The 922,746-nt window shown below is 68.2% G+C and carries 760 protein-coding genes, 4 tRNA genes, 1 other RNA gene, 27 pseudogenes, 1 CRISPR repeat array and 3 riboswitches (2 of these 796 cut by a window edge); of the genes and pseudogenes, 322 read left to right on the forward strand and 470 right to left on the reverse strand.

Going from position 1 to position 922,746, the window contains the following annotated elements; genetic code table 11:
* The 15 genes from mrdA to infB form a co-directional block, all read right to left on the reverse strand.
* Positions 1 to 1,568, reverse strand: partial view of a penicillin-binding protein 2 gene (mrdA, locus tag ACOOGH_RS06740; protein ID WP_420448189.1) — the 5' portion only. The gene continues 271 nt to the left of window position 1, outside the view; only the first 1,568 of its 1,839 coding nucleotides appear in the window; the start codon lies at positions 1,566 to 1,568; its stop codon lies beyond the left edge, outside the window.
* 10 nt (positions 1,569 to 1,578) lie between these two features.
* Positions 1,579 to 2,040: a hypothetical protein gene (locus ACOOGH_RS06745; protein WP_420448190.1), complete on the reverse strand. Its 462-nt coding sequence runs from the start codon at positions 2,038 to 2,040 to the stop codon at positions 1,579 to 1,581.
* On the reverse strand, positions 2,037 to 2,930 hold the full coding sequence (locus ACOOGH_RS06750; RefSeq protein ID WP_420448191.1) for a rod shape-determining protein MreC: 894 nt from the start codon (positions 2,928 to 2,930) through the stop codon (positions 2,037 to 2,039). The genes ACOOGH_RS06745 and ACOOGH_RS06750 overlap by 4 nt, the downstream gene beginning before the upstream one ends.
* 27 nt (positions 2,931 to 2,957) lie before the next feature.
* A complete protein-coding gene (locus ACOOGH_RS06755; RefSeq protein ID WP_420448192.1) occupies positions 2,958 to 3,992 on the reverse strand; it encodes a rod shape-determining protein in 1,035 nt (344 codons plus the stop codon).
* A gap of 182 nt (positions 3,993 to 4,174) precedes the next feature.
* Positions 4,175 to 5,290 carry an alanine dehydrogenase gene (gene ald / locus ACOOGH_RS06760; protein WP_420448193.1) on the reverse strand — a complete coding sequence of 372 codons (1,116 nt, stop codon included), beginning with the start codon at positions 5,288 to 5,290 and terminating at the stop codon, positions 4,175 to 4,177.
* Positions 5,291 to 5,312: 22 nt separating this feature from the next.
* On the reverse strand, positions 5,313 to 6,653 hold the full coding sequence (locus tag ACOOGH_RS06765; protein WP_420448194.1) for a M16 family metallopeptidase: 1,341 nt from the start codon (positions 6,651 to 6,653) through the stop codon (positions 5,313 to 5,315).
* A 23-nt stretch (positions 6,654 to 6,676) separates the two neighbouring features.
* Positions 6,677 to 8,773, reverse strand: coding sequence for a polyribonucleotide nucleotidyltransferase (locus ACOOGH_RS06770; protein ID WP_420448195.1), 2,097 nt, complete (start codon positions 8,771 to 8,773; stop codon positions 6,677 to 6,679).
* Between the two features lie 286 nt (positions 8,774 to 9,059).
* The gene (gene rpsO, locus ACOOGH_RS06775) at positions 9,060 to 9,323 is read right to left on the reverse strand and encodes a 30S ribosomal protein S15 (RefSeq protein ID WP_420440798.1); all 264 of its coding nucleotides are present in this window, start codon (positions 9,321 to 9,323) and stop codon (positions 9,060 to 9,062) included.
* 81 nt (positions 9,324 to 9,404) lie between these two features.
* Positions 9,405 to 9,593, reverse strand: coding sequence for a hypothetical protein (locus tag ACOOGH_RS06780; protein ID WP_420448196.1), 189 nt, complete (start codon positions 9,591 to 9,593; stop codon positions 9,405 to 9,407).
* A complete protein-coding gene (locus ACOOGH_RS06785) occupies positions 9,590 to 10,711 on the reverse strand; it encodes a hypothetical protein (RefSeq protein WP_420448197.1) in 1,122 nt (373 codons plus the stop codon). The genes ACOOGH_RS06780 and ACOOGH_RS06785 overlap by 4 nt, the downstream gene beginning before the upstream one ends.
* The gene (locus tag ACOOGH_RS06790) at positions 10,708 to 11,628 is read right to left on the reverse strand and encodes a bifunctional riboflavin kinase/FAD synthetase (RefSeq protein ID WP_420448198.1); all 921 of its coding nucleotides are present in this window, start codon (positions 11,626 to 11,628) and stop codon (positions 10,708 to 10,710) included. The genes ACOOGH_RS06785 and ACOOGH_RS06790 overlap by 4 nt, the downstream gene beginning before the upstream one ends.
* On the reverse strand, positions 11,625 to 12,539 hold the full coding sequence (gene truB, locus ACOOGH_RS06795; RefSeq protein WP_420448199.1) for a tRNA pseudouridine(55) synthase TruB: 915 nt from the start codon (positions 12,537 to 12,539) through the stop codon (positions 11,625 to 11,627). Before truB ends, ACOOGH_RS06790 begins: the two co-directional genes overlap by 4 nt.
* Positions 12,529 to 12,885 (reverse strand): 30S ribosome-binding factor RbfA, encoded by a 357-nt coding sequence (gene rbfA / locus ACOOGH_RS06800; RefSeq protein WP_420448200.1) that lies wholly within the window; start codon positions 12,883 to 12,885, stop codon positions 12,529 to 12,531. Before rbfA ends, truB begins: the two co-directional genes overlap by 11 nt.
* Positions 12,886 to 12,913: 28 nt before the next feature.
* The gene (locus ACOOGH_RS06805) at positions 12,914 to 13,198 is read right to left on the reverse strand and encodes a DUF503 domain-containing protein (RefSeq protein ID WP_420448201.1); all 285 of its coding nucleotides are present in this window, start codon (positions 13,196 to 13,198) and stop codon (positions 12,914 to 12,916) included.
* A 19-nt stretch (positions 13,199 to 13,217) separates the two neighbouring features.
* Positions 13,218 to 15,947, reverse strand: coding sequence for a translation initiation factor IF-2 (gene infB, locus ACOOGH_RS06810; RefSeq protein ID WP_420448202.1), 2,730 nt, complete (start codon positions 15,945 to 15,947; stop codon positions 13,218 to 13,220).
* Between infB and ACOOGH_RS06815 the strand changes: the two genes are divergently transcribed.
* Positions 15,947 to 16,147, forward strand: a complete 201-nt coding sequence (locus tag ACOOGH_RS06815) for a hypothetical protein (protein WP_420448203.1) — start codon at positions 15,947 to 15,949, stop codon at positions 16,145 to 16,147. The two genes, infB and ACOOGH_RS06815, sit on opposite strands and share 1 nt — an antisense overlap.
* Positions 16,148 to 16,347: 200 nt before the next feature.
* On the opposite strand, the gene nusA is transcribed toward ACOOGH_RS06815, so the two are convergent.
* The 4 genes from nusA to murA all read right to left on the reverse strand — a co-directional run bounded on the left by nusA (position 16,348) and on the right by murA (position 20,619).
* Positions 16,348 to 17,805 (reverse strand): transcription termination factor NusA, encoded by a 1,458-nt coding sequence (nusA, locus tag ACOOGH_RS06820; RefSeq protein WP_420448204.1) that lies wholly within the window; start codon positions 17,803 to 17,805, stop codon positions 16,348 to 16,350.
* A 9-nt stretch (positions 17,806 to 17,814) separates the two neighbouring features.
* A complete protein-coding gene (rimP, locus tag ACOOGH_RS06825) occupies positions 17,815 to 18,306 on the reverse strand; it encodes a ribosome maturation factor RimP (RefSeq protein ID WP_420448205.1) in 492 nt (163 codons plus the stop codon).
* Between the two features lie 190 nt (positions 18,307 to 18,496).
* On the reverse strand, positions 18,497 to 19,333 hold the full coding sequence (locus ACOOGH_RS06830) for a polyphenol oxidase family protein (RefSeq protein WP_420448206.1): 837 nt from the start codon (positions 19,331 to 19,333) through the stop codon (positions 18,497 to 18,499).
* Positions 19,330 to 20,619: a UDP-N-acetylglucosamine 1-carboxyvinyltransferase gene (gene murA, locus ACOOGH_RS06835; protein WP_420448207.1), complete on the reverse strand. Its 1,290-nt coding sequence runs from the start codon at positions 20,617 to 20,619 to the stop codon at positions 19,330 to 19,332. Before murA ends, ACOOGH_RS06830 begins: the two co-directional genes overlap by 4 nt.
* A gap of 168 nt (positions 20,620 to 20,787) precedes the next feature.
* Between murA and ACOOGH_RS06840 the strand changes: the two genes are divergently transcribed.
* The gene (locus ACOOGH_RS06840; protein WP_420448208.1) at positions 20,788 to 21,255 is read left to right on the forward strand and encodes a hypothetical protein; all 468 of its coding nucleotides are present in this window, start codon (positions 20,788 to 20,790) and stop codon (positions 21,253 to 21,255) included.
* A gap of 25 nt (positions 21,256 to 21,280) precedes the next feature.
* On the opposite strand, the gene ACOOGH_RS06845 is transcribed toward ACOOGH_RS06840, so the two are convergent.
* The 4 genes from ACOOGH_RS06845 to ACOOGH_RS06860 are packed head-to-tail and all read right to left on the reverse strand — an operon-like array spanning position 21,281 to position 26,774.
* Positions 21,281 to 23,623 carry an ATP-dependent helicase gene (locus ACOOGH_RS06845; protein WP_420448209.1) on the reverse strand — a complete coding sequence of 781 codons (2,343 nt, stop codon included), beginning with the start codon at positions 23,621 to 23,623 and terminating at the stop codon, positions 21,281 to 21,283.
* Positions 23,620 to 24,849, reverse strand: a complete 1,230-nt coding sequence (locus ACOOGH_RS06850) for a sensor histidine kinase (RefSeq protein WP_420448210.1) — start codon at positions 24,847 to 24,849, stop codon at positions 23,620 to 23,622. The genes ACOOGH_RS06845 and ACOOGH_RS06850 overlap by 4 nt, the downstream gene beginning before the upstream one ends.
* Entirely contained in the window at positions 24,846 to 26,168 is a 1,323-nt protein-coding gene (gene serS / locus ACOOGH_RS06855; protein ID WP_420448211.1) for a serine--tRNA ligase, read from the reverse strand. Before serS ends, ACOOGH_RS06850 begins: the two co-directional genes overlap by 4 nt.
* A gap of 33 nt (positions 26,169 to 26,201) precedes the next feature.
* Positions 26,202 to 26,774 (reverse strand): hypothetical protein, encoded by a 573-nt coding sequence (locus ACOOGH_RS06860; protein WP_420448212.1) that lies wholly within the window; start codon positions 26,772 to 26,774, stop codon positions 26,202 to 26,204.
* A 195-nt stretch (positions 26,775 to 26,969) separates the two neighbouring features.
* Between ACOOGH_RS06860 and ACOOGH_RS06865 the strand changes: the two genes are divergently transcribed.
* From ACOOGH_RS06865 to ACOOGH_RS06875, 3 genes are read left to right on the forward strand one after another with little or no spacing between them, the layout of a single operon-like run.
* Positions 26,970 to 28,016 carry a mannose-1-phosphate guanylyltransferase gene (locus ACOOGH_RS06865; RefSeq protein ID WP_420448213.1) on the forward strand — a complete coding sequence of 349 codons (1,047 nt, stop codon included), beginning with the start codon at positions 26,970 to 26,972 and terminating at the stop codon, positions 28,014 to 28,016.
* On the forward strand, positions 28,013 to 29,209 hold the full coding sequence (locus tag ACOOGH_RS06870) for a putative sugar nucleotidyl transferase (protein ID WP_420448214.1): 1,197 nt from the start codon (positions 28,013 to 28,015) through the stop codon (positions 29,207 to 29,209). The genes ACOOGH_RS06865 and ACOOGH_RS06870 overlap by 4 nt, the downstream gene beginning before the upstream one ends.
* On the forward strand, positions 29,206 to 30,036 hold the full coding sequence (locus tag ACOOGH_RS06875; RefSeq protein ID WP_420448215.1) for an MBL fold metallo-hydrolase: 831 nt from the start codon (positions 29,206 to 29,208) through the stop codon (positions 30,034 to 30,036). Before ACOOGH_RS06870 ends, ACOOGH_RS06875 begins: the two co-directional genes overlap by 4 nt.
* Positions 30,037 to 30,046: 10 nt before the next feature.
* Here ACOOGH_RS06875 and rseP read toward each other — a convergent pair whose 3' ends face one another.
* From rseP to ACOOGH_RS07030, 31 genes are all read right to left on the reverse strand, one after another.
* Positions 30,047 to 31,150, reverse strand: coding sequence for an RIP metalloprotease RseP (gene rseP / locus ACOOGH_RS06880; protein WP_420448216.1), 1,104 nt, complete (start codon positions 31,148 to 31,150; stop codon positions 30,047 to 30,049).
* Positions 31,147 to 32,313, reverse strand: a complete 1,167-nt coding sequence (gene dxr, locus ACOOGH_RS06885) for a 1-deoxy-D-xylulose-5-phosphate reductoisomerase (protein WP_420448217.1) — start codon at positions 32,311 to 32,313, stop codon at positions 31,147 to 31,149. The genes rseP and dxr overlap by 4 nt, the downstream gene beginning before the upstream one ends.
* Before the next feature lie 37 nt (positions 32,314 to 32,350).
* Positions 32,351 to 33,205 (reverse strand): phosphatidate cytidylyltransferase, encoded by an 855-nt coding sequence (locus tag ACOOGH_RS06890; protein WP_420448218.1) that lies wholly within the window; start codon positions 33,203 to 33,205, stop codon positions 32,351 to 32,353.
* A 16-nt stretch (positions 33,206 to 33,221) separates the two neighbouring features.
* Positions 33,222 to 33,977, reverse strand: coding sequence for a polyprenyl diphosphate synthase (gene uppS / locus ACOOGH_RS06895; protein WP_420448219.1), 756 nt, complete (start codon positions 33,975 to 33,977; stop codon positions 33,222 to 33,224).
* Between the two features lie 49 nt (positions 33,978 to 34,026).
* Complete coding sequence (gene thiI, locus ACOOGH_RS06900; protein WP_420448220.1) at positions 34,027 to 35,568, reverse strand: tRNA uracil 4-sulfurtransferase ThiI; 1,542 nt, start codon at positions 35,566 to 35,568, stop codon at positions 34,027 to 34,029.
* Positions 35,569 to 35,692: 124 nt separating this feature from the next.
* Positions 35,693 to 35,766 (reverse strand) — tRNA-Met (locus ACOOGH_RS06905).
* A gap of 98 nt (positions 35,767 to 35,864) precedes the next feature.
* Positions 35,865 to 36,209 carry an FtsB family cell division protein gene (locus tag ACOOGH_RS06910; RefSeq protein ID WP_420448221.1) on the reverse strand — a complete coding sequence of 115 codons (345 nt, stop codon included), beginning with the start codon at positions 36,207 to 36,209 and terminating at the stop codon, positions 35,865 to 35,867.
* Positions 36,206 to 37,498, reverse strand: coding sequence for a phosphopyruvate hydratase (gene eno / locus ACOOGH_RS06915; RefSeq protein ID WP_420448222.1), 1,293 nt, complete (start codon positions 37,496 to 37,498; stop codon positions 36,206 to 36,208). Before eno ends, ACOOGH_RS06910 begins: the two co-directional genes overlap by 4 nt.
* Before the next feature lie 147 nt (positions 37,499 to 37,645).
* Positions 37,646 to 38,377, reverse strand: a complete 732-nt coding sequence (locus ACOOGH_RS06920; protein WP_420448223.1) for a lysophospholipid acyltransferase family protein — start codon at positions 38,375 to 38,377, stop codon at positions 37,646 to 37,648.
* Positions 38,374 to 39,387 carry a thiamine-phosphate kinase gene (thiL, locus tag ACOOGH_RS06925; RefSeq protein WP_420448224.1) on the reverse strand — a complete coding sequence of 338 codons (1,014 nt, stop codon included), beginning with the start codon at positions 39,385 to 39,387 and terminating at the stop codon, positions 38,374 to 38,376. The genes ACOOGH_RS06920 and thiL overlap by 4 nt, the downstream gene beginning before the upstream one ends.
* On the reverse strand, positions 39,384 to 40,910 hold the full coding sequence (locus tag ACOOGH_RS06930) for an NAD(P)H-hydrate dehydratase (protein ID WP_420448225.1): 1,527 nt from the start codon (positions 40,908 to 40,910) through the stop codon (positions 39,384 to 39,386). The genes thiL and ACOOGH_RS06930 overlap by 4 nt, the downstream gene beginning before the upstream one ends.
* A 121-nt stretch (positions 40,911 to 41,031) precedes the next feature.
* A complete protein-coding gene (locus ACOOGH_RS06935) occupies positions 41,032 to 41,199 on the reverse strand; it encodes a hypothetical protein (protein ID WP_420448226.1) in 168 nt (55 codons plus the stop codon).
* A 138-nt stretch (positions 41,200 to 41,337) separates the two neighbouring features.
* Positions 41,338 to 41,700: a Minf_1886 family protein gene (locus tag ACOOGH_RS06940; protein WP_420448227.1), complete on the reverse strand. Its 363-nt coding sequence runs from the start codon at positions 41,698 to 41,700 to the stop codon at positions 41,338 to 41,340.
* Between the two features lie 95 nt (positions 41,701 to 41,795).
* On the reverse strand, positions 41,796 to 43,106 hold the full coding sequence (gene glyA / locus ACOOGH_RS06945; RefSeq protein ID WP_420448228.1) for a serine hydroxymethyltransferase: 1,311 nt from the start codon (positions 43,104 to 43,106) through the stop codon (positions 41,796 to 41,798).
* The gene (locus ACOOGH_RS06950) at positions 43,103 to 44,296 is read right to left on the reverse strand and encodes an acyl-CoA dehydrogenase family protein (RefSeq protein ID WP_420448229.1); all 1,194 of its coding nucleotides are present in this window, start codon (positions 44,294 to 44,296) and stop codon (positions 43,103 to 43,105) included. Before ACOOGH_RS06950 ends, glyA begins: the two co-directional genes overlap by 4 nt.
* Complete coding sequence (locus tag ACOOGH_RS06955; RefSeq protein WP_420450084.1) at positions 44,293 to 45,162, reverse strand: 3-hydroxybutyryl-CoA dehydrogenase; 870 nt, start codon at positions 45,160 to 45,162, stop codon at positions 44,293 to 44,295. The genes ACOOGH_RS06950 and ACOOGH_RS06955 overlap by 4 nt, the downstream gene beginning before the upstream one ends.
* Positions 45,146 to 46,042 carry a CPBP family intramembrane glutamic endopeptidase gene (locus tag ACOOGH_RS06960; RefSeq protein ID WP_420448230.1) on the reverse strand — a complete coding sequence of 299 codons (897 nt, stop codon included), beginning with the start codon at positions 46,040 to 46,042 and terminating at the stop codon, positions 45,146 to 45,148. The genes ACOOGH_RS06955 and ACOOGH_RS06960 overlap by 17 nt, the downstream gene beginning before the upstream one ends.
* Positions 46,039 to 47,250, reverse strand: a complete 1,212-nt coding sequence (locus tag ACOOGH_RS06965; protein WP_420448231.1) for an acetyl-CoA C-acyltransferase — start codon at positions 47,248 to 47,250, stop codon at positions 46,039 to 46,041. The genes ACOOGH_RS06960 and ACOOGH_RS06965 overlap by 4 nt, the downstream gene beginning before the upstream one ends.
* 3 nt (positions 47,251 to 47,253) lie before the next feature.
* Complete coding sequence (locus ACOOGH_RS06970) at positions 47,254 to 48,144, reverse strand: PolC-type DNA polymerase III (RefSeq protein ID WP_420448232.1); 891 nt, start codon at positions 48,142 to 48,144, stop codon at positions 47,254 to 47,256.
* Positions 48,141 to 48,788, reverse strand: a complete 648-nt coding sequence (locus ACOOGH_RS06975) for a redox-sensing transcriptional repressor Rex (protein ID WP_420448233.1) — start codon at positions 48,786 to 48,788, stop codon at positions 48,141 to 48,143. Before ACOOGH_RS06975 ends, ACOOGH_RS06970 begins: the two co-directional genes overlap by 4 nt.
* Positions 48,789 to 48,842: 54 nt before the next feature.
* Complete coding sequence (gene rsmA / locus ACOOGH_RS06980) at positions 48,843 to 49,679, reverse strand: 16S rRNA (adenine(1518)-N(6)/adenine(1519)-N(6))-dimethyltransferase RsmA (protein ID WP_420448234.1); 837 nt, start codon at positions 49,677 to 49,679, stop codon at positions 48,843 to 48,845.
* Positions 49,676 to 51,481 (reverse strand): PP2C family protein-serine/threonine phosphatase, encoded by a 1,806-nt coding sequence (locus tag ACOOGH_RS06985; RefSeq protein WP_420448235.1) that lies wholly within the window; start codon positions 51,479 to 51,481, stop codon positions 49,676 to 49,678. Before ACOOGH_RS06985 ends, rsmA begins: the two co-directional genes overlap by 4 nt.
* A 19-nt stretch (positions 51,482 to 51,500) precedes the next feature.
* Positions 51,501 to 51,833 carry an STAS domain-containing protein gene (locus ACOOGH_RS06990; RefSeq protein WP_420448236.1) on the reverse strand — a complete coding sequence of 111 codons (333 nt, stop codon included), beginning with the start codon at positions 51,831 to 51,833 and terminating at the stop codon, positions 51,501 to 51,503.
* Positions 51,830 to 52,684, reverse strand: a complete 855-nt coding sequence (locus ACOOGH_RS06995) for a phosphate acyltransferase (protein ID WP_420448237.1) — start codon at positions 52,682 to 52,684, stop codon at positions 51,830 to 51,832. The genes ACOOGH_RS06990 and ACOOGH_RS06995 overlap by 4 nt, the downstream gene beginning before the upstream one ends.
* Positions 52,685 to 52,689: 5 nt before the next feature.
* A complete protein-coding gene (gene coaD, locus ACOOGH_RS07000) occupies positions 52,690 to 53,187 on the reverse strand; it encodes a pantetheine-phosphate adenylyltransferase (RefSeq protein WP_420448238.1) in 498 nt (165 codons plus the stop codon).
* Between the two features lie 19 nt (positions 53,188 to 53,206).
* Positions 53,207 to 53,782, reverse strand: coding sequence for an RsmD family RNA methyltransferase (locus tag ACOOGH_RS07005; RefSeq protein ID WP_420448239.1), 576 nt, complete (start codon positions 53,780 to 53,782; stop codon positions 53,207 to 53,209).
* A 13-nt stretch (positions 53,783 to 53,795) separates the two neighbouring features.
* Complete coding sequence (locus ACOOGH_RS07010) at positions 53,796 to 54,515, reverse strand: zinc ribbon domain-containing protein (protein ID WP_420448240.1); 720 nt, start codon at positions 54,513 to 54,515, stop codon at positions 53,796 to 53,798.
* 40 nt (positions 54,516 to 54,555) lie between these two features.
* Positions 54,556 to 56,397, reverse strand: coding sequence for a DNA primase (gene dnaG, locus ACOOGH_RS07015; protein WP_420448241.1), 1,842 nt, complete (start codon positions 56,395 to 56,397; stop codon positions 54,556 to 54,558).
* A 66-nt stretch (positions 56,398 to 56,463) separates the two neighbouring features.
* The gene (locus tag ACOOGH_RS07020; RefSeq protein WP_420448242.1) at positions 56,464 to 58,848 is read right to left on the reverse strand and encodes an endonuclease MutS2; all 2,385 of its coding nucleotides are present in this window, start codon (positions 58,846 to 58,848) and stop codon (positions 56,464 to 56,466) included.
* 5 nt (positions 58,849 to 58,853) lie between these two features.
* Entirely contained in the window at positions 58,854 to 59,189 is a 336-nt protein-coding gene (locus ACOOGH_RS07025; protein WP_420448243.1) for a histidine triad nucleotide-binding protein, read from the reverse strand.
* Positions 59,186 to 59,953 (reverse strand): RsmE family RNA methyltransferase, encoded by a 768-nt coding sequence (locus ACOOGH_RS07030; protein ID WP_420448244.1) that lies wholly within the window; start codon positions 59,951 to 59,953, stop codon positions 59,186 to 59,188. The genes ACOOGH_RS07025 and ACOOGH_RS07030 overlap by 4 nt, the downstream gene beginning before the upstream one ends.
* Before the next feature lie 251 nt (positions 59,954 to 60,204).
* On the opposite strand from ACOOGH_RS07030, the gene tkt reads away from it, so the two are divergent.
* From tkt to tal, 3 genes are read left to right on the forward strand one after another with little or no spacing between them, the layout of a single operon-like run.
* A complete protein-coding gene (gene tkt / locus ACOOGH_RS07035) occupies positions 60,205 to 62,265 on the forward strand; it encodes a transketolase (RefSeq protein WP_420448245.1) in 2,061 nt (686 codons plus the stop codon).
* A complete protein-coding gene (gene rpiB / locus ACOOGH_RS07040) occupies positions 62,262 to 62,723 on the forward strand; it encodes a ribose 5-phosphate isomerase B (protein ID WP_420448246.1) in 462 nt (153 codons plus the stop codon). The genes tkt and rpiB overlap by 4 nt, the downstream gene beginning before the upstream one ends.
* Positions 62,724 to 62,758: 35 nt before the next feature.
* Positions 62,759 to 63,910, forward strand: coding sequence for a transaldolase (gene tal / locus ACOOGH_RS07045; RefSeq protein ID WP_420448247.1), 1,152 nt, complete (start codon positions 62,759 to 62,761; stop codon positions 63,908 to 63,910).
* On the opposite strand, the gene dnaJ (ACOOGH_RS07050) is transcribed toward tal, so the two are convergent.
* The 17 genes from dnaJ (ACOOGH_RS07050) to rpmE form a co-directional block, all read right to left on the reverse strand.
* The gene (gene dnaJ, locus ACOOGH_RS07050) at positions 63,900 to 65,069 is read right to left on the reverse strand and encodes a molecular chaperone DnaJ (protein ID WP_420448248.1); all 1,170 of its coding nucleotides are present in this window, start codon (positions 65,067 to 65,069) and stop codon (positions 63,900 to 63,902) included. The genes tal and dnaJ (ACOOGH_RS07050) overlap by 11 nt on opposite strands.
* The gene (hrcA, locus tag ACOOGH_RS07055; protein ID WP_420448249.1) at positions 65,066 to 66,109 is read right to left on the reverse strand and encodes a heat-inducible transcriptional repressor HrcA; all 1,044 of its coding nucleotides are present in this window, start codon (positions 66,107 to 66,109) and stop codon (positions 65,066 to 65,068) included. Before hrcA ends, dnaJ (ACOOGH_RS07050) begins: the two co-directional genes overlap by 4 nt.
* Positions 66,106 to 67,260: a radical SAM family heme chaperone HemW gene (gene hemW, locus ACOOGH_RS07060; protein ID WP_420448250.1), complete on the reverse strand. Its 1,155-nt coding sequence runs from the start codon at positions 67,258 to 67,260 to the stop codon at positions 66,106 to 66,108. Before hemW ends, hrcA begins: the two co-directional genes overlap by 4 nt.
* Entirely contained in the window at positions 67,260 to 68,441 is a 1,182-nt protein-coding gene (gene dprA, locus ACOOGH_RS07065) for a DNA-processing protein DprA (protein WP_420448251.1), read from the reverse strand. The genes hemW and dprA overlap by 1 nt, the downstream gene beginning before the upstream one ends.
* Positions 68,438 to 69,484, reverse strand: coding sequence for a GTPase ObgE (gene obgE / locus ACOOGH_RS07070; RefSeq protein WP_420448252.1), 1,047 nt, complete (start codon positions 69,482 to 69,484; stop codon positions 68,438 to 68,440). The genes dprA and obgE overlap by 4 nt, the downstream gene beginning before the upstream one ends.
* Entirely contained in the window at positions 69,469 to 70,167 is a 699-nt protein-coding gene (locus tag ACOOGH_RS07075; protein WP_420448253.1) for a carboxymuconolactone decarboxylase family protein, read from the reverse strand. Before ACOOGH_RS07075 ends, obgE begins: the two co-directional genes overlap by 16 nt.
* Complete coding sequence (locus ACOOGH_RS07080) at positions 70,157 to 71,158, reverse strand: asparaginase (protein ID WP_420448254.1); 1,002 nt, start codon at positions 71,156 to 71,158, stop codon at positions 70,157 to 70,159. Before ACOOGH_RS07080 ends, ACOOGH_RS07075 begins: the two co-directional genes overlap by 11 nt.
* Entirely contained in the window at positions 71,155 to 71,850 is a 696-nt protein-coding gene (locus tag ACOOGH_RS07085; protein ID WP_420448255.1) for a TIGR04282 family arsenosugar biosynthesis glycosyltransferase, read from the reverse strand. Before ACOOGH_RS07085 ends, ACOOGH_RS07080 begins: the two co-directional genes overlap by 4 nt.
* A 33-nt stretch (positions 71,851 to 71,883) precedes the next feature.
* Complete coding sequence (locus ACOOGH_RS07090) at positions 71,884 to 72,318, reverse strand: hypothetical protein (RefSeq protein ID WP_420448256.1); 435 nt, start codon at positions 72,316 to 72,318, stop codon at positions 71,884 to 71,886.
* A 54-nt stretch (positions 72,319 to 72,372) separates the two neighbouring features.
* Entirely contained in the window at positions 72,373 to 74,031 is a 1,659-nt protein-coding gene (locus tag ACOOGH_RS07095; RefSeq protein ID WP_420448257.1) for a S41 family peptidase, read from the reverse strand.
* Positions 74,032 to 74,116: 85 nt separating this feature from the next.
* Positions 74,117 to 74,767, reverse strand: a complete 651-nt coding sequence (gene tmk, locus ACOOGH_RS07100) for a dTMP kinase (RefSeq protein ID WP_420448258.1) — start codon at positions 74,765 to 74,767, stop codon at positions 74,117 to 74,119.
* Complete coding sequence (locus tag ACOOGH_RS07105) at positions 74,768 to 76,093, reverse strand: inositol-3-phosphate synthase (protein WP_420450085.1); 1,326 nt, start codon at positions 76,091 to 76,093, stop codon at positions 74,768 to 74,770.
* 39 nt (positions 76,094 to 76,132) lie between these two features.
* A complete protein-coding gene (locus ACOOGH_RS07110) occupies positions 76,133 to 76,789 on the reverse strand; it encodes a CDP-alcohol phosphatidyltransferase family protein (protein WP_420448259.1) in 657 nt (218 codons plus the stop codon).
* On the reverse strand, positions 76,786 to 77,154 hold the full coding sequence (locus tag ACOOGH_RS07115) for a YlbF family regulator (protein WP_420448260.1): 369 nt from the start codon (positions 77,152 to 77,154) through the stop codon (positions 76,786 to 76,788). The genes ACOOGH_RS07110 and ACOOGH_RS07115 overlap by 4 nt, the downstream gene beginning before the upstream one ends.
* A 174-nt stretch (positions 77,155 to 77,328) precedes the next feature.
* Positions 77,329 to 78,237 (reverse strand): peptide chain release factor N(5)-glutamine methyltransferase, encoded by a 909-nt coding sequence (gene prmC / locus ACOOGH_RS07120; RefSeq protein ID WP_420448261.1) that lies wholly within the window; start codon positions 78,235 to 78,237, stop codon positions 77,329 to 77,331.
* On the reverse strand, positions 78,237 to 79,325 hold the full coding sequence (prfA, locus tag ACOOGH_RS07125; protein WP_420448262.1) for a peptide chain release factor 1: 1,089 nt from the start codon (positions 79,323 to 79,325) through the stop codon (positions 78,237 to 78,239). Before prfA ends, prmC begins: the two co-directional genes overlap by 1 nt.
* A gap of 93 nt (positions 79,326 to 79,418) precedes the next feature.
* Positions 79,419 to 79,682 (reverse strand): 50S ribosomal protein L31, encoded by a 264-nt coding sequence (rpmE, locus tag ACOOGH_RS07130; RefSeq protein WP_420448263.1) that lies wholly within the window; start codon positions 79,680 to 79,682, stop codon positions 79,419 to 79,421.
* A 154-nt stretch (positions 79,683 to 79,836) separates the two neighbouring features.
* Between rpmE and ACOOGH_RS07135 the strand changes: the two genes are divergently transcribed.
* Positions 79,837 to 80,334: a DinB family protein gene (locus ACOOGH_RS07135; RefSeq protein WP_420448264.1), complete on the forward strand. Its 498-nt coding sequence runs from the start codon at positions 79,837 to 79,839 to the stop codon at positions 80,332 to 80,334.
* A 48-nt stretch (positions 80,335 to 80,382) separates the two neighbouring features.
* Here the strand turns inward: ACOOGH_RS07135 and ACOOGH_RS07140 are convergent, their stop codons facing one another.
* Both ACOOGH_RS07140 and ACOOGH_RS07145 read right to left on the reverse strand, forming a co-directional pair.
* Positions 80,383 to 82,908 carry a penicillin acylase family protein gene (locus ACOOGH_RS07140; protein ID WP_420448265.1) on the reverse strand — a complete coding sequence of 842 codons (2,526 nt, stop codon included), beginning with the start codon at positions 82,906 to 82,908 and terminating at the stop codon, positions 80,383 to 80,385.
* Positions 82,909 to 82,944: 36 nt separating this feature from the next.
* A complete protein-coding gene (locus ACOOGH_RS07145) occupies positions 82,945 to 83,784 on the reverse strand; it encodes a Ku protein (protein WP_420448266.1) in 840 nt (279 codons plus the stop codon).
* A 164-nt stretch (positions 83,785 to 83,948) separates the two neighbouring features.
* Between ACOOGH_RS07145 and ligD the strand changes: the two genes are divergently transcribed.
* Positions 83,949 to 86,579, forward strand: a complete 2,631-nt coding sequence (ligD, locus tag ACOOGH_RS07150) for a DNA ligase D (protein WP_420448267.1) — start codon at positions 83,949 to 83,951, stop codon at positions 86,577 to 86,579.
* Complete coding sequence (locus tag ACOOGH_RS07155; protein WP_420448268.1) at positions 86,576 to 87,760, forward strand: pyridoxal phosphate-dependent aminotransferase; 1,185 nt, start codon at positions 86,576 to 86,578, stop codon at positions 87,758 to 87,760. Before ligD ends, ACOOGH_RS07155 begins: the two co-directional genes overlap by 4 nt.
* Before the next feature lie 14 nt (positions 87,761 to 87,774).
* Here ACOOGH_RS07155 and ACOOGH_RS07160 read toward each other — a convergent pair whose 3' ends face one another.
* From ACOOGH_RS07160 to ACOOGH_RS07170, 3 genes are read right to left on the reverse strand one after another with little or no spacing between them, the layout of a single operon-like run.
* Entirely contained in the window at positions 87,775 to 88,542 is a 768-nt protein-coding gene (locus tag ACOOGH_RS07160; RefSeq protein WP_420448269.1) for a glutaminyl-peptide cyclotransferase, read from the reverse strand.
* 22 nt (positions 88,543 to 88,564) lie between these two features.
* Positions 88,565 to 90,511, reverse strand: coding sequence for an FAD-binding protein (locus ACOOGH_RS07165; RefSeq protein ID WP_420448270.1), 1,947 nt, complete (start codon positions 90,509 to 90,511; stop codon positions 88,565 to 88,567).
* 32 nt (positions 90,512 to 90,543) lie between these two features.
* A complete protein-coding gene (locus ACOOGH_RS07170; RefSeq protein WP_420448271.1) occupies positions 90,544 to 92,646 on the reverse strand; it encodes a prolyl oligopeptidase family serine peptidase in 2,103 nt (700 codons plus the stop codon).
* A gap of 89 nt (positions 92,647 to 92,735) precedes the next feature.
* Between ACOOGH_RS07170 and mtnA the strand changes: the two genes are divergently transcribed.
* Positions 92,736 to 93,824 carry an S-methyl-5-thioribose-1-phosphate isomerase gene (gene mtnA / locus ACOOGH_RS07175; RefSeq protein WP_420448272.1) on the forward strand — a complete coding sequence of 363 codons (1,089 nt, stop codon included), beginning with the start codon at positions 92,736 to 92,738 and terminating at the stop codon, positions 93,822 to 93,824.
* A gap of 21 nt (positions 93,825 to 93,845) precedes the next feature.
* On the opposite strand, the gene ACOOGH_RS07180 is transcribed toward mtnA, so the two are convergent.
* Complete coding sequence (locus ACOOGH_RS07180) at positions 93,846 to 94,400, reverse strand: DinB family protein (RefSeq protein WP_420448273.1); 555 nt, start codon at positions 94,398 to 94,400, stop codon at positions 93,846 to 93,848.
* 189 nt (positions 94,401 to 94,589) lie between these two features.
* Here ACOOGH_RS07180 and ACOOGH_RS07185 point away from each other — a divergent pair, with 189 nt between their 5' ends.
* Positions 94,590 to 95,492, forward strand: a complete 903-nt coding sequence (locus ACOOGH_RS07185) for a hypothetical protein (RefSeq protein ID WP_420448274.1) — start codon at positions 94,590 to 94,592, stop codon at positions 95,490 to 95,492.
* Positions 95,493 to 95,549: 57 nt separating this feature from the next.
* Here the strand turns inward: ACOOGH_RS07185 and ACOOGH_RS07190 are convergent, their stop codons facing one another.
* Together ACOOGH_RS07190 and ACOOGH_RS07195 are read right to left on the reverse strand one after the other, a co-directional pair.
* Entirely contained in the window at positions 95,550 to 95,948 is a 399-nt protein-coding gene (locus ACOOGH_RS07190; protein WP_420448275.1) for a type II toxin-antitoxin system VapC family toxin, read from the reverse strand.
* A complete protein-coding gene (locus ACOOGH_RS07195) occupies positions 95,945 to 96,229 on the reverse strand; it encodes a type II toxin-antitoxin system Phd/YefM family antitoxin (protein ID WP_420448276.1) in 285 nt (94 codons plus the stop codon). Before ACOOGH_RS07195 ends, ACOOGH_RS07190 begins: the two co-directional genes overlap by 4 nt.
* A 194-nt stretch (positions 96,230 to 96,423) precedes the next feature.
* On the opposite strand from ACOOGH_RS07195, the gene ACOOGH_RS07200 reads away from it, so the two are divergent.
* A complete protein-coding gene (locus tag ACOOGH_RS07200; protein ID WP_420448277.1) occupies positions 96,424 to 97,377 on the forward strand; it encodes an aldo/keto reductase in 954 nt (317 codons plus the stop codon).
* 77 nt (positions 97,378 to 97,454) lie between these two features.
* Here the strand turns inward: ACOOGH_RS07200 and ACOOGH_RS07205 are convergent, their stop codons facing one another.
* The 4 genes from ACOOGH_RS07205 to ACOOGH_RS07220 form a co-directional block, all read right to left on the reverse strand.
* Positions 97,455 to 100,697 (reverse strand): WD40/YVTN/BNR-like repeat-containing protein, encoded by a 3,243-nt coding sequence (locus ACOOGH_RS07205; protein ID WP_420448278.1) that lies wholly within the window; start codon positions 100,695 to 100,697, stop codon positions 97,455 to 97,457.
* 130 nt (positions 100,698 to 100,827) lie between these two features.
* Positions 100,828 to 101,250: a hypothetical protein gene (locus ACOOGH_RS07210; protein WP_420448279.1), complete on the reverse strand. Its 423-nt coding sequence runs from the start codon at positions 101,248 to 101,250 to the stop codon at positions 100,828 to 100,830.
* A 28-nt stretch (positions 101,251 to 101,278) separates the two neighbouring features.
* Entirely contained in the window at positions 101,279 to 102,046 is a 768-nt protein-coding gene (locus ACOOGH_RS07215) for a hypothetical protein (RefSeq protein ID WP_420448280.1), read from the reverse strand.
* Between the two features lie 134 nt (positions 102,047 to 102,180).
* On the reverse strand, positions 102,181 to 102,411 hold the full coding sequence (locus tag ACOOGH_RS07220) for a Bor/Iss family lipoprotein (protein WP_420448281.1): 231 nt from the start codon (positions 102,409 to 102,411) through the stop codon (positions 102,181 to 102,183).
* Positions 102,412 to 102,552: 141 nt separating this feature from the next.
* Between ACOOGH_RS07220 and pheA the strand changes: the two genes are divergently transcribed.
* Positions 102,553 to 103,449, forward strand: a complete 897-nt coding sequence (gene pheA, locus ACOOGH_RS07225) for a prephenate dehydratase (protein ID WP_420448282.1) — start codon at positions 102,553 to 102,555, stop codon at positions 103,447 to 103,449.
* Positions 103,450 to 103,461: 12 nt separating this feature from the next.
* Here the strand turns inward: pheA and ACOOGH_RS07230 are convergent, their stop codons facing one another.
* From ACOOGH_RS07230 to metH, 4 genes are all read right to left on the reverse strand, one after another.
* The gene (locus tag ACOOGH_RS07230; RefSeq protein ID WP_420448283.1) at positions 103,462 to 104,853 is read right to left on the reverse strand and encodes an amidase; all 1,392 of its coding nucleotides are present in this window, start codon (positions 104,851 to 104,853) and stop codon (positions 103,462 to 103,464) included.
* 34 nt (positions 104,854 to 104,887) lie between these two features.
* Complete coding sequence (locus tag ACOOGH_RS07235; RefSeq protein WP_420448284.1) at positions 104,888 to 105,856, reverse strand: outer membrane protein; 969 nt, start codon at positions 105,854 to 105,856, stop codon at positions 104,888 to 104,890.
* Between the two features lie 110 nt (positions 105,857 to 105,966).
* Complete coding sequence (locus ACOOGH_RS07240) at positions 105,967 to 107,808, reverse strand: bifunctional homocysteine S-methyltransferase/methylenetetrahydrofolate reductase (protein WP_420448285.1); 1,842 nt, start codon at positions 107,806 to 107,808, stop codon at positions 105,967 to 105,969.
* On the reverse strand, positions 107,805 to 111,569 hold the full coding sequence (gene metH / locus ACOOGH_RS07245) for a methionine synthase (RefSeq protein WP_420448286.1): 3,765 nt from the start codon (positions 111,567 to 111,569) through the stop codon (positions 107,805 to 107,807). Before metH ends, ACOOGH_RS07240 begins: the two co-directional genes overlap by 4 nt.
* Before the next feature lie 40 nt (positions 111,570 to 111,609).
* A riboswitch (SAM riboswitch) is annotated at positions 111,610 to 111,683 on the reverse strand.
* A 95-nt stretch (positions 111,684 to 111,778) separates the two neighbouring features.
* On the opposite strand from metH, the gene ACOOGH_RS07250 reads away from it, so the two are divergent.
* From ACOOGH_RS07250 to ACOOGH_RS07280, 7 genes are all read left to right on the forward strand, one after another.
* On the forward strand, positions 111,779 to 114,577 hold the full coding sequence (locus ACOOGH_RS07250) for a DUF5916 domain-containing protein (protein WP_420448287.1): 2,799 nt from the start codon (positions 111,779 to 111,781) through the stop codon (positions 114,575 to 114,577).
* Between the two features lie 121 nt (positions 114,578 to 114,698).
* A complete protein-coding gene (gene menC, locus ACOOGH_RS07255) occupies positions 114,699 to 115,856 on the forward strand; it encodes an o-succinylbenzoate synthase (RefSeq protein WP_420448288.1) in 1,158 nt (385 codons plus the stop codon).
* On the forward strand, positions 115,853 to 116,665 hold the full coding sequence (locus ACOOGH_RS07260; protein WP_420448289.1) for a GNAT family N-acetyltransferase: 813 nt from the start codon (positions 115,853 to 115,855) through the stop codon (positions 116,663 to 116,665). The genes menC and ACOOGH_RS07260 overlap by 4 nt, the downstream gene beginning before the upstream one ends.
* Before the next feature lie 4 nt (positions 116,666 to 116,669).
* On the forward strand, positions 116,670 to 118,796 hold the full coding sequence (locus ACOOGH_RS07265; protein WP_420448290.1) for a S9 family peptidase: 2,127 nt from the start codon (positions 116,670 to 116,672) through the stop codon (positions 118,794 to 118,796).
* Positions 118,793 to 119,572 carry an SDR family NAD(P)-dependent oxidoreductase gene (locus tag ACOOGH_RS07270; RefSeq protein ID WP_420448291.1) on the forward strand — a complete coding sequence of 260 codons (780 nt, stop codon included), beginning with the start codon at positions 118,793 to 118,795 and terminating at the stop codon, positions 119,570 to 119,572. Before ACOOGH_RS07265 ends, ACOOGH_RS07270 begins: the two co-directional genes overlap by 4 nt.
* 90 nt (positions 119,573 to 119,662) lie before the next feature.
* Positions 119,663 to 120,241, forward strand: a complete 579-nt coding sequence (locus ACOOGH_RS07275; RefSeq protein ID WP_420448292.1) for a PadR family transcriptional regulator — start codon at positions 119,663 to 119,665, stop codon at positions 120,239 to 120,241.
* A 3-nt stretch (positions 120,242 to 120,244) separates the two neighbouring features.
* A complete protein-coding gene (locus ACOOGH_RS07280) occupies positions 120,245 to 120,736 on the forward strand; it encodes a hypothetical protein (RefSeq protein WP_420448293.1) in 492 nt (163 codons plus the stop codon).
* Positions 120,737 to 120,754: 18 nt separating this feature from the next.
* Here ACOOGH_RS07280 and ACOOGH_RS07285 read toward each other — a convergent pair whose 3' ends face one another.
* Complete coding sequence (locus ACOOGH_RS07285; protein ID WP_420448294.1) at positions 120,755 to 122,452, reverse strand: alanine/glycine:cation symporter family protein; 1,698 nt, start codon at positions 122,450 to 122,452, stop codon at positions 120,755 to 120,757.
* Between the two features lie 248 nt (positions 122,453 to 122,700).
* On the opposite strand from ACOOGH_RS07285, the gene glgP reads away from it, so the two are divergent.
* A complete protein-coding gene (gene glgP / locus ACOOGH_RS07290) occupies positions 122,701 to 124,893 on the forward strand; it encodes an alpha-glucan family phosphorylase (protein WP_420448295.1) in 2,193 nt (730 codons plus the stop codon).
* Between the two features lie 7 nt (positions 124,894 to 124,900).
* Here glgP and ACOOGH_RS07295 read toward each other — a convergent pair whose 3' ends face one another.
* The 5 genes from ACOOGH_RS07295 to ACOOGH_RS07315 are packed head-to-tail and all read right to left on the reverse strand — an operon-like array spanning position 124,901 to position 130,351.
* Positions 124,901 to 125,653 carry an alpha/beta hydrolase-fold protein gene (locus ACOOGH_RS07295; protein ID WP_420448296.1) on the reverse strand — a complete coding sequence of 251 codons (753 nt, stop codon included), beginning with the start codon at positions 125,651 to 125,653 and terminating at the stop codon, positions 124,901 to 124,903.
* Entirely contained in the window at positions 125,650 to 126,933 is a 1,284-nt protein-coding gene (locus tag ACOOGH_RS07300) for an ATP-grasp domain-containing protein (protein WP_420448297.1), read from the reverse strand. The genes ACOOGH_RS07295 and ACOOGH_RS07300 overlap by 4 nt, the downstream gene beginning before the upstream one ends.
* A complete protein-coding gene (locus tag ACOOGH_RS07305; protein ID WP_420448298.1) occupies positions 126,930 to 128,081 on the reverse strand; it encodes an alpha/beta hydrolase in 1,152 nt (383 codons plus the stop codon). Before ACOOGH_RS07305 ends, ACOOGH_RS07300 begins: the two co-directional genes overlap by 4 nt.
* A 54-nt stretch (positions 128,082 to 128,135) precedes the next feature.
* Positions 128,136 to 129,131 carry a hypothetical protein gene (locus ACOOGH_RS07310; protein WP_420448299.1) on the reverse strand — a complete coding sequence of 332 codons (996 nt, stop codon included), beginning with the start codon at positions 129,129 to 129,131 and terminating at the stop codon, positions 128,136 to 128,138.
* The gene (locus ACOOGH_RS07315; RefSeq protein WP_420448300.1) at positions 129,128 to 130,351 is read right to left on the reverse strand and encodes an ATP-grasp domain-containing protein; all 1,224 of its coding nucleotides are present in this window, start codon (positions 130,349 to 130,351) and stop codon (positions 129,128 to 129,130) included. The genes ACOOGH_RS07310 and ACOOGH_RS07315 overlap by 4 nt, the downstream gene beginning before the upstream one ends.
* A 123-nt stretch (positions 130,352 to 130,474) precedes the next feature.
* On the opposite strand from ACOOGH_RS07315, the gene ACOOGH_RS07320 reads away from it, so the two are divergent.
* The 5 genes from ACOOGH_RS07320 (at position 130,475) to ACOOGH_RS07340 (ending at position 138,499) form a co-directional block, all read left to right on the forward strand.
* Positions 130,475 to 131,698, forward strand: coding sequence for an ATP-grasp domain-containing protein (locus ACOOGH_RS07320; RefSeq protein ID WP_420448301.1), 1,224 nt, complete (start codon positions 130,475 to 130,477; stop codon positions 131,696 to 131,698).
* Positions 131,695 to 132,912: an ATP-grasp domain-containing protein gene (locus ACOOGH_RS07325; protein ID WP_420448302.1), complete on the forward strand. Its 1,218-nt coding sequence runs from the start codon at positions 131,695 to 131,697 to the stop codon at positions 132,910 to 132,912. Before ACOOGH_RS07320 ends, ACOOGH_RS07325 begins: the two co-directional genes overlap by 4 nt.
* Before the next feature lie 158 nt (positions 132,913 to 133,070).
* On the forward strand, positions 133,071 to 135,794 hold the full coding sequence (locus tag ACOOGH_RS07330; RefSeq protein ID WP_420448303.1) for a leucine-rich repeat domain-containing protein: 2,724 nt from the start codon (positions 133,071 to 133,073) through the stop codon (positions 135,792 to 135,794).
* A 112-nt stretch (positions 135,795 to 135,906) separates the two neighbouring features.
* Entirely contained in the window at positions 135,907 to 137,211 is a 1,305-nt protein-coding gene (locus ACOOGH_RS07335) for an aminotransferase class V-fold PLP-dependent enzyme (protein WP_420448304.1), read from the forward strand.
* Positions 137,212 to 137,350: 139 nt separating this feature from the next.
* Positions 137,351 to 138,499 carry a glycine cleavage T C-terminal barrel domain-containing protein gene (locus tag ACOOGH_RS07340; RefSeq protein ID WP_420448305.1) on the forward strand — a complete coding sequence of 383 codons (1,149 nt, stop codon included), beginning with the start codon at positions 137,351 to 137,353 and terminating at the stop codon, positions 138,497 to 138,499.
* A gap of 37 nt (positions 138,500 to 138,536) precedes the next feature.
* On the opposite strand, the gene ACOOGH_RS07345 is transcribed toward ACOOGH_RS07340, so the two are convergent.
* Both ACOOGH_RS07345 and ACOOGH_RS07350 read right to left on the reverse strand, forming a co-directional pair.
* Entirely contained in the window at positions 138,537 to 139,184 is a 648-nt protein-coding gene (locus tag ACOOGH_RS07345) for a hypothetical protein (RefSeq protein WP_420448306.1), read from the reverse strand.
* A gap of 51 nt (positions 139,185 to 139,235) precedes the next feature.
* Positions 139,236 to 139,697: an SRPBCC domain-containing protein gene (locus ACOOGH_RS07350; RefSeq protein WP_420448307.1), complete on the reverse strand. Its 462-nt coding sequence runs from the start codon at positions 139,695 to 139,697 to the stop codon at positions 139,236 to 139,238.
* Between the two features lie 700 nt (positions 139,698 to 140,397).
* Between ACOOGH_RS07350 and ACOOGH_RS07355 the strand changes: the two genes are divergently transcribed.
* Positions 140,398 to 142,221 carry a TolB family protein gene (locus ACOOGH_RS07355; RefSeq protein WP_420448308.1) on the forward strand — a complete coding sequence of 608 codons (1,824 nt, stop codon included), beginning with the start codon at positions 140,398 to 140,400 and terminating at the stop codon, positions 142,219 to 142,221.
* A gap of 6 nt (positions 142,222 to 142,227) precedes the next feature.
* On the opposite strand, the gene nudC is transcribed toward ACOOGH_RS07355, so the two are convergent.
* Positions 142,228 to 143,235, reverse strand: coding sequence for an NAD(+) diphosphatase (nudC, locus tag ACOOGH_RS07360; RefSeq protein WP_420448309.1), 1,008 nt, complete (start codon positions 143,233 to 143,235; stop codon positions 142,228 to 142,230).
* Positions 143,236 to 143,265: 30 nt separating this feature from the next.
* Between nudC and ACOOGH_RS07365 the strand changes: the two genes are divergently transcribed.
* The 3 genes from ACOOGH_RS07365 to ACOOGH_RS07375 all read left to right on the forward strand — a co-directional run bounded on the left by ACOOGH_RS07365 (position 143,266) and on the right by ACOOGH_RS07375 (position 144,698).
* Positions 143,266 to 143,958, forward strand: coding sequence for an HAD family hydrolase (locus ACOOGH_RS07365; protein WP_420450086.1), 693 nt, complete (start codon positions 143,266 to 143,268; stop codon positions 143,956 to 143,958).
* 87 nt (positions 143,959 to 144,045) lie between these two features.
* Positions 144,046 to 144,294 (forward strand): type II toxin-antitoxin system Phd/YefM family antitoxin, encoded by a 249-nt coding sequence (locus tag ACOOGH_RS07370; RefSeq protein ID WP_420448310.1) that lies wholly within the window; start codon positions 144,046 to 144,048, stop codon positions 144,292 to 144,294.
* Positions 144,294 to 144,698: a type II toxin-antitoxin system VapC family toxin gene (locus ACOOGH_RS07375; RefSeq protein WP_420448311.1), complete on the forward strand. Its 405-nt coding sequence runs from the start codon at positions 144,294 to 144,296 to the stop codon at positions 144,696 to 144,698. The genes ACOOGH_RS07370 and ACOOGH_RS07375 overlap by 1 nt, the downstream gene beginning before the upstream one ends.
* A 75-nt stretch (positions 144,699 to 144,773) precedes the next feature.
* Here ACOOGH_RS07375 and ACOOGH_RS07380 read toward each other — a convergent pair whose 3' ends face one another.
* From ACOOGH_RS07380 to ACOOGH_RS07395, 4 genes and pseudogenes are all read right to left on the reverse strand, one after another.
* Entirely contained in the window at positions 144,774 to 145,637 is an 864-nt protein-coding gene (locus ACOOGH_RS07380) for an alpha/beta hydrolase (protein WP_420448312.1), read from the reverse strand.
* Positions 145,638 to 145,669: 32 nt separating this feature from the next.
* On the reverse strand, positions 145,670 to 146,524 hold the full coding sequence (locus ACOOGH_RS07385) for a carbon-nitrogen hydrolase family protein (RefSeq protein ID WP_420448313.1): 855 nt from the start codon (positions 146,522 to 146,524) through the stop codon (positions 145,670 to 145,672).
* Positions 146,525 to 146,832: 308 nt separating this feature from the next.
* Entirely contained in the window at positions 146,833 to 147,414 is a 582-nt protein-coding gene (locus ACOOGH_RS07390; protein WP_420450160.1) for a hypothetical protein, read from the reverse strand.
* Between the two features lie 48 nt (positions 147,415 to 147,462).
* Positions 147,463 to 147,666, reverse strand: a pseudogene (locus ACOOGH_RS07395) (M66 family metalloprotease); the annotation flags it as partial.
* A gap of 62 nt (positions 147,667 to 147,728) precedes the next feature.
* On the opposite strand from ACOOGH_RS07395, the pseudogene ACOOGH_RS07400 reads away from it, so the two are divergent.
* Positions 147,729 to 148,908: pseudogene (locus ACOOGH_RS07400) on the forward strand (IS3 family transposase).
* Between the two features lie 88 nt (positions 148,909 to 148,996).
* On the opposite strand, the gene ACOOGH_RS07405 reads toward ACOOGH_RS07400, so the two are convergent.
* Complete coding sequence (locus ACOOGH_RS07405; protein ID WP_420448314.1) at positions 148,997 to 149,491, reverse strand: hypothetical protein; 495 nt, start codon at positions 149,489 to 149,491, stop codon at positions 148,997 to 148,999.
* Between the two features lie 84 nt (positions 149,492 to 149,575).
* Here ACOOGH_RS07405 and ACOOGH_RS07410 point away from each other — a divergent pair, with 84 nt between their 5' ends.
* The 5 genes and pseudogenes from ACOOGH_RS07410 to ACOOGH_RS07430 form a co-directional block, all read left to right on the forward strand.
* The gene (locus ACOOGH_RS07410; protein WP_420448315.1) at positions 149,576 to 150,730 is read left to right on the forward strand and encodes a tyrosine-type recombinase/integrase; all 1,155 of its coding nucleotides are present in this window, start codon (positions 149,576 to 149,578) and stop codon (positions 150,728 to 150,730) included.
* Between the two features lie 370 nt (positions 150,731 to 151,100).
* A complete protein-coding gene (locus ACOOGH_RS07415; RefSeq protein ID WP_420448316.1) occupies positions 151,101 to 151,259 on the forward strand; it encodes a hypothetical protein in 159 nt (52 codons plus the stop codon).
* A 63-nt stretch (positions 151,260 to 151,322) separates the two neighbouring features.
* Positions 151,323 to 151,606 (forward strand): annotated as a pseudogene (locus ACOOGH_RS07420) (helix-turn-helix transcriptional regulator).
* 195 nt (positions 151,607 to 151,801) lie between these two features.
* On the forward strand, positions 151,802 to 152,140 hold the full coding sequence (locus ACOOGH_RS07425) for a MobC family plasmid mobilization relaxosome protein (RefSeq protein ID WP_420448317.1): 339 nt from the start codon (positions 151,802 to 151,804) through the stop codon (positions 152,138 to 152,140).
* A 115-nt stretch (positions 152,141 to 152,255) separates the two neighbouring features.
* Positions 152,256 to 152,519: pseudogene (locus tag ACOOGH_RS07430) on the forward strand (relaxase/mobilization nuclease domain-containing protein); the annotation flags it as partial.
* Positions 152,520 to 152,546: 27 nt separating this feature from the next.
* Here ACOOGH_RS07430 and ACOOGH_RS07435 read toward each other — a convergent pair.
* Positions 152,547 to 152,795, reverse strand: coding sequence for a hypothetical protein (locus ACOOGH_RS07435; RefSeq protein WP_420450161.1), 249 nt, complete (start codon positions 152,793 to 152,795; stop codon positions 152,547 to 152,549).
* A gap of 67 nt (positions 152,796 to 152,862) precedes the next feature.
* On the opposite strand from ACOOGH_RS07435, the gene ACOOGH_RS07440 reads away from it, so the two are divergent.
* The 4 genes from ACOOGH_RS07440 to ACOOGH_RS07455 all read left to right on the forward strand — a co-directional run bounded on the left by ACOOGH_RS07440 (position 152,863) and on the right by ACOOGH_RS07455 (position 155,515).
* Positions 152,863 to 153,363, forward strand: a complete 501-nt coding sequence (locus tag ACOOGH_RS07440; RefSeq protein WP_420450162.1) for a hypothetical protein — start codon at positions 152,863 to 152,865, stop codon at positions 153,361 to 153,363.
* 12 nt (positions 153,364 to 153,375) lie between these two features.
* Positions 153,376 to 153,633: a hypothetical protein gene (locus ACOOGH_RS07445; RefSeq protein ID WP_420450163.1), complete on the forward strand. Its 258-nt coding sequence runs from the start codon at positions 153,376 to 153,378 to the stop codon at positions 153,631 to 153,633.
* Between the two features lie 284 nt (positions 153,634 to 153,917).
* A complete protein-coding gene (locus ACOOGH_RS07450; protein WP_420448318.1) occupies positions 153,918 to 154,736 on the forward strand; it encodes an oxidoreductase in 819 nt (272 codons plus the stop codon).
* 32 nt (positions 154,737 to 154,768) lie between these two features.
* Positions 154,769 to 155,515, forward strand: coding sequence for an ion transporter (locus ACOOGH_RS07455; RefSeq protein ID WP_420448319.1), 747 nt, complete (start codon positions 154,769 to 154,771; stop codon positions 155,513 to 155,515).
* Positions 155,516 to 155,531: 16 nt separating this feature from the next.
* Here ACOOGH_RS07455 and ACOOGH_RS07460 read toward each other — a convergent pair whose 3' ends face one another.
* Together ACOOGH_RS07460 and ACOOGH_RS07465 are read right to left on the reverse strand one after the other, a co-directional pair.
* The gene (locus ACOOGH_RS07460; protein ID WP_420448320.1) at positions 155,532 to 156,569 is read right to left on the reverse strand and encodes a hypothetical protein; all 1,038 of its coding nucleotides are present in this window, start codon (positions 156,567 to 156,569) and stop codon (positions 155,532 to 155,534) included.
* 112 nt (positions 156,570 to 156,681) lie between these two features.
* Positions 156,682 to 157,653: an MBL fold metallo-hydrolase gene (locus ACOOGH_RS07465; protein WP_420448321.1), complete on the reverse strand. Its 972-nt coding sequence runs from the start codon at positions 157,651 to 157,653 to the stop codon at positions 156,682 to 156,684.
* Positions 157,654 to 158,227: 574 nt separating this feature from the next.
* On the opposite strand from ACOOGH_RS07465, the pseudogene ACOOGH_RS07470 reads away from it, so the two are divergent.
* Positions 158,228 to 158,812: pseudogene (locus tag ACOOGH_RS07470) on the forward strand (MSMEG_1061 family FMN-dependent PPOX-type flavoprotein); the annotation flags it as partial.
* Between the two features lie 485 nt (positions 158,813 to 159,297).
* Here ACOOGH_RS07470 and ACOOGH_RS07475 read toward each other — a convergent pair.
* Positions 159,298 to 162,294, reverse strand: coding sequence for a TonB-dependent receptor (locus tag ACOOGH_RS07475; RefSeq protein ID WP_420448322.1), 2,997 nt, complete (start codon positions 162,292 to 162,294; stop codon positions 159,298 to 159,300).
* Positions 162,295 to 162,978: 684 nt separating this feature from the next.
* Here ACOOGH_RS07475 and ACOOGH_RS07480 point away from each other — a divergent pair.
* The 5 genes and pseudogenes from ACOOGH_RS07480 to ACOOGH_RS07500 all read left to right on the forward strand — a co-directional run bounded on the left by ACOOGH_RS07480 (position 162,979) and on the right by ACOOGH_RS07500 (position 166,825).
* Positions 162,979 to 164,133, forward strand: a complete 1,155-nt coding sequence (locus ACOOGH_RS07480) for a tyrosine-type recombinase/integrase (protein WP_420448323.1) — start codon at positions 162,979 to 162,981, stop codon at positions 164,131 to 164,133.
* A 273-nt stretch (positions 164,134 to 164,406) separates the two neighbouring features.
* On the forward strand, positions 164,407 to 164,634 hold the full coding sequence (locus ACOOGH_RS07485; protein WP_420448324.1) for a hypothetical protein: 228 nt from the start codon (positions 164,407 to 164,409) through the stop codon (positions 164,632 to 164,634).
* 63 nt (positions 164,635 to 164,697) lie between these two features.
* Positions 164,698 to 164,898: pseudogene (locus ACOOGH_RS07490) on the forward strand (helix-turn-helix transcriptional regulator); the annotation flags it as partial.
* A 288-nt stretch (positions 164,899 to 165,186) separates the two neighbouring features.
* Positions 165,187 to 165,525, forward strand: a complete 339-nt coding sequence (locus ACOOGH_RS07495) for a MobC family plasmid mobilization relaxosome protein (protein ID WP_420448325.1) — start codon at positions 165,187 to 165,189, stop codon at positions 165,523 to 165,525.
* A complete protein-coding gene (locus tag ACOOGH_RS07500; protein ID WP_420448326.1) occupies positions 165,515 to 166,825 on the forward strand; it encodes a relaxase/mobilization nuclease domain-containing protein in 1,311 nt (436 codons plus the stop codon). The genes ACOOGH_RS07495 and ACOOGH_RS07500 overlap by 11 nt, the downstream gene beginning before the upstream one ends.
* A gap of 454 nt (positions 166,826 to 167,279) precedes the next feature.
* Here the strand turns inward: ACOOGH_RS07500 and ACOOGH_RS07505 are convergent, their stop codons facing one another.
* The 13 genes from ACOOGH_RS07505 to ACOOGH_RS07565 form a co-directional block, all read right to left on the reverse strand.
* Positions 167,280 to 168,386 (reverse strand): hypothetical protein, encoded by a 1,107-nt coding sequence (locus ACOOGH_RS07505; RefSeq protein WP_420448327.1) that lies wholly within the window; start codon positions 168,384 to 168,386, stop codon positions 167,280 to 167,282.
* A 565-nt stretch (positions 168,387 to 168,951) separates the two neighbouring features.
* Positions 168,952 to 169,737, reverse strand: coding sequence for a hypothetical protein (locus tag ACOOGH_RS07510; protein WP_420448328.1), 786 nt, complete (start codon positions 169,735 to 169,737; stop codon positions 168,952 to 168,954).
* A 277-nt stretch (positions 169,738 to 170,014) separates the two neighbouring features.
* On the reverse strand, positions 170,015 to 172,099 hold the full coding sequence (gene brxL / locus ACOOGH_RS07515) for a BREX system Lon protease-like protein BrxL (protein WP_420448329.1): 2,085 nt from the start codon (positions 172,097 to 172,099) through the stop codon (positions 170,015 to 170,017).
* Positions 172,096 to 174,519, reverse strand: a complete 2,424-nt coding sequence (gene pglZ, locus ACOOGH_RS07520) for a BREX-1 system phosphatase PglZ type B (protein ID WP_420448330.1) — start codon at positions 174,517 to 174,519, stop codon at positions 172,096 to 172,098. The genes brxL and pglZ overlap by 4 nt, the downstream gene beginning before the upstream one ends.
* A 205-nt stretch (positions 174,520 to 174,724) precedes the next feature.
* A complete protein-coding gene (locus ACOOGH_RS07525) occupies positions 174,725 to 176,401 on the reverse strand; it encodes an ATP-binding protein (RefSeq protein ID WP_420448331.1) in 1,677 nt (558 codons plus the stop codon).
* Positions 176,398 to 176,871: a hypothetical protein gene (locus ACOOGH_RS07530; RefSeq protein WP_420448332.1), complete on the reverse strand. Its 474-nt coding sequence runs from the start codon at positions 176,869 to 176,871 to the stop codon at positions 176,398 to 176,400. The genes ACOOGH_RS07525 and ACOOGH_RS07530 overlap by 4 nt, the downstream gene beginning before the upstream one ends.
* Before the next feature lie 172 nt (positions 176,872 to 177,043).
* Entirely contained in the window at positions 177,044 to 180,055 is a 3,012-nt protein-coding gene (locus ACOOGH_RS07535; protein ID WP_420448333.1) for an Eco57I restriction-modification methylase domain-containing protein, read from the reverse strand.
* A 10-nt stretch (positions 180,056 to 180,065) separates the two neighbouring features.
* Positions 180,066 to 183,563 (reverse strand): BREX system P-loop protein BrxC, encoded by a 3,498-nt coding sequence (brxC, locus tag ACOOGH_RS07540; RefSeq protein WP_420448334.1) that lies wholly within the window; start codon positions 183,561 to 183,563, stop codon positions 180,066 to 180,068.
* A gap of 37 nt (positions 183,564 to 183,600) precedes the next feature.
* Entirely contained in the window at positions 183,601 to 184,155 is a 555-nt protein-coding gene (locus tag ACOOGH_RS07545; RefSeq protein ID WP_420448335.1) for a DUF1788 domain-containing protein, read from the reverse strand.
* A complete protein-coding gene (locus ACOOGH_RS07550; RefSeq protein WP_420448336.1) occupies positions 184,152 to 185,006 on the reverse strand; it encodes a hypothetical protein in 855 nt (284 codons plus the stop codon). The genes ACOOGH_RS07545 and ACOOGH_RS07550 overlap by 4 nt, the downstream gene beginning before the upstream one ends.
* Positions 185,007 to 185,168: 162 nt before the next feature.
* Positions 185,169 to 185,381, reverse strand: a complete 213-nt coding sequence (locus ACOOGH_RS07555) for a type II toxin-antitoxin system HicB family antitoxin (RefSeq protein ID WP_420448337.1) — start codon at positions 185,379 to 185,381, stop codon at positions 185,169 to 185,171.
* 53 nt (positions 185,382 to 185,434) lie between these two features.
* The gene (locus tag ACOOGH_RS07560) at positions 185,435 to 185,614 is read right to left on the reverse strand and encodes a hypothetical protein (RefSeq protein ID WP_420448338.1); all 180 of its coding nucleotides are present in this window, start codon (positions 185,612 to 185,614) and stop codon (positions 185,435 to 185,437) included.
* 274 nt (positions 185,615 to 185,888) lie between these two features.
* A complete protein-coding gene (locus tag ACOOGH_RS07565) occupies positions 185,889 to 186,614 on the reverse strand; it encodes a S24 family peptidase (protein ID WP_420448339.1) in 726 nt (241 codons plus the stop codon).
* A gap of 381 nt (positions 186,615 to 186,995) precedes the next feature.
* Here ACOOGH_RS07565 and ACOOGH_RS07570 point away from each other — a divergent pair, with 381 nt between their 5' ends.
* From ACOOGH_RS07570 to ACOOGH_RS07660, 19 genes are all read left to right on the forward strand, one after another.
* A complete protein-coding gene (locus tag ACOOGH_RS07570) occupies positions 186,996 to 187,538 on the forward strand; it encodes a helix-turn-helix transcriptional regulator (protein WP_420448340.1) in 543 nt (180 codons plus the stop codon).
* Entirely contained in the window at positions 187,535 to 187,822 is a 288-nt protein-coding gene (locus ACOOGH_RS07575; protein WP_420448341.1) for a TrbC/VirB2 family protein, read from the forward strand. Before ACOOGH_RS07570 ends, ACOOGH_RS07575 begins: the two co-directional genes overlap by 4 nt.
* A complete protein-coding gene (locus ACOOGH_RS07580) occupies positions 187,822 to 188,127 on the forward strand; it encodes a VirB3 family type IV secretion system protein (protein WP_420448342.1) in 306 nt (101 codons plus the stop codon). The genes ACOOGH_RS07575 and ACOOGH_RS07580 overlap by 1 nt, the downstream gene beginning before the upstream one ends.
* On the forward strand, positions 188,124 to 190,580 hold the full coding sequence (locus ACOOGH_RS07585) for a VirB4 family type IV secretion system protein (RefSeq protein ID WP_420448343.1): 2,457 nt from the start codon (positions 188,124 to 188,126) through the stop codon (positions 190,578 to 190,580). Before ACOOGH_RS07580 ends, ACOOGH_RS07585 begins: the two co-directional genes overlap by 4 nt.
* Positions 190,577 to 191,452, forward strand: a complete 876-nt coding sequence (locus ACOOGH_RS07590) for a TrbG/VirB9 family P-type conjugative transfer protein (RefSeq protein ID WP_420448344.1) — start codon at positions 190,577 to 190,579, stop codon at positions 191,450 to 191,452. Before ACOOGH_RS07585 ends, ACOOGH_RS07590 begins: the two co-directional genes overlap by 4 nt.
* Positions 191,449 to 192,696, forward strand: coding sequence for a TrbI/VirB10 family protein (locus tag ACOOGH_RS07595; protein WP_420448345.1), 1,248 nt, complete (start codon positions 191,449 to 191,451; stop codon positions 192,694 to 192,696). Before ACOOGH_RS07590 ends, ACOOGH_RS07595 begins: the two co-directional genes overlap by 4 nt.
* A 17-nt stretch (positions 192,697 to 192,713) precedes the next feature.
* On the forward strand, positions 192,714 to 193,610 hold the full coding sequence (locus ACOOGH_RS07600) for a hypothetical protein (RefSeq protein ID WP_420448346.1): 897 nt from the start codon (positions 192,714 to 192,716) through the stop codon (positions 193,608 to 193,610).
* Between the two features lie 13 nt (positions 193,611 to 193,623).
* Positions 193,624 to 194,613: a type IV secretion system protein gene (locus tag ACOOGH_RS07605; RefSeq protein WP_420448347.1), complete on the forward strand. Its 990-nt coding sequence runs from the start codon at positions 193,624 to 193,626 to the stop codon at positions 194,611 to 194,613.
* 16 nt (positions 194,614 to 194,629) lie between these two features.
* Complete coding sequence (locus tag ACOOGH_RS07610; protein WP_420448348.1) at positions 194,630 to 195,301, forward strand: VirB8/TrbF family protein; 672 nt, start codon at positions 194,630 to 194,632, stop codon at positions 195,299 to 195,301.
* On the forward strand, positions 195,298 to 196,230 hold the full coding sequence (locus ACOOGH_RS07615) for a hypothetical protein (protein WP_420448349.1): 933 nt from the start codon (positions 195,298 to 195,300) through the stop codon (positions 196,228 to 196,230). Before ACOOGH_RS07610 ends, ACOOGH_RS07615 begins: the two co-directional genes overlap by 4 nt.
* A gap of 296 nt (positions 196,231 to 196,526) precedes the next feature.
* Positions 196,527 to 198,566: a type IV secretory system conjugative DNA transfer family protein gene (locus ACOOGH_RS07620; RefSeq protein WP_420448350.1), complete on the forward strand. Its 2,040-nt coding sequence runs from the start codon at positions 196,527 to 196,529 to the stop codon at positions 198,564 to 198,566.
* Positions 198,563 to 199,600 (forward strand): CpaF family protein, encoded by a 1,038-nt coding sequence (locus tag ACOOGH_RS07625; RefSeq protein ID WP_420448351.1) that lies wholly within the window; start codon positions 198,563 to 198,565, stop codon positions 199,598 to 199,600. The genes ACOOGH_RS07620 and ACOOGH_RS07625 overlap by 4 nt, the downstream gene beginning before the upstream one ends.
* Positions 199,597 to 199,821 carry a hypothetical protein gene (locus ACOOGH_RS07630; protein ID WP_420448352.1) on the forward strand — a complete coding sequence of 75 codons (225 nt, stop codon included), beginning with the start codon at positions 199,597 to 199,599 and terminating at the stop codon, positions 199,819 to 199,821. The genes ACOOGH_RS07625 and ACOOGH_RS07630 overlap by 4 nt, the downstream gene beginning before the upstream one ends.
* A complete protein-coding gene (locus tag ACOOGH_RS07635) occupies positions 199,818 to 200,852 on the forward strand; it encodes an ArdC family protein (RefSeq protein WP_420448353.1) in 1,035 nt (344 codons plus the stop codon). The genes ACOOGH_RS07630 and ACOOGH_RS07635 overlap by 4 nt, the downstream gene beginning before the upstream one ends.
* Positions 200,853 to 200,859: 7 nt before the next feature.
* Complete coding sequence (locus tag ACOOGH_RS07640; RefSeq protein ID WP_420448354.1) at positions 200,860 to 201,765, forward strand: hypothetical protein; 906 nt, start codon at positions 200,860 to 200,862, stop codon at positions 201,763 to 201,765.
* A gap of 21 nt (positions 201,766 to 201,786) precedes the next feature.
* Positions 201,787 to 202,101: a hypothetical protein gene (locus ACOOGH_RS07645; RefSeq protein WP_420448355.1), complete on the forward strand. Its 315-nt coding sequence runs from the start codon at positions 201,787 to 201,789 to the stop codon at positions 202,099 to 202,101.
* Positions 202,098 to 202,493: a hypothetical protein gene (locus ACOOGH_RS07650; protein WP_420448356.1), complete on the forward strand. Its 396-nt coding sequence runs from the start codon at positions 202,098 to 202,100 to the stop codon at positions 202,491 to 202,493. The genes ACOOGH_RS07645 and ACOOGH_RS07650 overlap by 4 nt, the downstream gene beginning before the upstream one ends.
* A complete protein-coding gene (locus tag ACOOGH_RS07655; protein ID WP_420448357.1) occupies positions 202,490 to 203,653 on the forward strand; it encodes a tyrosine-type recombinase/integrase in 1,164 nt (387 codons plus the stop codon). Before ACOOGH_RS07650 ends, ACOOGH_RS07655 begins: the two co-directional genes overlap by 4 nt.
* Before the next feature lie 401 nt (positions 203,654 to 204,054).
* The gene (locus tag ACOOGH_RS07660) at positions 204,055 to 205,287 is read left to right on the forward strand and encodes an IS256 family transposase (RefSeq protein ID WP_420438216.1); all 1,233 of its coding nucleotides are present in this window, start codon (positions 204,055 to 204,057) and stop codon (positions 205,285 to 205,287) included.
* A 176-nt stretch (positions 205,288 to 205,463) separates the two neighbouring features.
* Here ACOOGH_RS07660 and ACOOGH_RS07665 read toward each other — a convergent pair.
* Positions 205,464 to 206,643: pseudogene (locus ACOOGH_RS07665) on the reverse strand (IS3 family transposase).
* Between the two features lie 569 nt (positions 206,644 to 207,212).
* On the opposite strand from ACOOGH_RS07665, the pseudogene ACOOGH_RS07670 reads away from it, so the two are divergent.
* Both ACOOGH_RS07670 and ACOOGH_RS07675 read left to right on the forward strand, forming a co-directional pair.
* Positions 207,213 to 207,548: pseudogene (locus ACOOGH_RS07670) on the forward strand (hypothetical protein); the annotation flags it as partial.
* Between the two features lie 264 nt (positions 207,549 to 207,812).
* Positions 207,813 to 209,447, forward strand: a complete 1,635-nt coding sequence (locus ACOOGH_RS07675) for a choice-of-anchor B family protein (RefSeq protein WP_420450087.1) — start codon at positions 207,813 to 207,815, stop codon at positions 209,445 to 209,447.
* Positions 209,448 to 209,736: 289 nt separating this feature from the next.
* On the opposite strand, the gene ACOOGH_RS07680 is transcribed toward ACOOGH_RS07675, so the two are convergent.
* The 3 genes from ACOOGH_RS07680 to ACOOGH_RS07690 form a co-directional block, all read right to left on the reverse strand.
* Entirely contained in the window at positions 209,737 to 209,976 is a 240-nt protein-coding gene (locus ACOOGH_RS07680; RefSeq protein ID WP_420448358.1) for a leucine-rich repeat domain-containing protein, read from the reverse strand.
* A gap of 88 nt (positions 209,977 to 210,064) precedes the next feature.
* Positions 210,065 to 211,297, reverse strand: coding sequence for an IS256 family transposase (locus tag ACOOGH_RS07685; protein WP_420438216.1), 1,233 nt, complete (start codon positions 211,295 to 211,297; stop codon positions 210,065 to 210,067).
* Between the two features lie 37 nt (positions 211,298 to 211,334).
* Entirely contained in the window at positions 211,335 to 212,588 is a 1,254-nt protein-coding gene (locus tag ACOOGH_RS07690; protein WP_420448359.1) for an Ig-like domain-containing protein, read from the reverse strand.
* Between the two features lie 277 nt (positions 212,589 to 212,865).
* Between ACOOGH_RS07690 and ACOOGH_RS07695 the strand changes: the two genes are divergently transcribed.
* Positions 212,866 to 213,606, forward strand: a complete 741-nt coding sequence (locus tag ACOOGH_RS07695) for an SOS response-associated peptidase (protein WP_420448360.1) — start codon at positions 212,866 to 212,868, stop codon at positions 213,604 to 213,606.
* Between the two features lie 43 nt (positions 213,607 to 213,649).
* Positions 213,650 to 214,708, forward strand: coding sequence for a Kelch repeat-containing protein (locus ACOOGH_RS07700; RefSeq protein ID WP_420448361.1), 1,059 nt, complete (start codon positions 213,650 to 213,652; stop codon positions 214,706 to 214,708).
* Between the two features lie 10 nt (positions 214,709 to 214,718).
* Here ACOOGH_RS07700 and ACOOGH_RS07705 read toward each other — a convergent pair whose 3' ends face one another.
* Positions 214,719 to 215,582 carry a DUF481 domain-containing protein gene (locus tag ACOOGH_RS07705; protein ID WP_420448362.1) on the reverse strand — a complete coding sequence of 288 codons (864 nt, stop codon included), beginning with the start codon at positions 215,580 to 215,582 and terminating at the stop codon, positions 214,719 to 214,721.
* A 121-nt stretch (positions 215,583 to 215,703) separates the two neighbouring features.
* On the opposite strand from ACOOGH_RS07705, the gene ACOOGH_RS07710 reads away from it, so the two are divergent.
* From ACOOGH_RS07710 to ACOOGH_RS07725, 4 genes are all read left to right on the forward strand, one after another.
* Complete coding sequence (locus ACOOGH_RS07710; RefSeq protein ID WP_420450088.1) at positions 215,704 to 217,167, forward strand: amidohydrolase; 1,464 nt, start codon at positions 215,704 to 215,706, stop codon at positions 217,165 to 217,167.
* 217 nt (positions 217,168 to 217,384) lie between these two features.
* On the forward strand, positions 217,385 to 218,536 hold the full coding sequence (locus tag ACOOGH_RS07715; RefSeq protein ID WP_420448363.1) for a helix-turn-helix transcriptional regulator: 1,152 nt from the start codon (positions 217,385 to 217,387) through the stop codon (positions 218,534 to 218,536).
* Between the two features lie 189 nt (positions 218,537 to 218,725).
* On the forward strand, positions 218,726 to 219,295 hold the full coding sequence (locus ACOOGH_RS07720) for a hypothetical protein (protein WP_420448364.1): 570 nt from the start codon (positions 218,726 to 218,728) through the stop codon (positions 219,293 to 219,295).
* 182 nt (positions 219,296 to 219,477) lie between these two features.
* A complete protein-coding gene (locus tag ACOOGH_RS07725; RefSeq protein WP_420448365.1) occupies positions 219,478 to 219,771 on the forward strand; it encodes an Ig-like domain-containing protein in 294 nt (97 codons plus the stop codon).
* 13 nt (positions 219,772 to 219,784) lie between these two features.
* Here ACOOGH_RS07725 and ACOOGH_RS07730 read toward each other — a convergent pair.
* The 4 genes and pseudogenes from ACOOGH_RS07730 to ACOOGH_RS07745 form a co-directional block, all read right to left on the reverse strand.
* Positions 219,785 to 220,180, reverse strand: a pseudogene (locus tag ACOOGH_RS07730) (integrase core domain-containing protein); the annotation flags it as partial.
* An 85-nt stretch (positions 220,181 to 220,265) separates the two neighbouring features.
* On the reverse strand, positions 220,266 to 221,498 hold the full coding sequence (locus ACOOGH_RS07735) for an IS256 family transposase (protein WP_420448366.1): 1,233 nt from the start codon (positions 221,496 to 221,498) through the stop codon (positions 220,266 to 220,268).
* A 48-nt stretch (positions 221,499 to 221,546) separates the two neighbouring features.
* Positions 221,547 to 222,107, reverse strand: a complete 561-nt coding sequence (locus ACOOGH_RS07740) for a DDE-type integrase/transposase/recombinase (RefSeq protein WP_420447246.1) — start codon at positions 222,105 to 222,107, stop codon at positions 221,547 to 221,549.
* Positions 222,104 to 222,439, reverse strand: a pseudogene (locus ACOOGH_RS07745) (transposase); the annotation flags it as partial. The pseudogene ACOOGH_RS07745 and the gene ACOOGH_RS07740, both read right to left, overlap by 4 nt.
* 231 nt (positions 222,440 to 222,670) lie before the next feature.
* Between ACOOGH_RS07745 and ACOOGH_RS07750 the strand changes: the two are divergent.
* The 4 genes and pseudogenes from ACOOGH_RS07750 to ACOOGH_RS07765 all read left to right on the forward strand — a co-directional run bounded on the left by ACOOGH_RS07750 (position 222,671) and on the right by ACOOGH_RS07765 (position 230,994).
* Positions 222,671 to 227,047 (forward strand): Ig-like domain-containing protein, encoded by a 4,377-nt coding sequence (locus tag ACOOGH_RS07750; protein ID WP_420448367.1) that lies wholly within the window; start codon positions 222,671 to 222,673, stop codon positions 227,045 to 227,047.
* A 920-nt stretch (positions 227,048 to 227,967) separates the two neighbouring features.
* Positions 227,968 to 229,311, forward strand: coding sequence for a cytochrome-c peroxidase (locus tag ACOOGH_RS07755; protein WP_420448368.1), 1,344 nt, complete (start codon positions 227,968 to 227,970; stop codon positions 229,309 to 229,311).
* A gap of 680 nt (positions 229,312 to 229,991) precedes the next feature.
* Positions 229,992 to 230,372: pseudogene (locus ACOOGH_RS07760) on the forward strand (IS110 family transposase); the annotation flags it as partial.
* A gap of 178 nt (positions 230,373 to 230,550) precedes the next feature.
* Positions 230,551 to 230,994 (forward strand): transposase, encoded by a 444-nt coding sequence (locus ACOOGH_RS07765; protein ID WP_420448369.1) that lies wholly within the window; start codon positions 230,551 to 230,553, stop codon positions 230,992 to 230,994.
* A 182-nt stretch (positions 230,995 to 231,176) separates the two neighbouring features.
* Here the strand turns inward: ACOOGH_RS07765 and ACOOGH_RS07770 are convergent, their stop codons facing one another.
* On the reverse strand, positions 231,177 to 232,400 hold the full coding sequence (locus tag ACOOGH_RS07770; protein WP_420448370.1) for a tyrosine-type recombinase/integrase: 1,224 nt from the start codon (positions 232,398 to 232,400) through the stop codon (positions 231,177 to 231,179).
* Positions 232,401 to 232,555: 155 nt separating this feature from the next.
* Between ACOOGH_RS07770 and ACOOGH_RS07775 the strand changes: the two genes are divergently transcribed.
* From ACOOGH_RS07775 to ACOOGH_RS07785, 3 genes are all read left to right on the forward strand, one after another.
* Positions 232,556 to 233,827 carry an Ig-like domain-containing protein gene (locus ACOOGH_RS07775; RefSeq protein ID WP_420448371.1) on the forward strand — a complete coding sequence of 424 codons (1,272 nt, stop codon included), beginning with the start codon at positions 232,556 to 232,558 and terminating at the stop codon, positions 233,825 to 233,827.
* A 97-nt stretch (positions 233,828 to 233,924) separates the two neighbouring features.
* Positions 233,925 to 234,266 carry a hypothetical protein gene (locus tag ACOOGH_RS07780; RefSeq protein ID WP_420448372.1) on the forward strand — a complete coding sequence of 114 codons (342 nt, stop codon included), beginning with the start codon at positions 233,925 to 233,927 and terminating at the stop codon, positions 234,264 to 234,266.
* Positions 234,267 to 234,321: 55 nt separating this feature from the next.
* Entirely contained in the window at positions 234,322 to 234,738 is a 417-nt protein-coding gene (locus tag ACOOGH_RS07785) for an Ig-like domain-containing protein (RefSeq protein ID WP_420450089.1), read from the forward strand.
* Between the two features lie 126 nt (positions 234,739 to 234,864).
* Here the strand turns inward: ACOOGH_RS07785 and ACOOGH_RS07790 are convergent, their stop codons facing one another.
* The gene (locus tag ACOOGH_RS07790; protein WP_420448373.1) at positions 234,865 to 235,377 is read right to left on the reverse strand and encodes an outer membrane beta-barrel protein; all 513 of its coding nucleotides are present in this window, start codon (positions 235,375 to 235,377) and stop codon (positions 234,865 to 234,867) included.
* A gap of 112 nt (positions 235,378 to 235,489) precedes the next feature.
* The gene (locus ACOOGH_RS07795) at positions 235,490 to 235,696 is read right to left on the reverse strand and encodes a hypothetical protein (protein ID WP_420448374.1); all 207 of its coding nucleotides are present in this window, start codon (positions 235,694 to 235,696) and stop codon (positions 235,490 to 235,492) included.
* A 4-nt stretch (positions 235,697 to 235,700) separates the two neighbouring features.
* Here ACOOGH_RS07795 and ACOOGH_RS07800 point away from each other — a divergent pair, with 4 nt between their 5' ends.
* Together ACOOGH_RS07800 and ACOOGH_RS07805 are read left to right on the forward strand one after the other, a co-directional pair.
* Positions 235,701 to 235,889, forward strand: coding sequence for a hypothetical protein (locus ACOOGH_RS07800; RefSeq protein ID WP_420448375.1), 189 nt, complete (start codon positions 235,701 to 235,703; stop codon positions 235,887 to 235,889).
* 52 nt (positions 235,890 to 235,941) lie between these two features.
* Positions 235,942 to 236,118 carry a PIN domain-containing protein gene (locus ACOOGH_RS07805; RefSeq protein WP_420448376.1) on the forward strand — a complete coding sequence of 59 codons (177 nt, stop codon included), beginning with the start codon at positions 235,942 to 235,944 and terminating at the stop codon, positions 236,116 to 236,118.
* A gap of 46 nt (positions 236,119 to 236,164) precedes the next feature.
* Here ACOOGH_RS07805 and ACOOGH_RS07810 read toward each other — a convergent pair whose 3' ends face one another.
* The 4 genes from ACOOGH_RS07810 to ACOOGH_RS07825 all read right to left on the reverse strand — a co-directional run bounded on the left by ACOOGH_RS07810 (position 236,165) and on the right by ACOOGH_RS07825 (position 241,243).
* Positions 236,165 to 238,792 carry an autotransporter domain-containing protein gene (locus tag ACOOGH_RS07810; RefSeq protein ID WP_420448377.1) on the reverse strand — a complete coding sequence of 876 codons (2,628 nt, stop codon included), beginning with the start codon at positions 238,790 to 238,792 and terminating at the stop codon, positions 236,165 to 236,167.
* A gap of 74 nt (positions 238,793 to 238,866) precedes the next feature.
* Complete coding sequence (locus ACOOGH_RS07815) at positions 238,867 to 239,379, reverse strand: outer membrane beta-barrel protein (protein ID WP_420448378.1); 513 nt, start codon at positions 239,377 to 239,379, stop codon at positions 238,867 to 238,869.
* 110 nt (positions 239,380 to 239,489) lie between these two features.
* Positions 239,490 to 239,951: an aconitase X swivel domain-containing protein gene (locus ACOOGH_RS07820; RefSeq protein ID WP_420448379.1), complete on the reverse strand. Its 462-nt coding sequence runs from the start codon at positions 239,949 to 239,951 to the stop codon at positions 239,490 to 239,492.
* Positions 239,948 to 241,243 carry an aconitase X gene (locus ACOOGH_RS07825; RefSeq protein WP_420448380.1) on the reverse strand — a complete coding sequence of 432 codons (1,296 nt, stop codon included), beginning with the start codon at positions 241,241 to 241,243 and terminating at the stop codon, positions 239,948 to 239,950. Before ACOOGH_RS07825 ends, ACOOGH_RS07820 begins: the two co-directional genes overlap by 4 nt.
* 80 nt (positions 241,244 to 241,323) lie before the next feature.
* Here ACOOGH_RS07825 and ACOOGH_RS07830 point away from each other — a divergent pair, with 80 nt between their 5' ends.
* Positions 241,324 to 242,058, forward strand: coding sequence for an aspartate/glutamate racemase family protein (locus ACOOGH_RS07830; protein WP_420448381.1), 735 nt, complete (start codon positions 241,324 to 241,326; stop codon positions 242,056 to 242,058).
* A gap of 14 nt (positions 242,059 to 242,072) precedes the next feature.
* Here ACOOGH_RS07830 and ACOOGH_RS07835 read toward each other — a convergent pair whose 3' ends face one another.
* Positions 242,073 to 243,470, reverse strand: coding sequence for a CapA family protein (locus ACOOGH_RS07835; RefSeq protein ID WP_420448382.1), 1,398 nt, complete (start codon positions 243,468 to 243,470; stop codon positions 242,073 to 242,075).
* A gap of 74 nt (positions 243,471 to 243,544) precedes the next feature.
* On the opposite strand from ACOOGH_RS07835, the gene ACOOGH_RS07840 reads away from it, so the two are divergent.
* From ACOOGH_RS07840 to ACOOGH_RS07860, 5 genes are all read left to right on the forward strand, one after another.
* Positions 243,545 to 245,176: an N-acyl-D-amino-acid deacylase family protein gene (locus tag ACOOGH_RS07840; protein ID WP_420448383.1), complete on the forward strand. Its 1,632-nt coding sequence runs from the start codon at positions 243,545 to 243,547 to the stop codon at positions 245,174 to 245,176.
* Between the two features lie 75 nt (positions 245,177 to 245,251).
* On the forward strand, positions 245,252 to 248,431 hold the full coding sequence (locus tag ACOOGH_RS07845; protein ID WP_420448384.1) for a WD40/YVTN/BNR-like repeat-containing protein: 3,180 nt from the start codon (positions 245,252 to 245,254) through the stop codon (positions 248,429 to 248,431).
* 47 nt (positions 248,432 to 248,478) lie between these two features.
* A complete protein-coding gene (locus ACOOGH_RS07850) occupies positions 248,479 to 249,309 on the forward strand; it encodes a DUF1295 domain-containing protein (RefSeq protein WP_420448385.1) in 831 nt (276 codons plus the stop codon).
* A 107-nt stretch (positions 249,310 to 249,416) separates the two neighbouring features.
* A complete protein-coding gene (locus ACOOGH_RS07855; protein ID WP_420448386.1) occupies positions 249,417 to 250,700 on the forward strand; it encodes a 6-bladed beta-propeller in 1,284 nt (427 codons plus the stop codon).
* Positions 250,701 to 250,804: 104 nt separating this feature from the next.
* Entirely contained in the window at positions 250,805 to 252,130 is a 1,326-nt protein-coding gene (locus ACOOGH_RS07860) for a hypothetical protein (protein WP_420448387.1), read from the forward strand.
* Positions 252,131 to 252,143: 13 nt separating this feature from the next.
* Here the strand turns inward: ACOOGH_RS07860 and ACOOGH_RS07865 are convergent, their stop codons facing one another.
* The 10 genes from ACOOGH_RS07865 to ACOOGH_RS07910 all read right to left on the reverse strand — a co-directional run bounded on the left by ACOOGH_RS07865 (position 252,144) and on the right by ACOOGH_RS07910 (position 260,710).
* Positions 252,144 to 252,485 (reverse strand): DoxX family protein, encoded by a 342-nt coding sequence (locus ACOOGH_RS07865; protein ID WP_420448388.1) that lies wholly within the window; start codon positions 252,483 to 252,485, stop codon positions 252,144 to 252,146.
* A gap of 115 nt (positions 252,486 to 252,600) precedes the next feature.
* Entirely contained in the window at positions 252,601 to 253,530 is a 930-nt protein-coding gene (locus ACOOGH_RS07870; RefSeq protein WP_420448389.1) for a hypothetical protein, read from the reverse strand.
* A gap of 20 nt (positions 253,531 to 253,550) precedes the next feature.
* Positions 253,551 to 254,330, reverse strand: a complete 780-nt coding sequence (locus ACOOGH_RS07875) for a cyclase family protein (RefSeq protein WP_420448390.1) — start codon at positions 254,328 to 254,330, stop codon at positions 253,551 to 253,553.
* Between the two features lie 50 nt (positions 254,331 to 254,380).
* Positions 254,381 to 255,829, reverse strand: a complete 1,449-nt coding sequence (locus tag ACOOGH_RS07880) for a sodium:solute symporter family protein (RefSeq protein ID WP_420448391.1) — start codon at positions 255,827 to 255,829, stop codon at positions 254,381 to 254,383.
* Positions 255,826 to 256,032, reverse strand: a complete 207-nt coding sequence (locus tag ACOOGH_RS07885) for a hypothetical protein (protein ID WP_420448392.1) — start codon at positions 256,030 to 256,032, stop codon at positions 255,826 to 255,828. Before ACOOGH_RS07885 ends, ACOOGH_RS07880 begins: the two co-directional genes overlap by 4 nt.
* Entirely contained in the window at positions 256,029 to 256,745 is a 717-nt protein-coding gene (locus tag ACOOGH_RS07890) for a hypothetical protein (protein WP_420448393.1), read from the reverse strand. The genes ACOOGH_RS07885 and ACOOGH_RS07890 overlap by 4 nt, the downstream gene beginning before the upstream one ends.
* 5 nt (positions 256,746 to 256,750) lie before the next feature.
* On the reverse strand, positions 256,751 to 258,544 hold the full coding sequence (locus ACOOGH_RS07895) for a M28 family peptidase (protein ID WP_420448394.1): 1,794 nt from the start codon (positions 258,542 to 258,544) through the stop codon (positions 256,751 to 256,753).
* A gap of 6 nt (positions 258,545 to 258,550) precedes the next feature.
* Positions 258,551 to 259,036: a BsuPI-related putative proteinase inhibitor gene (locus ACOOGH_RS07900; protein ID WP_420448395.1), complete on the reverse strand. Its 486-nt coding sequence runs from the start codon at positions 259,034 to 259,036 to the stop codon at positions 258,551 to 258,553.
* The gene (locus ACOOGH_RS07905) at positions 259,033 to 259,473 is read right to left on the reverse strand and encodes a GNAT family N-acetyltransferase (protein ID WP_420448396.1); all 441 of its coding nucleotides are present in this window, start codon (positions 259,471 to 259,473) and stop codon (positions 259,033 to 259,035) included. The genes ACOOGH_RS07900 and ACOOGH_RS07905 overlap by 4 nt, the downstream gene beginning before the upstream one ends.
* A gap of 46 nt (positions 259,474 to 259,519) precedes the next feature.
* Positions 259,520 to 260,710 carry a N(4)-(beta-N-acetylglucosaminyl)-L-asparaginase gene (locus ACOOGH_RS07910; protein WP_420448397.1) on the reverse strand — a complete coding sequence of 397 codons (1,191 nt, stop codon included), beginning with the start codon at positions 260,708 to 260,710 and terminating at the stop codon, positions 259,520 to 259,522.
* Positions 260,711 to 260,884: 174 nt separating this feature from the next.
* On the opposite strand from ACOOGH_RS07910, the gene ACOOGH_RS07915 reads away from it, so the two are divergent.
* Complete coding sequence (locus ACOOGH_RS07915) at positions 260,885 to 262,108, forward strand: hypothetical protein (protein WP_420448398.1); 1,224 nt, start codon at positions 260,885 to 260,887, stop codon at positions 262,106 to 262,108.
* A gap of 16 nt (positions 262,109 to 262,124) precedes the next feature.
* Here ACOOGH_RS07915 and ACOOGH_RS07920 read toward each other — a convergent pair whose 3' ends face one another.
* Positions 262,125 to 263,045: an alkaline phosphatase family protein gene (locus tag ACOOGH_RS07920; protein ID WP_420448399.1), complete on the reverse strand. Its 921-nt coding sequence runs from the start codon at positions 263,043 to 263,045 to the stop codon at positions 262,125 to 262,127.
* Between the two features lie 144 nt (positions 263,046 to 263,189).
* On the opposite strand from ACOOGH_RS07920, the gene ACOOGH_RS07925 reads away from it, so the two are divergent.
* Positions 263,190 to 263,666 carry a hypothetical protein gene (locus ACOOGH_RS07925; RefSeq protein WP_420448400.1) on the forward strand — a complete coding sequence of 159 codons (477 nt, stop codon included), beginning with the start codon at positions 263,190 to 263,192 and terminating at the stop codon, positions 263,664 to 263,666.
* Complete coding sequence (locus ACOOGH_RS07930; RefSeq protein ID WP_420448401.1) at positions 263,663 to 264,370, forward strand: hypothetical protein; 708 nt, start codon at positions 263,663 to 263,665, stop codon at positions 264,368 to 264,370. The genes ACOOGH_RS07925 and ACOOGH_RS07930 overlap by 4 nt, the downstream gene beginning before the upstream one ends.
* Before the next feature lie 4 nt (positions 264,371 to 264,374).
* Here the strand turns inward: ACOOGH_RS07930 and ACOOGH_RS07935 are convergent, their stop codons facing one another.
* Together ACOOGH_RS07935 and ACOOGH_RS07940 are read right to left on the reverse strand one after the other, a co-directional pair.
* On the reverse strand, positions 264,375 to 265,697 hold the full coding sequence (locus ACOOGH_RS07935) for a hypothetical protein (protein WP_420448402.1): 1,323 nt from the start codon (positions 265,695 to 265,697) through the stop codon (positions 264,375 to 264,377).
* 43 nt (positions 265,698 to 265,740) lie between these two features.
* On the reverse strand, positions 265,741 to 267,372 hold the full coding sequence (locus ACOOGH_RS07940; RefSeq protein ID WP_420448403.1) for a SulP family inorganic anion transporter: 1,632 nt from the start codon (positions 267,370 to 267,372) through the stop codon (positions 265,741 to 265,743).
* 74 nt (positions 267,373 to 267,446) lie between these two features.
* Between ACOOGH_RS07940 and ACOOGH_RS07945 the strand changes: the two genes are divergently transcribed.
* Positions 267,447 to 268,796, forward strand: a complete 1,350-nt coding sequence (locus ACOOGH_RS07945) for a sodium-dependent transporter (protein ID WP_420448404.1) — start codon at positions 267,447 to 267,449, stop codon at positions 268,794 to 268,796.
* A 31-nt stretch (positions 268,797 to 268,827) separates the two neighbouring features.
* Here ACOOGH_RS07945 and pdxH read toward each other — a convergent pair whose 3' ends face one another.
* From pdxH to ACOOGH_RS07970, 5 genes are all read right to left on the reverse strand, one after another.
* A complete protein-coding gene (pdxH, locus tag ACOOGH_RS07950) occupies positions 268,828 to 269,487 on the reverse strand; it encodes a pyridoxamine 5'-phosphate oxidase (RefSeq protein WP_420450090.1) in 660 nt (219 codons plus the stop codon).
* Between the two features lie 131 nt (positions 269,488 to 269,618).
* Complete coding sequence (locus ACOOGH_RS07955) at positions 269,619 to 270,887, reverse strand: NAD(P)/FAD-dependent oxidoreductase (RefSeq protein WP_420448405.1); 1,269 nt, start codon at positions 270,885 to 270,887, stop codon at positions 269,619 to 269,621.
* Positions 270,884 to 271,474 carry a sigma-70 family RNA polymerase sigma factor gene (locus ACOOGH_RS07960; protein ID WP_420448406.1) on the reverse strand — a complete coding sequence of 197 codons (591 nt, stop codon included), beginning with the start codon at positions 271,472 to 271,474 and terminating at the stop codon, positions 270,884 to 270,886. The genes ACOOGH_RS07955 and ACOOGH_RS07960 overlap by 4 nt, the downstream gene beginning before the upstream one ends.
* A 19-nt stretch (positions 271,475 to 271,493) precedes the next feature.
* Positions 271,494 to 271,925: an ArsI/CadI family heavy metal resistance metalloenzyme gene (locus ACOOGH_RS07965; protein ID WP_420448407.1), complete on the reverse strand. Its 432-nt coding sequence runs from the start codon at positions 271,923 to 271,925 to the stop codon at positions 271,494 to 271,496.
* 133 nt (positions 271,926 to 272,058) lie between these two features.
* On the reverse strand, positions 272,059 to 272,541 hold the full coding sequence (locus tag ACOOGH_RS07970) for a hypothetical protein (protein ID WP_420448408.1): 483 nt from the start codon (positions 272,539 to 272,541) through the stop codon (positions 272,059 to 272,061).
* Between the two features lie 172 nt (positions 272,542 to 272,713).
* Between ACOOGH_RS07970 and ACOOGH_RS07975 the strand changes: the two genes are divergently transcribed.
* Positions 272,714 to 274,018 (forward strand): M20 metallopeptidase family protein, encoded by a 1,305-nt coding sequence (locus tag ACOOGH_RS07975; protein WP_420448409.1) that lies wholly within the window; start codon positions 272,714 to 272,716, stop codon positions 274,016 to 274,018.
* On the opposite strand, the gene ACOOGH_RS07980 is transcribed toward ACOOGH_RS07975, so the two are convergent.
* The 5 genes from ACOOGH_RS07980 to ACOOGH_RS08000 form a co-directional block, all read right to left on the reverse strand.
* Positions 273,985 to 275,775: a carboxypeptidase-like regulatory domain-containing protein gene (locus tag ACOOGH_RS07980; RefSeq protein WP_420448410.1), complete on the reverse strand. Its 1,791-nt coding sequence runs from the start codon at positions 275,773 to 275,775 to the stop codon at positions 273,985 to 273,987. The two genes, ACOOGH_RS07975 and ACOOGH_RS07980, sit on opposite strands and share 34 nt — an antisense overlap.
* 73 nt (positions 275,776 to 275,848) lie before the next feature.
* On the reverse strand, positions 275,849 to 277,864 hold the full coding sequence (locus ACOOGH_RS07985; protein ID WP_420448411.1) for a hypothetical protein: 2,016 nt from the start codon (positions 277,862 to 277,864) through the stop codon (positions 275,849 to 275,851).
* Positions 277,865 to 278,064: 200 nt separating this feature from the next.
* Positions 278,065 to 278,556, reverse strand: a complete 492-nt coding sequence (locus ACOOGH_RS07990; RefSeq protein ID WP_420448412.1) for a hypothetical protein — start codon at positions 278,554 to 278,556, stop codon at positions 278,065 to 278,067.
* A 21-nt stretch (positions 278,557 to 278,577) separates the two neighbouring features.
* The gene (locus ACOOGH_RS07995; RefSeq protein WP_420448413.1) at positions 278,578 to 280,794 is read right to left on the reverse strand and encodes a TonB-dependent receptor; all 2,217 of its coding nucleotides are present in this window, start codon (positions 280,792 to 280,794) and stop codon (positions 278,578 to 278,580) included.
* A 158-nt stretch (positions 280,795 to 280,952) separates the two neighbouring features.
* Positions 280,953 to 281,309 (reverse strand): hypothetical protein, encoded by a 357-nt coding sequence (locus ACOOGH_RS08000; RefSeq protein ID WP_420448414.1) that lies wholly within the window; start codon positions 281,307 to 281,309, stop codon positions 280,953 to 280,955.
* 233 nt (positions 281,310 to 281,542) lie between these two features.
* Here ACOOGH_RS08000 and ACOOGH_RS08005 point away from each other — a divergent pair, with 233 nt between their 5' ends.
* The gene (locus ACOOGH_RS08005; protein ID WP_420448415.1) at positions 281,543 to 281,881 is read left to right on the forward strand and encodes a copper resistance CopC family protein; all 339 of its coding nucleotides are present in this window, start codon (positions 281,543 to 281,545) and stop codon (positions 281,879 to 281,881) included.
* Between the two features lie 175 nt (positions 281,882 to 282,056).
* Here the strand turns inward: ACOOGH_RS08005 and ACOOGH_RS08010 are convergent, their stop codons facing one another.
* Together ACOOGH_RS08010 and ACOOGH_RS08015 are read right to left on the reverse strand one after the other, a co-directional pair.
* Positions 282,057 to 282,245, reverse strand: coding sequence for a hypothetical protein (locus ACOOGH_RS08010; RefSeq protein ID WP_420448416.1), 189 nt, complete (start codon positions 282,243 to 282,245; stop codon positions 282,057 to 282,059).
* Positions 282,246 to 282,390: 145 nt separating this feature from the next.
* Entirely contained in the window at positions 282,391 to 282,921 is a 531-nt protein-coding gene (locus ACOOGH_RS08015; protein WP_420448417.1) for a DinB family protein, read from the reverse strand.
* Between the two features lie 206 nt (positions 282,922 to 283,127).
* On the opposite strand from ACOOGH_RS08015, the gene ACOOGH_RS08020 reads away from it, so the two are divergent.
* The 3 genes from ACOOGH_RS08020 to ACOOGH_RS08030 are packed head-to-tail and all read left to right on the forward strand — an operon-like array spanning position 283,128 to position 285,099.
* Positions 283,128 to 283,910, forward strand: a complete 783-nt coding sequence (locus ACOOGH_RS08020; protein WP_420448418.1) for a VOC family protein — start codon at positions 283,128 to 283,130, stop codon at positions 283,908 to 283,910.
* Positions 283,907 to 284,845, forward strand: coding sequence for an MBL fold metallo-hydrolase (locus tag ACOOGH_RS08025; RefSeq protein WP_420448419.1), 939 nt, complete (start codon positions 283,907 to 283,909; stop codon positions 284,843 to 284,845). The genes ACOOGH_RS08020 and ACOOGH_RS08025 overlap by 4 nt, the downstream gene beginning before the upstream one ends.
* Positions 284,842 to 285,099 (forward strand): hypothetical protein, encoded by a 258-nt coding sequence (locus tag ACOOGH_RS08030; protein ID WP_420448420.1) that lies wholly within the window; start codon positions 284,842 to 284,844, stop codon positions 285,097 to 285,099. Before ACOOGH_RS08025 ends, ACOOGH_RS08030 begins: the two co-directional genes overlap by 4 nt.
* Here ACOOGH_RS08030 and ACOOGH_RS08035 read toward each other — a convergent pair.
* From ACOOGH_RS08035 to ACOOGH_RS08045, 3 genes are all read right to left on the reverse strand, one after another.
* Positions 285,096 to 286,106, reverse strand: coding sequence for a hypothetical protein (locus ACOOGH_RS08035; protein ID WP_420448421.1), 1,011 nt, complete (start codon positions 286,104 to 286,106; stop codon positions 285,096 to 285,098). The genes ACOOGH_RS08030 and ACOOGH_RS08035 overlap by 4 nt on opposite strands.
* 2 nt (positions 286,107 to 286,108) lie before the next feature.
* Positions 286,109 to 287,713, reverse strand: a complete 1,605-nt coding sequence (locus ACOOGH_RS08040) for a hypothetical protein (RefSeq protein ID WP_420448422.1) — start codon at positions 287,711 to 287,713, stop codon at positions 286,109 to 286,111.
* Positions 287,714 to 287,785: 72 nt separating this feature from the next.
* Positions 287,786 to 289,177, reverse strand: a complete 1,392-nt coding sequence (locus ACOOGH_RS08045; protein ID WP_420448423.1) for a hypothetical protein — start codon at positions 289,175 to 289,177, stop codon at positions 287,786 to 287,788.
* Between the two features lie 186 nt (positions 289,178 to 289,363).
* On the opposite strand from ACOOGH_RS08045, the gene ACOOGH_RS08050 reads away from it, so the two are divergent.
* On the forward strand, positions 289,364 to 290,683 hold the full coding sequence (locus ACOOGH_RS08050) for an NAD(P)/FAD-dependent oxidoreductase (RefSeq protein ID WP_420448424.1): 1,320 nt from the start codon (positions 289,364 to 289,366) through the stop codon (positions 290,681 to 290,683).
* 30 nt (positions 290,684 to 290,713) lie between these two features.
* Here the strand turns inward: ACOOGH_RS08050 and ACOOGH_RS08055 are convergent, their stop codons facing one another.
* Both ACOOGH_RS08055 and ACOOGH_RS08060 read right to left on the reverse strand, forming a co-directional pair.
* Positions 290,714 to 292,057 carry a 3-keto-disaccharide hydrolase gene (locus tag ACOOGH_RS08055; RefSeq protein WP_420448425.1) on the reverse strand — a complete coding sequence of 448 codons (1,344 nt, stop codon included), beginning with the start codon at positions 292,055 to 292,057 and terminating at the stop codon, positions 290,714 to 290,716.
* The gene (locus tag ACOOGH_RS08060; protein WP_420448426.1) at positions 292,057 to 293,451 is read right to left on the reverse strand and encodes a Gfo/Idh/MocA family protein; all 1,395 of its coding nucleotides are present in this window, start codon (positions 293,449 to 293,451) and stop codon (positions 292,057 to 292,059) included. Before ACOOGH_RS08060 ends, ACOOGH_RS08055 begins: the two co-directional genes overlap by 1 nt.
* Positions 293,452 to 293,565: 114 nt before the next feature.
* Between ACOOGH_RS08060 and ACOOGH_RS08065 the strand changes: the two genes are divergently transcribed.
* Positions 293,566 to 294,171, forward strand: coding sequence for a peptidylprolyl isomerase (locus ACOOGH_RS08065; RefSeq protein WP_420448427.1), 606 nt, complete (start codon positions 293,566 to 293,568; stop codon positions 294,169 to 294,171).
* 23 nt (positions 294,172 to 294,194) lie between these two features.
* On the opposite strand, the gene ACOOGH_RS08070 is transcribed toward ACOOGH_RS08065, so the two are convergent.
* A complete protein-coding gene (locus ACOOGH_RS08070) occupies positions 294,195 to 295,472 on the reverse strand; it encodes a M28 family metallopeptidase (protein WP_420448428.1) in 1,278 nt (425 codons plus the stop codon).
* 92 nt (positions 295,473 to 295,564) lie between these two features.
* Between ACOOGH_RS08070 and ACOOGH_RS08075 the strand changes: the two genes are divergently transcribed.
* Genes ACOOGH_RS08075 through ACOOGH_RS08090 form a run of 4 tightly spaced genes read left to right on the forward strand, consistent with a single transcriptional unit; the run spans position 295,565 to position 298,247 of the window.
* Positions 295,565 to 296,665 carry an alpha/beta fold hydrolase gene (locus ACOOGH_RS08075; RefSeq protein ID WP_420448429.1) on the forward strand — a complete coding sequence of 367 codons (1,101 nt, stop codon included), beginning with the start codon at positions 295,565 to 295,567 and terminating at the stop codon, positions 296,663 to 296,665.
* A 35-nt stretch (positions 296,666 to 296,700) separates the two neighbouring features.
* Complete coding sequence (locus ACOOGH_RS08080; RefSeq protein ID WP_420448430.1) at positions 296,701 to 297,180, forward strand: hypothetical protein; 480 nt, start codon at positions 296,701 to 296,703, stop codon at positions 297,178 to 297,180.
* A gap of 12 nt (positions 297,181 to 297,192) precedes the next feature.
* On the forward strand, positions 297,193 to 297,747 hold the full coding sequence (locus ACOOGH_RS08085) for a DUF6644 family protein (RefSeq protein ID WP_420448431.1): 555 nt from the start codon (positions 297,193 to 297,195) through the stop codon (positions 297,745 to 297,747).
* Positions 297,747 to 298,247 (forward strand): DUF6644 family protein, encoded by a 501-nt coding sequence (locus ACOOGH_RS08090; protein WP_420448432.1) that lies wholly within the window; start codon positions 297,747 to 297,749, stop codon positions 298,245 to 298,247. Before ACOOGH_RS08085 ends, ACOOGH_RS08090 begins: the two co-directional genes overlap by 1 nt.
* 9 nt (positions 298,248 to 298,256) lie before the next feature.
* On the opposite strand, the gene ACOOGH_RS08095 is transcribed toward ACOOGH_RS08090, so the two are convergent.
* From ACOOGH_RS08095 to ACOOGH_RS08110, 4 genes are all read right to left on the reverse strand, one after another.
* Entirely contained in the window at positions 298,257 to 299,753 is a 1,497-nt protein-coding gene (locus ACOOGH_RS08095) for a hypothetical protein (protein ID WP_420448433.1), read from the reverse strand.
* 290 nt (positions 299,754 to 300,043) lie between these two features.
* Complete coding sequence (locus ACOOGH_RS08100) at positions 300,044 to 300,562, reverse strand: DUF6152 family protein (RefSeq protein ID WP_420448434.1); 519 nt, start codon at positions 300,560 to 300,562, stop codon at positions 300,044 to 300,046.
* 115 nt (positions 300,563 to 300,677) lie between these two features.
* On the reverse strand, positions 300,678 to 301,781 hold the full coding sequence (locus ACOOGH_RS08105) for a hypothetical protein (protein WP_420448435.1): 1,104 nt from the start codon (positions 301,779 to 301,781) through the stop codon (positions 300,678 to 300,680).
* Positions 301,782 to 301,800: 19 nt separating this feature from the next.
* Positions 301,801 to 302,658, reverse strand: coding sequence for a hypothetical protein (locus ACOOGH_RS08110; RefSeq protein ID WP_420448436.1), 858 nt, complete (start codon positions 302,656 to 302,658; stop codon positions 301,801 to 301,803).
* Between the two features lie 199 nt (positions 302,659 to 302,857).
* Between ACOOGH_RS08110 and ACOOGH_RS08115 the strand changes: the two genes are divergently transcribed.
* Both ACOOGH_RS08115 and ACOOGH_RS08120 read left to right on the forward strand, forming a co-directional pair.
* Positions 302,858 to 303,967 carry a peptidyl-alpha-hydroxyglycine alpha-amidating lyase family protein gene (locus ACOOGH_RS08115; RefSeq protein WP_420448437.1) on the forward strand — a complete coding sequence of 370 codons (1,110 nt, stop codon included), beginning with the start codon at positions 302,858 to 302,860 and terminating at the stop codon, positions 303,965 to 303,967.
* 38 nt (positions 303,968 to 304,005) lie between these two features.
* Positions 304,006 to 304,755 (forward strand): hypothetical protein, encoded by a 750-nt coding sequence (locus ACOOGH_RS08120; RefSeq protein WP_420448438.1) that lies wholly within the window; start codon positions 304,006 to 304,008, stop codon positions 304,753 to 304,755.
* Between the two features lie 72 nt (positions 304,756 to 304,827).
* Here the strand turns inward: ACOOGH_RS08120 and ACOOGH_RS08125 are convergent, their stop codons facing one another.
* Positions 304,828 to 308,148 (reverse strand): S41 family peptidase, encoded by a 3,321-nt coding sequence (locus ACOOGH_RS08125; protein ID WP_420448439.1) that lies wholly within the window; start codon positions 308,146 to 308,148, stop codon positions 304,828 to 304,830.
* 150 nt (positions 308,149 to 308,298) lie between these two features.
* Here ACOOGH_RS08125 and ACOOGH_RS08130 point away from each other — a divergent pair, with 150 nt between their 5' ends.
* Together ACOOGH_RS08130 and ACOOGH_RS08135 are read left to right on the forward strand one after the other, a co-directional pair.
* Entirely contained in the window at positions 308,299 to 310,347 is a 2,049-nt protein-coding gene (locus ACOOGH_RS08130) for a serine hydrolase (protein ID WP_420448440.1), read from the forward strand.
* Positions 310,348 to 310,466: 119 nt separating this feature from the next.
* Entirely contained in the window at positions 310,467 to 313,379 is a 2,913-nt protein-coding gene (locus tag ACOOGH_RS08135; RefSeq protein WP_420448441.1) for a TonB-dependent receptor, read from the forward strand.
* Between the two features lie 107 nt (positions 313,380 to 313,486).
* Here the strand turns inward: ACOOGH_RS08135 and ACOOGH_RS08140 are convergent.
* Positions 313,487 to 313,571: transfer RNA gene (locus ACOOGH_RS08140), tRNA-Leu, on the reverse strand.
* Positions 313,572 to 313,708: 137 nt separating this feature from the next.
* On the opposite strand from ACOOGH_RS08140, the gene ACOOGH_RS08145 reads away from it, so the two are divergent.
* On the forward strand, positions 313,709 to 314,371 hold the full coding sequence (locus ACOOGH_RS08145) for a hypothetical protein (RefSeq protein WP_420448442.1): 663 nt from the start codon (positions 313,709 to 313,711) through the stop codon (positions 314,369 to 314,371).
* Between the two features lie 135 nt (positions 314,372 to 314,506).
* On the opposite strand, the gene dut is transcribed toward ACOOGH_RS08145, so the two are convergent.
* Together dut and ACOOGH_RS08155 are read right to left on the reverse strand one after the other, a co-directional pair.
* Positions 314,507 to 315,037 carry a dUTP diphosphatase gene (gene dut, locus ACOOGH_RS08150; RefSeq protein WP_420448443.1) on the reverse strand — a complete coding sequence of 177 codons (531 nt, stop codon included), beginning with the start codon at positions 315,035 to 315,037 and terminating at the stop codon, positions 314,507 to 314,509.
* A 29-nt stretch (positions 315,038 to 315,066) separates the two neighbouring features.
* A complete protein-coding gene (locus ACOOGH_RS08155; RefSeq protein ID WP_420448444.1) occupies positions 315,067 to 315,636 on the reverse strand; it encodes an NADPH-dependent FMN reductase in 570 nt (189 codons plus the stop codon).
* A 173-nt stretch (positions 315,637 to 315,809) separates the two neighbouring features.
* Here ACOOGH_RS08155 and ACOOGH_RS08160 point away from each other — a divergent pair, with 173 nt between their 5' ends.
* A complete protein-coding gene (locus ACOOGH_RS08160; RefSeq protein ID WP_420448445.1) occupies positions 315,810 to 319,178 on the forward strand; it encodes an amidohydrolase family protein in 3,369 nt (1,122 codons plus the stop codon).
* Here ACOOGH_RS08160 and ACOOGH_RS08165 read toward each other — a convergent pair.
* The 4 genes from ACOOGH_RS08165 to ACOOGH_RS08180 all read right to left on the reverse strand — a co-directional run bounded on the left by ACOOGH_RS08165 (position 319,175) and on the right by ACOOGH_RS08180 (position 322,291).
* Positions 319,175 to 320,368: a M56 family metallopeptidase gene (locus ACOOGH_RS08165; protein WP_420448446.1), complete on the reverse strand. Its 1,194-nt coding sequence runs from the start codon at positions 320,366 to 320,368 to the stop codon at positions 319,175 to 319,177. The genes ACOOGH_RS08160 and ACOOGH_RS08165 overlap by 4 nt on opposite strands.
* Positions 320,365 to 320,751 carry a BlaI/MecI/CopY family transcriptional regulator gene (locus ACOOGH_RS08170; protein ID WP_420448447.1) on the reverse strand — a complete coding sequence of 129 codons (387 nt, stop codon included), beginning with the start codon at positions 320,749 to 320,751 and terminating at the stop codon, positions 320,365 to 320,367. Before ACOOGH_RS08170 ends, ACOOGH_RS08165 begins: the two co-directional genes overlap by 4 nt.
* A gap of 191 nt (positions 320,752 to 320,942) precedes the next feature.
* Positions 320,943 to 321,326, reverse strand: coding sequence for a hypothetical protein (locus ACOOGH_RS08175; RefSeq protein WP_420448448.1), 384 nt, complete (start codon positions 321,324 to 321,326; stop codon positions 320,943 to 320,945).
* 113 nt (positions 321,327 to 321,439) lie between these two features.
* The gene (locus tag ACOOGH_RS08180; protein WP_420448449.1) at positions 321,440 to 322,291 is read right to left on the reverse strand and encodes a hypothetical protein; all 852 of its coding nucleotides are present in this window, start codon (positions 322,289 to 322,291) and stop codon (positions 321,440 to 321,442) included.
* A gap of 323 nt (positions 322,292 to 322,614) precedes the next feature.
* On the opposite strand from ACOOGH_RS08180, the gene ACOOGH_RS08185 reads away from it, so the two are divergent.
* A complete protein-coding gene (locus ACOOGH_RS08185; protein ID WP_420448450.1) occupies positions 322,615 to 323,985 on the forward strand; it encodes a 6-bladed beta-propeller in 1,371 nt (456 codons plus the stop codon).
* 54 nt (positions 323,986 to 324,039) lie between these two features.
* Here the strand turns inward: ACOOGH_RS08185 and ACOOGH_RS08190 are convergent, their stop codons facing one another.
* The 3 genes from ACOOGH_RS08190 to ACOOGH_RS08200 are packed head-to-tail and all read right to left on the reverse strand — an operon-like array spanning position 324,040 to position 328,323.
* Positions 324,040 to 326,052, reverse strand: a complete 2,013-nt coding sequence (locus ACOOGH_RS08190) for an amidase (protein ID WP_420448451.1) — start codon at positions 326,050 to 326,052, stop codon at positions 324,040 to 324,042.
* Positions 326,039 to 326,575 carry a PaaI family thioesterase gene (locus ACOOGH_RS08195; RefSeq protein ID WP_420448452.1) on the reverse strand — a complete coding sequence of 179 codons (537 nt, stop codon included), beginning with the start codon at positions 326,573 to 326,575 and terminating at the stop codon, positions 326,039 to 326,041. The genes ACOOGH_RS08190 and ACOOGH_RS08195 overlap by 14 nt, the downstream gene beginning before the upstream one ends.
* Positions 326,572 to 328,323 carry an AMP-binding protein gene (locus ACOOGH_RS08200; protein WP_420448453.1) on the reverse strand — a complete coding sequence of 584 codons (1,752 nt, stop codon included), beginning with the start codon at positions 328,321 to 328,323 and terminating at the stop codon, positions 326,572 to 326,574. The genes ACOOGH_RS08195 and ACOOGH_RS08200 overlap by 4 nt, the downstream gene beginning before the upstream one ends.
* Between ACOOGH_RS08200 and ACOOGH_RS08205 the strand changes: the two genes are divergently transcribed.
* The 4 genes from ACOOGH_RS08205 (at position 328,322) to ACOOGH_RS08220 (ending at position 331,927) form a co-directional block, all read left to right on the forward strand.
* Positions 328,322 to 329,095, forward strand: coding sequence for an SURF1 family protein (locus tag ACOOGH_RS08205; protein ID WP_420448454.1), 774 nt, complete (start codon positions 328,322 to 328,324; stop codon positions 329,093 to 329,095). The genes ACOOGH_RS08200 and ACOOGH_RS08205 overlap by 2 nt on opposite strands.
* A gap of 106 nt (positions 329,096 to 329,201) precedes the next feature.
* On the forward strand, positions 329,202 to 330,779 hold the full coding sequence (locus ACOOGH_RS08210) for a peptide MFS transporter (RefSeq protein ID WP_420448455.1): 1,578 nt from the start codon (positions 329,202 to 329,204) through the stop codon (positions 330,777 to 330,779).
* Complete coding sequence (locus ACOOGH_RS08215) at positions 330,776 to 331,090, forward strand: hypothetical protein (protein ID WP_420448456.1); 315 nt, start codon at positions 330,776 to 330,778, stop codon at positions 331,088 to 331,090. Before ACOOGH_RS08210 ends, ACOOGH_RS08215 begins: the two co-directional genes overlap by 4 nt.
* A 69-nt stretch (positions 331,091 to 331,159) precedes the next feature.
* Positions 331,160 to 331,927 (forward strand): VOC family protein, encoded by a 768-nt coding sequence (locus tag ACOOGH_RS08220; protein ID WP_420448457.1) that lies wholly within the window; start codon positions 331,160 to 331,162, stop codon positions 331,925 to 331,927.
* 30 nt (positions 331,928 to 331,957) lie between these two features.
* Here ACOOGH_RS08220 and ACOOGH_RS08225 read toward each other — a convergent pair whose 3' ends face one another.
* From ACOOGH_RS08225 to ACOOGH_RS08240, 4 genes are all read right to left on the reverse strand, one after another.
* Positions 331,958 to 332,575 carry a hypothetical protein gene (locus ACOOGH_RS08225; RefSeq protein WP_420448458.1) on the reverse strand — a complete coding sequence of 206 codons (618 nt, stop codon included), beginning with the start codon at positions 332,573 to 332,575 and terminating at the stop codon, positions 331,958 to 331,960.
* Positions 332,575 to 333,567 carry a flotillin-like protein FloA gene (gene floA, locus ACOOGH_RS08230; RefSeq protein WP_420448459.1) on the reverse strand — a complete coding sequence of 331 codons (993 nt, stop codon included), beginning with the start codon at positions 333,565 to 333,567 and terminating at the stop codon, positions 332,575 to 332,577. The genes ACOOGH_RS08225 and floA overlap by 1 nt, the downstream gene beginning before the upstream one ends.
* Before the next feature lies 1 nt (position 333,568).
* On the reverse strand, positions 333,569 to 334,999 hold the full coding sequence (locus tag ACOOGH_RS08235) for an NfeD family protein (RefSeq protein WP_420448460.1): 1,431 nt from the start codon (positions 334,997 to 334,999) through the stop codon (positions 333,569 to 333,571).
* Positions 335,000 to 335,060: 61 nt separating this feature from the next.
* Positions 335,061 to 338,333 carry a WD40/YVTN/BNR-like repeat-containing protein gene (locus ACOOGH_RS08240; RefSeq protein ID WP_420448461.1) on the reverse strand — a complete coding sequence of 1,091 codons (3,273 nt, stop codon included), beginning with the start codon at positions 338,331 to 338,333 and terminating at the stop codon, positions 335,061 to 335,063.
* Between the two features lie 276 nt (positions 338,334 to 338,609).
* Between ACOOGH_RS08240 and ACOOGH_RS08245 the strand changes: the two genes are divergently transcribed.
* Positions 338,610 to 339,950, forward strand: coding sequence for an ATP-binding protein (locus tag ACOOGH_RS08245; protein WP_420448462.1), 1,341 nt, complete (start codon positions 338,610 to 338,612; stop codon positions 339,948 to 339,950).
* Positions 339,951 to 339,980: 30 nt separating this feature from the next.
* Positions 339,981 to 341,228, forward strand: coding sequence for a serine hydrolase domain-containing protein (locus ACOOGH_RS08250; RefSeq protein WP_420448463.1), 1,248 nt, complete (start codon positions 339,981 to 339,983; stop codon positions 341,226 to 341,228).
* Here ACOOGH_RS08250 and ACOOGH_RS08255 read toward each other — a convergent pair.
* The 12 genes from ACOOGH_RS08255 to ACOOGH_RS08310 form a co-directional block, all read right to left on the reverse strand.
* On the reverse strand, positions 341,225 to 342,619 hold the full coding sequence (locus tag ACOOGH_RS08255; RefSeq protein WP_420448464.1) for a DUF3526 domain-containing protein: 1,395 nt from the start codon (positions 342,617 to 342,619) through the stop codon (positions 341,225 to 341,227). The genes ACOOGH_RS08250 and ACOOGH_RS08255 overlap by 4 nt on opposite strands.
* Positions 342,616 to 344,064 carry a DUF3526 domain-containing protein gene (locus ACOOGH_RS08260; RefSeq protein ID WP_420448465.1) on the reverse strand — a complete coding sequence of 483 codons (1,449 nt, stop codon included), beginning with the start codon at positions 344,062 to 344,064 and terminating at the stop codon, positions 342,616 to 342,618. Before ACOOGH_RS08260 ends, ACOOGH_RS08255 begins: the two co-directional genes overlap by 4 nt.
* Positions 344,065 to 345,495, reverse strand: a complete 1,431-nt coding sequence (locus ACOOGH_RS08265; protein ID WP_420448466.1) for a DUF3526 domain-containing protein — start codon at positions 345,493 to 345,495, stop codon at positions 344,065 to 344,067.
* Between the two features lies 1 nt (position 345,496).
* Positions 345,497 to 346,921 (reverse strand): ABC transporter permease subunit, encoded by a 1,425-nt coding sequence (locus ACOOGH_RS08270; protein WP_420448467.1) that lies wholly within the window; start codon positions 346,919 to 346,921, stop codon positions 345,497 to 345,499.
* A 9-nt stretch (positions 346,922 to 346,930) separates the two neighbouring features.
* Positions 346,931 to 347,671, reverse strand: a complete 741-nt coding sequence (locus ACOOGH_RS08275; RefSeq protein WP_420448468.1) for an ABC transporter ATP-binding protein — start codon at positions 347,669 to 347,671, stop codon at positions 346,931 to 346,933.
* 91 nt (positions 347,672 to 347,762) lie between these two features.
* Positions 347,763 to 348,080, reverse strand: a complete 318-nt coding sequence (locus tag ACOOGH_RS08280; protein ID WP_420448469.1) for a DUF2946 family protein — start codon at positions 348,078 to 348,080, stop codon at positions 347,763 to 347,765.
* Positions 348,081 to 348,147: 67 nt separating this feature from the next.
* Positions 348,148 to 349,239 carry an aspartate-semialdehyde dehydrogenase gene (asd, locus tag ACOOGH_RS08285; protein ID WP_420448470.1) on the reverse strand — a complete coding sequence of 364 codons (1,092 nt, stop codon included), beginning with the start codon at positions 349,237 to 349,239 and terminating at the stop codon, positions 348,148 to 348,150.
* On the reverse strand, positions 349,236 to 350,075 hold the full coding sequence (locus tag ACOOGH_RS08290; protein WP_420448471.1) for a hypothetical protein: 840 nt from the start codon (positions 350,073 to 350,075) through the stop codon (positions 349,236 to 349,238). The genes asd and ACOOGH_RS08290 overlap by 4 nt, the downstream gene beginning before the upstream one ends.
* Positions 350,075 to 351,319 (reverse strand): cystathionine gamma-synthase, encoded by a 1,245-nt coding sequence (gene metB, locus ACOOGH_RS08295; protein ID WP_420448472.1) that lies wholly within the window; start codon positions 351,317 to 351,319, stop codon positions 350,075 to 350,077. Before metB ends, ACOOGH_RS08290 begins: the two co-directional genes overlap by 1 nt.
* Positions 351,316 to 352,371, reverse strand: coding sequence for a homoserine O-succinyltransferase MetX (gene metX / locus ACOOGH_RS08300; RefSeq protein WP_420448473.1), 1,056 nt, complete (start codon positions 352,369 to 352,371; stop codon positions 351,316 to 351,318). The genes metB and metX overlap by 4 nt, the downstream gene beginning before the upstream one ends.
* A 91-nt stretch (positions 352,372 to 352,462) precedes the next feature.
* A riboswitch (SAM riboswitch) is annotated at positions 352,463 to 352,581 on the reverse strand.
* A 78-nt stretch (positions 352,582 to 352,659) separates the two neighbouring features.
* Positions 352,660 to 353,127 carry a nucleoside deaminase gene (locus ACOOGH_RS08305; RefSeq protein WP_420448474.1) on the reverse strand — a complete coding sequence of 156 codons (468 nt, stop codon included), beginning with the start codon at positions 353,125 to 353,127 and terminating at the stop codon, positions 352,660 to 352,662.
* Positions 353,128 to 353,468: 341 nt separating this feature from the next.
* The gene (locus tag ACOOGH_RS08310) at positions 353,469 to 354,188 is read right to left on the reverse strand and encodes a hypothetical protein (protein WP_420448475.1); all 720 of its coding nucleotides are present in this window, start codon (positions 354,186 to 354,188) and stop codon (positions 353,469 to 353,471) included.
* Between the two features lie 19 nt (positions 354,189 to 354,207).
* On the opposite strand from ACOOGH_RS08310, the gene ACOOGH_RS08315 reads away from it, so the two are divergent.
* Positions 354,208 to 355,413, forward strand: a complete 1,206-nt coding sequence (locus ACOOGH_RS08315) for a DMT family transporter (RefSeq protein WP_420448476.1) — start codon at positions 354,208 to 354,210, stop codon at positions 355,411 to 355,413.
* A 467-nt stretch (positions 355,414 to 355,880) separates the two neighbouring features.
* Here ACOOGH_RS08315 and ACOOGH_RS08320 read toward each other — a convergent pair.
* The 9 genes and pseudogenes from ACOOGH_RS08320 to ACOOGH_RS08360 all read right to left on the reverse strand — a co-directional run bounded on the left by ACOOGH_RS08320 (position 355,881) and on the right by ACOOGH_RS08360 (position 371,698).
* A pseudogene (locus ACOOGH_RS08320) lies at positions 355,881 to 356,993 on the reverse strand (IS3 family transposase).
* 205 nt (positions 356,994 to 357,198) lie between these two features.
* Complete coding sequence (locus tag ACOOGH_RS08325) at positions 357,199 to 359,976, reverse strand: DUF499 domain-containing protein (protein WP_420448477.1); 2,778 nt, start codon at positions 359,974 to 359,976, stop codon at positions 357,199 to 357,201.
* A 78-nt stretch (positions 359,977 to 360,054) separates the two neighbouring features.
* Positions 360,055 to 362,199, reverse strand: a complete 2,145-nt coding sequence (locus ACOOGH_RS08330; protein WP_420448478.1) for a GmrSD restriction endonuclease domain-containing protein — start codon at positions 362,197 to 362,199, stop codon at positions 360,055 to 360,057.
* Positions 362,200 to 362,217: 18 nt separating this feature from the next.
* Positions 362,218 to 362,835, reverse strand: coding sequence for a hypothetical protein (locus tag ACOOGH_RS08335; protein WP_420448479.1), 618 nt, complete (start codon positions 362,833 to 362,835; stop codon positions 362,218 to 362,220).
* Positions 362,828 to 363,967, reverse strand: coding sequence for an AAA family ATPase (locus ACOOGH_RS08340; protein WP_420448480.1), 1,140 nt, complete (start codon positions 363,965 to 363,967; stop codon positions 362,828 to 362,830). The genes ACOOGH_RS08335 and ACOOGH_RS08340 overlap by 8 nt, the downstream gene beginning before the upstream one ends.
* Positions 363,968 to 364,011: 44 nt before the next feature.
* Entirely contained in the window at positions 364,012 to 366,972 is a 2,961-nt protein-coding gene (locus tag ACOOGH_RS08345; RefSeq protein WP_420448481.1) for a DUF1156 domain-containing protein, read from the reverse strand.
* A 9-nt stretch (positions 366,973 to 366,981) separates the two neighbouring features.
* Positions 366,982 to 370,401 carry a helicase-related protein gene (locus ACOOGH_RS08350; RefSeq protein WP_420448482.1) on the reverse strand — a complete coding sequence of 1,140 codons (3,420 nt, stop codon included), beginning with the start codon at positions 370,399 to 370,401 and terminating at the stop codon, positions 366,982 to 366,984.
* A gap of 93 nt (positions 370,402 to 370,494) precedes the next feature.
* Positions 370,495 to 371,022 (reverse strand): hypothetical protein, encoded by a 528-nt coding sequence (locus ACOOGH_RS08355; protein ID WP_420448483.1) that lies wholly within the window; start codon positions 371,020 to 371,022, stop codon positions 370,495 to 370,497.
* Entirely contained in the window at positions 371,009 to 371,698 is a 690-nt protein-coding gene (locus ACOOGH_RS08360; RefSeq protein ID WP_420448484.1) for a DUF5343 domain-containing protein, read from the reverse strand. Before ACOOGH_RS08360 ends, ACOOGH_RS08355 begins: the two co-directional genes overlap by 14 nt.
* A gap of 305 nt (positions 371,699 to 372,003) precedes the next feature.
* On the opposite strand from ACOOGH_RS08360, the gene ACOOGH_RS08365 reads away from it, so the two are divergent.
* From ACOOGH_RS08365 to ACOOGH_RS08375, 3 genes are read left to right on the forward strand one after another with little or no spacing between them, the layout of a single operon-like run.
* Complete coding sequence (locus ACOOGH_RS08365) at positions 372,004 to 372,375, forward strand: Uma2 family endonuclease (protein ID WP_420448485.1); 372 nt, start codon at positions 372,004 to 372,006, stop codon at positions 372,373 to 372,375.
* A gap of 32 nt (positions 372,376 to 372,407) precedes the next feature.
* Positions 372,408 to 372,659 (forward strand): type II toxin-antitoxin system Phd/YefM family antitoxin, encoded by a 252-nt coding sequence (locus tag ACOOGH_RS08370; RefSeq protein ID WP_420450091.1) that lies wholly within the window; start codon positions 372,408 to 372,410, stop codon positions 372,657 to 372,659.
* Positions 372,649 to 373,113: a putative toxin-antitoxin system toxin component, PIN family gene (locus tag ACOOGH_RS08375; protein WP_420448486.1), complete on the forward strand. Its 465-nt coding sequence runs from the start codon at positions 372,649 to 372,651 to the stop codon at positions 373,111 to 373,113. Before ACOOGH_RS08370 ends, ACOOGH_RS08375 begins: the two co-directional genes overlap by 11 nt.
* A 107-nt stretch (positions 373,114 to 373,220) precedes the next feature.
* Here ACOOGH_RS08375 and ACOOGH_RS08380 read toward each other — a convergent pair whose 3' ends face one another.
* The gene (locus tag ACOOGH_RS08380) at positions 373,221 to 373,370 is read right to left on the reverse strand and encodes a hypothetical protein (RefSeq protein WP_420448487.1); all 150 of its coding nucleotides are present in this window, start codon (positions 373,368 to 373,370) and stop codon (positions 373,221 to 373,223) included.
* Positions 373,371 to 373,795: 425 nt separating this feature from the next.
* Between ACOOGH_RS08380 and ACOOGH_RS08385 the strand changes: the two genes are divergently transcribed.
* The 21 genes and pseudogenes from ACOOGH_RS08385 (at position 373,796) to ACOOGH_RS08485 (ending at position 396,627) form a co-directional block, all read left to right on the forward strand.
* A complete protein-coding gene (locus ACOOGH_RS08385) occupies positions 373,796 to 374,779 on the forward strand; it encodes a hypothetical protein (RefSeq protein WP_420448488.1) in 984 nt (327 codons plus the stop codon).
* 537 nt (positions 374,780 to 375,316) lie between these two features.
* Positions 375,317 to 375,964 carry a hypothetical protein gene (locus ACOOGH_RS08390; protein WP_420448489.1) on the forward strand — a complete coding sequence of 216 codons (648 nt, stop codon included), beginning with the start codon at positions 375,317 to 375,319 and terminating at the stop codon, positions 375,962 to 375,964.
* Positions 375,965 to 377,428: 1,464 nt separating this feature from the next.
* Positions 377,429 to 380,071, forward strand: a complete 2,643-nt coding sequence (locus ACOOGH_RS08395) for a site-specific DNA-methyltransferase (RefSeq protein WP_420448490.1) — start codon at positions 377,429 to 377,431, stop codon at positions 380,069 to 380,071.
* Positions 380,071 to 380,433, forward strand: coding sequence for a nucleotidyltransferase family protein (locus ACOOGH_RS08400; RefSeq protein ID WP_420448491.1), 363 nt, complete (start codon positions 380,071 to 380,073; stop codon positions 380,431 to 380,433). Before ACOOGH_RS08395 ends, ACOOGH_RS08400 begins: the two co-directional genes overlap by 1 nt.
* On the forward strand, positions 380,423 to 380,767 hold the full coding sequence (locus ACOOGH_RS08405; protein ID WP_420448492.1) for a DUF86 domain-containing protein: 345 nt from the start codon (positions 380,423 to 380,425) through the stop codon (positions 380,765 to 380,767). Before ACOOGH_RS08400 ends, ACOOGH_RS08405 begins: the two co-directional genes overlap by 11 nt.
* On the forward strand, positions 380,768 to 383,575 hold the full coding sequence (locus ACOOGH_RS08410; RefSeq protein WP_420448493.1) for a BPTD_3080 family restriction endonuclease: 2,808 nt from the start codon (positions 380,768 to 380,770) through the stop codon (positions 383,573 to 383,575). It abuts the gene before it with no gap.
* Positions 383,576 to 384,558: 983 nt separating this feature from the next.
* A complete protein-coding gene (locus ACOOGH_RS08415; RefSeq protein ID WP_420448494.1) occupies positions 384,559 to 384,897 on the forward strand; it encodes a MobC family plasmid mobilization relaxosome protein in 339 nt (112 codons plus the stop codon).
* Positions 384,898 to 385,012: 115 nt separating this feature from the next.
* A pseudogene (locus tag ACOOGH_RS08420) lies at positions 385,013 to 385,324 on the forward strand (relaxase/mobilization nuclease domain-containing protein); the annotation flags it as partial.
* 301 nt (positions 385,325 to 385,625) lie between these two features.
* On the forward strand, positions 385,626 to 386,120 hold the full coding sequence (locus ACOOGH_RS08425) for a hypothetical protein (RefSeq protein WP_420450164.1): 495 nt from the start codon (positions 385,626 to 385,628) through the stop codon (positions 386,118 to 386,120).
* Between the two features lie 9 nt (positions 386,121 to 386,129).
* Positions 386,130 to 386,387 (forward strand): hypothetical protein, encoded by a 258-nt coding sequence (locus ACOOGH_RS08430; protein ID WP_420450165.1) that lies wholly within the window; start codon positions 386,130 to 386,132, stop codon positions 386,385 to 386,387.
* A gap of 136 nt (positions 386,388 to 386,523) precedes the next feature.
* Entirely contained in the window at positions 386,524 to 387,687 is a 1,164-nt protein-coding gene (locus tag ACOOGH_RS08435; protein ID WP_420448495.1) for a tyrosine-type recombinase/integrase, read from the forward strand.
* 93 nt (positions 387,688 to 387,780) lie between these two features.
* Positions 387,781 to 388,857 (forward strand): tyrosine-type recombinase/integrase, encoded by a 1,077-nt coding sequence (locus tag ACOOGH_RS08440; RefSeq protein ID WP_420448496.1) that lies wholly within the window; start codon positions 387,781 to 387,783, stop codon positions 388,855 to 388,857.
* A 75-nt stretch (positions 388,858 to 388,932) separates the two neighbouring features.
* Positions 388,933 to 389,619 carry a class I SAM-dependent methyltransferase gene (locus ACOOGH_RS08445; RefSeq protein WP_420448497.1) on the forward strand — a complete coding sequence of 229 codons (687 nt, stop codon included), beginning with the start codon at positions 388,933 to 388,935 and terminating at the stop codon, positions 389,617 to 389,619.
* Between the two features lie 69 nt (positions 389,620 to 389,688).
* Positions 389,689 to 390,318: a nucleotidyltransferase family protein gene (locus ACOOGH_RS08450; protein WP_420448498.1), complete on the forward strand. Its 630-nt coding sequence runs from the start codon at positions 389,689 to 389,691 to the stop codon at positions 390,316 to 390,318.
* Positions 390,315 to 391,316 carry an XdhC family protein gene (locus ACOOGH_RS08455; RefSeq protein WP_420448499.1) on the forward strand — a complete coding sequence of 334 codons (1,002 nt, stop codon included), beginning with the start codon at positions 390,315 to 390,317 and terminating at the stop codon, positions 391,314 to 391,316. Before ACOOGH_RS08450 ends, ACOOGH_RS08455 begins: the two co-directional genes overlap by 4 nt.
* The gene (locus tag ACOOGH_RS08460) at positions 391,313 to 391,780 is read left to right on the forward strand and encodes a CoxG family protein (RefSeq protein ID WP_420448500.1); all 468 of its coding nucleotides are present in this window, start codon (positions 391,313 to 391,315) and stop codon (positions 391,778 to 391,780) included. The genes ACOOGH_RS08455 and ACOOGH_RS08460 overlap by 4 nt, the downstream gene beginning before the upstream one ends.
* Positions 391,777 to 392,709, forward strand: a complete 933-nt coding sequence (locus ACOOGH_RS08465; protein WP_420448501.1) for an FAD binding domain-containing protein — start codon at positions 391,777 to 391,779, stop codon at positions 392,707 to 392,709. Before ACOOGH_RS08460 ends, ACOOGH_RS08465 begins: the two co-directional genes overlap by 4 nt.
* A 4-nt stretch (positions 392,710 to 392,713) precedes the next feature.
* Positions 392,714 to 393,232: a (2Fe-2S)-binding protein gene (locus tag ACOOGH_RS08470; protein WP_420448502.1), complete on the forward strand. Its 519-nt coding sequence runs from the start codon at positions 392,714 to 392,716 to the stop codon at positions 393,230 to 393,232.
* Entirely contained in the window at positions 393,232 to 395,598 is a 2,367-nt protein-coding gene (locus tag ACOOGH_RS08475; RefSeq protein ID WP_420448503.1) for an aerobic carbon-monoxide dehydrogenase large subunit, read from the forward strand. Before ACOOGH_RS08470 ends, ACOOGH_RS08475 begins: the two co-directional genes overlap by 1 nt.
* 235 nt (positions 395,599 to 395,833) lie before the next feature.
* Complete coding sequence (locus tag ACOOGH_RS08480; RefSeq protein WP_420448504.1) at positions 395,834 to 396,049, forward strand: DUF2283 domain-containing protein; 216 nt, start codon at positions 395,834 to 395,836, stop codon at positions 396,047 to 396,049.
* 224 nt (positions 396,050 to 396,273) lie between these two features.
* Positions 396,274 to 396,627 carry a tRNA-binding protein gene (locus ACOOGH_RS08485; protein ID WP_420450092.1) on the forward strand — a complete coding sequence of 118 codons (354 nt, stop codon included), beginning with the start codon at positions 396,274 to 396,276 and terminating at the stop codon, positions 396,625 to 396,627.
* Between the two features lie 9 nt (positions 396,628 to 396,636).
* On the opposite strand, the gene ACOOGH_RS08490 is transcribed toward ACOOGH_RS08485, so the two are convergent.
* Positions 396,637 to 396,771, reverse strand: coding sequence for a hypothetical protein (locus ACOOGH_RS08490; protein ID WP_420450166.1), 135 nt, complete (start codon positions 396,769 to 396,771; stop codon positions 396,637 to 396,639).
* A gap of 163 nt (positions 396,772 to 396,934) precedes the next feature.
* Positions 396,935 to 397,456, reverse strand: a pseudogene (locus tag ACOOGH_RS08495) (SDR family NAD(P)-dependent oxidoreductase); the annotation flags it as partial.
* 242 nt (positions 397,457 to 397,698) lie between these two features.
* Between ACOOGH_RS08495 and ACOOGH_RS08500 the strand changes: the two are divergent.
* Positions 397,699 to 399,225: a BCCT family transporter gene (locus tag ACOOGH_RS08500; protein WP_420450093.1), complete on the forward strand. Its 1,527-nt coding sequence runs from the start codon at positions 397,699 to 397,701 to the stop codon at positions 399,223 to 399,225.
* Between the two features lie 23 nt (positions 399,226 to 399,248).
* Here the strand turns inward: ACOOGH_RS08500 and ACOOGH_RS08505 are convergent, their stop codons facing one another.
* Both ACOOGH_RS08505 and ACOOGH_RS08510 read right to left on the reverse strand, forming a co-directional pair.
* Positions 399,249 to 399,644, reverse strand: a complete 396-nt coding sequence (locus ACOOGH_RS08505; RefSeq protein ID WP_420448505.1) for a type II toxin-antitoxin system VapC family toxin — start codon at positions 399,642 to 399,644, stop codon at positions 399,249 to 399,251.
* Entirely contained in the window at positions 399,641 to 400,090 is a 450-nt protein-coding gene (locus ACOOGH_RS08510) for a FitA-like ribbon-helix-helix domain-containing protein (RefSeq protein ID WP_420448506.1), read from the reverse strand. Before ACOOGH_RS08510 ends, ACOOGH_RS08505 begins: the two co-directional genes overlap by 4 nt.
* A 165-nt stretch (positions 400,091 to 400,255) precedes the next feature.
* Between ACOOGH_RS08510 and ACOOGH_RS08515 the strand changes: the two genes are divergently transcribed.
* Both ACOOGH_RS08515 and ACOOGH_RS08520 read left to right on the forward strand, forming a co-directional pair.
* Positions 400,256 to 400,516 (forward strand): type II toxin-antitoxin system RelE/ParE family toxin, encoded by a 261-nt coding sequence (locus tag ACOOGH_RS08515; RefSeq protein ID WP_420448507.1) that lies wholly within the window; start codon positions 400,256 to 400,258, stop codon positions 400,514 to 400,516.
* On the forward strand, positions 400,516 to 400,827 hold the full coding sequence (locus ACOOGH_RS08520) for a HigA family addiction module antitoxin (RefSeq protein WP_420448508.1): 312 nt from the start codon (positions 400,516 to 400,518) through the stop codon (positions 400,825 to 400,827). The genes ACOOGH_RS08515 and ACOOGH_RS08520 overlap by 1 nt, the downstream gene beginning before the upstream one ends.
* 15 nt (positions 400,828 to 400,842) lie before the next feature.
* Here the strand turns inward: ACOOGH_RS08520 and ACOOGH_RS08525 are convergent, their stop codons facing one another.
* The 7 genes from ACOOGH_RS08525 to ACOOGH_RS08555 all read right to left on the reverse strand — a co-directional run bounded on the left by ACOOGH_RS08525 (position 400,843) and on the right by ACOOGH_RS08555 (position 406,503).
* A complete protein-coding gene (locus ACOOGH_RS08525) occupies positions 400,843 to 401,205 on the reverse strand; it encodes a VOC family protein (protein ID WP_420448509.1) in 363 nt (120 codons plus the stop codon).
* Between the two features lie 61 nt (positions 401,206 to 401,266).
* On the reverse strand, positions 401,267 to 402,844 hold the full coding sequence (locus ACOOGH_RS08530; protein ID WP_420448510.1) for a M14 family metallopeptidase: 1,578 nt from the start codon (positions 402,842 to 402,844) through the stop codon (positions 401,267 to 401,269).
* Complete coding sequence (locus ACOOGH_RS08535) at positions 402,841 to 403,659, reverse strand: oxidoreductase (protein ID WP_420448511.1); 819 nt, start codon at positions 403,657 to 403,659, stop codon at positions 402,841 to 402,843. Before ACOOGH_RS08535 ends, ACOOGH_RS08530 begins: the two co-directional genes overlap by 4 nt.
* A 122-nt stretch (positions 403,660 to 403,781) precedes the next feature.
* Positions 403,782 to 404,186, reverse strand: coding sequence for a type II toxin-antitoxin system VapC family toxin (locus ACOOGH_RS08540; RefSeq protein ID WP_420448512.1), 405 nt, complete (start codon positions 404,184 to 404,186; stop codon positions 403,782 to 403,784).
* The gene (locus tag ACOOGH_RS08545) at positions 404,186 to 404,407 is read right to left on the reverse strand and encodes a DUF6364 family protein (RefSeq protein ID WP_420448513.1); all 222 of its coding nucleotides are present in this window, start codon (positions 404,405 to 404,407) and stop codon (positions 404,186 to 404,188) included. Before ACOOGH_RS08545 ends, ACOOGH_RS08540 begins: the two co-directional genes overlap by 1 nt.
* A gap of 84 nt (positions 404,408 to 404,491) precedes the next feature.
* Complete coding sequence (locus ACOOGH_RS08550) at positions 404,492 to 405,241, reverse strand: alpha/beta family hydrolase (RefSeq protein ID WP_420448514.1); 750 nt, start codon at positions 405,239 to 405,241, stop codon at positions 404,492 to 404,494.
* On the reverse strand, positions 405,238 to 406,503 hold the full coding sequence (locus tag ACOOGH_RS08555) for an MFS transporter (protein ID WP_420448515.1): 1,266 nt from the start codon (positions 406,501 to 406,503) through the stop codon (positions 405,238 to 405,240). The genes ACOOGH_RS08550 and ACOOGH_RS08555 overlap by 4 nt, the downstream gene beginning before the upstream one ends.
* Positions 406,504 to 406,766: 263 nt before the next feature.
* Between ACOOGH_RS08555 and ACOOGH_RS08560 the strand changes: the two genes are divergently transcribed.
* The 9 genes from ACOOGH_RS08560 to ACOOGH_RS08600 all read left to right on the forward strand — a co-directional run bounded on the left by ACOOGH_RS08560 (position 406,767) and on the right by ACOOGH_RS08600 (position 414,704).
* A complete protein-coding gene (locus tag ACOOGH_RS08560; RefSeq protein WP_420448516.1) occupies positions 406,767 to 407,561 on the forward strand; it encodes an enoyl-CoA hydratase/isomerase family protein in 795 nt (264 codons plus the stop codon).
* 46 nt (positions 407,562 to 407,607) lie between these two features.
* On the forward strand, positions 407,608 to 408,828 hold the full coding sequence (locus ACOOGH_RS08565; protein WP_420448517.1) for a thiolase family protein: 1,221 nt from the start codon (positions 407,608 to 407,610) through the stop codon (positions 408,826 to 408,828).
* The gene (locus ACOOGH_RS08570; RefSeq protein ID WP_420448518.1) at positions 408,825 to 409,661 is read left to right on the forward strand and encodes an enoyl-CoA hydratase/isomerase family protein; all 837 of its coding nucleotides are present in this window, start codon (positions 408,825 to 408,827) and stop codon (positions 409,659 to 409,661) included. Before ACOOGH_RS08565 ends, ACOOGH_RS08570 begins: the two co-directional genes overlap by 4 nt.
* On the forward strand, positions 409,654 to 410,172 hold the full coding sequence (locus ACOOGH_RS08575) for a GNAT family N-acetyltransferase (protein WP_420448519.1): 519 nt from the start codon (positions 409,654 to 409,656) through the stop codon (positions 410,170 to 410,172). The genes ACOOGH_RS08570 and ACOOGH_RS08575 overlap by 8 nt, the downstream gene beginning before the upstream one ends.
* Positions 410,169 to 411,041, forward strand: a complete 873-nt coding sequence (locus ACOOGH_RS08580) for a 3-hydroxyacyl-CoA dehydrogenase family protein (RefSeq protein WP_420448520.1) — start codon at positions 410,169 to 410,171, stop codon at positions 411,039 to 411,041. The genes ACOOGH_RS08575 and ACOOGH_RS08580 overlap by 4 nt, the downstream gene beginning before the upstream one ends.
* Before the next feature lie 29 nt (positions 411,042 to 411,070).
* Positions 411,071 to 412,417: an aspartate aminotransferase family protein gene (locus ACOOGH_RS08585; protein WP_420450094.1), complete on the forward strand. Its 1,347-nt coding sequence runs from the start codon at positions 411,071 to 411,073 to the stop codon at positions 412,415 to 412,417.
* A gap of 10 nt (positions 412,418 to 412,427) precedes the next feature.
* Entirely contained in the window at positions 412,428 to 413,336 is a 909-nt protein-coding gene (locus tag ACOOGH_RS08590) for an SDR family NAD(P)-dependent oxidoreductase (protein ID WP_420448521.1), read from the forward strand.
* Between the two features lie 172 nt (positions 413,337 to 413,508).
* Positions 413,509 to 413,727 carry an acyl carrier protein gene (locus ACOOGH_RS08595; protein WP_420448522.1) on the forward strand — a complete coding sequence of 73 codons (219 nt, stop codon included), beginning with the start codon at positions 413,509 to 413,511 and terminating at the stop codon, positions 413,725 to 413,727.
* 182 nt (positions 413,728 to 413,909) lie between these two features.
* The gene (locus tag ACOOGH_RS08600; RefSeq protein WP_420448523.1) at positions 413,910 to 414,704 is read left to right on the forward strand and encodes an alpha/beta fold hydrolase; all 795 of its coding nucleotides are present in this window, start codon (positions 413,910 to 413,912) and stop codon (positions 414,702 to 414,704) included.
* A 30-nt stretch (positions 414,705 to 414,734) separates the two neighbouring features.
* Here the strand turns inward: ACOOGH_RS08600 and ACOOGH_RS08605 are convergent, their stop codons facing one another.
* Positions 414,735 to 416,501, reverse strand: coding sequence for a uracil-xanthine permease family protein (locus ACOOGH_RS08605; RefSeq protein ID WP_420448524.1), 1,767 nt, complete (start codon positions 416,499 to 416,501; stop codon positions 414,735 to 414,737).
* Positions 416,498 to 426,847 (reverse strand): SDR family NAD(P)-dependent oxidoreductase, encoded by a 10,350-nt coding sequence (locus tag ACOOGH_RS08610; protein WP_420448525.1) that lies wholly within the window; start codon positions 426,845 to 426,847, stop codon positions 416,498 to 416,500. Before ACOOGH_RS08610 ends, ACOOGH_RS08605 begins: the two co-directional genes overlap by 4 nt.
* 118 nt (positions 426,848 to 426,965) lie before the next feature.
* Between ACOOGH_RS08610 and ACOOGH_RS08615 the strand changes: the two genes are divergently transcribed.
* The 8 genes from ACOOGH_RS08615 to ACOOGH_RS08650 all read left to right on the forward strand — a co-directional run bounded on the left by ACOOGH_RS08615 (position 426,966) and on the right by ACOOGH_RS08650 (position 439,192).
* The gene (locus tag ACOOGH_RS08615; protein WP_420448526.1) at positions 426,966 to 427,877 is read left to right on the forward strand and encodes a creatininase family protein; all 912 of its coding nucleotides are present in this window, start codon (positions 426,966 to 426,968) and stop codon (positions 427,875 to 427,877) included.
* A 164-nt stretch (positions 427,878 to 428,041) separates the two neighbouring features.
* Positions 428,042 to 429,130 carry a lysylphosphatidylglycerol synthase transmembrane domain-containing protein gene (locus tag ACOOGH_RS08620; protein WP_420448527.1) on the forward strand — a complete coding sequence of 363 codons (1,089 nt, stop codon included), beginning with the start codon at positions 428,042 to 428,044 and terminating at the stop codon, positions 429,128 to 429,130.
* Positions 429,127 to 430,284 (forward strand): phospholipase D-like domain-containing protein, encoded by a 1,158-nt coding sequence (locus ACOOGH_RS08625; protein ID WP_420448528.1) that lies wholly within the window; start codon positions 429,127 to 429,129, stop codon positions 430,282 to 430,284. The genes ACOOGH_RS08620 and ACOOGH_RS08625 overlap by 4 nt, the downstream gene beginning before the upstream one ends.
* Entirely contained in the window at positions 430,281 to 431,387 is a 1,107-nt protein-coding gene (locus ACOOGH_RS08630) for a hypothetical protein (RefSeq protein ID WP_420448529.1), read from the forward strand. The genes ACOOGH_RS08625 and ACOOGH_RS08630 overlap by 4 nt, the downstream gene beginning before the upstream one ends.
* A gap of 95 nt (positions 431,388 to 431,482) precedes the next feature.
* Positions 431,483 to 433,984, forward strand: coding sequence for a DUF1592 domain-containing protein (locus ACOOGH_RS08635; protein ID WP_420448530.1), 2,502 nt, complete (start codon positions 431,483 to 431,485; stop codon positions 433,982 to 433,984).
* On the forward strand, positions 433,985 to 435,394 hold the full coding sequence (locus tag ACOOGH_RS08640) for a DUF1552 domain-containing protein (RefSeq protein WP_420448531.1): 1,410 nt from the start codon (positions 433,985 to 433,987) through the stop codon (positions 435,392 to 435,394). It begins immediately after the preceding gene.
* Positions 435,391 to 437,181 carry an ankyrin repeat domain-containing protein gene (locus ACOOGH_RS08645; protein WP_420448532.1) on the forward strand — a complete coding sequence of 597 codons (1,791 nt, stop codon included), beginning with the start codon at positions 435,391 to 435,393 and terminating at the stop codon, positions 437,179 to 437,181. The genes ACOOGH_RS08640 and ACOOGH_RS08645 overlap by 4 nt, the downstream gene beginning before the upstream one ends.
* 28 nt (positions 437,182 to 437,209) lie before the next feature.
* Positions 437,210 to 439,192 (forward strand): ABC-F family ATP-binding cassette domain-containing protein, encoded by a 1,983-nt coding sequence (locus ACOOGH_RS08650; protein WP_420448533.1) that lies wholly within the window; start codon positions 437,210 to 437,212, stop codon positions 439,190 to 439,192.
* Positions 439,193 to 439,286: 94 nt separating this feature from the next.
* On the opposite strand, the gene ACOOGH_RS08655 is transcribed toward ACOOGH_RS08650, so the two are convergent.
* Together ACOOGH_RS08655 and ACOOGH_RS08660 are read right to left on the reverse strand one after the other, a co-directional pair.
* Positions 439,287 to 441,644, reverse strand: a complete 2,358-nt coding sequence (locus ACOOGH_RS08655; protein WP_420448534.1) for an SLC13 family permease — start codon at positions 441,642 to 441,644, stop codon at positions 439,287 to 439,289.
* Positions 441,641 to 443,902 carry an APC family permease gene (locus tag ACOOGH_RS08660; RefSeq protein WP_420448535.1) on the reverse strand — a complete coding sequence of 754 codons (2,262 nt, stop codon included), beginning with the start codon at positions 443,900 to 443,902 and terminating at the stop codon, positions 441,641 to 441,643. Before ACOOGH_RS08660 ends, ACOOGH_RS08655 begins: the two co-directional genes overlap by 4 nt.
* Before the next feature lie 211 nt (positions 443,903 to 444,113).
* Between ACOOGH_RS08660 and ACOOGH_RS08665 the strand changes: the two genes are divergently transcribed.
* On the forward strand, positions 444,114 to 445,310 hold the full coding sequence (locus ACOOGH_RS08665; RefSeq protein WP_420450095.1) for an acyl-CoA dehydrogenase family protein: 1,197 nt from the start codon (positions 444,114 to 444,116) through the stop codon (positions 445,308 to 445,310).
* Between the two features lie 40 nt (positions 445,311 to 445,350).
* On the opposite strand, the gene ACOOGH_RS08670 is transcribed toward ACOOGH_RS08665, so the two are convergent.
* The 3 genes from ACOOGH_RS08670 to ACOOGH_RS08680 form a co-directional block, all read right to left on the reverse strand.
* The gene (locus ACOOGH_RS08670) at positions 445,351 to 446,409 is read right to left on the reverse strand and encodes a phosphotransferase (protein WP_420448536.1); all 1,059 of its coding nucleotides are present in this window, start codon (positions 446,407 to 446,409) and stop codon (positions 445,351 to 445,353) included.
* 150 nt (positions 446,410 to 446,559) lie between these two features.
* A complete protein-coding gene (locus ACOOGH_RS08675; RefSeq protein WP_420448537.1) occupies positions 446,560 to 447,723 on the reverse strand; it encodes a tyrosine-type recombinase/integrase in 1,164 nt (387 codons plus the stop codon).
* A gap of 98 nt (positions 447,724 to 447,821) precedes the next feature.
* Positions 447,822 to 449,843: a type IV secretory system conjugative DNA transfer family protein gene (locus ACOOGH_RS08680; protein ID WP_420448538.1), complete on the reverse strand. Its 2,022-nt coding sequence runs from the start codon at positions 449,841 to 449,843 to the stop codon at positions 447,822 to 447,824.
* On the opposite strand from ACOOGH_RS08680, the gene ACOOGH_RS08685 reads away from it, so the two are divergent.
* Complete coding sequence (locus ACOOGH_RS08685) at positions 449,818 to 450,051, forward strand: hypothetical protein (RefSeq protein ID WP_420447566.1); 234 nt, start codon at positions 449,818 to 449,820, stop codon at positions 450,049 to 450,051. The genes ACOOGH_RS08680 and ACOOGH_RS08685 overlap by 26 nt on opposite strands.
* Positions 450,052 to 450,147: 96 nt before the next feature.
* Here ACOOGH_RS08685 and ACOOGH_RS08690 read toward each other — a convergent pair whose 3' ends face one another.
* Both ACOOGH_RS08690 and ACOOGH_RS08695 read right to left on the reverse strand, forming a co-directional pair.
* The gene (locus ACOOGH_RS08690; protein ID WP_420447565.1) at positions 450,148 to 450,474 is read right to left on the reverse strand and encodes a hypothetical protein; all 327 of its coding nucleotides are present in this window, start codon (positions 450,472 to 450,474) and stop codon (positions 450,148 to 450,150) included.
* Positions 450,428 to 450,703 carry a hypothetical protein gene (locus tag ACOOGH_RS08695; RefSeq protein ID WP_420447564.1) on the reverse strand — a complete coding sequence of 92 codons (276 nt, stop codon included), beginning with the start codon at positions 450,701 to 450,703 and terminating at the stop codon, positions 450,428 to 450,430. The genes ACOOGH_RS08690 and ACOOGH_RS08695 overlap by 47 nt, the downstream gene beginning before the upstream one ends.
* A 1,479-nt stretch (positions 450,704 to 452,182) precedes the next feature.
* Between ACOOGH_RS08695 and cas6 the strand changes: the two genes are divergently transcribed.
* The 7 genes from cas6 to cas2 all read left to right on the forward strand — a co-directional run bounded on the left by cas6 (position 452,183) and on the right by cas2 (position 460,061).
* Entirely contained in the window at positions 452,183 to 452,785 is a 603-nt protein-coding gene (gene cas6, locus ACOOGH_RS08700) for a type I-MYXAN CRISPR-associated protein Cas6/Cmx6 (protein ID WP_420448539.1), read from the forward strand.
* Positions 452,778 to 455,012 (forward strand): CRISPR-associated helicase Cas3', encoded by a 2,235-nt coding sequence (cas3, locus tag ACOOGH_RS08705; protein ID WP_420448540.1) that lies wholly within the window; start codon positions 452,778 to 452,780, stop codon positions 455,010 to 455,012. Before cas6 ends, cas3 begins: the two co-directional genes overlap by 8 nt.
* A complete protein-coding gene (gene cas8a1, locus ACOOGH_RS08710) occupies positions 455,000 to 456,574 on the forward strand; it encodes a type I-MYXAN CRISPR-associated Cas8a1/Cmx1 (RefSeq protein WP_420448541.1) in 1,575 nt (524 codons plus the stop codon). Before cas3 ends, cas8a1 begins: the two co-directional genes overlap by 13 nt.
* Before the next feature lie 41 nt (positions 456,575 to 456,615).
* Positions 456,616 to 457,464 carry a type I-B CRISPR-associated protein Cas7/Cst2/DevR gene (gene cas7i / locus ACOOGH_RS08715; RefSeq protein WP_420448542.1) on the forward strand — a complete coding sequence of 283 codons (849 nt, stop codon included), beginning with the start codon at positions 456,616 to 456,618 and terminating at the stop codon, positions 457,462 to 457,464.
* Between the two features lie 2 nt (positions 457,465 to 457,466).
* The gene (cas5, locus tag ACOOGH_RS08720) at positions 457,467 to 458,090 is read left to right on the forward strand and encodes a type I-MYXAN CRISPR-associated protein Cas5/Cmx5/DevS (RefSeq protein WP_420448543.1); all 624 of its coding nucleotides are present in this window, start codon (positions 457,467 to 457,469) and stop codon (positions 458,088 to 458,090) included.
* A gap of 70 nt (positions 458,091 to 458,160) precedes the next feature.
* On the forward strand, positions 458,161 to 459,738 hold the full coding sequence (gene cas1 / locus ACOOGH_RS08725) for a type I-MYXAN CRISPR-associated endonuclease Cas1 (protein WP_420450096.1): 1,578 nt from the start codon (positions 458,161 to 458,163) through the stop codon (positions 459,736 to 459,738).
* On the forward strand, positions 459,735 to 460,061 hold the full coding sequence (gene cas2 / locus ACOOGH_RS08730) for a CRISPR-associated endonuclease Cas2 (RefSeq protein ID WP_420448544.1): 327 nt from the start codon (positions 459,735 to 459,737) through the stop codon (positions 460,059 to 460,061). Before cas1 ends, cas2 begins: the two co-directional genes overlap by 4 nt.
* A 121-nt stretch (positions 460,062 to 460,182) precedes the next feature.
* A CRISPR array of direct repeats spans positions 460,183 to 461,590; the repeat unit is 36 nt; unit sequence GTGAGAACCGCTTTGATGCCGGAAGGCGTTGAGCAC.
* A 339-nt stretch (positions 461,591 to 461,929) separates the two neighbouring features.
* On the opposite strand, the pseudogene ACOOGH_RS08735 reads toward cas2, so the two are convergent.
* Positions 461,930 to 462,246, reverse strand: a pseudogene (locus ACOOGH_RS08735) (ATP-binding protein); the annotation flags it as partial.
* Between the two features lie 603 nt (positions 462,247 to 462,849).
* Here ACOOGH_RS08735 and ACOOGH_RS08740 point away from each other — a divergent pair.
* On the forward strand, positions 462,850 to 463,284 hold the full coding sequence (locus ACOOGH_RS08740) for a S1C family serine protease (RefSeq protein ID WP_420448545.1): 435 nt from the start codon (positions 462,850 to 462,852) through the stop codon (positions 463,282 to 463,284).
* 75 nt (positions 463,285 to 463,359) lie between these two features.
* Here ACOOGH_RS08740 and ACOOGH_RS08745 read toward each other — a convergent pair.
* Positions 463,360 to 464,539, reverse strand: a pseudogene (locus ACOOGH_RS08745) (IS3 family transposase).
* 771 nt (positions 464,540 to 465,310) lie between these two features.
* On the opposite strand from ACOOGH_RS08745, the gene ACOOGH_RS08750 reads away from it, so the two are divergent.
* From ACOOGH_RS08750 to ACOOGH_RS08760, 3 genes and pseudogenes are all read left to right on the forward strand, one after another.
* Positions 465,311 to 466,477: a tyrosine-type recombinase/integrase gene (locus tag ACOOGH_RS08750; protein ID WP_420448546.1), complete on the forward strand. Its 1,167-nt coding sequence runs from the start codon at positions 465,311 to 465,313 to the stop codon at positions 466,475 to 466,477.
* 697 nt (positions 466,478 to 467,174) lie between these two features.
* Positions 467,175 to 467,375, forward strand: a pseudogene (locus ACOOGH_RS08755) (helix-turn-helix transcriptional regulator); the annotation flags it as partial.
* A 288-nt stretch (positions 467,376 to 467,663) separates the two neighbouring features.
* Positions 467,664 to 467,915, forward strand: a complete 252-nt coding sequence (locus ACOOGH_RS08760) for a MobC family plasmid mobilization relaxosome protein (RefSeq protein ID WP_420448547.1) — start codon at positions 467,664 to 467,666, stop codon at positions 467,913 to 467,915.
* Positions 467,916 to 467,980: 65 nt separating this feature from the next.
* Here the strand turns inward: ACOOGH_RS08760 and ACOOGH_RS08765 are convergent, their stop codons facing one another.
* From ACOOGH_RS08765 to ACOOGH_RS08775, 3 genes and pseudogenes are all read right to left on the reverse strand, one after another.
* The gene (locus tag ACOOGH_RS08765) at positions 467,981 to 469,144 is read right to left on the reverse strand and encodes a tyrosine-type recombinase/integrase (protein ID WP_420448548.1); all 1,164 of its coding nucleotides are present in this window, start codon (positions 469,142 to 469,144) and stop codon (positions 467,981 to 467,983) included.
* A gap of 396 nt (positions 469,145 to 469,540) precedes the next feature.
* Complete coding sequence (locus ACOOGH_RS08770) at positions 469,541 to 470,131, reverse strand: hypothetical protein (protein WP_420448549.1); 591 nt, start codon at positions 470,129 to 470,131, stop codon at positions 469,541 to 469,543.
* Between the two features lie 160 nt (positions 470,132 to 470,291).
* A pseudogene (locus tag ACOOGH_RS08775) lies at positions 470,292 to 471,471 on the reverse strand (IS3 family transposase).
* 573 nt (positions 471,472 to 472,044) lie between these two features.
* On the opposite strand from ACOOGH_RS08775, the gene ACOOGH_RS08780 reads away from it, so the two are divergent.
* The 3 genes and pseudogenes from ACOOGH_RS08780 (at position 472,045) to ACOOGH_RS08790 (ending at position 475,480) form a co-directional block, all read left to right on the forward strand.
* Positions 472,045 to 472,317, forward strand: a complete 273-nt coding sequence (locus ACOOGH_RS08780; protein WP_420448550.1) for a type II toxin-antitoxin system RelE/ParE family toxin — start codon at positions 472,045 to 472,047, stop codon at positions 472,315 to 472,317.
* A gap of 16 nt (positions 472,318 to 472,333) precedes the next feature.
* The gene (locus tag ACOOGH_RS08785; RefSeq protein ID WP_420448551.1) at positions 472,334 to 472,651 is read left to right on the forward strand and encodes a HigA family addiction module antitoxin; all 318 of its coding nucleotides are present in this window, start codon (positions 472,334 to 472,336) and stop codon (positions 472,649 to 472,651) included.
* Between the two features lie 47 nt (positions 472,652 to 472,698).
* Positions 472,699 to 475,480 (forward strand): annotated as a pseudogene (locus tag ACOOGH_RS08790) (DNA methyltransferase).
* Between the two features lie 372 nt (positions 475,481 to 475,852).
* Here the strand turns inward: ACOOGH_RS08790 and ACOOGH_RS08795 are convergent.
* The 9 genes from ACOOGH_RS08795 to ACOOGH_RS08835 all read right to left on the reverse strand — a co-directional run bounded on the left by ACOOGH_RS08795 (position 475,853) and on the right by ACOOGH_RS08835 (position 487,352).
* The gene (locus ACOOGH_RS08795; protein WP_420448552.1) at positions 475,853 to 476,623 is read right to left on the reverse strand and encodes a DUF6850 family outer membrane beta-barrel protein; all 771 of its coding nucleotides are present in this window, start codon (positions 476,621 to 476,623) and stop codon (positions 475,853 to 475,855) included.
* A complete protein-coding gene (locus ACOOGH_RS08800; protein ID WP_420450097.1) occupies positions 476,620 to 479,445 on the reverse strand; it encodes a TonB-dependent receptor in 2,826 nt (941 codons plus the stop codon). The genes ACOOGH_RS08795 and ACOOGH_RS08800 overlap by 4 nt, the downstream gene beginning before the upstream one ends.
* A gap of 53 nt (positions 479,446 to 479,498) precedes the next feature.
* Entirely contained in the window at positions 479,499 to 480,776 is a 1,278-nt protein-coding gene (locus ACOOGH_RS08805) for a DUF4876 domain-containing protein (RefSeq protein ID WP_420448553.1), read from the reverse strand.
* A complete protein-coding gene (locus tag ACOOGH_RS08810) occupies positions 480,773 to 481,990 on the reverse strand; it encodes a hypothetical protein (RefSeq protein ID WP_420448554.1) in 1,218 nt (405 codons plus the stop codon). Before ACOOGH_RS08810 ends, ACOOGH_RS08805 begins: the two co-directional genes overlap by 4 nt.
* A 258-nt stretch (positions 481,991 to 482,248) precedes the next feature.
* Positions 482,249 to 483,247 carry a carboxypeptidase-like regulatory domain-containing protein gene (locus tag ACOOGH_RS08815; protein ID WP_420448555.1) on the reverse strand — a complete coding sequence of 333 codons (999 nt, stop codon included), beginning with the start codon at positions 483,245 to 483,247 and terminating at the stop codon, positions 482,249 to 482,251.
* A 131-nt stretch (positions 483,248 to 483,378) separates the two neighbouring features.
* Positions 483,379 to 484,662, reverse strand: coding sequence for a TRAP transporter large permease (locus tag ACOOGH_RS08820; protein ID WP_420448556.1), 1,284 nt, complete (start codon positions 484,660 to 484,662; stop codon positions 483,379 to 483,381).
* Positions 484,659 to 485,126: a TRAP transporter small permease gene (locus tag ACOOGH_RS08825; protein WP_420448557.1), complete on the reverse strand. Its 468-nt coding sequence runs from the start codon at positions 485,124 to 485,126 to the stop codon at positions 484,659 to 484,661. The genes ACOOGH_RS08820 and ACOOGH_RS08825 overlap by 4 nt, the downstream gene beginning before the upstream one ends.
* A 43-nt stretch (positions 485,127 to 485,169) precedes the next feature.
* Entirely contained in the window at positions 485,170 to 486,174 is a 1,005-nt protein-coding gene (locus ACOOGH_RS08830; protein WP_420448558.1) for a TRAP transporter substrate-binding protein, read from the reverse strand.
* Between the two features lie 8 nt (positions 486,175 to 486,182).
* On the reverse strand, positions 486,183 to 487,352 hold the full coding sequence (locus tag ACOOGH_RS08835) for a pyridoxal-phosphate-dependent aminotransferase family protein (RefSeq protein ID WP_420448559.1): 1,170 nt from the start codon (positions 487,350 to 487,352) through the stop codon (positions 486,183 to 486,185).
* A gap of 50 nt (positions 487,353 to 487,402) precedes the next feature.
* On the opposite strand from ACOOGH_RS08835, the gene ACOOGH_RS08840 reads away from it, so the two are divergent.
* Positions 487,403 to 490,471 (forward strand): FAD-binding and (Fe-S)-binding domain-containing protein, encoded by a 3,069-nt coding sequence (locus tag ACOOGH_RS08840; protein ID WP_420448560.1) that lies wholly within the window; start codon positions 487,403 to 487,405, stop codon positions 490,469 to 490,471.
* On the opposite strand, the gene ACOOGH_RS08845 is transcribed toward ACOOGH_RS08840, so the two are convergent.
* A complete protein-coding gene (locus tag ACOOGH_RS08845; RefSeq protein ID WP_420448561.1) occupies positions 490,468 to 490,911 on the reverse strand; it encodes an acyl-CoA thioesterase in 444 nt (147 codons plus the stop codon). The genes ACOOGH_RS08840 and ACOOGH_RS08845 overlap by 4 nt on opposite strands.
* Before the next feature lie 38 nt (positions 490,912 to 490,949).
* Here ACOOGH_RS08845 and ACOOGH_RS08850 point away from each other — a divergent pair, with 38 nt between their 5' ends.
* Positions 490,950 to 491,639 (forward strand): alpha/beta hydrolase, encoded by a 690-nt coding sequence (locus ACOOGH_RS08850; protein ID WP_420448562.1) that lies wholly within the window; start codon positions 490,950 to 490,952, stop codon positions 491,637 to 491,639.
* Between the two features lie 5 nt (positions 491,640 to 491,644).
* Here the strand turns inward: ACOOGH_RS08850 and ACOOGH_RS08855 are convergent, their stop codons facing one another.
* The 26 genes from ACOOGH_RS08855 to ACOOGH_RS08980 form a co-directional block, all read right to left on the reverse strand.
* Entirely contained in the window at positions 491,645 to 492,796 is a 1,152-nt protein-coding gene (locus tag ACOOGH_RS08855) for a 6-bladed beta-propeller (RefSeq protein ID WP_420448563.1), read from the reverse strand.
* An 82-nt stretch (positions 492,797 to 492,878) separates the two neighbouring features.
* Entirely contained in the window at positions 492,879 to 494,030 is a 1,152-nt protein-coding gene (locus ACOOGH_RS08860; RefSeq protein WP_420448564.1) for a 6-bladed beta-propeller, read from the reverse strand.
* A 94-nt stretch (positions 494,031 to 494,124) separates the two neighbouring features.
* The gene (locus ACOOGH_RS08865; protein ID WP_420448565.1) at positions 494,125 to 494,352 is read right to left on the reverse strand and encodes a hypothetical protein; all 228 of its coding nucleotides are present in this window, start codon (positions 494,350 to 494,352) and stop codon (positions 494,125 to 494,127) included.
* 19 nt (positions 494,353 to 494,371) lie between these two features.
* Entirely contained in the window at positions 494,372 to 494,890 is a 519-nt protein-coding gene (locus tag ACOOGH_RS08870) for a RidA family protein (RefSeq protein ID WP_420448566.1), read from the reverse strand.
* 50 nt (positions 494,891 to 494,940) lie between these two features.
* On the reverse strand, positions 494,941 to 496,242 hold the full coding sequence (gene asnS, locus ACOOGH_RS08875; RefSeq protein WP_420448567.1) for an asparagine--tRNA ligase: 1,302 nt from the start codon (positions 496,240 to 496,242) through the stop codon (positions 494,941 to 494,943).
* 84 nt (positions 496,243 to 496,326) lie between these two features.
* A complete protein-coding gene (gene recG / locus ACOOGH_RS08880) occupies positions 496,327 to 498,441 on the reverse strand; it encodes an ATP-dependent DNA helicase RecG (protein WP_420448568.1) in 2,115 nt (704 codons plus the stop codon).
* A 4-nt stretch (positions 498,442 to 498,445) separates the two neighbouring features.
* The gene (ftsY, locus tag ACOOGH_RS08885) at positions 498,446 to 499,387 is read right to left on the reverse strand and encodes a signal recognition particle-docking protein FtsY (protein ID WP_420448569.1); all 942 of its coding nucleotides are present in this window, start codon (positions 499,385 to 499,387) and stop codon (positions 498,446 to 498,448) included.
* Entirely contained in the window at positions 499,384 to 501,342 is a 1,959-nt protein-coding gene (locus tag ACOOGH_RS08890) for a vWA domain-containing protein (protein WP_420448570.1), read from the reverse strand. The genes ftsY and ACOOGH_RS08890 overlap by 4 nt, the downstream gene beginning before the upstream one ends.
* Complete coding sequence (locus ACOOGH_RS08895; RefSeq protein WP_420448571.1) at positions 501,339 to 502,634, reverse strand: M23 family metallopeptidase; 1,296 nt, start codon at positions 502,632 to 502,634, stop codon at positions 501,339 to 501,341. Before ACOOGH_RS08895 ends, ACOOGH_RS08890 begins: the two co-directional genes overlap by 4 nt.
* Positions 502,635 to 502,638: 4 nt before the next feature.
* Positions 502,639 to 504,102, reverse strand: coding sequence for a cell division protein FtsZ (gene ftsZ / locus ACOOGH_RS08900; protein ID WP_420448572.1), 1,464 nt, complete (start codon positions 504,100 to 504,102; stop codon positions 502,639 to 502,641).
* A 17-nt stretch (positions 504,103 to 504,119) separates the two neighbouring features.
* The gene (gene ftsA / locus ACOOGH_RS08905) at positions 504,120 to 505,346 is read right to left on the reverse strand and encodes a cell division protein FtsA (RefSeq protein ID WP_420448573.1); all 1,227 of its coding nucleotides are present in this window, start codon (positions 505,344 to 505,346) and stop codon (positions 504,120 to 504,122) included.
* Positions 505,343 to 506,164 (reverse strand): cell division protein FtsQ/DivIB, encoded by an 822-nt coding sequence (locus tag ACOOGH_RS08910; RefSeq protein WP_420448574.1) that lies wholly within the window; start codon positions 506,162 to 506,164, stop codon positions 505,343 to 505,345. Before ACOOGH_RS08910 ends, ftsA begins: the two co-directional genes overlap by 4 nt.
* Positions 506,161 to 507,054 (reverse strand): FAD-binding protein, encoded by an 894-nt coding sequence (locus ACOOGH_RS08915; RefSeq protein WP_420448575.1) that lies wholly within the window; start codon positions 507,052 to 507,054, stop codon positions 506,161 to 506,163. Before ACOOGH_RS08915 ends, ACOOGH_RS08910 begins: the two co-directional genes overlap by 4 nt.
* Entirely contained in the window at positions 507,038 to 508,465 is a 1,428-nt protein-coding gene (gene murC, locus ACOOGH_RS08920) for a UDP-N-acetylmuramate--L-alanine ligase (protein WP_420448576.1), read from the reverse strand. Before murC ends, ACOOGH_RS08915 begins: the two co-directional genes overlap by 17 nt.
* Positions 508,462 to 509,610, reverse strand: a complete 1,149-nt coding sequence (locus ACOOGH_RS08925; protein ID WP_420448577.1) for a UDP-N-acetylglucosamine--N-acetylmuramyl-(pentapeptide) pyrophosphoryl-undecaprenol N-acetylglucosamine transferase — start codon at positions 509,608 to 509,610, stop codon at positions 508,462 to 508,464. The genes murC and ACOOGH_RS08925 overlap by 4 nt, the downstream gene beginning before the upstream one ends.
* Before the next feature lie 3 nt (positions 509,611 to 509,613).
* Complete coding sequence (locus ACOOGH_RS08930) at positions 509,614 to 510,768, reverse strand: FtsW/RodA/SpoVE family cell cycle protein (RefSeq protein ID WP_420448578.1); 1,155 nt, start codon at positions 510,766 to 510,768, stop codon at positions 509,614 to 509,616.
* On the reverse strand, positions 510,765 to 512,174 hold the full coding sequence (gene murD / locus ACOOGH_RS08935) for a UDP-N-acetylmuramoyl-L-alanine--D-glutamate ligase (protein WP_420448579.1): 1,410 nt from the start codon (positions 512,172 to 512,174) through the stop codon (positions 510,765 to 510,767). The genes ACOOGH_RS08930 and murD overlap by 4 nt, the downstream gene beginning before the upstream one ends.
* On the reverse strand, positions 512,174 to 513,280 hold the full coding sequence (gene mraY, locus ACOOGH_RS08940; protein WP_420448580.1) for a phospho-N-acetylmuramoyl-pentapeptide-transferase: 1,107 nt from the start codon (positions 513,278 to 513,280) through the stop codon (positions 512,174 to 512,176). Before mraY ends, murD begins: the two co-directional genes overlap by 1 nt.
* A complete protein-coding gene (locus ACOOGH_RS08945) occupies positions 513,280 to 514,677 on the reverse strand; it encodes a UDP-N-acetylmuramoyl-tripeptide--D-alanyl-D-alanine ligase (protein ID WP_420448581.1) in 1,398 nt (465 codons plus the stop codon). Before ACOOGH_RS08945 ends, mraY begins: the two co-directional genes overlap by 1 nt.
* Positions 514,674 to 516,182 carry a UDP-N-acetylmuramoyl-L-alanyl-D-glutamate--2,6-diaminopimelate ligase gene (locus ACOOGH_RS08950; protein ID WP_420448582.1) on the reverse strand — a complete coding sequence of 503 codons (1,509 nt, stop codon included), beginning with the start codon at positions 516,180 to 516,182 and terminating at the stop codon, positions 514,674 to 514,676. Before ACOOGH_RS08950 ends, ACOOGH_RS08945 begins: the two co-directional genes overlap by 4 nt.
* A 192-nt stretch (positions 516,183 to 516,374) precedes the next feature.
* A complete protein-coding gene (locus tag ACOOGH_RS08955; RefSeq protein WP_420448583.1) occupies positions 516,375 to 518,396 on the reverse strand; it encodes a penicillin-binding transpeptidase domain-containing protein in 2,022 nt (673 codons plus the stop codon).
* Positions 518,393 to 518,755 carry a hypothetical protein gene (locus ACOOGH_RS08960; protein WP_420448584.1) on the reverse strand — a complete coding sequence of 121 codons (363 nt, stop codon included), beginning with the start codon at positions 518,753 to 518,755 and terminating at the stop codon, positions 518,393 to 518,395. Before ACOOGH_RS08960 ends, ACOOGH_RS08955 begins: the two co-directional genes overlap by 4 nt.
* A complete protein-coding gene (gene rsmH / locus ACOOGH_RS08965; RefSeq protein WP_420448585.1) occupies positions 518,752 to 519,711 on the reverse strand; it encodes a 16S rRNA (cytosine(1402)-N(4))-methyltransferase RsmH in 960 nt (319 codons plus the stop codon). Before rsmH ends, ACOOGH_RS08960 begins: the two co-directional genes overlap by 4 nt.
* Positions 519,712 to 519,760: 49 nt before the next feature.
* On the reverse strand, positions 519,761 to 520,246 hold the full coding sequence (locus ACOOGH_RS08970) for a division/cell wall cluster transcriptional repressor MraZ (protein WP_420448586.1): 486 nt from the start codon (positions 520,244 to 520,246) through the stop codon (positions 519,761 to 519,763).
* Between the two features lie 184 nt (positions 520,247 to 520,430).
* On the reverse strand, positions 520,431 to 522,218 hold the full coding sequence (locus tag ACOOGH_RS08975) for a tetratricopeptide repeat protein (RefSeq protein WP_420448587.1): 1,788 nt from the start codon (positions 522,216 to 522,218) through the stop codon (positions 520,431 to 520,433).
* 142 nt (positions 522,219 to 522,360) lie between these two features.
* The gene (locus tag ACOOGH_RS08980; RefSeq protein WP_420448588.1) at positions 522,361 to 522,828 is read right to left on the reverse strand and encodes an SRPBCC family protein; all 468 of its coding nucleotides are present in this window, start codon (positions 522,826 to 522,828) and stop codon (positions 522,361 to 522,363) included.
* 175 nt (positions 522,829 to 523,003) lie between these two features.
* Here ACOOGH_RS08980 and ACOOGH_RS08985 point away from each other — a divergent pair, with 175 nt between their 5' ends.
* Together ACOOGH_RS08985 and ACOOGH_RS08990 are read left to right on the forward strand one after the other, a co-directional pair.
* On the forward strand, positions 523,004 to 523,888 hold the full coding sequence (locus ACOOGH_RS08985) for an AAA family ATPase (RefSeq protein WP_420448589.1): 885 nt from the start codon (positions 523,004 to 523,006) through the stop codon (positions 523,886 to 523,888).
* On the forward strand, positions 523,885 to 525,024 hold the full coding sequence (locus ACOOGH_RS08990) for a vWA domain-containing protein (protein ID WP_420448590.1): 1,140 nt from the start codon (positions 523,885 to 523,887) through the stop codon (positions 525,022 to 525,024). The genes ACOOGH_RS08985 and ACOOGH_RS08990 overlap by 4 nt, the downstream gene beginning before the upstream one ends.
* 80 nt (positions 525,025 to 525,104) lie before the next feature.
* On the opposite strand, the gene ACOOGH_RS08995 is transcribed toward ACOOGH_RS08990, so the two are convergent.
* Positions 525,105 to 525,398: an HU family DNA-binding protein gene (locus tag ACOOGH_RS08995; RefSeq protein ID WP_420448591.1), complete on the reverse strand. Its 294-nt coding sequence runs from the start codon at positions 525,396 to 525,398 to the stop codon at positions 525,105 to 525,107.
* 111 nt (positions 525,399 to 525,509) lie between these two features.
* Positions 525,510 to 525,830 (reverse strand): hypothetical protein, encoded by a 321-nt coding sequence (locus ACOOGH_RS09000; protein ID WP_420448592.1) that lies wholly within the window; start codon positions 525,828 to 525,830, stop codon positions 525,510 to 525,512.
* 135 nt (positions 525,831 to 525,965) lie between these two features.
* Here ACOOGH_RS09000 and ACOOGH_RS09005 point away from each other — a divergent pair, with 135 nt between their 5' ends.
* The gene (locus tag ACOOGH_RS09005; protein WP_420448593.1) at positions 525,966 to 527,069 is read left to right on the forward strand and encodes a carboxylate-amine ligase; all 1,104 of its coding nucleotides are present in this window, start codon (positions 525,966 to 525,968) and stop codon (positions 527,067 to 527,069) included.
* Between the two features lie 30 nt (positions 527,070 to 527,099).
* Here ACOOGH_RS09005 and ACOOGH_RS09010 read toward each other — a convergent pair whose 3' ends face one another.
* From ACOOGH_RS09010 to istA, 8 genes and pseudogenes are all read right to left on the reverse strand, one after another.
* The gene (locus ACOOGH_RS09010; protein ID WP_420448594.1) at positions 527,100 to 527,657 is read right to left on the reverse strand and encodes a lysophospholipid acyltransferase family protein; all 558 of its coding nucleotides are present in this window, start codon (positions 527,655 to 527,657) and stop codon (positions 527,100 to 527,102) included.
* Complete coding sequence (locus ACOOGH_RS09015) at positions 527,654 to 528,091, reverse strand: hypothetical protein (RefSeq protein WP_420448595.1); 438 nt, start codon at positions 528,089 to 528,091, stop codon at positions 527,654 to 527,656. Before ACOOGH_RS09015 ends, ACOOGH_RS09010 begins: the two co-directional genes overlap by 4 nt.
* Complete coding sequence (locus ACOOGH_RS09020; RefSeq protein ID WP_420448596.1) at positions 528,091 to 529,461, reverse strand: aspartate aminotransferase family protein; 1,371 nt, start codon at positions 529,459 to 529,461, stop codon at positions 528,091 to 528,093. Before ACOOGH_RS09020 ends, ACOOGH_RS09015 begins: the two co-directional genes overlap by 1 nt.
* Positions 529,458 to 530,575: pseudogene (locus ACOOGH_RS09025) on the reverse strand (M20 family metallo-hydrolase). Before ACOOGH_RS09025 ends, ACOOGH_RS09020 begins: the two are co-directional and overlap by 4 nt.
* 44 nt (positions 530,576 to 530,619) lie before the next feature.
* A complete protein-coding gene (locus ACOOGH_RS09030) occupies positions 530,620 to 531,549 on the reverse strand; it encodes a copper resistance D family protein (protein WP_420448597.1) in 930 nt (309 codons plus the stop codon).
* 291 nt (positions 531,550 to 531,840) lie between these two features.
* Positions 531,841 to 532,020, reverse strand: a complete 180-nt coding sequence (locus ACOOGH_RS09035; RefSeq protein WP_420448598.1) for a hypothetical protein — start codon at positions 532,018 to 532,020, stop codon at positions 531,841 to 531,843.
* 16 nt (positions 532,021 to 532,036) lie between these two features.
* Positions 532,037 to 532,411, reverse strand: coding sequence for a hypothetical protein (locus tag ACOOGH_RS09040; protein WP_420448599.1), 375 nt, complete (start codon positions 532,409 to 532,411; stop codon positions 532,037 to 532,039).
* Between the two features lie 281 nt (positions 532,412 to 532,692).
* The gene (istA, locus tag ACOOGH_RS09045; protein WP_420448600.1) at positions 532,693 to 533,730 is read right to left on the reverse strand and encodes an IS21 family transposase; all 1,038 of its coding nucleotides are present in this window, start codon (positions 533,728 to 533,730) and stop codon (positions 532,693 to 532,695) included.
* 106 nt (positions 533,731 to 533,836) lie between these two features.
* Here istA and ACOOGH_RS09050 point away from each other — a divergent pair, with 106 nt between their 5' ends.
* The 3 genes from ACOOGH_RS09050 to ACOOGH_RS09060 are packed head-to-tail and all read left to right on the forward strand — an operon-like array spanning position 533,837 to position 534,445.
* Positions 533,837 to 533,989 carry a hypothetical protein gene (locus ACOOGH_RS09050; RefSeq protein ID WP_420448601.1) on the forward strand — a complete coding sequence of 51 codons (153 nt, stop codon included), beginning with the start codon at positions 533,837 to 533,839 and terminating at the stop codon, positions 533,987 to 533,989.
* A gap of 12 nt (positions 533,990 to 534,001) precedes the next feature.
* Positions 534,002 to 534,145: a hypothetical protein gene (locus ACOOGH_RS09055; RefSeq protein ID WP_420450098.1), complete on the forward strand. Its 144-nt coding sequence runs from the start codon at positions 534,002 to 534,004 to the stop codon at positions 534,143 to 534,145.
* 48 nt (positions 534,146 to 534,193) lie between these two features.
* The gene (locus ACOOGH_RS09060; RefSeq protein ID WP_420450099.1) at positions 534,194 to 534,445 is read left to right on the forward strand and encodes an ATP-binding protein; all 252 of its coding nucleotides are present in this window, start codon (positions 534,194 to 534,196) and stop codon (positions 534,443 to 534,445) included.
* A 117-nt stretch (positions 534,446 to 534,562) separates the two neighbouring features.
* Here ACOOGH_RS09060 and ACOOGH_RS09065 read toward each other — a convergent pair whose 3' ends face one another.
* Both ACOOGH_RS09065 and ACOOGH_RS09070 read right to left on the reverse strand, forming a co-directional pair.
* Entirely contained in the window at positions 534,563 to 537,829 is a 3,267-nt protein-coding gene (locus ACOOGH_RS09065) for a leucine-rich repeat domain-containing protein (RefSeq protein ID WP_420448602.1), read from the reverse strand.
* Between the two features lie 256 nt (positions 537,830 to 538,085).
* Positions 538,086 to 539,265 (reverse strand): annotated as a pseudogene (locus ACOOGH_RS09070) (IS3 family transposase).
* Between the two features lie 59 nt (positions 539,266 to 539,324).
* Between ACOOGH_RS09070 and ACOOGH_RS09075 the strand changes: the two are divergent.
* From ACOOGH_RS09075 to ACOOGH_RS09085, 3 genes and pseudogenes are all read left to right on the forward strand, one after another.
* Positions 539,325 to 539,525, forward strand: a pseudogene (locus ACOOGH_RS09075) (transposase); the annotation flags it as partial.
* A gap of 11 nt (positions 539,526 to 539,536) precedes the next feature.
* A complete protein-coding gene (locus ACOOGH_RS09080) occupies positions 539,537 to 540,001 on the forward strand; it encodes a transposase (protein ID WP_420448603.1) in 465 nt (154 codons plus the stop codon).
* 38 nt (positions 540,002 to 540,039) lie between these two features.
* Positions 540,040 to 540,379 (forward strand): annotated as a pseudogene (locus ACOOGH_RS09085) (transposase); the annotation flags it as partial.
* Between the two features lie 6 nt (positions 540,380 to 540,385).
* On the opposite strand, the gene ACOOGH_RS09090 reads toward ACOOGH_RS09085, so the two are convergent.
* The 10 genes from ACOOGH_RS09090 to ACOOGH_RS09135 form a co-directional block, all read right to left on the reverse strand.
* Positions 540,386 to 544,105, reverse strand: a complete 3,720-nt coding sequence (locus ACOOGH_RS09090; protein WP_420448604.1) for an Ig-like domain-containing protein — start codon at positions 544,103 to 544,105, stop codon at positions 540,386 to 540,388.
* Between the two features lie 1,428 nt (positions 544,106 to 545,533).
* Positions 545,534 to 546,085: a helix-turn-helix transcriptional regulator gene (locus tag ACOOGH_RS09095; RefSeq protein WP_420448605.1), complete on the reverse strand. Its 552-nt coding sequence runs from the start codon at positions 546,083 to 546,085 to the stop codon at positions 545,534 to 545,536.
* A 406-nt stretch (positions 546,086 to 546,491) separates the two neighbouring features.
* Positions 546,492 to 548,600: an Ig-like domain-containing protein gene (locus tag ACOOGH_RS09100; protein ID WP_420448606.1), complete on the reverse strand. Its 2,109-nt coding sequence runs from the start codon at positions 548,598 to 548,600 to the stop codon at positions 546,492 to 546,494.
* Complete coding sequence (locus tag ACOOGH_RS09105) at positions 548,597 to 550,564, reverse strand: Ig-like domain-containing protein (RefSeq protein WP_420448607.1); 1,968 nt, start codon at positions 550,562 to 550,564, stop codon at positions 548,597 to 548,599. The genes ACOOGH_RS09100 and ACOOGH_RS09105 overlap by 4 nt, the downstream gene beginning before the upstream one ends.
* 36 nt (positions 550,565 to 550,600) lie before the next feature.
* Positions 550,601 to 552,511, reverse strand: coding sequence for a hypothetical protein (locus tag ACOOGH_RS09110; protein ID WP_420448608.1), 1,911 nt, complete (start codon positions 552,509 to 552,511; stop codon positions 550,601 to 550,603).
* 250 nt (positions 552,512 to 552,761) lie between these two features.
* Positions 552,762 to 555,236 (reverse strand): hypothetical protein, encoded by a 2,475-nt coding sequence (locus tag ACOOGH_RS09115; protein ID WP_420448609.1) that lies wholly within the window; start codon positions 555,234 to 555,236, stop codon positions 552,762 to 552,764.
* Between the two features lie 512 nt (positions 555,237 to 555,748).
* Positions 555,749 to 555,922 (reverse strand): hypothetical protein, encoded by a 174-nt coding sequence (locus tag ACOOGH_RS09120; RefSeq protein WP_420448610.1) that lies wholly within the window; start codon positions 555,920 to 555,922, stop codon positions 555,749 to 555,751.
* A gap of 328 nt (positions 555,923 to 556,250) precedes the next feature.
* Positions 556,251 to 556,520: a nucleotidyl transferase AbiEii/AbiGii toxin family protein gene (locus ACOOGH_RS09125; RefSeq protein WP_420448611.1), complete on the reverse strand. Its 270-nt coding sequence runs from the start codon at positions 556,518 to 556,520 to the stop codon at positions 556,251 to 556,253.
* A 47-nt stretch (positions 556,521 to 556,567) separates the two neighbouring features.
* Positions 556,568 to 557,290, reverse strand: coding sequence for a DUF6088 family protein (locus tag ACOOGH_RS09130; protein ID WP_420448612.1), 723 nt, complete (start codon positions 557,288 to 557,290; stop codon positions 556,568 to 556,570).
* A 115-nt stretch (positions 557,291 to 557,405) separates the two neighbouring features.
* Positions 557,406 to 558,131, reverse strand: coding sequence for a S24 family peptidase (locus ACOOGH_RS09135; protein ID WP_420448613.1), 726 nt, complete (start codon positions 558,129 to 558,131; stop codon positions 557,406 to 557,408).
* A gap of 358 nt (positions 558,132 to 558,489) precedes the next feature.
* Here ACOOGH_RS09135 and ACOOGH_RS09140 point away from each other — a divergent pair, with 358 nt between their 5' ends.
* The 17 genes from ACOOGH_RS09140 to ACOOGH_RS09220 all read left to right on the forward strand — a co-directional run bounded on the left by ACOOGH_RS09140 (position 558,490) and on the right by ACOOGH_RS09220 (position 572,640).
* Positions 558,490 to 559,044 (forward strand): helix-turn-helix transcriptional regulator, encoded by a 555-nt coding sequence (locus tag ACOOGH_RS09140; protein WP_420448614.1) that lies wholly within the window; start codon positions 558,490 to 558,492, stop codon positions 559,042 to 559,044.
* Positions 559,041 to 559,328 carry a TrbC/VirB2 family protein gene (locus tag ACOOGH_RS09145; RefSeq protein ID WP_420448615.1) on the forward strand — a complete coding sequence of 96 codons (288 nt, stop codon included), beginning with the start codon at positions 559,041 to 559,043 and terminating at the stop codon, positions 559,326 to 559,328. Before ACOOGH_RS09140 ends, ACOOGH_RS09145 begins: the two co-directional genes overlap by 4 nt.
* A complete protein-coding gene (locus ACOOGH_RS09150) occupies positions 559,328 to 559,633 on the forward strand; it encodes a VirB3 family type IV secretion system protein (RefSeq protein ID WP_420448616.1) in 306 nt (101 codons plus the stop codon). The genes ACOOGH_RS09145 and ACOOGH_RS09150 overlap by 1 nt, the downstream gene beginning before the upstream one ends.
* Entirely contained in the window at positions 559,630 to 561,333 is a 1,704-nt protein-coding gene (locus ACOOGH_RS09155; RefSeq protein ID WP_420448617.1) for a VirB4 family type IV secretion system protein, read from the forward strand. Before ACOOGH_RS09150 ends, ACOOGH_RS09155 begins: the two co-directional genes overlap by 4 nt.
* A 5-nt stretch (positions 561,334 to 561,338) precedes the next feature.
* On the forward strand, positions 561,339 to 561,533 hold the full coding sequence (locus ACOOGH_RS09160; RefSeq protein ID WP_420448618.1) for a hypothetical protein: 195 nt from the start codon (positions 561,339 to 561,341) through the stop codon (positions 561,531 to 561,533).
* Positions 561,515 to 562,123 carry a TrbG/VirB9 family P-type conjugative transfer protein gene (locus ACOOGH_RS09165; protein ID WP_420448619.1) on the forward strand — a complete coding sequence of 203 codons (609 nt, stop codon included), beginning with the start codon at positions 561,515 to 561,517 and terminating at the stop codon, positions 562,121 to 562,123. The genes ACOOGH_RS09160 and ACOOGH_RS09165 overlap by 19 nt, the downstream gene beginning before the upstream one ends.
* The gene (locus ACOOGH_RS09170; protein WP_420448620.1) at positions 562,120 to 563,694 is read left to right on the forward strand and encodes a type IV secretion system protein; all 1,575 of its coding nucleotides are present in this window, start codon (positions 562,120 to 562,122) and stop codon (positions 563,692 to 563,694) included. The genes ACOOGH_RS09165 and ACOOGH_RS09170 overlap by 4 nt, the downstream gene beginning before the upstream one ends.
* Positions 563,675 to 564,346, forward strand: a complete 672-nt coding sequence (locus ACOOGH_RS09175) for a VirB8/TrbF family protein (RefSeq protein WP_420448621.1) — start codon at positions 563,675 to 563,677, stop codon at positions 564,344 to 564,346. The genes ACOOGH_RS09170 and ACOOGH_RS09175 overlap by 20 nt, the downstream gene beginning before the upstream one ends.
* Positions 564,343 to 565,254: a hypothetical protein gene (locus ACOOGH_RS09180; protein WP_420448622.1), complete on the forward strand. Its 912-nt coding sequence runs from the start codon at positions 564,343 to 564,345 to the stop codon at positions 565,252 to 565,254. The genes ACOOGH_RS09175 and ACOOGH_RS09180 overlap by 4 nt, the downstream gene beginning before the upstream one ends.
* Before the next feature lie 303 nt (positions 565,255 to 565,557).
* Entirely contained in the window at positions 565,558 to 567,588 is a 2,031-nt protein-coding gene (locus tag ACOOGH_RS09185) for a type IV secretory system conjugative DNA transfer family protein (RefSeq protein ID WP_420448623.1), read from the forward strand.
* The gene (locus tag ACOOGH_RS09190) at positions 567,585 to 568,592 is read left to right on the forward strand and encodes a CpaF family protein (RefSeq protein WP_420448624.1); all 1,008 of its coding nucleotides are present in this window, start codon (positions 567,585 to 567,587) and stop codon (positions 568,590 to 568,592) included. The genes ACOOGH_RS09185 and ACOOGH_RS09190 overlap by 4 nt, the downstream gene beginning before the upstream one ends.
* A 4-nt stretch (positions 568,593 to 568,596) precedes the next feature.
* Positions 568,597 to 568,812 carry a hypothetical protein gene (locus ACOOGH_RS09195; protein WP_420448625.1) on the forward strand — a complete coding sequence of 72 codons (216 nt, stop codon included), beginning with the start codon at positions 568,597 to 568,599 and terminating at the stop codon, positions 568,810 to 568,812.
* Entirely contained in the window at positions 568,809 to 569,843 is a 1,035-nt protein-coding gene (locus ACOOGH_RS09200; RefSeq protein WP_420448626.1) for an ArdC family protein, read from the forward strand. The genes ACOOGH_RS09195 and ACOOGH_RS09200 overlap by 4 nt, the downstream gene beginning before the upstream one ends.
* Positions 569,844 to 569,846: 3 nt before the next feature.
* Positions 569,847 to 570,746 (forward strand): hypothetical protein, encoded by a 900-nt coding sequence (locus ACOOGH_RS09205; protein WP_420448627.1) that lies wholly within the window; start codon positions 569,847 to 569,849, stop codon positions 570,744 to 570,746.
* Between the two features lie 18 nt (positions 570,747 to 570,764).
* Positions 570,765 to 571,079 (forward strand): hypothetical protein, encoded by a 315-nt coding sequence (locus ACOOGH_RS09210; RefSeq protein WP_420448628.1) that lies wholly within the window; start codon positions 570,765 to 570,767, stop codon positions 571,077 to 571,079.
* Positions 571,076 to 571,480, forward strand: coding sequence for a hypothetical protein (locus ACOOGH_RS09215; protein WP_420448629.1), 405 nt, complete (start codon positions 571,076 to 571,078; stop codon positions 571,478 to 571,480). The genes ACOOGH_RS09210 and ACOOGH_RS09215 overlap by 4 nt, the downstream gene beginning before the upstream one ends.
* Positions 571,477 to 572,640, forward strand: a complete 1,164-nt coding sequence (locus ACOOGH_RS09220) for a tyrosine-type recombinase/integrase (RefSeq protein ID WP_420448630.1) — start codon at positions 571,477 to 571,479, stop codon at positions 572,638 to 572,640. Before ACOOGH_RS09215 ends, ACOOGH_RS09220 begins: the two co-directional genes overlap by 4 nt.
* Positions 572,641 to 572,696: 56 nt before the next feature.
* On the opposite strand, the gene ACOOGH_RS09225 is transcribed toward ACOOGH_RS09220, so the two are convergent.
* The 29 genes from ACOOGH_RS09225 to thpR form a co-directional block, all read right to left on the reverse strand.
* Positions 572,697 to 572,771, reverse strand: a tRNA-Val gene (locus ACOOGH_RS09225).
* Positions 572,772 to 572,856: 85 nt separating this feature from the next.
* Positions 572,857 to 573,081, reverse strand: coding sequence for a hypothetical protein (locus ACOOGH_RS09230; protein WP_420448631.1), 225 nt, complete (start codon positions 573,079 to 573,081; stop codon positions 572,857 to 572,859).
* Between the two features lie 95 nt (positions 573,082 to 573,176).
* Complete coding sequence (locus ACOOGH_RS09235; RefSeq protein ID WP_420448632.1) at positions 573,177 to 574,169, reverse strand: RluA family pseudouridine synthase; 993 nt, start codon at positions 574,167 to 574,169, stop codon at positions 573,177 to 573,179.
* A 1-nt stretch (position 574,170) separates the two neighbouring features.
* Positions 574,171 to 574,761: a signal peptidase II gene (gene lspA / locus ACOOGH_RS09240; RefSeq protein WP_420448633.1), complete on the reverse strand. Its 591-nt coding sequence runs from the start codon at positions 574,759 to 574,761 to the stop codon at positions 574,171 to 574,173.
* Positions 574,754 to 575,131 (reverse strand): TraR/DksA family transcriptional regulator, encoded by a 378-nt coding sequence (locus tag ACOOGH_RS09245; protein WP_420448634.1) that lies wholly within the window; start codon positions 575,129 to 575,131, stop codon positions 574,754 to 574,756. The genes lspA and ACOOGH_RS09245 overlap by 8 nt, the downstream gene beginning before the upstream one ends.
* Positions 575,128 to 578,364: an isoleucine--tRNA ligase gene (gene ileS / locus ACOOGH_RS09250; RefSeq protein WP_420448635.1), complete on the reverse strand. Its 3,237-nt coding sequence runs from the start codon at positions 578,362 to 578,364 to the stop codon at positions 575,128 to 575,130. Before ileS ends, ACOOGH_RS09245 begins: the two co-directional genes overlap by 4 nt.
* 66 nt (positions 578,365 to 578,430) lie before the next feature.
* The gene (locus ACOOGH_RS09255; RefSeq protein WP_420448636.1) at positions 578,431 to 579,111 is read right to left on the reverse strand and encodes a DivIVA domain-containing protein; all 681 of its coding nucleotides are present in this window, start codon (positions 579,109 to 579,111) and stop codon (positions 578,431 to 578,433) included.
* Positions 579,108 to 579,806, reverse strand: coding sequence for a YggS family pyridoxal phosphate-dependent enzyme (locus ACOOGH_RS09260; RefSeq protein ID WP_420448637.1), 699 nt, complete (start codon positions 579,804 to 579,806; stop codon positions 579,108 to 579,110). The genes ACOOGH_RS09255 and ACOOGH_RS09260 overlap by 4 nt, the downstream gene beginning before the upstream one ends.
* A 168-nt stretch (positions 579,807 to 579,974) precedes the next feature.
* Positions 579,975 to 580,634, reverse strand: a complete 660-nt coding sequence (locus ACOOGH_RS09265; RefSeq protein ID WP_420448638.1) for an energy transducer TonB — start codon at positions 580,632 to 580,634, stop codon at positions 579,975 to 579,977.
* Between the two features lie 45 nt (positions 580,635 to 580,679).
* Entirely contained in the window at positions 580,680 to 581,126 is a 447-nt protein-coding gene (locus ACOOGH_RS09270) for an ExbD/TolR family protein (RefSeq protein WP_420448639.1), read from the reverse strand.
* Positions 581,127 to 581,549 (reverse strand): ExbD/TolR family protein, encoded by a 423-nt coding sequence (locus tag ACOOGH_RS09275; protein ID WP_420448640.1) that lies wholly within the window; start codon positions 581,547 to 581,549, stop codon positions 581,127 to 581,129.
* 61 nt (positions 581,550 to 581,610) lie between these two features.
* Positions 581,611 to 582,267 carry a MotA/TolQ/ExbB proton channel family protein gene (locus tag ACOOGH_RS09280; protein WP_420448641.1) on the reverse strand — a complete coding sequence of 219 codons (657 nt, stop codon included), beginning with the start codon at positions 582,265 to 582,267 and terminating at the stop codon, positions 581,611 to 581,613.
* 79 nt (positions 582,268 to 582,346) lie between these two features.
* Positions 582,347 to 583,231 carry a diadenylate cyclase CdaA gene (gene cdaA, locus ACOOGH_RS09285; protein WP_420448642.1) on the reverse strand — a complete coding sequence of 295 codons (885 nt, stop codon included), beginning with the start codon at positions 583,229 to 583,231 and terminating at the stop codon, positions 582,347 to 582,349.
* Positions 583,231 to 584,085 (reverse strand): dihydropteroate synthase, encoded by an 855-nt coding sequence (folP, locus tag ACOOGH_RS09290; protein ID WP_420448643.1) that lies wholly within the window; start codon positions 584,083 to 584,085, stop codon positions 583,231 to 583,233. The genes cdaA and folP overlap by 1 nt, the downstream gene beginning before the upstream one ends.
* 89 nt (positions 584,086 to 584,174) lie before the next feature.
* Positions 584,175 to 586,124, reverse strand: coding sequence for an ATP-dependent zinc metalloprotease FtsH (gene ftsH, locus ACOOGH_RS09295; protein ID WP_420448644.1), 1,950 nt, complete (start codon positions 586,122 to 586,124; stop codon positions 584,175 to 584,177).
* 112 nt (positions 586,125 to 586,236) lie between these two features.
* Positions 586,237 to 586,800 carry a hypoxanthine phosphoribosyltransferase gene (gene hpt / locus ACOOGH_RS09300; protein ID WP_420448645.1) on the reverse strand — a complete coding sequence of 188 codons (564 nt, stop codon included), beginning with the start codon at positions 586,798 to 586,800 and terminating at the stop codon, positions 586,237 to 586,239.
* 17 nt (positions 586,801 to 586,817) lie between these two features.
* Entirely contained in the window at positions 586,818 to 588,119 is a 1,302-nt protein-coding gene (gene tilS / locus ACOOGH_RS09305) for a tRNA lysidine(34) synthetase TilS (RefSeq protein ID WP_420448646.1), read from the reverse strand.
* 83 nt (positions 588,120 to 588,202) lie between these two features.
* Entirely contained in the window at positions 588,203 to 588,454 is a 252-nt protein-coding gene (locus tag ACOOGH_RS09310; protein WP_420448647.1) for a hypothetical protein, read from the reverse strand.
* Positions 588,451 to 589,008 (reverse strand): ribosome recycling factor, encoded by a 558-nt coding sequence (gene frr, locus ACOOGH_RS09315; RefSeq protein WP_420448648.1) that lies wholly within the window; start codon positions 589,006 to 589,008, stop codon positions 588,451 to 588,453. Before frr ends, ACOOGH_RS09310 begins: the two co-directional genes overlap by 4 nt.
* A gap of 26 nt (positions 589,009 to 589,034) precedes the next feature.
* Entirely contained in the window at positions 589,035 to 589,757 is a 723-nt protein-coding gene (pyrH, locus tag ACOOGH_RS09320; protein ID WP_420450100.1) for a UMP kinase, read from the reverse strand.
* A 32-nt stretch (positions 589,758 to 589,789) separates the two neighbouring features.
* A complete protein-coding gene (gene tsf, locus ACOOGH_RS09325) occupies positions 589,790 to 590,647 on the reverse strand; it encodes a translation elongation factor Ts (RefSeq protein WP_420448649.1) in 858 nt (285 codons plus the stop codon).
* A 45-nt stretch (positions 590,648 to 590,692) separates the two neighbouring features.
* The gene (gene rpsB, locus ACOOGH_RS09330) at positions 590,693 to 591,700 is read right to left on the reverse strand and encodes a 30S ribosomal protein S2 (RefSeq protein ID WP_420448650.1); all 1,008 of its coding nucleotides are present in this window, start codon (positions 591,698 to 591,700) and stop codon (positions 590,693 to 590,695) included.
* A gap of 23 nt (positions 591,701 to 591,723) precedes the next feature.
* Complete coding sequence (gene rpsI / locus ACOOGH_RS09335) at positions 591,724 to 592,119, reverse strand: 30S ribosomal protein S9 (RefSeq protein WP_420448651.1); 396 nt, start codon at positions 592,117 to 592,119, stop codon at positions 591,724 to 591,726.
* 33 nt (positions 592,120 to 592,152) lie between these two features.
* Positions 592,153 to 592,590 (reverse strand): 50S ribosomal protein L13, encoded by a 438-nt coding sequence (gene rplM / locus ACOOGH_RS09340; RefSeq protein ID WP_420448652.1) that lies wholly within the window; start codon positions 592,588 to 592,590, stop codon positions 592,153 to 592,155.
* A 72-nt stretch (positions 592,591 to 592,662) separates the two neighbouring features.
* Complete coding sequence (locus ACOOGH_RS09345) at positions 592,663 to 593,463, reverse strand: sigma-70 family RNA polymerase sigma factor (RefSeq protein ID WP_420448653.1); 801 nt, start codon at positions 593,461 to 593,463, stop codon at positions 592,663 to 592,665.
* Positions 593,464 to 593,475: 12 nt separating this feature from the next.
* Positions 593,476 to 594,156, reverse strand: a complete 681-nt coding sequence (lepB, locus tag ACOOGH_RS09350; RefSeq protein WP_420448654.1) for a signal peptidase I — start codon at positions 594,154 to 594,156, stop codon at positions 593,476 to 593,478.
* A gap of 255 nt (positions 594,157 to 594,411) precedes the next feature.
* Positions 594,412 to 595,902 (reverse strand): aldehyde dehydrogenase family protein, encoded by a 1,491-nt coding sequence (locus ACOOGH_RS09355; protein ID WP_420448655.1) that lies wholly within the window; start codon positions 595,900 to 595,902, stop codon positions 594,412 to 594,414.
* A 59-nt stretch (positions 595,903 to 595,961) separates the two neighbouring features.
* Positions 595,962 to 596,609, reverse strand: coding sequence for a hypothetical protein (locus ACOOGH_RS09360; RefSeq protein WP_420448656.1), 648 nt, complete (start codon positions 596,607 to 596,609; stop codon positions 595,962 to 595,964).
* Positions 596,610 to 596,657: 48 nt separating this feature from the next.
* On the reverse strand, positions 596,658 to 597,275 hold the full coding sequence (thpR, locus tag ACOOGH_RS09365; protein ID WP_420448657.1) for an RNA 2',3'-cyclic phosphodiesterase: 618 nt from the start codon (positions 597,273 to 597,275) through the stop codon (positions 596,658 to 596,660).
* Between thpR and ACOOGH_RS09370 the strand changes: the two genes are divergently transcribed.
* The gene (locus ACOOGH_RS09370) at positions 597,274 to 597,912 is read left to right on the forward strand and encodes an anthranilate synthase component II (RefSeq protein ID WP_420448658.1); all 639 of its coding nucleotides are present in this window, start codon (positions 597,274 to 597,276) and stop codon (positions 597,910 to 597,912) included. The two genes, thpR and ACOOGH_RS09370, sit on opposite strands and share 2 nt — an antisense overlap.
* Positions 597,913 to 597,936: 24 nt before the next feature.
* Here the strand turns inward: ACOOGH_RS09370 and ACOOGH_RS09375 are convergent, their stop codons facing one another.
* Entirely contained in the window at positions 597,937 to 599,469 is a 1,533-nt protein-coding gene (locus ACOOGH_RS09375; RefSeq protein ID WP_420448659.1) for a YifB family Mg chelatase-like AAA ATPase, read from the reverse strand.
* Between the two features lie 114 nt (positions 599,470 to 599,583).
* Here ACOOGH_RS09375 and ACOOGH_RS09380 point away from each other — a divergent pair, with 114 nt between their 5' ends.
* From ACOOGH_RS09380 to bshB1, 10 genes are all read left to right on the forward strand, one after another.
* Positions 599,584 to 600,270, forward strand: a complete 687-nt coding sequence (locus ACOOGH_RS09380) for a hypothetical protein (protein ID WP_420448660.1) — start codon at positions 599,584 to 599,586, stop codon at positions 600,268 to 600,270.
* A 36-nt stretch (positions 600,271 to 600,306) separates the two neighbouring features.
* Positions 600,307 to 601,050, forward strand: a complete 744-nt coding sequence (locus tag ACOOGH_RS09385; protein WP_420448661.1) for a YIP1 family protein — start codon at positions 600,307 to 600,309, stop codon at positions 601,048 to 601,050.
* Between the two features lie 174 nt (positions 601,051 to 601,224).
* Complete coding sequence (locus ACOOGH_RS09390; protein ID WP_420448662.1) at positions 601,225 to 602,535, forward strand: efflux RND transporter periplasmic adaptor subunit; 1,311 nt, start codon at positions 601,225 to 601,227, stop codon at positions 602,533 to 602,535.
* A complete protein-coding gene (locus tag ACOOGH_RS09395) occupies positions 602,532 to 603,527 on the forward strand; it encodes an ABC transporter ATP-binding protein (RefSeq protein WP_420448663.1) in 996 nt (331 codons plus the stop codon). The genes ACOOGH_RS09390 and ACOOGH_RS09395 overlap by 4 nt, the downstream gene beginning before the upstream one ends.
* An 18-nt stretch (positions 603,528 to 603,545) precedes the next feature.
* The gene (locus ACOOGH_RS09400; protein ID WP_420448664.1) at positions 603,546 to 604,790 is read left to right on the forward strand and encodes an ABC transporter permease; all 1,245 of its coding nucleotides are present in this window, start codon (positions 603,546 to 603,548) and stop codon (positions 604,788 to 604,790) included.
* Positions 604,791 to 604,797: 7 nt separating this feature from the next.
* The gene (locus ACOOGH_RS09405; protein WP_420448665.1) at positions 604,798 to 606,084 is read left to right on the forward strand and encodes an ABC transporter permease; all 1,287 of its coding nucleotides are present in this window, start codon (positions 604,798 to 604,800) and stop codon (positions 606,082 to 606,084) included.
* 100 nt (positions 606,085 to 606,184) lie between these two features.
* Positions 606,185 to 607,447: an ABC transporter permease gene (locus ACOOGH_RS09410; protein ID WP_420448666.1), complete on the forward strand. Its 1,263-nt coding sequence runs from the start codon at positions 606,185 to 606,187 to the stop codon at positions 607,445 to 607,447.
* Positions 607,448 to 607,522: 75 nt separating this feature from the next.
* Positions 607,523 to 608,809 carry an ABC transporter permease gene (locus tag ACOOGH_RS09415; protein WP_420448667.1) on the forward strand — a complete coding sequence of 429 codons (1,287 nt, stop codon included), beginning with the start codon at positions 607,523 to 607,525 and terminating at the stop codon, positions 608,807 to 608,809.
* A 158-nt stretch (positions 608,810 to 608,967) separates the two neighbouring features.
* Entirely contained in the window at positions 608,968 to 610,248 is a 1,281-nt protein-coding gene (locus ACOOGH_RS09420) for an ABC transporter permease (RefSeq protein ID WP_420448668.1), read from the forward strand.
* Positions 610,249 to 610,277: 29 nt separating this feature from the next.
* On the forward strand, positions 610,278 to 611,003 hold the full coding sequence (gene bshB1, locus ACOOGH_RS09425) for a bacillithiol biosynthesis deacetylase BshB1 (RefSeq protein WP_420448669.1): 726 nt from the start codon (positions 610,278 to 610,280) through the stop codon (positions 611,001 to 611,003).
* A gap of 17 nt (positions 611,004 to 611,020) precedes the next feature.
* Here the strand turns inward: bshB1 and ACOOGH_RS09430 are convergent, their stop codons facing one another.
* Positions 611,021 to 611,314, reverse strand: coding sequence for a hypothetical protein (locus tag ACOOGH_RS09430; RefSeq protein WP_420448670.1), 294 nt, complete (start codon positions 611,312 to 611,314; stop codon positions 611,021 to 611,023).
* Between the two features lie 186 nt (positions 611,315 to 611,500).
* Here ACOOGH_RS09430 and ACOOGH_RS09435 point away from each other — a divergent pair, with 186 nt between their 5' ends.
* Positions 611,501 to 612,673 carry a cysteine desulfurase family protein gene (locus tag ACOOGH_RS09435; protein WP_420448671.1) on the forward strand — a complete coding sequence of 391 codons (1,173 nt, stop codon included), beginning with the start codon at positions 611,501 to 611,503 and terminating at the stop codon, positions 612,671 to 612,673.
* Between the two features lie 12 nt (positions 612,674 to 612,685).
* Positions 612,686 to 613,783 carry a tRNA 2-thiouridine(34) synthase MnmA gene (mnmA, locus tag ACOOGH_RS09440; RefSeq protein ID WP_420448672.1) on the forward strand — a complete coding sequence of 366 codons (1,098 nt, stop codon included), beginning with the start codon at positions 612,686 to 612,688 and terminating at the stop codon, positions 613,781 to 613,783.
* Between the two features lie 18 nt (positions 613,784 to 613,801).
* Here the strand turns inward: mnmA and dnaJ (ACOOGH_RS09445) are convergent, their stop codons facing one another.
* From dnaJ (ACOOGH_RS09445) to ACOOGH_RS09650, 42 genes and pseudogenes are all read right to left on the reverse strand, one after another.
* On the reverse strand, positions 613,802 to 614,902 hold the full coding sequence (dnaJ, locus tag ACOOGH_RS09445) for a molecular chaperone DnaJ (protein WP_420448673.1): 1,101 nt from the start codon (positions 614,900 to 614,902) through the stop codon (positions 613,802 to 613,804).
* Between the two features lie 4 nt (positions 614,903 to 614,906).
* A complete protein-coding gene (locus ACOOGH_RS09450; RefSeq protein WP_420448674.1) occupies positions 614,907 to 615,551 on the reverse strand; it encodes a nucleotide exchange factor GrpE in 645 nt (214 codons plus the stop codon).
* A gap of 21 nt (positions 615,552 to 615,572) precedes the next feature.
* Positions 615,573 to 616,094 (reverse strand): CinA family protein, encoded by a 522-nt coding sequence (locus tag ACOOGH_RS09455; RefSeq protein ID WP_420450101.1) that lies wholly within the window; start codon positions 616,092 to 616,094, stop codon positions 615,573 to 615,575.
* Positions 616,051 to 616,680 (reverse strand): CDP-diacylglycerol--glycerol-3-phosphate 3-phosphatidyltransferase, encoded by a 630-nt coding sequence (gene pgsA, locus ACOOGH_RS09460; protein WP_420450102.1) that lies wholly within the window; start codon positions 616,678 to 616,680, stop codon positions 616,051 to 616,053. The genes ACOOGH_RS09455 and pgsA overlap by 44 nt, the downstream gene beginning before the upstream one ends.
* The gene (locus tag ACOOGH_RS09465) at positions 616,677 to 617,027 is read right to left on the reverse strand and encodes a hypothetical protein (RefSeq protein WP_420448675.1); all 351 of its coding nucleotides are present in this window, start codon (positions 617,025 to 617,027) and stop codon (positions 616,677 to 616,679) included. The genes pgsA and ACOOGH_RS09465 overlap by 4 nt, the downstream gene beginning before the upstream one ends.
* A 7-nt stretch (positions 617,028 to 617,034) precedes the next feature.
* The gene (gene recR, locus ACOOGH_RS09470) at positions 617,035 to 617,622 is read right to left on the reverse strand and encodes a recombination mediator RecR (RefSeq protein WP_420448676.1); all 588 of its coding nucleotides are present in this window, start codon (positions 617,620 to 617,622) and stop codon (positions 617,035 to 617,037) included.
* Positions 617,619 to 617,954 carry a YbaB/EbfC family nucleoid-associated protein gene (locus ACOOGH_RS09475; RefSeq protein ID WP_420448677.1) on the reverse strand — a complete coding sequence of 112 codons (336 nt, stop codon included), beginning with the start codon at positions 617,952 to 617,954 and terminating at the stop codon, positions 617,619 to 617,621. Before ACOOGH_RS09475 ends, recR begins: the two co-directional genes overlap by 4 nt.
* A 5-nt stretch (positions 617,955 to 617,959) precedes the next feature.
* Positions 617,960 to 619,708 carry a DNA polymerase III subunit gamma/tau gene (gene dnaX, locus ACOOGH_RS09480; RefSeq protein ID WP_420448678.1) on the reverse strand — a complete coding sequence of 583 codons (1,749 nt, stop codon included), beginning with the start codon at positions 619,706 to 619,708 and terminating at the stop codon, positions 617,960 to 617,962.
* Between the two features lie 99 nt (positions 619,709 to 619,807).
* Positions 619,808 to 619,903, reverse strand: an RNA gene (gene ffs, locus ACOOGH_RS09485) — signal recognition particle sRNA small type.
* A 46-nt stretch (positions 619,904 to 619,949) separates the two neighbouring features.
* Positions 619,950 to 620,354: a YraN family protein gene (locus ACOOGH_RS09490; RefSeq protein WP_420448679.1), complete on the reverse strand. Its 405-nt coding sequence runs from the start codon at positions 620,352 to 620,354 to the stop codon at positions 619,950 to 619,952.
* A complete protein-coding gene (aroF, locus tag ACOOGH_RS09495; protein ID WP_420448680.1) occupies positions 620,338 to 621,381 on the reverse strand; it encodes a 3-deoxy-7-phosphoheptulonate synthase in 1,044 nt (347 codons plus the stop codon). Before aroF ends, ACOOGH_RS09490 begins: the two co-directional genes overlap by 17 nt.
* A 112-nt stretch (positions 621,382 to 621,493) precedes the next feature.
* On the reverse strand, positions 621,494 to 622,330 hold the full coding sequence (locus ACOOGH_RS09500) for an MBL fold metallo-hydrolase (RefSeq protein ID WP_420448681.1): 837 nt from the start codon (positions 622,328 to 622,330) through the stop codon (positions 621,494 to 621,496).
* Positions 622,327 to 625,836 carry a chromosome segregation protein SMC gene (gene smc, locus ACOOGH_RS09505; protein WP_420448682.1) on the reverse strand — a complete coding sequence of 1,170 codons (3,510 nt, stop codon included), beginning with the start codon at positions 625,834 to 625,836 and terminating at the stop codon, positions 622,327 to 622,329. Before smc ends, ACOOGH_RS09500 begins: the two co-directional genes overlap by 4 nt.
* A gap of 6 nt (positions 625,837 to 625,842) precedes the next feature.
* A complete protein-coding gene (locus ACOOGH_RS09510; RefSeq protein ID WP_420448683.1) occupies positions 625,843 to 627,303 on the reverse strand; it encodes an SPOR domain-containing protein in 1,461 nt (486 codons plus the stop codon).
* Complete coding sequence (locus tag ACOOGH_RS09515) at positions 627,300 to 628,952, reverse strand: SPOR domain-containing protein (RefSeq protein ID WP_420448684.1); 1,653 nt, start codon at positions 628,950 to 628,952, stop codon at positions 627,300 to 627,302. Before ACOOGH_RS09515 ends, ACOOGH_RS09510 begins: the two co-directional genes overlap by 4 nt.
* 86 nt (positions 628,953 to 629,038) lie before the next feature.
* Positions 629,039 to 629,434, reverse strand: a complete 396-nt coding sequence (gene rsfS, locus ACOOGH_RS09520; RefSeq protein WP_420448685.1) for a ribosome silencing factor — start codon at positions 629,432 to 629,434, stop codon at positions 629,039 to 629,041.
* A gap of 22 nt (positions 629,435 to 629,456) precedes the next feature.
* Positions 629,457 to 629,906 carry a 50S ribosomal protein L9 gene (rplI, locus tag ACOOGH_RS09525; RefSeq protein WP_420448686.1) on the reverse strand — a complete coding sequence of 150 codons (450 nt, stop codon included), beginning with the start codon at positions 629,904 to 629,906 and terminating at the stop codon, positions 629,457 to 629,459.
* Positions 629,907 to 629,976: 70 nt separating this feature from the next.
* Complete coding sequence (locus tag ACOOGH_RS09530; protein ID WP_420448687.1) at positions 629,977 to 630,912, reverse strand: DUF2232 domain-containing protein; 936 nt, start codon at positions 630,910 to 630,912, stop codon at positions 629,977 to 629,979.
* Positions 630,913 to 630,924: 12 nt separating this feature from the next.
* A complete protein-coding gene (rpsR, locus tag ACOOGH_RS09535) occupies positions 630,925 to 631,143 on the reverse strand; it encodes a 30S ribosomal protein S18 (protein ID WP_420448688.1) in 219 nt (72 codons plus the stop codon).
* Complete coding sequence (gene rpsF, locus ACOOGH_RS09540; RefSeq protein ID WP_420448689.1) at positions 631,144 to 631,818, reverse strand: 30S ribosomal protein S6; 675 nt, start codon at positions 631,816 to 631,818, stop codon at positions 631,144 to 631,146. It lies immediately after the preceding gene.
* A gap of 164 nt (positions 631,819 to 631,982) precedes the next feature.
* Entirely contained in the window at positions 631,983 to 634,118 is a 2,136-nt protein-coding gene (locus ACOOGH_RS09545) for a sodium-translocating pyrophosphatase (RefSeq protein WP_420448690.1), read from the reverse strand.
* A gap of 52 nt (positions 634,119 to 634,170) precedes the next feature.
* Complete coding sequence (gene pth / locus ACOOGH_RS09550; protein WP_420448691.1) at positions 634,171 to 634,740, reverse strand: aminoacyl-tRNA hydrolase; 570 nt, start codon at positions 634,738 to 634,740, stop codon at positions 634,171 to 634,173.
* A 30-nt stretch (positions 634,741 to 634,770) separates the two neighbouring features.
* Positions 634,771 to 635,424: a 50S ribosomal protein L25/general stress protein Ctc gene (locus ACOOGH_RS09555; RefSeq protein ID WP_420448692.1), complete on the reverse strand. Its 654-nt coding sequence runs from the start codon at positions 635,422 to 635,424 to the stop codon at positions 634,771 to 634,773.
* Between the two features lie 48 nt (positions 635,425 to 635,472).
* A complete protein-coding gene (locus ACOOGH_RS09560; protein WP_420448693.1) occupies positions 635,473 to 636,438 on the reverse strand; it encodes a ribose-phosphate diphosphokinase in 966 nt (321 codons plus the stop codon).
* 196 nt (positions 636,439 to 636,634) lie between these two features.
* Positions 636,635 to 637,696 carry a mechanosensitive ion channel family protein gene (locus ACOOGH_RS09565; protein WP_420448694.1) on the reverse strand — a complete coding sequence of 354 codons (1,062 nt, stop codon included), beginning with the start codon at positions 637,694 to 637,696 and terminating at the stop codon, positions 636,635 to 636,637.
* A 31-nt stretch (positions 637,697 to 637,727) separates the two neighbouring features.
* Positions 637,728 to 639,878 carry a thioredoxin domain-containing protein gene (locus tag ACOOGH_RS09570; RefSeq protein ID WP_420448695.1) on the reverse strand — a complete coding sequence of 717 codons (2,151 nt, stop codon included), beginning with the start codon at positions 639,876 to 639,878 and terminating at the stop codon, positions 637,728 to 637,730.
* A 4-nt stretch (positions 639,879 to 639,882) separates the two neighbouring features.
* Positions 639,883 to 639,953: transfer RNA gene (locus ACOOGH_RS09575), tRNA-Gln, on the reverse strand.
* A gap of 39 nt (positions 639,954 to 639,992) precedes the next feature.
* Positions 639,993 to 640,901, reverse strand: coding sequence for a 4-(cytidine 5'-diphospho)-2-C-methyl-D-erythritol kinase (locus tag ACOOGH_RS09580; RefSeq protein WP_420448696.1), 909 nt, complete (start codon positions 640,899 to 640,901; stop codon positions 639,993 to 639,995).
* Positions 640,898 to 641,917, reverse strand: a complete 1,020-nt coding sequence (locus ACOOGH_RS09585; RefSeq protein ID WP_420448697.1) for a lysylphosphatidylglycerol synthase transmembrane domain-containing protein — start codon at positions 641,915 to 641,917, stop codon at positions 640,898 to 640,900. Before ACOOGH_RS09585 ends, ACOOGH_RS09580 begins: the two co-directional genes overlap by 4 nt.
* Positions 641,914 to 642,669 carry a pyridoxine 5'-phosphate synthase gene (locus ACOOGH_RS09590; RefSeq protein ID WP_420448698.1) on the reverse strand — a complete coding sequence of 252 codons (756 nt, stop codon included), beginning with the start codon at positions 642,667 to 642,669 and terminating at the stop codon, positions 641,914 to 641,916. The genes ACOOGH_RS09585 and ACOOGH_RS09590 overlap by 4 nt, the downstream gene beginning before the upstream one ends.
* Before the next feature lie 37 nt (positions 642,670 to 642,706).
* A complete protein-coding gene (gene hflX, locus ACOOGH_RS09595; RefSeq protein ID WP_420448699.1) occupies positions 642,707 to 643,993 on the reverse strand; it encodes a GTPase HflX in 1,287 nt (428 codons plus the stop codon).
* A pseudogene (locus ACOOGH_RS09600) lies at positions 643,990 to 645,307 on the reverse strand (replication-associated recombination protein A). Before ACOOGH_RS09600 ends, hflX begins: the two are co-directional and overlap by 4 nt.
* Before the next feature lie 131 nt (positions 645,308 to 645,438).
* Positions 645,439 to 646,809 (reverse strand): CCA tRNA nucleotidyltransferase, encoded by a 1,371-nt coding sequence (locus tag ACOOGH_RS09605; RefSeq protein WP_420448700.1) that lies wholly within the window; start codon positions 646,807 to 646,809, stop codon positions 645,439 to 645,441.
* A 7-nt stretch (positions 646,810 to 646,816) separates the two neighbouring features.
* Complete coding sequence (locus ACOOGH_RS09610) at positions 646,817 to 647,590, reverse strand: SDR family NAD(P)-dependent oxidoreductase (RefSeq protein WP_420448701.1); 774 nt, start codon at positions 647,588 to 647,590, stop codon at positions 646,817 to 646,819.
* Positions 647,587 to 647,943, reverse strand: a complete 357-nt coding sequence (locus ACOOGH_RS09615) for a hypothetical protein (RefSeq protein WP_420448702.1) — start codon at positions 647,941 to 647,943, stop codon at positions 647,587 to 647,589. The genes ACOOGH_RS09610 and ACOOGH_RS09615 overlap by 4 nt, the downstream gene beginning before the upstream one ends.
* Before the next feature lies 1 nt (position 647,944).
* Positions 647,945 to 650,617 carry an alanine--tRNA ligase gene (alaS, locus tag ACOOGH_RS09620; RefSeq protein ID WP_420448703.1) on the reverse strand — a complete coding sequence of 891 codons (2,673 nt, stop codon included), beginning with the start codon at positions 650,615 to 650,617 and terminating at the stop codon, positions 647,945 to 647,947.
* Positions 650,618 to 650,665: 48 nt separating this feature from the next.
* On the reverse strand, positions 650,666 to 651,319 hold the full coding sequence (locus tag ACOOGH_RS09625; RefSeq protein WP_420448704.1) for a regulatory protein RecX: 654 nt from the start codon (positions 651,317 to 651,319) through the stop codon (positions 650,666 to 650,668).
* A gap of 80 nt (positions 651,320 to 651,399) precedes the next feature.
* Positions 651,400 to 652,494: a recombinase RecA gene (gene recA / locus ACOOGH_RS09630; protein WP_420448705.1), complete on the reverse strand. Its 1,095-nt coding sequence runs from the start codon at positions 652,492 to 652,494 to the stop codon at positions 651,400 to 651,402.
* A gap of 188 nt (positions 652,495 to 652,682) precedes the next feature.
* Positions 652,683 to 653,078 carry a hypothetical protein gene (locus ACOOGH_RS09635; RefSeq protein WP_420448706.1) on the reverse strand — a complete coding sequence of 132 codons (396 nt, stop codon included), beginning with the start codon at positions 653,076 to 653,078 and terminating at the stop codon, positions 652,683 to 652,685.
* Positions 653,075 to 653,572, reverse strand: coding sequence for a TIGR00725 family protein (locus ACOOGH_RS09640; protein ID WP_420448707.1), 498 nt, complete (start codon positions 653,570 to 653,572; stop codon positions 653,075 to 653,077). Before ACOOGH_RS09640 ends, ACOOGH_RS09635 begins: the two co-directional genes overlap by 4 nt.
* Positions 653,573 to 653,574: 2 nt before the next feature.
* Positions 653,575 to 654,009 carry a D-aminoacyl-tRNA deacylase gene (dtd, locus tag ACOOGH_RS09645; protein ID WP_420448708.1) on the reverse strand — a complete coding sequence of 145 codons (435 nt, stop codon included), beginning with the start codon at positions 654,007 to 654,009 and terminating at the stop codon, positions 653,575 to 653,577.
* Between the two features lie 813 nt (positions 654,010 to 654,822).
* The gene (locus ACOOGH_RS09650) at positions 654,823 to 656,796 is read right to left on the reverse strand and encodes a DEAD/DEAH box helicase (protein ID WP_420448709.1); all 1,974 of its coding nucleotides are present in this window, start codon (positions 656,794 to 656,796) and stop codon (positions 654,823 to 654,825) included.
* On the opposite strand from ACOOGH_RS09650, the gene ACOOGH_RS09655 reads away from it, so the two are divergent.
* Positions 656,795 to 658,270 carry a pyridoxal phosphate-dependent decarboxylase family protein gene (locus ACOOGH_RS09655; RefSeq protein WP_420448710.1) on the forward strand — a complete coding sequence of 492 codons (1,476 nt, stop codon included), beginning with the start codon at positions 656,795 to 656,797 and terminating at the stop codon, positions 658,268 to 658,270. The genes ACOOGH_RS09650 and ACOOGH_RS09655 overlap by 2 nt on opposite strands.
* Positions 658,267 to 658,962, forward strand: a complete 696-nt coding sequence (locus ACOOGH_RS09660; RefSeq protein WP_420448711.1) for a DsbA family protein — start codon at positions 658,267 to 658,269, stop codon at positions 658,960 to 658,962. Before ACOOGH_RS09655 ends, ACOOGH_RS09660 begins: the two co-directional genes overlap by 4 nt.
* A gap of 8 nt (positions 658,963 to 658,970) precedes the next feature.
* Here ACOOGH_RS09660 and ACOOGH_RS09665 read toward each other — a convergent pair whose 3' ends face one another.
* The 7 genes from ACOOGH_RS09665 to ACOOGH_RS09695 all read right to left on the reverse strand — a co-directional run bounded on the left by ACOOGH_RS09665 (position 658,971) and on the right by ACOOGH_RS09695 (position 670,201).
* Positions 658,971 to 660,122, reverse strand: a complete 1,152-nt coding sequence (locus tag ACOOGH_RS09665; RefSeq protein WP_420448712.1) for a helix-turn-helix transcriptional regulator — start codon at positions 660,120 to 660,122, stop codon at positions 658,971 to 658,973.
* Between the two features lie 184 nt (positions 660,123 to 660,306).
* Positions 660,307 to 661,455, reverse strand: coding sequence for a helix-turn-helix transcriptional regulator (locus tag ACOOGH_RS09670; protein WP_420448713.1), 1,149 nt, complete (start codon positions 661,453 to 661,455; stop codon positions 660,307 to 660,309).
* A gap of 178 nt (positions 661,456 to 661,633) precedes the next feature.
* On the reverse strand, positions 661,634 to 662,800 hold the full coding sequence (locus tag ACOOGH_RS09675; protein WP_420448714.1) for a helix-turn-helix transcriptional regulator: 1,167 nt from the start codon (positions 662,798 to 662,800) through the stop codon (positions 661,634 to 661,636).
* 161 nt (positions 662,801 to 662,961) lie between these two features.
* Positions 662,962 to 665,169 carry a CRTAC1 family protein gene (locus ACOOGH_RS09680; RefSeq protein ID WP_420448715.1) on the reverse strand — a complete coding sequence of 736 codons (2,208 nt, stop codon included), beginning with the start codon at positions 665,167 to 665,169 and terminating at the stop codon, positions 662,962 to 662,964.
* A gap of 53 nt (positions 665,170 to 665,222) precedes the next feature.
* Entirely contained in the window at positions 665,223 to 668,660 is a 3,438-nt protein-coding gene (locus ACOOGH_RS09685) for an FG-GAP-like repeat-containing protein (RefSeq protein WP_420448716.1), read from the reverse strand.
* A gap of 263 nt (positions 668,661 to 668,923) precedes the next feature.
* Positions 668,924 to 669,607: a hypothetical protein gene (locus tag ACOOGH_RS09690; RefSeq protein WP_420448717.1), complete on the reverse strand. Its 684-nt coding sequence runs from the start codon at positions 669,605 to 669,607 to the stop codon at positions 668,924 to 668,926.
* 30 nt (positions 669,608 to 669,637) lie between these two features.
* A complete protein-coding gene (locus ACOOGH_RS09695) occupies positions 669,638 to 670,201 on the reverse strand; it encodes a hypothetical protein (protein ID WP_420448718.1) in 564 nt (187 codons plus the stop codon).
* Positions 670,202 to 670,487: 286 nt separating this feature from the next.
* Here ACOOGH_RS09695 and ACOOGH_RS09700 point away from each other — a divergent pair, with 286 nt between their 5' ends.
* The 8 genes from ACOOGH_RS09700 to ACOOGH_RS09735 all read left to right on the forward strand — a co-directional run bounded on the left by ACOOGH_RS09700 (position 670,488) and on the right by ACOOGH_RS09735 (position 685,123).
* On the forward strand, positions 670,488 to 671,609 hold the full coding sequence (locus ACOOGH_RS09700; RefSeq protein WP_420448719.1) for a Re/Si-specific NAD(P)(+) transhydrogenase subunit alpha: 1,122 nt from the start codon (positions 670,488 to 670,490) through the stop codon (positions 671,607 to 671,609).
* 52 nt (positions 671,610 to 671,661) lie between these two features.
* Complete coding sequence (locus ACOOGH_RS09705) at positions 671,662 to 671,955, forward strand: NAD(P) transhydrogenase subunit alpha (RefSeq protein WP_420448720.1); 294 nt, start codon at positions 671,662 to 671,664, stop codon at positions 671,953 to 671,955.
* Between the two features lie 8 nt (positions 671,956 to 671,963).
* Positions 671,964 to 673,358 (forward strand): NAD(P)(+) transhydrogenase (Re/Si-specific) subunit beta, encoded by a 1,395-nt coding sequence (locus ACOOGH_RS09710; protein ID WP_420450103.1) that lies wholly within the window; start codon positions 671,964 to 671,966, stop codon positions 673,356 to 673,358.
* A gap of 34 nt (positions 673,359 to 673,392) precedes the next feature.
* Positions 673,393 to 674,382, forward strand: a complete 990-nt coding sequence (locus ACOOGH_RS09715) for a hypothetical protein (RefSeq protein WP_420448721.1) — start codon at positions 673,393 to 673,395, stop codon at positions 674,380 to 674,382.
* Positions 674,318 to 674,686 (forward strand): hypothetical protein, encoded by a 369-nt coding sequence (locus ACOOGH_RS09720; RefSeq protein ID WP_420448722.1) that lies wholly within the window; start codon positions 674,318 to 674,320, stop codon positions 674,684 to 674,686. The genes ACOOGH_RS09715 and ACOOGH_RS09720 overlap by 65 nt, the downstream gene beginning before the upstream one ends.
* 365 nt (positions 674,687 to 675,051) lie before the next feature.
* Positions 675,052 to 678,669, forward strand: coding sequence for a Calx-beta domain-containing protein (locus ACOOGH_RS09725; RefSeq protein WP_420448723.1), 3,618 nt, complete (start codon positions 675,052 to 675,054; stop codon positions 678,667 to 678,669).
* A 186-nt stretch (positions 678,670 to 678,855) separates the two neighbouring features.
* The gene (locus ACOOGH_RS09730; protein WP_420448724.1) at positions 678,856 to 682,014 is read left to right on the forward strand and encodes a VPS10 domain-containing protein; all 3,159 of its coding nucleotides are present in this window, start codon (positions 678,856 to 678,858) and stop codon (positions 682,012 to 682,014) included.
* A 514-nt stretch (positions 682,015 to 682,528) separates the two neighbouring features.
* Positions 682,529 to 685,123 (forward strand): M66 family metalloprotease, encoded by a 2,595-nt coding sequence (locus ACOOGH_RS09735; RefSeq protein WP_420448725.1) that lies wholly within the window; start codon positions 682,529 to 682,531, stop codon positions 685,121 to 685,123.
* 12 nt (positions 685,124 to 685,135) lie between these two features.
* Here the strand turns inward: ACOOGH_RS09735 and ACOOGH_RS09740 are convergent, their stop codons facing one another.
* Positions 685,136 to 685,864: a hypothetical protein gene (locus ACOOGH_RS09740; protein WP_420448726.1), complete on the reverse strand. Its 729-nt coding sequence runs from the start codon at positions 685,862 to 685,864 to the stop codon at positions 685,136 to 685,138.
* 167 nt (positions 685,865 to 686,031) lie between these two features.
* On the opposite strand from ACOOGH_RS09740, the gene ACOOGH_RS09745 reads away from it, so the two are divergent.
* From ACOOGH_RS09745 to ACOOGH_RS09800, 12 genes are all read left to right on the forward strand, one after another.
* Entirely contained in the window at positions 686,032 to 688,317 is a 2,286-nt protein-coding gene (locus tag ACOOGH_RS09745) for an MGH1-like glycoside hydrolase domain-containing protein (RefSeq protein WP_420448727.1), read from the forward strand.
* Complete coding sequence (locus ACOOGH_RS09750) at positions 688,305 to 689,429, forward strand: ABC transporter ATP-binding protein (protein ID WP_420448728.1); 1,125 nt, start codon at positions 688,305 to 688,307, stop codon at positions 689,427 to 689,429. The genes ACOOGH_RS09745 and ACOOGH_RS09750 overlap by 13 nt, the downstream gene beginning before the upstream one ends.
* Entirely contained in the window at positions 689,426 to 690,754 is a 1,329-nt protein-coding gene (locus ACOOGH_RS09755) for an ABC transporter substrate-binding protein (protein WP_420448729.1), read from the forward strand. The genes ACOOGH_RS09750 and ACOOGH_RS09755 overlap by 4 nt, the downstream gene beginning before the upstream one ends.
* Positions 690,751 to 692,538 carry a carbohydrate ABC transporter permease gene (locus ACOOGH_RS09760; RefSeq protein WP_420448730.1) on the forward strand — a complete coding sequence of 596 codons (1,788 nt, stop codon included), beginning with the start codon at positions 690,751 to 690,753 and terminating at the stop codon, positions 692,536 to 692,538. The genes ACOOGH_RS09755 and ACOOGH_RS09760 overlap by 4 nt, the downstream gene beginning before the upstream one ends.
* A complete protein-coding gene (locus tag ACOOGH_RS09765; protein WP_420448731.1) occupies positions 692,531 to 693,352 on the forward strand; it encodes a carbohydrate ABC transporter permease in 822 nt (273 codons plus the stop codon). Before ACOOGH_RS09760 ends, ACOOGH_RS09765 begins: the two co-directional genes overlap by 8 nt.
* A 33-nt stretch (positions 693,353 to 693,385) precedes the next feature.
* The gene (locus ACOOGH_RS09770) at positions 693,386 to 695,410 is read left to right on the forward strand and encodes an amylo-alpha-1,6-glucosidase (RefSeq protein ID WP_420448732.1); all 2,025 of its coding nucleotides are present in this window, start codon (positions 693,386 to 693,388) and stop codon (positions 695,408 to 695,410) included.
* On the forward strand, positions 695,410 to 697,641 hold the full coding sequence (gene galK, locus ACOOGH_RS09775; protein WP_420448733.1) for a galactokinase: 2,232 nt from the start codon (positions 695,410 to 695,412) through the stop codon (positions 697,639 to 697,641). The genes ACOOGH_RS09770 and galK overlap by 1 nt, the downstream gene beginning before the upstream one ends.
* The gene (locus ACOOGH_RS09780) at positions 697,629 to 700,703 is read left to right on the forward strand and encodes a DUF5107 domain-containing protein (RefSeq protein ID WP_420448734.1); all 3,075 of its coding nucleotides are present in this window, start codon (positions 697,629 to 697,631) and stop codon (positions 700,701 to 700,703) included. Before galK ends, ACOOGH_RS09780 begins: the two co-directional genes overlap by 13 nt.
* A 951-nt stretch (positions 700,704 to 701,654) precedes the next feature.
* Positions 701,655 to 701,933, forward strand: a complete 279-nt coding sequence (locus ACOOGH_RS09785) for a hypothetical protein (RefSeq protein ID WP_420450104.1) — start codon at positions 701,655 to 701,657, stop codon at positions 701,931 to 701,933.
* A 519-nt stretch (positions 701,934 to 702,452) separates the two neighbouring features.
* A complete protein-coding gene (locus tag ACOOGH_RS09790) occupies positions 702,453 to 706,580 on the forward strand; it encodes an Ig-like domain-containing protein (RefSeq protein WP_420448735.1) in 4,128 nt (1,375 codons plus the stop codon).
* 48 nt (positions 706,581 to 706,628) lie between these two features.
* Positions 706,629 to 707,861 carry an IS256 family transposase gene (locus ACOOGH_RS09795; RefSeq protein ID WP_420438216.1) on the forward strand — a complete coding sequence of 411 codons (1,233 nt, stop codon included), beginning with the start codon at positions 706,629 to 706,631 and terminating at the stop codon, positions 707,859 to 707,861.
* Positions 707,862 to 707,937: 76 nt separating this feature from the next.
* Positions 707,938 to 708,288 (forward strand): hypothetical protein, encoded by a 351-nt coding sequence (locus ACOOGH_RS09800; RefSeq protein ID WP_420448736.1) that lies wholly within the window; start codon positions 707,938 to 707,940, stop codon positions 708,286 to 708,288.
* A 15-nt stretch (positions 708,289 to 708,303) separates the two neighbouring features.
* Here the strand turns inward: ACOOGH_RS09800 and ACOOGH_RS09805 are convergent, their stop codons facing one another.
* The gene (locus ACOOGH_RS09805) at positions 708,304 to 709,599 is read right to left on the reverse strand and encodes an MFS transporter (RefSeq protein WP_420448737.1); all 1,296 of its coding nucleotides are present in this window, start codon (positions 709,597 to 709,599) and stop codon (positions 708,304 to 708,306) included.
* Positions 709,600 to 709,778: 179 nt separating this feature from the next.
* Here ACOOGH_RS09805 and ACOOGH_RS09810 point away from each other — a divergent pair, with 179 nt between their 5' ends.
* Positions 709,779 to 711,767, forward strand: a complete 1,989-nt coding sequence (locus ACOOGH_RS09810) for an acyl-CoA dehydrogenase family protein (RefSeq protein ID WP_420448738.1) — start codon at positions 709,779 to 709,781, stop codon at positions 711,765 to 711,767.
* Positions 711,768 to 711,794: 27 nt separating this feature from the next.
* Here ACOOGH_RS09810 and ACOOGH_RS09815 read toward each other — a convergent pair whose 3' ends face one another.
* From ACOOGH_RS09815 to ACOOGH_RS09910, 20 genes are all read right to left on the reverse strand, one after another.
* A complete protein-coding gene (locus ACOOGH_RS09815) occupies positions 711,795 to 712,223 on the reverse strand; it encodes a putative toxin-antitoxin system toxin component, PIN family (protein WP_420448739.1) in 429 nt (142 codons plus the stop codon).
* 45 nt (positions 712,224 to 712,268) lie between these two features.
* Entirely contained in the window at positions 712,269 to 712,508 is a 240-nt protein-coding gene (locus ACOOGH_RS09820; protein WP_420450105.1) for a CopG family transcriptional regulator, read from the reverse strand.
* 86 nt (positions 712,509 to 712,594) lie between these two features.
* Positions 712,595 to 713,122 carry a hypothetical protein gene (locus ACOOGH_RS09825; protein ID WP_420448740.1) on the reverse strand — a complete coding sequence of 176 codons (528 nt, stop codon included), beginning with the start codon at positions 713,120 to 713,122 and terminating at the stop codon, positions 712,595 to 712,597.
* A gap of 200 nt (positions 713,123 to 713,322) precedes the next feature.
* Positions 713,323 to 714,360, reverse strand: coding sequence for a ketol-acid reductoisomerase (ilvC, locus tag ACOOGH_RS09830; protein ID WP_420448741.1), 1,038 nt, complete (start codon positions 714,358 to 714,360; stop codon positions 713,323 to 713,325).
* A gap of 321 nt (positions 714,361 to 714,681) precedes the next feature.
* Complete coding sequence (gene ilvB / locus ACOOGH_RS09835) at positions 714,682 to 716,451, reverse strand: biosynthetic-type acetolactate synthase large subunit (protein ID WP_420448742.1); 1,770 nt, start codon at positions 716,449 to 716,451, stop codon at positions 714,682 to 714,684.
* Positions 716,448 to 718,130, reverse strand: a complete 1,683-nt coding sequence (ilvD, locus tag ACOOGH_RS09840; RefSeq protein WP_420448743.1) for a dihydroxy-acid dehydratase — start codon at positions 718,128 to 718,130, stop codon at positions 716,448 to 716,450. Before ilvD ends, ilvB begins: the two co-directional genes overlap by 4 nt.
* On the reverse strand, positions 718,124 to 719,242 hold the full coding sequence (gene leuB / locus ACOOGH_RS09845) for a 3-isopropylmalate dehydrogenase (protein ID WP_420448744.1): 1,119 nt from the start codon (positions 719,240 to 719,242) through the stop codon (positions 718,124 to 718,126). The genes ilvD and leuB overlap by 7 nt, the downstream gene beginning before the upstream one ends.
* Positions 719,243 to 719,404: 162 nt before the next feature.
* The gene (locus ACOOGH_RS09850; RefSeq protein WP_420448745.1) at positions 719,405 to 720,193 is read right to left on the reverse strand and encodes a rhomboid family intramembrane serine protease; all 789 of its coding nucleotides are present in this window, start codon (positions 720,191 to 720,193) and stop codon (positions 719,405 to 719,407) included.
* Positions 720,190 to 720,912 carry a DUF72 domain-containing protein gene (locus ACOOGH_RS09855; RefSeq protein WP_420448746.1) on the reverse strand — a complete coding sequence of 241 codons (723 nt, stop codon included), beginning with the start codon at positions 720,910 to 720,912 and terminating at the stop codon, positions 720,190 to 720,192. The genes ACOOGH_RS09850 and ACOOGH_RS09855 overlap by 4 nt, the downstream gene beginning before the upstream one ends.
* Before the next feature lie 135 nt (positions 720,913 to 721,047).
* Positions 721,048 to 721,434 carry a type II toxin-antitoxin system VapC family toxin gene (locus ACOOGH_RS09860; RefSeq protein WP_420448747.1) on the reverse strand — a complete coding sequence of 129 codons (387 nt, stop codon included), beginning with the start codon at positions 721,432 to 721,434 and terminating at the stop codon, positions 721,048 to 721,050.
* Positions 721,431 to 721,685 (reverse strand): type II toxin-antitoxin system Phd/YefM family antitoxin, encoded by a 255-nt coding sequence (locus tag ACOOGH_RS09865; RefSeq protein WP_420450106.1) that lies wholly within the window; start codon positions 721,683 to 721,685, stop codon positions 721,431 to 721,433. Before ACOOGH_RS09865 ends, ACOOGH_RS09860 begins: the two co-directional genes overlap by 4 nt.
* Before the next feature lie 67 nt (positions 721,686 to 721,752).
* A complete protein-coding gene (locus ACOOGH_RS09870; RefSeq protein WP_420448748.1) occupies positions 721,753 to 722,760 on the reverse strand; it encodes an NAD(P)H-quinone oxidoreductase in 1,008 nt (335 codons plus the stop codon).
* A complete protein-coding gene (locus tag ACOOGH_RS09875; protein WP_420450107.1) occupies positions 722,757 to 723,557 on the reverse strand; it encodes a nucleotidyltransferase family protein in 801 nt (266 codons plus the stop codon). The genes ACOOGH_RS09870 and ACOOGH_RS09875 overlap by 4 nt, the downstream gene beginning before the upstream one ends.
* Positions 723,558 to 723,588: 31 nt before the next feature.
* Positions 723,589 to 725,070, reverse strand: coding sequence for a RapZ C-terminal domain-containing protein (locus tag ACOOGH_RS09880; protein WP_420448749.1), 1,482 nt, complete (start codon positions 725,068 to 725,070; stop codon positions 723,589 to 723,591).
* Entirely contained in the window at positions 725,070 to 726,086 is a 1,017-nt protein-coding gene (locus tag ACOOGH_RS09885) for a dihydroorotate dehydrogenase (RefSeq protein WP_420448750.1), read from the reverse strand. Before ACOOGH_RS09885 ends, ACOOGH_RS09880 begins: the two co-directional genes overlap by 1 nt.
* On the reverse strand, positions 726,032 to 726,841 hold the full coding sequence (locus ACOOGH_RS09890) for a dihydroorotate dehydrogenase electron transfer subunit (protein WP_420448751.1): 810 nt from the start codon (positions 726,839 to 726,841) through the stop codon (positions 726,032 to 726,034). The genes ACOOGH_RS09885 and ACOOGH_RS09890 overlap by 55 nt, the downstream gene beginning before the upstream one ends.
* Complete coding sequence (locus ACOOGH_RS09895; RefSeq protein ID WP_420448752.1) at positions 726,835 to 728,019, reverse strand: N-acetylmuramoyl-L-alanine amidase family protein; 1,185 nt, start codon at positions 728,017 to 728,019, stop codon at positions 726,835 to 726,837. Before ACOOGH_RS09895 ends, ACOOGH_RS09890 begins: the two co-directional genes overlap by 7 nt.
* A 52-nt stretch (positions 728,020 to 728,071) precedes the next feature.
* Positions 728,072 to 728,545 (reverse strand): SsrA-binding protein SmpB, encoded by a 474-nt coding sequence (gene smpB / locus ACOOGH_RS09900; RefSeq protein WP_420448753.1) that lies wholly within the window; start codon positions 728,543 to 728,545, stop codon positions 728,072 to 728,074.
* 3 nt (positions 728,546 to 728,548) lie between these two features.
* Positions 728,549 to 729,061: a YtxH domain-containing protein gene (locus tag ACOOGH_RS09905; RefSeq protein WP_420448754.1), complete on the reverse strand. Its 513-nt coding sequence runs from the start codon at positions 729,059 to 729,061 to the stop codon at positions 728,549 to 728,551.
* A gap of 73 nt (positions 729,062 to 729,134) precedes the next feature.
* A complete protein-coding gene (locus ACOOGH_RS09910) occupies positions 729,135 to 730,631 on the reverse strand; it encodes a M28 family peptidase (protein ID WP_420448755.1) in 1,497 nt (498 codons plus the stop codon).
* 248 nt (positions 730,632 to 730,879) lie between these two features.
* Here ACOOGH_RS09910 and ACOOGH_RS09915 point away from each other — a divergent pair, with 248 nt between their 5' ends.
* The 11 genes from ACOOGH_RS09915 to ACOOGH_RS09965 are packed head-to-tail and all read left to right on the forward strand — an operon-like array spanning position 730,880 to position 745,530.
* Positions 730,880 to 731,821: a DUF58 domain-containing protein gene (locus ACOOGH_RS09915; RefSeq protein WP_420448756.1), complete on the forward strand. Its 942-nt coding sequence runs from the start codon at positions 730,880 to 730,882 to the stop codon at positions 731,819 to 731,821.
* A gap of 16 nt (positions 731,822 to 731,837) precedes the next feature.
* Positions 731,838 to 733,841 carry a BatA domain-containing protein gene (locus ACOOGH_RS09920; protein WP_420448757.1) on the forward strand — a complete coding sequence of 668 codons (2,004 nt, stop codon included), beginning with the start codon at positions 731,838 to 731,840 and terminating at the stop codon, positions 733,839 to 733,841.
* A 23-nt stretch (positions 733,842 to 733,864) separates the two neighbouring features.
* Positions 733,865 to 737,191 (forward strand): transcription-repair coupling factor, encoded by a 3,327-nt coding sequence (mfd, locus tag ACOOGH_RS09925; RefSeq protein WP_420448758.1) that lies wholly within the window; start codon positions 733,865 to 733,867, stop codon positions 737,189 to 737,191.
* Between the two features lies 1 nt (position 737,192).
* Positions 737,193 to 738,593: a peptidylprolyl isomerase gene (locus ACOOGH_RS09930; RefSeq protein WP_420448759.1), complete on the forward strand. Its 1,401-nt coding sequence runs from the start codon at positions 737,193 to 737,195 to the stop codon at positions 738,591 to 738,593.
* 14 nt (positions 738,594 to 738,607) lie between these two features.
* Positions 738,608 to 739,555: a PdxA family dehydrogenase gene (locus tag ACOOGH_RS09935; protein WP_420448760.1), complete on the forward strand. Its 948-nt coding sequence runs from the start codon at positions 738,608 to 738,610 to the stop codon at positions 739,553 to 739,555.
* On the forward strand, positions 739,552 to 740,220 hold the full coding sequence (locus ACOOGH_RS09940) for a cell division ATP-binding protein FtsE (RefSeq protein WP_420448761.1): 669 nt from the start codon (positions 739,552 to 739,554) through the stop codon (positions 740,218 to 740,220). Before ACOOGH_RS09935 ends, ACOOGH_RS09940 begins: the two co-directional genes overlap by 4 nt.
* Before the next feature lie 5 nt (positions 740,221 to 740,225).
* Positions 740,226 to 741,101, forward strand: a complete 876-nt coding sequence (locus ACOOGH_RS09945) for a cell division protein FtsX (RefSeq protein WP_420450108.1) — start codon at positions 740,226 to 740,228, stop codon at positions 741,099 to 741,101.
* A 41-nt stretch (positions 741,102 to 741,142) separates the two neighbouring features.
* Entirely contained in the window at positions 741,143 to 742,321 is a 1,179-nt protein-coding gene (locus tag ACOOGH_RS09950) for a murein hydrolase activator EnvC family protein (protein WP_420448762.1), read from the forward strand.
* Positions 742,300 to 743,556: an ATP-binding protein gene (locus ACOOGH_RS09955; RefSeq protein WP_420448763.1), complete on the forward strand. Its 1,257-nt coding sequence runs from the start codon at positions 742,300 to 742,302 to the stop codon at positions 743,554 to 743,556. The genes ACOOGH_RS09950 and ACOOGH_RS09955 overlap by 22 nt, the downstream gene beginning before the upstream one ends.
* Positions 743,557 to 743,570: 14 nt before the next feature.
* Positions 743,571 to 744,053: a cyclic pyranopterin monophosphate synthase MoaC gene (gene moaC / locus ACOOGH_RS09960; RefSeq protein WP_420450109.1), complete on the forward strand. Its 483-nt coding sequence runs from the start codon at positions 743,571 to 743,573 to the stop codon at positions 744,051 to 744,053.
* A gap of 19 nt (positions 744,054 to 744,072) precedes the next feature.
* Complete coding sequence (locus tag ACOOGH_RS09965) at positions 744,073 to 745,530, forward strand: nucleotide sugar dehydrogenase (RefSeq protein WP_420448764.1); 1,458 nt, start codon at positions 744,073 to 744,075, stop codon at positions 745,528 to 745,530.
* On the opposite strand, the gene ACOOGH_RS09970 is transcribed toward ACOOGH_RS09965, so the two are convergent.
* From ACOOGH_RS09970 to ACOOGH_RS09980, 3 genes are all read right to left on the reverse strand, one after another.
* On the reverse strand, positions 745,420 to 747,114 hold the full coding sequence (locus ACOOGH_RS09970) for a LysM peptidoglycan-binding domain-containing protein (RefSeq protein ID WP_420448765.1): 1,695 nt from the start codon (positions 747,112 to 747,114) through the stop codon (positions 745,420 to 745,422). The two genes, ACOOGH_RS09965 and ACOOGH_RS09970, sit on opposite strands and share 111 nt — an antisense overlap.
* A 200-nt stretch (positions 747,115 to 747,314) precedes the next feature.
* On the reverse strand, positions 747,315 to 748,781 hold the full coding sequence (guaB, locus tag ACOOGH_RS09975; protein ID WP_420448766.1) for an IMP dehydrogenase: 1,467 nt from the start codon (positions 748,779 to 748,781) through the stop codon (positions 747,315 to 747,317).
* 65 nt (positions 748,782 to 748,846) lie between these two features.
* A complete protein-coding gene (locus tag ACOOGH_RS09980) occupies positions 748,847 to 749,224 on the reverse strand; it encodes a DUF2281 domain-containing protein (RefSeq protein ID WP_420448767.1) in 378 nt (125 codons plus the stop codon).
* A gap of 160 nt (positions 749,225 to 749,384) precedes the next feature.
* Here ACOOGH_RS09980 and ACOOGH_RS09985 point away from each other — a divergent pair, with 160 nt between their 5' ends.
* The 3 genes from ACOOGH_RS09985 (at position 749,385) to glnA (ending at position 752,679) form a co-directional block, all read left to right on the forward strand.
* The gene (locus ACOOGH_RS09985; RefSeq protein ID WP_420448768.1) at positions 749,385 to 750,413 is read left to right on the forward strand and encodes an SDR family oxidoreductase; all 1,029 of its coding nucleotides are present in this window, start codon (positions 749,385 to 749,387) and stop codon (positions 750,411 to 750,413) included.
* Positions 750,414 to 750,472: 59 nt separating this feature from the next.
* On the forward strand, positions 750,473 to 751,123 hold the full coding sequence (locus ACOOGH_RS09990; protein ID WP_420448769.1) for a 4'-phosphopantetheinyl transferase family protein: 651 nt from the start codon (positions 750,473 to 750,475) through the stop codon (positions 751,121 to 751,123).
* A 227-nt stretch (positions 751,124 to 751,350) separates the two neighbouring features.
* Complete coding sequence (glnA, locus tag ACOOGH_RS09995; protein ID WP_420450110.1) at positions 751,351 to 752,679, forward strand: type I glutamate--ammonia ligase; 1,329 nt, start codon at positions 751,351 to 751,353, stop codon at positions 752,677 to 752,679.
* 34 nt (positions 752,680 to 752,713) lie between these two features.
* Here glnA and ACOOGH_RS10000 read toward each other — a convergent pair whose 3' ends face one another.
* On the reverse strand, positions 752,714 to 757,555 hold the full coding sequence (locus ACOOGH_RS10000; protein ID WP_420448770.1) for an NAD-glutamate dehydrogenase: 4,842 nt from the start codon (positions 757,553 to 757,555) through the stop codon (positions 752,714 to 752,716).
* Between the two features lie 173 nt (positions 757,556 to 757,728).
* On the opposite strand from ACOOGH_RS10000, the pseudogene ACOOGH_RS10005 reads away from it, so the two are divergent.
* A pseudogene (locus ACOOGH_RS10005) lies at positions 757,729 to 757,902 on the forward strand (SelT/SelW/SelH family protein); the annotation flags it as partial.
* A gap of 52 nt (positions 757,903 to 757,954) precedes the next feature.
* Here the strand turns inward: ACOOGH_RS10005 and ACOOGH_RS10010 are convergent.
* A complete protein-coding gene (locus ACOOGH_RS10010) occupies positions 757,955 to 758,302 on the reverse strand; it encodes a cupin domain-containing protein (RefSeq protein ID WP_420450111.1) in 348 nt (115 codons plus the stop codon).
* A 223-nt stretch (positions 758,303 to 758,525) separates the two neighbouring features.
* On the opposite strand from ACOOGH_RS10010, the gene ACOOGH_RS10015 reads away from it, so the two are divergent.
* On the forward strand, positions 758,526 to 759,320 hold the full coding sequence (locus ACOOGH_RS10015; protein ID WP_420448771.1) for a DUF4377 domain-containing protein: 795 nt from the start codon (positions 758,526 to 758,528) through the stop codon (positions 759,318 to 759,320).
* A gap of 195 nt (positions 759,321 to 759,515) precedes the next feature.
* On the opposite strand, the gene ACOOGH_RS10020 is transcribed toward ACOOGH_RS10015, so the two are convergent.
* The 3 genes from ACOOGH_RS10020 to ACOOGH_RS10030 are packed head-to-tail and all read right to left on the reverse strand — an operon-like array spanning position 759,516 to position 765,686.
* Positions 759,516 to 760,748, reverse strand: coding sequence for an IS256 family transposase (locus ACOOGH_RS10020; protein ID WP_420438216.1), 1,233 nt, complete (start codon positions 760,746 to 760,748; stop codon positions 759,516 to 759,518).
* Positions 760,749 to 760,785: 37 nt separating this feature from the next.
* A complete protein-coding gene (locus ACOOGH_RS10025; protein ID WP_420448772.1) occupies positions 760,786 to 762,084 on the reverse strand; it encodes a formylglycine-generating enzyme family protein in 1,299 nt (432 codons plus the stop codon).
* 38 nt (positions 762,085 to 762,122) lie between these two features.
* Positions 762,123 to 765,686 carry a DNA polymerase III subunit alpha gene (locus ACOOGH_RS10030; protein ID WP_420448773.1) on the reverse strand — a complete coding sequence of 1,188 codons (3,564 nt, stop codon included), beginning with the start codon at positions 765,684 to 765,686 and terminating at the stop codon, positions 762,123 to 762,125.
* A 190-nt stretch (positions 765,687 to 765,876) separates the two neighbouring features.
* Between ACOOGH_RS10030 and ACOOGH_RS10035 the strand changes: the two genes are divergently transcribed.
* The gene (locus tag ACOOGH_RS10035; RefSeq protein WP_420448774.1) at positions 765,877 to 767,067 is read left to right on the forward strand and encodes a tyrosine-type recombinase/integrase; all 1,191 of its coding nucleotides are present in this window, start codon (positions 765,877 to 765,879) and stop codon (positions 767,065 to 767,067) included.
* 631 nt (positions 767,068 to 767,698) lie between these two features.
* Here ACOOGH_RS10035 and ACOOGH_RS10040 read toward each other — a convergent pair.
* The 4 genes and pseudogenes from ACOOGH_RS10040 to ACOOGH_RS10055 form a co-directional block, all read right to left on the reverse strand.
* Positions 767,699 to 768,289, reverse strand: coding sequence for a hypothetical protein (locus tag ACOOGH_RS10040; protein WP_420448775.1), 591 nt, complete (start codon positions 768,287 to 768,289; stop codon positions 767,699 to 767,701).
* A 673-nt stretch (positions 768,290 to 768,962) separates the two neighbouring features.
* A pseudogene (locus ACOOGH_RS10045) lies at positions 768,963 to 769,352 on the reverse strand (transposase); the annotation flags it as partial.
* A 139-nt stretch (positions 769,353 to 769,491) separates the two neighbouring features.
* Positions 769,492 to 769,932: pseudogene (locus tag ACOOGH_RS10050) on the reverse strand (choice-of-anchor V domain-containing protein); the annotation flags it as partial.
* Complete coding sequence (locus tag ACOOGH_RS10055; RefSeq protein WP_420448776.1) at positions 769,932 to 770,159, reverse strand: hypothetical protein; 228 nt, start codon at positions 770,157 to 770,159, stop codon at positions 769,932 to 769,934. The pseudogene ACOOGH_RS10050 and the gene ACOOGH_RS10055, both read right to left, overlap by 1 nt.
* 1,477 nt (positions 770,160 to 771,636) lie before the next feature.
* On the opposite strand from ACOOGH_RS10055, the gene ACOOGH_RS10060 reads away from it, so the two are divergent.
* Positions 771,637 to 772,680 (forward strand): substrate-binding domain-containing protein, encoded by a 1,044-nt coding sequence (locus tag ACOOGH_RS10060; protein ID WP_420448777.1) that lies wholly within the window; start codon positions 771,637 to 771,639, stop codon positions 772,678 to 772,680.
* Between the two features lie 604 nt (positions 772,681 to 773,284).
* Here ACOOGH_RS10060 and ACOOGH_RS10065 read toward each other — a convergent pair.
* Complete coding sequence (locus ACOOGH_RS10065; protein WP_420448778.1) at positions 773,285 to 774,778, reverse strand: hypothetical protein; 1,494 nt, start codon at positions 774,776 to 774,778, stop codon at positions 773,285 to 773,287.
* Complete coding sequence (locus ACOOGH_RS10070) at positions 774,778 to 777,714, reverse strand: TonB-dependent receptor domain-containing protein (RefSeq protein WP_420448779.1); 2,937 nt, start codon at positions 777,712 to 777,714, stop codon at positions 774,778 to 774,780. Before ACOOGH_RS10070 ends, ACOOGH_RS10065 begins: the two co-directional genes overlap by 1 nt.
* A gap of 287 nt (positions 777,715 to 778,001) precedes the next feature.
* Between ACOOGH_RS10070 and ACOOGH_RS10075 the strand changes: the two genes are divergently transcribed.
* The 7 genes from ACOOGH_RS10075 to ACOOGH_RS10105 all read left to right on the forward strand — a co-directional run bounded on the left by ACOOGH_RS10075 (position 778,002) and on the right by ACOOGH_RS10105 (position 783,120).
* A complete protein-coding gene (locus ACOOGH_RS10075; protein ID WP_420448780.1) occupies positions 778,002 to 779,462 on the forward strand; it encodes a M66 family metalloprotease in 1,461 nt (486 codons plus the stop codon).
* Between the two features lie 472 nt (positions 779,463 to 779,934).
* Entirely contained in the window at positions 779,935 to 780,336 is a 402-nt protein-coding gene (locus ACOOGH_RS10080; RefSeq protein WP_420448781.1) for a helix-turn-helix transcriptional regulator, read from the forward strand.
* A gap of 2 nt (positions 780,337 to 780,338) precedes the next feature.
* Positions 780,339 to 780,464 (forward strand): hypothetical protein, encoded by a 126-nt coding sequence (locus tag ACOOGH_RS10085; RefSeq protein WP_420448782.1) that lies wholly within the window; start codon positions 780,339 to 780,341, stop codon positions 780,462 to 780,464.
* Positions 780,464 to 780,652, forward strand: coding sequence for a transglutaminase-like domain-containing protein (locus ACOOGH_RS10090; RefSeq protein ID WP_420448783.1), 189 nt, complete (start codon positions 780,464 to 780,466; stop codon positions 780,650 to 780,652). Before ACOOGH_RS10085 ends, ACOOGH_RS10090 begins: the two co-directional genes overlap by 1 nt.
* A 112-nt stretch (positions 780,653 to 780,764) precedes the next feature.
* Positions 780,765 to 781,475: a TorF family putative porin gene (locus tag ACOOGH_RS10095; protein ID WP_420448784.1), complete on the forward strand. Its 711-nt coding sequence runs from the start codon at positions 780,765 to 780,767 to the stop codon at positions 781,473 to 781,475.
* 485 nt (positions 781,476 to 781,960) lie between these two features.
* Positions 781,961 to 782,308, forward strand: coding sequence for a hypothetical protein (locus ACOOGH_RS10100; RefSeq protein WP_420448785.1), 348 nt, complete (start codon positions 781,961 to 781,963; stop codon positions 782,306 to 782,308).
* A gap of 449 nt (positions 782,309 to 782,757) precedes the next feature.
* The gene (locus tag ACOOGH_RS10105; RefSeq protein ID WP_420448786.1) at positions 782,758 to 783,120 is read left to right on the forward strand and encodes a tetratricopeptide repeat protein; all 363 of its coding nucleotides are present in this window, start codon (positions 782,758 to 782,760) and stop codon (positions 783,118 to 783,120) included.
* 788 nt (positions 783,121 to 783,908) lie between these two features.
* On the opposite strand, the gene ACOOGH_RS10110 is transcribed toward ACOOGH_RS10105, so the two are convergent.
* Genes ACOOGH_RS10110 through ACOOGH_RS10120 form a run of 3 tightly spaced genes read right to left on the reverse strand, consistent with a single transcriptional unit; the run spans position 783,909 to position 785,840 of the window.
* Positions 783,909 to 784,181: a PHP domain-containing protein gene (locus ACOOGH_RS10110; RefSeq protein ID WP_420448787.1), complete on the reverse strand. Its 273-nt coding sequence runs from the start codon at positions 784,179 to 784,181 to the stop codon at positions 783,909 to 783,911.
* 41 nt (positions 784,182 to 784,222) lie between these two features.
* Positions 784,223 to 784,525: a hypothetical protein gene (locus tag ACOOGH_RS10115; protein ID WP_420448788.1), complete on the reverse strand. Its 303-nt coding sequence runs from the start codon at positions 784,523 to 784,525 to the stop codon at positions 784,223 to 784,225.
* 7 nt (positions 784,526 to 784,532) lie between these two features.
* A complete protein-coding gene (locus tag ACOOGH_RS10120) occupies positions 784,533 to 785,840 on the reverse strand; it encodes a DNA polymerase Y family protein (RefSeq protein WP_420448789.1) in 1,308 nt (435 codons plus the stop codon).
* Between the two features lie 121 nt (positions 785,841 to 785,961).
* On the opposite strand from ACOOGH_RS10120, the gene ACOOGH_RS10125 reads away from it, so the two are divergent.
* The 3 genes from ACOOGH_RS10125 (at position 785,962) to ACOOGH_RS10135 (ending at position 788,642) form a co-directional block, all read left to right on the forward strand.
* Complete coding sequence (locus tag ACOOGH_RS10125; RefSeq protein ID WP_420448790.1) at positions 785,962 to 786,417, forward strand: DoxX family protein; 456 nt, start codon at positions 785,962 to 785,964, stop codon at positions 786,415 to 786,417.
* A gap of 299 nt (positions 786,418 to 786,716) precedes the next feature.
* Positions 786,717 to 787,265 carry a helix-turn-helix transcriptional regulator gene (locus ACOOGH_RS10130; protein WP_420448791.1) on the forward strand — a complete coding sequence of 183 codons (549 nt, stop codon included), beginning with the start codon at positions 786,717 to 786,719 and terminating at the stop codon, positions 787,263 to 787,265.
* Between the two features lie 105 nt (positions 787,266 to 787,370).
* A complete protein-coding gene (locus ACOOGH_RS10135) occupies positions 787,371 to 788,642 on the forward strand; it encodes a hypothetical protein (RefSeq protein ID WP_420448792.1) in 1,272 nt (423 codons plus the stop codon).
* A gap of 403 nt (positions 788,643 to 789,045) precedes the next feature.
* Here ACOOGH_RS10135 and ACOOGH_RS10140 read toward each other — a convergent pair whose 3' ends face one another.
* Positions 789,046 to 791,631 (reverse strand): alpha/beta hydrolase family protein, encoded by a 2,586-nt coding sequence (locus ACOOGH_RS10140; RefSeq protein ID WP_420448793.1) that lies wholly within the window; start codon positions 791,629 to 791,631, stop codon positions 789,046 to 789,048.
* A 163-nt stretch (positions 791,632 to 791,794) separates the two neighbouring features.
* On the opposite strand from ACOOGH_RS10140, the gene ACOOGH_RS10145 reads away from it, so the two are divergent.
* From ACOOGH_RS10145 to ACOOGH_RS10165, 5 genes are all read left to right on the forward strand, one after another.
* On the forward strand, positions 791,795 to 792,316 hold the full coding sequence (locus tag ACOOGH_RS10145; protein WP_420448794.1) for a YybH family protein: 522 nt from the start codon (positions 791,795 to 791,797) through the stop codon (positions 792,314 to 792,316).
* A gap of 24 nt (positions 792,317 to 792,340) precedes the next feature.
* Positions 792,341 to 792,901, forward strand: coding sequence for a tetratricopeptide repeat protein (locus tag ACOOGH_RS10150; protein ID WP_420448795.1), 561 nt, complete (start codon positions 792,341 to 792,343; stop codon positions 792,899 to 792,901).
* Positions 792,902 to 793,064: 163 nt separating this feature from the next.
* The gene (locus tag ACOOGH_RS10155) at positions 793,065 to 794,429 is read left to right on the forward strand and encodes an aminotransferase class I/II-fold pyridoxal phosphate-dependent enzyme (RefSeq protein ID WP_420448796.1); all 1,365 of its coding nucleotides are present in this window, start codon (positions 793,065 to 793,067) and stop codon (positions 794,427 to 794,429) included.
* Positions 794,430 to 794,471: 42 nt separating this feature from the next.
* A complete protein-coding gene (locus tag ACOOGH_RS10160) occupies positions 794,472 to 794,891 on the forward strand; it encodes a DUF3224 domain-containing protein (RefSeq protein ID WP_420448797.1) in 420 nt (139 codons plus the stop codon).
* A gap of 121 nt (positions 794,892 to 795,012) precedes the next feature.
* Entirely contained in the window at positions 795,013 to 796,620 is a 1,608-nt protein-coding gene (locus ACOOGH_RS10165; RefSeq protein ID WP_420448798.1) for a tetratricopeptide repeat protein, read from the forward strand.
* A gap of 49 nt (positions 796,621 to 796,669) precedes the next feature.
* Here ACOOGH_RS10165 and ACOOGH_RS10170 read toward each other — a convergent pair whose 3' ends face one another.
* On the reverse strand, positions 796,670 to 797,431 hold the full coding sequence (locus ACOOGH_RS10170; RefSeq protein ID WP_420448799.1) for a hypothetical protein: 762 nt from the start codon (positions 797,429 to 797,431) through the stop codon (positions 796,670 to 796,672).
* A 145-nt stretch (positions 797,432 to 797,576) separates the two neighbouring features.
* Here ACOOGH_RS10170 and ACOOGH_RS10175 point away from each other — a divergent pair, with 145 nt between their 5' ends.
* Together ACOOGH_RS10175 and glp are read left to right on the forward strand one after the other, a co-directional pair.
* Positions 797,577 to 798,299 (forward strand): hypothetical protein, encoded by a 723-nt coding sequence (locus ACOOGH_RS10175; protein WP_420448800.1) that lies wholly within the window; start codon positions 797,577 to 797,579, stop codon positions 798,297 to 798,299.
* Positions 798,300 to 798,331: 32 nt separating this feature from the next.
* A complete protein-coding gene (glp, locus tag ACOOGH_RS10180; RefSeq protein ID WP_420448801.1) occupies positions 798,332 to 799,582 on the forward strand; it encodes a gephyrin-like molybdotransferase Glp in 1,251 nt (416 codons plus the stop codon).
* Positions 799,583 to 799,616: 34 nt separating this feature from the next.
* On the opposite strand, the gene ACOOGH_RS10185 is transcribed toward glp, so the two are convergent.
* The 4 genes from ACOOGH_RS10185 to ACOOGH_RS10200 all read right to left on the reverse strand — a co-directional run bounded on the left by ACOOGH_RS10185 (position 799,617) and on the right by ACOOGH_RS10200 (position 802,652).
* Positions 799,617 to 800,684, reverse strand: coding sequence for a 3-oxoacyl-ACP synthase III family protein (locus ACOOGH_RS10185; protein WP_420448802.1), 1,068 nt, complete (start codon positions 800,682 to 800,684; stop codon positions 799,617 to 799,619).
* Positions 800,685 to 800,759: 75 nt separating this feature from the next.
* Positions 800,760 to 801,488, reverse strand: a complete 729-nt coding sequence (locus ACOOGH_RS10190; RefSeq protein ID WP_420448803.1) for a hypothetical protein — start codon at positions 801,486 to 801,488, stop codon at positions 800,760 to 800,762.
* A gap of 10 nt (positions 801,489 to 801,498) precedes the next feature.
* On the reverse strand, positions 801,499 to 802,140 hold the full coding sequence (locus tag ACOOGH_RS10195; protein WP_420448804.1) for a hypothetical protein: 642 nt from the start codon (positions 802,138 to 802,140) through the stop codon (positions 801,499 to 801,501).
* Entirely contained in the window at positions 802,137 to 802,652 is a 516-nt protein-coding gene (locus ACOOGH_RS10200) for an RNA polymerase sigma factor (RefSeq protein WP_420448805.1), read from the reverse strand. Before ACOOGH_RS10200 ends, ACOOGH_RS10195 begins: the two co-directional genes overlap by 4 nt.
* 197 nt (positions 802,653 to 802,849) lie before the next feature.
* On the opposite strand from ACOOGH_RS10200, the gene ACOOGH_RS10205 reads away from it, so the two are divergent.
* Positions 802,850 to 803,965 (forward strand): alanine racemase, encoded by a 1,116-nt coding sequence (locus tag ACOOGH_RS10205; RefSeq protein WP_420448806.1) that lies wholly within the window; start codon positions 802,850 to 802,852, stop codon positions 803,963 to 803,965.
* An 8-nt stretch (positions 803,966 to 803,973) separates the two neighbouring features.
* Here ACOOGH_RS10205 and ACOOGH_RS10210 read toward each other — a convergent pair whose 3' ends face one another.
* The 4 genes from ACOOGH_RS10210 to ACOOGH_RS10225 are packed head-to-tail and all read right to left on the reverse strand — an operon-like array spanning position 803,974 to position 807,334.
* Positions 803,974 to 805,014 carry an XdhC family protein gene (locus tag ACOOGH_RS10210; protein WP_420448807.1) on the reverse strand — a complete coding sequence of 347 codons (1,041 nt, stop codon included), beginning with the start codon at positions 805,012 to 805,014 and terminating at the stop codon, positions 803,974 to 803,976.
* A 16-nt stretch (positions 805,015 to 805,030) separates the two neighbouring features.
* Positions 805,031 to 806,014: an electron transfer flavoprotein subunit alpha/FixB family protein gene (locus ACOOGH_RS10215; protein WP_420448808.1), complete on the reverse strand. Its 984-nt coding sequence runs from the start codon at positions 806,012 to 806,014 to the stop codon at positions 805,031 to 805,033.
* On the reverse strand, positions 806,014 to 806,763 hold the full coding sequence (locus ACOOGH_RS10220; RefSeq protein WP_420448809.1) for an electron transfer flavoprotein subunit beta/FixA family protein: 750 nt from the start codon (positions 806,761 to 806,763) through the stop codon (positions 806,014 to 806,016). Before ACOOGH_RS10220 ends, ACOOGH_RS10215 begins: the two co-directional genes overlap by 1 nt.
* Before the next feature lie 22 nt (positions 806,764 to 806,785).
* On the reverse strand, positions 806,786 to 807,334 hold the full coding sequence (locus tag ACOOGH_RS10225) for a hypothetical protein (protein ID WP_420448810.1): 549 nt from the start codon (positions 807,332 to 807,334) through the stop codon (positions 806,786 to 806,788).
* Positions 807,335 to 807,552: 218 nt separating this feature from the next.
* On the opposite strand from ACOOGH_RS10225, the gene ACOOGH_RS10230 reads away from it, so the two are divergent.
* The 10 genes from ACOOGH_RS10230 (at position 807,553) to ACOOGH_RS10275 (ending at position 818,957) form a co-directional block, all read left to right on the forward strand.
* Positions 807,553 to 808,095, forward strand: coding sequence for an RNA polymerase sigma factor (locus tag ACOOGH_RS10230; protein ID WP_420448811.1), 543 nt, complete (start codon positions 807,553 to 807,555; stop codon positions 808,093 to 808,095).
* Positions 808,088 to 808,492, forward strand: coding sequence for a hypothetical protein (locus ACOOGH_RS10235; protein WP_420448812.1), 405 nt, complete (start codon positions 808,088 to 808,090; stop codon positions 808,490 to 808,492). The genes ACOOGH_RS10230 and ACOOGH_RS10235 overlap by 8 nt, the downstream gene beginning before the upstream one ends.
* A gap of 31 nt (positions 808,493 to 808,523) precedes the next feature.
* Complete coding sequence (locus ACOOGH_RS10240; RefSeq protein WP_420448813.1) at positions 808,524 to 808,973, forward strand: hypothetical protein; 450 nt, start codon at positions 808,524 to 808,526, stop codon at positions 808,971 to 808,973.
* A 107-nt stretch (positions 808,974 to 809,080) separates the two neighbouring features.
* Positions 809,081 to 810,376, forward strand: coding sequence for a TolC family protein (locus tag ACOOGH_RS10245; RefSeq protein WP_420448814.1), 1,296 nt, complete (start codon positions 809,081 to 809,083; stop codon positions 810,374 to 810,376).
* A gap of 129 nt (positions 810,377 to 810,505) precedes the next feature.
* The gene (locus ACOOGH_RS10250; RefSeq protein WP_420448815.1) at positions 810,506 to 811,975 is read left to right on the forward strand and encodes an efflux RND transporter periplasmic adaptor subunit; all 1,470 of its coding nucleotides are present in this window, start codon (positions 810,506 to 810,508) and stop codon (positions 811,973 to 811,975) included.
* Positions 811,976 to 811,985: 10 nt separating this feature from the next.
* Positions 811,986 to 813,197, forward strand: coding sequence for an ABC transporter permease (locus tag ACOOGH_RS10255; protein ID WP_420448816.1), 1,212 nt, complete (start codon positions 811,986 to 811,988; stop codon positions 813,195 to 813,197).
* Positions 813,198 to 813,249: 52 nt separating this feature from the next.
* Positions 813,250 to 813,759, forward strand: a complete 510-nt coding sequence (locus ACOOGH_RS10260) for an ABC transporter ATPase (RefSeq protein ID WP_420448817.1) — start codon at positions 813,250 to 813,252, stop codon at positions 813,757 to 813,759.
* 13 nt (positions 813,760 to 813,772) lie between these two features.
* Complete coding sequence (locus tag ACOOGH_RS10265; protein WP_420448818.1) at positions 813,773 to 814,933, forward strand: patatin-like phospholipase family protein; 1,161 nt, start codon at positions 813,773 to 813,775, stop codon at positions 814,931 to 814,933.
* A gap of 2 nt (positions 814,934 to 814,935) precedes the next feature.
* Positions 814,936 to 816,051: a metallophosphoesterase family protein gene (locus ACOOGH_RS10270; protein ID WP_420448819.1), complete on the forward strand. Its 1,116-nt coding sequence runs from the start codon at positions 814,936 to 814,938 to the stop codon at positions 816,049 to 816,051.
* Positions 816,051 to 818,957: an AAA family ATPase gene (locus ACOOGH_RS10275; RefSeq protein ID WP_420448820.1), complete on the forward strand. Its 2,907-nt coding sequence runs from the start codon at positions 816,051 to 816,053 to the stop codon at positions 818,955 to 818,957. The genes ACOOGH_RS10270 and ACOOGH_RS10275 overlap by 1 nt, the downstream gene beginning before the upstream one ends.
* On the opposite strand, the gene ACOOGH_RS10280 is transcribed toward ACOOGH_RS10275, so the two are convergent.
* From ACOOGH_RS10280 to ACOOGH_RS10290, 3 genes are read right to left on the reverse strand one after another with little or no spacing between them, the layout of a single operon-like run.
* A complete protein-coding gene (locus ACOOGH_RS10280) occupies positions 818,950 to 819,951 on the reverse strand; it encodes an NAD(P)/FAD-dependent oxidoreductase (protein ID WP_420448821.1) in 1,002 nt (333 codons plus the stop codon). The genes ACOOGH_RS10275 and ACOOGH_RS10280 overlap by 8 nt on opposite strands.
* Positions 819,952 to 819,981: 30 nt before the next feature.
* Positions 819,982 to 820,641, reverse strand: a complete 660-nt coding sequence (locus ACOOGH_RS10285) for a CDP-alcohol phosphatidyltransferase family protein (protein ID WP_420448822.1) — start codon at positions 820,639 to 820,641, stop codon at positions 819,982 to 819,984.
* A gap of 4 nt (positions 820,642 to 820,645) precedes the next feature.
* Entirely contained in the window at positions 820,646 to 821,020 is a 375-nt protein-coding gene (locus ACOOGH_RS10290; protein ID WP_420448823.1) for a single-stranded DNA-binding protein, read from the reverse strand.
* A 156-nt stretch (positions 821,021 to 821,176) separates the two neighbouring features.
* On the opposite strand from ACOOGH_RS10290, the gene ACOOGH_RS10295 reads away from it, so the two are divergent.
* On the forward strand, positions 821,177 to 822,166 hold the full coding sequence (locus ACOOGH_RS10295) for an MlaD family protein (RefSeq protein ID WP_420448824.1): 990 nt from the start codon (positions 821,177 to 821,179) through the stop codon (positions 822,164 to 822,166).
* A 30-nt stretch (positions 822,167 to 822,196) separates the two neighbouring features.
* On the opposite strand, the gene ACOOGH_RS10300 is transcribed toward ACOOGH_RS10295, so the two are convergent.
* Positions 822,197 to 822,550 carry a hypothetical protein gene (locus ACOOGH_RS10300; RefSeq protein WP_420448825.1) on the reverse strand — a complete coding sequence of 118 codons (354 nt, stop codon included), beginning with the start codon at positions 822,548 to 822,550 and terminating at the stop codon, positions 822,197 to 822,199.
* Positions 822,551 to 822,733: 183 nt separating this feature from the next.
* Here ACOOGH_RS10300 and rho point away from each other — a divergent pair, with 183 nt between their 5' ends.
* Positions 822,734 to 823,984 carry a transcription termination factor Rho gene (rho, locus tag ACOOGH_RS10305; protein WP_420448826.1) on the forward strand — a complete coding sequence of 417 codons (1,251 nt, stop codon included), beginning with the start codon at positions 822,734 to 822,736 and terminating at the stop codon, positions 823,982 to 823,984.
* Between the two features lie 44 nt (positions 823,985 to 824,028).
* Here the strand turns inward: rho and ACOOGH_RS10310 are convergent, their stop codons facing one another.
* Positions 824,029 to 826,851: a VPS10 domain-containing protein gene (locus ACOOGH_RS10310; protein ID WP_420448827.1), complete on the reverse strand. Its 2,823-nt coding sequence runs from the start codon at positions 826,849 to 826,851 to the stop codon at positions 824,029 to 824,031.
* A gap of 177 nt (positions 826,852 to 827,028) precedes the next feature.
* Here ACOOGH_RS10310 and ACOOGH_RS10315 point away from each other — a divergent pair, with 177 nt between their 5' ends.
* The 5 genes from ACOOGH_RS10315 to ACOOGH_RS10335 all read left to right on the forward strand — a co-directional run bounded on the left by ACOOGH_RS10315 (position 827,029) and on the right by ACOOGH_RS10335 (position 832,980).
* Positions 827,029 to 827,274 carry an FmdB family zinc ribbon protein gene (locus ACOOGH_RS10315; protein WP_420448828.1) on the forward strand — a complete coding sequence of 82 codons (246 nt, stop codon included), beginning with the start codon at positions 827,029 to 827,031 and terminating at the stop codon, positions 827,272 to 827,274.
* 47 nt (positions 827,275 to 827,321) lie between these two features.
* Positions 827,322 to 827,717, forward strand: coding sequence for a hypothetical protein (locus ACOOGH_RS10320; RefSeq protein WP_420448829.1), 396 nt, complete (start codon positions 827,322 to 827,324; stop codon positions 827,715 to 827,717).
* 87 nt (positions 827,718 to 827,804) lie between these two features.
* Positions 827,805 to 830,333, forward strand: coding sequence for a DNA gyrase subunit A (gyrA, locus tag ACOOGH_RS10325; RefSeq protein ID WP_420448830.1), 2,529 nt, complete (start codon positions 827,805 to 827,807; stop codon positions 830,331 to 830,333).
* A 101-nt stretch (positions 830,334 to 830,434) separates the two neighbouring features.
* Positions 830,435 to 831,250, forward strand: a complete 816-nt coding sequence (locus tag ACOOGH_RS10330; protein WP_420448831.1) for a hypothetical protein — start codon at positions 830,435 to 830,437, stop codon at positions 831,248 to 831,250.
* The gene (locus ACOOGH_RS10335; protein WP_420448832.1) at positions 831,247 to 832,980 is read left to right on the forward strand and encodes an Nramp family divalent metal transporter; all 1,734 of its coding nucleotides are present in this window, start codon (positions 831,247 to 831,249) and stop codon (positions 832,978 to 832,980) included. Before ACOOGH_RS10330 ends, ACOOGH_RS10335 begins: the two co-directional genes overlap by 4 nt.
* A 28-nt stretch (positions 832,981 to 833,008) precedes the next feature.
* Here the strand turns inward: ACOOGH_RS10335 and thyX are convergent, their stop codons facing one another.
* The 7 genes from thyX to recF form a co-directional block, all read right to left on the reverse strand.
* Complete coding sequence (gene thyX, locus ACOOGH_RS10340; protein ID WP_420448833.1) at positions 833,009 to 833,992, reverse strand: FAD-dependent thymidylate synthase; 984 nt, start codon at positions 833,990 to 833,992, stop codon at positions 833,009 to 833,011.
* 14 nt (positions 833,993 to 834,006) lie between these two features.
* Positions 834,007 to 835,479: a glycerol kinase GlpK gene (glpK, locus tag ACOOGH_RS10345; RefSeq protein WP_420450112.1), complete on the reverse strand. Its 1,473-nt coding sequence runs from the start codon at positions 835,477 to 835,479 to the stop codon at positions 834,007 to 834,009.
* A 20-nt stretch (positions 835,480 to 835,499) separates the two neighbouring features.
* Positions 835,500 to 836,477 carry a hypothetical protein gene (locus ACOOGH_RS10350; RefSeq protein ID WP_420448834.1) on the reverse strand — a complete coding sequence of 326 codons (978 nt, stop codon included), beginning with the start codon at positions 836,475 to 836,477 and terminating at the stop codon, positions 835,500 to 835,502.
* Positions 836,478 to 836,656: 179 nt separating this feature from the next.
* Positions 836,657 to 837,007, reverse strand: coding sequence for a hypothetical protein (locus ACOOGH_RS10355; protein WP_420448835.1), 351 nt, complete (start codon positions 837,005 to 837,007; stop codon positions 836,657 to 836,659).
* Positions 837,008 to 837,135: 128 nt separating this feature from the next.
* Positions 837,136 to 839,097: a DNA topoisomerase (ATP-hydrolyzing) subunit B gene (gyrB, locus tag ACOOGH_RS10360; protein WP_420448836.1), complete on the reverse strand. Its 1,962-nt coding sequence runs from the start codon at positions 839,095 to 839,097 to the stop codon at positions 837,136 to 837,138.
* Positions 839,097 to 839,507, reverse strand: a complete 411-nt coding sequence (locus tag ACOOGH_RS10365) for a DUF721 domain-containing protein (protein ID WP_420448837.1) — start codon at positions 839,505 to 839,507, stop codon at positions 839,097 to 839,099. Before ACOOGH_RS10365 ends, gyrB begins: the two co-directional genes overlap by 1 nt.
* Positions 839,504 to 840,676, reverse strand: coding sequence for a DNA replication/repair protein RecF (gene recF / locus ACOOGH_RS10370; protein ID WP_420448838.1), 1,173 nt, complete (start codon positions 840,674 to 840,676; stop codon positions 839,504 to 839,506). Before recF ends, ACOOGH_RS10365 begins: the two co-directional genes overlap by 4 nt.
* Positions 840,677 to 840,800: 124 nt before the next feature.
* Here recF and ACOOGH_RS10375 point away from each other — a divergent pair, with 124 nt between their 5' ends.
* Together ACOOGH_RS10375 and ACOOGH_RS10380 are read left to right on the forward strand one after the other, a co-directional pair.
* Positions 840,801 to 841,643, forward strand: coding sequence for a phosphatase PAP2 family protein (locus ACOOGH_RS10375; protein ID WP_420448839.1), 843 nt, complete (start codon positions 840,801 to 840,803; stop codon positions 841,641 to 841,643).
* Between the two features lie 48 nt (positions 841,644 to 841,691).
* Positions 841,692 to 841,832 (forward strand): hypothetical protein, encoded by a 141-nt coding sequence (locus ACOOGH_RS10380; protein ID WP_420448840.1) that lies wholly within the window; start codon positions 841,692 to 841,694, stop codon positions 841,830 to 841,832.
* Positions 841,833 to 841,836: 4 nt separating this feature from the next.
* On the opposite strand, the gene ACOOGH_RS10385 is transcribed toward ACOOGH_RS10380, so the two are convergent.
* The 15 genes from ACOOGH_RS10385 to ACOOGH_RS10455 form a co-directional block, all read right to left on the reverse strand.
* A complete protein-coding gene (locus ACOOGH_RS10385) occupies positions 841,837 to 843,300 on the reverse strand; it encodes a carboxypeptidase regulatory-like domain-containing protein (protein WP_420448841.1) in 1,464 nt (487 codons plus the stop codon).
* Positions 843,301 to 843,405: 105 nt separating this feature from the next.
* Complete coding sequence (locus ACOOGH_RS10390) at positions 843,406 to 844,293, reverse strand: 3-hydroxyacyl-CoA dehydrogenase family protein (RefSeq protein ID WP_420448842.1); 888 nt, start codon at positions 844,291 to 844,293, stop codon at positions 843,406 to 843,408.
* 70 nt (positions 844,294 to 844,363) lie between these two features.
* A complete protein-coding gene (locus ACOOGH_RS10395) occupies positions 844,364 to 845,233 on the reverse strand; it encodes a hypothetical protein (protein WP_420448843.1) in 870 nt (289 codons plus the stop codon).
* Positions 845,220 to 846,155 carry a slipin family protein gene (locus tag ACOOGH_RS10400; RefSeq protein ID WP_420448844.1) on the reverse strand — a complete coding sequence of 312 codons (936 nt, stop codon included), beginning with the start codon at positions 846,153 to 846,155 and terminating at the stop codon, positions 845,220 to 845,222. Before ACOOGH_RS10400 ends, ACOOGH_RS10395 begins: the two co-directional genes overlap by 14 nt.
* 44 nt (positions 846,156 to 846,199) lie before the next feature.
* Positions 846,200 to 847,399, reverse strand: coding sequence for an acetyl-CoA C-acetyltransferase (locus tag ACOOGH_RS10405; RefSeq protein ID WP_420448845.1), 1,200 nt, complete (start codon positions 847,397 to 847,399; stop codon positions 846,200 to 846,202).
* 134 nt (positions 847,400 to 847,533) lie between these two features.
* On the reverse strand, positions 847,534 to 848,595 hold the full coding sequence (locus tag ACOOGH_RS10410) for an isocitrate/isopropylmalate dehydrogenase family protein (RefSeq protein WP_420448846.1): 1,062 nt from the start codon (positions 848,593 to 848,595) through the stop codon (positions 847,534 to 847,536).
* A 10-nt stretch (positions 848,596 to 848,605) separates the two neighbouring features.
* Complete coding sequence (locus tag ACOOGH_RS10415) at positions 848,606 to 849,703, reverse strand: tetratricopeptide repeat protein (RefSeq protein WP_420448847.1); 1,098 nt, start codon at positions 849,701 to 849,703, stop codon at positions 848,606 to 848,608.
* Between the two features lie 133 nt (positions 849,704 to 849,836).
* Positions 849,837 to 851,195, reverse strand: coding sequence for a hemolysin family protein (locus ACOOGH_RS10420; RefSeq protein WP_420448848.1), 1,359 nt, complete (start codon positions 851,193 to 851,195; stop codon positions 849,837 to 849,839).
* A gap of 85 nt (positions 851,196 to 851,280) precedes the next feature.
* The gene (locus ACOOGH_RS10425) at positions 851,281 to 851,547 is read right to left on the reverse strand and encodes a hypothetical protein (protein ID WP_420448849.1); all 267 of its coding nucleotides are present in this window, start codon (positions 851,545 to 851,547) and stop codon (positions 851,281 to 851,283) included.
* Between the two features lie 119 nt (positions 851,548 to 851,666).
* Positions 851,667 to 852,506 carry a DUF3108 domain-containing protein gene (locus ACOOGH_RS10430; protein ID WP_420448850.1) on the reverse strand — a complete coding sequence of 280 codons (840 nt, stop codon included), beginning with the start codon at positions 852,504 to 852,506 and terminating at the stop codon, positions 851,667 to 851,669.
* A 1-nt stretch (position 852,507) separates the two neighbouring features.
* Positions 852,508 to 853,257 (reverse strand): glycosyltransferase family 2 protein, encoded by a 750-nt coding sequence (locus tag ACOOGH_RS10435; RefSeq protein ID WP_420448851.1) that lies wholly within the window; start codon positions 853,255 to 853,257, stop codon positions 852,508 to 852,510.
* Positions 853,254 to 854,192: a lysophospholipid acyltransferase family protein gene (locus ACOOGH_RS10440; protein WP_420448852.1), complete on the reverse strand. Its 939-nt coding sequence runs from the start codon at positions 854,190 to 854,192 to the stop codon at positions 853,254 to 853,256. The genes ACOOGH_RS10435 and ACOOGH_RS10440 overlap by 4 nt, the downstream gene beginning before the upstream one ends.
* Positions 854,189 to 856,027 carry an ABC transporter ATP-binding protein gene (locus ACOOGH_RS10445; protein ID WP_420448853.1) on the reverse strand — a complete coding sequence of 613 codons (1,839 nt, stop codon included), beginning with the start codon at positions 856,025 to 856,027 and terminating at the stop codon, positions 854,189 to 854,191. Before ACOOGH_RS10445 ends, ACOOGH_RS10440 begins: the two co-directional genes overlap by 4 nt.
* A 4-nt stretch (positions 856,028 to 856,031) precedes the next feature.
* Complete coding sequence (locus ACOOGH_RS10450) at positions 856,032 to 857,606, reverse strand: response regulator (RefSeq protein WP_420448854.1); 1,575 nt, start codon at positions 857,604 to 857,606, stop codon at positions 856,032 to 856,034.
* A 10-nt stretch (positions 857,607 to 857,616) separates the two neighbouring features.
* A complete protein-coding gene (locus tag ACOOGH_RS10455) occupies positions 857,617 to 858,615 on the reverse strand; it encodes a glycosyltransferase family 9 protein (RefSeq protein WP_420448855.1) in 999 nt (332 codons plus the stop codon).
* Between the two features lie 169 nt (positions 858,616 to 858,784).
* On the opposite strand from ACOOGH_RS10455, the gene ACOOGH_RS10460 reads away from it, so the two are divergent.
* Together ACOOGH_RS10460 and ACOOGH_RS10465 are read left to right on the forward strand one after the other, a co-directional pair.
* Positions 858,785 to 860,326, forward strand: a complete 1,542-nt coding sequence (locus ACOOGH_RS10460; RefSeq protein WP_420448856.1) for an LptF/LptG family permease — start codon at positions 858,785 to 858,787, stop codon at positions 860,324 to 860,326.
* Between the two features lie 4 nt (positions 860,327 to 860,330).
* Positions 860,331 to 861,407: an LptF/LptG family permease gene (locus tag ACOOGH_RS10465; RefSeq protein ID WP_420448857.1), complete on the forward strand. Its 1,077-nt coding sequence runs from the start codon at positions 860,331 to 860,333 to the stop codon at positions 861,405 to 861,407.
* A gap of 16 nt (positions 861,408 to 861,423) precedes the next feature.
* Here the strand turns inward: ACOOGH_RS10465 and gmd are convergent, their stop codons facing one another.
* Positions 861,424 to 862,398: a GDP-mannose 4,6-dehydratase gene (gene gmd / locus ACOOGH_RS10470; protein WP_420450113.1), complete on the reverse strand. Its 975-nt coding sequence runs from the start codon at positions 862,396 to 862,398 to the stop codon at positions 861,424 to 861,426.
* Between the two features lie 199 nt (positions 862,399 to 862,597).
* Between gmd and ACOOGH_RS10475 the strand changes: the two genes are divergently transcribed.
* The 3 genes from ACOOGH_RS10475 (at position 862,598) to ACOOGH_RS10485 (ending at position 867,272) form a co-directional block, all read left to right on the forward strand.
* Positions 862,598 to 863,650 carry a hypothetical protein gene (locus ACOOGH_RS10475; protein ID WP_420448858.1) on the forward strand — a complete coding sequence of 351 codons (1,053 nt, stop codon included), beginning with the start codon at positions 862,598 to 862,600 and terminating at the stop codon, positions 863,648 to 863,650.
* Between the two features lie 39 nt (positions 863,651 to 863,689).
* Complete coding sequence (gene ilvA, locus ACOOGH_RS10480) at positions 863,690 to 864,907, forward strand: threonine ammonia-lyase (RefSeq protein ID WP_420448859.1); 1,218 nt, start codon at positions 863,690 to 863,692, stop codon at positions 864,905 to 864,907.
* A gap of 131 nt (positions 864,908 to 865,038) precedes the next feature.
* A riboswitch (cobalamin riboswitch) is annotated at positions 865,039 to 865,178 on the forward strand.
* A 108-nt stretch (positions 865,179 to 865,286) separates the two neighbouring features.
* The gene (locus ACOOGH_RS10485) at positions 865,287 to 867,272 is read left to right on the forward strand and encodes a TonB-dependent receptor plug domain-containing protein (RefSeq protein WP_420448860.1); all 1,986 of its coding nucleotides are present in this window, start codon (positions 865,287 to 865,289) and stop codon (positions 867,270 to 867,272) included.
* Between the two features lie 75 nt (positions 867,273 to 867,347).
* Here ACOOGH_RS10485 and ACOOGH_RS10490 read toward each other — a convergent pair whose 3' ends face one another.
* From ACOOGH_RS10490 to ACOOGH_RS10500, 3 genes are read right to left on the reverse strand one after another with little or no spacing between them, the layout of a single operon-like run.
* The gene (locus ACOOGH_RS10490) at positions 867,348 to 868,922 is read right to left on the reverse strand and encodes a VTT domain-containing protein (protein ID WP_420448861.1); all 1,575 of its coding nucleotides are present in this window, start codon (positions 868,920 to 868,922) and stop codon (positions 867,348 to 867,350) included.
* Positions 868,919 to 870,154: a P1 family peptidase gene (locus ACOOGH_RS10495; protein ID WP_420448862.1), complete on the reverse strand. Its 1,236-nt coding sequence runs from the start codon at positions 870,152 to 870,154 to the stop codon at positions 868,919 to 868,921. Before ACOOGH_RS10495 ends, ACOOGH_RS10490 begins: the two co-directional genes overlap by 4 nt.
* A 46-nt stretch (positions 870,155 to 870,200) precedes the next feature.
* On the reverse strand, positions 870,201 to 871,550 hold the full coding sequence (locus tag ACOOGH_RS10500) for a hypothetical protein (RefSeq protein WP_420448863.1): 1,350 nt from the start codon (positions 871,548 to 871,550) through the stop codon (positions 870,201 to 870,203).
* Positions 871,551 to 871,771: 221 nt separating this feature from the next.
* Here ACOOGH_RS10500 and ACOOGH_RS10505 point away from each other — a divergent pair, with 221 nt between their 5' ends.
* From ACOOGH_RS10505 to ACOOGH_RS10520, 4 genes are all read left to right on the forward strand, one after another.
* Complete coding sequence (locus tag ACOOGH_RS10505) at positions 871,772 to 873,490, forward strand: GMC oxidoreductase (protein ID WP_420448864.1); 1,719 nt, start codon at positions 871,772 to 871,774, stop codon at positions 873,488 to 873,490.
* A complete protein-coding gene (locus ACOOGH_RS10510) occupies positions 873,490 to 874,242 on the forward strand; it encodes a gluconate 2-dehydrogenase subunit 3 family protein (RefSeq protein ID WP_420448865.1) in 753 nt (250 codons plus the stop codon). The genes ACOOGH_RS10505 and ACOOGH_RS10510 overlap by 1 nt, the downstream gene beginning before the upstream one ends.
* A gap of 66 nt (positions 874,243 to 874,308) precedes the next feature.
* Entirely contained in the window at positions 874,309 to 875,667 is a 1,359-nt protein-coding gene (locus tag ACOOGH_RS10515) for a Gfo/Idh/MocA family protein (protein WP_420448866.1), read from the forward strand.
* Positions 875,668 to 875,718: 51 nt separating this feature from the next.
* Positions 875,719 to 877,482 carry a sodium:solute symporter family protein gene (locus ACOOGH_RS10520; protein WP_420448867.1) on the forward strand — a complete coding sequence of 588 codons (1,764 nt, stop codon included), beginning with the start codon at positions 875,719 to 875,721 and terminating at the stop codon, positions 877,480 to 877,482.
* 37 nt (positions 877,483 to 877,519) lie between these two features.
* Here ACOOGH_RS10520 and ACOOGH_RS10525 read toward each other — a convergent pair whose 3' ends face one another.
* The gene (locus ACOOGH_RS10525) at positions 877,520 to 878,386 is read right to left on the reverse strand and encodes a hypothetical protein (protein WP_420448868.1); all 867 of its coding nucleotides are present in this window, start codon (positions 878,384 to 878,386) and stop codon (positions 877,520 to 877,522) included.
* Entirely contained in the window at positions 878,356 to 879,765 is a 1,410-nt protein-coding gene (locus ACOOGH_RS10530; RefSeq protein WP_420448869.1) for a Gfo/Idh/MocA family protein, read from the reverse strand. Before ACOOGH_RS10530 ends, ACOOGH_RS10525 begins: the two co-directional genes overlap by 31 nt.
* A 111-nt stretch (positions 879,766 to 879,876) precedes the next feature.
* Here ACOOGH_RS10530 and ACOOGH_RS10535 point away from each other — a divergent pair, with 111 nt between their 5' ends.
* Positions 879,877 to 881,103 (forward strand): TlpA family protein disulfide reductase, encoded by a 1,227-nt coding sequence (locus tag ACOOGH_RS10535; protein WP_420448870.1) that lies wholly within the window; start codon positions 879,877 to 879,879, stop codon positions 881,101 to 881,103.
* Positions 881,104 to 881,112: 9 nt separating this feature from the next.
* Here the strand turns inward: ACOOGH_RS10535 and ACOOGH_RS10540 are convergent, their stop codons facing one another.
* Together ACOOGH_RS10540 and ACOOGH_RS10545 are read right to left on the reverse strand one after the other, a co-directional pair.
* Positions 881,113 to 882,534, reverse strand: a complete 1,422-nt coding sequence (locus ACOOGH_RS10540) for a cytochrome-c peroxidase (RefSeq protein WP_420448871.1) — start codon at positions 882,532 to 882,534, stop codon at positions 881,113 to 881,115.
* Positions 882,535 to 882,572: 38 nt separating this feature from the next.
* Positions 882,573 to 883,058, reverse strand: a complete 486-nt coding sequence (locus ACOOGH_RS10545; protein ID WP_420448872.1) for a cupredoxin domain-containing protein — start codon at positions 883,056 to 883,058, stop codon at positions 882,573 to 882,575.
* 136 nt (positions 883,059 to 883,194) lie between these two features.
* On the opposite strand from ACOOGH_RS10545, the gene ACOOGH_RS10550 reads away from it, so the two are divergent.
* Both ACOOGH_RS10550 and ACOOGH_RS10555 read left to right on the forward strand, forming a co-directional pair.
* Positions 883,195 to 884,016: a TauD/TfdA dioxygenase family protein gene (locus ACOOGH_RS10550; protein ID WP_420448873.1), complete on the forward strand. Its 822-nt coding sequence runs from the start codon at positions 883,195 to 883,197 to the stop codon at positions 884,014 to 884,016.
* Positions 884,017 to 884,177: 161 nt separating this feature from the next.
* Positions 884,178 to 885,509, forward strand: coding sequence for an amidohydrolase family protein (locus tag ACOOGH_RS10555; protein WP_420448874.1), 1,332 nt, complete (start codon positions 884,178 to 884,180; stop codon positions 885,507 to 885,509).
* Positions 885,510 to 885,514: 5 nt separating this feature from the next.
* On the opposite strand, the gene ACOOGH_RS10560 is transcribed toward ACOOGH_RS10555, so the two are convergent.
* The 7 genes from ACOOGH_RS10560 to ACOOGH_RS10590 are packed head-to-tail and all read right to left on the reverse strand — an operon-like array spanning position 885,515 to position 893,454.
* A complete protein-coding gene (locus tag ACOOGH_RS10560; RefSeq protein WP_420448875.1) occupies positions 885,515 to 886,759 on the reverse strand; it encodes a phenylacetate--CoA ligase family protein in 1,245 nt (414 codons plus the stop codon).
* The gene (locus ACOOGH_RS10565; protein WP_420450114.1) at positions 886,756 to 887,547 is read right to left on the reverse strand and encodes an ABC transporter ATP-binding protein; all 792 of its coding nucleotides are present in this window, start codon (positions 887,545 to 887,547) and stop codon (positions 886,756 to 886,758) included. Before ACOOGH_RS10565 ends, ACOOGH_RS10560 begins: the two co-directional genes overlap by 4 nt.
* A gap of 5 nt (positions 887,548 to 887,552) precedes the next feature.
* Entirely contained in the window at positions 887,553 to 888,740 is a 1,188-nt protein-coding gene (locus ACOOGH_RS10570; RefSeq protein ID WP_420448876.1) for an ABC transporter substrate-binding protein, read from the reverse strand.
* A gap of 38 nt (positions 888,741 to 888,778) precedes the next feature.
* Positions 888,779 to 889,840 carry a branched-chain amino acid ABC transporter permease gene (locus ACOOGH_RS10575; RefSeq protein WP_420448877.1) on the reverse strand — a complete coding sequence of 354 codons (1,062 nt, stop codon included), beginning with the start codon at positions 889,838 to 889,840 and terminating at the stop codon, positions 888,779 to 888,781.
* Between the two features lie 10 nt (positions 889,841 to 889,850).
* Entirely contained in the window at positions 889,851 to 890,723 is an 873-nt protein-coding gene (locus ACOOGH_RS10580) for a branched-chain amino acid ABC transporter permease (RefSeq protein WP_420450115.1), read from the reverse strand.
* 2 nt (positions 890,724 to 890,725) lie between these two features.
* Positions 890,726 to 892,639, reverse strand: a complete 1,914-nt coding sequence (locus tag ACOOGH_RS10585) for an AMP-binding protein (RefSeq protein WP_420448878.1) — start codon at positions 892,637 to 892,639, stop codon at positions 890,726 to 890,728.
* A complete protein-coding gene (locus ACOOGH_RS10590) occupies positions 892,636 to 893,454 on the reverse strand; it encodes an ABC transporter ATP-binding protein (RefSeq protein WP_420448879.1) in 819 nt (272 codons plus the stop codon). The genes ACOOGH_RS10585 and ACOOGH_RS10590 overlap by 4 nt, the downstream gene beginning before the upstream one ends.
* A 138-nt stretch (positions 893,455 to 893,592) precedes the next feature.
* Here ACOOGH_RS10590 and ACOOGH_RS10595 point away from each other — a divergent pair, with 138 nt between their 5' ends.
* Positions 893,593 to 894,477, forward strand: coding sequence for a DUF4159 domain-containing protein (locus tag ACOOGH_RS10595; protein ID WP_420448880.1), 885 nt, complete (start codon positions 893,593 to 893,595; stop codon positions 894,475 to 894,477).
* Complete coding sequence (locus ACOOGH_RS10600) at positions 894,477 to 895,796, forward strand: Zn-dependent hydrolase (RefSeq protein WP_420448881.1); 1,320 nt, start codon at positions 894,477 to 894,479, stop codon at positions 895,794 to 895,796. The genes ACOOGH_RS10595 and ACOOGH_RS10600 overlap by 1 nt, the downstream gene beginning before the upstream one ends.
* Before the next feature lie 42 nt (positions 895,797 to 895,838).
* Here the strand turns inward: ACOOGH_RS10600 and ACOOGH_RS10605 are convergent, their stop codons facing one another.
* Positions 895,839 to 896,882, reverse strand: a complete 1,044-nt coding sequence (locus ACOOGH_RS10605; protein WP_420448882.1) for an acetamidase/formamidase family protein — start codon at positions 896,880 to 896,882, stop codon at positions 895,839 to 895,841.
* Complete coding sequence (locus ACOOGH_RS10610; protein WP_420448883.1) at positions 896,882 to 897,379, reverse strand: DUF4399 domain-containing protein; 498 nt, start codon at positions 897,377 to 897,379, stop codon at positions 896,882 to 896,884. Before ACOOGH_RS10610 ends, ACOOGH_RS10605 begins: the two co-directional genes overlap by 1 nt.
* Before the next feature lie 204 nt (positions 897,380 to 897,583).
* On the opposite strand from ACOOGH_RS10610, the gene ACOOGH_RS10615 reads away from it, so the two are divergent.
* Entirely contained in the window at positions 897,584 to 898,687 is a 1,104-nt protein-coding gene (locus ACOOGH_RS10615; protein ID WP_420448884.1) for a serine hydrolase, read from the forward strand.
* Between the two features lie 4 nt (positions 898,688 to 898,691).
* Here the strand turns inward: ACOOGH_RS10615 and ACOOGH_RS10620 are convergent, their stop codons facing one another.
* Positions 898,692 to 898,883 carry a DUF378 domain-containing protein gene (locus ACOOGH_RS10620; RefSeq protein ID WP_420448885.1) on the reverse strand — a complete coding sequence of 64 codons (192 nt, stop codon included), beginning with the start codon at positions 898,881 to 898,883 and terminating at the stop codon, positions 898,692 to 898,694.
* 130 nt (positions 898,884 to 899,013) lie between these two features.
* Between ACOOGH_RS10620 and ACOOGH_RS10625 the strand changes: the two genes are divergently transcribed.
* Complete coding sequence (locus ACOOGH_RS10625) at positions 899,014 to 899,442, forward strand: cupredoxin domain-containing protein (RefSeq protein WP_420448886.1); 429 nt, start codon at positions 899,014 to 899,016, stop codon at positions 899,440 to 899,442.
* A 130-nt stretch (positions 899,443 to 899,572) separates the two neighbouring features.
* Positions 899,573 to 901,927 carry a DUF5916 domain-containing protein gene (locus ACOOGH_RS10630; RefSeq protein WP_420448887.1) on the forward strand — a complete coding sequence of 785 codons (2,355 nt, stop codon included), beginning with the start codon at positions 899,573 to 899,575 and terminating at the stop codon, positions 901,925 to 901,927.
* Between the two features lie 39 nt (positions 901,928 to 901,966).
* On the opposite strand, the gene ACOOGH_RS10635 is transcribed toward ACOOGH_RS10630, so the two are convergent.
* Complete coding sequence (locus ACOOGH_RS10635) at positions 901,967 to 902,596, reverse strand: TenA family protein (protein ID WP_420448888.1); 630 nt, start codon at positions 902,594 to 902,596, stop codon at positions 901,967 to 901,969.
* A 17-nt stretch (positions 902,597 to 902,613) separates the two neighbouring features.
* A complete protein-coding gene (apaG, locus tag ACOOGH_RS10640; protein ID WP_420448889.1) occupies positions 902,614 to 903,045 on the reverse strand; it encodes a Co2+/Mg2+ efflux protein ApaG in 432 nt (143 codons plus the stop codon).
* A 141-nt stretch (positions 903,046 to 903,186) separates the two neighbouring features.
* Between apaG and ACOOGH_RS10645 the strand changes: the two genes are divergently transcribed.
* From ACOOGH_RS10645 to ACOOGH_RS10675, 7 genes are all read left to right on the forward strand, one after another.
* Entirely contained in the window at positions 903,187 to 904,368 is a 1,182-nt protein-coding gene (locus ACOOGH_RS10645; protein WP_420448890.1) for a pyridoxal phosphate-dependent aminotransferase, read from the forward strand.
* Positions 904,369 to 904,470: 102 nt separating this feature from the next.
* Complete coding sequence (locus tag ACOOGH_RS10650) at positions 904,471 to 905,352, forward strand: methyltransferase domain-containing protein (protein WP_420448891.1); 882 nt, start codon at positions 904,471 to 904,473, stop codon at positions 905,350 to 905,352.
* A 163-nt stretch (positions 905,353 to 905,515) separates the two neighbouring features.
* Complete coding sequence (locus ACOOGH_RS10655; protein WP_420448892.1) at positions 905,516 to 906,772, forward strand: FAD-binding protein; 1,257 nt, start codon at positions 905,516 to 905,518, stop codon at positions 906,770 to 906,772.
* 23 nt (positions 906,773 to 906,795) lie between these two features.
* Entirely contained in the window at positions 906,796 to 907,515 is a 720-nt protein-coding gene (locus ACOOGH_RS10660) for a TOMM precursor leader peptide-binding protein (protein ID WP_420448893.1), read from the forward strand.
* A 131-nt stretch (positions 907,516 to 907,646) separates the two neighbouring features.
* Positions 907,647 to 908,531: an HlyD family efflux transporter periplasmic adaptor subunit gene (locus ACOOGH_RS10665; RefSeq protein WP_420448894.1), complete on the forward strand. Its 885-nt coding sequence runs from the start codon at positions 907,647 to 907,649 to the stop codon at positions 908,529 to 908,531.
* On the forward strand, positions 908,532 to 910,760 hold the full coding sequence (locus tag ACOOGH_RS10670) for a cysteine peptidase family C39 domain-containing protein (protein WP_420448895.1): 2,229 nt from the start codon (positions 908,532 to 908,534) through the stop codon (positions 910,758 to 910,760). It begins immediately after the preceding gene.
* A 159-nt stretch (positions 910,761 to 910,919) separates the two neighbouring features.
* Positions 910,920 to 913,691, forward strand: coding sequence for an ATP-binding cassette domain-containing protein (locus ACOOGH_RS10675; RefSeq protein ID WP_420448896.1), 2,772 nt, complete (start codon positions 910,920 to 910,922; stop codon positions 913,689 to 913,691).
* A gap of 12 nt (positions 913,692 to 913,703) precedes the next feature.
* Here ACOOGH_RS10675 and ACOOGH_RS10680 read toward each other — a convergent pair whose 3' ends face one another.
* The 4 genes from ACOOGH_RS10680 to ACOOGH_RS10695 all read right to left on the reverse strand — a co-directional run.
* Complete coding sequence (locus tag ACOOGH_RS10680) at positions 913,704 to 916,901, reverse strand: efflux RND transporter permease subunit (protein ID WP_420448897.1); 3,198 nt, start codon at positions 916,899 to 916,901, stop codon at positions 913,704 to 913,706.
* A 60-nt stretch (positions 916,902 to 916,961) separates the two neighbouring features.
* Positions 916,962 to 919,361, reverse strand: coding sequence for a fatty acid desaturase (locus ACOOGH_RS10685; RefSeq protein WP_420447516.1), 2,400 nt, complete (start codon positions 919,359 to 919,361; stop codon positions 916,962 to 916,964).
* Between the two features lie 109 nt (positions 919,362 to 919,470).
* Positions 919,471 to 921,897: a choice-of-anchor B family protein gene (locus ACOOGH_RS10690; RefSeq protein ID WP_420448898.1), complete on the reverse strand. Its 2,427-nt coding sequence runs from the start codon at positions 921,895 to 921,897 to the stop codon at positions 919,471 to 919,473.
* A 110-nt stretch (positions 921,898 to 922,007) separates the two neighbouring features.
* Positions 922,008 to 922,746: the 3' portion of an acyltransferase family protein gene (locus ACOOGH_RS10695; RefSeq protein ID WP_420448899.1), read on the reverse strand. 578 nt of this gene lie beyond the right edge of the window; the window shows 739 of its 1,317 coding nt (coding positions 579-1,317); the start codon falls outside the window, past its right edge; the stop codon is at positions 922,008 to 922,010.

The raw sequence follows: 922,746 nt of genomic DNA on the forward strand, positions 1-922,746 counted from the left end.
AGGCGGCTGCCGTACGCGGTGCCCCCGGGTTCATTCACGACACGCGCCAGCGCGTCCACGAGTTGGTCTCGCTGGAGCTCGGGGAGATCGAGCGTCCAGTCCGCCCGCTGCTGCGCGAGCGTCTCATCCCGTACCAGGTGGGGTTTGACGGGTGCCCCCCCCGTAGCCAGCGCCGCGTAGAACTGGGCCATCGAGAGCAACGTCTGCGCGTTTTCTCCCTGCCCGATCGAGAGGTTCCACACGACGGCCTCCGTCCAGCCTCCAGGCCCCAGCCGGTCGTCGTACCACTCCCTGGAGTCGGGGAAGAGACCTTGCGTCTCGGACGGAAGGTCGATGCCCGTCCTGCGTCCGAACCCCAATGCTCCCACTCCCGCGAGGATGGGATCGAGGCCGATCCGCTGTCCCGCCTGGTAGAACCAGACGTTACACGAATGCTTGATCGCTTCGGAAAGATTCAGGCGGCCGTGTCCCCTCGCCAGCCAACAGCGGAAGTAGCGGGTCTGGTACATGAGCCCGCCCCCACAGGTATGCGTGTGGTACGTATCGAGCGCGAGGTCGCCCCTCTTCATGCCTATGGTGGACATGACGAGCTTCCACGTGGATCCCGGCGGATAGGAGGCCATGGAGACGCGGTCGAGCATAGGCTTGTCCGGGTGATCGCGGAGAGCGTTCCACACATCCAGCGGAATGCCGCCGATGAACGCGTTGGGGTCGAACGTGGGGTAACTGTAGTGAAGGAGCACCTCGCCGTTGGTGGGATCGAGCGCCACGACGGCGCCGCGCATGCCCTCCGGAAACGCCGAGTCGGCATAGACCTGCAGGTCGAGATCGATACCCAGATGCAGGTCCTCGCCAGGCACCGACGCCTGAGCCTGGGCGATACCCAGATCCCGCACGATCGTACCGAGAGCGTTCACTTCCGCGTAACGGATCCCGTTCCGCCCGGCCAGCCTGTGCTCGTACTGCTCCTCCAGCCCCCCTTCCCCGATCGACTGGCCGGACACGTAGCCCGTGTACTCGGGCCGAGCCAGTTCCTCCTGGCTTATCTCCCCCACGTATCCGATCAGGTGTGCGGCCGAGGGCCCCGCCGGATAGCGCCGGCGCGGCCTCTGATCCACGACGACGCGGCGAAACCGGGGCCGACGCTCCTCGATGAAGGCGACCTGCTCAAAGGTCGCGTTCTCGCGCACAACCAGGGCCTCGTTGGGCCGATCCCGATTGCGGGCGAGCAGCTCGGCGCGCCGCTCGGGCGACAGCTCCAGCCGCTCGGCGAGACGATCGAGTTCCGCGGCGATGGAGTCGCGGGGACCGGGCAGCATCGACACGTCGTATCCGGGCACGTTGTCCGCGATGGCCCGCCCATACCGGTCGTAGATGGTCCCGCGTGGTGCCGGAACCGTGATGGTACGCAGCCGATTCTCGCTCGAACGGAGGGTGTACAGCTCTGCCCTGAAGATCTGGAGATTGACGAACCCCGCCGCGACGACCGAGAGGCAGAAGAAGATCGCGCCGGCCGCCCAGCGGCCTCGCGTTCTCCGGATCAGGCGGTGTCCGTTGTCGCCCTTCACATCCTCCCCCTCACCTCGTAACCGCCGATACCAGCCCTCCGGTGGCCCAGCACACAGCCATCGTCAGCGCTGCCGATCCGATGGCGTAGACGAGCAGCGCGCCCGCCGACAAATCTCCGGCGACGAAGAGCGTGACCGCGATGCGCAGGAACCACGTTCCGAAAAAGACGAAAGCGGGCGTAACCCGGTCCGAGTCCGAGTAGATGAGGTGCCGCACCCAGCCCACGAACGCTCCCGTCAAGGAGAAGAGTAACATCGTGAGGCCCATCGCTCCCAATGAGATCGACGCTTCCAGGAGGCCGATCACGCACCCGAAGACCGCGGCCCGCCCCCATCGCAGCTGCATCGAGCCCAGAATCAGCCCTCCGGCGACAAGGTCCGGTCCGACCGGCCAGCGGCTCCAGAGCGGATGCAGTGCGAAGTGCAGGACGAGCAACAGCACGGCAACGAGCCATTTCCCGGCCGGGCTCATCGACCGACCGAAGCCGAGTCCACCGGCGCGGGGGCGGGTTCCGCCGGCGCGGACGCTGTGTCCGTTTCGATCTCGGCCGGCAAGGCCGGACGATTCCATACGAACACATCTCTGACCTCTTCCGGACGGACGGCGGGCTCGACGACAAAGCGCTTCATCCAGCCGGCCTCCGGCTCGTCGGGTTCACGGACGTGCCCCACCGCCACTCCCGGCGGATAGACGCCTGCAATTCCCGTCGTGACCAGCAGAGTCCCCACGGGGATGTCCGCCTGGAAGGGCGCGCCCTCGAGGAGGAGCACCGGTTGCCCTCCGTCCGCGCGCAGCGGCCGCACGAGGCCCGACACGCCGCCGTCCTCGGTCAGGACGCTGACCCGGAAGTCGGGATGGCTCCAGAACTCGCCCCGCCCCCCGCGCCCGTGGGGAACTCTGACCACACCGACCAGCCCGATCCCGGTGAAGACGCCGACGGGAAACTCGCGACCGCGAAAATCAGGTCCCGACAACACGAACAGATCCGGGTTACCCACATAGGGACGCCCGGGGTATACGACTGCCGGCGCGACCGAGCCCGCGGGGAGCGCCGGCAAATCCTCCGCCGAAGGTCCATCCTCGACCGGCGCCGCGCGGTCCCGGTAGCGCAGGAGGAGTTCCGTGAGGGAATCACGCTCCGCCAACAGGCCGTCGACCCGGCTCTCGACCTGTCCCCGCTCCGCGGCGAGGCGATGGAGGAGCAGGAAGGGGTAGAGTGCTGTTGCGCGGACGGCGGACTCCACCTGGCTCTGATGAGCTCGCGACAGGCCGGCGGCGATCCCGCTGAGAATGAGGGCGAGGGCAAAGAAGACGACATCGAGGAGCCTGCGACGCGGCGGCCGGACGCCCTGATAACTCACGGCCGGCGATTCAGGAGGGTCTCGGCGTCAACTTGTGAGGACTCCACGATACCGTCCGAATTCCTCGAGGATCTTGCCACAACCCCGAACGACGCATGTAAGCGGCTCCGCGTCGACGTGGATCGGGAGCCCCGTCTCCTCGCCGAGCAGCGTATCCAGACCTCGCACGAGCGCGCCTCCGCCCGTCATGACCACCCCCCGATCCACGATATCGGAGGCGAGTTCGGGCGGCGTGATCTCGAGCGCGCGCCGTACCGCGGCCACGACCTGCTGAATCGGCTCCTGGAGGCACTCGCGGATCTCGGCCGAGTGGACCCGCACCGTCTTCGGAATGCCCGAGACAAGGTCCCTGCCCTTCACGAGCATCTCCTTGTCGTCGTCCGTGGGATAGGCCGATCCGATCTGGATCTTGACGGCTTCCGCAGTCGGCTCGCCGATGAGGAGGTTGTAGTTCTTGCGAAGGAAGGAGACGATCATCGAATCCAGTTCGTCGCCTCCGACCCGGATCGACGTGTCCGCGACCGACCCGGAAAGCGCGATCACCGCGATCTCGCTCGTCCCTCCCCCGACATCGATGATCATGTTGCCCGTGGGGGTCTCGACCGGCAGTCCAACGCCGACGGCGGCAGCCATCGGCTCAGCCACCATGTAGACTTCCTTGGCGCCGGCCGCATGGGCGCTGGACCGGACGGCCCGGCGCTCGAGTTCGGTGATTCCGGACGGTACGCCCACCACGACAAGAGGCCGGATCTTGAAGAACCGCGTGGTCATCACTTCCTTGAGGAAGTAGCGGATCATCATCTCGGTGATGTCCACATCGGCGATCACGCCGTCCTTCAGCGGCCGGACGGCTTCGATCCCGCTTGGCGTACGGCCGAGCATGCGCTTGGCTGCGAGGCCAATCCCTTCGATACGTCCGGTATCCTTCCGCACCGCGACGACCGACGGTTCGTTGAGGACGATGCCCTCGCCTTCCACGTGTACGAGCGTGTTCGCGGTCCCCAGATCCACACCGATCTTGCTGATCGGCAGGAAATTGCCCCGCAGCGACCACTTTCCCATCTACGAGGCCGCCCTTCCGGGCTGGCTCGACATCAGTGGGCTGAAGGACACGGGCGGGACACCTCCAGGGCGGCGAATCGTACCGGATCCGGGCCGGTCAGGGTGAAGGACGCAGCAATGTAAAGGCAGTATCGGACACACGAAAGTCGCTCCGGGACTCCTCCGGGATCGGCTTGCCGGGCTTACGCCGACAAGTCCCCGAGAGGCGTGTACTCGAGGTTGAACGCCTCCGCGACGGCCGCGTAAGTAACCCGTCCGCCAGCGATGTTCACGCCCAGCGCGAGGTCCCGATCTTCCTCGCACGCTGCCGCCCACCCGCGATTCGACACCTTCAGGACGTAGGGGAAGGTCGCGTTCGTCAGGGCAAGCGTGGACGTCCTGGGTACGGCCCCCGGCATGTTCGCCACGCAGTAGTGGATCACGCCGTGGACCGTGTAGGTGGGATCGTTGTGCGTGGTCGGTCGCGCGGACTCGACACAGCCTCCCTGGTCCACCGCCACGTCGACGATCACCGAACCGTCCTTCATCCGTCGCAGGTCGTCGTGCCGCACGAGTTTCGGCGCCTTGCCGCCGGGGACGAGCACAGCACCGATGACGACGTCCGCGCGTTCGATCTGCTCGAGAATCGAGTGGCGGTTCGAGTAGAGCGTGTCCACATTGGCGGGCATGACCTCGGCCAGATACCGGAGTCGCGGAAGACTCACGTCGAGGACCGTCACGTGGGCCCCGAAGCCCGCCGCGATCGTCGCGGCGTTCGCACCGACGACGCCCCCTCCGAGGATCACGACTTCGGCCGGGAGCACCCCCGGCACGCCGCCGAGGAGAATCCCGTACCCGCCGGCGATCCGCTCGAGGTTCTTGGCTGCCTGCTGGATCGCCATGCGCCCCGCCACCTCGGACATCGGCGTGAGGAGCGGGAGTTCGCCGGTCGGGAGCTGGACCGTTTCGTAGGCGATCGCGACGCAACCGCTCTCCAGCGTCCGACGCGTGAGCTGCTCGTCCGCCGCGAAGTGGAAGTACGTGAAGATGACCTGGTCGGCCCGCATCCGGTCGTACTCGGGTTCGATCGGTTCCTTGACCTTCACAATGAGCTCAGCCTGGTCCCAGACCTCGTCCGCCGTCTCCAGCACCTCCGCGCCCGCGGAAACGTACCTGTCGTTCGGAAAGCCGCTGCCGAGTCCCGCGTCGCGTTCCACGTACACCTTGTGTCCGGCCGCGACAAGGGCAGTCGCGCCGGCTGGAATGAGGGCCACGCGATTCTCGTCCGTCTTTATCTCCTTCGGTACGCCAACGATCATTTCGTTCGCTCCAGGGGGATGCTCAGGTTGCGTCGGTTGCGGCTCGGGCCCGCGCGGGGACGGGCGCCAACTCGAGGGTCGCGAGACGGTCCGGCAAGAAGTACGCGGCGGCTTCGAGACACTGTGCATGGCCGACCGCGTCGATCTTCGCGGCCACCTCGTCCAGGCTGCGGTACTCATGGCCGTACAGGGCGACTCCGGCAAGCCGGTTCATTCGGCTTGCGGGCGATTCGAGCGAGATCAGGAACTGTCCCTTGAGCTGACTGCGGGTATCGTCCAGTTCCTGATCCGTCAATCCGTCCCGTGCCAGGCAGGCCAGTTCCTCCTCCAGCGCCTCTCGCGCATCGCCCGCCGTCTCGGGCCGGGTCCCGACGTAAGCGCCGACGTGTCCCGCCTGCGCGTAGAATCCGTGAAAGCTGTACACCGCGTAGGCGAGACCGCGCTCTTCACGGATGCGCTGGAAGAGCCGCGAACTCATTCCGCCGCCGAGAGCGGTCGCCGTGACATGGATCGCGTATCGAAGGGGATCGCGGTACGGAACGGAAAGCCCTCCGGTCACGATGTGTGTCTGGCGGCCGCCCTCGCGCCGCATCCGCCGGAAGCCGCCTTCCCCGACTGGAGCGGGCGGGTCAGCCGGGGCGGAGGCGCGGACCCGCTCGGGAAGCCAGCGCGCCAGCCCGTCCACGAGAGCCTCGTGGTCCACGGCTCCCGCAGCCGCCACGACCACGTTCCCCGGCCGGTACGCGCGGTCGTGCACCTCCGCGAGAGCCGACGCGGAGAGCGCCCGCACCGACTCCCGGGTGCCGAGGATCGGCTCGCCATACGGATGCCCACCGTACAAGGCGCGTGCGTGCTCCTCGAACGCGATGTCTTCCGGCACTTCCGCGGCGGCAGCGATTTCTTCGAGCACGACCTCGCGTTCCACCTCGAGGTCCTGCTTGAAGAGCCGCGGGAAGAAGGTGAGATCGCACAGCACATCGAGCGCCGTGGCGAGAGCACCCGCCGGCACGCGCGCCTGGAAGGCTGTGAACTCGTGAGTCGTATACGCGTCGAGCGCGCCCCCGAGCCGTTCCAGTTCCCATGCGAGATCGCGCGCGGAGCGCCGGTGCGTCCCCTTGAAGACCATATGCTCGAGGAGGTGGGACACGCCGCCCTGCTCGGCGTCTTCGTGTACGCGGCCCTGCCGCACCCAGAAACCGACGGCGACGGAGCGCACGGAATCCATGCACTCGGTGAGCACGGTGGGCCCGCGCGGCAGGCAGGTGCGGTACACGTCCCGGTCGAGGCGGTCGGAACTCCCCGTCGGTACGGACCGTTCACCTACGGCGGTGAGCGGCCGCAGGTCCCAAGCCGGCCCGCGCACGCGCGGGCCGGGACGCGACGTGGTCAGGCCTGTTCGACGGGGGTGAGCGCCGCGCGACGCGACAGCTTGAGGCGCCCGCGGTCATCCACGGCGAGCAGCTTCACCTTCACCTCATCGCCGGGGCTCACCACGTCCTCCGTCTTCGCGGTGCGCCCTTCCTCGAGTTCCGAGATGTGGCACAGGCCCTCGACCCCCGGAATGATCTCGACGAAGGCGCCGAAGTCCGTCGTGTTCTTTACGACACCGCGGTAGACGCGTCCGACCTCCGGCTCCTGGACGATGCCCTCCACCATTTCCCGCGCATGCTGCGCCTGCTCGCCGGAAGGCGCCGCGATCGTGACGGTGCCCGAGTCGTCGATGTTGACCTCGGTGCCGGTCTCCTCCTGGATCATGCGGATCGTCTTCCCCTTCGGGCCGATGACCTCGCCGATCTTCTGGGGGTTGATCTGCACAGTGACAATCCGCGGAGCGTGCGGAGACATCTCCTCGCGGGCCGCGTCCAGCGTCTCGTTCATCGCCCGCAGGATCTGCAGCCGGGCGTCGCGCGCCCGGGCCAGCGCCTCTTGCAGCGTGTCGACGGAGAGCCCGTCTGCCTTGATGTCCATCTGGACCGCGGTGATCCCGCGCTCGGTCCCGGCGATCTTGAAGTCCATGTCGCCGAGCGCGTCCTCCACGCCGAGAATGTCGGTGAGGATCTCGACCTGGTCGCCCTCCTTGATGAGCCCCATCGCGATCCCCGCGCACGGAGCGCGCATCGGAACTCCGGCATCCATGAGGGAGAGCGATCCGCCACAGACGGACGCCATCGAACTCGACCCGTTCGACTCCAGAATGTCCGACACGACGCGGATCGTGTACGGAAAGTCCTCATAGGCCGGGAGGAGGGGCTGAAGCGCGCGCTCCGCGAGCATGCCATGCCCCGTCTCGCGACGGCTCGTCCCCCGGAACATCCTCACCTCGCCCGTCGCAAAGCCGGGGAAGTTGTAGTGGAGCATGAACGACTTGGAGGTCTCTTCGCGGACATCCACGGAGTCGATGCGCTGCTCGTCCCTCACGGTGCCCAGCGTCGCCACCGCCAGCGCCTGCGTCTGCCCGCGCGTGAAGAGCGCCGAGCCGTGCGTACGCGGCAGCAGGCCGACATCGCATGTGATGTCGCGAACGTCGTTCATGCCGCGGCCGTCGATCCGTTCGCCGTCCTCCAGGATGCGGCGGCGCATGGTCTCTTTCTCGAGTTTGCGGAGCGCCGCGCGGACATCGCCGGAACAATCCGGGTGGTCCGCCTCGAGCCGAGCCGCGACCTCTTCGCGCAGAGCAGACAGGCCGCGTCCGCGCTCCTCCTTGTCGGCGAGCCTGAGGAGGTCTCCCACCCGTCCGGCCGCCAGATCCGTGACCTTCTCCACCACTTCGGGGTCGGGTCCGACGGGTTCGTACTCGAACGTGTCCGGGCTTCCGGCCATCCGGACCAGCTCGCGCTGGATCCCGATCAACTCGACGATTGCCTTCTGCCCCACCTGCATCGCTTCGAGGAATTCGTCCTCGTCGGCCTCCAGACACGCGCCCTCGACCATCACGATCGAATCCTCGGAGCCGGCGACGACGATCTCCAGGTCGCACATCTCGAGCTCGTCGAAGGTCGGGTTGACGAGCCACTCGCCGTCGCGCCGGGCGACCCGGACGCCGGCGATGGGTCCGTCCCACGGGATCGGGGAGAGGAGGAGAGACGTCGAGGCCCCCAGCATGCCGATGACGTCCGCGTCGTTCTCCTGGTCCGCGGAGATGATGAAGCAGACGACCTGGGTGTCGTTGCGGTAGTCCGCGGGGAAGAGCGGCCGGAGGGGCCGATCGATCTGCCGCGCCGAGACTGTCTCCTTGTCGCCGGGCCGGGTTTCCCGCTTGATGAACCCGCCGGGGAACTTGCCGGCGGCGTAAGTCTTCTCCCGGTATTCGACCGTGAGAGGGAAGAATGGGAGGTGCGTCGGCTTCCGGTCCGCCGTGGCGGTGACCAGCACGGCGGTCTCCCCGTACTGCACATAGACGGCGCCATCGGCCTGGCGGGCCATCCGGCCCGTCTCGAGGATCAGAGGCCGTCCGTAAAACTCGGTTTCAATTCGGTGTGTCATTCTTTTTCTTCTCTTCTTCTTTCGAGTGTGGCGTCGCGGGGTTCCGCGCGCCGCGTCCGCCTTTGACGAGGCCGGACGCTCATGGTGTGTCTTCTCAACCTTGCATCAGCTTCTTCGATTCAGTGCCCCGAGCTGGCAGCCCGCGGCAAGAGCCCCGCTGCATTCAAGCGGCGATCCATCCCGCCGCTGGCGGCGACCCGGATCGATACGAGGGAAGGAAGGCGGGGGGCCCGACAGAGCGGGCCAGGAGCGGCGGAGGCTGAACGATGGAGAGCAGGACGGCGCCTCAATGGCGTAGCCCAAGCTCCTCGATGACCGTTCGGTAGCGGTCGAGATCCGTCCTGCGAAGGTAGTTCAGCAGGCGACGACGACGGCCGACCATCTTCAGCAGTCCGCGGCGGCTGTGGTGATCCTTGGGATGATCCCGGAAGTGCCCGGTCAACTCTTCGATGCGGGCCGTGAGCAGTGCGATCTGCACCGGAGCCGACCCCTGGTCGTTCTCGCGCCGCGAGAACTTTTCTATGATTCCCTGCTTTGTTGTCTTTTCCACGTCTCTCTATTGTCTCTCGATCCGTCGCCCCGCTTCAACCATCCGGACGACCGGGAGAGCGGCGAATCCCGCTCCACCGCTTCATATACAGTCCAGAAAAGTAGAATCGGCAGGCGTCTCTGTAAAGGTACGTCGCCACTCGGTCTTCGGATTGACCGCTAGCTCACAGGGCGGCGAGAAGCGCGGCGGCACTTCCGCATTACCGAATCGCTTGGCGAAGCCCTCCGCCGCGAAGATCGGCTCGACCATGTGCGAGAAGGCCGTGCTCACATCCCCGGCTCGACCGAGGAGGGACAGCCGCGGCCGGAGAGCACGGGCTCGAAGATGACGGCGCGGGCGATGCCCCCCTCTTCGCGCACGCCGAACAGTAGCGCGTCGTCTCCCGTACCCCTCAGCGCCCCATCGCGACGTGAGCGCGCGATGAGCCGTCCGCTCTCCGGATCGATGACGTCAAGCATGGTGTCGAGGAGGCGATCGAGTTCGAGCGGCGAAGGCGCCGCACCGGCGCCCGCCTCCCAGTCTTCGTCGGCGACCCAGGTGCCGGCCCACAACAGGCCCCGGTCAAAACGCAGACTGATGACGATGGAGGGAGCGGGCGCGGTGACGGGCGCCCCCGGTTGCGGCGGCCCCGGGTCGAACCAGGCGGGCTCTCCGACCAGGCGCGTGAGCGGCCCGCCATCCTGCGCCGGATCCCAGGCCTCGAACCCGTATTCCCCGGCCCGGGTCGTCCATACTCTGCGCTGCCCGTCCAGGGCGACGGGCGCGCGGAAGAAATTCACGACCCACGAAGCGACAGGCACGGTACCGAGGCTCGCGAGCCGGACCCCGTCGCTGCCGACGATCTCCGTCGTCGCACTGAGTGCATCGTCGAACTGGCCGAACCCCGAGACGGCATGGCGTTGCCCGGCGGCGAGCGTCACGAAATCGAGTCCGTGCAGGCTTCGAATATCCGTCGTTTCAGGGAGTCCCTCATTCGGTGGCAGGTGCGTGATGCGGCGGTTGACCAGGTCCAGGATTCGCAGGCTGCCATCGGACCCGGGACGAATGCGCCCCGGGACACGATACTCGCCGGGCCCGTCTCCGTTCCCTCCAAGGACCTCCAGGAACGCGCCAGCCGAGTCGAAGAGGAGCAGTTCCCCGCGGTTCTCCACGCTCGCCACGATGTAGTCGCCCTCCGCCGTTCTCGTGATTTCCGGACGACTCCCGATCGTCCCCGGGTCTCCGGGCGCACCGAGACGAAGGATCTCGCGGAGCTGGACCGTGCACTCTCCCGCTTCCTCGGTAATGGGCAGGAACGATTGGGCAAGCGACGATGACGGGATGCCTGCGCTGACAACCAGTGCGATGAGCCACGGATACCTCGTCTCTGTCATCGGCCGGCCGCTCATGTCCGCATCTCCCTGAAGTAGTCGCGGCCGTCCGCCAGGTCCCGCTGCATCTGGGCGACGAGATCGTCCCCGGACGCGAACGACCGCACCTCGCGCAACCTGTGGAGAACGTCGACGACCACGCGCTCGCCGTAGATCTCGCGATCGAAATCGAGGAGGAAGAGTTCGATGGCCGGCGGAGAGCCGGCGAACGTCGGCCTCGGGCCGAGGTGCAGCAGCCCCTCCAACCGTTCGGAACCCAGCGTCGCGCACACGGCGTAGATGCCCTCGGCCGGCACGAGCTTCTCGGGAGGCGGAGAGGTGAGGTTGGCGGTCGGGAAGCCGAGCGTCCTGCCCCGTCCCAACCCCCGGATCACGGTCCCGCCGAACGAATACGGGCGCCCGAGGCCCGCCGCTGCCCCTTCCATGTCGCCCGAGGCCACAGCCCGCCGGACGCGGGTGGAGGATACGGCGGACCCGTCCGCCTCGACGCCCCCGACGACCGAGACCTCGAACCCGTGGATCCCGCCCAGCCGCTCGAGCACGGAGACGTCTCCGCTGCGCCCGCGCCCGAACCCGTGGTCATACCCGATCACGACCTCCGCCGGGCGGAAGCGCGGGACGATGATGTCCTCGACGAACTTCTCGGGAGAGTAGCGGGACAGCTCCAGCGTGAAGGAGATGAACGCGACGTAGTCCAGGCCGAGTTGGGCGAGGATTTCCTTCTTCTCGTCGGGCAGCGTGAGGAGCGGGGGAGCAGCTTCGGGGCGAACGACGCGGAGGGGATGGGGGTCGAAGGTGATGAGCGCCGTGCAGCCGTTTCGCGCTCGTGCGCGATCCCGAACGTCTCGCAGGATAGCCTGGTGGCCGAGGTGGACGCCATCGAACGTCCCCATGGTGACGATGGTACCCCGGACCTGCGGCGGGAGACCGCTCACGCGGCGAACACCTTCTTCGGATAGAGGCGACCGTCGCGTCCTTCGGCGATGGCGACGAGCCTGTCGGAGGCGCACAGCGCGACCGACTCGACGGGGGAAGCCCCGGGGTCGCCCGCGCTCCCCGGGGGACGCAGCACGTTCCCCTGCTCGACCGATCTTCCGTACCGGATCTCGTCCCGTTCCGCGTCGGTCACTTCGCGCCGGGGCACCCAGGGGAGGGCGGCCATCCCGGGGCGCCAGGCAGAGGACGCCGAGGTCACCGCTTCGGCCACCGCTTCCGGCGATGCCGCTTCCTCTGCCTCGAAGGGGCCGATCGCCGTGCGCCGCAGCGCCGTCAGGTGTGCTCCGGGTCCCAGATCCCGCCCGATATCGCGAGCCAGCGCGCGCACATAGGTGCCGGTGGAGACCCGTGTACGGAAACGGATGCACGGCAGGTCGACCTCCAGCACGATGATCTCGTGGATGGTCACCTCGCGCGCCTCGAGCTCGGGGCGCACGCCGCGCCGGGCCAGCGCGTAGGCGCGCTCGCCGCCGGCCCGGCGCGCCGAGTAGGTGGAGGGCACCTGTAGACCGGGGCCCCGGCGAGCCGCGAGCGACGCCTCGATCGTCTCGGCGTCGAGGTCCCGCCAACCGGCATCCTCCGACACGGTCGTTCCGGTGAGATCGTCCGTGTCCGTCTCCCGTCCCAGCATCATCGTCGCCTCGTACGCCTTCGCCAGGCCATGGTACAGGTCCGCGAGACGCGTGAACGGCCCGACAAGTGCCAACAGAAGCCCGGTGGCGAAGGGGTCCAGCGTCCCGGTGTGGCCGACCCGCCGCACGCCCAGCGCCCGTCGGAGTCGAAGGACGATGTCGTGCGAGGTGGCTCCGGCGGGCTTGTCGACCAGGAGCAGACCTGCTTCAGTCGCCACGCGGCCCCTCTTCCTCTCGAACCTGGCGCAACAGCTGTTCAATGCGGCTCGCGTGCTCCGGCGTCTCGTCGGAGAGAAAGCGGAATTCCGGGATCTTCCGCAGCCGGAGCGATCGGCCAAGTTCCCGTCGTATGAACCCCACCGCGTGTTCGAGGCCCTCGATTCCCTCCTCCACGTCGGCGTCCGAGCGAATGTAGACGGTGGCGAACGAGAGATCCTTCGTCGCACGCACTTCGGTCACGGTCACGCCGTCGAGGCGCGGATCCTTGAGCGATCCGAGCAGCAGGCGCGTGAGTTCGCGCCTGAAGAGTTCGCCCAGCCGTTCACTCCGGTGACGGTGGGTCATGCCCTCCCCCGCGCCTGGCGGTCGGCCCTCACAGGAATTCCGTCTCCGACTCGACGATGTGCGCCCTCGGATCGGATCTGAGGAAGAGGTCCACGCGTCCGATCACGGACTCGGCGTGGCGTCGATCCGCCGAGATGACGCAGGCCGTGATCTCGGCCATCGAGGCCCGGTCGCGGAGGCCGGTCTCGGCGGCGGATACCCGGAACTTCAGGATGGCGCGCTCGCGCAGGCTGCGAATCACCGAGCGCTTCATCTTGAGCGACCGGCACCCCGGGAGGTGAAACACCCAGCGGCCCACGCCGATGACGGCCATGCGCTTGCCCCGCCGAGGATCAGCCCGCCGGCGCTCCGGAGAGCGTGCGCGCAACCTCCACCACCTCGTAGCACTCGATCACATCGCCGACCTTGATGTCGTTGTAGTTCTCGACGGAGATGCCGCACTCGTACCCGTCTCTCACCTCGCGCACATCCTCCTTGAACCGACGCAGACTGTCGATCCGACCCTGGTAGATCTGGATCTGGTCGCGCAGGAGACGTATCGGGAGGTTGCGCCGCATGGTGCCGGTCTGCACGTAGCACCCGGCAATGGTCCCTGCCTTCGGGACACGGAAGAGCTCGCGAATCTCGGCCATTCCCACCGTGATCTCGCGCTCCTCGGGCGCGAGCAGACCCTCGAGTGCGAGGCGAATCTCCTCGACCGCCTCGTAGATCACGTTGTAGATGCGGATCTCGATCGACTCGCGTTCCGCCGCCGTCGCGGCCCCGGCGTCGGGCCGGACATGGAAGCCGACGACGATGGCCGCCGACGTCGAAGCCAGCAGGATGTCGGACTCGTTGATGCCGCCTACCGCCCGGTGGATGACCTCTACGGAGACCTCGTCGGTCGACAACCGCTCGAGACTGTCGGAGAGCGCCTGGACGGAGCCGTCCGTATCGCCCTTGATGACGACGTTCAGACGCGCGCGCTCGCCCGCCTTGACCGCTTCGAAGACATCCTCGAGCCGCGTTCCCGTCGCCTTGCGGCGGATATCCTTCTCGCGCTCCAGTTGCTGGCGCCTGGAGACGATCTCACGGACGCGTGAAGCGGAGAGGACGACGAGCGAGTCGCCGGCCTGCGGAACACCCTCGACCCCGAGCACGCGCACGGGGATCCCCGGTCCGGCGCTCGTGACCTTGCGCCCCCGCTCGTCGAGGAGCGCGCGGACCCGTCCGCCATGCAGCCCGCAGACGAAGTCGGCGCCGACCTCCAACGTCCCGCGCTCCACGAGCACGGTCGCGACCGGACCCATGCCCCGGTCCAGCTGCGCCTCGACCACGGTGCCCCGGGCTTCCCGGTCCGGATTCGCTTTCAACTCGAGTATCTCCGCCTGGAGGAGCACCTTCTCGAGCAGGTCCTCCAACCCCTCGCCCGTCTTGGCCGAGACGTCCGCCCCCAGGATCTCGCCGCCGAAGTCCTCGAGGACCACCTCGCGTGCGAGGAGTTCCCTCTTGACTTTGTTCACATCCGCAGTTGGCAGGTCGACCTTGTTCACCGCGACGACGATGGGCACGCTCGCGTTCCGCGCGTGGCTGATTGCTTCGATCGTCTGCGGCATCACCGAATCGTCGGCCGCCACGACGAGAATCACGATGTCCGTGACCTCCGCGCCGCGCGCCCGCATCGCCGTAAACGCCTCGTGGCCGGGCGTGTCCAGGAAAGTGATCGTGCGCCCCTCGGAGAGAACCACGTGATAGGCGCCGATGTGCTGCGTGATCCCGCCGGCCTCGCCCGCGATCACGTTGGTGCTCCTGATGCGGTCGAGCAGTGATGTCTTCCCATGGTCGACGTGGCCCATCACGGTCACGATCGGCGGCCTCGACACGAGTTGACTCTCGTCCTCGGGAAGATCCTCGTCTTCGCTCGCGACGTCCGCCTCGAACCCCTCTTCACGGATCGCCGTGAAGCCGGCCTCCTCGCAGATGAGTTCGATCTGGCCAAAGTCGAGCCGCTGATTGATCGTCACCATGAGGCCGAGGTTCTTGAACGCCGAGGTGATGATGGCCTGCGGCGGGACCTCGATCAGATCGGCGAGTTCGGACACAGTGAGGAATTCGTTGACCCGGACCGTCGCCTTCTCCGTGCGTTGCTCGAGTTCGCGCTGCTCGCGCTCCGCCTCGCGCTGCTGGGTCTGCGTTTCGCGGCGACGCTTGCGCGGCGAGGACTGGCCCATCGCGGCCAAGGTCTTGCGGAAATTCTGCTGGACGGCGTTCCGGTCGACACGCCGCCGCTTCTTCCCATCTCCGCCGCGGATCTTCTTTCGCCCGTCGACCGTGTAACCCTCGGCCGAGATTCGCACCTTGCCGCCGGGGCCCGCCGAGGCTGTTGGACCCGACGCGGTGGGCGCCGCCGGCGAGGGCATATCCCGGCGGACCGGCTTGGGCCGACGCGCGGGGCGCGGGGGAGCGGCCGGGGCCTCTGCCGCCGGTTCCACTTCGGTTTCGGGCTCGGGTTCGGCGGTTTCCGGCTCGGCCGGCTCGGCGACCTCGACGCTCGCCTCCGGCTCCACCGGCTCTGCTTCCTCGGGCGTCTCGGCTGCTTCCGGGGGCTCCGGGTCGGCTTCGACTTCGGCTTCGACTTCGGCGTCGGCGTCGGCGTCGGGCTCGGCCGGGATTTCGTCCCGGGCGTCCTCGATGGCAACTTCGGGCTCAGCCTCGACTTCGGCCTCGATCTCGACCTCCGCCTCGATCGGAGGTTCGACTTCCGGCGCGGCGGTGGCCGCCGCAGCGTCCTCCTCCGGCTCGGGGGACGCCTCCATCCCGTCTTCGGGCTCTACTTCCGGCGTCGCGGTGAGCGTCGGGGGAGCGGCCCTCCGCCGGCGACGCCGGCGCCGCATCGGAGCTGCCGTACCGGTGACCGCCTCACCCCGCCGTTCGCGCTCGAGCCGCGCGTGCAGGCGCGCTACGCTCGCCGAGTCCACGCCCGACATGTGGCTCCGCACGGGCACATCCATCTCGCGCAGCAACTGGATGAGGTGACTCGTGTCGAGACTGAGTTCCTCTGCGACCTCAAAGACACGCTTCATTGTCCAGGCACCTGCCCTTCCAGGTCTCCTCGCGACCCGGAGCTGTCATCACCCTGTGGGGGCGCATGCTCCCCACCCTGTGGGGGCGCATGCTCCCCTTCGAGAATCCGCTTAGCCAGCGCCACATCCGTGACACCGACCACGGCAACATCGTTCCGTCCGAGCGCCCGTCCGAGCGCGCTGCGGCTCGCCACCGTTAGGCGCGACGCCCGCCGCGCCTTTGGCGTCAGGCGGCCCAGCGCATGCCGCGATGCGTCGCCCGCGACCACGAGCAGGGCGAGCCGCCCCCTGCGTGCCGCGATATCCACGGCCCGGGTTCCGAGAGCGACCCGGCCCGCGCGCGTCGCGATCCCGAGCAGGCTCAGCGTACCTCCCGCCCGCCCCGGGGCTTCGCCGCGCTTCAGGCGGTCCCCTCGCTCGCGGCCGCAGTGCTCATCGCATCCGCCGGTTCCGCACGCGGCTCTTCCGGAGCGTCCGGGGCCGGTGTGTCCACCGCGACGTCCGCCTTCGCAGGCGCCTCCGTATCCGCCTCCGTATCCGCCTTCGCAGGCCCGCCGCTCGCCGTCTGCGTCTCGTCCACCACCGTCAGCTCATCGATGAGCGCTTCCAGCGTATCGGCCTCATCGGGCCCGATACCCGGAACCTGGAGAAAATCGCTCCGGTCCATGTCGAGCAGGCCGTAGAAGCTGCCGATCCCGGCCGCCTCGAGCGCCGCCAGCGTAGCCGGCGCGATGCCCTCGAGTTCGGAGAGTGGAAAATCCGACATCTCATACTCGTCACCGCCGCCGAACAGGCCGCTCTCTCCGCCGCGCTCCATCCAGTCGCGGCTGGAGTACAGATCGATCTGCCACCCGATCAACTGTGAGGCCAACCGCACGTTCTGCCCGTTACGCCCGATCGCCAGCGACAGCTGGTCTTCGTCCACGATCGCCGTAATGACATGCCCCTCCTGGTTCGAGATCACTTTTGCCACGCGGGCCGGAGCCAGGGCGCGGCGAGCAAAGATCTCGGGATCGGGGTGCCACGGAACGATGTCGATGCGCTCTCCGCTCAACTCCGATACGACGGCCTGCACGCGCGAGCCCTTCAGGCCGACACAGGCGCCGACCGGGTCGACGGACTCGTCGCGGGAGGCGACCGCTACCTTGGTGCGGCCACCCGCTTCCCGGACGATCTCCTTGATCTCGACGATGTCCTGGTAGATCTCCGGCACCTCGAGCGCGAACAGCGATGCGACGAACTGGGGATCCGCGCGCGAGAGGATGAGTCGCGGGCCTCGCGGCGTCTCTTCCAGGAGCTTCAGCACCGCCCGGATCGGCTCTCCCTGGCGGAAGCGTTCCCGCGGATTCTGCTCGCGCCACGGGATGATCGCTTCGGCATCACGCGACCGGTTCAGCATGACGACGAGTTTGCCGCGCTCGCTCGCCTGCACCTCGCCGGAGACGAGGTCTCCGACCCGGTCATTGAACTCCATGCGGATCCGGTCGCGCTCTCCCTCCCGGATGCGCTGAATGATCCTCTGCTTGGCGGCCATGACCGCGCTGCGCCCGAAGTCCCGGAAATCGACCGGGATTTCCATGAGGTCGCCGACCTGGAAGTCGGGATCGTCCCACCGAGCCTGCTCGAGGGTCACTTCCCGAGCCGGGTCCTCGACCTCCTCGACGACCTCCTTGAGGACGACGATCGAAATGTCACCTCCATCGGTAATGTCGATCTCGGCCTCGACCGGACCGCCGAAACGACGGGCGAGAGCTGCCTGGATCCCGTCGCGGATGAGATCATGCAACTCCAATTCCGTCAGCGACTTGTTCGCCGCCATCATACGGAATGCTTCAACGATCGGAATCTGATCGTTCATCGCTTCTCTCTATCTCCCATCCACGCCGCCGGCCTGGTCCCAGTCATAGGCCAGGCGGGCGGAAGCCACATCCTCCAGCGGGATCTCCACGCGATCCCCCTCGATCTCCAGCGCGAACGTCTCGGGGGTTTCCTCCACCATCCCGAGCAGCGTCCCTTCCAGTTTTCGGCCTCGATCGGCCAGCGGACCGTACCCCCGCACCCGAATCCGCGACCCGGCGAACCGGGCGTAGTCCGCGGCCTTGACGAGCGGACGATCCACCCCCGGCGACGACACTTCGAGGACCCAGTCCTCCGCCGCCCCATCTTCGAGCGCGCCGCGCAATTGCCTCGTCACCGCGACGCAGTCGTCCACCGTGATGCCCGACTGCGCCGACGACAGACCCGGTCGATCGATCCGGAGCCTGAGCAACGGCCGCCGACGGCCCCCGCCCCGCTCCATCTGCACGACCTCGAAACCGAGGGCTTTGACCGCGCGTTCGATGTCCCCCGAGTCCAGCATTGACCGACCCTTTCGGACAAACCGGTTCGCCTCTACTGCAAAAAAAAGTGGGGCCCGTACAGCTTCCCCACTTCGAGTAACGCCATCGCCCGCCGGCCCGCGCGGACGTATGTGGACATGCGAATCGGAACATACGGCGGGGTCCGACCCGCTGCAACAGCCTGCCGACCGTCCCGCCCGAGCGTACGGTTCAGTCGCTCCGGAGCCCCAGGAAAGCGGCCATTCGTGCCATCGAGCCGCCGCTCGCACGGTGTGAATGAAGGTCGCCGGGGCCGCATGACGTGCAGAAGCGCGAACTGGAAAGAGCGTCGCGTTCAACGCCGGCGGCCACTGCCTGCGCGGCGAGGATGCCCCTCAGATCGAGGCGCGCGCGCGCGCCGCCGAAACCGAACGCGGAGAGCACGGGCGTGTCGACCTCATAACAGCGGCCGCAGATCGCGGGCCCCAGATGGACACGGAGGTCCTGGACGGCGCCACGGGATCCGCCGCCGGGATCGCGTCCGAACCGGGCGAGCGCGCGCGACAGGATGCCGGCCGCCGCACCGCGCCATCCCGCGTGGAGCAGTCCGATGCGCCCGAATTCCCGGGACCACAGGAAGACGGGCACACAATCGGCGGCCGTCGCCGCAAGCAGCCAACCGACCCCGTCCGCCAACTGGCCGTCCACGCGACCCGCCCGCGTGACGGTGCACGTCCCCGAGGCCCGCCCGGGCGCGACACGGATCTCCCGGATATCCGTGCCGTGCACCTGGTCCGGCACGGATACGCGGCGAAAGCCGAGCTCCCGAGCCAGGCCGCCGTAGACCGCGGCTACGCGTTCTGCGGGGGCCTGCGCGACCGCCAGGTCTCCGCGCGCTGCCGTCGTGATGCCGCACACGATTCCCGGATGGAGGGACTCCCACCGCGACAACCTCAGCAACCCGTCACGAGGGACCTCCGCGACCTGGAGTCCCTCGAGTGACCGGGCCCCGAGGACCTCCGCTACCCCCTCTGCCTGCACCGCGGCAGTCGGCTCCCGTGCTCTCATGCGCCCTCGGGCGCGATGCGTTCGATACGGGCCCCCAGCGACGCGAGGCGTTCGTGCATGCGCTCGTAGCCACGCTCGATCTGTCCGATGTTGTGCACGCGACTCGTACCTTCCGCCGCGAGCGCCGCTATGAGAAGCGCCATGCCGGCCCGGATGTCCGGGCTCTCGAGGGTGGCCCCGCGCAACGGCGAAGGTCCCACGACGACGGCCCTGTGCGGATCGCAGAGGACGATGCGGGCGCCCATGGCGATCACCTTGTCGACGAAGAACATCCGCGACTCGAACATCTTCTCGTGGATGAGGACGGTGCCGCGGCACTGGGTAGCGGTCACGAGCGCGATGCTGATCAGATCGGCGGGGAACGCCGGCCAGGGTCCGTCATCGATCTTCGGTATCTGCCCTCCGAGATCAGGCTGGATCTCGAGTTCTCCCGCACCGCGCACGAGGAGCTGGTCATCCCGCCACGCGAAGTCGAGGCCGAGGCGCCGGAACCCGACACGCAGGGGGTCGAAGTGGGTGCGGTCCACATCGGCGATCGCGAGCGTCGAGCCTGTCGCCGCCGCCAGGCCGATCACGCTTCCGATCTCGATGTGATCCGGCCCGATGCGGAACGTACCGCCTCCCAGAGCTTCCACGCCTTCGATGACGAGTCTGGATGTCCCGATACCGTCGATGCGGGCGCCGAGCGCGACGAGAAAGCGGCAGAGATCCTGCACGTGGGGCTCCGTGGCGACGTTGCGGAGCTCCGTCGTGCCCGTGGCCGTCGCGGCCGCGAGCACGGCGTTCTCCGTCCCGGTCACGGAGGGTTCATCGAGGAAGACGGAAGCGCCGCGCAGACCGGGGGTGCGCAGGACGTAGCGATCTCCGACCTCGACGGTCGCCCCGAGCGCCTGCAGCGCGAGCATGTGTGTATCCAGGCGGCGGCGCCCGATGAAATCCCCCCCGGGCTGCGGCAGCTGGACCGCCCCCACCCGGGCCAGCATGGGGCCCGCGAGCAGTACCGATCCGCGGATCCGGCCGGCCAGATCCGCGTCGGGAATCGCCCTCGCGTCCACGCCGGCGGCGTCGAGCTCGAGGACGCCGGGGCCCGTCCAGCCACCCTCGACGCCAAGGCTGCGGAGGAGGCCGAGCAGCGTCTCCACATCCCTGATGCGCGGGACGTTCTCAATGCGCACCGGGTCGCGCGTGAGCAGCACGGCGGCGAGGATCGGGAGGGCGGCGTTCTTGTTGCCGGCCGGCTTGAACACGCCGCTCAGCTCGTTTCCGCCCTCGATCCGATAGTGCATCGCGCTTCCTCCCGCCCGTTCCCGCATCCGGCCTTACCGGCCCCGCGCGCCAAAGTAGCCGGCGCGCGGAGGGGGGCAAACGTCGGGACAAACACGGTTGAGCCCTCCGGGAACCAGACCTATACTCCCCTCCCGTAGTCCCTCCGACCGTCCTCCGAAGGAGCCGCAGTGACCACATACGAGATCGCGGTCGTCGCCGGGATGGCGGTATGGATCGTCGTCGCGGTGGCGATTCTCGTCGCCCTTCTGCACGCGATCCGCCTGTTGCGTGAGACCCGGGCACCCCTGGGACAGATCTCGGGTACCCTTACGAACCTCAGCGATCGCCTCAAGCCGGTGCTGCACAACGTCGAACAGGCGAGCGACCAGGCTCGACGCATCGCGTCCCGACTCCGGGACGACGCGGACGGCGTGGGACAGGCGCTGACGAGCGCGAGCGAATCCACCGGCCGTATGGTGGATCTGGTCGAGGAGCGGGTGGTGGAGATCGCGGCGCTCCTCGCGGTCGTCCAGGAGGAGGCCGAGGAGACCTTCGTCACGACGGCCTCGCTGCTGCGCGGACTCCGGCGCGGCAAGCGGAAGGTGTCGACCGCGCAGCGCGTGGCCCGAGCGCTCGGCGACCGCGAGGGAGAGTGAGCCGGGGCAGCTCGCGTAGTCGTGCTCAGGCCGGGCGCAGCCCCGCGTACGCGACTACGACTTTCTTCCGGCCGACCTCCTCGAACTCGATGTCGGCCTTGGCCTCCCTCCCGAAGCCGTAGACCTGCAGCACCTCTCCGGCCCCGAAACGAGGATGTACGACGCGTGCACCGGGGGTGAGCGCGAGCGGCAGCTGTGAGTCATCGTAGTCGTACTCGAGTTCGCCCGGGCGGGGTGCGGGTCCCCCACCGCCCGAGCCGGCGGCGCGTCCCGATCCGCGGTCTGCGCTCCTCCGCCAGGCAAATGAGCGGTCGGGCTCCACCCCGCCCGTCCAGCCGGCCGCCTCACCCGGCGCGGACCAGCCGCCTCGTGCCCCTTCCCCGGCCGGGCGTCGACCGCCAGCGCGCGCGTCGCGGGCGGATCGGCGGCTCCAACCCGGCGCCGCAAGCCGCGGGAGCACGTGTTCCTCCGGGAGTTCGTCGATGAAGCTGGAGGGGGCGGAGCGACTCGCCATCCCCGCCCGCCAGCGGCGGTCCGCGTACGTCAGGCTCAGCCGGTCCATCGCGCGCGTGACGCCGACGTAGAACAGCCGGCGCTCCTCTTCCAGTCCACCCGGGGCCTCCATCGCCCTCGAGAGCGGAAACAGACCCTCCTCCAGCCCGGCGAGGAACACGACCGGGAATTCCAGCCCCTTGGCGTTGTGCAGCGTGATCATCGTCACCGCCTCACCGTCGAAGTCCGCCTCATCGAGGTCGGAACGCAGCGAAACGGACTGCAGGAACAACTCGAGGTCGGTGGCTTCGTCGACGGGGTCCTCCACATCATCGCGCTCGAACACCTCCGCCACCGCAAACAGTTCGCTCACGTTCTCCAGGCGGTCCGCGCCGTCCTCCTCTTCGGCGAGCGCCGTGGCAAGGCCGAACGTCGCCACGCAGGTCTCGAGCGCCTCTCTCGCGCTGCACGCCGGCAGCGCGGACCGCACTTCCCGAAGCCCGTCCGCGAACGCCTCGAGTCCGCGCACCGCCGCCGCCGGTATGCCGTCTCCCCGCTGTACCCGCGCCGCGGCTTCCGCAAGCGACATGTCGCCATCGTGCGCGAACTCCTCCAGCCGCTCGAGGCTCTTCGCCCCGACGCCGCGTCGCGGCCACCCCACGGCCCGCTGGAAGGCCACATCGTCCGCCGGGTTCACGAGAAGGCGCAGATAGGCGACGACATCCTTCACCTCGCGACGCTCGTAGAACGGGACCCCGCCCACGATCCGGTACGGGGTGCCGGAGCGCCGGAAAGCCTCCTCGAACGCGCGCGACTGGGCATTCGTACGATACAGAACCGCGAACTCGTTCAGTCCCCGCGTGCTCCGGCCCGGCTCGATCTGTGACGACACCCACGCGGCCTCGGCCCGCTCGTCGTCGCAGCGTACGACCTCGATCGGGTCACCGGCCTCGCGCTGCGTCCGGAGCCGCTTCGGCTTTCTCGCGAGATTCAGGGCGATGACCGAGTTCGCCACCTCGAGGATCGAGCCCGTCGAGCGGTAGTTGCGCTCCAGCCGTACGACATGCGCCCCGGGAAAATCGGCCTCGAAATCGAGAATGTTCCGGATGTCCGCGCCCCGCCATCCGTAGACGGCCTGATCGTCGTCCCCCACGACGCACAGGTTTCTGTGCCGCGAGGCCAGCGCCTTCACCATCCGGTACTGGGCGTGGTTCGTGTCCTGGTATTCGTCCACGAGCACGTGGGCGAAGCGGGCGGCGTACCGATCCTGCACGCCGTCCGCCGTCTCCAGCAGGCGCACGGACTCGAAGAGAAGGTCGTCGAAATCGTAGGCGTTGCGGCGCTCCAGTTCCCGCTGGTATGCGGGATAGACCTTCGCCACGAGTTCGGCGAGGAGATCGAACGCCTCCGATTCGTACTCGGCGGGCCCCATGAGCGCGTTCTTCGCGGTGGAGATCCGGTTGCGCACCGCGCGGGGCGACCAGCGTTTGGGATCGAAGCCCGCCGACACCATCACATCCTTGAGCGTCCGGATGGCATCGTCCTCATCGTAGATCGTAAAGGAGCGCGTGCGGGACGTGAGCGGGGCATCCATCCGCAGCATCCTGGCGGCGATGGAGTGGAAGGTGCCGATCCACAGGCCCCGCGTGGATCGACCGATGAGCTCCTCGATCCGCTCCCGCATCTCGCCGGCGGCCTTGTTGGTGAACGTGACGGCGAGCAGGCGTGTGGCTTCCAGCCCCTCATCGATGAGGCGGGCGGCCCGGGCCGTGAGCACCCGGGTCTTCCCGGATCCCGCGCCGGCAAGGACCAGGAGCGGTCCCTCGCCGTGCTCGACCGCGTCCTGCTGCTCGGGGTTGAGGCTGAGACCCTTCACGTCCCCCGTTTCCCGGGACGGTGACGCGGGAGTTCGATCCGGAAGCTCGCGCCACGAGGCGTGTCCTCAAGTCGAATGGACCCGTCGTGCATGTCCTCGATGATGCGGCGGACGAGCGAGAGACCGACGCCCCACCCCCGCTTCTTCGTGCTGACGCCGATGTTATAGATCTTGTCCCGAAGGGCCGGAGGGATCCCGGGTCCGGTGTCGCGCACCCGGAAGACGGAGCGCTTGCCGTTGGGGCCGAGGTGGGAGATCACGATCCGGCCCCCGTCGGGCGCCAGCGCGTCCACGGCGTTCTTGATGAGGTTCTCGAACGCCCACTCCAGGAGCGTCTCGTTGCCCAGCACCTCCGGCGTATCCGGCTCCATCTCCACCTCGATCTCGATCTTCCCGGTGCGGGAGAGCGTCGGCAGCCGGGCCTCGAAGTACTGCCGGAGATGGGCCGCGGTCGCGCGCACGGACATCGGTTCGAGCTTCGGCTTGTGGCCGATGAGCTCGAAGCGGCGCGAGACCTTCTGCAGGCGGGTCACGTCCTCCGCCATCTCGTCGATGAGGTCGGGCTGCCCGACCTCGGATACCCGAGGGCGCGACCGGCCCTCGAGCACTTCCAGCCAGCCGACGAGCGAACTGAGCGGGGTCCCCATCTGATGCGCCGATTCCCTGGCCATGGCCGACCAGATACGCTCGCGCTCGCTTCTGAAGGAGAGGAAGAGGAGCCAGCCGCCGCTGCCGAGGATGACGATGAGCGACGCCGTCTGCAGCCACGGGATCAGCCGGAGACGGCTCGTGAACTCGGGATCGCCGAAGTGGACCTGCAGCTCGGGCGCCTCGAAGGGCGGCCTCAGGGCGTCGAGTTCGGCCACGAATTCGCGCAGCGCCTGGTCGTCCGGGGCGCCGGTCGGGCCGAGCGGGAAGTCGTCGGGCAGGTGCGCCCAGCTGCTCGGGTTGCCCAGCGTGTCGGTGAGCACCATGGGGATCTGGAGCCGCTGGACCTGGGCGATCACCTGCTGCGAGGCCTGATTCCAGAGTCGGTTCTGCTCCTCGATCGTGAGGTTGCCCGCCGCGGCCGCCGTGGTGACGGCCATCAACTCCCCGAGGACCGCCGCGTCGAGCCGGCGTTCTTCCGCCTGCTGACGCGAGAAGATGGCCGACGACACGAGGACGCCCGTGGAGAGGACCGCGAGCAGGAGGGCCCCGCCGCGCCGGTTCCAGAGCCGGATCACGGGCAGGGCTCGAGCCGCTCGAACCCGAGATAGGGGTGGAGAATCTCCGGCAGCACGATCCCCTCACCCTCGCGGAACCCCATCTCGAGCAGCACCACGATGAGCCGGGCGAGGGCGACCGCCGAACCATTCAGCGTATGCACGTACGCAGGGCGTCCACCGCGCTCGGGCCGGAAGCGGATATCGGAGCGCCTGGCCTGAAAGTCCCCGTACGATGAACAACTGGACACCTCGAGCCACGCCTCGACGCCGGGAGCCCAGATCTCCAGGTCGTAGGTGATCGCGTTCGCAAAACCCAGATCCCCGAGCGGGAGGAGGACGCGACGGTACGGGACCTCCAGCAGTTCCAGCACGCGCTCCGCATGGCGGGTGAGACGTTCCAGTTGCGCCTCCGACTCCTCGGGCCGGCAGATGCGGACGATCTCCACCTTGTCGAACTGATGCACACGCAGGAGCCCGCGCGTATCGCGGCCCGCGGCGCCGGCCTCCCGCCGGAAGCAGGGGGTGTGCGCCACGTACTCGAGCGGCAGGTCGTCCGCGGCCAGGAGCTCTCCGCGGTGCAGGTTCGTGAGCGGCACTTCCGCCGTGGGCACGAGGAAGAGATCGTCCGGATCCGTCCGGTAGGCGTCGTCTTCGAACTTGGGGATGTGTCCGGTCCCCATCATCGAGTCCCGCGAGACGAGGAGGGGTGGCAGGACCTCCAGATAGCCGTGCTCGCGCACGTGCAGGTCGAGCATGAACTGGACGAGCGCGCGGCTCAGGCGGGCGCCACCCCCGACGAGGAGCGGAAAACCCGAGCCTGCGATCTTCGCCCCGCGCTCGATATCCAGGGACGGGGTCCGCCCCCCCGGCAGCGCGGATCCGCCGGGGTCCGTATAGCCGTGCGTTGCGCCCAGGACCCAGTGCGGCGGGACGGGATCGCTGCGCGGAGCGCCCCACTCCGCGATCGTCGGTCCCTCCCCTTCCTCGCCGGGCGGGACGCGCGGGTCGGGGATGTTCGGGATCTGCAGGAGGTGGTCGCGAAGCTCCGACTCCGTTTGTGCCAGCTCCGCGTCGAGCGCCTTGATCCTGGCGGCCACCCGGCGCATGGCCTCGATCTCCGCGGATGCATCGTCGCCCCTGCCCTTCGCGGCGCCGATCGCCTTCGAGGCCGTGTTCCGTTCGGCCTTGAGCACCTCGACTTTCCGGATCAGGCGCCGGCGGACTCCATCCGCCCGGAGGATCTCCTCCACGAGTTCGGCGGCGCGCTCGTCGCCGCGTCTCTGCATTGCGTCGCGCGCGAGTTCGGGATCGTCGCGCAGGGCTTTGAGGTCAAGCATGGCGCTGCGGGGCGGGATCGGCCGGACCGGGCGTCACAGCGAGCCGTGCGTTCCCGGTTCGAGCACGAGATCTCCGCAGTTCGGGTTCGCCAGATGTTGGAAGGTGATGGTTCCCTCTTCGGCGTCGATGTCGAGAACCTGCAGCTTCATGTATCGGCTGCAGGCGAGAAAGTTGTTCGGATCGACGCGACTGCGGCCGATGAGGACATCTCCCGGCTGGACCGGCAGACCTGCGTTCAGCGTGTACCCGTCCTCGGGGGCCTCGAGCACGGTGTTGAAGCGTTCGCTAGTAGCCTGCAGGCCCGCGTCCGTGACGCTGTCCGCGACCGCGGAGAAGGGGACGAGTTCCGGCACGCCGGCCCGGATCCGGAAGAGGAAGTCCCAGTTGAGCGTCTGGTCCACCCGGGCGGGAATCGCGAACACGATATCGAAGGCCGGAGGATCCTCGAGGCGCCCGGTCACGTAGTCGTATAGCGTGACCTCCGTCGGCGTGAGCGGTACGTCGTCGAGGAAGGCAGCGAATGGATCGTCACAGGCCGTCGCCGCCAGCACGAGGATCAGCGCTGCGCGCCGTGACGGGATGCGAGTTGGGTATCGGGGAGGCATGGCGCGGAAACTGTCGCCCGGGGGGGACTCCGGCAAGAAAAAACGCGCGGCGGGGCGGGATCGGCGGGCCCGGTCGGTGACGTGGCGTGGCAGCCGCGGCGTCCATAGCTTGGCCGCGTCGTGGCCGGCCCGCGGCGGGAGAGAATTCGGGCGCACGCGAAGAGCGGTTCGGAGGACGGGAGGGAGGCTCTGCAGGTGCATCTCGAGGCGTACTGCGCGATCCTCGCGGGCGGGATCGGCCGCCGGTTCTGGCCCGCCTCGACCCCGGCCCGCCCCAAGCAACTCCTCCCCCTCGCCGGCCCCGAGCCGCTCATCGACGACACGCTCGCGCGCGCCGTAGCGCTGGTGGGCTCCCCTCGCGTCCGGGTCGTGGCCTCCGAGCGGCTCGTCGAGCTCATGCGCCCGAACCTCGAGGCCGCGGGTGTAGCCGCCCTCATGGAACCGGAAGCGCGCGGCACGGGGCCGGCTCTCGTGTGGACGGCTTCCGAGATCGAGCGGGCTCACCCGGGAGCCCTGATGATCTGCATGCACACCGACCACCGCATCGAACCCGCGGGGGCGCTCAGGGAGACGCTTGAGCCGGCCCTCGAGGCGGCTCGGGCCGGATACCTGTGCTGCATCGGCGTGCGGCCGGACCGCCCCGAGACCGGGTTCGGATACCTGGAGACCGGGGGGGAAATCGCCTCCGGCGCGCTCGAAGTGCGGCGCTTCGTGGAGAAGCCGGACCTGGCCGCCGCACGGGCCTATCTGGAGTCCGGACGCTTCCTGTGGAACTCGGGCATCTTCGTGTGGCGGGCGGCCGACCTGCTCGAAACGGCCCGCCGCTGCGCGCGTGAACTCGAGGCGGGGTGGCCGGCCCTCGAACGTGGGGACGCGGAGGGCTTCTTTGCGCGGGCCGAGCCGGTCCCGATCGATGTCTGCGTGATGGAACGCGCCGAGCGCGTGGCTGCCGTCGAGGCACGATTCTCGTGGGACGATCTCGGGGTGTGGAGCGCCCTCATGCGCTCGAGGGAGGTGGACGGGGCCGGGAACGCCGCAGTGGGCTCCACCCGTCTCCTGGACGCGGCGGACAACGTCGTATGGACGGAGTCCTGCCGGGCCACGGTCATCGGGGTGTCGGGTCTCGTCATCGTGGAGGCGAACGGCGAACTCCTCGTGATGACGCGGGAAGAGGCCGCGCGACTCGACGCCCGGCTGGGACAGCTCGACGCGGAGTCCTCCTCCTCCGAAGCGACGCGTTGACGACGCTCGTCATGTTCGATGACGAGCGGGCGGACGGATGGGCCCCGTTTGCCCTCACCCGGCCGTGCGGCGAACTCGTCTTCGGCCGCTGGACGCTGCGGGAGCGGCTGGAACGGGTCGCGGGGACGCGGGTCGCCGGTCATGTGACGCGTCCGTGGCTGCGCCGGTACACCGAGCCCGGGGCGCCGCGCTGCCTGGACCCCGGCCGCCTGTCCGCGCCGTGTACGGTGTGGAACGCGCGGGCGGTTCCGGCCCTCGACGCGGCGTGGGACGACGCGCCCGCCAACCTCTGGGTGGCCGACGAGCTGGCCGGCGTCCGACTGGGCGCCGTCGCCGGGCCGCCGCGGGCGGACTGGTTCGTGGCTCCCCGCCCCCGACCCGGGCTGCCCGACCGCGCAGTGCCCGGCGACTGGCTCCGCCATCCGTGGGACCTCGTGTCCGCCGGACCCGACCGACTGGCCGCGGACCTCGCGGCGACCGCGGGCACGGAGGTGCCGGAGCTGCCGAGCGGCTGCTGGCGCCTCGGTGACGCCCCGATCCGCCTCGGCGAGGGGACGCGGGTGGAACCCGGTGTGCTCTTCGATACGCGCGAGGGTCCGATCGAACTCGGCCCCGGCGTCGAGGTCCGCGCCGGCACCCGGCTCGGTGGGCCGCTCTACGCGGGTGCCGGCTCGCGGCTCCTGGGCGGCGACATCTCGCGCTTCTCCGGGGGACCCTGCTCGCATGTGCGGGGCGAGGTCGACCACGTCACGGCACTGGGCTACTCGAACAAGGCGCACGAAGGGTTCCTCGGCCACGCGTACCTCGGCCGCTGGGTCAACCTCGGTGCGATGACGGCGAACAGCGATCTCAAGCTCACTTACGGACCGGTCCGTGTCGGGCCGCCCGACGCACGCCGGGAGACCGGGCTCCTGAAGTTCGGTTGTCTGGTCGGCGACCACGTAAAGACGGGCGTCGGCACGAGGATCGAGACCGGGTGCGTCGTGGGGGCCGGCTCGAGCCTGTTTGGAGCGGATCGGCCACCCCGGTGGGTGGAGCCGTTCTCATGGGGCGGAGTCCCGGGCACCGAGCGCCACCGGCGCGATGACTTCGTTTCCACTGGCGTCCGGGTCGTCGAGCGCAGGGGACTCGAGGGGACGCCGGAGTTCCGGCACTGGCTCGGCGACGTCTGGGACGAGGCCTGCCGCGCGTGAGCCTGTGCGTCGCCTCGCTGGGCTCGGGGAGCCGCGGCAATGCTTTCCTCGTGGAGGGCGACCGCGCTCGAGTGCTCGTCGACGCGGGCTTCTCCGGAGTCCAGATCGCCCGCCGGCTCGCCGAACTCGACGTGGAGCCCGAAGCGATCGACCTCGTCGTCGTCACGCACGAGCACCGGGATCATGCCGCGGGCATCGGCATCGGGGCGCGACGCTGGGGCTGGCGACTCGCGATGAACCCACCCACCCACCGCGCCTGCGCCTCCCTCTTGCGCGGGCAGGAGCGATGCGAGGACCTGCCGCCTACGGGACTCGAGATCGGCGATCTCGCGATCGAGGCGGCCCCCACCGCGCACGACGCGGCCAAACCGGTCGCCATCACGGTCCTGCACCGACCCACCGGCCTCCGCGTGGGGATCGCGACGGACCTCGGGAGGCCGACGACGCCGGTCCGGGTGGCGCTGCGGGAGTGCGCCTTTCTCGTGCTGGAGGCGAACCACGACGAGCACCGTCTCCGGGCGGCTTCCTATCCCTGGCGGGTCAAACAGCGGATCGGGGGCAGCCGCGGACATCTCTCCAACCGTCATGCCGCCGAGTTCGCGCGCGAACTCGCGCACCCCGGCCTGGGCGGGATCCTGCTCGCCCACCTCAGTCACGAGTGCAACGACCCACACCTCGCTCTGGAGAGGGTCGCCGAAGGGCTCGCGTCGGCGAAATTCGATGGACTGATCGAGGCCGCCGGACAGGATGGAGCCAGCCCGCGGTACAACGTGGCAGCGCTCGCGAAGGCGCGCGCCGCCGGGGAGCAACTCTCGCTCCCGATCTGACTTCGGGCTGCTAGCGGAGAATCACCCTCAGCACGTCGTTCCCCACGGCCCACACCATGAGGGCCAGGACGAAGACCATTCCCACCGTCGTGAACCGCACGCGCGCCTCGACGCTGAGCGCCCGGCCGCGGACCGCCTCGATCCCCAGGAAGAGCAGGTGTCCGCCGTCGAGGACCGGAATCGGCAGCAGATTGAAGATGGCGAGATTGACGCTGATGATCGCCATGAAACTCAGGAGTTCCCAGAATCCCGCGCGCGCGGCGCGGCCCGAAATCTCCCCGATCAGAATGGGGCCGCCGACCTCTCGCGCCGAACTTCGTCCGGTGACCAGGTCTCCCAGGAACTGAAGGACGGCGCCGCCCCAGTAGGTCGTGTTCGACCACCCGCGCCCGAGCGCCGCGACAGGGCCCGCTCGACCGCTCTCGGCGCCGACGATGATCCCGACTCGCCCGACCGTCCTCGATTCTCCCGTGAGATCCGAATATTGCTCGACCGCCTCGGGCGTCGCCACGAAGGTGAGCTGCTCCCCGGCCCGCTCCACGACGATGTCGGTGGATTCGCCGGCCCGGCGCTCGATCCGCATCGTCACCTGGCCGGGGTCGTGCACCGCGGCGCCATCCACGCGCCGGATCAGATCGTCGGCCCGGAGTCCCGCCTCCGCGGCGGGCGACCCGGGCGCGACCTCGGCGATCCGCGGCTCGAGCACGCCCCGCCCCATCGCGATCGCCGCGAAGGCGACGACCGCGAACAGCCAGTTCATAATGACGCCCGCCGAGATGGTGAAAACGCGTGCCCATAGCGGCTTGCCGTCGAAATCTCCGGGCCCGGGCCTCGCTTCGGTGCGCGCCGCCTTCTCCGAGTCGCCCCCGCCCTCGAGCGTCGACGTCACTTCCTCGTCCGCCATCCCCGCCATCTTGACGTAGCCGCCGAGCGGGATCCATGAGAGGACATACTCCGTTTCACCGCGCCGGAACCCCACCATCTTGGGGCCCAGGCCGATCGAGAACCGCGGCACGTCGATCCCGACGCTCTTCGCCGCGGCGAAATGCCCCAGTTCGTGCACGAAGATGAGTATGCCCAGGACAAGGATCGTTACCAGAATCGTTAGGATCACTCAGCGTCTCCCGACTTGGGCTCCCCATGTGGGTCGCGGGCGATGGCGCGCGCCCTCGTGTCTACGCGCCGCGCATCCTCCACCGATTCGATGGTGCGCGACGAAAACCGCTCCAGTGTACGAAGCACAATGTCCGCGAGTTCCGTGAAGCCGACATCTCCGGAGAGGAACCTCTCGACCGCAACTTCGTTGGCCGCGTTGTAGGCCACCGGAAACTCGCCTCCCGCCCTTCCCGCCGCGACCCCCGCGCCGAAGAGTGGAAAATCCTCTTCCCGCACCGGTTCGAACTCGAGCGGACCATCTCGTACCGGATCGAACCCAGCCTCCCGTCGGCCGTCGTCCACCCGGTCGGGGTAGCCGAGGGCCCACAGGATCGGAATCTCCATCGAGGGCCTGCCCAATTGCGCGAGCGAGGAGCCGTCGCGGAATTCGACGAGGGAATGGATGATCGAGGTAGGGTGCACGACGACTTCGATGCGGTCATATGGGAGGCCGAACAACACGTGTGCCTCGATGACCTCGAGCGCCTTGTTCGCCAGCGTGGCGGAATCGATTGTGATCTTGGCCCCCATCGACCACGTCGGGTGTCGCAGGGCATCGGCCGGCGTCACGGTGGCGAGGCGCCGTGTCGGCCACTGGCGGAACGGGCCGCCTGAAGCCGTGAGCGTGACGCGGGCGACCTCCGACACCGGACGTCCGGCCAGGCACTGGTGGACCGCGGAGTGTTCGCTGTCCACCGGCAGGAGTTCTCCCCCGCCGGCTCGCAAGGCAGCCAGCACGAGGTCCCCTCCCGCCACGAGCGATTCCTTGTTGGCGAGCGCCAGGCGTTTCCCCGCCCCGAGCGCCGCCAGCGTCGCCCCGAGTCCGGCGAATCCCACCACCGCATTCAGAACGATGTCGACCCCGGACGACCCGGCGGCCTCTTCGAGCGCATCGGCGCCGAAGCGCCATTCCCCGGCCCAGCGCGGCGCGAAGTCGTCCGGGGGCGGCGTCCCGAGCACGACGAAATCGGGGCCCCGGTCGAGCGCGAGCGCGTCGAGCGCCTCCCACCGGCAATTCGCCGTGAGGACGGCGGCGCGAAACCGGTCCGGGTGACGGCGGATGACTTCGAGCGTGCCCGCGCCGACGGATCCCGTGGCGCCGAGGACCGCGACGTTCTTCAAGCGCGAGTTCACCGAGAACCCGTTTCGCCTGCGGTGCTCACGCGAAGAGCAGGAGGAAGAGGAACGCGGCCGGGAGCGCCCAGAGAACGGAGTCGAGCCGGTCCAGCATGCCCCCGTGCCCCGGCAGCAGACCCGAAGAGTCCTTCACGCCGCATTCCCGCTTGAGGGCTGATTCCGCAAGATCTCCGACGATCGCCAGCCCCGCGACAACCAGCCCGAAGGCCAGCGTGCGAACCGGGTCCAGGGACCAGACCTCCGCAAGGAGGAATCGCGGATAGAGGACGGCCACGGCGAGGCCCGTCAGCAGCGCGCAGACACCCCCCGCAACCGTCTTGTTGGGGCTCACGCGCGGCGCGAGCGGCCGCTTGCCGAAGGCCCGGCCGCCGAGGTACGCCGCGGTATCGGCAAGCCAGGTGATGACGACGGGGAAGAAGAAAAGCAGCGTCCCCGCCATCCGGACGGTGTTCGCATCGCCGCCGGCCGGGGACATGAGCCCGCCCTCGCGCAGCGGAACGCCCAGGGAGAGCAGCCCGCCGACGTAGAAGACTCCGAACGCCGTGCAGGCGGCGGCTCGGATCGGCCGCTCCGGGAGGTCCACCGCCGCAATCGCGAGCGCGGGCAGCCCGAGCATGAGGCCCGCCGCATAGAAGCCGCCGCCTTCGAGGCCGCCCGAGAAGACGATGAGCGGGAACAGGAACGCAGCCACGACGCCCGGCAGCGTGAGCACCCGCGTCCCGGTCCCGCGCATCATCCCCGCGAATTCTCGGTAACCGAGCGCGGCCGCCGCGCCCAGCCCGGCGACGAAGACGAACCCGCCCGCGTATGTGATCAGCGCGCAGACGGGGACCCCGACTCCCGCCACGGCGAGTCGCTTGCGGAGGTTGGGGCTCATGGCGGGCCCGGCCGCCTCACGCCTTCACCAGCCCGAACCTCCGCTCGCGGCGTCGATAGTCGACGAGGGCGCCGTAAAGGTGTTCGCGCGTGAAGTCGGGCCACAGCACATCCGTCACAAAGAGTTCCGCGTAGGCGAGCTGCCAGAGGAGAAAGTTGGAGATGCGCTGCTCCCCCGAGGTCCGGATCAGAAGGTCCGGGTCGGGCCAGTCACTCGTGAGGAGTTCGGCCTCGAAGAGTTCGGCGTTGATCTCCTCCGGTGCCAGCTCCCCCTCCAGGCAGCGTTGGGCGAGCGCCTGCGCGACGCCCGCCAGTTCCGCCCGCGCGCCGTAGCTGATCGCAAGGTGCACCTCCAGGGCCGTCCCGCCCTCCGTCGAGGCTTCGAGCTCCCGGATCGCCTGACGGGCCTCCTCGGGAAGGCGCAGCCGGTCACCGAAAACCGTGACCCGGATCCCGTGCCTCACCAGAGCCTCGCGCTGGCTCCTCACATACTCCTCGAGGAGCAACATCAGCGCTTCCACCTCCACCGGGGGACGGAACCAGTTCTCGTCCGAGAATGCGTACATGGTGAGGTGGGCCACGCCGGCCTCCGCCGCCCCCTCGATGGTCTCGCGCACCGCGGCCATGCCCGCGCGGTGCCCCTCCCATCTCGGCAGGCCACGCTGCCTCGCCCAGCGACCATTCCCATCCATGATGACGGCGACATGGGTCGGCACTTCGCCCTGTCGTACGGTCTCCAGCGTGGCCGTCACGCCGCTCTTCTCCCCGCTCATGCGGCCCAAGCTCGCGCCGCGTGGGCAGGGGTGTCAAAACGGGCCGCGATCAGGCGATCTCCGTCCGGCCTCGCGCGAGGCGTCGCATGCGGGGGGCCCCGCCGAGAAAGGAGTAGGCCTCGTATCCCGCCCGCTGCATGATCTCCGCGAGGTAGGCCGTCCGCACGCCTTCCGTGCAGCAGAGCACGTAGGTCGCGTCTCGTTCGAGTCCGCCGAAGTCGCGTTCGAGTTGCGGGAGGTCGCTGAGCGTCGCGCCCGGCCAGTGCCATGTCTCGAACGCGGCCCGGGGGCGGGTGTCGAAAATGACCGCGCCGTCCGGCACTTCGGCCACATACAGGGAGGCTCCGACCATGGATTCCGGTCGCAGCGCGCGCACATTGTGCACATTCGCGCCTGCGACGGCCTCGCCCAGTTCGTCGAAGCCTACGGCCGACTCCTGGGCCTCGGCAGCCGCCGGAGACGACGCGGTGACCGGCCGTTGCGGCACGAGGTCGCAATACTCGCGCACCCGGGCGGACAGGTCATGGGTGCCGATCTCCCGCGCCCGGTCGAGGATCTCCTCCTTGTGGAATCCGAGCAGGGGCCGGAGCACCGGGAGCGAGGAGGCGTTCTCGATCGCGCGGAGATTGCTGAGCGTCTGGGACGAAACCTGCCCCACCGACTCGCCCGTGACGATCGCCTCCGCCCCGATACGCTCTCCGATCTCCGCCGCCGCCCGGTACATCATCCGCTTGAGGACGACCTGCAGGTATGCGGGTTTCGCGCGGGCCCGCATCGCCTCGACAACCGGACCGAACTCGAGGACGTGCAGCCGGGGCCGGGTCCCGTAGCTCCACCGATCCGCGAGCACCTTCGTCACCTCCACCACCATCCGCTCGTACGCGCTCCCGCCCAGATTGCAGAAGACGTAGTCGAGGCGGACCCCCCTGCGGAGGGCCATCCAGGCGGACACGGCCGAGTCGAAGCCGCCGGAGATGAGCGCGAGGGCGTGCCCCTGCACTCCGAGCGGCAGGCCGGACGGTCCCCGGATCCTGTCCTCGTGGAAGAAGGCGCGCTCGTCGCGGACCTCGACGAACACGGTGACATCCGGATTTCCCAGGTCGACGGTGGCTCCGGGGTTCAGGGCCGCGCCGAGCCGCTGTTGGATGTCGGAGGACGAAAAGCCGTGTGAACCGGAGCGGCGCGCGCGCACCGCGTAGCTCCGGCCGCGGACGGACTCGGCGAAGAGGGCCGTGCCCGTCGTGACGATCGTGTCGAGGTCCGCCTCGCATTCACCCGCGAGTACGGAACAGCTGGACACGCCGAAGGTCCGCAGGAGCGGCTCGAGAAAAGCGGGGTCCGAGGCCTCGATGTGGAAACGGCTCCAGCCCGGTTCGAGGCTTGCGTCGACCCCTTCGGCCTCGAACGCATCGCGGAGGTTGCGCGCGAGCCGGTTCTGGAAGCGGGACCGCGTCCGGCGCGCCTTGGTCGAGAGCTCGCCGGAGAACCGCACGAGCGCCCGAACGGGCCGGTCTCCCCTGACGTCGGGGTCGACCGCGCCGGCGTCGTCTGTCGGATCGCCGCTCGCTCGAGACTCGTCGTGCGCTCTCATGGCGATAGTGTACACCGGTCGCCAAGAGTCGGGAAACTCGCGCGGCAGGCCTCGTCCGCCGAGCGAAACTCCGGAGCGGGAGTCAAGGCTCTGCAGGAACACAGGGCCGGGGGAAGGCAACGAATGGCAGGGGGGGGATTTGAACCCCCGACCCAGGGCTTATGAGTCCCTTGCTCTACCAGGCTGAGCTACCCTGCCATGCTTGTGGGTCCGCAATCCTACACTTCGTGGCGTGCGGGGCAAGCCGCCATCCCCGGAGAGTCGTCGAGAGTTGCGACTCGGCGAGGCGGGGGACATCAGGGCACGTTGGCTCGCGGGGGCGGCGACGGGGGCGCCTCTCCGTCGTCCAACTCCACGAACCGCACCAGGATCTCGCCGGGACGGACGAATCCGTACCGCTCCCGCGCGACCCGTTCGATCGCCCAGGGACTCGACCCGAGGCTGTCCGCCCAGGCCTGGATCGACGCGAGTTCAACCTCGCGGGCCGTGATCTCCGCTCTCTGCGACTCGATCTGCTGCTCGAGTCGGGCCAGCCCGGCCCTCGTATATTCTCCGCCCACCATCCAGTAGTACCCCGCCCCGACCAGGGCGACGAACGCGATCGCCCGCGTGATCCGACGGTTCGCCGCCTCCGCCATCATTGGCCTCCGTACACGGCGGACCCCGGGTAGGCCGCCTTCGATCCGAGGCGCTCTTCGATCCGAAGCAGCTGGTTGTATTTCGCGACGCGTTCCGACCGACAGGCGCTTCCCGTCTTGATCTGCCCGGCGTGCGTCGCCACGGCGAGATCCGCGATGAAGGTGTCTGCGGTCTCTCCGGAGCGGTGCGAGATGACGACGCCGAAGTTCGCCTTCGCGGCCATCCGGATCGCGTCCAGCGTCTCGCTCACCGTCCCGATCTGGTTCAGTTTGATGAGGATCGCGTTCCCGATCCCGCCTTCGATGCCGCGCGCGAGCCGGTCGACGTTGGTCACGAAGAGGTCGTCGCCGACCAGTTGCACGCGGTTTCCGAGTCGGGATGTGAGGGTCGCCCAACCTTCCCAGTCGTCTTCGTCGAGCCCGTCCTCGATCGAGACGATGGGATACGCTTCCAGCCAGTCCTCGTAGAGCGACACGAGCGCCTCCGCGTCGAGCGCCCCCGCTTCACCGGCGCTCTCGAGACGGTACACTCCGGCCTCCGCTTCGTAGAACTCCGACGCGGCGCAATCGAGAGAAAGCGCGACCTCCGAGCCCGGCTCGTATCCCGCGTCGGCGATCGCGGCCATGATGAGATCCAGCGCCTCGCGGTTCGAGGCCAGATCCGGCGCCACACCGCCCTCGTCCCCGACGGCCGTCGGGTACCCCGCGGCCGACAGTCGGTCCCGCAGCGCATGGAACACCTCCACGCCCACCCGCAGGCCCTCGGAGAAACTCTGCGCGCCGAGCGGCAGGATCATGAACTCCTGGATGTCGACGGTGTTGTTCGCGTGCGCACCCCCATTGAGGATGTTCAGCATGGGGACCGGGAGCAGGTGCGGATCTCCGGCACCGAGGTGTCGGAAAAGAGGTGTCCCCGCCGACGCCGCGGCCGCTCGCGCCGCCGCCATCGAAACGGCGAGGATCGCGTTCGCTCCGAGCCGGCCCTTGTTCGGGGTTCCGTCGAGCGCGATGAGCTCAGCATCGAGCCCGGGCTGGTCAGAGGCATCCCGTCCCCGCACCGCCTGCGCGATCTCCCCGTTGACATGCGCGACGGCACGCCGCACGCCTCGGCCGCCATACCGCGCCGGATCGCCGTCGCGCAACTCGACCGCTTCGTGCTCTCCCGTCGATGCGCCACTCGGTACGGCGGCGCGACCCATCGCCCCGGTCTCGAGGTGGACGTCGGCCTCGACCGTCGGGTTGCCGCGGGAATCCACGATTTCTCGGGCCGCGACCTGGACGATGGCCGTCACGGGACGCTTCCACTTCTGTGATGTGCAGGGCGATTCATCAAGGCGGGTCCCCTCCCCCCGGCGATCCGGACGATCGCTTCTTCCTCCACCCGCTCCCGAAGATAGGGCCCCGTACGCCGGGAACAAGTCGGACGCGGACTCCGCACGCTACCCGGACGCGCCGCCGCCCCGTCCGTCCTCCGCCAACATCGCCTCAATGGCGGCGCGGGTTCTGCGCATCGCCGTCCCCCGGTCCGCCGGCTCGGCTCCATCGCACCGGATCGCCGGCCCGAGTCGCACAGTGATCGGACCCGGTCTGACCCGCTTTGCCCCGGGCGGATAAACGCGCCGGCCGCCATCGATCGCCGCGGGCACGAGAGGCGCCCCCGTCTCCAGTGCGAGTGCGAAGGAGCCTCGCAGGAAACGCCCCAGTTGGCCGTCACGCGACCGGGTCCCCTCCGGAAACACGACCAGAGTCAATTGCTCCGCCCTCATGCGGACGCCTGCCTCCCTGAGCGTTTCCCTCGCGCTGCGGGCCCGGTCGCGGTCGATCAGCACATGCCCCGCGGAACGCATCCCCACCGAGAGCATGGGAATGTTCGCCAACTCCCGCTTGGCGATGAAACGCACGGACGCGGGGAGACCGGCGATGAGCACCCAGATATCGAAGTACGACTGATGGTTCGCGGCGATGATCTGGATCCCGGAGGGGTGGAGGTGCTCGAGGCCGCGCACCGCCACGCGCACACCGGCGGCCGCAAGCACGGAGCGGGCCCAGCCGCGGTTTGCCCGGTCCATCCAGACCCGGCCGCCCCCGAGGAGCGCGGCGAGGGCCGCCAGAGCTCCGCAGAAGATCGTCGAGAACACGAGTGTGAGGTAGAAGACCGCCGTTCTGATCAACGGCCCACCTCAAAATGATCGAATCCCGCCGGGAGCGCCGAATCCACCCGCCCGCGTACGGTCAGCCCCTTCCCTTCGCGCGCGCTCCCGACGCGGGTGAGCGGGAGATCGAACGCGTCGGCAAAGGCCCGCTTCGTCTCCCGCATGGCTCGGGCCGGAACCGCGAGGAGCAGTTCGTAGTCCTCACCGCCGCCGAGAAGGAGGCGTTCCCCGGCCGGCGACCGACGGAAGCCGTCGAGTGCGGGGGCAGCCGGGAGCAGCTCCGCTTCGACTTCCAGGGCGACCTCCGAAGCCGTCGCGAGATGCTGTGCATCCCGCATCACTCCGTCCGAAAGGTCGATCGCCGCGTGGATCTCGACTCGCTCCCCGAGCCACAGCGCTTCATCGATTCTGGGGCGCGGCCGGTCGAACGAGCGGCGGGCGCGGGGGTCCGGCTCCAGTCCCCGCTCCAGGTCCCGCAGAGCGGCCGCGGCCCCGCCGAGTTCACCGGTCACCCACAGTTCGTCGCCCGGACGCGCCCCGCACCGCGTCGTCGGGTTCGCCGCGTAACCGAGGACGGTGACGTCCAGGAAAGCGGGGCCCGGTGACGCGACGAGATCGCCGCCGAGCACCTCCGCGCCGACCCGGCTGGCGGTCTCGCCCACACCCCGTCCGAGCGCCGCAGCGATCTCGACATCCAGTTCGGGGGGCAGGGCCGCCGCCACGACGAGGCCGACCGGGGTGGCGATCATGGCCGCGAGATCGCTCAGCGCCGAGGCCGCCGCCCGGTAGCCGATCGTCTCCCACGTCATCCATTCGCGGCGGAAGTGGATCCCCTCTACGCTCGCGTCGCAGCTCACTACGACCTGCGTGCCCCGGGGGGGACGAAAGGCTGCGGCGTCATCGCCGACCGGTAGCGTGACCGTGCCGCCCGCCCCCCCCCGGCCGCCGTCGACGCCGGCCCCGTCCAGGAACGCCCGGATGCGCGCCGTCTCGGGCCCCTCGGCGAGCGCCAGGCCGGTGAAGTTCATCCGGCCGCGCCCGCGGTCGAATCGGCCGGCACCGCGGGGAGGGCAAGGTTGACCCCCGACCACGCTCCGGGTTGAAGTTCTCCCAGCGCCCGGCGCGCTTCAGGCAGCGCGTCCGGCAGGTCCCCCGCGGATCCGCCGATATCGTCGACGGCGCGCAGGACGGCGAGAGCCGTGAGGGTCAGGGCGGCGGATGCCGCGTCGGCTGGGCCGAGGCCGGACGCGAGGCAGGCGCCGCATACGCCAGTCAGCACGTCGCCCATGCCGCCGCTCGCGAACGCCGGGCTCACAAGCGTGGTCGCGCGCAGTTCACCCCCCGGGCTCGCCACCCAGGTGGGCGCGCCCTTGAGCAGCACCGTCGCCCGCGCCTGGTCGGCCAGCCGCCGGGCCGCTGACGCGGGATCCTCGCCTACTTCGGCAACGGACGAGCCGAGCAACCGTGCCATCTCACCCGGATGGGGCGTCAGAAGAACCGGGCGACCCGGTGCCGGGGGACCGAGCGCAGCCCGCTCCTGTGCCGCATCCGCCGCGAGCACATTCAGGGCATCCGCGTCGAGTACCAGCGGCACGGTCGCGATCTCCCGCACACGCAGCACGAGCGCCGCGCGCTCCGGCCCCACTCCCAGGCCGGGTCCGACTGAAACGGCTCCCGCCCAGCGCAGCGCCGACTCCAGCGCTTCGGGTTCGGACCAATCGACGAATACGGCCTCGGGCACGGCGGTCTGCATGGTTTCGCGGTTCTCCGGAGCGCTCACGACGCGGACGATGCCGACCCCGGCCCGGATCGCGGCACGAGCCGCCAGCACCACGGCGCCGGCCATGCCACGCTCGCCCCCGATGATCGCGAGATAGCCGGCGTCGCCCTTGTGACCATCGGCGGGGCGGCCCCCGAGCAGGCCCGCCACCCACGACGCGGTCACCGCCCGGGCCCGCGGCGGCGGATCCGCTGGCGGGAAGCCGATCTCGACGGAGACCAGGTCCCCGATGCGTTCGCGAGCCGGGAAACGCAGCAGCCCCAACTTCGGCCACCCGAAGGTGACGGTGAGGTCGGCCCGAATCGCTGCGCCCGGCACGCGGCCCGTGGTGAAGTCCACTCCGCTGGGACCATCGGCGGAGACGACGGCGGCCCGGGCGGCGTTCACGCGGTCGATGATCCCTGCCTGGGGAGGACGCGGCGCCCTCGTCAGTCCCGTCCCCAGAATTCCGTCGATGACCGTCCCGGCCGCGGCGAGTTCCCGATCCAGCGCTTCCACCGGCTGGAGAGTCAGTCCCCAGCCCGCGAGGACATCCGGTTCGGGGGCTCGACTCCCACACCGCACGAACCCGACGGATCGTCCCCAGGCGGCAAGCGTCCGACCCGCCACGAGTGAATCGGCCCCGTTGTGCCCGCTTCCCGCCAGCACGGTGACATGGCCCGCCGGGAACCTGTCCTGCACATGGCGCGCCAGGGCCCGACCCGCGTTTTCTATCAGCGCGCGTTCGGGTATCGCCCCCGATTCGACCGCGACGCGATCGATCGCCGCCATCTCGGCCGCGGTGGGGAGCCACACCTCGCGCGCGGCGCAGCGCCACCAGTCCGATGACGCGAAGGCGGAAGACCGGATGGCAGGGCTCCGGACGGTAGCGGCGGAATCTCCGCCGGGAAGGCTACTTGTAGGACTGTTGGACGTTGCGTCCGAAGCTGATCTCACCGTTGTCGATCCGGATATTGAACCCGCAGTCGGGCTTCGAGCAGACCCATGCCTTGTACCGGATCGGCGCCCCGTCGCGTCCATAGTCCGAAAGCGGGAGCAGGACCCCCTTGTTGCAACTCAAGCACTCCGTAAACGACCCCGAATCGGCCACGCGCTCACCCCTCCCCAAGTTTGGGCGGCGCTCCCGGTCCTGGCCCGGCCACCGCCGCCTGCCGCCCCCGCCGCCCACTGGCTGCGCGGTCGACTTCCTGTTCCTCCCCTACGCGCTCCAGGGGTAACTGTCCTCAAAAGCTTCGTCGAAGCTGAAGAGACCCTCGAAGTCCTCTCGCGAATCGTCGGGTTGCTTGATCAGAACTCCACATTCAACCAGCGCGAAGACGATCTCGCCGATGTCCGTCGTGCCGTGCACACCCCAGTGCTCGAGTACGGTCCGCGCCAGGGGACCGAACCGCTCCAGCGCGAGTTCCCGGACCGCGTCGGCGACTTCAGCGCCGCTGATGTGACGAGGCAGTTCGAGGCTGGACAACCGGCGTTGGAGGGCGGAGAGCAAGAACAGGTATGCGGCCTCCGTATACCTGGGGTTGCCCTTCCTGATGCCCGTCGGAACGCCCGCTGTGTCCACCGCTTCTCACCTCGTCCCAGGCCCCTTTCCCTGCCACGATGCGCACTGCCCGCAAGGACATGAGCGGCAAAGTTAGGCGGGGGAAAAACTTGCCGTCAAGCTACGCCCTCCTCATGAACGCCATCTCCCCGGGGATAGAGGGGGAAATCGGCGCACAGGGCCTGGACCTCCCTCTCCACCGCCGAGAGCGTCGCTTCATCGCCTTCCGAGCGCAGCGCGCGGTCCATGAGATCGGCGATGATTCCCATTTCTTTCTCGCCCATGGAGCGGGTTGCAACGGCCGCCGTCCCGATCCGTATGCCGGACGCCACAAAGGGCGAACGGGTCTCGAACGGCACGGTGTTCTTGTTCACCGTGATGCCTGCCCGACCCAGGAGCGCCTCCGCGTCCTTCCCCGTGAGATCCGTCGTCCGGAGATCGACGAGGAGGAGGTGCGTGTCCGTCCCTCCGGCCACGAGATCGTAGCCATGTTCGGCGAGCCGCCGTCCCAGGGCGCGGGCGTTGCGCACCACGAGATCCGAGTATTGTCCGAACTCGGGCTGGAGGGCCTCGCCGAGCGCGACAGCCTTTGCGGCGATCACATGCATGAGCGGACCGCCCTGTAATCCGGGAAAGACGGCCTTGTCGACCGCCTTCGCGTGCTCCTCCCGGCAAAGCACGAGCCCTCCCCGCGGCCCGCGCAACGTCTTGTGCGTCGTCGTCGTCACCACATCGGCGTGCGGTACCGGTGAGGGGTGGTGCCCCGTAGCCACGAGGCCGGCGATATGCGCCATGTCCACGAGGACGCGGGCGCCACATTCCTCGGCGATCTCCGCGAAACGCTCAAAGTCGATCCGGCGGGGATAGGCGCTGGCCCCCGCGATGATCACGGTGGGGCGAACTTCCAGCGCGGTCGTCCGGAGGGCGTCGTAATCGATCGTCCGATCCGAGGCGCGCACGCCGTACGGGACGACGCGGTACCAGAGGCCCGAGAAGTTCACGCGCGACCCGTGGGTCAGGTGACCTCCGTGCGAGAGGTCCATCCCGAGGAGCGTCGCGCCGGGTTCGGTGAGCGCCTGGAGCGCGGTCATGTTCGCGCCGGAGCCGCTGTGCGTCTGGACGTTGCTGTGGTCCGCCCCGAACAGCCGGCGCGCGCGATCACGGGCGAGGTCCTCGACCTCGTCCACAAACTCGCAGCCTCCGTAGTAGCGACGCCCCGGATAACCCTCGGCGTACTTGTTCGTCATGACGCAGCCGGTCGCCTCCAGCACCCCGCGAGACACGAAGTTCTCGCTCGCGATCAGTTCCAGGCCCGTACGCTGTCTCTCGAGTTCGCGGCCGATCGAAGCCGCCACCGCCGGATCCGTCTCATTCAGCGGGCGCGGGTCCAGCGCGCCGATGGCTCTGCGTTCCGCCGTCGCACTCACACGTATCCCCTCTCCCTGTAGAGTTGCCGCGCGATCAGGCTGCGATGCATTTCGTTGGCTCCCTCGTAGATCTCGGTGACCTTCGCGTCCCGGAACAGGCGTTCCACGGGATACTCCCGCGAATACCCGTAACCTCCGAACACCTGGACCGCTTCGCGCGCATTCTGCATCGCGATCTCGCTCGCGAACAGCTTCGCCACGCTGGACAGCCGGCGTGCCCGGGGGTCTCCCAACGTGTGCGCCGCCGCCGCACGCTCGAGGAGTCCGCGCGCGGCCTCGAGCCGGGTCACCATATCGCCGAGCTTGAATTCCATCCCCTGGAACTCCCGCAGGGGGCGGCCGAACTGGCGGCGCGTATGCGCATATTCGAACGCCGCGTCGACAGCCGCCGAAGCGATGCCGAGGGCCTGGGCCGCGATCCCGAGCCTGCCGCCCGCCAAACCCTCGAGAGCGTAGCTGAAGCCACGGTTCACTTCTCCAATCATAAGTTCATGTGGAATAAAGACATCCTTCAGTGACAACGCGACGGTCTCCGATCCGCGCTGGCCCAGCTTTCGCTCTTTCCTCCCGACGGAGCAACCCTCCGTCCCGGCGGGCAGGAGGAAGGCGCTGATGCCGCGCGATCCCAACCGATCCTCCGGCGTATCCGTCCGCGCGAACATGAGGACGACGCCCGCGGACGCGCCGTTCGTCACCCACATCTTCTCGCCGTTGAGGATCCATCCGCCTGCCGTGGGCACCGCCTGGGTCCGCAGTGCCGCGGCATCCGTGCCGGCGCCGGCTTCAGAGAGAGAGAACGCGCCGAGCACCTCTCCGCTGGCCATCCTGGGGAGCCAGCGTTCGCGCTGCGCCTCGCTTCCCCTACGCAGCAGGATCTGCACCGGGAGCGAGTTGTGAATGCTGACCGATACGGCCACGCCCGCATCACCCCAAGCCAGTTCCTCCAGCACGTAGAGGTACGTCACGAGGTCGAGGCCGAGACCCTCGTAGCGCTCCGGCACTCTCATGGCCAGGAAGCCGAGATCTCCCAATTCGCGATGGATTTCGGCATCGAACCGATCCTCGTTCGCGTCCCGGGATTCCGCCGTGGGCTGCAAGCGCTCTTCGGCGAACTGGCGGGCGAGGGAGAGGATCTGTTCCGCCTCGGAGGAGAGTTCGAGCGCAGACCAGGAGCGGCGACCGGTCGTCATGTCGCGGCGTAGTCGTAGAAGCCGCGACCGGTTTTCCGCCCCAGCCGCCCGGCGGCGACGTATTTCGCGAGCAGCGGGCACGGCCGGTACTTGGAGTCGCCGAGTTCGGCGTGCAGGACGCGCATGATCGCCAGACAGGTGTCGAGGCCGATCAGGTCGGCGAGGGCGAGCGGCCCCATGGGATGGTTCATGCCCAGCTTCATGACGGTGTCCACGGCCTCGGCCTCCGCCACGCCTTCCATCAGACAATACACGGCCTCGTTGATCATCGGCATCAGGATCCGGTTGGCCACGAAGCCCGGGTAGTCGTTCGCCGGCACGGCCGTTTTCGAGAGACGCTCGCAGAGGTCGAGGGTGAGCTCTGCCGCCGCATCCGAAGTCTCGAGCCCCCGAATGACCTCGACGAGCCGCATGACCGGCACGGGATTCATGAAGTGCATCCCGATGACACGGGCCGGATCATCGACGTGTGATGCGATACGCGTGATCGAGATCGAACTCGTGTTCGACGCGAGAAGAGTTTCTGGGCTCACGATCTCGGACAACTCCTTGAAGAGCCGGAACTTGAGGGCCGGATTCTCGCTCGCCGCCTCCACCACGACTTCCGCGTCGGCCAGGACCGCGAGTTCTCCGCCCCCGGCGATACGTGCCAGGGCCGCCTCCGCGTCCTGCGCGGAGATGGTTTGCCGGCGGACCTGCCGAGCGAGGTTGCGGCCGATCGAGTCGAGCGCGCGGTCGAGAGCCTCCGGCTCGACGTCGACGAGACGGACGTCGACACCGGTCAGGGCGAATACGTGGGCGATGCCACTGCCCATCGTGCCGGCGCCGACGACGCCGACCCGCGACACGTCAGACGCTTGCATCATCATCCCCGGGGGTCTCCGAAATCGACCACCGGGCCCCGACCGGACGATCTGCCGATCCGCTGATCCGCCAAAGCCAAACCGTACCCAGAGCGGTCATGACCGTGGCGACCAGCCCGGCCTCGGGCCCAAACCCGCCTCCCGTCCACAGCGCCGGGCCCGAGAGAACGGCCTCGAGGCCGGATATTCGCACGTCGAGTCCGCTCACGGACAGACCGCTCGCGGCCATGATCCAGTTCCAGCCGAAGTGTACACCCGTGACGAACCAGAGGCTCCCGGAACGCCAGTAGGCCACACCAAGCAGGACGCCGGCGAGGGCCAGGTTGACCAGCGCCAACGGCGTGATTCCCGGGTTGGCGCCGTGCATGAGACCGAACGCGACCGAGGTCCCCGCGAGGGCCGGAACCGGACCGAACCGGAGGTGGAGGACGCGGAAGGCATAGCCTCGAAAGAGAAGTTCCTCCGTGAAGGCGGCCCCGAGAAGGAGGATCGAAATCTCCGCCCCCGAGAGGACGGCGGCGCCGCCCGGAGCCGTCCACGAAACCCAGCCCGGCAGGGCCAGGGCGAGAATGACGACGCCAATGATCGCAAACCCGGCCAGTGTCCCGTAACCCAGTTCCGACAGCCCCGCGCGCCCGCCCCTCAATCCCAGCGCGGAGAGCGGACGCCCATCGATGCGGACAGTCAGTACCCAGGTGGCCGCACAGGCGGCGAGCAGCGCGGGCGCGACGGTCCACCAGCCGACGGTCGCGGGCACTTCGATGCCTGCAAGTCGCGCGATGCCGGCGGCCGCGACCGCGAGCACGAGCGCGAACGCGATGAACAGGCCGGCGAACCCCGACAGCCTCCCGACCCAGGCCCAGCCTTCGGCCTTCAACTTCATCGGCGCTCCACGCTCATCGCGACCGCGTTTCCTCCGCCCAGGCACAGCGTGGCCATGCCCTGTTCGACATCCCTGTCCCGCATCGCATGGAGCAGCGAGGTCAGGATCTTCGCGCCCGAGGCTCCGATCGGGTGGCCGAGCGCGATCGCTCCACCGCGGACGTTCACCCGATCGAGATCCAGTCCCAGCTCGCGGGCATCGGCCAGGCACTGCACGGCAAACGCCTCGTTCATCTCCACCAGCCCGTAGTCGGCGACGACGGTCCCAGCGAGCGTCATGAGCTTCCGCACCGCGGCGACGGGCGCGAAGAAGAGGTCGCGAGGCGCCATGGACCCCACTGAATAGGCCCGGATCCGCCCCAGGATGGGGAGGCCGTGCGCCGCTGCGTACGCTTCCGACGTGACGAGCGTGGCCGCGCCGCCGTCGTTGAGGCCAGGCGCGTTCCCCGCCGTGACGCTGGGCTCGGTCACCTCCGGGGGAGCATCTCCCGTGAAGGCCGGGCGCAGCTTCGCGAGCGCTTCGAGCGACGTGCCGCGCCGCGGCGGCTCATCCGTCTCGATCGTCACGGTGCCCCGGCGCGTCTCGATGTGGACGGGGACGACTTCCCCGGCGAACTCCCCTCCGTCGATCGCGCGGATCGCCTTCTCGTGGCTCCCGAGCGCGTAGGCGTCCTGGTCCTCGCGGCTTACACCCGCCTTGTGGGCCGTGTACTCGGCGTGGCCGCCCATGTGGCAGGTACCGAAGGCGCACCAAAGCCCATCGTGGATGAGGCCGTCCACGAGCGACCGGTCTCCGAACTTCACACCCTCCCGGTGTCCCCGGAGGAGATAGGGAGCATTCGACATCGACTCCATCCCGCCGGCCATCACGACCCGGGCATCCCCGGCCTTGATGGCCTGCGCCGCCAGCATGACGGCTTTCAGCCCGGAGCCGCAGACCTTGTTCACGGTCACCGCCGGGACCGTCACGGGCACTCCGCCCCCAATCGCCGCCTGGCGGGCCGGCGCCTGTCCGACGCCCGCCTGCACGACGTTCCCCATGATCACGTCATCGATTTCCTCCGGGTCGACTCCGGCCCTCTCAACCGCCGCCGAGATCGCGAGACCGCCGAGGTCCGGGGCCGCGAGGGTAGAAAGCCCGCCCATGAAGCGGCCCGTGGGGAGCCGCGCGGCGGAGACGATGACCGGAATTCTGTCTCGATCGCTCATGTCCTATCGCTCATGCCGTTTCTCGCGCTGTTCATGTTGTGCGGAGTGCCGTTCCTTCCGCTTGCCGCGCCCGCGTCGCGGAACCGGGCCGAGAGCTTTGCGGAGGGCAGGCCACGTCGTCCAGCCCCGCCGCTCCGCGTCCGCGAGCATGTGGACGAGGATGCGGGCCGTCGCGACCGCGTCACCGCGCGCACGGTGACGCTCGCTGATCTCGATCCCGTAATAGTCGGCGACCGCATCCAGGCCTCGGCGCTCGAGTCCCGGGAGCAGGCGGCGCGCCATGTGGACCGTGCACAGGCGAGGTCCGCGCGGGACGCTGGCCCCGGTCCGCCGCATCTCGGCACGCAGGAAGCCCCAATCGTACGCCGCGTTATGGGCAACGAAAACCCGGCCACGGAGGCGCTCGCGCACCGGATCACAGATCTGCGCGAAACTCGGCGCCCCGCGCGTCATCTCCGTGCGGATGCCGGTAAGCCGTGTGATCCACGGCGGGATCGCCACGCCCGCATCCACGAGGGTGGAGTAGCATCCCCCGATGGCGCCGCGATCCACATCCACGATCGCGATCTCCACCACCCGGCCGCTTCCCCCGGCGGTGCCGCCGTTCGTCTCGACATCCACGACAGCGTATCGGAGGTCACGCAGCCCCTTCCCCGTCCGCTTCCGGGTGCGCGTGCTCCCTTCGGCCAGCTTCCAGTCGTCGCCGCCCACGCGGGCCACCCCGGGGATCCCCTCGAGCAACTGTGCAACGAGCCGCCGGGCCATGGTCGGCGGGCACCCGTGCATGCCGAGGACCTCGGCCGCCAGATCCACGGAAGAGCGGGGACCGTCCTCGAGACGGCGCAGCGCCTTGCGCACCAGTACCCCGTCCGGCGCGAAGTGCACACCTGTCACGCGTCACTCCCGGTACGCCGACGCGCCTCCGCCATCAGATAGCTCAGCCCTTCGAGTTCGAGCACGATATCCACTGTGCGGATCGGCACCCCGTTCACCTCGGAGAGTTCGACCGGCGCAAAGTTGAGGATGGCTCCGACACCCGCCCGCTCGAGTTCCGCCGCAATCTCCGGAGCTACTTCCGTCGTGGTCGCGACGACCCCGATCTCGACACCGCACTCCGCGATGACCGTCCGGAGATCCGTCATGGGGCGGATCGAAAGCCCGAAGGCCCGCGTCCCGATCTTGGCCTCATCGATGTCGAACGCCGCGACGACGTCGAATCCGCGCGCCGCCAGCCCGCCGTAGCCGAGCAGCGCGGATCCGATCTTGCCCACGCCGACCAGGGCGAGCCTCCAGCTGCGCGAGAGTCCGAGGATCTCCTCCAGCGCCCGCACGAGCCCCTCGACCGAGTATCCGCGTCCACGCTTACCGAAGGACCCGAAGTGGCTCAGATCCTTCCGGACCTGGGCGGACGTGGCTCCCGAGGGTTCAGCGAGTTGCGAGCTGGATACGAACTCCGCCCCGGCTCGCTCGAGGTCGCGCAACATGCGGAGATACAGGGAGAGGCGCCGGACCGTCGAATCGGAAATTCTGCCGCTCATGCCCACCCTTGTGAAAGGTTTCACAAACCAAGATAGGGCGGGTTCGTGCTCAACTCAACGCGACCCGGCCTCTCCAGGCCCCTCCAGTAGTGCTGCGGCCAGCCGCACGAATGTGAGGGGATCCAGCGTTTCCGGCCGCGCCGCGGGATCGATCGAGAGACGCCCGAGCTCGGCGTCCACGTCTCCCGCGAACCGCAGCTCCGGCGCCGTGCGCAGTGTCTTCTGCAGCTGCTTGCGGCGACGGCTGAAACACGCGCGCGTCAGCGTCCTGAGCGCCACGGGGTCCACGCCGGCGGCATCCGGACGCGGCTCCAGGCGAACGACCGCCGAATCCACTGCGGGAACGGGACGGAACGCCTGCCGGCCCACCGGAAAGGCAAGCGAGGCGTCCGCGACCGCCTGCACGCCGACGGATAGCGCGCCGTACGCCTTGATGCCCGGGGGCGCCGTGATCCGATCCGCCACTTCCCTCTGGACGGTGAGCACGATGCGGTCGGCCGCAGGCTCGAGTTCAAGAAAGGCGAAGATGAGGGGCGACGTGATGTTGTAGGGGACGTTCGACACCACGCGGGCGGCAGGAGAGTCCCGTATGAACTCCGAGAGCTCGAGGCGAAGCGCGTCGCCTTCCACGACGTCCACGTCCGGCCGATCCCCCCAGCGCTCGCGCAGCCCGCCGGCGAGGTCCCGGTCCTTCTCGATGAGGACGAGGCGGCGGCAACACCCGACGAGGTACTGGCTCAGCTCGCCGTGCCCCGGCCCGACTTCGAGCACGACATCCTCGGGCCGCGCGTCGAGTTCCCGCACGATCTTGCGCTGGATGTTCGGGTCGACCAGGAAGTTCTGGCCAAGCGAGCGTTTCGCCCGCCGGGGTCCGGCCCCCCTTCCGGTCACAGCGAGGCCGCGACCGCCGTCCGGTCGTCCAGTCTCATCTCGTCGTCGCTGTCGGCGAAGAGGGCCGCCACAAGGGTCTCGGGGTCGAGATCCCCGCGGTCGATCCGTCTCCGAACGCGGGCATCCGGAGTTTCGAGGGGATCGCTGAGTTCGGCGAGGCCGTCGGTGAACGCCAGGAGCGTTTCGCCCGCGCACGGAAGACGAGCCTGCCGGTAGGGCTGGAGCGGGGCCACGCCGACCGGGGGTTCGAGGGCGGCGAGACGGCGGATCCCGTCCGATCCGAGCAGATACGCGTACGGGTGGCCCGCGTTCGCATAGCGCAGTTCGCCACGACCGGGATCGATGACCCCGTAGAAGAGGGTCATGTACATCTCGGTCGATGCGAGCGCCGCCCGCAGCTGCCCGTGCATCGCGTCCAGGGCGGCCGCGGGCTCGGCCTCTGTGCCGGTGGCCACGGCCACCGCACTCAGGGTGCGGGCCATGATGAGCGCGGCGGAGGGGCCGTGCGAACTCACATCGCCGAGCATGACGCCCAGGCAGCCGTCGGCGAGTCGGACGAGATAGTAGAAGTCCCCGCCCAGAGAGAGCGCCGGATCGCAGCGCGCCGCGACCCGTCCCAGATCGCGGAAATCTTCCGGCGGCGGCAGGAGTCGCAGTTGCAGGTCACGCGCGATCTCCAGTTCGGCGAGCACCCGCTCCCGGCGCAACCGTCGGGCGAGGAGCCGTTCCCGTGACTGTTCACCCTCGGCCACGGCGCCGAGCCAGCCCGAAAGGAGTGACGCGGCGGCATCGGCACGGCCGGCCGGCTCGTGGACCAGGCGCAGCGGTCCCGCATCGCCCAGCGGCCACGTCTCCCGGACCTCCGGCGGACTGCTCGAGCTCTCGTCATTCTCCCAGCTGTCGAACAGCACCTGCGAGCCGTCCTCGAACAGCCGGTCGAGCCGGAATTGCAGACCGGTGACATCGGCGAAGCGCCGCAGGAGCGGTTCGATCCTCACGAGAGGATCCGGTGCGCCCCGGAACGAGAGCGTGACCATGTTACCTGTATCGTTGAATGCGACGCCGTCCGCCAGTTGCTTCAGGAGAAACAGGCCGCGACCCCGGGGCCGCGCGATGCCGTCCCGCGAGATCGGCTCCGGCACCGCATCGGGGTCGAATCCGCCCCCTTCGTCCGAGACCTTCACGCGCAGGCCATTTATCCCCGCTTTAGCCGAGACGCGCACCACGGCGCCGGGACGGTCCCCGCTCCCGTACAGGATCGCGTTGGCCACGGCCTCGCCGAGCGTGACCCGGAGTCTGAATGCCGTTTCGCCATCCAGATCCGCGAGGTGTCTGCATGCCACGACGACTCTCTCCACCACGGCACGCTGGTAGCGCACGTTCGACGGAAAAACGACCCGGATCCGCCCCGATTCATCGACGTCGACATTCAGGTCGGGCGTTTCCGCGGGCGAGGTGTGCTTCCGCCACACGAGCCCGAGTTCGTCCGCGTTGAGAGGATAGAAGAGGTAGTCGGTCCAGTCCTCGGCCAGCGCGGAGCCCAGGCGATCGATCCAGGCCCCCTCGATGAGCGCCACGAGCGCCGGCGCAGGGCCGAAGCGCCGCCGCAGGTATGGCATCGTGGCGCGCGGCTCGGCGACATCCACCAGCACGAGATCCGTCGGGAGCACCGACAGAGGGCGCCCGAAGAGCCCGCGCACTTCGGGAGACGGGTCGATCTCCGCGGCGGCGGCGGCGACCGCCTGAAGCATGTCCGGCCGGCTGGAGAGGACCAGAATACGGGCCGCGTCGCCGTCCTTCATGCCGGAGCCGCGGCCCCGGTCAGGAGTCGCCGAGCGCGGCCGCCCGGGACTCGGCGATCTCGAACAGCGAGTCCAGTCTGGTGAGGGCAAAGAGTCGCCGGAGATCCTCGTTCAGCCCCGCGAGCTTGAGGCGTCCCCTCGCGTCGCGGATGTGCTTGGAGAGACTGACGAGGACGCCGAGGCCGGACGAATCGATGTAGTCGGCAGCGTCGAAGTCGATCACGAAGTCGGTGTTTCCCTCCGCCAGAAGCGCGAGCACGCGCTCCTTGAATTCGCCGCGGTTGTTGATCGTGAGCTGGCCACCCACCGCGACGACGGTGCGGGTTCCCAACGCTTCTATCGAAAACGTCATCCTTCGCTCCTCGGTGACATGAGGGCCGTGATGCAGGCGACATCCACGATATCGGAGACGGACGCGCCGCGGGAGAGGTCGTTCAGCGGTCGCCGCAGCCCCTGAAGAATGGGCCCCAGGGCGCGCGCTCCGGCGAGTCGCTCAAGCAGTTTGTATGCGATGTTCGCTGCGTCAAGGCCCGGGAACACGAGCAGGTTCGCACGGCCGGCCACGGGAGACCCGGGTGCCTTGAGCGCCGCGACGTCCGGTACGAGCGCCGCGTCGGCCTGCAGTTCCCCATCCGAAGCAATGTCCGGTCGACGGCGGCGAAACAGTTCGAGCGCCTCCCGCACATGATCCACCGCCGGCCCCACTGCCGAACCGAGGGTGGAATACGAGAGGAAGGCGACGACGGGCTCGTCTCCCGCAATCGCCCGGCGCGCGTCACAGGCGGCCGAAGCGCTGTCCGCCATCTGGGCCGGGGTCGGCGCCGGAACCACCGCGGTATCCGTAAGCGTGAGCACTCGCTCGCCGGGACCGGGAAGGACCATGTGGAAGGCGGCGGAGACCGTCTCCACGCCTTCGGCCAGGCCAACGACCCGGAGGCCGGCCCGGATGACGTCCGCCGAAGAGTGCACGGCGCCCGCCACGACTCCGTCCAGCTCCCCCGCCGCGAGGCGTTGCGCTGCCCCTGCGAGGCCACCCGCGGCGGGACCGATCTCGACGGGGCGGACCCATCCCTCGTCGCGCAACCGGCGAACCGCCCGCGCGGTGCGGGACTCATCCGCCTCCGGAAAGCCGATGCGCCGCTCCAGGACCGCGGCCCGCGCCCTCAGCCGGTCGATGAAGTCCGGCCGGGTCGGCGGCGACATCACTGCTACCCGTCGCGCCCGAACGCGCGGTCCATGCGGGCCTTCACGGCGGGGCTCACGAAGTCCGTCACATCTCCACCGAGCCGTCCTACTTCCCGCACGAGCGAGGAGCTGAGGAACGTGTGACGTGTGGAGGGCGCCATGAAGAGCACCTCGACTTCGGGCCAGAGCGAGCGGTTCATGAGCGCCATCTGGAACTCGTACTCGAAGTCGCTGACGGCACGCAGCCCGCGGATGATGATCCGGGCCTCGCGGGCGCGGGCAAAATCCACGAGCAGTCCGGAGAAGGAGGTCGCCTCGACCCTGCGCTCGTCCGCGAACACTTCGCGGATGAGCTCGACTCGCTCCTCGATCTCGAAGAGCCCGGACTTGGCCTGCGTCGCGGTCTCCGCCACGGCGACGATTAACCGGTCCACGACCGCCAGGCTCCTCCGAACGATGTCCTCGTGTCCGACCGTCAGCGGGTCGAACGACCCGGGGTACACGGCGACGGCGTTGTTCATCGAGTTCCTCGGTTCCCGGTCAGGGTGTTCGGGTTGACGCGCTCGCCGGAGCCCGGAACCGGCTGACGCAGATGTCACCGTATTCCCTCGTCCAGTCGGCCACCGCCGCCCATGTGGCTTCCGGGCCGTGTTCCACCCACAACTGCGCGGCAAACGGACGGGTCCGGAAGTGCTCGACCAGCCGCGCGCCATCTGCGGAGGCGTACGGTGGATCGGCCAGGACCAGGTCCAGAGGCGCCCGCGGACCATCCGGGCCGCGCACCCTGTCGAGACCGTCGACCCAGGCGATGGCATCGCCCCGCACCACCTGCGATCTGTCCGCCACATCGAGTGCCGCGACATTGCGCTGCAGCAGCGCCGCCACCCGACGATCCGCCTCGACAAAATGGACGTGCGCCGCGCCTCTCGACAACGCTTCGATTCCCAGGGCCCCGGTGCCGGCGTAGAGATCGGCGACGAGCGCACCCTCGACCTCGCCCCCGAGCGCGGAGAACCACGCCTCCCGGACGCGCTCCGCCGTGGGACGGGTGCGCCGTCCCCGGGGGGCGTCGATGAAGCGGCCGCCCAGATCTCCTGCGATGATGCGAAGTCTCAAGTCGCGGGGCGCGTCAGGCTGTGGACCCCGGATAGAGGATGATCCCGCAACCCTCGCACACGGCGAGATGTCGACGCGCCCGAATCTCGGCTTGACGCTGCTTCGGGACCGCCGTGTAGCACCTCCCGCAGGCCCCGTCGACGGTGAGTTCCGCGAGCGCCGCGTGGCGCCCCCCGCCACCGGCGGTGCGGTAGAGTTGCAGCGCCCGTCGGTCCAGCCGGCTCTCGTGCGTTCTCCGGCTGACGCCGCAGTGCTGGAGGTCCCCCTCCAGACTCGCCCGCAGCTCCTTGACCGCAGTGCTCCTCTCCGCCAGCTGCCCGGTCGCCTCTCGCAGCTCCGCCTCCGCCGAACGCAGAGAGCCGCGTGCATTCTCCACATCCTGCATCGCGTCGAGCTGGTCGTCTTCCGCCGCCCGCAGGTTGCGCCGGGCCGTGTCCGTTTCGCTCCGAACCGCGAGATGCTGCTGCATGTTCGCCACCGCGACAGACCGAGCCTCGAGACGCTTGAGCGTTGCCCTTCCAGCTTCCACGGCCCGGTGAAATTGCCGCACGCGCCCTTCCGCCTCGTCCGCCTCGGCCCGGATCCGCGCGACCTCCGACTCCAGCGTCTCGACGGTTTCCCGGAGTCCGGTCACCTCCCGGCCGAGACTCCCCAGTTCATCTTCTATCTTCAGGATCCTGTGATCGATTTCCTGAAGAGTGAGTAACTCCTCGACGATATCGGTCGCTTGCATACTCTCCCCGATTGTGATCACCGCGTGGTTGAACTCCGCTTCACGCGGGCGGCATTCCGCCGCCGGCCGCGCCGGCGCCCGACCGGTCTCCCGACCGCGGGCGTCTCGCTTCGAGCACCGGCATGAACGTCCCCGACTCGCCCGCGTCACGAAGTTCGCGCACGAGTTCCTGCTTCTCACTCAACAATCGACGTTGCTGCTCCGGCTCCGCAAGCGCGATCGCGCGCCCGATCTCCTCGATCCGTTCACGATGCCGGCGATAGCGAAGGCGTCGCACCACAGCCTCGAACACTCGCGCGGCGTCGGGCAACTCCCGGTCGGACTCTCTCAGTCTCGTCGCCAGCGCCCTGGCGGCGTCGGTAGCGGACGTCCAGTCCGGAGAATCGATGCCCTCATCAGACGCCGTCGACAGGATCTCGAACAGCTCGCGGCCCCGCGAGTCGGACATGTGGTCGGGCGAGAGCCCGACGCGCACGGCCTGCCGCGTGAGTCCCGGGTCCCGAACGAGCAGGAGAAGAAAGTCGTGCTCGGTCCGCGATGCCAGACGCTGACCGGGCCCCGGGCGCTCCGGGCCGGCTGCCGGAGGACGGCGCTGAAGACGGGACCTCTCCAGGCGTGCGATCTCGTCCACCAGCGTCTCGCGCCGTATACCGAGTCCCTCCACCGCGCGGTCGACGTAGATGTCGCGGAGCGCCGCGTCGGCCACCGCCCTCAGGGTGCTGAGCAGGCCATCTACCGCGCGGCGCCGTCCATCCACCCGGTCCAGGTATCCCTCGCGACGGAGGATCTGGAGTTTTCGCTCGAGGAGGTCCACCGCGTCGTCCATGAGGTGCCTCATCGCGGCCGGACCGTCACGCCGGATGAGGGAATCGGGATCCTCGCCCGAAGGGAGCGACACGACCATCGGGTGGATTCCGGCGGCGAGCAGGATGTCGCCGGTCCGGAAGGTCGCGCGCAGCCCGGCGAGGTCGCTGTCGTAGAGCAGGTAGGCCCGTTTCGTGTATCGGCCGATGCGGCGGGCCTGGTCCGCCGTGAAGGATGTCCCCAGCCCGGCCACCGCGAAGCCGAGGCCGGCCCGGTGGAGCGCGATGACGTCGGTGAACCCTTCCGCGATCGCCGCGTGGCCCTCGCGGCGCATGGCGTGGCGGGCCCGGTTGAGTCCGTACAACTCTTCGCCCTTGTGGAAGACCGGCGACTCGGGCGAGTTGATGTACTTGGGCGCGTCGGAGGCCGGGTCGAGGATCCGGCCTCCGAAACCGATCGGCCGCTCGCGCAGATCGTCGATCGTGAACATGAGACGCCCGCGAAAGCGGTCGTACGGCTCCTCGGCCCTCTCGCTCGTAGCAAGCAACCCCAGTTCGAGCAGCGTCCGCTCCTCGATCCCGTGCCGGATCGCTGCCGTGCGCAGCGCCCGCCACTCATCGTCCGCGTAGCCCAGCCCGAAGTCCAGCGCCTCCTCCAGCGACAGGCCGCGTCCCTCGAGGTAGTCGCGGGCACCGGCGCCGGCGGGTTCACGCAGCCGACCCTGGAACCATTCGGCCGCGAAGGCGAGCACTCCGCGCAGCGCCGCATGCGGGTCCTCGCGCTGCTCCTCCCGGTCGGGAACCTCGATCCCGACTCGCGCTCCCACGTGGCGCACCGCCTCCGGGAACTCGAAGCCGAGGTGCTTCATCATGAAGCCGAAGACATCCCCGCCTTCCCCGCAGACGAAGCACTTGAAGATCTGGCGCTGCGGGTCGACGGCGAAGTTCGGGCCGTCGCCGCCGTGCAGGGGGCAGGGTCCGCGGTAGCTCTTTCCCGATCGTCGAAGCTGGACGTGCTCTCCGACGATCTCGAGGATGTCCGCCCGCGCCCGGATGTCCTCGACGAGGCCGTCGCTCACCACGATCGCACCCCCGCCCCTGGACCCGCGCGGCCCGTCAACTCACGTGCACCATTCAACTCGCGCCTACTCGAATTCCACAACTGTGACGCCTGTGCCCCCTTCGTTCGATTCACCGGCCCTGAAGCGCCGGATCCGTGGATCCCCGACGAGTAACTGCCCGACTCGCTTCCTGAGCGCCCCCGTCCCCTTGCCGTGAATGATCCTGAGCCACGGGAGATCGCCGACCACGGCCGCATCGACGGCCGGGTTGAGCGCTCCGTCCACCTCTTCGACGCGCAAACCCCTGAGATCGACCTCTGTGGCGACCCTCAGTTCCGGTCGGCGTGCCGTTGACCCGCCCGACTCGCGGGCACCGCTCGGCCCGGACGAACGGGCTGCCCGCGCAGAATGGGGCGTCAGGTCCCGCAGCGGTACCGTGAGCCGCAGTGCCCCCACCTCGATGACGCCGCGATCCTCTCGAACCTCGACGAGGCGCGCGGGTCGGTCGGACGCGTTCCAGCGCACGGCATCGCCGGCTCGCACCGTCGCCTCTTCCGACGGAGATGCGGGCTGGCCCAGCGAGCGAAGGGCTCGAGATGACGCCCGCAGCGCCCGCTCCACTTCCCCTCGTGCGGCTCGCTTCGCCTCCCGCCGGCCCGCCTCATCCCCCGCGGCGAATTCGGACTCGAGGCGCGAGATGGCAGCCTCCACACGCTCTCGCGCCTCGCGCAGAGCGGCCTGCCGCTCCGCCTCCCGCTGCCGAGCGGCCGCACGCTCGGAATCGACCAGCGCGGTCTCCCTGACCGCGAGTTCGCGCTCGCGCTCGACCGTCTCTCCGGCACGGCGCTCGAGCTCGGCGCGAAGGTCTTCGACCTCGTCCCGTTCCGCCTCAAGGCGCGCGACGAGCGTGTCCAGCGAGACGTGCTCCGGTCCCAGTCGGTCGCGAGCGGCGGCGAGGACATCTTCCGGGACCCCGAGCCGCGCCGCGATGACGAGCGCGTAGCTGCGACCGGGCCGGTCCCTGACGAGACGGTACGTCGGTTCGAGTCGCGTACCATCGAATTCCAGCGACGCGTTCACGGCGGCCGCCTTCTCGTCCCCGAGGCGCTTGAGGTCGCCGAGGTGCGTCGTGGCCACCGTGAGACGAGCCTGCCCCGCCAGCCGTCCGAGCGACGCCGACGCGAGGGCACCCCCCTCCGCCGGGTCCGTGGCGCTTCCGATCTCGTCGAAGAGGATGATGTCCCGGTCCCCGGCCTCGTGCAGGATTTCGGCCAGGTTGCGCGCCTGCGCACCAAAGGTGGAGAGCGACGCATCGATCGACTGTTCGTCGCCAATGACCGCGAAGAAGCGGCGGAAGAAGGGGATCCGGCTCCCGGCACCGAGCGGCGGCACGACCCCGCTCTGCGAGAGCGCGGACAAGAGGCCCAGCGTCTTGAGCAACACCGTCTTCCCCCCCGCGTTCGGGCCCGAGACGAGGAGGACGCGCTCGCCCGCCGAGAGATCGAGGTCGAACGGGACCGCCCCGCCCGCATCGAGGGCGAGCAGGGGATGACGCGCCCCTCGAATGTGGATCCCTTCGGAAACCGCCTCGACGAAGGCTGGGGGCGTGGCGTCCATCTCACTCGCGAACAGCGCGCGGGCGCGCAGCGCATCCAGCTCCACGAGGGCGGCGTACGAGGCGGCGAGTTCGGGCGCGCGGGCGCGGAGGGCCGAGGAAAGGTCCCGCAGAATCCGCTCCACTTCGCGGGCCTCGCGAAGTTCCAGTTCTCGGATCTCGTTCATCGCCTCGATGGCGCGGGAAGGTTCGACGAACAGGGTCTGACGGCTCGCGGAGGCGTCATGTACGAGGCCGCCCGCGACCCCCTTCCCCTCGCGGCGGACCGGGATGCAGTAGCGGCCGTTCCGGACCGTGACCGAGGCGTCGGGCACGCGAACGCGTTCCGGTAGCGAGCGGGCGTAGCGCGTGAGTTCGTCGACGAGGCGGCCGCGCCGCGTCCCGAGTGCCCGCCGGATGCGCCGAAGCTCCGGGGAGGCCGCATCCGCGACCGCGCCCGTGGCATCAAAGGTGCGCGAGATCAGCTTCTCGAAGGCCACCTCTCCCCACAGCCGCCGTACCTGCTCTGCCGGGAGGCCATCGGGATCGAGGCGCGGCTCCAGTCTGCGCGCGGCGCGCGCCACGGCCATGACCTGCCCGCAGGCACGCAGTTGGGGAGCCTCGAGCGGCGCATCCTCGATCGCGAGCCGCCGGAGAGCCCCGTCCAGCGGCGCGATCGGGTCCAGCACCCAGCCGTCTCCGCTCTCGAGGAGCTCCCGCAGTTCGTCCACCGCCGCGAGTGCGCGTCCGGCGAGTGTCGCATCCGGCAGGGGGCGGAGCGCGCGCACGGCCGCGCGGCCCGGTTCGGAGACGGCGCGTTCGCCGATCGCCGCCAGCACGCGGTCGAACTCGATCACTCTGAGCGCGTGATCCACGGTCGCTACCCCGGCGGCCAGCCCATGCGGCGACCACCGAGCACGTGGAAGTGCAGATGGGGTACGGCCTGGCCACCATCATCGCCGACATTCGTTACGATCCGATACCCGCCTTCCAGTCCCTCGGAGCGGGCCACGGCCGCGCACGCGAGGAGGAGTTGCCCTCCGAGCGCCTCCTCCGGCAGGGTTGCGAGACTCGACACGTGCGCCCGCGGGACGACGAGCACATGTACGGGCGCCTGCGGTTCGAGATCCCGGAACGCCACCCATCCGTCCGTTTCGGTGACCATTTTCGCCCCGATCGCCCCGGAGGCGATGGCGCAGAACACGCAATCCGTCATGTCGTCCCGTCCTCGTCTGCCTCGTTCTCTTCGTCTGCCAGGATGGCTGCCGCCGCCGCGGCGGCCACCACTGCCGCCGTCTCGAACCTCAATGTCGCCGGGCTCAGGGAAAACAGTTCGAAGCCCGCCTCCGAGAAGCACCGACGCTCCGCACTCGTCAGGCCGCCCTCCGGCCCCACGGCGACGGTCAGCGGGGGGCCGGCCGGTCCCGCCCGCGAGTCCCGGGGGATCCCGCCGCCGAGCAGCGGCCGCCCCTCCTGGTCCGCGAGCCACCCGGTTCCCTCATGGCGGCCGAACGCCTCCTCCGGCTTCACGAACCCCTCCAGCCGAGGGAGCCACCCGCGGCCCGATTGCTTCAGGGCCGCCCTGGCGCGGCCCTCGGCCCGCCTAAGGAAGCCTCCGGAGCGACTGCCGTCGGCCACCGAGCGCGACCGCTCCCACTCGATCCACGTGATCGTGGCGACGCCCAACTCAACGACCTTCTCCACGAGCCACAGGGAACGATCGCGATTCGCCACGGGGGCCCACAGATGCAGCGGGAGGGGGGGGCCCGACGGGAGGGGAGCGAGCAGCCGGCAACTCGCCCGGCGCCGGTCCAGTCCGACGAGTTCCGCCTCCCACGGACTGCCGGCTCCGTCGATGAGCAGGAGCCGATCCCCGGGACGGATCCGGGCGGCACGGACATGGCCGACCTCGTCACTCGCGAGTTCGGCGCGCGCGCCGGCTTCAAGCCCCTCGATACCGTCGGCGAAAAACGTCCGCAACGACGTCCGCGACGCTGGTGATTCCCTGCCCCGGCCGTCATCTCGAGCACTCACAACGGGCAACGTATCCGCCGTCGGCGGGCCATCGCCACCAACGTCGCGGGCTTCGGCGTGGAGGCTTTTGCGGGGGCGCCCCGATCCCTCTATGTTCGCTGCGCCGAAGCGGCCCGCCCATCACGAGTTGTCTCGCGCGGCCTCCGGCTTCCCGGCAGTGGGCCAGCCAAGGGCGACCAACCCGCGCGAGGGGGCTATTGAACGAGACAAAGACCGCCGAAGCCGTTTCCAGGTCCGCCGCTCCGAGCGCGGATCCTTCCGTAGAATCCCAGTCCGTCGACACCATCCGCACGCTCGCCATGGACGCCGTCCAACGGGCCGGCTCCGGGCATCCCGGAACCGCGATGGCGCTTGCCCCGGTGGCGTACACCCTGTGGATGCGCCACATGCGGTACAGTCCGCGGGACCCCGCATGGTTCGGGCGGGATCGCTTCGTGCTTTCCGCGGGCCACGCGGCGATCCTCCAGTACGCCGTGCTCCACCTCACCGGATTCAACCTCTCCCTCGAGGAAATCCGCAACTTCCGTCGAGCCGGCAGCTGCACGGCGGGCCACCCCGAGTACGGCCATGTCGATGGCGTCGAGACGACGACCGGCCCGCTGGGCCAGGGCGTCGCGAACTCCGTGGGGATGGCGATCGCCGAAACGCACCTGGCGGCGGTGTTCAATCGCCCGGACCACGCGATCATCGATCACCGGACGTACGTCATCTGCAGCGACGGCGATCTCATGGAGGGCGTCTCGTACGAAGCCGCCTCGCTGGCCGGGCATCTCGGGCTCGGCAAGCTCCTCTGGCTCTACGACGACAACAGGATCACGATCGATGGGGATGTAGATCTCGCCTTCTCCGAGGATGTCAGGGGACGCTTCGAGGCGCTGGGGTGGCACGTTCAGTCCGTCGGGGACGCGAACGACGTGGCGGCGCTCGATGCGGCCATCGAAGCCGCCGGCAGCGTCGAGGATCGGCCCTCCCTGATCGTCGTCCGCTCGCACATCGGCTACGGCTCGCCCAACAAGCAGGACACGGCCGCCGCGCACGGCGCTCCGCTGGGCGAGGAAGAGATCCGGCTCACCAAGGAGGCGTACGGCTGGCCGGTGGAGCCTCCGTTCCTCGTGCCGGATGCCGTCCGGGACCACATGGGGCGGCAGGTCGCGCGCGGCGAAGCGCGCGCCGCGGAGTGGTCGGAGCGCTTCGAGCGATACCGCGCGGCGTACCCGGAGCTCGCCACGGAGCTCGAACGCCGCATTCGGTCGGATCTGCCCCCGGCGTGGGATGAGGATCTGCCCCGGTTCGCGGCGGGAGACGACCCGATCGCGACGCGGGCGGCCTCAGGCCGGATCCTGACCGCGCTCGCTCCCCGGCTCCCCGAACTCATCGGCGGGAGCGCCGACCTGTCGGGCTCCAACAACACCCTCATCGAGTCACCGAACTTCTCGAGAGATGAACCCGAGGGCCGCAACCTGCGCTGGGGCATCCGCGAGCACGCGATGGGTTCCATCGCGAACGGACTCGTCCTCCACGGCGGGGTCCGGCCGTACATCGCCACCTTCTTCACGTTCACGGACTACGCCCGCCCGTCGATGCGGCTCGCCGCCCTGATGGGACTGCCCAATATCTACGTGATGACGCACGACTCGATCGGGCTCGGAGCCGACGGCCCGACGCACCATCCGATCGAACACCTCGCCTCCTTCCGGGCCATGCCCGGCGTCGTCGTGCTGCGGCCCGCCGATCCGGAGGAGACCGTGCACGCGTGGCGCGTCGCCATCGAGCGGGGCACGGGGCCCACGATTCTCGTGCTCACGCGGCAGAAGGTCCCTCATCTCGCCCGCGGGGCGGACGCCGCCCGTCACGGCGTGCCGCGCGGGGGCTACGTCCTCAGACCGGAATCCGGCCCCGTTCAGGTCGTGCTGGTCGGGACCGGTTCGGAACTGCAGGTGGCCGTTGAAGCGGCGGAAGCCCTGGAGGCCCGGGGAGTATCGGCGCGTGTGGTCTCGTTCCCGAGTTGGGAACTCTTCCGCGCACAACCGCGGGCGTACCGGGACGAGGTCCTTCCTCCCGGCGTGCCGAGGGTCGCGATCGAAGCCGGCGCCACGCTCGGGTGGACGGAATGGATCGGATCGGACGGCGCCGTCATCGGCATCGACCGCTTCGGACAGTCCGCATCGGCGGCGGACAACTTCGCCCGCTTCGGATTCACCGCGGAAGCCCTCGTCGCGCGAGCCCTGGAGGTTCTGGCGGCGGCGCAGCCGGCGTGAAGCTCGCCCTCGGCGCGGACCACGCGGGGGTCGGCTACAAGGACACCCTCGCCGCGGAGCTTCGCGAGGCGGGTCACGAAATCATCGATGTCGGCACGCACGGGACCGATTCCGTCGACTACCCCGACTACGCGTTCGCCGTCGCCGAGCAGGTGGCTCGCGGCGAGGTGGAACGGGGCATCGTCATCTGCGGATCCGCCGTGGGCGTCTGTATCGCCGCGAACAAGGTGCCGGGCGTACGGGCGGGCGTCTGCCACGATACGTACTCGGCGGCGCAGGGGGTCGATCACGACGACATGAACGTCCTCTGCATGGGAGAGCGCGTGATCGGGATCGCTCTCGCACGCGCGATCGCCGACGCGTTTCTGGCTGCGGATTTCTCGGCCGAACCGAGGCATCAGCGTCGGCTCGGCAAGGTTCTGGACATCGAAGCCCGACATCTGAAATCGGACAGCTGACACACATCGCGACACAGGACGGGAGGCGGAGAGAGATGAGCGCGCTGCTTCAACTGCAGGAACACGGCCAGAGTTACTGGCTCGACAATCTGACGCGCGGGATGCTGGTCGACGGAGAGTTGGCGCGTCGGGTCGAGACCGAGGGGTTGAGAGGAGTCACCTCGAATCCCGCGATCTTCCATAACGCGATCACCGGCAGCGCGCAGTACGACGACGACATCGCCCGCTTCACCGCCCACGGATTCGGCGTCGAGGAGGTCTACGACCGGCTCACTATCGCCGATGTCCAGAGCGCGTGCGACGTCCTGCGGGGCGTGTGGGAGACTTCGGACGGGGTCGACGGGTACGTCTCGCTCGAGGTGTCCCCCCATCTGGCGAACGACACCGACGGCACCGTGCGGGAGGCCCGGCGGCTTCATGAGACGGTGGCCCGCGAGAACGTCCTCATCAAGATCCCCGGGACCCCCGCCGGCGTTCCCGCCATCCGGCAAGCGCTGTTCGAGGGCGTGAACGTGAACGTGACGCTCCTCTTCTCCATCGCAGCGTACGAGGCGGTTGCGGAGGCGCACATGGAGGCGCTGGAGCAGCGGATCGAAGCCGGACGGCCCGTCGACAATGTGGCCTCGGTGGCCAGCTTCTTCGTGAGCCGGATCGACGCGCTGACCGACCGCCAGCTCGGCGCGCTGGCCGGCGCCGGGGACATCGACCGCTCCCGCTGCGAGGCCCTGCTCGGGCGGGCGGCGATCGCCAACGCCAAACTCGCCTACGTCGGCTTCCGGCGTCGGCTGGCCACGGACCGCTGGGCCCGGCTCGCGGCGCTCGGCGCCCGTCCGCAACGCATGCTGTGGGCGAGCACGAGCACCAAGAACCCTGCGTATTCGGACGTAATGTACGTCGAGCCTCTCATCGGCGACCTGACGGTCAACACGTTGCCGGAGAACACGATCGACGCCTTCCGGGACCACGGGCGCGCGGCCTGCACCCTGAATGAAGGCGTGGAGGAGGCCCGCCGCACGATGACGGAGTTGGCTGCCGTGGGAATCGACTTCGACGGAGTCACGGATCAACTCCTGGCGGAGGGGGTCGAGAAGTTCGCCGATCCGTTCGACCGGCTCCTCGCGAGCCTGGAGGAGCGGATGGCGCGTGAGCCGGCGGCTGCCGTCGCGGCTGGATCCGCTACGCCGTAAACGCCGCCTTCACCCGATCCCAGAAGCTCGGATCCTCGCCCCGGCGGGGCTCCGGAGGCGCATCCTCGATCTCGCGCAGCGACTCCAGAATCTCGCGCTGACGCCGGGTAAGTTCGCTCGGGGTCCATGTGTGCACCCGCACCAGCTGGTCCCCGCAGCCCGAGGCCCGCAGGCGCGGCATTCCCTGCCCTCGAAGCCTCAGGATCTGCCCCGCCTGGATGCCAGCCGGCACCTTGAGCCGCGCCTGCCCGAGGATCGTCGGCACGTCCAGTTCGTCGCCGAGAGCCGCCTGAGAGAATGTGACCGGCAGGTCCAGGACGAGGTCGTCGCCCCTGCGCTCGAAGCGGTCGTGGGGCTCGACCTCCACCTGCACGATGAGGTCCCCCGGCGGCCCGCCGCGCGGACCCGCATTGCCGCGTCCGCGCAGCTTCAGGTAGTCGTCGGATGAAATGCCGGCGGGAATCTCGATCTCGACGGATCGGTCGACCCGCACGCGACCGGTTCGCCGGCAGTCGCGGCACTCGTCCGCGATCCAGGTGCCTTCCCCGCCGCAGGCGGAGCAGGGCCGCACGGAGACGAACTGTCCCAGCATGGAGCGCTGAACCATGCGCACTTCGCCAGCTCCCTGACACGTCCCGCACGTCGAGGCCGTGCTCCCCGGTTCGGCCCCCGTCGTGTCGCAGCGCTCGCAGTCGTCCAGAGCGGAGACGCGAAGGGAGCGCCGGGCCCCCTTCGCCGCTTCCTCAAGGGTGATCGCGACGGAGACCTTGAGCGTCGAGCCGCGGCGCGGCTGGTTCGGGGATCGCGCCTCCGCGAAGAGGTCGCCGAAACCGGCGCCCCCGAAGCCGCCCCCCCCGAACTCCCGCATGAACACGTCGAAGGCGTCGGAGACGTTGCTCAATCCCGAGAACGGCGCCTCGCCTCCTCCGCCCCGCCGTACGCCGGCCTCGCCATACCGGTCGTACAATTCCCGCTTCCCCGGGTCGCGCAGCACCTCCCACGCCTCCGTCACCTCCTTGAACCGCTCCTCCGCGTCGGGCGCGGCATTACGGTCCGGATGGTATTCCATGGCGAGGCGCCGGTACGCTTTCTTCAGCTCGTCCGCACCCGCGTCGCGGGACACGCCGAGCAGCTCGTAGTAGTCGCCGTTCCCGCTCACGGGGTCAGTCGCGTGAGAAGATCGGAGGTCCAGTCGACGATGGAGACGACCTTGTCGTACGGCATCCGCGTGGGCCCAATGACGCCGACGGTGCCTTGGAGACTGCCGACGGCATAGTTCGCCGTGACGATCGTCAGATCCTCGAGTTCGGGCTGGCCGTGCTCGCCGCCGATCGTGACGTGGGGACCGTCCGAGCCACCGCGATCGCCGAGCACGGAAGCGAGCAGCTCCCGGCGCTCGGTGAGAAGCAGGAGCTCCCGCAGACGCTGGCTCGTCGTGAACTCCGGCTGCTCTGTCAGCGCCGCGGCGCTCCCGAGGTGGATCTCCCGCTCACGGCGGGCCCACTCGAAGATGTCGGGACCGCTGTGCACGAAGATGTTCATCAGTTCCTGGGCGCCGCGGTTTTCGAAGCTCAGGTCGCCCAGCCGTTCGCGGAGGGTCGCCTGGATCTCGGAGATCGTGCTGCCCGCCAACCGTTCGTTCAGCGCCTGAGACACCGCCTGGAGCGTCGCCCGCGGTACGCGCGTGGCCACGTCCACGTATACGGTGCGCACCACGACGGACTCGATCGTGAACACCAGGAGCACCTTGTCGCTCGAGAGCGGCACGAGTTCCAGACGTTCGAGCGTCGCAGTTGCGAGCGTGGGGCCCACCGCGAGGCCCAGTTCCCCCGTGAGGAGGCTGAGGACGCGCGCCGCTTTGCCCATGAGGTCCTCGACCCCTCCGGCATCGATGTCCCCCAGCTCGCGTTCGATCTTCGCCCGGTCACGCTCCCCGATGCTGCCCCAACGCATGAGCGCATCGACGTAGTACCGGTACGCGAGGTCCGTCGGAAGTCGCCCGGCGGAGGTGTAGGGGTGGGAGAGGAGCCCCTTGCTCTCGAGGTCCGCCATCGTGTTGCGGATCGTCGCGGGCGACACTCCGAGCGCGTAGTCCTTCCCGATCCTTCGCGAGCCGGCCGGCGCGGCCGTGCGGACGAAGGAGTCGATGACCGCCGCGAGGACGGCCTGTTCGCGCTCTGTCAGTGTTGGCAGGGTCATGCTCTTTCGGCCCCGGCGAGTTCGGCGGCGATCTCATCCAGGCGGAGCCAGCCTTCGATCGTCGCTGCCCAACGTTCTCCATGCTCCTCCAGCCACCCGGCCTCGGCCCAATCGTCGAGGCGGGGTCCATCCGACGAGAACTTCCGCGTGAAACCGGGCGTCAACCCGCGATTCGTACGAAGACCCAGCCAGATGCGTTCCAACTCTTCCTCCTCCGGCCCGATGGTTTCCCATCCGTCGAGCGGACCGCGGCCCGCCTTCAGCGCGCGTTCATACCGGTCCCAGCGGAAGACGTTCCAACTGCGGATCGGTGGGATGAATCCATGAGCGGACGGGCCGAGGGCAAGATAAGGCGTTCGGTTCCAGTACGACCAGTTGTGGCGGCACTGATCTCCCGGCCGGGCGAAGTTCGACACCTCGTAGTGTTCATACCCGGCCGCCCGCAGATCGCGCGACAGGAGTCGGTACTCATCCGCGTAGCGCCCTTCATCCGGCGCCCCCACCCGCCCCAGGCGGATCCACTCGGCGAGCGGTGTGCGAGGTTCGACCGTCAGGCCGTACAGACTCAGGTGAGACACGGCAAGCGTAGCGACGGCTTCCACTTCCGCTTCGAGGTCGCGCGTGACTTCCGAGGGGAGACCGAAGATGAGGTCCACGCTCACGCGTTCGAATCCGGCGTCCCTCGCCTCCGCGACGGCGTCCGTGGCCCGGCGCCGGTCGTGCAGCCGCCCCAGCCAGGTCAGAACCGCGTCGTCCAGGGCCTGCACGCCGAGGCTCAGCCGGTTCACGCCTGCCGCCCGCCAGCTTGAACCGAGGCGTGCGTTGAAAGACGCGGGGTTCGCCTCGGCCGTCCATTCCGTATGGGCGGGGTCGATTCGGAACCAGGCGGAGATCCGCGAGGCCAGTTCCTCCATCCCGGCGGCCCCCATGAGTGAAGGCGTTCCGCCCCCCACAAAGATCGTGTCGAGCGTGTCCCCCGGATCCCATCCGTTGCGCTCGAACCACCAGGCGAGTTCAGTGTCGATCGCAGTGAGCCAGCGGGACACCGGCGGGGTCGACGCGCGGTGGACCGAGAAGTCGCAGTAGTGACAGCGATGTGCGCAGAACGGAAAGTGCACGTACAGGGAGCGTGGCGGACTCTCGCCTGACATCAGCATCCGCCCCGCCGCCCGACGGCGGCGAAGTTCCCTCCCGGCCGGCGTTCGACCCACCCCTCCAGTTCCAGCCTCCCCAGTCCGCCAAGCACCTTCGCGACGGGCATCTCGAGACCGACGGCCAGTTCGTCCGGCGAACACGGCCCCCGCGACAGCGCTCCGAGCAGGCGCATGTCGCGAGAGGGTCCCTCGCTCACCGGCGCGGACCCTTCTTCCGGCTGTGGCCCCTGCGGCTCGAGCCGCAGCCAGCCCAGGGCGTCGAACACATCCTGCACGCCGGCCACGAGCCCGGCGCCCTGCCGCAGGAGGCGAAGGCACCCGGCCGCGCCGGGATCGTCGATCCGGCCGGGCACCGCGAGGACTTCGCGGCCCAGGTCGAGCCCGTGGTCCGCCGTGTTGAGCGCCCCGCTCTTTCCACCCGCCTCCACGACGATGACGCCGCGGGCGAGCGCGGCGATCACGCGGTTGCGGCGCGGAAACGCCGACCGCGTGGGTGGCGCCCCGGGCTCGAACTCGCTCAGCAGGATCCCGTGCAAGCGCATCCTCCGGTACAGGTCGCGGTTCTCGGCCGGATATTCGTGATCGTGTCCGGTGCCCAGCACCCCGATGGTCCGTCCGCCGGCGTCGAGGGCGCCCGCGTGGGCCGCCGCGTCGACGCCGCGGGCCATGCCGCTCACCACGGTCCAGCCCCAGCGCCCGAGTTCCCGGCCCAGGGTGTAGGCCGTGCGCAACCCGTAGGACGACGCGGCCCGCGTGCCCACGACCGCGATCGTCCGCTCAGGATCCAGCTCGCCGCCCCCGCACTGGAAGAGCACGGGGGGCGGATCGAGGAGATCGCGCAGCCCGACGGGATACGCGACCTCTCCGCAGCCCGTGTATCCCGTGACGCCGAGCTCTTTCTCCGTCACCTCGCGCAGCAGCGCTTGCGCCGCCGTCTCGGCGACAGGCCCCAGTGCCCGGACCGTCCTCGCCAGCGGAACCCGCCCGCCGCGGCGTAGCCCGCGCAACTCATCCGGCGCCGCCCGGCGCAGGGCCGCAAGCGCCTTCGACGCTCCGCCGTGCCGGTCGACCAGGCGCCGAACGGTACGCAGCCCGAGGCCGGGCGCGCGGGCCAGGACCACGAGCGCCGCCAACTCCCGGTCCCTTGCTCGCTCCTCCGCGGAACGGGTCCCCGTCACGGGCGCCACGCCTCGGCGCTCCCGAACGGGTCCGCCTCCGCTTCCTGCGCCGCCGACTCCTTCTCTTCTCGCACGCGCGCCCAGAGACCCTCGAGCGCGCGATCGAGGCCGGCCCCTGTCACGGCCGAGATCGTGAACTGGCCCCAGCTCCCGGGAGCCTCGACCGACACCGGCCGCCCCGGCTCGGCGGAACTCAGGTCGGCTTTCGTGAGGAGGACGCAGTGCGATATGCCGGCCAGCGCCGCGTCGTGCGCCCGCAGCTCCTCGCGTAGCAGGTCGTACGTCGCCTGTGGATCCGCGTCGTCCACCGGCACGAGGAGCGCAAGCGTGCGTGTACGTTCGATGTGGCGGAGGAACTGCGTTCCCAGGCCGCGCCCCGCGTGGGCTCCTTCGATGATCCCCGGGATGTCCGCCATCACGAACGAGCGACTCCCGCTCAGGCCCACCACCCCCAGGTTGGGTGTCAGCGTGGAGAAGGGGTACTCCGCGATCCGGGGCTTCGCCGCCGTGACGCGTGCCAGGAGCGTCGATTTTCCTGCGTTGGGCTCGCCTACCAGACCCACGTCGGCAATGAGCTTGAGTTCCAGTTCGACATGCCTCTCCTCCCCCCACTCCCCGGGTTCCCATTCGCGCGGCGTCTGTCGGGTGGGCGAGGCGAAGCTCGCGTTACCCCGTCCCCCGCGGCCGCCCCGCGCCACGACGAGTTCATCGTCCTCATCGAGCAGTTCTCCGACCCGTTCTCCGGTCTCGACATCGCGCACGAGCGTCCCGAGCGGTACGGGCAGCCGCAGGTCTTCGCCCGAGGCTCCGTCCCGGTTCTTCCCTTCCCCGTGGCCGGCGCGCCCGGCTTTGTAGTGCTCGCGGTACGAGTAGTCGAGCAGCGTGTCGAGCCGGCGATCCGCAACGAGAATGACGTCCCCGCCGTCGCCGCCGCGACCACCGGCAGGCCCTCCGCGCGGTACCCCCCTCTCGCGCCGGAAGGCGACGGCGCCCGCGCCGCCCGCTCCTCCGGCTACGTGTATTCTCGCTACATCGACGAACAAGATTCCCCCTCCACCTTCCGCCCCGGGTTCCTCCCCGAGTCCTGTTCCGCACGATCCGCAACTTCCTCCCAGATCGCGAGCATCCTCGCGGCATCCGCTCCGACGGAAGCCGCAGGCCCGGCGCCCCCCCGGCTGGCCGCCCGCACGCCGACGTTGAGCGCCGCCTTCACCCGCCACGCCGGAGCCCCGACGTTCAGTGCGCCGTGAAGGTGCGCGCGGAGTTGCCGTTCGTGCCCGGCCGCGGCCAGCAGCCCCACGATGCACAGTTCCCGCGTCTCGACCGAAAGCCGCGGACGCGACAGCGTGCGCCCATACCCATGCTCGACCATCCAGACATCCAGATCCGGGTGCAGGCGGCGGACATGCTCGCGAAGCCGTTCGTACACGTCCCCGTATACGGCCCTGCAGAGTGCCTCGCCGTCTCCAGCCCGATCCGCCGGCACCTGTTCCATCCCGGCCTCGCTCCCGGTCATCCTTCTCCACTCCATGAACGCGTCCAGCACCGCGGGGAATCCGACGAAGAGGTGCGCCTGCAGAAGCGCCTCCTCCACCTCCGAGCGGTTCGCGTGCGCGGCTGCCGCCTCGAGCGCCATCCGCCGGCGCTCGACGCTCCGGCATGCGAGGGCCGCGGAGACCTGTACCAGCGCCCCGGTGCGCGCGTCGAGTCCCGTCTCAGTTTTCATGAGCTGCCACCGACAGCACACCGACATCGTCCCCGCGCGTGTTCCGGACCACCGGACGCGCAAGGCTCGTCAGACGTCCGATCTCCTCCGGCTCCAGCAGCGACAACGTCGCGAGCGCGTGCACAACCGCCGGCCCCAGAGGCCGCGTTGCTCCATCCAGCACCTTGAAGGCCGCACCCCATGTCCCGTTGGTGCCCCACGTGCCGTCCGTGCCCGCAAGGCAGAAGACCCCCTCCGCCCCCTCCTTGGCGAGAATCCGACCCTCACTCGCCCGCATCAGGTTCGCCGAGAGCGCCGTGGGTCCTGACACCAAGGTCGGGCGCGTTGTCATCGCCGTAACAACTGATCGTACGGCCGCCTCCGTCGAGGCCCCGAACTCCGCGAACACCCGTGCCATGTCCCGCAGGGGGAGGGCCGGGGTCGGCAGGCCGCAGCCGTCCGTCCCCCACGGCAGCCGCCCGCAGTCTGCGCGCAGCCACGTCGAAAGCTCGCGCCGGATCGTCCGCTGCAGCGGGTGCTCCGGTTCCTGGTATCCCGTCACAGACCAACCGCGCGCGACGCACAACGCCAGCAGCGCCGCGTGCTGGCCCGAGCAATTGTTGTGGATCCGCCCAGGCAGCCGCCCCGCCCGATCCATCCTCCGGGCCGCCCCCTCGTCGAACGGCCGATGAGGCCCGCATGCGAACATCTCCGGAGTCAACGCCGCGGCGTCGATGACCGACCGCACGACGTCCAGATGCCGTGGCGTGCCGTGATGGGAAGCACACGCCAGCGCGAGCGCCTCCGCCCCGAGCCCGAGGCGCCCGAGCACACCGTCTCGGACCACCGGCAGGACCTGCAGCGGCTTCATCGAAGAACGCCAGAAAGCCGTCAGTTCCGGATCGCCGAAGGCGTGACGCCGGCTGGAGCCGGCTTCGTGGACGATCCCGTACACCAGATGCGTCGATTCCCGTTGGCCGGCCCGCTCCAGCGTGACCTGGATCGCGTTCACCGCCCACTCGCTCCGGTCGCGGGGGCCCGGGCGAGCCGCGCCCATGCCCGGGCGGTCGCGCTCCCGTCCGTCAGATCCCGGACCATGTGGTCCAGGTCCTCGGGACGATCCACGTCGTACCACTCCGGCAGTTCCGTGCAATCGAGCCGCAGCGACGCGATGCGCGCGCGCGTCCAGGCGAGCAGTCCCGGCGTCGACCAGGGGGCGTCGGCGAAGAGCCTTCGAGCCATCGGCCAGACGGATCGCTGCGCTCCGATGGTGTAGTAGCCCCCGTCGCGGGTCGGCCCGAGGACGAGAGGGGTCGCCCCGAGCGCGTCGAACGCGGCTTCGACATGACCCGCCGGGAGCGTCGGATGGTCGCTTCCCACGGCAACCGCACGCTCCGTCCCCTCACTGAGCGCACAGGCGAACGCCATCGCGAGCCGGTCGCCCAGCGAACCCTCGGGCTGAAGACGGATGCGGGCCCCGGGATACCGGGCCCCGAGCTGCTCCAGCGCTCCCGGCCGTGCCGGCACCCACAACTCCACGCCCACTCCGTCCGGGGGAAGCCGCATGGCATCATCGAGGAACGCCTGGTAGAGCGCGGCGGACCCTTCCCCGGTCAGCCGGGGCTGCAGGCGCGTCTTGACATGGCCCGGCTCAGGCAGGCGGCCGAAAACGAGAAGTCTTCGACACGAACTCTCGCGGTTCAAAGCAGGGGGTTCAGGTGCGTACCGACCCGCAGTCTAGCGGGTGTTGACCTCGATCACTCCGCCCTCCGCGCCCGGCCGGCGATAGCGGGGCGGAACCATGCTCTGGTGGTACAGCCGGATCGACACGATTTCCTCCGCGTCAATCCGGCGCAGCGTGGTGACCGCGTCATTCAGGTTGAAATCGCCATCCACGACCAGCAGCGGCACGTAGTAGTCCTGCGCCTGTCGCCCGAACAGCCCTGAGCTGTCGTTACCACCCCGGAAGCCGATCCGATCTTCAAAGATGAGCAGTTCCCGGTGGTGGGTGAGCGCTTCGTAGGCCGACCGATATCCGGCGTCGCGGATCTCGCTGCCGGTGATGATGAGCCGGGTGTACGTCCCGGGCCGAGGGTTGCTGGCGCACGCGGTTGCCGCCATCAGAGCCATCGTGGTTGCGATCACCGCCGATCGTCGCGTGCGCTGTTTCATAACTCGTCTCCTGACCTCTTCAACGGCCCCTGCGGCATGCTGCCCCTGCTCGTCCTAGTGACCTCCGTCGGTCTCCCCGCTCTGCGTGCCTTCCGCACCCCGCTCCTCGGCGACACGCGCCGCGACCGTGAGCAGCGTCGCCGGCGAATCGGCCTCCCTCAGGAGGTCGATCGCGACCTGCACCTGTGCGTCGCGCACGGCCCGGCTCCGGAGCTGGGGCACTTCCCCGAACTCCGCACCCGCCAACTCATCCGCGATGAGCCAGTCGACATAGGTCTGAGAGCGGTCGAAGAGTTCCCGCTCGATCTCGGCTCCCGCGTCCACCAGCGCCGTCCAGACCTCATCCCTCATCCCCTGCGTGACGGAGAAGCCTTCGCTGAAGTCGTGGTCGTTCGCATACTCGACGGCCCACCGGAAGACGACATTGCGCGGGATCGCCCCCGACCGCGTCGCGAGGCGCCGCAGCTCCTGCTCGTCGGTCGAGAGTGTGTCGCGGTAGACGGTCAGGTCCGGCGTGATCCCGCCGCCCCCGTATACCGTCCGTCCGCCCGTCGTCTTGAACTCCTCCCGCTCTTCCGGCTCCGATGCCGACGCGACCGGCTCACCGGAAATCGCGACGGCGCTTGCCGCCAGATTCTGAAGGACGCTCTCGCGGTCGAAGTCCTTCGTGATCGAGCGCCCGGCCGGCGTGTACCAGCGGGCGGTCGTCACCTTCATGCTGTTGTTCCCGGAGAGCCCGTAAAGCGTCTGCACGGACCCCTTGCCGAAGGTCGTCGTGCCCACGACGACGGCGCGATCATGGTCCTGGAGCGCGCCCGCCACGATCTCGGAGGCGCTGGCGCTAAGACCATCCACGACGACGACGACGGGGATGTCGGCATAGCGGTCGCCGCTCGAGGCCCGGAACAGATAGTTCTGCTCATCGAGACGTGAACGCGTCTCCACTACGGCGGCGCCGCGCTCCAGGAACAGGTCCGTGACGTCGATTCCCTCGGGCAGCAGGCCACCCGGGTTCCGCCGCAGGTCGAGGATCAGTCCGGTCGCGCCTTCCTCGACGATACGGTCCAGCGTCGCGACGAGTTCCTCCTGCGCCTGGCGGCTGAATCCCCGCAGCGTGACATAGCCGATCTCGTCGTCCAGGACGAACCCCTGCGCCTGGGCGACCTGGATGACGTCGCGCACGATGCGAATCGCGAGCGGCCTGTCCACGCCCACACGCGCGATCGTAATGTTGACCGGTGCCCCCCGCTCGCCCCGCAGGGTGTCCACGGCCTTGTCCACCGACCAGCCTTCCGCGGACTCATCCTCGACCTCGATGATGCGGTCGCCGACTTCGAGTCCCTCGCGCAGCGCGGGCGAGTTCGGGAGCACCTGGACGACGGTGATCCAGTCGTCCTTCACGTCGATGCGGACGCCGAGTCCGCCGTAGTTCCCCGTGGTGGTGAAACGAAGGTCCTCGGAATCACGCGGTTCGAGGAAGGTGGTATACGGGTCGCCCAGATTCTCGAGCATCCCGTCGATCGCCATGCGATACAACTCGTCCGGCGCGATCTCGTCGACGAAGCGCGTGGAGATCAGACGGTGAATGTCGTCGAGGAGACGACGGCTCTCCCCGCCGCTCGCAGCCGCACCCTGGTTGATCAGCCAACCGCCCGTCGTGAGGGCGATGGCGCCGACCAGCACCCCCGTCGTCCAGGATCGATCCACTTTCATGCGTCCTCCGTTGTAGCAGTCCCGCGTCGTATCGGGCTGCGCTCACGCGGCGCTCGGCCGCCTCCGTCAATGTCACACCGCACCGCTACAGAGGAAAGTTCGCCCCTCGGAAGCGGCCCGGAAATCTCTCCTCCAGAAGCGCCAGAATCCGGGCTTCCACCTCGTCCGGAGTCCCCGAGCCGTCGAGGATCGCGATTCCGTCCTCCCCCGCCGCCAACTCGCGGTATCCCTCCCGCACCCGCTCCATGAACACTTCAGCTTCGCGTTCGATGCGGTCCGGGCGGCCGCCGTGGGCTTCGCGCCGGTCCGTGCCCACCATCACAGGTACGTCGAGGACGATATACAGATCCGGGACGAGGCCCCCCGTCGCCGCGCGGGTCACCTGTTCGATCGTCTCCGGAGGGACTCCCCGCGCCCACCCCTGGTAGACCCGGGTGGAGAGCTCGAATCGGTCACTGAGGACGACCTCTCCCCGCCCCAGCACCGGCCGGATCACCTCATCGACATGCACGCGACGGGACGCCGAGAAGAGCAGCACTTCGGCGACCCCATCGAGATGCAGTTCCGGCCGGTCGAGGAGTACGCTCCGAATGGCTTCAGCCGCCGCCGTCCCCCCCGGTTCCCGCGTCACCGTGTGCGGCACGCCCGACGCGGACAGCCGTGCGGCCAGCCGCGCGATCTGGAGCGATTTTCCCGCCCCTTCCGGTCCCTCGAATACGAGGAAGCAGCCCTTCATTCAGTCGTAGTACTCCCAGCCAAGGTGGGTAATCTGTTCCTCCCCCATCAGCCAGCGCAGCGTGTTCTTGAGCTTCCAGTGCTGGATGAAAATATCGTGCTCCGGATACAGGTCCGGGGCCGTCTGCGGCGCCTTGAAGTAGAACGACAGCCATTCCTGGATTCCCGACAGTCCGGAGCGCGCCGCGAGGTCGAGAAACAGCGCGAGGTCGAGGACAATGGGCGCGGCAAGAATGGAATCGCGACACAGAAAATCGATCTTGATCTGCATGCCGTACCCCATCCAGCCGAATATGTCGAGGTTGTCCCAACCCTCCTTGTTATCACCCCGCGGCGGGTAGTAGTTGATGCGCACCTTGTGATACATGTCCCCATAGAGGTCCGGGTACATGTCCGGCTGCAGGATATACTCGAGGGCACCGAGCTTCGATTCTTCCTTCGTCTTGAAGCTCTCCGGGTCGTCGAGCACCTCGCCGTCCCGGTTGCCGAGGATATTCGTCGAGAACCAGCCGTTGAGGCCGAGCATGCGCGCCTTGAGACCGGGGGCCAGAATCGTCTTCATCAGCGTCTGGCCGGTCTTGAAGTCCTTCCCCGCGATCGCGACACCCTGGTCGGCGGCGAGCGCGAGCAGCGCGGGGATGTCACAGGTCAGATTCGGCGCCCCGTTCGCGAACGGCACGCCCTCCATGAGCGCGGCCCACGCATAGAGCATCGAGGGCGCGATGTCCGCGTGGTTCTCCTCCATGCCGCGCTCGAAGGCGGCCACGCTGTCGTGCACCGGACTCGCCTTCATGAAGATCTCGGTCGACGCAGCCCACACCATCACGAGGCGGTCGCATCCGTTCTCGGCCTTGAACCGGCGGATGTCCTCGCGGAGCTGCTCGGCGAGGTCCCGCTTGTTCGCGCCCGTCTTCACGTTCGAGCCGTCGAGCTTCTTCACGTAGGCGCGGTCGAAGGCGGCCGGCATCGGCTCGATCTTCCGCATGAAGTCCGCGAGCGGATCGATGTCCTCGGGCCGGAGGACACCGCACACCTTGGCGGACTCGTAGGCGTTGTCGGCAATCGGGTCCCACGCGCCGAAGACGAGATCGTCCAGTTCGGCGAGCGGCACGAAGTCGCGGATGAGCGGAGTGCGGTTCTCGGTCCGCCGCCCGAGCCGGATCGTATTCATCTGCGTGAGCGATCCGATGGGCCGGTTTCGCCCCCGGCGCGCCGCCTCCACGCCCGCGATGAAGGTCGTCGAGACCGCTCCGAGGCCGACGAGGAGAACGCCAAGCGTCCCTTCGGCGGACGCAATCGTTTCGGATGATCTATCCAAGTCCACGATGCTGGTTCACTCCGTGTCTGGTTTTGGTCCGTATCCGGTTCAGTCGGATTTCCGGGGCGGCTCGCCATCGGGCCGCGTGTTCCGGTACACCCACCAGATCCGCTGGAATGCGGTCAGGTTGGTGAGAATCGCGAGGCCGATGATCACGACCCTGAGAACGAGCCCCTGGTGTCCGAACATCGGGGTCTCGCCGAAGATGAGCGCCGCAAAGCCGATCAGGATGACCCGTTCCGGGCGCTGCATGAGGCCGACGTAGCAGTCGATCCCCAGCGCCTCGGCGCGGGCGCGCGTGTAGCTGATCATGAGGGAGCCGGCCATCGCGAGGACGATCCAGTAGATCATCCCGACATCGCCCAGCTCGAGACGGTAGTCGTTGTACAGGGAGAGCAGCCCCAGGTACACGACGATCTCGGACAGTCGGTCCAGCGTCGAGTCGTAGAAGGCCCCGAAGGACGAGGCAAGTCCGGTACGGCGCGCCACGGTGCCGTCGAACAGGTCGAACACGCCGCCCAGCAGGACGAGGAAGCCGGCTGTGCTCACATGGTGTTGATGAAAGAAATAGCCGGAACTGCAGGTGATGATGAAACCGAGCGTGCTGATGAGATTGGGGTGGACGCGGCGTTTCGTGAGCCACGCCATGGCCGGCTCGAAGATCGCGCGCAGCGCGCGTTCCCCCAGATCGCGAGCCGCCTTCATGTCGGGAGGATGATCCTGCTTTCTTCGCCCTTCCGGACCCCCTCTCCGATCGCTTGATCCACCCGCTCCATGAGCTTCTCGAAATTCGCCTGAGAGGAGATGAGGGCCTGGTAGCGGGTGTTCGTCTGGATCTGCTCCTGCAGTTCGGCGAACTCCCGTTCCTGCTCCTCGCTCGGCTGTTCTCCTCGGCCGACCGCTTCCATCAGCGTGCTTTGGAGGTCGCGCATCCGGTTGAGCAGTTCCGTCGCGTCGCGGTCCTCGTCGATCTCGCGACGGGCCGCCCGCAGGTAGGCGTATTCGGGCAACTGGGAGATGATGCGCCCTACCTCCTGCGCCCTCTCCAGCATGCGGTCTCGCTCGTCCATGTCTTCGGCTCGAAACGGAATCAGAAAGCACTCAGGGCCGACAAGTCGGGTCGGCGGCGGTCGGAGGTTCGGATCGTCCGCGCGCTCGCCATGCGCGGGCGCGGGCAGACGATTCGACGCCCGAGTATAACCCGGCCTCGACCCCCACGCGACTTGAAAGACCGGGGAACACGGCTATGGGGAAGCCCCTTTTTGCGCGGACGCGAAGCGGGGCCGGCCGGCGAGGTCGACGCCCACGCGGCCGTCCGTGAGACTCGGCTCTGCCTGAAGCAGCGCAAGCACTGCCGCGCCCTGCGACATCCCGATCTCGAGGAAGAGCGCGCCGCCGTCCCGCAGGCGGGCCGCCGCGCCGGACACCACGGTTCGAATCACATCCAGCCCGTCCTGCCCACCGTCCAGGGCAACCCTCGGCTCGTGCTCGCGTAGGGCCGGATCGAGATCGGCCAACTCGTCCGTCGTCACATACGGAGGATTCGAGATGATGAGGTCGAAAGCTTCACCGGGCGCGAGTGCGGACCACATGTCGGGAGCGCAGGCGCGCAGTTCGAGGCCATCGACGCCCGCGCGGCGGGCGTTCGCGCGGGCCAGGTCGAGCGCCTCCTCCGAGACGTCCAGTCCGACTACGCGCGACGCGATCTCCTCGTCGAGGAGCGCGATCGAAATGGCGCCCGACCCCACCCCGATGTCGAGCGCATCGACGGGCGCGCCACGGTCGCGGTGCCACGCGGCGACAAGGTCGATCAGCTGTTCGGTCTCCGGCCGCGGGATGAGCGCGCGGCCATCCGATACGAGCCGGACGCGCCGGAAGTCGACCGTGCCCTCGATGTGCTGCAGCGGCTGCCCCTCGAGACGCCGGGAAACGGCGCGCGCCACCGACGCCGCGCCGGCCGGATCGACCCGCTCCCCGCCGGAGACGCCGAGCTCGCTCCGCGACAGGCCGAGCGCCGCCGCCACGAGCCGCTCGGCCTCGACGCGCGGAGCCTCCAGCCCGGCCAGCTCGAGTTCGCGCCGCACACCCCGCACGATCTCCCGGCGCGTCGGACCCGCCGGGCGGCGCCCCGCCCCACGCGGCGGCGGTTCCATCACCCGCCCTCCGCCGCCATCCGCTCCTCTGTTCCGGCCAGCCGCAGCGCCTCCACGACCTCGCCCAGATCCCCGGCAAGGATCGCCTCGAGCCGGTGGCTCGTGAGGTGGATCCGGTGGTCCGTCACCCGATTCTGCGGGAAGTTGTACGTCCGGATCTTCATGGATCGGTCGCCTGTGCCCACCTGCGTGCGCCGCTCGCGGGCCCGCTCCGCCTCCTGCTCGGCGACCAGCCGGTCGAGCAGCCGGCTGCGCAGCACCTTGAGCGCTCGCGCCTTGTTCTTGTGCTGCGACTTTTCGTCCTGGCACGAGACGACGAGCCCCGTCGGCCGGTGCGTGACCCGAACCGCTGAGTCGGTCGTGTTCACGGACTGGCCGCCCGGTCCCGAAGAGCGAAAGACATCGATCTTGAGATCGGCCGGGTCGAGCTCGATATCCACTTCCTCGGCTTCCGGGAGGACGGCGACGGTGGCGGCGGAGGTATGCAACCGGCCCTGGCTCTCCGTCGCCGGCACACGTTGCACGCGGTGGACGCCGGACTCGTAGCGCAGACGACCGTAGGCCTCGCTCCCGCGTACGACGAAGACGACCTCCTTGAGCCCGCCGAGCGTCCCCTCGCTCGTACTGATGATTTCCACTTCCCAGCCCGACTCCGCGGCGAAACGCGCGTACATCCGGTACAGATCCGCCGCGAAGAGCGCGGCTTCGTCTCCGCCGGTCCCGGCCCGGATCTCCACCACGGCGGGACGGTCGTCCAGCGGATCCTTCGGAACGAGGAGGTGACGAAGCTCGTCTCGGGCGGCCTCGCGCTCGACCTCCAGCTCGGCGGCCTCGGCCTCGGCCATCTCCGCCAACTCACCCTCGGATTCCGCCGCGACCTCCCGCGCCTGGCGGAGGTCGTCGAGGAGCTTGAAGTGGCGCGCAGCCGCCCGCGCCACGGGTTCCAGCGCCGAGTGTTCACGCGCCAGATCCCGCAACAGAGACACATTCGACAGCACCTCGGGTTCCGCCATCCGGCGCGCCAGCTCCTCGTACCGTTCAGCGGCCGCCCGCAGACGATCCTCGAGGGTGTCCCGATCCGACATCATTTCTCCGGCTGCCTTGTATGCCCTACATGAAAACGGGGTCCCCTGGGAACCCCGTGATCTGGAAGACGGTTTGGAGCGCGAGGCGCCTCCGGCTCAGGCATCGACTGCCGCTGCCTCCTGCTCCTTCTCCGCCTCTTCCTTCTCCGCGCCGCGGGAGCTCCGATCGCCGTACTTGGCGATGAACCGCTCCACCCGGCCCGCCGTGTCGACGAGCTTCTGCCGCCCCGTGAAGAAGGGGTGACAATGCGAACAGATCTCGACGTGGATCTCGCCCACCGCCGAGGAGGTTTCCGTCTCCCGGCCGCACGCACAGGTGATCTTGGCGGGTGCGTACTCCGGATGTATGCCTGCCTTCATGTCTTCCCCACGCGCTGGATTTCTGCCTCCCGGTGGAGGCGTCTGCGGAACAGCCATGTAATCTAGCCGGAACGCCTCAGCCGCTGCAAACGCGGGATCCTGTCCTGCCGCCAGAATCGTGCGTCCCGCGCTCGCGGCAGGTAGACTCATCGCCATGATCCGCGATGCGTTGATAACCCTTCTCGACTTCCACTACCGGGCCCGCGACGGGACGCTGGACGCCGTCGCGCAAATCACGCCCGAAGAGTTCCTCCGCGACCTGGGCAGCAGCTTCGGCTCGATTCGCGACACGCTCGCGCACGTGGTGTCCGCCGAATGGGTCTGGTGTTCCCGCTGGGAGGGCTTTTCGCCGCCCCGCCATCTGCCCGCCTCGGATTTCGAGACCGTGGACGACATCCGCGCCCGGTGGGCCGAGGAAGAGACGCGCGTGCGGCGCTTCGTGGAGAAACTGGCGCCGGACGACGTGGACCGCGTCATCGAGTACACCTTCTTCGGCGGCGAACCGATGCGCGCGGTCTTCCGGCACATGCTGCAGCACCTCGTCAACCACGCGACGTACCACCGCGGCCAGGTCACGACGATGCTGCGTCAACTCGGCGCGGCGCCACCCCGGGACCAGGGCCTCATCGGCTTCTACCTCGAGCGCCCGTAAGCGGTTGACGAGCCCCGGCGTGCCCGCCTCAGACCAGGAAGCGGCCGCTCAGCCGCCGGGCGTCAGCATCACGCGATCGGCCACGACCGCCTCCACCCTCTCCCGCGAATAGTAGAGCGGGAAGAAGCGGTCCTTCGCCCAGCCCTCGAACAGGTTCCGGTACATGGGATCGTCCGGGTCTCCCCCCTGTCCGGGCGTGTTCGTGAACACTGCCGCGTCCCAGTCTCCCGCCTCCACGATGATCCGGAAGGAGGGGCCCGAGGTCTGATTGTCCCCACCCCCCGTCTGGTTCACGGTGAAGCCGTTGCCTCCGCGCGGGAGCGGTCCGACTTCGAGGCGTGCCCGCATCTCGGCGTTCACGACGCCCGAGAGGGGGTGCCGCAACCGCGCGTGCTTGAAGCGCACGTCGCCGTAGCGCCAGGGATCGCCGCCGAAGCGGTCCTCAAGGCCGTCCAGGGCGTCGCCGAGGGTGCGGGCGAGGAAGGCGTCGCGCCCCGCCACGGGATCCCCGTTTCCGAGCGGCGCGAACCACGCGGGGGGAGAGGCGAGCCAGTCGATGATCTTCTTCATCGACAGGCGCCCCAGCGACGCGCGGACTTCGGGGGGCACGACAAGCGGCACCATCTGCCGCTGGAGTTCGCGCTCCCAGGAGACGTAGATCGCCGCCTCGCGTGACTCCGGGGCCAGCGCGAGGTCCCAGTCCAGGAGTTCGCCCCTCGCCGCGTCCGCCGCCGCGGGCAGGTCGACGCCGCGCAGCATCGGCACCAGCGAGCGGGCGGGGAGCGACACGTAGTCGGTCGCCAGTTGCATCATCTCCGACATCGTGAAGCGCCGGCCGGTCGCCAGGACCTCGTCGATGCGGGCGCTCCGGAACGGGTCGCTCCAGCTCCAGCCCACGGCATCGCGGTGCTCGTAGCCCGGCGGGACGAGATTCTGGTTCGCCGTGGACCAGAACCCCTTCTCCGGGTTGAATACGTGCGGCTTGTGCCGGATCTCGAGGTAGCCGTCCCACTCGTAGCGCCCGTCCCCCGGCACCGGGACGAGGCCCGACCAGCTGCGGCGGATGGGCGCGATCCCCACCGACTGCCAGCCGATGTTCCCGTCCACATCGGCCCACACCATGTTCTCGCCGGGGATGTTGGAGTAGTTGCAGGCCTCGACGAACTCCTCCCACGTCTTCGCCTGGTCCATGCGCAGGCTCGCGAGGTAGGGGGCGCCGCCGATCTCCATCCACCCCGCGCGCACCCCGTAGGCGAGGCCGTTGTCGCGGTCCTCGTACACGACGGGTCCGTGCCGCGTGTACTTGTGCTGCACCCGCTCCGGCCCCCGTCCCTCGACCGGGATCTCGTCGTCGATGACCCGCATCGCCTCCCAGCCGCCCTCGTAGCGGTAGCGGTTCGGGTCGTCCGGGTGAGTCTCGTAGACGTAGAGATCCTCGGCATCGGTCTGGAAGACGGTGAGGCCCCACGCCCCGTACCCGTTATGGCCGATCGAAATGCCCGGCAGCACGGGCTCGCCGCCGCCGATCACGTTCCACCCCGGCCCGACGAGGTGTACGAGGTAGCGCAGCGAGGGGGCCGCCTGGACCCGGTGCGGGTCGTTCGCCATCAGCGCACGACCGCTCAGCGTGCGGCTCCCCGCCACGACCCAGTTGTTGCTCCCGGTGCCCATCCGCTCCGCCTCGAGGCGTCCCGCCCCGTAGGCGTCCGCCTGATCGGCTTCCTCCTGGAGCGTCTGCAGGGCGAAGGCCTCCGCGTCCGAGGCCGTGGCCCTGAAGCGCGGATCGACATCCTCGGGCCGGAACTGTACGGATCCACGGAAGGCGCGGTACACGTCGAGGATCTCCCGGCTGAGGAGCGAGCCGTCGATCGCCGGGTCGAGATCGATGTCGGGTTCCCCCGGATGGAAGTAGGAGACCTCTTTCACCTTCTCCGCCCCCACCGCCGCGACGGCGATCCCGAGATCGAGTTCCTGCCCGATGTTCATGAGCAGACCCTGGTGGCGCGAGATCACGACATCCGGCGTCCACGGATGCGGGCGAATCCCGAGCATCTCGAACTCGACCGGAAGCAAATCCGGGTCGCGCTCCGTCTCGGCGATGTAAGCGTTGATCCCGTCCGTGAAGGCTCGGATGATCTCCGCACCGCGCGGGTGGTAATGGTTCAGCTCGGCTTCCAAATCGCCGCGGTACCGGAACAGCCGCGCGCCGCGGTCCCGCTCCAGCTCGCGGGGACCGAGGATCTCGGACACGGTGCCCGTGGCCTGCCGGCGCCACATTTCAAACTGGAAGAGTCGGTCGCGCGCCGCGCTGTAGCCCTGCGCGAAGAAGAGATCGTGCTCCGTCTCCGCGTAGATGTGGGAGACGCCCCATAGATCCTTGAGGATCTCGACACCCGCCTCGAGCCCCGCGACCCGCAGCGTCTCCGCCTCGCCCGACCGAAGGACCTCGACCCGGTCCGGAAGGCCGGCCGCCAGGTCGTCGACCGTCGGTGCGCCGGGCAGATCTCCGCCGGAGCCCCGCCAGACCGGCAGGAGGAGGATGAGCGTGAACAGCGTGACGGATCGAACCCGCATCGGATTCTCCTTGGGAGTCTTTGGTAAGTCCGGCTACTACCCGGTGGCTTTCTTCTTCTCCGGCTCGCCCTCTGCCTGGTCTCCGGCCCCCGTCTCCGCCTCGGCGTCCCCGGAGACGCTCGCCTTGAGCGCGGCCATGAGGTCGATGACCTGGGCCGTCGTCTCCTCCGCGACGGGCGCCGTGATCTCGATCCCGTCCTCGACCTTGCGCTCGATCGCCTCCAGCATGCGCCGTCCGACCTCATCCTCGTACTTCGACGGATCGAAGCTGTCCGAGGCGATCTGCTCGATCAGCTGCACGGCGAGGCCGAGTTCGGCATCGGCGACCTCGCCCTCTCCCGACGGCACGGCGGCGATGTCCCGCACCTCGTGGGCGTAGTGCAACTGCTCGAGCACGAGGTGATCCCCGACCGGCCGTACGAGGACGAGATACTGCTTGCCGCGCGCCGCGTACTGGGCGAGCGCGGCCCAGCCCGTCTTCTTCATCGCGGCCCCGAGGAGGCGGTACGCCTTGTCCCCTCCCCTCGCCGGGCCGAGGTAGTACGTCTTCCCGATATACGCCCGCTCGACCTCGTCCAGCGGCACGAATTCAACGATCTCGATCGCCTGCGTCGCCTCCGCCTCCAGCGCCTTCAGCTCCTCGGGCTTGAAGGTCACGTACTGATCCTTCGCGAACTGGTAGCCCTTGATGAGGTCGCTGCGTGCGACCGGCTCCCCGCTCTTCGCGTCCACGTACTGCTGTTTCACGCGGGTCCCGTCGGGGGAGAGGAAGTTGAAGCGGACCTTCTGTGAATTCTCGGAGGACGAATAGAGCTGGCACGGGATCGAAACGAGCCCGAACGAGATGGTCGCTCTTGCAATGGGTCGAGGTGACATCCTGCGCCTCTCCTTGTGCGCGCCGAACTGTCGGCGCATTGCCAGGCCCCCGTCTGATGCCGAACCGGGGGGCCGAATTATAGGTTGCGGCCCGGATTGTCGCACCGAGCGAGACAACCCGAAGCCGGCAGACCGGAATCAGCATGGGAGGCGGTGCCGCAAGCATGCCCCGCAACAAACTCGAGGAATATCGGGACAAGCGCGCGTCCGAGCGCACGCCGGAGCCCTTCGGCGGGGCGCCCGGGACGGGTGTCGGCGTGTTCGTCGTCCAGCTGCACGCGGCGACCCGCCGGCACTACGACCTCCGCCTGGAGATCGGGGGCGTCCTCGTCTCGTGGGCCGTGCCGAAGGGCATCTCCGCGGACCCCGCCGACAAGAAACTTGCGGTCCACGTCGAGGACCACCCCGTCGAGTACATCGAATTCGAGGGCGTGATTCCGGCCGGCGAGTACGGCGGCGGCGAGATGATCGTGTGGGACATCGGCCGCTGCCTCATGCTCGAAGATCCGCAGGAGGGACTCAAGAAGGGGAAACTCCTCTTCGAACTCCGGGGTCACAAGCTCAAGGGCGTGTGGACGCTCGTGCGGCTGGAGAAGGGCGAGACCGGCAACGAGTGGCTGCTGATCCGAGAGCGGCGCGGCGGGCACCCGATCCTGAAGGACGGATCCCTCCCCGAGTCGTCGATCCTTTCGGGGCTCACCGTCGAACAGATGGCCGATCGCGAGCGGGGCTGGTACCCGGGAGGGGAGCTGGCCGCAGCCCTCGAGCAGGCCGGCGCGCCGGAACAGCCGGTCGACCCCGCCGAGGTCCGATTCATGCTCGCCACGCCTCGCGAAGACGCGTTCGATGACCCCGCATGGCACTTCGAGCTCAAACTGGACGGCTACCGCATGCTGGCCGCGGCCGTCGAGGGTGAAGCGAGTCTGCTGACCCGGAACGGACACGACGCGCTCCCCACCTTCCCGGATATCGCGCGCGCCCTGCGCAAGCTCCCCTTCCGGCGCGTCGTCCTGGACGGTGAAGTCGTCGTCCACGACGCGGCGGGCTACCCCAGTTTCCGGCACCTGCAGAAACGGGCCCGGCTCTCGCGCCCGCTCGACATCCGGCGCGCCTCCTTCGAGATGCCGGCGAGCTTCTACGCCTTCGATCTGCTCGCGTTCGACGGGCACGATCTGCGCGACCTGCCGCTCTCCGAGCGCCGCCGCTTCCTGCGCGACGCGGTGCCGGAGGCGGGGCCGATCCGCTTCAGCGAGCACTTCGAGGGGTGCGGGGAAGCCCTCTTCGGGCAGGTACAGGGGATGGGACTCGAGGGGATCATGGCCAAGCGCGCCGACTCCCGGTACATCGGGGGCCGCTCCTCCGACTGGCGAAAGATCCACGCGGCGCGCGAGGCCCGCTTCGTCATCGTCGGCTTCACGACGCCCGCCGGCTCGCGGACGGGCTTCGGCGCGCTCCACCTCGGCGCCTACGGTCCCGCCGACTCCCCGGCGGGGGCGGCAAACGGGGAGGACGGCCTCGCTCTCCACTACATCGGCCGCGTGGGTACGGGCTTCGACGACAAGACTCTCACGTACCTCCGGGCGCGGCTCGACGAGCTGAAGTCCGACGACCCCGCCTTCGCCACTCCGGCGCCCGCAGGCGACGACCACACCTGGGTCGAGCCCGAACTCGTGGCCGAAATCCGCTACAAGGAATTCACCGAGGGCGGCCTGCTCCGTCATCCGGTGTTCCTCGGCGTCCTTCCGACGCCGGAGGGGACCCGGGACGGGGAGAGGGACGACGACCAGGAGTACGTTCTCCCTACCGATTGCCGACTGCCCCGCGATCCGCGCGCCGCGCTGACCGATCCCGTGCGGGTAGACACGTCGCCCCCGCCCGTCGAGGAACTGCCGCTATCGAACCTCGACAAGGTCTTCTGGCCCGAGGAGGGGTACACGAAGGGCGACCTGATCGCGTACTACCGGGACATCGCCCCCTGGCTGCTGGCGTTCCTCGAGGACCGTCCTCTCGTGCTGACGCGCTATCCGGACGGGATCGACGGAAAGTCCTTCTTCCAGAAGAACGCGCCCGGTTTCCAGCCCGAATGGGTGCGCACGGAGGCGATCCGGAGCGAGGGGTCCGGGCGGGACATCCACTACTTCATCGCCGACGATCCCGCCGTCCTCGTCTTCGTGGCGAACCTCGGGGCGATCCCGCTTCACGTGTGGGCGAGCCGCACCGGGAGCCTGGACCGCCCCGACTGGTGTCTCCTCGACCTCGACCCGAAGCACAAGCGGGACGACGCGGAGGTATACGCACCGTTCGAGGACGTGGTGGAAGTCGCGCGCACGATCGGCGAGTTGTGTGAGGAAATCGGACTGCCGAGCTATCCCAAGACGAGCGGATCCTCGGGCATTCATGTGATGATCCCGCTCGGTGGACAGCTCGACTACGAGCAGTCGCGGACGCTCGCGCTGCTGCTCGCGAAGACCGTGGCGGCGGAGATTCCCGACCGGGCCACGATCGTCCGGAACCCCTCCGGGCGTGACGGCAAGATCTACATCGACTACGTCCAGAACGGCCGCGGGCGGCTGGTCGTAGCGCCGTATTCCGTGCGACCTCGTGTCGGGGCCACGGTGTCGGCACCGCTGCGCTGGGCCGAGGTGAAGGAGGGACTGTCGATGGAGGACTTCACGATCCGGACGATGCTCGAGCGCGCCCGCGCGCTGGAGCCGGATCCGCTGCTCGGCGTGCTTTCGGACGAGCCCGACCTCATGGCGGCGCTCGACGCGCTGCAACGGAGGCTTGCCGGGTGAGCGGGCCGGAGGGCGGCGCGCGCACACGACCCGGGCGGCTGTCGGGGATTCCGGGCTTCGATATCGACGGGGTGGCGCGGGCGGCGGAGGGCGATCCCGACATCCTCCGCCTCGAGAACCTGGATACCGACCTGCGTCCCCCGGCGGCCGCTGTGGCCGCCACCCGCGCGGCGCTCGAATCGCCGGCCGCCAACAGCTACCTGCCCTTCACGGGCCGGGCGGACCTGCGCGCGGCGGCCGCCCGGCACGTCGGCCGACTCGCCGGTCAGCCCTACAACCCGGACCGGGAGTGCGTGATCACGGCGGGCGGCACGGAGGGCCTGTTGAACGCACTGCTGGCAACCGTGGACCCGGGGGACGAGGTGATCCTGACCGACCCCACGTACGCCGGCATGCTCCAGCGCGTGCGTCTCGCCGGTGCGGTTCCCCGGCTTGCGCCCTGGGTCTTCGATTCGGCGGGCGGCTGGCGTCTCGACCTGGACGCGCTCACCGATTGCGTCGCCCCCCGGACCCGGGCGCTCTTCATCATGAACCCGTCCATGCCGTCCGGCGGCGTGCTCGACGCGGACGACTGGGCCGCCGTGGCGGAACTCTGCCACCACCACGACCTATGGCTGATCTACAACGCCGCCATGGAACGCATCCTCTACGACGGCCGTCCCCATCTGCATCCAGCCAGCCTTCCCGGCATGCGGGAGCGGACGCTCACGGTCGGCTCGGTCTCGAAGGAGTACCGGATGATCGGATGGCGCACGGGCTGGGTGGTCGGACCCGCTGCCGCCCTCGCGGACGTCGCCAAGGTCGGCATCTACAACGTCGTCACCGGGGTCGGCATCGGTCAGCCCGGGGCGCTGGCGGCGCTGACCGCCGCGGACGAAGCGGACGACGTGGCGGCGAGCGTTGGGCGCTGGGAGCTGCGGCGCGACGCCGTGCTGGAGGCGCTCAGCGACTACCCCGTCCAGCCAGCCGGTGGCGGCTGGTCACTCCTTGTCGACACTCGGCCCCTCGGACTGCCGGCCCGTGAGCTGTCAAAACGGCTGCTGGCCAGCGCGCGCGTCGCGGCGACGCCGATGGACGCCTGGGGCGGCCCCGACGCCGAGTACCAACTCCGCCTCGTGTTCAGCAACGAACCCGTCGCGCGCCTGCGAACGCTCGGCGACCGCTTTGCCCGCGCCCTCTAGAGCCCGGCTGGTTCCTACTCCTGCAGGCGGAGAGCCAGGAGCTTGGGCCACAGCTTGCCGGTCACGAGGAAGACGCCGGTCTCGGGGACGTAGGCGATGCCGTTGAGCACCGCCTCGATGTCGCCCGGCCGACGGGCATCCAGGGGGACACTCGAGAGGTCGATCTCGCCGAGGACTTCGCCGGTGACCTTGTCGATGCGGACGATGATGTCCGTCTGGTAGACGTTCGCGTAGACCCAGTCGTCCACGCACTCCAGTTCGTTCAGCCGGCGCTGCGGCGACCCGCCGCGCATGACCTCGACAGTCTCCAGCACCGTGAACGTCCGCGGGTCCCGGCGCTCGAGCGCGCTCGACCCGTCTGACATCCACAGCGCCTCGCCGTCGTAGCAGAGTCCCCACCCGTCGCCCTCGTACGTGAATTCTCGAACCGCGTCGAAGGTCTCGATGTCATAGACGAGAGCCCGGCCCGCCTTCCACGTGAGTTGCACGAGTTCGGAGCCCACCCGCGCCAGCCCCTCGCCGAAGAGCGCCGAATCCACCGCCACGCGGGCCTCGACCTCTCCCGTCGGTACGTCGACCCGGCGCACGCTCGACTCCCCGTAGCGGCCCGTGCTCTCGAAGAGTTGTCCCTCGTGGAAGAGGAGGCCCTGCGTGTACGCTGCGGGGTCGTGCGGGAAGGTCCCCAGGATCTCGTACTCGATGGAGGGCACAGCGGAGGACGCGCAGCCGGCGAGCGCGCAGAGCGCAAGCGTCCACAGTCCGCGGCAACGCGTTCGCGGCATCGGCCGTCGAGTCACGCCCGCATCAAATCAGGTCGAGTACGGTCTCGACGGCGCGACGACCTTCGGCGGACGCGCCGGTCCAGTTCTGGTGCCCCCGCAGTTCGGAATGCCCGATCGCCACGCGGCCGAACGGCTCGCGGACCACGTCCGGTGGCGCCGGTTGGCCGTCGCGTCCAAAGAAGAAGCCCGGTCCCGGCGCCACGTAGGCATGCCCCCAGCGGTTGAGGACGAGGCCGCCGATGTCCTCCGCCGGATCGAAGCCGCCCTCCGCGAAGAGTTCGACCATCTGCGCGCGCAGCCGTCGTTCGTACCCGGTGAAGGAGGTGCTCAACATCTCGGTGCGGCCCGTCATCCCCTGATCCGTCGCCGACACTCCCGGCGACTCGAACGGGATGTAGAAGGTCAGCATCGTCGGGTGGTCCGGGTCGTGGACCGGCCGGTAGTCTCCCGCGTACATGGGCCGGCGGATGTTGCAAGAGAAGCCGAGGTCGCCCTCGTAGAAGCAGCCCGCGATCCCCAGGCGGTCGAGGAAGCGCCAGTTCCGGAGCGCCACGTTCGCGACCAGGATCGGTCCGTGTCGGAAGTGGTCGTACGCGGCCCTGTGCCCGTCCGGCAGATCGGCCGCAACGTAGCGGTTCATCCAGCCCCCGCTCGCGAGCACGACCCCGTCCGCCTCGACGGAGTACGCCCGGCCTTCGTGCACATACGTGACCCGTACGCGCCCGTCGCCGTTCCCGCTGTGGCGCACGTCGATGGCGGTGCACCCCAAGCGCAGCCTGACGGGCTGATCCGGACGGTCGAGGGCCCCGAAGTCGATCGCCCCGTTGAGGACATCTCCCAACTCGAGTTCGCCGGCGATCCCGTCCGGCACGACATCCTTCACGAAATAGCGGGCGATCCCCGCGTTCCCCCCGGGGAACGAGTGGAAGGTCATGCCGTCGTAGCGGGACGGGAGCCCGAAGCCGGGGAGGTCGAAGTGCATCCCCCACCAAGCGGAGACCGCGTCGCAGCCGAGGCCGATGATGCTGGCGAGGATCGGATCCACGTACGCGGTCACCTCGGGCGGAAGCCCGAGCACGTCCTCGTAGTACGCCTTGAGCGTCATGCCGTCGAGCCAGGGCCCGGGGTTGTCTGGACCGCCGGGCGCGCCTGGCGGCACGTGGTCCGTGACCCGGGCGTTCCGCCAGCGCTCGAAGCCCTCCCGCACGTCCGGTGTCCATGGCGCGCGGGAGGTATCACCGAAGAGGCCGTTGACCCAGCCTCCCGAACCGCCGGACCAGCCCGGGCGTCCGCCACGTCGCGTGCCGCCGAAGTAGTGTCCGATCGAGAACTGGTCCTGAACCCAGTGCATGAAGCCGTAGTTCTCCAGCGGCGCCTTCACCTGGCCGGCATCCGGCGCGTACTCGAACTCGCGCGGGATGCCCAGCGTCGTGAAGTAGTCGTCCGGCTCACCCGTGGGCGGACGCACGCCGAAATCGTTCGATCCCTGCGGCCCGGCCAGGCGCACGCCGTCCACCATGATGTCGTTGCGCTTGGCTTCGCCGCCGAACACGGGATGGTTCTCGACGACGAGACAGCGGCCGTTCGGACGGTGTCGCTTGAAGTGGTGCGCGGCGGAGAGTCCCGCGAGCCCTCCGCCCACGATCACGACGTCGAAGCGCTCCCCGGTGTCCGTCACCTCCCCGCCCGGGACCCGCCCGTCACGAACCCAGTGCGCCGAGCGCACGACCTCCGGCGTGTTCCCGTGCGAGGACGCGTAGTCCCCCACCCCGCCGGGTCCATACCAGTCGGGCCCCAGCGCGTCGGACCACGGCTCGGAAGCCATCCCGGGGACCGCCGCACCAGCGCCGTCCCCGGGCGCCCCGGTCCCGCAGCCAATGAGCGCGGACCCCGCGATCCCGGCCCCCGCCAACTGGACGAAGTCCCGCCGCGTGATCTCACGGTCGAGGCCCAGCTCCCGGTCCGTCAAGCCGTCGCTTCCGCGGCCACGCCCGGCTCCTGTCACTGCGTGGTCGTCCCGTCGGTCCGGTAGCGCTCGAACCAGGCGAGGATGTGCTGCACCTTGCTTATGAGGCCGCTCGGACGCGCCCCGATGCTGTGGTTCGCCTCCGGAATCCGCACGAGCATCGACGGTACCTTCTGAATCCGGAGCGCCTGGTAGAACTGCTCGGACTCCGACATCGGCGTCCGCCAGTCGACCTCGCCCGTGATCAGCATCGTCGGCGTCGTCACGTTCGCGATGTGGTGGACCGGAGACCTCTCCATGTAGTGCTCGAGGTTGTCCCACGGCGCGCCCGGGAACCAGTAATTCATGCCGCTCGAACCGCCCATGTCCGCCGTCAGGACCCAGCTGTACCAGTTGATGACGGGCTTCTGCGAGGCGGCCGCCGCGAAGCGGTCCGTATGCGTCACGATCCAGGCGGTCAGCACGCCGCCCCCGGACCCCCCGGTGACGAACAGCTGGTCTTCGTCGATGTATCCGCGCGAAATCACCTCATCGACCCCGGAGATCAGATCGTCGAAGTCGTGGCTCGGATAGGCGTGGTGGATCTCGTTGCCGAAGTCCTCGCCGTAACTCGTGCTCCCGCGCGGGTTCGTGTAGAGGACGACGTACCCCGCCGAGGCGAACAACTGGACTTCGGCGCTGAAGCGGTCGCCGTAGTTGGCGAACGGACCGCCGTGGATCTCGAGCACGAGCGGATACTTGCGGCTCGGGTCGAAGCCGGGCGGCTTCACGATCCAACCCTGAATATCGAGCCCATCGTGCGAGGACTTGTACCAGACTTCCTCCGTCTCGCCGATCGCCTTCTGCGCGAAGAGATCCTCGTTGAGATGCGTGAGCCGCTGCCAGTCGCCGCTGCGGTCCGTCACGGCGAGATCCGCAGGATGGTCCGGCGTCCCGTAGGTGAAGGCGAAGTGGTCGTTCGAGGAGGCGGTGAAGGTCCCGCCGCCGTAGGGACGCCCGATCGACAGGCCCTGCACGCTGGAAACGATGTCCGTCACGGTGCCGTCGAGGTCGACGTGTGCCAGCCGCGTGTTCCCCTCGGTGTCGTACTGGAAGAAGAGGCCGTCCCCGTCACTCGCCCAGTGCAGGTTGCCGATGGAGCGGTCGAGGTCGTCGGCGATGAGGCGCGAGCCCGACCCGTCCCGGTTCATCACGTAGAGCTTCGAGACCTGATGTCCCAGGAAACGGTCATCGTAGCCGGTGTAAGCGATCATGCTCCCGTCGGGTGACACGGTCGGACTCGAGTCTGGACCTCGCCGGTCGGTCAGTTGTCGTACGGCGCCATCGGCCACGGCAAACTCGAAGATCTCGGAGTCCCGCACGTACTCCCAGTCGTCGCGGCGCGTGGCCGAGATCAGGAGGTGCTGCGAGTCCGGCGTCCACTCGGGGGTTCCGCCGTGGTTGTAGGAGCCGTGGGTGACCTGACGCGGCGTCCCGCCCTCGACCGGCAGGACGAAGACGTGGGAGTAGCCGACGGGCAGGAAACCCTGGCTGTCCGAGCGGTAGTAGAGCCGCTCGTACGTCGTCGCGGGTGGCGCCCAGGTGGCTCCCTCCGGCTTGGCCGGCATCTGCGCGAAGGGCGGCGGCGTGTCCGGAACGAACATGCTGAAGGCGATCATGCTCCCGTCGGGCGACCAGGAGAGCCCGCCCGGACCTCGCTCCAACTGCGTGAGCAGGGCCGTCTGCCCGGTGTCCATCCAGCGCAGGTAGAGCTGCGACTTCCCATGTTCGTCGCTCGCGACGTAGAGGAGCCGCGTGCCGTCCGGCGACCAGCGCGGAGAGGAGTAGTTGCTCTGCCCGGTGAGGAGCGGCCGGTGGTTCGAACCGTCGTAGTCGACGATCCAGAGGTTGCTCCGCTGGCGGTCCGTCATGATGTCCATCGAGGAGCGCGCGTAGACGACCTGGGAACCGTCCGGCGAAATCCGTGGATCGCCGGCGACTTCGAGTTCGAACACGTCGGCGGGGCCGAAGTGATCCGGATCCCGCTCCTGCGCGGCAAGCGGCGCGGCGGGGGCGAGGATGGTGAGCGCGAGCGTCGCGGTCGCTACCCGAGAAGCGACGGCGGAGCTGACGACCCTGTGTTCTCGTGACGACGTCATGATCCCTCCTGGACAGCATCGATCCCTGCGCGACTTCCCCGTAACTGCCCAAGGTAGCGCCTTTCCCGCCGCCGGATAGGTTGCGCGGCATGAACCATCGCGAGTTGTCGATCCCGGAGACGATCCGCTGGGCCCCGGGGGGCCTGAGCGCGCTCATCCTCGACCAGACGCTGCTCCCGGGCGTCCGCGAGGAGAAGGAGCTATCGAGCCTCGAAGACTTCATCGAGGCGATCCGGAGCCTTCGGGTGCGGGGCGCGCCTCTGATCGGGATCACCGCCGCCATCGGGCTCGCGGCGCTGGGGCGGCAGGCCGCCGCCGAGAAGATCTCGAGCGCTGAGTTCCGAACCCGGTTCGCCGACTGGGCCGACCGGTTGGAGAAGGCACGCCCCACAGCCGTGAATCTGGTGTGGGCGACTCGCCGCCTGAGCGCCCGGCTTGAGGGTGCAACCGGGACCGCCGGGGAGTTGGCCGAGGTGCTTGCGGCCGAGGCCGACACCATCCACGCGGAGGACCGCCGCATGTGCCGGGCGATCGGCGAGCACGCGGCGACGCTGCTGACCGGCGGCGAAGCCATCATCACGCACTGCAACGCGGGCTCGCTCGCCACAGGCGGGATCGGGACGGCCCTCGCCCCGGTCTACGTCGCGGCCGAGACCGGTCGCCGGGTCCGCGTCTTCGCCGACGAGACACGGCCCCTGCTACAGGGAAGCCGCCTCACCGCGTGGGAGCTCTCCCGCGCCGGCATCGAGGTCACCGTGCTCGCGGACAACATGGCCGGATCGCTCTTCGCCACCACGCCGCCGGACATCGCGTTCGTCGGCTCCGACCGGATCGCCGCCAACGGAGACGTGGCGAACAAGATCGGCACCTACCCGCTGGCCGTGCTGGCCCACCGCCACGGCGTCCCCTTCTACGTACTCGCGCCGACCTCGACCGTCGACCTCGGCACGCCGACGGGCGCGGACATCCCGATCGAGCACCGGGATCCCGACGAAGTCCGCCGCGGCTTCGGTCCGCTGCTGGCCCCCGAGGAAGCCGGCGTCTACAGCCCCGCCTTCGACATCACCCCTCACGACCTTGTGACCGGCATCATTACGGAGCGAGGAATCCACGCCCCGCCTTACACTGATTCCCTTGCCGCAGCCGTCGCCGAAGCGGAGGCAGAGCGCCGGCGCTGACCTCCGCCGCCCGCGTGCGCCCTACGGCTCGTGGTGCAGGATCGGGAGATACTCCTTCCAGGGACCGACGTCGTCCTCGAACTGGTGGGCGACGACGCGCGTGATCTGGGCGATGTGGTTCAGGTCGTGGACCGCCCAGGTGGCCAGCAACTGCCGCAGCGTGACCTCGCCCAGTTCCGGGTGCAGTCCTCCCGCATCGAGGTCCGCCCCCTCCGCAATGACTTCCCGGAGTGCCGCGAGGCCGACCTCGCGCAGGGTTTCGAATTCCGTGAGCAGGTCACCCAGCGAGTGGTCGCGTGTCCGCTCCACGTGCGCGAAACGGTCGAAGGGAGGGAACGCTCGCTCGCGTCCGTGTTCGAGGATCCAGCGCGCCCGCGGGATCCAGTCGTCGATCTCGCCCTGGATGAGATGTCCCAGCACGCTGAAGGGACTGAACGTCCCCTCCCCCTCGTCCGCGTGCAGGAGATCGGACGGCAGATCCTCCAGCAACACACGTACCGTCCCCGGCGTTCGGTCGAGCAGGGTGAGGATGTCCTCCGCCAACTGCTCATCGCTCACGAGAATGTCGTCGGTCACCTGGTGTCTCCGCCGATGTCGCCCCAGTACGACACGGGAGGCCAGCCCACTTCGCTACCGCCTGTCGCACGCGGCCCGAAACGGAACGCGACCTTCGCGGCTTTGCAACGGGGCTCCGGATGCGCATCCTCTCCCGGTCCGTGAACCAACCCGAGACGCCACCCTGCGCGCGAGACGAGACCCTCTGAAGTGAGCGAAACACCAGGACATCCGGAAACGTCGGCCGAGAGCCGCTTCGTCCAGCGACTGCGGGGCGACGAGCCGACGATGACGGTCGAACTGCGTCCGCCTCGAAGCGGGCTCACCCGCGGCGGCGCGATGGACATGTGGATAGACCTCTCCCACGCCATCCGGGGACTGGCGGCGCGCGACGCGTTTCTCATGCTCACCGACAGTGCCGTGGGCGAGGAGGAGGAGGAGAACCTTCAGCACCTTACGGCGAACCTGGCCAACGAGGTCGAGCCGTGGCGGGTCGTCCCCTTCCTGACCTGTCTCCACCCGCTCGACTACTGCCTGCGCTACGTGGACCGCGCGCGGGCCCGGGGCGTCGAGAGCGTGACCGTGACCGGCGGGGACAAGGTGCGAGGGACCGAACGCTGCGTCCCCCACGGATATCAACTCAGGCAGAAATTCCGGGAGCGAACACGGAGCCTGTCACTCGGGGGCTGGGTCAACCTGCACCGTCCCATCGCCGAGCAGGTCGGCTTCGCTGCGGACCCGGAGTACGAGGCGGACTACTACCTCACTCAGGTCGTCTCCCACCACGACCTGGCGCTGGCGGAGGGGTGGCTGGAGAGCGCGGAGCGAGAGGGCCTCGGGATCCCCGGCTCGTTCGGCGTCTTCTACTATCGGAACGGCCGCCGGAGTGTGCTCGAGCGCCTGTCTCGGTTCTTCCCGGTGCCGGTCGAGTCGGTGGCCTCGGCATTCGAGGCGGGGGTCACACCGGACGGTCACTGCGCCGAGACGATCGTCGCGCTTCGGCGCCTCGGCGCTGTGCACGTCTATCTGTGCAATCTGGCCCCGCACCACGCCGCCACCCAGTTCAACCGCGTCATGGCCGAGGTCGCCCGGCTGGAAGCGCACGGTGGCTGAGCCGGAGTCCGCCTGAGCCGGAGTCCGCCTGACCCGGAGAGCGCCCCCGGATCCGCCTCATTCTGTCGCGTCGATTCGGCTCAGTTTGCCGGGCCAGTCGAGGATGCGCCGATCGGCCGTTAGCAACCGATGTCCTTCGAGGGCCGTGGCAACGATGAGCCTGTCCGCCGGATCGGAATGGAAGCCGGCCAGCCGCGTAGCGCGAATGCCTATCGCACCATCCACCGGGACTTCGACGAGGCCGTCGCGGAGGAGAGTCCGCCTCCAGGCGGCAACGTCCTGCCGTATTTCGAGCCGCCCCTTCTCCTGCAACATGGCGATTTCCCAGAACGAGATTCCGGACACGGCCAGATGGCCCTGCTGGAGCCCTCGGTCGATACGTCGGCGTGCTCGCCGCCCAAGCCGTCCATCTGCGGTGCGCATCCAGATGAGGATCTGGGTATCGAGCAGGATCACGGATCGAGGTCCAGGCCCCTGTCGGTCGTAGCCTCCCACTCGACATCGATCGGAGCCCCGATGTCACCGTGTATGCGGATCACGTCGCGGTCGCGTCCGAACCAACTCGCCGGTCTCTGGCGGTGTGGGACGAGCTTCGACACGGGGCGACCGTTCTTGGTGATGACGATTTCCTCGCCGGTCTCGGCGACTTCATCCATGAGCTTGAGACACTTCGCCTTGAACTCCGACGCCTTGATGGTGCGGGGACCACCCGCGGCGCCCTCGTGGTCTGCTTCCATCGGTCCGCTCCGGGTCTGTCCGACATCTTCAACGCACCATCAATAGAACCATGGTCATGACCATGGTCAAATACGCCGCGGAGACCGCGCCGGAGGGGGGGCAGCGGTTGGGGCCCGCAAGGTGTTACCCGAGCGTCGGACCTGTCCGGCATGCCTGATGCCTCAGTACAACCCCAGCACGAGGAAACTTGAAGATGGTCACTCGACGCGACTGGCTCCGCACTACCGCTGCCGCGGGCGCGGCCCTCTCCCTGAACCCCCGCGTCCTGCGCGCCTTTCAGGGGCAGGAGATGATCACGCGGCCCATCCCCTCAACCGGGGAGGAACTGCCGATCGTCGGCCTCGGAAGTTCGGCGACGTTCCAGCGTGTGGCGCGCGGCGACGACGTCACGCAGCTCGAGGGGGTGATGCAGGCGCTCGTCGACGGCGGCGGCTCGGTGTTCGACACCGCCCCCGGCTACGGCTCCTCCGAGGAAGTGGCGGGGGACATCTGCCAGAGGCTCGGCATCTCCGACCGCGTCTTCTGGGCGACCAAGGTGAACGTAGCCGGGCGTGGCGGCGGGTCTGCCGACCCGGATGCGGCGCGCGCCCAGATCGAGCGCTCATTCGAATACTTCGGCGTCCCCGTCATCGACTGCATCCAGGTCCACAACCTGGGAGATCCGCCGGTACAGCTGGGGATTCTCGAGGAGCTGAAGGCAGCCGGGCGAGTCCGCTACATCGGGATCACGAGTACGAGCGATCGACGGTATCCGGCGCTTGCGCAGGTGATGCGGGACTACCCCCTCGACTTCATCGGTGTCGACTACGCGGTCGATAACGTGAGCGCAGCCGAGGAGATCCTGCCGCTCGCGGCGGAGCGGAATATCGGCGTGCTCGTCTACGTGCCCTTCGGGCGCACCCGGCTCTGGTCACGCGTGGGCGACCGTGAGGTGCCGGAATGGGCGAGCGAGTTCGACGCCCATTCCTGGGCTCAGTTCTTCATCAAGTTCGCCGCTGCGCACCCCGCCGTGACGGTGGTTACGCCGGCCACGAGCCGGGCGGAACACATGATCGACAACCTCGGCGGCGGCATGGGGCGTCTCCCCGACGAGGACCAGCAGCAGCGCATGGTCGAGTACGTGAGCCAGCTGCCCGAGGCCGGCTGACCGATCCGCCTCGGACAGCTTGAGCGGAGGCCCGGGCAGGCGTTCCCGCGGGAACGTCGCCCCGGGCCTTCCGCCGTTCAGGAGACAAGTTCGACCGATTCGTCGGCCGGATCGACCGGGGCGAGTCCGAGACGCTCCAATTCGCGGTTCACCGCGGCCAGTTCGACCCGCCAGACATCCTCGAGGCGGGTCGTGTAGCCTTCGAGTTCGGCGACCATGATCTCGAACACCTCGTACATCCCGCTCCCGGGCCGGCCGTCGCCGCGCTCGGACATCGAGAGCAGGTTCGCGAGCCGGTTGTTCACCCGGATCGGGAAGTTGAGCGGGTCCTGGTTGCTCCGGTTCCGCACCTGATAGATGTCCCCCTCGACGTCTGAGGCGGCGCTCCGCAGAGCGTCCGCGGCCCCCGCCAGTACCGCGTCATCCGACGCCTCCAGCCGGTCGTCGAGTTGCGACTTCACGCGCCGGATGGCGATCACGGCCGAGTTCGCCTCGTTCACGCGCTCCCGGATCCGCATCCCGAACTCGAACTGTTCCTGGAGGTCCTCGTCGGTCACGCCCTCGATCCAGGGGTGACGGGCAACCTCGATCTCCGTCGTTCGCACCTCGCCGTCGGCGGTGAGGCGAACCGTGTAACGACCCGGCGGCACGACCGGCGCCATCGTCCGTACCCCCCACAGGATCATGCCCGGGAAGGTTGCGGCGGGCGCGACCCGCAGATCCCACTGCAGCATGTTGAGGCCGGCATCGGCGGACATCGCCGGACCTGCCCAGCGGTCCCGAGCCGGGGTCGCCGCCGCTTCCTCACCCTCCGCGGCCGCCGAATCCCCCTCGGCGGCCGGGTCCGGACGCGCGGCCGGCTCGTAGGCGCGCAGCAACGTCCCCGACCCGTCGAGGATCTCGAGCCGGGCCTCCTCGGGCGCCTCCCGGAACCACCACGACAGTGTCGCGCCGTTGGCGGAGCGGTACGCGGTCGCCGGATCGAACAGCGCGACCGCCTCCTCCGTCAGACCGGCACGCGCCTGCCGCAGGGGCGCCAGGTTGTCGAGCACCCAGAAGCCGCGGCCGTGGCTCGCGATCGCGAGTTCGTTGTGCTCCACGATCACGTCCGACACCGGCACGTCGGGGAACCCCGGGTTCAGCTCCTGCCAGTGCGCCCCGTCGTCGTAGGAGATGTACATGCCGTGCTGCGTCCCGGCGTACAGCAGCCCTTCCCGGTTCGGATCCTCGCGCACCGCGTGCACGTAGGCGTCTTCCCGGATCCCGTCCACGATCTTCGTCCACGTCGCCCCGTAGTCGTCCGTCTTCCAGATGTAGGGCGACAGGTCGTTCAGAAGCGGCTTCCGGACCGACACGTACGCGCGGCCCGCGTCGAAGGCCGAGGCGTCGATCTGGCTCACGCGCCCGAAGTCCGGCATGTCGGGCGGCGTCACGTCCGTCCACGTCGCGCCGCCGTCGCGCGTCACGTGTACGAGGCCGTCGTCGGAGCCCGCCCAGATCACGTCGATGTCGACCTTCCCCGGCCCGACCGAAAAGATCGTGGCGTAGACCTCCGGCCCGTTCATGTCCCCGGTGATCGGCCCGCCGGAATGGCCCAGCGTCATCGGGTCGGCGCGCGTGAGGTCGCCGCTGATCGCCTCCCAGTCGTCCCCCCCGTTCGTCGTCTTCCACAGCCGGTTCGAGGACGTGTAGAGGACGTTCGGATCGAGGGGGGAAAAGATGATGGGGAAGGTCCACTGCCAGCGCTCCACCATCTCGCTCGCCGGCTCCCCGGAATAGAACCACGGATAGGGGTTCACCTCGCGCGAGGTGCCGAGCCGCCGGTTGAAGCGGTCGAGGTAGCGCCCGTTGTTCGTGCCGGAGAAGAAGACGTCGAGATCCTGCGGGTCCGGCGCGATGTAGCCCGGTTCCCCGCCCCCGGCGCGGTACGCAACCTCCATCGAACCCTCCGTGACGCTCGCCGGCTGACCGCCGAACGGAGGCGCCTGCCCGAAACCGAAGCGGTTCGCGTTCCAGGCTGAAGGCAGACACAGCGTGCTGTTGTCCTGCTGCGAGCCACAGACATGGAACGGGACGTGGGCGGTGGTCACGCCGTGGTAGAACTGCGCGGTCGAAAACTCCTGGTCCGTCCAGTGCTGCCCCGTATCGAAGCTGACCGCGCCGCCTCCGTCGTTGGCCACGATGAGGTGGGCGGGGTCCTCCGGGCTGATCCAGAAGTCGTGGAAGTCGCCGTGCGTCCCGTTGTTGATGACCTCGTACGTGACGCCTCCGTCCGTCGAGTGGAAGAGCGAGGTGTTCTGCACGTACACGACATCGGGGTCGTGGTGGTCGGCGAACACGTGCGTGTAGTAGAAGGCGCGCTGCCGGATGCGGCGCTCGTCGTTGACCAGTTCCCAGGTCTCGCCGCCATCGTCGCTGCGGAAGAGCCCCCCGTCGGCGTGCTCGAACAGCGCGAAGACGCGGCCGGAGTTGGCGCTGGACACGGCGAGTCCGATCCGCCCCACCACGCCCTCGGCCGGCATGCCGGGGTTCCGCGTGATCTCCGTCCACGTGTCTCCACCGTCGGTACTCTTGAACATCCCGCTCCCGGGGCCGCCGGAGGACATGGTGTATTCCTTGCGGAAGGCCTCCCACAGAGCGGCGTAGATCACCTTCGGATTGTTGCGGTCGAGGGCGATGTCCACCGCGCCGGTGCGCTCATCGCGGAACAGGATCCGCTCCCAGGTGTCGCCCCCGTCCGTGCTCCGGAAGAGGCCCCGCTCCTCGCTCGCCGCGCCGTATTTCCCGAACGACGCGACGTAGACGATGTTCGGGTCGGTGGGATGGATGCGGATCTTCGCGATCCCGTCGGATTCCGAGAACCCGACGTGCTCCCACGTCTCGCCCGCGTCCCGGCTCCGGTAGACGCCGTCCCCCGGCATGATGTTGCCGCGGATGCAGGTCTCGCCCGTGCCGATGAAGACGAGGTCCGGGTCCGTCTCGGAGACGGCGACCGCGCCCACCGACGCCGACGTGATCTTGAAGTCGGTGACCGGGAACCAGTTCTCTCCCCCGTCCGTCGTCTTCCACAGGCCGCCCCCCGTGGCGCCGAAGTAGCCCTCCAGCGGCCGCCCCACGACGCCGCTCGCGGCGATGGAACGCCCGCCACGGTCGGGGCCGAGGTTGCGCCAGCGGTATCCCGCCAGAAACGCGGAATCGAGGGTCACCGCCCCGGGGGCGACTTCCTGCGCGTCCAGCGGTGCCGGCTCGCCGGGGCCCGCGAATGTTGTGAAGAGGGAAAGCGCCAGAAGTGAAGAGATGAGGCGCGGGATGCGGTTCATGGCGTGGCTCCGGGAACGGGACTGTCGACAGCCGCGAGAGATCGACCGCCAAGATAGGCGCCGATTCCGCGCCGATGGAAGGTGGCCGGTATGCCTCAGCGGTCCCCCGGCGCGATCCCCCGGGGGGACGTCAGTTCCCTTCGGAGGCCCCGGGCGCCGGTAGCTGCAGCGGCAACATCACGACGGATTCCACCCCGAGCGCGTCTTCGCGGGCGCCGAGAACGTAGTCGGCGCCAACCTCCCAGGTATCCAGGCCGGGCACAGGCTCCGCGTGACACAGAAAATCGCCGTCCGCCTCAAACACGAGCCAGTCCCACGACTCCCGCGGTTTCGGGTAGCGGGCGACCCAGACGCGCCCGTCCCGACCTGCCACGAGTCTGCTCACGGCGGGGAAGCGGTCGGCGACCGGACGGTCGTCGCTCACGTTGAGGTCGGTGATGGGGCTCCTCTCCCCATCCCCGCGACGCCGCGCCAAGTAGTCCTCTCGCCACGCACGCACGTCGGCAGAGGTGACATCCCGGTCGCCGTCGAGCCAGCGAATGATCCGACGCAACCGGAACTCTTGGTCCAGCAACTGCACCTCAGGGTCCCGACCGTTCGTCACCGCGATCGTCGCGCCAACCGCATCGACGGAGGGGGCGGCCTCGAAGAGGGGGTCGAGAACCAGGTTGATGGGGCCGCTCGGAGGACCGTACCGGCGCCCCCTCCAGGGTCATCAGAGTGCCGATCAGGTCCCCGTCCGGTGTATGCGCATCGACAAAGACATCCCGAGGCGTGCGGTAATCTCCACCTCCTCCTTCTATGCGCACGTTCACGGAGTACCCGTTCGACAGCACTCCTCCTTCCCGGCTCGGATTCGCGTACGCGGGGCTGGGCCGGACAAGCCGGACGAACTCGCCGTCGGCGGCGAAGACGTTGAAGTGCCAGGGCCGGAGGTTGCCCACCCAGAGGGTGTCGCCGGGCAGCACCCACATCAGATACGGACTGCGGAACTCGCCGGGCCCCGCGCCTTCCCGCCCCATCGACCGGAGGTACTCCCCCGTCGGACTGAAGATACGGACGCTCGCGGTCCCCCTGTCGGCGACGGCGACGGAGCCGTCCGAGAGGAGTGTCACGCCGCGCACGAGGTCGAACTCGTAGCGCTCGTCGCCGGCCACATCCCCCACCTCGAAGGTCGGCTCACCTACCGTACAGCGCTCGTCGCGACTTAGGGGATCGCTCGTCACGATGGCGACCCCGGCGCTATCGATGACCATCGCGCGGGTGGGTCCTGCGTCGTCTTGATCACAGGCCGCCACGAGCCCCGCGAGTGCCGTCGCCAGCAGTCGATATCCTCGTAGCATGGTCACGTCCCTCTTCCGCAGCAGTTGGGTCCGGTGGCCGTTAAAGGGCCTTCCCGGAACTACGCATCCCCAAGGCCGATGTTTCGTGGCCCACGAAGACCGATGTGGATGTTGTGGACTGCCCAAGACTAACCTCGGCTTCAGCCGGAACTATCGGAGCGCCCCTTAGGCACGCCCGGCGTCGATCCCCGCGACTCAGGGACTTCAGGCTGCGGTTGCGTTCCATCCGTCTCCTCGGCGCTCCCGCATGTCACGACAATTTCCATCGGTGAGTAGATGCCCAACGTGAGCGCCGAAACGAGCTGGTTCAGGACGGAGATTCGTGTTTCGACCCACGCCACGCCGCCCTCGCCACAGCCCCGTGCCGGCACAATCGAGGGTCAAGGTGATCGCGGCGGAGCGGGTACGGTGAATTCTCACATGACGACCGAATCCACGTCGAGAACGGCGCGGCCCGTTCCTCGCCCACGAAGACTCGCTTCGCGATCTGGACCAAGGGCGTATCTTCCGGGATGGGCGACACGAGCGACGTAGCGGCGAAGCCCGAGGGGTCTGAGCGGGCGAGGACGCGCGGACAGGCCAGGGTCGGCTACCTGGGGCCACCCGGGACGTTCAGCCAGCAGGCCGCCCGGGAGTACGCTCCGGCGGCACATCACGTCGCGTTGGGGGACATCGCCGGTGTCGTGGCGGCGGCCGAGACCGGTGCGGTGGAGGAGGCCATCGTCCCGCTCGAGAACAGCACCGAGGGCGCCGTTACGGTGACGACCGATCTGCTCGTTCACCGCACGGAGCTGAAGATCCGGCGGGAAGTCGTGGTCCCGATCCACCACTGCCTGCTCACGGAGCCGGATGTCGCGCTGGAGGACGTGGAGGTCGTCTACTCCCACCCCCAGGCGATCGCCCAGTGTCGCGGCTATCTCGAGCATCATCTCCCGGGGGCCGAGGCGGTGGCTTCGCTGAGCACGGTGAGCGCGGTCCACGACATGCAGGCTGCGGGACGCGCGAGCGCCGCCATATCAAGCCGCCGCGCGGCCGAGGTTCTCGGGGCCTCCGTCCGCGCGTCCGGCATCGAGGACATCCCCGGCAACCGCACCCGGTTCGTCGTCCTGGGGCGGGAGGATCACCAGCCGACGGAGAGGGACAAGACGTCCATCTGCTTCGATTTCTCCGCCGACGGGCCCGGCACGCTCCACGGGGTGCTCAGCGAGTTGGCGGACCGCCGGATCAACATGCACAAGATCGAGTCGCGGCCTGCGAAGAGCAGTCTCGGGCAATACGTGTTCCTGATCGACATGGAGGGTCACCGGGAAGATCCCGTCGTGGCGGAGGCCCTCGAGAGCATCCGCGCGCGGGCGTCGTCATTCAAGATTCTGGGGTCCTACCCGCAAGCGTCCGACCCGGCCCCGTAACGGCCGCGTCGACTAGCCGGCAACCCGCGGCGGCGGCCCCAATCGCGTCAGGTTGGTCCCGAGCACGCCCTCTACCGCGGCCGCCTGAGCCAGGAGCGTCAGGTCCCCGCCGGAGGGTCCCATCAGCTGCAGGCCGACAGGCATTCCCTCGTAATCGATCCCGGCCGGAAGCGAGATGGCGCACATGTCGAGCATGCTGGCGGGGCACGTGCCGGAAAGCATGGCGCGGTTGGCCTTCCTGTAGGCCTTGAGCCGGGTGAGAGACGCGAGCGGCGGCGGCGAGATCGGGAGCGTGGGCGTCGCAAGCAGATCGATCCGCTCGGCGGCCAGTCGGGCGTGAACGCTGGCCGAGAGTCCGCGGCGGTGCTCATGAGCGGCGATATACTCGAGCGCCGGCACGCGGCCCGCGGCTTGCAATCGAGTGCCGATGATCGGATCGAGAAGCGGAATCCAGTCGGGCAGCTCGCGCTCGAGGAACTCCACGAACTCGGGCTGGACGATGGGTCCGGAGAGGTAACGTTCCGCCGCTTCATCCAACTCGGGAGCTTCGAGTTCGAGCAGGTCCGCGCCAGCGGCACGAAGCTCATCCAGCGCCGCCTCGACCACGGCCGCGATCCCGGCGTCCGCGTCCGTCCACAGACGGGACGCGGGGACCCCTATCCTCAGCCCCGAAACACCCTCCGGGACTGCGTCGTCCGACTCATCCCCGCCTCGCCCGGGCGGGTCGATGGCGCGGAAGGCGTAGCGCAGATCCTCCACGGTGTGGGCCAGCATGCCCACCGTGTCGAGCGACGTGCTCAAGGGGACAACGCCCGTGGTCGGCCAGCGGCCGGTAGTGGGACGGAGGCCCACGACCCCGGTCGCAGAGGCGGGGATGCGGATCGAGCCCCCCGTGTCCGAGCCCAGGGCAATCCTCGCCGACCCTTCCCACAGGCTCACCCCGGCGCCAGCCGATGATCCGCCGGGGGCCCGATGCTCGACGGGATCCCATGGGTTCACGGGCGTCCCCGTGTTCGGGTTCAACCCGACCCCGCCGAAGGCGAACTCGACGGTGTGCGTCTTGCCGGTGAACACGGCGCCCAGCCGGCGGAGAGACGTGACAAGGAAGCCTTCCGGCCAGGCGGGGAGCGCCCGCCTGGTTCCGGCCCGCAGCGGATATCCGTCGAGTGCGTACAGATCCTTGACCGAGACCGTGACGCCGGCGAGAGGGCCCGGATCCTCGCCGCGGCCGGCTGTGGTGTCGATTGCGTCGGCTTGCCGCCGCAGGGCGTCCGCTTCGAACGCGATGTACGCGTTGAGGTCGCTGGCCTCGTGGCGACGGATCGCGGCTTCAGCCTCGCGCTGCGCTCCGCCGCCACCCGCCCGCACATCCGCCGCGACGCGCCGGATCGTCGTTCGGTTCACTTGCCCTGCGTGCGAGTTGCCCGCGACGCGACCGCTACAGGCGATACTTCATGGTGGCGCTCACGGCCCAGTATCCCAGGCGCGTGAAATCCATCGTCGAGATGAAGGGCGTGCTTCCGTCCGCATGCACCGGCGCGTGGCTTCGAATGGTCGTCCACTGCGCGTCCACGCTGACGTCTGGCGTCTCGACCCAGCGACCCTTCAAACCGATGGAGACCTCGTCGGAGAGGGCGTAGTCCACGCCGGCCAGGACCTGGTATCCCAGCCCCGTCTCGGAGACATCGGTCGTCAGCTCGCTGACGGTTCCCGCCGCGGCGCGCTGCCAGTCGGGTGAGGCGCCGGGGTCCGTTCGAGAGCCCCCGAAGGCCTCGAGGTAGCCCTCCGAGATCGACTTGCGCGCGAATCCGATGTAATAGCGATAGGAGACGTGGGAGAGTCCCCCGCCGACGCCGAAGTACGGCGTCAGAGGGCTCCCCGTCGGCAGCGAGTAGGTGAGATTGGCGAAGAACTGCCGCCCCCGGAACTCGGAGATGTCTCCCCACGGCGGCCGCTCCGGGCTCCATTCCGTCTCCTTCCCCGTGATCGCGGCTCCCGACTGCGTACCGAGGGTCAAGAGCGTGTTGTGGATGATCTGGTGCCGCTGCAGCCCTTCCACCTCGACGCTGAGTTGGCCGAGGGAATAACCGACGGCGAGGCCGCCGGAGAGTCCCAAGTCCGGGTCGTAGGAGTACAGGCCGCCCAACTCGGAGCCCGCGAGGCAGCCCACTTCCCCGCGCGGTGCGTCGCTCAGGTTCGGGTACAGCAGCCGGTCGCAGCGCGTGGGACTGTTCGGTCCCGAGAGCGTCGTCTCGGTAGCGGCACCCTGGGCAAAGCCCACGCCCATCGAAAGATAGAGTCCGCGCGTCCCCTGGGCGGACGCGGTCGAAGCTCCAATCAGCACGGAGGTGGCGAGGAAAGCCACGATCCTGAAGATTCGCCAAGGGGTCGATCCTGAGTTTCGCATGATTCCTCGCTCGTGTGGATTCCTGGACTGCCACATGGAAGCTACGGAGGTCGCTCCCGTCAACCGCGCGACCGCAGCCCGCCGAAGCAGGTGCGACAGGCTCCCTTCGGTCAGCCTGACAGCACGGCGGCGGCGCGGTCGACCTCGTTGCCGGGAGTGCTGACCAGGGCACCCGCGACATGAGGCCGCACCGCCTCCAACACCTCGCGGGCTACGGCGACGCCTTCACGCGCCGCCGCATCGGCGCCGCGCTCCTGCGCCCGCGCCATTCGCTCCAGCACCTGCGGAGGCACGTCGACCCCCGGCACCTCGTGCGCGAGGAATTCGGCATTCTCCATCGACAGCGGGGGCCATAGACCCACGATGAGCGGCACGCCGAAGTCCTCGATCTGGCTGGCGAAGGCGAGGAACTGCCCGGGGTCGAAAGTGGGCTGTGTGACGGCGAAATCGGCGCCGGCCTCGGCCTTCCAGGCGAAGCGCCGGATCTCTTCTTCAGGGTCGACCGCTCCGGGATTGACCGCGACTCCCTTCACGAAGGAGGTCGGAGCGCCGATCGAGCTTCCGCCCGGGTCGAGGCCGAGGTTCAACTGCCGGACGATGTTGGTGAGGCCGATGCTGTCGATGTCGTACACGCCGCCCGTGTCGTAGGGACCCCCGCGCGGGGGGTCTCCGGTGATGAGGAAGACGTTGCGGAGGCCGGCCGCGGCCGCGCCCAGGAGGTCGCTCAGCATGCCGAGCATGTTGCGGTCGCGGCAGCTGTAGTGCGGGACCGTCTCCAGGCCGAGTTCGCGTTCGATGACGATGGCGGCGGGGAGCGAGGCGATGCGGCTCCTGTGCGCCGGGCCGTCGACGATATGGACCGCGTGCACGCCGGCGTCGCGGAGCCGGCCGGCGCCCGCCAGCAGCTCGCTCGGGTCCCAGCCGTGTGGCGGCGTCAACTCCACCGCCCGGACAAACTCGCGATGCGCGAGCCGGCGGCCGAGAGCCGAGCGTTCCGCGAGCGGAGGCGGCTCCGCGGCCGCCTGGCCATCCGCGTCGCTCGGAGGGGAGACGGACACGCGAGCCGGTCCGGGGCCGTTGGTCCCCAGCAGCGTCGCGGTCAGGCGCGTGTGCTCCGGCGACGTGCCGCAGCACCCCCCCACGAAGCGGGCGCCAGCCTCCGCCATGCGGCGGGCGTAGCGGGCCATGTATTCGGGACTCGCGAGGTAGATCTTCCGGTCCCCGATGTCCCGCGGGAGGCCGGCGTTGGGCAGCGCGGACACCGGCCTCGAGGTCGCGGCGACCATGCGCTCGACGCCGAACAGCATGGAGGACGGCCCGACCGAGCAGTTGAGCCCGATGACGTCCGCCCCGGCGTTCTCCAGCGCGGCCGCCGCGGCTTCGATCGTCGCACCGTATTCCGTGTGGCCCGCGTCGCCGAACGTCATCTGCGCGAAGATCGGCGCAGCCCCCGCGACGGTGCGCACCGCCCGTACCGCCTGCAGCAGTTCGTCGAGGTCGGAGAAGGTCTCGAGGATGAAGCCGTCCACACCGCCTTCGGCGAGCCCGGCGATCTGCCGCCCGAAGAGATCGGCCGCCTCGTCCACCGAGGTGGGGCCCCAGGGCTCGATGCGGATGCCGAGCGGGCCGATCGCTCCCAGCACTTCGGCGCGCCCGCCGGCCGCCTGCCGGGCCAGCCGCGCCGCCGACGCGTTGATCTCGTGCGCGGCCGGCTCGAGGCCGAACGGTTCGAGTTTGACCGGGTTGGCTCCGAACGTGTTCGTTTCGATGAGCTGCGCCCCGGCGCGGACGTAGTCGGCGTGGACACCCAGCACCAGGTCGGGCTCCGAGAGGTTCAGTTCGTCGTAGCACTGGTTCACGAACACGCCGCCCTCGTACAGCACCGTCCCCATCGCGCCATCGATCACATGGACCTGGTCCCCGTCGATCCACTCGCGAAGCCGCTCGCTCATGACGTCGCCACCGGCACCGGATCCCGGTCGTACCCCAGGTTCGGCGAGAGACGGCGCTCCGCTTCGGCCAGCGAGATTCCGCTGCGCGCGGCGTAGTCCTCGACCTGGTCCAGTCCGATGCGGCCGAGGCCGAAGTACCGGGCTTCCGGCCGCGCGAAGTACCAGCCGGAGACCGATGCGGTCGGGTACATGGCCCAGTTTTCGGTGAGGGTGATCCCGACACGACGCTCGACGTCGAGCAGGTCGAAGAGGAGCGCCTTCTGCGAGTGGTCGGGACACGCCGGGTAGCCCGGAGCCGGACGGATCCCGACGTAGCGCTCGGCGATGCGTGCGTCATTGTCGATGACCTCGTCCGGCGCGTAGCCCCAGAGATCCGTGCGCACGATCTCGTGCAGGCGCTCGGCCAGCGCCTCGGCCAGCCGGTCGGCGAGCGACTTCGCGAGCAGGCTCCGGTAGTCGTCGACGGCGGCCTCGAAGCGGGCGCAGAGCGCCTCCAGGCCGATCCCCGCCGTCACGGCGAAGGCACCGCTCCAGTCGGAGACTCCGGCCGACTCGGGCAGGACGAAGTCGGCCAGGCTCACGTTCGCACCCGAGGAGCGGTCCATCTGCTGGCGTAGGTGGGGCACGCGCATCAACTCGCGCCGCCCGTCCCCCGACGCGAACAGGACGATGTCGTCTCCTCGCGCATTCGCCGGATACAGACCCGCGACCGCGCGCGCCGTCAGGGATCCGTCGCGCAGGATCTCGTCGAGCAACCGGCGGGCATCGTCATACAGCGACCGCGCCGCCGCTCCGCGCGCGGGGTGATCGAGCAACTGCGGGAAGCGCCCCTTCATCTCCCAGGCCTGGAAGAAGGGCGTCCAGTCGATGTAGTCGACCAGTTCCTCCAACGGGAACGGATCGTACACCTGTACTCCGGGTCGGCGCGGGGCCGGCACGGGTCGCGTCGCGTCGATCGGGAGCCGGTTGCCTCGCGCCCGGCCGAGCGTCGCGAGCGGTCGCCGTCCTCCCCGGTACTCGTCGCGCACACGCCGGTATTCGGCGCGCGTCCGCTCCACGAAGTCCGCCCCGCCGTCCTCGCCCAGGAGCTTCCCCACGACCCCGACCGCCCGCGAGGCGTCGAGCACATGCACGGTCGCCCCCGAGTACCGCTCCTCGATCTTGACCGCCGTGTGCTTGCGCGACGTCGTCGCGCCGCCGATGAGGAGCGGCAGGTCGAACTCCTGTCGTTCCATCTCGCTCGCCACCCGAACCATCTCATCCAGCGAGGGCGTGATGAGGCCGCTCAGGCCGATCACATCCACTTCGTGTGCCCGCGCCTCCGCCAGGATGCGGTCGGGAGGCACCATGACGCCGAGATCCACGGTGTCGTAGCCGTTACACTGCAGGACGACGCCGACGATGTTCTTCCCGATGTCGTGGACGTCTCCCTTCACCGTCGCAAGTAGGATCGTTCCCTTCCCCTTCCGGACCGGCCCGCCGGAACCGGCGTTCGTGCCCGCCGCGGAGGCCGCCTGTGCCGCCTTCTCGGCCTCCAGGTGGGGCACGAGGAAGGCGACGGCCCGCTTCATGACGCGCGCCGACTTCACGACCTGCGGCAGGAACATGCGCCCGCTTCCGAACAGGTCTCCGACCCGGTTCATCCCGGTCATGAGCGGTCCCTCGATGACCTCGAGCGCCTTGCCGTACAGGAGGCGGGCCTCCTCGGCATCCTCCTCGATATGCTCGACGATCCCCTCCACGAGGGCATGCTCGAGCCGCGTCTCGACGCCCTGCGAGCGCCACGCGTCATCCACCCGCGTCTCGATCCCTTCGTCCCGGATCCGGCCCGCGAGATCCGTCAGCCGTTCCGTCGCGTCCGGGTGGCGGGCGAACAGCACGTCCTCCACCGCCTCGAGCAGTTCCGGATCGATGTCGTCGTAGAGCGGCAGCCGCCCCGCGTTCACGATCCCCATGTCGAGTCCGGCGGCGATCGCGTGGTACAGGAAGGCGGTGTGCATCGCCTCGCGCACCGCGTCGTTCCCCCGGTAGGAGAAGGAGATGTTGCTGAGTCCGCCGCTCGTCATCGCGCCCGGGAGTTCGCTCTTGATGCGGCGAACGGCCTCGATGAAGGCGACCCCGTACTCGTTGTGTTCGGCGATCCCCGTTCCGACGGCGAAGACGTTGGGATCGAAGATGATCTCCCCGGGGCGGAAGCCGGCCCCGAGCAGGAGCCGGTAGGCGCGGGCGCAGATCTCCAGTTTGCGGTCCACGGTGTCCGCCTGGCCCTGCTCGTCGAAGGCCATGACGATGACGCCCGCCCCGTAGCGCCGGATGCGGGCCGCCTGCTCAAGGAACGCCTCCTCTCCCTCCTTGAGCGAGATCGAGTTGACGATCGCCTTCCCCTGCGTGCACTTGAGCCCCGCCTCGATGACCTCCCAGCGCGAGGAGTCGATGACGGTAGGGACGCGGGCGATGTCCGGTTCCGCCGCGATGAGGTTCAGGAAGCGGGTCATGGCGGCTTCGGAGTCGAGCAGCCCCTCGTCCATGTTCACGTCGATGAGCTGCGCCCCGTTGACGACCTGGTCGCGCGCGACCTCGACCGCCTCGTCGAAGTCGTCCTCCCGGATCAGGCGCGCGAAGCGGGCCGAACCCGTGACGTTCGTGCGCTCGCCGATGTTCACGAACAGGGTGTCGGGGCGGATCGCGAGCGGCTCGAGACCCGAGAACCGGGGCAGCGGCTCGATCGCGGGAACCGGTCGCGGGGGCAGGCCCTCGATGCGCTCGGCGATGGCCCGGATGTGTTCCGGCGCCGTCCCGCAGCAGCCGCCGACGACATTGAGCAGCCCGCGGTCCGCGAAGTTGCCCAACAGGTCGGACATGTGGGCGGGCGTGTCGTCGTAGCCCCCGAACTCGTTCGGCAGCCCCGCGTTGGGGTGGCAGCTCACGGGGACATCGGCCACGGCGGAGAGTTCCGCGACGTAGGGCTCGAGTTCCTCGGCCCCGAGCGCGCAGTTCAAGCCGACGAAGAGCGGGTTCGCATGCTGAATGGAGAGCCAGAACGCCTCCACGGTCTGGCCCGACAGGGTCCGCCCGGAGAGGTCGGTGATCGTACCGGACACCACGATCGGCAGCGGCTCGCCGAGATCCGCCTCGAGTTCCAGGATGGCGAAGATGGCCGCCTTCGCATTCAGGGTGTCGAAGACCGTTTCGACGAGCAGCACGTCGGCGCCGCCCTCGACGAGGCCCTCCGCCTGCTGCCGGTAGGCGCGGGCGAGTTCGTCGAAGGTGACCGCGCGGAACGCCGGGTTCTCGACATCCGGAGAAAGCGAAGCGGTCCGGTTGGTCGGCCCCATGCTCCCGAGCACAAAGCGGGGCCGCGAGGGATCCGCCCGCGTCGCCTCGTCGGCTTCGCGCCGGGCGATCCTCGCCGCCGCGAAATTGATGTCGTCGATGAGGTGGGCGTTGCCGGCCTCGGCGGAGATGCCGTAGTCGGCCTGGGAGATGGCCTGCGCGTTGAAGGTGTTCGTCGTAACGAAATCGGCCCCCGCTTCCAGGTAGCTGCGGTGAAGGGCGGCGAGCTCGTCGGGACGGGTGAGGCACAGTACATCGTGGTTCCCGAACAGAGGCTGAGGATGATCCGCGAGCGGACCCGCGCGATAGGCCGCCTCATCGAAGTCCAGCCGCTGGATCATCGTTCCCGTGCCGCCGTCCATCAGGAGGATGCGCCGCTGCAGCGCCTCCCGAATCCGTGCGACACGCTCTCCTTGCCCTTCGGACACGATGCTCACCCCACAAAAAAAAGCCCGGCCGCTAAAGAATCGCGCCCGGGGCGTGGCTCTTTAGCGATTGTTTTACGTGGTTGCAATCCGCCTCAAATCACCACGTCCGGTACGCTCCGGCGGGACAAAACTAGCGCGCGCGCCGTGAAATGGGAAACTTGCGGCGCGCACGGTTAAACAACGTGACGGCGGGATGTGTTTGGGGTGATATGGGATGCAGACATGGAGCGGGCCGCGCGGCGTTCCTCCTCGCGGCTCTTGCGATAAACGGGGCGGGGTGGGGGCTTTTCGGGCAGCAGGAGGGGCTTTCGCCCCCTGAAGGGCCCGAAGCGACCGTTTTCAGGGGTGGCGTGGCACCAGCCGCGGTGGAGGCGGTGCGCCGGGAGGGCGCGCTCTCGATCGATGGTCGGCTCGACGACCCCGCCTGGCAGCTGGCCCCCATCATCACCGACTTCGTACAGGGTGTCCCCGTGGAGGGCGCGGAGCCATCCGAGCCGACCGAGGTGCGGGTGGTGTTCGACGACGGCGCGCTCTACGTCGCCGCCCGCATGTACGAGAGCGACCCCCGCGTGATCCGGGCGCGCCTCACCCGTCGGGATGAACGGGGCTCGTTCGATTCCTTCAAGCTCTCGCTCGATCCCAACCGGGACGGACTCACGGGCTACGAGTTCGAGGTCAGTGCCGCCGGCGCGGAGACCGACCGGTACCTGTTCGGCGATACCCAGGAAGACACGAACTGGGACGCGATCTGGGACTCCGGCGTGCAGGTCGACGACCAGGGGTGGACCGTTGAGATGCGGATCCCGCTGTCCCAGATCCGCTACGAAGCCCGCCCCGGGCTGCAGACGTGGGGGATCAACTTCGAACGTCGGCGCCTCGAGACGAACGAGACCGACTATTTTGCCCTGCAGTCGCGCACGGCCCGGGGCCGGGTGAGCCAGTTCGGCACGATCGACGGACTGCACCTCCCCCAGTCGAGCCGCAGGTTCGAGGTCCGTCCGTTCGCCGTGTCCCAGTACCACACCGCCCCCGCGACGCCGGGGAACCCGCTCTTCGATGGCACCGAGATGGACCCGCGTGGCGGTCTGGACATGAGCATGGGTATCGGCTCCGCCTTCAGCCTCGACGCAACCATCTACCCCGACTTCGGCCAGGTCGAGGTGGACCCGGAGGTCATCAACCTCACCGCCTTCGAGACCTTCTTCCCCGAGAAGCGCCCCTTCTTCGTGCGCGACGCGCAGATCTTCACCTTCGCCGGCTCGCGCGGCGGCCGCTTCGGCGGCGGGAAGGCGCTCTTCTTCAGCCGGCGGATCGGACGCGAGCCGCGCGGATCCGGGCCTTACGACGCGGACTTTCACGACGAGCCCCAGATCACGTCGATTCTGGGGGCGGCGAAGCTCACGGGCCGGACACGGAGCGGCCTCTCCGTCGGCGCGCTGGCGGCGGTGACCGGACAGGAGATGGGGCAGGCGTACTTCGCGGGCCCGGATTCGCTCGGACGGTTCGTGGCCGAACCGCAAGCCGAGCACGCCGTCGTTCGACTCCAGCAGGACTTCAGCGGGGGCGCGAGCAAGATCGGCATCATCGGCACGGGACTGAAGCGGGAACTCCCGGGCGACGGATCGTTCGACTTCCTCCCCTCGGAGGCGTTCAGCTTCGGGCTCGACTTCGAACACCAGTGGGGCGGAGTCCGCGGCCGGGACTACCGTTTCTGGGGTTTCTACTCCGGTAGCCTCGTCCAGGGCTCGAACGAGGCGCTCCTGCGGTTGCAGCAGAGCCCGATCCACTATTTCGACCGTCCCGACGCCACCTACCTCGCGGTCGATTCGACGGCCACTTCCATGTTCGGAAGCGACTGGCGCGTGCAGCTCGAGAAGGCGGAAGGGCACTGGACGTGGAGCGCATGGGCGGGCCAACAGACCCCCGGCTTCGATGTCAACGACTTCGGTTTCCTGACGAGCGGGGAGCGGCTGGACGTGGGGGCCCGGATCGGATATCGGGAGATCCATCCCGGCAACCTGTTCCGGAACTACAATATAAGTCTCTTCACCTTTCACAACTTCCGTCACTCGTTGCTCGAAAAGGTGCGGGGCCCGGACCATTGGCGCCGGTCCTACGACACGGGTTCCGCGTGGATGAGCGGCAGGTTCACGTTCCTCAACAACTGGGCCTTCAACCTCAACCTCTCGTATTCGCCCGAATCGCAGTCCGACACGCAGACCCGCGGCGGTCCGCTGATGACCGAACCCGCCGAGTTCAACGTCCGGGTGGACGCGAACACGGACCGGAGCCGTTCCCTGCACGTGTCACCGCGGTTCTCCTATCGCGTGGCGGCGCAGGGACGCGGGCACGACTTCAACACGGGGCTGGACATCTCCTACCGTCCGGTCCCGAACTGGCGTTTTTCGCTGGGCCCGAACTACACGGACAGGCGGGACGCCGCGCAGTACGTGACCCGCTCCAGCGTGCTGGACTACGGGCCGACATACGGTACGCGGTATCTGTTCGGGGATCTCCAGCGGACGGGGTTCTCGATGGAGACCCGGCTGAACGTGTCCTTCACGCCCGACCTCAGCCTTCAGCTCTACGCGCAGCCGCTCCTCTCCGCCGGCGACTATCTCGGCTACCGACAGCTCGAGGCCCCCGGATCGTTCGACTTTGTCGAATACGGCGAGGGGCAGGCCTACCGCTTCAACGGGGCCGTGACGGGATGCACGGACGGGACGACGTGTGCCTTCAACGGTTCGCGCTACTTCGACTTCGACGGGGACGGCACGCTGGACTACTCCACCAGCGACCGCGACTTCAACATCCGTTCGCTGCGGGGCAACGCGGTGTTCCGCTGGGAGTACCGTCCGGGTTCCGAACTCTTCCTCGTATGGCAGCACGCGCGCCGTGACAGCGCCCTGCTCGGCAACTTCGACCTCAATCGAGACCTCGAGGGCTTGTTCCTCGCGCCCGCGGAGAACGTCTTCATCGTGAAGGTGAGTCACTACCTCTCCATCTGACCGTCCCGCCAGGCCCGGATTCTGGCGCGACCGGTGTCGCAACGGCTAACGTCCCGCTTCCAGATCGGGCCTTGCTGCGGCTCTCGACGCCGACCTCGCCCACCCCGCGGAGACGAACGCCTTGCCCACGAGTCCTCTGTGCCTGACGGAAGTCACGCTACGGGAGATTGAACTCCCGCTCCGGGAGCGGTTCATCATCTCATCCGGATGGGTCGAGAACCGCCGCATCCTCCTCCTCGAACTGCGCGACGAGAATGGCGCCACGGCCTGGTCCGAGTGCGTGTGCGGGGAGCAGCCGAACTATTCTCCCGAGACCGTGGACACCGCGCGGTTGGCGCTGCGGCGCTGGCTCCTGCCGCGGGTGCTGGGGCGGGAGATCGAGGGTCCGGAGGCGGTCAAGCCCCTTCTGGATGAGGGCGTTCAGGGCCACCCCATGGCCAAGGCCGCGATCGAGATGGGCATGTGGGGACTCGCCGCGGAGACGGCCGGCGTCTCGCTCTCCAGGCTCGTCGGCGGGACTCGGGACCGGGTGGCGACAGGCATCTCGCTCGGCCTCCAGCCTTCACCCGCCGCACTCGCCGAGAAGGCGCGGCAGGCGGTCGACCAGGGCTACGGCAAGGTCAAGCTCAAGATCAGCCCGGAGAAGGACATTGAGTACGTTGGCGCGGTGCGTGAAGCGCTCGGGCCCGAGCGGGCGCTCGCGGTCGACGCGAACGCGGCCTACACGCTGGAAGACGCGGACCGTCTGGCGGAACTCGATGCGTTCGGTCTGATCATGATCGAGCAGCCGCTGGCGGCCGGCGACCTCGTGCGCCACGCCCGTCTCCAGGAGCGGCTCGCGACGGCCGTCTGTCTCGATGAGTCGATTGTGGATCCCGCCTCGTGCGAGGATATGCTGGCGCTCGGCAGCGGGCGGATCGTGAACATCAAGCCGGGCCGCGTCGGCGGGTTCCGGAACTCGCGGGAGATCCACGACATCTCGGCGCGGGCCGGGGTGCCGGTCTGGTGCGGAGGGATGCTCGAGAGCGGGATCGGCCGGGCATACAATGTCGCGCTCGCCTCGATGTCGAACTTCCGGCTGCCCGGCGACCTGTCGCCGAGCGCCCGCTACTGGGAGCGCGACATCGTCACCCCCGAGTGGACGATGAGCGCGGACGGCTTCGTGACCGTGCCCCGGGACCGGCCGGGCCTCGGCGTGGAAGTGGACATCGAGCGCGTGGAGGCGCTCACGCGGCGCAGCGAAACGATCGCCGCCACCGACGTCCGCGTCCCGGTGTGACGGAGTTTCGCGCGCTCGAGACGCTCGAGGAGTGGCGCACCTGCGTGGACCTCCAGGAGATGACGTGGGGGAAAGGGTTCTCCGACATCGTTCCGGCCTCCGTCCTTCAGGTCTCGCAGAAGATCGGCGGCTTTGCGGGAGGCGCGTTCGAGGACGGTCGCATGATCGGCTTCGTCTATTCCCTCCTGGGCGAGTTCGAGGGTGTCTCCTCTCACTGGTCGCACATGCTGGCCGTCGAGCCTGCCGCGCGCGGGCGAGGCCTGGGCCGCGACCTGAAGCTGTTTCAGCGGGAGTCTGTCCGGTCGAGCGGGATTCGCACCATCTTCTGGACGTACGACCCGCTGGTCGCGCGCAACGCACACTTGAACCTGAACCGGCTCGGCGCGACGGTGCTTCGCTACGCGCCGAACATGTACGGCGCCGATACGGGGAGCCCCTTGCACGCAGGCGGGGAAACCGACCGGTTCATCGTGCGGTGGGATCTCGAGGGCCCGGAGACCCGCCGGGCCCTCGACGAGGGATCCCGGCGCTCGGCCCGGCGTCTCCACGCGCCGCTTCCGGACCCGGCGTGCGTCGTGCCCCGGCCGGGAGGGGACGGCGCGGCGGGCGGCGGACTGCCCGGGGGCGACGAGGTCTTCGTCGAAGTTCCGGCGGACGTCGAGTCGCTGCCTCCGGACGGATCGCTCGTAAGGTGGCGCGAAACGGTGCGGGACGCGTGCCTGGCCTATCTCAGGAGGGGATATGCGGTGGAGAGCCTTGTCAGAAATCCCTCGGCGGACCGGTGCTTCTATGTCCTGCGCCGGAGCTGATGCCGTGAGCCCGCCGGTCACCGCGTCCCGGAGACGGGTGTGGGCGGCCGGCATCCTGGGACTCCTCGCTCCCCTCGCTCCAGCCGCTGCCTCGGCCCAGAGCCCGTATTCCGTCGAGGATATCCTCGCCGCGCCTTTCGCCACGGACCTCATCGCCGCTCCGAGCGGGGCCGCGTTCGCCTGGATTCGATACGACCGGGGCGTCCGCAACATCTGGGTCGCCGAGGGCCCGGAGTACGTGGGCCGCCAGCTCACCGACTGGACCGAGGACGACGGCCAGGACCTGTCCCAGCTGCGGTTCACGCCCGACGGACGTCAGCTTCTCTTCGTGCGCGGAGGCGGGCCGAACCGGTCAGGCGAGATTCCGAACCCGCGCTCCGAGCCGGAGCCGGCGACGCAGATGGTGTGGGTCGCCGGGCTCGACGGAACTTCGCGGCCCCTCGCCGAAGGGAGTGCCCCGGTCATTGCGCCGGACGGGCGCACACTCGCGTTCCTCAATCGCGGCCAGATCTTCACGCTCACGCTCGATGGTTCGGCACCCCCCGGCCCGCTACTCCGCATTCGCGGGAGCGCGAGTGCGCTGACGTGGTCCCCCGACGGCGGCCGACTGGCCTTCGTCAGCAACCGCGGGGATCACGCCTTCGTCGGCGTCTTCTCGATGGACGGCGGGGCCGTGCGCTACCTCGATCCGAGCCTGGATCGCGACGGCAGCCCCACCTGGTCACCGGACGGCACGGCCATCGCGTTCATCCGCGTCCCTAACGAGGGGGCGCAACTGCCCTTCTCCCCGCTCCGCAGCGCCCTGCCCTGGTCGATCCGGGTGGCGGATCCCGCCACGGGGGAGGCGCGCGAGGTGTGGCGCGCTTCACCCGGCCGGGGGAGCGCCTTCCAGGCCATGACCGGGCCTTCCCTGATCTGGCTCGCATCGGACCGGCTCGTGTTCCCGTGGGAACGGGAGGGCTGGCACCACCTGTATTCGGTCCCCGTCGCGGGCGGCCCCGCCACGCACCTCACACCGGGCGAATTCGAGGTCGAATCCGTGCTCCCGTCACCGGACGGAGAGTCGATCTATTACGCCTCGAATGCGGACGACATTGATCGCCGCCACGTCTGGCGGGTCACCGCCGATGGCGAGCCCGAGGCGCTGACGTCGGGCAACGGCATCGAATGGAACCCCGCTGTCACTCCCGATGGCGCGCTCGCCTACCTCGCGGCCGATGGCCGGACGCCGGCCCACGCCGAGGTGGACGCGGGAGGTGAGCGGCGCCCGCTGGTCGACGGATTCATGCCCGACGCCTTCCCGTTCGAGAGTCTCGTGGAACCGCAGCAGGTGACGTTCGAGTCCGAGGACGGAATCCTGATCCACGGGCAACTCTTCCTTCCACCGATGTCGGTGGAGGGCGGGCGCCACCCGGCCGCGGTGTTCTTCCACGGCGGGTCGCGGCGGCAGATGCTGCTCGGCTGGCACTACATGCGCTACTACCACAACACGTACGCCCTGAACCAGTACCTGGCGAGCCGGGGCTACGTCGTCCTGTCGGTGAATTACCGCAGCGGCACCGGCTACGGGCTGGAGTTCAGGGAGGCGCTGAACTACGGCGCTCGCGGCGCGAGCGAGTACCGTGACGTGGTCGCCGCGGCCCGCTTCCTCGCGGAACGGGAGGATGTGGACGCAACCCGGGTCGGGTTGTGGGGCGGCTCCTACGGCGGCTACCTGACGGCGCTCGGCCTCGCGCGCAATTCCGATCTGTTCGCGGCGGGCGTCGACATTCACGGCGTCCACGACTGGAACATGGTCATCCGGAACTTCGTGCCGTCCTACCAGCCGGAGACGCGCGAGTCCTTCGCCCGGCTCGCGTTCGAGTCCTCGCCGATGGCGTGGATCGACGGCTGGCGCTCCCCGGTGCTTCTGATCCACGGTGACGACGACCGAAACGTGCCCTTCTCGGAGTCCGTGGACCTCATCGAGTCGCTTCGGAAGCGGGGCGTCGAAGTCGAGCAACTCGTCTTCCCCGACGAAGTCCACGGCTTCCTCCTGCACCGGAACTGGGTCACCGCCTTCGAACGGTCCGCCGAGTTCATGGACGCTCACCTGAGAGGGACCCCGGCCGCGGGAGGCGCGAGGCAGTGACCGCCCGCATCGCGGGCCAGCTTGCGATCGTCACGGGAGCGAGTTCAGGCATCGGAGAGGCCATCGCCCGCCGCCTTGGAAGCGAGGGTACGAACCTCGTGCTGTGGGCACGCCGGGGAGAACGACTCGCTTGTCTCGCCGAGGAGATCGCGGACCAGAGCGGGGTGAGCGTGGATACCGGGGTGGTGGATGTGCGAGACCGCGAGGCCGTCCAGGGTGAGGCGGCACGACTCATGTCAGAGCTCGGCACCCCCGACATCCTCGTGAACAACGCGGGTCTTGCCGCCGGCATGGCGCCCGTCCACGACGCCGATGTCGACGACTGGGACCGGATGATCGACACGAACGTGAAGGGGCTCCTCCATGTGACGCGCGCCTTCCTCCCGGCCATGGTCGAGCGGGATTCGGGACAGGTCGTCAACATCGGAAGCATCACCGGGCGGCAGGTCTATCCCGGCAGCACCGTCTACGCCGCCTCGAAGTACGCCGTGCAGGCGATCACCGAAGGGACGAACCTCGATCTCCTCGGCACCGGCGTCCGCGTGTCGGGCGTCCACCCGGGTCTCGTCGAGACGGAATTCTCGCTCGTGCGCTTCAAGGGCGACGAGGACCGCGCCGGGGCCGTCTACAAGGGGATTGAACCGCTCACGGGGGCGGATGTGGCCGATGTCGTGTCCTACGTCCTCAACGCCCCGCCCCGCATCAACGTGGCCGATGTCGTCGTGTTCGCGAAGGCCCAGGGGAGCGTGCACCACATCCTCCGCGACGAGGGATAGGCGTCGTTTCTCCGTCTTCTTCTTGCCTCGTTCCGATATATCGAATACTATTTCGATATATCGAGACCGGTCGGAAGCGGGAGGGAATAGATGTTCACGAACAAGGATGGATTCGGCGCCTGGGCGAACTGCTGCGGCCCAGGCGTTTTTCGTTTCGGCGGGGGGTTCGGGACGACCCGCCGGGTGGTCCGGAAGGGGGAGTTGAAGTTCGTTCTCCTCCGCCTTCTCGCCGACGAACCCATGCACGGCTACGAACTGATGCGGCGGCTGGAAGAGGAGTCCGGCGGCCTTTACACACCGAGTCCGGGTTCCGTGTACCCTACCCTTCAGTTGCTTGAGGATCAGGGGTACGTGTCGTCGACGCCGGAAGACGGCAAGCGCGTCTACCGGCTGACGGCCACAGGCCGCGACTTCCTCAAGGAGCACCGGTCCCGGACCCGCGACATCTTCGGGCGCTTCGTCAACATGGGGGAGCGCTTCGCCGGATCCGCGATGCGCGACGTGACGCGTTCGTTCATCCATCTGGCGCAGGTCAGTTTCGAGCGCGCGACGGGGGGACAGGGCGACCCCGAGACCCTCGCAAGAGTGAAGTCGATCCTGGACGGTGCGGCGCGCGAGATCGAGACCGCGTGGCCGGAGCCCGGGGCCGCGACCTCACGGGAGGGTTGAGCGATGTTCGAGATCGTCTTCCTGGGAGGGATCGCCGCCGTCATCTACCGCCGGCGTGTGCGCGCCGGCGACTGGAACCGGGGGGATCTCCACCGCCTCCTCGTCGACCTGGGCCGCGGAGTGAGCCGCGCGGTCACCGCCCTGCTGCAATCCGGACCCGGCCTCCTGCGCCAGTGCGTCGCCGATGTGACGAGCCTCGCACGCGACATGGGGGGCATGGCCAGGCTCCCGAGCCGGCGCGCGACCCGGAGGCGACCCGCTCGCCTCGACGGAGCCGCCGCACCCATGGCCGCGCGGACCGGCTCCGGAACGGGAGCGGAAGGCCGACTGTTCTCCCGGCTCCAGCGCCGTTACATCGCGGGCCGGATCAGCTTCTCCGAGTACGTGGAGGGGGTACAGCGCCTCCGAAGCGAAGGCGCCGCGCTTCCGGGTATGGGAGGCAAGGCCCCGCCGCACGCGGGCGGCGAGGCCGGAGGGCTGGCGGCGGAGCGCTGATCGCCCGGAGCCGCCGACTTAGTGCTTGCGGTGCCTCTCCCACGGCGAGCGCGTGAAGTAGGACTCCGTCATCTCCTTGATCTGCGGCGCGAGGAAGATCAGCGCGATCAGGTTCGGGATGATGACGATCGCCAGGAAGATGTCCCCCAGCGACCACACCACGGCGAGCGGCAGCACCGCCCCGACGAAGTGCATCGCCACGAAGACGAGCTTGTACGGGATGATCGCGCTCCGCCCGAACAGGTAGTTCGCGCAGCGGTCGCCGTAGTAGCTCCATGAGATCGCCGTCGAGATCGCGAACAGGAAGACCGAGAAGATCACGATGTAGTGTCCCCAGTCTCCGAGCGGCGACAGCCCGCGCTGGAACCCCATCTGCGTCAGCGGCGCGCCCGTCTCGTAGGCCTGCCCGTACAGCACGGCGAACTCTTCCCCATCGTCCGCGATCGCCACGCCGCGCGCCGGATCGACGGCGCCGCTGAACGCCTGCGTCTGCGCCTCATCCTCGAACAGTTGCGGCACGGAAACCTCGTGCCAGGCCAGGTGCGGCTCGCTCGTCACCCCCGGCCGTCCCAGCGTATAGCGGATCGTGCCCGTGGGCTCCGTGGGCACCGAACTTCCGCCCTCATCCAGCACGACATAGCTGACATCCCCGCCTTCGAGCTGGATCGCGGTGGGGATCTGCGCGTTCCACGCGCCGGTCATGATCACGACGAGCGCGGTCATGGTGACGATGACGATCGTGTCGATGAACGGCTCCAGGAGGGCGACGACGCCCTCCGAGACCGGCTCGTCCGTCTTGGCGGCCGCGTGCGCGATCGGAGCCGACCCCTGCCCCGCCTCGTTCGAGAACAGCCCCCGCCGCACCCCCCACATCAGGGTGACGAGGAAGGCGCCGACTCCGGTGCCCGCCACGCCGGCGGTCGGGTTGAAGGCCTCGCGGAAGATGAGCGCGAAGGTCCCCGGCACCTGGCCGAGGTTGAGGATGATGATGAGCATGGCGGCGCTCACGTAGACGATCGCCATGGCCGGGGCGAGGATGCTCGTCACGCGGCCGATGCGCTTGATGCCGCCCAGGATCACGAGAGCGACGATCGTCGAAGTGACGAGGCCGGTGACCCACGTCGCGATCCCGAACTCGGCGCGCATCGCGTCCGCCACCGTATTTGCCTGGTTCGCGTTCCCGGTGAGGAAGGCAGTGAGCCCGAGCATGACCGCGAAGAAGGCCGCCACGGGCTTCCAGCGCGGCCCGAGCCCCTTCTCGATGTAGTACATGGGTCCGCCCGAGACCGTCCCGCTGTACTTGGCGGAATCCTCGTCGACTTCGCGGTACTTCTGGGCGAGCGTGACCTCGCTGTACTTCGTCGCCATCCCGAGGAAGGCGGTCATCCACATCCAGAAGAGCGCGCCCGGGCCGCCGAGGTGGATGGCGATCGCGGCGCCGGCGATGTTTCCGATCCCCACCGTAGCGCTGAGCGCGGTGGTGAGCGCCTGGAAGTGCGACACATCGCCGGGATCGTTCGGGTCGTCGTAGCGGCCCGTGGCCACCGCGACCCCATGCGCGAACTTGCGGATCTGCGGCAGGCCCAGCCTGAGCGTGAGGTAGGTCCCGATGCCGAGGAGGAGCAGGACCTGAAGCGTCAGGCGCTCTCCCCCGATCGTGATCCCGAACTGCGCGACGTTCCGGTCGACCCAGTCTACGATTGTGGCGAAGTCCATGCGCTGTCCCCGTTAGCGGCGAGTGTGCAGGAAGTCGGCTGAGTTTGGCCCCCCGCCGCTGGCGCTGCAACGGGTACGGGGTCGAGGCGGGGGCCACCGGAATCGCGGAGAGGACGTCCGCGGGATGTGTCCCGCGCTGCCCGGCGCGGTAAGTTCGTTCGCGCTCCGGGCGGCCCGGAGCCCCTGGTTTCGCCCCAGCCTTCGGCCGCGACGAGCACCCTCACCCTGGCAAGGAGACAAAGAGCGACGTGGGTCCAGAGGACAGGACGGTCGGGTTTGAGACGCCCCGGCCTCCCCGCATTCCGGGCCGCCTCGGGCGGTTGTGGGAACTCGCGAACGACCTCTCGTGGACGTGGAACCGGGAGGCCGCGGCGCTCTTCCGGACCATCGATCCGCCGCTGTGGCGCCGCACGCGGCACAACCCCGTGGCGCTGTTGCGGACGGTCGGAGCCGAACGCCTTCGCGACCTCGCCGAAGATGCGGCCTTCCTCCGACGATACGACGCGGCGCGCGCCGGGGCGGGCGCACAATCGAGCTGGTTCGGCAGGAACCATCCGGCGCTGGCTGACACCTCCGTGGCGTACTTCTGTGCCGAATTCGCGCTGCACGAGTCCATCCCCATCTACTCCGGAGGACTCGGCGTGCTCGCGGGCGATCATCTCAAGGCGGCCTCCGAGCTCGGCGTCCCGCTCGTCGGCGTGGGGCTGATGTATGCGCACGGCTACTTCGACCAGACGCTGGGGCCCGACGGTTGGCAGGAGGACGCGGATGACCCGCTCGACCCCGACCTGACGCCGCTGGAGCGGCTGCACGCCGTAGATGGCGTTTCGTGGCTCGCCTCGATCCGCGGCGGCGGACGCCGCATCCGTATCGGGGCCTGGAGGCTGCGTGTGGGGCGCGTGTCGCTGTACCTCCTCGACACGGACCTCGAGGAAAACGACCCCGCGGACCGCGGCCTCTCGCACCAACTCTACGCGGGCGGCGCGGATCACCGGCTGCGGCAGGAAGCGATCCTCGGCGTCGGAGGCGTGCGCGTGCTCGCCGCGCTCGGGATCGAGCCAGGGGCATGGCACGCGAACGAGGGACACGCGGCCTTCATGATGGTGGAGCGCGCGCGGCGGCTCATGCGGGACGGCCTCTCCTTCGCGGATGCGGTGTCCCGGGTCCGCGCCTCGACCGTCTTCACCACGCACACGCCCGTCCCCGCCGGCCATGACGTGTTCTCCCACGCGCAGATGCGGGAATGGATCGGCGAGACGTTCTGGGAGGAGTTCCCGCACCGCGAGGAGTTGCTCGGACTCGGTCTCCACCCGGATGACGAGGCGCGGGACCGGTTCCACATGACGGCGGCGGCAATCCGGCTTTCCCGGAGAGTCAACGGCGTTTCGGCGCGGCACGGCCGCGTGAGCCGGGAGATCTGGCGCGGCCTCTGGGAGGGGCGGGCGGCCGGAGAGGTGCCCATCCGGCATGTGACGAACGGGGTCCACCTCGCCACATGGATGCACGAGGACATCGCCGACCTTTTGGACGAATGGCTTCCCGCGGGGTGGCGGCAGTGCGCGGGAGACGAAGCCATGTGGCGCGCGGCGCGCGACGTGCCCGTGGAGGCGCTGTGGCGCGCGCGCCGCCGGCTCAAGCTCCGGCTCCTCGACCTGATGCGGGACGAAGCGCGGCGCAGGTGGCCGGACCACTGGCCGGAATCGGCCCACCTCGCCGGAGCCGGTACGCTCATGAGTCCCGGGCCACTCACGATCGGATTCGCGCGACGGTTCGCTACCTACAAGCGGGCGGATCTCATCTTCCGCGACCGCAACCGCCTCCTCGCGCTCCTCTCGGACCCCGCCCGCCCCGTGCAGTTGATCTTCGCCGGAAAGGCCCACCCGCGGGACGACGACGGCAAGCGCGTCCTCCAACGCGTGTACGAGCACACCCGGGATCCCGACTTCGAGGGGCGGATCGCCTTCCTGGAGAACTACGGACTCCACACGGCACACGGTCTCGTCGAGGGCGTCGACCTATGGCTCAACATCCCCCGGGTGCCGCTGGAGGCGAGCGGGACGAGCGGGATGAAGGCCGCCCTCAACGGCGTCCCCCAGCTCGCGACCGCGGACGGCTGGTGGGAGGAGGGATTCGAGGGAGACAACGGGTGGCTCATCCCGCGTGCGCCCGACGGAACGAGCGAGGAAGAGGTGGACGAGCACGACGCCGAACACCTGTTCCGCCTTCTGGAGGAGGAGGTCGTCCCCCTCTACTACGACCGGCCCGGTCCGGATGCCCCGGATGACGCTCCCGCGGGCTGGCTCGGACGGGCGCGGCGGGCCATCGAGGTCGCGGGCGCGCGGTTCACGGCCGGGCGCATGGTGCGGGACTACGCCCGCGATTACTACGTCCCGGCGCTACGGGGGATGACCGACGGCGACGATCCGCCGACGGCGCGGTAGGCAGCTCTCAGCGAGCCGGAAGCAGCTCGTCGAGGTAGCGAAGGAGCATGTTGCGCCAGGTGGGCCAGTCGTGGTGCCACTCCTCGCCCCAGTCGTCCATCCGGTTCGGAACGCCCTTCCGCCCCAGGATTGACGCAGCCTGCCAGGACTCGCCGATGTCCTCCGCCCGTCCGCGTCCGGAGGCGAGGAGGACGAAGCGTTCCCGCAGCCGGTCGAGCGTTTCGCCCCCCAGTTGCGGCAGGTAGTGGACGGGGGAGGCGCGGTAGAAGTCTCCCGTCGCTCTCGCTTCGACGCCCGTCTCGTGCTTCAGGAAGCGCTGGAGGTCGTACGTGCCGCTCATGCACAACGCGTGCGAGAAGGCGTCGGGAAACCGACACAGCATGGCCAGCGCGTTGAACGCCCCGATCGAGGAACCCGCGACGATGACCTCGATCCCGGGATCGTTGCAGTCCTCCCGGATCATGGGGATGAACTCGCGGTAGACGAACTCCTGAAACCGGTTGAGGACCGCCATGCGGTGCTCGGGGGTCCCCTCCCCTCCGAGCATGACGCGGCCCGCCACGCTGTCGCACGAATAGACCTTGATCCGTCCGTCCGTCAGGTAATCCGCGACTGTCTCGATGACGAGGAAGCGCTCGATCTCCTCCGCATCGCCTCCCGCGGTGGGGAACATGAGAAAGGGCACGCCGACCTCGCCCCAGCGCGCGACGTTCACCTCCTGGTCGAGGCAATCGGACCACCAGCTTCGGTTGATTTTCATGAGGCGAGAATCGGCACGGCGCCGGGCGGTTCCTCCCGGCGGGCCGCCTGTATGCGGTCGAAGAAGAGCGCGGTGAAGTCTTCGATCTCGTGATCGGGGTAGAGCGATGCCACCTTCGCGTGCACCGCGTCGAGGGCGGCTTCGCTGCCGAAGAATTCGTCCGCCACCTCGTCGAGTTCCACGAGATGGGTGTCGCAGAACTCCACGAAGCGGTCGGTCTCGAACCGGGCCTCCGCGATCGCGGCACACGCCCGAACCCTCTCTCCCACCGACATCCCGGGACGGCACGCGTCGAAGAACGGCTGCCAGTCGAGGTTGATGCGCATCTTGCGCCGGGTCGCCGCGCAGAAGAGGGACCAGCGGAGGTTGGCCTTGATGAGCCACGGGAAGTGGTAGTGGAGCGAGGTGACCTGCGAGTCCGGGCAGGGGTTGGCGAAGTCGATCGGCATCCACCGTTTTCCGCTGCGCAGCACCTCGCACGAGTTGAAGTCCCACCCGAAAAAGGCGTTGATCGTGAGCGTCGTGTCCCGAATCGCGCCGGCGTCGGCGGGATCGAGATGGTCGCGCTCGACGGTGTAGCGGTCGTGCGGGGGAGCGGCGGGATCGTAGAGAACGGCGCGCGTCTGCGGTCCCAGTCCGATGCAGCGGACGAAACGGTCGTGCTCCACCCCCTGCTGGAGGTGCATGACGAACTTTCCGCTCTCGTCGTAGGCGGCGCCGAGCGCCTCGTCATCCTCGATCCGGGACACGCCGCGCCAGCCGCCGCCGTCGTACGGCTTCATGAACACGGGATAGCCCAGGTCGTGCGCCACGGCGGGAAGGTCGAAGAGCCTGGCGTAGCGTTTCAGGGTGACCGCTAGGTCGTCCTGCGGATCGTACGACTTGGGCGGGATGAGCCAGGTCCGCGGGACGGGGAGGCCCAGCCTCATCATCGCGCAGTACGTAGAGTGCTTCTCCATCGACTGGATGCTCCACGGATTGTTGAACACGTAGAGCCCGTCCATGATCACGGACTTCTTGATCCACTCGCGCGTCGGGAAATACCAGTGCGTGAGGCGGTCGATGACGAGGTCGTACTTCGCCTTCTGCTGCAGGTCGAAGGGCTCGATCGTGACATCCTCGAGCTGGAAGAGGATCGTGCCGTCGGATGAGGGGATGCGCGGGTTCAGCCGCTCGAGAATGGCGCGGTAGGCGATGGGCCAGCACAGGTCCGCCCCGAGCGAGAGGCCGATGCGCCGCGTGACCTCGGGCGCGGGCGTGGGGGCCGCCGAGGCGGTCATTCGTACACCATCCAGAGCGGGCCCGGGAAGAGCCACGACAGACCCTCGCGCAGGCGGTCGCGCCAGTTCTCCCAGTTGTGGCCGTCGCGCGACTCGACGAAACGCACGTCGGCGCCGCCGCGGCGCAGGGCCGGTATCAGAGCCCGGTTCTCCGAGACGAGGGGCTCGTAGACGCCGACGGAGACGAACGCCTTCTCCGCCACGACCGTCGGCGCGTCCCGGTACGCGTTCATCATGTTCACGATGCGGTCGAAGGCGGGGCCGCTCTCGTTGGCTCCGATGTCCGTGAACAGGAACGAGCCCGACTGCAGAAGGAGGCGGCCGAAGCGGCCGGGGTATTCGAGCGCGGCGTGGAAGGAGGCGACGGCGCCCAGACTCGCACCCATGAGGCCGCGTGACTCCGGCTCGGGGAGGAGCGGATAGTCGCGCTCGAGGCGCGGGAGCAGCTCCTCGACGACGTACCGCGCGTGCGCCGGATCCGCCGAGTACTCCGACATCCGGTCGCCGGGGTGCAGCAGCGCGACGATCATCCGCGGGATATCGAAGCGATCCATCAGCTGGTCGAGCACCTGATGCAGGCTGGCGTACTCGAGATAGTCCGCACCGTCGTGCACGATGAGGAGCGGGTGGCGGCGGTTCGCGCGGAACTCCGCCGGACGGTACACCGTCACGTGCCGCGCCGACGCGAGTGCCGCGCTCTCGACCACGAGTTCATCCAGTACGCCGCGGGAGGCGTCCTCGATCTCAAGGGCCCAGTCGGGGATCTTATAGCCGCGCGCCTGCACGACGGAGTTCGCGCCGAACGGATCGCGGGCGCGGTGCGGGTTCAGCGGATCCTCGATCCACTCTGCTCTGCCGCGGGTGAGCACCTCGATCTTGTACTCCACGCGCGACTCGTCCGGGAGTTCGAGCGTATAGCACCACAGATCGGTCCCGTCCAGGCGGCGGAAGGGCGCCGAAGTCTCGAGCCCGTGCACCCAATGCCGTAGGCGGACGGCATCGGCGTTGCCCCGGTACAGGAAGGTGTAGAGGGGCGGTTCGGAAAGCGGAAACTCGTTCGCTTCCACGAACGCGTCCACCGCGTCCGCCGCACCGGGACCCGCGACGAGACGCTCCTCGAGCGCCGCGATGGCCGGCGAACGTGGCATGGACCGGTCGTGACCATGTGTCCGGGCGTTGGCGTCGAATCGCATGGGCCGGACCTACGCCGCCGTGCGGAAGAGGACCCGGCGCCCCGCCATGTCGAGACGTTCGACGGCGTCCCCGCCGCTCCAGCGATCTCCGGCCCGGTCGATGCGGCCGCCGGGGTCGAGGAGGACGCAGGAAGCCGGGGCGAAACGGGCTGCGAGCCGCGCGCCGCGCGTCCGGTCGTTCAGCGCCAGGCGGGCCGAGGCGTGGGGAAGCGCGACGATCCCTCCGGCGATCCCGAGGCCCGCATCGAACACTTCGGGGTTCCCTTCCCCCCACGGCGGCCGATCGTGAAAGAGCACGATGCGCTCCGTCAACACCATGGCGCCGGCCGAGCGGGCGATCACAGGTCGCCCCGCGAGAAGTTCTCGTCCGCCGAAAAGACGCAGCCGGCTGAGCAGATTCGAGACGTGCCCGCCCTCAAGGACGATCGCCTCCGTCCCATCGAGGCGCGCGTTCACCTCCCGTCGCTGCAATCGCACGGCATCGCGCTCACCCGGCGCCATGCGCTGTTCGAACTCCGAGCGGATCTCGACCACGCGGTCCAGGTGGCGCGCATCGAGGCGCCGGATCGCGTCGAGGGCCTCGTCGCGTTCCGCGGCGAGCACGCCCTCGTCCCCTCGCAGTTCGGCCAGCCGCCGATGCGCCTCGATGAGACCCTGAAGCCGCAGGTTGTAGGCGCGGCGCAGCGCCTTTAGCCGGTTCCGGCTCGCCCGGTGCGCCTGCGCCAGCTCCGCGTCTGCCTCGGCCACCCGGTCGGAGCGCCGGTACAGTTCGAGATCGACGACGCGATCCGCGAGATGAGGATCGATGAGGCCTTCGTTCGCTTCCCGGTCGCGCCACCCCGCGGTGACGGCCGCGATCCTCGCGCCCGGAGAGAGCGCGCCCTCGGCCTCCAGTTCCCCCACCACGTCCCGGAGCCTGAGGCCGCCCCCGCGCGGGCCCAGGAGGACGACCGGCGACCGCGACGCGGCATACTTGCGTGCTCGACGCCTTCTCGCGGCTCTCATGCGGCGCGCACCCGCACCCACCGTCCCACGGCGTCCAGCATCCCGCGCAGTTCGTCGTAGTCCGGGTGCCGCAGCCGCAGCCAGGCGTTCGCCATATATCCGGCCTCTACGGGCTGGGTGGGCGTGCCGGGCGGCGGCAGGTGCGTGTCGATGATCCACTCTCCGAAGCGTGCTTCCACCTTCTCCAGACCCTCGTACCCCGAAATCCGCCCGTCGTGCTCGGGCCTGAGCGTCACGATCCCCGCGGAGTACCGGCGCGACGCGTCCTGGGACTTTCGTCCGTGCACGATGCAGGCCGCCCATTCGCGGTACACGTCCAGCTCGTTCGCGGCGCCGTACAGGTCCCAGGCCCGTACGCCGGGCGGGCGGCAGCCGATCTCGGAGAACTTGAGGCCCTTCTCCCCGAAGAACCATTCCATGTGGGTCGCCGAGGTCTCGATATCGAGCGCGTCGATGACCCGCTTCCCCATTTCCCGGACCTCCGCGTAGGTGTCGGCGGTGTCGATCCGGTTCGTGGCGATGAACTGCGGCGACACCTCCCGGGTCCGCATGGCCTCAAGCACGTTCGGGTAGTAGTGAGTCATGAAATCGTGGACCACCACGCCGCCGACCGTGAGGGTGTCGTAGAAGCCCTCGTGTCCGTCCACGAACTCCTCGACAGCCACTTCGCCCCCCTGCCCCACACCGAGCCGCGGGAGCAACGCCGCGAGTTGCGCCTCATCATCAACGCGGTAGGTGCCCGAGGCGCCGGCCCCGGCGCGAGGCTTGACGATGAGCGGATAGCCGACCCGCCCGCCGAAACGCACGATCTCCTCCGCTTCGCCTCCGCCCATGGACTGCGCGGTCGCGATCCCCGCATCGCGCAGCGCGTCCTTCATGGCCGGCTTGTCGCGGCACAGGTGCGCAGTGCGCACGGAGGTCCCGGCCAGCCCGGCCGCTTCCCGGACGCGGGCGACCGGGAGGATGTGGGCCTCGACCGTGGCCTCGAGGCGATCCACGGGCCGCCGCCGATGGATCTCGTGAAGGGCGTGCGCGAGCGCGCCCTCGTCACACACGGAGCCGACCTGCTCGTAGCAGGTGAGCCACCGGTGCAGATCGGAGCCCAACGCCTCCGGCGGGGCTTCGCCCACAGCGGACACCTTCGCGCCGACTTCGTGCAGACCACGCACGAAATCCTTCTGGTTCCCGGGGAACAGGGGTTCAACGAATACGACGTGCATGCTTCGCCAACAGCTCGTGGGAAAAACTTCACTTTGGGGGCCCGACATAGTACAGTCCCTGCTCTCAAACGCCAGCCCGTCCGTCGGCGGCCGTCCGGCCCGTCACGGCCACCTGGAAGGTCCATGCCCAACGTCGCGTTCGTCGCTCCGTTCTATCTCCCTACCACGCTGCGATTTGTGGAAGCCGCCGCGAGGCTCGCCGACGTGCGCCTCGGTGTCGTGACGCAGGAGCCGCCGGAGCGCACGCCGACCACGATGCGGGGGAGAATCGCCGCGCATGTTCAGGTCGACGATGCCCTGTCGGCGGAGGGGATCCACGCCGGGCTCCGCCAACTTTCCGGCGAACTCGGCGGCATCGACCGCCTGCTCGGCGCTCTCGAGGAACTCCAGGTCCCGCTCGGGGAACTGCGGGACGCGCTGGGCATCGACGGGATGGGCGCCGAGCCCGCGCGCAACTTCAGAGACAAGTCGCGTATGAAAGACGTGCTCCGGGCGCACGATCTGCCCTGCGCCCGGCACGCGCTCGTCCGCGACGAGACCGAGGCGACGTCATTCGCGAACGAGACCGGCTTCCCGCTCATCGTCAAGCCGCCGGCCGGTTCCGGCGCACGCGGGACGTTCCGCGTCGAAACGCCCGCCCAGCTGCGCACGGCCATCGCCATGTCGCAGTCGAGCGCGGAGCGGCCGACGCTGATCGAGGAGTTCGTCGGCGGCGAAGAGCACTCCTTTGATGCGGTCTCGATCGGCGGACGCGTCGTCTGGCACTCGATCAACCACTACTTGCCTTCACCGCTCGAAGTGCTGCGCGAGCCGTGGATCCAGTGGTGCGTCCTCCTTCCGCGGGAGGTCGATTCTCCCCGGTACGAGGAGATCCGGCGCGTCGCCGGACCCGCGCTCGATGCCCTCGGCATGGAGACGGGGCTGAGCCATATGGAGTGGTTCAGGCGGCCCGATGGTTCGGTGGCGATCTCCGAGGTCGGGGCCCGGCCGCCCGGCGCCCAGTTCGTCACGCTGATCTCCCAGGCGCACGACTTCGACCTCTACCGGGCGTGGGCCCGGCTTCTGGTCTTCGATGAGTTCGATCCTCCGGCCCGCCCCTATGCGGCCGGCGCCGCGTATCTCCGCGGACAGGGACGGGGCTCCGTGCGACGGGTGGCCGGCATCGAGGAGATCGCGAAAGACCTCGGGCCGCTGTGCGTCGAGTGGCGCCTCCCCCGCACGGGACAGGCCCGGAGCGCCTCCTACGAGGGAGAGGGCTACATCATCGTCCGTCATCCGCGCACCGAGGTCGTCGAGGAGGCGCTGGGGCGGATCATCACCCAGGTACGGGTGGAGTTGGGGACATGAACGTACTGATGCTGTCGCCGGGCTACCCGGCCGAGATGACGTATTTCACGCGCGGCCTCGCGGAGGTGGGCGCGACCGTCATCGGCCTGGGCGATCAGCCCGGGTCGGCGCTGCCCGAAATCGCGCGGACGAGCGTATCCACCCACCTGCAGGTGAGATCGCTGGCGGATGAGGCGGACGTGCTGCAGCAGGTCGCGGCGCTGGCGGCCAAGACCCGGATCGACCGCGTGGAATGCCTGTGGGAACCCTTCATGATCCTCGCGGCGCGGCTGCGGGAGATGCTGGAACTCCCGGGGCCGACCGTCGAGCAGACGCTTCCCTTCCGCGACAAGGAAGTGATGAAGGACGTCCTCGATGGCGCCGGGATCCGGACGCCCCGCCACGGGCGGGCCACGAGCAGCGCCGAGTGCCGCGAGGTTGCCGAACGCGTGGGCTTCCCTCTTATCGTGAAGCCCGTCGCCGGCGCCGGCTCGGCCGACACGTACCGGGTGGATTCGGGGCGGGACCTGGAGCGGATTCTCCCCGCGCTGCGGCACGTCCCGCAGGTCACCGTCGAGGAGTTCATCGAGGGTGAGGACATGACCTTCGACACGGTCACGATCGGAGGCGCCGTCGCGCACTACAACATCTGCCGCTACTGGCCGCGCGCGCTCGAGTCGAAGACCCACGAGTGGCTGAGCCCCATCACATACGCCCTGCGCGACGTGGAAGCGGAGGATCTGGCCGTCGGACGCGAGATGGGATTCGCCGTGCTCGCCGCGCTCGGATTCGAGACCGGCTACACGCACATGGAGTGGTACCGGACCGCCTCCGGCGAGGCCGTGTTCGGCGAGATCGCCGCGAGACCTCCCGGCGTGCGGACGGTCGACCTCATCAACTTCGCGAGCGACATCGATACCTACCGCGGCTGGGCCGAAGGCGTCGTCCACGGGACGTGGTCGCAGCCGGTGGAGCGCAAGTACAACGCCTGCTGGATCGTCAAGCGGGCGCGCGGGCAGGGCCGGATCGAGCGCATCGAGGGACTCGGCCCGCTGCTGCAGGAGTACGGCGAGCAGGTGTGCAGCCTGGATCTCCTCCCGATCGGCTCGCCGCGGCGAAACTGGCAGGCCACGCTGGTCTCCGATGGGATGATCTTCCTCCGCCACCCGGACCTCGAGGCGCTCGAAGCGATCGCGGGCGAGTTCGTGACGCGGCTGCAACTTTACGCCGCCTGACCTGCGGCTGTCGTCTCAATCGAAGGCGACATTGCCATCGTTCCGATTGTCGCGTCGGCACGGAGTTCAACATATTCCACTCGTGCGGCAGCGTCGGGTCGTCCCGGGGCCGCACGAGCTTCGTTGAACACGACGGACCCGGAGCCGCGCGGGGCGCAATGACGGACAAGGGAGTGAGATTCGCCCGCCGACGCCACTGGCGGCGGTGCGCGCCTGTCGCGATGGTCGCGGCGTTGGGGCTCCTCTCCTGTGAGAACGAAGACGCCGCCGGCCCCTCGCCACCCCCGCCCGGCCCCTCGCCACCCCCGCCGCTCCCAACGTCCGTCGACTCGGACCGGGCGGTACTCGTGGCGCTCTACGAGTCGACCGACGGGCCGAACTGGGTCGACAACGAGAACTGGCTCACCGACGCGCCGTTGGGAGATTGGCGCGGCGTGGGCACCTACCCTTCGGGGCGTGTCTCGAGTCTCACCCTGAGGTCAAAAGGACTCTCGGGTACGATCCCGCCGGAAATCGGAGACCTCGGCACCTTGGCGTACCTGGACCTCAACGGGAACAAGCTTACAGGCCCCATTCCCGCGGAACTCGGCCGCCTCGCCAGCCTGGGTACCCTGAGCCTTCGGGGGAACGACCTCGACGGTCCGATCCCGGCGGAACTCGGCCGCCTCGCCAGCCTGACGTACCTGGACCTCAGCGAGAACGCACTTTCGGGCCCGATTCCATCCGAACTCGGCGACCTCGCCGGGCTGACGCACCTGCACCTTTGGTCGAACAACCTCACGGGCACGATCCCGCCCGAACTGGGCAACCTCTCCAACCTGAGGCTGCTGGTCCTATCCGGGAACGGGTTGACCGGCGACGTGCCCTCCTCGCTCGGCGAACTCTCGCAACTGGAGAATCTGACCCTCCACTCCAACCGGCTCGGCGGCACGATCCCGTCGACATTCGGCAACCTGCAAAATCTCAAGACCCTGTATTTGGGCTTCAACACGCTGGGCGGCTGGATTCCGCGCGAACTCGGCCGCCTTGTCAACCTCGAGTACCTGTTCCTTCAAAACAACCTGCTCACTGGCAAGATCTCCCACGAATTGGGCGGCCTGTCTCGCCTCAGGGTACTGGATATTCGGGTGAACAACCTGACCGGGGCCATTCCCGTGGAAGTCGGGAACCTGTCCCGCCTCCAGCGCATCGAGCTCTCGCAGAACCAACTGACGGGATCGATTCCTGCAGAACTGGGACGTCTCTCAGCCCTGCAGCACCTCGATCTTACGCGCAACCGCGACATGCGCGGTGTCCTCCCGGCTACCCTGACGGCGCTGGGACAACTCAACACGCTCCTGCTCGCGGGCACGGGACTGTGCGCGCCCCGGGAGCCGGGTTTCCTCGACTGGCTTGGTGGCCTGGACGCTCGGCAGGTGACCCCATGCGGCGCCGTGGAGGGATCGTTCGCCTACGTGACGCAGGCGGTCCAGTCGGTCGACTTCCCGGTCCCGCTGGTCGCGGGCGACGACGGCTTGCTGCGGGTGTTCGTGCGAGCCGACCAGAGCACGAGCCAGAGTCTCCCGGACGTCCGGGCCAGCTTTTTTCTGGATGGTACCGAAGTACATGTGGTCGACATCCCCGCCCAGTCGGCGCCGATTCCCACCGGAATCGAGGAAGGGGACCTCGCCCGCTCGGCGAACGCGCGCATTCCCGGCTCGGTGCTGCAGCCGGGGTTGGAGATGGTGGTGGAGATCGACCCCGGCGCAACGCTGGACTCCGCGCTGGGCGTCACCGGACGCATCCCGGAGAAGGGGCGGGCGGAGGTGGACGTGCGCGCGGTACCGGCATTCGCTCTGACCGTGATTCCGTTCCTGGCGGCATCGGACCCGGATTCCTCGATCCTGGAGTTCACCCGCGATCTGAACGCCGGGTCGGGTCTGCTTCGGGACGTAAACGCGCTCCTGCCCGTGGCCCGTCTCGATGTGAACGTGCACGAGCCCGTGTTGGCGCCCACGATCGAGTTGCACAGCGTGCTCGGATACACGGACGGCATTCGAATCATGGAGGGAGCTGGTGGTTACCACCTCGGGCTTGCACCCGGAACGGGCAACCTTCGTGGCGTGGCCGTCCTGGGCGGGTTCTCAAGCTCGAGCATACCTGTGGCCGATGTCATTGCACACGAAATCGGCCACAACCTGAATCTCCCTCACGCACCGTGCGGAGGGGCGAGCGGCCCGGATCCGTCCTTCCCGCAGCGCGACGGTTCCATCGGTGCATGGGGATTCGATTCTCCGAACGATGTCCTGGTGCCGCCGAGCGCCCGGGATCTGATGTCCTACTGCTATCCCCACTGGATAAGCGGTTACAACTTCGCGAAGATGCTCACCCACCGCGTCAATCTTGCCAGAGCGGCGGCGACCGCGGCACCTCCCCAAAGATCCCTGCTCCTCTGGGGCGGCGTTGACGAGGAGGAGAGTCTCTTCTTGGACCCGGCGCTGGTCGTCGATGCGCCCGCGGTCCTGCCGAGTTCCGCTGGTGCCTATCGGTTGAGCGGTGTGGCGGCGGACGGACGCGAACTGTTCTCGTTGGATTTCGACATGTCGGCCGTGGCCGACGGGGACGGACGCACATCGTTCGCCTTCGCGCTTCCGGCAGATCCCGCCTGGTCGGACGCGCTGGCAAGGATCACGCTGTCCGGACCGGAGGGATCCGCGACGCTGGATCGCGAGAGCGACCGGCCGATCGCCATCCTGCTCGATCCCGCGAGCCAGCGCGTGCGTGGCATCCTGCGCCCTCCCGCCGGGGGCGAGCTGACGGCCTCGGCGGCCGCCGAGGCCGCGGGGAACCTGGAGGTGCTCTACAGTCGCGGGATTCCCGACGCGGCAGCCTGGAGGCGATAGCCCCGGGCCGGCGCCTTCGTCAGGGGTTCGCGGGGCCCCGCACTTGCTCGGGGCGCCGAGAGCCGCCTATTTCCGAGGAGACTTGAGGATGCCGAACCAGCCAGGAGGCCGTATGCCCACCCGACGACGATTTCTCGCCCGCCTCGGAGGCTCCGCCGCAGCCGCCGGAGTCATGACCGCCGTGCCCACGAAGTGGAACACCGCGGTCGCCGCCGCCCGAGAGTTATCGGACACGCCGGGCACGCCCGAGGAGATCGCGCGCGACGAGGAGTTCTGGCTCGAGATCCAGAAGGCGTTCACGACCGACCGCTCCCTCGTCAACCTCAACAACGGGGGCGTAAGCCCGACACCAGCCCACGTGCTCGAGGCGATGAAGCGGGACCTCGATTTCGCGAACCAGATTCCCGTCTACAACGGGTGGCAGATCCTGGAGCCGCAGCGGGAGGGCGTCCGCGCCCGCCTCGCCCGTCAGTGGGACGTGGACCCCGAGGAGGTCGCGATTACGCGCAACGCCTCCGAGGGTCTTCAGATTCTGCAGAACGGGTATGATCTCGAGCGCGGCGACGAAGTCGTGACGACGACCCAGGACTACGGGCGCATGATCACGACGTTCAAGCAGCGCGAGCGCCGCGAGGGGATCGTCATGAAGCAGTTCAAGATCCCGATCCCGGCCGAGGATCCGGCAGACATCGTGCGCCTGTTCGAGGAGCAGATCACCGACCGCACGCGGCTCATCCTCATGTGCCACATGATCAATATCACCGGGCAGATCCTGCCTGTGCGCGAGGTCGTGGAGATGGCGCGCGGCTACGACATCCCCGTCATCGTTGATGGCGCACATTCCATGGCGCACCATGACTTTACCCTCTCCGATCTCAACTGCGACAACTACGCGGTGAGCCTGCACAAATGGCTCCACGCACCGGTCGGCACCGGCCTCCTCTACGTGAGGCGGGAGAAGATCCCGGAGATCTGGCCGCTGCAGGCCGCAGCCGAGAGCAGCGACGACGACATCCGGAAGTTCGAGGCGATCGGCACGCACCCCGAGGCCAACTTCCTCGCCATCGGCGAAGCCCTCACCTTCCACCAGCTGGTCGGCGGGGAGCGAAAGGAGGCGCGCCTGGTCCACCTGCGGAACTACTGGGCCGAGCAACTCCTCCAGCACGACCGCGTGCGGCTCAACACGAGCCTCAAGCCGGGCTTCGCGTGCGGGATCGCGAACGTTCAGGTCGAAGGGATCGACACGAGCGCGCTCCGCAACTGGCTGTGGAACAAGCACCGGATCTTCACCGTCGGCATCAACCACGCCGAGTTCACGGGGCTGCGGGTCTCCCCGTCCACCTACTCGACGCTTGAGGAACTGGACCGCTTCGTGGACGCGATGACCCACGCCGTGAAGCACGGGATCCCCGCCTGACGTTCCCGCGGGAACGTCCCGCTTCGCGATAAGGGCGGTGTTTTCGCTTTTCTGCGTCCGCGCACCTTACGCTCCGGCGTTCGCCGGAACGATTCCGTCCTGATACACCGACCCGACCCGTAGACCGGAGAGGAGACTCATGACCGAGACCTTCGACATGGCCTTGATCCAGCGCGGGGCCCGGCTCCGCCGCTCGCCCTACTTCGAGGCCACGCTCCGCGACGGATGCCGGAGCTACACGGTCTACAACCACATGTTTCTCCCGACCCGCTACGACGAGCTTCACGCGGAATACGAGAAGCTCCTGACCGGCGTGACGGTGTGGGACGTGAGCGTCGAGCGGCAGGTGGAGATCACCGGGCCGGACGCCTTCGAGTTCACGAACCTGCTCACCCCGAGGGACCTCTCGAAGTGCGCCGTCGGGCAGGGCAAATACGTCCTCATCGGCGCCGAGGACGGCGGCATCGTGAACGACCCGGTGCTGCTGCGCCTGGCCGAGAACCATTTCTGGCTCGCGCTCGCGGACAGCGACGTGCTGCTGTACGCGAAGGGGATCGCGCTCAACTCCGGCCTCGATGTCGAGATATGCGAGCCGGATGTGTCGCCGATGCAGGTGCAGGGCCCGAAGTCGAAGGAAGTCGTGCGTCGGCTGTTCGGGGAGGATGTCCTCAAGCTGCGCTACTACTGGTTCCTGGAGACCGACCTGGACGGCATCCCGGTGGTCGTGACGCGCACAGGCTGGAGTGGCGAGGTGGGCTACGAGATCTACCTCAGGGACGGTAGTCGGGGGGTCGAACTCTGGGACCGCGTGATGGAGGCGGGACGCGACCTGGGCATCTCTCCCACTGGCCCGTCGGACATCCGCCGCATCGAAGCCGGCATCCTCAACTACGGGGTCGACATGACGCTCGACACGAACCCGTACGAAGTCGGACTCGGCTGGCAGGTCGACTTCGACCAGGCGGGCGACTTCATCGGCCGCGAGGCGCTGGCCCGGATCGCCGAAGAAGGGCCGCGGCGGCTCCTCTCCGGCATCGAGATCTCGGGCGCCCCGCTCGATCTGAACATGGACCGTTGGCCGGTGTGCCGGGACGGAGAGGAGATCGGCTTCGTGACCTCCGCCGTCCACTCGCCGCGTCTCGGGCGCAACATCGGATACGCCCTGGTGCCGGCCGCCTCAGGAGAACTGGGCACGCGGTTGAGCGTGACCACGCCGGACGGAGTCCGCGCCGCGACAGTCGTGCCCCGGCCCTTCGTGGATCCAGGGAAGGACATCCCGAAGTCCTAGCTCACACGATCCCGACAGGCCGTTCGCCGCCGAGCCATCAAAAGCGGAGGACGAGGCCGGCGGCAATCCCCCCATCCGGGGCGGGACCGACGATGACGCTCGCGCGGGGAGGTGATGATAGCGAGCGGTTGTGGTCCCGGGCCGTCCTGGCTGCCGATACGACTCCCCAGACCTTGCCGCCCAGGAAGGCCGCAAGGCCAACGTACACCCCCGCCTCGAGACCGTTACCGCTGCTGTTCTCTTCTTCTGATTCTGAGAAGAGGTCACCGAGAGGGAAGGAGTCATTGATATTTTCGAGGGCGACCAGGATGAGAGTGGCGAAGCCTCCAACATGCACTACGGCCGGCAGTATGCCGCGCTTGGCGTCTCCTGCGTACGCGTGGCCGAGAACTGGCAGGATCAGTTCGAGGCCGATTGCAGCGGCCTCGCTCTTTTCTCCAGACGACTGCAGGGCAACGGCGCTGACCGAGCGGTGGGGCGCCTCCTGAGCGAAGCCAGCTCCGCTCACGACGAGCACGGCCGCGACTGCGAGAACGAGGGCGATGCATCGGCGTAACATCTCTCGGTATCCTCCCTGCGGCGGGGACTTGGTATACACCGACGCCGGAATCCCACGTCCGTATCGTTCGAGGCGGTGTTCGCCGTTGCCGGTGCAGACGTAAGAAAAAGACTGGGGAAGGGACATGCGAACCGGTATCCCCTCTTTGGGGGACCCGGGAGAGTCCTTTACGCCGCGTTACAGCGGCAGCGTTGAACTCCGGGATCGGGTGACCGCAAGGTGGTTGACGAGTTCGCCGAGTTCGTGCTCCCAGCCGCCGACATTGTCCTGGCGGTCGCTCTCGGTGCGGAACCCGCTCTCGACCAGGCGCAGGATCGTCCCGCCGCCCTCGCGTTCTGTGAGCGACCACTCGACGGTAGTGTTGTAGCCGCCCTCGAGCGGCGTCTCGGGCTCCCGGGCCCAGCGCCACACGAGCCGGCGCCCGGCCTCCATCCATTCGATCGCGATCGCGTAGCGTCCGTGGTTGTCCCAAACGAGCCAGCCCGTTGCCCCCTCTTCCGGCGCGAGACCCTCCACCCGGTCCGGGAACCACGAGCTAAGCCCCTCGGGGTCGGCCAGCGCCACCCACACGCGCGCGGGTGAGGCGTCGAGTTCCACCGTCCGTTCGATCGGGGTGGGCAGATTCGAGTCTTTCGTCATGTTCTTCTCGTGGACGAGATATGGGATGTCGTGGATCGATGCCTTCAGCTCGGTCAGTCAGTATACGTCGTCGGCGATGGGGTGCGTTTCACACGCGGATCCGAGGACCGGCGTTCTTGCGGGACTGCCTTGTCAGGAGTTGGTGGAAGTTGGCCACCGCGAATTCCTCGGCTCCGTTGACGGTCGCGCTTCACGACGAATATCGTCCTCGCCGGGTGAAGAAGATGACAAGACGATGATGAGACCTCCGTCGAGCCGACGGCGTGGCGGATGGCTGCTGCTGGTGCAACCTCCTCCTGGTGGGCATCCTGCCCATGACGGAGGTTCTCCACGACCATCACATCGTCACCGTCGCAGAGCTTCACCGCCCCGACGGCGAGTGCGAGCACGAGAGACCTGGGGTGGACTGCACCCGTCTCGGACTCGGGTCTGTTCCGGCCATGCTCGCCGGCGCCACGTCGTGGTCACCTCACTCTTCGACCCTTGCGGCCTCGACATCTCCGGCATCCGCCGTCTATCTGCCTGACGCTCCCGCGTCGCCGGCGCTTCCCCGGGCTCCACCCCGGATCTGACCTCTCCCCCCCGACAGGTATGTCAGCGGTGCGGGTGCGCATTGCGCTCCACCGCCCCTGTCACACCGCGCGCGCTCAGGCCGCGCACATCTGGTGCATGTGCGATCACATGACCGGAAGGAGATCAGATGAGCTTCACCCTCAGTGGGCCGCTGTGGGCTGTGTGCCGCGGCCTCGTAGCTGTGCCGCTCCTCACGGCGGCGGCGTGCGGAAGCAACGTCGAGGAGGCCTCGGAGGTCGTGCTCGCACGACACGTTCACACAGACATCTACGACGCCTACCCGGGCATTCCGTCGCCTGCCGGCGATCGAGTCGCATTCGCCGACTTTGCCGCGGACGGGAGATCGCTGACGGTCTACGACGTAGCGACCGGCGACCGCGTGGTGACGAGGACGCACGGGGGGCGGTCGCGGGTGACCTGGTCGCCCGACGGTTCGCGCATCGTTTACATCGACCGCCAGTCCGATCGTCACAGAGTCTGGACCCTGGACCTGACCACCGGCCGGGAGTCGCGCATCGTGGACCCCGGGGATGCACGCATCGACTATCCGCGACTGCTGCCCGACGGGACCGTGACCGCGCTTCGATACGCGGGTGCCGATACCGCGTGGGTCGCGTATGCGCCGGGACCCGGCCGGTCGACATCCGTGGTCGTCGACCGCGCCGGGGGATGGGTCGCGCCTGTTCGATCTCCCGACGGGCGCGCCGTCGCACACCTTCGCGTCGCGGACGGACGCGCGGCGCTGGCCGTGACGGAGATCGCGACGGGCAAGACGCGCACGCTCGCCGCCGACCTCCAGCTCGGATGGGACCGCCGTGTGGATTGGTCCCCCACGGGAAGAGCGCTCCATCTCGCGGCTGCGGGGATCCAAGACTCCCTCATGGTCGGCTGGCGCGTGCCACTGGACGGAGGCCCGGCCGAACGGCTGGAGCGGGCCGGCCGCGACGTGCTCGCGGTCACGCCGCTCGCCGATGGTCGCGTCGCTCTCAGCGTATACCATACGCGGACCACGGTGGGTCTCGTGCCGGTGACCGGAGGCGAACCCGCCGATGTGATACCGGCAGGTTCCACGAGCGCTTTTCTGCCTTCCTGGCACCCCGGCGGCGGGGCGCTGGGGTTCATCACGACCTCCTGGCGGCGCGTCCGCATGGCCGTCGACTTCGACCTGGGCGTCCTTGACCTCGACGCGGAGGGGAGGCCGACCGGCGCAGCCCGAGCGCTCCTCTCGGAGGCGGACGAAGACTACGGAGCCGCGTGGTCGCCCGACGGCCGGTGGCTCGCCTTCCACGGACACCTGGAGCAGAGCGACGATATATGGCTCGTCCCGGTTGGCGGGAGTGAGCGACCCACACGACTCACGCGGTTCGGACCGGGCGCGGATACCGGCGAGCCGGATTGGAGCCCGGACGGGCGGGCGCTCGCCTTCAGCAGTTACGGCCCGCCTCTCGAGGAAAATCCCGGCTCCGTCTACTCGGTCGCCGTGGATCCCGCTACAGGGCTTCCGGTCGCCGACCCTGTCCGAGTCCCGCTCGACGGGTTCCAGGGCTCCGCCATGGGAGCCCGTTTTTCGCCGGACGGCGAGCGGATGGCTTTCTACGGACGCTCGCTCGAGGACGGACGCGTCACCGTCTACACCGTGGCGGCCGCGGGAGGAACCCCCACGGCCGTTGTCTCCTTTGCCAATGGCGAACCGTACAGCGCGCCCGAGTGGAGCGCCGACGGCGCGTCGCTCTTCTACTCGCGTAACGACGGCTTCGGGCCCTTCCAGGTGTGGCGGGTGGACATCGCCACCGGCGCGACGGAACAGGTGACGACCGGCGTGCGCGGCACACTCCAGCCGAGCGTGAGCCCCGACGGACGGACGCTCGCGGTTACGATGCGTGAAGCTGCCATCGAGGTCGTCGCGCTGGCCGCGGGCAGCACAGATACCAACTCGGACGGAGGGCCCTGAACAACGCTATCCGGCGAGCCAGTCCTCGATCAGGCGGCGCGAGATCGAGACGCGGCCCGGGAGCCGGAGGCCGATCTCGCGGCGGCGAACGAAGTCGGCGCGCTCGAACCAGCGCGCATCGACGAGTTCCTGCCGCGCGACGGTCAGTGCTCCGCCCACGCGCTCGGCCCGAAATCCGAGCATGAGCGATGCCGGGAAAGGCCAGGGCTGCGACGAACGGTAGCGGATGGAGCCTACCTCTATCCCCGACTCTTCCTTGACCTCCCGGACGACCGCCTCGGACAGACTCTCGCCCGGCTCGACGAACCCGGCCAGGGTGGAGTAGACGCCCTCCGGCCAGATGCCCTTCCGACCCAGTAGACAGCGGTCGCCATCGGTCACGAGGACGATGATGGCCGGGTCGGTGCGGGGGAAATTCTCTGTCCCGCACATCTCGCTCGAACACCGCCGCACGTGGCCTCCCTGGCCCGGCCGGGTCGGGGATCCGCACCTGCCGCAGAAGCGGTGCCCGCGACTCCATGTGAGGAGCGCGCGGGCATAGGCCAGGAGCGATCCCTCCGGCTGCCCCAGCATGGCCCCCACCCCGCGGAGATCGAGGAACTCTCCCGCCCCATCGAGCGGGCCATCTGACGGCGGCTCCTCTTCCCCGCTTCTTCCGGACATGTCCGCGGCGAACAGTGCGCGGCCGTCCTCCCCTTCACCTTCGAGTCCGAGGAAGATCCATTCCTCCGGCGGCTCCGATAGGGGGGCCACTGCTGCGGGCGGAAGGAAGACCGGCTCGTAGGCCATGCCGTCCGCTTGCGCGAGCCCCCGCGTCGTTTCGGCAACGAGGCTGCGTGAGCGCCACACGGGGACGACGCGTGAGGAGGGATCGGACACCCGCTCGGAGATCCACCGGGGATCGGCACGCAGGTGGGTGGCGCGATCGAGGCCGCCGCCCGCGAACGGGTTGGCGACCCTCGGTCTGTGGTGGCTGTCCCGCGCCACGTCCGATAAGATCTCGCCGTCCGACATGAGTGGAACGTAGCAGCCTCGAGGGAGAACATACACAGTTTCGAGGGGACGGCGGGCCGGGGTACCCTTCTCACTTTCGACTGTTACGGCACGCTGATCGACTGGGAGGGCGGAATTCTCGCGGCACTCCGGGCCGCGTATGCGGAGGCGGCCGAGGTGGAGGATGAGCGGCTCCTGGGCGAATTCCACGCGGCCCAGAACCGTCTGAAGACAAGCGAATACCGTCCCTACCGGCAGTTGCTGACCGAGACCTCCTCCGAAGTCGCCCGCGCCAACGGGTGGGATACTTCGGAGGAGCTTGCAGCCGGCGTCCCCGCCAGCATCCCCTTCTGGCAGCCGTTCCCGGACACGAATCAAGCACTTTCACGCCTCGCGGAGGCGGGCGTCGCGCTGGGCATCCTCTCCAACATCGACGACGACCTGCTCGCCGGGACGCTGAAGCACTTCGAGGTCGAGTTCGGCCTTCTCGGCACGGCGCAGAGGCTGCGCAGCTACAAGCCGGCCGCACCGCACTTCGAGCGCGGGCGGAAGTGGGCCGCCGGCTTCCACCGCTGGCTGCACGTGGCCCAGAGCCTCTTCCACGACGTGGTCCCCGCCAGCTCGCTCGGGGTCCCCGTGCTGTGGGTCAACCGCAAGGGCGAACCCCGGCCGGACGATGCCGACCCGGTGCACGTGGCACCCGATCTGGCCGCCGCAGCAGCATGGCTCCTGCCCGCGGGATGATCCTAGCCGGAACTTTCGTCTCCCCGCTGCCGGTACTAGACTAGTCGTATCGTCTGGTCTGAATTCATCCACTGCGAGGAAGTTTCGATGGACAGCGTCGGTGCTTACGAAGCCAAGACCCACCTGCCCCGGTTGTTGCGACGCGTGATGGAGGGAGAGAGCGTGACGATCACGAAGCACGGCCGTCCCATCGCCCGATTGGTGCCCGTGGAAGAGGACGAGCGCACACGGGCCTACGAGGCGGCCCGCCGCATCCGGGAGAGTCGCAGCCGCCTGAAGAACAAAGCGTCGCTCGAAGAACTGCTGGAGACGATCCACGAGGGGCACCGATATTGATGCCCCTCGTCATCGACACGTCGGTCGTCGTGTGCTGGTGCATGTTGGACGAAGACCATGCCCTGGCGGATCGAGCGATGGAACTGACGCTGCGGAACGGCGCCGTGGTGCCCGGCATCTGGTGGTATGAGGTCCGTAACGCGCTCCTGGCCAACGAACGACGAAGCCGCATCGATGCGAAACATACACGCGCGCGGCTGGCAGACCTGCGAGAGATGCGGATCTCGCACGACCACGATCATGACGACATCATCATCCTCGACCTGGCCAGAAGGCACCGCCTGTCGGTGTACGACGCCGCCTACGTAGAAACCGCCCTGCGCCGATCTCTGCCTCTCGCCTCCCTTGACCGCCGACTCTGTGAAGCGGCCGCGGCGAGTGGCGCCGCGCTCATTCAACCCTAGCAGCCCGTGGCAAGAGCCACGCTGCGTTCGAGCGGCGCTGACGCGGGGTCTTGTCACGGACTGCTAGCGGACGGTTCAGCGCTCCGGTCGCGGTTCGGTCGGCTCACCAGCCAGAATATCGCGGGTGAAGCGGTGGAGTTCCCGCCAAAGAAGTTCGTGTGAGAAGATGTCGTTGTGCCCCGCCCCCGGGATCTCGAGCCAGCGGCGGGGTCCCTCCAGCGCCTCGAAGACCTCGCGGCTCTGCCCGGGCGGAATCACCCCGTCGTCCTCGGCGGCGCCGACAAACGTCGGCACCTCGATGCGGGGCGCCCGCTCCAGTGTGTCGAAGCGGTTGTGCAGCCAGTCCAGGTACCAGTCGGGGAGCCACGACAGGCGGTGCCTGGCGATGGCCGCGGTATCCGTGAACGGCCCGAGGAGGACGACACCGGCTACGGGCCGACTCACCGCCAGTTCCGCCGCCACCGAGCTTCCGAGGGAGTTCCCCACGGGAAGCAGCCGCTCCGGATCGGCGCCCCGCTCGTCCAGCAGCCAGCGATATACGGCTCTCGCGTCCGCGTAGAGACCTTCCTCGGAGGGCTTCCCCTCGCTCGCTCCGTAGCCTCGATAGTCGGGCAGGAGGATGTCGAGTCCGAGGTTCGAGAGCGCCGCCGCCACCGCCCCGCGATCTCCCAGGTGGCCGGCGTTTCCGTGGAAGTAGATCGCGGTCCCAAGCCTGGACTCCGGTGGATCCGCCGGAAACCACCAGGCGTGCAGTTCGAGCCCGTCCTCGGTGGAAATCCGCACCTCCGTGGCCTGCGGGAACCCCCAGTATCTCGGGTGGGTCTCGTGCGGTTCCAACGTTTCCGGATAGAAGACGAAGAAGGGGACGATCCGGGGCATCAAGAGACGGATGATGGCCATCAGACCGATGAGGGCGACCACGACGATGAGGAGTTCCACGAGCGGGAGTCGTCGGCGGCTGGGAGCGGGAGTCAGCGGCCGGGCACGGACGACGCCGTGGCGAAGCGCTCGGCCCAGCGCGCATACACTTCGGGGCGCCGGTCGCGCCAAAAGAGCCGGCGTGCGGTGGAGGTCGTGCACCGGGAGAGGTCCACGTCGGCGCAGAGGATCGCCTCTTCTCCTTCAGGCGCCCGCGCGAGGATCATGCCCTCGGGGTCGACGACGAAGGACTCTCCGGCGAAGGTGAGGCGCGGTTCCTCGCCCACGCGGTTGGCCAGCGCGACGAAGTAGCCGTTCTGGAAGGCGGCCACGCGCAACTCGGCCTCGAACAGCCCCTCGGGCCACTCGCCGACCGCCCCGGCCTGGGGGATGACGACGAGCTGCGCCCCCTGCTCTCCCAGGCGCCGCATGTACTCCGGATAGTGGCGGTCGTAGCAGATCGCGACGCCCACCCGGCCCACAGCGGTGTCGTATACGAGCGCGTCGGTGTCGCCCTTCGCGTAGTAGTGCTGTTCGTGGAAGCACGCGTACTCGGTGATGTGCATCATCCGCGTCACGCCGAGGAGCGAGCCGTCCGTATCGAACACGGGCGTGCTGTCGTAGCACCGTCCGTCGTCTCCGAGTTCGTACTGGTTGAAGACGGTGACGAGGCCAAGTTCGGCGGCGCGCGCGGCGACTCGGTCACACGTGGGGCCGGGGATCGGCTCCGCGATCTCCGCGGCGCCGGGGTCATCCGGACGCTGCGGGAAGAAGCAGTCGATCGCGAGTTCGGGGAACGCGACGAGATCGGCACCCTCCGACGCGGCGCGCCCCATCGCATCGAGTGCGCGTTCCAGGTTGCGGCTGCGGTCGGGTCCGGCGGACTGCTGAACGAGTGCGATCTTCATCTCGTGTACGCCCGGTTCGGGGAGGACGGCCGCCTGAGGCGGGGTCGGAGGATTCTCGGGGCGCGCGCCGGGACCCGCAACGGGGCCACCGGCCGTACCGCGCGTTACCTTGGTGGCAGGTGCGGACGATTCAGCCTTCAGACCCCGGTTCCTCACCGCGCCTACGTCGAGGCGGCGCGGATGCGGGCGGGCCTACGGCTCGAACCGAGCCGCGCGATCTGATTCGGGACTACCTGCTCCAGCCCCGAGCCACCGGCACAGCTCCGAAGGGGCGGTCCAACCGGCACGGATATCGAGACGCAGAACCGTCAGCGATTCCAGACCGCCGCATCCGGGATCCCGCGGCTGAACAGCACTTCCAGACCGGGTCCGGCCTGGACCGTTGCCGAGTCCATGGCGGCTTGGGCCGGACCCGGCAGGTCGCGCAGGATGCCCCGCACCTGTCCGTTGCGGGGATTGCGCAGGATCGCAACCGAGAGATCGCTATCCCCGTCCAGGGTGAACGAGCCTCCGGGGCCGGTCAGGGTGATGCTGGCCAGGTTGCCCTCCCAACCGGGTCGCACTGGCAGAACAAACGCGAAGGCAGAACTACCGTCGCCGTCGGCGGTCTCGGGCATTGCGAAGGCTAGTGAGAACAACTCAACTCTGGAGTCCGACCGCCCGGTAAGCCGGTATGCGCCCGCGGAATCCGGTAGTGTTGCGGGCGCCTCGATGACGAATGTCGGTTCCAGGTAGGGTACGCTGTCGGCGCCGATTCCGCCCCAGAGGAGCAGCGACTCAACTGATGAGACGGCAGCTGCAACCGCCGCCGGTCCCTCGTCGAAGAGGCGATAACGGAGCGCATTGTTGAAGCCGTAGTCGCTGATCCACCGTGCAGAACAGTAGGACATCAGATCCGGCCTTTGGGGATTCACCAGCCTGTCCGCGTCGCGGAAGTCATATCCCCAGACGCCAATGGATCCGTCCGGATACGGAAACGACCGGTCTGGACCACCGGCGCCCCCGCACGGAGCGTGTTGCAAGTTCATGTTGTGGCCGAGTTCATGGGCTATGGTGCCTGCGCGGGGAATCGAAAAACTCGACCGCCCCGGTAGAAAAGCGACTCCGTTTGCACCCGTAACGGGCCTGACCATCATGCCCATGTAGTGGAGTTGCCCCGCTTTGACGGACACCTATCCATTGGGGTCAAGCAAGGAGGTGTCCTATGGCGGGCCGGCAGGGGCGGTATCCGTCCGAGTACAGGGAGCGGCTGGTGGAACTGGCGAGGAGCGGGCGTAGCGCCGCGTCACTCGCCCGGGAGTTCGAGCCGTCGGAGCAGACGATCCGGAACTGGGTCCGGCGGGCGGACGTGGACGAGGGGTTCCGTAGCGACGGGCTGACGACGGAGGCGCGCAACGAACTGCGGCGCCTGGAGCGTGAGAACAAGCGGCTCAGGATGGAGCGGGACATCCTAAAAAAAGCCGCGGCCTGACCACCGCTGCGCGGCGGTGCCCCGCGCAGGAGAGCGGATCGATCCCCGGCGGGGGTACGCGTTCATGAAGGCGCACCGGGCCGAGTTTCCGCTTCGGGCCATGTGCCGGGTGCTGGGTCTCTCCCCCAGCGGCTACTACGACTGGCTCAAGCGTCCTGCCTCGGACCGCGCGCGGCGGGACGCGCAACTCGAGGCGCGGATCGGGGCGATCTGGACCGGGAGCGGCGAGACGTACGGCCGTCCGCGGATCCACGCGACGCTCAGGGCCGAGGGCGAGCGGGTGGGCCAGAAGCGCGTGGGGCGGCTGATGAGGGGCTTGGGGATCGAGGGCGCGACCAGGCGGCGTTTCAAGACGGCGACGACGAAGAGGGACACCGAGGCCCGGCCCGCGCCGGACCTGGTGAGGCGGGACTTCTCGGCCTCCGGGCCCGACGAGCTGTGGGTGGCCGACATCACGTATGTGCCCACTTGGGCGGGCTGGCTGTACCTGGCCGTTGTGCTCGACGTCTGGAGCCGTCGCGTCGTCGGCTGGGCCATGGCGACGCACATGCGGACCGAACTCGTCGAGGCCGCGCTGTCGATGGCCCTCGCGCGCCGTCGTCCCCGGGGGCGCATCGTCCATCACTCCGACAGGGGCTCGCAGTACACCTCGCTCGCCTTCGGGGAGCGCTGTCGCGAGTCGGGCATCGCCCAGTCCATGGGCTCGGCGGGCGATGCGTACGACAACGCCATGTGCGAGTCGTTCTTCGCGACGCTCGAGTGCGAGCTGATCTGGAAGCGCTCCTTCCGCACGGCGGACGAGGCGCGACGGGAGGTCTTCGGCTTCATCGAGGGCTTCTACAACACCCGGCGGCTGCACTCCGCACTCGGCTACGAGTCGCCGGCAGACTACGAGAGGAACCATGCGGCCTGAGGCGCACCGGCGGCGCGCACGGACGTCCTCTCCCGAGCGCCTGAGAGAGGCCGAAAGGAGAAGAGCCCGAGACGATCAACCACAGAAACTAACCGTCCGTGAAAGCGGGACAGCTCCAGTCCGAGGGCGTGCACAGATCCGTTCCGTCGGCCAGGAGACCCTCAAGCTGGCGGAGAGCCGTAAGTGTGGCCGGGAGGGCACCCGACATCGCAGCGTTGTTCGTGAGGGACAGCTCCTGCAGGCTCGCCATCCGGCCGAAGTCTGGGGGTACACTGCCCGTCAGGTCGTTGTTGTCGAAGACCAGTTCCTCCAAGGTCGACAGGCTGCCGAGCTCCGGCGGAATCGGGCCGGTCAGCGAGTTCCCGCTGAGAACGACACTTGTGATGCTGGGCAGCGTGCCCAGTGTGGGCGGGATGGGGCCGGACAACGCGTTTTCACTCAGATGCAGGTTTATCAGGTTGTCGATGCCGGCCAGTTCCGGCGGAACTAGATAGCTGTTGTCCCGGGTAGTCCAGTAGAGTACGCCAGTGCGTTCATAACACCTTATTGGACAACGGGTTTCGATGGTATTGTCCTGCTCCATCGTCCCTTGCCGTCCGCCAACATCCCGTGTATTCTTCCCTGTAGAGTGATTTGGTATGTGATACACAGGATCGGGAAGGATCGCATGACGAAGCGACCCAGGACGCTCACCGCCGCCTTCGTTCGGACGGTCGGCCGACCCGGCGTCTACGGCGACGGACGAGGCGGCCGGGGACTGAGCCTCCGGGTGTACCGCACGGTCAACGGGCGGATCACCAAGACGTGGAGGCAGCGCGTCCGGATCGACGGGCGGCTCACCTCGATCGGACTTGGCCCGTATCCCGAAGTCACGCTCGCCGATGCCCGGCAGAAGGCGCTGGACAACAGCCGGAGGGTCCGCCGGGGACAGGATCCGCGCGGGCGCGGCGTGCCGACCTTCGCCGAGGCCGCCCGGCGGACCATCGAGCTTCACCGCGACTCGTGGAAGGCCGGGAGCCCCTTGCCTCAGCAGTGGGAGTCCACGTTCCGGCTCCACGCCGCCCCGCTCTTGGACAAGCCGGTGGACCGGATCACGAGCGCGGACGTGCTGGCGTGCCTCGGCCCGATCTGGAACTCGATGCCCACCGCCGCACGGAAGACCAAGCACCGGATTGCCGCCGTGTTCCGGTGGAGCATCGGCCGCAACTACCGCCGGGACAACCCGGTCGACCGGGCGGTTGCGGCGTTGCCGAAGCCGAACGGCAACGCAGGAAGCCATCACCGCGCCATGCCGCACGGGGAGATCGCTGCGGCGCTTCGTTCCATCCGCCGGGTGGGGGACGGGAGTCTGGCTGCGTTGTGCGCCGAACTGATTGTGCTCACGGCGGTCCGTCCCGGCGAGGCGCGTGGCGCGCGGTGGGACGAGATCGACATGGACGCGGCAAGGTGGACGATTCCGGCGTCGAGGATGAAGGCGGGACGCGAGTTCACGGTCCCGCTCAGCACTGGCGCGCTGAGGGTGCTGAGGAAGGCACGCAAACTGTCGGGCTCCTCGCCGCTGGTGTTCCCGTCGCGGACCGGCCGGACGCTTGCGCCGAAGACAGTGTCACGGGTGCTCCAGATCGCCGGGGTGGACTCGACGCTGCACGGATTCCGGTCGAGCGCCCGGTCGTGGATGGCCGAGACCGGCGTCCCGGCGGAGGTCGCGGAAGCCTGCCTCGCCCACGTTCCCAAGAGCCGGGTCGTTCAGGCGTATCAGCGCTCCGACCTGCTTGAGAGACGCGCCGAAGTCATGCAGGAGTGGAGCGACTACCTCCTGTAGTCACCCCCCTCCCTCCACCGCGGTCGGCAACAGGCTTCACGGCTCCGTAGCGCGACCTGTGGGCAGCGCCCGTCGCGCTGCCGCCACCCCACCGCGAAGACCGGGTCGGACCGGCCTCCCCGGGACATGCTTGCCCCGCTGGACACGACTTCGTCCGAGCGCCGAGGGGGGCGTCTCGCCGCGCCGCTGGCGGAGCTCGTCCGCGGGTCTGACCCACCATGACACAACATGATACACCATAAGCGTTTAGCGAATCTGTAAGGGGTTGACGCGCTTGCGGATGGTCTTTCAGCGTTCAGGCATGGAGACGCTGGAAGAGCCATTCAGATCGCGGGTTAGCGCGTTCCTCGGGCGCTCGGGCCTGAGCCCGATGGCGTTCGGCAAGAAGGCGCTGGGCGACCCGAACCTGATGCGCCAGATCGGTGGTGGCCGCTCGCCGTCGCTGAGGACGGCGGACCGGGTTCTGGCGTGCATCGCGGAGCAGGATGGGGCATCGGGCGGTGGACGCGATCCGCCTCGACGCCCGTGAGACCGGAGACCGACCAGCAAGCAGCGAACAAGGAGGAGGAGAAGGACGATGACCGAGAACCCAATGGAGCAGAAAACGAAGCCGCCGATCCGCATCCTGCGGCTGCCCGAGGTGATGGCGCGCACCGGCCTGTCGCGGAGCACGATCTACGTGCGGCTGGCAGAGGGGCGCTTCCCCCGGCCGGTCGCCCTGTGGGCGGGCGGGCCGTGGGGTGGATCGAGGCCGAGGTGGACGAATGGGTCCGCGAGCGCATCGCCGAGAGCCGGTTCGACGGCGCTCGGGCCGGTGAGCGCGGCGAGGCCGCGCGGGGGATTCGCCGGGCGGCAGAGGCCGGCCCGGTTCGATGAGCCGGCGCGCTTCGCGGCGGCCGGGGAACAGCCCGTCGGACGCGTCTAAGGCCGGGAAGCCAGCACACGCGATGTTGAACATCGCGGCTGGCGAGGGGATGCTCCGCCCCCCTTCGAACCCCCGGTCTGTCGCGTCCCTGGCGGAGCAGCGGACGCGCGGGGACGAGGCCCCCGAACCCCGTCTCCGGTGCGACCGTGGCTGAACATCGCACCGTGATGGTCGCCGCTCGGGTCACGCCCGCGGAACACGCCGTCTGGCGGGAGAAGGCGGTGGCGGCGGGCGTGTCGCCGTCCGCGCTGCTGCGCGGGGCGATGGCGCGGACGCGGACCTGGACCGCATCGGCGCGGGCCGTCGAGCGCGAGCGCACCCGACAGATCGCGCGCATCGGAAACAACCTGAACCAGCTTGCTCGGTGGGCGAACACCCACGCCTCGACGGCCGAGGCCGTCTCGGTGATCGCCCACTTGGTGTCGTTCGAGCGGTCGCTGCTCACAGTGGCACGCATCGGTGAGGAGGATGGCGATGCTCGTTAAGTTCCTCTCCCATGGGAAGGGCTCGGCGCGGGCGGCCGCTCGGTATCTCGTCGGCGAGCGGGACGCGGCGGGACAGGAGCGCGAGGGCGTCGAAATCTTGCGCGGCAACCCGGACATGGTGGCCGCCGTGGCCGACTCGCTCGACTTCGAGCGCAAGTACACGTCGGCCGTGATCGCGTGGGCGCCAGAGGACCGGCCGACCGACGAGCAGATCGAAGCCGTCCTCGACGAGTTCGAGAAGACCGCTTGGGCGGGACTTGAGCCGGACCGCTACGCGTGGACGGCGGTCCTGCACCGCGAACGCGGCGGCGGCGTTCACGCGCACATCCTCGCCGCGCAGTGCGACCTACAGACGGGCCGAAGCCTAAACATCGCGCCGCCCGGCTGGCACAAGACCTTCGCTCCGCTACGGGACGCCTTCAATCACGAGCACGGCTGGAGCCGACCCGACGACCCGTTGCGCGCCAGGGCGCAGCGGCCGGGTCACGTGGCCTACATCGAGGCGTCGAAGCTGCGGGCCGGGCTCGAACACGAAGCGGACCCGCGCACACTGATCCGCGACTACCTGGTGCAGCGCGTCGAGCACGGTGCGGTCAAGGGCCGCGCCGACGTGGTCTCCGCGCTGGAGGACGTTGGGCTTGAGGTGCCGCGCCAAGGAAAGGATTACATGACCGCCCGCGATCTGGACAGCGGAAAGCGGTGGCGGCTGAGAGGAGAACTGTATGAGCGAGACTTCGAGCCCGAACGACTTGACTTCCCGGCTGAGGAGCAGGCTGGAGGCCGACCGGAAGGAGATCGAGGAGACGGCCACGCGCGAGCTCAGGCGGCTTGGCGAGAGCTTAAGCGCCGTCAGAAGCGACGCGCTGCGTTCCATCGAGGCCGATACGGAGGTGGCGACCGAGCGGATGCGCGAGTTGCTGATGAGGGCCTGGCTCAGGCCGCTGGTGGTCGGCATGAGCCTCTTTCTCGGTATCTGCGGCGGCAGCTGGGCGACGATGCACTGGCTGTCGAGGAGCATCGACTCCCGGTTCGAGACCTTGGCGGAGGTCAAGCTCAGGACCTTGCGGGCGCGCGACACCTTGGCGGTGCTGCACGAGACGACGTGGGGCGTGGAGTTGCAGGAAATCAACGGGGATCGGTACATGTTGCTGCCCGCCCACACTCCGGGCCGTCCGGCATTCACCATGGACGGACGGCCCTACATGAAGCTCTCGAGAGAGTGAGGAGGGAGTTGCATGACCGACTTGGAACGGCGGCTGACGGCCGCCTTGGAAAGATTGTCCGAGCAGTACGAAACGGAACAGCGGCGGCACTCCGAGCAAGTCGGAGCCTTGCAGCGGCAGGTAGAGGCCTTGCGGGCGCGTGTCGAGCGGCAGACCGAGGAGAACGACACCTTGAGGCGGCAAGTCGAGCGGCTGAGCGCGCAGGTGACGCGCTTGAGCGAGTGTTACGGGACATCCGCCGCCGCGAGACCGCGCGGCCACGGCTGGTGATAACGCTGCCGCGCGGGCCAGACCGCGATTCCGGACCGAGCCGCTGAGGATGTGGGTCGAGAAGGGGGATTCGACGTTTGGCGCCCCTCCCGAATGCGGCGACCGTCCAAGTGTCCCCGGCAGCATGCCGCCCCGGTTCGGTCGCCGTTAGATTGGTGGATCACCTTGGCGGGACCCGGCCAAGGGTCGAGACCGGTCGCGGCAGGGACAGGCCCGCCCGCGATCCCGATCTCCGCCGTTGCCGCGCAGCGTCTTCAGCCAACACCGAGAGAGGGAGCAGCATCGTGGGCAAGATCATACTCATCACTGGGGCGTCGTCCGGCATGGGCCGCGAGGCCGCGATCCTCCTGGCCAGCGGGGGCCACACCGTCTACGCCGGCGCACGCCGGGCGGATCGCATGCGCGACCTGTCCGAACACGGCATCACCCCGGTCGAGATGGACGTTTCGAAGGGTGAGGAAAACGAGCGGGCTGTGCAGCGGATCATCGATTCCGAGGGGCGCATCGACGTTCTGATCAACAACGCGGGCTTCGGCCTCTACGGCGCGGTCGAGGACATCCCGCTGTACGACGCACGGTACCAGTTCGAGGTGAACCTGTTCGGCCTCGCCCACCTCACCCAACTGGTCCTGCCCCACATGAGGGCGCAGGGCGCGGGCCGGATCGTCAACACCTCCTCGATAGGCGGCCGGATCTTCACGCCCTTCGGAGCTTGGTATCACGCGACCAAGCACGCGCTTGAGGGCTGGTCGGACTGCCTGCGCATCGAGACCGCGCCGTTCAACATCCAAGTCGTTCTCATCCAGCCCGGCTTCATCAGGACCGACTTCGTCCATGTGTTGGGAAGCGGACTTCAGAAGTACTACGCCGGGAGCGCCTACAAGGCTGCGCTGGACCGGTTCTTCGCGATGATGTCCAGTCCCGAGACCGCCGATCGCGGCACCGACGCCAAGGTCCTTGCCCGTGTGTTCGTCGAGGCGGCGACCGCCGCCCGCCCGCGACGCCGATACGTGAAGGGCGCATCGGCGCGCCCGCTCCTGTTCATCCGCAAGTGGTTCGGCGACGGCATCTTCGAATCCGTGCTGCGCCGCACCTTCGGTTGACGGATCGCGGGTCCAGAGGCGGGAGACTCACCATGAGCCGGGTCGCCCCGTTCACGGAACGAACCGAACGTGCCGTGCTCGCCGTAATCGGTGCGGATCTGCTACTCCAGACCGCCGAGACCGTAGACGCGCTGACCCACGCGGCGACGTTCTTCTTCTGGGCGGGCGTGGCCATCTGGTTGCTCTACACGGTCGAGTGGAGCGTTCGCATTCGCCGGGCGGACGACTGGAAGGAATATGCTTTCAGCTTCATCGGGATCGTGGACTTCCTGGCCATCCTGCCGCTCTGGGCGTTCACGGGATTCGACCTGAGGGCGCTTCGGGCCTTTCGCCTGTTTCGCCTGTTCGTCACGACGGCGAAACTCGCCAGCCGCACCAGCGCCGTCGTCAAGCTGGCGAGGGCGTTCCGGTTCGCCGTGGATCAGGCCGGTGCGCTGTTCGCGGGAACAACCATCATCGTGATCACCGCCGGGCTCGGCATGTATCACCTGGAGCACGATGTGCAGCCGGAGGTCTTCGGCTCGGTGCTCGATGGACTGTGGTGGGCGGTGGTCACGCTGACGACGGTGGGGTACGGCGACATCCAGCCCGTGACGGCAGGCGGGAGGATCCTAGCCACCGTAGCCATGTTCGCCGGGATCGGGGCCATCGGATCGGCGTGTGGGATCATGGCGGACGCCCTGCGGGAGGCCGGATCTTCGGTGCGCCGCGCGCATCCGTGCGAATGGTGCGGACGGACCCCCGATCCGTCGGAGGACGAGCAGGCGTGTGCGGGGTGACCGGGTCAGGACGATCCTACGTCCCGCCCGCACCACGATTCCACGAGGCAGCGCGAGAGAGGAACACGCCCGGGTCCGTTCGCCATTCGGCGTAGCCGATCCGCCGCTTGTCGGTCAGCCAATCGAGTCGCTCGTCGATGCAGGCCAGCAGATCGGTATCTTCGGCGTCGAGGGCGAAGCCGCCGTATTCCGCCAGGGAATCGACGGCGGCCACCGCAAACGCGCCCCCCGATGCCCTCGCCGCTTCACCGTTACCGACCTCGACCTGAGCCACGGCGTCGATCAACCCCGTGCTCAAGGCTACCAGCAACTCGCTCTCGCCCGATACATCGCCGAGGTGGACGACATGGGGCATCGCGGGCGAGGGCGGGATGATATGGGTCCGGCCCTCCAATTCGACGGAGGCATATGCGGCGGTTATCTTGTAGCGGGCCGTCCCGTCGGCAACGACAACGCCGCGGGGCGTCTCGATCTTCGTCCCGGGCGCAAGCACGCCGTCGCCGTTCGTGAGCCCCGTGATCTGGAGCAACCGTGCCTCTCCCGTCGAGCCGCGGAGCACCCCGACCCGCACGGCGCTGCCCAAACTGTCGTAGGAGGCGAAGCGCTCCGCATCCCCTGATCGAACCAGCAGCGACTGACGGAAAGCGATGTGGCCCGACGTAAACTCGATGGCCCGCTCGCCCGAGGCATCGAGTGTGCGGGACTCCAGAATCGTGATGCCGCCTCCGACGATGTCGACTTCCGGTGTCGCCGGTAGCAACCAGATGCCCGGCCAGTCCCTGACGGGCTTCCGTACGAAGGCCATGCGGTGCGGCTCCATCGCCTCAAGAGCGGTAAGCAGGTCGGCCTCGTAGCCAGCGTGCGTGGCAAACCCCGGTGAGGCCGGGTCGGAGTCCTGGCTGTGGCTGACCGGTGCGAAGAACGCGTAGAAACCGAACTCTAGCGCATCGCCGGCTCTTGAAGCACAGGCACCGGATACCGGATCGACGACGCCATCGCGGCAGGCCGAAGAAAGCGGTGTCACGACCGCCAAGACAACGAGTACGCGCATCATCTTGGTCGCGGCTGATCCAGTCCGGCCGGCGTCGCGGGAATCGGTCGGCACCGCCCGTTCCCGATTCCGCACCCCGGCAGAACGCCCACACCTGTAGGGCATCAACGGCATCCTACCCTGCCAGAGGCAGCGAGATCAGCGTACCGTCCGTTCCCAAGGTCACCTCTCCGTCAAAGATGTCGCCGACGCCCTTGAGGAAGATCTTCTCCAATGGGGCGGCTGGCAGTTGAGGGGCAATGTGGTAGTAGAGAAGGTGCGCGGCTCCGGCCTCGGCGGCTGCCTCCGCAGCCTCCTCCGGCGTGGCATGGTACGAGGCCACGTCGCGCATCATCCGTGCCGCCCGGTGGTTTCCGGCCGCTTCCGCCGCAGCGGCGATCCTGTCGGTGAGCCGACTGTCGAGGGCCTCGTGAAGAAGCAGATCCACCCCTCGGGAGTGCTCGATCAGGTTGGCCGACTTCTTCGTGTCGCCGCTGATGGCGACGGACCGGCCTCCGTAGTCGATGCGGTAGCCCACCGCCTCGGTGACCGGCTCGTGCGAGACCGCGAATGCGCTGATCCGAACGCCATCGGCAGTCTCCAGCACAGTCCGAAGGTCATCGCCCGGCAATTGGAAGGGAAAGGCTTCGAGACCCGCACCGCTCGCCCGCGCGAAATCGGCCCCCTGATGGTCGATGCGGTAGCCGATGTCTGGAGCATAGGCCTGATTGAATCCGGCGACGATGTCGCCGACCACCGGAGGACCGTGGACGGGCAGCGGCCGGTCACTGCCGCCGTTCAGCCAGCGCAACATGCCGAGTTCGCCGAGACCGTCGATATGGTCCGAATGCGCGTGCGTGAGGAACACGGCCTCCACCCGGCCCGCATCGACGAAGAACCGGCCGAGGTTGCGCGCGCCATTCGTCCCGGCATCAAAGACGTAGAGGTGATCTCCGGCCTGAACGGCGACGCAGGGTCCGGAGCGATTGATGTCCGGGAGCGGACTCCCCGCGCCACAGAGCATCACGTGAAGGCCATCGGGCAGGTCCGCCAGATCGTCGCGCGACATGGCGTCGGCGACAGCGCGGTCGAGAAAGCCAAGGGCCATGCTCTCCGGAACGAGCGAGGCACACCCCGAAGCCACCAAACACGACAGGATTACGGCAGCCGGGAGCAGCGCTCCCGGGTATCTCGGCCATTGGACTCGCACCCTCGATCTCCCTTTCCGAGCATGTCGTCGGCATGGGAGAGCCATCTTGCCCTCCGTCCGCTCGCCGGTCTTCGGTTGAGCAACGAACCAAGATGCGGACGGTAGCGCGTCGGCTCGTGGCTGAAGCTGGTCGTTGCTCCGGCCGAACAGGTTGGAGCCGGATAGCGGCCCGGGCAGCGTTGCGGGTGGTCCTGAAGCAGGTTTCATCATTGGATGCATCCTTGCCGGGGCAAGGCCAAGTGAGGAGGGACTGACGGGAGAGGAAACGCTAGCGGCAGGTGGCGACCGATACAAGCGGATCGTCCCGCGACTGCTCGATTGCCCGTCGCCGGCCGCGCGCGGGGACCACGACTTGCGGGCAGAAATGAGTGGCCCCGGTTGGTTCCTCACGATTTAGCTTGGAAGATACGCACCACTTGGATCCAGAGGAGGTTGACGTGGCCATCGACACAATGGAAGGCTCCCCACGGTCTATCGTCCGCCCGCGCCGAGAGCCGAGCTCAAGGTCCTGAAACGCTTGGACGCCCACTGCCGGAGGTTCATCGACCTGTCCCCGTTCTACGTCATCAGTTCCGCACGCGCTGACGGGCGGGCCGACGCCTCCCCGTGTGGCGACCCTCCGGGCTCGTTGGCGCATGTTCTGGACGACAGGACCCTGCTGCTTCCCGACCGGCCGGGGAACCGTCAGGTGGATACGTTGATGAACCTCGTCGAACGTCCCCATGTCGGCTTGCTTTTCTTCGTGCCGGGCTTCACCGAGACGCTGCGTATCAACGGCCGGGCCGAGATCTCCACCGACCCGAAGCTGCTCGAACCGCTCGCGATCAAGGGCAAGCCGCCCATTTCGGTCCTCAAGGTGACGGTCGAGGAAGCGTTCCTCCACTGCGCCAAGGCCCTGATTCGGGCACGGTTGTGGGATCCGGCAGCCCAGGTCGAACGGTCATGCTATCCAACCTATGGACAGGTCCTGGCGGATCAGATTGCAGGTTCAGTACGCCCGCGAGATCGACGCCGGCGAGGAGTAGAGCGCCCGCACCGAACTCTTTTGATCGGATGATCTTGTCGTGGCTCCCTCGACTACGCATCCGTATGTTCGGCGCACCAGCATCCACAGGGGGTCGGTCTGACGGACAGAGCCAAGCAGGTCGTCCGCATGTGGCACGATGGTTCTTTCTTCGGCCTCCGCGCCGTGGAGGCCGTGCTGCGGTGTAGCCGTAGAACCGCCAAGGTCACCTTGGATCAACTGATCGCCTCCAGACATGCCCAGCGGCTTGATGACCGGCGCGGATTTTGTGGGCTGCACCGTGCAGGGATGCGCTCTCGGCGAGGCATTCAATGCGGATCTAGTGTTCTGTCCCGGAGATAGCTGTACATAGTCTCTGGATCTTCCGAAGGATGGAGTCTGCGGTGGCGGTCAACATGAAGGGGTTCGTGCCGGAGTTGTTGTAGTGCTCCGGGGCGCGGTGCCCTCCCTTGAATGCGGCGATTCCCTGCCCAAACCGGCCCGAGGATTGGCGCCGAGGCGGGGAAACCGAGGGTCTGTCAGAACGAGACGGTGGCGGTCATGGATATGGTACGGGGCGCGCCCAGCCATGCCGCGTTCTCGGTGATCGCGGAGAGGTAGGGGGTGTCGAGCAGGTTGTTCGCGACGATCGAGAACTCCGTCGACCGGAACAGAGCGCTCAACGCCTCGCCCCGGAAGCTGACGTAGGCGTCCACCGCCCAGTAGGCGTCGGTCTGCCAGTCCGCCGTCAAACTGACGCGGCGCGCCGCCGTGTACTTCGCGGACAGCCCGCCGCCCAGCGGTCCGTCGCGGTCGAGGGAGACCACCCACAACCGGGGCGGCACGCCCGTAACGTCCGTGCCGGCGACGATGCCCTGGCCGGCATCGACGAGCGGATCGTCGGTCCCGAGATACTTCGAGTCGTTGAGCGTGAGGGCGGTGTAGAGGGACGTCCGGCCCGACCACGCCACGGTGGCGGCCAACTCGATGCCGCTGGTCTCGATGCCGCCCGCGTTGAAGTAGGCTCCGCCTCCGGGGATCAGGTAGTTGGGTCCCGCGGAAGTCTGGGGGCCGAGGTAGAAGATCCGGTTGTCGAAGTCGATGGAATACAGGGTGGCGCTCAGGGCGACCCGCTCGCCGGAGTACTGGACGCCGACATCGATGTTCGACGCGGTTTCGGGCTCGAGGCTGTCGAGACTGCGGCCCGGCACCTCGAGGAGGTTGCTGGCGATCGCGCGGAAGTTCTCGGCATAGCCCACGAACAGGTCGAGGCCCTCGACTGGCGTCTCGTAGGTGACGCCGCCCGAGAAGAGCAGCTTCGAGTCGGAATCGACATCCAGGGTCCGGTCGACCCCGAACTGATCCTCGCGCGAAACGGAGACGAGGTACTGCCTGACGCCGCCGGCCAACTCGAACGGGCCGAAGTACAGCGTCTCCTCGACGTACCACTTGATGATGTCCTGCGGGAAGTCCCACTCGTACTGGTGCCAGTAGGCCTGCTCGTCCCACTTGAAGTTGATCGCCGGATCCAGAATGCGGTGCCAGTCGCGTCCGAGATCCCGACGCGAGTCCTCGTACCAGAGGCCCGCGCGCAGCACGCTGCCCCGTCCACCGCCGAACAGCGCGGACCACTCCCCGTCGATGGTCGCGCCGAGGCGGTTCTTCCCGTAGTGGCTGTGGCGGTACGACTGAACCGCCGTTGCCCCCGGGTGGCACGCCGGGTCGACCTCGGGACCGCCCGACCCGTAGTAGTTGAAGATGTAGGAGGACGTGCATCCCGGCACCGGTCCAACGGCGACGCCATTGCCGTCCACGAAGTGGATCACCCCGAGTTGGCTGCCGCCCCGCACCGGCGCTCGGCCCGCGAGCTCCGACTCGGGCCCGGCCCCGTCGTCCACCACGTCGACGATGAAGGGCGGCAGCCAGTCGCCACGCCCCCAGTTGTGGTGGCGGTAAGCGCCGGCGCTGAGTGAGACCAGTTCGCTAACGGACCAGTCGGCCTTGACGTAGGCGAGCGTGTTCTTGCGCCGCGTCTGCCAGCCGGGCCGGTAGAACTGGTTCAGATAGGGGACTCCCGGCCAGTGGCCGATCAGCCGGTCCCAGCGCGGGTCGGCCCGGAAGTCCGCGTCGCTGTAGAGCCGCTGGTAGACATCCTCGTGGATGTCGTCGTGCGAAAGGTAGCCGGTGAGGTCGAGGTTGCCGTACGAAGACACGATCTTAGCGGCGACATGCTCCCGTTCGTTCCTCGCCGAACCCTCCATCCAGTCGGTCGCCTCCTGCCGGATCGCGGCGACCCAAGCCCGCGTCGTGCCGCCGAACAGCGATCCCGTCTCGACCCGCGCGGCGAATCGCTCGCCCTCGTTCTCGCCGATCGTCACCGAGGCCGTCCGGCTCGCCTCCGCCGCCGGATCGGCCGTCAGGAAGTTGAGCGTCCCGCCCAGCGCCTCGACCGACCGCGAGGCGATGTCGGCGGTCCCCTGCGATACCTCGACGCCGCCAAGGTTCATCGGGTCGATGAACCGGTTCGCCTTCGCGCCGCCCCAGTAGTCCGACGTGCCGTTGGGAAATCCATCGATGGTGGTGCCGATCTGCGCTTCGTTGCTCGTCAACTGGAACCCGCGCATGACCACGTTGCTCGACCAGTCGTCAAAGGCGTACGCATCCCCCTCCTGGACCGAAACGCCGGGAAGGTTGTCGATCACCGACGTGACCGCCGTGATGCTCGACTGCTGCCTCATCATCGGTTCCGCGACGAAGTTGCGGGCGAACACCGTGGGCTCCTCCGCCACCACGCTGAGCGGAGCGATCTGGAAAAAAGGGTGCAGAACGATCTGGAGCGTCTCGACCGCGCCCGCGCGCACGGTGACCGGAATCACCCGTGTCGCGTAGCCGAACAGGCTGGCTGTCAAGGTAACGTCGCCGGGTGCCACCCCGGTGAACTCGAAGGCTCCCTCCGCGTCCGTGAGGGCTGCCGCGTCCACGCCGGGGCCGGTCGCCGTCACCGGGACATCCGGCAAAGCGGTGCCGAATGCGTCCACGACCGTGCCCCTGATGGTTCCACCGGACTGCCCAGCCAACGGCGTAGCGGCCAGCAGCAACAGCAAGGCGGCGCGAGTACAGGTGGCGGCGAATGGGCTGAGGTTCCTCCGAAGGGTTGGCATGGCGACGAGACTCCCATTCTTGCGGACGCTGCGGTAGGGTAGCTGACTCTCCGGGTCCGTTCGGTTGCAGCCGCCATGCAATTTGGCGGCTATGCCGAGCCTCAGCGAACGCAGCGACGCCTCCAACCCGGTTCGGCCAGCGGATCGCGAAGACGGGCGGATTGCCGCTAGCCCCCGGGAAAGCGCAAACACTCGGGCGAAAGAGAGGGGGCGACGGCGTTGGGGCGTGCCGGATACGAACGACTGCGCCGTCCACGGCCCCGGCGACGATGCGGTGCCCGAGATCGCCCGCGAGTTGGTCGCGTGCACTGGCCGACGGCTTCTCACCCCGCGGGCGCGGTCGGCGGATGTGGACGGGCCGAGAAAACCACTCATGGGGCCGGGAGAGCGTCCGGTTGCGAGTTGGCTTCACTCCCTTCCACGCCCGCAACTGTTGCCCGCCGGTAAGTCCCCCGCTTCACCGGCGGCGTCTACAGGGCCTCCGGCTGGATCCGCGTCGGCACCACCAAGGGACGCGACCGCTACGACACCGCCAAGCAGTACGGCAAGCCCGCCAAGGATAACTGGCTCTGCCCCCTCGCCAAGCACCGGAAACGCATCCTCCACCGCTGAGCCCACCCCCCACGATCCACTCACAGGGTACGCTCGCCACGGCTTGACCGAACGCTTACCTCCGCCGGGATCCCATTTGATCCAACGAAATCCAGCTCATCTCTGCATATCTTAAGTGATACATTGATCGCCATGTCAACTGTAACATGTTGATATATCGTCATTTACAAATGACCACAGTAGTTCCGGCGGGATCGCACCGGTCAGGTTGTTATCGTCGAGATATGCGTTCTCCAGGCTGGCGAGGTTGCCGAGTTCGGGCGGAACTAGATATCTGTTGTCCCGTGTAGTCCACTGGAGTACACCAGTGCATTCATAACACGTTATTGGACAACCATTTCCGATGGTATTGTCTGGTTTCATCGTCCCTTGCCGTCCGTTGTGATCCCGTGTATTCTTCCCTATAGAGTGATTTGGAATATGGTACACAACATCAGAAAGGATCGCATGACGAAGCGACCCAGGACGCTCACCGCCGCCTTCGTGCGGACGGTCGGTAGACCCGGCGTCTACGGCGACGGACGAGGCGGGCGGGGGCTGAGCCTCCGGGTGTACCGCACGGTCAACGGGCGGATCACCAAGACGTGGAGGCAGCGCGTCCGGATCGACGGGCGGCTCACCTCGATCGGACTTGGCCCGTATCCCGAAGTCACGCTCGCCGATGCCCGGCGGAAGGCGCTGGACAACAGCCGCATGGTCCGCCAAGGCCAGGACCCGCGCGGGCGCGGCGTCCCGACCTTCGCTGAAGCCGCCCGGCGGACCATCGGGCTACATCGCGACTCGTGGAAGGCCGGGAGCCCGCTCCCCCAACAGTGGGAGTCGACGTTCCGGCTCCACGCCGCCCCGCTCCTCGACAAGCCGGTGGACCGGATCACGAGCGCGGACGTGCTGGCGTGCCTCGGCCCGATCTGGAACTCGATGCCCACCGCCGCGCGGAAGGCCAAGCACCGGATCGCCGCCGTGTTCCGGTGGAGCATCGGCCGCAACTACCGCCGGGACAATCCGGTCGACCGGGCCGTTGCGGCGTTGCCGAAGCCGAACGGCAACGCCGGGGGCCATCACCGCGCCCTGCCGCACGGCGAGATCCCGGCGGCCCTTCGTGCCATCCGCCGGGTGGGGGATGGGAGTCCGGCCGCGTTGTGCGTCGAACTGATGGTGCTCACGGCGGTCCGTCCCGGCGAGGCGCGTGGCGCGCGGTGGGACGAGATCGACATGGACGCGGCAAGGTGGACGATTCCGGCGTCGAGGATGAAGGCGGGACGCGAGTTTGCCGTCCCGCTCAGCACGGGCGCGCTGGAGGTGCTGAGGAAGGCGCGCAAGCTGTCGGGCGGGTCGCCGCTGGTGTTCCCGTCGCGGACCGGCCGGACGCTTGCGCCGAAGACGGTGTCGCGGGTGCTCCAGATCGCCGGGGTGGACTCGACGCTGCACGGATTCCGGTCGAGCGCCCGGTCGTGGATGGCCGAGACCGGCGTCCCGGCGGAGGTCGCGGAGGCTTGCCTCGCCCACGTTCCCAAGAGCCGAGTCGTACAGGCGTACCAGCGCTCCGACCTTCTGACCCGCCGTGCCGAAGTCTTGCAGGCTTGGAGTGAGTACGTCGGGTAGCGACATACGCCCGTCGTCTCCGGCCATCACAGCCTCTCCCCTTCGCAGCGTAGTCCCAACCCGTCGCCTGAGCGCCGAACCGGTCCCTCCGGGAGTGATTCCCACACCTCTTGACGATCGCTCTGGCCGCGGGCCACGGAGGCGTCTTCGCGGCGCCGCTGGCGGAGCTCGCCCGCGGGTCTGACCCACTATGACACAACATGATACACCATAAGCGTTTAGCGAATTCCTAAGGGGTTGACGCGCTTGCGGACTGTCTTTCAGCGTTCAGGCATGGAGACGCTGGAAGGGCAGTTCATTTCGCGCGTCAGCGCGTTCCTCGGGCGCTCGGGCTCGAACCCGACGGCGTTCGGCAAGAAGGCGGTGGGCGACCCGAACCTGATGCGCCAGATCGGTGGTGGCCGCTCGCCGTCGCTGAGGACGGCGGACCGGGTTCTGGCGTTCATCGCGGAGCACGATGGGACATCGGGCGGTGGACGCGATCCCCCTCGACGCCCGTGACACCGGAGACCGACGAGAACGTGGAGAACAGCGAGGAGGAGCAGGACGATGACCGAGAACACGATGGAACGGAGGACGAACCCTCCGACCCGCTTCCTGCGGCTGCCCGAGGTGATGGCGCGCACCGGCCTGTCGCGAAGCACGATCTACGTGCGGCTGGCAGAGGGGCGCTTCCCCCGGCCGGTCGCCTTGGGCGGGCGCGCCGTGGGGTGGATCGAGGCCGAGGTGGACGAATGGGTCCGCGAGCGCATCGCCGAGAGCCGGTTCGAGGGCGAGCGGGCCGGTGAGCGCGGCGAGGCCGCGCGGGGGATCCCCGAGGCCGGCCGCCGGGCGGCAGAGGCCGGCCCGGTTCGATGAGCCGGCGCGCTTCGCGGCGGCCGGGGAACAGCCCGTCGGACGCGTCTAAGGCCGGTGAGCCAGCACACGCGATGTTGAACATCGCGGCTGGCGAGGGGTTGCTGCGCCCCCCTTCGAACCCCCGGCCTGTCGCGTCCCTGCCGGAGCAGCGGACGCGCGGGGGCGAGGCCCCCGAACCCCGTCTCCGGTGCGACCGTGGCTGAGCATCGCACCGTGATGGTCGCCGCCCGGGTCACGCCCGCGGAACACGCCGCCTGGCGGGAGAAGGCGGCGGCGGCGGGCGTGTCGCCGTCCGCGCTGCTGCGCGAGGCGATGGCGCGGACGCGGACATGGACCGCATCGGCGCGGGCCGTCGAGCGCGAGCGCACCCGCCAGATCGCGCGCATCGGAAACAACCTGAACCAGCTGGCGCGCTGGGCGAACACACACGCCTCGACGGCCGAGGCCGTCTCGGTGATCGCCCACTTGGTGTCGTTCGAGCGGTCGCTGCTCGCCGTGGCACGCATCGGCGAGGAGGCCTTCGATGCTCGTTAAGTTCCTCTCCCACGGGAAGGGCTCGGCCCGCGCGGCGGTCGAGTATCTCGTCGGCGAGCGGGACGCGGCGGGACACGAGCGCGAGGGCGTCGAAGTGCTGCGCGGGAACCCGGACATGGTGGCCGCCGTGGCCGACTCCCTCGACTTCGGGCGCAAGTACACGTCGGCCGTGATCGCATGGGCGCCGGAGGACCGGCCGACCGGCGAGCAGATCGGAGCCGTCCTCGACGAGTTCGAGAAGACCGCCTGGGCGGGACTTGAGCCGGACCGCTACGCGTGGACGGCCGTCCTGCACCGCGAGCGCGGCGGCGGCGTCCACGCGCACATCCTCGCCGCGCAGTGCGACCTCCAGACCGGACGGAGCCTGAACATCGCCCCGCCCGGCTGGCACAAGACCTATGCCCCGCTTCGCGACGCCTTCAACCACGAGCACGGCTGGAGCCGTCCCGACGACCCGGCGCGGGCCAGGGCGCAGCGATCGGGCCACGTGGCCTACATCGAGGCGTCGAAGCTGCGGGCCGGGCTGGAACACGAGGCGGACCCGCGCACGCTGATCCGCGACTACCTGGTGCAGCGCGTCGAGCACGGCGCGGTCAAGGGCCGCGCCGACGTGGTCTCCGCCCTTGAGGACGTGGGGCTGGAGGTGCCGCGCCGGGGCAAGGACTACATCACCGCCCGCGATCCCGACACCGGGAAGCGTTGGCGGCTGAAGGGAGAACTGTATGAACGAGACTTCGAGCCCGGGCGACTTGACCTCGCGGCTGAGGAGCCGGCTGGAGGCCGACCGGAAGGAGATCGAGGAGACGGCCACGCGCGAGCTCGCGCGGCTTGGCGAGAGCTTGAGCGCCGTCAGAAGCGACGCGCTGCGCTCCATCGAGGCCGATACGGTCGAGGCGACCGCGCGGATGCGCGAACTGCTCATGAAGGCGTGGCTCCGACCGCTGGTGGTCGGCATGAGCCTCTTCCTCGGTATCTGCGGCGGCAGCTGGGCGACGATGCACTGGTTGTCGAGGAGCATCGACTCCCGGATCGAGACCTTGGCGGAGGTCAAGCTCAGGATCTTGCGGGCGCGCGACACCTTGGCGGTGATGCACGAGACGACATGGGGCACCGAGTTGATCGAGATCAACGGGGATCGGTACGTGTTGCTGCCCGTCGGCACTCCGGGCCGTCCGGCATTCACCATGGACGGACGGCCTTACATGAAGCTCTCGATAGAGTGAGGAGGGAGTTGCATGACCGACTTGCAACGGCAGTTGACGACCGCCTTGGAGCGGTTGTCCGAGCAAGCCGCAGGTGAAGCGAATCACGACAGGGAATCGTATAAGTCCAACCGGGACTGCACGATCTGCGTTTCCTGTCGCTGACCGCGTACCTGACTGAATCGCGCCGCGCCAGCGGGAAAACGGGCTTGATTGGCGGGACTCCCGGTCGTCTCAGTTCTCGGGTTGGCCGCCCACCTCCGCTTGTCCATCAGACCGCCTGCTGGCCAGCCGAGCCTCTGTCCGGCCCGGCTCCCTCGCCGTGGCATTTGATCCTTCGACAGCGAGACCGGGGTGAGCCTTCACGTCGGTTTAGGGACATTACCCAAACTACCGGTTCTCCGGTGAGCGCCTCGTCCGGCACCTCAGCCGTGTCGGGCGTATAGTGCCTTCCTGTTGCCGATGATTCGCCGGAGACGCTGGGCATTTCGTTGGTACACGCGGGCCATCCGAGGTTCATAGCCGGTGGTGAGCGGCACCGGAAGGGCGTCACTATCCATCCGGGAGCGAGTCAAGCACCTGTAGTGAGTCAAGCACCTGTAGTACCGCCTCCACCGACTCAACAAAAGAATCGTCCGTTACGAGTTCGGGAAAGGTCTCTCGGAGGAGTTCAAGCTTCGCACGAGCTTCAGCTAGCTGCAGGAGCTGAAGGTGCGCCTCGGCCGCAAGTCTGATTTGGTCGTAGCCGACGGCTCCTACCGCCACGCCCTCGTCCACAAACTCGACAAGCATTTGATAATACTCACGAACGAAGAGACTTTCGGCGTACCTGCGGCGATAATGGACGTTTTGCGGGCTGAGAGAGACCGCGCGCCTTAGCGGAAACAGCCCGTCTCGACCCCACTGTTCCCGCTCCCGGATGCGACCAAGCACGTTCCACGCCCAAGCGTCCAGCGGGAAGAGCTCAACGTACCATTCCGCAAGTCGCAGCGTGCCGATGTCGTCGGAGAGTCGGCCATCGAGCGCAGCCTGTAACCCATCACTCAAATTCCAGTAGGCACCTTCGTCGTAGGGAACGCTCTCCAACGTGGGCCGGAGGTTCCCAGGCTCCCAGGCCCCAAGGTAGAAGGCGGTGCTCAGCTCTCGGTGGCTGTGCGGGGTTGACTCAAACAACAAATCCCCAATGCGCCACCTGACCGCTCCCGGCTCAGCGGTACCGGACGGTACGTAATGATACGAGTCTGTGAACCACTCATGGTCGAGTCTACGAAGGAAGTGGACGTACTCCCGGACTCCGAGGAGGCCGACGTGTCGGTATGCGGCCAACGTCACCTCGTAGTTCGCGGGCCTGACCAACCTTGCGAGGTCCATTTCCTCGAAGACACGGCTGGCGACCGACCGCGCGAGCGCTCTGTTCGAAACCACGCGAGGTGGCACAACTATCTCGACCCGAAAGGCAGGATTGGGCACCAGACCACCGTCCCGGCCAAGAGGCGCATCCGCGTCCCCACCCTGGAACTGCCCTAACAGGGCCGCCGGCGGCGCTCCCTCATGAGTTCTGAGACCTGCATACCTCACGGCGCTCGCCTCGAATGAAGAGGCCACCCTCTGCACGAGATTACCCTTCCATTCGACAATCAGGATCGCCGCCAGAATCACGGCGAGGCAGCCCGCGGATTGCCGAAAGACCGTCGTCCAGCTTTGGGCGGAAGCTTGATTCTGGACCCTCCTGAGCCCTACAGACGTCCCGGCAGCGAGGTCATGCACTCCGACCCGCCCCCCGGAGGTCGCCACCGTGAGGGGCACCAGCAGCATGATCGACCAGTGAGCAGCCAACTGGAGCATTAAGGCATGTGAAGTGCTAAGCGCGGTGATAAAGAAGCCCATGGCCTGGGCCCCGACAGGGGCTAGCATTAGCAGCCAGAACACCAGCGCCCGTAGGAATACCCGGGTGCGAGGAAACGGCGCGTCCCCGGACCTGATCGTCAGCCCAGCGAGAGCCTTGCCCGGACTTCGGTCGAAAAAAGTGTCCCATGCCACCATGCTTGCGACGAGCATCCACAACCCAATGGACACGCCGTCGTAAGTGATAGTCCAACTGAATCGCCCGTCCAAGCTCTGCAGCACCCAGCAGCACAAGAGCCATAGCAGGAAGTCGATGCCAGTCGCGGCGACCCGACGTGCGAGCACACTCGTGAGCCATTCACGAACGCGTCGGAGGGACCTAGCCATCCGACGCTCGGTCCGACCTCAGCCGACCAGTCAGAATGATCAGGATGACCAGACCACCGATCAGCAATAGCAGTGCTGAGTTCGTGTACACGAAGGCGTTTAGACCAGAAACCTCTTCGGTGCGGACAAGCTCACCCACTCCTCCATCAAATGTCACAGAAATGGAGCGCCCGTCTGAGAATCCCAGGAAAGGTGCCTCGGCCCAAAGAAGAACTTCGATCGTGCTATTGGGAGGGAGTCGGTCCAGGCCTTGAACCAGAAGAAGTTCACTAATCGCGTCGTGATACACACTCTCGAGGACTCCTTGTCGTTCGAGGTCTGTAAGCGCGTTGCCCGCGACTCCCCAGCCGCTCAGTCCCCCGACGTTCTGAACGCGGATCTCGACGTTCCCGAGGGATTCGTCTGTGTTGTTCCTAAGGGAGACCTGCGTGAACTGACGAATCTCCCTAAGGAATGCGGCCGTTTCTCGCAATACATCCACAATGGAGTCGGGCACCGACTCACTCGAATAAGGTTCAAGCGCCTCAATGAGCTGACGATGCAACGCTGAGGGCAATCGCACTTCCGAAGAACTCACTTCGACTGAGAGGTCGGGCTCCGCAAAGAGCCAGGTCAGACCGAGCCACCCGGACCCGGCAATCGCGAGAAGACCCGCGACGGCCCCAATCTGAGGTCCGTGATCCCCTAGGAGCTTATAAAGCCGCTTGTTCATGGGCATACCATTGGGGTTCGTCCCATCACCTTCCGCATCGTTTTCCGGCCTTCGGATCTTGGGCATGCCGGCCACCCCTCTCAGTCCGTTGCTGGCCACACGCTCCGCTCCAGTCCGCCCCAGCCGACGACCGGGGACCGGCAATGGCCGTTGAAAATATCTCACTCTTGAGCCCCCTTGCGGAAAGAGCGGAGCGGGGCGACTGGCCGGGGGGCCGGGGGCCTTCATGACGCTGGTACCCTCTGGGGTCGCCCGCATGACCGCACGCTGCACAGGCAAGAGGCCGACGCGGAGCCAGGGTCGGAGAAGCGGGTGGTCTCAGAAGTCTGATCGGGGTCACCGCTCATTCCAGCACCTTGAACACGCCGTCCTCCGCGTCTCGGTAGAATTCGATGTTCACCTTCGTCCAGAGATCGTCCGGCAAGTTCATCAACTCGCGCCTCGCGCCGACCGGCAAGAGCAGCACGGTCGCTTGCTTGTCCACGGCGAGCTCGGCGATCGCGACCGGGTCGGGGATGCGCTCCAGCGATCCACCCAGGTTGAGCGGTCCGGCGACGATGGTCGCCCCCCGGGTCCGGCGTTCCAGCAGCCCTCCCACCAGCGCCGCCAGCACCGGCAACCCCAGTCCGGCACCCGACCGCTCGTTGTCGCGGGGCTGCATCTGAATCGTGTACTGGTGGCCGCGTGGGTCACGGTCTCCCACCAGTGCGCTCCCCGCCGTGTATAGATTCTGCTCCCCTACCTTCACGCTCTCGCGAAAAGCCGGCGGCACCGGATGATTGAGGATCTTCGCGCCACCGGCTCCCCTTCCCACGACCACCTCGATGCGGTAGAGCCCCGGCCCGCTCCCCTCCGAGCCCGGTCCGATCGCCCAGACCTGACCCGGCGGTAGCGGATCGCTGTCGATCGCCTCGTCGCTACGCAGCTCCGGGGTAGCCACGAAGCTCTCCGTACCGTCGACCCCGAGCGTGTAGGAGAAATGGGTGCTGCGGAATTCGGCCTTGAGGCAGCGCTTCTGTTGTTCCTTGACTCGCCGCCGCGATTCGAGCGCGAGCCGGACCATCCACTCCAGATCGTCGTCCTCGACCTCCATCTCGGGATCGGGGAAGAGCAGCTTGAGAAGGCCGGATATCGTCTTGTGCACGGCCTCGATATCGCGGCCCGAAAGCGCCCCGCCCCAGAAGACGCGGTTCTGGAGGATCGGGAGCCGGGTCGTGTCGCGCAGCTTCGTCCAGCAGGCGCTCAGGAAGTCGTTGACAAGCCCGAAATGATCGGTGAGATGCTCGGCGGGATTGAGCTTGGGGAAATCCCAGCCGGGTGCGTAGCCGTGGATGCGGTCGTGGAAGGCGGTGTCGTTGCGCATCTGCGTCGGTAGCGGGCTGAGGAGGTGCCCGATCCGCTGCTGCTGCTCGACGGACACGTCGAAGTTGCCGACGAGAACCAGCGACCCCTCGGCGCGGATGCTCTCCTTGCCTCGGCTGAACTCACCCGACGCCATGTAGCCCTTCATGATGTTGACGCCGTCCTTCTGGTCGAACGAGACTCCCGCCACCTCGTCGAAACAGACCACGTCGTACTGGCAGACGAGACCGCGCTGCCCGTTCGCCATGTTCACGAACATCTTGGCGACCGTGGCCTTGCCGCCGGAGAGCAGGTGCGAGAACGGAGACAACTGCTGGTAGACGTGGCTCTTGCCGGTGCCGCGCGGTCCGAGTTCGACGAGGTTGTAGTTGCGTTCCACGAAGGGGATCAGCCGCAGGATGGCGACCTGCCTCGCACGTTGGTCAAGAGCGTCCGGTTCGAGTCCGGTCGAGCGAAGCAGAAGGCGCTTCCATTCTTCGGTGCCGAAGTTCCGCCGGCCCTTGGCCAGCACATCGAGCACCGACGGACTCGACATCTGGATTGGGCGCATGGCGGCGATGCTGAAGGGGCGACCCTGTTTCTCCTGCGCGATGACCGGGTCGTATTCCAGTGTGACCTCAGCGTAGAAGCCGTCGGCGAGGATGCGCTGGTTCTCGACGACGAACGCGGTGCCGATCCGCACGTCCCGGAGGCCCAGGCTCGGCAGTTCCGCCAGATAGCAGTCGTTCTTGGCGTCCAGGCGCGCGCGCACGATGTCGATCAGTCGCACCGAACCCTGTTCGCGGGCGCGGGACTTGAAGATCTCGCGTTCGGCGGGACGCACCGTGCGGCCCTCCAGCTGGTGCTTCACGATATCGAGCCCCTCGGCGATCTCGGCCGGTTCCACGCTCGCGCAGTATCGCCCCAGCAGGAACTCGACGACGTACGTCGGAACGGGATACTGCCGTGCGTACTGGCGCACGAGGTCCTTGCGGACCAGGTAACCGGGGAAAGCCTCATTGGCCGCGTGGTCAAGGTCGTCAAGCCGAAAGTCGGCGGCGCAGATGGCTTCGGTGGGCTCGGTCATGCGGGAGGGTCTCCCCTTCGGGTCATGCGGTGTGCGAGGACGCGTCCATCGGAGGCAATGACAACGAGAACCAGCGCGGCGTCCTCGTGATCCTCGTCGCGCAGGATCAGGCTGGCGCATCCGTCCGCGTCAATGGCCTTCGGGCTGGATGCGACGGACTCTCCCGAGGGGCTTCCGAGGCGAAGGTCGGCCGTGGCACCCTCTCCGGGGCTTCCCACCATCACATTGCACCGCACCCGTAGCCAAGAGACCGATCGGATGACCGTGCGGGGGAGCCCAACATGCGCCATTCCCCCGTCCCCCGACTTGGCATTGATGCGGATATCCGGGATCAGGCACTCCTGCACACTCAGGCCCCCGTGCGCGTACTCGGGCCGTTTGCTGAAACAGGCGATGCCGGGAGGTGATGCGAAGCGCTCGTCCGGGTTCCAGTGCCACGGGTGCAGCGGAGCGTCGGGCTTGGCTTCTCCCGCGAGCACCGCCGCCCTGGCCCACTTGGACTCGGTCAGGTGCCCCGGCAGCTTGACCACGGGGAGTCCGCCCGGCAGGAGCAGCCAGCCGTGATCGGTGACGATGCGGACGGATGTCCATCCGGCTTCGATGAGTTCGAGGACGCGGCGCACGAGCCGGTCGAGTTCGTCCTCGACCAGTCGTGCGAACCCGGCCGCTTCGTGATGGTGACCGTGGTGGTCGATCCGGCCGGTCTCGCGCCAGCCGCGGGCACCGGGCAGAGGGCCGAGATCCAGGGCATCGTCGCCAACGATCTCGTAGCCGCGCTCTCTCATGGCCTCTCGCAGCGTGCCGGCGGATGCGGGGCGGCCCGATCCACGCTCGACCGGCCGGAAGTCGGCACCCAAGCGGTCGCCGGCGATCCGGTCCGCGACCGGGGTGACTGCGGGTTTGGCGGTGGCGGTCACGGTCGGGATGGCGGCCCAGCGGGAGCGGACCGTGGCCGTCAGGCCGTGTTCCCGGAGACGTTCGACGAGACAGCGGCCGAGCTCGTAACGGAGACCATCGACGAAGAGCAGGCACTCCTGTTCGGTGGCTGCAACGGGCGACATGGGAGCGGCAGCGACGGTGGGGTGGGTCGCCTTGTACGCGGTCGAGGGGGTTTCCTTGACCGATCCGCTGCGGACGGACGGAAGCGGGTGATCCCTGACCGCCGCCTGGAAGGCCCGGGCCGATTCGTCCAGCCATGGCTTCGCCAAGTGGCGAACCGCGGCGGCGACCAACTCCTCGTGCTCGGGGCTGGCGAGCGCGAGTGCTTCGCGGGCGCTCCGGTCGGCCTGCCAACCCCGCTCGGCGTAAACCCGCGCGATGTCACCCGGGGCAGCGCCGCCCACCGACTTGCCAGTGGCTTCGGTGAGGCGGGCGAGCGGACGGAGCACTTCCGCAAGAGGCGAGCTTCCCATCTTCGCCCACACCCATTCGCGCCGCTGGCCGTGCTCCGCTTCAAGCCGCGCGATCTCCGTGCAGGCGGCGGGTTGCGAGAGACCCGGCAATCCGCCGAGCGCCGTACGCACGGACATCTCGTCCTCATCATTGAGATCCGGCCAGCGGTCGCGGCCTTCGAGCACGAGTTCGCCGTGCGGCCGGCTTCTACGGAGCACCTCCGCAACACCTTGGAACGACTCTGGAGCCTCACAGAAGCGCGACCACACATCCCTCCACCTTCCCTTGCCCCGGGCGAGCTTCGCACCGGCCTCCACGTCGGACCCGGCCTCCGGGTCGAACCGGAGCACGCGGCGTGCCTGGTCGCGGAAGGCGTCCCAGCGCGCATCCTCCATCGTTTCGCGGCTCGCCGCCGGATCGCCCAGCCAGCGCAGGATGTCGCGCTCGATCTCGACGCCGGCAATCCGGTTGAACGTGTTGGCGTCGAGGCGGCGCCCCCGCAACTCGTCCAAGGGCGTCTGCGCGACCTCGCCGATGGCGCGCAGCAGTGCCTCGCGCGTCTCCGAGTCGCCCGCGATGTCGAGGCCGGGGCCTGCGGGAACCCCGTCGGCGCGAAGCGTGAGAAACGCACGCACGCTCCAGTCGCGTCCGTTGGGGTGATGCCAAGGCACGCCCCGGTACAGGAGTTCGACGAGGGGCCGGAGATGTTCGGGACAGTCCTCGCCCGCGCGAAGCTGTCCCCGTTCGATCCCCGGCAGGTAGACGACCGGAGGCCCGTCGCCGGTAACGTCCGGGAGCTTGATCGTTCCGTCGATCACGCAGCGCAGCCAGATGGCGGGGCCGGTGCGGTCATCCGGGTGGTAGTCGCCGAGCACGAGCAGCTCCGGGATGCGCGAACGTGCGGCGGGGAGGAGTCGGCGCCAGTCCCGGCTGGCGTCCGTCCACAGGATGGCGGCGGGAGGCACCATGCTGCCGGACACGCCCGCCTTGGCGCGGATGGCAGCGGCGAGGAGGTCGAGTGCGGTCATGGGCTGTAGATTAGTGTTTCTCCCAACGAGGGGCGAACGGTTGGCGGTGCCGGTGCGAACCCCCGGCACTCGGCGCGCATATCAGGGGGCGGTGGCGCGCATATCCATTGAAGCGCTCGACAGCGCATGACTTTACACCGCGCGCACATTGGCTGGTACTACTGCGCAATCCCCCTTGCGTCCCGTCGCGCAATCCCCCGTTGACTCATTCGGGAGGGATGGCGAGCACGTAGCGGGTGCCACGCCCCGTGCCCTTCGCCGCCAGCACCTTGAGCGCCACGAGCCGGCGCAATTCGCGCAAGGCCCCGTGGCGGTCGATCTCGAACAGTGCCCGGTAGTCGGCGTTCCTGAGCGCGGACTCGCGGTCGAAGTAGGCGCGCAACCCAGGAATGCGGGCCTCCAGAAACCGGGCATCCGCTTCGAGCGCGGACACGACGGAATAGGTGGGCACCGCACCCTTCGCATCGGGTTGGCGTTCGGCGATGCCCTTGGCGCGGAGATCCCGGACGCGGCGCATGGCCTCATCTTCACCCGTCCCGTTCACCCGCTGATAGTCCTGCCCGGTGAAGCCGGTCGGGCGGGTCAGCAGCATCCTGCGTTGACCGTCCGAGATCGGGAGGGTGCTCAGAAGGTGGCTCCAACCGGGCCGCATCTTCCCGGACACGGGCTCGTTGAACAGCGTCATCCGGAACAACCCGTTGGCCGATTCGATCTCGGGTTCCCGCAGCAGGCTGACAGCCATCTCCCGGAACACTCGTGCGACGCCCTCCCCCTCGTCGCGCATGATCTCCGCGTCCGCGAGCACCCGAACGAGCATGGGGTTCCGGGTGACGTGGGCGGCTCGGCCTTCCCGCAGAGCTTCGACGGTCACGGGCGGCAGCAGTTCACCGGGGCTCGAAACCTCCAGGCGGTCATCGAAGAACCAGACCTCGCTCTCGCGCCCCCGGACCTCGTAGTCGCGGTGCGCCACGGCGTTGACGAGCGCCTCCTGCCAGGCGAACTCGGGATACTCCGGGATGTCCTCGAAGAACAGGCCGCGCAGCCGTTCGGACCTCTGGATCTGGCTTCGCGCCAATTCCCTGACTTCCACAATGGCGCTGGCCAGTGGAGGATCGGCGCGCCCGATCTGAGCCACGTTTCTCTGCGGACCGTATTCGATCCGGGTTCCGGCGACCCGGAACACCCGCAGACCCGCGCGCGGATGCCAGCGCAGCGCCGGACGATGGGCGAAAAGGAGGAGGGCGGCGTTGGTGACCCGCCAGTCCAAGCCGTCCGGCTCGATCAGGCCGTAGTACCGGAGCGCCTCCCGCACGGGACGACCGCCGACCGGAGTATCCCGCAGAAAGGACTCGGCGAGGTCCAGGTTCAGGTCGTCGAGGGTGGCTCCCGGGCAGAACCGCTGCTCGTACCCGATGTGCCGGTACGCCTGCTTCCGTTCGTTGATCACCTCCTGCGGCTCGCGGACGATCAGGCTCCCGACGCGGTAGGGAAACCCGTTGCCGCCGATCATCACGGCCTCCGGGGAGATGGGCACCTGGAACGCCAGGATCTCGTGCCCGTCAAGGGTGAAGCGCGCCGTCCGGCAATCCGGGGCCGGAGTCAGCCGGCGGCTCGGCACCTCGAAGAATGCTGCCACGTCGCGCTCCGAATAGCCGTGGCCGCTCACGGAACCGTCATCGTTGACGCCCACCAGCAACAGGCCGCCGTCGGCGTTGGCGAAGGCCGCGACGACATCGGCGATCTTGTCCCGCAGCGCCCGGCGCCGCAGCCGCTTGGGCAAGCTCGAACCGCGATCCCAAGCCGACTTGAACTCGACGAACTGACCCTCGCCGCGCGAGATGATCGTCCGCAGCTCGGAGTCTGCAAGGAAGGGAGCCGTCACTGTCGCCCGGACCTTTCGTCGCCTGTTCGCCGCCTCCGCGCCGCCTCCTTCGCCTCCCGCGTGTAGTGCAGGTCATTCCACCGATTCCCATCGAAACTCGCATCCTCCGACACCTCGAAGTCCGTCCGCGCTTCTGCGCTTCCGCCGCCCGGGCATCCCCAGAACCACGGAAACTCCTCGGGTGGTCGGGGCTCCTCCGGCTCCTTCCCGCGGTCCTTACCCCACCTGACGGTTGGCCTGACACGCAGAATCCCGGCCCCGGCGCGTCCGCCCTTGCGTAGCTCGGCGCGCATGAAGGGACGGATGTTCAGGCGCACTCCGTCATCGAGGTCCGGCGCCCAGCCGATGGCTTGGTCATGGAGCGGTTTCCAGCGAACGAAGAGGTCGAAGGGGAGCTCGCCTTCGAGGATCCGCTCCAACTGTTGCTGGAGGTCCATGGCGTGTGCGAGGCGGTCGTCGGACCCGGCCACGCCGTCGCGCTGTTCAGCCCGCTGGAGCCCGATCCAGTCGTTCAGGTAGGCGTAGGCGAGCGATTCGAGGGTGCGTCTGCCCTGCCCGTCGGGACCCGCAAGCCGATGATAGTTGACGAGGGCATGGAATCCGTCCAGGCGCCCGTCCCAGATGTGCCAGATGAAGGGGCGGTTATGGAACAGCTTGCAGTGCTCGGCGAAGAACTTGTCGCGAAGCCAGATTTCGAGCGACCTGGGAACACGACCATTCGGGTTGGTGGCTGCGAGCAGCCTGCGTTCGGTGGCTCCGGACCACTCGTCGCCGTAAGAGCGAATGAGAAGCGTGCGTAGTCGGTCGACGGCGCTGACCTCGCCGCGGGCCGGGGAGAGGCAGGCGATGCCGTCTTCGTCGACGAGATCGTCGTAGGTGGTGCAACCCTCCACGACGGCGCGCTGTTCGGGGGCGAGGCGCATGGACGGATCGAGCTCGGCGGGCCACCGGTAACCGAGGAGGCGAGCGACGGCGATCTGAAGCACGGTGTGGTCGAAGCGGACGGACCCGTGCGCGGTGAGCTTGGCGTCCTCGTCCCAGACGACGCTCCGGCAGGGGTCGCCGTGGAAGATCCACTGGGTGGGATCGTCGGAGTAGGGTTCGGAGAGGCCGTTGGGATACCGCTCGGCGGCGACTTTGGTCCAGTGGTCGAGGTCGAAGGGGACTTTGACGAGGGCCGCGTTGGTGACGTTCAGACTTCTGGTCGAATTCGCGTACCGCGGTAGCGTATTCGGGGGATGAACAGAAGGCCCAGACGGCGGGGAGGTGCTCGTCGCAGTTGGGCGTCAGGACTGCGGTATTGTTGTCGAATGCTTGGCCTAGGAAGATCGAGACAGGAATAGCGCCGATCTGGCCTGCGGCGACACCCTGCCGACTCCAAGCTTCCCTTCCCCTGAAAGTGGCACCAGCTTGGCAGACTTCCGTAATCTGACCACTTCCGTCTTCCCAAAGGATGGTTTGGGTGCGACCGGCAAAGTGCTGAGACGCGTGTGGGCTCGTCTGTTGCAGTCGCCATTCAGGACCGCTCGGCCACGCGGGTTCCCAATGGCACCGACCAAATCTGGGGTAGTCGCTGGTCGCAATTCCCTGCCAACCACCTGCCAAGTCTCGTAGCAACTTCCCCTTGCCCACCGGCCGCATCAGGACGACCGCATCCGGATTCTCCAGCTGATCGGCTTGAACCGACTCGAGCACGTCCGACCCACGCTCCAACAGCCTTGCCTTTTCCGCGGCCCGAATCGGCGGCTGACCCCGGGGCGACGACACGTCCACCCCCGCCATCTCCCAATCCGGCTCCGCTTCCCCTGCCGACAGCACGACCAGCGCGGCGAACGCCCCCGCCGCCTGCGTGTCCTCGAACGCGTGCTCCCCCAACCGCGCCACCACATTCCAGGTCTGTTCCTTGAGCAGCCGCTCCCTCAGCCTCCGGTAGGTGGTCAGGAAGAGCCAGTTCTGAGGCGTCACCAGCGCTTGCGTCCCGTGATCGCCCAGCCACCGGAAGATCCGCGATGCGAACACCGTTGCAATGTCGCCCTTCGCGTCGCCGTGGTGGGTTTCGGCGAACTCGCGCAGCCGGTTGCCCTGCTTCCCCCGCGCCAGGAACGGCACGTTGGTCACCACCAGCGTGTAGCGCCCAGTCAGGATCTCCGCAGCGCGCGCCATTCCCGCCGCCGCGACCACCCGTTCGTCGCGCCCTGCGCCTCTCCGTTCGCGCCCGATCGCTGCGTCGAGAAGCCTCTTGAGGTCATCGTAGCCAGCGCTGAGAAGATCGGCCCCGATGGCCTCCGGATCGATCAGCGATCCCAACTCGCGTGCCTGGTGGAAGAGGCGATGCAAACGGGCCATCCCCACCTGTAGCGGTCCGCGCGCGAGTGACGGTTCCGCGCCGAACAGGTCGGGATCTTCCGCCAACCCGGTCATCCCCTCCAGTTCGCCCGCGAGGCGCACCCAACCGGCCTCGCTCCCCTCGGGCGCGATCCCGCAGCACGCGACGTTCAGGCGGGGAAGTTCGATTCGCTCGCCCGCCATGCGCCATGCCGCCAGCGCCAGATTGAAGGCCGCGATCTGGGAGCAGCGCGGGTCGAGCTCAAGGCCGAAGATGTTTTCGGACAGGACGGCTTGGACGGCAGCGGATACGGCAAGCTCCTCCTCCTCCATGCGCAGCCGCACCAGAAGCTCGAACGCCTCGACCAGGAAATGCCCGCTCCCGCAGCACGGATCGAGGATCCGAAGGTCGCGAGCCCCCCTGGGCCAATCCGGGAACGATCCCGCCGCCGGACGCCAGGGACCGGTCCGCTCGTCGCCTTCGTCCGCCTCCGCTCTCGTCCGCACGAAGCGCAGGTAGTGAAACTCGTATCCGCCACCACTCCCGAGCCGCATCCGCCTGCGCAGCGCGGCCTCGCCCGGTGCCGAGCCTCCGAGCGCGGGGTCGGCGGCGAGCACCTTGCCCGCCCACCATGCGCCCACGGTGTTGTGCAGCAGGAACAGCACCATATAGCGCTCGGTAAAGAGCTGGGTCACGGCGGGAAGTTCGTCCGCGCCGATCTTCACGCTGCTCGCGTTGACGCGCTCCTTCTCTTCGGAGCGCCAGTATTGGTAGGTCCATCCAAGCGAGTCCTGTGCCGTGAAGACCTCTGCGGGAAGCGATTCGATCAACTCGTCAAGGGCCTGGCGGGTCTCCGGCGGGAGGGAGAGTTCGAGCGCGGGGTCGCCCGCCGTGAAGATCTCGGGGAGCATTTCCTGCGCCCATTCGCCCGCCAGCTCCCAAGGGTCCCCCCCTCTCTCGCGGGCCAGGTCCCGCAGGTCCTCGAGCGAGACCGCCACCCCGTACTCGGGCGCGATGAGTAGGTCGTTCTCGGCCAGGAAGCGCGCGAAGAGCATTCGGTGCCAGTGCTCGTAGGCGGCCTCGTGCGTGAGTCGGACGATCGGCTGCGCACCGGTGGCACGGTCGATCCGGTCACCGGCTTGCCGGCCGCGGTTTCGGAGCGCGTTGCGCTGGGCGGTCTCGGTAAGCGACATGGACCCGAAGGGCTTGGCGCGGTCCACGGCGAGGGACTTGAGCGCAGCGCGCGCGCCGGATTCAGCGGTGCGGCGCGCCTCCTGGATGACGTTGCCCAAGCGGGCGCGGAGGTCGGAGGACAGAGGGACGGTCATGGACGGAAGCTCATTCCACGATCACCGGACCTTCGAGGACCGCTTCGTTGAGCTTCCTCTCGTGTTCGGCAACCCATGCTCGCACGGCCTCCGCGTCATCCAGCGTTCCACGCCTGACACGCACATGCTTGACGGACGCGCCGCCGTCCGTCATCCGGATCGCCGCTTCCGAAAGCGCCCTCTGTTCTCGCGTCGCCACGGCATCGATTTCGGAGCGCCACGCGGCCAGTCCGCGTGCGTCGAGTTCCCTTCGGAGCGCCTCGTTCGTGCCCACTTGCAGTGCTGGTGGCGGTTTCAGCCCCGTGTCCCCCAGGATCTCATCCCGGTCGTCCGCCCCCAGTTTCAACCAAGTCGCGTCGTCCGCGAGCCGAGCGTTCGCCGCGTCCACCGAGGCGCTTAGTTCTTCGCGCAGTCCGCCCAACGCCACGCGCAGCGCGTCCGCCAGCCGGGTGATGCAAGGCCGGACATGGTCCGTGTCCCCGAGCAGGGTGCGCCGATCCCGGATCGCGTCAAGCTGCCGACCGACCTCGGCGGCAACCTCATCGAGCTCGCCATCGGCGTGGCGGTGAAGGGCGGTGGCCAGTTCCCACGCGCCGATGCGCTCTGGAGCCCGCTCGGCGAGATCCTGCCAACGCGTCAACGAAGTCTCGATGCGTTCCCGCTCAGCGAGCAGCGCCGCCAACTGTTCACTCCCGGCCAACCCGGAGAGATCGTCCAGGAAGCGCGTGTCGGGCACGGGCGGCAGCGGGCGGTCACCCCCGGCCGCGTGTGCCAGCTTCCTGCACTCGGACAGGAACGCCGGCGCCCTATCGGCCTCCTCGCCGCTCCGTGTCCGTAGCTCCAGCCCCTGGAAGAGCTGACGGATATGGAGCCTCTCCGCGGTCGTCAGCCGCACCTTCTCGGGCAGAAATCGCACACTGGGCGTCAACTGTTGCGTGATCTCCGCAGCCCGCACGGGCCGGCCGTTCCGCTCGGCCTTCAGGTGTCCGTCCGCTACCAGCGCCAGGAGCGCCGCGTCGATTGCGTCGCGCGGCCAACCGTACGGCGCGGCCTCCAGCGCGCTCCGTACCCTTGATCCAGTCTCACCCGATCCCACCTTGAGCACCACCTCACGGGCAACGGGATGGTCCGAGACGGCCCCTTCCCATCCAACCGCGCCGAAGGGCGTGCCCGTTCCCTCGCGGATCCGCTTGCGCGCTTTGCCCCATGCCCGATGGTCCGCGTCGTTGAAGCGGGGGAAAAGCCTGGCAAGAGACAACTCCGCACCGGCCGCAGCCTTCGCGCGCAGCCCTTCCCCATAGACCTCCGCTCCGCCGCCCTGAAAGACCCGGGCCATGCGGACGATTTCCTCGACGATGCGGTCCCGCGCGGCTTCGGCCCCGGCAAACCGGCTCTTCATGCTTTCCCGGGCCTCTTCTCCCTCCCGCGAGGAAGGGACTCCGCGCGCGGCAAGCACCTTGCGCGCGGCCTCGGCGCTCGTGATGTGCGCCCGAAACTCGTCCGCGCTTCGCTTCGCGAGATGGACGTGCAGGGTGGCGTCCTCCATGCCCTTTCGGCGCGCATCGCCCTTCACCACAGCCTCCGAACACGACCACCCGTCCCGCACCCAGATCCAGACGGCGGCTGCGGTTTCACTCCTACCGCTGCCCTCGCGCTTGGCGGGGTCCTCGGCTTCGAAATGTGGCCTCAGTTTGCGCGGCACGCCGGCTTCTCCCTGAGATAGCCGCACTCCCTTCAGTTCACTCTGAACGGCCTCGCGGAGCAGGTCATCGCGCCGAGCGGCGATCTCCACCTCGCTCGCGGACAACCGCGTGCGCTCCTCCCGGAACGCACGCTCCCATTCGGTGCCCTCGCGCGTCTGGATCCGGTACTCGTCGGCCATCCGCATGAGGACGCCTTCGTCGGCGAGCGCATCGAGCGTACGCTCAATACCGGTCCTGAAGGTTCCCGAGTCGCCGCCGATGTCTTCCAAGAGCAGGTCGGCCAGGGTGGTGGCGTTGGCGCGCACGCCCTGATCGGCGCCCTCCTCGCGGGGCAGCTTGCCGATTAGGAAGACGACACCGCAAAGATCGGCCTTCAGCCTGCCCTCCGCTGAGCCGTCGTCGAGCTTGCGGATGCGGGTGTTGATCTCGTTGAGCAGCACGCTGGATCCGACCATATCCTGGGCCAGCGCGCGGAACAGATCACTGGCCGGAATCACCGCGCCTAGCGGCCGCCCGGCGATGCCGCGCAGCGAGTCGTGCAGAATCCGGAGCTGCGAGCGAAGCTGGCTCCTGGTGCCGGAGGGGTCGGTGGTCTGGAAGCAGGCGTCCCAGAACCGGCGGCGCGTGCGCAGCAACGGGTAGTCGCCCACCTCGAGCTGTTTGTCCTCGGCGCGCTCGGCCATCCGGGTTCCTTGCAGGTGGCGCGCCACCTCGCCGGCGTGACGCCCGAGCATGTCTTGGATGACGGGCTCGGCGGAGGGCTTCTTCCGGAGCAACACCTCGCGCGTCACGACTTCGACCTCCGCATCGGCGAGCTGCACGGTGATCCGAAAGCGGTCCTTCAGCCAGTGGAGCGCCGCATTGCCGCCCGCGAGCGCCGACTGGCCCGACGCGACGAGGAGCACGCGGCTGTCGAACTGCGTCTGAAGCGCCTCGGCCAGGTCGGTGACGATCTGTGCCCGGTCGGTATCCTCGTTGATGTACTGCTGAACCTCGTCTAGAACGACGATGGTGAGAGGGACCCGTCCCCCGCCGGGTGCAAGCGCCTGCCGGGCCGCCGCGGCAAACTCCCGGTCGCTGATATCGGCTTTCGGCTGCGGGAACTGCCCGACGAGCAACTGGCGCGCGCCCTCCAGATCCGCCGCGAACCCGGGGCTTGCCTCTATCACTGCCTTCGCGATCACCGGGCTGACATAGAGGTTGTTCAGTTCGCTCTCCCACGTCCGCCCCCGGGCTTCGACGCTGGTGCGGACCCGGTCAAGCAGGCCCTCGTCGCGGAGCCAGAAGCAGAACCGCGCCTGGGGGTACTGTTCTGGAAGCCCGCACGAGCGGAGCAGGATCGAGAGCACCGAGAGGCGCACATGGCCGACGTTGCCCCCGAGCAGCGATCCGGCGGCAGCCACGGGATCGGGACCGATCCTCCGAGCTCGAGTGTCGATTTCGCGCAGCGCATGGCGCACCCCCGACGGTAGCCGGTCGCCCACGAGCCCGCGCGCCGTTTGGCCGTCGTCGAACAAGGTGTCCACCCACAGATGGGCGAGCATCTTGAGAAGGTGGGATTTGCCGCTTCCGAAGAAACCGCTCACCCACACGGCGTCCTGGCGCGAGGCGTCGAGCTTGGCGAGGTAGCCTTCGAGGATGCGCACAAGCGCGTCCGCGAACTGCCCCTTGCAGACGAAGGTCTCCAACTCGGCGCGCAATTCGCGCATGACCTGCGAGTCCTGTCCGGCCGTGATCCGGGCCTGGCCGTTGTTGGCGAGGCCGACGCGCAGCGGGTCGCGGTCGAGCAGTTCGTGGATCTTCATGGTTGTGGAGTGCCGTATCGTGGGAGGGACGCGACGTTCAAGGTATCCATGCCTCGTGCAGGGTGATCGGCTGGGCCAGATAGCTCCAGCCGTCGCGAGCATCCAGGAGGCGGTAGTTGTTGTCGTTCTTGATTCCGGGGAAGAAAACGGCGAGGCGGCCCCGGATCGCCGACTCGGAAGAATGAATGAGATCGGAGACGCGTATGAAGCCGTACAGCGAAGCGGTGCCGAGCAGGGCGACCACGGTGTTCTCGTCCGCCGCGGCCAGGATCCGGGACAGCTTCTCGATGGCGAAGGTGCGGAACTCGCTTCCGAGCGCACCCTCCAGCAGCTCGGGATCCTCGAAGTAGGCGTCCCGGTAATCGTGGTCGGCCATCCACTCGGCAAACCAGCCGGTGGCGTCGGTCCGGACCCAATCGTGTCCTTCGGCGCGCGTCGCCTGTTCGAACTCGCCGATCCCCGCCCGCAGGGCGCGCTCGCGCTCCTTGGCGTATACGACGATCATCACGCGCTGGGCTCCGGCCAGCGTCGGCTGCCATGGGGCGCCGATGTGCCGCCGGTAGATCTGCGAGAGCTTGGCTATCTGGTTCAAACCGAGGGTTCCGGGCGTGCGGGGAATGATGTCTGGCGCGAGCGCGGGTCTCGGCGCGGGCCGGGACCGGGCGGAGGGCCGGGATCCACCGTGCACGCGGACACGTCAACCACGTTGCCCGCGGCGCTCAGCCGAATCAAGCCCAGACGCCGCGCCTCCACCGCGTGGGGAAGGAGCGCGCCTCCGGGAAGATCCAGAACCGCGGCCCAGCGCGAGTCGATCAAGCCATGCCCAGCGAGCCCCTCGGCCTCGCCCAGCCAGAGCGCCATGGCGATGACGGCCGGTGTCGGCGCAACGATGCGGCGCACCCTGAGCGTCCGCCCCTCGAGGTGGCCGGACTGCGACCAAGAACTTGCCGCGTTGCCCGCCACCTTGACCAAGACGGAGTCGTTGAAGCGGGTGCCGGTCCGCGCGCGAACTGCATTGATGAACTCCGCCCTCACCAGTTCCTCGCCGGGGGCGAGCCTCAACACGGGGGCCGATGTGAGCCTCAGGAGTGGATCGCGCGCGAGGGCGGCGAGCAATGCGAGCAGCGCACGTCCGCGCGCGTGCCGGCGGTCGAACTCCCAAAGCCTGCGTAAGACCCGGAAAAGCGGCACTGCGGGATCGAGCGCGTAAAGTTCGGCCAAGCGCTGTCGCGTGGCGCGCCGGGTGGCCAGAGTCGGCTTGCCGAGGACGTTGTCGTCGACGATGGCCGCCGCGTAGTCGCGTCGGCCAGCTCCTGCCGGAAGCACGTCCAGAAGTTCACCCAGCTCGTGCAGCATGATGTGCCGGGAACTCTGCGTGCCACGCTCCCCGAACCGGAAACCGGCGCGCTCCAAGGAGGCGGAACGGGAGAGGCGCATGTTCATTCGCACTTCCGATGCTCCAGGCCGGACGGCGGGGTCGGCGCCGACGATGGTTCGGCCCCTATGCCTTGGGAGCAGTTTGCGGACGATCAGACCGGCTTCGACCATTCAATTCAATCGTCCCGCGAGAGGCGGGAAGCGTAGTATCAGGTTGCATGAGTCCGGTCAGGCGAGCATCAGGCGCTCGCCCTTGGGCTCCGGGACGGGCCGTCCCAACTCCCGTGCCCGGTCGATCCAGAACTGCATCGCATCCTTGATGTTCCCCAACGCGCTCTCCTGATCGTCTCCGTGCGCCATGCACCCGGGCAACTCGGGAGCCTCCGCGACGAAAGCCTCGTCCTCGTTGCTCCAGTAGAGAATGATTTCGTATTTGTACATCAGTCGCTTGCTCCCAGCTTGTACTTGAGTATCAACCGCCGAACCTGCCTCACCTAGTAGGGCTTGGCGCGGCCGCCTCGGCTCTGAAGGTTGACCATCTCCACGACCCCCTCCTTGTCGAAGAGGTGGTGGCTTCCGCGCACACGCTCCTCGAATCCAAGATACCGCATCAGCGCCCGCAGTTCATCGAAGCGGATGTTCCCGTCGGAGCGGCCGCCGAGGATGGTCCGCACCAGCCGCTCGCGGCGACTCGCCGGTTAGCCACCGTGAACCTCCGGAACCGCAGGCTCAGGAGGTTTGCAAGGCCTCGTGGATCGAGCACCGCAATACCCCATCGGCTGCTCGGGCAATCTGTTCATGGCTTTCTCTTCACGAAAGGAATCGGGTCCACCAACATTAATGCACGTTCTCCGACGGCCGATCCGTTCCGTCCTGCTCCACGATGCCGGGCGGCATCGCTTCTGGGTTGCAATCGAGGGACTGAGGTTCACGGCTAGTCCACTGTTGCTACAGCTTCCTGGCAACCCAGACCGCCCTTCCGACGACGCGGACCTCTTCGGCAGCACACTCGAAGCTGTCGTACTCGGGATTGATTGACTTGAGCACCATGCGGAGCGGCTCGGAGTGCGCCACGTGCTCGATCCGCTTGGTGACGAGCGCGATGCCGTCCCAGATCACGAAGATCCCCGGCGGCGCGGGCACCGTCCGGCTCACGTCGATCATGATGTGGTCACCGCTTGAGAGCGTCGGCTCCATCGAGTCCCCGTCCACTTCGACCATCCACAGGTCGCCGGGATCAGCCCGGAGCCGGTGGCGGATGAACGAATCGGCGAACATCCACGCATCTCCGGTCACCGACAGCTCGCCGTTCCAGCCTTCCTCCGCGTCCGGCTCCTCTCTGAGATCCGCCTCCGGCACGGCGCTGTAGCCAATCGGCGCGGCGTAGGCGTCGTCGGGCGGCGAAGGCCGTGTGGCGTTCGTCGAGAGCCGGAAACTTCGGCCGTGCTTGAGTAGCTCGGGCCGGCAGCCCAAGTGCTCCGCGAGGATCTCGCGGTCGTCCTCGGCGAGGACCTTCGGTGTGCCCCGGTAGATGAACTGTTGCAGGTAGGCGTCGTTGCGGCCCATGGCGACCGAGGCGGTGCGCAGGTTCGAGCCCTTCGCCGTCAGCAGCCGGAGTAGCCGCTTGCGCACCGGATCGAGCCGCGCGGCGGGTCTTTTTTTCTTGCGTCCCATGGGGCTGAAATAACCCCGCCTCCGGCCGGTTCCGCAAGCCGGGCGGGACACCGATGGAACCGGCTTTGCTGGGTAGGCGCTGGGGGACGCGTCCATCGCGCACTGCCTTCCCTTGACCGATCCCTCAACACAGATCCGCGCCACGCCAACCGGATGATCGAATCCGGCCTCCCGGCTTGGTCCCCGCCTACCGCCGCCGAGACCTCCCGCGAGCACCCAACGGGGGTGTCTTCCACCCCACTGGCGCCGCGATCCACCGGGCTCATTCCCTTACGAGACGTCCATAGACGTTACGAGATACAAGGGAATTCCCTAACGGTTGTCTTTCTAGAGAGCAATTCTTCACCGTTCTGGCCATGAAGACGCGGGAGCAGTTCGGCCATGGAGACTCTGGAGCGGCAGTTCAACTCCCGGGTGAGCGGATTCCTCGAGGAAACCGGCATGGGAGCGACGACCCTCGGCTTGAAGGCGGTGGGCGACCCGAACCTGATGCGCGAGATCGCGGAGGGGCGCTCGCCGTCGCTCAGAATCGCGGACGAGGTCCTGGCGTTCATCGACAGTCACGAAAGGGGTTCGGGCGGTGCCCGGGCTCCGCCCCGCCGCAGGCGCCGAAGGCCCTCGTCGCGGGCGAAGGGAACGAAGCGGAGCAGAGTGAGAAGCGAGCAACCGATGGAACAGGGAACGAACGCGCCGATCCGTTTCCTGCGGCTTCCGGAGGTGGAAGCCCGGACAGGTCTGGCGCGGCCAACGATCTACGCCCGGATGGCCGCGGGGACCTTCCCGCGACCGGTCTCGCTGGGTGGGCGCGCGGTGGGCTGGATCGAGTCGGAAGTCGAGGAGTGGATGCGCAAACGAATCGCGAACACACGGGGCAGCGCGCAAGGCGGTGCCCGACCGAACCCCAACAGGGAGAGAACGGAATGAAGAAGATGTTTGGAACGAAGCTGGCGGCCGCGTGGGCCGCGCTGCTCGTGCTGGCGCCCGGCGTGCTCCACGCGCAGGGCACGAGCCCGTGGGTCGATGCGGTGACCGAGCTACAGACGCAGTTCACGGGGCCGATCGCACGGGGACTGTCGCTGATCGCGATCGTGGTGGGCGGGCTGATGTTTGCGTTCGGAGAAGGCGGCAGCAAGCGCACGCTGGCCGGGATCATCTTCGGGATCGGGATGGCCGTGGGCGCGGTCAACTTCCTTGCCTGGCTCTTCTGATGCGGGGCCTCAGACGCTGGCCGGGCTACGCGGCGCTCAACCGTCCGCTGACGGTGCTGGGTGTCGAGCGGCGGCTGTTCCTGCTGGGCGCTACGCTCGCCGTCGCGGTCTGGAACGCGACGGCCTCCCTCGTGGCGGGCGGCGCGGTGTTCGCGGTCTGTTATGGCGCGGGGTGGTTGGCGGGCCGGAGGGATCCGGCGATGCTGGCGGTGCTCCGGGCCGCGGCGCGTTACCCGGCTCGGTACGATCCGGGCAAGTGGGCGGACGAGCCGTGGCACGTCCTGTTCCGCGGGGGTTCCCGGTGAGAGTCGGCGACGAGCGCCGGGCCTACGAAGCGGCGGGCTCGCTGGCCGAGGAGCTGCCCTACTGGGGCTGGCTCGACGACGGCCAAAGCTGCCTGACCCGTGCGGGCGAACTGGTGGCGGCGGGCCGGATCCGGCCCGCCGTGACCGACGGGAGGACGCCCGAACAGATCGACCGGGTGCTGGGACTCTGGCAGAGGTTGCTCTCGGGCCTCGGTGCCGGCACGCGGCTCCAGTTCCACCTGCTCCGGCGTCCCAGCCGCACGGGGAGTCCGCAGGACAGCGGCTCGGACATCGCGTCCTTGTCTGGTCGCAAGCGAAGGACGTTCCTCGCGGGGCGCGTCCAGCGGCTCGATTCCTACGCCGTCTGGACGCACAACCCGGGCCTTCGCCAGGTCGGCGGGAGGTCCGGGTCCGGATCGCTATCACGGCTCAAGCGACTGCGGAAGCGCGGCGGCAAGACGGGGGCGACCTACCTCGCCTCGGAGATCGAGTCGGCCGCGGACCGGTTCCGGGCGATGATCGCCGCGGGCCGCTCGCTCGTGGCCGAACACACGCCGGTCGAGATGCTGGGAGCGCACGAGGCGTCCGGCATCCTCTCCGACTTGACCAACAAGCCCGGCACGTTCTGGGACGGTGCGACGGGCAGCGGCATGAACTGGCGGCTCGCGCTGTCGGAGCTTGAGGCCGAGCGCTCGCACCTGAGGCTGGATGGCGAGCCGGTGATCCTCTACTCGCTTCTGTCGCCGCCCGGCCAGGCGCACGCGAACCTGCTCCAAGACCTCTACTGCCTGGACGCGGTGACGACGGTTTCGCTCGAATGGCGACCGTGGACTGTGGAAGCGGCGCGGAGGCGGATCCGAAGCGCGCAACGCCACTACTTTGCGCGGCGCTACTCGATGATGGCGCACGCGCAGGACGCCCAGGGCACGGCGGCGGCGATGGTCGATTCGGCGGCGGCCGCCGAGTCGGACCGGCTGGGGAGCGCGCTGGTCGAACTCGAAGCCGACGGGGTGGCCTACGGCGAGGCGTCGCTCACCGTCGCGCTGCACGGGGAGCTCGAAGAGATCGAGCGGCTGGACGGCGACGTGCGCCGCCTGTTCGCCGCGCACGACGCGAAGGTGATCCGGGAAGGCTACGGCCAGCTTCCCACGTGGTTCGCCCGGCTCCCGGCCCAGCCGCGCAAGCGGCAGGTGCGGAGGGTCTTCGTGTCGGCGGGCGTTGCGGCGTGCCTCGCGCCCGTGTTCGGGCCGCCCAAGGGGAACCGAACGAGCCGGCATCTCGACCGCGAGCCGCTGGCGGTCTTCGAGACGCCGTGGCGCACCGCGTACCGCTACGACCTGTTCGCGGGCGACGTGGGCCACACGCTGATCCTGGGAGCGACGGGATCGGGCAAGAGCTTTGCCTTGAACTTCCTGCTCGTCGAGTCGCTCAAGTACGACCCCCGCATCCTGATCCTGGACCTGGGCGGCTCGTACCGCTGGCTGACCCGGTTCCTTGGGGGCCGGTATCTCGAACTCGCGCCCGGCGAGACGGAACCGACGCTCCGGCTACAGCCCTTCGCGCTACCCCCGACCACGAGGACGTTCCAGTTCCTGACCGGCTGGGTGCTCCGGCTCCTGAAGCTCGGAGGGTACGAGGCTGACGGGTCGGACACGAGCGAGATCCGCGCGCGGATCGAGGACCTCTACGCACTCGGGGCCGAGCGGCGCACGCTCAGCGTGCTGTTCGGTTCGCTCCCGGTCGCAATGTGGCCCGCGCTGAGCCGCTGGACGGAGGGCGGCGCCTGGGGTGCGTTCTTTGACAACGCGCCGTCGGACGCGGCGGACATCGAGTTCCGGGACTGGCAGGTGATCGACCTGGCGGGCGCGGCGGAGCACGCGGACCTGTGCGAGGCGGCGCTGTCGTACCTGCTCGAACGCATGCGCCTGGAGATCGAGGACCCGGCGGAGACCGCGCGGCTCAAGCTGATGGTCGTGGACGAGGCATGGCGGTACATGCAGGACCCCGCCGTGCTGAACTACCTGGCCGAGGCGGCCAAGACGTGGCGGAAGAAGAACGCCGCGCTCGTGCTCGCCACCCAGTCCGCCGTGGACGTGACGGGGACGCCCGGCGCTTCCGCTCTTCTCGAGTCGATCCCCACCAAGCTGTTCCTCGCCAACCCCGAGTTGCCGAACGAAGCCGGTGCGCTCTTCAGGCTGAACGAGTCGGAGATCGCCCAAGTCCGGGAGCTGACGCCCAAGCGCGAGCTCTATCTCCGTCGCCCGGACGAGGCGGCGGTGCTCCGGCTCGAAGTCGATCCGGAGAGCTACTGGCTCTACACCTCCTCGCCCCTGGACGCCGAGAAGCGCGCCGAAGCCGTGGCGAAGCACGGCCTGGTCCGGGGGCTCGAAGTGCTCGCCCGGCCGAACCCATCCCACACCACCCCCAAGCATGCAAAGGACGTGACACCATGAAGACACCAACCGAAGCGATCCTGCTCGGGATCGGCGTTGTCCTGCTCACGCTGCTTCTGCTGGCGCTGCCCGGCGACGCCTGCGCGCAGCAAACGAGCGGCGACGCCGCCTACCTGCGCGTGCCGGTGCCCGATGAGGGCGATGAGCGGATCCCCCGGCTTCGCGCGCGCGTGCGTCACACTACCGTAATCGTGCTTCCCGCCGAAGAGCGGATCCTCGACTTCGTAGCCGGCGACTCCGAGTACTGGCACCTGACGGGCGCGGCGAACGTCGCATACCTCAAACCGCTGGCCGAGGACGCGGCGACGAACGTCGCGCTCGTCTGCGAGTCTGGGCGTATCTATTCGTTCCTCGTCTCCGAGCACGGCGAGAAGCCGCCCCATCTCGTTGTGCGCGTCGAGGCGGGCGCGGAGGCGGCGGGCATCTCCGGCGCTCCCGGGTTCGTCGCGCGGAGCGAGGTGGAAGCCTACCGGCAGATGGCCGCTGAAGCGGTGGAGGCAGCGCAAGCAGCGCGCGAGGAAGCCGAGGCCGGGATCGCTCGGGCGCGAGAGCAGGCGACTGCGGAGGTCGAGGCGTTCCGCGCCTCCTACCCCGAACGCCTGCGGTTCGAGTACCGGCTGGACCGGGACGCGTCCGAGCGGCCGTTCCGGGTCGAGGCGATGTGGCACGACGGGCTCTTCACCTACATCCGCTCGCACGCGCAGGAGTCCCCGGCCCTCTACGAACTGACCGACGGCGAGCCGAGCCTGGTCGCGTTCGACCTTACCGAGGACGGGCTCTACATCGCGCGCCGCGTCCTGGGCGACGGGTGGCTCCAGATCGGTGAGGAGCGGCTGCGCTGGTGGTTCGAGCCCGGGGAGGGTCCCCGATGAGCAGCTGGAAGCAGTGGATGAAGGAGCCGAAGGGGGCGCTGCCGGGCGGCATCGTGACGAAAGCCGGGATCGCCTTGATCACCGTGCTCGTCGCCGGGCTGTTCCTCTCCTCGTCGCTGTCGCGTCCCGACGGTACGGCCGATGGAGTCGCGCCCACTGAGGCGCGACCGGTGGACGACCGCACGGGCCGCGCGCTCGATGGGCGCTTCAGCGCTGAGACCGAGCGCCAAAGCCAGCAGGCGGCGGCCGATGCGGACCGGGAGCGGCGGCAGTCCGACGCCGACGGGCGGGAACCGGCCGGACAAGACGCGGGGGCGGATGCCGGCAACACCGGAACCCATGCCGGCATTGGCCAAGCCGAGTTCGAGCTTCGCGAGGCGCTCCGGCTCGAAGAGGTCGAGCGCAGGACGCGCTCGCTCCGCTCGCCACCGGTCGCGCAGTCCCACCGGGAACCGAACCGAGTCCGGGATGGGGCCGCGGCTTCTTCGCTGGAATCCGAGTCTCCCGATGCGGCCCTTGACGGCGCGCTCGCATCCCTCGGGCAGTCCTTGGCAGCCCTAGAGGCCGAAATGGCCGCCGGACTGGCCGCCGGAGAGTTTGCGCCCGGGGAAGGTAGTTCAGCGGCGCAGATAGATCTACCCACATCCCGCACATCCGAGCCCGGGCGTTTTGTCCGGCCCGAGGACCCGCCAGGCTGGGAACGGGTCCGCGAGGGTTCGTTCCTCGAAGCGGTGTTGCTCACTCAACTCTCGGGCGAGTTCCCCGGCCCGGTCCTCGCCATGGTGTCGGTGCCGCTGTACTCGGTTGACCGCCAGCGCGTTCTGATCCCGCGCGGCACGCGCGTCGTGGGTACCGCGCGCGCCGTCCAGCACCGCGACCAGAGCCGCCTCGCCGTGGCATTCCACCGGCTGCTGCTGCCCGACGGAAGCTGGGTGGACCTCGAGTTCGCCGGTCTGAACCAAGTAGGCGAGAGCGCGCTCAGGGACCAGGTGAACCGGCGCTACCTCTCGACGTTCGCAGCCGCCGGAGCGGTCGGCGCGCTGAGCGGGCTGACGCTTGCCGGGGCCTCCCCCTACGGACTTCGAGCGGGCGTCGGCCAAGGGCTCGGAAGTAGCGCCACCTCGATGCTGGACCGGTACCTGAACCGCCTACCCGAGATCACGATCCGCGCGGGCCACCGGCTCCGCATCTGGTTCAACGCGGATGTCCTGGTCCCAACCCCCACCCGTACCACGCACCGCTGACAAGAAAGGACTCTCCCATGCGCCACCGCATCCTCATCCCCGTTCTTCTCGTCCCGCTGCTGACGCTCGCGCACCCTACCCCCGCGAGCGCGCAGTTCGATTTTGGCAGTTGGTTCCAGCGGGCCACGATCATCGCGAACCAGATCACCCAGATCTCGCACCAGGTCAGTCAGATCCGGTCGATGGCCCGCCAGCTTACGGAACTCGAGGACCAGCTCGACCACATGGAGCGTGCCGCGCGCGGTGAGATCGACGCGCTTCTGCAACCGTTCTCCGACCTCGCCGCCGATCCCGTCGGCCTCGTGCGCGACGGACTCGGTTGGCGATCCGACTTCACGGGACAGGCCAGGGAAACGGTCAACGCCGTCCGACGCTTCGGCAACGGCCGCTCGTTCACCAACCTCTGGCGCACCGCCCACGGCACGGCCGACCGGGTGAGCGAAGCCGACGTACTCGGTCTCTTCCGGGACCTTCCGCCCCAGGCGGCACTCCGAGCAGCTGAGGACTACCGCCGTGCCCGCGAAGCCGCCGACCGGCAGCGGGTCCTCGACTACGCCGCACTCGACGCGGCGGCGGCTCTCGCGGAGACCATCGAGAGTGCGCAGGGTTCGTTCGCGGACATCACCGCGAATGGCAACCTCTCCAACACCGCCCTCCAACAGGCACGGGTCGCCGCCGCGCTGAGCCAGGGGCGGATCAACGCGGCCGCCGGACAGGTGCTCGCGCACCAGACGGCCGCCGAAGCGAGCCGGGCGAGGCAGGCCGAACTCGCCCGCTTCGAATGGCTGGGCCGTTGGCATGACAACCGCGCTCGGGCGAACACGCTCGCCGAGACGATGCGGGACGCCGCCTTGCTGAACCGGTCCGCGCTCCGCGATGGCCTTCTGTTCCGCATTCCCTCGTTCTACCGGTAGGGGCGGGCCGGCCATGCAACTGCCCCCGCAGTCCATCGACCCGAACGTCCCGACGCAGATCCCGGAGAACCAACTCCAGGACTTCAAGGGCTTCCTCGACGTGGTGCTCGACACCGTCGTCGGCGGAGCCGCGCCCGACGTGCATGCGCTCGGGCTTCAGCTCTGGGGCGGGCTCGCCGCCGTGATGGTCGCCTGGACCGGACTCAAGATCGCGTTCAGCGGCACCTTCCAGCCCTGGGATCTCGTCAGGCTCGTGATCGGGATCGCGATCCCCCGCACGCTGCTCCACTACTACACCGTTCCGATCCCCGGCGTCGGACTCACCTTCCCCGCCATGGTCGCCGGGGGCGGGATCTGGCTCCAGAACCTGTTTCTGTCCGACGTGGTGTCGGCGGGCTACACCGAGATGACCGCACTCGTGCAGGCGTACTCGGCGCACCTGAGCGCGGCGTGGTCCACGGGCAACCTGCTCTCGATCGTGACTGCGGGGACGACCGTGATCTTCTCCTCGCTGGTCACGCTCGTGATGGGCGCGTCGCTCGTGTTCTGTCTGCTCGCGCTGTTCTGCGTGACCTACGCGCAGGTGATCTGGGCGCAGGTCGCGATCGCCATCGCGATCCTGCTCGGTCCCGTGTTCATCGCGTTCCTGCTCTTCGAGCCGCTCTCGTTCCTGTTCTGGGGATGGTTCCGGACGCTGCTCGTCTACACGCTCTACGGCGTCGTGGCCGGGGCCGTGCTCAGGGTCTTCATGGGCGTGGGACTCGGCTACATCACGACGTACGCCGATGCGCTCATGGGCACCGGCACGGCGGACCCGTTCGAGCTCTGGCTCTGGGCCGTCGTCCTCATGCCGCTCGTCGTCTGCGGCCTCATGGCCGGCCTCAAGGTCGGCGAACTCGCCTCGATGCTCGTCTCCGGTTCCGGCTCCGCCGGGTCCGGGTTCGTCGCCCTCGTCATGCAGGGCGCCGGTCGTGTTGCCGCCCCCGCCAAGCCCCCCGTCTGAACGGAAGGAGATGCCAATGATGAAACGAGACAAGAATGCCGGCCGCGAGTACGCCGAGATCTGGGGCGAGGCGGTCGAGGCGAACCGCAAGCTGCGGAGGATCCTGATTCTGCTCTCGGCGAGCATGGTCCTCGGCGTGGTGGTTCTGCTCAGGATCGCGGGCGCGGAGGCGCCCAAGCCGATTGTGATCCGGGTCGACGAGGTGGGCCGCGCCGAGGCGCTCGCCTACGAGGCCGCGACCGCGCAGGCCGATCCGCTCGATCCGACGACCAAGTACTTCCTGAACCGGTTCGTTCACGACTTCCACTCGCGCCGCCGGGCGACGGCGCAGGAGAACTGGACCCGTAGCCTCCGCTTCCTGAGCACCGATCTTGCGAACGCGGCGTTCCAACGGGACGGTGCCGATGTCGCGAGCGTCGCGGCGGGAACCGCCGAGACCGAACTCGAAGTCGAGCAGGTGGTGCTACGCATCCATCCCGCTCCCGAGCCGCCGCACGGCGCGACGGCGGACTTCGATCTCGTGCAGTTGCGCGGCGAGCAAGAGCTGAGGCGCGAGCGCTGGACTCTCTCGCTGCGGTTCGAGTTCCTGGACTCCGTCGCGCCGGAGCTGGTCGTTCACAACCCGATGGGGCTCCTCGTCACCTACATGCGCGCCGACCGCGCGCTCGTGACCGGGGGCGACCGATGATCGCGCACCTGAAGGAGCGCGAGAAGGCGCTGGAGTCGTTCGGTTGGACGGGCCGCGAGGCCGAGTGGATCGCGCTGGTCTGCCTCCACAGCGGCGTGTTCACGCGCGCGCAGTGGGCACGGTTCATGGACGCGCATCCGGAACAGGTCCGGCGCGGCGTCCACGCGCTCATCGCCGAGCGCGTGGCGAGCGAAGAGACGGAACCAGGTGTTGCCGGCATGGGGCGGGTCGGCCGGATCTTCGCCCGCCCGGTCTACCGGGCGCTCGGAGCCGAGCACATCCGCCACCGCCGCGGCGCATCGACCGAGGTGCTTCTGCGCCGCCTGCTCTCGCTCGACTACGTGATCGAGCACTCCGATCTGCCCTGGCTCCCCACCGAGCAGGAGAAGGTCTCGGCGTTCGAGGCGCTCGGGGTCGAGCGCTCGATCCTGCCCGTGCGCGTGTACCGGGGAGCCGCACGGATCACCAAGCGCCATTTCCCCGTGAAGCTGCCGGTCGCGCTCGACTCGGTGCGCGCCCTGTTCGTGTACGCCGACCCCGGCCACGACACCGCGACGGCGCTCCGGTCCTGGGGTAAGGCGCACCGCGGACTCTGGCGCGCGCTCCGGAGACTAGGCCGGTCGGTAGAGGTCGTGGCCGTCGCCCGCACCGGGCGAGAACTCGAGCGGGCGCGGCGGGTGATGCGCGGATGGGTCGAGGCCGCTGGACCCGCGGAGCCCGAAGCCGGCACGGCCGAGGAGCTGGCCCGAATCGAACGGGCGATCCTCCAGGGCGCGGTCCACATCCTCGAGGAGTTCGGCGGCCTCCAGGCCGCGCTGAAGCGCAGCGTGGCGCTGGAGAAGCAGGCGCGCCGCCGGGGCGGGCGCGGATCCATCGACCGCGGGGCCGCTTGGCGGACCGAGCGCCTCGCAAGGGTCCGCTACCGATGAGCGGCGGGCTCGCTATGCCGCACCGCGGCGTGAAAACGACGCGGGGGGTCGTTTCACGAATCGGCCCTCCCGCGATTCACATGCGGCGTTGCGTCCATCCGCTTGCGCGGTGGCGTCTTGCGGCCTCGCGGCCCGCCCGCCCGCTGCCGGACGGGACGCATCGGTCGTGGCTGGAGCGACCCCCCTCGCCGAGGGCTCGGTGCGGCATAGGGCCGAGTGTGTTTTCACAACTCGGCCCCCCCGCCTCCCGGGGTCGCTCCAGCACCAGAAATCCCTCCGGGAAGGGTGTCCGACCGATGAGGCCGTATACGCTCGTCCTCATCGGGGTCGCCCTGACGGTCGCGGCCGTGCGCGCGATCCTCGCGCCGTTCCCGCCCATCGGCGCCAACCCGTATCTGGACCTGATCGCCCACAACGATCCGGGCATCCATACGGCGATCCGCGCATGGTATTACCTCGTGCCCGGCGTCGCCGTGCTGCTGGCCGGCAGCGTCATGCTCTCCGTCTCGCGGGTCTGGCTTCAGCCGCTCACGCGCCGCCGGAACCGGGGCAGGCTTCCGGCTTGGCCCACTTCGGCGAAAGACGACGCGCCCTCGCTTGTCGTCGGCGAGTTGCACCACCCGACCGTCGCGCGGGAGAGCGAGCGCCCCTCCTGGCTCGTCGTACCCGAGAAGGGACTCTACACGGGCTTGCTCGTCGTCGGGGCCGTCGGCACCGGCAAGACCACGGCCTGCATGTACCCGTTCGCGCGGCAATTGCTCCGCTGGCAGGCCGGCGATGCCGACCGCCGCGCGGGCGCGCTCGTGCTCGAGGTGAAGGGGGATTTCTGCCACCAGGTCCGGCGCATCCTCGGCGAGGCCGGCCGTGAGGACGACTACCTCGAAATCGGGCTCGGGGGTTCGTGGCAGTGGAACCCGCTCGACGATCCGCTGCTCGACTCCTATTCGATGGCCTACGGCGTGGCGTCCCTCATCAACCAGCTGTTCGGCAAGTCGCGCGAACCCTTCTGGCAGCAAGCGTACACGAACCTCGTCCGCTGGATCGTCGAACTGCACCGGCTCCTGCCGAGGGGCTGGGTGACGCTCCGGGACGTGTACCGCTGCACGGTCGAAGCGGAGCTGTTCGCTGAGAAGATCGGGGAGGCGAAGGCAGAGGCCTTGCGGCGGTGCCCCATGCGGGCCGTCATCGCCGCCAAGGATCTCAACGCCCACCGGAAGGCTCTCGAAGACTGGGACTGGGACATGGCGCCCGGCAGCGCCTCGGTGGCGTGTCGGCTCGACCTGGAACGCGGGGCGCTGCTCGACGAGCTGAAGGTCAAGTACGCCACCGAGCCGGAGGGAAGCGGCGCGGGACGCGAGTACGCCGAGCAGGTCGAGGCCATCGAACGATGGTACCGGCACGACTGGATGGCGCTGGACGCCAAGCTCCGCACTTCGATCGTCGAGGGGATCAGCGTCTTCCTCTCGCTGTTCGACCAACCGGAGGTCGCCGGGGTGTTCTGCCCGCCGTCGCCGGAGCCGGAACCCAAGGGCGGCGGTGAGGCCGACGAAGACGACGGTGACGACGGCCCGAAGGGTCCGCCCATGCCGGGGCTGCGCCGGAGGCTGCCGCCGCTCGCCGACCTGATCGAGGGCGGCAAGGTGCTCGCGCTCAACATGCCCGCCGGGGCGAACCCGGCACTCGCCCGCGCCATCGGCGTGTTCCTCAAGAACGCGTGGATGCAGGCGCTACTCCGAAGGCCCGCGGAAGCCGCCCGGCGGCCCGACCGCTACATGCGGCCCGCCGTGTTCATCTGCGACGAGTACCAAGCCTTCGCCACGGTCGGGCAGGACGACCCCTCCGGCGACGAGAAGGCGTTCGCGCTCACCCGGCAGTGCCGCTGCATCCCGATCGTCGCCACGCAGTCGATCTCCTCGCTCCGCTCCGTGCTCCCCTCGGGCGAGGCGTGGCGCACGCTCGTGCAGACGCTCCGCACCCGGATCTTCCTCTCGCTCTCCGACGACGCCTCGGCCAAGATCGCGTCCGACATGTGCGGCTCCGTCAAGAAGACGCAGGCGTCCTACACGTTCACCGAGACCACGAACAAGCCCGAGTTCTCGCTGCTCTCGGGACGCGCCGGAGGCGGCGACGGCCAGATCGGCGCGACCAAGTCGTTCCGGCAACAGAGGGAGCCGGTGTTCGACCCGCGCCAGTTCGGGCTGCTCGCCAACTACCAGGCGATCTGTCTCCCCTACGACGGGGTCAAGTCGCTCCCGGCACGGCGCGTCTACCTCAAGCCCCACTACCTGCCCAAGACCCATGGCTACTGGCGGCAGCGCGAGGAGGGCCGGATATGAAGCGCGCGAGCGGCGTCGGCCACCTCACTCCGTTCCTTCCGGGCCTCGAGAAGCTGCTCGGGGACCCGGAGGTCTCCGAGATCATGATCAACGGACCCGGGAACGTCTGGGTCGAACGGGGCGGGAGGTTGGAACCCCACCCGGCACCGGACCTCACGTCCGCGTGGCTCCACCGCGCGGCCATCCACATCGCACGACCGCTCGGGCTCGATCCCGCCGGGCGGCCGATCCTGGACGCCCGGCTCGAAGACGGATCGCGGGTCGCCATCTGCACGCCGCCCGCATCTCCCGAGGTCGCGATCACCATACGCCGGTTCGGGGGCCGCGCGTTCACGGCGGAGGACCTGGTGCGCCTGGGATCGCTGCCCGAGGACATCCTCGAAGCCGCTCGGAGCACGCTCGCGTCCCGCCAGAACATCCTGGTCTCCGGAGGCACGGGCTCGGGCAAGACGACGCTCCTGAACGCGCTGATCGAACTGCTGCCCGAAGACGAGCGGATCGTCGCCATCGAGGACACGCTCGAACTCAGGATCGACCGCGCCAACTGCCTCCGGTTCGAGGCCGGGGCAATCGGGTCCGAAGCGGTCTCGATCCGCGACCTCGTGCGCCACGCGCTGCGCCACCGGCCCGACCACATCGTCGTCGGCGAGGTCCGGGGCGGCGAGGCCGCCGACCTGCTGCAGGCGCTCAACACCGGACACGGCGGGTCGCTCACCACCATCCACGCCAACAACGCGCGCTCCGCGCTATCGCGGCTCGCGAGCTGCGCCATGCAGGCCGGCGACGCGCTGCCCTGGGAGGTCACCTGCCGGGGCGTCGTGGACGGCATCGCGCTCGTGCTGCACGTGGCCCGCCGAGAGGGCCGGCGGTTCGTCGAGGACGCGCTCGAGGTCTGCGGCTACGACGCGGCCTTGGGCCACTGGATCACCGCGCCGCCGGGAGCGCGCCGCCACCGGACCGAAGACGGCCACGGGTCCGGGACGCAACCGGAGACCGGAACCCACACCCACACACCGAAGGAGGCGAACGCATGAGCTGGCACGCCAGAACCATCCCCATCGAAATCATCCCCGTCGACACGTTCGAGGACTTCGACCGCGAACTGGCGCGCGACGGCCGCGAGACGCTCGAAGTCGAGGCCCAACTGGCCGAGGAGTACGGCCTGTTCCCCGAGGAGGTCGGGACCGAGGACGAGATCGCGGCCGCATGGGGCGATCCGCACGGGGACGCCGGGGAGGAGGTGGACGAGCGATGAAGCACGACGAATACCACCGCAAGTTCGCCGACGCGATCATCGAGCAGATCAAGAGGGGCACCGCCCCCTGGCAGAAGCCGTGGGCGCCGGGCGAGCGCGTCATGCCAAGGAACGTGGACACCGACCGCTCCTACCGGGGCGGCAACAGCCTGCATCTCGCCGCCATGCAGCAGGAACACGGCTACGGCGACGTGCGCTGGGGCACCTACCGCCAGATCCAGAACCGGGGCGGACAGGTCAGGAAGGGCGAGCGGGGAACGCGCATCCTCTCCTTCCAGGACAAGAAGAGAATCGCCGTGACCGACGAGCGCGGGCGGCCCAGGAGGGACGCCGAGGGCAAGAAGCTCTACCGCTACGAGAAGCTCAAGGCGCCGTTCGTGCGCCAGTACACCGTGTTCAACGCCGAGCAGGCCGACGGACTGCCCGAGCGCGCCAATCCGGTGCCCGAGCCGCTCTGGAGGGTCCATCAGGAGGCCGAGCGGGTCATGGACGACGCTGGAGTGCCGGTTCGCCACGTTCAGGGCGACCGCGCCTACTACCACATGAAGCGCGACGAGATCGTGCTGCCCGAGCGCGGACAGTTCCCGTCGGCCAACCACTACTACCAGACGGCGCTCCACGAGCTGGGCCACAGCACCGGCCACGAGGACCGGATGAACCGCGCGACCCTCATCGAAGGGATCGACGGCGGGTTCGGCTCGCCCCAGTACGCCCGGGAGGAACTCCGGGCCGAGATCAGCGCCATGATGACCGGCGAGCGCGTCGGCGTCGGCCACGATCCGAGCCGGGGCGCGGCCTACGTCGAGGGCTGGATCCAGGCGCTCGAAGAGGACCCTCGCGAGATCCGGCGCGCCGCAGCGGACGCGCAGAAGATCTCCGACTTCGTGCTCGTTCGGCACCGCGAGCGCGTGGCCGCGAGAGACCCCGTCGCCGTCGCGGCGGTTCGCACCCCCGCGCAGGGACCGCAGAGAATCGTCGTCCCCGTGCCGCAGGTCCCCGCGCCCGGACGCAGCACCGGGCCGAGCCGCTGAGCGACCGATGAGAGGGAGAGGAATGTTCGACCGCACGGTCGAACCGGACCCGCGCCCCGCCGCGCCACCCAGCCGCAATCGCCAAGGCATGCGGAAAGGCCACCGCCGAGAATACGCCGCGGACCGGGCGCGCGGGTCCACCATCTCCTTCCCCGAACGCTGCGCCGGGGCGCTGACCGACATCGGCGTCCACGGCGCGGTCTCGTTCCGCGACCTCGCCGAGGCCCGCTTCGGCGGGCACCCCTACACCACGCGGCGCGCCGTCGACACGTGGATCCGGGACGGGCTCGTCGTCGAGAACACGGCCACCGGCCCGAACGGCAACCCGTTCAAGATCATCACCCTCACCCCGGCGGGCATGGCCGAGGCACGGGAACTCGCCGCCGAGCGGGGGATGGACCGGCGACAACGCATCGAAATCCCCCGCATCCGGGACGCGCAGGCCAGCCACGACACCGCCGTCTACCGCGCCTGTGCCAGGGAACGGGAACGGCTCCGCCGCCGGGGCGCCAGGGTGCGCCGCGTCCGCCTCGACGCCGAACTCAAGAGCGCCGTCGCGCGCGCGAGCGAATCGGAGCGGAAGAGGGACGGCAAGCGGGCCGCCGACGCCGAGCGGCACCGCGCGGCCGAAGAACTCGGGCTGCCCATCGACGAGGCGGACCGAGTGCTCTACCCGGACGCGCAGGTCGAATACGAGGACGCCGAGGGGCGGACAGGCCGCGTCAACGTCGAGGTCGCGTCCGGCGACTACCGCGAACCGGCTCTGCGCGCCAAGGCCGCCGCCGGGTTCGCCATGCACGCAAGCGGACCGGCCGCCGCGGGCATGCTCCAAAAGCTGGGGCTGGGCAGGGGCGATGGCGGCTCCTGGCTCAGAGGACCCGCCGACCGCGATCCCGCCTCAGTCGAACTCTGACCGAAAGGGAGAACCTCGCCCATGCAACCTTGGAAGATCAGCGCGGGACTCACCGCCGCGCTCGCCGGATCTGTGTTCCTGCTCGGCGGCTCCCGCCTCGAATACCTGAGCCCCCACTGGCCGCTCATCCTCGCACGCCACGGGTTGCCCGTCGGGCTGCACGCGGCGTTCGCCGCCGTGACCGTCGCCGCGGGCATCTACGGCGTTGCCCGCGCCACCGGCCTCGCAGACCTGGGCCGCCGCGTCGATCTCGCCGAACGGTCCGTCCGGCGGGGAGAAGGAGACCGGGACCTCGCCGACGCGCTCCGCAGGGACGCCGAAGGAGACTGGGAATGAAGCGCCGCATGAAGGACCCGCCGACCGTCGAGGCCCTCCCCGCCGACTGGCGCAAGAAGGCCAAGGCGCTCCGGCGATACGGCGGCGAGACCCCGGCCACCGCGATCGAACGATGCGCCGACGACCTCGAAGCCACCCTCGTCGAAAGGGACGAAACCACGTTCTCGCTGGTCGAGGCCGCCCGCGAGAGCGGATACACCGCCACCCACCTCGGACGCCTCGTCCGAGACGGCAAGATCCCCAACGCCGGGAGGCCCGGCGCGCCCAGGATCGCCCGCAGGCACCTGCCCCGGAAAGCGCCGATCGATGCGCCACTTGCGGAAGAACCTAGCCGGCGCGAGCGTTCAAACACGCAGATCGTGCAGTCCATCATCCGGAAAGGAATCGAATGATGGCACGCACGAAACGTAGTCGGCGCGCATACAGCGCCGGTGAGTGGGGCCGGAACCGGGTCAGGGTGTTCCCCGACCCGAAGACCGGCCTCTACCAGATCGAGTGGCGGGAGAACGGGCGCAGGCTCACCCGGTCCCTCAAGCACCGCGACTGGTCGCGGGCGAAGCGGCAGGCCGACGAGTTCGCCGCCGGGTTCGAGGGGTCGGAGCTGAACGGCAAGAAGGACGCCGAGCCCGAGCCGCTCACCCTGGAGAGGCTTTTTGACATCTACGGTGAGGAGGTGACGCCCTCCAAGGCGAAGCGCACACGGCAGCGCGACAGGGTCCTGACCGCCGTGTTCCTCCGGTTCTTCGGCAGGGACCGCAGGCCCGATACCCTCTCTCAGCGCGACTGGGACCGGTTCATCCGGGAGCGGCGCGCGGGCAGGGCGGGTCTTTCGGGCCGGCCCGTGAGCAACCGGACAATCGAAGGGGACTTGACGTTCCTGATGGCGGTGCTCAACTGGGGCGCGAGGTCGAGGGACGAGCAGGGACGCCTGTTCCTCGACAGGAACCCGCTCAAGGGCCTCAGGAAGCCCGTCGAGAAGAACCCGAACCGGGTCGTTCTCGACGACGACGAATACCGGGCGCTCCTTCGAGTGTCTCGGCAGGTCAATTGGCGATTCCACGTCGCGCTCGTGCTCGCGCATGAGACCGGTCACAGGATCGGAGCGATCTGCAAGCTGCGCTGGCACGACATTGACTTCGAGGACGGGACCATCCGTTGGCGCGCGGAGCACGAGAAGACCGGCTACGAGCACACGACACCCGTGACGGCCGAGGCGATCGCTGCCTTGGAGGAAGCGCGACGGATGAGCGATGGAACCGGCGATGCTCCGGTGCTGCCGGCGGGGACGGATCCCACCAGATGTATGAGCAGCAGCTGGGCGCAATGGTTTTGGTGCAGGGCGGAGACGCGGGCGGGGTTGGAGCCCAAGCGCGGTCGGGGCTGGCACTCGCTGAGGCGGAAGTTCGCGAGCGACCTCATGGACCAACCGCTGAAGGTCCTTTGCCAACTCGGGGGCTGGAAAAACGCGCACACGGTGCTCAGGTGCTATCAGAGAGCCGACGAGGGACAACTCAGGAAGGCGCTGGAGAGCCGCCGGAAGGTTCGCGCCTGAGAGCCCAATCGGCGGGAGTCAATCGGCAGGAGTCCGAGAGACGGAATCCGTAAACCCAAGGCGCACAACTAGATATAAACACTCAGCCATCTGCTGTCCGAGCAGTACGAAACGGAACAGCGGCGGCACTCCGGACAGATCGAAACGTTGCGCGAGCAGGTCGAAGCCTTGCAGCGGCAAGTCGAGCGGCTGAGCGGGCGGGTGACGGACTTGACCGGATACTCCGGGAGGTACGGCGCAGGGCCAGGGAGCGGGTGGAGATGACGCGGCGGCTGGTGGAAAAGATCAGGAGTCCCGGGCCGGACCGGGACTCGGGGCCGAGCCGCTGAGGGTTCTCGGCGGGAGTGTGCTGATTTCTGTGTAAATGGCCATGGAGTAGACTCTGGAAGCGGGAGGAGACCATGGCGAGGAAGAAGGATGCGACGGAGCGGGAGGTAGACGAGCTTCTCGACAGCCTGCTGGAGGGCCGCAGCCCGGAAGAGATCATGGGCGGAGGCGGTCTTCTGGAGGCGCTGACGAAGCGGGTGGTGGAGCGGGCGCTGGAGGGAGAGCTCACCGACCACCTGGGCTACGAGAAGCACGCGAGAGAGGGCCGCAACGGCGGCAACTCGCGCAACGGCCGTACGCGGAAGCGAGTGAAGACGGACACGTCGGAGTTCGAGATCGAGGTGCCTCGGGACCGTGATTCGACGTTCGACCCGAAGTTCGTCAGGAAGGGCCAGCGTCGGCTGGGCGGGTTCGACGAGAAGGTGATCGCGCTGTACGCGCGGGGCATGACGACGCGGGAGATCCAGGGTCACCTGAAGGAGCTGTACAAGGTGGAGGTCTCACCGTCGCTGATCTCGGCGGTGACCGACGCGGTCCTGGAGGACGTGAAGGCGTGGCAGGGCCGGCCGTTGGATACGGTGTACCCGATCGTGTATCTGGACGCGATCCACGTGAAGGTGCGTTCCCGGGGCCACGTCCGGACGCACGCGGTCTACCTTGCCCTGGCCCTGACGCTCGAGGGCAACAAGGAGCTGTTGGGGCTGTGGGTGGGCGAAGCGGAGGGGGCGAAGTTCTGGCTCTCGGTCCTCACCGAACTCAAGAACCGGGGGGTCGAGGACATCCTGATCGCAGCGATCGACGGCCTCAAGGGCTTTCCCGAGGCGATCGAGTCGGTGTTCCCGAAGACGCAGGTCCAGCTCTGCATCGTGCATCTGGTGCGCGGCTCGCTCCGGTTCGTCGCCTGGAAGGAGCGCAAGGCGGTCGCCAGGGACTTGCGGGCCATCTACAGGGCTCCGAGCCTGGAGGCGGCCGAGACGGCGCTGGAGGCCTTTTCTCAGCGCTGGGACGAGCGCTTCCCCATGATCAGCCGGAAGTGGCGGGCGAACTGGGCGAACCTGACCCCGTTCTTCGATTATCCGCCCGAGATCCGCAAGGTCATGTACACGACGAACGCGATCGAGGCCCTGAACGCGCAGCTCACGAAGGTGACGAGGAAGCGCGGCGCGTTCCCAACCCCGGAGGCGGTCAGGAAAGTGCTGTACCTTGCGATCGAGAGGGCGTCACAGCGCTGGACCCGGCCCGTTCAGGACTGGACCGGCGCCCTGAACCACCTGTCGATCGTGTTCGAGGGCCGAGTGCCCGTATGAGTGCGAGGGCCATTTACACAGAAAATCTGACAGTCCCTTCTCGGCGGCTGCGAACGCTTGGAGCTGTCCCGCTTTCACGGACGGTTAGTTTCTGTGGTTGATCGTCTCGGGCTCTTCTCCTTTCGGCCTCTCTCAGGCGCTCGGGAGAGGACGTCCGTGCGCGCCGCCGGTGCGCCTCAGGCCGCATGGTTCCTCTCGTAGTCTGCCGGCGACTCGTAGCCGAGTGCGGAGTGCAGCCGCCGGGTGTTGTAGAAGCCCTCGATGAAGCCGAAGACCTCCCGTCGCGCCTCGTCCGCCGTGCGGAAGGAGCGCTTCCAGATCAGCTCGCACTCGAGCGTCGCGAAGAACGACTCGCACATGGCGTTGTCGTACGCATCGCCCGCCGAGCCCATGGACTGGGCGATGCCCGACTCGCGACAGCGCTCCCCGAAGGCGAGCGAGGTGTACTGCGAACCCCTGTCGGAGTGATGGACGATGCGCCCCCGGGGACGACGGCGCGCGAGGGCCATCGACAGCGCGGCCTCGACGAGTTCGGTCCGCATGTGCGTCGCCATGGCCCAGCCGACGACGCGACGGCTCCAGACGTCGAGCACAACGGCCAGGTACAGCCAGCCCGCCCAAGTGGGCACATACGTGATGTCGGCCACCCACAGCTCGTCGGGCCCGGAGGCCGAGAAGTCCCGCCTCACCAGGTCCGGCGCGGGCCGGGCCTCGGTGTCCCTCTTCGTCGTCGCCGTCTTGAAACGCCGCCTGGTCGCGCCCTCGATCCCCAAGCCCCTCATCAGCCGCCCCACGCGCTTCTGGCCCACCCGCTCGCCCTCGGCCCTGAGCGTCGCGTGGATCCGCGGACGGCCGTACGTCTCGCCGCTCCCGGTCCAGATCGCCCCGATCCGCGCCTCGAGTTGCGCGTCCCGCCGCGCGCGGTCCGAGGCAGGACGCTTGAGCCAGTCGTAGTAGCCGCTGGGGGAGAGACCCAGCACCCGGCACATGGCCCGAAGCGGAAACTCGGCCCGGTGCGCCTTCATGAACGCGTACCCCCGCCGGGGATCGATCCGCTCTCCTGCGCGGGGCACCGCCGCGCAGCGGTGGTCAGGCCGCGGCTTTTTTTAGGATGTCCCGCTCCATCCTGAGCCGCTTGTTCTCACGCTCCAGGCGCCGCAGTTCGTTGCGCGCCTCCGTCGTCAGCCCGTCGCTACGGAACCCCTCGTCCACGTCCGCCCGCCGGACCCAGTTCCGGATCGTCTGCTCCGACGGATCGAACTCCCGGGCGAGTGACGCGGCGCTACGCCCGCTCCTCGCCAGTTCCACCAGCCGCTCCCTGTACTCGGACGGATACCGCCCCTGCCGGCCCGCCATAGGACACCTCCTTGCTTGACCCCAATGGATAGGTGTCCGTCAAAGCGGGGCAACTCCAGCTCTTCCCCCTCGCAGCCCTGCACTCGGCGAATGCGCGGGGGTCATGTCGGGATGTTTCGGCCCCTTTTGCTTCGACTGGACGGACGGACTCATTCCGAGCAGACCGGGTTGGCTCTGGCGAAACAACGCTGATCGCCAGATCGTCAAGAGTATGGTAGGTCAAACCACAATGCTTGGTGCGTCCCTTGATCAACCCACTCGCGAAAGCTCATGCCCACCGCACTCGGGCGATGCCTGCGGCTCCGTGGCGACGTAGCCGGGTCACTCTTGGCCTCGGCTTGGTGGCGGTGCTGGCTACGAGTGCCACGACGCTAACCGGGCAAGTTGGATCCTTCGGCAGTTCGGTTGTGATCCGCAGGGGTCAAGTCATCGTCGCCGAACCCAACCCCACCTTTCGCCCAGGCGCGGTATACGTCTACAGCACGACGAACGGCACCCTGCCCGAGTCCAACATATTGCGAACACCGGGTTCCGAGCGTGCGGACGGGTTCGGGACGGCTCTGGCTCGGATGGGAAACTCACTCTTTGTCGGACAGCGCGGTGGGCCGCTGCACGTGTTCGAGCTGGGCGACACAGGCGAGTGGAACTTGACCGGACGTATCGAGGGCGATGGCGTGGGCGGGAGTGAGCCGAGATGCAACGACTTCGGGTATTGCGATGCCGACTTTGGTCTGACACTTGGCGCTCGTGACGGTTGGCTGTTCGTGGGAGCGCCGGGGCGGGGGTATGGACGATCCGTGCAGGGTGCCGTCCATGTCTATTGGCACGATGGAAATGGGCAGTGGATTAACCGCGCGAAGCTTCAGGCGCGTGCGGGCGCGGAGGGCGACCGGTTCGGCGCGGCCATCGCCTTCACTACACACGGCGTGCTGATTGGCGCCCCAGGGGCGGACCAAGGGGCGGTGGCGGGGCGCACACCCATCGCGCGGCGTCTTGCTGCACGCCTGCGCCGACAGCGCGGAGATCCGCCGCCGCAGAGACGGGATGACATCGGCCTTGTCTACGAATTCCGCTTGGGCGAAGACGGATGGAAGGAGGTCGGATTCCTTGAGTCCGTTGCCGAATCCAACGGTAGGTTCGGATCTGCGATAGCGGTTGCGCACGGGCGGATGCTGGTCGGCGCCCCGGGCGCCGACGAAGACCGGGGCGCGGTCTTCGCGTACTTCTGGGATGATGGCTTGGCGCGGTGGGTTCCCGACGAGGGACGGCTGACGCTCCCGGATGGAGAGAGTGGAGACCTCTTCGGCGCGGCTGTGGCTTTCGCCGGAAGTGACATATGGGTCGGGGCTCCCGCGGAGCGCGGCTACGAGAACGGCGCGGTCTACGTATACGAGGCCAGCGGCGGCGATGACCCGTCGGAATGGTCTCGCCGCATGCGGCTCGCCGACACGGTGGCGGGGCAGCGTGATCGTTATGGCTCATTGATAGTGGCCGACACCGACCTCGTGGCGGTAAGCGCGCCGGGCCTGTACCACCGATTCGGAGCGGTCCACGTTTGGCGGCGTGGCCCAGATGGCAGTTGGGACGACGCAGGTCTGCTCGTCAGCGCCGCCGATGCGATCGAGCCCCTGCTGGGCGACGAAGTCCGGTGCACCGACGGGAAGGCCGGCCCCTTCGACTGCGACCAAGTCGACCTGCTGTCGTTCTTCCCTAACTCCATGTTGAAGGCGGACGGGCGCGCCCATGGCGTACACACAAACGACCTATGGGGCTGGACCGACCCGCTTGACGGGCGCGAGTATGCGCTGGTGGGACGCATCGACGGCACCTCCTTCGTTGACGTCACCGATCCGTCGAACCCCGTGCTGGTGGGGGATCTGCCCAAACCCCCAGGGACGCCGCCGTCACAGCTCTGGCGCGACATCAAGACGTACCGGAACCACGCGTACATCGTGGCCGACGGGAATGCGGACTACGGCATGCAGGTCTTCGACCTCAGGCGTCTGCGCTCCGTACCCAGAGGTGCGATGCCCGCCCTCTTCGAGCCAGATGCCCACTATCTCGAATTCGCGGGTTCGCACAACATCGTGATCAACGAGGAGACCGGATATGCCTACGCAGTGGGGAACAGCGGCCCCCGCGAGAACTGCGGTGGCGGTCTCCACATGATCGACCTCAGCGATCCCCGTGACCCCGAGTTCGTTGGCTGCGGGCCGACTCGCCGCATTCACGATTCGCAGTGTGTGGTCTACCGCGGCCCGGACGACCAGTATCGCGGGCGCGAGTTGTGTCTGAATTCCGCCGAAGACGTTTTCGAGATATCCGACGTAACCGACAAGACCAATCCGGTGAGCGTGGCAAGCGCCTCGTCGCCGAGAGCCTCGTACATACATCAGGGTTGGCTTACGCCTGACCACCGTTACTTCTACCAGAACGACGAACTCGATGTCCTCGACGGCAACGTGAAGACCACGCGCACGTTGATCTGGGACCTTGCCGAGGTCGAAGACCCGATACTGCTGAACCAGTTCCTGGGGTCCTTCCCCGCGAGCGCGCACAACCATTATCCGAAAGACGGCCTGATGTACCAAGCGAACTACCGCTATGGCCTACAGGTCCTCGATATCTTGGACCCCGTGCATCCACGGGAAGTGGGATTCTTCGACACTGCGCCCTATCACGAAGGTCCGGGGCTCAGCGGCGCTTGGAGCGTCTATCCGTTCTTCAAGAGCGGCACGGTCATCGTCACAAGTATGCAGGAGGGGCTCTTCGCGTTGAAGACGCGGCAAAGACCCGCATCCTAGGAGTGCTCGGCCCTGATCCGGCCCATTCCGGCACGCCGCTGCACTCGCCAGTGCCGATCCGATTCAAGCAGAGATCGGGGCGGGCTTGCAATGGCCGAAAGCCGGTCTCGGAGCCCTCTGCGACGCCGCGCCTGCGAGGGGAGGTGGACAGCGCGGCCGCAGATCGGTTACGTCCACCGAGTCCACCGAGTCCACCGACATCCGATGCGGTCGCATGTATTCCCGTTCATTTCTGTATACTTCAAGTGATACATGGTCGATCAATACTGACGTAACTTATTGTTATATATTAGTTTATGATCATGTGCATCATTTCGGGCGGGATCGGACCGCTGAGTCGATTGATCCCGAGGTTCAGACTTCTGAGGTTGGCGAGGTTGCCGAGTTCAGGCGGGATCGGACCGCTGAGTTGGTTGATCCAGAGGTGCAGCTCTCTGAGGTTGGCGAGGTCGCCAAGCTCCGGCGGGATGGGGCCGGAGAGCCCATGGGGGACTGGCCCCTCACTGTCCCACCTTCCGACGAGAGACACCTCCGCGACCCGCCCCGAGGCATCCGTACTTACACCGTACCAGTTCTTGAGGGGACTGTCAGATTTTCTGTGTAAATGGCCCTCGCACTCATACGGGCACTCGGCCCTCGAACACGATCGACAGGTGGTTCAGGGCGCCGGTCCAGTCCTGAACGGGCCGGGTCCAGCGCTGTGACGCCCTCTCGATCGCAAGGTACAGCACTTTCCTGACCGCCTCCGGGGTTGGGAACGCGCCGCGCTTCCTCGTCACCTTCGTGAGCTGCGCGTTCAGGGCCTCGATCGCGTTCGTCGTGTACATGACCTTGCGGATCTCGGGCGGATAATCGAAGAACGGGGTCAGGTTCGCCCAGTTCGCCCGCCACTTCCGGCTGATCATGGGGAAGCGCTCGTCCCAGCGCTGAGAAAAGGCCTCCAGCGCCGTCTCGGCCGCCTCCAGGCTCGGAGCCCTGTAGATGGCCCGCAAGTCCCTGGCGACCGCCTTGCGCTCCTTCCAGGCGACGAACCGGAGCGAGCCGCGCACCAGATGCACGATGCAGAGCTGGACCTGCGTCTTCGGGAACACCGACTCGATCGCCTCGGGAAAGCCCTTGAGGCCGTCGATCGCTGCGATCAGGATGTCCTCGACCCCCCGGTTCTTGAGTTCGGTGAGGACCGAGAGCCAGAACTTCGCCCCCTCCGCTTCGCCCACCCACAGCCCCAACAGCTCCTTGTTGCCCTCGAGCGTCAGGGCCAGGGCAAGGTAGACCGCGTGCGTCCGGACGTGGCCCCGGGAACGCACCTTCACGTGGATCGCGTCCAGATACACGATCGGGTACACCGTATCCAACGGCCGGCCCTGCCACGCCTTCACGTCCTCCAGGACCGCGTCGGTCACCGCCGAGATCAGCGACGGTGAGACCTCCACCTTGTACAGCTCCTTCAGGTGACCCTGGATCTCCCGCGTCGTCATGCCCCGCGCGTACAGCGCGATCACCTTCTCGTCGAACCCGCCCAGCCGACGCTGGCCCTTCCTGACGAACTTCGGGTCGAACGTCGAATCACGGTCCCGAGGCACCTCGATCTCGAACTCCGACGTGTCCGTCTTCACTCGCTTCCGCGTACGGCCGTTGCGCGAGTTGCCGCCGTTGCGGCCCTCTCTCGCGTGCTTCTCGTAGCCCAGGTGGTCGGTGAGCTCTCCCTCCAGCGCCCGCTCCACCACCCGCTTCGTCAGCGCCTCCAGAAGACCGCCTCCGCCCATGATCTCTTCCGGGCTGCGGCCCTCCAGCAGGCTGTCGAGAAGCTCGTCTACCTCCCGCTCCGTCGCATCCTTCTTCCTCGCCATGGTCTCCTCCCGCTTCCAGAGTCTACTCCATGGCCATTTACACAGAAATCAGCACACTCCCGTTCTTGAGCGGCGCGTCGGTCAGCCAATTCTCGTTGTTTACCCAGTTCGGCCCGTTCGTGGCATTGTAGAGCGCCACCAGCGCCGCCCGGTCCGGGTTCTCCACCGTGATCTCCGCCGTTCCGCGTGCGTCTCCCGTCGTGGCGGTGATCGTCGCCGTGCCCTCGGCGACGGCCGTGACCAGTCCCGATCCGTCCACGCTGGCCACCAAGACGGCGCTCGACGACCAGTCGAACTGAGCGCCTTCGACCCGGTGCCCGTTCTCGTCGAACGCCTCCGCGACAAGCCGCAGCGTGTCGCCCGGCGCGACCGTGTCCGCGGCCGGCGACACGACGACCGAACCCGCCGATTGCATCACGGTCACCACCGCTTCGCCCGATACTTCGCCCGATGTCGCAGTGATCGTCGTCTCGCCAGCGCCCACCGCCGTCACCAACCCCGCCGAGTCGACCGCCGCGACGGTCGTGTCGCCACTCGACCAGGCAACCGGGACGCCCTCCATCGCGCGCCCGGCCTGGTCGCGCACCTCCGCGGTGAACTGCGCGGTCTGTCCCAGAGCGGCCAGCGCCACCGTGTCGGGGGTGACCGCTACGGTCGTCGGCGCCGGCGCCACGACCGTGACGTCCGCCCGGCCCGTGACTCCCTTTGCGGCGGCCGTGACCTCTGCCTGTCCCGCGCCGACCCCGGTCACCAGGCCCACACTGTCCACCGCGGCGACCAGCGTGTTGCTCGATGCCCACGAGACCTCGACCTCCGCTACGGGGTGCCCGTTGGCGTCGGTCGCTTCGGCTACCAGACGCAGCGTGTCGCCCGCCACCAGCGTGTCGACTGCGGGCGTGACCGCGACCGCGCTCACCTGCTGGGCCACCGTGATCTGCGCTGTGCTCTGCGCGCTCCCGGCCATTGCGGTGATCGTGGCCGTCCCGTTGTCCGCCGCCGTCACCAGCCCGGCGTCGCTCACCGTCGCTACCGAGGCGGCGCTGCTCGCCCAGGTCACCGTGGCCCCGGCCATCGCCTGGCCGTTCTGGTCGCGCACCTCCGCGGAGAGCTGCACCGTCGCGCCCAGTGCCGCCAACTGGGCGTTGGCCGGGCTCACCGCGACGGTCGTGGGCCGCGCGGGATCGGGGGGCGGCGGCAGTGTAGGCTCCGCGGTCCCGTCGCCGCAGGCGTACGCCCACAGGGCGGCCGACAGCGTCGCTGCCGCAAAGATGAACATTCGATAGCGGTTCATGCGGCCATCCCCCAGTTCACCGGAAGCAAGGCCGGTGCAATCGCCCAAAGGTCCGGAGACTTACGAACCAACATCTAAGCGGTGCGGCCAGGCGACCATCCCCCGAATGGGGGACAGACGGAACCGATTGGCGGGAATGCCAGTCGCTTTGCTCCCCGGGTAGGTGGTGCGGTTCGGGGGACACGGCCCGCCTCGGTCACCGGGCCGGAGGATTGTCGGCGCGCGCGCCGGGACCCACAACGGGGCCACCGGCCATGCCGCGCGTTACCTTGGCGGCATGTGCGGACGATTCAGCCTCCAGACTCCGGTTCCCGACCTGGCGGAACTCTTCGAGGCCGACCCATCGCGACTCGGCGACTGGCTAGCGCGCTTCAACGTCGCGCCCACCGACGAGGTCATCACGCTGCGGCGGGGCGCGGCTGGCCGTGAACTCGTTTCGGTGCGCTGGGGGCTGATCCCGAGCTGGGCGGAGGACCCCGCATCACTCCCGCTGATGATCAACGCCCGCTCCGAGTCGCTCGAGACCCGGCGGGCGTTTCGCGACCTCGTCATCGACCGCCGCTGCGCGGTGCTCGCCGACGGTTTCTACGAGTGGCGGAAGGAGGGCGGCCTCAAGCAGCCGTACTTCATCCGGCGGCGGGACCGGGGGCCGATGGCGCTCGCGGGCCTGTGGGATGTGTGGCGGGGGCCGAACGGCCCGATCCCCTCCTGCACGATCATCACGACGGACGCGAACGAACTGCTCGAGCCGCTACACAACCGGATGCCGGTCATCCTCGAGGGCGAGGGCGCGCAGATGTGGCTCGATCTCGACATCTCCCAGCGCACCATGGAGCCGCTCCAACAATTCGACGCGGAGGCGCTGGAGGTGTTCGCGGTCAGCCGCCGGGTCAACCGCGTCGCAGCGGACGACGCGGCCTGCACGGAGCCGCGGAGCGCCCCGATCCGGGAGACGGCGGGCTGGCGCGAGCGTCCCGCGGTGGGCGACGCACCCCCCGACCAACTCGGGCTTTTCTGACGTGCGGGCCGTGAAGTCGGTCTGGCTGCGCAGAACAAGCCCGTTGCGAGCCGGCCTTCGCACCCTCGGCCTGGGAGCGGCGCTCGCCGGAATCGGGTGCGGGACGCCCGAGAGCGCTGCCGACTCCGGCCTGGACGCACCGTCGGCGCTACCGATGCCGGTGGCCAACAACGCTGTGGCGGCGCTCGAAACATCCGCGGGCTGGTCCGTCTTCTCCTTCCTCGGCATCGACTCGACGAGACTCTGGTCGGGCGTGACGACGGCCTCCTTCCGGTGGGATGTCGGGAGCCCGGCGTGGCAGGTCATCGAGCCTCCGCCCGGACCCGGCCGCCTCGCCGCGACCGCCCAGGCCTTCGGCGGCAGGATCTACCTCTTCGGCGGCTACACGGTGGCGGAAGACGGCGCGGAACAGTCCGTTCCCCAGGTCGACATCCTCGACCCGGAAACGGGACGCTGGACGCGGGCCGCGCCCATGCCCGTGCCGGTGGACGACGCGGTCTCCGGCGTGTGGCGCGATTCCCTCATCTACCTCGTGTCGGGCTGGCACGACTCGGACAACGTGGCCGCGGTCCAGATCTACGATCCGGTGCGGGACACCTGGGCGCAGGGAACGCCCATCCCCGGGCCTCCCGTCTTCGGGCACGCGGGGGGCATCGCGGGGGACGCAATTGTGTACATCGATGGCGCGCGCGTGCAGGCCGAACCCCGAACCTTCGTGCTCGAAGCGTCATCGTGGCTGGGCCGTATCGACCCGGGCGACCCCACCCGCATCGTCTGGGAGCGCCTCCCCGATCATCCCGGGCCGGGACTCTACCGTGCCGCGGCCCTGGGCGTGGGATCGCGTATCCTCTTCGCCGGTGGCTCAGACAATCCCTACAACTACAACGGGATCGGGTACGATGGCCGGCGCGCCGAGCCCTGGGCGGGGGCATTCGCCTTCGATCTCACGACCGAGAGTTGGATCACCGTCGATGCGCCGCCCACGTCCTCGATGGACCACCGCGGCATCGTCATCGCCGGCGGGCGGGCTTTCATCGTCGGAGGCATGACCGCCGGACAGCGGGTGACCGACCGGGTCACAGAGATCAGTCTCCGGGAGTAGGCGTCCGCGGCTAGAAGTTGGCGACCAGCGCGATCGTCAGCGTGGAGTCCAGCTTGTGGCGCGGGACGAGGACCGTCTCCCCGGTCGCGGCCCCACCGGGGTCTTCCAGCGGCGCTCGCGTCAGTGCCGGCGCGTTGTCCCACACGAGCCGGAGGCCCGTCTTCACGGCCAGCGAGCTGTTGATGTCGACCGCCAGGGAGTTGGCCAGATCGGCGCGAATGTCGTTGGCATCGGTCAGGTTCTCATCCAGAGTCAGCGTGCTCTCCAGGTCCGCCGTGGGCGTGAGCTGCCGCCGGAGGCTGGTGGAGACGCGGACTCCGCCGAAGGACGCGCTCTTGTCGGGATCCTCGATGACGTCGTTCTGGGCGGTGAACGTCAACCCGTAGTCGCTCTTGAGCCGCGTCCTCTCGTTGTCGATCCACATGTTTCCGATGCCGCCGACCAGTGAGAGCTTGCTCTCGTACCCCGCGAAGGTGTTCCGCTCCCAGCCGGCGCCCGTCGTGAGGTGGACGTGGTCCGAGAACGAACGCTCGAACTCCCCCCGCGCGAAGTAGTTCTCGGCCGTCGGCTCGGGATCGGATTCGCTCCTCACCATGAAGTTGTCTGCCGTGCCGACGGCGACGCGGCGAGTGGTGCCGGACTCGGTCCGGAGACCGCCCGCGCGCAGGGACAGCTCACCGCCGGCCCACTCACGCCGGGCGCCGCCCCCGATCCCGAAGGTGCGAACGGTCGAGTTGCCCGAGGTGAAAAGCAGGCTCAACTCGGCGCTGTACTCCCAAGTCGGGTCCGTCTCTTCCTGCAGGGACTCGGCGGGAACGGCAGGGAGTCCGGCGGCCAGTACGCACATGATCCCCAGGAACTTCGTTTTCTCCACCCCCAACCCCCCGTGATCGATACAGGAAACGGCGACAAAGGCTAGCCAGACGCGCTTCGCCGGGCCAGCTTCTCCAGACCGTTCTATCCGTCCCCCTTCGAGGAGTTCCACAAGCATGTCCATGTCAGCGAGAAGCCCCGTGTTGAACAGGAACCTCCGCAGGCGTCAGCTCCTCGCCGGCGCACTCGTGGCCGTATTCCCGCTGCCCCTCGTGGCGGCCCAGGACGCTCAGCTCGCGGGGATCGACGCGCGCCGCGACCACTACGGGAGCATGGCTCGCCAGATCTGGGAGTGGGCCGAGGTCGGCTACCAGGAGGAGCAGAGCTCCGAACTGCTCAAGGGCGAACTCGAGGCGGCCGGGTTCTCCATCGAGTCCGGCGTCGCGGGGATGCCCACCGCCTTCGTGGCGAGCTACGGCTCCGGAGGACCGATCATCGGGATTCTGGCGGAATACGACGCCCTGCCGGGCATCTCGCAGGACGCGGTGCCCGAGCGCTCGCCGATCATCGAGGGGGGCGCCGGTCACGCGTGCGGCCACCATCTGTTCGGCGCGGGGTCCGTGGCGGCGGCGATCGCAGTCAAGGAATGGCTCGACGAATCGGGCCACGAGGGAACGATCCGGCTCTACGGCACGCCGGCGGAGGAAGGGGGCGCGGGCAAGGTGTACATGGTGCGCGAGGGCTTGTTCGACGACGTGGATGTGGCGCTGCATTGGCATCCGGGTTCCGTGAACAGCGCGAAGGCGGGACGCTCGCTGGCCAACAAGTCCGCGAAGTTCCGCTTCCGGGGCTACTCCGCGCACGCCGCGGGGGCGCCGGAGCGGGGGCGTAGTGCGCTCGACGGGGTCGAGGCGATGAACCACATGGTGAACCTCATGCGCGAACACGTCCCGCAGGAGACGCGCATCCACTACGTGATCACGCAGGGCGGGTTCGCGCCCAACGTCGTGCCGGATTTTTCGGAGGTCTACTACTACGTGCGGCATCCCTACGCCCCCACCGTGCTCGAACTGTTCGAGCGGGTGGCGCGGGCGGCCGAGGGCGCGGCGCTCGGGACGGGGACCGAGATGGAGTACGAGGTCATCCACGGGCTGTACGACCTCGTGCCCAACGTCGCCCTGGGCCAGGTGATGGACGCCAACCTGCGCAAGGTCGGCGGCGTGGAGTACACCGAGGCGGAGCGCGCTTTCGCCCGACAGATTCAGGCTACCTTCGAGGGCGGCCCCTCACGGCCGCTGGGTTCGGAGGGCGAGATCGAGGAATTCGGCGTGGAAGGCGTGGGCGGCGGCTCGACGGACGTGGGGGACATCAGCTGGGTCGTGCCCACGGCGGGGCTGTCGACGGCGACTTGGGTGCCGGGCACCTCGGCGCACAGCTGGCAAGCGGTGGCGGCTGGAGGCACAGACATTGGCACCAAGGGGATGATGGTCGCGGCCAAGACACTCGCGCTGACGACGATCGAACTCTTCCAGTCGCCGGACGTGATCGCTGCCGCGTGGGAGGAACTCACGGAGCGCCGCGGCGTGGACTTCGCCTACGAGGCACTGCTGGGCGACCGTCCGCCGCCGCTCGACTACCGCCGCTGATTCCGGCCTGAACGGGGTCCCCGGGAAGGTCCCCTGAGAGGGGGATACCGGCCCGGGGCATCCCTCAACCTCTGATTGCACCTCTTGCCAGCTCATCTGCCCGTACCCCCCGAAATCAGGGTGGCACGCGGACCATTGCCTGCCTACCGTGCCATATTGCCACACGCCGTGGCCCGTAAGCCGTTACCGCAACTTCAGGTAGCGGAAGGATTCAGCCGTGACCGTGCAGGACAGGTTCGAGCGCGCTTTGTTGTCGCTGTACGAGGCGGCGCTGGCCGATGACCCCTGGGTCTCGGCGGCGACGCTGGTCAACGACCTGATCCGGACGCGGGGTCATGGGCTGGTGCACGCGGATCCGGGGCCGGGGTTCGAGCCCGAAGTCCTCATGGCTCGGTTCTTCACCGGCACGGAGCGTCGGGAGGACTACGAGCAAGTATACGTCGGTCACTACTTGAGGCGGGATGAAGCGATTCCGCGACTCTACGGACTTCGCGACGGCGAGTTGGCCTACAAGTCGGAGCTCTATACCGAAGAAGAGAAGAAGAAGTCCTCCGTATACAATGAGTTTCGGAGCGCCAACAAGGGACAGAACGGGCTTTTCGTGGTGCTCCATGAGCCGGACGGGCGTGCGGTCGTCTGGTCTCTCCTCGACTCCCTTGACCTCGGCGGCTGGGGACACGATCAGATCCGCACCATCAAACGTCTCGCGCCTCACATACGTCAGTTCGCACGCGTCCGGCATGCGATGGCTAATGCCAAGGCGCTGGGTGCGTCTCTTACCGAACTGCTCGACAACGGGCGGTCCGGGTTCATTCAGCTGAACCGCCGCGGACGGATCCTGGAGGCGAACGACCGAGCGCTGGACATTCTGCTGAAACGCGATGGGCTCCGCGACGATGAGGACGTGCTGGCTGCCGGCATACCGGAAGAGAACGCGGAGCTACGGCGCTTGCTGGCGCAGGCGCTGTCCCCCCTCGGCGCTCAAGGCGCCGGGGGTTCGATGAAGATCACGCGGTTGAAAGCTCCCACGCCGCTGGTGATCGAGATCCATCCCGTGCGGGGCCTGGGTACGGATTATCGTGCTCTGGAAGTCGGGGCACTGGTGCTGGTCACGGACCCGGCCGCCCGACCCCGGATCGATCCCGCGTTGCCGACTGCGGTACTGGGCCTGTCACCCGCGGAAAGCCGGATGGCGGTGGCGGCGGCGCTCGGCCAGACCGTGCCCGGTATGGCGCGCGAGTTGGGCTGTGCGGAGAGCACCGTGCGCACTCACCTCAAGCGGGTCTACCGCAAGCAGGGCCTCAGAAACCGGGCCGAACTGGTGCGGAGGATACTGTCGCTGGAAGGCCTGCGCAGACCCATCCGCTAAGGGGAAGTCCGCGCAGCATTTCCGGCGCACCCCACACCCATACCGTGTCCCCCAAAAGGGGGATACCGATCCGTGTGTTTCCCCACATATTTCTTCCATTGGGAAGAGTCTGGCGATTCAGGCCGGGGTCGTGATCCCGTTCGGAAGCTGACGAACGTCGGCCTGCATGCCCGTCCCAGGAGGAGTGCCGTGAACAAGGCCCTTTGCTCCGTTTCAGCGATCATCGCGTTGGCGCTGGCAGGCGCTGCGACACCTGTACGAGCCCAGCAGGTCGGGGACCGCGTTCGCGTCTCCCTCCCGGATTCCACGGCCATCGGGGAGGTTGCCGCCGTCAGCGAAGAAGGGTTCGACATCGTTCGGGACAGCACGCTGTTCTCCTTCAACTACCGATCGATCGACGGATTGGACCGGAGCGTCGGCAGGAAGCGACTGTGGCTCGAGGGGGCTGCAATAGGTGCGTACATTCCAATACGCATTGGCGTCGGACTGATTGTAGCCTGCGCGGAAATAGGGGGAGCAGGGCCCGTGGCCGCGTTTGTCTTTGTCCTTTTCTGCTTTGGTCCGGGTCTTGGCATCGCGGTGGTCGGAGCACCCATTGGAGCCGTCGTCGGTGGCGTTGCCGGCATCTTCATTCATCGCGAAGAGTGGGCCGCGATTCCACTTGACGACCGTCACGGACGCCTCAGCCTTCTCCTGCCGCGGTTCAGCCCCGACGGACGTGTCGCCTTGGAGCTGGGGCTCCGCATTCGGATCCCCTAGGAGGACCGGTGCTACGCCGCAGCGAGAAGAGCCGGCCGGCCGCATGGGGCATGGCAGTGCTCATCGTTGCCTGGGCCGCCGCCTGCGGCGACGGAGGCGGGGGTCCGACGGTACCCGGCCAACCTCCTCCGACTCCGCCGCCGCCTCCTCCTCCGACGACTCCTAACCGAGCGCCGCAGGCGGTGGGCTCGATTCCGGCCATGGGGCTGGCCGCGGGAGATGACCTGACGTTCGACGTATCGTCCTACTTCAGCGATCCGGACGGCGATGCGCTGAACTACACTGTGCAGAGTTCGGACGCCTCGGTAGTGACGGCGACGGTGTCGGGCTCGACGGTCACGATTACAGGGGTGTCCGTAGGCAGTGCGACCGTGACGGTGACGACCCGCGATCCCGGAGGCCTGTCGGCCGTGCAGACCGTGGCCGTGACGGTGGAGCGAGCCAACCGGGCTCCCGGAACCTGCCAACGATTGTGAGACACTTGCCGATTCAGTTTAGTGAGCCCTCCATTTCCCCGCCGGCGGCCGGTCCTGCGGCGTTGGCCGACGTGATGGGGAGTGCGCGGTTGATCCAGACTTCGTCCGGGAGTTCGGCGGCCCTCGGCGGGCCTCCCACGAAGCGGTCGGGGCGGGCGGCGTAGGCCGCGGCCAGCACGTTCTGCCGGTGCGCGATCACCTCGGGGGCGCGGCCGAGGTGGACTTGCCGGGGCGTGAGCAGGCCGATGCCGCCGTGGCGGTGTTCGGTGTTGTACCATTGGAAGAAGGTGCGGCAAAAGTCCTTCGCCTCCTCGATGTCGGCGAACCGGCCCGGGAAGCCCGGGTGGTACTTTACGGTCTTGAACTGCGCTTCCGAGTAGGGATTGTCGTTCGAGACCCGGGGACGACTCAGCGACGGGACTGTCAGATTTTCTGTGTAAATGGCCCTCGCACTCATGGGACTGTCAGATTTTCTGTGTAAATGGCCCTCGCACTCATACGGGCACTCGGCCCTCGAACACGATCGACAGGTGGTTCAGGGCGCCGGTCCAGTCCTGAACGGGCCGGGTCCAGCGCTGTGACGCCCTCTCGATCGCAAGGTACAGCACTTTCCTGACCGCCTCCGGGGTTGGGAACGCGCCGCGCTTCCTCGTCACCTTCGTGAGCTGCGCGTTCAGGGCCTCGATCGCGTTCGTCGTGTACATGACCTTGCGGATCTCGGGCGGATAATCGAAGAACGGGGTCAGGTTCGCCCAGTTCGCCCGCCACTTCCGGCTGATCATGGGGAAGCGCTCGTCCCAACGCTCTGAAAAGGCCTCCAGCGCCGTCTCGGCCGCCTCCAAGCTCGGAGCCCGGTAGATGGCCCGCAAGTCCCTGGCGACCGCCTTGCGCTCCTTCCAGGCGACGAACCGGAGCGAGCCGCGCACCAGATGCACGATGCAGAGCTGGACCTGCGTCTTCGGGAACACCGACTCGATCGCCTCGGGAAAGCCCTTGAGGCCGTCGATCGCTGCGATCAGGATGTCCTCGACCCCCCGGTTCTTGAGTTCGGTGAGGACCGAGAGCCAGAACTTCGCCCCCTCCGCTTCGCCCACCCACAGCCCCAACAGCTCCTTGTTGCCCTCGAGCGTCAGGGCCAGGGCAAGGTAGACCGCGTGCGTCCGGACGTGGCCCCGGGAACGCACCTTCACGTGGATCGCGTCCAGATACACGATCGGGTACACCGTATCCAACGGCCGGCCCTGCCACGCCTTCACGTCCTCCAGGACCGCGTCGGTCACCGCCGAGATCAGCGACGGTGAGACCTCCACCTTGTACAGCTCCTTCAGGTGACCCTGGATCTCCCGCGTCGTCATGCCCCGCGCGTACAGCGCGATCACCTTCTCGTCGAACCCGCCCAGCCGACGCTGGCCCTTCCTGACGAACTTCGGGTCGAACGTCGAATCACGGTCCCGAGGCACCTCGATCTCGAACTCCGACGTGTCCGTCTTCACTCGCTTCCGCGTACGGCCGTTGCGCGAGTTGCCGCCGTTGCGGCCCTCTCTCGCGTGCTTCTCGTAGCCCAGGTGGTCGGTGAGCTCTCCCTCCAGCGCCCGCTCCACCACCCGCTTCGTCAGCGCCTCCAGAAGACCGCCTCCGCCCATGATCTCTTCCGGGCTGCGGCCCTCCAGCAGGCTGTCGAGAAGCTCGTCTACCTCCCGCTCCGTCGCATCCTTCTTCCTCGCCATGGTCTCCTCCCGCTTCCAGAGTCTACTCCATGGCCATTTACACAGAAATCAGCACACTCCCCGCACACCGTGCTTGAGACACGTCTCCCCGATCAAGTGTCCGGCCAGCCCCGCGGTCTCCCGCTCCGCCACCATCCATCCGGTGGCGTAGCGGCTGTAGATGTCCAGGATCACGTACAGATGGAAGTACCGCCACTTCTCCGGCCCCAGCAGCCGGGTGATGTCCCAGGACCACACCTCGTTGGGTGCCCTGGCCACCACCTCGGGCTTCGGGTGGTTGGGATGGCTGCGCTGCGCCCGCCGCTCCCGAACCGCCTCCTTCCCGGCCAGGATCCGGTACATCGTCCGCTCCGAACACAGATAGACGCCCTCGTCCAGCAGCGTCGCGTACACTTCCGCCGGCGCGCGGTCGGCGAAGCGCGGCGAGCACAGCACACGGAAGACCTCCGCCCGCTCCGTCGCGTCCAGGGCCCGGGCAGGAGCCGGCCGGGGCTGCCGCTGCCCGGTCTTCGGCCTCCGGCGACGGTAGAACGTGGCGCGCGCGACCCCGAGGGCCTCGCACGCCGCGCGTACGCCCACGTGCCCGGCCAAGCCTCCGGCCGCGCTCAAGAGCGCTTCCCGTCCCCGGGGCTCACGCCCAGCAGCCCCGCAACTTTTCCCTGGACATCGATGATGATGCGCGCCTTGCGGAGTTCCTCGCGCAACCGCGCAACCTCCCGCTCCAGCGTCTGCACCTTCCTCGCCTCCCGCTTCCCGCCCGAGGGCTTCGGTCCGCGTCTCTTCGCCAGCCCCCGCAGCGACCCCTCCCGCGCCGCCTTCCTCCACATCGAGAGGTGCGAACTGTACAGTCCCTCGCGCCGCAGCAACGCTCCAATCTCCCCCGGCGTCTCGCAGGCGTCCGCCTCCTCAACGATCGACAGCTTGTACGCCGCGGTGAAGCGCCGCCTCGTCGCCTTCGCCGCAACTCCGGATCCGGCGCCGGCGGGCGGGCCGCGGCCGTGACCCCGTGCCGCTCGTCGCTACGCTCCTCGCGTCCCGGGGTCACCTCCTCCATCTTCGACGATGTCATCCCATTCCTCTCTCCGTCCATCGTTCTCCACCCTTCGCCCTCCTTCAGTAATCTCCAAGGTAGCGAATGCCTCACCGAGGTTGGCAGAGAGGGTCCCGAGACGGTGGAATCGATCCCGCCGGTGGGGCTGGCGGCGGGAGAAGACCTGACGTTCGACGTATCGTCCTACTTCAGCGATCCGGACGGCGATGCGCTCTCCTACGCGGCGGAGAGTTCGAACGTAGCGGTGGCGACAGCGACGGTGTCGGGCTCGACGGTAACGATTGCAGGGGTGGCCGCGGGCAGTTCGACCGTGACGGTGACGGCCAGCGACCCCGCGGGACTGTCCGCATCGCAAACCGCCGAAGTCACGGTGTCGGACGGGTCGAACCGGGCGCCGGAAGGGACGCTGCCGTTCCCCGACGTGACCATCCCGGCAGGCGCGGCGCTCACGTTCAACGTGGTGTCCTACTTCTTCGATCCGGACGGAGACCGGCTCACCTACTCGGGCCGGAGCTCGAATCCGGACGTGACCACCGTCTCCGTGTCGGGCGCCGCCCTCTCCATCACGGGCGTGTCGGAGGGGCACGCGACGGTAGATCTGACCGCGCGTGATCCCGGGAACCTGCCGGCGACACTCCGCTTTGGCGTCAATGTTACAAAGGGTCCTCCCGCAGCCGTGGGCGAGATCCCCGAAGACACCCTCGAGGTGGGGGAGGCAGCCACCGTGGACCTCTCCGGGTACTTCACGGACCCGGACGGGGACGCGCTGACCTACACGGCGACGGCCTTCTTCGAACGGATTGCGCGCGTCTCCGTTGCCGGGAGCACGCTGACGGTCGAGGGGGCTGCCGAGGGGAGCACCTCCATCACCGTCACGGCGAGCGATCCGGACGGAAACGAAGCCACCCAGCGGACGCGGGTGACCGTCAGGTTGCCCAACCAGCCTCCTGTAGCGCGGGGTACCATGCCGGAGCTGACGCTCACTGCGGGCAGGACGAGGAGCGTGTATCTGGGCTCCTACTTCGACGACAGGGATGCCCTTACGTACTCGGCCGCGACCTCGGACGCGGCGGTCGCGACGGTCACGGTCACGGGCAACCGCGCGTCAGTGACGGGGGTCGGCCGCGGCGCCGCGGAAATCACCGTGACGGCACGGGATCCGGGAGGCCTGGAGGCCAGCCAGCGCTTCGCGGTGACCGTGCCGAACAACGCCCCTCAGGAGACGGCGACGGTTCCGGGAGACACGCTGGACGTCGGCGCTACGGTCACGCTGGATCTATCGGAACATTTTACGGATCCGGATGGGGACGCTCTGAGCTTCACGGCCGAGCCGTTCTTCGAGCATGTGGCCACGGCGACGGTGTCGGGCAGCACCCTGACGATCGTCGGGGTCCGCGAGGGAAGCACGTCGGTGACGATTACGGCGCGCGATCCGGCGGGCCTGGAAGCGAGCCAGCGGCCCCGGGTCAGGGTGCGTCAGCCCAACCGTCCCCCCGCGGCGACCCGGACGATCCCCGACGTGACCGTGGAAACGGGGCGTACGGATCGCGAATCGATGTACTTCTATTTCGACGACCCGGACCGGGACGCGCTGACCTATACGGCAGTGTCATCGGATGAGGCGGTCGCCTCCGTGACGGTGTCGGGCCGGAGCGTGACGGTCGAGGGCGTCTCGCGGGGAACCGCGCGGATCACGGTGACGGCTCGGGATCCGGAGGGGCTGGAAGCCGAACAATCCTTCACGGTCACGGTCCCCAACAGCGCCCCGGAGGCGGTCGGCGACATCCCCTACGACACCGTCGATGTGGGGGAAACAACCACGGTCGACCTCTCCGCTTACTTCACGGACCCGGACGGAGACCCACTCACCTACACGGCCGAACCGTTCTGGGAGCATCGGGTCCGCGCGACCGTGGCGGGGAGCGTCATGACCATCGAGGGACTGGAAGATGGCCGTACTTCGATCACCGTCACGGCCCGCGACCCGGACGGTCTGGAAGAGTCGCAGCGAACCTACCTGACCGTCATCCAGCCGAACCGGCCTCCGGAGGCCACTCGCACGATTCCCGATGAGGAAGTGGACTTGGGCGACACCGAAAGCGTCTCCCTATCGTTCCATTTCGACGACCCGGACCGGGACGACTTGACCTACCTGGCGGAGACCTCGAATCCGGCGGTGGCCACGGTTTCCACATCGGGACGGAGAGTGGTGATCACGGGGGTCGCCAAGGGAACGGCGCGGGTCACGGTCGTGGCGCGAGATCCGGGCGGGCTCGAGGCGCGGCAATCATTCGGCGTCACCGTGCCCAACAGCGAGCCCGAGGATGTCGGCACCATTCCCGATCACACGCTGAACGTCGGCGAGACGTTCTCCGTCGACCTGCACCCCTACTTCACCGATCCGGACGGAGATCCGCTCACGTATACGGCCGAAGTGTTTTTCGACGCCAAGGCGCGCGTCACGATTTCGGGCACAGTCATGACGGTCGAGGGACTGGAGGACGGGGGCACCTCCATTACGGTCACGGCCCGCGATCCGGAGGGCGAGGATGCCCGGCAGCGCACCCGCGTCGAGGTCATTCAGCCCAACCGCCCGCCGCAGTCGACGGATGTGATCCCCGACCAGACGCTTGAACCGGGCGATGACTACTGGTTCCTGGCGTTCAGCTATTTCGAGGACCCGGACCAGGATCGACTGACGTACTCCGCCACCACCTCCAATGCGAGCGTGGCCACCGTCACGGTATCCCGCAGCAGGGTGACGATCGACGCCGTGGCCGAGGGCACGGCGACCATTACCGTGCGCGCGAGCGATCCCGATGGCCTCGCGGCCGAGCAGGCGGTGAACGTGACGGTCCAGTCGGAGCAGGGTAACCAGGCCCCGACTTCGGTGGGGACGATCGGGGCGCAGACGGTCGATGCCGGCAGCTCCGTCACGATCGACGTGTCTTCCAACTTCCGCGACCCGGACGGTGACCGGCTGACTTACTCGGCTACGACGTCGAACGCGTCGGTGGCCACGGCCACGGTGTCGGGCAGCGGAGTCACGATCTCGGCTGCAGCCGGCGGCGCGGCGACGATCACGGTCACCGCACGCGATCCGGGAGGGCTGTCGGCCAGGCAGAGGATTCGGGTGACCGTCCCCAACGGCGCTCCCACCGCCCGTTCGATTCCCGCGCAGACCATCGGCGCGGCGCAGACGGCCCAGGTCGAACTGTCGTCCTACTTCTCGGATCCGGATGGGGATCGGCTCAGCTACCGCGGTTCGTCGAACGACACGGGCGTGGCGACCGCGAGCGTGGTCGGGAGCACCCTGACGATCCGGCCGGTGGCCGCAGGCGCTACCACGGTCACCGTGACCGCCCGCGATCCAAGTGGCCTGACCGCATCGGAGGATGTTGCGGTCGCGGTGCAGCCGCGCGCCAACCGTCCGCCTTCGGGGGGCACGATTCCGGCACAAACGCTGACCGAAGGGGGGTCGGTCAATCTGGATCTGTCGTCCTATTTCTCGGATCCGGACATGGATCCGCTGATGTATGCGGGCTCGTCAGACACTGACGGCGTGGCGACGGCGGGCGTGGTCGGCAGCACGCTCACCATCCGGGCGGTGGCGTCGGGAGCCGCGACGGTGACGGCGACCGCAACGGATCCGGACGGGCTGGCGGCCGCGAGGGACATCGCCGTGAGCGTCGCGCGTCCCGACAACCAGCCGCCGGTGCCGACAGGCACGATCCCCGACGAGACGCTGAATGCGGACGAGGCTGCCACAGTACGACTGTCCTCCTACTTCGATGACCCGGACGCGGACGCGCTCATCTACACGGCCGCGGTGTCGCAAGCAGGAGTGGCCACGGCCTCTGTGTCCGGTAGCAGCGTGACGGTCACGGGCGTGGCGCAAGGAACCGCCACCGTCACGATCACCGGCCGCGACCCGGGCGGGCTCGAAGCCACGCAGGCCTTCGATGTGGCGGTGCGCAACAGTGCGCCGGAGGAGATGGGGACGATCCCGGCTACGACGATCGCCGTCAACGCGTCGGCCACCATCGACGCCTCCTCGTATTTCCGGGACCGGGATGGGGGTCAGTTGTCCTACACCGCAGAGACATCGGCGGCCGGCGTGGCGACGGTCTCCGTGTCGAGCAACACGGTGACCATCGCGGGCGTGGCCGTGGGGTCGGCGGTCGTGACGATCACGGCCCGGGATCCCGATGGCCTCGAAGCCCGACAGCGAGCCGACGTGACAGTGAGGGCGACGAACCGGGCGCCGGAGGCGGTCGGCACCGTCCCCGCCCAGACCCTGGCGACAGGAAGCTCCGGCTCGGTCGACGTCATGTCCTACTTCAGCGACCCGGACGACGACGCGCTGACCTATGCCGCGGTAACCTCGGACGCGGCGATCGCGACGGCTTCGGTCTCAGGCAGCGTAGTCACGATCTCGTCGGTGAGCCCGGGTACGGCGACCGTGACGGGCCGATATGTGACACGTAACCGATTGTAAATAAATAGCTTATACAATCGTCCGTCGAAGCGATTACCTCATTGAATCCCACTAACCAAACGGTAATGCAGTGGGTCTTGGTGGACCTCCGTGGACGTAAGCGTTCGGTCAGGCCGTGGAAGAACGGTCGGCGGCATCCTTTCCGCAACGAGCAAGCCCACATTGCGCCAGTGTCGCCGCTGAGCCACGAATGGGGCGGCTGGCCCGCCCCCGGACAGGCCAGCCAAGAAGCGGTCGCGACGGCGCGAAGCTAAGCCTTTACGCGACTGGCGATCCGACCATATCGTTCCGACGCTACGGGTCTCATCGTCGCGCTCCGCCTACGCGTCCCGATTGAGGTGGAAGGGGGGCGCTTCGTCGGTTGTTCCGTCCCCGTCGGGCGCAAACCCGCAGGAGGCCAGCCCACGGCTTGCCCGAACGGTTACCCGTGGACGTTCGTTCAAGCCGTGGAAGGACGGTCGGTCGGCATCTCACCGCAACGATCAAGCCGCCTTGCGTCGATATCGCCGCTGAGATGCGGGCAGTACAGGTTGCGGCGGAGGCGACTGGTACGCTGGCCGCTAAGAAGTGCGTAGGCGTCGCGTTGGCTTTACACTCCACCGAGGCGTGCTGGTCTCACGCGGCCTATGTCGAGTCGGATAAGCTGGTTATCTTGTCTTGGCGCAGCGGACAGTTCAGTTCAGTTAGAGAATCCACGACCAGCCCCAAGAGGATGTTGACACGATGCTGTTGAATCGTTACGGCTTCATCGTTAAGCCGAGCCGAGCCGAGCCGAGCCGAGCCGAGCCGAGCCGAGCCGAGCCGAGCCGAGCCGAGCCGAGCCGAGCCGAGCCGAGCCGAGCCGAGCCGAGCCGAGCCGAGCCGAGCCGAGCCGAGCCTACGTTTCGCTACTCGCGGCCCCGGTGTTGGTGGGTATCTTTGTGGCTTGCGATAGCGACGCCGTCGGCTTGGACCCGGTGGAGCCTCCCGAGGTCGTTCCCTCCGCCCGCGCCGAGTTGATCGGCGAAACGCGGCGGCTGGTTCGCGAACGCGGCCTTCTTCCCGTTCTCCCTCCGTTTCCCATTCAGCCCGTGACCGTCGAACTCGGGCGCTTCCTCGCCTTCGACAAGATCCTCAGCGGCAACCGCGACGTGTCCTGCATGACTTGCCACCTGCCAGCGATGTCCACCGGCGACGGCAAGTCGATACCCGTGGGAGTTGGGGGCGTAGGCCTTGGACCGGCGCGGTCGCATCCCGATGGCCAGTTCACCCTTAGGCACTCACTCGCGTTGTTCAACCTCCACCGTGTCCGGAAGTTCCTTTGGGAGGGCCGGGTGGAGGAACTTCCAGGCGGCACGATCAGGACTCCAGCAGGGGAGCACCTGACGCCCGGTATGCAGGCTGTTTTCGATTTCGGTCTACCGTCGGCTCAGCCACTGTTCCCGGTCGCCTCGCCAGAAGAGATGCTGGGTGACGGAAACGAATTGTCCGAGGGATTCGGCGAGGACCACAACTTCACCGAACTCTGGGCGCGCCTGATGCTACGCTTGGGTGCGATCGAAGAGTACCGCGATCTTTTCGAAGCCGCCTATCCCGGCACCGACTTCGACGACATGACGTTCGCGCATGCCTCGAACGCCATCATGAGCTTCATCATCTCGGAGTTCTCGTTTGGCGATTCGCCGTGGGACCTCTTCCTGCACGGCGACAACGCCCGCCTGACCGATCAGCAACTGCGGGGCGCCATCGACTTCATGACGGTGGGCTGCACCAACTGTCACCAAACCGACATCTTGGATGCTCGGCCCGGCAACGAGTTCCACAACGACGCGCTGGCCCAGTTTGGTCCCGGGACGGGAGACGGACCGGGCGGTCGCGACGACTTCGGGCGCGAGCGCGTCACGGGCGACCCGGCCGACCGCCGCCGCTTCAAGGTGCCCCCTCTGCGAAACATCGAACTGACCGCGCCGTACGGGCACGTCGGCCAGTTCACAACCCTGCGCGGATTCGTCGAGCACTACAACAATGTCGACAGCACGCTGTACGCCTACGACGTCACCCAGGTGGACCCGCTTCTCCAGCCGACCCTGCTCGACAACTACGAGGAGATCCTAGCGACCCGGGACACGCTGCTGCTGCCCATCCGGCTGGACGAGGAGACGGTCGATAGCCTCATCGAGTTCCTCAAGGCGCTCACGGACGAGTCGGCAAGGGACCTGACCCACGTTACGCCGTCGCGAGTCCCGAGCGGCTTGTTGGTCGACAGGATGGGCTCCTCCAACTAGCGGACGGTCCACTAGAGAGGGAGGAAGGCAGATCGAGTCCGGCTCGGGGTAGGGGGGCGAAGCGGCGACCCATTGGGGAGAATCAGGACGCCAGCGAACTCGCGCGCGTCCGCGCAGAAAGTCTTTTGGGGGTCGAGGGGGCAGGAGCCCCTCGTCAGCCTCCGTGTTATACACGGGGTATGCTGGCTTGACCCCATAACAGTGGGTCGAGCCAGCCCGGCGGAGCCGCCAAGAACGCTTCTCCGGACACCGCCCGGAACACCGCCCATCGAGGCGTCGCGGGCAAGCTCCCCGGCCTCGTCGTCGCCGGCCTCGCGGACGCGAGGGCAACCGGCCAACCCATCACTCCCCGTGACCCCGCCACACTCTGCCGCGCGGCCCGATTGCCACCTACCCCTACCCCTCGGAGACCCGAGATCGTCGCTTGTCTCTTCCAATCTTGGAGATCCCCGCTTGATTTGCATGACCGGGTCACGGGGAAGGCCCGGACTGTTGAGCGCCCGCAGAGGCGAGCGTAGCGAGCCGGAGCGGGCGCTCAACACGGACGGTGGTCGGATCGAATCGTCGCTTGGCCGTAAGGGGCCGTCTGAGAGTTTGGTCGCCACCGTCCCTCCCTCTGTCCTGAATGGATACACGAGCATCGAGGCTCGCACGACAAGCACAGGAGCAGGGAAGAACACATGAGCAACATCCTCCGCGCCGTCGGGATCGACATCTCCAAGGACTGGCTCGACGCCTTCGCCGCCCCCGAGGGGAGAGCATGCCGGTTCCCCAACGACAGCGCCGGCCTCCACAAGCTGATCGCTTGGATCGGCCGTGGGGTCGACCGGATCGCGTACGAACCCACCGGAGCCTTCCACCGCGACTTCGAGGACACCCTCCTGAAGGCCGGGCTCCCCCTGTACGCGATCAACCCCTTCCAAGTCCGGTCCTTCGCCCGCTCCATCGGGCGGCGCGCCAAGACCGACGCGGTGGACGCCCGAATGCTGGCCATGATGGCGTCGGCCATCGAGGATCTGCGTCCGACCGAGGCGAGATCGGAAGGACAGCGAGAGCTCGCCGAGCTTCAGCAGATCCGCGACGCGCTGGTCAGGGATCGCACCGCAACCACCAACCGGGGCAAGAACTTGCGCACTCCCGTGGGCAAGCGGGTCACCAAGCAGAGGCTGCGGCAGATCGAGCGGCAGCTCAAGGTCATCGACGCAGAGATCCCGGCGGCGGCTCGGGGAGGAGAAGGCGTTGGAGCGCCGGGCCGAGATCCTGACCTCGATCCCGGGCATCTCGGACATCACCGCTGCGGGACTGATCGTCCACATCCCGGAACTGGGCACGCTCACCGGACCGCGCGCCGCCAGCCTCGCCGGACTCGCCCCGGTCACCCGGGAGTCCGGACACTGGAGGGGACGCAGCTTCATCCAGGGAGGCAGGCACCGGGTCCGCAGGCTGCTATACATGCCCGCGGTGGTCGCGGTCCAGCACAATCCCGCACTGAAGCGGAAATACGAGGTGCTCGTCGCCAAGGGGAAGCCGCCGAAGGTCGCCCTGACGGCCGTGATGCGGAAGCTCCTCGTCCTCGCCAACGCCCTGGTGCAGCAGGACCGCACTTGGACGCCGCATCCGCCGCGGGAATACTGCTGCCCGACGTTCCCGACACCCAGCCCGGCGGGGAGCGTTCACGGATGATCGAGCCGGGCAGCAACGGGCACCGAAGCCGAAGCGCGGCGGGGGGCGTTGCGAGCCACATCGCTTCGAGAAAAACGGGCGTCCACTTGACATGGATACTCTCAGGCGATGCCACGGCCCGTAGACTACCCGAATAGCCTCCAGACCGATCGGAAACAGCTTCCGAACCCGCCGCGAACGCGTCAGGTTTCCGTGCCTGCGCTCCGGGCCGCGAGATACGCGGCCCAGTCGTCCATGAGCCGACGCCGACGCTCGAAGAGGTCGGTGCGCCGGTACGCGGCTTCCACCTTGTTCTGGACCACGTGCGCCAGAGCCGCCTCGACCACCTCCCGGGGATGGTCCGTTTCCTCTGCTGCCCAGTCCCGGAACGACGACCGGAACCCGTGCGGCACCGCCGCGACCCGGTGCCTCTGGAGCAACTGACGCAGCCGCTTCTCGATGATCGGCTTTCCGTTCAATCGCGTGAACACCAACCGGCTGCCCTCTCCGCCCAGCGTCCGGGCCTCCCCGAGGACATCGACCGCGCGGCGGCACAGCGGCACCCGATGCTCCCGCTTCGCCTTCATGCGCGTCGCGGGCACCGTCCACACCGCCTCGCCCAAGTCGATTTCCGACCACTCGGCCCAACGCACCTCACCCCACCTCGCCGCCGTCAGCACCAGAAACTCGAACGCCAACCGGGCCACCGGCATCTCTTCCGTCGTCCTCGCCTTCCGGATCGCCGCTCCAACCTCCCGATGAGGGAGCGCCTTCATGTGCTTCACGACCCGGTTCTGCGGCCCGAGCACCGACCGGACCCGGTCGCAGGGGTTGTCGGTCCGGTACTCCATCGCCACCGCCCACTCGAACACCGAGCGCATGCGCTGATGCACCGACTGGGCCGTGGATCCCTTCGTGTGCCAGATCGGTGTGAGGATCTCCAGAACATCGGCTGTGGCCACCTCCGAGACCGCGATCTGACCGATGCGCGGGAAGGCGTAGCGTTTCAGGGTCGATAGCCAGTCCTTCCCGTGCTGCTTGCTGCGCCATCCGGCCTGCTTCTGCTTCAGGACGCGCCCGGTTGCCTCGGCGAAGCTCGGGATGCCCCGTGCCCGTCGCCGCTCGGCGAGCGGATCGCCGCCCTCGCGGGCGAGCTTGCGGTTGGCCCGCGCCTTCTCGCGGGCCTCGGCCAGCGACACGAGCGCGACGCTGCCGAGTCCGAAGTCGCGGCGGCGGCCGCGAATGACGAGCCGCTGCACCCAACTGCGCGCACCGCTCGGCTGAACGTAGAGGTAGAGTCCATTGCCGTCGCAATGCCTCCCGGGAGGTGCGGAACGCACGAAGGCAGCCGACAGCCGCTTGTGGGGGTGGCGGCCCTTTGGCTTGGTTCTCCGGGTCGGAGCGGGCGTGTGGGTTACGTCATCCATTACCTCATAATATGTGGGATCGGATCGGAAGTCAAGAAACATGGCGGGAAGACAAACGGCGAGCATTTATAGGATAACATATTATCATACCACGATATATGGTACTTCACAGAACATCCTGAGACGCTGCTGGACTTGAGTAGACTACAGTGACCGTGACCGCGAGCGACGCTGACGGGGCCTCCGCCCTGCACGAGATCGCGGTGACCGTGACGACTGGAAGAAACAACCAGCCTCCGGAGGCTCTGGGCGACATCCCGGCCGTTTTCCTCACGGCGGGCGAGTCGGCCGAGGTCGACATGTCCCCGTACTTCAGCGATCCGGACGGCGACGCGCTGACGTACGGCGCCACGACCTCCGCGGCCGGCGTCGTCACCGCCTCGGCGTCGGACGGCACACTGACCCTCACGGCGAGGACACGGGGAACCGCAACCCTCACGGTGACTTCTGGAGACCCCGGCGGGCTGGAAGCCGAGTCCTCCTTCGCGGTGGCCGTCGTGGAGGCGGATATCGGGTCGTACAACATCGATCTCATCTCCATCACCCCGATGACCGAGACCCAGGCGGCGGCATATCGAAACGCGGCCGAGAAGTGGATGCGGGTCCTCGCGGGCACGGAACTCCCGGACATGCCGGTTGGAGCGGAGATTCCCGTGGGATGCTGGGACGAGATCTCCGACCGGCGTGTCGACAGCGTCGACGACCTACTGCTGGTCGTGGCGGTCGGCACGTTCGAGAGCTCTACGACCATTGCGTCCGCCGGCTCGTGCCGACGGCATGCGGATTCGATGCTGCCCTGGATGGGAAGAGTGAAGTTCAACGAACGCTATCTGGCCGAAATCGAAGCCGACGGCGGGCTTGAGGAGGTCGTCCTCCACGAGATGGGTCACACCCTGGGGCTGGGCAGCTACGACTGGCGTCGATTCGATCTACTCGCCAACCCGACTCTGACGTGGCTCTGGATCACGGTGCTGCACGACCCGGGCGAGGACACGCATTTCACCGGCTCACTGGCTGCCGAGGCCTTCGACGAGGCGGGGGGAACAGACTACACGGATGGGGACAAGGTGCCGGTCGAGAACTGCAAGGGGCCGGGGTCAGGCGATTCCCACTGGAGAGAACTTTATTGGACCGAGGCAGTAGGGGACAGCAACTGCCGTGAAGGAGACATCCTGCTCGGCGGAGAACTCATGTCGCCAACATACAACCGTGGGGTGCGTGCCGCGTTGAGCAACATCACGATCCAGGCCCTGGCCGATATGGGCTACACGGTCGACGCCTCCGAGGCCGAGTCATACAGCCTCCCGGAGCCGGGGGCCGAGCGAGCCGATCCCGAGCGTACGCTCGACTACGGCGACGACGTGTTCAGAGGGCCGATTACGCTGCACGACCGCAGCGGCCGCATCGTGCGCATTATCCGCAACTAGTTCCAGTGCAGCGACATCGAACAGGACGAACGAAACCCCGGAACCCCGGAAGGGAGCCGCCATCATGAGAAGTCGAGAAGTGTTCAGGAGGTGCCGCATGCGCTCGTACGGTCCGGCAGCGAAGATGATCGGAGGCTACGCAACGCTCCTGCTCGTGTGCGGCGTCGCTGCCTGTGGCACGGAGGGCGGCATGGTGGAGTTCGAGCCCGCGTTCCAGGGCCCGCCGTGCCAGGTTGGGCAGGAACTCGGTCCCGGACAGAGTTGCACCGACGGTTCGAGTTACCAGTTCAGCGTGGAGTCCGATGGCATCGCATGCCTGATACCTGACGGAATGAATCGCACGAGGGGCAGTTGTTCGAACAGCGCCATAGATGTGGAGGGCTTCGCCGCCAGCCCGATTCCTGACACCTTGAGATGGCGCATCGACGCACTTCCGTGATGCGCGGCAGGAGGCCCGTCCGGGCAAAGGAGAATGAGGTCTTATGTCCAGTCTCATGAAGTCGACTTGTGGATTCGTGCTCGTCCTGATCGCCGGGACTGGCTCCGGCGGGTGCTGTGTTGATGTGGACCCAGACGGTATCGACGGGTGCGGATCCCGTACCGTGGTGGCGCCGGAGGAGCCTGTGAACCGGGCTCCACGACCGTCCGGCGCCATCTCGCCCCAAACGATCGGGATCGGGCAGTCCGTCAATCTCAACGTCTCGTCATACTTCCAGGATCCGGATGGAGATGCCCTGTCGTTTGGGGCGAGATCGAACGAAACGCAGGTGGCCTCCGCCAGCGTGTCCGGCAGTTCGCTCACCATCACCGGTGAAGCAGCAGGAGTCACGGCGGTGACTGTCACTGCCCGCGATCCCGGGGGCTTAGCGGCCACGCAGAGTGTGGCGGTCACGGTCCTTCCGGTACGCTGACGCCGGAGCGCAGCCTGGACCGTTGGACGACCTCAGTCCGGGATCACTGTGCCCGTGGCTTCAACGCGCGCGACCCATCGTGAATGGCGAACGCGAGACCGGGATCCGATTCGGAGCGGGGGCCTGTCAGAACATCAAACCGACCGCGACAACGATCTGTTCCGACGCCGTTGAATACCGCCCCTCCAGGAACGGCGACGGTCCGGCAGACCCGAATCGCAGGCCAGCCAGGAGATTCGCGCCAACCTCTGATTCGCTCGTTGAGATACTGATACCGCCGGCCGACACACTGCCGCTCGCTTCGACATAGTTGATCCCGGCGCCGGCGTATGGCGCCACCGTCCCTCCCACGGATATGTCGAGAACAACGTTCCCGTTGAGTTCCCAGTAGTTAATTTCGGCGCCAATTGCGTCCGCTTCCGCGTCGCTGGGAAAGAAGTAGTCGAAAGAACCCACAAGGCTCAGCCCCAAGTCGCCGGCCGGAATAGCAAGCGATACACGAGGCCCGACGCCGAAGTCGGAGTCTTCGCCGTAGCTGGCCGCGGCACCGAAGCTGATGCCCTGCGAAGCGAGAGGGGCCGTCAAACCGAACAGCAGGACGGGGACAACGAAACACAGGCAGACGAACCGGCGATTCATACGAGCCTCCTTCTCGATGGGTTGACACCGCACAATGGCGGCTCCGATACCGAAAGTAACGACGTACCCTGAACGCCAACGTCCCCCAAATGGGGGATGTATGAAACATCGACTACCGGCGCTGATCCGCGGCCTGGAAAGGCCTGACCGCGCCCGTCGCATCGACGCGGGCTGCGGAGGTCCCGCGCAGGGTGTCGTGGTCCTCGGGGGATAGCGCGATGACCGGTGGGGCGCGGTCGTAGAGCTGCCCGGCGACTATGGCGGCGAGGGCGAGGAAGGTGTCGGGGCCGCGGGTCAGGAATGGCGCAGGGGCGGACACGCTTGTGCTCGGCTGTATGACGATGGGGTTCCTGGATGTCGCCCGAACGCTCTCCGAGCGTCTCGGCGTACCCGTCATCAACCCCGTTTTCGCAGCGCTCAAGGCGGCGGAGTCGTTCGCAGCCACCGGTGTCAGGCCGTCCGCGCGCGCCTACCCTCCGCCCCGCAAGGCGATCGCGACCGCTCCCGTCTGACGCCGAGACTCCCGCTGCGCGACTGGCTGGAGAAGGCCGTGGCCCCTCCGCTGTGCGGCGACAGGGGATATCTCCGGCCATTGCTTCGGAGATCGCGGCCCTGCCGGATTCGTTCCACCGGGATCCCGCGGACCGGACGGTCGTCGCGACGGCCAGGGCCTTGGGCGCAACCCTTCTGACTCAGGACCGCCGCATCATCGAGTCCGGCTTGGTCCAGGCCATCGGATAGCGTCCCCCGGCACGATCCGCGATTACCGCCGCCGGGGGACGCCCCGCTACCAGGTCATGTTGAGTCGAACGAGCAGGCTGTGGTCCGGCTCCTGGCGAAACACGTATTGCCGACGCCGGGCGTCGACGCCGAAGTGGAAGTTCAGGGGCCCGCTCCGCAGAACGGTCAGGTTGTAGCCTACTCGGTAGTCCCGCCCGAACAGGGAAGTCGCGACGCCAAGCCTCGGCGTCCCCACCAGCCCGCTCCCGACGGGCAACGCGTAGCCCACCTCGGCATTCAACCGGTTGGCCGATTCCAGGCCCGTGGCCCCGAGCCCAGTCATGGTCTGCCGGCCCCAGAGCGCCTGGGCCCCGCTCATTGCCTGGCCGCCCCACGACGGCGACACGCGCGCCGTGAACCCCAGGGGTGTCGAAGGTGTCGGGTCGTAGATCAGCGACAGAGAAGCGCCGCGTTCCTCGTATCCCTCGGCCTCGTGCACCAGGAGCGTCCGCACTCGAGCGTCAACCGAGAGCCCGGCCAACAGGTCGGATACCATGAGGCCGGCGGCGAAGTCCGCACCCGCGCCGGTCTCGCCGTCCCCGCCGTCGTACCGCATGCCGGCTTCGATCGACGGTGCGAGCGTTGCCCCCGAGGAGAGTCTCCGGGCGTGGACCGCCTCGAACATCAAGCGGTGCCGGCTGGCACTCAACAGCGTGCTCTGGATGGTCCCGGCTCCCTCGACATCGGCCCTCGTGAAGGCCGTCTCACCCTTGAATCTCAGGCTCGTCCTGCCGCCTTCGATCAGTCGCTCGCTGGACGCCAGCGACTTGCTCAGGCCCGCCGCCACCATCTGCTGCGTCATGTCGCTCGCTTGCGCGTCCGCCGCCACATCGTCGATCTCGACCTCGCCCCAGCCATGGCCGGCCGTCGCCCACAGGTTCCATCCGCCTGGGGCCTGCCAGCCCAGGTAGGGGTTGATGCTCGTGAGGGGAGTCGTCAACTCGCCCGTCACCACCTCGGAGGCCGTGTAGTCCACCGCCCCGCGCGCCCGCGACAACGACACCCCTGCCAGCAGCCGCGCGCTCACGCGGGCATCGATCCCGACGTTGGCGCTCAACACGCTACCATCGTAGCCCAGCGTTGCCGGATTGCCGCCCGCGAAGTCGCGGTAACTCCCGCTTCCCCAGAGCGTCAGGCCTCCGGCGCCGCCGCCCTGCACGGCGCGCCCCGCGTGGAGCGGGAGGCTGAAGGATGATTCCGCAAGGAGCCGGCCGAGATCGAGTGTGCCGTGCCCCAGCGCCCGGGCGTTTGCCAGCAGGGCGTGGGGAGTGAGGGCGGAGGCGCCGCCGAGGTTCAACCCCACCGCCATCGGGGCACCGGAGGTGGCCTGCCGGATGCGGGCCGAGATGGCATCGATCGTGTTGGCGGTCATGGCTCGCATGACCTGGGGGAGCACGGACTCGATGGCCGTGTTCTGGCGCGCCGCGGTCACCCCCGGCGAGTTCATGTAGAAGCCCGATCCGACGACGATGTCCATCGGGAGTATGCGTCCGTCCGGCGGCTGGATTTGACCGGTGAACTCGCGGGCGTAGCCCACTTTGGGGATGTCGGCCGCGTCCGTGTCGTCGGTGGGATCATCCCAGAAATACTGTACGAAGCCGCCTTCCGGGCTGCTGGCCGCCGCTTCGAGTACCTGCGTCAGAACGAACTCCCCGGTGACGGCATCCTGGACGGTCGGTATCAGAGGCTTGAGTTCGAACCGATCCGGGAACGCCCCGTGAAACAGGATGACGTTGCTGTTGCGCTCCAGCACGTAGAGGTACACCGAACCGTGCCTCCAGGGCCCGTTCGGATCCCGCATGGCGATTCTGGCCTGCGAGGAAGCCGCTGGACCGCCGCGCTCCTGGAGCTCGATGAAGTACTCGCCCGCTTCCGTGACGAAGGTCTTCAGGGTCTCGCGATCCACCACGTCCCTGGCGGTAACGGTCGGATCGCCGTAATCGATTTCCTCTTGAGCCAGGTGGGTTGCGTCGAGCTCGAATCCGGCGAGCAACAGGAGCGGGATGCCAAGAGTGGCGGAGACATATACGCTGGCATGGCCGGAGGCGCCCGGTATGCCCGGCCGCAGGCCCGGGACCGGGACGGTCGCGTCGAATGCGCCCTCCGGTTCCTGCAACAATGTGGCGAAGACGGCGGCCTGCGCGGCGGCGGCGGTCGCGGGATCGGGGGAGGCCAAGTTGGCCAGATCGGCCGGGGAAACCCCCAGCGCGGTAAGGATTTCCGCATAGATCAGGGGGTTGAGCAGCCCGCCGGACTGTGACATGTCCTTTGCATGCACGAACACCCGGCCGTCGGGCGTCAACTGTATGAGGTAGGTGGAGCCGGAACGCCACGGCCCCCCCTCCTGCCTCAGGAGACATCCGAAGTACGCCGCGTGTTCCACGGTGACTTGCGGGGACAGGTTCTTGAAGTAGTCCCTCGCACCCACCGCAAAATCCCTCAGGCTGGCGCTCCCGTTTTCCACCTGCTGCGCCGTCACGCCCGGATCGGGAGGCGGAGGCACGCCGGGAGTGAGCGGACAGGCCTCCTGCCCCAGCGCCGGGGCGGGACGCCCGAGGGACAGGACGCCGGCCAGTACGAGCAGCCCGACCGCGTGAATCGTCTTCGTCGAAATGGGTACCGTTCGCGCCATCATCTCGAGGTTTCTCCCCATGCGGTTGCGTTGGTTGCGCTGTGTGCGAACCGGGATCCGATCGGAGCGAGGTCCTCTCAGAACAGAAAACCGACTGCGACAACGATCTGCTCCACCGCCGTGGAGTACCGCCCCTCCAGGAACGGCGACGGTCCGGCGGACCCGAATCGCAGACCAGCCAGGAGATTCGCGCCAACCTCCGATTCGCTCGCTGAGATGTTGAAACCGCCGGCCGACACGCTGCCGCTCGCTTCGGCATAGTTGATCCCGGCGCCGACGTATGGCGCGAACGTCCCTCCCACGGGTATGTCCAGAATCACGTTCCCGTTGAGTTCCCAGTAGCTGATGTCGGCGCCAGCCGCGTCCGCTTCCGCGTCGCTGGGGAAGAAGTAATCGAAAGAACCCACAAGACTCAGCCCCAGATTGCCGGCCGGAATGGCAAGCGATACTCGAGGCCCGACGCCGAAGTCAGTGTCTTCGCCGTAACTGGCCGCGGCACCGACGCTGATGCCCTGCGAAGCGAGGGGAGCCGTGAAGCCGAATAGCAGGACGGGAACAACGAAACACAAGCCGACAAACCGGCGATTCATGAGAGCCTCCTTCTTGCGTTGACATTCACATGGAGCGTCTCCGATGCCGAACGTTAACGACGCATTTTGAACATCACCACCCTATTTGGGGGGGGAGCACGAAACATCGACTATTGGCGCCGATCCGTGCCCTGGAGAGGCCTGACCGCGCCCGTCGCATCGACGCGGGCGCCAAGGATCCCGCGTAGGGTGTCGTAGTCCTCGCGGGATAGCGCGATGACCGGTGGGGCGCGGCCGTAGAGCTGATCGGCCACAATGGCTGCAAGCGCGAGGAAGGTGTCGGGGCCGCGGGTCAGGAATGCCGCGGGAGCCGTGCCGCGGCGGATGGCTTCGAGGAGGACGGCGGTTGTCGTGCTCGACCCGCGGGTCGCCGGGATGGCCATGATGCTGCCGGTGCCCGTGCGGCCGGCCAGCGGATGGCGCCGGTCGATGATCTCACCGGTATCGGCGTCGTAGCCGCCCCAGAAGCTGAGCGGCTCGGAGGAGTAGAGGACGGCGCCCTCCGCGGTGCCCGGGACGAGCGCTCGGCCGATCAGCGGAGCGGAGCCCGGGACGGCTGGTTCGTCGCTCACGGCTCGGCGGTCCAAGCACTGTCGTCACGCGTGACGCGGCCGGCGACGGCGGAATCCACGCAGTCCGCCAGGCTCCCGAAGGCGACGGCGCGATCGAGCAGCCCGGGGGTGTACCATGCGTACTTGGCGGAGTTGGTCATGAGCCGCCGGATGCTCTCCGGCAGCATGGGCGTCGTCAAGATGCACGTGTCGACGGTCAGTTCGCCTCCGAACGATTCGATCACGTCGACGTAGCCCGCTTTCGCCGCCAGTTCACGGACGGCTCGCCCGGTCGTGATCAACAGCCGCACTCCGGTGTGGCGTCGTCGACCATCGACGAGTCGCGCCAGGGTCGCGAATTCCGACAGCGAGAAGTGCGGGCTCCCCAGCACGACGAGGTCGAGGCCGTCCGCCTCGGACAGGCCCGAACCGAGTTCGTCCCGGGCCGCCCGCAGCGCCGCAGGCCCCGGACGCAACCGAGTCGCCGGTTCCCTGCCGTGAAACGCCGCGTCCAGGTCCGGCGCCTCGGGCGTGAGGCCGACCCAGTGGAACAGGCCCACCGCGCCTGAAGAGGCCATGGCGGCGCCCAGCGCCTTCAGGTCGTCCTCTCCGGGCCGGGCCCGGAGTCCGTCCAGCACTGGGATCCGCCCCTCCACGCGCAGTCCGATCCACTGTCCCAGCACCGGGTACAGCGCCGTCTCCTCGGCGAGCCGCCGCGGGACGCCGGAGAGATCGACGAGCACCTGCCCCGCTCGATTCTCCGTGAGGTGCAGCCCCGCAGCCGGGGCCCGGCCCGTGACCGCGCAACAGATGTCCAGCAGGTCCGGGTAGCGCTCGGTGCGCGCGCCCAGCACCGAATTCGCGAACACGATCGCGCTCGACTCGCCCCACGCGACCTGCTCCCCGACCCCCGGGCGCGGCTGTGTCTGATACGGCGCGCACGTCCAGGTGGGCTCGCAGCCCATCGCCTCGTACGCCTCCATCTGGCGGCGCGCCGGTTCGGCCCAGGATTCGGACACGTCCCACTCGCGCCAGCCGTGTTCGTCGACCCCGGAGACGTTGAGCGTCGTCGGCACTCGCACCCGTGCGCCGCCCTCCGCCAGGCGCTCCGCGAACTCGAGCGTCGCCGGCCCCTGGTAGAGCGACGAATCGATGTGCGCCGCCGTGATGTCGAGCAGTTCCCGCGCCCCGACCACTTCGGCCATGCGCGCGAGGATCGACATCGCGAGCCGCGTGCCCTCCCCCTCATCTCCGCGCAGGAGTGCGAGGTCTCCCGCTTCAAGGCGGACGTCCGTCACCGAGCCGTGTTCCATCCGCCCGTGTTCCATCCGGCTGCGTTCAGCCCCATCTTCCGTCCAACCAGTCCAGGAGTCTGAAGCCCACGGATCCGACCATGCGCATCGTCTACTTCCTTCCCGGACCCATGTCCCGCGGCCCTCTTGGGCCGGAGGAACTCGTCCGTCGCCAGGCCTTCCTCAACGAGCACGCCTTTCATGGGACGGACGCCGTCGTTCGCGAGACGGACAACGGTCCAGCGTCCGTCGAATCGTCCGCGGAGGAATACCTTTCGGTTCCCGGCATCCTCGAGGCCGCGCCCCGGCTGGAGGCGGAGGGGTTCGACGGGATGATCATCGGCTGCTTCGGCGACCCCGGGCTGGCCCCGGCCCGCGAACTCGTGGACTTCCCCGTCATCGGTCCCGGCCAGGCGGGGGCGCTCGCCGCCGCCCAGATGGGGCAGCGGTTTGGGATCATCACGGTGGTCGAGGAGGTGGTACCGGCGATCCGCCGCCAGATGCGGGGCTACGGACTCGAGGGCCTCGTGGCCGACATCCGGGCGGTGGACGTCCCGGTGCTCGAACTCCGGCAGCGCGCGGATCAGGTGCTCGAAACGATGGAGCTCGAGGCCCACGCGGCGCTGAGCGCAGGGGCGGACACGCTCGTGCTCGGCTGTATGACGATGGGATTCCTGGATGTCGCCCGAACGCTCTCCGAGCGTCTCGGCGTACCCGTCATCAACCCCGTTCTCGCAGCGCTCAAGGCGGCGGAGTCGTTCGCGGCCACCGGTGTCAGGCCGTCCCCGCGCGCCTACCCTCCGCCCCGCAAGGCGATCGCGACCGCTTCCGTCTGACGCCCCCCGGCGCGTCAGGGCCGGATCACGCCGACGCCGTCCTCGATCGTGATCGTCGTCCCGAACTCCGCGGAGAGCTTCGCCAGACCCTCGAGAATTTCCTTCCCGAGCGCGTCGTCCGCCATCATCGGGCGCCCGCGCACCGGCCGCGGCAGCTGCCAGCCCATGGTGATGGGGTGTAGCTGGATCTCCTTCAGCATCCCGCCCTCATACTGGACGACGGGGACGACGCTCTCCCAGAACCCCTTCCCCACCGGGAACGAAGACGCCCCGGCCCGCTCGATGCGCACATCCTGGAACTTGCCCGGAAGGTCCGCGTAGCCCAGCCCCTGGGCCTCGTAATTGTCCTGCGGCTGGAACTCGATCGTCTCGTTCTGCATGGCGAAGTTCGCCAGCGAGTAGAAGATCGGCTTGCCCTGGTACATCTCGATCGCGCGCAGGATGTGGGGGCCGTGTCCCACGAACATGTCCGCGCCCGCGTCGACGACCGCCCGGGCGACGTCCACGATGAAGTCCGCCGGCACCTCCCGGCGATCCGCGCCTTCGTGCGTATGGCTCGTGACGATGACCCACTCGGCCTGGCGTTGCGCCTCCTTCACGACTTCGACGATCTCCGCCAGATCTCCGGCGTGCGGCACCGTCTTCACGCCCGGCTTGGATCCCTCCATGAAGGTGATGCCGCCGAAGTTCACCCGGGGACCGGAGCCGCCTCCCCGCCCCGCCACAGCCAAGGCGCCGCGGAGACCCGCCATTTGATCGGCGGTCACCGTCACCTGCCGTTCGTAGCGGATCGGGCTCAACCCCGGACGCCCGCGCATGTCCGGCCTCTGGTGGCCGGCCCGCATCGCGTCGTTGAAGGTCGAGGCGATCGAGATCAGGGCCACTCGACCGCCGGGCGTGTCCACGTAGGCTGGAGCCCGCGCCTCCGCGAGGTTCTCGCCGTAGCCCGCGATCGCGAGTCCCGCCGCTTCGGTCGCCTCTTTCGTTCGCCGCGCCCCGCCGGCGCTGAAGTCCATCGTGTGGTTGTTCGCGAAGCTCACCATGTCAAAGCCGAACCAGGCGAGTTCGTGCGCGATTTCCGGCTCCGCCCGCATGTAGGTGCCGCCGCTCGCCGCCGCCGGGATCACGTCGTCCTCGTAGTCGTGGAAGAGGATCTCGAGGTTCACGAACGCGGCGGTCGCGCTCTGGATGATCTCCCGCAGGGCGAGGAACTCGGGCTCCCGGTACGGAGACATCTTCCGGGAGATGATCGCGTCGCCGGCGAGGGCGATGGACATGTCCCCGCGCGCGTCCTCGAAGGCTTGGGCCTCAAGCGATGTCGGCGTGGTGAGGGCGGTCCCTGCGGCGAGGGCGAGACCGGCCGCAATCCCGGTGAGCGTGAGGGACAACAACGGAATACGATTCCGGCGCATGAGTGCCTCCGATGAGCTTGCCTGAGTACGCTTTTGCTTGTGCGGTTTGCATCCGGGCCGACAGATTCGACTGTATGAACTACAACATGCTTTTTCCGACTGCACCCCGCCACGCCGCGCGGGCGCTCAGGATGCTCATCGCTGCGGCCGCGCTCCTCACCGGCGGCTGGTGGACCGCCGGACCTGTCGACGCGCAGAGCTACGACCTGATCATCAGGGGCGGCACCCTCGTCGATGGCTCCGGAAGTCCGGGCCGGGTGGGGGATGTCGCGATCGACGGCGGGCGGATCGCGGCCGTGGGTGATCTGGGGGGCGCGACGGCCGACCGAGTGATCGACGCCGCCGGCCGACACGTATTCCCGGGCTTCATCGACACGCACTCCCATGCCATGCCGGCGCTGCTGCGCGACGAACTCCGCACGGCGCAGCCGCTCCTCGCGCAGGGGATCACGACGATCTTCGCCAACCCGGACGGCGGTGGCACGGTCGACCTCGCCGACCAGCGGGCGCGAATCCTCGACCCCGGAGTCGGCGTGAACGTGGGGCAGTTCGTCGGACACGGCAGCGTCCGCCGCGCCGTCCTTGGAATGCAGGCGCGGGAGGCCACGCCCGAGGAACTCGACCGCATGCGGTCCATCGTCCGCGGCGGCATGGACGGGGGCGCCTTCGGCCTCTCCTCCGGCCTCTACTACTCTCCGGGGTCGTACGCCCCCACCGGCGAGGTGGTCGAACTCGCAAAGGTCGCGGCCGGGTACGGCGGCGTCTACCAGGGCCACATCCGCGACGAGTCGGACTACTCGATCGGCCTGCTCGGGGCCGTGGACGAAGTCATCGAGATCTCGCGCGGATCCGGCATCACCGGCGTCGTCACGCACATCAAGGCGCTCGGGCCCCGGGTCTGGGGCGAGTCCGCCGAGGTCGTCCGTCTCATCGAGGCCGCTCGCGCGGAAGGTCTGGCGGTGTACGCGGACCAGTACCCCTACGAGGCCTCGGGCACGAGCATCGTCGGGGCCCTCGTCCCGCGCTGGGCGCTCGCCGGCGACGACGGCGCCCTCTACGCGCGCATGGAGAATGCCGGTGAGCGCGCGCGGCTTGTGGCGGACATGTGGGAGAACCTCGACCGCCGGGGCGGCGCCGACCGGCTCATGCTCCAGGGCGGACCCCACGGTGGCCGGACCCTCCAGGACGTGGCCGACGAGCGCGGGATGGACGCGGTCGAGACCGGGCTCGCCCTCCTCGTGGAGGCCCGCGAAGGCGGAGGCGGCACCGGTCTCACCTCCTTCAACATGAACGACGAGGACATCGCGCGCTTCATGTCGCAGCCGTGGATGATGACGTCTTCCGACGGCTCGCTCTGGGTGCCGGGCGAAGGACACCCGCACCCGCGCGGCTTCGGGGCCTTCCCGCGGCGGATCCGGAAGTACGTGCGGGAGGAAGGCGTCACCACGCTCGAGCAGGCGATTCACGCCATGACGGCGCTCCCTGCCCGCGTGTACGGGATCGAAGGCCGTGGCGTGCTCGAGGCCGGCACGGTCGCCGATGTGATCGTCGTGGACCTTGAACGATTCCGCGACACCGCCGAGTACGACGACCCGCACGGGCTCGCCGAGGGGGTCGAGTATTTACTCGTCAACGGCACGTTCGCGATCGATGAGGGCCGTTTCACGGACGCCCTCGCCGGCAAAGTACTCGTCAAGGCGAGGTAGGCAGGCGCGGCACACGGGGCCCGAATGGCCCACCGGACACATGGCCAATTTGGCACAAGGAAACCAGGAGTAACCATGCAATTCCCTACACGAACCCTTGGCGCACGGGGCGCTCTCGCCTCCCTCATCGCACTCTCCGCTTCGGCGTGGTCGCTCACGGCCCAGGACGCTGCGGACCCGAGCGCACTCCCGGTCGGCGTCGGGACCTCGACTGCCGCGGCGGAGACGGTCGACCCGAGTCTCTTCGGCGGCCTCTCCTTCCGCTTTGTCGGTCCCTCGCGCGGCGGCCGCGTCACGGCGGTCGAGGGTCACCGCTCGCACCCCCACACCTTCTACCAGGGGGCGACCGGGGGCGGCGTGTGGAAGACGACGAACTACGGGATGACGTGGGAGAACATCTCCGATGGATACTTCCGGTCTCCGTCCATCGGCCATATCGAGGTCGCGGATTCGGATCCGAATATCATCTATGTGGGGACGGGCTCCGACGGCATCCGCTCGAACATCATCATCGGCAGAGGCATCCATAAGTCGACGGACGCTGGAGACACGTGGGAACACGTCGGGCTCGAGGACGGGGGCCAGATCGCGTCCGTGAAGGCCCACCCGGACAACCCGGATCTCGTCTATGCGGCCGCGATGGGGAACCCGTTCATCAACAATGAGACGCGGGGCGTCTATCGCTCGTCGAACGGGGGCCTCGACTGGGAGCGCATCCTCTTCACTTCGGATTCCGTCGGGGCGGTGGACCTCGAGTTTCATCCCGCGGACCCCAACGTGATCTACGCCGGGATGTGGCGGGCGCAGCGCCGGCCCTGGTCGATCATCTCCGGGGCAAGCGAGGAGGATGGGATCTGGAAGACGACGGACGGGGGCGACACGTGGCGGCGGGTCACGGCCGGGCTCCCGGACGGACTCATCGGCAAGGTGGACTTCTCCGTCTCGGCGGACATGCCCGACCGCGTCTACGCGCTCGTGGAGGCGCCGGAGCCGATCGAGGGTCTGTACCGCTCGGATGACGCCGGCGAGACGTGGGAGCTGATCAACGACGACCCGCGCAACCAGCTCATGCACCGGCCCTTCTATTTCACGAATATCACCGCGGACCCGACGGACGGGGACGTCGTCTATGTCCTCAACCTCTCCACATGGAAGTCGACGGACGGTGGAGAGACGTTCCGGACGATCCCGAACGTGCACGGGGATGACCACGATCTGTGGATCAACCCGGACGACTCGCGGATCATGGTGCACGGGAGCGACGGCGGCGGGGTCGTGACGCTGGATGGCGGGCAGACGTGGTCGCCGGTCAACAACCAGCCCACCGCGGAACTCTACCAGGTCGATGTGGACGACCGCTTCCCGTATTGGCTCTATGCGGGCCAGCAGGACGATTCCTATACGGTGGCGGTGCCGAGCCGGCAGCCGTCGCTCTCCGCGCCGGGTGGTCCGGACGCATACTGGCGCTCGCCGGGCGGGTGTGAGACCGGGCCTGCCGTGCCGAAGCCGGGCGACCCCGACGTCGTGTACGCGAACTGCAAGGGGCGCTTCGGCGTCTACAACCAGCGCACCGGGCAGGAGCAGCAGTATTACGTCGGCGCGGTGAACATGTACGGGACCAGCCCCGCCAACCTCCCCTACCGCTTCCAGCGCGTCGTGCCCATCGAGGTGTCGCCGCACGATCCGGACCTCGTCTATCACGGTTCGCAATACGTGCACCGCACCAGCGATGGAGGCCGCACGTGGGAGCGGATCTCCCCGGACCTGACCGCGTTCCGTCCCGAGCGGCAGATGGTGTCGGGGGGACCCATCACGCGCGACGCGACGGGGGAGGAACACTATTCCACGCTCTACGTGATCGAGGCTTCGCCGCACGACCCGGACGTGATCTGGACGGGGGCGAACGACGGCCCGGTGTACGTGACGCTGGATGGCGCGGAGTCGTGGGAGAACGTGACGCCGGCGGATATGCCGCCCGAGGGTCGCATCAACTCGATCGACATCTCCCGGCACGACCCGGACAAGGTGTACGTGGCAGGGTACCGCTTCCTGCTCGGCGACTTCAGCCCCTACGTCTACCGGACGGACGACGCCGGGGAGACGTGGATCCGTCTGGCGGACGGGACGAACGGGATCCCTGCGGACGTGCCCGTGCGCGTCGTGCGCGAGGACCCGGACCGTGAGGGACTGCTCTACGCGGGGACGGAATTCGGGCTCTTCATCTCCTTCGACGACGGCGCGACGTGGCAGTCGTTCCAACTCGACCTGCCGGTGACGCCCGTGACGGACATCGAAGTGTACCGGCAGGACCTGGCGCTCTCGACCATGGGCCGGGGCTTCTGGGTGCTGGATGACCTCACCCCGCTGCACGAGATCGGCGCCGACGGAACCGTCGCCGGTGCGGAGGGGGCGCACCTGTTCGCGGGACGGCCCCAGTACCGCACGCGGCCCGGCCGCAACTCCGGCTTCGAGTGGGCGTCGAACACGGCGCGGCCGGACTACCCGGGGGCGGGCGCGGACATCAGCTACTGGATTTCGCCGGACCTGGGACCCGACGAGACGGTGCGGATCGAGATCGTCGACGTGGGCGGCGAGGTGATCCGGTCGTACGCCAGTGGCGGGGGTGGCGGGGCGGCCCGGGCGGGGGGACCGGCGATGCAGCGCATGGCTCCGCGCGGTGGCGGCATACGGGGGGTCTCGTCGGCGCCGGGCGTGCACAGGCTGCGCTGGGACATGCGTTCGCAGGGCTCGGGCCGGGGCGGGCCGATCGTGCCACCGGGAAACTACACCGTTCGCCTCTCGGCGGGCGGCGTGACGACCGAGACCGGGCTCGAACTGCGGATCGACCCGCGGGTGGCGGCGGAAGGCGTGACCATCGCGGACCTCGAGGAGCAGTACCGCTTCAACCTCGCGGTCCGGGAGACACAGGCGGAGGCCCGTGAGGTCGCGAACGGCATCAACGATCTGCGCGAGCGCATCGCCGAGGCGCGCGCGGACGCCGGCGGCGGCCGCAACGAAACGCTCGACGCACTCGCCGAGGAGCTGGCCGAACTCGACGCCAGCGTGAACGACGCGGGGGGCAGCTATCCGCGTCCCATGCTCCTGAGCCAGCTCAACTATCTCGCCGGCATGACCGGGCGGGCCGACCAGGCGCCGGGCGCCGACGCCTACGAGCGGCACGAAGAGCTTCAGGAGGAGGTCCAGGAGGTGAGCGAATGGCTGCAGGCACTGGTGCGGCGACTGACCGCGACCTGAGTCGGACCCCGGGCATGAGGTGAGCCGAACTTGAGAGCGAGGGGAAGATGAATCTGATCGAACACCCGCTGACGGGAACGCCGTTCGGCACCGCGCTCGACCTCTGCCTGATCGTGGCCGCGCTGGTGTGGCTGCTTGGAGTCATCACCCGGGAGTACTCGTGGATCGACCGCCTGTGGTCTCTGTTGCCTCCCGTGTATTGCCTGATGGTGGCTGCCGGGACGGACTTCGCCTCGCCGCGCGTGAACCTCATGACGGCGCTCGTCGTCCTCTGGGGCGCTCGTCTGACCTTCAACTTCGCGCGCAAGGGAGGATATTGGGTCGGCGGAGAGGACTACCGCTGGACCGCCGTGCGGGAGAAGACGGGGCCGGTGGCCATGCAGGTGATGAACCTCACCTTCATCAGCTTCGGGCAGATGCTCCTGATCTGGCTCTTCACCTCACCCATCCACCAGGCGAGCGTGTGGATCGCGACCCCGCTCGGATGGCTGGACTATCTGACCGCTGCCGCGTTCCTCGTGCTGTTCGCCGGCGAGACCGTGGCCGACGAGCAGATGTGGCGCTTCCAGCAGGACAAGAAACGGCGACTCGCGGCGGGCGAAGAGGTCGCGCAGCCGTTCTTCACGTCCGGCCTGTACCGGTACTCCCGCCACCCCAACTACTTCTGTGAGATTTCCATGTGGGTGGTCTTCTACCTCTTCGGCGTCTCGGCGTCCGGGGTGTGGCTCCACTGGACGGGCCTCGGGTTCCTCCTGCTCATCGCACTGTTCATTCCGTCGATGCGGCTCACCGAGCAGATCTCGGCGGCGAAGTACCCCACCTATCGGGAGTACCAGGCGACCACGCCCGTGCTCATGCCCGGACTCGGACGGCGATAGAGGCTGGCCACAACACCCCTTTCCATATCTACTAGTCGTTTAGTAGTGTGGTCCATCGACGCCGGAGTCATCGGGTGTCGGACTATCCTATCCGGAGGTGTGAGTCCATGCGTCCTGCTCTGGCCGCGACTCTTGTTCTGACCACGAACTGCGGTGGTTCGCCTCGCTCGGCCGGGCTCGACAGTCCCGATTTCTCGATCGAGCCATCGGTGGAGACCGTCTACACCGTGGGCGCCCTCGACGGCGCACCCTGGGAGACCTTCGGGAACATATCGAGCCTGGCGTTCGACGCTGACGCTACCCTCTTCATTCTCGATGAGAGCGCCGGGCACGTCGTGGCGATCGACTCCTCGGGCGGGTACATGCGGACCATCTCGAGGCAGGGCGAAGGGCCGGGAGAGCTGGCCCGGCCCGAAGGGCTGGCCCTGTTCTCCGATGGACGCATCGGCGTCATGGACTACGCGAAGGTCGGGCTGCAGATGTTCAAGCGCGACGGCGCGTTCCTCGACGCGATCCGGTTCGAGGCCGGAGAGGGGATCCCGGGGACTCCGTTCTTTCCGATGCCCGACCACAGCCTCGTGACGGGCGAGGTCTTTCGCCGCACCGTGAGCGATGGATCCGGCGAAGGCCGCCCGATCATGCGCTTCCGACCCGACGGGAGCGGAGAGCTGCTCTACGCCGCCTGGCCCGGTCCTCCGGTCGACGATTCGCGACTCGAAGACGTTCAGTCCGGGGCGATCTTCGTGCAACTGCGTCCGATCCAGGCTTTTCCGCCTCCGCTCGAGCTGGCCGCGCTTCGGGATGGCCGAGTCGTCATCGTCGACTCTGTCGGATACCGGATCAGGATCCTTGCCCCGGATGGCCCGGAAGGAGCAGCGCTCACGACGCTCGACCGCCCGCTGGTTCCGGTCGAGGTCACGGATCGGGTCCGCGACGCCGAACGTGAACGGCGGCTTGCGTTGCTGGATTCCGAGGAGATTCCCCAGGACGTGCTGTTGGAGGGCATTTCCACGGTAATCATCCAGCCCCCGAGCGGATCCTCCGGCCCGCCCGATCCGGCGGCCCTGGAAGCGTCCCTGCGCGACACGTACCGGCGGCAGATCGGAAACATGGTGTTCCCCGCGGAGATCCCGGTCATCGCGAGGATCGCCGTGGACTGGAGCGACCGCATCTGGGTCCAGCGCACGGCGCTTCCCGGCGAACCCGGTCCCACCGACATTCTCACCTCGGATGGACGCTACCTCGGGACGATCGCGCCCGAGGGGCCGCGGATCCCCGCCGCGTTCGGGCCGGGCGGCCTGCTGGCCTACATCGAGACCGATGAACTCGGCGTCCAGCGCGTCCGCGTCGCCCGCCTCGCGGCGGATGAACTGCTGGACGGCACCCCATGATTCCGGCTGTGGGCAACCGTTGCTCCGGCCTCCACTGTCACAGCCGGTGTCCGCCCCGCGTTCTGATTCGTCGGCGTCGCATTCGTCACCTGGAAGGAAGCCTCATGCGCAACATCCGCAGCCGCACGCGTCACGTCGTCCTTATCGCCTTCCCGCTCGCGGCCGCTGCTTGCGGCGGGGACGGGGATCCCGCCACCGCCGGGCTCGACAGCCCGGACATCCTCCTCCAGCCCGATGTGGAGGAAGTCTACACCGTCGGTGTACTGGATGGCGCCGCATGGGAGATGTTCGGCAGCGTGAGGGGCGTCGCCTTCGGGGAGGACGGCTCACTTCTTGTCCTCGACAATGACGCGGGGCACATCGTCGTCGTCGATCCGGCCGGCCAGTTCGTCCGTACCATCTCCAACAAGGGAGAGGGGCCCGGGGAACTCAACCAGGCGGTAGGTCTGGCGGTGCTCGGCGATGGGCGCATCGCCGTCAACGACATGAATCGGGGGATAAAGGTCTTCAGTCGCGAGGGTGAATCCCTCCAGGAGGCCGGCTTCACTTTCCAGACCGGGATGCCCGGCTCGCGGATGTACGCCATGCCGGACCACAGCCTCCTCTCCGCAGGGATGATCAGCCGATCGTTCGGCGCGTTCCTGGGAGGGACGGATGAAGAGGAGGAGCCGGAAGGCCGACCCATCGGGCGGTTCCGCCTCGACGGCACGCAGGACGAATTCCATTTGGCCTGGGCGGGGCCACCCGTCGAGGACACAGACACTCAGACGGGAGACACGCGGATCATCATGTCCGGGATGGAGGCCTTCCCTTTGCCCCTGAGCTTCGGCGTACTCGGAGACGGCCGCGTCGTCTTGGCCGATTCGGTCGGCTATCGGATCAAGATCCTCGATGCCTCGGGTCAGGTGATGGGCACGCTCGAGCGGCCTATCGCGTCGGTCGCCGTGACCGACGAGATCCGGGATGGGGAGCGCGAACGCCGGCTCGCCTCCCTGGCCGAGGGCGGGAGCGGAGGCGGCGGAGGCGGGGTAGCGACCACCATGATCATCTCGGGCACGGTTTCGGCGGGAGCGGGCGGCGGACGCCCGAGCGGTCCCGACCCGGATGCGATGCGCCGCATGCGTGAAGATCGGATCGCGAACATGGCCTTTCCCGCGGAGGTGCCGGTCATCTCGAGGCTCGCCGTGGACCGGAGCGGGCGGATCTGGGTCCAGCGCACGGCCCTGATGGGCGAGTCCGGCCCCACGGACATTCTCACCGCGGATGGGCAGTACTTCGGCACCATCGCCCCCGACGGGCTCCGCATCCCGGCCGCGTTCGGACCGGATGGCCTGCTGGCCTACATAGACCGGGACGAACTCGACATTCAGCGCGTCCGCGTGATCCGGCTCGTGGGTGACCAGCTGCTGGAGACCGCCGGAGGCGACTGACCGAACAACATCTCTAGCGTGAGCTCTTCGCCACGAAGAGAGCCAGAATCAGCGCCACGGCCGGAACCGCGGCCGGCCCCGCCGCCCCCGCCCTCACGAGGGTATAGATTGCCCCCGCCATGATCGGGATCACGACGACAGCCGCCAGGAACCGCGTCGGACGCCGCAGGAATCCAACCCCCGCCAGCACCTCCACGACGCCGATCAGGTACTGGAACCACGCCGGGTAGCCCCACACCGAGAACTGGTCGACCATCATCCCGGCGACCTTCATCCCTCCGTTGAGGAGGAAGAGCAGCGCGAGCAGAATCGACGCCACCTTCACGGCCTTGCCTGCGTTTCCGTTGTCCGCCACTGGACGCTCCTCGTGTTGGGATACGTGGTCCGGCCCGTCGTCGAGCCTTCAACCTTGGTCCAACCCTGATCTATTGCCAGACCGCTGGCCTCGACGTTCCCGCGGGAACGTGCGGTCACGTCTCGCGTTCGCCGCCCGCGGCATCCTCCTCCCTGTGAGAGTCGAGCACGAGCGCGCGGTTCAGGGCATAACTTGCGGGCAGCCAGACTCCGTCGTCATCGCGGCTCGCGAGCCGCTTGCCGAAGTTCTGCGCACGCTGTGTCGAGCGTTCGCAGCGCAGGAAGGAAGCCTGTTCATCCGATTCCCTCTCGCTTCGTTCAGCGTCCGTCTCATCGTCGCTGCTGAGGAAGAGGGGGCCCGTCATCCTGTCGGCCGCGGCCAGGCGCAGACCCACCCAGCGCAGGAGCAGGTCGGGATCCTCCTCTGAATCGAGGGATCCCTCCGCCAACCGCGCCTCCCGGATCCCTTCCCATTCCACCCACAGTGCCGCCCCCCAGCCGTCGTTGTAGGCGGCGATCACCGCATCCCGGAGCGAGCCCGCTCGATGTTGATCGCGTCCCGTGTCCCAGTGCATGAGGCCGGAAAGGAAACCCGCCATGACCGAGTACCGGTGCAGGTCGCCGCTGTCCCGCGCCTGCCGGCTCTCGTTGAGGACGGCGAGCATCTGCAGGTAACCCGAATCCCAGTCGATGTCCTCGGCAACGGCTGCTCCTTCATCCGGATCTCCGCCCGACCGCGACCGGCTCTGGACGACGGTTCTGATCTCGTGGGTCCTGTCCAGGTCGCGGAGTTCGAGGGCGTCGGAGATGTCGTCGAACAGGGCTTCGGAATCCGTTCCCGCGAAGCGGCCGGAAAACGCGATGCCTCCCGCTTCCCCGAGGTGAAAGATCCCCCGCTTCACCGCACCGTGCGCGTCCGGGGCTTTCGTGGATTCCGGGACCTCGTCTTGCGCGAGATCCAGCCAGAAGAGGCCCTGATCCAGCGCCTTCAGGACCTTTCGGTAGGTCGATCGCCGCTGCTCGGCGTAGTCCGGGGCTCCGCCCATCGTGCCTTCCTCGCCGCCGATTACGCCGGAGCCAGGGCGATGACGCGCAGCGGGCTGCCGCTCCCGTCCACGATCTTTAGCGGCGCCGCGATCACCACCGCGCCCGTCGGCGGCAGCTGGTCGAGGTTGCACAGGCTCGCGAGGCCGAACCTCCCCGCCCCGTGCATGATCCCGTGGTTGGGGAACGGCGGGTCAAACCCACCCGCTTGGCCCGCATCGGTGCCGACCGTCTCCACGCCGACCCCTAGCACGGCGCGCTCATGGGCCAGCAGCGCCGACGTCTCCTGGTGAAAGCCGGGCGAGTGCGGACCGTCTTCCGCCACGTTGAGGAACGCCTCTTTCCCTTCCCTCCGGCTCCACCCCGTGCGCAGGAAGACCCAGGCGCCCTCCGGCACGCGTCCGTGCTCCGCCTCCCACGCCTCCAGCCCCTCGGTCGTGAGCAGGAAGTCGGGGTCCGCCTCGACCTCCGCCTCCACGTCGATCACACATGCCGGGCCGACGAACTTGCCCGGGGGGATCGTGTCCGTCGTCCCATCGGGCACGTCTTTCCCGGTCACCCAGTGAATCGGAGCGTCGAAGTGCGTCCCCGTGTGCTCTCCGAGCGTGAGGTTGTTCCAGTACCAGCCCGGCCCGTCGTCGTCATATCTCGAGATCTGGTCGATCGTCACGCCCTTCGAAGGCGCGAACATCGGCGGCAAGTCGATCACCACCGTTTCGGGCCCGAGCGGGATCGTGAGATCCACCACCCGGACCGTCCCGGCATTCAGTTCGTCGACAAGTCGTGTCAGAACGTCGGACATATGAGGTCTCTCCCTGCGTTCGTGGACCGGCGGTTCACTTTTTCCCCGGTTCACTTTTTTCCGAAGAACGGCTCCAGCGTCTGGCCGGGGTTCGGTTTCGTCATCAGCGATACCATGAAGAAGAGGATGAGGCTCGCGCCGACCCCCAATTCGACGGAATCTATCCCGTAGAGCGGGAAATAATGCTCCTGGAACCAGAGCGTCCAGACCAGACACGCGAGGAAGCCTCCGATCATGGAGGCGACCGCGCCCTTCGCCGTCCCCCGCCGCCAGTTGAGGCCGATGACGATGGGGACGAAGAAGAAGGAGGCGATGAACTTCGCCTGTTCAAGGACGATTCCCTGCACGTCTCCCAGCTTCTGGAGCGCGAAGAAGAGGGGGATGAGGGAGAGGACGACGATTGCCACCCGGTTCGCGTTGACGAGATGCTTCTGGCTCGCGTCGGGGCGGATGAACTTCCCGTACAGGTCGTGGGCGACGCCGGCGCCCGTGACGAGGAGGATCGAGTTCACGGTGGACATGATCGCCGACAGCATGGCGACGAGCAGAAGCGCGCCCACCACGGGAGGCAGCACGTGGAGGGCCATGGTGGCGGTGGCCTGGTCCTGGGAGGGGAGGTTCGGGAACAGCACCCGCATGAGCATGCCGATCGACATGATGCTCGTCGCGATGACGACCTGGAAGCCGATCGCCACGAAGATCGCCTTTCGCACCGTGCGCTCGTCGCGCATCGAGTAGAAGCGGGTGAGTTCGTACGGCGCCGCCGCGATCGAGAGCCCGAACGCGATCGCGAAGGCGAGGAGTTCCCGCGGCGAGTAGTACCAGCCCACGAGACGGTCATCGAGCGTGTCGAGGAACCCGAGCGACCGTTCCACTGCCGCGAGCGGGCTGCCGCCGCCCACCTGGTTGAGGAGGACCGGGACGGCGACGATGAGCGCCGCCACCATGATCATCGTCTGCAGAAAGTCGATGTAGGAACTCGAGCGCACGCCGCCGAGGAGCGTGTAGAGCGCGGTCGAGGCGACGATGATGAGCATCGCGGTGAGCGGGCGGATCCCGAACACGACCTCCGCGATCTCGCCGCCCGCCTGGAACTGCGCCACGAGATAGATCGTGTAGGCGACGACGATGAGGACGCCGGCGAGCGCTCCCGCCTTCGGGCTGCCGTAGCGGGCGGAGATGTAGTCGGGGACGGTGAGCGCGCCGAGACGCCGGAGCTTGGGGGCGACGAAGAAGGCGCACACGAGCCAGCCGGTCCACAGGCCGAGCCACGGGAAGACCCAGGAGACGCCGGCCAGGTAGTGGCGGCCGGCGGTGCCGACGAAGGTGCCGGCCGAAATCTGCGTGGCGGCGAGGACGGCGCCGCCCACGATGGGGCCGATCGAGCGGCCGGCGGCGAGGAAGTCGACTTCGGTCTCGGTCTTGAAGTAGCTCCAGATCGCGATGCCCATGATGACGGCCACGTAGACGCCGAGCACGACGAAGAAGATGTCGCTCATTGCGGCCCTCCGGGCCCTTCGCGGCCGCCGTGATCCGCGGTCTCCCCGGGTTCGGACGGCGATCCGCCGCGTTCTGAACGCTGCGCGACGACTTCGGCCCAGCGGCGGTCCAGTTCGTCGTCGGCGCGGATGGTCTTCCGGAAGAGGAGGATCACGGTGAGACCGAGGGCGAAGAAGCCCGCCGCGATGAGGATGATCTTCATCGGGCGGCTCCGGCACGCCCGCGACGGACCCGCGCGTTTCGCCACGTCCAGATCGCGCCGGTCAGCAGCAGCGCGAGGACCGTGAAGTCGGCGACGCGCGCGAACGAGAGTGGGCCGCCGCGCGACAGCCGGAGCAGCCCCGGCACACTGGACACGGTGGCCGTGACGACGCCATCGCCGGCCCGGATGAAGCGCGGCAGGCTGGTGGCGAGGTCCAGCGCGTCGAGCACGTCCGGATCCCCCTCCAGCCGAATCAGCCACGGCGCCGTGACCTCCTGGACGACGGTCTGCTCGGCCTCCCGGCCGGCCACGAAGAGGGGGACCCGGTCCAGCCGCCCCCGCACCAGATTGCTGACCGCGTAGGACACGGCGACCGGGGCGTCCGAGGCCACATCGATCCGGTACGCTCCGTCCACCGGGGTCAGGGCTACATCGGCGCCGGACAGCGGCTCGCCGTCCCGCTCCGTCTCCGCCAGCGACAGGCTCTGGTGCTCGATCCGAATCGCGAACGCCCGCACCGCGCCGTCCTCCGGCATGAGACCCTGCCGGACGTGGGCCACACCGTCGGCATCGAGCCGGACAAACACTGTGTCCGTCGTCTGCGCCGCGGCGGGGGCCGCGACAGGCAGGCCCGGCAGCGCGGCCAACGCGGACAACACCGCCAGCATCGCCAGCGCCCGGGGGCACGCCGGTTTCCGGCTCGCGCGTCGCACGTGCGTCAGCTCGCCGGCGCCGATGCCGCCAACTGCGCCAGCACGCGTTCCACCGCCCGGGCCGCCTCATGAAACCCGTTCGCGACGTGGTTCGCCTCGCGACGCAGTTCGTTCAGGAGGAAGGGCAGCATCTCGGAGTTCGCGTCCGCGAGGCCGGACAACTCCGTCACCCCGGCCAGCCGCGGGATCGGCGTCCGGGGCAGCGCGGGATCGTGGTCGAACGCCCCCCCTTCCGCGTAGCCGATCGGCACCAGAATCCGCGACAGGTCGAGGAACAACTCGTTCACCGCGGCAACGGCCGCCGGATTCGGTTCTCCCGCCCCCACGGCGGAGTACATGCCCTCCAGCGCGGCCCCGAGCCTCTCGAGTTCGGTGCGGACCGCGCTCAGGTCCAGCAGCTCCCCGGCGGCCTCCACGTATTCGTCGACGAACCCCGCCAGTTCGGAAACGGTTTCGCGGAAGTCGTACGGGAGGATCCGCGAGTTGAGCACGCGCGCGATCGAGGCCACGTAGACGCCCAGGTCGCGCTCGAGGTTCGCGCGCTCGGCCACGCCCATGTGGTCGTCTTCCGTGTGCCACGCGATGTTGCCGCCGCAGCCGCCCGTCGGGTAGAAGCCTAGCGCCGCGCGCTCGTCCGCCGGGATGTTGGAGAGCAGCATGTAGAACGAGGTGAGGCCGATCTGATTGAAGGAATAGTCGCCGGCCCGCAGCGGCCGCAGCCGCCTGGCGGTCTTTCCCGTGACGTCGGCGATCGCGCGCGCGCACAGCGGGCCCGCCTCGGCCATCCACATCACGTCGTCGTACTCCGTCGCGTGCCAGCAGCCCGGCGAGTCGATGTTGATCGCGCCCACGCAGCGCTGGCGCAGTTCCAGCGCGTGCGTGTCGGCATACCAGGTCGAGCCGCCGTAGCGCCCGGTCGAGTGCGCCGGCCACCAGGCAATGCGCAGCGAGCGCTTCAACCGACCCGCCTCCGCGTGGAAGATGCGCGCCAGTTCCAGCAGCGTCGCGTCCCCCACCGCGTTGTCGCCGATCCCGACGTCCCACGAGTCGTAGTGCCCGTGCACGAGCATGAACTCGTCCGACGCCCCCGCGATATGCGCCACCGGGAGCTTGCACGGATACCAGCCCTCTTCCAGCCGGACCTCCAGCCGGACGGTCTCGCCCACCGCCTCCTTCAGCCGCTCACCATCAGGGTTGTTCACCGCGACCGCGGGCGTCCCCGGCTTCGTGCCGAGGTTCCTGGTCGTCGGCGTGCCCCAGATCGACGTGCAGATCCCCCAGTGGATGTTCCGCCCGGGGTTGATGAAGATCTGTCCCGCCGCCCCCGCCGCCTCGAACGCGGACACCATGCCTGGCATCGCGTATCCCTCGCTGAGCACGATCTTGCCGGCCACATCGGGCAGGTCGTCGCCGAGCCGTTTCGCGAACAGGTCGCGTTGCCCCGTCGCGGCCGCGGCGGGGACGTACACCAGCTCCCCTTCCAGCCCCCCATCCGCGGTAGGCACCGCGAAGGACGGCGGTTTGGCCCGAATCGACCCGCCACGCCACTCCACCGAGGACTCGCGGGGAAGCGAGAGGTAGAGATCGGGCTCGTGCATCTCGAAGGGCACGCCCAGCCGACTCAGTTCGGCGGCGATGTACTCCGCGGCGACGTGCTCCTCCTCGCTCCCGGACTCTCGCACGAGGGTCGAGAAGCGCTCGAGCAGGGACCACCCCGCATCGAAGGAGACGGCCCGCAGGAGGTCGGGCTCGAGGGCGTCGGGGCCCGTGGCGAGCCCTGCCGGCGTCGTGTCGCTCAATGGTCGCTATCTCCGGGGAAGGACGGTGAGGGTGGCCTCAATGGTGTGAGGCTCGACCGTGGTAAGTGTGGCGAGGACGCGGTAGACACCGGCCGGCAGGCCGGCTTCGATTGTCGCGGTCCAGTTCAGCGAGGCACCGGGGTCGAGCGTCTCGCGTCCCAGAACCTGAGCGAAGAACATGCCCTCCGCCCATTGCCAGACGACGGCCCCACCCTCCGAGATCACCTCGAAGTCGTAGCGTTGGCCGTCGGGGAAATCGAGGACGAGGGGGGCCTGGCCTTCGTTGGTGCCGGCCAGTTCCAGGACGATGGGTGCGGCGTCCCTCGGCGGCTCGTCGCCGGTCGAGAGCGACAGTCGCAACTCCTGCCCGGACTCCCCATCTCCGTCCGCGGGTCCCGTCGCCGATCCGGCCGCGCAGGCGAAGGCCGCCAGCAGAGGCAGCAGCACCGCCGGGGCCACCGCGCGCACCGAGGTATTCGCCCGGGAGATCACACCGACAACTCGTAGTGGTCGGTGCCGTCGAGCGCCCAGCCCAGGTCCTCGTACAGCCTCTTCGCAGGGGCGTTGTGGGATTCCGTCTCGAGGATGAGGCCCTTGGCCCCGGTCTCGACGGCGAGTTCCCGCGCCCGGTCCATGAGAGCGCGCGCGACCCCGGACCGGCGGGCGTCCGGCGCGACGAAGAGGTCGTTGAGGATCCAGAGCCGCTTCATCGACACGGACGAGAAGGACGGGAAGAGTTGCACGAATCCCAGCGGCCAGCCGTCCGCCGTCTCGGCCACGAAGACGCGCGACTCGCCCGCCCCCAAGCGCTCGGCGAGGAACCGGCGGGCGCCGTCCAGATCCGCCGGCTGGCGGTAGAACTGCCGGTACCCGTCGAACAGCGGCGCGAGGCGGTCCACATCCTCGAGTCCCGCTTCCCTGACGACCACGGTCACTTCGGACGCGCCGGACGCGGAGTCCGGGTCGGGTGCCTCGTCAGTCGGCGACGCTCACCCCCTCGTACGTCTGGATCCCGTCCGCGTTCGCCACCGTCATGCGGGGCGGCGTGTCGCGGAAGGGCATCCACGCGCAGCCATGGTCCCCGTCCTTGTTGATCGCGACGAACTTCTCGGACGGTATGAAGTCCGGGGCCACGTTCCGGTACTTGTGCCGGATCATCCCGACAGCGTCCTCGCACGCCTGCTGCGGCGTGCGGCCCGCACCCATCCGCGACACGATGTAGTAGCCCGCGCACGACTTGATCACATCTTCCCCGCGACCCGTGACGGCGGCCGCGCCGATGTCGTTGTCGACGTAAAGGCCGGCGCCGATGATCGGCGAATCGCCTACCCGGCCCGGGACCTTCCACGCCAGGCCGCTCGTCGTCGTGATGCCGGAGACGTTCCCCTGCGCGTCGACGGCGAGCACGTTCGTCGTCCCGTAGCGGTGGATGAGGGCCTCAGCCAGGACGTAGTCGCGGTCGGGGCCGTCGCGGCCGGGCAGATCGAGCAGTTCCGCCCACTCCTCCGCCTCGCGCCGGACGGCGTCTTCGCCGAAACCGGTGCGAGCCATGCCCCCGCCGCCGGAGCCGCCGCCGGGACGCCGGAGGTGGTCCGGGGGACCCCAGTCGTCCCTGTCCGAGAGCCCCTCGCGCCAACGGAGCCAGATCTCACGGGACTTCGGCGTCATGAGGTCTTGAACCTCGAAACCGAAGCCGACCGCGAAGCGCTGGGCGTACTCGCCGATCAGCATGACGTGATCCGTGCGCTCCATGACGAGCCGGGCCACCGAGGCCGGGGTGCGGATCCCCTCGATGCCAGCCACGGAACCGGCGTTGTACGTGACCCCATCCATGACGGACGCGTCGAGTTGCACGACCCCGTCCGCGTTCGGGAGGCCGCCCCAGCCGACGCTGGTCTCATCGGGGTCCAGTTCGATGATGTTCGCCCCGCGCTCGACGGCGTCCATCGCCGTGCCGCCGCCCGACAGGATCTGCCACGCCGCCGTGGCAGCACGCCGCCCGGTATCGTTGGTATGGCTGGTGATCATCATCGGCGTCTGCGCGCGTCCGCTCGACGCCAGCGCCGGCCGCGCACCGCCCGCCGCGGCGCGCGCAGGCACGGCACCCGCGACGGCCGCAGCCGCGCCCAGACTCAGGCCACGACCGATGAAACCACGACGATTCATCTCGGACATCTCATCCCCCGTTCCTGATGTGAGTCTTCCCTGCCCCAAACTGGCGCGACATCGGTATCTCCCGCCAGCGTTCGGGCGGAAGCCGCGCCGGCGTGCGCGCAACGGTTCGGGGACTTCAGCGTGTCGACCCCACAGACGACCGTTCGATTGGCTTGAGGAGGCCGCATGAACCGCCGCGCCACAGCGGGGCTGCTGTCCTGCATTCTGACCGGTGCCGCGACCGCGTGCGAGGCGGATTCACCGCCCCCATCGGGACCGTCCGTCCGCGACAGTGCCGGGATCCGAATCGTCGAATACGAGACGGCGCCGGAGCCCGCCAGCCCCTTCACCTTCTCGTCGCCGCCGCTCTACAGGTACGGCGCCGGACTCGAAGACTACGCCTTTCAGAGCATCTGGAGGGGTGTGCTGCTCTCGGACGGCAGCGCCGCCGTGGCCGACGCTTTCAATCGGGAAATCGTCCTGCTCGAATCGGACGGGACCTTCCGGGGACTTCTCGCGGGTCCCGGAGACGGACCCGGCGACATCGACATGGTCGGCGGACTCCTGCCCGCCGGGGGCGACACCCTGCTTCTCGAAGATTTCGGGCATGCGCGCCTTACGCTGTTCGTCGGCGGCGCAGCGGTCCGCGAAGTGGATACGCGCTTCCTGAACCGGAGTCTGAGGGTGGAGGGCCTGAACGCCGAAGGGCAGGCTCTGATGACGAGCGGGAGTTACCGGCGCGGCTTCCGGGAGCCGTGGCTTCAGGGGCACATGGTCCGCTTCGACATGGACGCCGGTGTGCTCGACACGGTCGCGGCGTACGACTGGGTTCCGTCATCGCCGGAAGATGGACCGAGGAATCCCTTCATGCCGGGCGGGGTGGTGACTGTCTCGCGGGGAAGGTTCGTGTACCTGCGGGACGACACGCCCGAGATCGTGTGGCGCAACTCCAACGGGACGATCCACCAGATCGTGCGGTGGCATCGGGCACCAGCCTACCCCGACGAAGAGGACTGGCGGGCGTTCACCACCTCGCTGAGGATCCGACTCCGCACGGTGAACCCGCAGATCCAGTCCGAGGCGGAGTTCGAAGAGATGGTGGCGCGCGTCTTCGCCGACTACGAACTGGTACCGGACGAGCCTCTTCCCCTGGTGAGCCAGCTCTTCGGCGACCGGGAAGGCCGCGTCTGGCTCGGGCACTGGACCGCCGATGCTGCACTCAACGGCGTAACCCTCTATTCGATTCTCGCGGACGACGGGCGCTGGCTCGGCGAAGTCCAGCTACCGGAGCGGGTCCGGATTCTCGATGTCGCGGGGGGCCGTGCACTCGGTGTGTTCAGGGACGAACTGGGCGTCGAGAGCGTGGTTCTCTACGAACTGCTCTCCGCTGAATCGGAGGACGACGCGTAGGCCTGGCGGTTCGCGTTCAGGGGCCGCTGGGGCCCCGGGAGAGCGGTTTCCCGTCGAGTCCGGCGTCGGGGTCGACCTCCATGCCGAGGTGATCGAGCGCCGTGACCGGGACATCCACGATGTAGGTGGGGCCGGATCCCGCCGCAGGCCAGCTTTGGGTTGCCACGCCGCTGGCGAGGATGAAAATCGTCATCTCTTCCGGCGAGTCCCCGCCGTGGCCGCCGTCTTCGCGCCGGCCGTGGTCCGTGCTGATGAGCACGAGCCAGTCTTCCTCCGCGTACGAGGGCCGGGCCCGAAGGGCCTCCATCAGCCAACCGACGTGGCGATCCGAGAGGGCGATCGCGTCGCGGTATTCGTCTCCGATCGATCCGTGCCGGTGACTCGTCTCATCCGGATTGCCCAGGTATACGAAGGCTGCATCGGGATCTGCCGCCGCAAGATGTTCCGCCGCGCGCGCCGCGACGACGCTGTCCGCCTCCGCCCACCCGAGGTCGTACCCGTCCACGGCGAACAGCGTGTCGATCGCGCCAGAGAGTACCGGGCCGCCCCCTTCGAGCGATGCGAGGGGCATCCAGTCGAGAGCCGCGAACGTGCCGAGGGTCGGACGATCGCCTTCGACGCGGGTGAGGAAACCCGGGTACTCCGCGTATCGCCGCCCCTCGAAACCGTTATCCAGCACACCGTGTTTCTCCGGCCACACGCCGGTGAGGATCGAAGACCAGGCGGGACCGCTCACGGATGGGGTCGTCGTGCGCGTGTCCGCCGTGTACCACCCGCTGGCGGCGAGGGAATCCATCACCGGGGTCGGCACGTCCGCGAGCACATCCGGGCGCACGCCGTCGATACCGATGAGCAGAACCTTGGGGGGGCCCCCGGTCGGGACCGTGCCGGCCTGCGGTCCGCAGGCACCCGCGGCGAGCAGGCTCGGAAGCGTCACCGCAATCGTGGCGACGGTACGGAGAGTCGGGGAACGGGTTCGACGGGCCATGCTTCCATGGTCGCCCAGGCTCCGGGCTCTGTGCAACCCGCGTGCGTAGACTCCGCTGGCGCGGCGGACGGCCCTCACGAAGATTGGAGAACCATGAATCGAACCACCCGCCGTGCCGTCCCGCTCCTTGTGCTGCTGCTCGCGGGCTGTTCAACCGCGCCCGTCTCCTTCCAGGGCGTCGCCCCGTCCGGGCTGGAGACCGCCTACCGGTGCGCGGTCGCGCAACTGAACCTCATGGATTACACGATCGAGGACGGCAACCTCGAGGCCGGCTTCGTCCGCGCGCGCAGGCAGACGTCCGGCGTCGTGCAGGAACTCTTCACCGGTGCCGCCCATCACGACATCCTGACGGCGAGCGTGTTCGACAATCCCGCCACGGGAAACACGCATATTCGCGTCGTCGCCTCGCGCGTGGCGGACCACGACATTGGCCTCGTGGCCGGGCTCGACGACGAGGAGGAACAGGGCGAGAACCAGCTCGGACCCTCCGACTCCGGAAAAGCGGACGCGCAGCGCCTCCTCACCAACTGCGGTGTCGTCGCCGTGACCGGGAGCTCGGCGTCCCGGTGATCCGGTCCTCCGGACTCGCAACCCTCGTCGGTCTCGCCGCCTGCCTGCTGGCGCCCGCCACGGCGCAGGCCCAGGACGAGATCCTCCTTCGCGTGACGCCCGAGGTCGGGTGGCTTTCAGCGGAGCACTCCAAGCGGGTGACGGCGGGCGGCGGGTCGAGCGAGAGCGCAACGACAGCCTCCGGTCCGACCTTCGCCGTGAACCCCTCGATCGGCCTGCGCAGGCGGTTTCTTGGCCCTCTGCTCGCGGGCCTTGAACTCGAGGGAGTGATCGCCAGCCAGGGGAAGATCGAGGGTACGATCGAGCCCACCCCGAACGGCCAACCGCACGACGTATGGCCCGGCGAGTGGGACCTGCGCGACCGGTTCGGAGTCGGGGGCAACGTGCTCCTGGGATTCAATGCCGGGGGCGGCGCGGCCCAGGGCTACGTGTTCGGCGGGATCCGCCGGATGTGGAGCGAAGTCGCCACCAGCGGCGTCAACCCGGAGAACGGAGAACGGGGAGAGCGACGTGAACAGCGCGCACGGTGGCCGACGACGGTCGGCATCGGCTTTCTGCTCGACATGGGCTGGCTGGTCGACGTGCGCTTTGGCTACGCGCGCTCCGTAACCGAGTGGACGCAGGAGATCCCCGATGTCCTGCTCGACTACGGGTATTCCGCCAGCGGGGTGACGCTCTCCGCGGGGATCGGCCTGCCCCGCTGACGGATCAGCGGACCTCGGCGGGCAACCTCCGGACGACGATGCTGGGGATGTCGAGTTCGTCGAGTTCAATGAAGGCGACGAGGCCGTCCGGTCCGAACGCGTCCGGCATCTCCGTGGCGCCGACCGTGAACGTCCCAACGTAATCTCCATCCGCACGCATCACGTCGATGGGACCGGCGGTGTCCCACGGCTCTTCTCCGCGCCGCTGAACCCAGAGCGTGCCTTCCGCCGTTGACCGCAGTGCGGAAAGGACGGGAATCTCCTCGAAGAACTCGCGGTTTTCGATCTCCTCCCGAGCCGCTTCCCTCATTTGCTGGACCATGGGGGAAGACTCCCCCTCCGCCGCGGCGGCCGCCAACCCCCCGAAGAAGCCCCCACCTCCCCCTTCCTCCAGGTTTCGCAGTTCGTGCTCGCGCACGGCCGACTGGATCCGTCGGGTCACGGGCCTTGGAGCCAACGGACGCGTCAGGCTTCGCATGACCCGGCCAGTGCGATCCGTCACTCTGATCCTGTAGGCGCTGGAGTCGGCGTAGATGATCCCGCCGTCCGGCAGGACATCCCAGAGCAGGCTCGGCTCGAACCACTTCTCGTCACCCAACGCCATGCTGACGATCGCCGAACCGTCCGCCAGGTCGGACAGGGATATCGCTTCCGCCTCGTCCCCGGCGTCGGGGGGTCGCCAGCCCTCGAGGATCTTCTCGGCGACCACCTCTTCGCCAACGAGATCGAGCCGCTCGAGTCCCCTCTCATCCACCTTCCCCGCGTCAGCCGTATCATCCCCTCCAGTAAACTCACTGAAGAGGTCCGTGAGCGCGCCCAGGCGCGACGGGGCCCCCTGGGCCACGACGGCCAGCGCACCCGGATCGGGTCGCAGTCCAAAGCGCATGTTGGTCACGCCGCCCAGCAAGTCGTCACCGCTTCCCATGCGGACAAACCGCTCGAACTCGCCGTCCGGGCCGAATACCTGATAGGCGTTGTGGCCCATGTCGGCGACGGCCAGACGCCCGTTCCGCCAGACGACGAAGGCCCCGGGCTGGTTGAACTCTCCCGGCCCTTCCCCGGGGCCACCAACGATGCGAACCAGCGATCCGGCCAAGTCGATCACGACGACGTGACCCGCGGAGGTGTCCAGGGCGTACAGGCGGCCCGCCGCGTCGAAGCTCACCTGCGGGGGCGTGCTGAACTCCGCCCATTCCGGCGCGTCGAAGCCGCCCACGCGGTACACCTCCGGAAAGTCGGCCGCCAGCGGCCTGTCCTGCGCTTCGAGGCCGTAGCTCGTGCCGAGAACACCGGAGAACACGGCGACGCCGAAGAGAATCCTGAGCATGTCGAAGTCCTCCTGACGAGGAGGGTTAGACCTCTCCCCCGTCTCAGTTTCGGGGGCTGAGCAGGTCCAGCGCCACCTCGCGAGCCTCATCCCTCGTTTCGACGATATGCTGCTCGGGCACGCCCGACAGGATGTCGAGCGCGCGCAGCGTCTTGTGTACGGCTCCGGAAACCGACAGGACGATGACCTCGGTGTCTTCGCTCTCCGCCACGTCCATAAGCTGCCTGATGAGCATGGCGGCGCTGTCATCCACGTAGGTCGCGGCGGAGAAGTCGAAGATGACGACCTCGTGGTCCTTGACGTCCTTTCCGATGACGCCGACCAGCTTGTGGGAAGACGCGACGGTGAAGGCGCCCCTTAGCTGCACGAGGCCGACCCTGGCCGAATATTCGCCCATCGCGTCCGCGCCCTCGAGTCCGGCGAAGAACGTGCGGTCGAGCAGCGGGACCGAGAGGACGTTGTCGAGTTCAAGGCCCTCCAGCTGCCGTGCGTGAGCCATCCCCGCGACGATGAGACCGATCGCGACTGCGGTCACGAGGTCGACGAACACGGTCAGGCCGAGCGTCAGCACCATGACGAAGAGTTGGTCGCGGCGGAGGCGGTGGATGCGGACCAGTAGGGGCCAGTCGATGATGTCCCACCCGACCTTGAGCAGGATGCCGGCCAGTACGGCGTGCGGAATCGGTTCCAGAGCCGGCCCCAGACCCAGCAGAACCCCCAGCAGGAAGATCGCACGCAGGGCCCCTGACACCCGCGTGAGGCCGCCGGCGCGGATGTTCACGACCGTGCCCAGCGTCGCACCCGCGCCCGGCAACCCTCCGAACAGGCCGGAGACGACGTTGCCGATGCCCTGGCCGACGAGTTCGCGGTTCGAGTCGTGCTGCGTGCCGGTCAGCGAGTCGGCCACGAGCGACGTGAGAAGGCTGTCGACCGAGCCGAGGAGGGCGAGGATGAGCGCCGCCTGAAAGGCCCGGGCCAGAAAACCGAAGGACGGCAGACCGAACTGGATCTCCGGCAAGCCGGTCGGGATGGCACCTATGATGGGCACGTCCGTCAGCCAGAACAGGCCAAGCGCCGTTCCGACGATGAGGGCGACGAGGGGACCCGGCAGCAGGCGTGACCACCGCCGCGGCCAGAAGATGCCGGCCGCGAGTGTGACGGCGCCGATGGCGAGCGCGTTGCCGTTCATGTTCGCCACGGCCGCCGGCAGCGCCCGCATGGCGCCGATGGGACCGCCCTCCGCCGGAGCGGCGCCCAGGAACGGCAGCGTCTGGATGAGCATGACGATGACGCCGATCCCGGACATGAACCCCGAGATGACGGCGTGCGGCGTGTAGACGACGAAGCGGCCGGTCTTCAACAGACCCAACGCGATCTGTATCAGCCCCGCCAGCACCACCACGGTGAAGGCCTCGCTCAGCGTGGACGCATGCGTGGTCACGACGACCGCCATCGCGACCGTCATTGAAGGGGTGGGGCCGGACATCTGGAACCGGTTGCCGCCGAAAATGGCCGCGAAGAAGCCGACGGCGATCGCGCCGTAGAGCCCGGCGGCCGCGCCGAGGCCCGACGCAACGCCGAAGGCGAGCGACACCGGGAGCGCGACCACCGCCGACGTCGCGCCTCCGAAGAGGTCGCCGCGGAGCGTCTGCAGATCGTATTTCACGGACGACACGTTTCGGGCATCCGGCACCTTTCCCCTGGGACCCTACTCTGGACGGAACCGCGCCCCCCGGCAACTGTTGGAAGATGAGTACGCCGCGCGAACGCTGGGGGAGCCCACTGGGCTTCATTCTCGCCACCACCGGGTTCTCGGTAGGGCTCGGGAACATCTGGAGATTCCCGTACCTGGCGGGCGAGAACGGGGGGGGCGCCTTCCTCCTCATCTATGTCCTGCTCGCGGTCCTGATCGGGATCCCGCTGTTCACCGCCGAGATCAGCCTCGGCCGCCGCGCCCAGGCAACGCCGCTGGCCGGGATGCGAAGGCTCGCGGGACGAAGCCCGTTCCGCGTGATCGGCTGGCTCGGCATTGGCGCCGCGTTCCTCATCATGTCGTACTACCAGCTCATCATGGGCTGGATCGCAGCCTACTTCGTCCGTGCTTTCCGAGGAGGCTACGACACCGGAAGCGTACAGGCGGCGGCGGAGTCGTTCGCGGCCTTCACCGCGCGCCCGGGAGAGGTTCTCGCCTATACGGTCCCCGTGATGCTGCTGGCGGGACTCATCATCACCCGGGGGCTGCGGCGGGGGATCGAGCGCGCGGCACGACTCCTGATGCCCGTCCTTTTCATTTTCCTCATCGGACTCGGGATCGTCTCGCTCCAGTTCGACGGGGCCTGGGAGGGCGTTCGCTGGTATCTCTCGCCCGACTTCTCGGCCATCGGTCCGCAGACGTGGCTCGCGGCCCTCGGGCAGGCCTTCTATTCCATCGGGGTCGGGATGATGGGCGCGTTCGTGTTCGGGAGCTTTCTGCACCCGCGTCACAGCGACATCCCCGGGAGCGCCGCCACCATCGTAGCCTGCGACACGCTCGCCGCGATCCTCGCCGGGCTCGTCATGTTCCCCGCCCTCTTCGCCTTCGGCATGGAGCCGGACCAGGGCGCGGGCCTCCTCTTCATCACGATGGCGGGTCTCTTCGGCCGTCTGCCGGCGGGCGAGGTGGCCGCGGCGTTCTTTTTCTTCTTCGTGTTCATTGCGGGGCTCACCTCGGGTCTCGCGCTGCTCGAGGCCCTCACGGCGAGCGCCATGGATTCGCTGGGCTGGAGCCGCCGGCGATCGCTGTGGACCGTGGTCGGGGTCATCCTCCTCGCGGGCGTCCCGCTCGCGCTCGGAGGCGGACCGTGGACCGCAGTGCAACTCGGCGGCCGCGGCCTGTTCGAACTGGCCGACTATGTGTCAGGGAACATCTTCCTCACGGTGGGCGGGCTCACGATCTCCCTCTACGTCGCCTTCAGCTGGGGGTTCGAACGGTTCCGGACGGAGACGAACCAGGGGGCGGGGCGCTTCCGGGTCACCGCGGCGTGGGGTCCGGTGATGCGCTTCATCGTGCCCGTCGCGGTGGGGCTTGTCGTGCTGGCCGGACTCGGGCTCCTGGGCTAGCGGCCCGACCGGCGTCCACCGGGCCGCTCCCTCACGGCTGCAGGCGGGTGATCTTCCAGCTTCGGTCGTGTGGTGCGTGGCTGGGTGTGTACTCGAGGCGGTCGTGCAGCCGGTTCGCCCGCCCCTGCCAGAACTCGATCCGGTCGGGAACGAGGACGTATCCACCCCAGAAATCGGGCACAGGCACGTCCCTCCCTTCGAACCGGGCCTCGGCCTCCGCCACCTGAGCTTCGAGCCCGGCGCGGTCGGTGATCGGACAACTCTGTGCGGAAGCCCACGCACCGATCTGGCTCCCGCGATCGCGCGTCGCGAAGTACGCCGCCGAGTCTTCCGTGGAGAGGCGCTCGACCCGCCCTTCCACGCGCACCTGCCGCTCCAGCACGGACCAGTGGAAGCAGAGCGAGGCGTGCGGGTTGTCGTCCAGTTCCGCGGCCTTGCGACTGCCGTAGTTCGTGAAGAAGCGGAAGCCGTCGGGGCCGACTCCCTTGAGCAGGACCATGCGCACGGAAGTCCGCCCTTCGTCGGTCGCCGTGGCGAGCGCCATCGACTCCGGCAGAAGCAGCCCGGAGGCCTTGGCGTCCCGGAACCAGTCGTTGAACAGGTCGTAGGGATCCTCCGCCGCCTCGAGTACCGGTAGACCTTGCGTCACTCCCCTGGTGAGCGTGCGGATCGCTCGCAGGTGCGCGCGCAGGTCGTCGAATTTGCTCACTCGGCTGGCCTCGGTACGGGGAATTCGGGTGCCCACAGTGTCCGTTGAGCAACGCGAACGGTCAACCCGGATCCCGGGTCGCGACGGTCACGCGGGGCTTGGGACCCGCGACGTCAGGCGAAGCGCGCCGGATCGAAGGGCGCGAGATCGATATCCGAACGGCCCTCGAGCACGAGTTGCGCCACCGCATGCCCCGTCGAGGGGGCGAGCGTGACGCCGAGCATCTGGTGTCCCGTGGCTACGCACACGTTGCGGAGCCCCGGCAGCCAGCCGATGGCCGGGAGTCCGTCCGGCGTCACGGGCCGCATGCCCACCCAGTCGACCCGCTCCGTTCCGTCCAGAGCCCCGGGCAGGTAGCGCCGCGCGGCTCGCTCCAGAATCGCGATGCGGCGCCGGTCGAGACGCCGGTTGATGCCGGAGAACTCCATCGTCCCGATCGTGCGTACCGCCCCGCGAAACGGGGTGAAGCCGATCCTCGCCGGGGTCACGTGCAGAGGCTGCGAGAGTCGCACCCGGGCGTTGCGGACGGTGATGCTGTAGCCTTTTCCCGCCTGCACCGGAAGCTTCGGCCCGAGGGTCGCCGCGAGAGCGGCCGTCTCGGCCCCCGCGGCGAGCACGAAGACATCGGCGCTGACCTCTTCCACCCGCTCGCCGTCCGTCCCGCCGGCTCCGGGATTCCGGGCGACCATGGCTCGGCACTGACGGCCTGCCCGCGTGAAGCCGACGACGCGCATTCCCGTCCTGATCACCACGCCGCGCGCCTGCAGACTCGCGGTCAGTGCGGCGCACAGCGACTCGGGGCGCACATGCGTGTCACCCCGCATGCGCAGGCCGATCAGTTCCCCGCCCAGATCCGGCTCCGCTTCCCTGAGTGCGTCGCGGTCGAGCATGTCAACCGGCCCGACCCGCTCCTCCCCCAGTCTGGCGAGCAATTCCGCGGACTGCCGGCGTTCGCCCTCGTCGTCGTAGGCCAGGATCGTCCCGCTCTCGGCACGCTCGAACTCCATCCCCTCTTCCGCGAGGCCGCGGTACAGCCGGGCCGTGGCCGCGTTCAGCGCCGCGAGGGCGGCAACCCCGGCCCGGTAGCTCTCGGCGTTACAGTGACGGCGGAAGGCCCACAGCCAGCCCATGAGCCGGGGCATGGCCGACGGCTTGATGTAGAGCGGGCTGTCGGAACGGAGCATCCAGCGCAGCGATGTCAGCGTCAGCCCCGGCGCCGGCAGCGGGCGGGAGATCGACGGACAGACCCATCCGCCGTTCCCCTCGGAACACCCGCCGCCCACGCGATCGCGCTCGACGAGGACGACCTCGGCGCCGCCGCGTTCCAGGTAGTGCGCGACGCACAGTCCGATGACGCCACCTCCGACGACGGCGACTCTCACCGAGCGGTCGACGGGCGTCGGGCGTCCGTGGACCCCGGCTCTTCAGACGCGCCGCGGGGCCGCATGTCGATCACGCCCCCCCGCCGGTCCAGCTCGAAGTCGCAGCAGTCCAGGAGTCGCCGCTTGAGCATCGTCCGCGCGCGCTGGACGCGGGACTTCATGCCCGAGACGCTCAAGCCAAGGCGGCGCGCGGCCTCGACCTGGCTGACTCCCCGAAAGGAGGTCAGCAGCAGCGCTTCGGCGTACTTCGGCGGCAGCTCCAGCGCGAACGGCAGCAGACACGCCTCCACATCGCGCCGGAGGGCTTCGTGGTCCTTCTCGTCCGGGGCCGGATCCGGCCCCGCGGCCTCCGCCCCCAGATGTTCGAGGGCGCGAAGCTCGACGGAGCGACGCCGGTGGTGGTCGGCGATGACGTTGGCCGCGACCCTGTAGGTCCAGGCCAACGGGTCCCGGGCCGCCGCGAGACTGCCCTGTCGTCGCAGCAGCCGCAGGAGGATGTCCCCCGTCACATCGTCCACCCATGACGGATCGACGCGACCGGCCACGTAGCGCCGCAGACGTGTCCGGAACTCCGACCAAGCGGGCATGGCCTCTCCGGACGCCACCTCAGGCACAGCAATCCTCGGAGTCCGTGGCACAGACCTCAGCCGCCGGGGCGATCAGCGCCTCGCCATCCGGCGCGTCGTCCGTGACCACGTACCACTCCCAGCGGAGGCCCTGCGGCTCATGAGACCAGACTTTCGTCTGCGTCGCGTGGCAACACACGGTCTCCTCCTCCACCGCCGTCAAGATGTCGGCCTCCTCCAACCGGTCGCCGGCCTCGCGGACCTGCGCACCGTCGAACACCTCCACACCCATGTGGTTCAGGCGCTCCTCCGCGCCCGCCTTCTCGATCAGCACGAGCTTCAGAGGCGGCTCGTCGATGGCGAAGTTCGCGTACCCCGGGCGGCGCTTGTGCGGCGTCGCGCCGAAGAGTTTTCCGTAGTAGTCCACCGCCTCGTCGATGTCCCTCACGTTGAGGGCAAGTTGCAATCGCATGGCACAGGCTCCTGAGTTGAGGCTCGAAGTTCGTCTTCCGGCGTCGTCCTCCGCTCTGTAAGACGCACGAGATGAGCGAAGGACGCAAGCGGGGGACGGGACGGAGGTCAGGTCGGGGTTGGCGTTGGCGAGATCACGGGGAGCAGGCCGCCTCGCCCGCCCGGGTCGCGTAAGGACGCGGCGTCGACACGCGCCCCTGGTAAATGGCGCATTCCAGCCTGGCCTCCCTCACCCGCGCGACGGCCGACCATCCGTCGCGGGTCGCTCGCAGGACTCGAACGCTCACGACCGGGTTTCCGCGAAAGCCCAGGTCCTCGAGAAACCTGGAGTACTCGCCGTGCTGCCGATGATGCGAGTCCTGAAGCCGGAGGAGTTCGTGCAGGGATGCAATCGCGAAGTCCCGCGGGCGCCGCGATGGCGCTCCGATGTCGCCGCTCGTCGTGATCTGCGGACCCGCCCCCGGCTCCCGGGCGGGCGCCACGATGGGCGTGGGGACGGGATCGCCCCCGCCCGGCCGAACGGTGAACACGGTGCAGGAAGCCAGCCCCCCGAGCCCCGCGAACAGCAGGAACGCGGCGAAACCCCGACCGACGTGATGGCGGATTCTTCTGTGCACGAAACACCTCTCAAAGCGGACCACCCCTGTGCGGGTCAAGTCTCGCGCCGGGCCCTCGGCACCGCCAGCCGCCCGCCGTTGCCTCCGCCGCCCGCGAGGGACAAGCTTCATCGCCCCGTTCGGGCCCTGGGCCCGTCGGCCGACCCATGTGAATCCGCAACCAGGACAGAACATGCGCACGCATCGCACCCTTTGGACTGTTTCGCTCCTCGCCACAGCCCTCGCCACCCCGCTGGCGGGGCAGGATCCCGCCGTGGACGCGGCAATCGACGACGTGATCGCCGAGATCGTCGAGATGCGTCACCAGATCCACAAGTTCCCCGAGCTCGGGAACCGCGAGTTCGAGACCGCCGCCATGGTCGCGGAACACCTGCGGGAACTGGGCTTCGACGAAGTCATCGAGGGGGTCGCGCACACCGGCGTGATCGGCATTCTCAAAGGTGGCCTCCCCGGCGACGTGGTCGCCGTGCGCGCCGACATGGACGCGCTCCCAGTCACCGAGAACACGGGGTATTCCTTCGCCTCCACGGTCCGCACCGAGTACGGCGGCCAGGAAGTCGGCGTGAGTCACGCCTGCGGCCACGACGTCCACACCGCGGTGCAACTCGGTGTCGCCTCGGTCCTCGCATCGATGCGCGACCAGATCCCCGGCACGATCAAGTTCATCTTCCAGCCGGCGGAGGAGGGACCGCCCCCCGGTGAGGAAGGCGGCGCGGATCTCATGGTTCGCGAAGGCGCGCTGGAAGGCGTCGTCCCCTCCGCGATCTTCGGACTCCACACGTTCTCGTCGATGGACGTGGGAACGCTCGGCTATACACCGGGCCCCGCCCTGGCCGCCGTCGACCACTTCAAGATCCGGATCATCGGCCGGCAGGCGCACGGCGCGCAGCCGCACACGAGCATCGACCCCGTCGTCATGGCCTCTCAGGCCGTCACCGCCTTCCAGACCATCCGGTCGCGCAGCCTGTCCCCGCTCGAGCCGAGCGTGATTACGGTCGGCATCATGCGGGGCGGCGAGCGCTTCAACATCATCCCGATGGAGATGTGGCTCGAGGGTACGGTTCGGACCTACAACCCGGACGTACGGGACGCCGTCGAGCGCCGCATGGACGAGATCCTCGACGGGATCACGCGGGCGGGCGGCGGTAGCTACGTGCTCGACTACGACCGGGGCACGCCGGCAACGATCAACGACCGCGACCTCACGGCGCAGATGGCCCCGACGCTGGCGAAGGTCGTCGGCGAGGAGAACGTCTTCGTCATCGATCCCACCATGGGAGGCGAGGACTTCGCCTACTTCGCGAACGAGGTGCCCGGGTTCTTCTACCGGCTGGGTTCGGTGAACCCGGAACTGGGCTCGGGGGGCCACCACACACCCGACTTCCGCGCGGACGACGCCTCGATCCCGATCGGAATGCGCGCGATGTCGAACCTTCTCCTCGACTACCTGAAGTCGCGGCGGCCCTCCACGGACTGATCCTCGGGAACGAAGACGTCGCGCCACGCAAGGCGCGTCACGAGTTCGAGCTCCACGCCCTCGTCAGCGCCCCGCGGCCGGAGCAAGACCGGCTCGCCGAGGGGGACGCCGCAGATCGCGAACCTGCCTCGCTCGTCGGATTCCCCGCCGGCGTACTCCGACTGTTCGGAGACGATAGCGCTACGACCCGAGCCCTGAAGCCGGCGCACCCGCCACACGACCTCGACCTCGACGTTCGGTGCCGGGATCCCAGTGTCGGCCTCGCGCGCGAACCCGACCACGGCGCCCGCGCTCCCACGGGGTGATTCGCCGGGACAGACGCGCTCGAACAGCGTGTCGCTGGAAGGCGTCCACAGCTCCACCGGGTCGCTGGTCCGATCGTCGACGACCACGCGGGACTCGTTCAGCCGCACGCCGGCCGCCCGCAACTGCGGGTGATCCACGCTCACGGCCCAGGTCCCATCCGGCAGCCCCGCGATCTGAAACGCGCCGGTCTCGTCGGTGATCGCGCTGAACGGCGTACTCGAGGGATCGGGACGGGGGGCGAAGGCCGCCGCGTCGTCCCAGTCTCGAATGACGACGTCCGCACCGGCGAGCGGCTCGCCGCTCGCGCTGTCGCGGACGAGCCCGGCGACGACACCCTCCCCGACCTCGAACGAGACCCCGCCCACGAAAGCGTCCGACACGGTGCCGCCGACCTGCCGGTACCCCACGAGGATGGCCGCCGGAGGCGTGGACAGGCCCGCTCGGCCGATGCGCCGCGAACGGCCTCCGATGGGGAAGCGGATCCACCAGTCGCGGACGTAGAACGGACCGTCGGGGAGCCGGTCGAAGGTGAGATCCGCGCCGACCAGAGCTCGCCTCGCGCGTAGCGGCAGCGGGACGTTTCGGTACTGGACCTGTACGCGCCTGAGCGCAGCGCTCTCCTCGGCCAGCCACAGCGTCCCCTCGATCTCGACCACATCGCGGCTGTCTCGCGGACGGAATGTGATCCCCAGCATCGACTCGTCTTCGACCACGTCCCGCCGCAGGCCGAAGCAGTGCGTATCCCTGAACTCCGGAGACAGGAGGACCGTCGCGTCCGGCGCGTAGAAGGTGGAGGAATCCGGCGTCACAATCGCATAGCCGGCATCCTCGAGGCGGGAGGCGGGCAGGCTCCGGAAGGGGGGCAGGCGCACATGCCGCCGCGTGCGACTCTCCGACTCGAGCGTCGCGAGGCTCTCGGGTTCGAGCGTGCGCTGGTACTCGGTCAGCGTGAACGTCACCTCGCCCCGATCCTCGGCCCACACCGCCGTCTCGAGCGCCTTTCGCGCCTCCTCCCACACCGTGGAGAGTTCGGCTCCCTGGCTCGGGTCGTCGAGGCACGAACTGGTCACTGCCACCCGGATGTCGCCGAGCTGCACCGGACGCGGAGGGACTTCGATGGTCAACGCCAGCCGCTGCCCCGCGGTCAGTTGGTAGGGCTCGGTGACCCAGTCGGTATAACCGATGCGCTTCACCTGGATCCGGTACGTGCCCGGTCCGGGCGCCCGCAGCGAGAACGCCCCGTCCGCCGCCGTGAAGTCGGCCTGAACCGCCTCGTCCGCTGCGTTCAGGAGGCTGATGAACCCGCCGGAGATCAGCGGGCCGCCATCCGTCTCCCGCACGATGCCGTTGACTGTCTGGGCCGCGAGGGGCGCCACGACCCACGGCCACGAGGCCAGAGCGGCGAGCAGACCCGCGGCGAGCCAGGTCGTCGAGACCCGGACGCGTGTCATGCAGAGATACCTCATGCCGCAATGTCGCGAGGCGCCACCATCGGCGCCAACCCGAGCCGCTAAGGGCCCGCGATCAATCAGCCAGACGCAACGCCATCAGCGTGTTCGGCGCCTGGATGACGACGTGCTGCTTTCCATCGTGCATGTACGTCATCATCCCGTAGCGCGGCTGCGCCGGAAGCTCCACCTGCCCCAGCCGCTCGCCCGTCGCCTTGTCCACGGCGAACAGGTAGGACGTCCCGTCGCTTCCCTCGCCCGTGTACATGAGGATCGTGCTCGTGACGATCTGCGCCGCCTGCCGCCCGGTCCCCGTATTCGGGATCTCCATGCCCTGGAGCGCGTCGTGCTCCAGCACGCCGTCCGGCGTGTCTCCTACCGGAATCCACCACAGGTGCTCGCCCGTGTTCATGTCGATCGCCGTGATCCGGCTGTACGGGGGCTTGAAGAGCGGGAGGCCCTGCACCCGCCGGACACCCGCGAACCCCCCGACGGCGAACTTCGTGATCGTCGTCCCCGTCTGGGCGGGCTCCCGCGCGTCGCGCTCCTCGCCGGGCACCATGATGCGCGACCCGCACCCCTTCTGTGAGGTCACGTACAGGATGCCCGTCTCCGGATCCGCGGCCGGCGTTCCGTCGATGTTCGTCCCCCCGACATCTCCCGGACACCACATCGAGGCCACCTTGCCGAGGTCGTTGTCCCGGTGCAGCGGCGGCGTGAACAGCGGCCCGATCACGTAGTCATCGAGCGCTTCGATCGCGGCCTCCCGCAACTCCGGCGTGAAGTCGATCAGGTCGTCGTGCGTCAGCCCCTGCATGTCGTACGGCGCCGGCCTGGTCGGGAACGGCTGCGTCGGCGAGAGCGCCTCCCCCGGCATGAGACCTTCCGGCACCGGCCGCTCCTCAATGGGCCAGATCGGCTCGCCCGTCTCCCGGTTGAAGGCATACGCGAAGGCCTGCTTCGTGACCTGTACGACCGCCGGAATGTCCTCGCCATCCACCGTTACGTCCATCAGCAGCGGGATCTGCGGCGTGTCGTAGTTCCATATGTCGTGGTGCACGAGCTGATAGTGCCAAACCCGTTCTCCTGTTTGCACATCGAGCGCGATCAGGCTCGTAGAAAACAGGTTGTCTCCCGGACGGAAGCCGCCCCAGAAATCCATCGTGGCCCCGTTGGTGGGGACGTAGACGATCCCCCGCTCCTGGTCCGCCGAGAGCGGCGCCCACGAGGAGATATCGCCCGTCCACGACCAGGCGTCGTTCTCCCACGTCTCGTGCCCGAACTCGCCCGGACCCGGGAGGACGTTGAACTTCCACATGAAGTCGCCGGTGCGCGCGTCGTAGCCCAGGATGTCGCCGGGGACGTTCTCGCGTCGCGACTGGTTGTAGCCCTGCTCGGCCGAGTTTCCGACCACGATGACGCCGTTGACGACGATCGCAGGCGATGAACTCGTGATGTAGCCGGTCTCGAGCGGGATCCCGTCGTACGGATCGAATTCATGCCCCAGCCCGGCGAGCAGATCCACGACGCCGGACTCCGGGAAACCGGGGACGCCGACGGGTCCGCCGAATCCCTCCACATGTTCGCCCGTGTCCGCCCACAGCGCGTGCAGGAAGAAGGCGGGGCTCACCATGTAGACGACCGCGCGGCCATCGATCTCCCCGTACGCGACACCCTTCCCGTGATTCTTCCGCATCGAGTATTCCCAGCGGAACGTCTCGGGTTCGACGTACTCCCAGATCTTCTCTCCGGTGCCGGCGTCGATGGCGTACGTGTGCCGCTTCTCGCCTGCCACCGAGATCAACATCCCGTCCACGTAGATGGGCGTGGCGCGCGCGTTCACCGCCGGGTAGTCCGACCCGTCCCATACCCAGGCGACTTCGAGCTGGTCGAAGTTCTCCGCGTCGATCTGGTCGAGGGCCGAATAGCGCTGGCCCATGTCGTTGCCGGCGATGTGCTTCCACTCCGCGTCATTCGCCGGGCTTCCGCCACCCTCCGCGCAGCCCGCCAAGGCGACGCCGAGCGCGAGCAGGAGGGGGAAAGGGCGGAACACGGACGGCGGCGCGGTGGCTGTGGCGCGTGCGTTGCTCATCGAGACCTCGGTTCAACGGGAGACAGTCGACGCGGCCGCGGACGGGTGGCGGCACACGGATGCTGAACATGAGCCGCGCCCAATCCGGCGGTCAAGCGACGCGGATCGCGGGTGAGCCTGCCTTGCCGGAAAAAACAAACCCTCCCCGGAGAATCGCCCCGGGGAGGGTTTGCGGGACTCCTGCGACGGGCTGAGCCGTGCTAGCCGTCGTCGTGCTCGTGCACATGCACGTGCAGTGGTTCGGTGACGAAATCCGCGTGTCCCGACCCGACCGCGCCGTGCATCAGGCTGAAGGTGATCTCGGTATCGCCCTCCATCCCTCCGTGCAGGTGTCCTCCGAACTCACCGGGGGTGTCCTGCTCGAACTCGGCGACGGACTCGTTCGCAACGTCCACCTGGAGGTAGAAGTCATCGTCGAGCGGAACCGCCTGTGCGTTGTGGTCCACGAACATGACGCCGATATGGGCGGTTTCCTCGCCGGGCTCAACCTCCAGTTCTCCCGTCCACTGTCCGGTCTCTCCATCATAGGCTGCAATGTTCTGGCCGCTCAGCGACAGGATCACGCCCTCGACTTCTGCGCCGTGATCATCGTGATCGTCAGCCGGCTCGGTGGCACTGTCACCGCACGCGGCAAGTACCAGGAGTCCCGCGGTCAGCAGGGCAAGCGGCACTTTGGGCTTGAAGTGTTCCATTTCTCTTCACCTCGTTGTGTTCTAGAAGACTACGCGATATGCCACGGTGATGGACCTCCCCGCCTGGGGCATGATCTCCTTCACGCGCGACAAGTGGTTTCTGTATACAGTGTTGCCAAGATTCTCACCCCGTACCGTGATCACGTTCAGCCGCCCCATGACCGTGACCCGTATGCCGGCGGAGAGATCGAAAACCGCATATCCATCGGTCGGGCTCTCGAAGGGACCCGTCCTGTCCTGACGAGCCGCAACCCGTGTTTCGGCTTCGACGAACCAGTTGCGAGGCGCGTAGCCGATGGCGAAGCGCCCCTGCAGCGGCGGGATCAGGGGAAGCGGTTCGTCGGTCGCCTTGATCCTGCCCCGGACGTACGAAGCCACCGCCTCCACAGTCAGATCCCCGACCATCGCCCACTCGAGCGCGCTCTCGAATCCGGTGAGCACCGCGTCTTCTCCCTGGAACTGGAAGATCGGCAGCCGCACGCGGCTCAGCTCGCCGGTTTCGAGTGGAAAGACGTAGTCCGCAATGGCATTGTGGAACCACGTCATCTCGGCGTTCAACCGATTCCCGGTCAGCCGGACGAACAGGTCGATACCGGTCCCGCGCTCCATCTCGAGCGACGGGTTTCCCACCTCGAAGGCGTAGGCCGCCAGATGAGGACCCTCCGAGAAGAGTTCGTTGACGCTGGGGGTGCGGAAGGCCCGGGCGACGGTAGCGCCCACCGTGAGGCTCCGCGTCAGTTGCGCCAGAGCCCCGAATGATCCGGATGCCGCGCCGAAAGACCTCTCCCGGATATGGCCGATTTCGGATGTGGGATCTTCCCGGTCGGGCCGCACGCGTGCCCAGTCGTAGCGAAGGCCCGCTTCCAGGCGTATCGGATTCAGATCGACCTCTTCCAGCGCGAACACGGCAAAGGAGGTATGCGTGGAGTTCGGCGTGAAGAGTGAGCCGCCGAATCCGAAGTCCTCCCAGGAAGTCCGCGTCCCCACTCCTCCCGAGGAAAAAGGGCCCCAGCCGCCGTGGCGTGCCAGGATCTCACCGCTCACCGTCTGCCGCTCGAAGAGCGTTCCCAGAATGTCGGGGGGTTCGATCTCCCTGTGCTCGTACCAGGTGTGTCCCGCGTCGATCTCGATGCTCTCGAAGACCGCTCGGGGCCGGAGCACGCTGCGCAGCCTTGTCGCGGTCCGCTCCATCTCCACGCGAACCCCGGCCTCGTGACCTCCGACGAAGCCGCCGGGGATGCCGTAGTCGTTGCCGTAGTAGCGGAAGGTGGCGCCGGCATGGCCCCAGTCGCCCACCCACGAGGTGCCGCCGGAAAGCTCCCGAATATCCGTGCTGGTATTCTCCAGGGATCCGACCGGGGTCTCGAGGTCGCCGCTGCTGCGGCGCGAGAGTTCCAGCCGCACGGGAATGTGGTCCGTCAGGCCATAGGTGAGATTCAGGCTTCCGCTCGCCGCGTTGCTGACGCTCTGTCCCTGAAGGGTGAACGCGCCCGTGAGGTGGTGCGGCACCGATGAGGGCACGTCATCGCGGACGACGTTGATGACGCCCCCCAACGCGTTGCTGCCGTACAGGATCGCACCCGGTCCGCGGATCACCTCGACGCGACGCGCCGACGATGCGTCGAGCGCCGTGGCGTGGTCGGGCCCGCTCGCAAACTCGTCGCCGACCCGCTCCCCGTCCTCGAGCATCAGGATTCGGTCTCCGCTCAGGCCCCGGATCACCGGATGCGCGGAGCCGGGCCCCATGCTGCTCACCGCCAGTCCGGGCTCGGAGGACAGCGTCTCCGCCAGGGTTCCGGCCAGGCGACGTTGCAGATCTTCTCCCGCGAACACGCTCGTTGGGCGCAACACTTCGTTCACCGCGCGCGCCACGACCGATCCGGTGACCACGAGGTCCGGCAGGGAGATGGGATTGGCTTCCATCTCCACCACCACGATCTCCTCCCGCGATGCATCCACTTCCAGCGAAACCGTGCGGTAGCCCAGTCGTTCGACCCGTACCGCGTAGATGCGCAGGCCCGGCACCCGGATGTGGAATGTGCCGTCACCGTGCGAGACCGCCATGCCACCCGCCGCTGCGACGGAGACGAGGGCGCCGGCGAGAGGCTCCTTGGAGTCGCCATCCTGTACGACACCCTCGATCTCGCCCGCGTGCTCAACCTGCGCGGACGAACCGACGGCTCCAAGAGCCATTGCCAGAACGGCCGGGATGAAACCGGCCAGACGCCTTATCACCATGCACAGCCTTTCGAGACCCACCGAAGACCACTCCTGCTTCGAGGAGCGCGGTGCGTCTCGCTGAAATGCTTCAGCGGGTAACGTGTGTTTCGGGAGACTTGCGATCCGCCGCCCATGGGGCGGTGGGGGGCTTCCGGGACGATCTGCCCGGCAGCGGGTCAGGCGCGGGGAGGGGCCCTGGGACCGCTCCCGCCGGGCGGAATCGGGCGGCGATGCCAGGCGGTGGCGGCCGGGGTGTCGGGGCTGGTCTCGAATGCCAGCGGTAGGTCGATCAGAAACAGAGGGGGGAACCCCAGCGAAACCGTGCGAGACAACTGGCACAACAGGTGGCTGTGCCCGGTGTCGCAGTGCTCGCTGTCTTCCCCTTCGAAGTGCGCGACGGCGCTCGTGGCTCCGGCTTCAAGCACCGCATCCGCCGCCGGCAGGACGGCGAACGCCACGGCCTGAAGGAGGACGATGACCAAAACGCCGAACCGGTGAGGATCCCGCGGCTGTTGAGGAGAGGTCAGCTTCACAGCTATGCCGCTAGAGTATTCCGAGTGCCGTCGCAGGGCACTCCAGATCAGGGCATCAAGCTGAGTTAGGGGGGAGAACGAGTCAAGCCGGCAGCCCTGTCCAACCTGGAGGAGTTTGCCACGCGTGGTTGAACGGGTAGCATTTGGAAGGTGTCCTCGGAGGCAAGCGGTCGATACGCAGTCGTTCGACCTCGGGTCAATGCAGAAGCGTACCAGGATCGGGACGAAGTCAGATGGGCAGATGGATTCGAGACCGGGCAGTCGTCGTGGCGACCGCCGTGCTGGCGACGGCGGGCATCTACGTCTGCGCCCACCTCTCTCTGAAGGAGTCGTATCCGAAGAAGGGCGAGACGATGAGCGCGAGCCCCGAGACGGTCACGCTCTGGTTCACGGAGGCGCCCCAGATGGCCGGGACGTCCGTCCGGCTCCTGCCGAAGGGGGACGAGCCCCTTGACCTCAAGCCGGCGGCCGCGAAAGAGGACGACCCGAGCGTCGTCGTGCTGGAGGTGAGCGAGAGGCTCGCGAACGGCGACTACGAGGTCATGTGGCGAGCCATGATCTCGGGCGGATAATCGCGCAGCGCCGTCTCGGCCGGATCCCTGGCGACCGACGAACCGGAGCGACACGAGGATGTCCGCCCACCCACAGCCCCAACAGCTCCTTGTTGCCCTCGAGCGTCAGGGCGACTTCGGCTTCACGGTCCAAGCCGCCCGCTAGGATTCGGATACCCAGCTTCGGGAACCGGCCTCAAAGTTCCGCGAGCGCCTCGGCGTTGAAACCGACCAGCAGCGTGGTGTCCGCCAGCACGATCGGCGCACGGTATTTGCCCGTGGGACCCTTCAGGGCGTCGAGTTCGGTCTCGGCGGGGTCCAGATCGCGGCGGCTTCTGCCCCGGGCGATGACCACCCGCTCGGCGGCCGCCAGCAATTCCCTCACCTCTTCATCGCTCAGCGGAGTCTTCGTCGCCGACCTTTCCTCCGCGATCGCTGCCCCAGTCTCATCGAACACCGCACGGGTGCGTTTGCAACTCGTTCAGCCCGGGCGTTGGTAGAAGAGCGTAATCTCGGTCATCTCGATCTCCTCAGGTCGCGTCGGGAGTGCCCACATACCGCTCCCGGAGCACGTCCCTGTGGTGAAGTTCGTGCCCGGCGATGATGTGGATCAAGGCCCGGACGGTAAACTCGAAGCCACTCGCGGTTCCGCGGCGGGACAGCGTCTCTTCATCGAACGACGCGAAGAGCGCCGCGTTGGCCGCGCGCAGCCCCCGGAACTCGTCCAGCAGATCGGCCACGGACCTCTCGCCCGAGTTCGACGCCGCGGCCCACTCGTCCTGGTCCATGCCCGGCAGCTCCGCGGTGTCCCCGCGCGCGAGGTGCAGCACCCGGTATGAGAAGAGGCGCTCGGCATCGATCACGTGCCCCAGCACTTCGCGAAGCGTCCACTTTCCGGTCTCGTAAGCGAAGTGCTCGCGCTCTGTGGGAAGGCTCGAGAGGAGCGCCTCCAGCGTAGCGGGAGCTTCGCGGAGGACGTCGACCAGAGGCCGGTCGTGCGGCACGCGGTCGATATACATGGAATAATAGTCGGCGTGTTCGTCGGATCGCGGGCGTTTCATGGCCGGCAAACTATCGACCTCGGGGCCACCACGTCATCTTGTCCGCCATGATCCACCGCTCAACTACGGAGACCCGGCCGACAGCGGCGTCGTGTCGCGGGCGCCGCAAGGCGTCTGCCTGCGCGCGGGGCGTGCTGGCGATGGCCGCCTGCGCCCTGCTCGGAGCGCCGTCGATCGCGCGCGCACAGGGAACCTCGGAGGCTTGCGTGGCCCCGGGTTCCCCGCTGCGGCTCGACCACGTCCCCGTCGCCGTCGACGATCTCGCCGCCCTCGCGCAGCGCCTCACCGAGGAGTTCGGTTTCCGCGTCCGGAGTCCGGCGCGGGGCGAGAACGGTCTTGCGACGGCCGCGATCTCTTTCGCAGACGGCACGCGACTCGAACTGAGGACGGTGGAGACCGCGCCCGGCACCGATGCGCCGGGCGCCTCGGAAGCGGGACGCTACCGGGACCTCATTGCCGATGGCGGAGGCGGGGCGTATCTGGCGCTCGCTGCCCCGGACCTGGCGGAGGTCCTCGAAGTCGCCGGGGAGATCGAACCCGAGTTGGCCGCCGCCCACTCGGGGACCGGCAGCCGGGCGGGCTTCCCGCGGGGACATCCCCTGCATGCCCTGCTCATCGTCGGACCGGAAACGGAAGACGTGGAGCGGTCCGGCGCGGAGGCACACACGAACGGTGCCGAGGGGCTCCAGGCGGTGTGGGTGATGGTGGAGGATCCTGATCGCCTGACGCGGCTCCTGCTCGCCTTCGGAGCCCGCGACTGCGGCGCGTCGCGGCACCCCGAACACCTGTACGGGCGCGCCCTCGGGATTCGCGGCGGAACCGTCTACATCGTGGACGCGCGCCTCTGGATGGCCGACCCGGAGTCCGCTCCGGTCGTGTCCCTGACTGTACGTGGAGGGCCGGAGTCGATCTCCGACAACATCGTACTCGGCAACGCCGGCGGCCTCTGGATCGAATTGCGACCCGCGGCCCCCAGGGAGAATGGATGACGATTCACACCCTCGATGCGCGGACCTCGATCATCGATCTGGAGTTTCAGGGGTACGCGCTCGCCATCGGAACCGGCGTGCTGGAATCCAGCGAGGGGATCGCGCTCGTGGATCCCGGGCCCACAACCTGCCTCGGGGCGCTGGAGGCGGGCCTCGGGGAGGCGGGGTTCGAGCTCGCCGACGTGCGGACCATCCTCCTGTCTCACATCCACCTCGATCACGCCACCGCCGCCGGGACGATCGTGAGCCGCGTGCCTGAGGCGCGGGTCTACGTTCATCCCGTGGGGGCGATCCACATGATCCGGCCCGAACGGCTTCTCGCCTCTGCCGGCCGCATCTACGGCGACCAGATGGAGTCACTCTGGGGCGAGTTCCTCCCGGTTCCCGCGGAGTCCGTCACGGCAGTGGACGAGGGGGATTCGGTCCGATTGGGGGATCGGACGCTCCGCGTCGCCTACACGCCCGGCCACGCGAAGCACCACGTCGCCTACTACGAGGAGGATACGGGCACGGCCTGGGTCGGCGACGACGCCGGCATCCGCATCCCGCCGGGGGACGTGATCCCGGTCACCCCGCCGCCGGATGTCGACGTCGAGGCGTGGAACGCGACCATGGACCGCATCATGGAGTGGGCACCGGGCCGCATCGTTCCGACCCACTTCGGAGCGGTCGAGGATCCTGCCGCGCATTTTGCCGAGTTGCGGGAGCAGCTGGCAGGTTGGACCCGCCGCGTGCGCGAGTCGCTGGGGAACGAGGATCCCGCGGACCCGGATACGTCCGCCGACCCGGCTCGGGCGCGAGCATTCGCGGCGTGGGTCGAGGAGGACCTGCGCGCACGCATGCCGGCAGAGCCGGTGGACACCTACGTCAACGCCTTCGGGGCGCGAGATTCCTGGTGGGGCCTGGCCCGCTACTGGCGAAAGAGAGCCGCATGAGGCGCCATGCCTCCGGTATCGCGAGCTTCCTCGTCCCGGGTCTCGGCCAGCTGGCGCAGGGTCGGGTCCGCGCGGCGGGCGTTTCGGTCGCCAATGCCGGACTGCTGGTGTATGCCGGCAACCGCGGGCTGTCGGATGGCCATCTCCTGGACCTCATGTGCGCCGTGGTCTGCGCAGCCGTCCACGTGCTCCAGGCGCTCGAGGCCGTGGAGTACGAACAGCTGTCGAGGTCGGGGACCGGCGAGGCCGGTTAGCTGACGGCGGGGCGCACCACGACGGTGATCTCCTCGTCGGCGAACAGGCCGCCATCGTCGGCACGGCCGCGGAGGATGTAGGTGCCGGGCCGCGAGAACGTCACCGTGACCGTCCAGCGGCCGTCCTCCGGCAGGTCCGGCGGCCTCCAGAGCGGCGCCCACGGCGAGTTCGCGCCCGTGCGCGTGTCCTCCCACACCTTCACCTGTGGCGGGTCGAACGTCACCTCCCCCTCCCCGCGGTAGACGAACCACGACATGAAGAGGCCATTCACCTTCTGCACCGTCACCCGCGAGGGAGGTCGGAGCTGGCGGCCGCTGAAACTGGGGACCGCGTTGGCGATCGAGTCCACGCGGGCGGAGTCCTCGGCGGTCTCCGGGGGATCCGGCGGTCCCTGGCGGAAGGCCCTCAGGAGGCTGTCATCCTCCACGATCACGCTCACCGTGACCGGCTGGCCGACGATGGCCTCTCGCGTGCGCTCCCCCTCGAGCGTGATCGTCGGGGGCTCATTCGAGCGCATCTCGGCGTTGCTGGAACCGGCGCCCAGCGCGCCCGTCTCCGACATGATCACCGTGTTGTCCACGATGTAGTCGGGACGCAGCGAGGCGTACGCCTTCTCGGTGACGCCGTGGCTCGTGAGCGTCCACACGAGCTCCTTATCGCCCCAGTCCGCCGGCACCCGGACCTTGAATACGAAGCGGTTGCGGCGCGGGAGGAAATGGGTCGGCTGCCCCCGGTCGGCGAGTCCCGGCGAGAACGTGTTGTCCTCGCCCACGGGGACGTCGATCTCCTCGAGCCAGTTCCGGTTCATGTACCCGAAGAGGAAGTTGAACGACCCGTCCTCGTTCTGCTCCCAGCCCTCGAACGCCGGAGCCACGTTCTGGCCGCGCGCGTAGGTCTGGGCCACCACGCCTGAGGACGCGGCGGATGTGGCGAGGATAAACGCGACGAGCAGCAGTGTGCGGCCCCCGGGCCGCGCGACCCGAGGCATGGAAACCGGTTCGGCCACGACTACCGTTCCCGGCGCTCGCCGGGGTCGCGGCCGTCCCCGGACCCCGATTCGCCTTCGCCGGAGGACTCGGCCTCGGCCGCGGCGTCGGGGTGGGCCCACTCTGCGTCGGCGAAGTAGCTCATGTCGCCGTTGGCGGGGATGACCATGCACAGCGGACACCCCACGACGTGGTCGTTGGGTCCAAGCGCGAGGCGGTGCCGGCGCATCGCCATCTCCTCCACGAACTGTTCGTCCGACATCTCCACCCGCATGCCGAGATCGATGAACATGTTCGCCACCGAACGGTTCCCCGAGCCTTGCCAGTTGCGGGTGTCGGGCACGTTCCGGTTCGCCTCGGAGGTGTCCATGTAGCCGATGATGTGGAGGACCGTCCCCTTCGGGAGGAGCGGCTGGTGGTCCTGCGCGTAGGTGTAGCCGCGCACCCAGTTGTGATCGTAGCCGACGCAGTTCAGCGTCTCGACGTTGAAGCCCCAGATCGCCTCGAGGCACATGCGCATGCCGGGGGCGTGAAGGTGCGGCTCGAAGGTCACGAGCTTCGTGTGCTGGTCCAGCACCTTGTAGGCGTGCAGTTCCTGCCCCGCCACGCCGGGCCGGATGTCGATGTCGCTTCCGTTTCCGAGTCCGAGGATCGTCCGCCTGTATTTCGGCTCGTAATCCGGCGGATGGAAGCGGAACCCAATCTCCAGGTGGGCCTTCGTATCGCGCCCGTTGGAATGGAGGTGGACGGAGTTCGAGACCACCGATGAGCCCGCCCGCAGGAGCCGGCCCGCTTCTTCGTCGAAGATGTCGGGTTCGCGGCCGACCTCGTGCACGGGCCAGCCGGTGTCCGAGGAGGCGCGGCGCGAGCCGGGGCCCGTCTCCTGGCCCTCGATGACGCGCGTGCTCCAGATCATGTGGTGCACGACGAAGCGGCCGCCGACCGTATGCCGTCCCCCGTGTTCCCCATCTCGCCGCTGGGGCACGTCGTTTACCTCGCGGATTTCGACGGACTTCACCCAGCGGTCCTCGGTCAGGCCGGTGGGGATGCTCTCGATGTCGCCCCACCAGTCCGGGGCATCTCCCTTCACGAGAACTTCGGGCAGCCGCACGATTAGATCCGGTTCGCCCGCGGACCACAGGATGTCGTCATCGAACACGAGCGGCGGCGGGAGGTCCGCCGGGTCGCCCTTAGGGGTGCCGGCCCGCCGCCAGGCGTCGAGCGCCTCGATCTCCCACTCGTCGAGCGACATGTCGTCCTTGAAGTGCTGGATGCCGATGTCCTTCTCGACGTACCAAGGGGGCATGGCCCCGGCCCGGTCCCGGATCTGCGTGCGGCGGGCGATCATGCTCGCATACGGCTGCACGTCCTCGTACGTGACCAGCGCCATGGGGGCGACACCGTTGTCCCGGTGACAGCGGACGCAGGCCCGCTGCAGAATCGGCGCGATATCGCGACTGAAGGTGACCTCGGCGCCATCGTCGCCCGGCGCATCTGCCTGGACGTGGCGCGCCGTCGCAACGGATTCGCCGTTCTGTCCCGCCAGGCCGGCGGCGGAGAGCAGCACGAGGGCCGGCAGAACGGAACATCTCCGGACGAAAGAAAGGGTCCGTGTCGCGTGCGGCATCACATGGCTCCTTGAGAAGGGATGCTCTCGCAAGAGGTTACTCAAAGGGCAAACGTTGGGTCAAACGCCGCGCTAACGATCGCCGCTGGCGGCGCCTGGAGCTGGCGACCCCAGCTCCAGGCGAACGGTCTCCGGCAGCCGCTTCAGGATGACCGTCGGGACATCGAACTCGTCGGTCTCGACGAAGGCGACGAGGCCTCCGGGCCCGAACGCGTCGGGCATGCTCGTTTCCTCCAGCGACAAGGTGCCCACGTACTCACCCTCCGGGGTCAGGACATCGATCCAGCCCGCGACAGCAACCTCCCCCTCCGGGCTTCCGCCCGAGACTTCGATCTGCGCATCGATCTGCGCCAGGGGATCGCTTCCCCAGCGCTGGACCCAGATCGTCCCCTCCCAGGTCGTCCGAAGATCCCGCACGAGGGGCACTTCCGGCATGAAACCCGCGTTCGCCACGGCGTCGCGCATGCCGGCCATCATCTCCTCCATCATGGCCGACACCTGCGCGCGAAATTCCGGCGGAAGATCGTCAAGCGACTGGCCGTTTGCCTCTCCCGTAGCCGAGGACTCCATGGCTTCGATCATCCGAGCCCGGGCACGCTCTCGCAGTTGTTCCGTGACGAGCTCGGGTTGGAGGGGGCGGCTCACGACGCGCGCCGGAGCACCGGGTGCCGACTGGATCTTGACCGCGTATGCGGAGGAATCCGAATACGCCAGGCGACCGCCGGGGAGGACATCGAACACGAGGTCGGGCACGAACGCGGCGAACGCGTCGCCCAGAGCGCCGAACATATCCGACGGATCGGCAGCCTCCATCCTGATTTCTCGCTCCGGACTCACCTCCCACGCCTCTGCGAACGGCACCGCGACGGCCTCGTCCGCCTCGGTGAGCGACACGCGGTAGATGGTGCGGTCACCCGTATCGACGGACATTTCCCCACCGCTGTAGCTGGCGGCCGGACTGCGGGTCAGGAACAGCGTTTCCCCTTCCCGGGCGGAGCGCACGGTCTCCGCGGAAGCGGTCTCGGAGGCGCCCTGGATCGCGAAGCGGATCGCGCGCTCGAACGACCCATCGGGGCCGAACAGGAGATACGAGCGGTGGCCATCGTCGACGATGACGACCCCGCCCTCGGGCCGCGCCACCATGTGCCCCACCTCGCGAAGCTCGCCCGGGCCGTCGCCCATGCGCCCGAACTCCGCCGCCAAGGCGCCGACGCCGTCCACGACCACGATGCGGGTGGAGGACCCCGTTTCGTCGCGGATGTAGAGCCGGCCGGCGGCATCGAAGTCCAGGTCCACGATCTCAGTGAAAGCTTCCCAGCCCTCCGCCGCGATCCCACCGATCCGGTACACCTCCTCGAAATCGGCCGTGAGCGGACGGTCCTCGCTCGCCGGCGCGGACCCTCCCCCGGTTTCGCCGCCGCAGGCAGCCAGCAGCGTCACGAACAAAGCGCAATGGAATTTCATGAGCTAACCCCCCGTTTCGCTGGAACTTGCAGAGTCTACACGGCGGAGGTGCCGCCAGCGAACGCTGCCGTGTGCTATCCTCTGTTTGCATCGTCGATAGCAGTACACCGGAGCCCGCACCGTGACGCTCACCGTTGGAGCTCGCCTCTGATGGCCAATGCCACAGGTCCGAAACTCCCTATCGGAATGTCCGCGCACTACGTCATCGTCGGCGCCGGTATCCACGGCCTTTCCACGGCATGGCATCTCGCGCGGGAACTGAGGGCGTCCGGCCGCGGGGACGGGCGCGACATCCTGATCATCGACAAGACGGGTGTCGGCGCCGGTGCATCCGGGATCGCGTGCGGAGTGATCCGCAACAACTACTTCCAGCCGGCCATGCGGGAGTTGATGGCCCATTCGGTGAGCATCTGGGAGAGCGATCCGGCCGGGTTCTCCTACCATCCCGTGGGCTATCTGCAGATCAGCCATGAAGCCATGCGGGACGATGTCGCCTCGATCCATGATCAGCAGAAGGCGATCGGCTACAGATCGACATTCGTCGAGGGCGCCGGAGCATCGCGCACCTACCTGCGGAGCATCTTCGACGATTGGCGGGCCGAGAACATCACGAGCGTGCTGCACGAGGGCCAGGGCGGATACGCGAACAACCTGGCATCGCTCGAAGGTCTGCGGTCGCGGACGGAGGCCGAGGGCGTCCGCCTCGTGCCCGGGGCGACCCAGGAAGATTTCGTGCGCGACGCCTCCGGCGCGGTCACGGCGGTCGTCACCGACCGCGGGCGCATCGCCTGCGAACAGGTCGTGGTGGCCACCGGTCCCTGGGTCCGACGGCAGTGGGCCATGCTCGATCTGCCCGCGGTGACGCGCGTACTCGGTCCCGACGGCACGCATCACGAGGCGGCGACCTGGACCTACTGGGCCCTCCAGGAAGGGACGCTGAGGGTCGACCCCGGCTTCCTGGTCGACAACGACGGCAACATGCCGCCGGTCGTGCACGTCGACACCGACGCGCCCCTGTGCGACGAACGTGGCCTCGTGACCGACGAGCCGTGGGGCCTCTACTACAAGCCCGACTTCCACTTCGGCGGTGTGCAGGGCGGCTGCGTGCCCGACAGGGTCGAGAGACCTGCGTCGGACGTGGCGGTCGACCCCTACGGACCGGCGTCTCCAGACTTCTCGGTCGGGAACGAATTCCACCGCACCTTCGCCGCGGCCCTCGCCTTCTGCCAGAAACGCTTCGAGGGTAAGGCTTCTCTGATGAGCAGAGAGCCCTCGGGAGGCATCGGCTGCTTCACGCCCGACAGCTTCCCCGTGTTCGACACCTTCGCCGACAACGTCTACTTCATCGCCGACTCCAACCACGGCTACAAGATGATCGGAGTGGGGGCGTTGGTGGCGCGGGAGTTGATGGGACGGCGGCAGGCGCTGCTGGAACCATTTCGCTACAGCCGGTATGCCGAAGGCCGGCTCCACCCGGTCAGCAATTCACCCTTCCCTTGGAGCTGACGGGGTCCGGTGGAAACTCCCGGGCGCTGTTCAGCCGCCCAGGTCGACGAGGCGGAGGTTGCGCCAGCGGACCCTGATGCCGCCGCCATCGTGGATTTGAAGTGCGACCGAGCCCTCGGCCGCGCCAATCTGCTCGTCCTCGAAGTCCACCATCTTCGTGCCGTTCAGCCAGGTGGCGACGCGGTCGCCATCAGCGCGGATCCGCATCGTGTTCCACTCGCCCATCCGTAGCGCGCCGTCGAGTTCCGGATCGGGCTGCACGAGCCAGCCGCGGCCGTACGACTCGTAGATCCCGCCAGTGAACAGGCCCGGGGGCGCGACCTCGGCCTGCCAGCCGCTGACGGTCGTCCCTTCCACGCTCGAGCGCACGAACACGCCGCTGTTCCCGTCGGCCTCCTGCATGAACTCGACGGTGAGGTCGAAGTCGCGGTACGTCTGCTCGGTCACCAGGTAACCGTACTCCGCGTCCGGGCCGCTCTCGCACACGAGTTCCCCACCCTCTTCCCCCTCCTCCACGTACCAGCGCTCCGTCCCGTGGACGCGCCAGCCATCGAGAGTCTCGCCGTTGAAGAGGGAGACGGGCTCAAGGGGTAGGATGCGGATGCTGCGGTACCAGACGTTCCGCCCGTGGTCCTGCAGGCCGATCGGCCCTGACTCGGCCCGTCCGTAGCGGGGATAGGGGGCAAACTTGCTCGCTGCCACCAGCGCTTCCCACTCGGGCGAACCCAGTTCGTACTCGACCGTCTTCTCCCCGTTCAGCCAGTGCTCGACGAGGTTGTTCTGGATCCGGATCCGGCCCTCGTTCCACTCACCGGGCCCGTGCAGGGTCGTTTCGCCCGCCGCGTGCAGGTCGTAGTTGTCGCCGGTCAGGTGCGTGTGCATGTCCATCGTGCCCATCTCGACGTACGCCGGGTCGTCGAGCACCTGGTACTCGGGCGCGTTGTACCAGATCGCCGCGTCCTCCTCCTCGATCACGCGGTAGAGGACCCCGCTGTTCGCCACCTCCGAAAGCATGAACTCGAACCTGAGGTCGAAGTCGGAGAACGATTCGGTGGTCACGATGTCCCCGCCCACCGCCACGTCGGGGTCGGTGGCGGTCGCGCCCACCACGAGCGCGCCATCGACCACGGCCCAGCCGGTGTCGGGGAAAGCCTCGCGGTTGTAACCGCGCCAGCCGGCGGTCGTCTCCCCGTCGAAGAGGAGGCGCCAGCCGGCCTCTCGTTCGGCGTCCGTCAGCGTGTTGGGCGGCGTCTCCGCTGGGTCCGTCGAGGCGTCCGGGGCAATCTCCGGGGCTTCGGCGCACGCGAGCCCCAGAGCCCCGACGAGCAGAGGAGCGAATCCCGTCGCGCGTCGCGTCCTTCGCGGGGCGCGCATCAGACGAGCTTCATGGCGTCGGGGTCCCAGCGCACGATGCGGTCCTCGAAGTAGGAGAGGTTGCAGGCGAGCGCCGGTGCGGCCGCGCGGAGCCCGAACGCCGCGTCCTCCCGCACGGGCGGGCCGCCTCGGATCGCCTCGCACCAGTTGAAGAAGTGGTCGACGTGGGCCCCGCGATACCCGCGCTCGACCTCGTACCGAGCCTCGGCCGGCGGGCGCATCCGGACCCGCGGCGGGAGCCCGTCCGCCGACGCCGCGGCCTCGGCCATCTTCTCCTGGGAGAAGGCGTCCATTGGATCGACGGCGACGTTCTTGCGCAGGATGACCTCGGTCCAGGTCACGTCCATCGCCCCCTCGCTCCCCACGAGCCGGAGGAAGGTGCTGCCGGACGTCCCGTCCACGAAGTTCACGCGCAACGAGAGGTTGAAGCCGGGGTGCGTCTCGGTCTCCGGGTAGTCGAACACGCCGAGCAGGACGTCCGGCACCTCGCGCCCATCCTTCCAGTAGCGGAGGCCTCCCGCGGCCTGGACGCGGCTGGGGCCGCGGGAACTCACGACGAAGTGGAGGCTCGAGAAGAGGTGCACGAAGAGATCGCCCGCCACGCCGGTCCCGTAGTCGCGGTAGTTGCGCCAGCGGAAGATCCGCAGCGGGTCGTACGGCCGGTCCGGCGCGGGCCCGAGAAAGCCCTTCCAGTCGACCGTTTCCTCGGAGGCACCCGCCGGGATGGGATACTGCCACGCGCCGATGGGGTCGTTGCGGGCCCAGAAACCCTCGGCGTAGTTGAGTTCGCCGATGGCCCCTTCCTCGTACAGTTCCTTCGCCTTCTCGTTGCCGAGCGAACTCATCCCCTGGCTTCCGACCTGGAAGACGGACCCGGACTCCTGCTCGGCGCGGATCAGGTCGTGCCCCTCCTCGATCCGGTGGACCATCGGCTTCTCGCAGTAGACGGCCTTGCCGGCGCGCAGCGCGTCGACCGAGATCGGCTGGTGCCAGTGGTCGGGCGTGCCCACGATGACGGCGTCCACATCGTCGCGGGCGAGGACTTCTCGGTAGTCGCGGGTCGTGAAGATGTCCCCGTGGCGCTCGCGGGCGGCCTCGAGGCGTCCGTCGAACACGTCGCATGCGGCTACGAGTTCGACGCCGGGGATGCGGAGCGCGGTCTGGACGTCGGCCATGCCCATGCCCCCAGCGCCGATGATGCCGAGCCCGATGCGGTCGGAGGGAGCGACCCGACGCTCCCGGGCACGGGCCATCGTCCGGCGGATCGCCGAATCCGACGCGGCCAGGCGCGATGGCACGCCGGCCGCGAGCAGCGAGCCGGCCGCTACGGATTTGACGAATTTCCGCCGGCTACCGGCGGTGGGGGACGTGGGACCAGGCTTCGTTTCGCTCATCACTGTCGCTCACGCTGGGAGTGCATTCAGGCCGCCGGTTCGCGGGCAGGGTCGCCCCGGGCGGGCCCGAAAACGTAAGGTTGTGCCGATAAGGTCAGCAAAGGAGGGGCAAGCGTGCGAACTCGATGCGTGCCAACCGCGATTCTTCTGGCGCTCGGGCTCGGGTCCGGCGGCTGCCGCACCAACCCGCCCCCGGCGGAGGACTCTGTCCGGGTCGTCGTCGAGACGGAGATGGGCGCGTTCGAACTGGAGATCTACGTCGATCGGGCTCCTGTCACCGCGGCCAACTTCCTCCGCTATGTCGACGGCGGATTCTACGACGACGGCACTTTCTTCCGGACCGTGCACGCGAACAACCAGCCCGAGGACTCCATCCGCATCGCCGTCGTCCAGGGCGGACGGAATCCGGAATCGGAGATCGAATCCTTCCCTCCCATCGCGCTGGAACGCACCTCCGAGACGGGGATCCTGCACGAGGACGCGACAGTCTCCATGGCGCGCGGCGGTCCCGACACCGCAACCCAGAGCTTTTTCATCTGCATCGGCGACCAGCCGTCGCTCGACTTCGGCGGCATGCGGAACCCCGACGGGCAGGGCTTCGCTGCCTTCGGGCGCGTGGTGGCGGGCATGGACGTGGTGCGGACCATCCACCAGTCACCGTACGAGGCGCAACAACTGACCCCGCCCGTGCGGATCGTGAGGGCCTATCGCAAGGAGTGACCGGGCCTCGGCCACAGGCGCGGTCAGTTGTCGAGCCTGGCGCTGGTCAATTGGGCGAGCGCGGCCAGCGTCGTCTGAGCCGCGTTGAGGCCGAGCCGGAAGTCGTCGTCCGTGTACGTGGTCCAGACGTCCGTCGGCTGGTGCCAGTTGGGGTCCCACCCGGCGCCGACCTGCGCGCCCCGCTCGTTCTCGCGCAGGCTGATCGCCGGCACGATGTCCATGAACGGCGTGGAATCGGTGTTCGTCATATGGGGACCGACCGCCGCCGGATAGTCGGTCGCGTAGTTCTCGTTCGCGGCCTTGAAGAAGAAGGCGAGCTTCATCGAGTCGTCCGCCCGCTCGGAGTTGGACTGGAACTCGATGTTGACGTCCGCCTCGGGCCGCTGGTCCCGGCTCACCAGGCCGTCGGGGCCGGGGGCGCCGTGATCCCACAGCATCATGTCATGCTGGATCATCCCCAGCCAGCGCGGCTCGGGGAATTGGCCGGAACCGGGCGGATCCTCGACTCCTTGCATTTCCTGGCGCTGGGCGACGTAGGCGCGGGCGCCGTTGAGGCCGGTCTCCTCGTTGTTCCAGAGGACGAAACGGATCGAGCGCTCCGTCTGCACGTCGGGCGCGCTGAAGATCCGCGCGAGTTCCATCACGAGGGCGGTGCCGGAGCCGTCGTCGTTCACGGCCTCGTTCACGCCGTGGCCGTCCATGTGGGCGCCGATGATGTACATCTCGTCCGGGCGCGTCGTCCCCACCTTCGTGCAGTAGACCTGGGACCGGTCGCCGTCGACAGGCTCCTCGCGGTTGAGTTCGCGGATGCGCTCGTCGGGCTGGGCCATGAGGTCGCGATTCACGCCGGTCCGTCCCCGGTAGCCGAAGATCGTGCTTCCGCCCGAACCGGGACCGCGCCGCCCCACGCGCCCGCCCGTGGCCGTCGTGAGGTCTCCCTCGTTCGGCCCGGGCCGGCGGCGGGCCGCACCACCGCGTGGCGGCGTGCGGCGGGGGCCCGCGTCGGGTGGGGGCGGGGGCGGATAGTTGTAGAAGATCCGCTCCGTGTTCGTGCATCCGACCCCCTGCAGCTGCGCCTCGATCCAATCCACGGCGTCCCGGTTGCGCTGCGTTCCCTGGCGTCGGTCGCCGAACCGGGTCAGCCCCTTGAGCGTCGTCTTGTAGTCGTCGAGCGTCAGCCGGGCGACGAGGGTCGCGACCGGATCCTCCGCTTCGCCGGCGGGCGCTTGCGCCTGGAGCGCCGGTGCGAGGATTCCGAGTGAAAGCGCGACGGCCGCGAGGGTGAATGAGCGTGTACGCATGAACCACCTTCCGGGAATGAGGGGACAGCCCGTGTCGCGCACCGTAGGTTCGTGCGCGGGGGAACCGCAACCATTCGGAAAGGAGGCCTCCCATGCCGATTGCCCGCCCCGCCGGAATCCGTCCACCGCATCACGCCAACGGCGCGGGACAGGGCCGCCCGCTCCTCGTCGCGGCGGCGCTCCTGACGCCCGCCGGATCCGTCTCGGCACAGACCGAGCCGCCCGCGGAGCCCCCGGCCGACTGGGAGACCACCGCCATCGACTACAGCAACGTCCCCTATCCGCACCCTGTGTCCTACCTCGATGTGGAGGTCTACGGGAACGACTACCGGCTCGCGTACATGGACGTGGCTCCGGCCGGCCCCACGAATAGCCAGACCGTCGTCCTCTTTCACGGGATGAACTTTTTCGCGGCAGGGTTCCGGCCCACGATCGAGGCGCTGCGGAACGAGGGATTCCGGGTGATCGCGATCGACCGGCTGGGCTTCGGGCGCTCATCCAAACCCATCATCCACTACAACCTCCACATTCCGGCTCGGAACGCGAAGCGGCTGCTCGACGCGCTGGGGATCGAGCGCGCGGCGATCGTCGGGCATTCGATGGGTGGGATGGTGGCGACCCGTTTCGCTTCGACGTATCCCGAGACGACGACCCACGTCGCCATGGTGAACCAGATCGGGCTCACCGACTCCCGCCCCGGCCGGGGATGGACCGACGCCGACGAGACGTACGATTCGGTGCTCAACGGGACGACGTATCAATCGATCCTGCGCGGACACATGCGCTATTACCCGAACGGCTGGCGGCCGGAGTACCTCGAGTGGGTGAAGGTCCAGTACGGCCTCACGCTGAGCGGAGACTGGCCACGCATGGCGCGGGTGCGGGCGGCGCAGCGCGCGATTCTGTACGAGGACCCCGTGGTGTACGAGTGGCAGCACATCGCGACGAAGGCGCTCGTCATCGGCGGCGCGGAGGATCGCCTCGTGGCCGACTATCCGGCCCGCGCGCGCCACGTTGCCGGGGAACTGCAGAACGCCGAACTCGTGCTCTTCCCCACGGTCGGACACTCGCCGCAGTTCGAGATCCCGGCGCGCTTCCACGCGGAGTTGATCCGGTTCCTGCGCTCCGACCCGGCCGAGCCCGCCGATCAGTCGTGGCGGGACACGGACGTGGGCCGCACGCCCGGTTCATAGCGCGGGCGCGGGCGGCGCAAATAGGTTCCCCGGCCATGAAGAACTCGAAGCTGCCACCCCTCGCCCTCTGGTTCGCCGCCGGATGCACCGGGGAGGCATCGGAACGGCCCATCCCCGTCGCCGACGTGCAGGAACTGATGGTCTCCGTCATGGAACCGGCTGCGGAGACGTACTGGGATGGCGTGGGCGAGATCCTCACGGAGGAGGGCGTGCACCAGTTCCGGCCTCTCGCCGAGGAGGACTGGACCTCGCTGCGCAACGCCGCCTTCGTTCTCGCTGAATCCGGTAATTTGCTGATGATGGACGGCCGCGCGCGCGACCGCGGCGACTGGATGGCCCACTCGCAGGCAATGGTGGAGACGGGCCGCCTGGCGCTGGACGCCGTCGACCGGCGAAACGCCGACGCCGTGTTCGACGCCGGCGCGGAGGTCTACTACGCCTGCCGTGACTGCCATGCCCGGTACGCTGCGGAAACGCTCAGGCCGAGCGATCCGCACAGCGGAAACGAGCGTTAGCCCCGCCGGCCCATGGAACGACTTCTCGAGTGGCTGGGGAGCACCCCCTGGAGCATCGCCCTTCTGGAATCCACGCTCGCGTGGCCGCTCATCGAATCCTCTCACGTGCTGGCCGTGGCCCTCTTCTTCGGCACGGTGATGATGAACGACCTCCGGCTTATGGGCTGGACGATGCGGCGCGTGCCCGTCTCGGAGGTCACCGGGCGCCTGCTCCCGTGGACCCGGATCGGCTTCACGATCATGGTCATTACGGGATTTCTCATCTTCTACTCGAACCCGGTCCGCTACTACCACAACATCTTCTTCAGGCTGAAGGTGATCCTGTTCGTAGTGGCAGGCCTGAACGCTTTCCTCTTCCACCGGGGAATCCATCGCCGCGTCGTGGAGTGGGAACGCCTGCCCGTTCTGCCGGGGCAGGCGCGGGCGGCGGGCGCGATCTCACTCACGGCGTGGGCGCTAATCATCGTGGCGGGCCGTCTCATCGCCTATAACTGGTTCGACTGTGACATCCCCGGGCAGCCGGGCTGGGTCAACTGGGCGGCGGGTTGTCCCGTGGCGGGCGATTGATGGGAGGCCGCCAGTCCGCGCCGGAAGCGTGGCTCCCTTTCTTCGAATGGCTGGAGAACACGGCCATCGGGACGGCCGTGCGCGAATCGATCTGGGCGTTCCCGATCATCGAGGCGGTCCACCTGCTGGGGCTGGGGCTGCTGGGCGGGGCGCTGCTGCTCGCGGACCTCCGGTTGTGGGGTACGGGGCTCACGCGGCAGCCGATCACGAGCGTCGTGCGGCAAGCGCATCCCTGGCTCGTGGCGGGAGTGGCGCTGATGTTCCTCACCGGAATTCCGCTGTTTCTGTCCGAAGCGGTGAAGTGCTACTACAACACGTCCTTCTGGGTGAAGATGATTTCGCTGCCGGTCGCGCTGTCGTTCACCTTCGGAGCCCGGAAGTGGGTAGTGTCCGCAGCCCCGGGTCGAGCGAACTGGCGCACGCGGCTCATCGCCTTCATTTCTCTGGGTCTCTGGTTCACCGTCGCCGCCGCCGGACGCTGGATCGGTTTCTCGGGCTGAAGGGCCGCCTCAGCGCCTGTCCGGGGGATCCACTCGAATCAATACATCGTTGTAACCGCGGATCGTCTCGGCCTGAACCCACGCGGCCATGTCCCTGACGGGCAAAGCGAAGTCCTCGGCCACCGACATGTCCACGACCCACCCGAAATCAGCCAGCGCACCCAGCGTGATGGCGGAAACGGCGTTCAGCTCCTCTCCCGGGCAGTTGCCGCGCGTCATGATCTCGCCGCACACCACACTGCGCCAATGCCCGCCCAGGTCGCCATCTTCGGCGGGATCGTTCGTCAGCGGCACCTTCCCGCCGGAGTAACCGCTCCCGCCAGCGGCATCGAACGCGGCAACGGCGTTCGGTCCCGGGAAATGGGTATCGCGTCTCGTCGCCCCGCTCGGGGGGTTCACAATCCGCACGTCACCGAACCACCAGTACGTACCGATGCCGAACACATGGCCCAACTCGTGCAGCATCACTTCGTATGAGAAGTTGTTCGGGACGCGGCCGAACGGCGCGGCGTATGGGCGCTCCTCGGGGTAGTAGATTCCGCCAGAGGAGAAGTAGAACCCGGCACCTCCCCCTCGGTCCACGAGGGTCCCTCGCGGTCCGCCGCACGCGTAGCCCGCGCAGTCGGCCCCGTCGAACACCAAGATCGTGAAATCCGCGGGGCTGGTGTTGTCCTTCAATGCGGTTTCGTAGAACGCTGCCGCGTGATCAAACAGCAGTCTGGCGCACCGCGACCAATCGTCCGGTTCGTCGTACACCAGCTTAATCCGAAACCCCGTAGAGGCGCGGTCGTAGACGGGGCGGCGCTCCAACTCCGGGGGGTAGCAGTCATCGACCGCCGTCAGTATCCGCCCCGTGCGCATCTCGAACGCGGACGACAGCGCCCGGTAGTGCAGGTACCGTCGCCCTCGCCTGACCGCCGTGATCTCCAGCTCACCGTTGTCGTTCTGCGTGACGTCGAGGATCGCCGGACCCGGGTCATCGTCTTCCGGGGTCTCGTCTACATGGAATTCGTAGGAGATGTCGGCGCGCGCGCGCGAGGTAAACCAGTCGAGCGGCGTGGACACACGCGCCCCCACTTCGTCCAGGGTGATGCCTTCAGGCATCGTCCGTGGAGCCGCGGCGGTGTCCAGCGCGGTGGGGAGAATCACTACGAGGCTGTCCGCTACGCCCCCCAACCTTGCGATAGCCGTGAGAATCTGCGCCTCGGCGGGGGTTCCCAGATCAAAGATGGTCCAGTACTGGTGGCTCTCCCGCTGAAGCCAGATCTGTCTCAGGCTGTCGCCGACGAGCGTGCGATACGTGACCGCATCCGTGCCCGTCGAGAACCTTACTGTCGGTTCCACGCTGGTAACGCGGGTTCCGTCTCCCTGCCTGGCCGTGACGCGGATTGCCGGGGAACCGAGACCGGGACGGATAATCAAGGTGTCCCTGCTCTCCCACTCGTTGAAGTCCAACTCGACGTCACTCAGGTAGTCCGTGATGATCTTCCGTGTCTCGATGACCACGCTTGCCGCGATGGGCGGCGGTGGGGGCGGCGGCGGCGCTGCGGGAAAAGGGGGCCGGGACCATCGTATCGCCGCCTTCGCAGGCGGCCAGAAGTACGACAACCCCGGCGCTGATCCGGCGTAACTTCTTCACCTTGAGCCAGGCCTTTCGGTCGGCGTCCTTGGCTCCGGCGCGATAGATTGATGTGGAAGCCATGCCGGAGAACTATATGGATGGCGGACTGTCGAAGGCGCAAGAGCAACCGCCTTCGAGGGCGAGAGAGGAGTGGATCGGGACCGGAGCCCGGGTGCTAGTCGTGCTCCTCGAGGATGCTGTGGCTTGTGACCTCCACGATCTCGCCTTCCCAGCCCGGGGGCGGCTGGCAGGGATTGGCGTCGTAGGCGGGGTCGTTCGGCCTCGGCGCGCCGCCGGGAGGGGCGCCCGCGCCTGAGGAGCCCATGAAGAACTTGGTGCCGTCGGTGAAGGTGACGTCGCGCCCGTTGGCCCGCTTGAGGGAGTGGTCCTTCGCCTGGTAGCCGTCGACGATCAGCTCCGTGCCCGGGGCCAGACAGTCCCGCTTGAGGCCGCGGCGCAGGAGCGTGTTGGGCGTGCCGCCCTCGACCATCCAGACCTCGGATCCCGCATCGCTCTCGACCTCGAGGTGAATCCACGTATGCGGGTTCACCCACTCGAGCCGAACGACGGCGCCCTGGAGCCGGATGGGGGCGTTCCGGTCGAACTCGGCGCCGAAGGCGTGGTGCGCGATCAAGGGCGCGGCCGCCGCCAGCGCGACCCCGCCCGCCAGGAGATAAGGAGGTAGCTTCCGCATCGGTCTCACCCGTGTCTGATCCAACGATCCGGCACCAACGACGCCGGGTCTGATGTCGTCCTGGTCAACGTAACAGCCCCGCCTGAACCTCCGCGACCGGCTCCTCGAGGAATCATTATCCGCCCGAGGCTCCTGCCGCTGCGCGCTCCTGGGCGCGGGCGCCGCTGAGGACGTTGGAGAGGGCGTAGTTCCCTTCGTGGCAGGCGTATTCGTAGATCTGGCCGCCGAGTCGCGTGAAGGGCACTTCCCCGCCCCAGCTGTCCGTGAACGTGTCGGCGTCCTCGACGGTGAACTCGTAGTTGATCGTGTGCTCGTCAGCCCGCGTGAAGCGCTCCGTCACCGTCATCTTCTCCGAGCCGGGGCCGAAGAGGTAGACGTAGGCCGCCATCTGGTCCGGGTTCAGCTTCGTCGTCCGCACGACGAGCGTGTCGCCCTCCCAGCGACCCCATGATTCGCCGAACCACGGGCGGACGGCGCCGGATATCGGCTTCGGCTCGCCCATGCGAATGATGCGGACATCGTGCACCATCTCGGTCAGAATCATGATGTGATCGGGCGTCTGGACGATCGTGTAGTTGTTGTTGTAGAAGTAGTTTGGCAGCATCGGCGGGCCCGCGTTGGAGCCGAAGGAGAGGATGCAGCGCTCGCCGATGGGTCGGTTCTCGGGGTTGTCGAACGCTCCGCCGAACCGCCCGTAGGCCTGGAGACGGCGCCGCTGGCCCTCCGCGGTGAGTTCGGGGATGCGACCGTCTTCGGGATAGGTGAGGAGAGAGCTGCGGGGTTCGCCGTTGTACACGGCGACGCGGTCTCCGGCATCGATCCAGAAATAGTTGTAGCCGCCCACGCCGCCGGCCGCGCCCGTGGACCCGTCACCTCCCACCGGGGGCGCTTCGCGGTCTGGGTCGCTCGGCGCGTTCCGTTCGTCGATGTGCTCCTGGCGACGCCCCTCGCGGATCGCGACTTGTTCCGCCGTGAGCACGAGTCCCTCGCCCTCGGGGCGCTGGAGCGGCGTCATGGTGCCGTTCGTCCACTCACCCTGCAGATCGGGATGCCCCTCCGGGGTTCGCGGCACCTCCCACGCGTCCCCGGTTCCCGACACGTTCCCGCTTCCCGGGGGATCGTCGCCGGTTTCGGCGCAGGCGACTGCTCCGAGGCCGGCTCCCATCAGCAGCGCGGCGCGGAATCCTCGCGGGCGTTGTCGACGATTCGCAGATCTCATCGGTGCGGACGGGCCTCGGTTATCGGATCGGGTTCTTCCGGAGGTGTCCGTACATCAGTTCCTCCACGAAGGGGACGCACTTGAACTGCCCCAGCCGTGCGTCCGGGTCGACGTTGCGGTACAGGGGCAGGCGAATCGTCCACGGCTCCGAGAACGTCTCCGGGTCCTCCATGGTGGCCTCGTACATGAGATGGTCGGACCCCAGCATCGTCCAGCGCTCGGTGACCACGAGCCGGTAGCTGTGGTGGTTACCGGCGCGGTCGAACCAGGTCTGCCCGTTGAACCCGTTCACGGTGACGACGAAAGTGTCCTCTTCCCAGTGGCCCACCGACTGGCCCATCCACGAATCCACCTGGGGCGGACCGGGATCCTCCAGGTAGATGTCCCGGACGGCGCCGGCGTACTCGTACGCGATGAAGAACTTCGACTCGCTCTGGAAGATCTGGAACGGGAAGTGCATGTAGTTCGCACGCGGGACGCCGGGCAGATAGCAGCGGATCTCGGGGTCGCGCTCGAGCCAGCGTTCGCGGTTCTCGTCACGGCGCTCGAGGGCCTCGGGCAGATACGGAATGCTCCCGCCGACCACGATCCCCTGCCCCGACGGCACGGAGCCCACGGCCCCGAGCGCCACGACCTCGGTGGCGGGGACGGGCACGACGGGGCCGTCCTGCATGGCGAGCGCCGGGCGGGCCATGTGCGGCTCGATGTCCCAATACGCGTTGCCCAGCGCGGTCCAGATGCCGTTGAAGTCGGGCCGGCCGGAGGGGGTCCGCGGGATGCCGTCATCGGGCGCGCAGGCGCCGGCCGCACCGAGCAGCAGCGCTAAGATCCCGACGTGCGCGCGGCGCGCCCCATGGACGCTTCCTCTTTCGCGCAAGGATCCGCGTGTTCCAGAGTCGCTCGCCATGGGCATCGGCCTCCGAGGTTCGTTCCCGGGTTCGTGTTCCGTGTGAACGGATCGAAACTGCGACCCGGCTCATTGTCTGGCCAGATCGGGGCCCGGGAGTCACATTCAACATTGGCCGGGCGGCGCGGGGCGGTGCGGGTTGCGCAACACTGAACGGTACGGAGGAGCCATGCTGAACCTGCGCGTAGCGAGACTGGCGCGCGTCCCCCTGGCGGCGGCGCTGATCGGGATCACGGCCTGTGCGGGAGAAGAGGCCGCCGAGATGGAGACGGCGGAGGTCGCGGATCCAGCGGCCGCGGGCCTCCCGAACCCGACCCCCAATGTCATCAAGGACTGGGTCCAGCTCCCGGACGGACGCGAGTGGGGCTCCACGGCGGGCATCGACATCGATCCCATCGACGGTCACATCTGGGCCTACGACCGCTGCGGCGGCATCGCGCTCGCCGGCGGGTGCGCGGAGAACATCGTCGACCCCGTGTTCAAGTTCCACCGCGAGACGGGCGAGATCCTGGCCAGCTTCGGCGCCGACCTTTTCGTGCTCCCGCACGGGATCCACGTGGATGCGGACGGGAACGTCTGGATCACGGACTCCCAGGGAACTGAGGACAAGGGGCACACCGTCGTGAAGTTCTCGCCCGAGGGCGAAGTCCTCATGACGCTCGGGGAGGACGGCATGCGCAACAGCGAGCCCGGCACCTTCTTCAACGAGCCGTGCGACGTGATCACGGCCCCCGACGGATCGATCTTCGTGTCCGATGGGCACAGCGGGCAGAACGCGAATCCAGCCGAAGGCTCCACCGGCCGCATCATCAAGTTCTCGCCGGATGGCGAGTACATCATGGAATGGGGCGTGATCGGCGACGGCCCGGGCGAGTTCCGGACCCCGCACGCGCTCGAATTCGACTCGCAGGGCCGCCTCTTCGTCGCGGACCGCGGAAACCACCGCGTCCAGATCTTCGACCAGGAGGGGAACCTGCTCGACACGCATTATCAGTACGGTCGGGTCAGCGGGCTCTTCATCGACGACGAGGACAACGTGTACGCGATCGACTCGGAGTCGAACCCCAACCAGCACTCCGACTGGCTGACGGGCGTCCGTATCGGCCACGCGTCGGAGGACCGCGTGACGGCGTTCATTCCGCCGCACGAGTCCGATGACCCACAGGGCGAGGCCGGCGAAGGCGTGGCGGTGGACGCGGACGGCAACGTCTACGCCGCCGAGGGACCGAACTCGCGAGCCGCGGCGGAGGGCGGGATCACCAAGTACACGCGCAACTGATGCGCACCGATGCAGGGCTGCTGCAGGAGAGAGATGCGATGAGACGAATTGGCACGGGGATCGTCACGGCCGCGCTGGCACTGGCCCTTGCGGGGCCCGCCGCGGTCGCACAGGAACTCAACGAAGTGTGCCCCGACTCGCCGGACATGACCGGCGCGCTGTGGGGACTCGTCTCGGACCCCGACACGCAGATGGGGCTGCCCAGCGCTACCGTCGTCGCCAGTTGGGAGCAGGATGGCGAGTCGGGACAGATGGAGGGGCAGACCGCGCTCGACGGCAGCTACACGCTGTGCTACGTGCCGCTCGGCGTCGAGATATCGGTTCAGCCGCTCTTCATGGGCTCGGGGGGGTCCGCCACCACGGCCAATCTCACCGAGGAGATCACCCGCCTGGACCTCGTGTTCTCGCTCTCGGGCGTCGGCGGGGGCGGCGGAGGCGACGACGAACGCATCTGGGCCTGCTTCGGCGGCACGACCGACAACCAGGTCAACCTCCAGAATACACGTCTCCTCCGCTGCGACCCCGGCTGGCAGGGGATCGACCGTTGTCCGAAGGAGGCCGAGTACGGCCAGGTTCAGGCGACTATGACGGGCGGCGGACTGTCAGCGGACGAGGAGGAGCGGGGTGATGAAATAGCCGGGAGCGCGGAGTTCCGCGAAGCCCTCGAGAAGATCATCGCCGACACCAGGCGGCTGGGGGCAAACGCAATAATCAATGCCCGGTTGAACCGGAACTCGCTCAGCGCCGAAGCGGTCACGATCTCGGTCGATCCCGCCAGCTGTCTCTGACCGGAGGGCGTCGGCGGGGGCTCCGATCGGGTGAGCCCGCGCCGATGCCTGTCCAGCCGTGTCGGCGAGCCATCAGGGGCGCCGCACGCGAATCGGAAAGGGCGGGCGCTCGGGCGTAGCGACCGGCGACGCCTCGAGTTGCTCCAGCACGACCTCGATCGCCTTCTCCAGTTGCGGGTCGACGCCCGCGATCACCTCGGCCGGCCACTGCTCGACCTCGATGTCCGGCGGCACGCCCACGTTCTCGACGATGAACCCGTCCTCGGTCCAGATCGCGAGGTTCGGCGCGGTGATCGAGCCGCCGTCCATCAGAATCGGGAAGCCCAGGACGCCGACCAGCCCGCCCCAGGTGCGGCGCCCGATGAGCGTGCCCATCTCGAGTTTGCGGAACATCCAGGGCAGCATGTCCCCGCCCGAACCGGCGGTCTCATCGATGAGCATCACCTTCGGGCCCGGAATGGCGCCCTGCGGCGTGATGAGGTCGGCGCCGTAACGCATCGCCCAATGCGACATGTAGGGCCGCCGGAGGATGTTGATGTAGTAGTCCGCGATCTGGCCGCCCCCGTTATGCCGCTCGTCGATGATCACGGCATCACGGTTCGTCTGCGGGAAGAAATAGCGCTTGAAGTACTCATGTCCGGCGCCGGCCGTGTTGGGGACGTACACGTACGCGACGCGCCCGCCGGTGGCTTCGTCGACGCGTGCGAGGTTGCCCTCGACCCAGTCCCGATTGCGGAGCGCCCCCTCGTTCGCCACCGGCACTACGTCGACGGTGCGCGACCCCGCGCCGTTCGGTGAGGGACCGACGGTCACGGAGACGATCCGGCCGGCCGTGTTCTCGAACCGGCTGTAGAGGTTCTCCGGCGCCGAGAGCGCGACCCCTTCCACCGCCAGCAGGTATTCGCCCGCCTCGACCTCGACCCCCGGTTCCGTGAGGGGGGACCGGAGGCCCGGATTCCAGTTGAGGCCGCCGTACACCTTGTCGAACCGGTATCGCCCCTGGTCGACAACGAAGTCCGCCCCCAGCAGGCCGCCCGGCACATCGTCCGTCTCGTGCAGGAAGTCCCCACCCCCGCCCCGATGGTGCCCCACCGCGATCTCGGAATGGAGCCAGGTCAAGAGCCGGTTAAGGTCGGCCCGCGTCGCGAGGTGCGGCAGGAAGGCGGCGTACTTCTCCTTCAGGGCCGGCCAGTCCGCGCCGTGCATGTCGGGGTCGTAGAAGTAGTCGCGATTGATCCGCCACGCCTCGTCGTAGATCTGCCGCCACTCCGCCCGCGGATCGATCCTCACCTGCACCTCCCCGACCCCCAGCCGGTCCGCGCCGGCGCCGATGTCCGTCCCGCCGGCATTGCCGATGAACCAGCCGCCCGAGGTCGCATACAGCACGCTCCTGCGGTCCGCCGACAGATCGAAGAAGCGCGTGCCGCCCACCAGCATGGCTTCCTCTCGCTCGGCGAGGGAAAAACGGCGCAGGCCGGGCCCGGAACCCGGGCTCCCGAACCCGCTGGCGTTTCCGGCCCGGATGTAGAAGAGCTGTCCCGGGTCGCCGGGCTCCAGGTTCGCATAACCGGCTTCGGGCAGCGGCAGCGCGAGGATGCGCTGATCGAGTCCGTCGAAGTCGATGTTCACAGTGACCTCGCCCGAACCCTCGACTCCCTCTCCTTCCGGCTCGGTTGCCGCCCCTGAATCTCCCGACTCTTCGTCGCTTTCCCTGGCGAGCGGCGATGGCGTGCCCTTCTCGAGGACCGCAAGATAGATCGCGTTCGTCATCTCGAAGTCGTTGTTCGACTGGGCGAACCACTGCACGACGGGTCCCGCGTCGGTGGACGACGTGAGATAGAGGTATTTCCCGCCCGCATCGAACACGGCCTCGGAGACGTCGCTGAGCCCGTCCGTGACCGCCCTCGTCTCGCCCGTCTCGAGCAAGTGCACGTACGCGGTGCGGATGTTGGTCTCGTTGTTGCGCGTGTAGACGAGCCAGCGGGAGTCCGGCGACCAGGCGTGCGAGGGTGGGGGCATCGGCCCGTACATCACGTCACCATCCACGCGGTGGGCCTCTCCCGAAGGAAGGTCGATCCAGAACACGGCCCGGGAGTTGTCCGTGTAGCTGATCTTCGTGCCGTCCGGCGACCACACCGGGTTCTCATAGAAGCCGGCGCCGTCCAGCGCGTAGCTGCGCGTCTCCCCCTCCCCCGACTGCGGGCCCACGTACAGCCGATACTCGCCCGAGGCGTCGGAAAACCAGGCGATGGATTCTCCGTCCGGCGACCAGGCGGGACTCCGCTCGTGGGCGGCGGTGGACTGCGTGAGGTTGCGGTCGTCCCCCTCCTCGCGCGGCAACGTGACGATCTCGCCCCGAAACTCGAAGGCGGCCCGGGTGCCCGAGGGCGAGAGGCTCGCGCCGCGGACGAAGTTCTCGCCGCTGGCGTAGCGGGGCCGCACCTCCAGAAGGTCCGTCGCGATCCGGACCGGCACCGGGTCGCTGGCGCCCGAACCGGGATCGAGCAGGTGCAGCCGCCCCGCCTGCTCGTAGGCGATCCGCCCGGCGCCGGCGGACGCGCTCAGAACCGGGAAGTCCTCGTGCGCGGTGATCCGGGAGACGTCCCCGGCCCCCGGGTCGTAGGCGTAGACGTTGAACTCCCCATCTCGATCGGAGCGGAAGTAGACGCGGTCCCCGATCCACATGGGGTCGGTGTCGTTCGAGCGGCCCTCGGGCTGCGGGACCTGGACGACGGAATGGTCCGCCACGTCGTAGATCCAGATCCGGGTCGTCGTCCCGCCCCGGTAGTTCTTCCACTGCGTGAAGGCTTCGTACAACGGCGTGTAGGCGATCTTCGCGCCATCCGGCGAATAGGTCGCCTTGAAGGCGTGCGGAATGGGCAGCTGCTCGGGATGCCCGCCGCTCGTCGAGACCGTGAACAGCTGTTGGTGGCGGCCCGTGTACGCGTTACGTCCCGACGAGAAGAGCACCGCCGACCCGTCGGGTGTGAAGCTCTGGACGAGATCGGCACCTGGATGCCATGTGAGCCGCGTGGGCACACCCCCCTCCGCGGGGACGAGGAAGACATCGGTATTCCCGTCGTACTCCCCGCTGAACGCGATCCACTCCCCGTCCGGCGAGAAGCGCGGGTTGAGTTCGACCCCGAGGTGCGAAGTCAGCCTCCGCGGCGCACGGCCATCGATGCCGGCGATCCACAGATCTCCGGCGTAGGCGAACGCGATCCGATCGGTGCTCACCGCGGGCTGGGCAAGCATCAGCGTGGCGCCCCCGTTGTCGGGCGGCCCTCCGTTACGCGCGGCGCTATCCTGAGCCGCGGCTGGACGCGCCGGCGACGAATAGACCAGGCCGAGGGCGAGAACGAATGCGAGGATGTGACGGAATGCTGCTTTCATACGGTCCTTCGCGATCTGCGGGTGTCCTGGAGCAGGCCGGCCCCCCCGGCCGGGATCTGATTGTACACGGTTGCTCGCGCGCACGGGACTTCCTTACCGTTCCGCACCGTTCCGCCCCCCTGCCCGAGGTCCATCCACCGGAGTGAAGTGATGAACACAGGCTTTGGTCGCCGCTTTCCCCGCACGTCCCGTTCCACGCTCTGCGCCGCGCTCCTCGTCCTGGTCTCGGCGGGGGAGATCGCAGCCCAGACCACGCCACTCGAGCGCGGCCGCACGCTGCCGGGCGCCCTCACGGCGGGCGACACGGCGCGCTATACCTTCGAGACTGCGGAGGAGAGTTTCGTCCTCGGGGAGGTGAACCAGATCTCCGTCGACGTGACGGCGCGCGTCCTCGGACCTGAGGGGACGCAGGTCGGCCGCTTCGGCGGGCTGGGCCGCGGGATCGAACGTTTCGGCGGGGAGACGTCGAGCGCGGGGACGCACACGCTGGAGCTGTTCGTCCTCGGGGACGACGAGGATGCGGACGGCGGCACGGATGGGGCGGGCCGCTACGAGATCACGCTCCTGCGGTTGGAGCCCGTCGCGACCGACCCGGAAAAGCTGGCTGACCAGATCATGGCGCGCTTCGACGCTCCGCATTCTCCCGGGGGCGCCGTGCGCGTGTGGCGCGACGGCCGCACGCTCTTCTCGAAGACGTACGGGATGGCGAACCTCGCCTACGGCCTCCCCTTCGAGGAGGAAACGCGGACGAACATCGGCTCGACCTCGAAGCAGTTCACCGCCTTCGCGATCATGCTGCAGGCGGAGCGCGGACTCCTCTCGCTGGACGACGATATCCGCGAATACATCCCCGAACTCCCGAAGTTCGACCACACGATCCAGGTCAAGCACCTGATCACGCACACATCGGGACTGCGCGAATTCCTGAACCTGCTGCGGATGACGGGCCGCCGCCTCGACCACGGCGACTGGATCGACCGCTCGGAACTCATCGACATCGTGCAGCGGCAGCCGGCGCTCCAGAACGAGCCGGGCGCGGAATGGAACTACAACAACACGGCTTTCGGACTCGCGGCGGTGATCGTCGAGCGCACCTCGGGGCAGGACTTCCCCGTCTTCATGCAGGAGAGCGTGTTCGGGCCGCTGGGGATGGCGGGGACCACGGTGCGGCCGTCCACGCGGCACATCGTCCCGAACATGTCCGAGGGCTACACCCCGGGCCCGGACGGATACCGCCAGATCGGCGACCTCGGCGGCGCGGTTGGCGCGGGGGCGATCTACAGCACGATCGGCGATCTGCAGACGTGGGCCGAGAACTACGCGAACCCGAGCGTCGGCACGCGCGAGAGCATCGATGAGATGATGACGTCCTTCGTGCTCGACGACGGAGAGGAGACGGGCTACGGGTACGGGCTCAGCGTAGACGAGCAGGGCGGCCTCAAGCGCGTGAGCCACGGGGGGGCGGACGTCGCACACCGCTCGATGTTCGTCTACTTCCCCGAGATCAACGCCGGCCTCACCACGCAGAGCAATCACGCGCAGTTCAACAGCGCCGTCGCCTATGAACTGGCGGCGGCCTTCTTCAGGGACGCGATGGAGGAGGAGGAAGACACCGCCGACGCAGCCGGGGAGTTCGATGCGGAAGACTTCGACCCGGAGGCATTCGACGAGTTCGCCGGCCGTTACGCGCTCGACGCTGCACCGAACTTCATCCTCACCTTCACGCGCGAGGACGACACTTTCTACACGCAGGCCACGGGACAGCAGCGGCTCGAGATCGTTCCCACGTCCGACTCGACCTTCCGCCTGCTCTCAGTCGAAGCTTCCGTCACCTTCCTGCGGGACCCGGAGGGCGATGTCGAGGGGCTCACGCTGCACCAGAACGGCGACAACCACGCCACCCGCCTCGAGGGCGACGAGGCCGAGGCGTGGAACCCGACGGCGGAGGATCTGGCGGACTTCGCCGGACGTTTCTACAGCGAGGAACTTGAGACGTTTTATGCGTTCACGGTGGAGGACGGAGATCTCGTCCTGCACCAGCGCAGGCTCGACCGCGCGGAACTCGAACCCGGAGAAGAGGATCAGTTCTCGGGCGGCGGTCTGTCGTTCGCGTTCGAGCGGGACCGCAACGGACAGGTCATCGGCTTCTATGTCGCCAATGGTCGAACCCGCGACGTTCGCTTCGGCCGGGTACGCTGACAGAAGCAGCTGGCTGACTTAGCTTGAGCCGGGCAGGAGAAGTACGGTTCGCCGACAGTCCAGCCGACAATCAGGAGGCGCTCGCGATGAGAGAACTCGGGGTTGGTTTCGGTCGTAGCATGAGGCGCGGAACCCTGCTGCTTGTGGCGGTGGTCATTGCGGGGGCCTCCCCCGGCTCTGCCTGGGGCCAGGGCCGGATCGCGGGGACGGTCACGGATGAAGCCACCGGCGCGCCCCTGGCGGCCGTGCTGGTCGAAGTCGTGGACGCGCAGAACGCGGTGGCCGCCCAGGCGACTACGGGACCCGGCGGGACCTACTCGATCGACGGCGTCCCTGCCGGGACGTACGCGGTCTGGTTCACCTCGCCGGGCTGGGTCACCGTGACCCAGGAGTCGCAGACGGTCGCGGCCGGACAGGCGACGACCGTGTCGACGACCATGACGTCCCAAGCGTACGACCTCAACCCGCTGTCGGTGACCACCTCCCGCACCTACGAGAAGGCGCTGGAAGCCCCGGCGGCGGTGGAAGTCGTTTCCACGCGCGACATCGAGGAGCGGCAGGTCACGAGTCCGATCGAGCATGTGGAGCATCAGCCCGGCGTGGACGTGGCACGCACGGGGATCCGCGGCCGCTACGCGGTGTTGCGCGGCTTCAACAACATCTTCTCCGGCCGCTCGCTCTTCATGACGGACAACCGGATCGCGCGCGTCCCGTCGCTGCGGGTCAACCTCTTCTACCTCAACCCGACATCGGAACTGGACATGGACCGCGTGGAAACGGTCCTCGGCCCGGGATCCGCGCTCTACGGCCCGAACGCGGCCAACGGCGTCATCCACTACATGACGAAGTCACCGATCCGCTCTCCGGGGGCGAGCTTCTCGGTAGGGGGCGGTATGCGGCAGCAGGGGGACGACGCGGGACTCGGCAGCGGTCCGATTCAGGGTGAAGACGCGGGGCTGTTCCAGTTCGACGGACGCATCGCGGTCGCCCCGAGCGACAAGTTCGGCTTCAAGGTTTCGGCGCAATACTTCGACGCGACCGAATACGTGTTCAACGACCTCGTCGAGGCACAGACGAGGCAGGCGGGAGAGGCCTGCATCGCGGCCCAGTTCGATCCCACTTCGGCGGGCTGCGGGGCCTTCACCTCGGGGCTCGACCTGACGAATCCGGCGGATCAGGCCGTGCTGGCGCAGTCCGCCCGGAACGTGGCCATGGGGCGCGACGACGGGCACAGGAACTGGGCCGTGGACGCCCGGATGGACTTCGAGCCCTCACCGGGGACATCACTCATCCTCTCGGCCGGACGGAACGTGGCCGCGAGGGCGACGAACCTCAGCGGTCTGGGCGCATCGAACGTCACCGACTGGGGCATCACCTACGGCCAGGCGCGATTCCGGCACAAGGACCTGTTCGCGCAGGTGTTCTACAACTACAACACGAACGACGAGACCTTCCTCCTCCGTTCGGGCCGTCCTCTGTTCGACAACTCGTCGCTTCTCGTCGGCCAGCTGCAGCACCAGACGCGGTTCGGCTCCGCGCACCGGTTCATCTACGGGGTCGACTACCTGGGCACGAACCCGGACAGCCAGGGGACGATCAACGGACAGTTCGAGAACGACGACGAGACGACCGAGGTCGGCGGCTACCTCCAGTGGGAATGGGCGCTGAGCCCGAAGTTCGACTTCACGGGCGCTTTCCGGTACGACTACAACAGCAGCCTCGCGGATCCCGTCTTCTCGCCGCGCGCCGCGCTGGTCTTCAAGCCGGACGCTTCGAACTCGTTCCGCGTCACCTTCAACCGCGCCTTCTCCACCCCGTCGTCCAACAACCAGTTCCTGGACATCTCCGGCGGGACGGTCCCGGTCTTCGGTCCGTTCGGGTACGATCTCCGGGCCACCGGCGCGGGCGGCAACGGGTACGCGTACATGCGGGAGAACGGGATCCCCATGCACATGTCTCCCTTCAACGTGCTGTCGGGCGGTAGTGCGCAGCAGTTCCTGCCCACCACGACGGCTCAGCTCTGGCACACAGCCATCACCACGCTCGGGGCGTTCGTCGCCGGCGATCCGAGCCTGGCGCAGCTGGGGGCACTCCTGCCGCTCATCCCGGTCCCGTCCGCGGACCAGGTGGGCGTTCTGGCCCTGCTCCTCGACACGGAGGTAGCGGGGGGCGGCGCGCCTCCGGCGGGATGCGTGGCGCCGCCGTTCTGCCAGCCTGTAGACCTCGCCGCCCTCCAGGACATCGAGGCCCTCGGGCCGACGGTGAGCAACACCTTCGAGGTCGGCTACAAGGGGGTGTTCGGGGACCGCGTATCTTTCGGGGCCAACGCCTGGTTCACCCGCTACGACAGCTACATCGCGCCCCTGCGGATGCTCTCACCCAACGTGTTCCTGAACGGCGCGCAACTGGAGCAGTACCTGGCCGGGGTATTCCGGCAGTTCGTGGGCGTGGCGTTCCCCAACGAGGCGGTGGCGGTCGGCACGGCCCAGTTGGTCGCCGAGCTGGCCGGCGGGGTCCCGCTGGGGACGGTGACGCCCACGAGCGCCGGCGGCACAGCCGCCGCCATGGTGCTGGGGTATCAGAACGTCGGCGGGTTTGACGTCATGGGAGGCGAGATGGGCGCCGGCTTCCTGCTCAGCGACCAGCTCGAGCTGGCGACATCGCTGTCGCTCATCGACAAGAACACCTTCGAGACGGCCGGCGAACTCGTCAATGAGGTGTCGCTGAACTCGCCGACCGTGCGGGGGACCGCGGCGCTCACCTACCGTAACGACGACGCCGGCATCAACGGCGGCCTTCGTTTCCGCGCACAGAACGGCTACCCGTTCAACTCCGGGCCCTGGGCGGGCGACCTCGAGGCGGTGACCACGCTGGACGCGAATTTCGGGTTCCGCGTACCGGGGTACGATGACCTCCGGTTCCAGGTCGATGTCTCGAACGTGTTCGACGACGTGTACCAGAGCATGGTCGGGGCGCCGGCGATCGGCCGCGTGATCCTCGCCCGGCTGCGCTGGGACTTCAATCCGTTCTAGTCCGGACGATCCGCTGGGGCGGTGATGATCGGGGGGTGCGGGGGGTGACCTCCGCACCCCTTCTTCATTGGTGGGGCCGTCGGCGAGCCGAAGTCGTGGGGCGAAGATGCCGGGGGTGGGGCTCGAACCCACACGGGGATGGACCCCTTCGGATTTTAAGTCCGATGCGTCTGCCAATTCCGCCACCCCGGCGCACCGCATCCGCCACCCCGGGCGCACGCGGATCCGGAAGCTAATGCCTCGGCTCCGTCCCGGACAGGAGAACGCATCGGGTTGCGGCTGAGGCGCGCGTGGGCACAGCATGGGCTGGAAGCTTTCGCCCGGAGGCCATGATGAAACGATTCGTGAAGCAATCCGTTGCCATCGGCGCCGTCTCAGGCGTCTGCGCGCTGGCGATCCTGTTCTTCGTCCCCGGCGCCGCGCTCGCCCAGGCGCATCCGAACCCGGCCACCCCCGACTCGCTGCGCCAGATCCAGACCATGGAACCCCGCATGGGACCGCCCGGCACCGAGGTCAGCCTCTACACCGAGAACATCCCCCTGCAGGCGAGGGTCGTCGTTGGCCTGGGAGCCATCGGCACGGGCTTCGAGGAGCTGGGGACGGGCGATCAAGGCGAGTTCGGGGAAATCGGAGCCACGGTGAGCGTGCCGGAGACCGCTGCGTGGGACCGTGCGGTCGTCTTCATCATCTTCAACGGGAACTTCGCGCCCACGGGACTGTCCGATCCCTTCCACGTCACCGACGCCGATGGCCGCGTCCAGCGCACGGGCACCGTCGTCGGAGCAGAAAACGGATGCGTCACGTTCGAGGATCGGGACGGATACCTCTACACTCTTGCGGGTGACCTGGGAGACGCAGAACCCGGGGACAGCGTGATCCTGGAAGGGGCCATGTCGCGCTCGGTCGCCTGTCCGCAGGCGGACACGATCGAGGTCGACAGCGTCCAGGAGACGGAACCGGTCGAGCGCGTACACCCGGAGCCGTTCCGCTAGCAGCTCGCGTCATCGCTTCGACGAGCCGGTGACTTCGACGAGGAAGATGACGAGCAGCGTGATCAGGACGGGGATGGCGAGGAGCCATTCCTGCAATTCGGGCATTGTGTCTGCTCCTTATCGTTTGCCGGTCTGCTATCGTTTGCCGGTGCTGCCCAGCCCGCCGGCGCGGTCCGTCGTAATCTCGACCGACCCCTCTTCCCAGCGCGCGACCTGGTACTTGTGGAGGACGACCTGGGCGATCCGTTCGCCGTGCTCGATCCGGATGGCGTGCGGCGCCGAGTTGAGGACGAGGACGAACCACTCGTCCGGATAGTCAGCGTCGACGGTGCCGGGCGCGTTGGGCACCGTGAGCCCGCGCTTCCACGCCAGCGACGACCGCATGCGGATCTGCGCTTCGTAGCCATCGGGCAGACGGGCGCGGAAGCCCGTGGGCACGAGCGCGCGGTCTCCGGCCTCGAGCACGATCACCGGCCTTCCGTTGCCTGCCGCGGTCGCGACTACGGAGACGGTTTCGCGGCTCTGCCCGCGATGGATCCGGATCGGACCGCACGTCAGATGCGCCCGGATGTCGTAACCCGCCGACTGCTCGGTAGCTCGGGTGGGCACGCGGACATCGTCCGCCAGCTTCTCGAAGATGACCCGCGCGCCGTTGGCGTCGGACAAAGACCCTTCCTCCCGTCTCCGCTGATCGTCTACCGGAACCGACGTGCCCATTCTGCGGCGGCGGCCATGAACTTGTCGAGACGCTCCGCCGTCGCGGCGTCCGTCAGACTGAGATCTTCGTCAAAAAGGGTCCCGGCGCCGCCGAGGAGGATCCGCGGCTGGGGCATGACGTGCGCGTTGAGGCCGGTGAGCGATTCGCGAAGGGCGCGCTGGGCCAACGCCGTCCCCAGTCGGCCGGGCGTCGCACCCATGATCGCCACCGGCTTCCCGTCCCAGGCCTGCGGACGCGGGGGCCGGGAGCCCCAGTCCACGGCGTTCTTGAGCACGGCCGGCAGACCCGCGTTGTACTCGGGCGTAACCAGCAGCACGAGGTCCGCCGCGTGTACCGCCGTCTTCAGTTCGGCGACCGTGTCCGGGTCGCCAGCCGCCTCGACATCTCCGTCGTAGAAAGGCAGGCAGGACGGATCAAACTCTCTGCACACGACGCCCGCCGGGGCCCGCTCGAGTGCGGCCCGAAGGAGCGCCCCGTTGAAGGACCGACGGCGCTGGCTGCCCGCCATCGCGAGCATGGAGATGTGATCCATGGCGGGAGAGTGCATGGCACGGAGACGCCGCGCAAACCGTGACCCGTTCCGCCCTCTGCGACGTTCCCGCGGGAACGTCTGAAGACAGGGTCTCCACTTTTTCGATGAAATCGTTGATCTTGTCCTGCCAGGCATGGGCACGCCGAGCCCGTACCGAGGCCAGGGCCAACATTCCCGGGAGTCGTCCGATGAAGAAGCCGTCGTTCCTTGACCCAGCGTTCCGCGCCGCCGCCTCGTGCGGCCTTGCCTTCGCGTTCCTTCTCGCGGCCGCAGGTGGGGTGCGGGGCCAGGAGGACGAGGACCGGAACGAGGACCTGCCGCTGCCGGTCGATCGCCTTGTCCCCATGAACATGACGGAGGGGAGCTGGATTTCGCTCGACGTGAGTCCGGACGGCGAGACGATCGTGTTCGACTACCTCGGGGACCTGTTCACCATTCCCATCGGTGGCGGGGACGCGACGCAGCTCACTTCGGGCATGGCGTTCGACGCCCAGCCCCGCTTCTCCCCCGACGGGACGCGGATCGTATACAGCTCGGACCATGACGGCGGACAGAATATCTGGGTCCGTTCGCTCGATGGCTCCGACACGACGCAGATCTCGCGAGGATCGGCCAACCGCGCCGAATCGCCCGAATGGCTGCCGGACGGGGACTACGTGGTCGCCTCGATGGGCGGCTTCCGCGGCGGCGGGCTCCCGAAGATCAAGATGTTCCATGTGGATGGCGGGAGCGGAATCGAACTCGTCTCGGAGCCGGACAACCTGAAGATGCTCGGGGCCGCCGTATCCCCCGATGGCCGCTACATCTGGTACGCGCGCCGCACCGGAGACTGGACCTACAACGCGCAGTTTCCTCAGTACCAGATCGAGGCCTACGACCGCGAATCCGGCGAACGTTACACTCGCTCGTCCCGCTACGGCTCGGCGATCCGGCCCACTCTCTCCCCGGACGGCCGCTGGCTCGTGTTCGGGACGCGGCACGAAGAACACACGGGGCTCCTGCTCCGCGACCTCGATAGCGGCGACGAGCGCTGGCTCGCCTATCCGGTGCAGCACGACGACCAGGAGTCGCGCGCCACGCTGGACGTGCTCCCGGGCATGTCCTTCACACCGGATTCGCGGCATCTCGTGGCCTCCTACGGCGGGAAGATCTGGAAGCTGCCGGTCGAGGGCGGCGACGCGGAGGAGATCCCCTTCCGCGTGCAGTTCGACCTCGCGCTCGGTCCGAGGGTCGACTTCGACTACCCGATCGAGGACACGCCGACCTTCACCGTGCGCCAGATCCGCGACGCGGCGCCCTCCCCTTCCGGTGATCGGCTCGCCTTCACGGCACTGGACCGGCTCTGGGTCTCGGGCGCTGACGGCTCGAACCCCGAGCGGGTGACGGACGCCGACATGTCGGAGCACTTCGCGACCTGGTCTCCGGACGGCGAGTGGATCGCCTATTCAACGTGGGACGGGAACGAGGGCCACCTGTACAAGACGCGTTCCGATGGCGGTGGCGACCCGGTGCGGCTCACGCGCGACGCGGCCACGTATTTCGCCCCCGCCTGGGGACCCGGCGACCGCATCGTGGCAGTGCGGGGGCTGATCCGGGCCTACGAGACGCAGGGCGAGGGCGGCGCGCCCGGCACCGAAATCGTGTGGGTGTCCGCCGACCCCGACGGCTCGGGCGGCGGACCGGCGACGCTGATCGCCCCCACGGACGGGCGCGCGAATCCCCATTTCACGGAGGGGAACGACCGCATTCACCTGTTCCGCTTCCCGGACGCGCTCGTTTCGATCCGCTGGGACGGGACGGACGAGAAGGAGCACGTGAAGGTGCGCGGACCCACGCCGCAGGGTTCGAGCCAGGGCATGTCACCGTCGGTCATCGAGATGGCGCCCCGCGGCGACCAGGCGCTCGCCGAGATCCAGCGCGAGATTTACACGGTGACGGTGCCGCGCGTGGGCGTGACGCCGACGATCAACGTCTCGAACCCGGACAACGCCTCCTTCCCGGCGCGCAGGGTGACAGACATCGGCGGGGAGTTCCCGGCCTGGAGCGGCGACGGGCGCACGGTGCACTTTTCGCTCGGGAACGCGCACTTCGCCTACGACCTCGACGCCGCGCAGGCGTACGAGGACAGCGTGGAAGCGGCCGAAGCCGAGGAAGACACCGACGAGGAGACGGACGAGGGGGCCGGAGCGGAAGCCGAGGACGAGGAAGAGGAAGAAGAGACCGAAGAAGAAGAGGAGGACGAGGGCTACCGGGCCGTTGAGCACCGGATTCTGATTGAAGCTCCGCGCGACATTCCGTCCGGCGTCGCCGTGCTCCGCGGCGGGCGCGCGATCACGATGGCCGCCGACGAGGTGATCGAGAACGCGGATATCGTGGTCCGCAACAACCGGATCGAGGCGGTGGGGGCAAGCGGGTCGGTAACCGTACCCGACGACGCGGTGGTGTTCGACATCAGCGGCCGCACCGTCGTGCCGGGCTACGTCGACACGCATGCGCACCTCCGGGCGCGCGACCAGCTGCACCGGACCGACGTGTGGCCGTACCTCGCCAACCTCGCGTACGGCGTCACGACCACGCGCGATCCGCAGACGGGTAACACCGAAGTGCTCTCCTACGCGGACATGGTGCGCACTGGAAGCGTTCTCGGTCCGCGTGTCTATTCGACCGGGCCGGGCGTCTTCTGGCAGGACGGCATCGACACCGAGGAGGAGGCGATGGACGTCCTCTCCCGCTACTCCGACTACTTCGACACCAAGACGATCAAGATGTACGTGGCCGCGGCCAGGAAGGGGCGGCAGCACATCATCATGGCGGCGCGCGAACTCGGACTCATGCCGACCACCGAGGGCTCGCTGAACCTCCGGCAGAACCTCACGGAGACGGTCGACGGGTATCCGGGGCTCGAGCACTCGATCCCCATCTTCCCGGTGTACGACGACTACGTGCAGCTCTTCGCGGAGACCGCCCGCGTCTACACACCGACGCTGCTGGTGTCATACGGGGGGCCGTGGGCGGAGAACTACTTCTACTCACGCGAGAACCCGCACGACGATCCGAAACTGCGCCGCTTCATCCCGCACGATGAGGTCGACTCGCGCACGCTGCGCCGGCCGCAGTGGTTCCGCGAGGACCAGCACGTGTTCTCGCGCCACGCGGACTTCGTCAGGGATCTGGTCGAGGCCGGCGGCAAGGCGGGGGTGGGCAGCCACGGCCAGTTGCAGGGACTCGGCTACCACTGGGAGCTGTGGTCGATGGTTCCCGACGACATGGACGAGTACGACGCGCTCCGCATGGCGACGATCTTCGGAGCGGAGGCGATCGGGCTCGACCAGGACCTCGGCTCGATCGAGGCGGGCAAGCTGGCCGACCTCGTGATCCTGACGGCGAACCCGCTGGACGACCTGCGTAACACGAACGAGATCGAGCAGGTGATGTTCAACGGTCGGCTGTACGACGCCGACACGCTGGACGAGGTCTATCCGCGGCAGCGGCCGCTCGCCCCGCTATGGTGGTGGGACGACGAACCGGAGGGTCTCCCGGGCGTCTCGGGCCGCTAGCTGCTAGTGTCGCGCCCCCGGCCCGCCAGCCTCGTGATGTTCTCGTCGTTCGCGGTATCGGACGGGCGCGTGTTCGGACTCGGGCCGATCGAGCTCGCGGCCCCGCAGTTGCCCGTGCTCCGATGCCGGCACGTGTTCGGAAGCACGCCGATCCTCGTGGGACAGGTCTCCGGCCGGACCCACGGCGGGAGCGAGCCAGGGGGCGAGGGCAAGGACGCCGACGACGGCCATGCCCCGCCAAACGCCCCCCGGCGACCGCGACGAACCGCGTTCGTGCAGCAGGGAACGGGGATGCTCCGGTCGCGCCGGACCACCCAGCCGGCCACCTCCGTCAAGCAACTCGCCATGGCGAAACGGTCCTTGAGCTGGCTGGCCGCCCAATCGTCGCATTGCGCTTCGGTAGCGAAGCGTACCTCACGCCCCGCAAGCCGGAAGAGAGGCTGGAAGAAGAAGATCGCCTGCAGGACATTCAGGACCCCCAGCCGGATCGTGTCGCGACGCCGATGGTGCGCGACCTCGTGGCCCAGGAGCGCGGTGAGCTCGCCTTCGTCCAGTTCATGGAAGGCTCGAACCGGTACGCAGATCTCGCGACGGGCTCCCACGCCGAGCGCAAGCGGCGAACCCAGGGTGTGGCACTCCGTCAGGCGCGGAGGAGAGTCCAGCTTCGCCCGGCGACTCAGCGTCGCAAGTGCTCTTGACGCTCGCGGGTCCGCTACCGGCTCGCGATGATGAAGGCGGCGGCGGAGCATGACCAGCCGAAGGAGATAGAGGGCGAGCAGACCGCCGGCCAGCGCGAGCCACACGGCACCCGCCGCGCCGGACCACGCCGGGCTGGCCGCGGTCTCCTCGCCGTGGGCTTCTTCACCTTCGCCGCGGGCTTCTCGGCCTGCCGGCGCGGGCATGGAAGTGGCAACGTCCCCTCGGGCGTGTTCGCCCCGTTCGCCTCCGGATTCGCGTTGCTCCGCGCCGGCCACGAAGGCGGGCGCCGGAAGCCGCCAGACCGCCGCCTCCGGCGAGGTGAGCGCCCGAGCCGTCGGAGTGAGGAGGCTCGCGGCGAGCGCCGTGTACCAGATCGTTTCCTTCAGGCGCGGATGCGTTCTTGGGAAAAGACGCAGGCCGAGCCAGGCGACGCCGCACCACAGGGTGCTGTGGACGAGGAACGCGAGGAGCCAGGCCGTCATTTCGTTCATCCCGTTCCCCTCTCCCGTTTCTTGGCCACGAGAGCCCTGAGATCATCGAGATCCTCGACATCGACCTCGCCCGACTCGATCAGATGATTGACCAGCGCCGTGCTGTCGCCGGAGAACATGCGCTGCACGAGGTCGCCGACCATCCCTTCGCGAACGTCCGTCTCGGCTATCGCGGGCCGGTAAATGAACTGCCGGCCGTTCAACCGGTGGCTCACACAACCGTACTCCTCGAGCTTGCGCAGCATCGTCTTGATCGTCGTGACAGCAAGACCCCGCTCCTCGAGGAGTGCCCGGTGAACCTCGATCGCCGGGGCTTCGCCGCGCTCCCAGAGCACGCGCATGATCGCGAGCTGCAGGTCTCCGAGTTGTCGCTTCCGCTGCATTTTGGATGTCCTCCGGCGGTACGGGACCGACCGATTACTCAGATAGTCATACTCCAGGACCCCGGATTCCGGCAAACGTTCCCGGGGTCGACGGATTGCGAGGGGGCCCGAACGGCCGCCGCAGCGGACACGGCGACCGTTCGATGGCGAGCCGCACCTGACGGCGCGCCGATGGCAGAAGCCTGCCCCCTTCAGCTCCCCGGTCCGATCTCGATGTGGACGCTGAACGACGTAAAGCTCTGACCCCGCGCATCGAGTTCAACCGGATTCGTTTCTCCCGGTCCGATCACGATCCGGGGCGTCGGGCCCAACTCGGTCCCGTTCGACAGGTGGATCTCGACGCGTACGTCCGCCACGGGTGCGCCAGTCGTGTTCGCGAGCGTGCCCGTGAACATCTCGTTCGGCTGGTCATAGCGAAGGATGAGGTCGACACCGCTGCGGCTCTCCCTGGCGGTATCCGTCAACTGGTACTGCGTGCCGCTCTCCCCCGGCTCGGTTGGGCTGTTTCCGCAACCGGCCGCGACGACGGCGGCGGCCATGACGATGGCCGTGGTCAAGGTTCCTCGTAGCTTCATTTCGGTTTTCTCCTGTTCGATTCTGATACGTTGCCCAATGCGTCTCGAATAGACGCTGCCATCGAAACGTGGGTCACTCGGTGGACCTGCAGCGGAGCGGGCCGCGCGCGGGTCTACCGTGACCTCGCCCTCAGCTCGACCTCGAACGCGCGCATCTCACCGCGCAGGACTTGGAGCTGGTTGTACAGCGGACGGTAAGCTGCGTCTCGCGGGCGGGCCTCTTCGCCGCCCACTTCGCCGCCCGCTTGGCCACCGTGCTCGCCACTAGCCTCCCCGCCGTGCTCGGCACCACCTTCGCGACCCCCGTGCTCACCCCGGCCTTCGCGGCCGCCCCGACCTTCACCGCTCTCCTCTCCACCGCCGTGGCCCTGCTCGACGCCGGCTTCGGGATGGCTGACCCAGGAGCTGAAATCGTTCCCGAACGTGCCGAGTTCGACCGGGATCGTTTGACCCGGCCCGACGTTGATGCGCTTCGTCGGACCGAGTTCCGTGCCGTTGTCCAGGTGAATCTCCACGCGTACCTGCGACAGAGTCCGCGTCGTCGTGTTCGTCACCGAACCGACGAACACCTGCGTGTTGGGATTGAATTGAAGGATCAGACGAGCGCCGTTCGCGAAGAGTTCGTCCTGCCTCGTCATCCTGCCGAGGTAGGCACCCCCTTCCTCGCCTCCTTCGCCGCGCTCTCGGTTGCCGTACTCGGTGCGGCCTTCCCTGCCTTCACGGCTTTCCAGCCGACCGACCTGCGGCCCGGATGCGTGGGCGCCGAGCCCCGCGAGCACACGCGTCTCGCGCAGCTGGGCGCGAGCCTGCTTCACGATGTCGTAGAGCTCCTCCGCATCCATGCTTCTTCCAATGTCCTGCTCCTCCTGCAGGCGGGGTGCGCTGTCCCCCCCGCCTCCGGCGAGTGCGGGAAAGCTGACTCCCGCCGCGCCAAGCATCATGAGTGATGCGATCACGATCTTCATCGTTCGCTTCCTTTCTCGGTGTTCGTTGTGGGTTCGTATCCGTTCACTTGAACGACTACCGTAATAGTCAACTACTCCGGTAGTCTAGATGTGTTCCCTGAGGCGCGCAAGCGTACCGGATCCCGGCAACCCCGGACTCGGCCGCAGGCACCCGGTTGGCTTCGGATAGAGGTTCGCTCGCGGCGCGAAGAGGAAGGGACTCAAGGTTGGACGGCGACCCGGATGAATCCGGGCAACTTTGCGCGCAGTCGTGGCTGTCACACGGAGGATCCGGTTAACTATGCCCCTAGTAGATGCTGTCAGCTGGCAGAGGAGGATTCGGAATGACGAAGACATGGCTGAGCCGACTGGCCGCGGCGACGATCTTCGGTCTCGGGCTGGTCCTCTGCGGCCCCCTGCCCTGGAACTCACCCTTCGCCATCCGGAGCCTCTTGGCCCAGGAGGTGATCGACGTCACGGGCCGGGACCGGCCGATCGAACCCGAGTTCGAGGAGGTGTACCGGGTCGGCGTCCTGGACGGTGAATCCTGGGAGATGTTCGCCCAGGTGGGCCGGGTCTCCTTCGACGCGGAAGGCAATCTCTACGTCTTCGACGGGACGTCCAGTCCGACGCGTTTCGGAGGGATGACTCTGATGCGTGCCGGGGATGTGAGGGTCCTCGTGTTCGACGCGGCAGGGCGCTTCGTGCGCGAGTTCGGCTCCTCGGGTGGAGGTCCGGGCGAGTTCAACCAGCCGATGGGTTTCGCGGTGCTGCGGGACGGCACCGTGGTCGTGAGCGATGTCGGTCACCGCGCCTACCAACTCTTCGACGCCTCCGGCGAGTTTCAGCGCATGGTCCGGGCGGACGACGGGCCCGACGCGGTGTCGATCCCGGCCTACGACATCCAACCGGACCCGCGCGGTGGAGCCGTCTATGCCGGTGGGAGCGTGGGTCTCACCGTCAGGGGCGCGGGCGGCTCGGCGGCTCCGCCCACCTCCCGTCCGGTGCTGCGGGTCGGACTCGACGGAGAGGTCGCGCGCGCCGACACGGTGGCGGACGGATGGCTGCCCCCACGCACCGACCTGGATGATCTCGCGTCAAACGATGTGCCCGGCGAGCTTCGAGGCGCGCTTCGCGGCATGGCCATGCCCACCGTGTTTGAGCCCCCGTTCCTGGTGGGTATCCTTCCCGATGGCGGCATCGTTCACTCCGACTCGTCGGCGTACGCGCTCAAGGTCACTCCGCCAGGTGCGCGGGATGTCGGGCGCATCATCCGGCGGCCCTTCAAGCCCGAGCCGGTGACGCCGGAGGTCCGGAGGGAGCGCGAGGAGAGGACGGCAGCCGCCCGGAGGGCGCTCGGCGGAACCGGGGGGTCGAGGAGGCTCATGTTCGTGGGGCGTGCGGAGGGCAACAATCCCGCACCTGAGGCCACCTTCGAACTGGAGGACCGCTACTACCACGAGATTCCCGTGCTGCGCGGCCTCGCCACCACATGGGAGGGCCGCATCTGGGTGCAACGCCGGGGCGAAGAGCCGCAAAGCGACGGGCCCATCGATATCCTGACACCGGAAGGGACGTACGTCGGCACCTACGCGACCGGGGCGACCGAGATGCCGGACGCCTTCGGCCCGGATGGACTCGCGGCGTTCATCGAGCGGGACGAACTCGATGTGGCGCGCGTCGTCGTGCGGAGGCTCCCGGCCGAGGTTCGCTGACCCGAGACGGCGGTCATGCGGCCTCCCGGTGGCCGACGCTTCGAGATTTGCCCCTCAGCCCTCCGGGGTGAGGACGAGCCGGACGGCGCCGAGGGGGCGGTCGGCCGTGTAGAGCGCGAGTTCAAGGCGTCTGTCGAGCAGGTCGGCCAAGTCGGCAGCGCTCAAGGGCAGCGTGCCCTCGGCCGACGCGAGGCCCGGGCCGGAGAGACGGTGCACGACCGCGTTCGGCCGCGTCCCGCTGCCCCGGCGCTGGAGGACGATCGCGTGGACGTCCGCCGGCCCGACTCCGGCGGTGGAGATGACGTAGCGCAGGGCGCCGCGCGGGAGGTCGAGGCTGAAGCTGCCGGTCAGGCGAGGGGCGGCGGGCCGCCCGGCCCATCCGCCGTCGCCCGCGACGCTGAAGCGGAGCGGTTCCGGTGCGCGGCCGTCCACGAGCGCGGGCGTGCGGTGGGGAGCGCGGCGGGGCTGCGTCGCCCGTTCGAGCGCATATGCCAGCGAGACCAGCCGGGCATCGTCGAACGGGCGGCCGAGGAGCTCAATGCCGGTCGGCATGCCGGTCCGCGTGAAGCCCGCGGGGGCGCTGATGGCCGGAAGCCCGCTGTGCGCGGCGAGCTGACACGTCCCCCCGACCGGCGGCGAGCCGATGAGCGCGGGGTCCCGCCGCAGCGTCGGGTAGGCGATCGCGTCGAGCCGCTCCTCGTCCATGAAAGCCACGATCGCTTCGCGCAGCGCGGCCTGCCGCTCCAGCGCCTCGGCATAAGCGGCCTCATCGCCCGGACCGGCCTGCGAGCGTCGGCGAAAGGTGCCGTCCAGCTGCTCGCTGTGCAGTCCCAGCGCCACGATCTCACCGAGCGACTCGACCGGCGTGCCGTCCGTGGCGGCAAGATAGGCCGCGAGATCGAGGGCGAATTCGTGGCCGATGACGCTGGTGCGGGCCAACAGCGAGTCCATCTCCGGGATCGTCACCTCGACGACCTCCGCCCCCGCGGCGACCATCGCGTCCAGCGCGGCGCGGACCGCGTCCGTGACCGGAGCCTCGGCGCCCGAATCGGAGAGCCACCTCTCCAGCGCGCCGATGCGGGCCCCCTGCAGCGCCCCCGCATCGAGCGACGCCGCGAACTCGATGGGCGGCCGGCCTTCCAGCGCGGCCGTCGCCGGGTCCGCCGCGTCCACGCCGATCGTCGCGTCGAGCGCGAGCGCGAGGTCCACGACCGACCGCGCCAGCGGCCCGCCCGTGTCCTGCGTGTGCGAGAGCGGCACGATCCCGTCGATGCTCGACAGCCCCTTGGTCGGCCGCAGCCCCACGAGGTTGTGGACGGACGAGGGGATCCGGATCGACCCGCACGTGTCCGACCCCCATCCCACGGCCCCGAAACTCGCGGCCACGGCCGCCCCCGTCCCGCCCGACGAGCCGCCGGGGTTTCGCACCGGGTCGTACGGGTTCCGAGTCTGTCCCCCGAGCGAACTGATGCTCGTGATCCCGGCCGCGAGTTCGTGCAGGTTCGTCTTGGCGAGGATGATCGCCCCCGCCTCGCGGAGCTTTCGCACCTGGAAGGCGTCGTCGGGCGGAACCGATCCCGCGAGCGCGAGCGTCGACCCCGTCGTCGGCATGTCGAAGGTGTCGTAGTTGTCCTTGAGCAGGATCGGGATCCCGTGCAGCGGCCCCCTCACCTGCCCCGCCACCCGCTCCTGGTCCAGCCGCTCCGCCTGCTCCCGCGCCTCCGGATGCACGCGCACGACCGAGTTGAGACGAGGACCCGCCAGGTCGTAGGCGGCGATGCGGTCGAGGTAGGCGTCGACGAGTTGAACCGAGGTTACCCGGCCCGACGACAGCGCCTCCCGGAGTTCCGGGATCGAGGCCTCCGCCACCTCAATGGGCGCAGAGACCGCCGCCGAGGCTGGAGCCTGGGCCGCGAGGGGCGCCGCCCACCCAGCGGCCCACCCCGCGCCGGCCGGATGACCGAGGGCGGGGCCGAGTGCGAGACCCAGGATCAGGAGGGCCGGGGCGGTCCCTCGGCGCACGCTCGCGTGATCTCGTCCGTTACGTCGCTCGTTACCTCGTTCCATGAGCCGGATGTCCTTCCGCAATGGCGACGAATGTCCCTGTACATGTGGCCGTCCGCTCGCCTCCGGAGAGCAACTCCGCTTCGACGCGGACCTTCCGCTCGCCCCCTTCGGCGATCCGGGCGCGGAGTTGCACGGGCGCGTCGGAGGGTGTCGGCTTCATGAGCCGGACCGTGTACTCGGCCGTCACGGTGACGGGTGGATGATCGACGCCGCGCGTCCGCATGAAATAGTGCGCCGCGCACCAGTTGCACTGGCAGTCGAGCAGCGTCCCGATGATGCCGCCGTTCAGGATCCCCGGGAACGAGCGGTGGTTCGGCCCGGGAGTCCACTCGGCCACCACCTCGTACCCCCCGTCTCCCGCCTCCCCCGCGGCGGTCGCCGCCGCGTCCGCGGCGTCGTCCCCGCCGGCGCCCCCACGGTCTCCGGTAGGGAAGCTGCGCAGCCGGAGCCCTTCCGGATTCGCGTGGCCGCACCCGAAACAGATGGATTCGGGCGCGTACCTCTCCTGCAGCGCGTCGCTCACGATTCCGTCCCCGCAGCCCGGGCCCGCTCTCGGTCCACGAGGAAGCGGCGCAGGATCTTCCCGGAAGCGGATTTCGGGATCTCGTCCAGGAACTCGACGGCGCGGACCTTCTTCTGCGGGGCCACGCGCCCGGCCACGTACTCCATGATGCCCTCGCCCGTCACGTCCCCCGACTTCACGACGCACGCCTTGGGAATCTCCCCCGCTTCCTCGTCCGCGACGGGGATGACCGCGACATCGGCCACCGCCGGATGTGCGAGCAGCAGGTCCTCGAGTTCGGCGGGAGCCACCTGGTAACCCTTGTACTTGATGAGTTCCTTGGCGCGGTCGACGATCGTCACGTAGCCGTCTTCGTCCGCCCGACCCACGTCCCCCGTATGAAGCCGCCCGTCTGCGTCGATGGTTTCCGCCGTGGCCTGCGGGTTGTTGAGGTAGCCCTTCATCACCTGCGGCCCGCGGACCCACACCTCTCCCTCCTCGCCGGGCCCCAGCGGCGCGCCCGAATCGAGGTCGACGATCACCATCTCCGTGCTCGGGATCACCGGACCGATGGTCCCGATCTTGTCCGCGTCCACAGTCTCCCCGAAGCAGACGTGGGTCACGGGACTCGCCTCGGTCAGGCCGTAGCCCTGGAAGATGCGGCACCCGATCCGCTCCTGGCAGGCGACGGCCGCCTCCTCCCCGAGCGGAGCCGCTCCGGACATGATCCAGTTCACGGTGGAGAGGTCGTAGCCATCGACGACGGGATGCTTGGCGAGACCGAGGACGATCGGCGGCACGAGGTAGAGGCAGGTCGCCCGGTACCGCTGAATCGTCTCCAGGAACTCCACGAGATCGAAGCGGGGCATCGTAACGACCGTCGCGCCCTCTCTCAGGGCGCCGCTCATGATCACCACCATGCCGTAGATGTGGAAGAAGGGGAGGACCGCGAGCACGACGTCATCGGCCCCGACCAAACCGAGGCCGCTGAACTGTTCGATGTTCGCGACAAGGTTGCGGTGCGTCAGCATCACCCCCTTGGAGACGCCCGTCGTTCCGCTCGAATACGGGAGCGTGAGGAGATCCTCCGCGGGGTCCCCGATGCCCGCCGGCTCGGCATCCGTCCTCATGCCGTCTGCAATGAGGTCGGCGAAGGCGGTGGCGCCCTCGGCCTCTCCGAAGACGATGATCTCCTCGATCCCCGTGCGTGCCGCCACCGCCTGGGCCCGGTCGAGGAGCGGGGGGACCGTGATGAACCAGCGGGCGCCGGAGTCGTTCAACTGAGAGACGAGTTCGTCATCGGTGCTGAGCGGGTTCAGCGTCGTGCTGCAGCCGCCCGCGATCCCGACTGCGTGAAACGCCGTCGCGTACTCCGGAAGGTTCGGACTGCAGATGGCGACGACGCCTCCGCGCCCGAGTCCGCGGGCCGCGAGTCCCCGGGCGCCGGCGCGTGCCTGGTCCCGGAGTTGTCCATATGTGACCACGCGCCCGGTCGGCCCTTCGATGAAGGCGGGCTTGTCCCGATGATCGCCGAGAGAGCCCAGGAGATAGTCGGAGAACGACTGCTCCGGGACGGTGATCGGGGGATGCGGGCTGTGGAAGATCATCGCGGCGTCCTTCCGGCGGATTCGGGCGGGCGGCATCGGCCGCCCATACGGGAGCGGGAAGATCGGCGAACGGGCCTCGGCGCGGCAAGAAGGTTGCAGCGTGCGGCCACCACCGCGGGCGGCTGCGCCCGCCTGCGCGACCCCATAGACTCGTGTCTCCATGACTTCCACTCGCAAGATCCTGCTCTGTATCGTCGCGATCGGCCTGAGCGCGCTCTTCGTGCGCCTCGGGTTCTGGCAGCTCGACCGGCACGGCGAGCGGAGTGCCGGGGTGCGCGGGCGCGCGGCCCGTGCGGAGGCCCCGCGGCTCGTGTGGAGCGACCCTGGCGACGTGCCGTCCGACACGGCGGGCCTCATCGGCCGCCGCGCGCGGCTCACCGGCCGCTGGGACCGGGCCGGCGAGGTCGTCATCCGGAGCCGCACCCTGGACGGGCGGGCCGGCGCGGAGGTGCTGACCCCGCTCTTCGTTGGCGGCGACGCAGGGCCGGTCGTGATGGTTTTGCGCGGCTGGTTGCCCGCACCCGACGGCCTGCGCCCCAACCTGTCGGCCGGCTGGGCCGATTCACCGGCGGCGACGCCGGGGGCCGATTCACCGGCGCGGGTCGACGGCGTCTTCGTCTCCTCCCGCGACGGGCGGGGCGGCCAGCCCCTCCAGGTCGAGATCGGCGGTGCACGACACCTGGCCATCGCGGGCCTCGACCTCGCCCTGATCCGGGAGGAGTCCACCCTCGACCCCTCCCCTCACGTGCTGCGGGCGGGCGATCCGCCTCCGGACGCCGCACTTCGCCCCGCCAGAGAGATCGAGACGGATTCGGGACCGCACTTCTCCTATGCGATCCAGTGGTTCTCCTTCGCCATCATCGCCCTGGCAGGGACCGCGATCCTCATTCGGAAGGACGGGAACAGGACATCGGCAGCGAGGATTGGTCGCTGACCCGCACAGCGCTATACTACCTTCGAGGCTCGATCCATGAGGCCGGGCTCGCCGTGCGGAGCCGCCTCGGCGTGGGTTCCCGGGTCCGGTCTTACGCCGCCAGAGCGTGTTTCCAGGCAAGGAGTCCGGACCACTGAACGAATCCACGACGCCGTCCACCTCCCCTTCCGCAGCCTCCGCGCACCGATCCTGGTTCGGGCATCCCGCCGGGCTCTCCACCCTCTTCTTCACGGAGATGTGGGAGCGCTTCTCGTACTACGGGATGCGAGCGCTGCTCGCGCTCTACATGACGACGGCGACAACGAACGTGATCCTGCGTGGCGACGGATCCGAGGTCGCCAACCCCGGCATGGGGCTGGATGTGGGGACCGCCGCCGCGATCTACGGGCTGTACACGAGCCTGGTCTACATCATGGCGCTCCCCGGCGGATGGATCGCCGACAACCTCTGGGGGCAGCGCAAGGCGGTTTGGGTCGGAGGCTGGATCATCGCCCTCGGCCACTTCACGATGGCGGTGCCAAGCACCTTCGCCTTCTTCCTGGGACTCGTCTTCGTCATCCTCGGTACGGGGCTGCTCAAGCCCAACGTCAGCACCGTCGTGGGCGACCTCTATCCCGAAGGGGGCGCGAGACGGGACGCGGGATTTTCGATCTTCTACATGGGGATCAACCTCGGGGCGCTGCTCGGACCGCTGGTGACGAGCTTCCTCGCAGAGAGCTACAACTGGCACTGGGGCTTCGGAGCAGCCGGCGTGGGCATGGCTCTGGGCTTGATCCAGTACCGGAGCCGCGCCCACCTGCTGGGCGACGCGGGTCTGCTGAAGACGTCCGACAGTGCGGCACAGGTAGCGGCCAGGTCGCGCAGATTCTTCGGCGGCTTCTTCGCCGTGGTCCTGGCGGTCGTGGCCTTCGGTTACCTGGTCTCGAGCGGCGTGATCCCCGTAACCCTGACCGGAATCGCGACGGTTCTGGGCTACGGGGTGGCGGTGATCATCGCGGCCTATTTCGTCTACCTGTGGACGATGGGAGGCCACTCGCCGGAAGAGAACCGGCGCCTGGGCGTGATCTTCTGGCTATTCCTGCTGATCGCCGTCTTCTGGTCGGGCTTCGAGCAGGCCGGATCTTCACTCAACCTTTTCGGCCGTGACTACACCGACCGCAACATCCTCGGATGGCTCATGCCGGCGGGATTCCTGCAGTCGGTGAACTCCTTCTTCATCATCCTGCTCGCGCCCGTCTTCGGGGCGCTGTGGGTGTGGCTGGAGCGACGCAACCGCAACCCGTCGATTCCCATGAAGGCGGGGATGGGGCTGGTCGGGCTGACCATCGGGTTTTTCGTGCTGGCCTGGGGCGCGGCCAACGCCTCCGTCGACAACCTCGTGAGTCCCTCGTGGCTGGTGGTGACGTACTTCTTCCACACCGTCGGCGAACTCTGCATCTCGCCAATCGGGCTGTCCGCCATCACCAAGCTTTCGCCGGCGAACCGGGTCGGTCAGATGATGGGGGTGTGGTTCGTCGGTGCGGCGCTGGGCAACCTGTTCGCCGGGCTGGTGGCCGGACGGCTGGCAGACCTTGCGCCGGCACCGCTGTTCCAGAACATCGCCATGACCATCGGCGCCGTCGGCATCGTGGGGCTGGTCGCCGCTCCGTGGGTGAAGCGGCTCATCTCCGACAAGAGTTTGTGAGCCACCGGAAGTTTGCCGATCGTGACGGGACGCGCTGGGCAGTGCGCGTCTCCTCGAAGCACGAGTGGCGCTTCGAACCCGTCCCGGGGAACCCCCGCGCCCCCCGCCGCGCCCGCCCGCCGCTCTACGCGGGCGACGACCCCTTCGAACTCAGCGAGCGCGAACTGCAGACGATCCTCGGTACCGGCACGAGGGTGGCAGGCCAGGCGGGGCGAGCGGGAGACGCTCCCGAAGTATCTCCCTTCGGCGACATTTTGCTTCCACCGAAGAAGAAGTCACCCTTCCTCGACGATCACCCCGCCAACGGATAGGATTCCCGGCTTCACGACCCTTCACGACCAACCGCAGTTCGAAAACCGCGAACATTCCGGAGGCTGCACATGTCCGAGACACCACTCGGCCGATTCTGCTGGTACGAGCTTCTTACCACCGACCTCGATGGCGCGCAGGACTTCTACCGGGGCGTCGTCGGCTGGGAGACCGGCGCGTGGCAGGGGGAGGGGCCGCCGTACATCACCTGGAACAACAACGGCACGCCCATCGGCGGCGTGATGGAGTTGCCGCCCAACGCCCGGGCCGGCGGGGTGCCGCCCCACTGGCTGCCCTACATCTCGACGCCCGATGTCGACGCGACGGCGGAGAAGGCCGCCCGACTCGGGGGCACCGTGCACCACCGGATGGAACTCCCCGAAATCGGACGTCTTGCGGTACTGGCCGATCCCGGAGGCGCGGTGTTCACGGCGTATGAGCCGTCGGACGCCACCCCCGGGCACGACGGCCCGCCGGCCGTCGGCGAATGCTCCTGGCACGAACTGATCTCGGCGGACTGGGAGGCTGCGTGGTCGTTCTACTCCGATCTGTTCGGCTGGGAGAAGACGACGCAGATGGACATGGGCGGGCACGGCATCTACCAGATGTACGGTCGCAACGGCAAGGAATTCGGGGGGATGATGACGCGGACCGAAGACATGCCGCCCCCGTGCTGGTTCCTCTACATGTCCGTCCCCGACGTGCACGCTTCCGTGAAGGTGATCGAGGACCTCGGGGGCACGATCGTGACGCCGCCGCTCAAGATCCCGGGCGAGAGCGGGCACATCCTCCACGGGATCGACCCGCAGGGCGCGGGATTCGCCCTGCACAGCATGTAGCGGGTCCGGCCGTCCGGCCGCCGGTGCCCGCTACTCGCGTGGCGCCGGCGGTCCCTCGCGGTCGGTCAAGCCCGGCGGAGTCCCCAGAATCTCGGACAGGATCACGGCCCTCGCGAGCGTGGGATAGCGCTCGAGCCGCTCCAGCGGATTGCCGCGCCCGGAGACGGCGCTCGGGGACCGCGCGCCGGCGATCGGCGACATGGGGGGCGGCGTTCGCCGTCCCGGAGTGCGGGGCGGAGTCCGGGGGACGATAGCCGCCGGCGCCGGGGACGGCCGCCGGGCCGGAACCGGCGTGGTCGGGCGCAGGAAGGGGGGCGTCTCGGGCATCTCCTCCGGCTCCACGTGCTTCACCAGACTCCCCGGCCGCCCCTCCTCCGTCGCCTGCTGCATCTGCTCCTCGAGCTGACGCCCCATCTCGCGCAGCTGATCGCGCAGGCCCGGGCGCCGCGCGGGTGGCGGCGTCTCTTCCCCGGCAGGATCGGTGGCCCGCACGCGCGCCGGCTCGGCTTCGAACCCGGGTTCCGCCCCCGCCTGATCGAGCGCCTGTTCCTGCCGCTGGCGGTTCTTCTTCATCGCGGCTCTCATGCTCCGCACCCAGAAGAAGGCCAGCAGCAGGATGATGGGCAGCGCGCCCTCGAGATCAGGCATCAGCCGTCCTTATCGCCTTCCGGCGGCTTCGCGATGGACCTCCGCATCTGCGTGTCACTCTGGATGTTGCGGTACTTCATGTAATCCATGATCCCGAGGTTGCCCTCACGGAACGCTTCGGCCATCGCGAGCGGGACCTCCGCCTCCGCCTTCACGACCTCGGCCTGCATCTGCTGGACCAGAGCGAGGTTCTCCTGCTCCGACGCCACCGCCATGGCGCGGCGTTCCTCCGCCTTCGCCTGCGCGATCCGCTTGTCCGCCTCGGCCTGATCCGTCTGCAGTTCCGCCCCGATGTTCTTCCCCACATCGACATCGGCGATATCGATGGAGAGGATCTCGAACGCGGTCCCGGAGTCGAGCCCCTTGGCGAGCACGGTCTTCGAGATGTTGTCCGGGTTCTCGAGCACCGCCTTGTGAGACGAGGCCGACCCGATCGTCGACACGATCCCTTCGCCGACCCGGGCCAGGATCGTCTCCTCCCCCGCCCCGCCGACGAGGCGGTTGATGTTCGCCCGCACCGTCACGCGTGCCGTCGCGATGAGCTGGATCCCGTCCTTCGCCATCGCGGCGACCTTCGGCGTCTGGATGACCCGCGGATTCACCGATACCTGCACCGCGTCGAGTACATCCCGCCCCGCGAGGTCGATCGCGGCGGCCTGCCGGAACGGCAACTCGATGCTCGCCTTGTCCGCCGAGATGAGCGCGTTCACAACCCGCTCGACATCGCCGCCCGCCAGAAAGTGTGATTCCAGTTCGTTCGTATTGAGCGGAAGCCCCGCCTTGTAGGAACTGATGAGCGGATAGACGATCCGCGGCGGGGGGATCTTCCTCAGGCGCATCCCCACCAGACTCCCGAGACCCACTCGAACCCCCGACGCCATCGCCGTGACCCAGAGTCGGATGGGCACGATCCACGACAGAATGAGTAGGCCCAGGGCGGCGACCATGAGGAGGATGATGCTGCTGCCCGCGAATCCGTCTAGTCCTTGCATATCAGACCTCGTTCCTGTTTTCGGCTGCCGGAGCCCTCTTGGCACGGCGCACGAGAACCCGCCCGCTCGCCACCTCGAGGACACGTATCGGGGTCCCGGCCTCGAGCCAGGGCCCCTCGGTTACGACATGGATGCGTTCGTCGTTGATGATCGCGACCCCTGTGGGCCGCAGGTCGGTCGACGTGACGCCAAGTGCGTCGATCAGATCTTCGCGCGGGGGCATCGAAAGGTAGCCCGTCTCGCGGCTCGTCGAGGCGCGCAGGAAAAGACCGGAGAAGCGTTTGCTTCGGGGGAGGTGCCGCACGAGCACCCACGTGGCGACCCCCACGAGAATGATCGAGAGAGAGACGAGCCCGGCCGCATTGAACACCTGGTCGAAGGTCGGGACCTGGCCCACCATGCCCATGACGGTCGCCCCGAGGATCGCGCCCGCCCCCAGGATTCCGGCGATCCCGAACCCGGGGATGACGAAGACCTCGAGCGCGATGAGCACGACCCCCGCGCCGAAGATGAGAATCTCCTCGATCCCCGCCAGGTGGACGAGGTGGTGCGCGCCGAAAAACGCGGCCAGCGAGGCGAGTCCCACCGCGCCCGCCACGCCGAAGCTCGGCGTCCGGACCTCTACTATGAGTCCGAGGAAGCCGAGGCTGAGGAGGAGCGGCGCAACCGCCGGGTTCGTCAGGAAGCGGACGATCGCCTCCGCCCAGTTGGGCTGGACCTCCCGCACCGGGGCGGCCGGAAGCCGCATGACCTCCAGGAGTTCGATGAGGTCCCGGACCTCCGCGTCCGCGACCCCGAGCGCCGTGGCTTCATCCGTCGTGAGGGTGAGCAGCCTGCCGGCTTCGCTCACGCCGGGGACCTCGATACTCTCGTCGACCATCGCCTCCGCGATCAGCGGATCGAGTCCCCGCTCCTCGGCCAGCGCCCGGAACTCGGAGCGCATGGCGCTCACCATCTTCTCCGGCGCCTTCTCGCCCTCGCCCGTGACCGGCGTGGCGGCTCCCAGCGTTGAGCCCGGCCGCATGTAGATCCGGTCGGTGGCGAGCGCGATCATCGCACCGGCCGAGAGCGCGCGGCGGTTCACGTAGGCGTAGGTCGGCACCTCGGAGTCGCGCAGGTCGTCGATGATCTTCCACGCCGCGTCGACCCGGCCGCCGGGCGTGTCGAGTTCGATGATCACGGCGGGCGCGCCGGACTCCGCCGCTTCCGAGAGCGCGCGCGCCACGAACGGGGCCACGCCGAGTTCGATCGTGCCGGAGATCGGAACCCGAACCACCGTGGCCGGGGACTGCGCGGACCGCCCGACGGGCGCGGAGGGCGCGAGGACGGAGCCGAGTCCCGGCGGCACGGGCCCGTCCGAGGCGGACACCGCGACAACTGCCAGCCCGAGGGCGAGCAACGGCGCGGGCAGCCCCGCGAGGGGTGAGTTCATCTCTCGTCTCGTCATTCGTTGCATGGGCCGCAATCTATCGGTGCCACGGGTCGGCCGCCCGTCAGCCGCCCGGCCGGTCCGGCAGTACGATCGGATCGCCCGCGGACGGCCGCACGGTTTCGGCGTAGAGCTGCGCGTTGAGCGCCGGCACGCGGGTTTCGATCAGCACGTTGAGTCGGTCGAGCAATTCCGGCATCACGTTCCAGACCTCGTCCACCTGCCACAGATGGTCCGCGGTCGGAAGCGTCGAGGACCCCTGGATCGCGTTCGCCACGCCGGCGTTCCGGCGCGCATCCCCCAGTTCGTCCCGGATCTCCTCGATCTCCTCTTCGATCTCCTCGATCTCCTCCTCCAGTCCCTCCGGCGCCTCTTCCGCGCCCTCGATCAGTTCCTCCGCTGCCGACAGTTGCTCCTCGAGCGCGTCCAGGGCCTGCCCCGCCTCGTAGATCGGGCCGGCCATGGCGTGGAGGCTCATGAGGGCGTCCTGCCGGGCCATCCGATCCGCCCGGCTCATGGGCCGCCGCGGCTCGGCGACGACTTCGACCTCGGCCGAGAACGTCTCGCCGCCCGCCTCCATGCTCACCGTGTAGGTGCCGGGGAGGACGATCGGCCCCTGCGGCGCACCACCGCCGAAGAACCCACCGCCGCCACCCGGACCCCCGCCGCCCTCACGTTCGTACGGCGCGTCGTAACGCCAGTCCCAGATGACTTCGTTGATCCCGACATCGGAGGGCGCCTCCAGCGAACGGACGTGTACCCCCGAAGCATCGGTGATCTTCAGCGCGAACGCCTCGTCGTCCGCGTCGTCCGCCTCGTGCTCACCCTCGTCGCCGTCGCCGTCGCCGTCCTCATCGCCGTCCTCGCCATCGCCGTCCTCGTGTTCGCCCTCCTCGTCGTCCTCGGCCATGGCTTCTCCCGGGGCGTCGCGCAGGTAGTAGCGGATCCGGGCCCCGCGCGGCGGGTTCGGGGCGCTGTAGGTGGCGCCGTAGAAGGGCCAGTCCCCTTTCTCCGTCCACATGATCGAGTGGTCGCCGAACACCGCCCCGGTCTCGGCCATCATCCCCTCGGACAGGGCCTCGAGCGGCGCCACGTCGGCGAGGATGTAGAGGCTGCGCCCATGCGTGCCGACGATGAGGTCGTTCTCGCGCGGATGGACGAGGATGTCGTCCACCGGCACCGTGGGCAGGTTGTTCTTGAGCTGCGCCCAGCTCTCGCCGCGATCCACAGAGACGAAGACGCCGACCTCGTTGCCGATGAAGAGGAGGTTGGGCGCGCGGTGGTGCTCGACGATCACGTTCACCGACCAGCCGTCCGGCAACCCGTTCGTGATTGCCCGCCAGCTCTGGCCGTAGTCCTCGCTCACGTAGGCGTAGGCCGCGTAGTCTCCGTTCCGGTGCCCGTCGAAGGTCGCGTACACGCGCCCCTCCACATGGTGCGACGGCTCCACCCGGCTCACGTACGTCCGTTCGGGAAGGCCCGGGATGCGGTCGACGACGTTCTCCCACGTCTCGCCGTCGTCCCGTGTCACCTGCAGGTTCCCGTCGTCCGTCCCCGCGTAGATGAGCCCCCGCACGAGCGACGATTCCTCCACCGACGTGAGGTTTCCGTAGTTCGAGATTCCGTCGTTGAGCGACATCTGCGGCTCGGAGCCCGGGACGCCCATGATCTCGAGTTCCTCGCGGTCGATCTGCTTCGTGAGGTCGAGGCCGCCGACTTCCTCCCATGACATTCCGTAGTCCCGCGAGCGCAGCAGGTAGTTCGCGCCCAGGTAGACGGTGGCCGGGTCGTGTGGCGAGAGGAGGAGCGGCGAGTTCCAGTTGTAGCGGTAGGCCTTCGTCGTGTCCCCGTCCGCGCGCGGGCCGACGATCGGACGCATGGGGATCTTCTCACCCGTCGTCAGGTCGTAACGGTTCATGTTCCCGCCCTGCGACTCCGAGTACACGATCGTGGAGTCGGTGGGGTCGACGATGGTGAAGAAGCCGTCACCGTACGCCGTCTCGTACCAGTCCTGGTGCCGGATGCCGTGGAAGGAGCGCGTATCCGAGGGCCCGCACCACGCATCGTTGTCCTGCAGCCCGCCGCACACCGCGTACGGCGTGCGCATGTCGAACCCGATCGCGTAGAACTGGCCGAGCGGGATGTTGTCGAACATGCGCCAGTGCGCGGCCCCGTCCCACGACGCCGCGACCCCGCCGTCGCTGCCCAGAATCAGGTGATCGGGGTCCTCCGGGTTGATCCATAGCTGGTGGTGGTCGACGTGGATCTGCACCGCCCCGTCGTTCCGGAACGTCCGTCCCCCGTCATCCGAGATCGCCAACTGCGTGCCGAGGACGTAGATGCGGTCGGGGTTGCTCGGATCGATGCGGACCTGGGAGTAGTACATCGGGCGCGGGTTCGTGTCCGACATCTTCTCCCACGTCTCGCCCCGGTCCGTGGAGCGGAAGGTGCCGCCCTGGCGCGGACCGCCTCCGCCGCCGCCGAAGCCCTGGCCCGGGCGTCGCGGATCCGCCTCGACAAGCGCGTAGACGAGGTTCCCGTCCTGGCGGTAGATGTCGATCCCGATCCGGCCCTTGTCGCCTTCCGGCAGACCCTCGGTGAGTTCCGTCCAGGTGTCGCCCCCGTCCACCGTCCGGTAGAGGCCGCTCCCGGGGCCGCCGCCGTTGAAGCCCCAGCCCGTCCGCTGCCGCTGGTACATGGCCGCGAAGATCGTGTTGGGGTCGGCGGGATCCATCGCGAGGTCGATGGCGCCCGTGTGGTCGTCGATGAAAAGGACCTTCTCCCACGACTCTCCGCCATCGGTCGTCCGGAAGACGCCGCGCTCGGGGTTCGAACCCCACAGGTCTCCCATCGCGGCCACATGGACGATGTCGGGGTTCCGGGGATGGATGAGGATGCGCGCAATGTGCTTCGTCGCCTCGAGCCCCATGTGCATCCACGTGTTCCCGCCGTCCGTGGACTTGTAGACGCCGTTCCCCCACGGAGAGGACTGACGGTTCTGAGGCTCGCCCGTCCCCACCCAGACGAGGTTCGGGTTCGCCTGGTGGAGAGTCACGTCCCCGATCGAACTCGTCGGCTGGTCGTCGAACAGCGGCGTCCACGAGGTGCCGTGGTTCTCGGTCTTCCACAGGCCGCCGGTCGCCGTGCCGATATAGAAGATCTGCGGCTTCGCTTCGACGACGGCGAGGTCCGCGATCCGTCCTCCCATGAGGGCGGGGCCGATCTCCCGGTACTCCAGATGCGAGATGGCCGTCTCGAGCGCGGACTGGGCGGCGCCGGTCGCGGCGCCGAAGAGGAGGCCGGCGGCGGACAGGGCAAGGACTCGGGCTGCTTTCATGGTACTGCCTCGGAAACGGGGAGATGACGGGCTTCCGCCCGGAATACTGCACGACAGAGATACCCGCGCAATACAAGGGGGCCGGAGCGCACGGCGTGAGCAGCCCCCGAAGGGCCACGAACCGTCGGCCTACCGGGCAGAGCTGAGGTTGCGTTTCCGTTTTCGTTGAATATCTGTCCATGTAGACGTTGAAAATCTGTTTCTGTAGGCGTTGAAAATCTGTCTATCTCCCACTACCCTATACCACGGGAAGGGCGTGTTGCGGGGGCGGTCGGCATGGAGTCAAGAACCGATGAAGGAGGGGACGTGGCGGCGGAACGCACATTCCGGCATGTAAGCGGGCGCGCGAGTGGACTCGACGCCGGGAGCTACCGCGATCGCGTGGCCGATCGGGAATTGAGGGAGTGTCTGGCCGCGGCCGGAGCAGTGCTGGTCGAAGGTCCGCGCGCCTGTGGGAAGACCGAGACCGCCCGGCACGTGGTGGCCAGCGAGGTCTTCCTGGATGTGGATCGAACGGCCCGGGACATGATCCTGGTCAATCCCGATCTGGTGCTTGAAGGCGCCACCCCTCGGCTAATCGATGAGTGGCAGACTGCCCCGGTGATCTGGAACCACATCCGCCGCGCGGTGGATGCGCGCTCCGGGAAGGGCCAGTTCATCCTTACCGGGTCGGCCGTTCCGCCCGATGACGTCACGCGCCATACCGGCGCCGGCCGAATCCTCCGGCTGCGCCTCCGCCCCATGTCGCTCTTCGAACTGGGGCACAGCACCGGCCAGGTGTCACTCGCGAACGTGCTCGGGAGCGCGCCTATCTCCCAACCGTCGATTGACCTGTCTGTGCATGACCTGGCCGAAATGGTATGCGTGGGTGGCTGGCCGGGGCATCTCCAATCGTCGGTCGCAGAGTCGATGCGCGTGAATCGGGGCTACGTAGACGACATCTGTCGTGCCGACCTGCGCCGCGTTGATGGAGTGCGGCGGGACCCGGGTCGAGTCCACCGCTTCATGCAGTCGCTGGCTCGAAACGTCGCGACGTACGCTTCCCTCGCAACCATCGCCCGCGATGTCTCCGGCCCGGACCAACCGTCGATGACGGGCCACACGGCGCGTTCGTACCTCACCAGCCTTGAACGCCTGATGGTTGTGGAGGACCAGCCGCCGTGGGCACCTCACCTGAGATCACGCTCGCGGCTTCAGACTTCCCCCAAGAGGCACCTTGTGGATCCGTCCATTGCGGCAGCGGCACTCGGCGCAGGGCCGGAAGAGCTCCTGCACGACTTTTCCTGGTTCGGCTTCCTCTTCGAATCGATGGTGATCCGCGATTTGCGCGTCTATGCCCAGGCCCTCGGCGCGAGCGTAAGCCACTACCGGGACCACACCGGTCTCGAGGTGGACGCCATCGTCGACGCGGGTCCCGGCCGCTGGGCGGCCTTCGAGATCAAGCTCGGCCTGGGCCGGATCGATGAGGCGGCGCACTCGCTCCTGAAGTTCGCCGATCGAGTGGATACGGGCCGGTGCGGTGAACCCGCCGCCCTTGCTGTCATCGTCGAACGCGGCTTCGGATATGTTCGTCCGGACGGTGTGAGCGTGATCCCGCTGGGGGCACTCGGCCCGTAGATCCGACACCTCGACACGGGAGGTCCTTCCATGATGAACGTTGCCCGACTCTTCGATCCGCGTCTGGCCGTCGTGGGCGTCTGCTTCGTGCTGGCCTGCGGGCCGGCGCCGGATTCGACTCCGGATGCCGCGGTTGGCACGGAGCCCTCGCTGTCTCCGGAGGCGACCGCGATGCTGGTGGAGAGCTTTCAGGCCGAGCTTGACGCCGCCTGGGCGCAGGCGCAGGAGACCGACGAGAATTTTCCCGGGGCGACGGCCGCGTTCATCCTCCCGGACGGGCGCGTGTTCGGCTTCGCCACCGGCCTGTCGGACGTGGACGACGAGACTCCGATGACGCCGGACATGCGCATGGGCTCGGGCAGCATCGGGAAGACCTACGTCGCCGCGGTTGCCCTCCAGCTTGAGATGAACGGAGAGCTGGATCTCGACGCGCCGGTGTCGACCTGGCTCGGCGACGAGGAGTGGTTCTCCCGGGTCCCCAATCACGCGGACCTGACGGTGCGCAACCTCCTCAACCACACGGCCGGCATGATCCAGCCGTACTTCGAGGACCCGGATTTCGCCGTGCAACTCGGCGAAGTGTTCAGCGATCCCGACGCCTACATGACCCCCGAAGAGTTCATCGCGGAGACGGTGCTCGACGCGGAGCCGCTCTTTCCGGCCGGCGGGGGATACCACTACAGCGACGTGCACTACACGCTGGCGGGCCTCGCGATCGAGGATGCGACGGGCCGCGCCTACTACGATCTGCTCGACGAGTTCTTCCTCGACCCGCTCGGACTCGATTTGACGCTCGCGGCGGACCGGCGCGACCTGCCCGGCCTCGCGCAGGGCTACGCGCACCGGAGTTCAGAACTCTACGGCACGCCGCTCGAGGTCGTGGTGGACGGCGCCCTCATCCTCCATCCCCTCCAGGAGTGGACGGGGGGCGGCCTCGTGAACAATCCGCAGGCGATGGTGCGCTGGGCGAAGCTCTTGTACGAGGGCGAGGCGATCGAGGGAGACGACCTTCCCCAGTTGCTCGAGGTCGGCTTTCCAAGGGACAGCACGCGACCGCACCTGGGATACGGCCTCGCGGTGTCCGTCGCCGAGAGCGAACACGGCTTGACGTACGGCCACGGGGGCTTCTGGCCGGGATACAACTCGCTCCTCGCCTACTACCCGGCGCGCGGCGTGGCCGTCTCGATTCAGATCAACTCCGACGAGTCACGGATGCGCGACCACCTTCCGAACCTTGCGGGCGTCCTGCTCGAAGCGCTGGAGAACGCCGCGCCCTAGCGGCCACCGGGAGTCAGTCGGCGCGCGGGCCGGAGGTCCGCGCGCCGACCGCGAGGGCGAGGATCGAGGCCAGGAGGAGGGCGGCCGTCGCCGGGACACCGGCACGCGTCGGGCTTTCTTCCCGCGTGGCCGGCTCGAAGGCGGGCACCCGATCCCACTCGACCGCGTCGATCGGCGCTGCGGCGAAAAATGATCGGGTAGAAGTGGGCTTTCAGCCGCTCATGGTGTCGGCGGACAGCGTCCTGGTACGCGAGTTGCGCGCCCAGATCGGTGGCCGCGAGCCGGTCGAGCGCGAGTTGGGCCGCGAGAGGGGGCACAAGGAGGGACCACCCTCGCGCCCAATCCTCACGCTCCCGCAGCACGTCCCGGTAGGCGCGCGAGGCATCGCGCGCGGCCCGGTCACCCCGGTGGTTCATGGCGTAGTACCAGGCCCACGTGAACACGTCCTCGGGGACGATCCGGTCGCTCCACTCCGGGTAGTCCTCGTAGAAGGCCTCCATCGTCTCGGCCTTGGGCAGGTCCCAGGCTTCGTGATACCCCTGGCGCTGGCGCACGGTGAGTTCCAGCGCCTCCGGGACCGGGTGGAGGATCGCGTTCGCGAGACTGAGCGCCGCGGGGGCCAGGAGGGTGAGCGCCACCCACGTCCCCACCAGGATCATGGCGTTGGCGGTGGAGGACCGGCGCCCGGACGCCACGCCCAGACTGAGCGCGAACCAGAACAGGGTGTGCAGGGCGACGAGCGCGACCGCCCAGGCGGCGCGGCCATCCAGACGGAATCCCGCCAGCGATGCCGCAACCGCGACCGGCACCGCGACCACGGCGCCGATGAGTATGGCCCGCGCCGTGAGCTTCGGAGCGAGGAGCCGGCGACGGCGGGCGAACAGGCGGACGAGATTCCAGGTGCCCCCCTCCCGCTCGCTCGAGACGAGGTCGTGGGTGAGGGCAATGATGAAAAGGGGGAGGAGCCCGATTAGCAGGAAGGCGAGGTCGAGATCTCCGGCCGCGGCGAGGCGAGGGTTCACCGTCTCGTTCTCGTAGAGTTGTCCCTCGAGCGCCAGGAGCCGGATGCGCAGACTCGCCGCCTCAACCTCCGTTCGACCCCGCGCGAGCGCGGCCAGGGGCAGGGGCGGCTGCGGCGCCGGAAAGGCCAGATAGTAGAGCACCTCCCCCGCTTCCGTCGTGGGGGGGTAGCTGGAGAGGAGGTAATCCAACTGGTCCTGGTAGGCGGTCTCCGCGGTGGCCCCGGTCGATGCCGCCGCCTCGATGTTCCGTCCGCCGCGCCATGCCGCGTAGATCCCGATGGAGAGGAAGAGGACGACCGCGACGGCGACGCCCGTGGAGCGCGTCAGCCGGAGCGTGTCCAGCCTGAGCAGGCGGTACCAGGCCTTCACGACCCCGACCGCTCCACCCCCACGCGCGCCAGCCGTCCCCGCGCCAGGCCGAGCCCCAGGAGCGGAAGGAGAATCCACAGCGCGAGTGCGGACAGTGAGAGGGAGCGGGCGGCCAGCGCCCCGCCGAGCGCGGGCGGCCGCGTTTCGAATGTGGGGAACGCGGTCCAGTGCTCGCGCGAGAGGCGCTGCGCCCGGTCGTTCTCATAGCGGATCTCGTTGATGTGGAGATCGTTGAGGCGCTGTATGATGCCGTACCGGTGGGCTTCCGCCTGGGCCCGGAACGCCTCCACCGCCTCGGGACCGGTCCCGGAGACCGCCATGGAGAGGTCCCGCGCGGCCAGGTAGGGGGAGATGAGTCCCGTCCAGGAAAGGACCTGGTCCTGACGGCGCTGGCCTTCGACCAGGTCCCGCTGGTGCTCCTCCTGGATCCGGCTGCTGATGGCTTCCCCTTCCCGGCTCACCACGCCGCCCCAGTTGATCGGGAGCTCCTCGACCGACGCCACGTCGTAGCGCGCCAGGTACTCGTCCCGCAGGGAGCGGAAGAAGGGATCCTGCGCGTTGTGGCTGTCTCCCACCTCGTTCAGCGCCAGTTCCACCTGGTGGGTGAACTCGGCGCGGGAGGGCAGCGGGTGCAGCGCCCCCGCTACGGAGGCTCCGAGGCGGGGCGCGGCGACGCAGAGGGAGACCCATACCGCGATCAACAGTGCCAGGGCGCTCCGCGAGGAAGCGCGGAAGGAGGAGGCGAGGACGGTCACCAGCACCCAGCCCGCCAGGTAGGCCGCGTAGATGGCCGCCAATCCGGCCACGCGCCCGGCGGAGACTGGACCGACGGCCCCGGACCCGGCGATCGCCACGGTAGCGAGACCGACGGGTAGGGCGGCGAGGGCCGCCACCACGCCCGTGCCCAGCACCTTGCCCACGAGGATCTGGGCTGGCGTCGCCCCTTGGGCGAGGAGGAGTCGAAGCGTGCCCCGCTCCCGCTCGGCGCTCACCGAGGCGAAGCCCACGACGACCACGAACAGCGGGAGGAGGAGGGAGAGGACGGTCGCCGGCGTGAGGCGGCCGAAGCGCAGCATCCCGGTGGCGTGCCGGGCCTCGCCGAAGTTGGCCGTGTTCTGCCGGTGCCCCTCGAGGAAGAGTGAAGTCCCCGCCCAGGCGCCGACTCCCGGGTCGAAGAACGCCAGCGGCGCCTCCTCCCGAAAGACGAGGAACCCGTAGTGGATGACCCGGTGCGGATGACGGCCCGGCTGCTCCACCCACTGGCGCTCCACCATCGCCTGGTAGCGCTCGCGCTGTTCCGCCTCGCTCGCGGCGTGATGCCGGGCTCCGAGGACCGCGACCACGCCGAGGGCGATGACGAGTCCCAGCAGGAAGACGACGTACCGGTCCTCGCGGACCGCACCCACCTGCCGGCGGGCGACGAGCAGCGCGTTGCGAAGACCCATCTAGTGGGCACCTCGAACCCGGCCGAGTCCGACCCCCGCGCCCGCACCCACGAGGACGAGGAGTCCACCCAGGACCGCGAGCGGAACCCCGGCGCGGCGGGCGACGTCCCCCGATGCCTCATCGGCGAGACGGAACTGCGGCACGCGGGACAAGACGCTGGCGTCCATCTGCTCGCTGGCGAGGATCGCGGGCACGAAGAACTCCCGCCATCGCTCGGCGAAGGCGCGTACCTGCGACTGGAAGGCGGCGAAGCGCGCGTCTCCCGTCCCCGCCGCGTCGATGAGCACTTCCTGAGCCAGGAGCGCGGGCGACAGGAAGCGGTAGCGGCGGACCAGGCCGATCTGCTCCGCGCGGCGCGCATCGTGTTCCGCCGTCACCTCCTCCAGGCGGCGGTTGACGGCATCGGTGGCGGCCCACGCGAGCGCGCCCAGGCCGGGCTCGTCGGCCACCACGCCCTCGGCCATTTCGGGATGGTCCTCCAGGTATCGGGCCAGGAGTTCGCTCCGCTGGTTCACGGCCTCGTTCGAGGCGTCGCGCTGAGCGGTGACCATCTGCACACGCGACGGCAACGGGTGCAGCAGCCCCGCCGCGATGTTGATCGCGGCCGGTAGCACCACCACGAGAACCAGCCACGCGCCCACCAGTACCGTGGCGTTCCAAGCGGAGGATCGCCGCAGGCTGTTCACCCACGCCGCGAGCACGAACCAGAAGAGCGCGTACGCGACGACCGCGGCGCACCAGAGGAGGACACGGCCGGGAGCGGCGAAGCCCCCCGCGACGAGGATCCCGGCCAGCGAGACGGCCAGGACCATGCCCACGACGAGGAGGGCGCGGAACGCGAGCTTCGCCGCCACGACGCCCCGCGCCGACACGGGCTGCGAGAGGGTCAGAGCCAGCGTCCCCTGCTCGCGCTCCTCCGAAAGAACGTTGAAGCTCAGGGCCAGCACGAGCAACGGCAGCAGGTACACGACCACGAAGGCCAGGTCGAAGCGTCCGACCATCAGGTTGAGGGGACTCTCGACCTCTCCGTTCTGCTGGAACGACGACTCGTTCGTGTAGATGTTGACGTCGTAGTAGTACGGCAGCAGGTCGCTCTGTCCGACCGTCAAGGCCGTGAGGGGGCCCGGCGTGAGCACCGCGGTGTGGTGGCCCCGCGCCCCGCCCAGCACGTTCGGGAGCCGCGGGTCCGAGAAGCGCGAAGCCGGTTCCGCACCGTTCTCGATATCAGCCAGTTCCCGCGCGAGGCCTTGCGCCCGCTCGACGTTGCCGGCCTGCGCGGCCTCCACGGTGCGCTCCTGAAAGCGTGTCCAGACCACGCCGTTGGCCAGCGCGTAGACCAGCAGGAGCGCGAAGAGCCCGAGCGCGATCCGGAGCGGCCGGTCCGCCACGAGCAGGCGCCACTCGTTCCGGATTACTGTGCGCGCGGTCATCCTACGCCACCTCCGCGCGTCGTACGCGCGACGCGGCGATCAGGATCGTTCCCGCGAGCCATCCCCCGAGGACGACGAGCGACAGGATCCGGTTCCCCAGCACCCAGGCCAGGGTTGGGGCGTCATACCGCAGCGGCGGGGTCTCCTCCCAGAGCTCGGATCCGGCCTGGTAGGTGAAATCGCCGCTGCGGGAGTTCTCCGTGAGGTCGCCGTTCATGCGCCGCATCAGGTCCCGGCGGTACGTCTCCGCGGCGCTCGCGAAGTGCCGGTGCTGCTCGACATCGGTTCCGGCCAGTCCCATGGAGAGCGCGCGCACGGCGAGCAGCGGAGCCGCGACCGCGGCTATCTCGTGGACGGCCCCTTGGCGCTCGAACGTGTCCCAGAGCGCACCGTAGTTGCGGTCGAAGATCCGGTTGCCGAACTCCTCGCTCGCCTGGAGAAGGACGCCGGACTGGTTGATCGGCAGGTCTTCGACCCGCTCCACGCCGTACTCCTTCAGCAGGCCCTCGGTCAGCGCCTCGTTGTTCGGACGCGCGATGTCCTCCGTGCCGGAGGCCATCTCCCGTTCCACCGTGCGAGCGAACTCCAGGGCGGAAGGCGTAGGGTGCAGCTGTTTCGACAGGTCCACCGCCACACGCGGCGCCACGAGACCGTTCACGACCCACACGCCCAACAGGATCACCAGCGCGGTGCGCGTCGAGCGGGCCCAGGCGGAGACGGCCAGGGAGAGCGCCACGAAGGCGGCGAAATAGACCAGGTAGACGGCGGCCAGGACCGCGGCCCGGGCCACCGGGGATGCCGCCGGACCCGGACTCCCGACGACGAGGGCCGCCGCCCCCACCGCCGCCGCCGGCACGAGCAGCAGCGCCAGCGCACCCGCGATGCCCAGCGCCTTTCCGAGCGCGAGGTCGCGCCGCCCGACCCCGGTCGCGAGCAGTTGCCGAAGCGTGCCCCGTTCCCGCTCGCCGGCGAGCGCGCCGAAAGTCAGCAGGATGATGAGCAGAGGTACGAGGTGCTGAAGCACCTGCGCCGCCGTGAGGGCCCCGATGCGCTGGGCCGCCGTCGCGTCCTGCGCCGGGCGCAACAGGAAATCGTTCTGCCGGTGCGCCTCGAGCCACACCGACGTCCCGGTGTATGGGTCTACGCCCTCGTCCACGAAGGACAGCGCCAGGCGGGGCTTGAACGCATAGATGCCGTAGTGGGCCGCGGAATGGGGATTCTTCTCGCCCTGCGTCTCCCAGTGCTCGCGGGCCGTCGCCTGGGCGGCCGCGTGCTCCCGCTGCGCCTCCCGCGCCTGGACCCACCCGTGGCCCAGGGAGACGAGCAGCAGCGCGCCCACCAGGACGGAGCACCACCGGAAGCGGCCGTCCCGGAGCAGGTCGGTGAATTCCTTGCGGACGATGTGGCGGATACCGTGGCTGGTCATCGACTTCTCCTAATCGTGCATGTGTTCCAGGTAGACGCGTTCCAGATCCGCGTGGCCGATCTCGTCCGTGCTCATCTCCGTGACCAGGCTTCCGTAGCGCATGATGCCCACGCGCGTCCCGGTCTCCTTGGCGCGAAACAGATCGTGCGTCGCCATGAGCACCGCGACGCCTCGATTTCTGAGCCGCTCGATCAGGGCCGAAAACTCGTTGGAGGCCTTGGGGTCGAGACCGGACGTCGGCTCATCGAGCAGGAGGGCGTCAGCCTCCTTGGCCATTGCGATCGCGATCCCGACCTTCTGCCGCATGCCCTTGGAGTATTCGGACACGCGGCGGTCGACCGCGTCGAGCTCGAGGCCGGCTTCGACGAGGATGTCCGCGAGCTGCTCGCGCCCCAGCGATCCCTTCCCGCCCAGAGCGGCGAAGTACTCGAGGTTTTCGAGCCCGCTGAGGTTGCGGTACAGCATCACCTGCTCGGGGATGTAGGCGAGCCGGCGCTTCGTTTCGCGGTCGTGGGTGGCTACGTCGAGTCCGGAAACCAGGGCCTGGCCTCCCGACGGCGACACGAAGCCGAGAAAAAGGTTGATCGTCGTGGTCTTCCCCGCCCCGTTGGGGCCGAGGAGGCAGTAGACCTCTCCCGGCTCGATGGCCAGGTCGAGGGCATCGAGGGCCTGCGTCGCGCCATAGCGCTTGCTGAGCCCGCGGGCCTCGAGGAGGGGCGGTTGCCCCGCCTGCGATTCGGCGGTCTGCATGGATTTCCATCTCTCGCGTTTGCTGCGCCGTCAGCGGCGCAACGGTCGACAAGTCTCCCGCCGATCTCCGGATCGGCGGAGGGGCTTTTCGCTACAGAGAGATGGGAAGCGGAGGAGCGCGGCTACGGTGAGGAGAGAGATGGACGGGCCGGACAATCAGCCGGCGTACGGCAAGCGCGGGAACCCACTCGATCGTGAGCCCCGTGACGCTCAGCGTCGCCGAGGAAACCACGGGTCCCGCCTTGTGCGACAAATCGCATACGGAACACGCCGCCGGGGAGTCGGCCGCGCCGCCGTGGGTATGCGAACCCTCGGCGGCGGTGACGGTGAGGAGCGAGAGGGCGACCAGGACTCCGGTCAGCAGGCGCAAGTGGCCCCGAGATCGTCCGGCATCGATCTGGTTTGCCATGGCCCCCTTCCGTTTCACGCCGCGGCGCACCGACCGGCCCGAGAGCGGCCGTTTCGCCGGCGGCACCCTAGGGAACGCAGGCCCTCCGGTCAACGGTCGTCGCCGGCACCTGCGGGGCCGACCTCGGAGGTCGGTGGGCCAGGCACAGTTCCGCGTTGGCGAGGCACGCCCCGGCCGCGCCCCGTATCCCGTTGTGAACGCCCACCACCAGTGCGAGGTCGTGCGGCGGGGAAGCCGCCCGGATCCGCCCTACGGTGACGGCCATGCCCTCCTCGGCGTTCGCGTCCAGGCGGGGTTGGGGGCGGTCGGGCTCGGTTCGGACTGCGAGCGGCCGCGCCGGAAGGGTCGGCAGCGAAGCCAGGTCGAGGCGAGACCGGAAGTCGCGCAGCACCCGGGCTGCGTCCAGCGGGGTGGCCGGCGTTCGCAGCTTGCAGAAGACATGCGCGGTGTGGCCATCGAGCACCGGCACACGATTGACCGCCACAGACACTTCGATGTCGGCCTCGAGGATCTTGTTGAGCTCGGGACCGATCTTCTCCTCCTCCCCGCGGATGCCCGGGATGACGTTCCCCGCGACTTCCACCGCGTTGAGGCCGCCGAGCCCCGCCCCCGAGAGCGCCTGCAGGGTGACCACGGTCGCCGATTCGATGCCGAACGCCCCCTGAATCGGGGCGAGCGCCATCGCCAGCCCCACGACCACGCAGTTCGGGTTGGCGACGAGCGCTCCGCCGGCCCGCGACCACGGCTGCGCCGCAATTCCGCTGATCGCTTCGGCGTTGACTTCCGGGATGATCAGCGGCGTATCGGCTCGCATCCGATGGGCCGAAGCGTTCGTGCACACGACGTGCCCGGAGCGGGCGAGGGCCAACTCGGTCTCCTGCGCGACGGCCGAGGGAAGCGCCGAGAGCACCAGCGGGCTCCTCAGCGGCTCGCCGGGAGCCAGGAGTCGGAGCGCGCCAGCGCCCGGCGGCGGGTCGCCGCCGATGGCCCAGGGCGTCGCCCCCGCATAGCGCCGCCCTGCGCGCCGTTCGGAACCGACGACCTCCGCCAAGTGGAAGCGGGCGTGCCCGTCGAGCATCCGCACCAACCGTTGGCCGACGATGCCGGTCGCACCGAGGACGGCAACCGGTACGGTGGGGGATCCGTTCGATCCGCTCATCGCGTCGCCTCCCATCGGCCGGGGCGTCCTACTCGTGTCCCCTTCCCCGTCAGCCCCGTGACCTGGAAGTCGAGCTTCCGATCCTCCGCGAAGTCGATGGCCTTCGACTGCACCACTCCCCCGCCGATGGTGCGCGCCTGCGCCCAGGTCAGCTGTGAACAGGGGGTCCGGGCATCCGCGGGGCCCGCATCCGGGCCATCGCAAGGGTGCGGACCGGGGCTCCGGCCAAGACGTGGATCCACGGGGAAGATGCCGTCCACGTCCTTGATGAGCCGGACCTGCGCGGCACCCAGGGCATCACCGAGAAAGAGCGCCGTCAGATCGGATCCGCCGCGTCCCAGAAGCGAGGGAACGCCCGTCGCGTCCACTCCGACGAAACCGGGAAACACGACCGCGTCGTGACTGGCCAGCGTCGCGCGGATCTGCGCCGCGTCCACCGCGACCGGATCAGCATCGGACAACGACCCCTGCGTGCGGATGGGCAGGCGCCACGAGTTGAATCCCGCGGCCCGCACGCCCCGCCCCGCGAGCGCCAGCGTCAGCAGTGCCACGGACGCCTCCTCCCCGGTCGCAAGCAGCGCACCCATCAGACGGTCGGGCAATATCCGGGCCACCGAGCGGGCCGCCGCCAGGAGCGAATCGGTGGTATCGCCCATGGCGGAGACCACCGCGACGACCGCGCGTCCGCGGGCGACCTTGCGTCCGATCATCTCGGCTACGACGGGGTAGTCCTGCGGCCCCGCCAGGACCGAAGAGCCGAACTTGAGCACGTGAACAGCGTCCCCGGGCAAGCGGTGGGGGGCGGCGCGAGCCGAGCGCTTCAGGGCGGATTCCATTAGGCCCCCACCGCAGCGGGCGCTTCCCCGGATGTCCGGACCGCTACGCCGCCGGCTGCTCCGGCGGCCGCCTCGGCGCGCGAGAGGGCCCTCTTCAGATCTGCCTCCAGGTCCTCACAAGCCTCTATCCCCACCGACAACCGGAGCAGTCCCTCGCCTATCCCCGCCGCCACGCGCGCGGGTTCGTCCATCGACGCGTGCGTCATCGTCCACGGGTGCGTGACCAGGCTCTCCACCCCGCCTAGCGATTCGGCCAGCGCGAAGTGCTCGATGCCGTCCACGAAGGCGTCCACCGCCAGCCGTCCTGCGCGCAGCTCGAACGACACGAGGCTGCCCCAGCCGCTCTGCTGTCGGCGCGCGATATCGTGTCCCGGATGATTCAACAGGCTCGGGTGATGGACTCGGGTAACGACGTCGCTGCGGCCCAGCAGATCCGCGATGCGGAGCGCGTTCTCCTCGTGTACGCGACTGCGCGCGTGAAGGGTCCGCATACCCCTGAGCGTCAGATACGAGTCGAACGGAGCCCCCGACACGCCCATGGCGTTGGTCCACCAGGCGACTTCCTCGAGCAGCTCTTCATCGGCCGCCACCACCGTGCCGCCTACGACGTCGCTGTGCCCGTTCAGGAACTTCGTGGTCGAATGCACGACGAGGTCGGCGCCGAGCTGCAGCGGACGCTGGTTGACTGGTGAGAGAAAGGTGTTGTCGGCCACGCAGATGGCGCCCGTCTCGCGCGCCACCCCCGCCCACGCGGCGATGTCCGTGATGCGCAGGTGCGGATTGCTGGGCGTCTCGATCCAGATCATCCGGGGCCGGAGTTGGCGGGCGAGTTCGAGCGACTCCGGGTCCCACGGATTGATGAATTGGACGCGATACGTGCCGCGATTCGACTCGGCGGAGAAGAGACGGTAGCTGCCTCCGTAGCAGTCGCGGGGCGCCAGGAGCAGATCGCCCGCCGAGAGCAGGCGCGTCGCCACGGCGATCGCCGACATCCCGGAAGAGGTCACCACGGCGCCGCACCCGGCCTCGAGTTCGGCGATGGTGTCGGCCGCGAGATCGCGCGTCGGGTTGGCCGTGCGGGAGTAGTCGTACGTTCCGCACACGCCCGGAGCGTCGAAGAAGAAGTTGGTCGAGAGGTGGATCGGCGGCATGACCGCCCGATGGGTCTTGTCGGCGCCGAGCCCCGCCCTAACGGCGCGGGTGACGGGGGACGTGGAAGGACGGGGACGGTTCAGCTTGCTCATCGCACCACCTCCGGGTTGCCCGCCTCGAGGAGAGTCGCTACGGCGTCGACTTCCTTGAGAAAGGCGTCGTGCCCGAAGGTGGACGGGGCGGTGATGTGTTTCGGGCACCTGCCGCTGCGCGCGGCCAGCTCATCGACGAGCCAGGGCGGGACCAGAACATCGGTGTCGAACGACACCAGAAGGGTCGGCGGCGGCAGCGATGCAGGTGCGGTGGCGTGCAGGTCGATCGACTCGGAGAGGGCGAGAAAGCGCTCGGTATCGAAGCGCCGGGTGAAGTCGGCGCCGCGCGCGTTCAGGTATTGCTCGACCGGAAAGCACGACGGCGACTGCCCCGGCTCCCCGACGTTGAGCGGGCCCGTTTCGAACCGCTCCTCAAATTCCCGCGCGCTCCGGTAGGTGGTCATCGCGAGGGCGCGGGCCAGCGCGAGGCCCCGGGCCGCCTGTCCGGTGGCGGCCCCCAGCTCCGCGGCCGAACGTTGAACCGAGCGGACGGCAGTCGCCATGGGATGCGTGCGGTGCGCGGCGCAGAGGATGACGAGCCGCGCCACCCGTGTCGGGAAAAGTTCGGCGAAGGCCAGGGCGACCATGCCGCCGTATGAGGCGCCCGCGAACGAGGCGGCGGCGATGCCGAGCTCGTCGAGCACGGCCGCGATGGCGCGCGCCTGGTCATGGCTTGTCACGGGCCGGAGCAGGCCCTCCTCCGAGTTCCCGCCAAGATAGTCGATGCCGACGAGCAGATGCCGCGCCGGGTCGAGCGCCGCGCCCTCGCCCACCACGCCGGGCCACCAGCCAGAGGAAGGATCGGAGGCGGTGGGCGCCAGGTGACGGCCCGCGGAGATGCCGCCGAGGACGACGGTTGCCGGTGCGCCGGCCGGCCCCTGCGCCTCGTAGGCGATCGACACGGAACGCGCTCCGAGGTGATCGAAGGGTATGGTGGCGCGTACCACGCCCGCACGAACGTTCGTCGTCGGGTCGGATTGGATGCGCGCGAGCGCGGCATGCGAGGCGAACGCAGCATGCGAGGCAACGCGAGCGGAAGAACGGTTGGCCATGACGACCTCTCCGAGTCTCGAGTTTGCCTCATCGGACTCCAGAGATTCGACACCCTTGCGACTACTGGCTGCCACCTGGAAGGCGGCGGGCGGTTCATCTTTACGGTGGACGCGAGTCCACCGCAGGAGTTGGCACCTTTGCGGGAATGCCACTTCCCACAGGTTGCCCCGGCGTCATAGGGCCTGTCCCTCAGCCGGTCTCGATGAGTTGTCGTACGGGCACTCTTAGGGAGGTGACCGTCGAATGTCAACTCGCCGGTCGCAGGCGAGTCCGGAGCAAAACCTTCTCTAGTAGAGTGTTCTGTCCTGCTTTACGCTCCATCGCTCCAGGATGGCGCGCGCCTTGTCAGAGGGGATCCGTACCAGCGACACGATCCTGCGCTCGCTCGGGGGCCTGGAGAATTCGTCGTAGATGTCTTCGTCGCTGAACCGGATGGCCGCCGCGTCCTCCCGGGTGTTGGCGTAGTACACGCGGCGCATGCGACTCCAGTAGATCGCGCCCAGGCACATCGGACACGGTTCGCAGCTGGCGTAGATCTCGCAGCCGCCGAGATCGAAGGTGCTCAGGCGGGCGCAGGCCTTGCGGATCGCCTGGACTTCGGCGTGGGCCGTGGGATCGTTGTCCGGCGTGACGCGGTTGGTCCCGGCCGCGATGATCTCGCCGTCCCTCACCACGACGGCGCCGAACGGCCCGCCGCCCTCCTCGATGCTGCGCTCGGACAGATCGATGGCCCGCTTCATGAATCCTTCGATCATGGGGACCGATCTCTCAGAACGAGGTCGACATGAACCGTGTGCAGATCGCTCGGAACACGATAAGGCTCCAGCGCTACAGTTCTCGACTCCGCGGCAGTATCATTTCCAAACCACCCGTTGACGATCAGGCACCTCCGGCGTTCACTGATTCCAAAGCTGACTTCCGTGAGGTATCCGCCATGCCCATCTGTCACGGTTCGGAAAGTAGCGAACTCCTGCGTTCGCCGCCGTCGTGGGCTGAAGAGTTAGCAACCGGATCACTCCAGGATTCCGATAGCGCATGGATATCCTCTGGATGGAGGCGCTGGCAGCCGCCGGGTCGCAGCGGTCCGCCCGGCCGGTTACGGGCGACGCATAGCGTCGGGAGAGGGTGCGGGAACGACTTCGACGTCGAACGTCTGAGTTGCCCAGTCATCCACGGTGACCGTGACCTGTGCCGTCCCCAGCACCCTGCCTTCGAGTGACAGGATCGTCTGTGACACCCACACCCTGACGACCTCCGGGGCTGACGATTCGGCCCTGAAGTATCGCGGTTGTCCGTAGGTGAAGTGGTTCGAGAGGTCAATCGTCGCGGCCCGTCCCAAAACGACTTGCGTGGCAGGGATGGGTACGCTCGGAAACGGCGGAGGGAGAAGCTGGGGGCCTGCAGGACTCTGCACCGCGAATCTCTGCTCGGCCGTGCCCCCTTGAGGGTCGGCGGCCGTTGCGATCACCGCGGACGTTTCTCCGAACCGTACGAAACGGATCGTGAGAGTGCTTCCAGATACGGACAGTCGGAGCGAATGGCTCGGCTCCACGCGGGCATTGTACGTCAGCGAATCGCCCTCAGGATCGCGAAAATAGCGAGAAAGGTCGACCTGCCGGCCCGTTCCGTCGAGGCTCATCGTGCGAATCTCGCCGATCGCCACCGGCGGCCGGTTTCCGAGCCCAAGGACGCTGCATCCCACGAGCCCCGACACCACTAACGAACCGGACGCCAGAAGCAGTCCACGCCGCCGGACCGGACGTCGTACGAGTCGCGCGGACAGGTCGATGGCTCGCTGAATAAATTCGTCATTCATGGTGCGACCCGGACACCTCATGCCTCTTCCTCCCCGGGATATCGACATCCACCGTCTGACGCCGCACAGAAGCACCTTCCTCCGCGAGGTCCGGATCGCGACTCTCAACCCCAGCCGTCACGGCCACAACGGCCTGTACACGCCTTCGTTTCGTTGGATCCGTCCGGGCGACCCGTCGGCGCGGACAAGGCACGTCGCGCGGGTTGCCGGTCGTGGACGGGGGAAGGTACTCATCCTTCCGGCCCGGGTCGGCCGGCCGGAGAAGCGGAGTCACCCCAACCACGGACCCACTTTGACGAATCCCAACGCCAGCCGACACGACCGGCGGCGCGCGGGCCAGCTCACGGTGGATCTGGGGCTCCTGCTCACGGCGATCATCTGGGGCATCAACTTCTCCGTCGTGAAGATCATCCTGCGCTGGTTCGATCCGCTGGCGTTCAACGCCCTGCGGTTCCCGTTCGCGGCGCTGGCGGTCCTGGTCCTCCTCCGGGCTACGGGGCGCCCGATCCTCCCTCCGCGGAGCGAGTGGCTGCGGGTGCTGGGGCTCGGTCTGGTGGGACACGTGGTTTTTCAGGCCGCCTTCATCTACGGGATCGACCTGACACTGACCGGGAACGCGGCGCTGCTCCTCTCGACGAGTCCCGTGTGGGTGCTCCTGATCGCCTCCGCGCTGGGCCGCGAACGGTTCAGCCTCGCGATCCTGCTCGGAGTCGTCACGACGCTGGCCGGCATGGCGATCCTCATCACGGGCGGCACCCACGAAGTCGGCGGGGCCGGCCTCGGAGACCTGCTCGTCCTCGGCGCCGCGCTCTCGTGGGCGGCCTTCACCGTGTTCGGACGGCGCCTCACGAAGCGTCGCGGGGCGCTCGAGGTGACGGCGTGGACCATCTGGGCCGCCCTTCCCTTCATCATCATCGCCGGGATTCCGGACCTGATGCGGGTCGACTGGAGTTCGGTCCCGGTGGGGATCTGGTTCGGGACGGCGTACACGGGGATCTTCGGGATCGCGATCGCCTATCTGCTGTGGTCGCGGGGCGTGCGCACGATCGGGCAGAGCCGGACGGCGGTGTACCAGAACCTCGTCCCGGTGATCGCGCTGGCGACGGCGTGGATGTGGCTGGCCGAGACGCCCACGGTGCAGCAACTGGCGGGCGCCATCGTCATTCTCTCGGGCGTCGCCGTGGCGCGCGGTCTCGCCGGGCGGGGGCGCCGTCGCGCGCAGTGATCGAGCGGAGAGCAACCATCCGGGACACGAACGGTCGGAGGGACGGGAACGAATGACCACGCGACCCGCGGCGCCTTCCACGGCGCCTTCCACGACGGCCGAACTCGTCGCGGCGATCCGCGCTCTCCACCAGCGCGATTCCGTGCGCCTCATCGAGGACCCCTACGCGCTCGCCCTCTGCGGCCCGAGGTTGCGCCGCCTCGGCGGATCGCCTGAGGCCAGAATCACGGCAGGGAGTCGTCTAACTACGTACAGGGCTGCACGATCTGCATTTTCTGCCGTGCTACTGGACCTTGCTGGACCGAGCCGCAAAAGCGAGAAAACCGTAACTGATTGGCGAGAGTCCAACTGGAGCTGTCCCGCTTTCACGGACGGTTGATTTCTGTGGTTGAACGCCTCCGCTGCTGTTCCTTGGAGTCCCTCTCAGGCGCCCGGGAGAGGTTCCGACTGGATGTTTCCCGTGCGCCTCAGGCCGCATGGTTCCTCTCGTAGCTGACCGGCGACTCGTAGCCGAGGGCCGAGTGAAGCCTGCGCGTGTTGTAGAACCCCTCGATGAAGCCGAACACCTCTCGCCGGGCCTCGGACGCCGTACGGAACGAGCGCCGCCAGATCAGCTCGCACTCGAGCGTCGCGAAGAAGCTCTCGCACATGGCGTTGTCGTACGCGTCGCCCGCCGAGCCCATGGACTGCGCGATGCCCGACTCGCGGCAGCGCTCCCCGAAGGCGAGAGAAGTGTACTGCGAGCCCCTGTCGGAGTGATGGACGATGCGCCCCCGGGGACGACGGCGCGCGAGGGCCATCGCCAGCGCGGCCTCGACGAGTTCGGTCCGCATGTGCGTCGCCATGGCCCAGCCGACGACGCGACGGCTCCAGACGTCGAGCACGACGGCCAGATACAGCCAGCCCGCCCAAGTGGGCACATACGTGATGTCGGCCACCCAGAGCTCGTCGGGCCCGGAGGCCGAGAAGTCCCGCCTCACCAGGTCCGGCGCGGGCCGGGCCTCGGTGTCCCGCTTCGTCGTCTTGCCCTTCCAGCGCCGGCTCACGCCCTCGATCTCCGCCGCCCGCATGAGCCGGGCGACCCGGTTCATGCTCGCCTCGCGGCCCCGCGCCTTGAGCTCCGCATGGACCCGCGGAGCGCCGTACGTCCCCCCGCTCATGGTGTGGATCTCGACGATCTCCGCACTGAGCGCCGCGTTCTCCCGCGCCCGTCGAGACGGCTCCCGCGTCCGCCACGCATAGTACCCGCTCGGGGAGAGACCCAGCAGGCGGCACATCACGCGCACCGGATTACATGGCCTGGTGATCGCTCACGAACCTGAATCCCCTCGGGGGATCGATCCGCTCTCCCTCGCGAACCAGGCCGTTGCTTTTGCGAGAATGTCCCGCTCAAGCTTCACCCGGCGGAGTTCTCGCTTCAGCTCCCGCACTTCCTTGCGTTCGGCCGTCGTCAGACCATCCTTGCGCAAGCCCTCGTCACGGTCCGCCTGCTCCACCCAGTGCCGGATCGCCGTCGCCGAGGGCTCGAACTCCCGCGCCAGCTGCTCCGCGCTACGGCCCGCCCGGACCAGTCCCAACATCCGCGCCTTGTTACTCCCGCGCGTACCGCCGTCCGCTGTCCCCCATCGAACACCTCCTTGTGATCAACGCTCAAAGGTGTCCACCAACTCGGGGTAACTCCAGTTTCAGGTGAGGGTAAGGTCCTTCCGATGTACAACTACGGTAATCATGTGACACCCGGCCTTGCCGAGGTCAGCGTTTCAAACTGCGGCGGGCCGGCTCCGGCTACTCGCGCTGGATTTCCACTTGGTCGCCGAGTCCCAAATCGTCGAGTACTTGTCGCAGGTCTTGTCGCAGGTTCTCGAACGATCCTGCATCTACAAGTGCCGATGAGTCGATGCGAACGGTGAGATCCTCCCCCGCACGCAGCTTGGGTAACACCCGGGTTCCGAAACGGTTCCAGAGTTCGGGGGGGATATCCCCTGCCACACGAAGCGTCGCGGTTTGTGCGGTGTCGGTCTTCTCGCCCGGCGGCTTGTCGCCGTCGTCCGTCCCGGGATCGTCGGATTCAGACGACATACCCCGTTCCGTACTGGGCGCTTCCCAGGTCTGCTGCGGAGATGTGAACTCCGCAGCCTTGGCTCTGGTGACGAGAAAGACACCGGCTTCAAAGGCAATCTCCTCCGGCGGGAGCAGTTCTAGATACCACAGTCGGTCATAGCCGCCGTCGTCTCTGGGTCCCGATGCTAGGCCGAAGTCTCCGTTCGCCACGAAACGCGGGATCTTGTCGCGCAGGACGGCGTCCGCGTCGACCAGCCTCGTCAGCGAACCGTCGAGGAAACTCTTGCGTAGGCTGGCCAGCGGCCACGCGCCACCATCCCGGAAGGCCGGTGGCCAGTGCCGTTCGATATACCCGGCGCCCACGGACTCGTTGAGCAGGGCCTCCGTCTTCAGAGCGCGGACCACGCGACCGGAGAGCGTGTCGCTCGGGCTGGAATGCCCCGCGCCGAGATCGATGACGCGCAGTCCGTCCTCGGCCCGCCGGTCAGCCAGCAGCACGTAGCGGTATCCGCCCCACACCTCGTCCCTCGCCTCCTCCTCCCCGTTCCGCACCTTCGCAGCCACACTGGCGCGATCGGACTGGTCGAACTCCGCGCCCAGGATACCGTCGGCCACTTCCCGCCGGACGCGCTTCCAGGCGATCCAGAGTTCAACTCGGTCCCGGAGTTCCCGGCCTGGCTTCCTCACGCACCACACGAGCGCCCCCGGATACAGCCTGGGTGATGCGCCGCGGTGCGTAGTCCAGCGCTCGAGCCTCTTGGCCACGTCGCCGCCGCCGGTCCACTCCACGGCCGGGTCGGCCACGGCGAGCGTCAGCCTCGGCGAGTCGGGAATCGCCGCGCCGTCCTCCGGGAACATGACGGGCCGAAGCGCGGCGTTTCGTTTGAACTCCGTTTCCACGAGCCTGCGCACGGCCGGCTGGACGTCGGTCTCCTCGTCGAGCGACGCGCGGCGGTCGCTGACGACCTTTCTGAGCGTGGCCTGGTGGTGGATACGGTAGCCGTCGGCACCCACGCTGCGGATGAAGAAGCTGGCCGCCTCCAGCGCGGCGGCCGCGTTGTCGACCGTCGTCGTCTCGACATCGGGCTCGCCGAGCGCGAAGCGCAGGTCCGGCAGGTGAGCGACCTTGTCGACCTGCCCGCCGGACGACTCGAACAGGATGGCCGACCCCACGCGCCGGTGGATGTCGCGAAGCGCCCCCTGCGTGTCGGCGTCGAGCGCCCGGGCGTGCGGGGCCTCGCCGGCGATGTCCGCCGCGATGGCCGCATCGAGCCGGGCTTCGCCTAGTTGTCCAAGCACCACGGCGCGGAACTCCTCCGCTTGCAGCGGCGCCGACCCCAACGTGATCAGGGCCTCCGTCCGCGCCTCGGTGAACTGTCGGCGCGCAGCCCACGAGACCCACTGCGCGAGCATGGCCAGCGCGCCGCGCGTCTGCTGAAACTGGGCCAGCGCGCGCCATTTGCGGTGGAAGACGGACAGCGTGGCCGGATGGAACGGATAGCACGCCTTGAAGCGGTTCTTGAGCGCCTCTCGGGCCTTTGTCTCCGTGCTCGCCGTATCCACTGCCAGCCACTCGGCGGGAAGACGAGCCGTGCGTTCGAAGCACCAGTCCGCGTAGGTCTTCGCCACTCGGTTGCGAATGCGTTCGTTGCCCAAGTCCGCGAACAGGCGCCGGCGCACGACCTCGCCGATCTCGGCCTCGTCGTTGGCGATCAGGTCCTTGGCGACGCGGCGCACCACCTTCGTGATCCGCTCCTGCCACTGCTGGTCCCAGTCGGTCATCTCGACTTGGCTGCGCGGCAGGCTGATGACCGCCGCCGCTCCGGTAGCCCCTGTGACGGCGACCGTGAGGTTCTGGATGAAGGCGTGGAAGCTCTCCGCCATGCCCCGGTGTCGGTTGACGAAGTTGAGCACCTCGTCGAATAGGAAGAGGACGGGCGCGTCGGCGAGCGCGATCACGCGACCGATCGCCTCCGTGCCCGGAGCGGTGGATGCGCTCGCCGTGCCGAGCGCCGCGACGCCCTCGTCACCCGCGATCTGCCGGGCCAGGTCGATCCACGGCGTCTCGCGGCCATCCGCCGGGTCCCACGCGTTCCCGACGAAGACGCCCACGCGGGCGCTCCGCATTTGGGTAAGCCCCGCCTCCCGGAGCAGGTCCCCGACTCCGGGGAGATCGAACGCCTTTGATCCGGCATTGGCGATGTGATAGAGCGAAGTCAGCGTATGCGTCTTCCCGCCGCCGAACTGTGTGACCAGCGTCAGAACCGGAGCCGTATTTGCGGTGTCTCGGGCGAGCCGCCGCAGCACCATGCCGGAGTGCTCACGAAGCGCGCGGGTGAAACAGGTGCGCGAGAAGAACTGGGCCGGGTCTCGGTAATCGGCCGGTGCAGTCCCGGCCACCACCTGCTCCAGCGCGATGGCGAACTCGTCGGGGCTGAACGAGCGCCCCTCGCGCACCTCCTTTCGCAGCGTCGCCACCTTGTACCAGGGATTAAGCGCCATGGCTGGTCATCCTCACCTTTGAGCTACGCCTCCCGGGACGCCGTCCCGAGGGCGAGCACCGCCGGACCGAGACAGGTCTCATGCCGCACCGCCCCAGCGGCGTCCGACGTATGTCACGGTTTCCTTCACGGAGAGCGGTTGCGTCGCGGGACCCGCCCGAAGGTAGAAAACGTCGCTGTTGCCGTCCTCGGCGTAGATGGGGCGATCGCTTGCCTCCGTCGTGACCTGGCAGATGTCGTACCCGTCGATCTCATGGAACGTCACCGTGAGATGCGTCGCGACCAACCTGCCCAGGTCTCGAGCGATGATCTGTTGCAGGTGAAGCTGGAACCCGTCCCGGTCTCCCTTCCTCAGCGTCTGGTAGTCGACATCGATTCCGACCGGCCTCCCGGTATCGTCGACACCGATCAGCAGTGTGCCGCCTCTCTCGGAGTTAAGGAAACCGGCCACTGTCTTGATCACGCTCTTCTCAACGTCCCGATTCGTCGCCTCCCGGACGCGGTCCCAGCGAAGGCTGGACTTGAACTCGACGGTCTTGCTCTCTCCTTCCTCCATCATGCGCCGGACGAACTCCTCGGTGGCGACACGATCCTCATCGTCCACATCGTCCGGGCGCCAAGTTTCGATGTACTCGTTGATCGCCCGGGCGAGCAGCTGACGACGGACGGACAGGAAGTCGCGGTAGCGTTCCGGGTTCCAGAGTTCGCGGTCAAGCGGGATCGATTGCGCCCTTAACGCCCCCGGCTGATCGTCATCGACTCTCGGCAGGTACTCGGAGGGTGGCGAGGCACGAATCTCTCTTGGCGCCCTGCGGGCGAGAAAGGCTCGGTTGGCAAGTTCGTTGATGATCTTCCTGTCCGCCGCGCTGTCCAATCCTGCCTTCTTGAGCACGGGAAGCGAGAACACGTAATGACGTTCCGATCCGTTACTCGTGCCCCGCGCCTTGTCGTAGATGAGAAGGCCGACGAACCAGTCCCTCGCGCCCCGGGCGCGTGCGGTGATACGGGCCATGGCGGCGGCCGAAGAGGAAATGCGGACTTCCGCCAGGTCGGACGCCTCCAGCGCGACGCGGCCGCGTTCCCGCAGGATAGCTTCCTCCAGTTCGTGCGTCGGATCTGGGTCGCTGCCCGCAACCAGCGCGACATCCTGTTGAAGCTTGGTCTCCGTGGCACCCGAGTAGCGCGCCCAGAGACCCGCCAGGTAAATCCAGCGAATGAAACGCTGCTTAACGGAATCGGAGGGGAATTGACCGCCCTCGCGCGCGAGAAACACGGTGGCCGGCACGAGCACGCTGGCGGTCGGAAGATCGCCGTCGTCTCCGATGAACGCGTCACGGCGAAGGACGGCCACCAAGTGCTCGAAGGCGGGCCGCATCCGGTTCCAGGCCTGTTGGAGTTCCGTGGCCGGAATCTTGAGAAAGGTGCCCTCCAGGCGGATCGAACCCTTCGCCACTCCGGCGAGACACCTCAGGAAGAAGTCGAAATCCATCTCGAATCCGCGCTCCGCCATCGTGGCTTGGAAGGCGCGCATCTCCTCCCGAGCCTCGGGCCAGATGCTGCAAACGTGCGCCAGCGCGAGATCGGCCTTCTTGAGGGGCGTGCCCTTGCTGTTGATGCGGTTGAAGATCTCAACCACCTCGTCCACGCCGAATTCGTCACCCGAGACCCGGTCGACGGTGTAGGTGTAGTTACGGATCTGATCGAGACGGCCTAACCGGGCGAGGTTCTGTTGAAGCACATCGCGGTGCTCCGGTTCGAGTTCCGGCAGACGCTGGAGCAGCCCTTGCAGCGTCTCGCGCAGAAAATCGTGAACGCTGATCCATGCGGGGTTCTTCTGCATTCGGGTCTTCTGCCAGAAGCGAAACTCCTCGGTCTGGACATTGAAATGGAGGTCGAAGAACAGCTTCTCGCCTTCGTAAAACGGAGGGGCATCGCCCGTGAACAGCGCGTAGAGTGTCGTGAGGCGCTGCTGTCCGTCGAGCAACAGCAACGAATGACCATCGCCGTCCGCATCGCCATTGCGAGCCTCCAGGAGGCGCACCTTTGACGGCTTGTATGTGCGCCAGACAAGGAGGTGCCCGGTCGGATGTTTACGGTAGAGAGACTGCACCAGCCCCCGAACTTGGCTGCGTTTCCACACGTAGCCACGCTGGAACTCGGGGAGCAGGATTTCCCCGCGGCCGATCTGGCTGAGCAGATCGCTGATCGATCTCACATCGTGCACGTGCGTCTCCTCCGCGAATCATGCATGGCTGGCTCCAACCAGCCGCCGCAGGCATCGAATGGCTCGACGCAAGCTGTCGCTGCGTTCCGCGGCAACTTCCGGCCTCCATCCCGTACCGGCAAACTCGGTCAGCCGCGAGGTATACGCAGGTCCCTCGCGCCGGCCACTGCCCGGCCGGGGCACCATGTCCTCGCGCACGGCTCGCCGGCGCGACCGTCGCGCCATGTCGATCATGAACCTCTTCGGATCGGAAAGCTGCTCCGGGTTCGCCGGAATCCCGGTCCGGCGCACGCTCAAGAAGCGGGCCAGCGGTTCTTCATCCGCCAGCAACCACGCCTCGACGGCGTGGACGGCCACGCGGAAACAGAGCTGTGGCGCCACGCCGGGCAGCCACTCGTCGCGTAGCGTGGGCGCACAATCCGCATCGGCGTCCAGATCCACGAGCACGCACCACGGAGAGTACTGCGCGGCGCGGTTGTAGCCATCGATTCGCTGCCGAAGATAGGGCTTCCCCTGGCGGCCATACACGGTCCCCGTCGTGCCGCCCGTGTACTCGATCAGCCTCTGGACGACGACCTCGTCCACGAGACCTTCAACGGCGGCGGTCATGATCGCGGGCTGAGGCGTCTCAGGCATCCGCGAAGAGGGCCAACTGCGTGACGTCCGCCGGTCGCGTTCTTGGGATCACGATTTCGGCGAGCGACAGTCCAGCGTCGAGCAGTTGTCTGATCTCGCCCACGGATGTAGCGGAACTCACGCCCGTACCCTCTTTCTTCGGTGCGAAAAGGAGCGTCTCGTCGAGGCCGATGCCCGTGTCGCGGAGAAGATCGGGAGAATGGGTGCTGAGGAAGATCTGCCGCCCCCTGCGACGTTGCACGCGCGCCAGCATTTGAGGCAGCACCCGCACGATCTCCGGGTGCAGTGAGAGTTCCGGCTCCTCGAGCAGCAGGGGACCGCCACCATCCATCGTGGCCCAAAGGAGACCCATCAGACGAAGAGTGCCATCGGACAGCTGGCCCTCGCTCTGCCAAGCACCGTGCTGGCGCCAATGCCGGTATCTGGCGCGCAGGTGAGGTACGCCGCGGTCGTCACGCGTCAACTCGATCTTCTCGAGTTGCGGCACGGCGACGCCGAGGGCGTCCCGAATCCTCCTCATGCGAGCGTCCCGGGTCTTCGCGTTCGTGCCGGCAACCTGTTCGAGAAAATCCCCGCCGAACGGATCGTTCGACCGTCCCACGGAGCGGTCCGGCTCGCGAACCAGCTGGGGTACGATATGCAGGTACCTTATGGATGCGAAGAACGCGGTGAGGTCACGGAACAGCAGATTGACGTTCACCTGTTCGAGATGGGTCTGGGTCAGGCGCGCGGCATCGTGGCGGTCTTCCGAATCCGGTCGCATGAGGATCACGTCGCCACTGCGGAATACGCGTTCGGTGCGCACCACCGGTCGGCGCTGGTTGTCCTGGTTGAAGGCCAACTGGTAGGTCCACGAGTTGTCCTTCTCGTCCCGAAGCTCCACTCCGATCTCGATATCCGAATGTCGGCGCGCCGCCAGGCATCGAATTGTGCTCACGCCCTCGCGCCGACGGACCGCCTCCACGAAGCCGCCGCCGGATGACCCCAAGTCGCGGAGGAAGCGGAAGGCGTCGAGAAGATTGGACTTGCCGGAGGCGTTGGGGCCTACCAGGAACATGCGATCCTGAAGATCGATATCGACGCTTTCGAAGTTCTTCCAGTTCTTCAGGCGCAGCTTGCGGAATCGAAGCATCGTCGCTTACCGAGACGCGCGGGGGAGGTGTTGGACCGGCGCGGTCATCTTGGGACCGCCAAGAGCATGGCGTCCAGGAGCCGCTTCTCGCGGCTGCCGCGAGGATACAAGGCGGAGAGCGCATTGGCGAGACGCAGGAAGTCGGGCCCGCGATCCAGTTCGGCCTCGATGAGTCGGCGCAGCGCGTTGGCGTGACCGCTGGCTTGAAGGAGCATGGCCGCATGTACGCGGTCGAGCGTGGTCGTCTCGTGCGTTTGGAATTCGCTGGCGCTTTCGCGAATCCGCCCCCCTCGCGGACCAACCGGCAGCGCCGTCGTGTCGACATCGGGGAAGAGCGCACCTTGTGGATCCACGGTCGAGTCGTGCTCGATTCTGTGCGCCGCCATGGTCGCGCCTTCCTCTCCGAACAGGTCCTTCGCCCGCTCGGCGACGGGCAGCAGGCGCACCAAGCCTTTCTCTTGACCGATGATGCGGTCATTCCATCGGTGAAGGTCGATGCCCATAGGCTGAGCAAAACGGCGCACGACATCGTAGGGAAGGGTGAATCCTCGCGCTGCGGCCGTCGCTACAGCTTCCGTGTCCCCTGTTTTCTTCTTGCCGTTGGATGTGGGCGCGTCCGTACTCTGGAGCGTCCATAAGAAGAGGGCGGTCAGCCGGGCGTCTTCCTCAAGCGCCCCAGCCAAACCGTTATCCCCAAACTCTTGTTGGCCGCCGAGTACCTGCCTCAGTGCGGCGCGGCCGACCACCTCCCAAACCTTCTCCAAGTACTCGGGGAGATCGACGGTGCGACCTTCGGCCGTCTCGACTATCCGGTAGCGGCTGAAGATCTCCAGCGCCGGGCCGATGCAGGCGAAGACCAGATCGGCACCACGGATGCCCTCGTTCTGCAGACGTTCGATCCAATCTGCCACACGGATCGGCAGTTCCTGGAGGACGTCAGCCCAGTCACCGACCGGAGCCTCTTCGGGGCGCGGACGGGAGATCAGATGCACGCTGGTGGCGAGCGCAGCGGAGTCTCGCGCGCGCAAGCGCGAGGTCATCTCGGTGGCAATGGGCCACGAACCCGTAATCGTCCAACCTCCCCGAATCATCCCCGATAGCAGCGCTTCCCAGCCTTCCGTGGTCTTGTGAGCGAAGACGACCGAGCCGATCCCCTCTTCGTTCAGGACCCGACGGCCTTCGGCGAACGCATCTGCCATGGTCTCCTCAAACCACTTGCGATCTTTGGGGCGGCCGTCGACCTGCTTTGTTTCGTCCTGCACGGCCTCAGCCGTCTTAGGCGAGAGCGGATTGTCCGGATCGAAGGGATCCTTCAAAGTTGCATCGGCGGCCTGCGTTCTCTTGAGCCAAACGAGGAAGAAGTCCGAGAGGTCGGAGTAGGGTATCGCATCATAGTATGGCGGATCGGTGAACCAGATCATCGCGGATGAGTTCGGTAGAGGGTGGCTGGCAGCGTCAGCGAGCTGCACCTGCCCCGGAACCGCACGCTCCTTTGAACCGTGGCGTATGACCCTTTCTATCGCAACGACGGCACTCGCCAACGTCCTCGATGCGTTCGATACATAGTAGTTCGATTCGCCAAAATCCCAGACAATCGGCAAGGTTTGCCGCGCAAAGACGTGTTTCACCGCTTCTTCCGAAGCCAACCATTGAGACAAAGAAGCACTTCCATCGGCGGTTCGATCCACTGCGATGGCCAACAGTCGTTCCATCCGCTCGGGTGAGCTGGAGACTAGCTTGGTCAACTCCACCAGCGCCGCCTTCTGCCGAGCCGTGAACAAGTCGCCCCATTCGAGCATGCCGTAGCGCTGGACGCTGAACGCGCGGCCAGCACCTGAGCCGCCTCCGGTAGGAGTCGGTTCATCCGGGACCGGACAAAGCCCCTGCCTGCCTCCGGCCTCCCACTCCTGCAGCAGACGGCCCACCCGCGATTGCGCCTTGCGCACTGCCGCATAGTCGGCGTCATCCGGCAGCCTGTAGTGCCTTCCCCGCTCGCCCGGCCGCAGCGTCACCACGGCCGTCATGCGCGCTCCGCCGGTCCGGTGCCCGTTTTCGTCGAAGATCACGTCCGCGCCGCCTCGCTCGGCGGCAAGCTGGGATCTCACGCGCTCCGGCGGAAGGACCGCGCGACAGCACGGGCACGTTGCCCTGGCGCGGGACACAGTACCGCCGAGTACGTCGTCGGCAGTCTTCGGTTCGAATAAGTCGAACGCGACGCTGGGCGGCTCCACGTCGGAGCGCTCAACTCGCGGTCGCAGGGCCCATTTGCGAGTCTTCTTCTTGCAAAGCCAGAAAGAGCGCATGAGCGGAATCTCGGCGCCACAATCAGGGGCCTCACAGCGCACGGTGCGCGCCCACAAGTACGCGATCGGCGTGGCCCCGTCGGGATCGTTCGGATAAAGATCGGCGAGTTCCTTTTCGGCTTGCTGTCTGATCTCCGCACCGACCCGCCGCAACTCGTCGGCCAACTCCGAGCCGTGACGCGGGATGTCCTGCAGCATCACTTTCAGAATCAGGCACGCGACGGGGTTCAGATCGCTCGCAAACGCCTCGCAGCCGACCCGCAGAGCTTCGAGCGGAATCGACCCTCCGCCCGCAAAGGGGTCCACGACGAGCGGCGCTTCCTCGCCGTGTGCGGCCTTTACCAAACTTCGCGCCACCCGCAGGTATGTGGGATCGGTCGCCAGATCCCAGTTCGCGAACGTTCCGATGAACCACAGCAGCGCCTTGCGCAGTTCGACGTCGGTCTTCGGCGGCTGCCGCACTTCGCGGAGAATCCCGCGAGCCCGCTCCTTGAACTCTTGCGGGCAGTGCTCGTCGCACGGGTCGGGGAGCAGGAGCGCCAAGAGAACTGCACGAGACGAGGCGAGCGGCCGACGCGCCCACCACAGGTGGAGGGTGGATGGGTGCCCATGCCGGATCGACTTCTCGCGCACGGCGTGCCGGGAGACCTCCGCGATCGGGAAGTCCACCTCCGCGAGCCGCTTACACTCCTTGGGGATCACTGGTTGCGTTCAGCCTTCCTCCCCGCGTTCGCGGAGCTTCAGCGGCTGCGTTAGGGCATCCACCGTAAGGTAGTAGTGCTGGACCTTGCGGACTTCATGCCACGGACGTCCGGCCGGGTCGAAGATCGGGTCTTCAAGCTTCGGTTTGTCGGCGCAGTTCGTCACCACGTACAGCCAGTAGCAGTCCCGCCGGTCCTCGGCCACGCGCCGCTCGTTGGGCGTGAGGAGGATCGTGCCTTCGCGCGCTGCGAGGCCCTTGATCTCGATCAGGCGGAGTTCGCCCGATTCCGGATCGAAACTCGTGATGTCGTAACCGAGGTTCTTCTCGTGCACATCGCTGACCTTGCAGCCCCTCGCCACCTCGTACGCCATCGCCACGCGCATGGCGGTCATCTCCGTCTCCGGATTTGGGCGCAGGCGGCGCACCTGTGGCGATTCGCGTTCCGGGTGCGGCAGGACGAGCGCGCTCGCCAGGCGTTCGACCCCCTGCAGCGTGACGGCCCGTTGCCGCTTCAACTCGTCGCGTCGTCGTTCGCGGCGCGCCGCCACCTCGGCGTGGCGGGTCTCGGCCTGAGCCAATCGTCCGGCGGCGCCCGTGACGCCCTTCGGGACCTCCTCAGCCGCCCGACCGATCTCGTCGTCGACGCGCTGGAGGACTTGGGTGAGCGACAACTCGACATGCTCGGCCACGCGATCAACCTGCTCGAGGCGCTCCGCCCGGACCTCCTCGATGAACGGCATGAGGGCGTGTTCGTGGAGCCACCCATCGGGGTAGGGAAGGGTCGCTGCGGCCGGGGGATCATCGGGGGCGGCCGCGGGGCTGAGATTCCCGAGGATGTCCGCCTCGCGCAAACTCGGCGACCCTTCGCTTGTCGACTCCACGGTGAAGAGCCGCTCGTGGATGACGTTCCCGAGCCCGTCCACGGCCCGCGCCCGGTAGAAATCGAGGCGCGCGGGTGTGTCGCGCTCCAGGGAATGGAAGCAGGCTCCCGCAGCGAAAGCCTCCCGCCCTGCATCGGATGCGTGCCGGCGCAGCGCCTCGAACAGCGGGTGCCCTGGCGTGACCCACTCGATGTTGTTCTCCTCCGCCGTCTCACGATCCGTTGACAGCTTCGGATAGCGAACCGCGAGTTCCTGCAGCTTCCAGTCCGGATCCCGCTCGTACTTCTTCAGACGCAGGGGCGTGCGGCCGGGCTGGAACGCGTGGGGTAGACGCAGAGCTTTCAGGGCCAGACCGGCCTCGCGGGCGGCCTCGCCCATGAAGCGGGCGATGGTCTCGGGAACGACGCGGCGCTCCTGTGCCCGCGCCTTACGCTCGGCCAGCATATGGAGGTTGAGCCTTCCCGTCGCGAGCCCCTCGAGCGCCGTCTGACAGATGGAGCGGAAGTGACTCTCGTCCACGTTCCGCAGCAGCCGTTCCTCGAGGTCCTCGTCGCCGAGCCGGCCCGCGTAATAGTCCCGCAGCACGCGCTCGACATGTGCGGACGGCAACACCTCTCCCACGACGTTGAACACGGCGTCGTCGTCGAGCGCGTCGCGGATCGTCTGGAGCTTGCTCAGCAGACGCTCCAGCACGCGGCCTTCGATGGTGTTCGTGGCAACGAAGTTGAAGATGAGACAATCGTGCCGCTGCCCGTAGCGGTGGATGCGCCCCATCCGCTGTTCAAGCCGGTTCGGGTTCCACGGGATGTCGTAGTTGAATAGGATGTGGCAGCACTGGAGGTTGATGCCTTCGCCCGCCGCCTCTGTGGCCACGAGCACCTGGATGGCGCCCTCTCGGAACTGCTGCTCGGCCTGAAGTCGGCTGCCGGGCTCGTCTCGCGATCCCGGCCGCATCTGCCCGTGGATGCAACCCACCTTGAAGCCCCAGGTCTTGAGCCGGTCCATGAGGTAGTCGAGCGTGTCCCTGAACTCGGTGAAGATGAGGAGCCGCTGGTCCGGGCGGTCGAAGAACCCCTCCTCCCGCATGAGTTGTTCCAACTGTGCGAGCTTCGCCTCGCGGCCGTCGGCCTCCACGCCCTTCGCCTCCCCGGCGAGTTCCCGCAGTTCATCGATCTCGGCGCGAATCTCCTCCTCATTGCCGGCCAGCGTGACCGCGTCGAGCAACCGCTCCAGCCGCTCGCGCTCCGCGTCCTCGAACTCCTCGAGTTCCTCCATGCCGGGAAGGTCGGGAGGCGCCGTTCGCAGCAGTTCGCGCGCGCTCCGGAGACCGTCCTCTAGGCGCTTCGCGCGGTTCTCGAGCGAGCGGCGCATGGCGCGCGTGCTCGAGGCGAGCCGCCGCTGATACAGGGACATCAGGAATCCGACCGCCCGAGCCCGGGGGTCGCCGATCCGCTCCGCCGCGCGCACGCTCTGCCGCTTCACGAACTTCGTCACGCGATGGTAGAGGTCCCACTCCGCGCCGTCGATCGTGAAACTGGCCGTGCGCGGAATGCGCTTCGTGAACACGGGCTTCGCCGTCCAGGTGCCGTCCTCCTCGCGTTCAGGGAAGTAGACCATCGCTTCCTTCGTGCGGCGCAGGTAGAAGGGCGCGCGTCGCCGGTTCATGGCTTCGCGGATCGACGTGACGTCCGCGTACGCGTCTTGGTCGAGCAACTGCAGGAAGAGGGTGAAGTTCTCCGGGTCGCCCCTGTGCGGCGTCGCCGTGAGGAGAAGCATGTGGTCCGCGTTGTCGCGCAGCAGCTCTCCGAGCTTGTAGCGCAGGCTCTTGTGGCTCTCGTCCCGCGCCGACATCCGGTGCGCCTCGTCGACGATGACCAGGTCCCAGCTTACCTGCGCGAGACCCGGCAGGATATCGTCGCGCTTTGCGAGATCCAGCGACGTGATGACCTGCTTCTGCTCCAGCCACTGGTTGACGCCGAACTGGCCCCGGATGTCCGCGCCCTTGAGCACCAGGAACTGCTCGTCGAACTTCTCCCTCAGTTCTCGCTGCCATTGAAACGAGAGGTTCGCGGGACATACGACGAGGATCCGCTCGAGGAGTCCCCGCAGCTTGAGTTCTCGGACCAGGAGGCCCGCCATGATCGTCTTGCCCGCCCCCGCGTCGTCGGCGAGCAGGAAGCGGACGCTCGGGAGCTTCACGAGATGCTCGTAGACGGCTTCCAGCTGATGGGGCAGCGGGTCCACGCGAGAGATCGAAAGGCCGAAGTACGGATCGAACTCGTACGCGATGCCGAGCGAATACGCCTGGAGGCCTAGCCGCAGGAGCCTCCCATCGCCATCGAAGGTGGGCGAGGTCTCGGCGACGGAAAGCGCCGCGAGGTCTTCGCCCGTCAGCGTGGCCCGGCGGAACCGTTCGGATTGCAATCCGACGAGGCCCACCACCCACAGCCCGGCGCCGTTAGGCTGGACGGTCTCCACCCGCATCGGCTCGCTGAACAGCGCTCCGGTGAGAATCTGTCCGGCCTTCAATGGCGCTACGTCGCTCAAATCACCTCCAACGGCAACGGCGGATGGCCGTAAGTCGGCTTGGTAAATAGCGCCGTTGCCGGCCGTCGGCGACCCATCGGGCAAGTCGCCCCCTTATCCGAGCCCGCCTACATCAACCAACTCTTGGACTGCGGTTCGGAAGCCCGTCTTGACGTTGTCGATGTCGCGTCGGTGGGCGACGAAACGGCGGACATGGGCCGAATTGTCACCGAGCCCCTTGACGTCAGACAGCGCCCTTCTGGTTACCCGGCTGAGGTTCCACGCGGGTTCGCCGGTCACCTTTCCGACCAATCGATCGAGCGGCAGGAAGTTGCCGGACGCGGCCTGGATCTTGTCGGCCATCTGTCGTTCCTCAAACACCTCGATGATAAGGCTCTCGATGAGGCGTCTCATCATGACGGCGCACGCATCATACCAGCCGTATTCGTACGAGCCGTTGATCTGATGGGTAAGCTTTTCCAGATAACTTCGCGTCCCGCGCACCACCGAGAGTGGTAGAACCCGCTGGGTCGGCGAGACCGTCCCTTGCTCCGGCGGCAGCCGCAACTCATGCGTGTCAGCTGCAAGGCTCTTCAAGAAGGCAAGCCCCGCCTTGGCAGCCTCGGGGTTACTGCCTCTCATCACTGCTTCGGTAGATGTGTTTAGCCATGCTCGCGAAGATCTGGTCGATCTGCTCAGGCGTGACGCTCGCATCAATTCGGATCTCGAGATTGAGACGAACCTCCGGCATTTCGGGGTCTGGAGGAGCAGTCGAAGGGCTCCGTTTCGGCTCCGAACGCTGCTTTGTTTGAGGCACGGCGGGAGCGGACGGCTTTTCCTTCGACCGTGACCGCGACGCCTTCTTCGACGTACGACCCGCCTTCTTCTGGCCGGCGGACGGATCTGCGTCGGTGAGAAGGGAGTACAAGGACGCCATCTTCCTGGCTGCGCTTTGTCCGCAGCCAGTGGTGCGCATGAACCATCCCTGTGCCGCATCTCCTGCACTGGAGGGATCGGGAACCGCATCTCGCAGTTCTTGCGGGTAGATCTCCTCCCGCATTTGCTTGCAGGCCGGCGCGTAGCGTTCATCGTCTCGCCAGTCATTGGCCCGCGGCGTCGGGGTTCCCTCCCTGTCGACGAGGCCGACGCGGCGCAGGCCGAGAAGCACGTTGGCCTCGGCGGACCTCTCTTGGATCCCCAGTACGGTGGCCAAGTACCGGTCGGTCACTTGAGCCGGGACGGACTGGCGAAACTGCTTACGCAGCTTCCACCACGCCTTCTGGCCAATTACGGGATACGTACGTCGGGTCGACTCCATAGAAACTGTTACCTTTCTGCTGAACAAGTCCGGCGAGAACCCCACATATTGTAGGGAGGGGGCTTGTATTATGCCATATTGTGGTTGCGGCTAAGATACCGCGATCAGAATGGGATAGTTGACGACGCTTTCGGTCTCGGGCGACCGCCCTACGTCCATCCACGGTGACGGCTTCCACCTCCGGAGAGCCTGCTCGACTTCCTCCACCATCTCTTCCCCGCGCGGTTGAGGGCGCGAGGACAGCGCTGCGCATCATCGATGGCGGGTTGGATTGGACTCGAGCGCGGAGCTATGATGTGCGAACCATGCAACTTACCGAAGGCACCTGGCGGGACGCGCAGCGGATGCCCGACGATGGCAACCGCTACGAGGCGATCGGCGGGATCCTCTACGTGACCGCCGCCCCCAAGTGGCGCCATCAAGTGGTCAGCAAGCGGCTCCTGATGAGGCTGTCCGAGTTGTTGGAGGATCCCGGACACGGCGAGGTGGTGGCCACTCCCGGTGTCGAGTTTCCGGCCACCGGCGAGGGAGTGCAGCCGGACATCCTCTTCGGTCTCCAACGAGCGGTGCCCCCTCGTCGAGGAAGCGGGCACGAAATCGGCTCGATCGACCTCTCGGCCATCGTCGCCCCGGATTCGGCGACGCCCCCCGCGAGCCCGCGGGAAGGCCCGATTTGACCGTTCGAGGCCACGGTAGCTATTATGTCCACATGAGGGAACTAACTGCCAAAGAGGCTAAGAACCGGTTCGGCCAGCTGCTTCGGTTCGCCCAGCAGGGACCCGTGCGTGTCACGCGGAACGGCACGCCGGTGGGCGTTATGCTGTCGGTGGAGCAGTTCAAACGACTGCGCGGAACCGCTTGGGACCGGTTGGCGACCGCGATGGACGCCATGAGCCAGGAGGCAGCCGCCAACGGCCTTACGCCAGCGGCCTTGGAGTCCCTGCTCTCCGATGATAGCTGACAGGGTAGTACTCGACACCAATGTCCTGATCAGCGCCGTCCTCACCCAGACAGGGCCACCTCGCAGGGTGGTTGATCTGGTCAGAGCGGACAACGGGATCGTTCTCTTCAGCGACGAGACGTTCGCCGAGCTTCGCCATCGGATCCTCGGCTCGAAGTTCGACCCCTATGTGGGTAGGGATTCTCGAGCAGCTTTCGTCGCGCTGCTGGCCGCGGTTGCGGAATGGGTGCCGATCGCCGGTGCCAAGCTCGGCTGCCGCGACCCCTCCGACGACAAGATCCTGGAGACGGCCCTCATGGGCCGCGCCGACCATCTGGTGACGGGCGACGGCGACCTGCTCGCCATGTCTCCGTTCCATGGGATACCGATCATCACACCGGCCCGCTTTCTGGCGCTCCATGGGCAAACAAGTGCGGCCGCACACGACCTTCACGAGCGCGATGCCGCCACCTGAGGCAGGACGGTACATTCCTCCATGCGCGACAACCACACCCGGCAGATCGTTAACAAGGCGTGGAGCTTCGCGCTACCGTTGGGCGACGACGGTCGCTCGTACATGGCCTAGCTGGGCGGAAGCAGATCGCCCTCCTGCTGTTCCTGAAGATGGCGCACCAGCGGACCCAGCCGCTGTGGAACCGTCCGCCCATCGTGCCGGACGGACGCGACTGGCCCTGCCTTCTCGCCCGCGACGGCGAGGAGCTTGAGACCCACCGCCGGCGCATCCTGACGGAGCTTTCCAGACGTGAGGGACGCTCGGGGAGATCTTCAAGAAAGCCCGGCAGGAGATCCAGAATCCGGCAACCCTCCAAGCGGATGATCGTTGACCTGGTCGACCCCGAGGCCTGGATGTCCATGCACGCGGACGCGAAAGGGCAAGAATCTCCCGGCACCGGAGGTCTTGGCCGCCGAGATCGTGGATGAACCTGCCCGCCGCACTGGAAGCCTTCAAGCCGTCGCCGGGGAGTTTGAGCCGCAGCTGGTGCCCCGGCGGGTAAATGGGCGGCCTTCGCTGGGGGAGCAGCTGGCTGCGGTGTCCGGCAGGACGAGTACCGTATTGAGCGCCTTTGAACTTTATCGGCGCATGGGCATTGCCGACCGGTTGACTCGCCTGCGACCGGTTCGTCACCGTTTCAGACATGGACACGCCGAAACAACCGTTCAATCCGGCAGCGAGCGGAGCGGTCGCCGATCTGAGCGAACGCGCGGAGGCGCTGGAGCCTTTTGGCTGGGCGGGCCGCCGCGCCGAGTGGATCGCCCTGGCCTGCTTCCACGGCGGGGTGTTCACCCGGGCTCAGTGGACGAGCTTCCTCGGATGCCACCACGAGAAGGTTGGCCGGGCCGTCCGCAGGCTCGTCGCCCAAGGCGTGGCCGTCGAGGAGAAGCCGCCCGGCATCAACGGCATCGGCCGGATCTGCCGGATCCACGGGCGCAGGATCTACAAGGCGCTTGGCGCCGGGGACCACCGCCGCCGCCGGATCACGTCGCCGGAAGTGCTGATGCGGCGTCTGCTCGCGCTGGACTACGTGCTCGAACATCCCCGCTTGCCGTGGCTGCCGACCGAAGCCGACCGGGTGGCCGGCTTCGAGGCGCTCGGGATCGAGCGGGGGATCCTTCCCCAACGGGTCTACCGGGGCGCGCTCGGCGGCCTCCGGCGCTTTTTCCCGCTCGGGCTTCCCATCGCGCTGGACACGGAGCGCGCCGTCTTCGTCTACGCCGAACCGGGCCACGAGACCGCGACGGCGCTCCGTTCGTGGGGCGCGAAGCACGGCGATCTTTGGAAGGCGCTCTGGGACATGGGCCTCAAGATCGAAGTGGTGGCGGTGGTCCGGCGATGGAAGGAGTGGGGTAGGACGAGCAGGGTGCTAACCAGCTGGTCGCGGTATCCGCGCCCGTCCGAAATGGACGAGGAGATCCGGCGCGACCTCGCCCGGATCGAGCAGGCCATCCTCGGGGGGGATGTCCGCACCCTCGACGAATACGGCGGCTTGCAGCCGGCATTGAAGCGCGCCGTCGCTCTTGAGAAGCGCGCGCGCAGGCGTGCGGGCCGGGGGCTAACGGAACGCGTCGCCACATGGCGGACGGTTCGGCTCGCGGGGGCTCGATTCTATTGGGAGAGATGATGTCCGGGGCCGTACCGGAGGTGTGCAAGAGACATGGGGGTGCGATGCACATCTTCGTGCTCCCGTGATGCGCACCGACCGGCCTGCATATCCGATGGCGCGGCAACGTCTTGCGGCTTCGCCGAGCGGTCGGCCGTGGCACGGGAGCCGCTTGGGGCGTGGAGGGTAGCGACCCCAGGGGCACAGGTGCCCGATTCGGGCGCGGGGCCGTGCGCGTTTTCGCACGCTCGTCCCCGCCCCTCCCGGGGTCGCTCCCCCAAGAATTATCCCTGCAGGAAGGCTGGCATGAGCGCCACCGTCCCTACGGCGCGTCCGGCGCGCTTCGGGGCTGAGGTCGGCAACCCCCGGACGGCGGGCAGGTGTACGTAGTCGATCACAAGCACTATTCAAGTGACGGGCGGAGCACCTCGCACACGCCAGCGAACATTGACCCTGCCCGACCACGCGTCGAGTATTCTCAAACTGAGCACAATTGAGCGACTCCCGGCTCGCCCGCCTCCGTCGGGCGCGGCCTTGCCACAGGAAAGGGTACCGGACATGGGCAGCTTGCATGATGCCGTCATGCAGTACGTGGAACGCGAACTGAAGGCGGACTCGGGCGTGAAGAACGTCGCCTTGTTCGCCGGTGCCCGCGAGATTGACGAGTCGGTAGAGGAACTCACGCTGCAACAGTTTCACGCCAAGTATCGGCTGCCGGCGACCCGGCGGATCGCGCCGCAAGAGCGGCCCGCACGGCAACCGAAGGCGAACCCGGAGCCCGACCCCGCGCCCGCGGCATCCGGCGATGGTGCCGCCGTCATGGAGTTCGTGGAGCGGACGCTCGAAGTGGACCCCGATGTCTCGAACGCGGACCTGTTCGCCGGTGCCCGCGAGATCGACCCCTCCGTCGCGGAACTCTCGGCACGACAGTTCCACGCAAAGTACCCCCTCCAGGTGAAGGCGCGGCTGGCAAGGGCCGCCGCGCCCAAGCCCGAGACGCCACCGGAGCCGGAGGTCCCAACGGCTGAGGAGCCCAACGCTGCGGATGCGCCGCCGATGGAGGCGGGCGACCCGGTTGCCGTTCGCGGCCTACTGCTCGATCTGGCCAAGGAGCTCGCGACGGCGGAAAGCAAGGCGGAAGTGATCGAGGTGATGGCCCGGTTGGATGACTATGTGGCCGAGATCATGGAGGCGGCACTGGGCTGAGCCACCGAGAGCCTCGGTAGCCGGACATCGGCTGCGGGGGCCGCGAGGGGGGGCCGTGACGCGCCCGCCGGATCCCGCGGCTCCGGCGTCCGGCCCTGGGCTTCCGGGGAAGGACCATTGCGGGTGGTCCTTCTCGGGCCGTGCGGGGTCCGGGGGATACCCCCGGCCAGAGGTTTTCGTGAAGCGAAAACACATCTGGCTCCCCGGTAACCCGCACAATCTGCGGGCCAGCGGGCGGCCGCCAGCCGCCCACCCCCCGGGGAGCCACGGCGGCTGCCCCGCTAGCCATGATCGCGCCTCAAGCGGGAGAGCGGGGCGCAAGCGTTCGCGCCCCCCAGGCGGCGGGAGGACCCGTTGGGCGACCGCATGGCCGTCGGGGCGTTCGCCATCGCCGCGCGGAAACTGGACGCGGTCGTCACGGGCGTCCAAGCGGCCTTCCTGCCAAGGACTGGTGGACGGGAGCGACCACCACGCGGAGGACAGCATCGGCATGTCCGATGACGAACTCCTCGATGGCACGCCGGGCATCGAAAGTGGCGGGTCGCTCCAGCCACGAACGTCAGCGCCCGCGTGCCGCGCCCGCTCAACTGGCCGAGGCACAACCGCAAGCCGTCCAGCGACATGGCGGGCCCGCAAACTGTCCGTTGGAAACACGATCTTGTGACCGACCGCCCCCGATGTCGAACGGACACCCACGCTACGGCCCCGAACCGCACGGAATCAATCCTTCGGATCGGCTTGGCAGAGCACCTCCTTATGCTGGTCAAGAAGCCCGCCGTGTGCGAAGTTTCCTTCGCGCAGATCGTGCAGTCCATCGAATCGGAGGTATCGAACGATGGCACGCACGAAACGAAGCCGCCGGAGCTACGGCGCCGGCGAGTGGGGCCGGAACCGGGTCAGGGTCTTCCCGGACCCGAAGACTGGCCTGTTCCAAGTCGAGTGGCGAGAGAACGGGCGCAGGCTCACCCGGTCGCTTGGACACCGCGATTGGGTGAGGGCGAAACGGCAGAACACCCGAGGCGTAAACCACAGCAAGAAATCGTATAAGTTCATATGGGACTGCACGATCCGCCGCTCTTGCTGCTGGTGCATATCCCCATCTGACGTCTAGGAATACCCGGAAGATCAGATTAGAATGGCGGGACTCCCGCCCTGTTCCGAAGAAGCCAGAAGCGGATCGATTCCGTGCTCCAATGAGAGTACCCCAGTCGGCTCTACAGCGTCCACCTCTCCGGTCGTGATTGCTGCGCGACATCGCGCTCACGCCGCCCCCCACCTTCCGCGTCCACATCACCGCATTCCGCATGACGAGGTTGACGTTGGTCCGGCTGGGCCGGTTGGTGTCCGTCAAAGCGCTTGACGGTCGTCCCGGGACGAGACACCAGCTTTCGGAGGGGGATCGCGACCCCACGGCGAGCTTTGCCTCGGTCGTTGCTGGCTCGCCATGACCCACCGATACTTCGTATGTTTCTTCAAGGTTTCCTGCGACGAAGTACCGGCCATCCCAAGCCGGTGCCCGGCACCCTAAGGGCGATCATGGCGCGACGAAAAGGCAAGGCGGGGCGGACCATCGCCACGTACGAGCATCCAGACAAGGAGCGGGTGAACAACCCGCCCGTGGGCTTGGTCACCCCGGAGACCGACCGAGACGCCGCCGACAAGACTTACGCTCATGATCCGCATCTCGATCCTCAGCTCTCGTGGTCTGGAAAGGCCGAGCATACGTCGTTCGAGGTGCCGACGGTGTCGCTGCATGTCCACGAGCGGATCGACCCTCGGACGATCATCGAAGCGGTACGGAAGAAGAAGGACACGGCCGGGCAGGGATCGCTATTCTCGACGCCGGAGGAGAACCCACCGCTCCGACAAGCCATCGAGTTCTACCGTCACCGGCACAACTGGACCAACCGCCTGATCGCAGGCGACAGCCTTCTGGTCATGAACAGCCTGATCGAGAAAGAAGGCCTCGGCGGGCAGGTCCAGTTGGTTTACATGGACCCGCCCTACGGCATCCGCTACGGCTCCAACTTCCAGCCGTTCGTGAACCGGAGCCAAGTGACCGACGGCCGGGACGCAGATCTGACGGCCGAGCCCGAGCAGATTCGTGCTTTCCGCGACACATGGGAGGTCGGCGTTCACTCGTATCTCTCGTACCTGCGGGATCGTCTCTTGCTGGCTCGGGAACTCCTGCACAAGAGCGGAAGCTGTTTCGTGCAGATCGGCAAGGAAAACGTCCATCGTGTCGGCATGCTCATGGACGAGGTGCTCGGCGCGGAAAACCGGATGGCGACAGTCTCCTACGCGACCACCGGTGCCAGTTCCGCAGGCACTCTGCCTCAGGTGGCGGATTATCTGCTATGGTACGCGAAGGACAGGACACAGGTGAAGTACCGGCAGCTATACGAGCCGCTCACTCGGCGCGAGATCATCGAGTTCTTCAGCTCATATGTGATGGTTGAACTTGCGGACGGTGAATGCCGAAAACCGACGCGAGAAGAACGGTTTGACCCAGACGAGCACTTGCCACAGGGTGCGCGGATCTATCGGCGCATGCCACTCGATTCGCAAGGCGTCTCGACGACCGGCCGCTCCGAGGCATACGAGCACGACGGACATGTGATCCCCTGCCGACCGGGCCGTCAATGGGCGGTCTCGCATTCGGGACTGGATCGGTTGGCGGAACTGGGCCGACTCGATGTGCCCGCCAGCCGGGATTCTCTGAGTTGGAAGCGTTACGAAAGCGAGGTGCCTGGTCGGCGGATCAATAACATCTGGCCAGCGCCGATGTCGGCCAGCAACAAGCGCTACGTGGTTGAAACGGCTACCAAGGTGGTCCAGCGCTGCATCCTGATGACGACGGACCCCGGCGATCTGGTGCTCGATCCGACCTGCGGTTCGGGTACGGTTGCCTACGTTGCCGAGCAATGGGGGCGCCGCTGGATTACTTGCGACACGTCGCGAGTGGCAACCGCATTGGCCAAGCAGCGCCTGATGACAGCGAGGTTTGCCTACTACGATCTTGCCCACTCCAACGAGGGGGTTCTGGGCGGATTCCGGTATCACGGAATTCCCACCGTTTCTCCGAAGATTCTTGGGTACGACGAACCGCCCGTCGAAGCCCTACTTTTCGACGCACCCTATATCGACCGGTCGAAGGCGCGCGTCACTGGTCCGTTCACCGTCGAAGCGGTCCCAGCCCCGTCCGTCCTCCCGCTCGACGATACCGAGGGGGACGAGGCGCTGCCCGCCGATGTGTCCGTGGCGCGCACGGGGCCAACGATCCGGCAAGGCGACTGGCGGGACGAGATTCTGAAGACCGGCATTCGCGGAAACGCTGGCCAGCGCTTCTCGTTCGTTCGGCTGGAGCCGCTTCCAGGCGCCAAGTGGCTTCACGCTGAGGGTGAGACGAAGCCCGACAAAGCTGGCAAGCAAGCTTCCCCGGACACCGCGTCCAGCTCGCGGGCAGTCGTGTCGTTCGGCCCGGATCATGCGCCGATGGAGCAACGGCAGGTGGCGCGAGCGATCGAAGAAGCGTCACTCTTGGTTCCGCGACCGACGGTAGTCGTCTTCGCGGCCTTCCAGTTCGACCCCGAGGCGTCCAAGGACATCGACGAGACAAGCTGGCCCGGCGTAACGTTGCTCAAGGCACAGATGAATGCGGACCTGCTGACCGACGACCTCAAGAAGAAGCGCGCGAGCAACGAGAGCTTCTGGCTCGTCGGCCAGCCCGACGTGGCGCTCGCACGCGTATCCGAGGGCAAGGACGAAGGGAAGTTTGTCGTCAAGGTGCAGGGCTTCGACTACTACAACACGAAGACCGGGAACGTCGAGTCAGGCAACGCCGACAAGATCGCACTCTGGATGCTGGATCCCGACTACGACGGACGCAGCCTATTCCCACGCCAAGTGTTCTTTCCGATGGCCGGTGCCAAGGATGGCTGGTCCAAGCTTGCGAAGAGCCTCAAGGCGGAGATCGACGCGACGCGGATTGCGGCCTACCGTGGTACCGTCTCGCTCCCATTCGAGCCGGGCGAGCATAGGCGCGCGGCGGTCAAGATCGTGGACGACCGGGGCGTCGAGAGCCTCAAGATCGTGGAGTTGCGGTAATGGGTGTCTCCGTGCGGTCGGCGACCCGAGCGGTCGGGGAGGGCGAGCGGCTGGCGGCGCGGATCGGCGTGTCCATGAGCGCTATCGAGGCGTTCTGCGACCGTTGGCAGGTGGGGGAGCTGTCGTTGTTCGGTTCGGTGCTTCGCGACGACTTCGGCCCGGACAGCGACATCGACGTGTTGATCCGGTTCAGGTCGGAGCGGACTCCGGGCCTGTTCGGCATGGCCGGGATGCAGAGGGAACTGGCCGATCTGTTCGCCCGCAGGGTTGATCTGGTGAGCCGGGCGGCCATCGAGGAGAGCCGGAACTACATTCGCCGGAAGTCGATCCTGGAGACCGCGCAGGTGGTCTATGCCCCGTGACGACTCCGCGTATCTGCTGGACATGCTGCTCGCCGCGCGCGATGCGCTGTCCTTCACGGAAGACATGTCCTTCGACGACTTCGTGCGGGATCGGCGGACGCAACTGTCGGTTCTAAAGGCGGTGGAGATCGTCGGCGAGGCCGCCGCGCAGGTGAGCGAAGACGCGAGGCGGGCGAGCCCGGACATCCCGTGGCGGGAGATCGTCGGCATGCGCAATCGGCTCGTGCATGTCTACTTCGACATTGACCTTCCGCTCGTCTGGGACACGGTTCGCCACGATCTGCCAGACCTCCTCGCCCAATTGGAGCCGCTGGTTCCGCCGGAGACCGGATAAATGCCCAGCGCAACCATCGACCGCCTGATCGTCAATTCGCCGTACGAAGAGCCTACGCGGCATTGGCGCTACGACCGAACGACGCGCTTGTTCAATCTTGACGAGGGCCGCAGGCCCGCTGGGTACGTGGTGGCGTCTGGAGACGCCGCCGCGTTCGACGATCCCGGCGTGTTCCGCGAGATTCCGCTCGTCAACCGGATCCGGGAGCGGGTCAAGGCGTGGCGCGAGAGTGGCTATCCCGGCGTGACGGGGATCACGAAGCGCCTTCTGGAGCACTGGCGCGATCCTGAGGAGTTCGCTGGCCGCCGCTTTTTTTTCTGTCAGCTTGAGGCGGCTGAGACGCTTGTCTGGCTCGCGGAGGCCTCGCCGAGCGAACGGGTGGGCATCGACATCCCCTCCGACGGCGGCGCGCTCAACCGGCTATGCGCCAAGATGGCGACCGGATCGGGCAAGACCGTGGTGATGGCCATGGTCATCGCCTGGCACATCCTCAACAAGGTCACGAACCCCCGCGATGCCCGGTTCGCGACAAACGTTCTTGTGGTTGCCCCCGGCCTTACCGTGCGAAGCCGCCTGGCCGTTCTCAAGCCTTCCGATCCCGAAAACTACTACGAGGAGTTCCGCGTCGTGCCCCCGGCGCTGCGGGACAAGCTGCGCCGGGGCAAGGTCGTGATCCGCAACTGGCACGCCCTCAACTGGGAGACGGAGGAGCGGATCGCCAAGAAGCGGGGAGTCGACAAGCGCGGCGCCAAGAGCGACGCAGCTTATGTCCGGGACGTTCTCGGTGACATGGCGGGTGCGCGTAACCTGCTGGTCGTCAACGACGAGGCGCATCATGCATGGCGGGTTCCGGCGGAAGGCAAGGTAAAGGGGGTTCTGAAGAGCACCGTCGAGGAAGCCACCAAGTGGGTGGGCGGATTGGACCGCATCCACCGCGCGCGCCGCGTCCTTGCCTGCTACGACTTCTCCGCAACGCCGTTCGTACCATCGGGCAGGCGAAGTTCCGAGGAAGCGCTGTTCGGATGGATCGTCAGCGACTTCGGCTTGAACGACGCAATCGAGTCGGGCCTCGTGAAGACACCGAGGGTGGTGATCCGCGACGACGCGGTTCCCGACGCCAAGACCTACAAGTCGCGCCTTTACCACATCTACCAGGACGACGAGGTCAAAGACGACCTGAACCGGCGAGCCAAGCCGGAGGAACCGTTGCCCGACTTGGTTACGAACGGCTACTACCTACTGGGCTACGACTGGCGCGAGACTGCCGAGGATTGGACGAAGAAGGGTGCCGCCACGCCTCCCGTGATGATCACGGTCGCCAACCGAACCGAGACGGCCGCCAGGATCAAGCACGCTTTCGACCGCAAGCGGATCCTAATCGACGAGCTATGCGACCCGGAGCGTACGTTGCACATTGACTCGAAGGTTCTGGCTGCGGCCGAAGCGGCAGAGGAGCCGATCGCTCACATCGGAACCGAAGATGCGGGGACTCCTGCGTCCAACGGCGGGGGCCGCAAGTTCACCAAGAAGCAACGGGCCGAACTATTGCGCCGGCAGGTGGACACCGTGGGTCGACCGGGACGTGCGGGCGAGCGGATTCAGAACGTGATCTCGGTTGGGATGCTCTCGGAAGGTTGGGACGCCAAGACCGTGACCCACATCATGGGCCTCCGAGCGTTCTCCAGCCAGCTTCTATGCGAGCAGGTGGTGGGACGCGGCCTTCGCCGTACGTCGTACGACGTAAACCCCGAGACGGGCCTGTTCGAGCCGGAACACGTCAATGTCTTCGGCGTCCCCTTCACCTTCCTGCCCCATGAGGGCCGTGAGGACGGCCCTCCCCCGTCCACGAAGCCCAAGACCGCCATCGAGCCGGTCGCGGACAAATCGGACTTCTCGATCTCCTGGCCCAACATCGTGCGCATCGATCACTCGTACCGTCCGCGCCTGTCCCTCGACATGGACCGGGTGGAGACGCTGCCCCTCGACGCGGCCAAGACCTCCCGACTCGCGGAGGTGGCCCCCGCGATCGACGGCAAGCCGGACATCACCAAGATCGACTCCATAGACCTTGAAGGCCTCGCCCGTGATTTCCGCACCCAGAAGGTGATCTTCGAGACTGCGCGGGACGTGTACGACCAGATGCAGGAGAACTGGCCGGGGGACAGAATGTTCCTGCTCGCGCAACTGGTCCGGCTAGTCGAGGAGTTCATGCGATCCGAGAGGATCGTTGTCACCCCGGAGCCCTTCGCCGGAGACGATCTCCAGCGGCGGCTCGTCATCACGCTGAACATGGCCAAGGTGGTCCAGCACATCTGCGAAGCCATCCGGCACGAGAACGCCGAGAGGATCGAACCTGTCTTCGACCGCGACCAGCCGATTCGTCAGACGGCCGATATGCGCACTTGGTTTACGGGCAAGCCGTGCGCGCCCACCGCGCGGAGCCACATCAATTTCTGTGTCTTCGACAGCACTTGGGAAGCGTCGGATGCTTTCGCGCTGGACCACTCCCCCGAGGTGGTGGCTTGGGTGAAGAACGACCATCTCGGCTTCGAAGTGTTCTACGTCCATCGGGGCGTGGTTCGGAAGTACCGTCCCGACTTCCTCATCCGACTCACGTCGGGCGACATGCTGGTGCTGGAAACGAAGGGCCAGGACACCGACCAGGACCGGACCAAGCGCCGGTACCTCGCCGAATGGGTCGAGGCCGTCAACGCGCATGGCGGATTTGGACGCTGGCGTTGGGATGTCGCCCTGAATCCCGGCGAAGTCCTCGCCATCCTCGCTCGCCACTCTCGGGCTGACGACTGAGCCGGCCCTGCGGACTCGGGCAGCCTCCCGCTCGGGTCCGCCTTCTGAAGTCCTTGCGCAACCGCCCCACCCCACGGATCCGGGCCATCGTTGAGCCTCAATGTCCAGTGCTTCCAGCAGCCCGTGGGACACCGAGGGCGAGGCGGTTGCCGCCGAGGATACGGGGGTGTTCTTCCGCCCCGGTGGCGACGAGCGCCGCCGGCTGCCTGACGTTATTGGACCTCCTCATACGTTATCGACCAATAGGAGATTCCGGGCGGGTTGACTTGCCGGCGGGTGGCTCTTCAGCGTTCCAGGCATGGAAACGCAGAAGTACCAGTCCAGGACGCGGGGCCGCACTTCCCTTGGGGACACCGGCACGCCGTCCCTGCCGGCATTGGTGAAGGCCTCCGGTCCGGACCTTGGCGATGGCCCCGTCCTTGAAGCCCCTATGGTGGACGCGGATCGGCTTCGGCGGGCTTCGTCCCCGCCGATTGGATTGAAACCAATCGCGGATGACCTCCGTAGTGTGCCGCCCTTCGGCTCACCGAGGCGTGGTGGGGAGCACGAACAAACGAGGCGAAACACCGGAGGAGACGCACGTAGTCTGGTTGATCTACTCCGCAGCGGAACCGGTGCCCGCACCCCTCGACAGGGACGCTGGCGGGATCAGTCGCCGCTCCGGCTCCGGGGGTACATGGATGGCCCGGCATCGCTGGCCACCATCCCACCGTCGGCCGCGCTTCGCGAGGCCCGCGTGAACGGGTTCCCCGGAGCGAGTGCGGCGATGCGCCGCCACTGTATTGCCGACAGCCGAATACGTGTCTCGGACACGTCGCCTACGGCCATGTCGGACGCCTCTAATGAGGGTAAGCCAGCCTACCCCCGGTATAACCGCGGGGCTGTCGAGGGACGTTGCCCCTTCGATCCCCAACAGACCCGCGCTCCGGTGGATTGCGCGGGCGGGGGCGTCGTCCCCGTTCCCCCCGTGACGGCGCATCCCGATGGCTAGACGCCGCCCGGTTCTGGTCGCCGTCCGCCTCACGCCGGGCGAATCCGCCGACTGGCGGGCCAAGGCGAAGGCCGCCGGCGTGCCGCTGTCCGCGCTGATCCGGCGGGCCGTGGCCCGTACACGGACCTGGACGGCACGCGCGGCCGAGGTCGAGCGCGAGCGCACCCGGCAAGTTTCCCGGATCGGGAACAACCTTAACCAGATCGCCAAGTGGGCGAATACCCACAAGGGGGCGGCCGAAGCCGTCGAGGTCCTCGCCCGCCTTGTCGCCATCGAGCGCGCGCTCGGCGCGCTGGCTCGCTTCGAGAATCCGGAGCGCGATGCACATTAAGTTTCTCGCGCACGGGACCGGCTCGGCCGGCAAGGCGGCAGGCTACCTCCTCGGGGAGCGGGACGCCGCCGGGAAGCTGCGCGAGGGCGTCGAGGTGTTGCGCGGGAACCCGGACATGGTGGCCGCGGTCGCCGACTCGCTTGAGTTCGAGCACAGGTACACGTCCGGCGTGATCGCCTGGGCACCGGACGACCACCCCACCGACGAACAGATCGAAGCTGTGCTCGACGAGTTCGAGAAGACGGCTTGGGCCGGGCTGGAGCCCGACCGCTACGCCTGGGCGGCCGTGCTGCACCGTGAGGAGGGCGGAGGCGCGCACGTCCATGTCCTCGCCGCGCGGTGCGACCTGGAGACCGGACGAAGCCTCAACATCGCCCCTCCGGGTTGGCAGCGGACGTTCGATCCGCTCCGAGACGCCTTCAACCACGAGCACGGCTGGAGCCGTCCAGACGACCCGGAGCGGGCCAGAGTGCAGCACCCCGGCCACCGCGCCTACATCGAGGCGACCCGGCTGCGGGCCGGGCTCCGGCTCGAATCGTCCCCCCGCGACCTGATTCGGGACTACCTGCTCCAGCGTGTCGAGCACGGTGCGGTCAAAGACCGCCACGATGTTGTCGCCGCGCTCCGTGAGGCAGGCCTTGAAGTGCCGCGCCAAGGTATGGATTACGTCACCGCGCTGGACCCGGAGACCGGAGACCGGTGGCGACTGAAAGGAGAACTGTACGGAGTTGATTTCCAACGCGAACGATTTGACCGAACGGCTGCGGAAGCGGCTGGAGAGCGAACGCAGGGAGATCGAGGAGTTGACCGCGAGCGAGCTCGAAAGGCTCGCCGAGCACTCGCGGTTCGTCGCGAGGAGCGCGGTGCGTACCATCGAGCGCGATATGGAGGAGGCAACCGGCAAGATGCGCGAGTTGCTGGTCAAGGCGTGGCTCCGGCCCTTCATCGTCGGCCTGAGTCTTTGGATCGGTATCTGCGCCGGAAGCTGGGCGACGATGCGCTGGTTGGCGGGGAGCGTCCAGGACCGGATCGAGACCCGCGACAGGACGGACCTGCAGATCGCGAGCGGGCGCGAGATGCTGGCCGAGATCGAGGAGACGACCTGGGGCGTGGGGCTGAGGGAAGTCAACGGGCAGAGGTACGTGACGCTGCCGGCCGGCACGCCGGTCGTTACCGCCTTCGTCGTAGACGGAAGGCCCTACTTGGAGCTGTCGAGAGAGTGAGGAAGCTGTATGACCGCGTTGGAGGAGCAGTTGACGAGGGCCTTGCGGAGGTTGTCCGCGCAGTACGAGACGGAGCAACGGCGGCACTCGGAGCAAGTCGAAGCCTTGCAGCGGCAGGTCGAGGCCTTGCAAGGGCACGTCGAGCGGCAGAGCGAGGAGAACGAAGCCTTGAAGGTGCGAATCAAGCGGCTCGACGTGCTGGCGACACGCTTGGCCGAGTATTCCGGGACATCCACCGTCGCGAGACCGCGCGGCCTCCGTATCTGATGCGCCGCCCGGGACCGGACCGCGATCAGGGTCCGAGCCGCTGATGTCTACGGGCAGGGCCGAAGCTGGCGCGAGCAACGCCGCTCCGCGAAGTTTCGGGCAGGCGGATCGTGCAGCCCATCATCGGAGGAATCGAATGATGGCACGCACGAAACGAGACCGGCGCAGCTACAGCGCCGGAGAATGGGGCCGGAACCGGGTGAGGGTGTTTGCCGATCCCAAGACCGGCTTGTACCAGATCGAGTGGCGCAGGAACGGACGCAGGCTCACGAGGTCGCTCAAGCACCGCGACTGGCCGCGGGCCAAGAGGCAGGCTGACGAGGTTGCCGCTGGCTTCGCGGTCCAGGAGCCTGCCAGCAGAGCGGAAGCCGAGCCCGAGCCGCTCACGCTGGGAACGCTTTTTGACATCTACGGCGAGGAGGTGACGCCAGCCAAGAGCGAGAAGACTCAGCAGCGGGACAGAATGCAGATGCGGATGTTCCTCGACTTCCTCGGACGGGACCGAAGACCCGAGACGCTGTCGAAGCGGGACTGGGACCGGTTCATCCGGGAACGCCGCGCGGGCAGGCTCGGGCCGAACGGACGGCCGGTGTTGAATCGGACGATCGAGAACGATCTGAAATTCCTGATCGCGGTCCTCAACTGGGCTGCCAAATCGAGGGACGAGCAGGGCCGTCTGCTGCTCGACTCGAATCCGCTGCGAGGGCTCAAGCTGCCCAAGGAGAAGAACCCGACGCGGATCGTCCTTTCCGACGAGGAATACGACGCGATGCTACGGGTCTCCCGCCGGGTGGACTGGCGGTTCCACGTCGCGCTCGTGCTCGCCCACGAGACCGGTCACCGGATCGGTGCCATCCGCCACCTCAGGTGGACGGACATCGACTTCGAGGACAGGACGATCCTGTGGCGAGCCGAGCACGAGAAGACCGGCTACGAACACACCACGCCGCTGACCGACGAGGCGGTGGCCGCCTTGGAAGAGGCGCAGCGCAGGAATCCCGGAGACGGAGACGCGCCGGTGTTGCCCGCATCCAGGGATGCCTCGAAGTGCATGGGCAAGTCGCCGGTCCGCTACTGGTGGAACAGGGCCGAAGACGTTGCGGGGCTGGGACGCAAGCGCGGTCGAGGCTGGCACTCGCTGAGGCGGAAATTCGCGTCCGACCTCATGGACCTTCCGCTGAAGGTGCTCTGCGAACTCGGTGGCTGGAAGGAGGCTCAGACGGTGCTCCGCTGCTACCAGCAGGCCGATACGGGACAACTCAGGAAGGCTCTGGAAGGCCGCCCGAGGCTCCGCACCTGATCCCAGTCGATTCGGCGGGAGTCAATCAGCGGGAATTCGTTCGCTGAATTCCGTAAGCTCAACGGTCACAGTAGGATGTGAATCTGTTGGCTCTTGTCGAAACGGCAGGCGGACGAGTTCGCCGCCGGGTTCGCAAGCCCTTACCCGAACGGCGAGGCGGAAGCCGAGCCGGAGCCGCTCACCTTGGAGAAGCTCTTTGACATCTACGGTGAGGAGGTGACGCCGACCAAGGGCGAACGGTCCCGCCGGAGCGATAAGGTCGCGACGAGGATGTTCCTCCACTTCTTCGGCAGGGACCGCGACCCGGCCACGCTCTCGCAGCGCGACTGGGACCGGTTCATCCGAGAGCGGCGCGCGGGCAGGATCGGACCGAGTCGACGGCCCGTGTCCGACCGGACGATCGAATGGGACCTGACGTTTCTGATCGCGGTCCTCAACTGGGCCGAAAGGTCGAGGAACGAGCGAGGCGGCCTGCTGCTGGAAAGGAACCCGCTCAAGGGCCTCAGGAAGCCCAGGGAGAAGAACCCCACCCGTGTCATCCTCTCCGAGGAGGAGTACCAAGCGATGCTCGGGGTATCCCGCCGGGTCGATTGGCGGTTCCATGTCGCGTTCGTGCTCGCGCACGAGACGGGACACCGCATCGGCGCCATCCGACAGCTCAGGTGGTCGGATATCGACCTCGAAGTTGGAGTAGTGCGTTGGCGCGCGAGGCACGAGAAGACGGGCTACGAACACACCACGCCGCTGACCGCCGAGGCGCTCGCTGCCTTGGGAGAGGCTCGGAGGATGAGCCAGGGGACCGGGGACGCCCCGCTACTCCCCGCGCGGAGGGACCCGTCAGTCTGCGTAAGCCGCTCTCTGGTGCGCGAGTGGTGGGTGCGGGCCGAGGCGATCGGCGGACTGGAACCCAAGCGGGGCCGTGGTTGGCACTCGCTCAGGCGCAAGTTCGCCAGCGACCTGATGGACCTGCCGCTCAAGGTGCTCTGCGAGCTTGGCGGCTGGCGGGATGCCCAGACGGTGCTCAGATGCTACCAGAGGCCGGATGCCGGACAACTCAGGACGGCGCTGGAAGGCCGCCGGAGGGTCGCGGCTGAAATCCCTACCAGCGGGAATCATACAGCGGGAATCCGGTCCATGAAACTCCTAAGTACTTCGGGTGCAAACAGTTGAAGACTCGATGCATCTTGTCGCCTCGTCAGGATCCGTCCCGCCGCCTGGTTCGTCACGCGTGTGCTGCGGCGGCCCATGCGTCCGACCATGCTGGGCGTTCTGATACGGGCCCGATACGCGGAGCAGGCGCTCGAGCAAGCCATCCGTGACGGCATTACGCAGTACGTGATCATCGGGGCCGGGATGGACTCGTTCGCCCTCCGCCGGCCCGACCTCATGCAACACCTTCACGTGTTCGAGATCGACCTGCCCGAGATGCAGGCGGTGAAGCGGGAGCGGCTGCGGGACATGGGCGTGGAACGGCCGCCGGGCCTGCACTTCGTCGGGGCGGATCTCGGGCGAGTGCCCGTGATGGAGGCGCTCGCCGGTTCTTCCTTCGACCCCGGCCAGCCAGCGTTCCTCTCCCTGCTCGGCGTCACCTACTACCTGCCCACCGAGGTCATCGCGGCCACCGCGCGGTCGATCGCGGAGGGAGTCGCGCCCGGCTCGCGCTTCGTCCTCGACCACATGCTGGACAACACCTCGGCCTGGCCCGAGCACCGCAAGAAGCGGGCGGCCCTCAAGGCGTTCGTCGCGAAACGGGGCGAGCCGATGCACTCCGACTACAGTCCGGAGGGGATGAGCGAACTGATGGCGGAGGCCGGTTTCCGCACGCTGGAGAGCATCACGATGATGGACCTCGGCGAGCGTTTCACGAGAGAACTCGGGCCGCTGCCGTTCGAGATGCCCGGCATCTTTGCCTGCGGGCTCTACGAGGCGTAGCAGTCGGGGTCGCGCCGAAACCCCTGCCGGGCTCGCGGCGGCATCCGGCGGCGATCTACTTTGGGGCCCATGTCCGACGAGCGCAGGGTAGCGGGAATCGTGCTGGCCGCCGGGTCCTCGACCCGCATGGGCCGTAACAAGCTCCTGCTGGATGTCGGCGGGGAGACGCTCGTGCGCCGCGCCGTCCGTCTGGCGGCTGAAGCCGGCCTCGACCCCGTCATCCTCGTCACGGGCCACGCGCGCGAAACCGTCGAACGGGAGGTCCGTGACCTCGACTGCGCGCCGACCTTCAATCCCGACCATGAAACCGGCATCCAGACGTCGGTGGCCTGTGGAGTCGCCGCGGTGCCGGCGGCTTGCGGGGCGGCGGTGGTGATGCTGTCCGACATGCCCTTCGTGACGGCGGGCATGGTGCGTACGCTGGTCGAGCGCCACGCGGAGACGGACGCGCCGCTCGTCGTGTCACGCTACGGGGGCGAGGTCAACGCCCCGCCGATGCTCTACGGCCGCAGCCTCTTCGGCGAGATCTCCCGCATGCGGGCGGGATGCGGACGGGAGGTCGTGCGCCGGCACCACGAGAGGGCTGTTCAGGTGGAGTGGCCGGCCGACCGGCTGCGAGACCTCGACCGGCCTGACGACTACGAATCCGCGCGACGGGAGTTCGCCGGGGTCGGCTCCCGCTCCGGTGATCGCCCTTGAACCGCGACCTGCTGGATCTGGCGGCGCGGTTGACGGCCGAGCGCCAGCCGTATGCGCTCGCCACGGTGGTGCGGAGCGAGCGCCCCACCAGCGGCAAGCCGGGCAACATGGCGCTGATCTCGGCGGACGGGGTCATGCACGGCTGGATCGGCGGCAGTTGCACCCGGTCGGAGGTGATCCGCCACGCGCTGGAGACCCTGGATCAGGGCGAGCCGAGGCTGCTCGCCTTCGGTTCGAGTCCCGGGCGCCCCGACGATCTCGTCCCCGTGCCCATGTCCTGCAGCAGCGGAGGGAAGGTGGAAGTGCACGTGAATCCGGTTCTTCCGGCTCCCGTCCTCATCGTGGCGGGAAGTTCGCCGGTCGCCGTCGCCCTCGTGCGACTCGGCGGCGCGATGGGGTACACGACGGTAGCCGAGACCTCCGACGACGAGGCGCTGGCGGAGGCGTCCGATGACGTCGTTGAGGACTTGGCGGAGACCGCGGCGCGCTACGCCGAACGGCCCCGCGGATGGAGGCTGTACGGGGTCGTCGCCACGATGGGACGGCGTGACGAGCGCTCGCTCGCGGAGTTGGCGGCCGCAGCGCCGGACTACCTGGGCGTGATCGCCTCCCCCACCCGGATGGAGGAGGTACGCCGCGTGCTGGCCGCGCACGGAGTCGACGCCGACGAGATCTCCCGCGTGCGTGGCCCCGCCGGCCTCGATATAGGGGCCGAGAGCCCCGAGGAGATCGCCGTGAGTATCCTTGCCGAGATCGTCCATCTAGAGGCGCAACCGAGGGAGTCGGAGCTGGTCGATCCCGGTGCTGCATCCGCGGACGAAGCTGAGACCGAGGGCCAGGCAACGGATCCCGTATGCGGGATGACCGTCTCGGTATCGGGCTCTCCCTCCTCGTTCTTCGAGGGGGACCCCGTCTACTTCTGCTGCGAGGGCTGTCGCACACGCTTCGACGCCTCACCCGAGTCCTATGTGGCGAGCCCCGCCGGAGGTTCAGCATGAAGATCGAGGAAGGGTTCACGATCGACGCCCCCGCCGCCGACGTGTGGGCGATTCTCTCCGACCCGCGGCAGCTTTCGGAACTGTTGCCCGGAGCCGAAATCACGGAGCAGATCGACGACACGACGTGGGAGGGCGGCATGACCGTCAAGGTGGGCCCCCTCGTGGCGGCCTACACCGGGACTGTATCCTTCATACTGAACGAAGACGAACTCTCGGCGGTGGTCCGGGCGCGGGGTCAGGGCAAGGCCGGGATGGGCACCGCCGAGATGACCATGAACAGCCGGGTTATGGCGTTGCCCGACGGCGGGTCCGAGGTGACGATGGACTCGGACGTGACCGTCAGCGGGATCCTCGCGCAGCTCGGCCGGGGCATGACGCAGGTCGTATCGAAACGGATGCTACAGGAGTTCGTCGGAAGACTTACCAGCGCGCTTGAAGACCAGGCCAAGGAGGCAGACGCATGATTCCCCCGCAGTTCGACTACCACGCGCCTGGCGGGCTGGATGAGGCGCTCGGCTTGCTCGGTGATCTGGACGACGCGAAGGTGATGTCGGGCGGCCAGAGCCTCCTTCCGATGCTCAAGCTTCGCCTGGCCGGACCCGCGAACATCGTCGACATCGGCCGCATTCCGGGGCTCGACACGATCGAGGAGCGGGACGGCTGCCTGCGGATCGGCGCCAACGTGACCGAGGCCCAGCTCGAGGAATCCGCGGTCGTGGCCGAGCGCTATCCGATCCTGCTCGACACCGCCCGCGTGATCGCGGATCCGCTCGTACGCAACCGCGCCACCGTGTGCGGGAACATCGCGCACGGCGACCCCGCCAACGACCACCCGGCGACGATGCTCGCGTTGCGGGCCCATGTCGTCGCAACCGGGCCGGGCGGAGAGCGTACGATCGACATCGACGACTTCTTCCACGGCCTGTTCATGACGGCGCTCGGAGAGGACGAGATCCTCACCGAACTCCACATCCCCGTGCCGCCGGCCGGCAGCGGCGGCGCCTACGTCAAGCTGGAGCGCAAGGTGGGCGACTACGCGGTGGCAGGCGCCGCCGTGCAACTCACGCTGGACGACGACGGTGTGGTGACCAAGGCCGGCGTCGGGCTCACGAACCTCGGCTTCGCCCCGATCCGGGCGACCGCCGCCGAAGAGACGCTCCTCGGCGCGGATTTCGTGCCGGCGGGCGGGTTGCGGGGCGCCATCGAGAGGGTCCGTGACACGATCACGAACGCGCCCGACGCCGACGAGGTCATCGCGGCCGCCGCCCAGGCTGCGGCCGATATGACCGAGCCCATCGAGGACCGGCGCGGCTCGGTCGAGTACAAGAGGAACATGGCCCGTGTGCTGACGGCGAGAGCGATCCGCACAGCGCTCGCGCGAGCGGGAGGATAGAGCGATGGCGACACATCAGATCAGCGTCACCGTGAACGGCGAGGCGCACGCCGCCGAGGTCGAATCGCGCACGCTCCTCGTCCACCTGATCCGCGACGAGTTGCGGCTCACCGGCACCCACATCGGCTGCGACACGACCCACTGCGGCGCCTGTACGGTGCTGCTCGACGGCCAGCCGACCAAATCGTGCACCGTCCTCGCCGTGCAGGCCGACGGAGCCGAAATCGGGACCGTGGAGGGACTCGCCGGGGCCGACGGCATGCACGCGCTCCAGGAGGGCTTCTGGGAGAAGCACGGCCTCCAGTGCGGCTTCTGCACGCCGGGCATGCTGATGACGGGCGCGGCCCTGCTCGAGGCCAACCCGAACCCGAGCGAGGGGGAGATCCGCGAGGCGATCTCCGGCAATCTCTGCCGCTGTACCGGCTACGTGAACATCGTGAAGGCGGTCCAGTACGCCGCCGACAAGCTGGGCGCGGCCGCCGCCGAAACCGCAAACGCCGCGACCGACGGGGAGGACAGCTGATGGCACCGAAGACTTCCGCCGACATCTGCGGCATGGGACACTCCATGAAGCGCAAGGAGGATCCGCGCTTCCTGCAGGGCAAGGGCAACTACATCGACGACATCGTCCTCCCGGACATGCTGTGGCTCGACATCGTCCGCAGCCCGATCGCGTACGGGAAGATCAACAGCATCGACTCGAGCAAGGCGCTGGAGGTCCCCGGCGTGCTCGCCGTCCTCACCGGCAAGGAGCTCGAGGCGTACAACCTGCACTGGATGCCGACGCTGATGTCGGACACGCAGATGGTGCTCCCCACGGACACCGTCATGTACCAGGCGCAGGAGGTCGCGGCCGTCATCGCCACCTCGCGCTACGCGGCCGCCGACGGCGTGGCCGCGGTCGAGGTCGACTACGAGCCCATGAAGCCCGTCATCGACCCCTTCAAGGCGCTCGAGGATGACGCGCCCGTTCTCCGCACCGACAAGGAAGGCCAGACCGACAACCGCATCTGGCACTGGGAGGCCGGCGACAAGGCCGCCACCGACAAGGTGTTCGAGGAGGCGGACGTCGTCGTGCGCGAGAGCATGCACGTGCCGCGCATCCACGTGGCCTCGATCGAGACGTGCGGCTGCGTGGCCGACTTCAACCCCGTCGAGGGCCACCTCACCGTCTACATGACGACGCAGGCCCCGCACGCCATCCGCACCGTGCTCGCGCTCGTGGCGGGACACGTCGGGCTCTCCGAGGAGAAGATCCGCGTCGTGTCGCCCGACATCGGGGGCGGCTTCGGCGGCAAGGTGCCGGTCTATCCCGGCTATGTGATCGCGATCGCGGCCTCCGTTGTGCTCGGCAAGCCGGTCAAGTGGATCGAGGACCGGATGGAGAACCTCCAGGCCGACTCGTTCGCGCGCGACTACCACATGGACGCCGAACTCGCGGCCGACGCCGACGGGAAGATCCGCGGCCTCCGCATCAAGACGCTCGCGGACCACGGCTACACGGACGCCCAGGCCGCGCCGTCCAAGTTCCCCGCCGGGCTCTTTTCGATCTGCACCGGCTCCTACGAGATGGAGCAGGCGTACGCCGAGGTGGACGCCGTCTACACGAACAAGCCGCCGGGGGGCGTCGCCTACCGCTGCTCCTTCCGCGTGACCGAGGCCGTGCACTGCATGGAGCGCGTCGTGGACACGCTGGCGCACAAGATCGGGAAGGATCCGGCGCAGTTGCGCGAGGAGAACTTCATCCCGAAGGAGGCCTTCCCGTATCAGTCACCGCTGGGCTGGGAGTACGACAGCGGAGACTACCAGGCCGCGATGGACAAGGCCAAGGAGATGATCGGCTACGACGACCTGCGCCGTGAGCAGGCCGAGAAGCGCGAGCGCGGCGAGTTGATGGGGATCGGCGTGTGCAGCTTCACAGAGGTGCTGGGGGCGGGTCCGTCCAAGGACTTCGACATCCTCGGCATCAAGATGTTCGACTCCGCCGAGTTGCGCGTGCACCCCACCGGGAAGGCGATCGCCCGCTTCGGCACCAAGTCGCAGGGCCAGGGCCACGAGACCACCTACGCGCAGATCATCGCCGAGGAACTCGGACTCCGCGCCGCACACGTGCAGGTCGAGGAGGGCGACACCGACACCGCCCCGTACGGCCTGGGCACCTACGCCAGCCGCTCGACCCCGACCGCCGGAGCCGCGGGAGCCATGGCCGCACGCCAGATCCGAGCCAAGGCCGCGAAGATCGCCGCCCACCTGATGGAGGTGGCGGAGGAAGACCTCGAGTGGGAGCCCGGGAAGTTCTCCGTGAAGGGCGCCCCCGACCGGTCCGTCACGATCCAGGACTGCGCCTTCGCCGCCTACACCAACCTGCCCGAGGGGATGGAGCCGGGCATGGAGGCGACGAACTACTACGACCCGCCCAACCTCACCTTCCCCTTCGGTACGTACATCTGCGTCGTGGACATCGACCGCGGCACCGGAGAGGTCACCGTGCGCCGCTTCGTGGCGATCGACGACTGCGGGAACATCATCAACCCCATGATCGTCCAGGGCCAGATCCACGGCGGCCTCACGCAGGGCATCGGCCCCGCCCTGTTCGAGGAGATGACCTACGACGAGGACGGCAACAACCTCGCCGGCTCGTTCATGGACTACCTCGTCCCGACCTCCATGGAGACACCGGCGTGGGAGACCGGCCACACGATCACCCCGTCACCGCATCACCCGCTCGGCGCCAAGGGCGTCGGCGAGTCGGCCACGGTGGGCGCGCCCCCGGCGATCGCGAACGCGGTGGTGGATGCGCTGGCGCACTTGGGGGTGACGCACCTGGACATCCCGATCACGCCGAACCGCGTGTGGGAGGTCCTCAACGAGAAGGGGGTGTCCGAGTAAGGGGTGCATGAGAAGCATCCCGGGCCCCAAGCTTCCGGATCACTTTTCTTGACGACCTGATACGGCGTTCGGCGTCCGCCGCCTCCGCGGCGTCGCAGGCAGTTCCGGTTTGCGGGCCTCGATGTAGCCGCCCAGATCGATGTGCATCTCCTGGCGAACTCGACCGCCGTCCGCTGCTCTCCGACGGGGTGCGGCGCCTCCTTAACGATCACCGCGGCGTCAGAAGGGGAACACGATGAGACTGCACTATTATCCCGAAACCGACAGCCTCTACGTCGAGCTCCAAGAGGGTCCGGGCGCCGAGACGCGTGAGGGCGCCGACGGAGTCCAGATCGACCTGGATGCCCGCGGTCACATCGTCGGATTCGATATCGATCGCGCCTCGATCCGTCTGGATCTCTCCACGCTGGAAGCCAACGCTCTGCCGCTGCGTTCCTATCGAATCGCCTGACGCGCGCAACCCATCGCCTCGAACCTCTGGGGTTGACCGTGACCCGGGCCCCGGAACGGCCTTTGCAACGCTGAGCGCCTGTCGAGACCTGCTCAACTGCCTGGGACCGTTCGGGTCCAGGCCAACAATCAGGGATTCCTGACACTTGGCCCTGTCCCGTCCGTGTCTATTTCGGCACGGATCGATGTGACCTGCGAGCATCAGGGGAGAATCGCTTGGAAGACATGAAGCCCGCACCAGTCAAGCCCGCCATCAACATCGCTGTCGTTGATCGAGTCGACGCCCGCGTCGGCACGATCGAGAGCGTCAGCGACGTCAAAGGATCCAACAAACTCGTTCGACTCAGGGTCGATTTCGGCGACCACAGGCGAACGATCCTCGCGGGGATGAAGCAGGAACGCGACGACCCGACCGAGATCGAGGGTCGACAGGCGTTGTTCATCGTCAACCTGGAGCCGAGGAAGATGATGGGAGAAATCTCCGAGGGCATGCTGTTCGACGTCGGCTACGAGGATGGCCTTGAACCGGCCTTGCTGACCCCAGAAGGCCCAGTCCCGAATGGCACCCGCGCGGGCTGAACGGATCGGTCAGCGGAAAGCGCGGCGCAGCAGGAACTCGTAGATCCCGTCGCCGAGCCACTTCCTGATGAAGAGCGCGGGCCGCGCCATGTGGCCCTTGACGTACCTGCGGCGGGGTCTGGGGGTTGTCGCGGCTTCGACCAACACCTCGCCGAGTACGTGGGCCTCGGTGCTCCGATCCCTGGCTTTCGGATCCTTGAACATCTTGAGGAACGGTTCGAACTGCGCCTTGTACGCGGTGTTCGTCGAAGTACTCCTCCAACCGCCCCCTGGTCACATCGAAGAACTCGGTCCTGATCGCACCCGGTTCGACGAGGGCGACGTGGATGTTGAACGGTGCGGCCTCGAGGCGAAGGCAGTCCGACCAGCCCTCCAGCGCGTGTTTGGTGGCCACGTACCAGGCCCCGAGAGGCACGAAGATCTTCCCCACCACAGACGAGACGTTGATGATCCGGCCCGAGCGCTGCGGCCGCATGTGCGGCAGGACGAGTTGGGTGAGGTGGGCGAGGCCGAAAAGGTTCACCTCGAACTGGTACCGCGCGTCGTCGAGCGGGATCTCCTCGACGGGCCCGTAGAGGCCGAAGCCCGCGTTGTTGATGAGGACGTCGATGCGTCCCTCTTCCTCGATGATCCGGCTCACGGCCCGCTCGTTGTCGTCACTGTGCGTGACATCCATCTCCACCGGCGTGATGCCGTGTTCGGTCAGCTCCTCTAGGCGATCCAGGCGGCGGGCTCCGGCGTACACCGCGTGGCCCTCCCGGGCCAGGAGGATCGCGGCTTCCCGGCCGATGCCGGCCGAGGCTCCGGTGACCAGTATCACTTTGCGCATGGTGCTCTTCCTTCCCCCGTCGTCTTCTCTCGGGGGTGTGAAGGCGTTCCCGCGGGAACGTCCGGGTGAGGCTTCGAGGGCGGACACGATGTTAGCATGGAGGGAGATCCGGAAGGACTCGGACACGGAGGCGCACAAGCGATGACCCGAACCCCCTGGGTCTACAAGCCATTCGGTCGTTGAGCGGGCGACACCGGCGAACCACGGCGCAGGGCGGGCTGTGGAAGGGGTTGAATCCCGGGATGGCGCTGGCCGCCAAGGGTGTCGTGCTGGTCTTCGTCCTCGCCACGGTCTGGGACGTGCAGGCCGCTGGGGCCGTGTTCGGGCGCGTCCGCGGCTGGGTCGAGGGGACGCTCGACTGGTTCTATATCCTGACCGTCTGCGCCTGCCTGTTCACCTGCCTGTTCCTGGTGTGCAGCCGGTTCGGCAGGATCCGGCTCGGCGATGAGGATTCCTCGCCCGAGTTCAGCAGGTTCTCCTGGCTCGCCATGCTGTTCTCGGCGGCGGTCGGGATCGGACTGCTGTTCTTCTCCATCGCCGAACCGCTGTTCTATTTCGACAACAGCCAGGCCGCGGGGTACCCCAACAACCCGATCGCCGACCTGGCGGGAGACGTGTCGCTGGACGAGCGGCGGGCCATGCACGCCATGCGCGTCACCTACTTCCACTGGGGCATCCACGGCTGGTCCGCGTACGTGCTGGTCGGGCTGTGCCTGGCCTACTTCGGGTTCCGCAAGAAGCTGCCGCTGACGCTGCGCTCCGCCCTGTACCCGCTCATCGGCGACCGGATCTACGGCCCGATCGGTCACCTGGTGGACCTGCTGGCGGTGTTCGGCGGGGTCTTCGGCATTGCGACCTCCCTGGGGCTCGGGGCGAGCCAGATGGCGACCGGACTCAACGTGCTGTTCGGCGTCGATCCGGGTCTCCTCACGCAGGTCGCGCTCATCGCCGCCATCTCGCTGGCGGCCACGTTGTCGGCGGTGTCCGGCGTGAGGCGCGGGATCCGCATCATCTCCGAGTGGAACATCGGCCTGAGCGTGATCCTCCTGGGGTGCTTCCTGTTCCTGGGCCCCTTCACTTGGCTCGTCGCGTTCATCGCCACCTCCGCCGGCCAGTACCTGTGGCGCGTCTTGCCCATGGGATTCTGGATCGCCGATGGCCCGGGGGAGACGGCCTGGCAGAACGCCTGGACGATCTTCTACTGGGGATGGTGGATTTCCTGGGCGCCCTTCGTCGGCACGTTCATCGCCCGCATCTCCCGCGGGCGCACGCTGCGCGAGTTCATCGTGGGCGTGCTGGTCGTCCCGACCGGCCTGGCGCTGGTGTGGTTCGGAATCTTCGGCGGCAGCGCCATCCATCTGGAACTCAACGCCGCGGGCGGTGTCGGGACGGCGGGGATCATCGACCTGGTGCGGGGCGGGAACTACGAAGCCGCGCTCTACGCGACGATCGACCGCATGAGCGACGCCGACTGGCTAGCCTGGGCCATGTCCGCCATGGCCACCCTCCTGCTCGCGACGTGGTTCATCACATCTTCGGACTCCGGCACCCTGGTCATCACCACCTTCCTCAGCATGGGCGATCCGCACCCCCCACGACGTTTCCGCGTCGTTTGGGGGCTCGGGGTGGGAGCGGTGGCCGCCGTGCTGCTGCTCGCCGACGGTCTCCAGGCCCTGCAGACGGCCGCCATAGCTGCCGCCCTGCCGGTGAGCGTCGTGCTGTTGTTCATGATCGCCGGGCTGCTCAAGTCCCTGGCGCGCGATCCGTAGCGAAGATAAACGGCGCGCGTCGGTCAGGCGCCCGGCATCACCTTGATGTCGGGACACTCGAGCAGCGCAGCGTCCGCCGTGACCAGCGTGAGATCGTGTACCATGGCGGTGGCCGCGATGAAGCGATCGGCCGGATCATCGTGGCCGAGGCGGATGCTGCGGCTGCCGAAGGCCACCTCGAACGTCACCGGGGTTTCGTTCATTGGCCGAACGGTCAGGGCCGTCCGGATCCAGCTCCACGGATCGGGATGGAGGACCACCCGTTCCTTGTCGGCGAGCACCAACGCCTCCCACACGCTCACCGGCGACAGGGTCAGGGTGTTCGCCGGGGCGGTTAGTTCGCGGCGGGCCCGGCGGGAGAGTCGATCCGGCTCCAGCATGCTCCAGAGCCAGACGTGGGTATCGAGGAGCAGATTCACAGCGTCGGATCGTCGTTCGACGCGTCAGCCTCTGAGTGCAGCGCGGCCCACTCCGAGGAATCGGCCGCCGGGGACACAATGTCGCCGACGATCTCACCGACATCGCTCATCGCCCCCATCCATGCCCCGTGCTCGGCCGGGACGTGACCGCCCGCAGCCTCGGCATCGGCCGCGTCGGGCGCGGCTTTCGGGACCGTCGAAGTCACCTGATAGCGGGCAGCCATCCGGGCTTGCTCGCGCACGACGCCGAGCGTGGGCGTCGGAACCGCATGACGGGCCAGCAGGTGGCGCAGTTCGCCCTCCAGCGAGCGATGGTTGGCCTTGGCCCGTCGCTTGAGCGCCGCAATTACGTCGTCATCCACGTTCCGAATCGTGAGAACTCCCAAGTGCTCCCCCGCTGCATTAAGTGTAGCGATGACTCCGCAACGTATGGATAACGGTTTCATTATGACATCATACGCCGACTGGCGGTTGCTCGCGAGAGCGGCGGGTCCCTGCCGGCTGCCGGTCCACGTTCGAGGAGGCTGACGCGGTGCTGGACAGAACTTGCGAGGTGATCGGTCTCACCGTACACTCGGTCGATGAGGTTACGCTCGGCTCGCCACAGAGGCTTGCGTCGTCTGATCGAGAAGGATGATCCGCGCTATCTCCCGCCGGACCTGGCGAATCGCGTGCGCAACATTCTGACGGTCTTGCTGCTGACGGACGGAATCGAGGAGTTTCGCGCCCACGCGCCTGTTGGTTGGCGGGTTCACCGGCTTTCGGGTGATCGGCGAGACGAATGGAGCGTGTCCGTGTCTGGCAACTGGCGGATCACGTTCGAGGAGAAGGATGGTATCGTGGACCGTCTCAACCTGGAGGACTACCACTGATGGCTGAGCGCGGAATCAAGGTGAACATGACCCCTTCTCAGCCCGGCGATTTCATTCGCACCGAGGTCATCGACGAACTCGGTTTGAACGTGACGAAGGCGGCGGAGCTTCTCGGCGTGCGGAGAGCGACGCTCTCTTCACTCCTGAACGGCAAGGCCGCACTCTCCCCGGAGATGGCCCTGCGCATTGAGAAAGCGTTCGGCGTGAACATGGACATGCTGCTTCGGATGCAGGCGTGGCACGACGCCTCGCGGATGAGGGCCCGCACGAGTGAAATCGCGGTCGAGCGATACCAACCCGCGGGGCCATGAGAGGTGTAAGGGGATCTACGACGCGGGTTCCCACAGCTCGATAGGGTTGCCCTCGGGGTCGTGGATGCGGGCGAAACGGCCGACACCCTCCATCTCGCTTTCGTGGCTGACCTCGATATCCGCGGACTTCAGTTGTGCGACCATCGCGTCCAGGTCGGCCACGCGGAAATTCAGCATGAAGGTCTTGTCCACCGCGAAATAGTCCGTGTCAGCCTTGAAGGGTGCGAAGACCGTGACCCCGGACTCGGTCACCCAGGGGGCCATCTCCATGTTCGTCGGGGCAGGATTGATGCCAAGGTGATCCTGATACCATTTGGTAAGTCCTTGCGGGTCCTCTGCCCGGAAGAAGAACCCGCCGAATCCCTGAACGTTTTCCACACTATGTCCTTTCGAGAAACCGTCTCCGCCGGACGGAGGGGTCCGAGGCGGTGCTTGCGGGTCAGCTTCCCGCGACGCGCAGGATGGGATACGGCCCGCCGGGGCGCAGCCGGTCGGCGAGGAACCCCCAGTTCGCGAAGCCGTCGTCCGACTGCGGCTCGAGCAGGCTGAACAACAGGCGTCCCAGCGGCTGGCCAGTCCGGGCCAGCATGTCACCGGGGTTCGGGGCCACGTGGTCCGCCTCGTAGCCGCCGAAGAGCGTCTGCTCGTTGCGCCCCTGGAACGGCCGCTCGGCCGTGCGCACCGAATCGATGCGGAACGCCTCCACCTCCAGGGGCGACGCCCCCGCCGATTCGAGCGCGACCCCGTGCGCCGCGAGCCGCGTCAGGACATCCCCCAGATCCGAGGGAATCAGGTACGCCTCCGGCACACGCCCGCTCAGCGTCGGCGCGAACGTCCCGTATTCGTACATCGTCTCCACGTACTGCGTATCGGCGCGTAGAAGGAGCGGACGTCCGGTGAGGGGGTGCGTCTCCTCGACGGTGGCCCCCATGAGGATGTCGACGGGGGCGGCCGAGCGCTCGGGGACGGCGCGCAGCGCGAGCGAGTCGCCCGTCACGCCGGCGACATCGGCATCGGCGACGATGCGCCGCACCTCCCCCGCGTGCTCATGGACGTAATCGAGGATCTCCTCCACGAAGTACAGCGTCGCGAGCACCCGCTCCTCGAAGCTCGCGTAGGAGTATGCCTCGCTCAGGATCGCGATCCGGTTGCGGAGACCGATGTAGTTGTTGTTGAAGCGCGGGCGGTGGTCGAAGGTGTACCAGCCGCGCTCGTCCCCGCCGCGCGCGGAGGCGTTCCCGTAGTAGTAGTACTCCCAGCCGTACTTCTCCCGGATTTCCCCGGTCACGTGGGGGAAGAGTCCCTCCCGCAGGAAACCGTCGATCTCCGCCGGCGTGTTGGGGTGGAGCGGCGGCGAGTAGGTGAGGTGATAGGCGTGCCGCGTCCCGTTCGTCGTGTGCAGGTCGACGGCCACGTGCGGGTCGTACTCGCCGAACAGCCGCGCCACCGAGCGCGCCTCGGGCGAGTCGAGCTTCATGTGATCGCGGTTCAGGTCGAACCCCTGGGCGTTCGGCCGCTGGCCCATCCCTCCGACCGGCCCGTGCTGGCGGCCGCGGTTCGTGAGGTTCACCCGTTCGTTGCCGTCCGCGTTGTAGATCGGCGCGATGAGCAGGACCATCGATTCCCGCCATTCGCCGTGGCGGCCGGCCAGGAGGTCGCGCAGGAGCATCTGGAGCGCCTCCTTCCCGCACACCTCGCCGCCGTGGATGTTGCCCTGCAGGTAGACGACCGTCTTCCCGGACGCCCGGACGGCGGCCGGACTGGAGTCTTCGACGTCGCCCACCACGGCCAGGGGAAGCACCCGTCCCTCGTTCGTATAGCCGTAGGTCGTGTAGTGAATCGATGGATCGCTCGCCGCGGCGCGCTCCAGGAAGTCCACGACCTCGGCGTGGGAACTGGTCTCGCGGTACTCAGTGCGCTCCGCGCGGGTGAGAAACGCTTCGTCCGCGGGGGTCGGACCTCCGCACCCGGCGAGCACGGCCGCGACCGCCATCAGCCCCGACGCTCGCGCGGTCATCGGAACGCCCGCCGCAGGACGAACTCGTAGATCCCGTCCCCGAACCACTTCCGGAGGAACATCACGGGCCGCGCCGTCGCTCCCTTGACGTATCTCCGGCGGGGTCTGGCCGTGGTCGCGGCCTCGAGGAACACCTTGGCGATGACCCGGGCGTCGGTGCCCCGCGCCTCGAGGTCCGGGCCGTCCAGCCTCTTCAGGAACCGGTCTATCTGGGGCTTGTACGCGGTGTCGTCGGAGTACTGCCGGATCCGGGAAATCATGGCTTCCGCGAACTCGGTCCTGATCGCGCCCGGTTCGATGATGACGACCTGGATGTTGAAGGGCGCGGTCTCCCAGCGGAGGCAGTCCGACCATCCCTCCAGGGCGTGTTTGGTGGCATGGTACCAGGCCCCCATGGGGACGAAGACCTTCCCCAGCATGGACGAGACGTTGATGATCCGGCCCGAGCGCTGAGTCCGCATGTACGGCAGGACGAGCTGCGTGAGGTGGGCAAGGCCGAACAGGTTCACCTCGAACTGATACCGCGCGTCGTCCAGCGGAATGTCCTCGACGGGCCCGTAGAGCCCGAACCCCGCGTTGTTGATGAGGACATCGATGCGCCCTTCGCTCTCGATCATCCGGCTCACGACCCGCTCGTTGTCGTCTTCCTTCGTGACGTCCATCCCGACGGGCGTGATGCCGTGTTCGGTCAGATCCTGCATGCGGTCCAGCCGGCGGGCGCCGGCGTAGACCGTGTGGCCCTCCCGAGCCAGCAGGAGCGCCACTTCCCGTCCGATCCCGGCCGATGCTCCCGTGACCAGCATCACTTTGCGCATGGACCTGCTCCTTCGATCGCCGGGGATACGATGGAATCGTGATGGTTCCAACGGTATCTCCGACGTCAGCGTTCTGACCATGGCCTCCGGGAATCGGAATCGATTCCAGGAGGACCCAATCTTCAGAACAGTGTGTCGAGGGCGTCCCGCGGTGTCAGGGCGGGAATCGGCGAGCGCCGGAAGTCCGGCACGTTTCTCGTGATGATGTACCGGGCGCCGCAGGCGCGCGCAGCGGCCACCTGCATGGCGTCCTCGAAGTCGGCCATCGGGAGTCCGGCGGCGTACTTGATGGCGTCGGTGCCGGAGGGGATCACCGCCACGAACCGCGTCAGATGTTCGACGAATTCGCGCGCACCGATGCCGGTGCGCCGTGGGGCCACGAGGTAATAGAAGTTCGACAGCGTATGCCACGCGACGAATGCCTTCTTCGGCCCCCGCTGAAGCCGATCCAGCACCTCTGTCGCTTCATGCGAATGCGGACGGCGGTCGAGGGCGACATCGATCAGGATGTCCGTGTCCAGGAGCATCAGAGATACTTCCGGGCCAGCGCATCGTACCGCGGATCGTCGCGACCCGCGGCCCGAAACTGGCCTTTCCACCGCTCCGTGAAAGAGGGACCCTCGTCTCTCACCATCTCCCTCAGCGACCCCTCGATGAGCGAGGAAAGAGAGACGCCCCGGCCACGCGCGTATCGTTTGGCGGCCGGGACCACATCGGAGTCAACCGTGATCGTGAGCTTCGTTTTCATTTGGCGACCGCCCTGTACACGTATACGTATTATCTTAGGGTGTTTACGTATACATCGAAAGAGTCAGGGGACGGTCGCGGCTGTCTATCCCTGCGAGCCGACCTCGCAAGCCCAGGCGGACACGCGGGACGCGGCGGCGGCGGCGACTTCCTCGTTCGTGAGGCCGCTGCGCTTGAGGACATGGAACGAGTGGTCGGCGCCCTCCAGCTTGTGGAGCGTGGCGAGCCGGCCGAGTGAGGCGCACGTCTCTTCGATCAGGTCCCACCGGGCGAGAGCGTCGCGCGTCCCCTGCAGGAAGAGCAGGGGGACGGAGACGTCGTTCAGGTGGGCCGATCGTTCGGCGGCGCGCTCCGGACGCCCGGGGGGGTGGAGCGGGAACCCGAAGAATACGAGGCCGGCCACACCGGGGAGCGGCACCTCGGCGGCGGCGGTCGACGTCATGCGCCCGCCCATCGACTTGCCGCCCGCGAACAGGGGCAACCCATCGGCCAGGGCGGCGGCCTTCGCAACGGCGGCCCGGACGGTCTCCACGAGGACCGGCGGACGGTCGGGAGGCCGGCGGCGCCCGGAGAGCGCCCGCGCCTCCATGTAGGGAAAGTGATAGCGGAACGTCGCGATCCCCTGCCCCGCCAGCCGTTGCGCCATGTCGGCCATGAACGGGTGTTCGATCCCGGCCCCTGCCCCGTGCGCGAAGGCGAGCATGGCCCTCGGTTCGGGCGGACGGACGAGGAGCGCGGACACCTCCCCCCAGCGCAGCGACACGAACTGTGCCTGCTCAGGGTAGCGGTGCGTCGCACCGACATCGGCGGCGGCCCGCGGTGGGCGCCCGCTCACGACGACTTGGCGTCCGGCTGGTCGCGGGGCTCGTGCGCGGCGACCGGGCCCGTCCACTTGTCGGTGGGATCCAGCTTCTCCTTCGCCTCGGGATCAACCGCCGCGGGGATCCGAAGCGCGAGCCAGAGAGCGACCGCCGATGCCGCGGCCCCGACGAGGAAGGGGCTCTTGATCGAGTACAACTCGAACAGCCAGCCCGCCGCCAGCGGCGCCACCACGCGGCCTAGACCCCCGGCTACCTGGCTGCCGCCGAGTACGGAACCCTGCGATTGTTCGTCGGTGTTCCGCGAGATGAGGGCGTGGAGCGACGGGAAGATGAGCCCCGTCGCCGCCGCCCAGCTCGGCACGAGGAGCCAGAGTTGCCAGCGATCGGCGAGGAATGGGATGGCACCCACGCCTAGGGTGAGCAACAGACAGCCGGCGCGCACAGTATTGGGTTCGCCGAAACGCTCCACGATCCGACCGACGAGTCCGCCGCGGACGATCACGGTGACGCTGCCCGCGAGGGTGAACACGAGGCCCATGTCCACCGCCGTCATCGCGAACACGCGCTCCGCGTACAGGGCCAGAACCGACGTCATCGAGGTGAAGCAACCGATGGTCAGCACGTAAACGAGGAGGAGCACACGCAGCGGGAACCTGAAGAGAGACTTCAGCCAGAGGCGGACCGTCGCCGCCTCCCCCGTCGAAGCATCGGCCTTGCCGGAACGGAAGTGCCGCGACTCCGGAAGCAGAATCATGGCCGCCATCAGGTTGAGCAGGCACAGGCCGGCGGCAACGTAGCCTGGCGTGCCCAGTCCGAAACGGCTGAAGTACCCTCCGATTGCCGGCCCCAGCATAATGCCGAGGCCGGACGCGGCCCCGATGAAACCGAGCCCCCGGGCCCGCTCCTCGCCCTCAGTGGAGTCGGCAACGTAGGCTTGGGCGATGCCGAGCGTCCCGCCCGCGGCGCCCGCCGTCGCGCGAGAGAGCAGGAGCAGCCACAAGCTGTCGGCCAGCGCGAACAGCAGGTACGAGAGCGCCGAGGCGAAGAGCCCGATGAGCAGTAGGCGCCGTCGCCCCACACGATCGGAGAACCGTCCCCAGATGGGAGCCGAGAGGAATTGCGTGACGGAGAACGAGGCGAAGATGACCGTCACCATGCGGGGCGAGGCGCCGAGTTCCTCGGCGTAGAACGGGAGCAGCGGGAGGACGATACCGAAGCCCATCATGTCCACCATCACCGTCCCGAACAGGACGCCGAGCCCGGCGCGTCTCAGCATGCGGGCAAGGTCTTCATCCTGTGCGCCAAGCCGGACTCCTCTCCTTCCCGTCGTCGCGAGAACACTCTGGTCACGACACCCCGCGCCGACTCCGCGTTGCGCTTCGAATCACGGCCGCGCGACGAAGAACAATCCGGCGCCAACTCACTGTACGCCGCGCGGGAGCAGGGATAGTTTGACGGTCCGCCGGAGACCGGGGAAAGCCCCGGCGCGGTGGCCTCTCGCACGTCATCTTTCGAGCGGTTCTCAAGAGGAAGGACTCCATGGCTGACACACTGATTCGATATGCGGCCGAAGACGGCGTCGCGGTCTTCACGATCGACGACCCGCCAGCGAACACATACACGTACGAGATGATGCGCGACCTGGACGACGCGATCCTGCGCGCGCGCTTCGACGAGAACGTCCACGTCATCGTCATCCGGGGCGAGGGAGACAGGTTCTTCTCCGCCGGGGCGAACATCAAGATGCTCCAGACCTCGGACCCCTACTTCAAGTACTTCTTCTGCCTGCACGCGAACGAGACGTTGTCGCGCCTCGAGCAGACGCCCAAGCTGGTGATCGGGGCCCTCAACGGACACACGGTCGGGGGCGGACTCGAGATCGCGCTCGCCTGCGACATCCGGATCGCCCGCAAGGACGCGGGGAAGGTCGGACTGCCGGAGGTGAACCTCGGCGTGCTGCCGGGGACCGGTGGGACGCAGCGGCTCGGCCGGCTGCTCGGCAAGCCGAAGGCGATCGAATTGATGGCGGAGGGGCGCACGTTCGGGTTCGAGGAGGCGCTCGGACTGGGACTCGTGAACAAGGTGTTCGAGGGGGATGACGCGGAATTCCATGCACAGGTGATGGAGTACGCGCGGCAGTTCACGCCGCCGCACAAGGCGTCGCGCGCCGTGGGCCGCATCAAGCGGTCGGTGTGCAGCGGGGTCGAGGTGCCCTTCTCCGAGGGTCTCGCGATCGAGCGCGAGCTGCAGCAGCTCCTCTTCCAGGGCGACGACGCGCGCGAGGGCCTCGCGGCCTACGTCGAGCGGCGCGCGCCCGAGTTCGCCGGCCGCTAGGACGCGGGCGGATCGGGCCGAGACGAGGGCCAGGGGGAGAGGCGCAATGAACGACGCGGACCGCACCCCGGTCATCATCGACGCCGTCCGTACGCCGGTGGGGCGCGCGGGCGGCGCCCTCTCGTCAATCCGGGCCGACGACCTCCTGGCACACGCGATCCGCGCCCTCGTGGAGCGGACCGGGGTGCCCCCCGGCCGGGTCGAGGACGTGATCGCCGGATGCACGAACCAGGCCGGCGAGGACAACCGCAACGTGGCCCGGATGGCCGGGCTGCTGGCCGGACTCCCGGTCGAGGTCGGGGGTCAGACCGTGAACCGACTCTGCGGGTCGGGGCTGCAGGCGGTCGTCACGGCGGCGCACGCGATCCGGGCCGGCGAGGGCGACGCCTTCATCGCGGGCGGGGTCGAGAGCATGTCCCGCGCGCCGTGGGTCATGCTCAAGACGGACCGGGCCTTCTCGCGCGTCCCGCCGAAGATGGCGGACACGACCGTGGGCTGGCGCTTCGCCAACCCGGCCATGCCCGAACCGTGGACGATCCCGCTCGCCGAAACCGCGGAGGTGGTGGCGGAAGACCACGGCGTCGGACGCGGCGAGCAGGACGCCTTCGCGGTCGAAAGCCAGCGCCGCGCCGCCGCCGCCATCGAGGCGGGACGGTTCGCCGACGAGATCGTCCCCTTCGAGGTTCCCCGGCGGAAGGGCGACCCGGTGTGGGTGGAGGGCGATGAGCACCCGCGACCGGGGACGACGGCCGAGCAACTCGCCCGCCTCCGGGCGGCCTTCCGGGCCGACGGCACGGTGACGGCGGGGAACGCCTCCGGCATCAACGACGGGGCCGCCGCCGTCCTCATCACGAGCCGCGCCGCCGCGGACGAACTCGGCCTCGTGCCTCTGGCGACCATCGGTGCATCCGCCGTCGCCGGCGTGGAGCCCCAGCGGATGGGTATCGGTCCGGTGCCCGCCACCCGCAAGGCTCTCGAGCGGGCCGGGCTCACGATCGACGACATCGACCTGATTGAACTCAACGAGGCGTTCGCCGCGCAAGCGCTCCCCTGCATCACCGAGTTGGGACTCGATCCGGCGCGGGTAAACGTGAACGGGGGCGCAATCGCGCTCGGCCATCCCCTCGGCTGCACCGGCGCCAAGCTCCTCACCACGCTCGTGCACGAGATGCGGCGTCGGGACGCCTCCAACGGTCTCGTCACGATGTGCATCGGCGTCGGCCAGGGGATCGCCCTCCTCGTGCACCGCGAAGCGGAGGGGGCGTGAGCGGCACGCACGTCCTCCGGGATGTCTCCGACGGCGTGGGGACGCTCACCCTCAACCGGCCGGATAAGCTGAACGCCTTCATCGGCGAGATGCGGAGCGAGATCGCCGAGGGGATCGAGGCGCTCGCTGCGGACGACGCGGTGCGCGCGGTCATTATCACCGGAACCGGGCGGGCCTTCTGCGCCGGCGCCGACGTGAAATACCTCACGCACCTCATCGAGTCGCAGGCCATCGACGAGGCGACCGCCCTGGTCGAAGCCGGGCGCCGTGTCGCGGCGACCATCCGGGGGATGCCCAAACCGGTGATCGCCGCGATCAACGGGCCGGCGGCGGGCGGCGGCGCGAACCTCGCCCTCGCCTGCGACCTCCGGCTCGCCTCCGAGACGGCCTCGATCGGCCAGACCTTCAACCGCATCGGTCTCCACCCGGACTGGGGCGGCACCTACGCGGTGCCCCGCCTCGTGGGTCCGGCGCGCGCCGCCGAGCTCTTTTTCTTCGCGGAGATGGTCCCGGCGGCCGAGTGCGAGCGGATCGGCCTCGTGAACCGGGTGGTCCCCGCCGACGAACTCATGCCGCTGGCGCGCGAGTGGGCGCTCAAGCTGGCGGCCAAGCCGGCGCTGCCCCTCCGGCTTGCGAAGGATGCGGTGCAGCGCTCTCTCTCCTCGAGCTTCGAGGAGATGCTCGACTACGAGACCGCGGCGCAGAAGGCCTGCTTCGAGTCCGCCGACGCGCTCGAAGGCGTTCGGGCATTCGTGGAGAAGCGCCCGCCCAGCTTCGGGAACGGGGGCGAGGCCGAGAACCCATCAGCGACGGAGGCGGCTACGAGTGCCTGACACAGTCACGGTTCGACCGGCCCGGGTAAGCGACATCGATGAACTCGTCGCGATGTGGACCCGGTACATGCGGATTCACGCCCTCAATCCCGCCTACCGGCGGCTGCGCACGGATGCGATCGAGACGCGGGCGGGCATGTTCCGCCGCCACATTGAGGAGGCGACGAGCGTCGTCTTCGTGCTGGAGGCGGAGGACGGCGGCCTCGACGGCATGCTCGTGTGCTTCGTGGAAGAGAACGAACCCCTGTTCGATCCGCCCCGCTACGTGCGCATCCAGACGCCATTCGTACGGCGAGAGGAGCGGCGCAAGGGGAACCTGCGCCGACTTCTGCGGGCCGCCTTCGAGTGGGCGTCTGACTGGGACATCCACGACGTGCGCCTCTTCACCGGCGCGGACAACCTCATCGCCAACGCCCTCGCCGACGACCTCGGCTTCGAGGCAGTGGAGGTGGTGCGCCGCTACTCGCTCCGCCCGGAACCGGAGATAAACCCGGAGGACTTGCTCGAATGACGGCGCAAGCCGCGGGGGCCGTCCCGGCGCTGGCCGTGCTCGGGGCCGGCACGATGGGACACGGGATCGCCCAGATCGCGGCGATGGCCGGCTACGATACCCGGCTCTTCGACGCGATGCCCGAGGCGCTGGACACGGCGCGCGAACGCATCGAAGCCAACCTCCGCAAGGGGATCCAGTGCGGGAAGGTCACGTCCGAGGAGCGCGAGCGTGCTCTCGACGGGTTGACCTACAGCCGGTACCTGAGCGAGGCCGCCGAGGGCGTCGGGATCGCGATCGAAGCCGTCCCGGAGATGCTGGATCTCAAGCAGAAGGTCCTCACAAGGTGTGGGGAGGCGGCCGCCGACGGGGCGTTGCTCGCCACGAACACCTCTTCGCTTTCCATCACGGCGCTCGCACAGGGAATCCCCTCTCCGGAGCGCGTGATCGGGATGCACTTCTTCAACCCCGCCCACATCATGGCGCTCGTCGAGATCGTGCGCGGGGCAGAGACATCCGATGACAGCGTGGCGCGGGCGCGCGAGGTCGCCGAGCGCATGGAGAAGACGCCGATCGTCATCGCCGACTCGCCGGGTTTCGCGTCGTCACGGCTCGGGCTCGCACTCGGGCTCGAGGCGATCCGCATGGTGGAGGACGGCGTGGCGAGCCCGGAGGACATCGACACCGCGATGATGCTGGGCTATCGGCATCCGATGGGACCGCTGAAACTCGGGGACCTGGTCGGACTCGACGTCCGGCTCGACATCGCCCGTTACCTGCACGAGGCGCTGGGTTCGCCTGTGTTCGAGCCCCCCGCCCTCCTCGAACGGATGGTGGCGGCGGGCCGCCTCGGCCGGAAGAGCGGGCGCGGCTTCTACCGCTGGGACTGACAACCACTCAGGAGACACTCGTGAGCAACATGCAGACCGCCCCGCCGACGTCCTCGACGGACGTCCCCGGTGCCGCCCCGGCGGCGGAGTCCCGAAGCCGGGCCCTGACCGCCGAGCAGGCCGACTACCTGTATCCCTGGGTCCGTCCCTACTACAGCGACCCGCTCGCCCTCGCCGAAGGAGAAGGCGTCTGGCTTCGGGACGTGGACGGCGATGAATACCTGGACCTGTTCGCGGGCATCCTCACGACCTCGGTCGGCCACTGCAATCCGGCCGTCGTCCAGGCGGCCCGGGCGCAGATGGAGCGCCTCGGGCACACGTCGGCCCTCTACGTGACCGAGGGCCAGATCGAAGCCGCGCGCTCGCTGGCCGAGATCACTCCGGACGACCTGAAGACGACGTGCTTCACGAACAGCGGCACCGAGGCGGTGGAGTCGGCGGTCGCGACGGCGCGCCTCTACACAGGCCGGCACGAGATCGTGGCCCTGCGGCTCTCCTATTCCGGCAGGAGCACGCTCGCCAGCCACATGACGGCCCAGGGCGCGTGGCGTCTCCCCGGCGGGGGCGTCGACGGGGTCGTCCACACCCGGTCGCCGTACCCCTACCGCTCTCCGGTCGGCGCCGGGCCCGAGGCGACAGACTTCTTCATCGACGACCTCGTGGAAGTCATCGAGACCACGACGGGCGGGAAGCCGGCCGCCTTCTTCGCCGAGACCATTCAGGGCGTGGCGGGCGTCATCGTGCCGCCCCCGGACTACTTCCAGAGGGCGGCGGAGGTCATCCGGAGCTACGGCGGCCTGTTCATCATCGACGAGGTGCAGGCCGGGTTTGGCCGCGCGGGGGACCACTGGTTCGGGATCGACCACTGGGGCGTCGAGCCGGACATCATGGTGATGGCGAAGGGGATCGCGAACGGATTCCCGGTCGGGGCGACGGTCACGCGGCCCGAGATCGCCGAGGCGTGGCAGGGGCCGTCGATCTCCACGTACGGGGGCAACTCGATCTCGATGGCGGCAATGCGCGCCACCCTGGACGTGATGAAGGGTGAGAACGTGCCGGCCCGCGCCGCCGAGCGGGGGGCGCAGCTGCGCGCCGGACTCGAGGCGCTGAAGAGCGCGCACGACTGGATCGGCGAGGTGCGCGGCCTGGGGCTGATGCAGGGGATCGAGATGGTCGAGGATCGCACGGGGAAGGCGCCGGACGGCGGACGCGCCGGGGCGCTGCTCGAGGCGGCACGCGAGGAGCGCTTGCTCATCGGGCGCGGTGGGCTGAACGGGCACGTGATCCGGATCGGGCCGTCGCTCCTCATCACGGAAGACGAGATGGAGGAGGGCATCCGCCGGCTCGCGTCCGCCTGCCGGCGGATCGACGGCTGACCCGCCGGGCGTGAGCCGTCTCTCCGGGCGCATTGCGATTGTGACGGGCGCCGGCCGCGGGATTGGCCGGGCCCACGCTCTCGCCCTGGCGGCCGGCGGGGCGAGCATCGTCGTCAACGACCTCGGCACGGGCGTCCACGGCGACGGAGCGGATGCCGGCCCGGCCGAGTCCGTCTGCGCCGAGATCCGGGCTGGCGGCGGCCGGGCCGTGGCCAGCCGTCACGACGTCTCGAACTGGGACGATGCCCGCGACCTCATCGCCCACGCGGTCAACACGTTCGGCGGCCTCGACATCCTCGTGAACAACGCCGGCATCCTCCGCGACCGCGCCCTGTTCAACATGTCCGAGGACGAGTGGGACGCGGTCGTCGCGGTCCACCTCAAGGGTCACGCCGCCCCCAGCCGGCACGCGCTCGCCTGGTGGCGCGCCGAGGCGAAGGCCGGCCGCCCCCGCGCCGCCTCTGTCATCCACACAACCTCTTCCTCCGGGCTGTGCGGCAACTTCGGACAAGCGAACTACGGAGCCGCGAAGATGGGCATCATCGGCCTATCGAAGGTCCTTTCGATCGAGGGAGCCCCCTACGGCGTCCGCTCGAACGTGATCTCGCCCTCCGCGCGGACGCGCATGGTGGCCGGCATGACGGGCGCCGATCAGCTGGGCGAGCCGGACGAGACGGGATACGACCCCTTCGGGCCGAAGCACATTGCCGTGCTCGCGGCGTGGCTGGCGGAAGCCGACTGCCCGGCCCGCGACCAGATCTTCCATGTGTCCGGGCGACGAGTCCGCGTCCTGGAGGTGCCCCACATTGCGTCCGAGGCCCGTTCGGAGCGCGATTTCACGCCATCCGCGCTCGGCGAGGCGTTGGCGGACCGGTTCGTCATCCCCCTCGGCGCCTTCGACCTGATCCTGGATCGCTAGCAGGCCGTGGCGTTCCCGCGGGAACGTCTACACCTGATTTCGGGGGGGCGTCGTCGTGGTCGTGGGTTGACGCGTCAGATCGGAGGATGGAATATCCCGTCCGGGCGCAATGGAATGTGCGCCCGTTGTCGATCGGACGATCGGATCCCACACTCAACGGAAGGTCAATACCATGTCGTGTGCAGCTCGCCTTGGGGAACTTGTCAAGGAAAACCTCGATCTCGACCGCGAACTCCAGTGGGATGGCGGGCTCGCGGATTCGGGCGTTTCGTCACTCGACGCCGTCGCGTTCAAGAAAGTCGTCGAGAAGGAGTTCGGCATTTCGATTCCCCCCGAGTGCTTCGACACGCTTCGCAAGCTGGCCGCGTACATCGACTCCCAGGCCGGCTGAACGCACCGCACCAACTCCGACCGCGCCCCCGGGCTTGACGGCTCGGGGGGACGCGGCGTGACATGACTTCCGGCGCTGTTTGGAAGATTCCGGAACCGCATTCGGTGCACGACGTCCGGCACGACGACGGCAGTGTCACCAGGGTGCGGCGACACGGGCACCCCCGTGGACCTCGTTTGCTCGTGGGACACGGCAACGGTCTCGCGGTCGACCTCTATTATCCGTTCTGGTCGCGGTTCCTCGATGGCTTTGACGTTTTTGTCTACGACCTGAGAAACCACGGGTGGAACGCCATAGGCCCCCGCAGCGGACACAACGTCCCCAACCTGATCCGGGACCAGGAACAGGTCGTCGAGGCCATCGCCACCCGCTACGGCCCAACGCCCATGATCGGGGTCTTCCACTCCCTTTCGGCGCTGACGGCGCTCCTCTCGGGCTCGCTCGGCACGGGTCGCATGGGCGATCTCTCCGCCTGGATCCTCTTCGATCCGCCTCTCTACAAGCCGAGAATGGGTGAGGCCGAGTTCGACAAGTCCGCCGACCGGTCGGCGGAACTCGCGCGACGCCGAGCGGACCGGTTCCGAGAGGCGTCCGAGTTCTCGGAGCTCCTCGAGCACCTGGTGCTGACCCGGGCCGTTCCGGGCGCGGCGGACCTGATGGCCAGCACCGTGCTCCGCGAATCCGCGGACGGGGAGAGCGTCGAGCTTCGGTGTCCCCGCGAATACGAGGCGCAGATCTTCGCGTACGCGCGCACCTACGCCTTCCTGGTGGACCTGGGGGACGTGCCCTGTCCGACCAAGGTCATCGGCTCGGATCCCACGCTGACGTTCTCGTACATGCCGTCGTTCAACCTCAGTCACATCAACACCGTCGACTACGACTTCATACCGGAATCCACGCACTTCCTGCAGGTGGAGCACCCGGAGGAGTGCGCCCAGTTGATGTGCGACTTCCTCAAGGGCCACGCGTTGCTGTAGGCCCCGACGGCCCGCCTCGCAGAGCCGTCGCTATGAGCCCCCGCCCGGCGCGGAGGAGACGGCTACCCGAACGGTGACGATGTCCGTGCCGTGGTACTGCTGGTGGCGCACCGATGAGGCGAGGTGGCGCAGGAGACGCAGCGACACTTCGCTCTCAGGGGAAGTCTCCCCAACCTCTCCGCTCAGCAGGGCAAGGCGATCCTGGAGGTTCTCGTCACGTGGGGCGACAACGAATTCGAGCGCCACGTCGGCCTTGTCGCGGTGCACCGCCATGACGAGTCGCCGCCGGGCTGGGTCGTCTCCGGACGCCTCGGGCCGGGTCAGCGAGAGGAGCGCCTCCTCGGCGGCAGCGTCCAGGCGGTCCGCGACCTCCGCGTCCAGACCGGCCTTCGCGGCGAAGCGCCCGAGAAACTCCCGGATCATCGGCAGCGCCGATGGGCCGAATTCCGTTTCGATGCGGGCACGGCGGGGTTCGGTCAGGCGCAGAAAGAGGGTCAGGAGGATGGCGGTGAAGCCGCCGGCGTTCATCCCGTTGGCCAGCAGACCGCCGGCGAATGCGGACACCTGGTCGGGGAGGATGAGCCCGTACTGGAAGCTGACTCCCGTGAGGAAGGCGAGGCCGACGACGATGCCGTTGCGATCGTCGAGTCCGCCCTGGAGGACGATCTTGAGGCCGATCGCGAACAGCATCGCGAGGAGGACCGTCAGGTAGCCGGCGAAGACCGGATCCGGGACGGCGAGGACAACCGCGAACGCCTTGGGGAGGAAGACGAAGGCGATGAAGGCGGCGCCGGCCGCCAGCCCCACGCCCCGCGCCGCGACCCCCGTGAGTTGTGTCAACGGGACGCTCGTCGTGGTGGCGCTGCCGGGCACGGTACCGGCGAGGCCGGCAAGCAGGTTGCCCACGCCGTCCACGGCCACCGCGCCCTGCACGGACCGGAAATCGGTCGCGCGACTCGCGCGCCGCCAGGACACCCGCTGGATCGCGACGGCGCTGCTCATGGTGCGGATGCTCGCGATCACCGCCACGAGCAGGAACGAGGGCAGGAGGGTCCAGAAGGCCGGGCCGAACGCGAGGTCGAAGCCCGGCGGGCGCGGGCGTGGAAGGCCGATCCAGGCGGCGTCCGCTATGCGGTCCACATCGTAGAGGCCGTGGTAGCCGGCGATCGCGGTACCGACGATTACGCCGATCACCGGGGCCCACAGGCGGAGCGCTCCCGTCCCGCGCAGAGCGATGCATCCGATCAGGAGCGCCGTGACACCGAAGCTGAGGGGGGCGCCCGGAGGCGCGCCGCCTTCAGGTCCGCCGGCAAGGAGTCCCGACACGAAGGGCAGCACCGTCACCGGAATCAACATGATCACCGTGCCGGAGACGGCTGGAGTCAGGACTCGCTGGAAGAGAGACAGCCGCCAGGAGAGCAGCAGCGGGATGACGGCGGCGACCACGACCAGGGTGGCGAGAAGAGCCGGGCCGCCCTCGGTGAGCGCCATGATGCTCGCCGGGATGAAGGCGCCGGAAGTACCCATCAGAAGGACGTGTCCCGCGCCGAATCGCCCCGCCCGGACCGCCTGCAGCATCGTCACGAGGCCGCAGGCGGTGACGGACGCCAGCACCGCCCAGGAGAGATACTCCTCGCTGACCCCGGCGGCCCGCATGACGACCAGCGGGATCAACACGATCGCCGCGATGTTGAGCACCGCGAGCTGGAGCCCGACGCCGATCGTCAGGGCCGGCGCGGGCTTCTCGTCGGGCTGGTAGCGGATGCCGGACCGGCCGTCCGCCCCGGTGGCGTTCAAGCCCCGTTCTCGATCCAGTGGCGTCTGCGCTGGAACGGATAGCCCGGGAGCGCGATCCGGCGTCTCGTCTCACCCGCGAACAGCCCCGCGAAGGAGACGGGAAGCCCGGCCTCGTACGCTTTCGCCACTGAGAACGCGAACGCGTCATCGGCACCGTCCGCCCGCTCCGTGCCGCCCGGCCAGTCGGCAAGCGCCGTCGGCCCCGCGGCGGCCGGGTCGACCTCGAGCACCAGGTCCACGCCAAGATCCGCCAGGGCGGCGGAAAGACGCCGGCGACTCTGCGACGCCCGCGCCTGCTCGCGCCAATAGGCGGCGTCGGGCGCCTGCCGGGGATCCATCCTTCGGCCGGTCACCTGACTGATCAACGCAACTGAAGGCGGTGAGATGTCGATGTCCTGCGCCGCGGCCTCCAGATCATCCAGCGGATCCCGTCCGGCACCGTCCATTTCGTCGACGGGCATCGCGACCGCCAATCGCTGTTTCGGTCTGGCGATCGCGGTGCCCCTCGTCGCGGCGAGTCTCAGTCCGTCCTCCAGCCTGAAGACGCCGGCGGCCCAGGCCGCGGTCAGTTCGCCCACGTCCTCTCCCGCCACCGCGCCGGGGCGGACGCCGACGCTCACCCACAGCGCGGTGAGCGCGCAACCCAGTGCGTAGGCGGCGGGCTGCGCCCACTCGGGGTCACGCAGCGTCCCTCGGGCGTTCTCCCGCCCGAACATCACGTCGAGCAGCGACGCTCCGTCCCGCGCCTTCCTCAGCGCCTGGTCACAGCGGTCCAGGATGGCGCGCACGACCGGCTCGCGATCATAGAGCCCCTGCCCCGCCCTCTCGCTCGCGCCGTCTTCTCCTGCGTAGACGAAGCCCACCCGCGGGGGGGTGCCGGCTTCGCGGTCCCAGTGAGATCCTTCCTCGACAGGCCGTTCGGCGAGGACGCTGAGTTCATCTCGAAGCGACGCACCGTCGCGGAACACGATGCCGGCCCGGTGGCGAAAGTGACTCCGCCCCATGCCGGCGGTCCACGCCATGTCCGCGAGCGACGACGCCGCGGCGTCATCGCCGCCGGACGGCGCTCCGGCGTGTTTCTCCAACCACTCGAAATAGAGCTTCGCCAGTTCCCGCAGCGCCTCCGGCGACTTTGCGGATAACGGCAGGAGACGCGTATCCCGGGGAGCGACAGCGTCCACAGGCGACGGCCCACCCTCGGTCTCCGGCAGGACGACCGGAACAGTGACCGATGCGCCGGCGGGCATCCGGGCGCCGTTCCCGATCGACGCGTGGTCCGCGCTCCCGTTCCCCTCGACCACGACGTGCGCGTTCGTCCCCGAGATGCCGAACGAACTCACGCCCGCGCGCGGTGGCCGATCATCGTCGGACGGCCACGCGGTGGGCTCGGCCGTGATGCGCACCGGGAGCTGATCCCACGTCAGATGGGGGTTCGGGTCGTGGAAGTGCAGTTGCGGCGGGATCCGGCCCTCGTTCATGGCAAGCACCGCCTTGATGAGGCTGGCGATCCCGGCCGCGCACTCGAGATGGCCGATGTTCGTCTTCACGGAACCGATGAGGAGCGGCCGCTCCTCGTCCCGTCCCCGGCCGTAGACCGTCGCGGCCGCCTGCACCTCAATCGGATCTCCGAGATCGGACCCCGCGGCGTGCGCCTCCAGATAATCAACCTCCGCTGGCGAGAGACCCGCCTGGGCGAGCGCATCCTCGATCACACGCTCCTGGGCCGGGCCGTTCGGGACGGTGAGCCCCGCGCTCGTCCCGTTCTGGTTGACGGCCGAACCGCGGACTACCCCCCAGATCCGGTCGCCGTCCGCCCTGGCGTCGGCGAGCCGCTTGAGGACGACCATGCCGCAGCCCTCACCACGCACAAACCCGTCCGCCGCCGCATCGAAACTGTGGCAACGCCCACTCGCCGAGAGCAACCCGACTTCCTTCATCAACTCCGTCGTCCCCGGCCACAGGATCGCGTTGACGCCTCCCGCGAGCGCGACTCCCACCTCGCCCTGTCGAAGTGCGGCGGCGGCCTGATGTACGGCCACGAGCGACGAAGCACAGGCCAGGTCCAGAGGCACAGCGGGACCGGTAAGGCCGAGGGCGAACGAGATCCGGCCCGCGGTCACGCTCATCGTCGTCCCGAGGTAGCCGGGTCCTTCGCCGCTGGCCACGGCGAGGTCCCGGTAATCTCCGGTGGTCACGCCGGTGTAGACCCCGGTGCTCGTGCCCTTGAGCTGCACCGGATCCAGGCCCGCGTCCTCCAGTGCGTGCCACGTCGTCTCGAGCAGCAGGCGCTGACGCGGGTCCATCATCCGGGCCTCGATCGGCCTGATCCCGAAGAAGCGCGCGTCGAACTTGTCGATGTCCTCGAGGAACGCGCCGTGGCGCGAGTAGTCATCGTCGGAGGCGGGATCGCCGGCCACGCCCGTCCAGGGCCCGGCATCCCGGCGTCCGTCCGTCACCGCGTCGGTCCGAGCCTCCAGTTGGCGCCAGAAGGCGGCGAGGTCCGGCGCGCCGGGGAAGCGGCATGCCATGCCGACGATCGCGACGCCATCGTCCCCATCCTCGTCTCGCTCCGGCGCCTGGTCCCGGACCTCCGAGGCGAGTTCCGGCGCGCCCGCGGGCGAGGCGTCCCCATCGTCGAGTTCCTTCGCCAGGTGCGCGGCCAGTTCGGTGATGTTGGGGTAGTCGAACACGAGCGTGTTGGGCGCGCTGTAGGCCCCGGACAGGGCCCGGTTCAACCGGTTCCGCAGCTCCACGGCCATGAGCGAGTCCATCCCGAGATCGAAGAAGCCGACCGTAGGGGCCGGGGCCGAGGGCAGTCGCAGCACGGCCTGCACTTCCGCCTGCACGAACGACGCGAGGAGCGCCTCCCGTTCAGCTGCGGGCCTCCCGTCGACGCGCGTGAGGATATCTTCGGCCCCTTCCGCGTCATCCGCCCCCGCCTCGGCGGCCGCGGACAGCAGATCCTCGAGCAGGGGCGGTGGCTCCTCCACGGCCTCCTCGAACACGTCCCAGTCCATCGCCATGACGACAGACGTGGTGGCGTCCTGCCGCACGAGCCGGTCGAGGGCCCTCAACCCCTGCTGCGGCGTGAACCAGCGGCCTCCCAGCGCCGACCGCTGCCGGTCGAACCGTTCCCGCTGTTCCTCGGCTTCACCGATATCCGACCACGCGCCCCAGGCGATGGCCTGGCCCGGGAGCCCCTGCGACCGCCGATAGCCGGCGAGCTGGTCGAGGAATGCGTTGGCCGCCGCGTGGTTCGCCTGGCCCGGGTTGCCCAGGATGCCCGCGACGCTGGAGAAGAGCACGAACATGTCGAGGTCGCGCCCGGCGGTCGCCCGGTGCAGGTGCCAGGCCCCCAGCATCTTCGGCCACAGAACCCGCTCGAACGTCTCCCAGCTCTGGTTCCCGATCGTGGCGTCCGACAGCACGCCGACGCTGTGGATCACGCCCGCGAGCTGCGGGAGATCCGCATCCATGCGGGCCAGCATGGCGTCGAGCGCGGCGTCGTCCGTCACATCGGCGAGCTCCACCTCCACGGTGGCCCCGCGCCCCCGCAGCGCTTCGATCGCCTCGCTGACCTCCGGGTCGGGCGGTCGCCGGCCGTTGAGCACGATGGCGCCGGCGCCGCGATCGGCCAGCCAGCCCGCCACGACCACGCCGAGACCGCCCAGGCCGCCGGTCACCAGGTAGGTGCGGTCTTCGCGCAACGTCCCCCGCGCGAGCGGTGAGTTGGCGAGCACGATCTTGCCGACATGCCGCGCGCCCTGCATGCACTTCATCGCCGCGCCCGTCTCGGCCACCGGCCACCGGGCGTGGATGAGCGGCGCCAATTCGCCGGCCACCATCCGCTCCATAACGCCGCGCAGGAGCTCTCCGGCCCTGGCGGGTTCTTCTTCCTTGAGGACGTCGATCATGAGGATGGCGTACTGGACGTCGGGGCGTACCGCCACCATCTCCTCTTCGCTCAGGATGTCCACCCGACCCATTTCCACGAAGCGGCCGCCTTCGGCGAGGCACGAGAGGCTCGCCTCGATGAAGCCCTCGCCCGTCAGGCTGTTGAGCACCATGTCGACACCCGTCCCGCCCGTGGCCGCGAGGATCTCCGCGCCGAAGGCCGTCGTGCGGCTGTCGAACACATGCTTCACCCCGAGCGAGCGCACGAAGTCGCGCTTGCGCGCGCTCGCCGTGGCGAAGACCTCGGCACCCGCCGCCCGGGCCAGTTGGATCGCCGCGAGACCGACTCCGCCCGCGCCGGCGTGGATGAGTACGCGGTCGCCGGCGTCGAGTCCCGAGAGCTCGAAGGAGAGCGCCGCCGACACGAACGCCGTCGGGATGGTCGCCAGTTCGGTGACCGAGAAACCCGGTGGCGCGGGCACGACCATCTCTTCGAGGGTTACGGTCTCGGCGCCATAGTTCCGGAACGTCATGCCGACCACGCGGTCTCTGACCGCGACGCTCGTGACGTCCTCCCCAACTTCGAGCACCCGGCCGCAGAACTCCCCGCCCATGAAATCATCGACGAGTCCGATCGCGATGAACACGTCGCGGAAGTTGAGTCCGAAAGCCTCGATCGCGGCGCGGATCTCTCCGGGCGCCAGCGGGCTTTCGGGCACCGACATCACCCCGAGGGCTACGAGGGACCCACCCGGATCGGGCTGCAGCTCCCATCCCGGCTCCTCCGGCAGCGACAACCGATCCGGGACGGTCGCGGCGCGAACCAGCCTCGCACCCTGGCGGCGGCCGAAACGGTAAGCGATGTGGGTCTCCGCATCCGGGTGAAGAAACTCGTTCGCGAGGTGCGGCGGGAGCGCCTTATCGGCAGGATCGAGATCCAGCATCCTCGGCCGAAGCTGGGGAGCCTCCCGGGCGGCCACCTTGCCCAAGCCCCACAACGTGGCGCCGATCAGCTCGCCACCGCGCTCGCGTTCCACCATCTGGCCGCCGCGCGTGAGGAACCAGAGACCCTTCGACGGGGGCGTCTCGCTCTCCGCCAGCGCCTGCGTGAGGGCGAGGGCACTCGCCGCAGTGCTGCGCGCATCCCCCGCCAACTCGTCGGTGGTCGCCGCGGCGCCGTGACCATCCAGTCCTCCCAGGTGCACGACGCCCGCGAGCGGCGGATCGGAGGGCAGGCCATCGAGCAGCGCGGCCCAGGATTCTCGCCGTTCGGCTTCCACGGGCGCCTCGACGACGCCCGCGCCGGCCGCCTCGGAAAGCTCGCCGGGGCCCGTCGCCGCGCCGGCGAGCACGACCGTCTGTTTGTGCGCCGCGAGCGTGTTCGCGAGTTCAGCCGCCACGTCACCCCGGTCGGCGGCCAGAACCCACGTCCCGGGCTCTCTCGTGACTTCCGCCGGACCCTGCGCCACGATCACGCCCCGGTCCGGGTTCGCGTTCGGATCCGACTCGTCGAAGCCGAGGATCGCGATGTCTTCGAAGCCGGCGTCTGCGAGCGCCTGTCGCCAGACGGCGGGGGTCGCAAGCGCGTGGTGCGGGCGGTAGTCGTCGGCGAACCGCCACCAGCCGTCCAGCTGCCCGAACGTGAGGTCGAGCCACCCCTGCCCGCGCAGATTCTCGAGCGCAATCAGTTGCCCCGACGGGGAGAGAGCCGCGAGGCAGTGTTCCAGCGTCTCGTTCAGATAACGCGTCGCGTGGAGGACGTTGGAGGCGATGACCAGGTCGTAGCCGTGGCGATCGATCCCCTGTGCCACCGGTTCCTTCTCGATATCGAGCACCCGGTAGTCGATCGACGCCTCGGCACCGCCGAATCGGGATTCCGCCTCCGCGAAGAAGCCGGCCGAGATGTCGGTGTATGTGTAGTCGTAGCCGCCCTTCGGCAGTTCCGGGAGCAAGGCCGCCGTCGCCGACCCGGTGCCGGCGCCGACCTCCAGCACGCGCAGCGTGCGCCCGGCCGGCATCGCGCTCAGGAGAGCCGCCGTCGCATCCGCCAACAGGCGGTTGGCCGCACGGGCCACCGGCGCCTTCAGATACAGATCGGCGGCCGTCGGTTCGCCGCTGCTGAAGAGCAGCGTCAACGGATCCATGCGACCCTGGAGAACCTCGGCCAAGGCGCCGGCGCTGCGCCGGAACAGACCGATCTCCGTCGTGCCGTGCGCGTACCGCGCCGCCATCTCCTCCGCCACCGCATCGGGGTCGTCGGAAAGCCCCTCCGGCAGCGGCTCGCCGGACGCCACGGTCACGACGAAACCATCGCCGGCCTGCTCGAGCACCCCGGCGCGGACCTGCATCTCGAGCATCCGCCGGAACAGCCGCTCGTGCTCCGAACCGACGCCCAGACGCTCCCGCAGCTCGGCGGAATCGACGGATTCCCCGCCCACGCGCCGCCAGTCCAGCGCATCCAGAGTCCGGAGAGCGTACGCGCAGGACAGCTGCTCCAGGTCCGCCAACAGCGCCGCCCGATCCTCGGCGTCGACCCCCTCGTTCTCCAGGTAGCCGGTGAAGAGATCCGTCGTCGCGGCGACCTCCGACGGACTCCTCAGGAAATCGGCGGGCGCGATGCCGGCCTCGAGAGCGCGATCCCGCCAGGTCACCTCGTAGAGAAGCTCGTCGACTCCTTCGACGGCCGAGAGGAGCGCCGCCCGTGTCGCCCGCTTCACGGTGAAGCCGACGAGTTCTCCGACCGGCGTCCCGTCGGGGTCGTAGAGCCGGAGGTCGGCTACCTGAACCTCGCGGAGTTCGTCATCGCGCGCGTCCGCGACCGCGCGATCCGGCCCCTCGCGCATCCGCACATGGCAGACGAGCCGATCCGGCAAACGGCCAGCCAGCCACAGGCGTTCCCACGCGAAGGGGAGATAGGTGATGCCTTCGGCGGCGCCGTCGGGGTTGCGCGCCGCACCGAAGGCCTGGAAGCAGCCGTCCAGCACGAGGGGATGTACGTCGAGCGGCGTCCGCTCGAAGCCAGGATCGAGCCTCACTTCGGCGATGGCCTCGCCGGGGCTGGACCAAAGCGCTTCCACGGTGCGGAAGGCCGGGCCGAGATTGATGCCCACCGAAGCCTTCGCGCGGTAGTAGCCCCCAAGGTCCACCGGAGAGAGTTCGGTCTTCGCCGCTTCGACGTCGAGCGCCGCCCCCTGGAGGCCACCGGCCACGCCCGCCCCGATCCGACCCTCGGCGTGCAGCGTCCACCCCTCCTCGCCCTCGGCCCGGCTCAGGACACGGACCCGGCGAGACGGTCCGTCCTCGGGGAAGTCGAGGAGCACCTGCACCCGGCGCGCCGTCTCGCCGGCGCCCTCCTCGCCGTCCTGGTCGGGGAAGACCAGGGCGCTCCGGAGCTGGAAGTCTTCTATCACCACCGCTTCGCTTCCCTCGGCGCGGGCGGCCGAGGCGGCCATGGCGCCATAGAGCGCGCCCGGCGCGATCAGGCGGCCAAAGACCCGATGGTCGCTGAGCCACGCCGGGTCCGAAGGGAAGACCTCCGTGTCGAAGGCAATCTCCCCGCTCGCGGACTCGTGGCGCATACCCAGCAGAGGGTGGCCGGCATCCGAGCGCCGCCGCCTGGGCGCCTCGATCCAGTAGCTCTCGCGCTGGAAGGGATAATCCGGCAACGCGATTCGGCGACGAGCCTCTCCCGCGAAGAGTCCCGGGAAGGACACCGGCAGCCCCGCCTCCCAGGCGCCGGCAACCGCCTCCACGAAGCCGCCGCCTGCGCCCGCCGCTGGCGCCTCCTCGCCTTTCGCCGGTCGCAGGAGGCTCGAGAGGGCCACCGGTGGCGCGGTTCCGGAGGCCTCCGGCCAGGCCATGGTCGTCATCGGCCCCAGCACGGCATGGGGTCCGACTTCGATTACCGCGTCCACGCCGATCTCCGCCAGCGTTTCGACGCCGGCCCGGAAGGCCACCGGCTCGCGCGCCTGACGCCGCCAATACGCGGCATCGGGCGCCTGGCCGGCCCCCAGCGCGCGGCCCGACAGGTTGCTGACGAAGGTGAGGGAAGGCGGCGCGAAGGCGGTCTCGGCCAAGGCGGCCTCGAGGTCGTCCAGGGCCGGTGCGACCATCGCGCTGTGATAAGCCGGGCTCCGCCGCAGCCGCGCGACGCGTACACCGTCCGCCTCGAAGCGCTCCAGGATCGCCTCGATCTCGACCGCCGGGCCGCTGATCGCCTGATGGGCGCCGTTGTCCGCCGCGACACACAGGCCGATGCCATCGGAGGTCGCGTTGTGTTCGTCCAGAGCCGCCGCGACGCGGGAGGGCGGAGCAAAGACCGCCGCCATGGCGCCGTCGCCGGGGAGCGCCCCGATCAGCGTGCCCCGTGCCGCAGCGAAACGCAGACCCTCCTCCAGGCTGAACACGCCGGCGGTGTGCGCCGCCGCAATTTCGCCCAGACTGTGACCGAGCACGACGTCCGGCCGCACGCCCACACTCTCCCACAGAGCCGCGAGCGCGCACTCCAGTGCGTAGATCGCAGGCTGCTTCCATCGCGGATCGTCCAGGTCGCCGGCGACGACAGGTCCCGTTCGACCGAACATCACGTCCAGGAGCGAAGCGCCCCGCTCCTCCGCAAGCAAGGCATCGCAGCGGTCCAGCACCGCGCGCACCACGGGTTCGCTCGCATAGAGCGCCGCGCCCATCCCCGGCCACTGGCTCGCCTGTCCCGTATAGACGAAGGCCACCCGCTTCGCGGCGCGCGGCGCCGGCGTCTCGTCCGCCTCCTGGAGCGCGCGGAGAGATTCGTGCAGGGAATCGGCATCGTGGAACACGACGCCCGCTCGGTGCTCGAAATGGGTGCGCCCGATGGCAGCCGACCACGCCATGTCGGCGAGCAACCGTACGCTGGCGGCCTCATCGGCTGCGAGTCCCCCGGCGCGGTCGTCCATCCACGACCGGTATCGTCCCGCGAGGTCACGGAGGGCTTGATCCGTGCGCGCGGCAAGCGGCAGAAAACGCTTGCCCCTCGGCGCGAGGGTCTCCGCGACCGGCGTGGCTCCATTGAAAGAGGCCGGCAGCGAAACGGCGATGGACCGTGGCGAGCCGTCGGTCCAGGACCCGGGGACCTGTGCGGCGAAGTCCTCCCGGTCGCCGTACCCCTCCAGCACGAGATGGGCGTTGGTCCCCGACCAGCCGAAGCCGCTCACCCCCGCCCGCCGCCGCGCCCCGGACCTGTCGGGCCAGTCCGTGGGTGTCGCCGTCACTTGCAGCGGCAGACGCTCCCAGGGGATTTGGGGACTGGGATCCCGGAAGTGGAGGTGTCTCGGGATGACGCCGCGCCTCATGGCAAGCACCGTCTTGATCACGCCGGCGACCCCGGCCGCCGCTTCGAGATGACCGATGTTGGTCTTGACCGAGCCGATGAGCAGCGGCCGCCCGGGGTCCCGGCCGCGAGCGTACGCGCTACCGGTCGCCTGGGCCTCGATCGGATCGCCGACTTCCGTACCCGTGCCGTGTGCCTCGACGTAGTCCACCTGGGCGGGATCAAGGCCGGCCTGCTGCAGGGCGGCCTGGATGACCTTCTCCTGCGCGGGCCCGCTCGGCACGGTCAATCCGGGGCTGGCACCATCCTGGTTGAGCGCCGAGCCGCGCACCACGGCCCAGATGCGGTCGCCATCGGCTTCCGCCTCGGCGAGGCGCTTGAGCACGACGATCCCGCAGCCTTCACCGCGGACATAACCGTTCGCCGCCGCATCGAAGGTGGCGCAACGCCCGTCCGGCGACAGCATTCCGGCGTTGGCCCGCATCTCCAGGAGGCGGCCCGAGAGGATTGCGTGCACGCCACCGGCCAGCGCCAGGTCCGCCTCGCCCCGCTGGAGGCCGGTCGCTGCCGCATGGATCGCGACCAGCGAGGAAGAGCAGGCGGTATCCAGTGCCAGCGCCGGGCCTTCAAGCCCGAGGGCGAAGGCAACCCGGCCGATGGCGGTGTTGAAGGAGGTTCCGGTGACGGAATAGAGGCTGACGGCGGGCTCGTCCGGGGGAAGGGTGTCCAGAATGAGCCCGCGATACTCGTTGTTGCTGATCCCCGCGTACACTCCGGTGCGGCTGCCCTTCAGCCGGTCGGGGGCCATGCCCGCGTCCTCCACCGCCCGCCAGCACGTCTCCAGCATCAGCCGCTGCTGGGGATCGAGCAGTTGCGCCTCCACGGGCGAGATGCGGAAGAAGGCCGCGTCGAACTGGTCGAGCCCGTCCAGGTAGGCACCGAATCGGCAGGCCGGCCTCTTGCCCTCGCTCTCGGAAAACAGTTCGCCGACGCGCCCGACGCCGGAGCCGGGAACCCCTTCGATGACCCCGCTCCCGCCCGCGTCCAGCATTCGCCAGAAGGCGGCCAGGTCCTCCGCGCCGGGGAAACGGCACGCCATTCCGATGATCGCGATCGGCTCTGCCCGCCGCCCGTTTCGATCTGCCATGGTTATGGTCCCCTTGCCGGCCGGCTTCCCCGGACCGGACATTTGTTCCGCACCGCAATGTCATCCGAAATATGACGTGAAATACCACGCGGTTGCACGAGGAAACAGGAGGAGGACGATGATGCACGCCCGTTCGACCTTGACCGCCCTTCTCGCCCTGGTGGCGATCCCCCTCGCCGTCCCGGCGGGGGCCATGGGCCAGAACCGTGAGATGACGCCGGAGGAGCGCGCCCGGGTCATGGCCGAGTACGAGGCCCGCATCGATGCCGAACTCGTCTCGGAGCGCCCGATCGAGATGTTCGACTCGATCTGGATCGAGGAACTCACGTGGATGGAAGTCCGCGACATGATGGCGGCCGGCTACGACATCGCGATCGTCTCCACCGGCGGGATCGAGCAGAACGGGCCGTATGTGGCGACCGGCAAGCACAACTACGTGCTGCAGGGGACGTGCGAGGCCATCGCCCGCGAACTGGGCAATGCGCTCTGCGCGCCGATCATGAAGCTCGTCCCCGAGGGGGACATCGACGAACCCTCCGGGCACATGCGCTACCCCGGCACGATTTCGCTCCGCCAGGAGACGTTCGAGGCGGTGCTGGACGACGTCGCTTCCAGCCTCCGGGCCCACGGCTTCGAGCACATCGTCTTCATCGGCGACAGCGGCGGGAACGTGCAGGGGATGGCGAATGTCGCGGCGCGCCTCAACGAGCGCTGGGACGACGCCCACGCTCATCACATCCCCGAGTACTACCGGTACGGCGGCGGGGACTTCCTCGAGTCCGAGCTGGGGATAACGGAGACGGAGAACGACGGCATCCACGACAGCTTCGGCATCACGAGTCTGATGATGACCGTCGACCCCACCGTCGTCCGCTACGATCAGCGCGTGAAGGCGGGGCTCGCGAGGATCAACGGCGTCCCGATCGCCCCGAAGGAGAAGACGATCGAGATCGGTCTCAAGCTCCAGGCCTATCGGACCGCGCTCACCGTGAAGAAGATCCGCGAGTCGATCGCCGGCGCCGGCATGTAGCGCGAGCTTCCCCCTCGCTGGCCCGCGCGGCTCACGATCCGCGCGGGCCCCCCTGGGTCTTCACCATCCCCCGCGAGGCGTAGTAGGCCCTTCCGCGCTCCCGCCGATAGGTTGTGCGCGCGAGCACTCCGGCCCCGGGAAAGGGCCCCAGGAAAGAAGGACGAGTGGCGACTCCCCAACCGAGTTCCCCCATCCCCGCGCGTGGCAAGCTGATCATCGGCGCCCTCGCGTTCGGCGGTCTCACGGTGTTGGGGCTCGTGGCGCTGATCCAGTGGCGTCCTCCCTCGGAACTCGGCGGCATCCTCTCCCGCATCACGCCGGCCTTCGCTCTCGCCCTGCTCGCCCTGCTCGCGCTCGACTTCACGCTGGGCGGCGTGCGGTATCGACTGCTCCTCGATGGCCACATCTTCTCGCGCGTCTCGCTGTGGCACTGCATGCGGGCGAACTGGGCGAACATGCTGCTGGGAGCCATCACCCCGGCGCAGACGGGCGGCGGCGCCGCGCAGCTCTACGTGCTGTGCCGGCGCGGGGCACGGTTGTCCGAGGCGATTCTCTGTTCGCTGCTGACGTTCGTCGCCACGCTGCTCTTCTTCGCGCTCGGCGGCCTCGCCGCTCTGGGGTTCCTGCCGGCCGGTGCGTTGTCCCGGGGTGTGCTGCTCGCGCTCGCCGTCGCGGTGGCAGTCATCGCGCTGCTGGCCGGCCTGCTGATCTCGGCCGTCGCGGCCCAGCGGCAAACCGTCCGGCTGCTCCGACGCCTCCTGAACGCGGTATCAAGGCGGGGGACGCGAGTCCGGCGCTGGGCCGCGGCGGGCCGGCGCCTGCTGAGCCGTGAGATCGAACGTCTGGCCGCAGGGGTCCGGGCGGTCGCGTCGCACGGCAAAGTGACGCTCGTCTGGGTGTGCGTCGCGACCGCCGTCCTCTACCTCAACAAGTACTTCATGGGCTACGTCCTCGCGGCGGCGCTCCAGAGGCAGGTAGATCTCTCCTTCATCGGACTCCAGCTTCTGCAGCACATCCTCCTCTACTTCTCGCCGACGCCGGGCGCCTCCGGTGTGGCCGAGGCCTCGACGGGGCTACTGATGAACCGGGTGCTCCTCGCCGAGGTGACGGTATTGTGGGTCGTGGGCTGGCGGCTGCTCACCACGTTCTTCGGAACGATCCTGGGGGCGTTCGTGCTGTTCGGCGAGGCGCGGCGACACGTCGGCGACGTCCGGGCCGACGCGAGTGCCGGCGCGGGGGGCGCGGCGGCGTGAACGGGCGACTCTGCGTCGGGGGCGCCGAGTTCTGGGAGCACCTCGAGCGCGACATCCGCGGAGCACGCGACTACGTCTACGTCCAGACGCTCTCGTTCGAGGGCGACGAGGCCGGGCTGGGTCTGGCCGAGGCCCTGCTGGCCTGCGAAGCGCCCCGGAAGCGCATCGTCGTGGACGCCGTGACGAAGTACCTGATCAACGACCGCTTCATCGGCCTGCCGTCAGCGCGGCGCGACGCGGCACTCCAGCGCGAGGTCGCGGCCACCGGCGAGATGTGCGACCGGCTGGAGCGGGGGGGAGTGCCCGTGCGGTTCGCCTGGCCAGTGGGCCGGCGCTTTCACCGGCTCATCGCTCGCAACCACAAGAAGCTCATCGCGATCGACGACCGGATCGCCTACCTGGGCGGGATCAACTTCAGCGAGCACAACTTCGCCTGGCACGACTTCATGGTCCGCATCGAGAGCCCGGGGATCGCCACGTTCCTGCGCGAGGACTTCGAGCACACATGGCGGGGAAACGACCAGGCGGCCGCGGCCGAGATCGACGGCGATGAAATCGTGGTCGGCGAAGGCCGGGGCAACCCCGGGCTGCGCGACGCAGTCTCCCGCGCGCTAGACCGGGCCACGCGCCGGATCATCGTCCAGTGCCCGTATGTCAGCGAGCCCTTCTGGAGCGCCCTCGGCCGAGCGCACCGCCGCGGCGTGCACGTCACGGTGATGATGCCGCAGGCACACAACCGGGCCGTGATGAAATGGGGCACGCTCGACGCGGCGCGGCGCGAAGGCTTCGAGGTTCTCATGCTGCCGGGGCCCATGACGCACGCCAAGGTCATGCTGATCGATGACTCGGTCGTCCTCGGGTCGGCGAACTTCGACTACGTGAGCTTTCGCATGCAGCCGGAGGTCGTCCTCATCACGAGCGCGCCCGGTCTCGTTCGCGAGATCGGAAAACGCATCCTCGAACCCGACCTTGCGCGCTGCCGGGAGCCGGCGGAGGAGCGCCGCCAGCGCTGGCGCGAGCGCCTGGGCGGCATCTCGATGCGTGTGCTGGAGTTGCTGTCATCCTCGATACGCGAGCGCCGGCCGAGCCCCATCCCGCTCGCCACATGGCGCGACGGAATCGAACTCCCGCGGCCGGGACAGGCTGGCCGATGACTTCTTGGTTTCGGCGGTATCTGCTTCCGGGGTTCGTGTTCCAGTCCATCATCATCGCGGGCGGGTACGGAACGGGGCGCGAACTCGTGGAGTTCTTTCTCCGCTTCGGACCGCTGGGCGGACTGCTGGGGATGCTCCTTCCCGCGGCCATCATGGTGAGTCTGACTTCGATGGCCTCCTTCGAGTTCGTGCGCGTCTTCCAGACGTACGACTACCGGAGCTTCTTCCAGCGACTGCTCGGCCGCGCCTGGTTCGTATACGAGATCGGCTTCCTGTGCGCCGTCCTCCTCATTCTGGCCGTGATCGGATCCGCGGCGGGGACCTTTCTCCTGGAAACGTTCGGCCTTCCGTACGCGGCGGGGGTGATCGGACTCCTCGCCGCCATCGGCTTCCTCGTCTTCAAGGGGACGGGAACCATCGAGCGCTTCTTCTCCAGCTGGTCCTTCCTCCTGTACGGCGTCTACCTCGTTTTTTTCGCCTGGTCGATCGCCCGCTTCGGCGATGGCATCGGGACGGCGCTCGCGTCGGGTGATGTACGCGAGGGCTGGGCGCTTTCGGGGTTCCGGTACGGGGTCCTGCAGCTTTCGCTCGTGCCAGCGATGCTCTTCGCGACCCGACACATCCGGAAGCGGCGCGAAGCGCTGTGGGCCGGCGCGTTGACGGGTCCGATCGCGATGATCCCGGGTGTCCTCTTCCTCGTGGCGATGGCCGGCCAGTACCCCGACATCCTGCAGCGGCCCGTGCCCGCCAACCACCTGCTCGAGCTACTCGGATCGCGCTGGTTCCAGATCACGTTTCAGGTCGTCCTCTTCGGCACCCTCATCGAGTCGGGGACGGGTTTGATCCACGCTTTCAACGAACGGATCGAAGGCGTGTTCTCGGCTCGGCGGGCCCGGATGCCGGACGCCGTACGGCCCGCGGTCGCCGTCATTCTCCTGATTCTCGCCTCCGCCCTTTCCCGGTTCGGAATCATCGATCTCATCGCCACCGGATTCGGCGCTCTGAGCTGGGTCTTCCTGTTCATCTTCGTCCTCCCGCTGCTGACCATCGGAATGTACAAGCTGCACCGGCGCGGAGCCGCGGGGCGCGGAGGGTCCGCCTAGGGTCCGCGTAGGGCGAAATCGGGTCGGCGTCCCTATATTGAGGGGTTGAAGTCGAGGGTGACGTCGCACTTCCATGTCGGGGGACGAGCGATTCCATGAAGAGACTCGCGATTGCGCTGCCCTGCATCGCGCTTTGGGGGCTGATTTCCGCGCTTCCCGGCGGTTCGTCCTTCTCCACCCCTCCCCCTGCGCAGGCCTACGGGCTCGCCCCGGACACGATCCCGCAGGCGATCGTGAGCCAGGTCTGTACGAACTGTCATAACGACCGGCGTCTGCTCGGCAATATGTCTCTCGAACGATTCGACGTAGAGTCGGCGCACCTCGAGGCGGAGACGGCGGAGAAGATGATCCGGAAGTTGCGGGCCGGCATGATGCCGCCGCCGGGGATCCGGCGCCCGCCGCCCGAAGATCTGCTCGAACTCGCCATGACGCTCGAGGCGCGGGTCGACGCCGTGGCCGCCGATCGCCCGGACCCCGGCGCCCGCTCCTTCCAGCGCCTGAACCGGGCCGAGTACGAGCGCTCGATCCGGGCGCTTCTCGGCCTCGATATCGACGCCTCCGCCTACCTGCCGAACGAGACGATCAGCGCGGGCTTCGACAACATCGCGGACGTGCAGAACCTCTCCGCCACCCTGCTCGAGGGATACCTGACGGCGGCGAGCGAGATCAGCCGGCTCGCGCTCGGGGATCTGACCGTCACACCGAGCGAGACCGAGTACGAGGTGTCCCGCTACGCCGAGCAGCGGCAGCACGTGCCGGGCACCCCGATCGGCACGCGGGGCGGGATCGCCGTCGTCCACAACTTCACCGCGGACGGCGACTACGTGTTCCGGCTCGCCTTCCAGCACGAGTCGACCGGGAATTTCTTCGGGCAGACGACACCCTTCGATGAGCAGGTCGAACTCTCCGTGGACGGGGAGCGCCGGGCGCTCATCGACATCGACCGCTGGATGCACCGGCAGGATCCCAACGGTGTTCAGGTCGAGACTGATCCGATCCATGTGACGGCGGGTCCGCACCGGGTGGCGGCCGCCTTCATCAAGCGCTTCGACGGACCGATCGAAGACCTCGTGTCTCCGCACGAGTGGAGCCTCGCCGACAAGAAGATCGGCTACTCGCACGGGATCACGGTCGTCGCCCACCTCCGCGACCTCACGGTCCGGGGTCCGTTCGGCGTGTCCGGCGTGTCGGAGACGCCAACCCGGGCGCGCGTGCTGACGTGCCGGCCCGAAGCCGGGGATACGGAGGCGGAGCGCCGCTGCGCGAGGGAGATCGTGGCGCGGCTCGCGGCGCAGGCCTACCGGCGGCCGGTGGACGAGGCGGACATCGACCCCCTCCTCGGCCTGTACGAGGCCGGGGCCGAGGAGGACGGTTTCGAGGTCGGGGTCCGGACGGCGCTCCAGGGCATCCTCGCGAGCCCGGACTTCATCTTCCGCTTCGAGGAGCCGCCCGCCGGGGCCGGGACCGAGGGGCCGTACCGCATCGCACCGCTCGACCTCGCCTCGCGGCTCGCTTTCTTCCTGTGGGGGATGCCTCCGGACGAGGCGCTCATCGAGGCGGCGCGGACCGGCGGACTCGACGACGCGGCCGGCGTGGAGACCCAGGTCCGCCGCATGCTCGACCACCCGAACGCCGAGGGGCTGGCAACGCGATTCGCCGCGCAGTGGCTGCGGCTCCAGGACCTCGACAACGTGCACCCGGACGCGCTCCGCTTCCCTGACTTCTACGAGCAACTCGCCCGCGACATGCGGCGCGAAACGGAGTTGCTGTTCGAGCACCTCGTGCGAGAGGACCGGAGCTTCTTCGAGTTGCTGACGGCCGACTACACCTTCGTCAACGAGCGGCTCGCGAGGCACTACGGCATTCCCGATGTGGCCGGGACCCACTTCCGGAAGGTCGATTATCCCGACGACACCCGCCGCGGCGTGTTGACGCACGGGAGCATCCTCACCTCGACCTCGCACGCGAACCGGACGTCGCCGGTGCTGCGCGGCAAGTGGATCATGGAGGTCCTGTTCGGGACGCCGCCGCCCCCGCCGCCGCCGGACGTGCCGGATCTGGAGGCGACGGAGGAGGCGGAGGAGGGCCGCTTCCTCACCGTGCGGGAGCGGCTCGAGATGCACCGCGCGAGCCCGGCCTGCCGGTCGTGCCACCGTGTCATCGACCCGCTCGGGTTGGCGCTCGAGAACTTCGACGTGACCGGTGCGTACCGAATCAACGACCAGGGGCGGTCGGTCGATCCAAGCGGCGACCTGTACGACGGGACGCCGCTGTCCGGGCTAGCCGACCTGCGGACCGCCCTCCTCTCCCGCCGCGAGTCGCTGGCGAGGGCGTTCACCGAGAGCCTTATGGCCTACGCACTCGGACGCCGGGTCGAGTACTTCGACATGCCGACCGTGCGCAGGGTCACGCGCCGCGCGGAGGCGGAGGACTACCGCATGTCCGCCTTCATCCTCGGCGTGACGGAGAGCCCGGCCTTCCTCATGAGCCGGGGCGGCGCCATCGTCGAGCAGGAGGACGAGGCCGGAAGCCGTACCGAGGGAAGTAGCCAGGGAAGTAGCCAGAGAAGCCATGACGGGATCAACCGGGGGATGTAGATGGACATCATCACGGGAAAACACATTCCACGCCGCACCTTCCTTCAGGGGGTCGGGGCCACGGTGGCGCTTCCGATGCTGGACGCCATGGTTCCCGCCGGACGGCTGTGGGGCTCAATCCGTCCCGCGGATCCGACCCGGCTCATCGCCATCGAGATGGTGCACGGCGCCGCCGGCTCCACGGCGTACGGGGCGTCGCGCGGTTACTGGTCTCCGCTCCAGACGGGCCGTGACTTCGACTTGAGCACGGGCGCGCTCGCTTCCCTCGAGCCGTTCCGGGATCAGCTCACGATCATCAGCGACACCGACATCGAGGCGGCGGAGGCGAGGATCCCCAAGGAGATCGGGGGCGACCACTTCCGCTCGAGCGCGACCTTCCTGACCCAGTCCCACCCGCGACAGACCGAGGGCTCGGACATCCTGGCCGGGACCTCCATGGATCAGCTCTACGCCGGGCGCTTCGGGCAGGACACGCCGATCCCCTCCATGCAGCTCTGCATCGAGAATGTGGACCAGTCCGGCGGGTGCGCGTACGGCTACGCCTGCGTCTACACGGACACGATCAGCTGGAAATCGCCCACGGAACCGCTCCCCATGATCCGCGACCCGCGGGTGGCCTTCGACCAGCTGTTCGGCGCCGGAGGGAGTGCCGAGGAACGCGCTGCCCGCCGCCGCGCGAACCGGAGCATCCTCGACTTCATCTCGGGCCGCATCGGGGAACTCCGCCGGGAGCTGGGGCCCGTCGATGTCCGCCGGCTCGACCGCTACCTCGACAACGTGCGGGAGATCGAGCGGCGCATCGAGCGCGTCGAAACGCAGAACCGGAGCGGCGAGGAGCGGTCGCTTCCCGAGGCGCCGGCCGGCGTGCCCGATTCGTTCGTCGAGCACGTGCATCTGATGTTCGACCTCCAGGCGCTCGCGTTCGAGTCCGACATGACGCGCGTGTTCTCCTTCAAGCTGGGGCGCGATTCGTCAGCGAGGGTCTTCCCCGAGAGCGGCGTCGACAAGCCGTTCCACCCCGCTTCCCACCATGGAGCCGACGAGGAGAACATCGACGACTTCGCGCAGATCAACCGCTTCCACGTCTCGATGGTCCCGTACCTTCTCGAACGGTTGCAGAACACGATGGATGGGGAGACGGACCTGCTCGAGAAGACGATGGTCATCTACGGCTCGCCGATGGGCGACCCGAACGTGCACAACCACAAGCGCTGCCCACTGTTCGTAGCCGGAGGGGCGAACGGAAAACTGGACGGCGGACTCCACGTCCGGGCCGCGCCGGGGACCCCGATGGCCAACGCGCTGCTCTCGCTTATGCACACGCTCGGTCTGGAGGACATCGAACAGTTCGGGGACAGCACGGGAGCCCTGCCGCTCTCCGCTCCCGGCACGAGCGCGGCCGGCTCGTGAGGCGCGGAGCCGTGCGGCTGGAGCGCGGGACCGTGCGGCTCACCGCCGTAGCCGCCCTGGCACTGCTCTTCACGGCCGGGCACGCGCCGGATTCGCCTGTCGCGGACGCGGCGATGACGGGCGACCTCGCGGCCGTGCGGGCGCTTCTGTCCGATGGGGCCGACGTGAACGCGCCGCAGGGCGACGGGATGACGGCGCTCCACTGGGCCGCACGGTCCGCGAACGCCGACCTGGCTAGCCTGCTCCTCGAGGCGGGCGCGGACGTCGGCGCCGTCACCCGCATCGGAGCCTACACAGCGCTCCACCTCGCGAGCGAAGTCGGCAGCGCGCAGGTCGTGCGCGTCCTGCTCGCCGGGGGCGCGGAACAGACGGCCACCACCGAAGACGTGGGCGGCACGACCCCCCTGCACCTCGCCGCCGGCGCCGGCGACGCGGAGGCCGTCCGCCTGCTCCTCGAGCGCGGCGGGGACGCCGACGCGCGCGAGGCGCGCTGGGGCCAGACGCCGCTCATGTATGCGGCCGCCCGCGGACGGGAGACCGCCGTGCGGGTGCTGCTCGACGGCGGCGCGAACCCGGCCCTGGCCACCTGGGTGACCGACATCACGGCCCTCGCCGAGTGGTCGCAGGCCGACCGCCGCGCCCGCAGCGCGCGAATGCGCGGAGAGCCCGAGCCGTCGGTGCCGCCCCGCCCCGCCCCGTCCGACAAGCCGCTCGTCGCCGGGCCCGATGCCGCGAGCGCCCGCCCCGCGGCGGAAGATGAGGAGGACTACGAGCGCCCGATCGAGGAGCCCGAGCCGCTCGGCTACGGCGACCTCATCGGTGGCCACGGTGGTCTGACGGCCCTGCTTCACGCTGCCCGCGAGGGGCACGCCGGCACCGTGCGCGCGCTCATCGAGGCTGGCGCGGACGTCAATCAGATGAGCGGCGGCGACCGTACGAGCCCCATGCTCATCGCGATGATCAACGGCCACTTCGACCTGGCGCTGGAACTGTTCGAGGCCGGGGCCGACCCCGCACTCGCCTCCGCCGCCGGCGCAACGCCCCTCTTCGCCGCCCTCAACGCCCACTGGGCGCCGAAATCGCGCTACCCGCAGCAGCACGCCTACGGACAGCAGCGGCACAGCTATCTCGACGTCATGCGCCGCCTGCTCGACGCGGGCGTGGATCCCGACGCGCGTCTCGAGAAACACCTGTGGTGGGTGTCGTACAACTTCGACCTCCTGCAGATCGACCTGAAGGGCGCGACCCCCTTCTGGCGTGCCGCGTACTCGCTGGATGTCGAGGCGATGAAGCTGCTCGTCGAGTACGGCGCCGACCCCCACCTCGCCACGATCAAGGTGCCGCCCCGCCGGCTCCCGGCGTGGGACGGCGAGAAGCGCGATCTCTCCGGCGTCCCCCCCGTGCCCGTGGGCGGCCCCGCCGACTACCCGATCCACGCCGCGACCGGCATCGGCTACGGCCAGGGCTTCCCCAGCAACGCCCACCGCTACGTCCCGGACGGCTGGCTGCCCGCGGTTCGGTACCTCGTCGAAGAACTCGGCGCGGACGTCAACCAGCGCGACGAAGAGGGCTACACCCCCCTCCACAACGCGGCTTCGCGCGGCGACGTGGAGGTCATCCGCTTCCTCGTCGAGCACGGAGCGGACGTGACCGCTGTCAGCCGCGTCGGCCAGACGACCGCGGACATGGCGAACGGCCCCTACCAGCGCACGCAGCCCTTCCCGGAGGCCGTGGCCCTGCTCGAGAGCCTCGGCTCGAAGAACAACCACAACTGCGTCTCCTGCTGACGCGGCTCCGCGCCTCAAAGCCGTTCACATGATCAGCGTTTCGGGCCTCGGGAAGGCGTTCGGCGGCCAGGTCCTCTTCCGCGACGCCACCTTCCTTCTCAACCCCGGCGAGTGCTACGGCCTTGTGGGGGCGAACGGATCCGGCAAGACGACGCTCCTGAACATCCTCGGGGGCACCGAGGACGCCACGGAGGGATCCGTCACCATACCGAGACGGCTCCAGGTCGGCGTCCTTCGCCAGGACCACTTCCTCCACGACGATGAGGAGATCCTCGGCACCACGCTCATGGGGAACCCCGACCTGTGGCGCGCCATGGTCGAGCGGGAGGCGCTGATCGAGGCGGAGGACGGAGAGTTCGACGCCGACCGGTTTTCCGAACTCGAGGAGATCTTCCAGCGCCACGACGGCTACACCGCGGAGGCCCGCGCGGGCGAGATCCTCGAGGGCCTCGGCTTCCCGAGCGACATTCACCGCCGCCCACTCTCCACGCTTTCCGGCGGGTTCAAGCTTCGGGTGCTGCTCGCACAGGCGCTCGCGGGTACACCCGATGCCCTCCTCCTGGACGAGCCGACGAACCACCTCGACATCCTCTCCATCCGGTGGCTCGAGAAGTTTCTGCGCGAGTACGAGGGAGCGATTGTCGTCATCTCCCACGACCACCGTTTTCTCGACAATATCGCTACGCACATTCTCGATATCGACTATGAAACCGTCACGGCCTACAAGGGCAACTATGACGACTATCTGGCCCGAAAGAAGGAGGACCAGGAGAGACGCGAGAAGGAACTCGCCAAGCGGGAGCGCGAGATCGCCCACCACCGACAGTTCGTCGACCGCTTCCGGGCCAAGGCGAGCAAGGCCCGGCAGGCCCAGAGCAAGCTGCGCCTGATCGAGAAGAGGGCCGAGGGACTACAGCCGCTCCCGGTCTCCTCCCGGCGCTACCCGAACTTCCGCTTCGAGTCCCGCCGTCCGAGCGGACGCACCGTCCTCGGCGTCGAGGGCGTGAAGAAGGCGTTCGGCGACAACGAAGTCCTCCACGGCGTCGATCTCACGCTCGAACGCGGCGACCGCATGGCGATCATGGGCCCCAACGGAATCGGCAAGTCGACCCTGCTCAAGATCGTGATGGGCGAACTCGACCCCGACGCCGGCGGCGTCACGTGGGGCTACGAGACGCATCCGAGCTACTTCGCGCAGGACCAGGAGGCACGCTTCGAGTCGCCGGGTCAGACGGCCGAGGACTGGATCGCGGGGTTCTGCCCAGGCCGGACCCTCGGTTTCGTGCGCGGCGAGATGGGGCGGGTGCTCTTCACGGGCGACGACGCCAAGAAGCGGGTCGGCAATCTCTCCGGGGGCGAGGCCGCGCGTCTCGCTTTCTGCCGGATGGCGATCGAGCGGCCCAACGTCCTCGTCCTCGACGAGCCCACGAACCACCTCGACCTCGAATCGATCGAGTCGCTGGTCGAAGCGCTACGCGGCTACGACGGCACGCTCATCATCGTCTCGCACGACCGCTGGTTCGTCTCCCGGCTCGCCACCCGCATCGTCGAGATCTCCGAAGAAGGGATCCGCGACTTCAAGGGCAGCTACGAGGAGTACGTCCACTACTGCGGCGACGATCACCTCGATGTGGACACCGTCGTCCTCCGGGCGCGGAAGGAGAAGCGCGCCGCCCGCGCCTCCACGGCTGTAACTCCCGGCGCCAGTGACCTCCCCGTTCCGGGAAATCCACGACGCGGCGATGGCGCGGGAACCGCGCGGGGAAACCGGAACCGCTACCGGGGCGGCTCGCTGCGCAAGAAGCGCGACCGGATCACGGCCGGCATCGAGGCTGCCGAAAGCCGTCTCGCCGAAATAGATGCGGTCTTCGCCGACCCCACCTTCTATGCCGTCACAGCCCCCGAGGAGATCCGCACACTCGAGACCGAGCGCGCCGCCCGCCAAGGGGAACTCGACGAACTGATGAGAGCCTGGGAAGAGGTCGAGACGGAACTCGCACGCCGCAACTAGGCGCCCACCATTCCAACCTCGTCTTGGTTCGGTTGTTTGGGCACCAAGCTCCCCCGCCGCGTCAACGGTCTCTCAACTGCCTGGAGAACAGCGGCTACAGCGGCCACACGACGGGAAGGAAGAAGACGACCATGAGCATCATGAGCAGGAAGAGCGGCGCGCCCACCTTCGTGTAGTCGACGACCTTGTAGCCGCCCACACCCATCACGAGCAGGTTCACAGGGTGGCCGAAGGGGCTCAGGAAGGCGCACGACGAGCCCACGGCCACCACCATAAGGAGCGCCCGCGCCGAGAGATCCAACTCGGAGGCCGCGCTGAGCGCGATCGGCGCGACAAGCACGGCGACCGCCGAGGTGGGGACGAACTGCGCCGCGAGCGCACAGATGAGGAAGATGCTCGCGATGAGGACCCGCGGTCCCATCTCCGCCGCCCGCCCCACGACTTCGCGCGCAATGAGTTCCGCCGTGCCGGAGTCCTCCATCGCGAGACCCAGCGCCAGCATCCCTCCGAGAAGCATGACGACTCGCCATTCGACGAACGTGTAGACCTCGTTCCCCTTCACGCACCCCGTGAACACCATCAGGAGCGCGCCGAGAAGCGCCGCGATGTAGACGGGGAGCAAGTTGAGGGAGGCCGCGAGGATGAAGCCCACCATGATCGCGCTGGCGATCCACGCCCTGTCGACGCGGAAGACCTCATGCAGTTGTCCGTGAAGGACGAGGAAGCGCGGGTCGCGCGCAAGGAGGGCAATCTTCTTCCTCGGGCCGTAGACCAGCAGCGCGTCCCCGAACTCCAGCCCCGTGCGCGCGATGCGGATGTTCGAGTGGAAGGCCCGTCCCCCCCGGAAGATGGAGATCAGGTTCAGGCCGTAGGACTCCCGGAACAGGACGTCTCGCAGCGTCTTCCCCACCAGGTCGGAACTCGGGGCCAGCGTGACCTCGGCGAACCCGACATCCTCCGACTCCAGTTCGCCCACCGAGGGTCGTTCCTCCGCCGGAACGAGCGCCTGGAGCGCCTCCAGGACGGCGAAGGAGGCCGGGGCCCCTTCAACGATGAGGCAGTCACCGGCCCGCAACCTCTCCGATGCGCTCGGCAGGGCGATGTCGCCCGCCTCGCGCTCGACCTCCAGCACCGTGAGATCGAAGGCGCGCCTGAGGCTGGACGCGGCGAGCGTCTTTCCGTCTAGCCATGACCCCTCCGGGATATCGAGCCGCATCAACCATCTGTACAGCTCGTATTCCTCCGTGGCCGAGCCGATGTCCGTCCACCCGATCGAGGCGAACTCGGTCGCGTAGCGGAGTTGCTGGAGCTGGTCCTCCCGGCCGAGCAGGAGGAGCGCGTCCCCCGCATCGAGCTTCACCTTCTGGAACGAGCCGCTCAGAACCTGGCCGCGACGCCGGATGGCAAGGACATGGGCCTGGAAGCGGTTGCGGAAATCGATGCTCCGAACCGTGCTGTCGACGAGGTCCGATTTCTCGGCGATCTCGACTTCGGCCAGGACGGTCGAGTCCTTCACCAGACGTCCCAGGGCATCATCCGATTCGCGGTGTCTGGCGAGGTGACCCCACTCATGCAGGCGCTCGAGCGCCTCGATCCGTCCCTCGACGATGAGCACATCTTCGCTTCGAAGGACGAAGTCACGTTCGGGAGCCCGCACGAGGCTCCCCTTGCGGCGTACGGCCAGCAGGTCGTACCCCAGCGCCTGTCCCAGACGGGCCTCGACGAGCGAGCAGCCATCGAGCGCGGAGTCGGCCGGAATCCGGAGCGCGATCAGCGACTCGGCAAGCCGGTAGCGGCCGCTGAGGTCGATCTCGTCGCCCCCCTCGTCGTCCCCGGTGGATCGGTCCGGCAGGAAGTATCTCCCCGCAACAACTACGTACAGGACCCCCATGGCGAGCGCGGTCGCACCGACGGGCGTGAAGGAGAAAAAGCCGAAGCCCCCCTGCCCCATGCGCTCGAGGATCGTCGAGAGGAGGATGTTCGGTCCCGTACCGATGAGCGTCGTCATGCCGCCGAGGAGCGCGGCGAAGGAGAGGGGGATCAACAGCCGCGAGGGACGCATGCCGAGGCGGCGGGAGATCTCGATCACGACGGGGATGAGGAGCGCGACCGCCGCCGTGTTGTTCATCACGCCCGACATGATCCCCGACGTGAGCATCAGCAGCGCAGTGACCCGCACCGGAGAATCGCCCGCCAGCCGCAGCACCTGGGCGCCGACCAGGTTCGCGACTCCGGTCTTGTAGAGTCCGCCGCTCAGCACGAGCACGGCCGCGATCGTGACCACGGCGGGGTTGGCGAATCCGTCGATGGCGCGCGCCATCGGGATGACACCGGAGATCGCCAGGGAGAGGAGCACCATGAGCGCCACGCCGTCGTAGCGGACCCATTCCGTGACGAAGAGGACGACCGCCACCGCGACGATGGCGAGGACGATGACGACGTCGGCCGTCACTGTCCCGACCTCTGCCCCGGCCGCTGAATCGTCGACACCGCCTGCGCCAGCCCTCGCGCGGTGAGCGTCCCGGCATGACGCCGCCGGCCGAGGAGGATGAGCGGCATGTCCGTCCTCCGGGCGATCTCCAGGGCGTAGGCGCCGATCGCCGGTTCGCCCCGGCCGCGGCGTTCCATCCCCATCACCACGAGATCGCTCTCCTGTCCCAGGCGGGCGACCGGCTCCACATGGTCGTCCGTGTGTTCGAAAGCGACGTCATGCGGACCCGCCGCCTCATCCCTCGCGAGTTGCCGCACGGTGCGCTCGACTCTTCGTCGCTGGTCGGGAGACGCGTCGGACGGGAGCGTGCGCATGAACGTGACCCACCGTTCGGAGGAGCGCGACAGACTCCCGAGCAACCGCGCGCGAAGTTCGCTGTGGTCGCGCCGTCCCTTCACCGGGACGAGAATGCGCCTCGCTTCCTCGATCCGCCAGCGAGGCGGCGCCCGCACGATGACCACGTCCGCGTCGATCCTGGAGATGAGACCCTCGAGCTGTGACTCGACCCCCGGTTCCGTGAGTCGCGGCAGCCCCACGAGCACCGTTTCACACGGCTGGCTGTTCGCCACGCGCGCGATCTCCCCCCACACGTCCGACGCGATCGTGAACAGCGTCTCCGGCAGGATCGAGTCCTCGAGGCCGCGCCCCACCGACTCGCCGAGGATGTCCTTGGCGTCCTGCAACACCGCGTCGCCGGAGAGCGCGGGACGACCCTCTCTCGGGATCACCGACAGCAGCAGGATCCGGCCGACGCTCGGGGCGCGTACAGTCGTGGCCACATCGACCAGGCTCGCGGCGCTGGCGGGGTTTCCGATGGGTACGAGCACGAGCGGGCTGCGGCCGCGCAGACGGGCCAGGTCGGGGTCACGCGCCTGGGCGCTCGCGTCGGCAAGACGGGCTCCGGGCGCGAGCAGAATCAGGTAGAGCGCCACGCCGAGGCCGAGCCACAGCGCCACCACCCGTCCCGCCTCGGGTACGGCGATGGCCTGGAAGATCGCCAGCCCCAGGCAGAGGGCCGCCCCGACGGCGGGAAGCGTCGCCGGACGCGCGTGGCCGGACCGCATGCGCGCGAGTATCGCGGCCCAATGGACCATCGCGAACGAGATGAGGAAGATCAGACTCGATGCAGCGCCCGCGGAGGCGACATTCCCCACCGCAACCGCGATCAGCGTCATCATCCCGCCCGTCGCAACGACGGCGATGGCGGGCGTCCCCGTTCGCCCCCGCATCTCCCCGATGTGGTGCGGAAGCGTCCGGTCGCGCGCCATCGAGAACGCAACGCGCGAGGCCCCGAACAGGTTTGCCTGCAGCGCGGAGAGCATCGACAAGAGTCCGGCGCCGATGACGAACCAGTAACCCGCCGGCCCCATGAAGCGCTCGGCGGCCTCGGCTACGAGCCCCTCGGGGTGGGCCTGCGCCGCGGCCTGGATCCCCTCGGGCGGCGCGCCGACCGTCGCGACGATGACGAGGAGGGGGATGTAGACGACAAGTGCGATCCCGAGCGACAGATACATCGCACGAGGCACCGTGTGGCGGGAGTCCCGAACTTCTCCGCCCACCGCCGCGATGAGGTCGAATCCCTGCAGGGCGATGAAAGTGTAGCCCATGGCCTGCAGCAGGCCGAGCGAGCCCTCGGGTGCGAATGGGCTGAGCCGCTGCAGCGCCTCGCCGGGTTCGCCGACGATCCACGCGATGAACCCCCCGGCGATGAGCACCGCGAAGACGACGACTTTACCGACCGTGGCCGCGTTGCCGCCTCCCGTGGTGCGCTGCACGAGGATGAGCGAGTAGACGGCCACGGCGCCGATCGCAAAGCCGACCTGCGTCCGGCCGTATCCAACCCAGTCCCATGAGGCGCCCAGCGTGGGCGCCAGCCGTACCAGGCCTTCGACGAGGAAGGCGGCGAAGCCCAGTGCGTAGAGGACGCCGGCCACGATGGAGGCGAACCACACCACCCATCCCACCACGAAGGCGACCTCGATCGAGAGCACCTTCTTCGCGTAGGTGTAGATGCCGCCGGATTCCGGGAAGCGCCGCGCGAGGCGGGCGAAGCTCATCGCCGTGAGGAAGGCGATCCCGCCGTTGAGAGCGAAGGCGAGGATCGCGGCGGGACCAGCCGTGGCGAAGGCGACGCCGGCGAGCGCGAGGATCCCGCCCCCCACGATCGCGCCGACTCCGAGCGCCGTCGCGCCGTAGAGTCCCAGATGCCGTTCGCTCATCCCCGAGTCCCCAAAGAGGTGCCGGCCGCCTTGCCGGCCGTCGCGCCGGTAGCGGTGCTGCTGGCGGTGCCCGTTGTCTCCGCCGGAGGGCCCGCTAATCTTGGGGCGCACCCCGACAATGTCACCCCGATACCCCGCCGGAGCGCGAGTGAACGCCCCATCCCTCTTCTCCAAACGGTCTCTTGAACTCCGGGCGCGCGTGCGCGAGTTCATGGAGACACACGTCCACCCCAACGAGGCGACCTTCCATCGGGAGATCGACGCGGCGGAGAACCGGTTCTCCACGCCTCCGATTCTCGAGACGCTGAAGGGGCGGGCGCGCGACGAGGGACTGTGGAACCTCTTCCTCCCTCCCGACGCGGTAGCGGACGACGATCCGGCAGGCGCACCGGGCGACGATCCGGGCAGGCGCCGCGGCGCGGGCCTGTCGAACCTCGAGTACGCGCTCATCTGCGAGATCATGGGACGCGTGGAATGGGCGCCCGAAGTCTTCAACTGCAACGCGCCCGACACCGGCAACATGGAGACGCTGGCCCGCTACGGAACGCGGGCACAGCGGAAGGAGTGGCTGGAGCCGCTGCTGGCCGGGGAGATCCGTTCCTCCTTTGCGATGACGGAGCCGGACGTGGCGTCGTCGGACGCGACGAACATCCGCTCTTCCATCGTGCGGGACGGAGACGAGTGGGTCATCAACGGCCACAAGTGGTGGGCGACGCAGGCCCCCCGGGCGGAGTGCCGCCTCTTCATCTTCATGGGCAAGACGGACCCCGACGCGGCACGCCACCGGCAGCAGTCGATGGTGCTCGTGCCGCGCGACGCCGCCGGCATCGAGATCGTGCGGCCGCTCGGCGTGTTCGGCTACGACAGCGCCCCCGTCGGCCACGGCGAGGTGCGCTTCACCGACGTGCGCGTGCCTGCCGACAACATCCTCCTCGGCCCGGGCCGCGGGTTCGAGATCGCGCAGGGCCGCCTCGGTCCCGGCCGCATCCACCACTGCATGCGCCTCGTCGGGGTCGCCGAGCGCGCGATCGAGGACATGGCCGAGCGGGCGAGGACCCGCGTCGCCTTCTCCGGCCCCCTCGCCGAAAAGGGCGCACTCCGCCATGCGCTCGCCGAGTGCCGCATCGCCGTGGATCAGGCCCGGCTCCTCACCCTGCACGCCGCCCACATGATGGACACCGTCGGCAACAAGGCGGCCCGGCGAGAGATCGCGATGATCAAGGTCGTCGCGCCCCGCATGGCCTGCCGCGTCCTCGACCAGGCGATCCAGGTCCACGGCGCCCTCGGCGTGAGCCCCGACACGTGGCTAGCGGCCGCCTACGCACACTCGCGCACGCTGCGGCTGGCCGACGGCCCGGACGAGGTCCACCTCGAGGCCCTCGCCAAACTCGAACTGCGGGGGTCGTAGGGAAGATCGCGGCGAGCCCCAGGCGGCGCCCGGGGTGCTCTCAGGCACCGCGGGCGAAGCTCCATCCGGCTTCAGCCAGGATCGACGCCTTTGCGCCGACCTCCAGCGCGTTCCGCGAACTCGCGTTGCCCTGGAGGGCGCGCGCGTACACCCCCTGACAGATCGAGGCGAGCCGGAACAGGCCGAACGCCATGAAGAACTCCCAGTCCGGAACCCCGTCGCGTCCCGTCCGCCGGCAGTAGGCGGCGACGTAGTCCTCCTCCGACGGAATCCCCAACGCCTCGCAGTCGATGTCCCCCAACCCCTTCCACAGGGGGCCTTCGGGCAGGTGATACGTCATGCAGTTGTAGGCAAGGTCGGCGAGCGGATGCCCGAGCGTCGACAGTTCCCAATCGACGATGGCCACGACCCTCGGTTCCGTCGGATGCAGGATCATGTTGTCGAGCCGATAGTCGCCGTGCGCGATCGTCGTCTCCCGCTCCGAGGCGTCGCTGGCGGGGATGTTCGCGGGGAGCCACTCCACGAGCGCCTCCATGGCCGGGATCGGGTCGGTCCGGGCCGCCTCGTACTGTCTTGTCCAAACCGAGGTCTGCCTCGCGACGTAGTCCGACGGTTTTCCATAGTTCCCGAGGCCGAGGTCGGCCCAGTCGACGGCGTGCAGCCGCGCCAGCGCCTCGTTCATCGCGTCGTAGATCGCCGCCCGTTCGTCAGGCGAGTCGATCTCGGGCAGCCCCGGCGCCGAGGGCACGCGTCCCTCCACGTGCTCCATGACGAAGAACGCCTGCCCGATCACGCCGGGGTCCTCGCACAGGTGGATCATCTCGGGTACCGGGACGTCCGTGTCCGCGAGCGCGTTCATGACGCGGTATTCGCGCTCGATGAGGTGGGCCGAGGGGAGCAGGTCACCCGGCGGCTTCTTCCGCAGGACGAAGTACCGGCCACCCGCCTCGAGGCGATACGTGGGATTGGACTGGCCGCCCTGGTACTGGAGCGCCGTCAGGCCGCCTCCGAACTCAGGCAGTCCGCAAGCGCACAGGTAGTCCGCGAGCCGCCGCTCGTCGAGGATGTGCGTGGTTGTGACGGGTCCCAGCGTGGCCAACCGATGTCTCCAATGGCGCGCGATCCGTGGTCAAGGAGGGATAGTAGACGTTCCCGCGGGAGCGGTGGAATGTGGATATGGTTGTGATCGTTTAGCTTAGGGGTTCGGCGGGCTCCGAATCCCGCCGATTGATTCCCGCTGATCGCGATTTCAGCTGCGAACTCTCCGCCGACTCTCCAGCGCCTTCCTGAGCCGTCCCTCATCGGCCTTCTGATAGCATCTGAGCACCGTTTGCGCGTTCTTCCAGCCGCCGAGTTCGCACAGGACCTTGAGCGGCAGGTCCATGAGGTCGGTTGCGAACTTGCGCCTGAGCGAGTGCCACCCGCGGCCCCGCTTGGGTTCCAGTCCGGCGATTACCTCGGCCCGCACCCACCAGTCGCGCGCCAGAGAGCGGCTTACGCACACTGACGGGTCCCTCCGCGCGGGGAGCAGCGGGGCGTCCCCGGTCCCCTGGCTCATCCTCCGCGCCTCTTCCAAGGCAGCGAGCGCCTCGGCGGTCAGGGGCGTGGTGTGTTCGTAGCCCGTCTTCTCGTGCCTCGCACGCCACCGCACCACTCCGGATTCGAAATCGATATCCGACCACCTGAGCTGTCGGATAGCGCCGATGCGGTGTCCCGTCTCGTGCGCGAGCACAAGCGCGACGCGGAACCGCCGGTTGACTCGTCGGGACGCGCGGAGCAGCGCCTGGTACTCCTCTTCGTCGAGGACGATCCGGGTGGGGTTCTTCTCCCTGGGCTTCCTGAGGCCCTTGAGCGGGTTCCGGTCCAGCAGCAGGCGGCCTCGCTCATCCCTCGACCTTTCGGCCCAGTTGAGGACCGCGATCAGAAACGTCAGGTCCCATTCGATCGTCCGGTCGGACACGGGCCGTCGACTCGGTCCGATCCTGCCAGCCCGCCGCTCCCGAATGAACCGATCCCAGTCGCGCTGCGAGAGCGTGGCCGGATCGCGGTCCCTGCCGAAGAACTGGAGGAACATCCTCGTCGCGACCTTGTCGCTCCGGCGGGACCGTTCGCCCTTGGTGGGCGTCACCTCCTCACCGTAGATGTCAAATAGCGTGCCCAGCGTGAGCGGCTTGGGCTCGGCTTCCCGGCGCCCGTTCAGCTCCGGTCCTGCGAAACCGGCGGCAGCCTCGTCGGCCTGCCGCTTCGCGCGAGCCCATTCGCGGTGTTTCAGCGACCGGCTCAGCCTGCGCCCGTTCTCCCGCCACTCGATCTGAAGCAGGCCGGTCTTCGGATCCGGAAAGACCCGGACCCGGTTCCGGCCCCATTCTCCGGCGCTGTAGCTGCGCCGACCTCGTTTCGTGCGTGCCATCATTCGATTCCTCCGAAGATGGACTGCACGATCCGCCTGTCGGAAAGGTCGCGAGGAAGCGGCTTGTCCGCCAGTCGCTTGATCGGCTCGTGCCGCGCGCTTCATATCCGTCCCTTCTCGCGGAGCCGCCAGTAGCCCGTCTCCCTCGGCAGGTAGTGGGGCTTCAGGTAGACGCGGCGGGCCGGAAGCGATTTCACGCCGTCGTACGGGAGGCAGATCGCCTGGTAGTTGGCCAGGAGAGAGAACTCGCGCGGCGTGAACACCGGCTCCGTCTGCTGCCGAAACGACTTGCTCGCGCCGATGGTGCCCCGTCCCCCTCCGGCCCGGCCGGACAGAAGCGAGAACTCGGGCCTGCCCGTGGTCTCGGTGAACGTGTAGGAGGCCCGCGTCTTCATGACGCTGCCGCACATTTCCGACGCGATCCGGGCCGACGCCTCGTCGGATAGGGACAGGAAGATCCGGGTGCGGAGCGTCTGGACGAGCGTGCGCCACGCCTCGCCCGAGGGCAGCACGGAGCGGAGCGAGGAGATCGACTGCGTGGCGACGATCGGGATGCACCGGCACTGCCGCGTGAGTGCGAACGCCTTCTCGTCGCCGGAAGGGTCGTCCTGCCCGACCGTCGCAAACGCTTGGTACTCATCGCAGATGAACACGGCGGGCCGCATGTAGCGGTCGGGGCGGCGCGCGGCCTCGGCCGGACGCCGGAGCAGCGCCTGCATCCACGCATTCTTGAGCAGCACGCCAATGGCGCGGGCAAGGGCGGGGTTCGCTCCGGCGGGCATGTTCAGGGCGAGCACCTTGCCTTCGTCGATCAGCTGCGCGAGCGGCGGCAGCCTCCGGCGAAGTCCCGGCATGGCATGGGCGGCACCATCGGCATCGTGATTCCCGGCGGGTGCGGACTCGGCGGGCGGCGGCGGGCAGAACACCCTGGCCACCTCCGGCAGGTCGAAGAGCGACAGGAACACGCTGATGCCCTCGACGATCGAGGTGCGGAGCTTGGCGTCCAACGCCATCCAGTCGTGTGAGTACCACCGCTCGATGGCCTCGACCTGTTCGGCGACCTCCCGGCCCGCGCCTCCGCCGGCCTCCTCGGTCTCGAAGGCGACGCCAAGTTCGTCGAGCCGGGATCCCAGTTCCGGGTCCAGACGGCACCCCACGTTGCCGGTGCCGGGCACGCGCTCCCACGCCCATGCCTCCAGCGCCTGCGGGTGGGCGATCATGTCCTCATGAGAGATGACGGCGCGCTTCGGACGGAGCCGGTCCGCGAGCTCCCGCGCCTCGGCGATCCTCCGCCCCAGGAGTTCGGCGTCCACGGTGCAGCGGTAGATGTCCCGGAGCGTGACCCAGCCGCCCGGCAGGAGCCGGTGCAGCTCGATGATCCACCGCACGAGGTTCGTGTACGCCTGTTGCCAGAACGGTTCCCCGCTCTTGCCGAAGAGCTGGTTGATGAGCGACGCGACGCCGTAGGCCGCCGAGTAGGAGTCGAGCAGCGGGTCGTCGAGCGGGTTCCACTGCCAAGACCCTCCGAGCCCGATTTCGAGGTAGTCGTCACCGCGCCCGGCATCGTCGAGGATGCTCCGAACCTGATGGCAAAAGTCTCCCTTGACCTCCAGCACGAGTGCGCCCGCGCGCTTGCGCGCATCGTCGGCCCGCCACGAGAGAAGCTGCTTGGCGAACGGGTACATGCAGGCCGTGGTCTTGCCGGTGCCGACGGCCCCGACGACAAGCACGCCGGTGTAGAGCCCCTTCTCGGGGACGACGAGCCACGAGGGCCGCTCGCTCTCCCGCGCCACGGTCGGATGGTGCGTCTCGCCGATCACCAGCGAGGGCGCGTCGTCGTTCGGCGAGGTGGGCCACTTGGGCAACCTGCCCCTGCGGCGGAACCTGAAGAGCGGCTGCAACCAGACGCGCCAGACCGAAAGGACGAGCGCGCCCGCGAGGATGACCGCGACGCCGGGCGCGGCGTAGTACCAGATGCGGATGGCGGCGTGGATGCCCGGATCGTTGTAGGCGATCAGGTCGAGATAGGGGTTGTCGCCGACGGCGGGGAACGGCAGTTCGAGCGCGTGCGCGCCCGCCGTTCCGATGGCGGCACCGATGACGGCGACCGTCGAGTTCCTCATCGGCGAAGCCCCCTTCCTGGAGGGATCGTTGGTACGGGAGCGACCCGGCGGGGCGGGCGGCATGGGCCTGCACATGCCGAACCGCCCCGATGCCGCACCAGGCATCCCAAAGGGCCGGGTCGCTCCCGTCCACGGCCCGGAGACCCGGATCGGCACCGGCGATCCGCGGGCCGTGGCACAACCCCAAGCCTTCCAGCAACTTGCGTAACCCGGGTTCCGCACAACACGGCGGCATTCCCCTGCACAAGCACCCCGATGTCGTTTTCACACCTCCCGATCGGCAACGGGCTCCGCTCCACGGCGCTCAAGTCTGGACCCCGGAAAGACGGCTCGACCGCCACACCGAATGGCCGTCGATCACGCCTTCTGGATGGGCCGACCGGAGCAGATTCCGCATCTCGACGAGGCGGCGAAGGTAGCCGTTGAGACCGCCCAGTTCCTCGACCGTCGGGTCGTCCATGCCCCGGATGGCGTTCTCGACCCGCGCGGCCTCGCGCCGGGCCGCGGCGATGGTCCCGGACGGATGCACGGGACGCAGGGCCGCGTCCGCAATGGTCCAGTTCCCGAGGATCGTCCGCGCTCGGTCAAGCGGTCTCCGGGTGCCCGCGACCCCGACGGCCTCGACTGACAATCCATCCTCCCGCAGCGCCTCCCAGAGCCTCCGGTGCCGATCCCGCCACGTAATGTAGCGCCGTCGAAGTGTCGTAGCCGGAATCGGCGTGGACGAACACGGCGCGGCGGGAGTCCAGCGCCACGGGCATCCCGCGCGGGAAGTACCGCCGCGCGCCACCGGTCGCGCCCAGGTAGACCCGGACGGGCAGCGGGGAGCGGTCGATGCCGAGCGCCTCGAACGCGTCCACCTTCTCCGACTCGGTCGGGAGCCAGGGACAGGCCCGGATGCTCGATCACGTAGTCGAACGAGAGCAGGCGGCGCACGACGACCTCGGTCGAGGTGATTCTGCGGTGGCGGACATCCTCGGCACCGAGCACCCGGTAGATGCCGCGCGCGCAGACCCGACAGACCTTCAGGCCCCGGACCGTCTCCTCGGTCACCAGCCTTCGCTCCGCCAAGGCCTGAATGAGCCGGAGCACCTTGAAGCGGCTGGCACTGAGCCAGTCCGAAAGCTGCGCGCGGATGAACACGCCGCCGTGCAGGCTCGCCAGCGCGACCCACTCGGCCCGGCGGCCCGTCAGGCCGAAGGGCTCAAGCGCCCGTTCGCGTCCCTTCACGTGGGTGATCATCGTCGGTTCCCCTCTTGCGAGCCATTTCGGCTCGGGGAGCCGCCGCGACGGGGAACGCACCGACGCCGCGGGGCGCTCCTCGACGAGACCTCGAAATGCTTCGTCACGATCTCCATGCACATCAACCCGAACACGGTGTCGGCAAGCCGCGCAAGTGAGTGGGAAATAGGCCATTTCCCACGTCTCGGCGGGGCAACGGGTTGCCGGATCCGGGTTCGGCCACCCGTCGCCACTGACGGCTCGACGCGGGTTCTCCATCCCGCCGGGGGAGTGCCTTCGTCGGCACTGTTGAAGGGGTGTTCCAGCCTCTCCATGCAAGGAACGGTGAGTAGCCCCCTGCAAGCGAGTCAACTGATAGTGAATCGCCTTTCGTCCAGCAACGTTCGAGGATGTTCGATAACGTACGGCAGCCGAAGGACGCCACCGCCAGCGGTGTGCCGAGCGACCTCCGTGGAGTCTCCGTGGTGGAGCGGTTTCGGTTGGCCGTCCGGCTTGCGGAGGCGACCAAACTGGCCAAGAGTTTGATCGCTACCAGTTGGAGGAATCGCATGCTTGGCCCGCCAGTCGGAGGACTCGCTCCGCGTCAGGCCCTCGGGATCTGGCTGGGAGGCGAAACGGCGCACTCCGAATCGAAGCGAGGCCGAACGGACAAGGGCCGTCCACCAACCGGCGACGACGAAGCCAGTCCGCCCGCAGGTCCCCGCACTGCTTTCATTCAGGTGAAGCCGCGCAAGTGGGTGGAACTCGGATATTCCCACGTCTCGACGGGGCTACGATCCGGGTTCAGCCACCCGCCGCCCAGTTGCGGTGTTGGCGGCCATCCAATATTCGACAGTTGTGGCCGTCGAAAGTCGTACATCTCGGACCGAGCCCATTCTCCCCACGGCGCGCATACGGGGGAATCAGGCTCCAGATCTCCCGCCTCGCGCCGAGGAGCGGATCCGACCAGACGGACCGGGCCGCGCCCCTCTCCCCCGGTGCTCCTGCGGTCCGCGACCGGGATTGGATGAGGCGATGGAGTCGCTTAGGTTTACACTTAGAGGTGGCGCGTCAGGGTCGTTTCCGCATCGCTTGCGAAGGGAGAGGGGGGTTAGGGCGTGACACCGCAAGTCGTTGACCTAGCGTTCCGCCTCACTGGTAGCGATCTGCCCACGGATCACGGGTACTTCCTTTTTGCCGCTATCTCGAAGAACCTGGCTCCTTTTCACGCGGCTTCCGGCTGGGGTATCCATCCGGTTCGCGGCACGCCTTTGGGGAACGGCACGCTCGCCCTTTCCAAGTCGAGCCGCCTCGTGATGCGGTTGCCAGCCGATGATATCCGGCGGGCCATTCCCCTGGCAGGGAAACGGTTGGACGTCGGCGGCCGAACCGTTCGGGTGGGAGTGCCCGAGATTCGTCCTCTTCGGGGCGCTCGGCACCTGTTCGCTCGCTTCGTCACGATCAAGGGCTTCGCTGATGCGCCGGACGAATTCGCCGAAGCGTGCATGCGACAACTCGACAACTTGGCTGTGCGGGAGTATCGCATAGGCGTGGATAAGCGCCGCGTAATGGACGTCAAGGGCTACACGATTGTCGGCCATTCGGTGCGGCTTTCCGGCCTGCACGAGGCGGATTCGGTGCTCATCCAAGAACGCGGGCTCGGTGGCAAACGGAAGATGGGTGCCGGGATCTTCGTGCCGATTCGTCCTGAGCATGCCTGAGGTGCTCCCTTTGGATGTGCTCCTCGCCAAGTCTCGTGTCTCGGCACAGGACGAAGCCATTTCGGTCGCCGAGCACTGCCTGGAAGTGGCGGATTGTGCGGCAGCGATTATCGAGGCGATCGGCTCCGAGCTCGCGGCGTTCTTCGGACTGGACGATAAGGATGAGGCTCAGCTTGCACCGCTGCTCCGCGTGGCTGCGTTGATTCACGACCTTGGCAAGGCGGGAGCCTCCTTCCAAGCCCAGATGCACGAAGGCGAACGCCAGCGGCATCCGTTCTGGCATGAGTGGCTCTCGGTCGCCGTCTGCATGGATCCAGCCGGCCTGGGTTCTTGGATCCGCCGTGCGCTTCCCGAACCCCGAGGTCGGACGGCCGTGCTAACCGCAGTCATGGGTCATCACGTGCGCACATCACCTTCTTCTGTACCGAAGGCCCGGGAGCCTCGGGACGAGGTCGTTTACCTCGACCACGCCTCGCTCTCCAGCCTTTGGCAGCAATTGGCGATTCATGCGCCGGGCGAGGCAACTCCCGAGCCCGAAAGGCGCGGCCTCACGAAAGTCGAGTGGGAGGATCTGCTCTGCGCCTATTTCCTGTTCGTGCAGGATGCCGTGCGTGACCAGCCCCAACCTGGGCGGGAGCACCTTGTGTCGCTCGCCGCCTGCTGCAAGGCGGCTCTCGTCGCTGCGGATACCGTGGCGTCGGCGCGGATCAGCGGGCAGGATACTGCGGCCGGATGGGCCAAGACCGTTCTTCGCCGAGGCCTACGGTCGGACGAACTCGACCGAATCGTGGATGCGCGCCTCGGTGGACGGCCACCCTACCCATTTCAGGAGAGGGTGGCCGCCTCCGACGAGCGGGTGACTCTGGTTGAAGCGGGGTGCGGGAACGGGAAGACTCTTGCCGCCTACATGTGGGCCCGACGCAGTGCCGTCGGTCGACGCCTCGTGTTCTGCTATCCGACGACAGGCACCACTTCGGCCGGGTTTCAGGACTACCTTCTCGCCCAAACCGAACTTGAGCGCCGCCTCATGCACGGTCGTGCATCGGCCGACATCGAGCACATCCTCGATAACGGCGCCGCGTGTGACCGGGACTCGCTCTGGATCGCCGACGTGCTGGACCTATGGGGCACCAAGGTGGTGGCGTGTACGGTGGACTCGGTGCTCTCGCTCCTCGCGTGTTGGCGTCGTGCCCTCGCTGCCGCCCCCGTCTTCGCGCAGTCCGCGTTCGTCTTTGGCGAAGTGCATAGCTACGACGATCAACTCTTCGGCGCGTTTCTCGCTTTTCTTCGCTGGACGCGAGCGTCCTGCCTCGTAATGACGGCGAGCCTGTCCGACGCGCGAAGGGCTGCGATCGAACGGGCGTGCGGGAAGCCGCTCCAGCCAATCGGGGGAGAACCTACCATGGAGGATGCGGCGCGTTACGGAATCGCACGTGTCCACCCAGAAGATGTTACCGAGTGGGTCGAAGAAGCCCGCAAGAGCGGGGGCAAGGTGCTGTATGTCGCCAATACGGTCGCGCGTGCGGTCGCGGCATTCAACCGTTTGGGTACCCGCTGGAGCCCTGACGCTCGGCTCTACCACAGCCGTTTCAGGTATGAGGATCGAGTACGGGTCCAGGGAGAAGTGCTGGAGCTCTTTCGGGGCCGCGGCCCGGCCTTTGTCGCTGCCACGCAGGTCTGCGAGATGTCGCTCGACATCAGTGCCACCCTCCTGATCTCGGAGCTGGCGCCATTCCCGGCGCTCGTACAGCGGCTGGGCCGCCTGAACCGTCGCGCTCGCGAGCCGGAGGCAGCCTGCCCCGCCCTCATCGTTGAGCCCCCTGATCCGCGGCCCTACGATAAGGAGGCTCTGTCGCTGGCGGACCGCATGGTCGCGTCTCTGGAGGGTCAATCGTCATCGCAGCGCGATCTCGCCCGTGCGCTGGCCGGGATGCCGGACGGACCGTACGAGGACCGTATCATGCCCCTGCTCAGCCCATCCGACATCGCCGGGACTCAGCCAGGAATGTTGCGCGACGGCTCGGTGTCAATGCCCGTGGTTCGGGAAGAGGACCTTCCATGTTCGCGGAACCGCATCACGCGAGCCGAACTGGTTCGGCTCACGATCCCGATGCTTCCGTCGCAGGACCATGATGTAAGACTCTGGCACCGCCTGCGGGGGACGCTCGTGGCACCCGCGGGGAGCATCGACTACGATCCGATTAGGGGTGCGCGATGGCGGAACTGACTTGGTCTGTCACAGCGCCCGGCCTCAACTCCCTGGAGCGCTGCGGCCTCGGAGCGATGGCCGCCACGATCGATGCTGCGGATCAGGAGGGGGTCAACCTGACGCCGCTCGACGCATCGTTCGATCGCGATTCCGTCGTGCTGCGCTGGCACGACGACGTACCGGCCCAGGACGCGCTCGCGCAGCTTATCCGGTTCGCTTGGCAGGCTCGGCAACCCGCCGCCGAAGAAGGCTTGGGGGTGCTCTATCTTCCGGCGGTCCACCGGGGCTCCGCCAGGGATGCCTATCCGGACCGCTTGCTGGAGCACAACGGCATCCTCTGGACCTTTCTCCAGCACGGGAAGTCTCAACCGAAGACGAAGCCACCGACGCGCCAGCGGATTGAGTTCGAGGACCGCTCCGTCGAAGTCCATTTCAAGGAGCCCAAGACGAACCACAAGTACGTCTCCGAGTTCTCGCACAAGCTCTTCGGCAAGACGGGTAACCTCAAAGCACGCGTCGACCTCGCGCAGTTCATCATGCCCGGCGCGACGGCCCGACACGGCGGTGAGAAGTCTTGGACCGGCTCGGCCACCCGGGCCGTGCCCCTCTTCTTCGCGCCGATCGGCTGCTTCTTCCTGAGAGCGCAGGAGTCCTGGGTGGTCGTGGTACCCGACGTCTCCGATCTGGCGACATTCGCGTGCGTGCGCCCATGGGTGCAGGTCGGGTGGAAGGATGCGGAAGTCCGGAGCCTCGAGGACGCGGGCCTTCGGGTGGCGGTTGCTTACCGGACCCAATCGCAGACGCGGCGTCTCTCGCTCAAGGGTCTTGAGGTCTTGAGGGTCGGCAGTGTGGCTTGGAACAAGCAGCAGAAGGTCCGCTCGCACTTCTGCCGGGTCCGTCCCGGTACGGAAGAACTGGACCGATTCGAGAAGGTTCTTCGACATCTGCCGAACCGTTACCAAGCCCGGAAAGATGGTACGGGCGACTTCATCTCGGTGCCGACGCCACGAGGGAGGATCTCGGCCAACGTCGTGCATGGATACTATTGGTACCGCTCCCTTTTCGACATCCCGAAGGAAGATCGCAAGGAAGTGAAAGGCCTGAGCAGGAGCAACGAGTCGGAGGAGCGAGCTTGGTTCCGACTCATCGGGTACGAACGAAAAGCCCTAACAGCCATTGCAGAGGAGTTTCCAATGGACGCCGATCAAGAGTTGGACCGATTTTTTCGGGAGGCCATCCACGAGGCGATGGCGCGGCGGTTCCGGGAGGAAGCGGATCGCGCCAAGCGGGGGACGAGATCCGTCCAGAAACGCTGGGACGACTTTCTCGAGTCCTCCCGGAGATTGTTTTCGCGATCCAATACCCGCACTACGCTACGGACGGCACTGGCGGGATTCTTCGCCGAGGCCGGAGGTGGCCACACCCTTCGAGAACACGCTCCGGCTATCTGGGCATTCATCGATGCGCCAACCACGTGGCGCCGCGCTCGGGATCTCGCATTATTTTCCCTTGTAACCTACCAGGGGAAGGTAGAATCCGAGGAGGCCGACGTGGCGAGAGATGCCGACCAGAGCGATTGAGACCGACGCAACTGAATTTCACCCAAGAGCGGAGACCTACCATGGCCCGTCATCTCTTCGGCACAGTTCTGACACTGCACGGGATCGCCTCCAACAACCGGGGCGAGTCCGCCGGCAACGTGACCACGTTGCAGAAGGTCATCAAAGACGACGGACTCTTCACGACCGTAAGCGCCGAGGCGATTCGCTACGCGATTCGGGAGGCGTTCACCGAGGCCGGCAAGGCCGTTAACCGGCGGATTACTCCCGATGGCAGTGAATGGACGGATCCGACCTTCGAGGACTGGACGTCGCATCTCGACGACGACCTGCTCGGTTTCATGCTCCCCAGGGAGGACACCGTCAAGCGTCGCGGCCGACTGGAGATAACCCGGGCTCTCAGCACTCGCCCCTGGCCGGGAGACGTCGTCTTCAATGCGGCGGCAGTTGGCGCGCAGTCGTCGGGAAACACCGATCCGATTCCCTACGGGACCGAGATTCACGCGACACGCTACCAGTACTCGTTCGCCCTCACACCCGAAGCTCTCGAGGAACAAAGGCGGGCCATCGATGCGTTGGAGAGCATTCGCGATCTTCGGAGGGTGGCGGGCAATCACAGCCGGCACCTCTACGATTTTTCGCCTGACGCGGTCGTGCTGCGCTGGACGCATGACCCCGCTCCACGGCTGATGTACTGCTTTGAGCAGGATGAGCGTGGTGCGATCACCGCTGATTCGCTTCTTCTGCGAATCGGCTCCGGCGACATCGACGGAAGTGAAGTTGTGGTCGGGGGTCCCGCAGCGCTGGGGCTACGGGACAGCCTTACCGCCGCAGGGGTTCAATACAAGGAGGGCATCAAGGACGCTTTTGCCGTAATCGAGGCCAGAATGCGGCACGATCTGGGTTTCTAGGAATGGACGCCTTTGTCGTCCGAGCGTCCGTGCCGGTCGTATCGTTTCGCCCCTACCTGTCTAGGGATTATCAGGACACGTATCCGGTTCCGCCCCCCGCCACGGCGTTCGGCATGCTGCTTTCGCTCTGTGGTATCGCGGAAGCGGGACGCCCCGACTTTGGAAACACCGAACTCGCGATCATGGTGGATCGTGTCCGTGAGCCGTCGCCTGTCCTGCGGAGGCTTCGGCGTGACTCCAGTGACGATCAGCGCCACGGACGGGTGGGCTACCGGCCCGACTACCAAGAGCTGATCCTCGGACTTCGAGTGTGGATCGCAGTGCGGCAAGGCGATGCGGCTCGTGACCTGGCGGATTGCGCCCGGGACGCTTTGAAGCGTCCCGAGAGGTTGGACCGTTACGGGGCGCTTTCGCTTGGTGAGAGCACGTTTCTGGTCGACGAGATCTCAGTCTTCGATTCCGCTCCACGAAGCGGTATCTCTCTTCGCCCTGACGGCGCCGGGTCGCTGACCCTCCCTGTTTGGGTCGACTACCAAGACCCGAAGAGAACCAGGCTTCAGCGATTCAGCCTTGAGGCGCGCGTGTTTTCAGAGGATGACTTTGTCCAAGTCGGGCCGGGCGGCTGACATGGACGACGATCGTACCCACGGGTCCGGTTCGGCGCCGCAGGAAGACTCGGCCGACCTACTGCCCGTGATGGCCCTTCATGCTCTGGCCTACTGCCCTCGTCTATTCTATCTCGAAAACGTTGAAGGGCAGCGGGTCGCAAACGCCAAGGTGTACGCGGGCCGCGAACTCCATTCTGGACTCGAGGACAGGCACGGAGACTCGATTCAAGTCGACTCACCCCGACTGGGGCTGCGGGGACGAATCGATTTTATTCGATCGGAGCAGGAGGGAGTGATCCCTGTCGAAGTAAAACGTGGAAGGGCTAAACGGACCGAGACCGGACTCACCGGATGGCCATCGGACATCCTTCAAGTCGTCGCCTACGCCATGCTTCTGGAGGACTCTCTGGAAGGCTCCGTGCAGCAGGCACGCATCCACTACGCAGGCGATGCTGCTTGGGTTCGGGTAGCCGTCACGGATGATCTCAGGAGAGACGTGCGGGCGGCCATCGACGAGGCTGGGAGGCTCGGCGCATCGTCACGACGCCCACCTGTCGCCCAGAACGAGAACCTCTGTAGGCATTGCAGTCTCAACCGGGTCTGCTTGCCAGACGAAGAACGGCCGCTCGAGAATCGGAAGTTGCCGGCCCCGCCGGATGATGATCGTCAGATTGTGCACGTCACCGACCCAGGTTCGCGGATTGGGAAATCAGCGCTGTGTCTGAGGGTGCGAGCAGTCGGTGGGGGCGTCACTGACCTTCCCATTGCGCAGGTTCACTCGATCATACTGCACGGCAACGTCCAAGTCACGTCGCAAGCTATCCGCCTCTGCGTGCAACGTGGTGTAGGCGTGCACTGGTTGACCGGGAGTGGACGCTATCTCGGTTCGCTCGCAGCGTCCGTGGGGAATCCCACGCGTCGGATTCGCCAATACGAGGCGCTACTGGACGCAGACACCCGCCTCAGGCTAGTTCTCGCCCTGGTTTCGGCCCGCATCTGGAACCAATACCGCTACCTGTTGAGGGCCTCGCGCGGCAAGAAGCAACTCCGCGCGAACTTGCAGCCGTTCCTTCGGGAGCTTCGGACTGCGACGCACCGTCTCAATCGGCAGTCCAACGTGGACTCGATCAGAGGGATCGAGGGGGCGGCCGGTCGAGCGTACCACGGCGGATTGAGGAAGCTCATACAGCCCCCGGAGTTCGCGTCTCAACGAAGGACGCGACGACCAGCCCAGGATCCCTTCAATGCTCTCTTGAACTACTCGTATTCGCTCCTGCTGGCGAGGATTGCCAATGCCGTCCTGGCCTGTGGCATCGACCCGCACCTAGGGTTCTACCACACGGATCGCTCGACGGCCCCACCGCTGACGCTGGACTTGATGGAACTGTTTCGCGTGCCTTTGTGCGACATGTCGATTCTCGGTGCGATCAACCGCCGGACCTGGAGGCTGAGTGACTTTGATTGTTCGGATCTCGGCGTCCGCCTGTCACGCCACGTGCGGACCCAGGTGATCGAGTTGTTCGAACGGCGGCTTGACGCCACATGGAAGCATCCGGCCACACGCCACTCGCTGACCTACCGAAAGGGGATCGAGTTGGAAGTCCAGCTGCTGGAGAAGGAGTGGTCTGGATCAGAGGGGCAGTTTGCGCAAGCGAGGTTGCGATGAGCGGTCGTGCCGTTCCACCAAGAGGTGCGGGACGGTGGTATTTGGTCTGCTATGACGTTCGTGATCCGAAACGCCTTCGGCAGGTAGCAAGGATGCTTGAGGGGCACGGGGAGCGCATCCAATATTCCGTCTTTCGATGCTGGTTGTCGGCATCTGGACTCGAACGACTCCGCTGGGAATTAACGGAAGATTGCGTGGCCCAGGAAGATGACGTGATCTTCATTCCGCTCTGCTCACGATGCGTTACAGGGATCAGAGTCACTCACAGTGCTCTCAAGGAGGGCTCGTGGGAGCCGCAACGGGGCCGCGTTCGGATTCTGTAGTCTCGCGATTCAAGCATCGAGGGGGTACGGGATAGAAGGGTCGCTTCTTGACAACACGGAAACCGGGGTCCATGAAAAACTCCCTGCAAGAACGCGTGCCGCTTACCTTTACAGAGGAGCCGTGAGAACCGCTTTGATGCCGGAAGGCGTTGAGCACCGGTACACGTTCTGCGTCGCGGTCGGGGTGAGCACGGAGTGAGAACCGCTTTGATGCCGGAAGGCGTTGAGCACACGACGAAGGTGTTCGACAAAATCCAAATTGCTCCTGTGAGAACCGCTTTGATGCCGGAAGGCGTTGAGCACCTGGAGGCGTGCCGGGCGCTGGGCGAGTCGGAAAAGGTGAGAACCGCTTTGATGCCGGAAGGCGTTGAGCACCGGTAGATGTCGCCGAGCTGCGGCTTGAAAACTCCAGTGAGAACCGCTTTGATGCCGGAAGGCGTTGAGCACCGGTAAGTGTCGCCGTCTCCGGCGAGCTTGCGAAGTGAGAACCGCTTTGATGCCGGAAGGCGTTGAGCACAGAGGCGACAAGAGCGCAACCATCATCTGCCCGAAGTGAGAACCGCTTTGATGCCGGAAGGCGTTGAGCACCGGTGCCTTCCCATGACGGTCGCCTCGTCCTGGGGGTGAGAACCGCTTTGATGCCGGAAGGCGTTGAGCACTGGTGGACGGGGGCGCTCGCGATTACGCCGGCGGCGGCGTGAGAACCGCTTTGATGCCGGAAGGCGTTGAGCACATCGGAGACATGCGCGCTGCCACACTCCGTGTGCAGAGTGAGAACCGCTTTGATGCCGGAAGGCGTTGAGCACGCGTTGTACCCGCCTCTCTGCGTCCAGCATGGCGTGTGAGAACCGCTTTGATGCCGGAAGGCGTTGAGCACTAGTGCCGCTGAGCCCGGAGCGAGCAGGCCGGATCGTGAGAACCGCTTTGATGCCGGAAGGCGTTGAGCACTTCGAGAAGCTGATCTCAAGCCCCTTCTCGCTGCCGGGTGAGAACCGCTTTGATGCCGGAAGGCGTTGAGCACGGGACCGACTCCGACCAATCGTCGTGATTGTAGAGCACGACGGGTGAGAACCGCTTTGATGCCGGAAGGCGTTGAGCACCGATCCGGGCCGCTGGTTCGGCCACGTCGAGACGAGTGAGAACCGCTTTGATGCCGGAAGGCGTTGAGCACCAGTTCGGCAAGCCGCTCAAGGTCTGGGGCAAGACGTGAGAACCGCTTTGATGCCGGAAGGCGTTGAGCACACCGTGGGGATGCTGGCCGGGGTGCCGGCGTCCGCAGTGAGAACCGCTTTGATGCCGGAAGGCGTTGAGCACAACTCGATCCGCCAGTTCGTATCGCCCCGCTGCCGGTGAGAACCGCTTTGATGCCGGAAGGCGTTGAGCACTATCCGTCCGGATCGAGGACGAGATCGAGCTTGACGTGAGAACCGCTTTGATGCCGGAAGGCGTTGAGCACCAAGTCGACCAAGACGCCAGACCCGCCGCGCCACCGGTGAGAACCGCTTTGATGCCGGAAGGCGTTGAGCACCCCTTGTAGGCCGATTTGATCAATCCCCAAAGCGCCATGGTGAGAACCGCTTTGATGGGAAGGCGTTGAGCACCCGGACATCAGCGAGCTGGGCCGGGTCGGTTTCCGGTGAGAACCGCTTTGATGCCGGAAGGCGTTGAGCAACAGTGTAGTCGACGATCTCATCAAGGAGATCAAGCACGCGGTGAGAACCGCTTTGATGCCGGAAGGCGTTGAGCACATAAGGAGCCTGCGCCCGCGGTTCAGGTCGGCCTTTGCAAGCGAGATGTCAATGGGCATCGAAAATGTCCCACTTGTGGGCATTGAAAATGTCCCATCTCGAGGGAGGGTCGTACGGCGGTCACGAGGTTGACGCTCCGGGCGGAGACACATCACGGGCGGGGCCGGGGTGGATGGCCTTGGAGAGATCGGCGTGGCGACGCATGCGGTAGCTGTTGCCGCGGATGTTGACGATGTGGCAGCGGTGCAGGAGCCGGTCGAGCAGCGCGGCGCCATGACCTCGTCGCCGAGGACCCGGCCCCACTCCTCGAAGCCCTTGTTGGAGGTGAGCACGGTCGAGGCGTGCTCGTAGCGCCGGTTGACCAGTTGGAAGAAGAGGGTGGCTCCGCTCTGGGTCACCGGGAGATAGCCGATCTCGTCAACGATCAACAGCGCTGGGTGGGAGAGGGTCAGTCATGACCACCGCGCTCCCTTCGCGGGGCAGCCGCCGAACCGGGACATTTTCCGTGCCGATTGACACATGAGCGTGCGCTGCTACACGGGGGGACAGGGACTTGACCGCAAGAGCCTGCGTCAGCCGCGACGCGTCCGCTTTCCGCGTCGAACGTGTAGCGTTAGAGTCACCGTGCGTTTCGTACCCCCTCGGACCCATCGACGCGGAGTGGCCTCGTGCGAGTATTCGCTTTCGTCGGCGTACTTGCGTCAGTCGTCTCGCTGATCGGCTGTGCAGCAGGCCTCACTCGCGCGGGTTCGATGATACGCGAATCCACTGATCTCTCCGTCCGCAACCGCTGCGAGTTCATCGGCACGATCGATGAGTCCGAGAGGATGGGAGCGGGCCAAGGTGATAACCGCCGTGGGGCGTTGAACCGAGTTAGAAACCGGGTGGCGGAGCTCGGTGGCGACACTTTCCTCATCGTCAGCTTGGGCACCGATAACTCGGGCGCATATGTGCAGGCGGAGGTTTACGGTTGCGGTACAGTTCGCAGCTCGGCAAGCCACGCGCCCGCTACTCCTGCACCCTCCGGCCGAGAAGGCTCCATGACCACGGGATCGGGATTCTACGTAAGTCGCTCTGGACACGTACTCACGAATGCGCATGTGGTGGAGCAGTGCCGAGAGGTGCGCATCCCACCGACTGGTACTGCCGAGATCGTGGCTCGCGACGACGCGAGCGATCTTGCTCTCCTAAAGAACGACATCGCCAACCAGCCGATCCCTGCCATTTTCCGGGGAGGCAGGGGAGTACAACCGGGGGCTGCCGTGGTAGTGATCGGGTTCCCCCTTCAGGGAATCATCTCTTCCGGGCCGAGCGTCACCACTGGGATCATCAGCAGCCTTGCGGGACCTTCTAACGACCGCCGATTGTTTCAGATGACGGCACCGATCCATCCTGGTAGTAGTGGTGGACCTGTATTGGACGACGCCGGCAATGGAGCTGTCCCGCTTTCACGGACGGTTAGTTTCTGTGGTTGATCGTCTCGGGCTCTTCTCCTTTCGGCCTCTCTCAGGCGCTCGGGAGAGGACGTCCGTGCGCGCCGCCGGTGCGCCTCAGGCCGCATGGTTCCTCTCGTAGTCTGCCGGCGACTCGTAGCCGAGTGCGGAGTGCAGCCGCCGGGTGTTGTAGAAGCCCTCGATGAAGCCGAAGACCTCCCGTCGCGCCTCGTCCGCCGTGCGGAAGGAGCGCTTCCAGATCAGCTCGCACTCGAGCGTCGCGAAGAACGACTCGCACATGGCGTTGTCGTACGCATCGCCCGCCGAGCCCATGGACTGGGCGATGCCCGACTCGCGACAGCGCTCCCCGAAGGCGAGCGAGGTGTACTGCGAGCCCCTGTCGGAGTGATGGACGATGCGCCCCCGGGGACGACGGCGCGCGAGGGCCATCGACAGCGCGGCCTCGACGAGTTCGGTCCGCATGTGCGTCGCCATGGCCCAGCCGACGACGCGACGGCTCCAGACGTCGAGCACAACGGCCAGGTACAGCCAGCCCGCCCAAGTGGGCACATACGTGATGTCGGCCACCCACAGCTCGTCGGGCCCGGAGGCCGAGAAGTCCCGCCTCACCAGGTCCGGCGCGGGCCGGGCCTCGGTGTCCCTCTTCGTCGTCGCCGTCTTGAAACGCCGCCTGGTCGCGCCCTCGATCCCCAAGCCCCTCATCAGCCGCCCCACGCGCTTCTGGCCCACCCGCTCGCCCTCGGCCCTGAGCGTCGCGTGGATCCGCGGACGGCCGTACGTCTCGCCGCTCCCGGTCCAGATCGCCCCGATCCGCGCCTCGAGTTGCGCGTCCCGCCGCGCGCGGTCCGAGGCAGGACGCTTGAGCCAGTCGTAGTAGCCGCTGGGGGAGAGACCCAGCACCCGGCACATGGCCCGAAGCGGAAACTCGGCCCGGTGCGCCTTCATGAACGCGTACCCCCGCCGGGGATCGATCCGCTCTCCTGCGCGGGGCACCGCCGCGCAGCGGTGGTCAGGCCGCGGCTTTTTTTAGGATGTCCCGCTCCATCCTGAGCCGCTTGTTCTCACGCTCCAGGCGCCGCAGTTCGTTGCGCGCCTCCGTCGTCAGCCCGTCGCTACGGAACCCCTCGTCCACGTCCGCCCGCCGGACCCAGTTCCGGATCGTCTGCTCCGACGGATCGAACTCCCGGGCGAGTGACGCGGCGCTACGCCCGCTCCTCGCCAGTTCCACCAGCCGCTCCCTGTACTCGGACGGATACCGCCCCTGCCGGCCCGCCATAGGACACCTCCTTGCTTGACCCCAATGGATAGGTGTCCGTCAAAGCGGGGCAACTCCACAATGTAGTTGGGGTGGCAACGGCGAAACTCGATCCCTTTGTCATGGCTCGCGAGACGGGCGACATCCCGCAGAACGTTAGCTTCGCGGTCAGCGCTGGAATCGCGCGCGCATTCCTCGACTCCGAAAGGGTTCGGTACGAGATCCTTCCGTCCGACCCCGCCCTCCCGACCGAGAATATCCCAACGAGAGCACGGCAGTTTACGGTGAGAATCGAATGCCGGGAGTGACGGAGCACGAGCACCATGACGACGAAGCCTGCTACCGACGCGGGGTGATCTTAGCGAGAAGCAGAAAGGGGTTAGGTCGGCCGGCTTCCCACCACGAAGCCCGTGGTAGGGCGATCCATCCCATCGTCGGCGAACATCGGATGGGCGAGGGGTTTTCTTGAAGTTGCGGCCGAGTCGCCCCCCGACGACGGTTCACAACGAGCAGAGCTTCCCCGACAAACGGTCTGGTTCTGCCCGCTGTAGCGGGACGATGCAGCGGGTTCATCCAACCGAAACCAATGCAGACCGTGCAATCCTGTATGAACTGCCGTGCCATCTTCCAGTACCATCCATAGCCGTCCGCGTACTGTCCAGTAACATCCTGTAGTCCGTTGTTTTATCGTCATTTACGGTAATCTCCACATCCCTTGCGGTCCACCGCCATCCGGTGTATTCTTTCCTGTGTAGTGTTGCAATAAGTGATACACTCCCAAGAAGGGAACCCATGATGAAACGACCCAGGATGCTCACCGCTGCCTTCGTGCGGACGGTGAACCGTCCCGGCGTCTACGGCGACGGGCGCGGCGGGCGCGGCCTGAGCCTGCGGGTCCACCGCACGAAGACTGGCCGCATCAGCCGGACGTGGCGCCAGCGCCTCAGGATCGAGGGGCGGCTGACCTCGGTCGGGCTCGGGCCGTATCCCGAAATCACGCTTGCCGAGGCACGCCGGAAGGCGCTGGACAACAGCCGGGCGGTCGCCCACGGCGGCGACCCGCGCCGCGGACGCGGCGTCCTGACGTTTGCGGAGGCCGCCGAACGCACGATCGAGCTTCACCGGGACGGTTGGAAGGTGGGGAGCCCGCTGCCTGAGCAGTGGAGATCGACGTTTCGGCTACACGCCGCGCCGCTCCTGGACAAGCCGGTGGACCGGATCACGAGCGCGGACGTATTGGCCTGCCTCGCGCCGATCTGGACATCGAAGCCGGGTGCCGCCAAGACGGCCCGGCACCGGATCGCGGCGGTCTTCCGCTGGTGTATTGGGAAGAATCTGCGCCCGGACAACCCTGTGGACCGGGCGGTGGTGGCGTTGCCGCGCGCGAACGCCAACGCGCCGAAGCATTATCGAGCGCTTCCGCACGGAGAGGTCGCGGCGGCGATCCGGGCGATTCGCCAGGTGAAGTACATGCACCCGTCGGCGATGCCGTGCGTCGAGATGATCGCGTTGACGGCGGTGCGGGCCGGAGAGGCGCGCGGGGCGCGGTGGGACGAGATCGACCTGGAGGCGGGCGTGTGGACGATCCCGGCGTCGAGGATGAAGGCCGGGCGGGAGTTCTGTGTCCCGTTGAGCACGGGCGCGCTGAAGGTGCTTGAACGGGCGCGGGCGCTGTCTCCCGACTCGTCGCTGGTGTTTCCGTCGAGAACCGGCGGTCAACTGGCGAGGAACGCGCCGGGGCGCGTGCTTCGGCGAGCCGGGGTCGCTTCGACGGTTCACGGGTTCCGTTCGAGCGCGCGGTCGTGGATGGCCGAGGCCGGCGTTCCGGCGGAGGTCGCGGAAGCCTGCCTCGCCCACGTACCGCGCAGTCAGGTCGTTCAGGCCTATCAGCGTTCCGACCTGCTGGAGCGCCGCGCCGAAGTCATGCAGGCGTGGAGCGAGTACGTCACTCGCCGATAGGCGGCGACCGCCGCGAAGAGCTCAGAGACCGGCGTTTCCACTGAGGTGGCGGTGGCTTGCCTCACCCACGCTCCGACCCTCTGACCCGCCGAGACGAAGTCTTGCAGGCTTGGAGTGGTGAGCACCTGAGGTAGTGACACGCCTCTGTCGCTTGCGGCCATCACACCCTCTTCACTCGCAGCGTAGTCCCAACTCGTCGCCTGAGCGCCGGTCCGGTCCTTCTGGAGTGATTCCTACCCCTGTTGTCGATCGCTCTGGCGGCGGGCCACGGAGACGTCTTGCCCGCGCCGCTGGCGGAGCTCCTCCGCGGCTCTGACACGTCCTGACACAACCTGAGACGTCCTAAGCACAAGGGAATTCCCTAAGGGATTGACGCCCTTGCGGACGGTCTTTCAGCGTTCAGGCATGGAAACGCTGGAAAGGTTATTCAGATCGCGGGTTAGCGCGCTTCTCGGGCGTGCGGGGCTGAGCCCGACTGCGTTCGGCAAGGCGGCGCTGGGCGACCCGAACTTGATACGGCAGATCGACCGTGGCCGCTCGCCATCGCTGAGGACGGCCGACCGGATTCTGGCGTTCATCGCGGAGCAGGATGGGGCATCGGGCGGTGGACGCGATCCCCCTCGACGCCCGTGACACCGGAGACCGGCAAGAACGCGGAGAACAGCGAGGAGGAAGCAGGACGATGACCGAGAAGACAATGGAACGGAGAACGAAAGCGCCAACCCGCTTCCTGCGGCTGCCCGAGGTGATGGCGCGCACCGGCCTGTCGAGGAGCACGATCTATCTGCGGGTGGCCGCGGGGTGCTTCCCCCAGCCGGTTTCGCTGGGTCGACGCGCGGTGGGCTGGATCGAGGCCGAGGTGGACGAATGGGTCCGCGAGCGCATCGCCGAGAGCCGATTCGAGGGCGGGCGGACCGGTGAGCGCGGCGAGGCCGCGCGGGCAATCCCCGAGGCCCGTCGCCGGGCGGCAACGGGCCGCCCGGTTCGATGAACCGGCGCGCTTCGTGGCGGCCGGGGAACAGCCCGTCGTACGCGTCTAAGGCCGGGAAGCCAGCACACGCGATGTTGAACATCGCGGCTGGCGAGGGGATGCTGCACCCCCCTTCGAACCCCCGGCCTGTCGCGTCCCTGGCGGAGCAGCGGACGTGCGGGGGCGAGGCCCCCGAACCCCGTCTCCGGTGCGACCGTGGCTGAACATCGCACCGTGATGGTCGCCGCCCGGGTCACGCCCGCGGAACACACCGCCTGGCGGGAAAAGGCGGCGGCGGCGGGCGTGTCGCCGTCCGCGCTGCTGCGCGGCGCGATGGCGCGGACGCGGACCTGGACCGCATCGGCACGGGCCGTCGAGCGCGAGCGCACCCGACAGATCGCGCGGATCGGCAACAACCTGAACCAGCTTGCTCGGTGGGCGAACATGCACACACCCGCGCGGATCTAGTTGTGAACATGTCACTTACGGGATTCTGCGGTCTGGCTCCCGCTGATTGATTCCCGCTGATTGGATCAGGCCCGAACTCGCCGCCGGTTCGCCAGCGCCTGCCTCAGTTGTCCCGAGTCGGCCTGCTGGTAACACTGAAGGACGGTCTTGGCCGTTTTCCAGCCTCCGAGTTCGCAGAGAACCTTCAGCGGCTGGTCCATCAAGTCGCTGGCAAACTTGCGCCTGAGGGAGTGCCAACCCCTGCCCGGCTTCGGTTCGAGCGCCGCGAGCGTCTGGGCTCTCTGCCACCAGAAGCTTGGCAGCGACCGGCCCACGCACCGCGAGGCGTCCGTCAGCGCGGGCAGCACCGGGCCGTCCCCGGTCCCGCCGCTGATCGTACGCGCCTCCTCCAAGGCGGCCAACGCCTCGTCGGTCACGGGCGTGATGTGCTCGTAGCCTGTCTTCTCGTGCTTCGCCCGCCACCGCACCGCTTCGCCCTCGAAGTCGATGTCAGCCCATCTGAGGTTGCGAATCGCCCCGATTCGGTGCCCGGTCTCGTGGGCGAGCACGAGCGCGACATGGAACCGCCAGTCGACCTTCCGGGACACCTTCAACAATGCCTCGTACTCCTGTTCGGTTAGGACGACCCGCGTGGGGTTCTTCTCTCTGGGCTTCCTGAGGCCCTTGAGCGGGTTGGAGTCCAGGAGAAGATTTCCGTCCTCGTCCCTCGACCTCGCCGCCCAATTGAGCACGGCCATCAGAAACGTCAGGTCGCATGCGATCGTCCGATTGGACACAGGCCTACCCGAGTAGCCAATCCTTCCCGCGCGGCGCTCCCGGATGAACCGGTCCCAATCGCGCTGGGAGAGTGTGGACGGGTCGCGGTCCCTGCCGAAGAACTTGAGGAACATCCAGATCGCGGTCCTGTCGGTCTGTTGTGTCCCTTCGGCCTTGGTGGGCGTCACCTCTTCACCGTAGATGTCAAAAAGCCGTCCCAAGGTGAGCGGCTCGGGTTCGGCCTCGGCCTTGCCGTTGGGCTCGTATGTCGCGAGGCCCGCGGCGGCCTCGTCGGCTTGCCGCTTTGCCCGCGTCCAGCCCCGGTGTTTCAGGGACCGAGTGAGCCTGCGCCCGTTCTCTCGCCACTCAATCTGGAAAATGCCGGTCTTCGGGTCTGGAAACACCCGGACCCTGTTCCGGCCCCACTCGCCGGCGCTGTAGCTGCGCCGGTCCCGCTTCGTGCGTGCCATCATTCGATTCCTCTCGTGATGGACTGGTCGAAAGGAATCGCAACCTACAGGGGTCCAATAAGTTAGCATACATCACACTGAGTGCTGTAACACTTCAGATACCCGATTCTGTGCTGGAATCCATGCGACTGCATCGGAAGTCGCCGGACGGTTGTCGTGCGATTCGAGCGAGCCATGAGGTCCGGGCCGCCGCCGCGATAGCGAGGGGACTGGCTCGCGTCAGGTACTCAAGCCATCGGGCTGGTCCGCCTTCCGGGGGTTGGGAAGGACTCGACCCCGGACGGGAGGGACGGGCGGCGTCCGTCCCGGAGGCCGGGGGGACCGGCACCGAACCGGTGGCAACGCAGCCCCGGGGGCCGTCGGCTCCCGCCACGGTAGCGCCTTCCACCTATCCGCCCGCTAACCGCGGGCCAAGTGTCGCACTTGCGGGTGCTGAACGTCCAGTTCGTCCGTCCAGATGCCGAGGATCTCGTCCACACCGATGTCCGTGACCCGGAAGTCCTCGGGAATCTCGACGCTTCCGAGCCAGTTTCCGTCGGGGTCGAGCACCAGCCAGGGCTCCGGTCCGCCGCCCTCGCTCATTCCACGGAAGGGAGGTAGCCAGATCGCACCGGTGGGGTCCACCAGCATCCTGGCGTAGGCCGGGCGGGTCTCGGGCGACGGCATGTCCTCCACCGCATCGACGTAATACGGTGGCAGAGCCGACACTCCCGGTGGCAAAGGAATGTCAAGGTGGGCATCGCGCTCGGCGCGCACCTGCTCTGCGGTCAGGGCCAAGGGGTAATCGGGAATGCGAAGGATGCGGACGGTGTCACCGCTCGTGTTCAACTCCTCGATCTGCATGTGGTCCGAGGATCCGACGAAGATTCTCTCGCCATGGGTGCCAAGCACAGAGGATTTTCTGAAGAGGGGAGCCGCGCTGAGGATGTCGGTGGTGTACTCCTCTCGGCCGGGTGTCCAGCCAATGGTGTCGCCGCTCGTGCCTGCCAAGTCGGAAAGCACCAACACCGTGGGGAACCGCACCAAGCCAACTGGAGCTGTCCCGCTTTCACGGACGGTTAGTTTCTGTGGTTGATCGTCTCGGGCTCTTCTCCTTTCGGCCTCTCTCAGGCGCTCGGGAGAGGACGTCCGTGCGCGCCGCCGGTGCGCCTCAGGCCGCATGGTTCCTCTCGTAGTCTGCCGGCGACTCGTAGCCGAGTGCGGAGTGCAGCCGCCGGGTGTTGTAGAAGCCCTCGATGAAGCCGAAGACCTCCCGTCGCGCCTCGTCCGCCGTGCGGAAGGAGCGCTTCCAGATCAGCTCGCACTCGAGCGTCGCGAAGAACGACTCGCACATGGCGTTGTCGTACGCATCGCCCGCCGAGCCCATGGACTGGGCGATGCCCGACTCGCGACAGCGCTCCCCGAAGGCGAGCGAGGTGTACTGCGAGCCCCTGTCGGAGTGATGGACGATGCGCCCCCGGGGACGACGGCGCGCGAGGGCCATCGACAGCGCGGCCTCGACGAGTTCGGTCCGCATGTGCGTCGCCATGGCCCAGCCGACGACGCGACGGCTCCAGACGTCGAGCACAACGGCCAGGTACAGCCAGCCCGCCCAAGTGGGCACATACGTGATGTCGGCCACCCACAGCTCGTCGGGCCCGGAGGCCGAGAAGTCCCGCCTCACCAGGTCCGGCGCGGGCCGGGCCTCGGTGTCCCTCTTCGTCGTCGCCGTCTTGAAGCGCCGCCTGGTCGCGCCCTCGATCCCCAAGCCCCTCATCAGCCGCCCCACGCGCTTCTGGCCCACCCGCTCGCCCTCGGCCCTGAGCGTCGCGTGGATCCGCGGACGGCCGTACGTCTCGCCGCTCCCGGTCCAGATCGCCCCGATCCGCGCCTCGAGTTGCGCGTCCCGCCGCGCGCGGTCCGAGGCAGGACGCTTGAGCCAGTCGTAGTAGCCGCTGGGGGAGAGACCCAGCACCCGGCACATGGCCCGAAGCGGAAACTCGGCCCGGTGCGCCTTCATGAACGCGTACCCCCGCCGGGGATCGATCCGCTCTCCTGCGCGGGGCACCGCCGCGCAGCGGTGGTCAGGCCGCGGCTTTTTTTAGGATGTCCCGCTCCATCCTGAGCCGCTTGTTCTCACGCTCCAGGCGCCGCAGTTCGTTGCGCGCCTCCGTCGTCAGCCCGTCGCTACGGAACCCCTCGTCCACGTCCGCCCGCCGGACCCAGTTCCGGATCGTCTGCTCCGACGGCTCGAACTCCCGGGCGAGTGACGCGGCGCTACGCCCGCTCCTCGCCAGTTCCACCAGCCGCTCCCTGTACTCGGACGGATACCGCCCCTGCCGGCCCGCCATAGGACACCTCCTTGCTTGACCCCAATGGATAGGTGTCCGTCAAAGCGGGGCAACTCCACTACCGCCGGCTACGAGTTTCGGGGCGACCACAACGGCGCAGCGTGGGCACGCATCTGGTTCTATCCCCGCGAGGGCTACGGCCGCAGTTTTGGGGACCACCCGTGCGACCAGAGCATGTCCCTGAATTACGACAGGGGCTGGTGGTTCTGGGGCAAGACACCCCCGTGGCCCACGTAGGATTCCCGAAACGGGTCTGTTGTTTCGGGCTACCTGCCCGGGTTTCGGGCTACCCTCCCCCCCTCCACGCGCGCGCAGGCCCGGCCCAGCCGTTCCAGCCCTTCCGCCACCTCCTCCCGCGAGATCAGCATGGAGGGGCCGATGCGGATGACGTGGACGGCGTTGTCGAGTTGGCCGAAGGAGAAGCCGGGCTTCAGGAAGCGTTGGGCATTTCCCCGGGCACTCCCCCGAGGCGGCGGGTGGAAGAGGTGCAGGCGTTCCGAGCCGAACCGCGACTCCGGGCCAAGTCGGTGACCAGAGCTGGCAACGTGTAACGCGACGCGCTACAGTTGATTCATGAAGATCCGGCACAAGGGACTGCGGGCGCTCCACGAACGGGATGATCGCTCGCGGGTCCCCACGAGTCTGGTTCCCCGGCTTCGGCGCATCCTGTTCCGGTTGCAGGAGGCGACGCATCCCGGTAGCGCCGGTGCCCCGGGGTTCAGGCTGCACCCTCTGAAAGGAGACCGGGCGGGCCAATGGAGTGTGCGAGTCTCGGGAAACTGGCGCGTGGTGTTCCGCTTCGAGGACGGCGAAGCGGTGGGCGTTGACCTGGTAGATTACCACTGAAGGAAGGAGGAACGATATGACCGGAAGCGGCGAGCGAGTCGTTGCGATGCTCAACCCCCCGCACCTGGGCGAACTGATCCGCGAGAGCATGGACGAGGTCGGATGGAATGTGACGCAGACGGCCGCCCGTCTGGGTTGCGAGCGGGGTACGCTGTCGCGGTTGCTGAACGGCAAGGCGGGCGTGTCGGCGAACATGGCGCTCGCGCTGGAGGCGATTGGCTGGGGTACGGCCGATCACTGGATGCGGATGCAGGCGAGCTACGAGCTTGCGGAGGCGCGCAGGGCGCGCGGATGGCAGGAGGACATCAGGGTGCGCGATGCGGTCCCCCGGTAGCCCATTCGTGGTTCGGGCCGTGATCCATATGCGGGAGAAGTAGCAGAATGCGCCTCTCGTGGAACGAAGTGCGGGTCCGCGCAGCGTCCTTCGTCAAGGCGTGGGGGGACGCGGCCTACGAGAAGGGCGAGACGCAGAGCTTCTACAACGACTTTTTCGAGGTGTTCGATGTCCGCCGCCGATCCGTCGCCCGCTACGAGGAGCATGTCGCCAAGTTGGACAACCGCTCGGGTTATATCGACCTGTTCTGGCCGGGCGTCCTGATCGTCGAGCAGAAGAGCGCCGGGCGCGACCTTCGCAAGGCGTATGGCCAGGCCGGGGAGTATTTCGACGCGCTGCCCGAGCGCGACCGTCCGCGCTACATCTTGGTGAGTGACTTCCAGACCTTCGAGCTTCACGATCTGGACGAGCGGGAGACCGTCACCTTCTCTCTCTCGGACCTGCCCGGCCACGTCGAGGCGTTCGGCTTCATCCTCGGCGTCCAACGCCGGACCTTTCGAGACCAAGACCCCGTCAACATCGAGGCGGCCGAACTCGTCGGGCGGCTCCACGACGCGCTCGACGACGCGGGCTACCGAGGCCACAATCTGGAGCGGTTTCTGGTCCGAATCGTCTTTTGTCTGTTCGCCGACGACACCGGCATCTTCGAGCCGCGCGACATCCTCTTCGACTTCCTTGAGTCCCGCACTCGGCAGGACGGCAGCGATCTCGGGGCGATGCTGACCCAACTCTTTCAGGTCCTCAATACGCCGGACGACGACCGCACGGCGACGCTCGATGAGGACCTAGCGCGGTTTCCTTACGTCAACGGTGACCTGTTCGAGGAGCCGCTGCGCATCCCCGCGTTCGACGCGTCCATGCGGGACAAGCTCCTCGACGCTTGCCGGTTCGACTGGTCCAACATCTCGCCGGCCATCTTCGGCGCGCTGTTCCAGTCGGTCATGGACCCGGTCGAGCGCCGCAAGCAAGGCGCGCACTACACGACCGAGAAGAACATCCTCAAGGTGATCGAGCCGCTGTTTCTGGACGACCTTCGGGCCGAGTTCGAGCGCCTGAAGGCACGAAAGGACAGCCGTCGCCTCGCCGATCTGCGCCGGTTTCAGGAAAAGCTGGGGCGGATGACCTTCCTCGATCCCGCGTGCGGGTGCGGCAACTTCCTCATCATCGCCTACCGCGAGTTGCGGGAGCTTGAAATCGGGGTCCTGAAGGAACTCCATCCCGTGAGGCAGTTCGACGCTCTGGCCGAGACCCTGTCGGTTGTGGACGTGCACCAGTTCCACGGAATCGAGATCGGTGAGTTTCCCGTCCGCATCGCGGAGACGGCGATGTGGATGATGGACCACATCATGAACAACCGACTGAGCCTGGAGTTCGGGCAGACTTACACTCGGATTCCGCTTGAGACTTCGCCGCACATCACCCACGGGGACGCCCTTGAGATGGATTGGGCCGAGCTCCTGCCCTCCGAGAAGTGCTCCTTCGTGTTCGGCAATCCGCCCTTCGTGGGCTCGAAGTTCCAGAGCAAGGACCAGCGCGCCCAGGTGCGAAGGATCGCCGACCTTGGTGGGACGGGCGGCACGCTCGACTACGTGACCGCTTGGTTCATCAAGGCCGGAGAATACGTTAATGGGGCCAACGGAGTCCGGATCGGCTTCGTGGCCACCAATTCGATCACGCAGGGTGAGCAGGTGGCTCAGCTATGGCCGATCCTCTTCGACCGCTGCGGGCTGAAGATCGCGTTCGCCCACCGGACCTTTGCGTGGGGATCGGACGCGCGCGGCAAAGCGCATGTGCATGTGGTCATCGTCGGACTGGATGGCCGCGAGGCGGTGCCCGGCAGGAAGCGCCTGTTCAGTTATCCGGACATCAAGGGCGACCCGGTGGAAACCCGGCACGCCGTGCTCTCACCCTACCTGTTCGATGCCGGAGGGCTCGCCGACCCGTATCTGACGGTGCGTGAGGAGAGTAGCCCTATCAACGGCATGAAGAAGTTGATCACCGGAACCCAGCCTCTTGAGAAGGGGAATCTGACATTCTCAAGTGCGGCGAAGTCCTCGTTTCTGGCTCGGGAACCCAAAGCCGAGCCGTATTTCCGACCCTTTCCCGGCGCTCGTGAGTTCATCCAAGGTAGGGACCGCTGGATCCTCCATACTACCGACATTCCGCCCCAGGAACTGCGCGATCTGCCCTTGGTTGGCGAAAGACTTCGCGCCGTGCGGACGTTCCGGGCGAAGAGCAAGCGCACCACGACCAAGCGGCTGGCGGACTTCCCCCGGTCCTATGGGGTAACCGTAGTGCCGGAAGCACCGTTCCTGATCATCCCTCAGGTCAGCTCCGAGCGACGCGAGTACGTGCCCATCGGGTGGCTGGAACCCCCGGTCATCCCCAGCGAGAAGCTACGAATCCTCCCTGACGCAACTCTCGGCGAATTCGCACTGCTCACCTCCGCCATGCACATGGCATGGATGCGGACCGTGACGGGACGAATGAAGAGCGATTACATGTACTCGGTCGGCGTCGTCTACAACACCTTTCCGACGCCCACCCGCTGGGCCAACAACGACAAGCTTGAGTCACTGGCACAGGCGGTCCTCGACACGCGCGCGGCCTTTCCGGACGCGACGCTGGCGGACCTTTACGACCCTGACTTTGATGCCGTCCAGCCTGAGACGAGCCCACCAAGCGCTCGACCGCGCGGTGGACCGGCTCTACCGCAGCCGGGGCTTCGCCTCTGAACGCCAGCGCGCCGAGCACCTCTTCATGCTTTACGAGAAGATGCGGGCGCCGTTGGGCGTCGGAGTCAAGAAGCTGAAACGGCGCCGAAGATAGATCAAAGCTCCTCGCTCGAACCCTCCACCGTCATGGTAGGGGCCTTGGGGCCGGGGGCAACCTTGGGGGACGGGGGTTATGATCCGACCGCGCTCGTGCCGTGTGCTCTGCCAAGCGCGGCCCGCTCGCCCTTGTGGTTACCGGTCGAGATCCTCATCTGACTTCCGACGGTCTTACGAGCCAGCGCTCACGCCGTCTCAACGGCGGCCCGGACCCTCTAACTAATGGATCGCTCGAATCGCACGACAACCCGTCCGACGACTTCCGATGTCGTCGCATGGATTCCAGCACAGGATCGGGTATCTGAAGTGATACAACAATCCGTTCAGATATCCTAACATGTTGTGTAACATAACGTTATGGTTCTTACGGTTAGTCCTGGATGAACTCCACGGTCCGGCGCCAGCGCCCGAGTCCACCGACACGCACGGGGCCGAAGTCATACGTCACGCCGGCTGAGAACCCGGGCGTCGCGGTCCGGTCGAGTCGTGGCACCGGGGATGCCACGGTCCGACTGCTCTGCCCCTCCCAGCCCGCCGAGAATCCCGCCCCGACTCTCCCGAGTTCCCACGCCAGCGCGCCTCCCAGCCGAAGGGCGGACCTGCGCATCGGGTTCCCCATCGTGTCGGCCACGATGAACGGGTTGGAACCGTACGGCACGAGCACATCCGCGAAGATCGAGTCGCGGAAGCTCGCCCGGTCGAAGACGGCGCTGCCGATGGCGGCGCCGCGTCTCCCCACCTGCGTCCAGCCAGTCGTCGAGACGGCGGGTCGCCCCGTGGCGCCCGGGTCGAGGGGCCGGGCGTAGTCACCCGACGCGTCCTGCACGGTCAGTCGAAAGTCGGCTCGCCGGTCGTCGAGTTCACGCCTCAGTGCACCGGGATTGCCGGCGGTCCAGAACTCGCCCACGCGGGGTCCGGGGGACGAGAACAGGTCGGGGAAGCGCGGTCCGACGGGCAGTCGGCGTGGCAGGTCCGCGATCCGTCCCAGCGGATTCCAGTTCGTCATCCACCCCGGCAGTTCCTCCTGCAGCGGGGTTCCGCGCGGGGATGTTGCCTGCCCCGCGGCGGCCTCTGGAAGCGCGAGGCACGCGCAACCGCCTGTGAGCGCGACCACGGTCCGGACAACGGCGCGCACCCTCACCGGCCGAAGATCCGGGCGCTGCGGAAGGTGATTTCGGCCCCGAAACGCACCGCCGCGTAGGGGCGTCCCAGCCGGTCCCCCTCCCATGGCTGACCGCGGCGGTCGAAGAAATTGAACGCCCACACGCGAAGCTGGCCGTCCAGCGGGAGCGCCTTCGACACCTGGAAGTGCATCATCCAGTCGGGCCTGGGCCCATGGAGCGGCAGCGACCGGCCGCTGCGGGCCAGGCGAAGGTCGGAGAACTCCGGATCGGACCTCCGCTCCGGCGGCACCGGCACGAGTTGCCCGGCGCGGGTCACGTAGCCGGCGAAGGCCAACGTGTCTCTCGCCACAATGTCCTCGGTCTCGTTACGGACGTTGTGCTGGACGGTGAGCGTGGCCACCAGCCCCAGCTCGGGCTGGTGGTGGATGAAGCGGTACAGGAACATCATCGACTCGCCCCGCTCGGTCAGCCCCTCCCAGTACGGCGAGCGTTCCCGCCGCTGCGAAAGTTGGAACTCGGAGAAGCGCAATGCTGTTCCGAAGAAGCGCCCGTCCGAACTCGTGCGGGTTTCGAGCCAGGACCCGGTGATGTAGAGCTGGGTGGCGAGTGGCGTAATCCGGGGGAGCGCCGCCGTCAGCTCCAAGCCACGATTCACCTGGTCGAACATGTTACCGGGCCGATCGATGAGTACCGGAACCGTATCGCTGAACGTCGCTGGAAGGATGATCTCGGGGCGGACCCCGTTACCGGTGATCGAGTCCGTAAGAGCAAAATGGTCGCGCGTGATGAAATCCGGAATGGCTCCGATACCCACGGCGCCGTCGATCCGGTCTCGGAAAGCCGTGAGAGCGATCGTCCCGTCGCCGACATCGATCTCGAAGCCCGCCTCGGCCTTCGTCCCCACGGAAAAGCCCAGCTCCGCGTTGGTCGGATCTTCTATGAACGTGGTGAGGACGGCGAGCCGTTCTGCCGGATCGTTCGAAAAGTAGTTGACGTTGACGAGGTCGAAGTACTGGCGCGCGGGAAACAGGTCACCGACCGCGGGCACCTTCGCCGTGCGGCCCCATCCGCCGCGGAGTCTGAACCAGCCCAGCGGTGCGGTCTCCGCGCTGATGCGCGGTTGCACGACCTGGTCTCGCGTTCCGCCGAACCACGATCCGCCGTCGTGCAGCAGGTCGAGGCGAATTCCCGCCTGAATGTCGGCAGGCAGCGGTCCGAGATGGGTGGAGAGTCGTTCGCCGAGATAGAAGGCGCTCGTCGCGAGAGCCGGCACCTCATCGAAGGTCCGGGTGCGGTCGTAGCCGTGCACTCCGTTCCAGCCGATCGAAGGCGGAAACTGCGGATCGAACTGGAATCCGGCTCCGTTGTTCCACTCCCGCCGGAGCTCCACGCCCGCGAGAAGCTGGTGGTTCGCACTCAACCAGCGAGCGCGATCCTCCCACTCGAGGCGCCCGAACCCGAGCCACGGACGACCATCGAGTTCAACCTCCGCGACGTAGGTCCCGCCGATATAGAAGCCCTCGTTGCGGCCCTCGGCGCGAGCGGGAGTGAATGGCTGCACTCCGCTCACCTTGGGGGCGCGGCTCACCGACTCCTGGTCGATTCGGCTCAGCGAGCCCGTGAACGAGAGACGGGAATCCGACCCGATCCTGAGGCGGGCCCGTTCGGAGATCCGAACGCCGAGGTCCCTTGTCTCCGAGGAGCGATTCTTCCTTACGATCGGGTTCTCCGGACGGTTGTCGACGAGTTGGAAGACATCGAATCTGGTATCGAGCTGTAGCTTCGGATCGGGGACGCCGCTCGCGCGTTCGCTGCCGCCGATCTCCATGCGGTGTGCAAACTGCCCGGCGAACCGGGTGGACTCGTCGTCCGAGACGCCCGGCTGGACGCGGGTGCGGGCCACGTCGAACGTCATCGTGCCGGCGTGCCCCGGCCTCCCGAACGCGTGGCCTCCTACGACGTTGCTCTCGAACGTCCTCTCGTCGAGCTTGACCTCGGCGATGGGGGACACCGGCGCCGCCCGAGTCTCGACCAGAATGGCCCCTTGCGTCAGGTCGCCGTGCCGTACCGACGGGACGCCGCGAATCACTTCCACGCGCTCGATGGCCGCCGCCGGAATGCGCCGCAGGTCGATCCCTCTGTTGGCCGTCGTCGCGAAGCTGAGAAACTGAAGATCGGCGCCGCCCCGGGGACCGAGACTCTGCAGGTTGGCGTTGTTCGACAGCGGCACGCCGTCGAGCACGATGAGCGTCCCGAAAGCCGACAGATCCGCCGAACTCCGGCTGATACCCGCGTTGTCCGAGATGGCGCCCACGCTGGATCCCGTGGGGACGGTGCGGAGCGCAATCTGTTCCACATCGCCCAGCCCCGGCGCCCGGGTCGAAACCCCGGGCACGAGCTGAAGCACACCGGCGAGACTCGTGGCCGTGATGTGTTCGATGGCGTCCCGTTCGATGACGCTCGCCGTCCCGAGTTCACCCTCGGCCCGGCTCACGGCGTCGGCGGTCACCGTGATGTCCTGAAGGCGAAGGGCGCTCACGGACAGGGCGATGTCCTGCGTTAGTGATCCCTCAGCAGGCACGGTGACGCGTACGCGCGCCGTGGCGAGTCCGATCCGCTGCGCGCGCAGCACTCGCGGGCCGGGAGGTACTCCCTCGAGTCGATAGCGCCCGCCATCGTCCGTCAGTGCGCTGATGCCGGTGCCTTCGATGACGACGAGGACGTCCGCCATCGGGGCCGCCGTCGCCGCGTCGGATATCCGACCGCTGATGATCGCGCCTTCGGGCTCCTGCGCCCGGATCGAAGCTGCAGGAATGGTGGAAGCGAAGACACCGCACACAAGGGCCGAGGCCAGTCGGCAGGATCGCCTCCGCCTCCCGTGCCGGGCGACGGTCAACGCGTGGTTCCGGGTGTGATCGGACCCTTCACGAAATCCACGGCGGACACGTTGGTGTCCTGAAGGTCCCCAGCCGCGCCAGGAAGCCGGACGCGCTGCACGGACGAGGTCAGTTCCACGCCGTGCCGTAGAAATCCCCCTCCGAGCTGATCGAAGTCTTGGTGCACGACACCGTCACAACGCACGTACCGACGATCGTTGAGAGCATCGTCCTCCTCTGTCCACACGACATCGATGAGGTCGGTGACCGGGATCCGCAGGTGCTCGAGGTCGCCCGCTGGAGTGGTGATCACCGCACGCTCCAGAGTTGAGACATTCAGCTCATTTGCGATGAACAGCGAATGGCCCACGTAGAAGAGCAGCCCGTGCCCATGAAACCAGGGTTGGAGTCCGATTTCGGGGAGATTGGGAACATCCGGGTTGTCCACATCACCGCTGCCGAACAGCTCGAAGTCGGCGTTGGACAGGTCCGGAAAGCGCGGATCCACCACCGAGTGGTCGATCGCATCCAGCGCGATCACGGCCGCGTCGCCGGGCGCCAGCGGATACTCGCCCCCGCTGCCCGGGAAGCGGTGAAGGAACTCCCCCCAGACACCGTCCGGATCTTTTCGAAACTGAGCGGTCGCCGCGCAGGAAGTGTGGGGAGCCTCGACGTCGATGAACTGGGCCTTTCCGAAGGTAAGCCCGTCCAGAAACACGGTCCGGTCCGAGTTGTTGTACACCTCGAAGTACATGTGGAAGTTGTAACTGAGTTCCGCGACAAACGTTGCGGGCGCGTATATCTCGCTGATGACCAAGGATCCGGTCCGGTTCGGAACCAGATCGATCATCTGCTCCGTACCCGCCGCCGCGATATTCATGATGCGGCCGGCTGCGAGCGCCTCGATGCCGGCCTGCTCAGCCTCCGCATCGCTCAGCGGACGGTACACGGCGACGCGGTACCGTCCGCCCACCAACTGCGGCATGTGAGCCGTGCCCTGATCGTCCGTAACCGCCGTTTCCCAGGCGAAGTCGGTCCCGATGCGGTGTACGCGCACCTCGGCGCCAGGCACGCCGGCAGTCCAGCCCAATTCCTGTGCGATGTCTGCCGCCTCGGGAGCCAACCTCACATGGAGGGTGAGTCCCGGGCGGAGGTGATCGCCCCCGCCGGGCGGCGCATCCGAGAAGCCCACCTCGCCCGCACAGCCAGTCGCCAGGAGGCTGAGCATTAGGATTGCTGGAGTTGCGGCGAATTGGCCGAGGAGCGTACGGCGGCGCCGACGTGGGGCGATCATCGGATGGTTCCCGGCGTGATGGGTCCCTTGAACAGGTCCACGGCCGACACATTCGTGTCCAGTAGTCGCCCGGCAGCTCCGGCGTTTCCGGGTAGCCGGAGGCGCTGGATCGACATGGTCAATTCGACGCCGTTCTGGAGGTATCCCCCTCCGAGTTGGTCGAAGGTCTCGTGCACGACGCCGTCGCAGCGTTCGTACCGTCGATCACTCAACGCATCGTTGTCCTCTGTCCACACGACATCGATCAGGTCTCCGGCTGCAATGCGCAGCAGCTCCACATCCCCCCCAGGAAGCGCCCAGGTGGCTCGCTCCAGAGTTGCGGTATCCACTTCTCCCGCGATGAATAGCGAGTGCTGGACATAGAAGAGCAGTCCGTGACCATGAAACCAGGGACGGAGACCGATCTCGACGAGATTGGGCACCTCCGGGTTGTCCACATCACCGCTCCCGAGCAACTCGAAATCCGCGCCCGACAGATCAGGAAGCCTCGGATCGATGACCGAGTGATCGACGGCATCGAGCGCAACCACGACCGCGTCGCCCGGAGCCAGCGGATGCTCGCCTCCGCTCCCCGGAAAGCGGTGCAAAAACTCGGCCCAAACGCCGTCGGGATCCTTGCGGAACCGAGCGGATTGCACGCAGGAGTTGGCCGGCGAAGCGATGTCGATGAGCGAGGCCCGGCCGAACGTCAAACCGTCGAGGAAGACCGTCCGGTCCGAATTGTTGTACAACTCGAAGAACATGTGGAAGTTGTACCGTAGCTCCGCTGCAGGCGTCGCCGGGGCGTAGACCTCGCTGATGACCAAGGATCCGGTCCGGTTCGGAACCAGATCGATCATCTGCTCCGTACCCGCCGCCGCGATATTCATGATGCGGCCGGCTGCGAGCGCTTCAATGCCGGCCGGGCCAGCCTCCGTCTCGCTCAGCGGACGGTACACGGCGACGCGGTACCGTCCGCCCACCAACCGCGGCAGGTGTGCCGTGCCCTGTTCATCGGTGACCGCCGTCTCCCAGGCGAAGTCCGTCCCGATGCGGTGTACGCGCACCTCGGCGCCAGGCACGCCGGCAGTCCAGCCCAATTCCTGCGCGATGTCTGCCGCCTCGGGAGCCAACCTCACATGGAGGGTGAGTCCCGGGCGGAGGTGATCGCCCCCGCCGGGCGGCGCATCCGAGAAGCCCACGTCGCCCGCACACGCCGCAGCGCAGAGTACCAAGGCGATTCCGATTGGCTTACGTCGCCTGGACGAGTGCAGTCTGGACCTCCGGTCCTCGGGGAGCTGGCGGGGCATCGGTGCAACGCTGTGACTCGGTCAGCGCGGGGCGTGTCCGCGTCTTCGATCTCTATATGCCGGACGTAGGGAAAACGTCCATTTGTGCCGGGTTGGGACGCGCGCGCTTCGGCGTCGCCGTAGCGGAGGGGAGTAGACTCCGGTCCTATTTCGTCCAGATGACGATGGCGCGAAGACGGTGGATTACTTCGTCCACACGACGACCGCGCCGCAGCGCGCATCGGAGCCCCCGAACTCCGCCGGCAGCGTGGCCGGGCCCTTGTACACTTCGACACCGGCGATCTGCGACCACGGAATCCTTGGCCACCCGCCCCACGCAAACCCATCGACGATAATCGACATCTTGCACGTCAAGCTTCCGAACCCTGAGCTCATGCGCCGGTTCGCCCCCTTCCAGGTAATCCCGGGCACGTTGCTCACCACCAGGAATTGGACATCGCTGGGTCGCCAGCGCTCAATGTACTCGGGCGAGAAGAAGTAACCGTTCCCGGTCAACTCACCCCAATACTTCCGCTCATAGAACCCCTTGATCTCGAGCCGGCGCAGTCTCGCGACGGTGGCTACGATCGGCTCCATCTCGACGGGCATCGGCACCAGACCGATGTCCACTTCGGTCGTGATATCTTCCATCACCTCGATCGGATAACGGAGCGTGGCGTAGCCGAGGCGTCGCAGCTCCAGTTCACGCGCGCCGGGCCGCAGGTCGCTCAGGACGAACTGGCCCTGTCGGTTGCTCGCGGACTCGTGCGCGTGACCGGACACGGATACGGCAGCCGTGGCCACGGGATCGTCCGTCATTGCGTCATATACGCGGCCGATGACGCGCCCGCGGCGCGGCGCGGTCAGAAGCACTCGAAGCTCGACCCCCGTCGCTTCTCCGGCCGCCAGAGCCACGGAGGCCTGCTCGCTCGAGTCGTCGCCCATCTCCGCCCACACCGTCACACGTCGCGCCTCGGCGGGGGCGCAGAGAAAGAAGCGGCCGTCCGACCCCGCACTCTCCCGCAACGGACTCTCCTCCACGTCGGACCAGTAGAGCACCACCATCGCCCCGGGCAGGGCGATCGAGCCGGATTCATCAAGGATCGTGACCTGAAGAGACGGGCGTTCCCCGCACGTCTCCTCCTGCCCCAGCACGGGTTTGGGCGAAGCCCCGAGGAGAAGGACAAGGGAAACGACAGCCACAGGTTTGGCTCCGACCATGGTGCGCGCCTTCGTCGAGGTTCGTGGCATGGAGGGTCGCGGCACCCGCGAACGCGAGGCTCGGCTCCAAGACGGCGCGACTGGGAACAACGTCACATCAGCGGTTTGAGACGCTAATGGTAGAACACGTTCACGAGAGCGAGGGGGATCGCGGGCACATACGTCACCAGCAGCAGGACCGCGACGAGGACGGCGATGAAGCGGACGTTGACCTTGCTCACCTCCCAGATGTCCGCCTTGGCGACAGAGCATGCGGTCACGAGCACGCTCGCCACCGGCGGCGTCTGCTGGCCGATCCCCAGGTTGAGCGTGACGATGAGGCCGAAGTGCACCGGGTCGATCCCCGCCGCGCGCACGAGCGGCATCACGATGGGGACGACGAGGATGATCGCGGCCGCCGAGTGCAGGAAGAGCCCGATCACGAGGAAGAAGACGTTGAGCAGCGCCAGGATGAGCCACTTGCTCTCGGTGAGACCCATGATCCCGGCCGCGACCTGCTGCGGGAGCCGCTGTTCGGTGAGGTAGTCGCCGAGGAGGGCCGAGGTGGCGACGAGGAGCATGACGACGGCGGTCTGCACACCGCCCTCCAGCATCGCCTCGCGCAAGTGGGCGAGGTCCAGTTCGCGGTAGATGAGCCCGCCCACGACGAGCGATGCGACCACGGCGAGCCCCGCCCCCTCGGTCGCTGTCACCCAGCCGCTGAAGATCCCGCCGAGGATGATCGCGGGCAGGAGGAGGGCCCAGCCTGCCTCGCGCGCCGTCGTCCACACGCGGCGGAGTTCGAACCGTCCCTCGACCGGGAAGTCGTGGCGGCGGGCGTAGAGCCAGGCGACGAACATCAGGAGCAGGCCGCCGAGCACGCCGGGCACGATGCCGGCGACGAACAGCTCGACGACGGAGGCCTCGGCCATGACGCCGTACAGAATCATGGGGATGGACGGAGGGATGATGACGGCGAGCGTGGCGGAGGACGACATCACGGCCGCGGCGAACGGCGTCCGGTAGCCGCGTTTCTTCATGGCCGGGATCAGGATCGAGCCCAGCGCGGCCACGTCGGCCACGGCGGAGCCCGAGATCTCCGCGAAGAAGAGCGACGCGGAGATGCCGACCATCGAGAGGCCGCCGCGGATGAACCCGACGAGCGCCGAGGCGAAGGCGATGAGCCGGCGCGAGATCCCCGTCGCGTTCATGATCGCGCCCGCGAGGATGAAGAGCGGGATGGCGATGAGCGGGAACGAGGTCGCCCCGTCGTACAGCACGAGGCCCGCGTTGGGGAGCATCGCGAACCCGCCCGAGGCGAGCATGGCCACGAGCGCGACGATCCCGAGCGCCACCGCGATGGGGACGCCGATGGCGATCAGGAGCAGCAGGCCGACGAAGAGGATGAGGAACGTCACGGCTCCTCCCCCTCGGCGAGGGCGTCCCTCAGCCCCAGAAGCTGCGCGATGATGAAGAGGACGGCACCGATGGGGATCACCGACTGCGCCAGCGCGGCGGGCACGGAGGGGAGGCTCACGAGCGTGGTCCCCCCGAGAACGCGCACGACCTGCCAACCCGACCAGGCGACGGCGGCGAAGAAGGCGATGATCGCACTCTCGGCCAGGAGCACGACGGCGGTCCGCGCGCGCCCTGTCAGGCGCTGCGTCAGGGTGGGCACTCCGATGTGCGCCCGCCGCAGCGCGGCGAGCGCCGCCCCGTAGTAGGTGAGCCAAGCGAGGAGGATCGACGCCACCTCGTCGTACCACACGAGCGCCGCCCCCGCCTTCCGGAACCCGACCCCCACGACGACGATCACGGCCAACGCCGCCAGCAGAACCAGCACCGCTACCTCGAGGAAGCGCCGCACGCCGGTCCTCAGCATGACGCCTCCGAGCATGCGGCCGCCCACGGCCCGAGGCGAGCCGCTATGAGCCCGCCTCTCCGGATCCGGCCGCCCGCGCCCTGTCGATGAGGGATTGTCCCCCTTCAACTGTGGTCGCGAATTCCTCGTACACCGGTTCGCTGGCGCCTTCGAAGCGGGTCGCTTCGGCCTCGTTTATCGCCATCTCCGTCGTCTCGAGTTCGGCGAGGAGTTCCTCGTCCATGCGGGCGGCCGTCTCGTACACGAAGGCCTGCATTTCGCGCGCGATCGCCTCTACCTCGGAGCGGATGTCCTCCGGGTGGCGCGCCCACGGCCCGGCGCCCGTCGTGACGAACGCCGGGCTGTACACGTGTCCCGTCAGGGAGAGGTAGTCCTGCACCTCGTGCAGCTTGGAACTCGTCACCTGCGTGAGCGGGTTCTCCTGTCCGTCCATCACCCCCGTCTGGAGGGCGACGAAGACTTCGGAGAAGGGCATCGGCGTCGGGTTCGCGCCCAGCGCCTGGAAGAGCTTCACGCGCCACACGCCGCGCGGCGTCCGGAGCTTGATCCCGCTCAGATCATCGGGGCCGTGGATGGGTCGCCGGGAGTTCGTGATGTGACGGAACCCGTTCTCCCACACCGCGAGAATCCGGTAACCGGCCTCCTCCGCGCGCGGGGCGAGGTCGGGCCACACCACGGCCTCCTCGATCCGCTTCATGTGCTCACGGTCGCGGACGAGGTACGGCATCTCGAACAGGCCGAAGGCGTCGACCATCGAGGACATGATGGTCGACGGAATGGACATGTCGAGCGTGCCGAGGCGCAGGCGCTGCAGCATCGCGTCATCACCGCCGAGCTGGCTCGCGCCGTACACGTGGAGTTCCGCGCGGCCGGCGAGCCGTTCGTTCACGCGGCGCGCGAACTCGTTGGCCGTGACGTCGTAGAGCGAGCCGGGCGAGCCGACGTGACCCAGCGAGAGCTCGACGACCCCCGGTTCGCCGCTCCCTCCCGCGCAGCCGAGGGCGACCGCGGCGGCCGACGCGACTACGAGCACCGGAGTCCGCGCCACGGGCCGTCTCATGCTTCGGCCAGGAAGTCGGCGGTGGCCGCGATCCCGCCGGGTTCGTGCGCGATGCCGCTCATCTTCAATCCCATCTCCACGCCGGCCAGCGCCCCCATCAGCATGAGTTCGTTGCCATCGCCCAGGTGTCCGATCCGGAACACCTTCCCCTTGAGGGGACCGAGGCCCGTCCCCAGCGACATGTCGAAGCGCTCGAGCACGGCGAGACGGAATGCGTCGGCGTCCTCCCCCTCCCCCACCATCACGGTCGTCCCGGCGCTCGACACGGCCCCCGGATCCTGACAGTAGTTGCGCAGGCCCCAGGCGGCGACGGCCCGGCGCGTGGCCTCGGCGAGGCGCGCGTGGCGGGCGAACGTGGCGTCGGCTCCCTCTTCCCGCAGCATGGCGAGCGACGCCTCGAGGCCGTAGAGGAGCGTGGTGGGCGGGGTGTAGGGGAAGTAGCCGCCCTCGTTGTCCCGCAGCATCGCCGTCCAGTCGAAGTAGGAGCGCGACGTCCCGGGGCCTGCGCGGTGGCGGGCGAGCGCCTTCTCGCTCACGGCGCAGAACCCGAGGCCCGGCGGGAGCATGAGCCCCTTCTGCGACCCGCACACGGTGACGTCCACACCCCAATCCGCCTGCCGGAAGGGGGTGGCGGCGAGCGACGAGACGGCGTCGACCATGAGGAGGGCGGGATGGCCGGTCTCATCGAGCGCGGCCCGCACGGCGGCGATGTCGCTCGTGACCCCGGTCGAGGTTTCGTTGTGGACGACGAGCACGGCGCGGATCTGCCGCTCCCGGTCCTGCGCGAGCCGCTCGGCGATCCTCGCCGGGTCCGCGGGGCGCCGCCAGTCGCCGTCGATGACCTCCACCCGCCGGCCCAGGGCCCGCCCCACCTCTCCCCATTTCGAGGCGAAGAACCCGTTGTTCCAGAGGAGGACGCGGTCGCCCGGTGAGAGGATGTTGGCGAGGGCGCTCTCCCAGCATCCGGTCGCGGAGGATGGGAAGATGAAGACGTGCGCGGGGTCTTCGAAGACCCATTTCAACCCATCGAACAGGCCGAGCACCATCTCCCCGAACTCGGGTCCGCGGTGGTCGATGACGGACCGGTTCATGGCCTGAAATACGCGCTCGGGCACCGGGGTCGGGCCCGGAAGCTGGAGGAAGTGTCTGCCGCTGCGGTAGGTCAACGGTGGCTCGCTCTTGTCAGGTCGGGGCTTCCGCCGATACAACTTGGCTCGTGACCCGCCCAATCTCTCACGACCGCGCCGGTACGCAACGGCCCCGGGCCGGACTCGACACTCGTCCGGAGGCTCGGCTCGAAGCTCGACTTCGGGCGGGGCTGCAGGGCGAGGTGCGGTTCGACCGCTTCACGCGCGGGTTGTACAGCACGGATGCGTCGATCTACCAGGTCGAGCCGCTGGGGGTGGTGTTCCCGGAATCGGCCGGCGACGTGCGGCGGGCGGTGGAACTCGCGGGCGAGCACGGGACCTCCGTCATCGTGCGCGGGGCGGGGACGTCGCAAAGCGGCCAGTCGATCGGGCGGGGCGTGATCCTCGACACGAGCCGGGGGCTGGATGGGGTGCTCGACTTCGATCCGGCCGCCCGGCGCGTGGTGGTCGAGCCGGGGATCGTGCTGGACCGGCTGAACGCGTTCCTGCGGCCACACGGACTCTTCTTCCCGATCGACGTGGCCACGGCGAGCCGCGCCACGCTCGGGGGCATGGCCGGCAACAACAGCGCCGGGTCGCGGTCGGTGCGCTACGGCCACATGGTCGAGCACGTCCGCGGCATCGAGGCGGTGCTCGCCGACGGTCGCCGCGCCTGGTTCGGCCGGGATGCCCGTGGGGGCCCCGCTCGGACGTCCGATCCGCGCGAGGGCTCCGGGCCGCCCCCGGCGGAGCTGGAGGCCGACCTGAGGGCGCTGCACACGCGGGAGGCCGACGAGCTGGCGCGGCGGGTGCCGGACGTCCCCCGGCACGTGGCCGGCTATGCGCTGCACCGTCTGGGCCGGGAGGGCGCCGGGCTGTCGGATCTTCTAGTGGGCTCGGAGGGGACGCTAGGGCTCTTCACCGCGCTCGAACTCGATCTTCAGCCCATTCCCGCTGTGCGCGCGCTCGGTGTGTGTCGCTTCGATGGTACCGCTGAGGCGCTGGCGGCCGTCCCCGCGATCGTCGCGCTCGAACCGACGGCGGTGGAACTGTTCGACGCGACCGTCCTCGGGCTGGCCGCGCAGATGCCGAGTTTCGAGCGTGTGCTCCGACAGCTCGGCGAGGATGGCGGCAGTCGGCCGCGCGATATCCTCGTGGTCGAGTTCGCCGGCGATGATCCTGACGCCGTCTCCGCATCGCTCTCCGCTCTCGAGTCGGTGATGGAAGGGGTCGCGGCGGGCGTCGCGCGCGCGGAATCCGCCGAGCTGCAGGGCCGGATCTGGGCGCTACGCAAGGCGGGCCTCAACATCTCCATGTCGCAGCCCGCCGCCCGCAAACCCCTCGCCTTCATCGAGGACTGCGCGATCCCGCTCGAACGCCTGCCGGAGTGGTATCGCCGGCTCACGGAGATCATCGACCGGCACGCCACCCACGCCGTGTGGTACGCCCACGCCTCGGTCGGCTGCCTTCACGTGAGGCCGGCGCTCGACCTGCGGGAGGGAGACGACGTGGAGCGGTTGCGCGCGATCGCGGTCGACGCCTTCTCGCTCGCGGGTGAACTGGGCGGATCCCATTCCGGCGAGCACGGGGACGGCTGGATCCGGTCGGAGTTCCTGGAGCCGATGCTGGGCGCGCGTCTCGTCTCCGCCTTCGGAGAGATCAAGCGCCGGTTCGACCCCGAGGACCGCCTGAATCCCGGGAAGATCGTCGACCCGCCCCGCATGAACGACGCCTCGCTCCTGCGGGCCCGCCACGGGCTCGAGATCCGGAAGCTGCCGACGGCGCTCGACTGGGAGAAGTGGGGCGGCTTCGCACCGGCCGTCGACATGTGCAACAACAACGGCACCTGTCTGAAGCGGAGCCCCGGGGTGATGTGCCCGTCCTTCCGCGCCACGAGCGACGAACGGCATTCGACGCGCGGCCGCGCGAACGCGCTGCGGCTGGCGCTCTCGGGCCAGCTGGGGGACGACCCGTGGACGGCGCCGGAACTGTACGAGGCGATGGATCTCTGCCTGGGTTGCAAAGGGTGCCGGCTCGAGTGTCCGACCGGGGTCGACATGGCCCGCATGAAGGTGGAGTTCCTGCACCGCCTGCGCGCCGAGCAACCGCTCTCGCCCAGGGACCGGGCGTTCGCGTATCTCCCCCGCTACGCGCCGCTGGCCTCGCGGCTCGCCCCGCTCGTCAACCTCCGGAACCGGATTCCCGCCCTCGCGCGCCTCGGCGAGCAGGTCGCGGGTCTGGCGGCGGACCGTCCCCTGCCTCGCTGGTCGTCGCGACCGTTCTCGGGGGCGTCACGGCCCTTCAGTCCAGACCCCGGCGGCCCCCGGGTCGCGCTCTTCGTCGACACCTTCACCCGCTACTTCGAGCCGGGGATCGCCCGCGCCGCGGTTCGCGTGCTGGGGGGCGCGGGTTATCGGGTTGAGATCGCTACCACGGCCGGTCGTCCGCTGTGCTGCGGCCGCACGTTCCTGAACGCCGGCCTGGTCGAGGAAGCGCGGATCGAACTGGACCGCACCGTCCGCGCACTGAGCCGGTTTGTGGCGCGCGGGATTCCGGTGGTGGGGCTTGAACCGTCCTGCCTGCTCACGCTGCGCGATGAACTGCCCGCGCTGGATCCTGGACCCGAGGCGGCAGCGGTCGCCGAGCGGGCGCGGCTCCTCCCCGAGTGGCTCGTCGAGGAGGACGCGCTGTCGCGGCTTGAACTCGCTCCCCTTCCCGTTCGGCGCGTTCGCGTACACGGCCACTGCCACGAGAAGGCGTTCGGCGCGGACGGCCCGACGCTCGAAGTCCTCGGCGCGATCCCCGACCTCGAGGTCGAGGCGATTCCCGCCGGGTGCTGCGGCATGGCCGGTTCCTTCGGCTACGAGGCGGAGCACGCGGACATCTCGCGGCGCGTGGCGGAACTCGAACTTCTTCCGGCCGTTCGGGCGCTGGAAGCCGACGAGTGGCTCGTCACCAACGGCACGAGTTGCCGCCACCAGGTCGCGGACCTCGCCGACGCGCGCGGTCGCCACGTCGCGACCGTGCTCGACGCCGCCAGTCGGCCGCGAGGGCAGTCCGTGGACGCGGCGGTGAGAAGGCTGCGAAAGTTGCGCGGCCGACACGGCAACCTCTCAGTCGCGGAGATTCTCGCCTTTCGCGATGAAGGCCGTCGTTAGCGGCGGGAAGGCAGCATCGCCTCCAGCCTGGCCTTGAGGGGCGACGGGATCTCGATGCCTTGCCAGTCGAGGCTGCCGTGTTCGCGGCGGGCGCAGACGACCGTCCAGTCGCTCCGGGCCACGACCTCCCGCTCTCCGCAGCGGTCGATCGTGAAGTCGGCGGCGAAGCGGATCGCCTTGCGGCGCACTTCGCGCACCTGAAGCCTAACGTCGACCTCGTCGCCGTAGCGGACGGCGCCCAGATAGTCGCATGAGACGGAAACGCGGGGCATTCCGAACACCAAGTCCTGGCTCCAGCGGTAGCCGACGAAGTCGAGCGACCGATAGAGGGCGTGCTCGGCCTCCTCCATGAACTTCAGGAGCGCCGTGAAGTGGATCAGGTTCGCGGTGTCCGTATCCGCGAACTCCACGCGCCGTGTGTAGACGAACTCCGAGGCCATGTGGCAATCTATCACCCGTTCACGAACCGGGAGGCGCGGTGACGGTGGAACCGAGGCACATCACGATCGAGCGGCGCGTGCGATTCGCCGTTCTCGAGCCGCACGAGCGGCCGGTGGCCGAGATCTGGTTCGCTCTGCACGGGTACAACCAGGTCGCGCACCGATTTCTTCGCTATTTCCAGCCGATCCACGCGGGGGCCCGCTGCATCGTCGCCCCCGAGGGTCTGCACCGGCATTACCTGGGCCACGAGTCGCGCAGGGTGGGCGCCTCCTGGATGACGAGCGAAGACCGTCTCACGGATATCGAGGACTACGTCGGCTACCTCGACCGGCTGCACGCGCACGTCCTCGCCGAGGAGTCACGACAGACGGCGGGCGGGTCGGCGCCCCCGCGGGTCGTGGGACTCGGGTTCTCGCAGGGCGTTCACACGCTCTGCCGCTGGCTCGCGTTCGGCCGCGCCCGCATCGACCGGGCGATCCTGTGGGGCTCGACGGTGCCGCCGGACCTCGATCTGAGCGAGCACGGAGCCACGCTCTCGGCCGCCGACCTCCACCTCGTCGTGGGCGAGGCGGACGAGTACTTCGATCAGGCCGCCATCGAAGCCCATGAGGCGCGACTACGGGCGGCGCGCGTCGGCTTCACATCCCACAGCTACGCGGGAGGACACCGCCTGGACGCTGAGACACTGAGGCGCCTCGCCGATCCCGGAGGAACGGGATATGGATGATGCGTCTACCGGACGATGTCGTATTGGACGATGTATGGGATGTCGAGGGCATCCATTTCGACGGCCCAGACTTCGGTCAGGTCCGCGGACCTGACTCCACGGGGAAGCCGAAACCGGCCGATGGTCGAGCCCGAGTCATCGAGCACGAGCCACTCGCGCTCACCGCCCTCCCTCGTTCCGTCCAGCGCGAGCCAGGTGGTTCCGTCGTTCCCCACGGTGACGTACGTCACGGGGGTAAAGTACCGGTGTTGCCCGTAGAACTCGCGCAGAGCGCGAGCGTAGGCTCGCCGATTGCTGATGTTTGGACCATCCATTTGCCCAGCGATCCGGTCATCGAAGTAGTCCGATGGCACGCGGCGGGGCTCGTATTCGATGCGTCGCCGGTACACGGTGTCGCCATGAAGGTCGATTCTCGTGACTTCGAACTCCGCGGGGGCTTGGCGTCCGTCCCAGCCCTGGCGCTTCACCAGCACGACGCTCGACCCATCCGGAGCGAAGGTTATCAGGTCCATGTCTGTAATCGGTGAAGAGACCAATGTCTCGCCGACCGATCTCCCTGCCGTGATCCTGCCGATGAGGCCCTCAATCGATTGTCGAGCCAGCGTGTCGCGCAGGGTCCCATCGGGCTCCGTGACAATGATGGCGAGTTCAGACGCCGCCATCGCCCCTCCGGGGCCCGTCGCAAGCTCGGGAGATGCGACAAACCGGCCGTCCGCAAGTACGGTGAGCGGCATCCATCGATGAAGCGATCCCGGGACATTGGCCCGATACTGGATCGTCTCCGCTTCGCCGGTCGCTACGTCGAAGAACGTAAGTCGGGGGGACCTCGACTCCTTTACCCACAGTCGCGATCCATGCCACCCCATCCCGTTCGGCCGCATCAACTCGCCGGGCCCCTCCCCTCGACGACCGAGGTCGCGAACGAATTCTCCCGCGCGTGAGAAAACACGCACTCTAGCCTCCTCCGGCTGCAGCACGAACACGCGCTCGGCATCGGCGAGCACCCCGCCGACCCTTGACAGCCCATAAACCGGATCGTCGACGCTCCCGATCCTCACGCCACGCTCGAGCGTCCACTCCGGCACCTGGCCCGAGACCGGGCCGGATACCGGAGCGGCGCCGAGTGCCAGCGCATATCCCAGAAGAAGGCTCCTCATAGTGGGCTTTCCGCTCATGGTCCGGTCTACAACTCAGGGCGCGCCAACGATCAGAATAGGGATCGGCAACGACGACATGGGTTCACCGGACGATATCGTATTGGACTACGTACGGGATATCGAGCGCGTCTCTCTCCACGACCCAGCACTCGGCCTCGTTCGCGTGGGCTATGTACGATGTGGTGGGAAGCCGCAACCTGCCGATGGGCGACCCGGCGCCATCCAGCACCAGCCACTCACGCTCCCCGTCCTCGTCCACCCCTGCTACCCATGTCGTTCCGTCGCCCCCCATACTGACCGCCGTCACGGGGGGAAAGTACCGGCGTTCCTCGTAGAATTCGCGCAGGGCGCGGGCGTGGGCCCTCCGATTGTTGATGCCTGGCCCATCTGCGGACCTAGCGATGTCGTCGTCGAAGAAGTCCGATGGCACGCGGCGTGGCTCGTATTCAATGCGTCGCCGGTACACGGTGTCGCCATGAAGGTCGATTTCCGTCACTTCGAACTCCGCAGGGATCGTGCCCCCGTCCCAGCCCCGGCGCTTCACTAGAACTATGCTCGATCCGTTTGGAGCGACCGATAGGAGATCGTGGTCTGGAAGCAGCGAGATGACCCAGATCTCGCCGTCGGCTATGCCGGCAGTGATCTTGCCCAAGTTGCCGGCAAACGAGCGTCGAGCCAGAGTGTCCCGTAGAGTCCCATTCGGTTCCGTGACGATGATGGCGAATTCCGAAGCAGTCGCCTGTCCCCCGTGACCCCCCGTGATCTCGGGAGATGCGACAAACCGGCCGTTCGCGAGTACGGCGAACGGCATCCATCGATGAAGCGATCCTGGGACGTTGGCCCGATACCGGATCGTCTCCGCTTCGCCGGTCGCTACGTCGAAGAACGTAAGTCGCCCGGACACCGGCTCCGTGACCCACAGTCGCGACCCATGCCACCCCATCCGGTTCGGTCGCGTCAATTCGCCGGGGCCCGCCCCGGGACGACCGAGGTCCCGAACGAATTCTCCGGAGCGCGAGAAAACCCGCACCCTGCCGTCCTGCGGCTGCAGCACGAACACGCGCTCGGCATCGGCGAGCACGCCACCGACCCTTGACAGTCCGTAAACCGGATCGTCGACGCTCCCGATCGTTACGCCACGCTCTAGCGTCCACTCCAGCACCTGGCCCGAGACCGGGCCGGATACCGGAGCGGCGCCGAGTGCCAGCGCATATCCCAGAAGAAGGCTCCTCATGATCGGCTGCCCGGTCATCCGCTGGCCTATCTCTACTCTACAACCGTAGTTGTGACGTGGCGCTCCGAATGGCTGTCAGCGCGAACGTCTCGCTTCAGAGTTCGGGCTCGTGGTCCCCTCGCCGACGACGGCGGCGGGCGGCGAGGCGACTAAGCAGGAGGGGACTCAGGAGACCCGATGTCGTGCCGCCGATGAGGGCCAGGATCCCGACGGGTCCGGGGTTGGAGAACATCGGGGCGCCGATCTGGACGTTCATCCACATGCCGAGCAGCGCGAAAAGGGCCGCGCCGACGACGAAGCCGAGCCAGGTGAGCCGGATCATGGGGCGGCGTGTCGGGCGTCTATGAGCCGCCGTCCCCGTCCCCGCTGCCGGGGAGCCCGATGGTCGCGATGCACTCGATCTCCACGCGTGCATCCAGCACCAGCCCGGCCACCGCCAACGCGCTGCGCGCCGGCCGATGGTTGGGGAAGAACTCCATGTACGTGCGGCTCATGTCCCGGAAATCGGCGATGTCGGCCAGGAAGACGGTGCACTTCACGACCTCGTCCATCGACGAACCGTAGCGCTCGAGCGCGTCGGCGATGTTCCGCATCGTCTGCTGCGTCTCGGGGATGATCCCGCCCTCGGCCAGTCCCTCGCCGGGCACGGTCCCGAGCTTGCCGGACAGATAGAGCACGTTCCCGACCCGGACGGCCTCGGAGAAGGGCGAGTTGGGCCGCCCGCCCAGGTACTCGACGGAGTGCATCATCTCGGCCATTTCGGCGTGTTCCTGCGCCGCGAGCGGCCTCGCGGGCGTCAGGGCCGCCCCGAGCGTCAGAATGGTTCCGAACGCCAGAGCCGTCGCTGAAAGCTGTTTCATCGTCATACGTCCTCCTTCGAACCCGGTCTCGCCGGGTGTCTCGATACCGGTCACGGAGTGATGCGGGTCATCATGCGGGGGAACGCGATCGTCTCGCGCAGGTGATCGATCCCGCACATCCACGTCACCGTGCGCTCGACCCCGAGTCCGAACCCGCTGTGGGTGAAGGTCCCGTATTTCCGGAGATCCAGATACCAGTCGTAGGACGCCTCCGGGAGCCCCTCCTCGCGAATGCGCGAGAGCAGTCTGTCGTGGTCGTCCTCCCGCTGGCTGCCGCCGATGACTTCGCCGTATCCCTCCGGCGCGAGCAGGTCGTTGCACTTCACCGTGCGGGGATCCTCCGGGTTCTCCTTCATATAGAAGGCCTTGACCCCCTTCGGATAGTCGAACACGAAGAGCGGCTTGTCACGGCCATCGACCAGGATCGTCTCGGCCGTCGCGCCGAGATCCGCACCCCACTCGATGTCGCTCCCCTTCGACTGCAGGAGAGCGACCGCGTCGGTGTAGCTAATGCGGTCGAAGGGAGGCTGGATGGCCTCGAGCTTCGAAATATCGCGGCCGAGTGCCTCGAGCTGGTCGCGCTGGTTGAAGAGGACGCGCTTCACGATCCAGCAGATGAAGCGTTCCTGGAGCGCCATGTTCCCCTCGGAGTCGAGCCAGGCGGCCTCGGGTTCCACCATCCAGAACTCGGTCAGGTGCCGGCGCGTCTTCGACTTCTCGGCCCTGAAGGTGGGGCCGAAGCAGTACACCTTGCCCAGCGCCGCACAGGCCGCCTCGACGTAGAGCTGCCCCGTCTGCGCGAGGTACGCGGTGCCGAGATCGAAGTATTCCGTCTCGAACAGGGTGCCGGCCGACTCGCCGATGGCGCCGGTGAGGATGGGCGTGTCGACGTGGATGAAGCCTTCGTGATGGAGGAAGTCGTGGATCGCCCGGATGACTTCGTCGCGGATGCGCATGATCGCGATCTGGCGCGCGCTCCGGAGCCAGAGGTGGCGGTTCTCGAGCAGGAAATCGACGCCGTGTTCCTTGGGCTGGATCGGAAAATCGGACGACGGCCCCAGCACCTCGAAACCGGACGCGGTGAGTTCGACGCCGGAAGGGGCGCGGGCATCGGCGCGCACGACCCCCGTCACCGAGACGCACGCCTCGTGCCCCGCCGTCGTCAGTGGTTCCCATACCTCGGGCGGAACCTCATTGCGGACGAAGACGCACTGAACCTCGTCCGTTCCGTCGCGCAGCACGAGGAAGGAGATCTTGCCGCTGGAGCGGAGGCGCCTGACCCAGCCGCGGAGACGGACTTCATCCCCGATGCGGGCGGGCAATTCGCGTATGGTGACGGTGGCTTGTGACATGTGCGGCGACAAGTTGCGGTTCCCCCCGGGACGGGGCAAACGCCGCCGGCCGGCACGGTCAATCGACGGGGTCAGGCGACGGGGTCACCCGACTTGGTAGAGCGCCTCCCGCTGGGCGTAGCGGAGATCGAGTTCGTGACGGAACCGGCGGTGGGCGGACCTCTCGAGCCCAGGGTCGGCGTCGACGATGGCGCGAGCCCGCCGGCGCGCGGCGTCGAGGAGGTCGTAGTCGCGGTCCAATTGCGCGAACTTCAGGAGGACGGCGCCGTGCTGTTCCTTGCCGAAGAGATCGCCCTGGCCGCGGATCCTCAGATCTTCCTCGGCGAGCTCGAAGCCGTCGGTCTTCTGCTCGAAGGCGACGAGCCTCTCCGACGGCGTCTCGGCGGCGTGGAAGACGATGCAGTAGGACTGCTCGGCCCCCCGCCCGACACGTCCCCGCAGCTGGTGCAGCTGGGCGAGGCCGAAGCGTTCGGCGTCCTCGATCACCATCACGGTCGCGTTGGGGACGTCGATGCCCACCTCGATGACGGTGGTCGCGACGAGGAGGCCGGTGTCGCCGGCGAGGAAGCTCCTCATCACGTCGTCCTTCTCCGCCGAGGAGAGGCGCCCGTGCAGGAGCCGCACGGTGACGTCCGGGAAACGGTCCTGGAGCTGCTCGAACATGACGGTGGCGGCGCGGGCATCGAGGGCCTCGGACTCCTCGATGAGCGGGTAGACGACGTACGCCTGGCGGCCCGCCGCAAGCTGGTCGCCGAGGAAGTCGAAGGCGGCATCGCGGCTTTCCGGACCGCGCACGGCGGTGCGGATCGGCCGGCGGCCGGGGGGAAGTTCGTCGATGATCGAGAGGTCGAGGTCGCCGTAGAGGATGAGGGCGAGGCTGCGGGGGATCGGCGTCGCGGACATCACGAGGGCGTCGGGGGCCTTCCCGCTCTCCCGGAGCCGTCGGCGCTGCTCGACGCCGAAGCGGTGCTGCTCGTCGATGACGACGAGGCCGGGAGATACGAAGTCGACGCTATCCTGGATCAGCGCATGCGTCCCGACCACGAGACGGGCGCTGCCGTCGGCGATCCCGGCCAGCGCCTGTTCCCGCGCCTTGCCGGTGACGGAACCGGTGAGGAGCACAGGTTCGAGGCCCAGCGGCTCGAGCAATTTCACGAACGTGCGCTGGTGCTGCTCGGCGAGAAGCTCGGTGGGGGCCATGATCGCCGCCTGATGCCCGGCTTCGATCGCCTTGAGCATGGCGAGCGCGGCCACGACCGTCTTCCCGCTCCCGACGTCCCCCTGCAGCAGACGGTTCATCGGCGCGCGGCGGCCCATGTCGGCCTCGATCTCGGACCAGGCGCGGCGCTGGCCCTCTGTGAGCTCGAAGGGAAGCGTGCCGAGCAGCGCTCGGGTGAGAGTGGGCGGCGCGTCGAAGGCGACGCCCCGGATCTCATGACGCAGGCGGGCCCGGGCCCGGGCGTGGAGGAGTTGGAGAAAGAAGAGTTCCTCGAAGGCGAGGCGTCGCTGGCAGCGCTCTATCCGGTCGACCGCCGACGGACGGTGCAGCGTCCGGAGGGCGTCGGCGAGCGGGGGAAGGGACAGTTCCTCGAGCCACTCCCCCGGAAACGGCTCCTCCTCTCCGAGATCGGCGAGGAGGTTGGGGAGGTTGAGCCGGATCACGGCGCGGATCTGCCGGTGGCTGAGCCCCTCGGTGGCCGGATAGACGGGAAACACTCGCCCCGCGGCGGGGCGCTCTGCGGCGGCCCCTCGCTCCCCGGCGGACCCTTCCTCGTCGGAAACCCGGGCCAGCACGGTGTGTTCGCGGGGCTGGAGTTGCCGGCCGTGGTAGAAGCGCACGGGTCCGGAGGCCAGCAGAAGGTCGCCCTTGTCGATCGTGCGGTCGAGCCACGGACGTCCCGGCCACGCGCATTCGATGTGGCCGCTCTCGTCCCGGATCACGGCGCGGAAGACGCGCAGCCGGCGTCGGGTGGGGATGACGCCTTTCGAGACGACGCGCCCGATGACGGTCGCATCCTGGCCGACCTTCAGGTCCGAGATCGCATCGACGGTCGTCGCGTCCTCGTACCGGTACGGAAGGTGATAGAGGAGGTCCTGCCCGGTGTGCACGTCGATTTTCGCGAAGCGCTCCGCTCGCCGGGGGCCCACGCCCTTCAGGTACTGCACGGATCCCCGCAGGATGGAGCGCGGCGGCGTCACGGGATCACGGCTCCGGCGCGAGGATCTTGGCGAGATACCGGTCGGGTGAGAACTCCTCGAGATCCTCAGGGGACTCCCCAACTCCGAGGAAGCGGACCGGGACGGACAGTTCGCGGACGACGGAGACGACCGTGCCCGCGCGCGCCGTGCTGTCGAACTTGGCGAGCACCAGACCGGTGAGGTCGAGCGACGCACCGAACTGGCGCGCCTGGTTCATCACGTTCTGTCCCGAAGTGGCGTCCACGACCAGCAGCCGTTCGTACGGCGCGCCCGCCACCTGTCGGCCGAGCACTCGATCGACCTTGACCAGTTCGCGCATCAGATCGTCCTGCGTATGGAGACGGCCGGCCGTGTCGACCAGCACCCAGGCCGCGTCCCGGGCGCGCGCCGCCGCCACCGCGTCGAACGCCACGGAGGCCGGGTCCGCTCCGGGCGTTCCCCCGACGAAATCGGTCTGCAGCCGTTCCGCCCACGCCCGGAGCTGCTCCTGCGCCCCCGCCCGAAAGGTGTCCGCCGCCGCGAGCAGCACGCGCTCCCCTCCCGCCTGCAGCCTCGCGGCCAGCTTCGCCGCCGTCGTCGTCTTCCCCACGCCGTTCACCCCGACGAGGAGGAGGATCGCCGGCCCGTCTCCGGCAGGAGGTGGGTCCGCGGCCGCTCCGCCGGCGGGCGCTTCGGCGGCGACGAGGATCTCGGCCAGCCGGGACCGCAGCAGCTCGCGCAGGTCGCCCTCCGTCGCGATGGCGCCGCGGCTCGCCGCCCTCTCGAGCGCCTCGATCAGCTCGAGCGTGATGTCGACCCCGAAGTCGGCTTCGAGCAGGACTTCCTCCAGGCGCTCGATGGCGGCTTCGTCGAGCCCACCGTCGACGAGGGTGTTCACGTCCGTGAGCGCGAAGTCGACGATGCGCCGCCACAGGCCGCGTTTCGGGCGTCGGAGGGTCCCGGTCAACGGAGTCCGATCCGGTGCCGCCACACCCACTCGCCACACAGGAGAAGCACGGCGAGGAGAAACGGCCACACGGGCCGGGGCGAGCGGACTTCGACCGGCGCCCGGGGCGAAGGCTGCGCTTCGATGGCCAGCGGTTCGGACGGAGCCAGGGGAAGGAATTCGCGGAGGTCGGGTTCGACATCCATGGGCCGCCGGAGTTCGACGGAGCCCTCAGGCCCGGTGGCCGTCACGATGGCCTCGTAACGGCCCGCAGGGAGACCGGGGCCCGCGATCTCGGCCGGAGGTTCCGTGGCCGATTCGCTCCACACCTCGGCACCCGCCTCATCGAGCAGCTGGATCGTGAGGTCGGAGGAGCCGGGACGGATGCGCCACAGCGGCGGCTCGCCCGGGGCCGGCGGCCGCACGAGCGAGGCGAGCCGGGGGTTGGCGTCCTCGGCGAGCCAGCCCACGATGCCGCTGAACACGCCCTCGTAGACTCGGCGCGGCTCGTTCCCGCGCAGCGACCAGCGCCACCAGTCCGAGGTGGCGGAAAGCGCCCACCGGCGCTCCCCGTCCTCGCCGGCCGTGAGGAGGGGCCTTCCCTCGCCGCGCCGGTTCCGGCTCGCGTTGATCACCGACCATCGCCCGGGGGGCTCCACCGCATAGAGTTCGCGGACGGGGGGCAGCAGGTCCAGGTCGGCCTCGGCGAGGAGCGCGGCCGAGGGACTCGCGGGCACCGGCCCCGCGGCGTACCACTCCCCTGGCAAGGGGCCCGTCATGCGCGAACCCACCCCCGGCACCTCACCCGGCCCTCCGGCGAAGAAGAGCGTCCGCGCGTGGGCCCTCAGCGCGTCCGCCAGCCAGGGTGGCAGATCCTCGGGCGCGGCCTGGACCGCGAGAAGCCGGGCGCCCCCCACCGCTTCCCGCACTCGAGAAGCAGCGACGATGCGGGGGCCGGCGCCCATCTCGAGAAAGCGATCATCGGCAAGGCGCAGGTATCCGCGCGCGCCCCCGAGGACGAGCCGGTCTAGGGCGGGCACAAGGAAGCGCGCCTCCCAGTCGGGGGCCAGCGACACGAGTACGGCGCCGGCGGAGGATTCCGAAACCTCGATCCACACGCCTCTCCGCTCGGAGACGCCGAAGGGGTCCGGCGGATCGAGCAGCACGGCCTCGTAGCGCCGCCACGCGGGCCGGGCGCCTTCGTCGCGCGGGACGAAGGCGATGTCCGCGCGGCCCGTGCGGCCGGGAGCGGGGCGTGGCGCCCGCACGGTCGCGACGACCTCTCCCTCGCGCTCGAGCTGGAAGCTCACGCTGTCGGGCAATTCGCCCGCGCCTCCGGCCGATCCGGCGGCGGCGCGAAACTCGAGCGTGGCGCGGACGGTATCGCCGGCACGGGCCCGCTCCGGCGCCCGGAGCGCCGCCAGCGCCACCCGGGACTCGGCATCGGCAACGCGGAGTTCCCGCACCCCGAGCCCCAGACCTTCGGCCGTCTCCCGGGCGGCGTCGCGGTCCGTGAGTTCTCCGTCGGTCAGCACCCATACGCTGTCGGCTCCGCCCAGGCGGGCGGCCTGCAGGGCCGGTTCGAGCCGGCTCGCGTCGTGCCCCGCGACAAGGGTGTCCAGCGAGTCCAGCCGCGCGGGGACGGGTCGGTCTCCGAACAGGTAAACCCGATCGGGCGCGAGTTCGGGAAGAAGAGCAAGAGCCGAGTCGAGCCGAGTCGTGCCGCCGGCTTCCCCGGCGCTTACCGGGAGCGCCATGCTGCGCGAGATGTCGAGGAGCACAACGCGTTCGGGCACTCCGACACCGCTGTCGCGCAGCGCGGGCAACGCGAGGGCGCCGAGTATGAGGAAGAGGGCCGCCGCGCGGAGGGCGGCGGGACCGCTACGCCCCGCGACACGCTCCTCGCGCGTGGCATAGGCCCAGCCGGCGAGGGCGACCGCGGCCAGCGCGACGAGAAGCCAGAGGCCGGGGCTCAATCCTGTGTGCGGCGAGCGCGCTGCGAGGGATGGATGGGCATCGGAAGGCCTCTCAACTGCGACAGCACGGCCTGTCGAACCGCCGCAAACCGTTCGCGCAGTTCAGAGGGGACCGGCTCGGCCCTGGGCAACTGCAGACGGGCCGGGTTCACCTGCGCGCCGTTCCGAAGAAACTCGTAGTGCAGATGAGGCGCGGTCGCGAGACCGGTGTCGCCCACATATCCGATGACCTGCCCCTGTTCCACCTGAGTGCCGGCCGTAACGCCCCTGGCAACGTTGCTCAGATGCGCGTATCGGGTACGGATGTTGTTCGCGTGACGAATCTCGACGGCGTTCCCGTACGTGCTCCACCACCCTGCCCGGGTCACGCGGCCGGCCCCCGTGGCGTACACGGGCGTGCCCCGCGCCGCGCCGTAGTCGACGCCGAGGTGCGGCCGGGTGCGCCGGAGGACCGGGTGGAACCGCCTCAGATTGAAGCCGCTCGTGACACGGACGATGTCGATCGGTGCGAGCAGGAACTGCCCCCGGAGGGCCTCGCCCGCTTCGTCGTAGTATTCCACCCGCTCGTCCGCACCAGCCTCGAATCGCACCCCCGTCAGCGTGCGCCGGTCGTTCCGGAATTCGGCGGCGAGCACCCTGGCGTCGCGCACCGAGCCATCCGGCCGCACGTCACGCTCAAGGAGAATCCGGTACGCATCGTTCCGCCGCAGATCGCGCCAGAAGTCGATCTGCCACGCGAACACCCGTGAAACCCGGTGCGCCACGTCGAAGCGCTGTTGGTCGCTCAGCCCCTCCACATCACCGAACAGCTCGGCGTCGAACAGGTTCGTCTGGATGAGACCCGCCAGGAGAAGGGTGTCGCGGGTAACCTGCACGGAATCGAGCCGGGCCAGCCATGTCGGCCCGGTGTCGTTGTCGGGCCACAGGTGGAGGACGCGGTCGGCGTCGAGGTGAACCCGGATCCGGGCCGGAGATTCCCCGGGTCGGCGGACGAAATGGATCGCGGCGCCGGGCCGCAGCCGGCGGGGACTCTCGAACTCGCCCATCGCCTCGACGATGGCGTGCGTCGCGACGGGGTCGAGGCCATGGTCCGCGAACACGCCCCCCAGCGTCTCACCCCACTCCAGACGGTGCACGAGCGTGATGGGCGCCGGTGGCGTCGGCACTTCGACGACCTTGACGTCGTCCGTCCGCTCGGCTCCGGTGCCGAACGTGCTCCGGCCGACGAGCAGCACACCCGCAAGGGCGAGTCCGACCGCAAATCCAACTGCTGTGTGGAGTCTCTCGTTCAAGCTCTCAGTCCATCTGTCGCCGTATGAAGGTCGGGATCTCAAGATCCTCGAACTCCGTCCGGGCGTCGGTCCACGACTCCTGGCTCGGCACTTCCGGTTGCACATCGGGGGCCGCTTCGGGCGCCGCTTCGGGCGTCACTTCTTCGGCCACCGGACCATCCGCCGGCCCGGCTTCGTCCCCCGGCGCCTCCAACACCGGTCCCTCGGACACCGACCGCTCAGGCTCGGGCTTGGGCGCCGGCTCGGTCTCCGATTCCGGCTCGGACACGGGCTCGGGCCCCGGCTCCTCGGCCGCCAGCGCTTCGAACGCGATGCCCGCCCGCTTCACCTCCGCGGGCTCCTCGACAGGCTCGGGTTCCGGCGGCGCAGGCTCGACCGGGCGCGCGTCGAACACGCGCGGACCCTCGTACATCGAACCGATCACCACCGGGGTCGCTGGGGGCTCGGGCGGCGCCTTCGTCGCCGGGATCACCCTCTCCGCCACGGGCACCGGTTCGTCATCGACCACCGCATCTCCGAACCCCGTCGCGATCACGGTCACGCGCACCTTGCCCTCCAACTGAGGATCGTGCACGACGCCGAAGATCATTTCGCCCTCGTCGCCCGCGGCCTCCTGAATGATCGAGTTGACCGTCGTTACCTCGTCGATCGTCAGGTCGGGGCCACCGCTGATGTTGATGAGGACGCCCGTGGCGCCGTTGATGGATACGTAGTCGAGCAGGGGCGAGCAAATGGCCTGCTGCGCCGCCTCTACCGCCCGGTCGTCGCCCGTTGCCTCCCCCGTTCCCATGAGGGCGGCCCCCCGGTTCGACATCACCGTACGGACATCCGCGAAGTCCACGTTCACCTCGCCCGTCACGGAGATGAGGTCGGAGATCCCCTGGGTTGCCTGGAGCAGGACCTCGTCTGCTTTCTTGAGCGCCTGGCGGAAGGTCATCTCCTTGCCCACGACCGCGAGCAAACGCTCGTTCGGGACCACGATCATCGTGTCCACCGCACGCCGAAGCTCCCGCAGCCCGATCTCGGCGTGCCTCATCCTCTTCTTACCCTCGAAGTGGAAGGGGCGGGTCACGATCGCGATGCACAGCGACCCCATCTCCCGAGCCATGGCGCCGATGATCGGAGCCGCTCCCGTGCCGGTGCCTCCACCCATCCCCGCCGTGACGAAGACGAGGTCCGCACCCGCGATAGCGGATCGCATCTCTTCGTGGCTCTCGGACATCGCCTGCCGTCCGATCTCGGGACGGGCGCCGGCTCCCAGGCCCCGCGTGAGTTCCTTCCCGATCTGGACCCTGAGATGGGCGCCGGATTCCTTCAGCGCCTGGGTATCGGTGTTGACCGCGATGAACTCCACGCCGTCGAGTTCCTCGTCGATCATGCGGTTGACCGCGTTGCCGCCGGCGCCACCTACGCCGACGACCTTCATTTTCGCGTTGCGCGCGCCGTTCTCATCGAATGCAAAGACCATGTGTCCCCTCCCTCCCATCAGAAAAGCTCCCGTAGCCACCCGCCGACTCTCGCGAAGGCGCGGGTCGCTCCCACCAACCCTCCTGCCGAGGCCCGCGACGCACCGTACAGCACCAGCCCCGCGGCGGTACCGTAGGACGGACGCGCGACGCTGTCCGCCATGCCGGTGAGGCCGAGCGAAGGAATACCCGTGCGAACGGGCAGGTTGAAGACCGAACGAGCCAGATCTTCCGTGTGCAAGAGCGAAACCCCGCCGCCGCTCAGCACGATTCCCGCCTCGAGTCCGCGCAGCGTTCCGCTCGCCTCCAGTTCCTCGTACACCAGTCCCAGAACTTCATCCAGCCGTTGTTCGATAATGTGCAGCAACAACTCGCGCGACACACGTCGGGCCCGTCCGTGCCGAGCCCCGGAGACGTCGAGCATCTCCTGCGAATCGGCCGCGTCGCGCAGCGCTCCGCCGTGTCGCTCTTTGAGTTGCGCGGCCTCGTCTTCATGAACGCCGAGGCCGCGGGCGACATCCCGCGTCACGATCGAGCCGCCCCAGGGCAGCGTCGCTGCGTGAAGAATGCGGTGGCCTCCATACACGAGCACATCGGTCGTCGCGCCTCCCATCTCGACCAGGGCCACGCCGGCCTCGCGTTCGGCATCCTCGAGCACCGCGAGTGCCGTGGCCAGCGGCGCCATGACCAGTTCGTCCGGGCGGTATCCCGCACGGTCGACGACTTTCGAGAGGTCGTGACAGACGGCCACGTCGGCCGTCACGATGCAGAGGTCCGCCTCGAGACGGGCTCCGACCATTCCCACGGGGTCCCGGATCCCGTCGCGGTCGTCGACGGTGTACCGCTGCGACAGCGCGTGGATCAACTCGTGGCCGGGCGGGACCGGGACCGCGCGGCCGACCTCCTGCACGCGCTTGACGTGGGCGGGAGCGATCTCCGAGGCGGAGACCTGAAGCACGCCCTTCGACCGGGACGTGCGAACGCTTCCGCTGGGCACGCTCACATAGGCGGCTTCCACCTCGCGGCCGGCCATGGCTTCCGCCTGCCGCACGGCGGTGCGGACGGCGCGGGTCGTGGCCTCGATATTCGCGATGGATGCGCCGTGCATGCCCTCGGAACGCGTGACGCCGAGCCCGAGGATCTCCAGCGGATCGGTGGGGCTGCGACCGGGATGCACGGCGGCGACGACCGCACAGGTCTTCGTCGACCCCACATCCACCCCGACAATGCCCGCCCCCTGAATCATCGCTCCTCCACGCGCGTGAGTACAACCTGGCCTCTGAAACGCGCGTCTGCACGTGCGACGTGCCGATCCTCGATCTGTCCGAGCGCGATCGAGACACGGTCGAGGGCACGCAGGGGCTGGTCGCGCGGCAGCAGCACGACGTCGGCCCCGGCGCCGGGAAGGAGGAGGAAGCGGTATCCTCCCTCGGCTGCCCGCCCGACCTCGGAGACGAGGGATATGAAGTCGCCCCGCGTTCGATCCATTCGCTCCAGCGCGAAGATGAGCTCCCGGATTCCCGGGTCCGTCACGAAGCCGCTCTCCGTCTCGACCGGACCCCGGACGATCGGCAGGTCCAGCGGTGCGGAGGAGGGTTCCAGCGGCAGCATGTACCCATCACCGCTCACGGGACGCAGTTCAGGCGTCGCGACGAGCGCCACCGGACGCCGCTCCACGACGGCGATCTCGAGCGTATGGAACCCCTCCCGACGGGCCGTGGCCTCGCGAACCAGCGGATGCGCGCGCACGCGTTCCTCCCAGGCCGCGGGGTCGTCCCATACGGACGCGTCCGGGGTAACGGCGGCGAGTTCCCTGATCTCGTCCGTCGAGGCGTGCTCGGCCCCGACGACGCGGAGTTCCGAGATGCGAAACGCGGGCAGCGTCGCGAGGATGCGGGGCACCCATATGGGGACGGAAAAGCCGATCAAGGCCGCCATGAGCGCGAAGAGGAGCCTGCGGCGTCCTCGGCGGGTGATGCGCCGGGAGCGCGATCTCTTGCGCTCCTCGCGTTCGGGGGGCGGCGGGGCGGCAAGGTCCTCGGGATCCCACACGGGAGGATTCATACGGCCCCCACGAGGGCGAGCTGCGCGGGCTCGACCCCCCACAGCTGGATCTCCGGCTCCAGCGTCACGCCGAGACGGGCCAGGGCGCGGCGGCGGGTCTCCGCCATCAGTCCGATCACGTCGGCGGCGCGCGCGCCACCCAGGTTGACGATGAAATTCGCGTGCCGTTCATGGATCCGGGCGTTCCCGACCCGGGCCCCTCTCATTTCCACGCTGTCCACGATCTCCCAGGCTGGCGGATGTGGTGAACCCGGGTTCTTCCACGTCGATCCGACCGATGGGAGGTCGTACACCTGATCCCGCACCTTCCGTTCGCGGAAGCTCAGGTGCGCATCGCGAACGGCGTCGTACTCCCCTGGTGTCGCTTCGAGGCGTGCGCGCACGAACACCCAGTCGGCCGGCACGCCCACCCGGCGGTACGCGGGTTGCGCCACCTCGGGCCGGATGCGCACGAGCTCGCCTTCGGGCGTCACCGCGTCGGCCCATTCGACGCGGTCCCAGAGCCCTTCGTCCCTCGAGCCGGCGTTCATGCGCAGGCCTCCGCCGAGAGTGCCGGGCACTGCCTCCAGGAAATGAAACCCGGCACGCCCGTTGCGGCGCGCAGCCTGCGCGAGGGCGGGCAGACGGGCAGCTGCCCCGGCTTCGATGGTGGTGGCCCCGACCTGGATCGTTCCGAAGTCTCCCTCGAGGATGAGGACAGGCTCCGGCACTCCGCTGTCGCCGATGAGCAGGTTCGCTCCGGTCCCCAGCACGCGGCAGCCGCGGCCGGATGTCTCGCGCAGCGCGGCGGCGAGCTCCGCCATCGACTGCGGCCGCGCGAGCCGTGCGGCCGGTCCGCCGATCCGGTAGCGGACCAGGGGTGCGAGCGGGACATCACGTTCCCACCGCATCGCCCGCCCGCCTCTGGACCGCCGCGTGCGCGAGGTCGGTCACATCGCCGGCGCCCATGAAGACGAGCACCGCTTCTCCCGCGCCGACCTCCGGCGGAACGAGGCAACGTGCATCCTCCCGCTCGATGAGGACCGCAGCCGCGCCGGACGCGCCGGATCCGCCGGCGATCAAGTCCGACGTGACGCCCGGGAGCGGCGCCTCTCGCGCGGGATAGATCGGCAGCACAAGCGCGTCGTCAGCCAGCGCGAGGGCACGGGCGAACGCGCCCGCGAAGTCGCGCGTCCGGGTGAACAGGTGCGGCTGGAAGACGACCCTCAGCCGGGCTTCGGGATATGCCTCCCGCAGCGCGGCGAGTGACGCCGCGACCTCGGTCGGGTGGTGCGCGTAGTCGTCGAACACCGTGAGATCGGGCCACGCCGCGATCATCTCGAGACGGCGGGCCACGCCGCGGAACCCGGCGAGCCCGCGCGCCGCCGCCCGCGGATCGCCGCCGAGCCGCACGGTGGCGAGGAAGGCCGCCGCGGCGTTGAGTCGGTTGTGGCGCCCCGGTACGCGGAGAGTGAGGTCGATCTCTCCGTCCGGCCAGGAGAGCCGCAGCGCACGCGGCCCCGTCCCTTCAAGCCTGCACCAGGCCCCGTTGCCGAACCCGTACCCGAACCCGTGCCGCGTGCCCGCGAAGCCCGCCGCCTCCGCGAGTCCGCGGGCACCCTCGTCGTCGTGGCAGTAGATGAGACCCCCGGCGTGCCGGGCCCTTCCGGCGAACTCCGTGAACGCGGAACGGAGACGCTCCCAGGTTCCGTACGTGTCGAGATGTTCGGGCTCCAGCGAGCTGACCACGGCGAGCGTGGGCTGAAGCTCGAGGAAGGAACGGTCGAACTCATCGGCTTCCACGATGGCGGGACCGTCACCGGGCCGCGTGAACCCCTTCCACCTGTCGACCCGTCCCCCGACGAGGACGAGGGGATCGAGCCCGGCCGCCGCGGCCGCGTGCCCGGCCATCGCGGTGATCGTCGTCTTCCCGTGCGTCCCGGCGATCCCGACCAGCGCCTGCCCGTTCAACAGCGCCCCCAGCGCCCGGGCCCGGCGCATCACGGGCACGCCGGCGAGCCCGGCCCGGACGACCTCCGGCTGGTCTTCCGGCACGGCCGAACTGCGAACGAGCAGATCCGCCCCGGACACGTGGGAGGGAGCGTGCTCCCGCTCGACCGTGATCCCCTGCGCCGCGAGGTCGCCGAGGGCGTCGGCGGGAGCGCGGTCGCACCCGCTCACCACGTAGCCGGCGCGATCGAGGGCAAGGGCGAGTCCGCGCATCCCGGCGCCGCCGATCCCCATGAGATGGACGTGTGCCCCGGGCGCCGGAAGGTCCGCGATCCCCGCCGGACGGGGAGCTCCCACCGTCGCCCCGGTCATGCCGCGCACCGATCCAGGAGGGTGAGCATCTCGCGCGCGATGTCGAGCGCCGCGTCGGGCCGCCCCCGACTCGCAGCGGCCGCCGACATCCGCGACAGGCGCTCGTCGTCCGTGAGGATGTCCCGGCAGTGCGACCACAGTTCGCCGACCGCCAGCCCGCCCTCTTCGCGAACTTCCGCCGCCCCCGCCTCCGCCAGCGCCCGCGCGTTCGTCAGTTGGTGCCCTCCGGCCGAGGTCGGGAGCGGCACGAGCACCGCGGGCCGCCCGGCGGCGCACAGTTCGGCGAGCGACATCGCCCCCGACCGGCACAGCGCGAGTGTGACCCCGTCGAGCTGCCTGCCCAGGTCGTCGATGTAGGGGACGACGCGCACACGCTCCGCGAACGGAAGCTCCGACACCCGCGCGGAGAGTTCGGCCGCGTGCCCCGGCCCGGCGATCCACACGACGGAGACCCCGTCCGGCCACGCCGATCCGTCTCGCGCCACCCACTCGAGGTCGCCCAGGAAGGCTCGGTTGAGGCCGAGCGCCCCCTGGCTCCCGCCGAAAACGAGGAGGTTGCGGCCATGCGGCCACTCGAAGCGGACCGGAGACGTACCGGCCGACCCGCCGCCCGAGGCGCCGCCGACCCCGGGCGCGACGGGATTCCCCAGGGCGCTCAGACGTGTGCGCCGCCCGACCCGCAGCCGCCCCTCCGCCTCCGGATATCCGAGGTGGATCTGATCGACGTTCGGCGCGAACAGGCGCGTCACGAGCCCCGGAGCCGCGTTCTGTTCCTGAATCGCCGCGGGCACGCGGCGGAGACGGGCTCCCGCGAGCGCGGGCCCCGCCACATATCCCCCCGTGCCCACGACGAGCGCCGGATCGAATTCCCGGAACGCGCACCGCACGCCGGCGAGCACAGCCGGAGCGGTCGCCAGCAGACGCCAGTTCCGCCACGGCCGTTGCCGGTACAGCGGTTGCAGCGGTAGAAGCCGGAACTCGTACCCGGTGTCAGGCAGCACGCGCGCCTCCAGGCCCCGCCGCCCACCCAGGAACACGCATTCGACTTCGGGGGCCAGCCGCCCGAAGGCCGCGGCCAGGTTCAGGGCGGGATACAGATGGCCGCCGGTGCCACCCCCCGCGAGCAGGATACGAGGTGACGCCATGCTTCAGCATCTCCGCCGCGAAGCCACGTTGAGCAGGACGCCCGTGGCCGCGAGCGCGATGACGAGTCCGGTCCCGCCGGAACTGATGAAGGGGAGGCTCACCCCCGTGGTGGGCAATAGCCCCATCGTGATCCCGATGTGTCCGAACGCTCCGATCGCGATGATCGCCGTGAGGCCGATCGCGATGAGGCGCCCGAACAGGTCCGGGGCGGACTTAGCGATCCTCAGCCCGAGGTGGGTCCATACGAGGAAGAGGATGAGCATCGTCACCGCGCCCACGAACCCCCATTCCTCCGCGATGATCGGGTAGATGAAATCGTTCTGCGCTTCCGGCAGGTAGTAGAGCTTCTGCGTGCTCTCGCCGTAGCCCGCGCCCAGGATGCCGCCCGACCCGATCGCGATCTGCGCCTGCTGCAGCTGGTAGCCGGCACCCGACATGTCCGCCTCCGGATTGAGAAACGCGAGGATCCGCGTGAGCTGGTAGCTGTTCGAGCGCACCAGCCACCACAACGCCGGGCCGATGGGCAGCGCCAGGAGCAGGAAATGCCGGAAGCGCATCCCGGCGGCGAAGAGCACGACCGCCGCCAGCGCGGCCGTGATCAGCGTCGCCGACAGGTGCGGCTCCGCGGCGATGAGGACGAGCACGGGACCGAGGACGACGAGGAACGGGAGCACGCCGCGGAAGAAGCTGGTGAGGGAGCGCTGCTTGCGGACGGCAAGCGCGGCGGTCCAGAAGACGACGGCCACCTTGGCCAGCTCGGAGGGCTGGAAGGTCGCCGGCCCGAGCATCAACCACCGGCGTGACCCGTTGCGGACGGGCGCGATGTCGGTCGTGGCGGGGAGGATCATTACGACGAGAAGGACCGTCACGGCCCCGAGGATCGGCCATGCGAGCCGCCGGTACACGCGATAGTCGATGAAGGCGGCGACGATCAGGGCCACGAGACCGACGGCGGCACGAGCGAGCTGGCTCATGAGGACGTGATTCCCCGGCAGCCCGCTCTGCTGCGCCGCGAACGAACTCGCAGAGTAGACGGAGAGGAGCCCGAACACGACGAGGACGAGCGTGACCCCGATGAGCGTATTCCGCACCCACGCGGGCGCGCCGGCGAACTCCTGAACGCGCGGAAGTTCCCGGGCGAGAGCGTGGTCCGTCACGTCGCCTCCTCCGGGGACGGGCCTCCGTAGGACTCGCGGACACACTTCTCGAAGGTCCGTCCCCGCTTCCGGTAATCCGGGAACATGTCGTAGCTGGAGCAGGCCGGCGAGAAGAGGACGACATCCCCGGGACGGGCGGCCTCGCGGGCGAGGCGTACAAGCTGCGGCACGCCACGGGCGACATCGACCGGCGCCACGTCGCCCAGTTCCCGCACGATCTGCGGCGCGGCTTCTCCGAACGCGATCAGGGCTCGCGCGTTCTCGCGCAGCGCGGGGGCGAGGGACCGGTAGGATTCGCCCTTGTGCCGGCCCCCGAGCAGCGCGACAAGCGGCCGGTCGAACGCGTTGAGGGCGACGCGGGTCGCGGAGACGTTCGTTCCCTTCGAATCGTTGACCCACAGGACGCCCTCGAACTCGCCCACCCTCTGGAGGCGATGGGGGAGTCCCTGGAAGGAGGCGAGCCCGGCTCCGATCGCTGCGGCCTCGCATCCGGCGAGTGCCGCTCCGAGACCCGCAAGAAGGGCGTTCATGACGTTGTGCACGCCGACCAGCTGCAGTTCGCCGGCCGCGATCCACGGCTGCGGCGCCCCCCCCGCCTCGAGGCGCTGGATCAGCTTCCCTGCCTCGTCAAGCCACGCTCCGGGCTTCTCATGCGACTCGATCGACGCCAGATAGCGGTCTCCGGCCGCCGATTCCGCCATGGCGAGCACATCCTCGTCATCCCCGTTAAGGACCCACCGGCTGTCCGCATCGGCGTTCGCGAAGAGACGCGCCTTATCCTCGTAGTAGCGTTCGAGGCTCGCATACCAGTCGAGGTGGTCCGCCGCGAGGTTGACGAGCACGCCGATCTCGGGCCGGAACGCCCGGAGATCCGCGAGCTGGAAGGAACTCAGCTCGACAACGAGCCAGTCGGGCTGCCGTTTCATCAGCGGAATCTCGGAGAGCGGGCGGCCGATGTTCCCCGCGGTGAGCGCGTCCACGCCTGCCTGCTGCAGCAGGTGCCCGCAGAGCGCGGTCGTCGTCGTCTTTCCGTTCGTGCCGGTGATCCCGATGACCCGCGAGCGGAGGTGGCGCCAGGCGACCTCGATTTCGGCCACGGTGGGCACGCCCGCTTCCCGCACGGTCCGCCGGATTTCGGCTGTCGGGGGTATTCCCGGGCTCGTCACGACGAGGTCGGCGTTCAGGATCCGCTCGACGTCGTGCCGTCCCACCTCCGCGTCGATGCCCTCGGCGGCGAGTGCTTCCACGGCCTCGCGCTGCCCGGGTCCCTCGAACGCGTCGCTCGCGTACACGTCCGCTCCGAGCGCCTGCACCAGCCGCGCCGCGGCCGTCCCGGACACCCCGAGTCCGAGGACGGCCACGGGATCGCCGGGCCCGAAGAGCGGAGAGCGGCGGTCGTCGGCCATCAGCGGATCTTGAGCGTCGCCAGGCCGACGAGCGCGAAGATGACGCCAACGATGTAGAAGCGCGTGACGACGCGCGTCTCCGGCCAACCGAGTTTCTCGAAGTGGTGATGCAGCGGGGCCATGCGCAGGAGGCGGCGGCCCTCGCCCCATCGTCGACGGCTGAACTTGAACCACCCGGTCTGGAGGATCACAGACAACCCCTCGAGGACGAACACGCCCCCGACGATGACGAGGAGGAACTCGGATTTCAGGAGCACTGCGACGGCGCCGATCGCGCCTCCCAGCGCCAGGGATCCGGTGTCCCCCATGATGACCTGCGCCGGATGGGCGTTGAACCAGAGGAAGCCGATGGCCGCACCGGCCAGCGCGGCGCAGAACACCGACAGTTCCCCGGCCCCGTTCAGGTACAGGACACCGAGGTAGGCCGACGTGTCCACCCGGCCGATCGCGTAGGCGAAGGCGCCGAAGGTGAGGACGGCGATCGCGGCGAGACCCGTGGCCAGCCCGTCCAGACCATCCGTCAGGTTCACCGTGTTCGCGCTTCCGGCGACGACGACGGCGACGAAGAGCGGGAAGATCGCCGGGGCGAGGACGATCGTGAGATCCTTGAAGAACGGAAGCATCGTCTGAGTCGCTCCGTAGGCGGACAGCGGTTGCCACAGGAGGAACCCGCCGAGCGCCAGACCCAGCACGAACTGCCAGATGAGCTTGTACCGCGCGATCAGGCCTCGGGGATGGCGGCGCACGATCTTCAGGTAGTCGTCCATGAAGCCGATCGCGCCCATCCAGGCCGTGACGACGAGGGCGACCCACACATAGGAGTTGTCCAGGCGGGCCCAGAGAAGGGTGGGCAGGAGACAGGCGGTGAGGATGATGATGCCGCCCATCGTCGGGGTGCCGGCCTTCGCGAGGTGCGTGGCCGGCCCCTCGGTCCGCACGATCTGGCCGATGCCGTGCTTCCTGAGTCCGCGGATCACGCCCGGCCCGATGACGAAGGCGGTGAGGAGGGCGGTCACCATGGCGCCGGCCGCGCGGAAGGAGATGTACTGGAAGACGTTGAACAGGATATGCTGGTCCGCCAGCGGGAAGAGGAAGTGATAGAGCATCAGGCGCCCCCTCCGAAACGGGCTTCCAGTTCGTCGATGACCCGCTCCAGCCGTGCGCCACGCGAGCCCTTCACAAGCACAACCTCATCTCCCTCCAGGGCGTCCGCGAACGGTTCCATGGCCGCTTCGGGATCCTGCGCCCGGATGAGGGCGGGACCGTGGACGCCGTCGAACGGCGCGTCGCAGAAGAGGCCCGTGGCGGCGATGACATCGAACCCCGCCGCCCGCATCTCTTCGCCGATTTCACGGTGTGCCTGCGCTTCCCGGGAGCCGAGTTCGAGCATCGAGCCGGCGAACACCGCGCGGCGGCGCCCCGGCAGCAGATCGCGGGCTTGGGCGATCGCCGCGCGAAATGAATCCGGGTTGGCGTTGTAACAGTCGGCCAGCACCGTGAGACGCCCGATGCGGCGGAGGGCGCCGCGCAAGCCGAGGGGCTCGTAGAGCGATAGCCCCCGGGCGACCGCGTCCGACGGCACGTCCAGCGATTCCGCGAGCGCGGCCGCGATCAGCGCGTCCCGCAGGTGGTGCTCGCCGCCCACAGCCAGCGAAGCCACCGCTTCGCCGCGGCGGAACTCGACCCGGTCCGCAGCGACCGTGTATGCGTCGGGCCCGAAGCCGGCCCGTGGACCGAACCCGGCGACGATCGCGTCGGGCCGGTGGGCCCGGGCGGCCTCGGCGAGGCTGGCCGGTTCCTCCCCCACGACGAGCACCCCGCGGCCGGAGGCGCCGTGCGCCAGCGTCATCTTTTCCCGCAGCACGCCGTCCACATCCCCGAAGCACTCGAGGTGTGCGGCGCCGACCGTCGTGATGACGACGTGATCCGGGCGGGCGATCTCCGCCAGTCGGGCGATCTCGCCGGGCTCGCTCGCCCCGACCTCGAGGACCCAGGTGTCCGCATCGGGCGCGGCGCGCAGGATCGTCAGCGGGAGGCCCACCTGGCTGTTGTAGTTGCCCTCCGTGCGGTACACGCGGCGGGATTCCGAGAGCGCGCAGGTGATCATCTCCTTCACCGTCGTCTTGCCCGAACTTCCCGTAATGGCCACGACCGTGGCGCCGGATTCGCGCCGGGCCCGGGCAGCCAGATCGCCGAGCGCGCGCAGCGGGTCGGTAACGGCGAAGTACTCCATCCCCAGCGCCGGGTTCTCCCGCCCGGGGCGCACGATCGCCCCCGGCGCGCCCCGGGCCGCCGCCTGAGGGAGGAAATCGGCGGCATCATGCCGCTCCCCCGCGAGCGCGACGAACAACTCGCCGGGCTCCAGCGTCCTCGAATCGCATGAGACCCCGCTGTACGCTCGCTCGGCGACATCGCAGGCGCTCGCGGCGCTGCCGCGGTCCAGACGAAGCGCGGCCCGAATCCAGTCCGACCGCAACGCCGGGGCCTGCGTGGCCGCGGTCACGCCGCTCCTCCGGGGAGTTCGGACGCGCCGGGACGCACCGGAAGGAGATCCTCCACGATCCGGCGCTCGTCGAAGGGCAGCCGCTTCTCGCCGATGATCTGGTACGTTTCGTGCCCCTTGCCGAGGAGCGCGACGGCGTCTGCCGGGCCGGCCTCGGCAAGGCCGCGCGCAATCGCTTCCCGCCGGTCGACCACGATCTCGTAACTGTCCGCCGGCAGTCCAACGACCATCTGACGGCAGATATCCGACGGATCCTCCGATCGGGGATTGTCGCTCGTGACGATCGCGACATCCGCGAGCCGGGTGAGGATGGTCCCCATCTGGGGGCGCTTGCCGGGGTCCCGGTCGCCGCCGCAACCGAGGAGGGCGATGACCCGGCCCGGCACGATCTGCCGCAACGAGGAAAGCGCCCGCTCGCACGAATCCGGGTTGTGCGCAAAATCCCGGATTACGAGCACCGGCTCCCGCGAGATCACTTCCATGCGCCCGGGCACGGGAGGCGCCGCGGAGAGCCGCGCCGCGATCCGCTCGAGCGACATGCCGAGGCCCCGGGCGACCGCCGCGGCCGCGAGAGCGTTCCGTACGTTGAAATCGGCAGGTAACGGGAGCGATACCGGAGCCGCCTCCCCCGGCGCGCGCAGCGTGAAGCGTGATCCGCCCGCCTCGAGGGTCAGTTGATCGGGCCACAGATCGGCCGTGGGCTCGAAGCCGTAGCGAAGCGTCGTGGCGTTCGCCGGCGAGATCCCCTTCCAGGCGGACTCGTCGTCGTTCACGGCGCACACGCCACCCGGTGCGAGCAACTCGAGGAGGCGCAGCTTCGCTTCCCGATACGCCTCGAGATCCGGATGATATTCGAGGTGCTCCCGACTGAAGCTGGTAAAGGCCACGGCATCGAAGGAGAAGCCGTCGGCGCGGCGCTGGTCGAGCGCGTGCGACGACACCTCGAGGACCGCCGCCTCGGCGCCACTCGCCCTGAGAGTGGCGAGTTCGAGGGCCAGATCGATCGGATCGGGCGTCGTCAGCCCCGGGTCTCCGACTTCGCCATCGATGGAGACCGTGCCCAGCGTGCCCAGTGCCGCGGCGGGTCCCAACTCCTCCAGGACCCAGCGCGTGAGCCAGGCCGTGGTCGACTTCCCGTTGGTGCCCGTGATGCCGACGAGCTTCAGCGCCTCGCCCGGATCGCCGGCGAAGAGCGTGGCGAGATGGGATACGGCAGCCCGAGCGTCGCGGACCGCCAGTTGCGGGAGGCCGATATCGATCACGCGCTCGACGACGGCGGCACCGGCACCGGCCCGCTTCACGGCGTCGAGGAAGTCGTGGCCATCGACGCGGGTCCCGGGAATCGCGCAGAAGAGGTCGCCGTCGCCGACCAGGCGGGAGTCGGAGCGAAGAGCTGCGAACGCCGCGGGCGGAACGCCCCTCCACCGTGGTTCGAGGCCCGCGTCCGCCAGCCTGCGCTCAATCTGCTGGTTCGTAGTGGTTCGCTGCGGCAAAGTCCGACACATCGGGCTCGGATCCATGATCGACCGGTCGCCAACGGCGCGGGCGCGACTGCATCCCGGGTGCCCGGGATCCCTGTCACCGCCACCCCACGACCCAACGGCTGCGCCCGCGGTTAACCTCCCCCCAATCTTGTATTCCCCAGACCCGCCTTCGTTCGCTCCCCTGTCTCGAAATCCATCGCTCTCGCTCTCCGGCTATCTGAGGACGACGGTCTCACCCCGGGTCAACTCGCTCCCGGGGGCCGGGCTCTGGCCCGCGACCCTCCCCTGTCCCCGCCATTCCACGCGGAGACCGAGCGCGTGCAGCCGCGCGGCGGCCGAGCGCGCGGACAATCCGGCCAGGTCCGGGAGCGCGACCCGTTCCCCGCCCCCACGGACCACGCTGGACGTGCCGGTCGGGCCCGCCCCGCTGGAGGCGAAGATGACGGCTCCCTCCCGCGTACCCGCCGCAGGTCCACCGGACCAGGGACGGGGGCGGGCGTCGGAAACGACCAGACGCGGATCCACCTGGACGCCATCGGCCGTGAGCGCCGCCGCGAGTGCCGCCTGGCTCGTAGGCGCCGCGATCGCGCCGCCGTAGTAGACCCCTCCCCTCGGATCCTCCAGCCGCGTGAGAATGACGATCCGCGGATCATCGGCCGGCGCAAAGCCGACGAAGGACGCCCGGTAGCGTCCCTGCGCATAGCGGCCGTCCACGGCGAGCCGAGCCGTTCCGGTCTTTCCGGCCACGGCGAACTGCGCCATGCCCGCCAGCTTCCCGGTTCCCTCCCGGACGACCTCCTCCAACACCCCGCGCACGTCGGCCGCCACCTCCTCGGATATGACGCGCCGCACGGGACTCGGGCTGAAGCGCTGCACCACGCGCCCGGACGGATCCCGCACCTCTCGTACGAGGCTTGGCCGCATCAGCACGCCACCGTTCGCGATGGCGCCGTAGGCGAGGGCAAGCTGGAGCGATGTGGCGGACATCTCGTACCCGATCGCGTGCGAGGCGGGACTGAAGGATGTCCACGACTCCGGCCGGCTGAGGCGCCCCGGCGACTCGGCCAGGTATCCGAGCTGCGCCCGCATGCCGAAACCGAAGTCGCGCAGGTAGCGGTGCTGCACCGCCGGCGTCAGCCGCGTGGAGAGCTTCGCGGCCCCCACGTTGCTCGACCTGGAGATGACCATCCGTACGCTGAGCGTGTCGTAGCCGTGCACGTCCGAGATCACCCTGGACCCGATCTGCAGCGTCCCGCCCTCCACATCCACGATCTCGTCGAGGTCGGCGACACCCTCGCTCAGGAGGGAAGCGAGAAGGAAGGGCTTCAGCGTGGAGCCTGGTTCGTACGGATCGCTGAGGGCCGATATCTGGTCGACGGCGCCATCGCTGCGCTCGCTCGCGAGCGCGAGGATTTCGCCCGTCCGCGGGTCGAGGAGAACCATGTCGCCTCCACTCGCCCCCGTCCCGGCGAGCGCGCGCGCGAGTTCCATCTCGGCGATCCGCTGCAGTTCGGCGTCGAGGGTGAGGACGACATCGTGTCCGGGCAGCGCCTCGATGACGTGACCGCCGGGCGGGTGGTACGCGTTGCGGTGGCCATCGAGTCGAACCTCCGCCCGGCCTGGCTGTCCGGCCAGCCAGATGTCGAGATCGGCCGCGAGGCCCGTGCCACCCCGGCCATCGGCCCCCACCGCGCCGATGAGACGGCGGCCCATGCTGCGCGGATAATCTCTGGCGGATCGGCTCTCGAAGTGGATCCCCTGCCCGATCGTCCGCTGCATCCGCACACGTTCTTCATCGCTCACGTCACTCGCGACGAGAGACCAGCCGCCCGTGGCTTCCTCCAGGGCGCTCCGGCGCTTGGGCGCTACGGGCACGATCGAGGCGACCGCCTCGATGGCCTCGGCCCGGTTCATGCTCAGTTCGTCCACGGCGAGGAAGGCCTGGTATCGCGTGTCCGGCGCAGCGAGCACACGACCGCGTCGATCGAGAATCCGCCCGCGCGGCGCGGGCAGCAACTCCCACTCGGCGCTCTGCGCGAGCTGGCGGGCGCGATGCGCCTCGCTCTCCAGGATCTGGAGATCGCCCAGGCGCACGGCGTACGCCACCGCGACAAGAGTGAAGGCGATGCCGAGCGTGCGATGCCGGAGGCGATGTGTGCGCGCGAGCGCCGCCTCCTGCGCGTCGCCCGCAACGCCCTCGAGCTGCGTCGTGCTGTGAATGCCGAAACGCGTCACCTGTCCCCTCCCCTGCTGGAGACGTCCGTCCCCTCTTCGTCCGGCGAGAGACCGGCGTCCACCTGCAGCAGTTGGTCCTCCCCTGCCCGCTGCAGCCCAAGCTCTCCCGCCGCGCGTTCGATCCGTGCCGGCGCCGCGAGCGAGTCGACTCTCGTTCGCGCCGCATCGATCCGATCCGTCACGATCCGGGCCTCCGCTTCGAGCCCTCGAAGCTCGGCCATCAACTGCCGCCCTTCCTCGCCCCGCCGAACCACGGACATCAGCGATGCCGCCAGCGCGAGAACCGCCACGCCGGCGGTCATCCACCGCATCAGGGTCCTGCGACGGATCCTGTGTACGTTCCCGCTCTCGTTGCTCATGCGTCTGGCTGCTCCCGCGCGGCGCCCTTCTCCCACGCTCGGAGCCGCGCGCTGCGCGCCCGCGGATTCCGGGACACTTCCTCGGCCGAGGGCCGAAGGGGCCGACGCGTCAGCGTCCGCCCCAGCGACATCCCCCGACACCGGCACTCCGGCAGACCCGGAGGGCAGCGGCAGTCGGCGGACCAGTCCCGAAACGCGTCCTTTACCAACCGATCTTCCAGCGAGTGATACGAAAGCACCGCCAACCGCCCGCCGGGGACGAGACAGTCGCGGATTCCCTCGAGCCCCTCGCTCAGTGCCGCCAACTCGTCGTTGACGGCGATCCGCAGAGCCTGGAACAGTCTGGCCTTCTGCTTCTCCTGTGCCGGACGACCCAGTACCGCCGACAACACGGCCACGAGGTCGTCGCTCGTGCTGAAGGGCCGGATCTTCCTCCTCCGCACCACCTCACGTGAGAGCGCCCGCCACCTGCGCTCTTCCCCATCACGGAAGACCCGGCCCAACTTGCGTACGTCCGCCCGATTCAACAGCTCGGCTGCGGACCTTGTCCGCTGCGTCGTCTCATCCATCCGCATCCGTAACGGCGTGCCCGGACGGAACGAGAATCCGCGCTTCTGTGCGTCGATCTGGTGCGACGAGACGCCCAGGTCCATCAGGGCTCCCGCCAGACCGTCCAACTCGGCGGCAAACTCCGGACGACCCGCGTCCCTGAAGTTCGCCCGTATCAGCTTCACCCGTTCGCCCGCCGAGGCGAGCCGCCGCTTCGCGGCCTCGATCGCCTCCGCATCCTGATCGATCCCGATCACGCGCACGGCCGGCCCGGCCTCCAGCAACCGGATCGCATGCCCCGCACCGCCGACCGTCGCATCCAGGAAAACGCCTCCGCACTCCGGGCGAAGCCACTCTAGCACCTCTTCCGGCATGACCGGCGTGTGCTGAAACGTCTCCTCTGTCACTCCGTCGGCTTCCTCGACTCCCCCCACCGTGCCGTGATCGGAAAACCCATCAGGCGAACACCGTCTCTATCTGTCGATCGAAGTCCTCATCCGTCGCACTCGTCACGCTCTCGAACGTTTCCGGATTCCAGATCTGGACGTGGTTGATCGCGCCTACGACCAGAGCCTCACTTCCCAGCGCGACCGCCGTTCTCATCCTCTCCGGTATCAGGATCCGCCCCTGTGCGTCCGGCGTGACCTGCACGGCATCCGCCGTGACGCGAAGTACCTGAGGGCGGAAACGCGGTTCGCGTCTCGACATCTCCCGGAGCTCGTCCTGCACGGTCGCCCAGGCCTCTTCGGGGTAGAGCGACAGCGCGTCGGGTTGGGTCTTGAGGAGGACGAACGGCTCCCGCTGCCGGCCCTTTCGAAAAGGCGCCGGGAGACTGACCCGACCCTGCGAGTCGAGTTGATGTCGATAACTCCCCAGAAAGCCTGGCAAATTGTGCCTTCGACATTCGTATAGGGTGTCCCTCCCAGAACGACCCGTTTCCACCCACCGGATCCCACCTTATGCGGCCATGTGATGGGTGTCAACCCCTTTTCTCCCCATTTCGTACCTGCGCGAAGGAAAAAAAGGGCCCGGCCCGCAGCGAAGCGAGCCGGGCACCAAGTGTTGTGCCGCTCGGAATCCGGGCCTGGAATGTCAGGCACGCCTCATGGCGAGGGCCTCGGGGTTCCTAGCGTTCGCAGGACTCCTCGATGATCGACTCCTGCCGGTACAACTGGACATCGACCGCCTCGCGGATCTGCTGCTGGTTGGTCGCCTGTTGCGTCCCCGCCCCCGCCAAATATCCGCTCACGCGCTGGAATGCGTTGAGGGCCGTGCGCGCCGGCGCGCAGGCCATCTCTTCTTCATTGCGGCTGTCGTACGCGCTCCCGAACAGGTAGTACCCATACGCAAGGAAAAAGTGGATCTGCTCCGAGAGGGCCTGGTCCTGGACGAATCCGGTGGCAACCTCGAACAGTTCCAGCGCCGTCCCGAGGTCGCCCACGTCGATCGAACCATGATTCGCGAGCCCGGTCTGCGCGGCATAGTGATTCGTATAGGCCAGGCTGAAGATCGCGTTGGCGACCAGATCCGGATCCGCCCCGTCCGCTATGGCAGCGCCGAAATCCTCTATGGCCCCGTCGCTGTCTCCCGCCTTCAGCTTGAGCGTGGCGAGCCGCTGCCGACCATCGGGCAACTCCGGGTTGTAGCTGAGCGCCTGCTCGAGTTCCTGCACACCGGTGGCCGGATCTTCGAGCCGGTCATAGATGGTGGCGCGCGATAAGTGGATCTGGGCGAGCAGTTGCTCACGGGACATCTCGCCTTCGCCGCTGCCGTCGGAACTCGAGATCGACTCGAGCGCCCGGCCCGAGAACGCGAGCGCGTTGTCGTACTCCTCGAGCAGCATGTAGGCGTTCGTCGCGTTCCTCAGCGTCGTGGGATTCACGGCGTCGCCCTGCAATGTCACGAGCTGGTCGGATGCGCCGACAGCAACCCGGATCATGGCGGGATCCGTGACCTCGCCGGCCGTCTGCCCGGCCTGCAGCGCCGCGCTCGTCAGGTACTCGAGGAGGGCGATATTGTCCGGGGCGCGCTCCACGCCCTCCTGAAGGAGTGCCACCGTCTCGACCCAGCGCTCGGCCTGCGTGAGGTCGTAGGCAATCCGCATGCGCGTGTCGACATCATCCGGCTGGAAGTCGAGCTGCCGTCGGTAATAGCGCAGGGACGCGGCGCCGTCGCCCAGCTGGGCGTACGTGAACGCGAGCGATTCAAGTGCATCGACGTCCGACGCGTTGTTGTCGACGACGCGCTGCAGGTCGGGGGCCGCTTCACCCCAGGACTCGTTGAGCATGTACGCACGGCCGCGCAGATAGTGCGCCCGATCGCTCTCCGGATTCAGCGCCAACGCCGCGTTGCAGTTGGAGATCGCGTCCATGGGCTGCTCGGAGGCCAGGTAGTCGCCGCAGAAGGCAATCGAGCGGAGATACTCGACACCCCGCCCGAGCTGCTGCATCGCCTGAGCGCCCGCCTCTTCGTGGGAGTCGTCGTCCGCGACCACGAACGCCTCCATGGGGAGTTCGTCCCCGCTCCCGGGATCGAGGAAGGTGATGTCGACTTCAACGCCCCCGTCGGCCATGACCGCCGTGCCGACCATGACGAGGGCGGCCCCCATGTGATTCCCCAGCTGCCGCCAGTCGATCGGGGTCATGGTCCGCTCATCGTAGTCGAAATCGTCGATCAGATCCCGGGCATCGTCGCGATCGATGGCGCTGTAGCCCGGGAAGATCTGGAGCCCGTCCCGGACTTCCTCTGCGATGCGCTCGCCGAAACGGCGGTCGACCGGCTCGGTCGCCGTGACGGGGGCGACCAGAACCATCAGGTCGGTCATCTGCGCATCGAGCGCCCGGGGCGCCGCCGGGAGGGAGAGGACAGCGACCCCGGCCGCCACCCACGGGAGAATGTTCCGTGTGCTTCTCATCAAGTACCTCGGACCGTTCGTGCGACAGTCAGCGCACGGCTCACATGGCCGTGCGACACACCAAATCCGCGATTATCCCGAAACAAGGGTATCAAGGTCGATTAACGCAAGCCGGGTCGGCGCGCAAGTCGCGGCTCGCCGATCACTGCGCCAGCTTCTCGCGCACACAACCCGTGAAGCGGTTGAACATAAAATTCGACACCGATTGAATCACGCCGCCGCGGCCGAACGATGCAAGCCGCCCCGTCAGCGCGATGGATTGCGAGACCCATATCCGGGTCCCCCCGGCCCCTCCCTCTTCTACAGACTGAAGATGACTCAACATCGTCATTCTCACGTTGCCGCCGCCCCGCCGGTCGCGTCCCTCCCCCGTCATCTTCATGTGATGGCGCTCGGCGTCGAGTTCGTCGAAGCGGATCTCGCCCAGGAAGCGCGTCCCGATGGGGCCAAGCTTGAGCCCTATCTCGCCCCGGTAGGTACGTTCGTCTACGGCTTCGAGGAGCGTCGCGCCGGGCAGGCACTCGACGATGCGCACCGGATCCGTCAGGAAGCTCCAGACCTCGTCCACCGTCTGCGGGACATCGAAACTCTTCTCTATCTCGATCGCCATTCGTCGTTCCTCGGGGGTCCTGGCGTGGCCCGGGATGGGGCCGGACGGGGTCGGATCGCCGGTCGGGCCATATCTCCGGGCGAGCGGTATATTGCCGCAAGCGGCCACAGCGCGGACCGGCCGCCAGCGGAAGCTGAGATCGCCGCGTCGCACCCGCAACCGGGAGGTCGTCGCCTTGCAAGCCGACATCGCGAAGATCGTCGAGGAACTGGAAGCCGTGGGCTACGTAGCGGACCGGGCCATCGCCACGGCGGTCCACCTCGGCCTCGCCATGGAGAAGCCGCTTCTCGTCGAGGGGGCCGCCGGCGTGGGCAAGACCGAGATCGCCAAGGCGGTGGCTCTGTGGCTCGAAGCGGAACTCATTCGCCTCCAGTGCTACGAGGGGCTCGACCTTCCCACGGCCCTGTACGAGTGGAACTACCAGAAACAGCTCCTTCACATCCGGCTGCAGGGCGCCGACGGTGACGCCGAGACGGTAGAACGCACGATCTTCGGTCCGGATTTCCTTCTCGAGCGACCCCTTCTGCGGGCAATTCGGTGCGAGAGGCGCCCGGTGCTGCTCATCGACGAGGTGGACCGGGCGGACGAGGAATTCGAGGCGTTTCTGCTCGAGTTGCTGTCGGATTTCCAGGTCTCGATCCCGGAATTGGGCACGGTCGAGGCCCGGACGCGTCCCGTCGTCGTGCTCACATCGAACGGGACGCGTGAGCTGTCCGACGCGCTTCGGCGGCGCTGCCTCTATCTGTGGATCGATTACCCCGATCGGGAGCGGGAGGTGGAGATCCTGCGGCGGCGACGCCCGGACATCGCCGCCGCACGGGCGCGGGAGGCCGTGAAGCTGGCGCAGCGGCTGCGCCGTGAGCGGCTCGCCAAACCCCCCGGCGTCGCGGAGACGCTCGATTTTGCGTCGGCCCTGGAGCACCTGGGACCGGATCCGTTGCGGCCGGCGACGGCGCGCGACGCGATCGGAGCGCTCGTGAAGGACCCGAACGACCTGGCCGGGCTCTCGGAGGAGCGACTCGGGGAACTGCTCGCGTCCTCGGGGGACGGAGGGAGTTGACACCGGAGCGCGTCGTCGACCTGGGCCGGCGACTGCGCGGCGAAGGGGTGGCCTGCGCGCTCTCCGAGTCCGGGACGGCCATCGCCGCCCTCCCGCACCTCGATACCGACGACGTGGAAGACGTGCGCGCTGGACTCCGAGCCGCGTTCTGCTCCAACCGGGCGGATCTGGAGATCTTCGAGCGCTGTTTCCCTGCGTGGTGGCGCGGAGGGCGGCCGTCAACCGCTGTCGAAGATCTCCTGTCGAAGGCCGCATCGGGCCGCGGGGCGCAGCCGCCGCCGGGTCCGCCGCCCGGCGGGGGCGGGGTCGAGACGGCTGCCCTCGACCGTGTCGTGGAGGATGGCCGCGACGAGGAGGACTCCCGCGAGCGTCCGATCGGCGCCGTGTACAGTGCCGCCCACTCGCTCGCGCGGCGCTCCTTCGCTTCGATCGGCGAGCAGGAACTGCGCGAGGTCGACATTTGGCTCGAGAGGCTGATGGTGCGGCTGTCCACGCGTCGCAGCCGGCGATTGGAGCCCGGCGGCCGGCGCGGACCGATCGACGTGCGGAGGACGTTGCGGTCGCTGGTAGCTCACGAGGGCGAACTCGTCCGTCTCGCGCGACGGCGACGCCGGCACGTACCGCCGCAACTCGTCGTCCTGTGCGATGTGAGCGGCTCCATGGAGCGCTACAGCCGCTTTCTGCTCCGCTTCCTCCTGGGGTGCGGGCGCGCGCGGGACATCGAGACCTTCGCGTTCAGCACGCGCCTCACGCACCTCACCCCCTGGCTGGCCGGCGAAGAGATCGATCCCGCGCTGGACCGCCTGCGGGCCCGCGGCTGGTCGAGCGGTACCCGGATCGGGGAATGTCTGGAGACGTTCGTGATCCGGCACGGGCAGCGGATGCTGGGCCGGCGGACGCTCGTGATCATCCTCTCCGACGGACTCGATCAGGGGGAGGTGGAACCCCTCCAGCGCGCCATGGGCTGGATTCAGCGGCGCGCGCGTCGGGTGATCTGGCTCAATCCCCTGCTCGAGAGTTCGCGCTATGCGCCCGAGGCAAGGGGCATGCGCACCGCGCTCCCGTACGTGGATTACTTCCAGTCGGGACACAACCTCGAAGCGCTGAAGACGCTACCCGGGCTGCTCAGGCTGTAACGGGAGAAGTAACGGGGGCGGAGTTGGCAGGCGGTCGCGGCGAGACCCGGGGGCGAGCCAGGTCTCGCCGCGCTGTTGCTCTAGACTCGAACGCGGTCCTTGAGCCCCTTGCCCGCCTTGAACGTGGGAACGTTCATGGCCGCAATCTGGATCGACTCGCCCGTCTGCGGGTTCCGGCCCATGCGCGCCTTGCGGTGCCGGGTTCCGAAAGTGCCGAAGCCGGTGACCGTGAAGTCGCGGCCGGCGTCAAGCTCGACTGCAATGATCCCCTTGCCGGGGTCCGTCGAGAAAATGCAGTCGATCACATCCCGCGCGCTGGCTTTGCTCAGGCCGGCCTGCGAGGCAAGCTTCGCCGCGAATTCATCTTTGGTCATCCTGGGTTCTCCCTGTTGAAGGTAGGCTTCGACGAGCGATCCGCGCGCATAATTCGCCGGACCCCGCCGGATCGCAAGTCCGGCGCGCGTTTTCGCCTGCGGAAGGTTTCGCTAGTGGGCGTCCGCCGAGAACACTTTCCGTGTCATCGTGACTCCGACCAGCTTGAAGACGGTGTTTCCGACCCGGCCGAGCAGCATGGTCGGCAGAGCGATGGGCACGACGGTTCCCCACACCGTACGCAGGAATCCGCTGTCCCCGCCCAGGCCGCCGAGGGCGAGCCGCAGCACCGCGAAGATGCCGACAAAAACGGCGAAATTGAGCAGGAGGCCCAGCGCCTGGCGACCGGGAGATCCGGTCTCCGCGTCGTAGATGCCGCCGAAGAAGACCGCAGCTACAATCCAGAAGATGCAGATTGCGAAGAGCCACTCCATCAGTGGTGCCTCCGTGTCGAAAAACAGGTTGGAATCGGGGACGGAGGAAGATACATGGCCTCCGGCGGTCATCGAAAGTAGCTTGCCCCCGCCGTTCGAACATCCGGCGTCGATACGCTCCCTCGAGAGGGTCACATGAAAGCGCCTTCACTCACGCTCGGGATCGAAGAGGAATACCAGGTCGTCCATCCGGAGACCGGCGAACTCACGTCGTTCATCACCGAGATTCTGGAGGGTGATGAAGAGACGCGCGAGCAGATTCATCCCGAGCTTCACCAGGCCTGTGTGGAGACGGCAAGCGAGGTCTGCCGCGATGTGGGTGAAGCGCGCGAGGAAGTCCTGCGTATGCGCCGCCTCGTCAGCAGCCGGGTAGCCGAGAAGGGGCTCGCGATCATGGCCGCGGGCACTCACCCCTTCTCGACCTGGGAGCAGCAGGATATCACGCCGATCGAGCGCTACGTCGGTCTGAGAGAGGACCTGCAACAGGTCGCCGAGCGGAATCTGATCTTCGGCACGCACATCCACGTGGGCATCGAGGACCGCGATTTCATGGTCGACGCGATGAATGTGTCGCGGTATTTCCTCCCGCACGTTCTGGCGCTTTCCACCAGTTCCCCGTTCTGGGAAGGATCGAAGACCGGGCTGCACTCCTACCGCAGCATCATCTGGCGAAATTTCCCGCGTACGGGGATCCCGATGAGCTTCGGAAGCTGGAACGAGTACGAGCACTTCATCGAGACGATGGTGCGCTCGAACACGATCCGGGATTCGAGCAAGATCTGGTGGGACGTCCGGCCCAATCACAAGTTCCCGACGCTAGAGTTCCGCGTGTGCGACATGTGCACGCGCGTGGAGGAAGTCGTGTGCATCGCCGCCATCTTTCAGGGGATCGTGGCGAAGCTGTGGAAGCTCCGGCGCGACAACCTCACCTTCCGGCAGTACCCCGAGGTCCTGCTCGCGGAGAACAAGTGGCGTGCCGCGAGGTACGGGCTCACCGGGAAGCTCGTCGATTTCGGGAGGCAGAGCGAGCACCCGGCCTCGGATCTCATTGTCGAGCTCCTCGAGTGGTTCCTCGATGATGTGGTGGACGAGTTGGGAACCCGCGCGGAGGTGGAATACGCGCTCCGGATCCTGAAGGAAGGGTCGAGTTCGCAGCGGCAACTCGCCGTGTACGAGGAGACCGGCGACATGACGGCGGTTGTCCGGCACCTCATCGCGGAGACCGCCGAGGGCGTCTGAGGAGCGGCCCTGCGCGCCGGTGCCGGGGGTTCAGCGCGGCCGGACGCGAATCGAACTCTGCTTCTCGGGGTGCCGCCCCCTCTTGTCGGCGTAAAAGGCACGGATGCGCTCCATGTCTGCTTTGATGTCCCCGCTCGGCATGAAGACATCGCCAATCCCCACCGTGCGGTCCGCGTAGTTCACGAAGCCGAGCGCGAGCGGCACTCCGGCTCCGTGCGCGATCCAGTAGAAGCCGCTCCGCCAATGGTCGCGGCGGCTGCGCGTACCCTCGGGCGCGAGCACGAGAGTGAACTCCGGTTCTCTCTCGAACGCCTCGACGACGTGGCGGACGAAATGCGTGGTATGAGCCCGGTCGACGGGAATACCGCCCAGGCGCCGCAGAAGACCGCCGAATGGCCTGCGGAAGATCGTGTGCTTGCCGACCCAGCGGGCGGGGATGGGGACGCTCCAGAAGCAGAGCAAGGCGAGCGGGAAGTCCCAGTTCGACGTGTGCGGGGCCCCGATGATGACGCACTTCGCTCCCGGGGCTGCGCCAACGGTCCGCCAGCCGGCGAGCTTCAGCAGGCCGCTCGCCAGACGCCGGATCACGGGATGCGGAACTCCGTCTCGGCGAGGATCCAGCGGCAGCGCTTGCCGCGCGGCGGCCGCTCGACGTGCTCGGCCACAACGTCCGCCCCCATCCGGATCTCGACCCTCACGGGGCGTGGCGGACACCCGCCGGCGCCGGCGCGCACCCAGAGCCGCGTGCCGCGGTCCGCGCCGAAATCCATCTTCCACTCACCGACGATGTCCTTGGCCCGGAGTACCCTGCCCTCGTCGATGTACTGGACGCGGCACTCGTCGCTTATGCTGCACGAGATGTAGTAGCCCACCCGAAAGTCGTGCTCGGCCGTCTCCGGCCGCGGTCCGGACGGTCGTCCGCCGCCGGAGCCGAAACAAGCGGCCAGACTCGCGCCGAGGGTCGCCAGCGCCACGCCGAGGGCAACCCGTGGTGCTCGCCGGCCGTGCCCGTGCGGTTTCATTACATCATGCCGAGGTCCCGTGCGGTCCGGTCGATCCCCGCCCGGGCCTTCGTCACGAGCTCGTCGATCTCCTCGCGCGTGATCGTGAGCGGCGGACTCGTGCACACGACGTCGCGCATGGCGCGGAAGACGACGCCCTCGTCGTAGAGGTGCTCGTGGCAGAGCGCTCCCACCTGCCCCACGGGCTCGAACAGCTCCCGCGTCGCCTTGTTCTTCGACAGTTCGACGCCGCCCAGGAGACCGACCCCCCGCACCTCGCCGACGAGCGGATGATCGGTCAGCTCCCTCAACCGGGCCTGGAAATAGGGGCCGGTATCCTCCCTCACTCGTTCGACGACGCCCTCCTCCTTCATGAGCCGCAGATTCTCCAGCGCGACGGCGGCCGAAACGGGGTGCCCCGAGTACGTGTATCCGTGCGGGATCACACCCCCTTCGGCGAGCACGCCGAATACTGCGTCGGTCATGAGGACGGCGGACATCGGCAGGTAGCCGGAGGTGAGCCCCTTGGCGATCGTCATGAGGTCGGCCTCGATCCCGAACTTCTGCGCGCCGAACCACTCGCCGGTGCGGCCGAAGCCGGTGATCACCTCGTCACAGACGAGCAGCATGTCGTTCTCGCGGCAGATGCGCTGGATCTCGGGCCAGTAGTTGTCCGGCGGTACGATGACGCCGCCGGCGCCGATGACGGGCTCGCCGATGAACGCCGCGACGCGATCCGCGCCGAGCTCCGCGATCTTCTCCTCCAGCGCCCGTGCCGCCCGCGCGCCGGTTTCCTCCGGTGTCTCGCCGGGCGTCCCCATGGCGAACCAGTACGGAGGCATGACGTGCTCGAAGCCTGGCAACGGCAGGTCGCCCACGGCGTGCATGGCCTCGAAACCGCCCAGGCTGGCCGCGGCCATCGTGCTGCCGTGATAGGCGTAGGTACGGCTGATGAACGTCTTCTTTTCCGGCTTCCCGCGGAGATCCCAGTACCTGCGAACGAGGCGGACGATGGTGTCGTTCGCCTCGGAACCCGAACTCGAGAAGAAGGTGTGCGCGATCGCGCCCGGCGCGAGGTCCGCAAGGACCCGCGACAGTTCGATCGTGGCCGGGGGCGCCGAGCGGAAGAACGTGTTGTAGTAGGGGAGTTCGACCATCTGGTCGTACGCCGCTCTCGCGAGTTCCTCGCGTCCATAGCCGAGATTCACGCACCACAGGCCGCCCATGCCGTCGAGGATGCGCCGACCATCGGAGTCGATGAGATGACGGCCCTCCGCGCCCACGATCACGCGCGTCCCTTTCTCGGCGACGACCCGGGGGTCGACGAAGGGGTGGACGTGATGGCGTCGGTCGATGTCCTGCCATTGAGCCGTGGCGGTCGTGGCGGTCACGCGGTGCCTCCTGGTCGGGTTTCCGGGGCAAACAACATATCAGCCGCGCGCGGCTCCACGAGCCTGAGCGCCGCGTGGAGGAGGACGTTGGCGCCCGCCTCCGCCTGTGCAGGCGTGATGCTCTCCGCCTCGTTGTGACTGATGCCGTTCCTGCAGGGGACGAAGATCATGCCCGTCGGCGCGATGTCGTTCGTATGGACGGAATCGTGCCCGGCGCCGGCCATGAGGCGCATGGATGTGTATCCGCAGGTGTCCGCGGCGGCATGGACGGCCTCGATACACGGTTCCGCGAACCGGACCGTCGGGGAGCGCCAGACGTCCTCCAGCCGCCACGACGCGCCGCGATCGAGGCCCGCGCGGGACGCCTCCTCGCGGAGAGTACGCTCCATGTCGTCTAGCGTCGGATCGTCGGGGTGGCGGAGATCCACACTGACGGTGACACGGCCGGGGACGGTGTTCCGCGAGGCCGGCGCCGCCTCCAGAACCCCAAGGGTCAGGCGTCCGTGCGGGGCGAAGTCGCGTTCGATGCGGCGAAACGCGTCGACAAGAAACCGGCCGAGCACCGCCACCGGATCCGTTCGCCGGGACATCGGCGTCGATCCCGCGTGCGCTTCCTCTCCCGTGATCGTCAGGTCGAACCACCGGGCGCCCTGCACACCGGTCACCACGCCGATCTCGCATTCGTTCTCCTCGAGAACCGGGCCCTGCTCGATGTGCAATTCGAGGGCCGCGGCGACCGCGCGGCCCCCGACGGGGAGCCCGCCGCGGTAGCCGATGCGGTCGATGGCGTCGGACACGGTCATCCCGCCCGCACCCCACGCTCCTCGAGCGTCTCCACCACCTCCAGCGCCGCGAGAACGCCGAGCGGACCGTCGAACCGGCCCCCCGTGGGCTGGCTGTCGAGGTGACTCCCGAGGATCAGCGGGGGCCGGGTGTCGCCACCGGCGCCCTCCATCGCCTCCCGGCGGGCGAACATGTTGCCGAGCCGGTCGACGGTCACGACGAGGCCCAGCGACTCGGCCCAGGCCCGGAAGAGATCGCGCGCGCGACGGTCCTCGTCGCCCAGGGCGAGGCGGTGGACGCCGCCGGCCGGGGTCGCGCCGATGCGCGCCATCTCCTCGAGCCGTCCCCAGAGCCGGTCTCCATCGACGCGGAGCGTCAATGGGCGGGAGGGGTCGTGCCGGTGAGGACCGCCGTGACGAGGAGGAGCAGGCCCGCCGCGCTCAGTTCGAGGGTGACGGTCGGCGGCAGACGGGGCGGGCCACCGGCATCGCGCACCCGGCCGGGGGCGCGCTGCCAGTTGTACGCGCCGCAGCCCAGGATGCCGAGGAGGACGAAGAGCTTCAGACTCAGCCTCCGGCCGTAGGGTTCGGCCCACAGCGCCGAGACGGCACCGAGGTGGAGCCACGCGGCGAAGAGTCCGGTGGCCGCGATGATCGCCGCCGATCCGAGGGCGAGCGGCGAGAAGGCCGAGATCCAGTCGATGATGCGGCGTCTCGATATCGAAATCCCCCGGCGCCGGCCCAGGAACAGGACCCCCGCCATCACGGCCAGCGTACCCAACCACACGCCTCCGGCCACCATATGGAAGACATCGGCGGTGATCGCCGGGGTGACGAAGTGTTCGGCCCCGGCCGCATGACCGGCCAGGGCCGGTGTGTACGCGAGGAGGGCCACCCCCGCCACCGCCACGATCCAGCCAAATTCCGCCCGCGGGCCCCGCGCGCAGGCGAGGGCGAAGGCGGACGCGGAGAGGACGACCGCCGTGATCTGGCCGAGCCACGCCCGACCCCAGGAAGTCCCGGTCACGAGCAGGCGCACCTCGGCCCCCAGCGGTTCGAACGGATCGCGAAAAACGCTCACTTCCGTGGCGAGGCGACCCAGGGCGCCCGCGCCGGCGAGCAGTACCGCGAGGGCGCCGATCCGCGCTGCCAGTCTCTCCGGCATGCCCCCGGCAGCTTCGTCCTCCATCGGCCCGAACCCGGGGAAGCGCCTCAGGATTACGAGCTTGAAGGCCACCGCCCCCACCGCGACGAGGAGACCGGTGAACAGCGCCCAGCGCGAGAGCGTGCCGATCACGAACCACATGTCGGTATCCAAGTGGGCGAAGAGGGATTCGAACCCCCGACCTCCTGCTTGTAAGTCGCTCAACGAGTGACGTGGATCACGGCAAGAAATTCGTATAAAGTCAACCAGGACTGCACGATCTGCCATTCTTGCGGACGGGCCGCATCTGAATCCATCACACCGAAACAGCTGCAAAATTGCATCAATTGGCAGGAATCCCGATCATCTCCATGCCCCTGTTTCTGGACGGGATCTTGTTCGCCCCTCCGTTCTTCCTGCCGGTCGGCGCGACCGCATCCGGACTGGCGGGCGTCACCTCCCCAGCCTGACCGCATCCCGGAAGCCGCGTGATGTCGAGAAGCCGGCGTCGCCGATTCGCCGGAGCGGGTCGGGAAGATCGCCTCCCCAGTCGCGCAGGATGGCGCGCACCGATCCGGTCTCCGGGTCGGTGACGAGAGTGATCGGACGATCCGCGTCGGCACTCACGCTCACCGTGCCTTCCGGTCCCTTAAGCGTGATCCGGTCCAACGAACTCGCCCAGTCGAAGTCGACCGGAACCATGAACAGAAAAGTACTTGTCGCCGAACTGGTCCATGCCCGGCGCGAAGGTTAGCGAGAACTCCGTTGCGCCCGAGTCATCCACTCCCTCGATGCGGTACTGGCCGGTCTGCTGCGGAAGCCGTGACGGCGCGGTGGCCCGGAACGCGGGCTCGATTCTGAGTTGGCCGTTCACGACCCCGCCCCACAGCACCAGCACCTCCGATTCCTGTCGTGCGGCGGCGACCAATGCCCGCGCCCGGTCCCCCTCGACCCTTTCCCGGTACTCGATCACCTTCTCGAAGTAGTAGTCGCTGAGCCAGCCCCGCTCGTAGTAATACCCCATGTGGACTTACCCCGTTTTGGTGGACGGTTAACAGTGGTGGTTTCCTCCTCTTCCGACCAGTCCCCGGGAGGGGAGGACGGCTCGTGGGTCATACCGCCGCTCCCCGCTCGCGCGCCTCGAAGCTCGCGGGCGACTCGTAGCCGAGGCTCGTCTACCTCCCGCTCCGTCGCATCCTTCTTCCTCGCCATGGTCTCCTCCCGCTTCCAGAGTCTACTCCATGGCCATTTACACAGAAATCAGCACACTCCCGGCCGCGATGCGCTCCCTGTGCGAGGGCCGCTTCACGACACCCCGCCTGCGATCTTCGCGTACTCGGCCAGCGGACGGCGCTCGACCTCGACGATCTTCGGCGGTGTCGCTTCACGGGTCGTGGAGTCCTCCGGCTCCGGCGGCGCGGCCAGCGACCGGTAGGGCTGCGCGGCCAGAGGCGTGAGGTAGGGCCGCTCCCGCTCGAAGCGGTCGGCGGGCCGCTCCTTCAGCGTGCCGTGGATCCGCACGTTGGCCTCGCCCTCGACCCAGCGCCGGGCCCGGGCGTTGAGGTCGGCGTCGGAGACGAACTCCCGGCCGTAGAAGAAGCTCTTCCGGATGTAGCCGATCGGACGCTCCACCTTCCCCTTCGTCTGCGCCCGGTACGGACGGCAGGCCCGGATCCGGAAGCCCCAGTGGCGGCTGAAGCGCAGGAACTCCCCGTTCTCCAGCAGCCGACCGCCCTCCGCGCGTCGGTCGGCGGTGATGACCGCCTTCATCTGGTCGAACAGCAGCTCCGACGGCACCCCGCCGAAGTAGGCGAAGGAGGACTCCAGTCCCCGCATCACGACCCGCATCGTCTGCCGCTCGTAGTAGCCGAGCCACATGAGACGCGAGTAGCCCAGCACCACCACCAGCGCGTGACGCCTGCCCCATGGAAGCCGGAAGTCGGCGAAGTCCACCTGCCCCTGGTGCCCCGGAGGCGTCTCGAAGCGCCTGGCCGGCTCCTCCGGCTCCCGCGGCCGCACCTCCCGCACGTAGCGCTTCACCTGGTCGTAGCCGCCCGCGTAGCCCGCCGCCCGCACCTCCCGGAACAGCCGTACCGCGCTCAGCTTCGGGTACGCGGCCAGACGGGCCCCGATGATCCCCTTGTACGGATCCAGCTTCGACGGCGACGGGCGACGCGGTCCGTACCTGACCGCTTCGTCGTCCAGCTCCCGGTCCAGCTGTCCCGAGGCGATCCAGCGGTGCACCGTACGGCGGCTGACCCCCAGCCGCCGCGCCACCTCCGCCTTGCTCGCGCCCTCTTCCAGGTAGTGCCGCAGAAGCACCCGCGTCTCTCTCCCGATCATCGCGTCTTCTCCTCTTGCGAGTGAAGACGCCATCGTGACGCGGCACGATCCGCTACTCCAGAGACCCCCCGGCACCCACCCGGACCGTGCCATTTTCGATGCCCGGATGTGTGCAGTTTTCAACGCCCGCCAACAGCAGTATCGGGCAAGGCAGTTCCAGGCCGAGATCAAATGGCTCGGCATCCGCTCCACACCCGCCTACGTGGGCGAGCCGGAGTGCAACGGCGTCGCGGAGCGCTTCATCCGCACGCTCAAGTAGGAGTGCATCTATCTGCACCACTTCGAAACCCTCGAGGAGGCCAGAGAGGTGATCGGGGCCTTCATCGAGCGCTACAACAACGGCTGGCTTCTCCAGCGCCACGGGTACATGACCCCGGCCCGTGCCCGCGAGAAGCTCAGCCGGAGGGCGGCATGATGTTCAAAGCCGTCCCCTTGTCCAGAAAACCGGAACCGGACACAACTCATCAACCGGCGCTACGGCAACGGCTCGACCGTGCTCACCTCCAACAAGGGCTTCGAAGAGTGGGGCCGCATCCTCGGCGACGAGGTCATGGCCGCCGCCCTGCTGGACCGGCTGCTCCACCGGTGCCACATCGTGAACATCCAGGGAAACAGCTACCGGATGCGCCGCCACGCCGAACTCTCGAAGGCGATCCATCCGCTGGCGAGCCGGATAGACGCCGAATCTCCGGCGTCCGGAGAGGGTCGGTCATGACCACCGCGCTCCCGGCCCGCTGCCCCGCTCCGCTCCCTCCGCGGGGCAGCCGTCGAACCGGGACATCTTCACCGCCGATTGACACTCAGCGCAGGAGGAACGCCAAGGGAGCCGGAATCAGCGCCGCCAGTCCGCCGCGCCGGGGAGCCCGCTGCTGACCATCACCTCGAGCCCCGGCTCGGGAGCAAGGTCCTCCGCCGCGCTCTGGGCGAGCGGTCCCGACGGAAGGTCCGTGAAGATCGCGCGCACCGCGCCCGTGTCCGGATCGCGCAGGATCGCCATCGGAGATTCGCTCCCCTGCGTTATCTCGACGCTGCCCGGGGGCCCGGAGACCGAAAGGCTTGCAAGCTCCGTGGCCCACTCGGCCTCTACCGGAAGGGCGAAGGCGAATGCACCCCCCCCGTCGCCATCCCACACCTCGACCATCTGGAAACTGAGCGAGAAGAGTTCGCTCCCGTCCCGGCGACGACCGCTCAACTGCCACGGCCCGCCGGCATGCGGCAGCACCGGCCGCGTATCCACCACGAACGCGGGGTCGAGCCTCGGTTCGCCGTCCGCAGAGACGCCGCCTGAAACCAGCAGCGTTCGGCTTGCCGCCGGGGGCCGCCACACCTCGAGCGTGTCCTGGAGCCGGAAGCGCAGTGCGTTTGAGAAGTAGTAGTCGCTGACCCACGTCGGGTCGCAGTAGGTCATGAAGTCCGGCCGGTCCGGGGGTACGAGCGAACCGCCATCTCGGGGATCATATCCCCAGACGCCGCTCCCCCCGTCCTCGTAGGGATAGCTGGGGTCCGGGCCTCCTTCTCCTCCGCTGCAGAGCACATGGAACAGGCTCATGTTGTGCCCGAGTTCGTGCGCGAACGTCTCCGCGTTCAGCCGCGAGACGGCGGCCTTTCCGTTATAGGTGATGCTGTCGGTTACGAACGGAAACGTCGCAATGCCGTTTATGTTGCCAATGGACGACGCGGTGAGGCCCATCCAGTGTCCGATCCCATCCTCCATGACCCGGATCGCCCCGACCCTGTCCCGAATCTCAAGCATGCTGTTCGCGTCGACCGTGACGGCCTCATGCCTGGTGATCTCCAACTCCTCGACTGGCAGGTAGGTCCTTGTCTGGAAGAAGAACTCGTCCTCGGCGTCGGCGTTGACGACAAACGAGACGGCCGCGCGATCGTTGTCCGCGGTTCTGACGAACGGGATCAGTGTGAGCAGCAGGGGGGGCACGGCCTTCACATCCACCGCCATCCGCCCGCTCTCGGGGATGCGCCTCGACACGCCCAGATTCGGATCGAGCGTGCCATCGGGGTCGATTTCGACGACCATCTCCAGCCCCTCCTGGATTACCTCGGCGGGGATCACCGCGTGGGGCGAAAGATCGAGTTCGCCCTCCTGCACTTCCGTCGGAATCACGGACGAACCCGCCGGGATGTCCTCCACGCGCACCTCCGCACCGTCCACGAAGAAGGTGGCCCGGACCGGAGGGATCATCGCCCCCGTGTCCTCTTCGGACGTCACGAACACGCGCAGGAGTGCCTCCCTGCCGGCCACCAGAGGGACGGGAAACTCGCGCGACTGTGCCGCCTGAATCAGGTAGGCCTCGGCGTGGGCCTCCCCCCCACACAGGCGGATCCGGTACTTGAAATACACGGACTCCGTCCAGTTGCGGAAAGCCGGTGTCCGGGGCATGCAAAGTCCGGTGTCCTCCGCCATCAGTTCCCAGAGTTCCTCGAGCTGCGTCAAGCCTTCCGGCAAGGGGCCCGACAGGTCGGGATTGCCGTGCACCCATAGGCGGTAGAGTTCGCTTGCGTCACCCAGCTCCGGCGGCAGAGGACCGGCGAGCTTGTTGTTGTCCAAGAACAGGAACGCGAGGCTGTCTATCTGTCCCAGTTCCGGAGGAATCGGGCCCTCGATCATGTTATTGGAGACAAAAAGAGTCCGAAGGCTGTCGAGCTGCCCGAGCCAGGAGGGGAGCGGATCGGTCAACTCGTTCTCGTAGAGGAGGATTCGACGGAGTTTCCCGAGTGCCGTCAGGCTTTCGGGCAAACCGCCCTCGAGGTCGGTGTCCGTAATGCGGAGGACTCTCAGTTCGGTGAGCTTCCCGAACTCCTCGGGAATCGTACCGTCGAAACCGGCCTCGTACAGGTGGAGTTCCAGGAGGCTGGCGAGGTTGCCCAGTTCCGGCGGAATGGGGCCGCTCATCTGGTTTCCGCCCATCCAGAGCGTATCGAGGTTGACGAGGTTCCCGATCTCCGGAGGAATCGGGCCGGTGAAGTTGTTCCCGTCGATGTCCATCCGCCGCAGTTCGGTGAGCGCGCCGATTTCCGGCGGGACCTCGCCCTCCAGTTCATTGTAGTCAAGACGCAAACGCCGCAGGTGCGGGAAGTACTGGATCTCCGTCGGGACCTCTCCCGACAGGTTGTTGCGGTTCAGGTTGATCGAGATGACCCGCCCCGTGGAATCGTCGACCGAGATGCCGAACCAGTTCTCCAACGGGGCATCGGTCCCCCAGTTGGCCGACTGCGTCCAGCTCTCCCCGCCCATGGCTTCGTAGAGCTTCATGAGGTCGGCGCGTTCCTCGTTGCATGCGAGGAACGCGCCGTCACGCGTCGGAATCGCGTTCAGCCATGCCTGAAAGTCCTCGTCCCTTACCGTGCACAACATCGTCCCGCCGTACTGGAGTTGCTGGATGCCGAGTTCGGTGAGCGAGTGCGGGATCGGACCCTCGAGTTCCGCGTTTCCGTTTACGACCACCTCGGTGAGGAAGGCCATGTCGCCGAGGTTCGCCGGCAACTGACCCTTCAGGTTGTTCTCGCTCAGGTTGAGCGCCGTCACGCGGGCGTTCGCGTTCGCCGTCACACCGTGCCAGCTCTCGACCGGCTCGTCCGTTCCCCAGTTGGTGTTGTTGGTCCAGCCGGAGCCGAACGTGCCCGCGTAGAGGTCCATGAGGATCGCGCGATCCTGGCTGTGCACCGCTACCGGGGCGGAATTCGAGACGGGGCCCGACGTGGCGGTCAGGCTCGCGTTGCCCTCCTTGAGCCCGGTTACGAGCCCCGCCGCATCCACGGTCGCGGTCGCGGGATCGGTGCTGGTCCACGTCACCACCGCGTCGGAGATCGGCTGCGCCCGTTCATTCAGGACGCGCGCCCTCACTCGGAGCGTATCCCCCGCCACGACGGCCACCGTCTCCGGTTCCAGCGTGATCCTCGCCGGCACGTTCGCTGTCGGCGGTGGAGGGGGCGGCCCGGGCCGCGGCCCCGCCGTTTCCTCCCCGCCGCAGGAGAGGATGGCCAACAGCAGAGCGCCCATGGCGACCGTACGGGCCGTATGGGCGCGGGCGGGCGGCCTGGGGAGGTAACGGGATACGCAAGAGGAGTCGGCGTGTTTCACGATGGATCCGCTTTCGAGTCTGGTGAGAAACCGCACCGTCAGCATGACGCTAACGGCGGCGACTAAAGGGCCTTATAGCCCCGTCGCCTAACTTACCCCGTCTTAGTCGACGGGTGAAATGGGCCGCAGCCCGGAAGATGGAGCTGTCCCGCTTTCACGGACGGTTAGTTTCTGTGGTTGATCGTCTCGGGTTCTTCTCCTTTCGGCCTCTCTCAGGCGCTCGGGAGAGGACGTCCGTGCGCGCCGCCGGTGCGCCTCAGGCCGCATGGTTCCTCTCGTAGTCTGCCGGCGACTCGTAGCCGAGTGCGGAGTGCAGCCGCCGGGTGTTGTAGAAGCCCTCGATGAAGCCGAAGACCTCCCGTCGCGCCTCGTCCGCCGTGCGGAAGGAGCGCTTCCAGATCAGCTCGCACTCGAGCGTCGCGAAGAACGACTCGCACATGGCGTTGTCGTACGCATCGCCCGCCGAGCCCATGGACTGGGCGATGCCCGACTCGCGACAGCGCTCCCCGAAGGCGAGCGAGGTGTACTGCGAACCCCTGTCGGAGTGATGGACGATGCGCCCCCGGGGACGACGGCGCGCGAGGGCCATCGACAGCGCGGCCTCGACGAGTTCGGTCCGCATGTGCGTCGCCATGGCCCAGCCGACGACGCGACGGCTCCAGACGTCGAGCACAACGGCCAGGTACAGCCAGCCCGCCCAAGTGGGCACATACGTGATGTCGGCCACCCACAGCTCGTCGGGCCCGGAGGCCGAGAAGTCCCGCCTCACCAGGTCCGGCGCGGGCCGGGCCTCGGTGTCCCTCTTCGTCGTCGCCGTCTTGAAACGCCGCCTGGTCGCGCCCTCGATCCCCAAGCCCCTCATCAGCCGCCCCACGCGCTTCTGGCCCACCCGCTCGCCCTCGGCCCTGAGCGTCGCGTGGATCCGCGGACGGCCGTACGTCTCGCCGCTCCCGGTCCAGATCGCCCCGATCCGCGCCTCGAGTTGCGCGTCCCGCCGCGCGCGGTCCGAGGCAGGACGCTTGAGCCAGTCGTAGTAGCCGCTGGGGGAGAGACCCAGCACCCGGCACATGGCCCGAAGCGGAAACTCGGCCCGGTGCGCCTTCATGAACGCGTACCCCCGCCGGGGATCGATCCGCTCTCCTGCGCGGGGCACCGCCGCGCAGCGGTGGTCAGGCCGCGGCTTTTTTTAGGATGTCCCGCTCCATCCTGAGCCGCTTGTTCTCACGCTCCAGGCGCCGCAGTTCGTTGCGCGCCTCCGTCGTCAGCCCGTCGCTACGGAACCCCTCGTCCACGTCCGCCCGCCGGACCCAGTTCCGGATCGTCTGCTCCGACGGATCGAACTCCCGGGCGAGTGACGCGGCGCTACGCCCGCTCCTCGCCAGTTCCACCAGCCGCTCCCTGTACTCGGACGGATACCGCCCCTGCCGGCCCGCCATAGGACACCTCCTTGCTTGACCCCAATGGATAGGTGTCCGTCAAAGCGGGGCAACTCCACGAGATCATGGGCGGAGGCGGTCTGCTGGAGGCGCTGACGAAGCGGGTGGTGGAGCGAGCGCTGGAGGGCGAGTTCACCGACCACTTGGGCTACGAGAAGCACGCGAGAGAGGGCCGCAACGGCGGCAACTCGCGCAACGGCCGTACGCGGAAGCGAGTGAAGCCGGACACGTCGGAGTTCGAGATCGAGGTTCCGCGGGACTCGACGAGAAGGTGATCGCGCTGTACGCGCGGGGCATGACGACTCGTCAGCGCCTCCAGAAGACCGCCTCCGCCCATGATCTCTTCCGGGCTGCGGCCCTCCAGCAGGCTGTCGAGAAGCTCGTTTACCTCCCGCTCCGTTGCATCCTTCTTCCTCGCCATGGTCTCCTCCCGCTTCCGGAGTCTACTCCATGGCCATTTACACAGAAATCAGCACACTCCTACCTGACCCCGTTCTTCGATTGTCCGCCCGAGATCCGCAAGGTCATGTACACGACGAACGCGATCGAGGCCCTGAACGCGCAGCTCACGAAGGTGACGAGGAAGCGCGGCGCGTTCCCAACCCCGGAGGCGGCCAGGAAAGTGCTGTACCTTGCGATCGAGAGGGCGTCACAGCGCTGGACCCGGCCCGTTCAGGACTGGACCGGCGCCCTGAACCACCTGTCGATCGTGTTCGAGGGCCGAGTGCCCGTTTGAGTGCGAGGGCCATTTACACAGAAAATCTGACAGTCCCCCTGATGACAATCCCGGGCATCGGGCCGGTCACCGCGATGGCCAGCCAGGCCTTCGCGCCGCCGATGGAGAGCTTCCGGCGCGGGCGCGACCTCCTCGGCTTGGCTCGGCCTCGTGCCGCAGCAACACACGACCGGAGGCAAGCCGAGGCTGGGCGGGATCTCGAAGATGGGTCAGCGCGATCTCAGGCGGCTCTTAGTCTCCGGAGCGATGACCGTTGTCACGCATGCGGTCCGGCGCGGCGAATCCACAGATCCGTGGCTGGCCGGGATGCTGGCACGCAAGCCGAAGAAGCTGGTGGCAGTTGCGCTCGCCAACAAGACCGCGCGGACGACCTGGGCGCGTCCCTTATGGCCGCCAGTCCAAGGGGCTCGGGATCCCGCTGCTCACGAGGGGCGTGGTCGAGGGAGGGAGCACGCCGGCGCCGTCGGCCGCGACCTGGGCTTCCGGCGACTCCCGTAGAATCGCCACGATCCGGCGGCTCGCCGAGTCCAGCACCAGCGTCGTCGCCGGCCGCGACGTGTCCCCGGCCTCGAGCGCGACGGACCCTTCCGGGCCGGTGAGCCTGATCGTTGCAAGCGCCCCGGCCCAGTCGTCCCCGACCGGGATCGCGAAGAGGAAGCCGGCGGCGCCGGGGGTCTCGGTGTCGGCGACCTCGTTCATGGCAAACCGGAGCCTGAACAACTCGCCTCCATGGTCGTCGGAGCCGACCAGCCGGTAGGGCCCGGCTCGCTCGGGCAACGCGGGCGGCGCGTCCAGCACGAACGCGGGCTCGATCCGCAAGCGGCCCTCTTCAACGCCGCCGCGCACCACGAGTGTCCGCTGGGGACTCCGCGCGACGACCGCCGCGGTGCCCGGATTCCGGTAGTGGAGCGCCTTCTTGTAGGTGTAGTCGCTGATCCAGTCGTTGGCGCGGCAATACGTCATGATGTCGGTGGCATCTGGATCTACGAGCGTGCCTTGCAGCCGGTCGTATCCCCAGGCCCCGATCCGTCCGTTGGTGTGGGGGTATCTCCCATCGACGCCTTCGGGGCCGCCGCATGGAGAATGACTCAGCGACAGGTTGTGCCCGAACTCGTGCGCGACGGTGTGGCCCTCGAAGCGCGATACGCTCAGGTGGCTGTTCACGTACGCAATGCCCAAGACGCCCCCGTCGATCCACGGTGGCACGCCCATGTAGTAGCCGGACGCGGCATCGGCCGCGTACAGCAGTTGGAGATCGTCCAGCACCCGGTCCATGTTCTCCTTCGGGTCGTAATCCACGAACACTGCCTCGCGCACCGAGACGTTCATGTCGGCGACGGGCAGCCACTCGCGGGTCTCGTAGAACGCCTCGTGCTCCGCCGTGAGTCCGTCCACGGCCTTGAGCCCCGACGAGTCGGGCTTCTCCTGCCACAGGAACGGCACGGCCGTGACGTTGAAGGGCGGCATGGCGCGGATGTCGAGCGCCATGCCGCCTTCCGCCGGAATCCGCCCGCCGATTCCAAGCGACGGGTCCAGCGTGCCGTTCGGGTCCACCTCGACCACCATCTCCGTGCCGGGCACGATGACGCGGGCCGGCACCACGGCGTTCGCCGTCCGTTCCAAGTCTCCCTCGGCCATCTCCCAGGGGACCGGTTGCGAACTCCCGTCGATCAGGACCGAATGCGTCTCGGTCTCGCCCCGGTGGAAGGTCGCCCGGACCGGCGGCATCGACGCGACCACTCCGGAGTCAGCCATCACGAACACCCGCAGCAACGCCTCCTCCTCCGCCACCAGCGGCACCGCGAAGTCGTGCGATTGAATCGGTTGGGTGAGATAAGCTTCCACGGCGGGGGCTCGCGGCTCGAGGGAACTCTTGACCGCATAGGCACCCCGGGTGTTCGCGTAGCGCCCCCAGACCTGAACATAGTAGGAGCCGGGACCAACATTGTTCACGATCACCATGTCGGAGCCCTCGTCATCGAGGCCCATGAGCCGATTCCGGTCATCGTACAGCGCACCAATGAGGGTCGCTTCACCCTCGGATTCCAGCGTCAACGTCCCGGCCCCGGCGATGTCGAGCCGGAACCAGTCCTCGTCATCGGCGCTCTCCAGTTCGCCCTCGAACCGTTCTCCGACCTCGCCAACGCTCGCGCCCCCGGCATCGTTGCCGTGATCGTCCGGGCACAACTCCACCTCCGCATCCCCGATCCGCCCCAGCCAGTCCCGGAACCGCTTCGCGCCCGGAAGGCAGAGCCCGGTGCCCTCAAGCCGCAACGTCGACAGCAGGGCCAGCCGCAACATCCGCTCCGGCAGTTCTCCGCCGAGTCCGGCGTTGCCGCCGAGCGCCAGCGTCCTCAGATGGGTCAGGTCCCCGGTCTCAAGCGGAACAATGCCCGACAGACCGTTGTCCCCGAGCTCGAGCCCCGAAACCACGTCGGCCGTGTCCGCGGTCACGCCATGCCAGTCGTCCAGCGGAGCGTCGGTCAGCCAGTTCTCGCTGTTGCTCCAATCCTCGCCGTTCGTCCACCTGTAGAATTCCTTGAGAATGTTGCGGTCCTTGTCCTCAACGATCTCGCAGGGGTCGGCCCACACCTCGTCCAGGCCCTGAAGCCACAGCCCGAACGCCGTCGTCGGCGGGACGCACAGATCGGTGTCGCTCAGGCTCATCCTCTTCAGGGCTGTCAGATCGGTCAGTGTCGGCGGCAACGGGCCGGTCAGTTCCGGGTTTCCGAGCAGCCACAGCACTTCGAGCTTCGCAAGATCGCCGAGTTCGGCCGGAAGCGGTCCGCCCACGCCGCTGCTTTGCAGTTGCAACTCCTTCAGTTCGGTCAGGTTGCCCAGCTCCGGCGGAATCGGGCCGCCGAGGCGGTTGGGGCCGAGTTCGATAACCCGCAGTTCGGCCAGATTGCCCAGCTCCGGCGGAATAATGCCCGACAGGTGTAGCCAGCCGATGCGCAGCGTCTGAAGACCAGCGAGGTGCCCCAGCTCCGGCGGTATCGAACCGGTCAGCTCGTTGTTGTAGAGTCCCAGTTCCCTCAGGCTTGAGAGCTTTCCCAACTCCAGCGGTATCGAACCGGTCAGATCGTTGCTGCCCAAGCCCAACACCTCCAAGCTGGACAGCTCGCCCAGCTCCGGCGGTATCGAACCGGTCAGCTCGTTGTTGTAGAGTCCCAGTTCCCTCAGGCTTGAGAGCTTTCCCAACTCCGGCGGGATCGAACCGGTCAGATCGTTGATGCCCAGGCCCAACATCTCCAAGCTGGACAGCTCGCCCAGCTCTAAAGGGATCGGCCCGGTCAAACTGTTGACGTTTAGGTCGAGCCCCTCCAAGCTGGACAGCTTGCCCAGTTCCGGCGGTATCGGCCCGGTCAAATCGTTAAAGTGGAGCCACAGTTCGATCAGCTCAGACAGATCGCCCACCTCTGACGGGATGTAACCCTTGAGGTTGTTGTCAAGGAGGGCAAGGTGCGAGACCCGTCCATCGGTGGCCCAAACACCTTCCCAGTCTTCGAGCGGGGCATCCGTCAGCCAACCCTCACTCCTCTTCCAGTTCGGCCCATCGGTTGCCTCGTAGAGTGCGACCAGCGCCGCCCGGTCGTCGTTCCCCTGATCGCTCGCGACGGTGATTTGCGCGATGCCCCGGACATCTCCGACCGCCGCCGTGATCGTGGCCGCCCCCGTGCTGCCAGCCCGCACCAGTCCGGATGCGTCCACCACCGCGACCGTGTCGTTGCTTGACGACCAGACGAAGCGCGCGCCCTCAACCGGCTGGCCGTTGCCGTCCGACGCCTCGGCGGTTAGCCGCACGGTGTCTCCTGGACTGAGCCGACTCGACGCTGGAGACACGGTAACCGCGGCAACCACCTGCATGACGATCAAAGTCGCTTCCCCGGCCGCTTCGCCCGCCGTCGCCGTGACCACCGCCGCTCCGTTGCCCGTCGCGGTCGCGAGGCCCGCCCCGTCCACCGCCCCGACCAGCGCATCGCTGGTCGACCACGACACCGAGGCGTCGGGCATGACGGCACCATGTTGGTCGCGCACCTCCGCGGCGAATGCGACCGTCGTCTCCAAGGCCGTCAGCTCCGCCGTCGCGGGCGTGACGGTCACGGTCGCCGGGCGCGGAGGAGCGGGTCCGGGTTCCGTGCTGCCGTCACCGCACGAAAGAGCCGACAGCGCTACCGCCAACAGGCCCGCCGCAGCGAACCGGGATCGGTAGTTCTCAACCATGGCATACGCACGGGCCGCTCCGAGCGTGACGGTAGCGACCCCTTGCGGAAAGGCCCATCAGCCCCCGTTCCGGGGCTTGGCTGCACCCGACCTCGGAAACCCGTCTCCTCCCTCGTACTCGATGTACTCGATGCCCGCGCGCAACGCCGGGCGAACGACCCAACGGAACGTCCGAGGAGAACCGACGCGCCGATCCGGTTGGCTGACCCGGCGATGTCGGCGCACCGGTAGTGCTCCACCATCCCGTACGGAGACACCGGCTCGGCGACGCGCTCACTGATGCCAACGTAGTGCCCGCGACACGCGACGCTGTTGCCTCCGACGATCCCGGCTTCTACAATGAAACGGCACTGCCCCGCGCCTCATCCGTTTCCTGCGCCTGAACCTGCGAAGGCACCAGAGCCAGACAAGCCAGCAGCAGCTTTCGCATCTCGATGCTCCTTCGACAGGTTCACGTACTCTGGAGGTGGCCATTCCCTCCGGCGGGTTCCCTGCCGCCTCCCGCTTCGTTGACAAGCAGTATCCGCGAGGGAGTGGGTATCGACCCGTCCCGGTGCTCCGTGCGAACTCCGGGAGCCGGTCCGCGAGTCGCGGCGCTTCCCGATTCTCGACTTCCGGGCCATGATTCATGGTGCTTGCGGACGGACAGTTCCGAACGCTGTTCGCCCTCCTGGGCGGCCAGGGCCGGGCCGCCGACGCTGTTTGTCCCCAACCGTAAGAATCGCATGGAATCCACGAAGGACTTGCTCGGAGGGGCGCGATTGATCTTCGGACTGCTCGTGCCGCTCGTTGCCGGATGCGTCACGGGGGCCGACGAGGTGGAGCCGGTTGTCGACCTGATCACCAAGACCGAGGACAATCCGTTCTTCGTGACGATGAGGGAGGGCGCAATCGAGCGCGCCGGTGAACTCGGCGTCGAACTGCGCGCCTTCGCGGGGAGATTCAACAGTTGCAAATCCCACCGCAAGCATACCGTTCGCCATCCCTCTCAGTCCCAACCACCGACGCCGCAGCCACTCCACGGCCGCGGCTCCAATGTGGGACATCTTACTTGCCGACTTCAGGGAAACCTTGCATGCCGGGTAAACACTGAGGTACCAAGATCTCAGAACACTCGAACCATCCGTCAGACTCCAGCCCGCGTCCCGCAGCAGAGCGTCGATCTTGACGCGGGAGAAGGCTTTGGTCTTGGCGCTCATGCCTGCCCAAGGGCTCACCGCAGCGCCAAAGGGGGACCATCCCCGGGGAGAGCAACAGCAGCGACGAGGCGCAGGGAGTCCGCGCGGCGGCGTTTCGCCACGGACTGTTCTAGGTCTCGGAAAAACCGTCAAAGGACAACACGCACCTAACAAGGTCCACTTGACGCCGAATCCCCAACTTCTTCTGCATCCTCTTGATATGCCACCGCACGGTCTCCAACGAACGACCCGTGTATTCGGCGATTCCCCGGGGGGTTCCGCCGGCAGCCAAGAGCGTGGCAATCTCCGCCTCGGAACGAGTCAAATTCAAGACTCTGTGCAAGAGATCCGAATCGACGGCGATCGAGCGCTCAGGGTCGGCAACTGCAACCATCGTGGCGATCGGCTCCTTGTTCAGGCGCCGAACGAGAAGACCCAGCGGGAGCGACGGAGACGGGCGCTTCAAAGCCATACTCCCGGGTTTCCCCAAATCGCCGAACGCGGGTAGAGCGGCCCGGAGGAGCTGAGACAGCCGCGAATCATCGGCGGGACGCCGGGCGCGTAGCACTCCGTCGTCTTCAAATAAGGCGTCGCCCTCCCGTAAGAGCTTCAACGCCAAGTCGTTCGATGCCACAATAGACCTGTCCAGCGCCAAATGGATTATCGCGACACCCTTGTTCACGAGCGGCACCGAAGCACGGCAATCTGGATTGTCACACAAGGTTGACATCAAGTATCCCTTGCAAGAATGTCGTGAGCAAGCTAGAAGACCATAGCTCGCTCCGGCTGTCAAAGCGGCATCGAACATGTCCCGGGCTGGGTAATGGGCATCGGAAACAAGTATTACGCCCATGATGAAGGATCAACGGGACTGTCAGATTCTCTGCGCAAATGGCCCTCGCATTCATAAGGATGCCCCGCGCGTACAGCGCGATCATCTTCTCGTCGAACCCGCCCAGCCTACGCTGGCCCTTCCTGACGAACTGCGGGCCTCCCGCTCGGTTGCATCCCTCTTCCTCGCCATGGTCTCCCTCCGCTTCCGGCGTCTACTCCATGGCCATTTACACAGAAATCAGCACACTCCCTAACTATTGGCGTTGGATGACTCGGACGATCCGCCCCGCATCGTCGACCACAACGATGGGGCCTCTCCGGATGTCGTCTCCATACGGGATCCGCTCGCCGTCCTCGACCGCGCGAGCTGCGTCCGCATCGGGAAGCCCGTAGGGATCGACCGCCGCAAGATCGACCAAGTAGCCGAGGTCCGCCAACGACTGAACGGTGATTGCGCTCAATGGTTCCGGGCCGGGATTCGCAAATCCGGTCATGAGTTCGGTTACCAGCACGGCTTGACGCCAGTGGCCATTCCACGTCCCCGGGCCGTGGCGGTTCTCGACGGGCACCTTGGCGCCAACATAATTTCCGCCGCCGGCTTCGTCGAATGCTTCGACGGCCAGCGGGCCCGTGAAGTGGGTGTCGGGCTCCTCGCTTTCGGAGGCGGGGTTCCGGAGCAGTCCGAGAGGCCCCCAGAGGACTCCGATGCCCAACACATGTCCCATTTCGTGCAGGATGAGGTCCTCCAGCTTGCCGCGGCGCTCAATCCGCTCGAGGTCGGCGGCGTCAAACGTCATGCTGCCATAGAACGGCAGCAGGCTCCCGTCGCGCACCCGGCAGGGGCCGGCTCGCGCCAGCGTCCCGTGTGAACCATCGATTTCTTCAACAACCGCCACGATCATCAGGTCGTCGATCATCTCGACGTCGCGTGCGAATCTCGGATCGCCGCGGCAACCCAGGGTCCGGTTCGGCGCAACGTCCGGGAGATCCGTCGGCGCGAGGATCGTCATCCAGCGCTCAGCCGCGGCACGAAAGGCCGCTTCCTGAGCCTCGGTCAGCGAAGTTGCGAACACGAGTTCGATCTGGAAGCCGGAAAGGGCGCCTACGACGCTCACGCCGAGCGTGAAGGAGACGCTCAGGCCACCGGGGTCGCTGGCCTTGATCGTCACGGTGGCGTCGCCCGGCGCGACCGCCCGTAAGGTCACGACGCTGCCGGACGCGGAGGCCGCTGCCACGCCGCCGTTCGACGAAGCCGCCGAGTAGGAAAGCGCGTCGCCGTCGGCATCCGTGAAGTGTGCGGAGACATCCACCACCGCCGTCTCGCCGACGGAAAGCGTCCGTGACGGGATCGTTCCAACCACCTCCGGCACCCGGTTGGGCACGGTCACTTGGAAACTCTGCTGCGCCACCTCGCTTTGCGGATCGCGAGCCGTGACGGTCACCGTCACGAGCCCCCTTGTAACCGCGGTCACCGTGACGGAATCTCCCGCCGCCGAGACATCGGCAACCGCGGCGTTCGACGACGCTGCCGTAAAGGACAGGCTCTCTCCGTCCGGGTCCGTGAAAAAGGCGGACACGTCCACCGTCGCCGTGTCGCCCACAGCCAACGTCAGCGGCTGGATCGTCCCCATCGGCTCCGGGGCCCGATTCGGCACGGTAACCTCAAACATCCGCTCGACGCTCGCGCCATCCACATCACTCGCGCGCACCGTGACCATCGCGACCCCCGGGGCCAGACCCCGGATGGCGATCTCCGCTTCCGATACCGCAACCGCCGCAACGTCGGTTCTCGACGACGTGGCGCTGTAGCGCAGCGCGTCGCCGTCGGGGTCGCTGAACCAAGCGGACGCATCCACCGTAGCGGCCTGTCCCGCGAACAAGGTCTGCGCCGGAATCTCGTCCGCCGCTTCCGGTCCCCGGTTCGGCACGGTCGCCTGAAATCTCTGCTGCGCGATCAGACCACGTGAATCGCTGGCCATCACAGTGACCGTCACAATGCCTCTCGCGTGTGCGGTGACCACGACCGAAGCGCCCGACACCGAGGCGCTTGCGGCCGCGTCGTTCGATGAATTCGCCGTGTAGGCAAGGGCGTCCCCGTCCGGGTCGCTGAAGTAGGCAGAGACATCGACAATGGCCGACTCGCCGACGGACACCGTCACGGCGGGGATCGTGCCCACCGCCTGTGGCCCCCGGTTCGGCCGAGTGGCCGGGTCCGTCACCTGGTGCCCGTCACCGCAGGCTGCGGCCCATGCGGCGGCGATCCAGACTGCCGCCGTCTCGAATCCGCGTGCGCACCTTCGCGCCACAGATTTCCCGCCGCTCGGATGGTCGCCGCTCCGGCGGGGCGGGCTCTTGCGGTTCACTGCTTGTTGCTGCCGACGCCGTCCAAGCGACGCTCGGTCGCGTCAGCGGCATGTCCCAAGAGATCGCGGGCGGCTCTTGCGGCATGTCCCAAGAGATCGCGGGCGGCTCTTGTCGCACTCGACATCGCCGCGCTGCTCACCGCGCCGGTCACATGCACCCAGTCGAAGTGGACGGCGGAGCGGCTCTCCGGTCCCACCAACCAGATATCAGTAATTGTCCGCAGGGCAGGAAGAAATGACAAGGTCGGCGTAAACCGGAGGATTTCGATCTCCCCGGCCGCCATGAACACCTGTCCGCCATCACGTCCGATCGTGAAGTCGGTGAACTCACCCGGCTCGTCGTTAACGGCATCGGAGTAACCGGACAGATTCGAGGCGAAGAACCAGCTTCCCTCCGCCGCGTCAAAAAACAGGAACCTGTAATTGTGTTCTCCGGCGGGTCCCAGGCTGAAACCCACAGCCGGGTAGTCGGCGTCCCCCGTGAGCCAGTACACCCGAACCGTTCCGTCGCTCGTGGCGCGGCCCAGCCTGGCCCGGATCGTCCACTCCGTCAGCGCCGGTTCGAGCGAGCGTTCCGCGACTCCAATCATATCGTCGCTGGTTGGCGTTAGTCGCAGGAGACCATCGGTGACGGCGGCGTCGGCGTTGCTGACCTCCCAGTCATCCAAGCTGGCGACCGAATCGAATTCGTCCCGGAATCCGCCGGCGCCGACCGCCACTGTGACCCCGACGCTCTGAGTCGCCGACAGGCCGCTCGGATCCGTCGCCGTCAACGTCACCGTCGCCGTTCCGGCAGCAGCCGCCGTCAGCGTCAGGGTGCTGCCTGACAGGACGACCGAGACCACGCCCGCGTCGCTTGATTCCACCCCGTACGTCAGCTCGTCGCCGTCTGGATCGGTGAAAAAGATCGACACGTCCAGGTCGACCGCCTGACCCGCCGTGATCCTCTGCGGGGGGAGCGCGCCCACCGGCTGGGGCGCCCGGTTGGCCGCCTCGACCGTCAACCCGCCGCTCTGCGTCGCGCTCAGGCCGCCCGGGTCGGTGGCCGTCACGGTCACGGTCGCGGTCCCCGCCGCCAAGGCCGTGATCGTCAGGCTGCTGCCCGATACGCCGACGGTGATCACGGAGTCGGCGCTGGACTCCGCCTCGTAGTTCAACTCGTCCCCGTCCGGATCCGTGAAGAAGGCGGATACGTCCACCGTCACGGCATGACCGGCTGAGATCGTCCGGGTCGGGATCGCGCCCACGGCCTCCGGCGCCCGGTTGGCCGCCTCGACCGTCACCTCCGCGCTCTGCGCGGCGGTAAGACCGGCCGGGTCTGCTGCGGTCACCGTCACCGTCGCCGTGCCCACGGCCACTGCGGTCACCGTCAGGCTGCTTCCCGACATGCTCGCGGCGACCACGCGGGCGTCCGCCGATGCCGCAGTGTACGTCAGCTCGTCACCATCGGGGTCGCTGAAGAAGGAAACGACATCGATGGTCGCGGTCTGGCCCACGGCGATCGCCTGTCCGGGAATCGTCCCCACGGCCTCCGGCGCCTCGTTGGCCCGCTCGACCGTCGCCACCCGGCTCTGCGTCGCCGTGAGCCCGTCTGGATCGGTCGCGGTGACCGTCACTGTCGCCGTCCCCGCCGCCACCCCGGCCGCCGTCATCATGTTCCCGGCGAGCGAGACGGAAAGTACACCCGCAGCCGACGATGCCGCAGCGAAGGTGAGGATCCCTCCATCGGGATCGCTGAAGAACGGAGCCAAATCCACCGTCACGGTTTCTCCGACGGTCATCACCAAGGCGGGCATCGAGCCAACCGCCACCGGTGCGGAAGGTGGCGGCGGCGCAGGGCCGCTTCCCCCGTCTTGGCCGCACGACGCGACCCCAGCGAGAACTGCGACAACGAACAGGTAACGGCTTAAGTCCGATGCTCTGAGTCTCAACATTTTAGCCCTTCTGTAAGACAATATGCTCATCACTCCTGCACACACTAACGTGGATCCGTCCGATGCCTATCGGCTCGACTTCGGTCCGTCAAACACTTTCAGGTCGCCCCAGCGCGACGTGAGGAAGCTTGTTTCACTGCGAACTGACGCCGGCAAGGGATGCGCGCTTGCGGCCGCACCGGATAGGCCGGACAGCTCGAAGTAATCGAACAGGGCACTACCTGTACGAAAGCCGGCAAGCCATATCTCCGTGATGCTCTCGAGTGCCGCCTGCATACCCTCGAGCCTCCATACGGAATGTCTTACGAGCTCTGTTTCGCCGGCCACGATGACCAGTGTTCCATCTTCGAAGCTGATCGTAACGTCCGTCAATTCGCCAGAGCCCGTCCGAACGGCATCGGAGTATCCACTCATGTTGGTGGCGGCCAACCAGTTCAGGTTTAAGCCATCGTAAAAGGCGAAGGCATAATCGTAACCAAACACGTGGTTGGCCAGCTCGAGGCGGAACGCGGGCCACCGTGAATCCCCCGTATACCAGACCACTGAGGGAGCGCTTGTCCCCGTACGCCCGTAGCGTGCCCGGATCTTCCAAGATGTGACCGGAAGTGCCGGCTCGCGAGCCGCGTACGCCGGAACGGAAGGATTAGTCACACCAAGGCGTAAGACGCCGTCCGAAACGCTGGCGCTGGCTTGAACGATATTCCAGTCGGCCAAGCTCGAAACGGAGTCGAAATCGTCGCGGAAGCCGCCGCTCACCACTTCCACCGTCAGGTTCGCGCGCTGCGTCGCCGTCAGGCCCTCCGGATCGGCGGCCGTCACGGTCAGCGTCGTACTCCCAGCCCGCACGCCCACTAGTGTGAGGAGGCTCCCAGTAACGGTCGCCGTGGCCACATTTTTGTCGCTCACGCTCGCCGTGAAGGAAAGCTCGTCTGCGTTCGCGTCGCCGAAGTAGCTGGACAAGACGAGCGTCGCTGTATCCCCAGCCGGCAAGTTCTGCGCGGGGATCGCGCCGATTGGCCGGGGGGCGACGTTCGGATCCGCAACGGTTACTCGCGTGTTCTGCGTTGCGGCGAAGCCGTCCGGATCGGCCGCTGCCACCGACAGCGTGGCCGTGCCCTCCGCGACACCCACCAGCGTGGCGGTGCTTCCGGAGACGGTCACGGTGGCCACTTGCTCGTCGTCGGAGGTTGCCGAATAGGAAAGCTCGTCACCATCCGGATCGCGAAAGTACGATGATACCGTCAGAATCACCGTATCCTTGACCGACAGGCTCAGTGCCGCAATCGTCCCCCGCGGCTCCGGCGCTTGGTTAGGGGGCCGGACGGTGACCCGCACACTCTGGGTTGCCGTCAGGGCGGCCGGGTCCGCCGCCATCACGGTCACCATCGCCGTGCCCGCCCCCTCGGCCACCAGAACAAGCCTGCTGCCGGAAACGCTTGCCACGACCACCCTCTCACGGTCCGACGAGGCCGTGAACGACAGTGCGTCTCCGTCCGGATCCCTGAAGTAGGGGCCCATCTGCACCGTTTCCGCTTGACCGGCCCTCATCTGCTGCGTGGGAATCGCCGTCACCACAACCGGTGGCAAATTCGCAGCCTCCACCACCGTTTGGAAGCTCTGCGAAACCGTCAGGCGATCCGGGTCGGAGGCCATCACGGTGATCGTGGCCGACCCTTGTGCAACTCCGACGAGCGTCAACACGCTAGCCGACTGCGATACCGAGATAATCCCTGCGGCGGAAGAGGCCGCCGTGTACGTGAGGCTGCCACCATCCGGATCGCTGAAGTACGGGGACACGTCCAAAGTGATGGTTCGCCCTACCATAACAACCTGGTTCGGGATCGTTCCTATGGACTGCGGTGCGCGGGCCTCGGGCACCATCGGCACCGGCGCCGCGTCATCTCCGCAGGCGACTGCTGAAACGATGAGCAGCGCGATGATCACCAGGTATTCGTTTCGGTCTTTTGCGCAATCCATCAAAGTAACGCTCCTCATACCCAGAAGCCAGAACTCAACCAAGCGGAACCTATTTTACTGTTGCTCCTTACGCAGGTGCGGGCGGTGGCCAGCTACGGATTGCCTAGAAGGTAGCTGAACCACCGCCCGCCTTTTTCATCACGAAGTCCCTCTCAAGGTCCTAGGCTTGTAGTCTCTTCAATCCGGTCAATCGCCTTGAGAGAGACCTGGAACGAAACAGTTCCGTTTTTCCCTATACAGAACCTGCGAATTACGAACCCCATTCAAACAAAACGTCCGCAACGTACAGCACTGCTTCGTTGCCGGCTCCGCGACCGCTTGAGTCAACCGCCGCGTCCTCCGTCTCGATTGTGACGCAGAGCTGCTCGCCGCCTCCTGCGCTTGGACGAGTGATCGTGACAACTTCGTCGATCTCGATCTTGTTCGACCCGTTGGCAAGGTCGAAACCGTTGGCGTTGACACGCTTGGTGGTGCCCCTATCCGGAAGCGCCGTCAGGTTCGTCTCGCAGCTGCCCCCTCCGCCACTCCGCACCGTTAGCACGGCACTCTCAATCTCATTCGCATCGCTAATCGTTCCTACGACGCGCAGAACCGCGGAAGCGGCGCCCCGTGCATTAACCATACCCGCCGATGTCCCGTTACCCACCATCCAGCTTGGTGCTGTGTTGTCGATCGTGACGGTGAAGGATGTCGTGGCCCAGTTGGGCGGGGAAGCGTTGTCGGGAACGGCGACGTTCACCGTATGGCGGCGGTGCACCGCCAAGCTGTCGAGGTAGATGGTTACATCTCCCGTGGCGTTCATCTCGCCGTAGGTAGCGGGGGTTAGTCCGCTGCGATCCGAATTGCTTGCAGTCAGATAGCCACCCCAAGTCCGACGCGACGTCGGCAACCATGCGCCCGTGTAGACCCGGATGCTGTCCTCCACGACACCGCTTCCGGGATCGCCCGACTCGAGTTTCGGATCGCTGGTCGAGAAGGTCAACGTCGGCAACGAAATTGGCGTTTCCGAGTCGTTTCTCAGAATTACGGCCTTGTCCGGCTGTTCATCGGAGATTTCCGGAGCCCTGCGGTCGACGCCGAACGCCGCAGAACTTTGAACCCGGATGCCCCAAGCCTCAAGGAATGGCCGCGCATCGTTACCCATGCGATCGGTCATCGACTGCAACTCGGCAACGTAACATGCCACTCCATGCCGATCGACGCCATCGGTAGAAGCATCATCTTCGGGCAAATCGGCGATGCCGGTGGCGTTCTCGACGATGGGTACGAACGGCGTGGCCGTTCCGGTCCTGCCCGTATCCTTGTTCGCCGGTACGGAACAGTCGCCGACGGCAATAGTGGCTACCAAGCCAATGTGGTTCGCACTATTGTTGGGAACGAAGTCCGCAGTTGAACTTGAGCCGAGTTCCCACATTTCGGTAACGACCAGCCGCTGGGATACGCCCGCGAAGGTGTCGGAATAGTGCATGCCCTCTTCGATCTCTTCGTCGTCGTAGCTTTGGTCTCTACGGTCCCAACGCCCGACGTGGATTTTCGAAGGGGTCGTGTTGCGTCCGCTCAACCTGTCCCGAATCTCGTCCGGCAGTGGCGGCTTGAAGTCGATGCCGATTCCCTGCAAGTGTTCGGGACTTCTCGGCAAGTTGGCCGAGGGTAGATTGCCCGACGCGAATTTATCGCGAATGTCATTTCCGTCGGGATCCAGAACGCCGTTGATCACAAAGGCCGGGAGACCCTCGACGTACCGGTTCCAGTCGGGGTTGATATCCCAAGTGTAAGGGGGTGCCGACCTGGCCACCGGCCTGGCTTGTGTCGATATGGGGTTGGTTGCGGACGGAGCCAAGAAGCTGAGATCGACAGAACTTCTTCCCTGGGCACTCCCTCCGCCGGTCAAACGACCGACCACGATATCTTCGTCGAAGATGACTGGACACGCATGGAAGGAGTTCTGGTTGTCAGGCGCCGCCGGGCCGGGGCCGCCATACCATGTCACGTTTCCGGCAGTCGTTCCCGTATTGAATACGAACGCCTTCCCGGGGCTGAAGGCGAGGTCGATGTAGTTGCTGTTCTTCAACGTTATGGTCTGCGTGGCGAGAGTCTCTCTCGTCGCTCCCTCGGCGGTGGTGATGCGGGCACCGAGGACGCGGTCGCCGTTCATGTACATCGGTTCGAGCGGGTACCCCTCGCACGTGCCCTGCTTTTTTGCCGTGGGGAGGAGACATTCGATCTCGATCTGGCCGCCGCCCGAGTCGGCTAGGCCGGCAGCTTGGTCGCTCGATGTGCCGCGGCAGGAAATGACCGCATCGTCCAACGTCAGGGCTACCGCGGTCACCGTCTCGTCGTTGGACTGCACGTCGAGCAGGACGGAGATTGTACCCTTCACGTCGGTCGCAGCTACCAACGAATCCCGGTTGCTGACCGCCCGGAGGCCGAAGATCGTGACCGTGGCTTCCTTGATGGCGTCCTGGCCGACTTCGACGTTGAAGCCCTGGTTCGCCTGCAGGCCGTCCGGATCGGCTGCCGTGATCGTGACAACCGCACTTCCCCGGGCGACACCGGTCACCGTCGCGGTCGAGCCCTCGATGTTCACCGTGGCCACGGCGTCGCTGGACGAAGAAGCGCTGTACGTCAGCGCGTCGCCGTCTGGGTCGCTGAAGTAGCCGGCCGCAGGCACAGCGGCGGTGCCACCGATATCAACGGTGTGCGCCGGGATCGTGCCGACCGCCACGGGTGCCCGGTTCGCCACCGGAGGTGGCGGAGGTGGCGGAGGTGGCGGAGGTGGCGGAGGTGGCGGAGGTGGAATTGTGATTGGCGGAATTACCGGCGGCTCAACCGGCGGCGTGACCACCTCTATGGTGTCGCCGCAGGCGCCGATGACAACGGCTGCAAGCCCTGTTGCCAAGAACCCTTTCGTAACCTTCTTCATTCAACCCCTCCCAAGGCATTTTGCCCCGTTTTAGGTGCTACAGCATGCGGGCCTCTCCCGCGCCGACCGGCGACCATCCGAAACCGATCTTCGGGTGCGGTTGGCCAAGCCAGTTCGTTGTGTCTTCCATGCGTCACTTGCGACCCTCGTTTCATCAACTCCTCCTCACAGCATGAAACCCTTGCGGGCGACGACGCAAAAATCTCGGTCTCGCGCATAAAGTAGTATCGCTCGTCACCCAAGACAAGTAAGGTTCTTGTCCGAGCAGGAAGTGTACAAGTACGGCAATCACCTGACACCCGGCCTCGCCGAGGTCAGGTCTGTTCTCGGCGGAAGAAAGTCGCCTTGTAGCGTGCGACGGACAGCGCGAGTCCGCGGTCCGCCAGAGCCCGTGCCGCGATTCCGGCGTCGTCAAGCCGGACGAGGTCGTGCCAGTGCCTCGACCATCGCTCGCCCCGGACGCGTCCCTGGAGGCAGTAGACGTGCATTGAGGTCCGCCTTCTCCCAGAACGTGCGCTCGGCCAGCATGGCCGCAGGCAGCGCTTCCGGAAACGCGCGGCCGGGGAGGTGGCGGCGGCGTCACACACCACGCGATGAACAACGTGAGGCTCTCCCGTGGAGCGCGCGCCAAGAGTCCACTTGGACCTCCGGCCTCACGATGCCGCGTGGCTCGAAAAGCGGTTCGTAGCCGATGTAGAGCCGCTCGGCCTCCGCCCGTACCCGCGCCGGGAACCCGGCGGGCGCAAGCTCTTTCCGGACGAGCGGGCTGGCGGTGTCGCGCACCCAGTCGGCGAGGCGCGGCCGAATTACCCGGGTCTAGTGCCTCTCCTGGCCGCGTGTGGGCGGTAGCACCTCCTCGTTGCCGCCCGCAACGAGATCGGGAGCGAAGCCGCGAATGTCGTAGGTGATATCGGTGTCCTCGGAGAACCGGCGGATCGCGCGCCACACCTTGGAGAGCGACATCCCGCCCTTGAACACGAGGTGTCGTCCGAACGGTGCCTCGAACAGAATACCGAGGGTTGCGACGATCCAAGTGTCCTTCTCGAGCAGGAAGGTCCTCCTGTCTTCGCCGCCGCGCCGCAACATCCAAGGCGTCTCGCCGTTCGATCGCCGAGAGGCGCTGAAACCGGGTTTCAGCCATGCACGAGCCGTCTGTTCAGCGGCTCCGCCATCCACCCGGGCATTACGTCCCGCGCGGCCGCGAGATCGCTCACGGCCTCCCCGCTGAGCTGCGGAAACACGGCATCGAGGCTCCTCTCGACCTCGTCGGGGCCGAGCCACGCCAGCGCGCGTATGGCCACGCCGGCGGGCCGATGCGGCGCTGTCAATTGCCACGCCGGGGCGTGACGCAACTCCACCCGGTGACCCCCGAAATGCAGGAGGCGGTCGGGACCGGAGGTGAGATAGATCGATCGCACGGTGTTCTGCGTTGTCAGCCCAAGCCAGTTGGCTGCGAATGATCTCGCCCAGAGCGCCGAAAGGGAAGCAAGCGCCTTCTCCAGACGCGGCGCCCTGAGGCCGAATCTGGTTTGAATCGGACGCATGTAGACGCCACGGCAGATCCGCAGGAGCCGCTCCGAATGCACGAGGCGGGATAGCGACCGGACCACCGCAGCGCGGTCGCCGAGGTGCAGGAGGTCGTCCGCCTGTATCGGGGTGGCCTCCGGCTTGGCCTCTGCGGACTCAATAATTCTCTTCGGACAGCACTGTTCATCGCGTGCCTGTGCTCCATCGCAAGTCGGTCGATCCAACCAATATGAGGTGAGGTCGCGGAGGGGCGACTGCCAACCGTCCCCCTCAGGAGTGCGCCCCGGAGCCGTGTCCTGACCGCAAACTTCCGTTGACGTGGCACCCACGCGTGCCTAACGGTTCTTCCGTCTCCCACAATGCCGAGATGACCGGCCCGCTTCATGGCGTCGCCGAAGACTTGGCCGCTTGGCAGAGAGAACAGGGCCGCTATCCCAGCGTCGCTCACAGCTTCCTGGAGCACCAGACCGCCCGTCCGACGACGCGGATCTCCTCGGCGGGCCGCTCGTAGCTGTCGTATTCGGGGTTGAGGGACTTCAGCACCACGCGCGGCGGCTCGGAGTGCGGCACGTGCTCGATCCGCTTTGCGACGAGCGCGATGCCGTCCCAGATCACGAAGATCCCCGGCGGTGCGGGCACCGTCCGGCTCACGTCGATCATGATGTGGTCACCGCTTGAGAGCAGCGGTTCCATCGAGTCCCCGTCCACCTCGACCATCCACAGGTCGCCGGGATCGGCGCGGAGCCGGTGGCGGATGAACGAATCGGCGAACATCCACGCATCTCCGGTCACCCGCAGCTCGCCGTTCAAGGGTTCCTCCGCGTCCGGCTCCTCTCTGAGGTCCGCCTCCGGCACGGCGCTGTAGCCGACCGGCGCGGCGTAGGCGTCGTCGGGCGGCGAAGGCCGCGTGGCGTTCGTCGAAAGCCGGAAACTCCGACCGTGCTTGAGTAGCTCGGGCCGGCAGCCCAGATGCTCGGCCAGAATCTCACGGTCGTCCTCGGCGAGGACCTTCGGCGTGCCCCGGTAGATGAACTGCTGCAGGTAGGCGTCGTTGCGGCCCATGGCGACCGAGGCGGTGAGCAGGTTCGAGCCCTTCGCCTCCAGCAGCCGGAGCAGCCGCTTGCGCACCGGATCGAGCCGCGCGGCGGGTCTTTTCTTCTTGCGTCCCATGGGGCTGAAGTAGTCCCGATTCCGGCCGGTTTCGCAAGCCGGAGAGGGAGCCATCGACCGAACGGTCCGGCATCGCCCTCCACGTCCGGATATGTGGCCTGCCACTCGCTGGCCGGCGACGCCAAGTCCGCCGTTTCCGCGCCTACCGCCCAGTCCACTTTCAGATCGTTTCGGGAGTGACTGTCCGCAAGCGTGCGCGGGGGTGCTTCACCGCCCCACTGGCGGCGGCGTCCAGTGCCAACCCGACGGTATTGGACATCCTCGACGTTATCGACATTTGGGTGATCTCCTAGCTGTTGCGCGACTTGCGAGAATCTTTTCACCGTTTTCGCCATGAAGACGCAAGAGCAGTACGGCCATGGAGACGTTGGAGCGGTATTTCAACGCGCGCATCGCCGCGTTTCTCAAGAGCACGGGCATGTCGCCGACCACGTTCGGCATGAGGGCCGTGGGCGACCCGAATCTGATGCGCCAGATCGCAGAGGGGCGCTCGCTGTCGCTGCGGATGGCGGACCGGGTTCTGGCGTTCATCGACGGCTACGACGCGGACTCGGACGTGGCGCGCACTCCACCCCACCGCCCCCGCCAGCGGCGCCGCTGGCCGAAAGCAGCCGCGGGACGAACGAGAGGGGGTGGAGCGATGGCCGATAGGCCGAGCAAGAGGAGAACCGACGAGTCGATCCGATTCATCCGGGCATCCGAGATCGCAGCCCGGCTGGGCGTGGCGCGGTCGACGATCTACGGCTGGGTGGAGGTGGGTCGCTTTCCCCCGCCGATCCACCTGGGTCCGCGCGTGGTCGGCTGGATCAGGTCGGAGTTCGACGCGTGGGTCCACAATCGAATTGCCGAGACACGGGGCGGTGGAAGGTCCGTCGTCCCAATGACCCTTCAGGGAGAGGAAAACAGGCGATGAGGACGATACCGACGAAGATGGGAGCGGCCGCGTGGGCCGCGCTGTGGCTGCTTATGCCCGCCCGCCTGTGGGCGCAGGGCACGAGCCCGTGGGTGGATGCGGTGACCGAGCTTCAGACGCAGTTCACGGGACCGATCGCACGCGGCCTGTCGCTGATCGCGATCGTGGTGGGCGGGCTGATGTTCGCGTTCGGCGAGGGGGGCAGCAAGCGCACGCTGGCCGGGATCATCTTCGGGATCGGGATGGCCGTGGGCGCGGTGAACTTCCTGGACTGGCTCTTCTGATGCGGGGCCTCAGGCGCTGGCCGGGCTACGCGGCGCTGAACCGTCCGCTGACGGTGCTGGGCGTCGAGCGGCGGCTGTTCCTGCTGGGCGCGACGCTCTCCGTCGCGGTGTGGAATGCGACGGCATCGCTGGTGGCGGGCGGCGCGGTGTTCGCGGGTTGCTACGGCGCGGGTTGGCTCGCGGGCCGCAGCGACCCGGCGATGCTGGCGGTGCTCCGGTCGGCAGCGCGCTACCCGGCCCGGTACGATCCGGGCAAATGGGCGGACGAGCCGTGGCACATCTTGGTCCGCGGGGGTTCCCGGTGAGGGTCGCCGACGAACTCCGGGCCTACGAGGCGGCGGGCTCGCTGGCCGAGGAACTGCCCTACTGGGGCTGGCTCGATGATGGCTGCACTTGCCTGACCCGTGCGGGCGAGCTGATCGCGGCGGGCCGGATCCGGCCCGCCGTGGTGGACGGCCGCACGCCGGAGCAGATCGACCGCGTGCTGGGACTCTGGCAGAGGTTGCTCTCGGGCCTCGGTCCCGACACGCGGCTCCAGTTCCACCTGCTCCGGCGTCCCACCCATGCCGAGGATCCGGAGACGAGCGGTTCGGACATCGCGTCCGTCTCGGGGCGCAAGCGAAGCGCGTTCCTCGCCGGGCGCGTCCAGCGGCTCGACGCCTTTGTGGTATGGACGCACAACCCGGGCCTCCGTCCGGTCGGCGGGAGTTCCGGGTCGGGACCGCTATCGCGGCTCAAGCGATTGCGGAAGCGCGGCGGCAAGATGGGGGCGACCTACCTCGCCTCGGAGATCGAGTCGGCCACTGACCGCTTCCGGGCGATGATCGACGCGGGCCGCTCGCTCGTTGCCGAACACACGCCGGTCGAGCTGCTCGGAGCGCACGAGGCGTCCGGGCTCCTTTCCGAGTTGACGAACAAGCCCGGCACCTACTGGGACGGTGCGACGGGCAGCGGCATGAACTGGCGGCTCGCGCTGTCGGAGCTGGAGGCGGAGCGCTCCCACCTGAGGCTCGACGGCGAGCCGGTGATCCTCTACTCGCTTCTGTCGCCGCCGGGGCAGGCGCACGCGAACCTTCTCGAACTCGCGCCCGGTGAGACCGAACCGACGCTTCGGCTACAGCCCTTCGCTCTGCCCCCGACCACGAGGACGTTCCAGTTCCTCACCGGCTGGGTGCTTCGGCTCCTGAAGCTCGGAGGGTACGAGGCCGACGGGGGGGACACGAGCGAGATCCGCGCGCGGATTGAGGACCTCTACGCGCTCGGGCCTGAGCGCCGGACGCTGAGCGTGCTGGCCGGTTCGCTCCCGGTCGCAATGTGGCCCGCGCTGAGCCGCTGGACCGAGGGCGGTGCCTGGGGTGCGTTCTTCGACAACGCGCCGTCGGACGGGGCGGACATCGAGTTCCGCGACTGGCAGGTGATCGACCTAGCGGGCGCGGCGGAACACGCCGACCTGTGCGAGGCGGCGCTGTCGTACCTGCTTGAGCGCATGCGCCTCGAGATCGAGGACCCGACCGAGACATCTCGTCTCAAGCTGATGGTCGTCGACGAGGCGTGGCGGTACATGCAGGACCGCGCCGTGCTGAACTACCTGGCCGAGGCGGCCAAGACGTGGCGCAAGAAGAACGCCGCGCTCGTGCTCGCCACGCAGTCCGCCGTGGACGTGACAGGGACGCCGGGCGCTTCGGCGCTCCTCGAGTCGATCCCCACCAAGCTGTTCCTCGCCAACCCGGAGCTGCCGGCCGAGGCCGGAGCCCTGTTTCGGCTGAACGAGTCGGAAGTCGCCCGGATCCGGGAGCTGACCCCGAAGCGCGAACTGTATCTGCGCCGCCCGTCCGATGCGGCGGTGCTCCGTCTCGAAGTCGATCCCGAGAGCTACTGGCTCTACACCTCCTCGCCGCTGGACGCCGAGAAGCGCGCCGAGGCCGTGGCGAGACACGGCCTGGTCCGAGGGCTCGAAGCGCTCGCGGGCCTCACCCATCCCACCCCACCAACGGAGAGGACGTGAACACCATGAGAACAACTCCCACCCTCGCGATCATGCTGGGACTGTTCGTCGCCCTGATGGCGGTGCTTCTGCTGGCGCTCCCCGGCGACGCCTGCGCGCAGCAACCGGGCACTGATGCCGCCTACCTGCGAGTGCCGATGCCGGAGGAGGGTGATGAACGGATCCCCGGATCCGCGCGCGCGTGCGCCACACAACGGTAATCGTGCTCCCGGCCGAAGAGCGGATCCTCGACTTCGTGGCCGGCGACTCCGAGTACTGGCACCTGACCGGCGCGGCCAACGTCGCGTACCTCAAGCCGCTGGCCGAGGACGCGGCCACGAACGTCGCGCTCGTTTGCGAGTCGGGGCGCATCTACTCGTTCCTCGTCGCCGAGCACGGCGAAAAGCCGCCCCACCTGGTCGTTCGCGTCGAGGCGGGCGCGGAGGCGGCGGGCATCTCCGGCGCGGCCGGGATCGCGGAGGCGCGTGAGCGGGCGGCCGCGGAGGTCGAAGCGTTCCGCGCCTCCTACCCCGAACGGCTCCGGTTCGAGTACCGGCTGGACCGGGGTGCGTCCGAGCGGCCCTTCCGGGTCGAGGCGATGTGGCACGACGGGCGGTTCACCTACATCCGCTCGCACGCGCAGGAAGCCCCGGCGCTCTACGAGCTCCAGGACGGCGAGCCGAGTCTGGTCGCGTTCGATCTGACGGAGGACGGGCTCTGCATCGCCCGCCATGTCCTAGGCGACGGATGGCTTCAGCTCGGCGACAAGCGGCTGCACTGGTGGTTCGAGCCCGGGCAGGATCCCCGATGAGCCGCTGGAAGCAGTGGTTCAAGGAGCCGAAGGGCGCGCTGCCCGGCGGCCTCGTCACGAAAGTCGGGATCGCCCTGATCACCGTGCTCGTGGCGGGGTTGCTGTTCTCCTCGACGCTCAGCGGTCCTGATGAGATGGCCGAGGGGGTCGCCCCCACGGAGTCGCGGCCCGTGGACGACCGCACGGGCCGCTCGCTCGACGGCCGCTTCGATGCCGAGACGGAGCGCCAGAGCCAGCAGGCGGCGGCCGATGCGGACAGTGAGCGGCAACAGTCCGATGACGCCGGGCAGGAACCGGACCGGCAAGACGCGGGGGCGGACGCCGGCAACGCCGGTGCCCATGCCAGCCTCGGCCAGGCCGAGTTCGAGCTTCGCGAGGCGCTCCGGCTCGAGGAGGTTGAGCGCAGGACGCGCTCGCGTCGCTCGGGCAGTCGCTGGCTGCGCTTGAGGCCAAGATGGCGGCCGGGCTGGCAAGCGGAGACTTCGCGCCCGGTATGGGCGGTTCAGCGTCTCCCCCTCGTTCTACCGGTAGGGGGCGCGACGGCCATGCAACTACCCCCGCAGTCCATCGACCCGAACGTCCCCACGCAGATCCCGGAGAACCAACTCCCGGACTTCAAGAGCTTCCTCGACGTGGTGCTCGACACCGTTGTCGGCGGAGCCGCGCCCGACGTGCATACGCTGGGACTTCAGCTCTGGGGCGGGCTCGCGGCCGTGATGGTCGCCTGGACCGGACTCAAGATCGCGTTCAGCGGCACCTTCCAGCCCTGGGACATCGTCAAGCTCGTGATCGGGATCGCGATCCCCCGCACGCTCCTCCACTACTACACCGTCCCGATCCCCGGCGTCGGATCCACCTTCCCCGCCATGGTCGCCGGGGGCGGGATCTGGCTTCAGAACCTGTTCCTGTCCGACGTGGTGTCGGCCGGGTACACGGAGATGACCGCGCTCGTGCAGGCGTACTCGGCGCACCTGAGCGCGGCGTGGTCCACGGGCAACCTGCTCTCGGTCGTGACGGCGGGAACGACCGTGATCTTCTCCTCGCTGGTCACGCTCGTGATGGGCGCCTCGCTCGTGGTCTGCCTGCTCGCGCTCTTCTGCGTCACCTACGCGCAGGTGATCTGGGCGCAGGTCGCCATCGCCATCGCGATCCTGCTCGGTCCCGTGTTCATCGCGTTCCTGCTCTTCGAGCCGCTCTCGTTCCTGTTCTGGGGATGGTTCCGGACGCTGATGGTCTACACGCTCTACGGCGTCGTGGCCGGTGCGGTGCTGCGCGTCTTCATGGGCGTCGGACTCGGCTACATCACGACGTACGCCGATGCCCTGATGGGCACCGGGACCCGCGGACCCGTTCGAACTCTGGCTCTGGGCCGTCGTCCTCATGCCGCTCGTCGTCTGCGGCCTCATGGCCGGTCTCAAGGTCGGCGAACTCGCCTCGATGCTCGTCTCCGGCTCCGGCTCCGCCGGGTCCGGGTTCGTCGCCCTCGTCATGCAGGGCGCCAGCAAGGCCGCCGCCCCCATCAGGCCCCCCGTCTGAACGGAAGGAGATCCAATGATGAAACTAGACCGTGACGCTGGCCGCGAGTACGCCGAGATCTGGGGCGAGGCGGTCGAGGCGAACCGGAAGCTGCGGAGGATCCTGATCTTCCTCTCGGCAAGCGTTGTTCTCGGCGCTCTGGTGCTGCTCAGGATCGCGGGCGCCGAGCCGCCCAAGCCTATTGTGGTGCGCGTGGACGAGGTGGGCCGCGCCGAGGCGCTGGCCTACGAGGCCGCCACGGCGCAGGCCGATCCGCTCGATCCAACGACCAAGTACTTCCTGAACCGGTTCGTCCACGACTTCCACTCGAGGCGCCGTGCGACGGCGCAGGAGAACTGGACACGCAGCCTCCGGTTCCTGTCGACCGATCTCGCGAACGCGGCGTTCCAGAGGGATGGGGCGGAGGTCGCGAGCGTCGCGGCGGGGACGGCAGAGACCGAACTCGAAGTCGAGCAGGTCGTGCTGCGCATCCATCCCGCGCCCGAGCCGCCGCACGGCGCGACGGCCGACTTCGATCTCGTGCAGTTGCGCGGCGAACAGGAGCTGCGGCGCGAACGCTGGACGCTCACGCTGCGCTTCGAGTTCCTCGACTCGGTCCCGCCCGAGCTGGTCGTCCACAACCCGATGGGGCTCCTCGTCACCTACATGCGGGCCGACCGGGCGCTGGTGACCGGGGGCGGCCGATGATCGCGCATCTCAAGGGGCGCGAGAAGGAGCTGGAGTCGTTCGGGTGGACGGGCCGCAAGGCCGAGTGGATCGCGCTCGCGTGCCTCCACAGCGGCGTGTTCACGCCTGCGCAGCTCACGGCGTGGCTCCAGACCCGCGGCCGCACGGCCCGCCGGTTCGTACGGGCCATCACGGCGCAGAAGTTGGCCGCGAAGGAGACGCTGCACGGACGAAGGGTGTGCCGGATCTTCTCGCGGCCGGTCTACCGGGCGCTCGGAGCCGAGCACATCCGCCACCGCAAGACGGCTTCCGAGGAAGTGCTCCTGCGCCGTCTTCTCTCGCTCGACTACGTCATCGACCACACGGAGCTTCCCTGGCTCCCGACCGAGCCCGAGAAGGTTGCCGCGTTCGAAGCGCTCGGCATCGAGCACGAACTGCTGCCGGTGAGGGTGTACGGCCGGACCGCCCGCGAGACCCGGCGTTACTTCCCGGTCAAGCTGCCCGTCGCACTGGACGAGCGCCACGCCCTGTTCGTCTACGCCGATCCAGGCCACGACACGGCGACGGCGCTGCACTCGTGGGGCCGTTCGCACCGGGGACTGTGGCACGCGCTCCAAGTCCGGGGGCTGGCCGTCGAGGTTGCCGCGGTTGTGCGAACCGCGCCGGAACTCGCGCGGGCTCGCAAGGTGCTCGGGCATTGGGCCGATGCGCCCCCCGAGGCGAATGCCGCCGATCCGGCCCGCCGCGAAATCAAGCGGATCGAACAGACGATCCTGGGCATGGACGACGCGGCGGTCGAGAAGCTCGGCGGGTTCCAAAGCTGCCTCGTGCGGATCGCCGAACTCAAGAAGCGGGTCCGGTCCGCCGGCACGGCGGTCGACGGCTTCACGGCATGGCGTTCCGGGCGGCTTCGCGGAGGCCCGTCTTGACCGCCGGATTGCGGGGTCCCGGGGCCGTAGAGCGGGGGTCCGTTCGACGTTGGGGGTCGGCGGACATGGTATCGCGCCTTGGGCGGACAGGCCGCCGGTTCCGCATGTCGCTGGACGGATTGCGGTTGCGCCACGGCCGGACGAGTGGTCGCGGCACGCGGGCGCCGGCGACCGTGGCCGGAGCGACCCCCCTCCTTGGACGCGTGGCGTGCCATCGGGGAGGATCGGCATGGACACGTCCATTCCGTCCTCCACGGGAGGTCGCTCCGGGCCAGAAATCCTTCCAGGAAGGGGGTTGAAGCGATGAGGTCTGGTACCCTTGCCATCATCGGGAGCGCGGTCGGGGCGGTCGCCGGCCAAGCGCTCAAGGCGCCGTTCCCCGGCGCGAACCCGTATCTCGACCTGATCGCCTTTCACGATCCGGGCCTCCACGCCGCCATCCGCGTCTGGTACTACGCGTGGCCCGCCGTTCTGGTCGTGCTCGCCGGTTCGTTCGTCCTCTCCGTCTGGCGCGTGTGGCTCCAACCGCTGTTCAGGTTCCGGCGACGAGGCAAGCTGCCCGCGTGGCCCACCTCGCCCGAGGACGAGGCACCGTCGCTGGTGCTCGGCGAGCTGCACCATCCGACCGTGCCGCGCGAGAGCAAGCAACCGTCGTGGCTCGTGATCCCGGAGAAGGGGCTCTACACGGGCACCCTCATCGTGGGCGCCGTCGGCACCGGCAAGACCAGCGGCTGCATGTACCCCTTCGCCCGCCAGATCCTCTCTTGGCGCGCCGACGATTCCGGCCGCCGCGCGGGCGCGCTCGTGCTCGAAGTGAAGGGCGACTTCTGTCACCAGGTCCGCGGCATCCTCGAGGACGCCGGGCGCGGAGACGACTACCTCGAAATTGGGCTCGGCGGGTCGATCCAGTGGAACCCGCTCGACGATCCGCTGCTCGACTCCTACTCGCTCGCCTACGGCGTCGCGTCGCTCATCAACCAGCTCTTCGGCAAGTCTCGGGAGCCGTTTTGGCAACAGGCGTACACGAACCTCGTCCGGTGGATCATCGAGCTGCACCGGCTCCTACCGGGGGGCTGGGTCACGCTCCGGGACATCTACCGCTGCACGGTTGACGCGGACCTGCTCAGGAACAGGATCCGCGAGGCGCAGAAATTGGCGAACGAGCGCCGGCCGGTGCGGACGATCATCTCCCGCAAGGACATGGTCAAGCATTCCGAAGCACTCACGAAGTGGGCGTGGGAGCAGGTGCCCGGCACCGAAGACATGGCGACCCGGCTCGATCCGGAACTCGAAAAGCGGCTCAAAGAGCTGAAGGTCACATGCCGGAGGGTGCTGGTCGAGAACGTTGCGGGGAGCGAGTTCTCCGAGCGGGTCGAAGCGGTCGCCCGGTGGTACGTCAAGGACTGGTCGGAGCTGGACGCGAAGCTCCGTACTTCGATCGTCGAGGGGATCAGCGTCTTCCTCTCGCTGTTCGACCAGCCGGAGGTCGCGGGTGTGTTCTGTCCGCCGCCGCCGGGGGACGATGCCCCGGCCAAACGGACGGACGACATGGACGAGGAGGAGGTCCCGGACGTCCCGGCCATGCCGGGCCTGCGCCGGGGGCTGCCCCCGCTCGCAGACCTGATCGAGGGCGGCAAGGTGCTGGCGCTCAACATGCCCGCCGGGGCGAACCCGGCGCTCGCCCGCGCCATCGGCGTCTTCCTCAAGAACGCGTGGATGCAGGCGCTGCTCCGAAGGCCGGCGGAGGCCGCCCGCCGGCCGGACCGCTACATGCGGCCCGCCGTGTTCATCTGTGACGAGTATCAGGCGTTTGCCACGGTCGGACAGGACGACCCGTCGGGCGACGAGAAGGCGTTCGCCCTCACCCGGCAGTGCCGCTGCATCCCGATCGTCGCCACGCAGTCGATCTCCTCGCTCCGCTCCGTGCTGCCCTCGGGAGAGGCGTGGCGCACGCTCGTGCAGACGCTCCGCACCCGGATCTTCCTGTCGCTCTCCGACGACGCGTCGGCCAAGATCGCGTCCGACATGTGCGGCTCCGTCATGAAGACTCAGGCGTCCTACACGTTCACCGAGACCACGAACAAGCCCGAGTTCTCGCTGCTGTCCGGCCGGGCCGGAGGCGGCGACGGCCAGATCGGCGCGACCAAGTCGTTCCGGCAACAGAGGGAGCCGGTGTTCACGCCGCGCGAGTTCGCGTTGCTCGCCAACTACCAGGCGATCTGCCTGCCCTACGACGGCGTGAAGTCGCTCCCCGCCCGCCGCGTCTACCTCAAGCCCCATTACCTCCCGAAGGAGACCGGCTATTGGAGGCTGCGCAGGGAGGGGCGGATATGAAGCGCGCGAGCAGTGTCGGCCACCTCACCCTGTTCCTACCGGGGCTGGAGGGCCTGCTCGAAGACCCCGGCGTCTCCGAGATCATGATCAACGGTCCCCGCAACGTCTGGGTCGAGCGGGCCGGGAAACTGGAATCCCACCCAGCACCGGACCTCACGGCCGCGTGGCTCCATCGCGCGGCGATCCACATCGCCCGGCCGCTCGGGCTCGATCCGGCCGCCACGCCGGTGCTGGACGCCCGGCTCGAAGACGGCTCCCGGGTCGCGATCTGCACGCCGCCCGCGAGTCCCGAGGTCGCGATCACCATCCGCCGGTTCGGGGGGCGCGCGTTCTCGGCCGAGGACCTCGTGCGCTTGGGCTCGCTGCCCGAAGACATCCTCGAAGCCGCCCGGAGCACGCTTGCGTCCCGCCAGAACATCCTGGTCTCCGGCGGCACGGGATCGGGCAAGACAACGCTCCTGAACGCGTTGATCGAACTGCTGCCCGAGGACGAGCGGATCGTCGCCATCGAGGACACGCTCGAACTCAGGATCGACCGGGCGAACTGCCTCCGGTTCGAGGCGGGAGCCACCCTCTCGGAAACGCCCGTCGAGATCCGGGATCTGGTGCGCCACGCGCTCCGCCACCGGCCCGACCACATCGTCGTCGGCGAGGTCCGGGGCGGCGAGACCGCCGACCTGCTCCAAGCGCTCAACACCGGACACGGCGGCTCGCTCACCACCATCCACGCCAACAACGCGCGCTCCGCACTCTCAAGGCTCGCGAGTTGCGCCATGCAGGCCGGAGACGCGCTGCCCTGGGAGGTCACCTGTAGGGGCGTCGTCGACGGGATCGCGCTCGTGCTGCACGTGGCCCGCCGCGGCGGCAGGCGGTTCGTCGAGGACGCGCTCGAGGTCTGCGGATACGACGCGACGGCCGGCCGCTGGATCACCGCGCCGCCGGGAGCGCGGCCCGAAACGCAACCGGAAACCGGAACCCACACCCACCCACACCAAAGGAGGTGAACGCATGAGCTGGAACGCCAGAACCATCCCCATCATCCCCGTCAACACCTTCGAGGACTTCGACCGTGAACTCGCCCGCGACGGCGGCGAGACGCTCGAAGTGCTGGCCGAACTGGCCGAGGACTACGGCCTCTTCCACGAGGAGGTAGGGACCGAGGACGAGATCGCGGCTGCCTGGGACGATCCGTACGGCATCGGCGGGGAGGAGGACGCGCGATGAAACACGACGAATATCACCGCAAGTTCACCGATACGATCATCGAGCAGATCAGGCGAGGCACCGCGCCCTGGCAGAAGCCGTGGCAGCCCGGCGAGCGCGTGATGCCAAGGAACGTGGACACCGACCGCTCCTACCGGGGCGGCAACAGTCTCCACCTCGCCGCCATGCAGCAGGAGCACGGCTACGGCGACGTGCGCTGGGGCACCTACCGCCAGATCCAGAACCAGGGCGGACAGGTCAGGAAGGGCGAGCGCGGCACGCGCATCCTCTCCTTCCAGGACAAGAAGCGGATCGCCGTGACCGACGAGCGCGGGCGGCCCAGGAGGGACGCCGAAGGCAAGCGCCTCTACCGCTACGAGAAGCTCAAGACGCCCTACGTCCGGCAGTACACCGTGTTCAACGCCGAGCAGGCCGACGGGCTGCCCGAGCGCGCCAACCCGACGCCCGAGCCGCTCTGGAAGACCCATCAGGAGGCCGAGCGGGTCATGCAGGACGGGGGCGTTCCGGTCCGCCACGTCGCCGGCGACCGCGCCTACTACCACATGAAGCGCGACGAGATCGTGCTGCCCGAGCGCGGACAGTTCCCCTCCGCGAACCACTACTACCAGACCGCGCTCCACGAGCTGGGCCACAGCACCGGCCATGAGGACCGGATGAACCGCGAGACCCTCATCGAGGGCATCGATGGCGGGTTCGGGTCGCCCCAGTACGCGAGGGAGGAACTCCGGGCCGAGATCAGCGCGATGATGACCGGCGAGCGCGTCGGCGTCGGCCACGACCCGAGCCGGGGCGCGGCCTACGTCGAGGGCTGGATCCAGGCGCTCGAAGAGGACCCGCGCGAGATCCGGCGCGCCGCAGCGGATGCGCAGAAGATCTCCGACTTCGTGCTGGTGCGGCACCGCGAGCGCGTCGCCGCACGCGACCCCGTGGCCGTCGCGGCGGTTCGCACGCCCACGCGGGGACCCCAGCGGATACAAGTACACGTGCCGAAGCTCCCGGTCCCGGAGCGCAGCCTCGGCCCGAGCCGCTGACCCGTGAGAGGGAGAGACACGTTCGGCCGCACGGCCGAACCGGACCCGCGCCCGACCGCGCCACCCAGCCGCAATCGCGAACGCATGCGGAAAGGCCACCGCCGAGAATACGCCGCGGACCGGGCGCGCGGGTCCATCTCCTTCCCCGAACGCTGCGACGGGGCGCTGACCGACATCGGCGTCCACGGCGCCGTCTCCTACCGCGACCTCGCAGAGGCCCGCTTCGGCGGCCACCCCCACACCACGCGCCGTGCCGTGAACGCATGGATCCGCAAGGGCCTCGTCACGGAGACCACGGCCACCGGACCCAGAGGCAACCCGTTCAAGATCCTGACGCTCACGCGGAAGGGCAGGGCCGAGGCTCGGCTACTGGCCGCCGAACGGGGGATGGATCCCGGTCAGCAGGTCCCGTTCGCGCGCATCCGCAAATCGGAGGGCGCGCACGACACCGCCGTCTACCGCGCCTCCATGAAGGAGAAGCGGCGGATCGTCGACCGGGGAGCCACCGTGCGGCGCGTCCTGCTCGGCACAGAACTCAAGAGCACCGTCGCGCGAGCGAGCGAGGCGGCGCGGAAGAGGGGCGGCAAGCGGGCCGCCGATGCCGAACGGCGGCGGATCGCCCATGAACTCGGACTCCCGGTCAACGACGAAGGGCGTGTGCTCTACCCCGACGCCCAGATCGAGCACACCGACGCCGAAGGACGAACGGGACGCGTCAACATCGAGGCCGTCTCCGGCAACTACCGCGAACCGGCCGTCCGGGCCAAGGCCGCCGCCGGGTTCGCGCTCCACGCCAGCGGGCCGGCCGCCGCGGCGCTCCTCGGCAGGCTCGGTCTCGGAAGTGACGGCGGCTCCTGGCTGCGCGGACCCGCCGACCGCAATCCCGCCTCAGTCGAACTCTGAACACGGGAGGACCCAAAGATGCAGCCCTGGAAGATCAGCGCGGGACTCACCGCCGCACTCGCCGGATCGGCGTTCCTGATCGCCGGCTCCCGGCTCGAATACCTCGCACCCCATTGGCCCGCGATCCTCGCCGAGCACGGCCTCGGGCTGGCGCTTCACGTCGTGCTCATCCTCGGCGGACTCGCCGCGGCCATCTACGTCACCGCACGAACCACCGGGCTCGCCGACCTCGGACGGCGTGTCGATCTCGCCGAACGATCCACCCGGCGCGGCGAGGGGGATCCAGAGCTCGAAGACGCACTCCGACAGGATGAGGAAGGAGAGTGGGAATGACCCGGAAGGCGACACGGAAGACCAAGCCCGCATCCGTCGAGGGCCTGCCCGCCGACTGGCGGAAGCAGGCCAAGGCGCTCCGGCGATACGGAGGCGAGACCCCGGCCACCGCCATCGAGCGCTGCGCCGACGACCTCGAAGCCACCCTCGTCGAGAGGGACGAGACCACGTTCTCTCTGGTCGAGGCCGCCCGCGAGAGCGGATACACCGCCACCCATCTCGGAAGGCTCGTCCGCGACGGCAAGATCCCCAACGCCGGGCGGCCCAACGCGCCCAGGATCGCCCGCAGGCACCTGCCCCGAAAAGCGCCGGCCGAAGCGCCACTTGCGGAAGAACCCGGCCCGCGCGAGCGTTCAAACACGCAGATCGTGCAGTCCATCATCCAGAGAGGAATGGAATGATGGCACGCACGAAACGGAGCCGGCGCTCCTACACCGCCGGAGAATGGGGCCGGAACCGGGTCCGGGTGTTCCCCGACCCGAAGACCGGCATCCTCCAGATCGAGTGGCGCGAGAACGGGCGCAGGCTCACGCGGTCGCTGAAACACCGCGACTGGTCGCGGGCGAAGCAGCAGGCGGACGAGTTCGCCGCAAGGTTCAACGGCCCGCGGCCCGGGGACGAGCAGAAAGCCGAGCCTGAGCCGCTCACGCTGGAAACGCTTTTTGACATCTACAGGGAAGAGGTTACCCCCACCAAGGCGGAGCGGTCGCGGAGGTACGACAGCGCCGCGATGAAAATGTTCCTCGGGTGCTTCGGCAGGGACCGGAGGCCCGACACGCTCTCCCAGCGCGACTGGGACGTTTTCATCCGTGAGCGACGGTCGGGCAAGGTGGGTCCGAGCGGCAGGCCCGTATCCGATCGAACGATCGAATACGACCTGCGGTTCCTGCTCGCAGTCCTTAATTGGGCCGCGAGGTCCAGAGATGAGGAGGGAAGGCTCCTCCTCGAATCGAATCCTCTGAGAGGCCTCAGGGTACCGAGGGAGAAGAACCCGACCCGAGTGGTTCTCACCCAAGTTGAGTACGAGGGCCTGCTGCAGGCGTCGCTGGGGATGGACTGGCGCTTCCGTGTCGCGCTCGTGATCGCGCACGAGACCGGACACCGGATCGGCGCTATCTGCCAGCTTCGCTGGTCGGACATCGACACTGAAGCCGCGGTCATCCGGTGGCGGGGCGAGCACGAGAAGACCGGGTACGAGCACCGGACGCCGGTGACGGCCGAGGTGCTCCAAGTGCTGGAGGAGGCGCGGAAGCGGAACCCGGGGATTGGGGACATTCCGCTGCTGCCCGCGCCGAAGGACCCGTCAACGTGTGTGAGTCGTTGGCTGCTCCGCGACTGGTGGCAGAGGGCCGAAGTGCTCGCGGGGCTGGAGCGAAAGCGTGGACGCGGCTGGCACTCCTTGAGGCGGAAGTTCGCGTCGGACCTCATGAACCAGCCGCTCAAGATCCTCTGCGAACTCGGGGGCTGGAAGACCGCCCGAACGGTGCTCCAGTGCTATCAGAGGGCGGACCAAGACCAACTCCGAAAGGCCCTCGAGGACCGACGGATAGCCCGTTCATGACCCATTTGGCGGGAAAATTAGCGGGAATCGAACCCTCCAAAATCGCGTAAGTCCAATGGGCGAAGAGGGATTCGAACCCCCGACCTCCTGCTTGTAAGGCAGGCGCTCTGAACCAGCTGAGCTATTCGCCCCGAATCGTGGCCACCCTGGCGATCGCGCGGCGGGGTCTCGGCGGGTCGGGTCCTGCCAGCCGGGCGGAGGCCTGGGGGACTGTCGTTAGCCGAGCCGCCGCCAGCCGAGAATCAGTCCGGCCGGCAGAAACACCGCATAGCCCAGGATGAGCAGAAGCGGCGCGGCTGTCACGGACCCCTGGTCGAGCAGCACGTACCCGGCGGCGATGGACGTGAGGCCGAGCGCGAACGCCGCGTAGTTGGCCGCACCGAATTGGAGGCCGCGTGCGGGGGCGTCTTCCCGCTTTCGGTCGCGTTTTCCCTGATTCATGCGGGCACCCTAGACGTCCCTCCGACATGCGTCAACCACTCCGGGGGCGCATCCCCCGGGCGTCGCAGGCGTTCCCTTCGCGCCCCGTGAGCGCGTCATGAGGTGGCTCGGGCCCATTCCGCGGCCTCGAGTAGCGGTGAAGGCACCCGCGAGGCGAACGACAGCGCTTCTCCCGTCACGGGGTGCTCGAACGCAAGATGCGCCGCGTGCAGGAACAGTCGCCCGGCCCGGCGCCTGAGCGCCTCCGCCCAACGTCCGCCAGCGCCGCCGAACCCGCGTTCCCAGTCCGGCCCGTAAATGGGGTCCGCGACCACCGGGTGTCCGAGCGATCCGAGGTGCACCCGGATCTGATGCGTTCTCCCCGTGGCGAGCCGGACGGCGACCAACTCCGCGGCGTTCCAGCGTTCCAGACGCTTGAAGTGCGTGAGCGCGGGCCGTCCGTCTTCGCGCACGGCCATCCGCTTTCGGTCGCGCGGGTCGCGTCCGATCGGGCGATCCACCGTGAAGCGCTCCTCGTCGAGGTGCCCCCACGCCGCGGCGACATACCCGCGCTCGATCTCACGGCGCCGGAGCGCGGCGGACAACGCTCGATGCGCTTCGTCCTGCCGAGCGACGAGCATGAGCCCGCTGGTGTCCTTGTCCAGGCGGTGCACGATCCCGGGCCGTCGGTCGCCCCCGATGCTCGACAGGCCGCCGAGGTGAAAGAGGAGGGCGTTCACCAGCGTGCCCCCCGGATGGCCGGGTGCGGGGTGGACGACGAGTCCTGCCGGTTTCTCGACCACCGCGAGATGGTCGTCCGCGTATCGGATCTCGACCGGGATGTCCTCGGGTTCCAAGCGGGTGACAACCGGAGCCGGCAGTTCGATCTCGATCCGATCCCCCGCCCGTGGTCGATACCGCTTCGGTATGACTCGGCCGTCGACGGTCACTTGCCCATCGGAGATCAGCTGTGCGACCCTGGACCGGCTGAGGGACAGACGGTCGGCCAGCAGACGGTCGAGTCGGTCGAGGGCCGCGTCGTCGCCGTCGCCGATCTCGATGAGCCGCCGGTTGCCCGCACACTCCGCAGCGGATTCGGGCGGACTCACTTCACTCGGGAGTCGCCTCCGCCGCCGCGGCCGCCAGCTCCCTTTCGCGTCGGCCCTCGAGCCAGAACGAGATCAGCAGCAGCACCGCACCGACGGTCACGGCGGAATCCGCGATGTTGAAGATGGGAAAACGGTGCGTCCCGATGCCGAAATCGAGGAAGTCCACGACCCCCGCTTCGAGCCGGATGCGATCCCAGATGTTGCCGAGCGCGCCAGCGGAGATGAGCGCGATGGCAAAGACGCGAGGTCGGTCCGAGGACGGGGTGCCGCGGTAGATGACGCCGAGTACGCCGAGCGCGATCAGGGAGAGGATGAGGAAGAAGATCCGGGAATGTTCGCCGATGTCGAGCCCGAAGGCGGCGCCGCGGTTGTGCGTGTAGGTGAAGCGGAAGAAGTCCCCGATCACCGGCGTCCGCTCGTACAACTCGAACGTGTTCATGACCCACGCCTTGGTCGCGATGTCCAGCGCCAGAACGACCACGATCGGAACGAGCGTCAGCCAGAGGCGGGCGGCGCGATCGCCGTTGCCCGGCAAAGCGGGCGACTCGTGTTCGGGGGTGGCGCCGTCCCCGCGTCCGGAAGCTTCAGGCACCCGTCTCCTCCTTCTCCTTGCACCGGATGCAGAGCCGCGCGTGCGGGAGGGCGTCGAGCCGCTCGAAGCTGACGTCCTCGCCGCAGTGCTCGCACTTTCCGAATTGCTCCGGGTTCCGATAGAGCCGCCTCAGCGCCTCGTCGATGTGGTAGAGCAACCGGCCTTCCTTGCTCGCGAACAGGAACGCCTTTTCGCGTTCCATCGCGTCCGTCCCCTGGTCCGCCATATGGAAGCTGTAGGCGGCCAGATCGCTGTCCGCCCCCTGGAGGGCGCTCGTGAACGAGTCGTCGTACTGCCCGAGTTCCCGCGTCGCGCGCGAGCGGGCCTCCAGCAGTCGCTTCTCGATGTGTTTTCGTTGTTCCGTGTTCATGCTTCGCCAGCGCGTTCGCCGACTCCGCCGATTCCGATGCGGACCTCGACATCGTCGATCTTCACCACCGATGTATCCAGGCCGCCCAGCGGGGCCAACCCGGTTCGTACTTCCACAGCCAGAGTCTCGCCGGCGATGTAGTCCGCATGCGTGGAAACTGCCCGCTCCACACCTTGCGGACCCGCTACGCCGAGGCGGATGCGGTCGGCGACCTCAAGGCCGGCATCGCGCCGCAGCCGCTGGACGCGGTTCACGATCTCCCGCGCGTAACCTTCGGCGCGCAGCGCGTCATCGATATCCGTATCCGCGGCCGCGAGGTAGCCACCTCCAGTCGCCACGGCGAGATCGGTGAGCGTCTCCTCCTGAATCACGAGGTCTTCGGGCGTCACCCGCACTCGTTCGCCTCCAACCTCAATGTCGAGCGCCCCCCCGTCCCTGAGCCTTCTCAGGGCAACGGCCCCCAGGTTCGCGATCTCCGCCGCAACCGCCGGCGTACGCGCTCCGTGTTTGGGACCCAGCGCCCCGAATCGCGGCTTCGCGTACAGCCGAGTAAGATCTTCTCCATCCCCCAGCGACACAACCTTTTTGACGTTGAGTTCTTCCATGACAAGCGCCGCCATGGGGTGGGCGAGGGCGCGCCCCTCCGGCAGAACCGCGTGCAGGGCGCGCAGCGGCTGCCGAATCCGGACCCCCGCCTTTTCCCTCGCGGCGCGACCCAGCGCCACCAGACGCCGAACGTCTTCCATCGCCTGCTCGAGTTCGGACTCCGCGCGCCCCTCCGGCTCCGGAAAATCCGCCAGGTGGACGGATGTATCGTCCGTGAGCGCCCGATACAGCCAATCGGACATGAACGGGGCGTAGGGGGCAAGCAGTCGCGCGGTCGTGGCGAGGCATTCGTGCAGCGTCGCGAAGGCATCGGCGCTCGCGGCCGCAGTCCCCGGTTGCGTCGCCCAGAAGCGGTCGCGGCTGCGCCGCACGTACCAGTTCGACACGTCGTCGAGCACGAACTCCTGGATGGCGCGCGCGCCAGCGGTGAGATCGAACGACTCCAGCGCTGCTCCGACCAGCCTGACGACCCGGTCGAGGCGCGCGAGCACCCAGCGGTCGAGGTCGCCGCGGCCGGCAACGGGGGCCGCGCCGGGCGCGCTGTGGGACCACCCCTCCTCGTTCGCATACAGCGCGAAGAAGCGGTACGTGTGACGCAGGGTGGCGAACAGCTTGCGGTCGGTCTCACGCAGTGCCGACGGGTCCCAGCGCTTCGGCACCCACGGGTTGGACCCCGAGAGGAAGTAGAAGCGCGTGACGTCGGCCCCGTAGGTGTCGAGCGCATCCCGTGGGTCCACCGCGTTGCCCCGGGTCTTCGACATCTTCCGCCCCTTCGCGTCGAGTACCTGGTCGTTGACGACGACGGCCCGGAAGGGCGCGCGGTCGAAGAGGATGGTCGACAGGGCAAGGAGCGAGTAGAACCAGCCGCGGGTCTGGTCCACGCCCTCCGCGATGTAGTCGGCCGGGAAGTAGCGCTCGAAAGTCTCCCGGTTCTCGAACGGATAGTGCCACTGGGCGTACGGCATCGAGCCGGAGTCGAACCAGGCGTCGGCGACTTCGGGGACGCGCCGCATCGTGCCGCCGCACGCCTCCGTGCCGCAGTCCCACGCGTATCGGTCGATCCCCGGCCGGTGGGCGTCGAAGTCCTCGGGGAGGCCGCCGACACGGCGTCCCAGTTCCTCGAAGGATCCGAGCACCTCCCGGTGTCCGTCGTCCTCGGAGCAGAGCCAGATGGGGAGGGGGGTGCCCCAGTACCGCTCGCGCGAGAGCGCCCAGTCGACGTTGTTCTGCAGCCACTCGCCCATGCGGCCGGATCCCGTCTCGGGCGGATGCCAGTCGATGGACGCGTTGTGCTCGAGCAGGCGCGACTTCACGGCGGTCGTGCGGATGTACCAGGAATCGCGCGCCATGTAGAGAAGCGCGCTGTCGCAGCGCCAGCAGTGGGGATAGCTGTGCTCGTACATCTCGCGCAGGTACAACTGGTCGTGCGCGACGGCCCAGTCGCGGAGCGCGCGTTCGGTCGCGCGGTCCTTGACGTGCATCCCGGCGAGTCCGCCCGGTACGGTGTCGAGAAAACGCCCGTCTCCGCCGACCGTGTGCTGCATCGGCAGCCCCGCGGCCTCACCCAGCCGATAGTCTTCTTCCCCGTACATCACAGCGGTGTGGACGACGCCCGTCCCGTCATCGACCGTGACGAAGTCCGCTCCGAGCACCGTCCAGGCGGTGTCGGAGCCGGCGCCGTCCACCGCTCCCGGAAAGAGCGGGCGGTAGCGCCGCCCGACAAGGTCTTCGGCGCGCACTTCGTCCACGATCTCGTACGGGTGCCGCAGCACCTCGGACACGCGGTCGCGGGCCAGGATGAGTACTTCGCCGGGTGAAGCCCCGCCGGGGCCGTCGTGCGCCCGTTCGGGAGCTGTGCCGCGGCTCGCGCCCCCGGGCAGGATCCGTACGCGGGCGTAGCGGATGTCGGGTCCCACGGCGAGGCCGAGGTTGCCGGGAAGCGTCCAGGGGGTCGTGGTCCAGCTCAGGACCCGCGCGCCATCCGGGTCGTCCACGAGATGGAACTTCATGTAGACCGCCGGTTCGGTCACATCCCGGTAGCCCTGCGCCACCTCGTGGCTCGAAAGGCCGGTGCCGCAGCGCGGGCACGTCGGAATGACGCGGTACCCCCGATAGAGCAGGCCCCGCTTCTCGATCTCGGAGAGCGCCCACCAGCCGGACTCGATGAACTCCCGCGAGTACGTGACGTACGGATCGCCGTAGTCCAGCCAATAGCCGATGTCACGGGACAGCCGCTCCCAGTCGTCCTGGTAGCGGAACACGTTGCTCCGGCACATGTCGTTGAACTTCCGAATGCCGTAGCGCTCGATGTCCGGCTTGCCGGAGATGCCGAGCGAACGCTCGACTTCGAGTTCCACCGGGAGCCCGTGCGTATCCCAGCCCGCCTTCCGCGGCACGTGGTAGCCGGACATGGTTCGGTATCGGGCCACCGTGTCCTTGATCGTGCGGGCGAGGATGTGATGGACCCCGGGCGACGCGTTCGCGGTAGGCGGTCCCTCGTAGAACACGAAGTCCGGCGCATCGGCCCGGGTCGCGAGGCTGCGCTCGAAGGTCTCCTCCTCCTCCCAGCGCCCCAGGATTTCAGTCTCGAGTCCGCGTACGGACTCCGGTATTGGCCGGTAGGCCATCTGGGTACTCCGTTCGGTTATTTCTGGATCGTCGAAGCGGCGGGCGTGCGCAGCCGGGCGCTGCGGTCAGGTCGACGCGGCGCCCGAACCGCCGGCGTCGACCCGGCTAATCGATGGAGGCGGGGGCTCCGTCGACTCCGCAGCCGTGGGCTCGGCCGCAGCGACTTGGGGCGGGGCGCCCGCGGCCGGTTCGGAGGGCCCGTTCCCGGCCGGTTCGATCGGGTGAGAGTCCTCGCTCACCTCGCGCAACCGTGCGAACAGCGGACCGAGATCGCCGGGGCCATCGCCGAAGCGGTCATCCTCGAAGTCGAGGTATTCGTCGAAGCGCTCGAACAGTTTCCGCAGCGAGGCGAGGAAGCGGCCCCGCGTCGCCCTCAGGTCCTCGATCTTGTCGTGGCACAGGCGAACGGCCTGCTTCGCGTCGTCGAGTACGGCGCGCGCGCGGGTCTCGGCCTCCCGGACCCGCACGGCCGCGTCGCGCTCAGACTGGAGGCGAGCCTCTTCGCGCAGCTCCTGCGCAGCCAGGAGTGCTTCGTTGAGCGCCCTCTCCCGGGTTCTGTAGCTCTGCAGCTGTAGCTCCTGCTGCCCGACCCGGTCGCTGAGCACGACATGCTCGCGCACGTGCCGTTCGAGGCAATCCGCCACGACCGCCAGAAACGCATCGACCTGATGCGGGTCGTAGCCGCGCACCGAGCGCTTGAAGTCGTCCTTCTTCTTGCGGACATCAAGCGGTGTCAGATCGATCATCTCTCCCCTAGCAGCAGCGTACCGAGCCGCACCCGTGTACTCCCCTCCTCGATCGCGATCTCGAAATCGTTACTCATCCCCATCGAGAGATCCCGTCCTTCGAAGGCCGGGATCTCCGTCCGGCAGCGCTCCAGCAGGCGCGCAGCACGGCGAAACGCGGGCCGGAGCACAGCCTCGTCCTCCGTAAACGGGGCCATCATCATCAGTCCGGCCACACGCAAGCCGGGCAGCTCGCAGATCTCGGCCACGGCGTCCAGCGCCGCGTCCGGACCCATTCCGGCTTTCGCGGCCTCGCCGGACGTGTTCACCTGCACGAGAACCTCCATCGGTTCGCGCCCCTCCTCCGCCACGATTCGGCTCAGCGTGCCCGCGAGCCTTACGCTGTCGACGGACTCCACGACATCGAACAGCCGCAGCGCGCGCCGCGCCTTGTTGCGCTGCAGTCTGCCGATCAGGTGCCAGGCGACGCCGGGCGTCGGCCCCAGCTCCGCGCGCTTGGCTTCGGCTTCGGGGACCCGGTTCTCGCCGATCCGCGCCACACCGAGAGCTCCCACGATCTCGATGCCCCGGGCGGCATGTCCCTTCGTCACGGGGAGGATCTCGATGTCGCTCGCTGGTCGCCCGGCCCGGCTCGCCGCGGCCCTGATGCGCTCGATCACCCGGGCCAGCCGGGCCTCGACCTGGTCTTTCGTCACGCGGCACAGTCTACGGGACGGCGCCCGGGGATGCGAGCGATGCGGCGGCGTCCGAATCGAGCGGGCGTCGTCCTGCCACGGACGGCCGGGCGACCCCCGGAAAAAAGCAAGCGCCCGGCGTCGCTTGAGCGTCGCCGGGCGCCTCCCGCTGCTTCACACCTGTATGGTCTAGACCACCTGGAAATTCACCCACTGGGAAACCCAGACCGCTGTGACCCTGTCGCGGTTCTTGGCGGGCGTGAACCTCATCTGCTGCACGACCTTCCCCGCAGCCTCGTCGAGCAAGGCGTTCTCGGAGGAAGTCTTGACCTCGAAGTTCTCGACGGTCCCATTCTCGGTCACGTAGAGCCAGAGTTCGACGCGCCCGCCGATACCGGCGTCCTTCAGGGTCCGAGGGTATTCCCGCTCCAGGATCTGCCGAATCTCACCGCCGTTCAGCATTACGGGCGGCGTGTCGTAGGCGATGAAGGAGGGGCGGTCCGCCGGACTCCCCGTCTCGGGAGGCGGCGGCAGCGCGTTCTCGGTCGTGAACGACTCGAACGTCGTTTCCGCGATCGTGATGTCCTCGGAGATGTCGACCGAGGCGACCCGCGGCGTGGCCGGACGGGCGATCTGCTCCGGCGGCGGCGGGATCTTCACTTCCGGCGGTAACGCGACCGCCTCGATTTCGTCGACCACGACACCCATGTCCGCGGCCTCGAACGGACGAACGAGGACGAACAGCCCGAAGTGGAGCATGGTCGCCGCAAGCAGTCCGATCTGCGTCCAGTTGGTGCTCGCCCGCTTGAACTGGTCGTTCGCGGTGAGCCGAATGCCGGTCTCTTCCATCGATCTTCTCCCGGTCTCCAGCAGCCTCTCGTGTGGCTGCTCTCCCTAGCGACGAGCCCGCATGGCGCGCTGCTCGAGTCGTGTGGCGAAGGTTACGCGAACCGCGCCGGCTGCCTGCAATTCTTCCGTAATCGTATTGATCTGCAGATAGGGCACCTCGGAGTCGCCGCGAATCGCGATCACGAGTTCCCGGTTTGCCGAGTAGATGGGCCGAACCGCCTCCGAGATGTCCTCGAACGGCGTCAGCACGTCGTTGATCCAGACCGAGCCGTCGCGCTGGACCCAGAGGTGGAGGATGTTGGCCCGCTTCTCGTCGATCTTCTCGGTGGCTTCCGCGGTCGTCCAGTCGATCTGCCGGTTCCGATCCTTCCGGAAGACGGTCGTCACCATGAAGAAGATGAGAAGGAGGAACGCGATGTCGGCCATGGACGACGTGGGGATCGACCCGTCCGAGCCGGACTTTTTCTTGAAGCCGCTGTCCTTGATGGCCATCTAGTTATCCAGCTCCTGTAGCGAGATTCGCTCGGCGCCCGCGAGCTTCACTTCGTCGAGCACGTTGACCATATGACGGTAGGCCGCGTCCGGGTGGGTCTGGATGGCGGCGATGAGATTCTCGTTGCCGGACAGTTCCGTGCGCAGGATGTTCGCGACCTGGGAATGCGCCACCATCTGCTCCTGCTCGCTCTCTCCCCTGCGCACGATCACGCGGCCGTCGGGCTGCACGATGAAGAAGATCAGATTCCGCCCGGACACATCCTGTTCCTCGGACTGTTCCGGGAGGACGATCGGCAGTCCCCGCTCCTCGTTGAACACCGTCGTCGTGAGGAAGAAGACCAGGAGGAGGAACGCGATGTCCGCCATGGAAGAGGTCGGGATCTCGTCCGACACCTTCTGCTTGCGCTTCATGATCGCCATTGTGGACTTCTTTCTCCGTTTGTCGTTCCGAGGCCCGACTCGGGCCCGTCAGCCTTGCCCGTTACGTCCGCCGGTCCTCGAGGTCCCAGATCAGCCCGAGCACCTCCTGCGCCCCTTCCTCCATATCGAGGATGAGACGATCGATCCGGGTGACGAAAAAGTTGTAGCCGATGTTGACGGGGATCGCGATGGAGAGCCCGGTGGCGGTCGTGATCAGCGCCACCTTGATGCCGCCGGCGACGAGCCCGGGTTCGACCTGCCCCGCGAGCTCAATGGCCTGGAAGGCGAGAATCATCCCGATGACCGTGCCGAGGAAGCCCAGCATGGGGGCGACGTTGGCGATCGTGCCGAGAACCGTGAGCCCGCGCTCGAGGAAGTCGAGTTCGATGACGCCCGTTGTCGCGATCGCCTTCTGGATGTCCTTCTCGTCCGTTCGCGCCTCGCTACCGCGGTCCCGTAGTCGGCGCAGGCCGGCGAGGAGGATCGCGGCGACGGGGCCCCGGGTCTCTTCGGCCGTCGTGATCGCCTCGCCGAGGCGGCCGCTCACACCGAGGCTCTCGATCTCGTTGAGCAGTTTTCTCGACTCGCGATGAGCGATCCACAGGGTCCAGGCCTTGGCGAACATCACACCGATGGCGATCAGAGAGCAGAGGATAAGCGGGTACATCATGAACCCGCCATCGGTGAACAGCGTCAGCAACTCGTACTGATTGCTCATATCGCCTGCCCGTGAGGGATTTGTCGTCCAATCCTGGCCTGATCTTAGCTGGCAAGTTTAGGGGACGGAAGGAGCCCCGTCAAACGGTTTGCGGCGTCTCGCCGTCACGAGCTGTGACGACGTCATGGGTCCCGTCCGGCCCAGCCGCCGACTCCGCGTCGGGATCGGCGCCGGGACGGCTCAGTTCAGGCGCCGCGACCCCGGCGGCAAGGTGGTCCCGGAGTTGCTGCGCGGTCAGATTCCGGCGCAGAACGCCACGCCGGGCGAGCGAAATCTGGCTCGTCTCCTCGGACACGACGACGACGTACGCGTCGGTCTCCTCCGAGAGGCCGAGAGTGGCCCGGTGCCGCGTCCCCAGCGTCCGGTCGCTGAGAGGATACTGCGTGAGGGGCAGGTGGACCCCCGCGGCGACGATCTGCCCGTCGCGCACGACGACCGCTCCATCGTGGAGAGGCGACTTGGGCGTGAACAGCGACTCGAGAAGGCTGGACGACACATCGGCGCGCAGACGCGTGCCCGTCTTCTCGATGTACTCCTCCAGTGACAATTCGCGCTCTATCGCGATGATCGCCCCCGTACGGGTACGGGAGAGCTCGGCCGCCGCCTTGGCGATCTCATCGGCGACCGCCTCGCTCCGCTCCTGCAGTCGCGTGAGCACGCTGAGGACGCGGCTGCGCCCGATCCGGGCCAGAGCGTTCCGCAACTCGGGGTGGAAGACGACGATGAGCGCGAAGGCGCCGTAGGTGAAGGCCTGGGAGAGGATCGACTCGATGAGGTCGAGGCTGAGCCAGCCCGCCGCCGCGTATACCGCGACGAGGAGGACGAGACCGAACAGCATCTGGAACGCCCGCGTGCCGGACCACAGTATGAGCACCCGGTAGATAAGGACCGCGACGACGGTGATCTCGAAGGCGTCGAGAAGATCGATCTGGAGCAGGCGCACGTAGTTCCAGAATGCGTCCATCAGCTCGGCCCTCCAGCCGCGCTCCACCCTTCCTCGGCTCCCGGCGGACCGCCGGAAGCGGCAGAACCCGTGCCGCGGGCGTCGATCGCGGCCTCGACGTCGAGCGCGTGACGCGTCTCACGGACATCGTGCACCCGCAGCACGTCGGCGCCGCGCCGCGCGGCGGCAAGACCGGCGGCCACCGAGGCCGTCGCGCGCTCGCCCGGTCCGACATCCAGCACGGCCCCGAGGAAGGACTTGCGCGAAGGGCCGACCCACACCGGCGCCCCGAGCGACGCGATCTCGTCGAGCCGGGCCAGCAGTTCGAGATTGCCGTCCACCGACTTGCCGAAGCCGAGCCCCGGGTCGACCGCCACCTGCTGCGGATCGCAGCCCGCATCGAGCGCCGCGCGCCGCGCGGCGGCGAGGGCGCTGCGGACCTCCGCCACGACATCGCCGTAAGCGGTGTCGAGTTGCATGGTGCGGGGGGTGCCGCGCATGTGCATGAGGACGAGCCCCACGCCAGACCGGGCCACGAGATGCGCCAGCCCGGGATCGCCGCGCAGGGCCGTCACGTCGTTGATCGCGGCCGCGCCGGCATCGATCGCCCGCTCCGCGACTTCGAGCCTGGATGTGTCCACGGAGACGGGGATCGGGAGGTCACGCAGTCCGTGGAGCACGGGCTCGAGCCGCGCCCATTCCTCGTCGGCAGGCACCGGATCGGCGCCGGGGCGGGTGGACTCCGCCCCGACATCGAGGATCGCCGCTCCCTCTTCCGCGATCTGCCGACCCCGCGCGATCGCGTCACGAGGTCGCGCGAACAGGCCGCCGTCCGAGAACGAGTCGGGTGTGACGTTCAGTATGCCCGCGATCACGGGCGACTCGAGTGAGATCCCGATACCGCCAACCCGCCAGGTGCGCGCCGGCCCGACCGTCGAGAGCCCCATTCCGCGCGCCCCGAGGTCTAGGCCGGGGCCGGGGCGGGCTCGCCGCCGGCACCCTCCAGTGGGCGCTCGCGCTGCGGCGCCGGCTCAACCGCCACGGGCTCGGCCGCCGGCCGGGCAGGTTCCGAGACCGGAGCCGGCAACTTCTTGCCCTCTTCGAGCAGCTTGATGTCTTCCGCATCGAGGGTCTCCCGGTCCAGCAACGCCTCCGCGATCTCCTCGAGCAGCACCTGATTCTTTTCGAGGACGGTACGTGTCGCTGCGTACGATTCGTCCAGGATGCGTTTGATCTCGCCGTCCACGAGTTCGGCCGTCTTCTCGCTGACCTCGCGCCGCTGCGAGAGATCCCGCCCCAGGAAGACCTCCTGTTCCCGGTCTCCGACCGACATCGCGCCCACGGCCGGCGACATCCCGAACTGGGTGACCATGCGGCGCGCCAGATCCGTCGCCCGCTCGATGTCGTTGCCCGCGCCGGTCGTGATCTTGCCGTTACCGAACTTCATCTCTTCGGCCACCCGCCCCCCGAAGAGCATCTTGAGCTGGCCCTCGAGCCACTCCTTGGTGTAGTTGTGGCGGTCCTCCTCGGGGAGCGATGCCGTGATCCCGAGAGCACGCCCGCGCGGGACGATCGTCACCTTGTGGAGCGGATCCAGGCCCGGGACTCGGAGGGCGGTCACGGCATGCCCCGCCTCGTGGTAGGCCGTGACGCGGCGCTCCTCGTCCGAGATGACCATGCTGCGCCGCTCGGTGCCGAGCATGACCTTGTCCTTGGCCCGCTCGAACTCCTCCATGTAGACGCGATCCTTGTCGTCCCGGGCCGCGATGAGCGCGGCCTCGTTGACGACGTTCTCGATGTCCGCGCCCGAAAGCCCGGGGGTTCCCTTGGCCAGGACCGCGAGGTCAACGTCCTCGGCGAGCGGGATGTCCTGCGTGTGCACCTGAAAGATCCCTTCGCGCCCCTTGATATCCGGGTTGTCCACGACGATCTGGCGGTCGAAGCGGCCCGGACGCAGGAGCGCCGGATCGAGCACGTCCGGCCGATTCGTCGCCGCGAGGAGGATGACGCCCTCATTCGACTCGAACCCGTCCATCTCGACGAGCAGCTGGTTCAGGGTCTGTTCCCGCTCGTCGTGCCCGCCGCCGAGACCGGCCCCGCGGTGGCGGCCGACCGCATCGATCTCATCGATGAAGATGATGCAGGGCGCCTGCGCCTTCCCCTGCTCGAACAGGTCGCGGACGCGGGAGGCGCCGACGCCGACGAACATCTCCACGAAATCGGAGCCGGACATCGAGAAGAACGGACGTCCCGCCTCCCCCGCCACGGCTCTGGCGAGGAGCGTCTTTCCGGTCCCCGGCGGTCCTACGAGCAGTGCTCCCTTGGGCAGGCGTCCGCCCAGGCGCGAGAACTTTCGCGGATCCTTGAGGAACTCGATGATCTCCTGCAGTTCGTCCTTCGCCTCATCACACCCCGCGACGTCGGCGAAGGTGATCTTCGGCGTGTCACCGCTCAGGAGCCTGGCCTTCGACTTCCCGAAGCTGAACGCCCGCGATCCCCCGGCCTGCATCTGCCGGAAGACGAAAAGCCAGAGCCCGATGATGAAGATCCAGGGAAGGATGGAGATGAAGACGTTCAGCCAGTTGCTGCGCGCGGGAAGCGTCTCGATTTCGATGTCGGCGGCGAGGAGTTCGCTCATCAGTTCGTCGCCGATCTCCCGCGTCGGCAGGAGGAGATGGAAGTTTGCGATCTCCGCCTCGTCGACGGTGATCACACTCCTCAGCTCGCCCTCCACTTCGCCGGTCCCGAGGCGCACCTGGATCGACTCGATGTTCCCCTGCGTGATCTGCTGGCGGAACTGCGTGTAAGTTAGCGTCTCCCTGCCCTCGCGGGCGCCCCCCATGAACTGGAGGAGGGCGACGGGAATCAGAATCAGCAGAGCCCAGAACGATGCGGTCCTGAGCCATCGGTTCATGCGGCTCGAGGAATCGCTGCTGTCCGGCCTCTGCGGCTGGTCTTGTCTCATTTTGATCTATTCCGACCTGTTCCGGCTCCGATTTCTCGCCTGCGGCTGTCTCCCGTACGACTCACGTACGGGGACACGCGATAAACGGAAGGTGACGAAAATCCTCCGCGTGATCCAACCCATACCCCACAAGGAACTCATTTGGTGCATCGAAGCCAACCCACCGGGGCTCCCACTCGAGGTCCGGCGCAATGCGTTTGTGCAGGAGCGCGCAGATCTCGAGGGAGGCGGGGCCCCGCTCGGCGAGCCCGCCACACAACTGATTAAGCGTCGTGCCGCTGTCCACGATGTCTTCGACGACGATGATATGCCGGCCGGCCATCGGAGCCCGCGGGTCATAGAGCAGTTCCACGGTACCCGAACTCTTCGTGCCCTTGCCGTAGCTCGAGGCGACGAGGAAGTCGACCTGGAGCGGCCGCCGGATCTGGCGGACCAGATCGCCGAGGAACACGAACGAACCCTTGAGCAGCCCGAGCAGCAGGACGTCGGCGTCCGGCGGGTATGCGCCGGCGATCTCCGCCCCCATGTCGGCAACGCGTTCGGCGATCTCCGACGCGGAGTAGACGATGCGTCCGAGAGGCTCACCCCCGGTGTACTCCGTGAACTCGCGTTCCGCAGTCGTCATCGCGCCGGTCTCGGTGATCAGTGAAGGCAATGGACTCCCATGGCAAGCCATGTTCCCTCGGGGTCGGAGGGTTCGAGAACCGACCGGGAGTGTCCGGCCACCCACAGCACTCTCCGGTCGGCGTCCTCGACGACCGGCACGCTCGCGCGATCCGAGGCCGGCACGCGGCGCTCCATCAGCAGCTTCGTGACCTTGCGCGACCCGGCGGCCGTGCGGATCCGGTCGCCGGACTGCGGCCCCCGTACACGGATCGGAAACCGGACCTCGTCGGCGGGGAAGGCCGACGCCCAGCGTTCCGTGCCCTCGAGGGCACCCCAGCGAACCTCGTACTCGCTTCCGCCGAGGCGGATCGGCGCTCGCCCGGCTCTCGCCGCCCCCGCCCGGTCGATGTCGAGCTCGCGGTCGGGCGGCACATTCCGCGTGCTCCGTACGTGGATCCGGTCGAACTCCCGCTCGACCCGCAGACCAGCCGCGATGTCCACTCCATGCCCGCTCTCTCCCATGCCGATGAAGGCGGCGCCCGCCCGGGTCCCGCGCCGGGACAGCAGGAAACCCATGTCCCGGGCGACCCTCCGCAACATGCGTCCGCGAGCGGCCCGATCATACCCCAGCAGTGCAGACCGGGCAATTTGCACTCCACCGGCGTATTCCCGGTATTCCGCGGTGGCGAGGAGCCGTCGGGCGCGCGCCTCCAGCCCGCCCTCCGCGACGAGAGCGTTCCGGCCGAGTTCCGCCAACAGTCGTCGGACGGCGGGATCCGGTTTGGCCAGCGACGGGAGAAGCCCGTACCGCACCCGCGAGCGCCGGTAGCGGGGATTCCGGTTCTCGGGGTCCTCCACCCACTCCCGTCCCGCAGCCCGCAGGTAGTCCCGCAGCTCCCCTCGTCCGAAGCCGAGCAGCGGTCGCACAAAGGCGCCGCGCCGCGCCGGGATACCGGCCAGGCCGCGGAATCCGGGACCACGCAGGAGGTTCAGCAGAAGCGTCTCCACGTCGTCGTCGCAATGGTGCGCGAGGGCAACCCGATCGGCCCCGGTCCGGCGCCGCGACTCGGCGAGGAACGCATACCGGGCCGCCCGCCAGTCCGCCTGGCCACCCTCGAGGCCGTCTGCTCTGCCCACCTCGCAGGGCACGCCGGCCCGGCGGCAGAGTTCCGCTGCCCGCGCGGCCCCTGTGGTGCTTTCCGGGTGGAGGCCGTGGTCGAAGTGGGCCGCGCCCAGCTTCAGCGGCCAGGATTCACCCAGCGAAAGGAGGAGGTGCAGGAGCGCGAGCGAGTCGGATCCGCCGGAGAAGGCCACGAGGACGGAAGAGCCTCGCGGCAACAGCTCCGGAGCCGCCTGGAGCACACGCCGCAGGCGCGCCTCCACGCCGGTGCCCGCACTTGGCGGGGCCTGGGCGCGGAGCGTCAGGACTCTCCTTGCGCTGGGCTGTCGCGCCAGGCCGCCGGACCGCGGCGGAAGTCCAGTTCCTCGGCCACGGAAACCCCGAACTTCGGCTCCTCCGGCAACTGGCCGAACGCGACCTCCGGCGGGGAGTCGGCGGGGGGATCCCCGGAGGGGGTCCCGGATCGGCCGAGTTTGCGCCCGTGCTCCCAGACGCGATCCCGCCCCCTTACGTATGCCCGCAGGGCACTGGCCACATCCCTGGGCCTGCTCAAACCTCCATCACCTCCGCTTCCCTCCGCACCAGCATCTCATCGATCTTCGCGACGTACTCGTCGGTCTGCGACTGTACTTCGGCCATCGTGCGGCGGCAGATGTCCTCCCCGACCTCTCCCTCCCGCTGCATCTTCAGAAGCTGGTCGCGTGCCTCGTGCCTCGCCCGCCGGATCGACACCCTCCCCTCCTCCGCCATCCGGTGCAGGATCTTGACCAGTTCGCGCCGGCGCTCCTCGGTCAGCGGGGGGACGGGTACGCGGACGACCGCTCCGTCCACCGAGGGGTTGAGCCCCAGGTCGCCGCTCTGGATCGCCCGCGCGACGTCGCCGGCGATGTTCGGGTCATACGGCTGCACCAGGAGCATCGTCGGCTCGGGGGCGCTCACGTTGGCCACCTGCCGCAACTGCACGATCGAGCCGTACGCCTCGACCCTCACGCCATCGAGAATCGCCGTCGTCGCCTTGCCCGTACGTACGGTGGCGAATTCCCTGGCGATCGCCTCGATCGCGCTCTCCATCGCCAGAACCGCGTTCTCCAGCGTCTCCTCCGGCACCGTGCCCTCCGATCTTCGCGAATCCGTCAAGACTCGGGTGCGGCCGCTGCTACGAGCGTCCCGATCCTCTCGCCTCGTAACGCTGCCAGGATTGCACCCGGGCTCTTGATGTTCAAGACGACGATGGGCAGCGAGTTGTCCTTGCACAGCGAGATCGCCGCCGCGTCCATGACGCCGAGTTCACGAGTCATCACCTCGAGATAGCCGATCTCGTCGATGAGCGAGGCCTCCGGATCGATCTCCGGATCCGCCGTGTAGACGCCGTCGACCCGCGTCGCCTTCATGATCACGTCGGCTTCCATCTCGATCGCCCGAAGCACGGCCGCCGTATCGGTGGAAAAATACGGGTTTCCCGTACCTCCGGCGAAGATCACGACCCTTCCCTTCTCGAGGTGGCGCAGGGCCCGACGCCGGATGTAGGGCTCCGCGAGCGCCTCCATGCGGATGGCCGACATGACCCGCGTCTCCACGCCGGACTGTTCGAGCATGTCCTGAAGCGCCATCGCGTTGATCACGGTCGCCAGCATGCCCATGTAGTCCGCGCTCACCCGATCCATGCCGCGCGCGCTGGCCACCGTGCCGCGCATGATGTTGCCGCCGCCCACGACGAGTCCGAGGCTCACGCCGCTCTGGTGGACGCGACGGATTTCGTGCGTGAGTTCCTCGATGACGGGTGGATCGATCCCGAAACCCCGGTTCCCGGCGAGCGACTCGCCGGAAAGCTTCACGAGGGCGCGGCGATACTTCAGATCGCCCGCGCCCCCGGAAGCCCGCTCGAAACTCAGCCGCCCACCTCGAAGCGGACGAACCGCCGAACCGCCAGGTCTTCTCCCGCCTCGCGCAGGACGTCCCTCACCTTCATATCCGGGTCCCGCACGTAGGCCTGCCACAGGAGCGCGTTCTCCTCATAGAACTTGCGCATGCGGCCCTCCACGATCTTCTCCGTAATCGAGGCCGGCTTGCCCTGCTCCAGCGCCTGTTCGGTCAGGAGCTTCCGCTCACGTTCGACCTCTTCCTCCGGAATGTCGTCGGGCGACACGCCCCGGGGATTCGTGGCCGCGGCGTGCATCGCGATCCCGCGCGCCGCCTCGATCGCCGCGTCCCCGGAATCCGACACCTCCACCAGCACGCCGATGCGATTCCCGAAGTGGACGTACGACGCGAAAGCCCCGTTCTCACCGAGGTCATAGCGCACGGCGCGTCCCACCTGGACGTTCTCTCCGACCTGGACCCGCAGTTCGTTGAGGCGGCCCTCGATCGCGTCTCCGCCCTCGATCTGAAGCAGCGCATCGCCCTGCACCGTCTCCCCGTCCTGCACCGGGAGGTCGTGCAGCCGATCCGCCAGATCCCGCGAGAAGCCCTCGAACGCCTCACTGCGCGCGACGAAGTCCGTCTCGCTCAGCACCTCGACCATCGAGGCGCACCCGTCCCGTATCTCGATGCGGATCGTGCCCTCCGATACCGCACGGGCCTCGCGCTTCGCCGCCTTGGCCGCGCCCGCCTTCCTGAGCAGGTCGATGGCCCGCTCCGCATCCCCCTCCGATTCGATGAGCGCGCGCTTGCAGTCCATCATCCCGGCGCCTGTCCGGTCGCGGAGAGCCTTCACCGCCCCGGCCGTGATCTGCGTCATTGTCTCCATGTCTCCTTCCCAAAAAAAAGGGGCCACCGAAGCGGCCCCTTGCGGTCACTTCTCTTCTGACTCCACCTCTGCGACGACTGCCGCTTCGGCACCCTCCGATCCGGCGTCCGCCGCGGGCTCCGGGTTGTCGGCCGTTTCGGCCTTCGCATCCCCCTCAACCGTCTCGGCCTTGGCGTCACTCTCCGCCGTCTCGGCGCCTCCGTCGGCGCTCTCTATCACGGCCGGGTGGTGCAATCGCTGTGCGATGACCTCGGGACGCGGCTTTCGCCTCGGCCTCCGGCGTCGCGAACTCCCGGCGGCGTCGGCAACCCCTCCGGCGTCGCTCGAATACGTGTACGCCTTCGACTCGGCTTCTTCTTTTCCGGCCTCGGGGATCTCGCGGCGCGACGCCTCCACGACATCCGCCACTGAGCGTGTGATCAGGGAAACCGAGCGAATCGCGTCATCGTTACCCGCGATGGCGATCGTGAGGAGATCCGGATCCGCATTCGTGTCCGCGATCGCGACGACCGGGATGCCGAGGCGGTTCGCCTCGCGCACCGCGATGTCTTCGCGGGTGGAATCCACCACGAACACGAGCCCCGGCAGCTTCGTCATTTCCTTGATGCCGGACAGATAACGGTCGAGCTTCTGGCGCTCCCGCTCGAGGAGCAGCCGCTCCTTCTTCGTGTAGAACTCGAACGCCCCCTCCTCGACGCCCCGCTCGAGTTCCTTCAGGCGCGCGATGTTCTTCTTGATCGTCTGGAAGTTGGTGAGCATCCCGCCCAGCCACCGTTCCGTGACGTAGAAGGACCCGCAGCGCTCGGCCTCCCCCCGCACGACGCGGGCGAGCTGCGGCTTGGTGCACACGAAGAGCACGGACTTGCCCGCGACGATCGTCTGGCGCACGAGTTCGTGAGCCCGTTCGAGTTCCCGCTGTGTCTTCTTGAGATCGATGAGGTAGATCCCGCCGCACTCGGCGAAGATGTATTTCCGCATCTTCGGGTTCCAGCGATGTGTCTGGTGCCCGAAGTGTACGCCCGCCTTCAAGAGGTCCTGCAACTCGACGCCCATGCGTTCGGCTTTCCGCCTTCCCGCTATCGTTTGGAGAACTGGAAGCGCTTGCGCGCCTTGGGACGACCCGGCTTCTTTCGCTCGACGATGCGGGGATCGCGGGTCAGCATGCCGTGAGACCGCAGCGTACGCCGGCGGTCCTCATCCATCGCGACGAGGGCGCGCGCAATGCCCAGGCGCGTGGCCTCCGCCTGACCGGTGACTCCACCCCCGCGAACCCGGACGGCGATGTCGTACGACGTCCGCGCCCCCGTGACATCGAGGGGCGCCGCGACGAGCGAACGGTGCCGCGGGATCGTGAAGTACTCTTCGAACGGTCGACCGTTCACCTTCACGAGGCCCACGCCACGCTTCATCGTGATGCGCGACACCGACTTCTTCCGACGTCCGACCGACTGGACCTGTTCCGTTTCCGCCAACTCTCGTCTCCCTGGCAGTCCCGCGCTCTCCCGCTACTCCGAGATGGTCTCGAAGGGGCGGGGGCGCTGGGGCGCGTGCGGATGCTCCGGCCCCGCGTACACTCTCAGTTTTCCGAGCATCTGCCGGCCGAGCGTGTTCTTCGGCAGCATGCCCTTCACGGCGAGCTTGATCACCCGGTCGGGGTGTCGGTTGAGCATGCGCCGGAAGGGGATGAAGCGCTCCCCGCCCATGTAGCCGGAATGCCGGAAGTATTCCTTCTGATCCGCCTTGTTCCCGGTCAGCCGCACACGCTCCGCGTTCACCACCACGACATAGTCGCCCGTGTCGAGGTGCGTGCTGTAGATCGGCTTGTGCTTTCCGCGAAGGACGGTCGCGATCCGGGTCGCGAGACGGCCGAGCACCTGGTCCGCGGCATCGACCACGTACCAGTCCCGTTCGATCTCTCCCGCCTTCACCGAGTACGTCTTCATTCGTTCTGCCCACCTCAAAAAAACCGCCCGGCGGGACGGATGCCGAGCGCGTGAAAATGATAGCCCGTGAAGCTATTCAGCGTCCCGCATGAAGTCAATCTTCCGTGAGGACGCATCTGCGCGGCCACTGGCGGGACGCACGGGCGGGGCGGAGCGGCGGCAGGCGGTTCCGGCGCGGGGTGCACCATCATTGACGAAACGAACGAGTCCGGACCGTTCGGCGCCCGCGCGCAGCCGCGCAAGGCCGCGCTCCCTGAGGTGGCGTGTTCGTTCGCGGGACACGTCGAGCGCCCCCGAGATCTCGGTCAACGTCTGCGGTCCCTCGAAACCGAGACCGAAGTAGCGGCGCACCACCTCCGATTCGAGCGGCGGGAGGTCGGCCAGGCTCGCCTCGATAGCCTCGCGCAGCCGTTCCCGAATCACTCCGGCCCCGGGCTCGGGCGTTTGCTCGTCCGCCAGCAGTTCCTCGAAGGTGCAGGCGCCCCCCGGGGCCATTTCGTCGAGCGAGAAGCGGTGCGGGGCGAATTGGCCGGACGGCCGGCGGTCGTCGTCAGCGGCGATGGCCTGCGTAATCGCCCGCCGCACCCAGTAGTGCGCGTAGCTGATGAAACGGACGCCGCGCTCCGGGTCGAAGCGGTCCGCGGCGTGTACGAGCCCGAGGTTTCCTTCGTTCACCAGATCGGCCAGCGGGACGCCGCGCCCGCGGTAGTAGCGCGCGACCGACACGACGAAGCGGAGATTCGCGCTTACGAGCCGCCGCCGCGCGGTCTCATCACCGGCCCGACAGCGCCGCGCCAGTTCCACCTCATCTTCCGGCCCGAGCAGGCCTTCCCGACCGATATCCGCCAGGTAGCGGTCGAATATCCGGACCATTGCCCGTCGACCTCAGTCGACGCCGCGCAGTAATCGGCCCCAGCGGATCTCGGTGAGCCATGCCCATGGGCCCCTCGGTGCGCGATCGTACGAGTAGTACACCAGAAAGGGTCTTCCCCGGATCGCATCCCTGGGCACGAAGCCCCAGTAGCGCGAATCCTCGGAGTTCGACCGGTTGTCGCCCATGACGAAGTAGCTGTCCTCCGGCACCACGAGGGGGCCCCAGTTGTTTCGGGTCGTCACGTACCCGGCGCGGCGCGCCCCATCGGTCAGGAACCGGCGCTGCCAGGAGAACTTCGGACTGGGGGCGTCGGGGAAGTTCGACGCGGCCTTGACATAGGGCTCCTCGAACGGCACGCCGTTCACGAACAGCCGCGCCCGCCGCATGCGGAGCGTATCCCCGGGCATGCCGACGATTCGCTTCACATAGTTCGTGCGCGGGGGCTGTTCGGCGGACTCGGGCGGCTCGAACACGACGACATCTCCGCGCGACGGCTCGCCGAACGCGGGAAACTCGAGGTCGGTACCGGGGATCTCGGCCCCGTACACCATCTTGTTGACGAGGAGGAAGTCGCCGATCAGGAGCGTGTTCTCCATGGACGCGGTCGGGATCTGGAAGGCCTCGACCACGAAGGTACGGATGAAGAGAAACAGGATGAGGGCGATGAATATCGACTTCGTCCACTCCCACATCCACCGTCCGACGGACCCGTCACCACCGCGACGGGCTCGGGTCGTCGGAGCCCGAAACCTGCGAACTCTCCCGCGCCCGACCCCCTCTTCCACCCCTTCTTCCGTCTCGGAATCGGCTCTCTCAGCCGGTCGTTCCTCCATTCCACCCCTCCCGGTTCGGCAGACCGGTGGCTGGCGCTCCCGTGTCGAGCGCCACATCCGGCCCCACACCTGATGAGGTACGCGTAGATCTCAACGCGGTCTCACCGCCGCGTCTCACCAATCGACATCGATCTGCGCGCGCTGCAGCGTCCCGCTGTAGTCGACGTACGCCACCTTCGTTTCCGTATAGAACTCGTAGACTTCCCACCCGCCCTCGCGGTGTCCGTTCCCCGTGCTCTTCACGCCGCCGAAAGGGAGGTGGGCCTCCGCGCCGATGGTGGGCGCGTTCACGTAGGTGATCCCGTTGTCGAGTTCCTCCACGGCACGGAAGGACGCGGACACATCCTGCGTGTAGATCGAGGAGGACAGCCCGTACGGGACTTCGTTGTTGATCTCGAAGGCTTCTTCGATCGTGTCGAAGCGGATCACGGATAGCACCGGGCCGAAGATCTCCTCGCACGCGGCCCGGTGTCCTCTCTCGACGTCTGCGAGGACCGTCGGCTCGAAGAACCAGCCGCCGGCGAGAGCACTCTCCCCGGGGCGTCCGCCCCCTGTCGCGACCGTGGCCCCCTCCTCACGGGCGATCGCCAGGTAGCGTTCGCACTTCTCGCGAGCGGCTTCGTGGATGAGCGGACCCACGTCAACGCCGGCCTCCAGCCCGTCGCCGAGGCGGAGCGAGCGGGCTTCGTAGCACAGGCGGTCCACGAATTCGTCGTGAATGTCGCTCTGCAAGAGGAGACGGCTCGTCGCGGTGCAGCGCTGCCCCGTCGTGCCGAAGGCGCCCCACAGCACACCCTCGAGAGCGAGGTCGAGGTCGGCGTCCGCCATGACGATCTGTGCGTTCTTTCCGCCCATCTCGAGGGAGAGCCGCTTGTGCATGCGCCCCGCGATCTCGCCGATCCGGCTGCCGGTCCCGGTGGATCCGGTGAAGGAGAGACCCGGGACACCGGGGTGTTCGACAATGGCCTGCCCGATCGTCTCGCCCCGGCCGTGCACCAACTGCACGCACTCGGGCGGCAACCCGGCCTCGAGCAGGATCTCGACGAAACGGTGCGCGCTGTGCGGAACATCCTCGGATGGCTTGTAGATGATGCTGTTCCCGCACAGCAGCGCGGGAAAGATCTTCCAGCTCGGGACCGCGACCGGGAAGTTGAAGGGGGTGATGATCCCGAACACGCCGATGGGACGCCGGAACGACATCGCCCACTTGCTCCGCAGCTCGGAGGGCGCCGTGCGTCCGAACAGACGCCGGCCCTCGACCGCCGCGTAGTACGCCGTGTCGATGGCCTCCTGCACGTCGCCGCGCGTCTCGTCGAGCACCTTGCCCATCTCGCGGGTGGCCGTGCGGGCGAGGTCCTCCTTGTGCTGCGTGAGCAGGTCCCCCGCCTTCTTGAGCACGAGCCCCCGTTCGGGGGCCGGCGTCCGGGACCACTGCTCGAAGCCGCGCTGCGCGGAGGCCACGGCGGCGTCCAGTTCCGCCGCGCCGGTGTCCGGGAAGAGGCCGATGAGGTCCGACGTGCGCGCCGGGTTCCGGTTCTCGATGTATTCGCCGCTGGCGGGCTCGACCCACTGGCCCGCGATGTAGTTGAGGAACTTCTCAGCCATTGCCGGAGAGACTCCGCCTTCGGGTTCAGCGCGGGCCGCCCGCCGGGTTGCGGACAACGCTAGCGATTCATGAGGAGGACGATCTCCTCGTTCTCCACCCGGACCTCGACGACCGTCTCGGGGATGTCGAAGAGCACGGTTCGTCCGTCCGCACGCAACCCCAGTTGCTGGGCGGCCATGCCCAGCATCATCGGGGGCACGGGGAGGACGCCGGCCTGGAGACTCACGAGATGGAGGCGCCCCTCGCCGATTTCCCCCACCTCCGGGAGGACCTCTCCGGCGACCCGGGCGGAATCCCCGAGCATCCTCGTCAGGGTCGCCGCCGCGTCCGCGGCGATCGGGAGCTGCGTGAAGTCGAGCATGACGGAGAAGGCGACGGTCGAGTCGCGCAGTTCGACGGCGGGCTCTCCGACGCCGGCAGGCAGGCGGGGGGTCAGCTCGTAGCGTACGTAGCTCTGGAGTTCCGTCTCCGTGAACCGCGTCTCGGCCGTACCGCCGCCGCCCGCCAATTCCTGCAGGGCCGTGTCCACCTGTGCCGCCGCCTCGGGACCGAATTCGGGGGTGGAGTCGACGACGACGATCTCATCCGCGCCGATGTTCCCGAGCCACGCCTCGATGTCGTCCCGGAAGATCCAGCCGGCGATCAGCAGAATCAGCAGGAAGGTGAGAAAGCCGAGACCTGTGAAAAGCCTCCGGAAGATACCCATTTCGACCGCCTCCGACCGGAATCGGGGAAAGTTGTCTGCCACACAACACTAGCACGTCGCTCCAGGGGTGGCGTCACCGGGGCCGCCAGCCAGCCGGCAGGCGGCGATTTCGGTGTGCCTTGCGCCGCGGGGCAGAAGTTCGCTCCGCATCAGGGACACGCGCCGGACATCTGCGGTGGCCTCGAAGCGGACACCCGCGACGGCGCCCGCCAGACCTACGGGCGGCGCGGGGCGACGGATTCGCCCCACGGTCACGTGCGGACGGTAAGGACGCGGGTCGGGGGCCACACCGACGCGGACCACGGCCTCTTCCACGGCCCGTTGCAGCGTGGCGAGCGCGGGAGTTTCCTCGACGCCGACCCAGAGGACGCGCGCGCGCCGGTGGGACGGAAAGACGCCGGCGGCGCGCAGCCGGATCGGGAAGGACGGCCGCTCCGCGACGGCGGCGGCGATCCCCCGCGCGAGCGGCGTCTCGAGGCCGCCGTCGACTTCCCCGATGAAGCGCAGTGTGAGGTGCAGTTGCTCCGCGCGCACCGGCCGCACGCCCTCCAGTGCCCGCAGGGTCCGGCTCGCGCGCGCCAGATCCTCACGGATCGTGGAGGGGAAGAGGACGGCCACGAAGAGCCTCGACCGAGCGTCGGGAGAGACATATCCTGCGGCTGCCATGATCCTCCTCATCGACAACTACGATTCGTTCGCCTTCAACCTCGCACGCTATCTCGAGGAACTTGGGGAGACCGTGCAGGTGCGGCGCAACGATGACGTCGATCCGGCGACTCTGGGAGATGAAGGTTTCTCGCACATCGTCATCTCGCCGGGTCCCTGCACGCCCGCCGAAGCCGGTGCTTCCGTCGACGTGGTCCGGGCGGTGGGCGCGGAGATCCCGATTCTCGGCGTCTGCCTCGGGCACCAGTGTATCGCCGCGGCGACCGGGGGACGCGTCGTCCGGGCCGCGCGTCCGATGCACGGCCGCCTGTCGGCGATCCGGCACGAGGGGCGCGGCCTCTTCGCGGGACTGCCCTCGCCGCTCGAAGTCACGCGCTACCATTCGCTGGTTGTGGATTCCGGGGCGTCGGGAACCGGACTCCGGGTCACGGCCCGCACGGAGGAGGGCGAAGTCATGGCCCTCGAGCACGTATCGTGGCCGGTGTGGGGCGTGCAGTTCCATCCGGAAGCCGTACTGACGGCTGGGGGACACCGGCTGCTCGGGAACTTTCTCTCACTCGGGAGGGGGGACATTCCCGCCTCCGAGCCCGTGGAAGCCGGCCTCTGCCCCGAGCTGCCGGCCGCCGCGCTCCGCTAGACGCGCTGCCCTGTACGCGCTGTGCTAAAGGGATCCGCGGAAACGAATCGCCTCCGCGACGTGGTCCTCGGATATTCGGACCCGCCCCGCCAGGTCCGCGATGGTCCGGGAGACGCGGAGCGCGCGATGGTAACCGCGTGCAGTGAGACCGAGATGCGTCACGGCCTTCCTGAGAAGCGAACGACCGCCCCGGTCGACCTGGCACGCCCCCTCTATGCGGACGGGCGGGATGCGCGCGTTCGTCGTTCCGTGGCGGCGGGCAGCGAGGGCGCGCGCCCCCGAGACCCGGGCCCGCACCACCGCGCTCGTTTCGCCGGTCGCCGTATCCGCGAGATGCTCCCAGCGTACGGCCGGGACGTCGACCAGCATGTCGATCCGGTCGAGAAGGGGTCCGCTGACGCGCCGGCGATAGCGCCGCACGGTTTCCTCGGGACAGCGGCAGCGACCCGGCGTGCCCAGGAAGCCGCACGGGCACGGGTTCATCGCGGCCACGAGCGTGAACTCGGCGGGAAAGCTCGCCGACCCCGCGGCGCGGACGATCCGCACCTGCCCCTCCTCGACCGGCTGGCGCAAGGCCTCCAGCGTGCGGCGTCCGAACTCCGGGAGTTCATCGAGGAAGAGCACGCCGTGATGCGCGAGCGACGCCTCCCCGGGGCGCGGGCGGCTCCCGCCGCCGATGAGCCCGGCCTCGCTGATGGAATGGTGCGGCGCCCGGAAGGGCCGGGTCCGCTTGAGCCCCGAGCCATCGGCGAGAAGACCGGCGACGCTGTGGATCGCCGTCACATCCACCGCCTCCCTGACGTCGAGTTCCGGGAGGAGACCGGGGAGGCAGCGCGCGAGACTCGTCTTTCCGGCGCCCGGGCAGCCCGAAAGGAGGAGGTTATGCCCTCCGGCGGCCGCGATCTCCAGCGCCCGCTTGGCGGCCGCCTGCCCCTTTACGGCCGACAGGTCGAACCCGCCGTCCGCCGGCCTGCCGTTCCCCGTTTGACCGGCGGGGGACAGCAGCGCCGCGGGACCGCGCAACCGGACCTCGCCGTTCAGTGCGGCGAGGATATGGGTCAGCGACTCCGAGCCGCCCAGCGCGATCCCCTCCGCAGCCGACGCTTCCCGCAGGTTCGCGGCCGGCAGCAGGAGGCGCTCGACACCGGGATTCGCGGCCGCGAAGAGGGCGATCGGAAGGGCGCCGCGGATGGAGCGCAGCGAACCGTCGAGCCCGAGTTCGCCCACCGCCAGCGTCCCCTCCAGGGCATCCTGGGGGAGATCCCCCTTGGCGCACAGGATCCCGAGCATGATCGGCAGGTCCAGCGCGGCCCCGGTCTTGGGAAGATCCGCCGGCGCCAGGTTCACCGTGATGCGCAGCCCGGGAACGTGCAGGCCCAGCTGCGCCGCGGCAGCCCGGATGCGCTCCCGGCCCTCGCGCACGGCGCTCTGGGCGAGACCCACGATCTGTATGATCGGCGTCCCCTTGATCAGCGACACCTCGACACTCACAGGGCGCACGTCGAGCCCCATCACCGCGGCCGACATGACCGAGGCCGACCCCACCCACTTCGGCATTCTTCGTCGCTCCCGTCCGCACAGCCTTGTAACTTCCGCGTGAGTCAAGGATCGGCACCGGTATCAACCGGTCCTCAAACGGGCTACGAACGAGGCGGACGAGTGGGGCGGAGCATGAGATCGTCGAGGAAAACGCGGGCGCTTGCCGTACTCGTGCTGAGTCCGCTGCTCGCACATCTGCCGGCTCCTGTCCCGATGAGCGCGCAGGAACTCGACGCGGGCCACCTCTATCTGCAGGAAGCGGGGCGCCGCGTGGGGACGGAACGCTTCCGGGTCTGGCAGACCGGATCCACGGTGAACGCCTTCGCCAGCGTCGAGATGTTGCAGCGAACCGCCTGGCAGGTGCGGCTCCAGATGGATCCCGAACTTCTGCCGGTGAAATACGAGATTCGCGAGGGTGTATCGGCTCTCGTCAGCGGGGAGCGCTTCCCCGACCGTGTCCGCTTCCACTTCGCGACCCCGGAGGGCGAGCGTTGGAAGGAGTACCCGGTACAGGATGCGGCCGCGATCCTCGAACCCGGGGTGGCGCACCATTACCTCGTCCTCGTGCACGCGCTCAGAGAAGCTCCGGGCGGACGCTTGAAGGCGATTTTGCCCCTGGACGGCCGGATCGTGACCGTGCGGCTCACGGAAGAGACGCAGGAGCGGGTTTCGCTCGGCGAACAGTCGGTGGACGGAACCCGTTACGACGTGGACATCGAAGGCGCCCGGCACCGGGTATGGCTCGACGCGGACGACCGGCTGCTCCGAGTCCTGGACGCCGGGGGACGCGAGGCCGTGCGCGCTCCGGCCGGGGGTTGAGACAAAGCCGGGGGCTGAGACAAACTGGAGGAGAAGATGGAATACGATCCGGCATCGTCCGATGCATCGGCGGAGGAGCACACGATCCCCGCCCTTCCCGCGCGCATTGTGCAGGTCTTCGTCTCGCCGGCGAGTCTGTTCGACGCCCTGCGCCGTCGGCCTGCCTGGCTGGGCGCCATTCTGGGGCTAGTCGGCCTGAGCGTCGCGCTTCAGTTCCTGACGCCGGTCATCGTCCCGGAAGAGGTACTGCGGCGTGCGGCGGAGGCCCGGATGGCGGACTTCGTGCCGGCGGGAACCGACCCTGCGGTTGTGGAGCAGCAGGTCGACGCAGCCGTTTCGCCGGGAGCAGCCGGCGTCATCTGGGCCGTGGTCGCGACTCCAATCCTGCTCTCGATGATCGCGGGACTACTGCTGATCGCGTTCAACGTCATCATGGGCGGCGAAGCCAGCTTCAAGCAGCTGTTCAGCGCGACCGCGCACGCCATGTACATCTACACGGCGGGGGGTATCGTCGCCATCGGCCTGATGGCGGTCGGCGCCGAGATGACGACCCTCACGCCCGGTCTCTTCCTTCCCGAGATGGAGGGGTTCATCGGCAGGTTCCTAAACGGAATCAACATCTTCTCTGTTTGGACGTGCGGGGTGCTCGGGGTGGCCGTGAGCCGCTTCTATCCGGGACGGTCCGTGGCGGCGGGCACGATGTATCTGCTCGCGCTCTACCTGATCCTCGTGGCGGCCCTCGCAATGTTCGCGGGTCTCCTCGCCGGGCTGGCCGGATAATCTTCCCGAGGAAGTCGGTGGCCGTGCGCCACAACGGACCGGGCGGCGGGTGCGGGTGAAACCGCTCGCGTCGCACTAACGTACCCGTGACGTAGCGATGCTGTACCCCCGGGCGCGGAACAAGCGGTCTCCCGCAAAGCCCGCCGAGTCTCGAAATAAAGGTTCTTGTGAAGGATGAAGAAAGCGATCATCGCGGTCGTCGTCGTTGTACTTCTCGCAACCATGGGATATCTCGCCACGCAGCGGGAGGGGCGTAACGCCGTCGAAGTCCGCGTGGAGGCGGTCGGGCTGCGGGATCTCGTCGACGACGTCTCCGCGACGGGCCACATAGAGCCCAAGACGCAGGTTCAGATCACCACGGACGTCGCCGGCAGGATCATTCAGCTCCCGGTCGAAGAGGGGCAGGACGTGGAGGAGGGAGCCCTCCTGCTCCAGATCGATCCGGCGCTGTTTCGGGCCGCCGTCGAACGCGCCGAGGCGGGCCTCGCTCAGGCGCGTGCGTCCTACGCTCAGCAGGAGGCCGCCTACCAGCAGGCGCAGCGCGATGCCGATCGTCTCACGACGCTGCAGGCGCGCGGGACGGATTTCGTGACCGAGGCCGAAGTCGAGCAGGCGGTGACGAACGCGGACGTCCAAAACCGGCTCCTCGAAGCTACGGAACACCAGGTCCATCAGGCGGAGGCCAACCTTACCCAGGAACGGGACCGGCTCCTGAAGACCACGATCCGCGCGCCGATGTCGGGCCGAATTACGCGGCTCAACGTCGAGCGCGGCGAGACCGCGATCGTCGGGACGATGAACAATCCGGGAACCGTGCTCCTCACCGTCGCGGACCTTTCCGTCATGGAGGCCGTGATCGAGGTGGATGAAACGGACGTGCCCGATATCGCCATGGGGGACTCGGCCTATGTCGAGATCGACGCCTTCCCCAATCGGCGTTTCGTGGGGACCGTCACCGAGATCGGCAACAGCTCGATCGTCCCGCTGAACCCGGCCACGGGCAGCTCGAACCAGGCGATCGACTTCGAGGTGCGTATCGAACTGCGCGCACCACCCGAAGGGATCAGGCCGGATCTGTCGGCCACGGCCGACGTCATCACGGACACCCGCGATCAGGTGCCCAGCATTCCGATCACGTCGCTGACGCTGATGGATGCGGACGAATACGAGGAGATCCCGAACGAGAACCTGCCGAGCGCTCCGCGCTCCGAGGCGGTCCGGGACATCGAGGGCGTCTTCGTCGTGGAAGGTGACATCGTCCGCTTCCGGCCCGTGGAGATCGGCATCGCCGGAGAGAACTACTTCGAGGTCGTGTCCGGGATCGAGCTCGGCACGACGGTCGTCTCGGGCTCGTTCCAGGCGATCCGCGAACTCCAGGACGGAAGCCGGATCCAGATCGACGGACCGGACGCCGCGATCGCCGCCGATGGCGACGATGGCAGCGGAGGGAACGACGCCGCGGCCAACGGTGAGGACGGACGATGAGCGGGAACGGACAGATGGAATCGATCATCGTTACGCGCGAGCTCAGGAAGGACTACGTGATGGGCACGGAGACGGTGCACGCGCTGGCGGGCGTGGACATCGAGATCCTGCGGAACGAATACGTGTCGATCATGGGACCCTCGGGCTCCGGAAAGTCGACGCTCATGAACATGATCGGCTGCCTCGACTCCCCGACGGGCGGGGAGTATGTCCTCAACGGGCAGGCCGTCCAGGATCTGAGCGACGACGATCTGGCCCGGATTCGAAACCGGGAGATCGGCTTCGTGTTCCAGACGTTCAACCTCCTGCCCCGGGCGACGGCGCTGCACAATGTCGAGTTGCCGCTGATCTACGCCGGGGTATCGAGCAAGGACCGACAGCGGAGGGCGGCGCACGCGCTCGAGATCGTGCAGTTGGCCGACCGGATGGACCACAAGCCCAACGAACTGTCGGGCGGTCAGCGTCAGCGCGTGGCCATCGCGAGGGCCCTCGTCAACGACCCCTCGATCCTCCTCGCTGACGAGCCGACCGGTAATCTCGACTCCTCGACCTCCGAGGAGATCATGGATGTCTTCGACACGCTCCACGAGAACGGCCAGACCATCATCATGGTCACGCACGAATACGACATCGCGGCTCGATCCCAGCGCGTGATCACGCTCGTCGACGGCAAGGTCGAGGCGCAGATGACGGTGGACTACTACCTGGCGCGTGGCATCAACCAGCCCACGGCCGCTCCGGTCGCGTCGGGCTCGCCGGCGAGCCCGAGGGTCGAGCCGGAGCCCGCAGCGGCGCCGACACCGGAGCCCGAGCCCTCCCCGGCGCCGGACCCAGCTCCGTCGGCGACACCGGCACCCGATCCGGCGCCGCCCCCGCGGTCCGCCCCGATGGACCCGGCAGCGCCCGCGGCCCCTCCGGCCCCGGGAACGCCGCGTCCGATTTCGAACCCTTGGGCGCCCCCACGCACGCCGCCCCTCGATGACGGCCGCTAGGAGCGCGAGTCCCCGCCGATGAGATTCTGGGAGGGCATCCGCCTTTCGCTGCAACAGGTCAGGGCGCAGAAGCTGAAGTCTTTCTTCGCCCTCCTCGGCATCAGCATCGGGATCACCTTCCTCATGGCGGTGATCACGATGGTCGAGGGCTTGAACAGCTATGTGCGTGACGACTTCGCGAGTTCGATCTTCGGCGTGAACACCTTCACGGTGGTCCGGCGTCCGCAGATGGAGACGGGCCGCATCGACGAGGCCGAGCGCCGCCGGCAGCGACGCAATCCCCAACTCACCATGGAGGATGTGGAAGTCGTGCGGGCCGCGGCCGCCGACGCACGCTACCTGGCCTACTATGCGCAGGACTTCGCGGGCTCGGTGCGCTACGGGCAGTACGAGCGGCGCAATGTCCGTGTGATCGGGGGGTCGCCGGAGTACGAGGCGGTCCAGGGGTGGAAGGTGGTGGATGGGCGGGGCCTTACGCCGATCGATGACCAGCAGGCCCTCCCCGTCGCAGTCATCGGCGCTCAGATCGCCGAGCGACTCTTCCCCACGACATCACCGATCGGCAAACGCATCCGGGCGGGCGGGCACGGGTTCCGGGTCATCGGCGTGCTGGAGGCGCAGGGGGGCTTGGCCGGGAACCTGCGCGATGCGGCGGTGCTGGTTCCCTTCGAGACGTTTCAGCGCAGCGTGGCGCGGCGGCGGCTGGAGGTCGACGGGATCACCGTGAAGATGGGGTCGATCGACGAACTGGACCCGGCCATGGCGGAGGTCGAGGGCGCGCTGCGATCCGACCGGCGCCTGCGGCCCTCCGAACCGAACAACTTCGGCATCGACACGTCGAGCGGGCTGCTCGACGCATGGGAGACGATCAACCGTGTGCTGATGACGGCGCTGCCCGGCCTGGTAGGGATCTCCCTGGTGGTGGGCGGGATCGTGATCATGAACATCATGCTGCTATCGGTCACGGACCGTACGCGCGAGATCGGGCTCCGCAAGTCTCTGGGAGCCCGGCGCCGCGACGTCCTCTTCCAGTTTCTGACCGAGGCATCGACGCTCTCGATCCTGGGAGCGGCACTGGGTATCGGGGCCGGATTCGGACTGGCGTTCATCATCGAACGAATCTGGTCGCTCCCGACAGCGGTTTCGGTTCCCGCGATGATCATCTCCCTCATGCTCGGACTCGGGGTCGGCATCGCGTCGGGACTCTACCCCGCCTATCGCGCGGCCCGACTCGACCCCATCGAGGCCCTCAGGTTCGAGTGAGGTCGCCGTGAGCGCGCGCGGACGGGGCATGGGGTTCATCGCGACAGTGACCGAGGGGATCGCCGTCGCCTTCGACTCGCTCGGAGCGAACAAGGTGCGGAGCAGTCTCACGATCCTCGGCGTGACGATCGGAGTTCTCGTCGTCATGGTCATGGCGGCGGTGATCACCGGGATCAACAAGAGCTTCTCGGAACTGATGGCCCCCGAGGGGATCACCACCTTCTGGGTTGCGCACTTCGACTTTTCCTCCATGCAGATCAGCGGCCCGCTCGATGAAGGGGAGGATGCCTTCTTCAAGAACCCTCCGCTGGAGCCGGAATGGGCGAAGGAACTGGCGCGGATCCAGGGGATCCAGAGCGCGGCGCCCGTGGTGGACCTGGCGGGGTCGGGCTACGAAGCTTCCTCTGGGGGCGACCGGGTCGAGATCGGGCTCTACGGAGTGGGGGCCGACTACATCGAGATCTCGGGCGGCGATGTGATCACCGGCCGGTGGTTCACGCAGTCGGAGGCCGACCGGCGCGCCGCGGTGACCGTGATCGACTCGGCCACGGCGGTGGGGCTGTTCGGGACGCGCGACCCGATCGGGCGCGACATCCGCATCAGCAGGGGCAACGAGAACGCGAGGGTGCGCGTGGTCGGCATCTACCGGGTGCCGGCCAACCTCTTCGCCGGCTTCGTCTCACACTATGTGTGGATGCCCTTTGCGACGGCGGACAAGTTGCTGCGGGTGTGGGACCGGCAGATCAGCTTCGTGGTGCGGCCGGAGCCGGAAACGGAACTGCAGACCGCGCTCGACGCGACCCGCGCCCGCATGCGGCAGTTGCGGGGACTGGAGATCGGCGAGGAAGACGACTTCGCCACGATGACCTCCGATCAGATGATGGATCTTTGGGGCCAGCTGACGAACGTCCTGTTCGCGGCGATGGTGGGCCTGTCGAGTATCGGGCTCATGGTCGGGGGTGTCGGCGTCATCGGGATCATGATGATCTCCGTCACGGAGCGGACCCGCGAGATCGGCCTGCGTAAGGCGATGGGCGGACGCCGCCGCGACATCATGTGGCAGTTCCTCGTCGAAGCGGCCACGCTCACGCTGCTGGGCGGGGCGACGGGCATGCTGCTCGGAGGCGGGCTCGTGTGGGTCGTGAACCAGGCCACGCCGCTGACCGCCGTCGTGCCGCTGTGGTCGATCGTGGCCGCGCTGGCGGCCTCGGTGCTGACCGGGATCGGATTCGGACTGTACCCCGCCTCCCGTGCCGCGGGTCTGGATCCGATCGACGCCTTGCGGTACGAGTGAGTTCCTCACCCACGGCAACACAGGGGTGGCCTTACGCCCACGGGGTCCGGAAGCCGCGGGCTACGGGGAGGTGCGTGTAACCGCTCGTTCAGGCCGCGGCATGGGGTTCATCGCGACGGTCACCGAGGGGATCGCCGTCGCCTTCGACTCGCTCGGAGCGAACAAGGTGCGGAGCGGTCTCACGATCCTGGGCGTGACGATCGGAGTGCTCGTCGTCATGGTCATGGCGGCGGTGATCACCGGGATCAACAACAGCTTCTCGGAACTGATGGCCCCGGAGGGGATCACCACGTTCTGGGTGGCTCACTTCGACTTTTCCTCCATGCAGATCACCGGCCCCCTCGACGAGGGGGAACACGCCTTCTTCAAGAACCCTCCGCTGGAGCCGGAATGGGCGAAGGAACTGGCGCGGATCCCGGGGATCCAGAGCGCGGTGTCTGTAGTGAATCTCGGGTCAGGCAACGAGGCCTCTTCCGGGGGCGACCGGGTCGAGATCGGGCTCTACGGAGTGGGGGCCGACTACATCGAGATCTCGGGTGGCGACGTGATCGCCGGCCGCTGGTTCACGCAGTCGGAGGCCGACCGGCGCACCGCGGTCACCGTGATCGATTCGGCCACGGCGGTCGGGCTGTTCGGGACGCGCGACCCGATCGGGCGCGACATCCGCATCAGCAGGGGCAGTGAGAACGCGAGGGTGCGCGTGGTCGGCGTCTACCGAGCACCGGCCAACCTCTTCGCAGGTCTCGCATCGCACTATGTGTGGATGCCCTTTGCGACGACGGACAAGTTGCTGCGGGTGTGGGACCGGGAGATGAGCTTCGTGGTGCGGCCGGAACCGGAAACGGAGCTTCAGACCGCGCTCGACGCGACCCGCGCCCGCATGCGGCAGCTGCGGAGACTGAGGCCGGGAGAGGATGACGATTTCGCCATCATCACGGCCGACCAGGTGGTGGCGCTCTGGGGCCAGCTGACGGGTGTGCTGTTCGCGGCTATGGTGGGCCTGTCGAGTATCGGGCTCATGGTCGGTGGCGTCGGCGTCATCGGGATCATGATGATCTCCGTGACCGAGCGGACCCGCGAGATCGGGCTGCGCAAGGCGATGGGCGGACGCCGCGGCGACATCATGTGGCAGTTCCTCGTCGAAGCGGCCACACTCACGCTGCTGGGCGGGGCGACAGGCATGCTGCTCGGAGGCGGGCTCGTGTGGGTCGTGAACCAGGCTACGCCGCTGACCGCCGTCGTGCCGCTGTGGTCGATCGTGGCCGCGCTGGCGGCCTCGGTGCTCACGGGAATCGGCTTCGGACTCTACCCGGCTTCCCGCGCCGCCGGTCTGGACCCTATCGACGCATTGCGCTACGAGTAGTTCCTTACCCGCGGCAACACAGGCGTGGCACTACGCCCACGGGGTCCGGAAGCCGCGGGCGACGGGGAGGCGCGTATGACCGCTCGTGCAAGCGGCGGCATGGGGTTCCTTTCGACGGTCACCGAAGGGATCGCGGTCGCGCTCGACGCGATCAGAGCCAACAAGATCCAGAGCGGCCTCACGATCCTGGGCGTGACCATCGGTGTCCTCGTCGTCATGGTCATGGCGGCGGTGATCACCGGGATCAACGAGAGCTTTTCGGAACTGATTGCCCCTGAGGGGGTTACGACGTTCTGGGTGGCGCACGCGGAGCTCCCCTCCCTTCAGGATGTGACCGATGATGAGGCGGAAGAGGAGTTGGCGTTCCTGAGGAACCCGCCGCTGCGGCGCGAGTGGGCGAAGGACCTGCAACGGATTCAGGGGATCCGGAGCGTCGCGCCGATCGTGGAACTGGGGGGCTACGACGCCAGCAGCGGATCGGACCGCGTCCGCACGTCACTCTCCGGCGTGGGCTCCGACTACCTTGCGATCTCCGGCGGCGATCTCGTCCATGGCCGCTGGTTCACGCAGTCGGAGGCGGATCGGCGGGCAACCGTCGCGGTGATCGATTCGGCAACGGCGGCCGGCTTGTTCGAAACCCGGGATCCGCTCGGACGGGATATCCGCATCAGCCGGGGCAGCGAGAACGCGCGGGTGCGCGTGATCGGCATCTACCGAGCGCCCGCCAACCTCTTCGCCGGCTTCGCATCGCACTATGTATGGATGCCCTTTGTGACGGCGGACAAGGTGCTGCGGGTGCGGGATCGGGACTTCCGGTTCGTGGTCCAGCCAGATCCGGAGACGGAACTGCGAACCGCGCTCGACGCGATCCGTGACCGCATGCGGCAGCTACGGAGACTGAAGCCGGGTGAGGAAGACAATTTCGCCATCATCACGGCCGACCAGGTGATGGCGCTCTGGGGACAGCTGACGGGTGTGCTGTTCGCGGCGATGATGGGCTTGTCGAGTATCGGGCTCATGGTCGGTGGCGTCGGCGTCATCGGGATCATGATGATCTCGGTGACGGAGCGGACCCGCGAGATCGGGCTGCGCAAGGCGATGGGTGGACGCCGCCGGGACATCATGTGGCAGTTCCTCGTTGAAGCGGCCACGCTCACGTTCCTGGGCGGGGCCACCGGCATGCTGCTCGGAGGCGGGCTCGTGTGGGTCGTGAACCAGTCGACGCCGCTGATCGCTGTCGTGCCGCTGTGGTCGATCGTGGCCGCGTTGGCGGCCTCGGTGCTGACCGGGATCGGATTCGGACTGTACCCCGCCTCGCGGGCCGCGGGTCTGGACCCGATCGACGCGTTGCGCTACGAGTAGTCCCTTTCCGCAGCGGGTAACGCGCGGACTGACTCCGGCAGGCGACAGGAGCCGTGGGGATGGGGAGGCGCATATGATCGGTCGTGCACCTGGTGCAGTGTCGCACGAATTCCTCGGCTATTCGGGCTCGCGGATTCCCGCGACACTGCACTAGCGACATGGGATTCCTTGCGACGGTCACGGAGGGGATCGCGGTCGCGTTCGACTCGATCGGGGCCAACAAGGTTCGGAGCGGCCTCACGATCCTGGGCGTGACGATCGGAGTCCTCGTCGTCATGGTGATGGCGGCGGCAATCACCGGCGTCAACAAGAGCTTCGAAGATGCGATGTCCCCGAACGGCATCGAGACGTTCTACGTAGCCCACTGGGATTTCACATCGGGGGGCTTCGGCGGCGGCCCTCTGAGCGAGGAAGAGCCGGACCTCCTGAGGAACAAGCCGCTCGATCCGCGGTGGGCCCGGGACCTCGGGCGCCTCCCGGGCATCCTGAGCGCGTCCCCGTTCGTCGAGCTCACCGGCGACTTCGGCCCCGGCGCCTTCGAGGCGAGCGTCGGGTCGGAGCGTGTCGAGATCTCATTCTACGGCGTGGGCGCCGACTACCTTGAGATCTACAGCGGCGACATCATCTCGGGGCGCTGGTTCACGCACCCGGAGGCCGAACGGCGGTCGCCGGTCGCGGTGATCGATTCCACCGTGGCCGCCGACCTGTTCGGGTCGCTCGACCCTCTCGGCCGTGAGATCCGGATCGGGGAAGGCAGCCGCGGCGCGATGTTCCGCGTGGTCGGTGTGTACCGGTTGCCCGCCAACCTGTTCGCCGGCCTCGCGTCGCATTTTGTGTGGGTGCCGTTCCCGAGCGCGGACAAGCTGCTGCCCGTCTGGGACCGTGCGGTCAGCATCATCGTGCGGCCGGAGCCCGAAGCCGACCTTCAGGCGGCGCTCGACGCGACGCACGCGCGGATGCGGCAGCTCCGCCGACTGGAACCGGGCGAGGAGGACGACTTCGCGGTGCTGGACCAGGAACAACTGCTGAATCTCTGGGGCCAGCTGACCAACGTCCTGTTTGCGGCGATGCTCGGGTTGTCGAGCATCGGACTCATGGTCGGGGGCGTGGGCGTCATCGGCATCATGATGATCTCCGTCACCGAGCGGACGCGGGAGATTGGGCTGCGCAAGGCGATGGGGGCGCGGCGGCGCGACGTCATGTGGCAGTTTCTGGTCGAAGCGGCCACGCTCACGCTGCTCGGCGGAGCGACCGGAATGGTGCTGGGCGGCGCGATCGTATGGGTCGTGAACCAGTTGACGCCGCTGCCGGCGGTCGTGCCACTGTGGTCGATCGTGGCTGCCCTTGCGGCGTCGGTGCTGACCGGGATCGGTTTCGGGCTCTACCCGGCTTCGCGGGCCGCCGGGCTGGACCCCATCGACGCGCTGCGCTACGAGTAGGCGGCAGAGAGCGAGCGGCTGACCCCCCAATGACCGAGCAACCGCTGGACCTTCTCGCCGTAGCGGCGCACCCGGACGACGCCGAACTCACCTGCGGCGGAACGCTGGCCCGGGCCGCGGAACAGGGATACCGGACCGGGATCCTGGACCTGACGCGGGGCGAGATGGCCTCGCGCGGGACCCCCGAATTGCGGGCGGAGGAGGCGGGCCGGGCAGCGGCGCTGCTGGGGATCGCCGTTCGGGTCAACGCCGGGCTCCCCGACGCACGACTGGAGAACTCGCTGGAGGCGCGCCGGATCATCGTGGGGCACCTGCGGCGCCTCGCACCGGCGACCGTGATCCTGCCGTACCCGCGCGGTCGCCATCCGGATCACCGGGTCGCCTCGGAGCTCGCCCGCGACGCCTGTTTCCTCGCGGGGCTGCGGGAGTATGAAGGCGGACCCGGGCAGCGGCCGGAGAAGATCCTCTACGCCATGGCGTATCGGGAGGACGCCGTGAAGCCGACCTTCGTCGTCCCGCTCACGGAGGCCCAGTTCCAGCGCAAGGTCGAGGCGGCGCGGTGCTACACATCACAGTTCGAGGGCTCTACGGCGGCGGGCGAGATCTTCCCCACCGGTCAGCCGCTCGTCGAACGCATCGAGACCGCGTCGCGGCACTACGGCTCGCTGATCCGGGCTCCGCACGGGGAACCGTTCCATACGGATGAGACGATGCGCGTGAGCGATGTCACGCGCCTCGGAGTTCGCTCGTTGTAAGTAGGCCCTGGGAGCCGTCAGCCGCAGCGAACCTCGACGAGGAGACGCTTCCAGCTCGGGACCGACTCGGCGCCCACCTTGATCACCTGTACGCGCGCCGCGCCGCCGCGCCGCATCCAGGGAGCGAGCCAGGCACCGATCTCCCGGGGGAGGTGGCCCACGGGGTCGCCGGCGCGGATGTGGACCCAGACATCGTCCGGTTTACCTCCCGGCGGGTCGGGGATGAGGAGGAGTTCCTCCTCCGGACCTACGGTGTCGAGGTGGCGGGCGCGATCTTCGAAGGCGAGTCCGTGGACGGTGGTGCGGAACACCGGGGCCCCGAGCGGTGGTATGCTCTGCTCGTCGGACGTGGGCCCTGTAGGGCTTGGCGCCGGGGGGGTGGGCCCCGGCGCGGAACGTGGTGGCTCCATGTCTCCATCCCGAGTTGCGGCGTCGTTTGAAGCTTCGACACAATAGACTCTCTTCGCCGAACGGGCGAATCCGGACGGATAGCGACGATGATGCAGCCCGAAAAACAGCGGCTTTACCTCGACTACGCGGCGACCTGGCCCATGCGGCCGGAGGTGTGGGATGCCATGGGGGCGGAGCTGCGGCACGGCTTCAATCCCGCGAGCGCGCATGCCCCCGGACGGCGGGCTCATCGGTGCCTCGAGCTCGCGCGCGGGCGGATCGCGGATCTGCTCGGCGGCCCGCGGTCATCCATCTATTTCACGGGCGGTGGCACGCAATCGGACAACCTCGCCATTCTCGGTTTCGTGCGGTCGAATCCTGGGCGCAGCCCACGCGTGTTCGTGTCCGGGATCGAGCACAAGGCGTGCCTCGAGGCGGCGGACCGCGGGGCGGTGGAAGGCGCCCGCGTGGCGCGGATTCCCGTGGACAGCTCGGGGACGATCGATCTCGGGTGGCTGCGGAGGGAGCTCGCGAAGGACCCGGCCGCGCCGACGCTGATCTCGGTGATGTGGGCCAACAACGAGATCGGCACGGTCCAGGCGATGGGGGACATCGTGCAGCTGGGCCACGAATACGGGGCTCTCGTACACACGGACGCCGTGCAGGCGCTGGGCAAGGTGGACTGCGACCTGGAGCGCACGCCGGTCGATCTCCTGTCGGCGACGGCGCACAAGCTGGGCGGGCCCGTGGGGATCGGCCTTCTCTACCGGCGGACGGGGGTGACGCTGGAGCCGCTGAGCTACGGCGGCGGCCAGGAACGGTCCATGTGGCCGGGCACGCAGAACCCGATCGGCGCGACGGGTTTCGCGGCCGCTTTGGCACTCGCGCTCGAGAATCGCGAGGCGGAGGTCGCGCGCTGGACCAGCCTGCGCGATCACCTGGAGGCGCGGATCCTGGCGGAGATCCCGGATGCGCGCATCCACGGAGGCGAGGCGCCGCTCAGGATGCCGAATCTCGTCAGCGTGGGGATTCCGGGATGCGACAGCGGAGCCGTGCTCGTCTCGCTCGACTTCGAGGGTATCGCGGTCTCGGGCGGGTCGGCATGCGGCTCCGACTCGAGCGTCGGCTCCGACGTGCTGGACGCGGTCGGGATCACCAGCGATGTCCCGTACGCGGCCGTGCGCTTCAGTTTCGGCCACGACACGTCCCGGGCGGACATCGATGTGGCGGCGGACGCGCTTGTCCGGGTGGCGGCGCGCGTCGTCGCCATCACGGCCTGATATTCCACGTCCATGATCGCCCCGACCCGTCTCGCCGACTCCGTGCTCGTCGCCATGTCCGGCGGCGTGGACTCTTCGCTCACCGCGGCGTTGCTGGCGCGCGAGGGCCGCCCGGTCATCGGCGTGACGATGAAGACGTTCTGCTACACCGGCAGCGAGGGGCCCACGCGTACCTGCTGCGGCCTCGACGGGATCGCCGACGCCAAGTCCGTGGCCGCCCAGCTCGACATGCCGCACCACGTGTTCGATGTGGAGGAGGATTTCACGCGCGACGTGATCGACGACTTCGTGTCGGAATACGCCGCCGGCCGCACGCCGATCCCCTGCGTCCGCTGCAACAGCTTCACCAAGTTCCGCGATCTCCTCGTGCGCGCGGACGCCCTGAGCTGCCGCTGGCTGGCGACGGGGCACTACGCGCGCGTGGTCCGACCCCGCTCCGGCCCTCCGGAACTCCACCTCGGCGCGGACGACCACAAGGATCAGACGTACTTCCTGTGGGGGATGCCGCGTCAGGCGCTCGACCGCCTGCTCCTGCCGGTGGGCGAGCTCACGAAGCCGCAGGTCCGCACGGAGGCGCGGCGGCTCGGCCTCGACACGGCGGACAAGCCGGAGTCGTTCGAGATCTGCTTCGTCCCCGACAACGACTACGCCGGGGTCCTGCGTCGATATCTGCCGGAAGACCACCCTGCCCTTTCGCCGGGAGCCATCCGCTTCGAGGACGGCTCGGAGGCGGGCGAGCACCCGGGCTACGCGCACTACACGGTGGGCCAGCGCAAGGGGCTGCCGGGCGGCTTTGCCGAGCCGATGTTCGTACTCGAGATCCGGCCGGAGTCGCGCGATGTCGTCATTGGACCGCGGGGCTCGCTGGCCCGCTCCCGCATCGGCGCCCGCAGCGTGAACTGGCTGGCGGAGCGTCCCCTCGCCGGCGAGCGCATCGGGGTCCGGATCCGGCACGGGGCCGCGATCGTGGACGCGGATGTGATCGAGACGACGCCAACCGACTTCTCGCTGGAGCTGCCCGCCCCGCAGTCGGCCATCACCCCCGGGCAGAGCGCAGTGCTCTACCGGGGCGATCTCGTCCTGGGCGGCGGCGTCATCGTCTCGAACTGACAGCCCCGCCGCCGCGGGTCAGTAGGAGAGGCCCTCCTGCTGCGCGAGGTCCTTCACCGTCTTCAGGCCCTCGCCGGAGAGGTCGGGCGTCTCCACGACGACTTTGACGAGCTGGTCGCCGCGGTTCTCGCCGCGCTGGATGCCCTGGCCCCGGATCCGGAACGTGGTGCCGCTCTGCGTACCCGGAGGGATTCTGAGCACGACCTTGTTCCCGCCGATCGTCCTCACCTTGACCTTCGAGCCGAGAATCGCCTGCGCCACGTTGATCGGCACCTCGCAGGCGAGATCGAGCCCGTCCCGGGTGAAGAAGCGGTCGGGGTCGACCTGGAACTTGATGATGAGGTCGCCCGCGGTGCCGCCGCCCGGACCGCGTTCGCCCTTGCCGGAGATGCGGACGCGCGAACCGTTCTCGACCCCCGTGGGCACCTTGACGCTGAGCTTGCGTCGCGAGTTCACCTGGCCGCGGCCGGAGCAGCTCGAGCAGGGCGTCTCCGGGACAGTGCCGCGCCGCACGCACACCGGACACGGGCGCCTGACGGAGAACCCGCCCTGCCCGAACGTGACCTCGCCCCTGCCCTCGCATTCGGGGCAGCGCTTCAGCGGTGTGCCGGGAGCGGCGCCGTCGCCGTCGCACGTCGCGCACTCCTCGCTGATCGGCACCGTGACCGCCACCCGGCCGCCACGCGCCGCGGTGCGGAGCGGAACCGTGACCAGGTATTCGACATTGCGGCCCCGCTGCGGTCCCTCCTTCTCCGGCTTCGCCTTCTTCCCGAAGTCGAAGATGGAGGAGAATATGCCGCCGATGCCGCCCAGGTCGGACAGGTCCTCGAACTTGAAGCTCCCCGCGCCCCCGGGGGCTCCGCCCGGCTGACCGGGCCCGAAGGCGCCGAGACCCCCGTATTTCCGCACCCGGTCGTACTTCTGGCGCTTGTCAGGATCGGAGAGGACGCCGTGGGCTTCCGACACCTCCTTGAACTTCTCCGTCGACGTCGGATCGCCCGCGTTCGCGTCCGGGTGGTGCTCCTTCGCCAGCTTGCGGTAGGCCTTCCGGATCTCGTCCGCGCTCGCGTTCTCGGCGACCCCGAGAATCTTGTAGTAGTCCTTCGCCTGCGTCGCCATCGGATCAGGAGGCTTCGGCTTCGTGGCGATAGACCGTCACGCGCGCGGGGCGGAGCAGCCGGTCGCCAAGCCGGTATCCGATGAGGACGACGTGCGACACGAGTTCGTCCTGTTCCGGGTCGTCGGTCGAGGTCATCATGAGCGCTTCGTGGAGGTTGGGGTCGAAGCGCTCACCCACGGGGTTCACCGGTTCCACGCCGGTGTCGGCGAGGACCTTGGCGAACTTGCGGGCCACGAGTCCGATCCCCTCGTGCAGGGCTTCCGTCGCCGTGCCCTCGAGCGGCGTGTCGGCCACGCGCTGGAGGTCGTCCATCAGTTCGAGCAGCTTGCCGGCGAGCTCGGCACGCGCCCGCTCTCCCGCGTCGCCCAGTTCCCGTCTCGTCCGGCGTCGGAAGTTGTCGAACTCCGCCGCAAGCCGGAGGTGGCGGTCCTGCAGGGCCGCGAGTTCAGCTTCCGGCCCGACGTCCCCGTCGGGGTCGGGGGCGCCGACCTCGTCTACATGCCCGGGCGTTTCGGCAGTATCCTCCGGTGCGTCCTGCCCGGACGCGGCCTGCTCAGCCGCCGTGTCTTCGGCGTCGCCGGAGGCACCGGTGGCGGTATCCTCCTCCGCCGCGCTCTCCATCTCCTGCTCCAGATCCCTCTTTCCCATCAGTAGCCTCGAATATCTTCGTCAGAGCCGTGAATCGAGCCAACGCATCGCCTCGAGGGCGGCCGCTTCACGGATTTCGTCCCGGCTCCCCTCGAAGCGGTGACACCGCGCCTCGGGAGAAGGGCCGTCGTGGGCAATCCACACCGTGCCCACGGGCTTGTCGGCGGTGCCTCCCGAAGGTCCGGCGATACCGGTTACGGCTATGGACCAGGTGCTCTCCGCCACGCGCCGAGCCCCGGCAGCCATCTCCTCGACCACGGCCCGGGAGACGGCACCGTATCGTTGCAGCGACGCCTCCGACACCTCCAGCAGCGTCCTCTTGGCGGCGTCATCGTAGCTTATCAGCCCACCCCACAAAACCTCCGAGGCTCCAGGTACGGAGGTGAGGGCGGCGCCGATCAGGCCACCGGTGCAACTCTCGGCGAGTACAAGCGTGTGCCCCCTCTCCCGCAGGTCCTCGATGAGTACCGCGGCGGCCTCGAAAAGCGACGGGTGCCGCTTACGAATGGCGACCCGCCATGATACGCGAGAACATGCCGAGATAGGTCACCGCGGAGGCCACGGTGAGCAGCACCGCAACGGTGAGAAAGGCCGTCGTGAACCAGCCGTGGAAGGCGGAAAACCACTGCCATGCCCGGCCGTCGGGCGCCACGAACCCGGGCGTCAGGAACGCCACCCAGAGAATCGCGGAGCCTATGAAGGTGTTCTGCGCGAGGGCCTTCCTCTTGCCCAGGATCTGCGCCGCGACGACCCGGCCCTGCCGGGCGGCGAGCGACCGGAGCACCGTGATCAGCGCTTCGCGACCCAGGAAGATGATGATCGCCCACAGCGGGATTACGCCGAACAGGGGGAGCGCAGGGGGCCCGGCCTGCGAGAGATTGATGCTGTAAACGGGGATGAGCGCGGCGACGAGCAGGAGCTTGTCCGCGAGCGGGTCGAGAAACTTCCCGAAGGAGGTCACCTGGTCGCGGGCGCGCGCCAGGTGTCCGTCCCAGAGGTCGGAGAGCGCGGCCGTGACGAAGAGGACGAACGCGATCATCCGGAGCCCCGGCCGAGGCTGGAGGAGCAGCGCCGTTACGACGGGGGCCGCAATGATCCTGCCCGTGGTGATCGCGTTCGGAAGATTCAGTGCGGGTCTCCGCTCTCAAGGGCTTCGTCGCTCGCGAGCACGCTTTCCAGACTCTCCAGAACCGCCAGGGCGCGCTTGCGGAGCAGCGGTCGCTCTTCCCAGGCCAGATAATCTCTCAACAGCGGCAGATCGTCCGCGGACGGGTGCGATTTCAGGTATCCCAGAGCCGCCAGGCGGCGCAGCGGATGCGGACTGAACAGTTCGCGCCGGTGTCGCCGCATCTGGTCGCGCGCGAGATAGATCCCGAGACCGACGGCCGCGGCGGCGCCGAGCAGGGCCGCGGCCGCGATCTTCCATCCCGTCGCGGAACCGCGGTCCGCGTCTTCGTATTCGATTCGAGTCGTCATCGGTACGCTACATCTCCCGTCGGCCGGCGAAGGCTTCGGCGATCGTCACTCCGTCGGCGTACTCGAGGTCTCCTCCCACGGGCAGCCCGCGGGCGAGCCGCGTGACGGTCACTCCGGCGGCCGAGGCCAGCAGCCGCTGCAGATACGTCGCCGTCGCCTCTCCTTCCACGCTCGCGTTCGTGGCGATGATCACCTCCCGGACGGGGGCGTCGAGACGCCGAAGCAGGGCCCGGATGTTGAGGTCCTCGGGTCCGACCCCGTCGAGGGGGGACAACCGTCCGCCAAGTACATGATACAGACCTGCGAAGTTCCCCGAGTTCTCGATCGCCGGAATGTCGGAGGCTTCCTCAACGACGCAAACCTGCGCCGGATCGCGCCTCGGGCTGCGGCAGAATTCGCACGGCTCCATGTCGCTGAGGTTGCCGCAGGCACCGCACACGCGCACCTCCGCCGCGACCCGTTCTATGGCTCGCGCCAGCCGCCGGGCATCGTCCTTCGAGCTCTTGAGGAGGTGATAGGTCAGCCGCCGCGCGGTCTTGCGACCGATCCCCGGGAGCCGGCCAAGCTCGCCGACGAGCGCTTCGATCGCGTTCACGGACGGCCGAGCAAGTTCCCGAGACCCGGCAGCGGCAGGCCTCCCGCCGCCTGACGCATCTCCTTCTCCATGCGTTCCTTCGCCCGCCGCTGTGCCGCGGAGGCCGCGGCGGCGATGAGATCCTCGAGCATCTCGACCTCTTCCGGGTCCACCACGGCGGGATCGATGGAGACCCCCTTGATGTTGCCCTGGCCGTCCACCGTCACCTCGACCATGCCGCCGCCCGAAGCCGCCACGTGCGTCTCGCGCTCGAGCTTCTCCTGCATTTCGCTCATGCGCGACTGCATCTGCTGACTGAGTTGCATCAACTGCTGGATGTTCACGCCGTCCACGTTGTCTACTCCTTCAGGGTGAGGTCGAGTTCCTCCACGGCCTCCCTGAGATGCGGGTTTCCGTCCAACAACCGTTCGACCCGCGTTCGAGCCGCTTCCCCGGCGGTCACGCGGCCGCCCTTGTGGTCGACGATCGCGAACCTGACGGTCGGCAACCCGAGGCGTTCCGCGAGATTCGCGCGGAGAGGGCCGGAACGCGAATCGTCCTTGAACAGCTTCTCGAGCTCCTCGCGCCACCCGACCTGGACACGGAGCCGAACCTCGTCCTTCACGAGGCCTTCGACTTCGGTGCCGCGCAGGGCCAGTCCGGACACTCCGCCCAGCCCCGGCATTTCGGCGACGGCGGCGGCCCACGCATCGCGGACCCGGGAGGCGGGCGCCGTGCCGGATCGTCTGGCCGGGACAGGCTCCGGCTCGGGGGGCTCCTTCCTTCCGGCGGCCTCGTGCGGCGGAGTCGCATCCGCGGCTGGCGGGGTCGCATCCGCAGCCGGCGACCGGTCGGCGGGGGGGGCGGCAGGTGGAGCGGACGGCTCCTCGCGAGGACGCCGCGGCGGGGCGGCTGGACGGGGGCCGGGCCGGGGCTCCCTCGCCGGGGCGCCCAGCGCCGTCAGGAGTTCCTCGAGTTCGACGGTTGATTCCATGCGGACGAGGCGGAGGAGCAGGACCTCGAGCTGGATGCGCGGATGGGAGGACCGGTGCAGCAATCCGGAAGCCTCGAACTCGCTAAGGGCGCTCAGCATCCTGAGCACGTCCGCCGGCGCCAGCGCCTCACCTGCAGCCACGAAACGCTGGCGAGATTCGGGCAGGAGCTCTACCGCCTCTGCCGCCGGGTCGAGTCTCAGGACAAGCAGGGTTCGCAGCGCATCGCCGAGCCCGCGCAGGAATTCCGCGGGATCGTGACCATCGTCGAGGAGGTCCTGAACAAAGGTGAACACGCCGGCGCGGTCGCCGTTCGCGGCGAGCTCGAAGAACGCCAGGTAGCGATCCTCATCGACGAGCCCGAGCATGCGGCGGATGTCGGTGAGTTCGACCGCGTCTCCCCGGAAGGAGAGCACCTGGTCGAGCGACGAAAGCGCGTCGCGCACGCCGCCCTCGGCCCGCCTCGCGATCGCCCGCAACGCCCCCGGCTCGGCGGCGATTCCCTCCGCCTCGAGTACCGTCTCGAGCCGGCTCGTGATGTCCTGCACGGAGACCCGCCGGAAGTCGAAGCGCTGACACCGGGACATCACGGGCGCCGCGCCGCGCTCGATCTTCTGCGGCTCGGTGGTGGCGAAGGCGAAGATCACCCGTGGGGGCGGTTCCTCCAGGATCTTCAGGAGCGCGTTCCACGCGTCGCGCGTGAGCATGTGCGCTTCGTCGAGGATGTAGATCTTGTAGCGCTCTTCGCTCGTGGGCGCGTACGCCGCCCGGCGCCGCAGGTCGCGCGCGTCCTCGACGCCGCGGTGGCTCGCCGCGTCGATCTCCACCACGTCGAGCGAGGCGCCTCCGGACCAGATCCGCTCGCACGAGTCGCAGGTGCCGCACGGTTCGCCGGCGGAGCGGCCGGGGCAGTTGAGGGCCATGGCGAGGATGCGCGCCGTCGTCGTCTTCCCGACCCCGCGCGGGCCGCAGAAGAGATACGCGTGGCCGACTCGCCCGGAGTCGATGGCGGCCCTCAGCGTGGGCCCGATGTGGTCCTGTCCGATCAGCTCCGAGAAGCCTCGGGGCCGGTAGGTTCTGGCCAGCGCGGTGCGGTACAAGGGCTCGTGAGCCATCTGGGTCGGCGGGGATCAGGGTCCCGGCCGGCTTCGACTCCTTCGGGTCTGAGGGCGCCCGCGCCCGGCGACGCGAGGACGCCGCTGACGTCGGGCGAAAGACCCCAGGCGGGCCGTGGCGACCGTCACACGCTTACCGCTGCTACCTTCACGGTCCTGACGGGATTCACGCGCTTCGGCCCCACGGGCCTGGGGCACCCGTATCTTATCGGCCCGCAGGGGCAGCGGCCAGAAAAAACCGTCACGTGTCGTCGCCGTAAAACGCTTCCGGTATGTGCTGCACCCGCCACCTTCCGCGACGATCGACCTCCACCGCGACCAGGTCGAAGCGGGCCTCCGTGGCGGCGCCCGGATGCCGGCTCAGCCACGCACCGGCCGCCCGGCGGATTCTCCCCCGCTGGGAGCGGGAGAGCGCCTCCTCGGGCGGCTGCACGCCCAAACGGCGAGTCTTCACTTCGACGAACGCCACCGTGTCTCCCGACCTGACGACGAGATCGATCTCCAACCGCCCCGCGCGCCAGTTGCGGTCGAGGATCTCGTATCCCGCGTCGGCGAGATGGCGGGCGGCCATGCGCTCGCCGAGGCGGCCGAGGCTGCTCCTGGTCCGGGTCGGGACGCGCCGGGTCCGGTCAGCCGTGGGCGGCAACCGGTGCGCGAGCGATCCCGCGGCCGATCGCCTTCGCGATGGGATGGAGTTCCACCATCAACGCGTCGAACTGCTCCGGCGTGAGAGACTGCTGGCCGTCCGAGGCCGCCTTCGCGGGATCGGGATGGACCTCGAGGATGAGCGCGTCCGCGCCCGCCGCAACCGCGGCGCGGGCCATCGGTCCGACCTTCGACCGGAATCCCGTGCCGTGGCTGGGGTCCGCGACGACCGGAAGGTGCGACAACTCGTGGATCGTCACGACGGCGGCGAGGTCGAAGAGGTTCCGCGTGTGCGTGCCGAAGCTGCGGATGCCGCGCTCGCACAGCATCACGCGTGATTCGCCCTCGGCGACGATATACTCCGCGGCGAGCAGCAACTCCGTGATCATCGCGGCCATCCCCCGCTTGAGGAGAACCGGTTTGCCCGCCCGGCCCGCAGCCCGCAGCAGGGAGTAGTTCTGCATGTTCCGCGCACCGATCTGGATGATGTCGGCGTATTCCGCGACGAGGCCCATGCTCTCCACGTCCAGCGCCTCGGTGACGATCGCGAGGCCCGTCTCCTCCCGCGCGCGCGCGAGCAACTGCAGCCCCTCTTCCCCGAGCCCCTGGAAGGAGTAGGGCGAGGTCCGCGGCTTGAAGGCTCCGCCGCGCAGTACGGTCGCCCCGGCTTCCGCGACCCGGTGCGCGGTCTCCAGAATCTGTTGGCGCGACTCCACGGAGCACGGGCCGGCCATGACGACGACGTCCTTCCCACCGATCCGTACCCCGTTGGACAGTTCGATGACCGTGTCGTCGGCACACCACTCGCGGCTCACCTGCTTGTACGGCTGCGAGACGTGAATGACGCGGAGCACGCCCTCGATCCCCACGAGCCGGCTCTCCTGTACGCGTCCATCGTTTCCGACGAGGCCCACGGTCGTGCGCTGCGCGCCCGGCATGAGCCGGGCCCGGTATCCCATATCCTCGATCGCGCGGACCACGTCCTCGATCTGACCGTCCGTGGCGCCGTGCTTCATGACCACCAGCATCGTTCCCCCTGTGCATGATCTCTGCCCGCCCTGCGCGCGTTCGGCGCGGCCGAGCCGTGACCGTCCGGTCCGCTCCGCGCGGAGCCGGCAGGAGCAGGATACTCCGCTCGCGTCACCTGTTCGTCAACGTGACGCGAAATCCCTCTCTCGCGAGGCACGCATCGCCCGCGTATCCGGCCTCGGCCACGAGACGGGCGACATCGTGGCCCGTTCGGAAGTGCGGGTAGATGTGCGTGAGAACGAGAAGACGGGGGGACGCGGCGGACGCGATCCCGGCGACGCTTGCAGGTGACAGGTGGTTGTCCGTCGCCTGCGAGTCCGGCAGCGAGCACTCGCACACGAGGGCGCTCACCCCGGACATGAACGGGCCCAGTTCCCTCGAGGGCCCGGTGTCGCCCGTGTAGCCGAAGCTGAATGCCCCGCCTTCAAGCCGCCACGCCACGCTCTCCTCGGTGTGCGGCGTCTTGCGGGCTTCGAGCCGCGGACCTCCGCTCAGGTCGCGGCCTTCATCGGGCGCGAGTTCCTCGATGAGAACGGGGAAACCGGGATTCAGGACAAAGTCTCCGTACGTGCTCGCAAGACGTTCGAAGAACCTGCGGGTGCCCCCGGGGCCCCAGACCGTGAGCGGTCGGCTTCGGGGTTGGGCGAGACCGTGTCTCAGCGCGAAGAACAGGCCCGGGAGCGCTCCGACGTGATCCGCGTGGAAGTGGGAGATGGCGAGATCGGTGATCGCCCCCCAGGGCAAGCCGAGTCGGGCGAGGGCCTGCACGGCTCCGGGGCCGCAGTCGAAGAGAACGCGCGTTCCCCCGGCCTCACCCGCGCCCGGCGACGCGACCCAGTATGACGAGGCAGCCCGGTCCGCTTCGGGGACGACGGTGCCACACCCGACGACGACCAGTTCAGCCGTCGCAGCTTCCGGCGCGTGTCCCGCGGGTTCCGACTCGTTCACGCCACTTGCGTGTTGAACTCCACGCCGACGATCGAGGAGACGCCCGCCTCCTGCATCGTCACGCCGTAGATCCAGTCGGCGTTCTCGATCGTCCGCGGATTGTGCGTGATGACGACGAACTGCGTCTCCTGCTTGAATTCCTTCAGCATGCGGACGAACCGCAGGATGTTCGTTTCGTCCAGCGGCGCGTCCACCTCGTCCAGCAGACAGAACGGGCTCGGCTTCGCGAGGTAGATCGCGAACAGCAGGGCGAGCGCCGTCAGCGCCCGTTCACCGCCGGAAAGCAGGTGGATTCGCTGCGTCTTCTTGCCGCGGGGACTGGCCGAGATCTCGATCGGAGAGTCCAGTGCGTCGTCCGGATTCTCGAACCAGAGGTCGCACTGTCCGCCCTCGAAGAGAGAGTCGAAGGTGCGGTGAAAGTTGGCCCTCACCTGTTCGAACGTCTCCAGGAGCGCGGCGGTTGCCTGGCGATTGATTTTCCGGATCGACGTGCGGAGGTCGTCGCGCGCGCGGGTGAGGTCGTCGCGCTGTTCGGTCAGGAAGTCGAGACGCTGCTGTTCCTCCTCGTACTCCTGTTGCGCGAGGAGATTGACGGGGCCGATGCGGGCGATCGAACGCCGCACGCGCTCGAGTTCCGGTTCCCATTCTTCCATTGCGGCATCGTCGATGGGGTCGACGCGTCCGCGAAGTTCGGCGAGCGGCGCATCCCACTCCGCCTCCACGCGGCTCCGAATCGCGGACTCCCGTGCCTCCAGCTGCGTGGTCTCCAGTTCGAGCCGATGCCTGGCGTCCACGCGTTCCCGCTCGAGCCTGCGTGCCTCGCTCAACTCCGACTCCAGCCTGTCCAGCCGTCCGCGACGCTCCGAGATTCGCCGTTCGAGCGCCGACAGATCCGCCTCGTACCGCGCTCTGGTTTCGAGCGCGGCGCCGATCGAGGCCTCCACATCCTCCGACTGCCTCTGGCTGTCCGCGATCAGGGCATGGAGCCGGTTCACTTCCCGCGCCAACGTCTCCGACCGCTCATCCGCATCGCTCGCGGCCTCGGCGAGGCGGCTTTCCACTCCGCGTCGATTCTCGACCTCGGCTTCCTGCCGCGCCTGTGCCAGCTCCGCACCATGAAGGTCGGCTTGCCCCGTGTCGGCGGCCTCACGGGCGATGTCGGCCCTGTCCCGCATTTCCTCCCAGGTGGACGACAACCGCGAGACGCTCTCATCGAGGTCCCCGGCGCGGGCGTCCTCGTCCGCCGAGAGCGACACCTCATCTGCGCTGAACGCTTCCAGTTGCTCGATGCGGCCGGCGAGCTCGCGACGCTCTTCATCCAGCCGGACGAGCCGCGCCTCCGCGGACGTCCGGTCGGCTTCGGCTTCGCGGCGCGCCGACTCGGCATCGGTCACCGAACGCTGCAGCGTGTCGACCCGTGCGAGCGCCTCCGCGGCCGCGGCCCCCAGCTCCTCCACTTCCTCCCGCGATCGCACGGTCTCCGCTTCGAGCACCTTCGCTTCCTCACGCAGGGTGCGGAGTTCGGCGCGGCGGCTCAGGAGTCCCTCCCCGGTGGCACGTCCCACATGAACCCCGCCCCACTGATCCTGGCGCAGACCCTCGGGATGCACCCAGGCGTGCGGGCGCGGCGTCAATTCGCCGCCGGAGGGGACTCCGACGCCCGCGAGCAGGGCCTTTATCCAGACTGCCCCGGCTCCCGTCGCGTCGACGTGTTGCGTGAGAGGGGAGTCCGCCTCCGCGGCCCCCGCCAGCGGGCCCGGATCGAGCGGGAGCAGCAGGATGCCCTCTTCTCCGCCGCGGCGTTTCAGCCACGCCTCGACTGCCCGCACCACGGACCAGTCTTGCACGACGACGCCGTGCAGATACGGGCCGAGATGAGACTCGACCGCGGATGCCCACGGGGCGGGAGCCTCCATGAACTCCGACAGGGCGCCGTGGAGTCCGGAGATCGCGGTCCGGTCCTTCAGCAGTTCGGCCACGGCCTCCGGGAGCAGGGCACTCGACCCCACCAGAGACCCGAGACTCGAGGCGCGTGCGCGTGCCGCGGCGAGGCGGCCCTCGAGGTCGGCGACTTCCTCGCGGGCACGACGCAGTGCCTCCTCCGCGGAGGCGGCGCTATCGCGGGCCGCCTGTAGCCGCTCTCGCTCCGCTTCGAGATTCTGGCCCGCCCGTGTCTCGAGTTCCGACGCGCTCTCCACCTCAATCCGGAGTTGCCGCTCCTGAGCGGCCAGCGCGTCGAGAGCCGGGCGTCGGCGCTCGAGTTCCTCGCTCCGGTCGCGGGCTCGCACCTCCTTCACGCTGAGTTCGAGCCTCCAGCGATCCGCCTCGCGGCGGGCCTTTTCGAGGGCTTCGCGAGCGGCATCGCGCTCGCGGGCCGCCGCCCGGCCCGTCTCGGCCAGAGCCTGCGCCCGCAGCCCGAGTCGAGCCGCGGCCTCCGCGCCCGCGGCGGCCAGCGAGCGGCCCTCCTCCAGAGCCGCCCGCGCATCCGCCACTCGCTCCCGGAGGTCGGTGCGACGGCGTTCGTTGCGGCGCACTTCCTCCTCGAGGGTCCCGAGTCGGTCGCGCGCGCCCGAGATTCTCTCCCGGGCAAGGAGCCGTGTGCGCTCCTGCTCCTCTACGGCGCGCCGGGCCTCCTCCTGGCGCCGGGCCAGACCGGCCCGTTCGCGCTCCATGTCGGTGTACTCGAGGCGGAGCGCCTCCGCCCGCGTTTCTGCCGTACGCAGGTCCACATGGTCCGGCTCCGTGTCCGGTTCGAGCCGCTCCATTTCCGCTCGAGCCTCGGCCAGGCGCCGGGTCGTCTCCTGGAGCCGGGCGTCCGCGACCGCGATCTCGAGTTGCAGGAGGCGGGCTCGAAGCTTCGCATGGCGCTCCGCCCGTCCGCGCTGCTGCGCGAGCGAGCGGACCTTGGACCCGACCTCGACCAGAACGTCCTCGAGCCGCTGCAGGTCGTTGTCGGCCTGTTCGAGCCGGCGCGTCGCGATCCGGCGACGGTCCTTGTAGCGCCCGATCCCGGCCGCTTCCTCGAACAGTGAGCGGCGCTCTTCGGCGCGGTCCGAGAGGATCGCGTCCACCATGCGGGCTTCGATCATCGCGTAGGCGTTGGAGCCCAGCCCGGTGTCGCGGCACAGATCCAGGATGTCCTTGAGTCGGCAGGCCGATCCGTTGAGCGTGTATTCGCTCTCGCCCCCGCGGTAGACGGTGCGCCCGATCGCAACGTCGGTATAGGGCACGGGCAGCACGCCGTCCTCGTTGGAGACCTCGAGCAGGACCTCGGCTCTGTGGATGGGTTGCCGCGCCTCCGTCCCTCCGAAGATCGCCTCTTCCATGCGGGACCCGCGGATCGCCGTGGGGCGCTGCTCACCCAGAACCCAGCGCAGCGCGTCGGAGATGTTCGATTTTCCGCAGCCGTTCGGGCCGACGACGGCGGTGATGCCGTCGTGCAATTCGATCCGCGTCCGGTCGGCGAACGACTTGAATCCGCGCAGGGTCAGGGCCTTGATCTTCAAGCGCCCTCAGCGGCTTGGGGGAATGGCGCCGCCGCGCCTCACGATCAGCGCTGCGGGTTCGCCGGCCGCTTCCAGCATTTCGGCCATGGGGGCCGCGGCCTGTTCGCTCTCGTACGCGCCCCCGTACACGCGGAACACCGGCATTCCGTCGAGCGCCGCCTCCAGGCTGTAGGCGGGGAGGCCGCGCGATCCGAGTTCGGCGATGCGCGCTTCCATCGCCGGGCGATCCGCGAACACGCCCAGATCGTAGGCGAATCGCACGGGACGGAGGAGCCAGGCACTTGCCTCCTCCGCCGCTCCGGCCGCCACGAGTTCGTCCATGAGGACGGACGCTTCCGCCTCGCTCGCGAGCGCCCCGGCAAGGATCCGCTGATACAAGACGCCCCGGATCGTCGTAGGGGCGGTGAAGTACGGTGCGCCCGCGTGGAGCGCGCGGATTTCCTCCACGCGTGCCGCCGCGTCGACCGGGTCCCCGAAACTCCCGACGAGCACGGAGTAGGGTCGCTCGGAGGCCGACTCGAACGCGTCCAGGACGGCGGCCTCCTCCGGCACCTGCGCGACAGGGGCCTGCTCGACAACCTCCGGAAGCTCGGCCGGCGTGTCCGGCGCCTCGACCGGTGTGTCCTGCGGCTCGGTGGCGGGCGTCGCCTCCACGGGACTTGCCGGGACCTCGTCCCGGGCCGCGATCATCGACCCGACACGGGAGATCGCGCTGTCGAGCCAACCGTTCCTGTACGCCCACCAGTTCCCGGCCGCCAACGCCGCGATAACCAGCACCGCGGCGAACGGGCGCGCGCGCGAGCGTCGCCCCCCGGCCTGCTCGGGTATCGGTGGCGCAGGTTCCGGAGCCGCAGGAGGCTCGGGCGGCGTCGCGACGGGGGCCGGTTCGGGCTCGGGTGCGTCCTCCGGAGCCTCCGCATCGGGTACCAGGCTCTCGAAGGGAACGCGACCGTAGCATTCCAGGCCTCCGAGATCCTCGACGGACGCTGCTCCCAGGGCGATGTACCCGTCGAGGAGGCGGAGGAGACCGGGCGCGGGACGCGAGCGCTCGGACACGGCAAGGAAGAGCGTCCCGCCTCGCTCCTTTACCTGGGAGACGAAGCGTTCGAAGGCGGCCGAATCGAGCAATCCTGCCACGCCTTCGGGGACCTGTCCCGCGGGCAGATACGCGTATGGGCAGTCCGCGCGCTGTACGGCGACCTGGGCAAGTCCGGTCCGGCCCGCGAGGAAGCTCGCCATGCCGCCCGAATCTGCCGTCGCGGGCCCGCCGGCCAGTTCATCGAGGGGCGACGGCCCGGGTTCCGAGTTCAGGAGGAGCGTCTGTCGGCGGCGGCGGGCGATGGACGTGGCGATCGCATCAACGACCGTCGCGCTTCTTTCGGCCTCCGAGCTCTCGAAGACGACCGCCACGATACACGCTCTCTCGGGCAGTTCCCACCCGAACGGGGCCGCGGCATGTGCGTTCATGGGGCTGGCCTCGCCGGCAGGGGATTTTCCTCTTCGTGAATCCACGCATCGATCCCTCTCTCCCGCCGCAACTCGCGCGTCACCCCTTCCGCGTCGGGTCGCGTCGGGTAGGGACCCACGAGCAGCCGAAACCAGGTGTCGTCGGCCTCATCCAGCCGACGCAACACGTGCGTCGAATAGCCGGAGCGGTCGAGGAGTTGGCGCATCTGTCCGAGCGCGGCCAACTGCCGGGAGGAAAGCACGACGGCATAGAACCCGCCCGGAAGCTCGGGCATCGGGGCCGCCGCCGGCTCGTCCGCTGTTTCCGGACGCGGTGCGGACTCCCCGGATTCGTCGTCCCCCGGTGCGGGACTTTCGGCATTCGGCCTCCGACTTCCCCCTCGGTCCGGCCTCCCCACCGTCAAGAGTCCGATGCGGCCGGGAGGCGAGCTGTCGGCGAGCGCTTCGAGCGCCTCTTCGGCATCTTCCAGCGTGTCTTCCGGCACGACGGCGGCGGACGCGACGGGCAGGCGGCGTCCCCACCGGAAGGGGAGCCACCAGGCGTCGGCGGGTCCCTCCACGGGGGCGATTTGCCCGTTCTTGCGCAGCAGGCCGAGGCCGCTCCCTGTGGACACCAGAACCGCTCCGCCGGGCAGTGCGATCGGCAGGTCCGGACGCCACTCTCCGGGGACGGCGTCCAGACCGGTTTCCCCCGCCCTCGCGGACCACACGTTCGAGCCGTCGAAGGCAACGAGCCGGTCGCCCGTCATCCCGGGCCGCAAGGCCTCGAGGGGAGTCTCCAGCCGCGAGGAGCCGAGTTCGTGCCAGTCGTAGCGATCGATGACGACAAACCGCGGCCGGTCGGCCGACGCCGCGAACACGCGGTGCTGGGACGGCGACAGGGCCAGAGCCCGGGGAACGCCGTCGATCTCCGCCCCTTCGGCCGGTTCGAGATCGGGTATGGACCACTCCGTGAGACCGCGGCCGTTTTCGGACGCCGTCACGATGGTTCGACCCCAGCCCGCGAGGGTGACGGGACCTCTCGTGGCGACGCCACGCGTCGTCGCGGGCCTCGCTTCCCCAGCCTCCCACACGGCGAGCTCGGGGCCCTCCGCTCCTTCGACGAGAGCGACGACCCGATCTCCGGCCGCGGGCGCCGCCCAGTGCACGGCGCCGTCAGCCGTGACCTCGGCGGTGCGGGTGGGGGTAATGGCGAGGATGCGGTTCCCGGACACGAAAGCGCCCCCGGCGGGCGAGGCAATCCAGCGGGCATCGGCCGGCGCGTCGGGCAGCGGCGTCTCGGCCTCCACGGGCGAGGTCGCATAGAGGCGGAGCCGCCGCCCCCGCTGCAACACGACCGCCGATCCGAGCGAATGGGCCGCGGTGACGTCTCCAAGTGAGAGGCGTCCGGTCCAGCGCACGGTCGACGGATTCTCGATCGACCGGAACTGCGCGACTCCGCCACGACGCGGAATGACGAGAAGCCCGTACCGCGCGAGGGCCGAGCCGGAGACGAGGGTCGGACCTTGAAGGGGGTCGGGTTGATCATCCGGGGGACTGCCGCAGGCGCCCGAGGCACTCGCGACGCCCAGCAGGAGGAGGAGCGCAGCCGGCATATTCGCCGCGCGCACGGCGAAGCGAAAGGAGGAACAACCGATTGAACTCGTCACGTCTGCCACGTCCTCCGGCCCACCCTCAGAGGTTGCACCCCAAGCTAGCGACGGGCCCCGGGTCGCGGAACGGCTCCGAGCCCCGTTCACTCCAGTTCGAAGATGGGGGCGTCCCCCCACAGGCGCTCAAGCTGGTAAAACTCCCTCACTTCGCCGAGGAAGACGTGCACGATGAGGCCGCCGTAATCCATCAGCACCCAACGCCCAGCGTTCAGTCCCTCCACCCCGACGGGACGAAAACCGTCCTCGCGGGTTCGATCGAGGATGTTCTCGCTGATCGCACGCGCGTGCGTGTCGGAGTCGCCTGTCGCGATGACGAAGAAGTCGGTGACATCCGACAAGCCGCGCAGATCGAGGATCGTCGGGAGCCGCGCGTTCCTCTCGAGCGCCGCCTCCGCCACGCTGCGAAGCTCCGGAGAGGGGTCTCCCCGTTCAGAGAGGCGGCGCCACACTTCCTCGAGTGGGATCGGGCTCGGCGTCATCGGCATCATCGGTCGCGGTCCGTTAATCCTCGGCGACCACCGACACCTTCAGTTCGGGCTCGACATCCACATGGACTCTCACCGGGACGTCGTGCTCGCCGAGATCCTTTATCGGATCGTCCAGCCGGATCGTGCGACGGTCCACGGAGACACCTGCCTTCTCCAGTTCATCCGCAATATCCGCGGCCGTTACTGAACCGAACAGGCGCCCGCCCTCGCTCGCCCTGCGGACGAAGCTCACAGCTCTCCCTTCCAGTTCGCTCGCCAGCTGCCGGGCGGCTTCGCGGTCGCGCTCGGCGGACTGTTCGACCTGACGTCGCTCTTCCTCGAACCGGCGGCGATTCCCCTCCGTCGCCACGAGAGCGATCCCCTGCGGCACCAGATAGTTTCGCGCGTACCCCGGCCGCACGTTGACCAGCTCGCCCGCGCGGCCGAGATCCGCGACGTCCCTTCTCAGAATCACTTGCACCATCGATCCCTCCACTTGTGTCCACCGGCTGAACCGGTCACGCCACCTGACGCGCCCTCCTCCGCCCCGGGGTTCACGCTCCGTCCGCTTTCACCCCCGCGCGCGATCGCAGGTCCAGCCACGTATCGCTGATTCCCATGACGAGGGACGCACCCACCGTCACGGGGTAGAGCACCAGCGCCGCGAGCACCCAGGCGCCGATCACCCAGCCCGAGCTTAGCACGGAAGCCCCGAGCCACACGAGCACCGCAAGACCTCTGAGCAGATAGAGGCCGCCCATCACCGTAACAATGTTACCGCCCGCGCGCTCCGCCCACGCACCCGCGGGGAGGACCAGAAGCCCGAGCCCCAGCACGAGCACCCAGACCAGGTGGTCGCCGAACCGGAACTCCCGCAGCGGCGGGAGCGGTCGCGGTTCTCCCCGGACCCGTCCCAGCACATAGCCGACGACTCCGAGCGCCGAGATCGAAGCAAGCGCGAGCATGGCGGGATAGACGGCTTCCCACAGGCTCACCGCGCGACCCACCGCCGCTTCCACCGAGCGGCCGCCCCACGTCTCCAGATCGTACGCCGCCAGCGCCTGGCTGAACTGCCCGGAGATCCGCCAGTCCAGGTCCGCGACAAGTTCGGGCCGCAGCACCCCGAGGGCCGCAACCGTGGCTCCCGCGATCGCGACCGACGCCAGCGACCGGTCCAGCACCCTCCGCTCCGGCGCCAGCGCAGTGCCGAGGGCGAACCCACCGGCCAGGAGCAGCGCCCAACCCCGTTCGATGTACCAGAGCGGCCCCGCCTCCCGAAGCCCCAGGGCCGCTCCGGCCAGGAGCAGGAGCGCCAGGGCCGCCGAACCGGACCGGGGCGTCTCGAACGTCAGGATCGCCACAGCCGCGGGAACGCCGACGATGGCCATGAGCCCCAGCGGCGACGAACTCAGAGGCGAAAGCAGCATGACCAGCAGGAGGAGACCCGCGGCCGGCCAGAGACCGCTCCAGCGCTCCCTCAGCGGCCCCACGCCGGAGCGACGCTAGTCGTAGTAGCCGCGGATGTACGGCAGCAATGCGAGATACCGCGCCCGCTTGATCGCAGCCGCCACCCCCCGCTGGTGTCGAGCACATGTCCCCGTGGCTCGCCGCGGCAGGATCTTGCCACGGTCCGAAATATAGCGATCCAGCGTGCGTTCATCCTTGTAGTCCACGCTGGGCATCCGGGCCTCGCAGAACCGGCACGCCTTTCGAAAGGCCATTTACTCCTCCTTCGCGTCGGCGGACTCGTCCGGCTCCCCGGCGTCCGCGCCCGCAGCATCCGGCTCTGTATCCGCGTCCGTGTCGTCCGCCTCGGCTTCGTCGCCCTCGTCTGCTTCCTCGGCGGCGTCCGCTTCCTCGCCCTCGTCCGCTTCCTCGGCGTCGGTCGCCTCCTCAGCCTCGTCCGCTTCCTCAGCCTCGTCCGCCTCGTCGGCCCCTTCAGCCTCGTCGACCCCTTCAGCGTCGTCGGCCTCCTCGGTTTCGGACGCTTCGCTGGCCGGTTCCTCGGCATCTCCCTCGGCTGCTTCCTGGGCCTCCGGTGCCGCTCCTTCCGCGCCGGCTGTTTCTGCATCGGGGACCGCCGGCTTCTCCTCGGGGACCGGCAGCGGATGTTCCGCGATCACGATCAGGTACCGGAGGACGTCATCTTCGAGCTTCAGCACGCGCTCCAGCTCCACGAGCGGATCGGGTGCCGAAGTGAACTGGGCGACGACGTAGTGGCCGGTCCGCTGCTTCCGGATCGGGTAGGCGAGCTGGCGCTTGCCCCAGTGGACCGTCGCGGTGACTTCACCCGGACCGTCGGCCGTGATGATGGCGTGGTAGCGCTCGAGCTTGGCCTCGATCTCTTCGGAGGTCAGGCTCGAATGGAAGATGTACACGATTTCATAATCGCGCATGGAGAACTCCCCCGGTCTCGTCGGCCCCGACCCTCGGTCGGAGCAGGAGTCTGCATTTGGCGGCCCGCCAGAAGGCGGCGAACCCCTATGTGAAGGCGGCGCAAAGCTAGGTCATCCGGCCCCGCTGTCAAGGCGGGGCCGCGGACCCGGGGCCGGCAGTCCTGCTAGAAGAGCCCCAGGGCCCGCAGCACACCGCCGGCGGCGGCGAGGACGGCCTCCACGGCTTCCGGCGCCGCCGCGGCCATCCCATGCACATCGACGAACCAGGGCGCGAGGACCAGCGAGACGACGCTCATCAGCTTCACGACGATGTTCATGGACGGTCCGGACGTGTCCTTGAAGGGATCGCCCACCGTGTCGCCGACCACGGCCGCCTTGTGCGGGTCGGATCCCTTGCCCCCGTGGGCTCCCGTCTCGATGTACTTCTTGGCGTTGTCCCACGCGCCCCCGGAGTTCGCCATGAAGAGCGCGAGCAGCACGCCGGTCACGGTCGCGCCGGCCAGCGCGCCGCCCAGCGCCTCCACGCCCAGGAAGCGGCCGACCATGATGGGGACGATGATGGCCACGAGACCGGGCACGATCATCTCGCGCAGGGCGGCACGCGTGGAGATGTCGACGCAGCGCGCCGAGTCCGGCTTCGCCGTCCCCTCCATGATGCCGGGGATCTCCCGGAACTGGCGACGCACCTCCGCCACCATGCCGGCCGCCGCCCGGCCCACCGCCGTCATCGTGAGCGCGGCGATGAAGAACGGGGTCACGCCGCCGATGAAGAGCCCCATGACGACCAGCGGATTGATGAGGTTGATGCCCGTCTCGCGCAGACCCACCGCGTTCGCGTAAGCGGAGAACAGGGCCAGCGCCGTGAGCGCGGCGGAGCCGACCGCGAAGCCCTTCCCGATCGCCGCCGTCGTGTTGCCGAGCGAGTCGAGCGAGTCGGTGACCGAGCGGACCTCGGGCCCCAGTTCCGCCATCTCCGAGATGCCGCCGGCGTTGTCGGCCACCGGACCGTACGCGTCCACGGACATCGTCACGCCGACCGTGGCCAGCATCCCCACCGCGGCGATCCCGATCCCGTACAGACCGGCGAAGTTGAAGGCGAGGAAGATGGCGGCCGAGATCAGGAGCATCGGGATCAGGGTCGACTCCATGCCCACCGCGAGTCCCGTGATGATGTTCGTCGCGGAGCCCGTCTCGGAGGCCGCAGCAATGCGCCGGATCGGTTTCTCCGCCGTGTAGTACTCCGTCACGAGGCCGATGGCGATGCCGACCAGCGAACCGAACAGCATGGCCCAGAAGGGACCGGCGTTCGGGTGGATGAAGACCCACTTGCCCTGCGCCTCGGCATCGAACAGCTGCAGGTTCACCGTGATCGCGTACGCCGCGACCCAGAAGATCACGGCCCCGATGATCGGCGCCCAGCGGAGGGCCGAAGCCGGGCTCATGCGCTCGAGGACGCGGATGGCGAGAACGCCGACCGCGCTCGCCAGGAAGCCGGCCATGATGTAGAGGACCGGCAGCGCGACGGCCGCGAGGCGGGCTCCGTCGAGGATCATCGCGCTCGTCACGCCGATGACGATCGTGGCGATGACCGAGCCGACGTACGACTCGAAGATGTCCGCCCCCATCCCCGCCACGTCGCCCACGTTGTCGCCCACGTTGTCGGCGATCGTCGCGGGGTTGCGGGGATCGTCCTCCGGGATGCCGGCCTCGACCTTGCCCACCAGGTCCGCGCCGACGTCGGCGGCCTTCGTGTAGATGCCGCCGCCCACGCGCGCGAAGAGGGCGATCGAGGAGGCGCCCATCGCGAAACCCGAGATGATCTCGCCGAAGGAGCGGAAGCCGGTCGCCTGCGGATCGTAGATCATGATCACGGCGCCGATTCCGAGCAGGCCGAGCGCCGCCACCGCGATGCCCATCACGGCCCCGCCCGAGAAGGCCACGCGAAGCGCCTTGGCCTGACCTTCCGCGCGCGCCGCCTCGGAGGTGCGGACGTTGGCCGACGTCGCCGCTTGCATGCCGAAGAAGCCTGCCAGGACCGAGCAGGCCGCGCCCAGTGCGTAGGCGACCGCCGTGTGCGGGCCGACGAGCCAGAACAGGAGGGCTCCGACGACGACGATGAACGGCAGCAGCACAGTGTACTCGCGCCTCAGGAACGCCATCGCGCCCGAGTGGATCGCCTCCGCCAGCTCGGCCATCTTCTCGTTTCCGACGGGCTGCGCCTTCACGTACATGAACAGTGCGAAGGCGAAGAAGAGCCCGATCACGCCGAGCCAGATCGCAAAATCGATGTTTCCGACCACGTTTCCCTGCTCCCTTGACTATTCCCTTGACGATTCCCCGGTCAGCGGGGGTTCACCCCGGACGGTTGAAGCGGTTCATCGCCGCTTCCACACCATGGTCCAGCCAGTACTCCACCGCGTCCACGGCTCGGGGGAAGGCGCCCAGCGCTTCTTCCTCCTCCGCTCGCGGCATCCGTGCCAACACCCAGGCCGCCAGGTCGATGCGCTCGTCCGGCGGCCGCCCGACGCCGAGCCTGAGGCGACCGTAATCGTTCGAATCGAGACTCGCCGATATCGAGGCGAGACCGTTGTGCCCACCCGGCGACCCCCTCTTTCGCACGCGAAGGCGCCCGGCCGGCAGCGCGACATCGTCGACGAGGACGAGGATGTCGGTTGCCGGGTCGAACCGCCGCGCCGCGCGCAGCGCCGCCAGCGCCTCGCCGCTCCGGTTCATGTACGTCAGCGGCTTGTGGATCTCCACCCCCGGCCGCCCGGATCCCGTCGCCCACGCGGTGGCCCCGTCCGTGCGAAACGGCTCGGCGCCCCATCGGCGCGCCAAGCGATCCGCGAGCCACCAACCGATGTTGTGCCGCGTATCCCGGTACTTCGCGCCGGGGTTGCCCAGCGCGAGCAGCAGCCGCATCGCGCCGACGGACCCGACCCGGCCTCCGGCTCAGTCCTCCTCCGGCTCGTCGCTCGCGGCTTCGGCCTCCTCGCCTTCCACTTCCTCGCCCAGTTCCTCGTCGACTTCCTCTTCTTCTTCGAGGGCCGGCGGCACGACCGTGCATATCGTGGTCGTTTCGTCGTCGAGGATCGTGACCCCGCCCGCGTCAACGTCCGAGACATGAAGCGAGTCCCCGATCTCGAGTTCGGAGGTGTCGACCTCGAATCCGCTCGGAATCTCGTTCGGCAGACACTCGACTTCGAGCTCATGCCGGAGGAACTGGAGCATCCCGCCCATCTCCACGCCGGCTGGACTCCCTACGAGGTGGACCGGGATCGGCACCCGGATCTTCACGTCCGCGCGGATCTCGAAGAAGTCCACGTGCAGAAGCTGGGGTCGATACGGGTGGCGCTGGATCTCGCGGATCAGGACCGGGCGCGGCTCGCCGCCGTCGACCTCGAGGTCGATTACGGTCGTGGCCGCATGGACTTGGCTCAGGAGGCGCGAAAGCTCATGCGTGTCGAGCGCCAGCGACTCGGTCTCGTCGCGGCGGCCGTACACGACCGCGGGCAACTGGCCGCTCCGGCGGAGTTGTCGCGCCGCGCCCTTTCCGGAGGTGGTGCGCGTCTGCGCAGTCAGTCTGACGGATTCGTTCGTCATCATTCTCTCGGTTTTCTTTTCGGTTCCCTGATTCCGCACTTGAACGGTCCGCTACTTGAACAGTTTGCTCACGGAACTGTTCGTGTGCGTACTCTCGATGGCCTGCGCGAGCAGGCTCGCTACCGACAGCACGGTCAGGTTGGGGAGCGCTTCCATCACTCCCGGGGCGAGCGGCACAGTGTCCGTCACCGTGATCTCCTTCACATCGGCTGACGCGAGGCGCTCGAGCGCCGGCCCCGAGAAGAGCGGGTGCGTGGCGAGGACGTAGACGTCCAGCGCGCCGCGCTCCTTGAGCACTTCGATCGTCGACACCATGGTCCCGGCGGTGTCGATCATGTCGTCGGGCACGATGCAGTGCTTCCCTTCGACTTCGCCCACGATGTTCGAGACCTCCGCCTCGTTCGGCGCCGGACGCCGCTTGTCGATGATCGCAAGGTCTCCCCCGAGGCGGCGCGCGTAGCCCCGCGCCATCTTCGCGGCGCTCACGTCCGTCGCGACGACGACCAGATTGTCCAGCTTCTTCATCTCGTAGTAGCGCCGGAAGACCGGGGCCGCGTACAGGTGGTCCACGGGAATGTCGAAGAAGCCCTGGATCTGGTGCTGGTGAAAGTCGATCGAGAGCACCCTGTCCGCGCCGGCCGCCGTCATCAGGTTCGCGAGCAGCTTCGCCGCGATCGATACGCGCGGCTGATCCTTCCGGTCGGAGCGGCCATACCCGTAGTAGGGCACGACCGCCGTGACCCTCGCCGCCGAGGCGCGCTTCGCCGCGTCGATCAGGATCAGCAGTTCGAGCACGTTCTCCGCCGGCGGGTTCGTGGGCTGGATGAGGAAGACGTCGCGCCCGCGCACGTTCTCATCGATGCGGACGAAGATCTCGCCGTCGGCGAACCGCTTGATCGTGACGTCGCAGAGCCGCTCTCGGAGCACGTCGGCGATGCCCTGCGCGAGGGCGGGATTCGCCGTACCCGAAAGCAGCATGATCGGACTCGTGTGGAACGAGAAGTCCGTTGTATCCATGCGTGTCGACTGGCTCGCTGGTCTGGTTCCGGCGCTCGTCGCTCCGCACGCACGCGGAGGCCTTGCCGGAATGGAGAGAAACTGTGCGGGTCCCGAACCCGTGTGCCGCGAGGCCGCACCCCGCGGCGACAGCCGCCCAGACTACCGATTCACGCGGGTTCCTGTCAACGAGCGCCCGGCCTCGAGCGCGCGGCGGTTACTCTGCCGCCGGACCCGCCGGAATCGTGTAGATCACCTGCGTCGGGTAGGCGAATTCGACCCCGTGCGCCTCGAACTGCTCGTGGATCGCGAGCAGCACCGCCTGCTTCGAATCCATGAAGCGGTCGTATTCGGGCACGGTCATGTAGAAGATGGTGTCGAACTCGATCGCGGAGTCCGCGAAGCCCGAGAGGTGGCAGCGGTCGAAGCGGGTCTCCTCCTGCGCCGCCACGATCTCCTCGATCCAGCCGGGGATCTGCGCCAGGAGTTCGCGCGGCGTCTCGTAGGTCACGCCGACCTTCAGCGCCCCGCGCCGGTCCGCCATGCGCCCGAGGTTCCGGATCCGGGTGTTGATCACATCGCTGTTTCCGAGGATGAGTTGCTCGCCGCCGAGGCTGCGCAGCCGGGTCGTCTTGAGGCCGATGTGCTCCACCGACCCCTGGAAGTCGCCGATGACCAGGAAGTCGCCGATGACGAAGGGTTTGTCGAGGATGATGGAGAGCGACGCGAGCAGGTCGCCGAGCACGTTCTGGGCCGCGAGGGCGACGGCGATGCCGCCGATGCCGAGGCCCGCGAGCAGGGCCGCGACCTCGACCCCGAGGTTGTCGAGGATGAGGAGGAGGACGAGGGACCACACCGCGAGCCGGCCCACGAAGGAGAGCGCGCTGACCATGGTCACGGCCTCCGCGTCCTCGCCCGCCGTGGCATCCACGAACCGCCGCACCCAGAAGGCGATCGCGGCGCTGGCCCAGATCCCGCCCTGAACGACGATGGCGATGACCGCGGCGCGGCGAATGACGAGCGCCACCACGGCATCGAGTTCGAGCACGAGCGAGGCGGCGAAGAGCGCCACGAAGAGGATGAGACCGAACTTCGTCTCGCCGAGCACGCCAGCGACGAGATCGTCGACCGAGGTCCGGGTCTGGCTCGCGAAGCGCGCGAAGGCCCGCAGCGCGTAGCGTTCGAGGAGCCACAGCGCCAAGGTGGTGAAGGCGTAGATGCCGGCGGCGATCAGCCAGGCCGCAAGCGTGTTTCCGTAGATTGTCTGGTCCAGGCCCATGCCTTGAACTCCGTGTCTCTTGCGGGACGAATCAGGTGAGTTGCTTGACCATTTCGGTCACGTCGGTCGTCGGGCGCCGGCACGCGAAGCCCGAGCAGACATACGCCGCCGCCTTCCCGTCCACGAGATCGTGCGGCCCGGTGAAGGGCGCGATCTCCTCGAGCAGCTCCGCCGCGGGCGGTCCGGGCGCGTCAGGCCCCCCACCCGCGGGCTTGAAGAGGACGGACGTCCGGGGGCCGTAGCGGCCGGCAAGCGCGTCGAGCAGGCGGCGCGTGCCGGCGGCGTCGGGGTCTCCGGTGACGACGACTTCCTGCGACGGTCCGAGCGCGAGGTCGAGGGCGACGAGCGACATGGTGTGCGCGGAGGGTGCGCCGCCGACGGGGCCCGCCAGAGCCCGGCGCAGGGATTCCGCCCGGTCGAGGAGTTCGAGGTCGCCCGTGAGCCGGCCCAGCCGGAGGAGCACGTACCAGGTGGTCGCGTTGGCCGAGGGCGTGGCGCCGTCGTATAGCTCCTTCTGGCGTACGGGCAGGTCGCTCTGCGCCGCATCGACGTTGAACACGCCGAGGCGGTCGGGGTCCCAGAAGCGCTCCAGCAGCGCGTCCACCACCTCCCTGGCCGACCGGAGCCAGCGCGGGTCGAAGGTCGCACCGTAGAGTTCGATCAGCCCCCAGGCGAGGCAGGCGTGGTCCGCCGCCCCCGCCACGATGGCCGAGTCCCCGTCCCGGTAGCGGTGGAGCAGCGTCCCCTCCTCGTCCCGGAGCCGGTCGAGGATGAAGTCGGCCGCCTGCGCCGCCGCCTCGACAAGCGATTCGTCGCCGAACGCGAGTCCGCTTCGGGCCAGCGCCGCGATCATGAGCCCGTTCCAGTCGGTCAGAACCTTGTCGTCCAGAAGCGGACGCTCGCGCGTCGAGCGCGTCGCGAACAGGACGCGCCGGGCCTCTTCCAGCCGTTCTTCGATCCGATCGACTTCCTCCCCGAGCGCCGCCGCGATCTCCGCGGTCGTTTCGCCCACGTGAAGGATGTTCTCGCCCGTGCGCAGCCCCGACGCCTCATCGGCGAAGTTGCCGCGAGCCTCGACGCGGAACGCGCGTCTCGCGAGCCGGGTGCCATCCTCCCCGAGCGCCGGCCCGAGCACGGCATCGAATTCGTCCCGGGTCCAGACGTAGAACGCCCCCTCCCGGCCCTCGCTGTCGGCGTCCTCCGCGGAATGGAATCCGCCCTCCGCGTCCGTGAGGTCGCGCGCCACATACTCGTAGATCTCGTGCGCCACGGTGCGGTGTGCGTCGTCGCCCGTCATCTGCCACAACTCCGTGTACGCCATGGCAAGCAGCGCCTGGTCGTACAGCATTTTCTCGAAGTGCGGCACGAGCCAGCGTGCGTCCGTCGAGTAGCGGTGGAAGCCGTACCCTACGTGGTCGAAGATCCCTCCCCGACGCATCGATACGAGCGTCTTCTCGACCATCTCCACGCCGCGCCGGTCGCCGGTGCGGTCGCTCCATCGCAGGAGGAAGAGGAGTTGGTGCGGCGCGGGGAATTTCGGGGCCCGGGAGAACCCTCCCTGGTGGGGGTCGTAGCGGGCCAGCAGGTCGCTGAAGCCGCGGCGCAACGTGTCTTCGTCGAGTACACCGTCCATCGAACCCAGGCCGCGGACCTCGACTTCCCGGATGGCAGCCAGGGCCGAAACGCCCGCCGCCTCGACGTCCGCCCGCCGCTCCCGCCACAGAGCTGCGAGCCGCGGCAGCAGGTCCAGCATTCCCGCCCGCCCGGCCACGCTCTCGCGCGGGAAGTAAGTCCCGGCGAAGAAGGGCTGCTTGTCCGGCGTCATCACGATCGTGAGCGGCCATCCCCCCTGCCCCGTCATGAGTTGGCACGCCGTCATGTAGACGCCGTCGATGTCCGGCCGTTCCTCGCGGTCCACCTTGATCGACACGAAGTCCCGGTTGAGGAGCGCGGCCACATCCGCGTCCTCGAAGGACTCGCGCTCCATCACGTGGCACCAGTGGCAAGTGGCGTACCCGATGGAGAGAAAGATCGGGCGATCCTCGACCCGCGCGCGCTCGAACGCCTCCTCATCCCATGGAACCCAGTCCACGGGATTGAGGGCGTGCTGGAGAAGATAGGGGCTCTTCTCCCGCGCGAGCCGGTTGGCCCGCCCGTCGGGGCGGGGGTTGGAATCAGGCATGGGATTGGCCCCCCAGGGGTCGAACCTGGATCATCGGCTCCAAAGGCCGGTGTCTTGCCATTAGACGAGGGGCCAGAAGCGCCGAACATGACGCGACGCGGCAGAGCGAGTCAATCAGACGGGGAGCGTGATCTCCTCTATTCGGGGATCTCCGGTGCCCTCGAACCCCGCAAGGCTTCGGCGGGCGCGCGCGCGCTCCCTGTCGTCGCGGAAGATCGCAAACAGAGCGGAGCCCGATCCGGTCATCGCGGCCACCGTCGGATCGCACGACCGAAGCCGTTCGAGGAGTTCCGACAGTACCGGATGCCGGGAGAGGACGGGCGCCTCGAGGTCGTTTCGGACGAGACGATCGAGGGAGCCCCACTCCGTCAACCTCGTCCCGCCCGGAAACACCGAGGCCCCTCCGGCATCGACGTCCGTGCGCCCGAGCCAGCCATACGCCTCGGGGGTGGAGACGTGGATTCCGGAGCAGACGAGCAACGCGGGCCGCGGTCGGGGCGGCCGGAGCGGGAGGAGCCGGCGCCCGCGCTCCCAGCCCAGGGCCATCGGTACCCCGAGGAGGGCGAAAGGCACGTCGCTCCCGATCTCGCCGGCGAGGGACAGGAGTTCGCCTTCATCCAGGCGGGGCCACCGGTCCGCGAGCAGGCGCAGTGTCGCGCCCGCGTCCGCGCTTCCCCCGCCGAGTCCGCTCCCCATCGGGATCCGCTTCGTGAGGCGGATGTGGACGGCAGGCCGCCTCCGCCTCCCGAAGGCCCGGTCGAGGAACCCTGCCGCCGCCTGCCAGCAGAGATTCGAAGGTCCATCCGGAACACCCTCCGACAGCGGTCCGTCGACGGAGAGACCGACGCCTGCCCGAGCAGCCTCCGGCTCGAACTCGGAGAGGCTGACGGTGTCGGAGATGCTGGTGCGGGCGAGTATGGTCTCGACGCCGTGAAAGCCCGTTTCGTCCCGGGCGAACACGCGCAGGCGCAGGTTGATCTTCGCGTGTGCTTCCGCGCTCCCGACCTCCCCCGCACCCCTCACGCCGAGGCTTCCGGCGCTCGCCGCTCTCTCGGTCCCAGTTCACGGCGGCTGATCCCGAGGCGCCGCATGTACCAGATCCCGAGTACCGTGATGGGCAGGAAGGTGAGGATGTGGTAGCCCGCGGCGAAGCTGATGATTCTCGCCGGCTCGATCTGATGGAGTTCAAGCGCGACGCGGGCCGCCGTCTCGAACGGTCCGAAGTACCCCGGCGTCGACGGAATCGCGACGGCGAAACTGATCGTCGTCTGGAGGACGAGCGCGCCGAGGAACCCGGGCCTGACGATGTCGAACGCGAGGAACCCGAGATAGAACGAAAAGGCGTTCCAGCCCCACACGGCGAACGACCACAGCATTGCGCGGGCGAAGACGTGCGCGTGGCGCAGCGCCCCGAGACCGGCGACAAATGCAGCAAGCACGTCCGTGATCCGGTCGGCGACGCGGTCCGGTGCGAGCCGATGAGACCACTTGGCCGCGAGCCGGAGGAAGCGGTTCGGGAAGCGGACGAGCAGGGCGAGCGCAATCAGGTTCGCGGAGACGAGGATGACCCCCACCGTGAACAGGTCGCGCAGCGTTCCGGAGGCGGCTTCGTCGACCCCTACGATGAAGAAGGCGGGGACGAGGAAGACCATGAGGACGATCGCGTCGAGCAGACGCTCCACGATGAGCGAGGCCAGCGCGGCGGTCAGCGGCACCGGGGTGATCCGAGACAGCGAGTAGGCGCGGGCGAACTCCCCGAGCCGGCCGGGGAGGACGTTGTTCGCCATGAAGCCGATGCACACGGCCGCGTAACGCGAACCGAACGGCAGGCTCCCGTTCGAGGCGCGGAGGAGGATCTCCCACCGTATCGCGCGGATGTTGAAGGTGAGCGTTGCGACCACCGTGGCGGCCAGCAGCAGCCACACGTTCGCCTCGCCCAGGTGTCTCAGGAGTTCGGCTGCCGAGACGTCCCGCAACGCCCAGACAAGAAGCGCGACGGAGACGAGGACGCCGATGAGGACTGTGAGGCGGCCTTTCACCCGCGCGCCTCGCGCACGAGTTCCGACATCTCGAGCACCGCGCGCTCCATCCCCACGAGCACGGAGCGGCTCACGATCGAGTGGCCGATGTTGAGTTCCTCACACTCCGCGATCGCCGCCACCGGCTGAACGTTCTCGTAGGTGAGTCCGTGTCCGGCGTGCACCCCGAGGCCGGCGGCTTCCGCCCGGGCCGCCGCATCCTCCAGCCGCGCCAGTTCGTGGTCGGCGTGCGCCTGGTCCGGTGCGTTGGCGTATTCGCCGGTGTGGAGTTCGATCGCGGCGGCGCCCGCTTCCGCCGAGGCATCCACGGCCGCGGGATCGGGGTCGATGAAGAGCGAGGTGCGGATCCCGGCGTCCTGCAGCCGCGCCACGGCGGCGGCGATGCGGGCCGGATCGACGGACAGGTCCAGTCCGCCTTCCGTCGTCAGTTCCTCCCTCTTCTCGGGGACGAGCGTGGCCTGCGCCGGCCGCCAGCGCTCGGCGAGGGCGAGCACCTCTTCCTCGGCCGCGAGTTCGAGGTTGACGAGCGTGCGCACCGTCTGCTGCAGGAGTCCCACGTCGCGGTCCTGGATGTGCCGGCGATCCTCTCGCAGGTGCACCGTGATCCCGTTCGCGCCCCCGAGTTCGGCGAGCACGGCGGCCCGCACCGGATCGGGTTCGTCCGTGCCGCGCGCCTGCCGCACCGTCGCCACGTGATCGATGTTCACGCACAGTCGGCAGTCGACCAGGTGCGAGAAGCTGCTGTTCGCCATGATGTGCTCCCGTTATTCGGCCTCGCGGCCCGCTGCGTCAGGCGGCGTCGGCCCGCTCCACGGCCAGGCCGCTCTCGCGCCAGCGGCCGGCCACCGCGACGGGTACGCGGGCCACGATTACCACGCACCCGGCTTCGTACACCCGCTCCAGCACCTCGCCCTCGCGGTACGCCTCGGCCAGTCGGGCGCCGTCCCCGATGGGCAGGCTCACCCGCACCGTCTCGAGGCGGGCCCGCATCGCGGCCTGAAGGGCCTCGCGCAGCGGATCCAATCCACCCTCCTCCACGATCGACGTCAGAACGTGCGGCCGACCGTTCGCCGCGGCCCGCTCACGCAGCGCCCGCTCCTCCTCGTGCGTGAGCCGATCGATCTTGTTGTAGACCTCGACCACCGGACGGTCCGCCATGCCGGCCTCCGCCAGCACTCCCTCCACGGCCTCTCGCTGTGCGTCCCGGCTCGGCGACGACGCATCGATCACATGCAGCAGGAGGTTGGCCTCGGCGAGTTCTTCCATCGTCGCCCGGAAGGACGCCACGAGATGATGCGGCAGCTTCCGGATGAACCCCACGGTATCGGTGAGGAGGATCGGACCCGGGCCTTCGAGATCGCAAACCCGGGTCGCCGAGTCCACCGTCGCGAATAGCCGATCCTCCACGAAGACGTCCGAGCCCGACAGGCCGCGCAGGATGGAGGACTTGCCCGCATTCGTATAGCCCGTGAGGGCCACGGTGAACTGCTCGCTCCGTGCCCGGCGCTGCGTGACCCGCGCCCGCGCGATGTGGCCGAGCTTGCGGCGCAGCCGGGCCAGGCGCCGGTCGATGAGTCGGCGGTCGGTCTCGATCTGCTGCTCCCCGGGTCCGCGCGCGCCGATGCCCCCGCCTTCGCGAGAAAGGTGGGTCCACATGCGCTTCAATCGGGTCCGCATGTACTGAAGCTGGGCGAGCTCCACCTGGAGCTTCGCTTCCGAGGTCCGGGCCCGCAGCGCGAAGATGTCGAGGATGAGTTCGGTCCGGTCGAGCGCGCGCACCCTCAGCGCCGCTTCAAGATTCGCCCCCTGGGCGGGCGTGAGTTCCTCGTCGAAGATGGCGAGCGTCGCATCGTGCTCGCGGAGCGCCGCCGACAGGCGTTCGACCTTCCCCTTGCCGATGAAGGTCGAGGCGTTCGGCGTGCGCAGACGCTGGACGACCGTGCCCCGGACATCGGCTCCCGCCGTCGCCGCGAGGCGGGCGAGTTCCTCGAGGTGTTCGTCCACCGTCTCCTGGGGCATGTCGGGCGGAGGCGCGCCCACGAGAACCGCGCGCTCAGCCATCCGGTCCGAAGTCACTCTGTCGATCGATTCTCCTCCATCCTGTCGACCCCCGGCTCCGCTTCAGCCGCTGCCCGCGCCCGGCTGTCGCGGATCGCTTCGAGCCGGCGCCTCGCGTCCGCTTCCCAGCCGCGCTCCACGGGATCGTACCAGCGGCTTCCGCTCAGCGACTCCGGAAGGTAGGACTGGGCGGCCACGCCGTCTTCGTCGTCGTGATCGTAGCGGTACCCCGATCCGTACCCAAGTTCCTTCATGAGCCGCGTGGGCGCGTTTCGAATATGGAACGGGACGGGCTCGGCGGGCGTTTCGCGCGCCGCGCCGGCAGCGGCGCCGAAAGCCCGGTAGACCGCGTTCGATTTCGGGGCGATGGCCAGGTACGTGACCGCCTGGGCCAGGGCCAGATCTCCTTCGGGGCTACCGAGAAAGTGGTACGCGTCCCGCGCCGCGATCGTGACTGCCAGCGCACCGGGGTCCGCGAGTCCGATATCCTCGGCGGCCATGCGCACGATGCGTCGGGCCAGGTACATGGGATCCTCGCCGCCGTCCAGCATCCGCGCGAGCCAGTAGAGCGCCGCGTCCGCGTCCGAGCCCCGCACGGCCTTGTGCAAGGCGGAGATGAGGTTGAAGTGCTCCTCGCCCGACTTGTCGTAGCGCGCGAACCGTTTCTGCAGTGCGGCCGCCACATGTTCGACGGAGATCGCCGCGACGCCGGCCACGCCGGCAAGATCCGCCGCCGTCTCGAGCGCGTTCAGGGCGCGCCGGGCATCCCCATCCGCCTCGACCCCGAGTCGGGTCAACGCGTCCGCGTCTATGCGGAGGCTCCGGTCTCCGAGGCCGCGCTCGCGGTCCTGAAGCGCGCGAGCGCAGATTTCCGTGACCTCTTCCGGCGCCAGCGGCTCGAGCACGAAGACGCGCGTGCGGGACAGGAGCGGGCCGACGACCTCGAAGCTGGGGTTCTCCGTCGTGGCCCCGATGAGCGTGACCGCGCCGCGCTCGACGTGCGGGAGGAGGGCATCCTGCTGCGCCCGGTTGAAGCGATGGATTTCATCCACGAAGAGGACGGTGCCGCGGCCGGTGGCCGCGCGGCGCGCCTTCGCCTCTTCGAGGATGCGGCGGACGCGCGGAATACCATCGGTCACGGCCGAGAAGGGGACGAAGGCAGCCTCCATGCGGCTGGCCAGCAGTCCCGCCAGCGTCGTCTTACCCGTTCCCCGGCGGGCCCCAGAAGATGAGGCTCGGGACGCGGCCGCTCTGAATGAGCTGGCGCAGGGGCTGGCGCTCGCCTACGAGCTTCGGCTGTCCGACGAACTCCTCGAGCGCACGGGGCCGCATGCGGGCGGCGAGCGGCGAGTCGGTGAGGCCGGCATCTCGAGTCCCGGCGGCCCCGCCCGGCTTCGCGGCATCCGCGGACTCGGCGCCCGGTTCCACGTCGGCGAAGAGGCTCGGTTCGTCAGTCATCGGCCTCAGTCATCGGCGTCGGGCAGCCCGTCGCCGGCCGCGAGCGCGTCGCGTGGCCGCGAGGCCTCCGCGAGTGAGCCGATCTCGATCAGGCGCCGGGCCTCTTCGAGGAGGAGTTCATACTCGTTGCGGCCCGGGTCTTCGATGACCTGTTCGAGCAACTCCTCCAGCAGCATCCGAACGAGCGGACCCGGCGACATGCCGAGCGCGAGGAGGTCGTCTCCCTTGACCGCGAGACTTGCAAGATCCAGAGCCGGGTCTCCCTCGCGCTCTTCCCGCACGCGCTTCTGCGTCGCCGCCAGGTAGCGCTCCGCCCGTGTCTCTCCCGCTTGGCGGGCTACGGCGAAGTGCAGCGCGAACAGGTCTTCCCACGCGTCGCCGACCGATGCGAGCCAGCGCCGATGCTCCGCCGCGGAGTCCAGGGCGCCCACGAAGGGGAGGTACAGCCGGGCGAGCCGGGTGACGTAGCGCCGGTCCGCGTTGGAGAACTTCAGACGGGAGAGCAGCGACTCGGCGGCTTCGGCGCGCCCCTCGGGCGTGTCGGACGCGGACACGAGCAGACTCGCCAGGCGCACATTGCCTGCCTGCGCCGGAGCCGCATCGACGGCGCCGAGCGCGGACCTCCACGCGTCGCCATCGGCCGCCAGCCCCAGCAGCTCCGGATACCAGTGGCCCAGCGCCCCGCACGTCGCGTACAGGTCCAGCGCGGCCGAAGGCTTCGGGTCCGCCATGACCTTGAGCAACTCCTCGCGCACGCGCTCGGCCGACAGCCCGGACAGACCGCCCACGGCCTCTCGCATCGCTTCGTCCGTGCGCGCCTCCACCGCCCACTCGAATCGCCCCGCGAACCGGAAGCCGCGCAGGACGCGCAGGTAGTCCTCGCGGAAGCGCGCATCGGCATCTCCCACGGCGCGCAGGATCCCGTCTTCGATATCCTCCGCGCCGCCCCACTCGTCGCGCACCTCGCCGGAGGCGGGCCGCCAGGCGATCGCGTTCGCCGTGAAGTCCCGGCGGCTCAGGTCCTCCCCGATGGAGTCGGCGAAGGCCACCCGCGCGTGGCGACCATCCGTCTCGACATCACGCCGAAAGGTCGTCACCTCGTAGCTGTCGTCCCCATCGAGCACCGTGACGGTCCCGTGCGATACCCCGACCGGCACGGTCCGCCGAAAGAGACACATGACGTCGTCCGGGCGGGCGTCCGTCGTGAGGTCCCAGTCCGGCTCGGGCAGGCCGGGCGCCCGTCCGACCTGCTGGACGTAGGCGTCGCGGATGGAGCCGCCGACGGCCCAGGCCTCGAACCCCGCGGCTTCCAGCCGTGCCGCGGTTCGGGAGAACCCGGGCGGCGGGGAGAACCGGCCCGGATCGATCCCGGTCACGGCATTCTCAGCCACACAGCACGCTGCCGCCGTTCACGTTCAGGATCTCTCCGGTGATATGCCGGGCCGCGTCGGAGAGAAGGAAACAGATGGGACCGGCGATGTCCTCGGCGCTCGCGACCCGTCCAAGCGGAATGAGCGACAGCGCGGCGCGCCCCGCATCTCCCTGAAGGGCGGGCGAGGCCATGTCCGTGTCGACCCACCCCGGGGCGACAGCGTTCACGTTGATCGAACGCGGACCGAGTTCGGTCGCGATCGATTTGCAGAACGCGTTGATCGCACCCTTCGATGCGGCGTAGTGGCTGTGCTCCGCCTCCCCTCTCTGGGACGCGGTCGAGGACACGAGCACGATTCGCCCGTCCTCCCGCATGCGCCGCGCCGCTTCCCGCGTGCTGGCATAGATCGAGGTGAGGTTCGTCTCGATCATGAGACGCCATTCCGCCGCCCCGAGCACGTCCAGAGGCCGCGGCTCCACGTTCCAGATCCCGGCGTTGCCCACGAAGCCGTCGAGTCCGCCGAATTCCGCATCGGCGTGCTCGAAGAGAGCCCGACAAGCCTCCGGGTCGGCCAGATCGCCCCCGGCGCACCAGTGACGGCCGTCCGGGGCCAGCGCGCGCGCCTCCTCTACCGCCTGCCGCGCCTCCGCCTCGGCACGATGATAGGCGATGCCGACGGACGCGCCCGACGCCGCGAGGCTTCGTACGGTCGCGCGACCGATCCCGCGCGAGCCGCCGGTCACGAGTACCCGTCTGCCCGCGAGTCCCGGCATCGGCGCCGTCACTTCGCCTCCTCCTGCGCTCCGAAGTACTCGCCGATCAATCCGTGCGGCCCCGTCCGATCCGCCAGTCGGCGCGCCCGCGCGGCGCTTCCCCCCAGCGCCGGCTCGGCCGCCGCTTCGAGCGCGTAGGTGAGAATTGCGTCCGCGGCGAGCAGGGTGACCGCCTCCGAGCGGTCCGCTTCGCCGTCCGCGACCGTCGCCAGGGCATCGAGCGCCGCATGGACCAGGCCGTCCTCGCCGTCCTCCAGACGCCCTCGAACCAGCGGCCACACGGCCTCCGCCAACTCCGCCGGAGCGCCCTCCAGCCGCCCCGCGAGCCACGCTTCGAGCGTGAGAGAGCCGGGATCGGCCGCCACCTCAGCCACCGGACAAGGCGGGGACACGCTCGGCGGCCCAGGCCCTCGCGGCTCCGAGCCCATCTTCCGCGCGCGACGGATCCCCCACGCCACCCTGAGCGAAGCGCGCGCTCCCGCCGCCGCCGGAACCCGTGGCCCGGCTGGAGACGCGGACGAGGTCTCCGGCCTTGACGCCGAGCCGGATGAGATCGTCCGAGACGACGGAGATGAACGCATGGCGATCCTCGTCCGAGAACACGACGTGAACGACCGCGGCTCCCGACCCCATCCCGCCGCGCAGGCGGTCGCCAAGCGCGCCGAGGTCGGTACCGCCGGGCACCTCCAGCCGCCCCGCCACGAAACGGGCCCCGTTCGCGTCCGCCGCACCCATCTCGCCCGCACGAGCGAGCAGCGTCTCCAGTTGTCGTTCGGCGGCATCCCCCCTCTGTCCCCTAACTTCTTCGGCGAGTGCGTCACGTTCCTCGAGGAGCCGGTCCATGCGGGCCGCCAGGTCGGCCGGCGGGCAGCGCAACCGCGCGGCCAGTTCGGTGATGATCCGATCCCGCTCCAGCTCGCGTCGGTACGCCCCCTGCCCCGTCACTGCTTCGATACGCCGGATCCCCGCCGCGACCCCGGTCTCGGACAGAATCCTGAATGTCCCGATCTGACCGGTCGTGCGGACGTGCGTCCCGCCGCACAACTCCAGACTCAGACCCGGAACTTCGATCACGCGCACGATGTCTCCGTATTTCTCCCCGAAGAGGGCCATCGCGCCGGCCGCGATCGCCTCGTCATAGTCACGTTGCGATGCGTCCACATCGTGGTTCCCGAGGATCGCTTCCGTCACCTCCGCTTCGATGTCCGCCCATTCCTCCGGCGTCAGCGGACCCCGATGGCTGAAGTCGAAGCGAAGCCGATCCGGGGCCACCAGCGATCCGGCCTGCTGCACGTGCTCGCCCAGCCGGTTGCGGAGCGCGGCGTGCAGCAGGTGCGTCGCCGTGTGGTTCCGCTCCGTATCGCGGCGGATCGGATCCACCTGTGCGCATACATAGTCGCTGACCACCCCCTCGGCCTCGGGTAGCGAGCCTTCCGCCAGCGTGCCCGCGACCACGGTCCGGTCGTCGTCGGCCCAGACAGTGGAGATGTCGACAGCCCAGCCGTCCCCGATGACGCGTCCCGTGTCGGAGACCTGGCCGCCGCTCTCCAGGTAGAAGGGATTCCGCTCGAGAAGGAACGCGTGCAGCCCGTCCCGTGCCCAGCGCCGGCAGTCGGTTTCGATCTCAAGTTCCCCGTAACCCACGAACTCCTGCGAACGGGGGCCGAGGGAGGCGGTCGCCTGAATGGAACCGACAAGCTCGCCTGTAAGAGTCGCACGCGCCCCTTTGCGCGAACGGACGCGCTGGGCCTCCAGAGCTTCGCTGAAGCCTTTCCAGTCGACCTCGTAGCCGCGCTCGCGGGCGATGAGGCCGGTGAGGTCTTCCGGGATGCCGTACGTGTCCTTGAGCTTGAACGCGACGTCGCCCGCGACCGTACCCGAACCTCCCTGCGGCATGGCCCGATCGATCTCGCGCATGCCGCCCTCGATCGTCGAGAGGAAGAGTTCCTCCTCGGCTTGCGTCGTGGAGAGCAGGTGCTCCCGCCTCGCCGCCAACTCGGGGAATGTCGCAGACATGCGGTCCACGACAACGTCCACGAGGTCGTGCAGGAGCGGGTCGCGACGGCCCAGCAGCCAGTAGTGCCGGACCCCGCGGCGCAGGATCCGCCGCAGCACGTAGCCCCGCTTCTCGTTCGAGGGGAAGACGCCATCGGCCAGCAGGAACGCCACCGCCCGCGCGTGATCCGCCAGGACGCGGAACGCGACACCATCGTCCCAGTTTTCGGGCGCCCGCGAGTAGGCGATCCCCAGACCCTCCTCCGCCGCTTCGATGATCGGGAGGAAGAGGTCCGTGTGGTAGTTCGTTCCCACGCCCTGCAGCAGGGCCGCGATGCGCTCGAGTCCGGCCCCCGTATCGATCGAGGGCGCGGGGAGCGGCGTGTCCGTGCCGTTCGGCGCGCGGTCGAACTGCATGAACACGAGGTTCCAGAACTCGATGATCGCGTCCGCCTCGCCGGCCGCCTCGAACTGCGCGTCCGTGATCCGGTCATCGCGATCCGTCCGCAGGTCGTAGTGCAGCTCGGAGCAGGGACCGCACGGACCGGTATCCCCCATCTGCCAGAAGTTGTCCTTGTCCCCCAGGCGCCGCACGCGCGACTCCGGAATCGAGGTCAGTTCCAGCCAGAGGTTGAACGCGTCGTCGTCGTCGTGGTGGACCGTGGCCCACAGTCGGTCGGGTTCCAGGCCGAGGTCGCCGGTCACCCACTCCCAGGCGAAAGCGATCGCCTCGCGCTTGAAGTAGTCGCCGAAGGAGAAGTTCCCGAGCATCTCGAAGAAGGTGTGGTGACGCGCGGTCCGCCCCACTTCTTCGAGGTCGTTGTGCTTGCCGCTGACGCGCAGACACTTCTGGGACGTGACTGCGCGGGGCCGGTCGGGGCGCTCCGTTTCTCCCGTGAAGATGCCCTTGAACTGCACCATCCCGGCATTCGTGAACATGAGCGTCGGGTCATCCGCAGGGACGAGCGGGCCGCTGGGCAGATGTATGTGCCCCTGCCGCTCGAAGTAGGAGATGAAGCTCTGCCGGAGTTCGTCCGCCTTCATCGTGTATCCGTCCGACTCGTGGCTCTCGTTTTCCCGTTCCGTCCGGCGCTATCTCGCCGGGCCATCCTCATCCGGCCAGTTCGCGTCGATCCATGCCCGAATGCTGCCAGCGGCGAACCCCCGTCTGGCCAGGTAGTCGAACAGCCGTCGACGTGCCTTCGCCGGGTCCGCTCCCGTCAGCCTCCGCGCCCGAGCGGTCGCGACGCGACGGAGCAGTGCCTCTTCCGTCGCGTCCTCTTCCACCATCGCCTCGCGGATGCCGCGATCCGCGTCCTCCCGCGACACGCCTCGTGCGAGAAGGTCGGACTGCATGCGACGGGACCCGCAGGGCCGGAGCCTGATGCGGTCTCGGGCGAAGCTGGCCGCAAACTGCGCATCGTCGAGATACCCCAGCGCTTCGAGACGTTCCAGCGCGTGTTGAATCGCGGCCCCGTCGATCCGATCCCGCCCCAGCCGACGTTCCACTTCCCGGCGACTTCTCGGGCGCACGGAAAGGTAGCGCAGCCCGACCGACATCGCTTCGGCCCGCCCGGCCGCGGCCCGGACAGCTTCGAGTTTTTCCGGTCCGAGCTGGACCCCGACGGTGAGCCGCAGTCCATGCACATCTTCATCGCGAAGCCGACCAAGGGAAACGCCGTCCAACTGGACGTCCGTCCAGCCGGAACGGCGCTTGACCGGGACAAGGCCGGTGATCTCGTTCACGTGCTACCGGCCGTCAAGGCGGCCTCCGACCGCCGCCCCTGGCAGAGGTTCCCCGGCTGCGTCGCGGCAGAGGGCCGAGACTAACGCCGGGTCGCCTGCTTCGAGGGGGGCCGGGAGTTCCTGGACTTATCCGCGTCCGCATCCGCCGCAGCCGTGTCCGGCTCCGGCACGGTCATTCCGAGTTCGTCGCGGATCCGGGCCTCGATCTCTTCCGCGATATCCGGATTCTCGCGCAGGAAGGTCTTCGAGTTTTCGCGCCCCTGCCCGAGCCGGACATCGTCACCGTATGAGTACCAGGCGCCCGCGCGGCTCACGATGCCTATGCTCTCGCCCATGTCCACGAGCAGACCCTCCCGGCTCACGCCCTGGTTGAACATGATGTCGAACTCGGCCTGCTTGAACGGCGGTGCGCACTTGTTCTTGACGACCTTCACGCGTGTCCGGCTTCCGACCAGATTGTTTCCTTCCTTGATGGAGGCGATCCGGCGGATGTCCAGTCGGAGCGAGGAATAGAACTTCAGCGCCCGGCCACCCGTCGTGGTCTCGGGGCTCCCGTACATGACACCAATCTTCTCGCGAATCTGATTGGTGAAGATGACGGCGGTGTTGGAGCGCCCGATCGCGCCCGTGAGCTTGCGGAGAGCCTGCGACATCAACCGTGCCTGAAGGCCGACGTGCGAGTCGCCCATCTCCCCTTCGATCTCCGCCCTGGGTACGAGAGCGGCCACCGAGTCCACCACGATGACGTCGAGCGCGCCGGATCGGACGAGCACTTCGGCGATCTCCAGTGCCTGCTCGCCCGTGTCGGGCTGCGACACGAGGAGGTTCTCGACATCGACCCCCAGCTTCTTTGCGTACCCCACATCGAGCGCGTGCTCGGCGTCGATGAACGCCGCCACACCCCCATCTTTCTGCGCGTTCGCGATCACGTGGAGCGTGAGAGTGGTCTTCCCCGAGGACTCGGGGCCGAAGATCTCGGTGACGCGCGACCTCGGGATGCCGCCGATTCCCGTGCTGTGGTCCAGATTGAGCGCACCGGTCGAAATGGCCGGAATCCGCACCCGCGCCCCTTCGGTTCCGAGCCGCATGATGGCTCCCTTGCCGTGAGCCCGTTCGATCTGGTTGAGGGCCACGGACAACGCCTTCTTCTGTTCCTGGTTCATCTCCACACCCATTTCACGCTCTCCCGATTCCCGAGGGTTCCGCAGCGCCGATGACGGGGAGCCGATCACCCACCGCAGCGGACGTTGACAATACGACTCGGGACGACCTTTCGCAATTTCTTCGGTTTTTCTCTCATCGCTGCGTCCGGCGTCCGTTTTCGAGCCTCGTTTCAAACTTCGGGGGGCACGTCAACGGGGTGTCAAACAGGCGTTGCGACTACGGCCCCACACGCGGGACAGAAGGCTTCGGTCCCGGCCAGTGACTGCTCGCAGTCCGGGCACCGGCTCGGGGCTGGCGGGGCGTTTCCGCGGTCCCCGCCCGGACGCTGCTCCCGTCCTTTCCGTCCGGAGGCCACGGCGTCCCGGGCGTCGATGGCGGCCCGCTCCAGACGGGCGCGCAGGAGCCTGTACTCCTCCTCGCGGAGCTTCCCCGTGTGGTATTCCAACTCGAGGTCCCTCAGCGCCTCGATGGCCGCGTCGCGCCGTTCCGCGGAGCCGAGCGAGGCACCCGTGTCGTCTCCCGCCCGAATCGCGGCCCAGATGGTCGTCACGAGGAGCACGACGAGAATGCTGCCGAAGAGCACGAATCCGGTCACGCGTTCACCCTCCGTCGCCGACTCAGCTCGCGTCGTGCCTCCGCAAGCTTCAGAGCCCGGGACGCCGCTTGAGCGGGGCCGTCCGCGACCTCCTCGACCACGCCCTCCGGGAGGGAAGAGGCGAGCCCGATCACGGGCACCCCGAACTTCCGGCAGAACGCCGCCTCGCTGAGCGTCCCCCACTCGCCGGCAATCGCGATCACCGCTTCGGACGCCCGCGCCACGACGACGTTCCGCGCCTCCCCCAGTCCGGTCGGGATCGGGATCGTGACCCCTCCCGCCGCGGCCCCGGCGTCGCCGCCGGGCAGAATCCCCACCACGGTCCCTCCTTCCGAACAAGCTCCGTCCGCCGCCGCCCGCATGACGCCGCCCATCCCGCCGCAAACGACGATCGCACCCGCGCGGGCGAGAGCCGCGCCCACGGCGTGCGCCAGGTCCGCGTCCCCCGCCGCCGCCTCTCCCGAGCCGATGACTCCGATCCGCAGCGGACGCACTCTCAGCGGTCCACCAGAAGAGTCACCGGACCGTCGTTCGTCAGTTCCACGTCCATCATCGCCCCGAACTCCCCTTCCGCGACCTCACCACCCGCCCGGCACAACTCCACAAAGCGGTCATACAGCGCGCGGGCGGCCTCGGGTCGCGCGGCCCCCGTAAAGGACGGGCGGCGACCCCGGGACGCGTCCCCGTACAACGTGAATTGAGACACGATCAGAAGCGCTCCGCCAACGTCGCGAGCCGAGCGGTTCATGCGGCCCTCGTCGTCCGCGAACACCCTGAGGCCCCACAGCTTGTCGGCCATCCAGGTCATCTGCGCATCCGAATCGTCCGGCGCGAAGCCCACGAGAACGACGAGCCCCCGACCGATCGAGCCCACGGTCTCGCCTCCGACCCGGACCCGGGCCCGGCTGACTCGTTGAATCACGACTCGCAATGGCGCCGCCCGGTTGCCGTCCCCAGTGCCGGTTTTCCACAAAGCGTGGAAAACGGTGTGCCCCGAAAAGATGCGACAGCCTTGAGTCCCGAGCGACTCCCTCCGGCGCGTGTCCCGCTCCGTGCCACAACATCCACGTTTTTTGGACAAGATATGGACAATATTTCAACATCATGTTTTTCGAAAAAACTGCGTGATCCACGTCTGTGAATCACCGTCTTGCGACGAGTCAGTTCCGGAACGGCGGAAGCCCCTGCTCCGCAGACCGCTGCGGAGTACATCGGGTCCTGCTCGCCCGACCGTTCGCCGAGCACCGCTCGAGAGGACGAAAGCGCATGTCTCGGGCCGGGCCGGCAACGTAAGGCGGGAGAAGCGAGAGACGGGATGGATGCACTCAGCCCTTGGCCACCCGAAGGTGTCAGGGGCTGAGTGAAGAGGCTTGTTTACGGCCAACCACCGCCGGTCCTGGTAGCTTGCGCGGTCTCCCAGAACCTCACCGAGCCTGGTACCGTCCGCCCGACCAGCTGTGCTCGATCCCTCTGCTTTCGGTCGCCTCGTTCCGTTGCCGAAACTCCGCTTCCTCTGGCCCGGGACTCGCGCCCCGGTTTCGCGATCTCGCGTCGGGCAACTCGCGGTGCGGTCTTCGGCCTCGACCTCCGGTCGGTCGGTGCCGCCTCCCTTAGCACTCCCTGATTCTAAAAAGATTTTTTTGGGCCGTCAAGAACCAATCTCTGCCAGCAGCATTTTTTTCAAAAATTCATTGTTCCGATGTCCGTTTTCCGTAATGATTCGCAAGGGAAAACGGGAATTTGGTCATTGGCCGTGCCAGAGATCCGTGGGAGCGGCGTCGATGCGTGAGCCCGACTGCTCCAGGTGGCGGAGCAGGCGGTTCAGGAGCGCTTCGTCCGGCAGAGTGCGACGCAGACCGGCTACGCTGGCGACGATGACGAGGTTCTCGCGCGCCCGTGAGAGGGCGACGTTGAGCAGCCGGGGAAAGTCCCGGTTCCGCCGCTCATCCAGGAACCAGCTGCGCCCGGGGGGTGCATCCACCGTGTCGATGAGGACGAGACGCTTCTCTCGGCCCTGAAAGCGATGGATCGTACTCACCTCGAGATCGGCGGGGGCGGCGCGACCGAGCCGACGCCGGATGAGATCGCGCAGGTGACGGGTCTGTGCGCGGTAGGGCGAGACCACCGCGATGTCGTCGACCCCATCCCGGGCCGCCGCGGCCAGGTAGTCGGCCACGGCTTCGGCGTGAGCCCGGTTCCGCCGTGAGCCGTCCACGCGCTCGACCCGCGGATCGAGACCGCTCGTATCGAGAACGATGAGAGCGGCGCCCCTCGCCACGCGCTTCGCGACCTCCGGGGCGTCTCGCAACCGTCCGCCGTAGAAGAACTCGCTCACCAGCTCACGAATGTCGGGCGCCATCCGGTACTGGAGATCGAGCATCGCGCACAACCCATCGTTGGGAGAGGGCAGTACGTCGCACGGCCCGGACTCGTCCACGACGCCCGCTTCCCTGAACAGGTCCCTCCGTAACCATCGCGCCGCCGCCGGGGCTGTGCTCGACACGACCGGCGGGAGCTGCTGGAAGTCGCCGACGGCGATGGCGGGTCCGGCAGCCCTCGAAGCGGCCAGAGCCACGTAGGGGAGTGGCGCCGTGCTCGCCTCGTCGATGAGCAGGGACTCGAACCTCAGGTCGCGGAGTTCCTCCCGGATCGAGAGCCGGGCGAAGGTGGTGAGGACGATGTCCGCCTCCTCCAGCACGCGCTCCGCCTGGCGTGCGATCTCGAGCATGGTGCGGCCCAGGCTGCGCGCGGCCTCCGCATCTCCGCGCGAACGAGCGAGCGAGAGCAGGCGTCCTGCCCGGGCGTAGGGATTGAGGCCGGAAGCATCCTCGCGCGACCCTGACGACGGGCCCGTCGTCAGCCGCCCCTCGAGGTCCGCGAGCGTGCGGTCCACGCCGCCGGCCCCGCCCTCGATCCGCCGTGCCAGCGCCGCGCCCAGGTCGAGGCGGGTGTCGGGCGCGGCGCCCAGATCGAACCCGACACGGATGATCCGGTCGCGATCGAGCATGGCCGGATCCGCAATGGAGGCCAGGCGACGCGCAATCTCGTCCACCGCGCCATTCGTCGTCGCCGCGACGAGCACCCGTCCGCGCAGCGCGAGCTCCAGCGCGGCGCGCGCCACGAGGCGCGACTTGCCGGTACCCGGCGGGCCCCAGACCAGTTGGGTGCTGCTTCCCAGCACCCGCTCCAGGGCGTCCCGCTGCGGCTCGTTCAGGTCCTCCGAGGAGGACAGTCGCGGGGCATCGCGGCCAAGACGTGGAGGCACGCGGCCGAAGGCCCCCAGGACCGTGTCCGGGAAGAAGTCCTCCGGATCCTGTCCGAGTTCGGCCAGTCGCGCGGACAGTTCGCGCAGCAGCCAGGTGGGATCGAACTCGAGTTCGGCGCCGTCGAGCCGTTCTCCGAGCCACTCGGTGCTCACAGCCTGCAGGAGGCCCAGGGTACGGTCGAAACGGAGGACAACCCCAAGCGCGTCCCGCCCGCCGCTGTGGATGCGGACGCGGTCATCGGCGCGGATGTCGTATGTTCCCCCCGCGATCTGGAAGGCGTAGCGATAACCCGTCCCCGCCTCTCCCCTGGAGCGTCCGGAGAGTGCGGGAATCGGCCTGTCCAGCCGACGGCGCGAGAGGTTCGCCGTGACCGCTTCGATCTCCTCCTCGATCGCAACCTGGAGATCGGCCAACAGAAGCCACAGCGACTCCCTGGAGTCAGGAGTTTGCATGCCGGACCACACCGATCCAGCGGGCCGCGAGGCCGCTGCAACCGCAGCTTCGGACTGGAATGCGGAGACCCTGCGGGCGGCGCTCGGGAAAGCGGCGGAATGGACGATCGACTACCGGAGCCACGTCGAGGAGCGGCCGGTGTTTCCCGCCGTCGCGCCCGGGGACGTGCGACGCGCGCTGGGGAGCGCGCCGCCCCGCTCCGCGGATCCCTTTGAGCGCGTGCTGGCCGACTTCGACGAGCACATCGCCTCCGGTCTCACCCACTGGAATCATCCTGGCTTTCTCGCCTATTTTTCGAGTTCCACGCGCGCACCGAGCATCGTGGCGGAACTCCTCGTCGCCGCCATCGGCGTAAACGCAATGTTGTGGCGAACCTCGCCTGCCGCGACCGAAGTCGAGCGAACCGCAGTCGACTGGCTGCGCCAGGCCGTCGGTCTCCCCGAGTCCTTCTCAGGGCTCATCTTCGACACTGCTTCGACCGCCACCTTCACCGCTCTCCTCGCCGCCCGCGAGCGCGCCGGGGCCGGAGTTCGAGACCATGGGCTTGCTGGCGGACCCGCCCTCGCGGTCTACACTTCCGAGCAGTCCCACTCTTCGGTGGAAAAATCGGCCATGGCCGCCGGGCTCGGCCGCCGCGCTCTCCGCCGCATCGAGACCGACGCCGCCTTTCGCATGCGTCCGGAAGCGCTGGAGTCGGCCATCACGGAGGACCTGGAAGCAGGGATCCGGCCGGCCATGGTGTGCGCGACGATCGGCACCACCTCGACGGCGAGCATCGATCCGGTCCCGGCCCTCCGATCGATCTCCGACCGATACGGGGTCTGGCTTCACGTGGATGCCGCGTACGCGGGACCCGCGGCCATGCTTCCCGAACAGCGGCCTCTCTTCAGCGGATGGGAGGCAGCGGATTCGGTCGTCCTCAACCCCCACAAGTGGCTCGGCACCTCGCTCGACTGTTCGGTGCTCCTTTACCGGGACTCGGCCCCCTTCCGGGCTTCCCTCGCCCTCACCCCGACCTACCTCGAATCGGAGGACGACGAGACCAACCTCATGGACATCGGGCTGGCGCTCGGCCGCCGTTTTCGCGGGCTCAAGCTGTGGGTGCTGTTCCGGTGCGTGGGTACGGACGGGCTCGCCGAGACGATGCGCTCGCATATCGCGATGGCCGCGGCGGCGGCGGCGCGACTCGTCGACGGCGGCGTGTTCGAACTCGCGGCGCCCGTCTCCTTCAGCACCGTTTGTTTCCGCGCGAAACTGGAGGGCGACCCGGAAGGGGCCGACCGCTGGAACCGCGATATCCTGCGGAGGGTCAACGCGGGGGGACGCTCTTTTCTCTCGCACACGGAACTCGATGGACGCTATACTGTACGGTTGTCCGTCGGGAGCGTTCACACGGAGGAGCGCCACCTCGACGAGGTGCTCGAAGCGCTCCATCGGGCCGCCACCGACCTCTCACCGGGAGAACCGGGTTGAACGCCACATCTCGTTTCCGATCTATCGCAAGCGCTGCCGGCCTGCTTTCCGGTATCGCCCTCGCGGGCGCGGGCTGCGCCGCGGAGGCCGCGAGCACGCAGGAGCGCTCCGTCATCCCGCCCGATGCCCAGGTGGCCCGCGAGCGCGCAGACCGCAGCCGGATCAAGGGGGAGGAGGGGGCTCCCGTTCGCGTGGTCGAGATATCCGACTTCCAGTGCCCCTTCTGCCGGCAGTTCCACGAGCAGACGCTGACGAAGATCGACAGTGCCTACATCGCCGAGGGCAAGGTCAGCTACCTGTGGATCGCGTACGCCAACCCCGGACACGCGCAGGCTTTCGTGTCGACGGAGGCCGCCTACTGCGCGGGGGCCGTGGGCAAGTTCTGGCCCATGCACCACATCCTGTTCGAGCGTCAGGACGAGTGGAGCGGGGCGGCCGATCCCTACGCCCTGTTCATCGATTACGCGGACGAGATCGACATCGACACCGAGTCCTTCGGCTCGTGCGTCCGAAACAGTACCCTCGCCCCGCTGGTGCTCCGCGATTACACCAGCGTCACGCAGGCCGGGATCTCGAGCACGCCCTACTTCATCCTGGGCGACAGCGTGGCTCTCAGGGGTGCCGCCGACTTCGGCACCTTCTCCTCGGCGATCGACACGCTCCTGATCCTCAAGGGAGAGGGCGGACCCTAGCAGCGACGTCAGCGGCGAGAATCGGGAAAGCCCTCCAGCGACAGAACGCGTTTCACCAGGTCCACCTGGCGCGAAATATTCTGTTTGCGGAAGATCTGCTTCAGGTGCCAACGCAGGGTCTGCTCCGTGCGGCCTGTCGATTCGGCGATATCAAGCAGGGTCTGGCCCGTGGCCAGCGATGCAGCCAATTGGCCTTCCGCCGGCGTCAGGCGGAGCATGTCGGCCACCATGTCGGGATCGACCCGGACCCGGCTTGCCGGATCCGCGATGAGAACGAGTGCGGCGGGGCGGAGTGCCTCGAAGGAGGGCGATTCGTCGCCCACCGGACAGACGTACAGGGCCAGCGGCCCCTTGGTGGAGAAGCGCCCGATTACCGTCGATCCGGAAAGCCCCTGCGCACCGAACGGTGGCAGCGCCCGTCCCAGCAACCGTGAGAGTTCTGCACTCTCCGCTTGCACGCGGGCGCCCAGGGATCCGGCTCGGTCGATCAACCGGTCGCCGCTTCGCAGTTCGTCCTGAGCCCGGTCGTTCGCCGCAACGATACGTCCTTGCCGGTCGAGCTGGATCACGCCCAGTCGCCTGCTGTCGAGCAGTCCGGTGAGCGACGCGCTGACCTCCCTGGCCTCGACCAGCACCTGACGCGCCAGCAGAAACTGGCGCACATGCGGATAAAGCCGCTTGATGATTGCGATTTGATCGGTGTCCCACTCCCCCTGTCCGGAGGGGTCGAGGAACAACCACAGGATGAATGATTCCCGCGGCCCCGCCAGCCGCAGGTTGAGGCCGCCCTGCGCCTTGGCGCGGCGGAGCGCTTCGTTGTAGGTGCGGGAGGTCGCCTTCTCCCGATCCGTGTAGAGATCGCCCGTGTGGACGAGTCTGCCGTGGTGAATCCGCCGGATGCGGGGGACGCGTTCGTCCTGCTCGTAGCAGTCGCGGAAATACTCATCCCTCAGGTCGTCCCGACGCTGTCCGTCGAGGTGCATCTGGGTAAAGAAGAAACGCGGCCCTTCGCGACGCGTCCCTTCCGTGAAGACCAGGGCACTGCCTCGAGTCCGGCTGATTTCGCTGATCAGCCGGCTCGCCTCGGACCAACGCGTATCGTCGAGTGTGGCCTCGTGCACCAAAGCCAGCGCACGCTCGAACGAGTCTTTCAACTTCATGCCCCCTCCCGGTTGTGGCGGTAGTCGTCGCCTACTACCGCCCGCGTGTCCTGGGGGTTCCCGGTTCCTCTGGCCGCCTCTCCAAATTTGGGGGGCTAACATCGGGATTGCGCCCCTCAAATAGGGGGGCATGAACGACACGCGACGCTTTACGCGAGGATCGTCGCGGTGGGCGGCGAGCGATTCAGCCGGACAGGTGGGGGAAACCCTCCAGAGTCAGCACGCGCCGCACCAGGTCCATTTCTCTCGAAATGCCTTGCTTGCGCAGGATCTCCTCCAGGAGCCTCCGCCCGGTCGCTTCCGCACCTCCACTTGCCCGTGCAATATCCTGAAGCGTGTCGCCGGCGGCCAGCGCCACTGCCAGTCGGCTTTCCGCCGCCGTAAGGCCAAGGGCCGCCTGCACCAGACCCGGGTCGACCGAAGCCCGGCCGGCCGGGTCCACGACCATGACAAGTGCGGCAATCCGCCGCTTGCCGCAGGACGGATACCCATCGCACACCGGAGTGACGTGAAGAGCCAGCGGCGTCGCTGAGGAGCGCCCGATCATCATCGAGCCGGCCGAACCACGGGCGCCGAAGGGAGGCACGGCGCGGGCCAACAAGCGGGAAAGTTCGGAGTTCTCCGTCGGACTCCGGGCACACAGGAGGTCATCCCGATCGAGGAGGCGATCGCCCTGCCGCAGGATCCCGAGGGCTCGGTCGTTTGTGGTCAGGATCCGACCGCGCCGGTCGAGATAGATGGCGCCGACTCGGGTGTTGTCGAGCAGCCGGGTGACGGACGTGCCCTCGACTCCGGCCTCGGCCAGGGTGTGGCGCACGACCGCGAACTGACGTACGTGGGGAGCGAGACGTTCGATCAACCCGATCTGATCCGACCCCCAACCTCCCGGCTGCGTCGTGTCGGAAGTGGTCCACGAGACGTGTGATCCCTGCGGGCCGTCCAGCCGGACCTGGAGCCCGTTCTGCCACTTGAGTTCGGGCAACGCCTCGTTGTACGTGGCCGATGTCTGCTTCTCCCGGGCGGTGTAGAGATCCCTGGTGCGGACCACGCGCCCGCTTGGCAGTCGGATTACGCGCGGCACTCGTTCGTCCTGCAGCCAGTAGTGCCTGAAATATCTGCGCTCCCAGTCTTCCCGGCGTCGCCCGAAAAAACTGAACTCAGCCAGCAACACCGCCGCGGCAGCTGGAGACTTCGCCTCCACGAACATCAGAGCGCTTCCGTTAGTTCCGGCGATCTTGCTGATCAGGCGATCCGCCTGGTGCCAAGCTGCACCGTGGAGCGCGGCCTCCTGCAGTACCGCCAGGATGCGTTCGAAAGAGTCCGACTGATTCATGATGTCTTCGCTGCCTCCGTCACGGTTGGCGCCTCGAGAGCTTGATCGGTTGTGCCCGTGACAAGATACCCGTAGCAGAGCGTGAACACAGAAAATAAGGGGGCGGAGTCGTCCGGAAGGCCTTCTCTCGTCCCGGCCTGTGACGCCGCCGTCAGCTCATTCAACCCGCACGGGCGTACTACCGTGGCGGATCGACAAACCCTTCGAGCGAGAGCACGCGGCGCACGAGATCCACCTGCCGGGAAATACCTTGTTTGCGGAATATCTGCTTCAGGTGCCAGCGGACGGTCTCTTCTGTACGCCCCGTCGACCGAGCTATGCCGTGCAGCGTTTCTCCGGCGGCCAACGCCACCGCCAGCTGGCTTTCCGCCGGCGTAAGGCCCAAACCGGGCGCCACGTGCGCAGGGTCGATCCGGGGCCCGCTGGTCGGATCCACGATCAGAAGCAGCGCGCCGATCCTGCGTGTCCTGAAGTGCGGGTACTCGTCACCCACCGGATTGATGTGCAAAGCAAGCCGGGGCAGGGAGGACGAGGAGGAGGAGGAGCGCGAGACCATCATCGATCCGGCGGCGCCCTGGACGCCAAAGGGCGGCAGCGCCCTGTCCAGCAGCCGAGACAGCTCGGCGTTCTCCATTGGAATCCGGGCACGCAGGAAGCCCTCCCGATCCAACAGACCATTGCCCTTGCGCAGAATCTCCAGGGCTCGGTCGTTCGCCGTCATGATCCGTCCGCGGCGATCGATCTGAATGACGCCGAAGCGCGTGCTGTCCAGCAACCCGGGCGCGGACGAACCGGTAATCCCGGCCTCGGCCAACGCATGGCGCACGAGGGCGAACTGGCCCACGTGTGGCCCAAGGCGCTGGATCAGCTTGATCTGGTCGGTGCCCCAGCCCCCGTCTTCGGTAGAGTCGCAGACAACCCAAACGACGTGCAGGCCTTCCGGACCGTCCAGCCGAACGTGAAGACCGTATTGGCTCTTCGTATCGGGTAACGCTTCGTTGTACGTGGGCGAACTCTTCTTTTCCGCCTCCGTATACAGGTCTCCTGTGTGCACCAACTCGCCGTGATCGAGTCTGAGCACCCGCGGGACGCGTTCGTCCTCGAGCCAGTATTCCTCGAAATACCTGCGCTCCCAATCCTCGCGGCGTTGTCCGCGAAGGGAGAGCCGCGTGAGGAAGGCCACCCCATCAGTTTGAGATTGGCCTCCGAGCAACGCGAGGCCACTGCCCTTCGTTTGCGCAGTCTCGCTGATCAGGCGTTCGGTCTCGGGCCAACGTGTGTCGTCGAGAGCGGCCTCGTTGAGCGACGCCAGGATCCGGTCGTACGCATCTCGGGCGCCCTTCACGCGTTTGTTCGCTCCGGCACCACGGCACCTGCCTCCAGATTCTGGTGATCCTGCGGGTATCCGTTCAGGCCTTCACCACAACTTGGGGGTGCAACAGGGGGAAATCGCCCCCAAAACAGAGGGGGCGGACGGGTACGACAGGTGGATTCTTCGTTCTTGGGTCAGCCGCCGCCGAGGCGGATCCGGGGCCTCTCCAGCGGTTCGGCGGTCCCGGTGCCCTCCGCAACGCGGTAGGCGCGGTCGAGAGCGAGGCCGGTGAGCCGATCGACGGTACCTGAGCCCGGCCAGCGGATCTCGGCGGACTCGATGTGCGTCGCCCGGCCGAGACCGATCTCCTGGCGGAGCGGGTTCGCGCCGAAACTCCCGCCGGTGCCGGCCCGGCGGTGGATCCGTCTCTCCCCGTCCGGCCCCTCGACTGTCACGGTGATCCGGGCTCCGATCGCGGACCGGTTGGCCCGCTCTCCCACCAGAGTGAGGGCGATCCAGCGGTTACCGAACCCCGGGTTCTCGTAGAGGGCGTTGGGCGAGAGATCTCCCTCGTTCGCGCCACCAAGCTGGATATGCACGTCGGTGTCGCCGTCGTTGTCGATGTCGACGAAGGAGACGGCGTGTCCCTTGTGCAGGCTCCCGAAGCCGCCAGCGCCGGTCACCTCCACGAAGCGGTCCCCGAGGTTGCGGAACATCCGGTTCGGCATCAGTTGCCGCAGGTCCGGGTCGCCCGTGCCGACGAGGAAGTCGAGCCGGCCGTCGCTGTCGAGGTCGCCGTAGTTCGACCCCATGGCGTACATGATTCGGTCGATCCCCTGCCCGGCCGTGACGTCGGCGAAGCTGCCATCCCCCAGGTTCCGGTACAGGCGTGGGAGCGCGGCGGCGTACGGTTCCCCCGTCATCTCGCGCACGATGTCGGCCGTCTGCGCGGCGTAGCCCGCCACGTAGATGTCCAGCCAGCCATCACTGTCGAAATCCCAGAACCAGGTCGGGAAACTCGCCAGCGGTTCCCCGACGCCGGCCCGCTCGGTCACGTCCGCGAAGGCCCACCCGCCACCATCGGCGTCGGGTCCGAGGTTCCTGTACAGGCGGTTGGAGGCGTGGAGGATGGAGAGATAGAGGTCGGGGCGGCCATCGTTGTCATAGTCCCCCCAGGTCACGCCTTTCACGAAGTCGGCTACCTCGATGCCGACCTCCGCGGCCACTTCCTCGAAGGTCCCGTCGCCCCGGCTTCGGTAGAGTTCGCTGCGGTGTGTGAGGCTGTCCCTCGATTCGTTCCCGATGAAGAGGTCGAGCCAGCCATCGCCGTCGAAATCGGCCCACGCGCCGGTTTGCGTCGGGTGCTCGGAGTAGAGTCCGACCTCCCGCGTCACGTCCGAGAAGAAGCCGCCGTCGTTGCGCAGCAGTGAGTTGGGGTACGGCTGCACGAGCCAGCCGCCGCGGAGGACGAAGATGTCCGCATCGCCGTCGTTGTCGTAGTCGGCGTGGACGAGGTTGAGTCCGCCGAGTAGCCCGACGAGTCCGGCCTCGGCCGTGCGGTCGACGAAGCGGCCCTCGCCATCGCTCTCGAAGTAGCGGAGTTGGTGCCGGAGCCCGCGGGAGGACGTCATGACATCGGGCAGGCCGTCGCCGTTGAGATCATCGACGATGGCACCGCCCGAGAGCGAGACCGCGTCGAGACCAACCCGCGCAGCCACATCGTCAAAGCGGGCGAGGTCTCCGGATCCCCCCAGCGCGGCTTCCGGGAGCCGGTACTCCGGAGGGACGCTGTCCGGCCAGGTACCGGCCGTCATCGCGGCCAGGTTCAGGACCCAGCGGGCCCGAAGATCGTCGGGCCGCAGCTGCAGGAGCGACCGGTGCCACCCGATCGCCGCATTCAGCGCCGCGCGCGCCGAATCGGAGACCAGGACGGGATCGCCCGGGGGCACGGCGGGCCAGCACGGTGAGCGCTCCAGAGCCGGTTCGACGGTTCCCGCGGCGGGTCCCGAGGCGGGGCAGACGACTTCTGCGCCGAGGCGCAGGAAGGCGATCCCGATGAGTTCCTCGATGGAGCGGCGAAAGCCGGGGAACGGCTCGGCCGGTATCCCTTCCAGCGTCTGGTCGACGAAGATGAGTTGTTCGAGGGCGGGCTGGGTGTGCCCCGCATTCAGGAGTTCGCGCGCGGCGTTCGCGGCGCGGACCAGCATCTCCGCGCCGTCCGGCGAGGGAGGCAGGTCGGTCAGATATCGGAGCCGCGCGGTGTTGAGCTGTTCGTCGAGCAGCGGATCCGCCGAGTCGGCCAGCGCGAGCAGGCGGGCCGCCATGTCGCGCGTCCCGCCCGTGGGACCGCCGGGGCCGCCAGCCGGCTCGCCGCAGCCGGTCAGCAGCGCGACGGCCAGCATGGTCGCCGCTGCGCTCCGTCGGTTCCACGCTCGGGCTGACGCGTCGCCGCCCTTCACGAACCTTCGCCTTTTCTCAGCGTGACCTCCAGCGCGCCGGCCTCCGGCACCACGGCTTCCATCTCGAACGTCTCCTGCGTGCCGTCCGGCCAGCGCACCATCACGGCGCGGATGTCCGCCGCACGCCCCAGTACCTGCACGGATCCGTTGAAGGACCAATACCCGCTTCCGGCCTGGATCTCCCTGGCGGGACCCTCGGTGCCATCAGCGTACGTCGGGCGCAGCCGCGCTCCCGCACCGCCCGCAGATCCGCCCGGGGCGGACAGTCGTACGCGCAACCCCGGCCGTCCGCCCTGCCCGCGGAAGATGACGGTTTCAGCTCCGTTCTGCCCGACGGCCAGGTCCCAGCGCCCATCCCCATCGAAGTCGGCCGCGGCGGCGGCGCGGGCGTCGCCGTACACCTCGACTCCGCTTCGGGCCGCGTCGAGGATCCGGAACCCGCCCGCCCCGTCACCGAGCAACACGGCGCCACGACCCGCGTCGTGACGGGGCAAACCCTGCGGCGTCGCGAGGTAGTTCTGCGCCAGGAAGAGGTCCTCGTTCCCATCCCGGTCGAAGTCCGCCACGACCACCCCGAAGGCCGGGGCGAGCTGGACCTCCGCCGGTAGCGGGTGCGCCTCGAACCGCTCTGCGGCATTGAGGAAGACCGTGTGGAGGAGCGTCGTGGCGCTCGCCGGGTAGAGCCCCGAACGGCCCGCCCCGAGGAGGTCTTCGACGGAACTCCGCGCGAACGCCTCGAAGTTTGGTGCCGCCCGCCGCAGGAAGGGGAGCGTCCTTCCGAGCGTGAGGTAGTCGCGCACGGGCCGCCGGATGCCGTCCACTGTGGTCTCGAACTCGATGAGATCGACGAGTCCGTTCCCGTCGAAGTCGGATGCGACCACGCCGACGGGCCGCTCGGGGGTCGCACGAAGCCCGGTGTTCGTGCCCCAGGCCGTCACCACCAGGTCCGGGCGGCCATCGCCGTTGAAATCGCCCGTCGCAATGCCGTTCCAGCGCCCGGTGATCGTTCCCAGCCCCCAGTCATTCGTCGCGTCGGTGAAGCGTCCCCCGTCGTTCTCCAGTAGCCGCACCGGTCCCCACTCCAATGCGAGGACGAGGTCGGGATCGCCGTCACCATCGACATCGGAGAACACCGCCCCGGAGACGAGCCCGATCTGCCGCAGCGTCTCGGCGGCTTCCGCATCGACGAGCCAGTCGTCGCCATCGGCCAGGAACAGTCTCGAGTCGGCAGGCAGCGGATAGGCGCCGGGGGTGGCCCGGGCGCCGGCGAAAAGGTCGAGGTCGCCGTCCGCGTCGACATCGGCGGCCGCCAGGGGGCCCGTCGCGTGGCGGGTCGGCGGTACGGCCGGCGCGGGGCCTGCATCGAGGCGGGCGAGGGGCGGAATCGCGTCGAGCTCGGCCGGCGAGCGTGCCTCCCAACTGCTGACGCCGGCGATGATGACCGGCCGCTCGGGCGTGGGAAGCGCGAGGATCGACGTGTGGTCGCCGACGGCGGGGGCGCCGATGGGCACCGGGACCGCCAGCCGCCCGGCTTCGTTGACGGCGAGCTGGGCGCGGCCACCCGCCCCCGCCCCGACGAGCAGGTCCGGGTCACCATCCGCATCGATGTCCGCCCACGCCACACCCGGGCCGCCCCGTGACAGCTCGAGCGGCACCAGCGGCTGCCGGGCCAGCTCATCGAAGGCCGACTCGCCGTGCCGCCCGACGGCCTCGGGTCCCGCAAACAGCGCCGGGCTGCTTCCCGGCACCGGCGACTCGCCCATGCCCTCCCCCGGCGGCCCCACCTCATAGGCGCGATTCGCGCGCACCTGAAGCGTCCGGCGCCGACCTGAAGGCCAGATGATCGTCGCCCTCGCCTCCTCACGCTCGCCCATGGCGAACGCGAGCCCTGGATCCGAACCCGACAGATAGAGCCCGCCGGATGTGACCTGCCGCGTCTGATCCGGCGCGCCCGGACCTGCCGCGGATGTTCCGGCGAGCACGACGCGCGCGCCGATCGCCTGCGTGTTCCCGCCCTCCCCCAGCACCCGCAGGGCGACCCGCGCGCTCCCGGCGTCGTTCCGCAGGATGAGGGGTGGTTCGTCCAGCCGCGTGATAACGACATCGCGGTCCCCGTCGCGGTCGAGATCCGCCGCGGCGATCGCGTGGCTCACGTCGGGCTCCGGCCCGTATTCCCAGTCGCGTCCCGTCTCGGCGAACGTCCCGTCCCCGAGGTTCCGGAAGGCGAGGTTGCGCAGCCGCAGAGGCGGAAACACGCCGAGTTCCTCGCGCCAGTCCACCTGGATGCGGCCCGTGCGGAGCGCCTCCTGCGTATCCCCGTCGAGCGGATCCCACCCGTGCCCGTTCGTGATCAGGAGATCCTCGTAGCCATCGAGATCGACGTCGAGGAACATCGCGCCCCACGTCCATTCCGAGGCATCGAGCCCCGCGGCTCGCGCGGTCTCGGCCCAGGTTCCATCGCCGCGGTTGAGTTGCAGGGTGTTCCGATCTGCGGACGCCCGCACTCCGTGCTCGCCGGGGGGCGTCCACCCCGCAGTGCCGAGGGCCACCTGTCCGCGACGCCGGACGGGATCCCGAGACAGCATCTCCGCCGTCACGAAATCCGTGTCGCCGTCCCCATCGATGTCGGAGAAGTCGACCCCCATTGAGGAGGCGCTTTCGGTGCGCAGGGCGAGCCCCGACGCGGCGGTGAAGATGCCGCCCTCGTTGAGCCAGAACCCGTCCCGGCTTCCCAGGTCGTTGGCGACGAAGAGGTCGGCGTCCCCGTCGTCGTCGGCATCGAAAAAGCGCGCCACGAGTCCCCAGTCGCGGGGGGCGCTGAAGATCGGCTCGCCATCTGCGTCCTGAAAAACGCCCCCTGCGAGGTCGACCGGCGCGAAGCCCCCCGTCCCGTCGTTCAGGTACAGTTCGTCGGGGTCCGCGAGTTCGAAGCGCAGCGCCCGCTCGCCCTCGAGTTCGAACCGGTAGTGCTCGTCGAAAGGGGGCGTGATCACGAACTCGTCGCCGACCTGCTCCACCATCCCGCGCAGGCTCCGTTCCGCGGGGCTGAAGAGGTCATCTCCCTGGACCGTCTTGTAGTTGGCGAAGTACGCGTCGAGGTCCTCGTCGCCGTCGATATCGGCGAGCGCCAGCGTGCTGCTCCCCCACTCGCCATCGAACCCCGATTCCACTTCCTCGAAGATCCCGCTCCCGTCGTTCAGGAGGAGCGCGTTCGTCCCCCCGTGTACAGCCACGAAGAGGTCGAGGTCGTCGTCTCCGTCCGCGTCCGCGAGGACGGCGCCCCGCGACATCCGGTCGCCGAGCCCGGCCCCGGAGCGCTCCGTCACGTCCTCGAAGCGCCAGCCTCCGAGGTTGCGGTAGAGGACGTTCGGCTGGTCCAGCATGCAGAGGTAGAGGTCGACCCAGCCGTCCCCGTCCACGTCTCCGAGCGCCACGCCCACCCCGTGAATGAGCGTCCGGTTCGCGAGCCGGGCCTCCCGTGAAACGGAGGGGATCGCCTCGATGCCCGTTCTTCGAGGTGTCAGCGTGGTGAAGCCGCCTACGGGCCGTCCGTCGAACGAGAGGAGTCGCTCGCGGTATCCGTCCCCCTCGACCCAGTCGATCGAGACCGGGGGGGACGAGGCTTCGCAGGCGGTGAAGAGGCCGGCCGCGAAGGCCGCGGCAAGAGGAACGCGGAAGCGGGTTTTGCCGCGGGCGGCTATTCGTGGTCTCCGCGGAAGACGGACCGCATCCCCTCCACCGCGTCGCGGGCCCCCTCCGCCGCGCGCGCGAACACGGCGGCGAGTTCTCGTTTCCCCGTGCCGACGAGCGGGATGTCGAAGGTGAAATGGACCGCGACCCCGGCGGGGCGAACGCTCTCCCCCGGATCGGTCCATCCCCCACCCGGGTCGAGGGCGCCTTCGATGTGTACCTCGACGGTGTCGGAGACCGTCCCCACATCCTGCGCGACCCTGGACAGGCGGGTGGCGAGCGCATCGTTACGAGAGGGGTCCGACTCCCGCTCGTCCAGCCAGAGGGCGGGAGGCGCGACGTCGATGTGGACGTATCCGAGCATCACCTCGGGATCGAGTTCCGGGCCTTCGTGGCCGGGGACATCCGATGCGGGCGAGGCCAGGTAGGTTCCGAGGCCCTCGGTCCCGATGTTGGCGAGTCCGAGCGCCATCTCGTCGATGACCAGTTCCACCATCGCGGACGGCGCGTGGAGGGCATCCAGCGCGCCGGACTCGAGGATGTCGAGTTCCGACTGATCGTACGCCACCGCACGGAAGAACCAGGACAGCGGTTCCTGGCGACCTTCGAAGAGGTCGCGCGCGCCCAATCCCCTGTCTTGGAGCGCGCTAAGGAGCAGCGCACTCAACTGGTGTCGTGTGATCTCGGCCATGTCCCGTGATTCGCTGTGCGGTAAGGCCGGTCAGGGCGTAATCATGATGTGCGAGTTCGCCGTGCCGGCGCCCATCAACCACGCGCCCCTCGTCGCGCTCGTGGGGAGGCCCAGGTCTTCGGCCGTCGCGAAGGGCGTGTAGATGACGGCCTGATGCCTCAGCACGGCGTCCATGTCTCCGGACCAGCCCTCGCCCGCGTAGATGGCGTGCAGGATGGCGTAGCTCGGCATCTCCAGCGTCTCCGCCTCGATCTCTGCCATTCGCATCTCGACGTTTTCCCGACCCGTAACGCCCTGCGATGTGAGTGCGCGACCGCGCGCCATGTAGGGCTCGAGCGATTCGTGGTAGCACGCGGAGTGGAAACCGTCGGCGCCCGGGTCGTCCGCGATGCAGATGAAGGGTCCGGCGCCCTCGCGCAGCGTCACCCACCCGTCCCCCTGCTTCTGCATCACCTTCGCCGTCGCCTGCTCCGATTCCGTGGGGATAGGCGCGATGGCGAGCGCGATCGCGTCCTGGGCGGACACGTCCGCGGCGGCGGCAATCGACAGGGCCGGGATCAGCGCGGCCAGAGCGGCGAACGAACGGCGGGACATGGTTCCTCCTTGGCAGGGATATGGCGCGAGGCACGGCGCCCGCTGGCGGGATCCTTCGCGCCTGCGCCGGCAGCATGAATAGGCGTTCCGCGGGGCTCCGGCGCAATCGACAGGGCCGCTCCGGGGCGGCGGCGGTCTCACCGGGACAGCTGCGCGTTGCGCGCGGCGGTCGGGCTCTCAAGATTCGCGCCCGGACCGTGGCCGCGCGTCCGAACCCTGCGCAGGAATGCGCCGCCGTACACGCAGCAAGACCGTGGATCAATACTGTGGATGATGGGAGACACCCTTGAGCGTTCGAATCTGTGTCCCGCGGGAGACCACCGCCGGGGAGTCGCGGGTCGCCCTCACGCCGGACGGAGCCAAGCGTCTGCTCTCGGATGACGTGTCGATCGCCATCGAGGCGGGGGCGGGACACGCGGCCGGCTTCCCCGATGCGGCCTACGAGGACGTCGGCGTGGAGATCATTCCCGACGAGGGTCGGCTGCTGGGCGAGGCCGACATCGTGTTCAAGGTTGCCCCACCCTCCGAAGCCGAGGCGGACGGACTCCGGGAGGGCACGGTCCTCGCCTGCCTCCTCCGGCCACACGAGAACGGGGCCTTGATCGAGCATCTGGCGGGGCGGGCGGTCACGACGCTCGCGCTGGAACTCGTGCCGAGGATCACTCGGGCCCAATCGATGGACGCGCTTTCGTCGCAGAGCAATCTCGCCGGGTACAAGGCCGTTCTCCTCGCCGCGAACTCGCTTGGGAGGATCTTTCCGCTCCTCATGACGGCGGCAGGGACGCTCTCACCCGCGCGCGTCCTCGTGCTCGGGGCGGGCGTTGCGGGGCTGCAGGCGCTCGCCACCGCTCGCCGTCTCGGCGCGGACACCTGGGGCTACGACATTCGAGCTGCCGTGCGCGAAGAGGTCGAGAGCCTCGGAGCGAAGTTCGTGGACCTGCAGGAGGGCGCGGCTGAGGACGCGGAGACCGAAGGCGGCTACGCCAAGGAGCTGGAGGAGGCGGAGCAGGCCCGGCAGCGGGAACTGCTGGAGCAGCATATCACGCGGGCGGACGTTGTCATCACGACGGCGCTCGTGCCCGGACGTCCGGCGCCCGTGCTGATCTCCGAGGCGACGGTAGAGGGCATGAAACATGGCTCGGTGATCGTCGATCTCGCGGGCGAGGCCGGGGGCAACTGCTCGCTGTCCACACCCGGGGAGACGGTCGTCGAGCGCGGGGTCACGATCCACGCCCCGCTCAACGTGCCGGGGTCGCTGCCCTACCACGCCAGCCAGTTGCTCGGGCGCAACCTGTCGGCGCTCGTGAAACCGATGATCGGCGAGGACGGTGTCACGGTGGACCTGGGCGACGATGTGATCGGACCCTGCTGCGTGACGCACGCGGGCGAGGTCCGGTTCGGCGCATGACACGTGGCCCCGTGACACTTCATCCCATGACATCTCACACAAGGCCTGCCTGATGGAAGGAACGCTGCTGATCGGACTGTACGTGTTCGTGCTCGCGATGTTCGTGGGCTTCGAACTCATCACGAAGGTGCCGCCTACGCTGCACACCCCCCTCATGTCGGGATCCAACGCGATCTCGGGGATCTCGATCGTGGGCGCGCTGCTCGTGATCGGACGTGCCGGAGACGCGCCCCTCATGCGGTGGATCGGGCTGGCGGCGCTGATCCTCGCCACGATCAACGTCGTCGGCGGCTTCCTCGTCACCGACCGCATGCTCCAGATGTTCAAGAGCAAGGACGCGAGCTAGCGATGGAAATCTCAGGAGGACTGTCGACCTTCATCCCGCTCGCCTATCTGGCGTCCGCCGTGCTCTTCATCCTCGGGATCAAGCGGCTCAGCCATCCGGAGACCGCGGCGGGCGGCAACCGGCTCGCCGCAATCGGTATGCTGCTCGCCGTCATCGCGACGCTGCTCGACCGCGAGATCCTCGGCTTCACCTGGATCATCGTCGGTCTCGCCGCCGGCGGACTCATCGGGGCGTTCATGGCCCGGACCGTGAAGATGACGTCCATGCCGGAGATGGTGGCGGTCTTCAACGGGTTCGGCGGGGCCGCTTCCGGTCTCGTCGCGGTCGGGGAGTATCTGCGCGTGAGCGGCTCGGAGACGCTCGCCATCGACTCCGGCGTGTCGATCATGGCCGGGACGTTGATCGGCGCCGTCACCTTCTCCGGCAGCATGATCGCGTTCGGGAAGCTGCAGGGGTTCGTGACCGGCAACGCGATCTCGAACCCGCTCGTGAAGTTCTCCGCCGGACTCTTCCTGGCGGTCGCGCTGGTCGTGGCGGTCTATCTGGTCGGGTTCGAGTCCAGTCTCTTCATCTACGGGGGCCTCATCGTGGCCGCCCTCATCCTCGGCGTCCTGTTCGTGATCCCGATCGGGGGCGCGGACATGCCGGTCGTGGTGGCGCTGCTCAACTCCTACTCGGGGCTCGCAGCGGCCTCGGCGGGGTTCGTGCTCGAGAACAACGCGCTCATCATTTCGGGCGCGCTGGTCGGCGCCTCGGGACTCATCCTCACCGGCATCATGTGCCGCGCGATGAACCGCTCGCTCACGAACGTGCTGTTCAGCGCGTTCGGCACGGGCGCGGCGACCGCGGGGCGCGCGGCGGACGGCGACCGGGTGGCGACGCCGATCGATGCCGAGGACTCCGCCATGGTCCTGGGGTACGCCTCGCAGGTCATTTTCGTCCCGGGCTACGGACTCGCCGTGGCCCAGGCACAGCACCGGGTCCGCGAACTGGCGGACATGCTGACCGAGCGCGGCGTCTCGGTGCGCTACTGCGTACACCCGGTGGCGGGGCGGATGCCCGGCCACATGAACGTCCTCCTCGCCGAGGCGAACGTGCCCTACGAGCAGCTCTGCGAGCCCGAGGATGTGAACCCCGACATGGAGAACATCGATGTCGCCGTGGTGGTGGGCGCGAACGATGTCGTGAACCCGCTCGCGCGCGACGATCCCTCGAGCCCGATCGGGGGCATGCCGATCATCGAGACGGACCGGGCGAAGACGTGCATCGTCATCAAGCGCTCGCTCTCCGTGGGGTACGCCGGGATCGACAACCCGCTCTTCTATCTGCGGAACAATCGGATGTTCTTCGGAGACGCGTCGGAAGCCCTCGCCCGGATCGCGGAGGAGGTGAAGCAGTTGTGACCCGACCTCCGCCCCCGGCCTCCACCACTCGGTCGTGACCGTCGACCGCCGCGGCTTCGTGATCCGGACGGGGGCCGGTGCGGCCGGGCTCACGATCGGCCTCTCGGGGTGCGGGCCCGGCGGGGGAGGCGAGGCTCAAACGGGTGCGGAGGGCTGGCCGACCGACCCTGGCGCCCTCGCCGAACGCTACCGCGACAACATCTACACGCGCCTCCTCGGCGTCCGACCGCATCTGCCGGCGCACGAGCACGTCTCCCGGCTCGGCGGCGGCCGCATGGACCCCGAGGTCATCGCGGCCATGGCCGAGGCGAACGAGTTCTTCGTCGACATGAACGAGTTGCTGGAGGCGGCGGGGGCGCGGATCGCCGAGCGGCTCGGGACCGAGGCGGCGCTGGTCACCGCGGGCGGCTTCTCGGCCATGGTGCTCGGGGCCGCCGGTTGCCTGACCGGCACGGACCCCGAGCGGGTCCACGCCCTTCCCCGCCCCGACTGGCCGCGGCGGGAGTGTCTGATCCAAACGCCGCACCGGTTCGGCTACGACCGCGCCTACCGGGACGCCGGGATGACGATCGTCGAGGCGGAAACGCGGGAGGACTTCCGGGCACAGCTCTCGGAGCGCACCGCGATGATCGCCGCCCTCGCGACCGCCGAACGACAGACCATGTTCGCGCCCCCCGCCCCCGTGGACTGGGCGCCGGCTCCCGGGCCGGAAGTCATGACGGTGCGCGAGCAGATCGCCATCGGACGGGAGGCTGGCGTCCCCGTTCTGGTCGACATGGCGTCCGACCTCCCGACCGGCGTGGGGCTGACCGAGTTCGTGGGGGCTGGGGCCGATCTCATCGTCATCAGCGGCGGCAAGGGGATCGGCGGACCAGTCGTCCGGGATCCTGGCCGGCCGTGCCGACCTCATCGAGGCGGCCCGCCTCAACGCTTCGCCGAACGACGCCATCGGACGCGGCATGAAGGTCGGCAAGGAGGAGATCGTCGGCCTCGTCGTCGCACTGGACCGCTACGTCGAGCGTGACGTCGAGGCCTGGGTCGCGGGCTGGTCGGAGATGGCCCGCCGCATCGCACTAGCGCTGGCGGGTATCCCCGGCCTCACCGCCGCGGTCGTTACGAACACGGCGGGCTACGAGGATGTGGAACTGACCTGGGACCCCGAGGTCGTCCCGCTCGCTACCGACGAGGTAAAGGCCGGGCTCATGGCCGCCGAACCGCGACTCGCCTACCTGATGACCATCCGCACCCGCCTCCTGCGCGAGGGCGAGGATGCGCTCGTCATCCGCGCGCTGCGCGACTTCTTCAGGGGAGCGGCGCGCTCCGACTGAGCGCCCGTCCGGCGTTCGAGCCCACTGGTCCACCTCGCCGTCACCTTCCCCGCGCGAGCGGGGGAACGAATCCTTCGCAGGGCCAGTATCTCAATGATGTGAACGCAGCGGGACCGACCCAGGTCACGGAGGCGTCGTGATGCAACGACACCGGAGCTCTCCAATGAAGACAGGGGTCGCACATGCAATCGGCATACAGACGTTGGCCCATATATCTCTTTCGCCTGGAACGCCTTTCCTTTCGCAGCCGTCGGTGGAGCAGGATTCGCCGCTCGCGGCTCTCCGGGCGGGCCCTTCTGATCGCGCTGGCGGTCGGTGCGGGCACTGCGGCGCAGGCGCAGACACTACTCGCACTTCAGGTCCAGATGCCGCAGATCACCGTGGCCACGAGCCGCGACACGCTCATCGTGGGCCTGGAGACTCTGACGATAACGCTAACGCGCGAGGCGCCGCTCGAGGACGCCCTGACCGTGACGGTGCGGCTGACACAGGAGCAGAACTGGCTCTTCGACACATCCCACGATTTGACTTTCAGCGCGGGCGCCGCGGAAACCGGCCTGGCTCTCGCGACGAACGATTTCTCCACGAGCGTCGTCGAAAGCGGCGATCTCACGGCGGTCGTGGATGCGGTCGACGGTTACGATACGGGCGAGGCGACTGCGACCGTGTTCGTGGTTTCGCAGGCGGGCCCGGCGGTCACCGTTTCGCTCTCGCAGAGTTCCTATGTGTTTGAGGAAGACGCGGACAGCACCGCCGTGGTCGTGACCGCCCGGATGGCTGCCGGCGTGCCGCGCGGAGCACGTGTTTTTTTCTCGCTGTCGACTGAAGGCAGATCGGACTCCATTCCGGAACTCACCGCGGTTGGGAACGTGGACTATACGGATATTGCGAAGACCGTGCGCCTGGAGGACTGGGCGATGGAAAACGGCCGGTGGGTGGCGCGTGACAGCGTTGCCGTGATGCTGCTCGACGACCAGATCCGCGAAGGACGAGAGCGCTTCCGGATGCGCCTGGAGTATGCCGCGGGAACCATAAGAGCGGAGATCCAGCTTCTCAACCCCGACACGACCCCGTGCTCGGGGGATGGCGAGTGCCGATACCTGGTGTTCATCGACGACGACGAGGACATACCCGATCTGGGCCTCTCGGTCAGCGCGGATGAGATCAGCGAGGAGGAGGAGGCATCGTCCACCGCGACCGTGTCAATCACCAACGGCAAGACATTCGCCGCTGATCAGACGGTAACGTTCGCGTTCGGCGGCACGGCGACCGAGGGCACCGACTACACGGTCGCGCCGGCCGATGGTGATGATATGACATCAGATCATCAAGTCATCATGCTGGTGGACTCTACCTCGGTTGCCGTGACGCTGACGGCGGTCGACGATGATTCCGTGGAAGGGAACGAGACGATCGAGGTCTCGGCGACTCTCGGCGGCGACACCATCGGGAGCACGCAGACCATCCGCATCCTGGAGGTTCTGCCGAAGATCACGCTGGCCGCGAGCCGCGACACCATCATAGCGGGCCTGGAAACTCTGGTGCTGACGGCCACCCGCGAGGCACCGCTCGACGCTCCCGTGGCGGTGACTCTGCAGGTGACACAGGACGAGAATTGGCTGTCGCGCACTTCTTTCCGGTTGAACTTCGCGGCGCGCGGGAGCAGGGCCAGTGTCAGCCTGTCTCGGGCCCTGTTTTCGTCGAACGTCACTGAGAGCGGCAGCCTCACGGCGACGATCGACTCCGTGACCGGCTACGACACGGGCGACGCGACGGAGACGGCGTACGTCGTCTCGCAGGAGGGCCCGGCGATCAAGGTGTCGTTCGCCGACTCCTCCTACCGCTTCGGGGAGGACGTGTCAGATCCGTCCGTGGCGCTTGTCGCGCGGGCGGCGGCCGGGATGCCGCGCGGGGCGAGTATCAATTTCATAGTGAGTGCCAGGAGCGGGACCGCGGGGTCCCCCGGGGACTACCAGGCCGTCAGCGAGGCGATCAACCTGCCCGAAGCGAACTTCGCGCTCACCGGCGGCGTGTGGGAGGCGCGACATGAGTTGGCGCTGACGCTGGTAGACGATGATTCGTTCGAAGGCACCGAGGCCTTCTCGCTGATTCTCGAAATGCCCCCCGGTCACCCGGGCGAGGTGCAGCTCTCGGACCTCGAGGGCGCCCGGTGCCAGGACAACTGCGCGACCCCGGTGCAGATCACCGATGACGAGGACGTTCCCGAACTCGGTCTATCGGTGAGCGAGGAGGAGATCCGGGAAGAGGGCGAGACTTCCTCCACCGCGACCGTCTCGATCACCAACGGCAAGACGTTCGCGGACGACCGGATCCTCACCTTCAGGCTGCGCGGGGACGCCATCGCGGGCTACGACTACGACGTGATCCCGGCGGACGCCGACGACATCGTCGAGGACCACCAGGTGGTCCTGATGGCCGGTTCCAACGCCGTCGGCGTGACCTTCACTGCGCGCGACGACGACCGTGAGGAAGGGGACGAGGAGATCAGGTTCCGAGCTGACCACGATGGTGACGTGATCGGCAGCGGGACCATTCGTCTCATCGACCGATTCCCGGGCCCCAGGGTGGAGATCACCTTCGAGGGCGTCGAGCCGCCACGCGACGAGTATACGGCCGGGGTCGCGACGGGCCCGTTCACCGCGCGCTTCACCTTCAGCGAGCGAGTCGAAGGCTTCGCGCAGGAAGATATCCGGTGGCAGACTCAGTCCCGCACGACGATCGACACCACGACCATCGCCGTACTCGTCTGGGACTACGCGGTCATCCGCGAGGGCCTGGAGTACACGGTGAAGGCGATGCCGGATCAGGACGGGCAATTGTGGGGCATCGTCCATCGCGGAGCCGCGAGATCCGTGGCGACGAGCGATGGAAACCAGCCCGGAGCCAACAGCCTGTTGGTCGACCTTCCGCCGGACCGCCTCATGGTGGCGCCGGCCGAGTTGACGATCGATGAGGGAGATGAGGACGGAGCCCATTTCCTGGTCGTGCCGACGAGCGCGCCGACAAGCGAAGTGACGGTGACGGTCACCGGAACGGACGGAACGGACCTCGAGGTCGACTGGTCGACCTGGACGTTCGGCCTGCCCTACTGGAACGGGGGTTGGGGCGTCACGGTAACGGCGGCTCACGACGCCGACACGTCGAACGAACGGGTGGGCCTCTGGGTGAGAGCCTCGGGCGGCGGCTACGACGGGCGCGGCGCGGACCTCGTCGTCAACATCCGGGACGACGACGCGAGTTCAGCGGACCGGAGTGGTGACGATGGGCCACAGCAGGACGGCCTCGCGGAGGCGCTCGATCTCCTCGGCGACGTGACGCCGGAAGTGGCGGCAGCGGCGCTGCTCGGAGAGACCAGGCTGGGTAAGGCGCAACTGAACGCGCTGGACCGGCTCGGCAACCGCAACGGCCGTTACGATCTGGGCGACATGCTCTCCTGGGCTGCCCGCTGCCGGCGGGCCGAGCGGTCCAACAGTCCGAGGAGACGGCGGTTACACAGCCATCCGCGTGGCCGCCGGCAGTACAGGCGTGGCCGAAAGCGCTGGCGCCGGGCACCCACCGCACTCGCGTGCCTCGCGCTCCTCACCCTCACGTGGGGATGTGACGGCCGACCCGGCCTCATGGAGGCAGCAACCGCGGAACCAGCCCCCGGTTTCCTCTCGGTCGAGTTGGCCGCGCCGGCCGGCGCGCGCCTCGGAGGCGTATGGCTGGCCGTCGAGGGCCCGGACATCGCGTCGCTCCGAGCGCCCGGGCTTGAGGTTTTCGAGTCCGAGGCGGAAACCGCCGACGGCGGAATCCGAAGGGAGGTCATCGTGGCGGGCACGCTCTCCGAGGGCCGGATCCTGGAGTTCCAGGTCCCCGACCGGGGGCTCGCAGGACTGTACCGGGTCCACCTGATCGAGATCACGGGAGAGGACTTCACTCCGAGAGACCTGTCCGCCTACTCAGGGCGGATCTCGCGCTAGCGGCACCTCCGGGTCCCCGGTGCGCACGATCCCGGTGCGCGCCGGGGCACCCTCGCATCCGTTCCTGATTGTCGCGACGGGCACCTGCCATTTACGTTGCCGCCCTCGGGGTCCGGGACGCCGCGCGCGGCCGGCCTACGCAGATCTGGGCGGATTCGAGTCGCCGGAAACAGGAGCCAGAATCCCATGCGCAAGCAGTTCGTCGTCACGTTCGCCACGCTCGTCCTCGCCTCGGCGGGCTTCGCCACTTCGCCCTCGTCGCTCTTCGCGCAGGAGGCCGTGGTCTTCGACTCCGCCGATGTGGCGGGTCTCGGCTTCCGCTCCATCGGGCCGCCGCGGGGCGGGCGCAGCACGGCCGTGGCCGGGATCACGGAGCAGCCGCTCACCTACTTCATGGGCGCGACCGGAGGCGGCGTGTGGCGCACCGACGACGCTGGCCTCAACTGGATCAACATCTCCGACGGGTACATCGAGACGGGGTCCATCGGGGCGATCGACGTGGCGGACAGCGATCCGAACGTGATCTACGTGGGGACCGGCTCGGCCTGCATCCGCGGGAACATCTCGAAGGGGATCGGCGTCTATCGGAGCACGGATGGCGGCGACTCCTGGACCCACATCGGACTCCCCAACGCGGGCCAGATCGGCCGTATCGAGGTCCATCCGGACGACGCGGACATCGCCTTCGTGGCCGCGATCGGCGACCCCTTCGGCCCCAACCCGCAGCGCGGCGTGTTCCGCACGATGGATGGCGGGGAGACGTGGGACCACGTGCTCGCGATCTCCGACTCCACGGGCGTCGTGGACCTCGCCATGAACCCGCGGAACCCCCGCATCATCTTCGCTGCTGCGTGGCGGGGCGAGCGCAAGCCTTGGACCGCGATCTCGGGCTCCGAGGAGTCCGGCATCTTCCGCTCGACCGATGGCGGCGACAGCTGGAATCGGCTCGAGGGCGGGCTTCCCACGGGCCTCGTCGGGAAGGCGGCCGTGACCGTCTCCCGCGCCAACCCCGACCGCGTTTGGGTCCTCATTGAGGCGCCCAACGACCGGGGCGGCGTCTACCGCTCGGAGGACGGCGGCGACAGCTGGCGGCGAGTGAACGACGACCGCGGGCTGCAGCAGCGGGCGTGGTACTACACGCACATCTACGCGGATCCGGTGGATGAGAACACGGTCTACGCCCTCAACGTCGGCTACAACAAGTCGGTCGACGGGGGCGTGACGTGGCAGAGCTACGGCGTCCCGCACGGGGACGTGCACGACCTGTGGATCAACTACGAGAACCCGGATTTACAGGTCGTGGCGAACGACGGCGGCGGACAGGTGACGACGACCGGCGCGGAGAGCTGGTCCACGTACTACAACCAGGTCACGGCCGAGATGTACCGGGTGTTCGTCGACAACCAGTTCCCCTACCGCGTGTACGGCTCGCAGCAGGACAACTCGACGATCATGGTGCCGAGCCGGGGGATGCCCGCGGTGCAGGCGCCGCAGCACTGGGCGGCGGTCGGGGGCTGCGAGAGCGGCCACATCGCGATCGACCCGCGCAACCCGAACGTCACGTACGCGGGCTGCTACGGCGGCAGCATCAACCGGGTGGACCGCGGGACGGGCGACGTGCGGCAGATGCTCCTCTATCCGCAGCTCCAGTTGGGGCAGGCCCCGAAAACGATGCGGCACCGCTTCCAGTGGAACGCGCCGATCCGGATCTCGCCGCACGCTCCGGACGTCGTCTATCACACCTCGCAGTACGTGAACCGGACGCGGGACGCGGGATATTCGTGGGAGACGATCAGCCCCGACCTCACGCGCAACGACACGACGAAGATGCTGCACGCCGGCGGGCGCATCACGTGGGACAACACCGGGGTGGAGATGTACGGGACGATCTTCGCCTTCGAGGAATCGCCGCACGAGGCGGGCGTCCTGTGGGCCGGCTCGGACGACGGCCTCATCCACAACTCGCGCGACGACGGGGCGAACTGGACGGACGTAACGCCTGCGGACCTGCCCGAGTTCTCGACCGTGAACATGATCGACCTCTCGGCGCATGGCCCAGGCCGGGCGCACGTCGCCGTGTACCGCTACCGGATGCAGGACGACACGCCCTACATGTGGCGCACGGACGACTACGGGGAGAGCTGGACCCGTCTCTCCACGAACGGGATCGAGCCGGGGCACTTCGTGCGCGTCGTGCGCGAAGATCCGGTGCGGGAGGGCCTGCTCTACGCCGGCACCGAATTCGGCCTCTACGTGAGCTTCGACGCCGGGGCCAGCTGGCAGAGCTTCCAGCAGAACCTGCCGATCACGCCGATCACCGACATGCTCGTGCACGAGGACGACCTCGTGATCGGAACGCAGGGCCGCTCGTTCTGGATCCTCGACGACGTGTCGCCGCTCCGGACGATGTCCGCGGCCACGCTGGCGGCCGATGTTCACCTCTACGCGCCGCGCGACGCGGTGCGCGCACAGGGCGTGTTCCCCAGCGGTGCGTCGATCCACTTCGCGCTCGGCGAGGGGAACGAGGAAACCGTCAACATCGAGATCTTGAACGGGGGCGGGGAGGTCGTGCGCGCCTACTCGACCAGCCCCGGTTCCTGGGATGACGATGCGAAGGCGGCGATCGGCCGCGGGCCGACCTGGTCGCCGGACCGCCTGCAGGCGAGCGCGGGGCTGAACCGGATGACGTGGAACCTCCAGGGAGAGGGACCCGACCTCGTCCAGGGCGCGCGCATCTGGGGCTTCACCGGCCGCGTGCCCGCCGTGCCGGGAAGCTACGAGGTGCGCCTGTCGGCGGGTGACGTGACGCAGACCCAGCCGCTCGCGGTGCACATCGACCCGCGCGTGGCGGACCAGGTCACGGTCGCCGACCTGCAGGCGCAGCACGACCTGATGATCCGCGTGCGCGGCCTCCTCCAGCAATCGCACGACGCGGTGCGCGAGGCCCGATCCATTCGTTCGCAGATGAGCGACGTCGCCACGTCGGTGGAGGAAGCCGGCTACGGCGATGACTTCACGGAGATGGCGGACGAGACCGGCGAGAAGCTGACCGACGTGGAGGAGGAACTCTTCCAGACGAAGAACGAGTCCGGGCAGGACCCACTCAACTTCCCGCCCATGCTCGACAACGAGATCGCGAACCTGTACGGCTATGTTTCGTCGACCTACGACCGCCCCAACGCGGTGGCGGCCGTCCGCGCCGATGAACTCGAGGCCGAGCTGGGCGGGTGGCTGAACACGCTCCAGCAGATCATCGACACCGATGTCGCCGCCTTCAACAACCGGCTGCGCGAGGCAGGAGTGCCCGGCGTGATCGTGCGCGCGCCGCCCCGCGCCACCAGCTGACGCGGCTGGACGTCGGGACGGGCGTCGCCAAGGCGCCATGACGGCTGTCGACGGCTCGCTGGACGCCCTCGCTCGACGCTGCTTCGAGCGGGAAGCGCGTGCGGCGGAACGCAGGCTCGACGAGGAGATCCTCCGGACCCGGTGAAGAGGCGGCGAGACAAAGTCGGTCGCTCACTGGGTCGTCCCGCTCGTCCTCGTCGGTTCCTGCTACGGGGGCTTCGTGGCGGGTGGGCCCGGGATGTTCACCGTCCTGGGGATCGCCGCAGTGATCTGGATGCTGAACGGGCTCGGCAAGGCACGGCCCGCCAAAGGGAAGCGATCCGCGATCCGCAAATCGGTGGAAACGGGTATCGCAGCCTACGGGAACGGGAAGCGGAAGCCCTCGAGAAGCTCGATGCCCGCGCGGGTGAGGCTCCGGTCGACAACATCGAGTATCTTGCCGACCGCATCATCGAGAGTTCCGATCGGGAACGATCGACCCTTGAGAACCTCGAGCGACGGATGAGCCGCTAGAATGGCTGGAAAAGACCCGTCCCCCGTAGGCCCGGGGCTGCTCGCGCTTGTCCTCGCCCTGGGGTTGGCCTGCGGGGACGAGCCGACCGCGCCACCTCCGGCGACCCCCAACCAGCGGCCCGTACCTACGAACACCATCCCGGCCCAGGAACTCGCAGCCGGCGATACGCTGACCGTGGAAGCGTCCGCGTACTTCACGGACCCCGACGGAGACGCCCTGACGTTCTCGGCGGAGACATCGGATCGCAGCGTGGTTACGGCCTCGCTTTCCGGGACGTCAGTGGCCGTGGCCGGCGTGGCGCCGGGCGAGGCGCGGGTCACGATCAGGGCCCGCGACCCCAGCGGTCGGCAGGCGGTGCTGACCTTCGAGGTCCTCGTTCCGCTTCCCGTGACGGCGGATCATGTCGCACTCGAAGCGCTCTACAGGGCTACGGGAGGCGATGGCTGGCACAACGACGAGAACTGGCTGACCGGCCGGGCGCTCGACACCTGGCACGGCGTCGAGGTGGACGGCGACGGGCGGGTCGCGGCGCTCGACCTCGAGTTCAACAGGCTCGAAGGAGCCTTGCCGCCGGAGCTTGGCGATCTCTCCGGACTGTGGTCGCTGAACCTGTCTCGGAACGCGCTGTCCGGAGGGATCCCCCCCGAACTCAGTCGTCTCTCGCGCCTCGGCTTCCTCAGCCTGAACGGCAACGACCTGACGGGGCCGATCCCCTCGCATATCGGCGACCTGACCACCCTCGGGTCGCTGGACCTGAGCGATAACGAATTCACCGGGCCGATCCCGCCGGAGCTGGGCACCCTGCGCGGCCTGTCGACACTGGACTTGAGCGACAACGAACTCGACGGACCGATCCCGCCGGAATTGGGGGACCTCACTCGACTCCAGCGCCTACTCCTCCTTCGGAACTCCCTCGTCGGGCCGATCCCCGAGGAATTCAGGCGCCTCGCCCAGTTGCAGTGGCTCAATCTGTCGGGCAACGCGGGACTTTCCGGATCCCTACCCCTCTCGCTGATGTCGATTCCCGGGCTCTTCGAGCTTCATCTGGGTGGGACGGCCCTGTGCGCGCCCGCCGACCGCGCGTTCGCGGAATGGCTGGAGCGGCTGCGAAGACACCGCGTCTCTCCCTGCGGGAACGATGGCGCTGTGCTCCTGACGCAGGCCGTCCAGTCCGCCGCGTTTCCGGTGCCGCTCATCGCCGGCGACTCCGCGCTCCTCCGCGTGTTCCTGACGGCGCCCGCAGGCTCCATCGTCGACCTCCCGCGCGTCCGGGCCCGGTTCTATGTGGACGACTCGGAGGTGCACGTCGCCGACATCGCCGCGCAGTCGAACCCCGTACCGGTCGAGATCGACGAGGGGTCGCTGGAGTCATCGGCCAACGCCGTGATCCCGGGGCGGGTCGTGCAACCGGGCCTCGAAGTCGTTGTGGAGACGGACCCCGACGCGACGCTGGACCCGGCGCTCGGGCTCACGCGGCGCATCCCCGAAATCGGCCGCCTCGCCGTGGATGTCCGGCTGATGCCCACTTTCGACGTCACGGTGGTCCCGTTCCTGCTGAACTCGGATCCCGACCGGTCGATCGTCGACATCGTCCAGAGCCTGACCCCGGAGCACGAACTTCTCTGGGATACCCGTACGCTCCTGCCGATCGGAGACTTCACGATCACCAGACACGAACCGGTCATGACGTCCTCCAGGAGCCAGAGCACCCTGATTGGCGAGACGGCTGCGATCCGGCGAATGGAAGGGGGAACCCGGCACTACATGGGGACCATGGTCAACAGCGACGGGGGCGGCCTGGGACAGAGACCCGGCTTCGTGACGTTCTCGGACCCTCGCGCCGACATCATCGCGCACGAATTCGGGCACAACATGAGCCTGAGCCACGCCCCGTGCAGCGCGACCAGCGTCGATCCGTGGTATCCCGTACCCGGGGGGTTCATCGGCGCATGGGGGTACGATTCTCGCGACGGCGGGTCGCTCGTGTCTCCGGAGATGGCGGACATCATGGGGTACTGCGATCCCCACTGGATCGGGGACTACCACTTCAACAACGCGATGCGCCACCGGCTCCGGACCGAGCGTGACGAGTCTTCCTCGGGCGATGCGGCTCCCGGCCGGCACTCGACGCTCCTCCTGTGGGGCGGTGTCGACGACCGAGGGACTCCATACCTGGAGCCGGCGTTCGTTCTCGATGCCCCTCCCGGTCTGCCTCGGTCAGGCGGTGAGTATCGGATCCACGGGAAGACGGCGACGGGCCGAGAACTGTTCGAGTTGCGCTTCGACATGCCGTTGATCCGCGACGGGAACGGAGCGTCGAGCTTCGCCTTCGCGCTGCCGGTTCAGTCCGGGTGGGACGAAGCCCTGGCGAGCCTCAGCCTCTCGGGTCCCGGCGGATCGGTCACGCTGGACGGAGCGAGCGACCGCCGCGTGGCACTCGTGCGCGACCCGGTGACCCGCCGCGTGCGCGCCCTCCTTCGCGACCTGCCATCCACCCCGCTGGCCGGAGCCGTCGCCGACGCGCTGTCCCTCGAACCCGGCCTGGAAGTGCAGATCAGCCGGGGGATCCCCGACCCTTCGGCCTGGGATCGATAGCGCCGCTCGGAGCTATCCCCCGTCGCGGTCCCGGAGGCGGGCCAAGCCGTCGGTATCGATCCGGTCACGGATCTCATACACCTCATCCACGCTGACCCGGCGTCCCTCGATCACGACGACGAAGCGACCCTCCACGAAGTACGTGAACGTGACCCGGCCCCGGTCTCCGTCGGTGCGCCGGAACTCCTCCATAGCCGGGTGACCCCCGTACTCGATCGTGCGTGCCCACCCGCGGTCGTTTTCTTCGTCGACCTCGAGATCGAGCCATTCGACGAATCCCTCGGACCCGATCACCGGAAGGGCGCCGGTATCGACGATGGAGATGTCGACTTCCGCACGGTTCCCGCCCTCGTACTCGGCCTCGACCGCCGACAGCTTGAACCCCATCGCACCCCCGGTCCCGCCCTCCCGCGACATCACCCGAAAATCTCCGACCCTGTCGGGCAGGAACTCTTCGAGCTCGCGGAAAGGGATCGGATCCTCGACCAGCGCTCCGGCCGACAGTCCCTCGGCGGCTTCGGCCACGATCCTGCCGACCTCGTCCATCGCATTCGTCACCACGGCGGCAATTTCGTCCGCGGCCCCGTCCAGGACTTCGCTCACCTCCTCCCCCGCTTCCCGGGCTTCATCATGCGCCTCTTCGTCGCCCATGCAGCCAATCGCGGTCAGGCTGGCCAGCAGGGCGCCCGCGAGGGCAGTCCGCCGCAAAGGACGGCCGAGATAGTGACGATTCCGGGACATCTCTTCCTCCAGACATTGAACAGGGTTTACCGTCGGCGCGTCCGCGAATCCCCGTGCCGGCGAGCCACCCGCCTGAATGGCTCGGTGGTCTGTGCCCGCCTACGCGCCTCGCCGGGAGGAAGTGTCAGTCCGTTGACCGACGACTCTCGCGGTTCGATGGTGTTCCGATGAACGTCCCTCCGTCCCTTCAGGCTGTTTCGCCCAAGGCGCGCATCGCGGCGCTGGCCCGCGATGACAAGTGGTTTTTGGGGGGACTCGACGGGGTGGTGTGGGCCCCGCCCTTTCCGCGTTGGCTTCACCGGCCCGGGTTGTGGGATCCCGTTCACCTGCTGCAGCACGAGGTCGGCCCGGGTTTCTCCGTGGCTCTCGTGCGCCCGGACGGGTTGGAGCGCCCTCTCCGGAGCGTGACCCGCAGGCCGGAGGATGGCACCCCGCCCCGATGGCGACCCGGGCGGCTGGCCACCATGTGGTCGGACGAGCGAGGCGTCATTTTCGAGGAGAACTGCGAGGTGCGGCCGGGCGGAATCATCGAGTCGTCCTGGCACTTCCCGTCGGGGCTCGACAGCCATCTCGTCGGATTCACCGCGCAGCCCGCCGACGCGACCGACGGGGTGGAATCGACGGCGGAGGGGGTGCGCTGGACGCGCGCCGTCTCGGACCGGCGCGGGCAGGAACTGGTTCTGCGCGTGGAACTTGCGGGTTCCGTTTCGCCCGCGTGGCGGCGCATCGTGTCGTCCGAGGGGAGCGCCGCGCCCGAATGGCGGCATTCGCCCTTTGCGGAAGACGCTGGCGTTACGGGGCACGCCGAGACCGCCGACGCGGGCGCCGACCCGGACGCTCGTCGCTTCGGGTGGATCTGGATCGCCGTCGCGGTTCCGTTGGCGGGCATCGAAGGTCGTGGTCCGCTGGCCATCCGACTGACCCTCGGGCTCCAGGGCGCCGAAGCCCGCCGGCCGGCTCCACCGTCCTCAAGGGCCCGGGTTGCAACCTGTCCGGCGCCCCGGACCGACGAGACGCCGGCAGCCTCCGCCTGGGAGTCCTTCTTCGAGGGGTTTCCCGATTTCCGGTGCGGCGATCCGTATCTCGACCGCTACTTCGACTACCGGATCTACGGCCTTGGGCTGAATCGCATCGAGGGTCGGTGGGGCCCGGTGCGACACCCCGCCATCGCGGAGGGGCCGGAGTACTTCCACGTGCCGATTGCGTACAGCGCGCAGTGCCACATGATGGAGATGAGGTGGCGGAGGGGCGGTCGAGAGGCGTGGGGCTCGCTTCTGAACTTCGTCGACAACCAGAAGTCGGACGGCTCCTTCCACGGGCGCCTCTATCCCGAGCGCCTCGAGGGCACGGACTTCTACCACGCCAACTGGGGCGATGCGCTGCTCGCGGTCGACGACATGCACCCCGACGCGGCGGCGCTGGCCCGCTGCTACGAGGGACTGTTGCGCTACGCCCGCTGGCTGACGGCGGCGCGCGACCCGGAGGGGTCGGGGATGTTCACCGTCACGAACCATTTCGAGACGGGACAGGAGTACATGTCGCGCTACATGGCCGTGGACGAGGAGGCCGACGTGGCGGGGTGGTCTCCCCGCCTCCGCTTGAAGGGGATCGATGTCACGGTGTATGCGCACCAGCTCTTCCGTGCCCTCGGCTCGGTGGCACGGCGCCTTGCGCGGCCGGGCGACGAGGCCGAGTGGCGGGCACTTGCGGCCCGGTGCTGGAGGGCGATCGACGAGCGGATGTGGTCTGCGGAGGCCCGACTGTTCACGGACGTGGACGGGCGGACCGGAGAGCGCACCGGCGTTAAGGCGGCGGTGGGGTTCTACCCGCTGCTCGCCGGACGGGTGGACGGCGCGCGCCTCGACGCCCTGCTGGACCACCTCGAAGACCCCGCGACTTTCGGCACGCGTTTCCCACTGCCCTCGTCGAGCGGGGACGATCCGCGATTCTCGGCGGAGGGCATCTGGCGCGGGAGGCGCCGCAACTGCCCGTGGAACGGACGGGTATGGCCGATGACGACGAGCCATGTGATCGACGGGCTGCTGCGGTGCTGGCGCGGCGGGAACGAGCGGGCCGGCGGGCTGGCGGCCGACATGCTTCACCGCTTCACGCGCATGATGTTCACCGATGGCGACCCGTCGCGCCCGAATTGCTTTGAGCACTACAACCCCCACACCGGTCGCGCGTGCCATTTCCGGGGCATCGACGACTACCAGCACTCGTGGATTCTCGATCTGCTGGCGCGAGGGTTCGCCGGGCTCCATGTGGACGCGTCGGGCGTCGAGGTGCGGCCGCTGCCGGACGGTCCCGCCCGCGTGTCGTTGGGACCGGTGACCGCGCGGGGCCGCACGTTGTGGGTCGAGGTGGAGAGGGAACGGGTGAGCCTTGCCGTGGACGGAGAGGAGTTCGGCGGGCCGCGCGGCGAGGCTCTCCGGGTGGCATGGACTCCGTGAGCCGCGCGTCGCAGGGCGTGGAACTGCGCGGGGTGGAGAAGCGGTACGGTGAGGTCGTAGCTGTGCGGGCGCTGGACCTCGAGGTCCGGCCCGGGGAGCTGATGGTGCTGGTGGGCCCCTCCGGGTGCGGCAAGAGCACTTTGCTGCGCCTCATCGCCGGGCTCGTCGAACCCACCGCGGGGGAGGTGTGGATCGGGGGACGGCGCGTGGACGATGTCGAGCCGGGCGCCCGGGACGTGGCCATGGTGTTCCAGAGCTATGCGCTCTACCCGCACATGACCGTGGCCGGGAATCTGGGCTTCGGCCTGCGCGTACGCGGCACGCCGCGCATCGAGATCGAGCGGCGCGTCACGGAGGCCGCCGAAGTCCTCGGGCTCGGCGAACTCCTGTCCAGGAGACCCGGCGAGCTGTCCGGGGGACAGCGCCAGCGGGTGGCGCTGGGGCGCGCCATGGTCCGCGATCCGGGCGTGTTCCTGTTCGATGAGCCGCTCTCGAACCTGGACGCGGAGTTGCGCCTGCGGACGCGCGACGAGATCGCCGCCCTGCACCGCCGCCTGGGCACGACGATGATCTTCGTGACGCACGACCAGGTGGAGGCGCTGTCGCTGGGCCAGCGGGTCGCGGTCATGGATCGCGGTCGGCTTCAGCAGGTGGGCACACCGGAGGAGGTCTACCGCCGGCCGGCCAACCTGTTCGTGGCGAGCTTCGTGGGGTCGCCGCCCATCAACCGCATCCGCCTGTCCCGAGATGAGCCGGGCCACCTGGCCGGCGGTCCGTTCGCGCTCCATGCGCCGTCGGGCGTCGACCGAGCGACGCTTGGGGTGCGACCGGAAGACCTCGTCGTGGCCGCGGGTGGGGATCGCGACTCGATGGAGGCCGGCACCTTCCACGCCACCGTCCTGCGTGTGGAGGCGCTGGGCAGCGAGCAGCGCGTCCACCTGGACGGCCCGGGCGACGCGGCGTGGGTGGCACGCGCCTCCCCTGCCCTGCGGGTGGTCCGCGGCGACCGCGTGGGCGTCTCCGTCGCCTGGGAGCGCAGCCACCTGTTCGGTCCGGATGGCCGCCGCGAGGAGGCCGTGCCGCGGCCGATGCCGCATCCGGGATCGCGATGACGAAGCGCTCACCGCGCGCCAGCCGGCCCGTCCGCGCCGCAGCCATCCTCGCCGTCGGCCTCGCGGGGGGCGCCTGCGCTCGCGGCGAGTCCGGCACGACGTTGCGCGTCGCCCTCTGGGCGGGAGGTCACGAACTGGAGATCGAGCGGCAGGTGGCCGACCACTACGAGGCCCTGCACCCCGGCGTGCGGGTCGTGCTGGAATCCGCACCCAACGGATACGAGGAGCGCCTGCTCACCTCGATCGCGGCGGGACGGCCGCCCGATGTCTACCTCATGGACTCCCCCGACATCCCCACCTTCGTGGAGCGCGGACTGGCGCTGGACCTCGCGCCATATCAGGAGGCGCTCGGCTTTCGGCCGGACAGTGTGTTCGGGCAGGTGGCGGACGCGTTTCGTCGGGGCGGATCCATGTTCGCGCTGCCGAAGGACTTCACGCCCATGGTCCTGTACGCCAATCGCGGCGTGCTTGCCGCCGCGGGCGTCGAGGATCTGCTGCCGGCCGCGTCCTCGCCCGGCGCGCCGCCGGCCGGCTGGACGTGGACGGACTTCCGGCGCGCCGCCGAGGCGGTCGTCGCCGACACCGACGGCGACGGTCGGCCGAACGTGTTCGGGTTCGACTTCCCGCGCAACCTGTACCAATGGGTTCCGTTCGTGTGGTCGGCGGGAGGCGACATCCTGGCCCCCGGCGGCCACGGGGCGGAGGGATACCTGGACGGGACGGAAGCGCTGGAGGCCTACCGTTTCCTCACGGCCATGGCGGAGGACGGCCTCACCCCGGGCGCGCAGTTCGTCCAGCAAGGGGACCCCGCGCGGGAAGCGCGCTTCGCGTCGGGCGGACAGGCGTTCCTGCTGTCGGGCCACTGGACGCTCCCCGTGTTCCGCGACCTGGTGGAGACGGGCGCCCTGGACCTCGCCATCGTCCCCATCCCGCACCACCCGTCGCGTCGGGCGGCGACCAGCGTGCTGTACGCGTCGGGGTGGGCCGTGCCGCCCAACGCGCCACACCTGCGCCGGGCCATCGACCTGGCCGGCTTCCTCGCCTCGCCAGAAGCGCAGCGCATCCGGGCCCGGTCGGGGCTCGCGATTCCCTCGCGCATGGATGTGGCGGCGGAAATCGCCTCGGCGGACGACACCGGGGTCGAGGACGCGTTCATCGCGCTGGTCGGGGGCGCGCGGATGACGTGGGGCGCGCGGGTGCGCGACTTTTCCCGCATCGAGGCGCTGGCGGTGGAGATCATGGACCGACGGTTGGTGCGGGGAGAGCCCCTCGCATCGAGCGCCTCGGACGTAGCCCGCCGCATCGACGCGGAGTTCGAGTGGTGAGCGGCGTGCGGCAGCCGGCGCTCACCGCTCTCGCCGTTTTCGCCCTCGCCGCCGGCCTCGGGTTGGTTGTGGCCATGGCGGCGATCCGGGTGGAGGGCGTACGCGTGGCCGCGGCAGAGGCCGAGGCGCGCATGGCGGCCGCGCTGTGGGAGGAGGAAGGAGGCAGCGGTCGGGCCGTGGCCGCTCTGCTCGGGGCACGGGCCACGATCCTCGGCACCGACGCCGCAGGCGGCCGGGTGGGGGCGTACGCCTACGAGGCCGGCGCGCTCGACCCCGCCGCCTGGATTGCGGTCGTCCCGGGCCGCACGGGCGGACCGCAGATCGCCTTCCCCACCGTCGCCACCGCCATCGCGCTGGCCGGCGTGGCGCTCATCTCGGGCTGGGCCGCCGCCCGCCGCCACGGGCCGACGCGCCGGCGGTATCCGGTGGGCATCGCGCTCCTCTCCGTCGGCTGCATCGCCCTGACGGCGGTCGCCGCGGAGCGGTGGGCGAACCGCGAACTCCGATCGCTGAGTACCGCCACCGCGACCCAGGGCGCGCGAGCCGTCGACCTCGCCATGACGATGGGCGCGGATCCGGCGCGCGCCGCCCGGGTCGCCAATCTTCCGTGGGCCGAGGACCCCTCGCTGGGGTCCCCGAGCGAGCAGTGGACCATGCCGGCCGAAGTCGCGGCAGCCATCGCCGCCTCGCCCCGACGAAGCGTGGCGACACTCGCCGGGGCGGCACCCGACGTGCCGTACGTAGTGGAAGTGGGTGGCGCCCCCTACCATGCGGCCCGCGCCGCCGACATCCACCTCGCCTTCCTCGGATATGAGCGCACCGCCTCGCCCGCGCTCCCGCTCGCCGCCGCAGGCCTGGCCGCCGCCCTGCTGGTCGCGCTGGTCCTCCACCTCGTACAACTGGCGTCCCGACCCCGCACCCTGCGTCGAACGCTGGCGGCCTGGGGCCTCCTCGCGCCGGCCGCGGCCCTCATCCTCGCGTTCACGCTCGGGCCGCTCCTCTTCTCGCTGTGGATCTCGCTGCACGAATGGCGCCTCATCGACCCCGCGCCCCTCTTCCTCGGACTCGACAACTACGCGGCGCTCCTCACGGACCGTGAGTGGTGGTCGGCGATCGGGAACACGGCGCTGTTCACGCTGCACGTACCCGCCGCGATGGTCTTCGCCCTCGCCCTCGCGCTCCTCACCCGGGGATCGCGCCGCACCATGCGCTGGGCCCGGCTCGCCCTCTTCCTGCCCGGCATCACGAGCGTGGCGGCGATCGCGGTCGTATGGAAGTGGCTGTTGAGCGACCGGTACGGCGTCCTGAACCGGGGTCTGGAGCGGGCCGGGCTCGAATCCGTTCCGTGGCTCACCTCGCCCGATACCGCACTCCTCAGCCTGATGCTCATCGGCATCTGGATGGTCGTGGGCTATCAGATGGTCGTCTTCCAGGCCGGCCTCGCCGCCATCCCGCGCGACTGGTACGACGCGGCGCGGGTCGACGGCGCCGGGCCGTGGCAGCGCTTCCGTCACGTCACCCTGCCCGGCCTGCGCCACACCCTGTTCTTCGTTCTCGTGACGTCGGTCATCGGGTCCTTCCAAGTGTTCGGACTCGTCTACGTGATGACCGAGGGCGGCCCGCTGGGGGCCACGGATGTCGCCGTCTATCACATCTACCGCGAGGCGTGGGAGTTCCTCCAGTTCGGCAACGCCGCCGCCATGAGCTGGATGCTGTTTGCCATCGTGTTTGCCGCTACGTGGCTGCACTTCCACTTTCTCGAGACACGTCGCGCCCATGCCTGACCGCGCCATCGTGCCTCGGACGGCGCGCGGGCTGCTGCTCGCCGCGGCGTGCCTCGTCATGGCGGCACCCTTCGCGTGGATGGGACTGACGAGCCTCATGGGGCAGCTCGAGGTGTTCTCCGGCGGGGGCCTCCTCCCCCGGGCGCCGCGCTGGTCGAACTATCCAGAGGCGCTGACCGTCCAGCCCTTCGGGCGCTACTTCCTGAACTCGCTCGTGTTCGCCACCGCCGTGGCGGTAGGCCAGGTCGCGACAGCGGCCACCGCGGGGTACGCCTTCGCCCGCCTCGATTTCCCCGGACGTGACGGGCTCTTCATGCTCTTCCTGTCGACAATGATGGTCCCGGCAGTCGTCGTGCTCATCCCCCGCTTCCTCATGATCGAGAGCCTCGGCTGGATCGACACCTACCAGGGGCTCATCTCCACGGAGCTTGTCTCGGTGTGGGGCATCTTCCTCATGCGACAGTATTTCCGCACGCTACCCCGCGAACTGGAGGACGCCGCGCGCGTGGACGGCGCGGGACGCCTGCGCATCTTCTGGAGCGTCGCCCTGCCCCTCGCCAAACCCGCCGTGGCCACGCTCGCCCTGTTCGCGTTCGTCGACGCGTGGAAGAACCTGCTGTGGCCGCTCCTCGTCACCCGGTCCATGGAGATGCGCGTGGTCGAGGTGGGGATCGCCGCGTTCCATTCCACCTATGAAATCAACTGGCCCTACCAGATGGCGGCCGGCGTCGCCGCCGTGCTGCCGATCGCGCTCCTGTTCCTGTTCACCCAGCGGTATTTCGTGCGCGGAATCCAGCTCGAGGGGATTCGGTAGCGTGGCGCGCGCTGGTACCCGCCCCGGCCGGGCATGATGCGCGTCGGGGCGCTCGAGGCGCGCCGCTGGGCCGGGCTCGTGTTCGCGGCCGGACCCGACGACGGGATCGGTCTCCGCCTCGTCTTCACGACGCCAAGCGGCGAGCGCCGCGAACTGGAGGACTGGTACTGGATGGTCTCCCGCGTCGGTCCCCACGCGCCGGATGGATCCTACGCGCGCATGGAGTTCGACCTCGCCGCCGAGCCTTCGTCTGCGTCCCGCCCCGGGGAGGGCACGCTTACCCTGGAATGGTCGCGCCGGGAAGACGCTGTGGCTCTGCGGGCCGTGGCGCGCGCGCGGGGCCGCGTGGAACTGGTGAGCGACGATCCGTGGGGGTGGGCCGCGCGGTGGGAGGAAGCGCCCGGCGGCTGGCATGCGGCGCTCGGAAGCGTGGAGATCGCCGCCGCCTTCGGGCCTCGTGCGGGGGCACGGGCTGCCACCGTGGTCGCCTGGGAGGCGAGGGAGACACCGTCCGCAGCCGGAGCCGCCCGGAGTCGCTCCCAACGCCTTCTCCCCGGCTTGGACCGCTGGATCGATGACGCCCGCGCCGACTGGGACCGCCGCCGCCCGCGTTCGTCGGGGGCCGCCGAGGGACTGGTTGAAGCCGTCACGGACAACCTGATGTGGACCGTTCTCCTCCAACCCGAGGCCGTACGCCGGTACGCGCCGGCGGGTCGCCGCTGGATCTTCCCGAAACCGGGAGACGGCGGATCAACGGGCGGCACACCGCAAGACATCGGATCGGGAGACAGGACGCGGAAGAGCGCGCCGGCTCCCGACGATTGGACGGTGTTCGGATGGGACTCGTTCTTCAACGCGCTCGCGCTCACTACCGCCTCTGGGCGCTTGGCGTGGGACGCTCTCCTCGCCGGGATCGCGTCGCGCTACACGAACGGGAACGTGCCCAACTGGAGGAGCCGGCGCGGAGGCACGCCCGACCGCTCCCAGCCCCCGGTCGGGTCCTTCGCGGCGCTGAAGCTGCATCTCACCTGCCCTGACGCGGACGCGCTGGCCGCCGCCTGGCCCGGACTCCTCGCGTGGAGTGACTGGTGGGTGGCCGACAAGGGTGGACGCCCGCGCCGCGAGGGCCTCACGCCGGGACTGCTGGCGTGGGGCTCGGATACGGCGCTGGTTCCGGAGGACGAGCAGCTCCCGGGGTGGGAGGTGGGCGCGAGCGGCCACCAGCGGGCGGCGTGGGAATCGGGCCAGGACGACCTGCCGCTGTGGGACGACGTGAAATGGGATCCACGGCGGGAAGTCCTCGCCGTGTCCGCCGTCGATCTCTGCAGCTACCGCGCCCTGGACCTCGAGTGCCTGTCGCGGATCGGCCGCATCCTGGGCCACATGGCGGACGCGGAGCGACTGGAGGCCGAGCGCCGCCGGATCATCGAGACGATGAACCGGGTGCTGTGGTCCGAGGACGCCGGGCTCTACCTGGACGAGTTGCCGGGGGATCGTCACTCTCCTCGCGTGGCGTCGTCGAACTTCCTTCCACTGATCGCGGGCGTGCCATCAGCGCGGCAGGCGAATCGCATGGTGGACGTGCTGCGCGACCCGGATCGCTTCTGGGGAGAGTGGGTGCTGCCCACGATCTCGCGTAACGACCCGGCGTTCGACGACCAGCAGTACTGGCGCGGCTCCATTTGGCCGCCCATGAACTATCTCGTGCTGCAGGGACTGCGGCGCTACGGGTTTGATGAACTCGCCAGCGAGCTGGCTTGGAAGGGAGCGCTCATGTTTCTGGCCGACCGCGGGCGCACGGGGTTCTGCCGCGAGAACTTCGACGCGCGCAGCGGCCGGGGGCGGGGTCAGCGCTTCCAGAGCTGGGGGCCGCTGTTCGCGCTGGGCGCGATCGAGGAGTTCGTCGACGCGAGTCCTTGGCGCGGACTGCGCATCGGCTCCCGCTGGCCCGCGTTCGTCGCTCGAAACATGGGAGGGGACGCCGCTCGCGATGCGGCTTGGGCCCGCATCGAAGGGCTTCAGGTGGCAGGCCAAGCGCGGACGGTCGAGCTGTCGTGATGAAGGGTGCCGAGTCCGCTGATCGGCCGCAGCGGCCGACGCTGGTGATCCTCGCCGCCGGACGATCCACCCGGTTCGGCCGCGCCAAGCAGCTCGAGCCCGTGGGGCCGGGCGGCGCAGCGCTGCTCGAATACGCGGTGTACGATGCCCTGCGCGCGGGCTTCGGGCGTTTCGTGCTCGTGGTGCGGGAGAGTCAGCGAGACGAGTTCGAGGCGCGCCTGTGCCCGCTGCGGGAGGCCGGAATCGCACTATCCTTCGCCTGCCAGCGCCTCGCACACGCCGACCTCGTGCCGCTCCCCCCGCCCGGGCGCGTCCGCCCCTGGGGCACGGGATTCGCGGTGCTGGCCGCCGCGGACGCCCTGCCCCACCGTGGTCCGTTCGCGGTCTGCAACGCGGACGACTTCTACGGGCGGGCCGCGTACGAGAGCCTGGCCCACGCCCTCGCGGCCCCTCCCCCGGGCGTCCGCGCCGTCACCGTCACCTACCCGCTGGCCGACACCCTGTCCGACTTCGGGGGCGTGTCGCGGGGCCTCTGCGAAGCGGAGCCCGACGGTACGCTGCGCCGCATGACCGAGGGCCTCGACCTGCGCTTCGAGCGCGATGCGCCGCGGACCAGTCCCGGAGGCCGTCCGTCCGTCATGGAACCGACCGCGGCCCCCGAGATCCCGGCCGCCGCGCAGGCCGTCGTGGGGCGTACCGCCGCCGGGACACCGATCCGCGCCGACGCGGACAGCCAGGTATGCATGGGCCTGTGGGGGTTCTTCCCCGAGGTCCTGCCGCCGCTGGCGGAGCGGTTCCGCGCCTTCCTTGCCTCCTCCCCCGGAGCCGACGACGAGTTCTACCTCTCCGAAATCGTGAGCGACCTCGTCACCTCCGGACAGACGAGCCTGGGCCTTCTGCCTACCGGCGAGGGTTGGATGGGCGTCACGTTCCCAGGGGATCGAGAGGGTGTCGCAGCCTCGCTCCTGCGGCTGACCGCGGCCGGGGCCTATCCCGAAGATCTCCAAGCGAAGCCCGCTCGCACGGCAATAGCCCGCCCCGCGCAGAGCCCGTACGACCGTCCACTGCGGGTGCCGCGGACACCGTCCCGTGGGGTCGCGATCGCGCCCGGGCGCATCAACCTCATCGGCGAGCACCTCGACTACAACGGCCTCTCCGTGCTTCCGATGCCGCTCGATCGGCACATCCGCGTGGACTTCGACGTGCTGCGCCAGCCGACGGTCGAACTGGACGGCGATGCCGACCACGGCCCCTTCGCCTTCCGCCTGGACCGGCCGATCGAACCTGCGCCCCAGGGCCACTGGTCGAACTACGTCCGGGCCGCCGCCAAGGGGTTGCTGGACCACGGCGTCGAACTGAAGCGGGGCATCGGGGGGACGGTCGCTGGGACCGTCCCGGTGGCGGAGGGGCTGTCGTCCTCATCCGCCCTCGTGGTCGCATCGGCGCTGGCCCTGTTGCACGCGAACGAGGAGCATGTGGAACCGCTGGAACTCGCGGCACTGCTGGCCCGCGCCGAGCGGTTCGTTGGCGTTCAGGGCGGCGGGATGGACCAGGCCGCGTCCCTCTGCGGAGCGAAGGGTCATGCGCTGAGGATCGACTTCGAGCCGCTGCGCGTGACGCCGGTGCCGGTGCCGGTGGGATGGCGGTGGGTCGTCGCCTCCTCGCTGGCGCGCGCGGAGAAGGCCGGAGCGGCGCGCGAGGCGTACAACCAGCGGCGGGCACAGTGCTCGGAGGCGCTTGAGCGGCTGGGCCGGACCTCGTGGCTCAAGGTCGTGGAGGCCGACGAGGCCGAGTTCGCCGCCACCCTCGCCGGGGCGCGCCAAGCGCTGCCGTCGACGTTGTGGGGACGCTTTCGCCACGTGGCCACCGAGGGCCGCCGCGTGATCGAAGCCGAGGCCGCGCTTCGCGAGGCGGACATGCCCGCATTCGGCAGGCTGATGAACGCGTCGCACGCCAGCCTGCGCGACGACTACGGCGTGAGCACGGCGGCGTTGGACGAGATCGTGGACGTGGCCCTCGACGCGGGCGCGGCCGGGGCGCGGCTCACGGGCGCGGGATTCGGCGGCTGCGCGATCGCGCTCTGCCGGGCGAGCCGGGCGGAGAGCGTGATGGCCGCGCTGCGAGCACGCTTCTACGAGCCCCGAGGGGGGGCTGGCGGCGCGCTATTCGTGGCCGCAGCGTCCGACGGAGCCACGGTAACGAGCCACGGAGGTGTCACATGCCCCGACTGACCTCCCGCCGCGCGCGGACAACCGCGCTGGAGGCGGCCGTCCTGTGCGCCATTCTGACTTCGGCGGCATGCGCCCCCGGACCGCGCGCCCGCATCTCGGAGGAGGTGCGCGTCCTCGACACGTATCCGTTCTCGGATCCGAACCCCGTCCCCGTGCTCGCCACCGACCGCCGGCTGTACCCCTACCACACCTTCGAGGGGTACGCCGCGTCCTCGGAGCCCCGGGAATGGAAGGTCGTAACGATGGAGAACGACCTCATCGAGGTCTTCGTCCTTCCCGAGGTGGGCGGCAAGGTGTGGGGGGCCGTGGTGAAGGAGACTGGCCACGAGTTCATCTATCGGAACGAAGTGATGAAGTTCCGGGACATCGCGCTGCGCGGGCCGTGGACCTCGGGCGGCCTCGAGTTCAACTTCGGCGTCATCGGGCATACGCCGGCGACCGCCACCCCCGTCGACTATCTCGTGCGGGAGAACGCGGACGGCAGCGTGAGCACGATCGTCGGCGCGACCGACCTCCCGGCTCGTACGCCGTGGCGCGTCGAGATCCGCCTCCCGCCGGACCGGGCCGCCTTCGAGACGCGCGTCCTGTGGTACAACCCGACCCCGCTCGAGCAGCCCTACTACAACTGGATGACGGCCGCGGCCTTCGCGCAGGACGACCTGGAACTGTTCGTGCCCGGCAACGCCTATCTGGAGCACTCCGGGCAGGAGCGCGCGTGGCCCCTGGACGCGGAGGGCCGTTTCCTTCCCCTGTATCGCAACAACGCGTTCGACGGACACAAGTCGTACCACGTCGTCGGGGCGCTCAACGACTTCTTCGGCGGCTATTACCACGACGAGGGCTACGGCTGGGGGCACTGGGCCCCTCACGAGGAAATGCCGGGGCGCAAGATGTGGCTGTGGGCGTTGTCCCGCGCGGGCGGTATCTGGGAGGACCTGCTCACCGACACGGACGGACAGTACGTCGAGTTCCAGGCGGGACGGCTGCACGTGCAGTACTCGCCCGGAGCGCACCGCAACCCCATTTCCCAGGGCGGGTTCGATCCCCTCTCGGCCAGCCGCTGGACCGAGTGGTGGTTCCCGCTGGCAGGGACGGGCGGCCTCACCGACGCGTCCCCCCATGGAGCCATGCACGTCGAACGGGAGGGTCGCCGCTTGAGGGTGGTGGCCCAGGCGTTCGGGGCCGTGGCCGACACCGTCAGGGTTTGGTCGGGCGGTGAACACGTGGCCGCGCAGGCGGTGGCGCTCGAAGCGCTTGAGCCGGTGGACGTCGAGTTCGACGTCGCGCCCGAGGGCCCATGGCGGGTCGCGCTGCCCGGACTCGGTCTGGAAGCCTGCTCGAACGCGGAAGAACCTGGGCTGGATGGCGTGTGTGGATTCGGGGCGGAGCCCTCGGTGTCCCGGCCGTTTGAGACCAACTCAGGGGCGTGGGACGGCCTCCCGGAGACGGATCGTCTGGTGTTCGAGGCAAGGGAGTTGGCGCGGGGTCGGCGTTACGCGGAAGCGCGAGCGCTCTACGAGCGGGCGCTCGCGGCCGAGCCCTGGAACCGGGAGGCGCTGCTGGGTCTGGCCGCGCTGGCTTTGAGGTCGGCCCGCTACGAAGACGGCCTCGCGCACGCGCGGCGGGTCCTCCAGCTGGACACCTACGATCCCGAAGCCAACTTCCTCGCCGGCAACCTGTATCTCGCCCTTGGGCATCGCGCGGATGCGCTGGATTCGTTCGGCTGGGCCTCCCGATCGGTGGCCTTCCGCGCCGCGGCGCGCGTCCGGTTGGCGGAGTTGGCGCTCGACGCGGGAGACCTGGCCGAGGCGCGCCGCCATGCCGGGCTGGCGCTCGATCACGACCGCGTGGGCATCCCGGCCCGCGAGGTGCTGGCAATCGCTGCACGCCTAGAGGGGGACGAAGCCGGCGCCGCCCAAGCGCTGACGGAACTTCTCGAGCTTGACCCGCTGAACCATTTCGCGCTGGCCGAGCGATACTTGGCGGCGCGGGGCGAAGGATCCGGCGCCCCGGAGGCGGCAGGGGGGCCCGAGGCGGCTCGCCTCACCGAATCGATGCGGAGCGAGTACCCGGACCAGACGCTGCTGGAGCTTGCCGTGGGCTACGCGAACCGGGGGCTGCCCGACCATGCCGCCCGCCTGCTCGAGTTGGCGGATGAAGTGGGCGGCAGCCCCGTGGCCGCGGCGTGGCTCGCCTTCCTGCGTGGCGACGCGGACATGCTGAGCGCGGGAGCCGATCCCGACTTCGCCTTCCCCTACCGCGCCGAGACCCTGCCGGTCCTGCGCTGGGCCGCCGCCGAGGACCCGCACTGGGCTTGGCGCTACCTGCTCGGCCTCAACCTGTGGGCGCTCGACCGCGACGCCGAGGCGGCCGAAGTGCTGGCGTCCCTCGGCGACGAGCCCGACTACGGACCCGCTTACGCGGCGCGCGCGCACCTGACGGGGGTCATGGGCGGCGACCCGGGACCCGACTTCCGGCGCGCGGTCACCGTGGATCCCGACCACCGCCTTCTCCGCATCTCCCTCATCCGGCACCTGCAGGAAACCGGGAGTTGGGCCGAGGCACGCGAGGTGTCCGGCCAGGGACGCGAACTCTTCCCGGACGACTTCAACCTCGCCCTCCTCCACGTGCGAGGGCTCATCCAGGCGGGCGACCACACCGAGGCGGTCGAGATTCTCGGGAACACCCACGTCCTTCCCTCGGAGAACTCCGGAGAGGCCCACCGCCTGTACGAGTTCGCACATGTCGGTGCCGCGCTGGACGAACTCGACGCCGAAAACCGCGAAGCTGCCCGCCGCCACCTGGAGGCGGCGCTGCTGTGGCCTGAATCGCTCGGTCAGGGGCGTCCCTTCGAGCCCGACGAGCGCCTCGCGCGGTTCCTGTTCGACGTGGCCGCGGAAAGCCCTGACGGCGGACCTGCGCTCGGAGCCTTCGAAACCGTAACTGTCGCCTCGCTGCGCGCCCGCGCCGAAGCGCTCGCCGACGCGTCGTCCCCCACGGCGGTCATCGAGCGAGCCCTCCTGCGCCGAGCGCTCACCGCCGCCGCCGCGCGGACACGCTAGCCTGTCCCGATCCGGAGACAAGGCGAAGGCAGCAGGACTGCATCCCATGTAACGGAGATCGCATGACCGAGCCGTCCAGCCCTCTTCTGAAAGCCCTAACCCTCGAGGGCTTTCTCTCCTTTGGGCGCGGCGCCGGGTCCGTACTGCGGGCCGTCCCGCGAGACCTTCCGCTGCCGATCCGGCAGGGTGGCCGCGTTCGGGACTGGCTCTGGACAGTCGATCCTTCGACGACGACGACCGGCCCCGGCGTAGACTCGCCGTCCGCCCGGACCCAGGTGGTGTTCGCCGAGGGCCGAATCGCCCGATTCCATACCAATCCGGCCGTGCGGTATCGATTGGTTTCTTGGGGCTGACGGGGACTCCTTCGTCGGTCGAGACGAGCGATTGGAAAATGCTGAGACCCCCTCCGGCAAGGACAAACCGTATTTCTACCTTGGGTACGAGCATGGCCGTGCGATGCTGACCGTCCGGGATGGCGGGGAACGAGAGCTTCGACGGGACACCTTGGACGTGACCCAGTCCATCCTCTCTCAACGAAGGGATCCGGAGGAGTATCCCGAGTTGGCCGGCTAGCGGATGTCCTGGCGCGGATCCGGATCTACCGGCGCTGGCAGTTCGGCCCGGACGCCGTAGTCAGAAAAGCTTGCTCGCCAGACGCACGGGCGGACCATTGGTCGGAGAATTTCGACAATCTCCCGGCGCGACTCACCGTGCTCAAGCGAAGCCCTCCCGTCAAACGACGTCTGCTTGAACTGATCCGTGAACTCGCCGCGGGATTCAGCGATATCGAGGTGGTTCCGGAAGGCGGCGCGCTGACTCTTTACTTGATGGAGGGCAATCTAGCCATACCCGCTCGCCGCGTGTCCGCTGGGACGCTCCGCTTCCTCTGCCTGCTCGCAATCCTGGTGGATTCCGAGCCGCCCCCCTTGATCGTCCATCAAAGAGCCTGAACTGGGATTGCACCCGGACATCCATCCGCAGTTTGCCACACTTCTTCTCGATGCGAGCGAACGGACGCAACTCGTCGTAACCACGCACGCGGACATCCTCGTCGATGCTCTCACGGACACCCCCGAGACGATCGTTGTCTGCGAGAAGATCGACGGGTGCACCCGGTTGGAGCGCCTCAGTCCCGAGGTCCCGAGAGACTCAGGCCGTGGCCGGACAAGTATCGCCTCGGGGCGTCGTGGATACGCGGAGAAATCGGCGGGACCCGCTGGTGGGCCTTGAGGGCAGGATGCCGCGAATTAGGGCGTGTGGCGGGCGCAAGAAGGCGGACAAGGACTTCACGACGGCGCTCGCGCCGGAGACAGAATTGCGATGCTCCTGGTTGATGCCGAGCGTCCCGTCGGCGGAGCAACTCCATGGGTACACCTCCGCAACCGCAACAGCTGGGACGGCCTCCTGCGCCGAGCGCTCGCCGCCACCTAGCGCCTGCAACGCGACGTGCCATAATCCCCTCGAAACAGGTGGGTTACCCCCGAGATCGGGTTGTCCTGCAATCACTTGGTTCCTACAGTTCATTGGCCGCTTTGGCGTCCCGACTCGGTCGTAGACAGATTCGAGTCAACGTCTTCCCGCGAGCGACGGGGGGGATTGACATGACGACGGTAGCCCGTTATCCGCCGCGCTAGAGCCGAGTCCGAGAGGGCTGGCGGCACTGAGGGAATATGGGGGCGAGTTGCGCTGAGCCTTCTTGCGGCGCACTTCCTCATCCCTGCGCTCCGGGCCGCGGCGCAGGGCCCGGGCGTGACCGTATCGCCGCTGGACCTGACCATACAGGAAGGCGCGACTGGCACCTACACCGTCGTGCTGAACACACAGCCGACCGCGACCGTGACGATCTCGGTGACGGCGCGTGACGACGCCTCCAAGTGCCATTCCGCCAGCGGTGCCTCGTGTACGAGAAAATCCGGCGTGGCGACGGTCGACAAATCGAGCCTGACGTTCACCACGACGGACTGGAACCAGGCCCAGACGGTGACGGTCACGGCGACCGAGGAGGACATGGCCGGCTTCTTCAAGCACGCGGAGGTCACGCACGGGGCGAGCGGGGGTGACTACGGCGCCCTTTCCGTCTCGGAAGTCCGTGTCACCGTGACGGACAACGACCTGAGGGAGATCGTTTACGAGACGGGAAGCCCCGGAAATCTGCAAGCGCGTTCCTCCCTGGGCACCTATGAAGGTTCGAGTCACAGCTACTACGTGTCGCTGGAATCGGAGCCGACGGCGGCCACAACGGTCGCGCTCGCCAGCGAGGACAGCAGTCGGGTGACCGTGAGCCCGACATCGCTGACGTTCACGACGACGAACTGGAACGTCGCGCAACCAGTGTCGTCCGACGTGGCCGACAATGACGTGCTCGGTGAAGACCGGGTGCAGGTGACCATCACGAGCACGATCAGCGGAACGGGCTCGAACTACGATGGTCAATCGGTCCGTCCCTTCACGGTCAACGTGTACGATAACGACCTCACTCCCCGTACCGTGACCGCAGGAGACTCCTTCAGTCACGAGTTCAGCTGGGACAGCTATCCCGGCGCGTACCTGCTGCGTGCGGAGAGCGTCGGCGGTGCGGCGACCATCGCTCCGCACACCGTGCAAGTCACCGAGGCCAACTACCAGAAGGTTTCGTTCTCCGTGACCGGCGTCGACGCCGGTCAGGCGAAAATCAACTTCCGGATCGGCGCCTACCTGTGGCGATCCTTCCTGGTCACTGTGCTTCCGCCCCCGATCCCTCGGAGGCTTACGCTGGGGGCCAACCGACGCGCCGCGGAGGGCGGACCCAACGTCACGATCACGGCGACGCTGGACAGTCCCGCGCCCGCGGGGGGGACCGACGTGACGCTGCGCGTCGGCCCCGAGAGCACGGCGACCCTCGGCGACGACTACACGCTGTCGCGGACGGCCTTCACCATCGCGGAGGGCGAGCGGACGGGCGCGGCGATCCTGAGCGTCATCGACGACGCGGACGACGACGACGGCGAGACCGTCTACCTCTCGGCAGAAAGCAGGAACCCGGAGTTGAGCAGCACGGGGCTCCGCCTCGACATCCGGGACAACGATCTGCCCGCGGTGACGCTGTCGGCCAGGCCGAACCCGGTGCAGGAGGGGCTCCCGGTGACCGTGACGGCACGGCTTTCGTCGGCGCTGTCGAGCGGCGTGACGATCCCCCTCACGCTGACAGCGGGCACGGCCGAAGAGGACGACTACGGTTCGCTTTCGGGTGTCGAGATCAGCGCGGGCTCCACAAGCGGGACGGGCGAGATATCCACGAGCGAGGACGAGGACCGCGACAACGAGACGTTCACGGTCTCACTGGGGAGCCTGCCGTCGTCGTTGCGGACGGGGAGCCCGAGTTCAGTCGCGGTTACGATCTGGGAACCCAACGAAGCGCCGACGCTGACGGCGTCGTGCGACCCGTGCCAGGTCGGGCGGGGCGGAGAGGTTCGGCTGACGGCGGAGGCGTGGGACCCCGACGGCGACGCGCTGACGTATGCCTGGAGCGCGCCGACGGGCTCCTTCCTGGGGGCTGCGGACGAGCCGGAAGCGCGCTGGCAGGCTCCCGCCGACACGGGGACCGTCTTGATCGATGTGAACGTCCGGGACGGGCTGGGCGGGTCGGCTTCGGCGGCGGTGGTCGTCGAGGTGGTGAACGAGGCTCCGGTGTTCACGGAGTCGTCCTTCGTGTTCGAGCTTCGCGAGAACCAGGACGGCCGCAGCAGCCCGGTGATGCTGGGCGTGGCGACGGTGGAGGACCCGGACGGGGATGAGGTGACGTGCTGGCTGGCGTCGGGCGACGGGACGCGGTTCGCGGTCGGTGCGCAGGACGGGGTGGTGTTTTACGTGGGGGCGGGCGAGGATTTCGAGACGGAGCCGAACCAGTACAGGCTGATGGTGCGGGCGAGTGATCGGCACGGGGGGACGGCGGTCGTCGAGGTGACGGTCGAGGTGACGAACGTGAACGAGGCCCCGGTGGCGGCAGCGGACACGGCGGCGACGGACGAGGACGAGCCGGTCACGGTCGACGTTCTGGCGAACGACAGCGACGTGGACGGCGACAACCTGCGCATCGAGTCGGTGTCGCAGCCGGCGAACGGCACGGCGCGGATCGCCGAGGGCGGCCGGGTGGGGTATGCGCCGGAGGCGAACTGGCACGGCACGGACCGGTTCGCGTACACCGCGGCCGACGGCAACGGCGGGACGGGGACTGCGGAGGTCGTCGTAGTGGTCGCGGCGGTCAACGACGCGCCCGTAGCCGTGGCCGACACGGCGGCGACGGACGAGGACGAGCCGGTCACGGTGGACGTTCTGGAGAACGACCGCGACGTGGACGGCGACGCGCTGAGCATCGAGTCGATTTCCGCACCGGCGCACGGGACGGCGCAGGTCACGGCGGACAGGGTGCTGTACGCACCGGACGGGGACTGGCACGGCACGGACCGGTTCGCCTACACGGTGGCCGACCGCAACGGCGGCACCGCGCAGGCGGAGGTCATCGTAGTGGTCGCGGCGGTGAACGACGCGCCCGTAGCGGTGGGTGCGATCCCGGACCAGGCGCTCGAGGAGGGGGGCGCAACGGCGACGCTCGACCTGGAGCCGTACTTCGAGGACCCGGACGGAGACACCCTGACGTACGCGGCCGCATCATCGAATCCGAACGTCGCGGGAGTGATCGTGGCGGGCTCGGTGCTGACGGTGACGCCCGTCGCCTACGGCCCGGCGTCCATCGAGGTGACGGCGTACGATCCGGGTGGGCTCTCCGCCGTGCATACCTTCGCGGTGGACGCCGACGACCGGATGGTGCGCATGGCGCTAGACGAGACGCTGGCGGCGACGGCGCGGGCGCACTTGGCGAGTGCGCGCATGACGCTGGGTCGCCGCGTGGGGCCGGCCGGTGGTGACGAGCGGTCGCAGCTCACGGTGAGGGGACGCTCTATCCCGCTGGACAAGGCGGCGGTACGGACGGCGACCGAGCGGCTGTTCGCGGGCTGGACGTTGTCGCGCTACCTGCGCGGCGGAGGCCTCGCCGGGGCGGGCCGGACGTTCGAGCGGCAGGCAGTTGAGTGGGCGGCGGCGGCGACCGGGGGGCGGGACGGTCCCGCGGCTGCGCCCCGGGACCCCGCGGATCTGCTGGCGGCGGTGGGCGTGGGCAGCGCCGGAGGCCTTCGGGGATTCGGAGACGGCGGGGGCGGCACGGAGTTCGCGTTCGCCTTGGGCGGCGGCGACAGCGGTGGCCGGGGCTGGCGGCTCTGGGGCCAGGGCGACATCCAGACCTTCGCGGGCGAGCCGGCGGCAGAGCGCGGCTACGAGGGCGACCTGCGCACGGGCTGGGCCGGGCTCGACCGCACGCTCGGCGAGAGCTGGCTCGCGGGCGTGGCGGTTGCGAAGAGCAAGGGCGGAGGCGACTGGCGCGCTGGCGCGGCGGAGGGCCGTCTCGAAACCTCGCTGACGGCCGTCCATCCCTACCTGCGCTGGTCGGGCGGGGGCACGTCTGTGTGGGCGATGGCGGGCGGCGGGTGGGGGTCTGCGGAGAACGCGCGAGCGACGGGCGGCGTGGGCACCAGCGACCTGGACCTGGGGCTCGGGCTCCTCGAGGTTCGCCGCCGGTTCGCGAACTGGTTCAGGCTTCGGGCCGACGCGGCGTGGGCGCGGCTCGCGACCGGGGAAGGCACGGAAACCGTCGACGGTCGCAGCGCGGCGGTCGAACAGCAGCGGCTGGGCATCGAGGTGAGCACGTCGAAGCGCCTCGGCAGGCTGGCGCTAAAGGCGTTCGGCGAGGCGAGCGGGCGGCGTGACGGCGGCGCGGGCCAGACGGGCACGGGGCTCGAGTTGGCCGGTGGACTCAGGGCGGCGAGCGGTCCGGGAGTGTGCTGATTTCTGTGTAAATGGCCATGGAGTAGACTCTGGAAGCGGGAGGAGACCATGGCGAGGAAGAAGGATGCGACGGAGCGGGAGGTAGACGAGCTTCTCGACAGCCTGCTGGAGGGCCGCAGCCCGGAAGAGATCATGGGCGGAGGCGGTCTTCTGGAGGCGCTGACGAAGCGGGTGGTGGAGCGGGCGCTGGAGGGAGAGCTCACCGACCACCTGGGCTACGAGAAGCACGCGAGAGAGGGCCGCAACGGCGGCAACTCGCGCAACGGCCGTACGCGGAAGCGAGTGAAGACGGACACGTCGGAGTTCGAGATCGAGGTGCCTCGGGACCGTGATTCGACGTTCGACCCGAAGTTCGTCAGGAAGGGCCAGCGTCGGCTGGGCGGGTTCGACGAGAAGGTGATCGCGCTGTACGCGCGGGGCATGACGACGCGGGAGATCCAGGGTCACCTGAAGGAGCTGTACAAGGTGGAGGTCTCACCGTCGCTGATCTCGGCGGTGACCGACGCGGTCCTGGAGGACGTGAAGGCGTGGCAGGGCCGGCCGTTGGATACGGTGTACCCGATCGTGTATCTGGACGCGATCCACGTGAAGGTGCGTTCCCGGGGCCACGTCCGGACGCACGCGGTCTACCTTGCCCTGGCCCTGACGCTCGAGGGCAACAAGGAGCTGTTGGGGCTGTGGGTGGGCGAAGCGGAGGGGGCGAAGTTCTGGCTCTCGGTCCTCACCGAACTCAAGAACCGGGGGGTCGAGGACATCCTGATCGCAGCGATCGACGGCCTCAAGGGCTTTCCCGAGGCGATCGAGTCGGTGTTCCCGAAGACGCAGGTCCAGCTCTGCATCGTGCATCTGGTGCGCGGCTCGCTCCGGTTCGTCGCCTGGAAGGAGCGCAAGGCGGTCGCCAGGGACTTGCGGGCCATCTACAGGGCTCCGAGCCTGGAGGCGGCCGAGACGGCGCTGGAGGCCTTTTCTCAGCGCTGGGACGAGCGCTTCCCCATGATCAGCCGGAAGTGGCGGGCGAACTGGGCGAACCTGACCCCGTTCTTCGATTATCCGCCCGAGATCCGCAAGGTCATGTACACGACGAACGCGATCGAGGCCCTGAACGCGCAGCTCACGAAGGTGACGAGGAAGCGCGGCGCGTTCCCAACCCCGGAGGCGGTCAGGAAAGTGCTGTACCTTGCGATCGAGAGGGCGTCACAGCGCTGGACCCGGCCCGTTCAGGACTGGACCGGCGCCCTGAACCACCTGTCGATCGTGTTCGAGGGCCGAGTGCCCGTATGAGTGCGAGGGCCATTTACACAGAAAATCTGACAGTCCCAGCGGTCCCGTTCGCATCGATACCCAAGGCCGGATCCTGGTGCTCCATTCCGCCCAGGGCTACGAGGAGCGCGGCCTGGGCGTCACGCTGACCGTCGGCGGCCCGTCGGAAGAGGAAGGGCTCTCGCTCTCCGTCTCGCCGCGCTGGGGTGGCCCCGCCACCTCCTCCGGCACGCTCTGGAAGGAGCGGATCCACGGATTCCAGCCCGGAACCGCGCCCACCGCTCCGTGGGCGCTCGACGCACAGGCCCGGTGGGCACTCCGCCTGCCGGGCGGCCGGCTCTTCGCCTGGTCCGGCTCGCTCGACCGCTCAGGGCGGGGTTGGGGCCTGACCATCATCGGGGGGATCGAACCGACCGGTCCCGCACCCCGGCCTGAGCCCGCACGCTAAGCCGTCAGCGGCGTCCTACGGTGCGGCGGCCGCCCCCTCCGCCGCCGCCAGCTTCACGCCCTCCTCCTCGTCCACCCGCAGCAGGAGCAGCAACCCCGCGGCGAGGAAGACGATGATGGACGCGATCGCCCAGCGGTGGCTGCCCGTGGCGCCCAGAAGGAGCCCGTAGGAGAGCGGTCCGATCACGGAGGCGAGACGGCCGGAGAAGGCGTGGAAACCGAAGAGTTCTCCCTGCTTGCTCTCCGGAACGAACGACCCGAGCAGCGCGCGGCTCGCGGCCTGGTTCGGCCCGACCATGAGGCCCAGGAGGATGGCCGCGGCCCAGAACGTGGTGAGGTCCTGCGCAGCCAACGCCAGAGCGACCGCGACGATCAGGAGCACGAGCGTGATGGAGATCGTCCGCTTCCCGCCGATGCGATCCTGGACGAAGCCGAAGCCGATCGCGCTCGCGCCCGCCGTCGCGTTCACGACGATGCCGAGCACGAGGAGGTCGGCCGTCACCATGCCGAATTCGGCCCCCGCATAGATCGCGGCCATCGTGAAAGCCGTCATGAGGCCGTCGTTGTACACGAGGCCGGCGATGAGGAGCCGGATCGCCTGCCGGTAGCGCCGCAGGTTCCGGGCCGTGTCCGCGATCCGCCCGAAGCCCCTGCGCACGTACTCGAAGGCCGACGCCCGCTGGCGTGGCTGCCTCTCGCGCAGGAAGAGGAAGAGCGGAACCGAGAACACCAGCAGCCAGCCGGCCGCCAGGAGGTTCGTGGCGCGTACGTTGAGGCCGCCCTCCTCCGGCAACCAGCCCGTCACCATCCCCAGCGCCGGGAACAGGCAGAGCAGACCCCCGAAGTACCCGAGGCCCCAGCCCAGGCCGGATATGCGGCCGATGCTCTCTCTCGTCGAGATCTCCGGCAGGAAGGCGTTGGCCAAAGCCCCCAGCACCTGGTAGGCGATGCTCGCGCCGACGAACACCAGCGCCGCGCCCCAGGCATCGCCGGGCCCCATCGGGAAGAGGCCTGCGGTCAGGACGACGCACACGCCCGTGGCGACCAGAAGAAACCGTTTCTTGAGCCCGCCGAAGTCCCCCATGGCGCCGATCACAGGCATCATCAGCGCGGTGATGAGCGACGAAATCCAGACCGCCCGCGTCCACCAGAGGGGCCCCTGGATGGGGTCGGCGACGATCTCCCGAGCGTAGTAGGCGGAGAAGATGAAGGTTACGACGAGCGTTCCGAACGGGGAGTGGGCGAAGTCGTACATGGCCCATGAGATGATCTCCCGCCGTGCGACGGGAGGGCTCCGGGGATTCGAGTTCACGCGCGGCGACCTTTCGGTAGCGGGCCGGGTCCGATTCGAGGGCTCAAGGGTACGGTCCCGGCGAGGCATCGCGCGACCCGTCGGTTTGTCGCGAGCGCATGGCGCGGAGTAGTTTTTCGGGAGTGCCGGCCCTCCGAGGCGGCGTTCCACGTATGAGGCGGAAGAGGCGGAAGATTCACATGCCCACACATACAGACGCGAGCGCAAAGTCACACGTCAGCGAGGCCGAGGCCCGGAAGGTCGCCGAGGCGGCGCGCGAGACCGACTGGAGCGGGCGAACCTTCGTCCGGAACCTGTTCCTCGGGAAGTTCCGGCTCGACGCGATCCACCCCTATCCCGATCCCGAAGACTTCATCTCCGACTACGCGCGCGAGTGGACGGAGAACCTCCGCGTCTTCCTGCGCGAGGAGGTGGACTCCGACGGCATCGACCGCGACGGCAAGATCCCGCCGGACGTCGTGCGCGGCCTGGCCGAGCGCGGCGCCTTCGGCATCAAGGTGCCGACGAAGTACGACGGCCTCGGCTTCAACCAGACGGAATACGCCAACGCGATGCGGGTCGTGGGTTCGGTGGACGGCAACATCTCCGCCCTCCTCTCCGCCCATCAGTCGATCGGCGTGGGACAGCCGCTCAAGATGTTCGGCACCGAAGCCCAGAAGCAGGAGTTTTTCCCCCGCCTCGCGAAGGGCGCCGTCAGTGCCTTCGCGCTCACCGAGAACGACGTGGGCTCGGACCCGGCCCGGCTCACGACCTCCGCCGAGCGCACGGAAGACGGCTCCGCCTTCATCCTCAACGGCGAGAAGCTGTGGTGCACGAACGGCACCCTGGCCGAACTCTACGTCGTCATGGCGCGACACCCCGACACCGGGCGCATCTCCGCCTTCATCGTCGAGCGCGACTGGCCGGGTGTCGAGGTCGTTCGACGCTGCCACTTCATGGGGCTCAAGGCGCTCGAGAACGGGATCATCCGCTTCACGAACGTGCGCGTGCCGGAGGAGAACCTCCTGTGGAAGGAAGGGAACGGTCTCAAGCTCGCGCTCATGACGCTGAACATCGGACGCCTCACGATCCCGGCGTCGTCGGTGGGCGGAGCACAGGCCGCGCTCGAGGCGTGCCGCCGCTGGTGCAACGACCGGATCCAGTGGGGCGTACCGGTCGGGAAGCACGAGACGATTGCGCACTACCTGACCTCGATCGCGCACCGCACGTATGCCATGTCCGCGATCGCCGACCTCACCCAGTCGATGGCGGACCGGGGCGGCTACGACATCCGGCTAGAGGCCGCGATGGCGAAACTGTGGAACACCGAGACGGGCTGGCACCTCGTCGACGACGCACTGCAGGTGCGAGGCGGCCGCGGCTACGAAACCGCCGACTCCCTGACAGCGCGCGGCGAGGAACCCGTCGCGGTCGAGCGCTGGCTGCGTGACTTCCGCATCAACCGGATCTTCGAGGGCTCGAGCGAGATTCTGCGGCTGTTCATGGCCCGGGAGGCCGTCGACCGCCACCTGCAGATCGCGGGCAGCCTCGTCGATCCCCGGCTCGGGTTCGGGGCGAAGCTGAAAGCGTTGCCGCGGGCGGCGTGGTTCTACGCCACCTGGTATCCGACCACGTGGATCGGCTGGAGTCTGCCGCCGCGGTTCGCAAACCACGGACGCCTGGCGAAGCACCTGCGCTTCGTCGAGCGCAACAGCCGCAAGCTGGCCCGGACGACCTTCCATCTCATACTGCGCCACGGACCCAAGCTCGAGCGGCGCCAGGGGCTGCTCTTCCGAGTCATCGACATCGGCGCGGAACTGTTCGCGATCGCGGCCGCAGTCACGCGTGCCGACATGCTGCGCCGGCGTGAAGGCGACGAGGCCCGCGCCGAGGCCCGGGAGGCTGCCCGGCTCGCCGACTCGTTCGCGGTCGCGTCACGCCGTCGAGTGGGCGAACTCTTCCGCCGCATCCGCTCCAACCACGACGCGGCGGACTACCGCATCGCCCAGGACATCATGGCGGGCAACTTCGAGTGGATGGAGCGCGACATCGTCGGCCTCCAGAAGGCCGCGCTCGAAGCCTGGAAGGGCACACCTCGGGACCTCGCGCCAGAGGACGACGCGTCGGGGGCGGACGAGGGGCCGGAACGCGTACCCGAAGCAGCGGTCGCCAACACCGCCGCCGTCTGACAGCCCCGGGTTCGCTCCGCGGGCCGGCTATCGCGCTGAGCGACGGTTGACGAAGTCGCGAGGCGTCAGGACGCGGTCTGCCTCCGGCGCGTTCTCGACGAGGAGACGATCACCGGTGATGAGGCGGCTTCCGGCCCTGGCGCCGAGCAGCGCCCAAAGATGGTTGTCGCCTGAATCCGGAGCGGTCTCGCCGGTCGCGGGCTCGCACCAGATCGCATTCGCGGTCAACTCGGCCAGCAACTGGTCGATCTCGGCGCCCTTTCGGCGGTGGAGACCGACGAGGCGGGGACGACGTAGCACGGACGCGTACTCGGTGAGGAGTTCGTCGGACAGCAGGTAGAGGAGGCTGCCATCGAGCATCGCCTCCAGAATCTGCGCTGGTGGACGCTTCGGATCAGAACCGATCATCGCCGAGACGATCACGTTCGTGTCCACCACGAATACGGCAGGCGTCACGAGACGGCTTCCTCACCAGCGGTTGCGTCGATCAACCGGCTGCGGCTACCGGCCCTCGCGATGAAGTCGCGTCTCCGTGACCGCCACGGCCATGGCTTCCTCGGCGCTCAATTCAGCGCTCGAGCGGGCTCGGGCGACGATCTCCCTGGCCGAGTCCATGGGCTGGATGCCCCTCAACTCGAGGCTTTCTTCGATGATCGCGCCCATGGGACGGCCCTGCCGGGCGGAGGCCTCCCTCAGAGCGCGGTGCGTGCGCGCACTCAGGCTGATCGTGAGTCGCGGCATTGTACTCAACCCCCCTCTGGGATGCTCGGACAGGACACCATAGCACCACAGCACCAGAGAGGCAATTCACTTCCATTTCTGGCGGGTCATCCGGCCGGGCCGGGAACACCCTCCACTTCGATTTCAGCCTCGTGGCCGCACAGCATGCCGGACAGGACTGCCGCCACGGACGGTTCCGTGGCGGTGGGGTCCGGCTCACCGCTCAGAACCAGGTCGATGTCGCAGGATCCGGACCGGTCGTCGAGTTGCCAGTCCAGTCGGCCGGTCACCGAGCCCTCGAGGCTGAAATGCTCGAAGAAGCCGACAATGACCAGGGCGGTCCGTTCGCGGACGCTCGGAGCGCCATCGACGGTGAACTGCAGCCCGCCGTGCGAGAGCTGGCATGCACTGGGGGAGGCGGTGAAGTCGGACACCAACCGCAGCGTGTCCGTCACGGACTCGTCCGCAACCATCCCCGTTAGCGTGAGCTGTCCGCCGAGCGGACAGGCCACCACCGCGCTGTTCTCGGTGGCGCGAATGATCTGGGGCGTTGAGTCCATCTGAATCGCCCTCATCCCCTCGAACAGCGCCTCGGCCTCAGCCATCGTGAGGGACGCGTTCCGGGGCTCCGTCATCCCATCTCCGCAGCCGACTGCGAGGGCGCAGAACCCGCCAACGAGGATTCCCCGCACCACTTCCACCCTTTGCCTGGACATCATCCTTGCCTTCCGGTTCAAATCCGAGTTCTTCGCTTTGAATGGCCGAGCGAACCGCGCTCCGTCAACCTGTCGGAAGTACCCCGGGGGGAACGCCTTGATCCCAGCGGATGGCGGGTTCAGGGCCTCAGTTCGCGCAGTGTCCTGCCGGCCCGCCACAGTTCCGAGTTCGCCATCTCGTCGAGTTCCTCGCCAAGCCGCTCGCGATAGTCGTCGCGGCCGCACGTCTCGATGACGATCCGGGCCTCCTCGCCCGCCTTCACGCTGTCATAGAGTTCGTCGAACAGCGGCGTGACGGCCTCGCGGAATCTGTGGCGCCAGTCGAGCGCTCCCCGCTGCGCCGTCGTCGAGCAGTTCCGGTACATCCAGTCCATGCCGTTCTCTGCCACGAGCGGCATCAGACTCTGGGTGAGTTCCTCGACGGTCTCGTTGAACGCCTCCGAGGGGGAATGGCCGTTCTTCCTGAGCACCGCGAACTGCGCCTCGAAGACGCCCGCGATCGCGCCCATGAGGATCCCGCGCTCGCCCGTGAGGTCCGACCACACTTCCCGCTGGAAGTTCGTCTCGAAGAGAAAGGCCGAACCCACGCCGATGCCGAGCGAGATGACCCGCTCCCGCGCCCGGCCCGTCGCGTCCTGGAAGATGCCGTAGCTCGAGTTCACGCCCTTCCCCTGAACGAAGAGCCGTCGCAGCGAGAGGCCGGATCCCTTCGGGGCCACGAGCACCACATCGACATCCGCGGGCGGGATGATTCCCGTCTGTTCGCGGTACGTGACGCCGAAGCCGTGGGAGAAATAGAGACATTTTCCGGGCGTGAGCTGCGCCTTGACCTCGTCCCAGCACGCGATCTGACCCGCGTCGGATAGGAGGTATTGGAGGATGGTGCCCCGGCAAGCCGCCTCCCCGATCTCGAACAGCGTCTCGCCTTCCACCCACCCGTCCGCGACCGCGCGGTCCCACGAGGCGGAACCCATGCGCTGTCCGATGATCACCCTGAATCCGTTGTCCCTCAGATTGAGCGCCTGCCCCGGCCCCTGGACCCCGTAGCCCAGCACCGCGATCGTCTCGTCCTCCAGCGCGTCGCGCGCCTTGTCGAGCGGCCACTCGTCCCGCGTGATGACGGTTTCTTCGGTATCGCCCACCTGTATTCTCGCCACGACTTCTCCCTCCGTGATCGAGCGGCTCTCGGCCGCACAATGGTTCCTGTCAGCGCTTCCCGATGTCGTCGTCGACGCTGCGATAGTCTACGCGCGCGACGCCCACCGAGGCGCCGATCTGTTTCGCCGCACGCCGAATGCGGTCTTCCTCCGTCCGGACGATGAACTCGTGCTCCTAGGCGGCCGCCCCCGCCGAGGTCTCACAACGGAAGCTCTCGATTTCGATGCAGTGGCGTCCCAGGCACGCGAGGACCCGCAGGAGCAGCGCGTTGTCCTGATCCGTCAGCGCGGACACCCGATATCGAACTGTATCCCCGCCCATCACTCGAGGCGGATCTCGGAGCAGCCCGCGCCGGCCGGTACCATCGGGAAGACGTTCTCTTCCCGCTCCACGACGACTTCGAGGAGAAAGGCGTCTTCGGAGGCCAGCATTTCATCGATGGCAGCGTCGAGTTCGCCCCTCTCCGTGACCTGCCTGCCCATCATTCCGAACGCGGCCGCGACCTCCGCGAAGTTCGGGTTCTTGAGTTCGATCGCGGAGTAGCGGCGGGCGAAGAACATCTCCTGCCACTGCCGGACCATGCCCAGATAGCCGTTGTTCAGGATCACCGCCTTGACGGCGATCCCCTCCTGGACGATGGCGCCGAGTTCCTGCAGCGTCATCTGAAAGCCCCCGTCGCCGATCACGGCGACGATCGTGTGGTCCGGACGGGCGACCACGGCGCCCATCGCCGCCGGCAGCGCGTATCCCATCGTGCCGGCGCCGCCGGAGGTGACGAACGTGTTGCCTTCGTCGAACCGGTAGTACCGGGCCGCCGCCATCTGATGCTGTCCCACGTCGGCGATGACCGTCGCCCGGCCCCTGGTGCGCTCGGAGAGTCGGTGGATCACCTCGGCCATGCGGATGCCGGGAGATCCCGGGAAGAGATCGCCTTCGATCACGCGTTCGCGTTCGATTTCGTCGCAGGCGTGGAATTCGGCCAGCCAGGCCTCGTGCGACCCGCTCGCGACGCCCCTGGCGAGGGCGGCCAGGGCCTCCTTCGCATCCGCCACGATGCCCACGTCCGCCGGAACGTTCTTGTCGATCTCGGACTCATCGATATCCACGTGGATGACCCGAGCCGACCGCGCGTACTTCGCGAGGCTGCCGGTGACGCGGTCATCGAACCGCATCCCGATCGCGACGAGCACGTCGCAGTCGTCCGTCTTGATGTTGGGCCCGTAGTTCCCGTGCATCCCCAGGAGGCCGACGTACAGCGGATGGCGGGTGGGCAGGGCCCCGAGACCGAGCAACGTGCAGGCGAAGGGAAGGCCCGCCCGCTCGACCAGGCGCCGGAGTTCCTCCTGCGCGCCGGAGAGAAGGACGCCCTGGCCCACGAGGACGAGAGGCTTGCGGGCCTCGTCGATGAGGCGGCACGCCGACGCGACAGCTTCCGCATCCAGCCGGGGCCGCGGATCGTAGCCGGGAATCCGGGGTTCGTGCTCGACCGGCCGGTACTCGAACGTGCCGAACTGTGCGTCCTTCGTGATGTCGATGAGGACGGGCCCGGGGCGTCCCGTACGGGCCACGTACAGCGCCTTGGAGACGGCGGCCGGGATATCCTCGGGACGCGTGATCTTGCAGCTCCACTTCGTGACCGGCGCGCTCACCGAGAGCACATCGGTCTCCTGAAACGCGTCGGAGCCGAGCAGGGCGGACGGGACCTGGCCCGTGATGCAGACGACCGGGGTGCTGTCCATCTTCGCGTCGGCGATGCCGGTGATGAGGTTGGTGGCGCCCGGCCCGGAGGTCGTGAGACACACGCCCGGCTCGCCCGACACGCGCGCGTAGCCCTGGGCCGCGTGAATCGCCCCCTGCTCGTGGCGTACGAGGACGTGGCGAAGCTGATCCTCGAAGTCGAGCAGCGCGTCGTAGACCGGCATGATTGCGCCACCCGGGTAGCCGAATACGACACGCACACCGCCCCGGACAAGGGAAAGGCCGAGGGCCTCCGCTCCCGACATGGTCCGCGTCGGCGGAACCGGCGGCTCCCCGCGACCGGCGTGGCCGGTCTTTTTCTCTTCGGTGAGGACTGCTGTGTCGTACGTCATCGCGGTACATCCCTGTCCGTGGTACAACCCTCCGAGGCCGGCGACACGGTGCGCGCGTACCTGTACAGAGCCCCGGAATTCGCGCGCAACGGAGGCGCGCTCCAGCGATCGCGGCGGGCCTGAATCTCCGCCGGCGAGAGGTGGACATCGATCGTGTTCTCGATCGCGTCGATCCGTATGCGGTCGCCGTCGGCGAGGAGGGCGATGATGCCGCCCTCCTGCGCCTCGGGCGTAACGTGTCCTACGACGAATCCGTGCGTGCCGCCGGAGAAACGGCCGTCCGTGACAAGGGCGACGTCGCCGCCCAGCCCACGTCCCATGATCATGGAGGTCGGCGTGAGCATTTCCGGCATGCCGGGCCCGCCGCGCGGACCCTCGTAGCGGATGACCACGACGTCGCCCTTCCGGATCCGTCCCTCCCCGATGGCCTCGTTCGCGTCGGCCTCGCTGTCGAACACGCGGGCCGGGCCCTCGAAGACCTCGCCCTCCTTGCCGGTGATCTTCGCCACGGAGCCGTCCTCGGCCACGTTGCCGTAGAGGATGCGGAGGTGCCCGGAAGCCTTGATGGGGTCGTCCAGGCCGTGAACGACTCTCGGATCGCCGCCCAGCGGGGGCGCATCCGCGGCGTTCTCGGCCAGCGTCTTCCCGGTCACCGTCATGCAGTCGCCGTGGAGCAGGCCCTCGGCGAGAAGCACCTTGATGAGGGCGGGCATCCCGCCGATCCGGTGCAGGTCCTCCATCACGTACGGGCCGCTGGGCCTGAAGTCCGCCAGCAGCGGCGTCCTGTCGCTGATGCGCTGAAAGTCGTCGATCGTGAGGTCGACGCCGGCGGTACGGGCGATCGCGAGCAGGTGCAGCACGACGTTCGTGGACCCGCCGATCACCACCGCCAGCGTGATCGCGTTCTCGAACGCCTCGCGCGTGAGGATGTCGCGGGGGCACAGATTCCGCTCGAGCAGATTCCGGATCGCCTCGCCCGCCGTCCGGCATTCCGCCTTCTTTTCCTCGCTCGTCGCCGGGTTCGTGGAGCTTCCGGGGAGGCTCATCCCCATGACTTCAATGGTCGAGGCCATCGTGTTCGCCGTGAACATGCCGCCGCAGGCCCCCGCGCCCGGACAGCTCAGGCGAACGATCTCGCGGTATTCCTCCGAACTGATGGTCCCGGCCAGCCGCTGCCCGAGCGCCTCGAAGGAGGAGACGACATCGAGCCGCTCCCCGTTCCGCCACCCGGGCGCGATCGTGCCGCCGTAGATCATCAGCGCGGGCCGGTCGAGGCGGCTCATGGCCATCATCGCGCCGGGCATGTTCTTGTCGCAGCCCATGATCGTGATGACGCCGTCGTAGTGCTGCGCCGAAGCGATCGTCTCGATCGAATCCGCGATCAGGTCGCGCGAAGGGAGCGAATAGCGCATCCCGAGCGTGCCCATCGAGATGCCGTCGCTGACACCGATCGTGTTGGAGACGAAGCCGATCAGATCGTGCGACCGGACGCCTTCCTTCGCCGCCGCGGCGAGGCCGTTCAAGTGCATGTTGCACGGATTGCCCTCGTAGCCGGAACTGACGATCCCGATCTGAGGGCGATCCAGGTCGTCCTCGGTGAGTCCCGCCGCGAACAGCATCGCACGCGCCGCCGGACGATCCCGGTGCTGCGTCAACTCGCGGCTGATCCGGTTCAGCATCCTCGCCCCCTTGCTCCGCTTGCCGCGCCCACCGCGACCGCTGTACGCGTCGCGCCCAGGGCCTCGACGATCAACTCGCCCATCCGCGCCGTCGACACCGGCGCCCGGCCATCATCGGCGTGGAGATCCGCCGTCACGTATCCGTCCCGTAGCACGCGGTTCACGGCGTCCCGCACGGCGTCCGACTCTTCCGGCAGGGCGAATGTGAGTTCGAGCATCATCGCGACGGAGAGGATCGCGCCGATGGGGTTGGCGATCCCGCGCCCGGCGATGTCCGGCGCCGCGCCGTGGACCGGCTCATAGAGACCGATGTCACCCCCTACACTCGCCGACGGCAGCATGCCCAGGCTCCCGACGAGCACCGCCGCCTCATCGCTCAGAATGTCGCCGAACATGTTGCTGGTCAGGAGGACATCGAACTGCCGCGGATTATGGATCAACTGCATGGCGCAATTGTCCACGAGCATGCTGGAAAACTCGATATCCGGATAGTCGCGGGACACTTCTCCAGCGATGCGGCGCCAGAAGATCGACGACTCCAAGACATTCGCCTTGTCTATCGACGTCACTTTCTTCCGCCGCGTGCGCGCAAGTTCGAACGCCGACACGGAAATCCGCCGAATCTCCTCCTCGGTATAGATCTCCGTGTCGAAGGCGACGCCGTCTTCAATCCCGCGAGGACGTCCGAAATAGATGCCGCCGAGCAACTCGCGGACGACCACAAGGTCCACGCCACGGACGCGGTCCGGGCGCAGGGGAGAGCGGTCCACGAGCGCGTCGGGCACGGAGACGGGCCGGATGTTCGCGTGATTCCCGAGCAGCTTCCGAAGCTCCAGCAACCCTCTGGAGGCGTCGACCTGCGTCCCATCCACGGAGCGCACGGCGAGGCCAACCGCCCCGACGAGCACGGCGTCGACTTCGACCGCCCGTGCTCGCGTCTCGTCCGGGAGCGGGTCCCCGAACCGCTCGAGCGCGCTATCGCCGATCGAAGCCTCGATGATGTCGAACCGGTGGCCATGGATCTCGCCGATGGCCTCCAGCACGCGTCGCGCCTCAAGAAGAACCTCGGGTCCGATGCCATCGCCGGGCAGGAACAGGATGCGCCTGTCCATGGGGTTACGGCGCGCGCCCCGCCGCCGGCTCCCCGTCTCTGAGGGTCGTATCGAAGATCGCGACGTGATGCATGGCGGAGTCCCGGGAAGGGTTGGCCGGCGCGGAAGCGGCGGAAGATAGGCGACGTGGCTCGTTTCGCAAAATCCGCCGCAGGGCGGGACTTAGCCGAAGCCGCCGCCGAATCTCTCCACGAAGGTGCGTTCGCGCTCGGTGAGGGCGGACCACCCCGTCCCTTTCAGTTTTTCGGCGATGCGTTCGTACTCCGCCCGGTTCACCGGATGGAGGGCGCTCGGCTCGATGCTCCGCCACTTCACGTTCAGCTCCCGCTCGCCCATGCGCGCGCCGGGACTCTCGATCTTCTTGCGGAACTGCGCCGCCGCGGAGCGGGTGGCGCGCATCCTCAGGTAGAGCCAGCCGCCGAGGAACCCGCCCAGATGCGCGAAGTGCGCCACGCCCCCGCCGACGCCGCCCAAGCCCAGCCACAGGGAGAGGAGCGTGAACCCTATGACGAGGAAGCGGACCTGCACCGGGATGACGAACCAGATCATCACCCGGTCGCGAGGCCAGTATCGCGCGTACCCGAAGAGAACGCCGTACACGGCCGCCGAAGCGCCGACCATCGGCACGTAGAGGCTGCCCTGCGACATGGTGAAGACGGACCAAAGGATGTGGACGAGGGCCCCCACGAGCCCGGCCAGCAGGTACAGCTTCAGGAAGCTCTTCGATCCGAGCAGCGACTCGAGCTTCGGCCCGAAGAAGAAGAGCGCGAGCATGTTGAAGAAGATGTGGGACATCCCGCCGTGCAGGAACTGGTAGGTGAGGAGCGCCCACGGCTTCGTCAGGATCTGGGCCGGGACGAGCCACAGCTCCGACATCAGGGCGGGACTTCCGCGCGTGAACACGAAGGCGAGGACGTTGATCAGCAGCAGTTGGCCGACGACGCGGGTCATGCGCGCGTGCCCTCCGTCATCTCCGCCATCATCTCCGTGAACTGCCCGGCGAGCGCGGGGCCGACGCCGGCATCTTCGTGCTTGAAGAAGGCGTACGCCCGGCCCCAGCCCGAGGCGCGCAGCCGTTCCGCCCACGCCTCGAGTTCCTCCCGGGAGTACGCGCTCCGGCGCAGCCGCAGGTAGGTCCAGTCCGCCGTCTCGACGAGAGGCGCGTCGTCGCCGTCGTCCGTCTCGGCGAGACAGAGGGCGGCGTTCCGGGCCCGGAGGATGTCGAACACGCCCTCGTCGAACCACGAGGCATGCCGGAACTCGAAGGCAGACGTGCCGGGGTTCGGAAGCTGGTCCACGAAACGCGCGAGCCGTTCATCGTCCCGTTTGAAGTTGGGCGGAAGCTGGTACAGGATGACGCCCGCGCGGTCCGCCATGACCGCGGCCGTCTGCACGAGATACTCCGTCTCCTCCTCCGCGTGCTGCAAGCGCTTGAAGTGCGTGATGCGGCGCGACGCCTTGAGCGCGAAGCGGAAGCCGTCGGGTACCGCCTCGGCCCAGTTCTCGAGCACGCTCTCGCGCGGCATGCGGTAGAAGGTGTTGTTGATCTCGACGGCCCGCAGCCGGCGGCCGTAGAAGGACAACATCTCCTTGTTGGGGAGATCCTCCGGGTAGAAGCTGCCCTTCCACGCCGGATAGCTGTAGCCGCTTGTGCCGACCCAGACCTGCATTCGTCGTTCCTCGGATACCGTGCCTTCGGAAGGTGGCGTACCGTCGGCGACCATCGGTGTCGCGCCCGGCGGGGACAGATCATACCGCGTCAGCGCGATGAGGCCAACGCGCCGCCCGGGTGGCGCCCTTGGGCGTCAGAACACGTGAATCGGCCCGGAATAGCGCCCGAGGACCGCATCAGTCGTCCACAGGGTCAACCCTTCGATCTGTGACTGTGCGACGAGGAGGCGGTCGAACGGGTCCCTGTGGATCGGAGGCAGGAGGTCCACCGCGGCCGCGTGCGCGCCGGTGACCGGCACTTCGGTGTAGCCGTTCACCTGCAGTCTGCGGCGCAGCACGCGCGGATCCACGCTGAAGTCGGCTCGTCCCAGTCCGCTCTTGATGGCGATCTCCCAGATGGAGGCGGCGCTGTAGAACAGAGCCGTTGCCGGGTCCTCAATCGAAGCCCGGGCCGCGGGGGGAAGGCGTTCCGGGAGACCGGCGGTCCAGAGCAGGACATGCGTGTCGAGGAGGATCGTCATCCGGGACCGTCGTCACCCACGAACATCCTCTCGATCTCCTCCGACCCTATCCGGTCGAAGTCCGGCGGAACCGAGATTTCGCCCTCCATGAACCCCGTCCGGCGCGCCTCGGCCGGCTCCGGCGTATCGATCGACACCACCTTAACCATCGGCTTGCCGGCTCGCGCGATCACGAACGGTTCGCCGTCAACCGCCGCCTGAACGAGACGTGAGAGGTGTGTCTTCGCTTCGTGCATGTTGACCGTGCGCATCATCTCTCCAGTGAACTTAGTCTATTAAACTAAGTCTGTAGACCGCATGAAGGAAACCCCGAGAGCGTCAGGCGTCGGCGTTGAGAAGGACCTTGCCGAAGGAGCGGTTGGACTCGACGTAGCGGTGCGCCTCGGCAGCCTCGGCCAGGGGGAAGACGCGGTCGATGACGGGACGCAGGCGGGAGGGGTCGCCCTCCGGCTCGCTGAAGCCGGGGAGGAAGCGGGTCGAGAACATCTCCGTGAGGGTCGCCTTCTCCGCCTTCGCGCGGGCGCGAAGGACGGTGCCGACCACGGTCGCGCGCTTCCCCATAAGGGTGCGGAGGTTGGCCTCGACCTTCATGCCGCCCATGACGCCGACGATGACGAGGCGGCCGAGGGTAGCGAGGCTGGCCATGTTCGCCTCCCAGTACGAGGCGCCGACGGTGTCGAGGATGACGTCGGCACCGGCCCGGTCGGTGTGCTGCGCGACCGCGTCGGCGAAGGAGCCGGCCCGGCGGTCGACGGCGAGGTCGTGCGGCAGTCCGGCTTCACGCAGGCGGCGAAGCTTGTCCGCCGACGCCGTGGCGATGATCGAGCCCGCCCCGGCCGCGCAGGCAAGCTGCAGGGCGGCCGTTCCGACGCCGCCGCCGGCCGTGTGCACGAGCACGCACTCGCCGGGGCGCAGGCGGCCGCGCTCGATGAGGGCATCGGCCGCTGTGAGGAAGACCTCCGGTATCGCACCCGCCTCGGTCCAGCTCAGCGACGGCGGGACGGGCAGGAGTTGCCCGACCGGCACCGTCACGCGCTCCGCGTATCCGCCGCCCCCGAGGATGCCCATCACCCGGTCGCCCGCCGACCAGCCGCCGACGCCGGCCCCGACCATCTCGATCTCTCCGGCGAACTCGAGACCCGGGATGTCCGGCGGGGCGTCCGCGGGCGCCGGATAGCGGCCCATGCGCTGCAGGAGGTCGGCCCGGTTGATCCCCGCGCACCGCACGCGCACCAGCACCTCGCCCGCGCCGGCGACCGGGTCGTCCCGCTCGACGAGTTCCAGGACCTCGGGGCCGCCGGGCTCCCGGATGCGGATCGCTCTCATGCGCCGTGCCTCCCTGCAGAGGGGTCCGCCTCCGCCGATGGGGCCACCTCCGCGCCGGGGACCGCCCCGAAGGCGCGTCGCGCGGCGTCCAGCCGTTCGGGCGTCCCGATGTCGTACCACGCCGCGCCCGTCGCGTCGAACACGCCGACGTGCTCCCCATCCCCGATCCAGTCCATGTACGAATCCATGATCGAGAAGACGCCCCCTTCGGCGTAGCGTTCGAACACGCGCGGCGAGAACACATGGATGCCGCAGAAGCCATACTCCCGGGCTTCGTCCGCGCTCGACGGCTCGCGCGCGACGACCTCCCACCCCTCCGTCCGGTTCGCGCGCCCGAACACGCCCCGCCCGTCCACGAGGAGGGGGCGCGATGTCTCCCGCTCCGCGATCGCGAGCGTGGCCAGCCGCCCATCGCGCGCCTCCCCTTCCAGGTGCGCGCGATACATCGCGGCGAGATCGACCTCGGTCGCGACATCGCAGTTGTGCAGCAGGAAAGGCTCCCGCGCCTCGAACAGGGACCGCGCGTGGAAGAGGCCGCCGCTCGTGTCCAGCGGAGCCGGCGACTCCTCGTCTTCGCGTGACACGAATACGGGAACGCCCAGCGACGACGCCTCGGCCCACGCCGCCACCTGTTCCGCGAGATAGTGCGCGTTCACGATCAGGCGGTGGGCGCCGGCCCCGACGAGGTTCCCGGCGACGTGTTCCAGCAGGGGGATGCCGCCGAAGTCGACGAGCGCCTTGGGCGTCCCGTCCGTGAGCGGCCGCAGGCGGCTTCCGCGGCCCGCCGCGAAGATCATCGCTTCCACGCGCCCTTCCCCGCCCGCCGCCTCAGACCCGCGCGGGGCGGCGCGGCCAGTCCGCCGATTCCCGGTGCGTGAGCTCCACGCGCACGTCCGGGTAACGCACGTTCAGGTGCTGGCGCAGCCGCTCGGCCATGTAAACGGAACGGTGCTGCCCTCCCGTACACCCGAAATGGACGCCAAGGCTGTGGAACCCGCGTTCCAGATAGTTCGCGATGTGCGCGTCCACGATCCCCCGCACCCCTTCCCAGAACTCCTGCGCCTCCGGCCGGGCCGCGATGAAGGCGATCGTCTCGTCATCGAGACCCGTGAGGTTGCGGTACGCCTCCTCCCGGCCCGGGTTCGGGAGGCCGCGGCAGTCGAATACGTATCCCCCGCCGTGACCCGACGTGTCTGCCGGGTATCCCCCGGGATACCGGAAGCTTGATATCGTGACCTCGAGTCCCCCCTCGACCGTCGACGGCTTCGCCTTACGACCCCAGCGATCCACGATCGCGCGCAGCGCCCCCTCGAGTTCGGGCACGTGCACGGGCAGGCGGTCCTCGAGCAACCCCCGCAGATTCTCCGCCGCGTAGGGCACGCTCTGCAGGAAGCGCGGCTTGCGCTCGAAAAACCCTCGGTAACCGTAGGCCCCGAGCGCCTGCAGCAGGCGCACGAGGACATACCCGGGCCAGAGTTCGAGAAATTCCTCGCGCCGCACCACCCCGTGCGATTCGATGACGCCGATGTAGTGATCGAGCAGCGCCTCCCGGTGCCGCCGCGCGAGATTCGCCTTCGAGTCGTACAGCAGCGACGCCACGTCGTACTGCAGCGCCCCACGCCGTCCGCCCTGGTAGTCGATGAACCAGGGTTCGGGACCCTCCGGCCCCTGCCGCACCATCACGTTGCGGGACTGGAGGTCGCGGTACAGGAACCACGACCGTTCGCAGGCGAGCAGGTGGCGCGCAAGCCGCGAGAAGTCGCGCTCCAGGTGCGCTTCGTTGAACGGGATGTGCGCGAGCTTCAGGAAGTGGTACTTGAAGTAGTTGAGGTCCCAGAGGATGGACTGCCGGTCGAACGCCGCCCGGGGATAGGCCCGGCGGAAGTCGATCCGCTTCCCTCCCTCGATCTGGAAGCGCGGCAGGACCTCGAGCACCTGCCGGTAGAGGGGGAGGACGGCGTCGGGGAAGGCGTCCGACCCCGGGTCGCGCGCCTCCTTGATCGCGTCGAAGAGGGTCGTGTCGCCGAGATCCTCGAGGAGCCACACGCCGGATTTCTCGTCCGCTCCGTACACCTCCGGCACGGGCAGCCCGAGTTCGCGCAGCGTGCGGGAGTAGGAGAGAAAAGCCCGGTTCTCCATCGGGTCGGGCCCGTGGGCCCCCACGGCGGACGCCCCGTCTTTGGCGGTGAGACGCCAGTAGCTGCGGGTGGAGCCGTCCGCGGCGACGGGACGGATGTCCAGCGGCAGTTCGCCGTGCCATTCGACGAAGAGCGCGGAGGCGAGGTCGACCAGCGCCTTGCCGGGCGTCATCAGCCGGCCGGAATCGCGGGGCCCGTGCCGGGCCAGGCCCGGAGCGTGCCCACGAGGTCCTCGAGGCGGGCGACCCCGCTGGCCTTCAGGTATTCCGATATCCCCTCGTGGACCGACACCGCCGCGCCGGGATCGACGAACGAAGCCGTCCCGATCTGGACGAGGCAGGCGCCGGCGAGGATGTACTGAAGGGCGTCCTCCGCGTTGCGGATCCCCCCGATCCCCATGATCGGAAGCCCGCACGACTGCCGCGCCCTCCACGTCGAATACACGCCCATGGGGAGGATCGCGGGCCCGCTCACCCCGCCCGACCGGTTGCCGATCAGCGGTTCGCGCCGCGCGATGTCGACGACCATCCCGGGGAAGGTGTTGATCGCGCTCAGGCCGTCCGCTCCGGCCTCCTCGCAGATGCGGGCGAAATCGCCCACGTCCGGGACGTTGGGCGTGAGCTTGACCACGAGCGGCCGCTCCGTGCAGCCGCGGAGCCGCGCTACGAGGTCGGCCAGCGCGATCTCGTCGGTGCCGAACATCGTGCCGCCCTTCACGTTCGGGCAGGAGACGTTGATCTCGTACCCGAGGAAGCCGTCCTCGCCGTCGAGTCCGTTCACGACGGCGACGAAGTCCTCGGCGGAGTGTCCGACGACGTTCACGAACACCTGTGCGCGGCGGAGGTGCTCGCGCAGCCAGGGGAGCTTCTCCGCGATGAAGCCGCGCAGGCCCGGGTTCTCGAGCCCGATCGCGTTGATCATCCCGCCGGGTGTCTCCGCGACGCGGTGCGGCGGGTTGCCGGGGCGGGGCTCGAGGCTCACCGCCTTCGTGACCAGCCCTCCGATCTCATCGAGAGGGATGAGATCCGCGTATTCCTGTCCGTAGCCGCAGGTGCCGGAAGCCAGGAGCACGGGACTCGGAAACTCCGCCCCGAACACGCGCTGGCCGAGGCCCGGCGACACCGCGGCCGGGGTCAGATCGCCCCCCAGTCGAGTTCCTCGGCGGGGAAGACGGAACCCTCGACGCACGCCTTCACCCAGCGGCCGTCCGCCCCGCGAACGACACACCCCTGGCAGGTCCCGATGCCGCACCCCATGTGTTCCTCCACCGAGACCTGGAGCCGGCGGCCGTGTTCCCGCGCGAACGCGGAGAGCGCCCGGAGGAGCGGCGTGGGACCGCACCCGAGGAGGAGCGCGTCCCCCGACGGGTCGAGACCCGCCGTCACGAGGCCTTTCCTGCCGGCGCTACCGTCTTCCGTGTACACCTCCGGGTCGTGCTCCGTGAGACGGGCGATGAGCGCGGGGTCGAAGACGGCTCCGGCATCCCGCTCGCCGTAGATGAGCCGCACGCGCCGTCCCGCGGCCGCCTCCTGCGCTGCGAGGAAGATGAACGGGGCGAGCCCGACGCCGCCCGCGATGCACTCGATGTCCGCGCCCTCGGTGTCGAAGGGGCGGCCCAGCGGGCCAAGGAGGAGGGCCGTCTGCCCGGCTTCCAGCTTCGCGAGCGCCCGGGTGCCCTGACCGTAGGCGCGCAGCAGGATGCCGACCTCGCCGTCGGGGCCGGTCCAGCCGACGCTGAACGGGCGCGGGAGGAGCCACGCCCCCGGCTCCCCGAGCCCGACGCCGAGCATGACGAACTGCCCGGGCTGCGCAGCCGCCGCGATGTCCGGGCAGTCGAACTCCTGCCACCAGGTATCGCGGGCCACGAAGCTCGTGGAGAGCAGCGTCGCCCGCCGGCTCACCGGCGCCGCACGCTCCGCAATCACCCCGCCGGCGGTCAGCACCCCGACTCCGGCCCGGGAGCGTACCGGCGCAACACATCCTCGCGGTACGCCACGATCGCATCCGCGATCGCCCGCGCGATCGCCCCCTGCCCTGCCGCGTCGTTCAGGTAGCGCTCCTCTTCATCATTTGACAGAAAACCGACTTCGACGATCACCGACGGCATGCGCACGAGCGCTCCGAGCAGCACCCACCACGGGCCCTGTATCACGCCGCGATCGGGGGACCCGCCGCGCCGGGCCGTCCGGATCGAGTTCTGCACGAAGCCGGCGAAGAGCCGGGACTCGGCAAGATTCTCGGTCCGGTCCAGCCCCGCGAGGATGAACTGAACGTCGGACGGCGAACCCGCCGCGTCATCCACTTCGGGGCCGCGGTTCTCCCGCAGGGCGACCTCCCGCGCCTCCTCCGAGCGGGCCTGCCCGAGGAAGATGGTCTCGAACCCGCGCGCTCGCTCGTCCTCCGCCGCGTTGGCATGGATCGAGACGAAGAGATCCCCGGTCCGGTCCACCGCGAACTGCGAGCGCACATCGAGGTCCACGTAGATATCGGTGTCCCGAGTCAGGTGAGGCTCGAACATCTCGCGCCCTTCGAGTTCCTCGCGCAGTCGAATGGCGATCGCGAGCACGATGTCCTTCTCGAAGCTCACGCCGCCCAGCGTCCCGGGGTCCCGGCCTCCGTGCCCGGGATCGATGATCACGCGCCACGGCACGGTCGGGTCGACGCGGGCCGGCAGCGGGTCCGCGGCCGGCGCCGGGGAGGACCCGGGCGCCCCGGATTCCGTGGAACCCTCGGTCACGGGGGGTGACGCCTCCGACACCCACCGCGTGACGAACTCGGCCGGCAGCCAGAAGGCGCTGCCTTCCTCGTAGGGCGGATTCGCGAGCTGCACCGTGCGGCCGCCGTGTCGGAAGAATGGGGACTCCGCCTCGAACGCGACCGCCTCTCCACGGAGGCGGGCCCGCAGGAAGATCCCGTTCCGCGTCACGTCTTCGAGAACGCTCTCCAGTGCGCCCGCCAGGTCCTCCGCAGCCACGGCGGGATAGGCGCGGTGCCGCGCGACGGCGAGACTCACGGTCCGGCCCGCGACCTCGGCTTCCACCGTCTCGGCGGGCGCCTGCGCGGCGGCGCTCGCCAGGATCCCCGAGAGCGCGACCTGCACGATGGCGACGGCCGCGACCACGATCCACCGGCGACACGCGCCGATCCGGTCGCATCGGCCGCCAACTCCCCGGTCAACCGCCACGCGCCGCCTCTCTCTTCGCCCGCTCGACCTCCCGCTGCATCGTCTTTCTCTTCAGGTCCTCCCGCCGATCCCGGTGCTTCTTCCCCCGCGCCAGCCCGAGCGTGACCTTCGCGAATCCGCGCCGAAAGTGGATGTCCAGCGGCACCAGCGTCAGTCCGCTCTCCCGCGTCTTGGAGCGCAGGCGGTCGATCTCCCGTCTCTTGAGCAGGAGCTTTCGCGGCCGCACCGGATCGGGCGCGTCGATCGTCGCCTTGTCGTACTGGGGAATGTGGAGATTATGGAGCCACGCCTCCCCGGCGTCGATCCGCCCGAAGGCGTCCGTGAAGCTCGCCTTCCCGTCCCGGAGCGACTTGACCTCCGCGCCCCGGAGCACGATCCCCGCCTCGAGCTGCTCGAGCACCTCGTATTCGTGGCGGGCCTTCCTGTTGCGGGCGATAACCCGGACCCCGTCGTGATCGTCCACGGGTCACTCCCGAGACCCCCCGTCGTCCGGCTCCTCGGCGCCTGCGTCGGCCCCGGGCCCCGCTTCCGTCTCGTCTCCGGACCCGTCTTCCGGCGTTTCCTCCGGGGCTTCGCCTTCCGCGAGCGCCGCGCGGTACGCCGACTTGGACTCGGCGACGCGCGCCTCGAGGTCGGAGCGGGCCTGCCGGGCCGCGTCCTTCCCCGCCTTGATCGCCTCCTCCGCTTTCTTCTGCCGATCGGCGACGCTCTGGCGGAAAGACTCCACACGCGTCCCCATCCCCTCGCGCGTGCGGTCGTACTGCTCCCCCAGGGTGTCCCGGAGATCGGTGAGTCGCTCCCCCGTTCCTTCCCTCAACCGGCGGGCCCCTGCCCGCAGCTCCGCCTGCGTCTCGCGGCCCGACTTCGGCGCCAGAAGCAGCGCGACGCCCGCACCCACGAGGGCGCCGCAGATGAATGCGACGGCCCCGGAGGCCCGGCGCTCGATGATCACGTATGGCTCCTGATCCTGCTCGGACATGTCACTCACTCTCCTGATGACACCTTGGCGAACCCGGCGGCCCCGTGGCCGACGGCTCGGCGGCTGGCGGCCCTCAGCGGCCGCCGCCCTCTACAACCCTGCGGTACGCGGCCGGATCCCACTCGGGCCGTCCGTCGGCGTCGGCGAGGCGCTGCCCCAGATGATAGATGAGGCGCGTGATGCGCGCCGTCTTATCGTACAGAATCCGGTCCGCCTCGTCGTTGGGACCGTGATAATCCTCGTGCGTACCCGTGAAGAAGAAGAGAATCGGGACGCCCTTCCTCGCAAAATTGTAGTGGTCCGAACGGAAGTAGAAATTCTGCTCCGGCCACGGGTCGTCGATGACCTCGAGCCCGAGTTCGGGGTGCTCCCGCACCGTCTCCCGCAACGTCGTGCCGAGCGTCGACTCGTCGGCCCCGATGGCCACGACGGTGTCGCGCCAGTTCCGTCCGATCATGTCGATATTCAGGTTCGCGACCGTCGCCCCGAGGGGAAACAGGGGGTTCTCGGCGTACCACCCGGAGCCGAGGAGTCCGCGCTCCTCTCCGCTCACGGTCATGAATACGAGGGATCGGCGGGGGGGTGTTTCCAGCGACGCGAACGCCTGCGCGAGTTCGATGATCGCCGCGGTGCCCGAGGCGTCGTCGTCGGCGCCGTTGTAGATGGAGTCTCCGTCGACGGGCCTCCCCACGCCCACGTGATCCATGTGGGCCGTGAAGACGATGAACTCGCCGCGAAGGTCCGGATCCGACCCCTCGATCCACCCGATCGTGTTGTACGCCCCCTCCTCGCGGAACTCCGAGTGCGTGCGCACCGTCGCCTCGTAGGCGTTCGTGCTCCGGCCGGAAGCGACGGCCGTGCGCAGCGTCTCGGGGAGGGCCTGCGTACGGACGAGCGCGACGGGGGCGCCCAGTTCCTCCGGCATGCCGACGGAGAGCCGTTCCCGTTCGTAGAAGCGCCGGATGCCGTCGAAGTAGTCGGCCGGCGCATCGACCGCGAGCAGAACGGCGACCGCACCGCCGTCGAGGATGCCGCGGACGGATTCGAGGCCGCTCCGCAGCTCCTCCGGCGTCACGTGCGTGACCGCGATGGAGCCGGCGGGCGGATCCGCGCCGCCGGGTGTCACGATCACGAGCGGCCCCGCGGCCTGCCCGCGCCCCCCGGGGACGGAAAGGTAGTCCGTGGCAGCGATCGTCCCGCCCCCCAGACCGTCGATCTCGAGCAGCTGCCGGCCGGGGGAGCCGCCTCGGGAGGCGGTCAACGGATACGCCTGCAGATAGCTGTCGCCGTCCGCCGGCCGGAGTCCGAACTCCTCGAAGCGGCTGGCGATGTGGCGCGCCGCCTTGTCGAGTTCCGGGCTCGGCGTCGCGCGCCCGCGCATCGAGTCGTGGGCCAGCGCGCCAATGCGCAGACGGAGGTCGCCGGCGGTGATGGTCGCCGCCCCCGTGCCGCCCTCGGCCTGCGCGACGGCCCCCGCCGGGGAGGCCGCCAGGGCCAGCATCGATACCAGCATCGCCGAGCCCCGCGCGGTCGGCAGGGTCGGCGCGATTCCGGACAGCGTTCTTTTCATTCGCTTCCTGCTCGGCGAGACGTTGGATCGAAGGCGAGTCCGCGACCTGTGGCGGCCCTCCGCCACGGGCTGCTAGTGTTGTGTCGCAGGAATCCGCGAGCTACCGAGAGTGCCGAGGCGCCGGATCCTGCAAGGCGCTCCGACGAGGAATAGCAGCGCTATTTCGAGGAGGAGCAACGCCGCAGGGGCGGATGCATCGGCGCTCGAATAGCCGAGGTATTTCTGCGACACGACACTAGTCTTTTCCGATGACCGAAGGCACCGCAACCGTCACGTCCGCTCTCGAAGCCTCCCGCCAGCGCCTCGACCTCGCGAGTCCGCGCGAGATCGTGGGGCTTTCGCACCTTGAACTCGTCGCGCGCCACATCGTCGAGGGATTTCTCATCGGGCTCCACGACTCGCCGAAGCGCGGCTTCTCCGCCGAGTTCGCCGAGGATCGCCCGTACAATCACGGCGACGACCTCCGCTACCTGGACTGGAAGGCGTACGCGAGGACGGACCGCCTCTTCATCAAGCAATACGAGGAGGAGACGAACCTGCGGGCCTACCTGCTCGTCGATGTGAGCCGGTCGATGGGCTGGGTTTCGGACGAAGTGCGCTTCCCGAGCAAGCTCGCCTACGCGCGGCTGCTCGCGGCGTCGCTCTCGCTGCTTCTCGTGCAGCAGGGGGACGCGACGGGGCTCATCGCCTTTGACGAGGCGCTCCGCGCGCACCTCGCGCCGCGCACCACGCGGCGCCATTGGCGACGGCTGCTGGGCGAACTCACGCGCCTCTCCGCCGATGGCGGGACCGATGCGGGTTCGGCGCTCAAGGAGATCGCCGGCCGGCTGCAGCGGCGGGGCCTCGTCGTGCTCATCTCGGACCTGCTCGTGGACCCGGGCACGACGCGGCTTGCCCTGCGCTATCTCCGGCACCGGGGCCATGAGGTGATCCTCTTCCACATCATGGACCCCGGCGAACGCGAACTTCCCGCGGAGGGGGAGGCGATCTTCTTCGACCCCGAGACGGGGGAGGAACTCGGCGCCAACTCCGCAGCGCTTCGCAGGCAGTACCGGGAAGCGGTCGAAGCGGCGATCGACGGCTGGCGTAAGGAAGCACTGCGCTGGGGGGCCGACTATGCGCTGCTCACGACGGATACCCCGCTCGGGCTTGCGCTGAGGCAGTTCATGCGCAGGCGGGCCGGCGGATGACGGGAGCCCGGGTGGCTTGAGCTTCCTCTACGCGTGGGCGATCGCGCTCGGGCTGAGCGCCATCGTGCCGCTCATTCTCCACCTGCGCCGGCGCCAGACCGACCGGCGCGTGTCCTTTCCGGCGCTCCGCTACCTGAGCCGGGCGGAGGACGCGCGCTCCAGGTCGCTGGTGGCCTCGGATCTCCTGCTTCTCGCCGTGCGGATCGGCCTGCTGATCGCGCTGGCGCTCGCCGCGGCGGGTCCGCTCATCGGACGGGGCGGAGCCCGCGACCACGAGCCTACGGACTTCGCGCTCGTCGTGGACAACTCGGCCAGCGTCGGGCGGCTGGACGAAGACCGCATCCTGTCCGAGTCGCTCGTGGAGCTCGCACGGGCGGCGCTCGCCGCGGCCCGCCCCGAGGACCGCGTATGGCTCTTCCCGACCGTGGGCGAACCGCTCGCGGCAGGCGTCTCCGCGGGGCGGGCCGCGATGGCCCTCGGGCAACTCCGGCCGACCGACGGCGCGGCCGATCTGGCCGCCGTCGTGGCCCGGGCGGCCGCGGCGCTCCCCGCCGACGGCGAACGGCGGCGCGAGGTGCAGCTGCTGTCGGACCTCCAGGCGTCGGCTCTGCGGACCGCCCCGACGGCGTCCGGCGATGCGGCCCCCCTCGTGGCCTACACGCCGCGACCACCGGCCGAGCCGAATGGCGCCCTCGTAGACGTCGAGCTCACCGGCGGCACGACCGCGCCGTCGGGGCTGGGGCACGGCATCATCGTACGGAGCGCGCGCACCCCGGCCGGGCTGGCCGCCGCGCCGGACCCGGCTGGTTCGGTAGACGACGCCGGCGCCGAAGCCGACATCCGCCTCGAACTCGACGGCCGGCTCGCCGGCGCGGCCCGCGCCCCCTGGGGAGCGAGCGCCATCCTCGGCCTCCCCGAACTCGCGCCGGGGCTCCACCAGGGACGGCTGGAGGTGGACCCCGCCGGCGCCCGGGCCGACGACCTGCGCTACTTCGCGATCCGGGTCGTGCCTCCTCCCACGGTCCGCTTCCATGGCGACGCCGCTGGCTTCGTCGGGCTCGGGATCGAAACGCTCCGCGACGGTGGACGGCTCGGAGCAGGAGGAAACGGGGTCGTGGCGGTCGTAGACGGGGATGTGAGCGTCGGCGCTCCCTGGGCGGGAGCGGAGACGGTCATCTTGGTTCCGCCGGAGGACCCCGTGGACCTCGCAGCCTTCAATCAGGGGCTGGCCTCCATCGGGATCGGGTGGCAGGCGCGCGTCGATGCGGGATCGGGCGACCTGGGGCTCGTGGAGCCGGAGGCCGCGTTCTCGCTCTCGGGGGTGCGGGTCCGGCAGCGCTACCTTCTTCGTGCGACCGGCGGCGGGTCGGCCGCCGACACGGCGCTGCTGCGTACGGAAGACGGAGAACCGTGGCTCATCCGCACGGAGTCGGATGGCCGGATGGCGTTGATCGTCGCCTCGCCGCTCACCGTCACGGCCAGCGACCTCCCGGCGCATCCGGCCATGGTCCCCTTCCTTGAGGCGCTCCTCGTACACTGGTCGCACCTCGCCACCTGGCCCTTTTCCGATTTCGGCGCGGGACGGCCGCTGACCCTCCCGGAGTGGGCGAGCGAGGTCGAATCGCCGGACGGGACGGTGCGCGGCGTAGAGGGCGGGGCGCGGTTCACCCCGCTGCGCGCGGGAGTGTATGCGGTGCGGGGCACCGGCAGCGACGGGGCGGCCGCCGAAACGCACTTCGCGGCGAACGTGCCCGAGATGGAGGCCGACGCCACGCCGGTGGCGCCGCGCGAACTGGAGGAACTGTTCGCGGGCCGACCGGTATTCACGGCAGGCCCCGACGCGAGCGCATGGGAAGATGGTATCTTCCGCGCGCGGCGGGGCCGCGACATGGCCCCGTGGTTGATCGTACTCGCGCTCGCGCTGATCGGAATCGAGTTGTACCTGGCGACGCCGGGACGGTCGCGTCGCCCAAGCGCGGACGGTGAAGGGAGCGAAGCGACATCGGGCGCGTCGAACTGATTCGACAGTCGTTCCTCCAGATCGTGCGAGCCGCCGGCCTCCCGGAGGCGCTCTCGCGGCGTGGTGTCCGTGCGCCCGTCCACCCGCTCCCGGGGGCGGGATCCGCCGCGCTTGCCCTCGCGCTCGACGACCTGGCCATCGGTACGCCGATCGTCGTCGTGGCCGACACGCCCGAACGGGCCGAGGCGCTGCACGAGGATCTGCGGACGCTCGGAGCAGCGGGCGCCCGCTGCTATCCCCAGCGCGAGGCGCTCCCGTACGAGGACGCGGATCCCCACATCGAGATCGAGGCCCAGCGCGTGGACGCGATGGGGGCGCTGCTCGGCGGGCAATGCCGAATCCTGACCACTACTCCCCGGGCGCTCGCCGAACGCGCGCCGATCCCTGTCGGCCCCGGGACGACTCTGGCCCTCACGATCCGGCGCGGGGCCGCGCACCCCCTGGCCGAACTCGACCGCCGCCTCGACGAGATGGGATTCGGCCGCACCCATACGGTGCGCGAAGTCGGGGACTATGCGATTCGCGGCGGGATCGTGGATCTGTTTCCGTTCAGACATCCCGCGCCGCTCCGGATCGAACTCTGGGGCGACGAAGTGGAGTCGGTCCGCCGCTTCGACGCGCTCACGCAGCGTTCGACCGAAACTCTGGAGAGCGTGGATGTCCTCCCGATCGCCCTGCGGGGCACCGAAACGGAGGGCGAGGTGGAGCGGCGCGCCCTCCTGGAGACGCTGCCCCCGACGGCGCTCGCGCTGATTCTCGACCCCACGGGGGGCGTCCGGGCCCGCGAGCGGCTATGGGAGGAGGTCCGGGATGCGAGGGAGCGCGCCGGATCCGGAGCGGAGCCGGCCGAATCTCTCGTCCTTCCCCCTCCCGAGGCGGAGCAGCGGCTCACGGCATTCCGCCGCCTCGAGTTCACGACCGCGGACCAGGGCTCGCCGCCACCAGACGACGACGCCCCGGATGCGGACGGCATCCGGCTGCCGGTCGAGCCTCCACCGTCCATCGATCGCGACATGAAGCGGCTCGTGGGGGAGATCACGACGGCGCGGGCCCGCGGCGAACGCCTCATCGTCTTCTGCGACAACGACGGCCAGGTCGAGCGGCTGGAGGAGATCCTTCGCGAACGCGGCGGCGCCGCACTCGCGGGGGAGGTCGCCCTCGCCATCGGATCGCTCAGCGGCGGGTTCAGGGCCGGGGTCTCCGGCACCCTCCTCGTGCTCACGGATCACGAGGTGTTCCGGCGCCGCTATCGCCGCCACCGCGTCCGGCTGCGAGGCGCCGCCACCATCGAATCCATCGCGGCCATCGAGCCCGGGGACTACGTAGTCCACATCGAGCACGGGATCGGCCGCTACATGGGCCTGGAGCGGGTCGAGGTGCGCGGCGAGACCATCGAGACGATGGAGATCCGCTACGCCGACGGCGAGATCCTGCGACTCCCCCACTATCGGCTGGACCTCATCGAACGGTGGAGCGCCGCCGGCTCCGACGCGCGCCCGCCCACCGTGCACAAGCTCGGTCGACGGAAGTGGAAACAGCTTCGGAACCGGACCGTCGCGGCCATCGAGGCCACCGCCGTCGAACTCCTCCAACTCTACGCGCGGCGCAAGATGTCGCCCGGCCGCGCGTTCCCCGCCGAGACACCGTGGCAGCGGGAGATGGAGTCGGCCTTCCTCTACGACGAGACGCCGGACCAGCTCGGCGCCTGGGAGGCCGTCCGGCAGGATCTCGAGGCACCCGTCCCCATGGACCGCCTCGTGTGCGGGGACGTCGGTTTCGGCAAGACGGAGGTCGCGATCCGCGCGGCGTTCAAGGCGGTGCAGGACGGGGCCCAGGTCGCCGTGCTCGCCCCGACCACGATCCTCGCCGACCAGCATCTCACGACCTTCCGCGAGCGCCTCGCCAGCTTCCCCGTACACGTGGAGGGCCTGTCGCGCTTCCGCACCCCGCGCGAACAGCGGGCAGTCCTCGCGGGGCTCCGGGCCGGGACCATCGACATCGTCATCGGCACGCACCGGCTCCTCTCCCACGACGTCGCATTCCGCGACCTCGGCCTCCTCATCGTGGACGAGGAACAGCGCTTCGGCGTCCGCCAGAAGGAGCGGCTCAAGCAATACCGCGAGACCGTGGACGTCCTCACGCTCACCGCGACACCGATCCCCCGCACCCTTCATCTCGCGCTCGGCGGCATGCGCGACCTCTCCATGATCCGCACGCCGCCCCGAAACCGCATGCCGATCATCACGCACGTGCTGTCCTGGGACGACGGGATACTCGAGGAAGCCCTGCGGCGCGAGTTCGACCGCGGCGGGCAGGTGTTCTTCGTCCACGATCGCGTCGAGACGATCCACGCGCTCGCGAGCCGGGTACGGAGGCTGATGCCTGAAGCGCGCGCCGCCATCGCCCACGGCCAGATGCCGGAGCGCGAACTCGAGGACGTCATGCACCGCTTCGTCCGCGGCGAGACCGACCTCCTCATCTGCACGTCCATCATCGAGAACGGACTCGATGTCCCGTCCGCGAACACGATGATCGTGCACCGGGCGCACAACTTCGGGCTCGCCCAGCTCTACCAGCTGCGCGGCCGTGTGGGCCGTTCGCACCGCCGGGCCTACTGCTACCTCCTCGTTCCGACCGACGTCGCCCTGGACGCGGCGGAGCGGCTGCGCGTGCTCGAGCACCACACGGAACTGGGTTCGGGATACCAGGTCGCGCTCAAGGACCTCGAGCTGCGGGGGGCGGGGAACCTCATGGGCGGAGAGCAGAGCGGTTTCGCCACCGCGGTGGGCATCGAGACCTGGCAGCGGCTCGTGGAGAGCACCCTGAAGCGATTGAAGGGAGAATCCCCCGACCGCGCGCCGCGCGCCCGCGTTTCCGTGGACGGAGAATCGTTCCTCCCCGATGAGTACGTCGCAGGGTCCCGGTTGAAGATGCATCTCTATCGCCGTCTCTCGCGTCTCACGAAGTGGGAAGAGGTAAAGGCGTTCCGCGCCGAACTCGAGGATCGCTTCGGCCGCCTCCCGCCTCCCGCGGCACGTCTCCTCGCGGCGGCGGAACTCCGCATTCTCGGGGCGGCGGTCGGCGCGGACTGGATCCGGGCCTCCGATGACGACGCCCGCATCTCGTTCGAAGCGACGGCCTCACCGCAGCTCAGGCTGCTCACGAACGCGCTCGCGGACCGCCAATTGCACGTTGAAGTGCGGCGGCTGGAACCGTTATCGTTGGTCCTGCGACGGGCGGGAACCGAGCCCCTCCTGCCGATGCTCGCGGAAGCCCTGGGGATCCTGGCGGCGCCGGGGCGCGCGGAGGCGAAGGACTTGAGGGTTCCGGTGACCGCAGGAGGAGTCTAGCGTGATCAATATTCGTCATGGAATGCAGCCCCCCCGGGCCGCGGCCTGCCTGCTCGCCGCGGCGCTGGCGCTTGTCACACCGCTCTCCGGACTTCAGGAGAACGAACCGGCCGCGCCCGACACCGTGGCGACGGTGGAGTTTCCCCCCGGCGTGGAGTCGCTGGACAGGATCGTGGCCGTAGTCGGCGATACGGCGATCCTGTTCTCCGACATCCAGGTCACGCTCTACCAGCTGCAGGCCCGCGGCGCGCGCGTGCCGTCCGAGGGCTCGGAGGGGTGGAAGGAATTCGCCGACGACGTGCTCGAGGCGATGATCGACGACCTCATCTACCTCCAACAGGCGAAGAACGCCGGAGTCACGGTGCCCGAGAATCGCGTGACCGAGACGGCGGACGGCTATTTCGCGGAGACGCGAGGCCAGTTCTCCTCCGATGAGGAGATGATGCTCGCCGTGGAGGAGACGGGCATGAACATGCTCCAGTTCCGCCAGATGCTCCGCGGTCAGGCGCACGCCGCGGGTATGCGCGAGGCCTACCGGTTCCAACTCGAGCAACGCACCGACCTGCCGCCGGTCATCGTCAGCGAGGAGGAGGTCGAAGCCGCCTTCGAGGAGTTTGCGCAGAACCAGCCGCCGCGCCCCGCGCTCGTCTCGTTCAACCGGCTCGTCGTCACGCCCTCTCCGAGCGGAACGGCCCGGGACAGCGCCGTGGCCCGCACGCTTCGCGTCCAGAACGATTTCGCGAACGAGGAGGAGTTCTCGGTCCTCGCGCGCCGCCATTCCGACGATGAGGGCACCAGGGAGCAGGGCGGCGAACTGGGCTGGATGAGGCGCGACCTTCTGGTGAAACCGTTCGGCGACGCGGCCTGGCAGGCGCGGCCGGGCCAGACGGTGGGTCCGGTGCAGACGCAGTTCGGTCTTCACTTCATCAAGATCGAGCGCCAGCGGGGGTCGGAGCGTTTTCTGCGTCACATCCTCCTGAGGCCGGAGATCACGGAGGAGGACATCGAAGAGGCCCGGACGCTCGCGATTCAGGTCGCGGACAGCCTGCGGGCGGGGGCCGACCCCGAGCGGCTCATGGCCCTGTTTCGCGGACAGGTGGCCGACGAGGATATCCGTTTCGACGACATCCCGCTCACAAGCCTGGTCAGCCAGTTCACGGGCGCGGGCGCGGAATCCGGACTCACCGCCCCGACGCCCGGGACGGTGTACGGGCCGCTCGAGATGCAGCGCGGGGGCCCCATCGAGTTCGGTCTCGTCCACGTCCTGACCTACCGTCCCGAGGGACAGATCGAACTCGATGACGTGCGGGAACAGATCCGCCAGAGCCTGCGCACCCAGAAACAGATCGGCATCCTTCTTGAGGAGATTCGCTCCAATACGTACATCGATGTGAGATTCTGAGGAGGATGACCCACATGCCGCGCCTCGGGATCACGCTGGGAGATCCGCGCGGGATCGGGCCGGAGGTGACCGCGGCGGCGCTCTCCTCGTTCTCGGGCGTGGACGGGATCGACGCGGTCCTCGTGGGGCCGCGCTCGCTCGGCGCGGTGGAGGGCCGCCTGGAAGGGGTCCCCCGGGAGACGGTGGGAGACTGGGACCCCGCAGGCGGGGAGAGGCTCGCGGGCGCGCTGTCGGGGCGGGCCATCGAGCGAGCCGTCGCGCTGGCGCGGACGGGGGAGATCGACGGGATCGTCACCGCTCCGATCAGCAAGGCCGCCCTGCGGGCCGCGGGGTACACGCACCCCGGGCATACGGAGTTCCTCCAGGAACTGGCCGGAGTGCCCGAGGTCACGATGATGATGTCCGCCGAGCGCACGCCCCTCGGCGGGCCCCTGCGCTTGGCGCTCCTGACAGCACACCTCCCCTTGCGTGACGTACCCTCCGTCCTCGATGAGGACCTTTTCGCGCGCAGGTCCGGGATCGCGATCGAAGCGTTGCGGGCCTGGTGGGGGATCGAACGGCCCCGTCTCGCCTTTGCGGGGCTCAATCCGCATGCGGGCGAGGGCGGACTCTTCGGTGACGAGGAGATCGAAGTGTTCGCGCCGGCGCTCGCGCGGCTCGCCCGCGATTCCGCCGTGGAAATCCTCGGCATTTTTCCCGGTGACACCGTCTTCCTGAAGGCGATCTCCGGGGAGGCGGACCTCATCGTGACACCCTACCACGACGTGGGCCTCGCGGTCCTGAAGACGATCGCCATGAACGAAGGCGTGAACGTGACGGCCGGTCTTCCCTTCCCGCGCACGTCTCCCGATCACGGCACGGCCATGGACATCGCCGGCCGCGGGATCGCGGACCCGGGAGCGATGCGGGCCGCGATCGAACTCTGTGCGCGGTTCTGTGTGGCCCGGGCCGTCGCGCCATGATCTCCCTGCAAGACGTCTCGAAGGTGTATGGGCCCTCCGGAGCTGCACTCGAGGGCGTCTCGTTCCGTCTCCGAAAGGGTGAGTTCGCCTTCCTCACGGGGCCGTCGGGGGCGGGCAAATCGACCGTGCTCGAGCTGATCCACTTCCAGACGCGGCCGACCGAGGGCGAGGTGCAGGTCTCGCGCTACAGCTCGAGGCGGGTGCGGCGGCGCGACATCCCGGAGCTTCGGCGGCGCGTGGGCTTCGTGTTCCAGGACTTCAAGCTACTGGAACGGCTGACCGCCGCGGAGAACGTGGCCTTCGCACTCGAGGTCGTGGGGACACCGCGCCGCGAGATCGAGGGCCGCGTCCAGCGGCTGCTGAGCCAGGTCGGTCTCGGCGCCCGCGCACGCTCGCGACCTTCGGAGCTGTCGGGTGGAGAGCGGCAACGCGTCGCCGTGGCGCGCGCCCTCGCCACGGAACCGCGGATCCTCCTCGCCGACGAACCCACGGGCAACCTCGATCCCGACGCGGCGGGGGGCGTGTTCGAGCTGTTCCGAACGCTGAACCGCCTCGGCACGGCCGTGCTCATGGCCACGCACGACGCGGAATTCGTGCGTCGGCAACCGCAGATCCGCCGACTCGAGTTGGAGAACGGACGACTCGTCCGCGATTCCGCCGCGTGAGAGCCATGCGCGAGGCGCTCGCCGGCTTCCGGCGCACACCTCTGCTGTGCGCGCTCTCGATCGGAGCGATCGGACTCAGCCTCCTGATCCTCGGCCTCTTCGGGCTCGTGGCCTACAACATCGGCGGCGCGATCAGCGATGTGGAACGCCGCGTGGAGGTCGTCGGCTACCTGCTCGACGACGCCGGCTCGGAGCAGGTGCGGGCCGCCCGGCTCGAGCTGGAGGCGCTCCCGGCGGTGGAGGCGGTGCGTTACGTCTCGAAGGATGAGGCGCTGGAGCGCGCGCGCCGCGACCTCGTCGAGTTCTCAAGCGTGTTCGGGGAGTTGCAGGTGAACCCGCTCCCGGCCTCACTCCACCTCAGGCTCCGGGAGGGCTTCCGGACCCCTGAGACGGTGTCGGAGGCGGCGGGCACGTTGGCGGCGTATCCGTTCATCGAAGAGGCGCGGTACGGAGATGAGTGGGTGGAGCGGCTCTTCGCCCTGCGGAGCGCGGCTGTCGGGATCGCACTCGCCCTGGGCGGCGGGTTCGCCCTTGTCGCGGTGCTGCTGATCGTGACGACCGTGCGCATGGCGATCCTCGCGCGCGGCGAAGAAATCGAGATCATGCAGATCGTGGGCGCGCGCGAGGGCTACATCCAGCGGCCCTTCCTCCTCGAAGGCGCGATCACCGGGCTGGCGGGCGGGCTGCTCGCCCTCGGCGTCACGCGACTCGCGTACCTCGTCTTCCCTGGCCGGTTCGCGGCCATCGAGTCGCTGTCGTGGCTCCCGCAAGTCTGGACCGTGGCCGGCGTCGCCGCCGCCGGGCTGCTCGGCCTGCTCGCCGCCGCCTTTGCCGTGCACCGTGAGGTGGGGCGGGCGTATGGCGCCCCGGGGCAATCGTGAACGCGTCAAGGCGCACTCGAACGGCGCGACTCGTGGCGGCCGTGAGCGTCGCCGTCGCGACGAGTCCGGCGTGGACACCGCCCTCTCCCGCGATCGCGCAAGAGTCACCCGACGTGCGGCGCCGCCTCGACGAGAGCCAGGGACGGCTCGAACTCATTCGCGAAGAGCGAGAGCGGCTGCGGCGGGAACTCCAAGGCATCGCCGGTCAGGTCAGCGGCGACTCGGCCGAACTCCGGAACATTGAACGACAGATCGCCGCCTCGGCGAGTCTCATGGCCGAATTCGACGTTCAACTGCTCGCACTCTCGGAGCAGCTAACGGCCATGACGCGCGAGATGCTGCTCACGCGCGACGAACTCACGGCGCGGCAGGTCGTGCTCCGGGGACGGCTGCGCGACATTTACAAGCGCGGCCCCCTGCACGCCGCCGAGGTGCTCCTCTCCTCGCGATCGTTCTCCGACCTGCTCAATCGTTACAGGTACCTCCACGATGTCGCCGTCTTCGACCGCATGCTTCTGGAGGACGTGAGCGACCTGGAGAGCAGCCTCGCGGACCAGCGCAGCGGGCTGAGTCGGGAACGCGACCGCATCGCGCGCGTACGGGCCGAGAATGTCCGGGAATACGGCGAATTGGAGCGGCTCGAGCAACAGCGGCAGGAGCGGCTGCGCCGGTTCTCCGACCGCCGCGCGGAGGCGCAGTCGACGCTGGCCCGGCTCGCGACGGAGGAGGCCCAGCTGCGCGCGCTCATCTCGGGGCTGGAAGACCGACGCCGCTCGGCAGAACGCGAGGCGGGCACGACATCGGTCTCATCGCTCACGGCCGGTGACCTGGGGCGCCTCGCGTGGCCGGTCGAGGGCGAGGTCCTGTGGCGATTCGGGCCCGAGCGGGAAGGACGCACGACGATCCCGCGGGAAGGGATCGGGATCGCGGCCCCCCGCGGCACGTCGGTGAAGGCGGTGGATCTCGGGAGGGTCGCGTCCGTCGTGGCCCGCGCCTCGGGGCAAACGGTGATCCTCGATCACGGAGGAGGGTTCTACTCGTCCTATCAGAAGCTCCGCGACGTCACCGTCCGCGAAGGGCAGCCGGTCCAGGAGGGGCAAGCGATCGGCCACGTGGGCGGGGACGCCACCCAGCCGCACATCGAGTTCCAGATCTACGAGCCGGGAGCCGTGGGGCCGCGCGCGGTGGATCCCGTCCGGTGGCTGAGGGACCGGCGGTGACCGGCGAGCGTCCCTGGGGACAGGAAGACCTCCTGCGACGCCTGGCAGGCGCCGTCGCGGGCCGGAGGCTGCCGCAGTCGCTCCTCCTCCACGGCCCGGAGGGCGTCGGCAAGCGGTCGCTGGCCCTGTGGGTGGCGCGCGCTCTCCAATGCGACGCGGCGGAGACGACGGATAGCGCGGTGGCTCGGGAGGTTGGGGACGCGCCCTGCGAGGCGTGCCGCAACTGTCGCATGGCAGCGCGGCTCGAGCACCCGGACATCCACCTCCACTTTCCCATGCCGCGCCCGAAGCAGGCCGGATCGCGGGCCAAGCTGCGTGAGGCGATCGAGGCGCAGCGGCACGAGCGTCTCGCTCTCCTGCGGGAAGATCTCCATGTGCGTCTCGATCCGGACGCAGTCACGGGACTCTATGTGGCCGCCGTGGAGAACATCCGGGACCAGGCCTCCCGGCGTCCCTCGATGGCGCGCAGATCGGTGTTCGTGATCGAGGACGCGGAACGGATGGTGCCACAGAGCGCCAGCCCCGAGGCGGCGAACGCCTTTCTCAAGCTGCTGGAAGAACCGCCGCCGTTCGCGTACATCGTGCTCACGAGCGGCCGCCCGGACTCGCTCCTGCCGACGATCCGGTCCCGCACGGTGCCGCTCCGCGTCGCGCCGCTGCCGGCCGACCGCGTGGCGACGTATGTGGCGGAACACCTCGGCGTGCGCGACGATCGCCAGGCGCGGGCGGTGGCGCTGCGAGCCGCCGGCGCCGTCTACCGGGCCCGCACGCTGCTCGAGGCTGAAGCCAGCGAGTTCGAGTCCGCCGCGGACGGTCTGCTGGCCGCCGCCCTCGACGGGACGCCGCAGGCGCGCTACCGCGCCGCATCCCGCTACTCCGCCCGGGGCGCGCGAGGGGAGTTGGAGCCGGCGCTCGAGGCGCTGCGCATGCGGCTGCGGGACATGCTCTGCGTCGCGGCGGGAGCCGCCGAGGTATCGCTCGATCCGGATCGCACGGAGATGGCCGGTCGAACGGGCGGACCGGGGGCCCACGGAGCGGGCGGAGGCCCGACGGAAGGAGCGGTTCTCGATGCCCTCGCGGCCGTCGATGCGGCCATGGAAGGGGTCGGCCGCAACCTGAATCCCCAGGCGACGACCGCCCTCCTGCTCGAGGAGATGAGCGCGGCCTTCACCGGCCGCTCCACTGGCCGGACGGCGGGAACACCGCAAGTTGCGGGGGTACTGAAGAGCCTGTGACGGGAGGCAGCTTCGTGGACGGACTCACACATCTGGACCCGGACGGGCGGGTGCGCATGGTCGACGTGGGAGACAAACCTCTCACGCGACGCGTGGCCGTGGCCGAGGGCCGGATCCGGATGCGCCGAGCGACGCTCGATGCCATCCGGACGGGCGAGGTCGAGAAGGGAGAGGCGCTCGCCGTGGCTCGAATCGCGGCAATCGAGGGGGCCAAGGCGGCCTCCACGCTCATCCCCCTCTGCCATCCGATCCCGCTCGACGCGGTGGATGTCGACCTTGAGGCCGAGGAGTCGCCGCCGGCCTACCGGCTCAGCGTGCGGGCCTCGGCGGAGTGGCGCACGGGCGTCGAGATGGAGGCCATGGCGGGCGTCGCGGCCGGCCTGCTCGCCCTGTACGACATGTGCAAGGCGATCGACCGCGGCATGGCGCTGGGGCCGATTCGGCTCCTCGAGAAGCGCGGAGGACGGTCGGGCGCCTGGACGGCGGACGCGAAGTGACGCGAATACGGGGGACGCGGTGAGCTACGGAGAGTCGCTCCGGAAGAAGATCGAGTCGGGCACGGCCCGGGTGGGCGTGCTCGGGCTCGGCTACGTCGGTCTCCCCGTCGTCACGGCGTTCTCCGGCGCCGGCTTCCGGACGCTGGGGTTCGACATCGACGAGCGTGTCGTACACCGCGTGCGGCGCGGCGACTCCCACATCGGCGATGTCCCGGCGCGGGCGGTCGCCGCCGTCGTCGAGAGCGGCCACCTCGACGCGACGACGGACTTCGGCCGGCTCGGCGAGATGGACGCCGTCATCATCTGCGTCCCCACGCCGCTCGGAAAGACCGGGGATCCCGATGTCTCCCATATACTCGATGCCCTCGGGCACATCAGAGACGGTCTGCGGCCCGGCCAACTCATCGTCCTCGAGTCGACGACCTATCCGGGCACGACCCGGGAACTGCTGCAGCCGGAACTCGAACAGGGTGGCCTCACGGCGGGAGACGAGTTCTTCCTCGCCTTCAGCCCCGAGCGCGTCGACCCCGGAAATCCCGTCTACACGTTCACGAACACGCCGAAGGTCGTGGGCGGACTGACCGCATCCTGCCGCGAACTGGCCGCCGCCCTCTATGAGAGGGTTATCGACGCGGTCGTGAGCGTTTCGTCACCCGAAGTCGCGGAACTCACCAAGCTGCTGGAGAACACCTTCCGTGCCGTGAACATCGGCCTCGTGAACGAGATGGCGGTCATCGCGGATCGTCTCGGGATCGACATCGGCGAGGTCGTCGAGGCCGCGGCGACGAAGCCGTACGGGTTCATGCGTTTCACGCCCGGCCCCGGTCTGGGCGGCCACTGCCTCCCCATCGACCCGCAGTACCTCGCCTGGAAGATGCGGACGCTCCAGTACCGGACCCGCTTCATCGAACTGGCCGCCGAGGTCAACGCGGAGATGCCACGCTACGTCGTGGACCGCGTCGCGCAGGCGCTCAACCGGCACCGATTGCCGCTCAACGGGAGCCGCGTCCTGCTGCTGGGCGTCGCCTACAAGCCGGGAGTCGGCGACGTCCGCGAGAGTCCCGCGCTCGACGTGATCGAACTCCTGCGACGGCAGGGCGCGGAGGTCTCCTATCACGACCCGTTCGTGTCGCGGCTGGCGCTGGAGAGCGGCGATCTCGAGTCGGAGTCATTGACGGCCGCCCTGCTGGAATCCAGCCACGCGACCGTCGTCATCACGGATCACCCGCAGGTGGACTACGGCCTCGTGCTGGAGAAGACGCGGATCATCGTAGATACGCGTAACGGCCTGCGGAGGGAGCCTCGGCAGCCGGGGGAGGCGGCCGGGGCGGTCATCTACCCGCTTGCCGGCCCGCCGCAGGGGGGGTCAGCGCCGGATCTCGAGCCGGTCGCCGGGATGGATCCGGGTCGAGGAGAGGCGATTCCACTCGATGATATCGCGCGTCGATACCGAATGTCGGCGGGCGATCAGCCATAGCGAGTCGCCCGGCCGAACGACGATCGTCACGGGTCCGGCGCCGTTGCTCGCGGACCCGGCCGATCCCGTGCCGGCGGTCCGGCCGGCCCCCGGGATCAGCAGCTCCTGACCGATCTGCAGGCGACGCGGGTTCACATTGCCGTTCGCGGCACGGAGGGCCGCCACCGACACCCCGTATCGCTGCGCGATCACGTCCAGCGTCTGCCCGCGCTGCACCGTGACGACGGTCGTCCCCTCGGCATTCGTCCGCGCGTTGATCGGACTGGCGCTCGAACTCCGCGTGATCGATGCGCCGGAAGCCCTCGCCCCGGAGGCTCGCGCGGATCGTGGAATCACGAGTTCCTGACCGATCTGCAGGCGTCGCGGGTTCAGGTTGCCGTTCGCGGCGCGCAACGCCGCCACCGACACCCCGTACTGCTGCCCGATCCAGCCCAGCGTGTGACCCCGTTGGACCGTGTGGAACGTCCAGGTGACCCGCTCGTCCACCGGCACCGCGGCATAGCGCACCGCGAACCGTGACGCGCCCGCCACGGGGACCTTGATTTCGACCTCGCGGTTCGGCGGGGTCACGTCGCGCAGAAACTCGGGGTTGAGGAGGTTGACCGTCTCCTCGTCGGTACCGGCGACCTCCGCCAGGACGTCGAAACTCGTCGCGTCGGGCACGCGCACCGTCGCGTACTCCGGGAGCGTCTCTCCCTCCGGCTCCGGGAACCCGTAGCGCGCCGGATCGTGCCCGATCATGGCCGCCGCGATGATCTTCGGCACGTAGTCGCGCGTCTCGCGCAGAAGCAGGCGACGGTCGGCGAGGTCCCAGAAGGTCCCGCCGGGCACGGTGCGGAGCCCGCGGCGGACGCGGTTGGGTCCTCCGTTGTAGGCCGCGGCCGCCAGGTACCACGAACCGAACTCCTCGTACAGGTCCTTGAGGTGCCGGACCGCGGCGTCGGTCGCCTTTTCCGGATCCCTCCGCTCGTCGATCCAGTAAGAGACCTCGAGGCCGTAGTTGCGTCCGGTGCTGGCGATGAACTGCCACAAGCCGACCGCGCTTGCCCGGCTGTAGGCGTTCGGGCTCATCCCGCTCTCGATGAGCGAGAGGTAGATGAGATCCTGCGGCAGTCCCGCCTCGCGCAGCTCGCGCCGGATCATGGGCTCGTAGCGGATCTTGCGGGAGAGATAGGTCCCGAAGCGCTCGCCGATGACGGTCTGGAAATAATGGATCCACGACCGGACCCGATCGTTCATTTCGAGCCGGAAAACGCGCGAATCCTCCCCCTGGTGCACCAGCCCCATGGGATCGCCGCCGAGCATCTCGCGAATCGCCCGGTCGATCTCCTCCGGCGTCGGTCCGGCGTCCGCTTTGGCCACGGGCTCCGGCACGGGCGGGTCCTCGGGCATCAACTCGTCGTCCGGCGCCGGAGCCGGCTCCGGGGCGGGCGCGACCGGTTCCGCGTCCAGGGTCTCGGGCGCCGGGCCGGTATCGGGAGTACGCTGTCTTGACGCGCAGCCGTTCAGAGCGAGCGCAACCAGCAGCAGACCGATTCCGTGAAGGCGCGCGCGGAAGTGCGTTTTCGACGATCCATTGGTCATCAGGCGGCAATCCCCTCTCGATACCACGCCTTCAGTACTACGACCCCTTGAGCCCCTCGCCGCTCCAACCGCGTCGATCCGGAAGCAGGACCGAACAAACCGGGGACAATGGTACCAAACCGGATCTGCGGTGTCGAGATCGACCCGGCGGCCCCGCGACTGGCAGCCCGCTGACGCTTGGTTCTACCACGGCCTGCTGGCTACACGTGGTAGTTGGGGGCCTCGCGCGTGATCACGACATCGTGCGGATGGGACTCGCGCAGTCCGCCGGAAGTGATGCGCAGGAAGCGGGCCTCGCTTCGCAGTTCGTCGATCGTGGCGGCGGCGCCGTATCCCATGCCGCTGCGAAGACCGCCAACCATCTGGAACACGGTGTCCGACACGGGTCCCTTGTAGGGGACCCGGCCTTCGATGCCCTCGGGGACCAGCTTTGGGGCGGCCGAACCCTCCTGGAAGTACCGGTCCGCCGAGCCCGCCTGCATGGCCGCGAGCGACCCCATACCGCGGATCACCTTGAACCGCCGGCCCTCGAGGAGGAAGGTCTCGCCGGGGCTCTCGTCAGTGCCTGCGAACATCGACCCGAGCATGCACGTCTCGGCCCCCGCCGCGATCGCCTTTACGAGGTCCCCGGAGTACTTGATGCCGCCATCGCCGATGATCGGGACCCGGCCCTCCACCCCTGCCACGCTGTCCTCGATCGCAGTGATCTGCGGCACGCCGACACCGGTCACCACGCGGGTCGTGCAGATGGACCCCGGACCTACCCCGACCTTGACCGCATCCACGCCCCGCTCGACGAGCGCCGCCGCCCCCTCCCGGGTGGCCACGTTGCCGGCGATGAGGTCGATGTCGGGCAGTGCCTCCCGCACCCGCGTAACGGCCTCGAGGACACCCTCGGAGTGTCCGTGCGCGGTGTCGACGACGATGACGTCCACTCCGGCCGTCGCAAGTTCACGCGCCCGGTCGAGTTCCGTCCGACTCGCGCCGACGGCCGCCCCCGCCCGCAGCCGTCCGTGCCCATCCTTCGTCGCGTTGGGAAACTTGCGCCGCTTGAAGATGTCCTTGACCGTGATGAGCCCGGCGAGGCGCCCGTCCTCGCCCACCACGGGGAGTTTCTCGATCTTGTGGCGGCGCAGAATCTCCTCGGCCTCCTCGAGCGAAGTCCCGACGGGCGCGGTAACGAGATCCCTGCTCGTCATCACGTCGTGCACCGGCCGTGCGAGGTCGGTCTCGAACACCAGATCCCGGTTGGTCAGAATCCCGACGAGCGCGCCGTCAGCATCCACGATCGGGACCCCGCTGATCGAGAACTCTCTCATGCGCCTGCGCGCCTCGCCCAGCGTGGCGTCGGGCCCGAGCGTGACGGGGTTCAGAATCATTCCGCTCTCGGATCGTTTCACCCGGTCGACCTGCTGGGCCTGGGCTTCGATCGACATGTTCTTGTGGATGATGCCGATCCCGCCTTCGCGCGCGAGCGCAATGGCCATGCGGTATTCCGTCACCGTGTCCATGGCGGCGGAGAGCAGCGGAATCTGGAGTCGGATGCGTTGCGTCAGGCGGGTGGAGACATCGACATCAGCCGGATGAACGAGCGCATGCCCGGGAGCGAGCAGAACGTCATCAAAGGTGAGCGCTTCGCGGCTGGAGCGCGGCGTGGAAGCTTCCATGCGCCATCGTAGGCGTCGCCCGGCGTGACGTCAACGAGCGCGAAGGCGCTCGCCCGCCGAGCGGGTCAGGGGTCGACGACGATCTCGCGCGTGTCGGGTGGAGGACGGTCCTCTTTCGGCTCCGGTTCCGGACTGCCGGCTTCGAGTTCGGCGAGGAAGCCGCGTCCGGCCTCGCGAAACGAGTCGATCACGCGGTCGGCCGCGCCGAGCACTTTCATCGTCCCCTTGACCGCCGTCGTCGAGGCCTTCGTCCTCCGCAGTCCCCGGTGGACGGACTCGGCGAAGTGCTGGAACGGATCCGCGCCGGCCGGCGGCCGGGACGCGTACTTCGAAGACAGGTAATCGATGAAGTCGACGACCTCGTACTGCTTGTCCTCGGGGAGAGCCTGGAGTTTCCTCCAGATCTTCTTCCTCAGGATCTCGTTCATGCCTTCTTCGGACATGGCGCCTTTCCAACCTGGTGTTTCGCCCGACTTCGCCCGACGTGGTTTCGCCGATTCCCCTCATACTCCACCCGACCCGCGGGAGGTTTCAAGGTACGTGGCGCCTCGTGGCGCGCGCGTTCGCGGGAGGGGTTCCGCCGCCCGCCACTTCAAGCATAACATGTCTGGCGTGAAAACCGCCTATGATCTCGCCTGCGAACAACTCGAAACGACCCCTCGACGATGGCTGGTCACCGGGGCCGCAGGTTTCATTGGATCCCACCTGCTCGAGCGGCTCCTGACGCTGGGACAGGAGGTTGTGGCGCTCGACGATCTCTCCACGGGACACCGCGGCAACATCGACGATGCCGTCGCGGCCTCGGGCGCCCCGGCCGATCGGTGCCACTTTCTGGAGCGGAGCGTCGTCGACGCCGACGCCGTGGTCGACGCGTGCCGCGACATCGACATCGTCCTCCACCAGGCCGCGCTCGGTTCGGTGCCCCGGTCCGTGAAGGAGCCCTTGGCAACGTATGCGTGCAACGTCGAGGGGTTCATCAACGTGCTCGACGCGGCTCGCGACGCCGGCGTCTCCCGCCTCGTCTACGCCTCCTCGAGTTCGGTGTACGGCGACTCGCCCTATCTCCCGAAGGTGGAAGTCCGCATCGGGAACCCCGCATCCCCCTACGCGGCCACGAAGCGCGTCAACGAGTTGTACGCGGAGATGTACCGCCGCAGCTACAACGTCGAGGTCGTCGGACTCCGCTACTTCAACGTCTTCGGAAAGCGGCAGGCGCCGGACGGACCGTACGCCGCCGTCATACCGCGCTGGACCCGGCGTATGCTCTCGGGAGAGACCTGCCGGATCTTCGGGGACGGGAAGACGACCCGGGACTACTGCTACATAGACAACGTCGTACAGGCGAACCTGCTCGCGGCCACCACCGGGCCGGAAGCGGCGCTCGGCGTCTACAACGTTGCTGCGGGAAATCCGACATCGCTGAACGAGTTGTTCGACCTCATTCGGTCGAAGCTCGCCGAGCGGCGGCCGGAAGTGAAGAGCGCGGAGCCGGCGTACGAGAGCTTCCGGGCGGGTGACGTACGCCATTCCTACGCCGACGTCTCGAAGGCCCGCGAGCGGCTGGGCTACGAACCGGGCTGGACGCTTCTCGAGGGTCTCCAGTCCACACTCGACTGGTACGCCGCCCTCTGAACGGCGGTGACTGGCCCGCGGGCGCCCGTCCGCCCGGGCTGCCGGGGTCCCACCTTCACGTGTGGAGAATCGACCTCTCGGCCTGTGACGAGACCGGCGGCGGCGAGCTCCTGAGTTCCGACGAACGGGCCCGAGCCGAACGACTCGTGGGCGCGAAGGCGCGCGCCCGGTTCCGCCGCGCCCGCATCTCGCTGCGACGTCTCCTCTCCGAATACCTGCAGGTCGCACCCGCGGAGTTGGCGCTGGAATACGGAGAACACGGTAAGCCCCGGCTGGTATCGCCCGGTGCGGGCGACGGAGCCGCCGACGCGCCACCGTTCTTCTTCAATCTCAGCCACTCGGGCGGACTCGCGCTCTGCGCCGTGGGCCAACTCGGCGAGGTCGGCGTCGACATCGAACGCATCCGGCCGCTCAGCTATCCGGGGCCTCTCGCCCGCGACCACCTGTCCCCTGAAGAGCGCCGCCTCCGGTCCGACTGGGAGACCGAGGCGGCCCGGCCGGAGTTCTTCCGGATCTGGGCCCGGAAGGAGGCTCTTCTCAAGGCCGCCGGACTGGGACTTTCGCGCCCGCTCGACCGCGTCGACACGATCCGGGGGGAACTGGATGGACGGTCTTGGTGGCTGACGGACGTCTTTCCGGGAGAAGGCTTCGCCGGCGCCGTGGCATGCGCGCGCCGACCCGCCTCCATGCGGCGGTGGAGCTGGCCCTGAGCAGGCGGCCGCGCGGGTCGGACGCGGAGGTTGACGATTGCGGAGTTCCCACCGATACTGCCCGGCGACATTGCGGGTCGTGCCCGACCGCCCAAGCGGAACCGAACGTACGACCCCCCCCTTAGGATAGGCCCCAGTGACCCGGAGGTCGCACCATGTCCGACGCCGTATTCGCGGCACCCAGTGAGCATTCTTCGCAGGTTCAATACGACGACTACGGGAGCACCGTGGCCTCGGGGGATCGCGACGCGATCCTGAAGCTCTGCGAGGAGCTGAACGTCCGTTTCCTTCGCCTCATCTTCATCGACATCAACGGTTTCCCGAAGAATGTCGAGGTTCCGGCGAGCAAGTTCGAAGACGGGTTCGACGCCAAGGTCATGTTCGACGGATCGTCGATTGCGGGCTACGTCCGCATCGAGGAGAGCGACATGCTCCTCCGGCCGGACCTGGACACCTTCCGGATCTTCCCGTGGGGCAACCCGGAGGCCCGGGTCGCCCAGATGTACTGCGACGTGCGGCGCCCCTACAACAAGCCGTTCGGCGGCTGCCCGCGGGCGGCGCTGAAGCGCGTCGTCGGCAGAGCGGAGGCGATGGGGCTGACGATGTACGCCGCCGTCGAGGCCGAGTTCTTCCTTTTCGACACGAACGAGGACGGAAGCTGCAACTTCGTCACGCACGACGACGGCGGATATTTCGACCTAACGCCGTCGGACCTCGCGGAGCGGGCGCGCCGCGAGATGGTGACGGGCATGGAGGCGATGGGCCTCGATATCGAAGCCGCGCACCACGAGGTCGCCGAGGGCCAGCACGAGATCGACTACAAGTACGGCGAAGCGCTGCGCACGGCCGACGACCTGATGACGTTCAAGTTCATCGTCCGGAACGTCGCGCTCGCGCACGGCCTCCACGCGACGTTCATGCCCAAGCCCATCTTCGGCGCGAACGGTTCCGGCATGCACACGCACCAGTCGCTGTTCAAGGACGGGAAGAACATCTTCCACGACGCGGACGCCGACTACCAGCTGTCGGACACGATGCTCCACTACATCGGCGGGCTGAAGAAGCACGCGCGGGCGATCGCCGCAGTCACGAATCCGATCGTGAACAGCTACAAGCGGCTCGTGCCCGGCTACGAGGCACCGATCTCGATCGCCTGGTCGCAGCGCAACCGGTCGCCGATGATCCGGATCCCGGAGCAGCGGGGCGTGGGGACGAGGGCGGAGTTCCGGATGCCGGATCCGTCGTGTAACGGCTACCTGGCGCTGGCCTGCCAGCTCGCGGCCGGTCTCGACGGGATCGAGAACCGGATCGATCCAGGTCCGCCGCTCGACACGAACGTGTGGCAGCTCTCCGACGAGGAGCGCGAGCGGATCGGGCTCGAGGTGCTGCCCGCAAACCTGGGCGAGGCGGTGGAGGAATTTGAGGCGAACGACGTCATGCGGGATGCGCTCGGAGACCACATCTCCGGCCAGTTCATCAGCCGCAAGAAGGCGGAGTGGAGCGACTACGTGGCGTCGGTCTCCGAGTGGGAGCTCGAACAGTACATCAACTACTAGCAGCCTGAGCGGCTGCTAGCGCCGGCCTGGCCGATCAGCGGTCCGGGGATCCCGCGATCCCCGGATCGTTGACGGCATCCACGGCCACGACGAGGCCGGGGAGTCCCGCGTCGGTGCTCCGCACGTCGGCGATCACGTTGCGAATCCGGCTCAATCCCACCGCATTCCCGCGCACGAAGGATCGCATCGCATCTTCCGTCGTCGACGCCTCGGCGCGGGCGATGATCTGCGCCGCCATGCGCGAACGCGCCAGCTCGATTCGGGTGACGAGGATCCGCGCCGCCCTCTGGTCCCACGGATCGTCCGTGACAAGCGAGTAAATGCGGCTTCGCAGCCACGGAAAATCGATCTCCTCGGCGAGACCGAAGTACACGGCCCCGACATCCCGGGTCTCGGCGCCCGTCTCGCGGATGAGGCTGGCGATGGGCAGCAGTTCGTCCACGTAGCGGAAGGTGGCGAGTTGCGCCGCCCCCTCCGGATCGAGTCCGTCCATCTCGTGCAGCGCGCAGGTGGAGTCGAAACGTTCCAGCCGCTCCGCGCTGAGCAGTTCCGGCAGCGCCTCGCGGATCGCCCGCACGGGGCCGTGCAACCAGTCGATCGCCTCGCTGATCGGCTGCGTGGGGTCGGCGCGCTGCAGGAGCCACCGGGTCGCGCGCGTCAGTGCGTCCGCCATCGCGAGATAGCACTCGTTCTGTGCCCCGCTCCGCATACGGCTGTCCGCGATGCGGAGCCGCTCGTACAGGTCCTCCGCATCCGCGATCCGTGACGCGACCCACCACGTGCGGGCGACGGTCGCGGCGGCGCGGCCCGTCTCCTCCATGAGCCGGATGTGGCTCGTGGCGCCCATGCGGTCCACATAGCGGTTCGTCAGCAGCATGCTCGAGATGTTCGGTCGCAGCCGGTGCCCCTCGAGATCCGGGGCCTCGACTTCCTTCAGCGCCCCGAACGGGAAATAGTCCTCCACCAGTTCCATCATGGCCGGGTCACGGGACACGCTGGACTCCGTGATCGCGTGCTTGAGGTGTAGCTTCGAGTACGCCATCACCGTCGCGAGTTCCGGCCTCGTGAGATGCGCGCCGGAGCTCTCCCGTTCGAGAAGTTCCTCGCCGGTCGGCAGGTATTCGAGCGCCGGATCCAGGATCCCTTCCCGCTCGAAGCGCTGGATCACCTCGCGGAACGCCGCGGGCGCGCGCCGCGCCCGGATGTAGTCGAGACTGATCGCGAGGCTCTGGCTGTAGGTGTTGCGGAGGACCTTCCACGCGACCTCGTCCGTGCACTCCCGAAGCAGGTCGTTGCGTGCCTCGTAGTCGATCCCCCCGCGCGACAGCGGCGCGCCCAGGAGGATCTTGAGGTTGACCTCGTGGTCGGACATGTCGACGCCGGCGGAGTTGTCCACGGCATCGGTGTTGATGCTCCCCCCGAGAAGCGCGTACTCCACCCGCGCGCGCTGTGTGAAGCCGAGATTACCACCCTCCCCCACCACCCGCGCCCGAATGTCCGTTGCATCAACCCGCGTGGGATCGCCGCTCGGGTCGCCGACATCGGCGTGGCGTTCGTAGCTCGCCTTTACATACGTGCCGATGCCGCCGTTCCAGAGGAGGTCGACCGGTGCCGACAGGATCGCGCGGATCAATTCGTTCCCGTTCACCTCCTCGCGATCGATGGCGAGGCGCTCCCGAATCTGCGGCGACAGGGGGATCTGCTTTTCCGTGCGGCTATAGACCCCGCCCCCCTCGCTGAGGAGACCGGCGTCGTAGTCGGCCCACGACGAGGCCGGCAGATCGAACAGCCTCTTCCGTTCCGTCCACGCCGCCTCCGGCTCCGGGCTCGGGTCGAGGAAGATGTGGCGGTGATCGAAGGCGGCGACGAGCCGGATCTTCCTGCTCAGCAGCATCCCGTTGCCGAACACGTCGCCGCTCATGTCCCCGATACCGACCGCCGTGAAGGGCTCGTTCTCGTAGTCGATGTCCGCTTCCCGGAAATGGCGCTTCACGCACTCCCATGCGCCGCGGGCCGTGATCCCCTCCTTCTTGTGGTCGTACCCCTGCGATCCACCGGAGGCGAAGGCGTCATCGAGCCAGAACCCCGCTTCCGACGCGAGCTCGTTGGCCGTGTCGGAGTTCTTCGCCGTTCCCTTGTCGGCCGCGACGACGAGGTACGGGTCGGGCCCGTCGTGGATCACCATCCCCCCGGGCTGCGTCACCTCGCCCTCCACCACGTCGTCCGAGACTTCCAGCAGTCCGCGGATGAAATCCCGGTAACTGTCCAGCCCCGCCGCAAGCTGCGCCTCGCGATCGTCCGGCAGCCCCTTCACGATGAAGGCGCCCTTCGCCCCCCCCGGCACGATGACGGCGTTCTTCACCCGCTGCGTCTTCACGAGCCCGAGCACTTCCACCCTGAAGTCCCCGTAGCGGTCGCTCCACCGGATCCCGCCGCGCGCCACGTCGTCCATGCGTAGGTGGGCGGCCTCCGTGCGGGGGCCGCGCAGGTAGACCTCGTGCTTCGGCTTCGGCTTCGGGATGAAATCGACGGAGCGGCTCGAGATCTTGAGCGCGAGGAGAGGTGAGCGGCGCAACTCGCCCCGGTAATGGTTCGTGCGCACGGTCGCATGAACGAGTTCCATCATCCGCCGCAGCGTCCGGTCATCCTCGATCCCGCGGACCGAAGCCAGCCCCCTGGTGAACTCGCGCTTGAGACGCCGCATCGTGTCGGCCGCGCCTTCCTGCGCCTCCGGATCGAAGCGCGCCTCGAAGACCCGGAAGATGCAGCGCGCGATGTCGGGGTACGCCGTGAGCGGAAACTGCCCGCCCGTGGGAGCGGCCACGGCGCCGATGCGGAAGGCGTAGCCGGCATAGGCCCGGAGGATGGATACCTCTTCCCATGTGAGGCCCGCGGTCACGATGAGTTCGTTCAGCCTGTCGTCTTCCGCGATCCCCGCCCGGATGGCCCGCAGCATGTCCCCGATCCGGTCCTGCGCCGCCGCGATGTCGATGTCGCCATCGCGCCTCGCCTCGGCCTCGAAGAACTGGATGCGCGCCGGGAAGGTCTCGTCCGTGGCGTCGGGCGTCTCATCCTTGAGCTGGATCGTGAAGCGGAGCGAATCGAGCACCCGGAGCCCGAGGTTCTCGAGCGTCGGGATCACGTCGCTGAGGACGTAGTGACCCTTCCGGGCGTACAGCCGCAGCTGATAGTGCCGCTCGCCCGCCTCCGCCGGAGACCGCTTGAGCAGTACCTGGCTGTCCCCCGTCTCGGCGAGCCGCGCGAGGCCCGCCACATCCTCGACCGCGGTGTCGACGTCCATCGCCGCCTGGTATCCGGTCGAGAAACGCACGACGTGCGCAGCGAGTTCATGGCCTCGCGTGGGGCCGTGGACGGCATCGAGCGCGTCCTCGAGGCGCTCCTCCCAGGTGCGGACGATCGAGCGGACCTCGGCCTGGACGGCGTCGAGGTCGACCGGCCCCACCTCGTCCGGATCGTGGGTCAGGTAGAAGTGGAGACGCGCCTGGTCGCCCTGGCCGAGGGCCAGATGGTAGTTGAGGAGCGTCCCCTCGTAGGCCTCGATCAGTGCCGCCTGCAGCCGGCGCCGGACCTGCCCGGAGAAATGCGTCTTCGGAAGAATGACCAGGAGCTGAACGCCGCGTCCGAGTTGGTCCGGGCGCGCGGTGACCCGGACATCGTCACCGCCTCCGGACGCCATGACTGCGTCGATGACCGAGCGGATCTCCTCGACCGAGGCGAGGAACAACTCCTCCTTCGGCATCGAGTTGAACGTCCCCAGAATGACGTTGTAATCGTGCGATCCCGGCGGGGCGGCTTCGAGTTGCAGGATCTCGCGCAGCTTGCGGCGCAGGATCGGGATCGACGACGCGTCCTGCGAGTACGCCTTCGCCGTGAACAGGCCGAGGAACCGGTGCTCGCCGTACACCGTCCCGTCCGGGCGGAGGCGCTTGATGCCCACATAGTCCATGCGGGCGTTGCGCCGGATGGGGCTCTGGGCGTTGGTCTTGGAGATGATGAGGAGCGGGCCGCCCAGCACCCGGGCGCGGAGGTCGGCCGGGAGTTCGTCCAGCGGCCGGGGTTCGTGGTACTTCGATTTGCCGTCGTCCCGGAGGATCCCGAGCCCGCTGCCCTCGTCGACGCGGATCCAGTCCCGGCCGGCGTCATCCGGTTCGATGTGGTAGGCGCGATAGCCGAGGAAGACGAAACCGGGGTCCACGAGCCACCGGAGGAGGTCCTGGATCTCCTCGAGTTCGGCGCTGCGCCACGGCGTCTCGACGCGCTTGGCCTCGAGTCCGCTGACGAGCGTCCCCACCTGCTCGATCATGGCGGAGAAGTCCTCGGTGACGGCCTCCACGAGTTCGAGGCGCCGCCGCAACTCGGCTTCCAGCGTCTCCCGGACCTCCGGGTGGTGTGCGTCGTCGAGCACGATGTGGACGACCGACACCCGCGTCCCATCGGCGGAGTGGTCGCGGATGTCGAGCACGCGGCCGGAGGCGTCCCGGTCCACCACGACGACCGGGTGGAGAAGATGCGAAATATCGATTCCCGCCGAGTGGAGATACTCGCGCAGCGTGTCGACGATGAAGGGTCGGTCCTCCATCACCGTCTGGAGCACGCCGCGCGACGTATCGTCCTCGTCCCACGCGAGCCGGATCGCGATTTCCCCGTCGGCGGCGCCTTCCACGAGGCCGTAGAGGGCGACGACATCGTCAGCCAGATCCTGGACCGGACGTCCATCCGCGATGTGGGCGTAGCCGCGACTGAAGAGCCGGCGGGACAGACCGCGGACCGCTTCGCCCGGGGCGCCCGGGAGTCGCGATTCGACCTCGCGGATCAGGGGTCCGAGGTCCGACTGCTGCGCAGGCTTATGTTTCATGCCCGTACATACCCCATTGTGCCGCACGAGGTCAACGGCGAACGTGCCGTGACCCGCAACGAGTACCAGGTCGCGCCCTTTGCGCACCGCCGCGGGGCGTCGGGAGAACTGTGACAGGGACGAACAGAATGCACGTATCGATCGAATACTGCACCGCTTGAAACTACGAACCGAAAGCCGCCAGTCTGGCGGCCACCCTCAGAGAACGGTTCGACAATCCGAAAATCGAGATGATCCCGTCCGGCGGCGGCCGCTTCGAGGTCGTGGCGGACGGAAAGCTCATCTACTCGAAGGCCGCCACGGGCCGGCACCCGTCCCATGAGGAGATCCTCGACGCGCTGGCTTAGCGGCTGAGACGGCGGACGTTCTCGCCGCAACGCCCAACGGCGGCGCGGCCGTTCAACCAGTCCGCCCGTACCGATCCTCGAGACGCACGAGATCGTCCAGTTCCGGCGTACTCACCTCGAGGATGACGCTGTCCTCGAGCGCTTCCATGCGGTGCACGTGCCCGGGAGGAATCGAGACCACTTCACCGGAAGCCCACTCGAACACCTCATCGTTGAGCGTGAAGCGCATGCGCCCGGACTGGAGCAGCATCGTCTCGTGTTTCACGAGGTGTTTCTGCAGCGAGAGGATGTGCCCCGCATTCACCTCGAGGATCTTCCCCGCATAGCGGTCGGTGTGGGCATACCACACCTCCCGCCCCCAGGGCTTGTCCACCACGCGAGGTTCGCCGCGGCCCGCCATCTCCTGTCCCTCGGTTTTCGCCGTGTGTCGTTCCATGATGGGACATGATACACCGGCGGCCGCCGTGACGCCGAGCCGGAATCGGGCGTGAATCAGGCGGAGCGTCCGGGAGGGAGAACCCTGGAGCGGGTGATGGGTAGATTCCTGAATTGAGCCGCCCGGGGCCTGTTCAGATGCAACGCGGGTAGAGTGGCGGCGGCGGCCGTACCGAAGGGGGACTCCAGTGCGCACCAGAAGCTTCGCTCAATTGTTCCTGCTGACCTTGGTCTTTGCGGGTTGCGACGGTTCCACGGCACCGGGCGAGCCCGAATACCTCGAGACGCTGGAGGTGACCGTTGGCCCCACGCTGGCCAAGTGCTACGGCGTGGGCCTGCGGTCATGCATGGTGGTCAACGGCAGGCTCTTCTACGACGGCATCGAAGGATTCGAGTACGAGCCCGGCTACGACTATCGCCTGCGGATCGGCAAGTACGATCCCTGGGGTGGCGGGGAACCGCCGCAGGATGCCGGCCAGTACGCGTACCGCCTGCTGGAGCAGCTTGAGAAAACCCTGGCGCCATCCACGCTCGCAACCCTGTCGGTGGGTCCGGCGCGGGTCATTTGCCACCGGAGCGACGACTTCTGCCCAGTGGTGGACGGCGCGCCGTACGACGACCTCATCACCCGCTTCGAGTACGAGGCGGGCTACCACTACATCCTCGAGGCCAACAGGTATGCCGATGGCCGGTACGTGCTGAGCGAAACCGTCTCGAGAACTGAGGCGAGGGGCACGGAAGAGGAGATCGCCATCGATCGTCACCGGGTCGAGTGCGGCGACGGCTATCCCGGGTACTGCAAGGTCGTCAATGGCGCCCCCTACCGAGGCGAGGTCGTGGGCTTCCAGCCACGGCACGAGATCAACTACCGCCTGCGCGTCGAGAGGTTCGACATGTTCCCCGAAGGCATGACCGGGTCACCAGATGTGCCGGCCCACGGCTATCGCTGGCTGGAGACGCTCGAGGCCACTTCGGGCTCCTGATCAAGGCGCCGCAGGCCCGGTACCGGTTGGGGAGGGACGCGGTCAGTTCAGCGTCCGGGCCACCCGAAACCCGTAGTAGCGCGCCCGGCTGACCGGCGTGCTGTTGGACCGGTTCGCTGAGCGGAGGAACCACGCGTTGATGTTCCACGAACCGCCGCGGGACTGTCAGATTTTCTGTGTAAATGGCCCTCGCACTCATACGGGCACTCGGCCCTCGAACACGATCGACAGGTGGTTCAGGGCGCCGGTCCAGTCCTGAACGGGCCGGGTCCAGCGCTGTGACGCCCTCTCGATCGCAAGGTACAGCACTTTCCTGACCGCCTCCGGGGTTGGGAACGCGCCGCGCTTCCTCGTCACCTTCGTGAGCTGCGCGTTCAGGGCCTCGATCGCGTTCGTCGTGTACATGACCTTGCGGATCTCGGGCGGATAATCGAAGAACGGGGTCAGGTTCGCCCAGTTCGCCCGCCACTTCCGGCTGATCATGGGGAAGCGCTCGTCCCAGCGCTGAGAAAAGGCCTCCAGCGCCGTCTCGGCCGCCTCCAGGCTCGGAGCCCTGTAGATGGCCCGCAAGTCCCTGGCGACCGCCTTGCGCTCCTTCCAGGCGACGAACCGGAGCGAGCCGCGCACCAGATGCACGATGCAGAGCTGGACCTGCGTCTTCGGGAACACCGACTCGATCGCCTCGGGAAAGCCCTTGAGGCCGTCGATCGCTGCGATCAGGATGTCCTCGACCCCCCGGTTCTTGAGTTCGGTGAGGACCGAGAGCCAGAACTTCGCCCCCTCCGCTTCGCCCACCCACAGCCCCAACAGCTCCTTGTTGCCCTCGAGCGTCAGGGCCAGGGCAAGGTAGACCGCGTGCGTCCGGACGTGGCCCCGGGAACGCACCTTCACGTGGATCGCGTCCAGATACACGATCGGGTACACCGTATCCAACGGCCGGCCCTGCCACGCCTTCACGTCCTCCAGGACCGCGTCGGTCACCGCCGAGATCAGCGACGGTGAGACCTCCACCTTGTACAGCTCCTTCAGGTGACCCTGGATCTCCCGCGTCGTCATGCCCCGCGCGTACAGCGCGATCACCTTCTCGTCGAACCCGCCCAGCCGACGCTGGCCCTTCCTGACGAACTTCGGGTCGAACGTCGAATCACGGTCCCGAGGCACCTCGATCTCGAACTCCGACGTGTCCGTCTTCACTCGCTTCCGCGTACGGCCGTTGCGCGAGTTGCCGCCGTTGCGGCCCTCTCTCGCGTGCTTCTCGTAGCCCAGGTGGTCGGTGAGCTCTCCCTCCAGCGCCCGCTCCACCACCCGCTTCGTCAGCGCCTCCAGAAGACCGCCTCCGCCCATGATCTCTTCCGGGCTGCGGCCCTCCAGCAGGCTGTCGAGAAGCTCGTCTACCTCCCGCTCCGTCGCATCCTTCTTCCTCGCCATGGTCTCCTCCCGCTTCCAGAGTCTACTCCATGGCCATTTACACAGAAATCAGCACACTCCCACCGCCGCGGAGGACGCGACGCGTGCAGTCTCCCGACTCCCTGGCACGCCCATCCGCCGGGGCGCCGGAATGGCGTTCGTTCCAGCAGTCCTGCGTCCACTCCGACACGTTACCCAGCACGTCGTACAGACCGAACGCGTTCGGTTCATACGACCCCACGGGCGCCGTGGACCTGTACCCATCGTCGCACTCACCGTTGGCCGCGCGGCGGCGGACGCCGAGAATCACTATGCGTCGTGGTCGGTTATCGGCTCCGTTCGCGTAGCGGCACCGGTCCGATACGCCCTCCCCCCAATGGCGGGCCGTCACCGTCCCCGCCCGCGCCACGTATTCCCATTCCGCCTCGCTCAACAGCCGATACCGCTGTCCCGTGTGCGCGGAGAGCCATGACACGTAGGCCTGAGCGTCCTGCCAACTCACGTTGAACACCGGACGGCGCCCCCGGCCCCACCGATAGTCGGCCGGCGTGTAACCGCAATCACCCATCCGCACGCACGCGTCCCACTCCGCGAAGGTGATTTCGTGCACACCCACGGCGAACGGGGCCCCGATCGTCACCGGGTGTTGCGGACCTTCCTGCTCGTTCCGGAACTCCTCCGACTCCGGTGAACCCATCGTGAATGTCCCCGCCGGCACGACCACCATCTGCGGACAGACCAGGCAGTCGCGGAACACCTCGAACACTCCCGGCACGTCGTCCGGCGGCAGATCCAACGGACCGGCCGTCATGCCGGCATCCCCGGAGTACCAGCCTTCCCGAAGGACGACCTCGTACCCGCTCCCGTCGTAGTACGTCGCGAAACGGCCGTTGCCGGTCGTGGCATTTTTTTCGGCCGCCTCGGCGCTCGCCCCGTACCCCACGGCGTACGCGTGGAACCTCGGGGCGTCCGGGCCGGGCGTCGGGTCGAGGCCCATCGACCCCTTGTAGCTGATGATCGCGACATGACTGTCCCCGGGGTTGGACCAGGCACACGACGTTTCCGCGTGCTCGCCGAGTTCCGGGAGCAGGGCCCTCTCGATCCGTTCTCGGGCATCGAGCGGGACGCCGACCCGGTAGACAACCGCCAGATCGATCCGGTAGACCACGGCCACACCCTCCCAGCCGAAGCGGCGGTCGGGGTCGGGAGTCCGCGGAGTTGCCTCCTCGCTCCCCACGCACACGACCGCCCCGAGCCCGGACTGAGCAGCGACCGGGAAACTCCCGGCGAGCAGCAGCAGGCCCGCTGCCGCGTAGGTGGCCGCTGCGTGGATCAGATTTCGTCGTGAAAGACTCATATCCGGTGCCTCCATGGGCGGCGGACAAGCATTAAGTCTCAATCCAGCAGATGCTTGCCAAGGCGCAGATGTTCGGGACGCTCTCGCCTGGGGCGCTCCCCAAGGATTCTACTAATGGGATAGTAGATGCGAAAGTGAGCCCTCGATGGGTGCGGGCTAGCGATAGCCTCCGCCGCGGGCTTATGACGCACGGAGTGCGCCTGTCCACATGAGGTTTCCGACGCTAACGGCAGCCTCCGCCGCGGCCCCAGCTCATGGTCGGGGGCGGATCGCGCCGTATCGCCTTCCAGATATGCGAACGGATCGGGTCCGGCGAGTCCATTGGCCACGGCGGCGATCCGGTTGGCGGCGGCGACCCGGTTCGGGGCGGAGCCCGGGCGGCCCGGCTCTGCTCGCGTGTCGGGCGACACCTCGGATGGCGTCTCGGCAGCCATCTCGACGGGGCTCTCCGCCGCGACATCGAGATCGACCGGAGCGGCGGCCGTGTCCGCTTCTCCCTCCACCGGGGGGACCGTCTCGCGGCTCAGGCGAAGTTCCGGGCTCAGGCGCAGCGGATACACGCCCTCGGCGAGCACGTTGTACGTCGCGCCGTCCTTCTGGAGCGTGCCGTCGATGTAGAGGAAGGGTTCGAGGCGGATCGCGGCGCGACACGCCTGGTACACATCGGGCTTCACGATCGCGTTGATCGGTCCGGACTCGTCCTCCATGAGGATGAAGATGTAGCCCTTGGCCGTGTGCGGGCGCTGGCGGGCCACCACGATCCCGGCCACTCGGACCTCGCTCCCGTTCGGGATGTCTGCGAAACGCGCCGAAGAGACGGTGCGCTCGGGCAGATGGTCGCCCACGAGCGCGAACGGATGGTGCTGCGAGGCGGCGAAGGAGAGGATGCGGTACTCCGCGATCATCTTCTCCATGTCGTGCGTGCCCCCGAAGCGGAGGTCGGCGTACGGGTCGTCGAGCGCGAGTTCGATCTGGCCCTGGTCCGAGCGGTCGGTGCTCCGTCGGCCTCGCACCGGCGGCGCCTCTCCGCCCAGTCCCGTGGCGCTCGTCGCGAGTTCGCGGCGGCGGCGCTCCGTCTCCGTCTCGGCCTCGGGGCCCAGCCAGAGCCCGGTCTGCCACAGCAGGTCGCGGCGCTCGATCCCCAGCGAGTCGAATCCGCCGACCCATATCAGATTTTCGATCGCATCCCGCTTGAGGGTGACCGGAGTGCGGCGCAGGAAGTCGGGCAGCGAGGCGAACGGGCCGCCGCGCGCGCGCTCGGCGACGACGAGTTCTGCCACCTCGGTCCCCAGGTCGCGGACCATGCCGAGCCCGATGCGGACATCGTCCTCCTCGGCGGTGCAGGCGACCTCGCTCGCGTTCAGGTCCGGCAGCCGCACCCCGACCCCATGCCGGCGCGCGTCGCGCCCGATCGCGTCGAGCGAGTAGAACCCCATCGGCTGGTTGTTGAACAGTCCCGTGTAGTACTCGGTCGGGTAGCGGTCGCGGAGCCAAGCGGACTGGTACGCGAGGAGCCCGAACGCCGCCGCGTGCGATTTCGGGAACCCGAACTCCGAGAAGGCGACGACCTGCTCGAACACCTTCTTCGCGGTCGGCCCGTCGACCCCCTTCCCGGCCGCGCCGTCGCGGAACGCCTCCCAGTACTCGAGCAGCGCCTCGCGCGAGCGCTTGCGGCTCATGGCGCGGCGCAGCCCCTCGGCCTGCCCGTCGCTGAACCCCGCCAGCGCCTTGCACACCTGGAGCACCTGGTCCTGGAAGATGATCACGCCCAGCGTCTCGCCGAGCGCCTCCTCGAGCAGGGGATGGTCGTAGGGGACGACGTAGCCCGGATCTTCGCGCAGCTTCTCGCGCCGCCGGACGTAGGGGTTCACCGCCCCGCCCACGATCGGACCCGGGCGCACGATCGCGACCTGGACCGCGAGGTCGGCCAGGTTCCGGGGCCGCACCCGCCGCAGCATCTGGATCTGCGCGCGGCTCTCGACCTGGAAGAGCCCCACCGTGTCTCCCGAACAGATGCGGTCGTAGATCGCCTCGTCCTCATAGTCGATGCGGGACAGATCCGGGATCTCGCCGTGGCGCACGTGGATCGTCTCCACCGCCTCCTCGACGAGCGACATCATCCCGAGCGCGAGAAAGTCGATCTTGATGAACCCCGCGTCGTCGCAGGAGTCCTTGTCCCATTGGCAGAGGACGCGGCCCTCCCACGCGGCCGGCTCGAGCGGGACGATCTCCACCAGCGGCCGGCTCGAGATGATCATCCCGCCCACGTGCTGGGAGATGTGCCTCGGGAGCCCCCTGATCTCCTCGGCCAGTTCGGCGAACACCTGCCAGATCTTCGCGTTCGCGCGCGCCTCGAGGCCGGGGATGCGCTCGAGTTCGGCCATGAACCCGTCCTCCCCCGGCTCGGCGAGCTTGGCCAGCTTCTCGATGTCTCCGGCCGGAAGGCTGAGCGCCTTCCCCAGTTCGCGTACGGTCGAGCGCGTGCGGTAGGTGGGGAAGGTGCAGACGAGCCCGACGTGGTCGTACCCGTAGCGCTCATAGACGGCGAGAATCAGCTCCTCCCGAATATCCCGCGCAAAGTCGATGTCTATATCCGGGACGCTCTGCATGGCGTCATTCAGGAAGCGGCCGAGGAAGAGGTTCGTCTGTACCGGATCCACATGGGACAGTCCGATCAGATAACAGATGATGGAGGAGACGGAAGACCCACGGCCGCGGCCGGGCGGGAGGAGCTGGCGCGGCATCGAGTCGCCCCGCACGCGGTGCGCGACCTCGCGGGCCAGTTCGAGGATGTCGTGGTAGACGAGGAAGAACCCGGCCAGTCCGTGGCGGTCGACGAGCGCGAGTTCGGTCGCGAGCCGTTCTTCGGCTTCTTTCCGGTATCTGCTTTCGGGAGGATATCGGGTCTCGAACGCCTTGCGGCACACGTGGTGGAGGACGCGCATGGCGGGGGCGAAGCCGCTCCCCTTGAAGTCGGGGAAGCGGTAACCGAGGTCGGCCGTGAGATCGAACGCCTGGCAGCGCTCGGCGATCGCCCGTGTGTTGCGGAGCGCGTCGGGCCGCGACGCGAAACGCCACGCCATCTCGCGGGGCGAGGCGAGGTGGAAGCAGGCGTTGGCGCGGCGGAGCGCGTGCGAATCGTCGATTGTCGTCCGGTTTCGGATCGCGACCATGACGTCCTGGAGACGGTGCCGGTCGGCGACGTGATAGTGGACGTTGCCCGTGGCCACGACCGGGATGCGGAGCCGGTCGGCCAGCGCCCCCAGCGCCCGGCCCCGTGCGAGGTCGCCGTGCACCGCGTTGTTCTGCAGTTCGACGAAAAGGTTGTCCGGGCCGAACGCGTCGCGCAGACGGCCCGTCAGCCGCTCGGCCTCGTCCGTCCCCCGCTCGAGCGCCGCGAGGAGCGGACTCCGGCGACACCCGGTGAGGAGGATGAGCCCCTCGGCACGCGCGAGGAGCGCGTCCAGGTCGAGCCGCGGCTCCCCGCGCGGACTCTCCATGTGCGCCCGCGTGATGAGCCGGCACAGGTTTGCGTACCCATGCGCGTTCTCCGCCAACACCGTGACGTGACAGTCGCCCGTTTCCGCTACCCGTTCCGCCATCCCGCGGCCCCCGGACGTTCCCGCGGGGCTGTATTTCAAGCAACGCTCGTTTCGTACAGCAGGGTCCCATGCTGTCCATAACCGACTTGATTCTATTACGTTGTCGCGACGTACGAGCATTCTCCTTGTCCCATACCGGCTGACTCCATCTCCTTGCATCCACCATCATGTGGTGTGTATAATGGTTGGTATGGCGCTCCCGAGACGACCCCCGAAGCGCAAGCCGCGCGGCCGACATCCCCACAACGCGCTCTCGTCGGCCTTCGTCCGCAACGTGCGCGAGGCCGGACGGTACTGCGACGGGAACGGTCTGTACCTCGATGTCCGCACCTCCGGGAGCCGGGGCTGGATCCAGCGCCTCACGATCCGGGGCCGCCGCACCGAGCTCGGGCTCGGCGGATACCCCCTTGTTTCGCTGAAGGAGGCCCGGGAGAAGGCGTTCGCGAACCGGAAGCTGGCCCGCGAGGGCGGCGATCCGCTCTCCGAGAGGCGGCGGGCCGAGTCGATGCCCACGTTTGCGGAGACGGCCCACAAGGTCTGGAAGCAACTCAGGCCGGGCTGGCGCTCGAACCGGCACGCGCAGGTCTGGCTGAACAGCCTGGAGCGCCACGTGTTCCCCCGCATCGGCGAGATGCCGGTGTCGGAGGTGACGAGCGCAGACGTGATCGGGATCCTGGCTCCCATGTGGCACGAGAAGCCGGCCTTGTCGAGGAAGCTGCGCCAGCGGATGCGCGCGGTCATGGAGTGGTCCGTGGCCATGGGTCTCAGGCCGGACAACCCGTGTGACCGGATCGGCGCGGTGCTCGGAGTGCAGGGGAACCGCACGCAACACCTTCAGGCGCTGCCGCACGGCGAGGTTGCGTCGGCGATCCGGACGGTACGGGCGGCCAAGGGGCGGCCGGTCGTGAAGCTGGCCTTCGAGTTCCTCGTGCTGACGGCGGCGCGCTCCAGCGAGGTCCGCGGGGCCGTGTGGAGGGAGGTCGACGGGGACGGGGCGGTGTGGACCATCCCCGCCCCGCGCACGAAAGGAAACCGGGAGCACCGGGTTCCGCTCAGCTGCCGCGCGCTTAAGATCCTCGAGGAGGCGCGCGGGCTCGGCCGGGGACGCGCGCTCGTGTTTCAGGGCGTACGCGGAGGACCGCTGGGGCGCACGGCGATCTGGCATCTTCTCAAAGCCTGCAAGATCGAGGCCGTGCCGCACGGGTTCCGGTCGAGCTTCCGGGACTGGGCGGCCGAGGAGACGGATCATCCGCGCGAGGTGGCCGAGGCGGCGCTCGCGCACAAGGTCCGCAATCAGGTCGAGGCGGCCTACCGGCGCACAGACCTGTTCGAGCGGCGGCGCCGACTCATGGACGACTGGTCGGCCTATCTCGCCGGTTGAGAGCCGCTCATCGCACCTTCCTCCCCGAAGCGCGTTCCGCAGAAAGAGGCCGGGTGAACGGAGGTCGGGCCGCCGATCCCCTGCGCCCCCTCCGCGGCGCGCGGTGGCCTTCCCGCGAGGGATTGCTGGAGAGGGAGCGACCCGCCGGGGAGGGTGGCACGGGCCTGCACATGCCGAACCTTCCCGATGCCGCACCGGGCATCCCGAGGGGGCGGGTCGCTCCCGTCCACGGCCCGGAGAGCCGGATCGGCGCCGGCGATCCGCGTGCCGTGGTCCAACCCCCAAGCCGTCCGGCAGCTTGCGGAACCCGCGTTCCGCACACGAGAGCGCCCTCTTCCCCGCACAAGCACACCGATGTCGAATTCACACCTCCGGATCGGTAACGGGCTCCGCCGGACCGGGACATTTTCGATGCCGAACAACCGGGACATTTTCCGTGCCGGTTCACAGGCTCGAACACCGTGCCGAATAGCCGTCGATCAAATCCCCCGGGGAGGGTCGATTCCGAACCGATCCTTCATCTCGACGAGCCGGTGGGGGGCAGCCTTGAATGCCGCCGAGTTCCCGTGCAGTCGCCTCGTCCATGCCCGGAATGGCCGCGGCACACGACTCGATCTCGACCGACTGCCGCTCAGCGTCGGCACCGGTGATCCATGCCGTCCGCGTCGAGCGTCTCGCGGTCGCCCGTCGAGCCCGAGCGCGATCCCAATGCGGTCGTCGCCAGATCCCGTCCCCGAGGGCTGAGTTTGTACAGCGTGGCTCCGCCGCGGTCCGCGGGCCGGGCCAAGCCCGCGCCCACGAGAGAATCGATCGCTAGCGCGGTCCTCTTCGCTCCGCACCCGAGCAACCGCCGCACGGCGACCGGACCGAACGGCGAGCCGTCGGCGAACGCGACCAGCACCCGCTTGGCGTCCTCCGTCACGATCGTCCGCGCCAGCCCTGAGCGGCGCGTCCGGGCGTCGGAGCCCCCTCTCTCGCCGGCGAGCCTAACGGCCTCATCCGCCGCTTCGGCGACCGTGCGGAACCCCGGTCCCGACCGGTCGGCGCCCGTCGAGACCTTCCGGGAGGAGGGCACCACGTACCACCGGTCCGCGCGATCGTCCTCGCCGCCCATGTAGTGGCCGCGCTCGATCCGGTACCCCGCCACCTCAGCCCGGAACCGGTGCGCCCGCAGTATGACGCCTGCATCGAACTCGTTCATCGGCTGTACCCCCGCGTTCAACAGAGCGTCCCGGAGGAAGCCGGGTCAATGCCACGTTGTGGATCGCGGCCTCCGGGCGTCAGCCCCCGGCCGGCCAAGGAGACGAATCTCCCTTGTGGGGGGGCGGCTGATGCTGCGCTGGTGGCCCCCGTCGAACAGGGTCGCGGCCGCGTACGGCGCACCGCCAAATCTCGCGTGGAGACGCCGGTTCCCGGGCGACCGCGCAGCCCATCCGGCGGGCGACGGACAACCCCTCGTCCGACGCTCCGGACGCTGCCCCGAAAGGCGCTTCCGAGGATCGTCGCAGGGCTGGCTTGGAGCACCGCTACGGTGCCTAAGCCAGCCCACGCAGTGTTGAACACTGCGGCTGGCGAGGGGGATGCTCCGCCCCCCTTCGACCCCCTGGCCTTTCGCACCGCTCGCGCGGCAGCGGACGAGCGCGGGAACTCCGCGCCTCGAACCCCGTGGCCGACACGCTCGACTTCGAGAGAAAGTACAGGTCGGCCGTGATCGCGTGGGCACCGGAAGACAAGCCCAGCGACGAGCAGATCGAAGCCGTCCTCGACGAGTTCGAGAAGACGGCGTGGGCCGGATTGGAGCAGGACCGGTACGCGTGGGCGGCGGTCCTGCTCCGGAAGCGCGGCGGCGGCGTACACGGGGACTGTCAGAATTTCTGTGTAAATGGCCCTCGCACTCATACGGGCACTCGGCCCTCGAACACGATCGACAGGTGGTTCAGGGCGCCGGTCCAGTCCTGAACGGGCCGGGTCCAGCGCTGTGACGCCCTCTCGATCGCAAGGTACAGCACTTTCCTGACCGCCTCCGGGGTTGGGAACGCGCCGCGCTTCCTCGTCACCTTCGTGAGCTGCGCGTTCAGGGCCTCGATCGCGTTCGTCGTGTACATGACCTTGCGGATCTCGGGCGGATAATCGAAGAACGGGGTCAGGTTCGCCCAGTTCGCCCGCCACTTCCGGCTGATCATGGGGAAGCGCTCGTCCCAGCGCTGAGAAAAGGCCTCCAGCGCCGTCTCGGCCGTCTCCAGGCTCGGAGCCCGGTAGATGGCCCGCAAGTCCCTGGCGACCGCCTTGCGCTCCTTCCAGCGGCTGGCTCCTCCAGCGGCACGGGTACCTGACCCCGGCCCGTGCCCGCGAGAAGCTCACCCGCCGGGCGGCCTGATGGTTAAGCCGTCCCTCTGTCCAGAAAACCGAGACCACTACAGCGGCGAGATGGAGCACGACCGGCGCGTCCGCGTCGGGAGCCCGCCATTCGAAGGGCCACTCTGCGACGCCGTCCGCCGGCGCAGAGCCGGCGCGCGTGTGCTGGACGTATTCCGGGTCCCTGTCCTCCCCGCGCACGACGGTGACCCGGTCGTCGAGTGACCGGACCTGACCAGCCCCCGCGCCGCGCCGGTCCCCATCTGTGAAGCGGAACGACCCTTGGAAGCCGGCCACGAGCATGTCGAAGCTCTCGAACCGGATCGTTACCGGGTGGCGCTGACCGGGGCGGTAACCGTCGTCGAGGCCGAACACTTCGAGCGTGGCGCCCGGTTCGTTGAGCGGGGCGCCGATGTGACAAGTGGCGCAGGTCGGTTCCCCGAAACCCCCGGTGCCCAGCGCGATGAGGCCCGCGGCGCAGAGCGCGGCCGCGGGCCCCGGGAGGGACATCAGCGCGAGCGCGGCGACACCACCGCCCGGCCGACCGTGTTCACGTCGGCCCCGAACCAGATCGAGTCCGTAGCCGGATCGTAGTACATGTGCCGGATCGTGCCGCCGCCGCTCGGCACGTCGAGCGTGCCCACGAACTCCTCCGAGTCCGTGTCGAAGCCGACGAACCGGTTCGGCTGGATTCCCGTCTCGACGAGCCACACGACATCGTACTTGTCGATCGCCACGCCGTACGGCCGCGACTCCTCGCCCGCCGGCAGGTGCTGACGCCCACCGCGTTCTTTTCCCGCGGCCTGCTCAGCCCGTGCTTGGCCGCAGACAGCGATGCGACCGAAACCCGGTCGCGGATGACGCCGTAGGAGTTGAGGCTGCCTTGTCCCGAAGTCGGATCCCGCGATTCGGCGAGTTGCGGGCGAAGCGCGCTCGGCAGCGACCTCGGCGCTCCGGTTTACGGCCTCGCCGGAGTGTGAAATCGATGCGAGGAGTGGATGCACAGTTCGGGTCTACAACGATTCACACGGCCACCGCTCTAGCTGCCATTGCGCCCGAGGCAACGTCCCGCCACCACGCGGGCAGAGTAGCAGGCTTCTGGTCGCGGTGGGCACCAAGCGTCGGTCGAGTCGCTTCGCCGGGGCTTCGCTAACCAATGAGCGGCGGACAACTTAGAGCCGTACTGAAGCGCGCAAACGACATGGGGGGCCAATGCGCACTTCGTACCTCCGACGATGCGCACCCGACCTCCCGTCCATCCGCTGGCGCGGCAACGTCTTTCGGCATCGCCGCCCGTTCGCCCGTGGCGCACGGGCCGCTTGAGCCATGACGGTAGAAACCCGGCAGTCCGAGGACCTGCTACGGGTTCGGGGGCAGGTGTGTTTGCGCACCCCTGTCCCCGAACCCCTCGGGTCGCTACCGAACCAGCGATCCCTTGCGGGAAGGCCGTCCAGCCCCCGTTCCGGGACTTGTCTGCACCCGAGCACCGAACCCGTCGCCTCTGGGAACGCCGTCGGGGCTCAGAAGGAAATGTACCCGCCCATCTGGAAGAGCACGATGTTCGTATCGTCGGACCCGTCTCCGACGTGGAGGATGACGCGCGCAACGCCGGGCGAACGACCCAACCGGAACGTCCGAGGAGGACCGACGCGCCGATCCGGTTGGCGGACCCGGCGATGTCGGCGCACCGGTAGTACTCCACCATCCCGTACAGAGACACCGGCCCGGCGACGCGCCCGCTGATGCCGACGTAGTGCCCGGGACACGCGACGCTGTTTGCCGCCGACGATCCCGGCTTCGAGAACGAAACGGCTCGGCACTTCCCGCGCTTCATCCGTTTCCTGCGCCTGAACCTGCGAAGGCAGCAGGGCCAGACAAACCAGCAACGGCTTCCGCATGTCGATGCTCCTCCCGCCGGTTCAAGTACTCTGGAGGTCGCCATTCCCTCCGGCGGGTACATTCCGCTCCCACCCACTAGGAATGCTCGCCGCACTCGGCTTCGTTGACAAGCGGTATCCTCGGAGGAGAGCGGGTATCGACCCGTCCCGGTGTTCCGTGCGAACTCCGGGAGCCGGTCGGCGAGTCGCGGCGCTTCCCGATTCTCGACTTCCGGGCCATGATTCGTGGTGCTTGCGGACGGGCAGATCCGAAAGCTGTTCGCCCTCCTCAGGCGGCCAGGGCCGCGAAGCTGTTGTCCCCAATCGTGAGAATCGAATGGAATCCACAAAGGGTTTGTTCGGAGGGGCGCGATGGATCTGCGGACTGTTGGTGCCGCTGGTTGCCGGATGCGTCACGGGACCCGACGAGGTGGAACCGGTTGTCGGCCTGATCACCAAGACCGAAGACAATCCGTTCTTCGTGACGATGAGGGAGGGCGCAATCGAGCGAGCCGGTGAACTCGGCGTCGAAGTGCGCGCCTTCGCGGGGAGATTCGACGGGGATACAGACGCTCAGATTCGGGCCATCGAGAATCTCTTGGCCACGGACGCGAAGGGGATTCTGATCACGCCTTCCGATCCCGTGGCGCTGCTGGACGCGGTCGGTCGGGCGAGACGGGCCGGCGTGCTCGTCATCGCGCTCGACACGCCCTTCGATCCGGCGGACGCGGTGGACGGAACGTTCGCCACCGACAACTTCCGGGCCGGGGAGTTGATCGGCATGTGGGCTCGGGGCAGGCTGGGTGCTTCTGCCGCTGACGCGAGGATCGCAACGCTGGACGGCGCGGGCACGCAGGTCACGGTCGAGGTCCTGCGCAACCAAGGCTTCCTCAATGGCTTCGGCATCGACATCCGGGACCCGAACAGGATGTACGACGAAGACGATCCCCGCATCGTGGGGAACGCCGCGACCATGGGCACCGAGGAAGGCGGGTGGGCCGCCATGGAGCGCCTGATGCGGGACGATCCGGCGATCAACGTGGTGTACGCGATCAATGAACCGGCCGCCGCCGGAGCCTCCGCGGCGCTCCAGGGGCTGGACATACAGGACGATGTTCTCATCGTCACCATCGACGGCGGCTGTCCGGGCGTCCGCAGCGTGGCGGTTGGCGAGATCGGGGCCACGTCGATGCAGTATCCTCAGAGCATGGCCTCCCTCGGAATCGAAGCCGTTGCCGACTTCCTAACGACTGGCACAAGGCCGGAGAACACGCCGAGCCTGGACTTCCACGACACGGGCGTGACCCTGATAACCGACGAACCCGTTCCGGGCATCCCGTCCATCGGCGCGGAACAGGGGTTGAACGAATGCTGGGGATGACCGCCGACATGGCGGACTCCAGAAGCCATTGCAGTATGCCTTCCTGCAAGGACTGCTGGACCGGGAGCGACCCGAGGTTGGGGTGGGTGACAGTGCACATCCCATCCTTCGCCGTGGCGTGTGAGGCATGCCGAACACAGGGTCGCTCCCATCAACGGCCCCCAAGGCCCGGATCGGTATCGACGATTCGGGCGCCGTGGTGCAACCGCAAGGTGGCCAGCGACATGCGGAACCGGCGGGGTGTCCGGCGACACGGCGGAATCCGTGCACAAGCACCCCAACCTTCAATGCACAGCCGTGGACCGGCACCGGGCGTCCCGCACCGGCCGCCCCAAGGCCGAAATGCGAGTCCACTTCTTGCCTGCCGGGAATTGGACATGGCCGCCCTCGACCGGCGAAGTTGGGGGCATGGCCGCCAAGACACTTCAAGAAGCGGAGGCTCTCCCAACGTGATCCCCGGCGAGGTTCATAGCGAAGTGGCACGCGTCGGAGCTAAAGGAGCGCTCCGCCGCCCAGGAGCACTGCATCGACCTGTGCCGACTGCTCGGAGAACCGACCCCGGCCGAGGCCGATCCCACGGGCGACCATTACTGCTTCGAGCGGGCTAGTGGCTGAACGGCGACGCGTTGCTGTCCACGAGCACCTTGTTCATGTCCACGTGGATGGTCACGCGCGTTTCGATGAGCGGCACTCCCGGATCGCCCCCGTTGTATAGCGCGCGCGGCGTGTAGATGTCCATCGCGTAGCGCGGGTCCTGCGGAACATGCCCGGGAACGACGGGGAGGGTGCCGGGATCTCCCTCGTCGATGTTGTCGTTCTGGTCGATCTCGCGCAGCATCATCGGAAGCTTGATCCCCAGATCGGCGAGTCGGCGCCCCTCGAGGAAGAGGATCTCCTGGCGCGCCAGCCAGAGCGAGTGCCAGAGCTCGTCGGCGCTGGAAAGAGCCGCTACGCTGTCGGCACTCAGAGACGTTGCGGACACGCCGGGAATCGAAAGCCCCTCGCCCGGGCGGTCGAGCACGAGGCCGGCCCGGAAGGGGCTGTCGGCATCGGCTCTGACCATGATGTTCGAACTCCTCGGCCGCAGGCTCAGATCCGCGTTGCGGCGCTCGTCGATCTCATCGAAGAATACGGTGCCTCGCTCGCCCGCGAGCCTGACCGCGCTCGCGAGGCGCGTCCGCGCGCCGGCCATGTCGTCGGCGGCCAACGCGATTTCGGCCAGAATCAGGTGCATCTCCTCGGCCTTGGCGACCGGGATCGCGGAATCTCGCTCCGTGTACTTGGGATCGAGGAAGTCGAGCCGCGGCAGTGGCTGCATGTCCTGCAGCGCGCGCAGGACCAGGAAGGTCACAGGCGCGTTGGTGAGGAGCTGTTCGTCATAGGAGGGCGCGAAGAGGAAGTCGGACGCCGAACTCAGCACGGCGTTCGCCGCCGCGGCCGCGGCTCCCGCATCGCCGAGCAGGCGATGGGCCCGGGCCAGAGCCGCGTCGGCTTGCGGCCCGAAATCCGCGCCCGCCTCCAGGTCGCCGATTGCTTTGGCGAGTGCGGTCTCGGAAGGTTGCGGAGTCCCATCCTCCTCGTGGGGGGCGTACGAGAAGACCTCGCCCATCGTGAGGAAGGCCATGCCGCGGTAGTAGCGGGCTTCGGCGATCAGAGCCGGCGGAGCCCCCGGGTCGTTGGGAGCGATCTCGTCGATGACGAAGTCGGCTAGGGCGCGGAGTTCCTGGACGTTCCAATATACGCCGGTGACGCTGGTCCCCGTCGAATTCACGTAGTCCGGCGTAACCCGGCGCGGTTCGTCCAGGTCCACGGGAATCCCCGTTCCGTGGATCGAGTAGTTGTCGGTTATGACCTCCGCGACCACGTAGGCGTTGATCATCCTGGCGAACTGCGCCCTCAGGCCGGGGAGCAGCGCCTCGGTGAGATCCGCGGCCTCCGCCAAGTCCGCGTCGGTGGTCCTCGGGTTGTTGACCCGGGTGGGGTCGACGGCCTCGCAGCCGACGGTCGCGAGGACGAGACCCGCTCCGAAGGCGAATCGGGCGGGACGACCCGCGGCCGACAGCTTCTTGTCGATCGTCTTCCTTCTCCCCGGTCGCACTACAGCACAACTTCGATGCCGAACCTGAACGTCCGGTTCGGGGGAAGCGTGATGCTGCTCTCGCTCCCCAGCCGGAGACCGTCGCCGCTCAGCCCGTTGAGTTCCCCGTCGATCATCTGGTTCCTGGACCAGATCCACAGGTTGCGGCCATTGATGTAAAGCGTTGCGCGGCTGGCCTTGAGGGCCCCGGCCACGCTCTCGGGCAGCACGTACCGCAGCGAGACCTCCCGGAGCTTGAAGAAATCTCCGTCGTAGAGAAACGCCGACCTGGCCGCACTCTGGCTGTATTTTCCGCGCACCGTGCCGTCGGCGCGATACTGTGTGGGGAACGCGTAGGCACAGCCCTCGTCGGTGCCGCAGCGCACGGACTCGCGGCGGTAGATGCCGTTGAAGGTCGCCCACACGGAACCGTAGTCGAAAACGTCGTGGCCGCCGGCGCCGTCGGCCAGCGCGCTAAGGGTGAGGTCGTTCCCGATCGAGATCGTCGTGTTGACCCCGCCGCTCCTGTCGGGCACGGGAAAGGTACCCGTGAACCTGCGCTCGGACCCGTCCGGGAGCCCGTCTCCGTTGGTGTCGACCGGCGTGGTGAGATACCAGGCGCCCACTGGACCGCCACGGCAGGGGCCCTCGCTGCGGTCGCTCGGATCCCAGCAACCCGTGACGCGCTTCTGGTCGCCTTCGGCGCTGAAATCCGAGATCCCTCCCATGTCGGTGACTTCGTTGTGGTTGTAGTTGAAGGTCCCGCCGATGCTCCACGCCACGGCCTGGGTGTTGAGCAGTTGCAGGTTCAGCGAGACCTCCACGCCTCGGTTCAGGATCTCTCCCACGTTCTCCTGCTGCGTGCCTTGGCCGGTCACGGGCTGGCGCGGCACGCGGAAGAGCGCGTCCGTCGTGCGCGCCCCGTACACGGTGAAATCCAGACCGATCCTGTTGTTCAGGAGCGCCGCATCGATGCCGGCCTCGACTGTGGCGGTCCGTTCCGGGCGCAGGTCCGGGTTGCCGGGATTGTCGAATCTGGGCGCCGACTCCCCGCGGAACGAAGTGGCCGTGAAGGTACGGTCCTTGAGGAAGGCGCCAGGGAATCTCCCGGTCTGCCCGTAGGCGCCGCGAATCTTCAACTCGTCCACCAACGGGAGGCCGATGTCCTCGGACAGGATGTATGACCCGGTGGCCTTCGGATAGAACTCCGTGTCGATGTTGTCGCCGAAGCTGGATCCGCCGTCGATCCGGAAGCCTCCACCGATGTAGAGCTTGTCCCACAGGCTCAGTCTTTCCTCGACGTACACCCCGCCGTTGAACACCTCGGAATTGGCCTCGCCGGCGGTGATGACCGCCGCGGAGCCGAAGTCGGCGTTACCGGGGAGCGCGAAGGTGCGTCCGCGACCCCAGATGACGCTCTCGTCTTCCCGAAAGCCCTGCACGCCGACAGTGAGCGATGAACCGAAGGAGCCGTCCCCGCTCCGCCAGGCATGAGTCGCACCGGCATCGAGCGACACGGACGTGAAGGAACGGTCCCAGCGAGCAAGTTGCCCGGTGGGTTCCCCCGGCGTGAAACCGATGGGATCGAACTGGCGCTGCTGGTTGTTTCGGCTATCGGTGCCCAGCGTGATCTTCGCGGTCAGGTCGTCCCGGATGTTCCACCGGGCTCCGGCCGAAAGGATGAAGCGATTGACCCACTCGTCGATTTCGGGCATCAGGAAGATGTCCAGCGCGTCCTCAAGCGTGGACGCCCCGGAGAAGAACAGTGCGTCTCCGACCTCGAAGGTGGTCAGCGGATCTTCGATGGACGCGCCGTTGTACAAACGCTCGAAGTTGTGCCGCACATAGCTGCCGGAGAACTCCAGAGTGAAGTTGTCGGCCGGGGATGCCTGCAGGCCGCCACGGAGGTTGTAGTTGGTGCTGGCGTCCCTGGGTTGCGTACCCGTTCGATCTTCCAGGCGGCCACTGACGCTGTAGGTGACCTCGGCCGTTCCGCCCGACACGCCCAGATAGTAGTTCTGGACGTGGCCCTCCTTGAAATACAGGTCCCGCATGAAGGTCTCGGCGATTTCTCCCGACTCCACCCGCTCCGGGAAGATCAGGCCCATGTCGAAGATGTACTTGAGCTCGGGCATCTCGATCCCCTGCTCGAAACGGGCGGTGATCCGCGGCGCACCCGGCGTTCCCTTCCGGGTGAAGATCTGGATCACGCCCGTGGCCGCATCGGACCCGAACAGCGTTGATGCCGCACCGCCCCTCGTCACTTCGATCCGCTCGATGTCGCTCGTCAAGAGGTCCGCGAGCGCCGACGACTGCTCGCCACCGGTACCGGCCGACGTGGACTGGTCGTTGTCCACCCGCACCCCGTCCACGTAGATGACCGGGGTCTGCGCGCCGAACACCGACGAGATGCCGCGGAAGTTGATCAGCGAAGCGGTCCCCGGGTTCGCCGAGGTGGCGTTCACCGTGCCGCCGGCGACCCGGCCCTGGAGCACCTGGTCGATGGATTGGACCGGGGCCAGTTCAAAGTCCTCGGCGCTGAGTACCGTGACAGAGGCGCCCAGCGCGCGGCGCTCAGTTTCGGCGCCCACCCCCGTGACGACGATCTCGTTCAGCGAGATGGCCGTCATGGCCATTTCGATCTCGACGCGGGTCGTCTCTCCGGCGGTTAAGGTGATGGTTCTTTCCGTCTCGGCATAGCCGATCAGGGTGACCCGCAGTATCTGCTTCCCCGCGGGAACGTTCTGCAGGAGGAAGCTGCCGGACGAGTTCGTCAGTTGCCCGATGCCGGCCCCCACGACGAGGACCTGGGCGTCGCTCAGCGGCCGCTGAGATGCGCGGTCGAGCACCTGCCCCCCGATGGCGCCAGCTTGGGCTTGAGCCGGTACGGCCGCGACCGCAAACGCCAGAATCGCGGCGACACCGAGTATGCCGCTCACCCGCCGGCTGGAGTGCATTCGTTCCGGCCTCCCGGTCTCACGGACTCGCCTCGCTGCAGACCGGCGAGGCGGCCTCTGCTGCGGCCTCCCGTGGCTAGTGAAAATCCCAAGGCATCTCCCGTTGCAGGACTACTCGGTCGGTGCGGCGGCCAAGACCAGCCGATACGTAACAGCCGCATCGCTGCGCAACGGAACTTCATCGACAGGGTCATCATTCCCTGGAGTTGCCCTCCTTGACAACAACCTCAAGGGTCACCCGGGGTGCCTATGCGGTCAAGAGTTCCCTCGAGCCGCGAGCCCCCGCCGTGGAAGCTTATCTCACCCAACCGATTCAATCGCACGACTTCGCGGTGCCGCTGGTGGCGGAGGAGGAGGCGTTGCTGCGGGTGTTCGTGATGGCTGACTCCGGAGCGGTCGCGTCGATGCCGCCGGTCCGGGCGATCTTCTACCGGGGCGAGACCGAGACGCATTCGGTCCTGATCGACGGGAGTTCGCAACCGGTCCCCTGGGAGATGGCCGAGGGAGACTTGGAACGGACGGCGAACGCCGTGGTGCCGGCCCGCGTCATCGTGCCCGGCACGGAGATGGTGGTCGAGGTGGACCCGAACGGCACGCTGGACCCGTCGCTTGGAATCGGCGGGCGGATTCCGGCGGAAGGCCGCATGGCGCTCGACATCCGCGCCATGCCGCCCTTCAACGTCACGGCCGTGCCGTTCCTGTGGCAGGAGAAGCCCGACTCATCGGGGCTCAAGGCCGTGGACGGACTCACGGCGGAGCACGAGGCGTTCTACGAGACCCGCGAGTGGCTGCCCGTCGCCGACATGAACGTCGCGGTGCGCGAGGCGGTGTTCGTGGATTACGACCCGAAGGAGAACATGGACCGGGTGCTGGACGATCTCCAACTGCTGTACGCGGCCGATGCCGCGTCCGGCTACTACATGGGCGTGCCACCGTGGATCGACGGGGGCGTCTTGGGCATTGCGTACGTGAACAGCCACCTGAGCGTATCGCGCTTCGAGGGCCACACCGTCGCGCACGAGTTCGGGCACAACCTGTCGCTGAGTCATTCTCCATGCGGCGGCCCCGAAGGCGTCGATGGGAGATACCCCCACACCAACGGACGGATCGGGGCCTGGGGATACGACCGGCTGCAAGGCACGCTCGTAGATCCAGATGCCACCGACATCATGACGTATTGCCGCGCCAACGACTGGATCAGCGACTACACCTACAAGAAGGCGCTCCAATACCGGAATCCGGGCACCGCGGCGGCCGCGGCGCGGAGTCCTCAGCGGACCCTGGTGGTGCGCGGCGGCGTTGAAGAGGGCCGCTTGCGGATCGAGCCCGCGTTCGTGCTGGACGCGCCGCCCGCGTTGCCCGAGCGAGCCGGGCCCTACCGGCTGGTCGGCTCTGACGACCGTGGCGGCGAGTTGTTCGCGCTCCGGTTCGCCATGAACGAGGTCGCCGACACCGAGACCCCCGGCGCCGCCGGCTTCCTCTTCGCAATCCCGGTCGGGGACGACTGGGCCGGGGCGCTCTCGTCGATCACGCTCGCCGGTCCGGAAGGATCCGTCGCGCTCGAGGCCGGGGACACGTCGCGGCCGGCGACGACGCTGGTGCTGGACTCGGCGAGCCGCCGGATCGTGGCGATTCTACGGGAGTCGCCGGAAGCCCAAGTCGCGGCCGACGGCGCCGGCGTGCTCCCTCCCTCGACCACGCCCCTCGTGAGCAGCGGGATCCCGAGCCCCCGGGACTGGCGGCCATAAAGGACGGACGCGCGGGCCGATGGACAACAGCCGGGCGAAGAGTAGGGAATTTCAGACCGTTGACGCCGTCCCGAATGGTCCCTCAAGCGTTCAGGCATGGAGACGCTGGAAGAGTAATTCAGATTGCGGGTTGGCGCGTTTATCGGGCGTTCGGGACTGAGCCCGACGGCGTTCGGCAGGAAGGCGCTGGGCGACCCGAGCCTGATGCGGCAACTCGACCGTGGTCGCTCGCCATCGCTGAGGACGGCGGACCGGATTCTGGCGTTCATCTCGGAGCGGGATGGGGCATCGGGCGGTGGACGCGATCCGCCTCGACGCCCGTGACACCGGAGACCGACGAGAACGTGGACAACAGCGAGGAGGATCTGGACCATGACCAAGAACCCGAATCAGCAGAGGACGAAACCGCCAATCCGCTTCCTGCGGCTGCCCGAGGTGCTGGAGCGCACCGGTCTGTCGCGGAGCGCTATCCATGTACGGGCTGGCCGCGGGGTGCTTCCCCCAGCCGGTGTCGCTGGGCGGACGCGCCGTGGGCTGGATCGAGGCCGAGGTGGACGAATGGGTCCGCGAGCAGATCGCCGAGAGCCGGTTCGAAGGTGGGCGGGCCGGTGAGCGCGGCGAGGCCGTGCGCCGGGTGGCGGAAGCCCACCCGATTCCGATGATGCGGCGCGTCTTGCGGCGGTCGGGAGACAGCCGGTCAGACGGGTCTACGGCCGGTGAGCCAGCCGCAGTGTTGAACACTGCGGCTGGCGAGGGGGTGGCTCCGCCCCCCTTGACCCCCCGGCCTGACGCAACGCTGCACGAGGAGCAGGCACGCGGGGGCACCGCCCGCGTTCCCCCCGTGTTGGCGCATCGCGATGGCGAAGCCACGTAGCCGTGTACCGGGCGCTGAGCCAGTCCCCGCCCGAGGCGCCGGCTGCGGCCCAGGAGGACGAGGACGAAGCTTTCCTCATCGCGGATGCGTACACGTTGACGGGCGGTCTCACCGAGGACACGTTGTGATGGCTTCGATCCTCAGGGATTGGGGGATCCCGGCCCGTTACGTATCCGGCTACCTTGGGCCGGGTCACGGGGACGACGGTGGCGTTACGACCGGCGAAAGCCACGCGTGGGTCGAGAGCTGGCTCCCCGGGGTGGGGTGGATCGGTTTCGATCCGACCAACGATACACAGTGTGATGACGTCACATAAGGGTCGCGGTGGGCCGCGATTATGCCGACGTTCCGCCCACGCGCGGCGTCTTCCGGGGTTCGGCGGAGTCCATGCTCCGCACCCGGGTCACCATCGAGAGAGGAGAAGAATCGTGTCCGTAATCCGCACTGATTCGAATCGGTTCCGGGGCCCTGGCCTCGCCGTCGCGGCCCTCTTCGTCTTCGCCGCCCCCGTGTGGGGCCAGTCCGCCTCCATCGGGGCCGACGTCGTCAGCCGCTACGTCTGGCGCGGCGTCGACTTCGGGGAATCCATGGCGGTGCAACCGGCGCTCACCTTCGCGGCGGGAGGGCTCGAGTTCGGCGCATGGGGTTCGTATTCCATCTCCGCGTCGGGCGCCTCCGCGAACGAGAACGACCTCTGGGCGACCTACACGGTGACGGCCTCATCCGGCCTCTCCGTCGCGGTCGGCATCACCGACTACTACTTCCCCTCGCCCGACGCCGACGCCGGATTCGGGGACGGCGAGGCGCACACGGTGGAGATGTCGCTCGGCTTCACGGGTCCGGAGACTTTTCCGATCTCCCTTTTCGGCGGCCTGCTCACCGAGAGCAGCGTGCTGTACGCGGAGGTGGGCGTGCCCTTCGAGGTCTCGGGAGTGGGTGTCGGGCTGCACATGGGGTTCGTGGGCGGCGAGAGCGACTTCTACGGCACCGAGGGGGCTGCTCTCGTCAACGTGGGCATCACGGCGAGCAAGGACCTCGCGATCACGGAGACCTTCGCCGTGCCGGTGAGCGTCGCCTACATCCTGAATCCCGACCAGGAGCGCGCGCACCTCGTGTTCGGCTTCAGTCTCGCGCCCTGAGCACGCGGTGACGCGCAGGAGAGTACCGCGTGTGGCGAGACTGGGGCGGGCCGCCCCGCTCCTGCTGCTCTCTGCCTGTTCCCTGGCTCCGGGGCCGTCCCTTCCGGAGCCGGTGGCGTGTCCTGGTCGACGTGCCGCTTGACGCCGATGAGCCAAGGTGAAGACCTTCGGCGTGCCGCTCTCGGCACCTTGAGACGCCGGGCGGTGGAGTGCATCCAGACGTGGGCAGCCCCTTCGGTCGAGCGCGTGCGCACCCGTTCGTGGGCGGCAACCATGGCTGGTTGTGAAATGGTGCCGCATCCTTCGCCCGTGGTGGGACGGGATCCAGATACAGATTCGCGTCTACGATTCGACCGATTACGCCGGTGCAGTCGATTCCGTTGGCCAGCGGTCAACAGCGTGCTGTGCAGCCCGTGTCATGACGACAATCGCACTTCGATGACGGGCTACCGGTGCACGAAGGACAAACGCAACGGAGGCAGGCGATGAAACGGATCGACTGGCGAACGGCAGCGGCCGGGACACTCGTAGGCGTATTCGGCGGGTTCGCCGTCTCGGAGACGCTGGAGGAGCGGGTGGAGAAGCTGGAAGAACAGGTAAAGGTGTTAGCTGCGACCGAGTTGATTCTGAACGACCAATATTTTGAAGAGAAGATATGGAACGTCGCTCGATTCGCCCGCCTGAGGAACGCGGTATGCCGCGGAACTCTCCTCATCGCAGGCGCGGATCCCGATCAGATGCCTGAGGTTGTTGATATGTGCGAAGACCAGATGGATGCAGGTCTTGAGCGTGATGTCGAGCGTCTTCGTTCTACAGGAGGAAGCGACCCATGAGTGTCCACATACGATAATCACCTGACACCCGACCTCGCCGAGGTCAGCGCCACAGGCTGCGGTCTTCACCTCCTTCTTGGTTGACTTCTTCGGGGTCCTGAGCTTCCGGGTCCCCTTCTTGGACACTCGGTACGGCGTCCGCCCCTTCATGCCGCGGCCGCGGTGCGGACGGTTCCGGTTGTAGGTTTCGATGTAGGCGTCGAGATCCTCCTGAATCTCGCTGACCGACTCGTACCAAGTGGGCCGGGGCCCCAGTCGAACGGGTACATCGAGCGCTGATACCGAGCGTTGCCGACGAGCGGAGGCGTGGCAGGCCGATGGCGCAGTGGCTCAGGTGATCATGGGGGTTGACGAAGGCCCGCACCGGGCGGCACGGTGTGAATTAGCGGCAGTCCGGGTTGACCCTGTCGGCCGGGGCGAAGGCCGTTGACCGCAGGCGGGTGATGTGAATGCTTTCTCCCGCAACAGCCACGGTCATTTCGGCCGTCGCGGTGTTCTTGGGCACGCTGGCGGTTGCGCCGGCATATGCGCAGCAGGTAAACGCCCCACTCGTTGGAGTTGCCCCGGATAGCCTCGTAGCGCTGATCTCCGCCGCCGAACTGGGCGACGCCGACGCTCAGTACAACCTCGAGGTCATGTACTACTGCGGGGAGGGCGTGCCGCAGGATTACGCCGAGGCCGTCCGCTGGTACCGCGCCGCCGCCGAAAAGGGCTACGCCACCGCTCTGTTACACATCGGGGAAATGTACCGCAACGGGGAGGTAGTGCCGCATAGAGCTTGCGGCGGTCCTCCTTTGCGCCGTATGGCTTGATGGTGAACGCCCGCGGCACCGGAATGCGCGGCCGTCACGCTGACCGCTTGCGCCTGCTGCCTACGCGCCCGTGTAGCCGTGGTGCCGGCGTCGCGAGCTACGTCTTGCGGCGGGCTGCCGCCGATGTGCGCGACGGAGACGTTCCGGCGCGGGGGGGTGAAGCCGGACATGGTCGTCAAGCGCCAAGCCACCGACCTCGGGGCGGCTCGGTCACCCTCCACCTCCCTGGGGACTGCCGGGCAGAGAGCGGAGATGAGACCCGTGATGATCGCAGCGATGTGATCGGTTCGCCCGCTGCGCAAGGGTATTTTGCGGGTCCGAGTACGTCGGCTGACCCGCACGGGGGTGGTCCAGCCGTGTTCGTGACTCAACGCGGCACCGACGGAATGTGGATTGTGGGCGCTGGGGCACGCCTCCATCGACACCACGCAGCGCGGGCGGGCGGCGGCGGACGCCGGAGGAGCTTTCCCCGACTCAATTTCCGGCGGTATGCCCCCGACGCGTCCGTCCGCGCGCCGTGGACCTCAAGGCTCTCTGCCAAGTCGATCCCGATGATGCTGACCTCGTCCAATTGGATGCCTCCTCCCTCAAATGGTCAGCAAGTGCGAAGTACCATCTTGGCACATCGCGATGCCGGCGGGAGGGGGCGCCCACTCCATCGCTTACGTCCGGTCACCGCCACCAAGGGCCAATGGAACCAGTTCCCCTCGGCGGAAATAATGGTGGTAAGAATGCTCACACGGCGTCCGTAAATCACATACCAGAAACGGATTACGAAAGACTCGAAATCAGTCCGCGGGAACGTCTCCGGCAGCGGCAAACGGCGAGGCGAGGGTGAGTTCGGCGCCGGTGATCGGCTGCAAACCGTGGGCGCGGGCGAAGCGCGCGAACTCCATTGAGCCGTACAGCCCGTCGTGGTCGGTGAGCGCCAGCGCGGGATAGCCCAGTTCGAGCGCGCGCGCCGCGAGTTCTTCGGGCCGCGACGCCCCATCGAGAAAGGAGTAGGCCGAATGCGCGTGCAGTTCGACGTAATCGACGCCTCCGCAGGGCGTCACGCGCATGGGATGTCCAGCGGCGACCGGGCGTCCACCGGGCGGCTCTCCTACTCCGGCTGCAGGAACCAGCGATCCAGCATCAGATCGTGGTAGGCCGTGAGGTGGGCGCCGTTCTTGAGCACGATCGAGAAGTAGGCGCGCGAGATCGGTTCCCTCCACCACTCGTCATCGATCCGCCACTGGTCGAGCACCGCGCCGATCCGTCGCCAGCGGCCCCGGATCTCGAGGCTCACGGGCACCCCGGCACCGCCGAGCCGGACCCGCACCGGACGCGGCCGGTTGAGCGGACGCAGCTTCCCCGCGGGCGGCTTCCGCCTCCGCGATCTCGGCGCCGCGCCGGGTTTCGCCACGGGCTGCCTAACCGATTTCCATGAGCGCATGCCGGCGCTCGGGGAGCCGGGAGTCGGGCTCGAGTTCGAGCACCCGGAAGAGCGCGGCGCCACCCAGCCGCAGCCGCAGCATGCGCGCCGCGCGCCGGAAGGGCGGCAGAAGTTCCCCGTCCTTCGTCTCCAGTGAGCCGAGGACGCGGGGCGCACCTGCCTTCGGGTCGAAGAGCCCGGTCTGCGCGCTCGCCGGACCGAAACGGAAAAACTCGAGCCGCAGCGTCTCGACCGGGCGGCGGGGCCGGTCGAGCGCGATCCGCGAGCGCAGAAACGCCCCGATCCGGGCCGGCTCGCTCGTGGGTTCCCGCGCAATCGCGCGTATCGACCAGGAGCCGCCATCCTCGAGGCTCGCCGACACCCGGAGGCCGCGGACGCTCTTGCCCCGCCGCCGCGGATGATCGAGCGCGCGACCGATGAGCCGGTCGAGTGCGGCGTGCAGCAGTTCGAGCTGCCCGATCGGGCTCGGAAAGTCTAGCGCAACCCGGATCGGCCGGGCCGGCGCCTCCGGCCGCACACGGTCGATGCGCTCCCCTCTCGCCCAGGCGAGCGCCCGGCGCCCATCGGCCCCGAACTGCGACACGAGCGCCGGCTCGGGCATGCGCACGATCCCCGCCAGCCGCTCGACCCCGAGCCGCTTCAGCCGCCCGATCATGCGCGGCGACACCGGGAGCACATCGACCGGTTGCCGTGCCAAAAACGCGGCGAGATCGTCCGGCGCCACGCAGACGCCTGCGCCCGCCCGCCCGGCCCCCGCGGACCGAGCAGGCCCCGCGGATCGTGCCGCGACCCAGGCCGCGAACTTCCCCGGCGCGTAGCCCACCCGCGCGCTCGACGCGAGCCACGGCGACAGCGCCTCGAGCCGCGCCCGGAGCCCCGCGATCTGGCGCTCCGGCGGGCCGTACAGACGTTCGAGCCCGTCGACCCCCACGAAAAACCGCCCCCGGTCCGCCGACCGCTCGACGACCGGACTCCACCGCCGGAGGCCCTCCAGGATCCGTTCGGACGCCGCGTCGTGAAAATCCGGGTCCGGGTCGCAGAGGACGAGCGAAGGACAGAGTGCGACTGCCTGCGACACGATCATCCCCGGCTCGACCCCGGACGAGGCCGCGACCGAACACATCATCTCGATGCGGCGCCGGTCTCCCGTCGTCGGCAGCGCGAGCGGCTGGTCCGCGAGCGACGGCGTCCGGATCCGCTCCAGTTCCAGCTCGAATCCCGGCCACCAGAGGCAGAGCGCCATCCGGCTCCCGCGACCTGCGTCTCGACCGGCGCCGTAGCCCATGAATCTCCCAAGAAAACCGAATAAAAACCGAATATCGGGCCGGCTAATCTAGACAGTTCAAAACGGGATGCAAGAGCCTGGACGCGTCGCTGACCGGGCCGACGCCGGATACCTTCGACCCATGAACCGGGAGCTTGAGACAGGAGAGGCGATTACGCCGAAGAGCTGGGCGGCATTCGTGGCCCGCACGATCCTCGGCCTCATCTTCTTCATGGCGGGGTTCTGGAAGGTGTTCGAACTCGGCGCCCTCCAACACGCGCGCGGCATGTTCGTCGAGTCCTACGCCGACACGTTCCTCCCCGCCTGGTCGCTCTGGGCCACGGGGGTCGCGATTCCCTTCGTGGAACTGGCGGCCGGCGCGCTCATGCTGCTGGGCTGGCAGCGCCGGATCGCCGCGCTCTCACTGGGCGGCGTCCTCATCCTCGTCACCTTCGGCCACCTGCTCGCCGAGCCGCTCTACGCCTTCGACACGCATGTGATCCCGCGCACGCTGCTGCTCGTCATCGTCCTCATCCTGTTCGAGGACGACCGCCTCAGCCTGGACGGCTGGCTGGCGCGCCGCACCGCCCCGGAATGACCGCCGACCGCCCCGTTGATACGGTGTTGACACGACGCAACACCGTGGGGCATGATCAGGCTCCGGAGGCATCCGAAAAAGGACATCGAGAAGGCGCTGGCCATCGCCCGCAAAGCCGGGTGGACCGTCATACCGAAATCCTCCGGGCACAATTGGGGCGTGATGAACTGCTCGGCGACCCGGACGCGCCACTGCCGGATGTCTGTCGCGTCGACACCACGCAATCCAGGCGATCTTGCCAGCAGGATCCAGAGAATTGTGCGCCAGTGTCCTCACGGAAAACAACAAGAAGTCGAGCGATGAAGATTCAAAGTTTCACCTTGATCGTTGAAGGCGTGGACATCCATGAGCCGGACGTGTTCAACGCTCTCTACGAAGCCGGCTGCGATGACGCCCTGATTGCAACAACGAACGGAGTCCAGGTCATGGACTTCGGACGCGAAGCGGCGAGCCTTTACGAGGCGATCTCCTCGGCGATCGCGAATGCCGAATCGGTCGACGGTCTCCGAGTGGTTCGGATCGCGGACCTCGACCTCGTGTCGATGTCCGAAATCGCGGCTCGGGTCGGGCGCTCGCGCGAGTGCGTCCGGCTGTGGGTGAACGGAAAGCGCGGGCCGGGCGGATTTCCGGCGCCTCTCAACAGTCCTCACGACCGGTACCGGTTCTGGCGCTGGTCCGATGTGGAAGGCTGGCTGAGGGGAGTCCTCGGAGGCGAACCGTGGTCTTCCCAGGATCATCTTCGGGCGGCGATCAACGCGGCGCTCGAACTCCGCCACCACTTCCGGCAACTCGACCCACAGGACCGCCCCGACCTGCGCGCGCTCGCAGGGTCCGTCCTCGGCGCCTGACCCGCCGCGTCCTCGACGACCGACCCGCCCTTTCCCGGGCCCACGCGCGGAACCAAACCACGGCTCGTCGGTCATATCCCCGAGGATCTTCACAGGGAGCGAGACATGAGCGGAGCCACACGGAGCACGAGAAGAACCCTGAACGCGCTGGTGTCGGTCGCGGCTGCGGGCCTGACGCTCGTCGCGACGGCCGACGCCCGCCAGCAACCGGGGCGCGCCGGCGGGGTCACGACCAGAGAGACCCTGCCCTCGGGGGTCGAGCGCGTCATGAACGTCCTTCCCGGCGATCCGGTTCCGACCTGGACGCTCGTCGAGGATCTGCGGGTCGGATCCGTCGACGGAGACGGGCCCGATGTCTTCGGCGAACTGAGGGGGCTGGTCGTGCTGCCCGCTGGCGGATTCGCGGTGCTGGACTCGCACGCGCAGGAAGTCCGCGTGTTCGCGGCGGACGGCTCGCATCGCGCCACCTACGGGGGGAACGGAGAAGGTCCCGGGGAGCTCCGCGATGCGCACGGACTCATGCTCGACCCGCACGGCCGTCTCTGGGTCACGGACCCGTCCAACAGCCGCCTGTCGGTATTCGATCCGGAGACCGGGTTCGTGGAGTCCTTCCGCCACAACTTCGACTTCTACGCCTACATCTTCATGGGAACCATGACGGCGGATGGCCGGATAGTACGCCCCAACCTGCGGCCACCGGGTTTCAACATCTACGACCTGAACATGGAACTCGTGAAGTCGATCTCGCGGCCGGCGCCGGAGTCCGGCGGGCTGTCGGCGCGGGAGGCCGCACAACAGGGGGAAGACGCCACTCCCGCCGGCTTCGCCTGGGAGTCCCGTGACGGGAGTCGCGCCGGCTTCATGGGGGTTCCCTTCTACCCTCGCGGCGTCCAGTACTACGATCGCGACGGGACGGTCTGGTCGGGCGCGCACGAGACTGACCCGGCCGGCTATCGCATCGCCCGGAGGCACCTGGCCGGAGACACGACGCTGATCGTGGAGGCTCGGAAACCTCACATCCCCGTCTCGCGCGAAGAGCGGGACGCGGCGATCGAGGGGATCCGGGAAAGCCTGCGGGAGCAGGGCGCCGACACCGACCGCGACTGGTCGAAGATCCCCGACGTCAAGCCCTCCATCGTCAACCTCTTCACCTCGGCGGAAGGCGATATCTGGGTCCGCGTCCCTTCGACGGGCGAGGAGGCGACGTGGGACGTCTTCTCGGCGGACGGGACCTATGCCGGGACGGCGACCTCTGCAGCGCTCAATGCCCTGCCCTTCTTGCCGCCCATCGTCCGCGGCGACGAGTTCTGGGCCATCGTCACCGACGCGCTCGGTGTCCAGTACGTCGCACGGGCGAGGATCACCCCCTCCGGCTGAGGTGCGAGGTAGCAGAACGCTTACCTTGTTGCGACAAGGAGATTGTCGTCGAACTCGTCTGGGTCCTGGAACGAGCCTACGGGGTTTCCCGCAAACGCATTGCGACGATCCTGCAGGAACTCGTGGCGACGCAGAATCTCGTCATCGAGGCCGCGGACGATGTGGCCCGAGCCGCCCTTCGCTACCAAGCGGGAGGCCCGGGATTCTCGGATCTGATGATTGGTTCAGCGAAAGCCAACTCTCCACGGTGGCAGGATCGGCCCACGGCGAGGCGCCAACCGCCGCGAGGCCGGAACCCTCTGGCCAGGGGGTGACGCCCGGCGAACTCCATGACGGCTTTGAAGGCGGTGAGCACCGTAGGGTCCGCCTCGGCGCCGATGGAAAGCAAGCCAGGTCCACTCACCTACTCTCGTCCGGCGTCCGTCGTCGTGCGCGCATCGCCCTCACTCGTGCCCTTCACGTAGCGGTCGAACCAGTCGATCCAGCGCGCCCACATGTCGAGGTTGTTCTCGATCGCGCGCGGCGTGTGCGACTCGAAGGGATACTCGAACAGCGCCGCCGTCTTCCCGAGTCCCGTGAGCGCCTGGATCATGCGCCTCGACTGGATGGGATAGGTGCCGGAGTTGTTGTCGTCCGCCCCGTGGTACAGGAGGAGCGGCGTGTTGATCTGGTCCGCCTTGAAGAACGGAGACATCTCCATGTAGATGTGCGGCGCCTCCCAGATGTCGCGCGGCTCGGCCTGGAAGCCCATCGGCGTGAGCGACCGGTTGTAGGCCCCGTCCCCCGCGATCCCCGCCTTGAAGAAGGGCGTGTGGGCGAGGAAATTCGCGGTCGCGAAGGCGCCGTAGCTGTGTCCGCCGTGCCCGATGCGGTCCATGTCGATGACGCCGAGCGCATCGACCGCGCGCATCGCGGCGTACATCCCGTCCACCATGTTCGCGATGTAGTAGTCGTTGTAGTTCTCGCCCACGATCGGGATGTCGGGGTAGACGAGCGCGTATCCCTGCGTGAGCCAGATGTCCGACCAGCGCAGCCAGGTCACGTTCGTGTACGCGTTGTGGTTCCGCGCCCGGATCGTCGCGTTGTCGAAGTCGTCCTCGCTCCGGTACTCGCGGGGATAGGTCCAGAAGATGGCGGGCACCCTTGTCCCCTCGACGTAGTCGACCGGCAGCGACACTCGCCCCTGAATCTCGAGACCGTCCCGACGGCTGAACTCGAAGTCGATGCGGCGCGCGGCGGTGAGCTGAGGAAACGGATCCACGTTCCGCGTCAGGTTCTCCATCCCGCCGTCCCGGCTCCACAGGTAGCTGTCCGGGAACGTGTTCTTCCCCTCGCGGCTGACGACCATGCGCTCCAGATCGGCGTCGAGCGGCACGAGCGGCTGGTCGAAGCTGTCGCGCGACCCCTCGAACATGCGTTCGGTGGAACCGTCGGGGATCGACAGCCGGTCGACGAAGGGCTGCGGCCGGAAGTCCTCCTTCAGACCGTCCCCGCGCAGATAGGCGTTCCCCCCATCGGAAGACACCCACGCGTACTCGATCCCGTTCCCCGCTCGGGCGGTGAGAAGGTCGCCAGGGAGTTCGAGCGCGTCGCCGGGATCGTGGAGGGGGACGAGGGTGTGCCCCTCCGGATCGTTCCCGCCCAGCCCGTAGTGCACGAGCGCGGCGTCGCCGTCCCGCCGCACGTCGGCGAAGGCGTGGCGGCCGTCCGCGGAGTAGGTGACGCCCGAGATCCGGTCGTCGCTCGTCGCCACGACCTCCGCGTCGCCGTCGCCGAACGGGGCGCGCAGCAGCATGATCCGGTCGGGACGATCCTCGTCGCCGTCAGAGCCTTCCCCGCTCTCGGCGTCCCCTCCGGCGGGAGCGCGGTGCAGGTAGGCGATGCCGCTCCCGTCCGGACGCCATGACCATGCGCGCGGGTCGTTGCCCCCTCCCCCGCCACCCGGACCGCCGCCACGCCCACCTTCGCGCAGTTCACGCTCCTCCAGCGTAGCGAGCACCTCGCCGCTCTCCACGTCCAGTACCTCGGTCACGCGCGGGAAGCTTGTGTAGCTCGCGATGTACGAGAAGGGCCGAGTGAGCCGCGTCCCGATCACGTGGTGCCCGTCGGGGCTCAGCGACAGCGACTCCCACATGCCCGGCTCCCCGATCGCTCGCGCGGGGCGGCCGGGCGCCAGTTCCACGATCTGACTGCGCGTGTAGTACTCGAACAGCTCCGCGCCGTGGGCGTCCTCGAGCAGGAACGGCATCGTGCGCGTCGGGGTGGCGCTTGCCCGTGTGTGACGGATCGTCGGTCCCGAGGGCAGCATGGGGGCCGGCGGCGCAGCCCCGCGGTCCGTCGGCGCCGCCAGTGTCAGGATCGAACCCGATGGTGTCCACTGCAGCATGCGCGAGGGCGCGGATCCCTGTCCCCGCGACGAGGTCCCGATCGTCGAGATCACGTGCGCGTCGCCGGCCGGCGTCACGCGCCCGTCGCCCGTGTCGGCGATCCAGACCTCCGTGCGTTCCTCGAGGTGGGCGAGGAAGGCGAGCCGCGAACCGTCCTGCGACCACATCAGGTCGCTGAGGTAGACGCCAGCGGGAAGATCGACATCGGTGAAGCTGCGCTCGCTCAGCGAGTAGAACCGGAGCCCGTAAAGACCATAGATGTCGAGGTGCCACGGGCGATCCGCTCGCGCCCGGATCTCGAGCATGCCGAGACGCAGCGTCTCCTCCCCGACCTCCGCCAGCGTCCCCAGTTCGGTCGAGAGGGGGATGACGAAGTGGTCGCCGTCGGGGCTCATGTGGTCCAGCGTGGCGTAGTTCGGGTCGGTGGCGAAGAGATCCTGCACGGCTTGATCCGGCAGGATGTACCCTCCCGGGATATCCAGCCCGGAGGCCGCGTCGTCCGCCTCCCGAGCCTCCTGGGCGTCGAGCGTCGCGGGCGGCGCCACCGTGAGGGCCAGCGCGAGCACGAAGGGGATGGGACGAAGGCCTCGGAAGTTCCGCATGGCTTGGCTCCTCGGGCGTAATGGGAGGGGCGAACGGTCAAAGCTGGAGCGCCGCGAGGACCCTCCGCAAGCGGCATGCGCGCGACGCCGGCCACGTTTACGTTGGCGGCGGGCCGCGGGCGGGCACCCCTCGCCTCGGTCCGCCCCGACACTGGAGGACACCGTGAGGCATCCGTCGCATTCACCCCACCGCCGCACACTGCCGGGCGCGTGCCTGGCCAGCGTCGCCATCTGGCTCGGCCTTGGCTGCCAATCGGCCGGCGCGCCGTTCACCGAGGCACATGCCGCAGCGATCCGCGACAGCGTGTCGGCGGCAATGCAGGAGTTTCGCGACCGCGGGAACGCGGCGGACTGGGAGGCCGCTGGCGACATCTACTCGAACTCCCCGGCCTTTCGGTTCTACGAGAACGGCGTCCTCCAGTACCGGAGCGCGGCGGATGTCCGGGCCGCACTCGGGGCGTTTCCCCCCGGCACACGGATCGAAACGGAGTACCGGGACACGGATGTCGTGGCGCTGGCGCCGGGACTCGCCCACGTCCGCGCCCGCTTCGAGAGCACGTTGACGGGTGCCGACGGGTTCGCCTTCGGTTTCGGCGGCGCCGTGACGATGATCTGGGCGCACGAAGCCGGCACATGGCGCATTCTCAGCGGCCACTCCTCTTCCCCCATCCCGCGCGGCGAATAGCGGAGACCGCGGGCGAACCCACCGATGATGGCAGCGGACCCGGGAGAATCGTTCCGCGACGCGGTCGAATCGCTCTTCCAGCGGGGGATGGCGGCGCGGCGAACGCACCGCCCTGCGGAGGCGCTGCGGCACATGAGAGCGGCAGTCGATCTGGCCCGCGCCCACGACGACCCCGCGGCCCTCGCCCGCGCCCTCCACGGCCAGGCGAACGTCGAACGCGACCGGGACCGCAACGAAGAAGCCCTCCGCCTCTATCGCGAAGCGGTCCGGCTCGGCCGGCAGGCGGACGACCCGCTTCTGCTCGCCCACATCGTGCGACACCTCGGCGACGTCCTGCGGGAGATGGGCGACCTCGAGAAGGCGGAGCCGTGCTATGACGAGGCTCTGGCCCTCTACCGGGCGCACCCGTCGGCGGACACGCTCGATCTTGCGAATGCCGTGCGACCGGCGGCCATTCTCCGCGAGGCGCTCGGAAAAATCGAGGAAGCCCGGGCGCTTTGGGAGGAAGCCCGCAACCTCTACCGAATGGCCGGGATCGAAGCCGGCGTGTCGGAGAGCACCCGCCGTATCGAGGGACTCGGCTGAGAGGGCGCGTCCGCGCGGACACACACGCCTGCCACGGGTATCGGGCTTCGCCCCGGCGCACCGTCATCTTGCCAGATTCGCACCTTTGGACCACCGTGAATCAAACGAGTGGTGGTCGGGCGCCACGACGCGCCTATCCGGAAGGTTGAAGGAGGAGTCGCAAATGCTGCGGAATCACGGGCTGAACCGTCGGGCGTTTCTCAAGAGCACAGGCGCCACCGCCGTTCTGGGCGCCGTCGGTGCGCGTTCGGTGCTGGCGAGCGAGGTGGCGGCCACCGATGTTGCCGCGGCCGGGCTCGGCGCCACCCCCGAGACGTTCGATTTCGATGAGGTCTACGACCGGCGCGGGACCGACTGCGTCAAGTGGGACCGGGCGATCGAACAGTTCGGGCCGGAACTCGAAGTCGGCATGGGGATCGCGGACATGGACTTCCGCGCCGCTCCGTGCGTTACGCAGGCGATCGCCGAGCGCAGCAAGCACGAGAACTGGGGCTACCAGCACCGCGACAGTTCGTTCACGGACGCGGTCGTGGCCTGGAACCAGCGCCGCTACGACCTCGACATCGACCCCTCGACGATCGTCTGGACGTCGGGCGTCCACCCGGGAATCATCGCGGGGCTGCACACCTTCGCTCCTCCGGGCAGCCGGGTCCTCATGACGACGCCCACCTACAACGGCTTCTACTCGGACCTTCGTTTCGCCCGGAACGTCGCCGAAGACAGCGAGATGAAGGTCGTCGACGGCATCTACGAGATCGACTGGGATGACTTCGAGCGCCGCGTGCAGCGGGTCCACGCCTTCATCCTCTGCAACCCGCAGAACCCGACCGGAAACTGCTGGTCGGCGGAGGACATGACCCGCATGGGCGAGATCTGTCTCGAGCACGGCGTGCCGGTGCTCTCCGACGAGATCCACTGCGATTTCGTGACGAAGGGACAGAAGTACACGCCGTTCGCCAGCCTCGACCCGAAGGTCGTCGACAACAGCGTCACCTTCAAATCCAACAGCAAGACGTTCAGCCTCGCCGCCAACAAGGTCGCCTGGTACTTCTCGACGAACCCCGCCTTCATGACACGCCTGCGCCAGTACACGCGCGCGGACCTCAGCACGCTGGGCATGTACGCCGCCCGCGCCGCCAACAACGAGGGCGATGAATGGCTCGACCAGCTTCTCGTCTATCTCGATGGTAACCACGACTACACCGAGGCGTACATCCGCGAGAACATCCCGCTCGTGAAGTACACGAAGGCGCAGGGCACCTTCCTCGCCTGGCTCGACATGAGCGAGTTGATGGACCGTATCGACGCGCAGGGGAAGGCGGATTACGAGAACCGGACGGCCGCGGTGCCGGTGTCTCCGGCGAGCGTGCTGCAGCGCTGGCTCGCGGAGAATGCGCGCATCTATCTGAACGCCGGGCCCAGCTACGGGACCGGAGGCGAGCGCCACATGCGCATGAACATCGCGACGTCGCGCACGCTCGTAGAACGCGCCCTCGACAACCTGTCCACCGCCGTGGCGGAGCTCTAGAGGAGAGGACCCGGCGGCAACGCGGCGGCAGAGAAGCCCGGCATGGCGCGCGCGGTCGCCTCCTTTGAGGTCACCGGCTGGGACCAGGGGAAGGCCGAGGCCGACGCCGGCGCCGCCGGTGGGCCGACGCTCTCCCACGCCACCGTCGTGAAGCGTTTCGGCGGGGACCTCGTGGCCGAGAGCGAGGCCCGGCTCCTCATGTGCCAGGCGGATGTGGCGGATATCGCCGCGGGAGCGGGATATATCGCCCGCGAGGTCGTGCGGGGGGCGCTCGGCGGACGGGAAGGGACGTTCGTCATGCAACACTGGGGGTTGAGCGCGAGCGGCCACGAGCAGACGGGCGGCCAGATCGTCCCGGGGTCGGCGACCGGCGATCTCGAAGGCCTGACCGGCTCGGTCAAGATCGCCGTGGACGGCGGCTCGCACACGCTGACGATCGACTACGATCTCCCGGACGCATGAGGCGGCGCGAGACGCCGTGACCCGGCGTTACGCCTTGCCGCGCGCTTCCGGTTTTGGCACCGTTACTCAATGCAATGCCGGACGAGTTGGGCCGGCGTTTCTTCCTGAGAGGGATAGTACGATGAAAAGATGGTCCATGATGCTCCCGGCGTTCCTCCTCGCAGCCATGCTGTCGACGGTTCCCGCGCCGGTCGAGGCACAGTTCGATGAGGTCGGCTCAATCACCTTCCCGACCTCGGCCACGGGCGAGGCGCAGCAGCACTTCCTCCGGGGAGTGGCGATCCTGCACAGCTTCGGCTGGAAGCAGGCGAGGGAGCAGTTCCACGCGGCGCAGGAACTGGATCCCGACTTCGTGATGGCGTACTGGGGCGAGTCGCTCGCCTACAATCACCCCCTCGTGTCGCAGATGGACCCGACGGAGCCGCGCAAGGCGCTCGAGAGGCTGGGCGCGACGCCGGCCGAGCGCATGGCCAAGGCGCCGACAGATCGCGAGAAGGGCTTCCTGAAGGCGGTCGAGATCCTGTGGAGCGAGGCCGACCACGTCGACCGGCGCGTAGGGTACATGGAGGCGATGCGCGACCTGTACGAGGCCCATCCGGAGGACCCGGAGATCTCGGCCTTCTACGCGCTGTCCCTCCTCAGCGCGACGGCGGCGACGCGTGATCTGAGCCAGCGCTGGAACGTGATGGCGGGGACGATCGCGCTCCGGCTGTTCAACGACAATCCGATGCACCCGGGCGCGGCGCACTACACGATCCACTCGTTCGACAATCCGATCATGGCCCCGCTCGCGCTGGACGCGGCCTACGCCTTCGCCGACATCGCGCCGGCGGTGTCCCACGCGCGGCACATGCCGACGCACATCTTCATCCAGCACGGGATGTGGGAGCGCGTGTCCGGCAACAACCAGTCCGCCTACAACGTGGCACAGGAGCTCTGGCAGCCGGGCGACCCGGTGGGCGACGCGGTGCACGCGCTCGACTGGGGCCAGTACGGCGACCTCCAGCGCGGCGACTACGACAAGGCGCGGCTGTGGATGGACCGGCTCGCGGACATGGTCGACAACGAGGGCTTCGGCACGGCGACCGGCGCGCGGGGGGCGGCCGGCATCGCGCGGGCGCAGGGTGCCGTCTCGCTCCTCAAGGCGCGCTACATCGTCGAGACCGAGCAGTGGGAGACTCTGCCGATCACGGAGGACTCCCCGGCGCACGAACTGCTCGCGACCGGGCTCAGCGCCCACCGCATGGGCGACCAGGAGACGGTGACCGCGGCGGAGGCCGCTCTGAAGGAGATGTCCGACGGCGAGGGCTACACCCACGTCATGCACAAGCAGGTCGGGGCGCTGCGGCACGCCGCCATGGGCCATCCGGACGTAGCGACCGGCCTCATGGACGAGGCCGAGGCGGAGGTCATGAGCATGGCGCCGCCGCGCGGTTCGGCGAGCCCGGTCAAGCCTCTGCACGAACTCTACGGCGAGTTGCTGCTCGAACTCGGGATGCCGGACAAGGCGGTCGAGAAGTTCGAGACCTCGCTGCTGCGGATGCCCAACCGGCCGCGTTCGCTGCTCGGCCTGGCCCGGGCGCACGCCGCCAACGGTGACGCGGTCCTCGCCGCCGAGGCCTACGCGAAGGTCGCGGATCTGTGGAGCGGCCTCGCGCACGCCGGCCTGCAGGAGGCCGAGGCCTTCCTGAACGAGGCGGAGGGCGAGGGGAATCAGGGGAACCGGTAGCGGCTCTCCACGTGCCCGGCCCCGCGGAGGGTCCCGGACCGGAGTCGGCTCAGTAGAGTTCGATCAGGTCCAGTATCGGGACCCCAAGTAGCGCCGACCGGCCCGTCCGGACCCTCACGAGCACGTCGAGGGTCTGGAGGGGCCGGAGTTTTTCCGCCGCCGCCAGCAGGTCGGAAGGGACGGCGACGTAGACCAGACCGTCGCCGGGATCGGGGGCCCGGGCGAGCAGGAAGGGCTCCCCCTCGTAGAAATCGATCCGCTCCGGCTCCGCCCGCTCCAGCGACAGAAACCGTACGGTCCAGCGGAGGCGCGCGCCGGCATGGTCATCCGGGTTCGCGCGCAGGGCCGCAGCCGAGACGCCGTCCAGAACGCCGGCTCCGTCACCGACCGCATCGCTCGCTCCGAGCGCGGCCTCCCGTACCCAGCCCACCCGGCGAATCCGGCTCCAGTCTCCACGTTCCTCCAGTCGGTCGACGAGGAAACCCTCGAGGAGCAGCCCCGTCACGGATCCCGCGGGCGCGGATCGGAGAGGCTCACCCCCCCGGCTGACAACGACGCCGTTGTGGCCCTCGCGCGTGGACGGCGCGATCGAGCCGGCCGCGACCCAGCCTTCGATCTCCACTTCCGCCCAGACCCCTTCGGTACGCTTGACGATGACCCGCGTGCGCTGATCGAGTTCGGCCAGCCGGCGGCCGTCCGCCGTCCTCCGGAAGACCTCGCCCTCGAGGACGACTTCGCGCACCTGCGAGGTGGCGGGCGCCGGTGCGTACACGCACAGCAGGACGCCCGGGAGGAGAAGCCGACGTCGCAAGCGACGCCGACAAGACGTTTTTCTGGTAAGGATCTGGTCCTCCACCTACATTCCTCGCGCCGCGACCCCGTCGTGAGACTCGTTCGGCGGGGCCGTTCCTGTTCCGGGATCCGACTCTCCAAGATATGGAATTCCAGTCAACCCAGTGTCAAACAAACTGATCTTCGTCATCGGACTCGCTCTGTTCGCCGCGGCCCCTGCGGCGCTCGAAGCGCAAGCCGAACGCATCGACTCGCCCTTCCGCTGGCGCGAGAAGGGGTTTCGCATCGGCTTCTTCGGAGGTCACCACGCGGGGAACCGGGGGCGGCTCGAGTTCGCGCAGGGGCCTACCCCGGTAGCGGGCGCCAGAATGCGCGTCCGGGCGTCGAGTCCGCTGTCTCTCGAGCTCGGAGCCACGTACGGCGCGGCGGACCGCTGGACGCTGGATATCCTCGATGAGGGCGGACCGATGGTCGTCGACACGGTCGCCGCCGGGTGGCTGCGAGCCGATGTGGGGGCACAGATCGGCCTCACCGGGGCGCGGACGTGGAACGGCTTTCATCCCTACGGGCTCATCGGCGCCGGCTTCGTGTTCGGCGTGAACGAAGGCGCTTCGGAATTCCTCGCCGACCAGGCGCTCGAGCCCTTCCGGTACGACATCTCCACCGCACCGCACATCTATGTGGGGCTGGGGTTCGAGATCTTCCCGTCCGAGACGATCGGGATCGGCTTCGAGGTCCGCGACTACCTCGTCCGCGTCACTTCTCCGGACGGATTCCTCTTCGGGACCACGCTGGACACTATCGAAGCCGCCGGGGCGACGGCGCCGCAGAGGACCGTGTGGGGCCACAACCCGGAGTTCAGCATCTCCATCTGGTACTACTTCTAGTGCCCGTGGCGAACCTCCGCGGCGGGCCGGGCATGAACGACGCGGACTGGGTCTCCTTCGACGAGGCCCTGGCTCTCGTGCTGGAATCCGTCTCGCCGCTGGAGACGGAACGCGTTCCCCTCTCCGCCGCCCTCGGCCGCTCCCTCGCAACCCGCGTCGAAGCGGTCGCCCCGCATCCGCCGTGGGACAACAGCGCCATGGACGGCTTCGCAGTGCGGATGGGCGAGGTCCGGGGCGCGAGCCCGGAACGCCCCATGGTGCTCCCGATCTCCGACGACATCCCGGCGGGCGCCTTTCCGCGCGGACCGCTGGAGCCGGGCTCCGTGGCGCGCGTGATGACGGGGGCGCCGGTGCCGGAGGGCGCCACGGGCATCGTGCGTGTGGAGCACACGGACGGAGGCCCGGACGGGCAGGTGAAGATCTTCGACGATGCGGACGGGGAGCGGCACATCCGTTTCCTCGGGGAGGACGTGAAGGCGGGGGACACGATGGTGGAGGGCGGCGAGGAGCTTGGCGCGGCGGCGGTGGCACTGCTCGCGTCGGCCGGCCTCGAGCACGTGGACGTGGGCCGGCGACCTCGTGTCGGCGTGCTCGCGAACGGAGACGAACTCGCGGACTTCGATGAGTTCGACGAGGTGCGCGCCGGACGGCGCATCATGAACTCGAACGGGCACGCGCTGGCCGCCCAGATCGCGGAGTCCGGGGCGGAGCCGGTGCCGCTCGGCATCGCCCGGGACGACCCCGCCGACCTGCACCGCTGTCTCGCTCGGGCGTCTTCTTGCGATGCGATTGTTTCGGCGGCCGGCGTGAGCGTCGGCGAGCACGACTACGTGAAGCGGGTCCTCGATGAACTCGGATTCGAGCGCTCGTTCTGGCGCTTGCGGATGCGGCCGGGGAGCGCGACCGTCTTCGGCCTCCTCGATGGCCGGCCGTTCTGGGGCGTTCCGGGCAATCCGGCATCGGCGCTCGTCACGTACGAGGCACTTGTGAGGCCGGCGATTCGCAGGATGGCCGGATTCGCGCGGCCCTGCCGCCGCCCGCTGCGGTGCGTCGCGGCCCACGATCTGCGCGGACCCCGCAACGTGCTCTCGTTCCTGCGCGTGCTCATCGGATCCACCGAATCGGGCGCCCTCGCCGCCCGCCTGAGCGGCCCGCAGGGCTCGGGCAACCTGGGGTCGATGCTGGCCGATGGGCTGCTGGCGGTCCCGGTGGGGACCGACGCCATAGCCGCCGGCGATCCGGTCGAGGTGATTCCGCTCAGGGAGTGGGCGAGTCCCGCCTGACGCAGGGCGAAATCTGCCGGCCGGGCCCGGCCGGCTAGATGCGAACGACCGCCGCGGCCATCGTGTAGCCGCCGCCGATCGACGTGAGGACGATCGTGGCCGGCTCCGGCACGGGTCCGTGTCTCCCGCGCATGACCTCATCGAGCGTCACGGCGACCGTGGAGGCCGACATGTTGCCACGATCCTCGATATTGTGGACCACGCGCCCCTTCGGAAGTTCCAGCCTCTGCTCGAGACCCCTCGTGATCCGCATGTTCGCCTGGTGCGGAATCACCAGGTCCACGTCCGACCAGTCCAACCCCGCCTTCTCGAGCGCCCGCTTACCGATCTCGGCCATCTTGACGACCGCGTTGCGAAGGATGCGCGGTCCGCCGTCCATGTGAAGGATCGGCACCCGGTCGTCCTCCTCCCGCCAGGCCTGCCCGACCAGGTACAGGGGATCGCGCGCGAACTCGCCCGATACGGCCGGCGGCCCCATTACGCCCGTATCCCCTTCGCAGCGTTCGAGCACGGCCGCCCCGGCGCCGTCGGCGAACACCACCGCCGTCCGAACGTCGGTGTAGTCGATGACGCGCGTCAGCGCATCGCCCGACACGACAAGCACGCGCTCCGCCATGCCGCTCACGATGGATGACCACGCCGCACCGACGCCGTACACGAAGCCGGCGCAGGCCGCGTTGATCGCATACCCGCCCAGCTGCGGGTTCCCGATCTCCTTCGCCACGCTGCACGCCATGTTCGGGACGTCGTCCGATGCCGACACGGAGGCGACGTACAGCATGTCGATCTCCGACGGCTCGCGGCCCGCCGCCTCGAGAGCGGCGAGTCCGGCGCGGGCGCACATGTCTTCCGTCGTCAGGTCGGAGCCACGCGCGATGTACCGGCGGGACTTGATTCCGGTCAGCTGGAAGGCCCAGTGGTCGAAGACCTCGGGACCCGAAAGGCGACCCGCTCCCTCGACGCCCTTGAGCGCGGATCGCGCCTGCTCGATGTCGAACGACTCGCGCAGGGTGCCCATCTCGAGGAGCTGGAAGTTGTCGAGGGTGTCGGGGGGCAGGTAGCTCCCCGTTCCCGTGACCGCCGCGGTCACTCTCGCTGCCAAGGGACGCCTCCATCGCTGTGTTCTCCCCCAGCAAGTGGAGGGGCCGAGAGTATACGGCAGGGTGCCTGAGCGTTGCTAGTGCTCTGTCGCCACGGACGTTGGAACGTCGGCGCGGGCGAGCAGGGACCTTCCCGCCGCCGAGCGGGCCGCGTCGGCGAGCGCCCGGGTCGGGCAGGGCCGCGTCGGCATGATGCGGGCGCATTCCCGCACGGTCGCGCGGGACCAGCAGGATTCCGCCTGCCCATCGCCGCACTCGCGCACGACCAGCTTCACGCTCGCCGGCAGGCGAAGTACGGCGTCGCTGTCAAATTCCTCGGACACCGCGTAGCGGACGAGATCCTCGGCGAGGCTCAACTCTACGCCCGCGTCCAGCAACTCCTCGAGTGAGACGATGAGGAGGGGGAAGTCGTCGGCGCGTTCGCGTCCAAGTCGAGTGAGTAGTGCACGCCCCACGCCGCGCCGCAGCGCATCGGCTGTCTTCTCGAGGGCGGCCGGCTCCGCGCGGGGGCCCACGACCGACACCGCTTCCCGCAACTCTGCGGCGAAGGTGTCGACCGCGTCGAGAACGACCTCCGGGGCCATCCCCTTGGCGACGCCCTCCATGGCCTTGTCGATGAGGAGGCCGCGGGGCAGGCCGTCCCGAACGCCGGCGTCTATGACCGAGAGCGTCCGAGCCGCGTACACGGCTCCGAGGTGGCGGCTGAAGCGGGCGCGGGGATCCTGACCCGCGAGCGGACCGGCCGCGAGAAGCACGGCGGCCAGGAACACGGCGCCGTGAGACGCGGCGCCACGGAAACGGCGCATGGCCGCCTGCCTAGGGGGCCAGCGAGCGGGCGCCCGCGCCGCCCGTGATGGCGATCACGGCGTTCTGGTTGCCGTACCCGTCCTCCACATACCGTTCCGCGTGCGGATCCGTGATCCAGGTCTCGCCGTCCACGAGGAACATGTACTTGTGCACGCCGGTGGGGAGCCTCACCCGACCTGTCCAGACGCCGGTCCCGTAGGGATCGGCTAGCGCGACCTCCGGCTGCCAGCCGTTGAAGTCGCCCGCCACATGGACCGATGTCGCGCCCGGAGCCTCCAGACGGAACTGCACATAGTGGACCTCTTCGCCCACGAGCGCCGTCGCCGCCCCCGCCGGCTCGGTGATCACGTTCTCCCGCGGCAGGAGGAAGAACAGCGCCAGCGCGGCGGCCGCCGCGAGCCCCAGCCACGGGCGGACGCGCACGGATCGGGGATGCACCCACCAGTCCAGGAGGCTCGACCAAGGCCGGCGATCCTCCTCGCGAACGGCGGCCATGACCCTCGATTCGAGTCCGACCGGAGCCCCCTGCACTCCCGAATCCCGCACATCCGACAGGAGGGCATCCCACCGTTCGGCTTCCCCGCGCAGCTCGCGCGAGAGTTCCGTTCGGTCGATCTCTCCATCCAGGTACAGCTTCAGATCGTCGTTCATCGGTAGTTCTCTAACAGCACCTGTAACTGATCCCGAGCCCGATGGACGCGCATCTTCAGCGCGGACACCGATGCTCCAAGTCTCTCCGCCATCTCGTCGTACGACCAGCCCTCGACATGCTTGAGGACGAACGCTTCACGCTGCTCGTCGCTCAGCGTCTGCAGGGCCCGGTAGATCTGTTCCCGTATTTCCGCCCGTTCCGCACGCGCTTCGGGGAGACCACGCGTCGCCGTGAGGGGGCCGGCCGCCTCCAGCGACACCTCCCGCCGGGCCCGCCCCTTCAACTGATCCTTGCACAGGTTGACGGTGATGCGAAACAACCAGCCCCCTACCCGATCCCGATCACGGCAGCGGTCGAGGCTTCGAAAACCGCGGATGAACGTGCGCTGCACGATATCCGCCGCGTCGTCCGCGCGTCCGGTCATGCGCTCCGCGTAACGGTACAGCACGTCCTTGTACCGGCGCACGAGCACTCCGTACGCCTCGCGATCGCCTTCCAGTACGGCGGTCACGACGTCCGCGTCGCTCGGTTCATCGTCTGGAACCCGACCCTCCGGCCCGATCCGAAAGATCTTCTCTTCGCGAATAAGACGACCCCTGCGGCTTTGCGGTCACTCGATCCGCCATCGGCCCACGACTCTCTCTAGTCATGATCAGGGCCGTCGGTTCCAACTTAGCGCAAGGCCGATCGCCCAACTACCTTGGTTGCGTGAACGCCGGGAATCCTTCCGCCGCGGCGCCGGACCTGTTCGATCTCCGCACTCCGGCGCTCATCCTCGATCTCGATGTCCTGGAAAACAACCTCCGGGTCATGCAGGATCGCGCGGACACCCTCGGCGTCCGGCTTCGGCCCCACGTGAAGACGCACAAATGCGTGGAGATCGCCGAACGCCAGCGGTCCCGCGGGGCGTCGGGGATTACCGTTTCCACGCTGGCGGAGGCCCGGGTCTTCACCGAGGCGGGCTTCGACGACATTCTGTGGGCTTTTCCGCTCAATCTCTCCCGCGTCGCGGAGGCGGCCGCACTCGCGCGGCGAGTCGAACTGGGCGTGACGGTGGATTCCCTCGCGGCGGTCGAGGCTCTCGAGGCCGAGGATGCCCCCTTTTCGGTATGGATCGAGATCGACTGCGGCTACGGGCGCTCCGGCGTCCCGTACGACAGCGGCCTCGTGGTGGAGATCGCGAGGCGGATTTCGGGCGCGGACCGGCTTGCGCTGCGCGGCTGCCTGACGCATGCCGGCCACACGTACAGCGCGGATTCGCCCTCTGCCGTCGCCGTGGTAGCGGAGGAGGAGCGGCGGGCGATGGTCGAGGTGGGGCGGGCGCTCCGCGCGGCGGGGATCGAGCCGGGGTTTCTCTCGCTCGGGTCGACGCCCGGCATGAGCCGGGTCGAGACGCTGGAGGGGATCGACGAGGCGCGGCCGGGGAACTACGCGCTCTACGATTACATGCAGACGCGTCTGGGATCGTGCGGGGTGCGCGACTGTGCGGTCACGGTGCTGGCGACGGTCGTCTCCGCGCGCGCCGGGTCCGACGAGGCGATCGCCGACTGCGGCGCGCTCGCCCTCTCCAAGGACATGGGGCCGGACGATCCGTCACACTACGGGCGTCTCTTTCGTGACCCGGGGGGAGGCGAACTGGGCGACTGCCGGGTGACGTCGGTGAGCCAGGAACACGGACGCCTCTCCGGGCGGTACGCGGTCGGCGAGAAGGTCCGGGTCCTGCCGAATCACGCCTGCCTCACGGTCGCGCACTTCGATCACTTCGAGGTCGTGCGGGGGCGGTGCGTGGTGGACCGCTGGAAGATCCGGCGCACGCGCGACTGAGACCGGCGTCAGGGGGCCCGTTCGAGGGCGATGAGTTGCGCGAGGATGGAGACGGCGATCTGCTCGGGCGAGCGGGCGCCGATCCGCAGCCCCACCGGACCGCGGATGCGGTCGCATGTCGCCTCGTCCAGCCCCCGTGCGAGGAGCGCCTCCCGGCGTTGCCGCTGCGTCCGCCGTCCGCCGAGGAGACCGATGTAGCCGCAGCGGGAGGCGAGCGCGGTCTCGAGCGCGGGCTCATCCAGCTTCTCGTCGTGCGTGAGGATGACGACGCTCGTGCGAGGATCTGGATCGAGCGCGGCCAGCGCTTCATCCGGCCAGCGCGCATCGAGCGACGCGGCGTCCGGAAACCGCTCCGGCCGCAGGAAGGCCTCGCGCGGATCCACCACCACGACCTCGAAACCGGTGCGGTGCGCCATGGCACACAGCGCGTGTCCGATCGGGGTCGCCCCCACGATGATGAGCCGCGGCGGCGGGACGAAGGATTCGACGAAGACGAGGCTGCCCGGATCGTCCTGCACGAGTTCGACGACGCGGGCGTCCGACCGACCGAGCCAATCGTCGACGCGGGAGCGGGCCACGCGGTCGAGTTCGGCGGATCCGAGCGTTCCCAGCGCCCGGTCGGGTTCGAGCAGAAGCTGCCGTGAGCGCGTGGGCGCCGCCGCGCCTGTGAGGAGGACGCCCGGGGCGCCGGCCTCCTGGAGCTGCCAGAGGCGATGCCAGACGGGGTCGCCGGGATCGTAATGGTCGAGGAGAACGTCGATCTCCCCGCCGCAGGAGAGGCCCACGCCCGCGGCCATCTCGTCGGTGATCCCGTACGTGACGGAGGCCGGCGCGCCGCCGCCCAGCAGCGCGGTGAGCCGTTCGTGCAGGTCGCCCTCCACGCATCCGCTGGAGATCGAGCCGCTCAGCTCCCCGGCCGCCGAGATCGCGAACCGCGCGCCCGTTGGCAGCGGGGCCGACCGGCGCACGGCGACGAGCGTCGCCATGGCGATGGGATCGCCCTGTTCGGCCCAGCGCGCGATGTCCTCGCGAACGGCCCGGAGACTCATGCCGGCCGACCCGGACTCAGTCGCCCTTGCGGGCTTCGCGCACCGCCTCGGTGAGGACGGGCAGCACTTCGAACACGTCCCCGACGAGACCGTAGTCCGCGACCCCGAAGATCGGCGCATCCGCATCGCGGTTGATCGCCACGATGACCTTGGCCGTGCGCATCCCGGCCAGATGCTGGATCGCGCCGCTGATCCCGACCGCAAAGTACAGGTTGGGCGACACGGTCTTGCCCGTCTGGCCGACCTGTTCGCCATGCGGCCGCCAGCCGGCGTCCACCACCGCCCGGCTCGCGCCTAGGGCCGCCTCGTCACCCAGTGCGTCCACGAGCGCCTCGAGCAGCGGCCAGTGCTCCGGCCCCTGCATGCCGCGGCCGCCCGAGACGATGGTCGTCGCCTCGCTCACGTCGAGGCGGTCCCGATCCCCCTGCTCCAGGGCAGTCGTCCGCACCCGGCCCTCGAGGCCCTCGAGATCCAGACTCGACATCTCCCCCGCCGCATCCTCCCCGGCCGGGGCAAAGACGTTGGCCCGAATCGTCATCACGGCCGGGCCGGGGGTGAAGCGCAGGGTCGCGATCGCCTTGCCGGCGTACATCGGCCGACGCACGACGATGGCCCCGTCCTCCCGCCGGCACTCGATGACTTCCGAGGCCACGCTGCGTCCGAGCCGTGCTCCCACGCGGGGGGCGATGTCCTTCCCCTGGGCGGTCGCCGCGAAGATGACCGCGTCGTAGTCCCCCGCCTCGACGAGCCGGGCGATGGCCGCCGCCGCGACATCCGGCTGGCACAGCGCGAGAGCCTCCGACTCACCCATGTGGATTCGGTCGGCGCCGCAGCCGGCGAGTTGTGCGGCCGCCTCCTCCGTCCCGGGAGGACCGAGCGCCACGACGTGCGTCTCTCCCCCGAGGTCGGCGGCGATTCGCCGCGCGAGCCCGACCGCTTCCCGAGAGGCCCGGCTCACCGCTCCCTCCCGGATCCCGACGTACGCCAGGGCTCCGGGCATCAGAGCACCCCCGCTTCGTCGCGCAACGCCCGCACGAGGTCGGGCACGGCGTCCGCCCCCTCTCCGACGACGCGGCCCGCGGCCGGCGCCGGCGGTTCGTCGAGCCGGAGGAATTCGATGGTCGGCGCATCGAGCGTCACTTCCCGTTCCTCGAGAGGCTTCCGCTTCGCCGCCATGATCCCCTTGAGGCTCGGATACCGCGGCTCGTTGAGTCCCTTCTGCGTCGACACGACGGCGGGCAGCGAGAACTCGACGACCTCGTGACCGCCTTCGACCTCGCGGCGGGCCGTCGCCTCCCTTCCCTCGATCTCGAGGCCGACGACGACGGTCGCGCAGGGGAGGCCCAGAAACTCGGCCACCATCTGAGGGACCTGCATGTTGTCGTCATCGATCGCCTGCTTCCCGAACAGGACGAGATCGTACTCGCGGCCCCGGATCTCCTCCGCGAGCGCTCCCGCCACGGAGAGCGGGTCGTGCGAGCCATCGCACACGAGCAGAACGCCTTCGTCCGCTCCCATCGCGAGCGCCTGGCGGATCGATTCCGCGGTCTGGGGCGGCCCGAGCGCGACGACCGTCACCCTTCCCTCCCCGGCCTCTTCCTTGCGCCGGATCGCATCCTCGAGCGCGAACTCGTCGTATGGGTTCACGACGTATTTGACGCCTGCCGGGTCCAGCCCCGCGCCGTCGGGCGTCACTCTCACCCGCGTGGCCGAGTCCGGCACGCGTTTCATGCAGACTATGGTATTCATCCGTCTTGTTCGTCGAAGGGGATCAGGCGGTCTGGTAGGTCTCGATCTCGTCGGAAGTCAGCGCGCACAGGCGAAACGCGACGAGGTCGATGAGGGAATCCGTCACATTCTTCTGCCGGAGGTTCCGCGCACGGGCGTCCTCCGAGACGGGTCGCGCCTCGCGCAGGGTGACGACGCGAGCGGCCAGCCAATCCAGAAAATCGTGTACGACATCGCGGTGCTCGCGGTCCCGATCCGGTTCCCCGTTCGGGGCCCTGGGCAGGAACGCGTCGATGAGCGCGAGCAACCCCGGAAAGATCATCTCCGTGAGCTCTTCGTCTCCCACGAGCTCCTCTTCGGTGATCTCCTCCCAACTCATCTCGTTCCAGTACAACTCGCACGCCTCCTCGAAGAGATGGAGTCGCACTTCCTCGGACGACTTGCGCAGGATGAGGTCACCGGGGGAGAGCCTCCGGCCCACGACCTTGCGCATGCCCCGGATGCGTTCCTGGATGAGGATTCGGCCGGCCAGAGCGTGGGCGCTGTCCGGCGTTTCGGCGGCTGCGGTTCGGGCTTGCGTTTCGTTGTTCACGGAGCCGAAGATGCGACGGCTTCGGGGAAGGAACAAGCCACGGGGCCAACGCCGCCGGCTGCCGGTGCAACGGCCGGCTTCGAGGGGGTGTTACCCAAGCGATGGGGACGTCTTTGGCGGAGGAAACGCGAACGCGTAACGGATCGCCGGGCGGCTCGAGAGGTCCGGGTTCCGGACCCGCGGAGCCGCCGGATCCCGGCGCCGACGAGCCCGGCCTCGTGGAGGCCGTGCAAGGCGGTGACCTGCAAGCGTTTTCCACGTTCGTGACGAGGTACACGGACCCGGCGTACGCGGTGGCGCTTTCGATTCTGCGCCACGAGCAGGACGCGGAAGACGCGGTGCAGGCCGCGTTCATTCGCGCGCTGGAGCGGATCGGGCAGCTGCGGCCGGGAAGCCGTTTCGGCCCGTGGTTCTACCGGGTGCTTCGAAGCACCTGCCTGAACCTCCGGCGGCGGGAGATGCTGCGGACCCATTCGGAGTTGACGGACACGGCGGCGTCGCGGGACGACCCGCACCGCGAGTTCGAACGGGGGTATGCCAGGGAGCGGGTGCTCAACGCGCTCGGACAGCTTCCGGAACGACAGAGAACAGCGGTCATGATGTACGACCTCGAAGGGTACGACCACGCGGAGATCGCGAAGATCCTCGGGATCGCGGTCGGGACGTCGAGGGCGAACCTTCATCACGGCAGACAGGCGCTGCGCCGGATTCTCGGCAAGGCGCCCGAATCAGGCACCGAAGGAGCGGATGAGGATGAGTAGGAGAGATGAGAGTCGGAACGGGGAGCACGGACCTGCGTGGGCCGAGTATCTCGAGCCGCTCCGGCCCGACGAACTCACCCGGCGCCGGTTGCGCCGGAGCGTGATGGCGGCGGCGGAAACGCTGTTCGAGCGGCCGCCGCTCTCTTGGCTCGATGTCACGGCAAGCTGGTCCGCGGCGCTGACGCCGCTGGCCGCGGGGCTGCTCGTGGCCGCCGGTGCGCTGCTGTATCGGATCTCCGTGCCGGAGGCGCCCGAGTTCGCCGTCGACCCGGATCCGGAGCCCGTCGGGCTCGTACGCTCTCTCGCGCCGGACGCCGAGGCGCCGCCCGCAATGCTCATCGACCTGGTCGAACCCAGTCGTGACGCGGTGCTGACGGCCGCGCTCATCAACCCGTAACACGCTGAAACGCGACACGAAGCTGGTACGTATGGACACCTCAAGATTCCGGGCGATTCTGCTCTTGGCGCTCGTCTTCGCGACGGGAGCGGCGGTCGGCGTGGCGGCGGATCGCCTCGATCTGTTCGCCGACGCGACGGTTGCCGATCCGCCGGCCGAGACTACGCCCTCGGAGACGCGGGAGCGCGATGGCGGACCGCGGGGCCGGCAGACGACGATCGAGCAGTTTGCCGATGAACTGGGCCTGACGACGGAGCAGCGGTTGGAGATTGAGGGATTCCTCGATCACTATCGCGATGAGGTGCGGTCACTGCGGCGGGGATACCAGGCATTGCTGGATTCGGTCCTGGTGGAGGTCGAGTCGGTACTGACGGATGAGCAGGTCGAGGACTACCGGGAGTTTCGTCGGCAGCGGTACGGCCCCGGGCGCGACCGGGAGCGGGGGCGAGGGGAACGCGACGATTCGCAAGGGAACGACTGAGAACCGAGAGACTGTCAACCGACCCCTTCGGGGGCGAGGAAACGATGACCACTAAACATAGATCAGGGTGCGGAGGCCGGCCGAGCGCCGGTCTTTGTCGATGGGGGTTGGTTCTGCTGCCGGGGCTCCTGCTCGCGGTGGCTTCGCCCCGGGCCGCGGCGGGTCAGGTTCAGGCGAGCGACAACGTCCGCCAGATCACCGCCGATGAAGCGGTCGAGATCGCGCTGCGCCGCAACCCGCTGCTGCTCCAGGCCTACTCTTCGATCGAGATGGCCGAGCACAACCGGCTGAGCGCCATCGGCCAGCTCCTCCCAGCCGTCAACATGAGCTTCGGCTACTCGAACTCATCGACAGGTCGTCTCGACGCCCTCAGCCAGGGGATCGTGGCGACGAGCTACTCCACCCAGATCAACGCCGGATACACGCTCTTCAACGGCTGGAGCCGGTTCACGGACCTGAAGGGTGCCCGTCTCGGAGTCGTAGAGCAGAACGCCCGCTATCGGGAAACCGAATTCCAGGTCATACAGGCGGTAAAGCAGGCTTACGCGGCGAACGTGGCTGCGCGCGAACTCGTCGGTGTCGAGGAGCGCCGCGTCCAGCGGCAGGCGGATCAGCTCGAGTTCGTCCGACAGCAGTTGGAGCTGGGGCGGGCGACGCGCTCGGACTCGCTCCGCTCTCAGGTCGACCTCAACAACGCGCAACTCGCGCTTCTGAACGCGCAGAACCTCGCACGTACGCGGACCTTCGAACTCACCGAGGTCATCGGCTCCGAGACGCTCGTGGCACCGACCGCCGAGGCGGAACTCGCCGTGACGGCGATCCCCTTTACGCGTGACGAGTTGTTTGCCATCGCCGATGTATCGGCTCCCGGGCTTCAGGCGGCCTCTGTGGCCGTCGAGGCCGCCGAAGCAGCGGTCTCGAGCGCGCGCTCCAGCTACCTGCCGTCGGTCACGCTCGGCGCCGGCTACGGGTGGGCAAATCAGGAGTTTCCTCCGTCCAACCGCTCCTGGTCGCTTTCGCTGCGAGGCAGCTATCCCCTCTTCAACGGCTTCCAGCGCGAGACGCAACTGTTTCGTGCCCGGGCCTCGGCGGACCAGGCCCGGCAATCCGAACGGGCCGCGCGCCTGAACCTCAGTTCCCTGCTCGACGCGCGATATGCGACGGCGCAGTCCGCGCTCGCGGTCGTGGATTTTGCCGCGCAGAACGTCGAACTCAGCGAGGAGAGCCTGCGGGTCGTGCAGGAGCGGTACCAGCTCGGGCTCGCCACGATCCTCGAACTCCAGGACGCCCAGATCACGCTCACGCAGGCTGAGGTCGATCTCGTCAGGGGACGCTTCGACTACGATGTCGCGGTCGCGGGAATCGAGGCCCTTCTCGGCCGGAGGCTCGACGAGCAACCCTGACCGTCCGTGCCGTGCCGCCTATCTTGTTCAACGGCGGACCCGTTCGGGGTGTCATTTCAGCGTGCCACGACGGCGCGGTCTCGCCGTCCCCGAAAGTCCGGCACGGACCCGACACGAGACGAGATACCGATGTCCATATTCGAACGCTGCAGGCGTCGCTTCCCCCTCCGCGGCCAACTCCCGGGCCATGCCGCGGTCTTCACTGCACTTGGACTCGCGGCCGCGGGCTGTGCGACCGGCGAGGCCAATGAGCCCGAGCAGACGCTCCAGACGCTGATCGCCGGACGCCAGACGATCGTCTCCAGCGTCGAGGCGACGGGGACGGTCGAACCCATCCGCATCATCGAGGTGAAGTCGCAGGCGGGCGGCGAGGTGCTCGCCCTGCCCGTCGAACTCGGGGACAACGTCGAGCAGGGGACGCTCCTCGTGCGCATCGACCCGCGCGACGTCAACAATGCGCACGCCCAGGCGCAGGCCGACCTGGACGTGGCCGAGGCCCAGGCCGATGTCGCGGAACGCCAGCTCGAACGGATCCAGGCGCTCCACGAATCCGACATTGTGACCTCGGAGGAACTGGAGAGCGCGATCCTCTCCTCGGCGAACGCGAGGGCTTCGCTGGTCCGCGCCACGACCAACCTCGCACTGGCCGAGGACAAGCTGGACGACGTGACGCTCCGCGCTCCGATCACCGGAACCGTCGTGGAGCGCACGGTGGAGGAGGGGCAGGTCGTCACGGGGACGCGCGACCTCACCGGCGGCACGGTGCTGATGCGGATGGCCGATCTCACCGAAGTCCAGGTGCGCATGCTCGTCGACGAGACGGACATCGGCCGGCTCGAGCCGGGACTGCCGGCCGATATCACCGTGGAAGCATATCCCAGCCGGACCTTCCGGGGGGCCGTCCTCAAGATCGAACCGCAGGCGGTCGTCGAGCAGAACGTGACGATGTTCGCCGTGCTCACGCGCATCTCGAATGAGGAAGATCTGCTCCGGCCGGGGATGAACGCGGACGTCGAAGTCGTGATCGGGCGCCAGGAGGACGTGCTGGCGGTAGCGAACAGCGGGATCAAGTCCCAGCAGGAGGCTGCTCAGATCGTCCGCGCCCTCGAGATCGACGCCGATGTCAACGCGCTTCTGCGCGACTTCCAGAGCCAGGGGCAGCCCGCGGAGGCGGCGGACGGGGATGCGGCGGCGGGCGAGGAGGAGCAGATGATCGGCGGAGTTCCGATGTCGGAATTCCAGTCGATGTCGCAGGAGGAGCGCATGCGCGTCTTCCAGAACCTCTCCGACGACGAGCGCCGAGAGATGATGCAGCAGTTCCGGAACAGCGGAGCCGGTGGACCGGGAGGTGGCGGGGCCGGACCGGCGCGGCGGCCCGATGAGCCCCGCCCGGCGTTCGTGTTCCGGTACGATGCGAGCGGCCTCCTCGACCTGAAGCCCGTCATGATCGGCCTCAGCGACTTCGATCACACGCATATCATACGAGGGCTGGAGGAGGGCGAGGAGATCGTCGCGGTCCCCGCCTCCCTCGTCGCGCAGCAGGAGTTCCTGGACCGAATCCGGAGCCGGACGTCGCTGCCGGGGGTCGGGGGAAGGTGAGGAACGTCCAATGATCTTCTTCGAGATTCTCCGGGTCGCGATGGATGCGATCCGCGCCAACAAGCTGCGCTCGTTCCTGACCATGCTCGGGATCGTGATCGGGGTCGGGGCCGTGATCACGATGGTGGCCCTCGGGGAGGGCGCGCAGCAGCAGGTCGAGAACCAGATCGAGTCGCTCGGGACCAACGTGCTCACGGTGCGCCCCGGGCAGGGGATGTTCCGCGGCGTGCGCGGCGGGTCGAACGCCCGCCTGACGACCGAAGATGTGGAGGCCGTGCAGCGGGGGGCTCCCGCACTGCTGGAAGTCGCGCCGGAGATGCAGGGGCAGTTGCAGGTCCAGTCCGGGCGCAACAACGCGAGCGTGCGGATTCTCGGTACGACGCCGAACTACGCGGATGTCGAGAACCACGTGGTCCAGTTGGGACGCTTCTTCGACGAGTCCGAGAACCGCGGCCGGCGGCGGGTGGCCGTGCTCGGAGGCGCGGTTCCGGCGGTCCTGAACACCGACGCCGCCGAACTCGTCGGCCGGACGATCTCGATCCGGAACATCTCCTTCGAGGTCGTGGGGGTGCTGGAGGAAAAAGGCGGATCGGGCTGGTTCAACCAGGATGAGCAGATCCTCGTTCCGCTGGAGACGGCGCAGTTCCGGCTGCTCGGAACCGACCGGGTCAACCAGTTCAAGGTCGTCGTCGAGAGCGAGGCGGCGATCCCGATCGCGATGGTGCAGATCGAGGACATCCTGCGGCGCGAGCACCGCCTTCCCCTGGGGCGGGAGAACGACTTCTGGATCTCGGACAGCGTGCAGTTCCTCGAGATGCAGCAGGAGACGACGCAGACGTTCACGATGCTGCTGGCCGGCATCGCCGCGGTGAGCCTTCTCGTCGGCGGCATCGGGATCATGAACATCATGCTGGTGTCGGTCACGGAGCGGACGAAGGAGATCGGCGTGCGCAAGGCGCTCGGCGCCACGCGAAACGCGGTGCTGCTCCAGTTTCTCCTCGAAGCCACGACGCTCTGCATGACGGGCGGCGTCTTGGGGGTCGCGTTTGCGTACGGCGCGGCGGAGATGCTCTCGCGCTCGGCGGGCTGGACGATGGCCATCGCGCCGGAAGCCATCGGCCTCGCCGTGATCTTCGCCGCCGCGGTGGGCGTGTTCTTCGGCCTCTGGCCCGCCCGGCGCGCGGCCCGGCTCGATCCGATCGACGCGCTCCGGTACGAATAGCGGGCACAGACCCTGATTGGCGGGACGTCGCGGGCCGACGTATGGTCCCGGCATGAGTGTTCCGCTGACATCACTTCCGGATTCCGCCCGTGTCTGGGTCTACGGGACGGACCGTCCGCTGACCCCCGAGGAGCGCGAGGCGCTGATCGGCGACCTGCGCGCGTTCGTCGATGTCTGGACCGCGCACGGGGCCGCGCTCAAAGCGGGCGTGGAGTGGGTCGAAGACCGATTCGCGGTCGTCGCGGTGGATGAGACTTCTGCGCCTGCTTCAGGGTGCTCGATCGATGCGATGTCGCGTCGGCTCGCCGCGCTCGAGGCACGCCTGGGCTGCTCGCTGCTCGACAGCACACGGGTGTTCTATCGAGCCGAGTCCGGCACCATCGAGAGCTGCCCGCGCGCCGAATTTCGAACGCGCGCCGCGGCGGGAACGATCGGCGAGGCGACGCCCGTCTTCGATCCGACCATCGATACGCTGGCGGCGCTCCGGGCGGGCGAACTGGAGCGGCCGGTCTCCCGTTCCTGGCACCGCCAACTCCTGGGCCGCTCCGGCGGACGGTCCTGACGCGGGGATCGGCGTGACGGGAGCCCCGGGGAGTGGCGCTTCCGGCGCCACGCGGGGGAAGCTGGCCTTCGCCCTCTCCGGTGGCGGCGCGCGGGCGGCGTACCAGACGGGCGTCCTGAGCCACATCGGAAAGCGGCTGCCCGGGCTCCGAATCCCCCTCCTCACCGGCGTCTCAGCGGGCGCGATCAACGTGGGCTTTCTCGCCGCCTACGACGGGAATCTGCGCCGCGCGACGCTGGCTCTGAAGCGCCGCTGGCTCTCGCTCACGACCGAAGAGGTGCTGCGCACCAACCCCGCGTCCCTGCTCAAGGTGGGGATCCGCCTCGGGGGATCGCTCCTCGGGGGCGGGACCGGCTTGAGTCCGCGCTTTCAGAGCCTCGTCGACACGTCGCCGCTGCGGGAGTTCATCGAGCGCGACGTCGGACTGGGACGGATCGACACGCGAATCAGGGCGGGGGACCTGGAAGCCGTGGGCCTCACCGCGATGTCGTACCAGACGGGGCGCACGGTCCTCTTCGTGCAGGGAGAGCCGCGGTCGGCCCCCAGGCCCGCAAGCGCGCACTACCGGCTCGTTCGGACCGACATTTCCGTGGACCACGTCCTGGCCTCCGCATCGATCCCGCTCGTATTCCCCGCCGTCAAACTCGGGCAGCAGTATTACGGGGATGGGAGCTTCCGTACCGCCGCACCGCTGGCACCGGCGATTCACATGGGAGCGGACCGCATCTTCACGATCTCGGCCCGTTACCGCCGCTCCGAGTTGGAGGCGCGAGCGCCGGATACGACCGGGTACCCGCCGCCGGCGAGAGTGCTGGGCCTGCTCCTGAACTCGGTTTTCCTGGACACGCTGGACTGGGACGCGGCCGCGCTGCGACGGATCAATCTCCTCGTCGACCGCCTCCCTCCCGAGGTGTCAAGGAGCCAGGGACTGCGGCACGTCGACCTCCTCATCCTCAGACCCTCGCTGGACATCGGGAAACTGGCGCGCGACTTCGAGATCGAGCTTCCGCCCGCGCTGAGGTTCCTCGTGCGGGGGCTGGGCACACCGGACATCAAGACCGCCGACTTCGTGAGCTATCTCCTGTTCGAGAGCGAGTACATCCGGGCGCTCGTGGATCTGGGAGCCGCCGACGCGGAAACGAACTGGGACCGCATCGAGGCGTTTCTCACCTGACCGTGCAACGGACGATCGTCCACTTCGCCGATCTCCATCTCGACTCCCCGTTCGCGTGGTGCGAGGCGACGGGCGACGTCGCGAGGCGGCGGCGCGAGGCGCTTCGCGAAACACTGCTCGCGATCGTGGAACTTGTGCGCTCGACCGGCGCGGATGCGCTCTTCTGCGGGGGCGATCTGTACGAGCACGATCGCGTCACGCTGGATACGGCGAACTTCCTCCGGCAGACTTTCGCCTCCCTCGACCCGGTGCCGGTCTATATCGCGCCCGGCAATCACGACTGGTATGGGCCGACGAGCGTTTACGCGACGGAGGGGTGGAGCGAGAACGTTCACATCTTTCGGGAGACGACGCTGCGGGCGATCAGCCTCGCGCCCGGAATCACGCTGTGGGGAGGCGCGCATTGCGCTCCCGCCAATACGGACAACTTCCTCGGCGACGGATTCCGGGTCTCCGGGGCGGGGACGCACATCGCGCTCTTCCATGGGGCGGAACGGTCGTGGCTCGCGGCACAGGGTGAGGGGAAGGCGCCACATGCCCCCTTCGAGACGGCCGACATCCCGAACAGCGGGCTGCATCACGCGTTCCTCGGCCACTATCACCGGCCGGCGGACGGCGCGCACCACACGTATCCCGGCAACCCCGACCCTCTGCAGTTCGGCGAGGAAGGGGAGCGCGGGCCCGTTGTGGCGGCGATAGACGCTGAGAGCGAGGTCACGCGCGAACGCCACGTCGTCGCGGTCACGCCGGTTCACGATCTGCGGCTCGATGTCACGGGCCTCACGAACCGCCAGCAGATTCGGGACGAGCTGCGCGCGAAGTCGGAGGACCTCGCGGGGCTCGCGCGTCTCACGGTGTGCGGGGATCTGGAGCCGTCGCTCGACCTCCAGGAGGACACGATCCGCGAACAGCTGCTCGAGACGTTCGAGGCCGTGCAGATCCGGAAGTCGGCGCTGCACCTTGCCTACGACCTCGAGGAGATTCGGCAGGAACCCACGGTGCGCGGACAATTCGTGGAGGACGTGCGGAAGTCGGAACTGCCGGAAGACGAACAGAGGCGCGTCTTGAGGATGGGGCTCCGGGCCCTCGACGGGCGCGACGACCTCGAGGTGCTGTGATGCGTTTCGAGGCCGTGAACGCCCATGAGTTCGGCCCGTTTCGGGACGAAACGCTGAAATTCGGACCGGGCATGAACGTTGTCTACGGCCGTAACGAGGCAGGAAAATCCTCCTGGCACGCGGCGCTCTACGCCGGACTCTGCGGCATGCGTCGCGGAAAGGGGGCGATGCGGAAGGAGGAGAAGCTCTTCGCGGCGCGCCACAGGCCCTGGGACGGCGACAAGTGGGAGGTCGGGGCGATCGTCGCCCTCGAGGACGGCCGGAGCGTGGAGTTGCGGCACGACCTCGCCGGGAGGATCGAGAGTGCCGCAGAAGACACGAGCGTGGCGCGGCGCGACTACGCGAGCGAGATCCTGTTCGAGGGGGCGCCGGATGGCTCGCGCTGGCTGGGGCTCAACCGCCGCTCCTTCCTCGCCACCGCGTGTGTGCGGCAGGCAGACATTCTCAGGGTCCGGGAAGACCCCGACTCTCTGCAGGAGGACATGCAACGCGCCGCGGCGACGGCGGGTGTGGACCAGACGGCGGCCGCCGCACTGCAACGACTCGAGGAGGTGCTGCGGGAACGCGTGGGTTCGACCCGGGCTCCGACGAAGCCTCTCATGACGACCGCGCGGGAGGTGGCGGACGCGCGCGAGGCTCTGGAGGCGGCGCAGGAGGCGCAGCGCGACTTCCAGGAGCGTCGCGCCGCGGTCGAGACGCTGGAGCGAGCGGCGAGGGAATCGCGGCGCCGGGTGGAGGCGGTGGAGGCCGTGCTCGCGAAGGGGGAGGCGGAAGCGTTCGTCGAGCGGTTGCAGGAGGCGCGGGCCCTGCACGAAGCGTTCCCCGAGGGGGCACCCCACCCGGCCCCGGAGGGCGGCGGGCTTACGCGGTCGGTCATCGAGGCGCTCACGACGTGGCGAAACCTCCCCGCCCCGGTCGAACTGACGGGCCCCTCGGCGCGAGAAATCGAACGGAGGATCGCGGGAGCCGACTCGGAGCTTGCGGCCGCGCGGGCGGTGGTCGCGGAAGCCGTCGCTGTGGAGGCCGAGACTCGCCTCGCCAGCGCCCGGGAGCTGGAGGCGCTCTTCCCCGAGGGCGGCCCCCGGATTTTCCCGGAGGAGGACGTGCGCACGCGGGAGTTCCGCGACGCACTCCGCGCCTGGGAGTCCCTTCCCGCGGTCGATGCGCCCGCCGGCCGCAGTGTGGAGGCACTCGAGGAAGAGCTGGCCGAATTCGAGCAGAGGCGGGCGTCCACGGTTCGAGTGCATCGGCCGGCGCGAAGCGTGAAGTGGGTGCCCGTATACCTGATCGCGGCCGTGGGCGGCGGCGTGATGATGTTGCTGGCGCCCGAACTCCGTCTTCCGGGAGCGATCGCGTTCATCGGGGGCGCCGCGTTCATCGTTTCGCACTGGCTCACCAGGGCGCGGGTGGACCGCTCGGAAGTGGGTCTCGCACTGGACGTGCACCTGCGCGGCGTCCGGCGGGAACTCGCATCGGCGCGCGCCGAACGGGAACGGTACGAGGACGGGCTCCGGCATCGGCGCGAGGTGATCGAGCGCATGCGTGAACTCGCCGATCCCGAGAGCGGGGGGGCGTCCGATCCGGCGTCCGATCCGGACGCGCTCGCGGAGACGCTGCGGCGCCAGCTGGAGTCCCGTCAGGCCGGAAGGGAAAGGGCCGCGCAGCTCGGCTCGCAGTGGGACGAGCTTCAGGGGCTGCTCGCCGGCTTATCTCTCGATGCGCTCGGCGCCGAGACGGAACGGCTGCGCGCCGCAGCCGGTGCTCTTCGCGCGGAAGCAGATGAGACCAGGCTCGCCGACGTCAGGACCCGAGGCATCACGCGGAGCGAACTGAACGCACTCGAACAGCGGACCGCGGAGCAGCGGCGCGAGTGGAGTGACGAGCGCGCTCGGCGTCTTGCGGCGGAGGCGCGGCACGCAGATCGGTCGAAACGGGCCGCCGATGCCGCGAACCAGCTGCGTGAAGCGGGGTCGCAGGTCGGCGTCACCGCCGAAGGGGATGAGGATCTGGCAGCCGCGCTGGATGAGTGGCGCGCGAGCCGTGAGCGCGCACTCGAGGAGGCCAGCGAGCGCAGCGAATCATGGGATCGCCTGCAACAGTTGCTTGGAGAGCGGACGCTGGACGAGTTCGCGGAAGAAGTTGAGCAACGCCGTCTCGGTGCCCGTCAACTCAGGGACCGGATCGGGGCCGACGCGTTCGCCAACGCTCGGACGGGGTGCCCCACCGAGGAGACGCTGGACAACCTGGGACGGGAGGCGGCGGCGAAGGGGGAGGAGGCGCTGCGCGCGAGAGGCCGGCTCACCGAACGCGAGCGCCATCTCCCCAGCGTGGCCGACGCGGAAGACACGCTGGCGGCGGCCGAGCGGGAACAGGCGAGAATCTCGCGGCTCAAGGAAACAGTGGACCGCACCATCGAATTCCTCAGGCAGGCGCAGGATCGCGTCATGCGCGATATCGCCCCGGTCCTCACGCAGACGGTCCTCGAGTGGCTGCCCGAGGTGACGGACGGCCGCTACACGGGGTGCCGAATCGACCCTGAGACTCTTTTTGTCGAGGTCCGGACGCCGCGGGGGCGCTGGCGTTCGGCCGAACTGCTCTCCCACGGCACGGCGGAGCAGATCTACCTGCTGCTCAGGTTCGCGCTTTCCCGGCATCTCACCCGGGAAGGTGAGACCTGTCCTCTCATCCTCGACGATGTCGTCGGCGCGTCCGACGCGGAACGGAAACAAGCGGTCCTGGAGACGCTGCTCGCGCTCGCCCGCTCGACCCAGGTCATCCTGTTCACGCACGAGGACGATGTGCGGGACTGGGCGAAGGGCAGCCTCGCTGAACCCGACGGACGCCTCATCGAACTCGCCGCGCGGCGGACCGAGAGCGGAGGGAACGGACTGGCCGCCGCTACTTGAAGACCTTGTAGTCGGTCGAGTGGCCCGGGTTCACCCTCGCGCTCGGATCGATGTGGTGGACCGCGTTGTTCACGGCGATCGCGGCCTCTCCGAAACCGGTCGAGATCAACTCCAGCTTCCCGTCGTAGGTGGCGATGTCCCCCGCCGCGTAAACGCCGGGGATGTTCGTGCGCATGCGCGAGTCCACCACGATGCACCTCTTCCGCAGTTCGAGCCCCCATTCGGCGATCGGTCCGATATTCGGAATGAAACCGATCAGCGCGATGACCTCGTCCACCTCGATTCGCTCCGTTTCCTTCGTCTTCGTGTGCCGGATCGTCGCGGCCTCCACCCGCTCGCCGCCGTGAATCTCCGTCACGGTGTGGAAGGTTCGGAGCCGCAGTTCGCTCCGTTCATGCGCTCCCTCAACCTGGGCGACCGTACTCTCGTGAGCCCGATAGCGGTCGGACCGGTGGATATGCGTGAGTTCACCGGCGATGTCCCGCAGCGCCCAACTCCAGTCGAAGGCGGAGTCGCCCCCGCCAACGAGGAGGACGCGTTTCCCCCGGAATGCTTCGGGGTCCTTCACCTGCGTCACAAGTCCCCGGTTCAGGAACTCATCCCAGCCCGGCACGCGCAGCGCCCGGCTCTTGAAAGCGCCCTTGCCCCCGGCAATGACGACGGTGCGCGTGGGCCGCAGCCCCTTGTTCGTGCGAAGATCGAAGCAGCCGTTTCCGGGATTGAGTTCGAGGACGCTCTCCTCGAGACAGACCTCCGCTTCGAACTGCAGGCCCTGCGTGACGAGTTCCCGTGCCAGATCCTTGGCGAGCACCCGGGGGAAACCGGCCACATCGAAGACATCCTTTTCGGGATACAGCGCCGTCAGCTGGCCGCCGAGTTCGGGGAGGACATCGATGATGCGGGCCGAGACGCCGCGCATGCCGGCATAGAACGATCCGTAGAGGCCGGTCGGCCCGCCGCCGATGATCGTGATGTCGACCGTTTCGTTTTTCAAACCCAAACCGTTCAAGCCATTCGGCAATGGTCAGACCGCGCTCTTCCACTTCCGCCGGAGGCAGTGTGTTCCGTAGTCGATGATCGCCCAGACCGACGTGACGCCGACGAGCAATACGAGTGCGGGAACATATCGAGGGTCGAAAATGAGGGCGAGGAGCGTCAGAAACTGCAGGCCCGTGGCGATTTTTCCCGGCCACCGGGGCTTGAAGGGGATGATGATGGAGACGAGCCGTGCGAGGAGATAGCACCCGGCGGTATACAGGTCCCGAAGGATCAGGATGAGGAACGACACGCCTTCGAGGCCGCCCGTGGCCAGGAAGCCGGAGAGTGCGAGCAGCACGAAGAGCTTGTCGCAGAGCGGGTCGAGAAGGAGTCCGACCTGGGAGCGGGTCCCGCTGACCCGGGCGATGAATCCATCGAGGACGTCCGTCGCGCCCGCGGTGGCCACGAGTGCGGCCATGAGCCGGGGGTCCGCGACCACGATGAAGGCAAGGCCAAGCGGTATGCGGCTCAGCGACAGGAGGTTCGACAGGGTGAGAAACCCCGGATCGTGTGTCTGTATCTGATTCCTCCGCTTCGACCTGGTGGACGGACCCGCCCCGCGCACCGGAAGATGCATGTTCCTGGGGCGGGCCTCCAGTGCCCGGGCGAGCGTCGCCGATGGCTCTCCGCGTGCGTCGCGAAGCACGTGTCTACTGTGGAAGCTCGGCGCTGTCGGCTCCGGGGTCGTCGGCGTCCGGTCGCGGGTCCAGCATGACCATGTCCTCCACGACCACGTCCACGGTGGGGATCGCGATTCCGTCACGCTCGAACGATCCGTATTCGAGGTGCCCTTCGACGTAGAGGCGCGAGCCCTTGTGCACATACTCGCCGACGGTTTCCGCCTGGCGGCGCCAGAATGTGAGGCGATGCCAGTCGGTACGACGCTGGGTCTCCCCGTTCTTGCGGAACACGCGGTTGGTCGCGAGGGACAGGTGTGCGACCGCAGTGCCGGAAGCGGTCTCGCGCACATCGGGGTCGCTGCCGGCGTTTCCGACGAGGATGACCCGGTTCACGGTTCTCGACATGATTCTTCTCCTTTGTGATGCGTGAATGGGCGTGGCGGGCACAGTGAGACACGCAATACTTCAGTCCGACGCCGGCGCTTCAAACACCTTCTCCGCCAGCACCGGAGGTGGCCGATCACACCTTGACGCCGCGGCCGAAAGGGGGTTTGGTGAGGGATGACCCGGACGGACCTCTCTCCTGACGCGTTACGCGCCCGTACGCGTGCCCGGCGCGGCCTGATCCTGATCGCCGTCGCCATCGTTCTGTCGGCGGCGATCTCCGTCATCGAGGTCATCGTCCGCGCGACGCTCGAGGGCCCGCGAATCACGGCGCTGGCCCATTCGGCGGAGGGGCTTGGGCCGGGTTCCGCGGTCTGGGTGGCCGGGAGGTCGGTGGGGCGCGTGCTGTCGATTTCCTTTTGGCCCCCCGAAGCGAACACCGACGGTGGGTCGTTCGAGAGCCACGTCGTGATCGAAGCCGTCATCGACCGCGTCGCCGAGCCCATCCTGCGGGCGGATGCCACGGCCGATGTGCGCCCCTCGGACCTCGTGGCGCCCGTCGTCCTCTCCGTGAACCCGGGTACGGGCTCCGCCCCCCCCTGGAGATACTCGGACACGTTGCGTGCTTCCGGTCCGCCGATCGAACCGGAGACGGTGATGGAGCTGGCGGATTCGCTGTTACGGGCCGTGCGCACACTCGAAGGTGATGCCTTCGAGGCGCAGGAAGCGCTCGGTTCGGATCAGGGCTCGCTCGCCCGCTTTCGGGAGGATCCGGGCACGCTGGCCGGGCTGCGAAACAGTCTCGAGCTGCTGGACGAACTGCTTCAGCGAGACCTGCAACGCTCCTCGCTCGCTCGGATCGCCACCGACACGCTCGTGAGCGCGGCCGCGCGGCGCGTGCAGGAACGGTTCACGGCTTGGGGGGAGGCCCCCGAGTTCGCGAGTGCCGGCCGCCAGGCCGAAACGACGGCGGAGGCGCTCGACGCGCTGATGTCCCGACTCGCAGCGATTACCGCGCGTCTGGACCGTGGTGAAGGCACCGCGGGTCGGGCCCTGGTGGATGGAGAGATCCGGCGCCAGCTCTCGGCCTTGCGCATCGCTGCCGCCGAGCTGGCGGAAGACCTCGGTTACAACCCGTCGCGCTGGCTGCGTATCCGCGTCTTCTGACAGTTCCGCGGGAGCGCTCAGCGCGGGGGCTCAGATCCTCCGCTTCGGGAGCCCGCCGTGGACGGCGAACTTGAGCAGTTCCGTCTTGCGGCCGCGCTTCCGCCGAATACCGATGATGACGTGGTCGACGATCTGGTCGCGGTCCTCGATCGAGACCGCCACGTCGACCGACCCATCGGCGGCCGTGATCCGCGTACGCACAGACCGGCCCGGCTCCGCGTCCGCCGTACGCGCCGGATTCCGGCACAGCGTGCGGGAGGAACGGCGCCCGCCGGGCACCGGGCGCGACAACTTCAACAGGCGGAACCAGTCGGGCTGATAGCTGATCCGCCAGAGATTGCCGAGCTGGTCGAGTCCTCTTCCTTCTCGATTGTGTCTTGCCATCCGACGCTCGCGGGTAGCAGTTGCGGTTGAGGCGCAGTCGCTTGACCGTGCCCGGCGGCACCATTATGGTCGGAGGGTCCACCTCGGACCACATCCCCCGGCCGCAAGCAGGACACCTCACGATACGACCATGCCGCACGCGGCGTGGCTGCAACCCGGCTCACTCTCTCTCGGAGGAAGGCGATGGACATCGCCGAACTCAAGTCGAAGTCGATCGGCGAGCTTCATGACCTGGCCGAAGAACTCGACATCCACAACTTCTCGGGTCTTCGTAAACAGGATCTGATCTTCCGGATCGAACAGAATCTTCTCGATTCCGACATCGTCCTCAGGGGCGAGGGCGTACTCGAGATTCTGCCGGAGGGCTACGGCTTTCTGCGGAGCCAGGATTGGAACTACCTCTACGGCCCGGACGACATCTACGTCTCTCCCTCCCAGATCAAGCGCTTCGACATGCGGACGGGGGACACGATCCAGGGCCGGGTGCGGCCGCCGAAGGAGGGGGAGCGGTACCTCGCCCTGCTGAAGGTGGAGACGCTCAACGGCGTGGATCCGGACAAGGCGAAGCACCGGATCGCGTTCGACAACCTGCGGCCGCGGTATCCCGAGGAACGGCTTGTCCTCGAGCAGGAAGACGGCGACGTGTCGATGCGGATTCTCGACCTCATCGCGCCGATCGGGAAGGGGCAGCGGAGCCTCATCGTCTCCCCGCCGAAGGCCGGAAAGACGATCCTTCTGCAGAAGATCGCCAACGCGATCGTCGAGAACCAGCCGGACGCGAAGGTGATCGTGCTCCTCATCGACGAGCGGCCCGAAGAGGTCACCGACATGGAGGAGAACGTTCCGGCCGAGATCATTTCATCTACGTTCGATGAGCCGGCCGACCGCCACACGCAGGTCGCGGAAATGGTGATCGACAAGGCCAAACGGCTGGTCGAATACCAGCACGATGTCGTCGTCCTGCTCGATTCGATCACGCGCCTCGCGCGGGCCTACAACACGACGGTCCCGCACTCGGGCAAGATCCTCTCGGGGGGCGTGGACGCGAACGCGCTCCACAGGCCGAAGCGTTTCTTCGGCGCGGCGCGAAACATCGAGGAGGGCGGAAGTCTCACGATCATCGCGACGGCCCTCATCGAGACCGGCAGCCGGATGGACGAGGTCATCTTCGAGGAATTCAAGGGCACCGGAAACAGCGAAGTCCTGCTGGATCGCCAGATCTCCGACAAGCGCATCTATCCGGCGATCGACCTCAACCGCTCGAGCACGCGCAAGGAGGAACTCCTCCTGAACGACGTCGAACTCAACCGGATGTACCTGCTGCGGAACTTCCTCTCCGACATGCCGCCGGCCGAGGCGATTCAGTTCATGATCGAGCGGATCCAGCGCACGGACACGAACCAGGAGTTCCTCGACTCGATGGCGGGCGGCTAGCCGGTCTCAGGATCCGATGGCGCCCCTCCTGACGGCGCGGGTAGTTACGGCACCTCCAGCCAGCGGTCTTCCAGCACCTCCAGCAGCGCCGAGCGCGTGTCGTCTCCCACCGTGATCGTCACGCGGTACGTTCCGGGGGACACCGGCCGGCCGGCACCGCCCTGACCCTGGAGGCCGGGGTTCATGCGCAGGTCCCACTGCACGCGGTTCAGCCCCGCGTGGCCGGTCCCCTCGAGTTCGCGCACGACCCTCCCCGTCGCGAGGTCGGAGACTTCGATCGACACGTCGTCCGGCGAACCCAGATAGTACTGGATCATCGTACCCGCCGGGGCGCTCTCTCCCGTCCAGTTCTTGTCGCCCGTCACCGAACGGCTGCGACGGATGTCGTTCTTCCACAGGACGGCGGAGCGCGGCTCAAAGAGGTGCGCGTCGCTCTCCAGGATGCTGTCGCTCATCGCCTGGAGTGCGGTGATATCGTCGACCACGTAGATGCTGCGGCCGTGTGTCGCGAGCACGAGGTCGTTTTCGCGCGGGTGCACGAGCACGTCATCGATGCGGACGACGGGCAAACCCGGCATGAAGTCGTGCCACGTCCCGCCCTCGTCGAACGAGACATGGAAGCCGAACTCGGTGCCGACATACAGCAGGTTCGGGTTCCGCGGATCCTGCCGGACCGTGTTCACATTGCCGAACGAGGGCAGATTCGAGGCGATGTCCTCCCACGTCGCGCCGTAGTCGTGCGTCACGTACACGTAGGGGCGCAGGTCATCGTTCTTGTGCCCGTCGATCGAAACGTACGCGGTCGCGGGGTCCACATGAGAAGCCTCCACGCGGGACACGTAGTGCCGCGTCGTGCCGCCGGGGAGGTTGCGACTCACTTCGGTCCAGGTCGTTCCGCCGTCGCGGCTCACCTGGATGTTGCCGTCGTCGGTCCCGGCCCAGAGCAGGCCCGGGACGAGAGGAGACTCGGTGATCGACGTCATGCTGCTCCACATCGAGACGCCGTCGTTCCGCGACAGGGTGCACTCCATCCCGCGGTCGAACTGGTTGCAGCGCGGGACGCTGTTGACCACCTCCATCAGGACCTCCGCATCCCGGTCGATGTCCTTTGAGAGGTCCGAACTCATCGTCCACGTCTGTCCCCGGTCGCGCGACGTGAAGAAGCGGTTGCCGCCCGCATGCAGGGTGCGCGGGTTGTGGGGGGAAAGCAGGAAGGGCGTATTCCAGTTCCATCGAATCTCGGTATCCGGTGACGGGGCGGGGGCGATGTTCGTGTCCTCCGGATCGTCCTCATCCGGAGCCTGGGGCGTGATGGGGCGGGTAACCCCCTCCCGCAGATCCACGCGCCGGAGACGCCCGTTCTGGGACTCGACGAACACGATCGCCGGGTCCGTCGGATCCACCTGCGTATAGAACCCGTCTCCGCCGCCGACGCGATACCAGTCCTCCGCGAGGATCGGGCCCGAGCGCACGGAACTCGGCCCACACCAGCTGCCGTTGTCCTGAAGGCCCGTGCACACGTAGTAGGGGCGGCGCATGTCGACGGACGCGTGATAGGGCTGCCCGACGGCCCACGGCCGCAGCGCCTCCCAGGTCTCGCCCTGGTCCCAACTCACGTCGATCGACCCATCGTTACCGACGATGAGGTGGTCGTGATCGGCCGGGTTGATCCAGACCGCGTGCTGATCGACGTGGCCGTATCCGGTCAGCACCTCCCAGGTGCGGCCGCCATCGCGTGACTTCGACACGCGCTGATCCACGGTATACACGAGATCCGGATCCTCGGGAGAGACACGGATCTGGCTGAAGTACATCGGACGGCCGTTCTCGTTGCTGCGGAACTCCCACGTGCGGCCCTTGTCCACCGATCGCCAGACCCCGGACCACTGCGGATCCGGCGGGAGCGAATCGGCTCTCGCGAGGCGGCGCCATTCCTCCTCTTCCTCCTCGGAGAGCGGCGTCTCCCGGTCCGCGGCGACTTCGATCTGGGCGTAGACGACATCGGGATCGGCCGGCGTCATGGCGAGCGCGATGCGGCCCAGCGTGCCGCCGGGGAGTCCGGATCCCTCGACGGGCGACCAGCTCTCCCCGCCGTCGTCCGACCGCCAGATGCCGCTTCCCGGCCCACCGCCGACGAAGCAGCACACGGAACGACGACGCTGGTATGTGGAGGCGAACAGGACGTCGGGGTTCGAGGGATCCATGACGAGGTCCGTCGCGCCGGTGTCCTCGTCCACCGCGAGTACGTGGCGCCAGGTCGCCCCGCCATCGCTGGACTTGAATACACCCCGCTCGGTGTTGGGTCCGAAGAGGTGGCCGACCGCGGCCACCCACACGACATCGGGATCCGTCGGGTGCACGATGACGCGCGCGATGCTCTGCGTCTCCCGGAGACCGACGTTTGCGAACGTGGCGCCGCCGTCGGTGCTCTTGTAGACCCCGTAACCGAAGGACGAACTCTGCCGGTTGTTGGCCTCGCCCGTCCCGACGTAGAGGACCTCGGGATCGGAGGGTGCGAGGGCGAGAGCGCCGACGGAATGCGTTTCGTAGCTGTCGAAGATCGACTCGAACGTCGTCCCGTTGTTCGTCGTCTTCCACAGTCCCGCGGTCGCGAAGCCGACGTAGTAGATCCGCGTGTCCTCGGGGTGGACCGCGAGGTCGTCGACGCGGCCGCCCTGCCCCGTCGGGCCGATGGACCGCCAGCTAAATCCCTGCAACAGCGGGTGCTCGGGGGCGTTGAGGACGGCTTCGGACGCTGCCTCCCCGTTGCCTTCCTGCGCGTACACGGGGGGCGCGAGCGCGAGGGTGAGCGCAAGGAGCACAAGAACGATGGTCGAAGGGGCGTACGAGCGTGATACGTATGGCATGGAGTCTTCTCTCGCTGTGGACCGGGGTGGCGACCCGGCATTATCCGACGGGCGGTCGGAGTCTGTCAAAGCGGAAGCCGCGGCGGCACCTGACGACGGGCGCCGGGCTCCGGACGGCGACTTGCCCGCCGGTCCCTCGAAAAGCATGCTGCGGAGGACCGCGTGACCGGAGGATCCATGCCGATATACGAGTACAGGTGCCGCGACTGTTCACACGAGTTCGAACTCCTTGTTCGGGGTCAGATGACCCCTGCGTGCGCTTCGTGCGGGAGTGCGGAACTGGACAGACTCATCTCCCTGCCGCGCGTCCATTCGGAGGCCCGCAAGGAACGGTCGCTCTCGGCCGCGAAGAAACGCGACGCGAAGCTGGGGAGCGAGCGCACGCGGGCGCAGCGGGAGTACGAGTTGAGCCACAACGACTGAACGCTGCGGGCTGGCGCGGTGCGCGGGGGGGGGACGGAGATGACGGGATGACGGACGCCTATGCCGAGGGACTGGCCGAGCACGGGATCCAGGACGTACAGCCCCTCTACCGGCAACTTCTCCTGCGCCTGAAAGCTCGGGACGAGGGAGCCTACGAGCGTGCCGTCGCTCGCTATCGGTCGGATGTGGAAGGCGCGGCGGGGGGCGGCGAGGCGCTGGAGGCGTGGCTTTCCTACGGGGCGTGGCTGGCTTCCAGCCTCGAGCCCGGCGGACTCTTCACGATTTCGGCGGAAGGACTCGCGGCGCGCACGCCGGACCCGCTCCCTTCTGGTTCCATGCTGGTCCATCTGCCCGATGCGGCGAACCGGAAGGGATTCGTGATCGCCATGCCCGCCGCCCCGTCCGAAGCTCAGCGCGCGACGGCCGATCTTCTGTGTGAGTAGGGGTTCCCGCCGGCCGGGGCGGGGGAGGAAGAGGATGATGAGGACGAGGCTGATGAGGATGGATGAGGTGGAAGAGGAGGCACGGCCGTGACGCAAGGCACCCTGCAGCACGAACGCATCGAACGCCGCGCGCTGGAGCAGGAAATGCGCGAGTCGTTCATCGACTACTCGATGAGCGTCATCGTGCAGCGCGCGCTCCCCGATGCCCGCGACGGCCTGAAGCCGGTCCATCGCCGCATCCTCTACGCGATGCTGGAGGAGGGGATGCGCCCCTCACGACCGCACAAGAAGAGCGCGACGGTCGTGGGCGACGTGCTCGGCCGGTATCACCCGCACGGGGACGGCGCCGTGTACGACACCATCGTCCGCATGGTGCAGGATTTCTCCCTGCGCTATCCGCTCATCGACGGCCAGGGGAACTTCGGCTCGATCGATGGCGATTCTGCCGCCGCCTACCGCTATACGGAAGTGCGGATGACGCCGGTGGCGATGGATCTCCTCGATGACATCGAGCGGGACACGGTCGACATGCGCCCCAACTTCGACGGGCGCCTGACCGAACCGGAGGTCCTGCCCTGTCGTCTTCCGCATCTCCTCCTGAACGGCAGCGACGGGATCGCGGTCGGCATGGCGACGAAGATCCCGCCGCACAACGCCGGGGAGCTCCTGGGCGCGGTCGACCACCTCGTCGCGAACCCGCATTGCGACATCGACGATCTGCTCGCCCGCCTGCCCGGGCCGGACTTCCCGACGGGCGGGTTCATCTGGGGCCGGGCCGGCATCGAGTCCGCGTACCGGACCGGGCGCGGGCGCCTCGACATGCGCGCCAGGGTCCACCTCGAGGAGGGCCGGTTCGGGAAGAGTTCGCTGATCGTCACCGAGCTTCCGTATCAGGTGAACAAGACGCGCGTCATCGAGCAGATCACGAAGCTCGTGCGCGCCGGGCGCGCCGACGCGATCACGGACCTCCGAGACGAGTCCGACCGCGACGGGATCCGGCTCGTGATCGAACTCAAGCGCGATGCGAAGCCGCACAAGGTGCTCGCGACGCTCTTCAAGAAGACTCAGCTCCGCTACACCTTCGGCGTGATCATGCTCGCGCTCGTCGAGGGGAAGCCCGAAGAGCTGGACCTGCGGGCCGTCCTCGGCACCTGGATCGACCACCGGCTCTCCGTCATCCGCCGTGGCGCCGCGCACGACCTCGCCCAGGCCGAACAGCGCGCGCACGTGGTCGAGGGGCTGCGGACGGCGCTCGACGACATCGACCGGGTCATCGACATCATCCGCAGCGCGAAGACGCCTGCGGCGGCGCGGGAGGGACTCCTGGCGGCCTTCGACCTCACGGAGCGGCAGGCAGATGCCATCCTCGCCATGCGGCTCGTCCAGCTGACCGGTCTCGAGCGCGACAAGCTGGCCGAAGAGCTGAAGGCGCTGCGCGCGGAGATCACGCGGCTCACGGCGCTGGTGCAGGACGACGCGGCGCGGCGAGGATTCCTGCGCGAGGAGATCGGGAATCTCGCGCGCCGCTACGACGATCCCCGACGTACCGAAATCCTCGACGGTGACGGCGAGTTCCGGCTGTCCAAGGGGGGCGGGGGCGAGGCGCAGCTGGTGCTGGCCAGCCGCGGCGGCTACGTGAAGGCGCAACCCGCCGCGACGGGCGGCGGGATGGCGGGCGCCGAGGTGCTGTCGGACCGGGAAGGCGACTTCGCCCGCTACGCGTTTCTGACCCGGGGGGGGCACACCCTGCTCGCGATCACGGCGCGGGGCAACGCGCATGCGCTACCCGTCTCGGCGCTGCCGCGGGGCACGCGTAGCTCCCGGGGCCGCCACGTTGAAGCGTTCATAGATCTCGAGCTGGGAGACGAGATCGTCGCGCTGCTCGCCGCCGAGACTTTCGCCGATGACCGGTTTCTCGTGGTCGCGACGAGGCAGGGTCACGTCAAACGCTCGGCGCTGGCGGAATACGTGAACGCGCGGAGCGCGGGCATCATCGGGGCCGGAATCGCGCGGGGCGACGAGGCCGTGGCCGCGTTCGTCACCGACGGGAGCGGCGACCTGCTGTTCGCGACGCGAGCCGGCCAGGCGATCCGCTTCCCCGAATCCGCGATTCGCCCGATGGGACGCACGGCCCGCGGCGTGAAAGCCATCGATCTGGCGCGCGGGGACGTGGTGGTCGCGGCGGCGGCGCCGCGCGCAGATTCCGATCTGCTCGTGGCTACGGCCGCCGGCTACGGCAAGCGCATCCCGTTCACCGAGTTCAAGGTCCAGGGCCGTGCCGGCAAGGGGTTCATGGTCCTGCCCGAGCGAAAGCGGACGGGTGGTCTCGTGGGGTTCATCGAAGCTCACGATGGGGACGAGGTGGCCTGGGAACTGTCCGACGGATCCGTGGAGGCGACATCGGCGGCGAGCGTGATCCGCCGCTCTCCGCGCGAGGCCGGACGCCCGGTCGTGCGGCTGGGTGCCGGCGTGGCGGTCGAGGCCGTGCACCCCATGCACTCGGGACGCCGGGCGCACACCGGATCTCCTCCTACCGCCGACACGGAAGAGCTTCCGCTCGGGGAACTGCCGCCGGACGGCGAGGACTCGCAGGCCGAGTTCAAGTTCGAAGGTTAGAGCACTGGCGTTCACGGGACGCGCGCCAGCGGACGATATCGACACTCGCCGACGGCATCCCTAGGTTCCGCCTTCGTCCACAACGCCGCCCGGGGGGATCCATGCACAGACTCTGCGTGATGTTCGTGGCGTCCGCGCTCGTCGGCTGCGGCGGCGGGGCCCCGGAGGACGGCAGCGGGAGCGCGGCGTCCGCGCCGGCGCCGGGCGACACGGCGGCCATGCACGCCGCGCGGCTGGCCGAGAGTCTCGGCGGACGCGACGCCTGGGATCGAACGCGCTACCTCTCGTTCCGCTGGATCGTCGAGCGTGACGGCCAGATCGTGGCGAACCGTGAGCACTCGTGGGACCGGTACGACGGGCGATACCGCATCGCCTACGAGGCCGACGGGGCTTCCCATCTCCTGCTCTTCAATCTGAACGAGATCGAACCCCACCCCGAACTCGACAAGGTTCCGTCCGGACGCGCCTGGGTCGGGGGGGAGGAGTTGACCGGAGCCGCGCGGGACTCCGTACTCCGGCGTGGCTACGGCGCCTTCATCAACGACACCTACTGGGCGATCATGCCCTACAAGTGGGAAGACCCGGGGGTGCATCTCGCCTACGAGGGGACGCGCACGCTCTCCGATGGCGAGGCGTACGACGTGGTCCGCCTCAGCTTCGACCAGGGCCTGGGTGTGACCGAGGACCAGTACTGGGGCTTCCTCGACGAATCGGGGCGCATGTTGGCCTGGCAGTACCATTTGGGCCGGGCGGAGGCCCCGGGGGAGGTGATCTGGTGGTCCGACTGGCGGCCGGTCGGAGACATCCAGTTCGCCATGACGCGGCTTCTGGATGGCGGAGATCGTTTCATCTATTTCGAGGATGTCGCCGCGGGTGAGACGGTCCCGGCGGGACGCTTCGATCCGCCGGCATCTTGAACGAGCCCGGATCCGGGACCGAGGGGCCCGACGCGATCGCCTCGAGCGATGAGCGGGGGCGCCGGTACCGGGAGGGCCTGTACGAGCCGCTCGACGAGAGCACGCTTCCGGACGCCCCGGACACGGAGGCCTTCCCCGACCGCGGGCATGGGCCGCCATTCAAGTTCGTCCGCCGCATGTCGCGCGTGCCCCGCCTCAAGCACATCATCGGCCCCTCCGTCATCGCGCTCGGCATGGGCCTGGGGAGTGGCGAGTTCCTCCTCTGGCCCAACCTCGTGGCCGCGAACGGCTTCTCCATCTGGTGGCTGTTCTGGATCGGCGTCGTGACCCAGTTCGTCGTCATCGGCGAGATCGAACGCTGGACGATAGCCACCGGCGAGTCGACGTTCGCCGGCATGGCGCGGCTCGACCGGCTGGGGTTCTGGCCGTGGCTGTTTCTGATCGCGACGCTGGTGAGTTTCTTCTGGCCCGGATGGGCGTCGCAGTCGGCGGAGTTCGTGGGTCAGATCGTCGTCCTCGTCGGGGGACCCCAGATCCAGTGGCAACCGATGGCGCTGCTCATGCTCGCCTGCATCTGGTTCGGGCTCGCGGTCTCCCGGATCGTATACAACGTCCTGGAGCGCTGCGAGATCGCATTGGTCGCGGGGTTCTTCCCCCTCCTCCTCATCACGCTCCTGGTCGTCGGTCTCGTCCCGTCGCACTTGCTCGAACTGGCGGTCGGCGCCGTGTCGTTCGGCAGCGCTCCGGCGAGACTCTTTACGGGCGATCAGTTCCCGACGCTGATTCTGGCGGTCGCGTATGCCGGTACCGGGGGCACGCTGCTTCTGGCGCAGTCGCTGTGGCTGCGCGACAAGGGTTTCGGGATGGCGAGATTCCAGGGTCGCATCGCCGGCATCAGGGGACGAAACGAGGACATCAGCACGACCGGGTTCGTCTTCGACACGAACGACCCCACGCAACTCGGGCGTTTCCGGGGCTGGATGCGGGTCGTACACCAGGAACTGTTCGTCACCTTCGTCGTCCTCACGCTCCTGAGCGTCGTCATCACGTGCATGCTCGTCGCAGCGACGATAGGCACGGACAACCCGGGGATCGCGGGCGACCTGACCACGATGGTGACGCTGCAGGGCGAGGCGATTGAGCGCGTCGGCGGGCTGTGGCTTCGGGTCCTGTTCCTGTTGGGTGGATCCTTCGTCATCTTCTCGACTCAGCTTGCGATCCTCGACACGGTCACTCGGATCACGGGCTGCATCTTCTACGAGCGCTTCGGATACCGGACGCGCTTCTTCACGCAGAAGCGCACCTTCCTCGTGTTCCTGACGATCTTCGTGCTGGCGGCGATGGGGATCATCGCCGCGTCGTGGGTGGGCGGTGAGGCGCTGGATGTGCTTCAGCCCGATTTCCTGCTCCTCATAGCCGGCCCGTTCACGATGTCCAGCATGTTCCTGTTTACGCTCGTCATCGGCTACATGAACGTGCGGCGTCTGCCCGCCGAGTTGGGGCCACCGACCTGGAAGCGCTGGAGTCTGTTGTGGGCCGCCGTGCTGTGGGGCTGGTTCACGGCCGAACAGCTGTCACGGACTACCATGCTGGTCGTGGGGATCGACCCGCAGTTCATGGAGTCGCTGGCGCTTCACCCGATACGGATCGTGTTCTACGCCCTGTGGCTGTTGTCGCTGGCGTGGTTCGCGGCCCGTACTCTCCCGGGCCGCGCGACGCGGGCGGCCTAGCAGGAACGAGCCGGGCGGTGGCGGCCTCTCAGCTCGAGGGGGCCGGCACCGCTTTCGCCATCTTCTCGGACATTTCCTCCGCACTCTTCATCTGCGAGAGATCGAGTGTGAAATCCGGCCGGTCCGCGGGAGAAAGCTTGTCCATCAGTTCGCGGATTTCGCGGGGCGCCAGACCGGTCGCCCGGAGGTCCTCACTCGTCGCCACCCCTTCGGCGTGGATCGACCCCGACTCGGCGTCCGCCCGCAGCAGGCTCCGCAGGACGTCGAGTTCGCCCGCGCTCAGTCGTGCCCCCAGCACCTCGTAGTCGATCCAGGCTTCGTAGCTGAGCGGCGCCACGCGCTGGAGCATGCCGGCCATCACCCGCCCGTACTCCTGGATTTCCCATTGGGCATGCGCATCCACTCGCAGTCGGAGAAAGTGCAGCAGGTTGTGCAGATCGATCTTCCAGTACCACTGCGTATAGGTGGACAGGGGGAGGTCGATGCGCGCGAGTTCCCGGGCGACATCTTCGGACAGCAACCACCCGTACGCGCCCGCGGCATCCTCACGCAGGCGCTCCCACCGGTCGATCGCGTCCTGGTAGAGGTCGCTCGGGGCGGGATCCATCTCCCGGCCCTGGTTGTTCAGTCGGCTCTGATAGGCGAATTGCTCGTGGTCCGGCTCATAGAACAGCAGAGGCAACAGGCTGTAGCGGGCGCTGAGTTCGTTCACTGACGCGGTGCGGTGCCGGATCCACTGGCGCGCCACGAACATGGGCATCGAACAGTGAAACTTGAACTCGACCATCTCGCTCGGCGTCGTGTGGGCATGACGCCGCAGATACCGGACAAGACCGCGGGTCTGGCTGACCCGTCGCGTGCCGGCTCCGTAGCTCACACGCGCGGCCGCCTCCACGTCGGCGTCCGAACCCATGTAATCGACGAGCGCGACAAAGCCGTGGTCGAGCACGGGGAAGTACCCGCCGAGAATCTCCTCGGCCGCGGGAACGGTCGGTCTCCTGGTCGTCTCCATGAGCTGTGAGAATATCAGTTGGACAACACGCGAGCGACCGCGCGCTGCCACCCGGAATAGAGGTTCTCCCGCGTTTCCGCGTCCATGCCAGGCTGCCACGCCCGGTCGTGCCGCCACAGGGCAGCGGTGTCTCTAACACGTGCGAACAGGCCCGCGCCAAAACCGGCCAGCATGGCCGCTCCCAGTGCGGTCGTCTCCGTTACGACGGGCCGTGCGATCTCGAGATCGAGGATGTCTGCGAGAAACTGCATGGCCCAGTCGTTCCGCGTGAACCCTCCGTCCACTCGCAGGCTCGCGGGGCGCGGCGCTCCGTCCGCCTGCATCGCTTGGATCAGTTCGCGCGATTGGTAGGCCACGGCTTCCAGGGCCGCGCGGGCGATCTCGGCCCGTCCCGTATCGCGCGTCATCCCGAGGAGCGCGGCGCGCGCTTCCGGATCCCAGTGGATGCCGCCCAGCCCGACGAAGGCCGGGACCAGCACGACCCCGCCTGTCGAATCCACGGAACGGGCGAGAGCCTCGGTCTCGGCGGCGTCGGAGATGATGCCCAACCCATCGCGAAGCCATTGAACCGATGCGCCGGCGACGAAGATGCTCCCCTCGAGCGCGTATGTGCGTTCGCCCCCGAGCTGCCAGGCCACCGTCGTCAGCATGCCACGCTCCGAGACGAGGCGGCGGGACCCGGTGTTGATGAGCGCGAACGCCCCCGTCCCGTAGGTGAACTTCATCCCTCCGGGCTCGAACGCCGCCTGTCCGAACGCTGCCGCCTGCTGGTCGCCGGCCACACCCCGCACCGGGATCGCCCGGCCGAAGAGTTCCGCGGACGTTTCCCCGAAATCGCCGGCCGAGTCGCGCACCTCCGGCAGCACGGCCGCGGGCACGCGTAACGTTTCGAGCAGTCCCGGGTGCCAGCGGCCCTCCCCGATGTCGTAGAGGAGCGTGCGCGACGCGTTCGATGCGTCCGTCGCGTGTACGCGTCCGTCCGTGAGACACCAGAGCAACCAAGTGTCGATGGTCCCGAAGGCCAGTTCGCCATTTTCGGCCGCCTCGCGCGCGCCGGGCACATTGTCGAGGATCCACGCCAGCTTCGTGCCGGAGAAGTACGGGTCGAGGCGCAAACCGGTGCGGCGCTCGATGAGCCCCTCGTGCCCCGCGTCGCGAAGCTCGGCACACTCCTTTGCCGTCCGGCGGTCCTGCCACACGATCGCCGGGTGGATCGGCCTGCCGCTCGCGCGTTCCCAGACCACGGTCGTTTCGCGCTGATTCGTGATCCCGATCGCCGCCACGTGATGGCCGAGCGTTTCGGCGGCAGCGATGACCTCATGCGTAACGCTGATCGCGTCGTCCCGGATGCGCTCGGGATCATGCTCGACCCAGCCCGGGGCGGGATAGTTCTGCGGCAACTCGCGCTGCGCGGTCGCGACCGTCCTCCCGCGGAGGTCGAACGCGATGGCGCGCGTCGAGGTCGTGCCCTGGTCGATCGCGACCAGCGAGGGTTCAGAAGAAACCGTTACCCCTCCGGATCCGTGAGTTCGATCTCCGCGGTCAGGAGTCCCGCCGCCTTGAGCCCCTCGGTAAGCACCAGTCGGTCCATGCCGTCAAAGTAGCCCCCGCTCGATCGCATCCATAGCCAATCTTCGCGCTCGACTGGCACTGTGAGGCGCGCAGCTTCGTGACGCTCCACATCCAGGAACAGCCCGATCGTGTTCTCCGAGTTGAACCGCGCGAACAGGCGGCCGTCCTCAAGGGGCCGGAGGCTCGATACGAACTGTGTGCCGAGGACTCGCTCCGGCCCTCCGAACGTCTCGACGGTCTCACGATTCTTCCTCAACCTGAGATCCCGCATTTCCTTCGGCAGGAAGAGCACGCTCACCAGGGCCCCCTCGGGATCGAAGCTCACAAGCGCGATCTGCTCCTGATCGAGGACGTGGATCAGGCCGTCGTCGGACACGGTCACCAGGTCCAGACGCAACTGGAATGGGCCTTCCGGGTCGGGACGTAACTCGTCCGGGATCCGTCCGAACGCCACATTTCCGCTCGCCGTCACCCGGGCCAGGTAGTGGTCCGCGAACGCGTCCCCCGTGACGAGCAGCCCGAGGTCTGGATGGACGGCCGCGTCGCTCGCGTTCCCCGGAACCAGCTGGCTGCGAACGAAGTCGCCGTCCGGGCTCAGGTACGATGCGCGCCCGGCGCCGACATCGAGGACAAGAACCTGATCGCCCGCGTGGTCCAGGCGGCTCGGGAACCTGTATTCTCCGGGGCCGTCGCCGTCCCTGCCCGAGATCCGCACCGGATGCAGACTCCGGTCGAGGAGGACGATGTGGCGGTTGAGCCCGTCCGCGACGAAGTAGCCGTGCGAGGTGACGAGGATGTCCGCCAGCGAGCCGAAGCTCACCCGTTCGTCGAGCTGGTCCAGGTGGGCTTCGAGCGACCGGATCTCGTAGACCTGACCGCTCTCGACGAAATGGACGCGTCCACCATCGCCCACATCAGCGTCCCCCCCACATCCGGAGAGGCCGAATACGCTCGCCAGTCCCAAGGCAACCGATCGCGCGGCCGTGGCTTCCGGCCACCGAGCAGAACTCGGTGGCCGGCTTCGGCCCGCAGCCGCGGCTTCCGGCTGCGTTCGACGCAGCCTCGAACCGAAGGTGCCTGCGTGGAGGGGCGTCAAAAGAAGCCCCACGGCTCGTAGGCGTCGCACCGGAAGTGCCGCCGCCGGCCGTCATCCATCAGGTACACGCCGACATAAAACGTCGCGGTGCCTCCCCCGCTGATCCCACCCGAGGCCACCCCCACGTTGATGTTGGCGCCGCCACCGAGGTTCTGCGTGATGAGCCGGGAACCCAACAGCGCTCCGCTCGCCGGATTGCTCGGGCCCCCCGAGATGTACTCCCCACACTCGCTTTGTGCCGCGGCGACCGACGGCAGCGTCAGCGACAGCATCAGGGCCCCCGCGAAGGCCCACGCGGCGGCGGGCAGCCGCACGGTTCCGTTCCTGCTTCTCCTCGTCCTCATCATCCACCTCCCCTGATCGATCCCTGAGGGCGACACCCTGCCGCCCTCTCTGACACAAGGATCCGGGGGGGCGTCAACGGGCTATCAACGGGGCCGTTGACGCGGAGACGCGAGGTGGGCTCAGAGGCGGATCAGACGTCGAGATTGCGGACGTAGCGGGCGTTCTGCTCGATGAAGTCGCGGCGTGGCTCGACGTTCTCGCCCATGAGGGTGTCGAACAGGCGATCCGCCTCCACGGCTTCGTCGATTCTCACCTGGAGCAGCGTGCGCTTCTCCGGGTTCATCGTGGTGTGCCACAGCTGATCGGCATTCATCTCGCCCAGCCCCTTGTAGCGCTGCAGCGAGGTGCTGCCTCTGCCGTTGTCGAGCCTCGCCTGGGCGGCGACGCGCTCCGACTCGTCGTAGCAGTAGAACTCCGTCTTCCCCTTCCACACCCGGTACAGCGGCGGCTGCGCGATGTAGATGTATCCGGCGTTGATGAGCTCTCTCATCTGCCGGAAGAAGAAGGTCAGGAGCAGTGTCCGGATGTGGGCGCCGTCCACGTCGGCGTCCGTCATGATCACGACCTTCCGATACCGGGCCTGCGAGAGATCGAAATCCTCTCCGATCCCGGTCCCGATGGCGGTGATCATGGCGCGGATCTCCTCGTTGGAGAGGATCCTGTCGATCCGCGCCTTCTCCACGTTGAGGATCTTCCCGCGCAGGGGGAGGATGGCCTGGTAGTTGCGGTCGCGCCCCATCTTCGCGCTGCCGCCCGCGCTGTCTCCCTCCACCAGGTACAGTTCGGCGATTTCCGGGTCCGTGATCGAGCAGTCCGCCAGCTTGCCCGGCAGAATGCCGGTCTCCAGCGCCGACTTCTTGCGCGTCAGGTCCCGCGCCTTGCGCGCCGCTTCCCGCGCCCGCGACGCCTGGAGCGCCTTCTCGATGATCTTCCGGGAGGGGCGGGGGTTCTCCTCCATCCACGTCCCGAGGTTCTCGTTGACCAGGCTCTCGACGATGCCGCGCACCTCGCTGTTGCCCAGCTTGGTCTTGGTCTGCCCCTCGAACTGCGGCTCCATGACCTTGACCGACAGGACACAGACGAGCCCCTCGCGCACGTCGTCGCCGCTCAGGGCCGGGTCCGCCTTCTTGAGGATGTTGTTCCGCTGCGCGTAGCTGTTGATCGTGCGGGTGAGGGCGCCCTTGAACCCGGAGAGGTGGGTCCCGCCCTCGTGCGTATTGATGTTGTTGACGAAGGTGAACGTGTTCTCGCTGTAGGCGTCCGTGTACTGCATGGCGAGTTCGATCTCGGTGTCGTCCTGCGCGCCCGCCACGTAGATGACGTCCGAGTGCAGCGGAGTCTTGTTGCCCAGGAGGTACTCGACGAACTGGGCGATCCCCCCCTCGAAGTGGAAGTCGCGGCGCGCATCCTCCTGCCGCTCGTCCACGATGGTGATTCGCACGCCCCGGTTCAGGTACGCCATCTCCCGCAGCCGGTTGGCGAGCGTCTCGAAGCTGTACTCGAGGTGGTCTCCGAGACCCTCGAAGACCTCCGGATCGGGCCGGAAGGTCACGGTGGTCCCGGTGTCCGTCGTCTTCCGCCCCTTCGTGAGCTTGCCCTGGCTGACGCCGCGCTCGTAGCGCTGCGTCCACTCGTGGCCGTCGCGGCGCACCTCGACCTGCAGCCACTCGGAGAGCGCGTTCACGACGGAAACGCCCACGCCGTGCAGTCCGCCCGACACCTTGTAGCTCGACTTGTCGAACTTTCCGCCCGCGTGGAGCGTCGTGAGGGCGAGCTCGACCCCGGGCACCTTCTCGGTCGGGTGAAGGTCCACGGGGATCCCGCGCCCGTCATCCACGACGCGGATCGACTGGTCGGTCCCGATCGTGACCTCGATACCGGAGCAATATCCCGCCATCGCCTCGTCGATCGAGTTGTCGACGACCTCGTAGACGAGATGGTGCAATCCGCGTCCGGAAGTGGACCCGATGTACATCCCCGGACGCTTGCGCACGGCCTCCAGTCCCTTGAGGACATGGATCTGCCGGGCGGTATAGTCCGAGTTCCCGTTCTGGTTGCCGGCGGTCTTCCCACCGGTCGTCGCCTTCGCCATCAACCCCTCCCCCTATCGAGTCGGCCGCGGCGCGCCGCGGCCGGCGATGAGTCCCCGGACTGCACGAACACGATCCGGTCGATCCGGCCGCGAGTGCGGTTCTCGTTCAGACGATTCAGCAGTTTTCTCCGCATCATGTTCAATTCCGTCATCCAGGCCGCACCGGCGACTTCGATGAACAACGTTTTTCCCTTGATCCCGCCGACCCTCGTCACCCGCGCGATGTGCGGTCCGACGATCCGTTCCCAGCGCGCGGCAGTGGCACTGCGTTCCACGCGTTCGCGGATCCCCATCCGGTCGAGCATTTCCGCCAGCACGCCCCCGACGCGTTGCGGGTGCCGCTGGCCCTTTCTCGCATCGCGACGCCGCGAGGACGCGCGCGACACCGGCCGGGACGCCGCTTCGTTCATGCGATCAGGCGCCCGTTCCGCAGGTGCCATCGCGCCAGCTTCCCTCCCATCAGGCCCACGTCACCTAGCTTGGGAGCAGTCAGAATCACCTGTCCGCCCCGTTCCGACTCGAAGAGCCGCAACAGGCGATCCGAGCGACCCTCGTCCAGTTCCGCGAACACATCGTCGAGCAGGTACAGCGGCTCACGGCCGAGGCGTTCTTTCAGCCGGTCGGCTTCGAGCAGGCGCAGGGCCAGTGCCGCGGTGCGCTGCTGTCCGCTCGACCCATAGCTCCGGAGGTCTCGCGACCCCTCCGGCGCCTCGACCTCGAACCGGATCTCATCGCGGTGCGGACCTACCACGGTCACCCCCTGGCGGCGCTCCCGTTCCCGAGTCGCCTCCAGCGCTTCCCGAAAGCGATCCGCCCACGAGCCGGCTTCCTCGAGACCACCTGTCCCGGCACCCGACGCGACCGAAGCGGCATACCGCAGCCGCGCGCTGTCTCCACCCGAGATTCGCCCGTAGAAATCGGCGTATCGTTCCGCCCCTTCAGATACCCATGTCGCCCGTTTTTCGGTGAGGAACCCGCCGTCCTCGATCAGTCCTTCGGTCCAGGCGTCGATCTCCTCGTTCGTCCAGCCGCGCCGCAGCGCCTCGTTCCGCTGTGACAGAAGGCCCCGGTAGCGCTGCAGCGCCGAGAGGTAGCCCGGCACGCCGACCGAGAGCGCAACGTCGAGAAACCGGCGCCGCAGCGTGGGTCCCCCGCGCACGATGTCGGCATCGTCGAGGCGAAACGCCGCCACGCCCACCGACCCGATCCCGGCCGAGACCCGTTCCACTTCCAGCGCGTCCACCTCGACCTTCTTGATGCGCTGCGATCGGTCGTAGGCCGCGGCCACGGACATCCCCCTCTCCACCTCACCTTCCACCCGGAACACCGTCTGTCCGAACCGCACGAGTTCGCGGTCCCGCACGCCTCGAAAGGACCGGAAGACCTCGAGGTAGTAGATCGCCTCGAGGAGGTTCGTCTTACCCGATCCGTTGGGCCCGATGATCGCGACGCCGGCCTCCGGGAACTCGCATTCGAGTCGCTCGAAGTTGCGGTAGTCGCGAAGGGTCAGGCGCCTGAAGAAAGGCGCGGAGGACGCCTCAGGCTGGCGGATAGACGGTGCCTCCGGTGTCTTCGTCACAGACCCGGAAAATACGGCGAAAACCCTTGTACCGCAAGGAAATTTGCCCATTGAAGACCTCCTCCGAACACGGGCGGCGGGCGGTTGCCCGGGAGCCGCCGGGCAGGCAGCTTCGGAGGCGTCCATGACACGCTTCGGCCGCTGCGGCGCACGCCGCCCGATCCCGCCCCGGAAAGCCCGTCGAGGGGCTGCTGCCTCGCTCGGAGTTGCGTGGTTCCTGCTCCCGCTCCACCTCGCCGCTCAGGCGGTCGAAGCGCCTTCGGATTCGCAGGGGGCGGAGGGCACCCGGGTCTGGCGGGGTGTCGCCCTCGGCGCGGGCGTCCTGGGCGGTGCCTTCCTCGTCGACGAGACTGTCCGTGATCTGGCGCTGGATCATCAAGGGGAGTTCGGTCGCGATCTGGCCGAGGGCGGTCACACGTACGGCGACTGGAAACAGACCGCTCCCTGGCTGGCGGGGGGTGGAATCCTGCTTGGCGTCGCGCTGGACGGCGAGCAGGGGGTCCGGCGGGCGACTTCGGCCTTCTTCGGCGTCCTCGCCGGCTCGATGTCGAACACCGTCCTCAACTGGGCATTGGGACGAAGCCGTCCGAGAGCCGAGCGAGGCGTCCTGCACTTCGATCCCTTCCGGAGCAACGCTTCGCTGGGGTCCGGCCACACTGCCTACGCCTTCGCCATCGCCGCCGCCGTCGATGAGGTCACCGAAGGCGGGTGGGCCATTCCCTTCTATGTGGCAGCCGCGGGGACGGGACTCGCCCGGATCTACGGAGACCGGCACTGGCTGTCCGACGTGGCGGTCGGCGGCTTCATCGGCTGGTGGGTGGGCGGCCGGGCGACAGAAGCCGCCGCGGGCTGGCTCCGAGTCGAACCCCTGTCGACTTCGTCCGGACTTTCTCCGCCCGCCCGCGTCCGGATCCGGCCACTGATTGCCGGGCACGCGCTGGGGGTTCAGCTCCGCTTCCAGCAATAGGCCCCGGGGCGCCAGCAGTCTGCAGACCCTACGTTGAACTTTGGTCAGTTGCCGCGCCGCAGCCGGCCGCACCTCCAGCGGTCGATCTGGTACTCGCAGTCGTGGGCGACGACCGGGCGCAACGTGTTCGACGGGCTCGTCTACGGACTGCTGACGGGCGGCGCCTTCGGCTGGCTCTGGCCGACCTGACCTGCTAGGTGGCGCAGCGTCGGGGAGCGAAAGCCAGTCTGGCCTCGGGACTCAAGGCGAGCATCACGCGGAGTTGCCCGGCTCCCGTGACTTCCACTTCCTGTGACGCCGGCTCGAATCCCTCGCAGACAGCACGGATGCGGTAGGCACCGGGGGGCACGCCCTCGAGCGAAAACCTGCCCGCGGTGCTCGTCACGGCGCGGAAGTCCGTGCCCACCAGCAGGATGGGTACGCCCCCGAAGGGCCGCCCCGTCCCCTCGTTTACGACCAGACCCGTGATCGTGCCCGGCTCCGTCACCTTCACCGTGAGCCTCAGCCGCGCCCCGTCGGCCGCTTCGACCAGGGCGGACACACCCATCTCACGACCGTAGGCCGCCGTCACTTCTACCGCTGCTCCGGCGGGCAGCTCGCACAAGCGAAAGCGGCCGAGCGAATCCGTGCGCACCTCGAGGTCCTTCAGCAAGGACTCGCCCGGAGCCGGATACGAGGCGAAGACATGGGCCGCGGGCAGCCGCACCTCGGTGAGTTCGTCCTCCACGAACCCGTCCAGCGCCACCTCACCGGGACGCCCCCCCGGTTCACACAGGTCGACCTCGATTTGCGGAATCTGCGCCACCTGCGCCATCCAGTCGGACCACAGGATGATGGCGCCGCACGCGATCGTCGTGTCGTTGAGGGCGAATAAAGGGATCGGGGTCGAGGGAGTGTACAGTTCGGCCGCGCCGACGTCCGTCACGGACAGTTCGTCGAGGAGCCATGGGGGCGGACCGCTTGGGGATCTGTGCCTCCCCGCAGGGTTGAGAGACCACGACCGGCTGGTTCCCATCCCATCCGCAAGACCGATGAGCCTCCTGTCATGGTAGACCGGGACCCTCTCACAGCGTGACGCGGGTGCACGCATCTGCAGGTCGGACAGGAAACGCGACAGTCGGATGTGTCCCGCCCTGCGGGTCTCGATCCACTCGGGTTCGAAGTACGTCCCCCACCCTTCTTCGAGACGGTCGTAGAAGCCCGTCTCGGCGAGGCGGGGCGGCCGTCCCTCCACATCGACGCTGAGCGGCTGGAGCGGGATCGCCCGCGTTCGGAGTCCCACCTCCACCGGGGTGGGCGCGCCAGGACCGATCTCCAGAGGAATACTGAAGTCCTCGTATCCGATACGTCGCACGCCCAGCGCGTAGTCGCCCGGCGCCACATCCTCGAAGGCAAACGTGCCTTCCGGGCCCGTCAGCGTCTCGCGAAGCTCACCCGCGACATCGGAGGCGGAAGCGAGCCGCACCAACGCCCCCTCGACCGGCTCGCCCGTCCCCAGATCGCGAACCGCGCCCACCACGCGAACGGGCTCCTGGGCGAAGACACGCGAGGCACTCGCCCCGGGCAGGGCGGGAATCGCGGCAGTCAGAAGAAGGACGCGCACCGCGACCATCGCGCGTGCTTTCGACGGCTCCACCGTCAATCGTCTCCGCCTCATGAAGGTCCTCTGCGCGCGGATGTCGGTCTGCCCACCACAAGACGTCTCCGGGCGGGGAGACGTCACACGGCCGAGTGTCCGTCCGACACGCCTGCCCGGCGCGAACTACAGGACGAAGCTGGACACGACCGGTTCGTCGCCGCTGTAGTCGTAGAAGCCCTTCCCCGTCTTCCGGCCGTGGTATCCCGCCAGGAACATGCGGCGCAGCAGCGGCGGAGAGGCGAAGCGCGCCTCCTTGTACTCATCGTACATGATCCCGGTGATGTGGTACAGCGTGTCGAGCCCCACGAAATCGCCCAGCGTGAAGGGTCCCATCGGGTATCCGCAGCCCAGGCGCAGCCCCTTGTCGATGTCGGGTATCGACGCGATCCCGGACTCGTAGGCACGGATGGCGTCGAGCATGTAGGGGACGAGGAGCCGGTTCACCACGAAGCCGGTGTTGTCGCCGCAGGCGATGGGGCTCTTCCCGAGCGATGCGGCGAAGGCGAAGGCGGCCTCGAACGTCTCATCCGCCGTCTGCCCGCAGCGGACCACCTCCACCAGCGGCATAACCGGGACGGGGCTGAAGAAATGGAGGCCAACGAAACGCTCCGGACGATCCGTCTCCGCGGCGAGTTCGGTGATGGACAGGCTCGATGTGTTGGAGGCGAAGATGGTCTCCCCCCCGCACAGCCCGCCGAGTGCGCCGAACAACGCGTGTTTCGCCTCGAGGTTTTCGGTGATCGCCTCGATGATGAGGTCGCACTCCGCGAGGTCCGCCAGTTCCAGCGTCGGGCGAAGACGAGCCACCGTCGCATCCCGCTCCGCCGCGCTCAGCTTCTCCTTGTGCACGGCGCGATCCAGTGTCTTCCGGATGCCGGCCAGCCCCCGGTCCAGGAACCCCTGCTCCACCTCCCGCACGATCGTCTCATAGCCGGCCGCCGCGCTCACCTGCGCGATCCCGCTCCCCATCAGTCCCGCTCCGACCACCCCGACCTTCCGAATCTCAGTCAATGTCCGCTCCCTTGATGTCCGTTGGCATATCTATGCCTGCTGGCGTGTTGCGTCCGGAAACGCGCGCTCCTCAGCCCAGGAGTTTACGGTGCCACGGTTCCTCTTCGCTTCGGAGATTCTCGCCGCGCTCGAGTCGGTCGAGAAGACCCTGAAGCGCGAGTTCCATCCTTTGCCTGACCTTCCGCATGTCGGCCCGCGCGGAGACCGTTCCGACGGCCGTGAAACCCGAGAAGATCCCGAGTCCTCCCAGCAGCGGCAGGACACCGCCTCCCGTCGCCATGAAGAGGCCGAAGCCCCCAGCCGCGCCAAGCAGGCCCATGCCCGCGAACCAGCCTCCGAGCCGTTCCGCCCGCATGTTCCCGATGTCGGCCGTGAGCGTGGCGAGCGACCAGCCGCTCTCGAGGGCTTCCACACCGACCTGAAGGTTGCGAGCCTTCGCCAGAATGTACCGCCGTCCGCCGACATCCATGGCGCGGCGCATCTGGTTGACGACGCCGGTCCCCGGCTCCCAGAGCGACCCGCCCGACCGGGAACGTACCTGTCTGAGAAGCTCCTCTTCCCGCAGGTACGACTCGAGATTCGCCTCCACCTCCGGCGGGCTTCCGGGCACCACCCGGCTCGTGCTCACGATCGCCGGACCGATCATCCGGCGCGCGAGGCCGTCATCCGGAGGCGCGTCGGGGATGAGGGAGGCGGCCTCAACCTCGGCCAGCGCCTGCCGGATGTAGCGCTCCTCGATCCCGACCTCCGCCCCGATCTGAACGACTTCGCCCGCACCGAGCGCCCCACCGACCGAGGTGGCACTGCGGAACTGCAGATCCGACGCGCGCCGGATCACCCGTTCGAGCTGCTCCTGCGTGACCGTCGCCGACCCGGGCGGACGGCGAACCGGTGGACCGGATCCGGCCGAGTCCTCACGGTCGCCGTCAGCCGGCGGCATCTCTCTCTCTCTCCACCGCTTCAGGCTCGACAACCTCACTCGGGTCGCCCGCCGACTCCGCGCGCGGCAGCTGCGGCGCTCCCTGCGAGCCTTCGAGCGTACGTTCGCCGGCGGGAGTCGAAGATTCGTCATCGCCCGACGCGGTGTCCGACACCGTTTCCGACACCGTGGCGAGCCCCTTGATCATACCCATCATCGGGCCCAGTTCGACCGGGAGCGGGAAGAGCGTTGTCGAGTTGTTTTCCGCCGCGATCTCCGTCGCCGTCTGCAGGAAACGCAGCTGTAGCGAGGCCGGGTATTCGCTCAACTGGCGCGCCGCGTCCCGCAGGTTGGAGGCCGCCTGCAGTTCGCCCTGCGCGTTGATAACCTTGGCGCGCCGCTCGCGTTCCGCCTCCGCCTGCCGCGCGATCGCGCGCTTCATCTCCTGCGGCAGGTCCACGTCCTTCACCTCGACGCCCGTGACGTCGATCCCCCACGCATCGGTGCCCTGATCAATGATGTCGCGCAGGATCTGGTTGAACTTCTCGCGCTCCGCGAGGACCTCGTCCAGTTCCGCCTGCCCGATGACCGAGCGCAGCGTCGTCTGCGCGAGCTGCGAGGTGGCGAAGAGGAAGTCCTCGATCTCGAGGATAGCGCGCTTCGGATTTGCCACCCGGAAATAGAGGACCGCGTTGACCTTCACCGACACGTTGTCCCGCGTGATGACGTCCTGCGGCGGGATGTCCATGGCGATGATCCGCAGGCTCACCCGCTCCATGCGCTCGACCCCGAACGGGACGAGGAAGATGAGCCCCGGCCCGCGCGTCGGGCGGGCGCGGCCGAGGCGGAAGACGACGGCCCGCTCGTATTCCTTCAGGATGCGGAGACTCGTGGCCAGGGCGAGCGCGCCCGCCCCGGCGAGGATGAAGAATAGGGGATCCATGTTCGCTCCCTCCGACTGCTCGTGGGGCCCGGCCCGGCGGACTGCTAGGCGTCAACCTCCACGACTACGGCCGCGCCCTGCCCGCCGCCGATGCACGCCGCGCCCAGGCCCAGGCCGCCGCCCCGGCGCCGCAGTTCGTGCAGAAGATGGCCGGTGATCCGCGCCCCCGTCATACCGAGCGGATGGCTGAGCGCGATCGCCCCGCCATCGACGTTCACCTTGTCCCGGTCGAGACCGAGTTCGCGCTCAACCGCCAGGTACTGGGGGGCGAACGCTTCGTTCACCTCGACGAGGTCGATGTCGTCGAGGGTGAGGCCGGCCTTGTCGAGGGCTGCGCGCGAGGCGGGGGCGGGCCCGATGCCCATGATGTGGGGGGGCACGCCGGCCACGGCGTACGAGACGAGACGGCCGACCGGTTCGAGACCATGCGCGTCCGCGTAATCCGCGCCCGCCAGAACGAGCGCCGCCGCCCCGTCCCCGATCCCGCTCGCGTTGCCCGCGGTGACGAGACCATCCTGCTTGAAGTAGGGCCGGAGCTTCCCGAGCCCCTCGACCGTCGTGTCGGGACGAAGGTGCTCATCCCGCTCGAAGGACGTTTCCCTCCCCTTTCTTCCCACCATCATCGGTACGACCTCGTCCTCGTAGCGGCCGTCTTCCCACGCCTCCGCCGCGAGCCGCTGGCTGCGAACCGCGACCTCGTCGGCCTCCGAGCGCGAAATTCCGTACTCCTCCGCGAGATTCTCCGCCGTCTGGGCCATCGAGAAGCCGCAGTAGGGGTCGGTGAGCGCTTCCCACAGGGAATCCTCGAACTTGGGCGCCGGGCCGAGCCGCAAACCCCAGCGGGCCCCGCGCACGATGTGCGGCGCCTGGCTCATGGACTCGGCTCCGCCCACGAGGCAGACATCGCTCTCGCCGAGTGCGATCTCCTGCGAGCCGTCGATCACGGACTGGAAGCCCGAGCCGCACAGGCGGTTCACGGTGACCGCCGGGGTCTCTATCGGCAGCCCCGCGCGCAGCCCCACATGCCGCGCGAGATAGATCGCGTCGGCCGACGTCTGCATCACATTCCCCATCACGACGTGCCCGAAGTCGCCGGCTTCGGCGCCCGAGCGCTCGATCGCCGCCTCCGAAGCGACGACGCCGAGGTCCACCGCCGAATAGTCCTTCAGGCTGCCGCCGAACGCGCCCATGGCGGTCCGGGCCGCCGAGAGAAACACCGTTCCGTTACCGTTGCTGTCGCTCATCTTCGCAGAGTCCTTCCGTCTCTTGCCGGTCGTCCAACCGGATCCATTTCATTGTTGCTCGCGGCTCCGCCGTCACCGGTGGTGGCGCGCGGGGCCCGACCTACGGGCCCGAGCGGGAAACGTAGCGTGGCGGATCAGGCCGCGCTCACCCGTTCCACAAGCCAGCTTCCGACGTCCGATGTCGTCGCGCTTCCCCCAAGGTCCGGCGTCCGCACCCGCGAGTCGAGGGCCGCATCGACCGCCTCCTCGATGATCTCGGCGGCTTCGTCCGAACCGTGATCCCTCAGGAGGAGCGCGGCGCTCAGCACCGCCGCCATCGGATTCGCCCGTCCGGTCCCCACGATGTCCGGGGCGCTGCCGTGCACGGGTTCGTACAGGCCATGTACGCCGGGGTTCACGTTGGCGGAGGGGGCGAGCCCCGGCCCCCCCACGATCTCGGCCCCCAGATCGGAGAGAATGTCGCCAAGCAGGTTCGACGTGACGATCACCCCGAACCGTTCCGGCACCCGGACCATCTCCATGGCGAGCGCGTCCACGTACCGCATCTCCGACTCCACCCCCGGGTATCCGGCGGCGACCTCCGCGAACACGCGGCGCCAGAGCCCGAACATGTGCGGCACCGCGTTCGCCTTGTCCGCGAGCGTGACGCGCAACGCCCGGGGAGCGGCGTGCTCGAACGCCCGCCGGACAATCCGCTCGACCCCGAACCGGGTCGCGATCGACTCCGACACCGCGACCTCATCAGGCGTGTCCTCGTGTTCGACCCGCCCGATCCCCACGTACAGGCCTTCCGTATTCTCGCGGAAGATCTCGAAGTCGATGGGCACCGTGTCCGCCGACCTCAGCGGCGACAGCTCCGGTGCCCGCAGCCTGAGCGGCCGGCGGTTGAGGAACAGGTCCAGCCGCACGCGCAGCCCGAGGAGGAGGTCGCGAGCGTGACGTCCGTCGGGCACGCGCGGATCGCCCACCGCGCCGAATAGAATCGCGTCGAAGTCATCCCTCAGAGACTCGAAGGTACGCTGCGAAAGCGTCTCCCCGGTGGCGAGATAGTGATCCGCACCGTGCGGAAAGTGCGTGAACTCGAGATCGGACAGGCCTCTGACGGCCACGGCCTGAAGCACCCGACACGCTTCGCGGGTCACTTCGGGACCGATCCCGTCGCCGCCGATGACGGCGATGCGCAAGGGAGTTTTCACCTCGGGATGCCTAGCGTTCGATTTCGAGCGCGCCGACCCGTGCCGAGTCCTCGAGGAAAGCGCGCGCCGTCTGCCAGGACACGGCGATGCCCGTCAGCGCATGGAGCCGCATCGCCTCGTTGCGCATGAAGTCCGACAGCGAGACGCCGGGCTCCTCGGACCCGTTTCGCATGGCCCGCACGATGCCATCCCAGTCTCCCTCGTACACCACGCCATTCGGCGCCCGAACGCGGTGCACGTCCACCGCCGACGCGTCGGGCGGACGACCGAACAGATCGAGCTGGCTCGTGCCCGGCCCGGCCGTCAGCCCGTTCGCCCGAGCCTCGACCTCGGCCAGCAGGCGCTCCTCGGGACTCGGTTCCGGTGCCAGTTCCTCCAGCGCCAGCAGATAGGGCTGCAACTCCTCGGCGTCCGACGGCAGGTTCTCGAGTCGCCGCTTGAGGTCGACGACCCGCCACGCGACGATCGGGTCCGCCAGGTCCGTCACCGGGATCGCCCCCAGTTGCACGAGCGACCCCCGGAAATCGCCGCGCTCGTAGAGCACGTTACCGTAGAGGGTACGCGCCTCCCCGAAGCGAGGATCCAGACGCACGGCCTCCCGGCTCCAGAACAGGGCCCCCTCGGTGTCGCCATCCCGGTAGAAGGTGAAGGCGAGATCCAGCGCCGCATCGGGACTCTCGCGATCTGCGGCGAGGGCCAGCCGGAAGAAGCGCTCCGCCCGGCTCAGGAGACCCTCGCGCAGAAGGCTGCGCCCAACGCAGAGCATGAGTTCCACGTCCTGGTCGTAGCCGAGGGCGATGAGGCCTTCGAAGATCTGGAAGGCCTCCGCGCGTTCGCCCAGCTTCAGCAGCACGTCGCCCAACCCGGCCAGCGCCTCTTCGTGCTCGGCATCGATCCGGAGGACCCCGTCGAAGGCGGCGCGCGCCCAGGCATACTCCTCGCGGGCCAGCCGCGTATACCCGAGTGAGACGAGGAGTTCGACCGAGTCGGGATAGCGGGTGAGAGCCTCCTTGAGGAGGCCAAGCGCCTGATCGAAGTCGCCGGCTTCGTACAGCCGTTGCGCTTCAGCGTCGAACTGCTCGTAGTCCCAGGCGTCGGAGAGGTTCAAGCCCGGAACCTCAAGCCAGGAACTCTTCCGACCATCTTCGGCGAGCCAGAGCGGAGCCTTTCGTTGAAGGGACGCTCTCCCAACTTCGGGAGCGAGCACTGCGTGAGCAAGTTCCGGGGAGGTCCGGATCCGGTCACGATTCGAGGGCCTCCCACAGTCTTCGCACCGTCTCTTCGTCCACACCAAGGAGAGTGAGCCGCGTGATCCGCCGCTCGACCAGCTCCGCGACCTGAAGCCGCAAGTCTCCCAGCGGGACCCTGTCTCCCGGCTCCGGGATGCGGCCCAGCGTGCCGATCACGTAACCCGCCACGGTATCGTATTCCTCGGCTTCCTCGAGATCATCGAGCCGCAGACCCGAGAGCAGATCCGCGAACGAGACACCCCCGTCGAGCCCGACCGAGCCATCGGATCCCACCTCCAGACCCATCTCCGCCTCGTCGTGCTCATCGTAGATCTCACCCACGATCTCCTCGAGGAGATCCTCCAGGGTGGCGATGCCGTCCGTGCCGCCGAACTCGTCGACAACGACGGCCATGTGCGTCTTCCGGGCCCGCATCTCGGCGAGAAGGTCGTCCACCGCTTTCGACTCCGGGACGAAGAGCGCCTCCCGCATCACGTCGCGCGCCACGAGTCCCGCCGGACGTTCGGCGACGACCTCCGCGAGCAGATCCTTCACGACGATGATGCCCACGATGTCGTCCAGCGACTCTCCCGTGACCGGAAGCCGCGAGTGCCCCGATTTCGCCGCGACCTCCAGGATCACCTTTACGGGATCCCCGGCCCCGACGGCGACGATGTCCAGCCGGGGCGTCATCACTTCCCGCACCACGGTATGCGTGAGATCGAACACGCCCTCGATCATCGCCTGTTCGTCCTTCTCCACCACCCCCTCGCGCAGACTCTGCCGCACGAGCACCTCGATCTCGTCCGGACTGTGGGCATGCTCTGCGCCGTGCGTATCGCCTACGGGGGCGCGGATCAGCCTCAGGAAGAGGCGGGCCGAGCCGTCGAGCAGCCAGATCGCCGGCGTCGCCACCCGGTTGAACGCGAGGAGAGGACCGGCCAGATAGCGGCTCACCGTCTCGGGACGCAGGAGCGCGACGGTCTTCGGTGCGAGTTCGCCGAGCACGATGTGAAGGTAGGTGATGATGATGAAGGCGACGACGATCGCCGTCGTGTGGAGAGCCGCGGGCCCCGTCGCGAAGCCAAGCGCACCGAACAGTGCTTCGAGCGACCCTGCGAGCGCCGGCTCGCCGATCCATCCGAGGCCCAGCGACGCGATCGTGATCCCGAGTTGGGTACCCGAGATCGCGCGGTCGAGATTACCCTGCGCCCGGCGGACGACGCCGGCCAGACGATCGCCGGCATCGGCCAATTCGTCGATGCGGGTGCGTCGGGCGCTGACGAGCGCAAACTCCGCCGCAACGAAGAAGGCGTTCGCCGCTACGAGCGCGATGACCGCGCCGAGCCTCAGAACGAGTCCGAGGTCCATTCGGACGTCCGACTAGCGGATGGTGTGGCTCCCGGTCTGTCCGGGGGCGGGGGTTCGTTCAGGCTACGTTACCTCGCCGGTTGTCCTAGATCTGGGCTTCCTGCTTTGACCGCTCGGCCGCGCCTCCGTGCGGAATCGCCGGGGCACAGTACCGCTCGCCGATGGTGCGCAGGACCGACAGCTCACCCGGCGTCAACTCCGGATATCGCTCTCCGAGGTACTGGATCGTGTCGTCGAACCACTCTTGCCGCTGCTCTTCTTCCGCGTCGAGCACGCCACAGCGGCGGATGTGGCTGAACAACTCGTCGCGGGCCCGGTCACTTGAATTCGGCACATGATTTCCTTTGCTCAAGGCACCTCCTGCTGGTCGTCGTCGCCTTACAGGCTTTCGAGACTAACCTAGGACGCACCACGGCAAAAAGGGAGTGTCGTACTATCGTGGCGGCTACTTCGCCGGCTCCGGGCCGACCGTTAACGATCAGCCTCCGCCTCGTTCCGCTCGAAGTCGCGCAGATACATGTTCACCCTGCCTCTCTTCATGCGGCTCTTGATCTGCACGATGACGCGACGGTCGTCGTCCGAGATGAACACCTCCGCCTGTCCGTCCTCTCCGAACAGGCCATCGGTCTGAATGATCGGACGCAGCACGATCGTGTTGAACGTCCCCGCCGGCACGCGCACGCGCTCGCGCCGGAGGACCTCGACGACGACGGGATTTCCGTCCTCCTCGAAGTAGCGTTCAAACTCGTAGGTCCGGCCGACTTCAAGCGGGAGGGTCCTGATCAGGTAGAGGTAGGATATCTCGTCCAGCGCTCCCTCGGGCATCGGAAGATCGCGTTGCCGGCGGTGCGGGAGATAGGCCTCCGCCTCTTCGTTCCAGTCGTGCCTTGTGGCGGTGAGGGCCTCGTGGTCCAGCTCCCAGCGGCGCTGCCGGCGGTATCCGCCCTGGCGGAGGTTCTCCTCGAAGCGAAGCGACCGGTAGGGATCGGGCGCGAGCCAACTCACCGTGCGGTCGTCCACTTTGTAGAAGGGAATGCTCCCTTTCATCCGCATCGAGAGTCGGTAGGCGTGCGTGCCGCGGATCGTGTCCTGAGCTTCGACCTGGAGATGCATGCGCCCGAAGTTCACGGGCCCGAACAGCACGGCGTATTCGGAGGTTTCCCCGACCTCGAACGGCCAACTCTCGGAGAAGGGGTCATCTGCCGCGCCGCGTTCGTCGCCCTGTCCGAACGCGCCGGACGGTGCCGAAATCGAAGGGACCAGGAGCGCCAGACACAACACTGCCCCGCGCGGCTGGTATCGGCTCCGCATGTCAGGCCGCTGCGGCGATCTGCCGACCGATCTCGCGCAGGGCGCGGTCGCGGCCGGCGGCAAACAGCTGCCGCAGTTGCTCGCCGGCCCGGAAACGGGCGTCTCGGTATCGGCGGAGGGGGTGCGGATCATGCGGAATCTCCTCGAATCTTCGTACAAACGGCCATACCCGCAGGAGCATTGCGGCGTTGGCGGCCCAACCCTCGTACTGCAACAGCTGTGCATCGCCCGCGGCGACGGCGCGTTCCAGAGCGAACAACCTATATAACCGAAGAGAGGCGTAAGGATCCGTCACGGCCGGAGCCGCGAGCAGCTGACGGGCGCAGAGCCGGCCGCCGGCCCGGGTCAGACGCCGCGTGAAGGGTTCCGACTCGCCGCGCGCGACCGTGACGAGATCGGCCCCGCCCTCGAAGCGGCGCAGCATCTCCGGCAGCCGCTCCGGCGGATCGGAGAAATCACCCTGCATGGAGACGAAGGCGTCGCGGCGCGGATAGCCGGAGCGGTGAAGCGTCGCCCGGACGAGCCGGTCGAGGCTCGCCGCGTAACCCCGTCGTTCCTGGTTGCGGAGCACAGTCAGCGGGAGAACGCGCGGATACCGTTCGAGCGCTCCGTCCGTCCCGTCGTCCGAGGCGTCATCACAGACGAGCACGTGAAACTGCCGCCGCTCGCCGTAAAGGAGTTCGCGGATACGCCACAGCAGCGGACCGATGGTCTCTCGCTCGTTGTGAACCGGAATTCCGATGTGAATCATGCGCCCTCTCCGCGCTGAGTCACCCGCTTCCAGCGCCGGTGGAACCAGAAATACTGCTCCGGCCGCTGCTCGATCTCCCTCTCCAGCACCCGAACCCACGCCGTTGTGGTCTCGACCGGGTCGCCGTCGGCGCCGGGCCGAACCCGGTCGATCTCTTCATGGACGACCCTGTACCCCGATGGGTCTCGAACCAACGCCGCGAAGAAGAGAGGGACATCGGCCGCCAGACACAAACGCGCGGGGGCCAGCGAGGTCCAGGCTGGGCGGCCCAGGAAGTCGATAGGGGCGCTGCCGCGGCGGGTATGCTGATCGGCCACAAGGGCCAGGATCCGGCCGGAACGCAGCGCGTCGAGCGCCGGCCGCGCCGCCTCGTCGCGGTCGAGCACATCCAGCCCCAGCCGCGCGCGCAGCTCGCACAGCCGACGGCCGAAGGCGCCTCGCTGGCGCTGAACGACCGCCGTCACGCGCACTCCGAGCGCCCGCACAGCCGCGCCTCCAAGCTCCCAGTTGCCGAGGTGCCCGGAGACCACCACCGCGCCCCCACGCTCCGCGATCGCCGCGTGCAGGCGCGGGCCAAGCCCGGCCTCATCGACCACGCGAGACAGCCTGCGTTCGACCCGGGGCGGACCGCCCATGAGGAGCGCGGCCTCCTCGCCGAAGTGGCGGTAGCAGGCGCGGGACGTGGCGCGCACCCAGCCCGGCGTCGCGGTCGGGAAGCTCGCGGCGATCTGGGCGTCCACCACGCGGCGGCGCACACGCAGGGGTTCGCGAGCCAGCGTCCCCAGCGCCCGCCCTGCCGCTAACGTCAGCGGTTCCGGCGCGGCGCGCAGTCCGAGATGCAGGCCGGTCACCCCGCCGTCCACGAGCGCGTCCGCAAGCCGTCGGCCGGCACCCCGCCCGCCGCGCCGACCGGCCCGGCCCGCCCGGTCTTTCACGGTTGCGAGACCCGTTCGATCTGGTGGCCGAAGAGCCGATGGTACGGCCCATCGCGCGCGACGAGCGCGTCATGGCGCCCGGCGTCCACAAGCCGCCCGCGCTCGAGGACGAAGATCCGGTCGGCCTCGCGCACCGTCGAAAGCCGGTGGGCGACCACGATCACCGTGCGGCCGCGAAAGCCTTCTGCCGTCGCCGTCCTGAGCGCCGTCTCCGTTTCGGCGTCCACGGCCGACGTAGCTTCGTCCAGGATGAGGATCGGGGGATCACGAAGGATGGCCCGCGCGATCCCGATGCGCTGGCGCTGGCCCGTCGACAGACGCACGCCGCGGTCGCCGAGCACGGTGTCGTAACCGTCGGGCAGCCCGGTGACGAAGCCGTGCGCCCCGGCCATCCGCGCCGCCACCTCGACCGCCGCCGGGTCCGGCACCTCGTCCCCGTAGGCGATGTTCGCCGTCACCGTGTCGTGGAAGAGCACCGCCTCCTGCCCCACGAGACCCACGAGCCGGCGGAGCGAGTCCACGGAGAACTCCCGGATGTCCGTGCCATCGATCGTGACCCGTCCCGTCTGCGGGTCCGCGAACCTGGGAAGCAGGTCGACCAGCGTGGACTTCCCGCTCCCCGATGCCCCGACGATGGCGACGACGGATCCGCGCGGGATGACGAGGTCGATGTCTTGCAGCGCGGCCCGCCCCTGCTCGTACGCGAAGCTCACGCCCTCGTACCGGATCTCCCGCTCGGGACTCGCAGCGACCCGCCCGCCTCCGGCCGGCTCCGGGCTCTGGTCGAGGATCTCGAAGAAACGGTCGGCCGCCGCGAGCCCCTGCGCGGCGATGGCCGGATACTGCGCGAACCCCTTCACCGGCGAGATGGCGCGCAGCGCGATGGTCACGAAGGCGACGAACTGTTCGGGTGCGAGGGACCCGCCGCTTCCCGTGAACGACGCCCCGATCCAGACGAGGCCCAGGGCCACGATGGACGCGAGCACCTCGGACACCGGCGAGGCGAGGTGCCGGGTCGTGGCCGCCGCGATCCGCTGGCGGCTGAACGCGTCCGTACGGCGCCGGAACCGGTTCTCCTCGAAGGCCTCGGCGACCCTCGACTTCACCAGCCGCACCGCGCCCAGCGATTCCTGCAGCGCCGCAACGAGTTCGCCCTGATCGTCCCACGTCCGGCGGAACCTCTCGCGCAGCCGGCCGAGAAGCGGCCGCAGGGCGAGCAGCACGAGCGGCAGGAGGATGACGGCGATCAGAGCGAGCCTCCATGAGAGCGCGAAGAGCGCCACCGCGTACGCCGCGAGCGTCGCCACCTGGCGCACGGCCTGCGCGAGCGCGTCCGTTACGACCGGCTTCGCCTCCCCCGCGTCCGTGATCACGCGCGCGATCAACTGCCCCACCTTGCCGCGTTCGAAGAAGGCGAGCGGCAGACGCTGCAGGTGCGCGTGCACCGCGTTGCGCACATCGCGGACGAGAAACTCCTGCGTGCGGATCGAGAGTGCCCGTCCCCCGACGATGCAGAGGTTCTTGAGGAGGAGCGCCACCAGCACGAGCAGGCAGACAGCCCGCAGCCCGTCCAGCCCCGTTTCCGGACCGAGCCACCCCCCCGCGATCCCGTCGATGAAGCGCTCCGCCGCGTTTCGTCCGCCGCCCGGCAGGGGAGGCCCCATGCCGAAGAGCGAACGGAGGAAGGGGATGAGGAGGAGGAGGCTGAACGCTTCGAGTCCGGCCGCGAGCACGCCGAGCGCCAGACTCGCGAGGAAGGTCCAGCGATAGGGGCGCAGGAACCGGAACAGCCGCCGATACGAGGAGGCGCCCTCGCCGAGCCGGCCCGGGCTCACCGGGTCACCGCGGCGTGAGCAACGCGGCCGGAAGCACCATCTCGTCGGGGCTCACGCCCCCGTGCAGGAAACTGTCCCGATACCGATTCTGGTATTCCCGCAACCGCGTCGGGTAGACGAAGAAGTAGTCTTCGCGGCAGAGGGCGAAGGTCTGGTTCATCCCCCGGTGAGGCAGTCGCCACTCGTCGGCGTCCGAGGTCGACATGACCGCGGCCGGGTTCTCCACCTTCATATCGTCGCCGATCTTGTAGCGCAGGCTCGTCGACGCATCGCGTCCCGCATAGATCGTGGCGGGACGACGGCAGTGAATCGAACCGTGGTCCGTCGTGAGGAGGACCCGCACGCCCCGCTGCGCGGCCAGCCGCAGCGCCTTCAGCGCCGGTGAACGCTCGAACCAGGTCACCGTGAGCGAGCGCAGCGCGCTGTTGTCCTGCGCCATTTCCCAGATCAGTCGCGACCGCGCCCTCCCGTGCGTGAGCATGTCCACGAACCCGAACACGAGGGCAGTGGCCGAAGGAGACGACAGGTAACCGCCGAGCCGCGCCAGCATGGGCTCGCTCCCCTGGGCAGAGAAGATCTTCTCGTAGTGCACGGGGATCCGTGACGCGATCAGCTCATGGATGTGCCGCTCGAAGAGTTCGTCCTCGAACGAGTTGTAGCCGATCTCGCTCCCCCGCTCCCACCACTCCGGGTGACTCTCGGCGAGTTCATCCGCAAAGACGCCTCCGAAGATCGCGTTGCGCGCGAACGGGGTCGCCGTGGGCAGCAGACCCGCGTAGAGCGCCTCCTCGATCTCGAAATATTCGCTGACGATGGGGAGGACCGCCCGCCACTGGTCCAGCCGCATGCAGTCCATGACGACCAGCAGCGCCGCCGGATCCTCGTCGAGGATCGGTCGGAAGAAACGGGGCAGGACGTCCACCGAGAGGGTCGGTCCCCGCTCACCGTCCTCGTGCACCCAGTCCCCGTACCGGTCCGCCACGAGATCGCAGAACCCGCGGCTCAAGTCGCTGTGCAGCCCTTTCAAGATCTCGCGGAGCCCCGACTCGCCGGCCTCTTCCAGCCTAAGGTCCCAGTCGACGACCTCCGAGTACAGCTCGGCCCAATCCTCCCACGAGGCCGCGGTGGAGACCCGCTCCCGCAACTCGCCGAAGCGGCGCGAGAAGTCGCGCGTGATGTGCTCGTGGCGCAGCGCCGGTCCGGCGAGGAGCCGGGTCACGACGGACAGCACCTGCCGGGGGCTCGTCGGCTTCACGATGTAGTCGTCCGCCCGGCGTCCGATCGCCTCGTGCATGGTCGATTCTTCCTCACTCTTCGTGACCATCACGACGGGGAGACGCGGGGCCGAACTCCGGATACGGTCGAGGACCTCGATGCCGCGCAGCCCCGGCATCCGTTCATCCAGCAGCACGAGATCGTAGGAAGCCGCCGTCAGGAGTTCGATCGCGTCCTGGCCGTTCATCACGGCGTCGACGTGATACCCCGAGGACCGCAGCAGCATGAGATGCGGACGCAGGAGGTCGACTTCGTCGTCCACCCAGAGGATCCGGCCCGCCACGGTCTTTGTCCCTTCGGTCATGTGAAGCCTTTCAGGCGTTCAGATAGGAGCGGATGGCCCGCTCCAGCTTAAGCAAGACGTCCTCGACGCGGATCCTCGACATGCGCCCGGGCCGGGTGCTCCGCGACGGCTTGCGCCCGCCGCCGGAGCCGCCGGGGTCGCAAGACCGGTCCACCGTGAGGTCGGTGAACCGGCCGTAGGGGCCGCTACGCCTGGGGTCCGTGTACCCGTACAGTCCGATGGTCGGCGTCCCCAGCGCCACCGCCATGTGGAGCGGACCCGTGTCCGGCGCCAGCACGAGATCGCTCGCGGCGAGCCGGCCCGCCAACTCCCTCAGCGTCCCCCCCAGAGCCACGCGCGGCGGAATACTGCACAACTCTTCGAGGCGGCGGCCGTCCCGCAGTTCTTCCTCGGAGTCTCCTCCCAGGAGGACGGCTTGCAGGCCCAGATCGTTGGCCGCCACATCGATTACCCGGGCCGTCCCCTCGAGGGTCCAGTTTCTCCGGGCGTTCGAACTCCGCGGCACGACCGCGAGCACCGGGCGCGAGAACCTCTCTCTCCACCGCGCGGAAACCCGCCGCTCCTCCTCCGTGAAGTGAAAATCCCACTCCTCGCGCCGGGGGACGCCGAGATGGTCGAGGAACTCGAAGAGTTCATCCTGAACGTGGGCCACGGGAGCCGGCGGGATGCGGCGGTTCGTGGCCAACCAACTGAGGTCGCGCGCGCGACGCCGATCGTACCCCAGGCGCTCGGGGGCACGGAGGATGCGGGTGACCAGCCCGCCCTTGAAGTTCGGCTGCAGACAGATGACGAGATCGAACGCTTCCCCAGCCACTGCGCGCCGAAAGCGGGAGTAGGCGCGGGCCCCGAACCGCCGGTGGAAGAGCACGAGCCGATCGACATCCGGGCAGCCCGCCATCAGCGTCGCCGGGCCCGGCTGCAGCACCCAGGTGATGTGGGCGCCGGGCCAGGCCCGCCGGAGCGAGGCCACGATGGGCAGCCCCTGGACGGTGCTTCCGACCGCGCTCATGAGCACGATTGCGACCCGGCGCGGCGGAGCACCTGCGCTTGGCAGGGATCTATCGGGCTGCATTATGGTACAGAAGCTGGCGGATCGTGATGAAAGCGCGGGGCGGAGCCAGCCCCGGGAAGACCCGCCCGGGCTGACAACGGCCCAAGAACACTGTAATCTCGGGACGATGCGAACTCTCACCCGCTACATCCTGCGCCGTCACGCCGGGCCGTTCATTTTCGCCGCCATCGGCACCACCGTGCTGCTCCTCCTCGATCAGGTGAGCAAGCGCTTCGAGAGACTCATCGGCAAGGATCTCGACTGGACGGTGATCGCGGAAGTCTTCGTGTATTCGATCCCCTTCATCATTGCCCAGACCCTGCCGATGGCCGTGCTCATCGCGGTGCTCTACGTGTTCAGCCGGATGGAAGGCGATTTCGAGGTCACCGCCATCAAGGCGAGCGGCATCCCCCTGTCGCGCGTGATGGCCCCGCTCCTCGTGTGCGCGGCCATCGTGGCGGGCGGCATGACCTGGTTCAACAACACGGTGCTGCCGGATGCGAACCATCACCTGCAGGTGCTGCTCACCGGGATCGGCCACAAGTCCCCGACCTTCTCCCTGCGGGAACATACGATCAACGCAGTGCTCCCGTCCCGTCTGTACGTCCACCCCGGCGCCATCGACCGGGAGCAGAGCGTGGTCCACGATGTCGCGATCTACGACGAGCGGCACGGCCAGGAGAGCCGCACCATCTACGCGAAACAGGGGGCGATGGGCTTCTCGGAGAGCGGAGAGGACCTCTACTTCGACCTCGAGGATGGCGTCGTCCAGGTGCGCCTCAACGAGCGACCCCACGCCTTCCGGCGCATCGCCTTCGAGCGGATGCTCCTCAAGATCCCCGAAGTGATGAACGGGCTCGAGCGAGACACCCTCGGAGCCGTACGCGGCGACCGCGAGATGAACATCGCGGACATGCGTGCGGAGGCGGACCGCGGCGTGGCGATGGCGGACGCGGCGCGGTCGGAGAGCCTTGTGTACACGCAGGCGATCACCCGGATGCTGCTGGATTTCGAGCAACCTCTCGAAGACGCTCCGATTCAGGGGGCCGGGCGCGGGCCGGCGGGCAACATACGCGATTGGAAGGATGACATCTCCGCCCTGGAGGACGATTTTTCCGCCCGGCGAGACGAGATCCCCGCCCGGCGAGACGAGATCCCCACCCGGGAAGACGATTTCCCTGCCTGGGAGGACGACATCCCCGCGACGCCGGGATTCGAGCAGGGTCCGGATTCCACCTCCCCCGCGGGCGGAGAAGGCGCCGCGCCGGATTCCACGACACAGGTCGCCGAGAGTGCGGCCCGCCGCTTCTACACCGCCTTCGATGCCGCGAACCAGTTCCAGTCATATGCCGATCGCGAGGTCACGGGCCTGCGCCGGATCAATCAATACTGGGTCGAGATTCACAAGAAGGGGACGATCCCGGCCGCGTGCATCGTCTTCGTGCTTCTCGGAGCCCCGATCGCCGTCCGTTTCCCGCGCGGGGGTGTCGCGCTCGTCGTCGGCGTCAGTCTGGGCATCTTCGGAGCGTACTACGTCTCGCTCATCGGGGGTGAGCGACTCGCCGACCGCCTCTGGATCTCGCCGCTCTGGGCCATGTGGGCCCCGAACGTCCTCTTCGGCGCCGCCGGGCTCGTGGCCCTGGCGCGCTCCACCAAGGTGATGCGCTGACACCGTGAAGCTGCTCGACCGATACGTGCTTACCCAGTTCCTGAGGATATTCGCGGCCTGCGCGCTCGGTGTGCCTTTCCTCTTCATGGTCATCGATGTCGCCGACAACCTCGACCGGTTCCTCGACCAGGGGTCCACCTGGTCCCAGATCGTCCTCCACTACGTGTACGAGTTCCCCTACCAGTCGCTGCTCGGGTTTCCGATTGCCGCCCTGCTCGGGTCCGTGTTCACGGTGGCTTCCATGTCCCGGAACTTCGAGGTCGCGGCGGCCAAGGCGGGCGGTATTTCCTTCTATCGGCTCAGTTTTCCGCTTGTTTGCGGCGCCATACTGCTCAGTCTGGTCGCGCTCGGGCTCACCGAACTCGTCGCCGTGACGACGCGGAAATCCGCCGAGGTGCTTGAGCAGCAGGAGGCCCGCAGCCAGACGATCCGCAACTCTTTCGTCTACCGTGGGGATGACGGCTTCGTCTACAAGGCGCGGCTACTCGACGCCCGCGAGGGCCGGATGGACGACGTCCAGATCGAGCGGCGGGGATCGGAGCCCGACTTCCCGACCGTACACATCACGGCCAACACGGCACAGTACGACTCGGTGTCCTCGCAGTGGGTTCTCCAGCAGGGCTGGATGCGGGAGTTCGTCGGGCAGGAACAGGAAAACGCCTACGAGTTCGCCGAGATGTTCGTGCGACAGCTGGACGAGACGCCCGAAGAACTTCAGGCCAGACCCAAGGAACCGGACGAGATGCGCTACGCGGAACTGGGGCGTCTCATCGAGTCCGTCGAACGCTCGGGCGGCACCACGAACGGGCTGAGAACCTCTCGCGCGCTGCGCATCGCCTTTCCCTTCACCTGCCTGGTGATCGCCGTGTTCGGGATACCGCTGGCGCAAAGCAACAAGCGGGGTGGCGCACCGACCTCGATCGGAATCGCGCTCGGCACGACGATCCTCTTCCTGACGCTGATCCGGATCGCCGAAGCGATGGGTGCGGGTGGGGCGCTGTCGCCGACCGCGGCGGCCTGGCTGCCGAACACGATCTTCTTCGGCACCGGGCTGCTGCTCTTCGTGAGACTGCGGACCTGACTCGCGGCTGCCGAGGCTATCGGTCCGGCACGGTCCCGTTCTCGATGCGCTCGATGTCGCGGCGCACCATGAGGCGGATCATCTCCTCGAACGACATCCGCGGCTGCCAGCCGAGCTGCCGCTTCGCCTTCGACGGATCGGCGCAGAGTCGCTCGACCTCGGCCGGGCGCAGGAGTGCCGGATCCTGCTCCACGTACTCCCGCCAGTCGCGCCCGATCTCATCGAAGGCGATCTCGATCAACCGCTGGACGGAGTGCGTCACGCCGGTCCCGATCACGTAATCCTCCGGCGCCTGCGCCTGCAGCATGAGCCACATCGCCTCGACATAGTCGCCCGCGAACCCCCAGTCGCGCTCCGCCTTGAGGTTTCCGATGGGGAGGCGGTCGACCAGTCCGTGGTGGATGCGCGCGGCCTCCCAGCTCACCTTGCGCGTGACGAACTCCCGGCCCCGCCGCGGACTCTCGTGATTGAAGAGGATCCCGCTCGTCGCGAACAGGTCGTAGCTCTCGCGGTAGTTCACCGTGATGAAGTGGCCGTACACCTTCGCGACGCCGTACGGGCTGCGCGGATAGAACGGCGTGTCCTCGTTCTGCGGTGTCTCCCGCACCTTCCCGAACATCTCCGAAGACGAGGCCTGGTAGAAACGGATCCCGTCGTCTACGGCCCGGATCGCCTCGAGCACGCGCGTCACCCCGAGCGCCGTGAATTCGCCCGTGAGCAGCGGCTGCTCCCAGGAGGTGGGGACGAAGGACTGCGCGGCGAGGTTGTAGACCTCGCGCGGACTCACGCGTTCGAGGACGCGGATGAGCGACAGTTGATCGAGGAGGTCGGCCTGGTGGAGCGTGACCCGATCCCGCAGGTGCGAGATCCGGTCGTACTTCTCCACCGAGGACCGGCGCACGACGCCGTGCACCTCGTATCCCCTGTCGAGCAGGAACTCGGCGAGGTAGGAACCGTCCTGTCCCGTGATGCCGGTGATGAGCGCGATCATGGCGGCCGAATATGCGCGGCCGGCGGGCGTCGGCCAAATCACGGCGGCTCGACGGAAGCCGACGTCGCCGGCGCGCTTGACCGAACACAACCCGAAGCCGAGATTCCCCGTCCTGCAAACGGCAGGGCTCCGAAGGAATCCCAAGGCTGAAGACTGAGGAGGTTTCGCGATCCCGCGCGCGACGCCGGTCCCGGAATGGGTGCCCGATCTTCCAACGAGCCCGGGCGTCTACGTCTTCGTGGATGCGCACGGGCATCCGCTCTACGTGGGGAAGAGCGTGAACCTGCGGCGTCGCGTCAGGGGATACTTCTACTCGGGCGGGCCATCGAACGAGCGGCTGGCCGAGATGCTGCGGATCGCCAGGAGCGTGGAGGCGCATCCCACGGGCAGCGATCTGGAGGCACGACTTGTGGAAGTCGAGCGGATCCTCGGCCAGCGTCCGCCCTACAACAAGGCGCTCAAGCGGCGCGACGCCGGCTGGTACCTGGAACTGCGCCGGAACGAACCCTTCCCGCGGCTGCGCATCGTGCGGCGGCCGCGCCGGGCCGAGGCCCGCTATGTCGGTCCGTTCTGGAGCCGCCGACTGCCGGACCGCATCCGCCGACTCGTCGAGAAGATCTTCCGGCTGCGGAGTTGCGCCGAGGTCGTACGCCCGGACGCGGACCGGAGCCCGTGCATGCAGTTCGACATGGGGCTCTGCACCGCCCCCTGCGCGCGCCGCGTGGGACTCAACGGCTATCGGCGGCAGGCGGATGCGGCGGGGCGCCTGCTCGTCGACCGTGACTACGCATGGGAACTCCTGGACCGTTTCACGGAGGCGCGTGACGCCGCCTCCGAACAGCTGGAGTTCGAGCGGGCCGCAGAGGCGCAACTGCGTCTCGACTGGATCGAGGAACTGGAGGAACTCCGGTTCTCGCTGGAGCCGGAGGCCGAGCCGCACTCGTGGCTCATCGTGCTCCCGGACGTCGACGACACGCACCGCACCCTCCAACCCGTGGCGCGAGGACAGGTGCTCCGGCGCTATCGCGTGCAGTGGGTCGACGGCGCCTGGGAGAAGGCCGTCGAGGACGCCTGCTATGCCGTGCGCGTGGCGGAGTTGCGGGCGCCCGCCGTGCTTTCGCCGCGAGAGTCCGTCCCCAGCGCGATGGTCGGCCGCTGGATCGAGGAAGGCGGCGAGGGTGGACACGCGATCGACCTGACGCGTCTCGACACCGCCGGCGCCATCGACCGGTTACGCCGGCTCGCGTCGTGACACCCGTCGCGGAACCTCGTCACCGGTAACCGGGTCTTCATGCTCATGCTCAGAAACGAAGACATCGTCGCGGCCCGCGATCGGATCCGCTCCGGCGTGGTGCGGACTACGTGCCCGGAGTCGTTCGCCCTCGAGGCGCGGGCGCCCGGCCGGTTCCACCTGAAGACCGAGTTCCGGCAGCGTACGGGATCGTTCAAGGATCGCGGATCGCTCAACAAGCTTCTTCGCCTCGGCCCGGGGGCGCGCGAAGGGGGCGTCGTCGCGGCCAGCGCCGGAAACCACGCCCAGGCGCTCGCGTACCACGCGTCCCGGCTCGAGATCGCCTGCACGATCGTGATGCCCGTCCACGCACCCCTCATCAAGATCGCCAACACGCGCGGCTACGGCGCCCACGTGATTCAGACGGGCGAGACCCTCTCCGATGGGATGGCGCTCGTAGATCGCCTGACCCGCGAGGAGGGGCTGACGCCCGTCCACGCCTTCGACGACCTGGATGTGATGGCGGGTCAGGGGACGATCGGCCTCGAGATCCTCGAACAGGTGCCCGACCTCACGACGGTCATCGTCCCCATTGGAGGAGGCGGGATGATCGCGGGGATCGCGACCGCCGTGAAAGCGCAGCGCCCCGACGTGCGCGTCATCGGCGTGGAGGCCGCGGCCTCACCGGGGGCCCGCGAGTCGCTGGCGGCCGGGAAGCCCGTGCACCTCGAGAACTCGGACACGCTCGCGGACGGGATCGCGGTGAAGCGGATCGGCGACCTCACATACCCTCACCTCGCGGCGCTCGTGGATGACGTGATCCTCATCGACGAAGAGCAGATCACGCGGGCGATCTTCTTCCTGCTGGAGTCCGAGAAGTTCGTCGTCGAAGGCGGTGGAGCGGTGTCCGCAGCCGCCGTCCTCGAGGGCAAGGTCGAGCTCGGCTCGTCCGACGTCACCGTCTGCATCCTCTCGGGCGGCAACATCGACATGAACCTCGTGTCGCGGGTCATCGACCGGGCGCTGTGGGCCGACGGCCGCCTGGCGCGCCTCACGGTCGTCGTCCGCGACCGCCCGGGCTACCTGAACGAGGTGACGGCCCTCGTCGCGATCGAGGGCGCGAACGTGCTGCACGTCGAACACACGCGCGCCTTCGGCGACATCTCGGTGGGCAGGGTGGGCATCGAACTCACGATCGAGACCCGGGGTCCCGACCACATCGCGGCGATCGTCACCAAGCTCCGCGACCTCGGCCACCGCGTGGACGAGCTTTCCTGAGGCGCCTCCGGCTCGCCCCGGGGGTCAGGCCGTCTTCGGGTTCTTCCGCGCGTCAAGGAGAGGCCGGGGAGTTGACCGGCGGGGGCGGTCGGCTCATCCTCGGGGCACGACAGAATTGGCCGGGGGGGCTCACGGAAGCCGGTGTGAAACCGGCGCGGCCCCGCCACTGTGAGAGGACCGGTTTTTTCCCGGAACGCCGACTCGGACGTGCCACTGGGACCCGCGCGGGTCCCGGGAAGGCGAGCCCCGGCGGCCTCGAGCCAGGAGACGTGCCCATCCGGCGCCCACAACACACCTCCGCGGGGAGGTGAGGGTCGTCTCCGGGTACGGCACACCTCGGACATCTCCCTCCTCTTTTCCGCGGGAAGGGAGAGCCGAGATGAGACATGTGAACCCGGCGCGCGGGCGCCCACTTCACGGACTCGCTGTAGCCGCGGCGGCGTACGCCGTTTTCGCCGCATCCCCGCTTCGCGCGCAGGAACCCATCAGCCTTGAAGGGCTCGTCGTAACCGCCTACCGCCTGGCCGAGCCAGAGTGGACCGTGGCCGCCAACACGACGGTCATCGAAGGCGAGGAACTGGAGCGGGCCGGGATCGAGTTCGTGTCCGACGCGCTTCGGCAGATCGCCGGGCTGTCGGTCGCCCGCAACGGATCGTTCGGCGCCATCACCTCCGTGTTCCTGCGGGGCGGCGAGTCGGACTACGTCCACGTGCTCGTCGACGGCGTACGCGTGAACGAGCCTGGCGGATCCTACGACTTCGCCTCGCTGACCACCGACAACGTGGAGCGCATCGAGATCGTGCGCGGACCGGCTTCGGCACTGTACGGCTCCGACGCCGTGAGCGGCGTGATCCAGATCTTCACGCGCCGCGGGGCGGGGTCTCCCCGGGGCGGCCTCTCCTTCCAGACCGGGAGCTTCGGGACGACGCGCTGGCAGGGCGACCTCTCCGGGGGCACGGGCGGGCTTTCCTACGCCTTCTCGCTCGGCGGGAGCGCGACCGACGGGATCCTCGCCTTCAACAACGAGCACCGGCAGACGACGGCCACGGGGCGCGTACAGGCAAACCTGGACCCGGACACCGACGCGACCTTCGCAACCCGCTACAACGATTCGCGCTTCCACTATCCCACGGACGGATCGGGTAACGTGGTCGACCACAACGCCTACTCGTTCGCCGACGCGCTCACCGTCAACATCGATGCGGGCCGCCGCTGGACGGATGCGATCGAGACACGGCTCTTCCTCAACGTCTGGGAATCGGACCGCGGAACGGACGACGCGCCGGACAGTCCCGCCGACAGCCTGGGCTTCTTCGGCTTCAAGAGCCTCACCGACACCCGCCGCGTCACGGCCGGCGGTCGGGGGGTGTGGCGTCCCTCCGAGGGGCTGGCGGTCACGACGGGATACGAGGAGGAACGGCAGTCCGTCCGCGGCTTCAACCAGTCCTTCTCCCAGTTCGGGGGGAGTTCCGGCAACTCCGAGAGCGACTGGTGGAACCGGGCCTTCCACGCGCAGATCGCCTGGGTGCGCGACGCGCTGGCGGTGAACGCGGGGCTGAGAGCCGAGGACGACGAACGGTTCGGCGCCGCGGCCACCTGGCGGAGCGGCGCCGCCTGGCGCTCGGAAGCCTCCGGCACGCGCCTGAGAGTCTCGAGCGGCACCGGCATCAAGGAACCGACGTTCTTCGAGACTTTCGCCACCGGTTTCGTCACCGGAAACCCCGACCTCACGCCGGAACGTTCTACGAGTTTCGAGGGGGGCATCGACCAGGAGTTCGGTGGTTCGCTCAAGCTCTCGCTTACAGGCTTCAGCCAGAGCTACCGGGATCTCATTCAGTACACGGGCTCTCCGCCGGCGGAGGGAGATCCGAACTTCTTCAACGTCGCGAAGGCCCGCAGTCGCGGGCTCGAGACCGAGGCGAACGTCGAGGTCGGCCGTCTGCGGCTCACCGGCAGCTACACGTACCTCGACACCGAGGTGCAGGACTCGGGTTTCGACGAGGGGCCGAGTGCAACCTTCGTGGAAGGCTCGGCGCTGCTGCGGCGGCCGAAGCACACCATGACGACATCGGCCTTCTATCCCGTCTCATCGCGGGTGGGTCTGGACGTGAGCCTGCGGCGCGTGGGTGAGCGGGAGGACCGGGACTTCTCCTCCTTCCCCGCCGAGCCGGTATCGCTCCCCGCCTACTCTGTGCTGGATCTCTCGGCCAGCTTCGACCTCGCCGGCGGCGGCGGCCGGCCGGGCTTCACCCTCACGGTGCGCGCGGAGAACCTGCTCGACTCGGTCTACGAGGAGGTCTGGGGCTTCGCGGCGCCGGGTCGCGGACTGTACGTGGGCGGCCGCGTCGTCCTCGGCGGTTCCTGACCGGGAGCGCCTGACGGGGACGGATTCCCCGGGCCCCGCGGCGCAGAATGCCGCGGGGCCCGCGCCATCACCGGATCACGACGCGTCGGGAGCGTCCTCCACCTCGGCCAGAGCCTTCTGCAGTTCGCGCCGGGCCACGCGGGTAACGAGCACGACCACGGCGGCCGTCGCGGCGAGCCCCGCCACGAGCAGCCCGGTCTGCCCCCAGCTGGCGGCCCCTCCCGAGGCCTCCGCGACCTCCGCGCTGGCCGCCCCGATGTAGACGTAGAGCACCGTGCCCGGGAGCATGCCGACGAGCGAGGCCGCCACGTACTGGTAGAAGGTCACGCCGGTGAGGCCGTAGAAGTAGTTCTGCGCGTTGAACGGGAACACGGGGGAGAGGCGGGTCAGAAAGACGATGCGCCACCCCTGGGTTTCCACCGCGCGGTCGATCGCCTGCAGCGCGGGACGGTTGCTGAGCAGTCTCTCTACGCGGTCGCGCATCACGTAGCGGGCGACGACGAATGCGAGCGCAGCACCGGCGTTTGCGGCGATGAACACGGTGAGAGTCCCCAGCCCGAGCCCGAATGTGAGGCCCGCCGCGAAGGTCAGCGCCGAACCCGGAACGAAGAGCACGACGGCCAGGGCATACACGAGTCCGTAGAAGAAGGGGCCCAGCCACCCGAGTCCGCCCGCGGTCTCCCGAAGCCAGGTGACCATCCGCGCCCCGAGGCCCAGACCCTCCTCCGACTCCTGGAGCGACAGTAGCGAGGCCGTCACGAGCCTCGGCGCATCCGCATCCCCGGCCGAAGTCGAGAGGACTTCGACCGTGTTCAGCGACCAGTCGTAGTCGGCGAACTCGAACGCGATCCCGGGATCCGCTTCGATGGCGGCCCGCACCTCTTCACCGGCGTAGGGCGCGATGAAGGCGGGGATCGACTCCGCCCGCGGCTCCCAGCCAGCCTCGGTGAAGTCGGAGCCGTACCAATCGAAGTAGCGCGAGAGCCGGAGCTTGCCGCCCTCCAGCGACACGTTGTCGCGATCCGTGAGGAAAGCCCGGGATCGTTCCTCGAGTTGGGCCTCGAGTGCGGGTCCCGTATACGCCCAGCCCGGAAGCGGCGCGCAGGAGAGCGAGGCGCAGTTGACCACAAAATGGATGCGCGGATCGCGGAAGAAGGGGCGCAGGACGTTGTGTTCGATGTTGTCGAGCGTCAGCGCGTGGCCGCCCACCGTCCACTCGAGTTCCGTCCACACGCCGTCGATCTCCCGGATCGAGGCGACGCCGGGGTGATCGAGAATGGCCTTCACCGTGAGCGCGTTGTACGCGTTGATGAGGAGGGCCATCAGTTCATCGCGTTCGAGAGCGCCGAGATCGGCTTCGGCCAGGCGGTCGGTGTAGGCGTCCAGATCCGCGCGATGCCGATCCATGTAGGCGTAGTCGGCCAGCCCGTCGGCGGTGCCCTCGCGCAGCAATCGGTCCCAGTCGGAGTGGTCGAAGCTCCCCGTCCCCCTGCCCAGCGAGCGTTCCACAGCCTCGGCGATAGCCCCGGTCGCCTGCTCGGCCGCCGGCGCCGCGCACCCCGCCGATCCCGGTATGAGCGCGCCCAGGAGCAGCCCGGCCCACATGGCGGCCGAACCCCGTCTTCCGTTTGCCTTCAGTGCGGGAATCACTGTGGTCTCTCCAGTCGATTGTGCGCCGCGAGGATGCGCTGCACCTCGGCGTGCGGAAGCCCCGGGACCATGTTCCCGTCGCGCCCCACCATGGTGCGGCCCGCCACCATCGCGTTCGTGATCGCCTCCTCCGTGGCCTGGGCCGTCGCGAGCAGGAGCGGCGAAATTGCGTCGTTCGACATCATCTCCACAGTCGTGTTCTCTCCCCGGCTCCACGCCCCGCTGTTCGCCGTCGAGAAGGCGATGAAGATGTCCCCGGAGCTGTTCGCCCCGTAGCCCCCCATGCGCCCGATTCCGATCGGCGCCCGGCGCGCGAGCCGCTTGAGCTGGTGCGGCAGCAGCGGAGCGTCCGTCGCGACGACGACGATGATCGAACCGAGACCGTCGAAGTCGGACGCGTCGCCGGCGCCGCCAACATCAGCCGGGCCGCCGGAGCCGGCGGGCGGGGTCCAGTCGAGGAGTTCCCGCCCCACCGGCACACCCGCGATCAGCAGTTCCGGCCGACGCCCGTAGTTGCACTGCACGAGCACGCCTACGGTGTAATCCCCCACGAGCCGCGATGAGGTTCCGATCCCGCCCTTGAAGGAGTTGCAGACCATGCCCGTTCCGCCGCCGACCGATCCCTCGGTGACGGGGCCCGGGGCGGCGCTCTCGATCGCCGCGAACACGTGTTCCTTCGCCACGTGGAACCCGTTGATATCGTTGAGCCGTCCGTCCCAGGTCTCCGCCACGAGGGGCAGGCTCCACCAGATGCCGGGCGCGATGGGGTGGTTCGCCTCCGCGTCCCGCGACCACTCGATGGTCGCCTGGTGCACGTCCCCCACGCTGTGCGTGTTGGTGATCATCACCGGGCCCTCGAGGAAACCCGACTCCTCGACCCAGGTCGTCCCCGTCATCTCACCGTTGCCGTTGAGAGAGTACCAGCCGGCGAAGACCGGTTCGTAACTCTCCGTGCGGGGGAGCACGGCGGTGACCCCCGTGCGCACGGGCCCCTCGCCGACGACGAGCGCCCCTTCCCCTTCGATGATCGTCGCGTGCCCGACACGGACGCCAGCCACATCGGTGATCGCGTTCAGGGTTCCGGGCAGTCCCGGGAAGGGAATCCCGAGATCGCGCGCCCTGGGAGGGGCCTGGGCGCCGAGTTGGCCGGCGGCCAGCACTCCTGCTGCGATGGCCAGCGTCAGCGCACGTGCGCGCCGCCCGGCCGATCCCGTTCGTGGCAAGAAGGACATCGACACCTCCACGTGAGGGACTGTGTGATCCGAACCTGTTCCTACGCTATCTGAACGTGCCCTGGAGCCCCAGCGTCCACAGAACGTGCGGCCTCAAGCCGGCAGCCCGGACCGGGAGCAGCGCGTTCGTGACGAGGATCATGTCTTTTCCGAGCATGTACTTGAGCCCCACGGCAAGATCAATGAAATGGCGGGCGGCGTCCGGGATCGACGACGACTCGACCGTCAGAGTCGGACGGCCGACGAAGGTGACCGGCCCCGGCATCGGATACTCCGCATCGGCCAGTTCCCAGCGCGTGATGAGATCCGCACCCACCGTGACGGCGTCCGAGGCGCGGGCGTCGAATCCCACCGTCCCGAGCACCGCGTCCCGGTCGAAGTTGCTGTCGCGCAGGTTGCCCTCGCGCAGGAGATAGCCCGCGTTCAGATGGGGCGAGAACCACCCCTGATTGAGGGAGAGGATCGCCAGCGCGCGACCCCGGCCTTCGCCGAGTCCCAGCAGGTCCTCCTCCTGTCCCGTCGGGAAGGTGACGTCCGCCAGGAGCGCCATCCCCACGGGCGGCGGCGCACGGCCGACCGTCGTGCCGCCCGTCAGATTGATCTTCATCCGGGCGGAGACGTCACCGATTCCCGTCGCCGACCCGCTCACGGAGTTGCTCGCCTGCAGAACAGGGGCCTCGGCCGTGCCGTCGAAGCGGTGCGCGAGCGCATTTCCGAGCGACAGGATCTGGGCGTTCGCCGTCCCCCTCAGGCTCGTCCGCACGACCGGCACGGCGAATCCCACATCGAGGAAGGATGTGAGGCCGGCGCTCAGAACCGCGGTGGCGACGGTGTAGTCGAGGTCGAGGTTCGTCCGCACCTGGAGCACGTCGCGTTCGAAGAAGGGGAGCCCAAGCCCGGGGTCCGGCCCGAGGGCCACATCCGAATCCTCGTGGAAGAAGTTGAGGACGAGGTTGTCCGCGGGCACGCCGCTGAAGTTCGTGACCTGGAACGCAGTCGCCTGGAGGCCGAGGAAAAAACGCCCCATGCCGAGCGTTTCGGCGCGCTCCGAGAACACGGGCCCGAACGACGCGCTTCGCTCTCCGTTCGACCAGATGCGCCCCCCGGCCATGGCGGTCGGCGGCAGGCTGCCGACGACGCTGCCAATCCCTTCCTGGAAGGAGAGGATGAGGGCGTCGTTCCGGGGTACGACGTCACGCAGGTAGTGCCGGCCGTGTTCCGTCTGGAGATTCCCGGTCTCCTCGAAGTCCGGATCGAAACAGAGAGGCACGCCGCACTGGCCGAACACGAACAGCTCCGACACGAGGTCGGTGAGCGACTGTGCCGCGGCCGGCCGGCCGTTCACCGCCATCAGCGCCAGTGTGGCCATGAGCCCCGTGACGGCTCGTCTGTGCATCTCGCCTCCCCTCAAGTTTCGCTTCCGGTGGCGCTGAAGGTTCGCGCGCTGGTCGGGCGCGGCAAGCCGACCCGTTGACCTTCGGCGCCCTCCGCGCCCATCCTCGGCCCATGCTTTCATCACACCCGCGTCACACAACAACCGGCTCGGCACCCGCGTTACGCCGGCGCAGCCAGGACACCCACGACGTCATTATCGTCGGCTCCGGAGCGGGAGGCGGGATGGCCGCCTACGTGCTCGCCTGTCATGGCGTCCGCGTGCTGCTCCTCGAGGCAGGCCGGGACTACGATCCGGTGTCCGAGACCCCGATGTTCCAGACCCCCGCCGACGCCCCGCTGCGGGCCGCCGGGACCGCCGACAAGCCGTTCGGCTTCTACGACGCGACCGTCGACGGCGGCTGGCGCGTTCCCGGAGAACCCTACACGAGCGCCGAGGGCGTCAACTTCATGTGGTGGCGCTCGCGCATGCTCGGGGGCCGGACGAACCACTGGGGCCGGATCTCCCTCCGCATGGGCCCGTACGACTTCAAGCCCAGGAGCCGGGACGGGCTGGGCTTCGACTGGCCGATGTCTTACGAGGATCTCGCCCCCTGGTACGACCGCACCGAAGCTTTCGCCGGCATCTACGGGTCCAACGAGGGGCTTGAGAACACGCCGGATTCCTCCGACGGGATCCTCCAGCCGGCGCCCGCGCCGCGCGCCTATGAACTGCTGGCGAAGAAGACGTGCGACGGCCTCGGGATCCCGGTCATCCCCGCGCACCTGGCGATCCTTACGCAGCCCCAGGATGCGGACCGCCTGTCGAGGATGCTGTGGCCGAACAACGAGACGGCCCGCCGGGTCACCTACGACTCGATGAGGTCGCGCGCGGCCTGCTACTGGGCCACTCCGTGCGGGCGCGGCTGCTCGATCAAGGCGAACTTTCAGTCCACCACCGTCTGTCTGCCGCCGGCGCAGGCGACCGGCAACCTCACGACGATCACCGACGCCATGGTGCGCGAGGTGACGATCGACGCGCGGGGGCGGGCGAACGGGGTCCACTACATCGACAAGACGGCGCGCGCCGACCGCCATGCCTCGGCGCCCGTCGTCGTGCTCGCCGCCAGCGCCTGCGAGTCCGCGCGCATCCTCCTCAACTCGCGCAGTTCTCTCTTCCCTGACGGCCTCGCCAACGGGAGCGGGCTGGTCGGCAAGTATGTGATGGATACCGTGGGCGCGGGCGTCTCGGGCCAGATCCCCGCGCTCGAGCACCTGCCGCGCCACGCCGAAGAGGGGGCTTCGGCGATGCACATGTACATGCCCTGGTGGCTCTACGGGGAGCAGGCGGCGGGACGCCTCGACTTCGCCCGCGGCTACCACATCGAATTCGGCGGAGGCCAGCGGATGCCGGGCTACGGCGCCTTCAGCGGCATCGAGCCGCTTACCGAAGGCGCGTACGGGCAGCGCTTCAAGGAGGAGTGCCGCCGCTACTACGGCACATTCATGAACTTCGATGGCCGCGGGGAGATGATCCCCAACGAGGACTGCTACTGCGAGATCGATCCCGAGGTCGTCGATCAGTGGGGCATCCCCGTCCTCAGGTTCCACTGGAAGTGGTCCGACCACGAACTCAACCAGGCCCGGCACATGCAGCAGACGTTCGCCGGGATCATCGAGGAGATGGGCGGACGCGTGCTTTCCACGGTTCAGACGGACGGCGCACGCGCGATCCTGGCGCCGGGCCAGATCATCCATGAAGTCGGCGGCGTCCGCATGGGCGACCGGCCGGACAACTCCGTGCTCAACCAGTACTGCCAGTCGTGGGAGGTGCCGAACCTGTTCGTGATGGACGGCGGTCCCTTCGTCTCCAACGCGGACAAGAATCCGACGCTCTCCATCATGGCGGTCGCATGGCGCTCATCGGAGTACCTCGTGGACCAACTTCGTCAGGGGGCCCTCTGATGTCCGACCGCGAACGGGAACGCACGCAGCAACCCGAGCGGGAGCGGGTGCGGGAAGGGGACGCGCCGGAGGGACTGACCCGCCGCCGGGCGCTGCAGGTGCTGGCAGCCGGTGCCGCGGGCGCGGCCGCGCTCTCGACGGCGGCGTGTGCCGAGGGGGCCGAACCCGGACCGGCCGGCAGCGGGGACCCGAGCGACCCCACCGAGTTCGAGGGCGCCACGAGCGGCGGCAATCCCCGGGCCGCCGGCACGGCGACCGACCCGGACATGGTGTCGCCCGTCGTCTGGTGGGACCTCGTCCTGACCGAGGACGAACTCGCCACCCTCGCCCCCCTGTGCGACGTCATCATCCCCGAAGACGAGCACTCCCCGGGCGCGGCGGCGCTCGGGGCGCACGCCTTCATCGACGAATGGGTGAGCGCGCCCTACGACGGCAACCGCAACGATCTCGTGCTCGTCCGCGGCGGGCTCGTGTGGCTGGACATCGAATCGAACGAGCGCTTCGGCGGGCGCTTCACCGAGTTGACGCTGGAGCAGAAGCACGCGATCTGCGACGACATCTGCTGGGAGGCGAACGCGGCACCCGAATACCGGGTGGCGGCCCGCTTCTTCGACCGCGTGCGGGACCTCACGTCGACCGCGTTCTGGACCACCGCGGAAGGGATGGCCGACCTCGGCTTCGTCGGCAACCGTCCCATGCCGAGTTTCGATGGACCGCCCCCGGAGGTCCTCGAACGCCTGGGTCTGGCCTAGCCGCCGCCGGCGCGAGACCATGCAGGAGCGTTCTTCCACAGACCGGACTTCGAAGTGAGGCGCACCATGACGTCGAAGACGAACTCTTCCCGATTCTCCCGGCGCGACTTCGTTCGGGCGACGGGCGCGGCCGGCCTCGGCCTGACGATCGTACCTCGCCATGTACTCGGCGGTCCCGGCTACCGGGCTCCCAGCGATACGCTGAACGTGGCGCACATCGGTGTCGGCGGCATGGGCGGCGGCGACGTGCGCGGCATGGCGGGCGTCGGTGAGAATATCTACGCCCTCTGCGACGTGGACGAGCGCCAGGCGGCCGGCTCGTGGAGCGCCTTTCCGCAGGCGAAGCGTTACCGCGACTTCCGCACGATGCTCACCGAGGAGGCCGACAACATCGACGCGGTCGTGATCTCCACCCCGGACCACACGCACACGGCGGCGGGCATGATGTCACTCTCGCTCGGCAAGCCGACCCGCATCCAGAAGCCGCTCGCGACCACGATCTGGGAGGTGCGCCAACTCGTTGCCGCGGCCGAGAAGGCGGGCGTCGCGACGCAGATGGGGAACCAGGGTCATGCCCAGGACGGGACCCGGGAGATCCGCGAGTGGTATGAGGCCGGCGCCATCGGCGAGATCCGGCGCGTGGAGTACTGGACGAACCGCCCCATCTGGCCGCAAGCGATCCTCCGGCCGACGGAGGCGCACCACGCCCCGCCCTGGCTGGAGTGGGACCTGTGGCTCGGACCCGCGGCGGACCGCCCCTATCACCCGGCCTACGCCCCCTTCAACTGGCGCGGCTGGTGGGATTTCGGGACCGGCGCGCTGGGCGACATCGCGTGCCACGCCATGGACGCGGCCTTCTGGACCTTCGACCTCGGCACGCCGGAGCGGATTTCGGCGGAATCGACGACGCTCTTCCCCGAGACCGCCCCCTCGGCTTCGCGCATCGAGTACGACTTCCCCGCCCGCGGGGGCCGGCCGGCCGTGAAGGTGGTGTGGCGCGACGGCAATCTCTCGCCGCCGCGACCGGACGAAGTGCCGGACGACGCGCGCTGGCCCTTCGAGTCGAGCGGGCAGCTCTGGATCGGGACCGACGGCAAGATGTTCGCGGGGATCTACGGCGAGAACCCCCGGCTGCTCGACGCGGCGCGGGACGCCGAGATCCGAGCCGATCCGCCGCCGGAGAAGTACCCGCGCACCGATGGCGTGTACGCGGAGTTCGCCGACGCCTGCAAGGACGGTCCGCCCGCCGGTTCCAACTTCGTCGAACACGCGGGGCCGCTGACGGAGATGGTGCTCCTCGGCAACCTCTCGGTGCGGAGCGGCCGGGAAGTGCGGCTCGATCCGGCGACGGGCGAGATCCTGAACCGCTTCTCGATCCCCGCGCACTACGTGAAGGCCAACTACCGCTCGGACTGGGGGTGGTAGGACCCCGCTGCTCGATGGCGGCCTCACCGCGATGGACGGGTCGGTGATCCCGTGCAACTGAACGGCCTGGACTGGATCGTCCTGGCGGCGTACGGGACGGTGGCGCTCGCCGTCGGGCTCTGGTTCGCCCGCCGTGCGGGCTCCGGCACGAACGAGTTCTTCCTCGCGGGCCGGAAGCTCCCCTGGTGGCTCCTGGGGACGTCGATGGTCGCCACGACGTTCTCCACGGACACGCCCAACCTCGTCACGGACCTCGTCCGCAACGGCGGAGTGAGCCGGAACTGGGGCTGGTGGGCGTTCCTCATCACGGCGATGTGCACGACGTTCTTCTACGCCAAGCTGTGGCGGCGTTCCGGCGTATTCACGGACATCGGCTTCTACGAACTCCGCTATTCGGGGCGGGCGGCGTCCTTCCTGCGGGGCTTCCGGGCCCTCTATCTGGGCGTCTTCTTCAACGTCGTCATCATGGCCACCGTCACGCTCGCCGCCATCAAGATCTCGGGGGTCCTGCTCGGGGCGGACAAGTACACGACGGTGCTCGTCGCCGGGACGGTGGCGGCGCTCTACTCGGCGACCTCCGGCCTCTGGGGCGTGGTCGTCACCGATCTTCTCCTGTTCGCGATCGCCATGATCGGGTCCGTCGCGGCGGCCTCGTACGCGCTCGCGCAGCCGGAGGTTGGGGGTCTGGCGGGACTCGTCACACACCCGGAGATCTCACAGAATCTCTCGCTGCTGCCCGACTTCACGGACTGGCGTACGGCGGCGATGGTGTTCGTCATCCCGATCGCGGTGCAGTGGTGGGCGAGCTGGTATCCTGGCGCTGAGCCGGGCGGGGGCGGGTACGCGGCGCAGCGGATGCTCGCGGCGCGGAACGAACGCGACTCCATGCGCGCCACGCTGTGGTTCAACATCGCGCACTACTCGCTGAGGCCGTGGCCCTGGGTTCTCGTCGCGCTCGCCTCCATCGCCGTCTATCCGACGCTCGACTCGATCGGAGCGGCGTTCCCGAACCTCGATCCGAGCATTCTGGGGCACGACCTCGCCTACCCGGCGATGCTCGTCTTCCTGCCGCACGGTCTGCTCGGACTCGTCGTCGCGTCGCTCGCCGCCGCCTACATGTCGACCATCTCCACGCACCTGAACTGGGGGTCGTCCTATGTCGTCGACGACTTCTATCGCCGATTCGTGGCCCGGGACCGCGACGAAGCCCACTACGTGCGCGTGGCGCGGATCTCGACCGGGCTGCTGATCGTCCTCTCCGCCTGTCTCGCGCTCTTCCTCGACAGCGCGAAGCAGGCGTTCGAACTCATCCTCCTGCTGCACGCGGGGAGCGGACTGATCTTCCTGTTGCGCTGGTTCTGGTGGCGGGTGAACGCGTGGTCGGAGATCTCCGGCATGGCGGCCTCGGCGAGCGTTGCTCTCTGGTTCCCGCTGTTCCACGAGCGCGTGGGGCTCCCGGCGCTGGACCCGGCGGTCAGCCTCCTGCTCGGCGTGGCCGTGACTACGGCCGTGTGGCTCCTCGTGACGTTCCTCACGCAACCCACGGATACCGCGACGCTGCAGGGGTTCTACGACCGCATCCGCCCCTTCGCCCGCGGCTGGCGCCGAGCCGTGAACACGCAGCCGGACGCGCCGGGGGGCCTTGCCGCCGGCCTCGCCGCATGGGGCCTCGGCTGCGTCACCGTGTACGCCGTGCTCTTCGGCACGGGAATGGCCCTGTACGGGAGGCCGGGCGCCGCGGTGGTTTTCGGGGTCGTGGCCGCAGCCGCCGCCGTGGGGCTGTTCCGCGCGCTCCCGAGAGTGGGTTTCGACTGATCCCACCCGGGTGACTCTGCACCCGTGGCTTTCGGTGTCAGGGGTCGATCTCGAGGTGATCCACGAGGAGGATGTGACCCGGCGGGCCCCATCCATCGAGTGAGATGCGATCGATTCCGAGGGGGGCCTCGATAGTGACGCGTTCTGCCCGGAAAGGGGAACGCCCCCTCGGGCTGTACGTTACCTTTTCCGATACCGGCTGTCCTGCAGCGGCGTAGCGCGCATCCGGCGCGTGGACGCGGGCGGTGGCCGGCAGGCGCTCGCCGCCGCTCCACGCGATCACCTCGAAGCTCTCGATGAGATCGGGGCCGAAGAGGGAGAAGGCCACCTTTCGCGGACGCCCCGGAAAATCGAGGCGGATGACACCAACCTCGAGTCCCTGCTCCCCGGCTAGCGGCGAACTCAACGCGTGCGTGGACGCCTTCGGCGGCAGGTAGCTTCGCGCATCCAGGACGTTGGGCTTCGTGGCCCCCGCCGTGTACGACTCGAACGACACGACGAGGCCCTGCTCCCGCCATTCCTCCGCCACGGCTGTATTGGAGACGACGGGCCGGCCATCTCCGTAGCGCTCGAACTCGATGAGCGCGTATTGACCGCTGGCGAAGAGACGGTCCGCGGAGGGCGGCGGGTCGGTCTCTCCGCGGTCTCTGGTCGCGCCCGGGGCGGCGGGTAGCGGTGAAAGGGCCGGGGGCTCGCGAAACGCGCGAGGCTCCGCCGGGCGGGAGGGAGGGACCTCGACGTCCCACCGGAAACGGAAACCGGCGGAGCGCAGCCCGTTCCAGGCGGCCACACCGGCAAACCCGACCACGGTGAGGACGGCCAGGCCGCGCAGGACCCGCAGCGCGAAGGGCGGACGGCGCGTCCGCGCCTTCGTCAGGCCTCGACGACGCCGAGCTGCGGCCATGTCTCCCACCTGCCGCGCGTGAAGTCGGGGAAGTCGACCGGCCGGCTCCGCTCGGCCACGGACTCCTCGCTCACCGCGCACACGGCCGAGAGCGCCGCCGCGTCGTAGACATTCATGTCCGTGGGCAGCCCCTCCCGCAGACACTTGATGAGCCGATAATCCTCAAGGTAGTCCATGCTCCCGTGACCGCGCTCCGCCCCGGCCCCGGCCATCTCGCGCCACAGAGGGTGCTCGAACTCCTGGAGGTAGTCCCCCACCTCGTCCCACCGGTGCCCTTCGCTCCGGCCCTCGATATAGACGCGCTCGGGGTAACCCTGGAAGAGCCCGCGCGTACCCTGGACGAGGTGGATCCGGGAGTAGGGCCGCGGCAGGTTCGTGTCGTGCGAAACGTAGATCGTCCGTCCCATGACGGTCTTGATCAGCGTGACGTTCACGTCGCCGAGCGCGAAGGTCTCCCGCCGTTCGGGCGCGCCCTCGGCAAAGTGCTCGCGCGCGAAATCCTGCAGACCGCGCGAGGGACCGCTCATCGAAACCGCGTAGTCGAAGCGGTCGCCGCGGTTGATGTCCATGCAGTTCGCAATCGGCCCCAGACCATGCGTGGGATAGAGGTTCCCGTTCCTCGTCTTCGAGTGTTCCCGTCGCCACAGCCCCTCGCCGCTGTCGGCGAACTTGATCGCGCGCAGGTCGTGCAGGTATCCGCCCTCGCCGTGCAGGATCTCGCCGAAGAGTCCGAGCCGCACCATGTGGAAGACGAGCATCTCCCAGCGGCCGTAGTTCACGTTCTCCATCATCACGCAGTGCCTGGCCGTGGACTCGGCGGTCTCCACGAGGCGCCAGCAGTCCTCCATCGTGTAGGCCGCAGGGACCTCCGTTGCCGCGTGCTTCCCGTGCTCCATGGCGGCCACGCAGACGGGCACATGCCACCGCCACGGCGTGGCCGTGTAGACCAGAGCGATATCCTCCGCCTCGCACATGCGGATGAAGTCCGTCTCTCCGCGCGTGTAGAGCGTCGGCTCCGGCCCCCCGGCTTCGAGCACCCAGTCGCGGGCACGCTCGGCGTGCTCGGGCCGGATGTCGCAGAGTGCCGTGAGTTCCACCCCCTCCATGCCGAGGAGGTTGCGGACATGGACCGAACCCATGCCGCCGATCCCCACGAAACCGATCCGCACCGTCTCGATCGGCGGGGCCGAGAACAGCGCCTCGGGCGCCGGATCGCCGCTCCCTGGCTGCGCCGATCCACTGCCGATCTCGGTTCCGCGGCAGCCGCCGAGGACGGCCGCCCCCGCCCCCAGTGCCCCCAGCTTGAGCAGCGTCCGTCGGTCAACGCCCGCAGGCATCGCTTCACCGGCATCGTTCGATTCGCGCTTCGTCGGTTCCATCTCCACCATCCATCTCGGTGATCCCGGGTTTGCCCCGGCCGGATTTGCCCCGGGCTGCCGGACGTGACATATGGAATCCAACTTCGGAGAGGTGGGGAGCGGATCGCAAACATGAGGACCTTCAGGACGAAACGATCGTCACGCGCGGCGACGGCGGTTGGTGTCGCCGCCGCCCTGTGCCTGTCATGCAACGCGGCCCCGACCGGCCCCGACCGGCTCGCCGACGCCGCAGCGGCCATCCAGCGGCTCTCGAGTCTCGCGTACGAGTATGCGTACGAGGGGTCCGGGAGCGCCGCCGGATCCTACGCCGGGAGGGTGCGGCTGCTCAGAGCCGAGGGCGAGCCCCCGATCTACTGGGCGGAACTTCGGCCGTCGCCCTCATGGACCCCCGCTGCGCAATCGGGCGACTCGCCTCCCGGCGACGCGCCCGGCGACGCGCCCGCGCTCATCCTGTCCGGGGGGGGCGATTACGTCGCGGCCCGCGACGAGGCGCTGGCCCGGTTCAGTCACGGGACGATCTCCGGCGGCTCCGGCCATCTCGTGGCGAGCGCCCCCTTCGCGGTCCCCGCCGCGTTCACGGATCCGCAACCGTTTCGGGCGGAACTTGCCGGCGACCTGGAACTCGTGAGCCGCGAGACGATCGGCGGCGTCGTGTGCGATGTGCTGCGCGGCAAGACCACCGAGTTCGGACCCGCGCAGGTGTGGTGGCACATCGGTGTCGAGGACGACCTGCCCCGTGCCTTTCGCTGGGAGGCGGATGACGGGAGCGGGGCCCTCGCGTTCGAGATCCCGAGCATGCTCATCGATGCACGGCTCACGCCCGATCAACTCGCGATCCGCGTGGACCTCCTCGACTCGGCAGGCGAAGAGGTGATCGACGAGGACGCGCGGCGGATCGAATCCGGCGTTCCGGCGCCCGACTGGTCGCTCGAAACGGACGCGGGTTTTCCCCTCCGCCTGTCGGACCTGCGCGGGGACATCGTCGTCCTGAGTTTCGGGGCGAGTTGGTGCGCTCCGTGCCGCGACCTCGCGGCCGCCTACGCCGCCCTCTCCGAGCGGTGGGCGACAGAGGGTGTGCGGCTGCTCAACCTCAACGCGTGGGAAAGCCCCGAGGTCGATCCCGGCCGGATCGTTCACGAGTGGGGACTCGATGCGCCTCTCCTCCTGCGCGCAGAGCGCATCGCTTCCGACTACAAGCTCGCCTCGGTGCCGGCGCTCTTCGTCGTGGATGCCGCCGGAGATCTCGCGCTCGTCAGGAATCCGACGCTGGCGGATCCGGAGGGCCAGGCGCGCGAACTGGAGCAGACCGTCCGGGCACTTCTGGGCACGGATCCCTGACCGCGGACGCTACTTGTCGATGGGCAGCCCGCTGGGCACGGTCGCCGGCGCCAGATGGGACAGGTCGCGCGCCGCGTCATCCGTCAGCGACTCGAGGAAGGCGACGAGGTCGTCCGCCTCCGCGTCGTCGAAGGTGATCGGGATCAGGATCGTGTCCCGCGTGGCCAGGATCTCGTCGAAGTTGATGAGCAGCGTGCCCCGCAGTTCGGGATCCACCTGCGATACGTCGTAGTCCCGGAGTCGGTTGTCGATGCTGTCGTAGTGGACCACGATCGCCTTCAGCGTGGCGAACTGGCCAGCGTGGCCGTACGGCCCCGTGAGCTCGACGTTCCGCATCGGGGGCGTCTTGAATAGCCGTCGGTGCGCCGGGTCTCCCGTCACGCGCTCGCGGCCGAAGTCGTCGTTTTCGCCCGGCCCGTCGCCCAGTCCCGGGCCGATCTGCGGAATGGCGGCGTTGTGGTGCTCGTTGTTGCGGTCGTCGAACTGGTCCGTCTCGTGGCACTGCATGCAGCGAATCGTCATGAAGCTCTTCGCGCCGCGTAGCGCCGAATCGCTCAATTGGTCGTTGTCGCCCTTCAGGAACCGGTCCCACGGCGTGTCGATGAAGGTGAGTTCGGACACGTAGAAGCCCGCGATCGCGTTCGCCGCGTGCGCGAAGGTCATGTCGTCGAAGGCCGTACCCGGATATGCGGCCTCGAACATCCCCCGGTATTCCTCGATCCCTCCCAGCCGCGCCATGAGCGCCGCCCACACGCCGGTGAAGTCGTCATCCTCCAGCGCCGCCAGTTCGTTGTCCTCGCCGAAGCCGCGCATCTCCTTGCGGCGCAGCACGGGGATCATGGGCTGCGCCGAGAGCGCGCCGAACTCGAATACCGCCTGCATCCCGGCGGTCAGCTGGTCGCCGGCTTCCGTCGAGATCGATCCGTCCTCCAGTGCCTCCACGAACCCGTCCCAGAAGAACTGGGTCGAGAGATGGAGGTTGAAGAGCGGGGGCGAGTTGCGCGGGATGAACTCGGCCTCGGGGTGCGTCCGGTTCGGGCCCAACCCTCGTCCCCCGACGCCTACCGAGAGCGACCGGCCGTCCCCCGTCGCGAAGCTGGGGAGGTGGCAGGTCATGCAGGAGAGATCCCGGTTCCCGCTCAGAATCCGGTCGAAGGCCAGAAGGCGCCCGAGTTCGACGAGTTCCGGCCGTACGGAGGGCGGAGGCTCCAGCGGGTCGAGATTCCGGTGGTCCACGAGGAGGCGGACGGTGTCGATGAGCATCGTCCGCACGACCTCGGGAGGGGGCGGAGGTGGAGGCTCGGGCGGAGGTGCGGGTTCAGGCGGAGGCGGCGGGACCGGCGGCGTGACGGACCCGTCCCCACAGGCGGCGAGGCCTAGGAGCATTCCGGCAGCCACGAAGGCGAGGGCGTTCCGAGTGCGATTCAACATGTGAGAGAAATATACACCGGGGTCGCGGAAAGCTCCCGTCAGGGAGTGGCCACCGTGATTCGCACGTCCATCATGTACTCGTGGTAGCGGCAGAAGAAGACGTACTCGCCTTCCACCCGGGGGTGGAACTCCCAGATCGTCCCCGGCCGCAGATCGTCGCTGTCCACCGCGTTTGCGCCCTCGGGGACCTTGCTGAACTCCACTCGGTGGATGTTCGTACCGTTCTGCGTCCACGTGATGGTCGCCAACCGTTTCACCGTCACCTGGGCTTCCTGATCGTGATTCCCGTCGGGATCGACGAAGGTGTCGTCCTGGATGTCGAAGTTCGCGTCCGACCCGAAAGGCACCTCCACCCGCGTCGGCGGGGGCGCGGGCGGCGTCGGCGGCGGCGTCCCGACCGGCGGCGGCGTCCCGGCCGGCGGGGGCGGCGGCGACGGAGGTTCGATGGGCGTGCCGACCGGACCCTCGCTACAATTAAGGGCTACACCCATCGCAAAAAGCAGGGCTGGCCAACGACCCTTCATTCAAGACCCTCCCAGGATACCGCGCCCACGATCCGACCTGAAAAAATGAAACGGCCCGCATGCCTTAGGCAAGCTCCAGCGCCTTTCGGCTGGCCGGGCGTTGCTGCGGAGCCTGATCCGTTCAAGATTCGCCGGCATGCGCAACACACTTGATGTCCGTCCGGTGACACCGGTCATCGGCGCCGAGGTGGACGGCGTGGATCTCGCCGCCCTCGATGATGACAGTTTCGGGGCCATTCGCGATGCGTTGATGGCGCACTGCGTCCTTTTCTTCCGGGACCAGGACATCTCCATCGAGAGCCAGAAGGCGCTGGGGGCGCGCTTCGGAGAACTCGTCGTCCATCCGAACGACCCGGGACTCGACGGACACCCCGAGGTCATGAGGATCCACGCCGATGAGAACTCGGTGCGGGCGACGGGCGAGCGGTGGCACTCGGATGTCTCCTGCGACCCCACGCCTCCTATGGGTTCGATCCTCCGCATGCACACGGTGCCCGACGCTGGCGGCGACACGTTGTTCGCGAACATGTACGCGGCGTACGAGGCGCTGTCGGACCGCATGAAGGCGCTGCTGGACGGCCTCTCTGCGATCCACGACGGGGGGCCGTACTACCGGGAGGTGAACCGGTTGATCGGACGCGATGACGGAGGCCGGTCCTACCCGTCGTCCGAGCATCCCGTGGTGCGAACCCATCCGGTGACGCGGCGGAAGGCGCTCTTCGTGAACCAGATGTTCACGGTCCGCATCGCGGGCCTCCCGCAGGGCGAGAGCGAGGCCGTGCTCGATTTTCTCTTCCGGCACGTCCAGCGGCCGGACTTCCACTGCCGGTTCCGCTGGAGCGAGAACTCGATCGCGTTCTGGGACAACCGCTGCACGCAGCACCACGCCATCTGGGACTACTTCCCCGCCGTTCGCTCCGGATACCGCGTCACCATCCGCGGCGAGCGCCCGGCCTAGCTCCGGCCACCTGTCGGTTAGAGCCGCGGCCGTTTGCCGGTTGGGGCCTCGGCCGTCTGGCGGCCAGGAACAATCGATCTTCACAGATTCGAAGACTCGCCTTACGATGGTTGTCCCGCTGCGCTGAGGCGCGGCGAGCCACCGCCCAAGGAGTTTGGACCATGCTGAAACGCACCCCTATTTCGCTCATCGTGCTCGCTACTGCGGCGATCCTCGGGGCCTGTAGCAGCGCCGACCCCGAATCCTCACCAGCGGAGGCGACCGTCGCGCCGGCGCTCGCGATCGTCGGCGCGACGGTCATTGACGGGTCCGGGGCGGACCCCATGCCCGACGCGACGGTCGTGGTCCGGGGCGGCCGCATCGAGACCGTGGGGCCGGCGGGGGGAGTCGAGGTTCCGGCGGACGCCGAAGTCGTGGACGCCGCCGGCAAGTACGTGATTCCCGGCCTCATCAACGCACACGGTCACGTGGGCGCGACCCTGGGCCTCGAAGGCGGGCACTACTCGCGGGGCAACGTCCTGCGCCACCTCGAGTTGTACGCAAGCTACGGGGTGACGACGGTCGTCAGCCTCGGCGGGGACGAAGCGGCCGGAGTCGAAGTCCGCGACGAACAGGACACGCCGTCGCTCGACCGGGCCCGGCTCTACGTGGCGGGCGCCGTGGTGACGGGCGACACGCCAGGTGCCGCGCTCGAGATGGTGAACGGGAACGCAGCCATGGGCGTCGACTTCATCAAGATCCGGGTCGACGACAACCTCGGCAGCACGCGCAAGATGACGCCGGACGTGTACGGGGCGGTGATCGAACGGGCACATGAGCTCGGACTCCCGGTGGCCGCGCACCTCTTTTATCTGGAGGATGCGCACGGGCTGCTCGACGCGAAGGTGGACTTCATCGTGCACAGCGTCCGTGACCGGGCTGTGGACGAGACGCTGGCCGAACGCCTGGTCGAAGCTGACGTCTGCTACTCGCCGACGCTGACCCGTGAGGTCTCGACCTTCGTGTACGAGAGCGAGCCGGAGTTCTTCTCGGACCCCTTCTTCCTCGCCTCCGCCGAACCGGCGGTGCTGGAGGCTCTGCGCGCCTCCGAGAGCATGGCCCGCTATAGCGAGAGCGAGTCGGCTCAGCGCTACAAGGAGGCCCTCGTGCAGGCGCAGGAGAACCTCGGCGCGCTATCCGACGCCGGCGTGACCATCGCCATGGGTACCGACACCGGCCCGCCCGCGCGCTTCCAAGGCTACTTCGAGCACATGGAACTCGCGCTCATGGCGGAGTCGGGCATGTCGCCGATGGAGATCCTCGTCGCCTCCACGGGAGACGCGGCGCGCTGCGCGGGGCTCGAGGGGATTGGGACGATCGCGGCCGGAAGCTGGGCCGACCTCATCCTCCTCACCGAGGATCCCCTGGAGGGGGTCGAGAACCTGCGCGCAATCGAGTCCGTCTGGATCGCCGGAAACGAAGTGCCCTCGGTCTCGGCCGGCCCCCAGTCCTGAGACCGTCAGCCTTGGCGACGGTCGACGATGGGGCGGGCGTCCTCGGCGATCGTCCCCGGTGCGACCGTGCGGACCTCCGCCCGAACCCGGGTCGTCCCCCTGAGGCGGGCGGCGAGCAGCTCGAGATCCGGCGGCCGCCCCGAGACGGCCTCCACGTGCACCGTGAGGATGTCGCGGTGGTCCTCCTCGGTGGCCACGCCCTGATACCGTAGCACGCCCGAAACGCCTACCAGGGCCTCCGCCAACTGGCGCGGGTGCACGAACATGCCGCGCACCTTCACGCCCTCGCCGACGCGGCCATGGAAACCCGCGAGGCGGGCGGATGTCCGGCCGCACCGGCACTTGTCCGGCAGGAACGTCGACAGATCGCCCGTGCCGAAACGGACGAGCGGGTAGACCGGGTTGGCGCTGGTAACGACGACCTCGCCGAGGTCGCCCGGAGCGCACGGTTCGAGCGTGCCGGGGTTCAGCACCTCGACGACGATGCCCGGCGCGATGTGCCACCCGTCCTTCGCCTCGCACTCGTATCCGATCGCGCCCGCGTCCGCCGTCCCATAGGCCTGGAAGACGGAGATTCCGGAGCTCTCCTCCAGCAGATTCCGGAGCGCCAGGGGCAGGGGCGCTCCGCTGACGAGAGCGCGGCGGAAGGTCGGCGTGATCCCGTCGTCCCTCCCCCGCTCCAGGAGAGCGAGGAGAAACTGAGGCGTCCCCGCGTAGCCGGTGGCGCCGAGCTCTGACGCCAGGGCAGCCTGGGCGGCGGTGTTCCCCACACCGCCGGGCACGACGACGCAGCCCACTGCGCGCAGCCCGGCATCCATCATGTGACCGCCCGGCGTCAGGTGGTAGGAGAAGGTGTTGAGCACGACCTCACGACGGCGGAAGCCCGCGGCCCGGAACGCCGGGGCCATGCGCCAGTAGTCCGCATGCTGCCCTTCCGGATCGTTGATCGGGCCCGGTGATCGGTGGATGCGCCGGAGCACTCCGACATCCACGCCGAGCATGCCGGCGAAGGGCGGATCGGCCGCCTGGAGCTTCGGCAGATCGTCCTTGGCGAGCACGGCCACATCCCTCAGACCCGCGACACCACGACGCTCGGGGTGCGCGACCCCGGCCGCCCGGAGCCGAACCGTCCCCTCCCGGCTGCGCTCGAGCGCCAGCCGAACCGCCTCGTCGGCGATCTCGTCCTGCGCCGCGGCCCAGTCCGCCGGGGCTTCGGCGGCGGGGTCCCAGAGAGGCAATCCCCCGCTCATGAGAGCCACCTCTTCCGCCGGCGATAGTGCTTCACGTCGCGATACGAACGCCGTCCGATCTCGCTCAGACCCAGGTAGAATTCGCGCACGTCCTCGTTGTCCCCCAGTTCCTCCGCGGATCCCTCCAGCACGACGCGCCCCGCTTCCATGACATACCCGTAATCGGCGACGGAGAGGGCGATGCGCGCGTTCTGCTCGACGAGCAGAATCGTCGTGCCCTCCTCCTCGTTGATGCGCCGAATGATCCCGAAGATCTCCTGTACGAGAATCGGCGCGAGCCCCAGCGACGGCTCGTCCAGCAGCATGAGCCGCGGGCGCGCCATGAGCGCGCGGCCGAGGGCCAGCATCTGCTGCTCACCGCCCGACAGATAGCCCGCCCATTGCCGCTTTCGCTCCGCCAGCCGCGGAAAGTACCCGTAGACCCGCTCCAGGTCCGCCGGCACCTGCGCGCGGTCCCGGCGCGTATGGGCTCCGGCGAGCAGGTTCTCGTGAACGGTAAGGTGCTCGAACACATGCCGGCCTTCGACGACCTGGAAGATCCCCTCGCGTACGATGCGGTCGGCCGGAAGACCGTGGATCTCTCGCCCATCGAACCGGATCGAACCGTCTGTGACCTCTCCGTCCTCGACCTTGAGCAGACCCGAGATCGCCTTGAGCGTCGTCGTCTTCCCCGCCCCGTTCGAACCGAGGAGGGCGACGATGTGGCCCTCCGGCACCTCGAGCGAGAGTCCGCGCAGGACGAGGATCACGTCGTCGTAGAGGACTTCGACGCTGTTGAGTTCGAGCAGAGGGATCACGGGGCCGTGAGGAACTCCGTCATGGCGGTCCACATTCCGTTCTCGGCACGGAAGAGCCTGAGCCCCTTCGAACCCCGGTGGTCGGTGGGCGTGAACGTGAGCGGCGGGCTCGCGCCGCCCGTGTCGAGTCCGTCGATCGATTCGATGGCGTTCTTGATGTTCTCGCCGGTCAACTCCTGTCCGGCATCGAGCACCCGCCGGATCCCTTCGACGAACAACCCCATCGTCCACCAACCCTGCGTGTACGCGTTCGTCTTCTCACTGTAGTCCTCCCCCCGGGACTCCAGGTAGTCGCGGATGTCCCGGACGCCGGGCACGTCATCTGTGAGCGGGGCCCACGGGATCGCCCCGACCACGCCTTCGGCGTCGTCCCCCGCCAGCCTCCAAAGGAGGGCGTTGGCACACCAGTTGAGGCACACGAACGTCGCATCGACCCCGAGGCTGCGCGCGTTACGCAACGCGACTGCCGCCGGTGCGGACGTGTTCTGGAACACGACGTACCGCGCTCCCGACTGCGTGATGCGCGAGAACTCCGCCGTGTAGTCGGTCGCGCCGCGCGACATCGCGTAGGGCGTGACGTCGACCCCGATCTCGCGTGCGTAGTCCTCGCCCCCCTGTACCCAGGGCGAGAGGCCGAACGGGCTCGCGTTGTGCATGAAGGCGACCTGCGCGTTCCCGTCGCCCTCCTTCGCCCGGTGGTCCTGCGCGATCCAGCGCAGCACGATCCGGAACTGGTCGCTGTAGCTGGTGGCCACGAGAAAGTTGTACGGGGATTCGTGCGCATCTCCGAGGACGTGCGAGAGCGACGCCGACGAGAACGGAATGCGATCCTCCATGATCCGGGGCCGCAGCGCCTCCGTATCGCCCGTGCCCCAGCCCATGAACACGAGGGCGCCCTCCTGGACGAACTGCGTGTAGAGTTGCTCGGCCAGCGGGACCTGGTACCCGTAGTCCTGGTAGATGAGGCGGATCGGTCGGCCATCGATGCCACCCCGCCCGTTGAGCCACTCGATGTGCCCCTGCACCGCGTCGGCGTAGTCGACCCCGACGTCGGCCGTCGGACCGGTGAGATCGAAGATGGCCGCGATCAGAATCTCGTTCTCCGCCCTCTCCCCCGAACCTCCGCAGGCGGCGAGAACGACCGCGGTGCACCAGATGGCGAAAGCGGATCGGCTGAAACGCATGTCCGGACCCTTCTTCCTGTTCGTGATTCTGCGGGTGATCAGCGGCCCTCTCCGCGGCGGTACGCGAACGGCCAGACGTAGAAGTAGTCTTTCACGTTCCGCCACAGTTTCGACAGACCCTCCGGCTCGAACAGGAGGAAGAGGATGATGACGAGACCGAACACCGCCTGCTGTACGCTGGGCAGGAGCGCGGCGATGGCGGGCGCAGATCCCTGCAGTCCTCGCCCGAGCGTGGCAATCGTAGCCGGGAGAAGGGTGATGAGCGCCGCCCCGAACAGCGATCCGCGGATCGTCCCCAGCCCCCCGACGATGATCATGGCCAGGTAGAGGATGCTCGTCTCGAGCGTGAAGCGTTCCCACGAGATGATGCTGCGGTAGTACGCGGTGAGAGCCCCGGCGAGCCCGACGAAAAACGACGAGGTGGCGAACGCGAGCAGTTTCGTCCCGAATACGTTCACGCCGATCACGCTCGCGGCGATGTCCTGGTCGCGCACGGCAACGAAGGAGCGCCCGATCCGCGAGCGGAAGAGGTTCGCCGTGAACAGCGCCGTGGCCCCCGCGAGAACCACGCCCACCCAGTAGAACCCGAAGTCCGTGTTCAGTCGCTGGCCGAAGAGCCGCGGCGCGGGGGCGACAAGGGCCTCGACCCCTCCGGTGAGCGCCGTCCAGTGCGTGATGGTCCAGTCCACGATCTCCTGAGCGGCAAGCGTCGAGATCGCCAGGTAGAGGCCCTTGAGACGCAACGAGGGAAGACCGAAGAAGACGCCCACCGCCGCCGTGGTGAAGCAGGCGACGACGATGCTCACGCCCCACGGCAGACCCAGCCTGAGCGTGAGCAGCGCGGAGGTGTAGGCGCCCACGGCCATGAACGCCCCCTGCCCGAGCGAGATCTGTCCCGTGTAGCCGACGAGGATGTTGAGCCCCAGGGCGCCGATCGTGGCGATCGCGATCTGGTTCGCGAGGTTGAGCCAGTACGGCGATGCGAGGAACGGGAAGACGAGAAGAGCAGCCACGAACACGCCGAGCCGGATCCGCTCCGCCGGCACGCGCCGGAGCCCCATGTCCGTCCGATAGTCCGTGTGAAAGACGCCGCACTCCAAGAGATCCCCCCTACACGCGCTCGATGATTTCTTTTCCGAACAACCCGTACGGGCGGACCATAAGGACGACGATCAGAGCAAGGTACGGCACGATGAGGTTCACGCCGTGGCCGACGTAGCCGCCCGCGTAGATCTCGAGCAGCCCGATGATCGCGCCCCCGACGACGGCCCCCCGGATCGAGTCCAGGCCGCCCAGAATCACGACCGGGAACACGCGGAGCCCCACCTGGGCTACGTTCGGACTCACGCCCACGATGTTACCGAGCATGATCCCGCCGATGGCCGCGGTCACCGCCGCCAGCGCCCACGCCGTGGCGAAGACCCGCGGAATGCTGATCCCCATGCTGAGAGCGGCCTGCTGGTCGTCCGCGATGGCCCGCATGGCGATCCCACTCCGTGTTCGCCGGAAGAGGATCGCGAGTCCGGCGAGCAGCGCGAGCGCGAGCGGGATCGCCACCAGTCGGTCCGCGCTCACCACGGCGGGACCCAGCATCACCTCCCCCTCGGGCAGAAACGACGGGAAGGCGCGCGGCTGCGGCCCCCATATGCCGTGTACAACGGCTCGCAGGACGCTCGAAAGCCCGATCGTCACCATGATCATCGAGATGATCGGCTCGCCGATCAGTGGCCGGAGCACGGTGCGCTCCACCGCGAGGCCGATCCCCGCCGCCACGAGCATCGTGAGGAGCACGCCCACCGTCCACGGGACCCCGATCTGGACGAGAGAGAAGAAGATGAGATAGGTCCCGAACAGGAGCAGGTCTCCCTGCGCGAAGTTGATGACGTCGCTCGCCTTGTAGATGATGACGAAACCCACCGCGGCGAGCGCATAGATCATCCCCGTGCCGAGACCCGTCACCGTGAGCTGCAGGAACTGGTCCACGCTCACCCCGCTCCGCTCAGGCGCTCGATCCGCAGATCGTGCTTCACGTTCGCCGTCCGGCCGTCCTGGTACGTGATCTCCATATCCACCGCCACGGAGTCATCGTCTCCGTACAGCGCCGCGATGAGTGGCTCGAAGCGCTCGGCAATGAAGCGGCGGCGCACCTTTCGCGTGCGGGTGAGCTCGGCATCGTCCGCGTGCAGTTCCTTGTGCAGCAGGAGGAAGCGCCGGATGCGGGCGGCCTCGGGCACGTCCGCGTTGACCGACTCGACATGCGCCTTCACCAGATCGTAGACCTCGCCCTTCTGCGACAGGTCCGTGAACGTCGTGTAGGCAAGCTGATGCCGCTCCGCCCACTGGCCGGCGTTTTCGAAATCGATCGCGATGATCCCGGCCACGTACGGGTGCTCCCCGCCGAACACCACGGCTTCGCTCACGTAGGGGCTGAACTTGAGGAGGTTCTCGATGAACTGGGGCGAGAACGTCGTGCCATCCGCGAGCAGCATCACGTCCTTCAGGCGGTCGACGACGACGAGGTGGCCCTCTCCGTCGAAGTACCCGGCGTCGCCGGAGTGCAACCAGCCGTCCACGAGTGTCTCGCGGGTCGCTTCCGGGTTCTCGAAGTATCCCTCGAAGACGACCGGACCGCGGGTGAGGATCTCTCCATCCTCGGCCACTTTGATGTCCGTCCCGGGCAGCGGCTCCCCGACGGTCTGGTATCGGATGTCGCCGTCCCGGTGCAACGCCGAGATCCCGGCGACCTCGGTCTGCCCGTAGATCTGCTTGAGATTCACGCCCAGCGCATGGAAGAAGCGGAAGACATCGGGCCCGAGCGCGGCCCCTCCGGTGTAGGCGTCGCGCAGACGCGTGAGGCCGAGCTGGTTCTTGATCGGACGCATGGCGACGACCTCCGCGATCCCGCGCCGGACCCGTCGCCAGGCGCCGGACGAGCGCCCCTCGAATGCGTCATCGGCCGTGTCTCCGCCGACGCGCATGGCCCACGCCTGTACCCGGCGCTTCAGGGGCGTGGTGTCCTCCACCATCACCTGCACTTCGGAGACCAGGTTCTCCCATATGCGTGGCGGCGAGAACATCACGCGCGGTCCTATCTCGCGCAGGTCCTGGCGGACGGTGCCCGGCTCCTCCGGAAAGTTCACGGGAAAACCGACGAGGACGTGACGTGAGACCGTCATCATCTGCTCACCGATCCAGGCGAGCGGGAGAAACGAGACGAACTCGTCCCCGGCCGTCATGGGGTCCACCTCCTGCAACTGATCGGCCATGCTGAGGAGGTTCGCGTGCGAGAGGACGGCGAGCTTGGGCTTGCTCGTCGTCCCCGATGTCGAGCACAGGAGGGCCGGGTCTTCCCCCCGTACGGTCGCGACTGAGGCGGCGTACTCGTGCGGCATCGCCTGGTCGCGCTCGGCCCCGCGCCGCTCCACCTCGGGAAAGGCGAGCAGTCCCGGCGCTGCGTAGGGGCCCAGTCCGCGCGGATCGTAGTAGATGATGTACTCGAGGCGGGGCAGCGCCTCCCGGATTTCGAGCACCTTGTCGACCTGCTCCTGGTCTTCCGCGACGACGACCCGCGCACCCGAGGCTCCCAGCAGGTATTCGAGTTCCGCGGCGACCGCGTCCTGGTAGAGGCCGAGGGGGAGCGCTCCGAGCGACTGTGCCGCCAGCTCCGCGATGACCCACTCCGGGCGGTTGTCCCCGACCATCGCGATCCGATCGCCCTTCTCGAGGCCGAGTTCCCGGAGCCCCAGCGCGAAATGACGCACCCGCCGCTCGTATTCGGACCACGTGATGCGCTGCCAGATCCCGAATTCCTTCTCGCGCATGGCGATATGGTCACCGCGGCTCGCCGCCTGCTGCCGCAGGAGGCCGGGCAGACTGCCGTCGACGGATCCGATGCTCACGAAACGGCGCCGGCCACGGATTCGGGGTGTCCCAGGTACGCCTCGATCACCGCAGGATCGGCCCGGACCTCCGCTGGAGAGCCCTCGGCGATGACCTGTCCGAATTCGAGGACGATCACGCGCTGGCAGATGTCCATGATCACGTCCATGTCGTGATCGATGACGACCGGCGTCGCCCCCCACTCTTCGTGCACGTCGAGGATGAAGCGCGCCATCGACTCCTTCTCCTCGGAGTTCATGCCGGCCATCGGTTCGTCGAGGAGGAGGATCTCCGGGTCGAGCGCGAGGGCGCGGCCGAGTTCGACAAGCTTCTGCTGTCCGTAGGGGAGGTTGCCGACGATGGCGTGGCGGATCGGCTCCAGATTGAGGAAGTCGATGACCTCCTCGACCCGCACCCGGTGACGGATCTCGTGGCGGCGCTGGGGACCCCAGAAGAGGCCGCCGGAGAGCACGCCGCCTCGCATGTGCACGTGGCGGCCGAGCATGATGTTGTCGAGCGCGGTCATGTGCTTGAAGAGTTCGATGCTCTGGAAGGTGCGCGCGACGCCAAGCCGGGCGATCCGGTGCGGCTGTATGCGGTGGAGCCGGTGGACCCGGCCTGCGGCGTCGCGCAGTCGGATGGTGCCTACCGTGGGCCGATAGAGGCCGGAAATACAGTTGAGCACGCTCGTCTTGCCGGCGCCGTTGGGGCCGATGAGCGCGAGAAGTTCGCCGCCGCGGATGTCGAGGCACACGTCCTCGAGCGCCGTCACGCCCCCGAAGCGGAGGGTGACGCCGTCCAGGTGCACGCTGGCTCGGCCATCGGGCTCGTTCATGTCGGCGCCTGCCGCCGTTCGGGACCGCCAGGGGGAACGCCTCGGGAAACGGGTGGTTAGTGTACGCCGCGCCCGATGGGCGTGAAAGATGGATCTCCCGGTGTTGACGAGCGGGCCCTCGACGATCCTTATGAGCGTATGACCGGTCCCGGACTGCGCCCCGCCCCGATAGCCATCGCGGCCCTGACCACCGTGCTGGTGGCCGCCGCCGTAACGGGCATGGCGCGCTGGCCCGACCCCTCACCGATCCCGGCCGCCGCGGAGGCGGTCTCTTCGGATCTCGGCGAGCGCGCGGCCGCGCGCGACCGGCTTCTCGAGCGCGAGCCGGGGCTGGCCCAGGCGCGGGCGGAATGGGGCCACGACTTCTACTTCACGCGCGCCATCTACACGAGCGGCCGGGGCTGGGGACGGAGAGGCGGATCTTGGGCGATCGACTTTCCGAAGGCCGACCGCCAGTTCCTCTTTATCCTCCACCGCCTCCTCACAAGGCTGGACCTGCACGAGTGGGAAAACCCGGTCGCGCTCACCGATCCGGAACTGCGTCGCTTCCCCTTCCTCTACATGCTCGAGGTCGGCCGCATGAACCTCTCCGAGGCCGAAATCGTGGGGTTGAGGGGCTACCTGGAGGCGGGCGGCTTCCTCGTCGTGGACGATTTCTGGGGAGACGACGCGTGGTACAATCTCGAGTACCACATGTCGCGCATCCTGCCCGGCCGCCCGATCGAGGACATCCCGCTGGACCACCCGATCTTCCACCAGTTCTACGACATCGACGAGATCATCACCGTCCCGAGCATCAACAACGCGATGAGGGGCCGGTACAGGGAATGTTGGGAGCTGCCCTGCACGCCCACGGTGCGCGGGATCTTCGATGACCGGGGCGAGCTGATGGTCGTCATCAACCACAATACGGATCTGGGCGACGCATGGGAGTGGTCGGAGATCCCGTACTACCCGATCGACCGGTCGACGTACGCCTACGAACTGGCCATCAACTACATCATTTACGGCCTGACCCACTGATGGTCCCCATCTCCCGGCGGCGGTTCGGGACGCTCGCCCTCGGCGTCGCGGGGGCGGCGGCGGCCCCCTGGCCGCTGCGCGCGCTCGGGCGTCAGCGGCTGCTCGTGGACGGCGACCGGCTCAACCGCCGGCTCGGCGAACTCGCGCGCTTCAGCAGTTCCGCCGAAGGCACGACGCGGCTCGCCTACAGCGACGAGGACCGGGCGGCCCGCGCCTGGCTATCGGACATCATGACCGGCCTCGGCCTCGACGTGCATGTGGACCGGGCAGCCAACCTCATCGGCCGGCGGCGCGGCACCGACCCGTCGCTCGCCCCCATCCTCGTCGGCTCCCACATCGACTCGGTCCCGGCGGGCGGGAGCTACGACGGGCAGGTCGGCTCGATGGGCGCGCTCGAGGCGATCGAGACGCTGGTGGACGCGGGCCGCGACACCCGGCACCCGCTGGAACTCGTCATTTGGGCCAACGAGGAGGGCGGCAAGACGGGCAGCCGCGCGATCGCGGGCGAGACCCTGCCCTGGGAAGTCGATATCGTCACGGCGAGCGGGTTCACGATCGGCGAGGGCACGAAGCGCCTCGGCGGAGACCTCACCGACCTGGCCGCGGCCCGGCGAGAAGCCGGCAGCCTGGCGGGCTACCTCGAACTGCACATCGAACAGGGGTTCGTCCTCGACCGCGGCGAACTCGACATCGGCGTCGTGCAGGGCATCGTCGGCATCCGCCGCTGGACGGTGACCGTCGACGGGTTCGCGAACCACGCCGGCACCACGCCCATGGACCTGCGGCAGGACGCGATGGTGACGGCGGCACGCATCATCGACGCCGTGCAGGTGACCGCGCTCGAACTGCCCGGGCGGCATGTGGCCACGGTCGGCCAACTGGCCGCCGAGCCGGGCGCGCCGAACGTCATCCCGGGCCGGGTCACCTTCAGCCTCGAGATCCGCGACCTCGCCATGACCGGGATCGATGCCGTCTTCCGGGCCATCCGGTCGCGAGCCGAGGAGATCGCCGCGGCGGACGGCACGACGGTCTCCATCGAACAGTTCTACGAGAGTCGCGCGGCGCCCACCGACGCGCGCCTTCGCGACCTTATTGAAGCCGAAGCCGGCGATCTCGGGCTGACGTCTCTCCGCATGCCCAGCGGGGCGGGCCACGACGCGCAGAGCATCGCCCTGCTGGGACCGGTGGGGATGATCTTCGTGCCGAGCCGCAACGGCATCAGCCACTCGCCGCTCGAGTTCACCGAGCCGGATCAGATCACGGCGGGGACGAACGTGCTGCTTCGCACCCTGCTCGCGATCGACGCGCGCGGCCTCTGATCCGGGCCGCACGCGACGCTCGGCCGGGACTCAGCCTGCGGTTCAGTTGCCGATCACGTCCTTCGAGATGCGCATGGCGACGAGCATGTTCGGCACGTCCACGACCTCGGAGATCTTGAGGTCTCCCGCCATCGAGGCCAGCTGGTACGCTTCCTGCCGTGACAGGTCCCGCGAACTCACGAGATAGTCGATCATCGCCTCGACGGCGTTCCGCGCCGCCTCGTCGATCGTGGGCGCGAACCCGGTCACGGCGTAGAACTCATCCGTCTCGTAGTGGGGCGACGGGATGGGCCCGGCCCCCTTGATGACCTCGAGTTCATAGACCACGCGCAGCGGCCCTTCGATCGCGGTGCCGCCCACTTCCCCGTCCCCCTGCGCGATGTGCGGGTCGCCGATCGAGAAGAGGGCGCCCTGCACCAGAACCGGGAAGTACACGGTCGTGCCCTCGACCAGATCGCGGTCGTCCATGTTGCCGCCGTTCTGGCGAGGCGGGATCGTGACGAGCATCGAATCGGTGTCCGGCGCCACCCCCATCACGCCGGGGAAAGGACGCAGCGGAATCCGGACCCCGGGCGCGAAGCCGACGCTCGTATCCCCTGGCTCGAACTCGAAGATCCGCAGGTACGGATCGGGGAACCGATCGGCGAGAAATCCGAACCCTGGGACGTTTGCGACCCAGCCCCAGTCGCCCAGTTCGATCTCGTGCAGCGTGACCGCCAGCAGATCGCCCGGTTCGGCGCCCTCGACGTAGACGGGCCCCGTGAGCGGGTGGATCGGATCGAAGCTCAACGTGGCGAGATCCTCGACGGTGGACTCCGGAGTCAGTTGCTGATCCGATGCCTCCTCGAGGTAGGCCTCGATGACGGCGCCCGACCCCACCGTCAGAATCGGCGGGATCGTGCGGCTCCACCGGTTGTGCGTCTGGTCGGCCGTCAGCGTGTGCTGTGGCTCCGGCGTCGGCGTCGGCGACCCCTCTTCATCGCCCGCCATTTCGCTGGCGGAATCGGTCCCGTTTTCCGGCGCGCAGCCCGCCGCGATGATGAGCGCGAGTAGCGGAACCCCGGCGCAGGTTTTCCCGCGTGCCATCACTCTTCGTTCGCGACCGTGAAGTGGAGCGTGTCCACGACCGGGGGATCGAGCGGGATGTGCGCCGGGTTGGCCACGACCGCGATGAGCCGGTGCTCTCCCGGCGCGAGGCCTTCGAGCAGACGCTCGGTGCTCCCGTCCCCCATGTGGATGATCTGCGGATCGTTCTGCGGGATCATGTCGGTGAGCGGGGTGAGGTCCACGTCGACGTAGAGGTGATGGTGTCCCGTGCCGACCACGGGGGGCGTGATCGAGACGATTTCGATCCCCTCGGTCTCCATGACGACCAACACGTCGGCGCCCACCGTCGAGCCCTCTTCCGGCTGCGCGATGCGTACGGTGACAGCCGGCTCGGCGGGCATTGCTTCGGCCATGGCCTCGGGCATCTCTTCGGCCATCTCGGCGTCCTCGGCCTGTTCTCCTCCGCCGCAGGCGATGGCGAGCGAGAGCGGGGCGATGAGGGCAACGGGGATCCAACTCGGGCGGGGGAAACGCATGAAACCTCCTGGACGAACGATCCGTCGGTGCGACGCGGCATTGGGACCCGCAGATTAGGGAAACGGACCCGCCCGCGCGAGACGCACGAGCGGATGCTGTGCCGTATACAACGTTTCCGTCCGCCGCATGTTCTCAACCACAGAGCACGCGTTCACGAGGCGAAGAGGCCCGCACATGTCCGACCGTCCATCTCCCGTGCACCAGTGAGCCTCCGCGCAACCTCCCTCGCGGCAAGCTTCCTCCTCCTCGCGTCCTCCGGCCGCGCCGTGGCGCAGGAGGTCCTCGGGCCGCCCGTTCCGGGACCCATGCCCGTCGGGGCGGCGTGCGTCGTCCCCGACTCGATCGGCGAGGGACTCCGCCGCATCGCGCGAAGGGTCAGGGACGCCGTCGGCGTCTCCGCGCTGCACGTCGAGTCGGGCGCGCGGATCTCGTTCAACGGAGACCAGCCTTTCCCGATGGCGAGCGTGTCCAAGGTCCCCATGGCACTCGAGTTCCTGCGGCGCGTCGACCTGGGCGAGATCGATCCCGCCGAGACGGTCGTGGTCACCGTTGAGGAGTTCCGCGCGGGCCACAGTCCGCTCGCCGCCTGGTCGGGCGCGCGGTCCGTGCGCATCACCGTGGACAGCCTCTTCTCGCTCATGCTCGGCCAGTCGGACAACACCGCGACGGACGTGGTCCTCAACATGTCGGGCGGGCCGGAAGCCGCCACGCGCCACCTCCGGCAACTGGGTGTGGAAGGCGTGCGCGTCGACCGCTCCGAGGCCCGCACGTTCGCCGACCTGGTCGGCCTCCCGGACACGATTCCCGAGAGCGAACTGTACCGCTACCAGTATTTCCGGCTGCGTGATGCCCTGCCCGACCCGCACCGCCAGGCCGCGCGCGAGCGCTACGGGTCGGACCCGCAGGACACGGCCACGCCGGAGGGGATGACGGATCTCCTGCTCACGATCCACGAGGGTGAGGGGCTCAGTCCCGAATCGCGCGCCTGGATCCTCGACGTCCTGAACCGGTCGCGCTCGGGGTCCGGGCGGATGCGGGGCCGGCTGCCGCGCTCGACCTTCGTCGCGCACAAGACGGGAACGATGGGCGGCGCCATCAACGACGTGGGGATCGTCATCCTGCCGGATGGCGCGGGCCATCTCATCGTCTCGGTGTTCGTGAACACTCTGCGGAGTCCGACGTGGCGGCGGGAACGCACCATCGCGGAGATGACGCGTCTGCTGTACGACTACTTCAGTGAGGAATTCAGGGGGCGGGGCGCCGCGGTCGCGCTCGCGCGACGCTTCGGCACCCCGTGTGTCGCCTGATCGTTCAGTCGCTCCGGTTTCCGTTGGCGAAGATCCTGTACAGCGCCGCCCAGCCCACCGCGATATACACAAACCGGGCGAGGGGGCCGAAGGTCGCGGCCACGAAGTTGAATCCGATGAGGCCGATCAATCCCCAGTTCAGGGCGCCGGCCAGCAGCAGTGCGTTCGCCACTCTGTTGCAACTCTTGCCGTTCATGTATCTCTCCCGACCGAATCTGGCTTTAGGGTCCGGGGGGTAGGGAACCCCGCCCGGCGACCCGGCATGGTACGAAGACATAGTACGAAGGAAGATCGGTCGGGTTTCGCAGGGCGGAAAGGATGATTCCGTGAGACGTCGCGAATTCGTTGTAGCCCTGCCCGGCATTCTCGCCGTGGCAGCGTGCGGAGACAGCTCCGGGCCCGACACGGCGCAGCCCGAACCGCCGCCTCCGCCGCCCCCACCGCCGGGGGCGGTGCCGGGCGCGAATGTGACCGTGAACATCGAGGACAACGCCTTCGTCGACCCCAATGGGGGCCGTAACGGCGACGCGGAAGTGACGATCGCCAGCGGGGAGACCGTTGGCTGGCGTCACGTGGGCGCGAACCCCCACACGGTGACCTCTACCGAAGTTCCCTCGGGCGCGATGGCCTTCGACAGCGGAACGATCGGCTACAACGAGACCTTCCAGGTCAGGCTCAGTGTGCCTGGGACGTACGTCTACCACTGCGCCACCCACCCGAGCATCATGCTGGGATCCCGCATCATCGTCACCTGACCGCTCCGGCTCGCTATTCAACCCTGCCCGCGACGCGCGTGTCGTCTATCTGAACCTCGTTTGGACTTCGTCGCTTCGACCTCGTCCGAGCAGCAGACCGGCCATCACCACGGGATCGACGCGAATACAGATGACATGCGCGCGGCATATTCGGCGGCTGTCGGGGATCGGTCTTGCCCTCGCCGCGCTCCATCCCGGCGCGGCCCGCGAGGCGTCGGCCCAGGAGGGCACCGGCTCCACGATCCAGGCAACGCGGCTCACCGCCGAGGAACGCATCGACCTCGACGGCAACATCGAGGAATCCGTCTGGGGCCGCATCGAGGCCATCAGCGACTTCCGGCAGCGTGAGCCCATCGAGGGCGGCACTCCGACCCATCCCACCGAGGTTCGCATCGCCTACGACCGCGACAACCTGTACATCGCGGCGATTCTGTTCGACGACCCCGACCACATCCTCGCCCGGCAGCGCGCGCGCGATGCGTTTCTGTTCACGGACGACCGGTTCGCCTGGGTGCTCGACACCTTCCGGGACGGGCGCACCGGCTACCATTTCGAGACGAACGCGGCCGGCGCCCTCAGCGATGGACTCATCACGGGCACCGGTGGCGGTGGCGGTGGCGGAGGGGGAGGGGGAGGCGGATTCGGCGGCGTCAACCGCTCGTGGGACGGGATCTGGGAGGTGCGCACCGCGCGCCGCCCCGACGGGTGGTCCGCGGAGATCCGGATTCCCTTCCGCACCCTGAACTTCGTCCCGGACGGCGGGAGCTGGGGCATCAACTTCCTGCGATCGATCCGGCGCCACAACGAGGAAGTTCTGTGGCGCGGATACGGGCGGAACGAGGGCCTGAACCGCCTCGTATTCGCGGGCGAACTCGCGGGGCTGGAGGGTCTCTCACAGGGCATCGGGCTGGAAGCCGTAGCCTCGGGCATCGGGAGTTGGCGCAACACGCCCGACGAAACCGACCCGACCACGTTTCCGCGCGACGTCAGCCTCGACCTGAACTACAGCGTGACGCCCAGCCTCCGCGCCTCCTTCAGCGTGAACACGGACTTCGCGGAGGTCGAGAGCGATCAGCGGCGCGTCAACCTGACCCGCTTCCCGCTCCGCTTCCCCGAACAACGCGACTTCTTCCTCGAGGGTTCGAGCGTGTTCGCCTTCGCCCCCCGCAGCGGCCCGCAGCCCTTCTTCTCGCGCCGGATCGGGATCGAGGGGGGGCAGCAGGTGCCCATCGACTACGGCGTCCGCCTCACCGGGCAGCTCAACGGGGTCGACCTCGGCTTCTATCAGATGGGCACGGGCGCACACTCGTTCGTCGAGACCGGCGTGCCGGTGGATCCGGCGGATCCGCCGCCGGAGGACCACGTCCGCTTCGAACGCGAGACGTTCACGGTCGCGCGAGCCCGCGTCCCGATCCTCGAACAGTCGAGCATCGGCGCCATCTACACGCGCCGCGGCACGGCGCTCGACGAGACGGGGTTCGCCCCGGCGGACCGGCATACGCTCGGCGCGGACCTCGACTATCGGACCAACAGCCTGTTCGGGAACAAGAATTTCGAGGCCGAGGCGTTCATGGCCTGGAACTCGAATCCGGACCCGTCCGTGTCGAGAACCTTCCAGGATCTTTCCGCCTGGGGCGGCCGCATCAGCTTCCCCAACGACCTCTGGTCGGGGCACGTCTCCTACCGGGAATTCGGGGACGACTACAGCCCTGCGGTCGGGTTCGTGTCCCGGAACGACTTTCGCCGCGTGGAGCCGCGGATCGGCTGGTCGCCCCGTCCAGCCATCGACTGGATCCGACAGGTGGAGGTGTCCGTCCAGCTGAGGAATCTGTGGGAGATGGGATCCATGATCCTGGAGGAGCAGGAACTCCAGCTGAACGTGCTCGATATCGACTTCGAGAGCGGAGACAACCTGAGTTTCGAGGCGGTGCGGACGTACGAATTCCTCGACGGGCAGTTCGAGATCAGCGACGGCGTAGACATCATGCCGGGCGACTACACGACCTGGGACTACCAGATCCGCGGCCGGACGACGAGTCGCCGGCCCGTTTCCGTCCGGGGCGGAGCCAACATCGGAGGCTTCTGGAACGGCGACCGCGTGCGGGTCGACCTGAACGCGAACTTCCGGCCGAACCCCGGGATCAACCTGGAGACGGGCTACGAACGCAACGCCGTGAACCTGCCGCAGGGAGACTTCGTCACGAACCTCTATCGCCTCGAGGGTTCATGGGACCCGACCCCGTGGATCGGCGTCACGAACCAGTTCCAGTACGACGATGTGAGTCGCGTGCTCGGGCTGTTCATGCGCTTCCGCTGGATCCTGAAGCCGGGGAACGACCTCTTCCTCGTCTACACCCACAACTGGCAGAACCTGGAGTCGGGGCTGCTCGACGCGCCGGAGGACTCCGACCCGCAGAGGTGGATGGACCTGAGGACGCTCTCGCGCGGCGCCTCGATCAAGCTGAACTACACCTACCGCTTCTAGCGTCCGCCAAGGCCGGCGGGCCTGTCCTCCGCGTCCCGACTACTCCCCGAACGCCTCGAAGAACGCGAGTTCATGGCGCATGGCCTCGGCATAGGCCTCCTCCGCCCGCTCCGGCATGTCCGCGGCCAAGTCGTCGAGCAACGCTTCGAGTTCCGCTGCGAGCCCCTCGAAATCCGGCGAGGCATACGTCTCGATCCAGTCGCGATAGGGGTTCTCACGGCGGTCTCCGGCCGCGAGACGCCGCCCGAGCCAGGCGTAGAGCCGCATGCAGGGCGTCATCGCCGCGAGGATCTCCCCGGCCTCCGCGTTCCAGGCCGCGCGCGCGAGGAAATCCGTGTATCCCTTCGCGGCGGCGTTTGGTGTCACGGCGTCGAGGTCGATGTCGAGGCGTTCGGCGTAGGCGCGGTGCAGCTCGAGTTCGTCGAGGACCCCCTGCATGAGGGCGTGCAGCCGGCGGGCGACGTCGATCCGGTCTGCCGTGCGCGCCGCGGCGACGGCGTAGGCGCTGAAGAAGGCCTTGAGAAAGAACGCGTCCTGCGCCACGTAGCGGCGGAAGGCGTCGCGGGCGAGCGATCCGTCGGCGAGGCCGCGCACGAAGCGGGAGTCGAGACAGGCCTGCGCGAGGCCGGCGTTCCGGGCCCAGAGCGCCTGGTGGAGCGGTTCTGCCATGTGTCTCGGAGCTCTCGCTAGTTGAACAGCGTCCCCACGGCTTCGGGCGGGGCGTTGAAGTGGAAACGCGGGACCGGGGCGCGGAAGACGGAACCGTCCCGGCGCCGGAAGTGGTAGAACCCCTCCATGTGGCCCGTCGGACCCCGCAAGACGCAAAAGCTGTTGTACTGGTGCGCGTCGCCGGGGCGGAGCACCGGAGACTGGCCGACGACGCCCTCCCCCTCGACCTCGTGGTCCCCCGCCATGGGATCGTGAATGAACCAGTGGCGCCAGAAAAGTTGCGCCGTCTCGGTCCCGACGTTCTCGATCGTGATGTGGTACGCGAAGACGTACTGCCACGCCGCGGGATCCGAGTGCGCGGCCACGTACTCCGGCCGCACGTGGATCGCCATCGCGTCCGGGACGATGGGCGGGGCGCCGGGGTCGGGTGGGGTCTGGTTGGTGGTCATTCGACCCGAGGATATGTCGTCACCGTTGCGCAGGCCACGTCTCGCGCCGCAGAGTATCAGTGACGCGTTTTGTTCGGGCCACACTCCCGGTTCGTGGTCGACGGCCGGGCGACAGGGACTTGAGGGAGCATGGAGGAAGCGATGGATTCCAAGCACACGTTCTCACGCCGACACTTCATGGGCGGGGCCGCCGCGGCTCTGGGCGCCGTGAGCCTGAACCCCACCGCCGTCATCGGCGCCGGGCTCAAGCCTCCCCCCAAGGGCGTCGAGCCGCTCGATCCCTACGACGATCTCGCGAAGCTCTCCTCCAACGAGAACCCGTACGGGCCCTCGGAGAAGATGCTGGAGGCGATGAAGGGGGCCTGGAAGTACTCGAACCGGTACGGCTATCCCGACGGCGACATCCTCGAGAAGATCGCGGCCTCCCACGGGGTCCCCACCGATCACATAATGATCAACGCGGGCTCCGGCGAGACGCTGCGCGTGGCGGGCCTCGCCTTCCTGCGCCACGAGGAGAAGGTCGTCGGCGTTTCGCCCACGTACCTGACCGTCTACCGGACCGCCTCCGGGATCGACGCGGACGTGATCGAGCGCCCGCTCCTGCCCGACTACACGCAGGACATCGACGATCTCATCGAGGTCACGAACCGGAACTACCGGGACGTGGGGATGGTCTACATCTGCAATCCCAACAACCCCACCGGCGTCATCGTGCCCGGCGATGACATCCGACGCCTGCTGGACGGGATTCCGGAAGACATCCCGGTCCTCATCGACGAGGCGTACCACCACTTCATCGAGGACCCGCGTTACGAGACGGCCGTCCCCTACATCAAGGAAGGCCGCAAGGTGCTGGTGACTCGCACCTTCTCGAAGATTTACGGGCTGGCGGGCATGCGCCTCGGCTACGGGATCGCGCCACCCGACATGATCGACCAGATGCGGGACTACGCGACGGGCAGCGTGAACGCGCTCGTGAAGTGGGGCGGCGTCGCGGCGCTCGAGGACAAGGAGTACGAGGCCTGGATCAAGGAGACGTCCAACACGCTCCGGGACCAGACCGCCGACGCCGTCAGGGCGCAGGGGTTCGACGTGCTCCCGTCGGAGACGAACTTCTTCATGGTCCGCACCGGCCGTCCCACGGCCGAGGTGAGGGCCGAGTTCCGGAAGCACGATGTGGCCGTGGGCCGCGACTTCCCGCCCATGCTCGACTGGCTGCGGGTCTCCATCGGGACGGAAGACGAGATGAAGCGCTTCATGACGGCGTGGAACCAGATCTTCCCCGACGGCATGACGGCGGCCGACAGCAACAGCGGCTTCTAGCGGTCACAGCCGTTCCACGCAGGCGACACAGGGGGTCGCGGCCGAGTCAGGTCGCGACCCCTTTGTCCGGAGAGAAACTTGACGAAACCCCGAACTCTGAACTTGTCGGAGCAGGAGCGCTGGTTCGCGCAATACTACGACGATGCGACGCCCGGCTACATCTGGGGATGGAACCCTGACCACGTTCACTTCGGGTTGTTCGAGCCGGGCGAGTGTCCCGAGCCAGGCGAATTCCCCTCCGAGTCGGCCGGACTCGCCCGGGCTGTCGAGCGGATGATCGACGTGATCGTCGCACCGGCGGACATTCGGGCGAACCAGTTCGTCGTGGACACGGGCTGCGGGATCGGCGGGACCGCCATCTATCTGGCGCAAAACCACGGGTGTGCCGTCCGCGGCGTCAACATCTCCCATAAACAACTGGAGTTGGCGGAGAAGAAGGCACGCGACGCGCTTCTGGACGATCGAGTTGGCTTCGCGTACGCGGATTGCTCGCAGCACCTGCCCTTCGCGGATGACTCGGTCGATGTCGTCGTCAACATCGAAAGCGCCAGCCAGTACAGTGACCTGAGTCGCTTCTTTCAGGAAGTCCGCAGAATCCTCAAGCCCGGCGGACGGATCGTGGCAATGGATTGGATGGCGTGCGACGGACTCCAGCCCGGGCAATACGAAGAGTACATCGAGCCCCTGTGCGCGGCGTGGAATGTCCCACGTCTGGCGAGCCGGTCGACTTACGCCACACGGTTACGTGATGCAGGCTTGACCGTCATGGAAATGGACGACTTCGGCGGCAGGGATGCAGACAATATTCGTATTCTGGAGAATAGCCATCGACGGCTCTTCACCCTCTGGTTTGCCGGCATGAATCCGGATCCCAACCGCATATGGATGGAGCAGTTCCGCACGCTCGCCAAGGCGTGGCGGAACGGATGCTTCGAGCTCGGCCGCTACTACGCGGAGAAGCCGACAGACACGCGATCGGCATGATGCCTGGCCGGGCACCCCGCCCGGTGCCGGGCGCGTTACGTTCCGAACCCGACGCGAGCCTTTTGCGACACCCAAAGCGCATATGACGACCGACGACCATCTCATCCCGGGCGCAAGCCGAAGCCCGGAAGACCGAAGGGCCTACTCATACGACTTCGGAAGGATGGCGAAGCGAGTGCCGGAAGGGGTGGCGAAGCCGACGAGTGCAGGGGAGTTGGCAAGCCTCGTGCGCCGTGCATCGAGCGACGGAATCCGGCTGGTTACCCGTGGAGGCGGTCACTCCCAGAGCGGACAAAGCCTGACGGACTCAGGTATAGTAGTCGACACTACACGTCTGGATCGAGTCCAGCCGGCGGGACCGGAGTTGGTGCGCGCACAGGGCGGAGCGCAGTGGGGCAAGGTCGTGGACGCGCTGCGCGGCACGCGGCGGCTGCCGCGGGTGCTGGCGGACATCGGCGAGGTGACCGTGGGTGGAACGCTCTCCGTCGGAGGCGTTGGCACCACGTCGCATCGCTACGGGGCGCAGGTTGGACAGGTCGAACAGCTCGATGTGGTGACCGGCACCGGCGAGCGGGTCCGGTGCTCGCCCAGCCGGAACGCGGAGCTCTTCGATGCCGTGAGAGGTGGCCAGGGACAGTTCGGCATCATCACCGAGGCGTGGATCCGGCTCCGCCCGTCGGAGGATCGGTTCCGGCAGTACGAACTCCACTACCGCGACTTCGAGCAGTTCGCGAACGACCTCGAGCAGATCCTCGAGGCCGACCGCTTCGACCACCTGCGGGCGGAGTTTCGGCCCGACGAGAGCGAGATCGTCCTCTACGCCGGGATCGAGTATGACCGGGAGCCCGACGACGCGGCGGTGCTCGAGGGGCTGGGGTACGACGAGAACACCTACACACGGGATACGGCGAGTGTCGGGCGCGCGGCGATGTTCCCTTCATGGGGGTTCAGCTGGCTGAATCATCACCCTTGGCGCGACTGGATCATGCCCTGGGAGACCCTGCCGACGCTGCTTGCCCAGCCGTGGCTGGACTCGGACCTGATACCCCGCAAACCCTGGCACTGGATCGGGCTGTACCCGATCGGGGGGGAGGCGGTCGATGCCCCCCTGTTCATGCGTCCGCGCGGGGGACGGGCGATCCTGTACTCGGTTCTTTCGGTGCTGGGGGCGTTTCAGCGCGAGCAGGCGACGGCGCTGGCGGACCATCTCGAGGAAGCCGACCGAACGCTTGTCGGACTCGGGGGGAAGAGCTATCTGTCGGGCCGGGTCGGATATGGCCCCGGACGATGGGCGCAACACTATGGCGAGATGCTCGAACCGGGCAGCCGGTGGAAGCGGGAGTTCGATCCGAACCAGGTATTCCTCACAGGCGGCATGCCGTTCGGAGACGATCCGGCGGCCTCAGGCCAGGGCGCTTGATCACACGGGACCTTAGCGCAAGCATGGCATTAATCACATCCACTCCCGACGACCGCGGCCTCATCGAGCGGCCGCTGCTCGCGCCGCACCTGGAGTTCCGGTTGATCGGCGACCAGCAAGTGCTCCTGGTTTCCGAGATCTTCAACACGCTGCTGCGCGGGCAGGTTCATTGCGATCTCCTGCCTCTCCTTGATGGGCGCCGCACGCCCCGGGACATCGCTGCCGTTCTGGCCCCCGCACATTCGGCACTCGAGGTGGAGACGGCCATCGTGTCGCTGGCGTCCCGCGGGTACATCGTGTCGGGCGACTACGCCATGGGTCCGGGACGAGCGGCGTACTGGTCCTCGCTCGGCGCCTCGCCACGCTGGGCGGAGCAGCGCCTGGGGGCCGCCACGATAGCCGTCACCGGCGACACCGACCTGCTCGCCACCCGGCTTGACACACTGGGCATTCGGACGGATACCGTTCGCCCCGCCCTGTCCGTCATTGTGTGCGGCGACTACCTGGACGAAGGGCACGACGCCGTCAATCGGCGCCACCTCGAGTCCGGCACACCCTGGATGCTCGTCAAGCCGAGCGGCGTTCAGCCCCTGTTCGGACCGGTCTTTCGGCCGGCGGAGGGCGGTCCGTGCTGGGCATGTCTCACCTACCGCCTGCGCGGACACCAGGAGGTTCACAATTTCCTGCGCAACCTCGATGGGAGATCCTCGGCCGTGACACCCCGCGCGGCCGAGCCGGGGTAGCAGCTGTCAATTTAACACACTCTGCTTACATTTGCACCCCTGAACCAGGCGACCCGAAGCCAGCCGGTCCCGACGGGCACAGGCGGTCGGGTCACGCGCCCGCCGTCACGCAACAGGAAGGGCCGCGATTCATGTTCAATAACCCGTTTCGCGAACGAGCGATTGCCGCGAGCGCGAACCGGCAGCAACTCGACCGTCTCCTCCGCGTCACGGCCCCCCACGAACGCATCGCGCTGGCCGCGGTCGGATTGATCCTCGCCGGCGTCACCGTCTGGGCGCTTTTTGGAACCATCGCACGTGAGATCGCGCTTGACGGGGTCCTGGTCGTGCCGGGGCAGCGCTACGAACTCACTGCCGAGGAGCCCGGATACTTCGTGGAGTACTTCGTCGAACCCGGAGACCACGTCGAGCCCGGATCGGCGATCGCTCGCCAGACCGTCCCCGCGCTGGCACGCGCAACCGCCGCCCTCCGGGACAGCGTGGAACGGCTGGAACTGGAGGTCGAGCAGCGCCGTGGGGGTACCGGGAAGACCGCCGCTCAGCTGGCCGTGGCCCGTGCGGCACTGCTGCGGGCGGAGGCTCAACACGCCGCCCGGGCCCTCATCGTCAGCGAGGCGGGAGGCATGATCGTGGTCCTGCAGGCCTCTCCAGGGGAACAGCTTCAGGGCGGGGCCGCCGTCGCGCAGCTACAGGCTGCCGGGGATCGCCACCCGCAGGCGACGGTGCTCGCCGCCCCCCGCGTGGCCCGGCACCTGCGCCCCGGCATGCGTGCGTCGGTTGAAGTGCAGTTGCCCGATGGCTCGACACGTCGGCTGGAAGGAAGGATCAGTGCCGCCGGCCCGGCGCGGGCCCGGGCCTCCGAGTTGCCGGCGGCGGCGGAAGACTCCGCGCGATGGGTCGATATCGACCTCCCACCGGAGTTCGACCTGACCCTTCCGGACGGGACACCGTGCCGCATTCGGATCTTCCGCGGACGATACTCACTCGCCTCGCTACTCGGCTTCGGATCGAACTGAATGGTGCCGCGCGGCTCGCGGGGAACATCGCGACGTGGCCAGACCCCGCTCGGCGAGCGAAGGCGACGGGTCATCACCCCCCTCGTTCTCCAGACCCACGCGACCGAGTGCGGCGCGGCCTGCCTCGGCAGCGTGCTGGCCCACTTCGGGCGATGGGTGCCTTTGACGGAATTGCGCGGCACATGTGAAGTCGGGCGGGACGGATCCACCGCCGCCGGTCTCAAGCGGGCCGCCGAGCATTATGGCCTGGAGTGCTCGGGCTGGAGCGTGCAGGTGGACCGGCTCAGGGGGATGCCGCTGCCCATGGTCCTCTTCTGGGAATTCAACCACTTCGTGGTTCTGGAAGGGTTCGACCGCAAGTGGTTCTACCTCAACGATCCCGCCTCGGGCTACCGCAGGCTCTCCCCGGAGGAGTTCGATGCGGGGTTCACGGGCGTGACGCTGAAATTCCGTCCTGGTCCCGCGTTCGAGCCCGGAGGTACTCCATCCGGCCTGCTGCGACGCCTCCCGCTCTGGTTGAGCGGAGCTTGGGGCGGGCTGGCGTGGGCCGTCGTTTGCGGGCTGATGCTGGCCGTATTGGCCTTGACGGCGCCCTTCGCCGCCGGCCTGTTCGTCGACCGTGTGTTGGGCGATGGCGAGACCTGGGGACGCCTGGTGGCCGGGGCGCTGGCGGGAGCCGCCCTCCTGGTGTATGGCGTCACTTGGCTGAAGCAGCGGTTCCTGTGGCGACTGGCGATCCGCATTTCCATCGTGGCCGGCAACCGTTCCGTCTCGCAGTTGCTGCGCCTCCCGGTGGACTACTTCAGTCACCGGCTGGTCGGCGATCTGACCGCACGCATCCTGTCGATCGACAGGGTTGCGCAGGGCCTGTCGGAACGCGTCCTCGGCCTGCTGGTCGATGTCGCCATGAGCGTCGTGTTCCTGGCGGTCATGCTGGCGTTGGACTTGCCGCTGGCACTCGCCGTGCTGGCCCTGGCGTTCTTGAACGTGCTGCTCCTACGCCCGATCGCGCGCGTTCGGTCCGACGAGGCCTCCGCCCTTCGCCGTGAACAGGGCCTGATGATGGGCATCGGGACGATCATGCTCAATCAGGCCGATGCCCTTCGCATGACGGCGGCGGAAGACCGCATGTTCGCCCGCTGGAGCGGCCATCAAGCGCGCGAGCTGCAGGTCCGCCAGCGATTTTCCGAACTTGGCAACCTCATGGCCGCGGCGCCCGATCTGTTCACGATACTGGGGAGTGCCGCGGTGCTGGCCCTCGGCGCGACGAAGGTCATGTCCGGCGAATTGACGCTGGGCGCGCTGCTGGCGTTCTACCTCGTGGCGACCATGTTCCTCGAACCCGTGGGGCGCTTCGTCGAATTCGCCCACGAGCGCCAGACGCTTCTCAGCGATATGCAACGCCTGGACGACATCACGGAAACGCCGGTGGATCCGGGCTTGGCGCGCCGGGCGGAAACATCGCGGTCGATCGCCACCCTCAACGGGCGCCTGCGGCTGGCGGGACATGTGGAATTGCGCGGCGTGACATTCGGCTACAACCGAAATCGTCCTCCGCTGATCAAGGATTTCAGCCTCGTGTTCAAGCCGGGGCAGCGCGTCGCGGTGGTGGGCCCGAGCGGGTCGGGAAAGTCGACGCTGTCCCGCCTCGTCGCGGGCATCCTGCACCCCTGGTCGGGGGAGATCCTGTTCGATGGCCGGCCTCGCGACGAGATTCCCGGCGAAGTGCTGTCGCGCTCACTCTCGATGGTGGACCAGCGCATCGTCCTCTTCTCCGCCACCGTGCGCGACAACCTCACGCTATGGAACCCCACCGTGCTCGACGATGACGTGGTCGCCGCTGCCCGTGACGCCGCCATCCACGACGATATTCTCAGCCGGCCCCGCGGCTATGCGACTCCCGTGGACGAAGACGGGGGCAATTTCAGTGGTGGACAGCGGCAGCGCCTGGAAATCGCCCGCTCGTTGGTCGGGAACCCGACTGTCCTGATTCTCGACGAGGCGACGAGCGCGCTGGACGCCGCGACAGAGGCGCACGTCGACGATGCCCTGCGCCGGCGGGGCATCAGCTGCCTCATCGTCGCGCACCGGCTGAGCACCATTCGCGACTGTGACCAGATCATCGTGGTCGACAAGGGCGTGGCGGTGCAGCGCGGCACCCACGATGGGCTGATGGCGGAAACGAGCGGCGTGTACCATCGCCTCGTTCGGACGGAGCTGGCCGGATGAGCGGACCGGAGAACCGTATGCTCGCTCGGATCGCGGCCGAATCGGGCACGGCGGTACCCTGCGCCGGCAATCTGCCCGTCGACCTTGGCGACCCCGACTTCGCCTGGTTCATCGAATCCGGTGCGGTCGATCTGTTCCTGGTCGAGCGTCAGGAGGGGGTTGACCGGTGCCGGCGCGCAGCACGTGCTGCGCGCCGGCACCGGACGCCTCCTGCCCGGCGTCGCGCCACAGGACGACGTCACTTCGTTGGGGCTCATCGCCAAGGGGCTGCCCGGCACCGTGCTACGGCGGCTTCCCGCTTCCGGGCTCGGGGCGATTCGCGGTGGAGAACTGACCGAGCAAGTGGACGCCTGGCTCCTGGACATCTCGGCGATGCTGGTTCGCGACGTCACGCTCCATCCACGTGCGGATGCGCTCCTCGAATCCGGCGAAGCGACCAGCACGAAGAGCGGCACACTCGCGGCGCGCCGCGGAGTCGTGTGGGTCACGGGGCTGCCTCGCGATGCAGGCCTGTTCATGGGTCTGATCGACCCAGTGGAGAGCGATACGGACCCCGACGGCGCCGGGCGGGCGCTGCCGCTCACGCCCGCCACCTGGCTCACACTGACGCAGGATGTGGGCGTCTCCACGACATCCTCCACGGAACTCGCCGAACACCGGCGGCTGCTGCCCGCCCTGGACGCCTTTAACCGGATTGCGTTCTCGCTTGAGCGACTCAACCGCCAACTGGCCGTCGTCGATCAGGCGAATCTGGCGCGGGCGCGCGTCATCAGCCGTCGGGGCGCCGAGGAAAACGCCCGCCGCCGACTCTTCGACCTGTACGGTCTCAGTGACGAAGGAACCGAAGAAGCGGAGGACTCGGGGCTCGACGATGTCCTGGGAGTGATCGGCGAGCACGCGGGAATCGTCTTCCGGCGTCTGCCCGATCCACCGGCCACGGAGCGATCCACGCCGGATGCCCAGCTCGTCAGGGTTCTCCACGCGTCCGGGGTGCGGGGCCGAAAGGTGCGGCTCGCCGCGGAAGATCGTTGGTGGGTCGGGGACAGCGGCGCCATGCTGGCGTTCCGGACCGATGATGGAAGGCCCGTGGCACTGTTGCCCGGCGTACTCGGAAACTACCGGGAAATCGATCCCCGCAGTCGGCACAAGCAGCGGATCACGGCTGCGAGCGCCGCGTCACTGCGCCCGGACGCCTGGGTGTTTTATCCCTCACTGCAGTCGCGAGTCGCCGGGTGGCGCGATCTATGGAGCATTGCCCGAACGGGGCTGGGCGCCGACTTGGCCCGCTTCGTGGTGACCGGGCTGCTGGGGGGGGGCATCATGTTGCTGCCGGCCGTGGCCATCGGCTTCGCAGCGGACGAGGTGATCCCGGCCGGCGATGTCGGACTCCTGTATGGCATCAGCGCGGCTCTGGTCGCGTTCGGCCTCGTCCGCGCCCTGCTTCATGTTCTCCAGAACATGACCCTGATGCGCCTCGAAGGCCGGGCCAGCTCCCGGATGGAGGCGGCGTTCTGGGATCGGTTGCTCCGGTTGCCGTCCAGCGTCCTCAGGGGGTATCCGGCCAGCGACCTCGCGATGCGGGGCATGACGTTCCAGAATGCGCGCGACGCCGCGCAGGGCGTGATCGGCAACGGAGTGCTGTCAATCCTGTTCCTGTCACCCGCATTCCTGCTCATCACCTCGCGCGATGCCCGGCTCGGAGGGATGACGGCCGCATTCGGCCTGCTGTCGCTGTTCGCGACCGTGATGCTCGGACTGCGGCAGATCGCCCCCCACGACCGTCGGCTGAAGGCCGTTCGCCGTCTGTCCAGCCGACTGTTCCAACTCATCAACGGCCTACCCCAACTGCGCGTGGACGGCGCCGAGGGCTCGGGCTTCGCGGCCTGGGCACGGGGCTACCGCGAGCAGAAGCGTGCGGAGTTGGAACTCGGCGCGGTGGAAAGGCACCTGCGGGCCTTCAGTGCCGCTCTGCCATTGCTGGCCGGGGCGCTGGTGATCCTGATCGTGACGTTACCCGGCTTCGACTCCGTTGGGGCCGGCGACTTCATCGCCGTCTTCGTTCTGTTCCTGCTCTATCAGGGGGTGGTCGTACGCCTCGGCGAGTCGTTCAGCGCGCTGGCCGCCGTTGTGCCCGCGTGGAATCAACTCCGGCCTCTGCTCGCTGAGACCCCCGAGACGAGAGCCGCAGGGGAATCCCCGGGGGAACTGGGTGGTGAAGTCGTGTTCGACCGCGTCTCGTTCCGGCGCGAAGCGAACGGGCCGCTGATTCTCGACGAAGTATCGATCGAGGCCCATAAGGGTGAGTTCGTCGCCATTGCCGGCGCGTCCGGGGCCGGAAAGAGCACCCTCCTGCGACTCGCGCTCGGGCTGGAACAGCCGTCCGGTGGATCGGTTTACTTCGATCGCCGAGACCTTCAACAACTCGATCTCAAGGAGGTGCGCCGGCAGATCGGCGTCGTGCCGCAGGTGGTCCGACTCCACCCGCAGGATCTATGGGACAACATCGTGGGCGATCACGAAGGGGCGACCGCCGAGGATGCGTGGGAGGCGGCACAACTTGCCGCCATTGATCGCGAGATCGCGGCCATGCCAATGGGCATGCTGACGCCGGTGGGCTCGGGTGCCGCCGTAACGTCAGGGGGCGAGAGTCAGCGCATCCGGATCGCCCACGCGCTGATCCGGAACCCCCGCATTCTGATGCTCGACGAAGCTACGAACTGGCTGGATAACGAGACGCAAGCCAGGGTCCTGGCCAATCTGGCGACCCTCACATCGACGCGGATCGTGGTGGCGCACCGCATCTCCACGCTGCGTCAGGCCGACCGCATATACGTGCTTGAGAAGGGCAGGATCGTGCAGGAAGGCTCCTTCGCGGAGCTGGCTGCCTCCCCGGGCGCATTCCGGGACCTCGTGAGCCGCCAGATCGCCTGACCGGCGACCGCGTCATCCGGGATAGCTTCCCCGTACTCGCGCCATCGCGCGGCCGAGCCGTTCACGGACACCGTACTGAATGGTCTCGAGCGCCGGCACAACCAGCAGCAGAAGGAAGGTGGCCACGAGGACGCCGAAACCGACGGACGTCGCCACCGGAACCAGATGGCGGGCGTGGGCGCTCGTCTCGAACATCAGCGGGGCCACGCCGAGAAACGTCGTGAGCGACGTCAGAACGATTGCTCGGAACCGGACCTTCGAGCCGGCGATGATAGCGTCTCGCGGCGGCATGCCGGACTTCCGGAAGTCGTTGATGAATTTGACCATCATCAGTGAGTCGTTGATGACGACTCCGCTCACCCCGACCAGTCCCTGCTGCGACCATACGCTGAGATCGAGGCCCAGCAGCATGTGTCCCACCAGTGCGCCGACCACGCCCAGGGGTATGACGGCCAGCACGATGAACGGCTGAAGCCACGATCCGAACGGGATTGCCAGCAGAACGTACATCAGAATCAGGGCGAAGAATCCCGATCTCGCCAGCGCGGCATTGACATTGTCCTGCTGCTTGCGCTGCCCCCCGAAAGCATAGTTGAAGCCCGGATCCTGCGCTTCCAGAGGTGCGAGGAAATCACGCTCGAGGCGATCGTCCACCTGTCGACCCGTCGCGTTGACTGCGTCCACGTCCGCCGTGATCGTCACCGCTCGCCGCCCGTCGAGCCGGTGGATCGCGGATGCCGGCCGCGCGAAACGCGCCGAGGCGATCTGTCCCAATGCCACCTCACCGCCGCCCGGCGTCCGCACCGTGTACCCCTCCACATCGGCGGCGGAGTCTCGCTCGTCTTCCGGGAGCCGGACGTAGACGCGGACGTCCTCGCGACCCCGAGGCACCCTGACCGCTTCGACGCCGAAGAACGCGCCTCGTACCTGGCCGGCGAAGTCACCGACCGTCAACTGGAGCGATCGGCCAGCCGGCTCAAGCTGTAGCCGCAGTTCTTCGAACCCCTCATCCAGATTGCTCCGCACATCGAAGACGCCATCGATGGCGCCGAGTTCCGCGACGACGTCCTCGGCGATCGAGCGCAGCCGGTCCGCATCGGGATGGGAGAGGTCGTAGTGGACGGGAAGGTCTCCGCCGGCGATGCTGCTCGTTATCGACAGCGCCTTCGCCTCGTGGATCGTGCCCATTTCCTCCCGCCACGCCCGTTCAAGGGCTGAAGCCGGGATGCCGTGGCGTTCCCAATCGATGAGCTTGAACTGGACCGTTGCGACATGACTGCGAGGGGGTCGAAACCCGTCGCCAGCCAGAGGATCGAAGAGTTCGGCCGACCGCCCCAATGTGACGGCGACGTCGACATCGAGCGGCAGAGCGTCCGCCGCCGTCCCACGCTCCGCCGCAATGCGCGCGACGGCCCGGTGTCCGGCGGCCTCCACGCGGTCGGCCACGGCGCTCGTCACCTCGCCCGGCGTCCCGGTGGCCAGTTGCAGATCCGCGGAGACGACGTCGCCCTCCAGCGGGACGACGAACCGGCTCGGGACGATGCCCGAGACGACGAGGCCCACCGAGAGGACGACCAACCCCGCGGCAGACGTGAGCACGATAAGCGGCTGCTCCGTGGCCAGACGCAGCCCGCGGTCCAGGGGCCCGTCCGCCAGACGCTTCAGCAGGCCGTCAACGCGTTCGCGGATCCCGTGCAGAAGTTCAGCGGTTCGGTGGCCAGCCCGTTGGCCGGGTTCAGGCAGGTGCGAGAGATGGTTCGGCAGAACCAGCAGCGACTCGAAGAGCGAAACGAGCAGGACGGTGATGACGATGATGGGGACGGTTCGGGCCAGTTTGCCCTGGGGGCCCGGAACCGTCATGAGGGTCGAGAATGCGATGATCGTCGTGAGCACCGAGAAGACGACGGGACCGCTGACCTGCCGTGTGCCACGTATAACCGCGGCCAGCCCACCGGTGCCCTTCTCCCGCTCCGAGTAGACGCTTTCTCCCACGACAATCGCATCATCCACGACGATTCCCATGGCGAGGATGAGGCCCATCAGGGAGAACATGTTGATGGACATGCCCAGGAAGCCCATCACGAGGAACGTTCCCGTGTACGAGACGGCCAGACCCACGGCGACCCATAGCGCGAGCCGGATCTCCAGGAACAGTGCCAGGGCGATGAAGACCAGGACGAGCCCCATCAGCCCGTTCTTCACCATCAGCCCGAGTCGGCCGCCCACCAGGGAGGAGTCGTCGCTCCAGGTCGCGATGTCCACGCCCGCGGGCAGGCCTGGCAGAGCCTCGGTCACCCATGCCCGCACCGCCTCGCCGATTTCGAGCACATGTTCGTCGGACGTACGGTATACGTCCACGCCGGCCGCGGGACGGCCGTTGTAGCGAACGCGGAGATCGGTGTCCGCGAAGCCGTCCCGCACCGTGGCGATGTCGCCCAGCCGGACCAACGTCCCGTCCGGTTGGCTCAACACGACGATGTCCTCGAAGTCGCCCTGGTCGTAGTTGCGTCCCAGCGTGCGGACGGAGAATTCCTCTTCCGGGCTCGATACCCGGCCAGCCGAGAGCTCCAGCGACCCCTGTCGCACCGCCTGTGCGACATCCTCCAGCGTAAGACCCAGCGAGCGAAGCCTCGACTGGGGAAGCTCGATCGATACTTCGTACGGGCGAGTCCCGCTCGTGCGGGCGAGCGACACTTCGGGAAGGGCGGAGATTCCCTCTTCGATCCTGTACGCCAGCTCCTTGAGCGTGCGCTCCGGGACGTCGCCGTATACAAGCAGTCGCAACACGCTCTGGCGGCTGGTCACCTCGCGCACCTCAGGCCGCTCCGCGGACGCCGGGAACGTGGGGATGCGGTCCACCATCGCCCTTGTTTCGTTGACGGCGCGGCTCATGTCCGTGCCCACCTCGAATTCCGCGATCACCAGTCCGAGCCCCGCGGAAGCGGTCGCCACCACGCGTTCCAGTCCTCCCACGCCCCGGATTTGCTCCTCGATCGGGCGAAGAATGGATTCCTCGACCGCCTCCGGGGAGGCGCCCGGATAGGGCACGAGGATCTGAACGCGGTCCAGCGACGCGTCGGGGAGTACTTCCTGCACGAGACCGAAGGCCGCGTACAGGCCGCCCGCCAGAAGAACCAGCATGACGGCGGTCACGGCGGTGTCGTTCGTCGCCATGTAGGTGACCGGGCCGCGCCCGGCGCCGGGACGCATGCTAGCTAGCTATGAATCTCGGTATGGGCTTTCACCGGCACGGCGAGCGGGACGGTAAAGTCATGTGCAAAGCGCGTCGATGTGGGCGGCAGTGCGGGACGCTGTATCGCGAATCGTCGCGGGCAGCGTATCGAAATCGTCCAGCCCGCAGGCTTCGGCAATCGCGGCCTTCACGGTGGAAGTCGCCGTGTCGGGCGCGAACTCATCTGCGGCGATAAGCCGTAGCGAGCCATCGAGATTCCGCCACAGTCCTGCCGCCGCCGCCAGCCGCTCGGCGTCACCCTCGGCGATCAACCCGCGCCTGCTTGCCGCCCGGAAAGCGGCGCCCGCGTCGTATTCCGGCAGCTCCGGCGCATGACCGTTGGGAGTCACATGTAGGTATAGGGCGGCGCGCTCGATGTCTCCAAGACCGCCGCGCATCCCGGCAATCGACGTGAGATCCGGTTCGACGCCGCGCTCTCCGGCGTCGCGCAACTCGGCCAGCAACAGCTCGCGGGCGGCTTCCTGGCCCAACGCATCCCGCAGCGCCTGCTCGACGCGTTCCCCGACCGCCGCGTCGCCGGACACGAACGCGCAGCGCGCCCGGGCGAGGGCCAGAAGCTCGGCGCCTGAACCGGGGTTCCGGAGGTTTTCCGCGAACGCGTCGAAGGAATGGAACTCGTCCAGCGCGCCGCGCGGGAGGGGGGCGAGCAGCAGGTTGTTGCGCGACAGCGCACGGAGCGCCTTCCGGAAGCGGCGGCACAGCGCCTCGTGGTACTTGGCCGGTCCGCCTTCGTACACGAACCGGACATCGAGCACCTCCCCCGGCATCGCCTCGCCGTTCGTCAGGAGCCCCGGAACAACGACCGCCACTCCGCCGCTGGCGCGCGGCCGACCCCGGTCGGCGAAGTCCTCCTCCACCGCGGCCAGCACCGTGGCGATGGAGGCTTGGGCGACGCGAGACAGCGTCGTGCCCGCCTCGGCGATCGACAGGCTGCCACGCATCACGTGCACGGCGATCTGGAAGACCTTTCCGTTCGACCACTCCAGCGCCGCCTCGACCGCCTCGCCGGCGTCCTGCACGTGGATGTCGTCGAGCTGGGCCTTCATCTCGGGGAGGTCCAGTTCGTGCGTCCAGTAAAGGCGCGCCAGCCCGCAGCGCGCGATGGCCTCGAACTCGGGATCCGGCCCGATTCCGTCCGGCAGCTCCAGATCCGTGAATTCCCGATCCCGCAACCTGTCCAGCAGGGCCGGGGAGCGGTTGATCCACTCGGCCAGCCGCGGGGCGGAGGCATGGATCTCCGTGATGGCATCGAACGCGTCCGGGCGCTCCGCGAACGCCCGGCTGTCGTAGGCGCTCCAGTCGTCGATCTCGGGATAGAACTGCGCGCGCTGTCGATCGAGCAGCGGATGGATGGTCTCGAACCACCGCTTCGGGAACATGGCGAGAGAGTTCATCTGGATGTAGCTGCCCGGCAGCTGCGGCGAGACTTCCTCGCCATGATGCTGCAGGAGCGGATAGCGCCGGTTGGACGTGTGATGGTCCGCGTGCCGCTGCATGTTGTAGTACAGCCAGTTGGTGAACTTGTATGCGGCGCTCCAGGCGTGCCTCGGTTTCACCGGCTCGTACCTGCCCGTGGGCATGCGGATGCGTCTTAGTCCATAGTGCTGCACGTAGTTGCTGACCTTCATCGAGAAGACGACGCTGCCGCACAGGATGAGGTAGATCAGCAGGGCCCAGGGGCCGCCCCACCAGACGAGAAGGCCGTACCAGAAGACGATTTGCACGGTGTAGCGCCAGAACGCATTCGTGTGGTGCCACGGCGGCAGATGGCGGCGCCTCAGTCGGCGCAGTTCGAACCGCCAGGCGCCCAGGAGGTTGTTCCGGATCTCCGGGAGCAGGTACTGCCAGAAGCCAACGCCCTTCGGCGCGGACCCGGGGTCCAAGGGCGTACACACGCGGGGATGATGGATGTAGACGTGTTCGGTCGCGTAGTGCGGGTAGGACGAGGAAGCCAGCAGGAACTCGCCGAGCCGACGCTCCCAGAGAACGCGCCGGTGGACCAGTTCGTGGCCCACGATGAAGACCGTCTGGCCCACGAGCGTGAGAATGGCGGCCATGCACCCGACTTCCCACAGGGCCAGATGACCGGAGACCAACACCTGCCAGAGCGAGAATACGAACGTCACCGGCCAGAACACGCCCCACAGCCAGAGCGAGAGCTTGTACAGGAACAGCTGGCTTTCGTGGGTCGTGGCCGGATCCATGTTCCGCTCTTCCAGGCCGAACAACCTGTCGAAGCGGTCCGCAAGCGTGAAGAAGACCAGCGGACCCGCAAGCCACCAGCCGCCGTACACGGCGGCGCAGACGACGAGCGGGAAGATCGCGAGGGGAGCGAAGTGCGGCAGCGCGTTCGAGACCGAAGGCTCGACGACGCGACTGCCCATGGCGATGGTCGCGTCGGAACTGTGTGCTTCCATCCTGGATATCCTCCGACGTGGTGATTCGCTGCCGGTAGACGCCCGCTTCCAGTCTACACCTATTCGGCGCTCCTCCGCCGGTCAAACCGCAGCCCACGTAACGGCATCATTACGGAACGAGGACGCGTTCGCGCTTTCTGAGCAGGAAGAGGCCCTCGTTCCAGCTCGAGATCGCGATCACGCCGCTCTCGAAGTACGGATAGTTGCTCCACGTGCCGCCGAAGGCCGTCGCGTCGTCGTCCGTGGGGACGGTGTCGAAGAAGGCCACCTCGACAGGGTTTTCAGGGTCCCGGATGTCGAGGATCCTCAAGCCGCCCAGAAGGTTCGACTGGTAGAGGAAGTCGCCCCGCACGTACTGGTTGTGGTCGATCGAGCGCGTCTCGGCGAAATACTCGGTCGCCAGCACCGGGTCGTCGAGTTCCACCACGTCCCACACGAGCGTCCGCGTATTGGAGACGGTACCCCCCTCCTCGTCGAGTTCGTCGCCGAGGAAAAAGTAGCGGTGGTCCTCGGTGAGCCATCCCTGGTGGGCGGCGACGGCGCCGGGGTAGCCGGCGCTCGCGAGCGCGACGGGATTCTCCTTGTCGGTGATGTCGGAGATCCCGAGCGCATCGATCGACGCGTGGAAGCAGATCTCCCGGCCGACGTAGTCCTCGTCGGGTCCGTCGTAGATCACGCACTGGGCGTCGTGCGTGTAGCCGCCGCCGAGGAAGCCGCCGATGTCGGGGTCCGCGAAGCAGCCGGCGAAGCGGGGGTTCGCCGGATCGCGGATGTCGATCATGTGCAGACCGCCGCCGCACGCCTCGCCGCCGCCGCTGCTGCCGACGGCGTGCGCGAAGCCGGTCTCCTCGTTGATCACGATGTTGTGCGAGCTGAACACGCCGTCGTACACGGCCGTCTCCTCGAACATCACGGGCGGATCGCGGACGTCCCTGAGTTGCGTGAGGTCGAAGATCTGGACGCCATGCGCGCCGGCGTTGTCCGCCACGATGAAGGCGTGGTCGGCGTAGGTCTTGATGTCGCGCCACAGGTTCTCGACGCCGCCCTCGGTGAGCGGGAGTTCGCCCACGTAGACCGGCGCGTTGGGGTCCGTGATGTCGACGAAGGAGGTGCCGTTGGACTTGCCGAGGAGGACGTACTCGCGGCCGGTCTGCGGATCGGTCCAGCCCCAGATGTCGTTCGCGATCGACGTGGGGCCGGCGCCGAGTTCGGCGAGCGGGAGGAAGGCGACGAGATCCACGTCGGTGCACGCGTAGTCGAGGGCGGTCCCGTCGTCACAACTCACCGTCTCGCCGGTGACGGCGGTCATGTTCGGCCGTTCCGGATCGCGGAGCGTGGACGACAACTCCCATGGGCCGCCGGGGCCGGAGCGTTCGAGGACCGCGGCCGCTCCGAGCCTGAGGTCGGCCTGACCGGCGCCGACCACCGCCATGTCCGGCCCGACTCCGAGGCTGGATCCGAAGGCGGCACCGGGACCGAACGGCGCCGCATCGACGGACTGGAGGTGGTCGAGCGAAACCCCGTCAAGGACGTACGCCGCCCCGGTCCCTCCGGCCGTGCCGGGCGCCCCGACCCACAGCAGCCCGCCGGCGACGGCCAGCGAGGTGCCGAAGCCGGCAGCGCCGGACACGTTGGGCGGGCTCACGAGTCGCGAGGATCCCGAGGGCTCGCTCACGTCGAAGGCTGCGACGACGCCCCCGCCCGCCTGGCCGGGCGCGCCCGCGAAAAGCGTGTTGCCCTCCAAGGCGAGGGACGCGCCGAAGCGGGCCCCGGCGTCCAGGCCCTCGAGCACGAACGAGCCGGCCGGCCGCCAGGCGTCCCCATCGCGCTCGAAGCGGTACACCGCGCCACGGCCACGATCGCTGCCGGGCGCGCCCACGATGAGCAGGTCGGCGTCGGCGACGAGGGCGGCCCCGAAGCGATCAGCCCCTTCGGGCGATGGGCTCCCGAGACGGCCCTGCGGGGTGACTTCGCCGTCCGGCTCGACGGCGTAGACGTAGACGACGCCTGGCTGCGCGGGCGCCGGCTGGCCGAAGCGCGGCAGGTCGCCGAGCCCGCCCGGCGCTCCGAGGAAGGCGGCGTCGGCCATCATCGCGACCGCGCTCCCCGCGCCGGCGCGCGCCTCGGCGGCCGGATCCAGCGCGGCGCGCTCGACCCAGGTCCCTTCCCGCCGCTCGAACAGGTAGGCGCGACCGCGCCTCTCCTCCGCCCCGGGGGCGCCGACGAGGAGCCGCTCACCGGCCCAGGCGACAGCCGTGCCGAACTGGTCGCCCACCGCACCCGCCCCGGGCCTTAGCGTCTCGGCCACGGCCCACGCGTCATCGCCGCCCTGCCGGTGCACGTACACCGCACCCGCCTCCGGGTAGGTGGGAAGCCGGATCTCCGCGCCGTTGCGGGCGACGAGCACGTCGTCCCCCATGAGCGCGATGGAGGCCGCGAACCCCGAGCCCACGGTCACCGGGAGAGTCTGGGCCGCGACGAGCCCGGGGGTGGCCAGCAGGCCTGAGATCAGGAACGGGAGCAATCCGGCACGCATCGTCACCTCCAGCGGAAACCTGCTACGTCCAGCGTCATCCATCATTGTCCAGCATGTCCGTCGTTGTCCGTCGTTCGCGGGACACCGGGTCATCGTCGGTCAGCCCCCGCTCAGCCCGGACGGGCGCGCGCCAGCGGGTTCACGCCGGCCAGCGCCGCCCCGACGAAGGGGAGCGCGAGTACCCACAGCCGGAGTCCGAGCGGCCCGGCGCCGTCCGCCGCGATGCCGCCGAGGGCGAGGAGTGCGAGTCCGGCGCAGGCCACGACCGCGCCGCCCGCGAGCAGCCAGCCTGGACGGGATCGCCCGCCGCGCCCGCTACGCTCCAGGCGCCCGAAGGCGAGCACGCACGGAACCAGCGCCAGCGCGTACACGGCAAGCCACAGGGGCCGAAGGGCCCACCAGAGTCCGGTGGCAGGGTCGACGGCGAGACCCACGTCCCCCAGCAGCAACGCGACCCCGATGACCAGCGTCGCGGCCGTCAGGTGCCACAGGAAGATCGTCATGATCATCCCGTTCACCAGCACCGTGGCCGTCCACGGCACGGCGCGATCGAGCCAGCGCCGCATCGGACCCTCGATCGACAGCAGCAGCCCTGTGTGCACGAGCGCCAGCGCCAGCATGGGCAGTTTCGGGGGCAGCGAGTTGCTGATCTCGTCGCCCGGGACGCTCACCATGCTGACCGGGTACGGTCCGAACATCACCAGGCCGACGAGTGACACGCCGCCCAGGGCGGCCCACGCCGCGCCCCTCCGCAGGCCCGCCGTGTATCCGTCGCGCCACGCGTAGCCCAGCTGGTGGACGGCGACCCAGATGAAGGCGTAGTTGGCCCAGCCCACGACGGTGAGGTCG

It is taken from the genome of Candidatus Palauibacter sp. (assembly GCF_965213655.1).
GTDB lineage: Bacteria > Gemmatimonadota > Gemmatimonadetes > Palauibacterales > Palauibacteraceae > Palauibacter.

Excerpts from the sequence above, each read along its gene's own strand:
- ACOOGH_RS06745 (WP_420448190.1), bottom strand. The coding sequence starts at position 2,040 with ATGAGCCCGGCCGGGAAATGGCTCGTTGCCGTGCTGTTGCTCGTCCTG.
- ACOOGH_RS06755 (WP_420448192.1), bottom strand. The coding sequence starts at position 3,992 with ATGGGAAAGTGGTCGCTGCGGGGCAATTTCCTGCCGATCAGCAAGATC.
- ald (WP_420448193.1), bottom strand. The coding sequence starts at position 5,290 with ATGATCGTTGGCGTACCGAAGGAGATAAAGACGGACGAGAATCGCGTG.
- ACOOGH_RS06770 (WP_420448195.1), bottom strand. The coding sequence starts at position 8,773 with ATGACACACCGAATTGAAACCGAGTTTTACGGACGGCCTCTGATCCTC.
- ACOOGH_RS06785 (WP_420448197.1), bottom strand. The coding sequence starts at position 10,711 with ATGAGCGGCCGGCCGATGACAGAGACGAGGTATCCGTGGCTCATCGCA.
- rbfA (WP_420448200.1), bottom strand. The coding sequence starts at position 12,885 with ATGACCCACCGTCACCGGAGTGAACGGCTGGGCGAACTCTTCAGGCGC.
- ACOOGH_RS06805 (WP_420448201.1), bottom strand. The coding sequence starts at position 13,198 with ATGGCCGTCATCGGCGTGGGCCGCTGGGTGTTTCACCTCCCGGGGTGC.
- infB (WP_420448202.1), bottom strand. The coding sequence starts at position 15,947 with ATGAAGCGTGTCTTTGAGGTCGCAGAGGAACTCAGTCTCGACACGAGT.
- nusA (WP_420448204.1), bottom strand. The coding sequence starts at position 17,805 with ATGAACGATCAGATTCCGATCGTTGAAGCATTCCGTATGATGGCGGCG.
- rimP (WP_420448205.1), bottom strand. The coding sequence starts at position 18,306 with ATGCTGGACTCGGGGGACATCGAACGCGCGGTCAAAGCCCTCGGTTTC.
- ACOOGH_RS06830 (WP_420448206.1), bottom strand. The coding sequence starts at position 19,333 with ATGAGAGCACGGGAGCCGACTGCCGCGGTGCAGGCAGAGGGGGTAGCG.
- murA (WP_420448207.1), bottom strand. The coding sequence starts at position 20,619 with ATGCACTATCGGATCGAGGGCGGAAACGAGCTGAGCGGCGTGTTCAAG.
- serS (WP_420448211.1), bottom strand. The coding sequence starts at position 26,168 with ATGCTTGACCTCAAAGCCCTGCGCGACGATCCCGAACTCGCGCGCGAC.
- ACOOGH_RS06860 (WP_420448212.1), bottom strand. The coding sequence starts at position 26,774 with ATGCCTCCCCGATACCCAACTCGCATCCCGTCACGGCGCGCAGCGCTG.
- ACOOGH_RS06890 (WP_420448218.1), bottom strand. The coding sequence starts at position 33,205 with ATGAGCCCCAACCTCCGCAAGCGACTCGCCGTGGCGGGAGTCGGGGTC.
- uppS (WP_420448219.1), bottom strand. The coding sequence starts at position 33,977 with ATGAGCGGGGAGAAGAGCGGCGTGACGGCCACGCTGGAGACCGTACGA.
- thiI (WP_420448220.1), bottom strand. The coding sequence starts at position 35,568 with ATGAGAGCGCACGACGAGTCTCGAGCGAGCGGCGATCCGACAGACGAC.
- ACOOGH_RS06910 (WP_420448221.1), bottom strand. The coding sequence starts at position 36,209 with ATGATGGCGGAGGCGGCGAACCGTCGGATCACGCGGGCGATCGCGTTC.
- thiL (WP_420448224.1), bottom strand. The coding sequence starts at position 39,387 with ATGAACTTCACCGGCCTGGCGCTCGCCGAGGGGCCCGAGACGGCGCGC.
- ACOOGH_RS06930 (WP_420448225.1), bottom strand. The coding sequence starts at position 40,910 with ATGGCGGCGATCGATCGCGTCGCGGTCGAATCGGGGGCGATACCCGAA.
- ACOOGH_RS06950 (WP_420448229.1), bottom strand. The coding sequence starts at position 44,296 with ATGACGACCGGTCGCCGCTCCTGGTCTGCGCTCGAACTCTCCTCCGAG.
- ACOOGH_RS06955 (WP_420450084.1), bottom strand. The coding sequence starts at position 45,162 with ATGATGCAAGCGTCTGACGTGTCGCGGGTCGGCGTCGTCGGCGCCGGC.
- ACOOGH_RS06960 (WP_420448230.1), bottom strand. The coding sequence starts at position 46,042 with ATGAAGTTGAAGGCCGAAGGCTGGGCCTGGGTCGGGAGGCTGTCGGGG.
- ACOOGH_RS06965 (WP_420448231.1), bottom strand. The coding sequence starts at position 47,250 with ATGAGCGATCGAGACAGAATTCCGGTCATCGTCTCCGCCGCGCGGCTC.
- ACOOGH_RS06975 (WP_420448233.1), bottom strand. The coding sequence starts at position 48,788 with ATGAGCGGCAGAATTTCCGATTCGACGGTCCGGCGCCTCTCCCTGTAT.
- ACOOGH_RS06985 (WP_420448235.1), bottom strand. The coding sequence starts at position 51,481 with ATGAAGGACGGCGACGCGGCCCGTATTCTGGTCCTCTCCAGCCGGCCG.
- ACOOGH_RS06990 (WP_420448236.1), bottom strand. The coding sequence starts at position 51,833 with ATGACGTTTTCGATAGAAGCGTTGGGAACCCGCACCGTCGTCGCGGTG.
- ACOOGH_RS06995 (WP_420448237.1), bottom strand. The coding sequence starts at position 52,684 with ATGTCGCCGCCGACCCGGCCGGACTTCATCGACCGGCTGAGGGCGCGG.
- coaD (WP_420448238.1), bottom strand. The coding sequence starts at position 53,187 with ATGAACAACGCCGTCGCCGTGTACCCCGGGTCGTTCGACCCGCTGACG.
- ACOOGH_RS07010 (WP_420448240.1), bottom strand. The coding sequence starts at position 54,515 with ATGCAAGCGACCGATATCGTCGAGGAGTTACTCACTCTTCAGGAAATC.
- ACOOGH_RS07025 (WP_420448243.1), bottom strand. The coding sequence starts at position 59,189 with ATGACGGATTGCGTGTTCTGCGCCATCGCCTCCGGGGCGATCGGGGCG.
- tal (WP_420448247.1), top strand. The coding sequence starts at position 62,759 with ATGAGCGCGCTGCTTCAACTGCAGGAACACGGCCAGAGTTACTGGCTC.
- hrcA (WP_420448249.1), bottom strand. The coding sequence starts at position 66,109 with ATGACCCTGCCAACACTGACAGAGCGCGAACAGGCCGTCCTCGCGGCG.
- hemW (WP_420448250.1), bottom strand. The coding sequence starts at position 67,260 with ATGTCAGGCGAGAGTCCGCCACGCTCCCTGTACGTGCACTTTCCGTTC.
- ACOOGH_RS07075 (WP_420448253.1), bottom strand. The coding sequence starts at position 70,167 with ATGAAAACTGAGACGGGACTCGACGCGCGCACCGGGGCGCTGGTACAG.
- ACOOGH_RS07090 (WP_420448256.1), bottom strand. The coding sequence starts at position 72,318 with ATGAAACAGCGCACGCGACGATCGGCGGTGATCGCAACCACGATGGCT.
- ACOOGH_RS07095 (WP_420448257.1), bottom strand. The coding sequence starts at position 74,031 with ATGAAAGTGGATCGATCCTGGACGACGGGGGTGCTGGTCGGCGCCATC.
- tmk (WP_420448258.1), bottom strand. The coding sequence starts at position 74,767 with ATGAAGGGCTGCTTCCTCGTATTCGAGGGACCGGAAGGGGCGGGAAAA.
- ACOOGH_RS07110 (WP_420448259.1), bottom strand. The coding sequence starts at position 76,789 with ATGAAGGCGGCTCGCGATCTGGGGGAACGCGCGCTGCGCGCGATCTTC.
- ACOOGH_RS07115 (WP_420448260.1), bottom strand. The coding sequence starts at position 77,154 with ATGGACGAGCGAGACCGCATGCTGGAGAGGGCGCAGGAGGTAGGGCGC.
- prmC (WP_420448261.1), bottom strand. The coding sequence starts at position 78,237 with ATGGAACCGCCGCCGCGTGGGGCGGGGCGCCGCCCGGCGGGTCCGACG.
- prfA (WP_420448262.1), bottom strand. The coding sequence starts at position 79,325 with ATGATGTCGGATCGGGACACCCTCGAGGATCGTCTGCGGGCGGCCGCT.
- rpmE (WP_420448263.1), bottom strand. The coding sequence starts at position 79,682 with ATGAAGGCAGGCATACATCCGGAGTACGCACCCGCCAAGATCACCTGT.
- ACOOGH_RS07135 (WP_420448264.1), top strand. The coding sequence starts at position 79,837 with ATGATCCGCGATGCGTTGATAACCCTTCTCGACTTCCACTACCGGGCC.
- ACOOGH_RS07140 (WP_420448265.1), bottom strand. The coding sequence starts at position 82,908 with ATGCGGGTTCGATCCGTCACGCTGTTCACGCTCATCCTCCTCCTGCCG.
- ACOOGH_RS07145 (WP_420448266.1), bottom strand. The coding sequence starts at position 83,784 with ATGTCACCTCGACCCATTGCAAGAGCGACCATCTCGTTCGGGCTCGTT.
- ligD (WP_420448267.1), top strand. The coding sequence starts at position 83,949 with ATGCCCCGCAACAAACTCGAGGAATATCGGGACAAGCGCGCGTCCGAG.
- ACOOGH_RS07160 (WP_420448269.1), bottom strand. The coding sequence starts at position 88,542 with ATGCCGCGAACGCGTTGCCGCGGACTGTGGACGCTTGCGCTCTGCGCG.
- ACOOGH_RS07170 (WP_420448271.1), bottom strand. The coding sequence starts at position 92,646 with ATGACGTCGTCACGAGAACACAGGGTCGTCAGCTCCGCCGTCGCTTCT.
- mtnA (WP_420448272.1), top strand. The coding sequence starts at position 92,736 with ATGAACCATCGCGAGTTGTCGATCCCGGAGACGATCCGCTGGGCCCCG.
- ACOOGH_RS07195 (WP_420448276.1), bottom strand. The coding sequence starts at position 96,229 with ATGGAAGCAGACCACGAGGGCGCCGCGGGTGGTCCCCGCACCATCAAG.
- ACOOGH_RS07200 (WP_420448277.1), top strand. The coding sequence starts at position 96,424 with ATGGTCACTCGACGCGACTGGCTCCGCACTACCGCTGCCGCGGGCGCG.
- ACOOGH_RS07205 (WP_420448278.1), bottom strand. The coding sequence starts at position 100,697 with ATGAACCGCATCCCGCGCCTCATCTCTTCACTTCTGGCGCTTTCCCTC.
- pheA (WP_420448282.1), top strand. The coding sequence starts at position 102,553 with ATGGGCGACACGAGCGACGTAGCGGCGAAGCCCGAGGGGTCTGAGCGG.
- ACOOGH_RS07235 (WP_420448284.1), bottom strand. The coding sequence starts at position 105,856 with ATGCGAAACTCAGGATCGACCCCTTGGCGAATCTTCAGGATCGTGGCT.
- ACOOGH_RS07240 (WP_420448285.1), bottom strand. The coding sequence starts at position 107,808 with ATGAGCGAGCGGCTTCGCGAGTGGATCGACGGGGACCAGGTCCATGTG.
- ACOOGH_RS07250 (WP_420448287.1), top strand. The coding sequence starts at position 111,779 with ATGGGATGCAGACATGGAGCGGGCCGCGCGGCGTTCCTCCTCGCGGCT.
- ACOOGH_RS07275 (WP_420448292.1), top strand. The coding sequence starts at position 119,663 with ATGTTCACGAACAAGGATGGATTCGGCGCCTGGGCGAACTGCTGCGGC.
- ACOOGH_RS07280 (WP_420448293.1), top strand. The coding sequence starts at position 120,245 with ATGTTCGAGATCGTCTTCCTGGGAGGGATCGCCGCCGTCATCTACCGC.
- ACOOGH_RS07285 (WP_420448294.1), bottom strand. The coding sequence starts at position 122,452 with ATGGACTTCGCCACAATCGTAGACTGGGTCGACCGGAACGTCGCGCAG.
- ACOOGH_RS07295 (WP_420448296.1), bottom strand. The coding sequence starts at position 125,653 with ATGAAAATCAACCGAAGCTGGTGGTCCGATTGCCTCGACCAGGAGGTG.
- ACOOGH_RS07300 (WP_420448297.1), bottom strand. The coding sequence starts at position 126,933 with ATGACCGCCTCGGCGGCCCCCACGCCCGCGCCCGAGGTCACGCGGCGC.
- ACOOGH_RS07305 (WP_420448298.1), bottom strand. The coding sequence starts at position 128,081 with ATGCCACGTTCGCCGGCCATCGCGGCGCTCGAGGAGCGTCTCGTCGCG.
- ACOOGH_RS07310 (WP_420448299.1), bottom strand. The coding sequence starts at position 129,131 with ATGAGAGCCGCGAGAAGGCGTCGAGCACGCAAGTATGCCGCGTCGCGG.
- ACOOGH_RS07315 (WP_420448300.1), bottom strand. The coding sequence starts at position 130,351 with ATGCACGTCGTATTCGTTGAACCCCTGTTCCCCGGGAACCAGAAGGAT.
- ACOOGH_RS07320 (WP_420448301.1), top strand. The coding sequence starts at position 130,475 with ATGCCCAACGTCGCGTTCGTCGCTCCGTTCTATCTCCCTACCACGCTG.
- ACOOGH_RS07325 (WP_420448302.1), top strand. The coding sequence starts at position 131,695 with ATGAACGTACTGATGCTGTCGCCGGGCTACCCGGCCGAGATGACGTAT.
- ACOOGH_RS07330 (WP_420448303.1), top strand. The coding sequence starts at position 133,071 with ATGACGGACAAGGGAGTGAGATTCGCCCGCCGACGCCACTGGCGGCGG.
- ACOOGH_RS07335 (WP_420448304.1), top strand. The coding sequence starts at position 135,907 with ATGCCCACCCGACGACGATTTCTCGCCCGCCTCGGAGGCTCCGCCGCA.
- ACOOGH_RS07340 (WP_420448305.1), top strand. The coding sequence starts at position 137,351 with ATGACCGAGACCTTCGACATGGCCTTGATCCAGCGCGGGGCCCGGCTC.
- ACOOGH_RS07345 (WP_420448306.1), bottom strand. The coding sequence starts at position 139,184 with ATGTCCCTTCCCCAGTCTTTTTCTTACGTCTGCACCGGCAACGGCGAA.
- ACOOGH_RS07350 (WP_420448307.1), bottom strand. The coding sequence starts at position 139,697 with ATGACGAAAGACTCGAATCTGCCCACCCCGATCGAACGGACGGTGGAA.
- ACOOGH_RS07355 (WP_420448308.1), top strand. The coding sequence starts at position 140,398 with ATGAGCTTCACCCTCAGTGGGCCGCTGTGGGCTGTGTGCCGCGGCCTC.
- nudC (WP_420448309.1), bottom strand. The coding sequence starts at position 143,235 with ATGTCGGACGGCGAGATCTTATCGGACGTGGCGCGGGACAGCCACCAC.
- ACOOGH_RS07370 (WP_420448310.1), top strand. The coding sequence starts at position 144,046 with ATGGACAGCGTCGGTGCTTACGAAGCCAAGACCCACCTGCCCCGGTTG.
- ACOOGH_RS07375 (WP_420448311.1), top strand. The coding sequence starts at position 144,294 with ATGCCCCTCGTCATCGACACGTCGGTCGTCGTGTGCTGGTGCATGTTG.
- ACOOGH_RS07385 (WP_420448313.1), bottom strand. The coding sequence starts at position 146,524 with ATGAAGATCGCACTCGTTCAGCAGTCCGCCGGACCCGACCGCAGCCGC.
- ACOOGH_RS07390 (WP_420450160.1), bottom strand. The coding sequence starts at position 147,414 with ATGTCCTACTGTTCTGCACGGTGGATCAGCGACTACGGCTTCAACAAT.
- ACOOGH_RS07405 (WP_420448314.1), bottom strand. The coding sequence starts at position 149,491 with ATGGAGCAGGACAATACCATCGAAACCCGTTGTCCAATAAGGTGTTAT.
- ACOOGH_RS07410 (WP_420448315.1), top strand. The coding sequence starts at position 149,576 with ATGACGAAGCGACCCAGGACGCTCACCGCCGCCTTCGTTCGGACGGTC.
- ACOOGH_RS07415 (WP_420448316.1), top strand. The coding sequence starts at position 151,101 with ATGGCGTTCGGCAAGAAGGCGCTGGGCGACCCGAACCTGATGCGCCAG.
- ACOOGH_RS07440 (WP_420450162.1), top strand. The coding sequence starts at position 152,863 with ATGAGCGAGACTTCGAGCCCGAACGACTTGACTTCCCGGCTGAGGAGC.
- ACOOGH_RS07445 (WP_420450163.1), top strand. The coding sequence starts at position 153,376 with ATGACCGACTTGGAACGGCGGCTGACGGCCGCCTTGGAAAGATTGTCC.
- ACOOGH_RS07455 (WP_420448319.1), top strand. The coding sequence starts at position 154,769 with ATGAGCCGGGTCGCCCCGTTCACGGAACGAACCGAACGTGCCGTGCTC.
- ACOOGH_RS07460 (WP_420448320.1), bottom strand. The coding sequence starts at position 156,569 with ATGATGCGCGTACTCGTTGTCTTGGCGGTCGTGACACCGCTTTCTTCG.
- ACOOGH_RS07465 (WP_420448321.1), bottom strand. The coding sequence starts at position 157,653 with ATGGCCCTTGGCTTTCTCGACCGCGCTGTCGCCGACGCCATGTCGCGC.
- ACOOGH_RS07475 (WP_420448322.1), bottom strand. The coding sequence starts at position 162,294 with ATGAGTGGTTTTCTCGGCCCGTCCACATCCGCCGACCGCGCCCGCGGG.
- ACOOGH_RS07480 (WP_420448323.1), top strand. The coding sequence starts at position 162,979 with ATGACGAAGCGACCCAGGACGCTCACCGCCGCCTTCGTGCGGACGGTC.
- ACOOGH_RS07485 (WP_420448324.1), top strand. The coding sequence starts at position 164,407 with ATGGAGACGCTGGAAGGGCAGTTCATTTCGCGCGTCAGCGCGTTCCTC.
- ACOOGH_RS07500 (WP_420448326.1), top strand. The coding sequence starts at position 165,515 with ATGCTCGTTAAGTTCCTCTCCCACGGGAAGGGCTCGGCCCGCGCGGCG.
- ACOOGH_RS07510 (WP_420448328.1), bottom strand. The coding sequence starts at position 169,737 with ATGCCCAAGATCCGAAGGCCGGAAAACGATGCGGAAGGTGATGGGACG.
- brxL (WP_420448329.1), bottom strand. The coding sequence starts at position 172,099 with ATGACCGAGCCCACCGAAGCCATCTGCGCCGCCGACTTTCGGCTTGAC.
- pglZ (WP_420448330.1), bottom strand. The coding sequence starts at position 174,519 with ATGACCGCACTCGACCTCCTCGCCGCTGCCATCCGCGCCAAGGCGGGC.
- ACOOGH_RS07535 (WP_420448333.1), bottom strand. The coding sequence starts at position 180,055 with ATGACCGTCCCTCTGTCCTCCGACCTCCGCGCCCGCTTGGGCAACGTC.
- brxC (WP_420448334.1), bottom strand. The coding sequence starts at position 183,563 with ATGAAGATCCACGAACTGCTCGACCGCGACCCGCTGCGCGTCGGCCTC.
- ACOOGH_RS07550 (WP_420448336.1), bottom strand. The coding sequence starts at position 185,006 with ATGAACATGCGCCTCTCCCGTTCCGCCTCCTTGGAGCGCGCCGGTTTC.
- ACOOGH_RS07555 (WP_420448337.1), bottom strand. The coding sequence starts at position 185,381 with ATGTACAAATACGAAATCATTCTCTACTGGAGCAACGAGGACGAGGCT.
- ACOOGH_RS07565 (WP_420448339.1), bottom strand. The coding sequence starts at position 186,614 with ATGGGACGCAAGAAAAAAAGACCCGCCGCGCGGCTCGATCCGGTGCGC.
- ACOOGH_RS07570 (WP_420448340.1), top strand. The coding sequence starts at position 186,996 with ATGGAGACTCTGGAGCGGCAGTTCAACTCCCGGGTGAGCGGATTCCTC.
- ACOOGH_RS07575 (WP_420448341.1), top strand. The coding sequence starts at position 187,535 with ATGAAGAAGATGTTTGGAACGAAGCTGGCGGCCGCGTGGGCCGCGCTG.
- ACOOGH_RS07580 (WP_420448342.1), top strand. The coding sequence starts at position 187,822 with ATGCGGGGCCTCAGACGCTGGCCGGGCTACGCGGCGCTCAACCGTCCG.
- ACOOGH_RS07590 (WP_420448344.1), top strand. The coding sequence starts at position 190,577 with ATGAAGACACCAACCGAAGCGATCCTGCTCGGGATCGGCGTTGTCCTG.
- ACOOGH_RS07595 (WP_420448345.1), top strand. The coding sequence starts at position 191,449 with ATGAGCAGCTGGAAGCAGTGGATGAAGGAGCCGAAGGGGGCGCTGCCG.
- ACOOGH_RS07600 (WP_420448346.1), top strand. The coding sequence starts at position 192,714 with ATGCGCCACCGCATCCTCATCCCCGTTCTTCTCGTCCCGCTGCTGACG.
- ACOOGH_RS07605 (WP_420448347.1), top strand. The coding sequence starts at position 193,624 with ATGCAACTGCCCCCGCAGTCCATCGACCCGAACGTCCCGACGCAGATC.
- ACOOGH_RS07610 (WP_420448348.1), top strand. The coding sequence starts at position 194,630 with ATGATGAAACGAGACAAGAATGCCGGCCGCGAGTACGCCGAGATCTGG.
- ACOOGH_RS07615 (WP_420448349.1), top strand. The coding sequence starts at position 195,298 with ATGATCGCGCACCTGAAGGAGCGCGAGAAGGCGCTGGAGTCGTTCGGT.
- ACOOGH_RS07620 (WP_420448350.1), top strand. The coding sequence starts at position 196,527 with ATGAGGCCGTATACGCTCGTCCTCATCGGGGTCGCCCTGACGGTCGCG.
- ACOOGH_RS07625 (WP_420448351.1), top strand. The coding sequence starts at position 198,563 with ATGAAGCGCGCGAGCGGCGTCGGCCACCTCACTCCGTTCCTTCCGGGC.
- ACOOGH_RS07630 (WP_420448352.1), top strand. The coding sequence starts at position 199,597 with ATGAGCTGGCACGCCAGAACCATCCCCATCGAAATCATCCCCGTCGAC.
- ACOOGH_RS07635 (WP_420448353.1), top strand. The coding sequence starts at position 199,818 with ATGAAGCACGACGAATACCACCGCAAGTTCGCCGACGCGATCATCGAG.
- ACOOGH_RS07640 (WP_420448354.1), top strand. The coding sequence starts at position 200,860 with ATGAGAGGGAGAGGAATGTTCGACCGCACGGTCGAACCGGACCCGCGC.
- ACOOGH_RS07645 (WP_420448355.1), top strand. The coding sequence starts at position 201,787 with ATGCAACCTTGGAAGATCAGCGCGGGACTCACCGCCGCGCTCGCCGGA.
- ACOOGH_RS07650 (WP_420448356.1), top strand. The coding sequence starts at position 202,098 with ATGAAGCGCCGCATGAAGGACCCGCCGACCGTCGAGGCCCTCCCCGCC.
- ACOOGH_RS07655 (WP_420448357.1), top strand. The coding sequence starts at position 202,490 with ATGATGGCACGCACGAAACGTAGTCGGCGCGCATACAGCGCCGGTGAG.
- ACOOGH_RS07660 (WP_420438216.1), top strand. The coding sequence starts at position 204,055 with ATGGCGAGGAAGAAGGATGCGACGGAGCGGGAGGTAGACGAGCTTCTC.
- ACOOGH_RS07675 (WP_420450087.1), top strand. The coding sequence starts at position 207,813 with ATGCTGGTCGGCGCCCCGGGCGCCGACGAAGACCGGGGCGCGGTCTTC.
- ACOOGH_RS07685 (WP_420438216.1), bottom strand. The coding sequence starts at position 211,297 with ATGGCGAGGAAGAAGGATGCGACGGAGCGGGAGGTAGACGAGCTTCTC.
- ACOOGH_RS07690 (WP_420448359.1), bottom strand. The coding sequence starts at position 212,588 with ATGAACCGCTATCGAATGTTCATCTTTGCGGCAGCGACGCTGTCGGCC.
- ACOOGH_RS07695 (WP_420448360.1), top strand. The coding sequence starts at position 212,866 with ATGTGCGGACGATTCAGCCTCCAGACTCCGGTTCCCGACCTGGCGGAA.
- ACOOGH_RS07710 (WP_420450088.1), top strand. The coding sequence starts at position 215,704 with ATGTCAGCGAGAAGCCCCGTGTTGAACAGGAACCTCCGCAGGCGTCAG.
- ACOOGH_RS07735 (WP_420448366.1), bottom strand. The coding sequence starts at position 221,498 with ATGGCGAGGAAGAAGGATGCGACGGAGCGGGAGGTAGACGAGCTTCTC.
- ACOOGH_RS07770 (WP_420448370.1), bottom strand. The coding sequence starts at position 232,400 with ATGGATGACGTAACCCACACGCCCGCTCCGACCCGGAGAACCAAGCCA.
- ACOOGH_RS07780 (WP_420448372.1), top strand. The coding sequence starts at position 233,925 with ATGCGCTCGTACGGTCCGGCAGCGAAGATGATCGGAGGCTACGCAACG.
- ACOOGH_RS07785 (WP_420450089.1), top strand. The coding sequence starts at position 234,322 with ATGAAGTCGACTTGTGGATTCGTGCTCGTCCTGATCGCCGGGACTGGC.
- ACOOGH_RS07790 (WP_420448373.1), bottom strand. The coding sequence starts at position 235,377 with ATGAATCGCCGGTTCGTCTGCCTGTGTTTCGTTGTCCCCGTCCTGCTG.
- ACOOGH_RS07810 (WP_420448377.1), bottom strand. The coding sequence starts at position 238,792 with ATGATGGCGCGAACGGTACCCATTTCGACGAAGACGATTCACGCGGTC.
- ACOOGH_RS07815 (WP_420448378.1), bottom strand. The coding sequence starts at position 239,379 with ATGAATCGCCGGTTTGTCGGCTTGTGTTTCGTTGTTCCCGTCCTGCTA.
- ACOOGH_RS07825 (WP_420448380.1), bottom strand. The coding sequence starts at position 241,243 with ATGGAACACGGCTCGGTGACGGACGTCCGCCTTGAAGCGGGAGACCTC.
- ACOOGH_RS07830 (WP_420448381.1), top strand. The coding sequence starts at position 241,324 with ATGCGCATCGTCTACTTCCTTCCCGGACCCATGTCCCGCGGCCCTCTT.
- ACOOGH_RS07835 (WP_420448382.1), bottom strand. The coding sequence starts at position 243,470 with ATGCGCCGGAATCGTATTCCGTTGTTGTCCCTCACGCTCACCGGGATT.
- ACOOGH_RS07840 (WP_420448383.1), top strand. The coding sequence starts at position 243,545 with ATGAACTACAACATGCTTTTTCCGACTGCACCCCGCCACGCCGCGCGG.
- ACOOGH_RS07845 (WP_420448384.1), top strand. The coding sequence starts at position 245,252 with ATGCAATTCCCTACACGAACCCTTGGCGCACGGGGCGCTCTCGCCTCC.
- ACOOGH_RS07850 (WP_420448385.1), top strand. The coding sequence starts at position 248,479 with ATGAATCTGATCGAACACCCGCTGACGGGAACGCCGTTCGGCACCGCG.
- ACOOGH_RS07855 (WP_420448386.1), top strand. The coding sequence starts at position 249,417 with ATGCGTCCTGCTCTGGCCGCGACTCTTGTTCTGACCACGAACTGCGGT.
- ACOOGH_RS07860 (WP_420448387.1), top strand. The coding sequence starts at position 250,805 with ATGCGCAACATCCGCAGCCGCACGCGTCACGTCGTCCTTATCGCCTTC.
- ACOOGH_RS07870 (WP_420448389.1), bottom strand. The coding sequence starts at position 253,530 with ATGGGCGGAGCCCCGGACTACGCCGAGCAGCGGCGATCGACCTACCGA.
- ACOOGH_RS07875 (WP_420448390.1), bottom strand. The coding sequence starts at position 254,330 with ATGTCCGACGTTCTGACACGACTTGTCGACGAACTGAATGCCGGGACG.
- ACOOGH_RS07880 (WP_420448391.1), bottom strand. The coding sequence starts at position 255,829 with ATGAGCGACATCTTCTTCGTCGTGCTCGGCGTCTACGTGGCCGTCATC.
- ACOOGH_RS07885 (WP_420448392.1), bottom strand. The coding sequence starts at position 256,032 with ATGAAGATCATCCTCATCGCGGCGGGCTTCTTCGCCCTCGGTCTCACC.
- ACOOGH_RS07910 (WP_420448397.1), bottom strand. The coding sequence starts at position 260,710 with ATGAATCGTCGTGGTTTCATCGGTCGTGGCCTGAGTCTGGGCGCGGCT.
- ACOOGH_RS07915 (WP_420448398.1), top strand. The coding sequence starts at position 260,885 with ATGAACCGCCGCGCCACAGCGGGGCTGCTGTCCTGCATTCTGACCGGT.
- ACOOGH_RS07925 (WP_420448400.1), top strand. The coding sequence starts at position 263,190 with ATGAATCGAACCACCCGCCGTGCCGTCCCGCTCCTTGTGCTGCTGCTC.
- ACOOGH_RS07935 (WP_420448402.1), bottom strand. The coding sequence starts at position 265,697 with ATGCTCAGGATTCTCTTCGGCGTCGCCGTGTTCTCCGGTGTTCTCGGC.
- ACOOGH_RS07945 (WP_420448404.1), top strand. The coding sequence starts at position 267,447 with ATGAGTACGCCGCGCGAACGCTGGGGGAGCCCACTGGGCTTCATTCTC.
- ACOOGH_RS07960 (WP_420448406.1), bottom strand. The coding sequence starts at position 271,474 with ATGCCCGCTTGGTCGGAGTTCCGGACACGTCTGCGGCGCTACGTGGCC.
- ACOOGH_RS07965 (WP_420448407.1), bottom strand. The coding sequence starts at position 271,925 with ATGCGATTGCAACTTGCCCTCAACGTGAGGGACATCGACGAGGCGGTG.
- ACOOGH_RS07975 (WP_420448409.1), top strand. The coding sequence starts at position 272,714 with ATGCGCACGCATCGCACCCTTTGGACTGTTTCGCTCCTCGCCACAGCC.
- ACOOGH_RS07980 (WP_420448410.1), bottom strand. The coding sequence starts at position 275,775 with ATGACACGCGTCCGGGTCTCGACGACCTGGCTCGCCGCGGGTCTGCTC.
- ACOOGH_RS07985 (WP_420448411.1), bottom strand. The coding sequence starts at position 277,864 with ATGAGCAACGCACGCGCCACAGCCACCGCGCCGCCGTCCGTGTTCCGC.
- ACOOGH_RS07990 (WP_420448412.1), bottom strand. The coding sequence starts at position 278,556 with ATGGAACACTTCAAGCCCAAAGTGCCGCTTGCCCTGCTGACCGCGGGA.
- ACOOGH_RS07995 (WP_420448413.1), bottom strand. The coding sequence starts at position 280,794 with ATGGTGATAAGGCGTCTGGCCGGTTTCATCCCGGCCGTTCTGGCAATG.
- ACOOGH_RS08005 (WP_420448415.1), top strand. The coding sequence starts at position 281,543 with ATGGGCAGATGGATTCGAGACCGGGCAGTCGTCGTGGCGACCGCCGTG.
- ACOOGH_RS08015 (WP_420448417.1), bottom strand. The coding sequence starts at position 282,921 with ATGAAACGCCCGCGATCCGACGAACACGCCGACTATTATTCCATGTAT.
- ACOOGH_RS08025 (WP_420448419.1), top strand. The coding sequence starts at position 283,907 with ATGACGATTCACACCCTCGATGCGCGGACCTCGATCATCGATCTGGAG.
- ACOOGH_RS08030 (WP_420448420.1), top strand. The coding sequence starts at position 284,842 with ATGAGGCGCCATGCCTCCGGTATCGCGAGCTTCCTCGTCCCGGGTCTC.
- ACOOGH_RS08040 (WP_420448422.1), bottom strand. The coding sequence starts at position 287,713 with ATGCCGCACGCGACACGGACCCTTTCTTTCGTCCGGAGATGTTCCGTT.
- ACOOGH_RS08045 (WP_420448423.1), bottom strand. The coding sequence starts at position 289,177 with ATGAAATTCCATTGCGCTTTGTTCGTGACGCTGCTGGCTGCCTGCGGC.
- ACOOGH_RS08050 (WP_420448424.1), top strand. The coding sequence starts at position 289,364 with ATGTCCGCGCACTACGTCATCGTCGGCGCCGGTATCCACGGCCTTTCC.
- ACOOGH_RS08055 (WP_420448425.1), bottom strand. The coding sequence starts at position 292,057 with ATGCGCGCCCCGCGAAGGACGCGACGCGCGACGGGATTCGCTCCTCTG.
- ACOOGH_RS08060 (WP_420448426.1), bottom strand. The coding sequence starts at position 293,451 with ATGAGCGAAACGAAGCCTGGTCCCACGTCCCCCACCGCCGGTAGCCGG.
- ACOOGH_RS08070 (WP_420448428.1), bottom strand. The coding sequence starts at position 295,472 with ATGCGTACACGCTCATTCACCCTCGCGGCCGTCGCGCTTTCACTCGGA.
- ACOOGH_RS08075 (WP_420448429.1), top strand. The coding sequence starts at position 295,565 with ATGCCGATTGCCCGCCCCGCCGGAATCCGTCCACCGCATCACGCCAAC.
- ACOOGH_RS08080 (WP_420448430.1), top strand. The coding sequence starts at position 296,701 with ATGAAGAACTCGAAGCTGCCACCCCTCGCCCTCTGGTTCGCCGCCGGA.
- ACOOGH_RS08085 (WP_420448431.1), top strand. The coding sequence starts at position 297,193 with ATGGAACGACTTCTCGAGTGGCTGGGGAGCACCCCCTGGAGCATCGCC.
- ACOOGH_RS08090 (WP_420448432.1), top strand. The coding sequence starts at position 297,747 with ATGGGAGGCCGCCAGTCCGCGCCGGAAGCGTGGCTCCCTTTCTTCGAA.
- ACOOGH_RS08100 (WP_420448434.1), bottom strand. The coding sequence starts at position 300,562 with ATGCGGAAGCTACCTCCTTATCTCCTGGCGGGCGGGGTCGCGCTGGCG.
- ACOOGH_RS08105 (WP_420448435.1), bottom strand. The coding sequence starts at position 301,781 with ATGAGATCTGCGAATCGTCGACAACGCCCGCGAGGATTCCGCGCCGCG.
- ACOOGH_RS08115 (WP_420448437.1), top strand. The coding sequence starts at position 302,858 with ATGCTGAACCTGCGCGTAGCGAGACTGGCGCGCGTCCCCCTGGCGGCG.
- ACOOGH_RS08120 (WP_420448438.1), top strand. The coding sequence starts at position 304,006 with ATGAGACGAATTGGCACGGGGATCGTCACGGCCGCGCTGGCACTGGCC.
- ACOOGH_RS08125 (WP_420448439.1), bottom strand. The coding sequence starts at position 308,148 with ATGAAAGCAGCATTCCGTCACATCCTCGCATTCGTTCTCGCCCTCGGC.
- ACOOGH_RS08130 (WP_420448440.1), top strand. The coding sequence starts at position 308,299 with ATGAACACAGGCTTTGGTCGCCGCTTTCCCCGCACGTCCCGTTCCACG.
- ACOOGH_RS08135 (WP_420448441.1), top strand. The coding sequence starts at position 310,467 with ATGAGGCGCGGAACCCTGCTGCTTGTGGCGGTGGTCATTGCGGGGGCC.
- ACOOGH_RS08145 (WP_420448442.1), top strand. The coding sequence starts at position 313,709 with ATGATGAAACGATTCGTGAAGCAATCCGTTGCCATCGGCGCCGTCTCA.
- ACOOGH_RS08155 (WP_420448444.1), bottom strand. The coding sequence starts at position 315,636 with ATGCACTCTCCCGCCATGGATCACATCTCCATGCTCGCGATGGCGGGC.
- ACOOGH_RS08160 (WP_420448445.1), top strand. The coding sequence starts at position 315,810 with ATGAAGAAGCCGTCGTTCCTTGACCCAGCGTTCCGCGCCGCCGCCTCG.
- ACOOGH_RS08165 (WP_420448446.1), bottom strand. The coding sequence starts at position 320,368 with ATGAACGAAATGACGGCCTGGCTCCTCGCGTTCCTCGTCCACAGCACC.
- ACOOGH_RS08170 (WP_420448447.1), bottom strand. The coding sequence starts at position 320,751 with ATGCAGCGGAAGCGACAACTCGGAGACCTGCAGCTCGCGATCATGCGC.
- ACOOGH_RS08175 (WP_420448448.1), bottom strand. The coding sequence starts at position 321,326 with ATGAAGCTACGAGGAACCTTGACCACGGCCATCGTCATGGCCGCCGCC.
- ACOOGH_RS08180 (WP_420448449.1), bottom strand. The coding sequence starts at position 322,291 with ATGAAGATCGTGATCGCATCACTCATGATGCTTGGCGCGGCGGGAGTC.
- ACOOGH_RS08185 (WP_420448450.1), top strand. The coding sequence starts at position 322,615 with ATGACGAAGACATGGCTGAGCCGACTGGCCGCGGCGACGATCTTCGGT.
- ACOOGH_RS08190 (WP_420448451.1), bottom strand. The coding sequence starts at position 326,052 with ATGGAACGAGGTAACGAGCGACGTAACGGACGAGATCACGCGAGCGTG.
- ACOOGH_RS08205 (WP_420448454.1), top strand. The coding sequence starts at position 328,322 with ATGACTTCCACTCGCAAGATCCTGCTCTGTATCGTCGCGATCGGCCTG.
- ACOOGH_RS08200 (WP_420448453.1), bottom strand. The coding sequence starts at position 328,323 with ATGGAGACACGAGTCTATGGGGTCGCGCAGGCGGGCGCAGCCGCCCGC.
- ACOOGH_RS08220 (WP_420448457.1), top strand. The coding sequence starts at position 331,160 with ATGTCCGAGACACCACTCGGCCGATTCTGCTGGTACGAGCTTCTTACC.
- ACOOGH_RS08225 (WP_420448458.1), bottom strand. The coding sequence starts at position 332,575 with ATGCCTGATCTCGAGGGCGCGCTGCCCATCATCCTGCTGCTGGCCTTC.
- floA (WP_420448459.1), bottom strand. The coding sequence starts at position 333,567 with ATGCAAGGACTAGACGGATTCGCGGGCAGCAGCATCATCCTCCTCATG.
- ACOOGH_RS08235 (WP_420448460.1), bottom strand. The coding sequence starts at position 334,999 with ATGAACTCACCCCTCGCGGGGCTGCCCGCGCCGTTGCTCGCCCTCGGG.
- ACOOGH_RS08240 (WP_420448461.1), bottom strand. The coding sequence starts at position 338,333 with ATGAAAGCAGCCCGAGTCCTTGCCCTGTCCGCCGCCGGCCTCCTCTTC.
- ACOOGH_RS08245 (WP_420448462.1), top strand. The coding sequence starts at position 338,610 with ATGGAGTCAAGAACCGATGAAGGAGGGGACGTGGCGGCGGAACGCACA.
- ACOOGH_RS08250 (WP_420448463.1), top strand. The coding sequence starts at position 339,981 with ATGATGAACGTTGCCCGACTCTTCGATCCGCGTCTGGCCGTCGTGGGC.
- ACOOGH_RS08260 (WP_420448465.1), bottom strand. The coding sequence starts at position 344,064 with ATGGGTCTTCGCAACGCGCTGCTCGTCGCCCGCCGGCAGGTGGGTGCG.
- ACOOGH_RS08265 (WP_420448466.1), bottom strand. The coding sequence starts at position 345,495 with ATGACCGCGCGCACAGTAATCCGGAACGAGTGGCGCCTGCTCGTGGCG.
- ACOOGH_RS08270 (WP_420448467.1), bottom strand. The coding sequence starts at position 346,921 with ATGACCAGCCACGGTATCCGCCACATCGTCCGCAAGGAATTCACCGAC.
- ACOOGH_RS08275 (WP_420448468.1), bottom strand. The coding sequence starts at position 347,671 with ATGCAGACCGCCGAATCGCAGGCGGGGCAACCGCCCCTCCTCGAGGCC.
- ACOOGH_RS08280 (WP_420448469.1), bottom strand. The coding sequence starts at position 348,080 with ATGGCAAACCAGATCGATGCCGGACGATCTCGGGGCCACTTGCGCCTG.
- asd (WP_420448470.1), bottom strand. The coding sequence starts at position 349,239 with ATGAGCGGATCGAACGGATCCCCCACCGTACCGGTTGCCGTCCTCGGT.
- ACOOGH_RS08290 (WP_420448471.1), bottom strand. The coding sequence starts at position 350,075 with ATGGAATCCGCCCTGAAGCGCTCGGCTCGCGCCGCCCCCCACCGCTTG.
- metB (WP_420448472.1), bottom strand. The coding sequence starts at position 351,319 with ATGAGCAAGCTGAACCGTCCCCGTCCTTCCACGTCCCCCGTCACCCGC.
- metX (WP_420448473.1), bottom strand. The coding sequence starts at position 352,371 with ATGGCCAACCGTTCTTCCGCTCGCGTTGCCTCGCATGCTGCGTTCGCC.
- ACOOGH_RS08305 (WP_420448474.1), bottom strand. The coding sequence starts at position 353,127 with ATGATCGAAGGATTCATGAAGCGGGCCATCGATCTGTCCGAGCGCAGC.
- ACOOGH_RS08310 (WP_420448475.1), bottom strand. The coding sequence starts at position 354,188 with ATGAATGACGAATTTATTCAGCGAGCCATCGACCTGTCCGCGCGACTC.
- ACOOGH_RS08315 (WP_420448476.1), top strand. The coding sequence starts at position 354,208 with ATGCCTCTTCCTCCCCGGGATATCGACATCCACCGTCTGACGCCGCAC.
- ACOOGH_RS08325 (WP_420448477.1), bottom strand. The coding sequence starts at position 359,976 with ATGGCGCTTAATCCCTGGTACAAGGTGGCGACGCTGCGAAAGGAGGTG.
- ACOOGH_RS08335 (WP_420448479.1), bottom strand. The coding sequence starts at position 362,835 with ATGCCTGAGACGCCTCAGCCCGCGATCATGACCGCCGCCGTTGAAGGT.
- ACOOGH_RS08340 (WP_420448480.1), bottom strand. The coding sequence starts at position 363,967 with ATGCTTCGATTCCGCAAGCTGCGCCTGAAGAACTGGAAGAACTTCGAA.
- ACOOGH_RS08355 (WP_420448483.1), bottom strand. The coding sequence starts at position 371,022 with ATGAGAGGCAGTAACCCCGAGGCTGCCAAGGCGGGGCTTGCCTTCTTG.
- ACOOGH_RS08360 (WP_420448484.1), bottom strand. The coding sequence starts at position 371,698 with ATGGAGTCGACCCGACGTACGTATCCCGTAATTGGCCAGAAGGCGTGG.
- ACOOGH_RS08365 (WP_420448485.1), top strand. The coding sequence starts at position 372,004 with ATGCAACTTACCGAAGGCACCTGGCGGGACGCGCAGCGGATGCCCGAC.
- ACOOGH_RS08370 (WP_420450091.1), top strand. The coding sequence starts at position 372,408 with ATGAGGGAACTAACTGCCAAAGAGGCTAAGAACCGGTTCGGCCAGCTG.
- ACOOGH_RS08375 (WP_420448486.1), top strand. The coding sequence starts at position 372,649 with ATGATAGCTGACAGGGTAGTACTCGACACCAATGTCCTGATCAGCGCC.
- ACOOGH_RS08385 (WP_420448488.1), top strand. The coding sequence starts at position 373,796 with ATGGACACGCCGAAACAACCGTTCAATCCGGCAGCGAGCGGAGCGGTC.
- ACOOGH_RS08390 (WP_420448489.1), top strand. The coding sequence starts at position 375,317 with ATGGGCAGCTTGCATGATGCCGTCATGCAGTACGTGGAACGCGAACTG.
- ACOOGH_RS08395 (WP_420448490.1), top strand. The coding sequence starts at position 377,429 with ATGTTTCTTCAAGGTTTCCTGCGACGAAGTACCGGCCATCCCAAGCCG.
- ACOOGH_RS08400 (WP_420448491.1), top strand. The coding sequence starts at position 380,071 with ATGGGTGTCTCCGTGCGGTCGGCGACCCGAGCGGTCGGGGAGGGCGAG.
- ACOOGH_RS08405 (WP_420448492.1), top strand. The coding sequence starts at position 380,423 with ATGCCCCGTGACGACTCCGCGTATCTGCTGGACATGCTGCTCGCCGCG.
- ACOOGH_RS08410 (WP_420448493.1), top strand. The coding sequence starts at position 380,768 with ATGCCCAGCGCAACCATCGACCGCCTGATCGTCAATTCGCCGTACGAA.
- ACOOGH_RS08415 (WP_420448494.1), top strand. The coding sequence starts at position 384,559 with ATGGCTAGACGCCGCCCGGTTCTGGTCGCCGTCCGCCTCACGCCGGGC.
- ACOOGH_RS08430 (WP_420450165.1), top strand. The coding sequence starts at position 386,130 with ATGACCGCGTTGGAGGAGCAGTTGACGAGGGCCTTGCGGAGGTTGTCC.
- ACOOGH_RS08435 (WP_420448495.1), top strand. The coding sequence starts at position 386,524 with ATGATGGCACGCACGAAACGAGACCGGCGCAGCTACAGCGCCGGAGAA.
- ACOOGH_RS08445 (WP_420448497.1), top strand. The coding sequence starts at position 388,933 with ATGCGTCCGACCATGCTGGGCGTTCTGATACGGGCCCGATACGCGGAG.
- ACOOGH_RS08450 (WP_420448498.1), top strand. The coding sequence starts at position 389,689 with ATGTCCGACGAGCGCAGGGTAGCGGGAATCGTGCTGGCCGCCGGGTCC.
- ACOOGH_RS08460 (WP_420448500.1), top strand. The coding sequence starts at position 391,313 with ATGAAGATCGAGGAAGGGTTCACGATCGACGCCCCCGCCGCCGACGTG.
- ACOOGH_RS08465 (WP_420448501.1), top strand. The coding sequence starts at position 391,777 with ATGATTCCCCCGCAGTTCGACTACCACGCGCCTGGCGGGCTGGATGAG.
- ACOOGH_RS08470 (WP_420448502.1), top strand. The coding sequence starts at position 392,714 with ATGGCGACACATCAGATCAGCGTCACCGTGAACGGCGAGGCGCACGCC.
- ACOOGH_RS08475 (WP_420448503.1), top strand. The coding sequence starts at position 393,232 with ATGGCACCGAAGACTTCCGCCGACATCTGCGGCATGGGACACTCCATG.
- ACOOGH_RS08480 (WP_420448504.1), top strand. The coding sequence starts at position 395,834 with ATGAGACTGCACTATTATCCCGAAACCGACAGCCTCTACGTCGAGCTC.
- ACOOGH_RS08485 (WP_420450092.1), top strand. The coding sequence starts at position 396,274 with ATGAAGCCCGCACCAGTCAAGCCCGCCATCAACATCGCTGTCGTTGAT.
- ACOOGH_RS08500 (WP_420450093.1), top strand. The coding sequence starts at position 397,699 with ATGGCGCTGGCCGCCAAGGGTGTCGTGCTGGTCTTCGTCCTCGCCACG.
- ACOOGH_RS08510 (WP_420448506.1), bottom strand. The coding sequence starts at position 400,090 with ATGAAACCGTTATCCATACGTTGCGGAGTCATCGCTACACTTAATGCA.
- ACOOGH_RS08520 (WP_420448508.1), top strand. The coding sequence starts at position 400,516 with ATGGCTGAGCGCGGAATCAAGGTGAACATGACCCCTTCTCAGCCCGGC.
- ACOOGH_RS08530 (WP_420448510.1), bottom strand. The coding sequence starts at position 402,844 with ATGACCGCGCGAGCGTCGGGGCTGATGGCGGTCGCGGCCGTGCTCGCC.
- ACOOGH_RS08535 (WP_420448511.1), bottom strand. The coding sequence starts at position 403,659 with ATGCGCAAAGTGATGCTGGTCACGGGAGCATCGGCCGGGATCGGACGG.
- ACOOGH_RS08540 (WP_420448512.1), bottom strand. The coding sequence starts at position 404,186 with ATGCTCCTGGACACGGACATCCTGATCGATGTCGCCCTCGACCGCCGT.
- ACOOGH_RS08545 (WP_420448513.1), bottom strand. The coding sequence starts at position 404,407 with ATGAAAACGAAGCTCACGATCACGGTTGACTCCGATGTGGTCCCGGCC.
- ACOOGH_RS08555 (WP_420448515.1), bottom strand. The coding sequence starts at position 406,503 with ATGCTGAGACGCGCCGGGCTCGGCGTCCTGTTCGGGACGGTGATGGTG.
- ACOOGH_RS08560 (WP_420448516.1), top strand. The coding sequence starts at position 406,767 with ATGGCTGACACACTGATTCGATATGCGGCCGAAGACGGCGTCGCGGTC.
- ACOOGH_RS08565 (WP_420448517.1), top strand. The coding sequence starts at position 407,608 with ATGAACGACGCGGACCGCACCCCGGTCATCATCGACGCCGTCCGTACG.
- ACOOGH_RS08580 (WP_420448520.1), top strand. The coding sequence starts at position 410,169 with ATGACGGCGCAAGCCGCGGGGGCCGTCCCGGCGCTGGCCGTGCTCGGG.
- ACOOGH_RS08585 (WP_420450094.1), top strand. The coding sequence starts at position 411,071 with ATGCAGACCGCCCCGCCGACGTCCTCGACGGACGTCCCCGGTGCCGCC.
- ACOOGH_RS08595 (WP_420448522.1), top strand. The coding sequence starts at position 413,509 with ATGTCGTGTGCAGCTCGCCTTGGGGAACTTGTCAAGGAAAACCTCGAT.
- ACOOGH_RS08610 (WP_420448525.1), bottom strand. The coding sequence starts at position 426,847 with ATGGCAGATCGAAACGGGCGGCGGGCAGAGCCGATCGCGATCATCGGA.
- ACOOGH_RS08615 (WP_420448526.1), top strand. The coding sequence starts at position 426,966 with ATGATGCACGCCCGTTCGACCTTGACCGCCCTTCTCGCCCTGGTGGCG.
- ACOOGH_RS08630 (WP_420448529.1), top strand. The coding sequence starts at position 430,281 with ATGACTTCTTGGTTTCGGCGGTATCTGCTTCCGGGGTTCGTGTTCCAG.
- ACOOGH_RS08635 (WP_420448530.1), top strand. The coding sequence starts at position 431,483 with ATGAAGAGACTCGCGATTGCGCTGCCCTGCATCGCGCTTTGGGGGCTG.
- ACOOGH_RS08640 (WP_420448531.1), top strand. The coding sequence starts at position 433,985 with ATGGACATCATCACGGGAAAACACATTCCACGCCGCACCTTCCTTCAG.
- ACOOGH_RS08650 (WP_420448533.1), top strand. The coding sequence starts at position 437,210 with ATGATCAGCGTTTCGGGCCTCGGGAAGGCGTTCGGCGGCCAGGTCCTC.
- ACOOGH_RS08660 (WP_420448535.1), bottom strand. The coding sequence starts at position 443,902 with ATGAGCGAACGGCATCTGGGACTCTACGGCGCGACGGCGCTCGGAGTC.
- ACOOGH_RS08665 (WP_420450095.1), top strand. The coding sequence starts at position 444,114 with ATGGAGACACACGTCCACCCCAACGAGGCGACCTTCCATCGGGAGATC.
- ACOOGH_RS08675 (WP_420448537.1), bottom strand. The coding sequence starts at position 447,723 with ATGATGGCACGCACGAAACGAGGTCGGCGCAGCTACAGCGCCGGAGAA.
- ACOOGH_RS08685 (WP_420447566.1), top strand. The coding sequence starts at position 449,818 with ATGACGGCGACCGTCGAGTTCCTCATCGGCGAAGCCCCCTTCCTGGAG.
- ACOOGH_RS08680 (WP_420448538.1), bottom strand. The coding sequence starts at position 449,843 with ATGAGGAACTCGACGGTCGCCGTCATCGGTGCCGCCATCGGAACGGCG.
- cas3 (WP_420448540.1), top strand. The coding sequence starts at position 452,778 with ATGCCTGAGGTGCTCCCTTTGGATGTGCTCCTCGCCAAGTCTCGTGTC.
- cas8a1 (WP_420448541.1), top strand. The coding sequence starts at position 455,000 with ATGGCGGAACTGACTTGGTCTGTCACAGCGCCCGGCCTCAACTCCCTG.
- cas7i (WP_420448542.1), top strand. The coding sequence starts at position 456,616 with ATGGCCCGTCATCTCTTCGGCACAGTTCTGACACTGCACGGGATCGCC.
- cas5 (WP_420448543.1), top strand. The coding sequence starts at position 457,467 with ATGGACGCCTTTGTCGTCCGAGCGTCCGTGCCGGTCGTATCGTTTCGC.
- cas1 (WP_420450096.1), top strand. The coding sequence starts at position 458,161 with ATGGCCCTTCATGCTCTGGCCTACTGCCCTCGTCTATTCTATCTCGAA.
- cas2 (WP_420448544.1), top strand. The coding sequence starts at position 459,735 with ATGAGCGGTCGTGCCGTTCCACCAAGAGGTGCGGGACGGTGGTATTTG.
- ACOOGH_RS08740 (WP_420448545.1), top strand. The coding sequence starts at position 462,850 with ATGACCACGGGATCGGGATTCTACGTAAGTCGCTCTGGACACGTACTC.
- ACOOGH_RS08750 (WP_420448546.1), top strand. The coding sequence starts at position 465,311 with ATGATGAAACGACCCAGGATGCTCACCGCTGCCTTCGTGCGGACGGTG.
- ACOOGH_RS08765 (WP_420448548.1), bottom strand. The coding sequence starts at position 469,144 with ATGATGGCACGCACGAAGCGGGACCGGCGCAGCTACAGCGCCGGCGAG.
- ACOOGH_RS08780 (WP_420448550.1), top strand. The coding sequence starts at position 472,045 with ATGAAGATCCGGCACAAGGGACTGCGGGCGCTCCACGAACGGGATGAT.
- ACOOGH_RS08785 (WP_420448551.1), top strand. The coding sequence starts at position 472,334 with ATGACCGGAAGCGGCGAGCGAGTCGTTGCGATGCTCAACCCCCCGCAC.
- ACOOGH_RS08805 (WP_420448553.1), bottom strand. The coding sequence starts at position 480,776 with ATGATCGCCCCACGTCGGCGCCGCCGTACGCTCCTCGGCCAATTCGCC.
- ACOOGH_RS08825 (WP_420448557.1), bottom strand. The coding sequence starts at position 485,126 with ATGCTGAGGACCGGCGTGCGGCGCTTCCTCGAGGTAGCGGTGCTGGTT.
- ACOOGH_RS08845 (WP_420448561.1), bottom strand. The coding sequence starts at position 490,911 with ATGGCCTCGGAGTTCGTCTACACACGGCGCGTGGAGTTCGCGGATACG.
- ACOOGH_RS08855 (WP_420448563.1), bottom strand. The coding sequence starts at position 492,796 with ATGAGGAGCCTTCTTCTGGGATATGCGCTGGCACTCGGCGCCGCTCCG.
- ACOOGH_RS08860 (WP_420448564.1), bottom strand. The coding sequence starts at position 494,030 with ATGAGGAGCCTTCTTCTGGGATATGCGCTGGCACTCGGCGCCGCTCCG.
- ACOOGH_RS08865 (WP_420448565.1), bottom strand. The coding sequence starts at position 494,352 with ATGATCCGGCTCACCTGGCTCGGCTTCGTCGTCGGCGCGGCCCTTTTC.
- ACOOGH_RS08870 (WP_420448566.1), bottom strand. The coding sequence starts at position 494,890 with ATGAAACAGCTTTCAGCGACGGCTCTGGCGTTCGGAACCATTCTGACG.
- asnS (WP_420448567.1), bottom strand. The coding sequence starts at position 496,242 with ATGTCACAAGCCACCGTCACCATACGCGAATTGCCCGCCCGCATCGGG.
- ftsZ (WP_420448572.1), bottom strand. The coding sequence starts at position 504,102 with ATGGTCTTTGCATTCGATGAGAACGGCGCGCGCAACGCGAAAATGAAG.
- ftsA (WP_420448573.1), bottom strand. The coding sequence starts at position 505,346 with ATGATTCAGGGGGCGGGCATTGTCGGGGTGGATGTGGGGTCGACGAAG.
- ACOOGH_RS08910 (WP_420448574.1), bottom strand. The coding sequence starts at position 506,164 with ATGAATCCTCCCGTGTGGGATCCCGAGGACCTTGCCGCCCCGCCGCCC.
- ACOOGH_RS08915 (WP_420448575.1), bottom strand. The coding sequence starts at position 507,054 with ATGCGGTGGGAACGTGATGTCCCGCTCGCACCCCTGGTCCGCTACCGG.
- murC (WP_420448576.1), bottom strand. The coding sequence starts at position 508,465 with ATGACCGGGGCGACGGTGGGAGCTCCCCGTCCGGCGGGGATCGCGGAC.
- ACOOGH_RS08925 (WP_420448577.1), bottom strand. The coding sequence starts at position 509,610 with ATGGCGTCACCTCGTATCCTGCTCGCGGGGGGTGGCACCGGCGGCCAT.
- murD (WP_420448579.1), bottom strand. The coding sequence starts at position 512,174 with ATGGCCGACGACCGCCGCTCTCCGCTCTTCGGGCCCGGCGATCCCGTG.
- mraY (WP_420448580.1), bottom strand. The coding sequence starts at position 513,280 with ATGCTCTATCACTTCCTCTTCCCGCTGGCGGACCAGCATATCCTGTTC.
- ACOOGH_RS08950 (WP_420448582.1), bottom strand. The coding sequence starts at position 516,182 with ATGTGTCGGACTTTGCCGCAGCGAACCACTACGAACCAGCAGATTGAG.
- ACOOGH_RS08960 (WP_420448584.1), bottom strand. The coding sequence starts at position 518,755 with ATGAGCAACGAGAGCGGGAACGTACACAGGATCCGTCGCAGGACCCTG.
- ACOOGH_RS08975 (WP_420448587.1), bottom strand. The coding sequence starts at position 522,218 with ATGAGAAGCACACGGAACATTCTCCCGTGGGTGGCGGCCGGGGTCGCT.
- ACOOGH_RS08980 (WP_420448588.1), bottom strand. The coding sequence starts at position 522,828 with ATGGCGATCGAGATAGAGAAGAGTTTCGATGTCCCGCAGACGGTGGAC.
- ACOOGH_RS08995 (WP_420448591.1), bottom strand. The coding sequence starts at position 525,398 with ATGACCAAAGATGAATTCGCGGCGAAGCTTGCCTCGCAGGCCGGCCTG.
- ACOOGH_RS09000 (WP_420448592.1), bottom strand. The coding sequence starts at position 525,830 with ATGGAGTGGCTCTTCGCAATCTGCATCTTCTGGATTGTAGCTGCGGTC.
- ACOOGH_RS09005 (WP_420448593.1), top strand. The coding sequence starts at position 525,966 with ATGAAAGCGCCTTCACTCACGCTCGGGATCGAAGAGGAATACCAGGTC.
- ACOOGH_RS09015 (WP_420448595.1), bottom strand. The coding sequence starts at position 528,091 with ATGAAACCGCACGGGCACGGCCGGCGAGCACCACGGGTTGCCCTCGGC.
- ACOOGH_RS09030 (WP_420448597.1), bottom strand. The coding sequence starts at position 531,549 with ATGTGGTTCGTGATCGGCACGCTCTCGCGCTGGGCGCTGTTCACCGGT.
- ACOOGH_RS09040 (WP_420448599.1), bottom strand. The coding sequence starts at position 532,411 with ATGGGGTATTACTACGAGCGGGGCTGGCTCAGCGACTACTACTTCGAG.
- istA (WP_420448600.1), bottom strand. The coding sequence starts at position 533,730 with ATGATCGGGAGAGAGACGCGGGTGCTTCTGCGGCACTACCTGGAAGAG.
- ACOOGH_RS09050 (WP_420448601.1), top strand. The coding sequence starts at position 533,837 with ATGTGTGCAGTTTTCAACGCCCGCCAACAGCAGTATCGGGCAAGGCAG.
- ACOOGH_RS09105 (WP_420448607.1), bottom strand. The coding sequence starts at position 550,564 with ATGAGCATATTGTCTTACAGAAGGGCTAAAATGTTGAGACTCAGAGCA.
- ACOOGH_RS09110 (WP_420448608.1), bottom strand. The coding sequence starts at position 552,511 with ATGGATTGCGCAAAAGACCGAAACGAATACCTGGTGATCATCGCGCTG.
- ACOOGH_RS09120 (WP_420448610.1), bottom strand. The coding sequence starts at position 555,922 with ATGCACGTCTACTGCCTCCAGGGACGCGTCCGGGGCGAGCGATGGTCG.
- ACOOGH_RS09125 (WP_420448611.1), bottom strand. The coding sequence starts at position 556,520 with ATGTTGCGGCGCGGCGGCGAAGACAGGAGGACCTTCCTGCTCGAGAAG.
- ACOOGH_RS09135 (WP_420448613.1), bottom strand. The coding sequence starts at position 558,131 with ATGGGACGCAAGAAGAAAAGACCCGCCGCGCGGCTCGATCCGGTGCGC.
- ACOOGH_RS09140 (WP_420448614.1), top strand. The coding sequence starts at position 558,490 with ATGGAGACGTTGGAGCGGTATTTCAACGCGCGCATCGCCGCGTTTCTC.
- ACOOGH_RS09145 (WP_420448615.1), top strand. The coding sequence starts at position 559,041 with ATGAGGACGATACCGACGAAGATGGGAGCGGCCGCGTGGGCCGCGCTG.
- ACOOGH_RS09150 (WP_420448616.1), top strand. The coding sequence starts at position 559,328 with ATGCGGGGCCTCAGGCGCTGGCCGGGCTACGCGGCGCTGAACCGTCCG.
- ACOOGH_RS09160 (WP_420448618.1), top strand. The coding sequence starts at position 561,339 with ATGAGAACAACTCCCACCCTCGCGATCATGCTGGGACTGTTCGTCGCC.
- ACOOGH_RS09170 (WP_420448620.1), top strand. The coding sequence starts at position 562,120 with ATGAGCCGCTGGAAGCAGTGGTTCAAGGAGCCGAAGGGCGCGCTGCCC.
- ACOOGH_RS09175 (WP_420448621.1), top strand. The coding sequence starts at position 563,675 with ATGATGAAACTAGACCGTGACGCTGGCCGCGAGTACGCCGAGATCTGG.
- ACOOGH_RS09180 (WP_420448622.1), top strand. The coding sequence starts at position 564,343 with ATGATCGCGCATCTCAAGGGGCGCGAGAAGGAGCTGGAGTCGTTCGGG.
- ACOOGH_RS09185 (WP_420448623.1), top strand. The coding sequence starts at position 565,558 with ATGAGGTCTGGTACCCTTGCCATCATCGGGAGCGCGGTCGGGGCGGTC.
- ACOOGH_RS09190 (WP_420448624.1), top strand. The coding sequence starts at position 567,585 with ATGAAGCGCGCGAGCAGTGTCGGCCACCTCACCCTGTTCCTACCGGGG.
- ACOOGH_RS09195 (WP_420448625.1), top strand. The coding sequence starts at position 568,597 with ATGAGCTGGAACGCCAGAACCATCCCCATCATCCCCGTCAACACCTTC.
- ACOOGH_RS09200 (WP_420448626.1), top strand. The coding sequence starts at position 568,809 with ATGAAACACGACGAATATCACCGCAAGTTCACCGATACGATCATCGAG.
- ACOOGH_RS09210 (WP_420448628.1), top strand. The coding sequence starts at position 570,765 with ATGCAGCCCTGGAAGATCAGCGCGGGACTCACCGCCGCACTCGCCGGA.
- ACOOGH_RS09215 (WP_420448629.1), top strand. The coding sequence starts at position 571,076 with ATGACCCGGAAGGCGACACGGAAGACCAAGCCCGCATCCGTCGAGGGC.
- ACOOGH_RS09220 (WP_420448630.1), top strand. The coding sequence starts at position 571,477 with ATGATGGCACGCACGAAACGGAGCCGGCGCTCCTACACCGCCGGAGAA.
- ACOOGH_RS09230 (WP_420448631.1), bottom strand. The coding sequence starts at position 573,081 with ATGAATCAGGGAAAACGCGACCGAAAGCGGGAAGACGCCCCCGCACGC.
- ACOOGH_RS09245 (WP_420448634.1), bottom strand. The coding sequence starts at position 575,131 with ATGAACACGGAACAACGAAAACACATCGAGAAGCGACTGCTGGAGGCC.
- ileS (WP_420448635.1), bottom strand. The coding sequence starts at position 578,364 with ATGGCCTACCGGCCAATACCGGAGTCCGTACGCGGACTCGAGACTGAA.
- ACOOGH_RS09255 (WP_420448636.1), bottom strand. The coding sequence starts at position 579,111 with ATGATCGATCTGACACCGCTTGATGTCCGCAAGAAGAAGGACGACTTC.
- ACOOGH_RS09265 (WP_420448638.1), bottom strand. The coding sequence starts at position 580,634 with ATGGAAGAGACCGGCATTCGGCTCACCGCGAACGACCAGTTCAAGCGG.
- ACOOGH_RS09270 (WP_420448639.1), bottom strand. The coding sequence starts at position 581,126 with ATGGCCATCAAGGACAGCGGCTTCAAGAAAAAGTCCGGCTCGGACGGG.
- ACOOGH_RS09275 (WP_420448640.1), bottom strand. The coding sequence starts at position 581,549 with ATGGCGATCATGAAGCGCAAGCAGAAGGTGTCGGACGAGATCCCGACC.
- ACOOGH_RS09280 (WP_420448641.1), bottom strand. The coding sequence starts at position 582,267 with ATGAGCAATCAGTACGAGTTGCTGACGCTGTTCACCGATGGCGGGTTC.
- cdaA (WP_420448642.1), bottom strand. The coding sequence starts at position 583,231 with ATGGACGCATTCTGGAACTACGTGCGCCTGCTCCAGATCGATCTTCTC.
- ftsH (WP_420448644.1), bottom strand. The coding sequence starts at position 586,124 with ATGAACCGATGGCTCAGGACCGCATCGTTCTGGGCTCTGCTGATTCTG.
- hpt (WP_420448645.1), bottom strand. The coding sequence starts at position 586,800 with ATGACGACTGCGGAACGCGAGTTCACGGAGTACACCGGGGGTGAGCCT.
- tsf (WP_420448649.1), bottom strand. The coding sequence starts at position 590,647 with ATGGAGACAATGACGCAGATCACGGCCGGGGCGGTGAAGGCTCTCCGC.
- rpsB (WP_420448650.1), bottom strand. The coding sequence starts at position 591,700 with ATGGGCGTCGAGTTGCAGGACCTCTTGAAGGCGGGCGTACACTTCGGG.
- rplM (WP_420448652.1), bottom strand. The coding sequence starts at position 592,590 with ATGAAGACGTACTCGGTGAAGGCGGGAGAGATCGAACGGGACTGGTAC.
- ACOOGH_RS09345 (WP_420448653.1), bottom strand. The coding sequence starts at position 593,463 with ATGGTCCGGATATTCGACCGCTACCTGGCGGATATCGGTCGGGAAGGC.
- lepB (WP_420448654.1), bottom strand. The coding sequence starts at position 594,156 with ATGTGGGAGTGGACGAAGTCGATATTCATCGCCCTCATCCTGTTTCTC.
- ACOOGH_RS09355 (WP_420448655.1), bottom strand. The coding sequence starts at position 595,902 with ATGGCTGAGAAGTTCCTCAACTACATCGCGGGCCAGTGGGTCGAGCCC.
- ACOOGH_RS09360 (WP_420448656.1), bottom strand. The coding sequence starts at position 596,609 with ATGGGTATCTTCCGGAGGCTTTTCACAGGTCTCGGCTTTCTCACCTTC.
- ACOOGH_RS09370 (WP_420448658.1), top strand. The coding sequence starts at position 597,274 with ATGATCCTCCTCATCGACAACTACGATTCGTTCGCCTTCAACCTCGCA.
- thpR (WP_420448657.1), bottom strand. The coding sequence starts at position 597,275 with ATGGCAGCCGCAGGATATGTCTCTCCCGACGCTCGGTCGAGGCTCTTC.
- ACOOGH_RS09375 (WP_420448659.1), bottom strand. The coding sequence starts at position 599,469 with ATGCCGAAGTGGGTGGGGTCGGCCTCGGTCATGTCGGCCGCGGTGATG.
- ACOOGH_RS09380 (WP_420448660.1), top strand. The coding sequence starts at position 599,584 with ATGAGATCGTCGAGGAAAACGCGGGCGCTTGCCGTACTCGTGCTGAGT.
- ACOOGH_RS09385 (WP_420448661.1), top strand. The coding sequence starts at position 600,307 with ATGGAATACGATCCGGCATCGTCCGATGCATCGGCGGAGGAGCACACG.
- ACOOGH_RS09390 (WP_420448662.1), top strand. The coding sequence starts at position 601,225 with ATGAAGAAAGCGATCATCGCGGTCGTCGTCGTTGTACTTCTCGCAACC.
- ACOOGH_RS09395 (WP_420448663.1), top strand. The coding sequence starts at position 602,532 with ATGAGCGGGAACGGACAGATGGAATCGATCATCGTTACGCGCGAGCTC.
- ACOOGH_RS09400 (WP_420448664.1), top strand. The coding sequence starts at position 603,546 with ATGAGATTCTGGGAGGGCATCCGCCTTTCGCTGCAACAGGTCAGGGCG.
- ACOOGH_RS09410 (WP_420448666.1), top strand. The coding sequence starts at position 606,185 with ATGGGGTTCATCGCGACGGTCACCGAGGGGATCGCCGTCGCCTTCGAC.
- ACOOGH_RS09415 (WP_420448667.1), top strand. The coding sequence starts at position 607,523 with ATGACCGCTCGTGCAAGCGGCGGCATGGGGTTCCTTTCGACGGTCACC.
- ACOOGH_RS09420 (WP_420448668.1), top strand. The coding sequence starts at position 608,968 with ATGGGATTCCTTGCGACGGTCACGGAGGGGATCGCGGTCGCGTTCGAC.
- bshB1 (WP_420448669.1), top strand. The coding sequence starts at position 610,278 with ATGACCGAGCAACCGCTGGACCTTCTCGCCGTAGCGGCGCACCCGGAC.
- ACOOGH_RS09435 (WP_420448671.1), top strand. The coding sequence starts at position 611,501 with ATGATGCAGCCCGAAAAACAGCGGCTTTACCTCGACTACGCGGCGACC.
- mnmA (WP_420448672.1), top strand. The coding sequence starts at position 612,686 with ATGATCGCCCCGACCCGTCTCGCCGACTCCGTGCTCGTCGCCATGTCC.
- dnaJ (WP_420448673.1), bottom strand. The coding sequence starts at position 614,902 with ATGGCGACGCAGGCGAAGGACTACTACAAGATTCTCGGGGTCGCCGAG.
- ACOOGH_RS09450 (WP_420448674.1), bottom strand. The coding sequence starts at position 615,551 with ATGGGAAAGAGGGATCTGGAGCAGGAGATGGAGAGCGCGGCGGAGGAG.
- ACOOGH_RS09465 (WP_420448675.1), bottom strand. The coding sequence starts at position 617,027 with ATGACGACTCGAATCGAATACGAAGACGCGGACCGCGGTTCCGCGACG.
- dnaX (WP_420448678.1), bottom strand. The coding sequence starts at position 619,708 with ATGGCTCACGAGCCCTTGTACCGCACCGCGCTGGCCAGAACCTACCGG.
- aroF (WP_420448680.1), bottom strand. The coding sequence starts at position 621,381 with ATGCTGGTGGTCATGAAGCACGGCGCCACGGACGGTCAGATCGAGGAC.
- ACOOGH_RS09510 (WP_420448683.1), bottom strand. The coding sequence starts at position 627,303 with ATGAACGCACATGCCGCGGCCCCGTTCGGGTGGGAACTGCCCGAGAGA.
- rsfS (WP_420448685.1), bottom strand. The coding sequence starts at position 629,434 with ATGACGCCGAGCCCGATCCCACTCGAGGAAGTGTGGCGCCGCCTCTCT.
- rplI (WP_420448686.1), bottom strand. The coding sequence starts at position 629,906 with ATGGTGCAAGTGATTCTGAGAAGGGACGTCGCGGATCTCGGCCGCGCG.
- rpsR (WP_420448688.1), bottom strand. The coding sequence starts at position 631,143 with ATGGCCTTTCGAAAGGCGTGCCGGTTCTGCGAGGCCCGGATGCCCAGC.
- rpsF (WP_420448689.1), bottom strand. The coding sequence starts at position 631,818 with ATGCGCGATTATGAAATCGTGTACATCTTCCATTCGAGCCTGACCTCC.
- pth (WP_420448691.1), bottom strand. The coding sequence starts at position 634,740 with ATGCGGCTGCTGCTCGCGCTGGGCAACCCCGGCGCGAAGTACCGGGAT.
- ACOOGH_RS09555 (WP_420448692.1), bottom strand. The coding sequence starts at position 635,424 with ATGATGACGAACGAATCCGTCAGACTGACTGCGCAGACGCGCACCACC.
- ACOOGH_RS09560 (WP_420448693.1), bottom strand. The coding sequence starts at position 636,438 with ATGGATACAACGGACTTCTCGTTCCACACGAGTCCGATCATGCTGCTT.
- ACOOGH_RS09565 (WP_420448694.1), bottom strand. The coding sequence starts at position 637,696 with ATGGGCCTGGACCAGACAATCTACGGAAACACGCTTGCGGCCTGGCTG.
- ACOOGH_RS09570 (WP_420448695.1), bottom strand. The coding sequence starts at position 639,878 with ATGCCTGATTCCAACCCCCGCCCCGACGGGCGGGCCAACCGGCTCGCG.
- ACOOGH_RS09590 (WP_420448698.1), bottom strand. The coding sequence starts at position 642,669 with ATGGCGAACAGCAGCTTCTCGCACCTGGTCGACTGCCGACTGTGCGTG.
- alaS (WP_420448703.1), bottom strand. The coding sequence starts at position 650,617 with ATGAAGGCGGACGAACTCCGGCAGAGCTTCATCTCCTACTTCGAGCGG.
- recA (WP_420448705.1), bottom strand. The coding sequence starts at position 652,494 with ATGGGTGTGGAGATGAACCAGGAACAGAAGAAGGCGTTGTCCGTGGCC.
- ACOOGH_RS09655 (WP_420448710.1), top strand. The coding sequence starts at position 656,795 with ATGCCGGACCACACCGATCCAGCGGGCCGCGAGGCCGCTGCAACCGCA.
- ACOOGH_RS09650 (WP_420448709.1), bottom strand. The coding sequence starts at position 656,796 with ATGCAAACTCCTGACTCCAGGGAGTCGCTGTGGCTTCTGTTGGCCGAT.
- ACOOGH_RS09665 (WP_420448712.1), bottom strand. The coding sequence starts at position 660,122 with ATGAAGTTGAAAGACTCGTTCGAGCGTGCGCTGGCTTTGGTGCACGAG.
- ACOOGH_RS09670 (WP_420448713.1), bottom strand. The coding sequence starts at position 661,455 with ATGAATCAGTCGGACTCTTTCGAACGCATCCTGGCGGTACTGCAGGAG.
- ACOOGH_RS09680 (WP_420448715.1), bottom strand. The coding sequence starts at position 665,169 with ATGCTGGCCGTCGCGCTGCTGACCGGCTGCGGCGAGCCGGCTGGCGGC.
- ACOOGH_RS09690 (WP_420448717.1), bottom strand. The coding sequence starts at position 669,607 with ATGGCCGAGATCACACGACACCAGTTGAGTGCGCTGCTCCTTAGCGCG.
- ACOOGH_RS09695 (WP_420448718.1), bottom strand. The coding sequence starts at position 670,201 with ATGTCCCGCCGTTCGTTCGCCGCTCTGGCCGCGCTGATCCCGGCCCTG.
- ACOOGH_RS09705 (WP_420448720.1), top strand. The coding sequence starts at position 671,662 with ATGGAAGGAACGCTGCTGATCGGACTGTACGTGTTCGTGCTCGCGATG.
- ACOOGH_RS09720 (WP_420448722.1), top strand. The coding sequence starts at position 674,318 with ATGAAGGTCGGCAAGGAGGAGATCGTCGGCCTCGTCGTCGCACTGGAC.
- ACOOGH_RS09725 (WP_420448723.1), top strand. The coding sequence starts at position 675,052 with ATGCCGCAGATCACCGTGGCCACGAGCCGCGACACGCTCATCGTGGGC.
- ACOOGH_RS09730 (WP_420448724.1), top strand. The coding sequence starts at position 678,856 with ATGCGCAAGCAGTTCGTCGTCACGTTCGCCACGCTCGTCCTCGCCTCG.
- ACOOGH_RS09735 (WP_420448725.1), top strand. The coding sequence starts at position 682,529 with ATGGCTGGAAAAGACCCGTCCCCCGTAGGCCCGGGGCTGCTCGCGCTT.
- ACOOGH_RS09740 (WP_420448726.1), bottom strand. The coding sequence starts at position 685,864 with ATGTCCCGGAATCGTCACTATCTCGGCCGTCCTTTGCGGCGGACTGCC.
- ACOOGH_RS09745 (WP_420448727.1), top strand. The coding sequence starts at position 686,032 with ATGAACGTCCCTCCGTCCCTTCAGGCTGTTTCGCCCAAGGCGCGCATC.
- ACOOGH_RS09750 (WP_420448728.1), top strand. The coding sequence starts at position 688,305 with ATGGACTCCGTGAGCCGCGCGTCGCAGGGCGTGGAACTGCGCGGGGTG.
- ACOOGH_RS09755 (WP_420448729.1), top strand. The coding sequence starts at position 689,426 with ATGACGAAGCGCTCACCGCGCGCCAGCCGGCCCGTCCGCGCCGCAGCC.
- ACOOGH_RS09765 (WP_420448731.1), top strand. The coding sequence starts at position 692,531 with ATGCCTGACCGCGCCATCGTGCCTCGGACGGCGCGCGGGCTGCTGCTC.
- ACOOGH_RS09770 (WP_420448732.1), top strand. The coding sequence starts at position 693,386 with ATGATGCGCGTCGGGGCGCTCGAGGCGCGCCGCTGGGCCGGGCTCGTG.
- galK (WP_420448733.1), top strand. The coding sequence starts at position 695,410 with ATGAAGGGTGCCGAGTCCGCTGATCGGCCGCAGCGGCCGACGCTGGTG.
- ACOOGH_RS09780 (WP_420448734.1), top strand. The coding sequence starts at position 697,629 with ATGCCCCGACTGACCTCCCGCCGCGCGCGGACAACCGCGCTGGAGGCG.
- ACOOGH_RS09795 (WP_420438216.1), top strand. The coding sequence starts at position 706,629 with ATGGCGAGGAAGAAGGATGCGACGGAGCGGGAGGTAGACGAGCTTCTC.
- ACOOGH_RS09810 (WP_420448738.1), top strand. The coding sequence starts at position 709,779 with ATGCCCACACATACAGACGCGAGCGCAAAGTCACACGTCAGCGAGGCC.
- ACOOGH_RS09820 (WP_420450105.1), bottom strand. The coding sequence starts at position 712,508 with ATGCCGCGACTCACGATCAGCCTGAGTGCGCGCACGCACCGCGCTCTG.
- ACOOGH_RS09825 (WP_420448740.1), bottom strand. The coding sequence starts at position 713,122 with ATGACGGAGCCCCGGAACGCGTCCCTCACGATGGCTGAGGCCGAGGCG.
- ilvB (WP_420448742.1), bottom strand. The coding sequence starts at position 716,451 with ATGACGTACGACACAGCAGTCCTCACCGAAGAGAAAAAGACCGGCCAC.
- ilvD (WP_420448743.1), bottom strand. The coding sequence starts at position 718,130 with ATGCTGAACCGGATCAGCCGCGAGTTGACGCAGCACCGGGATCGTCCG.
- leuB (WP_420448744.1), bottom strand. The coding sequence starts at position 719,242 with ATGGACAGGCGCATCCTGTTCCTGCCCGGCGATGGCATCGGACCCGAG.
- ACOOGH_RS09850 (WP_420448745.1), bottom strand. The coding sequence starts at position 720,193 with ATGACCCGCGTCGTCGGCCAACTGCTGCTGATCAACGTCCTCGCCTTC.
- ACOOGH_RS09855 (WP_420448746.1), bottom strand. The coding sequence starts at position 720,912 with ATGCAGGTCTGGGTCGGCACAAGCGGCTACAGCTATCCGGCGTGGAAG.
- ACOOGH_RS09860 (WP_420448747.1), bottom strand. The coding sequence starts at position 721,434 with ATGACGATCCTCCTCGACACGCATGTCCTGCTCTGGACCGCCGGTCTC.
- ACOOGH_RS09865 (WP_420450106.1), bottom strand. The coding sequence starts at position 721,685 with ATGCGCACGGTCAACATGCACGAAGCGAAGACACACCTCTCACGTCTC.
- ACOOGH_RS09870 (WP_420448748.1), bottom strand. The coding sequence starts at position 722,760 with ATGAGAGCGATCCGCATCCGGGAGCCCGGCGGCCCCGAGGTCCTGGAA.
- ACOOGH_RS09875 (WP_420450107.1), bottom strand. The coding sequence starts at position 723,557 with ATGATCTTCGCGGCGGGCCGCGGAAGCCGCCTGCGGCCGCTCACGGAC.
- ACOOGH_RS09880 (WP_420448749.1), bottom strand. The coding sequence starts at position 725,070 with ATGACGCCCGGCAAGGCGCTGGTCGACCTCGCCTCCGCGCTCTTCGTC.
- ACOOGH_RS09905 (WP_420448754.1), bottom strand. The coding sequence starts at position 729,061 with ATGTCCGAGCAGGATCAGGAGCCATACGTGATCATCGAGCGCCGGGCC.
- ACOOGH_RS09910 (WP_420448755.1), bottom strand. The coding sequence starts at position 730,631 with ATGAAAAGAACGCTGTCCGGAATCGCGCCGACCCTGCCGACCGCGCGG.
- ACOOGH_RS09915 (WP_420448756.1), top strand. The coding sequence starts at position 730,880 with ATGACCGAAGGCACCGCAACCGTCACGTCCGCTCTCGAAGCCTCCCGC.
- ACOOGH_RS09935 (WP_420448760.1), top strand. The coding sequence starts at position 738,608 with ATGCCGCGCCTCGGGATCACGCTGGGAGATCCGCGCGGGATCGGGCCG.
- ACOOGH_RS09940 (WP_420448761.1), top strand. The coding sequence starts at position 739,552 with ATGATCTCCCTGCAAGACGTCTCGAAGGTGTATGGGCCCTCCGGAGCT.
- ACOOGH_RS09945 (WP_420450108.1), top strand. The coding sequence starts at position 740,226 with ATGCGCGAGGCGCTCGCCGGCTTCCGGCGCACACCTCTGCTGTGCGCG.
- ACOOGH_RS09970 (WP_420448765.1), bottom strand. The coding sequence starts at position 747,114 with ATGACCAATGGATCGTCGAAAACGCACTTCCGCGCGCGCCTTCACGGA.
- guaB (WP_420448766.1), bottom strand. The coding sequence starts at position 748,781 with ATGGAAGCTTCCACGCCGCGCTCCAGCCGCGAAGCGCTCACCTTTGAT.
- ACOOGH_RS09980 (WP_420448767.1), bottom strand. The coding sequence starts at position 749,224 with ATGTCCGAAGAAGGCATGAACGAGATCCTGAGGAAGAAGATCTGGAGG.
- ACOOGH_RS09985 (WP_420448768.1), top strand. The coding sequence starts at position 749,385 with ATGTCTGGCGTGAAAACCGCCTATGATCTCGCCTGCGAACAACTCGAA.
- ACOOGH_RS10000 (WP_420448770.1), bottom strand. The coding sequence starts at position 757,555 with ATGAAACATAAGCCTGCGCAGCAGTCGGACCTCGGACCCCTGATCCGC.
- ACOOGH_RS10010 (WP_420450111.1), bottom strand. The coding sequence starts at position 758,302 with ATGGCGGGCCGCGGCGAACCTCGCGTGGTGGACAAGCCCTGGGGGCGG.
- ACOOGH_RS10020 (WP_420438216.1), bottom strand. The coding sequence starts at position 760,748 with ATGGCGAGGAAGAAGGATGCGACGGAGCGGGAGGTAGACGAGCTTCTC.
- ACOOGH_RS10025 (WP_420448772.1), bottom strand. The coding sequence starts at position 762,084 with ATGAGTCTTTCACGACGAAATCTGATCCACGCAGCGGCCACCTACGCG.
- ACOOGH_RS10030 (WP_420448773.1), bottom strand. The coding sequence starts at position 765,686 with ATGGCGGAACGGGTAGCGGAAACGGGCGACTGTCACGTCACGGTGTTG.
- ACOOGH_RS10035 (WP_420448774.1), top strand. The coding sequence starts at position 765,877 with ATGGCGCTCCCGAGACGACCCCCGAAGCGCAAGCCGCGCGGCCGACAT.
- ACOOGH_RS10060 (WP_420448777.1), top strand. The coding sequence starts at position 771,637 with ATGGAATCCACAAAGGGTTTGTTCGGAGGGGCGCGATGGATCTGCGGA.
- ACOOGH_RS10070 (WP_420448779.1), bottom strand. The coding sequence starts at position 777,714 with ATGCACTCCAGCCGGCGGGTGAGCGGCATACTCGGTGTCGCCGCGATT.
- ACOOGH_RS10080 (WP_420448781.1), top strand. The coding sequence starts at position 779,935 with ATGTACGGGCTGGCCGCGGGGTGCTTCCCCCAGCCGGTGTCGCTGGGC.
- ACOOGH_RS10090 (WP_420448783.1), top strand. The coding sequence starts at position 780,464 with ATGGCTTCGATCCTCAGGGATTGGGGGATCCCGGCCCGTTACGTATCC.
- ACOOGH_RS10100 (WP_420448785.1), top strand. The coding sequence starts at position 781,961 with ATGAAACGGATCGACTGGCGAACGGCAGCGGCCGGGACACTCGTAGGC.
- ACOOGH_RS10105 (WP_420448786.1), top strand. The coding sequence starts at position 782,758 with ATGCTTTCTCCCGCAACAGCCACGGTCATTTCGGCCGTCGCGGTGTTC.
- ACOOGH_RS10110 (WP_420448787.1), bottom strand. The coding sequence starts at position 784,181 with ATGCGCGTGACGCCCTGCGGAGGCGTCGATTACGTCGAACTGCACGCG.
- ACOOGH_RS10120 (WP_420448789.1), bottom strand. The coding sequence starts at position 785,840 with ATGGGCTACGGCGCCGGTCGAGACGCAGGTCGCGGGAGCCGGATGGCG.
- ACOOGH_RS10125 (WP_420448790.1), top strand. The coding sequence starts at position 785,962 with ATGAACCGGGAGCTTGAGACAGGAGAGGCGATTACGCCGAAGAGCTGG.
- ACOOGH_RS10130 (WP_420448791.1), top strand. The coding sequence starts at position 786,717 with ATGAAGATTCAAAGTTTCACCTTGATCGTTGAAGGCGTGGACATCCAT.
- ACOOGH_RS10135 (WP_420448792.1), top strand. The coding sequence starts at position 787,371 with ATGAGCGGAGCCACACGGAGCACGAGAAGAACCCTGAACGCGCTGGTG.
- ACOOGH_RS10140 (WP_420448793.1), bottom strand. The coding sequence starts at position 791,631 with ATGCGGAACTTCCGAGGCCTTCGTCCCATCCCCTTCGTGCTCGCGCTG.
- ACOOGH_RS10150 (WP_420448795.1), top strand. The coding sequence starts at position 792,341 with ATGATGGCAGCGGACCCGGGAGAATCGTTCCGCGACGCGGTCGAATCG.
- ACOOGH_RS10155 (WP_420448796.1), top strand. The coding sequence starts at position 793,065 with ATGCTGCGGAATCACGGGCTGAACCGTCGGGCGTTTCTCAAGAGCACA.
- ACOOGH_RS10160 (WP_420448797.1), top strand. The coding sequence starts at position 794,472 with ATGGCGCGCGCGGTCGCCTCCTTTGAGGTCACCGGCTGGGACCAGGGG.
- ACOOGH_RS10165 (WP_420448798.1), top strand. The coding sequence starts at position 795,013 with ATGAAAAGATGGTCCATGATGCTCCCGGCGTTCCTCCTCGCAGCCATG.
- glp (WP_420448801.1), top strand. The coding sequence starts at position 798,332 with ATGAACGACGCGGACTGGGTCTCCTTCGACGAGGCCCTGGCTCTCGTG.
- ACOOGH_RS10190 (WP_420448803.1), bottom strand. The coding sequence starts at position 801,488 with ATGCGCCGTTTCCGTGGCGCCGCGTCTCACGGCGCCGTGTTCCTGGCC.
- ACOOGH_RS10195 (WP_420448804.1), bottom strand. The coding sequence starts at position 802,140 with ATGAACGACGATCTGAAGCTGTACCTGGATGGAGAGATCGACCGAACG.
- ACOOGH_RS10210 (WP_420448807.1), bottom strand. The coding sequence starts at position 805,014 with ATGAGTCTCCGGGCCGTTCGCGAGGACATCGCGCGCTGGGCCGAACAG.
- ACOOGH_RS10215 (WP_420448808.1), bottom strand. The coding sequence starts at position 806,014 with ATGCCCGGAGCCCTGGCGTACGTCGGGATCCGGGAGGGAGCGGTGAGC.
- ACOOGH_RS10220 (WP_420448809.1), bottom strand. The coding sequence starts at position 806,763 with ATGAATACCATAGTCTGCATGAAACGCGTGCCGGACTCGGCCACGCGG.
- ACOOGH_RS10235 (WP_420448812.1), top strand. The coding sequence starts at position 808,088 with ATGAGTAGGAGAGATGAGAGTCGGAACGGGGAGCACGGACCTGCGTGG.
- ACOOGH_RS10240 (WP_420448813.1), top strand. The coding sequence starts at position 808,524 with ATGGACACCTCAAGATTCCGGGCGATTCTGCTCTTGGCGCTCGTCTTC.
- ACOOGH_RS10250 (WP_420448815.1), top strand. The coding sequence starts at position 810,506 with ATGTCCATATTCGAACGCTGCAGGCGTCGCTTCCCCCTCCGCGGCCAA.
- ACOOGH_RS10255 (WP_420448816.1), top strand. The coding sequence starts at position 811,986 with ATGATCTTCTTCGAGATTCTCCGGGTCGCGATGGATGCGATCCGCGCC.
- ACOOGH_RS10260 (WP_420448817.1), top strand. The coding sequence starts at position 813,250 with ATGAGTGTTCCGCTGACATCACTTCCGGATTCCGCCCGTGTCTGGGTC.
- ACOOGH_RS10275 (WP_420448820.1), top strand. The coding sequence starts at position 816,051 with ATGCGTTTCGAGGCCGTGAACGCCCATGAGTTCGGCCCGTTTCGGGAC.
- ACOOGH_RS10290 (WP_420448823.1), bottom strand. The coding sequence starts at position 821,020 with ATGTCGAGAACCGTGAACCGGGTCATCCTCGTCGGAAACGCCGGCAGC.
- ACOOGH_RS10295 (WP_420448824.1), top strand. The coding sequence starts at position 821,177 with ATGACCCGGACGGACCTCTCTCCTGACGCGTTACGCGCCCGTACGCGT.
- ACOOGH_RS10300 (WP_420448825.1), bottom strand. The coding sequence starts at position 822,550 with ATGGCAAGACACAATCGAGAAGGAAGAGGACTCGACCAGCTCGGCAAT.
- rho (WP_420448826.1), top strand. The coding sequence starts at position 822,734 with ATGGACATCGCCGAACTCAAGTCGAAGTCGATCGGCGAGCTTCATGAC.
- ACOOGH_RS10310 (WP_420448827.1), bottom strand. The coding sequence starts at position 826,851 with ATGCCATACGTATCACGCTCGTACGCCCCTTCGACCATCGTTCTTGTG.
- ACOOGH_RS10315 (WP_420448828.1), top strand. The coding sequence starts at position 827,029 with ATGCCGATATACGAGTACAGGTGCCGCGACTGTTCACACGAGTTCGAA.
- ACOOGH_RS10320 (WP_420448829.1), top strand. The coding sequence starts at position 827,322 with ATGACGGACGCCTATGCCGAGGGACTGGCCGAGCACGGGATCCAGGAC.
- ACOOGH_RS10330 (WP_420448831.1), top strand. The coding sequence starts at position 830,435 with ATGCACAGACTCTGCGTGATGTTCGTGGCGTCCGCGCTCGTCGGCTGC.
- thyX (WP_420448833.1), bottom strand. The coding sequence starts at position 833,992 with ATGGAGACGACCAGGAGACCGACCGTTCCCGCGGCCGAGGAGATTCTC.
- ACOOGH_RS10355 (WP_420448835.1), bottom strand. The coding sequence starts at position 837,007 with ATGATGAGGACGAGGAGAAGCAGGAACGGAACCGTGCGGCTGCCCGCC.
- gyrB (WP_420448836.1), bottom strand. The coding sequence starts at position 839,097 with ATGGCGAAGGCGACGACCGGTGGGAAGACCGCCGGCAACCAGAACGGG.
- ACOOGH_RS10365 (WP_420448837.1), bottom strand. The coding sequence starts at position 839,507 with ATGAACGAAGCGGCGTCCCGGCCGGTGTCGCGCGCGTCCTCGCGGCGT.
- ACOOGH_RS10375 (WP_420448839.1), top strand. The coding sequence starts at position 840,801 with ATGACACGCTTCGGCCGCTGCGGCGCACGCCGCCCGATCCCGCCCCGG.
- ACOOGH_RS10385 (WP_420448841.1), bottom strand. The coding sequence starts at position 843,300 with ATGAGGCGGAGACGATTGACGGTGGAGCCGTCGAAAGCACGCGCGATG.
- ACOOGH_RS10395 (WP_420448843.1), bottom strand. The coding sequence starts at position 845,233 with ATGCCGCCGGCTGACGGCGACCGTGAGGACTCGGCCGGATCCGGTCCA.
- ACOOGH_RS10400 (WP_420448844.1), bottom strand. The coding sequence starts at position 846,155 with ATGGATCCCCTATTCTTCATCCTCGCCGGGGCGGGCGCGCTCGCCCTG.
- ACOOGH_RS10405 (WP_420448845.1), bottom strand. The coding sequence starts at position 847,399 with ATGAGCGACAGCAACGGTAACGGAACGGTGTTTCTCTCGGCGGCCCGG.
- ACOOGH_RS10420 (WP_420448848.1), bottom strand. The coding sequence starts at position 851,195 with ATGGACCTCGGACTCGTTCTGAGGCTCGGCGCGGTCATCGCGCTCGTA.
- ACOOGH_RS10430 (WP_420448850.1), bottom strand. The coding sequence starts at position 852,506 with ATGCGGAGCCGATACCAGCCGCGCGGGGCAGTGTTGTGTCTGGCGCTC.
- ACOOGH_RS10435 (WP_420448851.1), bottom strand. The coding sequence starts at position 853,257 with ATGATTCACATCGGAATTCCGGTTCACAACGAGCGAGAGACCATCGGT.
- ACOOGH_RS10450 (WP_420448854.1), bottom strand. The coding sequence starts at position 857,606 with ATGACCGAAGGGACAAAGACCGTGGCGGGCCGGATCCTCTGGGTGGAC.
- ACOOGH_RS10455 (WP_420448855.1), bottom strand. The coding sequence starts at position 858,615 with ATGAGCGCGGTCGGAAGCACCGTCCAGGGGCTGCCCATCGTGGCCTCG.
- ACOOGH_RS10460 (WP_420448856.1), top strand. The coding sequence starts at position 858,785 with ATGCGAACTCTCACCCGCTACATCCTGCGCCGTCACGCCGGGCCGTTC.
- gmd (WP_420450113.1), bottom strand. The coding sequence starts at position 862,398 with ATGATCGCGCTCATCACCGGCATCACGGGACAGGACGGTTCCTACCTC.
- ilvA (WP_420448859.1), top strand. The coding sequence starts at position 863,690 with ATGCTCATGCTCAGAAACGAAGACATCGTCGCGGCCCGCGATCGGATC.
- ACOOGH_RS10485 (WP_420448860.1), top strand. The coding sequence starts at position 865,287 with ATGAGACATGTGAACCCGGCGCGCGGGCGCCCACTTCACGGACTCGCT.
- ACOOGH_RS10495 (WP_420448862.1), bottom strand. The coding sequence starts at position 870,154 with ATGTCCTTCTTGCCACGAACGGGATCGGCCGGGCGGCGCGCACGTGCG.
- ACOOGH_RS10500 (WP_420448863.1), bottom strand. The coding sequence starts at position 871,550 with ATGCACAGACGAGCCGTCACGGGGCTCATGGCCACACTGGCGCTGATG.
- ACOOGH_RS10505 (WP_420448864.1), top strand. The coding sequence starts at position 871,772 with ATGGCCGCCTACGTGCTCGCCTGTCATGGCGTCCGCGTGCTGCTCCTC.
- ACOOGH_RS10510 (WP_420448865.1), top strand. The coding sequence starts at position 873,490 with ATGTCCGACCGCGAACGGGAACGCACGCAGCAACCCGAGCGGGAGCGG.
- ACOOGH_RS10515 (WP_420448866.1), top strand. The coding sequence starts at position 874,309 with ATGACGTCGAAGACGAACTCTTCCCGATTCTCCCGGCGCGACTTCGTT.
- ACOOGH_RS10525 (WP_420448868.1), bottom strand. The coding sequence starts at position 878,386 with ATGGCCGCAGCTCGGCGTCGTCGAGGCCTGACGAAGGCGCGGACGCGC.
- ACOOGH_RS10530 (WP_420448869.1), bottom strand. The coding sequence starts at position 879,765 with ATGGAACCGACGAAGCGCGAATCGAACGATGCCGGTGAAGCGATGCCT.
- ACOOGH_RS10535 (WP_420448870.1), top strand. The coding sequence starts at position 879,877 with ATGAGGACCTTCAGGACGAAACGATCGTCACGCGCGGCGACGGCGGTT.
- ACOOGH_RS10540 (WP_420448871.1), bottom strand. The coding sequence starts at position 882,534 with ATGTTGAATCGCACTCGGAACGCCCTCGCCTTCGTGGCTGCCGGAATG.
- ACOOGH_RS10545 (WP_420448872.1), bottom strand. The coding sequence starts at position 883,058 with ATGAAGGGTCGTTGGCCAGCCCTGCTTTTTGCGATGGGTGTAGCCCTT.
- ACOOGH_RS10550 (WP_420448873.1), top strand. The coding sequence starts at position 883,195 with ATGCGCAACACACTTGATGTCCGTCCGGTGACACCGGTCATCGGCGCC.
- ACOOGH_RS10555 (WP_420448874.1), top strand. The coding sequence starts at position 884,178 with ATGCTGAAACGCACCCCTATTTCGCTCATCGTGCTCGCTACTGCGGCG.
- ACOOGH_RS10560 (WP_420448875.1), bottom strand. The coding sequence starts at position 886,759 with ATGAGCGGGGGATTGCCTCTCTGGGACCCCGCCGCCGAAGCCCCGGCG.
- ACOOGH_RS10570 (WP_420448876.1), bottom strand. The coding sequence starts at position 888,740 with ATGCGTTTCAGCCGATCCGCTTTCGCCATCTGGTGCACCGCGGTCGTT.
- ACOOGH_RS10590 (WP_420448879.1), bottom strand. The coding sequence starts at position 893,454 with ATGAACGAGCCCGATGGCCGAGCCAGCGTGCACCTGGACGGCGTCACC.
- ACOOGH_RS10595 (WP_420448880.1), top strand. The coding sequence starts at position 893,593 with ATGACCGGTCCCGGACTGCGCCCCGCCCCGATAGCCATCGCGGCCCTG.
- ACOOGH_RS10600 (WP_420448881.1), top strand. The coding sequence starts at position 894,477 with ATGGTCCCCATCTCCCGGCGGCGGTTCGGGACGCTCGCCCTCGGCGTC.
- ACOOGH_RS10605 (WP_420448882.1), bottom strand. The coding sequence starts at position 896,882 with ATGGCACGCGGGAAAACCTGCGCCGGGGTTCCGCTACTCGCGCTCATC.
- ACOOGH_RS10610 (WP_420448883.1), bottom strand. The coding sequence starts at position 897,379 with ATGCGTTTCCCCCGCCCGAGTTGGATCCCCGTTGCCCTCATCGCCCCG.
- ACOOGH_RS10620 (WP_420448885.1), bottom strand. The coding sequence starts at position 898,883 with ATGAACGGCAAGAGTTGCAACAGAGTGGCGAACGCACTGCTGCTGGCC.
- ACOOGH_RS10630 (WP_420448887.1), top strand. The coding sequence starts at position 899,573 with ATGACATGCGCGCGGCATATTCGGCGGCTGTCGGGGATCGGTCTTGCC.
- ACOOGH_RS10635 (WP_420448888.1), bottom strand. The coding sequence starts at position 902,596 with ATGGCAGAACCGCTCCACCAGGCGCTCTGGGCCCGGAACGCCGGCCTC.
- apaG (WP_420448889.1), bottom strand. The coding sequence starts at position 903,045 with ATGACCACCAACCAGACCCCACCCGACCCCGGCGCCCCGCCCATCGTC.
- ACOOGH_RS10645 (WP_420448890.1), top strand. The coding sequence starts at position 903,187 with ATGGATTCCAAGCACACGTTCTCACGCCGACACTTCATGGGCGGGGCC.
- ACOOGH_RS10655 (WP_420448892.1), top strand. The coding sequence starts at position 905,516 with ATGGCGAAGCGAGTGCCGGAAGGGGTGGCGAAGCCGACGAGTGCAGGG.
- ACOOGH_RS10660 (WP_420448893.1), top strand. The coding sequence starts at position 906,796 with ATGGCATTAATCACATCCACTCCCGACGACCGCGGCCTCATCGAGCGG.
- ACOOGH_RS10665 (WP_420448894.1), top strand. The coding sequence starts at position 907,647 with ATGTTCAATAACCCGTTTCGCGAACGAGCGATTGCCGCGAGCGCGAAC.
- ACOOGH_RS10670 (WP_420448895.1), top strand. The coding sequence starts at position 908,532 with ATGGTGCCGCGCGGCTCGCGGGGAACATCGCGACGTGGCCAGACCCCG.
- ACOOGH_RS10680 (WP_420448897.1), bottom strand. The coding sequence starts at position 916,901 with ATGCGTCCCGGCGCCGGGCGCGGCCCGGTCACCTACATGGCGACGAAC.
- ACOOGH_RS10685 (WP_420447516.1), bottom strand. The coding sequence starts at position 919,361 with ATGGAAGCACACAGTTCCGACGCGACCATCGCCATGGGCAGTCGCGTC.
- ACOOGH_RS10690 (WP_420448898.1), bottom strand. The coding sequence starts at position 921,897 with ATGCGTGCCGGATTGCTCCCGTTCCTGATCTCAGGCCTGCTGGCCACC.